This window comes from Paraburkholderia sp. DD10 (assembly GCF_049177125.1).
GTDB lineage: Bacteria > Pseudomonadota > Gammaproteobacteria > Burkholderiales > Burkholderiaceae > Paraburkholderia > Paraburkholderia terricola.
Window position 1 is genome coordinate 2,463,907 of the sequence record NZ_CP185393.1, and the last position, 908,213, is coordinate 3,372,119.

The 908,213-nt window shown below is 63.8% G+C and carries 835 protein-coding genes, 18 tRNA genes, 6 rRNA genes, 1 other RNA gene, 7 pseudogenes and 6 riboswitches (2 of these 873 only partly in view); of the genes and pseudogenes, 346 read left to right on the forward strand and 521 right to left on the reverse strand.

The window, feature by feature from the left end:
• Positions 1-924: the 5' portion of a cation:proton antiporter gene (locus tag ACOCG7_RS26325; RefSeq protein WP_073427140.1), read on the reverse strand. It extends 834 nt beyond the left edge of the window; only the first 924 of its 1,758 coding nucleotides appear in the window; the start codon lies at positions 922-924; its stop codon lies beyond the left edge, outside the window.
• A 207-nt stretch (positions 925-1,131) separates the two neighbouring features.
• On the opposite strand from ACOCG7_RS26325, the gene ACOCG7_RS26330 reads away from it, so the two are divergent.
• From ACOCG7_RS26330 to guaD, 10 genes are all read left to right on the forward strand, one after another.
• The gene (locus tag ACOCG7_RS26330; protein ID WP_073427239.1) at positions 1,132-1,818 is read left to right on the forward strand and encodes a DUF2848 domain-containing protein; all 687 of its coding nucleotides are present in this window, start codon (positions 1,132-1,134) and stop codon (positions 1,816-1,818) included.
• Positions 1,819-1,829: 11 nt separating this feature from the next.
• Positions 1,830-3,182, forward strand: a complete 1,353-nt coding sequence (locus tag ACOCG7_RS26335) for an MFS transporter (RefSeq protein WP_073427139.1) — start codon at positions 1,830-1,832, stop codon at positions 3,180-3,182.
• Positions 3,183-3,337: 155 nt separating this feature from the next.
• Positions 3,338-4,018, forward strand: a complete 681-nt coding sequence (locus ACOCG7_RS26340; protein WP_073427138.1) for a GntR family transcriptional regulator — start codon at positions 3,338-3,340, stop codon at positions 4,016-4,018.
• Between the two features lie 64 nt (positions 4,019-4,082).
• Positions 4,083-5,462 carry an amidase gene (locus ACOCG7_RS26345; RefSeq protein ID WP_073427137.1) on the forward strand — a complete coding sequence of 460 codons (1,380 nt, stop codon included), beginning with the start codon at positions 4,083-4,085 and terminating at the stop codon, positions 5,460-5,462.
• Between the two features lie 123 nt (positions 5,463-5,585).
• Positions 5,586-6,095 (forward strand): disulfide bond formation protein B, encoded by a 510-nt coding sequence (locus ACOCG7_RS26350; protein ID WP_073427136.1) that lies wholly within the window; start codon positions 5,586-5,588, stop codon positions 6,093-6,095.
• Between the two features lie 336 nt (positions 6,096-6,431).
• Positions 6,432-7,988 (forward strand): xanthine dehydrogenase small subunit, encoded by a 1,557-nt coding sequence (gene xdhA, locus ACOCG7_RS26355; RefSeq protein ID WP_073427135.1) that lies wholly within the window; start codon positions 6,432-6,434, stop codon positions 7,986-7,988.
• Positions 7,988-10,444 carry a xanthine dehydrogenase molybdopterin binding subunit gene (gene xdhB / locus ACOCG7_RS26360; RefSeq protein ID WP_073427134.1) on the forward strand — a complete coding sequence of 819 codons (2,457 nt, stop codon included), beginning with the start codon at positions 7,988-7,990 and terminating at the stop codon, positions 10,442-10,444. Before xdhA ends, xdhB begins: the two co-directional genes overlap by 1 nt.
• 96 nt (positions 10,445-10,540) lie before the next feature.
• Positions 10,541-11,557: a xanthine dehydrogenase accessory protein XdhC gene (gene xdhC, locus ACOCG7_RS26365; protein ID WP_073427133.1), complete on the forward strand. Its 1,017-nt coding sequence runs from the start codon at positions 10,541-10,543 to the stop codon at positions 11,555-11,557.
• A 23-nt stretch (positions 11,558-11,580) separates the two neighbouring features.
• Positions 11,581-12,633, forward strand: a complete 1,053-nt coding sequence (locus tag ACOCG7_RS26370) for an adenosine deaminase (RefSeq protein ID WP_073427132.1) — start codon at positions 11,581-11,583, stop codon at positions 12,631-12,633.
• Positions 12,634-12,736: 103 nt separating this feature from the next.
• Complete coding sequence (guaD, locus tag ACOCG7_RS26375; protein ID WP_073427131.1) at positions 12,737-14,125, forward strand: guanine deaminase; 1,389 nt, start codon at positions 12,737-12,739, stop codon at positions 14,123-14,125.
• Positions 14,126-14,205: 80 nt separating this feature from the next.
• Here the strand turns inward: guaD and ACOCG7_RS26380 are convergent, their stop codons facing one another.
• Positions 14,206-15,465, reverse strand: a complete 1,260-nt coding sequence (locus ACOCG7_RS26380) for an NAD(P)/FAD-dependent oxidoreductase (RefSeq protein ID WP_073427238.1) — start codon at positions 15,463-15,465, stop codon at positions 14,206-14,208.
• A 92-nt stretch (positions 15,466-15,557) separates the two neighbouring features.
• On the opposite strand from ACOCG7_RS26380, the gene ACOCG7_RS26385 reads away from it, so the two are divergent.
• Positions 15,558-16,286, forward strand: coding sequence for a class I SAM-dependent methyltransferase (locus tag ACOCG7_RS26385; protein WP_073427130.1), 729 nt, complete (start codon positions 15,558-15,560; stop codon positions 16,284-16,286).
• 69 nt (positions 16,287-16,355) lie between these two features.
• Here the strand turns inward: ACOCG7_RS26385 and ACOCG7_RS26390 are convergent, their stop codons facing one another.
• From ACOCG7_RS26390 to ACOCG7_RS26475, 18 genes are read right to left on the reverse strand one after another with little or no spacing between them, the layout of a single operon-like run.
• Entirely contained in the window at positions 16,356-16,799 is a 444-nt protein-coding gene (locus ACOCG7_RS26390; RefSeq protein ID WP_073427129.1) for an excinuclease ABC subunit A, read from the reverse strand.
• A gap of 51 nt (positions 16,800-16,850) precedes the next feature.
• Positions 16,851-17,330 carry a signal peptidase gene (locus tag ACOCG7_RS26395; RefSeq protein ID WP_073427128.1) on the reverse strand — a complete coding sequence of 160 codons (480 nt, stop codon included), beginning with the start codon at positions 17,328-17,330 and terminating at the stop codon, positions 16,851-16,853.
• A gap of 34 nt (positions 17,331-17,364) precedes the next feature.
• Positions 17,365-18,618, reverse strand: coding sequence for a beta-ketoacyl-[acyl-carrier-protein] synthase family protein (locus ACOCG7_RS26400; protein ID WP_073427127.1), 1,254 nt, complete (start codon positions 18,616-18,618; stop codon positions 17,365-17,367).
• Positions 18,615-19,841: a beta-ketoacyl-ACP synthase gene (locus ACOCG7_RS26405; protein ID WP_073427126.1), complete on the reverse strand. Its 1,227-nt coding sequence runs from the start codon at positions 19,839-19,841 to the stop codon at positions 18,615-18,617. The genes ACOCG7_RS26400 and ACOCG7_RS26405 overlap by 4 nt, the downstream gene beginning before the upstream one ends.
• On the reverse strand, positions 19,841-20,566 hold the full coding sequence (locus ACOCG7_RS26410; protein ID WP_073427125.1) for a 3-ketoacyl-ACP reductase FabG2: 726 nt from the start codon (positions 20,564-20,566) through the stop codon (positions 19,841-19,843). The genes ACOCG7_RS26405 and ACOCG7_RS26410 overlap by 1 nt, the downstream gene beginning before the upstream one ends.
• Positions 20,563-21,048 (reverse strand): hotdog family protein, encoded by a 486-nt coding sequence (locus ACOCG7_RS26415; protein WP_073427237.1) that lies wholly within the window; start codon positions 21,046-21,048, stop codon positions 20,563-20,565. Before ACOCG7_RS26415 ends, ACOCG7_RS26410 begins: the two co-directional genes overlap by 4 nt.
• A 22-nt stretch (positions 21,049-21,070) precedes the next feature.
• Positions 21,071-22,255 (reverse strand): beta-ketoacyl-[acyl-carrier-protein] synthase family protein, encoded by a 1,185-nt coding sequence (locus tag ACOCG7_RS26420; protein WP_073427124.1) that lies wholly within the window; start codon positions 22,253-22,255, stop codon positions 21,071-21,073.
• Entirely contained in the window at positions 22,252-24,696 is a 2,445-nt protein-coding gene (locus ACOCG7_RS26425; RefSeq protein WP_073427123.1) for an MMPL family transporter, read from the reverse strand. Before ACOCG7_RS26425 ends, ACOCG7_RS26420 begins: the two co-directional genes overlap by 4 nt.
• Positions 24,696-25,403: a LolA family protein gene (locus ACOCG7_RS26430; protein ID WP_073427122.1), complete on the reverse strand. Its 708-nt coding sequence runs from the start codon at positions 25,401-25,403 to the stop codon at positions 24,696-24,698. Before ACOCG7_RS26430 ends, ACOCG7_RS26425 begins: the two co-directional genes overlap by 1 nt.
• On the reverse strand, positions 25,391-25,822 hold the full coding sequence (locus ACOCG7_RS26435) for an acyl-CoA thioesterase (protein ID WP_073427121.1): 432 nt from the start codon (positions 25,820-25,822) through the stop codon (positions 25,391-25,393). Before ACOCG7_RS26435 ends, ACOCG7_RS26430 begins: the two co-directional genes overlap by 13 nt.
• Entirely contained in the window at positions 25,819-27,420 is a 1,602-nt protein-coding gene (locus ACOCG7_RS26440) for an HAL/PAL/TAL family ammonia-lyase (RefSeq protein WP_083083285.1), read from the reverse strand. The genes ACOCG7_RS26435 and ACOCG7_RS26440 overlap by 4 nt, the downstream gene beginning before the upstream one ends.
• The gene (locus ACOCG7_RS26445; protein ID WP_073427119.1) at positions 27,407-29,146 is read right to left on the reverse strand and encodes a glycosyltransferase family 2 protein; all 1,740 of its coding nucleotides are present in this window, start codon (positions 29,144-29,146) and stop codon (positions 27,407-27,409) included. Before ACOCG7_RS26445 ends, ACOCG7_RS26440 begins: the two co-directional genes overlap by 14 nt.
• Positions 29,146-30,951: an AMP-binding protein gene (locus ACOCG7_RS26450; RefSeq protein WP_421377917.1), complete on the reverse strand. Its 1,806-nt coding sequence runs from the start codon at positions 30,949-30,951 to the stop codon at positions 29,146-29,148. Before ACOCG7_RS26450 ends, ACOCG7_RS26445 begins: the two co-directional genes overlap by 1 nt.
• Positions 30,948-31,610 carry a hypothetical protein gene (locus ACOCG7_RS26455; protein ID WP_073427117.1) on the reverse strand — a complete coding sequence of 221 codons (663 nt, stop codon included), beginning with the start codon at positions 31,608-31,610 and terminating at the stop codon, positions 30,948-30,950. Before ACOCG7_RS26455 ends, ACOCG7_RS26450 begins: the two co-directional genes overlap by 4 nt.
• Complete coding sequence (locus ACOCG7_RS26460) at positions 31,610-31,861, reverse strand: acyl carrier protein (protein ID WP_073427116.1); 252 nt, start codon at positions 31,859-31,861, stop codon at positions 31,610-31,612. Before ACOCG7_RS26460 ends, ACOCG7_RS26455 begins: the two co-directional genes overlap by 1 nt.
• Before the next feature lie 3 nt (positions 31,862-31,864).
• Positions 31,865-32,164 (reverse strand): phosphopantetheine-binding protein, encoded by a 300-nt coding sequence (locus ACOCG7_RS26465; protein WP_073427236.1) that lies wholly within the window; start codon positions 32,162-32,164, stop codon positions 31,865-31,867.
• Positions 32,139-32,933, reverse strand: coding sequence for a lysophospholipid acyltransferase family protein (locus ACOCG7_RS26470; protein WP_073427115.1), 795 nt, complete (start codon positions 32,931-32,933; stop codon positions 32,139-32,141). Before ACOCG7_RS26470 ends, ACOCG7_RS26465 begins: the two co-directional genes overlap by 26 nt.
• Complete coding sequence (locus ACOCG7_RS26475; RefSeq protein ID WP_073427114.1) at positions 32,917-33,729, reverse strand: beta-ketoacyl synthase chain length factor; 813 nt, start codon at positions 33,727-33,729, stop codon at positions 32,917-32,919. Before ACOCG7_RS26475 ends, ACOCG7_RS26470 begins: the two co-directional genes overlap by 17 nt.
• Positions 33,730-34,320: 591 nt before the next feature.
• Positions 34,321-34,486, forward strand: a riboswitch (yybP-ykoY riboswitch).
• A gap of 58 nt (positions 34,487-34,544) precedes the next feature.
• Here ACOCG7_RS26475 and ACOCG7_RS26480 point away from each other — a divergent pair.
• Entirely contained in the window at positions 34,545-35,117 is a 573-nt protein-coding gene (locus ACOCG7_RS26480; protein WP_073427113.1) for a TMEM165/GDT1 family protein, read from the forward strand.
• Positions 35,118-35,287: 170 nt separating this feature from the next.
• Here the strand turns inward: ACOCG7_RS26480 and ACOCG7_RS26485 are convergent, their stop codons facing one another.
• Complete coding sequence (locus ACOCG7_RS26485; protein ID WP_073427112.1) at positions 35,288-35,995, reverse strand: DUF4136 domain-containing protein; 708 nt, start codon at positions 35,993-35,995, stop codon at positions 35,288-35,290.
• Between the two features lie 246 nt (positions 35,996-36,241).
• On the opposite strand from ACOCG7_RS26485, the gene pepN reads away from it, so the two are divergent.
• The 5 genes from pepN to ACOCG7_RS26510 all read left to right on the forward strand — a co-directional run bounded on the left by pepN (position 36,242) and on the right by ACOCG7_RS26510 (position 41,187).
• Complete coding sequence (gene pepN, locus ACOCG7_RS26490) at positions 36,242-38,947, forward strand: aminopeptidase N (RefSeq protein WP_244744788.1); 2,706 nt, start codon at positions 36,242-36,244, stop codon at positions 38,945-38,947.
• 216 nt (positions 38,948-39,163) lie between these two features.
• Positions 39,164-39,445: a type II toxin-antitoxin system RelE/ParE family toxin gene (locus ACOCG7_RS26495; protein ID WP_073427110.1), complete on the forward strand. Its 282-nt coding sequence runs from the start codon at positions 39,164-39,166 to the stop codon at positions 39,443-39,445.
• 16 nt (positions 39,446-39,461) lie between these two features.
• Entirely contained in the window at positions 39,462-39,917 is a 456-nt protein-coding gene (locus tag ACOCG7_RS26500; protein WP_073427109.1) for a HigA family addiction module antitoxin, read from the forward strand.
• 122 nt (positions 39,918-40,039) lie between these two features.
• Positions 40,040-41,056, forward strand: coding sequence for a class 1 fructose-bisphosphatase (locus ACOCG7_RS26505; protein WP_073427108.1), 1,017 nt, complete (start codon positions 40,040-40,042; stop codon positions 41,054-41,056).
• Positions 41,057-41,111: 55 nt separating this feature from the next.
• Positions 41,112-41,187, forward strand: a tRNA-Thr gene (locus tag ACOCG7_RS26510).
• A 167-nt stretch (positions 41,188-41,354) separates the two neighbouring features.
• Here the strand turns inward: ACOCG7_RS26510 and ACOCG7_RS26515 are convergent.
• Both ACOCG7_RS26515 and ACOCG7_RS26520 read right to left on the reverse strand, forming a co-directional pair.
• On the reverse strand, positions 41,355-42,530 hold the full coding sequence (locus tag ACOCG7_RS26515; RefSeq protein ID WP_073427097.1) for an acyltransferase family protein: 1,176 nt from the start codon (positions 42,528-42,530) through the stop codon (positions 41,355-41,357).
• A gap of 271 nt (positions 42,531-42,801) precedes the next feature.
• Positions 42,802-43,002: a hypothetical protein gene (locus ACOCG7_RS26520; RefSeq protein WP_073427096.1), complete on the reverse strand. Its 201-nt coding sequence runs from the start codon at positions 43,000-43,002 to the stop codon at positions 42,802-42,804.
• Between the two features lie 339 nt (positions 43,003-43,341).
• Here ACOCG7_RS26520 and ACOCG7_RS26525 point away from each other — a divergent pair, with 339 nt between their 5' ends.
• The 3 genes from ACOCG7_RS26525 to ACOCG7_RS26535 all read left to right on the forward strand — a co-directional run bounded on the left by ACOCG7_RS26525 (position 43,342) and on the right by ACOCG7_RS26535 (position 45,828).
• A complete protein-coding gene (locus ACOCG7_RS26525; protein ID WP_073427095.1) occupies positions 43,342-44,457 on the forward strand; it encodes an aldo/keto reductase in 1,116 nt (371 codons plus the stop codon).
• 358 nt (positions 44,458-44,815) lie between these two features.
• Entirely contained in the window at positions 44,816-44,965 is a 150-nt protein-coding gene (locus tag ACOCG7_RS26530; protein ID WP_167363263.1) for a hypothetical protein, read from the forward strand.
• Between the two features lie 266 nt (positions 44,966-45,231).
• Entirely contained in the window at positions 45,232-45,828 is a 597-nt protein-coding gene (locus ACOCG7_RS26535; protein WP_073427093.1) for a chorismate mutase, read from the forward strand.
• 103 nt (positions 45,829-45,931) lie between these two features.
• On the opposite strand, the gene ACOCG7_RS26540 is transcribed toward ACOCG7_RS26535, so the two are convergent.
• Together ACOCG7_RS26540 and ACOCG7_RS26545 are read right to left on the reverse strand one after the other, a co-directional pair.
• Positions 45,932-47,083: an exonuclease domain-containing protein gene (locus ACOCG7_RS26540; RefSeq protein ID WP_073427092.1), complete on the reverse strand. Its 1,152-nt coding sequence runs from the start codon at positions 47,081-47,083 to the stop codon at positions 45,932-45,934.
• A 346-nt stretch (positions 47,084-47,429) separates the two neighbouring features.
• Positions 47,430-47,633 (reverse strand): cold-shock protein, encoded by a 204-nt coding sequence (locus tag ACOCG7_RS26545; protein WP_064268598.1) that lies wholly within the window; start codon positions 47,631-47,633, stop codon positions 47,430-47,432.
• A 428-nt stretch (positions 47,634-48,061) separates the two neighbouring features.
• On the opposite strand from ACOCG7_RS26545, the gene ACOCG7_RS26550 reads away from it, so the two are divergent.
• Positions 48,062-48,286 carry a hypothetical protein gene (locus tag ACOCG7_RS26550; protein ID WP_073427091.1) on the forward strand — a complete coding sequence of 75 codons (225 nt, stop codon included), beginning with the start codon at positions 48,062-48,064 and terminating at the stop codon, positions 48,284-48,286.
• 528 nt (positions 48,287-48,814) lie between these two features.
• Positions 48,815-49,960, forward strand: coding sequence for a porin (locus ACOCG7_RS26555; protein ID WP_073427090.1), 1,146 nt, complete (start codon positions 48,815-48,817; stop codon positions 49,958-49,960).
• Positions 49,961-50,400: 440 nt separating this feature from the next.
• Here ACOCG7_RS26555 and greB read toward each other — a convergent pair whose 3' ends face one another.
• Positions 50,401-50,970 carry a transcription elongation factor GreB gene (gene greB / locus ACOCG7_RS26560; RefSeq protein ID WP_073427089.1) on the reverse strand — a complete coding sequence of 190 codons (570 nt, stop codon included), beginning with the start codon at positions 50,968-50,970 and terminating at the stop codon, positions 50,401-50,403.
• Between the two features lie 120 nt (positions 50,971-51,090).
• Here greB and ACOCG7_RS26565 point away from each other — a divergent pair.
• A tRNA-Arg gene (locus ACOCG7_RS26565) sits at positions 51,091-51,167 on the forward strand.
• Between the two features lie 89 nt (positions 51,168-51,256).
• A tRNA-Arg gene (locus tag ACOCG7_RS26570) sits at positions 51,257-51,333 on the forward strand.
• 135 nt (positions 51,334-51,468) lie between these two features.
• Here the strand turns inward: ACOCG7_RS26570 and ACOCG7_RS26575 are convergent.
• The 5 genes from ACOCG7_RS26575 to ACOCG7_RS26595 form a co-directional block, all read right to left on the reverse strand.
• On the reverse strand, positions 51,469-51,957 hold the full coding sequence (locus tag ACOCG7_RS26575) for a phage protein NinX family protein (RefSeq protein WP_073427088.1): 489 nt from the start codon (positions 51,955-51,957) through the stop codon (positions 51,469-51,471).
• A gap of 118 nt (positions 51,958-52,075) precedes the next feature.
• The gene (locus ACOCG7_RS26580; RefSeq protein ID WP_073427087.1) at positions 52,076-54,433 is read right to left on the reverse strand and encodes a RelA/SpoT family protein; all 2,358 of its coding nucleotides are present in this window, start codon (positions 54,431-54,433) and stop codon (positions 52,076-52,078) included.
• A 95-nt stretch (positions 54,434-54,528) separates the two neighbouring features.
• Entirely contained in the window at positions 54,529-54,732 is a 204-nt protein-coding gene (gene rpoZ, locus ACOCG7_RS26585; RefSeq protein ID WP_073427086.1) for a DNA-directed RNA polymerase subunit omega, read from the reverse strand.
• 60 nt (positions 54,733-54,792) lie between these two features.
• Positions 54,793-55,473, reverse strand: a complete 681-nt coding sequence (gene gmk / locus ACOCG7_RS26590) for a guanylate kinase (protein ID WP_073427085.1) — start codon at positions 55,471-55,473, stop codon at positions 54,793-54,795.
• 18 nt (positions 55,474-55,491) lie between these two features.
• Entirely contained in the window at positions 55,492-56,415 is a 924-nt protein-coding gene (locus tag ACOCG7_RS26595; RefSeq protein ID WP_073427084.1) for a YicC/YloC family endoribonuclease, read from the reverse strand.
• Between the two features lie 209 nt (positions 56,416-56,624).
• On the opposite strand from ACOCG7_RS26595, the gene rph reads away from it, so the two are divergent.
• The 4 genes from rph to ACOCG7_RS26615 all read left to right on the forward strand — a co-directional run bounded on the left by rph (position 56,625) and on the right by ACOCG7_RS26615 (position 59,376).
• A complete protein-coding gene (rph, locus tag ACOCG7_RS26600; RefSeq protein ID WP_073427083.1) occupies positions 56,625-57,365 on the forward strand; it encodes a ribonuclease PH in 741 nt (246 codons plus the stop codon).
• Positions 57,358-58,005: an RdgB/HAM1 family non-canonical purine NTP pyrophosphatase gene (rdgB, locus tag ACOCG7_RS26605; protein ID WP_073427082.1), complete on the forward strand. Its 648-nt coding sequence runs from the start codon at positions 57,358-57,360 to the stop codon at positions 58,003-58,005. The genes rph and rdgB overlap by 8 nt, the downstream gene beginning before the upstream one ends.
• The gene (gene hemW / locus ACOCG7_RS26610) at positions 58,002-59,231 is read left to right on the forward strand and encodes a radical SAM family heme chaperone HemW (protein ID WP_073427081.1); all 1,230 of its coding nucleotides are present in this window, start codon (positions 58,002-58,004) and stop codon (positions 59,229-59,231) included. Before rdgB ends, hemW begins: the two co-directional genes overlap by 4 nt.
• Positions 59,232-59,286: 55 nt before the next feature.
• Positions 59,287-59,376, forward strand: a tRNA-Ser gene (locus tag ACOCG7_RS26615).
• Positions 59,377-59,525: 149 nt separating this feature from the next.
• On the opposite strand, the gene ACOCG7_RS26620 is transcribed toward ACOCG7_RS26615, so the two are convergent.
• From ACOCG7_RS26620 to ACOCG7_RS26630, 3 genes are all read right to left on the reverse strand, one after another.
• Positions 59,526-59,930, reverse strand: coding sequence for a RidA family protein (locus ACOCG7_RS26620; RefSeq protein WP_073427080.1), 405 nt, complete (start codon positions 59,928-59,930; stop codon positions 59,526-59,528).
• Between the two features lie 225 nt (positions 59,931-60,155).
• Complete coding sequence (locus tag ACOCG7_RS26625) at positions 60,156-60,386, reverse strand: hypothetical protein (protein ID WP_073427232.1); 231 nt, start codon at positions 60,384-60,386, stop codon at positions 60,156-60,158.
• Between the two features lie 117 nt (positions 60,387-60,503).
• A complete protein-coding gene (locus ACOCG7_RS26630) occupies positions 60,504-61,724 on the reverse strand; it encodes a Bcr/CflA family multidrug efflux MFS transporter (protein WP_073427231.1) in 1,221 nt (406 codons plus the stop codon).
• Positions 61,725-61,973: 249 nt separating this feature from the next.
• Between ACOCG7_RS26630 and ACOCG7_RS26635 the strand changes: the two genes are divergently transcribed.
• From ACOCG7_RS26635 to ACOCG7_RS26650, 4 genes are all read left to right on the forward strand, one after another.
• Entirely contained in the window at positions 61,974-62,633 is a 660-nt protein-coding gene (locus tag ACOCG7_RS26635) for a hypothetical protein (protein ID WP_421377939.1), read from the forward strand.
• Between the two features lie 160 nt (positions 62,634-62,793).
• A complete protein-coding gene (gene hemL, locus ACOCG7_RS26640) occupies positions 62,794-64,077 on the forward strand; it encodes a glutamate-1-semialdehyde 2,1-aminomutase (protein WP_073427079.1) in 1,284 nt (427 codons plus the stop codon).
• 84 nt (positions 64,078-64,161) lie between these two features.
• Positions 64,162-65,331 carry a bifunctional diaminohydroxyphosphoribosylaminopyrimidine deaminase/5-amino-6-(5-phosphoribosylamino)uracil reductase RibD gene (gene ribD, locus ACOCG7_RS26645; RefSeq protein WP_073427078.1) on the forward strand — a complete coding sequence of 390 codons (1,170 nt, stop codon included), beginning with the start codon at positions 64,162-64,164 and terminating at the stop codon, positions 65,329-65,331.
• A 15-nt stretch (positions 65,332-65,346) separates the two neighbouring features.
• On the forward strand, positions 65,347-65,976 hold the full coding sequence (locus tag ACOCG7_RS26650; RefSeq protein ID WP_073427077.1) for a riboflavin synthase: 630 nt from the start codon (positions 65,347-65,349) through the stop codon (positions 65,974-65,976).
• Between the two features lie 42 nt (positions 65,977-66,018).
• Here ACOCG7_RS26650 and ACOCG7_RS26655 read toward each other — a convergent pair whose 3' ends face one another.
• Together ACOCG7_RS26655 and ACOCG7_RS26660 are read right to left on the reverse strand one after the other, a co-directional pair.
• Positions 66,019-66,402: a type II toxin-antitoxin system death-on-curing family toxin gene (locus ACOCG7_RS26655; protein WP_073427076.1), complete on the reverse strand. Its 384-nt coding sequence runs from the start codon at positions 66,400-66,402 to the stop codon at positions 66,019-66,021.
• The gene (locus tag ACOCG7_RS26660) at positions 66,399-66,626 is read right to left on the reverse strand and encodes a transcriptional regulator (RefSeq protein ID WP_009889671.1); all 228 of its coding nucleotides are present in this window, start codon (positions 66,624-66,626) and stop codon (positions 66,399-66,401) included. The genes ACOCG7_RS26655 and ACOCG7_RS26660 overlap by 4 nt, the downstream gene beginning before the upstream one ends.
• A gap of 301 nt (positions 66,627-66,927) precedes the next feature.
• Here ACOCG7_RS26660 and ribBA point away from each other — a divergent pair, with 301 nt between their 5' ends.
• The 4 genes from ribBA to ACOCG7_RS26680 all read left to right on the forward strand — a co-directional run bounded on the left by ribBA (position 66,928) and on the right by ACOCG7_RS26680 (position 70,385).
• Positions 66,928-68,064, forward strand: a complete 1,137-nt coding sequence (gene ribBA / locus ACOCG7_RS26665) for a bifunctional 3,4-dihydroxy-2-butanone-4-phosphate synthase/GTP cyclohydrolase II (RefSeq protein ID WP_073427075.1) — start codon at positions 66,928-66,930, stop codon at positions 68,062-68,064.
• A 49-nt stretch (positions 68,065-68,113) separates the two neighbouring features.
• Positions 68,114-68,620, forward strand: a complete 507-nt coding sequence (gene ribH, locus ACOCG7_RS26670; RefSeq protein WP_073427074.1) for a 6,7-dimethyl-8-ribityllumazine synthase — start codon at positions 68,114-68,116, stop codon at positions 68,618-68,620.
• A complete protein-coding gene (gene nusB / locus ACOCG7_RS26675) occupies positions 68,617-69,051 on the forward strand; it encodes a transcription antitermination factor NusB (RefSeq protein ID WP_073427073.1) in 435 nt (144 codons plus the stop codon). The genes ribH and nusB overlap by 4 nt, the downstream gene beginning before the upstream one ends.
• Before the next feature lie 137 nt (positions 69,052-69,188).
• The gene (locus tag ACOCG7_RS26680; RefSeq protein WP_073427072.1) at positions 69,189-70,385 is read left to right on the forward strand and encodes a pyridoxal phosphate-dependent aminotransferase; all 1,197 of its coding nucleotides are present in this window, start codon (positions 69,189-69,191) and stop codon (positions 70,383-70,385) included.
• Between the two features lie 207 nt (positions 70,386-70,592).
• Here ACOCG7_RS26680 and ACOCG7_RS26685 read toward each other — a convergent pair whose 3' ends face one another.
• Positions 70,593-71,777, reverse strand: a complete 1,185-nt coding sequence (locus ACOCG7_RS26685) for a lytic transglycosylase domain-containing protein (RefSeq protein ID WP_083083272.1) — start codon at positions 71,775-71,777, stop codon at positions 70,593-70,595.
• Between the two features lie 608 nt (positions 71,778-72,385).
• Here ACOCG7_RS26685 and ACOCG7_RS26690 point away from each other — a divergent pair.
• Both ACOCG7_RS26690 and ACOCG7_RS26695 read left to right on the forward strand, forming a co-directional pair.
• Positions 72,386-73,954 (forward strand): UbiD family decarboxylase, encoded by a 1,569-nt coding sequence (locus ACOCG7_RS26690; protein ID WP_073427070.1) that lies wholly within the window; start codon positions 72,386-72,388, stop codon positions 73,952-73,954.
• A 52-nt stretch (positions 73,955-74,006) separates the two neighbouring features.
• Positions 74,007-74,687 carry a LysE family translocator gene (locus ACOCG7_RS26695; protein WP_073427069.1) on the forward strand — a complete coding sequence of 227 codons (681 nt, stop codon included), beginning with the start codon at positions 74,007-74,009 and terminating at the stop codon, positions 74,685-74,687.
• A gap of 84 nt (positions 74,688-74,771) precedes the next feature.
• Here ACOCG7_RS26695 and ACOCG7_RS26700 read toward each other — a convergent pair whose 3' ends face one another.
• The 3 genes from ACOCG7_RS26700 to ACOCG7_RS26710 all read right to left on the reverse strand — a co-directional run bounded on the left by ACOCG7_RS26700 (position 74,772) and on the right by ACOCG7_RS26710 (position 76,813).
• The gene (locus ACOCG7_RS26700) at positions 74,772-75,737 is read right to left on the reverse strand and encodes a threo-3-hydroxy-L-aspartate ammonia-lyase (RefSeq protein WP_073427068.1); all 966 of its coding nucleotides are present in this window, start codon (positions 75,735-75,737) and stop codon (positions 74,772-74,774) included.
• A gap of 231 nt (positions 75,738-75,968) precedes the next feature.
• Positions 75,969-76,289 carry a hypothetical protein gene (locus tag ACOCG7_RS26705; RefSeq protein ID WP_073427067.1) on the reverse strand — a complete coding sequence of 107 codons (321 nt, stop codon included), beginning with the start codon at positions 76,287-76,289 and terminating at the stop codon, positions 75,969-75,971.
• A 362-nt stretch (positions 76,290-76,651) separates the two neighbouring features.
• A complete protein-coding gene (locus tag ACOCG7_RS26710) occupies positions 76,652-76,813 on the reverse strand; it encodes a hypothetical protein (protein ID WP_167363262.1) in 162 nt (53 codons plus the stop codon).
• 252 nt (positions 76,814-77,065) lie between these two features.
• On the opposite strand from ACOCG7_RS26710, the gene ACOCG7_RS26715 reads away from it, so the two are divergent.
• From ACOCG7_RS26715 to trmB, 5 genes are all read left to right on the forward strand, one after another.
• A complete protein-coding gene (locus tag ACOCG7_RS26715) occupies positions 77,066-77,986 on the forward strand; it encodes a Rossmann-like and DUF2520 domain-containing protein (RefSeq protein ID WP_073427066.1) in 921 nt (306 codons plus the stop codon).
• Between the two features lie 149 nt (positions 77,987-78,135).
• Positions 78,136-78,456, forward strand: a complete 321-nt coding sequence (locus ACOCG7_RS26720; RefSeq protein WP_073427065.1) for an EthD family reductase — start codon at positions 78,136-78,138, stop codon at positions 78,454-78,456.
• A gap of 222 nt (positions 78,457-78,678) precedes the next feature.
• Complete coding sequence (locus tag ACOCG7_RS26725) at positions 78,679-79,242, forward strand: YggT family protein (protein ID WP_073427064.1); 564 nt, start codon at positions 78,679-78,681, stop codon at positions 79,240-79,242.
• An 80-nt stretch (positions 79,243-79,322) separates the two neighbouring features.
• Positions 79,323-79,396, forward strand: a tRNA-Gly gene (locus ACOCG7_RS26730).
• A gap of 582 nt (positions 79,397-79,978) precedes the next feature.
• Entirely contained in the window at positions 79,979-80,758 is a 780-nt protein-coding gene (trmB, locus tag ACOCG7_RS26735) for a tRNA (guanosine(46)-N7)-methyltransferase TrmB (protein ID WP_073427063.1), read from the forward strand.
• Between the two features lie 100 nt (positions 80,759-80,858).
• On the opposite strand, the gene ACOCG7_RS26740 is transcribed toward trmB, so the two are convergent.
• The 3 genes from ACOCG7_RS26740 to ACOCG7_RS26750 form a co-directional block, all read right to left on the reverse strand.
• Positions 80,859-81,695 carry an undecaprenyl-diphosphate phosphatase gene (locus tag ACOCG7_RS26740; RefSeq protein ID WP_073427062.1) on the reverse strand — a complete coding sequence of 279 codons (837 nt, stop codon included), beginning with the start codon at positions 81,693-81,695 and terminating at the stop codon, positions 80,859-80,861.
• Between the two features lie 82 nt (positions 81,696-81,777).
• Positions 81,778-82,371, reverse strand: coding sequence for a DUF1439 domain-containing protein (locus tag ACOCG7_RS26745; RefSeq protein WP_073427061.1), 594 nt, complete (start codon positions 82,369-82,371; stop codon positions 81,778-81,780).
• Positions 82,372-82,426: 55 nt separating this feature from the next.
• Positions 82,427-82,762, reverse strand: a complete 336-nt coding sequence (locus ACOCG7_RS26750; RefSeq protein WP_084561348.1) for a YkgJ family cysteine cluster protein — start codon at positions 82,760-82,762, stop codon at positions 82,427-82,429.
• A gap of 252 nt (positions 82,763-83,014) precedes the next feature.
• On the opposite strand from ACOCG7_RS26750, the gene ACOCG7_RS26755 reads away from it, so the two are divergent.
• A tRNA-Leu gene (locus ACOCG7_RS26755) sits at positions 83,015-83,099 on the forward strand.
• A 337-nt stretch (positions 83,100-83,436) separates the two neighbouring features.
• Entirely contained in the window at positions 83,437-85,065 is a 1,629-nt protein-coding gene (locus ACOCG7_RS26760) for a methyl-accepting chemotaxis protein (protein ID WP_347142947.1), read from the forward strand.
• A gap of 229 nt (positions 85,066-85,294) precedes the next feature.
• Here the strand turns inward: ACOCG7_RS26760 and ACOCG7_RS26765 are convergent, their stop codons facing one another.
• Complete coding sequence (locus ACOCG7_RS26765; protein ID WP_073427229.1) at positions 85,295-86,680, reverse strand: amino acid permease; 1,386 nt, start codon at positions 86,678-86,680, stop codon at positions 85,295-85,297.
• A gap of 212 nt (positions 86,681-86,892) precedes the next feature.
• Between ACOCG7_RS26765 and ACOCG7_RS26770 the strand changes: the two genes are divergently transcribed.
• The gene (locus tag ACOCG7_RS26770) at positions 86,893-87,849 is read left to right on the forward strand and encodes an alpha/beta fold hydrolase (protein ID WP_073427059.1); all 957 of its coding nucleotides are present in this window, start codon (positions 86,893-86,895) and stop codon (positions 87,847-87,849) included.
• An 81-nt stretch (positions 87,850-87,930) separates the two neighbouring features.
• Here the strand turns inward: ACOCG7_RS26770 and ACOCG7_RS26775 are convergent, their stop codons facing one another.
• From ACOCG7_RS26775 to ACOCG7_RS26815, 9 genes and pseudogenes are all read right to left on the reverse strand, one after another.
• Positions 87,931-88,764 (reverse strand): M55 family metallopeptidase, encoded by an 834-nt coding sequence (locus ACOCG7_RS26775; protein ID WP_073427058.1) that lies wholly within the window; start codon positions 88,762-88,764, stop codon positions 87,931-87,933.
• A complete protein-coding gene (locus ACOCG7_RS26780; protein WP_073427057.1) occupies positions 88,761-89,909 on the reverse strand; it encodes a P1 family peptidase in 1,149 nt (382 codons plus the stop codon). The genes ACOCG7_RS26775 and ACOCG7_RS26780 overlap by 4 nt, the downstream gene beginning before the upstream one ends.
• Positions 89,906-90,811: a glutathione ABC transporter permease GsiD gene (gene gsiD, locus ACOCG7_RS26785; RefSeq protein WP_073427056.1), complete on the reverse strand. Its 906-nt coding sequence runs from the start codon at positions 90,809-90,811 to the stop codon at positions 89,906-89,908. The genes ACOCG7_RS26780 and gsiD overlap by 4 nt, the downstream gene beginning before the upstream one ends.
• Before the next feature lie 7 nt (positions 90,812-90,818).
• On the reverse strand, positions 90,819-91,739 hold the full coding sequence (gene gsiC, locus ACOCG7_RS26790) for a glutathione ABC transporter permease GsiC (RefSeq protein WP_073427228.1): 921 nt from the start codon (positions 91,737-91,739) through the stop codon (positions 90,819-90,821).
• A 125-nt stretch (positions 91,740-91,864) separates the two neighbouring features.
• Positions 91,865-93,427 carry a glutathione ABC transporter substrate-binding protein GsiB gene (gsiB, locus tag ACOCG7_RS26795; RefSeq protein WP_073427055.1) on the reverse strand — a complete coding sequence of 521 codons (1,563 nt, stop codon included), beginning with the start codon at positions 93,425-93,427 and terminating at the stop codon, positions 91,865-91,867.
• 100 nt (positions 93,428-93,527) lie between these two features.
• On the reverse strand, positions 93,528-95,450 hold the full coding sequence (locus tag ACOCG7_RS26800; RefSeq protein ID WP_073427227.1) for a dipeptide ABC transporter ATP-binding protein: 1,923 nt from the start codon (positions 95,448-95,450) through the stop codon (positions 93,528-93,530).
• 82 nt (positions 95,451-95,532) lie between these two features.
• Entirely contained in the window at positions 95,533-96,525 is a 993-nt protein-coding gene (locus tag ACOCG7_RS26805; RefSeq protein ID WP_073427054.1) for an isoaspartyl peptidase/L-asparaginase family protein, read from the reverse strand.
• Positions 96,522-97,532, reverse strand: a complete 1,011-nt coding sequence (locus ACOCG7_RS26810) for a MurR/RpiR family transcriptional regulator (RefSeq protein WP_073427053.1) — start codon at positions 97,530-97,532, stop codon at positions 96,522-96,524. The genes ACOCG7_RS26805 and ACOCG7_RS26810 overlap by 4 nt, the downstream gene beginning before the upstream one ends.
• A gap of 132 nt (positions 97,533-97,664) precedes the next feature.
• Positions 97,665-97,808 (reverse strand): annotated as a pseudogene (locus ACOCG7_RS26815) (MFS transporter); the annotation flags it as partial.
• A gap of 93 nt (positions 97,809-97,901) precedes the next feature.
• Here ACOCG7_RS26815 and ACOCG7_RS26820 point away from each other — a divergent pair.
• The gene (locus ACOCG7_RS26820) at positions 97,902-98,612 is read left to right on the forward strand and encodes a pseudouridine synthase (RefSeq protein ID WP_073427052.1); all 711 of its coding nucleotides are present in this window, start codon (positions 97,902-97,904) and stop codon (positions 98,610-98,612) included.
• Positions 98,613-98,779: 167 nt separating this feature from the next.
• Complete coding sequence (locus tag ACOCG7_RS26825) at positions 98,780-98,968, forward strand: hypothetical protein (protein WP_073427051.1); 189 nt, start codon at positions 98,780-98,782, stop codon at positions 98,966-98,968.
• Between the two features lie 120 nt (positions 98,969-99,088).
• Here ACOCG7_RS26825 and ACOCG7_RS26830 read toward each other — a convergent pair whose 3' ends face one another.
• A complete protein-coding gene (locus ACOCG7_RS26830; protein WP_073427226.1) occupies positions 99,089-100,135 on the reverse strand; it encodes an NAD-dependent epimerase/dehydratase family protein in 1,047 nt (348 codons plus the stop codon).
• A gap of 123 nt (positions 100,136-100,258) precedes the next feature.
• Here ACOCG7_RS26830 and ACOCG7_RS26835 point away from each other — a divergent pair, with 123 nt between their 5' ends.
• Positions 100,259-101,290 (forward strand): CDP-6-deoxy-delta-3,4-glucoseen reductase, encoded by a 1,032-nt coding sequence (locus tag ACOCG7_RS26835; RefSeq protein ID WP_073427050.1) that lies wholly within the window; start codon positions 100,259-100,261, stop codon positions 101,288-101,290.
• Here ACOCG7_RS26835 and ACOCG7_RS26840 read toward each other — a convergent pair.
• Complete coding sequence (locus ACOCG7_RS26840) at positions 101,259-102,191, reverse strand: hypothetical protein (protein ID WP_073427049.1); 933 nt, start codon at positions 102,189-102,191, stop codon at positions 101,259-101,261. The two genes, ACOCG7_RS26835 and ACOCG7_RS26840, sit on opposite strands and share 32 nt — an antisense overlap.
• 530 nt (positions 102,192-102,721) lie before the next feature.
• Between ACOCG7_RS26840 and ACOCG7_RS26845 the strand changes: the two genes are divergently transcribed.
• Positions 102,722-103,906 (forward strand): acetylornithine transaminase, encoded by a 1,185-nt coding sequence (locus tag ACOCG7_RS26845; RefSeq protein WP_073427048.1) that lies wholly within the window; start codon positions 102,722-102,724, stop codon positions 103,904-103,906.
• Positions 103,907-103,927: 21 nt separating this feature from the next.
• Complete coding sequence (locus tag ACOCG7_RS26850) at positions 103,928-104,398, forward strand: GNAT family acetyltransferase (protein WP_073427047.1); 471 nt, start codon at positions 103,928-103,930, stop codon at positions 104,396-104,398.
• Positions 104,399-104,493: 95 nt separating this feature from the next.
• Here the strand turns inward: ACOCG7_RS26850 and ACOCG7_RS26855 are convergent, their stop codons facing one another.
• The 7 genes from ACOCG7_RS26855 to ACOCG7_RS26885 all read right to left on the reverse strand — a co-directional run bounded on the left by ACOCG7_RS26855 (position 104,494) and on the right by ACOCG7_RS26885 (position 111,540).
• Positions 104,494-105,198 (reverse strand): ABC transporter ATP-binding protein, encoded by a 705-nt coding sequence (locus ACOCG7_RS26855; protein ID WP_090518686.1) that lies wholly within the window; start codon positions 105,196-105,198, stop codon positions 104,494-104,496.
• 17 nt (positions 105,199-105,215) lie between these two features.
• Positions 105,216-105,989 carry an ABC transporter ATP-binding protein gene (locus tag ACOCG7_RS26860; protein WP_073427045.1) on the reverse strand — a complete coding sequence of 258 codons (774 nt, stop codon included), beginning with the start codon at positions 105,987-105,989 and terminating at the stop codon, positions 105,216-105,218.
• Between the two features lie 19 nt (positions 105,990-106,008).
• Positions 106,009-107,178, reverse strand: coding sequence for an ABC transporter permease subunit (locus ACOCG7_RS26865; protein WP_073427044.1), 1,170 nt, complete (start codon positions 107,176-107,178; stop codon positions 106,009-106,011).
• Between the two features lie 26 nt (positions 107,179-107,204).
• A complete protein-coding gene (locus ACOCG7_RS26870; protein WP_073427043.1) occupies positions 107,205-108,155 on the reverse strand; it encodes a branched-chain amino acid ABC transporter permease in 951 nt (316 codons plus the stop codon).
• 229 nt (positions 108,156-108,384) lie between these two features.
• Complete coding sequence (locus tag ACOCG7_RS26875; RefSeq protein WP_073427042.1) at positions 108,385-109,584, reverse strand: branched-chain amino acid ABC transporter substrate-binding protein; 1,200 nt, start codon at positions 109,582-109,584, stop codon at positions 108,385-108,387.
• Between the two features lie 538 nt (positions 109,585-110,122).
• Positions 110,123-111,082 (reverse strand): 4-hydroxy-3-methylbut-2-enyl diphosphate reductase, encoded by a 960-nt coding sequence (ispH, locus tag ACOCG7_RS26880; protein WP_073427041.1) that lies wholly within the window; start codon positions 111,080-111,082, stop codon positions 110,123-110,125.
• Positions 111,083-111,084: 2 nt separating this feature from the next.
• Positions 111,085-111,540, reverse strand: a complete 456-nt coding sequence (locus ACOCG7_RS26885) for an FKBP-type peptidyl-prolyl cis-trans isomerase (protein WP_073427040.1) — start codon at positions 111,538-111,540, stop codon at positions 111,085-111,087.
• Positions 111,541-111,741: 201 nt separating this feature from the next.
• Between ACOCG7_RS26885 and radC the strand changes: the two genes are divergently transcribed.
• The 4 genes from radC (at position 111,742) to nadB (ending at position 115,021) form a co-directional block, all read left to right on the forward strand.
• Positions 111,742-112,524 carry a RadC family protein gene (gene radC / locus ACOCG7_RS26890; RefSeq protein ID WP_073427039.1) on the forward strand — a complete coding sequence of 261 codons (783 nt, stop codon included), beginning with the start codon at positions 111,742-111,744 and terminating at the stop codon, positions 112,522-112,524.
• A gap of 239 nt (positions 112,525-112,763) precedes the next feature.
• Positions 112,764-112,997 carry a 50S ribosomal protein L28 gene (rpmB, locus tag ACOCG7_RS26895; protein WP_007180631.1) on the forward strand — a complete coding sequence of 78 codons (234 nt, stop codon included), beginning with the start codon at positions 112,764-112,766 and terminating at the stop codon, positions 112,995-112,997.
• A gap of 10 nt (positions 112,998-113,007) precedes the next feature.
• Complete coding sequence (gene rpmG, locus ACOCG7_RS26900; protein WP_008919555.1) at positions 113,008-113,175, forward strand: 50S ribosomal protein L33; 168 nt, start codon at positions 113,008-113,010, stop codon at positions 113,173-113,175.
• Positions 113,176-113,422: 247 nt separating this feature from the next.
• Positions 113,423-115,021 (forward strand): L-aspartate oxidase, encoded by a 1,599-nt coding sequence (gene nadB / locus ACOCG7_RS26905; protein ID WP_073427038.1) that lies wholly within the window; start codon positions 113,423-113,425, stop codon positions 115,019-115,021.
• Positions 115,022-115,110: 89 nt separating this feature from the next.
• On the opposite strand, the gene nadC is transcribed toward nadB, so the two are convergent.
• From nadC to purN, 6 genes are all read right to left on the reverse strand, one after another.
• Positions 115,111-116,010, reverse strand: coding sequence for a carboxylating nicotinate-nucleotide diphosphorylase (gene nadC / locus ACOCG7_RS26910; RefSeq protein WP_073427037.1), 900 nt, complete (start codon positions 116,008-116,010; stop codon positions 115,111-115,113).
• The gene (gene nadA, locus ACOCG7_RS26915) at positions 116,010-117,149 is read right to left on the reverse strand and encodes a quinolinate synthase NadA (RefSeq protein ID WP_073427036.1); all 1,140 of its coding nucleotides are present in this window, start codon (positions 117,147-117,149) and stop codon (positions 116,010-116,012) included. Before nadA ends, nadC begins: the two co-directional genes overlap by 1 nt.
• Positions 117,150-117,279: 130 nt before the next feature.
• On the reverse strand, positions 117,280-118,476 hold the full coding sequence (locus tag ACOCG7_RS26920) for a DesA family fatty acid desaturase (protein WP_073427035.1): 1,197 nt from the start codon (positions 118,474-118,476) through the stop codon (positions 117,280-117,282).
• Between the two features lie 205 nt (positions 118,477-118,681).
• Entirely contained in the window at positions 118,682-120,037 is a 1,356-nt protein-coding gene (locus ACOCG7_RS26925) for a mechanosensitive ion channel family protein (protein ID WP_073427225.1), read from the reverse strand.
• A 74-nt stretch (positions 120,038-120,111) separates the two neighbouring features.
• Positions 120,112-121,371, reverse strand: a complete 1,260-nt coding sequence (locus tag ACOCG7_RS26930) for an RsmB/NOP family class I SAM-dependent RNA methyltransferase (protein ID WP_073427034.1) — start codon at positions 121,369-121,371, stop codon at positions 120,112-120,114.
• A complete protein-coding gene (gene purN / locus ACOCG7_RS26935) occupies positions 121,368-122,021 on the reverse strand; it encodes a phosphoribosylglycinamide formyltransferase (protein WP_073427033.1) in 654 nt (217 codons plus the stop codon). Before purN ends, ACOCG7_RS26930 begins: the two co-directional genes overlap by 4 nt.
• 116 nt (positions 122,022-122,137) lie before the next feature.
• Between purN and ACOCG7_RS26940 the strand changes: the two genes are divergently transcribed.
• The 6 genes and pseudogenes from ACOCG7_RS26940 to dut all read left to right on the forward strand — a co-directional run bounded on the left by ACOCG7_RS26940 (position 122,138) and on the right by dut (position 129,538).
• Complete coding sequence (locus ACOCG7_RS26940; protein ID WP_073427032.1) at positions 122,138-123,133, forward strand: bifunctional riboflavin kinase/FAD synthetase; 996 nt, start codon at positions 122,138-122,140, stop codon at positions 123,131-123,133.
• Positions 123,134-123,300: 167 nt separating this feature from the next.
• Positions 123,301-126,138 carry an isoleucine--tRNA ligase gene (ileS, locus tag ACOCG7_RS26945; protein ID WP_073427031.1) on the forward strand — a complete coding sequence of 946 codons (2,838 nt, stop codon included), beginning with the start codon at positions 123,301-123,303 and terminating at the stop codon, positions 126,136-126,138.
• On the forward strand, positions 126,138-126,644 hold the full coding sequence (gene lspA, locus ACOCG7_RS26950; protein ID WP_073427030.1) for a signal peptidase II: 507 nt from the start codon (positions 126,138-126,140) through the stop codon (positions 126,642-126,644). Before ileS ends, lspA begins: the two co-directional genes overlap by 1 nt.
• Positions 126,645-126,774: 130 nt before the next feature.
• A complete protein-coding gene (gene coaBC / locus ACOCG7_RS26955; protein ID WP_073427029.1) occupies positions 126,775-127,989 on the forward strand; it encodes a bifunctional phosphopantothenoylcysteine decarboxylase/phosphopantothenate--cysteine ligase CoaBC in 1,215 nt (404 codons plus the stop codon).
• 71 nt (positions 127,990-128,060) lie between these two features.
• A pseudogene (locus ACOCG7_RS26960) lies at positions 128,061-129,079 on the forward strand (LLM class flavin-dependent oxidoreductase).
• A 12-nt stretch (positions 129,080-129,091) separates the two neighbouring features.
• Positions 129,092-129,538, forward strand: coding sequence for a dUTP diphosphatase (gene dut, locus ACOCG7_RS26965; RefSeq protein WP_073427028.1), 447 nt, complete (start codon positions 129,092-129,094; stop codon positions 129,536-129,538).
• 97 nt (positions 129,539-129,635) lie between these two features.
• Here the strand turns inward: dut and clpA are convergent, their stop codons facing one another.
• On the reverse strand, positions 129,636-131,933 hold the full coding sequence (gene clpA, locus ACOCG7_RS26970; RefSeq protein WP_073427027.1) for an ATP-dependent Clp protease ATP-binding subunit ClpA: 2,298 nt from the start codon (positions 131,931-131,933) through the stop codon (positions 129,636-129,638).
• Complete coding sequence (gene clpS, locus ACOCG7_RS26975) at positions 131,930-132,244, reverse strand: ATP-dependent Clp protease adapter ClpS (RefSeq protein ID WP_028197902.1); 315 nt, start codon at positions 132,242-132,244, stop codon at positions 131,930-131,932. The genes clpA and clpS overlap by 4 nt, the downstream gene beginning before the upstream one ends.
• 549 nt (positions 132,245-132,793) lie before the next feature.
• Here clpS and ACOCG7_RS26980 point away from each other — a divergent pair.
• The gene (locus ACOCG7_RS26980) at positions 132,794-133,000 is read left to right on the forward strand and encodes a cold-shock protein (protein WP_007180614.1); all 207 of its coding nucleotides are present in this window, start codon (positions 132,794-132,796) and stop codon (positions 132,998-133,000) included.
• Between the two features lie 199 nt (positions 133,001-133,199).
• On the opposite strand, the gene icd is transcribed toward ACOCG7_RS26980, so the two are convergent.
• On the reverse strand, positions 133,200-134,456 hold the full coding sequence (gene icd / locus ACOCG7_RS26985) for an NADP-dependent isocitrate dehydrogenase (RefSeq protein ID WP_073427026.1): 1,257 nt from the start codon (positions 134,454-134,456) through the stop codon (positions 133,200-133,202).
• Between the two features lie 334 nt (positions 134,457-134,790).
• On the opposite strand from icd, the gene ACOCG7_RS26990 reads away from it, so the two are divergent.
• The 11 genes from ACOCG7_RS26990 to ACOCG7_RS27040 all read left to right on the forward strand — a co-directional run bounded on the left by ACOCG7_RS26990 (position 134,791) and on the right by ACOCG7_RS27040 (position 147,561).
• On the forward strand, positions 134,791-135,360 hold the full coding sequence (locus tag ACOCG7_RS26990) for a pseudouridine synthase (protein WP_073427025.1): 570 nt from the start codon (positions 134,791-134,793) through the stop codon (positions 135,358-135,360).
• Positions 135,361-135,829: 469 nt separating this feature from the next.
• Positions 135,830-136,036 carry a hypothetical protein gene (locus ACOCG7_RS26995; RefSeq protein ID WP_073427024.1) on the forward strand — a complete coding sequence of 69 codons (207 nt, stop codon included), beginning with the start codon at positions 135,830-135,832 and terminating at the stop codon, positions 136,034-136,036.
• Between the two features lie 145 nt (positions 136,037-136,181).
• Complete coding sequence (locus ACOCG7_RS27000; RefSeq protein ID WP_073427023.1) at positions 136,182-136,685, forward strand: DUF192 domain-containing protein; 504 nt, start codon at positions 136,182-136,184, stop codon at positions 136,683-136,685.
• A gap of 301 nt (positions 136,686-136,986) precedes the next feature.
• Complete coding sequence (fusA, locus tag ACOCG7_RS27005) at positions 136,987-139,092, forward strand: elongation factor G (RefSeq protein ID WP_073427022.1); 2,106 nt, start codon at positions 136,987-136,989, stop codon at positions 139,090-139,092.
• A 185-nt stretch (positions 139,093-139,277) separates the two neighbouring features.
• The gene (locus ACOCG7_RS27010; protein WP_073427021.1) at positions 139,278-139,793 is read left to right on the forward strand and encodes a cupin domain-containing protein; all 516 of its coding nucleotides are present in this window, start codon (positions 139,278-139,280) and stop codon (positions 139,791-139,793) included.
• A 29-nt stretch (positions 139,794-139,822) separates the two neighbouring features.
• The gene (locus ACOCG7_RS27015; RefSeq protein ID WP_073427020.1) at positions 139,823-140,842 is read left to right on the forward strand and encodes a HoxN/HupN/NixA family nickel/cobalt transporter; all 1,020 of its coding nucleotides are present in this window, start codon (positions 139,823-139,825) and stop codon (positions 140,840-140,842) included.
• Between the two features lie 315 nt (positions 140,843-141,157).
• Positions 141,158-142,840 (forward strand): ABC transporter substrate-binding protein, encoded by a 1,683-nt coding sequence (locus tag ACOCG7_RS27020; protein ID WP_073427224.1) that lies wholly within the window; start codon positions 141,158-141,160, stop codon positions 142,838-142,840.
• 77 nt (positions 142,841-142,917) lie between these two features.
• Complete coding sequence (locus tag ACOCG7_RS27025) at positions 142,918-143,928, forward strand: ABC transporter permease (protein ID WP_073427019.1); 1,011 nt, start codon at positions 142,918-142,920, stop codon at positions 143,926-143,928.
• Positions 143,925-144,794, forward strand: a complete 870-nt coding sequence (locus ACOCG7_RS27030; protein WP_073427018.1) for an ABC transporter permease — start codon at positions 143,925-143,927, stop codon at positions 144,792-144,794. The genes ACOCG7_RS27025 and ACOCG7_RS27030 overlap by 4 nt, the downstream gene beginning before the upstream one ends.
• Positions 144,791-146,977, forward strand: a complete 2,187-nt coding sequence (locus ACOCG7_RS27035) for an ABC transporter ATP-binding protein (protein WP_073427017.1) — start codon at positions 144,791-144,793, stop codon at positions 146,975-146,977. Before ACOCG7_RS27030 ends, ACOCG7_RS27035 begins: the two co-directional genes overlap by 4 nt.
• A gap of 77 nt (positions 146,978-147,054) precedes the next feature.
• Positions 147,055-147,561, forward strand: coding sequence for a Rap1a/Tai family immunity protein (locus ACOCG7_RS27040; RefSeq protein ID WP_073427016.1), 507 nt, complete (start codon positions 147,055-147,057; stop codon positions 147,559-147,561).
• 42 nt (positions 147,562-147,603) lie between these two features.
• Here the strand turns inward: ACOCG7_RS27040 and ACOCG7_RS27045 are convergent, their stop codons facing one another.
• Positions 147,604-148,449 (reverse strand): aldo/keto reductase, encoded by an 846-nt coding sequence (locus tag ACOCG7_RS27045; RefSeq protein WP_073427015.1) that lies wholly within the window; start codon positions 148,447-148,449, stop codon positions 147,604-147,606.
• A gap of 223 nt (positions 148,450-148,672) precedes the next feature.
• On the opposite strand from ACOCG7_RS27045, the gene ACOCG7_RS27050 reads away from it, so the two are divergent.
• Positions 148,673-149,419 carry a GntR family transcriptional regulator gene (locus tag ACOCG7_RS27050; RefSeq protein WP_073427014.1) on the forward strand — a complete coding sequence of 249 codons (747 nt, stop codon included), beginning with the start codon at positions 148,673-148,675 and terminating at the stop codon, positions 149,417-149,419.
• A 90-nt stretch (positions 149,420-149,509) separates the two neighbouring features.
• On the opposite strand, the gene ACOCG7_RS27055 is transcribed toward ACOCG7_RS27050, so the two are convergent.
• Positions 149,510-150,901 (reverse strand): CoA transferase, encoded by a 1,392-nt coding sequence (locus ACOCG7_RS27055; RefSeq protein WP_083083271.1) that lies wholly within the window; start codon positions 150,899-150,901, stop codon positions 149,510-149,512.
• Between the two features lie 115 nt (positions 150,902-151,016).
• On the opposite strand from ACOCG7_RS27055, the gene ACOCG7_RS27060 reads away from it, so the two are divergent.
• Entirely contained in the window at positions 151,017-152,246 is a 1,230-nt protein-coding gene (locus ACOCG7_RS27060) for a citrate synthase family protein (protein WP_073427012.1), read from the forward strand.
• Between the two features lie 32 nt (positions 152,247-152,278).
• On the opposite strand, the gene ACOCG7_RS27065 is transcribed toward ACOCG7_RS27060, so the two are convergent.
• Entirely contained in the window at positions 152,279-152,584 is a 306-nt protein-coding gene (locus ACOCG7_RS27065) for a DUF2917 domain-containing protein (protein WP_073427011.1), read from the reverse strand.
• Between the two features lie 198 nt (positions 152,585-152,782).
• Between ACOCG7_RS27065 and ACOCG7_RS27070 the strand changes: the two genes are divergently transcribed.
• From ACOCG7_RS27070 to ACOCG7_RS27080, 3 genes are all read left to right on the forward strand, one after another.
• A complete protein-coding gene (locus ACOCG7_RS27070) occupies positions 152,783-154,204 on the forward strand; it encodes a PLP-dependent aminotransferase family protein (protein ID WP_421378000.1) in 1,422 nt (473 codons plus the stop codon).
• 95 nt (positions 154,205-154,299) lie between these two features.
• Positions 154,300-155,751, forward strand: coding sequence for a multidrug transporter subunit MdtD (gene mdtD, locus ACOCG7_RS27075; RefSeq protein ID WP_073427009.1), 1,452 nt, complete (start codon positions 154,300-154,302; stop codon positions 155,749-155,751).
• A gap of 410 nt (positions 155,752-156,161) precedes the next feature.
• Positions 156,162-157,418: an EAL domain-containing protein gene (locus tag ACOCG7_RS27080; RefSeq protein WP_073427223.1), complete on the forward strand. Its 1,257-nt coding sequence runs from the start codon at positions 156,162-156,164 to the stop codon at positions 157,416-157,418.
• Between the two features lie 105 nt (positions 157,419-157,523).
• On the opposite strand, the gene ACOCG7_RS27085 is transcribed toward ACOCG7_RS27080, so the two are convergent.
• Entirely contained in the window at positions 157,524-158,492 is a 969-nt protein-coding gene (locus ACOCG7_RS27085; protein WP_073427008.1) for a sigma-70 family RNA polymerase sigma factor, read from the reverse strand.
• 270 nt (positions 158,493-158,762) lie between these two features.
• On the opposite strand from ACOCG7_RS27085, the gene clpP reads away from it, so the two are divergent.
• Together clpP and ACOCG7_RS27095 are read left to right on the forward strand one after the other, a co-directional pair.
• On the forward strand, positions 158,763-159,410 hold the full coding sequence (gene clpP / locus ACOCG7_RS27090; protein WP_073427007.1) for an ATP-dependent Clp endopeptidase proteolytic subunit ClpP: 648 nt from the start codon (positions 158,763-158,765) through the stop codon (positions 159,408-159,410).
• A 212-nt stretch (positions 159,411-159,622) separates the two neighbouring features.
• Positions 159,623-161,065 (forward strand): NYN domain-containing protein, encoded by a 1,443-nt coding sequence (locus ACOCG7_RS27095; protein ID WP_073427006.1) that lies wholly within the window; start codon positions 159,623-159,625, stop codon positions 161,063-161,065.
• 131 nt (positions 161,066-161,196) lie between these two features.
• On the opposite strand, the gene ACOCG7_RS27100 is transcribed toward ACOCG7_RS27095, so the two are convergent.
• The 3 genes from ACOCG7_RS27100 to xseA form a co-directional block, all read right to left on the reverse strand.
• Entirely contained in the window at positions 161,197-161,769 is a 573-nt protein-coding gene (locus ACOCG7_RS27100) for a glycine zipper family protein (protein ID WP_073427005.1), read from the reverse strand.
• Positions 161,770-162,185: 416 nt separating this feature from the next.
• Positions 162,186-162,764 carry a superoxide dismutase [Fe] gene (gene sodB, locus ACOCG7_RS27105; protein WP_073427004.1) on the reverse strand — a complete coding sequence of 193 codons (579 nt, stop codon included), beginning with the start codon at positions 162,762-162,764 and terminating at the stop codon, positions 162,186-162,188.
• A 219-nt stretch (positions 162,765-162,983) separates the two neighbouring features.
• Positions 162,984-164,363 (reverse strand): exodeoxyribonuclease VII large subunit, encoded by a 1,380-nt coding sequence (xseA, locus tag ACOCG7_RS27110; protein WP_073427003.1) that lies wholly within the window; start codon positions 164,361-164,363, stop codon positions 162,984-162,986.
• 589 nt (positions 164,364-164,952) lie between these two features.
• Here xseA and lpxK point away from each other — a divergent pair.
• From lpxK to ACOCG7_RS27135, 5 genes are all read left to right on the forward strand, one after another.
• Positions 164,953-165,969, forward strand: a complete 1,017-nt coding sequence (lpxK, locus tag ACOCG7_RS27115) for a tetraacyldisaccharide 4'-kinase (protein ID WP_073427002.1) — start codon at positions 164,953-164,955, stop codon at positions 165,967-165,969.
• On the forward strand, positions 165,950-166,153 hold the full coding sequence (locus ACOCG7_RS27120; RefSeq protein WP_007180583.1) for a Trm112 family protein: 204 nt from the start codon (positions 165,950-165,952) through the stop codon (positions 166,151-166,153). Before lpxK ends, ACOCG7_RS27120 begins: the two co-directional genes overlap by 20 nt.
• A 230-nt stretch (positions 166,154-166,383) precedes the next feature.
• Entirely contained in the window at positions 166,384-167,184 is an 801-nt protein-coding gene (kdsB, locus tag ACOCG7_RS27125; protein WP_073427001.1) for a 3-deoxy-manno-octulosonate cytidylyltransferase, read from the forward strand.
• A gap of 222 nt (positions 167,185-167,406) precedes the next feature.
• The gene (gene adk / locus ACOCG7_RS27130) at positions 167,407-168,072 is read left to right on the forward strand and encodes an adenylate kinase (RefSeq protein WP_073427000.1); all 666 of its coding nucleotides are present in this window, start codon (positions 167,407-167,409) and stop codon (positions 168,070-168,072) included.
• A gap of 188 nt (positions 168,073-168,260) precedes the next feature.
• Positions 168,261-169,019 carry a 3-hydroxyacyl-CoA dehydrogenase gene (locus ACOCG7_RS27135; protein WP_073426999.1) on the forward strand — a complete coding sequence of 253 codons (759 nt, stop codon included), beginning with the start codon at positions 168,261-168,263 and terminating at the stop codon, positions 169,017-169,019.
• 111 nt (positions 169,020-169,130) lie between these two features.
• Here the strand turns inward: ACOCG7_RS27135 and ACOCG7_RS27140 are convergent, their stop codons facing one another.
• Both ACOCG7_RS27140 and murJ read right to left on the reverse strand, forming a co-directional pair.
• Entirely contained in the window at positions 169,131-169,973 is an 843-nt protein-coding gene (locus ACOCG7_RS27140) for a SirB1 family protein (RefSeq protein WP_073427222.1), read from the reverse strand.
• Between the two features lie 5 nt (positions 169,974-169,978).
• The gene (murJ, locus tag ACOCG7_RS27145) at positions 169,979-171,529 is read right to left on the reverse strand and encodes a murein biosynthesis integral membrane protein MurJ (RefSeq protein WP_073426998.1); all 1,551 of its coding nucleotides are present in this window, start codon (positions 171,527-171,529) and stop codon (positions 169,979-169,981) included.
• Between the two features lie 513 nt (positions 171,530-172,042).
• On the opposite strand from murJ, the gene rpsT reads away from it, so the two are divergent.
• On the forward strand, positions 172,043-172,321 hold the full coding sequence (gene rpsT / locus ACOCG7_RS27150; RefSeq protein ID WP_020069158.1) for a 30S ribosomal protein S20: 279 nt from the start codon (positions 172,043-172,045) through the stop codon (positions 172,319-172,321).
• 224 nt (positions 172,322-172,545) lie between these two features.
• On the opposite strand, the gene ACOCG7_RS27155 is transcribed toward rpsT, so the two are convergent.
• The gene (locus ACOCG7_RS27155; protein WP_073426997.1) at positions 172,546-172,884 is read right to left on the reverse strand and encodes a DUF3579 domain-containing protein; all 339 of its coding nucleotides are present in this window, start codon (positions 172,882-172,884) and stop codon (positions 172,546-172,548) included.
• A gap of 460 nt (positions 172,885-173,344) precedes the next feature.
• On the opposite strand from ACOCG7_RS27155, the gene argF reads away from it, so the two are divergent.
• Both argF and ACOCG7_RS27165 read left to right on the forward strand, forming a co-directional pair.
• Positions 173,345-174,274 (forward strand): ornithine carbamoyltransferase, encoded by a 930-nt coding sequence (gene argF / locus ACOCG7_RS27160; RefSeq protein ID WP_073426996.1) that lies wholly within the window; start codon positions 173,345-173,347, stop codon positions 174,272-174,274.
• A 240-nt stretch (positions 174,275-174,514) separates the two neighbouring features.
• On the forward strand, positions 174,515-175,741 hold the full coding sequence (locus ACOCG7_RS27165; RefSeq protein WP_073426995.1) for an argininosuccinate synthase: 1,227 nt from the start codon (positions 174,515-174,517) through the stop codon (positions 175,739-175,741).
• Between the two features lie 100 nt (positions 175,742-175,841).
• Here the strand turns inward: ACOCG7_RS27165 and murB are convergent, their stop codons facing one another.
• A complete protein-coding gene (murB, locus tag ACOCG7_RS27170) occupies positions 175,842-176,888 on the reverse strand; it encodes a UDP-N-acetylmuramate dehydrogenase (RefSeq protein WP_073426994.1) in 1,047 nt (348 codons plus the stop codon).
• A gap of 195 nt (positions 176,889-177,083) precedes the next feature.
• On the opposite strand from murB, the gene ACOCG7_RS27175 reads away from it, so the two are divergent.
• Entirely contained in the window at positions 177,084-177,569 is a 486-nt protein-coding gene (locus tag ACOCG7_RS27175; protein WP_007180572.1) for a YajQ family cyclic di-GMP-binding protein, read from the forward strand.
• A gap of 147 nt (positions 177,570-177,716) precedes the next feature.
• Here ACOCG7_RS27175 and plsY read toward each other — a convergent pair whose 3' ends face one another.
• Together plsY and ybaK are read right to left on the reverse strand one after the other, a co-directional pair.
• Positions 177,717-178,364 (reverse strand): glycerol-3-phosphate 1-O-acyltransferase PlsY, encoded by a 648-nt coding sequence (plsY, locus tag ACOCG7_RS27180; protein WP_073426993.1) that lies wholly within the window; start codon positions 178,362-178,364, stop codon positions 177,717-177,719.
• 137 nt (positions 178,365-178,501) lie between these two features.
• On the reverse strand, positions 178,502-178,993 hold the full coding sequence (gene ybaK / locus ACOCG7_RS27185) for a Cys-tRNA(Pro) deacylase (protein ID WP_073426992.1): 492 nt from the start codon (positions 178,991-178,993) through the stop codon (positions 178,502-178,504).
• A 557-nt stretch (positions 178,994-179,550) separates the two neighbouring features.
• Here ybaK and ACOCG7_RS27190 point away from each other — a divergent pair.
• Positions 179,551-181,113 (forward strand): class I adenylate-forming enzyme family protein, encoded by a 1,563-nt coding sequence (locus tag ACOCG7_RS27190; RefSeq protein ID WP_073426991.1) that lies wholly within the window; start codon positions 179,551-179,553, stop codon positions 181,111-181,113.
• A gap of 57 nt (positions 181,114-181,170) precedes the next feature.
• On the opposite strand, the gene xerD is transcribed toward ACOCG7_RS27190, so the two are convergent.
• The 3 genes from xerD to queG all read right to left on the reverse strand — a co-directional run bounded on the left by xerD (position 181,171) and on the right by queG (position 183,899).
• Positions 181,171-182,106 carry a site-specific tyrosine recombinase XerD gene (xerD, locus tag ACOCG7_RS27195; protein ID WP_073426990.1) on the reverse strand — a complete coding sequence of 312 codons (936 nt, stop codon included), beginning with the start codon at positions 182,104-182,106 and terminating at the stop codon, positions 181,171-181,173.
• Entirely contained in the window at positions 182,103-182,573 is a 471-nt protein-coding gene (locus tag ACOCG7_RS27200) for a methylated-DNA--[protein]-cysteine S-methyltransferase (RefSeq protein ID WP_073426989.1), read from the reverse strand. Before ACOCG7_RS27200 ends, xerD begins: the two co-directional genes overlap by 4 nt.
• Before the next feature lie 84 nt (positions 182,574-182,657).
• Entirely contained in the window at positions 182,658-183,899 is a 1,242-nt protein-coding gene (gene queG, locus ACOCG7_RS27205; RefSeq protein ID WP_073426988.1) for a tRNA epoxyqueuosine(34) reductase QueG, read from the reverse strand.
• A 17-nt stretch (positions 183,900-183,916) separates the two neighbouring features.
• On the opposite strand from queG, the gene tsaE reads away from it, so the two are divergent.
• Positions 183,917-184,513, forward strand: coding sequence for a tRNA (adenosine(37)-N6)-threonylcarbamoyltransferase complex ATPase subunit type 1 TsaE (gene tsaE / locus ACOCG7_RS27210; RefSeq protein ID WP_244744688.1), 597 nt, complete (start codon positions 183,917-183,919; stop codon positions 184,511-184,513).
• On the forward strand, positions 184,495-186,063 hold the full coding sequence (locus ACOCG7_RS27215) for an N-acetylmuramoyl-L-alanine amidase (protein WP_073426986.1): 1,569 nt from the start codon (positions 184,495-184,497) through the stop codon (positions 186,061-186,063). The genes tsaE and ACOCG7_RS27215 overlap by 19 nt, the downstream gene beginning before the upstream one ends.
• A 109-nt stretch (positions 186,064-186,172) precedes the next feature.
• On the opposite strand, the gene ACOCG7_RS27220 is transcribed toward ACOCG7_RS27215, so the two are convergent.
• Positions 186,173-187,054, reverse strand: a complete 882-nt coding sequence (locus ACOCG7_RS27220; RefSeq protein WP_073426985.1) for an EamA family transporter — start codon at positions 187,052-187,054, stop codon at positions 186,173-186,175.
• Between the two features lie 174 nt (positions 187,055-187,228).
• Here ACOCG7_RS27220 and ACOCG7_RS27225 point away from each other — a divergent pair, with 174 nt between their 5' ends.
• Positions 187,229-188,104 (forward strand): pirin family protein, encoded by an 876-nt coding sequence (locus ACOCG7_RS27225; protein ID WP_073426984.1) that lies wholly within the window; start codon positions 187,229-187,231, stop codon positions 188,102-188,104.
• A gap of 89 nt (positions 188,105-188,193) precedes the next feature.
• The gene (gene trxA, locus ACOCG7_RS27230) at positions 188,194-189,042 is read left to right on the forward strand and encodes a thioredoxin (protein WP_073426983.1); all 849 of its coding nucleotides are present in this window, start codon (positions 188,194-188,196) and stop codon (positions 189,040-189,042) included.
• Positions 189,043-189,091: 49 nt separating this feature from the next.
• On the opposite strand, the gene tcdA is transcribed toward trxA, so the two are convergent.
• Positions 189,092-189,952 (reverse strand): tRNA cyclic N6-threonylcarbamoyladenosine(37) synthase TcdA, encoded by an 861-nt coding sequence (gene tcdA, locus ACOCG7_RS27235; protein ID WP_073426982.1) that lies wholly within the window; start codon positions 189,950-189,952, stop codon positions 189,092-189,094.
• Positions 189,953-190,208: 256 nt separating this feature from the next.
• Between tcdA and pdxH the strand changes: the two genes are divergently transcribed.
• The 3 genes from pdxH to ACOCG7_RS27250 all read left to right on the forward strand — a co-directional run bounded on the left by pdxH (position 190,209) and on the right by ACOCG7_RS27250 (position 193,537).
• Complete coding sequence (pdxH, locus tag ACOCG7_RS27240) at positions 190,209-190,850, forward strand: pyridoxamine 5'-phosphate oxidase (RefSeq protein ID WP_073426981.1); 642 nt, start codon at positions 190,209-190,211, stop codon at positions 190,848-190,850.
• A gap of 140 nt (positions 190,851-190,990) precedes the next feature.
• Complete coding sequence (locus tag ACOCG7_RS27245) at positions 190,991-192,205, forward strand: SAM-dependent methyltransferase (RefSeq protein WP_073426980.1); 1,215 nt, start codon at positions 190,991-190,993, stop codon at positions 192,203-192,205.
• A 111-nt stretch (positions 192,206-192,316) separates the two neighbouring features.
• Positions 192,317-193,537, forward strand: a complete 1,221-nt coding sequence (locus ACOCG7_RS27250) for a DUF72 domain-containing protein (protein WP_421378027.1) — start codon at positions 192,317-192,319, stop codon at positions 193,535-193,537.
• Positions 193,538-193,600: 63 nt separating this feature from the next.
• Here the strand turns inward: ACOCG7_RS27250 and msrA are convergent, their stop codons facing one another.
• Complete coding sequence (gene msrA, locus ACOCG7_RS27255) at positions 193,601-194,149, reverse strand: peptide-methionine (S)-S-oxide reductase MsrA (RefSeq protein ID WP_073426978.1); 549 nt, start codon at positions 194,147-194,149, stop codon at positions 193,601-193,603.
• Between the two features lie 256 nt (positions 194,150-194,405).
• Between msrA and ACOCG7_RS27260 the strand changes: the two genes are divergently transcribed.
• Positions 194,406-194,915 carry a flavin reductase family protein gene (locus ACOCG7_RS27260; protein WP_073427221.1) on the forward strand — a complete coding sequence of 170 codons (510 nt, stop codon included), beginning with the start codon at positions 194,406-194,408 and terminating at the stop codon, positions 194,913-194,915.
• Between the two features lie 113 nt (positions 194,916-195,028).
• On the opposite strand, the gene ACOCG7_RS27265 is transcribed toward ACOCG7_RS27260, so the two are convergent.
• Positions 195,029-195,544: an Lrp/AsnC family transcriptional regulator gene (locus ACOCG7_RS27265; RefSeq protein WP_073426977.1), complete on the reverse strand. Its 516-nt coding sequence runs from the start codon at positions 195,542-195,544 to the stop codon at positions 195,029-195,031.
• A gap of 131 nt (positions 195,545-195,675) precedes the next feature.
• On the opposite strand from ACOCG7_RS27265, the gene kynB reads away from it, so the two are divergent.
• Genes kynB through kynA form a run of 3 tightly spaced genes read left to right on the forward strand, consistent with a single transcriptional unit; the run spans position 195,676 to position 198,538 of the window.
• The gene (gene kynB, locus ACOCG7_RS27270) at positions 195,676-196,314 is read left to right on the forward strand and encodes an arylformamidase (protein WP_073426976.1); all 639 of its coding nucleotides are present in this window, start codon (positions 195,676-195,678) and stop codon (positions 196,312-196,314) included.
• 27 nt (positions 196,315-196,341) lie between these two features.
• Positions 196,342-197,592 (forward strand): kynureninase, encoded by a 1,251-nt coding sequence (gene kynU, locus ACOCG7_RS27275; RefSeq protein WP_073426975.1) that lies wholly within the window; start codon positions 196,342-196,344, stop codon positions 197,590-197,592.
• Positions 197,593-197,602: 10 nt separating this feature from the next.
• Positions 197,603-198,538, forward strand: coding sequence for a tryptophan 2,3-dioxygenase (gene kynA / locus ACOCG7_RS27280; protein WP_073426974.1), 936 nt, complete (start codon positions 197,603-197,605; stop codon positions 198,536-198,538).
• Here kynA and ACOCG7_RS27285 read toward each other — a convergent pair whose 3' ends face one another.
• The 7 genes from ACOCG7_RS27285 to ACOCG7_RS27315 form a co-directional block, all read right to left on the reverse strand.
• Positions 198,539-199,276, reverse strand: coding sequence for an SDR family oxidoreductase (locus tag ACOCG7_RS27285; RefSeq protein WP_073426973.1), 738 nt, complete (start codon positions 199,274-199,276; stop codon positions 198,539-198,541).
• Positions 199,273-200,817 carry an FGGY-family carbohydrate kinase gene (locus ACOCG7_RS27290; RefSeq protein WP_073426972.1) on the reverse strand — a complete coding sequence of 515 codons (1,545 nt, stop codon included), beginning with the start codon at positions 200,815-200,817 and terminating at the stop codon, positions 199,273-199,275. Before ACOCG7_RS27290 ends, ACOCG7_RS27285 begins: the two co-directional genes overlap by 4 nt.
• Before the next feature lie 48 nt (positions 200,818-200,865).
• The gene (locus tag ACOCG7_RS27295; RefSeq protein WP_073426971.1) at positions 200,866-201,960 is read right to left on the reverse strand and encodes an alcohol dehydrogenase catalytic domain-containing protein; all 1,095 of its coding nucleotides are present in this window, start codon (positions 201,958-201,960) and stop codon (positions 200,866-200,868) included.
• A gap of 37 nt (positions 201,961-201,997) precedes the next feature.
• The gene (locus ACOCG7_RS27300) at positions 201,998-203,005 is read right to left on the reverse strand and encodes an ABC transporter permease (RefSeq protein WP_073426970.1); all 1,008 of its coding nucleotides are present in this window, start codon (positions 203,003-203,005) and stop codon (positions 201,998-202,000) included.
• Positions 202,992-204,512 carry a sugar ABC transporter ATP-binding protein gene (locus ACOCG7_RS27305; RefSeq protein ID WP_073426969.1) on the reverse strand — a complete coding sequence of 507 codons (1,521 nt, stop codon included), beginning with the start codon at positions 204,510-204,512 and terminating at the stop codon, positions 202,992-202,994. The genes ACOCG7_RS27300 and ACOCG7_RS27305 overlap by 14 nt, the downstream gene beginning before the upstream one ends.
• Positions 204,513-204,576: 64 nt before the next feature.
• Positions 204,577-205,530, reverse strand: coding sequence for a substrate-binding domain-containing protein (locus ACOCG7_RS27310; RefSeq protein WP_073426968.1), 954 nt, complete (start codon positions 205,528-205,530; stop codon positions 204,577-204,579).
• A gap of 109 nt (positions 205,531-205,639) precedes the next feature.
• A complete protein-coding gene (locus tag ACOCG7_RS27315) occupies positions 205,640-206,632 on the reverse strand; it encodes an AraC family transcriptional regulator (protein ID WP_073426967.1) in 993 nt (330 codons plus the stop codon).
• A 382-nt stretch (positions 206,633-207,014) separates the two neighbouring features.
• Between ACOCG7_RS27315 and dalD the strand changes: the two genes are divergently transcribed.
• From dalD to ACOCG7_RS27330, 3 genes are all read left to right on the forward strand, one after another.
• Entirely contained in the window at positions 207,015-208,424 is a 1,410-nt protein-coding gene (gene dalD / locus ACOCG7_RS27320) for a D-arabinitol 4-dehydrogenase (protein ID WP_073426966.1), read from the forward strand.
• Between the two features lie 114 nt (positions 208,425-208,538).
• The gene (xylB, locus tag ACOCG7_RS27325; RefSeq protein ID WP_073426965.1) at positions 208,539-210,020 is read left to right on the forward strand and encodes a xylulokinase; all 1,482 of its coding nucleotides are present in this window, start codon (positions 208,539-208,541) and stop codon (positions 210,018-210,020) included.
• A 90-nt stretch (positions 210,021-210,110) separates the two neighbouring features.
• A complete protein-coding gene (locus ACOCG7_RS27330) occupies positions 210,111-211,058 on the forward strand; it encodes a sugar-binding transcriptional regulator (RefSeq protein ID WP_073426964.1) in 948 nt (315 codons plus the stop codon).
• 58 nt (positions 211,059-211,116) lie between these two features.
• Here the strand turns inward: ACOCG7_RS27330 and ACOCG7_RS27335 are convergent, their stop codons facing one another.
• The 6 genes from ACOCG7_RS27335 to ACOCG7_RS27360 all read right to left on the reverse strand — a co-directional run bounded on the left by ACOCG7_RS27335 (position 211,117) and on the right by ACOCG7_RS27360 (position 217,146).
• The gene (locus ACOCG7_RS27335) at positions 211,117-212,226 is read right to left on the reverse strand and encodes an ABC transporter ATP-binding protein (protein ID WP_073426963.1); all 1,110 of its coding nucleotides are present in this window, start codon (positions 212,224-212,226) and stop codon (positions 211,117-211,119) included.
• Between the two features lie 51 nt (positions 212,227-212,277).
• Positions 212,278-212,967 carry an HAD family hydrolase gene (locus ACOCG7_RS27340; protein ID WP_073426962.1) on the reverse strand — a complete coding sequence of 230 codons (690 nt, stop codon included), beginning with the start codon at positions 212,965-212,967 and terminating at the stop codon, positions 212,278-212,280.
• Positions 212,964-213,797, reverse strand: coding sequence for a carbohydrate ABC transporter permease (locus tag ACOCG7_RS27345; RefSeq protein WP_227470792.1), 834 nt, complete (start codon positions 213,795-213,797; stop codon positions 212,964-212,966). The genes ACOCG7_RS27340 and ACOCG7_RS27345 overlap by 4 nt, the downstream gene beginning before the upstream one ends.
• Before the next feature lie 38 nt (positions 213,798-213,835).
• Entirely contained in the window at positions 213,836-214,771 is a 936-nt protein-coding gene (locus ACOCG7_RS27350; RefSeq protein ID WP_073426960.1) for a carbohydrate ABC transporter permease, read from the reverse strand.
• Positions 214,772-214,957: 186 nt separating this feature from the next.
• Complete coding sequence (locus ACOCG7_RS27355) at positions 214,958-216,280, reverse strand: ABC transporter substrate-binding protein (protein WP_073426959.1); 1,323 nt, start codon at positions 216,278-216,280, stop codon at positions 214,958-214,960.
• An 83-nt stretch (positions 216,281-216,363) separates the two neighbouring features.
• Positions 216,364-217,146, reverse strand: coding sequence for an L-iditol 2-dehydrogenase (locus ACOCG7_RS27360; RefSeq protein WP_073426958.1), 783 nt, complete (start codon positions 217,144-217,146; stop codon positions 216,364-216,366).
• A gap of 330 nt (positions 217,147-217,476) precedes the next feature.
• On the opposite strand from ACOCG7_RS27360, the gene ACOCG7_RS27365 reads away from it, so the two are divergent.
• The 4 genes from ACOCG7_RS27365 (at position 217,477) to ACOCG7_RS27380 (ending at position 220,729) form a co-directional block, all read left to right on the forward strand.
• On the forward strand, positions 217,477-217,953 hold the full coding sequence (locus ACOCG7_RS27365; RefSeq protein WP_073426957.1) for a Fur family transcriptional regulator: 477 nt from the start codon (positions 217,477-217,479) through the stop codon (positions 217,951-217,953).
• Positions 217,954-218,053: 100 nt separating this feature from the next.
• Complete coding sequence (locus ACOCG7_RS27370) at positions 218,054-219,034, forward strand: metal ABC transporter solute-binding protein (RefSeq protein WP_073426956.1); 981 nt, start codon at positions 218,054-218,056, stop codon at positions 219,032-219,034.
• Complete coding sequence (locus ACOCG7_RS27375; RefSeq protein WP_073426955.1) at positions 219,031-219,954, forward strand: ABC transporter ATP-binding protein; 924 nt, start codon at positions 219,031-219,033, stop codon at positions 219,952-219,954. The genes ACOCG7_RS27370 and ACOCG7_RS27375 overlap by 4 nt, the downstream gene beginning before the upstream one ends.
• Positions 219,947-220,729 (forward strand): metal ABC transporter permease, encoded by a 783-nt coding sequence (locus tag ACOCG7_RS27380; RefSeq protein WP_073426954.1) that lies wholly within the window; start codon positions 219,947-219,949, stop codon positions 220,727-220,729. The genes ACOCG7_RS27375 and ACOCG7_RS27380 overlap by 8 nt, the downstream gene beginning before the upstream one ends.
• Before the next feature lie 54 nt (positions 220,730-220,783).
• Here the strand turns inward: ACOCG7_RS27380 and fghA are convergent, their stop codons facing one another.
• The 3 genes from fghA to ACOCG7_RS27395 form a co-directional block, all read right to left on the reverse strand.
• Positions 220,784-221,635 (reverse strand): S-formylglutathione hydrolase, encoded by an 852-nt coding sequence (gene fghA / locus ACOCG7_RS27385; protein WP_083083251.1) that lies wholly within the window; start codon positions 221,633-221,635, stop codon positions 220,784-220,786.
• 23 nt (positions 221,636-221,658) lie between these two features.
• The gene (locus ACOCG7_RS27390; RefSeq protein WP_114163143.1) at positions 221,659-222,765 is read right to left on the reverse strand and encodes an S-(hydroxymethyl)glutathione dehydrogenase/class III alcohol dehydrogenase; all 1,107 of its coding nucleotides are present in this window, start codon (positions 222,763-222,765) and stop codon (positions 221,659-221,661) included.
• A gap of 225 nt (positions 222,766-222,990) precedes the next feature.
• Positions 222,991-224,436, reverse strand: coding sequence for a xylulokinase (locus tag ACOCG7_RS27395; RefSeq protein ID WP_421378047.1), 1,446 nt, complete (start codon positions 224,434-224,436; stop codon positions 222,991-222,993).
• Positions 224,437-224,864: 428 nt separating this feature from the next.
• Here ACOCG7_RS27395 and ACOCG7_RS27400 point away from each other — a divergent pair, with 428 nt between their 5' ends.
• Positions 224,865-226,274: a nucleobase:cation symporter-2 family protein gene (locus ACOCG7_RS27400; protein WP_073429011.1), complete on the forward strand. Its 1,410-nt coding sequence runs from the start codon at positions 224,865-224,867 to the stop codon at positions 226,272-226,274.
• A 190-nt stretch (positions 226,275-226,464) separates the two neighbouring features.
• On the opposite strand, the gene ACOCG7_RS27405 is transcribed toward ACOCG7_RS27400, so the two are convergent.
• From ACOCG7_RS27405 to ACOCG7_RS27415, 3 genes are read right to left on the reverse strand one after another with little or no spacing between them, the layout of a single operon-like run.
• On the reverse strand, positions 226,465-228,015 hold the full coding sequence (locus ACOCG7_RS27405) for an efflux transporter outer membrane subunit (protein WP_073429012.1): 1,551 nt from the start codon (positions 228,013-228,015) through the stop codon (positions 226,465-226,467).
• Between the two features lies 1 nt (position 228,016).
• The gene (locus tag ACOCG7_RS27410; RefSeq protein ID WP_244744686.1) at positions 228,017-231,217 is read right to left on the reverse strand and encodes an efflux RND transporter permease subunit; all 3,201 of its coding nucleotides are present in this window, start codon (positions 231,215-231,217) and stop codon (positions 228,017-228,019) included.
• Positions 231,218-231,235: 18 nt separating this feature from the next.
• Positions 231,236-232,468, reverse strand: a complete 1,233-nt coding sequence (locus ACOCG7_RS27415; protein ID WP_073429014.1) for an efflux RND transporter periplasmic adaptor subunit — start codon at positions 232,466-232,468, stop codon at positions 231,236-231,238.
• Between the two features lie 427 nt (positions 232,469-232,895).
• Between ACOCG7_RS27415 and ACOCG7_RS27420 the strand changes: the two genes are divergently transcribed.
• Positions 232,896-233,564 (forward strand): TetR family transcriptional regulator, encoded by a 669-nt coding sequence (locus tag ACOCG7_RS27420; RefSeq protein WP_083083246.1) that lies wholly within the window; start codon positions 232,896-232,898, stop codon positions 233,562-233,564.
• A 13-nt stretch (positions 233,565-233,577) separates the two neighbouring features.
• On the opposite strand, the gene ACOCG7_RS27425 is transcribed toward ACOCG7_RS27420, so the two are convergent.
• Positions 233,578-234,210 carry a cysteine hydrolase family protein gene (locus tag ACOCG7_RS27425; RefSeq protein WP_114163148.1) on the reverse strand — a complete coding sequence of 211 codons (633 nt, stop codon included), beginning with the start codon at positions 234,208-234,210 and terminating at the stop codon, positions 233,578-233,580.
• A 198-nt stretch (positions 234,211-234,408) separates the two neighbouring features.
• Between ACOCG7_RS27425 and ACOCG7_RS27430 the strand changes: the two genes are divergently transcribed.
• Positions 234,409-235,404: a helix-turn-helix domain-containing protein gene (locus ACOCG7_RS27430; RefSeq protein WP_114163149.1), complete on the forward strand. Its 996-nt coding sequence runs from the start codon at positions 234,409-234,411 to the stop codon at positions 235,402-235,404.
• 292 nt (positions 235,405-235,696) lie between these two features.
• Here the strand turns inward: ACOCG7_RS27430 and ACOCG7_RS27435 are convergent, their stop codons facing one another.
• The 6 genes from ACOCG7_RS27435 to ACOCG7_RS27460 all read right to left on the reverse strand — a co-directional run bounded on the left by ACOCG7_RS27435 (position 235,697) and on the right by ACOCG7_RS27460 (position 241,518).
• Entirely contained in the window at positions 235,697-236,458 is a 762-nt protein-coding gene (locus tag ACOCG7_RS27435) for a CoxG family protein (protein ID WP_114163150.1), read from the reverse strand.
• A gap of 33 nt (positions 236,459-236,491) precedes the next feature.
• Entirely contained in the window at positions 236,492-236,884 is a 393-nt protein-coding gene (locus ACOCG7_RS27440; protein WP_114163151.1) for a DUF427 domain-containing protein, read from the reverse strand.
• Positions 236,885-237,090: 206 nt separating this feature from the next.
• Positions 237,091-237,588 carry a carboxypeptidase regulatory-like domain-containing protein gene (locus ACOCG7_RS27445; RefSeq protein WP_114163152.1) on the reverse strand — a complete coding sequence of 166 codons (498 nt, stop codon included), beginning with the start codon at positions 237,586-237,588 and terminating at the stop codon, positions 237,091-237,093.
• Between the two features lie 302 nt (positions 237,589-237,890).
• A complete protein-coding gene (locus ACOCG7_RS27450; RefSeq protein WP_073429021.1) occupies positions 237,891-239,393 on the reverse strand; it encodes a DegQ family serine endoprotease in 1,503 nt (500 codons plus the stop codon).
• A 156-nt stretch (positions 239,394-239,549) separates the two neighbouring features.
• Complete coding sequence (locus tag ACOCG7_RS27455) at positions 239,550-240,851, reverse strand: ATP-binding protein (protein WP_073429022.1); 1,302 nt, start codon at positions 240,849-240,851, stop codon at positions 239,550-239,552.
• Between the two features lie 4 nt (positions 240,852-240,855).
• Positions 240,856-241,518, reverse strand: a complete 663-nt coding sequence (locus ACOCG7_RS27460; protein WP_073429023.1) for a response regulator — start codon at positions 241,516-241,518, stop codon at positions 240,856-240,858.
• Between the two features lie 330 nt (positions 241,519-241,848).
• Between ACOCG7_RS27460 and dacB the strand changes: the two genes are divergently transcribed.
• From dacB to ACOCG7_RS27475, 3 genes are all read left to right on the forward strand, one after another.
• Complete coding sequence (gene dacB / locus ACOCG7_RS27465; RefSeq protein WP_114163154.1) at positions 241,849-243,525, forward strand: D-alanyl-D-alanine carboxypeptidase/D-alanyl-D-alanine endopeptidase; 1,677 nt, start codon at positions 241,849-241,851, stop codon at positions 243,523-243,525.
• A gap of 194 nt (positions 243,526-243,719) precedes the next feature.
• Positions 243,720-244,670 carry a sterol desaturase family protein gene (locus ACOCG7_RS27470; RefSeq protein WP_114163155.1) on the forward strand — a complete coding sequence of 317 codons (951 nt, stop codon included), beginning with the start codon at positions 243,720-243,722 and terminating at the stop codon, positions 244,668-244,670.
• A gap of 93 nt (positions 244,671-244,763) precedes the next feature.
• Positions 244,764-245,924, forward strand: coding sequence for an SGNH/GDSL hydrolase family protein (locus ACOCG7_RS27475; protein ID WP_073429026.1), 1,161 nt, complete (start codon positions 244,764-244,766; stop codon positions 245,922-245,924).
• A gap of 106 nt (positions 245,925-246,030) precedes the next feature.
• Here the strand turns inward: ACOCG7_RS27475 and ACOCG7_RS27480 are convergent, their stop codons facing one another.
• The 9 genes from ACOCG7_RS27480 to ACOCG7_RS27520 all read right to left on the reverse strand — a co-directional run bounded on the left by ACOCG7_RS27480 (position 246,031) and on the right by ACOCG7_RS27520 (position 255,690).
• A complete protein-coding gene (locus ACOCG7_RS27480) occupies positions 246,031-247,089 on the reverse strand; it encodes an L-threonylcarbamoyladenylate synthase (RefSeq protein ID WP_083083239.1) in 1,059 nt (352 codons plus the stop codon).
• A gap of 8 nt (positions 247,090-247,097) precedes the next feature.
• Positions 247,098-248,294, reverse strand: a complete 1,197-nt coding sequence (locus ACOCG7_RS27485) for a 5-(carboxyamino)imidazole ribonucleotide synthase (RefSeq protein WP_073429028.1) — start codon at positions 248,292-248,294, stop codon at positions 247,098-247,100.
• Positions 248,295-248,387: 93 nt separating this feature from the next.
• The gene (gene purE / locus ACOCG7_RS27490) at positions 248,388-248,906 is read right to left on the reverse strand and encodes a 5-(carboxyamino)imidazole ribonucleotide mutase (RefSeq protein WP_083083238.1); all 519 of its coding nucleotides are present in this window, start codon (positions 248,904-248,906) and stop codon (positions 248,388-248,390) included.
• A 138-nt stretch (positions 248,907-249,044) separates the two neighbouring features.
• Entirely contained in the window at positions 249,045-249,935 is an 891-nt protein-coding gene (locus ACOCG7_RS27495) for a phosphoribosylaminoimidazolesuccinocarboxamide synthase (RefSeq protein ID WP_073429030.1), read from the reverse strand.
• 144 nt (positions 249,936-250,079) lie between these two features.
• Positions 250,080-251,144, reverse strand: coding sequence for a class II fructose-bisphosphate aldolase (fba, locus tag ACOCG7_RS27500; RefSeq protein ID WP_083083237.1), 1,065 nt, complete (start codon positions 251,142-251,144; stop codon positions 250,080-250,082).
• Between the two features lie 248 nt (positions 251,145-251,392).
• On the reverse strand, positions 251,393-252,829 hold the full coding sequence (gene pyk / locus ACOCG7_RS27505; protein WP_073429032.1) for a pyruvate kinase: 1,437 nt from the start codon (positions 252,827-252,829) through the stop codon (positions 251,393-251,395).
• A 316-nt stretch (positions 252,830-253,145) separates the two neighbouring features.
• Positions 253,146-254,339 carry a phosphoglycerate kinase gene (locus tag ACOCG7_RS27510; protein WP_083083236.1) on the reverse strand — a complete coding sequence of 398 codons (1,194 nt, stop codon included), beginning with the start codon at positions 254,337-254,339 and terminating at the stop codon, positions 253,146-253,148.
• Positions 254,340-254,620: 281 nt separating this feature from the next.
• The gene (locus ACOCG7_RS27515) at positions 254,621-254,944 is read right to left on the reverse strand and encodes an AzlD domain-containing protein (RefSeq protein ID WP_073429034.1); all 324 of its coding nucleotides are present in this window, start codon (positions 254,942-254,944) and stop codon (positions 254,621-254,623) included.
• Positions 254,941-255,690 (reverse strand): AzlC family ABC transporter permease, encoded by a 750-nt coding sequence (locus ACOCG7_RS27520; RefSeq protein ID WP_083084193.1) that lies wholly within the window; start codon positions 255,688-255,690, stop codon positions 254,941-254,943. Before ACOCG7_RS27520 ends, ACOCG7_RS27515 begins: the two co-directional genes overlap by 4 nt.
• Before the next feature lie 326 nt (positions 255,691-256,016).
• Between ACOCG7_RS27520 and ACOCG7_RS27525 the strand changes: the two genes are divergently transcribed.
• The 6 genes from ACOCG7_RS27525 to ACOCG7_RS27550 all read left to right on the forward strand — a co-directional run bounded on the left by ACOCG7_RS27525 (position 256,017) and on the right by ACOCG7_RS27550 (position 260,978).
• Positions 256,017-256,940: a branched-chain amino acid transaminase gene (locus tag ACOCG7_RS27525; protein WP_114163156.1), complete on the forward strand. Its 924-nt coding sequence runs from the start codon at positions 256,017-256,019 to the stop codon at positions 256,938-256,940.
• A 69-nt stretch (positions 256,941-257,009) separates the two neighbouring features.
• Positions 257,010-257,204: a zinc-finger domain-containing protein gene (locus tag ACOCG7_RS27530; RefSeq protein WP_064268765.1), complete on the forward strand. Its 195-nt coding sequence runs from the start codon at positions 257,010-257,012 to the stop codon at positions 257,202-257,204.
• Between the two features lie 402 nt (positions 257,205-257,606).
• Positions 257,607-258,632 (forward strand): lipopolysaccharide heptosyltransferase II, encoded by a 1,026-nt coding sequence (gene waaF / locus ACOCG7_RS27535; RefSeq protein WP_083083234.1) that lies wholly within the window; start codon positions 257,607-257,609, stop codon positions 258,630-258,632.
• A 167-nt stretch (positions 258,633-258,799) separates the two neighbouring features.
• The gene (locus ACOCG7_RS27540) at positions 258,800-259,246 is read left to right on the forward strand and encodes a nuclear transport factor 2 family protein (RefSeq protein ID WP_073429037.1); all 447 of its coding nucleotides are present in this window, start codon (positions 258,800-258,802) and stop codon (positions 259,244-259,246) included.
• Between the two features lie 39 nt (positions 259,247-259,285).
• Positions 259,286-260,413, forward strand: coding sequence for an alpha/beta fold hydrolase (locus tag ACOCG7_RS27545; RefSeq protein ID WP_193615236.1), 1,128 nt, complete (start codon positions 259,286-259,288; stop codon positions 260,411-260,413).
• Positions 260,406-260,978 (forward strand): DUF2946 family protein, encoded by a 573-nt coding sequence (locus ACOCG7_RS27550; RefSeq protein WP_083083232.1) that lies wholly within the window; start codon positions 260,406-260,408, stop codon positions 260,976-260,978. The genes ACOCG7_RS27545 and ACOCG7_RS27550 overlap by 8 nt, the downstream gene beginning before the upstream one ends.
• Positions 260,979-261,096: 118 nt before the next feature.
• Here the strand turns inward: ACOCG7_RS27550 and ACOCG7_RS27555 are convergent, their stop codons facing one another.
• Positions 261,097-262,824, reverse strand: coding sequence for a M48 family metalloprotease (locus ACOCG7_RS27555; RefSeq protein ID WP_083083231.1), 1,728 nt, complete (start codon positions 262,822-262,824; stop codon positions 261,097-261,099).
• A 187-nt stretch (positions 262,825-263,011) separates the two neighbouring features.
• Here ACOCG7_RS27555 and moaC point away from each other — a divergent pair, with 187 nt between their 5' ends.
• Positions 263,012-263,491: a cyclic pyranopterin monophosphate synthase MoaC gene (moaC, locus tag ACOCG7_RS27560; protein WP_083083230.1), complete on the forward strand. Its 480-nt coding sequence runs from the start codon at positions 263,012-263,014 to the stop codon at positions 263,489-263,491.
• A gap of 43 nt (positions 263,492-263,534) precedes the next feature.
• Here the strand turns inward: moaC and ACOCG7_RS27565 are convergent, their stop codons facing one another.
• The 8 genes from ACOCG7_RS27565 to recA form a co-directional block, all read right to left on the reverse strand.
• The gene (locus ACOCG7_RS27565) at positions 263,535-265,319 is read right to left on the reverse strand and encodes a PglL family O-oligosaccharyltransferase (protein ID WP_083084191.1); all 1,785 of its coding nucleotides are present in this window, start codon (positions 265,317-265,319) and stop codon (positions 263,535-263,537) included.
• A 137-nt stretch (positions 265,320-265,456) separates the two neighbouring features.
• Positions 265,457-266,080 (reverse strand): pilin, encoded by a 624-nt coding sequence (locus ACOCG7_RS27570; RefSeq protein WP_083083229.1) that lies wholly within the window; start codon positions 266,078-266,080, stop codon positions 265,457-265,459.
• A gap of 179 nt (positions 266,081-266,259) precedes the next feature.
• Positions 266,260-266,964, reverse strand: coding sequence for a TerC family protein (locus ACOCG7_RS27575; protein ID WP_073429043.1), 705 nt, complete (start codon positions 266,962-266,964; stop codon positions 266,260-266,262).
• 146 nt (positions 266,965-267,110) lie between these two features.
• Positions 267,111-267,992 carry a succinate--CoA ligase subunit alpha gene (sucD, locus tag ACOCG7_RS27580; protein WP_073429044.1) on the reverse strand — a complete coding sequence of 294 codons (882 nt, stop codon included), beginning with the start codon at positions 267,990-267,992 and terminating at the stop codon, positions 267,111-267,113.
• Between the two features lie 126 nt (positions 267,993-268,118).
• Complete coding sequence (gene sucC, locus ACOCG7_RS27585; protein ID WP_073429045.1) at positions 268,119-269,288, reverse strand: ADP-forming succinate--CoA ligase subunit beta; 1,170 nt, start codon at positions 269,286-269,288, stop codon at positions 268,119-268,121.
• Positions 269,285-270,022 carry a DUF2889 domain-containing protein gene (locus ACOCG7_RS27590; protein ID WP_421378073.1) on the reverse strand — a complete coding sequence of 246 codons (738 nt, stop codon included), beginning with the start codon at positions 270,020-270,022 and terminating at the stop codon, positions 269,285-269,287. The genes sucC and ACOCG7_RS27590 overlap by 4 nt, the downstream gene beginning before the upstream one ends.
• Before the next feature lie 117 nt (positions 270,023-270,139).
• Complete coding sequence (gene recX / locus ACOCG7_RS27595) at positions 270,140-270,895, reverse strand: recombination regulator RecX (RefSeq protein WP_083083227.1); 756 nt, start codon at positions 270,893-270,895, stop codon at positions 270,140-270,142.
• Between the two features lie 7 nt (positions 270,896-270,902).
• Entirely contained in the window at positions 270,903-271,979 is a 1,077-nt protein-coding gene (gene recA / locus ACOCG7_RS27600) for a recombinase RecA (RefSeq protein WP_073429048.1), read from the reverse strand.
• 232 nt (positions 271,980-272,211) lie between these two features.
• On the opposite strand from recA, the gene ACOCG7_RS27605 reads away from it, so the two are divergent.
• From ACOCG7_RS27605 to ACOCG7_RS27625, 5 genes and pseudogenes are all read left to right on the forward strand, one after another.
• Positions 272,212-272,997, forward strand: coding sequence for a response regulator transcription factor (locus ACOCG7_RS27605; RefSeq protein WP_083083225.1), 786 nt, complete (start codon positions 272,212-272,214; stop codon positions 272,995-272,997).
• A gap of 10 nt (positions 272,998-273,007) precedes the next feature.
• Positions 273,008-274,546 carry a sensor histidine kinase gene (locus ACOCG7_RS27610; protein WP_083083222.1) on the forward strand — a complete coding sequence of 513 codons (1,539 nt, stop codon included), beginning with the start codon at positions 273,008-273,010 and terminating at the stop codon, positions 274,544-274,546.
• 227 nt (positions 274,547-274,773) lie between these two features.
• The gene (locus ACOCG7_RS27615; RefSeq protein ID WP_073429051.1) at positions 274,774-276,432 is read left to right on the forward strand and encodes an MFS transporter; all 1,659 of its coding nucleotides are present in this window, start codon (positions 274,774-274,776) and stop codon (positions 276,430-276,432) included.
• A gap of 86 nt (positions 276,433-276,518) precedes the next feature.
• Positions 276,519-276,595, forward strand: a tRNA-Met gene (locus ACOCG7_RS27620).
• Between the two features lie 366 nt (positions 276,596-276,961).
• Positions 276,962-277,171, forward strand: a pseudogene (locus ACOCG7_RS27625) (alpha/beta fold hydrolase); the annotation flags it as partial.
• 114 nt (positions 277,172-277,285) lie between these two features.
• Here ACOCG7_RS27625 and ACOCG7_RS27630 read toward each other — a convergent pair.
• The 5 genes and pseudogenes from ACOCG7_RS27630 to ACOCG7_RS27650 form a co-directional block, all read right to left on the reverse strand.
• Positions 277,286-277,624 carry a hypothetical protein gene (locus ACOCG7_RS27630; protein WP_114163158.1) on the reverse strand — a complete coding sequence of 113 codons (339 nt, stop codon included), beginning with the start codon at positions 277,622-277,624 and terminating at the stop codon, positions 277,286-277,288.
• An 814-nt stretch (positions 277,625-278,438) separates the two neighbouring features.
• Complete coding sequence (locus tag ACOCG7_RS27635; RefSeq protein WP_083083219.1) at positions 278,439-279,446, reverse strand: PoNe immunity protein domain-containing protein; 1,008 nt, start codon at positions 279,444-279,446, stop codon at positions 278,439-278,441.
• A gap of 12 nt (positions 279,447-279,458) precedes the next feature.
• Positions 279,459-280,304, reverse strand: a complete 846-nt coding sequence (locus ACOCG7_RS27640) for a hypothetical protein (RefSeq protein ID WP_244219929.1) — start codon at positions 280,302-280,304, stop codon at positions 279,459-279,461.
• The gene (locus tag ACOCG7_RS27645; protein ID WP_227470659.1) at positions 280,298-280,972 is read right to left on the reverse strand and encodes a hypothetical protein; all 675 of its coding nucleotides are present in this window, start codon (positions 280,970-280,972) and stop codon (positions 280,298-280,300) included. The genes ACOCG7_RS27640 and ACOCG7_RS27645 overlap by 7 nt, the downstream gene beginning before the upstream one ends.
• Positions 280,969-283,804 (reverse strand): annotated as a pseudogene (locus ACOCG7_RS27650) (type VI secretion system Vgr family protein). Before ACOCG7_RS27650 ends, ACOCG7_RS27645 begins: the two are co-directional and overlap by 4 nt.
• Before the next feature lie 384 nt (positions 283,805-284,188).
• Between ACOCG7_RS27650 and ACOCG7_RS27655 the strand changes: the two are divergent.
• Both ACOCG7_RS27655 and ACOCG7_RS27660 read left to right on the forward strand, forming a co-directional pair.
• Positions 284,189-284,647 carry a hypothetical protein gene (locus tag ACOCG7_RS27655; RefSeq protein ID WP_143326572.1) on the forward strand — a complete coding sequence of 153 codons (459 nt, stop codon included), beginning with the start codon at positions 284,189-284,191 and terminating at the stop codon, positions 284,645-284,647.
• 351 nt (positions 284,648-284,998) lie between these two features.
• A complete protein-coding gene (locus tag ACOCG7_RS27660) occupies positions 284,999-285,349 on the forward strand; it encodes a hypothetical protein (protein ID WP_073429057.1) in 351 nt (116 codons plus the stop codon).
• Positions 285,350-285,430: 81 nt separating this feature from the next.
• Here ACOCG7_RS27660 and ACOCG7_RS27665 read toward each other — a convergent pair whose 3' ends face one another.
• On the reverse strand, positions 285,431-286,144 hold the full coding sequence (locus tag ACOCG7_RS27665; protein WP_083083215.1) for a FadR/GntR family transcriptional regulator: 714 nt from the start codon (positions 286,142-286,144) through the stop codon (positions 285,431-285,433).
• 194 nt (positions 286,145-286,338) lie between these two features.
• Between ACOCG7_RS27665 and dgoD the strand changes: the two genes are divergently transcribed.
• The gene (dgoD, locus tag ACOCG7_RS27670) at positions 286,339-287,487 is read left to right on the forward strand and encodes a galactonate dehydratase (protein ID WP_083083212.1); all 1,149 of its coding nucleotides are present in this window, start codon (positions 286,339-286,341) and stop codon (positions 287,485-287,487) included.
• 199 nt (positions 287,488-287,686) lie between these two features.
• On the opposite strand, the gene ACOCG7_RS27675 is transcribed toward dgoD, so the two are convergent.
• Both ACOCG7_RS27675 and copC read right to left on the reverse strand, forming a co-directional pair.
• Positions 287,687-288,616, reverse strand: coding sequence for a CopD family protein (locus ACOCG7_RS27675; protein ID WP_073429060.1), 930 nt, complete (start codon positions 288,614-288,616; stop codon positions 287,687-287,689).
• Positions 288,613-288,990 (reverse strand): copper homeostasis periplasmic binding protein CopC, encoded by a 378-nt coding sequence (gene copC / locus ACOCG7_RS27680; RefSeq protein ID WP_073429061.1) that lies wholly within the window; start codon positions 288,988-288,990, stop codon positions 288,613-288,615. Before copC ends, ACOCG7_RS27675 begins: the two co-directional genes overlap by 4 nt.
• Positions 288,991-289,360: 370 nt before the next feature.
• Between copC and ACOCG7_RS27685 the strand changes: the two genes are divergently transcribed.
• The 4 genes from ACOCG7_RS27685 (at position 289,361) to ACOCG7_RS27700 (ending at position 293,914) form a co-directional block, all read left to right on the forward strand.
• Complete coding sequence (locus tag ACOCG7_RS27685) at positions 289,361-290,092, forward strand: c-type cytochrome (protein ID WP_073429062.1); 732 nt, start codon at positions 289,361-289,363, stop codon at positions 290,090-290,092.
• Between the two features lie 21 nt (positions 290,093-290,113).
• Positions 290,114-291,412, forward strand: coding sequence for a c-type cytochrome (locus ACOCG7_RS27690; RefSeq protein ID WP_073429063.1), 1,299 nt, complete (start codon positions 290,114-290,116; stop codon positions 291,410-291,412).
• 122 nt (positions 291,413-291,534) lie between these two features.
• Positions 291,535-292,155, forward strand: a complete 621-nt coding sequence (trhA, locus tag ACOCG7_RS27695; RefSeq protein ID WP_073429064.1) for a PAQR family membrane homeostasis protein TrhA — start codon at positions 291,535-291,537, stop codon at positions 292,153-292,155.
• Between the two features lie 211 nt (positions 292,156-292,366).
• Entirely contained in the window at positions 292,367-293,914 is a 1,548-nt protein-coding gene (locus tag ACOCG7_RS27700) for a DEAD/DEAH box helicase (RefSeq protein ID WP_073429065.1), read from the forward strand.
• A 46-nt stretch (positions 293,915-293,960) separates the two neighbouring features.
• Here the strand turns inward: ACOCG7_RS27700 and ACOCG7_RS27705 are convergent, their stop codons facing one another.
• From ACOCG7_RS27705 to ACOCG7_RS27715, 3 genes are all read right to left on the reverse strand, one after another.
• Positions 293,961-294,482 carry a pyridoxamine 5'-phosphate oxidase family protein gene (locus tag ACOCG7_RS27705; RefSeq protein WP_073429066.1) on the reverse strand — a complete coding sequence of 174 codons (522 nt, stop codon included), beginning with the start codon at positions 294,480-294,482 and terminating at the stop codon, positions 293,961-293,963.
• A 105-nt stretch (positions 294,483-294,587) separates the two neighbouring features.
• Positions 294,588-295,415 carry a ferritin-like domain-containing protein gene (locus ACOCG7_RS27710; protein WP_073429149.1) on the reverse strand — a complete coding sequence of 276 codons (828 nt, stop codon included), beginning with the start codon at positions 295,413-295,415 and terminating at the stop codon, positions 294,588-294,590.
• Between the two features lie 346 nt (positions 295,416-295,761).
• A complete protein-coding gene (locus ACOCG7_RS27715; RefSeq protein ID WP_114163159.1) occupies positions 295,762-297,399 on the reverse strand; it encodes a gamma-glutamyltransferase family protein in 1,638 nt (545 codons plus the stop codon).
• A 315-nt stretch (positions 297,400-297,714) separates the two neighbouring features.
• On the opposite strand from ACOCG7_RS27715, the gene ACOCG7_RS27720 reads away from it, so the two are divergent.
• Positions 297,715-298,494, forward strand: coding sequence for a DeoR/GlpR family DNA-binding transcription regulator (locus ACOCG7_RS27720; RefSeq protein ID WP_083083208.1), 780 nt, complete (start codon positions 297,715-297,717; stop codon positions 298,492-298,494).
• A gap of 308 nt (positions 298,495-298,802) precedes the next feature.
• Positions 298,803-299,000, forward strand: coding sequence for a hypothetical protein (locus ACOCG7_RS27725; protein ID WP_073429069.1), 198 nt, complete (start codon positions 298,803-298,805; stop codon positions 298,998-299,000).
• Positions 299,001-299,260: 260 nt separating this feature from the next.
• Here the strand turns inward: ACOCG7_RS27725 and ACOCG7_RS27730 are convergent, their stop codons facing one another.
• A complete protein-coding gene (locus tag ACOCG7_RS27730) occupies positions 299,261-299,635 on the reverse strand; it encodes a hypothetical protein (RefSeq protein WP_176035727.1) in 375 nt (124 codons plus the stop codon).
• Positions 299,636-299,836: 201 nt separating this feature from the next.
• Between ACOCG7_RS27730 and glpD the strand changes: the two genes are divergently transcribed.
• From glpD to ACOCG7_RS27750, 4 genes are all read left to right on the forward strand, one after another.
• Positions 299,837-301,375 carry a glycerol-3-phosphate dehydrogenase gene (gene glpD / locus ACOCG7_RS27735; protein ID WP_083083204.1) on the forward strand — a complete coding sequence of 513 codons (1,539 nt, stop codon included), beginning with the start codon at positions 299,837-299,839 and terminating at the stop codon, positions 301,373-301,375.
• A 182-nt stretch (positions 301,376-301,557) separates the two neighbouring features.
• Complete coding sequence (gene glpK, locus ACOCG7_RS27740) at positions 301,558-303,057, forward strand: glycerol kinase GlpK (RefSeq protein WP_083083202.1); 1,500 nt, start codon at positions 301,558-301,560, stop codon at positions 303,055-303,057.
• 110 nt (positions 303,058-303,167) lie between these two features.
• Entirely contained in the window at positions 303,168-303,881 is a 714-nt protein-coding gene (locus tag ACOCG7_RS27745; protein ID WP_073429072.1) for an MIP/aquaporin family protein, read from the forward strand.
• 191 nt (positions 303,882-304,072) lie between these two features.
• The gene (locus tag ACOCG7_RS27750) at positions 304,073-304,759 is read left to right on the forward strand and encodes an HAD family hydrolase (RefSeq protein ID WP_083084187.1); all 687 of its coding nucleotides are present in this window, start codon (positions 304,073-304,075) and stop codon (positions 304,757-304,759) included.
• A 105-nt stretch (positions 304,760-304,864) separates the two neighbouring features.
• Here ACOCG7_RS27750 and ribB read toward each other — a convergent pair whose 3' ends face one another.
• The 4 genes from ribB to ACOCG7_RS27770 all read right to left on the reverse strand — a co-directional run bounded on the left by ribB (position 304,865) and on the right by ACOCG7_RS27770 (position 308,506).
• The gene (gene ribB / locus ACOCG7_RS27755; protein WP_083083199.1) at positions 304,865-305,581 is read right to left on the reverse strand and encodes a 3,4-dihydroxy-2-butanone-4-phosphate synthase; all 717 of its coding nucleotides are present in this window, start codon (positions 305,579-305,581) and stop codon (positions 304,865-304,867) included.
• Positions 305,582-305,728: 147 nt separating this feature from the next.
• A riboswitch (FMN riboswitch) is annotated at positions 305,729-305,913 on the reverse strand.
• Positions 305,914-306,040: 127 nt separating this feature from the next.
• Positions 306,041-306,730 carry a helix-turn-helix domain-containing protein gene (locus ACOCG7_RS27760; protein WP_073429074.1) on the reverse strand — a complete coding sequence of 230 codons (690 nt, stop codon included), beginning with the start codon at positions 306,728-306,730 and terminating at the stop codon, positions 306,041-306,043.
• Positions 306,731-306,915: 185 nt separating this feature from the next.
• Entirely contained in the window at positions 306,916-308,082 is a 1,167-nt protein-coding gene (locus ACOCG7_RS27765) for an MFS transporter (RefSeq protein WP_083083197.1), read from the reverse strand.
• A 4-nt stretch (positions 308,083-308,086) separates the two neighbouring features.
• A complete protein-coding gene (locus tag ACOCG7_RS27770; RefSeq protein ID WP_083083195.1) occupies positions 308,087-308,506 on the reverse strand; it encodes a VOC family protein in 420 nt (139 codons plus the stop codon).
• Positions 308,507-308,626: 120 nt separating this feature from the next.
• On the opposite strand from ACOCG7_RS27770, the pseudogene ACOCG7_RS27775 reads away from it, so the two are divergent.
• The 7 genes and pseudogenes from ACOCG7_RS27775 to lnt all read left to right on the forward strand — a co-directional run bounded on the left by ACOCG7_RS27775 (position 308,627) and on the right by lnt (position 316,506).
• A pseudogene (locus ACOCG7_RS27775) lies at positions 308,627-309,609 on the forward strand (LysR family transcriptional regulator).
• 128 nt (positions 309,610-309,737) lie between these two features.
• A complete protein-coding gene (gene miaB / locus ACOCG7_RS27780) occupies positions 309,738-311,138 on the forward strand; it encodes a tRNA (N6-isopentenyl adenosine(37)-C2)-methylthiotransferase MiaB (RefSeq protein WP_083083181.1) in 1,401 nt (466 codons plus the stop codon).
• A gap of 45 nt (positions 311,139-311,183) precedes the next feature.
• Positions 311,184-312,263 carry a PhoH family protein gene (locus tag ACOCG7_RS27785; RefSeq protein WP_073429079.1) on the forward strand — a complete coding sequence of 360 codons (1,080 nt, stop codon included), beginning with the start codon at positions 311,184-311,186 and terminating at the stop codon, positions 312,261-312,263.
• Positions 312,264-312,350: 87 nt separating this feature from the next.
• Positions 312,351-312,812 carry an rRNA maturation RNase YbeY gene (gene ybeY / locus ACOCG7_RS27790; RefSeq protein WP_114163160.1) on the forward strand — a complete coding sequence of 154 codons (462 nt, stop codon included), beginning with the start codon at positions 312,351-312,353 and terminating at the stop codon, positions 312,810-312,812.
• A 60-nt stretch (positions 312,813-312,872) separates the two neighbouring features.
• On the forward strand, positions 312,873-313,526 hold the full coding sequence (locus ACOCG7_RS27795) for a gamma-glutamylcyclotransferase (RefSeq protein ID WP_416448076.1): 654 nt from the start codon (positions 312,873-312,875) through the stop codon (positions 313,524-313,526).
• Between the two features lie 328 nt (positions 313,527-313,854).
• A complete protein-coding gene (locus ACOCG7_RS27800) occupies positions 313,855-314,748 on the forward strand; it encodes an HlyC/CorC family transporter (RefSeq protein WP_073429082.1) in 894 nt (297 codons plus the stop codon).
• Positions 314,749-314,796: 48 nt separating this feature from the next.
• Positions 314,797-316,506, forward strand: coding sequence for an apolipoprotein N-acyltransferase (gene lnt / locus ACOCG7_RS27805; protein ID WP_114163161.1), 1,710 nt, complete (start codon positions 314,797-314,799; stop codon positions 316,504-316,506).
• Between the two features lie 130 nt (positions 316,507-316,636).
• Here the strand turns inward: lnt and ACOCG7_RS27810 are convergent, their stop codons facing one another.
• Positions 316,637-317,395 (reverse strand): M48 family metallopeptidase, encoded by a 759-nt coding sequence (locus ACOCG7_RS27810; RefSeq protein WP_073429084.1) that lies wholly within the window; start codon positions 317,393-317,395, stop codon positions 316,637-316,639.
• Positions 317,396-317,495: 100 nt separating this feature from the next.
• Between ACOCG7_RS27810 and ACOCG7_RS27815 the strand changes: the two genes are divergently transcribed.
• The gene (locus tag ACOCG7_RS27815) at positions 317,496-317,783 is read left to right on the forward strand and encodes a hypothetical protein (RefSeq protein ID WP_152035352.1); all 288 of its coding nucleotides are present in this window, start codon (positions 317,496-317,498) and stop codon (positions 317,781-317,783) included.
• Here ACOCG7_RS27815 and ACOCG7_RS27820 read toward each other — a convergent pair.
• Entirely contained in the window at positions 317,732-318,346 is a 615-nt protein-coding gene (locus ACOCG7_RS27820; protein ID WP_176035726.1) for a glutathione S-transferase C-terminal domain-containing protein, read from the reverse strand. The genes ACOCG7_RS27815 and ACOCG7_RS27820 overlap by 52 nt on opposite strands.
• Positions 318,347-318,690: 344 nt before the next feature.
• Here ACOCG7_RS27820 and ACOCG7_RS27825 point away from each other — a divergent pair, with 344 nt between their 5' ends.
• From ACOCG7_RS27825 to purH, 5 genes are all read left to right on the forward strand, one after another.
• Positions 318,691-320,097: an aminopeptidase P N-terminal domain-containing protein gene (locus ACOCG7_RS27825; protein WP_083083173.1), complete on the forward strand. Its 1,407-nt coding sequence runs from the start codon at positions 318,691-318,693 to the stop codon at positions 320,095-320,097.
• A gap of 6 nt (positions 320,098-320,103) precedes the next feature.
• On the forward strand, positions 320,104-321,333 hold the full coding sequence (locus ACOCG7_RS27830; RefSeq protein WP_083083171.1) for a UbiH/UbiF/VisC/COQ6 family ubiquinone biosynthesis hydroxylase: 1,230 nt from the start codon (positions 320,104-320,106) through the stop codon (positions 321,331-321,333).
• Between the two features lie 239 nt (positions 321,334-321,572).
• The gene (gene dusB / locus ACOCG7_RS27835; RefSeq protein WP_073429087.1) at positions 321,573-322,640 is read left to right on the forward strand and encodes a tRNA dihydrouridine synthase DusB; all 1,068 of its coding nucleotides are present in this window, start codon (positions 321,573-321,575) and stop codon (positions 322,638-322,640) included.
• Positions 322,637-322,870: a Fis family transcriptional regulator gene (locus ACOCG7_RS27840; RefSeq protein ID WP_006049915.1), complete on the forward strand. Its 234-nt coding sequence runs from the start codon at positions 322,637-322,639 to the stop codon at positions 322,868-322,870. The genes dusB and ACOCG7_RS27840 overlap by 4 nt, the downstream gene beginning before the upstream one ends.
• Positions 322,871-322,926: 56 nt before the next feature.
• The gene (gene purH / locus ACOCG7_RS27845) at positions 322,927-324,492 is read left to right on the forward strand and encodes a bifunctional phosphoribosylaminoimidazolecarboxamide formyltransferase/IMP cyclohydrolase (protein WP_083083169.1); all 1,566 of its coding nucleotides are present in this window, start codon (positions 322,927-322,929) and stop codon (positions 324,490-324,492) included.
• A 127-nt stretch (positions 324,493-324,619) separates the two neighbouring features.
• On the opposite strand, the gene ACOCG7_RS27850 is transcribed toward purH, so the two are convergent.
• Positions 324,620-324,859: a hypothetical protein gene (locus ACOCG7_RS27850; RefSeq protein WP_083083167.1), complete on the reverse strand. Its 240-nt coding sequence runs from the start codon at positions 324,857-324,859 to the stop codon at positions 324,620-324,622.
• Between the two features lie 130 nt (positions 324,860-324,989).
• Here ACOCG7_RS27850 and ruvC point away from each other — a divergent pair, with 130 nt between their 5' ends.
• From ruvC to ruvB, 3 genes are all read left to right on the forward strand, one after another.
• Complete coding sequence (gene ruvC, locus ACOCG7_RS27855) at positions 324,990-325,532, forward strand: crossover junction endodeoxyribonuclease RuvC (RefSeq protein WP_073429090.1); 543 nt, start codon at positions 324,990-324,992, stop codon at positions 325,530-325,532.
• Positions 325,533-325,603: 71 nt separating this feature from the next.
• A complete protein-coding gene (ruvA, locus tag ACOCG7_RS27860) occupies positions 325,604-326,185 on the forward strand; it encodes a Holliday junction branch migration protein RuvA (RefSeq protein WP_083083165.1) in 582 nt (193 codons plus the stop codon).
• Positions 326,186-326,213: 28 nt separating this feature from the next.
• Positions 326,214-327,278, forward strand: a complete 1,065-nt coding sequence (gene ruvB, locus ACOCG7_RS27865; RefSeq protein WP_073429092.1) for a Holliday junction branch migration DNA helicase RuvB — start codon at positions 326,214-326,216, stop codon at positions 327,276-327,278.
• 59 nt (positions 327,279-327,337) lie between these two features.
• Here ruvB and ACOCG7_RS27870 read toward each other — a convergent pair whose 3' ends face one another.
• The 3 genes from ACOCG7_RS27870 to tyrS all read right to left on the reverse strand — a co-directional run bounded on the left by ACOCG7_RS27870 (position 327,338) and on the right by tyrS (position 329,837).
• The gene (locus ACOCG7_RS27870; RefSeq protein ID WP_083083163.1) at positions 327,338-327,997 is read right to left on the reverse strand and encodes a histidine phosphatase family protein; all 660 of its coding nucleotides are present in this window, start codon (positions 327,995-327,997) and stop codon (positions 327,338-327,340) included.
• A gap of 105 nt (positions 327,998-328,102) precedes the next feature.
• Entirely contained in the window at positions 328,103-328,561 is a 459-nt protein-coding gene (gene dtd / locus ACOCG7_RS27875; RefSeq protein ID WP_083083161.1) for a D-aminoacyl-tRNA deacylase, read from the reverse strand.
• Positions 328,562-328,592: 31 nt separating this feature from the next.
• Positions 328,593-329,837, reverse strand: a complete 1,245-nt coding sequence (gene tyrS, locus ACOCG7_RS27880; RefSeq protein WP_073429095.1) for a tyrosine--tRNA ligase — start codon at positions 329,835-329,837, stop codon at positions 328,593-328,595.
• Between the two features lie 204 nt (positions 329,838-330,041).
• Between tyrS and ACOCG7_RS27885 the strand changes: the two genes are divergently transcribed.
• Positions 330,042-331,172 (forward strand): anhydro-N-acetylmuramic acid kinase, encoded by a 1,131-nt coding sequence (locus ACOCG7_RS27885; RefSeq protein WP_073429096.1) that lies wholly within the window; start codon positions 330,042-330,044, stop codon positions 331,170-331,172.
• Between the two features lie 59 nt (positions 331,173-331,231).
• Here ACOCG7_RS27885 and erpA read toward each other — a convergent pair whose 3' ends face one another.
• From erpA to rplM, 3 genes are all read right to left on the reverse strand, one after another.
• Positions 331,232-331,597 (reverse strand): iron-sulfur cluster insertion protein ErpA, encoded by a 366-nt coding sequence (gene erpA / locus ACOCG7_RS27890; protein WP_073429097.1) that lies wholly within the window; start codon positions 331,595-331,597, stop codon positions 331,232-331,234.
• A gap of 267 nt (positions 331,598-331,864) precedes the next feature.
• Positions 331,865-332,257, reverse strand: a complete 393-nt coding sequence (rpsI, locus tag ACOCG7_RS27895) for a 30S ribosomal protein S9 (RefSeq protein ID WP_073429098.1) — start codon at positions 332,255-332,257, stop codon at positions 331,865-331,867.
• An 11-nt stretch (positions 332,258-332,268) separates the two neighbouring features.
• Positions 332,269-332,697, reverse strand: coding sequence for a 50S ribosomal protein L13 (rplM, locus tag ACOCG7_RS27900; RefSeq protein ID WP_020069304.1), 429 nt, complete (start codon positions 332,695-332,697; stop codon positions 332,269-332,271).
• 673 nt (positions 332,698-333,370) lie between these two features.
• Between rplM and ACOCG7_RS27905 the strand changes: the two genes are divergently transcribed.
• Entirely contained in the window at positions 333,371-333,793 is a 423-nt protein-coding gene (locus tag ACOCG7_RS27905; RefSeq protein ID WP_073429099.1) for an OsmC family protein, read from the forward strand.
• Positions 333,794-333,903: 110 nt separating this feature from the next.
• On the opposite strand, the gene rnpB is transcribed toward ACOCG7_RS27905, so the two are convergent.
• From rnpB to pyrC, 3 genes are all read right to left on the reverse strand, one after another.
• Positions 333,904-334,317: RNase P RNA component class A (gene rnpB / locus ACOCG7_RS27910), an RNA gene on the reverse strand.
• Between the two features lie 108 nt (positions 334,318-334,425).
• Entirely contained in the window at positions 334,426-335,262 is an 837-nt protein-coding gene (locus ACOCG7_RS27915; RefSeq protein WP_073429100.1) for a DUF3025 domain-containing protein, read from the reverse strand.
• Between the two features lie 11 nt (positions 335,263-335,273).
• The gene (gene pyrC / locus ACOCG7_RS27920; protein WP_083083155.1) at positions 335,274-336,335 is read right to left on the reverse strand and encodes a dihydroorotase; all 1,062 of its coding nucleotides are present in this window, start codon (positions 336,333-336,335) and stop codon (positions 335,274-335,276) included.
• Between the two features lie 164 nt (positions 336,336-336,499).
• Between pyrC and ACOCG7_RS27925 the strand changes: the two genes are divergently transcribed.
• Complete coding sequence (locus ACOCG7_RS27925) at positions 336,500-337,438, forward strand: class II glutamine amidotransferase (RefSeq protein ID WP_073429102.1); 939 nt, start codon at positions 336,500-336,502, stop codon at positions 337,436-337,438.
• A 134-nt stretch (positions 337,439-337,572) separates the two neighbouring features.
• Here the strand turns inward: ACOCG7_RS27925 and ACOCG7_RS27930 are convergent, their stop codons facing one another.
• The 6 genes from ACOCG7_RS27930 to ACOCG7_RS27955 all read right to left on the reverse strand — a co-directional run bounded on the left by ACOCG7_RS27930 (position 337,573) and on the right by ACOCG7_RS27955 (position 343,393).
• Positions 337,573-338,298 carry an amino acid ABC transporter ATP-binding protein gene (locus tag ACOCG7_RS27930; protein ID WP_073429103.1) on the reverse strand — a complete coding sequence of 242 codons (726 nt, stop codon included), beginning with the start codon at positions 338,296-338,298 and terminating at the stop codon, positions 337,573-337,575.
• Positions 338,295-338,972, reverse strand: coding sequence for a glutamate/aspartate ABC transporter permease GltK (gltK, locus tag ACOCG7_RS27935; RefSeq protein ID WP_073429104.1), 678 nt, complete (start codon positions 338,970-338,972; stop codon positions 338,295-338,297). The genes ACOCG7_RS27930 and gltK overlap by 4 nt, the downstream gene beginning before the upstream one ends.
• Positions 338,972-339,712 (reverse strand): amino acid ABC transporter permease, encoded by a 741-nt coding sequence (locus tag ACOCG7_RS27940; RefSeq protein ID WP_073429105.1) that lies wholly within the window; start codon positions 339,710-339,712, stop codon positions 338,972-338,974. Before ACOCG7_RS27940 ends, gltK begins: the two co-directional genes overlap by 1 nt.
• Before the next feature lie 80 nt (positions 339,713-339,792).
• Positions 339,793-340,686, reverse strand: coding sequence for a glutamate/aspartate ABC transporter substrate-binding protein (locus ACOCG7_RS27945; RefSeq protein WP_073429106.1), 894 nt, complete (start codon positions 340,684-340,686; stop codon positions 339,793-339,795).
• A 291-nt stretch (positions 340,687-340,977) separates the two neighbouring features.
• Complete coding sequence (locus ACOCG7_RS27950) at positions 340,978-342,291, reverse strand: Glu/Leu/Phe/Val family dehydrogenase (RefSeq protein ID WP_083083153.1); 1,314 nt, start codon at positions 342,289-342,291, stop codon at positions 340,978-340,980.
• Between the two features lie 139 nt (positions 342,292-342,430).
• Complete coding sequence (locus ACOCG7_RS27955; protein ID WP_083083151.1) at positions 342,431-343,393, reverse strand: LysR family transcriptional regulator; 963 nt, start codon at positions 343,391-343,393, stop codon at positions 342,431-342,433.
• A 162-nt stretch (positions 343,394-343,555) separates the two neighbouring features.
• Here ACOCG7_RS27955 and purB point away from each other — a divergent pair, with 162 nt between their 5' ends.
• The gene (purB, locus tag ACOCG7_RS27960) at positions 343,556-344,944 is read left to right on the forward strand and encodes an adenylosuccinate lyase (RefSeq protein WP_073429109.1); all 1,389 of its coding nucleotides are present in this window, start codon (positions 343,556-343,558) and stop codon (positions 344,942-344,944) included.
• 89 nt (positions 344,945-345,033) lie between these two features.
• On the opposite strand, the gene ACOCG7_RS27965 is transcribed toward purB, so the two are convergent.
• The 4 genes from ACOCG7_RS27965 to edd form a co-directional block, all read right to left on the reverse strand.
• Positions 345,034-345,528: a gluconokinase gene (locus ACOCG7_RS27965; RefSeq protein WP_073429110.1), complete on the reverse strand. Its 495-nt coding sequence runs from the start codon at positions 345,526-345,528 to the stop codon at positions 345,034-345,036.
• Positions 345,529-345,538: 10 nt separating this feature from the next.
• Positions 345,539-346,924: a GntP family permease gene (locus ACOCG7_RS27970; protein ID WP_073429111.1), complete on the reverse strand. Its 1,386-nt coding sequence runs from the start codon at positions 346,922-346,924 to the stop codon at positions 345,539-345,541.
• A 258-nt stretch (positions 346,925-347,182) separates the two neighbouring features.
• Positions 347,183-347,824 carry a bifunctional 4-hydroxy-2-oxoglutarate aldolase/2-dehydro-3-deoxy-phosphogluconate aldolase gene (eda, locus tag ACOCG7_RS27975; protein WP_073429112.1) on the reverse strand — a complete coding sequence of 214 codons (642 nt, stop codon included), beginning with the start codon at positions 347,822-347,824 and terminating at the stop codon, positions 347,183-347,185.
• Between the two features lie 2 nt (positions 347,825-347,826).
• A complete protein-coding gene (edd, locus tag ACOCG7_RS27980) occupies positions 347,827-349,737 on the reverse strand; it encodes a phosphogluconate dehydratase (RefSeq protein WP_073429113.1) in 1,911 nt (636 codons plus the stop codon).
• 315 nt (positions 349,738-350,052) lie between these two features.
• Here edd and ACOCG7_RS27985 point away from each other — a divergent pair, with 315 nt between their 5' ends.
• Positions 350,053-350,898: a MurR/RpiR family transcriptional regulator gene (locus tag ACOCG7_RS27985; protein ID WP_073429114.1), complete on the forward strand. Its 846-nt coding sequence runs from the start codon at positions 350,053-350,055 to the stop codon at positions 350,896-350,898.
• Between the two features lie 21 nt (positions 350,899-350,919).
• On the opposite strand, the gene ACOCG7_RS27990 is transcribed toward ACOCG7_RS27985, so the two are convergent.
• The 9 genes from ACOCG7_RS27990 to bamE form a co-directional block, all read right to left on the reverse strand.
• Positions 350,920-351,336, reverse strand: a complete 417-nt coding sequence (locus tag ACOCG7_RS27990; RefSeq protein WP_083083147.1) for a CopD family protein — start codon at positions 351,334-351,336, stop codon at positions 350,920-350,922.
• 106 nt (positions 351,337-351,442) lie between these two features.
• On the reverse strand, positions 351,443-352,714 hold the full coding sequence (locus ACOCG7_RS27995; RefSeq protein WP_083083145.1) for a glutamate-5-semialdehyde dehydrogenase: 1,272 nt from the start codon (positions 352,712-352,714) through the stop codon (positions 351,443-351,445).
• A gap of 236 nt (positions 352,715-352,950) precedes the next feature.
• On the reverse strand, positions 352,951-354,072 hold the full coding sequence (gene holA, locus ACOCG7_RS28000; protein WP_083083143.1) for a DNA polymerase III subunit delta: 1,122 nt from the start codon (positions 354,070-354,072) through the stop codon (positions 352,951-352,953).
• 54 nt (positions 354,073-354,126) lie between these two features.
• A complete protein-coding gene (gene lptE / locus ACOCG7_RS28005) occupies positions 354,127-354,678 on the reverse strand; it encodes an LPS assembly lipoprotein LptE (RefSeq protein WP_073429118.1) in 552 nt (183 codons plus the stop codon).
• Between the two features lie 154 nt (positions 354,679-354,832).
• On the reverse strand, positions 354,833-357,424 hold the full coding sequence (gene leuS, locus ACOCG7_RS28010) for a leucine--tRNA ligase (protein WP_083083141.1): 2,592 nt from the start codon (positions 357,422-357,424) through the stop codon (positions 354,833-354,835).
• 145 nt (positions 357,425-357,569) lie between these two features.
• Positions 357,570-358,001 carry an ExbD/TolR family protein gene (locus ACOCG7_RS28015; protein WP_083083139.1) on the reverse strand — a complete coding sequence of 144 codons (432 nt, stop codon included), beginning with the start codon at positions 357,999-358,001 and terminating at the stop codon, positions 357,570-357,572.
• 27 nt (positions 358,002-358,028) lie between these two features.
• A complete protein-coding gene (locus ACOCG7_RS28020) occupies positions 358,029-358,739 on the reverse strand; it encodes a MotA/TolQ/ExbB proton channel family protein (protein WP_073429121.1) in 711 nt (236 codons plus the stop codon).
• Positions 358,740-358,810: 71 nt separating this feature from the next.
• Positions 358,811-359,608 carry a 4-hydroxy-tetrahydrodipicolinate reductase gene (gene dapB, locus ACOCG7_RS28025; RefSeq protein ID WP_083083137.1) on the reverse strand — a complete coding sequence of 266 codons (798 nt, stop codon included), beginning with the start codon at positions 359,606-359,608 and terminating at the stop codon, positions 358,811-358,813.
• Between the two features lie 189 nt (positions 359,609-359,797).
• Positions 359,798-360,619: an outer membrane protein assembly factor BamE domain-containing protein gene (bamE, locus tag ACOCG7_RS28030; RefSeq protein WP_421378126.1), complete on the reverse strand. Its 822-nt coding sequence runs from the start codon at positions 360,617-360,619 to the stop codon at positions 359,798-359,800.
• 158 nt (positions 360,620-360,777) lie between these two features.
• On the opposite strand from bamE, the gene fur reads away from it, so the two are divergent.
• Positions 360,778-361,206, forward strand: coding sequence for a ferric iron uptake transcriptional regulator (gene fur, locus ACOCG7_RS28035; protein ID WP_006051897.1), 429 nt, complete (start codon positions 360,778-360,780; stop codon positions 361,204-361,206).
• Between the two features lie 113 nt (positions 361,207-361,319).
• Here fur and ACOCG7_RS28040 read toward each other — a convergent pair whose 3' ends face one another.
• The 3 genes from ACOCG7_RS28040 to ACOCG7_RS28050 form a co-directional block, all read right to left on the reverse strand.
• A complete protein-coding gene (locus ACOCG7_RS28040; RefSeq protein WP_083083133.1) occupies positions 361,320-361,832 on the reverse strand; it encodes an ureidoglycolate lyase in 513 nt (170 codons plus the stop codon).
• A 13-nt stretch (positions 361,833-361,845) separates the two neighbouring features.
• On the reverse strand, positions 361,846-362,856 hold the full coding sequence (gene alc / locus ACOCG7_RS28045; protein ID WP_083083131.1) for an allantoicase: 1,011 nt from the start codon (positions 362,854-362,856) through the stop codon (positions 361,846-361,848).
• Between the two features lie 110 nt (positions 362,857-362,966).
• Positions 362,967-364,295, reverse strand: coding sequence for a C4-dicarboxylate transporter DctA (locus ACOCG7_RS28050; protein ID WP_083084183.1), 1,329 nt, complete (start codon positions 364,293-364,295; stop codon positions 362,967-362,969).
• A 226-nt stretch (positions 364,296-364,521) separates the two neighbouring features.
• On the opposite strand from ACOCG7_RS28050, the gene ACOCG7_RS28055 reads away from it, so the two are divergent.
• The gene (locus ACOCG7_RS28055; RefSeq protein WP_083083129.1) at positions 364,522-365,214 is read left to right on the forward strand and encodes a FadR/GntR family transcriptional regulator; all 693 of its coding nucleotides are present in this window, start codon (positions 364,522-364,524) and stop codon (positions 365,212-365,214) included.
• An 81-nt stretch (positions 365,215-365,295) separates the two neighbouring features.
• Here ACOCG7_RS28055 and gap read toward each other — a convergent pair whose 3' ends face one another.
• Both gap and tkt read right to left on the reverse strand, forming a co-directional pair.
• A complete protein-coding gene (gene gap, locus ACOCG7_RS28060; protein ID WP_073429127.1) occupies positions 365,296-366,306 on the reverse strand; it encodes a type I glyceraldehyde-3-phosphate dehydrogenase in 1,011 nt (336 codons plus the stop codon).
• A 95-nt stretch (positions 366,307-366,401) separates the two neighbouring features.
• Positions 366,402-368,423, reverse strand: coding sequence for a transketolase (gene tkt, locus ACOCG7_RS28065; protein WP_114163162.1), 2,022 nt, complete (start codon positions 368,421-368,423; stop codon positions 366,402-366,404).
• Between the two features lie 279 nt (positions 368,424-368,702).
• Between tkt and speE the strand changes: the two genes are divergently transcribed.
• From speE to ACOCG7_RS28080, 3 genes are all read left to right on the forward strand, one after another.
• Positions 368,703-369,575 carry a polyamine aminopropyltransferase gene (speE, locus tag ACOCG7_RS28070; protein WP_114163163.1) on the forward strand — a complete coding sequence of 291 codons (873 nt, stop codon included), beginning with the start codon at positions 368,703-368,705 and terminating at the stop codon, positions 369,573-369,575.
• Positions 369,576-369,678: 103 nt separating this feature from the next.
• Positions 369,679-370,092 carry a VOC family protein gene (locus ACOCG7_RS28075; RefSeq protein ID WP_073429130.1) on the forward strand — a complete coding sequence of 138 codons (414 nt, stop codon included), beginning with the start codon at positions 369,679-369,681 and terminating at the stop codon, positions 370,090-370,092.
• Between the two features lie 19 nt (positions 370,093-370,111).
• Positions 370,112-370,852 (forward strand): 16S rRNA (uracil(1498)-N(3))-methyltransferase, encoded by a 741-nt coding sequence (locus ACOCG7_RS28080; RefSeq protein ID WP_114163164.1) that lies wholly within the window; start codon positions 370,112-370,114, stop codon positions 370,850-370,852.
• Between the two features lie 196 nt (positions 370,853-371,048).
• Here ACOCG7_RS28080 and ACOCG7_RS28085 read toward each other — a convergent pair whose 3' ends face one another.
• From ACOCG7_RS28085 to ACOCG7_RS28095, 3 genes are all read right to left on the reverse strand, one after another.
• Positions 371,049-371,609 (reverse strand): barstar family protein, encoded by a 561-nt coding sequence (locus ACOCG7_RS28085; protein ID WP_073429154.1) that lies wholly within the window; start codon positions 371,607-371,609, stop codon positions 371,049-371,051.
• 16 nt (positions 371,610-371,625) lie between these two features.
• Complete coding sequence (locus ACOCG7_RS28090) at positions 371,626-372,039, reverse strand: ribonuclease (protein WP_073429132.1); 414 nt, start codon at positions 372,037-372,039, stop codon at positions 371,626-371,628.
• 422 nt (positions 372,040-372,461) lie between these two features.
• Positions 372,462-374,801: an NADP-dependent malic enzyme gene (locus ACOCG7_RS28095; protein WP_073429133.1), complete on the reverse strand. Its 2,340-nt coding sequence runs from the start codon at positions 374,799-374,801 to the stop codon at positions 372,462-372,464.
• A 228-nt stretch (positions 374,802-375,029) separates the two neighbouring features.
• Here ACOCG7_RS28095 and thiL point away from each other — a divergent pair, with 228 nt between their 5' ends.
• The 4 genes from thiL (at position 375,030) to ACOCG7_RS28115 (ending at position 377,691) form a co-directional block, all read left to right on the forward strand.
• Positions 375,030-376,028, forward strand: a complete 999-nt coding sequence (thiL, locus tag ACOCG7_RS28100) for a thiamine-phosphate kinase (RefSeq protein ID WP_083083126.1) — start codon at positions 375,030-375,032, stop codon at positions 376,026-376,028.
• Positions 376,018-376,575, forward strand: coding sequence for a phosphatidylglycerophosphatase A (locus tag ACOCG7_RS28105; protein WP_176035725.1), 558 nt, complete (start codon positions 376,018-376,020; stop codon positions 376,573-376,575). Before thiL ends, ACOCG7_RS28105 begins: the two co-directional genes overlap by 11 nt.
• A gap of 73 nt (positions 376,576-376,648) precedes the next feature.
• The gene (locus tag ACOCG7_RS28110) at positions 376,649-377,149 is read left to right on the forward strand and encodes a CinA family protein (protein WP_073429135.1); all 501 of its coding nucleotides are present in this window, start codon (positions 376,649-376,651) and stop codon (positions 377,147-377,149) included.
• Between the two features lie 23 nt (positions 377,150-377,172).
• Complete coding sequence (locus ACOCG7_RS28115) at positions 377,173-377,691, forward strand: cupin domain-containing protein (RefSeq protein ID WP_421378139.1); 519 nt, start codon at positions 377,173-377,175, stop codon at positions 377,689-377,691.
• 88 nt (positions 377,692-377,779) lie between these two features.
• On the opposite strand, the gene pyrF is transcribed toward ACOCG7_RS28115, so the two are convergent.
• The 17 genes from pyrF to mpl form a co-directional block, all read right to left on the reverse strand.
• Positions 377,780-378,595, reverse strand: coding sequence for an orotidine-5'-phosphate decarboxylase (gene pyrF, locus ACOCG7_RS28120; RefSeq protein WP_083083124.1), 816 nt, complete (start codon positions 378,593-378,595; stop codon positions 377,780-377,782).
• A 152-nt stretch (positions 378,596-378,747) separates the two neighbouring features.
• A complete protein-coding gene (locus tag ACOCG7_RS28125; RefSeq protein WP_083083121.1) occupies positions 378,748-379,800 on the reverse strand; it encodes an aldose 1-epimerase in 1,053 nt (350 codons plus the stop codon).
• Between the two features lie 208 nt (positions 379,801-380,008).
• A complete protein-coding gene (locus ACOCG7_RS28130; protein WP_083083119.1) occupies positions 380,009-380,914 on the reverse strand; it encodes an SMP-30/gluconolactonase/LRE family protein in 906 nt (301 codons plus the stop codon).
• Positions 380,911-381,711 (reverse strand): SDR family NAD(P)-dependent oxidoreductase, encoded by an 801-nt coding sequence (locus ACOCG7_RS28135; protein WP_073429139.1) that lies wholly within the window; start codon positions 381,709-381,711, stop codon positions 380,911-380,913. The genes ACOCG7_RS28130 and ACOCG7_RS28135 overlap by 4 nt, the downstream gene beginning before the upstream one ends.
• Positions 381,712-381,762: 51 nt before the next feature.
• On the reverse strand, positions 381,763-382,779 hold the full coding sequence (gene araH, locus ACOCG7_RS28140; protein WP_073429140.1) for an L-arabinose ABC transporter permease AraH: 1,017 nt from the start codon (positions 382,777-382,779) through the stop codon (positions 381,763-381,765).
• Positions 382,780-382,833: 54 nt separating this feature from the next.
• Entirely contained in the window at positions 382,834-384,372 is a 1,539-nt protein-coding gene (araG, locus tag ACOCG7_RS28145; protein ID WP_073429141.1) for an L-arabinose ABC transporter ATP-binding protein AraG, read from the reverse strand.
• A 304-nt stretch (positions 384,373-384,676) separates the two neighbouring features.
• Positions 384,677-385,675 carry an arabinose ABC transporter substrate-binding protein gene (locus tag ACOCG7_RS28150; RefSeq protein ID WP_073429142.1) on the reverse strand — a complete coding sequence of 333 codons (999 nt, stop codon included), beginning with the start codon at positions 385,673-385,675 and terminating at the stop codon, positions 384,677-384,679.
• Positions 385,676-385,865: 190 nt separating this feature from the next.
• Positions 385,866-386,642 carry an SDR family oxidoreductase gene (locus tag ACOCG7_RS28155; RefSeq protein WP_073429143.1) on the reverse strand — a complete coding sequence of 259 codons (777 nt, stop codon included), beginning with the start codon at positions 386,640-386,642 and terminating at the stop codon, positions 385,866-385,868.
• On the reverse strand, positions 386,639-387,319 hold the full coding sequence (locus tag ACOCG7_RS28160; RefSeq protein WP_073429144.1) for a 2-dehydro-3-deoxy-6-phosphogalactonate aldolase: 681 nt from the start codon (positions 387,317-387,319) through the stop codon (positions 386,639-386,641). Before ACOCG7_RS28160 ends, ACOCG7_RS28155 begins: the two co-directional genes overlap by 4 nt.
• 36 nt (positions 387,320-387,355) lie before the next feature.
• On the reverse strand, positions 387,356-388,423 hold the full coding sequence (locus ACOCG7_RS28165) for a 2-dehydro-3-deoxygalactonokinase (RefSeq protein ID WP_083083116.1): 1,068 nt from the start codon (positions 388,421-388,423) through the stop codon (positions 387,356-387,358).
• Positions 388,420-389,418 carry an IclR family transcriptional regulator gene (locus tag ACOCG7_RS28170; protein WP_083083114.1) on the reverse strand — a complete coding sequence of 333 codons (999 nt, stop codon included), beginning with the start codon at positions 389,416-389,418 and terminating at the stop codon, positions 388,420-388,422. Before ACOCG7_RS28170 ends, ACOCG7_RS28165 begins: the two co-directional genes overlap by 4 nt.
• A 477-nt stretch (positions 389,419-389,895) precedes the next feature.
• A complete protein-coding gene (locus ACOCG7_RS28175) occupies positions 389,896-391,134 on the reverse strand; it encodes an IS4 family transposase (RefSeq protein ID WP_421380560.1) in 1,239 nt (412 codons plus the stop codon).
• 201 nt (positions 391,135-391,335) lie between these two features.
• Positions 391,336-392,058: a monofunctional biosynthetic peptidoglycan transglycosylase gene (mtgA, locus tag ACOCG7_RS28180; RefSeq protein WP_083086511.1), complete on the reverse strand. Its 723-nt coding sequence runs from the start codon at positions 392,056-392,058 to the stop codon at positions 391,336-391,338.
• A gap of 48 nt (positions 392,059-392,106) precedes the next feature.
• Positions 392,107-392,970, reverse strand: coding sequence for a shikimate dehydrogenase (gene aroE / locus ACOCG7_RS28185; RefSeq protein ID WP_083086509.1), 864 nt, complete (start codon positions 392,968-392,970; stop codon positions 392,107-392,109).
• A complete protein-coding gene (locus ACOCG7_RS28190; RefSeq protein ID WP_083086508.1) occupies positions 392,967-395,081 on the reverse strand; it encodes a ribonuclease catalytic domain-containing protein in 2,115 nt (704 codons plus the stop codon). Before ACOCG7_RS28190 ends, aroE begins: the two co-directional genes overlap by 4 nt.
• A gap of 183 nt (positions 395,082-395,264) precedes the next feature.
• Positions 395,265-395,867, reverse strand: coding sequence for a YqiA/YcfP family alpha/beta fold hydrolase (locus ACOCG7_RS28195; RefSeq protein ID WP_073431237.1), 603 nt, complete (start codon positions 395,865-395,867; stop codon positions 395,265-395,267).
• A complete protein-coding gene (gene mpl / locus ACOCG7_RS28200; RefSeq protein WP_083086506.1) occupies positions 395,864-397,258 on the reverse strand; it encodes a UDP-N-acetylmuramate:L-alanyl-gamma-D-glutamyl-meso-diaminopimelate ligase in 1,395 nt (464 codons plus the stop codon). The genes ACOCG7_RS28195 and mpl overlap by 4 nt, the downstream gene beginning before the upstream one ends.
• A gap of 194 nt (positions 397,259-397,452) precedes the next feature.
• Between mpl and ACOCG7_RS28205 the strand changes: the two genes are divergently transcribed.
• From ACOCG7_RS28205 to ACOCG7_RS28250, 10 genes are all read left to right on the forward strand, one after another.
• The gene (locus tag ACOCG7_RS28205; protein WP_083086505.1) at positions 397,453-398,097 is read left to right on the forward strand and encodes a UDP-N-acetylmuramate--alanine ligase; all 645 of its coding nucleotides are present in this window, start codon (positions 397,453-397,455) and stop codon (positions 398,095-398,097) included.
• A gap of 17 nt (positions 398,098-398,114) precedes the next feature.
• Positions 398,115-398,666 carry a TlpA family protein disulfide reductase gene (locus ACOCG7_RS28210; RefSeq protein WP_083086503.1) on the forward strand — a complete coding sequence of 184 codons (552 nt, stop codon included), beginning with the start codon at positions 398,115-398,117 and terminating at the stop codon, positions 398,664-398,666.
• A gap of 194 nt (positions 398,667-398,860) precedes the next feature.
• Complete coding sequence (aroQ, locus tag ACOCG7_RS28215; protein ID WP_073431241.1) at positions 398,861-399,316, forward strand: type II 3-dehydroquinate dehydratase; 456 nt, start codon at positions 398,861-398,863, stop codon at positions 399,314-399,316.
• A gap of 70 nt (positions 399,317-399,386) precedes the next feature.
• Positions 399,387-399,848, forward strand: a complete 462-nt coding sequence (gene accB / locus ACOCG7_RS28220; protein WP_083086501.1) for an acetyl-CoA carboxylase biotin carboxyl carrier protein — start codon at positions 399,387-399,389, stop codon at positions 399,846-399,848.
• 117 nt (positions 399,849-399,965) lie between these two features.
• Positions 399,966-401,333 (forward strand): acetyl-CoA carboxylase biotin carboxylase subunit, encoded by a 1,368-nt coding sequence (gene accC, locus ACOCG7_RS28225; RefSeq protein ID WP_020071265.1) that lies wholly within the window; start codon positions 399,966-399,968, stop codon positions 401,331-401,333.
• A gap of 3 nt (positions 401,334-401,336) precedes the next feature.
• Complete coding sequence (prmA, locus tag ACOCG7_RS28230; RefSeq protein WP_083086500.1) at positions 401,337-402,239, forward strand: 50S ribosomal protein L11 methyltransferase; 903 nt, start codon at positions 401,337-401,339, stop codon at positions 402,237-402,239.
• A gap of 49 nt (positions 402,240-402,288) precedes the next feature.
• Entirely contained in the window at positions 402,289-403,554 is a 1,266-nt protein-coding gene (locus ACOCG7_RS28235) for a zinc-ribbon and DUF3426 domain-containing protein (RefSeq protein ID WP_083086498.1), read from the forward strand.
• 73 nt (positions 403,555-403,627) lie between these two features.
• A complete protein-coding gene (gene tpx, locus ACOCG7_RS28240) occupies positions 403,628-404,128 on the forward strand; it encodes a thiol peroxidase (protein ID WP_073431245.1) in 501 nt (166 codons plus the stop codon).
• 96 nt (positions 404,129-404,224) lie between these two features.
• Positions 404,225-405,163: a carbohydrate kinase family protein gene (locus ACOCG7_RS28245; protein WP_083086496.1), complete on the forward strand. Its 939-nt coding sequence runs from the start codon at positions 404,225-404,227 to the stop codon at positions 405,161-405,163.
• Between the two features lie 25 nt (positions 405,164-405,188).
• Positions 405,189-405,665 carry a glycine zipper 2TM domain-containing protein gene (locus ACOCG7_RS28250; RefSeq protein ID WP_073431247.1) on the forward strand — a complete coding sequence of 159 codons (477 nt, stop codon included), beginning with the start codon at positions 405,189-405,191 and terminating at the stop codon, positions 405,663-405,665.
• Positions 405,666-405,941: 276 nt separating this feature from the next.
• On the opposite strand, the gene ACOCG7_RS28255 is transcribed toward ACOCG7_RS28250, so the two are convergent.
• From ACOCG7_RS28255 to ACOCG7_RS28290, 8 genes are all read right to left on the reverse strand, one after another.
• Positions 405,942-406,568 (reverse strand): histone H1-like DNA-binding protein, encoded by a 627-nt coding sequence (locus ACOCG7_RS28255; protein ID WP_073431248.1) that lies wholly within the window; start codon positions 406,566-406,568, stop codon positions 405,942-405,944.
• Between the two features lie 30 nt (positions 406,569-406,598).
• Positions 406,599-406,925, reverse strand: coding sequence for a hypothetical protein (locus tag ACOCG7_RS28260; RefSeq protein WP_073431249.1), 327 nt, complete (start codon positions 406,923-406,925; stop codon positions 406,599-406,601).
• Positions 406,926-407,012: 87 nt separating this feature from the next.
• Positions 407,013-408,245, reverse strand: a complete 1,233-nt coding sequence (locus ACOCG7_RS28265) for a ribonucleotide-diphosphate reductase subunit beta (protein WP_073431250.1) — start codon at positions 408,243-408,245, stop codon at positions 407,013-407,015.
• A 457-nt stretch (positions 408,246-408,702) separates the two neighbouring features.
• The gene (locus tag ACOCG7_RS28270) at positions 408,703-408,876 is read right to left on the reverse strand and encodes a hypothetical protein (RefSeq protein WP_227470951.1); all 174 of its coding nucleotides are present in this window, start codon (positions 408,874-408,876) and stop codon (positions 408,703-408,705) included.
• 38 nt (positions 408,877-408,914) lie between these two features.
• The gene (locus ACOCG7_RS28275) at positions 408,915-411,923 is read right to left on the reverse strand and encodes a ribonucleoside-diphosphate reductase subunit alpha (RefSeq protein WP_083086494.1); all 3,009 of its coding nucleotides are present in this window, start codon (positions 411,921-411,923) and stop codon (positions 408,915-408,917) included.
• Between the two features lie 552 nt (positions 411,924-412,475).
• Positions 412,476-413,072, reverse strand: a complete 597-nt coding sequence (ampD, locus tag ACOCG7_RS28280) for a 1,6-anhydro-N-acetylmuramyl-L-alanine amidase AmpD (RefSeq protein ID WP_083086492.1) — start codon at positions 413,070-413,072, stop codon at positions 412,476-412,478.
• Complete coding sequence (locus ACOCG7_RS28285; protein ID WP_083086490.1) at positions 413,069-413,392, reverse strand: PP0621 family protein; 324 nt, start codon at positions 413,390-413,392, stop codon at positions 413,069-413,071. The genes ampD and ACOCG7_RS28285 overlap by 4 nt, the downstream gene beginning before the upstream one ends.
• A gap of 9 nt (positions 413,393-413,401) precedes the next feature.
• On the reverse strand, positions 413,402-414,328 hold the full coding sequence (locus ACOCG7_RS28290) for a cytochrome C assembly family protein (protein WP_073431254.1): 927 nt from the start codon (positions 414,326-414,328) through the stop codon (positions 413,402-413,404).
• A gap of 81 nt (positions 414,329-414,409) precedes the next feature.
• Between ACOCG7_RS28290 and ffh the strand changes: the two genes are divergently transcribed.
• Both ffh and ACOCG7_RS28300 read left to right on the forward strand, forming a co-directional pair.
• Positions 414,410-415,777 carry a signal recognition particle protein gene (gene ffh, locus ACOCG7_RS28295; protein ID WP_073431255.1) on the forward strand — a complete coding sequence of 456 codons (1,368 nt, stop codon included), beginning with the start codon at positions 414,410-414,412 and terminating at the stop codon, positions 415,775-415,777.
• A 170-nt stretch (positions 415,778-415,947) separates the two neighbouring features.
• Positions 415,948-416,499, forward strand: coding sequence for a hypoxanthine-guanine phosphoribosyltransferase (locus ACOCG7_RS28300; protein WP_073431256.1), 552 nt, complete (start codon positions 415,948-415,950; stop codon positions 416,497-416,499).
• Between the two features lie 130 nt (positions 416,500-416,629).
• Here the strand turns inward: ACOCG7_RS28300 and ACOCG7_RS28305 are convergent, their stop codons facing one another.
• Positions 416,630-417,229: a MarC family protein gene (locus ACOCG7_RS28305; RefSeq protein ID WP_073431257.1), complete on the reverse strand. Its 600-nt coding sequence runs from the start codon at positions 417,227-417,229 to the stop codon at positions 416,630-416,632.
• Between the two features lie 12 nt (positions 417,230-417,241).
• The gene (locus ACOCG7_RS28310; RefSeq protein ID WP_083086489.1) at positions 417,242-418,978 is read right to left on the reverse strand and encodes a proline--tRNA ligase; all 1,737 of its coding nucleotides are present in this window, start codon (positions 418,976-418,978) and stop codon (positions 417,242-417,244) included.
• Positions 418,979-419,279: 301 nt separating this feature from the next.
• Between ACOCG7_RS28310 and ACOCG7_RS28315 the strand changes: the two genes are divergently transcribed.
• Positions 419,280-420,011 carry an RNA pyrophosphohydrolase gene (locus tag ACOCG7_RS28315; protein ID WP_083086487.1) on the forward strand — a complete coding sequence of 244 codons (732 nt, stop codon included), beginning with the start codon at positions 419,280-419,282 and terminating at the stop codon, positions 420,009-420,011.
• A gap of 77 nt (positions 420,012-420,088) precedes the next feature.
• The gene (locus ACOCG7_RS28320; RefSeq protein ID WP_073431260.1) at positions 420,089-420,646 is read left to right on the forward strand and encodes a CNP1-like family protein; all 558 of its coding nucleotides are present in this window, start codon (positions 420,089-420,091) and stop codon (positions 420,644-420,646) included.
• Between the two features lie 111 nt (positions 420,647-420,757).
• On the opposite strand, the gene proB is transcribed toward ACOCG7_RS28320, so the two are convergent.
• The 4 genes from proB to rplU all read right to left on the reverse strand — a co-directional run bounded on the left by proB (position 420,758) and on the right by rplU (position 423,902).
• Complete coding sequence (gene proB, locus ACOCG7_RS28325; RefSeq protein ID WP_083086485.1) at positions 420,758-421,876, reverse strand: glutamate 5-kinase; 1,119 nt, start codon at positions 421,874-421,876, stop codon at positions 420,758-420,760.
• A 69-nt stretch (positions 421,877-421,945) separates the two neighbouring features.
• A complete protein-coding gene (gene cgtA / locus ACOCG7_RS28330; RefSeq protein WP_083086483.1) occupies positions 421,946-423,067 on the reverse strand; it encodes an Obg family GTPase CgtA in 1,122 nt (373 codons plus the stop codon).
• Positions 423,068-423,301: 234 nt separating this feature from the next.
• On the reverse strand, positions 423,302-423,565 hold the full coding sequence (rpmA, locus tag ACOCG7_RS28335) for a 50S ribosomal protein L27 (protein WP_073431263.1): 264 nt from the start codon (positions 423,563-423,565) through the stop codon (positions 423,302-423,304).
• 25 nt (positions 423,566-423,590) lie between these two features.
• Positions 423,591-423,902: a 50S ribosomal protein L21 gene (rplU, locus tag ACOCG7_RS28340; RefSeq protein ID WP_007180329.1), complete on the reverse strand. Its 312-nt coding sequence runs from the start codon at positions 423,900-423,902 to the stop codon at positions 423,591-423,593.
• A 240-nt stretch (positions 423,903-424,142) separates the two neighbouring features.
• Here rplU and ACOCG7_RS28345 point away from each other — a divergent pair, with 240 nt between their 5' ends.
• The 9 genes from ACOCG7_RS28345 to yacG all read left to right on the forward strand — a co-directional run bounded on the left by ACOCG7_RS28345 (position 424,143) and on the right by yacG (position 432,224).
• Entirely contained in the window at positions 424,143-425,135 is a 993-nt protein-coding gene (locus ACOCG7_RS28345; RefSeq protein WP_073431264.1) for a polyprenyl synthetase family protein, read from the forward strand.
• A gap of 50 nt (positions 425,136-425,185) precedes the next feature.
• Positions 425,186-425,262, forward strand: a tRNA-Pro gene (locus tag ACOCG7_RS28350).
• A gap of 191 nt (positions 425,263-425,453) precedes the next feature.
• Positions 425,454-426,752, forward strand: coding sequence for an HlyC/CorC family transporter (locus tag ACOCG7_RS28355; RefSeq protein ID WP_073431265.1), 1,299 nt, complete (start codon positions 425,454-425,456; stop codon positions 426,750-426,752).
• Between the two features lie 128 nt (positions 426,753-426,880).
• Positions 426,881-428,173, forward strand: coding sequence for a GspE/PulE family protein (locus ACOCG7_RS28360; protein WP_083086481.1), 1,293 nt, complete (start codon positions 426,881-426,883; stop codon positions 428,171-428,173).
• Entirely contained in the window at positions 428,170-429,399 is a 1,230-nt protein-coding gene (locus ACOCG7_RS28365) for a type II secretion system F family protein (protein WP_083086479.1), read from the forward strand. The genes ACOCG7_RS28360 and ACOCG7_RS28365 overlap by 4 nt, the downstream gene beginning before the upstream one ends.
• Before the next feature lie 28 nt (positions 429,400-429,427).
• Positions 429,428-430,369, forward strand: a complete 942-nt coding sequence (locus ACOCG7_RS28370) for a prepilin peptidase (protein ID WP_073431268.1) — start codon at positions 429,428-429,430, stop codon at positions 430,367-430,369.
• A gap of 3 nt (positions 430,370-430,372) precedes the next feature.
• Positions 430,373-430,975, forward strand: a complete 603-nt coding sequence (gene coaE / locus ACOCG7_RS28375; protein ID WP_083086477.1) for a dephospho-CoA kinase — start codon at positions 430,373-430,375, stop codon at positions 430,973-430,975.
• Positions 430,976-431,169: 194 nt separating this feature from the next.
• The gene (gene zapD / locus ACOCG7_RS28380) at positions 431,170-431,925 is read left to right on the forward strand and encodes a cell division protein ZapD (RefSeq protein ID WP_073431270.1); all 756 of its coding nucleotides are present in this window, start codon (positions 431,170-431,172) and stop codon (positions 431,923-431,925) included.
• A gap of 101 nt (positions 431,926-432,026) precedes the next feature.
• Positions 432,027-432,224, forward strand: coding sequence for a DNA gyrase inhibitor YacG (gene yacG / locus ACOCG7_RS28385; protein ID WP_073431271.1), 198 nt, complete (start codon positions 432,027-432,029; stop codon positions 432,222-432,224).
• Between the two features lie 74 nt (positions 432,225-432,298).
• Here yacG and ACOCG7_RS28390 read toward each other — a convergent pair whose 3' ends face one another.
• From ACOCG7_RS28390 to secA, 4 genes are all read right to left on the reverse strand, one after another.
• Complete coding sequence (locus ACOCG7_RS28390) at positions 432,299-432,721, reverse strand: NUDIX domain-containing protein (protein ID WP_073431272.1); 423 nt, start codon at positions 432,719-432,721, stop codon at positions 432,299-432,301.
• Positions 432,718-433,587 carry an ATP-binding protein gene (locus ACOCG7_RS28395; protein WP_421378174.1) on the reverse strand — a complete coding sequence of 290 codons (870 nt, stop codon included), beginning with the start codon at positions 433,585-433,587 and terminating at the stop codon, positions 432,718-432,720. The genes ACOCG7_RS28390 and ACOCG7_RS28395 overlap by 4 nt, the downstream gene beginning before the upstream one ends.
• A gap of 40 nt (positions 433,588-433,627) precedes the next feature.
• Positions 433,628-434,869 (reverse strand): bifunctional glutamate N-acetyltransferase/amino-acid acetyltransferase ArgJ, encoded by a 1,242-nt coding sequence (argJ, locus tag ACOCG7_RS28400; RefSeq protein WP_073431274.1) that lies wholly within the window; start codon positions 434,867-434,869, stop codon positions 433,628-433,630.
• A gap of 150 nt (positions 434,870-435,019) precedes the next feature.
• Positions 435,020-437,833 carry a preprotein translocase subunit SecA gene (gene secA / locus ACOCG7_RS28405; protein WP_073431297.1) on the reverse strand — a complete coding sequence of 938 codons (2,814 nt, stop codon included), beginning with the start codon at positions 437,831-437,833 and terminating at the stop codon, positions 435,020-435,022.
• Positions 437,834-438,123: 290 nt separating this feature from the next.
• Here secA and ACOCG7_RS28410 point away from each other — a divergent pair, with 290 nt between their 5' ends.
• Positions 438,124-438,609, forward strand: coding sequence for a DciA family protein (locus ACOCG7_RS28410; protein WP_073431275.1), 486 nt, complete (start codon positions 438,124-438,126; stop codon positions 438,607-438,609).
• Positions 438,610-438,679: 70 nt separating this feature from the next.
• Here the strand turns inward: ACOCG7_RS28410 and lpxC are convergent, their stop codons facing one another.
• The 18 genes from lpxC to coq7 form a co-directional block, all read right to left on the reverse strand.
• Positions 438,680-439,597, reverse strand: coding sequence for a UDP-3-O-acyl-N-acetylglucosamine deacetylase (gene lpxC, locus ACOCG7_RS28415; protein WP_421378177.1), 918 nt, complete (start codon positions 439,595-439,597; stop codon positions 438,680-438,682).
• A 297-nt stretch (positions 439,598-439,894) separates the two neighbouring features.
• On the reverse strand, positions 439,895-440,398 hold the full coding sequence (locus ACOCG7_RS28420; RefSeq protein ID WP_114163168.1) for a peroxiredoxin: 504 nt from the start codon (positions 440,396-440,398) through the stop codon (positions 439,895-439,897).
• A gap of 249 nt (positions 440,399-440,647) precedes the next feature.
• Entirely contained in the window at positions 440,648-441,841 is a 1,194-nt protein-coding gene (gene ftsZ, locus ACOCG7_RS28425; protein WP_073431278.1) for a cell division protein FtsZ, read from the reverse strand.
• Between the two features lie 132 nt (positions 441,842-441,973).
• Complete coding sequence (gene ftsA / locus ACOCG7_RS28430; RefSeq protein ID WP_007180311.1) at positions 441,974-443,206, reverse strand: cell division protein FtsA; 1,233 nt, start codon at positions 443,204-443,206, stop codon at positions 441,974-441,976.
• A 27-nt stretch (positions 443,207-443,233) separates the two neighbouring features.
• Entirely contained in the window at positions 443,234-443,986 is a 753-nt protein-coding gene (locus ACOCG7_RS28435; RefSeq protein ID WP_073431279.1) for a cell division protein FtsQ/DivIB, read from the reverse strand.
• A 34-nt stretch (positions 443,987-444,020) separates the two neighbouring features.
• A complete protein-coding gene (locus tag ACOCG7_RS28440; RefSeq protein ID WP_083086471.1) occupies positions 444,021-444,962 on the reverse strand; it encodes a D-alanine--D-alanine ligase in 942 nt (313 codons plus the stop codon).
• A gap of 1 nt (position 444,963) precedes the next feature.
• Positions 444,964-446,364 (reverse strand): UDP-N-acetylmuramate--L-alanine ligase, encoded by a 1,401-nt coding sequence (gene murC / locus ACOCG7_RS28445; protein WP_083086469.1) that lies wholly within the window; start codon positions 446,362-446,364, stop codon positions 444,964-444,966.
• A complete protein-coding gene (gene murG / locus ACOCG7_RS28450; RefSeq protein ID WP_083086467.1) occupies positions 446,361-447,491 on the reverse strand; it encodes an undecaprenyldiphospho-muramoylpentapeptide beta-N-acetylglucosaminyltransferase in 1,131 nt (376 codons plus the stop codon). The genes murC and murG overlap by 4 nt, the downstream gene beginning before the upstream one ends.
• A complete protein-coding gene (gene ftsW / locus ACOCG7_RS28455; protein ID WP_073431283.1) occupies positions 447,488-448,768 on the reverse strand; it encodes a putative lipid II flippase FtsW in 1,281 nt (426 codons plus the stop codon). Before ftsW ends, murG begins: the two co-directional genes overlap by 4 nt.
• Complete coding sequence (gene murD, locus ACOCG7_RS28460) at positions 448,765-450,282, reverse strand: UDP-N-acetylmuramoyl-L-alanine--D-glutamate ligase (RefSeq protein ID WP_083086464.1); 1,518 nt, start codon at positions 450,280-450,282, stop codon at positions 448,765-448,767. The genes ftsW and murD overlap by 4 nt, the downstream gene beginning before the upstream one ends.
• Before the next feature lie 26 nt (positions 450,283-450,308).
• The gene (mraY, locus tag ACOCG7_RS28465) at positions 450,309-451,478 is read right to left on the reverse strand and encodes a phospho-N-acetylmuramoyl-pentapeptide-transferase (protein ID WP_073431285.1); all 1,170 of its coding nucleotides are present in this window, start codon (positions 451,476-451,478) and stop codon (positions 450,309-450,311) included.
• A 17-nt stretch (positions 451,479-451,495) separates the two neighbouring features.
• The gene (locus ACOCG7_RS28470; protein WP_083086458.1) at positions 451,496-452,908 is read right to left on the reverse strand and encodes a UDP-N-acetylmuramoyl-tripeptide--D-alanyl-D-alanine ligase; all 1,413 of its coding nucleotides are present in this window, start codon (positions 452,906-452,908) and stop codon (positions 451,496-451,498) included.
• Positions 452,905-454,461, reverse strand: coding sequence for a UDP-N-acetylmuramoyl-L-alanyl-D-glutamate--2,6-diaminopimelate ligase (locus ACOCG7_RS28475; RefSeq protein ID WP_114163169.1), 1,557 nt, complete (start codon positions 454,459-454,461; stop codon positions 452,905-452,907). Before ACOCG7_RS28475 ends, ACOCG7_RS28470 begins: the two co-directional genes overlap by 4 nt.
• Positions 454,458-456,323, reverse strand: a complete 1,866-nt coding sequence (locus ACOCG7_RS28480; RefSeq protein ID WP_114163170.1) for a peptidoglycan D,D-transpeptidase FtsI family protein — start codon at positions 456,321-456,323, stop codon at positions 454,458-454,460. The genes ACOCG7_RS28475 and ACOCG7_RS28480 overlap by 4 nt, the downstream gene beginning before the upstream one ends.
• On the reverse strand, positions 456,320-456,670 hold the full coding sequence (gene ftsL, locus ACOCG7_RS28485; protein ID WP_083086452.1) for a cell division protein FtsL: 351 nt from the start codon (positions 456,668-456,670) through the stop codon (positions 456,320-456,322). Before ftsL ends, ACOCG7_RS28480 begins: the two co-directional genes overlap by 4 nt.
• Complete coding sequence (gene rsmH / locus ACOCG7_RS28490; protein ID WP_114163171.1) at positions 456,667-457,608, reverse strand: 16S rRNA (cytosine(1402)-N(4))-methyltransferase RsmH; 942 nt, start codon at positions 457,606-457,608, stop codon at positions 456,667-456,669. Before rsmH ends, ftsL begins: the two co-directional genes overlap by 4 nt.
• Before the next feature lie 27 nt (positions 457,609-457,635).
• The gene (mraZ, locus tag ACOCG7_RS28495; protein ID WP_073431291.1) at positions 457,636-458,064 is read right to left on the reverse strand and encodes a division/cell wall cluster transcriptional repressor MraZ; all 429 of its coding nucleotides are present in this window, start codon (positions 458,062-458,064) and stop codon (positions 457,636-457,638) included.
• Positions 458,065-458,477: 413 nt separating this feature from the next.
• Positions 458,478-459,110, reverse strand: a complete 633-nt coding sequence (coq7, locus tag ACOCG7_RS28500) for a 2-polyprenyl-3-methyl-6-methoxy-1,4-benzoquinone monooxygenase (protein ID WP_114163172.1) — start codon at positions 459,108-459,110, stop codon at positions 458,478-458,480.
• A gap of 301 nt (positions 459,111-459,411) precedes the next feature.
• Here coq7 and ACOCG7_RS28505 point away from each other — a divergent pair, with 301 nt between their 5' ends.
• Positions 459,412-460,593, forward strand: a complete 1,182-nt coding sequence (locus ACOCG7_RS28505; RefSeq protein ID WP_073431293.1) for a porin — start codon at positions 459,412-459,414, stop codon at positions 460,591-460,593.
• A 208-nt stretch (positions 460,594-460,801) separates the two neighbouring features.
• Here ACOCG7_RS28505 and ACOCG7_RS28510 read toward each other — a convergent pair whose 3' ends face one another.
• Together ACOCG7_RS28510 and ACOCG7_RS28515 are read right to left on the reverse strand one after the other, a co-directional pair.
• Entirely contained in the window at positions 460,802-462,475 is a 1,674-nt protein-coding gene (locus tag ACOCG7_RS28510) for a long-chain fatty acid--CoA ligase (RefSeq protein WP_114163173.1), read from the reverse strand.
• Between the two features lie 146 nt (positions 462,476-462,621).
• Complete coding sequence (locus ACOCG7_RS28515) at positions 462,622-464,700, reverse strand: molybdopterin-containing oxidoreductase family protein (RefSeq protein WP_114163174.1); 2,079 nt, start codon at positions 464,698-464,700, stop codon at positions 462,622-462,624.
• Between the two features lie 183 nt (positions 464,701-464,883).
• Here ACOCG7_RS28515 and ACOCG7_RS28520 point away from each other — a divergent pair, with 183 nt between their 5' ends.
• Positions 464,884-466,080 (forward strand): M20 aminoacylase family protein, encoded by a 1,197-nt coding sequence (locus tag ACOCG7_RS28520; RefSeq protein WP_114163175.1) that lies wholly within the window; start codon positions 464,884-464,886, stop codon positions 466,078-466,080.
• Positions 466,081-466,270: 190 nt separating this feature from the next.
• On the opposite strand, the gene rrf (ACOCG7_RS28525) is transcribed toward ACOCG7_RS28520, so the two are convergent.
• The 6 genes from rrf (ACOCG7_RS28525) to ACOCG7_RS28550 all read right to left on the reverse strand — a co-directional run bounded on the left by rrf (ACOCG7_RS28525) (position 466,271) and on the right by ACOCG7_RS28550 (position 472,797).
• Positions 466,271-466,384, reverse strand: a 5S ribosomal RNA gene (rrf, locus tag ACOCG7_RS28525).
• A gap of 167 nt (positions 466,385-466,551) precedes the next feature.
• Positions 466,552-469,432 (reverse strand): 23S ribosomal RNA (locus tag ACOCG7_RS28530).
• A 309-nt stretch (positions 469,433-469,741) separates the two neighbouring features.
• A tRNA-Ala gene (locus tag ACOCG7_RS28535) sits at positions 469,742-469,817 on the reverse strand.
• Between the two features lie 53 nt (positions 469,818-469,870).
• Positions 469,871-469,947: transfer RNA gene (locus ACOCG7_RS28540), tRNA-Ile, on the reverse strand.
• 65 nt (positions 469,948-470,012) lie between these two features.
• A 16S ribosomal RNA gene (locus ACOCG7_RS28545) occupies positions 470,013-471,545 on the reverse strand.
• The 16S, 23S and 5S rRNA genes sit together here with 2 tRNA genes alongside, the layout of an rRNA operon.
• A gap of 475 nt (positions 471,546-472,020) precedes the next feature.
• Positions 472,021-472,797, reverse strand: coding sequence for an enoyl-CoA hydratase (locus tag ACOCG7_RS28550; RefSeq protein WP_114163176.1), 777 nt, complete (start codon positions 472,795-472,797; stop codon positions 472,021-472,023).
• Between the two features lie 135 nt (positions 472,798-472,932).
• Here ACOCG7_RS28550 and paaN point away from each other — a divergent pair, with 135 nt between their 5' ends.
• The 5 genes from paaN to paaK all read left to right on the forward strand — a co-directional run bounded on the left by paaN (position 472,933) and on the right by paaK (position 478,768).
• A complete protein-coding gene (gene paaN, locus ACOCG7_RS28555) occupies positions 472,933-474,633 on the forward strand; it encodes a phenylacetic acid degradation protein PaaN (protein WP_114163177.1) in 1,701 nt (566 codons plus the stop codon).
• 126 nt (positions 474,634-474,759) lie between these two features.
• Complete coding sequence (gene pcaF, locus ACOCG7_RS28560) at positions 474,760-475,962, forward strand: 3-oxoadipyl-CoA thiolase (RefSeq protein ID WP_114163178.1); 1,203 nt, start codon at positions 474,760-474,762, stop codon at positions 475,960-475,962.
• Positions 475,963-476,014: 52 nt separating this feature from the next.
• Positions 476,015-476,806 (forward strand): 2-(1,2-epoxy-1,2-dihydrophenyl)acetyl-CoA isomerase PaaG, encoded by a 792-nt coding sequence (gene paaG / locus ACOCG7_RS28565; protein WP_114163179.1) that lies wholly within the window; start codon positions 476,015-476,017, stop codon positions 476,804-476,806.
• A gap of 1 nt (position 476,807) precedes the next feature.
• Complete coding sequence (paaI, locus tag ACOCG7_RS28570; protein WP_083086437.1) at positions 476,808-477,269, forward strand: hydroxyphenylacetyl-CoA thioesterase PaaI; 462 nt, start codon at positions 476,808-476,810, stop codon at positions 477,267-477,269.
• Between the two features lie 194 nt (positions 477,270-477,463).
• Entirely contained in the window at positions 477,464-478,768 is a 1,305-nt protein-coding gene (gene paaK, locus ACOCG7_RS28575) for a phenylacetate--CoA ligase PaaK (protein WP_114163180.1), read from the forward strand.
• Positions 478,769-478,903: 135 nt separating this feature from the next.
• Here the strand turns inward: paaK and ACOCG7_RS28580 are convergent, their stop codons facing one another.
• Positions 478,904-480,028: a murein transglycosylase A gene (locus tag ACOCG7_RS28580; protein ID WP_083086519.1), complete on the reverse strand. Its 1,125-nt coding sequence runs from the start codon at positions 480,026-480,028 to the stop codon at positions 478,904-478,906.
• A gap of 28 nt (positions 480,029-480,056) precedes the next feature.
• On the opposite strand from ACOCG7_RS28580, the gene ACOCG7_RS28585 reads away from it, so the two are divergent.
• Positions 480,057-480,218 carry a hypothetical protein gene (locus tag ACOCG7_RS28585; RefSeq protein ID WP_167363300.1) on the forward strand — a complete coding sequence of 54 codons (162 nt, stop codon included), beginning with the start codon at positions 480,057-480,059 and terminating at the stop codon, positions 480,216-480,218.
• A 57-nt stretch (positions 480,219-480,275) separates the two neighbouring features.
• Here ACOCG7_RS28585 and apaG read toward each other — a convergent pair whose 3' ends face one another.
• The gene (gene apaG, locus ACOCG7_RS28590; protein WP_073431030.1) at positions 480,276-480,650 is read right to left on the reverse strand and encodes a Co2+/Mg2+ efflux protein ApaG; all 375 of its coding nucleotides are present in this window, start codon (positions 480,648-480,650) and stop codon (positions 480,276-480,278) included.
• A gap of 331 nt (positions 480,651-480,981) precedes the next feature.
• Here apaG and rpe point away from each other — a divergent pair, with 331 nt between their 5' ends.
• From rpe to ACOCG7_RS28630, 8 genes are all read left to right on the forward strand, one after another.
• Positions 480,982-481,665 carry a ribulose-phosphate 3-epimerase gene (gene rpe / locus ACOCG7_RS28595; RefSeq protein WP_073431015.1) on the forward strand — a complete coding sequence of 228 codons (684 nt, stop codon included), beginning with the start codon at positions 480,982-480,984 and terminating at the stop codon, positions 481,663-481,665.
• An 11-nt stretch (positions 481,666-481,676) separates the two neighbouring features.
• Positions 481,677-482,417 (forward strand): phosphoglycolate phosphatase, encoded by a 741-nt coding sequence (locus ACOCG7_RS28600; protein ID WP_114163181.1) that lies wholly within the window; start codon positions 481,677-481,679, stop codon positions 482,415-482,417.
• Positions 482,418-482,788: 371 nt separating this feature from the next.
• Complete coding sequence (gene trpE / locus ACOCG7_RS28605) at positions 482,789-484,282, forward strand: anthranilate synthase component I (RefSeq protein ID WP_073431013.1); 1,494 nt, start codon at positions 482,789-482,791, stop codon at positions 484,280-484,282.
• A gap of 13 nt (positions 484,283-484,295) precedes the next feature.
• Positions 484,296-484,889 (forward strand): aminodeoxychorismate/anthranilate synthase component II, encoded by a 594-nt coding sequence (locus ACOCG7_RS28610; RefSeq protein WP_114163182.1) that lies wholly within the window; start codon positions 484,296-484,298, stop codon positions 484,887-484,889.
• A 17-nt stretch (positions 484,890-484,906) separates the two neighbouring features.
• Positions 484,907-485,947 carry an anthranilate phosphoribosyltransferase gene (gene trpD / locus ACOCG7_RS28615; protein WP_114163580.1) on the forward strand — a complete coding sequence of 347 codons (1,041 nt, stop codon included), beginning with the start codon at positions 484,907-484,909 and terminating at the stop codon, positions 485,945-485,947.
• A 10-nt stretch (positions 485,948-485,957) separates the two neighbouring features.
• Entirely contained in the window at positions 485,958-486,743 is a 786-nt protein-coding gene (gene trpC, locus ACOCG7_RS28620) for an indole-3-glycerol phosphate synthase TrpC (protein WP_083086433.1), read from the forward strand.
• 39 nt (positions 486,744-486,782) lie between these two features.
• Entirely contained in the window at positions 486,783-487,409 is a 627-nt protein-coding gene (locus ACOCG7_RS28625; protein ID WP_114163183.1) for a CYTH domain-containing protein, read from the forward strand.
• Positions 487,410-487,479: 70 nt separating this feature from the next.
• A complete protein-coding gene (locus ACOCG7_RS28630) occupies positions 487,480-488,304 on the forward strand; it encodes a uracil-DNA glycosylase (protein WP_073431009.1) in 825 nt (274 codons plus the stop codon).
• Positions 488,305-488,467: 163 nt separating this feature from the next.
• On the opposite strand, the gene ACOCG7_RS28635 is transcribed toward ACOCG7_RS28630, so the two are convergent.
• The 4 genes from ACOCG7_RS28635 to ACOCG7_RS28650 all read right to left on the reverse strand — a co-directional run bounded on the left by ACOCG7_RS28635 (position 488,468) and on the right by ACOCG7_RS28650 (position 493,179).
• Positions 488,468-489,064, reverse strand: coding sequence for an FMN-dependent NADH-azoreductase (locus ACOCG7_RS28635; RefSeq protein WP_114163184.1), 597 nt, complete (start codon positions 489,062-489,064; stop codon positions 488,468-488,470).
• A gap of 154 nt (positions 489,065-489,218) precedes the next feature.
• A complete protein-coding gene (locus ACOCG7_RS28640; RefSeq protein WP_114163185.1) occupies positions 489,219-491,009 on the reverse strand; it encodes a M61 family metallopeptidase in 1,791 nt (596 codons plus the stop codon).
• 103 nt (positions 491,010-491,112) lie between these two features.
• Entirely contained in the window at positions 491,113-491,838 is a 726-nt protein-coding gene (locus tag ACOCG7_RS28645; RefSeq protein WP_083086431.1) for a DsbC family protein, read from the reverse strand.
• Positions 491,839-492,006: 168 nt separating this feature from the next.
• Entirely contained in the window at positions 492,007-493,179 is a 1,173-nt protein-coding gene (locus ACOCG7_RS28650; RefSeq protein WP_114163186.1) for a UbiH/UbiF family hydroxylase, read from the reverse strand.
• Between the two features lie 260 nt (positions 493,180-493,439).
• On the opposite strand from ACOCG7_RS28650, the gene ychF reads away from it, so the two are divergent.
• The 8 genes from ychF (at position 493,440) to ACOCG7_RS28690 (ending at position 502,882) form a co-directional block, all read left to right on the forward strand.
• A complete protein-coding gene (gene ychF / locus ACOCG7_RS28655; protein ID WP_073431004.1) occupies positions 493,440-494,534 on the forward strand; it encodes a redox-regulated ATPase YchF in 1,095 nt (364 codons plus the stop codon).
• Between the two features lie 363 nt (positions 494,535-494,897).
• On the forward strand, positions 494,898-496,223 hold the full coding sequence (gene ugpB, locus ACOCG7_RS28660) for a sn-glycerol-3-phosphate ABC transporter substrate-binding protein UgpB (protein WP_114163187.1): 1,326 nt from the start codon (positions 494,898-494,900) through the stop codon (positions 496,221-496,223).
• Positions 496,224-496,303: 80 nt separating this feature from the next.
• On the forward strand, positions 496,304-497,188 hold the full coding sequence (gene ugpA / locus ACOCG7_RS28665; protein WP_114163188.1) for a sn-glycerol-3-phosphate ABC transporter permease UgpA: 885 nt from the start codon (positions 496,304-496,306) through the stop codon (positions 497,186-497,188).
• On the forward strand, positions 497,185-498,030 hold the full coding sequence (ugpE, locus tag ACOCG7_RS28670; protein WP_073431001.1) for a sn-glycerol-3-phosphate ABC transporter permease UgpE: 846 nt from the start codon (positions 497,185-497,187) through the stop codon (positions 498,028-498,030). The genes ugpA and ugpE overlap by 4 nt, the downstream gene beginning before the upstream one ends.
• Positions 498,031-498,132: 102 nt before the next feature.
• Positions 498,133-499,221, forward strand: a complete 1,089-nt coding sequence (locus ACOCG7_RS28675; protein WP_073431000.1) for a sn-glycerol-3-phosphate import ATP-binding protein UgpC — start codon at positions 498,133-498,135, stop codon at positions 499,219-499,221.
• Positions 499,222-499,266: 45 nt separating this feature from the next.
• Positions 499,267-499,566, forward strand: a complete 300-nt coding sequence (locus tag ACOCG7_RS28680) for a DUF3761 domain-containing protein (RefSeq protein WP_114163189.1) — start codon at positions 499,267-499,269, stop codon at positions 499,564-499,566.
• A gap of 267 nt (positions 499,567-499,833) precedes the next feature.
• Complete coding sequence (ettA, locus tag ACOCG7_RS28685; protein ID WP_073430998.1) at positions 499,834-501,501, forward strand: energy-dependent translational throttle protein EttA; 1,668 nt, start codon at positions 499,834-499,836, stop codon at positions 501,499-501,501.
• Between the two features lie 256 nt (positions 501,502-501,757).
• Complete coding sequence (locus ACOCG7_RS28690; protein ID WP_114163190.1) at positions 501,758-502,882, forward strand: DUF748 domain-containing protein; 1,125 nt, start codon at positions 501,758-501,760, stop codon at positions 502,880-502,882.
• A 77-nt stretch (positions 502,883-502,959) separates the two neighbouring features.
• Here ACOCG7_RS28690 and ACOCG7_RS28695 read toward each other — a convergent pair whose 3' ends face one another.
• Genes ACOCG7_RS28695 through ACOCG7_RS28705 form a run of 3 tightly spaced genes read right to left on the reverse strand, consistent with a single transcriptional unit; the run spans position 502,960 to position 505,703 of the window.
• On the reverse strand, positions 502,960-503,583 hold the full coding sequence (locus tag ACOCG7_RS28695) for an HAD family hydrolase (RefSeq protein ID WP_073430996.1): 624 nt from the start codon (positions 503,581-503,583) through the stop codon (positions 502,960-502,962).
• 31 nt (positions 503,584-503,614) lie between these two features.
• On the reverse strand, positions 503,615-505,429 hold the full coding sequence (locus ACOCG7_RS28700; protein ID WP_114163191.1) for an aminopeptidase P family protein: 1,815 nt from the start codon (positions 505,427-505,429) through the stop codon (positions 503,615-503,617).
• Positions 505,430-505,448: 19 nt separating this feature from the next.
• The gene (locus tag ACOCG7_RS28705) at positions 505,449-505,703 is read right to left on the reverse strand and encodes a hypothetical protein (protein ID WP_073430994.1); all 255 of its coding nucleotides are present in this window, start codon (positions 505,701-505,703) and stop codon (positions 505,449-505,451) included.
• A gap of 204 nt (positions 505,704-505,907) precedes the next feature.
• On the opposite strand from ACOCG7_RS28705, the gene ACOCG7_RS28710 reads away from it, so the two are divergent.
• From ACOCG7_RS28710 to ACOCG7_RS28740, 7 genes are all read left to right on the forward strand, one after another.
• The gene (locus ACOCG7_RS28710; protein ID WP_114163192.1) at positions 505,908-506,618 is read left to right on the forward strand and encodes a response regulator transcription factor; all 711 of its coding nucleotides are present in this window, start codon (positions 505,908-505,910) and stop codon (positions 506,616-506,618) included.
• 62 nt (positions 506,619-506,680) lie between these two features.
• Positions 506,681-507,967 (forward strand): glutamyl-tRNA reductase, encoded by a 1,287-nt coding sequence (gene hemA / locus ACOCG7_RS28715; protein WP_154874869.1) that lies wholly within the window; start codon positions 506,681-506,683, stop codon positions 507,965-507,967.
• Between the two features lie 122 nt (positions 507,968-508,089).
• Complete coding sequence (gene prfA, locus ACOCG7_RS28720) at positions 508,090-509,172, forward strand: peptide chain release factor 1 (RefSeq protein WP_073430991.1); 1,083 nt, start codon at positions 508,090-508,092, stop codon at positions 509,170-509,172.
• Positions 509,173-509,179: 7 nt separating this feature from the next.
• Complete coding sequence (prmC, locus tag ACOCG7_RS28725) at positions 509,180-510,055, forward strand: peptide chain release factor N(5)-glutamine methyltransferase (RefSeq protein ID WP_114163194.1); 876 nt, start codon at positions 509,180-509,182, stop codon at positions 510,053-510,055.
• Between the two features lie 115 nt (positions 510,056-510,170).
• Entirely contained in the window at positions 510,171-510,482 is a 312-nt protein-coding gene (gene grxD / locus ACOCG7_RS28730; protein WP_073430989.1) for a Grx4 family monothiol glutaredoxin, read from the forward strand.
• A 28-nt stretch (positions 510,483-510,510) separates the two neighbouring features.
• Positions 510,511-511,107, forward strand: a complete 597-nt coding sequence (locus ACOCG7_RS28735; RefSeq protein WP_114163195.1) for a UbiX family flavin prenyltransferase — start codon at positions 510,511-510,513, stop codon at positions 511,105-511,107.
• A gap of 112 nt (positions 511,108-511,219) precedes the next feature.
• Positions 511,220-512,005, forward strand: coding sequence for a DODA-type extradiol aromatic ring-opening family dioxygenase (locus ACOCG7_RS28740; RefSeq protein WP_114163196.1), 786 nt, complete (start codon positions 511,220-511,222; stop codon positions 512,003-512,005).
• Positions 512,006-512,099: 94 nt separating this feature from the next.
• On the opposite strand, the gene ACOCG7_RS28745 is transcribed toward ACOCG7_RS28740, so the two are convergent.
• Positions 512,100-513,695, reverse strand: coding sequence for an APC family permease (locus tag ACOCG7_RS28745; protein ID WP_114163197.1), 1,596 nt, complete (start codon positions 513,693-513,695; stop codon positions 512,100-512,102).
• A 420-nt stretch (positions 513,696-514,115) separates the two neighbouring features.
• Between ACOCG7_RS28745 and ACOCG7_RS28750 the strand changes: the two genes are divergently transcribed.
• Complete coding sequence (locus tag ACOCG7_RS28750) at positions 514,116-514,319, forward strand: cold-shock protein (protein ID WP_007180251.1); 204 nt, start codon at positions 514,116-514,118, stop codon at positions 514,317-514,319.
• Positions 514,320-514,432: 113 nt separating this feature from the next.
• Here the strand turns inward: ACOCG7_RS28750 and ACOCG7_RS28755 are convergent, their stop codons facing one another.
• Positions 514,433-515,683, reverse strand: a complete 1,251-nt coding sequence (locus ACOCG7_RS28755; protein ID WP_114163198.1) for an Hsp70 family protein — start codon at positions 515,681-515,683, stop codon at positions 514,433-514,435.
• A gap of 191 nt (positions 515,684-515,874) precedes the next feature.
• On the opposite strand from ACOCG7_RS28755, the gene ACOCG7_RS28760 reads away from it, so the two are divergent.
• The gene (locus ACOCG7_RS28760) at positions 515,875-517,350 is read left to right on the forward strand and encodes an MFS transporter (RefSeq protein ID WP_073430984.1); all 1,476 of its coding nucleotides are present in this window, start codon (positions 515,875-515,877) and stop codon (positions 517,348-517,350) included.
• 55 nt (positions 517,351-517,405) lie between these two features.
• Here the strand turns inward: ACOCG7_RS28760 and ACOCG7_RS28765 are convergent, their stop codons facing one another.
• Together ACOCG7_RS28765 and ACOCG7_RS28770 are read right to left on the reverse strand one after the other, a co-directional pair.
• Positions 517,406-517,999, reverse strand: coding sequence for a nitroreductase family protein (locus ACOCG7_RS28765; protein WP_176035825.1), 594 nt, complete (start codon positions 517,997-517,999; stop codon positions 517,406-517,408).
• A gap of 185 nt (positions 518,000-518,184) precedes the next feature.
• Entirely contained in the window at positions 518,185-519,468 is a 1,284-nt protein-coding gene (locus ACOCG7_RS28770; RefSeq protein WP_114163199.1) for an MFS transporter, read from the reverse strand.
• A gap of 168 nt (positions 519,469-519,636) precedes the next feature.
• Here ACOCG7_RS28770 and ACOCG7_RS28775 point away from each other — a divergent pair, with 168 nt between their 5' ends.
• Both ACOCG7_RS28775 and ACOCG7_RS28780 read left to right on the forward strand, forming a co-directional pair.
• Entirely contained in the window at positions 519,637-520,281 is a 645-nt protein-coding gene (locus ACOCG7_RS28775) for a TetR/AcrR family transcriptional regulator (RefSeq protein ID WP_114163200.1), read from the forward strand.
• 93 nt (positions 520,282-520,374) lie between these two features.
• Complete coding sequence (locus ACOCG7_RS28780) at positions 520,375-520,929, forward strand: DUF1415 domain-containing protein (RefSeq protein ID WP_114163201.1); 555 nt, start codon at positions 520,375-520,377, stop codon at positions 520,927-520,929.
• 79 nt (positions 520,930-521,008) lie between these two features.
• Here the strand turns inward: ACOCG7_RS28780 and ACOCG7_RS28785 are convergent, their stop codons facing one another.
• The gene (locus ACOCG7_RS28785; protein WP_073431028.1) at positions 521,009-521,851 is read right to left on the reverse strand and encodes a class I SAM-dependent methyltransferase; all 843 of its coding nucleotides are present in this window, start codon (positions 521,849-521,851) and stop codon (positions 521,009-521,011) included.
• Between the two features lie 355 nt (positions 521,852-522,206).
• On the opposite strand from ACOCG7_RS28785, the gene ACOCG7_RS28790 reads away from it, so the two are divergent.
• A complete protein-coding gene (locus ACOCG7_RS28790) occupies positions 522,207-522,527 on the forward strand; it encodes a DNA-binding protein (protein ID WP_073430979.1) in 321 nt (106 codons plus the stop codon).
• Positions 522,528-522,613: 86 nt separating this feature from the next.
• On the opposite strand, the gene ACOCG7_RS28795 is transcribed toward ACOCG7_RS28790, so the two are convergent.
• Entirely contained in the window at positions 522,614-522,823 is a 210-nt protein-coding gene (locus ACOCG7_RS28795; RefSeq protein WP_073430978.1) for a DUF1059 domain-containing protein, read from the reverse strand.
• A gap of 367 nt (positions 522,824-523,190) precedes the next feature.
• Between ACOCG7_RS28795 and ACOCG7_RS28800 the strand changes: the two genes are divergently transcribed.
• On the forward strand, positions 523,191-524,498 hold the full coding sequence (locus ACOCG7_RS28800; RefSeq protein ID WP_421378225.1) for a TIGR03862 family flavoprotein: 1,308 nt from the start codon (positions 523,191-523,193) through the stop codon (positions 524,496-524,498).
• Here ACOCG7_RS28800 and ACOCG7_RS28805 read toward each other — a convergent pair.
• From ACOCG7_RS28805 to ACOCG7_RS28840, 8 genes are all read right to left on the reverse strand, one after another.
• Positions 524,485-525,609, reverse strand: a complete 1,125-nt coding sequence (locus ACOCG7_RS28805) for a methyltransferase (protein WP_114163203.1) — start codon at positions 525,607-525,609, stop codon at positions 524,485-524,487. The two genes, ACOCG7_RS28800 and ACOCG7_RS28805, sit on opposite strands and share 14 nt — an antisense overlap.
• A gap of 766 nt (positions 525,610-526,375) precedes the next feature.
• Positions 526,376-526,451 (reverse strand) — tRNA-Thr (locus ACOCG7_RS28810).
• Positions 526,452-526,471: 20 nt separating this feature from the next.
• Positions 526,472-526,987, reverse strand: a complete 516-nt coding sequence (locus tag ACOCG7_RS28815) for a ClpXP protease specificity-enhancing factor (protein WP_114163204.1) — start codon at positions 526,985-526,987, stop codon at positions 526,472-526,474.
• Between the two features lie 70 nt (positions 526,988-527,057).
• The gene (locus ACOCG7_RS28820) at positions 527,058-527,669 is read right to left on the reverse strand and encodes a glutathione S-transferase N-terminal domain-containing protein (protein ID WP_006052302.1); all 612 of its coding nucleotides are present in this window, start codon (positions 527,667-527,669) and stop codon (positions 527,058-527,060) included.
• Between the two features lie 95 nt (positions 527,670-527,764).
• Entirely contained in the window at positions 527,765-528,520 is a 756-nt protein-coding gene (locus ACOCG7_RS28825) for a cytochrome c1 (protein WP_114163205.1), read from the reverse strand.
• A gap of 21 nt (positions 528,521-528,541) precedes the next feature.
• Complete coding sequence (locus ACOCG7_RS28830) at positions 528,542-529,921, reverse strand: cytochrome b (protein WP_073430973.1); 1,380 nt, start codon at positions 529,919-529,921, stop codon at positions 528,542-528,544.
• A complete protein-coding gene (petA, locus tag ACOCG7_RS28835; protein WP_073430972.1) occupies positions 529,921-530,541 on the reverse strand; it encodes a ubiquinol-cytochrome c reductase iron-sulfur subunit in 621 nt (206 codons plus the stop codon). Before petA ends, ACOCG7_RS28830 begins: the two co-directional genes overlap by 1 nt.
• A 220-nt stretch (positions 530,542-530,761) precedes the next feature.
• Complete coding sequence (locus ACOCG7_RS28840; protein WP_073430971.1) at positions 530,762-531,508, reverse strand: Nif3-like dinuclear metal center hexameric protein; 747 nt, start codon at positions 531,506-531,508, stop codon at positions 530,762-530,764.
• Between the two features lie 19 nt (positions 531,509-531,527).
• Between ACOCG7_RS28840 and ACOCG7_RS28845 the strand changes: the two genes are divergently transcribed.
• A complete protein-coding gene (locus ACOCG7_RS28845) occupies positions 531,528-532,748 on the forward strand; it encodes a Do family serine endopeptidase (protein ID WP_073430970.1) in 1,221 nt (406 codons plus the stop codon).
• Between the two features lie 203 nt (positions 532,749-532,951).
• On the opposite strand, the gene tatC is transcribed toward ACOCG7_RS28845, so the two are convergent.
• The 29 genes from tatC to ACOCG7_RS28990 all read right to left on the reverse strand — a co-directional run bounded on the left by tatC (position 532,952) and on the right by ACOCG7_RS28990 (position 555,279).
• The gene (tatC, locus tag ACOCG7_RS28850; protein WP_073430969.1) at positions 532,952-533,734 is read right to left on the reverse strand and encodes a twin-arginine translocase subunit TatC; all 783 of its coding nucleotides are present in this window, start codon (positions 533,732-533,734) and stop codon (positions 532,952-532,954) included.
• 34 nt (positions 533,735-533,768) lie between these two features.
• On the reverse strand, positions 533,769-534,290 hold the full coding sequence (tatB, locus tag ACOCG7_RS28855; protein WP_073430968.1) for a Sec-independent protein translocase protein TatB: 522 nt from the start codon (positions 534,288-534,290) through the stop codon (positions 533,769-533,771).
• Positions 534,291-534,342: 52 nt separating this feature from the next.
• Positions 534,343-534,582 (reverse strand): Sec-independent protein translocase subunit TatA, encoded by a 240-nt coding sequence (tatA, locus tag ACOCG7_RS28860; protein ID WP_073430967.1) that lies wholly within the window; start codon positions 534,580-534,582, stop codon positions 534,343-534,345.
• Between the two features lie 246 nt (positions 534,583-534,828).
• Positions 534,829-535,194, reverse strand: coding sequence for a histidine triad nucleotide-binding protein (locus tag ACOCG7_RS28865; protein ID WP_114163206.1), 366 nt, complete (start codon positions 535,192-535,194; stop codon positions 534,829-534,831).
• Positions 535,195-535,289: 95 nt separating this feature from the next.
• Entirely contained in the window at positions 535,290-535,685 is a 396-nt protein-coding gene (locus tag ACOCG7_RS28870; protein WP_114163207.1) for a DUF4870 family protein, read from the reverse strand.
• A gap of 95 nt (positions 535,686-535,780) precedes the next feature.
• Positions 535,781-536,164, reverse strand: coding sequence for a phosphoribosyl-ATP diphosphatase (locus tag ACOCG7_RS28875; protein WP_114163208.1), 384 nt, complete (start codon positions 536,162-536,164; stop codon positions 535,781-535,783).
• Entirely contained in the window at positions 536,161-536,571 is a 411-nt protein-coding gene (gene hisI / locus ACOCG7_RS28880; protein ID WP_176035826.1) for a phosphoribosyl-AMP cyclohydrolase, read from the reverse strand. The genes ACOCG7_RS28875 and hisI overlap by 4 nt, the downstream gene beginning before the upstream one ends.
• Before the next feature lies 1 nt (position 536,572).
• Complete coding sequence (hisF, locus tag ACOCG7_RS28885) at positions 536,573-537,346, reverse strand: imidazole glycerol phosphate synthase subunit HisF (protein WP_073430963.1); 774 nt, start codon at positions 537,344-537,346, stop codon at positions 536,573-536,575.
• A gap of 216 nt (positions 537,347-537,562) precedes the next feature.
• Positions 537,563-538,315 carry a 1-(5-phosphoribosyl)-5-[(5-phosphoribosylamino)methylideneamino]imidazole-4-carboxamide isomerase gene (gene hisA, locus ACOCG7_RS28890; protein ID WP_012434504.1) on the reverse strand — a complete coding sequence of 251 codons (753 nt, stop codon included), beginning with the start codon at positions 538,313-538,315 and terminating at the stop codon, positions 537,563-537,565.
• Between the two features lie 214 nt (positions 538,316-538,529).
• Positions 538,530-539,171 (reverse strand): imidazole glycerol phosphate synthase subunit HisH, encoded by a 642-nt coding sequence (gene hisH / locus ACOCG7_RS28895; protein WP_114163209.1) that lies wholly within the window; start codon positions 539,169-539,171, stop codon positions 538,530-538,532.
• Positions 539,168-539,788: a YchE family NAAT transporter gene (locus tag ACOCG7_RS28900; protein ID WP_073430961.1), complete on the reverse strand. Its 621-nt coding sequence runs from the start codon at positions 539,786-539,788 to the stop codon at positions 539,168-539,170. The genes hisH and ACOCG7_RS28900 overlap by 4 nt, the downstream gene beginning before the upstream one ends.
• 80 nt (positions 539,789-539,868) lie before the next feature.
• Positions 539,869-540,456 carry an imidazoleglycerol-phosphate dehydratase HisB gene (gene hisB, locus ACOCG7_RS28905; RefSeq protein WP_006052285.1) on the reverse strand — a complete coding sequence of 196 codons (588 nt, stop codon included), beginning with the start codon at positions 540,454-540,456 and terminating at the stop codon, positions 539,869-539,871.
• Positions 540,457-540,539: 83 nt separating this feature from the next.
• The gene (hisC, locus tag ACOCG7_RS28910; RefSeq protein ID WP_114163210.1) at positions 540,540-541,610 is read right to left on the reverse strand and encodes a histidinol-phosphate transaminase; all 1,071 of its coding nucleotides are present in this window, start codon (positions 541,608-541,610) and stop codon (positions 540,540-540,542) included.
• Between the two features lie 185 nt (positions 541,611-541,795).
• Positions 541,796-543,118, reverse strand: a complete 1,323-nt coding sequence (gene hisD / locus ACOCG7_RS28915; protein ID WP_114163211.1) for a histidinol dehydrogenase — start codon at positions 543,116-543,118, stop codon at positions 541,796-541,798.
• A 57-nt stretch (positions 543,119-543,175) separates the two neighbouring features.
• Positions 543,176-543,874 (reverse strand): ATP phosphoribosyltransferase, encoded by a 699-nt coding sequence (gene hisG, locus ACOCG7_RS28920; protein ID WP_073430958.1) that lies wholly within the window; start codon positions 543,872-543,874, stop codon positions 543,176-543,178.
• A complete protein-coding gene (gene murA, locus ACOCG7_RS28925) occupies positions 543,871-545,181 on the reverse strand; it encodes a UDP-N-acetylglucosamine 1-carboxyvinyltransferase (protein WP_374711004.1) in 1,311 nt (436 codons plus the stop codon). The genes hisG and murA overlap by 4 nt, the downstream gene beginning before the upstream one ends.
• A gap of 63 nt (positions 545,182-545,244) precedes the next feature.
• Positions 545,245-545,484 (reverse strand): BolA family protein, encoded by a 240-nt coding sequence (locus ACOCG7_RS28930; RefSeq protein ID WP_007180203.1) that lies wholly within the window; start codon positions 545,482-545,484, stop codon positions 545,245-545,247.
• A gap of 13 nt (positions 545,485-545,497) precedes the next feature.
• A complete protein-coding gene (locus tag ACOCG7_RS28935; RefSeq protein ID WP_073430956.1) occupies positions 545,498-546,262 on the reverse strand; it encodes an ABC transporter permease in 765 nt (254 codons plus the stop codon).
• Complete coding sequence (locus ACOCG7_RS28940) at positions 546,259-547,191, reverse strand: ABC transporter ATP-binding protein (RefSeq protein WP_073430955.1); 933 nt, start codon at positions 547,189-547,191, stop codon at positions 546,259-546,261. Before ACOCG7_RS28940 ends, ACOCG7_RS28935 begins: the two co-directional genes overlap by 4 nt.
• A gap of 238 nt (positions 547,192-547,429) precedes the next feature.
• A complete protein-coding gene (locus ACOCG7_RS28945) occupies positions 547,430-547,735 on the reverse strand; it encodes an STAS domain-containing protein (protein ID WP_073430954.1) in 306 nt (101 codons plus the stop codon).
• Positions 547,732-548,364, reverse strand: coding sequence for an MlaC/ttg2D family ABC transporter substrate-binding protein (locus ACOCG7_RS28950; RefSeq protein ID WP_073430953.1), 633 nt, complete (start codon positions 548,362-548,364; stop codon positions 547,732-547,734). Before ACOCG7_RS28950 ends, ACOCG7_RS28945 begins: the two co-directional genes overlap by 4 nt.
• 114 nt (positions 548,365-548,478) lie before the next feature.
• Complete coding sequence (locus ACOCG7_RS28955; RefSeq protein ID WP_073430952.1) at positions 548,479-549,570, reverse strand: MlaA family lipoprotein; 1,092 nt, start codon at positions 549,568-549,570, stop codon at positions 548,479-548,481.
• Positions 549,571-549,581: 11 nt separating this feature from the next.
• A complete protein-coding gene (mlaD, locus tag ACOCG7_RS28960; protein WP_114163581.1) occupies positions 549,582-550,157 on the reverse strand; it encodes an outer membrane lipid asymmetry maintenance protein MlaD in 576 nt (191 codons plus the stop codon).
• 91 nt (positions 550,158-550,248) lie between these two features.
• Positions 550,249-551,016, reverse strand: a complete 768-nt coding sequence (gene mlaE, locus ACOCG7_RS28965; protein ID WP_073431025.1) for a lipid asymmetry maintenance ABC transporter permease subunit MlaE — start codon at positions 551,014-551,016, stop codon at positions 550,249-550,251.
• Positions 551,017-551,024: 8 nt separating this feature from the next.
• Positions 551,025-551,846, reverse strand: a complete 822-nt coding sequence (locus ACOCG7_RS28970) for an ABC transporter ATP-binding protein (protein WP_114163213.1) — start codon at positions 551,844-551,846, stop codon at positions 551,025-551,027.
• Between the two features lie 94 nt (positions 551,847-551,940).
• On the reverse strand, positions 551,941-553,044 hold the full coding sequence (thiE, locus tag ACOCG7_RS28975; RefSeq protein WP_421378246.1) for a thiamine phosphate synthase: 1,104 nt from the start codon (positions 553,042-553,044) through the stop codon (positions 551,941-551,943).
• Positions 553,041-553,856, reverse strand: a complete 816-nt coding sequence (locus tag ACOCG7_RS28980; RefSeq protein ID WP_073431024.1) for a thiazole synthase — start codon at positions 553,854-553,856, stop codon at positions 553,041-553,043. Before ACOCG7_RS28980 ends, thiE begins: the two co-directional genes overlap by 4 nt.
• Before the next feature lie 38 nt (positions 553,857-553,894).
• Positions 553,895-554,092, reverse strand: a complete 198-nt coding sequence (thiS, locus tag ACOCG7_RS28985; RefSeq protein ID WP_020070630.1) for a sulfur carrier protein ThiS — start codon at positions 554,090-554,092, stop codon at positions 553,895-553,897.
• 56 nt (positions 554,093-554,148) lie between these two features.
• On the reverse strand, positions 554,149-555,279 hold the full coding sequence (locus ACOCG7_RS28990) for an FAD-dependent oxidoreductase (RefSeq protein ID WP_114163215.1): 1,131 nt from the start codon (positions 555,277-555,279) through the stop codon (positions 554,149-554,151).
• Between the two features lie 229 nt (positions 555,280-555,508).
• A riboswitch (TPP riboswitch) is annotated at positions 555,509-555,631 on the reverse strand.
• 404 nt (positions 555,632-556,035) lie between these two features.
• On the opposite strand from ACOCG7_RS28990, the gene ACOCG7_RS28995 reads away from it, so the two are divergent.
• From ACOCG7_RS28995 to ACOCG7_RS29010, 4 genes are all read left to right on the forward strand, one after another.
• The gene (locus tag ACOCG7_RS28995; RefSeq protein ID WP_114163582.1) at positions 556,036-557,787 is read left to right on the forward strand and encodes an ABC transporter ATP-binding protein/permease; all 1,752 of its coding nucleotides are present in this window, start codon (positions 556,036-556,038) and stop codon (positions 557,785-557,787) included.
• A gap of 177 nt (positions 557,788-557,964) precedes the next feature.
• On the forward strand, positions 557,965-558,417 hold the full coding sequence (locus ACOCG7_RS29000) for a hypothetical protein (RefSeq protein WP_114163216.1): 453 nt from the start codon (positions 557,965-557,967) through the stop codon (positions 558,415-558,417).
• An 89-nt stretch (positions 558,418-558,506) separates the two neighbouring features.
• Entirely contained in the window at positions 558,507-559,148 is a 642-nt protein-coding gene (locus ACOCG7_RS29005; protein ID WP_186814132.1) for a hypothetical protein, read from the forward strand.
• Between the two features lie 103 nt (positions 559,149-559,251).
• Positions 559,252-559,992: a response regulator gene (locus tag ACOCG7_RS29010; protein WP_073431822.1), complete on the forward strand. Its 741-nt coding sequence runs from the start codon at positions 559,252-559,254 to the stop codon at positions 559,990-559,992.
• Positions 559,993-560,077: 85 nt separating this feature from the next.
• On the opposite strand, the gene ACOCG7_RS29015 is transcribed toward ACOCG7_RS29010, so the two are convergent.
• Genes ACOCG7_RS29015 through ACOCG7_RS29030 form a run of 4 tightly spaced genes read right to left on the reverse strand, consistent with a single transcriptional unit; the run spans position 560,078 to position 561,906 of the window.
• A complete protein-coding gene (locus ACOCG7_RS29015) occupies positions 560,078-560,746 on the reverse strand; it encodes a flagellar basal body L-ring protein FlgH (protein WP_073431823.1) in 669 nt (222 codons plus the stop codon).
• Positions 560,747-560,793: 47 nt separating this feature from the next.
• Positions 560,794-561,507, reverse strand: coding sequence for a hypothetical protein (locus ACOCG7_RS29020; protein ID WP_114163217.1), 714 nt, complete (start codon positions 561,505-561,507; stop codon positions 560,794-560,796).
• Between the two features lie 3 nt (positions 561,508-561,510).
• On the reverse strand, positions 561,511-561,678 hold the full coding sequence (locus ACOCG7_RS29025) for a DUF6726 family protein (protein WP_318268352.1): 168 nt from the start codon (positions 561,676-561,678) through the stop codon (positions 561,511-561,513).
• Between the two features lie 45 nt (positions 561,679-561,723).
• Positions 561,724-561,906, reverse strand: a complete 183-nt coding sequence (locus ACOCG7_RS29030; RefSeq protein WP_073431826.1) for a hypothetical protein — start codon at positions 561,904-561,906, stop codon at positions 561,724-561,726.
• 443 nt (positions 561,907-562,349) lie between these two features.
• Between ACOCG7_RS29030 and ACOCG7_RS29035 the strand changes: the two genes are divergently transcribed.
• Both ACOCG7_RS29035 and ACOCG7_RS29040 read left to right on the forward strand, forming a co-directional pair.
• Positions 562,350-563,090: a response regulator gene (locus ACOCG7_RS29035; RefSeq protein WP_073431827.1), complete on the forward strand. Its 741-nt coding sequence runs from the start codon at positions 562,350-562,352 to the stop codon at positions 563,088-563,090.
• Positions 563,087-564,361, forward strand: coding sequence for an ATP-binding protein (locus tag ACOCG7_RS29040; RefSeq protein WP_114163218.1), 1,275 nt, complete (start codon positions 563,087-563,089; stop codon positions 564,359-564,361). The genes ACOCG7_RS29035 and ACOCG7_RS29040 overlap by 4 nt, the downstream gene beginning before the upstream one ends.
• 220 nt (positions 564,362-564,581) lie before the next feature.
• Here ACOCG7_RS29040 and ACOCG7_RS29045 read toward each other — a convergent pair whose 3' ends face one another.
• From ACOCG7_RS29045 to ACOCG7_RS29060, 4 genes are all read right to left on the reverse strand, one after another.
• The gene (locus ACOCG7_RS29045) at positions 564,582-565,529 is read right to left on the reverse strand and encodes a tyrosine-protein phosphatase (RefSeq protein ID WP_114163219.1); all 948 of its coding nucleotides are present in this window, start codon (positions 565,527-565,529) and stop codon (positions 564,582-564,584) included.
• Positions 565,530-565,895: 366 nt separating this feature from the next.
• On the reverse strand, positions 565,896-567,365 hold the full coding sequence (locus ACOCG7_RS29050) for a glutamate synthase subunit beta (RefSeq protein WP_114163220.1): 1,470 nt from the start codon (positions 567,363-567,365) through the stop codon (positions 565,896-565,898).
• Positions 567,366-567,496: 131 nt separating this feature from the next.
• Positions 567,497-572,200 carry a glutamate synthase-related protein gene (locus ACOCG7_RS29055; protein WP_083086427.1) on the reverse strand — a complete coding sequence of 1,568 codons (4,704 nt, stop codon included), beginning with the start codon at positions 572,198-572,200 and terminating at the stop codon, positions 567,497-567,499.
• A 295-nt stretch (positions 572,201-572,495) separates the two neighbouring features.
• Positions 572,496-573,203 (reverse strand): transposase, encoded by a 708-nt coding sequence (locus ACOCG7_RS29060; protein WP_073431832.1) that lies wholly within the window; start codon positions 573,201-573,203, stop codon positions 572,496-572,498.
• 189 nt (positions 573,204-573,392) lie between these two features.
• Here ACOCG7_RS29060 and ACOCG7_RS29065 point away from each other — a divergent pair, with 189 nt between their 5' ends.
• Together ACOCG7_RS29065 and ACOCG7_RS29070 are read left to right on the forward strand one after the other, a co-directional pair.
• Entirely contained in the window at positions 573,393-574,118 is a 726-nt protein-coding gene (locus tag ACOCG7_RS29065) for an OmpW/AlkL family protein (RefSeq protein ID WP_073431833.1), read from the forward strand.
• Positions 574,119-574,476: 358 nt separating this feature from the next.
• Positions 574,477-574,857: a DUF883 family protein gene (locus ACOCG7_RS29070; RefSeq protein WP_073431834.1), complete on the forward strand. Its 381-nt coding sequence runs from the start codon at positions 574,477-574,479 to the stop codon at positions 574,855-574,857.
• A gap of 120 nt (positions 574,858-574,977) precedes the next feature.
• Here the strand turns inward: ACOCG7_RS29070 and ACOCG7_RS29075 are convergent, their stop codons facing one another.
• The 7 genes from ACOCG7_RS29075 to pilM all read right to left on the reverse strand — a co-directional run bounded on the left by ACOCG7_RS29075 (position 574,978) and on the right by pilM (position 582,425).
• Positions 574,978-576,180 carry a deoxyguanosinetriphosphate triphosphohydrolase gene (locus ACOCG7_RS29075; protein ID WP_114163221.1) on the reverse strand — a complete coding sequence of 401 codons (1,203 nt, stop codon included), beginning with the start codon at positions 576,178-576,180 and terminating at the stop codon, positions 574,978-574,980.
• 73 nt (positions 576,181-576,253) lie between these two features.
• Positions 576,254-577,330, reverse strand: coding sequence for a 3-dehydroquinate synthase (aroB, locus tag ACOCG7_RS29080; protein ID WP_073431859.1), 1,077 nt, complete (start codon positions 577,328-577,330; stop codon positions 576,254-576,256).
• 8 nt (positions 577,331-577,338) lie between these two features.
• Positions 577,339-577,890 carry a shikimate kinase gene (locus ACOCG7_RS29085; protein ID WP_073431836.1) on the reverse strand — a complete coding sequence of 184 codons (552 nt, stop codon included), beginning with the start codon at positions 577,888-577,890 and terminating at the stop codon, positions 577,339-577,341.
• Between the two features lie 107 nt (positions 577,891-577,997).
• Positions 577,998-579,731, reverse strand: a complete 1,734-nt coding sequence (locus ACOCG7_RS29090; protein ID WP_208645225.1) for a type IV pilus secretin PilQ — start codon at positions 579,729-579,731, stop codon at positions 577,998-578,000.
• Positions 579,731-580,681, reverse strand: coding sequence for a hypothetical protein (locus ACOCG7_RS29095; RefSeq protein WP_114163223.1), 951 nt, complete (start codon positions 580,679-580,681; stop codon positions 579,731-579,733). The genes ACOCG7_RS29090 and ACOCG7_RS29095 overlap by 1 nt, the downstream gene beginning before the upstream one ends.
• Positions 580,678-581,436 carry a fimbrial assembly protein gene (locus ACOCG7_RS29100; RefSeq protein WP_244219932.1) on the reverse strand — a complete coding sequence of 253 codons (759 nt, stop codon included), beginning with the start codon at positions 581,434-581,436 and terminating at the stop codon, positions 580,678-580,680. Before ACOCG7_RS29100 ends, ACOCG7_RS29095 begins: the two co-directional genes overlap by 4 nt.
• Complete coding sequence (gene pilM / locus ACOCG7_RS29105) at positions 581,433-582,425, reverse strand: type IV pilus biogenesis protein PilM (protein WP_073431839.1); 993 nt, start codon at positions 582,423-582,425, stop codon at positions 581,433-581,435. The genes ACOCG7_RS29100 and pilM overlap by 4 nt, the downstream gene beginning before the upstream one ends.
• 252 nt (positions 582,426-582,677) lie before the next feature.
• Between pilM and ACOCG7_RS29110 the strand changes: the two genes are divergently transcribed.
• On the forward strand, positions 582,678-585,071 hold the full coding sequence (locus ACOCG7_RS29110; RefSeq protein WP_073431840.1) for a penicillin-binding protein 1A: 2,394 nt from the start codon (positions 582,678-582,680) through the stop codon (positions 585,069-585,071).
• Between the two features lie 138 nt (positions 585,072-585,209).
• Here ACOCG7_RS29110 and cyaY read toward each other — a convergent pair whose 3' ends face one another.
• A complete protein-coding gene (cyaY, locus tag ACOCG7_RS29115; RefSeq protein WP_073431841.1) occupies positions 585,210-585,527 on the reverse strand; it encodes an iron donor protein CyaY in 318 nt (105 codons plus the stop codon).
• A 35-nt stretch (positions 585,528-585,562) separates the two neighbouring features.
• Here cyaY and lptM point away from each other — a divergent pair, with 35 nt between their 5' ends.
• On the forward strand, positions 585,563-585,871 hold the full coding sequence (gene lptM / locus ACOCG7_RS29120; protein WP_073431842.1) for an LPS translocon maturation chaperone LptM: 309 nt from the start codon (positions 585,563-585,565) through the stop codon (positions 585,869-585,871).
• Between the two features lie 9 nt (positions 585,872-585,880).
• On the forward strand, positions 585,881-587,143 hold the full coding sequence (lysA, locus tag ACOCG7_RS29125; protein ID WP_114163224.1) for a diaminopimelate decarboxylase: 1,263 nt from the start codon (positions 585,881-585,883) through the stop codon (positions 587,141-587,143).
• Positions 587,144-587,221: 78 nt separating this feature from the next.
• Here lysA and msrQ read toward each other — a convergent pair whose 3' ends face one another.
• The 5 genes from msrQ to ACOCG7_RS29150 all read right to left on the reverse strand — a co-directional run bounded on the left by msrQ (position 587,222) and on the right by ACOCG7_RS29150 (position 593,330).
• Positions 587,222-587,917: a protein-methionine-sulfoxide reductase heme-binding subunit MsrQ gene (gene msrQ / locus ACOCG7_RS29130; protein ID WP_073431844.1), complete on the reverse strand. Its 696-nt coding sequence runs from the start codon at positions 587,915-587,917 to the stop codon at positions 587,222-587,224.
• An 11-nt stretch (positions 587,918-587,928) separates the two neighbouring features.
• Entirely contained in the window at positions 587,929-588,924 is a 996-nt protein-coding gene (gene msrP, locus ACOCG7_RS29135; protein ID WP_114163225.1) for a protein-methionine-sulfoxide reductase catalytic subunit MsrP, read from the reverse strand.
• 197 nt (positions 588,925-589,121) lie between these two features.
• Positions 589,122-590,330, reverse strand: a complete 1,209-nt coding sequence (ccsB, locus tag ACOCG7_RS29140; RefSeq protein WP_114163226.1) for a c-type cytochrome biogenesis protein CcsB — start codon at positions 590,328-590,330, stop codon at positions 589,122-589,124.
• 4 nt (positions 590,331-590,334) lie between these two features.
• Complete coding sequence (locus ACOCG7_RS29145; RefSeq protein ID WP_114163227.1) at positions 590,335-592,557, reverse strand: cytochrome c biogenesis protein ResB; 2,223 nt, start codon at positions 592,555-592,557, stop codon at positions 590,335-590,337.
• A 119-nt stretch (positions 592,558-592,676) separates the two neighbouring features.
• Positions 592,677-593,330: a c-type cytochrome gene (locus ACOCG7_RS29150; protein WP_073431848.1), complete on the reverse strand. Its 654-nt coding sequence runs from the start codon at positions 593,328-593,330 to the stop codon at positions 592,677-592,679.
• Between the two features lie 297 nt (positions 593,331-593,627).
• Between ACOCG7_RS29150 and yihA the strand changes: the two genes are divergently transcribed.
• Positions 593,628-594,281 (forward strand): ribosome biogenesis GTP-binding protein YihA/YsxC, encoded by a 654-nt coding sequence (gene yihA, locus ACOCG7_RS29155; protein WP_073431849.1) that lies wholly within the window; start codon positions 593,628-593,630, stop codon positions 594,279-594,281.
• Between the two features lie 246 nt (positions 594,282-594,527).
• Complete coding sequence (gene hemB, locus ACOCG7_RS29160) at positions 594,528-595,526, forward strand: porphobilinogen synthase (RefSeq protein WP_114163228.1); 999 nt, start codon at positions 594,528-594,530, stop codon at positions 595,524-595,526.
• 127 nt (positions 595,527-595,653) lie between these two features.
• Here hemB and dsbD read toward each other — a convergent pair whose 3' ends face one another.
• The 56 genes from dsbD to ACOCG7_RS29440 form a co-directional block, all read right to left on the reverse strand.
• Positions 595,654-597,525 (reverse strand): protein-disulfide reductase DsbD, encoded by a 1,872-nt coding sequence (gene dsbD, locus ACOCG7_RS29165; RefSeq protein WP_114163229.1) that lies wholly within the window; start codon positions 597,523-597,525, stop codon positions 595,654-595,656.
• Positions 597,518-597,850 (reverse strand): divalent-cation tolerance protein CutA, encoded by a 333-nt coding sequence (gene cutA / locus ACOCG7_RS29170; RefSeq protein ID WP_114163585.1) that lies wholly within the window; start codon positions 597,848-597,850, stop codon positions 597,518-597,520. The genes dsbD and cutA overlap by 8 nt, the downstream gene beginning before the upstream one ends.
• Before the next feature lie 183 nt (positions 597,851-598,033).
• Positions 598,034-598,426 (reverse strand): 50S ribosomal protein L17, encoded by a 393-nt coding sequence (rplQ, locus tag ACOCG7_RS29175; RefSeq protein WP_008923330.1) that lies wholly within the window; start codon positions 598,424-598,426, stop codon positions 598,034-598,036.
• A 168-nt stretch (positions 598,427-598,594) separates the two neighbouring features.
• Positions 598,595-599,572 carry a DNA-directed RNA polymerase subunit alpha gene (locus ACOCG7_RS29180; protein WP_006052226.1) on the reverse strand — a complete coding sequence of 326 codons (978 nt, stop codon included), beginning with the start codon at positions 599,570-599,572 and terminating at the stop codon, positions 598,595-598,597.
• Between the two features lie 124 nt (positions 599,573-599,696).
• Positions 599,697-600,320 carry a 30S ribosomal protein S4 gene (gene rpsD, locus ACOCG7_RS29185; protein ID WP_007180123.1) on the reverse strand — a complete coding sequence of 208 codons (624 nt, stop codon included), beginning with the start codon at positions 600,318-600,320 and terminating at the stop codon, positions 599,697-599,699.
• 157 nt (positions 600,321-600,477) lie between these two features.
• The gene (rpsK, locus tag ACOCG7_RS29190; RefSeq protein WP_006052224.1) at positions 600,478-600,882 is read right to left on the reverse strand and encodes a 30S ribosomal protein S11; all 405 of its coding nucleotides are present in this window, start codon (positions 600,880-600,882) and stop codon (positions 600,478-600,480) included.
• A gap of 28 nt (positions 600,883-600,910) precedes the next feature.
• Positions 600,911-601,276 (reverse strand): 30S ribosomal protein S13, encoded by a 366-nt coding sequence (gene rpsM, locus ACOCG7_RS29195; RefSeq protein ID WP_006052223.1) that lies wholly within the window; start codon positions 601,274-601,276, stop codon positions 600,911-600,913.
• A gap of 41 nt (positions 601,277-601,317) precedes the next feature.
• Positions 601,318-601,434 (reverse strand): 50S ribosomal protein L36, encoded by a 117-nt coding sequence (gene rpmJ / locus ACOCG7_RS29200; RefSeq protein WP_004199844.1) that lies wholly within the window; start codon positions 601,432-601,434, stop codon positions 601,318-601,320.
• Positions 601,435-601,454: 20 nt separating this feature from the next.
• Positions 601,455-601,673 (reverse strand): translation initiation factor IF-1, encoded by a 219-nt coding sequence (gene infA / locus ACOCG7_RS29205; protein WP_004521905.1) that lies wholly within the window; start codon positions 601,671-601,673, stop codon positions 601,455-601,457.
• 8 nt (positions 601,674-601,681) lie between these two features.
• The gene (secY, locus tag ACOCG7_RS29210; protein ID WP_073431853.1) at positions 601,682-603,028 is read right to left on the reverse strand and encodes a preprotein translocase subunit SecY; all 1,347 of its coding nucleotides are present in this window, start codon (positions 603,026-603,028) and stop codon (positions 601,682-601,684) included.
• Positions 603,029-603,074: 46 nt separating this feature from the next.
• Positions 603,075-603,509, reverse strand: coding sequence for a 50S ribosomal protein L15 (rplO, locus tag ACOCG7_RS29215; protein WP_073431854.1), 435 nt, complete (start codon positions 603,507-603,509; stop codon positions 603,075-603,077).
• Between the two features lie 29 nt (positions 603,510-603,538).
• Entirely contained in the window at positions 603,539-603,721 is a 183-nt protein-coding gene (gene rpmD, locus ACOCG7_RS29220; RefSeq protein WP_073431862.1) for a 50S ribosomal protein L30, read from the reverse strand.
• 10 nt (positions 603,722-603,731) lie between these two features.
• Entirely contained in the window at positions 603,732-604,250 is a 519-nt protein-coding gene (gene rpsE, locus ACOCG7_RS29225) for a 30S ribosomal protein S5 (RefSeq protein WP_006052219.1), read from the reverse strand.
• 14 nt (positions 604,251-604,264) lie between these two features.
• Positions 604,265-604,630, reverse strand: coding sequence for a 50S ribosomal protein L18 (rplR, locus tag ACOCG7_RS29230; protein ID WP_006052218.1), 366 nt, complete (start codon positions 604,628-604,630; stop codon positions 604,265-604,267).
• Positions 604,631-604,642: 12 nt separating this feature from the next.
• Positions 604,643-605,173, reverse strand: coding sequence for a 50S ribosomal protein L6 (gene rplF, locus ACOCG7_RS29235; protein WP_073431855.1), 531 nt, complete (start codon positions 605,171-605,173; stop codon positions 604,643-604,645).
• 18 nt (positions 605,174-605,191) lie between these two features.
• Positions 605,192-605,587 (reverse strand): 30S ribosomal protein S8, encoded by a 396-nt coding sequence (gene rpsH, locus ACOCG7_RS29240; protein WP_006052216.1) that lies wholly within the window; start codon positions 605,585-605,587, stop codon positions 605,192-605,194.
• Positions 605,588-605,601: 14 nt separating this feature from the next.
• Complete coding sequence (gene rpsN, locus ACOCG7_RS29245; protein WP_006052215.1) at positions 605,602-605,907, reverse strand: 30S ribosomal protein S14; 306 nt, start codon at positions 605,905-605,907, stop codon at positions 605,602-605,604.
• A gap of 7 nt (positions 605,908-605,914) precedes the next feature.
• Positions 605,915-606,454: a 50S ribosomal protein L5 gene (rplE, locus tag ACOCG7_RS29250; protein ID WP_006052214.1), complete on the reverse strand. Its 540-nt coding sequence runs from the start codon at positions 606,452-606,454 to the stop codon at positions 605,915-605,917.
• 17 nt (positions 606,455-606,471) lie between these two features.
• On the reverse strand, positions 606,472-606,780 hold the full coding sequence (gene rplX, locus ACOCG7_RS29255; protein ID WP_073431857.1) for a 50S ribosomal protein L24: 309 nt from the start codon (positions 606,778-606,780) through the stop codon (positions 606,472-606,474).
• A gap of 9 nt (positions 606,781-606,789) precedes the next feature.
• Positions 606,790-607,158 (reverse strand): 50S ribosomal protein L14, encoded by a 369-nt coding sequence (gene rplN, locus ACOCG7_RS29260; RefSeq protein WP_006052212.1) that lies wholly within the window; start codon positions 607,156-607,158, stop codon positions 606,790-606,792.
• A 290-nt stretch (positions 607,159-607,448) separates the two neighbouring features.
• Positions 607,449-607,721: a 30S ribosomal protein S17 gene (gene rpsQ / locus ACOCG7_RS29265; protein WP_007180129.1), complete on the reverse strand. Its 273-nt coding sequence runs from the start codon at positions 607,719-607,721 to the stop codon at positions 607,449-607,451.
• On the reverse strand, positions 607,718-607,912 hold the full coding sequence (gene rpmC, locus ACOCG7_RS29270; RefSeq protein ID WP_007180130.1) for a 50S ribosomal protein L29: 195 nt from the start codon (positions 607,910-607,912) through the stop codon (positions 607,718-607,720). The genes rpsQ and rpmC overlap by 4 nt, the downstream gene beginning before the upstream one ends.
• 10 nt (positions 607,913-607,922) lie before the next feature.
• Positions 607,923-608,339, reverse strand: a complete 417-nt coding sequence (gene rplP / locus ACOCG7_RS29275) for a 50S ribosomal protein L16 (protein ID WP_007180131.1) — start codon at positions 608,337-608,339, stop codon at positions 607,923-607,925.
• Between the two features lie 2 nt (positions 608,340-608,341).
• On the reverse strand, positions 608,342-609,139 hold the full coding sequence (gene rpsC / locus ACOCG7_RS29280) for a 30S ribosomal protein S3 (RefSeq protein ID WP_035554750.1): 798 nt from the start codon (positions 609,137-609,139) through the stop codon (positions 608,342-608,344).
• A gap of 11 nt (positions 609,140-609,150) precedes the next feature.
• Positions 609,151-609,480, reverse strand: coding sequence for a 50S ribosomal protein L22 (gene rplV, locus ACOCG7_RS29285; RefSeq protein WP_011490054.1), 330 nt, complete (start codon positions 609,478-609,480; stop codon positions 609,151-609,153).
• Positions 609,481-609,490: 10 nt separating this feature from the next.
• Positions 609,491-609,766 (reverse strand): 30S ribosomal protein S19, encoded by a 276-nt coding sequence (rpsS, locus tag ACOCG7_RS29290; protein WP_004199273.1) that lies wholly within the window; start codon positions 609,764-609,766, stop codon positions 609,491-609,493.
• Between the two features lie 10 nt (positions 609,767-609,776).
• The gene (rplB, locus tag ACOCG7_RS29295) at positions 609,777-610,604 is read right to left on the reverse strand and encodes a 50S ribosomal protein L2 (RefSeq protein WP_073431858.1); all 828 of its coding nucleotides are present in this window, start codon (positions 610,602-610,604) and stop codon (positions 609,777-609,779) included.
• Positions 610,605-610,606: 2 nt separating this feature from the next.
• A complete protein-coding gene (gene rplW, locus ACOCG7_RS29300) occupies positions 610,607-610,921 on the reverse strand; it encodes a 50S ribosomal protein L23 (protein WP_007180135.1) in 315 nt (104 codons plus the stop codon).
• Positions 610,918-611,538, reverse strand: coding sequence for a 50S ribosomal protein L4 (gene rplD / locus ACOCG7_RS29305; RefSeq protein WP_007180136.1), 621 nt, complete (start codon positions 611,536-611,538; stop codon positions 610,918-610,920). Before rplD ends, rplW begins: the two co-directional genes overlap by 4 nt.
• Positions 611,538-612,197, reverse strand: coding sequence for a 50S ribosomal protein L3 (gene rplC / locus ACOCG7_RS29310; RefSeq protein ID WP_073431863.1), 660 nt, complete (start codon positions 612,195-612,197; stop codon positions 611,538-611,540). The genes rplD and rplC overlap by 1 nt, the downstream gene beginning before the upstream one ends.
• Positions 612,198-612,398: 201 nt before the next feature.
• Positions 612,399-612,710 carry a 30S ribosomal protein S10 gene (gene rpsJ / locus ACOCG7_RS29315; protein WP_006998489.1) on the reverse strand — a complete coding sequence of 104 codons (312 nt, stop codon included), beginning with the start codon at positions 612,708-612,710 and terminating at the stop codon, positions 612,399-612,401.
• Positions 612,711-612,837: 127 nt separating this feature from the next.
• Positions 612,838-614,028, reverse strand: coding sequence for an elongation factor Tu (gene tuf, locus ACOCG7_RS29320; protein WP_012434572.1), 1,191 nt, complete (start codon positions 614,026-614,028; stop codon positions 612,838-612,840).
• Between the two features lie 47 nt (positions 614,029-614,075).
• Complete coding sequence (gene fusA / locus ACOCG7_RS29325; protein WP_073432695.1) at positions 614,076-616,178, reverse strand: elongation factor G; 2,103 nt, start codon at positions 616,176-616,178, stop codon at positions 614,076-614,078.
• 133 nt (positions 616,179-616,311) lie between these two features.
• Positions 616,312-616,782: a 30S ribosomal protein S7 gene (gene rpsG / locus ACOCG7_RS29330; protein ID WP_006053291.1), complete on the reverse strand. Its 471-nt coding sequence runs from the start codon at positions 616,780-616,782 to the stop codon at positions 616,312-616,314.
• A 180-nt stretch (positions 616,783-616,962) separates the two neighbouring features.
• Positions 616,963-617,343 carry a 30S ribosomal protein S12 gene (rpsL, locus tag ACOCG7_RS29335; RefSeq protein WP_006998493.1) on the reverse strand — a complete coding sequence of 127 codons (381 nt, stop codon included), beginning with the start codon at positions 617,341-617,343 and terminating at the stop codon, positions 616,963-616,965.
• 210 nt (positions 617,344-617,553) lie between these two features.
• On the reverse strand, positions 617,554-619,401 hold the full coding sequence (gene recQ / locus ACOCG7_RS29340; RefSeq protein WP_114163230.1) for a DNA helicase RecQ: 1,848 nt from the start codon (positions 619,399-619,401) through the stop codon (positions 617,554-617,556).
• Positions 619,402-619,608: 207 nt separating this feature from the next.
• Positions 619,609-623,847, reverse strand: coding sequence for a DNA-directed RNA polymerase subunit beta' (rpoC, locus tag ACOCG7_RS29345; RefSeq protein ID WP_073432699.1), 4,239 nt, complete (start codon positions 623,845-623,847; stop codon positions 619,609-619,611).
• A 21-nt stretch (positions 623,848-623,868) separates the two neighbouring features.
• Positions 623,869-627,975, reverse strand: a complete 4,107-nt coding sequence (gene rpoB / locus ACOCG7_RS29350; protein WP_421378308.1) for a DNA-directed RNA polymerase subunit beta — start codon at positions 627,973-627,975, stop codon at positions 623,869-623,871.
• A 370-nt stretch (positions 627,976-628,345) separates the two neighbouring features.
• Positions 628,346-628,720 carry a 50S ribosomal protein L7/L12 gene (gene rplL, locus ACOCG7_RS29355; protein ID WP_011490060.1) on the reverse strand — a complete coding sequence of 125 codons (375 nt, stop codon included), beginning with the start codon at positions 628,718-628,720 and terminating at the stop codon, positions 628,346-628,348.
• A 63-nt stretch (positions 628,721-628,783) separates the two neighbouring features.
• Positions 628,784-629,287 carry a 50S ribosomal protein L10 gene (gene rplJ, locus ACOCG7_RS29360; protein ID WP_006053279.1) on the reverse strand — a complete coding sequence of 168 codons (504 nt, stop codon included), beginning with the start codon at positions 629,285-629,287 and terminating at the stop codon, positions 628,784-628,786.
• Positions 629,288-629,591: 304 nt separating this feature from the next.
• Complete coding sequence (gene rplA / locus ACOCG7_RS29365; RefSeq protein WP_114163231.1) at positions 629,592-630,290, reverse strand: 50S ribosomal protein L1; 699 nt, start codon at positions 630,288-630,290, stop codon at positions 629,592-629,594.
• A complete protein-coding gene (gene rplK / locus ACOCG7_RS29370) occupies positions 630,291-630,722 on the reverse strand; it encodes a 50S ribosomal protein L11 (RefSeq protein ID WP_042329781.1) in 432 nt (143 codons plus the stop codon).
• A gap of 164 nt (positions 630,723-630,886) precedes the next feature.
• Positions 630,887-631,444 (reverse strand): transcription termination/antitermination protein NusG, encoded by a 558-nt coding sequence (gene nusG / locus ACOCG7_RS29375; RefSeq protein ID WP_007180147.1) that lies wholly within the window; start codon positions 631,442-631,444, stop codon positions 630,887-630,889.
• Between the two features lies 1 nt (position 631,445).
• Positions 631,446-631,826, reverse strand: a complete 381-nt coding sequence (secE, locus tag ACOCG7_RS29380; RefSeq protein WP_073432705.1) for a preprotein translocase subunit SecE — start codon at positions 631,824-631,826, stop codon at positions 631,446-631,448.
• A 36-nt stretch (positions 631,827-631,862) separates the two neighbouring features.
• Positions 631,863-631,938 (reverse strand) — tRNA-Trp (locus ACOCG7_RS29385).
• Positions 631,939-632,002: 64 nt separating this feature from the next.
• Positions 632,003-633,193, reverse strand: a complete 1,191-nt coding sequence (tuf, locus tag ACOCG7_RS29390; protein WP_012434572.1) for an elongation factor Tu — start codon at positions 633,191-633,193, stop codon at positions 632,003-632,005.
• Positions 633,194-633,256: 63 nt separating this feature from the next.
• Positions 633,257-633,331 (reverse strand) — tRNA-Thr (locus ACOCG7_RS29395).
• 14 nt (positions 633,332-633,345) lie between these two features.
• Positions 633,346-633,419, reverse strand: a tRNA-Gly gene (locus ACOCG7_RS29400).
• A 43-nt stretch (positions 633,420-633,462) separates the two neighbouring features.
• Positions 633,463-633,548 (reverse strand) — tRNA-Tyr (locus ACOCG7_RS29405).
• Positions 633,549-633,702: 154 nt separating this feature from the next.
• A 5S ribosomal RNA gene (rrf, locus tag ACOCG7_RS29410) occupies positions 633,703-633,816 on the reverse strand.
• Positions 633,817-633,983: 167 nt separating this feature from the next.
• Positions 633,984-636,864 (reverse strand): 23S ribosomal RNA (locus ACOCG7_RS29415).
• Between the two features lie 309 nt (positions 636,865-637,173).
• Positions 637,174-637,249 (reverse strand) — tRNA-Ala (locus tag ACOCG7_RS29420).
• Positions 637,250-637,302: 53 nt separating this feature from the next.
• Positions 637,303-637,379, reverse strand: a tRNA-Ile gene (locus ACOCG7_RS29425).
• Positions 637,380-637,444: 65 nt separating this feature from the next.
• Positions 637,445-638,977 (reverse strand): 16S ribosomal RNA (locus tag ACOCG7_RS29430).
• 471 nt (positions 638,978-639,448) lie between these two features.
• A complete protein-coding gene (locus ACOCG7_RS29435; RefSeq protein ID WP_114163232.1) occupies positions 639,449-640,717 on the reverse strand; it encodes an SGNH/GDSL hydrolase family protein in 1,269 nt (422 codons plus the stop codon).
• An 83-nt stretch (positions 640,718-640,800) separates the two neighbouring features.
• Positions 640,801-642,426: an NAD(P)/FAD-dependent oxidoreductase gene (locus ACOCG7_RS29440; protein WP_114163233.1), complete on the reverse strand. Its 1,626-nt coding sequence runs from the start codon at positions 642,424-642,426 to the stop codon at positions 640,801-640,803.
• A 213-nt stretch (positions 642,427-642,639) separates the two neighbouring features.
• On the opposite strand from ACOCG7_RS29440, the gene paaA reads away from it, so the two are divergent.
• The 8 genes from paaA to ACOCG7_RS29480 all read left to right on the forward strand — a co-directional run bounded on the left by paaA (position 642,640) and on the right by ACOCG7_RS29480 (position 648,913).
• Positions 642,640-643,638, forward strand: coding sequence for a 1,2-phenylacetyl-CoA epoxidase subunit PaaA (paaA, locus tag ACOCG7_RS29445; RefSeq protein ID WP_073432201.1), 999 nt, complete (start codon positions 642,640-642,642; stop codon positions 643,636-643,638).
• Between the two features lie 40 nt (positions 643,639-643,678).
• On the forward strand, positions 643,679-643,963 hold the full coding sequence (gene paaB, locus ACOCG7_RS29450) for a 1,2-phenylacetyl-CoA epoxidase subunit PaaB (RefSeq protein WP_114163234.1): 285 nt from the start codon (positions 643,679-643,681) through the stop codon (positions 643,961-643,963).
• 8 nt (positions 643,964-643,971) lie between these two features.
• Entirely contained in the window at positions 643,972-644,775 is an 804-nt protein-coding gene (gene paaC / locus ACOCG7_RS29455) for a 1,2-phenylacetyl-CoA epoxidase subunit PaaC (RefSeq protein ID WP_114163235.1), read from the forward strand.
• A gap of 7 nt (positions 644,776-644,782) precedes the next feature.
• Positions 644,783-645,325 (forward strand): 1,2-phenylacetyl-CoA epoxidase subunit PaaD, encoded by a 543-nt coding sequence (paaD, locus tag ACOCG7_RS29460; RefSeq protein WP_114163236.1) that lies wholly within the window; start codon positions 644,783-644,785, stop codon positions 645,323-645,325.
• Position 645,326: 1 nt separating this feature from the next.
• Positions 645,327-646,415: a 1,2-phenylacetyl-CoA epoxidase subunit PaaE gene (gene paaE, locus ACOCG7_RS29465; RefSeq protein ID WP_073432197.1), complete on the forward strand. Its 1,089-nt coding sequence runs from the start codon at positions 645,327-645,329 to the stop codon at positions 646,413-646,415.
• A 146-nt stretch (positions 646,416-646,561) separates the two neighbouring features.
• Complete coding sequence (locus ACOCG7_RS29470; protein ID WP_421378320.1) at positions 646,562-647,374, forward strand: DUF1835 domain-containing protein; 813 nt, start codon at positions 646,562-646,564, stop codon at positions 647,372-647,374.
• A 17-nt stretch (positions 647,375-647,391) separates the two neighbouring features.
• Positions 647,392-648,000, forward strand: coding sequence for a TetR/AcrR family transcriptional regulator (locus ACOCG7_RS29475; RefSeq protein ID WP_114163238.1), 609 nt, complete (start codon positions 647,392-647,394; stop codon positions 647,998-648,000).
• Between the two features lie 244 nt (positions 648,001-648,244).
• Complete coding sequence (locus ACOCG7_RS29480) at positions 648,245-648,913, forward strand: GNAT family N-acetyltransferase (RefSeq protein ID WP_073432194.1); 669 nt, start codon at positions 648,245-648,247, stop codon at positions 648,911-648,913.
• Between the two features lie 90 nt (positions 648,914-649,003).
• Here ACOCG7_RS29480 and ACOCG7_RS29485 read toward each other — a convergent pair whose 3' ends face one another.
• Positions 649,004-649,504, reverse strand: coding sequence for an Lrp/AsnC family transcriptional regulator (locus ACOCG7_RS29485; protein ID WP_114163239.1), 501 nt, complete (start codon positions 649,502-649,504; stop codon positions 649,004-649,006).
• Between the two features lie 159 nt (positions 649,505-649,663).
• Between ACOCG7_RS29485 and hppD the strand changes: the two genes are divergently transcribed.
• Positions 649,664-650,761, forward strand: coding sequence for a 4-hydroxyphenylpyruvate dioxygenase (gene hppD, locus ACOCG7_RS29490; protein WP_114163240.1), 1,098 nt, complete (start codon positions 649,664-649,666; stop codon positions 650,759-650,761).
• 168 nt (positions 650,762-650,929) lie between these two features.
• Here the strand turns inward: hppD and ACOCG7_RS29495 are convergent, their stop codons facing one another.
• Complete coding sequence (locus tag ACOCG7_RS29495) at positions 650,930-651,115, reverse strand: hypothetical protein (RefSeq protein WP_073432191.1); 186 nt, start codon at positions 651,113-651,115, stop codon at positions 650,930-650,932.
• A 358-nt stretch (positions 651,116-651,473) separates the two neighbouring features.
• Here ACOCG7_RS29495 and ACOCG7_RS29500 point away from each other — a divergent pair, with 358 nt between their 5' ends.
• Positions 651,474-655,073 (forward strand): indolepyruvate ferredoxin oxidoreductase family protein, encoded by a 3,600-nt coding sequence (locus ACOCG7_RS29500; protein WP_347143772.1) that lies wholly within the window; start codon positions 651,474-651,476, stop codon positions 655,071-655,073.
• A 565-nt stretch (positions 655,074-655,638) separates the two neighbouring features.
• On the opposite strand, the gene ACOCG7_RS29505 is transcribed toward ACOCG7_RS29500, so the two are convergent.
• On the reverse strand, positions 655,639-657,921 hold the full coding sequence (locus ACOCG7_RS29505; protein WP_114163243.1) for an NADP-dependent malic enzyme: 2,283 nt from the start codon (positions 657,919-657,921) through the stop codon (positions 655,639-655,641).
• Positions 657,922-658,243: 322 nt separating this feature from the next.
• A complete protein-coding gene (locus tag ACOCG7_RS29510; protein ID WP_114163244.1) occupies positions 658,244-659,476 on the reverse strand; it encodes an MFS transporter in 1,233 nt (410 codons plus the stop codon).
• A 403-nt stretch (positions 659,477-659,879) separates the two neighbouring features.
• On the opposite strand from ACOCG7_RS29510, the gene ACOCG7_RS29515 reads away from it, so the two are divergent.
• The gene (locus ACOCG7_RS29515) at positions 659,880-660,566 is read left to right on the forward strand and encodes an orotate phosphoribosyltransferase (RefSeq protein WP_073432187.1); all 687 of its coding nucleotides are present in this window, start codon (positions 659,880-659,882) and stop codon (positions 660,564-660,566) included.
• Between the two features lie 103 nt (positions 660,567-660,669).
• On the opposite strand, the gene ACOCG7_RS29520 is transcribed toward ACOCG7_RS29515, so the two are convergent.
• Entirely contained in the window at positions 660,670-661,359 is a 690-nt protein-coding gene (locus tag ACOCG7_RS29520; protein WP_073432186.1) for a response regulator, read from the reverse strand.
• A gap of 258 nt (positions 661,360-661,617) precedes the next feature.
• Here ACOCG7_RS29520 and ACOCG7_RS29525 point away from each other — a divergent pair, with 258 nt between their 5' ends.
• The 5 genes from ACOCG7_RS29525 to ACOCG7_RS29545 all read left to right on the forward strand — a co-directional run bounded on the left by ACOCG7_RS29525 (position 661,618) and on the right by ACOCG7_RS29545 (position 666,103).
• Positions 661,618-662,220: a YbhB/YbcL family Raf kinase inhibitor-like protein gene (locus ACOCG7_RS29525; RefSeq protein ID WP_073432185.1), complete on the forward strand. Its 603-nt coding sequence runs from the start codon at positions 661,618-661,620 to the stop codon at positions 662,218-662,220.
• A 255-nt stretch (positions 662,221-662,475) separates the two neighbouring features.
• Entirely contained in the window at positions 662,476-663,048 is a 573-nt protein-coding gene (locus ACOCG7_RS29530) for a flavodoxin family protein (RefSeq protein WP_114163245.1), read from the forward strand.
• Positions 663,049-663,237: 189 nt separating this feature from the next.
• On the forward strand, positions 663,238-664,185 hold the full coding sequence (argC, locus tag ACOCG7_RS29535) for an N-acetyl-gamma-glutamyl-phosphate reductase (protein WP_114163246.1): 948 nt from the start codon (positions 663,238-663,240) through the stop codon (positions 664,183-664,185).
• 237 nt (positions 664,186-664,422) lie between these two features.
• Entirely contained in the window at positions 664,423-664,623 is a 201-nt protein-coding gene (locus ACOCG7_RS29540) for a hypothetical protein (RefSeq protein WP_152035354.1), read from the forward strand.
• Between the two features lie 58 nt (positions 664,624-664,681).
• Positions 664,682-666,103 (forward strand): DUF2957 domain-containing protein, encoded by a 1,422-nt coding sequence (locus ACOCG7_RS29545; protein WP_114163247.1) that lies wholly within the window; start codon positions 664,682-664,684, stop codon positions 666,101-666,103.
• A 110-nt stretch (positions 666,104-666,213) separates the two neighbouring features.
• Here the strand turns inward: ACOCG7_RS29545 and ACOCG7_RS29550 are convergent, their stop codons facing one another.
• Positions 666,214-667,389 (reverse strand): IS110 family transposase, encoded by a 1,176-nt coding sequence (locus tag ACOCG7_RS29550; RefSeq protein ID WP_073432973.1) that lies wholly within the window; start codon positions 667,387-667,389, stop codon positions 666,214-666,216.
• A 242-nt stretch (positions 667,390-667,631) separates the two neighbouring features.
• Here ACOCG7_RS29550 and ACOCG7_RS29555 point away from each other — a divergent pair, with 242 nt between their 5' ends.
• A complete protein-coding gene (locus ACOCG7_RS29555; protein WP_114163248.1) occupies positions 667,632-668,876 on the forward strand; it encodes a DUF2957 domain-containing protein in 1,245 nt (414 codons plus the stop codon).
• Between the two features lie 168 nt (positions 668,877-669,044).
• Positions 669,045-669,869, forward strand: coding sequence for an OmpW/AlkL family protein (locus ACOCG7_RS29560; protein WP_114163249.1), 825 nt, complete (start codon positions 669,045-669,047; stop codon positions 669,867-669,869).
• A 269-nt stretch (positions 669,870-670,138) separates the two neighbouring features.
• On the opposite strand, the gene ACOCG7_RS29565 is transcribed toward ACOCG7_RS29560, so the two are convergent.
• Positions 670,139-671,008 carry an NAD(P)-dependent oxidoreductase gene (locus tag ACOCG7_RS29565; RefSeq protein WP_114163250.1) on the reverse strand — a complete coding sequence of 290 codons (870 nt, stop codon included), beginning with the start codon at positions 671,006-671,008 and terminating at the stop codon, positions 670,139-670,141.
• Positions 671,009-671,102: 94 nt separating this feature from the next.
• Between ACOCG7_RS29565 and ACOCG7_RS29570 the strand changes: the two genes are divergently transcribed.
• Positions 671,103-671,858 (forward strand): Mut7-C RNAse domain-containing protein, encoded by a 756-nt coding sequence (locus ACOCG7_RS29570; RefSeq protein WP_073432178.1) that lies wholly within the window; start codon positions 671,103-671,105, stop codon positions 671,856-671,858.
• Between the two features lie 111 nt (positions 671,859-671,969).
• Complete coding sequence (locus ACOCG7_RS29575; protein ID WP_073432177.1) at positions 671,970-672,248, forward strand: hypothetical protein; 279 nt, start codon at positions 671,970-671,972, stop codon at positions 672,246-672,248.
• 225 nt (positions 672,249-672,473) lie between these two features.
• Here ACOCG7_RS29575 and ACOCG7_RS29580 read toward each other — a convergent pair whose 3' ends face one another.
• Entirely contained in the window at positions 672,474-672,686 is a 213-nt protein-coding gene (locus ACOCG7_RS29580) for a hypothetical protein (protein WP_006052583.1), read from the reverse strand.
• Positions 672,687-672,908: 222 nt separating this feature from the next.
• Entirely contained in the window at positions 672,909-673,661 is a 753-nt protein-coding gene (locus ACOCG7_RS29585) for an IclR family transcriptional regulator domain-containing protein (protein ID WP_114163251.1), read from the reverse strand.
• Positions 673,662-673,952: 291 nt separating this feature from the next.
• Here ACOCG7_RS29585 and ACOCG7_RS29590 point away from each other — a divergent pair, with 291 nt between their 5' ends.
• A complete protein-coding gene (locus ACOCG7_RS29590) occupies positions 673,953-675,164 on the forward strand; it encodes an RtcB family protein (RefSeq protein ID WP_421378336.1) in 1,212 nt (403 codons plus the stop codon).
• Between the two features lie 88 nt (positions 675,165-675,252).
• Here ACOCG7_RS29590 and ACOCG7_RS29595 read toward each other — a convergent pair whose 3' ends face one another.
• The 5 genes from ACOCG7_RS29595 to ACOCG7_RS29615 form a co-directional block, all read right to left on the reverse strand.
• Positions 675,253-675,504, reverse strand: a complete 252-nt coding sequence (locus tag ACOCG7_RS29595; protein WP_114163253.1) for a hypothetical protein — start codon at positions 675,502-675,504, stop codon at positions 675,253-675,255.
• Positions 675,501-675,956 (reverse strand): hypothetical protein, encoded by a 456-nt coding sequence (locus tag ACOCG7_RS29600; RefSeq protein ID WP_244219933.1) that lies wholly within the window; start codon positions 675,954-675,956, stop codon positions 675,501-675,503. The genes ACOCG7_RS29595 and ACOCG7_RS29600 overlap by 4 nt, the downstream gene beginning before the upstream one ends.
• Positions 675,957-676,277: 321 nt before the next feature.
• Positions 676,278-676,967: a DUF2242 domain-containing protein gene (locus ACOCG7_RS29605; RefSeq protein ID WP_114163254.1), complete on the reverse strand. Its 690-nt coding sequence runs from the start codon at positions 676,965-676,967 to the stop codon at positions 676,278-676,280.
• Positions 676,968-677,132: 165 nt separating this feature from the next.
• Positions 677,133-677,783, reverse strand: coding sequence for a lytic transglycosylase domain-containing protein (locus ACOCG7_RS29610; RefSeq protein WP_073432172.1), 651 nt, complete (start codon positions 677,781-677,783; stop codon positions 677,133-677,135).
• 127 nt (positions 677,784-677,910) lie between these two features.
• On the reverse strand, positions 677,911-678,894 hold the full coding sequence (locus ACOCG7_RS29615) for a helix-turn-helix transcriptional regulator (RefSeq protein WP_244219934.1): 984 nt from the start codon (positions 678,892-678,894) through the stop codon (positions 677,911-677,913).
• Between the two features lie 100 nt (positions 678,895-678,994).
• Between ACOCG7_RS29615 and ACOCG7_RS29620 the strand changes: the two genes are divergently transcribed.
• Complete coding sequence (locus ACOCG7_RS29620; RefSeq protein WP_114163256.1) at positions 678,995-679,642, forward strand: glutathione S-transferase family protein; 648 nt, start codon at positions 678,995-678,997, stop codon at positions 679,640-679,642.
• A 169-nt stretch (positions 679,643-679,811) separates the two neighbouring features.
• Positions 679,812-680,072, forward strand: coding sequence for a DUF6723 family protein (locus ACOCG7_RS29625; RefSeq protein WP_114163257.1), 261 nt, complete (start codon positions 679,812-679,814; stop codon positions 680,070-680,072).
• Between the two features lie 130 nt (positions 680,073-680,202).
• Here ACOCG7_RS29625 and ACOCG7_RS29630 read toward each other — a convergent pair whose 3' ends face one another.
• The 6 genes from ACOCG7_RS29630 to ACOCG7_RS29655 all read right to left on the reverse strand — a co-directional run bounded on the left by ACOCG7_RS29630 (position 680,203) and on the right by ACOCG7_RS29655 (position 686,504).
• Positions 680,203-680,676, reverse strand: coding sequence for a PRC-barrel domain-containing protein (locus ACOCG7_RS29630; RefSeq protein ID WP_073432204.1), 474 nt, complete (start codon positions 680,674-680,676; stop codon positions 680,203-680,205).
• 127 nt (positions 680,677-680,803) lie between these two features.
• Positions 680,804-682,621, reverse strand: a complete 1,818-nt coding sequence (gene glmS, locus ACOCG7_RS29635) for a glutamine--fructose-6-phosphate transaminase (isomerizing) (protein ID WP_114163258.1) — start codon at positions 682,619-682,621, stop codon at positions 680,804-680,806.
• Positions 682,622-682,681: 60 nt separating this feature from the next.
• Positions 682,682-684,043, reverse strand: a complete 1,362-nt coding sequence (gene glmU / locus ACOCG7_RS29640; RefSeq protein ID WP_114163259.1) for a bifunctional UDP-N-acetylglucosamine diphosphorylase/glucosamine-1-phosphate N-acetyltransferase GlmU — start codon at positions 684,041-684,043, stop codon at positions 682,682-682,684.
• A gap of 126 nt (positions 684,044-684,169) precedes the next feature.
• Entirely contained in the window at positions 684,170-685,198 is a 1,029-nt protein-coding gene (gene ttcA / locus ACOCG7_RS29645) for a tRNA 2-thiocytidine(32) synthetase TtcA (RefSeq protein WP_114163260.1), read from the reverse strand.
• A gap of 3 nt (positions 685,199-685,201) precedes the next feature.
• Positions 685,202-685,597, reverse strand: coding sequence for a dihydroneopterin aldolase (locus ACOCG7_RS29650; RefSeq protein WP_073432945.1), 396 nt, complete (start codon positions 685,595-685,597; stop codon positions 685,202-685,204).
• A gap of 88 nt (positions 685,598-685,685) precedes the next feature.
• Positions 685,686-686,504 carry an SDR family oxidoreductase gene (locus ACOCG7_RS29655; protein WP_114163261.1) on the reverse strand — a complete coding sequence of 273 codons (819 nt, stop codon included), beginning with the start codon at positions 686,502-686,504 and terminating at the stop codon, positions 685,686-685,688.
• 13 nt (positions 686,505-686,517) lie between these two features.
• Here ACOCG7_RS29655 and ACOCG7_RS29660 point away from each other — a divergent pair, with 13 nt between their 5' ends.
• The 3 genes from ACOCG7_RS29660 (at position 686,518) to ACOCG7_RS29670 (ending at position 689,373) form a co-directional block, all read left to right on the forward strand.
• Entirely contained in the window at positions 686,518-687,708 is a 1,191-nt protein-coding gene (locus tag ACOCG7_RS29660; protein ID WP_114163262.1) for a class I SAM-dependent methyltransferase, read from the forward strand.
• Between the two features lie 36 nt (positions 687,709-687,744).
• Positions 687,745-687,939, forward strand: coding sequence for a DUF2905 domain-containing protein (locus tag ACOCG7_RS29665; RefSeq protein WP_073432948.1), 195 nt, complete (start codon positions 687,745-687,747; stop codon positions 687,937-687,939).
• A 237-nt stretch (positions 687,940-688,176) separates the two neighbouring features.
• Positions 688,177-689,373, forward strand: a complete 1,197-nt coding sequence (locus ACOCG7_RS29670) for an IS4 family transposase (RefSeq protein WP_114161999.1) — start codon at positions 688,177-688,179, stop codon at positions 689,371-689,373.
• Positions 689,374-689,498: 125 nt separating this feature from the next.
• On the opposite strand, the gene ACOCG7_RS29675 is transcribed toward ACOCG7_RS29670, so the two are convergent.
• The 4 genes from ACOCG7_RS29675 to ACOCG7_RS29690 form a co-directional block, all read right to left on the reverse strand.
• Positions 689,499-690,734, reverse strand: coding sequence for a multifunctional CCA addition/repair protein (locus ACOCG7_RS29675; RefSeq protein ID WP_114163263.1), 1,236 nt, complete (start codon positions 690,732-690,734; stop codon positions 689,499-689,501).
• Positions 690,731-691,384 carry a glutathione S-transferase family protein gene (locus ACOCG7_RS29680; protein ID WP_114163264.1) on the reverse strand — a complete coding sequence of 218 codons (654 nt, stop codon included), beginning with the start codon at positions 691,382-691,384 and terminating at the stop codon, positions 690,731-690,733. The genes ACOCG7_RS29675 and ACOCG7_RS29680 overlap by 4 nt, the downstream gene beginning before the upstream one ends.
• Before the next feature lie 37 nt (positions 691,385-691,421).
• Positions 691,422-692,375: a complex I NDUFA9 subunit family protein gene (locus ACOCG7_RS29685; RefSeq protein WP_114163265.1), complete on the reverse strand. Its 954-nt coding sequence runs from the start codon at positions 692,373-692,375 to the stop codon at positions 691,422-691,424.
• Between the two features lie 82 nt (positions 692,376-692,457).
• Complete coding sequence (locus tag ACOCG7_RS29690) at positions 692,458-694,425, reverse strand: lytic transglycosylase domain-containing protein (protein WP_114163266.1); 1,968 nt, start codon at positions 694,423-694,425, stop codon at positions 692,458-692,460.
• A 77-nt stretch (positions 694,426-694,502) separates the two neighbouring features.
• Between ACOCG7_RS29690 and ACOCG7_RS29695 the strand changes: the two genes are divergently transcribed.
• Positions 694,503-695,045: a 5-formyltetrahydrofolate cyclo-ligase gene (locus tag ACOCG7_RS29695; RefSeq protein WP_244219935.1), complete on the forward strand. Its 543-nt coding sequence runs from the start codon at positions 694,503-694,505 to the stop codon at positions 695,043-695,045.
• 80 nt (positions 695,046-695,125) lie between these two features.
• Here ACOCG7_RS29695 and ACOCG7_RS29700 read toward each other — a convergent pair whose 3' ends face one another.
• Entirely contained in the window at positions 695,126-695,638 is a 513-nt protein-coding gene (locus tag ACOCG7_RS29700) for a winged helix DNA-binding protein (RefSeq protein ID WP_073427721.1), read from the reverse strand.
• 203 nt (positions 695,639-695,841) lie between these two features.
• Between ACOCG7_RS29700 and pxpB the strand changes: the two genes are divergently transcribed.
• The 6 genes from pxpB to ACOCG7_RS29730 all read left to right on the forward strand — a co-directional run bounded on the left by pxpB (position 695,842) and on the right by ACOCG7_RS29730 (position 702,349).
• On the forward strand, positions 695,842-696,495 hold the full coding sequence (gene pxpB, locus ACOCG7_RS29705; RefSeq protein WP_114163267.1) for a 5-oxoprolinase subunit PxpB: 654 nt from the start codon (positions 695,842-695,844) through the stop codon (positions 696,493-696,495).
• Positions 696,492-697,544, forward strand: coding sequence for a biotin-dependent carboxyltransferase family protein (locus tag ACOCG7_RS29710; protein ID WP_114163268.1), 1,053 nt, complete (start codon positions 696,492-696,494; stop codon positions 697,542-697,544). The genes pxpB and ACOCG7_RS29710 overlap by 4 nt, the downstream gene beginning before the upstream one ends.
• Positions 697,545-697,563: 19 nt before the next feature.
• Positions 697,564-698,316 carry a 5-oxoprolinase subunit PxpA gene (pxpA, locus tag ACOCG7_RS29715; protein WP_073427724.1) on the forward strand — a complete coding sequence of 251 codons (753 nt, stop codon included), beginning with the start codon at positions 697,564-697,566 and terminating at the stop codon, positions 698,314-698,316.
• A gap of 305 nt (positions 698,317-698,621) precedes the next feature.
• Positions 698,622-699,368 (forward strand): DUF969 domain-containing protein, encoded by a 747-nt coding sequence (locus ACOCG7_RS29720; protein WP_073427725.1) that lies wholly within the window; start codon positions 698,622-698,624, stop codon positions 699,366-699,368.
• Positions 699,365-700,321, forward strand: coding sequence for a DUF979 domain-containing protein (locus tag ACOCG7_RS29725; protein ID WP_073427726.1), 957 nt, complete (start codon positions 699,365-699,367; stop codon positions 700,319-700,321). The genes ACOCG7_RS29720 and ACOCG7_RS29725 overlap by 4 nt, the downstream gene beginning before the upstream one ends.
• A 225-nt stretch (positions 700,322-700,546) precedes the next feature.
• Complete coding sequence (locus ACOCG7_RS29730; protein WP_421378355.1) at positions 700,547-702,349, forward strand: tetratricopeptide repeat protein; 1,803 nt, start codon at positions 700,547-700,549, stop codon at positions 702,347-702,349.
• Between the two features lie 96 nt (positions 702,350-702,445).
• Here the strand turns inward: ACOCG7_RS29730 and ACOCG7_RS29735 are convergent, their stop codons facing one another.
• From ACOCG7_RS29735 to ACOCG7_RS29775, 9 genes are all read right to left on the reverse strand, one after another.
• On the reverse strand, positions 702,446-702,706 hold the full coding sequence (locus tag ACOCG7_RS29735) for a BrnA antitoxin family protein (protein ID WP_073427915.1): 261 nt from the start codon (positions 702,704-702,706) through the stop codon (positions 702,446-702,448).
• 46 nt (positions 702,707-702,752) lie between these two features.
• Positions 702,753-703,058: a BrnT family toxin gene (locus tag ACOCG7_RS29740; protein ID WP_208645226.1), complete on the reverse strand. Its 306-nt coding sequence runs from the start codon at positions 703,056-703,058 to the stop codon at positions 702,753-702,755.
• A gap of 186 nt (positions 703,059-703,244) precedes the next feature.
• Positions 703,245-704,396: a TraB/GumN family protein gene (locus ACOCG7_RS29745; protein WP_114163269.1), complete on the reverse strand. Its 1,152-nt coding sequence runs from the start codon at positions 704,394-704,396 to the stop codon at positions 703,245-703,247.
• Positions 704,389-705,408 (reverse strand): peptide ABC transporter ATP-binding protein, encoded by a 1,020-nt coding sequence (locus ACOCG7_RS29750; protein ID WP_073427729.1) that lies wholly within the window; start codon positions 705,406-705,408, stop codon positions 704,389-704,391. Before ACOCG7_RS29750 ends, ACOCG7_RS29745 begins: the two co-directional genes overlap by 8 nt.
• The gene (locus ACOCG7_RS29755; RefSeq protein WP_073427730.1) at positions 705,405-706,409 is read right to left on the reverse strand and encodes an ABC transporter ATP-binding protein; all 1,005 of its coding nucleotides are present in this window, start codon (positions 706,407-706,409) and stop codon (positions 705,405-705,407) included. Before ACOCG7_RS29755 ends, ACOCG7_RS29750 begins: the two co-directional genes overlap by 4 nt.
• A gap of 1 nt (position 706,410) precedes the next feature.
• Positions 706,411-707,328, reverse strand: a complete 918-nt coding sequence (locus tag ACOCG7_RS29760; protein ID WP_073427917.1) for an ABC transporter permease subunit — start codon at positions 707,326-707,328, stop codon at positions 706,411-706,413.
• An 88-nt stretch (positions 707,329-707,416) separates the two neighbouring features.
• On the reverse strand, positions 707,417-708,427 hold the full coding sequence (locus ACOCG7_RS29765; protein WP_073427731.1) for an ABC transporter permease subunit: 1,011 nt from the start codon (positions 708,425-708,427) through the stop codon (positions 707,417-707,419).
• Between the two features lie 126 nt (positions 708,428-708,553).
• The gene (locus tag ACOCG7_RS29770) at positions 708,554-710,182 is read right to left on the reverse strand and encodes an ABC transporter substrate-binding protein (protein ID WP_073427732.1); all 1,629 of its coding nucleotides are present in this window, start codon (positions 710,180-710,182) and stop codon (positions 708,554-708,556) included.
• Positions 710,183-710,378: 196 nt separating this feature from the next.
• Complete coding sequence (locus ACOCG7_RS29775) at positions 710,379-712,016, reverse strand: ABC transporter substrate-binding protein (RefSeq protein WP_073427733.1); 1,638 nt, start codon at positions 712,014-712,016, stop codon at positions 710,379-710,381.
• A 98-nt stretch (positions 712,017-712,114) separates the two neighbouring features.
• On the opposite strand from ACOCG7_RS29775, the gene ACOCG7_RS29780 reads away from it, so the two are divergent.
• Positions 712,115-712,255: a hypothetical protein gene (locus ACOCG7_RS29780; RefSeq protein WP_159442543.1), complete on the forward strand. Its 141-nt coding sequence runs from the start codon at positions 712,115-712,117 to the stop codon at positions 712,253-712,255.
• Positions 712,256-712,303: 48 nt separating this feature from the next.
• On the opposite strand, the gene metF is transcribed toward ACOCG7_RS29780, so the two are convergent.
• The 4 genes from metF to ACOCG7_RS29800 form a co-directional block, all read right to left on the reverse strand.
• A complete protein-coding gene (metF, locus tag ACOCG7_RS29785) occupies positions 712,304-713,134 on the reverse strand; it encodes a methylenetetrahydrofolate reductase [NAD(P)H] (protein ID WP_073427734.1) in 831 nt (276 codons plus the stop codon).
• 11 nt (positions 713,135-713,145) lie between these two features.
• The gene (locus tag ACOCG7_RS29790; RefSeq protein ID WP_073427735.1) at positions 713,146-713,499 is read right to left on the reverse strand and encodes a phage holin family protein; all 354 of its coding nucleotides are present in this window, start codon (positions 713,497-713,499) and stop codon (positions 713,146-713,148) included.
• 117 nt (positions 713,500-713,616) lie between these two features.
• Complete coding sequence (gene ahcY, locus ACOCG7_RS29795) at positions 713,617-715,038, reverse strand: adenosylhomocysteinase (RefSeq protein WP_421378365.1); 1,422 nt, start codon at positions 715,036-715,038, stop codon at positions 713,617-713,619.
• Between the two features lie 33 nt (positions 715,039-715,071).
• Positions 715,072-715,206, reverse strand: a riboswitch (S-adenosyl-L-homocysteine riboswitch).
• 150 nt (positions 715,207-715,356) lie between these two features.
• Positions 715,357-716,139: a glycosyltransferase family 2 protein gene (locus ACOCG7_RS29800; protein WP_073427737.1), complete on the reverse strand. Its 783-nt coding sequence runs from the start codon at positions 716,137-716,139 to the stop codon at positions 715,357-715,359.
• Positions 716,140-716,307: 168 nt separating this feature from the next.
• On the opposite strand from ACOCG7_RS29800, the gene ACOCG7_RS29805 reads away from it, so the two are divergent.
• Positions 716,308-717,297 carry a LysR substrate-binding domain-containing protein gene (locus tag ACOCG7_RS29805; protein ID WP_421378368.1) on the forward strand — a complete coding sequence of 330 codons (990 nt, stop codon included), beginning with the start codon at positions 716,308-716,310 and terminating at the stop codon, positions 717,295-717,297.
• Positions 717,298-717,353: 56 nt separating this feature from the next.
• Here the strand turns inward: ACOCG7_RS29805 and ACOCG7_RS29810 are convergent, their stop codons facing one another.
• A complete protein-coding gene (locus ACOCG7_RS29810) occupies positions 717,354-719,048 on the reverse strand; it encodes an OmpA family protein (protein WP_073427739.1) in 1,695 nt (564 codons plus the stop codon).
• A 173-nt stretch (positions 719,049-719,221) separates the two neighbouring features.
• Positions 719,222-720,859: a GMC family oxidoreductase gene (locus tag ACOCG7_RS29815; RefSeq protein WP_073427740.1), complete on the reverse strand. Its 1,638-nt coding sequence runs from the start codon at positions 720,857-720,859 to the stop codon at positions 719,222-719,224.
• A 379-nt stretch (positions 720,860-721,238) separates the two neighbouring features.
• Between ACOCG7_RS29815 and ACOCG7_RS29820 the strand changes: the two genes are divergently transcribed.
• Together ACOCG7_RS29820 and ACOCG7_RS29825 are read left to right on the forward strand one after the other, a co-directional pair.
• Complete coding sequence (locus ACOCG7_RS29820) at positions 721,239-722,924, forward strand: isovaleryl-CoA dehydrogenase (protein WP_073427741.1); 1,686 nt, start codon at positions 721,239-721,241, stop codon at positions 722,922-722,924.
• Between the two features lie 43 nt (positions 722,925-722,967).
• Positions 722,968-724,386, forward strand: a complete 1,419-nt coding sequence (locus ACOCG7_RS29825; protein ID WP_073427742.1) for a coniferyl aldehyde dehydrogenase — start codon at positions 722,968-722,970, stop codon at positions 724,384-724,386.
• Positions 724,387-724,482: 96 nt separating this feature from the next.
• Here ACOCG7_RS29825 and ACOCG7_RS29830 read toward each other — a convergent pair whose 3' ends face one another.
• From ACOCG7_RS29830 to fliE, 5 genes are all read right to left on the reverse strand, one after another.
• Entirely contained in the window at positions 724,483-724,836 is a 354-nt protein-coding gene (locus ACOCG7_RS29830) for an EscU/YscU/HrcU family type III secretion system export apparatus switch protein (RefSeq protein WP_073427743.1), read from the reverse strand.
• A complete protein-coding gene (locus ACOCG7_RS29835; protein WP_073427744.1) occupies positions 724,836-726,296 on the reverse strand; it encodes a flagellar hook-length control protein FliK in 1,461 nt (486 codons plus the stop codon). The genes ACOCG7_RS29830 and ACOCG7_RS29835 overlap by 1 nt, the downstream gene beginning before the upstream one ends.
• A gap of 93 nt (positions 726,297-726,389) precedes the next feature.
• Positions 726,390-726,716, reverse strand: a complete 327-nt coding sequence (locus ACOCG7_RS29840; protein ID WP_073427745.1) for a flagellar protein FliT — start codon at positions 726,714-726,716, stop codon at positions 726,390-726,392.
• Positions 726,713-727,147, reverse strand: a complete 435-nt coding sequence (gene fliS, locus ACOCG7_RS29845; protein ID WP_073427746.1) for a flagellar export chaperone FliS — start codon at positions 727,145-727,147, stop codon at positions 726,713-726,715. Before fliS ends, ACOCG7_RS29840 begins: the two co-directional genes overlap by 4 nt.
• A gap of 229 nt (positions 727,148-727,376) precedes the next feature.
• The gene (gene fliE / locus ACOCG7_RS29850) at positions 727,377-727,712 is read right to left on the reverse strand and encodes a flagellar hook-basal body complex protein FliE (protein ID WP_073427747.1); all 336 of its coding nucleotides are present in this window, start codon (positions 727,710-727,712) and stop codon (positions 727,377-727,379) included.
• Positions 727,713-727,949: 237 nt separating this feature from the next.
• On the opposite strand from fliE, the gene fliF reads away from it, so the two are divergent.
• From fliF to ACOCG7_RS29880, 6 genes are read left to right on the forward strand one after another with little or no spacing between them, the layout of a single operon-like run.
• Positions 727,950-729,743 carry a flagellar basal-body MS-ring/collar protein FliF gene (fliF, locus tag ACOCG7_RS29855; RefSeq protein ID WP_073427748.1) on the forward strand — a complete coding sequence of 598 codons (1,794 nt, stop codon included), beginning with the start codon at positions 727,950-727,952 and terminating at the stop codon, positions 729,741-729,743.
• Positions 729,733-730,728: a flagellar motor switch protein FliG gene (gene fliG, locus ACOCG7_RS29860; RefSeq protein WP_073427749.1), complete on the forward strand. Its 996-nt coding sequence runs from the start codon at positions 729,733-729,735 to the stop codon at positions 730,726-730,728. Before fliF ends, fliG begins: the two co-directional genes overlap by 11 nt.
• Positions 730,715-731,398 (forward strand): flagellar assembly protein FliH, encoded by a 684-nt coding sequence (gene fliH, locus ACOCG7_RS29865; protein ID WP_176035755.1) that lies wholly within the window; start codon positions 730,715-730,717, stop codon positions 731,396-731,398. Before fliG ends, fliH begins: the two co-directional genes overlap by 14 nt.
• Positions 731,392-733,083, forward strand: a complete 1,692-nt coding sequence (fliI, locus tag ACOCG7_RS29870) for a flagellar protein export ATPase FliI (RefSeq protein WP_073427751.1) — start codon at positions 731,392-731,394, stop codon at positions 733,081-733,083. Before fliH ends, fliI begins: the two co-directional genes overlap by 7 nt.
• Before the next feature lie 2 nt (positions 733,084-733,085).
• Positions 733,086-733,535: a flagellar export protein FliJ gene (gene fliJ / locus ACOCG7_RS29875; protein ID WP_073427752.1), complete on the forward strand. Its 450-nt coding sequence runs from the start codon at positions 733,086-733,088 to the stop codon at positions 733,533-733,535.
• 58 nt (positions 733,536-733,593) lie between these two features.
• A complete protein-coding gene (locus ACOCG7_RS29880; protein WP_073427753.1) occupies positions 733,594-735,093 on the forward strand; it encodes a flagellar hook-length control protein FliK in 1,500 nt (499 codons plus the stop codon).
• 134 nt (positions 735,094-735,227) lie between these two features.
• On the opposite strand, the gene ACOCG7_RS29885 is transcribed toward ACOCG7_RS29880, so the two are convergent.
• Positions 735,228-736,466, reverse strand: coding sequence for an IS4 family transposase (locus ACOCG7_RS29885; RefSeq protein ID WP_421380560.1), 1,239 nt, complete (start codon positions 736,464-736,466; stop codon positions 735,228-735,230).
• 1,107 nt (positions 736,467-737,573) lie between these two features.
• Here ACOCG7_RS29885 and fliL point away from each other — a divergent pair.
• From fliL to fliR, 7 genes are all read left to right on the forward strand, one after another.
• Positions 737,574-738,074, forward strand: coding sequence for a flagellar basal body-associated protein FliL (gene fliL, locus ACOCG7_RS29890; protein ID WP_073427754.1), 501 nt, complete (start codon positions 737,574-737,576; stop codon positions 738,072-738,074).
• Between the two features lie 65 nt (positions 738,075-738,139).
• The gene (gene fliM / locus ACOCG7_RS29895; RefSeq protein WP_073427755.1) at positions 738,140-739,138 is read left to right on the forward strand and encodes a flagellar motor switch protein FliM; all 999 of its coding nucleotides are present in this window, start codon (positions 738,140-738,142) and stop codon (positions 739,136-739,138) included.
• Positions 739,131-739,562, forward strand: a complete 432-nt coding sequence (gene fliN, locus ACOCG7_RS29900) for a flagellar motor switch protein FliN (RefSeq protein ID WP_073427756.1) — start codon at positions 739,131-739,133, stop codon at positions 739,560-739,562. Before fliM ends, fliN begins: the two co-directional genes overlap by 8 nt.
• Positions 739,559-740,146, forward strand: coding sequence for a flagellar biosynthetic protein FliO (gene fliO, locus ACOCG7_RS29905; protein WP_073427757.1), 588 nt, complete (start codon positions 739,559-739,561; stop codon positions 740,144-740,146). The genes fliN and fliO overlap by 4 nt, the downstream gene beginning before the upstream one ends.
• A 149-nt stretch (positions 740,147-740,295) precedes the next feature.
• Complete coding sequence (gene fliP / locus ACOCG7_RS29910; protein WP_374709863.1) at positions 740,296-741,006, forward strand: flagellar type III secretion system pore protein FliP; 711 nt, start codon at positions 740,296-740,298, stop codon at positions 741,004-741,006.
• A gap of 63 nt (positions 741,007-741,069) precedes the next feature.
• Positions 741,070-741,339: a flagellar biosynthesis protein FliQ gene (gene fliQ / locus ACOCG7_RS29915; protein ID WP_011490196.1), complete on the forward strand. Its 270-nt coding sequence runs from the start codon at positions 741,070-741,072 to the stop codon at positions 741,337-741,339.
• Between the two features lie 45 nt (positions 741,340-741,384).
• The gene (gene fliR / locus ACOCG7_RS29920) at positions 741,385-742,167 is read left to right on the forward strand and encodes a flagellar biosynthetic protein FliR (protein WP_073427759.1); all 783 of its coding nucleotides are present in this window, start codon (positions 741,385-741,387) and stop codon (positions 742,165-742,167) included.
• Between the two features lie 81 nt (positions 742,168-742,248).
• Here fliR and flgL read toward each other — a convergent pair whose 3' ends face one another.
• The 12 genes from flgL to flgB form a co-directional block, all read right to left on the reverse strand.
• Positions 742,249-743,472 (reverse strand): flagellar hook-associated protein FlgL, encoded by a 1,224-nt coding sequence (gene flgL, locus ACOCG7_RS29925; RefSeq protein WP_073427760.1) that lies wholly within the window; start codon positions 743,470-743,472, stop codon positions 742,249-742,251.
• 10 nt (positions 743,473-743,482) lie between these two features.
• Complete coding sequence (gene flgK, locus ACOCG7_RS29930; protein WP_073427761.1) at positions 743,483-745,456, reverse strand: flagellar hook-associated protein FlgK; 1,974 nt, start codon at positions 745,454-745,456, stop codon at positions 743,483-743,485.
• 168 nt (positions 745,457-745,624) lie between these two features.
• Positions 745,625-746,398, reverse strand: a complete 774-nt coding sequence (locus tag ACOCG7_RS29935) for a flagellar brake protein (protein WP_176035754.1) — start codon at positions 746,396-746,398, stop codon at positions 745,625-745,627.
• A 247-nt stretch (positions 746,399-746,645) separates the two neighbouring features.
• Positions 746,646-747,650 (reverse strand): flagellar assembly peptidoglycan hydrolase FlgJ, encoded by a 1,005-nt coding sequence (gene flgJ / locus ACOCG7_RS29940; RefSeq protein ID WP_073427763.1) that lies wholly within the window; start codon positions 747,648-747,650, stop codon positions 746,646-746,648.
• Positions 747,651-747,662: 12 nt separating this feature from the next.
• Positions 747,663-748,865 carry a flagellar basal body P-ring protein FlgI gene (locus tag ACOCG7_RS29945; RefSeq protein WP_073427918.1) on the reverse strand — a complete coding sequence of 401 codons (1,203 nt, stop codon included), beginning with the start codon at positions 748,863-748,865 and terminating at the stop codon, positions 747,663-747,665.
• Positions 748,866-748,867: 2 nt separating this feature from the next.
• Entirely contained in the window at positions 748,868-749,578 is a 711-nt protein-coding gene (gene flgH, locus ACOCG7_RS29950) for a flagellar basal body L-ring protein FlgH (RefSeq protein WP_073427764.1), read from the reverse strand.
• Positions 749,579-749,620: 42 nt separating this feature from the next.
• Positions 749,621-750,409: a flagellar basal-body rod protein FlgG gene (gene flgG / locus ACOCG7_RS29955; protein ID WP_073427765.1), complete on the reverse strand. Its 789-nt coding sequence runs from the start codon at positions 750,407-750,409 to the stop codon at positions 749,621-749,623.
• Between the two features lie 32 nt (positions 750,410-750,441).
• Positions 750,442-751,200: a flagellar basal-body rod protein FlgF gene (gene flgF / locus ACOCG7_RS29960; protein WP_073427766.1), complete on the reverse strand. Its 759-nt coding sequence runs from the start codon at positions 751,198-751,200 to the stop codon at positions 750,442-750,444.
• 20 nt (positions 751,201-751,220) lie between these two features.
• Positions 751,221-752,732, reverse strand: a complete 1,512-nt coding sequence (locus tag ACOCG7_RS29965) for a flagellar hook protein FlgE (protein WP_073427767.1) — start codon at positions 752,730-752,732, stop codon at positions 751,221-751,223.
• A gap of 43 nt (positions 752,733-752,775) precedes the next feature.
• Positions 752,776-753,498, reverse strand: a complete 723-nt coding sequence (locus ACOCG7_RS29970; RefSeq protein ID WP_083085884.1) for a flagellar hook assembly protein FlgD — start codon at positions 753,496-753,498, stop codon at positions 752,776-752,778.
• 10 nt (positions 753,499-753,508) lie between these two features.
• A complete protein-coding gene (flgC, locus tag ACOCG7_RS29975) occupies positions 753,509-753,934 on the reverse strand; it encodes a flagellar basal body rod protein FlgC (protein ID WP_073427769.1) in 426 nt (141 codons plus the stop codon).
• Between the two features lie 113 nt (positions 753,935-754,047).
• A complete protein-coding gene (gene flgB, locus ACOCG7_RS29980; protein WP_073427770.1) occupies positions 754,048-754,542 on the reverse strand; it encodes a flagellar basal body rod protein FlgB in 495 nt (164 codons plus the stop codon).
• A gap of 217 nt (positions 754,543-754,759) precedes the next feature.
• On the opposite strand from flgB, the gene flgA reads away from it, so the two are divergent.
• From flgA to ACOCG7_RS30005, 5 genes are all read left to right on the forward strand, one after another.
• The gene (flgA, locus tag ACOCG7_RS29985) at positions 754,760-756,391 is read left to right on the forward strand and encodes a flagellar basal body P-ring formation chaperone FlgA (protein WP_073427771.1); all 1,632 of its coding nucleotides are present in this window, start codon (positions 754,760-754,762) and stop codon (positions 756,389-756,391) included.
• A 162-nt stretch (positions 756,392-756,553) separates the two neighbouring features.
• Positions 756,554-756,907, forward strand: a complete 354-nt coding sequence (flgM, locus tag ACOCG7_RS29990) for a flagellar biosynthesis anti-sigma factor FlgM (RefSeq protein ID WP_073427772.1) — start codon at positions 756,554-756,556, stop codon at positions 756,905-756,907.
• A gap of 94 nt (positions 756,908-757,001) precedes the next feature.
• Positions 757,002-757,448 carry a flagella synthesis protein FlgN gene (locus ACOCG7_RS29995; protein ID WP_073427773.1) on the forward strand — a complete coding sequence of 149 codons (447 nt, stop codon included), beginning with the start codon at positions 757,002-757,004 and terminating at the stop codon, positions 757,446-757,448.
• 315 nt (positions 757,449-757,763) lie between these two features.
• The gene (locus tag ACOCG7_RS30000; RefSeq protein ID WP_073427774.1) at positions 757,764-757,946 is read left to right on the forward strand and encodes a type II toxin-antitoxin system HicA family toxin; all 183 of its coding nucleotides are present in this window, start codon (positions 757,764-757,766) and stop codon (positions 757,944-757,946) included.
• Positions 757,943-758,353, forward strand: a complete 411-nt coding sequence (locus tag ACOCG7_RS30005) for a type II toxin-antitoxin system HicB family antitoxin (protein ID WP_073427775.1) — start codon at positions 757,943-757,945, stop codon at positions 758,351-758,353. Before ACOCG7_RS30000 ends, ACOCG7_RS30005 begins: the two co-directional genes overlap by 4 nt.
• A 12-nt stretch (positions 758,354-758,365) precedes the next feature.
• Here the strand turns inward: ACOCG7_RS30005 and ACOCG7_RS30010 are convergent, their stop codons facing one another.
• The 20 genes from ACOCG7_RS30010 to flhD form a co-directional block, all read right to left on the reverse strand.
• Positions 758,366-759,100: an RNA polymerase sigma factor FliA gene (locus ACOCG7_RS30010; protein ID WP_073427919.1), complete on the reverse strand. Its 735-nt coding sequence runs from the start codon at positions 759,098-759,100 to the stop codon at positions 758,366-758,368.
• Between the two features lie 28 nt (positions 759,101-759,128).
• Positions 759,129-759,998, reverse strand: coding sequence for an AAA family ATPase (locus ACOCG7_RS30015; protein WP_073427776.1), 870 nt, complete (start codon positions 759,996-759,998; stop codon positions 759,129-759,131).
• Positions 759,991-761,958: a flagellar biosynthesis protein FlhF gene (flhF, locus tag ACOCG7_RS30020; protein ID WP_421378397.1), complete on the reverse strand. Its 1,968-nt coding sequence runs from the start codon at positions 761,956-761,958 to the stop codon at positions 759,991-759,993. Before flhF ends, ACOCG7_RS30015 begins: the two co-directional genes overlap by 8 nt.
• A gap of 338 nt (positions 761,959-762,296) precedes the next feature.
• Positions 762,297-764,399 carry a flagellar biosynthesis protein FlhA gene (gene flhA / locus ACOCG7_RS30025; protein ID WP_073427778.1) on the reverse strand — a complete coding sequence of 701 codons (2,103 nt, stop codon included), beginning with the start codon at positions 764,397-764,399 and terminating at the stop codon, positions 762,297-762,299.
• On the reverse strand, positions 764,396-765,616 hold the full coding sequence (gene flhB / locus ACOCG7_RS30030) for a flagellar biosynthesis protein FlhB (RefSeq protein ID WP_073427779.1): 1,221 nt from the start codon (positions 765,614-765,616) through the stop codon (positions 764,396-764,398). The genes flhA and flhB overlap by 4 nt, the downstream gene beginning before the upstream one ends.
• Before the next feature lie 469 nt (positions 765,617-766,085).
• Entirely contained in the window at positions 766,086-767,387 is a 1,302-nt protein-coding gene (locus ACOCG7_RS30035) for a DUF3443 domain-containing protein (protein WP_073427780.1), read from the reverse strand.
• 14 nt (positions 767,388-767,401) lie between these two features.
• Complete coding sequence (locus ACOCG7_RS30040; RefSeq protein ID WP_073427781.1) at positions 767,402-767,935, reverse strand: DUF2844 domain-containing protein; 534 nt, start codon at positions 767,933-767,935, stop codon at positions 767,402-767,404.
• Positions 767,936-768,223: 288 nt separating this feature from the next.
• A complete protein-coding gene (gene cheZ, locus ACOCG7_RS30045; RefSeq protein ID WP_073427782.1) occupies positions 768,224-768,934 on the reverse strand; it encodes a protein phosphatase CheZ in 711 nt (236 codons plus the stop codon).
• A 1-nt stretch (position 768,935) separates the two neighbouring features.
• Positions 768,936-769,331 carry a chemotaxis response regulator CheY gene (gene cheY / locus ACOCG7_RS30050; RefSeq protein WP_073427783.1) on the reverse strand — a complete coding sequence of 132 codons (396 nt, stop codon included), beginning with the start codon at positions 769,329-769,331 and terminating at the stop codon, positions 768,936-768,938.
• A 288-nt stretch (positions 769,332-769,619) separates the two neighbouring features.
• Positions 769,620-770,708, reverse strand: a complete 1,089-nt coding sequence (locus ACOCG7_RS30055; protein ID WP_073427920.1) for a protein-glutamate methylesterase/protein-glutamine glutaminase — start codon at positions 770,706-770,708, stop codon at positions 769,620-769,622.
• A 5-nt stretch (positions 770,709-770,713) separates the two neighbouring features.
• Entirely contained in the window at positions 770,714-771,562 is an 849-nt protein-coding gene (gene cheD, locus ACOCG7_RS30060) for a chemoreceptor glutamine deamidase CheD (RefSeq protein WP_073427784.1), read from the reverse strand.
• The gene (locus ACOCG7_RS30065) at positions 771,559-772,506 is read right to left on the reverse strand and encodes a CheR family methyltransferase (RefSeq protein ID WP_073427785.1); all 948 of its coding nucleotides are present in this window, start codon (positions 772,504-772,506) and stop codon (positions 771,559-771,561) included. The genes cheD and ACOCG7_RS30065 overlap by 4 nt, the downstream gene beginning before the upstream one ends.
• A gap of 204 nt (positions 772,507-772,710) precedes the next feature.
• A complete protein-coding gene (locus ACOCG7_RS30070; RefSeq protein ID WP_073427786.1) occupies positions 772,711-774,627 on the reverse strand; it encodes a methyl-accepting chemotaxis protein in 1,917 nt (638 codons plus the stop codon).
• A gap of 38 nt (positions 774,628-774,665) precedes the next feature.
• Positions 774,666-775,196 (reverse strand): chemotaxis protein CheW, encoded by a 531-nt coding sequence (locus tag ACOCG7_RS30075; protein WP_028198487.1) that lies wholly within the window; start codon positions 775,194-775,196, stop codon positions 774,666-774,668.
• Positions 775,197-775,238: 42 nt separating this feature from the next.
• Positions 775,239-777,527 carry a chemotaxis protein CheA gene (gene cheA / locus ACOCG7_RS30080; RefSeq protein ID WP_073427787.1) on the reverse strand — a complete coding sequence of 763 codons (2,289 nt, stop codon included), beginning with the start codon at positions 777,525-777,527 and terminating at the stop codon, positions 775,239-775,241.
• 87 nt (positions 777,528-777,614) lie between these two features.
• Entirely contained in the window at positions 777,615-777,992 is a 378-nt protein-coding gene (locus tag ACOCG7_RS30085; protein WP_073427788.1) for a response regulator, read from the reverse strand.
• A gap of 84 nt (positions 777,993-778,076) precedes the next feature.
• A complete protein-coding gene (gene motB, locus ACOCG7_RS30090; RefSeq protein WP_421378407.1) occupies positions 778,077-779,084 on the reverse strand; it encodes a flagellar motor protein MotB in 1,008 nt (335 codons plus the stop codon).
• Between the two features lie 21 nt (positions 779,085-779,105).
• Entirely contained in the window at positions 779,106-779,966 is an 861-nt protein-coding gene (motA, locus tag ACOCG7_RS30095) for a flagellar motor stator protein MotA (RefSeq protein WP_073427790.1), read from the reverse strand.
• A 273-nt stretch (positions 779,967-780,239) separates the two neighbouring features.
• Positions 780,240-780,800 carry a flagellar transcriptional regulator FlhC gene (flhC, locus tag ACOCG7_RS30100; RefSeq protein ID WP_073427791.1) on the reverse strand — a complete coding sequence of 187 codons (561 nt, stop codon included), beginning with the start codon at positions 780,798-780,800 and terminating at the stop codon, positions 780,240-780,242.
• Between the two features lie 51 nt (positions 780,801-780,851).
• A complete protein-coding gene (gene flhD / locus ACOCG7_RS30105; protein WP_013589958.1) occupies positions 780,852-781,172 on the reverse strand; it encodes a flagellar transcriptional regulator FlhD in 321 nt (106 codons plus the stop codon).
• A gap of 714 nt (positions 781,173-781,886) precedes the next feature.
• Here flhD and ACOCG7_RS30110 point away from each other — a divergent pair.
• A complete protein-coding gene (locus ACOCG7_RS30110) occupies positions 781,887-782,951 on the forward strand; it encodes a glycosyltransferase family 4 protein (protein WP_073427793.1) in 1,065 nt (354 codons plus the stop codon).
• Positions 782,952-783,241: 290 nt separating this feature from the next.
• On the opposite strand, the gene ACOCG7_RS30115 is transcribed toward ACOCG7_RS30110, so the two are convergent.
• Positions 783,242-783,544 carry an H-NS family nucleoid-associated regulatory protein gene (locus ACOCG7_RS30115; protein ID WP_007179981.1) on the reverse strand — a complete coding sequence of 101 codons (303 nt, stop codon included), beginning with the start codon at positions 783,542-783,544 and terminating at the stop codon, positions 783,242-783,244.
• A 291-nt stretch (positions 783,545-783,835) separates the two neighbouring features.
• Between ACOCG7_RS30115 and aqpZ the strand changes: the two genes are divergently transcribed.
• Positions 783,836-784,576, forward strand: a complete 741-nt coding sequence (gene aqpZ, locus ACOCG7_RS30120) for an aquaporin Z (RefSeq protein WP_073427794.1) — start codon at positions 783,836-783,838, stop codon at positions 784,574-784,576.
• Between the two features lie 152 nt (positions 784,577-784,728).
• Positions 784,729-784,854: a hypothetical protein gene (locus tag ACOCG7_RS30125; RefSeq protein WP_268801984.1), complete on the forward strand. Its 126-nt coding sequence runs from the start codon at positions 784,729-784,731 to the stop codon at positions 784,852-784,854.
• A 50-nt stretch (positions 784,855-784,904) separates the two neighbouring features.
• Here ACOCG7_RS30125 and ACOCG7_RS30130 read toward each other — a convergent pair whose 3' ends face one another.
• Positions 784,905-785,726: a Cof-type HAD-IIB family hydrolase gene (locus ACOCG7_RS30130; RefSeq protein ID WP_073427921.1), complete on the reverse strand. Its 822-nt coding sequence runs from the start codon at positions 785,724-785,726 to the stop codon at positions 784,905-784,907.
• 97 nt (positions 785,727-785,823) lie between these two features.
• A complete protein-coding gene (locus ACOCG7_RS30135) occupies positions 785,824-786,705 on the reverse strand; it encodes a BadF/BadG/BcrA/BcrD ATPase family protein (protein WP_073427922.1) in 882 nt (293 codons plus the stop codon).
• A 139-nt stretch (positions 786,706-786,844) separates the two neighbouring features.
• On the opposite strand from ACOCG7_RS30135, the gene ACOCG7_RS30140 reads away from it, so the two are divergent.
• Entirely contained in the window at positions 786,845-787,441 is a 597-nt protein-coding gene (locus ACOCG7_RS30140) for a DNA-3-methyladenine glycosylase I (protein WP_073427795.1), read from the forward strand.
• 244 nt (positions 787,442-787,685) lie between these two features.
• Positions 787,686-788,110, forward strand: a pseudogene (locus ACOCG7_RS30145) (hypothetical protein).
• Positions 788,111-788,269: 159 nt separating this feature from the next.
• Here the strand turns inward: ACOCG7_RS30145 and rpsU are convergent.
• Both rpsU and ACOCG7_RS30155 read right to left on the reverse strand, forming a co-directional pair.
• Positions 788,270-788,482 (reverse strand): 30S ribosomal protein S21, encoded by a 213-nt coding sequence (gene rpsU, locus ACOCG7_RS30150; RefSeq protein WP_006050883.1) that lies wholly within the window; start codon positions 788,480-788,482, stop codon positions 788,270-788,272.
• Between the two features lie 359 nt (positions 788,483-788,841).
• A complete protein-coding gene (locus ACOCG7_RS30155) occupies positions 788,842-789,783 on the reverse strand; it encodes an aldo/keto reductase (protein ID WP_073427796.1) in 942 nt (313 codons plus the stop codon).
• 268 nt (positions 789,784-790,051) lie between these two features.
• On the opposite strand from ACOCG7_RS30155, the gene ACOCG7_RS30160 reads away from it, so the two are divergent.
• The 7 genes from ACOCG7_RS30160 to ACOCG7_RS30190 all read left to right on the forward strand — a co-directional run bounded on the left by ACOCG7_RS30160 (position 790,052) and on the right by ACOCG7_RS30190 (position 799,074).
• Positions 790,052-791,197: a flagellin gene (locus ACOCG7_RS30160; protein WP_073427797.1), complete on the forward strand. Its 1,146-nt coding sequence runs from the start codon at positions 790,052-790,054 to the stop codon at positions 791,195-791,197.
• A gap of 156 nt (positions 791,198-791,353) precedes the next feature.
• Entirely contained in the window at positions 791,354-792,859 is a 1,506-nt protein-coding gene (fliD, locus tag ACOCG7_RS30165; protein ID WP_073427798.1) for a flagellar filament capping protein FliD, read from the forward strand.
• A gap of 5 nt (positions 792,860-792,864) precedes the next feature.
• Positions 792,865-793,179 carry a flagellar protein FliT gene (locus ACOCG7_RS30170; RefSeq protein ID WP_073427799.1) on the forward strand — a complete coding sequence of 105 codons (315 nt, stop codon included), beginning with the start codon at positions 792,865-792,867 and terminating at the stop codon, positions 793,177-793,179.
• A 302-nt stretch (positions 793,180-793,481) separates the two neighbouring features.
• Positions 793,482-795,833: a tetratricopeptide repeat protein gene (locus tag ACOCG7_RS30175; RefSeq protein WP_073427923.1), complete on the forward strand. Its 2,352-nt coding sequence runs from the start codon at positions 793,482-793,484 to the stop codon at positions 795,831-795,833.
• Positions 795,834-795,872: 39 nt separating this feature from the next.
• Entirely contained in the window at positions 795,873-797,021 is a 1,149-nt protein-coding gene (gene vioA / locus ACOCG7_RS30180; RefSeq protein WP_073427800.1) for a dTDP-4-amino-4,6-dideoxy-D-glucose aminotransferase VioA, read from the forward strand.
• 30 nt (positions 797,022-797,051) lie between these two features.
• Positions 797,052-797,714 (forward strand): acetyltransferase, encoded by a 663-nt coding sequence (locus ACOCG7_RS30185; protein ID WP_073427801.1) that lies wholly within the window; start codon positions 797,052-797,054, stop codon positions 797,712-797,714.
• Positions 797,715-797,994: 280 nt separating this feature from the next.
• Positions 797,995-799,074: an HAD family hydrolase gene (locus ACOCG7_RS30190; protein WP_073427802.1), complete on the forward strand. Its 1,080-nt coding sequence runs from the start codon at positions 797,995-797,997 to the stop codon at positions 799,072-799,074.
• A 122-nt stretch (positions 799,075-799,196) separates the two neighbouring features.
• On the opposite strand, the gene ACOCG7_RS30195 is transcribed toward ACOCG7_RS30190, so the two are convergent.
• The 3 genes from ACOCG7_RS30195 to ACOCG7_RS30205 form a co-directional block, all read right to left on the reverse strand.
• Positions 799,197-799,604, reverse strand: a complete 408-nt coding sequence (locus ACOCG7_RS30195) for a CesT family type III secretion system chaperone (protein ID WP_073427803.1) — start codon at positions 799,602-799,604, stop codon at positions 799,197-799,199.
• Positions 799,601-801,025 carry a hypothetical protein gene (locus tag ACOCG7_RS30200; RefSeq protein WP_073427804.1) on the reverse strand — a complete coding sequence of 475 codons (1,425 nt, stop codon included), beginning with the start codon at positions 801,023-801,025 and terminating at the stop codon, positions 799,601-799,603. The genes ACOCG7_RS30195 and ACOCG7_RS30200 overlap by 4 nt, the downstream gene beginning before the upstream one ends.
• Before the next feature lie 350 nt (positions 801,026-801,375).
• Positions 801,376-801,451 (reverse strand) — tRNA-Arg (locus tag ACOCG7_RS30205).
• 271 nt (positions 801,452-801,722) lie between these two features.
• On the opposite strand from ACOCG7_RS30205, the gene ACOCG7_RS30210 reads away from it, so the two are divergent.
• Positions 801,723-802,643 carry a c-type cytochrome gene (locus ACOCG7_RS30210; RefSeq protein WP_073427821.1) on the forward strand — a complete coding sequence of 307 codons (921 nt, stop codon included), beginning with the start codon at positions 801,723-801,725 and terminating at the stop codon, positions 802,641-802,643.
• 88 nt (positions 802,644-802,731) lie between these two features.
• Here ACOCG7_RS30210 and ACOCG7_RS30215 read toward each other — a convergent pair whose 3' ends face one another.
• Together ACOCG7_RS30215 and ACOCG7_RS30220 are read right to left on the reverse strand one after the other, a co-directional pair.
• The gene (locus ACOCG7_RS30215) at positions 802,732-803,313 is read right to left on the reverse strand and encodes a hypothetical protein (protein WP_073427822.1); all 582 of its coding nucleotides are present in this window, start codon (positions 803,311-803,313) and stop codon (positions 802,732-802,734) included.
• Between the two features lie 177 nt (positions 803,314-803,490).
• Positions 803,491-805,581 carry a UvrD-helicase domain-containing protein gene (locus ACOCG7_RS30220; protein ID WP_073427823.1) on the reverse strand — a complete coding sequence of 697 codons (2,091 nt, stop codon included), beginning with the start codon at positions 805,579-805,581 and terminating at the stop codon, positions 803,491-803,493.
• A 351-nt stretch (positions 805,582-805,932) separates the two neighbouring features.
• Here ACOCG7_RS30220 and ACOCG7_RS30225 point away from each other — a divergent pair, with 351 nt between their 5' ends.
• The 8 genes from ACOCG7_RS30225 (at position 805,933) to ACOCG7_RS30260 (ending at position 817,185) form a co-directional block, all read left to right on the forward strand.
• On the forward strand, positions 805,933-806,982 hold the full coding sequence (locus ACOCG7_RS30225; RefSeq protein WP_073427824.1) for an oxidoreductase: 1,050 nt from the start codon (positions 805,933-805,935) through the stop codon (positions 806,980-806,982).
• A gap of 156 nt (positions 806,983-807,138) precedes the next feature.
• The gene (locus ACOCG7_RS30230; RefSeq protein ID WP_073427825.1) at positions 807,139-807,489 is read left to right on the forward strand and encodes a hypothetical protein; all 351 of its coding nucleotides are present in this window, start codon (positions 807,139-807,141) and stop codon (positions 807,487-807,489) included.
• A 173-nt stretch (positions 807,490-807,662) separates the two neighbouring features.
• Positions 807,663-807,764, forward strand: a riboswitch (glycine riboswitch).
• 33 nt (positions 807,765-807,797) lie between these two features.
• A riboswitch (glycine riboswitch) is annotated at positions 807,798-807,950 on the forward strand.
• A 79-nt stretch (positions 807,951-808,029) separates the two neighbouring features.
• Entirely contained in the window at positions 808,030-809,148 is a 1,119-nt protein-coding gene (gene gcvT, locus ACOCG7_RS30235; RefSeq protein WP_073427826.1) for a glycine cleavage system aminomethyltransferase GcvT, read from the forward strand.
• 63 nt (positions 809,149-809,211) lie between these two features.
• Positions 809,212-809,592: a glycine cleavage system protein GcvH gene (gene gcvH / locus ACOCG7_RS30240; RefSeq protein WP_073427827.1), complete on the forward strand. Its 381-nt coding sequence runs from the start codon at positions 809,212-809,214 to the stop codon at positions 809,590-809,592.
• Positions 809,593-809,662: 70 nt separating this feature from the next.
• Positions 809,663-812,599 carry an aminomethyl-transferring glycine dehydrogenase gene (gcvP, locus tag ACOCG7_RS30245; RefSeq protein ID WP_073427828.1) on the forward strand — a complete coding sequence of 979 codons (2,937 nt, stop codon included), beginning with the start codon at positions 809,663-809,665 and terminating at the stop codon, positions 812,597-812,599.
• Between the two features lie 127 nt (positions 812,600-812,726).
• Positions 812,727-813,857: an alginate lyase family protein gene (locus ACOCG7_RS30250; protein ID WP_073427829.1), complete on the forward strand. Its 1,131-nt coding sequence runs from the start codon at positions 812,727-812,729 to the stop codon at positions 813,855-813,857.
• A 27-nt stretch (positions 813,858-813,884) separates the two neighbouring features.
• Complete coding sequence (locus tag ACOCG7_RS30255) at positions 813,885-815,273, forward strand: L-serine ammonia-lyase (RefSeq protein ID WP_073427830.1); 1,389 nt, start codon at positions 813,885-813,887, stop codon at positions 815,271-815,273.
• Between the two features lie 199 nt (positions 815,274-815,472).
• Entirely contained in the window at positions 815,473-817,185 is a 1,713-nt protein-coding gene (locus ACOCG7_RS30260; protein ID WP_073427927.1) for a thiamine pyrophosphate-binding protein, read from the forward strand.
• Between the two features lie 76 nt (positions 817,186-817,261).
• On the opposite strand, the gene ACOCG7_RS30265 is transcribed toward ACOCG7_RS30260, so the two are convergent.
• The 4 genes from ACOCG7_RS30265 to putA all read right to left on the reverse strand — a co-directional run bounded on the left by ACOCG7_RS30265 (position 817,262) and on the right by putA (position 823,563).
• On the reverse strand, positions 817,262-817,882 hold the full coding sequence (locus tag ACOCG7_RS30265; RefSeq protein WP_200799505.1) for a hypothetical protein: 621 nt from the start codon (positions 817,880-817,882) through the stop codon (positions 817,262-817,264).
• Positions 817,883-817,890: 8 nt separating this feature from the next.
• On the reverse strand, positions 817,891-818,094 hold the full coding sequence (locus ACOCG7_RS30270; RefSeq protein WP_227470911.1) for a hypothetical protein: 204 nt from the start codon (positions 818,092-818,094) through the stop codon (positions 817,891-817,893).
• A 294-nt stretch (positions 818,095-818,388) separates the two neighbouring features.
• Positions 818,389-819,537: a branched-chain amino acid ABC transporter substrate-binding protein gene (locus ACOCG7_RS30275; protein WP_073427832.1), complete on the reverse strand. Its 1,149-nt coding sequence runs from the start codon at positions 819,535-819,537 to the stop codon at positions 818,389-818,391.
• 87 nt (positions 819,538-819,624) lie between these two features.
• The gene (gene putA / locus ACOCG7_RS30280) at positions 819,625-823,563 is read right to left on the reverse strand and encodes a trifunctional transcriptional regulator/proline dehydrogenase/L-glutamate gamma-semialdehyde dehydrogenase (protein ID WP_073427833.1); all 3,939 of its coding nucleotides are present in this window, start codon (positions 823,561-823,563) and stop codon (positions 819,625-819,627) included.
• A gap of 315 nt (positions 823,564-823,878) precedes the next feature.
• Between putA and ACOCG7_RS30285 the strand changes: the two genes are divergently transcribed.
• On the forward strand, positions 823,879-824,046 hold the full coding sequence (locus tag ACOCG7_RS30285) for a hypothetical protein (RefSeq protein ID WP_167363269.1): 168 nt from the start codon (positions 823,879-823,881) through the stop codon (positions 824,044-824,046).
• Positions 824,047-824,505: 459 nt separating this feature from the next.
• Here ACOCG7_RS30285 and ACOCG7_RS30290 read toward each other — a convergent pair whose 3' ends face one another.
• Positions 824,506-826,749: a primosomal protein N' gene (locus ACOCG7_RS30290; RefSeq protein ID WP_176035752.1), complete on the reverse strand. Its 2,244-nt coding sequence runs from the start codon at positions 826,747-826,749 to the stop codon at positions 824,506-824,508.
• A gap of 463 nt (positions 826,750-827,212) precedes the next feature.
• On the reverse strand, positions 827,213-828,313 hold the full coding sequence (gene hemE, locus ACOCG7_RS30295; RefSeq protein WP_073427930.1) for a uroporphyrinogen decarboxylase: 1,101 nt from the start codon (positions 828,311-828,313) through the stop codon (positions 827,213-827,215).
• Between the two features lie 230 nt (positions 828,314-828,543).
• On the opposite strand from hemE, the gene ACOCG7_RS30300 reads away from it, so the two are divergent.
• Complete coding sequence (locus tag ACOCG7_RS30300; protein ID WP_073427834.1) at positions 828,544-829,341, forward strand: transporter substrate-binding domain-containing protein; 798 nt, start codon at positions 828,544-828,546, stop codon at positions 829,339-829,341.
• A gap of 802 nt (positions 829,342-830,143) precedes the next feature.
• Here ACOCG7_RS30300 and ACOCG7_RS30305 read toward each other — a convergent pair.
• The 26 genes from ACOCG7_RS30305 to ACOCG7_RS30430 form a co-directional block, all read right to left on the reverse strand.
• Positions 830,144-831,874 (reverse strand): AMP-binding protein, encoded by a 1,731-nt coding sequence (locus ACOCG7_RS30305; protein ID WP_073427835.1) that lies wholly within the window; start codon positions 831,872-831,874, stop codon positions 830,144-830,146.
• 230 nt (positions 831,875-832,104) lie between these two features.
• Entirely contained in the window at positions 832,105-832,530 is a 426-nt protein-coding gene (locus tag ACOCG7_RS30310; protein ID WP_073427836.1) for a F0F1 ATP synthase subunit epsilon, read from the reverse strand.
• Between the two features lie 109 nt (positions 832,531-832,639).
• The gene (atpD, locus tag ACOCG7_RS30315; RefSeq protein WP_073427837.1) at positions 832,640-834,034 is read right to left on the reverse strand and encodes a F0F1 ATP synthase subunit beta; all 1,395 of its coding nucleotides are present in this window, start codon (positions 834,032-834,034) and stop codon (positions 832,640-832,642) included.
• Between the two features lie 107 nt (positions 834,035-834,141).
• Positions 834,142-835,026 (reverse strand): F0F1 ATP synthase subunit gamma, encoded by an 885-nt coding sequence (atpG, locus tag ACOCG7_RS30320; RefSeq protein ID WP_073427838.1) that lies wholly within the window; start codon positions 835,024-835,026, stop codon positions 834,142-834,144.
• 91 nt (positions 835,027-835,117) lie between these two features.
• On the reverse strand, positions 835,118-836,659 hold the full coding sequence (atpA, locus tag ACOCG7_RS30325; protein WP_073427839.1) for a F0F1 ATP synthase subunit alpha: 1,542 nt from the start codon (positions 836,657-836,659) through the stop codon (positions 835,118-835,120).
• 58 nt (positions 836,660-836,717) lie between these two features.
• Complete coding sequence (locus tag ACOCG7_RS30330) at positions 836,718-837,257, reverse strand: F0F1 ATP synthase subunit delta (protein WP_073427840.1); 540 nt, start codon at positions 837,255-837,257, stop codon at positions 836,718-836,720.
• A gap of 2 nt (positions 837,258-837,259) precedes the next feature.
• On the reverse strand, positions 837,260-837,730 hold the full coding sequence (locus tag ACOCG7_RS30335) for a F0F1 ATP synthase subunit B (protein ID WP_073427841.1): 471 nt from the start codon (positions 837,728-837,730) through the stop codon (positions 837,260-837,262).
• A gap of 139 nt (positions 837,731-837,869) precedes the next feature.
• The gene (gene atpE / locus ACOCG7_RS30340; protein ID WP_007180033.1) at positions 837,870-838,139 is read right to left on the reverse strand and encodes a F0F1 ATP synthase subunit C; all 270 of its coding nucleotides are present in this window, start codon (positions 838,137-838,139) and stop codon (positions 837,870-837,872) included.
• 80 nt (positions 838,140-838,219) lie between these two features.
• On the reverse strand, positions 838,220-839,071 hold the full coding sequence (gene atpB / locus ACOCG7_RS30345; RefSeq protein WP_073427842.1) for a F0F1 ATP synthase subunit A: 852 nt from the start codon (positions 839,069-839,071) through the stop codon (positions 838,220-838,222).
• A gap of 159 nt (positions 839,072-839,230) precedes the next feature.
• The gene (locus ACOCG7_RS30350) at positions 839,231-839,776 is read right to left on the reverse strand and encodes an ATP synthase subunit I (protein ID WP_073427843.1); all 546 of its coding nucleotides are present in this window, start codon (positions 839,774-839,776) and stop codon (positions 839,231-839,233) included.
• 489 nt (positions 839,777-840,265) lie between these two features.
• Entirely contained in the window at positions 840,266-841,153 is an 888-nt protein-coding gene (locus ACOCG7_RS30355) for a ParB/RepB/Spo0J family partition protein (protein WP_073427844.1), read from the reverse strand.
• Positions 841,154-841,170: 17 nt separating this feature from the next.
• Positions 841,171-841,962, reverse strand: a complete 792-nt coding sequence (locus ACOCG7_RS30360; protein ID WP_073427845.1) for a ParA family protein — start codon at positions 841,960-841,962, stop codon at positions 841,171-841,173.
• Positions 841,963-842,040: 78 nt separating this feature from the next.
• Complete coding sequence (gene rsmG, locus ACOCG7_RS30365; protein WP_073427846.1) at positions 842,041-842,724, reverse strand: 16S rRNA (guanine(527)-N(7))-methyltransferase RsmG; 684 nt, start codon at positions 842,722-842,724, stop codon at positions 842,041-842,043.
• On the reverse strand, positions 842,721-844,679 hold the full coding sequence (gene mnmG, locus ACOCG7_RS30370) for a tRNA uridine-5-carboxymethylaminomethyl(34) synthesis enzyme MnmG (protein ID WP_073427847.1): 1,959 nt from the start codon (positions 844,677-844,679) through the stop codon (positions 842,721-842,723). Before mnmG ends, rsmG begins: the two co-directional genes overlap by 4 nt.
• Before the next feature lie 173 nt (positions 844,680-844,852).
• On the reverse strand, positions 844,853-845,605 hold the full coding sequence (locus ACOCG7_RS30375) for an ABC transporter ATP-binding protein (protein ID WP_176035758.1): 753 nt from the start codon (positions 845,603-845,605) through the stop codon (positions 844,853-844,855).
• An 11-nt stretch (positions 845,606-845,616) separates the two neighbouring features.
• Positions 845,617-847,401 carry an ABC transporter permease subunit gene (locus ACOCG7_RS30380; RefSeq protein WP_073427848.1) on the reverse strand — a complete coding sequence of 595 codons (1,785 nt, stop codon included), beginning with the start codon at positions 847,399-847,401 and terminating at the stop codon, positions 845,617-845,619.
• Positions 847,402-847,405: 4 nt separating this feature from the next.
• Positions 847,406-848,461 carry a branched-chain amino acid ABC transporter permease gene (locus tag ACOCG7_RS30385; protein ID WP_073427849.1) on the reverse strand — a complete coding sequence of 352 codons (1,056 nt, stop codon included), beginning with the start codon at positions 848,459-848,461 and terminating at the stop codon, positions 847,406-847,408.
• A 211-nt stretch (positions 848,462-848,672) separates the two neighbouring features.
• A complete protein-coding gene (locus ACOCG7_RS30390; protein ID WP_073427851.1) occupies positions 848,673-849,833 on the reverse strand; it encodes an ABC transporter substrate-binding protein in 1,161 nt (386 codons plus the stop codon).
• Between the two features lie 359 nt (positions 849,834-850,192).
• Positions 850,193-851,359, reverse strand: coding sequence for an ABC transporter substrate-binding protein (locus tag ACOCG7_RS30395; protein ID WP_073427852.1), 1,167 nt, complete (start codon positions 851,357-851,359; stop codon positions 850,193-850,195).
• A gap of 522 nt (positions 851,360-851,881) precedes the next feature.
• Positions 851,882-852,853 carry a branched-chain amino acid ABC transporter permease gene (locus ACOCG7_RS30400; protein ID WP_073427853.1) on the reverse strand — a complete coding sequence of 324 codons (972 nt, stop codon included), beginning with the start codon at positions 852,851-852,853 and terminating at the stop codon, positions 851,882-851,884.
• Positions 852,853-853,737: a branched-chain amino acid ABC transporter permease gene (locus tag ACOCG7_RS30405; RefSeq protein WP_073427854.1), complete on the reverse strand. Its 885-nt coding sequence runs from the start codon at positions 853,735-853,737 to the stop codon at positions 852,853-852,855. The genes ACOCG7_RS30400 and ACOCG7_RS30405 overlap by 1 nt, the downstream gene beginning before the upstream one ends.
• Before the next feature lie 222 nt (positions 853,738-853,959).
• Positions 853,960-855,174, reverse strand: coding sequence for an ABC transporter substrate-binding protein (locus ACOCG7_RS30410; RefSeq protein ID WP_073427855.1), 1,215 nt, complete (start codon positions 855,172-855,174; stop codon positions 853,960-853,962).
• 53 nt (positions 855,175-855,227) lie between these two features.
• Positions 855,228-855,986, reverse strand: a complete 759-nt coding sequence (locus ACOCG7_RS30415) for an ABC transporter ATP-binding protein (protein WP_073427856.1) — start codon at positions 855,984-855,986, stop codon at positions 855,228-855,230.
• Positions 855,983-856,762 carry an ABC transporter ATP-binding protein gene (locus tag ACOCG7_RS30420; protein WP_073427857.1) on the reverse strand — a complete coding sequence of 260 codons (780 nt, stop codon included), beginning with the start codon at positions 856,760-856,762 and terminating at the stop codon, positions 855,983-855,985. Before ACOCG7_RS30420 ends, ACOCG7_RS30415 begins: the two co-directional genes overlap by 4 nt.
• Positions 856,763-857,080: 318 nt before the next feature.
• Positions 857,081-858,796: a GMC family oxidoreductase gene (locus ACOCG7_RS30425; protein WP_073427858.1), complete on the reverse strand. Its 1,716-nt coding sequence runs from the start codon at positions 858,794-858,796 to the stop codon at positions 857,081-857,083.
• Between the two features lie 120 nt (positions 858,797-858,916).
• Positions 858,917-860,455 (reverse strand): CoA-acylating methylmalonate-semialdehyde dehydrogenase, encoded by a 1,539-nt coding sequence (locus ACOCG7_RS30430; protein WP_073427859.1) that lies wholly within the window; start codon positions 860,453-860,455, stop codon positions 858,917-858,919.
• A 131-nt stretch (positions 860,456-860,586) separates the two neighbouring features.
• Here ACOCG7_RS30430 and ACOCG7_RS30435 point away from each other — a divergent pair, with 131 nt between their 5' ends.
• Together ACOCG7_RS30435 and ACOCG7_RS30440 are read left to right on the forward strand one after the other, a co-directional pair.
• The gene (locus ACOCG7_RS30435; RefSeq protein ID WP_073427860.1) at positions 860,587-861,486 is read left to right on the forward strand and encodes a LysR family transcriptional regulator; all 900 of its coding nucleotides are present in this window, start codon (positions 860,587-860,589) and stop codon (positions 861,484-861,486) included.
• Positions 861,487-861,795: 309 nt separating this feature from the next.
• Positions 861,796-862,332, forward strand: coding sequence for a class IV adenylate cyclase (locus ACOCG7_RS30440; protein ID WP_073427861.1), 537 nt, complete (start codon positions 861,796-861,798; stop codon positions 862,330-862,332).
• A 45-nt stretch (positions 862,333-862,377) separates the two neighbouring features.
• Here ACOCG7_RS30440 and ACOCG7_RS30445 read toward each other — a convergent pair whose 3' ends face one another.
• Positions 862,378-862,869 (reverse strand): Lrp/AsnC family transcriptional regulator, encoded by a 492-nt coding sequence (locus ACOCG7_RS30445; protein ID WP_421378453.1) that lies wholly within the window; start codon positions 862,867-862,869, stop codon positions 862,378-862,380.
• A gap of 227 nt (positions 862,870-863,096) precedes the next feature.
• Here ACOCG7_RS30445 and ACOCG7_RS30450 point away from each other — a divergent pair.
• Positions 863,097-863,390 (forward strand): annotated as a pseudogene (locus tag ACOCG7_RS30450) (4a-hydroxytetrahydrobiopterin dehydratase); the annotation flags it as partial.
• A 106-nt stretch (positions 863,391-863,496) separates the two neighbouring features.
• On the opposite strand, the gene ACOCG7_RS30455 reads toward ACOCG7_RS30450, so the two are convergent.
• Complete coding sequence (locus tag ACOCG7_RS30455; RefSeq protein WP_073427864.1) at positions 863,497-863,721, reverse strand: DUF3717 domain-containing protein; 225 nt, start codon at positions 863,719-863,721, stop codon at positions 863,497-863,499.
• Between the two features lie 142 nt (positions 863,722-863,863).
• Here ACOCG7_RS30455 and ACOCG7_RS30460 point away from each other — a divergent pair, with 142 nt between their 5' ends.
• Positions 863,864-864,550 carry a response regulator gene (locus ACOCG7_RS30460; protein WP_073427865.1) on the forward strand — a complete coding sequence of 229 codons (687 nt, stop codon included), beginning with the start codon at positions 863,864-863,866 and terminating at the stop codon, positions 864,548-864,550.
• A gap of 134 nt (positions 864,551-864,684) precedes the next feature.
• Positions 864,685-866,199 (forward strand): sensor histidine kinase, encoded by a 1,515-nt coding sequence (locus tag ACOCG7_RS30465; protein WP_073427866.1) that lies wholly within the window; start codon positions 864,685-864,687, stop codon positions 866,197-866,199.
• Between the two features lie 57 nt (positions 866,200-866,256).
• Here the strand turns inward: ACOCG7_RS30465 and ACOCG7_RS30470 are convergent, their stop codons facing one another.
• The 7 genes from ACOCG7_RS30470 to mnmC form a co-directional block, all read right to left on the reverse strand.
• Entirely contained in the window at positions 866,257-866,799 is a 543-nt protein-coding gene (locus tag ACOCG7_RS30470) for an SET domain-containing protein (RefSeq protein ID WP_073427867.1), read from the reverse strand.
• Between the two features lie 216 nt (positions 866,800-867,015).
• On the reverse strand, positions 867,016-868,128 hold the full coding sequence (locus ACOCG7_RS30475) for an NADH:flavin oxidoreductase/NADH oxidase (protein ID WP_073427868.1): 1,113 nt from the start codon (positions 868,126-868,128) through the stop codon (positions 867,016-867,018).
• 73 nt (positions 868,129-868,201) lie between these two features.
• Complete coding sequence (locus ACOCG7_RS30480) at positions 868,202-868,915, reverse strand: glutamine amidotransferase (RefSeq protein ID WP_073427869.1); 714 nt, start codon at positions 868,913-868,915, stop codon at positions 868,202-868,204.
• A 128-nt stretch (positions 868,916-869,043) separates the two neighbouring features.
• Entirely contained in the window at positions 869,044-869,682 is a 639-nt protein-coding gene (locus ACOCG7_RS30485) for a MarR family winged helix-turn-helix transcriptional regulator (protein WP_073427870.1), read from the reverse strand.
• A 533-nt stretch (positions 869,683-870,215) separates the two neighbouring features.
• Positions 870,216-871,331 carry a YbdK family carboxylate-amine ligase gene (locus ACOCG7_RS30490; RefSeq protein ID WP_073427871.1) on the reverse strand — a complete coding sequence of 372 codons (1,116 nt, stop codon included), beginning with the start codon at positions 871,329-871,331 and terminating at the stop codon, positions 870,216-870,218.
• A 125-nt stretch (positions 871,332-871,456) separates the two neighbouring features.
• Positions 871,457-872,662 carry a cation:proton antiporter gene (locus ACOCG7_RS30495; protein ID WP_073427932.1) on the reverse strand — a complete coding sequence of 402 codons (1,206 nt, stop codon included), beginning with the start codon at positions 872,660-872,662 and terminating at the stop codon, positions 871,457-871,459.
• An 825-nt stretch (positions 872,663-873,487) separates the two neighbouring features.
• On the reverse strand, positions 873,488-875,464 hold the full coding sequence (gene mnmC, locus ACOCG7_RS30500; RefSeq protein ID WP_073427933.1) for a bifunctional tRNA (5-methylaminomethyl-2-thiouridine)(34)-methyltransferase MnmD/FAD-dependent 5-carboxymethylaminomethyl-2-thiouridine(34) oxidoreductase MnmC: 1,977 nt from the start codon (positions 875,462-875,464) through the stop codon (positions 873,488-873,490).
• A 415-nt stretch (positions 875,465-875,879) separates the two neighbouring features.
• Here mnmC and ACOCG7_RS30505 point away from each other — a divergent pair, with 415 nt between their 5' ends.
• Entirely contained in the window at positions 875,880-876,158 is a 279-nt protein-coding gene (locus ACOCG7_RS30505; protein ID WP_006050811.1) for an HU family DNA-binding protein, read from the forward strand.
• A gap of 127 nt (positions 876,159-876,285) precedes the next feature.
• Here ACOCG7_RS30505 and ACOCG7_RS30510 read toward each other — a convergent pair whose 3' ends face one another.
• Together ACOCG7_RS30510 and ACOCG7_RS30515 are read right to left on the reverse strand one after the other, a co-directional pair.
• Entirely contained in the window at positions 876,286-877,596 is a 1,311-nt protein-coding gene (locus tag ACOCG7_RS30510) for a GTP-binding protein (protein ID WP_073427872.1), read from the reverse strand.
• A 240-nt stretch (positions 877,597-877,836) separates the two neighbouring features.
• Positions 877,837-878,283: a lytic transglycosylase domain-containing protein gene (locus tag ACOCG7_RS30515; RefSeq protein ID WP_073427873.1), complete on the reverse strand. Its 447-nt coding sequence runs from the start codon at positions 878,281-878,283 to the stop codon at positions 877,837-877,839.
• 513 nt (positions 878,284-878,796) lie between these two features.
• Between ACOCG7_RS30515 and gspD the strand changes: the two genes are divergently transcribed.
• From gspD to gspF, 3 genes are read left to right on the forward strand one after another with little or no spacing between them, the layout of a single operon-like run.
• Positions 878,797-881,163, forward strand: a complete 2,367-nt coding sequence (gene gspD, locus ACOCG7_RS30520; RefSeq protein ID WP_073427874.1) for a type II secretion system secretin GspD — start codon at positions 878,797-878,799, stop codon at positions 881,161-881,163.
• Positions 881,160-882,710, forward strand: coding sequence for a type II secretion system ATPase GspE (gspE, locus tag ACOCG7_RS30525; protein WP_073427875.1), 1,551 nt, complete (start codon positions 881,160-881,162; stop codon positions 882,708-882,710). Before gspD ends, gspE begins: the two co-directional genes overlap by 4 nt.
• 4 nt (positions 882,711-882,714) lie before the next feature.
• Positions 882,715-883,932, forward strand: coding sequence for a type II secretion system inner membrane protein GspF (gene gspF, locus ACOCG7_RS30530; protein WP_421378465.1), 1,218 nt, complete (start codon positions 882,715-882,717; stop codon positions 883,930-883,932).
• Between the two features lie 68 nt (positions 883,933-884,000).
• On the opposite strand, the gene ACOCG7_RS30535 is transcribed toward gspF, so the two are convergent.
• The gene (locus ACOCG7_RS30535) at positions 884,001-884,414 is read right to left on the reverse strand and encodes a type II secretion system protein N (RefSeq protein WP_073427934.1); all 414 of its coding nucleotides are present in this window, start codon (positions 884,412-884,414) and stop codon (positions 884,001-884,003) included.
• Between the two features lie 170 nt (positions 884,415-884,584).
• Between ACOCG7_RS30535 and gspG the strand changes: the two genes are divergently transcribed.
• The 8 genes from gspG (at position 884,585) to ACOCG7_RS30575 (ending at position 891,208) form a co-directional block, all read left to right on the forward strand.
• The gene (gene gspG / locus ACOCG7_RS30540) at positions 884,585-885,049 is read left to right on the forward strand and encodes a type II secretion system major pseudopilin GspG (protein ID WP_073427877.1); all 465 of its coding nucleotides are present in this window, start codon (positions 884,585-884,587) and stop codon (positions 885,047-885,049) included.
• A gap of 179 nt (positions 885,050-885,228) precedes the next feature.
• Positions 885,229-885,738 (forward strand): GspH/FimT family pseudopilin, encoded by a 510-nt coding sequence (locus ACOCG7_RS30545; RefSeq protein WP_235004822.1) that lies wholly within the window; start codon positions 885,229-885,231, stop codon positions 885,736-885,738.
• A 1-nt stretch (position 885,739) separates the two neighbouring features.
• Complete coding sequence (gspI, locus tag ACOCG7_RS30550) at positions 885,740-886,144, forward strand: type II secretion system minor pseudopilin GspI (RefSeq protein ID WP_073427879.1); 405 nt, start codon at positions 885,740-885,742, stop codon at positions 886,142-886,144.
• Positions 886,122-886,799 (forward strand): PulJ/GspJ family protein, encoded by a 678-nt coding sequence (locus ACOCG7_RS30555; protein ID WP_073427880.1) that lies wholly within the window; start codon positions 886,122-886,124, stop codon positions 886,797-886,799. Before gspI ends, ACOCG7_RS30555 begins: the two co-directional genes overlap by 23 nt.
• 634 nt (positions 886,800-887,433) lie before the next feature.
• On the forward strand, positions 887,434-888,474 hold the full coding sequence (gene gspK, locus ACOCG7_RS30560; RefSeq protein WP_073427935.1) for a type II secretion system minor pseudopilin GspK: 1,041 nt from the start codon (positions 887,434-887,436) through the stop codon (positions 888,472-888,474).
• A gap of 28 nt (positions 888,475-888,502) precedes the next feature.
• Positions 888,503-889,900, forward strand: coding sequence for a type II secretion system protein GspL (gene gspL, locus ACOCG7_RS30565; RefSeq protein WP_073427881.1), 1,398 nt, complete (start codon positions 888,503-888,505; stop codon positions 889,898-889,900).
• Positions 889,897-890,400, forward strand: a complete 504-nt coding sequence (locus ACOCG7_RS30570; protein ID WP_073427882.1) for a type II secretion system protein M — start codon at positions 889,897-889,899, stop codon at positions 890,398-890,400. Before gspL ends, ACOCG7_RS30570 begins: the two co-directional genes overlap by 4 nt.
• 28 nt (positions 890,401-890,428) lie before the next feature.
• Entirely contained in the window at positions 890,429-891,208 is a 780-nt protein-coding gene (locus ACOCG7_RS30575) for a type II secretion system protein N (protein ID WP_073427883.1), read from the forward strand.
• Between the two features lie 120 nt (positions 891,209-891,328).
• Here ACOCG7_RS30575 and ACOCG7_RS30580 read toward each other — a convergent pair whose 3' ends face one another.
• From ACOCG7_RS30580 to ACOCG7_RS30605, 6 genes are all read right to left on the reverse strand, one after another.
• Positions 891,329-892,906: an efflux transporter outer membrane subunit gene (locus ACOCG7_RS30580; RefSeq protein WP_073427884.1), complete on the reverse strand. Its 1,578-nt coding sequence runs from the start codon at positions 892,904-892,906 to the stop codon at positions 891,329-891,331.
• A gap of 259 nt (positions 892,907-893,165) precedes the next feature.
• Entirely contained in the window at positions 893,166-893,672 is a 507-nt protein-coding gene (locus ACOCG7_RS30585; protein ID WP_176035751.1) for a hypothetical protein, read from the reverse strand.
• 211 nt (positions 893,673-893,883) lie between these two features.
• Positions 893,884-895,500, reverse strand: coding sequence for a glutamate--cysteine ligase (gshA, locus tag ACOCG7_RS30590; protein WP_073427937.1), 1,617 nt, complete (start codon positions 895,498-895,500; stop codon positions 893,884-893,886).
• A gap of 265 nt (positions 895,501-895,765) precedes the next feature.
• Positions 895,766-896,683 carry a DNA-3-methyladenine glycosylase family protein gene (locus tag ACOCG7_RS30595; protein ID WP_073427885.1) on the reverse strand — a complete coding sequence of 306 codons (918 nt, stop codon included), beginning with the start codon at positions 896,681-896,683 and terminating at the stop codon, positions 895,766-895,768.
• Positions 896,680-897,846 carry a bifunctional DNA-binding transcriptional regulator/O6-methylguanine-DNA methyltransferase Ada gene (gene ada, locus ACOCG7_RS30600; RefSeq protein ID WP_073427886.1) on the reverse strand — a complete coding sequence of 389 codons (1,167 nt, stop codon included), beginning with the start codon at positions 897,844-897,846 and terminating at the stop codon, positions 896,680-896,682. The genes ACOCG7_RS30595 and ada overlap by 4 nt, the downstream gene beginning before the upstream one ends.
• A 77-nt stretch (positions 897,847-897,923) precedes the next feature.
• Complete coding sequence (locus ACOCG7_RS30605; RefSeq protein WP_143031912.1) at positions 897,924-898,166, reverse strand: hypothetical protein; 243 nt, start codon at positions 898,164-898,166, stop codon at positions 897,924-897,926.
• Positions 898,167-898,229: 63 nt separating this feature from the next.
• Here ACOCG7_RS30605 and ACOCG7_RS30610 point away from each other — a divergent pair, with 63 nt between their 5' ends.
• On the forward strand, positions 898,230-898,655 hold the full coding sequence (locus tag ACOCG7_RS30610; protein WP_073427887.1) for a VOC family protein: 426 nt from the start codon (positions 898,230-898,232) through the stop codon (positions 898,653-898,655).
• A gap of 46 nt (positions 898,656-898,701) precedes the next feature.
• On the opposite strand, the gene ACOCG7_RS30615 is transcribed toward ACOCG7_RS30610, so the two are convergent.
• Together ACOCG7_RS30615 and ACOCG7_RS30620 are read right to left on the reverse strand one after the other, a co-directional pair.
• Complete coding sequence (locus ACOCG7_RS30615; RefSeq protein ID WP_073427888.1) at positions 898,702-899,256, reverse strand: YaeQ family protein; 555 nt, start codon at positions 899,254-899,256, stop codon at positions 898,702-898,704.
• A gap of 141 nt (positions 899,257-899,397) precedes the next feature.
• Positions 899,398-900,375 (reverse strand): LysR family transcriptional regulator, encoded by a 978-nt coding sequence (locus ACOCG7_RS30620; protein ID WP_073427889.1) that lies wholly within the window; start codon positions 900,373-900,375, stop codon positions 899,398-899,400.
• Between the two features lie 176 nt (positions 900,376-900,551).
• Between ACOCG7_RS30620 and ACOCG7_RS30625 the strand changes: the two genes are divergently transcribed.
• The 6 genes from ACOCG7_RS30625 (at position 900,552) to ACOCG7_RS30650 (ending at position 907,937) form a co-directional block, all read left to right on the forward strand.
• Complete coding sequence (locus ACOCG7_RS30625; RefSeq protein WP_073427890.1) at positions 900,552-902,000, forward strand: aldehyde dehydrogenase family protein; 1,449 nt, start codon at positions 900,552-900,554, stop codon at positions 901,998-902,000.
• Between the two features lie 174 nt (positions 902,001-902,174).
• Positions 902,175-903,179, forward strand: coding sequence for an arabinose ABC transporter substrate-binding protein (locus ACOCG7_RS30630; protein WP_073427891.1), 1,005 nt, complete (start codon positions 902,175-902,177; stop codon positions 903,177-903,179).
• Positions 903,180-903,279: 100 nt separating this feature from the next.
• The gene (araG, locus tag ACOCG7_RS30635) at positions 903,280-904,842 is read left to right on the forward strand and encodes an L-arabinose ABC transporter ATP-binding protein AraG (RefSeq protein ID WP_073427892.1); all 1,563 of its coding nucleotides are present in this window, start codon (positions 903,280-903,282) and stop codon (positions 904,840-904,842) included.
• A 49-nt stretch (positions 904,843-904,891) separates the two neighbouring features.
• Positions 904,892-905,896, forward strand: coding sequence for an L-arabinose ABC transporter permease AraH (gene araH, locus ACOCG7_RS30640; RefSeq protein WP_073427893.1), 1,005 nt, complete (start codon positions 904,892-904,894; stop codon positions 905,894-905,896).
• A gap of 46 nt (positions 905,897-905,942) precedes the next feature.
• Complete coding sequence (locus ACOCG7_RS30645; RefSeq protein WP_073427894.1) at positions 905,943-907,676, forward strand: IlvD/Edd family dehydratase; 1,734 nt, start codon at positions 905,943-905,945, stop codon at positions 907,674-907,676.
• A gap of 30 nt (positions 907,677-907,706) precedes the next feature.
• Positions 907,707-907,937 (forward strand): hypothetical protein, encoded by a 231-nt coding sequence (locus ACOCG7_RS30650; RefSeq protein WP_143169498.1) that lies wholly within the window; start codon positions 907,707-907,709, stop codon positions 907,935-907,937.
• Here the strand turns inward: ACOCG7_RS30650 and sap1 are convergent.
• Positions 907,927-908,213: the 3' portion of a surface attachment protein Sap1 gene (sap1, locus tag ACOCG7_RS30655; RefSeq protein ID WP_073427895.1), read on the reverse strand. Its footprint extends 52 nt past the window's final position; the window shows 287 of its 339 coding nt (coding positions 53-339); the start codon falls outside the window, past its right edge; the stop codon is at positions 907,927-907,929. The two genes, ACOCG7_RS30650 and sap1, sit on opposite strands and share 11 nt — an antisense overlap.

Here is a 908,213-nt window from a genome sequence, read left to right on the forward strand (position 1 = left end):
GACGATTACCGCCACCGTGATCACCGCGATCGGCCACGCGTAGTCGACCAGCACCGCCGGGTCCAGCATCAAACCGATCGTCACGAAGAAAATCGCGGAAAACGCGTCGCGCAGCGGCGCAATCAGATGCTCGATGCGGTGCAGATGGCGCGACTCCGCCATGATCGCGCCGATCAGAAACGCGCCGAGCGCAATGCTGTAATCGAGCTTCACCACCAGCAGACAGAAGCCAAAGCAGAAGCCGAGCACCGACACCAGCAGCATCTCGTCGCTCCTCGCGCGCGCCACATAGTTCAGCGCGCGGGGCACGACCAGAATGCCGACCACCAGCGACACCGTCATGAAGAGCAGCAGCTTGCCGAGCGTGACCACTGCGATACCCGCGCTCAGTTGACCGGTCTGCGCGATGCCGGACAGCAGCACGAGCATCGCGATGGCGAGAATGTCCTCGACGATCAGAATCCCGAACACCAGTTGCGCGAAGCTCTCGCGCTTCAGACCCAGTTCGGAAAGCGCCTTGACGATGATCGTGGTCGACGAGATCGCGAGGATCGCGCCGAGGAACAGCGAATCCATCGGACTCCAGCCGAACGCGCTGCCGATCTCGTAACCGAGCCACAGCATCAGCACGATTTCGGAGAGCGCCGCGACGATCGCCGTCGCGCCGACCTTGAACAGCTTGCGCAGGCTGAATTCCAGCCCCAGCGAAAACATCAGGAACACCACGCCGAGTTCGCCGAGGGTCTGAATGGTCTGCTCGTCGTGGATCAACTGGAACGGCGGCGTGTACGGCCCGATGATCACGCCCGCGGCGATGTAACCCAACACCACCGGCTGCTTCAGGCGATGGAACAGCACGGTGACGACGCCGGCCAGCGCCATCACGACCGCCAGATCCTGAATGAAGCCGATGCCGTGGTGCATGAATGCGTTCCTTACAGAAAGTAATCTTGAAAACGCAGTGTAGCAAACGCCCGCCTGGCGCCGAATCGCGGAAAGCGCCGAAGGGCGCGGGATTGCCGCCTGCTCTTGAACTCCCGACGATGCCGCGCAGCAGAATGTTTTTGACACGCTGGACGCCTGTGAAATATCACCATAATATTTGGCGAATATTTTTAGGGGAGTCGAATGATGCGGCAGGTGTCCTTCAATGTTGTGGAGCGTTCCGGCGACAGTCGCGCCGAAACGGTGGAAGTGAATCGCTTGACCATCGCCGGTTGGGCCGGGCGCGACCAGGCCGCGATCGAGCATCACATCGCAGAACTGGCCGCGCTCGGCGTGAAGCGTCCCTCCACTACGCCGTGCTTCTACCGCCTCGGCGCGGAGCTGCTGACGCAGGCCGAACTCGTCGACGTGGTCGGCGTGAAGTCCAGCGGCGAGGCGGAATGCGTGCTGGTGCAATCGAAGGCGGGCTTGCTCGTCACCGTCGGCTCCGACCATACCGACCGCGAAGTCGAAGCCTATGGCGTGACCGTCTCCAAGCAGGTATGCCCGAAACCGGTCGCGCGCGACGCCTGGCGTTTCGACGACCTCGCCGGCCACTGGGATCGACTGGAATTGCGCGCCTACGCGGTGACGAACGGCGAGCGGCGCGTCTATCAGCAAGGCAGCGTCGCCACGCTGCTGCCCGCCGCCGACTTGCTCGAGCGCGCGCCGCTCGCACCCGGCGCCGCGATGTTCTGCGGCACCCTCGCCGTGCAAGGCGGCATCGTCGGCATGGCCGACGGCGACGCGCTCGAACTCGAATTGCACGATCCCGTCCTGAACCGCACACTGCGCCACGCCTATCGCGTGCGAGCGCTTCCTATCGTCGAATGAGGCATCCGTTCATGACTCAACCTTCGCTCTCCGCCACCGCCGACGCGTCGTCAGACGCATTGCTCGAAGCCGCCGCCCTGCGCAAGATCACCTGGCGCATCATGCCGTTCCTGTTTCTCGTCTACGTGCTGTCGTATCTGGACCGCGTCAACATCGGTTACGCGAAGCTGCAGTTCACCGGCGACCTCGGCCTTTCCAACGCGGCCTACGGACTCGGCGCGGGGATCTTTTTCTTCGGCTATTTCGTGTTCGAAGTGCCGAGCAATCTGCTGCTGAAGAAGTTCGGCGCGCGCGCCACCATCGCCCGCATCACGATGCTATGGGGACTGCTGTCCTGCCTGATGATGTTCGTGCGCTCGGAAACGATGTTCTACGTACTGCGCTTTTTTCTCGGCGTCGCCGAAGCCGGCCTGGTGCCGGGCGTGGTGCTCTATCTGACCTTCTGGTTTCCGTCGGACCGCCGCGCGCGGATGGTCGCCGTATTCATGGCGGCGATTCCGGTGGCGGGCATCATCGGCGCGCCGTTGTCGGGCTTTCTGATGTCGGCGCTGCACGACGCGCACGGCTTGCGCGGCTGGCAGTGGATGTTCCTGATCGAAGGCATTCCGTCGATCCTCACCGGCTTCTGGGCGTTGGCCGTGCTGCGCAACACGCCCGCCGAAGCCGCCTGGCTCAGCGCCGACGAAAAGCGCGTGATCCTGAGCCGACTCTCGCGTGACAACAGTTCGGCCGCGGCGGCCGGCGCGGAGCACAGTCTCGCGGTGGCGTTGCGCTCGGGCCGCTTCTGGCTGCTCACGCTGATCTACTTTTGCCTCGTCACCGGCAACGCGGGCTTTTCGTTCTGGCTGCCTCAGATCGTCAAGGACCTCGGCGTGACCAACCTCGTCACCAATGGCTTCGTCACCGCGATTCCCTATCTGGCCGCGGGCATCGGCATGATCCTGATCGGCCGCTCGTCGGACGTGACCGGCGAACGGCGCTGGCACTACGCGGTGTGCTGCTTCATCGGCGCGGCGGGCTTGCTCGGCAGCGCCTCGGTGACGAACTCGATCCCGCTCGCCGTGACCGGCCTGTCGATCGCGTATATCGGCATCCTGGCGGGCTTCGGCATCTTCTGGTCGATGTCGACCACCTTCCTGCAAGGCACCGCGGCAGTGGCCGGCATCGCCGTGATCAATTCGATCGCGAATCTCGCCGGTTACGTGAGCCCGTATGTGCTCGGCATCGTCAAGGACGCGACGCATAGCGTGACGTTCGGTCTGGTGCTGATCGCGGGCGCGCTGATCGTCGGCGGGCTGGTCACGCTGATGATGCCGCGCGTGAAGGTACGGCACGCCGCCGGGATCGCGCCAAGCGGCGCCTGAGTGGCCGCGATGCGCGCGATCCGGGTGACCCGTGCGACATCCGCGCTGCGCGGACCGCGCGGCGCGCCGGTCGCCCAAGCCGACCGGCGCCCTCCACCCCGCACCCGCAAAACCTTGCTCTACAATGCGGACGACCCCGCCCGCTTTCTTTCGACATGAAGCTTTTGCAGACTGCCCGCCCTCCCCGGCCCACCCGCGCGACCGCCGCCGCGAGCCTCGCCGAACAGGCGTATGCGTTCGTCAAGCGCGAGATCATCACGATGCGCCTGCGGCCGAGCGAGGTGCTCAACGAGGCCGAATTGATGGCGCTGACCGGCATCGGCAGAACGCCGGTGCACCAGGCGCTGCACCGGCTCGTGCACGAAGGCATGCTGACCATCATGCCGCGCAAGGGCATCATGGTCCGCCCGGTTTCACTCGACGACGTGCTCGCGATCATCGACGTGCGGCTCGTCAACGAAAGCCACTGCGTGGAACTGGCCGCGCGCCACGCGCAGCAGCACGACTACGATGCGATGCAGGCGTTGCTGGAGCGCTCGGCCGTGTGCGTCGCGGCGCACGACATCGAAGGCATGATGGACATCGACCGCGAGTTTCATCTGGCGATCTCGGCGGCCTCGCGCAACCCGGTGCTCGCCGACATCCTGCGCGGGCTGCATGAACGCTCGCTGCGCTTCTGGTTTATCTCGCTGTCCGAGCCGCATCATCTCGAAGACGTGCACGAAGAACATCTCGAACTGTTTCGCCTGCTGCGCGAACGCGATGCCGAAGGCGCCCGTCGATCGGTGCAAAAGCACATCGAGGCGTTCCGCGCGACGCTCTTCAATCGCATCTGAACGACGCTGAACGAACCTGAAACCCGACCGGCTTCACGCGGTTCAACCTGACTCCACCGACATCATGGCCACCGAATTCACGCCCTTCCCGCCGCTTGCCCAGCTTGCCGCCGACCTCGCCGCCGGGCGCACCACCAGCCGCGCGCTCGTCGAAACCGCGCTCGAACGGATCGCCGATCCGGCGGGCCAGGGCGCGGTCGCCTTCATGCACGTCGACGCGGACAGCGCCCGCGCCGCCGCCGACGCGCACGACCGGCTGCGCGCGGCCGGCACGGTGCTCTCGCCGCTCGCCGGGATTCCGGTATCGGTGAAGGACCTGTTCGATATCGAGGGCCAGCCGACCCGCGCCGGCTCCATCGTGCTGGCGGGCGCGCCCGCCGCCAAGGCCGACGCGGTCACGGTCGCGCGCCTGAAGCGCGCCGGCGCGGTGATCGTCGGGCGCACCAACATGAGCGAGTTCGCGTTTTCCGGGCTCGGCTTGAACCCGCATTACGGCCATCCGTTGTCGCCGTACCGGCGCGGCGTGGAGGGCGACGAGCGGATTTCCGGCGGCTCCTCGTCGGGCGCGGCGGCGTCCGTCGCGGACGGCATGGCGGCGGTCGCGCTCGGCACCGACACGGGCGGCTCGCTGCGCATTCCGGCGGCGCTGTGCGGGCTGACCGGCTTCAAGCCGACCGCCGCGCGCATCCCGAAACAAGGCGGCGTGCCGCTGTCGTCGACGCTCGATTCGTTCGGACCGATCGGCGTCTCGGTGGCGTGCTGCGCGCTGGTCGACCGGATGCTGGCCGGCCTCGAACCGCGCATTCCGGCGGCCCGTCCGCTCGAAGGCGTGCGCCTCGGCGTACTCACTCACTACGTCACCGACGGCGTCGAGCCGGAAGTCGCGGCGGCGATCGATACCGCGCTCAAGCATCTGGAAGCGGCCGGCGCGATCGTCAGCGAAGTGCGTTTCGCGCCGCTCGACCGTTTGCCCGAGATCAACCGCTTCGGCTTTGCGCCGATCGAAGCGTATGCGTGGCATCGTCCGCTGCTGGAAAAGCACCGCGACCAATACGACCCGCGCGTGCTGGTGCGGATTCTCAAAGGCCAGCCTGCCAGCGCCGCCGACTATCTGGATCTGCTCGCCGAACGGCAGGCTATGCTCGACGAAGCCGCCCGCACGCTGTGGCAGCGTTTCGACGCGGTGGTCGCGCCGACCGTGCCGGTGGTCGCGCCGCGCGTCGCCGATCTGGTCGACGACGACGAAACCTTTGGCCGCGTCAACGCGCTGATGCTGCGCAATCCGGGCGTGTTCAACTTCCTCGATGCGTGCGCGCTGTCGCTGCCGTGCCACTTGCGCGGCGAAGCGCCGGTCGGCCTGATGCTGGCAGGCGCGCCGCACGCCGACGACGCCTTGCTCGCCATCGGCCGCGGCGCGGAAGCGGTGCTCAACGCGATTCGTTGAGCGTCGGCATGGACTCGACGGCGCTCAGTGACGGCGCAGTGCAGTGACGGCGCAGTGACCGGGCGGACGTTCGCGCTAGAATCGCGGGCACCGCCCTTTAGTCTAGAGAGAGCCACACGATCCATGAATAACGACGAAGCGATACTGCGCCGCGAGCGCACCCTGCTGGTCCTGCTTGGCCTGATCTGCGTCGGCCTGGTGGCCGGCGCGCTGTACCTGCAATACTTCAAGCGCGAAGACCCGTGTCCGCTGTGCATCATCCAACGGTATTTCTTCCTGCTGGTCGCGATTTTCGTGTTCCTCGGCGCGTTCTTTAACAGTTGGCGCGGCGTGCGTCTGCTGGAAGTGCTGGCGGGCTTGTCGGCGCTGGCCGGCATCGTGACCGCCGCCCGGCATGTGTATGTTCAGGCCCGGCCCGGTTTTAGCTGCGGTTTCGACGCGCTGCAGCCGCTGGTCGACGGCTTGCCGCCCGCTCAGTGGCTGCCGGGCGTGTTCAAGGTGGCCGGGCTGTGCGAAACGCCGTATCCGCCGATTCTGGGCCTGTCGCTGCCGCAGTGGTCGCTGATCGCGTTCGTGGTGGCGTTCATCGCGCTCGCGCTGAGCCTGTATCGCAATCGCGGCCGGGTGGTCTGAACGCGCTTGCCGCGTTGCAATAACGCCGGACCGCGCCGCCCGCCGTGGCGGCCGCGGTCCGGCGTTTTTTTGCCCCCAATTCCCCCGGCGTTGCCGCATCGCGCCAAATAGCGCGACCGGCGCACCCTCGCCCAATCTCCCGCAACTTCGCGGCCTGCCGCGAATCGTACCGATCACATGACCGCTTCCGAATAAGCTTCATGCGAGAAGGGAAATATTTTCGGGGCAAGCTAGTGCTATCTTCGGACATGGATGGCGATCTACGTGCGCGAGGCCGGCTTCGGCCCGACCCCATGCGTAACGCGCGCCCGGTCCGCACTGTCTTTCGGATTCGCCATGACAACGCAAACCATCCGCTTCTATCACCAGGGGTCCGTCCGTGAGGTCGCGGGCGTGCCCGCATCGCGCACCGTGCTCCAGCATCTGCGCGAGGACCTGCATTGCACCGGCACCAAGGAAGGGTGCGCGGAAGGCGACTGCGGCGCGTGCACGGTCGTCGTCGGCGAACTGGACGCGCAAGGCGGCATCGCGCTGAAGGCGGTCAATGCCTGCATCCAGTTCCTGCCGACGCTCGACGGCCGCGCCCTCTTCACCGTCGAAGACCTGCGCGGCGCCGACGGCGCGCTGCATCCGGTGCAACAGGCAATGGTCGATTGCCACGGTTCGCAATGCGGCTTTTGCACACCCGGCTTCGTGATGTCGATGTGGGCGCTATACGAGAACCAGCCGGCCGCCGCGGGCCTGCCCACGCGCGATGAAATCAACACCGCGCTATCCGGCAATCTGTGCCGCTGCACCGGCTACCGGCCGATCGTCGACGCGGCGCAGAAGATGTTCGACTACCCGCACTACCCACGCGTGACGCTGGACCGCAAGGCCGTCGCCGAGACGCTGCGCCAACTGCAGCGCCACGACACCTTCGAATACCGCGCGCCCGACGCACGCGGCGCCGCGTTCGGCTCGCCCGCCTTCCACGCGCCGCTCACGCTCGACGCGTTCGCCAGGCTGCGCGTTGAGCATCCGCAGGCGCGGCTGCTGGCGGGCAGCACCGACGTCGGCCTGTGGGTCACCAAGCAGTTCCGCGATCTCGGCGACATGCTGTATATCGGCAACGTCGCCGAACTGAAGACGGTCGAGCGCGACGCGCAAACGCTGACCATCGGCGCCGCCGTCACGCTCGAAGACGCCTACGCGGCGCTCGCCGTCGATTACCCCGAACTGGCCGAAATGTGGACGCGCTTCGCCTCGCTGCCGATCCGCAATGCAGGCACGCTCGGCGGCAACATCGCGAACGGCTCGCCGATCGGCGATTCGATGCCGGCGCTGCTCGCGCTCGACGCCGAAGTGGTGCTGCGCCACGGCGCGAAAACGCGCACGCTGCCGCTCGACGCGTTCTATGTCGGTTACCAGAAAACCGCGCTCGCCGTGGGCGAATTCGTCGCGGCGCTGCGCGTGCCGCGGCCGGCGGGCGATCTGCGTTTTCGCACCTACAAGGTCTCGAAGCGCTACGACCAGGACATCTCCGCGGTATGCGCGGCGTTCGCGCTGCGCCTCGGCAAGAACGGCGACAGCGGCACGATCAGCGAGGCGCGCGTCGCGTTCGGCGGCATGGCGGCCACGCCGAAGCGCGCCGCGCAAACCGAAGCCGCGCTGACCGGCGCGACATGGAACGAAAGCACCGCGCGGCAAGCGATGAGCGCACTCGCCGCCGATTACCAGCCGCTCACCGACATGCGCGCTTCGAGCGCCTATCGACTGAAGGTGGCGCGCAACCTGCTGTGGCGCTTCCACCTGGAAACGCGCGATGACGCGCCGCTCGCCCTCCTCGACGTGAATGCGTTCGCGTTCGAAGCCGGCGCGCCGGACGCGGCCGTTGCGAAGGAGCCGTCGTGATGAACCGGACCGATGCTTTTGTCGACCCCGCCGCGGACCATGAAGCAAAGCAGGAAGGAAAGCACGCCGCGCCTCAGGACAACGAGACGGCGATCGGCGCCTCGCTGCCGCATGAATCCGCCGCGCTGCACGTGAGCGGCGAAGCGACCTACACCGACGACATTCCCGAACTGCAAGGCACGCTGCACGCGGCGCTCGGACTCTCGCGGCATGCGCACGCGCGCATCGTCTCGCTCGATCTGGACGCGGTCAGAAAAGCGCCGGGCGTGATCGCCGTGCTGAGCGCCGAGGACATCCCCGGCGAAAACAATTGCGGCCCCGTGCTGCACGACGATCCGATTCTCGCCGCCGACGAAGTGCTGTATCTCGGCCAGCCCGTATTCGCCGTGATCGCCGAAAGCCATGACCTTGCCCGCCGTGCCGCCGCGCTCGCCAAAAGCGACGACGTGATCCGCTACGAACCGCTCGAAGCCATTCTTACGCCCGCCGACGCGAAGGCGGCGAAGCAGTTCGTGCTGCCGCCGCTGCATCTGAAACGCGGCGACCCCGAGGCGAAAATCGCCGCCGCGCCCAACAGGATCAGCGGCAGGTTCGAAGTCGGCGGCCAGGAGCAGTTTTATCTCGAAGGCCAGGTCGCCTACGCGGTGCCGAAGGAAATGGACGGCATGCTCGTCCATAGTTCGACGCAGCATCCGAGCGAAATGCAGCAGGTGGTCGCGCACATGCTCGGCTGGCCCGCGCATAACGTGGTGTGCGAATGCCGGCGCATGGGCGGCGGCTTCGGCGGCAAGGAATCGCAATCGGCGCTGTTCGCGTGCGTGGCGGCGCTCGCGGCGAAACTGCTGCGCCGCCCGGTCAAACTGCGCGCCGATCGCGACGACGATTTCATGATCACCGGCAAGCGGCACGACGCGGTCTACGAATACGAAGCGGGCTTCGACGATCAAGGCCGCATTCTCGGCGCGCGCGTCGAGATCGCGTTGCGAGCCGGCTATTCGGCGGACTTGTCCGGCGCGGTCGCCACGCGTGCGGTTTGTCACTTCGACAACGCGTACTACCTCTCCGACGTCGACATCGTCGCGCTGTGCTGCAAGACCAACACGCAGTCGAATACCGCGTTTCGCGGCTTCGGCGGACCGCAAGGCGCGCTGGTGATCGAAGTGATGCTCGACAGCATCGCGCGTCAATTGAATCGCGATCCGCTCGACGTGCGCATGGCCAACTATTACGGCATCGGTGAACGCGACACGACGCCGTACGGTCAGCGCGTGGAGGACAACATCATCGCGCCGCTCACCGACGAGCTGCTCGCCACCAGCGACTATCGCGCGCGCCGCGCGGCGATCGCCGCGTTCAACGCGAACAGTCCGGTGCTCAAGCGCGGCCTCGCGTTCTCGCCGGTCAAGTTCGGCATCTCGTTCAACGTGCCGTTTCTGAATCAGGCCGGCGCGCTGGTGCATGTGTATAAAGACGGCTCCGTGCTCGTCAATCACGGCGGCACCGAGATGGGTCAGGGGCTCAACACCAAGGTCGCGCAAGTCGTGGCGAACGAATTCGGCTTGCCGCTTTCGCGCGTGCGCGTGACGGCGACCGATACGTCGAAGGTCGCGAATACCTCCGCCACCGCGGCCTCCACCGGCAGCGATCTGAACGGCAAAGCCGCCGAAGCCGCGGCTCGCGCGATTCGCGCACGGCTCGCGGATCTCGCGGCTCAACAACTCGGCGGCGCCGCGGACGCGGTGCAATTCGCCCACGGCGAGGTGTCGGTGAATGGCGGTGCGATGCCGTTCGAGCAACTGGTCGGCGCCGCGTATCTGGCGCGCGTGCAATTGTGGTCCGATGGTTTCTACGCCACGCCGAAAGTGCATTGGGATGCAAAAACGCTGACCGGTCACCCGTTTTATTATTTCGCGTATGGCGCGGCGGTGTCGGAGGTCGTGATCGACACGCTAACCGGCGAATGGAAACTGCTGCGCGCGGACCTGCTGCACGACGCCGGTCAATCGATCAATCCGGCGATCGACATCGGTCAGGTGGAAGGCGGTTTCATTCAGGGCATGGGCTGGCTCACCACCGAAGAGTTGTGGTGGAACCGCGATGGCCGTCTAATGACCCACGCGCCGTCCACCTACAAGATTCCCGCTGTGAGCGACACGCCGGCCGCTTTCCATGTGCGGCTCTATCAGAACCGCAACGCCGAGCCGACCGTGTTCCGTTCGAAGGCGGTCGGCGAGCCGCCCTTGCTGCTGCCGTTCTCGGTGTTCCTCGCGATTCGCGACGCGATCGCGGCTGCGGCGCCTGGTATCACGGCCGGTGCCCAACCCGCGCCGCCGCTGCGCGCGCCGGCCACGCCTGAGGCGATTCTGGATGCCCTGGAAGCACTGCAAGCGCCCGCTGCGAACGAACCCGCAACGCAGTCCGCAACCCGGTCCGCAACAACGGACACGACAGCTTGATAAACGATACCAAGGCCCGACGCGACATGAACGCGTCACGCCGCACTCAACCGGCCGCACGGACACCCCGCACGGCCACGCACGGAGAACCGCCGGATGCAAGCCTGGCTGCCTGACCTGCAACAACTGCTCGCGCACGGCGACGCCGCCGTGCTGGTGACGGTCGCGCGCGTCGAAGGTTCGGCGCCTCGCGGTGCCGGCACCAAGATGATCGTCACGCGCGACTCGGCGAAACATACGATCGGCGGCGGGCACCTCGAATGGAAGGCCATCGAGACCGCGCGCCAGGTGTTGCGCGACGGCATGCGCTCGCCGCACATGCGCCGCCTCGAACGTTTCGCGCTCGGCCCCAGCCTCGGCCAATGCTGCGGCGGCGCCGTGATCCTCGCGTTCGAGCGGCTCGACATCGGCGACCTCGGCTGGATCACGTCGCTTGCGAAGCGCGTGGCCGCCGGTCTTTCGACGGTGCGTAGCGTATCATTCGGCCCCGCCCCGGATGCGGTGATGCTGTCCGATCCCGAGCCGGGTGTGGATGCCGCCGACTGCCTGCTGTGGGACGGCGCCGGTTTCGACGACAGCGGCGCGCTGCTCACCGAAACCATCGCGCCGCGCGACTTTCCGGTCGTGCTGTTCGGCGCCGGCCACGTGGGCGCCGCGCTGGTTCGCGTGCTCGCCACGCTGCCGTGCAACGTGCGCTGGGTCGACGAACGCGATGCGCAGTTTCCCTCCGCGGCATCGCTGCACGCGCCGAACGTGAAGCTCGATCCGAACGACGCCCCCGACGAAGCCATCGATCAGGCCGCGCCGAACACCTACTTCATCGTGATGACGCACAACCATGCGCGCGATCTCGAACTGGCCGAGCGCATCTTGCGGCGCGGCGACTTCGCGTTCTTCGGCATGATCGGCTCGCACAGCAAGCGCAAGCAGTTCGAGCATCGGCTCGCCGCGCGCGGCATCGACCCGTCGCGGATCGCGCGAATGAAGTGCCCGCTCGGCGTCGACGGCATTCTCGACAAGTCGCCGGAGATCATCGCGATCTCGGCGGCCGCGCAATTGTTGCAGGCCGTCGAGGCGAACGCGAACCCGCGTCACGCCACGCAAACGGTCTAACGCTAACGAACTTTTGAACCACCATGAAAACAACGACCGCCACCCCGACATCGCTCGCCGAGAAAACCGCTCGCGCACCGAAGGCCGAACTGCATATCCATATCGAAGGCTCGCTCGAACCTGAACTGATCTTCGCGCTCGCCGAACGCAACGGCGTGAAGCTCGCCTACGATTCGATCGAAGCGTTGCGCGCCGCGTATGCGTTCACCGATCTGCAATCGTTCCTCGACATCTATTACGCCGGCGCGAGCGTGCTGCTGCACGAGCAGGACTTCTACGACATGACCACCGCGTACGTGGAACGCTGCCTCGCCGACAACGTGGTTCACAGCGAAATTTTCTTCGACCCGCAGACCCACACCGAACGCGGCGTGCCGATCGCGACCGTCGTGGCCGGCATCGAACGCGCGCTCGCGGACGCGGAAAAGCGCGGCATGACGAGCAAGCTGATTTTGTGCTTCCTGCGCCATCTGTCCGAGGAAGACGCGCTCGCCACCTTCGACGAGGCGCGGCCTTTGTTCGAGCAGTACAGGCATCGCCTGATCGGCGTCGGCCTCGATTCGTCGGAGCGCGGCCATCCGCCTTCCAAGTTCGAGCGCGTCTTTGCCAGGGCGCGCGCGCTCGGCCTGAAGCTCGTCGCGCATGCGGGCGAGGAAGGACCGCCTTCGTATATCTACGAAGCGCTCGATCTGTTGAAGGTGGACCGCGTCGATCACGGCGTGCGCAGCATCGAGGACCCGGCGCTCGTCACGCGCCTCGCGGATACGCGCGTGGCGTTGACCGTGTGCCCGCTGTCGAACCTCAAGCTGTGCGTGTTCGACGACCTCACCAAGCACACGCTGAAGGACCTGCTCGATAGCGGCGTCGCGGTGACGGTGAACTCCGACGATCCGGCTTACTTCGGCGGCTACGTGAACGCCAACTACTTCGCCACCATCGACGCGTTGAAGCTCAACGATGCCGAGGTCTACACGATCATCCGCAATGGCTTCGAAGCGTCGTTCGTCACGCCCGAGGAACGCCGCGACCTGATCGCGAAGCTCGACGCGTACTGGCATCGGAACGGCTCGCACTGACGGGCCAGCGCACGGCAGCCGGCGGCGGCTGGGGTTCCTTGCGAGCCGGGATAAAGCCGCCGTCCGCGCTGTTCGGCTTTTCACATTCGGAGACGGTTTTTCCATGACTCAATCGCCTAAAGCGACCAACGCGGCCAACGCGGCGCCTGAAGCAGCGGCCCAATCAGCATTCCGCGCGCAACTGCTGACCTTCAACGGCGATCCCGCGCACTCGTCCAATGCCGTGGTCTTCAACGAGGACGGCTTGCTGATCGTCGAGGACGGCCACGTCGTCGCGGCGGGCGCGTATGCGGCGCTCGCGCCGCGGCTCGCGCCCGGCACGCAAGTACGGGAGATGCGCGACAAGCTGATTGTGCCGGGCTTCATCGACACGCACATCCACTTTCCGCAGACCGACATGATCGCGTCGCCGGCGCCGGGGCTGTTGCCGTGGCTCGACACCTACACGTTCCCCACCGAGCGCCGCTTCAGCGATTCGGCTCATGCGCGCGAGACGGCGAGTTTTTTCGTCGACGAACTGCTGGCTTGCGGCACGACCACCGCGCTCGTGTATTGCACCGTTCATAAGGAATCGGCGGATGCGCTCTTCACTGAAAGCGAAGCGCGCAATCTGCGCATGGTGGCGGGCAAGGTGCTGATGGATCGCAACTGCCCCGAGTTTCTGCGCGATACCGCGCAATCGGGCTACGACGACAGCGCCGAACTGATCGGCCGCTGGCACGACCGGGGCCGTCAGATGTACGCGCTCACGCCGCGTTTCGCGCCTACCTCGACCGAAGCGCAACTCGAAGCATGCGGCACGCTCGCCCGCCTGCATCCCGATGTCTTTATTCAGAGCCACGTCGCGGAAAACACCGACGAAGTGAAATGGGTCGCCGATCTGTTCCCCGGCCACCGCAGCTATCTGGACATTTACGATCACTACGGCCTGTTGCGTCGCCGCGCGGTGTACGGCCATTGCATCCATTTCGACGACGAAGACCGCAAGCGCATGGCGCAGACCGGCGCCGTCGCGTCGCACTGCCCGACCTCGAACCTGTTCCTCGGCAGCGGCCTGTTCGACTTCGACAAGGCCGACAAAGCCGGCATGCCGATCGCGCTCGCCACCGACGTGGGCGGCGGCACGTCGTTCTCGATGCTGCAAACGATGAACGAAGCGCATAAGGTCGCGCGTTTGGGCGGCCATCATCTGACGGCCACACGCATGTTCTATCTCGCCACCGCGGGCGCGGCCGAAGCGCTCGATCTCGCGGACAAAGTCGGCACGTTGAAGCCGAAGTCCGAAGCCGACTTCGTGGTGCTCGATCCGCAAGCGACGCCGCTGCTCGCGCGCCGCACGGCGCGCACGGAGTCGCTGGAAGAACTGCTGTTTGCGTTCGCGCTGCTCGGCGACGATCGCGCCGTTTATGAAACCTATGCGGCCGGCAGGCGCGTGCATCGCCGCGACGATGTGCGCCAGCTTGCGCCGCGTGCGGCGAGAATCGCGGCCTGAAGCAAAATCGCTTGCAGGTAAAAAAACGGCGCTTCGTTTCTCCGAAGCGCCGTTTGCATTTTCCCCGCCGTATATCCCGGTCAACGCTGCGTGCACACCTCATGCAGCGCATTCAATCGACGCACCGGATCGGCCACATACGGATTCGATTCGTCCCATGCATAACCCGCCAGCACCGCGCTGATCATGCGCCGGATCGACGGCGTCTGGTCCGGGTAGTAGATGATGTCCTGCAACTCGCCGGTGTACCAGCGCTCGACGAATGCGCGGAACGTATCGATCCCCTTGCGCAAGGGCACATCGTAATCAGCGGACCAATCGACCGGCTCACCGTTCAATTGCCGGCTCAAGGTCTGCACCGCGAGATGCGCGGAGCGCAGCGCGATCGTCACGCCGGATGAAAACACTGGGTCCAGAAACTCGCCCGCATTGCCGAGCAGCGCATAACCCGGCCCATGCAAACGCTCGACGTTCGCCGCATAGCCGCCGATCTGCCGCACCGGCATCAGGAACGGCGCGTTGCCGATCAAACGGTTGAGCGTCGGCTCCTGCTGGATCAACCCGCGCAGTTTGGCTTCGTGCTCCGCCTCCGGCACATCCAGGAAACTCGACTCCGCCACGCAGCCCACCGACGAGCGGCCGCCCGCCAACGGAATCATCCAGAACCACACGTCGCGGCGCTCGGGATGCGTCGCGACACAAATCTTGTTGCGGTCGGTCGCGCCGGCCGGAATGCCGTCGCGCACATGCGTGAAGATCGCGGCGCGCGTCGGCATGCGCGTGGGCGCTTCGAGATTCAGCAAGCGCGGCAGCACGCGGCCAAAGCCGCTCGCGTCCAGCACGAAACGCGCTTCGACCTGATACGCATGATCAGCTTCATCGACCACATCGACGAGCGGCGTCGCGCCGGTGTGCATTGCGCGCACCGTGTGACCGAAGCGCACGTCGGCGCCTTGCCGCGCCGCGCAGCGAATCAGGATGTCGTCGAACACCGCGCGCTCGACCTGATACGTGGTGCCCCACCCCGGCGAATGCTTGTCGCGGAAGTCGAACGACGACGACTGATCGCGGTAGACGAAATGCGCGCCGTTCTTGTACTGGAAGCCGGCCTCGACCACCGCTTGCAGCATGCCCGCTTCCTCGAGGTAGGCCATGCTTTGCGGCAGCAGGCTCTCGCCGATCGAGAAGCGCGGAAAGTGCTGGCGCTCCAGCACCAGCACCGAGCGGCCCGCCTTGCGCAGCAACGCCGCCGCGACAGCGCCCGCCGGACCCGCGCCGATGATCGCGACGTCGACCGCCGTGCGCCGTGACGAATGTGTATCCAAATTAACCTCAATCATGTACTTGCCGCGAACAGCGTTACGCTGCATCCTTACTTCTCGTTACAATTCGCGTCGACCGTAAAAACAAAATATTTCGCCGGGAGTCCAGCGTGTCGCCATCCGAAACATCCAGCGTGCCTTTCGTGCCGGAAACGGCCTTCGGGATCTGGTTCCTGCGTACCCATACGTGGGAGCATCATGTGCTGCGCGTCGCGATCAACGACCTCAAGCGCCTGATCGATGCGCCCTTGCCCACCGCGCCGGTGATCGTCGACGTCGGCTGCGGGCAAGGCATATCGTTTCGCCTGCTCGCTAACGCGTTCAAACCGCAACGCATCATCGGCATCGACTTTCACGAGCCGTCGCTGGCGCTCGCCGCCAATGCGGCCAACGCGTGCCGCGACAAGCTCGCCGATATCGAACTGCTGCACGGCGACTGCGCCCAATTGCCGTTGCCCGATGCAAGCGCCGATATCGTGTTCTGCCATCAAACCTTCCATCATCTCGTCGAGCAGGAGCGCGCGCTCGCCGAGTTCCGCCGCGTGCTGAAACCGGGCGGCCTTCTGCTGTTCGCCGAATCCACCGACGCGTACATCAAATCGTGGGTGATCCGGCTGCTGTTCCGTCATCCGATGCAGGTGCAAAAGAGCGCCGACGGCTACCTCGATATGATTCGCCGCGGCGGTTTTGCGTTCGGGCAACGCAACGTTTCACTGCCTTATCTCTGGTGGAGCCGCGCGAAAGACTTCGGCCTGCTCGAACGTCTTGGCCTGTACCGTCCGCAGCCCAGCAAGCGTCGCGAGACACTCGTCAATGTGGCGGCGGTCAAGGCGGATTGACGGCCTGGAACGTCTCACGAGGCGGTAGCCGCGCCACCGCCTCGCCTCCGCACTTGCGCTTACTTGCGCTTACTTGCGCAACGTCACCACATCGCCCTTCAACGCGACGCCCGCGATCACCGCACCCGCGCCGCATGTGAACTCGGTCGCGCTCTCGCGCACTTCGTTCTTGTAGTTGCTCTTGATGTTGATCACCGCGTTGCCGCCTTCCTTGCGCGCGCGGTCCTGCAATTCGATCACCGCCGACAGGAACACGTGCTGGCAAGCCGCGACGTCGCTCTTGCCGAACGCGTTGGTCTTCTTGTTGGTGGCGAACTCGCCGATCGTCTTGACGACGGCCGGATGCCGCTGGCCCGCGAAATACAGCGGGATGTCGTCGCCGACCTTGCCCGGCTCGCTTTTCAGCGCCTCTTCGACCGGATAGTTGCCGACCGTGTCGCGGGCAAAAACCGGCGCGCTGCCCAGCACGGCGAACGAAGCGAACAGCGCGGCACACATCAGATGGCGTTTCATTGAGGTTCCTCGTTGGTTTTTGTTGGTCAAGTGTTCTGTTTTTTATTCGGCTCAGTTCGCTTCGAGCACGACGAGCCGGCCGCTCACCGCGATCGCGGCGGCGCTCGGACTGACACCGCAGGTGAACTCGGTCGCCGAGTTGCTTTCGCTGCTGTGAAAACGCGTCGACACGTCGATCACGGCATTGGCGTTGCGCTCGCGTGCCGCCGCGCGCAGCTTCTGCACCGCCTCGGCAAGCGCTTCATGGCAGGCGTCGTCCGGGCTCGATACCTTGCGGGCGATCCGCACGGAATACGACACGTCGCCGAGTTGGCTTTTCACCGCCGGATGATCCTGCTTGCCGAAATACACCGGCACGCCGCCGACCTGGCTCTTCACCGCCGGACGATCCTGCTTGCCGGCATTCACCGCCACGCCGCCGGGCGATTCGCCGCCCGCCGCCGCGAGCGGCAGCGACTTCACCTGCGTCGCGCAGCCCGCTTGCGTGAGCACCACGGCGGCCACTGCGCCCCATACCAAAGCTTTTTTCATTTTTGTCACCCTCGATTTTTCGAATGCGGCCGTGTCAGCCGCCCTGCCATGCTTCAAACATCAGGCTCGCGCAACTGCCGCCGAACCCGAACGACACCGACATCGCCGTGTCGATACATGCAGCGCGCGTCGTTCGCACGAGCGGCATGCGTTCGACAACGGGCTCCGGCGTTTCGATGCCCGCCGTGCCCGCGATGAAACCGTCGCGCATCATCAGCAGCGTGTAGATCGCCTCGTGCGCGCCGCACGCGCCGAGCGGATGCCCGGTCATGCCCTTGGTCGACGAAAACGCCGGAACCTCGCCACCGGACGCCACGCCGAATACCTCGTTCAACGCGCGCAGTTCCTCGATGTCGCCGAGCGGCGTCGACGGTGCGTGCGTGTTGACGTAGTCGGGCCGCTTGCCCGCTTCGTCGAGCGCGCCGCGCATCGCGCGCGCGATCCCCGCCGCACGCGGCGCGACCATGCCCGCGCTGTCCGTGCACTCGCCGAAGCCCGTCAGCTCCGCGTGGATGCGCGCGCCGCGCGCCAATGCATGGTCCAGCGCTTCGAGCACCAGCACGCCGCCGCCCGAGGCGATCACGAAACCGTCACGCGCGGTGTCATAAGGACGCGACGCCGCTTGCGGCGTGTCGTTGAAGTGCCGCGACAACGCGCCCATCGCATCGAACATCAGCGTCATGTTGTCGTGCAGCGCTTCGCTGCCGCCCGCCAGCACGATCTGCTGACGGCCGCTCTGAATCAGTTGCATCGCCTGGCCGAGCGCGAGCGCCGAGGTCGTGCACGCCGACGACGGCGAATAGCCGACGCCTTCGAGCCCGAACACCTGCGCGACATTCGCCGACGCGGTGCTGCTCATCGCCTGCGGCACCGTGTACGGCGGCACTTTCTCGACGCCGCGCGCATGGGCGATCGCCATCGCCGCGTCGTAACTCGCCATCGCGCCGACACCCGAGCCGATCACCGCGCCGGCGCGCGGCGAATGCAGCGCGGCGGCGTCGAGCCCGGCGTCGGCGATCGCCTGGCGCGCGGCATGACACGCGAAACGCGCGGTGTCGCCCATGAAGCGTTCGAGCTTGCGCTCGAACGGCGGCTCGTGCGCGACCGAGGCGACGCCCGCCACCTGCGAGGCGAAGCCGCGCTCGCGCCACGCGTCGATCCGCTGGATGCGCGAGCGGCCCGCGCGCAAGGCGGCGGACACTTCGTCGAGCGTATTGCCGAGGCACGACACGATGCCCATGCCGGTCACGACCACGCGTTGCAATTTGCGTTGTGCCGCCACGTTCATCGAACGCGCCTGAAAATCAGCGACGTATTGATGCCGCCGAACGCGAAGTTGTTGCTCATCACATGCTCGGCGTCGATCTCGCGCCCCGCGCCGACGATGTAATCGAGCGGCGCGCAAGCCGGGTCCACGTTCGCGAGGTTCAAGGTCGGCGCATACCAGTTGCGCTTCATCATCTCGATGGTCCACCACGCTTCGAGCGCGCCGCACGCGCCGAGCGTGTGGCCGACGTAGCTCTTGAGCGAACTGATCGGCATGCGCTCGCCGAAGGTCTGCGCGGTCGCATGGCTTTCGGCGATGTCGCCGCGATCCGTCGAAGTGCCGTGCGCGTTCACGTAGGCGATCGCTTGCGGCGGCAGTTGCGCGTCGGCGAGCGCGAGCCGCATCGCGAGCGCCATCGTTTCGGCGGTCGGCTGGGTCATGTGCGCGCCGTCCGAATTGCAGCCGAAGCCCACAATCTCCGCGTGAATCGGCGCGCCGCGCGCCACCGCGTGTTCATACTCCTCCAGCACCAGCGTGGCCGCGCCTTCACCGACCACGAGGCCGTCGCGCGCGGCGTCGAAAGGACGCGGCGTGAGATGCGGCGCGTCGTTGCGCGTGCTCGTCGCGTACAGCGTGTCGAACACGGCGACCGCCGGACCCGACAGTTCTTCCGCGCCGCCCGCCAGCATCAGCGTCTGCTTGCCGGCCTGGATCGCTTCATACGCGTAGCCGATCGCCTGGCTGCCCGACGCGCACGCGCACGAGGTCGGAATGATCCGCCCTTTCAGGTCCCAGAACAGGCTCACGTTGACCGCCGCCGTGTGCGGCATCATCTGCACGTAGCTGTTCGACGTGACGTCGCTCATCGAGCCGGTTTCGAGCATCGTGCCGAACGCGCGAATCGGCTGCACCGAGCCCGACGACGAACCGTAGGCGACGCCCATGCGGCCGTCCTTGATGCTCGCGTCTTCGGCGAGGCCGGCGTCCATCAACGCCAGTTCGCTCGCGCGCACCGAGTACAGGGAGACCGGCCCCATCGAGCGCGTTTTCTTGCGCGGATAGTGCGCGGGCGCGTTGAACGCCGGCAGCGGACACGCAAGCCGCGTATGCAGCGATTCGAAGTAATCCCATTCGGGCATGCGCCGCACCGCGTTCACGCCGCTCTTCAGGCGCGTTTCGATGACGTCCCAGCTATCGCCGAACGCGGTCACGCCGCCCATGCCGGTAATGACGACGCGCTTCATCACACCATCCCGCCGTTGACGCCGATCACCTGGCGCGTGACATAGGAGGCCGCATCCGACATCAGGAAGCTGACCACGGACGCCACCTCGGCAGGCTGGCCGACGCGGTTCATCGGCACCGTTTTCAGTGCGTGTTCGAGCGGCATGTCGTCGAGCATGCCGGTTTCGATCAGTCCCGGGGCCACGCAATTGACGGTGATATTGCGCGTCGCCAGTTCGACGGCGAGCGCCTTGGTCGCGCCGATCAAACCGGCCTTGGCCGCGCTGTAGTTGACCTGGCCGCGGTTGCCCATCACGCCCGACACCGACGCGATCGTGACGATGCGCCCGCCCTTGCGCGCGCGCACCATCGGCATGGTCAGCGGATGGACGACGTTGTAGAACGAGTCGAGACCGGTTTCGATCACGATGTCCCAATCTTCCTCGGTGAGCGCGGGGAACGCGGCGTCGCGCGTCACGCCCGCGCTGCACACGATGCCGTAATACGGGCCGTGCGCCGCCACGTCCGCTTCGAGCACCTCGCGGCACACGGCGCGCTCGCGCACGTCGAATTGCAGCACGCGCGCCGTGCCGCCTTGCGCGGCGATGCCCGTCGCGACCGCCTCGGCTTCGGCGCGTCCCGTGCGGCAATGCACGGAGACGGCGAAGCCGTCGGCGGCCAACTGATACGCAATCGCGCGGCCAATGCCGCGGCTTGCGCCGGTAACGAGAACACGCCGGCTCATGAACTGAAACTCCCTTCGATGAATGACTGAAAATCGGCCGGTTGAAACACCTTGATCACCGCCTCGGCGCAGCACACGTCGCCATCGTGGATCGTGCATTCATAGGCGCCGTGGCCTTCCTCGCTGCGCAGCAGTTCGGTGGCGTGGATCAGCAATTGCGCGCCGCCCGCGAACGACGCCTGCAACGCCTTGTAGCTGCGCGAACCGAGCAGCACGCCGGGACGCGCGCGGCCGCCGCCGCGCATGGCCAGCAACGCGACGTGCGCGGCGATCGCCTGCGCCATCAGCTCGATGCCGATCCATGCGGGCATCGCGCCCTCGGCGTTCGCATACCATGCGTCGGCGCGCACGGTGCCGCGCGCGCTCAGCGTCTCTTCGCTGAAACTGCTCACCGCGTCGAGCAGCAGCATGGTGCCGCGATGCGGGATGATCGCTTCGATCGGTTGATCGATCAGTTCCTGGAGAGTTGGCGTCGGGTTCATCGCGCGCATTATCGGGCAAGAATCATCGGGCGAGAATCAGGCTGACATTGCTGCCGCCGAACGCAAACGAATTGCTCATCACGTACTGCTCGCCGACGCCGCGCGGCAAGAAGCGTTCGCTCTCGACGAGATCGAGCGCGGGCAGCGCGGGGTCGGCCTCGCCGTCCCACAGATGACGCGGCAGCGCGACATCGTCGCGCGCGAGCGTGAGCCATGCGAAGCCGAGCTCGGTCGCGCCGGCCGCGCCGAGTTGATGACCGGTCAACGGCTTGGTGCCGCTGGTCGCCACGCCGCCGGGGAACACGCGCGCCATCAGATGCGCTTCCATCTCGTCGTTCTTGCGCGTGGCGGTGGCGTGCAGATTCACGTAGCCGATCGCCGACGGCGCGATGCCCGCATCGGCCAGCGCCCCGCGCAACGCGAGTTCGCCGCCCGCGCCGGTGGGATCGGGCGACGAAATGTGATGCGCGTCGCTCGATTCGCCGACGCCCGCGAGCCGCACCGCCGCTTCGTCGCGGCTCATCAGGAACACGGCCGCGCCCTCGCCCACGTTGATCCCGCAACGGTTGCGGCTCATCGGATTGGTGCGCACGCCGCTGGTCGATTCCAGCGATGCGAAACCCTGCACCGTCAACTCGCACAATGAATCGACGCCGCCCACCACCACCGCATCGCACAGTTGCAGTTGCAGCAGCCGGCGCGCCGACGCGAACGCCTTCGCGCTCGACGTGCAAGCGGTCGAAATCGTGAACGCCGGGCCACGCAGGTCGAGCACGGCGGCGGCGAACGGCGCGGCCGTGCCGATTTCCATTTGCCGGTAATTGAAGTTGGCGGGCAGATCGCCCGCCTGGGCCTGATAGACGAACGCGGCCTCGGCCGCTTCGATGCCCGACGTGCTGGTGCCGAGCACCACGCCGATCCGATCCGCGCCGAAGCGCTCGCGCGCGGCGTCGACCGCGGGCGCGATCTGCGCGAGCGCGCCCAGCAGCAAGCGGTTATTGCGGCAGTCGTAACGGGCGAGCGCGGCGGGCGGCGCCAGATCGAGCGGCGCGAGCACGCTGCCCACGAACGCCTCGCCGATGCCCGTGTGCGCATTCGCCATGCCGGGCGCGCGAGCGGCGGCGAGCGCGGGAACGATCCGGTCGAGGTCGCCGCCGAGCGCATTGATCATGCCGAGCGCGTGCAAATAAACCGATGGCGCATTCATGCGAGCCTCCTTGATTCCGATGGCATGCCGATCGGCGCGAGCAGCACCGATACCGCGATGCCGAGCGCGAGCGTCGCGCCGAAGCTCTTCAACGCCGGCATCGCGCTCATGCCGAGCATGCCGAACGACAGCAGCGTGGTGGCCGCCGAGAGCAGCACGCCCGTCCACACCGCGCCAAGATCCGCGTCCGCGCGCAAACAGCCTTCGCGCAGAAACACCGCATAGTTTGCGCCGACGCCGAGCACCAGCATCAAGGCGAGCCAGTTGAACAGATTGAGCGGCACGCGCGCGTAGCCGAACACCGCGAGTGTGACGCCCACCGCGAGCAGGACCGGCAAGGTGACGGCGATGCCGCCGCGCGGGGCGTAGCGCAGCATCAGCAGCACGAGCACCAGCGCCAGCGCGCCGCCGAGCCACCAGCCGCTGTCCACCCGGTAAGCGCCGAACAGCTTCGACACGCTCGCCGCCTTGTCGACGAAAGCGACGCCCGGCACCGCCTGGGCGGTGGCCATCAGCGCGGCTTCGTTGCGCGGTGTGACGCCTTGCGGAATCACCACGGCCGCATAGGCTTGCGTGTTCGAATCGACTTCGCCCAGCCAGAGATGCCTGTACGGTTGCGACCAGGGCGCGGCGAGCCATTTATCCACCGTCAGCAAGGGCTGCGGTTGCGCGAACGCGGCGAGCCACGCATCCGCGACTTCGTCCTTGAAGCCAGCTTGCAGCAGCGTGGCGCGCAACGCGGCGGGATCGTCGAATACGTGCCGTGCGAGCAACGCGCGGTCTTCAGCCTGCTGTTTCGCGGAGGGCACGAACTGCGCCACCGATTGATAGCCGCCGACCTGGTTCGCGGTGCCGCTCAACGCATCGAGCTTCGCGCCCAACGCTTCGGCGCGTTGCAGCACGCGTTCCGGCGTCTCGCCGCGCACGACGAAAAACTGCGCGCTGTTATCCACGCCGACCGCCGCGCGCACTTTGTCCTCCTGCGCGACGAGCGATGGATCGCGCTCGATCAGCAGATGGATGTCGTCGTCGCTCGTCAAACGCAGCCAGCCGGGAATCGCGACGATCAGCAACAGCGCCGCCACGAACCACGCGCGCTTGCCGCCAATCGCGCGATGCCACACTGTCAGCCCGCGCGCCGCGCCGGCAAAGAGGCGCCGCGGACTGCGCTTCGGCGCGTGCGTGAGCAGCGCGGGCAGTAGCCACAGCACGGACGCGAACGCCGTCATGATGCCCGCGATCGCGAAACACGCGATCTGCTTGAGCGCGGGAAACGGCACCCACATGAGGATCGCGTAACCGAGCAGGCTCGTCGTCAACGCGACCGTCAATGCCGGGCGCACCGTGCGCCCGCCGCGGCGCGAATCCCAATCGCGCTGCGCGCCGAGATACACGACGAAGTACTGGATCGAGTAATCGACCGCTTCGCCGATCAGGCTCGCGCCGAACACGAGCGTCAACAGATGCAGCTTGCCGAACACCAGCATCGTCACGGCGAGCGCGCAGACGATGCCGAGCGCCGTCGACACGAAACCGAGCAGCAATAGACGCGGCGAGCGGAACACCCACATCATCAGCAACGCGATGCCGCACAGCGACGCGACGCCGATCAGATGCACCTCGTGTTCGGAGGCGCTGCGCGCCGATTCGGCGTAGAACACGGCGCCGGTTCGCGCGACCGAGACGTCGGGGAACGCCTGCTTCAAGGCGTTTTCGCCTTGGGCGAGCGCGGCGAGCACGGCGTGTTGAGTTTTCGATTCGTAGGCGGAGCCCGGCAACGTGGCGACGATCAGCACGCTCGTGTCGGCGCCGCGATGCGCGACCAGCATGTTGTCTTCGAGTTCGAGATTCGACGTGGCGAGCGGCAGGCCGCCGAGCCAGTGTTCGAGCCAGCCGAACGGATCGTCGGCGAGCGGCGTGGTCAGGCCGCCGCGCAAGGGGCTGTAGATGCGTTGGGCGAGCATGCCCGCCAGCGCCTTGGGGGCTTCTTTGGAGGCGTCGCCCGCCGTGGCGCTCGACGCATTGCTCGTCGCCAGGGCCGCGCGGTCGGACGGCGTCAGCAAACCGAAGCGGTACGGCATGTACAAGGCGGCGATCCGCGACAAATCGAACGGCGGCAACTCCGCCGTGACCGAGCCGAACGCCCCGCTCTTTTGCAGCGACGCGCCGAGCTGCTTCGCTGCCGCTTTCGCGTGCGCGTCATCGTTGCTGCTGACGAGAAAAACCGTGCGGTCGCCGAGCGCGCTCGCGAGCGTATCGACCGCTTTTTCGGCGACGGGGTCCGCTTCGGTCGCGGGAAGCAAGGCGAGCAGATTGGTCTGCAACGGCGACGGTCCCGCGAAACGCCAGCCGCAATACAGCGACGCGACGAGCGCGAGCAACAGCCATGCGGCACGTATGCCCCACACCTGTTTCGCGGATCGCTGTTGCAGCATGTCCATCACGGCGCTCCGAGCAGCGTGCGCTCAGCCGGCGCGAGTTCGGTCACCGCCGCGCTCTTCGCGAAGTCGAGCTTCGTGATGTCGCCGTTCGCGAGCGTGATGCGCAAGCTTTGCAGATAGTCGCCGCCATTCATCTGCAAGCCCTTGATCGATTGCGCGATTTGCGGCTGGTTCGGCGTGAGCTGCATGCGCCATTGCGCGGCGCTGCCCTCGGCCTGCACGTCGAATTGCGAATACAGCGCCGACAGATCGCCGCCGAGCATCGCACGCATCATCTTCGAAACTTGCGCGACGCCGCGCGTGCCTTGCGCGCCGCGGGCCGTCACGCGCCGGCCGTTGGCGTCGACTTCGGTCACGCCGCTGTCGGTGATCACATAGGTGGCCTGGTACGGTGTGTCGATCCGCCAGATCACGCCGCGCTCGCGGAAAAACAGCAGCGAGCCGGTGCTGACGAGCGGCTGCTTCATCGCGGCAAGCGTCTGGGTTTGCGTGAATTGCGCACGCACGCCTTTGGCTTGCGCGAGGTGTGAAGCGATTTGGGAGACCAGGGCGGGGTTGCCGGCGGGCGTTGTTTCCGCGGCGCGGGCCGTGGCCGGCCAGCTCACGATGGCCGATACGCTCAGCACGCATGCCGCGCTTGCCATGCTTGCCACGCTCAATGCGATCAAACGGCCCGCTGACGTGCGGCGCAACTTCATCGTCCCCATACGCGCTCCAGCTTGTCGAACACGACCGGCGGCGACACGAACTGCAACTCCTGCGTCGCGGCGTCGACGGCGACCTGGATCGTGTAGCCCTTCGTCAGCCGCGTGCCGGACCCGCAATCGACGATTTCATAGCCTATTTTCAGGCGGTTTTCGTGTTCGAGCAGTTCGGTGCGGACTTCGATCCGCTGACCGTAAGTCGCGGGCCGCACATACTTCAGATGCGCCTCGACGATCGGCCATAGATAACCCGAAGCCTGCATCTCGCGATAGTCGTAATCGAACGCGCGCAACAAAGCCGCGCGGCCAATCTCGAAGTACTTCAGATAGTGGCCATGCCAGCACACGTTCATCGCGTCGACATCGTGAAACGGCACTTCGACCATCGCGCTTGCCGTGAGCGTTTTGCGGGAGCGGGTCATGCGTTCGCGCCTCCGCGATAGTCGTGCAGCAATTCGCATGCGGCGATGCGCGCGGTCAGCGCGCGCAGTTCGTTTTCCAACGCGCGGTCTTCGTCGACGAATGGCGACTGCGCGCTCACGCTGTCGATAAACGCTTGCAGCGGCGCGGGAATCGGCGTGGCGCTATCGATCTTCAAACGCAGACGCGCGGCTTGCACCGTTGCGAGCGTATGCGCGGCGGCGACCTGCTCGGTCAACTCGAGCACGCGCAAGCAGTCGCGCGCGGCGATCGTGCCCATGCTGACCTTGTCCTGGTTGTGCGCCTCGGTCGAACGCGAAAAGACGCTCGCGGGCATCGTGTTCTTCAGCGCCTCGGCCGTCCACGCGGACGACGAAATCTGCACGGCCTTGAAGCCATGATTGATCGCGGCGCGCGCGGGCGCGGCGCCCGACAGATTGCGCGGCAAGCCGTTGTTGAAATTCACGTCGACCAGCAGCGCAAGCTGACGGTCCATCAGATCGGCGAGATTGGCGACCGCGACCTTCAGCGAGTCCATTGCGAACGCGATATGGCCGCCGTAGAAGTTGCCGCCGTGCAGCACGCGTTCGTTGTCGGGATCGATCAGCGGATTGTCGTTCGCGCTGTTCAGTTCATTCTCGACGTCGCGGCGCACCCATGACAGCGCGTCGCGCGCCACGCCGATCACATGCGGCGCGCAGCGAATCGAATAGCGGTCTTGCAGACGATGCCCCGGCGTATCGTCGCGTCCGCTCAGATCGTCGCGAATCCACGCGGCGGCTTCGGCCTGGCCGGCGTGCGGCTTCACTTCGAACAGCATGGCGTCGAAGTGCGCGGCGCGGCCGTCGAGCGCCACCGTGGAGAGCGCCGTCAGGCGCGCGGTGAGCCGCGTCAGATGATCGGCGCGGGCAAACGCGAGACAGGCGAGGCCCGTCATCACCGCGGTGCCGTTCATCAACGCGAGACCTTCCTTCGGCGCGAGCGTGAGCGGCGCGTGGCCGAGTTCGCTCCACACGTCGCGCACATCGCGCAAGCGGCCTTCGAACATCACGTCGCGCTCGCCCGCGAGCGCCGCGGCCACATACGAGAGCGGCGTCAGATCGCCGCTCGCGCCCACCGAGCCTTCCGACGGAATGCGCGGCAGCACGCGATGATTGATCAGGTCGGCAAGGCGTTCGAGCAAGACGGGGCGCACGCCGGAAAACCCATAGGCGAGCGAGTTGAGCCGCGCGGCGATCACGGCCAGCGTTTGCGCGTCGTCGAGATGCCGGCCCATGCCGCAACCGTGATAACGCGTCAGTTGCAGCGGCAAGGCTTCGACCAGTTCCATCGGCACGTCGACCACGCATGCGTCGCCGTAACCGGTATTCACGCCGTAGACGGTCGCGCCCGCCGCCAGATGACGGCGCAGGAAATCCGCGCCGCGCTGAATGCGCGCGCGCCACGCCGGATCGGCGCTCAACGCAACCGGCGCGCGACGATGCGCGATTGCGACGACCTCTTCGATCGTCAGCTTGCGCGCGCCGATCACCACCGGGTCCGCATTTGCGTTTTCGTTTGCGCTTGCGCTCGGCGTTTCGATCAGATCATGTTCGGCCATTCGCGCCTCGCTTGGGGCTGGCCCAGAAATCGAAGAAATTGAACCATTGATAAGGAGCCTTGCGGCAATAGTGTTCGAGCCGCGCCGCGTAGCGCTGCGCCCACGCGGCGAGATGCTGCGCGCGTTCGCGGCGCGGCAACTCGATGCGTTCGGCGAACGGCTCGAAATACAGCCGATAACCGCCGCGCTCTTTCAGGCAGAAGAACAGATAGACCGGACAGCCCAGCGCATGCGCGAGCACGTAGGGACCTTGCGCGAAGGGCGCGGCCGAGCCGAGAAATTGCGCTTCGGTGGTGCGGCCCGCTTCGTGCGCGGGAACGCGGTCGCCGACGATCACCAGCAGCTCGCCCGCATCGACACGCTCCTGCATCATCATCGCGGTCTCCGGTCCGAAGTCGCTGACTTCGAGCAGATGCCGGGCGAACTCGCTGTTGGCCGACGCCAGCACGCTATTGAAACGCCGCGCGTGCTCCGTATAGACGACCGCCGTGACCTTCGCGTACGCGCCGCGCGCGGCGAGCGCGCGAGTCATTTCCAGGTTGCCGAGATGCGCGCCGATCACGAGCGCGCCCTTGCCGCTTGCGACCAATGCCTCGAACGCGGAAGGATCCTCGAAGGTGACGTCGGCGGTATTCACGCGGCCCGACCATGCGGCGAGCTTGTCGAAGCCCGATTGCGCGAAGGCCAGCATGTGCCGGTAGGCGGACAGCCAGCCGGGGCGCGGCGTATCGTCTTGCGGCGCGGCCTCGCCGAGACGTCTGAAGTAGTTGCGCGACGCCTCGCGCGCGGCGCGGCCCGTCAGCAGGAAATACGCGACGATCGGATGCAGCCAGAGCGAGGTGAAGCGTCGGCCGAACAGCTTGCAACTGAGCGCGAGCAAGGACATGCCGAGGTGAGAGCCGCGTTCGGCGATACGCCACCAGTCTTGCGGGCTTTCCGCGGTTGCGGTTGCGGTTGCGGTTGCGGTTGCGGTTGCAGAGCGGCGCGGCATCAGCTTGTGCGCGAGCAGCATCGGCAGACGCCACAGCATCCCGAACACGAGCCGCGTATGACTGCGGCTGATGCGCACGTTGTCCCACAGCACGTCGAAATGCGAGACGCCGTCGGCGGCATACGTGACGCGCGTCGGGATCGAGCGGAACGCCGCGCGCCGCCAGTAGAGGCGCACGAGAATCTCGATGTCGAAGTCCATGCGCGTCGGCAACCGCACGCGGTCGATCAGATCGCAGGCCAGCGCGAGCGGATAGAGGCGAAAGCCGCACATCGAATCGCGGATCGTCAGCGAGAGCGTTTCGATCCACACCCACACGTGCGTCAGATAGCGGCCGTAGAGGCGCGCTTTCGGCACGCTCTCGTCGTAGACCGGGCGGCCGAGGATCACCGCGCCCGGTTCGGCGCGCGCGGCGTCGATGAAACGGGGCACGTCGGTTGCGTCGTGCTGGCCGTCGGCGTCGATCTGCAACGCGTGCGTGTAGCCCGCCGCGCGCGCGGCGCGCAGGCCCGCCATCACCGCCGCGCCCTTGCCGCCGTTGACCGGCAAACGCAGCAGCGTGAGTTGCCCCGCGTATTGCCGCGCGAGCGCGGCGAGCACGTGCTGGGTCGGCTCATCGCTGCCGTCGTCGACGACGAAAACGGCCAAGCCGTGCACCGCGAGATGGGCGACGGTCGCGCCGATCGCGTCCTTGTGGTTGTAGATCGGAATGACGATGCACGGAGCGAAGCTCATCACGCGGGCTCCCGATACACGATCACACCGGACGCGCAGTCGCGGCCGCTCAGCCGATAACTGAACTGCACACGCCGGCGCGCGGCGTCGTGAGCCAGCGTGAGATCGAGCACCGCGCCGGGCGGCACCGGCGCCATGAACTTCAGGCGGTCGATCGACGCAACCGCGCTGACGGCCGGCAGATGATCGGCGGCGAGACGCATTGCCCAATCCACCTGCACCACGCCCGGCAGAATCGGCAGACCGGGGAAGTGGCCGGCGAAATGCGCGAGCGTCGGCGGCACGCGCAGCTCGTAATGCAGCGTGTCGCCGCTGCGCGCTTCGGCGAGCACTTCCACGCCCTCGGCGCGCGGCTCGAAAGCCGCCGCCACCGCGGCGACCGGCAGCTTGCCGCGCGCGTCGAACGGCAAGGTCACGCGAAACCGCCAGTGGCGCGGCAGCACCACCACATCGAAATATTCAGCGAGATGACGGCGCAGCGTTTTCGCGAGCAGCACGCGGCCCTGGTCGCGCAACGCCGCGCTGCCCGCTTCGGACAGCGCCACCACGGCGCCGACGCGCTCGCGCGAAGCGCCTTCGAGCGGCACGATCGCCGCTTGCACGACATACGGATGCAACGCGAGCCGCGCTTCCAGTTCCGGCAGCGAGACGCGCTTGCCGTCGAGCTTCAGCACGCGATCGAGCCGGCCTTGCAGACGGAAACGGCCGTCGGCGTCGAACGCGATCTTGTCGTCGGTGCGATGCCAGCCGTCGTGATCGAGATGCGGCGAGCGGACGTTCAGCGCGCCGTCTTCGTCGCGGCGCACTTCGATGCCGGTCACCGGTCGCCATGCATCGCTCTGATCCTGGCGACGCCACGCAATGCCGCCGGTTTCGGTGCTGCCGTAGATTTCGAGCGGCGCGGCGCCGAAGGCCGCGGCATATTCCTGCGCGGCTTCCAGCGCGAGCGGCCCGCCCGACGAGAAGAACGCGCGCGGCGCGGGCGTCAAGGCGGCGAAGCCGGGCAGCGCGGGCCAGCGCGACAGTTGTGCGGGCGTCGAGACGACCACGGTCGCGCCGCAGTGCCCGATCTGCGTTTGCAGATGCAAGGGTTCGATGCTGACCGCGCGGTCGAACGCGCGGCCCGCCGCCAGCGGCCACAGCACGCGAAACAGCAGGCCGTAGATGTGATGATGCGGGACGCTCGCGAGCATGGTCGCGTCGCCGACCAGCGCGCCCCACTGCTGTTCCAGCGTGTGCACTTCGGCGTTGAATTGCGCGAGCGTCTTGCGGATCGGTTTGGGACGGCCGCTGCTGCCCGAGGTGTAGAGCGTGAGCGGGGCTTGCGGATCGATCGTGTATGCGGTGGGTGCGCCGCGCGGCGCATCGGCGGCGTTGGCGTTGGCGTTGGCGTTGGCGTTGGCGTTGGCGTTGGCGTTGGCGTTGGCGTTGGCGTTGGCGTTGGCGTTGGCGTTGGCGTTGGCGTTGGCGTTGGCAGCAGCATCCCACACGAAGGGCGGCAGGTCGGCGTCGCTCAACACCACATCGTAGGCGTCGGCGAGATCGGCCAGATAGCCCGGCGTCGCATTGGCCGGGATCACCGGCTCCTTGCCGCACGCGAACAGCGCAAACAGCGCGCACGAGAAATCGAACGGATCGTCGACGCACAACGCGTAGCGCTGCGCGGACCGCTCCCGCACCAACGCGGCCAATGCCGAGACGCGCGCGCGAAACGCCGTGCGATCGAGCACGGCACCGCCATCGCGGCATACCGGCGCATTCGCCGCCGAAGCCTCGACGGACAACAGATCATGCAGCGCGATCATGCGGCCTCCGAACGCGCGGCGCGCGGCAGCACCACGAGATAACGCCAGATCACTTCGGCCACCAGCAGCACGCCGATCAGCCCATAGGCGATCGCGCCGTTATAGAGCGACCAGCTCGCGCGGCTCCAGTACAGCGCCGTATAAGCGGAGAACGCGCCGTTCAGCGCGAAGAACACGCACCATACCTGGGTCACGCGCCGCGTATGGCGCACCGCGCGAGGCGGCAGATCCGGATTGCCCAGGCGCGCAAATTTTTCGATCATCGTCGGCCCGCGCACGAGCGTCGCGCCGAACGCGATCAGCAAACCGAGATTCACGAGCGACGGATAGAGGCGCAACAACAATTCGCTGTTGGTGAAGACGATCGCCGCGGACGCGCAACTCAGCAAGCCGACCACGGTCCAGTCGATCGTCGAAAGACGCCGCAGCGAAGTCGCGACCGGGCCGCTGCCGGCCCAGCGCTGCAGCCACAGGATCGCGAACAGCATGCAGCCGACATAGCGCGGCGTGTCCCAGCGCCACGCGCACAGGATCAGCGCGGGATACGCGAGTTTCAACAGCACCTGCAAGACGGTTTTGGCCCAATGGCGCCCCGCGCGAGGCGAGGCCTGCGCGACCCGGTCCGACGCCGCCTGCATTCGCGGACGCACGGAATGCATCAGCCCTGTGCCGCCAGCAGCGATTCGACGGCAACGATCACGTCGCCGACGGTGCGCACCGATTTGAACTCCTCGGGCTTGATGCGGCGGCCGGTCATTTCCTGCAGCTTGATCGCGAGGTCGACGGCGTCGATGCTGTCGAGATCGAGGTCTTCGAACAGATGCGCCTCGGGCGTGACACGCTCGGGCTCGATCGCGAAGTTCTCTTTGAAAATGGCGCGGATGCGCTCAAGAATCTCAGCCTCGGACACGGTTTATTCCCCCTTCTTTGTAGTTTCGCCGACAACCTGCGCCGCTTCGCGCTGACTCGCCACCAGCGCGGCCAGCGTGCTGATGGAGCGAAAGTGCTCGCGCGTGCGCTCGTCGTTCGCCGCGATGGTCAGTTGGTATTGTTTGCGCAGCACGATGCCGATTTCCAGCGCGTCGATCGAATCGAGACCGATGCCGTCGGTATCGAACAACGGTGCGTCGTCGTCGATATCGGCAGGGCTCAGGTCTTCCAGATCGAGAGCTTCGATCAGAAGCTGTTTAATTTCCAGTTTTAAAGAATCCATAATCGAACAGGTGCCGGGTAATGTGTGCCTCGACGGCGCTCGTCACGCTGCGCGCGGCGAGAGCCGGTGTAGTGTCGTCGTCCGCGAACTGCTCGACGCCAAGCGGCTCGAGCACGTTCACACGTATGCGGAACGCGCGCGCCGGCACGTCGTACCAGCGCATCTGCTTGGTGAACGCGGGCGGGTCGCAATCCATCAGCACCGGCACGATCGGCGCGCCGGCCTTCAACGCCATGTGCGCGAAACCACGCGAAAACGCGTGCAGCCGGTTCGGCGCGGGGCTGCGCGTGCCTTCGGGAAAAATGATCATCGTATAGCCTGCCGCGAGCTGCCGCGCGCCGGCTTCGACGAGATCGGTGGGATCGGCATTGCTCACGTATTCCGCCGAGCGCACGATGCCCCAGAAACAGGGGTTGCCCCAATGCGCGTTTTTCACCACGCAACAGGCATGCGGGGTGAGCGACAGCAGCACCATCACGTCGAGGTAGGTCGGGTGATTGGCGACCACGATCGCCGGACCGCCGGCGCGCAACATCCGCGCGCCCGACACCTCGAGTTCCATCACGCCGATGCGCTGCAGCACCGCGACCAGCGCGCGGAAAAACCAGTGAATCACGGTCGTCACCGCGAACTGGCGCGACGCGCGATGCGGCCACAGCCACGCGAACGGAAACACCAGCACCGAAAACAGCAGTCCGCACACGCCGAACACCACGAAGGCCATGCCCGTCGCGCAGAACCGCCAGATGTAATCAAGCCGCGCGATCATGCCAACTCCAATGCCAGATAACCCCGGCGCCTTGCCAGGCGGTGGTCGCGCCGGTTTCCAGACAGTGCAGCAGCGCCTGGCTTTGGGTCGCGAAACGCTCGGCGCGGGGCGTGGGGCTTGCCTTGTTTGTTTCGCCTGCCTGGTTTGTTGCGCCTGCCTTGTTTGTTGCGCCTGCCTTGTTTGTTTCGCCTGCCTCGTTTGCCTCGATTGCCTCGATTGGCGGCGCTGCCTGAGCCTCGCCGGCCGCGGACCGCGTGCACGTCAGGCGCCCCGTCGCCGCCTCGTCATCCAGCAGGATCGCGATCGCGCCGCCCTGCACTTCGTCCTCGATCGTGCCGTAGGCTGTGTCGGCCGGTTCGTCAGCGTACACCAGCAGCACGGGCGCGCCCGGCTCGGTGGCGTATTGCGCGTAGGCTTCCAGCAGCGCGTAGCCGAGCGTCTCGGCGCCGGCCGAGATCGCGCTGGCCGCCGAGCGGTCGCCGCGCGCGATGCCGAACACGCCCGTCATCGCATTCAACACCGACAGGCTGAACGCGGTCGGCGAGACCGGCTCGCCCGCGCTGATGGCGCGCAGAATGTCCGTGGTGCGCCGCAATTCGCCGTGGCGCGAGGCGAACACGACCCGAACCTCGTTCCGCGCGACACAATCGTGCGCAACTTTCAACGCGGCTTTGGACAGCGTGCTCAGGCGACGCCGCACGATCGGCTCGATAAAGCCGATATCGGGTGGTGCGGATGCGGCAGCAGGCCAGCAAGACCAGCGAGCGACCGGAATGGTCCAGTGCGGATCGGGCATATCGGTGTTCGCGCGTAGAAGCAGGGAGAGGCTGAAGCGCCTGACGGAATACACAGCCGTCACAGCGTGTAGGCGCCGCGCGGACCGGCAATCTCCAGCCGGGGTCAAACCAATCGTCTTTTATGTAGGTTCAGCGGATTAACGGCACTTTGGTCGATTATTAAGTGCCTTTTGATATTTGTTGGTGGATGGTCTCGGGCTCCTTGGGTCGCCGGAATCATACTGAATATTCTGGATTAAATCAGCCGGAAAAGACGTATCCATCTGTAATCCGTCTCGCCAGTGCCACGGATCCGCGAAGTAGCCGTTTCGCGCCGGTCCGGCGCCCCCGCCGCCCTGATCGGATCGGGTGCGGGACGGTTTGCGACGCTCCCCGGCGGCGCGATGCCGGGGATTAACGGACACATACTTTCATTTAACTTTCCAAGAACTGTTTCACCTGGGAACATCTCAATAACGTCGGCCGGCGCGTGAGCGAGCGGCTATCCATGCAGTCCAAGGCCCGCTTCGCCGTGCCAACCAATCGCGCCGTTCCCGTACTGGCCTGCGGCGTCCTCGTTGCGCATAAGGACAGGTCACGCCTGCTATACTCCGTCCCTCATTGGGGAGTAGCCGCCCCGCGGCACGTCGGCACCGCTATCCGGTGCATCGCACGTGCGGTTCGCGGGGGCGTCTGTCAACACACTTGGCCTGTACGGCCATGGCAGCCGCAGCCTCTGGCCTGGCGAGACCGATGATCCACACGCGCCGCAAGAGGGCCCGGCGTGTCGTGGGTCGTCGCTCGTTCACATCTCGGCCCGGGGAACCTATACAACGTGGATCACGCTTTCATCATTTCGACCGGAGCGGTCGCGCTCGCCGAGATCGGCGACAAAACACAACTGCTCTCGCTCGTGCTGGCCGCGCGCTATCGCAAGCCGCTGCCGATCATTCTCGGCGTGCTGACCGCCACCCTCATCAATCACGCCTGCGCCGGCGCGCTCGGCGCGTGGCTCGGCTCGCTGCTCACGCCGACCATCATGCGTTGGACGCTGGCGGTATCGTTCATCGGCATGGGCTTGTGGATTCTCGTGCCGGACAAACTCGACGCGGACGAAGCCGATACCAGCCGCACGCATTTCGGCGTGTTCGGCGCGACCGTGGTGACGTTCTTTCTTGCGGAGATGGGCGACAAGACGCAGATCGCGACGGTGGCGCTCGCCGCGCGCTTTCACGATTACGTCGGCGTGGTGGCGGGCACCACGGTCGGCATGATGGTCGCCAATGTGCCGGCGATCCTGCTCGGCGACCGCTTCGCGCATCGCCTGCCGACGACGCTCGTGCACGGCATCGCGGCGGTGATATTCATCGTGCTGGGCGTGCTGGCGTTGTGCGGCGTGGGAGTTTAGCCGTGGTTCGCAAGCGCGGCCGGACCTGAGGGCGGCGGTGCAACGCCCGCCCCACCGCGCGGCGCCTCGCGGCGCGCAAAAGAAAACGGCCCGGCGAGGATGACCTGCCGGGCCGTTTGAGCCATGCCACAGCCAACGCCTTTTGCACGCGCCGGCTTCACACCGCTTGCCTACTGCACCGCTTTCGCGCCCGACGCCGGCGCCGGCGCGGCCGCTGGCGCGGCGCCGGTCGCGGCCACTTCGTTCGAGGCGCCGCCGTTCTTGTCGAGCGGAATCTTCACCGTGCGCACCACGCCGTTGCCGATCGGGAAATCGGCCAGCGCGCTGCGCGCCAGATACGGCATGGCCCGCACCAGCGACGACTCGCCGCCCGAGTTGCGCGCCGTCACGTTATAGACCTCCTTGCCGGTGGCGCGCTCGGTAATCCGCACGCCCAGCAGATGCGTGAAGATCGGGTAGCTCTGATTCACGTAGGCGGTCGGAAACGGACCCCAAGGCCCCCAGGGACCCCACGGATCGAACGGCCTTCCCCAATAAGGCGCCGGCCACGGGTTGTAATACACCGGCTCGGCGACCGTCACCATGTCGGAGCGAATGCCATACGAGAGCCCGACCAGATAGCGCGCCTGCGCGGTGTCGACCTGGCGGAACGCATGCGCGGCGAGTTCGTTGGCGACGATGCGCTCGTAAGTGCTGAGTTCCAGATTGTTCTGCTGATCCGCCGCCCGCGTGAACGCGTAGGTACGGGTAGCGTCGCTGCCGCTCCAGTCCGAGAACGCGGTGACTTGAGTGGTCACATAGGTGGTGCAGCCGGACAGCAGTACCGTCAGCGCCGCCAGTAGCAGCGTGGCGCGGCGGGTCCATCGATTGATTTTCATGGTCTACCTCGTGAAGCCTCAGTGTTGCCTCTGCCTTGGGTTCTCCCATCCATACGGCTTATCCGCATGGGCGCCCGATAATACGCTGACCTGGCGGTTCGGTAAAAAGTTCGGCCCGCACGATCCGCCGAGGCTTTGTACAATGGCCCGACAAGCCCGGCTGGTCTGCGCTTTCATTGCCCTTCATATGAGCTTCATATGAGCTTCAGGCAGCCGGCCGCTCAAGTCCCATCACCACAGAACGCCATGGCCGATACCGCAACGCCCAATGTGATCCGCCGCGCCGATTACGCGCCGCCTGCCTTCCTGATCGACACCGTCGCACTGGAGTTCGATCTGGTCCCCGAACGCACCGTCGTCAAAAATACGATGCGCGTGCGCCGCAATCCGGACGCGTCGCGCGCCGCGCACCTGGAGCTGATGGGCGAGCAACTGGAGTTCGTCGGCGCCGCGATCGACGGCAAGCCCTTCGCCAATGCGCATGCGCATGAGCACGGCTTGCTGCTCGACAACGTGCCGGACAGCTTCGAGCTCACGCTCACCAGCATCTGCAATCCGGCCGGGAACACCACGCTGTCGGGGCTCTATGTATCGAGCGGCAACTTCTTCACGCAGTGCGAGGCCGAGGGTTTTCGGCGCATTACTTACTTCCTCGACCGTCCGGACGTGATGGCGACCTTCACGGTCACCCTGCGGGCGAGCAAGGCGGATTATCCGGTGCTGCTGTCGAACGGCAATCTGCTCGAGGAAGGCGATTTGCCGGACGGCCGCCATTTCGCGCGCTGGGAAGATCCGTTCAGAAAGCCGAGCTATCTGTTCGCGCTGGTCGCGGGCAAGCTGGTCGCGCTGGAGGAACGCGTGAAAACCGGTTCGGGCAAGGAAAAGCTTTTGCAGGTGTGGGTCGAACCGCACGATCTCGACAAGACCCGTCACGCAATGGATTCGCTGATCCATTCGATCCGCTGGGACGAAAAACGCTTCGGGCTCGAACTCGATCTGGACCGCTTCATGATCGTCGCGGTGAGCGACTTCAACATGGGCGCGATGGAGAACAAGGGGCTCAACATCTTCAACACGAAGTACGTGCTGGCGAACCCCGAGACGGCAACCGATACCGACTTCGCGAACATCGAGGCGGTGGTCGGCCACGAGTACTTCCACAATTGGACCGGCAATCGCGTGACCTGCCGCGACTGGTTCCAGTTGAGCCTGAAGGAAGGCCTGACGGTGTTCCGCGATCAGGAGTTTTCGGCCGACATGGCCGGCGGCCAGAGCAACGGTAGCGACGAAGCCGCGCGCGCCACCAAGCGTATCGAGGACGTGCGCGTGCTGCGCCAGATGCAGTTCGCCGAGGACGCGGGTCCGATGGCGCATCCGGTGCGCCCGGAAAGCTACGTCGAGATCAACAACTTCTACACGATGACGGTCTACGAGAAAGGCTCGGAAGTCGTGCGGATGTATCAGACGCTGTTCGGCCGCGAGGGTTTTCGCAAGGGCATGGACCTGTACTTCGAGCGTCATGACGGGCAGGCCGTGACCTGCGACGATTTCCGCCATGCGCTGGCCGATGCGAACGGCCGCGATCTGGCGCAGTTCGAGCGCTGGTACAGCCAGGCCGGCACGCCGCGCGTGTCCGTGCGCACGAAGTACGACGCCGCGCAGCAGCGCTACAGCGTGACGCTCACGCAAGGCTATGGCGAGGCCGCGCCTGCCGCGCGCGAAACGCAAAAGGGTCCGCTGCTGATTCCGTTCGCGATCGGCCTGATCGGCAAGGACGGCCGCGACCTGCCGCTGCAACTCGAAGGCGATGCCGCGGCGTCGGCCTCCACCACGCGCGTGCTCGAGTTCACGCAGACCGAACAGACCTTCACGTTCGTCAATGTGGCGCAAGAACCGCTGCCCTCGCTGCTGCGCAATTTCTCGGCGCCGGTGATCGTCGAATACGACTACTCCGCGGAACAGTTGGCGTTCCTGCTCGCGCACGACAGCGATCCGTTCAACCGTTGGGAAGCCGGCCAACGGCTCGCCACGCGTGAACTGCTGGCGCTCGCCGGACGCGCGGCCACCGGCGTTGCGCTGGAACTCGACGACTCGGTGGTCGCCGCGTTCGCCCGCGTGCTCACCGACGAAACGCTCTCGCCTTCGTTCCGCGAACTGGCGTTGATGCTGCCGTCCGAAGCGTATCTCGCCGAGCAGATGGCGGAATCCAATCCGGCCGCCGTGCACGCCGCGCGACAGTTCGTGCGCAAGCGCCTGGCGAATGCGCTCAAGAACGAATGGCTCGCGGTGTATGAACAACATCGCACGCCCGGCGCATATGAAGCGACACCCGAGGCCGCCGGTCATCGCACGCTGAAGAATCTCGCGCTGTCGTATCTCGTGGAACTGGACGATCCGGCCGACGCCGTGCGCCTCGCGTCCGCGCAATACGATGCCGCGAACAACATGACCGACCGCTCGGCGGCGCTTGCGGCGCTGCTCAACGCAGCGGCTGCGCATGGCGGCGGCGCGCAGGCGCAGCAGTCGCTGGACGACTTCTACCGGCGCTTCGAGAAGGAGCCGCTCGTCATCGACAAGTGGTTCGCGCTGCAAGCCACGCAGCGTGGCAGCGCGCAGCGACCGGTGATCGAGATCGTGCGCAAGCTGATGACGCACCCGGCCTTCAACCTGAAGAACCCGAATCGCGCGCGCTCGCTGATTTTCAGCTTCTGCGCGGCCAACCCGGCGCAGTTCCACGCCGAAGACGGCTCGGGCTACGCGTTCTGGGCCGACCAGGTGATCGCGCTCGACGCCATCAATCCGCAAGTGGCCGCCCGCCTCGCCCGCTCGCTCGAACTGTGGCGCCGCTTCACGCCGACGCTGCGCGAGGGCATGCGTGCGGCGCTGGAGCAAGTGGCGTCGCAGGTGAAATCGCGCGACGTGCGCGAGATCGTGGAGAAAGCGCTCGCGTGATGCACACCTGAAAGCTGTTCTTGCATCGGAAAGCCGGCACGTGTTGCCGGCTTTTTTTCGTCCCGCGCGTGTGCGTGTGCGTGCGCGTTTGCGAGTCGGCCGGCCCGCGCCGATCAAGGTTAGCCATCCAGACGACTGTTCGTTTGACGCTGGCGGAGTGAAAGTAAACGCATCCATTTAACTCTTTGCGTTTAACGCGATGCGTTATATCATCCCATGATCACGACATTCGGCGACAAGGCCACGGCGAGAATTTTTCAGGGCAAGTTCGTGCACTCACTGCCGCTTCACATGCAGGCGCTCGCGCACCGCAAGCTGCTGATGATCGACGCCGCCAGCTCCATCCACAGTCTGCACGCGCCGCCCGGCAACCGGCTCGAAGCTTTGCAAGGCCGGCGCAGCGGGCAATGGAGTATTCGGATCAATGCGCAATGGCGCATCTGTTTTCATTTTGTCGACGGAGAGGCGCTGAATGTCGAGATTGTCGACTATCACTGACTATTGGGAGACCGGCATGGTCATCAAACGCTCCGATCTGAACAGCATCGATTTCTCCGACATCGATACCGGCGACAGCATCCCGGAGATTCATCCGGGCGAGATTCTGCGCAGCGAGTTTCTGGAGCCGCTCGGCATGTCCGTGAATGCGCTGGCGCTGGCGTTGCGCGTGCCGGCGCCGCGCATCAATGACATCGTGCGCGGCAAGCGCGCCATCTCCGCGGATACGGCGCTGCGCCTCGAGCGCTACTTCGGTGCGAGCGCGCAGTTCTGGCTCCATCTGCAAATCGCCTACGATCTGCGCGTCGCCACCGCGGCGGCCGGCGAGCAGATCGAACGCGAGATCGAACCCATGCCCAAGGCGGACCGCCCGAAAATGCCGAAAGTGTCGGCCGAGCATGGCCGCGCCGCTGCGCTTGCGGCCAGTCTCAGAGGCAACGCCGCGCTCGGCAAGGCGCGCGGCAAAGCCTGAAATTCGCCGCCTCGGCCGGTGTCACGCGCCACCGCCTCGCGCCCTTTGGTTTTTTAAAAGCACGGAGCCGGCACAGCGAGCGGGTAAAATCGAGACATTCCTCAAGCCTCCGGAGTACAGCAATGGCTTTGCAACGTCGTACCACTCTCACGAAGTACCTGATCGAGCAGCAGCGCGAGACCAACAACCTGCCTGCCGATCTGCGCCTTTTGATCGAAGTCGTCGCGCGCGCGTGCAAGGCGATCAGCTACCACGTCAGCAAGGGCGCGCTGGGGGATGCGCTCGGCACGGCGGGCAGCGAAAACGTCCAGGGCGAAGTGCAGAAGAAGCTCGACATTCTGTCGAACGAAATTCTGCTCGAAGCGAACGAATGGGGCGGCAACCTGGCCGGCATGGCGTCCGAGGAAATGGAGCAGTTCTTCCCGATTCCGGCCAATTACCCGAAGGGCGAATACCTGCTGGTGTTCGATCCGCTCGACGGTTCGTCGAACATCGACGTGAACGTGTCGATCGGCACGATCTTCTCGGTGCTGCGCTGCCCGGACGGCCAGCAGCCTACCGAACAATCGTTCCTGCAGCCGGGCACGCAACAGGTCGCCGCGGGTTATGCGGTGTACGGCCCGCAAACCGTGCTCGTGCTCACCACCGGCAACGGCGTGAACTGCTTTACGCTCGACCGCGAGCTAGGCTCGTGGGTGCTCACGCAAAGCGATATGCGCATTCCGGTCGAAACGCGCGAGTATGCGATCAATGCGTCCAATGAACGCCATTGGTATCCGCCGGTTCAGCAGTACATCGGCGAATTGAAGGCCGGCAAGGAAGGCTCGCGTCAGAGCGACTTCAACATGCGCTGGATCGCCTCGATGGTGTCCGACGTGCATCGTATTCTGAACCGCGGCGGAATCTTCATGTATCCGGCGGACAAGCGCACGCCCGACAAGCCGGGCAAGCTGCGTCTGATGTACGAGGCCAATCCGATGTCGTTCATCGTCGAACAGGCGGGCGGCGCGGCAACCAACGGCGAGAAACGCATTCTCGACATTCAACCCAAGAGCTTGCATGAGCGCGTGGCCGTGTTCCTCGGTTCGAAGAACGAAGTCGACCGGGTCACCCGCTACCATCTCGAAGCGAAAAAGTGAGTTCAGGGGCTTGCCAAGCTGATAAAGAAGTCCCTATAATCTCGATTCTCCTGATGCCGGAATAGCTCAGACGGTAGAGCAGCGCATTCGTAATGCGAAGGTCGGGGGTTCGATTCCTCTTTCCGGCACCAATAAGTTTCAAGCAAAAAGCCCAGTCCTCGCGACTGGGCTTTTTGCTTTTCAGGTTCTCTGTATCCGCTACTGGCGACTCGTTCATGCAAGCCGAACCGCGCTCCTTCAACGACCGCCCCGCGAGGTCACGGCGACGAAATTATCGCGCGGCAACGGTGGCGTTTCATCACCGCGCGGGGCGCCATGATCGCCGAGGAATCGCCTTCCGAATTCCACCGATAGAGGGGTATTCGATGAAACGGTATGTGAAGGCGGAACACATAACAGTCACCGTGGCGACCGCAGCAGCCAAGGCCCCATAGTATGCCGGCGACAGATCCGCGACCGGCGTGTAGTGATTCACCAAACGCGAGGCGAGATACAGCACCCAGTTGTGAAGCAGATACACGCTATAACTAAGAAGGCCCAGAAGCCGTGCAGGACGACAGGTGAGCAAGCCGAAAAGGGAATTACCCGCCGCGAAGACAACAAAGGGAGCGAAGAGCAAAGCGGCACCGAGCGGCGTATACGTATTAGCCTGGTAAAGCGCGGTTGCAGCAATGCAGCCAAGCGCGACAACTGAGCCAGTCAACCCCGCAGCCAGTTCCCGTACCGCCCTGACGCGGACCAGATGAGCGGCGGCACAGCCACCGACGAAAAACCACTCGATCTGCGTCGGTGAAAATAGCGCGATGCAGAGTCCCGCACCCGTCGCCACAGCCCAGGTTCGACCGCCGGCAGCAAGCGCTGCGGCGAACGGCAGGATCAAATAAAACTTCCACTCGTAGACGAGCGACCAGAAAACAGTGTTGATCAGGCCGGTCTGCTTAAGCCCATTGATATCCGGTGCGCCGGGAATAGTGAAAAGCAACCAGGATGCGATTTGTCCGGCGAGGTCGGCGAGCGGCACCGAAAGGCGGAAATGTGTCAGCGCCGCGGCTGTAGCGATGACAAGTCCCGCGCTCGCCAGGTACATCGGCACCAGACGACGAACGCGGGACGCATAAAACTTCAACGTGTCCATGCCGCCGCCGCTCTCGATAACTCGCCCCCAGAACAGGAAAGCGGTGATCATGAAGAAAAAGGCAACCGAGCCGCGCCCCAGAAAGGTGTTTAATCGCGACGGCGTCAAATCCCATGATCCCGTTCGATAAAACTGTTCGTTGATTACGACGTGATGCACCAGGACGCCCAATGCCAGATATCCGCGTAGACCGTCAATTGCATGGAATCGGCTGGAAGAGATTTCGCGCTGTAAAACGGACTTGAAGAAGCCGAAGCGGGCGAGACAAATTGAAATCGCCATTGCTATAGCGATGACAAGCGCAACGCCGGATGCGAGGTCGAAGCCGCCAATCTGCATGGGAACACGCCGAAAAAGCGGCAATTATAGCCAGAGGAGGCACGCTGTCCTCTTCCGTTGGCGCGACACCCACGCGTCGGCGAGAGATCGTTTCCTTTTTACTCATTCCGGCGGAGCCTGGCAGTTTCCAGCAGCGTCGAGAAATACCAAACTTCTTGCTTCGAGATTCAAGCAAAAAGCCCAGTCCTCGCGACTGAGCTTTTTGTCTTTCCGCACGTTCTATAGCCGAGTCGCCATTGGCTGCCACGGCAACCCAGGCGCCGCATTGCACTTACTCGCCCACGCGCAGCCTGTCGTATTGACCGGTGATCGAAAGATTGCGGGCCACGACGGGATCTTCAACAATCGCCGTCTCGTTTCGCCGAGTCCCGTATGCAACGACCGCTTCCTGCGGTGCCGACGGGAACCACAAGATCCGGCCGGCACACTCGATTCCGACCTGGCGTCCATTCCAGTAGACAGCGTTTTCCATGACGAACTCTCTGAAGGGCGAACACAGCCATCTTCCGCGCCAATCGCGGCGCTTCCGTTATCCACCGCACTCAGGGCCGCGGATAGCTGCTTCAATGATAGGCGGCGGTGACGGCGCGAACCGGCCTGTCATTTGGCGGCGATGTTTTGGCGCGCGAGGATGGCTGCATGGGCCTGCGGAAAACCTCAGCGGAGCTTGGCCGATGTGGGCCAACGCTCGAGTCAGGAAGAACGGCGCTCGTCACAACCCCGCGGACAACGCGCTTTTTCGATGCGAAAAACCAGTGCACGATAACGCCATCGATTTTCAAATTTCGGCGTCGCACTCAAGGAGACTGGCATGACGATGAACCGCTACAACCTGCTCGGCCGTTCGGGTCTACGCGTGAGCCCGATCGCACTCGGCACGATGACCTTCGGCACCGAATGGGGCTGGGGCGCCGACGAAAAATCGGCGCAGCGCCTGTTCGATCTCTATGTGGATGACGGCGGCAACTTCATCGATACCGCCAACCTGTACACGGAAGGCACCAGCGAAAAATGGCTGGGTAAATTCGTCGCGGCCCGCGGCCTGCGCGAGCGGCTCGTCATCGCGACCAAGTACGGCTACAACGCGGAACCCGGCAATCCCAACGCGGGCGGCAACCATCGCAAGAACCTGCTGCGCGCACTCGACGGTTCGCTCCAGCGGCTCGGCACCGATTACATCGACCTCTATTACCTGCATACGTGGGATCGCGTCACTCCGGTCGACGAAGTGATGCGCGCAATGGACGACGCGGTGCGCGCCGGCAAGATCCGCTACGTCGGCCTGTCGGATACGCCCGCGTGGTTCGCCGGCCGCGCGCAGACACTTGCGGAATGGCGCGGCTTCGAACCGGTCGCGGCCATGCAGCTCGAATACTCGATGATCGAACGCAATGCGGAAAACGAATTCGCCGATCTCGCCGCCAATCTGGGCATGGGGCTCGTGCCGTGGAGCCCGCTCGGCATGGGGGTGCTGTCGGGCAAATACCGGCCTTCGCAAAGCGGATCGGCAAGCGGTTTTTCCGGCGACGGGCGTCTTGCGGCGATGGCCAGCGCGCCGCCGCCCGGCTTCGACAAACTGACCGAGCGCAACTTCCGGATCGTCGCGGAGCTGGAGACGGTCGCGAATCTGGCCGGGCGCCCCATGGCACAAGTCGCGCTGAACTGGCTGCACCAGAAGCGTGGCGTATCGAGCATCATCGTGGGCGCCACGCGGGCGGATCAGTTACAGGAGTCGCTCGGCTCGCTGGACTTCACGCTCGCGCCCGAACTGGTCGCGCGGCTCGACGCCATATCGGAACCCGCGCGCCCATTCCCGTATTACATGTTCGCGGACGGTCATCAAGCGCGAATCCACGGAGAAGTGGAAGTGGCCGACAAGCCGGCGGCCTACGCCAAGCCGGTGAAGATTCCTGCGTCGAGCGCGTGAAAACGCAGCATGTTTGTTTACCGAAAAGCTCGAAAGCGTACTTACCCGTCAACGATATCGGGGTATCAATCGTTTACTGACTGAATGGGTTGAATGAAATGGCAGGCACGATCGGTAAATAATGGACGTGCGATTCGCAAGACGAAAATCGTGCCGATTCTGCATTGCACAAAATCGCGGATGATTTAAAGCTCACCCATCGACGGCCCGCCCAGCGAATCACCCGAAAATTTTATTCAAATACCATGTTGCATTGCCGCCATGTGCCATTAAAGCAACAAAGAGCATGTCAATCGCATCAGATACTGGTGCGAAACGGGGACCGAGGCAGATAATCGGTTTGTAAAGGAGAGAGACCATGGATGTCAAACCGCCGAAGATTCCGACCCCGGATAAGGTTTTTAGTCCGGATCCGGAGCCCGCTGGCGTCGAATTTCTGGGTGCGGAATTGCCTGAGCACGTTCGCGCTTTTTTCGACGAACAACGCAAGTCGTGCGACTCGAAATAATCGAGCAGTGGCGCGATGCAGCATCGGCGTCCGCGCGTGCCGCGGGCGGCGATCGGGTGCACGCGTCCCACCAGTCGTCTCACACTCATCCGGGCAAGCGGCACATGGCCGGTTGATTTCGGCGCCGCCCTCGCGGCGCGGACGTGTCTCGTCCGCAATCCCGCGACGTTGCCGCGCTTGTTTTCCGCCGGTCGGCACATCCGTTCCGGCACATCGTCTATCCTTCTGTTTTTCTTCGACGGCCGCTCGGCCCACGCCCGCCTTCCATGAATCGTTCGTATCGCTTCGGCGCATCATGCGCGCTTATGTTCCTTGCGGCCCTCGCGTTCGCGCCCGTCCCAGCCATCGCGGACGGCGACGACACCGCCCTCACCAATCTGATCGCGCTGGCTTCGCAACGTCTCGCATTGGCGGAACCTGTCGCGCGCTGGAAGTGGGCGAACCATCGGGAGATCACCGACACGCCGCGGGAGAACGCGTTGCTTGCCGACGTCGAGAAGCGCGCCGTGGCGGCGAATGTGGACCCGGCGTTCGCTCGGGCCTTCTTCCAGGATCAGATCGACGCAAGCAAGGACGTGCAAAACGCGCTGTTCGCCTCGTGGCGCAGCAGCCGGCCGCCCGAAGGGCCGGCGCCGGATCTCGCCACGAGTACGAGACCGCAGTTGGACCGGCTGACACAGTCGCTCGTGGCCGGGCTCGAACGCGTGCAGCCGCTGCGCGCCGCGCCGGATTGTCCGTCGCGTGTGGCGCAATCGCTGGCTAACTGGAAATCGCTGACGCGCTACGACTCGACCCGTTCGGGCGCGCTGACGCGCGCGCTGGGCCATGTCTGTGAAACCGGTGGAGTGGGCGCGACCGGTTGATCATGCAAGCTTGAGAGCCGCAGACCTGGAGCGGTTGCACGGGGGGCGGCACGCGAATGCCGGGTGCAACTCGCTTTGAGCGGAAGCGCTTAGACGAGGTCCTTCAAGCAGGACTCGGCACGGGGGTGTCACTCGATACACTCAGCGGCATCAAGCGCAAGCCGCGCGCGAGATGGCTCTGCAGGATGCGATACGTCGATGGTTCGAATGGTCCCGCGACGCTCGAAGCATGCAACTGCGCGGCCTGCGCAAGCGAAGACGCGTGGCCGACGTAATGCCACCGGTCGACAACGTGAAAGGCGCGCGACTGCGACGCCTCCTCCCGCTCCTCGAAAACAACCGGCCCCGGAAACGGCCACGGCGCATCCGCCGGATCGCTCTTCGTGACGCGCGGCACACGGTTATGACCGGGGCGCAGCGTGGCGATCCACTGCGCTTCCGCGAGCATCGCGCCCAATTCACCGCCGGTCGCGCGCCATTCGACGCGACGCACCTGCTTAGCAAGCCGAATATCCTTTGACGAACGCCGCTCGCCGGTCAAATGTGAGCGCAGCCGTTGCCGCACGCGCACACTTCGTCCGACGTACAGCGGCAGGTCTGCGTCTCCATAGAACACATACACGCCGCATCCGGCCGGCGCCGTATCGAGCAGGTCCTCCGTGATGTCGCCGGCAAGCTGGTAACGCCGCGTGGTGCGCTCGATTTGCGTCCGCAAGACGTCGAGCGGTACGAGGCCGTGCAGACGCTGCCAGAACTGCCAGATCAGATCGGCGTCGGCCAGCGCGCGGTGGCGATCAGACGGGACGAGTGCGTGTCGTTCCACCAATGCGTCCAGCCCGTGGCGCTTCTCCGCGGGGAAAAGCGCGCGCGACAGGCGCACCGTGCATAGCACGTCTGGGTCGAACGCGAGTCCAACCCGGCGAAACTCGCCGCGCAAAAAGCCGCGATCGAAACTGGCGTTGTGCGCCACGAACAGTTTGCCGTTCAGGCGCTCGAACAGTGCCGGCGCGATGGCGTCGAAGGTCGGCGCGCCGCGCACCATGGCGTTCGTGATGCCGGTGAGCTGCTGAATAAAGGATGGAATCGGCTGCTGCGGGTCGACCAGGCTGCTCCAACGCGACACGCCGGCAGGTCCCACTTCGACTACGCCGACTTCGGTGATGCGATGCTCGCTAGTCGAGCCTCCGGTGGTTTCAAGGTCGACGAAGGCGATGGGTACATTCAGGGCCGGTTCCGGCGGAAACAGTTCAGACATGAAAGAAGATACTTTGGACGCGTGGCTTTGCGGCAAGTATGCACCAGTTGGCTGCCGCGTACTCGAACAGCACGTGGTTTAGGGCTGGACTGCGTGCGGAGAGCGTGGATTTGAGATGTGCCCCAGTCGCGGACTAGCGTCCCGGGAATTACTTAGCGCGAGTAAGGCGGATTCAAAAAATCAAGGAAGCCATTCGATTTTAGTCGCGGACCGCTGCCGCTCTTTTAAACCTGGACATTGCTCACCGTAAGAAAAACCCGATACACATAAAAAAAGCCCTCGCATTAAACGAGGGCTCTCTTCAATCAATTGCCCGGCAGCATACGAGGAGCAGCGTTGCTGCAATTCACAGCGGCTGGATGTTCGCCGCTTGCTTGCCCTTCGGGCCGGCCTTGACGTCGAAAGAGACGCGCTGGTTTTCCTTTAGCGACTTGAAGCCTTCGGCGCGAATCTCCGAAAAGTGCGCGAACAAGTCCTCGCCACCCGAATCCGACGTGATAAAACCAAATCCCTTAGCATCGTTGAACCATTTGACGATACCCGTTTCCATTTCCTGTTTCCTTGATGAGTTTCAAATATCGCGCATTTGCGCTCGCGCCGAATTGCTTGCCATTTCATTCACCATTGAGGCCCTCACGGCTGTGCGCAAATCAGATTGAATGAAAGGGCACTGTCGTTATACGAGGAACGAAGAATTGGCGTCAAGCAAATTTTTCACATGCATTTAGCCTGCATAGAGATAATGCGCGGTGCGTGCCAAGTTAAAAGAGAGTCACTCATCCCGCTGCGATCCGGCCGATTCGGGTCTTATTACTGGATTAAAAACTGCTTATGCCGGATAGCGGGAAAATTTTCAGATTTCATCCTAGAATATGTAACAAAAGATGTTTTTCCGTAAGTGTTTGTCCGAGTTGTTGGTCCCGAGTCGGCGCATCATGATGGAAATCACCTAGTAGTAACGCGTATCAGGAGTTCACCATGCTGTTCAACCAATTGCGACGTTTTATCAGTTGGCTCATCCAATCGCCGTTTGAGGTTTTCTCCGACTCATCTACGCTGGAGTTCGATCCCATGTGGCATGGAGATCATTGGCAAAACCTGTTGTCATCGCCCATGGACGCGCGCCGTTACGTGATGGAAGACTGGAGCGTCCCTCGCCTGGTCGATTGGACCGGCGTGGACGGGCCACTGCCGGCGCACTGAGTACGTCCCTCGCCGAGACCGGCGGGCGAAAAAAAAGCGCGACTAGGAAGTCGCGCCGACAAAGGTTTGGAGATCTTTTTCGTCAACGAAAAAGTCTGCTTCGGAAAGCAGAAACCTGAGTATAGCTGCTCGGTCTCGCGTGATTGTTTACATAAATAACAATCATCTATTGCAATACCGACAACAATCATTTCGTGGTGATTTCCGACGTTGTTTTCTCGCATCGAACGCTGTAGTAAATGAGCAACGCTGTTTGGTTGACACGCGATCCCCATCGTTCCAATAACCGCGAAAGCCTTTGTTTATAAGGCTCGATCCGCACGGCGCATCGTTTCTTATCGCGTAATACTTTATTGCAAAAATCGGAACGCCCACGGCCCAAGCCGTCTCCCTACACTTTGCGTAATTGGAAACCGGCGCGTTCAGACTGCGACGCGCGCTTATGCGGACCACGCCTCTCGCAGCGCCCGCGTGAAGGTTTCCTGAAGCCAGGGTTCCATTACCCACTCTCGCTCTCGGAGTTACAACATGAAAAAGACTCTCATGGTCGCGGCCCTCACGGGCGTGTTCGCAACGGCTGCACATGCTCAAAGCAGCGTCACGCTGTACGGCTTGATCGACGCCGGTATTACTTACACGAACAACCAGCATGGCCACAGCAACTGGCAAGAAACGAGCGGTTCGGTGAACGGTAGCCGCTGGGGCCTGCGCGGCGCTGAAGATCTGGGCGGCGGTCTGAAGGCCATCTTCACGTTGGAAAACGGCTTCGGCATCAACGACGGTTCGCTGAAGCAAGGCGGTCGCGAATTCGGCCGTCAGGCGTTCGTCGGCTTGTCGAGCAACCAGTTCGGCGCCGTCACCCTCGGCCGTCAATACGACAGCATGGTCGACTATGTCGGCCCGCTGGCATTGACCGGCACGCAGTACGGCGGTACTCAGTTCGCCCACCCGTTCGATAACGACAACCTGAACAACTCGTTCCGGGTCAACAACTCGGTCAAGTTTCAGAGCGTCAACTACGGCGGCTTCAAGTTCGGCGGCATGTACGGCTTCTCGAACCAGGCCGACGGCTTTGCGAACAATCGCGCTTACAGCGCGGGCGCATCGTATAACTGGGGCGGGTTGAACGTCGCTGCGGCTTACCTGCAATTGAACAGCAACGGCGCAACGGGCGCATCCGCAGCGTTCAATAGCGGTGGTGCGGTGTCGAGCGACAACACGTTCTTCGCCGGCCGTCAGCAAACGTGGGGCGCGGGCGCGAACTACTCGTTCGGCCCTGCAACCGTCGGCCTCGTGTATTCGCAAACCAACCTGTCGGGCCTCGCTGGCATCGGCCAAGGCGCATCGGGCCAAACCGGCGGTATCGGTTTCGCCAACAACAGCGCTCACTTCCAGAACTTCGAAGCGAACGCTCGTTACGCTCTGACGCCGGCGGTCAGCATCGCCGGTTCGTACACGTACACCCGTGCGAGCCTCGCTGGCACGCGTCCGCACTGGAACCAGTTCAACCTGCAAACCGCGTACGCATTGTCCAAGCGTACCGACGTGTACCTGCAAGGCGAATATCAGCAAGTCAACGAAAACGCCGTCGTCGATGCCGACATCAACGGTCTGGCCGCTTCGGGCAACAACAAGCAAGTTGCTGTGACCGCAGGTCTGCGTCATCGCTTCTAAAGCGGCGAGCAGTACCCGCACTATGGAAGAGGCGCCGTTCGCGGCGCCTTTTTTCATTGATGCCGCAAATAGAAGCGCGCGCTGACGATATGGGATAGACCGGTTGTCAGACGTCGAATGGGAGCGGACCAAGCACTTGCTCCGTACGGCGGGCGCTAGAGATCGCTGGCCCAGCAACCGCCGACTCGCGTGCCGTGCTCGACGCGATTCCATGGATTGAGCGCACGGGCGAGCGCTGGCTATATCTGCCCACCCACTTTCCGCCATAACAAACCTGTTACGCGAGGTATCTGAGCTGCAAACGCAACGGCACGCTCGAGCAGATTCGCGCGCTGCCCGGCGTTCAGGACTCTCTTGTGCGGGGCACCAAAGCAGCGCGAAGCGCACCACCCTCCTTCGCCTCGCCCGCCTATCGCGACAAGACGGCGCGGCGCGCCGGTCTAGCCACCGTTGTCAGGCGGCGGATATTTGACGTCGAGTATATCGATCGGCTGCGGTCCGGCCGGCGTATACAGCGTCACTGTATCGCCGATTTTTGCCTTGAGCAGCGCGCGCGCAATTGGCGAGATCCAGCTCACATGACCGATGTCGAGATCGACCTCGTCGATGCCGACAATCGTCACGCTATGCACCTCGCCGTCTTCCGTCGCGTATTCGACGGTCGCGCCGAAGAACACCTGATCGACGTTTTCCTGTTTGCTGCTGTCGACGACTTCGGCAAGGTCGAGGCGTTTGGTCAGAAAGCGGATTCGCCGATCGATTTCGCGCAGCCGGCGTTTGCCGTAGATGTAATCGCCGTTCTCGGAGCGATCGCCATTCGACGCCGCCCACGACACGAGCTTGACCACCTCCGGCCGCTCTACGTCGATCAGATGCAGCAGTTCATCACGCATGCGCCGGTAACCGGCAGGCGTGATGTAGTTTTTCGTACCCGCCGGCACTTCGGGCTGGGCGACGTCGAGGTCGTCGTCATTCTCTTCACTCGACTCTTTGACAAAGGCCTTGTTCATGATGGTCCGTTAACCGCAGCAAGCGACTGCCTACCAAGGGTACACGATCGTGACCATGAGACAAATCGCAGTTACATGCTTCCCTTTTTCAAAAGCTTTGCTATAATCTCGTTTCTGCGTGCGGCTGTAGCTCAGTTGGATAGAGTACTTGGCTACGAACCAAGGGGTCGTGGGTTCGAATCCTGCCAGCCGCACCACTTATTCGAGGGCCTCCCTCCGGGGAGGCCCTTAGTTTTACCCGGTTTCATCGCAGCATCATTGCGCGAGACGCTACCTGTTTTAGCGTGCGGCTGTAGCTCAGTTGGATAGAGTACTTGGCTACGAACCAAGGGGTCGTGGGTTCGAATCCTGCCAGCCGCACCATCCGCACATGCATAAGGGCCTTCCGATCGGAAGGCCCTTTGTTTTTGTCTGGACTTAATGTCCGGCGTCCGTGATTACGCTAGCTTGAGACCCCGCCACGCCCGGCAACCCCTGTGGCTGTCTATATTCACGCCGTTACCGCGGCGGCGACTTGATATCGCCTATCCGGCCATCCGGCGTCGGTACGTCCTCGGCGAAATCTTCCGCTGTTTGCTCGCCGATCGCATGCGCCCGCTCGCCCATCAGCGTCTGCGCCTGACGTATCACGTCGCCCACGCTATCGCCGAAACGGCTTTCGACGAAAGCCCGCAGCAGCGCAAACCGCAACGACTCGCCTCGCCCTTCCACGGCTCCTCGCCCGCCATCGAATTCGGCGACACAGTGCGCCACGCCGTGGTCGGTCCGCTCACGCACTTCCAGCCGTCGCACCCGGTCGAGGACCGCCGTGGCCGCCTCCCACGAGGTGGAGGGCGTGAAACGGCCGTCCCACGGACGACCGCGGTCATTGCCGATGATCGAAACGGTTTCGCCGCTGTCGGTGAACTGGATTTCGCGCACGAAGTCGTGCAGGCTGCGAGCGACCCAATAGTCGAGCGCAAAGCCGTTGAGGTCAGCTACTTTCATGAGCGTTCTCCCTGATTTTCAGATGAGACTCGCTGGTGGCAGGCGGGTTCAGAGTGGAACGAAGGAGGCCTGAAGCGCAGCGGGCCCAATCCAAAGGCGCCCTGGAGCAAGCCCTAGATCAGTAATCCGCCCGCTCGCGGTCGATCCGCATGCCGCCGTCGTGCCGATGATGCCCTTCCTCGCTCGGCCGTTCACGCGCTATACGCATCACGTCCGGGTTCGTGCGCACCCTGCGCATCACATTGGCGAGATGGACACGATCGCTCACCTGGATCACGAAGCGCAGCACCGTGGATTCCTGCGACAAATCCTCGTCCATCGCAATGTGAACGATGTTCGCGTCCGCCGACGTGATGTCGGCCGCCACGCGGGCAAACACGCCCTTGGTGTTCTTGACCAGCACCTTCACGGCAACGTCGAACAGACGTCCGGGCTGCGGCGCCCAGGCGACGTCGATCCAGCGGCCCGGATCGCGCCGGTGAATCCGCTGCGCGACCCGGCAATCCGTGGTGTGGATCGCCATGCCGAGGCCGATGCCGATATAGCCCATGATGTCGTCGCCCGGAATCGGACGGCAGCAGGCGGACAACTGCACCGACATACCCTCCGTGCCGGTGATGACGACCGGCGGCGCATGAGGCAACCCGGATTCGGAGCGCGAGCCGTCGTCGTCGGCATCGCGGCCGCTCATCAGCACCTCGATGCGTTTGGCCATGACCGCCGCGACACGCCGCCCGAGACCGATGTCCGCGAAGATTTCCTGACGGTTCTTGTTACCCGTCCACTGCACGAGCTTTTCCCACGCTTCCGGCGTCACGTCCGACAACGCGAGGCCGTAGCCCTTCAGCGCCTGATCGACCAGGCGCTCGCCGAGCTGCACGGATTCGTTCAGACGCATCGTCTTCAGATAGTGGCGGATCGCCGAACGCGCCTTGCCGGTGCGCACGAAACCCAGCCACGCCGGATTCGGCTTCGAATACGGCGCTGTAATCACCTCGACGATATCGCCGCTCTTCAACTCGGTACGCAGCGGCAGCAGTTCATTGTTGATCTTCACCGCGACGCACTGGTTACCCAGGTCGCTGTGGATCGAATAGGCGAAGTCGAGCGCGGTGGCGCCGCGCGGCAACGCCATGATCTTCGACTTCGGCGTAAACACGTAGACCGCATCCGGGAACAGATCGATCTTGACGTGCTCGAGGAATTCGCTCGAATCGCCCGCTTCGCTCTGAATGTCGAGCAGCGATTTCAACCATTGATGCGCACGCTTTTGCACGTCGTTCAGATCGGCACCGCCGTTCTTGTACAGCCAGTGCGCGGCCACGCCCGCTTCCGCGATCTCATGCATCTTGCGCGTGCGCACCTGAAACTCGATCGGCGCGCCAAACGGGCCGACCAGCGTGGTGTGCAGTGACTGATAGCCGTTCACCTTCGGAATCGCGATGTAATCCTTGAACTTGCCCGGCACCGGTTTGTAGAGCGCATGCAGCGCGCCGATGCACGTGTAGCATTCCAGTGCGCTGTCGACCACCACGCGAAAGCCGTACACGTCGAGCACCTGCGAGAACGACAGTTGCTTGTCGCGCATCTTCTTATAGATGCTGAAGATGGTCTTTTCGCGGCCGGTGACCTCCGCGTCGAGCTTCGCGTCCGCAATGGCGCGCTGCACCGACTCCAGGATCTTGCCGACCACCTCGCGCCGATTGCCGCGCGCGGCCTTGACGGCTTTTTCGAGCGTGGCGTACCGGTGCGGATTGAAGTTCGCGAAGCTGAGATCCTGCAACTCGCGATAGGTATTGTTCAGACCGAGCCGGTGCGCGATCGGCGCGTAGATATCGAGCGTTTCGCGCGCTACGCGGCGGCGCTTTTCATGCGGCACCGCACCGAGGGTGCGCATATTGTGCAACCGGTCGGCTAGCTTCACCAGAATCACGCGGACGTCGCGCGCCATCGCCAGCAGCATCTTGCGGAAATTTTCCGCCTGCGCCTCCTCGCGATTGCGAAACTCCATCTTGTCCAGCTTCGACAACCCGTCGACCAGTTCCGCGACCTTGGCGCCGAATCGCTCGGCGAGTTCCGCCTTGGTCACGCCCTGGTCTTCCATCACGTCATGCAGCAGCGCCGCCATGATCGCCTGGGCGTCAAGGTTCCAGCCGGCGCAGATTTCCGCGACGGCGACAGGATGCGTGATGTAGGGTTCGCCGCTCTGGCGATACTGGCCGAGGTGGGCTTCGTCGCTGAAATGGAAGGCCGCCTTGACCTCCTTGATCTCTTCCGGCTGCAGATAGCCGGACAAGGCGGACGTCAGCCTGGCAATGGATACGACATCATGCCGGCGCGGTTGCTCCGGCGTGGCGGTCGGCCCGAACAGATGGCGAAACGACTGTTCGAGGACCGCGTCGATGTACTTCCGTGCAGAAGAGGGCGAGTCGGCGTCGTGTTCCACATCCGTGGCGGTGGGCGGGGTAGCACTCATGGTCGCCTCCGTAGCGGTTAGGGTTGGACGCCGATCTGTACGTTGATGCGATTACATGCGGGAGATAAGCCGCGATCGGAACGGAACGGGGCGCCTTAAACCGGCACCTTCTTCAGCATTTCGACGCCGACCATTCCCGCCGCGATTTCACGCAAGGCGACGACCGTGGGCTTGTCGCGGCTCTCGATCTTCGGCGTGTGCCCTTGAGCGAGCTGACGCGCGCGATAGGTTGCGGCAAGCGCCAGTTCGAAACGATTCGGGATCTGTTTGAGGCAGTCTTCGACGGTAATGCGGGCCATGTTGGGTTCCTTCTCAGTATGTTGCTTATTCTACCTTATGTGCTCGACACACCACCGCGCTCACGCGTGCGGCAGGTGAATGCCGAGCTGCACGAAAAGCTGCGTATGACGCGCGTATTGCGAGCCGAAACGCGAACGCGTGGCGGCCACGAGGCACCGCAGTTCACCGAGCGCGCGATCGAAGTTGTCGTTGATCACGACATACTCCGCTTCGGCCGCGTGCGCCATCTCGCTACCCGCAGCGAGCAGGCGGCGCGTGATGACGTTCGGCTCGTCCTGGCCGCGTTTTTTCAGCCGCTCTTCGAGCGCTTCGAGCGACGGCGGCAGGATGAAGATTTCCACTGCATTGTGAAACTGCTTCTTCACCTGCTGCGCGCCTTGCCAGTCGATTTCGAGCAGCACGTCATGGCCGCTTTTCATCTGCTCCTCGATCCATACACGCGAAGTGCCGTAGTAGTTGCCGTGGACTTCCGCGCTTTCCAGAAACTCGCCCGCGTCGTGACGCCTCATGAAATCGTCGACGGTCGTGAAGTGATAGTGCTCGCCGTCCTGTTCCTTCGGGCGCGGCGGGCGCGTGGTGTACGAGATCGACAGACGGATCGCTTCGTCGCCGGCGAGCAGCGCGTTCACGAGCGTCGACTTGCCCGCGCCCGACGGCGCGACCACCATGAACAGGTTGCCCGGATAAGCGCCGGCGTAGGGATTGCGCGGTGCGCCGGTTTCGCGTGTAGGGTCGGTCATGTTCGTGTTGCTCCAGCCTTATTCCAGGTTTTGTACTTGCTCGCGCATCTGTTCGATGAGCAGCTTCAAGGTCATCGACGAATCCGCCAGTTCTTTCGCGGCCGCCTTCGAGCCGAGCGTGTTCGCCTCGCGATTGAGCTCCTGCATCATGAAGTCGAGCCGCTTGCCGACCTTGCCGCCCTTCTCGATCACATGACGCGTTTCGTTCAGGTGAGCCGTGAGGCGCGACAGTTCCTCGGCGATGTCGATGCGGATGCCGTACATCGTCACTTCCTGGCGAATCCGTTCGTTGATCTCCTCGCGCGAGACGATGGTCGCGGCCGTATCCGGCGCGGCGATGCCGAGCGCTTCCTGCAAACGTTCGACGATCTTCTGCTGGTGCCTGGCAATCAGCTCCGGCACGAGCGGCGTGATCTTCGTGACGATCGCTTCCATCTCGGTGACGTTGGCGAGCAGCATCGTCGCCAGTTGCGCGCCTTCGCGAGCGCGCACGTCGATCAGATCGGCAATCGCCTGCTTGCCGCAGGCGAGCACCGCGTCGCGCAGCACGTCCTGCGCCACGCCGGTTTCCGCGAGCACGCCCGGCCAGCGCAGAATCTCGCCGGCGCGCAGACGTTCCGCTTCCGGGAACGTGGAGAGCACCGTGCGCTCGAGCAACGCGAGTTGCGCCAGCGTGTCGTGACTGATCGACCCCGCGTTGGCGGACTGTTCGCTGCGCTGCAGGTTGATGCGGATATCCACCTTGCCGCGCGAAAGCTTGTTCATCAGCATCTCGCGCAGCGTCGGTTCGCACACGCGCACGTCTTCGGGCATGCGAAAGTTCAGATCGAGAAAGCGCGAGTTCACCGTGCGCAGTTCGACCGAGACGCTCACGCCGCCGGTGCCTGCCGCCGCGACGAGTTCGCGTGTCGCGCTCGCATAGCCAGTCATGCTGTAGATCATCGTATTTCTCGCGATTGTGGCCATGCGTTCGACGATGGCCGGAGAGTCGAATCGCCCGGCGTGTACGAGGCGCGGGGCGGGGAATTCGTATTATCCCATCTTTGGCGATAGAACCCCTTTGAGATGCCCGCTGCACGTGGGCAACCGGCCTGCCCGATCGGCTGTAAAATTGCGCTTTTCCTTCCGCCTTCCTCACGACCAAACCCACTATGACCGACACCACCCAACGCCCCAGCGGCCGCCAGGCCAACCAGCTGCGCGACGTGCGCATCACGCGCCACTACACGAAGCATGCGGAGGGCTCGGTGCTGGTCGAATTCGGCGACACCAAGGTGATCTGCACGGCGAGCATCGCGGAAACCGTGCCGTCGTTTTTGCGTGACCGTGGTCAAGGGTGGCTCACCGCCGAATACGGCATGCTGCCGCGCGCCACCCACACCCGCAGCGATCGCGAAGCGGCGCGCGGCAAGCAAACCGGCCGCACGCAGGAAATCCAGCGTCTGATCGGCCGCGCGCTGCGCTCGGTGTTCGATCTCGAGAAGCTCGGCGCGCGCACGCTGCACATCGATTGCGACGTAATCCAGGCCGACGGCGGCACGCGCACCGCCGGCATCACCGGCGCCTTCGTCGCCGCGCACGATGCGGTGACGAAGCTGCTCGCCACCGGCCGTATCGAAACCTCGCCGATCAGCGATTACGTCGCCGCGATTTCGGTCGGCGTGTACGACGGACTGCCGGTGCTCGACCTCGATTACGACGAGGACTCGCAATGCGACACCGACATGAACGTGGTGATGACGGGCGCGGGCGGCTTCGTCGAAGTTCAGGGCACGGCCGAAGGCGTGCCGTTCTCGCGCGCTGAAATGAATGCGCTGTTTGATCTGGCGAGCGACGGCATCAACACGCTGATCGCGAAGCAGAAAGAAGCGTTGGAGCACAAGGGTGAGTGAAGGTCGTCAAGGCAACGGCGCGATTGCATCAGGTTCGCCGTTGACAAAAGTCGTGCTGGCGTCGAACAACGCGGGCAAGCTGCGCGAATTCGCGGCGCTGCTCGGCGCGGCCGGCATCGAATTGATTCCGCAAGGCGAGTTGAACGTGCCGGAGGCGGAAGAGCCGCATCCGACTTTCGTCGAGAACGCGCTTGCCAAGGCGCGTCATGCGGCGAAGCTCACCGGCCTGCCCGCCCTCGCGGATGATTCCGGCCTGTGCGTGCGCGCGCTGCGCGGCGCGCCGGGCGTCTATTCGGCGCGTTACGCGCAACTGGCCGGCGGCGAGAAGAGCGATGCCGCGAATAACGCGCGCCTCGTCTCCCTGTTGAAGGGCGAAGCCGACCGGCGCGCGTATTACTACTGCGTGCTGGCGCTCGTGCGTCACGCGGACGATCCCGAGCCGTTGATCGCCGAAGGCCGCTGGCATGGCGAGATTCTGGACGCGCCGCGCGGCCGGCATGGCTTCGGCTACGACCCGTACTTCTTTTTGCCCTCGCTGAATGCCAGCGCCGCGGAACTGGAGCCGGCGGTGAAGAACGCCGGCAGCCATCGCGCAATGGCGTTGCGGCAACTGCTCGCGCGTTTGACGGAGGAAGCGTGATTCCGATCAGACCGGCGCCGACCGATATCGGCAATGGCGTCATCAAGGCATTCACGTCGCCGGGCAGCATTCGGCTGACGTCGCTGCCGCCGTTGTCGTTGTACGTGCATTTTCCGTGGTGCGTGCGCAAGTGTCCGTATTGCGATTTCAATTCGCACGAGTGGAAAGGCGAGACGTTTCCCGAGAACGACTATCTCGACGCCTTGCGCGCCGATCTGGAGATGGCGCTGCCGCTCGTCTGGGGACGCCAGGTGCATACGGTGTTCATTGGCGGCGGCACGCCCAGCCTGCTGTCGGCGGCCGGGCTCGACCGCATGCTCTCCGACGTGCGCGCGCTGCTGCCGCTCGACGCCGACGCGGAAATCACGCTTGAAGCCAACCCCGGCACCTTCGAGGCCGACAAGTTCGCGCAGTTTCGCGCGAGCGGCGTGAACCGCTTGTCGGTGGGCATCCAGAGTTTCAACGAAGCGCACCTGAAGGCGCTCGGCCGGATCCACGACTCGGCGCAAGCGCGTCACGCCGTCGAAGTCGCCGCGACCACGTTCGACAACTTCAACCTCGACCTCATGTTCGGCCTGCCGCGGCAGACGCTCGCCGAATGCCAGGCGGACGTCGAAACGGCGCTGTCGTTCGCGCCGCCGCACTTGTCGCTGTATCACCTGACGCTCGAACCGAACACGCTGTTTGCCAAATTCCCGCCCGCCTTGCCCGACGACGATGCCTCCGCCGATATGCAGGACTGGATTCACGAACGCACGGCGGCGGCCGGTTACGAGCGCTACGAGGTGTCGGCGTATGCGAGGCCGCATCGTCAGAGCAAGCACAATCTGAACTACTGGCGCTTCGGCGACTATGTCGGCATCGGCGCGGGCGCGCACACCAAGCTGTCGTTTCCGAATCGCGTGTTGCGTCAGGCGCGCTACAAGCATCCCACCACCTTCATCGAGCAGGCCAAGGCCGGCGCGGCAGTGCAGGAAGAGCACGAAGTCGGACCACGCGATCTGCCGTTCGAGTTCATGCTGAACGCGCTGCGGCTGGTGGAGGGGTTTCCGGTGCATCGGTTCATCGAACGCACGGGCATGTCGATGACGTCGATCGAACCGGCTTTACAGGAAGCGGAACAGCGCAAGCTGATTACGCGCGACCATGAAAAGATTGCGCCGACGCCGCTCGGCCAGGCGTTTCTGAACGATTTGCAAGCGCTGTTTCTGAAGGATTCGCAGTGATTGCGGGCTGGCCGGACGCCGCAACGAGGTTTTTTCAGGTTACAATTTGCGGCTTGGAGGTGTGGCCGAGCGGTTTAAGGCACCGGTCTTGAAAACCGGCGAAGGAGCAATCTTTCCGTGAGTTCGAATCTCACCGCCTCCGCCATATCATCAATGCAAAACGGACCGCGAGGTCCGTTTTGCGTTTCTACTGGGCGTGATAGCAATCAACGCGCAGAACGAGTCGGCTCGTCTAATCTGATCGACTTGTGGTCCGCTCCGGTCGCGCCCCTCGCTGTTTTTTGCCACCACCGCCTAAACCAGCGCGGTCGCCTCAACCTCGATCTTCAATCCGTAATGCAGTTGCGGAACCGGCACGACCGCACGCGCCGGCCGTGCGTCGCCGGCCCATTGCGCATAGATCTGATTGAAGCTCACCCAGTATTCGACATCCGCGATATAGACGCGCACCTGCACCAGTTGCGCGATGCTGCTGCCGGCGCCTTCCAATGCGGCCCGCAGATTGGCCAGCACCTGCTCCGCCTGAACCTCGAACGAGGCGCCGGAAAGCTTCTCGCCTTGCGCATTGATCGGCAACTGTCCCGACACGAAAACAAAACCGTTGGCGATCGCGACGTGACTGTAATGACCGCCCGGTTTCGCGAGGTTGACGGGGTTGTCTGTATGCGGCAAACGAAGGGCCTGCTGGCTATCAGCCATGAATCCGACTCCGAAGGTGGTGACCATGCTGCGCATGCCCGCGCATATGCGCCACATGAGCCGCATGCGGCTCGATCGTGCGACCGCAACGGCTTACGCGAAAGCATGAAGAACGCTCGCAGAGAGACAACGCGGCAAACCGACACCGCGCTATTTCGCGCGATCAACCATTCCAGCGAAAGAGCCGGTAAAGACCCGCCCGTCCCCCGCCCCGCGCGTCACACATCACACGCCAAGCGTCTCCAGCTTCTCGCGCGCATCGGCGCAACGGCGATTCAGATCGCGATGCATCAACTGGCTGTCGAGCAATGTCGATACGTCGGACAATCCGTAATCAAAGCGCAAGACGTATTCGATATCGGTGTAGTCGTGATACGCGCCGCTGTCCGCCAGCTTCTGCGCTTCGGCAAAAGCGGCATGCTGCCGTTCGCCATTCATCAAGTCTCTGATCGCCATGATTGCCGCTCCGAGGAACAGTGACACCATCATAGCAATGCAAATCAAACTGCACGGTCGCGCGCGCGCAACACCTGGTGTTTTCCGTAGCCGTCGCGCGGCGAGGTCAACTCGCCATCAAGCGGCGACAACGGGCACCTTCGTTCCATGCCACCGGACGACCAGAATCCGCCCGACGTAGCACAGCGAGCCCGCGACGCCAACGACAATGCCCATGCCCTTGGGCGAGCCGTCCTCCCAAAGTCCGACCGCGAGGCTCGACAACGCGCCCAGCGCCAACTGCATCGCGCCGAACACCGCGGCCGCGGCGCCGGCATTCGCCGGATAGCGGTGCATCAGATCGGTCGTGCAATTGGCGGATAACAGACCCACCACGCCGACCACGAAAAACAGACCGGCCACGATCGACCACAACCCGCCCCATCCCGTCAGCGACACGAGGCAGACGAACAGCGAAGCGATGCAACTGACGCTGGCCGAAAACGAAATGATCGGCAGCGACCCGAGCCGGCCGACGAGACGCGTGTTCATCAAGTTGCCGAGCATGATGCCGACGATATTCAGCGCGAACAGAAAGCCGTAGTGTTGCGCCGACACGTGGAAATATTCGATGTACACGAACGGCGTCGCGGTGATGTACGCGAACATGGAGGCGAACGCCATGCCGCCGCACATCATGTGCCCCCACGCGACCGGATCGCGCAGCAACTTGCCGTATGCGCCGAACGATTGCAGCAAGGCCGAATGCGCACGTTTCTCGCGCGGCCACGTTTCAGGCACCTTGAGGAACGCGGTCACCGCGCACACCGTCCCGAACAGCGTCAATACGACAAACACGACGCGCCAGCCGCCGAGCAGCAGCAACTGCCCGCCGATCAACGGCGCCAGCAACGGCCCGATCGAGGTGACGATGGCGAGCATCGACAGCACACGGGCGGCGTCGGTCGGCCCGTGCGCGTCGCGCGCAATCGCGCGCGCCAGCACCGAGGCCGCGCCCGCGCCCAGCGCCTGCACGAAGCGGAACACGATAAGCGATCCGATCGAGAACGACAGCGCGCACGCCACGCTGGCCACCGCATACATGACGATGCCGCCGAGCAACACGGGTCGGCGGCCATACGTGTCCGACAGCGGACCATAGAGCAGCATGCCGATCGAAAAACCGAACATGAAGCTGGTGAGCGTCGTTTGCGCGGCGCCGGTGCTGATGGCGAACGCCTGCGCGATGGTCGGCAGGCTCGGCAAATACATGTCGATGGAAATCGGTCCGCACGCGGCAAGCGCACCGAGCAACAGAATCAGCCGGCCATCGGGCCGGCGTCTGACGACGTGAGACATGGGAATCCAGATGAAGCGCCGCGCCGTGACCGGCAGCGAAGCGATGAAACCGGGAAAACAGCAGCTTGACGGCCTCGATTGTACGCGACGGTTAAAGCGCCGCCGCGTCGGATCGCGATCGGGCGCCACATGAGAATGCGCCTGCGGCAAGCGCGTCGCCGATCGGTTAAGCTGCCGCCTGAACCACGCGGACGCTACGCCTCGTGTGTCCGCCGTGCCCTTTGCCCACCGTTCCGCCTGGACCTTTCGATGACCGCATTCCTGCTGATCTGGAGCCCCAGGAAATGGCCGTGGCCCGAATTGCCCGACGTCGCAAAGCGTGTCGCCGCTGGTATCGCGGTGACTGACGTATGGGGATGCGGATTCGCTCGCGGCATCCTGCCGGGTGATCGCGTGTTCCTGCATCGCGTCGCCCAGGAGCCGAAGGGCATTTTCGGCTCCGGTTACGTGACGAGCGCGCCCTATGAGGTTCCCGACCCGGCGACCAAACGCGGCTACCGGCTGTGCATCGACTTCGTCTACGACTGGCTGGTCGATGCGCACGAGAGCCCGGTGATCCCACGCGAAGCGTTGCGCGTGCATCCGTTCTCGGTGCAGACATGGGATACACAGAGTTCCGGCACCGTCATCAAGCCGATCGCCGAAGGTGCATTGGAAAAGCGTTGGGCCGAGCTCACCGGCAAGCGCAAACCGCCGGGATTCGATGCCGCGCCGGCGGGACCCACGCGCTCGAGCAAAGTCACCGCGCATGCGGCCGCTGCTGAAAAAAGCGCGGCGCAAAGTCGCACGGCGATCAAGTCGGACGCGTCGCCAACACCGTCGAACCAAAGCGCGGTTACGGGCGGGACCAAGGCGGCAACCAGGGCTGCGACGAAACCCACGGCAACGACACGCAAGCGGCGTCGATGAGCCACGCGCGCGATGACTGCGTGCAAAGCCCAGCCTGGCAGGGGCTACCGCAAAGCCTGTTCACGCTGACTCCGGTACAATTTCTCCACTCACCCCGGCGCCGCGCGAACCGGCTGCACGCCCCACGCGCCGCCGCGCTACCCCAATTCCATCCATCGTCATGTCCAAAAACGAAACCCTCTTCGACCGCGCGCAACGCACCATTCCTGGCGGCGTGAACTCGCCGGTCCGCGCATTTCGCTCGGTCGGCGGCACGCCACGCTTCATCGAGCGTGCCCAAGGCGCCTACTTCTGGGACGCGGACGGCCAGCGTTACACCGATTACATCGGCTCGTGGGGCCCGATGATCCTCGGCCACGTCCACCCGGAAGTGCTCGAAGCCGTGCAGCGCGTGCTGGTCAACGGCTTTTCGTTCGGCGCTCCGACTGAGTCGGAAGTAGAAATCGCCGAGGAAATCTGCAAGCTGGTGCCCTCGATCGAACAGGTCCGCATGGTATCGAGCGGCACCGAGGCGACCATGAGCGCGCTGCGTCTCGCGCGCGGCTTCACGAACCGCAGCCGTATCGTCAAGTTCGAGGGCTGCTATCACGGCCACGCCGACAGCCTGCTGGTCAAGGCGGGTTCGGGCCTGCTGACCTTCGGCAACCCGACTTCGGCAGGCGTGCCGGTCGACATCGCCAAGCACACCACGGTGCTCGAATACAACAACGTCGCGGAACTCGAGGAAGCGTTCAAGGCATTCGGCAACGAAATCGCCTCGGTGATCGTCGAGCCGGTCGCGGGCAACATGAACCTCGTGCGCGCCACGCCCGAATTCCTGCAAGCGCTGCGCCGTCTGTGCACCGAATACGGCTCGGTGCTGATTTTCGACGAAGTGATGTGCGGTTTCCGCGTCGCGTTAGGTGGCGCGCAAGAGGTCTACGGCATCACGCCGGATCTGACGTGCCTCGGCAAGGTGATCGGCGGCGGCATGCCTGCGGCGGCTTTCGGCGGCCGGCGCGACATCATGGCTCACCTCGCGCCGCTCGGCGGCGTCTATCAGGCGGGCACGCTCTCGGGCAATCCGATCGCCGTTGCCGCCGGCCTGAAAACGCTGCAACTGATCCAGGCGCCGGGCTTCTACGACACGCTGGCCGCGCGCACCACGCGGCTCGCGCAAGGTCTCGCGACGGTGGCGCGCGAAGCCGGCGTGCCGTTCGCGGCCGATTCGCTGGGCGGCATGTTCGGGCTGTACTTCACCGAATCGATTCCGGCGAGCTTCGCCGAGGTCACGAAGAGCGACGTGCCGCGCTTTAACGCGTTCTTCCACAAGATGCTCGACGCCGGCGTGTACTTCGCGCCGTCGGCTTACGAGGCGGGCTTCGTTTCCATCGCTCACGACGACGCGATCATCGACGCCACGATCGACGCGGCGCGCGGCGTGTTCGCCTCGCTCTCGGCCTGAACCCCGCAACGGACGCAACGCAAACCGTACCGAAGCCTGAACCGACGCCCCATACTGCCTAGCCACCGTACCGACCGGACCCCGATGTTCTCGCAAACCGACTTCGTCCATATGGAACGCGCGCTCGCGTTAGCCAAGCGCGGCATGTACACGACCGACCCCAATCCGCGTGTGGGTTGCGTACTCGTCAAGAACGGCACGGTGATCGGCGAGGGCTTCACGCAACCGGCCGGCCAGGACCATGCCGAGATCCGCGCGTTGAAAGACGCGCGCTCGCGCGGTCACGATTTGCGCGACGCCACCGCCTACGTGACGCTCGAACCGTGCAGCCATTTCGGCCGCACGCCGCCGTGCGCGAACGCGCTGATCGAAGCGCAGGTCGCGCGCGTGGTCGCGGCAATGGAAGATCCGAATCCGCAAGTTTCCGGGCGTGGCCTCGCGATGCTGCGCGACGCCGGCATCGAAGTACGCTGCGGGCTGCTCGCCAACGAAGCGCATGAACTGAACATCGGCTTCGTGTCGCGCATGACGCGCCGCCGCCCGTGGGTGCGGATGAAAGTGGCGGCCTCGCTCGACGGCCGCACCGGCTTGCCCTCGGGCATCAGCCAATGGATCACCGGCGAAGCCGCGCGCGCCGACGGTCATGCGTGGCGTGCCCGCGCGTCGGCGATTCTGACCGGCATCGGCACCGTCAGGGAAGACGATCCGCGCATGACGGTGCGCGCCGTCGACACGCCGCGCCAGCCGCGGCGCGTGCTGATCGACAGCCAGCTCGACGTGCCGCCTGAAGCGCAGATCCTGGCCGGCGCATCCACGTTGATTTTTTGCGGCAATCTCGACCAGCGTCATACCGAGCGCGCCAACGCGCTGCGCGATCGCGGCGCCGAAATCGTGCAGTTGGCGAACGCCGCCGGCAAGGTCGACCTGCCCGCCATGCTCACGGTGCTCGGCGAGCGCAACGTGAACGAACTGCACGTGGAAGCGGGCTACAAGCTGAACGGCTCGCTGCTGCGCGAAGGCTGCGTCGACGAACTGCTCGTCTATCTCGCGCCGAGCCTGCTCGGCATGGACTCGATGAGCATGTTCAATCTGAGCGCCCCCGAAACGCTCGAAGGCCGCGTCAAACTGAATTTCCACTCGATCGACCGGATCGGCGACGATCTGCGGATTCTCGCGCGCTTCGTACCCTCGGTCGCGCCTGAGCATACCGCCGGCCCCGGCACCGATCCGGCATCCCCACCCGTTTCGAATTGAGCAAGGAATAGCACGATGTTCACAGGAATCGTCGCGGCAGTCGGCCGCATTGAATCAGTCAAGCCGCTGGGCACGGACGGCGACGCGGGCGTACGGCTGAACGTCGAAGCCGGCGGCCTCGATCTCGAGGACGTGCAGCTCGGCGACAGCATCACGATCCAGGGCGCCTGCATGACGGTGGTCGCGAAAACCGCGCATTCGTTCGAAGTGGACGTGTCGCGCGAAAGCCTGAACTGCACGGCGGGCCTCGGCGAACCCGGCGAAGTCAATCTCGAGAAGGCGCTGCGCGCGCACGACCGGCTCGGCGGCCATATCGTCTCCGGCCACGTGGACGGCCTCGGCACGGTCACGCATTTCGCGCCGGTCGGCGAATCGCACGAACTGCGCGTGCTGGCGCCGCGCGAGATCGGCCGCTATCTGGCGTACAAAGGCTCGATCACTGTCAACGGCGTGAGTCTGACCGTCAACTCGGTTAAAGATCGCGACGATGGCTGCGAATTCTCGATCAACCTGATTCCCCACACGGTTGAAGTCACCGCCCTCAAGCATCTGCGCGAAGGCGCGAAGGTGAATCTGGAGATCGATCTGATCGCGCGGTATGTTGAGCGCATGCTGTCGGCGGCGTCAACCACGGGTCGGTCGTAGTTCGTTGAACCAGGCGGAGTCCCCGGTTCAGTCCTCGCCGACTTACTCGGCGATCCGCTGCCGGAACCACTCCGCCAGCGCAACTTCTTCGAGCGCCCCGGCGGCGACCATTTCCATCGTCTTTACCGCGTCGGCGGGGTCGAACTTCAGCCGATAGCCATTGTCGGCGAGGAAAAGCCGCCCAACCACCCAGGCTGTTCGCTTGTTGCCGTCCGCGAAGCCATGATTCCGCGCCAACCCGTAGACATAGGCCGCTGCCAGGGCAGCCGCATCGGCATCCGCATACACGTCCAGATTTTGCGGCCGTGCGAGCGCCGACTCCACCGCCCCTTTGTCGCGCACGCCATCGAGCCCGCCGTGCTCGGCAAGCTGGCGATCATGCACGGCATAAGTGAGATCCGCGCGCACCCAACGCCATGCTGTCATTTGGCCAGTGCTCGCAAAATATCGCGATCATCGTGCATGATCTCTTCAGCCAGTTTCATCTGGCGTTCAAAGTCCGGGTTGTATGGCGTGATCCGGTACCCGCCTTCGGGTGCCTCGGTCAGATAGACCGTATCGCCCTTCTGTACCTTGAGGCGTGCCATCGCCTCCTTGGTGAGAATGAAGCCAGCCGAAGCCCCCACCGTTGTGACCTTGAAAGTAAGCATGACGCCCTCCTCGCTATATAACTTTTATTATATAACCGCAAATCACCCAAGGAACGAGGCTGTCTCCGCTGACTGAAACACGCCGGAATAACAAACTGCAAAAACCGGCAACACCCGCACACGCATGGGCTGGCGGCGGCGCCTTGCCGCCCTCAACCCGTTCATGCATCCACCGTTCGAACGAGCATAGCAACGGCGGACGGCTCAGCGCCAGCCGGCCAAACGGCCTATGCCGTCCGGCAGAGGCGACGTGGACGGGCGCGTGGCGTAAAATACGCGCTTTCCCGAAAATCTCGCCAACATGACGCTCGCCTCCACTCCAGAGATCATCGCCGAACTGAAAGCAGGCCGGATGGTGATCCTCGTCGACGAAGAAGACCGCGAAAACGAGGGCGACCTCGTGATCGCCGCCGAATTCGTCACGCCGGAAGCGATCAATTTCATGGCCCGCTACGGCCGCGGTCTGATCTGCCTGACGCTCACGCAGGAACGCTGCAAGCTGCTCAACCTGCCGCTCATGACCTACCGCAACGGCACGCAGTACGGCACGGCGTTCACGGTCAGCATCGAAGCGGCCGAAGGCGTGACCACCGGCATTTCGGCGGCCGACCGCGCCCGCACGATCGCCACGGCGGTCGCGCCGGACGCGAAAGCGGAGCACATCGTGCAGCCGGGCCACGTGTTTCCGATCATGGCTCAGCCGGGCGGCGTACTGGTGCGCGCCGGCCACACGGAAGCCGGCTGCGATTTCACGGCGCTCGCCGGCCTCACGCCGGCCGCGGTGATCTGCGAAGTCATCAAGGACGACGGCACGATGGCGCGCCTGCCGGATCTGCTGGAATTCGCCCGCGAGCACGGCCTGAAGATCGGCACGATCGCGGACCTGATCCACTATCGCAGCCGCACCGAGTCGATCGTCGAGCGGATTTGCGAGCGCACCATGCAAACCGCGCACGGCGCGTTTCGCGCGGTGATGTATCTCGACCAGCCGAGCGGCCAGCCGCATATCGCTCTCGTGCGCGGCACGCCGCAACCCGACCACGACACGCTGGTGCGGGTACACGAACCGCTGTCGGTGCTGGATCTACTCGAAGTCGGCGAATCCACCCATTCGTGGACGCTGGACGCGGCGATGAAGGAAATCGCCCAACACGACCTCGGTGTGATCGTGCTGCTGAACTGCGGCGATTCGAAAGATCATCTGATCGACGTTTTCAAGGCGTTCGATTCGAAGGAAAAAGCGGAGGCGCTCAAACGCCGCCCGGTCGACTTCAAGACGTACGGCATCGGCGCACAGATTCTGCGCGAACTCGGTGTCGGCAAGATGCAGGTGCTGTCGAACCCGCGCAAGCTGGGCAGCATGTCGGGCTACGGTCTCGAAGTCACGGGCTTCGTGCCGATGCCGGGCAGCACCTCGCAGGCCCCGCAGCAAGACTGATCCGACCATTCACGCGCTTCGCGCTCACTCAAAACACTACGGAATTCACATGGAAATCGGACAATATCAACCGAATCTCGACGGCGACGGACTGCGCATCGGCATCGTCCAGGCGCGCTTTAACGAACCCGTTTGCAACGGCCTCGCAGACTCCTGCATTGAGGAACTCGAACGCCTCGGCGTGACCGGTGAAGACGTGCTGCTCGTCACCGTGCCGGGCGCGCTGGAAATTCCGCTCGCGTTGCAAAAGCTCGCCGAAAGCGCGCAATTCGACGCGCTGATCGCGCTCGGCGCGGTGATTCGCGGCGAGACCTACCACTTCGAACTGGTGTCGAACGAAAGCGGCGCGGGCATCACGCGTATCGGCCTCGACTTCGGCATTCCGGTCGCGAACGCGGTGCTGACCACCGAAAACGACGAGCAAGCCGTCGCCCGCATGACCGAGAAAGGTCGCGATGCGGCGCGCGTGGCCGTCGAAATGGCGAACCTCGCCGTCGCGCTCGAACAACTCGGCGGCGACGATGAGGAAGAAGACGAAGAAGAGGAACAGGCATGAAGAGCGCACGCCGACGCTCCCGCGAGTTGGCCACGCAGGGGCTCTATCAGTGGCTGCTGTCGGGCTCGCCCGGCGGTGAAATCGACGCGCAACTGCGCGGCGCGCAGGGCTACGACAAGGCCGACCACGAGCATCTGGACGCCATTCTGCACGGCGTGATCCGCGATTCGGAGGCGCTCTCCGCCGCTATCGCACCGTGCCTCGATCGCCCGCTCGAGCAGCTTTCGCCGGTCGAACGCGCGGTGCTGCTGGTCGCCGCCTTCGAACTGAAGAACCATCTGGACATTCCCTATCGCGTGGTCATCAACGAAGCGGTCGAGCTCGCCAAGACGTTCGGCGGCTCCGACGGCTACAAGTACGTGAACGGCGTGCTCGACAAGCTGTCGGCGCAACTGCGCGTCGCTGAAACACAGGCCGCCCGCAAGCATTGAAGTGTCGCGCGCATGGCCGTGTCGCGCGCCATGCGCCGTATTCGAGCAGGGCCGAACGCTGCAAGGACGCCGTCGAACGCATGAACCTGATGCACGAGACGCCGTCCCGCCCTTGCTTCTGAACTGGATTTGATCGTATGAACTCCGTGACCGAACCCTTGGTGCGGCTTGCTGCGCGCGTCCACGCCATCCAGCCTTTCTACGTGATGGAACTGGCCAAGGAAGCCGCGCTGCTCGAGCGCGACGGGCGCGACATCATTCACATGGGAATCGGCGAACCCGATTTCACCGCGCCCGAGCCGGTCATCGAGGCGGCTGCGAGCGCGTTGCGCCGCGGCGTCACGCAATACACCAGCGCGCTCGGCCTGCATGCGCTGCGCGAGGCGATTTCCGCGCATTACACCGAGGTCCATGGCGTGAGCGTCGATCCGGCGCGGATCGTCGTCACCGCCGGTGCTTCGGCCGCATTGCTGCTGGCTTGCGCGGCACTGGTCGATCGCGACGACGAAGTGCTGATGCCCGACCCCTGCTATCCGTGCAACCGTCATTTCGTGATGGCCGCCGAAGGCAAGCCGGTCATGGTGCCGAGCGGCCCAGCCGAGCGTTTCCAGTTGACCGCCGCGGACGTCGAGCGCCTGTGGAACGAGCGCACCCGTGGCGTGCTGCTGGCGTCGCCGTCGAACCCCACCGGCACGTCGATCGAACCGGCCGAACTGGAACGCATCGTCAAGGCGGTGCGGGCGCGCGGCGGCTTCACGATCGTCGACGAGATCTACCAGGGCCTGAGCTACGACGCGAAGCCCGTGTCGGCGCTCTCGTTCGGCGACGACGTGATCACCGTCAACAGTTTCTCGAAGTACTTCAACATGACCGGCTGGCGTCTGGGCTGGCTGGTGGTGCCGCCCGGCATGGTCGGCGCGTTCGAAAAGCTCGCGCAAAACCTGTTCATCTGCGCGTCCGCGCTCGCCCAGCATGCGGCGCTAGCGTGCTTCGAACCGGAAACGATCGCGATCTACGAAGCGCGGCGGCTCGAATTCAAGCGCCGCCGCGACTTCATTGCGCCGGCCCTGGAATCGCTCGGCTTCTCGGTGCCGGTGATGCCGGACGGCGCGTTCTACGTGTACGCCGACTGCCGCACGGTCGCGCATCCGGCGGCCGGCGACAGCGCGGCGCTCACCAAGGCGATGTTGCACGATGCGGGCGTGGTGCTGGTGCCGGGCATGGACTTCGGCACGCACGCGCCGAAGCGGTACATCCGGCTGTCGTACGCAACCGCCTATCCGAAACTGGAAGAAGCGGTCGACCGGTTGGCGAGGCTCTTCGGGTTACATTGACCGGAAAAAGCGGCACGCCGCGCGGGTCACGGCCGACAGGAGCCAGGGGCCGTATGAGTCATATGAGCCATCAGCCATGAGCCATGAGCCGCGGCCAGTCGAACCAAACGCCGTTCCCCAAACGCAAAAAGGACACCTCTCGGGTGTCCTTTTTCGTAACCATCGCTATCGCTATCGCAATACGCGATCAGCGTAACGCCGTGAACCTCAGGCGCCCATCTCCGAAGCCGATGCCACATGCTTGGGCGCATTCGAGCTCGCGTCGTCCTGCTCGGAAACCGGCGTCTTCGGCGCTGCCGCGCTCAGCGGACGACTGCCTTCCAGCGTCACCTGCACGCGCTTGCCGTTGTTCGTGCCAGCCGCGGCAGGCGCATTGTTCGAGGCTGTCAGGACCGGCGCCTGCGGGGCATTGACCGGCACCTTGCGGCCGCGCGCCACGTCGCGCAGACGGCCGCGCTCGGCCATCACCTTGGCGCCGTAACCGCCGTCGTCCTGCGAGGTCGAGCCGACGTACAGGCGCAAGCCGCCCGGCAGCGAACCGCCGCGCGCGATGCAGTCCTTCAGCACCAGCGCGCCCACCTTGATGTTCGCGACCGGTTCGAGCGCCGCGCTCTGCCCGCCGAAATACTGGAACTTGTCCGAATGCACCTTGGACATCACCTGCATCAGCCCTTGCGCGCCGACGCCGCTCTCAGCGTAGGGATTGAAGCCCGATTCGATCGCCATCACCGACAGCAGCAGCAGCGGATCGAGACCGACTTCGCGGCCGGTGTCGAACGCGGCCTTCACGAGTTCGCTCACCGGCTCTTGCGCCACGCGATAGCGGCGCGCGAGGTACGACGCCACCAGATCCTGCTCGCGAGTCGAGATGAGCACGCGGTCGTCGCGTGCGTCGGCCGAGACGCGCTGCGACGGAATCAGCTCCGCCAGCGCGGCGACGCTGTGCATGGTGCGCGGGTCGAGCCCGTTCAGCGCGGCCACGCCCATGCCGGCCGAGCCCGTGCCGTCAAAGGCGCCGTCGTAGCCGGTATTGCTGGTGCTCACGATGGTGTTAGCGTTGCTCGCCCCGCCGATCGCGTCGGCAGCGCCCGAATTCGCGGACAACGAGTCGTCGGAAGCCGCGCTTCCAGCCGGTCCGAAGGCCGGCAGCGGATGGCCCTGCAGCAGACGTGCGGGACCGGCTTGCACAGCGGCGGAAATGACCGGCATCAGCTTGGCGGCCACGGTGCCGCGCCAGGCGGCCGGCATCAGCCACAGCGCGAGCGCCACCACGACGGCGATACCGCCGACGATGCTGAACAGGTGATGACTCATTCGGGTCCCGCGACGCAGCACACCGCGCACAACTTGCGCGATACGCTCATCGGGACGCCACGATAACCAGGCGTTCATTCAGATCTCCCATGTTGCATGATCCGCGAACTCCGCCAGTTCAACAGGCGGTAACACACATTCGCAGAGTCAAGACGTCGCGTGCTCTGTCTGGTTAGGCCAGCAGCGGCGTCGGGAAAACGGCACATACCGTTTGTGGGGAGCCATCCTGGAAAGAGCCCGCGGCATACCAAAAAGCAGGCGGGCGGCGGCTCCCACGCGAAAAACCAGCGTCAGTCGGACGCTGGCGAGGACTTCAACAAGGCCGTCAGATACCGTGCAGGGGGTCGGCAAAACGGTGACGCGTTGCGTCTGATGGGACCGGGGGCAGTGGTAAAAAGGTTCACGCCCTGCAACCAACGTGGACGGATTCTATTCAGCGTTTTATAGATCGTCAACACTATAGATAGGCAAAACTATAACTAATTGTAATAATGAAAGGCGCTCAGGCCACTCGAAACCGCGCGCCAAGCCCTTCTCGAGCTATCTCGATTCTCTCGTTCGAACCTGGCCGTTTGGCCGATCCACGTGCGTCAGCCAACACAGGTAAAATCGACAATCGTTTTGGTGCCGCAAATGCTTGCCGCGCCCTCCTTTTTCGCCGCTTGCGCGGCTCTGAACCGCAACAGATGAAATACAAAGACCTGCGCGATTTCGTCGGCCGCCTGGAACAGATCGGTGAACTCCGCCGTATCTCGCAAAACGTCTCCCCCGTCCTGGAAATGACCGAGATATGCGATCGCGTGCTGCGCGCCGGGGGCCCGGCCGTGCTGTTCGAGAGCAGGCAGCGGCATGCGTTTCCCGTGCTCGGCAACCTGTTCGGCACCCCGCGCCGCGTCGCGCTCGGCATGGGCATCGACACGCAAGCCGGTGAAGGCGACGGCGCCGCACTCGAATCGCTGCGCGACGTCGGCCGTCTGCTGTCCGCATTGAAGGAACCGGAGCCGCCGAAAGGGTTCAGGGATGCCGGCAAGCTGTTCTCGCTCGCGAAGGCGGTTTGGGACATGGCGCCCAAAACGGTGAGCGCGCCGCCCTGCCAGGAAATCGTCTGGGAAGGCAACGATGTCGACCTCGAAAAACTGCCGATTCAGACCTGCTGGCCGGGCGATGCCGGCCCGCTGATCACATGGGGTCTTACCGTCACAAGAGGCCCGAATAAGAGCCGACAAAATCTAGGCATATACCGCCAGCAACTGATCGGCCGTAACAAACTCATCATGCGCTGGCTTGCGCACCGCGGCGGCGCGCTCGATTTCCGCGAGTTCGCATTGCGCAATCCTGGCAAGCCCTATCCGGTGGCCGTGGTGTTGGGCGCCGATCCGGCGACCATCCTCGGCGCGGTCACGCCGGTGCCGGACACGCTGTCCGAATACCAGTTTGCCGGGCTGCTGCGCGGCGGGCGCACCGAACTCGCGAAGTGCATCACGCCAGGCGTCGACGGTTTGCAGGTCCCGGCGCGCGCGGAGATCGTGCTCGAAGGCTTCATCCATCCGCAGGAAGGCACGCCCTCGGCCGCTCCCGCAGGCGCTCCGCCGCGTCCGGCCAAGGGCGCGTCGGCCGGCTATGAACATGCGCTGGAAGGTCCATACGGCGACCACACCGGCTACTACAACGAACAGGAGTGGTTTCCCGTCTTCACGGTCGAGCGCATCACCATGCGGCGCGACGCGATCTACCACTCCACCTACACCGGCAAACCGCCCGATGAACCGGCCGTGCTCGGCGTCGCGCTCAACGAAGTGTTCGTGCCTCTGCTGCAGAAGCAATTCACCGAGATCACCGACTTCTACCTGCCGCCCGAAGGTTGCAGCTACCGGATGGCGATCGTGCAGATGAAAAAGAGCTATCCCGGCCACGCCAAGCGCGTGATGTTCGGCGTGTGGAGCTTCCTGCGGCAATTCATGTATACGAAGTTCATCGTCGTGGTCGACGAGGACGTGAACATCCGCGACTGGAAGGAGGTGATCTGGGCGATCACCACGCGCGTCGACCCGTCGCGCGACACGGTGCTGGTCGACCGCACGCCGATCGACTACCTGGATTTCGCCTCGCCCGTGGCCGGGCTCGGCTCGAAGATGGGACTCGACGCAACGAACAAATGGCCTGGCGAAACCGACCGCGAATGGGGCCGCCCGATCGTGATGGACGACGCGGTCAAGCAGCGCATCGACACGCTGTGGAACGAGTTGGGCCTGTAGGGCGATCGGTACAACAAGACTGAATAACGAAGCTGACGGAGCCGTTGCGCGGATGCATGCCTTTTCAATGATGTCGGACGGTTTTTTCCTGTCCTTGTCGCTGTGCCTGGATATCGGTCTCGTGAACGTCGCCATGATTTCGCTGACGCTGTCGCACGGCTTCAAGCCGGGCTTCTGGCTGGGCCTCGGTTCCTGCATCGGCGATCTGATTTACGCGGCGCTCGCGCTCGCGGGCATGGCCGCGTTGTTGCAGTTCGAGTCGGTGCGCTGGGTGGTGTGGATCGGCGGCGCGGCGATCCTGCTTTTTCTGACGTGGAAGATGGCGCGCGAGGCGATGTTCCCGGCCTCGGCGCCGCCCGTGGCCGGCGAGGCGGATGCCGATGCGCCGCATCTGTCAGCGTGGCGCGGTTTTCTGCGCGGCGTGTTGCTGGCGATGTCGTCGCCCTCGGCGATTCTGTGGTTCGCGGCGGTGGGCGGCGCATTGATCGCGAAAGCCGGCGCCACGAGCGCGACGACCGCGCCGGTGTTTTTAGGCGGCTTCTTTCTCGGCGGTCTGTGCTGGACGGTCTTTATCTGCGGACTCGGCAGCCACGGGCGCAAACGCGCCGGCACCGGTTTGCTGCGCGCCTGTCATGTGCTGTCGGCGCTGCTGTTCGCGTACTTCTCGTATAGCGTGATCGTCAACGGGTATCGCGATCTGATCGTGCAGACCGCGCACGCGGCAAGCTCATAACGACGGTTCGCAGCCGAGGCTGACGAGCCGTCTTCGCTTTAGATGCAGCAAGCGTGGCAGCGGAAGCCTGCTCACGAACCAGGCTCAGGCGAGAAACTGCGCGAGCTTCTCGAGATCGACGTTGCCGCCGCTCACTACCACGCCCACGCGTTTGCCCTTCACCGGCACGACGCCGTTCAGCACCGCGGCTGCGGCGAGGCAGCCCGTCGGCTCGACCACCATCTTCATGCGCTGCGCGAAAAAACGCAGGGTCTCGATCAACTGCGCGTCGCTGACCGTTTCGATTCGCGCAACCAGTTTGCGGATGATCGCAAACGTGTAATCGCCCAGATGCGTGGAAGCGGCGCCGTCGGCGATCGTGCGCGGCGCGTCGATATGCACGATCTCACCGCGCGCGAGCGATTGCTGACCGTCGTTGCCCGCCTCGGGCTCGACGCCGATCACCGTGCACGCCGGACTCAGCGCCGCCGCCGACAACGCGCTGCCGCCGATCAGCCCGCCCCCGCCGAGGCAAACGAACAGCATGTCGAGCGGGCCGGTTTCGTCGATCAGCTCTTTCACCGCGGTGCCCTGCCCTGCGATCACATGCGGATGGTCGTATGGCGGGATCAGCGTCATGCCGCGCTCTTCGGCGAGCCGCCGGCCGATCTCCTCGCGATTCTCGGTATAGCGGTCGTAGGTGATCACCTCGCCGCCATAGCCTCGCGTCGCCGCCACCTTGGCCGCGGGTGCGTCGTGCGGCATCACGATCGTCGCCTTGATGCCCGCGAGGCGCGCCGACAGCGCGATCGCCTGCGCATGATTGCCCGACGAATACGTCAGTACGCCGGCCTTGCGTTGCTCCGCGTCGAAATGCGAAATCGCGTTGTAGGCGCCGCGAAACTTGAACGCGCCCATGCGCTGAAAGTTTTCACATTTGAAGAACACCGACGCCCCGGTGCGCTCGTTGAACGTGCTCGAAGTCAAAACGGGGGTGCGGTGAGCGACGCCTTCAAGACGCACAGCGGCGTCGAGTACGTCGTCGAAGGTGGGAGCGGGAAGCGCTTGCATCGGCGAAACTCTCCAGAGCGGTGGCGAAGCCGCCATTCTCCCAGCTTCCACAATGCTTTGGAACGTGAACCGCGCGATGATCTTTTACCTGGGCCGGCGGCGCGAAACACCGCGAGCGCGGACTCAAGGCTTCATCGCTGCAACAACTCAAAAGGCCCGCATAAAAACAAACGGCGTAACCCGGCGATCAAGCCGGCGTTACGCCGTTGGTACATTCCGTTGTTGCCGCGATCAATGACGATAGTAGCCGCGACCGTGCCCGTAATAACCACCATAACCACCGCGATAGTAGCCGCGGCCATAGTAAGGACGGCCATAGCCGTAGTACCCGCCACCCACCACCACCGCAGGGGGCGGACCGTAGACCACAGGCGGCGCATACACCACCGGCGGGGGCGGCGCGTAATAGACAGGCGGCGGTGCGGCATAGACCGGGTACGCCGGCGCGATCGGCACCCCGATGCCGATACCCACGGAAACATGCGCCTGCGCGGCGCCGACAAGCCCCGCGCCGAGCGCGGCGGCAACGACAAACGGAACGATCTTTTTCACTTCTATTCTCCTGGCGCGGCCCACTGTGGTCGCCGACTTCGCATGCCTTGCATGCTACAAAATCAATGTATCGAAAAAGATCGCATAGCGCTGTTTGCATTTGTTGCAAATTGCAATTCGCGGCAAGGAGCGGCTCTTGCGGCTTGCGTTGCCCGCAACAGGCGGGCCGCGCGGTGAGTTGCCCACCAAGGGATTGCATGTCTTCTTAACGCGCGCCGGTCTATAGCTTTTCCACCACGCCGCCCCGGCCGACCGGCAACCGGTAATCTTTGATTACAAATTAGATTCAATCCGACGCCCAAAACCCAAAATGCCCGACGCAATCGCGCCGGGCATTCCCTGGCTGTCGAGACGGCGCTGTTTCAACCGACTTTCACATAGACGAATTCGCGCGACACGCTGGGTGGAACATACGCGCCGCTGATCCGCACGCGCGGCGTAAGACGCTTTTTCTGTTCCCACCAACGGCGGCGCTGCGCATGTGTCAGGAACCGCAAGTGTTTTCGGTAAGAAAAAATGCTCATGGTGACCTCCCGAATCTGACTGCGAGACAAATACCCGGAACAACAACTGCGAAACCGGTTCATGGTCCAATCTCATGGTCCACTTTAAGCAGTTTGCGAGCCCACCGGGTGCGCGCCGCCCGATGAGCGCTCAGCCACGCCATATCGGGCGCGAACTGATCAGAGGAAAGCCGGCACGGCCATGCCGCAGGGCGGACGGATGCGCGATACTGCGGCATTCCCTTCAAACGTCCCAGTCTGGAGCAGGCACCTATGTCCCAGTCTTCTTTGCCGCGTCTCGGCTTTATCGGTGCGGGCCGCCTCGCGCGTTGTCTCGCGCTCGGTTTTTCACGCGCCGGCTATCCGGTCACCGCGGTGGCGAGCCGCACGGCGGCTTCGGCCAGCCGGCTCGCCAGTCAAATCGGGCAGTGCGCGGCGTTCGACGATCCCCAACAGGTGGTCGACGCCGCGGACATCGTCTTTTTAGCCGTTCCCGACGACAGCATCGGTACGTCAGCGCACACACTGCGGTTCGGGCCGCACGGCCAGGCGCTCGTACATTGCAGCGGCGCATCGCCGGTCGAACTGCTGACGCCGGCGCGCGATCAGGGCGCGGCGGTCGGGGGCTTTCATCCACTGTACCTGTTTGGCGGCGATCTCGCCGACCTCGACAGGATCGCCGGCTGCTCGGTCACGATCGAGGCCGACGAGCCGTTGAAGGGCTCGCTGACGGCGCTCGCCGTCGCGCTGGGCTGCCATCCGCTGTCCATTCCGGCGGGCGGCCGCATGCTGTATCACGCCGCCGCGCACTATGCCGCGAGTTTTGCGCTGTGCAGCCTCGCCGAATGCGTCGCGCTGTGGCGCACGCTGGGCTTTGCCGAAGACGACGCGCTGCGCGCGCTGCTGCCGATGCTCGCCGGCACCATTGAAACCGCACGCGACAAGGGTTTGCCCAACGCGCTCGCGGGCCCGGTGTCACGCGGCGACACGGGCGTCGTGCGCAAACAGCTCGCGCTGCTCGAAGGCTTCGGCGGCGACCATGCGGCGCTGTACGGCTTGCTGTCGCGGCGCGCGGTCGAACTCGCCCGACGCCGCGCCGCGCCGCCCGTCGCGATCGAAGCGATCGCCGAGGCCGTGGAGGAATCGCTCACCCGCTCCCTAAATGCGGCTGCGGCAGGTGCAAGCGTCAAGTAAGCCGTGATAATGTGACGTCCGGCGCCGCGCGCAATCCGCCAGCGACGCGCTTAGGAGCCGGCTTAGGACCAGCTTAGGACCGGGGTTAAGGGCAGGTTAAGGACCACGCTCAGGGACCAGGCTTCGGCATCAACAGACGAGAACCAACAATGATCAAGGTCAGCATCCTTTATCCGTACCGGGAAAACGGCCATTTCGACGTGAACTATTACTGCGTCACGCACATGCCGCTTGCGGCGAAACTGTTTGGGCGGTCGCTGAAGGGCTGGTCGGTCGACGTCGGCATCAACGCGGGGCCGCCGGGCACGCCGCCGCCGTATGTCGCGGCAGGCCACTTTCTGTTCGACAGCGCGGATGACTTCTACAAGGCGTTCAAGCCCGCTTCCGAGCAACTGGTCGCGGACATCCCCAATTACACCGATGCTGGCAACGGCACGATCCTGATCAGCGAGATCAAGGTTTCGGCTTGATGTCGAACGGCTTGGGTCGGGTCGCGACGCGCTGGTTCGACGTTGAACACGACTCGCGAGGCGCTGAATCGGAGCGCCGCGCGATTGCTTGAGAAAAGATGCTTGACGCGCCGCTCCCGCGAGAGAGCGCTTGAACCCAAATGAAACCGCCGGCGCGTCGATGGACAGCGCCGGCGCCCCGCGGCCGGTGAACGGCCGTTATTCGAAGGATAAGGACACGAGATGTTTGGCGATATCGCCCGTTTTCTACTCAATACCATCTTCACGCTGTTCGGCGCCGCCCTGCTGCTGCGCGCATGGCTGCAAGTCGTGCGCATGCCGCCCTACAACCCGGTCACGAACGCCGTGCTGCAAGCCACCAACTGGATCGTGCTGCCGCTGCGGCGCATTCTGCACAGCACGCGCAACGTCGACTGGGCGAGTATCGTCGCGGCTCTGCTTGCGGCGATCGTCTATGTGGTGCTGATGGTGGTGCTCACCGGCGCCGATCCGCTCACGCTCGCGCCGACGCTGCTGATCGTCGCCGTGCTGACGCTCGTCAAGTGGGCGCTGAATCTGATCATCTGGTTGACGATCCTGATGGCGTTGCTGTCATGGCTCAATCCGCGCTCGCCGGCCATGCCGATCCTGTATCAACTGACCGCGCCGTTTCTGAATCCGCTGCGCCGCGTGATGCCGCAACTCGGCGGCATCGACCTCTCGCCGATCCTGCTGTTCGTGATCGTGCAGGTGCTGCTGATGGTGGTGACGCGCGCGGCCGTTCAGTTGACTTACTTCGTGATCTGAAGGCGCTCGCTGCGCCAGTGAAAGCGGGCGGCGGCGCGATTTGCGCTAACCGCCTGTTCCCGAGTAAAATAGCGCGCTCTGCGGGCGTCGTATAATGGTAATACCCTAGCTTCCCAAGCTAGAGCCGTGGGTTCGATTCCCATCGCCCGCTCCAGATACTTTCCATCCCGCCTGGTGACGAACCAGATAGACAGATAGAAACCAGGCGGCCACGCGAAAGAATCTGCATCTACCGCATGTCCCGCCTGTTGCATCCTCTTGCGCTTGTCACTCAAAAAGAATCAGCGTTTTTCAGCATCTCAAACCCACTGATTCACTTCCCATAACCGGCGAGCAAACGCGGCATTGTGATACCGGCCGAGAACATAGCGAATGCCGCCGCGGCATTCTTCCACCGCATTCCCAAACGATTTTTCTCCCTCGGGATTCAACGCATATTGCGCCGGCAATAACTGATAAAGCCCGCGTGCCGAAGACCTCGGATTGCGTGATCCCACTTACGGATGGCCATGACGGTGACCAAAACGTCATCATGCCGGCGATGCCGAAGCCAGCCGCAAGCACCCTCGTCTGGACGCCGCCTTTTGGGTTGTGCTACCTTACGCGCACTTGCAACGCCCGCTCCACCTTCCTGCTAAGCCTCGAGCCTCTAGCGGAATCCAGCACGAGCCGCCTCGATGAAGGCGGCTTTTTTGTAGTGGCGGCACGAAGTCCTCACCTTGTAGCAGTCTCGACAATGATCCACGATCCAAACGACGCCGGCTTGCCCGACGAACTCACGACGCCCGCGAGCGAAACCGACGGCCAATCCGCCGGCGACACGCTGCAACAGGAAGCCCCGCACCGGCGCCGTATCCGCAGCTTTGTCACACGCGCCGGCCGCGTCTCGACCGGCCAGCGCCGCGCGATGGATGAACTCGGTCCGCGTTTCGTGGTTCCGTTCGCCCCGCAGCAACCCGACTGGAACAGCGTGTTCGGCCGTGAAGCACCGCGTGTGCTGGAAATCGGCTTCGGAATGGGCGCGACCACCGCGGAGATCGCCTCGCACCGTCCCGACGACGACTTCCTCGGCGTCGAGGTGCACGAGCCGGGCGTCGGCGCGTTGCTCAAGCTGATGGGCGAGCAGCAGTTGTCGAACATCCGCATCATTCAGCACGACGCGGTCGAAGTGCTCGAACAGATGATCGCGCCGGACAGCCTCGACGGCGCGCATATCTTCTTTCCCGATCCGTGGCACAAGGCGCGTCATCACAAGCGCCGGCTGATCCAGCCGAAATTCGTCGCCTTGCTGGTTTCGCGCCTGAAGCCTGGCGCGTATCTGCATTGCGCGACCGACTGGCAAAACTACGCCGAACAGATGCTGGAAGTGCTCAGCGCGGAGCCCGCGCTCGAGAACACCGCCGACGGCTACGCGCCGCGCCCCGAGTATCGTCCCGTGACGAAGTTCGAACGCCGCGGGCTGCGGCTCGGACACGGCGTCTGGGATCTGGTGTTCCGCAAACGCGGCGCGCTCTGATCGCTGATCGCGCCTCGCAAGCTGCAACGAAAAAGGTCCGCAAACGCGGACCTTTTTTCATGGCACTCATGGCACTCATGGCAACGGGGTTAAGACAAACTCAACTGGTCCAGCTCAACGCGCCGCTATAGCCGACCAGCAAGATCAACAACCCGAAGCCGATCCGATACCACGCGAAAGCGGTGAAGTCGTGCGCGGCGACATAGCGCAACAGCCAGCGCACGCAGGCGAACGCGCTGATGAAGGCCGCCACGAAACCGATCGCCAAGGTGCCGAGCACATCCGCGGACAGCAGTTGCCAGCCTTTGTGGAGCTCGTAACCGGTCGCGCCGAACATGATCGGAATCGCGAGGAAGAACGAGAACTCCGTGGCGACCCGCCGGTCGAGCCCGAACAGCATTCCGCCGATGATGGTCGAGCCCGAGCGCGAAGTGCCTGGAATCAGCGCGAAACATTGAGCCAGGCCCACTTTCAGCGCATCCAGCGCGGTCAGATCGTCCACGCTCTGCACGCGCGCCGCCCTCTCGCCTTGCGCGCGCTGGCGCGCTTCGGCCCACAGGATCACCACCCCGCCCGCCACCAGCGCGAACGCGACCGGCACCGGCGAAAACAGCGCGGCCTTGATGGACTTTTCCAACAGCAAACCAAGCACGATTGCCGGAATCGTCGCGATGATCACGTTCAGCGTGAAGCGGCGCGCATCGGGTCGGCTCGGCAAGCCGACCACCACACTGACGATGCGGCGGCGGAACTCCCAGCACACGGCGAGAATCGCGCCGAGCTGGATCACGACATCGAAGGTTTTCGCGTGTTCATCGGTGAAATTGAGCAGACTGCCCGCGACGATCAAGTGGCCGGTGCTCGACACCGGCAAGAACTCCGTCAACCCTTCGACGACGCCCAGAATCAGCGCCTTGCAAGCCAATAGCCAGTCCATCCGTGCCCCTCATCGCTGTATGTAGATAGTTGGAACAAGGGCCGCACGATAACGCTGCGGCCCTGACGACCGCGCGCTTGCGTCATTTCTCGACGATTTGCACACGTATGCCGTTTGTAAGGATGGTGATTGTACCGGGTTCGTAATTCACACCGGCGAATTGCAGTTGTTCGGGCTTGAAAGTGTAGATCGGATAATTGGTCAGCAACTGCGTGGCGAGCAGTCCCGCCGCGGCGTTGATCTGCTGCGTGTAGGCCTGCGCCTGTCCGGTCACGCTGACGTTGTCGACGTTCGGCGACTTCAGCACGACCGACTTGCTGGCGGCATCGTAAGCGAGTTCGCTGGAAAGCGTGAAGACGCCGTCGACCGGCTGCGGCATGAACGGACTCGCGAAGCGCGCGTCGAGCTTCACCGAGACGCGGTTCGCATCCGGCAGAAGGCCGACCACCGGATGCGTCAGCACGACATCGAACACTTGCGACACCGTGCGCTGATACGGAAACTTGCGCTGCACCGCGTCTTGCACCTGCTGCTGCGAAAACGTGTAGTGCGACGGGATGAACGGAAAGATCGATGCGGCGCAGGCTGCCAGCGACACAGTGATGCCAAGCGCGCCGCAGCCTGTCAGCGCTGCGAGCAGGAAGCGGCGCCGGGTCGGCGCAGCGGATCGGGTCATGCGAAATCTCCTTGGGGAAGCTTTTTCTGACATCGGTTGCGGCGCGCCGTTCGCGCTATCGGCGTGCCGACGCTTGCGCTTGCGGCTGAGTTTGCGTTTCGAGCCGGGTTAGCCACGCGAGTGCTTCGTCGCGGTTCGCGCCACACATTTCCGTCTGCGGTTGCAGGCCCGAACAGCAGGCCGGCCGCTCCGGCTGCCCGAAGATCGCGCAGCGCAAATCGTCACCGAGTTGCACGCAGCGCACGCCCGCCGGCTTGCCGTTCGGCATGCCCGGAATCGGACTCGAAATCGACGGCGCGATACAGCACGCGCCGCAATCGGGTCGGCAGGCGTGACCCGCCACATGGAACGGGGAGTCGCGCTTCGCAACGGTGTTTGGCACATCTTTCACGGCATTTTTCCTGACGCTCGACAACACGCAATGCATAAGCAGAACCGCATTGTGCCATCGCATTCCGTGCGGGCTTTTGCATAATTGCGCGCGTATGGCATCCGCTTCACCGATACGTTCGAGCCTGAACGGGAACGCTTGCGTGAAGGCTTCGCGCGAACCCAAAGCGGCCGGCTTGCCCGTCGCCGGATTTTCGGCCATAATCTGCGTCTTCGCCGCGCGCCATGTTCCAGCGCGTGCGCTGCAAGATCTGCCCAGGTGGTGAAATTGGTAGACGCAGGGGACTCAAAATCCCCCGCCGCAAGGCGTGCCGGTTCGATTCCGGCCCTGGGCACCAAACAAAATCCAAGCGTTAGCGTCCCCGCTACCGTTCAGTACCCACTCCCGCGAAATCCCCTCCACTCGCGGAAAAATTCCCCAAGCTTGTCACACCGCCACACGTCGATGCTCAACGCGTTCGTCGGCAATCGCAATCAGCTTCTGATCGAGCGTTCGAAACCGCAAGAAGTCCCACCGCGGGTTTAACTCTAGAAACTTTATTCCCGCCGCGCCGATAACGCGGACAGGAACCGTTTGCCAGTCAGTCCGCCGGCAAATCGGCCGCGCTGGTTTCGGGTGCCGCATTGCGCGGCGCCGCGGCGCGAACTTCACCAACCTCGATGAAGAAGGCGCAGATGCGAAAGCTCCGTTTTACGCAGAAGTTATGGCTGCCGCTGCTGATCAGTCTCGTTGCGTTGCTGGCGGTATCGGTATTCGCCGCCTGGCAATCGCGCGAGACCCGCATCGAGGAGCGCAAGCACGATCTCATGAACGTCGGGCAGGTCGGCGTGAGTATCGTCAAGGAATATGCGGCGCTGGCGCAAGGCGGAGCGATGTCCGAAGCGGACGCGCAAAAGCAGGCGCTCGCCCGGCTGCGCGAGATCCGCTATGGCGAGGACGGCTATTTCCTCGTGATCAACTCGAAGCCGCGGATGGTCATGCACCCCATCAAGCCGGCGCTCGAAGGCCGCGACCTCGCCGCAACGGCCGATGCCGACGGCCGTCACCATTACGTGAGCTTCGCCTCGGTGGCGCAGGCGCCCGAAGGCGGCTTCGTGGATTACGTGTTTCCGCACCCGAACGTGACGCCGGTGAAGGCGGTCGCCAAGATCGGCTACGTGCTGCGCTACGCGCCGTGGGACTGGATCATCGCGACGGGCGCCTACGTCGACGACATCGACGCCGCTTTCATGCGCTCGCTGTGGATGCTGGGCGCGATCTTCGTCGGGATCTCCCTGCTGCTGGTGGCGCTCGTCACCGTGACGAACCGCAGCATCCTCCGCACGATCGGCGGCGATCCGGCCTACGCGGCGGAGGTCGCCGAGGCGATCGCGTCCGGCGACCTGACCGTTGCGATCGCCACGCGCAGCGGCGACACGTCGAGCCTGCTGCACGTGATGCAGCGCATGCGCGACGCGCTCACCGGCACGATCCGCCAGATCAAGCGCGCCTCCGACAACGTCGCGTGCGGCGCGAACGAAATCGCGAACGGCAACGCGGACCTGTCGGCGCGCACGGAGAACCAGGCGGCGTCGTTGCAGGAAACGGCTTCGAGCATGGAGCAGATGACCGCGATGGTCCGGCAGACCGCGGAGCACGCGCGCACCGCCAGCGAACTCGCGGCCAACGCGGCGCACATCGCCAACCGGGGCGGCGACATGATCACCGAGGCCGTCGGCGCGATGAAGGACATTTCGAGCGAATCGGGGCGCATGGTCGAGATCATCGCGACGATCGAAGGCATCGCATTCCAGACCAATATCCTCGCGCTCAACGCGGCCGTCGAAGCGGCGCGCGCGGGCGAGCAGGGCCGTGGATTCGCGGTCGTCGCGAGCGAGGTCCGCAGTCTCGCGCAACGCAGCGCGACCGCGGCGAAGGAAATCCGCGAGCTGATCAGCCATGCGGTGGAACGCGTCGGCAGCGGCGCGACGCTGGTCGAAAGCACCGGCTCGACGATCGACGACGCGCGAGACGCGATCCTGCGGGTGACCGGCGTGGTGCAGGAGATCGCGGCGGCGGCGGCCGAGCAGAGCGCGGGCATCGATCAGGTCAATCTCGCGGTCACGCAGATGGACAGCATGACCCAGCAGAACGCGGCGCTCGTCGAAGAAGCGGCGGCCGCGGCGCAGTCGCTGAAGGAGCAGGCGCTGCATCTGCAGCACACGGCCGCGGCCTTCCGGCTCGATACGCGCGACGTCGGCGAGGAAGCCGGGAGCGAACCCCAGGCAGTGTCGCGTCGCGCGCGCGAGCCGGCGTTCGCGTGAGCGCCGGCTGCGCGGCGCGCAGGTCGTTCGCGGATCGGCTTCGTTCCACGCGGAGGCGGCAAGCCATCATGCGAATTCAAAGCGGCACGCCCTCCGAATCCGCTATGTCAGCGCGCAAATAAAAACCGCTCCCGCAGCCATTTCAGCGGCATGCGTGGAGCGGCTTGGATCGCGCGACGCCTGCGCCGACGTGAGAGCGCAACACTCGCCGCCCCCACCGCCGCGGGCTTTATCGCTCGGCCATTCGCGCGCCGACAAGCATCGCCGCGCGCCGGCGCTTGAACACATAGCCGCCCCACATCACGACCAGCCACGCGGGCACGAGCCACACCGCGGCCGACAGGCCCGGCGTCATCGCCAGAATCACGAGGATCATCGCCATGAAGGCGAGGCAGATCCAGTTGCTGACCGGAAACCAGAACGACTTGAAGACGAGCGTCTCGCCCGCCGCCATCATCGCCTTGCGCGACTTCAGATGCGTCAGGCTGATCAACGCCCAGTTCAGCACCAGTGCGGCCACCACCAGCGCCATCAGCAGGCCGAGCGCTTCGGCGGGAATCAGATAGTTGAGGATCACGCAGGTGAAGGTGGCGAGCGCCGACAAACCGATCGCCATATACGGCACGCCACGCCGGTCGACCTTCATGAGCATACGCGGCGCGTTGCCCTGCTCCGCGAGACCGTAGAGCATGCGGCTATTCGCATACACGCCGCTGTTGTACACGGACAGCGCCGCCGTCAACACGACGACGTTGAGGACGTTCGCGGTCAGTGTCGAGCCGATCTGCGAGAAGATCATGACGAACGGGCTGCCGCCGGCCGCGACCTGGTTCCACGGATATAGCGAGAGCAGCACTGTCAGCGAGCAGATGTAGAAAATCAGAATCCGGTAGATCACCTGATTCACGGCCTTCGGAATGCTCTTCTGCGGATCGGCGGCTTCGGCCGCCGTGATGCCGATCAGTTCGAGCCCGCCGAACGAGAACATGATGACGGCCAGCATCATGAAGAGGCCTTGAAACCCATGCGGGAAAAAGCCGCCGTGGCTCCAGAGATTGGTGAGCGAGGCTTGCGGGCCGCCGCGTCCGCTGATGAGCAGATAGCCGCCGAATACGATCATGCCGATCACCGCCACGACCTTGACGATCGAAAACCAGAACTCGGTTTCGCCGTAGGCTTTGACGTTGGCGAGATTGATCGCGTTGATCAGCGCGAAGCACACCAGCGCCGACACCCACGTCGGCACACCGGGCCACCAGTAATGGACATAGGTGCCGACCGCGGTCAGCTCGGCCATGCTCACGAGCACGTACAGCACCCAGTAGTTCCAGCCGGACAGAAAGCCGGGAAAGTCGCCCCAGTACTTGTACGCGAAGTGGCTGAACGAACCGGCAACCGGTTCCTGCGCGACCATCTCGCCCAACTGCCGCATGATCATGAAGGCGATGACGCCGCCGATCGCATAGCCGAGAATCATCGACGGGCCGGCTGCCTGAAGCACGCTGGCCGAGCCGAGAAACAGGCCGGTGCCGATCGCTCCACCCAGCGCGATCAACTGGATGTGGCGATTCTTGAGCCCGCGCTTCAGGCCGTCCTGCTGTTGTGCACTATTCAAATTGCGCCCCAGTGTATGGATTTCGATCACCCGGACAGACTCGTGGTCCGTCCCGGCAGAACCAAAAATTTTACCGTGACCGAAAGGGCCTAAATACTGGGAGCAACCCGCGCCTGGTTCCGCACCTTATTGACGTGCAACGATATTGATTGACACCGCGAGCCGCTTCGGTATGTTGCGCTAGTCGAGGTTTCAGCCTTCGGAGATTCAACATGTCGCCCAAACGCCTGCTCCGCGCCGCTGTTTTGTGTCTCTGTTTCGCTGGCGCGGGTGCGCTCGCGCAAAGCACGGCGCCTGCGGCGTCACTCATCATGGCACCCGAGGCTAGGCCGGCCAGCGCACCGGGCACGGCAGTTCCGGATCAAGCGGCGCCCACCGCAGCATCTGCGCCGGCGGCGACCGACGCGCCAACCGCGGCGCCCGCCACGCCTTTCGCCACAGTCCCAACGCCGTCCGCCGCGCCGATGACCGGCCCCGTGCGCAATGTGGTGCTGGTGCACGGCGCTTTCGTCGACGGCTCGAGCTGGAACGGCGTCGTCGCGAAACTGCAGCAGAAGGGTTATCACGTGAGCTCGGTGCAAAACCCGCTCACCTCGCTCGCCGACGATGTCGCCGCCACGCGCCGCGTCCTCGCGCGCCAGGACGGTCCGACCATGTTGGTCGGACATTCATGGGGCGGCGTCGTGATTACCGAAGCGGGCGCGAATGCGCCGAACGTCGCCGGCCTCGTGTATGTCGCGGCGATCGCGCCGGACTTGCACGAGTCGACCGCCGATCTGATGAAGCGCGCCGCGCCGATGCCGGCAGGCAAAGGCATCACCACGGACGCGAGCGGCTTTCTCTGGCTCGACCGCGCGAAATACCGCGCCGACTTTGCCGCCGATGTGCCCGAAAACCTGACGCGCGTGCTCTCCGCCGCGCAGCAGCCGATCGCCGCGAAGGCGTTCGGCGAAACGGTCAGCCAGGTGGCGTGGAAGGAGAAGCCGTCGTGGTACGTGTTGACCACGAAGGACCGCGCGGTATCGCCGGACGTCGAAAAATTCATGGCCGAGCGGATGGGCGCCAAAGTCGTGCCGATGGCGTCGAGCCACCTCGCACCCGTGTCGCATGCGGGTGCGATCGCCGACGTGATCGATCGCGCGGCGCGGGAGTTGAGCCGGCAGCAATAGCCGGCCGATAGCGAAGGATTAATCTGGCGGCAGAAATCGGTGGTTGCGAGGGCTCGGGCAAAACAACCGACCGTTGCCCGCCTAGCGCAGCATGAACGACATCGCCGACAAACAATTCAGCATCCTCACCGCATCTTCCGCCGACGCCGCATCAAAACGCAGCGTGACGGCATCGACACGCGTGAGCGTCGGCCATTGGCAAAACAGATCAGCGAGCGCGGTGGTTTGCACACGCAGTTCACACTCGACGGGTTTCGCCCCGGCGCGCGTGGCGTGCGGCGCATGACCCTCGGCGAGATGCTGCCGCACCACTTCGCGCGCGGCCGTTCCGATCGCATCGCGCGCGTAGGCCGGGCTTTGCGTGACGCCGCTGGCATGCCCCGTCGCGCTCTTCGTCACGACGAAGCGCGCGCCCGGAAAACGCGGCGCGGTTTCCTCGGCAAAAACGTCGTCGCCGGATAAAAGCGCCACACGCGCGCCGTATTCTTCGGCCAGCGCGCCATACAAACCCGCCTCGCCCACTTCGACGCCGTTCAGCGAAACCCGCGCGAACGCGAAGCTGTTGATCGTATGCGCAAGGATGCCGCGCGTTTGCGACTTTGCGTGATAGCCGATCATGAACACGAGCGCCGCGCCGTATTCGAGCCCGGCCATCATGCCGAGCGTGCGCGGCTTGCCGAGCACCACCTGGGCGCGTGCGTCGAGCAGATCGGGCAGCAGGTTGCGAAAGCCGCCGTGCGAATCGTTGACCCATACCTGGGTCGCGCCGCCGGCGAATGCGCCTTCGATTGCGGCGTTGGCTTCGAGCGTCATCCAGCGGCGCGCGGCTTCGTATTCGCCGTTGCCCGCGCGCGTTTGCTCGGGATGGAACACGCCGGCCACGCCTTCTATGTCGGCGGAAATGAGGACTTTCATCGGTAAGATTGCTTGAGGAGTTGAGCGAGGTCGGGGACGCTGTCGTGCAGCGAGAGCCGCTTGCGGCCGTCGCGGCCCGTCACGGAAGTGGCGCGCCATAAGGCATCGACGATTGCCTGCTCGACGCTGTCCGCGCAAGCCTGGAACAGTGGATCGAGGCACGCGTCGGCGAGTAACGGCGGCAGCGTGACGAAGTCGGCATCATGCGGCACGGTATAGGCGGTTGAAAACGCCAGCGCGATGTCGCCGCTGCCGTGACCGTAGACGGAGCCGGTTCGCGCAAGACCGGCTGCGGCGCGCAACGACAGACGCTTGAGTTGCCGCGCGTCGAGCGGTGCATCGGTGGCGACGATCATGATGATCGAGCCTTGCTCGGGTTTTGCTATCGGCGCTGTCGCGGCGTTCGTGTTCGCGGCGCAGCCGGCGCCGGCCGCATCGACGGCATCGGCGGCTTTCGCCGCGCGCTCCGCCAGCACACGACCAAGCGGCGCACCGTCGATCGTCAGCATCGGCAACCGGCCGAAGTTCGCCAGCACGAGCGCGCCGACCGTATGCCGTTGACCGGCCACCTCGATCACGCGCGATGCGTTGCCGATTCCGCCCTTCAGATCGAAGCACGACATGCCCCGCCCCGCGCCGACCGAGCCGCTCACGACATGTGTGCTTGCGGCATCGAATGCGTCGTCGAAATGCCGTTCGTTGACGGCCAGCGCCTGGATATCGTTCAGGTATCCGTCGTTGCATTCGAACACCAGCGGATTGACCGTCGGCCACTCGCGCCCGATTCGCGGATTGGCCTTGATCGCCGCGCGAATCTGCGCCTGCGCGAGCGCCGCGACGCCGAAGGTATTGGTCAACGCAATCGGCGTTTCGAGCACGCCGAGTTCCTCGACCTGCACAAGCCCGATGCTTTTGCCAAAGCCGTTGACCACCGACGCCGCCGCGGGCACCTTGTGCAGAAACGGATCGCCGCGATGCGGACGAATCACGGTCACGCCGGTTTGCACGGCGCCTTCGTCGAGCGTGCGGTGACCGACCGTGACGCCATCGACATCGGCGATCGTGCCAAGCGGACCGCTCGTCAATACGCCGATATGCGGCGCGCCTTCGCCCACGTTTCCGCCCACGTTTTCACCCACACTCATGCCCGATCCAGCTTCGGATCGAGCGCGTCGCGCAAGCCGTCGCCGAGCAGGTTGAACGCCAGCACCGTCAGGAAAATCGCGAGACTCGGAAACAGCGCGATATGCGGCGCGGTCACCATATCGGCGCGCGCTTCGTTGAGCATCGCGCCCCACTCGGGCGTCGGCGGCTGCGCGCCGAGTCCGAGAAACGACAGGCTCGCCGCCGTGATGATCGAGGTGCCGATGCGCATGGTGAAGTACACCACCACCGACGAAATCGTCCCCGGCAAGATGTGACGCACGATGATCGTCCAGTCCGACGCGCCGATGCTGCGCGCCGCCTCGATATACGTGAGCTGCTTGAGCATCAGCGTATTGCCGCGCACGAGCCGCGCGAACGCGGGAATGCTGAAGATCGCCACCGCGCAGATCACGTTGATCATGCCGTTGCCGAGAATCGCCACCACGCCGATCGCCAGCAGTATGCCGGGGAACGCGAACAGCACGTCGGCCACGCGCATCGTGATGCGATCCCACCAGCCTTCGTAGTAACCGGCCAGCAGCCCGAAGAACGTGCCGATCACCGCACCGATCGCCACCGACAAAAAGCCGGCTTCGAGCGAGATGCGCGAGCCCGCCAGAATGCGGCTGAAAATATCGCGGCCCAGCGAATCGACGCCGAACCAGTGCGCCGCGGAAGGACCCGCGTTCAACGCGTCGTAGTCGAAGAAATTTTCCGGGTCGTACGGCACGATGTGCGGCGCCGCGAGCGCGACCACGATCAGCAGCAATACGAAGATGCCCGCGGCGAGCGCCACGCGCTGCTTACGGAATTTGCGCCAGAACTCGCTCCACGGCGTGCGGATCGCGCGTTCTTCGTTGACGGACTTGGCCGCATTCGGCTCGGTGGCTGTCGTGCTCATGCGGGCCTCACTTGAAACGGATGGTCGGATTGATCACGGCGTACAGCACGTCCACGATCAGGTTGATGATGATGAATTCGAGCGAGAACAACAGCACCTCGGCCTGAATCACCGGGTAGTCGCGCATCGACACGGCGTCGACCAGCAGGCGTCCGAGGCCCGGCCAGTTGAACACGACTTCGACCACGATCGAGCCGCCCAGCAGAAAGCCGAATTGCAAACCCATCATCGTGATCACGGGAATCATCGCGTTGCGCAGGCAGTGCTTGACGATCACGAGCCGCTCGGGCACGCCCTTGGCGCGCGCGGTCCGCACGAAGTCCTCGTTCATCACTTCGACGAACGACGCGCGCGTGAAGCGCGCCATCACCGCCGCGACGGCCGCGCCCAGCGTGAGCGAGGGCAGCACGTAGCTCTGCCACGAACCGTCGCCGACGATAGGCAGCCAGCCGAGCTTCACCGAAAAGATTTCCATCAGCAGCATGCCGAGCGCGAAAGCGGGAAACGAAATACCCGAGACCGCGAGCGTCATGCCGAGCCGATCGGGCCAGCGGTTGCGCCACACCGCCGAGACGATGCCGATGGCCATGCCCAGCACGACCGCCCACACCATGCTGGCGAGCGTGAGCCACAGCGTCGGCATGAAACGCTCGGCGATTTCCTGGCTCACCGGCCGCTTGCTGCGCGTGGAGGTGCCGAAGTCGCCTTGCGCGATCCTCGCGAAGAAGTGGGCGAACTGCTGCGGCATCGGCTTGTCGAGGCCGAGGTCGGCGCGCACCAGCGCGACGGTCGCCTCGTCCGCGTCGGGACCGGCGGCGAGCCGCGCCGGGTCGCCGGGCAACAGATGCACGAACAGGAACACCAGCACGGCGACGATGAAGAGCGTCGGCAGCAGGCCAAAGAGACGTTTGACGATGAAGTTCAGCATGAAACCCAATCCGGCAATGATGCGGGCAACGAGAAATCGTTCTGTGCGACGGGCCGCCGTTCGTCCAGCGTTCCGGTGTATTTCAGCGAATACGCCGGAGCGGAACGGTCAGCCCATCGCGCGAATCACTTGATCGCGATCTCGTCGAAATTGAACGAGCCGTCCGGCGCGACATACGCACCCGACAGACGCTTGCTGCGCGCGTACACGACCTTTTCCTTCACGAGGAAAATCCACGGCGCGTCGGCCCAGATGCGCTTTTGCGCATCCGCGTAAAGCGACGTCTTTTGCGCGCGGTCGGTGGTTTCGAGCGCCTGCTTCAGATCGCTGTCGACAGCGTCGTTCTTGTAGTACGCGACGTTCATCATCTTCGGCGGGAACGAGACCGAGCCGAGCAGCGGCGTGATCGCCCAATCCGCTTCGCCCGTCGACGACGACCAGCCCATGTAGTACATCCGCACCGGCGCCGTGACCGGGTCTTGCGCGCTCTCCACCCGCGCCACGCGCTGGCCCGCCTCGAGCGCCTCGATCTGCGCCTTCACGCCGACTTGCGCCAGTTGCTGCTGCACGAACTGGATCACCTTCTGCGCGGTCGAGTAGTTATAGGCCGACCACAGCGTGGTTTCGAAACCGTTCGGATAGCCCGCTTCCTTCAGCAGCGCGCGCGCCTTGGCCGGGTCATAAGGCCAGGGTCCGAGCTTCGTCGCGTAATCGACGCCTTCCGGCACCACGCCGTCGGACGGCGTCGCATAGCCGGCGAACACGACCTTCGTCAGCGCTTCCTTGTTGATCGCGTAGTTCAGCGCTTCCCGCACCTTCGGGTTGTCGAACGGCTTCTGGTTCACGTTCAGGCTGATGTAGCGCTGAATGATCGAGGGCGACGCGATCAGATCGACCTTCGGGCTCGACTGCAATTGCGCGGCCTGTTCGAACGGCACCTGGAAGGCGAAATCCGCTTCGCCGGTGCGCATCAGCGCGGCGCGCGTGTTGTTGTCGACCACCGGCTTCCAGTCGATCGCGTCGATCTTCGGGTAGCCCTTCTTCCAGTAGCCGGCGAACTTCTTCACCGTCAGATCGCCCGCCGGGTCCCACTTCACGAATTCGAACGGACCCGTGCCGACCGGATGGAACGCGACGTCCTTGCCGTACTTCTTCAGCGCGTCCGGCGAGATCATCACCGCCGACGGATGCGCCAGCACGTTCACGAATGCCGAGAACGGCGCCTTCAGGGTGATCTTCACCGTGTACGGATCGACCACTTCGGTCTTCTCGATACGGTTGAACATGTTGTAGCGCTTGAGCTTGTTCGCCGGATCGATCACGCGGTCGAAGTTCGCTTTCACCGCGGCGGCGTTGAAGTCGGTGCCGTCCTGGAACTTCACGCCCTGGCGCAGCTTGATCGTGTAGACGCGCGCATCCGGGCTCGCCGTGTAGCTGTCGGCGAGCACGTTGACGAGCTTCATGTCCTTGTCGAAGCCGAACATGCCCTGATAGAACGACTTGGCGACGGCTTGCGAGAGCGTGTCGTTGGAGTCGTACGGATCGAGCGTCGTGAAGGTGGAGGCGACGGCCATCACAGCCGTGGTATCGGCGTGCGCCGCGTTGCCCGCGAGCATCGCGAACACCACCGCGCCGCCGCTGACCAGCGCGCGCAAACGAAACGGAGAAGACGGGACCAGCAGGTTCATGAGTTGGCTCCAGGCTGCGAAATGAAACAGGTTGAGGTGCTGCGAGAAAGGTCTGGTACGTCGGGTTGCTTTGGGTTGCTTTAGTTTCGGTTTATTCGGTTCAGTAGGCACCGCCGACGCGATGCCGGGCGACGAAATGGTCCGGTCCCACCGCGATCAGCGGCGCCACGGCCGGTTCGTCGTTCAGCGCGCGGATCGGGCTCGGAATCTCATCGGCGGCGAGCATCCGTTTCGCGTGACGGCGCGCCGGATCGGCGACCGGCACCGCGCCCATCAGCTTCTTCGTGTACGGATGCTGCGGCGCCTCGAACACCGCGCGGCGCGGGCCGATCTCGACGATCTGCCCGAGATACATCACCGCGACGCGATGACTGACGCGCTCGACCACCGCCATGTCGTGCGAAATGAACAGATACGCCACGCCGAGTTCGCGTTGCAGATCGAGCATCAGATTGACGATCTGCGCCTGCACGGAGACGTCGAGCGCGGACACGGATTCGTCCGCGATCACCACCTTCGGATTCAACGCCAGCGCGCGCGCAATCGCGATCCGTTGCCGTTGACCGCCGGAGAACTCGTGCGGATAACGGCGCGCGGCTTCCGGCGGCAAGCCGACTTTTTCGAGCAACCAGGCGACGCGCGCCTGCGCTTCGGCGCCTTGCGCGACGCCGTGCACGAGCAGCGGCTCCATGATGGAAAAGCCGACCGTCAGGCGCGGATTCAGCGACGCGAACGGGTCCTGGAAAATGAACTGGATATTGCGGCGCAGCGCCTGCAACGCGGGGCCGGTGAGCGAGCTGATTTCCTTGCCGTCGAATTCGATCGAACCGCTTTGAGTTTCGACGAGGCGCAACAGCGAGCGGCCGGTGGTCGACTTGCCGCAGCCCGATTCGCCGACCAGCGCGAGCGTTTCGCCCGGCCGTAAATCGAAGCTGACTTTTTCGACCGCATGCACGCGGCCCGTCACGCGGCCGAACACGCCGCTCTTGACCGGGAAGCGCGTGACCAGATCGCGCACCCGCAGAATCGGCGGCGTGCTGACGAGCACGAGCGGCTGCGCTTCCTGCGCGACCGCGGCGGCGGGACGCACGGCTTCGTCCGCGCCGGTGAGGCCCGCCTGCTCGACCGTCAGGATCGGAAACCTGGCGGGCTGATCGGTGCCCTGCATCGAGCCGAGGCGCGGCACCGCCGCGAGCAGCGCCTTCGTATAAGGATGCGACGGCGCGGCGAAGAGCGCATCCGACGCGCCCTCTTCCACCTTCTCGCCGCGATACATCACCAGCACGCGATCGGCCACTTCGGCCACCACGCCCATGTCGTGCGTGATGAAGATCACGCCCATGTTCATCTCGTCCTGCAAGCCGCGGATCAGTTGCAGGATCTGCGCCTGAATCGTCACGTCGAGCGCGGTGGTCGGTTCGTCGGCGATCAGCAGCGCGGGCTTGCACGAGAGCGCCATCGCGATCATCACGCGTTGGCGCATGCCGCCCGACAGTTGATGCGGAAACCGCGCCGCCACCCGGCGCGCTTCGGGAATCCGCACGAGTTCGAGCAGACGCAGCGTTTCCGCGTGCGCGGCCGAACGGCTCTTGCCCTGATGCAAGGCGATCGCCTCGCTGATCTGATCGCCGACCGTGAAGACCGGATTGAGCGAGGTCATCGGCTCCTGGAAGATCATCGCGATGTCGGCGCCGCGAATCGAGCGCATCGTGCCCGACGACGCTTTCGCGAGGTCGAGCACGCTGCCGTCGCGGCGCCGGAAGGCGATGCCGCCGCCGGCAAGGCGCCCACCGCCATGCTCGATCAGCCGCATCAACGCGAGCGAGGTCACCGATTTGCCCGAACCCGATTCGCCGACGATCGCCAGCGTCTCGCCGCGCTCGACGGTGAACGACAGATGGCGCACCGCGTTGACGGTTGCGTCGCCGCTGCGAAACGCGACCGACAGATCGTCGACCGCGAGCACGCGTTGCGGCGGCAAGGTTTCGATAAGCGGACGGGCGGTGTGCGATGAAGTCGGCACGGTGGTTCCTTTGAATTCAAACGCGGCTAGCGAAAGTTCAGGCGATAACGCGGGCATACCAGGCGATAACCCGGCGAGCGGATCAGCGATAGATCGCCGTCACCGGCGTTTCGCCGGGACGCGCGAAACCGCGATACATGCCCTCGGTATTGAACGGCAGCGTGACGTTGCCGCGCGCATCGACGGCGATCAGGCCGCCACGGCCGTCGATCCTCGGCAGGCGGTTCATCACGACGTCGTGCGCCGCCTCTTCCAGCGAAACCTGGCGATAGGCCATTTGCGCGGCGACGTCGTAGGCGGCGACCATGCGCATGAACATCTCGCCGGAGCCGGTGGTCGAGACCGCGCACGTCGCGTCGTCCGCATAACAGCCCGCGCCGATCAGCGGCGTGTCGCCGACCCGGCCCACCTGCTTGTTGGTGACGCCGCCCGTTGAAGTAGCCGCCGCCACGTGGCCATGCCGATCGAGCGCGACCGCGCCGACGGTGCCGAACTTGCGGTTCGGGTCGATCGGCTCGTGCGGCGCGGGATCGTCGTCGTTCGTGGACGACGCGCCGGCGAGCGTCGCGCCGTCGTGGTCGAGCATCGCGCGCTGCCGGTCGCGCGCGAGCAGCCATTGATGGTGGCGCGCCTCGGTATGGAAATACCCGGGCTCGACGAATTCGAGTCCGTGCGCGGCCGCGAAGGCTTCCGCGCCTTCGCCGGTGAAGAGCACATGCTCGCTGCTTTCGAGCACGCGGCGCGCCGCCAGAATCGGATTGCGCACGCGCTTCACGCAGCAGATCGCGCCGGCTTCGAGCGTGCCGCCGTCCATGATGGCGGCGTCGAGTTCGTGCGTGCCGGCCGCCGTGTAGACCGCGCCGCGACCCGCGTTGAAGAGCGGGCAATCCTCGAGCAGACGCACGGCTTCGCTCACGGCGTCGAGCGCGCTGCCGCCGTCGGCGAGGATGCGCTGGCCGGCGCTCAGCACGGCATGCAAGGCTGCGTGATATTCGGCTTCGGCGCCGGACGACATCGACGCGCGCAGGATGGTCCCTGCGCCGCCGTGAATGGCAATGACTGCGTTGGAGTTCATCGTTTGGATTTGCTGGTGCGGGTGGCGCTGCTGGTGCGGGCGGTGCTCGCGCCGCGCTTGTCGCGGGCCGCGCCGCTGGAGGCGCGCGCGGGTTTGTCCATTGCGGCGATCGGCGCGGGCTGAGGATCGGTGAGCCAGGGCAGCACGAATTCGGTGACGTCGGCGGCCGCTTTCACCGAGCGCTTGGCGCGATACGCGACCGCGTCGCAAAGTGCCTCGATCACGGCGAGCACGGCGGAGTCGGCATTGGCCGCGAGCCGCCGCTCGGAGCGCACGTACAGCGAGAGATCGGCGAAATGCGCGAGCGGCGAGCGCGGGCTGTCGGTTAGCGCAAGCACGCGCGCGCCGCGGCTCGCGGCACGGCGCGCGAGTTCGATGGTGTCCTCGACATAGCGCGGGAATACGATGCCGATCACCAGATCGCCTTCGTCGGAATTGAAGAGACGCCGCGCGGCATGCGACGGCCCGCCGATCAGCGCGAGCGATTGCACGTTGTCGTGATACGGCATCAGCCCGTGCTCCATCAGGCCGGCGAGAAACGAGCTGGTGCCCGCGCCCAGCACGAACACCCGGCGCGCGGCGAGGATCGCCTCGACGGCGGCTTCGGCCGCGGCGCTATCGATCGCGCTGCGCGTGGAGTGCAGGTTGGCGGCGGCCTGTTCGAGCGACGCGTCGATCAGGTTGTCGCCGGCCGCGAGCGATTCCTGCGCGCTGCGCAATCGCTCGACCGGCGCAAGCGTCGCTTCGAAACCGCGCACCAGCGCCTCACGAAACTGCGGATAGCCGTCGAAGCCGAGCGTGCGCGCAAAGCGATTCGCCGTCGCCACGGACGCGCCGACCACGCTCGCCAGTTCGTCGATACGCATGGTGGCCGCGCGAAACAGATTGGCCAGCACGTATTCGCCCATGCGCCGGTGAATCGGCGTGAGAGTCGGCATGGCCGCGGCAATGCGCGAGGCGATGGCCTGCTCGGCGGAGTTGGGAGCAACGGATGGGTGATGAATCATACGAGCGAGGCGGACCACCTGATGTAAGCCAAATGCATGAAAGTATGTTTACATAGAAAACGCCTGGAAAAAAATTCATTTTCATCCGCGCGGGTTTTCCCGAGCGTTTCAGGGGCACGCAAGGCGGCTCACCACGGCGACGAGCGGCGCGGCGGCGAGACTGATCTGTCCGGCGGACTGCGCGACCCGATTCGACCACGCGAGCCGCTGAAATGCGGCGGGAAAACCGGGAAAACGGATCGCGGACGAAGCCGGCGAAGAGGACTGGGCGTGCATCGATGAACTCCCGCAACGAGGTAGGGGAGACCGTCGTCGCCGCTATCGCGCGGCGCGGCGCTCCACTTCTTGCGGTGTTATTCTTCGCTCGCCATGAATCTCGAAAGCATCCTCTTCACTCAAGGTTTCGGCTCGCGCCGCCAATGCCGCGCGCTGATCGCCGACGGCCGCGTGAGCGTCGGCGGCATGGTCCGCACCGATGCCGACGCCGATTTTTCAATCGACGACAGCGCGTTCGGCTTCAGCGTGGACGGCGTTGCCTGGCCGTATCGCGAGCGCGCCTATCTGCTTCTGAACAAGCCCGCCGGCTATGAATGCTCGCGCGAGCCGCAGCATCATCTGAGCGTGTTCAGCCTGTTGCCGCCGCAATTCGCCGAGCGCGGCGTGCAGTGCGTGGGCCGCCTCGATCAGGACACGACCGGCCTCTTGCTGCTCTCCGACGACGGCAAGTTCGTCCATCTGTTCACGTCGCCGAAACGCAAGGTGCGCAAGGTGTATGTCGCGACCACGCGTCATCCGGTCGACGACGCGCAATTGGCCGCGCTGCGCGACGGCGTGTTGCTGCACGGCGAGCCCAAGCCGATCGCCGCCGTCGAAGCGGAGGCGCGCGGCGACCGTCAGTTGGCGCTCACCGTGATGGAAGGCAAATACCACCAGGTCAAGCGGATGATCGCGGCAGCGGGCAATCGTTGCGAGGCGCTGCATCGCGAGCGGATCGGCGGGCTCGCCTTGCCCGCCGCGCTGGCACCCGGCGCATGGCAATGGCTCGACGAAACCGACCTCGGATCTTTACGAAGCGGGTAAACCGGTAGCGTCCCCTTTAACGCATTGATGCAGCACGAAAAACATGGGCGCGATCGCGCACATAGGCTGCGGGACGCGCATCGATGCGCTGCGTCGCAGCATGCCCTTCCTTTCAGCGCCCTCTATACTCGATTAAACAAGGACTAAAAAAGTTCAAGGAGGGTGCCATGGTCGTCCACGACACAAGCGGGATCTGGTACATGATGGTTGCTTTCGCCGGCCTCGGGCTGGTGGTGATCGGCGGACTGCTGATCGTGATGCGGCGGCGGCACAAATACCAACCTAATCTGATCGGGGCGTTGATCGGCGCGATGCTGTGCTTCCTGCTGCTGGAAGCGTTGCCGGCGTTGACCTGATGCATTGACGCCGCTCGGCGCCGGCTCGTTCGGCCGGCGTGATGTGGTGTGAGTGGCCGAGGATGTCCGGCACCGTGGTTCGTCGACCGTGGGTCGATTAACCCTCACGCGGCCACATGCTCATGGCGCGCGCGTTGCGCTCCCACGCAAGAAATCTTCGACGCTCGGATAACGAAAGCGCACGCGCAATTCCTCCTTGAGGCGCCGGTTCACGAGCCGCCTCGATTCACGCATGAAAGACAGCAGGGTCGGCTCGATCTCCTGTTCCGCTTGCGCGCGCGTGATGCGAGGCGCGCGCGGCAAGCCGAACGCGTCGGCGACCCGGTCGAAATACTCCCCCATCTTCAGCGACGTGTCGTCGGACGCGTGGATCGCGCGCGCCGGACGGCCGTGCGTCGCGAGACGCACGAGGATCGCGGCGAGATCGTCGGCGTGGATATGGTTGGTGTAGACGTCGTCGGCATCGATCAAGGCGGGCGTGCGCTTTTCGAGGCGCGCCAACGGCAGACGATTGCGCGCATAGATGCCAGGAATGCGCGCGATGCTGGCGGCGAGCGTGCCGCGCGCCGTCGCGCGCCGCAATTGCCGCTCGGCCGACATGCGCCGTTTCGCGCGAGCGTTGGCCGGTTGCGTGTTGCGCGTTTCGTCGATCCACGCGCCGCCGCAGTCGCCGTAGACGCCCGTCGTGCTTGCGTAGACGAGCCGTATCGGCGCGCGTGAGCCGGCGGTCCGGCGCACCCCGTCGGGTACAATATTGGCTGCTTCAGATTCAGGCCACGAGGCAGCGCTCAGGTTGCGCAACCCGCGGCGCAGCCGCCCTACCGGCGCCACCGCGCCGCGTGCTGCGCGCAGCGCGCGATCGCGGCGAGTGCCCAGCGTGGCGAGCAAGGCGCGAGTCCGGCGATCGTCGTCGCCGGTTTTTTGCGGCGGCGCGAGGTGCAGCACCGTCGGCGCGAGACCGGCGAGCCGTTTCAGACTGCGGCGCTCATCGAGGTCGCCGACCAGCGGTGTGACGCCCGCGGCGCGCAATTCGGCGCTGCGCTCGGCGTGGCTGGTCAGCGCGAAGATATGCGCGCGCGGTCGCAGCAAGGGCACGCAGCGCATGCCGACGTCGCCGCAACCTACGATTAACACGCGCGGCCGGCGTAAATTTCGTGTCGCTTTCATGGTGCAGGCATTGTAGCCGTCAAGCGCGGCAGGTATCGCGCAGTTGAGACCGCGCGTTCCATGACGCCGGTCCCATCGCGCGGGTCCGATAACGATTACCGACTTTTCGATTTCGAACACTCTATGGCATTTAACGTCACGCTCCGGCAAAGCGGCCGGCAGTTTCAGGTAGAACAGGATGAACCGGTGCTCACCGCCGCCTTGCGCCAGGGCATCGGCCTGCCCTACGGTTGCAAGAACGGCGCCTGCGGTTCGTGCAAGGGCACCGTGGTGAGCGGTGAGATCGAACAGCGCTCGCATTCGTCATCGGCTTTGTCGAACGACGAGAAAACGCGCGGCATGGCGCTGTTCTGCTGCGCCACGGCCTGCTCCGATCTCGAAGTGGACATCCGCGAAGTGGCCGGTGTCGGCGACGTGCAGGTCAAGAAGCTGCCCTGCCGCGTGAACGCGATCGAACGGAAAGCCGACGACGTGGTCGTGCTGAAGCTGCAACTGCCCGCCAACGAACGTCTGCAATATCTCGCCGGCCAGTACCTCGAATTCATCCTGAAGGACGGCAAGCGCCGCAGTTATTCGATGGCGAGCGCGCCGCACACCGAAGGCCCGATCGAATTGCATATTCGTCACATGCCTGGCGGCGCCTTCACCGATCACGTATTCAACGCGATGAAAGAGCGCGACATTCTGCGCTTCGAAGCGCCGCTCGGCACGTTCTTCCTGCGTGAGGAATCGGACAAGCCGATCGTGCTGCTCGCCTCGGGCACGGGCTTCGCGCCGCTGAAGGCGATCGTCGAGCACGCGGTGTTCAAGAACCTCGACCGGCCGATGACCTTGTATTGGGGCGCGCGCCGCAAGAAGGATCTGTATCTGCTCGACCTGGCCGAGCAATGGGCTCGCGAGATTCCGAACTTCAAGTTCGTGCCGGTGCTCTCGGAGCCGGACGCGAGCGATGCGTGGACGGGCCGCGTCGGCTTCGTGCATCGCGCGGTGGTCGAGGATCTGCCTGATCTGTCGGCTTACCAGGTGTATGCATGCGGCGCGCCGGTGATGGTGGAGTCGGCGCAGCGCGATTTCACGCAGCATCATCGGCTGCCGGAAGACGAGTTTTATGCGGATTCGTTTACTAGCGCGGCGGATCTGGCGAATCCGGTTTGAGCGGTAACGCAGCGTCAGCGTACACGCGTCGATGCTCACGGAGCTGAGTTCGGCAAGCGCGGCTGTGCACGCGGCTGCGCTTGGCGCATGGATGGCTGATGCCGATAAACGCGTCGATTTTGACCTGCAGTGCGCGCGCCTGATTTTCAAGCGCCGCATGCTCGGGCAAAAGCAATTTGCGCAAGGGCGTATGGCCGTCTGTTCCGGCTACACCGAGATTGGATGCGACAAAGTCGACTGCCGCCAGCGTGTCGAACAGCATCTCACCCCACACGGGTTCGTGATGCGCGACACGATTACGCGTCTGATAAATGCGTTCCAACCGGATGGCCACCGCCGACCGGTTTATCCGCTTGTTGGGGAAAATGCGCTTGAGCGCCGACTTCCATAGCGTCTGTTCATAATCGCTGGAAAAGAGCCGCTTCCAGAAGTACATCGTGAGCTGAGTGATAACTTGCCCGCTCCGAACAGAGATTGCTCTTTGCCGTGCATCGAGCCGAAACTCATGGCGCAGCGCGGCCGGCACGCCGCGGCGAAATGCTGCCTCGTCCAATGCGTGTTTCTCAGTGGGCTTAAGTTTGGCGTAGGCGGCACGCTGGGCACCGCGCACCGCCGCTTCGATCTTGGCGCGCTCCTCGTCCTTCCATGTAAAAGGCCCCGGTGGGCGACGCAACCAGCCGCCAACGCCGAAATGTTCGGTCAGCCTGTCGCATACTGCGTTGCGCAGTGCGATTTCGACCACCGCGGTTACGCTCATCAGCGCGCCCGCCACTTGCAGCATCTGCTGATGAAGCGCGACCGCCGCGCGCGTGGTGCCCGCCAGCGACTGAAAGGTGTTGAGGCGTTCGCCCGAAAGCAGCGCGGCGACTGCCGCAATGTCTTCGTCAGTCAGATGTTCCATTGACGTTTGGCTCCTGGGCTTTTAGAATCGTCGGCGATAAGTCGGGATCAGCGTCGGCAGCTATCCTCGGATGGGCGGACCCCCGGCTTCCTCATTCAAAACGGGCGCTCACTCGAGCGCCCGTTTGCATTTCCAGCGGTTGTTTTCATGCGCCACCGATTCCGGCACCGCCCGCGCAGAAATGATCCGCGTCACATTTTAGTCAGCCATACGTCTCATAATCGGTCTGCGACCTGAACTCGCGCTGCCCACAAAAATATCGGCACAACGCAAATTCACGGTTTACACCAGCGCTTTCCTTGTCGTATTCTTTCGCGCATGAACCGCATCCAATCCGAACTTCGACGTCGCCGCTCGCCGCTCCCTTAGGGACGCCGCCGGCTTCGTCACGGATTCGCGCCGCACAACGGCGCAAGCTGTTCGAATCATGAAAGCCACGGCATGCCGTGGCTTTTTTGTTTTTCCTGGCCTTCTTCCCTACCGGGCCACCCTTCATTCACTTTTCACCCTGCTGTCTGGAGCCTGCCGTCATGAACTTCACTGAGTACCCGATCGAGTCGCTGATGTACATCACGAACCGGCCCGAAATCGTTTTCACGCACGGCAAGGGCTCGTGGCTCTACGACAACGACGGCAAGCGATATCTGGACTTCATCCAGGGCTGGGCGGTCAACAGTCTCGGCCACTGCAATGAAGGCATGATCGAAGCACTCAACAAGCAGGCGCAACTGCTGATCAATCCTTCGCCGGCGTTCTACAACGAGCCAATGGCAAAGCTCGCCGCTCTGCTCACGCAGCACAGCTGCTTCGACAAGGTGTTCTTCGCGAACAGCGGCGCCGAAGCGAACGAAGGCGCGATCAAACTCGCACGCAAGTGGGGCAGGAAATACAAGGACGGCGCGTTCGAGATCATCACGTTCGATCACAGCTTCCACGGCCGCACGCTGGCCACCATGTCGGCGAGCGGCAAGCCGGGCTGGGACACGATCTACGCACCGCAAGTGCCCGGCTTTCCGAAGGCGGATCTGAACGACATCGCATCGGTGGAAAAACTCATCAACGCGAAGACGGTCGCCGTGATGCTCGAGCCGATCCAGGGCGAAGGCGGCGTGATTCCCGCCACGCGCGAATTCATGCAGCAACTGCGCGCGCTGACGAAGCAACACAACATCCTCTTGATCGTCGACGAAGTGCAAAGCGGTTGCGGCCGCGCGGGCACGCTGTTCGCCTATGAGCTGTCGGGCATCGAGCCGGACATCATGACGCTCGGCAAGGGCATCGGCGGCGGCGTGCCGCTCGCGGCGCTGCTCTCGAAAGCGGACGTCGCCGTGTTCGATGCCGGCGATCAGGGCGGCACCTACAACGGCAACCCGCTGATGACCGCGGTCGGCTATTCGGTGATCTCGCAACTGACCGCGCCGGGTTTCCTCGAAGGCGTGCGTGAGCGCGGCGACTATCTGCGCACGAAACTGCTCGAGTTGTCGGAAGAACGCGGCTTTATCGGCGAACGCGGTGAGGGTCTGCTGCGTGCGCTGCTGCTCGGCAAGGACATCGGCAACCAGATCGTCGAGAAAGCGCGCGACATGCAGCCCGACGGTTTGCTGCTGAACGCGGCGCGTCCGAACCTGCTGCGCTTCATGCCGGCGCTGAACGTGACGAACGAGGAAATCGACCAGATGATGGCGATGCTGCGTTCGATCCTCGACACGCTGTAATCAATCGGACACGACACGCCTATGACGACGAGCGCCGCGCTATCGATTCGCCGCTTCGACGCGAGCGACACCGATGCCGTGGTCGCGCTGTGGCAGGAAGCGTTCCCCGAGTATCGGGACGTGACGCGGCCGCAGCGCAACCCGCATCTGTCGATCGCCAACAAGCTGGCGACGCAACCGGAACTGTTCTTTGTGGCGGTGCTCGGCGGGCGAATCGTCGGCACGGTGATGGGTGGGTATGACGGACATCGAGGCTGGCTGTATTCGCTCGCGGTGGATGCGTCGCTGCGTCGTCATGGCATCGGCACGCGTCTGGTCGCGCATGTCGAAACCGCGTTGACCGAACGTGGCTGCCCGAAGCTGAACCTGCAAGTCCTGTCCGCGAAGGCGGACGTGCGCGCGTTTTACGAAGCGCTCGGTTATCGCGCCGACGCGGTGATCAGTCTCGGCAAGCGTCTCGGCGAATTCGCGGACGCCGCGCCGGCTGCGTAAAGCCGCGCCGCCCGAATGAAAAAGACCGCATGCGTTTATCACGCATGCGGTCTTTTTCATCGGCATGGCAAACCTGGCTCGGGTCTATGACCCACTCATTCGCCCAGGTAAGCCGCCCGCACCTTCGGATCATCCAGCATCTGCTTCGCGTCGCCGGACATCGTGACGAGCCCCGAGTCCATCACGTAGCCGCGGTTCGCGGCCTGCAACGCGAGACGCGCATTCTGCTCGACCAGCAGCACGGTCATGCCTTCAGCCGAAATAGCGCGCACCACCTCGAAGATCTTCTCGACCATGATGGGCGACAGACCCATCGACGGCTCGTCGAGCAGCAGCAGCTTCGGCTTCGAGATGATCGCGCGCGCCATCGCCAGCATCTGCTGTTCGCCGCCCGAGAGCGTGCCCGCATACTGCGTCGCGCGTTCCTTCAGGCGCGGGAAAAAGCCGAACATGCGATCGACGTCCGCCTTGATGCCGTCGGTGTCGTTGCGCAGATAGGCACCCATCTGCATGTTTTCGACGATCGACATGCGCGCGAAGATGCCGCGGCCTTCCGGCACCATCGCGAGGCCGCGCTTGAGCAGCTCGTGCGCCGGGATGCCCTTGATCGACTGGCCCATGTACTCGATGTCGCCGGCCGAATACGGCTTCAGACCCGTGATCGCCTTCATCGTCGTGGTCTTGCCCGCGCCGTTCGCGCCGATCAGCGTGACGAGTTCGCCCTGCGCGACTTCGAGGTCGATGCCCTTGACTGCCTGGATGCCGCCGTAATTGACCTGCAGGCCCTTGATTTTCAACATTGCTTGCGTTGTGGACATCAGTGGACTCCCGCACCCAGATAAGCTTCGATCACCTTCGGATCCTTCTGCACGTCTTGCGGCAGACCTTGCGCAATCACCTTGCCGTAGTCGAGCACCGTCATCTGGTTGCACAGACCCATCACGAGTTTCACGTCGTGTTCGATCAGCAGGATCGTCTTGCCGTCCGTGCGGATCTTGTCGAGCAGCTTGGTCAGCTCGACCTTTTCCGTTGCGTTCATGCCGGCCGCCGGTTCGTCCAGCGCGAGCAGCTTCGGATCGGTTGCCAGTGCACGCGCGATTTCCAAACGGCGCTGGTGGCCGTACGACAGGTTGCGCGACGTGTAGTCCGCGTACTGCGCGATGCCGACGTATTCCAGCAGTTCGATCGCGCGCTCCTTGATCTCGCGCTCTTCGCGGCGCTCGGCCGGCGTCTGGAACACCGCGCCCACCAGGCCGTGCTTCGTGCGCACGTGGCGTCCGACCATCACGTTTTCCAGCGCGGTCATGCCGCCGAACAGACGGATGTTCTGGAACGTGCGCGCGATCCCGGCCTTCGCCACCTGATAGACGGCGGTCGGCGTGTAGTTCTCGCCGTCGAGCTTGAAGTCGCCCGAATCCGGCGTGTACAGCCCCGTGATCACGTTGAAGAAAGTGGTCTTGCCGGCGCCGTTCGGGCCGATCAGACCGTAGATCTGGCCGGCCTTGATTTCGAGGCCGACGTCGGACAGCGCCTGCAGGCCGCCGAAGCGTTTGTTGACGCCCTTCACCGACAGTCGAATGTTGTCGCTCATGTGTTTTCTCCCTGCCGGTTTATGCGCGCACCGGCTTCTTGCCGGCCCGTTTCGCAATCTTCGCGATCTTGTCCTCGTGCTTCGGCGACGGCCACAGGCCTTCCGAGCGGTACAGCATGATCACGACCATCGCGAGGCCGTACAGCAACTGACGGATCACTTCGGTATCGACGATTTCATGGCCGAAGATCATGTTCTGCAACGGACCCATCGTCGAGCGCAGGAATTCCGGGAACACGGCGAGCAGCACCGCGCCGAGAATCACGCCCGGAATGTGGCCCATGCCGCCGAGCACCACGCACGCGAGCACCACGACCGATTCCCAGAACGTGAACGATTCCGGCGACACGAAGCCCTGGAACGAACCGAACATCGCGCCCGACAGACCGCCGAACGACGCACCCATGGCGAACGCCAGCAGCTTCACGTTACGAGTGTTGATGCCCATCGCCTTCGCGGCGATTTCGTCTTCGCGGATGGCGGCCCACGCGCGGCCGATACGCGAGTGCTGCAAGCGCGTGCACGTCCAGATCACGAACAGCGAGCAGATCACGAACAGGTAGTAGTACATGTACACCGACGGGAACGAGAACCCGAGGAAGGTGTGCGTCTGCGCGAGACTGAAGCCGCCGACGTTGACCGGATCGATCCCCGTGATGCCCTTCGGTCCGTTGGTGATGTTCACCGGACGGTCGAGGTTGTTCATGAAGATCCGCACGATTTCCCCGAAACCCAGGGTCACGATCGCGAGGTAGTCGCCCCGCAGACGCAAGGTCGGCGCGCCGAGCAGAACCCCGAAGAGCGCGGCGAGCGCCATCGCGCACGGCACGATGATCCAGATCGGCGTATGCAGCCCGTTCGGCGCCAGATGCGCGATCCACTCGAACTGCGAGGCCAGGTGCGGCGAGCTCAGCAGCGCCGCGGTGTACGCGCCGATTGCGTAGAACGCGATGTAGCCCAAATCCAGCAGGCCGGCGAAGCCGACCACCACGTTGAGACCGAGCGCGAGCATCACGTACAGCATCGCGAAGTCGAGCACGCGGACCCAGTAGTTGCCGCCGGCGGCGCCGATGATCATCGGCGCGGCGATCACGAAGATCGCGGTGATGATGCCGACGACCAGCGTCTTCGTGAGGTTCTTTTCAGGGATGAGCGTCGTGGACGGCTCGATCGGTTGAATTGAGGTCATGTCTGTTTACTCCTTATGGCCCGGGATCAAGCGCGATCCGCAACGCGTTCGCCGAGCAGGCCCGACGGACGGAACACCAGCACGATGATCAGCACGATGAACGCGAACACGTCCTGGTAGTTACTGCCGAACACGCCACCGGTCAGGTTGCCGATGTAGCCGGCGCCCAACTGTTCGATCAGGCCGAGAATCACGCCGCCGACCATCGCGCCGCCGAGGTTGCCGATGCCGCCCAGCACCGCTGCGGTAAAGGCCTTCAGGCCGGGGATGAAGCCCATGTAGAAGTGAGCGTTGCCGTATTCGGACGCGATCATCACGCCGGCGAGCGCGGCGAGCGCCGAGCCGATCATGAAGGTCGCCGAAATCACGAAGTTCGGGTTCACGCCCATCAGGCTCGCGACGCCGGGGTTCTCGGCGATCGCGCGCATCGCGCGGCCGAGCCTGGTCTTGTGAACCAGCAGCAGCAGGCCGCCCATCACGAGGAACGCCACCACGATGATCACGATTTCGGTCATCGAGATCACGGCGCCGGGCGTCGTCTCGGTGGCCTTGATCACGTTGATCGGATCGGTGGGCAGCAGTTGCGGGAACGGCAGCGGGTTGCGCGACCAGATCATCATCGCGAGCGTTTGCAGCAGGATCGACACGCCGATCGCGGTGATCAGCGGGGCGAGACGCGGCGCCTTGCGCAACGGCCGGTAAGCCACGCGCTCGATCGTGTAGCCGACCGCCGCGCACACCACGGCGGCGATCGCCAGCGCGATGCACAGCGTCGGCACGTTGCCTAAGCCGGGGAAGTGGTTCTGCAGCACGCCTATGGCGGAGAGCGCGACCATCGCGCCCACCATCAACACGTCGCCATGAGCGAAGTTGATGATGCCCAGAATGCCGTAAACCATCGTATAGCCCAGTGCGATGATGGCGTAAACGCTGCCAAGCACCAGCCCGTTGAGGACCTGCTGGATGAAGATATCCATTTAATGCTCCTTAGCCCGTGCGGCCGGATTCGCGTTCTTCATCAGCCGGTGGGCGGTGATGCGTTACGGAATCTCAACGGCACTGCGGGTACTGATGTAAAAGACCGGTAAGGGTTATCCGCCGCCGGTTAGCCTTGACGACCGGGATGCGGTCGCGGGCTCGCCTTGAGCGGATGCAAAAACGGCACCGTTGGGTGGTTTCGGTGCCGTCAGGCTGAACGTCCCGTCATCACATCTTCACGACGTCGAGAACCGCTTTCTTGCCGTCCTTGAAGTCGTAAAGCGTAATGGCGCCCTCTTTCAAATCACCCTTGTCGTCGAACGCGATGTGGCCGATTACCCCGGTGTAATCGGTGGACGGCATCGCAGCCAGCACCTTGGGCGCCTCGATCGAATTAGCGCGCTTCATTGCATCGACAATCACATACACAGCGTCGTACGTGAACGGTGCGTAAATCTGCACCGGCGTGTGGAAGCGGTCGACGTACTTCTTTTCGAAGTCCGCTCCCCTGTCCATTTTCGAAAGCGCGAGTCCCGCTTCCGAACAGACCAGGTTTTGCACGGCGGTTCCCGCCAGCTCACCCACCTTGTCGGTACACACGCCGTCGCCGCCAAGGATTTTTGCCCTGATTCCGAGCGCCGCCGCCTGCTTCGTAAACGGCCCGCCCGTCGCGTCCATGCCGCCGAACATGATGACGTCCGGATGAACACTCTTGATCTTTGTGAGGATGGCCCGGAAATCCGTGGCCCGGTCGTTCGTCGCTTCGCGCGCGACGATCTTTGCTCCGCTCGCCTCCACGGTCTTCGCGAATTCGTCCGCGAGCCCCTTACCGTAGGCGGTCGCATCGTCCACTACGGCGATGCGTTTGGCGCTCAACGCCTTCGTGGCGTAATTGGCGAGCGCCGGCCCTTGTTGTGCGTCGGTGGCGACGACCCGGTAGGCCGTCTTGAAACCCTGCTGCGTGTACGCCGGATTCGTCGACGACGGCGAGATCTGCACGATGCTCGCATCGCTATAGATCTTCGAGGCCGGAATCGACACGCCCGAATTCAGATGCCCGACCACCGCCACGACGTGATCGTCGACCAGTTTCTGTGCGACCGCCGTGCCCGTTTTCGGATCCGCGGCATCGTCTTGCGCGTCGAGCTGCAACTGGATCTTGCGGCCGTCGATCGTCAAGCCCTGCGTATTGATTTCCTCGACCGCCAGGCGCGCGCCGTTTTCATTGTCCTTGCCAAGATGCGCGATGCCGCCCGTCAATGGGGCCGCATGGCCGATCTTCACGATCGTCGCTTCACTAACCGGTGCGCTTGCCGCCGTCGCAGCCGATGCACCCGCTCCCGCCTCGCCATCCTGTTTCTTGCCGCACGCGGTCAACATCGCAACCGCGGCCGCGATGGACACGGCGTAAGCAAACTTGACTCGCATTAAGTAGGTCTCCCGCGCCTTGCAAAAATCTATTGTCCGGGACCCGGAGGCCTTGAGAACGCGCGCATTGTAACTCCAATTTTGCGACGGGCAATATTGTTGAACCGGCAGGGTTTTCCTGCATTGCAACCTTATTTTGAGAGCGGAATCCGTCAATGGGTGCAACCGGGTTGCGACTGTTTTTCGTGCATCAGTTGCACCATCGTCGCGCCCACTGGCATCAAGTGTTGCGGCCGATTCGCTCAGCGCCCGATTCCGCCGTGGCTCGCATTAGGTATTACGTTTTTGCGCCCATTCAGAATGACGCACTATTTTAGTGCGCCAAAAATCGGCGTAGCGGTTTCGACGTCGTTTAAATGGGGCGCTACCGTGCGAAACACGCTAATACTCGGGTCGGATTTCAAAAAAATTTGCGCGCCAGCGCACGAAAAACGAGCGAAAGGCGCGATCCGGCACTTTATCTTTTGGGCGCAGCGCGAACCGGACGGCGAAAAAAAACGCGCCCTGGGGCGCGCTTCTTGTGAGGAGATATTTGCTCTTAGGCCGGCAAGCCCAAGCCGCGCGGCAGCGGAAAAGCGATGTTTTCCTCGATACCGTCGAGCGCGCGCACATTGCGCACGCCGAGTTCACGCAAGCGGGCGATCACCGCTTGCGCCAATACTTCCGGCGCCGATGCGCCGGCCGTCACGCCGATCCGGCGCTTGCCCTCGACCCAGACCGGGTCGATCTGGTCCGGCGAATCCACCATGTAGGCGGGCACCCCGAGCTTTTCGGCAAGTTCGCGCAGCCGGTTGGAGTTGGAACTGTTCGGGCTGCCGACCACGATCACGACGTCGCACTGCGGCGCCATGAACTTCACCGCGTCCTGGCGGTTTTGCGTGGCGTAGCAGATGTCCTGTTTCTTGGGCTCGCGGATCGACGGGTATTTGGCTTTCAATGCGCCGATGATTTCCGCTGCGTCGTCGACCGACAAAGTGGTTTGCGTGACGAACGCGATCCGCTCGGGATCGGCCAGTTGCAAAGCCTGCACATCTTCAATGTCCTCGACCAGATGCATGCCCTCGCCGGCCTGCCCCATCGTGCCTTCCACCTCGGGGTGGCCCTTGTGGCCGATCATGACGATGTCGAAGCCGTCCTGGCGCATCTTCGCGACCTCGATATGCACCTTGGTCACGAGCGGACAGGTGGCGTCGTAGACACGCAGCCCGCGCGACTCGGCTTCCGAACGCACGGCCTTGGAGACGCCGTGCGCGCTGAAAATGACCGTATTGCCGGCCGGCACCTCTTCGAGCCGCTCGATGAAGATCGCGCCCTTCTTGCGCAGATCCTCGACGACGTAGGCGTTGTGGACGATTTCGTGGCGTACATAGATCGGCGAGCCGTGCAGCTTGATGGCCCGCTCCACGATCTCGATCGCCCGATCGACGCCGGCACAGAACCCGCGCGGCTGCGCCAGCAGGATCTCGGTTTCGGCAAGAGTCGTATCCGTGATGCTCATGTTCACAAAATCCCGATGATTTTCACTTCAAACGCCAGCGCCTGGCCGGCAAGCGGGTGGTTGAAATCGAACAGGGCCGACGTTTCGCCGACTTCCTTCAGAACGCCGGCGTAACGGCCGCCGCCCGGCGCGTTGAATTCGACCAGGTCGCCTGGCGAAAAATCCTCGCCGATCATGCTGTTTTCGCGCAGCGTGGCCAGCGAGACGCGCTGAATCAGTTCGGGATTGCGGGGACCGAACGCCTGAGCTGGCGCTAGCTGAAAGGTCGAATGGTGGCCCACCTTCAAACCTAGCAGAATATCTTCCAGCGGCGGCGCCAATTGACCCGCACCGAGCAGAAGCGTGGCGGGTTTGTCGGTAAACGTATTGATGACTTCGGCGCCATCGGCAAGGGAAAGCCGGTAATGAAGCGTCACGTGGGAACCGGGCTTCACTTCGGAAATGTCGATGATGCTCATGCAATGCTCGCTCTGTCGAAGCGCGCTGCACGCGTGCGCCGCGGGCGCAGGCGACGCGTGTGGCAAACCATCGGGGTGCCGTGCGCAAAGCGCTTATTGTAAGCCACATAGCGTGCAGCGGCTTGCGGCCGTCGCGCGCACCGCGAGGTGCCAGCGGCGTCGCCCGCCGCGCCGAACCCGAAACCGGAGGACTCTATTTATATGGCCGATCACGCCTGCACGATTGATAAAACGACGCTGGAATCGGCCTCGCCGGAGCCGGACGCTCGTGTGTGTTCACCGGAGTCCGCCGCGCGCTCGTCGCCGGCGCTCCTGCGAGGCAAATGGCACAAGAACGACATGCCGCGCGAGCGGCTGATCGAGCAAGGGCCTGGCGTGCTATCGGATACGGAAATGATCGTACTGGTGCTGGGTGCGGGCTTGCCGGGCCACGACGTATTCAGCGTCGCGGGTGCCTTGCTCGACCGGTTCGGCTCGCTGCGTGCGATGCTCGACGCGACGTATGCGGACTTCGACGGCCTGCGCGGCATCGGGCCTGCGAAAAAAGCGCAATTACTCGCCATCATGGAAATGGCGCGGCGCTCGCTGGTCGATAAAATGCGCAAGCGCTCGCTGATGAACTCGCCCGAAGCCGTGGAAAACTACCTGCGGCTGCTGATCGGCGGTCGGCAACAGGAAGTTTTCGTGTCGCTCTTTCTCGACGCCCGGCATCGGCTGATTCGTTGCGAGGAAAGCGCGCAGGGCACGCTTACGCGCATGGCGGTATATCCGCGCGAGATCGTGCGACGGGCGCTGAATCTGAATGCCGCCAGCCTGATCGTCGCGCATAATCACCCGTCCGGCGCGGTTCAGCCGAGCGCGAGCGACTGCAGCCTGACGCACACGCTGCGCGACGCCCTTGCGTTGATCGACGTGCAACTGGTCGATCATCTGGTGATCGGCGCGGATAGCACCTACTCGTTCGCCCGCGCCGGCTGGCCGTGACACGGCCTGAGCGCGGATCGGAAAGGCGTTGCGCCGTATGCGGAGTCCAAATAAGGTTTGATTTTGCGGCTTTTTTTCTGCTAGAATTCCGGTTTGCCTATTTCCAACCCCCTGTTCCGAAGCCACCAAGGCGTTCCAGAAAGGAAAAGCGACTGCGGTTTCAATAAACTTCAGCGCGGCTCTTTTCAGGAAACTTTCACGGCGTTCGAACTCAGAATTAGCGTATTAGGAGTGCTCTCATGGCACGCGTATGCCAAGTAACTGGGAAAGCGCCGATGAGCGGCAACAACGTTTCCCACGCGAATAACAAAACCAAGCGCCGGTTCCTGCCGAACCTGCAAAACCGCCGCATTTGGGTGGAAAGCGAAAACCGTTGGGTGCGTCTGCGCGTTTCGAACGCTGGCCTGCGCCTGATCGACAAGAACGGTATCGACGCTGTGCTCGCAGACCTGCGCGCACGCGGTGAAGCCTAAGGAGTAAATCATGGCGAAAGGCGCACGCGACAAGATCAAGCTGGAATCGACCGCAGGCACGGGTCACTTCTACACGACGACGAAGAACAAACGCAACATGCCGGAAAAGATGCTGATCAAGAAATTTGATCCGGTCATCCGTAAGCACGTTGACTACAAGGAAACCAAGATCAAGTAAGCCTTGGTTCCTGCCTGACGAAGACAAAGACATGCAAAAAGCCTCGCATTCGTGCGGGGCTTTTTTGTTTTTGGCACGCCGTCGCATTGCGCGGTGCTTACCCGTTCATCGAGCCCTCTCATCTCTCAAGACGGTCCTATCCTGTTCGGCCAGCTTTCCCTAGTCCGTCGCGGCGCGTATCCTTTCTCGTTTTAGCGGCGAGCAAATGGCGCGCCGTCACGGCAAAACGAAAGACGGAGATGTGGGCATGGAATTCGATGTGGCGATTGTCGGTAGCGGCTTGGCCGGGTTGAGCGTCGCGCTCAATCTCGCTCAAACCCGGCGGGTTGCGGTGGTCGCCAAGCGATCGATGACCGAAGGCGCGAGTGACTGGGCGCAAGGCGGCATTGCCGCGGTTCTGGATTCGGCGGACAGCATCGAAAACCATGTGCGCGATACGCTGATCGCCGGCGGCGGCCTGTGCGACGAAGCCGCGACCCGCTTCATCGTCGAGCACGGGCGTGCCGCGATCGAATGGCTGATCGGGCAAGGCGTACCCTTCACCAAGGACGACGCCGCCGAACTCGGCTTTCATCTGACGCGTGAGGGCGGCCATAGCCATCGCCGGATCATTCATGCCGCGGACGCAACCGGCCACGCCGTGGTCGCCACGCTCAGCGAGCGTGTGCGCCGTCATCCGAACATCACGCTCCTCGAAGATCATTACGCGATCGACCTGATAACGTCGGACCGGCTCGGCTTGCCGGGGCGCCGTTGCCACGGCTTGTACGCACTCGATCTGCAGAGCGGCCGCACCGTCACGATTGAAGCGCCGCACACGGTGCTCGCCACCGGCGGCGCCGGCAAGGTCTACCTTTACACCACCAACCCCGATACGGCGACCGGCGACGGCATTGCGATGGCATGGCGAGCCGGCTGCCGCGTGGCGAACATGGAGTTCATCCAGTTCCACCCCACCTGCCTCTTCCATCCATACGCGAAGTCGTTCCTGATCTCCGAGGCGGTGCGCGGCGAAGGCGGCATCCTGAAGCTGCCGGACGGCACGCGCTTCATGCCGAACCACGACGAACGCGCCGAACTCGCGCCGCGCGACATCGTCGCGCGCGCGATCGATTTCGAGATCAAGAAGCGCGGCATCGATTGCGTGTATCTCGACATCAGCCATCAACCGCCTGAATTCTTGCGTGAACATTTTCCAACGATCCTGGCACGCTGCCTGGAGTTCGGCATCGACATCACCAAAGAGCCCATTCCCGTCGTGCCGGCCGCGCACTACACCTGCGGCGGCGTGGTGACCGATTTGGCGGGGCGCACCGATCTGGCGGGCCTCTACGCGGTTGGTGAAACCTCGTGCACCGGCCTTCACGGCGCAAACCGGCTTGCCAGCAATTCGCTGCTCGAATGCCTCGTGATCGGACGCTCCGCCGCGCAGGCCATCGAGGAAGAAGGCTTCTGTGCAGCCGTCCACGCGCCGCTGCCGGACTGGGACGAAAGCCGCGTATCGGATCCGGACGAGGAGGTCGTGGTCGCGCACAATTGGGACGAACTGCGCCGGCTGATGTGGAATTACGTCGGCATCGTGCGTACCGACAAACGGCTCGCGCGAGCCCGGCATCGGCTTGCGCTGCTGCGCGACGAGATCCACGAGTACTACGCGAACTTCAAGGTAAGCCGCGATCTGCTCGAACTGCGCAATCTGGTCGACGTGGCGTCGCTGATCGTCGACGGCGCACGTTCGCGGCGCGAGAGCCGCGGCCTGCACTTCAGCCGTGATTGGCCCGCGACCTTGCCGAAAGCGCTGCCGACGGTTCTCTCGCCGGAACACGTGCGCAACCGCAACGTGTGATCGATGCGAGCCCGAAATGAAAAGGCCACCGCTGGTTTTAACCGGCGACGGCCTTTTATCGGTGGATACGGTCGCTTCGGCGACGCGCGTTAGACAATCCGCATCGAGTAATCCGTTGCGTGGACGTCTTTCGTCAGCGCACCGATCGACACACGATCGACGCCCGTTTCGGCGATCGTCCGCACCGTCTCGAAGTTCACGCCGCCCGAGACTTCCAGCACCGCTCTGCCCGCCGTAATGCGGACCGCTTCGCGCATCGCATCGAACGAAAAATTGTCCAGCAGAATGGATTGCGCACGATGGGCCAGCGCGGTTTCGAGTTGCTCGATCGTCTCGACTTCTATCTGGATCGACACACCCGCATTCAGAGCGAGCGCCGCATCCATCGCCGCGCCGACACCGCCCGCCGCGGCGATGTGGTTTTCCTTGATAAGAATGCCGTCGTACAGCGCGAGCCGTTGATTCGCGCCGCCGCCGACGCGCACAGCGTATTTCTGCGCGAGCCGCAAGCCCGGCAAAGTCTTGCGCGTATCGAGAATGCGCGTTCGCGTATGCGCGATCGCGTCCACATAGCGGCGCGTTACGCTCGCCACACCTGAGAGCAGTTGAAGGAAGTTCAGCGCGTTACGTTCAGCGGTCAACAATGCACGCACCGGACCGCGCAGTTCGCAAACCGTGCTGTCCGACATCATGCGATCGCCCTCGCGATACCGCCACCGCACCTCGATCCGTGGATCGACCTCGTGCATCACCGCGTTGAACCAGGGCACGCCGCACAGCACCGCATCCTCGCGCACAATAATGCGCGCATCGCGCACTTCGTCTGCGGGAACAAGGCGACCGGTCTGGTCGCCGGCGCCAACGTCTTCGATCAACGCATCGGCAACATTGCGAGCCAACGCAGCATCGAACGCGGCACCGTACTGGGCGTGAATGTCAGCGAACAGCGGCGACACCGCATCGGTCGGATTGCGCTCCATCGCCCCCATTACGCTGCTCCCACGTTCGAATAAAGTTGTGCGTCCCGCGCGAGATCGCCGCTTGCCTGCACGCGTTTCTTGTGACGCGCCGCGAAATCCAGCATCCGGTCGATCGGCAGACGCGCCCGCTCGCCAATCGCACGGTCGACGAAAATTTCGTTATGACCGCGCTCGAGCACCTCGGCCAGGTTCGCGAGGCCGTTCATGGCCATCCAGGGACAATGCGCGCAACTCTTGCACGTTGCGCTGTTGCCCGCCGTCGGCGCGGCAATCAAGACCTTGCCCGGCGCGGCGAGCTGCATCTTGTGCAGAATGCCGAGATCGGTTGCCACGATGAAATGCGTCGCGTCGAGCTTTTGAGCGGCGTCGATCAGTTGCGTGGTCGAACCGACCACGTCCGCTTGCGCGACTACATTAGCCGGCGACTCCGGATGCACCAGCACTTTCGCGCCCGGATATTCAGCGCGCAGCAGATCCAGTTCGATGCCCTTGAATTCATCGTGAACGAGACAGGAGCCCTGCCACAACAGCATGTCGGCACCGGTTTTGTTCTGGATATAGCTGCCGAGGTGCCGATCCGGCGCCCAAATGATCTTTTCGCCACGCGCATGCAGATCGGCGACGATCTCCAATCCGATCGACGACGTCACCATCCAGTCCGCGCGCGCCTTGACCGCCGCGCTTGTGTTCGCATACACGACCACCGTGCGATTCGGGTGCGCGTCGCAGAACGCCGAGAATTCATCCACCGGACAACCGAGATCGAGCGAACACGTCGCGTCGAGATCCGGCATCAGAATGCGCTTGTCCGGGCTGAGGATTTTGGCGGTCTCGCCCATGAAGCGCACGCCCGCGACCACCAGCGTTTGTGCCTCGTGATCACGGCCGAAGCGCGCCATTTCGAGCGAATCGGCCACGCAGCCGCCGGTTTCGTCGGCAAGTTCCTGCAGTTCCGCGTCAACGTAGTAATGGGCGACGAGCACGGCTTTCTCGCGCTCGAGCAATGCGCGAATGCGCGCCTTCAACGCCACCTTCTGTTCCGCCGACGGCATGTCGGGCACCTTCGCCCACGCCTGCCCGATTCCGCAGGTAGTGCCCTGCGCCTGTGGCCGGTCGTATTCGACGGTCCTGATCGCCTGCTGATCCATGATCTCCTCTGCCCTCGCTCTGCCGCTGCGGACTGTCAATCGTACGTCGTTGCGGTTTCCGCAGCCCAAAAAGCAAAACCCCGCCAACGCGGGGTTTTGTGACGTAACGAAATTTTAATGGATTTCGGGATCAAGCATAGCGACGCAGACGCATGGCGAATTCTTGCAGCGCTTTAATGCCGCTTTGTTCAGCGCGATGACACCAGTCTTGCAACTGCACCAGCAATTGGTCGCGCGACGCATTCGAGCGCTCCCACATTGCCGCAAGTTCGTTGCGCATGTCGATGTACGTCTTGAGCTTCTGGCTACTCGCGAAGATTTGCGGCAACTGACGCTTCTGCGGTTCGTCTAGACCGGCTTCTTCCTTGTGGAACCAGCTACGCGCACCGCGCATCAACTGGTATTTCTCACGCGCACCCACTTCCTTCAGATGCGCCAGTTCCTGACGATAAGCGCGCTTGAGCGCCTTGCCGTAACGCGCCATCACTTCATAGCGATTTGCCAGCACGGCTTGCAGGGTATCCTGGTCGAGCACCATTTTGCCGGTGGTCAGACGCGGCGTAGGCGCGATCTTCTTCACCTTAGCGAGGCGAAACGCCGACATGATGCGGATGTACATCCAGCCGATATCGAACTCGTACCACTTGTTCGAGAGCTTGGCCGAGGTCGCATACGTATGGTGATTGTTATGCAGTTCCTCACCGCCGATGATGATGCCCCACGGAAAGATGTTGGTGCTGGCATCCGAGGAGTTGAAATTGCGGTAGCCCCAGAAGTGCGCGAGACCGTTGACCACGCCAGCTGCCCAGAACGGGATCCACACCATCTGCACGGCCCAGATCGTCAGCCCGACAACGCCGAACAGTCCGACGTTCAGCACCATCATCAGGCTCACGCCGAGAATCGGGTACTTCGTGTACACGTTGCGCTCCATCCAGTCGTTCGGCGTGCCGTGACTGAACTTGCGCATCGTTTCTTCGTTCTTCGCTTCAGTGCGGTACAACTCCGCGCCTTCGAGCAGCACCTTCCAGATGCCGCGCGTTTGCGGGCTGTGCGGATCTTCTTCGGTCTCGCACTTGGCGTGGTGCTTACGGTGAATCGCGGCCCACTGGCCGGTCAGCATGCCCGTGGTCATCCACAGCCAGAAGCGGAAAAAATGACTGACGACCGGATGCAACTCCAGCGCGCGGTGCGCCTGGCAGCGATGCAGATAGACCGTCACGCCAATGATCGTGATGTGCGTCACGACGAGTGTGTACACCACGAGTTGCCACCAGGAAAAGCGCAGCAGACCGTGGGCAAGGAAATCAAGCAAGGAATTCAACAAGGCAATTTACCTGTGGAACGAGAGACACGAGGCACACGCAAAGTTACGCGTGTCAAGAAAGTGAAAGCATACAGCGGGATTGGACGACATTCTACTGGAAGCGTTCCAAGTGTTTGTAACAAATAGGGATTTTTTGCGCCGCATCAACGGGTCGTGGCGCGCCGCCGTGTTCTTCAAGACAGGTTAGCGCGCGCAAATTCCCCGTTCAACCGGCCTTGTCGGCCTGGTTGGCAGCAGGAGCGGTTATTGTTACCGGTCGCGACAACGTGTCGCCGACGTTGCCGACAATCCGCACTTCGCGTTGCGCATAAGGGATCGAGATGCCGTGTTCCGAAAAGAGCCGCCAGATGTTCCGGTTGACGGCCGAGCGCACGGCGGACGTACCGGTTGCTGCGTCCTCGATCCAGAAACCCAGTTCGAGATTGATGCCGTCTGCACCGAAGCCTGCCAGATAAGGCGTGGGCGCCGGCTCCTGCAGCACTCGTGCAACGCCTTCCGCGGCTTGGGCCAGCAGCGTCATGGCGTGCTCGACGTCAGATGTATAAGCGACCTGCACGGCGGCTTTCGCATACCCGCGCGTCAGATAGGACGACTGGTTCTGCACCACGTCTGTAATGAGCTTCTCGTTTGGAATCAGCGTTTCGATGCCGTCCAGTCCGCGCACCACCGTGTAACGCGTGCGGATCTGCGTGACCATGCCTTGCAGGCCGGTCACGTTGATCGTGTCGCCGATCCGCAGCGACCGGTCGATCAGAATGATGAAGCCCGACACATAGTTGCTGGCGATCTTCTGCAGCCCGAACCCCAAGCCGACGCCGAGCGCGCCGCCGAACACGCCCAGCACCGTGATGTCGATGCCGACCAGTGACAGGCTGATCAGCACTGCCGCCAGCACGAACGCCGCGCGGCCGACCCGCGCCACCACCACCTTCAGATTGGCGTCAAGCGTTTTCGCGCGCATCAGGCGGTCTTCGAACGCGGCGCCGAGCCACATCGCGACGATCATCGTCACGCACACCCACAGCAGGCCCGTGGTGAGCGAAAGCAGCGTCAGGTGCGCGTTGGCGACGCGAAACTTCACGCTGGCCATCCACGCGATCACGTCGTCCTGAATGCCCATCACGGTGAGCGCCATCGCGATCCAGACGACCAGCGAAACGATCTTTTCGACCAGAAAGAGCCACGCATGCGTTTCGCCGTCGTGGCTAAAGACCCGCCGCGCGAAGAAAAACACGATGTAGATAAAGCCGATGCCGAAAAGCGGCACCAAAGCCAGATCCAGCAGCGACGTATGCATGAACTGGGCGGTGATCGCCCGCGCGAGCCACACGAGCGCCGCGCCGGTCAGCGGAAAAAACGCGCGATTCAGGCTTTCCGCGCCGAAGCGCAGCGTCTGGTAGCGCGTTTGCCGGCGCAGATCGAGCGTTCTGCGCAACAGACGCGCGAGCAGCCACGCCACGGCGAGCGTCGCCAGCAGCACGCCGACTTGCCACAGCATCACCGGCTCGCCGAAATCGCGCGCGAGGTCGCCGAACATATGAGAAAAAATGCGGTTTTGCATGATGTTCACGAATTCGCCGGCGCGCCGGATTCAGGAGACGAACCCGTGCGCGCCGGCATAAAGCGCCTTCCGGCTTAGCTCTGGCGTTCGAGCACGGCGGCGAAGAAGCCGTCGGTTGCGTGGCGGTGCGGCCAAAGCGACAGGTAATCGCCCATTTCCATGTCGATGCGCTGCTCGGCCAGCACGTCACGTGCGGGCACGAGCGCGAAATCGGGGTGATCAGCGAGGAATTGCTGCACGACCGCTTCGTTTTCGGCTTCGAGGATCGAGCAGGTCGCGTAGACGAGCCGGCCGCCCTTCTTCACCAGACGCGCCGCGCTCGCCAGAATCGACGCCTGCTTCGGCGCCAGTTCCGCGACCGACTCCGGCGACTGGCGCCACTTCAGATCCGGATTGCGGCGCAGCGTGCCCAGGCCGCTGCACGGCGCGTCGACCAGCACACGGTCGATCTTGCCGGCAAGACGCTTGATCTTGGCGTCGTGCTCGCTGTCGATCAACACCGGATTCACGTTCGACAAGCCGCTGCGCGCGAGGCGCGGCTTGAGCTTGGCAAGCCGCCGCTCCGAAATGTCGAACGCATAAAGGCGCCCGGTGGAGCGCATCGCCGCGCCGAGCGCCAGCGTCTTGCCGCCCGCGCCCGCGCAGAAGTCGACGATCATTTCACCGCGTTTGGGCGCGACCAGCGAGCAGAGCAACTGGCTGCCTTCGTCCTGCACTTCGACCCAGCCGTGTTGAAAGGCGTCCAGCTTGGTGAGCGGCGGCTTGCCGACCACCCGCACGCCGAACGGCGCGAACGGCGTGGCGCCGCCCTCGATACCGGCTTTCGAGAGCGCGTTCAGCACGTCGTCGCGGCTCGCCTTGATCGGGTTTGCGCGCAGGTCCAGCGGCGCCGGGTAATTCAGCGCTGCGGCCAGCTGCGCCAGTTCCGCGGCCTCGAAGCGCTTCGAAAGCGCCTGATAGATCCAGTCGGGCAGATTCAGGCGAATCCGCAGCGGCAGGCTCTCCGGGTCGATCATCGCGACGTGTTCGAGCCATTTGGACTCGGCATCGGACACGAACGGCTTGAGCGCCGTGCGGCCCGCCGTCTGCATGAGTCCCAGCAAGGCCATGCGGCGCGCCGGACTGCCCGCGCCGCTCTCGGCCAGATGAGCGAATTCCATGCGCCGGCGCAGCACCGCGAACACCGCCTCGGCGATCACGCCGCGCTCGCCGTGTCCGAGCTTCGGATGAGCGCGGAAAAAGCGGCTGGTGGTGGCGTCAGCCGGGCCATTTAGTTTTAGGACTTCGGCCAGCAAAGTCTCAGTTTGTCCAATCAAAAAACCATGCAATCTCATGCGCCCTCTCCGGCGGTGTGACCGGCAAAGAGCCATTGCGGCTCCGGCGGCGTAAGCGTGACACGCAAGCCGTCGAGAGCAAGACGCCCTTCGACGAACCAGCGCACCGCGCGTGGATAAATAATGTGTTCGGTTGCCAGCACGCGTTCGGCGAGCATGGCGGGCGTGTCGCCGGCCTGCACCGGAACCGCCGCCTGCGCGACGATCGGCCCGTGATCCAGCTGCGACGTGACGAAATGCACCGACGCGCCGTGCAGCCGCACGCCCGCGTCGAGCGCCTGTTGATGCGTTTTCAGCCCCGGAAAACTCGGCAGCAGCGACGGATGCACGTTCAGCATGCGCCCGGCGTAATGGTCGACGAAACCGGGTGTAAGCACGCGCATGAAGCCGGCAAGTATGACCAGATCCGGCGAGAAACTGTCGATGAGTTCCGCCAGCGCGGCGTCGAAGCGCTCGCGATCGGGGAACTGGCGGTGGTCGACCACGGCCGTGGCAATGCCATGCGACGCCGCGAACGCAAGGCCCGCTGCGTCAGGACGGTTGGCAATCACGGCGGCGACTTGCGCTGGCCAGGCTTCGTTCGAGCAGGCTCGAACGATCGCTTCCATGTTGCTGCCCCGCCCGGAAATCAGGATGACGAGTTTTTTCATCCGCGGATTTTATCATTCGGGGCCACGGAATCCGCGAGGCGCCGCCGTCTCAAGCGCCGAACGTTTATAATCGTTTGTTTTGCGGCACCCCGGCCGCCTATCCCCAACCCGCTATCGTGAGAGTCTTCCGCGGTCTTCCCAATGCTGAAAGCCGTGCGCCTTGCGCACTGACCATCGGCAACTTCGACGGTGTCCACCGCGGCCATCAGGCTTTGCTCGCCCACGTGCGGGCCGCGGCCGACGCGCGCGGCCTGCCCGTCTGCGTGATGACCTTCGAGCCTCACCCGCGCGAGTTCTTCAACCCGGCCGGCGCGCCGCCGCGCATCGCCATGCTGCGCGACAAGCTCGAGGCGCTGCGCACCAACGGCGTCGATCGCGTGGTGGTCGAGCATTTCAATCACACGTTCGCGAGCCAGTCGCCGGATGCGTTCGTGGAACGGATCATCGTCAACGGGCTGCACGCGCGCTGGGTGATGATCGGCGACGACTTCCGCTACGGCGCGAAGCGCGCCGGCGACTTCGAGTCGCTCAGGGCCGCGGGGCAGCAGTACGGTTTCGAGGTCGAGCAAATGGCGACGGTGGCCGATCCGTCCGGCGCGCGCATTTCCAGCTCGGGCGTGCGCGCCGCGCTGGTGGCGGGCGACCTCGATTCGGCGCGCGCCGCGCTGGGCCGCGATTATCTGATCAGCGGCCACGTCGTGCACGGCATGAAGCTCGGCCGCGATCTCGGCTTCCCCACGCTCAACCTGCCGATTGCGCATAAGCGTCCGGCGCTCGCCGGCATTTTCATCGTGCGCGTGCATGGCGTGACGGACGAACCGCTGCCGGGTGTCGCGAGTCTCGGCCTGCGTCCCACCGTCTCCGATTCCGGGCGCGTGCTGCTCGAAGTGCACCTGCTCGATTGGCACGGCGACGCGTATGGCAAACTCGTGCGCGTCGAATTCCTGAAAAAGCTGCGCGACGAGGAGAAGTACGTCGACCTCGAAACGCTGACCGCCGCAATCGCGCGCGACGTCGCCAACGCGCGCGCGTGGTTCGCAGCCGTCGGCGCCGGCACGCCGGGCAGCCGTTCCACCGGTTTCGCCACCTCGGCCACCGACCGAATTAGATAACCGCCGCGGTACGCGCGAGCGCCGCCGGCGCCGCGCGTACCCTCGCCGCGCGCATCGAAGGGCGTCCGTGGATCACGGCACATGCCTGCCGGGCGCGCCCAACGCCCTCGCGCATCGAGCGCAAACCGCGCACGCTGCGCATAGAAAGAATTCACCGCGACCTCATCATGAGCAACAAGAAAGCCGATTCGAAACCGCAGTCACGCTATCCGGTCAACCTGCTCGACACGCCGTTCCCGATGCGTGGCGATTTGCCCAAGCGCGAGCCGCAATGGGTCAAGGAATGGCAGGAACGCAAGGTCTACGAGAAGATCCGCGCCGCCTCCAAAGGCCGCAAGAAATTCATCCTGCACGACGGCCCGCCGTATGCGAACGGCGACATCCACCTCGGCCACGCGGTGAACAAGATCCTCAAGGACATGATCGTCAAGGCGCGCAACATGGCCGGCTTCGACGCGGTCTACGTGCCGGGTTGGGACTGCCACGGCATGCCGATCGAAATCCAGATCGAAAAGCAGTTCGGCAAATCGCTGCCGGCCGCCGAGGTGATGCAGAAGGCCCGCACCTACGCGACCGAGCAGATCGAAAAGCAGAAGGCCGGCTTCCGGCGTCTCGGCGTGCTCGGCGACTGGGACAATCCGTACAAGACCATGAACTTCGCGAACGAAGCCGGCGAAATCCGCGCGCTCGCGAAGATCATCGAAAAGGGTTATGTGTTCCGCGGCCTGAAACCGGTGAACTGGTGCTTCGATTGCGGCTCGGCGTTGGCCGAAGCGGAAGTCGAGTACAAGGACAAGACCGACCCCACCATCGACGTGCTGTTCAGCTTCGCCGAGCCGGAAAAAACGGCGCAAGCCTTCGGTTTGAACGCGCTGCCGCGCAACGAAGGCGGCATCGTGATCTGGACCACCACGCCGTGGACCATCCCCGCCAACCAGGCGTTGAATCTGCATCCGGAAATCGTCTACGCGCTGGTCGATACGCCGCGCGGCCTGCTGATCCTGGCCGCGGAGCGCGTCGAAGCCTGCCTGCAGCTATACGGCTTGCAAGGCTCGATCGTCGCCACCGCGCCCGGTGCGAAGCTCGCGAACCTGCGCTTCAATCATCCGCTCGCGTCCGCGCATCCCGGCTACAAGCGCACGGCGCCGGTCTATCTCGGCGAGTATGTGACGACCGAAACGGGCACGGGCATCGTGCACTCGTCGCCGGCCTACGGCGTGGAAGACTTCGTGTCGTGCAAGGCGCACGGCATGGCCGATTCGGACATCATCAATCCGGTAATGGGCGACGGCCGTTACATCGAATCGCTCGCGCTGTTCGGCGGCCTGTCGATCTGGGCGGCCAATCCGCAGATCGTCGAAGCGCTGCAGGCGGCCGGCTCGCTGCTGCGCACCGAGAAATACACGCACAGCTACATGCACTGCTGGCGCCACAAGACGCCGATCATCTACCGCGCGACGTCGCAGTGGTTCGCCGGCATGGACGTCAAGCCGAACGACACCGACAAGACGCTGCGCGAAACCGCGCTCGAAGGCATCGAGAACACGGCGTTCTACCCGTCGTGGGGCAAGCAGCGTCTGTTCAGCATGATCGCGAATCGCCCGGACTGGACGCTGTCGCGTCAGCGTCAATGGGGCGTGCCAATGGCGTTCTTCGTGCACAAGGAAACCGGCGCACTGCATCCGCGCACGCTGGAGTTGCTCGAAGAAGTCGCGCAACGCGTCGAGAAAGCCGGCATCGAAGCGTGGCAAACGCTCGATCCGCGCGAACTGCTCGGCGACGACGCCAACATGTACGAAAAGAACCGCGACACGCTCGACGTGTGGTTCGATTCGGGCACCACGCACTGGCACGTGCTGCGCGGCTCGCACAAGGACGAACTGCAATTCCCCGCCGATCTGTATCTGGAAGGCTCGGACCAGCACCGCGGCTGGTTCCATTCGTCGCTGCTCACCGCCTCGATGCTCGACGGACGCCCGCCGTACAACGCGCTGCTCACGCACGGTTTCACCGTCGACGGCGAAGGCCGCAAGATGAGCAAGTCGCTCGGCAACGGCATCGACCCGCATGATGTGGCGAACCGGCTCGGCGCGGAAATCATCCGGCTGTGGATTGCGTCGACCGATTATTCGGGCGAACTGGCCATCTCCGAGGAAATCCTGAAGCGCGTGACGGAAAGCTATCGCCGCATCCGCAACACGCTGCGCTTCCTGCTCGCGAACCTGTCGGACTTCGACTTCGCGCAACACGCGCGTCCGCTCGAAGACTGGCTCGAGATCGATCGCTATGCGGTGGCGCTGGCGGCGAATCTGCAGAACGACATCCTCTCGCACTACGACAAGTACGAGTTTCACCCGGTGGTCGCCAAGCTGCAGACGTTCTGCTCGGAAGACCTCGGCGGCTTCTATCTGGACGTGCTGAAAGACCGCCTGTACACCACGGCGGCGGATTCCGTCGCGCGCCGCTCGGCACAAACCGCGCTGTATCACATCGCGCACGGTCTGCTGCGTCTGATGGCGCCGTTCCTGTCGTTCACCGCCGAGGAGGCGTGGAAGATCTTCTCGCCGAACAGCGAAACGATCTTCACGGAAACCTACCACGCGTTCCCGCCCGTGCCGGACGCCGGCGCGCTGCTCGACAAATGGACGCTGCTGCGCGCCGCGCGCGGCGACGTCACGAAGGCGCTCGAGGAAGCGCGCGTGGCGAACCTGATCGGTTCGTCGCTGCAGGCGGAAGTGGAAATCCGCGCGAGCGGCGCGCGTTACGATGCGCTCGCAAGCCTCGGAGACGACCTGAAGTTCGTGCTGATCACGTCGGCGGCGAACGTAGTCAAGGTTGACAGCGAAGCCGAGGAAAGCGTCGACGTGATCGCCTCGGCATACCTGAAGTGCGAACGCTGCTGGCATTACCGCGCGGAAGTCGGCGCGAACGCCGAGCACCCCACGCTGTGCGGGCGCTGCTTCAGCAATCTGTTCGGCAACGGTGAAACGAGGAGCGCGGCATAATGGCACGAAGCCTGTCGAAATCGTCGTCCGCAAGCGGTTCGCTCGCACCGTGGCTCGGCGTCGCGCTGATCGTGATCCTGTTCGATCAGCTGACGAAAATCGCGGTCCAGAAGGTGTTCGCCTACGGCGTCGCGCACGAGGTCACGTCGTTTTTCAACCTGATCCTCGTGTACAACCGCGGCGCCGCCTTCAGCTTCCTCGCGATGGCGGGCGGCTGGCAGCGCTGGGCGTTCACCGCGCTCGGCGTGGTCGCGGCGCTCGTGATCTGCTATCTACTCAAGCGCCACGGCGCGCAAAAGCTGTTCTGCACGGCGCTCTCGCTGATTCTCGGCGGCGCGCTCGGCAACGTGATCGACCGGATTGCGTACGGCCATGTGATCGACTTCCTCGATTTCCATGTGCGCACCTGGCACTGGCCGGCATTCAACCTCGCCGACAGCGCGATCACGATCGGCGCGGCGCTGCTCGTGATCGACGAGTTGCGCCGGGTGCGCGGTTCGCGGTAACGCCGCGTCGGTCCGCGAACGGGCGTCCTCGCAGCACGCTCCGTCCGCGCGTCTGGTCTGACTCGGGCGAATCGCAGCGGTGCGCTGCAAGCACCGCTCGTCCGCCACCATGCTTTGTCGGAGGCTTTCGTTGGCAACCGCAGAACTCGCAGGCAAACACCTCGTCCTCGGCATGACGGGCGGGATCGCCTGCTACAAGATCGCCGAACTCACACGCTTGCTCACCAAGGCCGGCGCGACCGTGCAGGTCGTCATGACCGAAGCGGCCACGCAGTTCATCACCGCCGTCACCATGCAGGCGCTGTCCGGCCGCCCCGTCTACACCAGCCAGTGGGACGGGCGCGTGCCGAACAATATGGCGCACATCGATCTGTCGCGTGAAGCGGATGCGATCGTGATCGCGCCCGCCTCCACCGACTTCCTCGCGAAACTCGCGCACGGCATGGCCGACGATCTGCTGTCGACGCTGTGCGTCGCGCGCGATTGTCCGCTGCTGGTCGTGCCGGCAATGAACCGGCAGATGTGGCAGAACCCGGCCACGCAGCGCAACGTCGCGCAACTGCGCGCGGACGGCGTTGAAGTGCTCGGCCCGGATTCGGGTCCGCAAGCATGCGGCGAAATCGGCGACGGGCGCATGCTGGAAGCGTCCGCCACCTATGAAGCAATCGCCTCGTTCTTCGCGCCGAAGATTCTCTCCGGCCGGCGTGTCCTGCTGACCGCGGGTCCGACGTTCGAGCCGCTCGACCCGGTGCGCGGCATCACCAATCGATCGAGCGGCAAGATGGGCTTCGCCTTGGCGCGCGCCGCGCAGCAGGCCGGCGCCGATGTGCATCTGGTGGCCGGTCCCGTCGCGCTGGAAACGCCGTGGGGTGTGGTCCGCGAGGACGTGCAAACCGCCCAGCAGATGCACGCCGCGGTCATGCGCGCGGTCGCCGACGCCGATATCTTCATCGGCGTGGCGGCGGTGGCCGACTGGCGCGTCGATCACGCCAGCGAGCACAAGATCAAGAAAGCCGCCGATCGCGCCATGCCGACGTTCGCGTTCGTCGAAAACCCGGACATCCTGGCCTCCGTCGCGAAGCTCCCGCATCCGCCGTTCGCGGTCGGTTTCGCCGCGGAAAGCGGCGACCTGGAAATACACGGCGAAGAAAAGCGCGTCCGCAAAAACGTGCCGCTTCTGATCGGCAATCTTGGCCCTCAGACCTTCGGCCTCGACGATAACGAAGTGATCCTGTTCGAAGCAGGCGGCGCCACGAAGCTGCCGCGCGCCGACAAGCAGACGCTCGCGCGCGCGTTGATCGCCGAGATTGCCAGGCGTCTGCCCGACACGAGTCTGATTCGCTGAACGCCACTTACAGCGATGCCCGCTGAAGCGCCGGGTTCAAGCGAAAACGAATCACCTGGAGCCGTACTGCCATGACGCGACTTTCCGTGCTGGATCAAACGCCCGTGATCGACGGGCACACGGTGGCGGACGCGATCGCCGCCACCGTCGAACTGGCGCAGCTCGCCGACGATCTCGGCTACACACGCTACTGGTGCGCCGAACACCACGGCTTGCGCGGCGTGTCGAACCCTTGCCCCGAAGTGATGCTGGCGCATCTCGGCAGCGTCACGAAACGCATTCGTCTGGGTTCGGGCGGCGTCATGCTGCCGTACTACAGCCCGTTCAAGGTCGCCGAGCAATTCATGATGCTCGAGGCGCTGTTTCCGAACCGGATCGATCTCGGCGTGGGACGCGCGCCGGGCGGCGATATGCGCACGGCGCAAGCGGTCGCAGCGGGCGCCTATAATCGCGGCGATATTTTTCCGCAGCAGGTGGCCGACCTGCTGGGGCTGTGCATGGCACCTTGCCCGACGATCACCTTGCGCACGGTGCGCTGCTGCAACCGCAAGTCGATACGCGTCCGCAATTGTGGATGCTAGGCTCCAGCGAATTCGGCGGACTGCTGGCGGCGCAACTCGGCATCCGCTTTGCGTTCGCGCATTTCATCAATGCACATTTCGGGCACCAGGTGGCGCAGGCGTATCGCGAGCGATTCAAAGCCAGTCAGGAAACCCAGCAGCCGTACCTCGCCGCCGCCGTGTTCGTGATCTGCGCAGACACCGAACAGGAAGCCGCCGATCTGGAGAAAGCCGTCGACTTGCGTCGCGTGCAAATGGCCTATGGCCTGAACGAACCCATTCCGACGATCGCACAAGGCGTGGCGCAGGAATATGGCGAGCGCGAGCGGCTGGTGATCGACCGCGAGAAGCCGCGCAGCATCATCGGCACGCCGGAAAAAGTGACCGCGCGCATGCGCGACTTGCAGGCCGAATTCCAGGCCGACGAATTGATCGTGCTCACCGTCGCGGGCAGTTATCGCGCGCGGCTGCGCTCCTATGAACTCCTCGCCGACGCGTTCCAACCCGGAAGCGAGACTCCCACTTCTTAACCCCGAACCTGCATGAAACTCGACCTGAAGATTCTCGATGCGCGCATGCGCGACCAACTCCCGGCCTACGCGACCACCGGCAGCGCGGGCCTCGACCTGCGCGCCTGCCTCGACGAACCGCTGACGCTGAAGCCCGGCGAAACCGCACTCGTGCCGACGGGTCTCGCGATTCACGTCGGCGATCCGGGTTATGCAGCAATGATTCTCCCGCGCTCGGGATTGGGACATAAGCACGGCATCGTGCTGGGCAATCTGGTCGGCCTGATCGATTCAGATTACCAGGGGCAGTTGATGATCTCGACCTGGAACCGCGGCGAAACCACGTTCGTGCTGAATCCGATGGAGCGTCTCGCGCAACTCGTGATCGTGCCGGTCGTGCAAGCGAAGTTCAATATCGTCGACGATTTCGAAACCAGCGAGCGCGGCGCGGGCGGGTTCGGCAGCACCGGCAAGCATTGATCCGGCGGCGAGGCAGTTTGGTCGCCGAGGCAGAAAGAAAAACGGCGCGGGTTTGAGCCCGCGCCGTTTTTTGGGTCACTACTAATCTGACTGAACGTTACTCGACTTCGACCGCTTCCGGATTCGGATTGCGCGGCGCCGGATGCTCGTCGAAGGTCAACTGCACCTTGTCTTCCGCATCCACGTCCACCGAAACGCGGCCGCCGTTCATCAGCTTGCCGAACAGCAGCTCGTCGGCGAGCGCGCGACGAATCGTGTCCTGAATCAGACGCTGCATTGGCCGTGCGCCCATCAACGGATCGAAACCGTGCTTGGCGAGATGCTTGCGCAACGCGTCGGTGAAGAGCGCATCGACCTTCTTCTCATGCAACTGATCTTCCAGTTGCATCAGGAATTTGTCGACCACGCGCATGATGATTTCCTCATCGAGCGAGCGGAAGCTGATCGTCGCGTCCAGACGGTTACGGAACTCCGGCGTGAACATGCGCTTGATGTCGACCATTTCGTCGCCGGTTTCCCGGCGATTCGTGAAGCCGATCACCGACTTGCCCATTGCCTCGGCGCCCGCATTCGTCGTCATGATGATGATGACGTTGCGGAAATCCGCCTTGCGGCCGTTGTTGTCCGTCAGCGTGCCGTGGTCCATCACCTGCAGCAGCACGTTGTAGATGTCCGGGTGCGCCTTCTCGATTTCGTCGAGCAGCAACACGCAATGCGGTTTCTTCGTGACGGCTTCGGTCAGCAAGCCGCCCTGGTCGAATCCGACATAGCCCGGCGGCGCGCCGATCAACCGGCTGACCGCATGACGTTCCATGTATTCGGACATATCGAAGCGGATCAGTTCGATTCCCAGCGTGAACGCCAGTTGCTTCGCCACTTCGGTCTTGCCGACGCCCGTGGGACCGGAGAACAGGAACGCGCCGATCGGCTTGTCGAGCTTGCCGAGACCCGCGCGCGCCATCTTGATCGCGGCCGACAACGCGTCGATAGCGGGGTCTTGCCCGAACACCACGCTCTTCAGGTCACGGTCGAGCGTTTGCAGCTTGCTGCGATCGTCTTGCGACACGCTTTGCGGCGGGACGCGAGCGATCTTCGAGATGATTTCCTCGATCTCGTTCTTGCCGATGGTCTTCTTCTGCTTCGACTTCGGCAGGATGCGTTGCGCTGCGCCCGCTTCGTCGATCACGTCGATCGCCTTGTCCGGCAGATGCCGATCCGTGATGAAGCGCGCCGACAACTCAGCCGCCGCCGACAGCGCACCCGACGAGTACTTCACGCCGTGATGCTCCTCGAAACGCGACTTCAGCCCGCGCAGGATCGCCACCGTCTGCTCGACGGTCGGCTCGGTCACGTCGACCTTCTGGAACCGGCGCGACAATGCCGCGTCTTTTTCGAAAATGCCGCGATACTCGGTGAAGGTCGTCGCGCCGATGCACTTGAGCGTGCCCGACGAGAGCGCCGGCTTCAGCAGATTCGAAGCGTCCAGCGTTCCGCCGGAAGCCGCGCCCGCGCCGATCAGCGTGTGAATTTCGTCGATGAACAGAATCGCGTGCGGACGTTCCTTCAATTCCTTGAGAACCGTCTTGAGACGCTGTTCGAAGTCGCCGCGATACTTGGTGCCGGCGAGCAACGCGCCCATGTCGAGCGAATACACCTGCGCGTCCGCCAGAATGTCCGGCACTTCGCCGCGCGTGATGCGCCAGGCAAGGCCCTCGGCGATCGCCGTCTTGCCGACGCCCGCCTCACCGACCAGCAGCGGATTGTTCTTGCGGCGCCGGCACAGCACCTGCACCACGCGCTCGACCTCCGACTCGCGCCCGATCAGCGGATCGATGCGGCCGTCTTTCGCCATCTGGTTCAGGTTCTGCGTGAACTGGGCGAGCGGCGTTTCCTTCTGCGCGGCGGCGTCGTCGGACTCGGCATTCGCGTCGCTCGCTTTCGCGGCGTCGGTGCTGCTGGTCTTGGCGATACCGTGCGAGATGAAATTCACCACGTCCAGCCGCGTCACGCCCTGCTGTTGCAGGTAGTACACCGCATGCGAATCCTTCTCGCCGAAGATCGCGACCAGCACGTTCGCGCCGGTCACTTCCTTCTTGCCGTTCGAGGTGGATTGCACATGCATGATCGCGCGCTGGATCACACGCTGGAAACCCAGCGTGGGTTGCGTGTCCACGTCGTCCGTGCCGGGCACGGTAGGCGTGTTGTCATGAATGAAGTTGCGCAGGTTCTGGCGCAGATCCTCGATATTGGCCGCGCATGCACGCAACACCTCCGCCGCTGTCGGATTGTCCAACAGTGCCAGCAAAAGGTGTTCGACCGTTATGAACTCGTGCCGCGCCTGGCGTGCTTCCATGAACGCCATGTGCAGGCTGACTTCCAGTTCCTGGGCAATCATGCTTCCTCCATCACACACTGCAGCGGATGCCCGGCCTGCCGTGCGTGGGTAACGACTTGCTCGACTTTGGTCGACGCGATGTCCCGCGTATAGACCCCACAAACTCCCCTGCCCTCGCGATGCACCTTCAACATAACCTGTGTTGCGGTTTCACGATCTTTATTGAAATATTCCTGCACGATCATCACGACAAATTCCATTGGCGTGAAGTCGTCGTTCAGCAGCACCACCTTGTACATGGACGGCGGCTTGAGCTTTTTCTCCTGCCGCTCCAGTACGGTGCTGTCCTGCTTGTCCGGGATAATCGCCATACACCCATTCTAAACAACTAGGACAGGCCCGCAATCCTGTCAAAACCCGGCCACGTGCGGCCGGTGAGCCCGTTCGCTACCGCATGATGGGAAATCGCCCTTCACGCGTGCGTCATTCGACGAGCCGATTGCGGAGCCGGCCCCTATCCAGTGATGCGTCGCGGCTGTGTTGCGCCGCAGTCGGATCGAGTATCGCACAACCTGCCGTGACCGGCTGGGACTCGCCCAAGCCGGCTGGCGCCGGGCGACCGCTGAACAGCAGGTGAGTCGATTATGCGACTTTTCAAGACCGCCCGCTTGCGCCAGCGCACACAACGGAAGCGGGAAAAACCCTGGAAAGTGCCGTGTTTGCAACGCGGCAACGGCGTCTCAAAATTTTCTTGACACTCGAATAAAGAGCCCCAACAATCAAGCTGGCACTTTTTTCACTGAGCCATAATTTCGAAAAAATGCCGATGGTGAGCTTGTGAGGAGGGAGCGGCTGCATCGCGCGGTCGTCGAGCTTTTCGAGGGCTCGTGGTAGTGACATGAGTTACAGGGGAAGTTGGAATGGCAACTGGTACGGTCAAATGGTTCAATGACGCAAAAGGTTTCGGATTCATCACGCCTGACGAGGGTGGTGAGGATCTGTTTGCACACTTCTCGGCCATCCAGATGAATGGGTTCAAAACCCTCAAGGAAGGTCAAAAGGTGACCTTCGAGGTCGTGCAAGGCCCGAAAGGCAAACAGGCATCGAACATCCAGGCACCTGCCTGAAACTGCTCGATCCCGTCCTTTGAAACCCGGCTTCGTGCCGGGTTTCTTTTTTGGGCGCCGCGATGCCCGTCGTGCTGGCGGCACGAGACGTCCCAAATAACGGGTGACTGGTCGCTTTCCCGGCACCGGCGCATAAAAAACCCGGCCGCCTCGCGACGCCGGGTTAATCGATGCAAGCCGGATCAGCCCGGCGAGCGGCTTACATGTTTTCGATCAGCACCTGTCCGAACCCGGAACACGACACCTGGGTCGCACCTTCCATCAGACGCGCGAAGTCATACGTCACCCGCTTTTGCAGGATCGATTTTTCCATCGACTTGATGATCAGGTCCGCCGCCTCGGTCCAGCCGAGGTGCCGCAGCATCATTTCCGCCGAAAGAATTTCCGAGCCGGGGTTCACGTAATCCTTGCCCGCATACTTCGGCGCGGTGCCGTGCGTGGCTTCGAACATCGCGACCGAATCCGACATGTTCGCGCCCGGTGCGATGCCGATACCGCCGACTTGCGCGGCGAGCGCGTCCGAAACGTAATCGCCGTTCAGGTTCAGCGTGGCGATCACATCGTATTCAGCCGGACGCAGCAGGATCTGCTGCAGGAACGCGTCGGCGATCACGTCCTTCACCACGACGTCGCCACCCGTCCTGGGATTCTTGATCTTCATCCACGGACCACCGTCGATCAGTTCCGCCGCGAATTCCTTTTGCGCCAGCGCATAACCGTAGTCACGGAACGCGCCTTCCGTGAACTTCATGATGTTGCCCTTGTGCACCAGCGTGACCGAGCGGCGATCGTTGTCCAGCGCATACTGGATCGCCTTGCGCACCAGACGCTCCGTGCCTTCGCGCGACACCGGCTTGATGCCGATCCCCGAGGTTTCCGGGAAGCGGATCTTCTTCACGCCCATTTCCTCGCGCAGGAACTTGATGACCTTTTTGGCCTGCTCGGATTCAGCCGGCCATTCGATGCCGGCATAGATGTCTTCCGAGTTCTCGCGGAAGATCACCATGTTGGTTTTCTCGGGCTCACGCACCGGCGAAGGCACGCCCTTGAAATACTGCACCGGACGCAAGCACACATACAGGTCCAGTTCCTGGCGCAGCGCGACGTTCAGCGAACGGATGCCGCCACCCACCGGCGTGGTGAGCGGACCCTTGATCGATACCACATATTCCTTGAGCACCTGCAAGGTCTCTTCGGGCAGCCACACGTCCGGGCCGTACACCTTGGTCGACTTCTCGCCGGCGTAGATTTCCATCCAGTGGATTTTCTTCTTGCCCGCGTACGCTTTTTCCACCGCGGCATCCACGACCTTGAGCATCACCGGCGTGATATCGACGCCCGTGCCGTCGCCTTCGATAAACGGAATGATCGGCTGGTCGGAAACGTTGAGCGAGAAATCGGCGTTGACGGTGATCTTGTCACCGCCGGTCGGAACCTTGATGTGCTGATACGGCATGATCGGACTCCAGTGAAGGCTGTGCTGAAAGCTGATGGGAGACTGCGAAAATGGGCGCTCCTCGCTACGCGCAATGCCGGACGCCCGCAAGCGGCCTGGCCGCTATTCTAGCCCACGCGGGTGCCGCAACGAGGCCGCGACGGCTCGGGGTTTTCCAACATGGCGGCAAGGCCGGCCGGCGAGAACGCCGCGCTCATCTCTTACATAAGACCACGAACTTGCCGTCAGCGCTTATGCATTATGATCCCGCCATTCGCGACTGAAGCGGCGGCGCACGAGGCCTGAACGATGGCTCGCGCCGCGGCCCGCGCAACTCGCCCTTCTTCGATTCCCCATGCGTCTTCTTGCTCTGAACAAACCGTTCGGCACCATCTGTCAGTTCTCGCCGCATGAAACGCGCGCGTCGCTGGCCGACTGGGTCAAGGTGCCGGGCGTCTATCCGGCGGGACGGCTGGATTCCGACAGCGAAGGACTGCTGCTTCTCACCGACGACGGCGCGCTTCAAGCGCGCATCGCCGAGCCGCGTCACAAGCTCGTCAAGCGTTACTGGGCGCAAGTTGAAGGCGCGGTCGACGCGGCCACGTTGAAGAAGCTGGCGCGCGGCGTCGATCTCGGCGATTACGTCACCCGGCCCTGCCGCGCGGAGTACGTGGAACCGGGCGACTCGCTCTGGACGCGCACGCCGCCGATCCGCTTTCGCGCGGCAATCCCGACGACGTGGCTCGAACTCTCGATCACCGAAGGCAAGAACCGCCAGGTGCGACGCATGACCGCGGCGGTCGGCTTTCCGACCTTGCGTCTCGTGCGCGTCGGCGTCGGCGCGCTCGACATTTTTTCGCTGGGACTTCAACCGGGCGAAAGCGTCGAATTGCCGCCGAAGGCGCCGTGGGACGGCGTCGTTTGAACGCCTCGCCCTGCGCGACAAACCCGCACGGTTGCGCATCAACGCCCGCGCTCGATGGCGGCAAGAAAAGCCAGGCCGTTGTAAAAGCCAAGCCGTTGTATCGGTAGCCAAAAGCACGCGTGAAACCATGATGAAAAACGCGTGAAACAATCGCATGCGCCGCCATGCGGCAGCAGGCCTTCGCATCGATACATCCGCTAATAAACTTTCCACGAAATTCGCGTCAACCGGTGCGCGAGCTCACGCGTTATTCGACGCAGATGCCGCCCGAAGCTATCCGGCATTCAGCCCTAAGGGCCTTTGTGCAAGCCGCTCTCGCGGTGAAGCGCAGGGAGTCTGAGCGCTAGGCAGACGCGTCGGAAAATTTGTTCGATGCGCATGTCAACCGAAAGGTGGATGGCACGTTTACCGACATGACTCTCATATAACCGGGTCATTGGGTTAATCAACTAAAGCTGAGGATTTCAAAATGAACAAACTGATCGCCGCTCTGGTCGCTGGCCTCTTCGCAACGGCAGCATTCGCACAAGCTTCGGCACCGGCAGCTCCGGCAGCCGCTTCGGCAGCTCCGGCAGCAGCAGCTTCGTCGGCAAAGAAGACCACGAAGCACGCTCACAAGAAGTCGCACAAGAAGGCAGCATCGGCTGCTGCTGCAGCTTCGGCCGCTTCGGAGTAAGTTTGTTGTAAAAACGCAGTCAAGAACTAGCTTCATTGCCGTTCTTACGGCGTTGAAAGGCAGATCGCCGCAAGGCTTTCTGCCTTTTTGTTTTTGACGCGCTCGCGTAACATTCGCGGGTTAATTTCCAGCAAGGAGTCATGCCGTGCGATTTTTCATGCGCTCGTTGGTTGCGCGTTTCGCCGTTGCCGTCGCATTGCCGCTCGCCGCGATAACGCTTGCGGCCACCGCCGCCCCCGCTCACGCGCAGCCGATACCGGCCGGCGCGAAGCAGCCCGGCGACTTCCCGCGCGCGAAGCTGACCGCGGGCATGTTCGTGATCGACGCCGCCGTCGCCGCCAACGATGCGGACCGCGAGCAAGGCCTGATGTACCGCACGAGCCTCGCGCCGAACGAAGGCATGCTGTTCGTCTTCAACGAGAACGCCGTGCATTGCTTCTGGATGAAGAACACGCTGATCCCGCTGTCGATCGCGTTCATCCGCGCCGACGGCACGGTCACCGATATCGACGAGATGCAGGCCGAGACCACCAACAATCACTGCCCGAAGAACAACGGCGTGTATGCATTGGAAATGAGCAAGGGCTGGTTCACGTCGAAAGGCATCAAACCGGGGATGAAAATCCAGGGCTTGCCGGCCGCGCAATAGTTTCAGGCGGCCACGGCGGCCAACGCCGCCGCGTCGCCCGCCGCTTTTCCGGAAAAGCCGGCGCCTTCACCAGGCGCCGGCTTTTTCATTGGCGTGGCCAGGTGCGCCGGCGGCGCCGCACCGCTATCCAATGGGCCGAAGCCCCGCCGGCAGGCGTTCCCACCCGGCTGGCAAGATTCCTGCAAAAGACGGGCCGACGCGCTATCCTAGTATTCTTAGCAAAAGCAGCACTCAAGCTCTCCGGGCAGCACAGGCTGCCGCCCGGCCAGCGTTTCAGGCGCGCCATTCCAAGGAGGTTCACGTGCCCCGCAAGACTCCCATCGAGCGCTACCGGAATATCGGCATCAGCGCTCACATCGATGCCGGCAAAACCACCACTACTGAACGCATCCTGTTCTACACCGGCGTGACCCACAAGATCGGCGAGGTTCACGACGGTGCGGCGACGATGGACTGGATGGAGCAGGAGCAGGAGCGCGGCATCACCATCACGTCGGCGGCCACCACCGCTTTCTGGAAAGGCATGGCCGGCAACTACCCCGAGCACCGCATCAACATCATCGACACGCCGGGTCACGTCGACTTCACGATCGAGGTGGAACGCTCGATGCGCGTGCTCGACGGCGCCTGCATGGTGTACGACTCGGTCGGCGGCGTGCAGCCGCAGTCCGAAACGGTGTGGCGCCAGGCAAACAAGTACAAGGTGCCGCGCATTGCGTTCGTCAACAAGATGGACCGCGTCGGCGCGGACTTTTTCCGCGTGCAGCGGCAGATCGGCGATCGTCTGAAGGGCGTGGCGGTGCCGATCCAGATTCCGGTCGGTGCGGAAGATCATTTCCAGGGCGTGGTCGATCTCGTGAAGATGAAGGCGATTTACTGGGACGAAGAGAACCAGGGGATCAAATTCGAGTATCGGGACATTCCGCCGGAACTCGCGGCCACCGCGAAGGAATGGCACGACAAGATGGTCGAGGCCGCGGCGGAAGCCAGCGAAGAGCTGCTCGACAAGTACCTGCATGGCGGTACGCTGAGCGAAGAGGAAATCAAGCACGGCATTCGCGTGCGCACCATCTCCAACGAGATCGTGCCGATGCTGTGCGGCAGCGCGTTCAAGAACAAGGGCGTGCAGGCGATGCTCGACGCGGTGATCGATTATCTGCCGTCGCCGGTCGACGTGCCCGCGATCTCCGGCCACGACGAGCACGACAACGAAATCGAGCGTCATCCGAAAGACGACGATCCGTTCTCCGCGCTCGCGTTCAAGATCATGACCGACCCGTTCGTCGGGCAACTGATTTTCTTCCGCGTCTACTCGGGCGTGGTGAATTCGGGCGACACCGTCTACAACGCGGTCAAGGAAAAGAAGGAGCGCCTCGGCCGGATCCTGCAGATGCATGCGAACGAGCGCAAGGAAATCAAGGAAGTCTACGCGGGCGACATCGCCGCGGCGGTCGGCCTGAAGGAAGCGACCACCGGCGACACGCTGTGCGACCCGGCGCACGTGATCATTCTCGAACGCATGATCTTCCCCGAGCCGGTGATTTCGCAGGCCGTCGAGCCGAAGACCAAGGTCGACCAGGAAAAGATGGGCATCGCGCTGAACCGTCTCGCGCAGGAAGACCCGTCGTTCCGCGTGCAGACGGACGAGGAATCCGGCCAGACCATCATCTCCGGCATGGGCGAGCTGCACCTGGAAATCCTGGTCGACCGGATGAAGCGCGAATTCGGCGTCGAGGCCACCGTCGGCAAGCCGCAGGTGGCTTACCGCGAAACGGTGCGCAACAAGGTCGAGGACGTCGAGGGCAAGTTCGTCAAGCAGTCGGGCGGCCGCGGCCAGTACGGCCATGCGGTCCTCACGCTGGAGCCGGCGCCGCAAGGCAAGGGCTACGAATTCGTCGACGCGATCAAGGGCGGCGTGATTCCGCGCGAATACATTCCGGCGGTCGACAAGGGCATTCAGGAAACGCTGAAGGCCGGCGTGCTGGCGGGCTATCCGGTGGTCGACGTGAAGGTCACGCTGACCTTCGGCTCGTACCACGACGTGGACTCGAACGAAAACGCGTTCCGCATGGCCGGCTCGATGGCGTTCAAGGAAGCGATGCGCAAGGCCAGGCCGGTGCTGCTCGAACCGATGATGGCCGTCGAGGTGGAAACGCCCGAAGACTTCATGGGCAACGTAATGGGCGATCTGTCGAGCCGCCGCGGCATGGTGCAAGGCATGGAAGACATCGCCGGCGGCGGCGGCAAGCTGGTGCGCGCGGAAGTGCCGCTCGCGGAGATGTTCGGCTACTCGACCTCGCTGCGCTCGGCCACGCAAGGCCGCGCCACGTACACGATGGAGTTCAAGCACTACGCTGAAACGCCGAACAACGTGGCCGAGGCCGTGATCAACGCGAAGCACAAGTAAGCACCGCCACGCCATATCGCCATATCGCCATGCAAGCAAACACGAAAGCCCGTTCCCTGTGGACGGGCTTTTTTTATGCCACGACGCCGCTCGAACCGCCCGGCCACACGCAACGTTTTTGACCGTGCAAGAATGCCGGACGGCGTCGCGTCCCCACAGGACATTCGCCAATCAGGAGACACGCCATGAGCCACGACCACGAACATCCGCACTACAACGACGAACAACCCGCGCCGCCCGTCGACTGGCGCGAGCATGGCGTGAAGGTGATCAAAGGCGATCAGCTCGACAGCAACACCGCGCAAACGCCCGGCATGAATCGCGCGGCCGCGATCAACGCGGCGCGAGTCGGCGCGCAAAAAATCTGGGCCGGCATGGTCACGATCCATCCGAACGCGAAGACCGGCGCGCATCATCACGGCGCGCTCGAAAGCGTGATCTACGTGCTGCGCGGCCAGGCCCGCATGCGCTGGGGCGAGCATCTCGAATTCACCGCCGAGGCCGGCCCCGGCGACTTCATCTTCGTGCCGCCCTATGTACCGCATCAGGAAATCAACGCCAGCACCGACGAGCCGCTCGAATGCGTGCTGGTGCGCAGCGACAACGAAGCGGTAGTGGTGAATCTGAACATCGACGCCGTCGAGGCGCCGGAAACGGTCTACTGGGTCGATCCGATTCACAAGCATCCGCACGATCACTAATCCTTCTTCATGCCTTGTTCACGCGACTCATGACGCCGACCGCTTCGCTGCGCCCTCGCCTCCTCACGCTGTACGCCGTGCTGATCGCCGCCAACCTCGGCGCGTGGGCATGGGCGCTGATCGCGTTGCGCGACTATCCGCTGCTGCTCGGCACCGCGATGCTCGCCTACGGCTTCGGCCTGCGCCACGCGGTGGACGCGGACCACATCGCGGCGATCGACGCCGTCACGCGCAAGCTGATGCAGGCAGGCAAGCGGCCGCTCGGCGTCGGCCTCGCGTTTTCGCTAGGTCATTCGACGATCGTGATCGTGGCGACGCTCGGCATTGCGTGGACCGCGCATTCGCTGCACGGACACCTGGAAAGTTTCAAGGCGGTGGGCGGGACGATCGGCACCCTCGTGTCGTCGGTGTTTCTGCTGGTGCTGGCTTGCGTGAACCTCGTGATTCTGCGCGACGTATGGCGCCGCTATCGGCACGTCCAATCCGGCGGCGAACCGCTCGCTCAAACAACCCAGACGATCGCCCCCGCCGGCTTGCTGTCGCGCGCATTGCGCCCGCTGTTCCGGCTCGTCACGAAAAGCTGGCACATGTACCCCGTCGGCGTGCTGTTCGGCCTCGGCTTCGACACCGCGACGGAGATCGGGCTGCTCGCGATTGCCGCGTCCGAAGCGGGCAAGGGTCTGCCGCTCTATTCGATTCTCGTGTTCCCGGCGCTCTTCACGGCGGGCATGACGCTGGTCGATTCCACCGACAACGTGCTGATGGTCCATGCCTACGGCTGGGCGCTCGACGACCCCAAACGCAAGCTCTACTACAACGCGAGCATCACGTTCGTCTCGGCCGTGGTGGCGATCGCGATCGGCGGCGTGGAAGCGCTCGGCCTGCTGTCGGACAAGCTCGGCTTGAACGGCGGCGCATGGGACGCGGTGGCGAGCGTGAACGCGCGCTTCGGCGTGCTCGGCTACGGCATCGTCGCCAGCTTCATGGCGTGCTGGATCGGCTCCGTGCTGTTTCACCGCTGGCGGCGTCCGAACGCCGTGGCGCGGTAAATCCAACTCGTCGCGCGTGGCGTGACCGGTAAGGATGTCGTCGTGATGTCGGCGGTTCATCCGTTAGCGCATCGGCCGCCATCGCCATTCGCCGGCCAGGAACTTCGCAAGCCTTGCTCGATGGCTTCGCGGAACGTTGCGATGACGATACACACCCGCCCCTTTATCCGCCAATCGGGAACCCGGCGCCACTCCGGGCGCTCCGAATCCGCGGTCAATCGCTTACACTGAAGCCGCTTTTGCGTCATCGCCCTGTCGCGCGTGTTCGGCGCGGCGCTTCAGAACCGGCAACAGAACGGACTGGATACTCCCTCGATGAAGACTCCCGCGGACCGCTTTCCCGATCTCGACCTAGCCCGCCACTCCGCCGACACCTACGGCAACCACGCCATCGACGAATGCCTCGCCGGCCGTATCACGCGCCGCGAACTGCTGCGCTATGCAAGCGTGATCGGTTTGTCGCTGGCGGGCGGCGGTGTACTGAATGCGCCGCATGCGCGCGCCCAAGGCACATCGGGCACACCGGGCACACCGGGCCCCTCCAACCAGACGATCCGCGTCGCTCACCTGACGCCTGCGGGCGCCGTCGATCCGCTCACCGTGACGGACGCCGCGAGCCTCGCGCTGCTGAACCAGACCGGCGAATTCCTGATCGACGACGACGGCGAAAAGCGCGTGCTGAGACCGGCGCTCGCGCTCTCGTGGAAACCGAACGACAAGGGCGACGTGTGGACCTTCAAGCTGCGCCCGAACGTGAAATTCCACGACGGCCAGCCGTTCACCGCGAAAGACGTCGCCGCCACCTTCGACCGTCTCGCCGACCCGGCCAGCGGATCGGCGGCGCTATCGGTGCTCAAGGGCGTGTTGTCGAAAGGCGGCGCCAAGGTAGTCGACGACCACACGATCGCGTTTCATCTGGACGCGCCGAACGGCAACTTCCCCTACTACGTATCCTCGGACAATTACAACGCCGTGATTCTGCCCGCGAGCTACGCGGGCGGTTATGAAAAGAGCTTCATCGGCACGGGCCCGTTCAAGTTCGAAAAGTATCAGCCGAAGGTCGGCGCGTCGTTCGTGCGCAACCCCGACTACTGGGGCGAAAAAGCGTTACCGCAGCGCGTGCAGTTCTCGTTCTACGCCGACCAGCAGGCGCAGTTGCTCGCCTTGCAAGGTCATCAGGCGGACGTGATGGGCACCTTCACCGTGCAGGGCGGCGCGGCGATCCTGAACAATCCGGACTTCAAGACCATGGGCGTGAAGTCGAGCGCGCATCGGCAGATTCATATGCGCACCGACAGTCCGCTGTTCAAGGACAAACGCGTGCGCCAGGCGCTGGCCTTGTCGCTCGATCGCGATCTGCTGGTGCGTGGCCTCTTCAAGGGCCGCGCGCAACTCGGCAACGACAGTCCGTTCGCGCCGGTGTTTCCGTCATCGGATGCGGGGGTCGCGCAACGCCGGATCGACGTCGCGAAGGCCAGGCAACTGCTCGCGCAAGCGGGCGTGCCGAACGGCTTCGACGTCACGCTCACCACCGAAAAATACATGGAGATTCCCGATCTCGCGGTCGTCGTGCAGAACGCGGCGAAGGCGATCGGCGTGCGCATCAATCTGAAGGTCGAGAGCCAGTCGCTGTATTACGGCGCGGGCACGCCGGGCAAATCGGATTGGCTGGACTCGCCGCTCGGCATTACCGACTACGGCCATCGCGGCGTGCCGAACGTCTTCCTGAACGCGCCGCTCACCAGCAACGGCACGTGGAACGCCGCGCACTTCAAGAATCCGCAATACGATCAACTGGTCGCGCAATTCGTCGCGGCGATCGATCTCGGCTCGCAGAAGAAAATCGCCGGACAGATTCAGACGCTGTTGCTCGACGAAACGCCCGTGATCATTCCGTTCTTCTACGATCAACTGATCGCGATGCGCAAGGGCGTGAACGGCGTGCGCTTCACCGCGATCGCGCAACTGTATTTCGACCGCGCGGTGCTGAGCGCGTGATGTCGAACGCAGATGCGCTTTGACGCGGAAGCGCTCGAACGCATGAGCGCACGGTGCTTCCCCGGCTGGAGATCACGATGTCGACCACGGTGACCCCTTCCGCCTCCCCCGGCTCGAACGGCAACGCGGGCCGCGTCGCGCGCTTTCTGGCGACGCGCGTCGGCTTGTCGTTGATCACGCTGTGGCTGCTCTCGGTGATCGTGTTCGCGGGCGGCCAGTTGCTGCCCGGCGACATCGGCCGCGCGGTGCTGGGCCCGCTTGCCGACGCGCGCGCGGTCGCCGCGCTCAATCATCAACTCGGCGCCGACCGTCCGCTGATGACGCAATACATCGAGTGGATCTCGCATTTCGTGCGCGGCGACATGGGGCTCTCGTATGCGTACCGTGAGCCGGTCGGGCCGTTCATCGCCGACGCGCTCGCGCATTCGGCCAAGCTCGGCCTGCTCGCGTTCATCGTCGTCGTGCCGCTCGGCATCGCGGGCGGCGTGTGGTCGGCGATGCACGCGGGGCGCTGGCTCGACCGCACGATCAGCATCGTGGGATTGTCGGCGACGGTGGTGCCGGAATTCGTCTCGTCGATCGTGCTGATCCTGGTGTTCGGCGTGTGGCTGCGCTGGCTGCCGATCGAGGCGTCGTATCCGCCCGACGCCGGCGCGCTCGAACAGTTGCGCTATCTGATCCTGCCGGTGTTGCCGCTGGTGCTGGTGTTCTTCGGCTACATTGCGCGCATGGCGCGCGCGGGCACCGTCGAGGCGCTCGACGCCGACTACACGCGCACCGCGATCCTCAAGGGCCTGCCGCGCCGCATCGTGATCTGGCGGCACGTGTTGCGCAATGCGCTGCTGCCGACCATCACCGTGGCGGCCACCCAGCTCGGCTACATGATCGGCGGCCTGGTTGTCGTAGAGACGCTGTTCCACTATCAAGGCATCGGCTCGCTGATCTACAACGCCGCCAAGGCGAAGGACTTTCCGATGCTCGAAGCGGGCGTGCTGACCATCGGCGTGGTCTACACCGTCGCCAACCTCGTCGCCGACGCGTTGCACGTGCTGCTCAATCCGCGGCTGCGAGTAAGGAGCGCCGAATGAGCACCATCGTTCCGCCGGCCGCGCCGCGTGCCGTCGCCGAGCCGCGCTTCGATCAGTTGCGCGTGCTGCTGCGCTCGCCGACCTTCGTGATCGGCGTATTGATCGTCGGCTGGTGGATCGTCTGCGCGATCGCCGGGCCGTGGCTCGTGCGGATCGATCCGTATGCATCCGATCCGCTCAACTCGCTGATGCCGCCCGATCGCACGCACTGGTTCGGCACCGATCAACTGGGCCGCGACGTGTTCTCGCGCGTGATCGTCGGCGCGCGCGACATCCTGACCATCGCGCCGCTCGCCACCTTGCTCGGCACGCTGGCGGGCACCGCGCTCGGCTTGATCGTCGGCTACTTCGACGGCTGGGTCGACAACGTGGTCGGCCGCGCGATCGACGCCGTGCTCGCGCTGCCGCTCGTGATCGTCGCGCTGCTCGCGCTCGCCGCCGTCGGCGCGTCGAACTTCACCGTGATTCTCGTGATCGGCGTCACCTTCACGCCGATCACCGCGCGCACCGTGCGCGCCGCCGTATTCGCCGAACGGCATCTCGACTACGTCGCCGCCGCGCAACTGCGCGGCGAACGCGCGCCGTACATCATGTTCGCCGAGATCCTGCCGAACGTGCTGCCGCCGATCATCGTCGAGGCGACCGTGCGGCTCGGCTATGCGATCTTCGCGGTCGCCACGCTGTCGTTCCTCGGCTTCGGCATTCAGCCGCCTTCAGCCGATTGGGGACTGGCGCTCTCCGAGTCGTACACGCTGATGGCGGGCGGCGCGTGGTGGACCGTGGTGTTCGCGGCCGGCGCAATCGCCAGTCTGGTGGTCGGCGTGAACCTGATCGCCGACAGCGTGCAAGGAGTGCTCGACCGATGAACGGCCCGCCGCCCGCCTCGTTCCCCGCCTTCGACGTGTCGAAGAGCGACCGCACGGATGCGCTGACCGTCGTCGGCCTGACGGTCACGTACCGGATTCGCGGACGCGATCGCGAAGTGCTGCAAGACGTCTCGTTTCGCGTGCGTCGCGGCGAGGCGTATGGTCTCGTCGGCGAATCGGGTTGCGGCAAATCGACGGTCGCAATGGCGGCGCTGCGCTATCTGCCGCGCAACGGCAAGGTGAAGGCGGGCAAGATCGTGATCGCCGGCAAGGACGTGCACAAGCTCGACGCCGACGCGTTGCGCACGATGCGCGCGAACGCGATTTCGATGGTCTACCAGGACCCGGGGCGCGCGCTGAATCCATCGCTGACGATCGCGCGCCAGGTGACCGAAGCGTTCGAGGCCGCCGGCGTCTCGCGCGAGCAAGCCGTGGAGCGCACGCTCGACATGCTGAAGCGCGTGCGCATCGCCGCGCCCGAGCGCGTGATGGACAGCTATGCGCATCAGTTGTCGGGCGGCATGCAGCAGCGCGTGGTGATCGCGATGGCGCTCGCCTCGAACCCCGCGCTGCTGATTCTCGACGAGCCGACCACCGGCCTCGACGCCACCGTCGAAGCCGAAGTGCTCGACCTCGTGGCGCAGTTGCGCGAGGAACTCGGCACGGCCGTGCTCTTCATCAGCCATAACCTCGCGGTGATCGGGCGGATGTGCGAGCGCGTCGGCGTGCTGTACGCGGGCAAGCTGGTGGAGGAAGGCGCGACGCAGGATGTGTTCGCGCGGCCGCGCCATCCCTATACGGTCGGGTTGCTGCGCTGCTTGCCGACCACCGGGCGCAGCAAGGACACCGAGCGGCTCGATACGATCGCGGGCAGTCTGCCCTCGCCGGGTTCGGTCACGCAAGGCTGCATTTACGCGGATCGCTGCCGCCTCGCCGACGACCGTTGCCGCCGCGAAGCGCCGCCGCCCTATCGGGTGAGCGCCGCGCACGGCGATCAGATGTCGCGCTGCCATTACCACGAACGCGCGATCGAGTTGCCGCGCGCGAGCGCCGAGGCATTGGCGGAGCACGGCAACGCCGCGACAGCGACAAACGGCGGCCGCGCGAACATCGTGCTGCGCGCGGAAAAACTGTCGAAGACGTTCCACGTATCCGGCGCGCCGCTGCGCGCGGTGGACAATGTCTCGATCGACCTGGCGAGCGGCGAGACGCTCGGCCTCGTCGGCGAATCGGGCAGCGGCAAGACGACGCTCGCGAAACTGCTGCTCGGCCTGCTCGCACCGGACGCCGGCGGCGTGCTCGAACTCGACGGCGCGCCGCTCGCCGCGCGCGTGACGCGACGCAACGACGAGCAGGTCAAGTCGTTGCAGATCGTGTTTCAGAATCCCGACTCGGCGCTCAATCGCGCGCATTCGGTAAAGCGGCTGATCGGCCGCGCGTTGTCGCGCCTCACCGCGCTGCGCGGCCCCGCGATCGACGAACGGCTCGCCACGTTGACGGCGGCCGTGCGCCTGCCCGAACGCTACCTCGGCTCACGCACGCGGCAACTGTCCGGCGGGCTCAAGCAGCGCGTGGCGATCGCGCGCGCGTTTGCCGGCGAGCCGCGCGTGGTGGTATGCGACGAGCCGACTTCCGCGCTCGACGTCTCCGTGCAGGCGGCCATTCTCAACCTGCTCGCCGATCTGCAACGCGAGCGCGGCGTGAGCTATGTGTTCATCTCGCACGATCTGCACGTGGTGCGCTATCTGTCGGACCGCATCGCGGTGCTGTACCTCGGCAGGCTGCTGGAAATCGGGCCGGCCGCCGCCGTGTTCGACGGGCCGCAGCATCCTTATACGGAAGCGTTGCTGTCGTCCGTGCCGACGCTCGACGCTCGCGCAAGCCGCGCGCGCATCCGCCTGTCCGGCGATCTGCCGAGCGCGGCGTCGCCGCCGTCCGGCTGCGTATTCCATACGCGCTGTCCGCGCAAGCTCGGCGCGATCTGCGAGCAGCAAGACCCGCCGTTTCTCGAGGCGGGGTCCGGCTCAGGCGACGCGGGTCGACGGGCCACGCATCGCATCCGCTGCCATATCCCCGTCGATGAATTGCGCGTCCTGCACGCCGCCTCAAGACGCGACGACGCAGGCAAGGTCGGCGGCGACGGCTCGGGAAACCCATCGGAAAGCGCCGCGCGCAACGAATAGCGCCTACGTCTGACCGGAACCAAACCGGCGCGATAGCCTCATATCAGATTCAACGTTCGATATGAGGGCACCACAACATGCAACGAAACGTCCCCCGCCTTGCCGCGCGCGCGGCCACCGGCCTCGTGATGGCCGGCGCTCTCGGCCTCGCATCGCTCGCTCATGCGCAAACCGCGGCGCAACCTCCGGCACCCGCACCCGCGCAAACCCCGGCGCAAGCCGCGCAGCCGCTGCCACAAACGCTGTCGCAAGCGGCACCGCCGGTCGATCCCAGCTTTTCCGCCTACTCGCTCGTGCAAACCTGCAAGAAGAAAAACGACAACGTCGCGCAGGGCCAATGCGTCGGCGCGATCCGCGGCATCATCCACGGCTATCAGTACGGCGTGCTGTTCCTCGGTCAGCGCGTGTCGCTGCCGGCCAATGAAACGCAGCGTGTGTCGCTCTGTTTGCGCAACGCGCAGGTGTCGTCGATCGTCGAGGAATTCGTCGCGGACGCCGCCCAGGTCAACGAAGACTCGCTCAAGCACACGCCCGCCGAAGTCGCCGTGCTGGGTTCCGTGCACATGCATCACAGTTGCAATTGATAACGCGCGCGCGGCGAGCCGCTCAACGTTGCGCCGCGCTCATCAAAGCATTTCCAGCGGACGCTTGCCGCGCGGCGGCTTGAAGTAAGCGTCGATAGCCGCGAGTTCGCCGGCATCGAGTTGCAGTTGCGAAGCAAGGTGGTTGGCACGCACGTGCTCGACGCGGCCCGCCTTCGGAATCGCGAACACGCGGTGATCGCGCAGCACCCACGCGAGCGCCAGTTGGACAACCGAAACGCCGCGCGCACCCGCGATGTCGTCGAGCGGCGAGCGTTTCGGCAAGCGGGCGTGATCGACGGGGCTGTAGGCCATCGTCGGCATCTTGCGCGCGGCGAGCCACGGCAGCAGATCGAATTCCGCCCCGCGGCGCGCGACGTTGTAGAGAATCTGATTAGTCGAGCACGCGTCGCCGCCCGGCGTGGCCAGCAGTTCTTCCATGTCGTCGGTATCGAAGTTGCTGACGCCCCAATGGCGGATCTTGCCGGCGCGGCGCAGCGCCTCGAACCCCTCGACGGTTTCGGCGAGCGGCACCGAGCCGCGCCAGTGCAGCAGGTACAGATCGAGCCGATCCGTTTTCAGGCGCTTGAGACTCTGTTCGCAGGCCGCGATCACGCCGCGCCGGCTCGCGTTGTGCGGATACACCTTGCTGACCAGAAACACCTGCTCGCGCAACCCGGCCAGTGCTTCCGCAAGCAGCGATTCCGTCGCGCCGTCGCCGTACATTTCGGCGGTGTCGATCAGCGTCATGCCCAGGTCGACGCCGCAGCGCAGCGCGGCGATTTCAGCGGCTCGGCGCGCCGGCTGTTCACCCATCTCCCAGGTGCCCTGCCCCAGTTTCGGAATGCGCTCGCCGTCGGGCAGGCTCACGCTTGCGATCTCGCTCGTCATGCTGACTCCTTGAAGTGGCTGAATTGAATGGACGGTAAGGCGTGGTCCGAATGCGTATGAAGATGCAGCGGCTCACGCGAACGCTCACGCCGCATGCTACGGAAATCATAGCGACGAGTTTAGCCGTTGCCCGGCTCTCGCATCGGCCACTAGGCAAAAGCCCGCTATAACAACGGCGCGCCGATGTCTTAGAATTGCCGCTTGCCCTTCTTGCGTGAGCCCCATGACCTCTGCCTCGGAAGACCGCTGGCGCGATCTGCGCCCGGACCCGGAAAACGACACGCCGCTGTATCTGCAACTCGCTCGCAAGCTCGGCACGGCGATTCACGAGAACCGCTGGAACGCGGGCGAAGCGCTGCCTTCGGAGCGCGTGTTGTCCGAGGCGCTCGGCGTCTCGCGCATCACGTCGCGCAAGGCGATTGCGTTACTGGTCGAGCAGGGTTTGATCCGGCGCACCCAAGGCGCGGGCAGTTTCATCACGCCGCGCTACGAAGATCCGCTGTCGCGTCTGTCGAGCTTTAGCGAAATGCTGCGGCGGCGCGGTTTTACGCCAAGCTCGAAGTGGCTGTCGCGCGAAATCTCGCCGGCTAACCGCGATGAAGTGATTCAGCTCGGTTTGTCGCCGGCGGCGGCGGTGACCCGGCTGCGGCGCTTGCGTCTGGCCGACGGCATCGTGATGGCGGTGGAGAATTCCACGTTCCCCGCCGCGGTGATTCCCGATCCGCAGGCGATCGGCGACTCGCTGTACACGTTCCTGGAAAATCGCGGACTGACGATCGTCCGCGCGCTGCAACATTTTCGCGCGGTGAATGCGAGCGACGAAATCGCACAGCAGATGAGCATCGCCCCCAACGAGGCGCTGCTGTTGATCACGCGCGTGGGCTACACCGCCGATCAGCGGGCGATCGAGTTGACCGACACGTACTGCCGCAACGATTACTACGATTTCGTGGCGGAGTTGAGGAAGTAGGCTTTTTACTTCGCGGCGCTTGCGGGCAAGCGCACCGTCATGCCGACTGGCGCGACGCCGCCCACGAAGCGCCGAACCGTCAATCAAGCGTCATACCCATTTGGCCTCGTGAGCGCCGACCCTCGCCGGCGGCAGCGCAAAAAAAGCAGGCGTTTCATCGAGGCGCTCGGCGGGCAACGCGGCCAGAACATGGCCGAATTCGGATTGCACGGTCCCAAGACAATCCCGCACATCGTCGATGGAAACGTCGGGCGTTTTCCAGCCGTCGGCAAGCAAGCCAAAAGACTGCAACCATCGGCCGGTCTGCGCGAGCGAGACTCTGACATGCCAACTGCCGCCTTCGGTGGCGCGCCGCGCTAGCGCGGCCATCGCGCCAAAGGCAGCCAGATAGCCGGTCGCGTGGTCCAGCGCCTGACACGGCAGATGCCGGGGCTCATCCGCGCCTGCCGCCTCGCGTTCAGTGAAAGCGATGCCGCTTGCCGACTGCACCAGACTGTCGAACCCGCGCCGACGAGCCCAAGGTCCCTCGTGCCCGTAGGCTGAGACCGACACATAAACGATTCCGGGCCGCACGCGCGCCAGAGCGTCGGGACCGAAGCCTCGCGCCGCCAGGGCGCCGGGGCGATACGCCTGCAAGAACACATCGGCGTCGCCGGCGAGTCCGCGTAAGGTGTCGCGTCCAGCCGCGTCGCGCAGGTCGAGCAGCGCCGAACGCTTGCCGCGTCCGTTGTCGATTACGAGCGGCGCGATGTTCGGCAAGTGCGGCCCGTTGATCATCAACACGTCCGCGCCGTGCTGCGCGAGTGCCCGTCCGGCCACCGGCCCCGCAATGATGCGCGACAGGTCCAGCACGCGCACACCCGTCAGCGGACGATCCGCGCCGCCCTCTCGCGGCGGCTCGGCCGGCGCGTCGCCGATGCGCTCGATCTCGAACAACGGCAGTCCCGTAATCGCTTTCGCCTGGTCGAGCGCGGCCCACTCGTCGGGCGAGCGGATCAGCGCGGCGCACAAGCCCGCGTCGGCGAGCGTCTGATCGAGCGCCGCGCCATCCCAGCCGCGAATCGCCTCGGCCACCGCGGCGCGATCGTTCTCGCAGCCGAGCACCTTCAGCACGCCGTGCAGGTGATGCGCGAAATTCGTATGCAGTTGAATCCAGCGGCCGTCTCGCGTTTCGTAGAAGCCCGTCACCGGATCGCGCAAGGCGGGCGGCGGCCCATCGTCGATGCGCAAATAGCGTTCGCTGCGAAACGACGCTAGCGCGCGCCGCATCTCGACCGTGACGTGTTGCCCGCTCCCGCTACGCAAGCGCCGGTATTCGGCCGCCGCGAGGCCGGTCGCGGCGATGGTCGCCGAGGCGAGCGTGCCGACCCGATAGACCGACGGCAGGCCCGGATCGGCGCCGGTCAGCGAGACCGAACGAAGCGCCGCCGGGTCGCATCCCGCGACGGTCCAGATATGTTCGAGCGCGAGTTCAGGCGTCATGGCGTTGCACCAAAGTCAAGGGAAGGTGCACCGAGTCTAGGTTTTCGTCCCGCGTGGATCAATCTTGATTATGATAATCAACATATACTGATTTCTTGGGTTTTTGCTTCTCGCCATGCCGACATCGACCTTCCTCACCGCGCCGCAAGCCGCCGCCGAGCTCGGCGTCAGCCTTCCCACGCTGTATGCGTATGTGAGCCGCGGCATGCTGAGTTCGTCACCGAATACGGACGCGCAAGGCAAGCACCGGCTTTACGACGCCGGCGAAGTGCGGCGCCTCGCGCGGCGCAAGAAAGACGGCAAGCGCGCCGGCAAGGTCGCGCAAAAGGTGTTGGACTGGGGCGTGCCGGTGCTCGAATCGTCGATCACACTGGTCGCCGAGGGCCGTCTGCTGTATCGCGGGCACGACGCGATGGAGCTGGCGCGCACCGCATCGCTGGAGGATGTCGCCGCGTTGCTGTGGGAATGCGGCACGCGGCGCATTGCCGATGCGCCCGCCGTGCCGCTCGGCAATGCGCAGTGGGCGGCATGGCTGAAACTCTGGAGCGACAGCACGCCGCTCGACCGCGCGCTCGTGCTGCTGCCGGCCGCCGCGGCGCAGATGCCGCGGGTATGGGCGCTCGGCCGCGACGCCGAACTCGACAATGCCTGCGCCGTCATGCGGCTGCTGGCGGCCGCGATGATCTCGGCGGCGCCGTCGAACGAGCCGCTGCATCGGCAACTGGCTTCAGCGTGGCATGTGCGCAACCGGCAGCAGGCCGGGCTGCTGCGCGCGGCGCTGGTCGCCTGCGCGGACCATGAACTGAACGCGTCGACCTTCACGGTTCGCTGCATCACGTCGACGGGCACGCATCTGTTCGGCGCGGTGGCGGGCGGCCTGGCGGCGTTGGCCGGGCCGCGTCACGGCGGCGAGACCGCGCGCATCGCCGCGCTGTTCGACGAAGCGTCGCGCTCGTCCGATCTCGACCGCTATCTGGCGAACCGTCTCGCGCGCGATGAACACCGCGCGCAGGGGCCGGTGTTGTCGGGCTTCGGCCATCCGCTTTATCCCGCGGGCGACCCGCGCGCGCGACTGCTGCTGCAGATGCTGGCCGACTGCGCGCCGGCGCGCTCGCCGCTCGGCGAAGTGCTCGCGCTGGCGCGCGCGGTACGGGACACAACAGGCGCGGAGCCGACCCTCGACTTCGCGCTCGCCGCCATCGAGCGGGTGCTGGCTCTGCCGGCCGGCGCAGCCTTCACGCTGTTCGCGACGGGCCGGGTAGTCGGCTGGATTGCCCACGCAATGGAACAGACGCGCGACGGCCGCTTGATCCGGCCGCGCGCGCGGTACATCGGGAATATGTGAGCGCGTGGCGATCGCGTCACCACGGCCCGTTGTCAGGCAACGCCTAACCAGCGCGGCAGCCAGCGCAACACCGGCAAGTGGAGCACCGGACTCGTGGCCGCCCGCTCCGAGCCGCTCGCCAACGCGAAACGCGCGCCGGTCTGCCCGGCGCTGACCCAGGCCACCGCCTTGCGCGGCAACTCGATCGACTGCCCCGTTGCGAGCCAGTGATCCTCGCTGTCGCCTTCCACGGTCAGCCAGATCTCGCCCGAGATCACCTTGAAGATCGACGGACGCGCGACACGCCAGGCCGCCGCGGGCTCGCCATGTTCCAATTCGAAAATCCGGACCTCACGCATCGCTTCCTCCTTCAGAGAACTTTTCCGTTGAATTGATTATTGACGTGCGATCATCGGAAACCCATGCACAGTTCCGAACAGTTCCATCGGAACTGTTCAGTCGAAAAACCAGACAGTTGGCGACGCCTGCGCGTGACGAAACCACGCGTTGAACGCTTCGCGCGCACACCGGAGGCCAGAGGCGAAGGAAAGAACCGCATGAAACTCGACATCTCAATCGATCGCGACAACGGCGTGCCGCTCACCGAGCAGATCGTCACGGGCGTCACCGCGTGGATCCGCTCGCGCACCGCGCGTCCCGGCTCGAAGCTGCCGTCGATCCGCCAGTTCGCGGCCGACTACGGCGTGAGCCGCTTTCCGGTGATCGAGGCTTACGATCGGCTGGTCTCGCTCGGCTACGTGGACTCGCGCCACGGCTCGGGCTTCTACATCGCCGATCGCCAGCCGGCGAACACGCCGTGCCAGGGCACCTCGGACCCGCGCCGCGCCGAGGACGAATCGGATCATCTCCTCCAGCAGTTCAACCATCCGGGCGAGACGCTCAAGCTCGGCAGCGGCTTCATTCCCGAAAGCTGGCGCGACACGGACGGCATCGCGCAGGCGATCCGTCACGTCTCACGCACGGACCCGGCGAGCATGGTCGACTACGCCACCCCGCTCGGCAACGTCGCCTTGCGCGAGCATCTGCAAGGCCGCATCGGCCAGTTGGGGATTCACGCGGACGCGTCGCAAATCCTGATCACCAACGGCGCGAGCCAGGCATTCGATCTGCTGATGCGCTACATGCTCAAGGCGGGCGACACGATCTTCGTCGAGGACCCCGGCTACTACAACCTGTACGGCCTGTTGAAGTTGCACGGCGTGAAACTGGTCGGCATTCCGCGCACCCGCACCGGTCCCGATCTGGACGTGATGCAGGCGCAGTTGAAGCTGCACCGGCCCAAGCTGTTCTTCATCAACACCGTCTTCCACAATCCGACCGGCACCACGGTCGCGCCGCCCGTGGCGTTCCGGCTGCTGCAACTGGCGCGCGAGCACGGCTTCTCGATCATCGAGGACGACGTCTACGCCGACTTCCAGGCCGACCCCACCGACCGGCTCGCGACCCTCGACCAGCTCGAACACGTGATTTACATCGGCGGGCTGTCGAAGACGCTGTCGTCGTCGCTGAGGATCGGCTGCGTGGTGGCGAGCCACGCGATCATCAAGGATCTGGTCGACATCAAGATGCTGACGAGCATCGGCGGTTCGCGCCTTGCCGAAGCGGTCGCGGTATCGCTGCTGGAGCGCGGCGCGTACCGCAAATATCTGGAGCGCCTGCGCCGCCGCATGCGCGACGCGCTCGGCTCGACCATCCAGACGCTGGAAGACGCGGGTTGGGAACTGTTCGAGAAGCCGGTCGGCGGCAAGTTTCTGTGGGCGCGCGTGCCGCATGTGGAGGACGCGCAACGGCTGGTGGAATGCGGCGCGCCGTTGGGCGTGACGGTGGCGCCCGGCAACTACTTCCGCCCGAGCATGGAGGTGAGCCCGTGGATCAGGATTCACGCGGCGTTCGGCAACGAGCCGCGTGCCCAGGCGTTCTTCCGTGCGGCGGCGGCGTTGCCGGATCTGCGCGGCTGACTTGCGCGATCGCAAGGGCACGGCGCCTGCGCGGGGCCGGGCTTTTCCCTAGAATGGCGAGTCCCAGCCAGCCCCTGCGCGCCTAAGCGCTCTCCATGTCCACGCCGACTCCGCCCCTCGCCGACATCTCCGCAACGCCATCGGCCCGCTCGCTCACCGTGATGCTGTGGCTCGTCGCCACCGGCTTCTTCATGCAGACGCTCGACGCGACGATCGTCAACACCGCGCTCCCCGCAATGGCGACGAGCCTCGGCGAGTTGCCGCTGCGCATGCAATCGGTGGTGATCGCCTATTCGCTGACGATGGCGGTCATGATCCCGGTGTCCGGCTGGCTCGCCGACAAGTTCGGCACGCGGCGCGTGTTTTTCAGCGCGATTCTCGTGTTCGCGGTCGGTTCGTTGCTGTGCGCGAACGCGCATACGCTGAATCAACTGGTGGTCTTTCGCATCGTGCAAGGCGTGGGCGGCGCGATGCTGCTGCCGGTCGGACGGCTGGCCGTGCTGCGCACCTTTCCGGCTGAACGCTATTTGCCGGCCTTGTCGTTCGTCGCGATTCCGGGCCTGATCGGTCCGTTGATCGGCCCGACGCTCGGCGGCTGGCTCGTGAAGATCGCCTCGTGGCACTGGATCTTTCTGATCAACGTGCCGGTGGGCATCGTCGGTTGCATCGCCACGTTCATCTTCATGCCGGATAGCCGCAACGAAAACGTCGGCAAGTTCGACATGAAGGGCTACCTGCTGCTGATCGTCGGCATGGTGGCGATTTCGTTCGCACTCGACGGCCGCACCGAGTTCGGCATTCAGCACGCCACGGTGCTCGTGCTGCTGATTCTGAGCCTCGCCTGTTTCGTTGCATACGGGTTGCATGCGGTGCGCGAGCCCGCGCCGATCTTCTCGCTCGACCTCTTCAAGATTCACACGTTCAGCGTCGGCCTGCTCGGCAATCTGTTCGCGCGGATCGGCAGCGGCGCGATGCCGTACCTGATTCCGCTGCTCTTGCAGGTGAGTCTCGGCTATAGCGCGTTCGAGGCCGGCATGATGATGCTGCCGGTAGCGGCCGCGGGCATGGCGTCCAAACGCCTCGTGACGACGCTGATCCTGAAGTACAGCTATCGGCGCGTGTTGATCGTCAACACGGTGCTGGTCGGCTTGACGATGGCCAGCTTCGCGCTCACCAGCACGGGCCAGCCGCTGTGGCTGCGGCTCGTGCAACTGGCGTTCTTCGGCGGCGTCAACTCGATGCAGTTCACCGCGATGAACACGCTGACGCTCAAGGACCTCGGCACCGGCGGCGCGAGCAGCGGCAACAGCCTGTTCTCACTGGTGCAAATGCTCTCGATGAGCCTCGGCGTGACGGTGGCCGGCGCCCTGCTCGCCACCTTCACCGGCTTGCTGCCGCGCGTGACCGCCGCCAACTCGCTGCCCGCGTTTCATGCCACTTTTCTAGCTGTGGGCATCATCACGGCGGGCTCGTCGTGGATCTTCGCGCAACTGTCGCCGGACATCCGCACGCCGGCGAAAAAGACCGATCCGTCGGAGCGCACTTGATGCTTGCGCGGGCGCGCTCATGAATGAGCGATGAACCGGCGATAAGCCGCTGACGAGCTTGTGACGAGAACAGTTGAGGAGCCGCCGACGATCTTGCGATGCGGGCCGCTGACGAAGCGCCGACGATCTTGCGATGCGAGCCGCTGAGGAGCCGCTGATGAGCGCGGACGAACCGCCAAGGAGCCGCCGACGAACCGCAGCGGGGCGAGCGTCGCACCAGCGAAGTGCGAACAATCGCCTTCGCGCCCGCGCTGACGCCCAATCGACGCCTGCAAGCGTGACGGGCGCGCACGGAGGCTGTGTCTCAGCACTCGCATAGTTCTTGCTGGCTATCCTATAAACTTATGCTTTGCGCGTGCTGACCCGGGCCGAGCAGGCAAGCGCGCCGCCACCAACACACGACTGACATGATGAGCATGATCGAACTCGATCCACCCGGCTTCCAGCCGCCGCGCCCGATGGCCGGCGACGAAGGCTCGCGGCGCACTGTTCTGTACGGCGGCTACACCGTTTTCAGCGTGTTTCAGCCGGTTTTCTCGGTATCGCACCGGCGTGCGATCGGTTATCACGCGTCGCTGCGCGCCCACGACGAACATGCGCTGCAAGTGCCCTCCCACGAAGTGTTCACGCAAGCCGCGCGGCGCGGCGACCTGCTGGAACTCGGACGGCTCGCCGAATCGCTGCATCTGGGCAACTTCAACGCGTTCGACAGTCACGACGAATGGCTCTTCCTGAGCCTTCATCCGGCCGCGCTGATGGACACCAGCTACGGCGACGCGCTGCTTGCCGGCCTCAAGGCGATGGGTTTGCCGCCGCAGCGCGTGGTGCTGGAGGTATCCGAGCAGGCCGGCGGCGAAACCACCCGCTTCGCCGAGATCATCGACGCGCTGCGCAAATCCGGCTTCCTGATCGCGCTCGACGGCTTCGGCGCGAAGCATTCGAACATCGACCGCGTATGGAATCTGCGGCCGGACATCGTCACGCTCGACCGCTGCATTCTCGCGCAGGCCAGCGAACACTCGCATATCGAACGCGTGCTGCCGGGCCTCGTCTCGCTGCTGCACGAATCCGGCCAACTGGTGCTGATGGGCGGCCTGACCACCGAACGCGACGCGTTGATCGCGCTGGAATGCAACGTGGACTTCGTGCAAGGCGCGTTCTTCGCGGGTCCGAGCGTGGAACCGGTCAAGCCGCAAGCGGCGGCCGGTTTGATGGACTCGCTCTCCGCGGCGCTGCGCAAGCGCGTGACCGAACGCGAACGCGCGCAGTCCGCGCGGCTCGCCCCCTACGTGACGGCGCTGGAAACCGCGGCCGCGCAACTCGTCGCGGGCGAGCCGGTTTCCCGCGCGACGGCGCCGCTGCTCACGCTCGGCGAAACGGCGCGCTGTTTCGTACTCGACGGTTCAGGCCGGCAGATCGGCGACAACCTGCTGCCGCCGGGGCGCGCCTCGCAACGCGCCAAGCGCTTTCGCCCGCTGCTGCATTCGGAGGGCGCGAGCTGGGAGCGCCGGCCCTACTTTATCCAGGCGATGCGCCTGCCTGACCATGTGCATCTCACGCCGCCCTATCTGTCGATCAACGAAGCACACCTGTGCGTGACGGCCTCGATCGCCGCGCACACGCCGCACGGCACCCAGGTGCTATGCGTCGATATCAACTGGAAGTAGCGGCTCCGCGTAATCGAGGCGGCTGCGGAAACCGAGGCGGCCAAGACGGATGGCACAACGGAACGACCAAGCAGGACGGCCAAGCCCGCCCGCCGCCCAGGCCACTTAGACCGGCACAGCCATTGAGCCCGCCGGGGCCGCCACGGCTGCCGGGCCGTGCTGGATTCGCGCGAGTAATCGGGTGACGGCCGGGCGGCCCAGCACACGGTTGGTTGCCTGCAAACGCGCGGCGCTGGTCACGACGCGCAACGCGACGATCTTCGCCGAGCCGTCCGCGAAGCGATTCGTGGACACCTCGATCAAGCCGACCACCTCGCCCTCGGAAAGCAACGCGATACACATCGCGCCCTCCATCGACAGCACCTCCGCATGGCTCGCCTGCCGCGCGAGCGACGTCACCTTGTCCATCCAGCCCGTCACTGCCGGTTCGCGCGTGCACACCGGCGCGTCGCTGACGACTTCCGGGGCGTCGCTGAAGAGGCGCAGCAAGCCGGCCCTGTCTTGTGCCTCCAACGCCGTGCGCAAGCGCTCCACGATCCGCGCATGGGCGGCGGAGTCGGGCCGGCCGATCGGCGCACCCGCACGCCGCAAGCGCTCTCTCGCCCGATGGACGATCTGCCGGCATGCAGCCGGCGTGCGCTCGAGGATCGCGCCGATCTCCTTGTAGTCGCAATCGAACGCTTCGTGCAACACGAACGCCGCACGTTCGTCGGGCTTCAGACGTTCGAGCAGCAGCATCACGCCATAAGACATGTCCGCCGCGCGCAAGGCCAGTTCCTCGGCCGAGGGCGCCAGTTCGTCGAGCCACGGCTCCGGCAACCAGCCGGCGGCTTGCGACGCGCGCTCGCGCCGCGCATGCCGCAACCGGTCGATCGCCGCGCGCGTGGCGACCGTGGTGAGCCAGGCGGCGGGCGTATGCAGTTCGCGCGCATCGGCGAGATGCCATTTGAGCCAGACGTCCTGCACCACGTCTTCCGCTTCGGCGCGGCTGCCCAGCATGCGGTACGCCAACGCGAGCAGGCGGGCGCGCGCGGCCTCGAAACTGGATGCCTTGTCGATTTCTTGTTTCGTCATGGGTAGACCTCCAGATCGTGCGTGGTGAAAAGACGCGGCGCGCCGCCTGCGGGTTTGTCGGGGCGCGCGACGCTGCCGGCAAACGCTGCCGGCATCTCTCAGCTTGACGGCTGGGCACCGGCCGATGTGACAGCTCGGCGCAAAAATATTTCGGTCACGCCGGATCACGCCGCCTCGTCATAAGGACAACAAGCGGCGCAATTCGTGCGCCCTTTCGAGTCAGGTGCCGCTACGGCTATCGGCGCGGCGCCGCATCACCTGGGGCAACTCATGCACTTCAACTATTCGCAGATCACCGGCCTCGGCCTCGTGCCCACCGTCATCGAACAGTCCGGGCGCGGCGAGCGCGCGTACGACATCTATTCGCGTCTGCTGCGCGAGCGCATCGTCTTTCTGGTCGGCCCCGTCAACGAACAGTCAGCCAGCCTGATCGTCGCGCAGTTGCTGTTTCTCGAGTCCGAGAACCCCGACAAGGATATTTCCTTTTACATCAATTCGCCGGGCGGCTCCGTGTACGACGGCCTCGCCATTTACGACACCATGCAGTTCATCAAGCCGGAGGTGTCCACCTTATGCACCGGCTTCGCCGCAAGCATGGGCACCTTCCTGCTCACCGCGGGCCAGCGCGGCAAGCGGTATGCGCTGCCGAACGCGCGCATCATGATTCACCAGCCGTCCGGCGGCAGCCAGGGCACCGCCGCCGACGTCGAGATTCAGGCAAGGGAAGTGCTGTATCTGCGTGAACGCCTGAACGGCATGATGGCCGAACGCACGGGGCGCAGCGTCGAGGAGATCGCGCGCGATACCGATCGCGACAACTTCATGTCGGCGGAGGGCGCGAAGGCGTACGGGTTGATCGACGACGTGCTGGAAAGCCGCGCGGCGCTCGCCGGCATGACTCGTCATCAGCACATGTAGCGCGGCACGTCCGCCCTGCGGTTCCGCCAACGGAAGCGGGCTTCGCGAAACGATTCTCCCGCGCCTGAATTTTCGCGGGAAAACGCTCGCTGCCGGAAAGCTTTCGCTTGCCGCATCGGTGCGCCTGGAACACAAAAGCTGATCACCCTCGCTGGAATCGCTATCATGATCGCGATTCGTCGAATTCGACGTTCGCTTCAATGGAGAGATATATGGCGTCATCCAACGAAACCGTCAGCATGGCGCTATTCTGCGACTTCGAAAACGTCGCGCTCGGCGTGCGCGACGCGAAGTACGACAAGTTCGACATCAAGCTGGTGCTCGAACGGCTGCTGCTCAAGGGCAGCATTGTCGTGAAGAAAGCGTATTGCGACTGGGACCGTTACAAGAGCTTCAAAGGCGCGATGCACGAGGCGAATTTCGAATTGATCGAGATTCCGCACGTGCGCCAATCGGGCAAGAATTCCGCCGACATCCGGCTCGTGGTCGACGCACTCGACCTCTGCTATACGAAATCGCACGTCAATACGTTCGTCATCATCAGCGGCGATTCGGATTTCTCGCCGCTCGTGTCGAAGCTGCGCGAGAACGCGAAGCAGGTGATCGGCGTCGGCGTGCAGCAGTCCACTTCCGATCTGCTGATCGCGAATTGCGACGAGTTTTTCTTCTACGACGACCTCGTGCGCGAGAGTCAGCGCACGGTCGCCAAACGCGAGTCATCACGTCCGCAACAAGCGGCGCAGCCGGCGGCCAAACGCTCGCCCGACGAAGAGAAAGGCCGCAACAAGGAAGACCTGGAAAAACGCCGCACCAAGGCGGTCGAAATCGCAGTGCAAACGTTCGACGCGCTCGCGTCCGAACGCGGCGACAGCGGCAAGATCTGGGCTTCGGTGCTGAAGAACGCGATCAAACGCCGCAAGCCGGATTTCAACGAGACGTACTATGGTTTTCGCGCCTTCGGCAATTTGCTGGAAGAGGCGCATGCGCGCGGGCTGCTCGAGTTCGGCCGTGACGAGAAATCCGGCGCCTACGTGTATCGGAGCACGGCGGCGAACGTAGCGGGCGAACACGCGAGCGAGTCGAGCGAAGCCGCGGAATCGGCGGAACAACTGTACGAGGCGCAGGTTGCCGAAGCGGCGATCGCCGAGTCGAGCGGCAAACACGAATCACGCCGGCGCGGTCGCGGCAATCGCAAGACAGGACGTGGTCAGCAGGAAGCCGTTCACGAAGAACGCACGTCGGCCGAACACGGCGAGAGCGCGCAAGCTCAAGCCGAAGAAGCGCACTGGCAAACGCCCACGAGCAGCGAGCCGATTTCTCAGCAGCCGGAAGAGCAGTGGGCGCAGCCGTGGGCGCAAGCGGAAAGCGCGCCAGTCGAACCGGTCAACGAGGAGAACACCGGCGAGCAGCCGGCGAACGCTGCGCCGCCCAAGCGTCGCAACGAACGCACGCCGCGCAAGACGGCAGCCAAAAAGGCGAGAAAGAACGCGCCGCGAGCAATCGACGAGATACCGGAAATCGCCGCGCCCGCTGAAGCACCGGCGCAGCCCGCCAGGGAAGAACAGGCGCCCGCGCCGGCAAAAAAGGCCGCGCGGAAAACCGCGCCGCGCAGCCGCCGTCCGCGTAAGACCGCGGCCACGAGCGACGCGGAGTAAGCGTCCGGTTTGCGTGATGTGCGCGGCGCCGCATCACCGCATGCGGAATACCGCGCGATACCGTTGGTGGCGCGTATGTATTTTTGCCGCGCGCGATCATCGGTGTGGTGAACGTGTTGCACCAGGTTTCGTTAGTAATACGGATACGGGGCGTACATGACCGGCGGCCCGTAGTAACGCGGCGGCGGCGCGACGTACACCGGCTGAGGCGCATAGACCGGCTGCGGCACGTAGACCGGCATTTGCGGCTGCGAAATCGTGTTGCCCTTCGACGTCATGCATTGAGCGTACGCGGCGTCATACCGGGCCTGGAGGCTATTGGCCGAATACTGCGCGCCGTTCGCGCCGGCCGCGCCACCGAGCAGCAGGCCACTGCCCGCGCCGATGGCCGCGCCCGTGCCGGCGTTGCCGGCTGCCGCGCCGATCAGCGCGCCGACCGCGGCGCCGCCGAGCGTGCCGACGGCGGCGCTGTTGACGCTGTTCGCGGTCGAGCCTTGCGACGCGCCGGTCGCGTCGGACGAACGGTAGGCGTAATCGCGGCAAGCGTAGTCGTCCTGCTGGAACTGGTTGAGCGACTGCCCGCTGCGCGGCAGCGCGACCACGGAGGGACCGCTCGGCGGCACTACCGCACAACCGCCGAGGAACGCGAGTGCGACGGCGCCGACAGGTAACGCGACGCGCATCGGTTTAAGACTTGAGATCATGGTGGCGCAGCTTGCATGGGATGAGAAACATACGTTAGGCCAATCCACGTGAAGCATGTTTACCAGATGGTTACCGTATGTTTTTCATCCGCACTACACGCGCCGCCAGGGGCTTGCGCGAGAGTCGCGCGCGTCGGCTGGGGTGCTGGTGCACGCATTGCTCTGCCTGCCGTTGTCGTTACTAACTGTGACAAAGATGCGTCGCCACGCGCTTCACGACGCCGTCAGAAGAGCGATGGCCGGACGGTTCTACTGACGAATCCGGCTCCCCCGATAACCACTCCAGATCCGGCGCCACAAAAAGAAAAGCCCTCGCATTCGAGGGCCTTCTTGTCAGCTATCGAGCTTTACCGTGCAACGCCGCGTCTGGATCGCCCAGCCTGTTTATCGCGCCGCACTTGATCTCACCGGCAATCTCACGCGAAGTTCTTCGCCGCGAATTCCCAGTTGACGATGTTCCAGTATGCCTCGACGAACTTCGGACGCGCATTGCGATAGTCGATGTAGTACGCGTGTTCCCACACGTCGATCGTAACCAGTGCTTTTGCGTCGGTCGTGAGCGGCGTGGCGGCGTTGCTCGTCGACACGAGATCCAGCGAACCGTCTGCCTTCTTCACCAGCCATGCCCAGCCCGAGCCGAAGGTGCCGACCGCGGTCTTCGCGAACTCTTCCTTGAACTTGTCGAACGAACCCCACTTGGCGTTGATCGCGTCAGCCAGTGCGCCGGTCGGCGCGCCGCCACCTTGCGGCGACAGGCTGTTCCAGAAGAACGTGTGGTTCCACACTTGAGCCGCATTATTGAAGATGCCGCCGGAGGACTTCTTGACGATTTCTTCGAGCGACAGATTCTCGAACTCCGTGCCCTTGATCAGATTGTTCAGGTTGGTCACATAGGTCTGGTGATGCTTGCCGTAGTGAAATTCGAGCGTCTCTTCCGACATGTGCGGAGCGAGTGCGTTTTTCGCGAACGGCAGCGGCGGGAGCGTATGTTCCATGGTGCTTTCCTTCTGTCTGTATCTGTTGTGGGGAGTCTGCGGATAACGCTATAGAGCACTCGATTGTAGGCGAGTTGGAATAACCCCGCAAACCAACGGACTTTATGCACGGCATGGGTGAAACCGCCGTGAATAAAGCGTATTGAGTGCTCTCGCATCGCGTGTGCCCGCTCCGTGCGAGAGCTCGAAATCCCGCTGCCGCAACCTGTCGGCGAAATGTCAGAAACCGTCGGTAAGACGCGGCTGCACATCGGCGAGCGCGATGTCCGCGGCGCCTTCCGCGAGATGCACCGTCAGGCGCCGGCCCGGTTTCAACGACGACGGCGCGCGTATCGCGCGTCCGCTTTGCGCATCCAGCACGGCCGCATAACCACGCTCGAGCGTGCGCTGCGGACTCAGCACTTCGAGCCGTGCGGCGAGCGTTGCGATGCGAGCGGTCTGACGTTCGTGGTGGCGCAACAATGCGGCGTCCAGCCGCTGCGTGAGATTGCCGAGCTTCGCCTGATGCGCGGCAAGGTCCGGACGCCAACGCTGCCAGCGCATCTGCAGCAACGAAAACCGCGCTCGTGCGTCACGCACCGGCCGCGCGCCCGCCGACGCGAGGCGCATGCTCAGTTGCTGCAAATGCGTGCGTTGCCGCGCGAGGCGCTCGCTCGGCGGCACGAGCCTGCGCGCGAGCCAGTCGAGTTGTTGCGCGCGCCGCTCCATCATGCGGCCGAAGCCGCGCGCGAGCGTCGCATGCCGGTGATCGAGCTCGCGCAACAACAGGACGCGCTGCGGACTGACGAGTTCGGCGGCGCCGGTCGGCGTGGGCGCGCGCACGTCGGCGGCGAAATCAGCGATCGTGAAATCGGTCTCGTGACCGACGCCGCTCACCACCGGTATCGCGCTTTCCGCGATCGCGCGCGCCAGCACTTCTTCGTTGAAAGCCCACAGATCCTCGATCGAGCCGCCGCCGCGGCACATGATCAGCACGTCGACTTCGCGCCGCGCGTTCGCCTTGTCGACCATCGCGGCGAGTTTGACGCTCACGCCCGCGCCTTGCACGGGCGCGGGGTAGACGATCACCGGAATATGCGGCGCACGGCGGCACAAGGTGGTCAATACGTCGCGCAACGCGGCGGCTTGCAGCGACGTCACGATGCCGATCGCGCGCGGATGCGCCGGCAACGCGCGTTTGCGCTCGGCGGCGAAGAGCCCCTCGGCTTCGAGTTTCGCCTTGAGCCTCAGGAACGCCTCGTACAGACGCCCCTGCCCTGTGCGGCGCACCGCCTCGACATTCAGTTGCAGTTCACCGCGCGGCTCGTACATGGTGACGAGCGCGCGCACCTCGATGCGGTCGCCCTCGCGCGGCGTGAACTCCGCGTACTGCGCCCGGCCGCGGAACATCACGCAGCGCATCTGCGCCTGCGCGTCCTTGATCGAGAAATACCAATGGCCGCTCGCGGCGCGCGTGAAGTTCGACACTTCGCCGGCCACCCAGACGAGCGGAAACGAGCGTTCGAGCATCGTGCCGATCGCTCGATTGAGCGCGGAGACGGGGACGACAACCTCACCGCCCGGCGTGGCGGACGAAGAAAAAGGACTTTCGGGATTCATGCGGGGACTATCCGTGACTGGCCGGACAGACGATAGACCGAGTGGCTATCGTCGTCCAGCACGGCGGCTGAATTGTTAAAAGTGTCCACATGGCGGGACGCGCTCGGCAAATAGCGCCGGCGCATCCGCCGGAGCGCGCGAATTCGAAGCATGTCATTGATTTATATCGCGTTTCCATCCCAATAACGAGAACGATTGCCGATAAGTCGCGCTCGCGCCGGCCCTTCCAGCCCATTCGATGGCAGGTTCTCCACAAAGTTATCCACAGGCCATGCGCATCGGCTGAAGCGCTCGTCCAACGCGCGGCGGTGAAGCACGCGACTTGCCGGGCGGGACACGCGCGCGCTAGAGTGGCGGGTTCGACCGCATGCCGAACGCTGCGCCGGTCGCGCCAGTACGGCCCATCGGCAGGCAATTGCGCGGCATGCGGCGCAACTGCATTGGATGCCGCCGCAGCTTCATTTGCGCTTCATTTTTCGATCGCCAGGAGAACCGCGTTGATGTCTGTCCCGCGTATTGCGCCTAGCCTCTCCACGCCGCCGTCCTTTACGACGACGAACGGCGCGCCGCTCGTTCATCCGGCGTGCCGATGAGCAATCTCACCGACCGTCTCGAGGCCCGACTTGCGCGCGAATGGCAACGGCGCGGCCCGCTTGCATGGGCGCTGACGCCCCTCGCCTGCGTGTTTGGCGCAATCGCCGCCGCTCGCCGCGCCGCCTTTGCGCTCGGCTGGCTGAAAACGGTGCGCGTCGGCGTGCCCGTGGTGGTGGTCGGCAACGTGACCGTCGGCGGCACCGGCAAGACGCCGACCGTGATCGCGCTGGTCGAAGCGCTGCGCGCGGCGGGCTTCGAACCCGGCGTGGTGTCGCGTGGCTACGGCGCGCGCGTGAACCAGCCGACGCCGGTCACGCCCGCTTCCACGGCGAGCGTCGGCGGCGACGAGCCGTTGCTGATCGCGCGCCGCACCGGCGCGCCGGTGTGGGTCTGTCCGGACCGCGTGGCGGCCGCGCAAACGCTGTGCGCCGCGCATCGCGATGTCGACGTCATCGTGAGCGACGACGGCTTGCAGCATTACCGCCTCGCGCGCGACGCCGAAGTGGTCGTGTTCGATCACCGGCTCGGCGGCAACGGCTTTCTGCTGCCCGCCGGGCCGTTGCGCGAGCCGCTGTCGCGCCGCCGCGACGCGACGCTGATCAACGATCCGTATGCGCGCAGCCTGCCGGCGTGGCCGAACACGTTCGCGCTGCGGCTCGCACCCGCCGACGCGTGGCATCTCGACAATCCCGCGCTGCGCCGTCCGCTCGCGCAATTCCAGGGCGAGCGCGTGCTGGCCGCGGCCGGCATCGGCGCGCCGGAGCGCTTTTTCGCCACGCTGCGCGCCGCCGGCCTCACGCCCGCCACCCGCGCGCTGCCCGATCACTATGCGTTCGAGCGCAATCCATTTACCGACATCGACGCCGACGCCATCCTGATAACGGAAAAGGATGCGGTAAAATTGGGGTCCTGGCACGACGCGCGCATCTGGGTTGTCCCGGTCGAAGCCGCGCTCGATCATCGCCTCATTGCATTAGTTGTGGAGAAAATCCGTGGACGCTCGCCTGCTTGAAATTCTCGTCTGCCCGATCTGCAAGGGCCCGCTCAGCTACGACCGCGCCGCGCAGGAATTGATTTGCAACGCTGACAAGCTCGCCTATCCGATCCGCGACGGCATCCCCGTCATGCTGGTCGACGAAGCGCGGCAGACTGTCGAAGGCACGCCGGTGGATTTGAATCCGGGTTCCGTGGCTTGAGTTGGCGGGATCGGCGTTGCGCTTGCGAGGCTGCTTCGGTCGCGGCGCCCCGCGGGTTTGAGCGGCAGGTTCGAGCAATGCCGCCAGGTTGCGTCAGGGTCCGCGCGTCTGGTCGGAGCCTCCACCCAGGTTTTCACGCCGCGTCCGCAGTCCTCGTTTGCCGTCTTTCCCATCCGCGACCGCTGCATGCGCGGTCGCTTACTTCCCGTCTCATCGCCGCCCGTCTTTAGATGACTCACGCCAACGTCAGCCCTCCCCCGTTCGTCGCCGTCGTGCCGGCCCGGCTCGCCTCCACCCGTCTGCCCAACAAGCCGCTCGCCGACATCGGCGGCAAGCCGATGGTTGTGCGAGTCGCCGAACGCGCGCGCGAATCGGGCGCGCACCAGGTGCTGATCGCGTCGGACGCGCAGTCGGTCCTCGACGCCGCCCGCGAGCATGGCTTCGAAGCCGTGCTGACGCGCGCCGATCATCCGTCGGGCACCGACCGTCTCGCGGAAGTCGCGGCGCGATTCGGCTGGAGCGACGAAACGATCGTGGTGAACGTGCAGGGCGACGAACCGCTGATCGATCCGGCGCTCGTGTGCGGCGTGGCGTCGCACCTCGCGGCCAGCAACGGCTGCGCGATCGCCACCGCCGCGCATCCGATCACCGACCCCGCCGAAATCTTCAACCCGAACGTCGTCAAGGTCGTGATCGATGCGCGCGGCGTCGCGCTCTACTTTTCGCGCGCGCCGATTCCGTGGGCGCGCGACGCCTATCAGCCGCATTGGCCCAACGTCGGCGCGATGCCCACGCCGCCCGCGCCCGCGATCGTCCACCGGCATATCGGCTTGTACGCGTATCGCGCGCAATTTCTGCGCACGTACCCGAGTCTCGCGATCTCGCCGATCGAGCAAGCCGAGGCGCTCGAACAACTGCGCGCGATGTGGCACGGCGAGCGGATCGCGGTGCTCGTGACCCACGACGTGCCGCTTCCCGGCGTCGACACACCCGCCGATCTCGCGCGCGTGCGGGCTTTATTCGGGTCTTGAGCGTAAAAACCCGTGGCATAATCGGACGCTTGTGCGCGCCTCCTGGCGCCTCCCGTTAAGCAGCGAGAATGAGGGTTTGCCCGGTCGCACCGCTTCGGTCTTGCAGCGCCGTCATAGCCGATGTGCAGCGCGAGACTTGAACGGCAGTTCGATGCGGGTCCCCACGAATCGCGGGATGGCCGCAGCGCCACCAAAGAATTCACATAGATCTGGAGATATCACATGCGTTTGATTCTTTTGGGTGCGCCCGGCGCGGGTAAGGGCACTCAGGCCACGTTCATCAAGGAAAAATTCGGCATTCCGCAGATTTCCACCGGCGACATGCTGCGCGCGGCCGTCAAGGCGGGCACGCCGCTCGGCATCGAAGCCAAGCGTTTCATGGACGCCGGCGAACTGGTCACCGACGAACTGATCATCAATCTCGTGAAGGAGCGCCTGCAGCAGCCCGACTGCGTGAACGGCTATCTGTTCGACGGTTTCCCGCGCACCATCCCGCAAGCGGAAGCGATGAAGCAAGCCGGCGTCGCGATCGACTACGTGCTCGAAATCGACGTGCCGTTCGAGGAGATCATCGTGCGCATGAGCGGCCGCCGCTCGCATCCGGCCTCGGGCCGCACATATCACGTCAGGTTCAATCCGCCGAAAGTCGAAGGCGTGGACGACGTGACCGGCGAACCGCTGATCCAGCGCGACGACGACAAGGAAGAAACGGTCAAGAAGCGTCTGCAAGTGTACGAGGCGCAAACCAAGCCGTTGATCGAGTACTACAACAACTGGGCGAAGAACGGCGATGCCGCCTCCCCGCTGAAGGCGCCGCAATACCGCCGTATCTCGGGTCTCGGTAGCGTCGACGAAATTCGCGAACGCGCGTTCGAGGCGTTGAAGTAACTCGCTCGTCGCTGCATTCGTTGTGCTGAAACCCGCCCATGTCGGCGGGTTTTTTGTTGCGTGCCGCGCGCCCCGCGCTGCCTTGTCGCGCGGCCGCTTTCTTTTATGCGTTGCAGCATAGTCGCTACAATCGATCATCCAAAACATACTCGATCGACACATTACCGAACCGTAGCAAAGGAGAAGACATGGAGATTCGTGACAACGTATTCCTGATCACCGGCGGTGCATCGGGCCTGGGTGCGGCCACTGCGCGCCTCGTCGTGGAGAACGGCGGCAAGGTGGTGCTCGCGGATCTGAATCAGGATGCCGGCGAGGCGCTCGCGAAGGAACTCGGCGGCGTGTTCGTCAAATGCGACGTCAGCCGCGAAGACGACGCCACGCAAGCGGTCGAAGCGGCAACGAAGCTCGGCACGCTGCGGGGCCTCGTCAATTGCGCGGGCGTCGCGCCGGCCATCAAGACGGTCGGCAAGGACGGCCCGCATCCGCTCGATTCATTCGCGCGCACCATCTCGATCAATCTGATCGGCACCTTCAACATGATCCGGCTCGCCGCCGCGGCCATGTCGAAGAATGAACCGAATGCGAACGGCGAACGCGGCGTGATCATCAACACGGCGTCGGTGGCCGCGTATGACGGCCAGATCGGCCAGGCGGCTTACGCGGCATCGAAAGGCGGCGTGGTCGGCATGACGCTGCCGATCGCACGCGACCTGTCGCGCAACGCAATTCGCGTGATGACGATTGCGCCAGGCATCTTCGAAACGCCGATGCTGCTCGGCATGCCGCAGGAAGTGCAGGACGCGCTCGGCGCAATGGTGCCGTTCCCGCCGCGCCTCGGCAAACCGGCGGAATATGCGATGCTGGCCAAACAGATTTTCGACAATCCGATGCTCAACGGCGAAGTGATTCGCCTGGACGGCGCGATCCGCATGCAGCCGAAATAACGAGGTGTCCGGTGCGCTGTTTGATAGGCGCGCCGCAAATTAAAACGCCTGCGCATGAGTCATGCGCAGGCGTTTTGTTTTGGCTCGTCGTTCGGACCGATTGCCGGTCTGTCAGTCGCGATCGTCGGGCTGGGTGCGTTGACGCAGTTCATGCAATTGCGACTCCACCACCGTTGCGTCCTCGGCATCCGGCCGCTCGCCGAGATAACGCTCGAGGTCCTCGAGCGCGGGGCGCAGATAATCGAGCCGCGCATAGGCGAAGCCGCGGTCGCGCACTTCCTCGATGCTTTCCGGCAGCAGGATCACGAGACGCTGCTGCACGGCCAGCAAACGCTGCCAGCGCTCCGTCTGAAGATACGTGGACTTGAGATTGCGCAGCATGCGGGCGAGAATCTCGCGCCGCGTGGCCGGCTGCAACAAGATGCGCAGCGCGCGGCTCACCGACTCGCCCGCCGACGCCACATACGGCTCCAGCATTTCCACCATCTCCGATTCGGACAGCGATTGTCCGCTGGTCGGATCGAGCATCACATCGCCGTCGGGCGTCGTGACACGCAGCAGGAAGTGCCCCGGAAACGACACGCCACGCACCGGAATACCGATCTGCTCGGCCATCTCCAGATACAGCACCGCCAGCGAAATCGGAATGCCGCGGCGCCGCTTGAGCACGGCGTTCAGGTGGCTGTTGTCGGGGTCGTAGTAATCGTTGAGGTTGCTGGCGAAACCCAGCTCGCGAAAGAAAAACCGGTTCAGGATGCCGACCTTCTGCTTGATGTCGGCGTCGTCCGGCATGCGGCGCTGCAGGCGCACCACCAGTTCGTCGATCTCTGCCAGCGTGCCTTGCAGATCGAGGTCGGGATAAGCATCCTGCGCGAGCGAGAGCGCCGCCTCGGTCAGCGGCAGGCTCTCGTCCTCGGCGACGAGTGTGCTGAAATAGTCGAGAACCCGCGTCATCGTGATCACTTCACTCGCCTTCTGAAATACGCGTACTTGAAGCCCATCAGCCAAAGCATACCGAAATATAGCGCGGCGAACAGCACGAGGCACGCGCCCAGCAACGCCATCCGGTCGAGCGGCCGGCTATGCATGCCGATCCAGTCGAAGCTGATTGCCAGCCAGTGCATCGCGCCGGCCAGCACCAGACAGGCGCCGAGCAACTGCACGAAAAATTTGGGCCAGCCGTGCGACGGCATATAAATGCCGCGCTTGCGCAAGCCGAGGAACAACAACAGCGCGTTGCCGCAAGCGCCGAGCCCGACGCTCAGCGTGAGGCCGGCGTGCGAGAAAATCGGCACGAACAGATAGTTGCTCAACTGCGTGAGAATCAGCACGCCGACGCCGATTTTCACCGGCGTCTTGATGTCCTGCTTCGCGTAAAAGCCGGGGGCGAGGATCTTGATGAGGATCAGGCCGATCAGGCCGACGCCGTAGGCCGACAACGCGCGAGAGACCATCACGACCGCGTTGCCGTCGAACTTGCCGTAATGAAACAGCGTGGCGGTGAGCGGCTGGGCAAAGAAAAACAGCGCGACCGCGCTCGGCGCGGCCAGCAGGAACGTGACGCGCAGCCCCCAGTCGAGCAGCGACGAATATTCGTGCGGATCGGCGTCGACGTGCGCCTTCGAGAGACTCGGCAACAGGATCGTGCCGAGCGCGACGCCGAGCAGCGCGGTGGGAAACTCCATTAAACGGTCGGCGTAGTTGATCCACGACACCGCGCCCGGACCGATGCGCGATGCAATATTCGTGTTGATGATCAGGCTGATTTGCGCGACCGACACCGCGAACATGGCGGGCACCATCTTGGAGAGCACGCGCTTCACGCCGCGATGCGCGAGCGCCTTCACCGGGTTCAGGCCGATGCGCGGAATCATGTCGATCTTCTTCAGACCCGGCAGTTGCACGGCGAACTGCAGCACACCGCCCGCGATCACGGCCCACGCGAGCGCATAAACCGGCGTTTTCAGATGCGGCGCGACGAACATGGCCGCGACGATGAACGCAACGTTCAGCAGGACCGGCGCGAATGCGGGCAGCGAAAAGTTCTTGTACGTATTGAGCACGCCCGACGCCAGTGACGTCAGCGAGATGAAAATGATGTACGGGAACATGATGCGCGTCATGGTGACCGCGAGCGCGTACGCCTGGCCCTCATGCGCGAGACCCGACGCGACGACGAACACCACGCCTGAGGCGCCCACGACGCCGATCAGCGAGAGGATCGCCAGCGCCCACGCGAGCACCGTCGAGGTCGCGTCGACCAGCGCCTTGGTGGCGTCGTGCCCTTGCTGGTTCTTGAATTCGGCGAGGATCGGTACAAAAGCTTGGGAGAACGCGCCTTCGGCGGAAATGCGGCGCAGCAGGTTGGGGATGCGGAAGGCGACGTAAAACGCGTCGGTATATTGACTGGCGCCGAACGCGCGAGCAATCAGCGTTTCGCGGGCCAGACCGGTCACGCGCGACAGCAGCGTGAAGCCGCTGACCGTCAGCAGGGCTCGGAATAGATTCATGGGGCGCTTATTATACGGGTGCCGCAAAGGCGGACGACGAGCCGGAACGCGATTCGGACCGTTTTTCGAGGTGGACGTTCGCCGCGGTGTCGTCGGCCGAGGCGTTTTTAGTTGCGGAGGGCGCGCGTTTGGTTCATCGCCCGCTCATATCGCCGCCCGCTCGTGGACTTCGGCGGGCTGATGGAAACGTGGCCGCGCGGATCGTCAGGCGCATCGGAATCGGCGATTCCCCGTTGTCACATGCCTGATTTTGTTGCTATAATCGCCGGTTTCGAAGCTCGCTTAACTTTCGGACGGGGTAAAAGTACGCAATCAAGCACGCCGCATTCAAGCGTGAGAAAGCGTCAACCAACCTCGAAGCACGCCGGAACACGGGCCCGCCTTCGCGTAGTTCGATCGAATTTTTCGACACTTTTTGCGCTCTTGGGCAATCGCTTCCAAGAGTTCGGATCTAAAAGCAGCACCTCACCTTAAGGTCAGGTACTGGAAACAGGAACAGGATAAGGAACCGTCATGGCTAACTCCGCACAAGCACGCAAGCGCGCCCGCCAGGCCGCCAAGGCAAATTCGCACAACTCGGCACTGCGCTCGAAGTTCCGCACGGCTATCAAGGCTGTCCGCAAGGCGATCGACGCCGGCGACAAGGCCAAGGCCGCTGAAATCTTCCAGGCATCGTCGAAGACCATCGACATCATCGCCGACAAGAAAATCGTTCACAAGAACAAGGCAGCTCGCCATAAGAGCCGTCTCGCTGCAGCCATCAAGGGTCTGCAAGCGTCCGCAGCCCAGTAATTCCGGTCGGCCCGCTCCGGTGGGCCACGTCCTGTTTCCGCTGCACGGAAAAGCCCGCCTCGGCGGGCTTTTTTGCCTCGATTCAACTCCCCCGCCGCCGGCTCCGCGACTCGTCTCATGCATGAGCGAGACAGGCTGTGCGCTGAAGCTTCCGCTTTTAGGCCACAAAAAAACCCGCTGCTTGCGGGTTTTTTGTTTTTGCCGGCCTTGCGACGACGTGCGCCTTAACGCGTGTTCTTACCTTGCTGCGTGCCGTGCTCAGGCGGCAACTCGCATGCCTCGGTCACCACGAGATCATTGTCTTTCGCGAAGTTCAGAACGAAATCGAAAGCCATGGGTTCGATGTCGCGCAAGCGTGAATCGAGGATCACGCATTTGAGGTCGCCGATCATGGTCGGCCGGACGTACGACGAGTACTGCAGATAAGCGTTCGGCCCCTTTGCACCGGGGCCGAAGCATGACATCACGCCTGCGAGCCGCTCCGACCAGTCGCTCGGCCGAAACCTCTTTCCCGTCGACGTGATGCCCTGAATGAAATATTCGGTTGGAGCTGCTTCGGCCATGTAGGAATACCTGTGTGACTGCCCAGCGGGATGACGGCACCATGACGGCGATGCGGCTCTGAGATGCCTGAGCCCGCCATGCATGCGGCGTTGGCGAACTGCGCCAGGTGCACTGGCGAAGCGCCGGCCAGCCAGCTTGACTGCGTTGCTTGACTGAGCCACCTCGGTGCCAGCCATGACCGCACCCGGGAAGGTTTTTCGAACCGCGTGAGCCATGTCCCGCAAGCGAAATACCAGCCTGCCGGGCTTTGGGATAACTTGCGGATTATAGCGCAGCGTGCCTTTTTCCGCACCGCACACAAGCTTTATCCGACGGGCCCGCGAGCCTTTCGGACAGCTTTCCCAGCCTTTTGCCTGACTCGTCAAATCAGGCGAAATCCTTTATGCTGCATTGGGTTACCACAAACGACGGCGGCGCCGTCCGGCAATCCCTGCCGGGTGAGACCGCCGTATTTGTTTCATGACCGCCAAGAAAATTCGCCACTATCTGCAGTTCAAGGATTTCTCGCTGGAAGACTACGAGTACGTGTTGGAGCGCGCGCGCATTCTGAAACGCAAGTTCAAGAACTACGAGACTTACCACCCGCTGCACGACCGCACGCTGGCAATGATCTTCGAGAAGAATTCGACACGCACGCGCCTGTCGTTCGAAGCCGGCATCTTCCAGCTGGGCGGCCACGCCGTCTTCATGAGCACGCGCGACACGCAGCTCGGCCGCGGCGAGCCGATCGAAGACGCGGCGCAAGTGATCTCGCGCATGGTCGACATCATCATGATCCGCACGTTCGGCCAGGACATCATCCAGCGCTTCGCCGAGAATTCGCGCGTGCCGGTGATCAACGGACTGACCAACGAATATCACCCGTGCCAGGTGCTGGCGGACGTCTTCACCTTTTTCGAGCATCGCGGCCCGATTCGCGGCAAGACCGTCGCGTGGGTCGGCGACGCCAACAACATGCTCTACACGTGGATCGAAGCCGCGCAGATTCTCGGCTTCAAGCTGCGCCTGTCCACGCCGCCCGGCTACAAGCTCGACCGCGCGCTGGTCGCTGCCGAAAGCGCGCCCTTCTACGCGGAATTCGACGACCCGAACGAAGCCTGCGCGGGCGCCGACCTCGTCACCACGGACGTGTGGACCAGCATGGGCTTCGAGGCCGAGAACGAAGCGCGCAAAAAAGCCTTCGCCGACTGGTGCGTCGACGCCGAAATGATGGCGCGCGCCAACTCCAATGCGCTCTTCATGCACTGCCTGCCCGCCCACCGCGGCGAGGAAGTCAGCGCGGAAGTGATCGACGGTCCGCAAAGCGTCGTGTGGGACGAGGCGGAAAACCGTCTGCACGTGCAAAAGGCGTTGATGGAGTATCTGCTGCTCGGCAAGCTCAATCACTGAGCGAGCCGCGTTTCAGCAGCTCAGCCGGCCGCTGCGTGCAGTGCGACGGGTTCTCGACTATGAATCCGCGTCGCGCACGCCGCATCCGGCTGCAGTCCATTGTGCAAGCGGACCGCCGATCACACCGCACCGTCCCAAAAACGCGGGCCGCCGGCGGTTTAGTGTCAAAATAGTGTTTTTCCGTGCTCCGGAACCGCCGGCGCGCCTTGTTTTCCCGCTTTCTCCAGCTACGAGTTCACCATGAGCGATATCAAGAAAGTCGTGCTCGCCTATTCGGGCGGCCTCGACACCTCCGTCATCCTGAAGTGGTTGCAGGACAACTACGACGCCGAAGTCGTCACGTTCACGGCCGACATCGGCCAGGGCGAAGAGCTGGAACCGGCGCGCAAGAAAGCCCTGCAACTCGGCATCAAGCAAGACAACATCTTTATCGAAGACTTGCGCGAAGAATTCGTGCGCGACTTCGTGTTCCCGATGTTCCGCGCAAACACGATCTATGAGGGCGAGTACCTGCTGGGCACGTCGATCGCGCGTCCGCTGATCGCCAAGCGCCAGATCGAAATCGCCCGCGCCACCGGCGCGCAAGCGGTCTCGCACGGCGCAACCGGCAAGGGCAACGACCAGGTTCGCTTCGAACTCGGTTACTACGCGCTTGAACCGGGCATCAAGGTGATCGCACCGTGGCGCGAATGGGACCTGCTGTCGCGCGAAAAACTGCTCGCCTACGCGGAAAAGGCCGGCATCCCGATCGAAATGAAGCACAAGCAAGGCGGGGCGCCGTATTCGATGGACGCGAACCTGCTGCACATCTCGTTCGAAGGCCGTCACCTGGAAGATCCGAAAGCGGAAGCCGAGCCGGAAATGTGGCGTTGGACGGTGTCGCCGGAAGAGGCGCCGGATCAGGCGGAATACCTGGACATCGAGTACGAGCACGGCGATCCGGTTGCGATCAACGGCAAGCGTTTGTCGGCGGCCGAAATGCTGACCGAGTTGAACCGTCTGGGCGGCAAGCACGGCATCGGTCGTCTGGATCTGGTGGAGAACCGTTACGTCGGCATGAAGTCGCGCGGCTGCTATGAAACGCCGGGCGGCACGATCATGCTGAAGGCGCACCGCGGCATCGAGTCGATCACGCTCGACCGTGAAGTGGCGCATCTGAAAGACGATCTGATGGCCCGTTACGCGTCGCTGATTTATAACGGCTACTGGTGGAGTCCGGAGCGCCGCGCGCTGCAGGTGCTGATCGACCATACGCAGGAGAAGGTCAACGGCTGGGTGCGTGTGAAGCTGTACAAGGGCAGCGTCTCGGTCGTTGCGCGCGATTCGAAGGAAACGCTGTTCGACAAGACGATCGCCACGTTCGACGACGACGGCGGTGCGTACAACCAGGCGGACGCTGGCGGGTTCATCAAGCTCAACGCCCTACGCATGCGAATCGCGGAAAACGCGCGTCGTCAGCGTAGCTAAGCGCCGCAAGGCGCAAGCCAGCAACCAAAACGCAGACACAAAAAAGGCGCCGGGAGGCAACTCCCGGCGCCTTTTTCCGTCCCGCGGACAAATCACGCCATCACAAACAAACCGGCTCCGCTTCCAGTTCCACGCCAAAGCGCGTCAGCACATCCTGTTGAATCGCCTTCGCGAGCGCCAGCACTTCTGCGCCGCTCGCGCCGCCGCGATTCACCAGCACCAGCGCCTGCCGCTCATGCACGGCCGCGGCGCCCATCGCGCGCCCCTTCCAGCCGCATCGATCGATCAGCCACCCGGCCGCAAGTTTGACCCGGCCGTCCGGTTGAACGTAGGACACGAGGCCGGGCTCGCGCAGCTTCAGCGCCTCGAACTGCGCCGCCTCGACGACCGGATTCTTAAAAAAACTCCCCGCGTTGCCCAGCTCGAGCGGGTCGGGGAGCTTCGCGCGACGCACCGCGACCACTGCATTGAAGATAGCCTGCGCGCTCGGCGACGCGGCGTCGTCGCCATTGCCGCTCGCGGCCAGTTCACGCGCCAGATCGGCGTAACCGGCGCGCGGCTGCCAAACCTTCGGCAAGCGAAAAGCAACCGACGTAATCACGAAACGGTCGCGCCCTTCCCGCTTGAAAAAACTGTCGCGATAGCCGAATCGGCAAGCCTTCGCGTCGAGTTCGACCACCGCCCCCGTTGCCAGCTCCACCGCGCGCAGCGACGCAAACCGCTCGCACATTTCCAGCCCGTAAGCGCCGATGTTCTGAATCGGCGCCGCGCCCACCGTGCCGGGAATCAACGCGAGGTTTTCCAGACCCGGCAGCCTTTGCGCCAGCGTCCACGCGACGAACTCATGCCACGGCTCGCCGGCTGCGGCCTCGACATACCAGGCGTCGTCGTCCTCCCGCACGATGCGGCGGCCCCGCAGCGCCACCAGCAGCAGCAGCCCCGCGAAATCCCCCGTCAGCACGACATTGCTGCCGCCGCCCAGAACGAGGCGCGGCAGGCCGGCGGCGCGCGGATCGCGCACGGCCGCCATCAGTTGCTCTTCGCGCTCGATACGGCACGCAAGCTGCGCGCGAACATCGAAGCCGAAGGTGTTGTGCGCCTTTAGCGGATAGCCGGCAATGAACGCGGCGGAAGCGGATTCGGACATCGGAGCGGGAACAATGAAACGACGAATGGGCGGCGGATAAGACCAGATCGAGCCTCGGCCGCGCGACAATGTGCGGCGGCCTTGGGCAAAAGGGAGTGGCGTCGGTAAAATGACATCCGGTCCGTGATTATAGCGAGTGCCCCGTGAGCAGCCGACCGGCCGCGTCATGCACCGCAGCACTATTGGGAGAAAGCAATGCCATCGTTTGACGTCGTCTGCGAAGCGAACATGATCGAAGTCAAGAACGCGATCGAGCAGTCCAACAAGGAAATTTCAACCCGCTTCGACTTCAAGGGGTCGGACGCGCGCGTCGAACACAAGGAAAACGAGATCACGGCGTATGCGGACGACGACTTCAAGCTCGGTCAGGTGAAAGACGTGCTGCTGTCGAAAATGGCCAAGCGCAACGTGGACGTGCGCTTCCTCGACTACGGCAAGATCGAGAAAATCGGCGGCGACAAGGTCAAGCAGGTCATCAAGATCAAGAAAGGCGTGTCCGGCGACCTGTCGAAGAAAATCGTGCGCCTCGTGAAGGACAGCAAGATCAAGGTCCAGGCGAGCATTCAGGGTGACGCGGTGCGCATCACCGGCGGCAAGCGCGACGATCTGCAAAGCGTGATCGCGATGCTGCGCAAGGACGTCACCGACACGCCGCTCGACTTCAACAACTTCCGCGATTGAACGCGGAGCGCGCGCGGTATCGAGCGCGCGCTGAAGGCTTGGCGCACCCGCGGTGGATAGTCCATTGCGTCATCGCGCCGGCCGCGAAGCGGCCACGATCACAGGTTGGACCAATCAACACCGTTCGACGCGCAACGCAGCTCCCGCTCAAGCTCCGTTGCCCGACGCCGGCCCTCCTGCCGCATCGACCTTCTTTTTCTTGTCGCCGATGCGGCTTTCCTCACCGCGGATCAGCTTGGCGATATTGCCGCGATGACGCCAGATCAGCAGCGAACTCATCACGACGATCGCGAGCGCAATGACGTGCGGCCCGAACAGAAAACCGTCGAAGATCGGCGCGAACGCCGCCGCGGCCAATGCCGCGAGCGACGAATAACGCGTGAAGAAAGCCACGATCAACCACGTCAGCAAAGTCGCAAGGCCGAGAATCGGATTGATCGCGAGCAGCACGCCCGCCGCGGTCGCCACGCCTTTGCCGCCCTTGAAGCGGAAAAAGACCGGATACAGGTGGCCGAGAAACACGGCAACGGCTGCGATGGCAACCGAGGTGTCGTCGAGTCCGTAACGCGCGCCGAAGTGCACGACGAACCATACCGGCAGCCAGCCTTTGAACGCGTCGCCGATCAAGGTAAGGATCGCGGCCTTCTTGCTGCCGCTGCGCAGCACGTTGGTGGCGCCGGGGTTGCCTGAGCCATACGAGCGCGGGTCGTCCAGCCCCATCGCGGCGCTCACGATCACGGCGAATGACACCGAACCGATCAGATAGGCAACGACGGCAACGATCAGATTTTGCATCTAGGACTCTTATAAGGATCGGCGGTCTGAAACTCGATACCCCAACCGCAACAGGGAACGAAACACGGAGCAAAGCGCGGAACAAAGCGGCGCACATTCTACCGAACCCGCCCGCCCGGAAAACATTCAGGCAAACGTCAATCGACGCTCGCGCATTGCACCGGTTTCGCCGCCAGCAAATCTGCGAGCACCTTCGGCTCGATACTAACCAGAAAACCGCGCCGCCCGCCGTTCAGCCAGATGGTGTCCATCTCGAGGATGCTCGACTCCACGTAGACCGGCATCGGCTTGCGCGTGCCGAACGGCGACGTGCCGCCGATCAGGTAACCCGAATGACGGTTCGCCACCTCCGGCTTGCACGGCTCGACGCGTTTCGCGCCGATCTGCCGCGCGAGATTCTTGGTGCTGACGGTGCGGTCGCCGTGCATCAGTACGATCAGCGGCTTGGCATGCTCGTCTTCCATGACCAGCGTCTTGACGACGTGATGCTCGTCCACGCCGAGCTGACGCGCCGACTCCGCGGTGCCGCCGTGCTCGACGTAATCATAAGGATGCTCGCCGAACGCGACGCCGTGACGGCGCAGAAACTGCGTCGCGGGCGTTTCGGAGACGTGTCTGGATTTGCTCATCGGCGCATTGTAATGGCGAGTCTGCACAACGGCTATTTGCCGAATGGCCAATTGTGCGGGTCGGGCGCTTGTGGCACGATCGTTCGGGAATGTTCCGGCGCAGTGTACGCCGGGCGCGAGCCGCTAGAGCGGGGAACTGTGGTCGGCTGCTTTGAATGGGACCGGGGTAACGCGCTTTGGCGTGAACTCTGGTCGACCGCCTTTGCATGGGACCAGTAAGCCGGTAAAGCGGCAAGTCCGGTCGACCGCTCTGCATGGGACCAGAGTAAGCCGCCAAAGCGGCAACTCTGGTCGACCGCCTTGCATGGGACCAGAGTAAGCCGCCAAAGCGGCAACTCTGGTCGACCGCCTTGCATGGGACCAGAGTAAGCCGCCAAAGCGGCAACTCTGGTCGACCGCTCTGCATGGGACCAGAGTAAGCCGCCAAAGCGGCAACTCTGGTCGACCGCTCTGCATGGGACCAGAGTAAGCCGCTAAAGCGGCAACTCTGGTCGACCGCTCTGCATGGGACCAGAGTAAGCCGCTAAAGCGGCAACTCTGGTCGACAGGAGACAGTGTTGAGTATTGACTTATCCACCCGTTCCACCATCGATATCCCCGCGCTGCTGGCGGCGCTGCCCACGCGCATCGCCGAGATTCCGGCGCTCGCGGCCGCGCGCGATCCGCAACACGTCGCGTTGATCGAGGACGCGCGTCGTTTGACCTGCGCGCAGCTCGCGCAGGCAGTCGAAACCGTCGCCGCGTTGCTAAGTGATTGGGGCGTGCGCGGCGGCGATCGCGTGATGATCGTCGCCGAAAACAGCATCGCCCAGATCGTGCTGCTGTTCGCGGCGGCGAGGCTCGAGGCGTGGGCGCTCGTGTCCAATGCGCGGCTGTCCGCAGCGGAACTCGACTCGATTCGCGCGCACGCGCAGCCGCGCGTGGTTGCCTATGCGGTGGAAAGCTCAACCGACGCCCAACAGCACGCGCAGCGGCATGAAGCGCAACCGGCGCCGGCCAGCACGCCGGACATCGGCGCATGGTCGTTCACGGTGGACTCCACGACGAAAGCCGAACCCGTCGGAGCCGCCAACGACCGCCAATGCGCCGCGCTGATCTACACCACCGGCACCACCGGCGCGCCGAAGGGCGTGATGTTGTCGCATCGCAATCTGCTGTTCATCGCCGCGATCTCGAGCCGCTTGCGCCAGGTCGGCCCCGACGACGTCGTCTATGCCGTGCTGCCGATCTCGCACGTGTACGGCTTCGCGTCGGTTTGCCTCGGCAGTCTCCATGCCGGCGCAACGTTGCGGCTCGCGCCGCGCTTCGCGCCGGAAGCCGTGCGCCGCGCACTCGCCGAGGAACACGTGTCGATCTTCCAGGGCGTGCCGGCCATGCACGCCAAACTGCTCGAACATCTGGAGACGCACGGTCATTCGTGGTGCGCGCCGCATCTGCGCTTTGCCTATTCGGGCGGCTCGCCGCTCGACGCCGCGTTGAAGGCGCGCGTCGAAAGCGTCTACGGTCTGCCGCTGCACAATGGCTATGGCATGACCGAAAGCAGCCCGACTGTCTCGCACACCATGCTCGATGCGCCACGCGGCGACTGCTCGGTCGGCGAAGTCATTCCGGGCGTCGAGGTGCGCTTCGTCGGGCTCGACGGCGTCGATGCCGCGCGAGGTGAAATCGGCGAGCTATGGGTGCACGGCCCGAACGTGATGCTCGGCTATTACCGCAGCCCGGAGCAAACGCGCGCCGTCGTGACCCAAGACGGTTGGCTCAAGACCGGCGACCTCGCGCGCCAGGACGCGGATGGCGCGTTGCATATCGTCGGACGCAGCAAGGAGCTGATCATCCGTTCGGGCTTCAACGTCTATCCGGCCGAGGTCGAACACGTGTTGAACGCGCATCCGCAGGTCGTGCAATCGGCGGTGATCGGACGCGCGGTCGAGGGTAATGAGGAGGTGGTCGCGTTCGTCGAACTGATTGCCGGTGCGCAGGTGACGCCGGCCGAATTGGTCGAGTGGTGCAGCGAGCGTCTCGCGCCGTACAAGCGCCCTGCCGAAGTGAAGGTGCTCGCCGCGCTGCCGGCGGCGTCGACCGGCAAGATTCTCAAGCACCGGCTGCGGGAATTCGTGTGAAGCAAGCGTCGCGACAGCAACGATAACCGCAACCAGCACGGCGCGAACGCCCGCTCCTCACCCCCGCGGATGATGCTGCGCATGCAGCGACTTCAAGCGCTCGCGGGCCACGTGCGTATAGATCTGCGTCGTGGAAATGTCCGTGTGGCCGAGCAGCAGTTGCACGACGCGCAGATCGGCGCCGTGATTCAGCAGATGCGTGGCGAACGCGTGCCGCAGCGTATGCGGCGAAAGCGGCGCATGCACGCCGGCCGTCGCAGCGCGCCGCTTGATGATGTTCCAGAACTGCTGCCGCGTCATGCCCTCCGCGCGGCTGGTGACGAAGAGCGCGTCCGTCGCTCGCGCACCCAGCAGCGCCGGGCGCGCTTCGCGCAGATAGCGCTCGATCCAGCCGTGCGCTTCCTCGCCGAACGGAATCAGGCGCTCCTTGGAGCCCTTGCCCATCACGCGCACCACGCCTTCGTTCAGACCCACTTCCACGGTCTTCAGCGTGACGAGTTCGGTGACGCGCAAACCGCTCGCGTACATCAGCTCCAGCATCGTGCGGTCGCGCAAACCCAAAGGCGTGCCGACGTCGGGTGCGCCGAGCAGCGCTTCGACTTGCGCTTCGCTGAGCGTCGACGGAAAACGCGGCGGCTGCTTGGCCGAGCGGATGCGCAGCGTCGGATCGATCTTCGCGCGATGCTCGCGCACCGCCCAGCCGTAGTAGCGGCGAAACACCGAAAGCCGCCGGTTCGCGGAGGTGGATTTGTCTTTCTGCCGCGCCGCGCTATAGGCATTGAGATCGGCCTCGCTGGCGGTGTCGAGCGACGTGTTGCGGGTTTTCGCGAGCCATTCGCAAAAGAGCCGCAGGTCGCGCCGGTATGCATCGAGCGTGTTGCGCGACAGGCCGTGTTCGAGCCACAGCGCGTCGCAGAACGCATCGATCGACGCGGAGCTCGCCAGAAAAAGAGGTGACGCGATGGGTGCGTCGTCAGCCAGAGTGTCGCTCATGCGTATGGAATGCCTTCATGCGCTAGGAGCCAGCGCTTGACGTTGCGAAAGAAGCCGTCTTCGGCGTGATGCGAAAACCCGCCGATGCCGCTCGAACTCACCACCCGATGGCACGGAATCACGATTGGAAAATAATTGGCGCCGCACGCCTGACCGACCGCGCGCGGCGCGCTGCCGAGTTGCTTCGCCAACTGCCCGTAGGTGCGCACGGCACCCGGCGGAATGTCGCTGATCGCCTGCCATACGCGCTGCTGAAACGCCGTGCCGACCGATGCCAACGGCAAGTCGAACTTCGCGGATGCGCGCTCGAAATACCGTTCGATCTGTTCGGCCGTCTGTTTCGCCAGTGGCGTCTCGGGCGCGACGTTCGCAATCGAGTCGGGAAGATAGACGATCTCGCGCACGGCATCGCCTTCGAGCCGGATGCCGACCTTGCCGAACGGCGCATCGATCACTGCGTTGAACATGGTTGCCTGCTCCTCACTGGCGGCGCTTTTTTCGGATTTCGCTAGCGTACCTGCATGGCGTGCAGGCGTTCGAGTGCCGCTACTTTACGCCGCTTCCAACGCCCATTCCACATGCTCGCGCACGACGGCGGACGGGTCGTCGGCACGCGAGCGCAGCGCCTCCACGATCGCCTTGCGTGCGTCCCCGCTCAGACTTTCCGAAGACGCACGCAGCGCATTGCCCATCCCCACCGCGAGATTGCGCAGCCAGCTCTCGTAACCGATGCGGCGAATCGCGCTGCCCTGCATGCGCGTGTCGAACTCCTGCGCGCTCCATGCAAATAGCTCGACCAGCGACGCGCGATCCAGCCCATGCCGCACGTCGAAATCGTCGACCGGCGCGGCTTGCGCGAACTTGTTCCACGGACACACGAGTTGGCAATCGTCGCAGCCATACACACGATTGCCGATCAGCGGCCGCATTTCCAGGGGAATATTGCCCTTCAGTTCGATCGTCAGATAGGAAATGCAGCGGCGCGCATCGACCTTGTAAGGCGCGACGATCGCACCGGTCGGACAGGCGCCGATGCAGCGCGTGCAACTGCCGCAATGCGAGCCCGGCGTTTCCGGGGCCACGTCGGGCGAGGTCTCGGCATCGGTCGGCAAGGGCACGTCGACGTAAATCTCGCCGAGGAAAAACAGCGAACCGGCGTCGCGTTGCAGCAGCAGCGTATGCTTGCCGCGCCAGCCGATGCCGGCCTTTTGCGCCAGTTCCACTTCGAGCACCGGCGCCGAATCGGTGAACACGCGGTAGCCGAATACGCCGATCGCGGCTTCGATTTTCTCGGCCAGTTGTTGCAAACGGTTACGCATGACCTTGTGATAATCGCGGCCGCGCGCATAGATCGACACCACCGCCGCCGACGGATCCGCGAGCCGCGCATGCTCGGCCGCGCGCCAGTCTCGGGGTGCGGGCGGCACGTCCGGCAAGGCGCTTTCGTTCGCCTTTCCGTTCAATGTCCGCGCGGGCAAATAGGCGATGCGCGCGGTAATCACACGTCGCGTGCCGGCCACAAGCTCGGCGGGCCGCGCGCGTTTCATGCCGTGTTTCGCCATATAATCCATCTCGCCGTGGCAACCCGCTTCCAGCCAGGCTGCAAGCGGCGCCTCCGCGGCGGAGAGATCGGTATCGCTAATGCCGATCGCCGCGAAACCCAGTTCACGGCCCCACGTTTTGATGTCCAGCGCGAGCGCATGCAGCGCCGCTTCATCCAAACGACGCTCGGCACGCGCATCGTCGTCAGACGCAGGCGTGCGGGACACAGGGGACTCCGGACTTCGGTTCATCACGTCATTTTACGAGAATGCCCGTCAATCCCGATCACGCGATCCAACCGCCCGCGAAGGTTCTGCTCGAACGCACCTTCGCGCTCGCGGACGAAGCCGCCACGCACGCGTTCGGCGAGCGCTTCGCGCTGGCGATCGAAAGCGTGCGCGCCATGGCGCAAGAAGCATCGCAGGAAGCACGGCGGCACGCTCCGGTCGCTGCCGGCGGCCAGGCATTTCACGGGCTGCAAGTCCAACTCATCGGCGACCTCGGCGCCGGCAAAACCACACTCGTGCGCGCCACGTTGCGCGGCCTCGGCCACACCGGCCGCGTGCGCAGTCCCACGTACACGCTCGTCGAACCTTATGTGCTCGCGCGGCCCAATGGGGAACTCGCGCTCTATCACTTCGATCTGTATAGATTCACCGATCCGGCCGAATGGGCCGACGCGGGCTTCCGCGAATACTTCGACAGCGGCGCGATCTGCCTCGTCGAATGGCCGCAACGCGCGGGCCGCCTGCTTGGCGTGCCGGATCTCGTCTTCTCGCTCGACCTGGACCACGCGGGCGACGGCCGCGTACTCGTCGCACGGGCCTACAGCGAATCAGGAAAGGCATGTCTCGAAAGATGTTGATCAAACCGTTCCGCTCGATCGAATCGGCGGCCACCGCAACGCATAACTGGCGGCGCCGGCAGATGCTGCGCGCGGGCGCATCCACACTCGTGCTCGGCCTCGTCGCCCCGCGCCTCGCGTGGGCCAGCTCGGTGCTCGGCGTGCGCGTCTGGCCGGCGCGCGACTACACGCGCGTGACGATCGAATCGGATCAGCCTTTGCAAAACGCGCAGCAATTGCTGCAAGGCCCGGACCGGCTGGTGGTCGACCTGAACGGCCTCGATCTGGACCAGGCGCTGAAGGATCTCGTGTCGAAGATCACGCCGAACGATCCGCAGATCCAGTCGGTGCGCGTCGGGCAATATCAGCCGCATGTGGTGCGAATGGTGTTCGACCTGAAGGGTTCCGTGAAGCCGCAGGTGTTCACGCTGCCGCCGGTCGGCGCGTACAAGTACCGGCTGGTGTTCGACCTGTACCCCGCCGTCGCGCCCGATCCGTTGATGGACCTCCTCGCGCAGACCGAGCGCAAGGAACAGAACCTGAATGAAAACAGCGCGCCGCCCGCCACGCTGAGCGGCCCCGGCACCACACCGCCCACCGCGGACAACAGCGAAGCGTTCTTCGAGCGTTATGCGCAGAACGGCGGCTCTGCCGCGCCCAGCGTGCCGCACGCGCCGGCGCCGCTGCCGCCGATTCTCGGCAAGCCGGCCGCGCCCGCCGCGCCCGTCACGCCGCCGAGCGCGATCGCCCGCAACAAGGGCGGCGCCAGCGGCGGAAGCAGCGCCGGCAAACTCGGCGACGACAACGGCGGCGACGACACCTACGCCTTCACCACGCCGAAACCCGGCAAGAGCAACACGGTGCGTCTGTTGACCGTCGCGATCGATCCGGGTCACGGCGGCGAGGACCCCGGCGCGATCGGCGGCTCGGGCACTTACGAGAAGCACGTCGCACTCGACATCGCCAAGAAGCTGCGCGCGAAGATCGATGCGCAACCGAACATGCGCGCGATGATGACCCGCGACGCCGACTTCTTCGTGCCGCTGAACGTGCGCGTGCAGAAGGCGCGGCGCGTCGGCGCGGATCTGTTCGTATCGATTCACGCGGACGCGTTCACCACGCCCGACGCGAAGGGCTCCTCGGTGTTCGCGTTGTCCGAGCATGGCGCGTCGAGCGCGGCGGCGCGCTGGATGGCGAACAAGGAGAACGCCTCGGATCAGATCGGCGGGATCAACATCAAATCCGCCGACGCCACCGTCAACCGCGCGCTGTTCGACATGTCGACCACCGCGCAGATTCGCGACTCCATGCGCTACGGCAACTTCGTGCTGAAGGAGATCGGCGGCATCAACAAGCTGCACAAGGGCTCGGTCGAACAGGCGGGGTTTGCGGTACTGAAAGCGCCTGACATTCCGTCGATCCTCGTGGAAACCGCCTTCATCAGCAACCCCGACGAGGAGCGCCGTTTGAACGACGACGCCTATCGCGAGAAGATGGCCGATGCGATCATGACCGGCATCAAGCGCTATTTCGCGGCGAATCCGCCGTTGGCGAAGAACCGCATGACTTGACGGCGCGCGCAGTCGCGCCGCCCCGCATCAAGCCGCGCCCTGGTGCGCAACGCAGAACGGCCGCTCGATCGCGGCCGTTCTGCTATCCGGTCTCACATCCGCTCAACGCTCAACGCGCCGGCGACAAACGCTGCACGACCCAGCCGCCGAACACGTTCACCGCCAGCCCCGCCATCACCAGCAAGGCGCCGACGATTTGCGCGACGGACAAGCGCTCGTCGAGAAACAAAGAGGCGGACGCGAGCCCGACGATCGGCACCAGCAACGAGAACGGCGCGACCTGGCTCGCCGGATAGCGCGAGAGCAGCCGGCTCCACAACCCGTAGCCGAGCAGCGTCGCAACGAACGCGAGATAGACGACGGCGAAAATCGACATCGCGCTGATGCCCGAGAGCGCCGCGGCGATTCGCTGCGGTCCCTCGAACGCATACGAGAACGCGAAGAACGGCAATGGCGGAATCAGGCTGCCCCACACCACGAGCCCGACCAGATCGACCTTGCCCACCTTCTTCGTGACGATGTTGCCGAGCGCCCACGAACACGCGGCGCACAGCGTGAGGACGAAACCGGCGAGCGTCATCTCGTGACCGCCTTGCAAGCCGATCAGCGCGAGCCCGCCCGCGGCGATCAGCAATCCGACGATGTTCGGCACGCGAAAGCGCTCATGCAGGAACAGCGCCGCGAACATCAGCGTGAAAAACGCCTGCGCCTGCAGGACCAGTGAAGCGAGCCCCGCCGGCATGCCCACATACATGGCCGAGAACAGAAACGCGAACTGGCCGAACGAGATCGTCGCGCCGTAGGCGAGCAGCCAGCGCCACGGCATGCGCGGACGCTTGACGAAAAACACCGCCGGCACCGCGGCGAGCGTGAAGCGCAGCGCGCCGAGCAGCATCGGCGGCACACCATGCAGGCCCACCTTGATCACGACGAAATTGACGCCCCACGCCACGACGACCACCAGCGCGAGCAGCAAATCCCTGGGCGACATCCCAGTCTCCGATTGGTTGTTCAATCCGGCAGTTTAGCGGAGGCGGCCGCAAGCGATGGGCCGCGCTACGGATTGCCGGAGCGCCGACGTGCTTCGATCCGTCAGCATTCCGCCCTCCGCAGTAGAATCATCCATTGAGCAAAATCCCAACCCATCCTTCCAGCCGAGCCCCCCATGTCCTCCTCGATCAAAGCAGTCCTCAAGCCGCATCTGCGCGACGTCGGCAACCTGACGGTGCGGCGCGTGCTGCCCGCCCTGGCTGCGCGTTTGATCGGGCCGTTCATCTTCTTCGACCACATGGGCCCCGCCACGCTCGAACCCGGTGTCGGTCTCGACGTGCGTCCGCATCCGCATATCGGCCTCGCCACCGTCACCTATCTGTTCGAAGGCGCGGTCATGCATCGCGACAGCCTCGGCTCCGAGCAGAAGATCGTCCCAGGCGACGTCAACTGGATGACGGCCGGGCGCGGCATCGTCCACTCCGAGCGCACGCCCGCCGAAGACCGCGCGAGCGGCCTCACCATGCACGGCATCCAGACCTGGGTTGCGCTGCCGTTGGAGGACGAGGACATCGAGCCGTCGTTCGCGCATCACGCCGCCCACACGCTGCCCGTGGTCGAGCGCAACGGCGTCACGCTGCGCGTGATCGCGGGCACGGCCTTCGGCGAAACCTCGCCGGTCGCGACGTTTTCGGGCACGCTGTACGTCGCCGCGCAGTTCGCGCCGGGCGGCGCCTTCGCGCTCGAACCGGAGCACGAGGAACGCGGCGTGTACCTCGTGGACGGCGACCTGGAGATCGACGGCGCGCCGCTCGAACCCGGTCAGATGGCGGTGCTCGCGCTCGACGAAACGGTCACGCTCGCGAGCACGCAGGGGGCGCGCGTCATGCTGCTCGGCGGTGAGAAACTCGATGGCGAGCGCTTTATCGAATGGAATTTCGTCGCCAGTTCGCGCGAGAAGATCGAAGCCGCGAAGCTCGCGTGGAGCAATCAGGATATGGGCAAAGTGCCGGGAGAAACCGAATGGATTCCGCTGCCGACCCGAAAATGAACACCGGCAGGCGCGGCCGAACGCGCCGCGTTGAATCCACGGCACTCGCCCCCAACTAGTCAATAAACCGTTTTATCGACGAGGACGCAATGGACACCACTCTGGCCACTTTCGAACAGGACGTCATCACGGCGTCGACACTGGCTCCCGTGCTGGTCGATTTCTGGGCGCCGTGGTGCGGCCCCTGCAAGACGCTCGGCCCGATGCTCGAAAAGCTCGAAGCCGAAGCCGCCGGCAAATGGAAGCTCGTGAAGGTGAACGTGGACGAGAATCAGGAACTGGCCGCGCACTTCCAGGTGCGCAGCATTCCGCACGTCATGGCGTTCGCCGACGGCCGGCCGGTCGATCAGTTCGTCGGCGTGCTGCCGGAAGGCCAGTTGCGCGAGTTTATCGAGCGGCTCGTGCCGCAAGGCGCGGACGCGTCGCGTCTCGAAGCGCAAACCGCGCTGGCCGAAGGCCGCCGTGAAGATGCGTACGACGCGCTGCAAGCCGCGCTCGCCTACGACCCCGGCTTCGACGAAGCGCGCATGGACCGCATCGAAATGCTGCTCGAAGACAACCGTATCGACGAAGCGCGCGACGAAGTCGATCTGCTGTCGCCGAAAACCACGCAAGGCATCGACGCGCGCTTCAACGCGATCAAGACGCGGCTCGACGCCGTGGACGCCGCCGCCGACCTGCCGCCCACGGATGCGCTCGAAGCCAGGGTCGCGTCGAACCCGGACGATCTCGAAGCGCGCTTCGATCTGGCTAGCGCGCTGATCGCGCGCCGCAAGTACGCGGGGGCGCTCGAACACCTGCTGGCGATCGTGCAGCGCGACCGCACGTTCCGCGACGACATCGGCCGCAAGACGATGCTGTCGGTGTTCGATCTGGCCGCGCATCAGCCGGAACTCGTGTCGCAATGGCGGCGCAAGCTGAGCGCGTCGCTGTTCTGATCCGTGCCGCCGTTCAGGTGCGGCCAGTGCGCCGCGCCTGGATGCGCTCTCAAGCTGCTGCCGCCTGCTTCGCCAACGCCCGCAACACGTGCGCGGCCGCGGCAAACCCGAAGCTTGCCGTCACGCACACGCTCGAACCAAAACCCGCGCAGTTCAGACCGACCGGCCCGGTGTGCCCCGGCGAGGTCGTGACGTGCTCGGCTTCCTCGTCGATATCGCAGACGGCCGCTTCGGGATAGATCAGCGGCTCGTCGGAATACACCGCGCTCACCTTGAACTTCGCCTTCGGCCCGCGCGGAAAACCATGCTGTTTGCGTAACTGTCCACGTACTTTCGAGAGCAACGGGTCCTGGATCGTCAGCGCGAGATCGTCGATGCGAATGCGCGTGGGATCGAGCTGGCCGCCCGCGCCGCCCACCGTGATCAACGGCTGTTTCCTCTCGACGCACCATGCGATCAACGCGGTCTTGGTGCGCACGCTGTCGATCGCGTCGACCAGGTAATCGAAACCGCCGCCGAGCGTCGCCGCGAAGTTATCCGGCTCGACAAAATCCTCCACCAGCCGCACGTCGCAAAACGGATTGATCGCCGCGATGCGCTCGGCCATCGCTTCCACTTTGGGCTTGCCGAAGTTGCCGTCGAGCGCGTGGATCTGCCGGTTGGTGTTGCTTTCGGCGACGTTGTCGAGATCGATCAGCGTGAGCGTGCCGACCGCGCTGCGCGCCAACGCCTCCGCCACCCACGAGCCCACTCCGCCGATGCCGATCACCGCGACATGCGCGCCTTCGAACGCGGCGAGCGCCGGCGCGCCATACAGGCGAGCGATGCCGCCGAAGCGCCGCGCGCGGTCGGCGGTTTCGCTCCCGTCGACGCTGGTAGTAAGATCGGATTGCGCGGTGGTGCTGGACATGGTGACAAGGCTCGTTGAAAAGAGGCAATACAGAATGGGGCGACGCCTGGGTACTCGCAGTCGGTATTTTGCCTGAACGCGTCGGTCGGGATGGCCGTGGGGCGTCGCGGCGTCGCCAGCTAACCGAAGGCTTTACGAAAGGCGCGCAAGCGCGAGACGGCATGCCTCGGTGCAATGTCCGGTCCCTTGATCTGGCCGCGCGCAAAGATTTCGCTCCTTAGCTATACTGGCCGAACTGTAGCGTTCGCATAAGAACATGACCTCACTCGCCGAACTTCGAAAAAATTATTCGCTCGGTTCGCTGGACGTTGGCGATGTCGACCGCAACCCGTTCCGTCAATTCGAAACGTGGTTTCAACAAGCGGTCGACGCCAGGCTGCCCGAGCCGAACACGATGACCTTGGCCACGGTCGACTCGCGCGGCCGGCCGTCGGCGCGCATTGTGCTGATCAAAGGCGTGGACGAACGAGGCTTCGTGTTCTTCACCAACTACCAGAGCCGCAAGGGCCTGGAGCTGGCCGCCAACCCCTACGCCAGCCTCCTGTTCTACTGGATCGAACTCGAGCGCCAGGTGCGCGTCGAGGGCCGCGTCGTTAAAACCAGCGAGGAAGAAAGCGATGCGTACTTCGCGTCGCGCCCGCTCGGTTCACGCATCGGCGCGTGGGCGTCCAATCAAAGTCAGATAATTGAAAGCCGCTCGCAGCTTGAAACACGCGAGCGCGAAATCCGCCTGCAATACGGCGACCAGCCGCCGCGCCCGCCGCACTGGGGCGGCTATCGTCTGGTCCCCGAGGCCATCGAATTCTGGCAGGGCCGGCCGTCGCGTCTGCACGACCGGCTGCTCTACACACGTTCAAGCGAAAGCAGCGACTGGCTGATCTCCCGCCTCTCGCCTTGAACCCGGATACAACGCCGCCAGCGCGTTGCCAACGCAGCAGCGCGCGGCGGCAGGATCGTGCTCGCGGCATGGGAGTTGCGTCGCACTGAGTAACGATCCGCACGAGCTTTGCTTTAGTTCAACAGACACGGAGAAATCACATGTTCTGGGAGAAAAAGCTGGCGCAGTGGGTGGACGATGTAAAAACGAGGGCGAACTTGCCAGCGCGCCTTGTGCTGTGGGACGGCCAGCAACATGACTTCGGGCAGTTCGCCGCGCCTCAGGTCACGCTGCACGTCAAAAGCGCCACGGCGCTGCCCTATCTGCTCGAACCGAGCCTCGACAATCTCGGCGAGGCGTACGTCAAGGGCAAGATCGACATCGAAGGCAAGCTGTCGGACATCATCAATATCAGCTACCAGCTTGCGCGCAGCACCGTCACCAGTGCGAGCAAGCTGGCGCGCGTGCGGCGCTACTTCAATCATTCGAAAGCGTCGGACAAGAAGGCGATCCAGTATCACTACGACGTCTCGAACGAGTTCTACAAGCTGTGGCTCGACGAGAACATGGTGTACTCGTGTGCGTACTTCGAAAACGGCGACGAGGATCTCGCCACCGCGCAGATCAAGAAGATCGACCACATCCTCACCAAGATCCAGTTGCAGCCGGGGCAGCGCCTGCTCGACATCGGCTGCGGCTGGGGCGCGCTCGTATTGCGTGCGGCACGGAAATTCGGCGCGAAGTGCGTGGGCGTGACGCTCTCGCAGAATCAGTACGATCTCGCCACCGCTCGCGTGAAAGCCGCGGGCCTCGAAAGCCAGATCGAGATTCGTCTGCAGGATTACCGCGACGTCGTCGGGCAATTCGACCGCATCACCAGCGTCGGCATGTTCGAGCACGTCGGCCGCAAGAATCTGCCGGGCTACTTCGAGAAGATCCGCGACCTGCTGGTCGACGACGGCATCGCGATGAATCACGGCATCACGTCGAGCGATGCGGACAGCGGCGAAACCGCGCTCGGCGGCGGCGAATTCATCGACCGCTATGTGTTCCCGGACGGAGAACTGCCGCACATCAGCCTCGCGCTCGAATCGATGCAGCGCGGCGGGCTCGAAGCGGTTGACGTGGAAAGCCTGCGCCGTCACTATGCGCACACGCTGGAAATCTGGGCGGAGAACTTCGAGGCGCATGCGGAGGAAGCCCGCAGTCTGGTCGACGACGAAAAATTCCGCATCTGGCGCGTGTATCTGGCCGGCTGCGCGTATGCGTTCGAGAACGACGACGTGTCCATCTACCAGGTGGTGTGCCGCAAAGCCGGCCGCAGCGCGAAAACCTTACCATGGTCGCGCCGCTATATGTACGAGAAACCGCTGTGATACGGGTACGCCGCCACGACTTGCCGTGGCGGCGTACCCAGGTTGCGTGACGGGGTGGCGTCCATTGGCGGCCCGACGTGGCGCAACCTTTGAACAGCAGGCCGAACATCGATGGACCGGAGCGGGACGAGTGAAGTGGGAGAGCCGGTGAACGGCGAGCATGACGCGGCAGCCGAGGCTGGGCAATTCGATCTGTTCGGCATGCCGGTGGAGCCCGCGCCATCGCCATCGAAAGCGGCTCAAATCGCACAAGCGGAGCGCCCGGCCGTTCCCGCCGACGCCCCCAAAAAACGCCGCGCCCGCGAGGTGCTGGCGGCCACGCCCTCGCCGGAGCTTCTCGCGCTCGCCGCCGAACTGCCGCCGCAAGTCCACCTCGGCACCTCGACTTGGTCGTTTCCCGGTTGGAACGGCATCGTCTACGGCGACGAATACAGCAACAGCAAACTCTCGCGCGAAGGTCTCGCGGCCTACGGCGCGCATCCGCTGCTCAAGACGGTCAGCATCGACCGGTCGTTTTATCAGGCGCTCACCGTCACCGAGTATTTGCGCTACGCGCAGGAAGTGCCGGCGCATTTCCGCTTCATCGTGAAGGCGCCGATGACGATCACCGACGCCACCGTGCGCGCCGAACGCGGCGAGCCGGTCTCGCTGAACCCGTGTTTTCTGAATGCGCAAATGGCGATCGACGACTTCGTCACGCCATGTCTCGAAGGACTCGGCGCGAAAGCCGGCGCATTGGTGTTTCAGTTATCGCCGTTGCCCGATCAGATGCTGGCCGAGCCGGCGGCGTTCATCGAACGCCTCGCCGAATTCCTCGCGGCATTGCCGACGTTGCCCGAAGGCACCTGCTACGCAATCGAAATCCGCGACGCCAGTTTGCTGACGCCGCGCTTTATCCGCACGCTGAAGGCGGCGGGCGTGCGCTATTGCGTCGGCATTCACGCGCGCATGCCCGACCCGCTGCGCCAGGCCGCGGCGCTCGCGCTGCTGGACGGCGAGCCGGCCGGGCCGCTGATCGTGCGCTGGAGTCTGCACGGCGGCTTCAAATACGAACAGGCGAAGGCGAAGTACGAACCGTTCGATCGACTGGTGGACCAGGACCCGGCCACGCGCGCGTCGCTCGCCGAACTGGCCGCGCGCTACGCGCTGGCCGGCCAGCCGGTGGTGATCGCGGTCAACAATAAAGCGGAAGGGTCCGCGCCGCTCAGTTGCGTCGAACTGGCGCGGGCGATCGTCGAGGCGTATGCGCGGCTGGCTCACGAGCATGAGCATGACCCAATGCAGCCGGCGCCCGGCGAACATGAACGAAACGAAAGCGGCGAACCAGGCTAGGCGAACCCTCGCTCAACGAGGGCTCGTTGGCTATCGCCTGGCTGAATCGAACCACCGCTCCGCTCAACTCGCCTTGACGCGATGCGCGAACTTCTGGCGAAACTTCGCGACTTTCGGCGCCACCACGAACGAGCAATATCCCTGGTTCGGATGCTGCGCGAAATAGTTCTGATGATAGGCCTCGGCAGGCCAGTAGTTGCCGTCGAGCGGCAGCACTTGCGTGACGATCTGCCCGTCGTAAATGCCTTGTTCGCCGATCTCGCGAATCGCCTGTAGCGCCGTTTCGCGCTGCGCGTCCGAATGCGTGAAGATCACCGAGCGATATTGCGTGCCGACGTCGTTGCCCTGCCGATTCAATTGCGTCGGATCGTGGATCGCAAAGAAGATATCCAGGATCTCGCGATAACCGATCTTCGCCGGGTCGAAGTCGACGTTCACGACTTCCGCGTGGCCGGTCACGCCATCGCATACCTGCTCGTAGGTCGGATGCTGCGTATGACCGCCCGCATAGCCCGACTCCACCGAGTTCACGCCATCGACGCCCAGATATACCGCTTCGAGGCACCAGAAACACCCGCCACCGAGGGTGGCGACTTCGCCTGTCTGACTCATGCTGCTCGCTCCTTGAGACTCATAGTCGGCCGATGCCGGTCCCCGCGTGGCCGCAACGCTCATGCCCATCGCGGCGTTCCAGCTTAGCGGGTTTTCCACATACCGGCAGGGGTCGCGGCCAATCCCGCCGCGATTGCAGTTAAAATTGGGACAAATCGACGATTTTCACTATGACTTTCGAATCATTTGTTTCCGGCCGCACGCGCGATGGGTTCAGCCTTGGATTCTCAAGGCTTGCGTCGAAGGCTTTCATCCGATGAAGCGCGCCAGCCCGCCCAACTTCGACCAGAACGCCTTCAAGCAGGCGCTCAGCCAATTCGCCACCGGCGTCACCGTCATTACAACGCGTGCGGAGTCCGGCCAATTGATCGGCATCACGGCCAGCTCGTTCAATTCGGTTTCGCTCAATCCGCCGCTGGTGCTGTGGAGTCTCGCCACGCGCTCGGCGTCGATGCCGGTATTCCGCGCCAACAGCCACTACGTGGTCAACGTGCTGGCCGGCTCGCAACTCGATCTGTGCAAGCGCTTCGCCACCGTGAAGGGGGATCGCTTCGAAGGCGTGTCGCACGCGCAAGGCGATACCGGCATGCCGGTGCTCGACGGCGCGCTCGCCTGGTTCGAATGCCATAACCGCAGCCGCTACGAAGAAGGCGACCACGTGATTTTCGTCGGCGAGGTGGAGCGCTGCGGCGTGCATGAGCATGTCGCGGAGGTGTCGCCGCTGGTGTTCCAGAACGGCCAGTTCCACGGACTCAAACCGCTCTGAAGGCGACGCCCTGTTTTACACGCGGTACATGTAGGCCATGCAGCATGACCGGCGATGTGGGAAGCGTCCGATACACGCATGGCACTTCGGGGCTTGCGCGATCGGCGGTGGATTCAACGATCGTTATGCGACGCGCCATGCCCACCGGTTTTCGTCACCAGCGACACCGGCACGCCTGAATCTTCCTTGAGCGTCTGCAGCACGATATTCGAGCGAATATCCATCACGCCCGGCGCTTTATAGAGGCGATGCAGCACGAAATCCGAATAGTGCTTGAGGTTGTGCGCGAGCACGCGCAGCAGGTAATGCGTTTCGCCGGTCACGACGAATGCGCCGACCACTTCGGGCCAATCCTGCAGCGCCTGTGCAAAACGCTCGTGCCAGTTCTCCTGGTCGTTGCGCATCGACACCTGCACGAACGCCTCCAGTTCAAAACCCAACACTTCGCGATTCAGACACGCGCGGTAATGTTCGATGACGCCCTGCTCTTCCAGGAGGCGCAAGCGGCGCAGACACGCCGACGGCGAGAGCGAGATGCGCTCCGCGAGATCCAGATTGCTGATGCGTCCTTCCTGCTGAAGCACCGCCAGAATACGGCAATCGGTGGCGTCGAGCGAGATCGCGTTCATATTCGGTCTCCCTTTCCCATTTGACTCAAATTATGTTCCAAGACAACGCGTAGAAGGAGATTTTTTCGCAATCACATTTCGCGGCAAGCCACCTATCATTCCCGGATAGACAAAACACCGCAGATGGAGATATGGACACACTCTGGGACATCACCCCCGCCGTCGATACCGCGACGCCGGTCTGGCCGGGCGACACGCCGGTCGGCATAGAACGCGTGTGGCGCATGGAGGCGGGCTCGCCGGTCAACGTCGCGCGGCTGACCTTGTCGCCGCACACCGGCGCTCACACCGACGCCCCGCTGCACTACGACGCCGAGGGCGCCGCTATCGGCCACGTGCCACTCGACGCCTACCTGGGCCGCTGCCGGGTGATTCATTGCATCGGCGCCTCGCCTGTTGTCACGCCACAACACCTGAACGGTTCGCTCGACGATCTGCCGCCGCGAGTCTTACTGCGCACTTACAGGAACGCGCCCACCGCGGCCTGGGACAGCGCGTTCTGCGCGGTCGCGCCGGAGACCATCGACCTGCTGGCCGCGAAGGGCGTGAAGCTGATCGGCATCGACACGCCGTCGCTCGATCCACAGGAATCGAAAACGATGGACGCTCACCACCGCGTGCGCGCGCATCGCATGGCGATACTCGAAGGCATCGTGCTGGATGCCGTCGCGCCCGGCGACTATGAACTGATCGCGCTGCCGCTGAAGCTGACCACGCTCGACGCGAGCCCGGTGCGCGCGGTGTTGCGCGCGCTGGCCAGCACCCACTGAACGCTTTTCCTGACCGACTGGACCACCATGAACCATCGTGACGAAGCACTGGCGCTCGACCGCGCCGACCCGCTCGCGGCCCTGCGCGACCAGTTCGCGCTGCCGCCGGCCACTATCTATCTGGACGGCAACTCGCTCGGCGTGGCGCCCGCCGCCGCCGCGCAGCGCGCGCAAACCGTGATCGGCGCCGAATGGGGCGAAGGCCTGATCCGCAGCTGGAACAGCGCCGGCTGGTTCGCGTTGCCGCGCCGGCTCGGCAACAAGCTCGCGCCGCTGATCGGCGCGGAGCAGGACGAAGTCGTCATTACCGATACGATTTCGATCAACCTCTTCAAGCTGCTGTCGGCCGCGTTGCGGCTGGCGAATGCGCGCGATCCGAAGCGGCGCGTGATCGTCTCCGAGCGCTCGAATTTCCCGACCGATCTGTACATCGCGCAAGGGCTGATCGAGCAGCTCGATCGCGGCTACGAATTGCGTCTCGTCGACGACCCGTCGGAACTACCCACCGCGATCGACAACGACACGGCCATCGCGATGATCACGCACGTGAACTACCGCACCGGCTATATGCACGACATGGCGGCGGTCACGAAGCTGATCCACGACCAGGGCGCGCTCGCGCTGTGGGACCTCGCGCATTCGGCGGGCGCGGTGCCGGTCGACCTGAACGGCGTCGGTGCCGATTACGCGGTCGGCTGCACGTATAAGTATCTGAACGGCGGACCGGGCTCGCCCGCGTTCGTATGGGTGCCGCAGCGTCACCAGAACGACTTCGCTCAACCGCTGTCCGGCTGGTGGGGTCATCGCGCGCCGTTCAAGATGGACCCGACCTATCAACCGGACGACGGCATCGGCCGCTTCCTGTGCGGCACGCAGCCGATGGTGTCGATGTCGCTGGTCGAATGCGGGCTCGACGTGTTCCTGCAGACCGACATGCAGGCGATCCGCAAGAAATCGCTGGCGTTGACCGATCTGTTCATCGAGCTCGTTGAAACGCGCTGCGGCGAGTTTCCGCTGAAGCTCGTCACGCCGCGCGCGCATCGGCAGCGCGGCTCGCATGCGAGCTTCGAGCATCCGCACGGCTATGAGGTGATGCAGGCGTTGATCGCGCGCGGCGTGATCGGCGACTACCGCGAGCCGCACGTGTTGCGCTTCGGCTTTACGCCGCTGTACACGCGCTTTGTCGACGTGTGGGATGCCGTGGAAACGCTGCGCGACGTGCTCGCGAACGAGACCTGGCGCGCGCCTGAATTCGCCGCACGCGGCGCTGTGACCTGAGGAGCACGCAATGACCGATCACATGCAAACGCCGGGTTTGCCGGAAGAAAAACCGGCGCAGGGGTGCCCGTTTGGGCATGGGCAGACCGCGGCGCCTGGCGCATCCACGAAGTCCGATTCTTCCGGCGACGGCTGGCACGACGCGCAACTCGATTTCTCCGAATCGATGAGCTACGGCGACTATCTGTCGCTGGGAACGGTGCTGAATGCGCAGCATCCGCTGTCGCCGGATCACAACGAGATGCTGTTCATCATCCAGCATCAAACCAGCGAGTTGTGGATGAAGCTCGCACTGTATGAATTGCGCGCGGCGTTGAAGGCGGTGCATCGCGACGAGTTGCCGCCGGCGTTCAAGATGCTCGCGCGCGTCTCGCGGATCATGGAACAACTCGTACAGGCTTGGAGCGTTCTCGCGACGATGACGCCGTCCGAGTACACCGCCATGCGGCCATACCTGGGGAGTTCTTCCGGGTTTCAGTCGTATCAGTACCGGCAGATCGAGTTCCTGCTCGGCAACAAGAACGAGCAGATGCTCAAGCCGCACGCGCATCGCGCGGACGTGCTTGCCGAGGTGAAGGCTTCGCTGGAAGCGCCTTCTTTCTACGACGAGGTGGTGAGGCTGCTTGCGCGTCGCGGGTTTGCGATTTCACCTTCCAGACTGCAGCGCGACTGGACGCAGCCCACCACGCACGATGCTTCCGTCGAGGCGGCCTGGCTCGAGGTCTATCGCAACCCGTCGCAACATTGGGAGTTGTATGAGATGGCCGAGGAACTGGTCGATCTCGAAGACGCGTTTCGCCAGTGGCGGTTCCGGCATGTGACCACGGTGGAACGGATCATCGGCTTCAAGCAAGGCACGGGCGGCACGAGCGGCGCGCCGTACCTGCGAAAGATGCTGGACGTGGTGCTGTTTCCCGAGCTTTGGCATGTGAGGACGATGCTGTAGTCACCTCGCGGTATAGCCCCCATCGATCGGCAAGCAAACACCGCTGATCATCGACGCCGCGTCGCTCAACAAAAACATGATCGGCGCGGCGACCTCGGCGGACTCCGCAAACCGCTGCAAGGGAATCGCCCGCAACGCGGGCTCGCGCTTCGCGGGATCGCTCCATGCCTGCACCGCCATCGGCGTCAACGTGACGGTCGGATTGACGCTGTTCACGCGAATGCCGAACGGCCCGAGTTCGATGCACAACGCGCGCGTCACCGCATCCATCGCCGCCTTGGAAGCCGAATAGCTCAGATGATCGTCCAGCGCGACGAGCGCGGCCTGACTCGACACGTTCACGATACTGCCTGCGCGCCTGGCGTCGATCATCCCGCGCGCCACGTGCTTCGCCACCAGCACGGCGCCACGCGTATTCACCGCCATCACGCGATCGAAACTGGCGGCCGTCGTATCCACCGCGCGTTCGAGCAACGCAATCCCCGCGCAATTCACGAGGCCGTCGAATGGATCGAGCGAGCCCAATGCATCGTCGATCGCGGCTTCGTCGCTGACGTCGAGCGTCAGCGGCTCGCAGCCGGTCTCTTCAGCGAGGCGCGCGAGTTCTTTGACGTTGCGCGCCGCGGCGACCACGTTCGCGCCGGATGCGCACAACGCCTCGACCGTCGCGCGCCCGATTCCGCTCGATGCGCCCGTGACCAGAATCGACTTGCCGGAAAAATCGAAAGTAGCATTCATGATGATTGCAACCGATGCATGACCGGCTTCAACGCCGGATAAAGGTCCGTATAAACGCCGAAGCGCTTTTCGTACAGCGCGAGGCGCGCGGCGTCGGGCTGCGCGCGCTCGATCAGCGTCACCCAGCCGCCCTGCGCTGCCTCGGGCGACACCAAACCGGCGCCCACCCCGGCCAGCAGCGCCGCGCCCATTGCCGCTTCCACTTCCTGCTCGATCGTGTAGACCGGATAGCCGGTGATGTCCGCGATGATCTGCATCCACAGATCCGAATGCGCGGCGCCGCCCACGACGATCAATTTGTCGTCCAGCGACTGCGCGCCTTTGCGTCCCGCCTCGATGTTGTGCTTGAGCGCGAACGACACGCCTTCCAACACCGCGCGGTACAGATGCGCGCGCGTATGGAACAAACTCAGGCCGACAAAAGCGCCGCTCGCCTTCGCGTCCCACACCGGACTGCGCTCGCCCATCAGATACGGCAGGAACATCACGCCATCCGAACCGGCGGCCACCTTCGCGGCGGACTCTTCGAGCAGGCGATGCGGGTCGCCATGCGGCGTCGCGCGCGCGGCCTCGATCTCCGCATGACAGAACTGCTCGCGATACCACGTCACCGACGCGCCCGCCGTGATCGCGCCGCCGAACACGTAGATGTCGCGCTGACCGTTGAACACGTGCGGCATGCTGATCAGGCCATGCCGCGCATCGACGGTCTGGTTGATATAGCCCCAGCACATGCTGGTGCCGATCATCGCGACATGCTGGCCGGCACGCGTGACGCCCGCGGCGAACGTCGCCACCGCCGCGTCCACGCCGCCCGCGACGATCGCCGTGCCCGCTTCGAGTCCGAGTTGTTCGGTCCATTGCGATAGCAGGCCGCCCACCACTTCGGACGATTCCACCAGCCGCTCCGGCATCATGGTCGCCGGAATGCCGAGCATGTCGAGCGCTTCGTCGGACCAGTCGCGCCTGGCGATGTCGTAGATGCCGCCGATATTGCCCGCCGAACTGTGATCGACCGCGACCTCGCCGGTGAGCATATAAATGATGTACGCGTTCGGCGGCAGGAAATAGCGCGTGTGCGACCAGACGTCCGGCTCGTGATCGCGCAGCCACAGCATCTTCGTGTAGCCGTAATAGCTGTCCACGCCGTTGCCGGTGATCGCGTACAGGCGTTCGAGATCGACGTTGCCGCGCACCCATTCGACCTGATCGGTCGCGCGCCGGTCCATCCAGATCAGGCACGGATAGAGCGGCCGCATATCGCTATCGACGGCGATGCCCGAGCCGCCATACAGGCTGCTCACGCACACCGCCTTGACCGATGCCGCCGCGACGCCCGCCTCTTTCGCCTTCGTCACGCAAGCGGCGATGCATTCCACCACCGCCTTGAACCACACCGCGGGCCATTGCTCGGCCCACAGCGGCTTGGGCGTATCCGGCTGATAGCTCGACGCATGCTGCGCGACGATCGCGCCGTGCTGATCGACGAGCAGCGCCTTGGTGCTCTGCGTGCCGATATCGACGCCGATGACGTAGTTCATACTGTCTCCGTTTATATGCCGCTCGCGTTCGCTCGATGCTGTGAACGTTCAGGCGCGCGGCTTCATCAATACCTTGATCGAATCGAGCGAGTCGGCGACCTTGATCGCCTCCTCCCATTCCTCCAACGAAAAGCCGTGCGTGACGATGCCCTTCGAGGTGACGAGTCCGCGCGCCAGCAGATCGATTGCGATCGGATAACAGTAGGGTCCAAGATGCGCGCCGCGCACGTCGAGTTCCTTGCGATCGCCGATCACCGACCAGTCTAGCGTGGTATCCGCGCCGAACACCGAAAACTCGACGAAGCGCCCGAGCTTGCGAATCAGGTCCATGCCCTGGTTCACGCCGACCGGCGCGCCGGTGGTCTCGATGTACACATCGCAACCGTAGCCGTCAGTGAGCGAATGGATGATCGCGAGCGCGTCGTCCTGCTTCGGATTGATCGTCACGTCGGCGCCGTACTCGCGCGCGAGCGCGAGGCGCTCTTCCACCAGATCGATCACGACGAGCTTCTTCGGCGTTTTCAGATGCGCGACTTGCGTCATCATCAGGCCGAGCGGTCCGGCGCCCGCGATCACCACCACGTCGTCGAGCTGCACATCGCCGCGATTGACCGTGTGAATCGCGCAGGCGAGCGGTTCGATGATCGCCGCGTCTTCGAGCGAGATGCCGTCGGGAATCTTGTGGACGATCGCGGTCGGCGGAATGCGCATGTATTCGGCCATGCCGCCGTCCGCGACTTCGCGCTGAAAGCCGAAGATGTTGTGCACCTCGCACATCCAGTATTGGCCGGACTTGCAGTAACGGCACTTGCCGCAGGGCACGATCTGCTCGGCGATCACGCGGTCGCCGGGCTTCACGCCGAAGTGCGCGGCCGCGCCTTCGCCGATCTCCTCGACGAAGCCGAAGAATTCGTGCCCAGGAATCACCGGCGCTTTCACCCACGGGCTCGGGCCGCCCCAGAACATCTTCGCGCCCGAATGGCATTTGCAGTCGCTCGCGCAAATGCCGCACGCGGCGATGCGGATCACCAGTTCATGCGCGCGCGCCTTGGGCTTCGCCACCTGTTCGACCCGATAGTCTTTCGGCGCATGACAGACGATGGCCGTCATGCTCTGCTTGTCAGCTTGAGTGGATTGAGTCATTGCGTGGTCCTGCTTGAAAGAGAAAGTCAGTGGAGAGTTATTTTCTGCGGTCGCGGCTGATGTAGATCGCGAGCAGAATGATTCCGCCCTTGATCACGTTCTGCACGTACGGATTCACGCCGACCATGTTCAGGCCGTTGTTCAATACGCCGAGCAGCAGCGCGCCGATCAACGTGCCGATGATCGAGCCGCGTCCGCCGGAAATCGAGGTGCCGCCCATCACCACCGCCGCGATGGCGTCGAGCTCGAAACCCACGCCCGCGTTCGGCTGGCCGCTCATCAAACGCGCGGTCAGCACGATCGCGGCGAACGCGGAGGTCAAGCCGGCGATCGTGTAGACGATCAGCTTCACGCGCGCCACGCGCACGCCGGACAGACGCGTCGCCTGTTCGTTGCCGCCGATCGCATACACGTAGCGGCCGAACGGCATGCGTTCGAGCAACACCCAGGCGATCGCGTAGATCACCGCCATGATCACGACCGGCGCCTGAATGCCGACAATCTTGCCGCTGCCGAAGAAGCTGACCCAGTCGGGCAAGCCGTCGATCGGATAACCGCCCGTGTAGATCAGCGCGAGGCCGCGGGCGATGCCCATCGTCGCCAGCGTGACGATGATGGGCGGCATGCCGGCGAACGCGACGAAGAAACCGTTGGCCGCGCCAAAGCCGAGACCGACCGCGACGCCGATCGCAAGCGCCGCCACCGCATTCATGCCGGCCACCATCAGGCCGGCGGCGAGCGTGCCCGATAAAGCCATCACCGAACCCACGGAAAGGTCGATGCCGCCGGTCAGAATCACGCAGGTCATGCCCACGGCGATGATCGCGTTGATCGACACCTGGCGCAGCACGTTCTCCAGATTCGCGCCGGAGAGAAAACTATCGCTCGCGAACACCATCACGATGCACACCGCCACCAGGCCGACGAACGGATAGAACAGCGTCGAGCGCTTCAACGCGGCCCAACTGAAACGCAGCGGCGCACCGGGGACGCCCCCGCTGACGGTGGACGTTTTCGGCGAGGAAGAAGGATTAGGCGAGTTCATGGCTTGCTCCACGGGTGCCGGCTGTTGCATAGGTCATCACGGCGTTCGAGTCGATCTGGTCGCCTTCGAGCATGGCTTCGATGCGGCCCTGGCGGAACACGGCGACGCGGTCGCACATGCCGACGATCTCCGGCAATTCGGACGAGATCATGATGATCGAATAGCCGCGCGCGGTGAGTTCGCGCATCAGCAGATAGATTTCGGCTTTCGCGCCGACGTCGATGCCGCGCGTGGGTTCGTCGAAGATCAGGATGTTGGTGTGGTGGTTCAGCCAGCGCGCGATCACCACCTTCTGCTGATTGCCGCCCGAGAGCGTCGCGACTTCGGTGTGCATGGTCGGCGCCTTGACGCCCACGCGTTTCATGATGTCGGCGGTCGCGCGCGCTTCGCTGCGCTGGTCGATGAAAAAACGCAGCGAGCGATATTTGCCGAGGTTGTTGATCGAGATGTTCTGCTTGATCGAGAAATCGGTGATCAGCCCTTCGGTCTTGCGGCTCTCCGGCAGAATGCCGACGCCGGCGCGCAATGCGTCGGCCGGATCGGACAGCTTCGCGGCCGTGCCGTTGATGCGAATCTCCTTCACGTAGGCCGCGTCCGCGCCGATCACGGCGAGCGCGGTTTCGGTGCGCCCCGAGCCGACCAGTCCCGCGAAGCCGAGAATCTCGCCTTCACGCAAATCGAAACTCAGCACCGGACTGTCTTTGCGCAGTTGCAGCTTGTCGACCTGGAGCACGGTTTTCGCATCGGCGGCGAGCGGCGGCTTCGGCGGAAAGCTGTTTTCGATGCGGCGGCCCACCATCATCTCGACGAGCCGGCTCACATCGGATTGCGCGACCTCCGTCATGCCGACGTACTGACCGTCGCGCAGCACGGTAATGCGATCGCACACTTCAAAGATCTCTTCCAGATGATGCGAGATGAAGATCATTGCCACGCCCTGCTTCTTCAGGTCGCGCATGATCGCGAACAGATGCTCGGCTTCCGCGGGCGTGAGCGTCGCGGTGGGTTCGTCGAGAATCAGAATGCGCGCTTCCAGCGACAACGCCTTGCCGATTTCGACGAACTGCTGCTGCGCCACCGACAGCTCGCGAATCGGCACCGACAGATCGATCGCCACGCCGAGCCGCTGAAAGATCGCCGCCGCCGTGCGCCGCATCTTGCCGCGCTCCAGAAGGCCCAAGCCGTTTCTCAACTCGCGGCCGAGAAACATGTTCTCCACCGCGTTCAGATACGGAATCAGGCTGAACTCCTGAAACACGATGCCGACGCCCGCAGCCACCGCGTCGTGATAATTCGTGAAGTGGCGCGCGGCGCCGTCGATCGTGATCGTGCCTTCGTCCGGCTGATAGATGCCGCACAGGATTTTCATCAACGTCGACTTGCCCGCGCCGTTCTCGCCGAGCAACGCGTGAATCTCGCCGCGCGCGATCTCCAGGTGAATGTCTTGCAGCGCCTTCACGCCGGGAAAACTTTTGCTGATGTGTTCGAGCTTGAGTATCGTGTCCATCGGGTCCTCCTTCACGGCTCGCCGACGCGCCCATTCGAACGCGGCACGGCGGCGAGCCTTCGCCTTACCAGCTGAAACCCTTGGCGTTGCTCTTGTCGACCATCTTCACGTCGACCGGAATCGCTTTCGGCACATTGGCGCCCCACTTCTTCGCGAGCGCGACGCCGAGCGCGATGCGCACCTGGTCGGCGGGGAATTGCGCGGACGTTTCGACGAACTTCGAATTCGGCTTCTGGATCGCGGCAATCGCTTCGGGCGCACCGTCGACGCTCGTCAGCTTGATGTCCTTACCCGATGCTTCGATCGCCGAGAGCGCGCCCATCGAGCCGCCGTCGTTCACGCTGAACACGCCCTTCAGGTTCGGATGCGCCTGAATCATGTTCTCGGTGACGGACAAGGCCGTCGCGCGTTCCTGCTTGCCGTTCTGCGTATCCACGAGCTTGACGCCGGGACTCCTGGCGAGCGCCGCCTTGCAGCCGCGCACCCGTTCGAGAATCGGCACCACCGGAATGCCGTCGAGAATCGCCACTTCGCCGCTGCCGCCGATCGACTTCGCCAGATACTCGCAAGCCATCACCCCGGCGTCGAAGTTCTTCGAGCCGACGAATGAATCGACCGGACCGTTCGCGTTCGCATCCACGGCGACCACCACCACGCCCGCCTTTTTCGCCGACGTCACCGCCGATTGAATGCCGGTCGAATCGGTCGGATTCACGAGCAGGATGTCGATCTTCTTTTGCAGCATGTCCTCCACGTCGCTGACCTGCTTGCTGACGTCGTGATGCGCGTCGGTGACGACCACCGTCGCGCCCATCGACGCAGCCGCGTCGTTCAGCGCTTTTTGCATCGTCACGAAGTACGGATTGTTCATCTCCTGGAACGTCATGCCGATTTTCAGCGGCGCGGCCTGCGCCGCCGGCGCGGCGATGAACGACAGACCGACCGCAAGCGCCGTCACCGCGGCCGTGCGGCGCGCGAGGGTCTTCAACGATGCCTGCTTCGAATTGGATTGCGTCATGGTTGTCTCCGTTTTTAAAAATGAGCACGTCCCTCACGCTGTCGAAAGACAGCGCGATACGTGTTTGCAACGCGGGTCGGTGAAACGCCTCGGCTCGAGGCCGGAAATGCTACGTGGGTGCCAGGTTGGGGGGATAAGCGGCGGCGCTGCGCGGCAAACCCGGCGCGAGCACGATCGCGGGCACGGCGTCGTCGATGCCCACGCCGCGCGCGGCGGCTTCCTCGGAAGCGTCGCGGCTCGCGCCGTTCAGTTGCTGATAGCGGCGAAACTTCGAGGGCGCCATGCCCTTCACGGCAAGGAACTGCCGGTTGAAATTCGACAGGTTGTTGAAGCCCGCCTTGAAGCAGATCTCGGTGACGCTCAGGTCTTCGTCCGTCAGCAGTTGGCATGCGAGGTTGATGCGCATGCGGTTCACGTACTGCACGAAAGGCAAGCCCGTATGACGGCGGAAGTAACGCGAGAATGCGCTCACGCTCTGCCCCGCCAGTTGCGCGAGGTCGGATTCGCGCAATTCGCCCGCGAGGTTCTTGCCGATATAAGAGAGCACGTGATTGATGCGGGTCGACGCGAAACCCGTGGGGTCCGCCTGATACGCGGGGCTGGCGAGCGTCTCGCGATCCTCGGCGCTCACGAGGATTTCGAGCATCGACATGAACAGCACCAGACGGCGCAGCCCGCGCGCCGCCAGCAATTCCAGAAAGAGCGGCTGGATCACCGCGCTCGTCGTCGCGCCGAACGACACGCCGCGGCGCGAGTCGGCCAGCAGCGCTTCGACCTGACGCCACTCCGGAAAACTGTCGACGCAGCTCGACACGAACTCCTGCCCGAATTGCACGACCAGATTGCGCTGCGCGATCGTCTCGCCTTGCGGCACGTCGCTCACCCAGTTGTGCGGCAGGTTCGGCCCCATCAACACGAGGTTGCCGGGCGCGAAGCTGCTGATATGGTCGCCGACGAACATCTTGCCGGTGGTCGCGACGATCAGATGAATCTCGTACTCCGGGTGAAAGTGCCAGCGCACCGTGCGATACGGATAGCCATGCGACCACACCTTGAAGGATTCGTCGCGGCGTACGGCCACGATCTCGAGATCGGGTTGCACTGTCTGCCTCCATGAAGCGGCTTGTGATCGCGCCGCGGGTCTTCGTCTTGTATAGCGAAAAGTAGCCTTCAATGGCGTTATCCACCACTAAAAATGAAACCGCGGACCGATACTTTTTTGCATTCGGGTTAGTCCCGACCCGGTTCGCGTCAAATTTGATGCAACGCAATACACGGGGCAACGCGTTCCCATCATGCGACGACGCATCGTCACGCATGCCGGAACGCACTGCCACGCCGCGCTGCGCCACGAAAACCCTGCGAGCTCGCCTTGACTTTCGTTTCGGCGGATACGATCATTCGTTCACAGTAAGAGCAAATGCTCCATCCAGAGAAAAAACGCACGCGCAAGCCGTGCGAGTCAAGGCATTCAGGAGACGCACATGAACAGCGGGCAAGGCGGCGCGGCCGCACACGTGATCCTCCACATCGGCGCGGGATCGTTTCATCGCGCGCATCAGGCGTGGTATCTGCATCGTTTGAACGAAGCGAACGTGGCGGGCGAGCCGCACTGGTCGCTGGCGGTGGGCAATATTCGCGGCGACATGAATGCGGTGCTCGAAGCGCTCGCGGCGCAAGACGGCGTCTACACGCTCGAAACCGTCACGCCGCAGGGCGAGCGCGCGTATGAAACGATTCGTTCGATCGAGCGTGTGGTGCCGTGGACCGAAAGCCTCGACGCGCTAATCGAAGCGGGCGCCGACCCGGCCTGCAAGATCATTTCGTTCACGGTCACCGAGGGCGGTTATTACCTCGACGAGCACCACAAGCTCGATACCGCCAATCCCGATCTCGCCACCGATCTCAAGGGCGGCCACACCACCATCTACGGCGCGCTCGCGGCGATTCTCGACGCGCGCATGAAGCGCGGCGCCGGTCCCGTCACATTGCAGACTTGCGACAACCTGCGCAGCAACGGCGAGCGCTTTCACGCCGGCATGAGCGAGTTTCTCGAACGGCGCGGCGCGAACGAACTGGCGCGATGGTTCGACGACAACACCGCCTCGCCGAGCTCGATGGTCGACCGCATCACGCCGCGTCCCACGCCGGACGTGCGCGAACGCGTCAAGGCCGCGACCGGCGTCGACGACGCCTGCCCGGTGATGGGCGAAGCGTTCATTCAGTGGGTGATCGAAGACCGCTTCATCGCGGGACGGCCGGCTTGGGAAAAGGTCGGCGCGGAACTCGTGGACTCGGTGCTGCCCTACGAGGAAGCGAAGATCCGCATTCTCAACGCGACGCATAGCTGCATTGCGTGGGCGGGCACGCTGGTCGGGCTGAACTACATTCACGAAGGCACGCTCGACGCGGACATCCAGAAGTTCGCGTTCGATTACGTCACCGAAGACGTGATTCCGTGTCTCACGCCGAGTCCGCTCGATCTCGAACGTTATCGCGACGTGGTGCTCGAGCGCTTCGGCAATCCGTATATCCAGGACACCAATCAGCGTGTCGCGGCCGACGGCTTTTCGAAGCTGCCCGGCTTTATCGCGCCGACGCTGGCCGAATGTTTCGAGCGCGGCGTCACGCCCGCGGCCACGGCAATGCTGCCGGCGCTGTTCTTCCGCTTTCTCGATCGCTGGCAAGCCGGCAAGCTGCCCTACGCGTATCAGGACGGCGTGATGGACGAGCGCGTCGCGCGCGGCTTCTTCGCGGCGCCCGATCCGTTGCAGGCGTTCGCCGCCGACCGGCTGCTGTGGGGCAGCATGGCGCAGACGCCCGAACTGGAATCGGCGCTGGCGGGCGCGCTCGCGCGCGTCGACGTGTGGCTGGCCAAACGCGGCGCGGCCTGAACATCGCGCTCGAACAATCCGCTTGAATATCCCGCACTCAGGCATAACGCGCATGGCACCGTGCGCGATGTGCGGCTAAAGTAGCGCATCCCTAACGACGAAGGTTCCGCGCCCATGTATCTCGGCATCGACCTCGGCACGTCCGAAGTGAAAGTCCTGCTGCTCGCCTCCAATGGACGCGTGATCGGCACGGCAGGCTCCCCGTTTACCGTTTCGCGCCCGCATCAGCGCTGGTCCGAGCAGAATCCCGAGGACTGGTGGGCCGGCACGCGCGCCGCGCTCGCCGCGTTGCGCGCCAAACATCCCGACGAGTTCGCGGAGATTCGCGGCATCGGCCTGTCGGGCCAGATGCACGGCGCGGTGCTGCTGGATGCGCAAGACCGCGTGCTGCGTCCCGCGATCTTGTGGAACGACATGCGCAGCGACAAGGAATGCGCGGAACTGACCGGGCGTGCGCCGCAACTGCACAGCGTGGCGGGCAATCTCGCGATGCCGGGCTTCACCGCGCCGAAGCTGCTGTGGGTCGCGCGCCACGAGCCCGAGATCTTCGCGCAAACCGCCTGCGTGCTGCTGCCGAAAGATTACCTGCGTCTGCAACTGACCGGCGGCAAGGTATCCGATCCCTCGGATGCGGCCGGCACCCTGTGGCTCGACGTCGCCAAACGCGACTGGTCCGACTCGCTGCTCGCCGCCTGCGACATGACGCGCGCGCAGATGCCGAAGCTCGCCGAAGGCAGCGAGCCGTCCGGCACGCTGCTGCCCGAGGTGGCGCGCGAGTTCGGCTTGAGCGACGGCGTGGTCGTCGCGGCGGGCGGCGGCGACAACGCCACGAGCGCGATCGGCATCGGCGCGACGCAACCGGGCGACGGCTTCGTGTCGCTCGGCACGTCAGGCGTGCTATGCGTGGTCGGCGACAGCTTCAGGCCGAATCCGTCCTCGGCGGTGCATGCGTTCTGTCACGCGATTCCCGATCGCTGGCATCAGATGAGCGTGGTGCTGTCGGCGGCGAGTTGCCTGCGCTGGGTCTGCAAGCTCACTTCCACCGACGAACCCACCCTGCTCGCCGAAATCGAGGCGCTGCCCGCCGACGCGTTGAACACCGCGCCGCTCTTTCTGCCCTACCTCTCCGGTGAACGCACGCCGCACAACGACCCGTACGCGCAGGGCGTGTTCTTCGGCATGACTCACGCGACCGACCGCGCCCTGCTCGGCTACGCGGTGCTCGAAGGCGTGACCCTCGCGCTCACCGACGGCCTCGACGCGCTGCGCGCGGCCGGCACCGAAGCGAAGGCGCTCTCGCTGCTCGGCGGTGGCGCGCGCAGCGATTACTGGGCGCAACTGCTCGCCGATGCGCTCGACACCGCTACCCGCAAGCACGGCGGCGGCGAAACCGGCGCGGCGCTCGGCGCGGCACGCCTGGGCTGGCTGGCCGCGGGCGGCGACCCGGACAAGGTGCTCGCCAAACCGCCGATCGAAAAGGAGTTCACGCCGAACCCGCGCCGTCACGCGGAACTGCGCGCACGGCTCGACGCGTATCGCGCGCTGTACCGCCATGTGCGGCCGCTGTTCGACCCCGCGCGTCAGCGGCTCGCGTAAGCGACGCCGGCGCAGCCGGTTCTCCGCCTGTTCCCGTTAACACGCGAGGACCGGCTGCTATCATCGGCGCACTTCAAGCAGAACCTCACCGTGCCCAAGTCCACAGAAAAATTAGATCTTGCTACCCGCGCCGCGTGGCTCTACTACGTCGCCGGCAATACCCAGAACGAGATCGCCGAAAAGTTGCAGGTGTCGCGCCCGGTCGCGCAGCGGCTGGTCGCCTTCGCGGTGGAAAAGAATCTGATTCGCGTGCGCGTCGATCACCAACTGGCCGATTGCCTCGCGCTCGCCGATCAACTGTCGAAGCGCTACGGCCTCTCCATGTGCGAAGTGGTGCCGGTCGACAGCGATACGTCCGAGGAAGTGGACCGCAAGCTCGCGGTGGCCGGCGCGCAGGTCATGGAGCGCTATCTCAGCGCGGAAAAACCGATGGTGGTCGCGGTGAGCAGCGGCCGGACGCTGAAGGCCGCGGTCGATCAGATCGCGCAGCTCGACCGTCCGCAGCACAGGCTGGTGTCGATGGTCGGGGCGATCGCTTCGGACGGCTCCTCGAACCGCTATGACGTCGCGCTGCACATTTCGGAGAAGACCGGCGGCAAGCACTTTCTGCTGCCCGCGCCGTTGCTCGCCGATAGCGAGGCCGAGCGCGCGCAATGGTGCAATCACCGGCTCTATCGCATCGTCGAATCGCTGTCGGCCAAAGCGGATGTCGCGTTCGTCGGCATCGGCGATATCGGGCCGAAATGTCCGCTGCACGTGGACGGCTTCATCACGTCGGCGGAAGTGAAGGAGTTGATGCGCAACGGCGCGGTGGCCGAAATGCTCGGCCTCACGATCGACGCCAGCGGCGCGCATGTCGAATCGCCGACCGGCCGGCGCGTGACGAGCATCCCGCTCGATTCGCCGCCGCGCCGTCCGACCATCGGCTTTGCCGGCGGCGCGCGCAAGCGCGAAGCGGTGATCGCGGTGCTCAAGGGCGGCTGGCTCTCGGGACTCGTCACCGACGAGTTGTGCGCGCGGGCGGCGCTCGAAGCCTGAGCGCCGTTGTCGGCCAAACGTGGCCAAGGCAGCGGCGCGAACGCCGCCGTCCCCGTCGTCACGCGGCCAGCACTTCCACGATCTTGCGCTGGAACGCCTTGCCTTCGCTGTCGAACAGATGACAGTGTTCCGGCGTCGCGCCGAGTTTCTGCACCGCGCCTTTCGACTGCCGTTCGAGCGGCGGAATCCGCGCGATCAGGCCGTCCGGCGCGACGCTCGACTCCGCGTACAGATAGGCCGCGTCGCCGAGCGATTCGACCGCCATCGTGCGCGCCGACACGCCGTCTTCGGTCGTGCCGACGTGCAGATGCTCGGGGCGAATGCCGACCGTCACCTTGTCGCCCTGCTTGACCGAGGCCGGCTCCACCGCGACGCGCTGCGTCTCGCCGGTTTCGTACAGCACCGTCACGCCGTCGTGCGCGACCGACTGTACGATGCCTTCCATGAAATTCATCTTCGGCGAGCCGATGAAACCCGCGACGAAGCGATTAGCGGGCGCGTGATACAGCATCGTCGGGCTGCCGACCTGTTCCAGATTGCCCGCCGACAGCACGACGATCTTGTCGGCCAGCGTCATCGCTTCGACCTGATCGTGCGTCACGTAAATCATCGTGGTCTTGAGTTCGTCGTGCAGGCGCGCGAATTCGAGGCGCATCTTCACGCGCAATGCGGCGTCGAGGTTCGACAGCGGTTCGTCGAACAGGAACACTTTCGGCTTGCGCGTGATCGCGCGGCCGATCGCCACGCGCTGGCGTTGGCCGCCGGAAAGCTGCTTGGGCTTGCGATCGAGCAGATGGTCGATGTGCAGGATCTTCGCCGCGTTGCGCACGGCCGCGTCGATTTCCGGCTTTTTGGTGCCGGCGAGCTTCAGGCCGAACGCCATGTTGTCGTACAGCGTCATGTGCGGATACAGCGCGTACGACTGGAACACCATCGCGATGCCGCGCTTGGCGGGCGGCACGTCGTTCATGCGCGTGCCGTCGATGGTGAGATCGCCGCCGCTGATGTCCTCGAGGCCGGCGATCATTCGCATCAGCGTCGATTTACCGCAACCGCTCGGGCCCACGAACACGACGAACTCGCCGTCCGCGATGTCGAGGTTGATGTCGCGCATCACCTCGTTGTCGTCGTAAGCCTTTCTGATGTTGCGCAGAGTTACGCTTGCCATGATGTGTCTCCGTGTCATGCTGTGTGTTGCTTATGCGTTGATGAAGCGCGCTTACGGCGCCGCCGCCGTCGCGCTCAGCGTCCATTGCGCGACCAGTTCGGGCAACTGCCGCATGTCGTCGAATACGTGGCGCGCGCCCGCTGCGTGCAGCTTGTCGATCTGCGCCTCGCTCGCGTGGCCGCCGCCGATGAAACCGAGCACCGTCATGCCCGCCGCGCTCGCCGCCGTCACGCCGGTGACGCTGTCCTCCACCACGAGGCACGCGGATGGCGCGAGGCCCAGGCCTTGCGCCGCCGCGAGATAGACATCGGGCGCGGGCTTCGGATTGGGCACCGCATCGGCGCAAAAAAGACGGTCGCCGAAAAACGTCACGAGGCCGGTGCGCGCCAGCACGGCTTCCACGTAGGGGCGGTAACTATTGCTCGCGCACCCCTTGATGAGCGGCACCTGGCCGAGCGCGGCCACGATGCCTTCGACCGCGCTCGCCTGCATCGCCGCCGCTTCCACCGCGCGGCGAATCGCGTCGATGTCCTCGACGGTGAGACTTTTGCCGAGCTGCGTCGCCGTGCCTTGCAACACTCTCTCGATGCGCAAGCCGAGCAGCGGCAGCACGACCGGCTCGACGTCGCTGCCCGGCCAGCGGGCTTCGAGTTCGTGCACCAGCATGCGCGCCGCCACGGCTTCGCTGTCGATCAACACGCCGTCGCAATCGCAGATCAGGGCGAGATTGCCTGCCGTCATTTGACCGCCCCGAAGGTGAGACCGCGCACCAGTTGCTTTTGCGACAACCAGCCGACGATCAGGATCGGCGCGACCGCGAGCAGCGAGGCGGCGGACAGCTTGGCCCAGAACAGGCCTTCAGGACTCGAGTACGAGGCGATGAACACGGTCAGCGGCGCCGCGCTCGAACTCGATAGATTGATGCTCCAGAACGCTTCGTTCCACGACAGGATCACGAGCAGCAGCGCGGTGGAGGCGAGTCCGGGCAACGCCATCGGCATCAGCAGATAGACGATCTCCTGCCACGTCGCGGCGCCGTCGATGCGTCCGGCTTCGAGAATGTCGCGCGGAATCTCGGCGAAGTACGTGAACGACATCCACACCGCGATCGGCAGATTGATCAGCGTGTAGACGATCACGAGACCCGACACCGTATCGAGCAAGCCGCTGTTCTTCCACAGCAGATAGATCGGCACCAGCACGCCGACCGACGGCATCATCTTGGTCGACAGCATCCACAGCAGCACTTTCTGCGTGCGGCGCGTCGGAAAGAACGCCATCGCATAGGCGGCCGGCACGGCGAGAATCAGGCACAGCACCGTGACGCCCGCCGAGATCAGGATCGAATTCCACGCGAACGAAAAGTAATTGCTGCGCGCGAACACCTCGCGGAAGCTGTCGAGCGTCGGGATGAAGAATAGCGACGACGAATACGCCTGCTGTTCGGTCTTGAATGCGGTGATCGTCATCCAGAAGATCGGAAAGAACAGCAGCAGCGCGACCAGCCAGGCGATCACGCCGGGAATGCCGCGGCGAATCGCGGCGAACGGCGACCTGGCCGGCACGGTCATGGGCGTCGCGCTCGACGCCGGAGTGGAGGCAACCTGGCTCATTTTTCGTACTCCCCTTTCAGGTTCTTCGCGAGCATCCGCACGAGGAAGAACGACACGATATTGGCCAGCACGACGGCGAGAATGCCGCCCGCCGAGGCGAGACCGACGTCGAACTGTTGCAGGCCGAGCGAATAGATCAGGTACGACAGATTGGTGGTCGCGGTGCCCGGACCGCCGCCCGTGGTCGTATAGATTTCAGCGAAGATCGACAGCAGGAAAATCGTCTCCATCATCACCACCACCGCTATCGCCCGTTTCAGGTGGGGCAGCGTGATGTAGAAGAACATCGAGAACGGACCGGCGCCGTCGATGCGCGCCGCTTCCTTCTGCTCCTGATCGAGCGACTGGATCGCGGTGAACAGAATCAGGAACGCGAACGGCAGCCACTGCCACGCGACGATCATGATCACGGCCGTCAACGGATACTCGGCGAACCAGTCGATCGGCTGCATGCCGAGTGCGCGCATGCCGTCCGCGATCAGTCCGTACACCGGATGCAGGATCATGTTCTTCCAGATCAGCGCGCTGACCGTCGGCATCACGAAGAACGGCGCGATCGCGAGCAGCCGCGCCACGCCCTGGCCGTAGAACTTGCGGTCGAACAGGATCGCCATCAGCACCCCGCCGACCACCGTGATCACCAGCACCGCGACGATCAACTCGAGCGTGTGTCCGATCGAGGGGCCGAACGACGGATCGCTGGCCAGATATTTGTAGTTGTCGAAACCGGCAAAACCCTTCAGGTCCGGGTTCAGCAGGTTGTAGCGCGAGAACGAAAACCAGATCGTCATCGCGAGCGGAATCGCCATCCACAGCACCAGCACCGCGACCGAGGGCGAAACCAGCCAGCGGGCGGAATTGGCTTTGCGGACTTCGCGTTCTTTTTCCGTCTGGGGATGCGCGGACATGAGAGGCAGGCGCAGAGGACGCATGATTGACCACCTGTTCGGTAATGCGCGGGACGTCGGCCCTGGCGGCCTGAACCGCGTTCGGCTACCGCGATTTGAAAGCGCTGTCGCGGCGCGTGCGCGGCAAGGACGGCCCGCTGTGCTGCGTGAGCCGGCTGACGGGCGTCAGCCGGCGCGTGCCACGGGAAGTCAGTGACTGACCTCAGTGACTTACTTCTGATAACCGGCCTGTTTCACCGCGCGATCCGCGGTGGCCTGGCCGGCGGCGAGCGCCTGATCGACCGTCATCTGACCGGCGATCGCACCCGAGATGCTCTGACCGACCACCGTGCCGAACGACTGGAACTCGGGAATTCCGACGAACTGCACACCCGTGTACGGCACCGGCTTCGCCGTCGGATGTTCCGGGTCGGCCGTTTCGATCGCCTTCAGCACGAAGTCGCCGAACGGCGCGGCCTGCTTGTACTCGGGGCGCGCATACGTGGACTGGCGCGTTCCCGGCGGCACCGAGGCCCAGCCTTCGTCTTTCGCGACCAGTTCGATGTACTGCTTCGAGGTGGCCCACGTGATGAACTTCTTCGCCGCGTCGGTTTGCTTCGACGACTTGGGAATCGCCAGCGCCCACGCCCACAGCCAATGCGAACCCTTCGGCGTGACGGCGACCGGCGCGGCGGCAAAGCCGACCTTGTCCGCGATCTGCGATTGCTGCTTGTTGTACAGCATGCCGGCGGCGACCGTGGCGTCGATCCACATCGCGCATTTACCCGACGACATCAGCGTGAGATTTTCGTTGAAGCCGTTCGAGCTCGCTCCGGGCGGGCCGTTTTTCTTCAGCAGGTCGACGTAGAAGCTGATCGCCTTCTTCCATTCCGGCGAGGTCAGTTGCGCGTTCCACTTTTCGTCGAACCAGCGGCCGCCGAAGGTGTTCACCACCGTCGTGCCGTAGGCCATGTTCTCGCCCCAGCCCGCCTTGCCGCGCAGGCAGATGCCGTAGATGCCGTTGGGCTTGTCGGTGAGCTTGTCGGCGAATTGGGAGATCTGCTCGTAGGTCGGCTGATCGGGCATCTTCAGGCCCTTCGCCGCGAACAGGTCCTTGCGGTAATACGTCATCGAGCTTTCCACATAGAACGGCAGCGCGTACAACTGGCCGCCGCTGGAAAGGCCGTCGCGGGCCGTCTTCACGACGTCGTTCAGATCGTAATCCGCAGGCAGGTTCGTGAGCGGCGTGAGCCAGCCGCGCTTGCCCCATTGCGGCGTTTCATACGCGCCGATCGTCATCACGTCGAACTGGCCGCTGCCGGTCGTGATGTCGGTGGTGGCGCGCTGGCGCAGCACGTTTTCCTCGAGAATCACCCAGTTCAGCTTGATGTCGGGGTTGGCTTTCTCGAACGCGGGCGAGAGCTTCTTCAGCTCGATCATGTCGGGATTGTTCAGCGTCGCGATCGTCACCGTGGCCGCCGACGCGCTCAGCGCGAAGCAGGCGATAGCGCCGGCGCTGGCCGCTTTTAGCGCGGATTTGAGGGCTGGTTTCATGTGTTGTCTCCTTTCTCGTACGTTATGTGATGCTGCGTTTATTCGACGAAATTCGTGTGAAGGCGGCGATGAAGGGCCGTGCTTCAGCTCATCCAGTTGCCGCCGTCGACGTTCAGCGTTTGCGCGGTGATGTAGTCCGCATCCGCCGAGGCGAGAAACAGCGCGGCGCCGGTCAGATCGTCGGGCACACCCATGCGCCCGAGCGGCACCGCTTCGCCGACGAGGCGCTTCTTCTCGCCGAGCGGCCGGTTTTCGTAACGGGCGAAGAGCGCGTCGACCTCGTTCCACATCGGTGTATCGACGACGCCCGGCGCGATGCCGTTCACATTGATCTTGTGCGGCGCGAGCGCCAATGCCGCGGATTGCGTGTAGCTCAACACGGCGGCCTTGGTCGCGCAGTAATGCGACACCAGCGCCTCGCCGCGCCGCCCGGCTTGCGACGACATATTGAGGATCTTGCCGCCGTGGCCCTGCTCGACCATCTTCTGCGCGACGGCTTGCATCAGGAAGAACATACCCTTCACGTTGACCGCGAAGAGGCGGTCGAACACGTCCCAGGATTCATCGAGGATCGGGCGCATGTCGAAGAGCGCCGCGTTGTTGAACAGAATGTCGATCTGGCCGAAGCGCTCCAGCGTGCTCGCCACGATGCGATCGATGTCTTCGCGGCGCGTGACGTCGGCCCGGACCGTCAGCACGCGATCGCCGTAGGCGGTGCGCAGCGCGTCGCCGAAACTGCCCGCCGGCTTCACGTCGACCAGCACGCAGCGCGCGCCTTCGTCCAGATATCGCCGGGCCACGGCCTCACCGATGCCGCTTGCCGCGCCCGTCAGAATGGCCACCTTGTCTTGCAATCGTGCCGACACTGCTCGTCTCCGGTTCGTTTCGCTTTTTGAGGCGCGGTGAGCGAACGCTCATTGCGCGAACAATTGCTCTGTTTGTGATCGAATGATCGGATACGGACCGGGTCATGTCAAGGCGCGCAGTGAGATTTCGATGGTGCAGCGCGGCAGGACCGCATGGGACGTGATTCCCGCAGCGATGTCGCTACGAGCAATGAATGCGAAACCGCACTCGACGTTCAGATGACTGACAAAAATTCGAGATACGTTATATCATTGCCGACTCGCACCGCTCCGCAACCTTGCCGGTTCGTTGCCGCCGACATGCCGCTTCGTCAGGAGGTCCGTACTGATATGGCTACATCGATTGCAGAACATCACGCCGTGCGGCTCGCGCACGCCGACGCGCACGCCGCCTTGCACGGGCTCGCGCTCACGCCGCTGCGTCGTCAGGTGTATGCGGCGATCGTCGCGAGCGAACGGCCGGTCGGCGCCTACGAGTTGCTGGCCGCGCTCGAACCGCAACGCGGCCGGATGCCGCCCACCACCGTCTACCGCGCGCTCGACTTTCTGCTCGCGCACGGCTTCGTCCATCGGATCGAATCGAAGAACGCCTACGTGGCCTGCTGCGAAGTCGGCGTGCCGCATCGCAGCCAGTTCCTGATGTGCGACCGCTGCGGCGCGACCGTCGAGATTCCCGGCGACGATCTCGCGGAACAGTTGTCGCACAGCGCGCCGGCGCACGGCTTCGAGGTGCATCGGCAGGTCGTCGAATTGAGCGGCTTGTGCGCGGTGTGCGCTCGCGCGACGCAGCCGGGCGCGCCGGCTTGAGCGTCGCCCGAACGCGGCACGCGGCCCTGGCATCCAGGCCGCGGCTCGCCGCTCCTGAAACCCTTTGACCCATCCACCTCTCACGCAGCAGGAAACAACGATGAAAAAAATCGGCTCGATGTTATTCGGAGCGCGCCGTGCGCTGAAGCTGTCGAAGTACGTGGCCGCCGCCGCTGCCGTCTGCGCGCTCGGCCACAACGCGTTTGCCGCGGATACGAAAATCCCCGTAGTCGCCGCCGAAAACTTCTACGGCGACGTGGTGCGTCAACTGGGCGGCGAGCGCGTCGACGTGACGAGCATCCTGAGCAATCCGGACCAGGACCCGCATCTGTTCGAAGCCAGCCCGAAGACCGCGCGCGCGCTGGAGCATGCGAGCCTTGTGGTCTACAACGGCGCCGACTACGATCCGTGGATGGCAAAATTGCTGGCCGCGTCGAAGAACACGAAACGCACGACGATCGTCGCCGCCGAGCTGGTCGGCAAGAAGAGCGGCGATAATCCGCACCTCTGGTACGACCCGGCAACCATGCCGAAGGTGGCGCGCGCGGTGAGCGAAGCGCTCGTCGCGGCTGACCCGGCGCACAAGTCGGCGTACGATGCGAACCTCGCGAAGTTTCTCGATTCGCTGAAGCCGATTGACGCGAAGGTCGCCGACCTGCATGGCCGCTACGCCGGCGTGCCGGTGACGGCAACGGAGCCGGTGTTCGGCTATATGTCGGATGCGATCGGCCTCACGATGCGCAACTTGCGCTTCCAGATGGCGACGATGAACGACACCGAAGCAAGCGCGGCCGATATCGCCGCGTTCGAACGCGATCTGCGCGAAAAGCGCGTGCGTGTTCTGATCTATAACAGCCAGGCAACCGAGGCTCTGACCCAACGCATGTTGAAGCTCGCGCAGCAATCGAAGGTGCCGACGATGAGCGTCACCGAAACCGAAACGACCGGCAACACCTATCAGACGTGGATGCTCAAGCAGCTCGACGCGCTGGGCGCGGCGCTCGCCGCGGGCGATACGGGCAAGGCCGCAGGCGGCGCGAAGGCGGCAGCCGCTTCGAGTGTCAAAGGAACAACGCAATGAATCCGACTGGCCGCGCCACGCCGGCAAATCCATCGACGAGCGCGGCCCCCCACGCGCCCGTGCTCGAACTCGAGCACGTCACGCTCGAACTCGGCGGCCGCGTGATTCTGCGCGACACGGGTCTGGTCGTGAACCAGGGCGAATTCATCGGCGTGCTCGGGCCGAACGGCGCGGGCAAGACCACGTTGATGCGCGCCGTGCTCGGCCTCGTGCCGGCGGCCAACGGCGCGATTCGCGTCCTCGGGCAACCGGTCGAGCGCGGCAATGCGTCGATCGGCTACATGCCGCAGACGCGCAGCGCGCTCGCCGGGCGCCGCGTGCGCGGCCGCGATTTCGTCGCGATGGCGGCCGACGGCCACCGCTGGGGCTTGCCGCATGCGGACAGCGCGACCCGCGCGGATGTGGAGCGCGTGCTCGATCTGGTCGACGGACGCAAGCTGGCCGAACGGCCGTTGTCGGAACTGTCGGGCGGCGAGCGGCAGCGCCTGCTGCTCGCGCAATGCCTGCTCGGCAACCCCAGGCTGCTGCTGCTCGACGAACCGTTGATCAGCCTCGACCCGCATCATCAGAAGAGCGTGGTCGAACTGGTGCGGCGCGTGCAGCAGGAACTCGGCATCGCCGTGCTGTTTTCGGCGCACGAACTGAATCCGCTCCTGAACGCGCTCGATCGCGTGCTGTACCTCGGCAGTGGCGTGGCCGCGCTCGGCACCGTCGATGAAGTGATCACGAAGCCGGTGCTCTCGCGCCTCTACGGCTCGCCGATCGACGTGATGCGCGTGAACGGCCGCATCTTCGTGATGTCGGGCGACGTCGAAGTGGAAAAGCACGATCACGAGCACGAACACGACGAGAACGGCGGCCATGCGCATACGCATGGGCACCAGCACGACTCACGCAACGGACACACGCACGATGTTTGAATACGATTTCATGGTGAACGCGTTCGCGGCGTCGGGGATCGTCGCGGTGCTGGCGGGCGTGGTCGGCTATTTTCTGGTGCTGCGCGGACAAACCTTCGCGGGTCACGCGCTTTCGCACGTCGGCTTCACCGGCGCGACCGGCGCCGTGCTGATCGGCATTTCGCCGATCTGGGGGATGATCGGCTTCACGCTCGCGGCGGGCGTCGGCATGGGCGCGCTCGGTGAGCGTCTCGCCGGACGCGATGTGGCGATCGGCGTGATTCTCTCGCTGTCGCTCGGTTTCGGCCTGCTGTTTCTGCACTTCTTCACCGCCTACGCGACCCAGGTCACCGCACTGCTGTTCGGCAACGTGCTCGGCGTGAATACGTCGACGCTCGGCGTGCTCGCGGCGTTGGGCGTCGTCAGTTTGCTGGCGCTCGCAGCGATCATGCGGCCGCTGCTGTTCGCTTCGTTGCAGCCGGAACTGGCCGAGGCCAAGGGCGTGTCGTTGCGTCTCGTGTCGGTGCTGTTTCTGGCGATCGCCGCGCTGGCCGTGGCGGCGTGCACGCAGATCGTCGGCGTGCTGCTGGTGTTCACGCTGATGGTCGGTCCGGCCGCCGCGGCGCAAAACGTGACCACGCGGCTTTCGATCGGCCTCGTGCTCGCCGCCGCGTTTGCGCTGGTGCAGGCGTGGCTGGGATTGACGCTGGCATTCCATACCGATTGGCCGACCAGTTTCTGGATTACCGTGCTGTCGGCGGCGGTGTATGGCGGGAGTCTGTTGATGCGGCGCTGAGTTGGCGGGTCGCGGCGGCACACACCTGAATGCCGCCGCGATCGCCTCAGGACTTCAGCCGAGCAGCACCTTCGCGTGATGCGCGATGTGATCCTCGATGAAGGTCGAGATGAAGTAGTAACCGTGGTCGTAGCCCGCATGACGGCGCAGTGTGAGCGGCTGCCCCGCGGCCTTGCAGGCGGCCTCGAACACATCGGGATTCAGTTGCTCGGCGAGGAATTGATCCGCGAGCCCCTGATCGATCAGAATGCCCTGCGCGAACTTGCGCTGCGCATGCGCGACCAGTTCGCTCGAATCGTATTGCTTCCAGGCCGCACGGTCCTCGCCGAGATAACCGCTGAACGCCTTCTCGCCCCACGGGCAACGCGAAGGCGCGGCAATCGGCGCGAACGCCGACACCGAGCGATAAATCTCAGGATTGCGCAGCGCCAGCATCAACGCGCCATGACCGCCCATCGAATGCCCGAAGACGCCGAGGCGCGCGCCGTCCACCGGCAGATTCGCGAGCGCCGTTTCGCGCAGCTCGTCACGCACGTACGAGTACATCCGATAGTGCTGCGCCCACGGCTGCTGCGTCGCGTCGACATAAAAGCCCGCGCCCACCCCGAAGTCCCACGCCGCGCTTTCGCCCGGCACGCCCGCGCCGCGCGGACTGGTGTCCGGCGAGATCAGCGCGATGCCGTGCTGCGCGGCGAAGCGTTGCGCGCCGGCCTTGATCGGAAAAGTCTCTTCCGTGCAGGTCAGTCCCGCGAGATAGAACAGCGCGGGCACGTTCGCGTTGGCCTGCAAGGCCTGCGGCGGTAAATACACGGAGAAGCGCATCGGCAGACCGATGGTCTGCGAGTCATGCCGGTAGATACGCTGCTCGCCGCCGTGGCAGGCATGCTGCGACAAAAGTTCAAGCATCGCGATGCTCCTTTTTACGCGGGTCAATAAAGCACGACGGAGCGGATCGACTCGCCCTTCTTCATCAGATCGAAGCCTTCGTTGATGCGCTCGAGCGGCAGACGGTGCGTAATCAGGTCGTCGATATTGATCTTGCCTTCCATGTACCAATCGACGATCTTCGGCACGTCGGTACGGCCGCGCGCGCCGCCGAACGCCGAGCCCTTCCACTCGCGGCCCGTCACCAGTTGGAACGGACGCGTGCTGATCTCCTCGCCCGCCGCCGCCACGCCGATGATGAACGACTGTCCCCAGCCCTTGTGCGTGCACTCCAGCGCCTGACGCATCACCTTCGTGTTGCCGATGCATTCGAACGAGTAATCGGCGCCGCCATCGGTGAGTTGCACGATGTGATCGACCACGTTCTCGACGTCGTTCGGGTTGATGAAGTGCGTCATGCCGAATTTCTTCGCCAACTCGACACGGCCGGGGTTCAGATCGACGCCGATGATCTTGTCCGCGCCGACCATCTTCGCGCCTTGAATGACGTTCAGGCCGATGCCGCCGAGACCGAACACCACCACGTTCGCGCCCGCCTCGACCTTCGCCGAATACACGACCGCGCCGACGCCGGTGGTCACGCCGCAGCCGATGTAGCAGATCTTGTCGAACGGCGCGTCTTCACGCACCTTCGCGACCGCGATTTCCGGCACGACGATGTAGTTCGAAAACGTGGACGTGCCCATGTAGTGGAACAAGGGCTTGCCGTCCAGCGAGAAACGCGAGGTCGCGTCGGGCATCAAACCCTTGCCTTGCGTCGAGCGGATCGCCTGGCACAGGTTGGTCTTGCGCGACAGACAGAACTTGCACTGGCGGCATTCCGGCGTGTAGAGCGGAATCACGTGATCGCCCTTCTTCAGCGTGCCGACGCCGGGACCGACATCGACGATCACGCCCGCGCCTTCATGGCCGAGAATCGCCGGGAAAATGCCTTCGGGATCGGCGCCGGAGAGCGTGTAGTAGTCGGTGTGGCAGATGCCCGTCGCCTTCACTTCGATCAGCACTTCACCGGCGCGCGGCCCTTCGAGATCGACTTCCTCGATGGTCAACGGGGCGCCGGCTTTCCATGCGATTGCTGCTTTGGTCTTCATCGTGAATGCTCCTGTGAGTCTGTGAATGCGAGTCGCGTCGCGGCGGGGAAATCTCGCGACGCGCTGTTGTCCGGTTCGGAAGCTGCGGCCGTGCGTGTGTCGCTTCACGGACTCGCGCTGGCGCAGTCGCCCTGCACGGCTTGCCGAGCCATAGCTTAACGTGCGGGAAGCGTCATGGTATTGCAAAGTGCGCCGCAGCATTGTCGGTACCTGACATCGCCGCGGTTACCGGCGCGCGGTGTCGTCGAACCATGTCTCCACGCGGCCGTACAGATCGAGAAAGCGCGCGTAGCGTTCGGCGAGCGCCGCATCGCCTTGCGGACCCGCGACACGCGTGGCGCCCGGCGCGAGCGCGGCGAGATCGCCGGCATGCCAATGCCCGCTCGCGAGGCCGCCGAGAATCGCCGCGCCGCGCGGCGCCGCGTTCGGGCAATCGACCGCGTGCAGCTCGACGTTCAACGCATCGGCGAGCAATTGACGCCAGCGCGCGTCGACGGAACCGCCGCCCGCGAGCTTCAGCGTCGTCACGCTGGCGCCGCTCGCGCGGATCGCGTCGAGACCGGCGCGCAGCGAGAAAGCGACGCCTTCGAAAGCGGCGCGCATCATCGTGCCGCGCGTGTGGTCGAGCGCGAGGCCGAGCCAGCCGCCGCGCGCCGCGGGGTTGAGCCAGGGCGTGCGCTCGCCGGTGAGGTAGGGGAGAAAGCTTAGGCCCGTAGGCGCATTGACGGCTGCGCCGGTTGCATCGCCAAACGCATCGCGATAAGCGTCCGCCCATTCGTACGACAACCATCCGCGCACGCGCTCGAGCGCGATACCGACGTTTTGCATCGCCGCCATCCGATACCAGTGATCGCTCGCCGCCCGATAGCGATGCAGTCCCTTCACCGCCACAGGCTCCCGCTCGGCGAGCACGACGATTTGTCCGCCGGTGCCGGTGGTGAGCAACGCGTCGCCGTCGCGCGCGAGTCCGCTGCCTAACGCCGCGCAGGGTGTATCCGCCGCGCCGGTCGCGAGCACGATGCCAGCACGCAGCCCCAGCGCCTGCGCCGCCTTCGCCGACAACGCGCCGCCCGCGGCATAAGACGGCGACAAAGGCGCGAACCACTCACGTGGAATACCGAGCCGCTGAAGCAGCGCGTCGTCCCATGCGCCGGCCGGGTCGGCGAGCGCGGTCGCGCAAGCGTCCGAGGGATCGGTGAGCACCGCGCCGCCGAGCGCCACGCGCAACCAGTCTTTCGGTTGCAACGCCCAGCGCGTCTCGCGCGCGGCTTGCGGTTCGTGCCGCACGATCCAGCCCAACAAGGGACCCGCCATGCCGGGCGCCACCGGATTCGGCTGCGGCTCGCGCCACTGATCGAGCAAGGCCAAGGCGCGCGTGTCGGGCCACAACATCGCGGGGCGCACCGCTTCGCCCTCGGCGTCGATCAGCACGACGCCGTGCATCTGCCCGGAGAAGCCGATGGCCTGCACGTCGAGCCGCGCGTCGGCAGGCAAGCGCGCCATCGCTTCGCACAGCGCGCGCCACCAGGTTTGCACGGGAGTTTCCGCCCAACCCGCATGGGGTGTTTCGAGTGCGTAAGCGACGCTCGCCACCGCCTGCTCGCGGCCGTTTTCGTCGACGATCGCTGCCTTGAGGGAACCGGTGCCGAGATCGATGCCGAGAAAGCTCATGGGAGATAGAACGTCAAGTTGGAATGGAGAACAGCGTGCAAAAGCTGCCGGGGAAGGCGTCGTTTTTCTCAGAACCGTGCGGTTCCGCGAGCGCGCCAGGAAGCAAACCGACGATCGACGAATCGCGGGTTAACCCCGCCGCGCCACGCGCCATACGAAAACCGCACTATGCGGTCAGCCGGATACAGCGCATCGATTCTCACATATATCCGCTCGACTCGGGCGCACCTGGCAGGCCGCTTCGCAGCGCCTGCGCGAAGGGGCACCGGACGCGCCTCGACGCGCCGCGCGCCGCGAATCCGGCTTTGAAAAGCGCCTCGCGCATATCGTGAGCGGGAATGCCGGAATAGGCCCCAGCGGTCTTGTTGTGCTTTTTCGTCGCCGATACCTTGGAGCCATCCCAAAACGAGACGGTGGAGACAGACGATATGCAAGCCAACACGGTTCATCCGTGCGACGAGCGGCTGCCCGCGGGCCAGTTGCTCACCCTCGGCATTCAGCACGTTCTGGTGATGTACGCCGGCGCGGTCGCGGTGCCGCTCATCGTCGGCGCGGCGCTCAAGCTGCCGAAGGACCAGATCGCGTTCCTGATCAGCGCCGATCTGTTTTCCTGCGGCATCGCCACGCTGATACAGACGCTCGGCCTATGGATCTTCGGCATCCGCCTGCCCGTCATCATGGGCTGCACGTTCGCGGCCGTCGGTCCGATGGTCGCGATCGGCACCAACCCGTCGCTCGGCATACTCGACATCTTCGGCTCGACGATCGCGGCCGGCGTGGTCGGCATTCTGCTCGCGCCGGCGGTCGGCAAGCTGCTGCGCTTCTTCCCGCCGGTGGTGATCGGCGTGGTGATCTCGGTGATCGGGCTGTCGCTGATGGAAGTCGGCATCAACTGGGCGGCCGGCGGCGTGGGCAATCCCGAGTACGGCAATCCGGTTTATCTCGGCCTTTCGCTCGTCGTGCTGATGCTGATTCTGCTCATCAACAAGTTTGGCAAAGGCTTCGTCGCCAATATCTCGGTGCTGCTCGGCATCGTCGCGGGCTTCGTGATCGCGCTCGCGCTCGGCCGCGTCGACATGGACGGCGTCACGCACGCGCCGTGGGTCGGCTTCGTGATGCCGTTCCACTTCGGCTTGCCGCACTTCGATCCGCTTTCGATCGCGACGATGGTCACCGTGATGTTCGTCACCTTCATCGAATCGACCGGCATGTTCCTCGCGGTCGGCGACATGGTCGATCGTCCGGTCGATCAGAAGACGCTCGTGCGCGGCTTGCGCGTGGACGGCCTCGGCACGCTGATCGGCGGCATCTTCAACTCGTTTCCGCACACCTCGTTCTCGCAGAACGTCGGCCTGATCGGCGTGACCGGCGTGAAGAGCCGCTTTGTCTGCGCGATGGGCGGCGTGATCCTGGTGCTGCTGGGCCTCTTTCCGAAGATGGCGCAAGTGGTCGCGTCCGTGCCGGCCTTCGTGCTCGGCGGCGCGGGCATCGTGATGTTCGGCATGGTGGCGGCGAACGGCATCAAGGTGCTGTCGAAGGTCGACTTCGTGAAGAACCACCACAACCTCTTCATCGTCGCGGTGAGTATCGGGCTGGGCCTGGTGCCGGTGGTCTCGCCGCACTTCTTCTCGAAGCTGCCGCCCGCGCTGTCGCCGCTTCTGCATAGCGGGATTTTGCTGGCGTCGGTGTCGGCGGTCGTGCTGAACCTGATCTTCAACGGCGTGAAGAGCGAGAGGAACGCGCAGTGCGAAATTCGCCAGGCGGGCCGTGATCTGGACGGACGCGGCGGCAATGAAGCGCCGGGCGACGAGATGCTGCGGGCCGCGGATCTGCACTGAGCGTGGAGAGCGGCGCTGCGCTGCGCCGTGCGATGGGATCTTCCGTCGCTCACAGGTTGCGGACGGACGAAAACGCCACGGCATGCCGTGGCGTTTTCGCGTGTTTTCGCGCGTTTTCGATTACCGGCTGAACAGGACGGCTTCCCTCGAAACACAAAGCCGCCCCGCAAGCCTGTTGTTGCTACAAGACCTAACCCGCCGTGGCCGCCGACGCCGCCACCGGTGCGCTCGCCGCACCGTAGTCGACCGGTGCGTCAGCCGGACGCGGCGGCTCGCCGTTCCGCTCGATCCAGCCACCGCCAAGCGCCTGGTAAAGCGTGACCAGGTTTTGCAGACGTTCCATTCGCGCGGTAACCAGCAACTGCTGCGCCGAATACAGACTGGTCTGCGCGGTCAACACCGACAGATAGCTGTCGACACCATTCGTATACCGCAGATTCGACAAATCCAGCCGGCGCTGTTCGGCGAACGTATTGCGCTCCAACGCCTGAATCTGCTGATCGTAGGTGCCGCGTGCCGCCAGCCCGTCCGCCACTTCACGGAAGGCCGTCTGGATCGCCTTTTCATACGTCGCGATCTGGATGTTCTTCTGCACGTGGGCGAGATCGAGGTTGGCCTTGTTCTCGCCGCCCTCGAAGATCGGCACGGTAATCGACGGCGCGAAGCTCCATGCCGCCGAACCGGGCTTGAACAGACCGCCCAGCGTCGGGCTCAGCGTACCGAAACTGCCGGTGAGCGAGACCTTCGGGAAGAACGCCGCGCGCGCCGCGCCGATGTTCGCGTTGGCTGCGAGCAGATTCTGCTCGGCCTCCATGATGTCCGGACGACGGGTCAGCAGATCGGACGGCAGACCCGCCGGAATATCCGTGAGGAGATTCTGGTTGTCGAGCGGCATGCCCGGCGGAAGGTCGGCCGGCAGCGGCTCGCCGAGCAGCAACGTGAGCGAGTTCTCCGCCTGCGCCCGCAGACGCGCCTGCGACTGCAGGTTGGCCAGAGCCTGCTCGACCACGGTCTGCGATTGCCGCAAATCGAGTTCCGAACCGGTGCCGTTATCGAATTGCAGCTTGGTGATCCGATACGACTCCTGCGCGGATTTGAGCGTGTCCTGCGTGACCTTGAGCAGATCGTCGAGTTCGAGCACCGTGAGGTACTGATTCGCGACCTGCGACACCAGCGAAATTTCCGCCGCCTTGCGCGCTTGCGCGGTGGACAGATACTGCGCCAACGCCTGGTCTTTCAGGCTCTGAATCCGGCCGAAGAAGTCGATCTCCCACGACGCGTTCAGACCCACCGAATACGTGTTCGAGATCGTCTGGCCGCCCACCGACAGATTCCTCGGCGTGCGCTGCTTGCTTTGCGACGCCGCCGCGTCCAACGTCGGGAACAGCGCCGCGCGCGTGATCCGGTACTGCGCCTGCGATGCCTGGATATTCAGCACCGACACGCGCAGATCGCGGTTGTTCTTCAGCGCGATGTCGATCAGCCGCTGCAGGCGCGGATCGACGAAGAAGTCGCGCCAGCCGATGTCGGCGGCAGCCTGGCCGTTCGCGCTGCGCGCCGCGCCGGACGCGCCGGGCTGGCCGGTCTGGGCCGGCTGGGTCGCGCCCGGCTGCGTGTCGTACACGCCGCCGGTCGGGAAGGCGCCCGACACGGGCGCGGCCGGGCGCTCGTACTTCGGCGCCATCGTGCAACCCGCGGCGAGGAACGCGACCGCTACTGCAATCAAAGAGTGTTTTTGCATCTCAATGTCCGTCCTTGCCCGAGCCTTGATCCGTCGACCCGCCACCTTGCGGATGGTGCTGGTTGTAGTGTGCGAGCGCCTCATCCGGGTCTTCCTTCTCGCCGCCGAACTTCGCGCGGATCACGACGAAGAACATCGGGATCATGAAAATCGCGAGGAAGGTCGCCGTCAACATGCCGCCGATCACGCCGGTGCCGATGGCGTGCTGGCTCGCCGAACCCGCGCCGTTGCTGATCGCGAGCGGCATCACGCCGAGAATGAAGGCGAGCGAGGTCATCAGGATCGGACGCAGCCGCAGACGCGCTGCTTCCAGCGCGGCTTCGATCGGCCCCATGCCTTGCCCCTGCTGCAGCTCGCGGGCGAACTCCACGATCAGAATCGCGTTCTTCGCCGACAAGCCCACCGTGGTCAACAAGCCCACCTGGAAGAACACGTCGTTCTCCAGCCCGCGCAGCGTGGCGGCCAGCAGTGCGCCGATCACGCCGAGCGGCACCACCATGATCACCGAGAACGGGATCGACCAGCTTTCATACAGCGCCGCGAGACACAGGAACACCACGAGGATCGAGATGCCGTACAGGATCGGCGCCTGCGAACCGGACTGGCGCTCCTGCAACGACAGGCCCGTCCATTCGTAGCCGATACCCGCGGGCAGCTTCGCCACGAGAGCTTCCATCGCCGTCATCGCCTGACCGGTCGACTTGCCCGGTGCCGCCGCGCCCTGGATTTCCACCGCGGAAATACCGTTGTAGCGTTCGAGCTTCGGCGAACCGTAGCCCCACGAGCCGCCCGCGAACGACGAGAACGGCACCATGCCACCCGCGGTATTGCGCACGTACCAGGCGTTCAGGTCTTCCGGCTTCATGCGGAACGGTGCGTCGCCCTGCAGATACACCTTCTTGATCCGGCCGTCGATATCGAGGAAGTTGTTCACGTACTGCGAGGCCCACGCGATCGAGAACGTCTGGTCGATCGCGGACAGCGACACGCCGAGCGCGGCAGCCTTCTCGTGGTCGATGCTCACCTTGAACTGCGGCGTATCGTTCAGGCCGTTCGGGCGCACCTGAGCCAGCGTCGGATCTTTCGCCGCCATGCCGAGCAGCATGTTGCGTGCTTCCATCAGCTTCTCGTGACCGACGCCCGCGCGATCCTGCAATTCGAAGTCGAAGCCCGCGGCGGTGCCGAGTTCGGGAATCGACGGCGGATTCACCGGATACACCAGCGCGTTCTTGTAGCCGCCGAAGTGCATGAACAGACGTCCCACCAGCGCCTGGACCTTTTCGTCCGCATGCTGGCGCTGCGAGTAGTCCTTCATCCGCACGAACACGAGACCCGCGTTCTGGCCGCGGCCGGCGAAGCTGAAGCCGTTCACCGTGAAGGTCGATTCGACGATGGCCTTCTCGCTGTCGAGCAGGTAGTCGGACACGTCCTTCAGCGCGCGCGCCGTGGTTTCCTGGGTCGAGCCCGACGGCGTTTGCACGAGCACGAACATCGTGCCCTGGTCTTCGTCGGGCAGGAACGACTTCGGCAACTTCACGAACAGCAGGCCCACCGCGAAGATCACCACCATATAGATGATGAGCCAGCGGCCCGAGCGCTTGATCACGTGGTGCACGCCCGAGTGATACTTGTCGCGGCTCTTGTCGAAGGTGCGGTTGAACCAGCCGAAGAAGCCCTTCTTCTCCTCGTGATGCCCTTGCGGAATCGGCTTGAGGATCGTCGCGCACAAGGCCGGCGTGAGAATCAACGCGACCAGTACGGAGAGCACCATCGCCGCCACGATCGTCAGCGAGAACTGCCGGTAAATCGCGCCGACCGAGCCGCCCGAGAACGCCACCGGCACGAACACCGCCGACAGCACGAGCGCCACGCCGACCAGCGCGCCGGTAATCTGGTCCATCGCCTTGCGAGTGGCCTCGCGAGGCGACAAGCCCTCCTCGGCCATGACCCGCTCGACGTTTTCCACCACCACGATCGCGTCGTCCACCAGCAAGCCGATCGCCAGCACGAGCCCGAACATGGACAGCGTGTTGATCGAGAAGCCCACCAGACCCATGACCGCGAAGGTGCCGAGCAGCACCACCGGCACGGCGATCGTCGGGATCAGCGTGGCCCGCAGGTTCTGCAGGAACAGGTACATGACCAGGAACACCAGCACGATACCTTCGAGCAGCGTCTTGACCACTTCCTCGATCGACAGGCGCACGAACGGCGTGGTGTCGTACGGGTACTTCACGACGAGGCCGTGCGGGAAGTACTTCGACAGTTCGTCGACCTTCGCGCGCACCGCCTTGGCAGTGGCCAGCGCGTTCGCGCCGGTGGCGAGCTGAATACCGAAGCCCGCCGTCGGCTGGCCGTTGTACTTGGTGTCGAAGTTGTAGTTCTCGCCGCCGAGTTCGATGCGCGCCACGTCCTTGATACGGACTTGCGAGCCGTCAGGATTGACCTTCAGCAGCACGTTGCCGAACTGTTCGGGCGTATTGAGCAGCGTGGCTTCCGTGATGGTGGCCTGCAGCACCTGGCCCGGCACCGACGGCGTGCCGCCGAGCGAGCCGCCCGCGACCTGCACGTTCTGCGCTTGCAAGGCCGATTGCACGTCCACCGGCGTCAAGCCGAAGTTGGTCAGCTTGTTCGCGTCGAGCCAGATCCGTATTGCGTACTGCGAGCCGAACAGCGTCACCGTGCCCACGCCGTCGATACGGCTGATCGGATCCTGAATGTTCGACGCGACGTAGTTCGCCAGGTCGTACCTGTTCATGCTGCCGTCTTCGGACACGAACGCGAGCACCAGCAGGAAGCTGCTGCTCGATTTGGTGACCTTGGTGCCCAACTGCTGCACGGCCTGCGGCAACAGCGGCGTGGCGAGCTGCAGCTTGTTCTGCACCTGCACCTGCGCGATGTCGGGATTGGTGCCGGCCGCGAACGTCAGCGTGATGGTGGCGGTACCCGAGTCGTCCGACGTGGACGACAGATACAGCAAGTGGTCGAGACCACTCATCTGCTGCTCGATCACCTGCGTGACGGTGTTTTCCACCGTTTTCGCCGATGCGCCCGGGTACGATGCGCTGATCTGCACGGCCGGCGGCGCGATGGTCGGGTATTGCGCGATCGGCAGTGTGAACACCGACGCGATACCCGCGAGCATCAGAATGATGGCGATCACCCATGCAAAAATCGGGCGATCGATAAAGAACTTTGCCATGAGGCGGGCTCCCTGTTATTACGCGCCCGATGCAGCAGAGGCAGGTTGAGCCGTCTGGGCAGCACCGCTGGCGGCCGGCGCGCTCTGAGCTGCGGCGCCGGAAGCCGGGGTGGCGGGAAGTTGCGCGGCGATGGCCTTGACCGGCGCGCCGGGGCGCACCTTCTCGGTACCCTGGACGATCACGCGGTCACCCGGATTCAGGCCGCTTTCGACCACCCAGTTCGAACCGTACGTACCGGTGGTGACGAGCTGACGCAGGCTGACCTTGTTGTCCTGGCCGACCACCAGCGCGGTGGGCTGGCCCTTCTGGTCATGCGTCACGCCGATCTGCGGCACGAGAAGCGCGTTTTCGTTGACGCCTTCCTCGATCTTCGCGCGCACGAACATGCCCGGCAGCAGCACCTTGTCCGCGTTCTTGAAGATCGCGCGCACGGTGACCGAACCGGTGCCCTGATCGACCGTCACGTCGGTGAACTGCAGCTTGCCCTTTTCCGAATAGGTGCGGCCGTCTTCGAGAATGAGCGAGACCTTGGCGGCCTCCGGGCCGCTCGTCTTCAGGCGCCCTTCCTGCATTTCGCGGCGCAGCTTCAGTCCGTCGAGGCTCGACTGCGTCAGGTCCACGTAGACCGGATCGAGTTGCTGGACGGTTGCCATCAGCGTGGCGGCGCTCGCCTGCACATAGGCGCCCGGCGTGACTTGCGACACGCCGATCTGGCCGGTCACGGGCGAGGTCACGTCGGTATAGCCGAGGTTGATCTGCGCCGTGTCGACCGCCGCCTTGCCCGCGGCGACGTCCGCCGCGGCCTGGCCTTGCGCGGCCACCGCGTTGTCGTAGTCCTGCTTGCTGACCGCATTGGCGGCGACCAGCACCTTGTAGCGGTTGGCCTGCGCGGTGGTGGACGCGAGGTTGGCTTGCGCCTTCGCAAGCGCCGCCTTCGCGTTGTTCAAGGTCGCGATGTACGGCGCCGGATCGATCTTGTACAGACGCTGACCCGCCTTGACCTGGCTGCCTTCCGTGAACTCGCGGCGCAGCACGATGCCGTCGACCCGCGCGCGCACTTGCGCGACGAGGAAGGCACTGGTGCGGCCGGGCAGTTCGGTGACGACGGGCACGGCCGTCGGCTGGACGGTGACGACCCCGACTTCGGGCGTTTGTGGCGGCGGGGCAGATTGTTTTGGTCCGCACGCTGCCAGCAATACGGCAGCCGTCGCGGCACTGATTAGGCGGAATGGAATCCGTTCGACGCGCATGGAGCGACCTCTGTCAAGGACTGAGAATGAAAAAGTGCGCGCATCCCTACCCCGGGGACGGCAGCGCACACAGGCGTCTCGCGACGCTAGACCGGAAGCCCGGGGATGCAAGCCGAACCTGCGGGACACCTTGGGCGAAATGCGCCATACCTGGGAATTGCCGCACGAAGCCGCCCGGAGAAGCGCGGCGCAAAAGTGTTTTGAAAGGCAACAGTGACGGATATTAACTGCTCGTCACGGCTTGGGCTATCCGATCGTGGGGTGCTATTATATATACATTCACGAATGCATGTAAAAGTACGTTTCCCTTCTCGCAGCGCGGGGACCTGCAAGATCGGTTCAAAATTTGCTTGTCAGCAGACGGATTGTCACCGGGCGCACTTCAAAACGCTCGGGAAAACCCCATGATTACGGCAGGTTATACCGTATGGCCAGAAGAACCAAGGAAGAGGCGCTGGAGACGCGCAGCAGCATCCTCGATGCGGCCGAACAGGTCTTCTTCGAGAAGGGCGTGTCGCGCACTTCGCTCGCCGACATCGCGCAGGCGGCCGGTGTCACGCGCGGCGCGATCTACTGGCACTTCGCGCACAAAAGCGATCTGTTTACCGAAATGTTCGACCGCGTGCTGCTGCCGCTCGACGAACTCAAGGCCGCCTCGCAAAACCCCAATGAACCCGATCCGCTAGGGCGCCTGATGGAAATCTGCACGGTGTGTCTGCGCGACACCGCTAACGATCCGCGGCGCAGGCGCGTGTTCGACATCCTGTTTCTCAAGTGCGAACTGGTGGAGGAAATGGGCCCGGTGATGATCCGCTATCAGGCCACCATGCGCGAGGGGCTCAACAGCATCGAGGGCGGCCTGCGCAACGCCATCTCCAAAGGGCAAATGCCGGCCGACCTCGATGTCACGACGGCGGCGTCGATGGTGCACGCGTTCGTCGGCGGCTCGCTGCGCGACATGCTGCTGTTGCCGGACGCCACCGATTTCGGCAAGCACGCGCAACAGATGGTCGAGGGTATGTTCGACGCGCTGCGGCTGAGCCCGGCGTTGCGCAAGGGCTATGCGCAGCGGCCGGCCGGCAGGCCGGCCGTCTAGCGCTGTCGTCGTTCTACGCGGCAGCCCGGCTGGCCCGCGCCTTCTGATTCGAAGCATGGATATTGCCGCGCTCGAGGGGTGTCCCGTTCGTCACCGCGGCGATCCACTCGTCCGTGCTGGCCACCGCCGCGAAGCGCGAGTGCAGCACCACGCTGAATACGCGGTGAATGTCCTCTGCGCTGGCAAAACCCGCGCTGTTCTCATACGGCACGGAACCCGTCGCGTCGTGCAGGAATTCGACGGCCAGCCCCGCGTGAACCGCATGATTGATGGTCGACGCGTCGCAGTTATGGGTCATGTAGCCGGCCACGGTCAGCGTGTCGATCCGCTGATCGGCAAGCCAGTCGGCCAGATCCGTTCCGGTGAACGCGCTCGGCAACGACTTCTCCACATAGTGATCGTGAGCGCGCGAACTCACTACCGGATGCAGGTCCGCGCCCTCGGTGCCGCGCGCGAACAGCGGCGAGCTGGCGGGCGCAAGGTTCTGCACCACCACCACCGGCACGCCGGCGGCGCGTGCCGCATCCATCGCGCGTCCGATGTTGGCGAGCGAGCTTTGCACGTCCGGGTATTCGATCGGCAAATTGCCGCTTACGTATTCGTTCTGTACGTCGATGACGATCAGCGCGCGGCGCGGTGTGGTCATGGCAAGACTCCTTCCTGTTCGATGAGTGGGGGGGGGCTCGCTTCTGCCCCGGCCGGTCGTCGGCCTTGCTCGACTTCCGATCCAGCCTTCGGGCAGCGGGCGATGACTGCATTGTTCGCCCGCCGCCGTTTTCCCGACAGCGGCCCGCACGACAATAGTCGCTAGAATCGGGCCATCGTTTAATTCACGAGGTGACGGATGGCTACACCGGCTCTGCCTGCCGCAATGGACGACGGCGCGTCCCGACATGTCATCGCGGTGATCGCGTTCGACCGCATCAGTCCTTTCCATCTTTCGGTGCCCTGCGTCGTATTCGGCGAAGAGCGCAGCGGCGGCGATCTGCCCGATTTCGACTTTCGCGTCTGCGCCGCCGAAAGCGGCACGCTGACCACCACGGCCGGCTTCACGATCGCCGTCACGCACGGACTGGCGGCGCTCGCCGACGCCCACACGATCATCGTGCCGAGCTGGCGCGATCCGGACGAGCCGCCGCCCGCCGCGCTGCTCGACGCACTGCGCGCGGCCCATGCGCGCGGCGCGCAACTGGTCGGGCTCTGTCTGGGCGCATTCGTGCTGGCCGCCGCCGGCATCCTCGACGAACGGCCGGCCTCCACTCACTGGGCGTGGGCCGACGACTTCGCGCGCCGCTATCCGCGGGTGCGGCTCGATCCGGACGTGCTTTATGTCGACGACGGCAACGTGCTGACCTCGGCCGGCACGGCGGCGGGTCTCGACTGCTGTTTGCACGTGCTGCGCAAGATGTGCGGCGCGCGGGCGGCGAACTACGTGGCGCGTCGGCTGGTGGTGCCGCCGCATCGGCAAGGCGGCCAGGCGCAATACGTTCAGCAGCCCATGCCGCCGAACCTGCGCGGCGACCGGCTAGCGGGCCTGCTCGATTGGGTCAGCGGAAATCTGGATGCGCCGCATACGCTTGACACGCTCGCCGAACGCGCATTGATGAGCCGCCGCACTTTCACGCGACGCTTCCGGCTCGCCACCGGCACGACCGTCGGCGCATGGTTGCTGGCGCAGCGGCTTGCGCGCGCGCAGCAGTTGCTCGAGAGCACCGACGAGTCGGTGGAACGGATCGCGGCCATTGCGGGGTTCGGCTCGACAGCTTCGCTGCGGCAGCATTTCGCGCAGGCGTTTCGCACTTCGCCGTCCGCATGGCGGCGGGAGTTTCGTGGGGTTTGAGCGCGTGAATGTTGAACGCAGGTGCGAGCGTTCGACCGCTCGTAAAAGGACGCTGACCAGGGGCGCGGACCAGAGACGTACGCCAGTAGACATGCCGAGCGCACGCGGACGCACGCAGGGCCGCGCATCCCGAGCAACGGCGGAAGCGATCGAAAGCGCTCAACGGCGACGCCCGTGCCGGGCCGCCAACGCCGTTTCGTAGTGGCTCACCGGGATTTCGTAGTCGCGCCGGCGCGACAGCGGCGACACGCGCGGCGGACGTAAGTCAACGAAGCAAGGCCACGCCAACCGATCAATGCTCGCTGATCCAGCGCGCGACATACAACAACAGCGCCACCAGAAAAATCATCACGGCCCAAGCCCAGTTCGGCACCGCATGCGGACTGGGCTCGGGATGCGAGACCCCAGGCGACACACCGTGGGACGTCCCATGCGCCGCGCCCGCCGCCCGTCCGGGCAACGCGTTGCCATGATCGGCGCGCGTGCGCCGCGCCACGCTGCCGAGCGTGATCGGCCGCAGGAACACATGCTGACGGCGCACCGCCGAGCCGCGCGCGCGATTCGGCCCTTGTCCATGTTTGGCCCGCACGACCGCGGCGAATTCTTCGAAAAAGTCATCGGCAAGCTGATGCAGCGCGTTTTCCAACTGACGCGTGGGCAGTTCGGCAAGCGGTCCCGAGGAGGTTGCCCAGATCGTGTAGTCGATCCGCGTACCCCGCTCGCCGCTTGCGCCGTGCGCGCTGTCTTCACCGCGCAAGCGCACTTCGATCTGGCCGCGCAACGCGCCGACGCCTTCGGCTCGCGCCTTGAAGTTGATGGTGCGGTGCTCGGCATCCGCCGGCCCGGAATCCTGGCCGGCCACGTGGGCGCGCGCTTCGTAACGCGCGCGCAGCGGGCCGAGCGGTACGGTCAGGGTGAGCGCGTATTCGCCGTGGGCGAAGCGCGTGAACGACTCGCAGTTGTCGAGGCTGGCGCGCAGCAAGGCGAGGTCCTGCAACGCATCCCAGACATCGGACGGTGCAAGCGGAATCCGTAACGCGTCGTTCACTTCCATGGCAGCCTCCGCGATGAACGCGCGACAGCGGGATCAGGACGTCTGATCGATGCGGTCGACGCGCGATGCGTAAAACGCGAGATACCCCTTGATCCGCATGACCGACTCGAACGGCGTCTCATAGCTCCACACCGCGTTTTCGATCAGGCCGTCTTCGGTACGCAGATGGAAGTACGACGCCTCGCCCTTGAACGGGCAGTGCGTGGTGTGCGCCGAACGTTCGAGCCGCGCCATGTTCACGTCTTCGCGCGGAAAATAGAACACGTCCGGCAGACCGGTTTCCGCGAGCGTCAGCCCCGCGTGCGTGTCGGCCATGGTCACGCCGCCGTGTATCACCCGCACGCGGTGACGGTTACCGGTGATCGCGATGGTGTGCTCGCCCTGGCTGGCGGCAGACCTTCCGTGAGGTGTCAAGGCATCGCTCATGTCTCGGCTCCGTGAAGTGTGCGGTCCTATGCGGTCGTATGCGCTCGCGCAAAACAGTAAAGCCACGGGGGTGACCCGTGGCTTCATTATCGGCCAAACTCTGGCCGATTGCGCAGTGTTCCTCGCCGCGTTTGCGCCGCTATCCAGCCAGTGTTCCCGCATGGCGTCCGACGTTGCCGCGGCGCCGCCAGGCAAAGCCCAGGCGCTTACTGGGTATTCCAGTAGAAGGCGGCCTTGGCGCTGCCCTTGGCGGGTACGGTCACAGCCTTCGACTGGTCCCGGTCCTTGTATTGCGCATGCACGGTGTAGCGGCCCGGGCGCAGCTTGATCAGCATGTACGGCCCGCGCGACGTGGCGTTCAACACCTCGCCGTTGTGCGCGTCGACCACCCGCACGTGGACGTCCGCAAGAAACTCCGCGGTGGGACCGGTAAAGCGCAGCGACAGCGGCCACTGGCTTTGCGCCGCCTGCAACGCCTTCGATTCGTCGAGACCGACGCCGCCCGACACGAACGAGACGTCGCCCTGCTGCTGAACTTGCGGCAGACCGCTACCGTTCGCGTTGCCCGCGCTGGTGTCGTCGGCGGTGGTGCCGCCCGTGACCTCGCTCGCCTGCTGTGCATGGGCGCCGCCCGCCAGCCCGAGCGTGAGCGCCGCGCACACCGCGGCGGCTACGATCCTTCGCTGATTGCGTTGGGTTTTCATCGGTTCGCTCCTCGTTAAGGTCCTTATGGCCCGGTGTGCCTCGAACGGCCCCGGATCAAGTGAGACGCAACCTGCGTGCCACGCTGCGGATCGTGCCCGCTGCAAGCCGCTGGCCACGCCTTATGAGGTGGCGCGCGGCGTCTTCCGCACCGCTGCTGAACACGCGAAAAAAAGCCGGTCCGCGAGCAGGATGTGCAAGGACCGGCAAGCGTTACTTCTTCAGATTCCCGCGCAGACCGGCTCGAACGCCGGTCGTGCCGCGAATCGGCAATCCACTCGCCGATCCGCCCACGGCTCGGTTATCAGCCGAGATCGACGGGCACGAAAATCTGCGCATTGTCGCGCTGGATCAGCAACGCGATGCTGTTGCCGGCGCCGGCGATCATCTGCTTGAGTTGATCGACGCTCGCCACCGGCCGGCCGTTGACCGCCAGAATCACGTCGCCCGGCTGAATGCCGGCACTTTCGGCCGCGCCGCCCGATTGCTGCACCAGCAGACCATGCGACACCGACGCGCCGCTCTTCTCCTGCGGCGTCAACGGCCGCACGGCCACACCGAGCCGGCTTTGCAACTGGGGCGGCTGATCGGCCTTGTCCGAGGCGACCTTGGTATCCGACAACGAGCCGATCGTCACCTTCAGATCCTTGGTGCTCTTGTCGCGCCACACCTGCACGGTAGCCGGGCTGCCCGGCGCGAGACCCGCGACCTGCGACGGCAGATCCGCCGAGTCGTCGACCGGTTGGCCGTTCACGGACAGGATCACGTCGCCCGGCTGCAAACCGGCCTTGGCCGCCGGGCCGCCCGGATCGACCGAACTGACGAGCGCGCCTCGCGGTTTCTGCATGCCGAACGAGTCGGCGAGCGTCTGGTTCACGCCCTGCACCGCGACGCCGAGACGCCCGCGGCTCACGTGACCGGTCTTGACGATGTCGTCCTTGACCTTGATCGCTTCATTGATCGGGATCGCGAACGAAAGGCCCTGGAAGCCGCCGGTCTGCGAGTAGATCATCGAGTTGATGCCGATCACTTCGCCTTGCAGGTTGAAAAGCGGTCCGCCCGAATTGCCGGGATTCACCGGCACATCGGTCTGGATGAACGGCGTGTAATTCTCGTTCGGCAGCGAACGCGATTTCGCGCTGATGATGCCCGAGGTCACCGTGTTGTCGAAACCGTAAGGCGAGCCGATCGCGACCACCCACTGCCCGACCTTGCTCTGGCGTGGATCGCCGATCTTCACGGTGGGCAGATTGCTCGCATCGATCTTCAGCACGGCGACGTCGGATTGCTTGTCGGCGCCGATCACCTTGGCGCGGAATTCGCGCTTGTCGGTGAGCTTCACCGTGACGACATTGGCGCCGTCCACCACGTGCGCGTTGGTCAGGATATAGCCGTCATTGCTGACGATGAATCCCGAGCCCAGGCTCGCGCTCGGCTGATCGGGCGCATCGCCGCCGTCAGGGCCTTGCATGCCCGGCATGCCGCCGAAGAAGTGCTTGTAGAACTGATAGAAGGGATCGCTCGGATCGATCGGCAACTGGTTGCCGCCGCCGTTGCCGCGCAATGCCGCCTGCTTCACGACATGCTTGGCGCTGATGTTGACGACGGCCGGGCCGTAGGTTTCGACGAGGCCCGAGAAGTCGGGAATGCCGGTCTTGGCGGCGGCTTCGGCGGGCATCATCGCGGCTTGCGCGGGCGTGATGACCTGCGGCGCGGGCACGTCGCGATGGCCCGCCACGTAGCCGACGGAGAGCGCCGCGGCGACAGCGACTGCAACGGCGCCGCGGGACAAGGTTTTCGCGTTCATCGTGTACTCCTGGAGGGGAGAAGAGGCTTGGGGATGTCACGAAGCGTACGTGCTATCGCTTAAAAGAGTCTTAAGCAGCGACAGATCGCTTGATTCCCGCTGATAAGGCCGCGTTAAGCCTCGTTTAAGCCTCTTTACGAACAGAAAGCCCCATCTTCAGAAACGCACGGTGACCTGCAAACCGCCCGCCGGCGATTCGTCGAGCGACACGGCCGCGTGATGCTGGGTGGCGATGCGGCGCACGATCGCGAGCCCCAAACCGCTGCCCGCCACGTCGGTGCGCGCGCGGTCCGCGCCGGCGCCGACACGGTAAAACCGGTCGAACACACGATCGCGCTCGGCCGGTTCGATGCCCGGTCCGCTATCGGCGATCCGCACCACCGGACGCCCGTCTTCGACATGCAGCGAAACATCGACATGCCCGCCCGGCGGCGTGTACTTGGTCGCGTTGTCGACGAGGTTGTTGAACATCACGCCCAGCGCCTCCGCGTCGCCGATCACCGTGGCGGACTCGCTCGCCTCGATGCCGAGATCGACGCCGCGATTCTGCGCGAGCGGCGCGTAAGCCGCCACGCAGTTTCGCAGCAGCGCGCGCAAGTCGATCGTGCTGGTGGCGCCGAGGCCGTCCGGCTCGGAACGCGCGAGCGCCAGCAGTTGCTCCGCGAGGCGCGTGGCGCGCGTGACGCCTGTTTGCAGATCGGCAAGCGCTTCACCGCGGGCGGCATCGTCTTTCGCGCGCGCCACCAGTTGCGCCTGAATCTGCACGGCGGCGAGCGGCGTGCGCAGTTCATGTGCGGCGTCGGCGACGAACGCTTTCTGAATGTCGAGCGCGGTGGCGAGCCGTTCGAGCAGGCCGTTCAACGCGCGCACGAGCGGCTGCACTTCGAGCGGCAAGCGCTGGTCGGGCAAAGCTTCGAGCGCTTCCGGACGGCGCGTGTCGAGCGCGCTCGTCACGCGCCGCAAGGGCCGCAGTCCGCGCCCGACGATCACCCACACCGCCACGCCCAGCAGCGGCAGCAGCACGATCAACGGCCACAGCGTGCGCAGCGCGACGTCGGCCGCGAGCCGGTTGCGCACGGAAAGCGGCTGCGCCAGTTGCACGACGTTATCGCCGACGATCGCGCCGTACACCCGCCACTCGCCGCGTTCCGTACGTTCGGTCGAAAAGCCGAGTTCGGCGCGCGGCGCGAGCGGCGCACGCGGACGCGAGTAATACATCAATACGCCGTTGCGATTCCAGATTTGCAGCACGATGCCTTCGTCGCCGGTATCGCGAGAGCCGAGCACCTGCGAGAACGGTTCCGACGGCAGCGCCGCGGCGATCTGCTCCAACTGGTAATCGAACAGTTCGTTGGCTTCGGCAAGCGCCTGCCGGTAGATCAGCCAACCCGCGATGCCGATGCCGAGCAGCATCAGCGCAAGGAGCCACACCAGCAGTTGATGGCGAATCGACCTCATCGGCTCAGGCGTCCTTCGCGATCATGTAGCCGAGGCCGCGCACGTTGCGGATCAGCTCCGCGCCGAGCTTCTTGCGCAGCGCGTGAATATAGACCTCGACGGTATTGCTGCCGATCTCCTCGCCCCAGCCGTACATCTTCTCCTCGAGCTGGCTCTTGGAGAGCACCGCGCCCGGCCGCGCGAGCAGCGCCTCGAGCAGAGCGAACTCGCGCGCCGACAGCGCGACCGGCGCGCCGTCGAGCGTCACCAGATGCGACGCGGGATCGAGCGTCACGTTGCCGTGACGGATGGTCGAATCGCTGCGGCCCGATTGACGCCGGATCAGCGCGCGCATGCGGGCGCCGAGTTCGTCGAGGTCGAAAGGTTTGACGAGGTAATCGTCCGCGCCGGCGTCGAGCCCTTTGACGCGATCGGCGATCGCGTCGCGCGCGGTGACGATCAGCACCGGAATCGCATGGCCGCGGGCGCGCAGCGTGCGCAGCACGTCCAGTCCGTCGCGCTTGGGCAGGCCGAGGTCGAGCAGCACCAGATCGTAAGGCTGGGCGGCCGCCGCGCTGAGCGCCGCTTCGCCGTCCTCCACCCAATCCACCGCGAAGCCTTCGCCGCGCAGCGCCTTGCGCACGCCCTCGGCGATCATCCGGTCGTCTTCGACTAGCAATATGCGCATGGCCCCAAGGCTCCAAACATTTGATGATGCCGCATTCTAGCCTCCGCTCGCGGCGCGCGCCGCGTGGCGCTTTTTCCACCGCAGCGCGGCGGCATGTCTCTACAATGTGCGCTTTGCGTCGCGCGGCCCGGTTCGCCTACGCGTGCGTTGCGTATGCGGCATGCGTCGAGCCGCCGCCTTTGCATCATCGGGTCGATGCGGCGCTCGCGAACGCGCCACGCAATCGCTGCACGAACGAATCGCGCGCTGCGTCGGCATTCACACGCTCGCTTGTTTGCCCCACGTGCCACACGTGCCCCACGCCCTGAAATCTTGCCTGCCCGCCCGTCCATGACGCTCGCTTCGTTGTCTTTTCTTGTCCGCGACGTGCTGCCGCGGTTATTCGCTTCGTCCGCTTTTGTGAACGCCAAGCCCCGCCGGTTCGCGCCGCGCACCGCAGCCCTGCTGCTTGTCTGCGCCGCGCTCGGCTGCGGCGGCGCGGCGCTGCCGCTTGCCGCCGAGGCTCGCGTCAAGGCCGCGCATCCGCGCGTCAACGTCACCACGGTGTTGCCGCCGCAGGTCATGGCCGGCTTGCAGCGCGCCCACGTGCCCTTGTCGTCGATCAGCGTGGTGGTGGAAAAAATCGGCGACCGCACGCCGATCGTCGCGCTCAACGCCGGCAAGCCGATGATGCCCGCCTCGACGATGAAGCTCGTCACCACTTACGCCGGCCTGTCGATTCTCGGCGCGGACTATCGCTGGCGCACGAACGCCTACGCGGACGGCAGCGTCGACGCCAACGGCGTGCTGCACGGCAATCTGTACATCCAGGGCACGGGCGACCCGAAGCTGGTGCCGGAAGAACTGATCGACCTCGTGCAGAAGATCCGCAAGGCGGGCATCACCGGCATCGACGGCGCGCTGGTGCTCGACAAGCGCTACTTCGATCCGTCCACGCGCGACCTGCCGCCCTTCGACGACGACGCCAGCGCGCCGTACAACGTCGGCCCCGATCCGCTGCTCTACGCGTTCAAGTCGCTGTCGTTCACGCTGACGCCTTCGTCCGACGGCAGCGTCGCGATCGACGTGCTGCCGGCGCTCGCGCAGTTGCAGATCGACAATCAGATGCGCGCGGTCAACGGCCCATGCCGCGGCGACGCGGCTTCGGTGTCGCCGTCCGTCGCGCCGCAAGCCAACGGCACGGTCATCGCGTCGTTCACCGGCGACTACTCGGTGCGCTGCGGCCCGCGCACTCTCAACGTCGCGGTGCTCGATCACTCCGCGTTTTTCGCGGGCGGCTTCCTCGCGCTCTGGCAGCAAAGCGGCGGCACCTTCAGCGGCGCGACGCGCGAGGGCGCGGTGCCGCTCGGCGCGCGCCTCGTCGCCATGCATCAGGGGCCGGTGCTCTCCGATATCGTTCGCGACATCAACAAGTTCAGCAACAACACGATGGCGCGCAACCTGTTCCTGACGATCGGCGCGGCCGAGGAAAAGCCGCCCGCCACGCCCGCCAAATCGGCGCGCGCGATCGAGGCGTTTCTGCGCCGCGACAGCGTCGACATGGAATACCTGACGCTCGACAACGGCTCGGGCCTCTCGCGCGACGAGCACATCACCGCGCTCGCGCTCGCCGATCTGCTGCAGCGGGCCAACGCGAGCCCGGTCGCCCAGGTGTTCGTGGAGTCGCTGCCGATCGCGGGCGTCGACGGCACGATGCGCAACCGCTTGACCAACCGGGGCGCGGGCGGCAACGCGCACATCAAGACCGGCACCTTGCGCGACGTGCGCGCGATCGCGGGCTATGTGGCCTCGGCGGACGGCAACAGCTACGTGGTGGTCAGCCTCATCAACGATCCGCATTCGGAAGCGGCGCGCGCCGCGCACGACGCGTTGCTCGAGTGGGTGTACCAGGGACCGGAACAGGGCGCGAGGCAAGTCGCGGCGCCCGTCACCGAACCGCGCGCTAAATCGGCCGGCGCGGCGGACGGCAAACCCAGGAAAAACCCGCGCAAACGCGGCGCCCATTGAGGATTCCTTCTAGCGAAGCCGCGCGCGCCCATGCCCTAAGCGTGTACGCTGTCGGGCAGTGTTCGAGGGGCGCGTAAAACACCCAGCGCGGCGCGCGAGCCGCGCAGCCGCCACGGTAGCGAGGGCTCCTCAAACGATAACGACACCAACCGCCGCGGCACACGCGGCGCTCAGGGACCACGGAGGAAGACACGATGCAATTCGATGCCGAATTGCTGCTGCTCGCCATGGCGCCGGTCTTTCTCGCATGCATCGGCTGGGAGGCGTGGCATGTGCGGCGCACGCGCCCCGGCGCGCGGCTCTATAGCTGGCCCGACACGCTCTGCAACGCCGCGCTCGCGCTGATGCAGCAAGCCGCCGACAAACTCGCGTGGCTCGCCATCATTCCCGTCTACGCGTTTGTCCACGACCACTACCGCGTCCACACCTGGCAGGCGAGCTGGGTGTCGTTCGCCGTGCTGTTCGTCGCGCAAGACCTGCTCTACTACGTGTTCCATCGTTGCAGTCATCGCGTGCGCTGGCTGTGGGCCGCGCACGTCGTGCATCACTCGTCGGAGCGGATGAATTTTTCCACCGCGTTCCGTCAGAGCCTGATGTATCCGGTCGCCGGCATGTGGCTGTTCTGGATTCCGCTCGCCGTGCTCGGCTGTGCGCCGACGCAGATCGTCGCCATCGTGTTGATCAATCTCGGCTTCCAGTTTTTCGTGCATACGCAGGCGATCGGCAAATTCGGCGGCAAGCTCCGCTGGCTCGAATACGTGTTCAACACGCCGTCGATTCATCGCGTACATCACGCGCGCAACGATCGTTATATCGACCGCAATTACGCCGGCGTGCTGGTGATCTGGGACCGGCTATTCGGCAGCTATGTCGAGGAAGATTCGCGCGAGGCGCCGGTGTACGGCATCGTCGAACCGCTTCACACGTATAACCCGCTCAAGGCGACGTTTCACGAATGGGCATCGATGGCCGCGGACTTCGCGAGCGTGCGCGGCTGGCGCAACAAGCTGCGCGCGCTGTTCGCGCCGCCCGCGTGGGCCGCGGATTATCACGCGCGCCGCGCCGCGGACCCGGCGCCCACGACCCTGGATACGACGATGAACGAACGCAATACGGCCGCGTTTCAAACGACGCGCAGACCGTAGAAGATTCTGTAAGCTGTCGTCACGCCGCCGACGCGGCGGGCGCTGCCTGCAACACATGGCATAGGGCCAGACATACGAGGAGATGAAGTCAAAATGAATCAAACAGCATCGAGGAAACAGCGGTGGTCGCGCGTCACGAAAGTCACGCTGGCCAGCACGGCGTTTGCGCTGCTTGCGGCGTGCGGCGGCGGCGATGACAACAACAATTCAAGCAGCACGCCTGCGGGCGGCGTGAAGTTGCAGATCGTGTCGTTCGGCGACAGCTTGTCGGACGTCGGCACCTATGCGCCGGTGATCCAGGGCAGCTTCGGCGGCGGCCGCTTCACGACCAATCCCGGTGAGGTGTGGACGCAGAAAGTTGCCGAATACTATGGCGACACGTTGTCCGCCGCGGCACTCGGCGGCTTTGGTCAACCGCTCGTGAACACCTCCGGCTATGGCTACGCGCAAGGCGGCGCGCGCGTGGTGGACCCGAACGGTCCGGGGCACGCGGCGGCCGGACAACCGAGCTATGCGCAAGCCACCACCGTGCCGGTCGTCACGCAGGTGCAAAACTATCTGTCCGCTCACGGCAGCTTCAATTCGAATCAATTGGTGCTCGTGAACGGCGGCGCCAACGACATTTTCGTGCAACTCTCCGCGCTCACGGCCGCGATTCAGACCGACATCGCCGGCGGCATGGACGCGCAAACTGCGGTACTGAAGGAAACGCAAAACACGCTGGTGCCGGTGGCCGTCGCGCTGGCGCAGCAGGTCGGCGTGATTCTGCAGAACGGCGCAACGCACGTGGTGGTGGCGAACGTTCCGGACATCGGCAGCACGCCGCTCGCGCAGTCGTTGATCCCGACGTCGGGGCCGCTCGCGCCGACGTTGTTGTCCGGGATCACGAAGGTGTATAACGCCGCGTTCTTCGGTGCGTTACAGCAGGCCGGCATCTACAGCAAGGTCATTCCTATCGACGCTTACACATGGCAAGACACGCTGATGGCCAACGCATCGGCCAGCGGTTTTACCGTGACGAACACGGGCACGGCGTGTAATTTGACCGCGATGGCGGCGGCCGCCGCGCAGTACGGCGTACCCAATCCGTCGGCGTATGCGTCGTCGCTGTTCTGCTCGCCGCAAACCTACACGGTCGCGGGCGCGGATCAGACTTACATGTTTGCCGATACGGTGCATCCGACGACGCACGTGCATGCGCTGTTCGCACAGTACGTGCAGCAGCAGATCGCGGCTAGTGGGCTTGGCAAGTGAGGTGATTCAGGGCGCCGTGTGACGGCGTTGGTTTTTTATTCCGCGAACGCCTGGCTGATTTCAAGCCAGGCGTTTTTCATGGTGTGCGCGAATAAAACGCCGGGGCCTACCCTTGCGCTTCAAACGCAGCCGCGGCGCGGCCAAGCCGGTCATTGACGGCGATCCACTCGATCGTGTCCGGCAGCTTCTCGATGAGAATCCGCGCTACGTTCGCCCGATCCAACGCTCGCAGCAAACCGTACAACTCGCGCGCGTAAACGTGCGGATCCTCAGGCGCGGCAACGAAATGCACGCCTTCGGCGTCAGCCCAGCGTCCGGCACGCGAAGCGCGCGCCACCAACGCGACACGTTCGTCGGCTCGATCCGCATGACGCGCGGCAAGCAACGGCTCGATCGCCTCGAAAGGCAGCAGCGCCAACGGCGTGCGCGGCGCATAGTGCGCTTTCAGCGTACCCGAGGCGCGCGGCGCGGTCGCGTCGGAGCCATCCGGCAGGCGCGGCGCCTCGCCGAGCACGTCGGCGATATCTTGCGGCGTCACCCGCCCCGGTCGCAACAACGCGGGAAAGCCGCGCGACAGGTCCACGATCGTCGACTCGATGCCGACATCCGACGCGCCGCCATCCAGCACATGAATCGTGCCGCCGAACTCGTCGCGCACATGTTGCGCGGTGGTCGGGCTCACATGCCCGAACCGGTTCGCCGATGGCGCCGCCACCCCGCCATGTCCGTCGCGCAACGCGCTGAACGCCTCCAGCAAGGCCTGCGCCACGGGATGCGACGGACAGCGCAGCCCCACCGAATCCTGCCCGCCGCTCACCGCCGGATTGATACGCGCGGCACGCTTCAGAATCAACGTGAGCGGACCCGGCCAGAACGCGTCGATCAAACGCTGCGCCTCGGCCGGCAGATACTCGACCCAATAATTCGGATCGCCTTGCGGCGCGAGATGCACGATCACCGGATGATTCGCCGGCCGGCCCTTCGCCGCGTAAATACGCGCGACCGCGTCCGGGTTCTCGGCGTCGCCGCCGAGTCCGTACACGGTCTCCGTGGGGAAGGCGACGAGACCGCCCGCGTCGAGCAGCGCCGCGGCATGCTCGATCTGCGCGGCGGTGACGGGCAACGCGTTCGCCGCGCCCTCGGCCGGTTTCTGTTGATCGGGCATGGCGCGCGTCAGCTCGTTGCGATATGCAGAAGCCGCGCGCAATCGCGCGCCGCCGTGCGGGCTTCTTCGAGCGTCGCCGCCGTGAAGTTCACGTGACCCATCTTGCGGCCGCAACGCGCCTCTTCCTTGCCGTACAGATGCAGACGCGCCGCCGGCATCGCGGCGACCTCGTGCCATGGCGGCGTGGCCGCCGCGCGCTTCGGGCCGTCCGGAAACCACACGTCGCCGAGAATGTTCAGCATCACCGCCGGCGAATGCTGACGCGTGTCGCCGAGCGGCATGCCGGTCATCGCGCGCACCTGCTGCTCGAACTGGCTGGTCGCGCAGGCGTCGACGGTGTAATGGCCGGAGTTGTGCGGACGCGGCGCCATTTCGTTGGCGACGAGCGAACCGTCTTCGAGAATGAAGAATTCGACGCACAGCACGCCCACATAGCCGAGCTTGTCGGCGATTTGCAGCGCGGCCTGCTGCGCTTGCGCGACGAGCGTCGCGCTGGCATCCGGCGCGGGCACGATGGTGTGCGACAGCACGCCGTCGCGATGCGTGTTCTGCGCGAGCGGATAGACCGCCGACGCGCCGCTCGACGCGCGCACGATCAGCGCGGACACCTCGAACTTCAGCGGCAAGCGCTTTTCCAGCACGCACGGCACGCCGCCGAGCGACGCATGCGCCTCGCGCACTTCGTCGGCATTGCGCACGCGAATCTGGCCCTTGCCGTCGTAGCCCATGCGAGCCGTCTTGAGGATGCCCGGCAGCACGGCTTCAAGCTTGGCGTCGTCGAGCGCGGCCAGCGCGTCCGACGATTCGATCACCACATGCGGCGCCACCGTCACGCCCGACGACGCGATAAAGCGCTTCTCGGCGATGCGGTCCTGCGCCACCGCCACGCAACGGCCGGCCGGGCTGACGAACGTGGTTCGCGCGAGGAAATCGAGGCTCGCGGCCGGCACGTTCTCGAATTCGGTCGACACCGCGGCGCACAGCCGCGCGAGTTCGGTCAGCGACGCTTCGTCGTCGTAAGCCGCGCGCAAGTGGCGGTCGGCGACCGCGCCCGCCGGGCTGTTTTCGTCGGGGTCCAGCACGGCGACGCGATAGCCCATCGCCTGGGCGGCAAAGCAGAACATGCGGCCGAGCTGGCCGCCACCGACCATGCCAAGCCATGCGCCGGGCAGAATCGGTGAAACCGGTGTGTTGTCTGGGTTCATCTTAGTGGTCGGTCGCGGCTGGCGCTTCAGCAGTCAAACTGCACGCCGGCCGGGGGTCAGACAGGGGGACGTCTAAAACAATCGCCTTCGCGCTTACAGCGCAGGCAGCACCATGGCGTGAGCCGCCTCGTTCTGGCGCACACGGAACGCCGCCAGTTTCTCCGCGTACTCCGCGCTCGTGCCGCTCAAAATCGACACCGCGAACAGCGCCGCATTCGCCGCGCCCGCTTCGCCGATCGCAAACGTGGCGACCGGCACGCCCTTGGGCATCTGCACGATCGAATGCAGCGAGTCGACGCCCTTCAGATACTTGCTCGCCACCGGCACGCCGAGCACCGGCACCGTGGTCTTGGCGGCCAGCATGCCCGGCAGATGCGCCGCGCCGCCCGCGCCCGCGATGATCGCGCGGATGCCGCGCTCGCGCGCCCTCTCGGCGTAGGCGAACATCTCGTCGGGCATGCGGTGTGCGGAGACGACCTTCGCTTCGTACGGCACGCCGAATTGCTGGAGAATCGCCACGGCGTTTCTCATCACTTCCCAGTCGGAACTGGACCCCATCAGCACGCCGACGACTGGCGCGGCATGCGTGTGGGCAGTCTGGACTTCACTCATGTTGCGGCTTCCTTGTTTCTTGAGAGCGCCCCGGACCTGTCGCTGCGCGCCTGGCCTTCAGGGGACTTCCTGCCGGAGCGAAAACCTGGGGCGGCCCGGCGTTTTCCCGCGCGGCGCGGTCCACCCAGGCGCGCGTAATCAGGCCAGCTTGTGACCGGTCAGGCGTTCGAGCGCTTCCTGATACTTCTCGCCCGTCTTCGTCACCACGTCGTCGGGCAGCTTCGGCGCCGGCGGTTCTTTTTTCCACGACTGCGTTTCGAGCCAGTCGCGTACGAACTGCTTGTCGAACGAAGGCGGATTGGTACCGACCTGATACTGGTCAGCCGGCCAGAAACGCGACGAATCGGCGGTGAGCGCCTCGTCCATCAGGTATAGCTTGCCGTGATTGTCCAGACCGAATTCGAACTTCGTGTCCGCGATGATGATGCCGCGCGTGGCCGCGTAATCAGCGGCTTCCTTGTACAGCTTGATCGAGATGTCGCGGATCGTGGCCGACAGTTCCGTGCCGATGCGGCGCTCCATCTCGTTGTAGGTGATGTTTTCGTCGTGGTGGCCCATCTCGGCCTTGGCCGCCGGCGTGAAGATCGGCTCAGGCAGCTTCTGCGCGTTCTGCAGCCCGGGCGGCAATTCCACGCCGCACACCGAGCCGGTGGCCTGGTAGTCTTTCCAGCCGCTGCCGGCCAGATAGCCGCGCACGACTGCCTCGACGAGAATCGGCTCGAGGCGCTTCACGACGACCGCCCGGCCCTTGACCTGCTCGACTTCGTCCGCGGCCACGACGGATTCGGGCGCCACACCCGTCAGATGATTCGGCACCACGTGCTTCAGCTTCTCGAACCAGAAGTTCGCCATTTCGTTGAGCACGCGGCCCTTGTTCGGAATCGGCTCGCCCATGATGACGTCGAACGCCGACAGACGGTCGGTCGTGACGATCAGCAACTGGTCGTTGCCCACCGCATAGTTGTCGCGGACTTTACCGCGGCCGAGCAGCGGCAGCGAGTGGAGCGTGGATTCGTAAAGGGTAGACATCGTCGTGGTTCGCTAAAAGTGAGGCAAAAAAGTGTGAGCGGAACAAAAGGGAAACGCCGTTCCCCGGATGATGCGGGAACGGCGATCTAACGACAACCTGGCCAAACGGCCAGGCGCAGAGCCAAAGCTTGACCCCGATGCAGCTTAACGGACGACTTGCGCCAGCTCGCCCGACTTGTACTTCTCCGCGATTTTATCAAGCGAAACCGGCTTGATCTTGCCGGCCTGGCCTTCGCAGCCGAACTGCGTGTAGCGCTCGATACAGATCTTCATCGCGGCTTCGCGCGCCGGCTTCAGATAATCGCGCGGATCGAACTTGCCCGGATTGGTCGCCATGTAGCGGCGGATCGCGCCGGTGATCGCGAGGCGCAAGTCGGTGTCGATGTTGATCTTGCGCACGCCGTTCTTGATGCCTTCCTGGATTTCCTCGACCGGCACGCCGTAGGTTTCCTTCATGTCGCCGCCGAATTCGCGGATTTCCGCGAGCAGTTCCTGCGGCACCGACGACGAACCGTGCATCACCAGATGGGTGTTCGGAATGCGCTGGTGAATTTCCTTGATGCGCTGGATCGACAGGATGTCGCCCGTGGGCTTCTTGCTGAACTTGTACGCGCCGTGCGAGGTGCCGATCGCGATCGCGAGCGCGTCGCATTGCGTCAGCTTGACGAAGTCGGCGGCCTGTTCGGGATCAGTCAGCAGTTGCTCGCGGGTCATCGTGCCTTCCGCGCCGTGGCCGTCTTCCTTGTCGCCCTTCATGGTTTCCAGCGAGCCCAGCACGCCCAGCTCCGCTTCCACGGTGATGCCGATCGAATGCGCCGCTTCCACCACCTTGCGCGACACCTCGACGTTGTATTCGTAGGAAGCGACCGTCTTGCCGTCGGCTTCGAGCGAACCGTCCATCATCACGCTGGTAAAACCGCTGCGGATCGCCGCCATGCAGACCGCCGGCGACTGCCCGTGGTCCTGGTGCATCACGACGGGGATGTGCGGATAGGACTCGACCGCCGCTTCGATCAGGTGGCGCAGGAACGCCTCGCCCGCGTACTTACGCGCACCGGCGGAAGCCTGCATGATGACCGGTGCGTTGACCTTGTCGGCCGCCGCCATGATCGCCTGCACCTGCTCCAGGTTGTTCACGTTGAATGCCGGAAGGCCGTAGCCGTTTTCAGCGGCATGGTCCAGCAGTTGACGCATTGATACGAGAGGCATGCTGTAACTCCTTAGATTGAAACGAATTCTTATGCCGTCGGCATCTTTTGGGCGATTCGATCGCGAAGCAAGCTGCGCACCCTTTCGGTCGGTCGGCGCAGTTCGCGCAGCCTGGAAAGCGCGCGGCGCATCTACCTTCGCCCAAGCGCGCTGTTCGAGTCTGTGCGCCGCCTCTCGCGGGGCATGACAGCCTGCTTCGCTCGATCAAGCCTGTGCCGATCGAGCAGTCTGCTACTCGTCGCAGCGAATCAATACGGTTCGCCGACCCGCACGATCTTCAGCGTATTCGTGCCGCCGGCCTGGCCCATCGGCTCGCCGACGGTCAGCACCACCATGTCGCCGCGCGACGCGTAGCCCTTGCTCACCACGGTTTCCAGCGCCTGTTGCAACGCCGTGTCGCGGTCGGTGTTGGTGTCCAGATGCAGCGAGGTCACGTTGCGGTACAGCGCCATCGCGCGTTCGCTGCCGACGCGCGGCGTGAGCGCGAAAATCGGCACGTGCGTCCAGTGACGCGACATCCACAGCGCGGTCGAACCGGATTCGGTCAACGCCACGATCGCCTTCGCGCCCAGGTGATACGCGGTAAAGAGCGCGCCCATCGCGATGGACTGGTCGATGCGCGTGAACGTTCGATTGAGGAAGTCCTTGTCCAGCTCCGACTGTTCGGACTTTTCGGCTTCGATACAGATCGCCGCCATCGTCTCGATGGTTTGCACCGGGTACTTGCCCGCCGCCGATTCCGCCGACAGCATCACCGCGTCGGTGCCGTCGAGCACGGCGTTGGCCACGTCCGACACTTCGGCGCGGGTCGGCACCGGCGCGTTGACCATCGACTCCATCATCTGCGTGGCGGTGATCACGAATTTGTTCGATTCGCGCGCCATCCGGATCATGCGCTTTTGTAGCGCGGGAACCGCGGCATTGCCCACTTCCACGGCCAGATCGCCGCGCGCGACCATGATGCCGTCCGACGCGTCGAGGATGCCTTGCAGCGCCGGAATCGCTTCCGCGCGCTCGATCTTGGCGATCATCTTCGGCTTGATGCCGTACGGCGCGCCGGCGATGTTCGCCAGTTGGCGGGCCATTTCCATGTCCGTGGCGTTCTTCGGGAACGATACCGCGACAAAATCCACGCCGAGCGACATCGCCGTCCGGATGTCCTCCATGTCTTTCGCGGTCAGCGCGGGCGCCGTCAGACCGCCGCCCTGGCGGTTGATGCCCTTGTTGTTCGACAGATCGCCGCCGATCTTGACGGTGGTGTGAATCTCGTTGCCGAGCACGCGGACCACGTTCAGCACGATCAGGCCGTCGTTGAGCAACAGCACGTCGCCCGGCTTCAGGTCGCGCGGCAGATCCTTGTAGTCGAGACCGGCGCGTTCCTGGTTGCCGAGTTCACAGTCGGCGTCGAGAATGAACGGCTCGCCGGCGACCAGCGCGACCTTGCCGTTTTCGAATTTGCCCACGCGGATCTTCGGGCCTTGCAGGTCCGCCATGATGGCGACTTCGCGGCCGGCCTGACGGGCCGCCTCGCGCACGAATTCGGCGCGCTGGCGGTGGTCGTCGGCGGTGCCGTGCGAGAAATTGAGCCGCACCACGTCGGCTCCTGCCTGAATCATTTGCAGGAGGATTTCCGGCGTGCTGGAAGCCGGTCCGATGGTGGCGACAATCTTGGTGGCGCGATGCATGAGTCTCCTCGTCTGGGTGAGATCGCTGGAAAGAGCGCTGCGAGTCGGATGCGGAGGCTGCGCACCGAAGGATGCTGCCAGGGGCCGCGCGCCGGTTGAAACCAGCGTCGCTTTATTGGATGAAGCGGTGTTCGATACGGGCACGCGGGGCGCCGGCGGGGGAGCGAGCACGGCCGTTTCGCCGAGAGTCCGCGCCGCTATCGGGGCGGCGGCGGAGCGCGCCGGGCGCTCCCCTGCCGATGCTGCCGCGGTGTTGCGCGGCGACTTGCCGCCGCGCGCCTTGGCGGACTTGACCGTGGGGGAGCGCGTCGCCACGTCAGGCCCGCGATTCGAGGATTTCGACCGCCGGCAGCTTCTTGCCCTCGAGGAATTCGAGGAAGGCGCCGCCGCCCGTCGAAATGTAGCTGACCTTGTCGTGAATGCCGTACTTGGCGATCGCCGCGAGCGTGTCGCCGCCGCCTGCGATCGAGAACGCCGGCGATTTGGCGATCGCCTCGGCCAGCGTCTTCGTGCCGTTGCCGAACTGGTCGAATTCGAACACGCCGACCGGGCCGTTCCACACGATCGTGCCGGCTTTTTCCAGTTGAGCGGCCAGCGCCTTGGCGGTTTCCGGTCCGATGTCGAGGATCAGGTCGTCGTCCTGTACGTCGGCGACGGCCTTGACTTCGGCCTTGGCGGTGGGCGCGAACTCCTTGGCCGTGACCACGTCGGTCGGGATCGGCACCGAGGCGCCGCGGGCTTTCGCGGCCTCGATGATGGCCTTGGCCTCGTTCACCAGATCGGCTTCGGCGAGCGACTTGCCGATCTTCAGACCCGCGGCCAGCATGAACGTATTGGCGATGCCGCCGCCGACGATCAACTGGTCGACCTTGTCGGCGAGCGACTTCAGAATGGTCAGCTTGGTGGACACCTTCGAGCCGGCGACGATCGCCACCAGCGGGCGCTTCGGCGCGCCCAGCGCCTTGCCGAGCGCTTCGAGCTCGGCGGCCAGCAACGGCCCGGCGCACGCGACGGGCGCGTACTTCGCGATGCCGTGCGTGGTGGCCTCGGCGCGGTGCGCGGTGCCGAATGCGTCGTTCACGTAGACGTCGCAGAGCTTCGCCATTTTCTGCGCGAGTTCGTCGGAATCCTTCTTTTCGCCCTTGTTGACGCGGCAGTTTTCCAGCAGCACGACCGAGCCCGGCGCCACGTTCACGCCGTTCTCAACCCAGTTGGAGACCAGCGGCACGTCCCGGCCGAGCAGATCGGCGAGGTGTTTGGCGACCGGCGCAAGCGAATCTTCCGGCTTGAAGTCGCCTTCGGTCGGACGGCCCAGGTGCGACGTGACCATCACGGCCGCGCCGGCGTCGAGCGCGGCCTTGATCGCCGGCACGGAGGCGCGGATGCGGGTGTCTTCGGTGATGTTGCCTTGATCGTCCTGCGGCACGTTCAAATCGGCGCGGATGAACACGCGCTTGCCGGATAGCTTGCCTTCGGCGATCAGATCGGAGAGACGCAATACCTTGTTCATGGGCGTTTGTGTGCGAGTTGATGAGAAGGCGGTGGCGGACGACGCGCGGCGGGCGAGGCGCGACAAGCTTCAGCGCTTCGGCACGGCGGCGGCTCCACTGAATCGGGTGCCGGCGGCGGGGCCGCGGCTCGCGCGATGCAGCGGCGCGGTTATCCCGGAAACGGCCATTTTAACTGATCCTTACGGCCTTCTGACCCGCGGCGGGGCGTATGCCCCGTATTTGCCAGCCGCTTGGCCCGTGTCGCGACGCAGCATTTACCGCCCGATCCACGCCCCCCAACTCACACGACAAGGCGCAGGACGGTGAATACGAGCATCCCGACGACGATCGTGCCAAGCATGGTGCGCCGCCACAAAAACCACCCGAGACCGGCTAGCGTCGCATAAAACTCGTGGTTGGACGGCGCGAACGACAGACCTTCGGGCGTCGCCAGCACGTCGGGGAGCACGACGGCGGCCAATGCGGCCGCCGGCGCATAACGCAGCATCCGCTGCACGCGCTCCGGCAACACCGTGCGCTCACCACCGATTAGAAACATCGCGCGTGTCACGGCGGTGACCAGCGTCATGCCGAAAATGGCCAGCCAGATTTGCGTGGATGTCATCGGGAATCTCCGGCGCTGTTGCTACGGATACGGCGCAGATCGGCGCGCTCGACCATCAGATCGGCGGCGCTGCCGGCCACGATCGCGGCGATCACCGCGAGCGGCAGCCCGAGCCGGTACGGCAGATCGAAGGCGAGCAGCGACACCACGCCCGCCACGCTGACCGCGACCAGCGTGGAGCGCGTCGCGATCGCCGCCACCATGATGGGCAGCAGCGCCAGCGTGCCGGCGAGGCCAAGGCCCCAGTTGTCGGGAATCATGCTCGCCAGCAAGATGCCGGCGACCGACGACACTTGCCACGACAGCCAACTGCACAGCGCCATGCCCCAGAAATACGCCTCCTTGCCCGGCACGTAGCCGGTCGGGAAGCTCTTTTTCTGGAACAGCAGATAGATCACGTCGCCGTTGAAGTAGCCGAGCACGATGCGCCGCCACATCGACAGATAGGAGAAGTGCGGCGCGAGGCCGACGCTGAAGATCACAAAACGCGTATTGACCATCGCGGCCGTGAGCAGCACGGTCCAGATCGGCAGCTTGGCGGCGAGCAGCGGCAGCACCGCCAGTTGCGACGAACCGGCGTAGCACAGCAGCGACATGGCGAGCGCCTGCGGCACCGTGAGCACCGACTTGCTCATCGCGATACCGGTGACGAGGCCCCACGAGAAAATCGCCATGAGCGTGGGCGAATACGCGCGCGCGCCCTCGATAAAGGCGCGGCGATCGGTATCGGACAGACGAGCGAGCATGAGGCGAAACGCGGACGCGAGGCGGCGCCGCAACGAAGGGGAAGTCGGCGCCAGGTCGTCAAGCACCCGCTGGCGCATCCGGATATGAATTATGCGTGCGCCGAATTATAGCGCCCGAAGTGCGGCCAAATGCCCGTTTGGTGTGCAAAAGACGCTAAAATAACGCTCCTCGCATGACCCCACGAGAAAACGCCGGGCAGCCCCAGGTTTTCTTGTCCCTGCGCTTGTCCCCGCGCTTGTCCCCGCGCTTGTCCCCCGCGGCCTCGCGCAAGGCGCCGGGTTCGAGGGCACTCACAAACGCACAACCGCACCCGCTGGAGAATCGTATGTCAATGGCCGACCGCGACGGCAAGATCTGGATGGATGGCAAGCTCATCGAGTGGCGCGATGCCAAGATCCACGTGCTCACCCACACGCTGCATTACGGCATGGGCGTTTTCGAGGGCGTGCGCGCCTATAAGACGGCCGACGGCGGCACCGCGATTTTCCGTCTGCAGGAACACACCAAGCGGCTACTCAACTCGGCCAAGATCTTCCAGATGGACGTGCCCTTCGACCACGAAACGCTCGCCGCGGCGCAGCGCGAAGTGGTCCGCGAAAACAAACTGGAGTCCTGCTATCTGCGCCCCATCATCTGGGTCGGCTCGGAAAAGCTCGGGGTGTCGGCCAAGGGCAACACGATCCACGTGGCGATCGCCGCCTGGCCGTGGGGCGCTTACCTCGGTGAAGACGGCATCGCCAAGGGCATCCGCGTCAAGACCTCGTCGTTCACGCGCCATCACGTGAACGTGTCGATGGTGCGCGCGAAGGCGTCGGGCTGGTACGTGAACTCGATCCTCGCCAACCAAGAAGCGATCGCCGACGGCTACGACGAAGCGCTGCTGCTCGACGTCGACGGCTACGTGTCGGAAGGCTCGGGCGAGAACTTCTTCCTCGTCAACAACGGCAAGCTGTACACGCCCGATCTGTCGTCGTGCCTCGACGGCATCACGCGCGACACGGTCATTACGCTGGCGCGCGACATGGGCATTCCGGTGATCGAAAAGCGCATCACGCGTGACGAGGTCTACACCTGCGACGAAGCGTTCTTCACCGGCACGGCCGCCGAAGTCACGCCGATCCGCGAGCTCGACAACCGCACGATCGGCGCGGGCGCACGCGGCCCGATCACCGAGAAGCTGCAGTCGGGCTTCTTCGACATCGTGAACGGCAGGAGCGAGAAGTACGCGCACTGGCTCACCAAGATTTAACGCGCGTTGCCCTGGCTTCGGCTGTTTAACGGCGCAACGCCCGCACCCTGCATACAACGAGAAAGTCTCATGAGCGAAATCAAGGAAATGCCGCTGGTCGAACTGTCGGCGAAAGATTTGCCGGCGTACTGCCCAAACCCGGCCATGCCGCGCTGGAGCGCGCATCCGCGCGTTTTCATCGACGTCACGCACGGCGAGGCGCGCTGCCCGTATTGCAGCACGCGTTACAAGCTGCGCGACGGCGAAGTGGTCAAAGGTCATTAAGACCGAACGCTACCCACTGAGCAGCGGGCGCTGGCGGCGCGGCGCGCCTGGCTGGTCCCTCGCGGGACGGCAGCCGGGCTTTCCGCTTGCTCCTGAGTTGCTGTCGGCTGATTCACCGCCCGATCTACCGCCTGATCCATTGCGGATTCCACTGCCCGGTTCGCCGTTCGGCGAGCCGCGCGTGGCCTTTCAGCGGGCAGCGGCGAACGTTAGGCGGCAGCCAGGGCAGAGGCAAACGCGGCTACGAGCGCCACACCGGGCGCGCGGGACGCAAGCCGCCACTGCGCATCCGGCTTTGCGGAACGAGCGCCAGGCAGCTCGCGGCAATTTCCCTTTTACCTATCCGAACGCCGCGCGCATGGCTCGCGCGGCGCTTCGACTGAACACCGGACACTCACTCTGATGCGTCGCGCGTTGGTTATCGCACCGAACTGGATCGGTGACGCATTGATGGCGCAGCCGCTGTTTGCGCGCCTCGCGAAATTGCACCCGCGCATGGTCATCGACGCGGTCGCGCCCTCCTGGGTCGCGCCCGTGCTCGAACGCATGCCGGAAATCCGCGACGTCTACGCCACCGACCTCGCGCACGGCAAGCTGCAAATGCTGCGCCGCTGGCAACTGGCGAGCGACTTGCGCGACGTCGGCTACGACGCCGCCTACGTGCTGCCGAACTCGCTCAAGTCGGCGCTGATTCCGTGGATGGCGGGCATCCGCTTGCGCATCGGCTATACCGGCGAAAGCCGCTACGGCCTGTTGAACGTGCGCCACGCCAATCCGCGCAAGGACGAGCGCCCGCCGATGGTCGACCAATACGCCGCCCTCGCCTACGCGCCCGGCGCGAAGGTCCCCGGCGATCTGCCGATGCCGCGGCTCGACGCCGATCTGAACGAAGCGGCGCGTGTCTCCGCGCGCTTCAATCTCGATACCCGCGTGCCGCTGCTGGTGTTCTGCCCCGGCGCCGAGTACGGTCCCGCCAAGCGCTGGCCGCCCGAGCATTTCGCGGCGCTCGCGCAAATGGTCGGCCAGTCGTTCCCGTACACGCAGATCGTCGCGCTCGGTTCGCCGAAAGATGCGCCGTTGGCCCAGGCAATCGCCGAGAAGGCGCCGAACGTGCGCAACCTGTGCGGCCAGACCGCGCTGGGCGAAGCGTGCGCGTTGATCTCGCGGGCCGGCGCGGTCGTCACCAACGATTCCGGTCTGATGCACGTGGCGGCCGCCCTGCGCCGGCCGCTGGTGGCGGTGTACGGTTCCACCGATCCGCGCCACACGCCGCCCTTGTCGGAGCTTGCGAAGGTACAATGGCTTCATCTCGAATGCAGCCCCTGTTTTCAGCGCGAGTGTCCGCTCGGCCATCTGAACTGCCTGAAGCAGTTGAGCGCCGAGCAGGTCTTCGGCGATTTGCGCGGCATGCTGCTCGCGCAACGCTGAGCCCACTGACACTCGCACGCAACACCGCACGCCCTGAGCGCGTCGCGTCATGTTCGCGCCTTGCGGCGCGGGCATTCTGGCGCTCGGGTGCGATCGTCCGGCGCGCCGGACTGTCCCGCTGACCGCTGCCCCGCAACCGCGCGCCGCGCACAAGAGACTGACGAGCCATGCCACGTTTTGCCCATATCTTCGAAGCCGCCGCCGATACGCTGAATGCCTACTATCAGGCCGTCGCCGAGGTCAATATCGACAGCTTGATGGGCCTGTGGATCGATGAGGAGTTCGTCAGTTGCATCTGCGCCGACGGCTCGCATCTGCACGGTCTCGACAGCATTCGCGCCGGCTTGCAGATCCAGCTCGAAGCCGCGCCTGTTTCCATCGAACCGCTCGATATCCGCGTCTACGACAGCCTCGGCACCGTCGTCTACGCGATCGCCGAAGCGCATCGCCCGGCCGATCCTACCGCCACGCCCGCCATGGTGTTCACCACTTACGTGATGGTCCACGAGCGCGGCGAATGGCGCATCGCGCACATTCATGCAAGCCCGATGCCGAACGAGGCCGCCAGCCAGTTCGCCACGAAAATGCGGCATGGCCAGGGCTCGCTGCACTGACGCGCGCCTTTTCCGTTTCATCTCCTGTTCGACGCCGGAATGAGCACGCCCCGCACGAAGTCCCCCGCCCCGAAGGAAGCCCTCTTGGGGAGCTGGGCGGCGACGCACGATCAATCCGCCGCTTCCGTCGCCGCCCGCGCCGCGGTCGCTGTCGACGCTACTGTCGAACTGCTCTATCGCGCGCCGCTCTGGCTGCCGAACCGGCATGCGCAGACCATCGTTCCGTCGCTGTTCGCGCGCCGCCCGGCGGTGACGTTCCGCCGCGAGCGCTGGGACACGCCCGACGGCGACTTCATCGACCTCGATTGGGTCGTGCACGATCCTGCCGGCAACGCCACTTCCGCCCCTCGGGCGCCTGCCGCCGACGCCCCGCTCTTCGTGCTGTTTCACGGCCTGGAAGGCAGTTCGGCGTCGCACTATGCGGCCACGCTGATGTCGGCCGCGCGCGAATACGGCTGGCATGGCGTCGTGCCGCACTTTCGCAGTTGCAGCGGAGCGTTGAATCTGTTGCCGCGCTTCTACCATCTCGCCGACAGCAACGAAGTCGATTGGATTCTGCGGCGCTTGCGGGCCGCGCATCGCGGGCCGATCGTCGTGGCGGGCGTGTCGCTCGGCGGCAATGTGTTGCTGCGCTGGCTCGGCGAGCGGCGTGACGATGCGGCGCCGGTTGTCTCGGCCGCGGCGGCCATTTCCACGCCGATCGACGTGCACGCCGGCGGACGCGCGCTGTCGCAGGGCTTCGGCATGGTCTACACGCGCAGTTTCCTGAAGACGTTGAAGCAGAAGGCCGAGCAGAAGCTGGTCCAGTTTCCGGGCCTGTTCGACCGTGACGCGATGCTCGCGAGCCGCACGATGTACGAGTTCGACAACGTCGTGACCGCGCCGCTGCACGGCTTTCGCGATACCGACCACTACTGGAGCAGCGCGACCACGCGGCCTTTGCTGCCGCACGTTCAGGTGCCGACGCTGGTGCTGAACGCGCGCAACGATCCGTTCCTGCCGGCCGCTGCGTTGCCGTCACGGCACGACGTGTCGGCCGCGGTCGAACTCGATCAACCGAGGCACGGCGGCCACGCCGGCTTCATGACGGGGCCGTTCCCCGGCCGCATCGACTGGCTGTCGCGACGCGTGTTCGGCTACCTGGAGCGGCACGTCGATCATGGATGACATCGTCAGGCAGGCCCTCGCCAAGTGGCCTAATGTGCCGGGTTGCACAGGGTGGCTGATGCTGGACCGGCGCGGCAACTGGCGCATGCGGGACGAGGCGGCGCAGGCGAGCGGCTTGCCCGGTGAGCCGATCCGGCATGAGGCGCTGCTCGGATTCATCAATCGGAACTACGACGCCGACGAACACGGACAGTGGTTCTTTCAGAATGGCCCGCAGCGGGTTTATGTCGAGCTGGGCTATACGCCGTGGGTGGTGAGGTTGTCGCTCGATGCCGCCGGCGCGCTTTCGCTGACGGATCAGGCCGGCGGCGCGTTCGAGCCCTCGGCGGTATTCGTCGACGATGAAGGCGGGATCGTGTTCGTCGATGGCTCCGCGCCGCCGAGGGTCGCGGTTTTGCATGATCACGATCTGGAAATTTTCGCCGATCACGCCACACTGACAGACGATTCGACGGGCGGCGAGTTGCGCTGGAACAATGGGCTGGTCTTGCCCTTGCAACCGGTGCGGCGAGCGGAAGTCGCCGCGCGGTTCGGCTTTGTTGCCAGTCCGGCGGCGCGAGTCTAGGGTCTCGGTTCCGGCTGTTTGCTCCGCGCGAGCTGTATCGCGGCTCTGCCGTTGAGCGGCAACGATGCCAACACGCCGCTAGCTCTTCTCGTCGAGCGGCAACGATGCCAACACGCCCCTAGCTCTTCTCGTCGAGCCGCTCCTCCTGATAGCGGCCCTCCATCTCATGCAGCCTCGCATCGACGGTTGCGAGGTCGTAGTAGCCAATCGCCTTCAAATCGCGCGCGTCCTTCAGTTGACGGATGGCCGATGGCCACGCCCCCTCGAGCGCGAACTTTTCCGCCATTGCGCGATGCTGTGTCAACGCATCGCCGCTGCCGGCGCTGGCCTGCGCGAGATACATCCACCAGGCCGGCTGGTCCGGTTGAGCACGCGTCTCCTGGCGGGCCAAGACCTGCGCATCGGCAAAACGCCGCAACGTCAGCAGTGTGCGGATATGCATGTCGATCGCAGCATTCGACTGCGGCCAGCGCTTTTGCGCGAACTCGGCGAGACGAGCTGCTTCGTCGTTGCGACCGGCGCGCCGCGCGATATCGGCGGCCAGCACGTCGAGGCTCGGCGAGCTGCGCGCGGGCTCCCCTGCTCCTTGCTCGCTCACGCCAAACGCCGCGCGCGAGGCAGCCAGCGACGCCGCCGCGTCGTCGTAACGGTCCAGCAGCATCTGTCCATAGGCGATGCCGTACCAGTTCGCGGCGACATTCACCGCTGTCCGGTCCTCGATCTCCGAGCGCAAGCGCGAAATTTCGTCCGCGTATTCGCCGCGCGAGCGATCCTGCAGCAAGCGCGCCCGCGCTCGCACGAAACCATATTCGGACGCTTGATGCGGCTGCCGGTACGGCGCGCGGCGCGCGCGGTCTTCCATGTCGGCAATCCGTTCGCCGGTCAGCGGGTGCGTGCGCGCATAGGCCGGGATGCCCGTGTCGCTCATCGACGCGCGATCGAGGCGGCCGAAGAAGCTCGTCATCGCATACGGGTCGTAACCGGCGCCGGCGAGCAGCAGGAAGCCGACGCGGTCCGCCTCGTGCTCGGCGGAACGCGAGAAACGCAACTGGTTGTCGATGGCATACGCCTGGCCGCCTATCGCGATCGCGCTGCCCAGGTCGCCGCTGTGCGCGAGCACGCCCGCCAGGACGCCGAACAGCATGCCGGCGAGCGCGGCGTAGGTGCTGCGCTCGCCGGCCGTGAGCATCCGCGAAATGTGCCGCTGCAAGACGTGGCCCATCTCGTGGCCGACGACGGACGCAAGCTCGGACTCGGTTTGCGTCGCCACGATCAAGCCGGTGTTGACGCCGATAAAACCGCCCGGCAACGAGAACGCGTTGATCTGCGCATCGCGCACCGCGAACAGATCGAAGTCCGGACGATAGCCGCCGATGTAGAGCGTGCTCGCCGCCGCGGCGAGTTTCGCGGCGACCGAGTTGAGGTAGTCGCGCACCAGCCAGTCGTCGAGATAGTCGGGATCGCGGCGCACTTCGCGCATCACGCGTTCGCCGAGTTTGCGCTCGGCCTGCGGCGTCAGCGAGTCTGAACCGCCGCTGCCGAGGTCGGGCAATTGCTGCGCGACGATCGGCGCGCGCCAGCCGGTGTTTGAACCGCCGCCCCGAAGGAAGTCCCGTTGGGAAAAGCGGCTCCGCGCGCCGCCATATACGCCGAACACGCCTTGTGCGATGCCGGGCGGCACGATCGGGTCCGCATAAGAATCGGCCGGGCCACTCACCAACGGCGATTCCGCGGACTGCATGGTGCCGGGCGTGACATTGGACGCGGCATGCGATTGCGCGAACGCGCCCGGCGGCGCGGCGAGCGCAACGGACAACAACGCGGCAAGAAAGCGTTTGAGACGCATCCGAGATCGGTATGACGAAGTCGAAAAGCGACGCCCGCCGCTCGGACTAAGATAGCGGGCATGGGGTCATTGTAGTCAGTCGCCGCAGTGCTTCGGACAGTTTGGCTGATCCGGGCCGCAGACACCTCGCTACGAATCCCCGCCCCGGCGCGCTGCTATGATAGGCGCCCTCTGAAGGAGCCCAACCATGCCTGAACTCACTCATTTCGACGCTGCCGGCCAGGCGCATATGGTGGACGTCGGCGGCAAGCAGGAGACCAAGCGCATCGCCATCGCGCGCGGCTCGATCCGCATGTTGCCGGAGACGTTCGCGCTGATCCGCGACGGAAACGCGAAAAAAGGCGACGTGATCGGCATCGCGCGCATCGCCGCGATTCAAGGCTCGAAGCGCACCGCCGATCTCATCCCGCTCTGTCATCCGCTTGCGCTGACGCGCGTCAAGGTGGACTTCGAACTCGACGACACGCTACCCGGCGTCCATTGCACGGTTCAGGTGGAAACACTCGGACGAACCGGTGTGGAGATGGAAGCGCTGACCGCCGTTCAGGTTGGGCTGCTGACGGTGTACGACATGTGCAAGGCGGTCGATCGCGGGATGACGATCACCGATGTGAGGGTGATGGAAAAGCACGGCGGGAAATCGGGGGATTGGGTGGCCGGGGGGTGACGACGCCCCGCTCACCTCTGCGGCGTATGAACGACAGCGCGGCTCAATCCTCCTCGCTCTCGTCGTCCTGATTGACGTCGTGCGGCGGCATGCCATAGCGCTTCATCAATTCCGCCTTGAAGCCGGTCAACGTCTTCTGCTCGTCGCACAGTTCGTACAGATAGCTCAATTGCGACGGCCAGTCTTTCAATTCCTCGGCGAAGATTTTCAGGCGTTCGACGGTGTCGAATGCCGCCGCCGTATCGCCACTCAGCGCCTGCAATACCGCATAGCGGCGCAGCACCGTTTCGCCCGGCAAGAGCGCCATCGCCTGCCTGTGCATGGCGAGCTTGTGCTGCAAGTCCATCGAATTCATCGGCAGCAGCGTCGCGAGACCGTAATCGCCCCACGCCCGAAAGAGGAACGACGGGTCCGCGCGATACTGCTCGGCGGGACGCGCGCCGTAATACAGCACCTCGGCGCGCGCGTAGTCGCGATACACCGGATAGAGCGCCGCGAGGCCGCCGAATACCACCACCACAAACGCGCCGAACGACAGACGCCCGGGAACGAGCCGCAACGGCCGCGTCTCCAGCAAGCCGAACACGAACATCGCCGGCAGCAGAAAGAACATGTACTGCTGCGGATATTCGACCAGCGCATGCATCACCAGCACGCCGATCAGCGCGATGCCGAACACGCGCGCGGCAGTTTGCGGCGCACGCACCACACGCACGAGCCACGTGACGAGGCCGAACAGCACGATCGCGAGGCCGATCAAGCCGGTCTTGGCGAGCAGGTCGATGAAAATGTCATGCGAGTTGTTGGCGATCTCGACGCCGCCCAGCGTCTTCGCGAACTCGTATTGATAGCTCGGGAATTCGCCCCAGCCCACGCCTAGCAGCGGATGCGTCTTGAACATCGTCCACCCGTACCTCCACAACGCGAGGCGCGGCGCGATCTGGCCGGCGTCCTTGAAGCGGTCGGCCGCGGATTGCCCGAGCTCCAGGTGATAGCGCACATTGGCCCAGCGGATCAAAGCATTGATCGCGAAGAACAGCACCGCCAGCACGATCGGGATGATCCATTCGCGATTGCCGCGGCGTAACTGAGCGTGATCGCGCGTCTGTGCGAACGCCATCCAGAAACCCGCCACCACGAGCACGCCCATCTGCAGCCACGGACCGCGCGAGACGGTCAACGCGAGTCCAACCGCGAAAATCGTCGACACCAGCAGCCAGATGCCGACGGCGATGCGCCGCGTCTGCACGAGATACAGCGCCCCCGCCATCGCGAACGCGATGTAGGTGGCGAGGTGGTTCGCCTGCGCCATATTGCCGAACGGCCGGCGCTCGGTGGTCACGTTATAGGCGACGACGAACGGCGACACGCGCACCTCGAGATGAAACAACTGGATCAGCTGACAGAACACCGCGAACAGACCGCCCACGATCAATGCCCCGGCCGCCCAGCGCAGCGCCGTCTCATTGAGCTTCGCGCGCGTGAAACCGTAGCCCGCCTGCGTCGCCATGAATGCGGCGAGCAGAAACCCGCCGCCGAGCCAGTTCATCGACGGCTGCGCGACCGGCAGCAACACCGATTGCGCCACCAGCAGCAGCCCGAACAGCAACGGTACGAGCGCGACGACGGGCGATGCGAACGAAATGCGCGGTGTCGCGCTGACGAACAGGAGCACGACACCCGCGCCGGTCAGCAGATACAGCGCGAGCGCGGTGAATTCAGCGTAGAACGTCGGAATCGGATACGTGTGGTTGACAACTGCATACGGCAGCACCAACGCGAGAGCCAACAGAACGAGAGAGAGGTAGCGCGCGAATGGGGTGGGCATCGAGTAACCGGTGGGCGTCAGCAACCGGCGCACTATACAAAAAAATCCTCCCGCTGTGCGCCGGCCGAGCTGAAATATGCCAAAAATCAGCCTTTTACGTCGATGCGCTCACTCATCCATCCGATTCGCGTCGTCGGTCACGAGCGGCATTCCGGCGGGGCGAGATTCGACGGCAAGGTGGGCGCTTCAGCGGGTGCGGGACCGGCGCCCGGCGCCGGCAGCGACGACGCGGCTTTACCGCCGGTGAAGCACTCCCACGTGAGCGAGCCCGCCTGCATGGCGCCCTTGCTCAACGCGACGCGCGCGGTCGGCGCATCCGCGTTGTCTGGAACCGATGGTACGAGCGCGAGCGTGTTCGAGCCGGCCGGCGCAACGCGCGTCGTGAAGGCGACGGTGATCTGGCCGGTATCTTCGTCGACGCGAACGGACTCCACGTTGCGCGTGGCCGGCGGCGACGCATAACCGCCGCCGAACGCATTGCCGCTCGCGGCATTTTCGGCCACCGCGAGCCGCGCCGATGCGGCGAGCGACAGCCCCTCGCCCACACGGCTGCGAGCCAGATAGTCCTGGTACGCGGGAATCGCGTAGGCGGCAATCACACCGACAATCGCCAGCACGATCATCAGTTCGATCAGCGTGAAACCGAAGCCGACGCGGCGGAATGCGCGCGTAAGCCGCGCGGACCAGCGCGCTTGCATAAACGTGGAACGCGAGCGCGGCACGGCGTGGGAATAAGGGGAATACGGCAAGGTAACGATCATCTGCAAGCTCCTGAAACGAAAAAAACGCCTGCCCCGCAAATCGGGAACAGGCGTTTCAATCGTAGCCAGCAGCGCTTGTTTCACCCAGTCGGCCGAATGGCTAACGTTGGGCCGGCGCGACGGCACTGGCCGCGCTCACCACAAGACGCCGCGCGTTTCACTCCGCTCGAGATCGAACCTCAAGCCGCCGCGCGATGAGCATTGCGGCGCTTGAACAGATAACCGACGATCACGACGAACAAAGCGCCCGCGATGCACATGCCGTACTCGGCTGCGGGCGTATCGAGGATCGGCCAACGGTCGCCCGCCGGGTCGTTGATGATGAGGCCGCCCGCGATCCAGCCGAGCAACGCGGCGCCGAGCGTGATGACGATCGGAAAGCGGTCGAGCAGCTTGAGCACCACCTGGCTGCCCCACACGATCAGCGGAATGCTCACCACGAGGCCGAAAATCACCAGCGCGAGACGGTGCTCCGGATCGGCCGCCTCAGCCGCGCCCGCAATCGCGATCACGTTGTCGAGGCTCATCACCGCGTCCGCGACGATGATCGTCTTGATCGCCGACATCAGCTTGTCGGCCGGCTTGACGTTCTCGTGGGGGTCATGCGCGGGCGCCATCAGGCGCACGCCGATCCACAGCAACAGGAGGCCGCCGGTAAACTTCAGCAACGGCACGTCGAGCAGCGCCACCGCGAACGCGATCAGCGCCACGCGCAACAGAATGGCGCCGACCGTGCCCCACAACACGCCCTTCGTGCGCTGTGCCGGCGGCAAGTTGCGGCAAGCCAGCGCGATCACGACGGCATTGTCGCCGCCGAGCAGAATGTCGATAACGATGATCTGTATGACTGCGCCCCAATGGAGCGTGGCGAAAAACTCGAGCATGAGTAAAAGAATAAGAAGAAATCGGACACGGGGCCAATAAAAAAGCGGAGGAGTCTAAAAACTCCCCCGCTTCTTAGAACCGCACGCTGACGAAAGGACTCCGTAAGCGTATCAAAAACACGCCGGCATTGCAGGCGAATTTCGACTTACAGCATCGCCTTCAGAAGACGCGCCATTTCCGACGGGTTCTTCGTGACCTTGATGCCGCAAGCGTCCATGATTTCCAGCTTCGCTTCGGCCGTATCGGCACCGCCCGAGATGAGCGCGCCGGCGTGGCCCATGCGCTTGCCCGGAGGCGCCGTGACACCGGCGATGAAGCCGACCACCGGCTTCTTCATGTTGTCCTTGATCCAGTACGCAGCGTTCGCTTCGTCCGGACCGCCGATCTCGCCGATCATGATGACGGCGTCCGTATCCGGATCGTCGTTGAACATCTTCATCACGTCGATGTGCTTCAGACCGTTGATCGGGTCGCCGCCGATACCGACCGCCGACGACTGGCCCAGGCCGATCGCCGTCAGTTGGCCGACTGCTTCATACGTGAGCGTGCCCGAACGCGACACGACGCCGATGCGGCCCTTGCGGTGGATGTGACCCGGCATGATGCCGATCTTCAGTTCGTCCGGCGTGATCGTGCCGGGGCAGTTCGGTCCGAGCAGCAGCGTCTTGCGATTTTCGCGGCGCATGCGGTCCTTGATCTCGATCATGTCGCGCACGGGAATGCCTTCCGTGATGCAGATCGCCAGATCCAGATCGGCCTCGACCGCTTCCCAGATCGCAGCCGCGGCGCCTGCCGGCGGCACGTAAATCACCGACACGGTCGCGCCCGTTTCAGCCTTGGCTTCAGCGACGCTCGCGTAGATGGGAATGCCTTCGAAATCTTCGCCGGCCTTCTTCGGGTTCACGCCCGCAACGAACGCTTCGCGGCCGTTTGCGTATTCACGGCAAGCACGCGTATGGAACTGACCGGTCTTGCCGGTGATGCCCTGCGTGATGACCTTGGTGTCTTTGTTAATCAGAATCGACATGTATTGACCTCTGTTCGTTTGGCGCCGCGCGGTGGCGCCACGAGGCGGGATGTTCTCCGCCCGCGTCGCTTACGCGCCGCCATTCGTAATCCTGGTTAATCCTGGCAAAAAACCGTGGACTAAGGCTTACGCCTTGCCCGAAGCGGCCGCGACGACCTTCTGAGCCGCTTCTTCCATGCTGTCCGCCGCGATGATCGGCAGACCGGATTCAGCGAGCATCTTCTTGCCGAGGTCCTCGTTCGTGCCCTTCATGCGGACGACGAGCGGCACCTTCAGCGACACGGCCTTCGACGCCGCGATCACGCCTTCCGCGATCACGTCGCAACGCATGATGCCGCCGAAAATGTTGACCAGAATCGCCGTCAGGTTCGGGTTTTTCAGCATGATCTTGAACGCTTCCGTGACCTTCTCGGTCGTGGCGCCACCGCCCACGTCGAGGAAGTTCGCCGGTTCGCCGCCGAACAGCTTGATGGTGTCCATCGTTGCCATGGCGAGGCCCGCGCCGTTCACGAGGCAGCCGATGTTGCCGTCGAGCGAGATGTACGCGAGGTCGAACTTCGACGCTTCGACTTCAGCCGGATCTTCTTCGTCCAGATCGCGATACGCGACGATTTCCGGATGACGGAACAGTGCGTTCGAATCGAAGTTGAATTTCGCGTCCAGCGCGATGACCTTGCCGTCGCCGGTCAGGATCAGCGGGTTGATTTCGGCGAGCGATGCGTCGGTTTCCCAGAACGCCTTGTACAGACCTTGCAGGATCGCGCGCGCTTGCGGGATCGATGCGTCGGGCACGCCGATTTTCTTCGCGAGGTCGTCGGCTTCGGCGTCCTTCAGGCCGGTCGACGGGTCGACCGCAACCTTGTGGATCAGCTCGGGCGTCTTTTCCGCGACTTCCTCGACGTCCATGCCGCCTTCGCTCGATGCCATCACGACGATCTTCTGCGAAACGCGATCGATCACGAGGCCGACATACAGTTCCTTCTTGATGTCAGCGCCTTCTTCGATCAGCAGGCGATTCACCTTCTGGCCTTCCGCGCCGGTCTGGTGCGTGACGAGCTGCATGCCGAGGATCTGGTTCGAGTACTCGCGAACCTGTTCCAGCGTCTTGGCAACCTTCACGCCGCCGCCCTTGCCACGGCCGCCCGCATGGATCTGAGCCTTCACGACCCACACCGGGCCGCCGAGCTCTTCCGCGGCCTTGACCGCATCATCCACCGAGAAGACCGGCTTGCCGCGCGGTACCGCGACGCCGAATTTCCGCAGGATTTCCTTACCCTGGTACTCGTGAATCTTCATGCGTGATTCCCTTCAGTCTGAGAGTTGGATTGAACTTCGTTTCCGTCGCCGCCGTTCATGCCGGACGCGTTGCCGCCCTCGCCCTCGTGGCGGGCCGCTCCATCTGACGATGCGCCGCGATCCGCTGTATACGGAGCGCGGACATACCAGCGCGGATAAAACTGCTGCACCGCCTCGCCGTCGAAACGCAGCGCGTGGCAGCGTCCCAATTGGAATGGCGGTTTGTCGTTGGAATGCTCGCCCGCGCCGCTGGACGATGCGCGTTCCGAACTGGCGCTAGCGCCCGGCGCACCCTCGTTGATGTTCCACACGTCGCCGGCGAACGCCTGGATCGCGACGGTCGGCAGGAGCGCGCACAACTCGGTGAGATGCGTGCAGCCGGCCGTGCCGGCCAGCAAACGGGCGGCATCACGACGGAAGTTGCGGAACAGATTGAGCCCGATGAGGGCACGGTAGGCGGGATTGCTGGCTTGGCACAGACCGGGATAGGGCACCCAGTCGGACGACGCCTCGGCGTCGACGACATTGAGCTTGCGATGGATGGTGATGCGAAGCCAGAGTTCATGAATCGGCTGACCATGAGGCCGGACGCCCGACGCAAGCACCACGTCGCGCGGTTTTTCGTCGGTCAAGCACGCTTCCACATCCCACAGGCCATCGGCTCGCTCGTAGGCTTCCGCTCTGATTGCGCGACGGTGGCGCAACTGACGGGACACTGGCGGGGAGAGCGGCATGCGGAAAGGAAAGGCCGGATTGGAAAACCGGTGAATTTTAGCATACTGGGTATTTGAGACAGGTCGGAATGCGCGGCGACGCCCAGCGGGCCGGGGCGAGCGAGCAGCGCCCGCTGGCTACTCGCCGCTCCACTCCTCGTCGATACCCTTGAGGATCTTGCCGATCGTCGCGCCCGAAAAACCGCGCGACGCCAGAAAACGCGCCTGCTTCGCGCGTTCGGCGGGCGTTTCGGGAAGCTGGCCGAATTTCTTTTGCCAAACGGCTCGGGCTCGCGCGAGTTCAGTTTCGCGCAATTGCGCGCCGGCTTCCTCGACTAGCGCCGGGTCGACCGCGTGTTGCTTCAATTCGCCGACGATCCGGCTCGCGCCCAACCGCGACGAGCGCCGATGAACCAGACTTTCGGCGAAGCGTGAATCGGACAGCCAGTTTTCCGTTTCCAGTGAATCGAGCAAGGTGTCGAGCGAATCGGTTTCCTCGACGAACGGTTTCAGCTTGCGCGCGAGTTCGGCGCGGCTGTATTCACGGCGAGACAAATAGCCGAGCGCGCGCCCTTTTAGCGAACGGGCCGGGCGTTGGGATTTCTTCGCTTCGTCTTGATCCGGCTTCGCTTCGCCAGGCGCGCGACGCGAGCGGGTGTAGGTGGTTTCGGTGACTGAAGCGGCTTCAGAAGAACCCGAGGGGCTTCCGGAAGGATCAGAAGTAACACGTGGGGAGGAGTCAAACTGCGCGCGCCGCGAGCGACGGCCCGCGGCGCGATCATGTGCGTCGAACGATTCGGACGGGTCGAACGGATCGTTCGAATCGCCGTTACCGTCACGCGGGCCGCCCGCGTTGCGTCCAGCATTGGACAACGGCCGGCCCTTGCGTATCACGTGATGGTTACTCTTCTTCGCCCGCGACTTCGGCGCCCGCCCCGGTCACTGCTTCGGCCATGGCGTTCACACCCAGCGATTCGCGGATACGGTTTTCAATTTCACGAGCGATATCAGGATTCTCGCGCAGGAATTCGCGCGCGTTGTCCTTGCCCTGACCGATACGTTCGCCGCTGTAGCTGTACCAGGCACCGGCCTTGTCGACGATCTTCGCCTGCACGCCGAGGTCGATGATCTCGCCCTGGCGCGAGATACCCTCGCCATACAGAATGTCGAAAATCGCTTCGCGGAACGGCGGCGCCACCTTGTTCTTGACGACCTTCACGCGCGTTTCATTGCCGATCACTTCGTCGTTCTTCTTGATCGAACCGATGCGGCGAATGTCCAGGCGCACCGACGCGTAGAACTTCAGCGCATTGCCGCCCGTGGTGGTTTCCGGATTGCCGAACATCACGCCGATCTTCATGCGGATCTGGTTGATGAAGATCACGAGGCAGTTCGTGCGCTTGATCGTGCCGGTGAGCTTGCGCAGCGCTTGCGACATCAGACGCGCTTGCAGACCTGGCAGCGAGTCGCCCATTTCGCCTTCGATTTCGGCCTTCGGCACGAGGGCCGCGACCGAGTCGATCACGATCATGTCGATCGAGCCCGAGCGCACCAGCGCGTCGGCGATTTCGAGCGCCTGCTCGCCGGTGTCCGGCTGCGAGACCAGCAGGTCGTTCACATTTACGCCGAGCTTGCCCGCGTACTGAATATCCAGCGCGTGTTCCGCGTCGATAAACGCCGCCGTGCCGCCGATCTTCTGCATTTCGGCGATGACCTGCAGCGTCAGCGTGGTTTTACCGGATGACTCCGGGCCATAGATTTCGACCACACGGCCACGCGGCAAACCGCCGACGCCCAGTGCGATGTCGAGACCGAGCGATCCGGTTGAGACCACCTGGATGTCTTCGACTGCCTCACCTGCGCCGAGCCGCATGACCGACCCTTTGCCGAACTGCTTTTCGATCTGCGCGAGTGCGGCAGCGAGTGCCTTGCTCTTTTCAGCAGTCAGTCCAGCCGAGCCTTTCTTGCTTTCTTCCATGAATCGTCCTTTGCTATGATGAACGGCGTCTGAGGCAGGTGCGCAGCGCGTTTTCAACGAACGGCGCACGAAACTCAGACACTGTATAAAAAAACAGTGGTTTTGGCAAGCACGATTCCATGCGAACGCGCATATTTACTCTCGCGCTACCCCACCACCCACAATAATTTTCGGAGACCGCTGTGCGCCGCGGGGACACCCAAGGTGCCGGCAAGGCCAAAGCTGGCGCACCATGCGAATTCTGATTGCCGAAGACGACAGCATACTCGCGGACGGTCTGGTTCGATCACTCCGCCAATCGGCCTATGCCGTCGATCACGTGAAGAGCGGCGTCGAGGCCGACACCGCCCTGTCGATGCAAACCTTCGACCTGCTGATCCTCGATCTCGGCCTGCCGCGCATGTCCGGGCTCGAGGTGCTGCGCCGCCTACGCGCGCGCAATTCGAACCTGCCGGTGCTGATCCTGACCGCCGCGGACAGCGTCGACGAACGCGTCAAGGGCCTCGATCTCGGCGCCGACGACTACATGGCCAAACCCTTCGCGCTGAACGAACTCGAGGCGCGCGTGCGGGCGCTGACCCGGCGCGGCGCGGGCGGCGGCCCGACCGTCGTGCGGCACGGCTCGCTGTCGTTCGACCAGGTTGGCCGCATCGCCTATGTCAACGAACAGGTGATCGACCTGTCGGCGCGCGAGCTGGGCTTGCTCGAGGTGCTGCTGCAGCGCATCGGCCGCCTGGTCTCGAAAGAACAACTCGTCGACCATCTATGCGAATGGGGCGAGGAGGTCAGCAACAACGCGATCGAAGTCTACGTGCACCGGCTGCGCAAGAAGATCGAGCCGAGCGGCGTGCGCATCATCACTGTGCGGGGCCTGGGATATTGCCTCGAGAAGGCGGCGTCGCCCGCGAACGTGAACGCCCACGCCGGCGAGAGCGAGGGCGCGCCGCCGCCGTCCGCCGCCGGGCCCGAACCCGAGCCGCCGTCGGGCCCGATGCCGGCGAGCCACCATTTCAAATAGGGAACGCCCCATGGCCGCTCGCGCAGATCGCCCCACGGCGCACGCGGCGGACCTCGACGAAGCGCGCGACGAGCGCTACGCCAATCCGTTCGCCCCGCCCGACGAGACCGAAGCCGCCGCCGCGGCGCGTCCGCGCTCGCTATTCGGCGAGATTCTCGACTGGATGTTGGCGCCGCTCCTGCTGCTGTGGCCGATGAGCCTCGCCGTCACCTATCTCGTCGCCAAGTCGATCGCCAACGGGCCGTTCGACCGCGCGCTCGAAACCGACGCCTATGTGCTCGCGCGCCAGATTCATCCGGTGAATGGCGTGGCGGAGCTGTCGCTGCCCGATTCCACGCGCGATTTTCTACGCACCGACAATGTCGACAGCCTGTTCTATCAGGTGCTCGGCACGCGCGGCGAACTGGTCGGCGGCGAGCGCGACATGCCGTTGCCGCACGAGGACGATCGCCCGCCGCCCGGCCTCGTCGAATTCCGCGACGACGTGCTGCACGGCAACGACATCCGCGTCGCCTATACGACCGTCGAGTTTCCGCAGACGCCCGGCGCGCAGCCGGTGCTGGTGCAGGTCGCCGAAACGCTCGACAAGCGCAGCCAGCTCGCCAACGACATCATCAAGGGCGTGATCCTGCCGCAGTTCGTGATTCTGCCGCTCGCGATCCTGCTGGTGTGGTTCGGCCTGTCGCGCGGACTCGCGCCGCTGCATGCGCTGCAGGACCACATCCGCGCGCGCCGCCCCGACGATCTGTCGCCGCTGGAAGCACGCCGCGCGCCGCCCGAGATAGAGCCGCTGGTCACGTCGTTCAACGATCTGCTCACGCGCCTCGAACAGAACATGGAATTGCAGAAGCGCTTCATCGCCGATGCCGCGCATCAGATGAAAACGCCGCTGGCCGGCCTGCGCACCCAGGCGGAGCTGGCGTTGCGCCAGGACGTCTCGGCGGAAGTTCATCGCTCGCTCGAACAGATCGCCACCAGTTCCGAGCACGCGGCGCGGCTCGTCACGCAGTTGCTGGCGCTGGCGCGTGCCGAGAACCGCATGTCGGGGCAGATTTTCACCACCGTGGAGGTCACCGAGGTCGCGCGCCATGCCGTGCGCGACTGGGTTCAAGCCGCGCTCGCCAAGCAGATGGACCTCGGTTACGAAGCGCCCGAGGAACCGGTCGAAGTGGACGGCAATCCGGTGATGCTGCGCGAAATGCTGTCGAATCTGATCGACAACGCGATCCGCTACACCCCGGCGGGCGGACGCATTACCGTCAGGGTTCGGCATGAGGCGACAGCGCGGCGCGTCCATCTCGAAGTCGAGGACACCGGCATGGGCATTCCGGCGGCCGAGCGCTCGCGGGTGATCGAGCGCTTCTACCGGATTCTCGGCCGCGAAGGCGACGGCAGCGGCCTTGGGCTTGCGATCGTCCGGGAGATCGCAACCATGCACGGCGGCGAACTGACGATCGAGGACAACGTCTATCAAACCTCGCCGCGGCTTGCCGGAACGCTGGTGCGTGTCAGCTTGCAAGCGCACGAACCGGCACGGGACTTACCCTAACGCTGATTGAACGCCAAACCGGACGGCGGCAATTATTGAGACACGTTAGCCGCGCGTTGGCGTGGCTTTTAGCCAAATTGGAAGGTGTTAGCCAAAATTCGCCGCATGAACGACGCAACCCTGTTCACCCCGCCACGTCAGTAGCCCGTAAGTTTCCATTCCAATAATCGGTTCCACGGGGACGCCTTGCCGGCGAACCGCGTGCATATCAATATTGGAGACGACATATGGCTACCGTTGGCGGGCAACTCTCGCATACGCCGATGACGCGAGAAGAGAAGCGGGTGATCTTCGCATCGTCGCTGGGTACGATTTTCGAGTGGTACGACTTCTATCTGGCCGGTTCGCTCGCGGCTTTCATCAGCAAGAGCTTTTTCTCCGGCGTCAATCCGACCGCCGCCTTCATTTTCACGCTTCTCAGCTTTGCCGCGGGTTTCGCGGTGCGGCCGTTCGGCGCGATCGTGTTCGGGCGCCTCGGCGATATGGTCGGGCGCAAGTACACGTTCCTCGTCACGATCGTGATCATGGGTCTGTCGACGTTCCTCGTCGGCTTCCTGCCCGGCTACGCGGCGATCGGCATGGCTTCGCCAGTGATCTTCATCGCGATGCGCATGCTCCAGGGTCTCGCGCTCGGCGGCGAATACGGCGGTGCCGCCACTTACGTCGCAGAACATGCGCCGGCGGGACGCCGCGGCTTCTACACCGCATGGATCCAGACCACCGCCACGCTCGGCCTGTTCCTGTCGCTGCTGGTGATTCTCGGCGTGCGCACGGCGATGGGCGAGGACGCGTTCGGCGTATGGGGCTGGCGCATTCCGTTTATCGCGTCGATCGCGCTGCTGGCCGTGTCGGTGTGGATTCGCTTGCAACTGCATGAGTCGCCGGTGTTCGAGCGCATCAAGGCCGAAGGCAAGACCTCCAAGGCGCCGCTCTCGGAAGCATTCGGCCAGTGGAAGAACCTGAAGGTCGTGATCCTCGCGCTGATCGGCCTGACAGCCGGCCAGGCCGTGGTCTGGTACACGGGTCAGTTCTACACCCTGTTCTTCCTGACGCAGACGCTGAAGGTCGACGGCGCGAGCGCCAACATCCTGATCGCGATCGCTCTCCTCATCGGCACGCCGTTCTTTCTGTTTTTCGGCTCGCTGTCGGATCGCATCGGCCGCAAGCCGATCATCATGGCGGGGTTGCTGATCGCCGCGTGCACGTACTTCCCGTTGTTCAAGGCGCTCACGCATTATGCGAATCCGGCGCTGGAAACCGCCACGCTGAAATCGCCGATCGTCGTGATCGCGAATCCGGACGAATGCTCGTTCCAGTTCAACCCGGTCGGCACGGCGAAGTTCACGAGTTCGTGCGACATCGCCAAGAGCGCGCTCTCGAAGTCGGGCTTGAACTACGAGAACGTCGCGGCGCCGGCGGGCGCGCTCGCGCAGATCAAGGTCGGCGACACGGTGATCAACACCTATGACGGCAAGGCCGCCGACGCCAAGGAGCAAGGCAAGACGTTCGACAAGACGCTCGCGACGACGCTGAAGACGGCCGGCTATCCGCCGAAGGCCGATCCTTCGCAGATCAACTGGCCGATGACCGTGGCGATCCTGACGATCCTCGTGATCTACGTGACGATGGTGTACGGGCCGATTGCGGCGATGCTGGTCGAGATGTTTCCGACGCGCATCCGCTATACGTCGATGTCGCTGCCGTATCACATCGGCAATGGCTGGTTCGGGGGCTTCCTGCCGGCGACCGCGTTCGCGATCGTCGCGGCGAAGGGCAACATTTACTCGGGGTTGTGGTATCCGATCGTGATCGCGCTCATTACGTTCGTGATCGGCATTCTGTTCGTCAAGGAGACCAAGGACTCGGACATCTACGCGAGAGACTGAACACGGGGTGTCCGGGGCTGCTTTGAAAAAGTAGCGCGCCGGGGGTTGACAGCCTCCGGCGCTATCCCCATAATCTCGCTTCTTTCGGCGAATTAGCTCAGTTGGTTAGAGCGACGGAATCATAATCCGCAGGTCCGGGGTTCGAGTCCCTGATTCGCCACCAGTTGCAAGAAAAAGCCCGCTTCGGCGGGCTTTTTTTCGTCCTTGATTTTTATACGGTTTCTGGCAATTCGAGGACGCGGCGCGTTTGGCCGATAAGCTCACCGGTACAACCTGCTGGTACAAACCGGGCTCGCAGGGAGGTCCACATCCGGATGGACGACGAATTGGCCAAAAAACTGTACGTGTGCCGTCCGCGCGGTACTTCGGTGCCTCGATTTCGCGCTGTCATCCTGGACAGTTTGCGCCCCTACGCCGACGGCCAAAAATGTTCAAGCGGACACTGGGGCAAAGACCCGTCGCGACAGCGCGAGCGACGGCGACTATTTCGGTTTGGACTGACTGACGGCGTTGCGCGCCCGTCGACGACCACCTCGCCGCCGGTACCGCGCCGATTCTCGACTTGCAGGGTGAGAACGACGCAGTGTCGCCTCGTCGGTTCTCACAGCTTCTCAAGTCCATGCTCGGCGACCGCGAGACGGTAGTCGTATTGCCGAATGCGGGACACGCGATGGCGCCCGCGCAGCCCAAAGCGATGGCTGATGCGATCTCAACGTTTGCGAAGCGAGTCAACCAATAACGCGACGCTTGACGTCGGGGCAGCGAAGCGGCCCTGGCGTCTCCCGAAAGAACAAGGGAACAGCAATCACGTGCTAACCAGCGTGGCAGACGCAGACTGCTAGCGATGTCTGTTCTAATCGGCAGCAAAGACCACGGCTGCGGTATCGCCGACTTCCGTAAAGCTTCGGACAAAGCGATAGGCTTGGCTATCGATATGAATCTGGTTCCCGCCCGAGGAGGTTAGCTCGAGCATGTCGTTTGCAAGCGAAGTTGCGATCGTGCCAATCTGCTTCAGGTCCTCGGGCAAACCTGCTGGGTCGCCCAAATAGACGGTACACGCATCGACCGTGTGTCGCATCATCACGATGCTTGTCGCGCTATCGAGTGCGCGCTCAAGATACCCGGCGAGAATTCGCAGCGATTCCGGCACGTCTGCGCCATAAGCGTTCGCTAAGCCAATATCGTCTGTCACTTTGAACTCCTTCGGCCGTTTGGGCCATGTGAGCGGCTCGTGTCTTTTTTCCACTGACAGGCGGGTGGGCCGCTTCCGTCCTAACCGACAGTGATGCAGCACATGGCTCGGCTGCCAGTCAGGCTTACATCTCACCGGGACCGTGCATCATCCGATGATGACTGCGGCGGCGTCGTGTTCATGCGAGCATACGTGATCCGCGTCCCCGCTCGGAATCACGCAGCGGCGGTACGGCCCCGCGCTATTCGCGTCGGCGCGATTCGCCATGCGAGAACATCCGCCGCTTTGCGGTTGGAGACTTCGAGCCAAGTCACGACCCGCCTTTGTACGTCTCAACGAAGCTCGCGAGGTCTGCCCAGTTCGGTGACGATAGCAGCTCCGGATGGTCCTGTTGCACCTTTAGCGCGACGCGACGAAAGGCCTGTGCGCATGCAGAGAAGCCAGTCGATCGAGAGACAGAAGACGCACCCACGTGCGCCGTTCGTGGTAAGCCAATCGTCAACCCGCGACTGCTCCGGAAGAAAACCAGACATGTTGTCGCTAATCGCACGCTCGCCTGCCATTGCCATCAAGCGATTGGCACGGTGCCCGTCGGGAGCGGCGCAAACCAGCTATCGCAAACGGTGAAATTCCTTGCGAAAAATCATAAACAGGCAGCGCGTCGGCGGTGTAATAGCCCATCACCCATTGATAGGTCGGCCGGTGGTGGGTCGTGTCGCGTAGACGTATCCGTCGTATTGCGAATGCTACTTGCGGATGTGGATCTGACGAAGAACGTCCGAGAACATGTCGCTCGCCGCTGACCGTGAGAGATTTACGCCTTGCGCTCGAATTCCCATAGTGCCGGCTGTTGACGGAGAGTCCCATTCCGGTCCGGGGCGAAAACATCTGGCATACGCTCTCCCTGCTGCACTAGCACGCCCGGGACATTGTGGCCTTGTGCCTTCCAGATACCGGTTTCGGGGCAAACCTGACCGGTACGTACTGTCACAGGCTCAGTGTCCAGCGAGGTCGGCTGAGACTGTTGGCGTGCATCGAAATCCCGTGCGAAGTCAACGAGGTCCTTCGGGTAGGCGACGTGGTCGCGAAACGCCGAGTCGTCGAGTTCGAGAAGAAAAGTAGCGGCAGCCGCCTCCACGGCCCAATAGCCAACGTAGGCGCCGCCCTCCTGCTCGTTAGCCTTCAGGTGGCTATCGTGCCAAGGCGCGTCATTCATGGCTGCGTACCAGCCCTCAAGATACGCAGTGATATCTCGAATGCTTTCCTCTTCGGAATCGCGGTAGAAACTGTTAATGAGTAACCGATAGGGTCGGTCATGAAACCATTTGTCAACATCGTACCGGCCATCCATGCCATATGACAGGAGGTCTTCATAAAGTGTGTCCTGCGCACGGTAGAACGGGTCCAGCATGTTCGAAAGACGCGGGAGCAATTCGGTGCGATGCAGGAGAAGGCAAAGGCTGATGAGCTGCATTGCCTTGTCGTACTCGCCAATCTCCCCAAACATCAGGGGTGGGACACTATCGTCCTTTATTGCAGCGCGGTTCAGCGTCGTGTACGACTCAAGCGTATCGACCAGCAGTGGCAATTCATCTCGCAAGGCGATCAGACTTTTTCCGCCAGTGAACTCCAGTAGAAATCGACGATGAGCATAGGACGCCCGGTACCTTGCCGCGAGCGCTTTGCGCTCTGTGTCCGTCGAGCCACTGGGCGCTTCATGTCGGGCCCAATACTCGATCTGTTCGGTGAGTTGCGGCAGCAACCAGTCGTAATACTGCTTGCTCAGGAATCTTTGACGCCTTCCTGCTTCAAAATCGTCCATGAATCGGGTCTCTTAAACTGATTGCCGTAGTAGTTTGCGTTGCTTTTTTTCGACTGCAGCTTGCACTTCCGCATCGCGGTAATGATGCGTCGAAGGTACCCCGTGGTCCGAATGGCTATGTTCGTCTCCCTTCAGCAGAGCAGCTTCATGCTCGACTGCCGCCGGTAAATAGAACGGCACATACAGGATGTGTCGAGAATAACCTTCAATCAAAATCTTGGCCGCAACTGTCTCAAGAACCGCTTTGCTTAGGTTCGTTTCTATCCATTGATGGCTCATCTGAACCATTTTTCCCGTACTTTTCTTCGGCTCCGCCTTGCCCTCGAGAACATCCGGCGGTGGAGCTTGAGTCCGGGGCCGATTACGCCCGCCGCCCGGCTTGCCGCCGGCGGGCGGCGACACAGCAGCGGTCTGCTGGTCATCCGCAGGCGGTTCAAGGAGTTCATCAGCAGACGGGCGCACTGCATCCTTGATGCGTGACGCCAGGCCAAGCTTCGGCGACATATTCCGCTTTCCTTCCGGGTCCTTCATCGGCTTGTCGACCTTCGACGACTTCGCCTCCACGATAGCAAACGGCTTTCCTTCGTTCCTTCCGGGGTTCGCGCGCCATACACCGTCAATACCGTGACCTCGTGGCCGCAAATCGAACAGCTTGTTCAGCTTGCCGTGGTCATTCAGTTTCCCCGGCACATCGGCGCCCGGCTCATGCGACCATTTGCCAAGCAGCCCCTGGTCATGCGCTTCCCATCCCTTTCCCCATCTCAGAGTCTCATAGCAATAATAGTCAGCAATATGCTCGCCGAGGATGCCGGTGACTCCGTTTGTGATGTCGGCCACCGCGAGCTTTGCGTTCACCACGCCCGGACTCGACGATGCCGATGGCCGGTTATGCCCCTCTTCAGCCTCGACCCCCACTTCCCCGGCTTATCAGTTTCCTTACGACGCTTGAGCGTCGTCTGCGCCGACGAGTTCGGCTGCTTCTTCTTCCAATGAAGGAGCTTGCGCTCGAGGAACTGCGTCAGCCAGTACGGCAGGTTAGTTTCCACCCATACGAGCGCCTGCCTGAACGTAGCCTGCGCCGCGACCGGCATCTCCCTGAACAACCAGGATTTCTCGATGTGTTCACGCGCACCGGTCAGCACGGTCTTCAGGCCCGACGCGTCGAACAGCTTGTCGACCAGTTCTTCCGGGCTCGTGTGAACGCCCGCGCGCTGCAGCACCAGCCGGAGGATATCGAAGAGCAGCGGTCCGTAGATGTCGGACTTGTGATTGACGAGGCGGAACGTGCGCTTCACGCCGGCGCCGACCACCGGTACCCATCCGACCACGGCAAACACGAGGTCGATGCCCGCCTCGACCTTGACCATCTCGTCGGTGCTGTCGCGACTGTTCCACACTGTCCAGACACTCTCACTCGTGTCGTACACGTTCTGTGCGACGTAGAAGAGCGGAAACGCATTCGAAGCCATCGACAGGCCAATCTGCTCGACCGCGTCCTCGATCGCCTGTTGGTCGTTATCGCTCATTGCACGTCCGGCCGGCCAGAGAAACGGTCAAAAAGACTTGCGAGATTCTCGTGAGTGATTCCGTCATGGCCCGCTGCGTGGAGTTCCTTCAGAACGTCGTCCGGCGCAAGCTCCGTTGCCGCCGGAAGCGGTGCCCGGGTGAAGGGACGCGCATCCTCACCGAAGAATGCCTTCACGGGGCCGGGCGGTACATCGTGCAGCACCGCATAGCCATTCGCATCGAGCTTGCCGGACATCACCCCACCGTTTTCGAACATCACCTTGTACGGCGCATTCGGTACGGGTTTCAGCGAATCGTCGGCGAGATTCAGTTCAAGCCTGTTGTGCAAGTCCCCCTTCGGCAGCACAGGCATGTCGTAATTGCCCTGCGTCGGACCATTGAACGAATGCTGGCTACCCTTGATGTCAATCTTTCCGGGGGCGTGAATTTCGATGTTTCCGCCCGAGATGCGGATGTAAGCGCCGCCCGAAGTCAGCAGGATGTCCTGCTTCGCCGCCATTTCGATTTTTTCGGTCGCGGACAACAGCTTGACCGTCTTCTGCGCGGTCAACTCGACATTGTCGGCATGGGCCCGAATCTCGACCTTGCCCTTTGCGGCAAAGACCTTCACCCCAGCATGCTGTGCAAAAAGACTGATGCGCTCGGCAACGCTCGCGATAAGCGACTTGCCGGTCGCAATATGAGCGCTCTGGCCGCTCACAATATTCAGTTGCTCGTCAGCAGTGGTATGGGCGGTTTGCTGCGTCGACAAGGCGATGCCGGCCGGGCCGGCGAACAGCATGACAGGTTGCCTGAACGCATTCGCATTGCCGGTGCCGCCGCCTGCCGTCCGGCCGCCCGATGTCGCGCCTGACACGCTGTCCTGCGTGGCTTCGGTAAATGCCTTCAGCGCGTCGCGCCCATCCTTCAGGCTTGCAGCTTGATGGGTGGTGCTTGCATCCGACAATGCTTCGAGCACGCTTTCCGCGTTAACCAACTGCTGTTGCGCCTGCCGCGCTTCGAGCTGCTGAACCGCGGTCCCCGTGCCGGGGTGCGTCGAGACATACAGCCCTTTTGCTGCCCGGATGGCGTCGTAGGCGTCGGACTTCAGGTCGAAGCCGCTGCCGACATAGCCGCCCCGCGTATTGCCGGTCTGCTCGATGAGATAGCCCAGATGCAGGTGTGCGTTGGTGCTCGACGAATATAGGCGAACGCGATTCTGGCCGGTCGCGTCATCCATGACCATCTCGTTGTAACCGCTACCCTGGTATTCTTTCGACCGGTAGCCTGAGAGCAGTCCGTTCGAGTGCCATTGCGGCCTGGTCGCACCGTTGTACACGCGTCCTGTCACAATCGGGCGGTCGCAGTCGCCCCCGACCCAGTCGATGACGACCTCCTCGCCAATGCGCGGAATGTGGACGGCACCATATCCGCCACCGGTGTCCGAATAGGCCGCCCGCACCCAGCAAGATGCTTTCTCATCGCCATCGTTCAGGCGGTCCCAGTGCATTCGCACCTTGATACGATTCAACGAGTCGGTATAAACCTCCTCGTTCGCTGGCCCGACCACGGTTGCCGTCTGCAGATACATAGCCGGCTTACGGTGTTCGAGGAGACTGCGAAACGGCACGGCGCGGCGTTGGGCTTCGATTTCGACCAGGAAGAATCCCTCGCTGCCGTCCGCATGAGGCACGAGATGCGAATCCGTCGTCGCGGCCTTGACGGCCCGCTTCGTCTCAAGCTCCCGCTTCAGGCTATGCGGGAAATCCGGCGTTTGACTGGACACCGGCAAGTTGTTCTCGATGAACCACGCGGTCGCGATAACGACGAACTGCCGGTCCTGCTCGCTGTCCCGGTCGTGTTCCGGATGGTCGGTCAGTTCGAACCAGCGGCCGGCATCCGCCCGCCGCAACCCACCGACGCCGTAAAAACGCTTTGCCCGCGATTCCCATTCCTCCATGCGGATTTTGGAGAGCTGGTCGCCACGCTGCTGCTCACCGTAGGTGTACGCGCCCGTGTATTCGTATACTTCGGCCTGCTGGGGCAGGTTGCCCTGATTGTCCAGCGTGGGAACACTCGTACCTTTCGGGTTCCCGGAGGTCGGCGGTGACCTGTAATCGAACGTGCGAGTCGTCAGCGTCGTACTCTGCAGAGCGCGCGTGCCGCTCCACTGCACCAACGCGTCCGCCTCGCCGCCTGTGCCGGCCCGATAAAACGGCACACTCTGCGCGTGATAACGCCGGCAACGAAAACACTCGATCGGTGATAACGAGCATGTGCGACTTGCCGTCCGCCGCCTGCTCGAAATAACCGTACAGACCCTCGGACTCCATCAGGCGATGAACGAAGTTCCAGTCGTCTTCATACTGGACACAGAACGAGCGCGAAGGAAGCTGCGTTTGCAGGTCGAAGCGAAATGCGCCTTGTGCCTGCGGATGGCCGTTGAATACTTCGATCAGAATGTCTTCAGCGGTCTTTTCCTGAAATATGCGTGCGTCCTTCCGGAATCGCAGCAAATGCAACCACGAAGAGAAAACCAGTTGGTAGCCGACAAGGCCGCCGTCAGACCCAAGCCGCCGTGCCGTATGCACATAACCGTGGTGAGGCAGATAAGTCTTGTCGGTCTGTTGAATCCAGAGCGTGACAGACTGGGCAATGAGCGTTTTCAGTTCAAGCGAATCGCGCAATGAGACCACATCGACCGTAAATTCAAAGTTTCGGCCGATACGCGACTTGCCAATAACCCGTTGAGGCACCAGAACGTCGGCGCCAAGGGGCGTGTCCAGCCTCAGCAGCCTTTCGGTTTGATTGATGCCCGCGTTGATTGCCGCAGCAAGATCCTGCGCACCCATCTTTCTGGTCTCCGGAAAGTTCAAATCTCGAAGCGTCCGAAATCATATGATGAACGCGAATATCGCACAATACTGCGTGCGCGCCGCGCTCCGAGTGACACGTGAATTACATATTCCAGCCAATATTCATTTGCTCCATCGGTAGCTTCCAGAAAAGCCGTTTCACGAACGTGACGCCCACTAAATTACATATGTATTCATGCAATCAGCGTCTTCAGATTGTTAAATATTGCAATTCGAGGCTCCGCTTTTCGTTATCGCTTCATACTGCCTTCGTTTCCGGTTTGGCATTAGCCAAAGGCTGCGCAAATTGAAAACGGAAACAGCGGACACGGATTTCAAGGACCAGCACGGAAATCAATCGAATTTCGCCGTTTATACAAAATGAATAGAAAGAGAAAGGGAATTCGTTGCCCGTCCAATAGGACATCCGCAAAGGCCACGCTTTTACCCGCGACGCTGGAGTCCGTCCGTTCGGTTTCGCTACGCAATCACCTGGCGCTCGCGGCATTGCGTGCAGGCGACGGAAACGGACACCTGCTCAGCGACCTGATACACGTGCTGTACATGGCCTGGTATCTACGGGAGGCCGGCTTCGGAACCGCCGACCACGCACTGTTTCACGAAGCTGCCGAGGCGCTCGAGCGCAGCGCGGCACGAGCGACAGCAGCCGATGTCTGGCAGGTTAGCCCGGACGACGCGGCAAGTCTGGAACGGCTGCTGGCGCTCCATGACCAGCAGTTGGCGAGTACGCCTGTCGGCGTCATGCTCGGGGCACAAAGGCGGCTATTGCGATTCGCAACGAGTGACCGGAAAACGCCTTGGCACGACGCGGGGCCGTGATCAGCGAGGACGATCCCGTAGCGCTCACGCGCGGCTCTGCAGAAACGCTGCGGACACTGCGCGCGCGGAGTCCGACGAACTGACATCACTACGGCCGACGAAGACACCTAACCAAATCGAGGCGACGCTAGAGCCGTCCCTGAAACCGATTGTAAAACCATGCGCAACGGCTACCCGAAGCTGCTATCTTGAGAACGATGGTAGCCGCGAAGCCAAGCCGGACAAGGGTCACCGGCCATCTGCCGCGAGTCCCTGATTCGCCACCAGTTGCAAGAAAAAGCCGCTGATCCGCAAGGTTCAGCGGCTTTCCTGTTTTGGCCTTCCAAACAGCAACTTCAAGGAGGTTTCTTGATGACGTTCCGCACTGCCGCGCTTGCCGCGGCCACCGCTTCCATCGCGCTCGCAGGCAGCGCTTGCGCGCTTACGGCTCACGCGCAGACGCCGTCCGACAGCCAATGGCGTCCGAGTTCGATGACACTCCCCACCTTGCTGCAGAACGGCTACCGCATCGTTGCGGTCGTCAACGGCGCGCAAGGCGCTGCCGGTCCGGCCGATACGATCTTCGTTCAGCGCGACCAGAGCGCCTTCAAATGTATCGACTCACAGCAGCCGGACGCCAAGGCGAAACCGTCGACACCGCCGCCAGGGTGCTTCGAACTGGTGCCGCCGTCGGGAGCGGCCGCTGCTTCCGAAGCAAAGTAAGCGCGTCAGCGTGAGCGGCGCAAGAGCGGTTGCGCGCTCAACCCACGCTCGCGCTCCGCTCACCCTTCCGCCAAGCGACGCTCAAGCCTCGATCCGCCCGCGCGTCACGCCGAGCAAACCCGCCATCGCCTCGCGCGCCGCGGCGGCGTCTCGATCGCGAATGGCCTCGAACACCGCCGTATGCTCACCCAGCGACGCGTTGAACACCGCCGCGCGCTTGGCATTCAGGCGTAACTGCGCTTCGAGCGTGCGCTCGATCAGTGTGCCGAGCGGGATCAGCAATTCGTTGCTGCACGCGATCAGCACGCTCAAATGAAATTGCAGATCGGCACGCACCCATTCGTCGACGTTGCGCGCCGCCACCATCGCCGCATGAGCCGCCGCGAGCGCATTGAAAGCCTCGTCAGTGCGCGACGCCGCCGCGAGAGCCGCCGCATACGGCTCGATCATCTCGCGCATCTCCTGCAATTTGAGCGCGAACGCAACGGGCTCGGCGACTCGCGAGTACCAGTCGAGCACATCGACGTCGAGCAGATTCCACGCGTGCTTCGGCCGCACGCGCGTGCCGACCCGCGGACGCGATTCGATCAGTCCTTTCGAGGTCAGCGTGCGCAGCGCCTCGCGCAACACCGTGCGGCTCACGCCGAAGGTGTCCATCAATTCCGCTTCGCGCGGCAGGATCGAATCGGGCGCGTAGTCGCCGCGCAAAATCGCGGTCGCCAGCATATGGGCAACGCGCCCATGCAGATCGTGCTGAATAGGTTTCTCCAAACGGCCTTGCGGCTCTATCGACATCGGCAGGCGGAGCGTTCGAGATCAGCCGGCACTTCGAGGCTCACCAGCACTGCTTCGGCCCGGTGCCGCAACGACCAGCGCTTCGCCACTATGTGGCAAATAGTACTATTAATAGTACTGAAGCGCGCTTTTGTTGTAGCATGTGGATCCCCCGAATCGTCAGCAGACGCGCAAGTCGCAAGGAGACGCACACCATGAAAATCACCAAGCTCGAAACCTTCATCGTTCCGCCGCGCTGGTGCTTCCTGAAGATCGAGACCGACGCAGGCATCGTCGGCTGGGGCGAGCCGGTGGTCGAAGGCCGCGCGCATACGGTCGCGGCAGCCGTCGAGGAACTATCCGACTATCTGATCGGCAAGGATCCGCTGCTGATCGAAGACCACTGGCAGGTCATGTACCGCGCGGGCTTCTACCGCGGCGGCCCGATCACGATGAGCGCGATTGCCGGCGTCGACCAGGCGCTGTGGGACATCAAGGGCAAGCATCACGGCGTGCCGGTTCATGCGCTGCTCGGCGGCCAGGTGCGCGACAGGATCAAGGTGTATTCGTGGATCGGCGGCGACCGTCCGAGCGACGTCGCGAACAACGCGCGCGCCGTGGTCGAACGCGGCTTCAAGGCGGTGAAGATGAACGGCTCGGAAGAGCTGCAGATCATCGACACCTTCGACAAGGTGCAAGGCGTGATCAACAACGTCGCGGCGGTGCGCGAGGCGGTGGGGCCGAACATCGGCATCGGCGTGGACTTCCATGGCCGCGTGCATAAGCCGATGGCCAAGGTGCTGGCGAAGGAACTCGATCCGTACAAGCTACTCTTCATCGAAGAGCCGGTGCTCTCGGAAAACGCGGAAGCATTGCGCGACATCGTCAATCAGACCAACACGCCGATCGCGCTGGGTGAACGCCTGTATTCCCGCTGGGACTTCAAGCACATTCTGGCTGGCGGCTACGTCGACATCATCCAGCCGGACGCGTCGCACGCGGGGGGCATTACCGAGTGCCGCAAGATCGCGTCGATGGCCGAAGCCTACGACGTCGCGCTCGCACTGCATTGCCCGCTCGGCCCGATTGCATTGGCCACCTGTCTGCAGATCGACGCGGTGAGCTACAACGCGTTCATCCAGGAGCAGAGCCTCGGCATCCACTACAACCAGGGCAACGATCTGCTCGACTACATCAAGAATCCGGAAGTCTTCAAATATGAAGACGGTTTCGTGTCGATTCCGCAAGGCCCCGGTCTCGGCATCGAAGTGAACGAAGAGAAGGTGCGCGAGATGGCGAAGGTCGGGCACCGCTGGCGCAACCCGGTGTGGCGCCACGAAGATGGCAGCGTCGCCGAATGGTGATTGCGTGAAGCAACGCCGCCCACGGGCGGCGTTGTCGTATTAGCGGGCACGTTACGGTGACGTGACGCACGCGCGGCGACCGTCACGCGACACGCCGCAACACGGGTCGGAACACGTGTTTTCCGGCCGTTACGCCGCGCGGCCCCTGCTCCGCAGAGCCTTACACAACAAAGGCCCTTACGTCGCGATTGACCCGGCCTCAGCCCAGCGCGGCAAACGCCGGCACGCTATGCGACAATGCCGCCGCCGCGACGAACACGCCGATGATCGCCAGCGCTTCCAGATACAGGATGTTTGCGAAGGTATGCGCGTCGATTGTCGCGGCCGTGCGACGCAGGCGCGGCAGCGCCACGAAGCGGTTGAGCCCGCCGAGCACGAGCGCCAGCGCGACAAGCGCAAGCTTGAGCATCAGCACGTGACCCCATGCGCTGAATTCGAGCGCTTCGAATGAGCCGCCCGACCCGCGCACCGCATTGAATACGCCTGAAAACAGCACGAGCACGACCGCCACCACCGAGACGTTCGACATCTGCGTCGCCGTGCGGATCAGCATTCCGCGCGCGGTCGACGTGCCGAGCGCGGGCATCACCGAAAGCCCGCCCGCCATCGCGAGCCCGCCCCACACGCTCGTCACGAGCACGTGCAGTGTTTGCATGGCGATTGCCGCCGACGCGAGCCCGGCGTCGGCCGCATGACCGAGCGATGCCTTGCCCGCCGCGATCGCGACCACCGCGAGCCACAGCAGCGCATTGCGCAGCATGCCCGTATGACTCGCCATCGCCGTGCCGAGCAATACGAGGGCACCCGCGAACGCAACACTCCAGCCATATCCGACATGCGTTTGCGTGAGCACCGTCGGCACCACGCCGATCGCGGCAGCCAGCCCCACACCGCTCATCGAGGCCGCCTGATACAGCAGCCAGCCCAGATCCGCGAGCACCAGCACGACGGTGGCCGTCAACATCGCCCGTTGGGCGCGCAACCAGCCTGGCCGCGCGGGTGCGATCTTGGCTTGGGCATCTTTCGCGAGCCACGCGCCGAACAACGCCGAGCCGACGGCAAACGCAAACGCGACGTTCATGAGCGCGGCCATGGCGACCTGCCCGATCCAGAGTCCGTCCATGCTCATTTGACGGTAAACGCAAAGTCGCCCTGGGTACGGTGGCCGTCCGTGGCGACCGCCGTCCAATGCACCGCGTAGCGGCCCGCGCTCAACTGCGGCAGCGGCAGGTGCAAGACCTTCGCATCCTGGCTGTCGACCTGCGACGCAGCCGGTGCGGCCGACTTGCCGCTCGCGTCGGCGAGCGCAATCTTGCTGAAAGCCGGTTCGAGCGGCTCGGTGAAGCGGATCGTCACTTGCGTGGGCGCGGCCACTTCGGCGTTCGCCGCCGGCTCGCTCGACACCAGATGCGCATGCGCGAAAGCCGTGGACGTCGCAAGCAGCGCCGTGGCGCCGAGCGTCAACACAAGCAGCCTCGGGCGGGAGAAATTGGATAGCTTCATGTAAGGCCGATAGCGGATAAACAGGAAAACGATGGAGGCGGAACCAGCGCGGTCTGAGTCACGGGGACGCCTGCGAGCCCGCAAGTGTACGCTTCGATGCCGCCCTCGCGGCTCGGTTCAACCTGCTTTATCACGCGAGACGCCGGGTACAACGCTGACGTCCGCGATCGCGCGGATTGATGCGGGACAACGTCAAATTCGTCCTGATCCGACACTGCGCGTCAAACTGTCGCACGACTGTGAGGACTGGAACCTTCTCTAATGTGGCAAATAGTCACCATCAGCCTTCGATGATAGAATGCTGCGTCGCCGCAGCGCCGGCTGCCCTTCACACCGAGCCGCTCGAAGTTCGGTCAGGTCCCCGATTTTGATGGAGTTACGCGTGTCTTCAAGACGCATTTTCCGCCCGTTGCTTGCCCTTCTGCTGATCGGCTCCGCGGGTGTCTATAGCGCTGCGAAAGCGCAGACTCAACCGAAGGCCCCCGATACGATGGAAGCGCGCGTGCAAGGTTGCACGGCCTGCCACGGCACGCATGGTCAAGGTACTGATAACGACTACTTCCCGCGTCTCGCCGGCAAGCCGGCCGACTACCTGTACAACCAGTTGCAGAATTTCCGCGAAGGTCGCCGCAAGTACCCGCCGATGAACTACCTCGTCACGTATCTCTCGGACGACTACCTCCATCAGATCGCCACGTACTTCTCGCAGCAACGCCCGCCGTATCCGCAACCGGCCAAGCCGACGGTGTCGGCGGCCACGCTCGCGCGCGGTCAGCAGATCGTGCTGAAGGGCGACGCATCGAAACAGATTCCGGCTTGCGCGGCTTGCCACGGCAAGGGCTTGACCGGCATGGAACCCGCTATTCCGGGTCTGGTCGGCCTGCACTCCGATTACATCAGCGCCCAGCTCGGCGCCTGGCGCTCGGGTTCGCGCCACGCCATCGCGCCTGATTGCATGCAGACCATCGCCACGCGCCTGACCGATGAAGACGTGAACGCCGTCGCTGCATGGCTTTCCACGCAACAGGCCCCACAAAACCCCGTGCCGGCTCCGGCCCGCTCGATGAAGACTCCGCTTGCCTGCGGCAGCGAACCGCAATAAGGCACCAGGAGAGACACTCACATGAAACGCAAGTCTTTGTTCGCCCTCTCGGCAGTCGTCGTCGTTGCGGCTGCCGCACTCGTTCCCGTCCTGTGGTCGGGCGGCGACAACCTGCATAACGGCACGGCCGTCGCGGCAACGCCCGCCGACCAGGCCGCGCTGATCAAGAAGGGCGAGTATCTCGCCCGCGCCGGCGACTGTATCGCCTGCCATACGGTGCGCGGCGGCAAGCCGTTCGCCGGCGGCCTGCCCATGGCCACGCCGTTCGGCACGATGTTCACGCCGAATATCACGCCTGACGACCAGTACGGCATTGGCAAGTGGACCCAGGACGACTTCTATCGCGCGATGCATACGGGCCGCTCGAAAGACGGCAGCCTGCTGTATCCGGGCTTCCCGTTCACGAGCTACACGAAGGTCACGCGCGCCGACTCGGACGCGATCTACGCGTACCTGCGCTCGGTCGCGCCGGTCAACGTGGCAAGCCGTCCGCACGAACTGAAGTTCCCGTTCAATCAGCGCAACATGCTGATCGGCTGGCGTACGCTGTTCTTCCGCGAAGGCGAGTACAAGCCTGATCCGACCAAGTCGGTCGAATGGAATCGCGGCGCGTATCTGATCGAAGGCCTCGGCCACTGCGGCATGTGCCATACCTCGATCAACGCGATGGGCGGTCCGGTCAGTTCGGCTGCGTTCGCCGGCGGCCTGATCCCGCTGCAGAACTGGTACGCACCGTCGCTGACGTCGAACAAGGAAGCCGGCCTCGGCGACTGGGAAACCAAAGACATCGCCGATCTGCTGAAAACCGGTGTGTCGAACCGCGGCGCGGTATTCGGTCCGATGGCTGAGGTGGTTCACAACAGCCTGCAGTACATGACGGACGCGGACATCAACGCAATGTCCACGTACCTGAAGACGATCCCGCAGAAGAGCGAAGCGCCGGAACCGCTGCAGTTCGAAACGTCGGAAAAGTTCGGTGGCGAACTGTTGAAGCAAGGTCAGAAGATCTACGCTGACAACTGCGCGAAGTGTCACGCGGAGAACGGCCTCGGCATGCCGCCGGCCTTCCCGCCGCTCGCGAACAACCAGTCGATTCAGATGTCGTCGGCGGTGAACCCGATCCGCATGGTGCTGAACGGCGGTTATCCGCCGAGCACGGAAGGCAACCCGCATCCGTACGGCATGCCGCCGTTCGCGCAGTCGCTGTCGAATCAGGAAGTGGCCGCCGTCGTGACGTACATCCGTATGTCGTGGGGCAACCACGGCACGGCTGTCTCGCCGCAGCAAGTGGCTGAACTGCGTTCGGCGCCGCTCGACTAAGCAGCGTGAGATGCACCCTGGGCGCGGCCGGCGAAACTCGCGGCCGCGCCCTTCGTTTTTTTCAGCACCGGTATCATGTGGGCCACATTGGCCTCGATGACGCCGCGCAGGAGGAAAGAGCCGTGCATGTCGGTGAGCGTTTCAACAGCATTACCCACCTCGTCGGCGCCGTGCTGTCGGTGGCGGGGCTGGCTACGCTCGTGACGATGGGCGCGCTCGCGGGCGATGCGTACAAGGTGGTGAGCTTCAGCGTGTACGGTGCGATGCTGTTCGTGCTGTATGCTATCTCGACGCTGTACCACAGCGTGCGCAACCCGCGCGTGAAAGCTGTCTTGCAGAAATGCGACCACTCGGCGATCTATTTGCTGATCGCCGGCAGTTACACTCCGTTCACGCTTGTCACGTTGCGTGGGCCGTGGGGCTGGTCGCTGTTCGGCGTAAGCTGGGGGCTTGCCGCCCTCGGCATCGTGCAGGAACTGACGCTCGGGCGTCGCACCCGCAGCGTTTCGATGGTGCTGTATGTATTGATGGGATGGCTCGCGCTCGTTGCCATCCGTCCGCTGGTCACGGCTTTACCGACCGCGGGTACCGCCTGGCTCGTGGCCGGCGGAGTCATTTACAGCGCCGGCATCTACTTCTTCATCAACGACGAGCGCATCCGGCACGGACATGGTATCTGGCACCTGTTCGTACTGGCGGGCAGTCTGTGTCAATTCGTCAGTGTCGCGCGCTACGTCGCGTGACACGCCACGGCGGCGAAATGCAACTTAAGGCCAGTCAACGTGTCTGCATAGCGCGTTGAAGCATTCGGCACGCGTTCCCGCGTGCCGCCGATTTCTCCGCGACCGGAACTGGGCTCTGGCCTCGAATACGCCACGAAGGCGTATTCATGCCGCGTTTTGCCCACTTGGGCCCCGTTGTGCCGTTCGCGATACTGCATTGCAAAGAGTTTTTATGTCTTTTGATTCCCTCGGCTTGTCCGAACCCTTGGTCCGCGCTGTACACGAACTCGGCTACACCACGCCGACTCCGATCCAGACACAAGCGATTCCCGCCGTGCTCAACGGCGGCGATCTGCTGGCCGGCGCGCAGACCGGCACCGGCAAGACCGCCGGCTTCACGCTGCCGATCCTGCAGCGCCTGAACACCATGCCGGGAGTCGCCACGGCTTCGGGCAAGCGCGCGGTGCGCGCGCTGATCCTCACGCCCACGCGCGAGCTTGCGGCCCAGGTCGAAGAAAGCGTGCGCGCTTACGGCAAGTACCTGAAGCTGAAGTCGACCGTGATGTTCGGCGGCGTCGGCATCAATCCGCAGATCGGCGCGTTGAGGAGCGGCGTCGATATCGTCGTGGCCACGCCGGGCCGTCTGCTCGACCACATGCAGCAGAAAACCATCGACCTGTCGCATCTAGAGATTCTCGTGCTCGACGAGGCCGACCGCATGCTCGACATGGGCTTCATCCACGATATCAAGCGCGTGCTCGCGAAGTTGCCGCCCAAGCGTCAGAACCTGCTGTTCTCGGCGACGTTCTCCGACGAGATCAAAACGCTCGCCGACAACCTGCTCGACTCGCCGGCGCTGATCGAAGTCGCACGCCGCAATACGACCGCCGAGACGGTCGCGCAAAAGATTCACCCGGTGGATCGCGACAAGAAGCGCGAACTGCTCACGCACCTGATCAAGCAACACAACTGGTTCCAGGTGCTGGTGTTCACGCGCACCAAGCACGGCGCGAACCGCCTCGCCGAGCAGCTCACGAAAGACGGCATCAGCGCGCTGGCGATTCACGGCAACAAGAGCCAGTCGGCTCGTACGCGCGCGCTCGCCGAGTTCAAGGACGGCACGCTGCAGGTGCTGGTCGCCACCGACATCGCCGCACGCGGCATCGATATCGACCAGTTGCCGCACGTGGTCAACTACGATTTGCCGAACGTGCCGGAAGACTACGTGCACCGCATCGGCCGCACGGGTCGCGCGGGCGCGACGGGCGAAGCGATTTCGCTGGTGTGCGTCGACGAACTGCAATTGCTGAAGGACATCGAGAAGCTGATCAAGCGCGCGGTGCCCCAGGAAGTGATCGCCGGTTTCGAACCGGATCCGACTGCGAAGCCGGAGCCGATCCTGCGCCGCGGTCAAGGCGGTGGCGGTGGCGGCGGACGTTCGCCGCGCCAGGGCCAAGGTGCGCCGAAGCGCGATGGCGCTTCGTCCGCGAAACCGGCGCAGCGCTCGGGTCAGCGCCCGGCGAACGGTCAGCAGCAACCGAGGCCGCAAGGCGCAAAGCCGGCCGGCAACGGCGGCCAGCCGCGCCGCGACGGTCAGCGTCAAGACGACCGGCCGCGCGCTGTCGCGCATGAAGGCAACGGCGCGCAGCATGCGCCGCGCAAGCCGCAGGCCAATAAACCGCAAGGCGGCAACCCCGGCGCTTTGCTCGGCGGCACCAAGCAGCGCAACGACGCGCCGCGCGGCGGCCAGCCGACACGCAGCGGCCAGCGCGGCCGGTAAACTTCAAGGCTCGCCAGCCGTCGTCCTGATTTAGCGCAACAAGGGACTAACGGCTGGCCGCAGTTCGCTTCAGGTGCTCGATCTGCCGTTTCCATCGGTCGAGCACCGCCTCCTTCCCCTCTTCTTCCAGTTCGAACGTGATGCCGCTCGTCAGGCGCGCATAACGCACGCTTTGCGTCTCCGCCGAGTCGATCGAGCAGATCAGATAGACCAGTCCGCTGTCGTCGCCTTCAACGCAAGGCAGCGGCGCGACCCGCAACTGCACCTGATAAAACGCCTCATCGCAAACAAAGGTCAATGCGGCCCGGCCGTTGCGCTCGATCGCGCGCGTCGCCCTCGCTTGCGGCCACAACGCGATGCACAGCGTGCGCGAATCCGGCGCATACAGTTCGCCGACGCCGAGCAGCGACGTACGCACATGACCATTCGTATCGACGCTCAGCAGCGAGGCGGTGAACCCCGTCTTGCTCGCCAGCGACGAACCGTCGAACAGCGCGCGCACGGCATCGGGCCATTCGTCGAACACGTTCTGTTCGAGCGGACGGGGGGGTGCGGGAGAGTCGCTCATCGTGTCGATCCGTCGAGTAAGTCGGTCAGGCTCAAAAATGCCTCGAAGAGCGAATGGCCCGCACGAGCGGGCCATTGGTGTTCATGCGGCAAGCCAACTGAAAACTCAGCGGAAGAACACGTGCTGCGTGATCTTGGCGAGCGGATAATGCACGCCCGGCTGAATCCTCGCGGGCAGGTCGAGCGGCTTGAGCAGCATCTTCACGCACATATCGGCCGACAGATTGCGCCGCACCAGCGCATTGATGCGCGCCGCGCGCTCGCGGTTGTAGAGCGAATCGTGCACGCGCTCCGGATAGCGAATTGCGAACACGTGGCGCAGCGCGATCTCCGAGTCTTCGTTCTTGATCTCCATTACCCGGCGCATCAACGCGCCGAGCACGGCGAGACGGCCGTTGCCTTCGATCTTGTTGTACTTCTTGAAGTATTTGAAAAAGTGCTTGTAGTGACGGACTTCGTCGATGCGGATGTTGTCGGTGATCTGCTTGAGCACGGGTTCGTCCGAGCATTCGCCGATCGCGCGATACAGCGTTGCCGTGCCTGTTTCGACCACGCAGCGCGCGACCATTTCGAGCGCACGCGTCTTTTCGAAATCTTCCACCGAACACGTGAGCGAATACTCGTCCATGAAATTGCGGAACGCGGTGTCCCAATCGAACTCCGGCCAGACGTAAGCGATATACGTCTTGAGCGCCCGGCCGTGCTGCATTTCCTCCGGCTCCCACTCGTTGTTGAGCCAGGCGGAGACCTCGGGATCGCCGTCGAAGAACGTGCTCAGATTACTCGTGTAAAGATCGGTGCCGCTTTCGATAAACGAAGCGGCGCACAGCAGCAACAGCAAATCTTCGTTGGCGACAGCCTTCTGGCGATCTATGCGGGTGAGGTCGATATCCTCGATCCGCCAGGGCATGGCGTGGTTCGGCTCTGTGTGCATCGTGTCTTGCTCCGAAAGCTGTATCGACTCGTGGAGCATGCTCGCAACCGCCCGCTCTCGCCAGGTGGTCCGCCGTGTCTGATACAGCGTCGTGAATTAGAGTTAACCCCTTGTATCTTGCATCTTAGCCGGTGTTTCGCAACTCTGCAGATAACCCAGCACAGACCATGCCGGAACGTCGCAGTTCAATCCCAGGGTAGTCGATTACACCGTCGAACGGGAGCGCCGTGCGTGAGGCGTAAAAAAGCCAGCTCGGCGAGCTGGCTTGAGTCTGCATGAAAAGCCCTGCGGATAGCGCATGCGAAGCGCCCCTTTGAACGGCGCCGCGCTTCGCGAATGGAACCGCTCAGAACCCGGCGGCCAGGCCGTCGCGACGGCTGTCGCTCGCCGCCACATAGCCGCGCTCGGGATCGTTGCGATCGAGCTTCCAGATGTACTGGCCGGAGCCAAAGTCCATGTACGGATCGTCGACCGACTTGATCGTGTGGCCGAGCTTCTGCAAGGCTGCGGCGGTGTTCGAATCGAGCGTCGCTTCGACGTCGAGCGTGAAGTCGCGGTTGACCTTCCAGCGCGGCGCATCGCAAGCGGCCTGCGGCTGCTGACCGTAGTCGAGCATCCTGACGATCGATTGCAGATGACCTTGCGGCTGCATGTCGCCGCCCATTACGCCGAAGCTCATCACCGCTTCCTGCTTGCCGTCCACCTGCTGCGTGAGGAACGACGGAATGATCGTGTGGAACGGCCGCTTGCCGCCTTCCACGACGTTCGGCGACCTCGGGTCCATCGAGAAACCGCAGCCGCGATTCTGCATGGAGATGCCGGTGTCCGGCACCACGATGCCCGAACCGAAACCCATGTAGTTCGACTGGATGAAGCTGACCATCATGCCGCGCTCGTCGGCCACCGACATATAGATCGTGCCGCCCGCTTTCGGCATGCCGAAGTCGAACGGCGTCGCGCGCTTGTGGTCGATCAGCTTCGCGCGCGAAGTGAGGTAGGCGTCGTCGAGCATCTGCTCGGGCGTGACTTCCATCGAACGCGGATCGGCCACGTAGCGATAGACGTCGGCGAACGCGAGCTTCATCGCTTCGATCTGCAAATGCTGCGATTCGACGTTGTCGACGGCGAGCGCCTTCACATCGAATTTTTCGAGGATGCCCAGCGCGATCAGCGCCGCGATGCCCTGCCCGTTCGGCGGAATCTCATGCACGGTGTAGCCGCGATATGCCTTGCCGATCGGCTCGACCCAATCCGCGCGATAGTTGCGCAGGTCGTCGATGGTCAGCGCGCCGCCGCCCTCGCGCGAAAATGCGGCGATCCGCTCGGCGATCTCGCCTTCGTAGTAAGCGCGCGGACCTTGCTCGGCGAGCTTGCGCAGCGTCTTCGCGTGGCCCGGAAAGCGCACCAGCTCGCTCACTTCGGGCGCGCGGCCACGCGGCATGAAGGTTTGCGCGAAGCCCGGCTGGTCTTTCAGGTCGGGCACGGCCGCCGCCCACTTATGGGCGACGATGCTCGCCACCGCGTGACCGCGCTCGGCGATTTCGATCGCCGGCTCCATCAGATCGGCGAACGGCAGCGAGCCGAATTTTTGATGCAGCGCTTCCCAGCCCGCGATCACGCCGGGCACCGTCACGGCATCCCAGCCGCGCACGGGCTGCTTCGCGAGGCCGTTTTGCTCGCCGTACTTGCGCTTGAAATAGTCGACGTTCCACGCCGAGGGCGACACGCCCGACGCGTTCAAGCCGTGCAGCTTCTTGCCGTCCCACACCAACGCGAACGCGTCGCCGCCCAAGCCGCACGACACCGGCTCGACCACCGTGATGGCGGCCGCCGCCGCGATCGCCGCGTCGACGGCATTGCCGCCTTTCCACAGCATGCGCAGCCCCGCCTGCGCGGCAAGCGGATGCGACGTCGACACGATGTTGCGCGCGAATACGGGCAAACGCGGCGTTGCATAAGGGTTTTGCCAGTTGAAGCCAGTCATGGTCGAACACTCTCGAAAGCGCGGCCCGGCGCATGAACATCGCCGCAACCACAGGAACGGGTAAAAAAAAGCGGAACCCCGGATTGCAGCGCGATCCGGCACAAAAAACAAATTCATTTGCGAAATGAATCAATGCATGGCGAGGCTGAATGCCGTCACGCATCGTCGCCGATCGCACGCATCTTGCGCGAGATGACGGACACGGCTCGCGATGGTCTTACAATACGCTCACCCCGTTCACGCATCGCTCGTTTCCGGCCCGGCTGAGCCCGCCGCCGGCGGGCAGCGCCGATAAAAACCCACGACCCGAGACACATGACCCGAGACCCCCGCCTGACTCTCAATGCCCGGCAACAGGAACTGCTGGAGTGGGTGCAACGCGACGGCTTCGTGACCGTGGACGACCTCGCGGCTCACTTCGACGTGACGCCGCAGACCATTCGCCGCGACGTCAACTGGCTCGCCGACATGAACCTGCTGCGCCGCTATCACGGTGGCGCCAGTTTGCCGACCAGTTCCGAGAACGTGTCCTACACGGCGCGTCAACGGATGTTCCATGACGAGAAACGGCGCATCGCGGCGCTGGTCGCCACGCACATTCCCGACCAGGCCTCGCTGTTCATCAACCTCGGCACCACCACCGAGGAAGTCGCCCGCGCGCTCAACCGGCATCGCGGCCTGCGCGTGATCACCAACAATCTGAATGTCGCCAGCATGATGAGCGGCTATCCGGATTGCGAAGTGCTGGTGACGGGCGGCATCGTGCGGCCGTGGGACAAAGGGATCGTCGGCGAACTGGCGATCGATTTCATCCGCCAGTTCAAGGTGGACTTCGCGATCATCGGCACGTCGAGCATCGAAACGGACGGCACGCTGCGCGATTTCGACACCCGCGAAGTGCGCGTGGCCGAGGCGATCATCCAGCATGCGCGCACCGTCTTTCTCGCCGCCGACAACTCGAAGTTCGGCCGGCCCGCGCTAGTTCGCCAAGGTCATCTCGACCAGATCGACGCCCTTTTCACCGACGCCGCGCCGCCCGCCGAAATGATGGAAACGCTCACCGCCGCCAATTGCCAGGTGTACGTCGCCGGGTAAGGCCAGGCGTTCTCCGCCATGTTGCAGCGCACGCGAAACTTCGAGTGAATTCAAGGATTTGCCCGCTGCCTTGAACCGCCTCGACGGCGCTGGATTGTCAAAGGGAAAATTTACTGGGACTCCTTTGGTGTTTAACGTGCGGTTGACTACACTCCAGTTCCCCGACGTTCGTTTCGCATTCCGCGTAGCGCCGGTTGCGTGAACCCGTCGCGTAAGCCGTACTTCCCGCCTGATCCTGTAGCGGACCTCACTGGCCTCTGGCCAGTTGCCGGCAAGGCCGTCCGCGTTTGCTTGACATGGAGAGAACGATGCTGAGTCCGCATGAATTCGCCACGCTGTTGCTCGTCAAGGACGCTCCCAATCAGGTCGACATGGAGCGGGAAGAACTCGATGCACTACTGGAACGCCAGTTGGTGCAACTCGAACGGCTCGCATCGGGCAATGAACAATGGCGCGTCACTGAAAGCGGCGATAGCGCACTGAGGGCCATCAAACGTTTTTCCTAGCTACGTTCTGGGTTATGGCTGCAGCCACCGGAGTCGCCAGCCGACATCCGGAGGCGTGAGCATGGGTTGCGCCACAGACGTGACGCGCCCGCGTCGCCTTGACGATGCACCTATTTGCTTCGAGTAATCCGGCCGCCGCCGTGGGGCGCGGCCGCTTCGTTGCGTCCCGAGCCAGGCGCGCGCCGTCACGCCGCAATGCCGCGTGGATTTTATCGAGCTTTGTCGGGCGAAAGCCCCGCGGCCCCGGCCGAAGCCGAGCCTCAACCGCTGCGCAAGGTCGGATCGACCGCGGCGCGCCAGCTCAACGCCCTGGCCCGCTGATCGGTGAAGAACGCGACCCACTGGTTGCGCACCTGCGGATCCGCGCTCATGCCTTGACTTGCATAGCGCTGCGCGATCGTGGCCTGAAACGCGCAGTACTGGTCTTTCGACAGCTTGCCGCGCCGGTTCGCCACATAAGCATCGAATAACGTCGCATACACGCCTTGGGCGTCGTTGCCGTAATCGACCGGCTCGGCGCTGCACATCTGCTGCAACGACGCGAACGACGGCGCGCCCATCGTCCCGTTCAGGCTTGGCGTGCCGACGCACCCCGTGAGAAGCGCAGCGGCGCCGATCATCAAAAGTCCACGCATGAATTCCCCTCGAAATGGCTACTGCGCAGAGTATCGTCCGTGGCCGCGCGTTGCGCCACCACTCGACCCGCGAGACAAAGAGGTGAGCCCGGCAAACCGAACTTTACTTTTTCGAATATGTTCATTAAAGTTCGAAAACGAACACCAGCGGTTCGATAGATTTTCCATACGACTTCCGACAACACCTAGGGGACACAGCAGGTGACGCAAGGCTCGAGATACGATTTGCTCGTCGTGGGCGGCGGGATCAACGGCGCGGGAATTGCTCGCGACGCGGCAGGCCGCGGCCTGTCGGTGCTGCTGTGCGAACAGGACGACCTCGCGGCGCACACGTCGTCGGCGAGCACCAAACTGATTCACGGCGGCCTGCGCTATCTCGAGTACCGCGAGTTCGGTCTCGTGCGCAAGGCGCTGCAGGAGCGCGAAACGCTGCTGCGCGCAGCGCCGCACATCATGTGGCCGTTGCGCTTCGTGATGCCGCACATGCCCGATCTGCGGCCGGCCTGGCTGATTCGCGCCGGCCTGTTTCTCTACGATCACCTCGCCAGGCGCGAACTGCTGCCCGGTTCGCGCGGCATCGTGATGCGCAATCATCCGGCGGGCGCACCGCTCGTCGATTCGATCAAGCGCGGCTTCGTGTATTCGGACGGCTGGGTCAACGACGCGCGGCTCGTCGTCCTGAACGCGCTGGATGCCCAGGAGCGCGGCGCGAAAATCCTCACGCGCACGAAGCTCGTCAGCGCGGTGCGCGCGGGCGGCGAATGGCGCGCGCAACTCAAGCGCGGGGACGGCACGCTGCTCGACGTTCGCGCAGCCTCGATCGCCAACGCCGCGGGCCCGTGGGTCGGCGAACTGCTGCAAGGCGCGCTCGGCCGCAAGGCGTCGCATAGCGTGCGCCTCGTGAAAGGCAGCCATATCGTCACGCGGCGCCTGTTCGAACACGATCACGCGTACATCTTCCAGAATCCCGACAAGCGGATCATCTTCGCGATTCCGTACGAGCACGATTACACGCTGATCGGCACGACGGATATCGAATATCGCGGCGACCCCTCGCAGGTGGCGATCAACGCGGAGGAAATCCAGTACCTGTGCGATTCGATCAACCGCTACTTCAAGGACAAGATCTCGCCGGCCGACGTGCGCTGGACCTATTCGGGCGTGCGGCCGCTGCTCGAGGAAGAAGGCGCGGACAATCCGTCGGCGGTCACGCGCGATTACTCGCTCGAACTCGACGCGCCCGCGGACGAAGCGCCGCTGCTCTCGGTGTTCGGCGGCAAGATCACCACCTTTCGCAAGCTCGCTGAAGAAGCCGTCGACAAACTCGCGCAAGCGTTGGGCGGCAACGCGAACGCCGCACCCTCGTGGACGGCCGGCGCGCCCTTGCCCGGCGGCGACATCGCGCACGCGAACTTCGAGCGCTTCGTCACCGAATTCAAGCAGCAGCATGCGTGGCTGCCGGCCGACCTGGCTTACCGCCTCGCCCGCGCATACGGCACGCGCGTTGAGCGCGTGATCGGCAACGCGCGCTCGGTGGCCGATCTCGGCCGCGCATTCGCGCCGGGTCTGTACGAGGCCGAGCTGGTTTATCTGCGCGACACCGAATGGGCGCGCAGCGCTCAGGACGTGCTGTGGCGCCGGTCGAAACTCGGGCTGCATGTCGAGCCGGGCACGCTCGATTCGATCACGCACGACATCGACGTGTGGTTCGCACGCGAACCGGTGCGACAGAGCGCATAGTTAGACTCTCGACGCAGCCGTCGCAACGCACCGCGCTCGCGGCTCACGTGAACCCGACCGATTCACCCCTCGGCTAGACGAAGCCGGCACGCACGAAACCATTGCGGCCCGCTCAAAACAACAAGCCGTTCCCGTCGCCGGTCCGCAGTCCGGCGATCCATAAAACGCATGGAGAAGAGACAATGCAGGATCAGTACATCCTCGCGCTCGACCAAGGCACCACTAGTTCGCGTGCGATGCTATTCGACCGGCTCGGCAATATCGTGTCGACCGCTCAGAAGGAATTCCAGCAAATCTACCCGCATCCGGGCTGGGTCGAGCACGATGCGCAGGAAATCTGGTCGACGCAAGCCGGCGTCGCCGCCGAAGCCGTGACGCGCGCCGGCATGAACGGCACCTCGATCGCCGCGATCGGCATCACCAATCAACGCGAAACCACGGTCGTGTGGGACCGCGAAACCGGCCATCCCGTCTATAACGCGATCGTCTGGCAAGACCGCCGCACCGCCGACTTCTGCGACCAGCTCAAGGAGCGAGGTCTGGAGGAAAAGGTCCGCGCGAAAACCGGCCTGCCGATCGACTCGTACTTCTCGGCCACCAAGATTCGCTGGATTCTCGACAACGTCGAAGGCGCGCGCGAAAAGGCGAGGCAAGGCCGCCTCGCATTCGGCACGGTCGATAGCTGGCTGGTGTGGAATTTCACCAAGGGCGGCCTGCATGTCACCGACGTGACCAACGCATCGCGCACGATGCTCTTCAACATCCATACGCTGAAGTGGGACGACGAACTGCTCGACGCGCTCGACATTCCGCGCAGCATGTTGCCGGAAGTGCGGGCATCGTCGGAAGTCTATGGGCCGACCAGGACCACCGTGTTCGCCTCCAAGATTCCGCTCGCGGGCATCGCCGGCGATCAGCACGCCGCGCTGTTCGGGCAGATGTGCACGCAGTCGGGCATGGTGAAGAACACCTACGGCACGGGCTGCTTCCTCGTGATGAACACCGGCGACAAGCCGATCGAGTCGAAGAACAATCTCGTCACCACGATCGCCTGGCAAATCGGCGACCAGATCAACTACGCGCTCGAAGGCAGCATCTTCATTGCCGGCGCGGTGGTGCAATGGTTGCGCGACGGCCTCGGCATCATCAAGAGCGCGGCGGAAATCGAAACGCTGGCGCGCAGCGTGCCGCATTGCGACGGCGTGTACCTGGTGCCGGCCTTCGCCGGGCTCGGCGCGCCGCATTGGAATGCACGCGCGCGCGGCACGCTGTTCGGCGTGACGCGCGGCACGACCTCCGCGCATATCGCACGCGCCGCGCTCGACTCGATCGCCTATCAATCGCTCGACGTGCTGAAGGCCATGGAAGCCGACTCCGGCATTCGCATCGGCGAATTGCGCGTGGACGGCGGCGCCTGCGCGAATAATCTGCTGATGCAATTCCAGGCCGACATTCTCGGCGTCGACGCGGTACGCCCGAAGGTTGCCGAAACGACCGCGCTCGGCGCGGCCTACCTGGCCGGCCTCGCGGTCGGCTACTGGAAGGACGTGGACGAACTCCAGAACCAGTGGAAGCTGGAGCGCCGCTTCACACCCGCGCTGCCGCACGCCGACGTCAAGCAATGCCTCGACGGCTGGCAACGCGCGATCCGCGCCGCCAAGGCCTGGGCCGACGCGTCCTGAGCGTCCTGACCATCCCACGCGGCCCCAAACCCGCTCGACTCCAAGCTCTCGATGCAACGAAGCCGCTTATCCGGCGGCTTCCTGACAACCCTGTTTCGGATCAACCTTCGATGTCTCCTTACATTGCGGAATTCATCGGCACGGCGCTGGTGGTGCTGCTCGGCGACGGCGCCGTCGCCAATGTGCTGCTCGCGCGCACCAAAGGCAAAGGCGCGGACCTGATCGTCATCGTGATGGGCTGGGCGATGGCCGTGTTCATCGCCGTCTACGTCACCGCGTCGTTTAGCGGGGCGCACCTGAATCCTGTCGTGACGGTGAGTCTCGCACTGGCCGGCAAGTTCGCCTGGGCCAAGGTGCCCGGCTACATCGCGGCGCAGATGCTCGGCGGCATGGCGGGCGCGCTGCTCGTGTGGGTCGCGTATCGCCAGCATTTCGCGAAAGAAGGCGATGCCGATGTGAAGCTCGGCGTGTTCTGCACGTCGCCGGCGATTCGCAGCGTGCCGCACAACCTGTTGACTGAAATGATCGCGACCTTCGTGCTGATTCTCGGCGTGCTGTATCTGGCTGCGCCCGAAGTGGGTCTCGGCGCGCTCGACGCGTTGCCGGTCGGCCTGCTGGTGCTCGGCATCGGCATCTCGCTCGGCGGCCCGACCGGCTATGCAATGAGCCCGGCGCGCGACTTGTCGCCGCGTCTGATGCACACGCTGCTGCCGATTCCCGGCAAGCGCGACAGCGACTGGCGTTATGCGTGGATTCCGGTGTTCGGTCCGCTGGTGGGCGGCGCGGTGGCAGCGGGGCTGTATTTGTACCTGCACACGCACTGACCTTGCGGCCAGGCAATGCGGTTAAGAAGCGGTAGTTAAAGAGCGGGCACGAAGCCGCGCTCAAGAAGCGCGCGAACGCAAAGCAGCGGCGTCGCGCAGCCCGCGCCAAAGCACGTATCATGGCGCTTTTCAATCCGCGCCCGAGCTTGCTTCCGCCTGGCTCACGCGCTTCCCGCTTTCCGTTTCAAGGCATGATCGACCACCTCATCTGTGACTGCGACGGCGTGCTCGTCGACAGCGAAATCATCGCCGACCGCGTAATGGCCGAAACGCTGACCGCCGCCTTCCCCGGTCTCGACTTCGAAGCGGTCGTCAAGACGGCCTTTGGCCAGCAAACCTCGCGCTTTCTCGAAGGCATCGAGAAGTCGTTCGATATCGTGCTGCCCGCGGACTTTCTCGCGACCGTCGAACATCAGGTCGAACTCGCGCTCGCGGCATCGCTCAGCCCGATCAACGGCGTGCGCGACGCATTGCAACGCGTCACGCTGCCGGCCGCGGTCGTGTCGAATAGCCGGATGGCGCGCGTGCATGCCTCGGTGCGGCGCGCGGGCTTGCAGCAGATTTTCGGCGAGCGAATCTTCAGCGCCGAACAGGTGGCGCGGCCCAAGCCTTATCCCGATGTCTATCGCTTCGCCGCGCAGACGCTGGGCGTGGATCCGTCACGATGCATCGTCGTGGAAGACAGCGTGGCCGGTTTGAACGCGGCGCGCGCGGCGGGCATGAAGACGATCGCGTTCGTCGGCGCGAGCCATATTCCCGACGGGTACGCGGACGCGCTGCGCAACATGGGCATGACGCGCATCATGAAGCACATGGATCAACTGCCCGCGCTGATCGAGGCGGGCGTGCGCGGCGAGTTCAGAGACGTGCAGTCGTAGCCGTTTCGCTTCGCGGCACGAGCCACAAAAAAGGCCGACTGCGCAACAGTCGGCCTTGTCGTTTGAGCGGCGTGCCGGATCATCCGGCGCCGCACATGCCACGCTTCAGGCTTCGGCCACGCATTCCCGCGCCGCCGCCAGCGCCTCGCGAAACGCCACCAGTTCGGCGATCGTCAGCATCGGCAGATCGTGTTGCCGTGCGAAGCGCTCGACGTCCGCGCCGCGCGTCATCGTGCCGTCCGCGTTCATCAGTTCGCACAGCACGCCGGCCGGCTTCAGACCCGCGAGAATCGCCAGGTCGACCGTCCCCTCGGTGTGACCGCGACGCGCGAGCACGCCGCCGGGCATCGCCCGCAACGGGAACACGTGGCCCGGCCGCACGATGTCGGCGGGCTTCGCCGTATCGGCGATCGCGGCGCGAATCGTCGTCACGCGATCGAGCGCGGATACGCCGGTGGTCACGCCGTCGCGCGCCTCGATCGACACGGTGAACGCGGTGCCGTGACGGCTTTCGTTGTTGACGGCCATCGGCGGCAGTTCGAGCGCGCGGATCTTCTCGTCGGGCAGGCATAGGCAGACGATGCCGCTGCATTCGCGGATCAGCAGCGCCATGGTTTCGACGGAAAGACGCTCGGCGGACACGATCAGATCGGCTTCGTTCTCGCGGTCGTGGTCGTCCTGCAGGACGACGGCGCGGCCATCGCGCATGGCTTGCAAGGCGGCGGCGATGCGCGGCGGAACGGCTTCGGTGGCGAGCAGCGGGAGATCGAGGAATGCATCGGGTGCAATCGTCGACGGTGCGGGAAAAGCAGCAAAAGACATGGTTGAAACGCTCATCGCAAAAGTTGGGCGAGAAACGTTTCAGGGCATTGCAAACAGACAAGGACGCGCCGTTGAACGCCGCCCGAAGCGCCGTTCACGCACCGCTCGAATGACTCGCGGCGCCACGGAAAACGTAGATGACTATCTGCACATCTTCTTCCATCCGGACTCTGACCGTCGGCTCTGGCTTCGCACCAGATCTGCTGACCCCGCTACGGCTTTCGATACGCTGAGAACCTGAACGACGCGGGCGCTCGCGGGCTCGCCGGCTCACGCTTTCGCGCTGCCGGCATACCGCCGGTGGGGAATTTCGCCCCGCCCTGAAGACGCACTGATTGCCGGATCGACCGGCTGGCAAAGCATACAGCAGTCGCGCGCGGCTCGCAGCGCAACCCTACTGGACAGACGGGCATCGCCAGGGCAGCGCCGCGGCGCCCGCGTCCGGCCTACAGCGTTCCATCAAACCGGCGCGGCCTCGCGCGTCGTCTCGTGCGGCGCGGGCACGTCCCAACGCGGCGGCGTCTCCGCCTTCAGCGTGACGCGAAACGCGCGCGCTTCCGTGTCGCCGGGATTGCGCAGGCTATGCGGCTGATCGGCGTCGAACACGATCGCGTCACCCGTGGCGAGCAACTGGCGTTGATCGTGCACGCTGACTTCCAGCGTGCCTTCGCTCACCACCAGATTCACCGTCGTGCCCGGCGCGCGGCGCGTGCCGGCTTCGGTGTGCAACGGCGCGATGCGCAACTCGTGAAACTCGGCGGCGGTCGGTTCGGCGTCGGGATAGAGCGGCCGCGCCGAATAGCGCCCGTTCGAGCTGACCACGCGCGACGAGCGCTCCGCCGGCAGATGCTCGAAGCCGTTCGTCGCATGCCGCCGCAAGAACGCCGCCACCGACACCTTCAGCGCCGCCGCCACCTTGCACAGCACCTTGATGGACGGCACGCTGCGCGCCGATTCGATCTGCGCGAGCATCGCGCGCGACACGCCGGAAGCGCGAGCCAATGCGTCGAGCGAGAGTTGCCGCTCGGCGCGCAAACGCGCGAGATTCACGCCGACCAGATGCTCCAGTGCATCGAAGGGTTCGGATGCACGCGGCGACGTGCCGGGGTCGGCGGCGGGATCGCGAACCAGCGCAAGCGGGGAATGCATGATTGCCTCCTGTAGCGCCGCCGGACGGCGGGCAAGCGGTTAGTGGAAGCAAGATAGCATCGGGTCCGGCCGCGCCCAACGAAGTTATCTTCACACTGTTATCAGCATTGCGGAGGACGCTTCCCGCAAAGCTTGTGCGAATTTTTTATATGAGCCGAGCGCCCGGCTGAGCGGCGCACGCGCGGTCATGCGCGCTGCGTCACCACCGCCTCCGGCGAATCCATACGCGCGGCGACCCACGTCAGCAGCAACGCGGCCACGCTCACCGCCGCCGCGACCCACGGCAACGTATCGAGCGAATGGCCGTGATCGATCACGACACCGCCGAGCCACGCGCCGCCCGCATTGCCCACATTGAACGCGCCGATGTTCAGCGTAGAGGCCAGATTCGGCGCCGCAGCCGCCTTCTCGACCACGCGCATCTGCAGCGGCGGCACCGTCGCGAATGCCGCGATGCCCCACACGAAGATCGTGATCGCTGCGGCCACCTGCGAATGGCTGGTGCGCGCAAAGATCGCCATCACCACCGCGAGCGCGACCAGGATGCCCATCAGCGAAGGCATCAGCGCGCGGTCGGCGAGCTTGCCGCCCACCGTATTGCCGATCGTGAGGCCCACGCCGAACAGCACCAGAATCAGCGTGACGCCGCGCGGCGAGAAGCCGCTCACCTGTTCGAGAATCGGCGCGATATAGGTGAACACGACGAACACGCCGCCGAAGCCGAGCACCGTCATCGCGAGCGCGGTCCAGACTTGCGGGTCTTTCAGCACGCGCACTTCATGACCGAGACCGAGCGGCCCGGCATCGTGACGATTCGGCACCAGCGCCGTCACGCCCGCCAGCGACAGCACGCCCAATGCGCTGACGATCCAGAACGCCGCGCGCCAGCCGAATTGCTGGCCGATGAACGTGCCGAACGGTACGCCCAGCACATTCGCCAGCGTCAGGCCGGTGAACATCAGCGCAATCGCGCTCGCGCGCTTCTCGGCGGGCACGAGCGAAGCCGCGACCACCGCGCCGATGCCGAAGAACGAGCCGTGCGCGAACGACGTCACCACGCGCGCGATCATCAGCACCGAATAGCTGGACGCGATTGCGCACAGCGTGTTGCCGACGATGAACACGCCCATCAGCAACTGCAACGCCAGCTTGCGCGGCATCTTGCTGGTGAGCACCGCGAGCAGCGGCGCGCCGACCGCGACGCCCAGCGCATAGCCGCTCACGAGCAAGCCGGCCGATGGAATCGACACGGCCAGGTCGTGCGCGACCTCGGGCAACAGACCCATGATCACGAATTCGGTCGTACCGATCGCGAATGCGCTGATGGCCAGCGCGAGCAATGGAATGGGCATGCTTCTACTCCAGGTTCTCAAGTTGAGCGTGATCGCCGTGGCGCAGCGCGGTCACGAATTCGATGACGACGCCCGGCGCGAGCGCGACGAACAGTTGCAGTTCGGCGGGTTGCGCGCGCATCCGAGGCACTTGCGCGAGCCGATAGTCCACGCCGGCCGCATGCAAACGGTCGAGCAGCGACTGCCATTCGGCGGCGCCCTCCAGCCGGAATGCGATGTGATCGATGCGCGGCGTCGATCGTCCCGCTTGCCCGGGCGCCGTCGCCTCGATCAGATGGATGACCGGGCGACCGTTCGCGTACAGCCAATGGCCATCGATCGAAAACGGCGGACGCGCGCCGTCCGCCAGCCCGACGATGTCGACGAAAAAACGTCGGACGGCGTCGGGTTCGGCGGTGACGATCGTCGCGTGATCGAGTTGCATGGCGTGAGCGGCTGGCCGCACCAGGGTTTTCGAGGACTGGATTGTCGCCGCGACGCGTGGTTTTGATAATTGGCGTAGCATTTGAAGCATTATCAAATCCAAATTGAAAGTCTGACGACGATGGATAACCTCGGTGACATCCGCCTCTTCGTGGAAGCCGCGCAGCAGGGCAGCCTGTCGGCGGCGGGCCGCAAGCTGGGTTTGACGCCCGCCGCGGCGAGCGCACGCCTCGCCAAGCTGGAAGCCGGCCTGAAAACCCGACTCTTCGAGCGCACCACCCGGCAACTAGGCTCACCGACGAAGGCCGCCTGTACCTGAACTGCTGCCGCCAGGCGCTGCAATCGCTCGACGACGCCGAAGCCGCGCTGCAAGCGGGCCAGGGCGTGGTGCGCGGCAAGGTGCGCATCTCCGCGACGTCCGACTTCGGCCGCAATCTGCTGATGCATTGGCTGGACGAGTTCAACGCGCTCTACCCGGAAGTGACCTTCGCGCTCACGCTGTCGGACTCGCTGTCGAATCTGGTGCAGGAGGACATCGACCTGGCGATCCGCTTCGGCGTGCCGCAGGACAGTTCGCTCGTCGCGCGCAAGCTGGCGCCGAACCGGCGCGTGCTGTGCGCATCGCCCGACTACATCGCGCGCAAGGGCGAACCCAGGGATCCGCACGACCTCGCGAATTTCGACTGCATCGTGCTCGGCACCGCGTCCGGCCCGGTCAACGAATGGCGCTTCACCCGCGGCGATGAAGTACAGAGCTACACGGTGCCGCTCGAAACGGCCCGCGAGACGAACGACGGCGCGGTCGCCCGCGAATGGGCGCTGCGCGGCTACGGCATCGCGATCAAGTCGATGTGGGACGTGGAAGCGGATCTGCGCACCGACGGCCTCAAAACCCTGCTGCCGGAGTGGCGCTATCCCGATGCGCCGCTGCACGCGCTCTACCATCGCAACCGCTTCATGGCGCCGCGCGTGCGCGCGCTGCTGGATTTCTTGAGCGAGCGCTTCGCGCAGGTGTCGGACGAACTGGAAGGCTTGCTGGGCCTGCCGCCGGAGCGGCCGCGCGCGAACGGAGCGGCCGAAACCCCATCCGATGAAGGGCTATAATATTGAGCTACGCGGCAAACCTGCATTGAAAAGGCGACAGCGCCGCTCCGCGGCCCGCCCGCATGTTTCGCCCCTCTTCACCTTTTAATTGACGCCCCCAGGTTAACCACTGCGACCGGCGAAATTCGATGACCAAGAAAGTTTATGTAAAGACCTTTGGCTGCCAGATGAACGAGTACGACTCCGACAAGATGGTCGACGTACTCGGCGCGGCTGAAGGGCTCGTCAAGACCGACACGCCGGAAGACGCGGACGTCATTCTGTTCAACACCTGCTCGGTGCGCGAAAAAGCCCAGGAAAAAGTGTTCTCCGACCTGGGCCGCGTGCGCGAACTGAAAGAAGCGAATCCCAACCTGATCATCGGCGTGGGCGGCTGCGTGGCGAGCCAGGAAGGCGCGTCGATCGTGTCGCGCGCGCCGTATGTCGATCTGGTGTTCGGTCCGCAAACGCTGCACCGTCTGCCGCAAATGATCGACAAGCGCCGCGAAACCGGCCGCGCGCAAGTCGACATCTCGTTCCCCGAAATCGAAAAGTTCGACCATCTGCCGCCCGCGCGCGTGGAAGGTCCGAGCGCATTCGTGTCGATCATGGAAGGCTGCAGCAAGTATTGCAGCTACTGCGTCGTGCCGTACACGCGCGGCGAGGAAGTGTCGCGCCCGCTCGACGACGTGCTGACCGAGATCGCCGGTCTCGCCGATCAGGGCGTGCGCGAAGTCACGCTGCTCGGCCAGAACGTGAACGCTTATCGCGGCGCGCTCACGTTGGGCGCCGCCGAAATCGCCGACTTCGCGACGCTGATCGAATACGTCGCGGAGATTCCGGGCATCGAACGGATTCGCTACACCACGTCGCATCCGAAGGAATTCACGCAGCGCCTGATCGACGCCTACGCAAAGGTGCCGAAGCTCGTCAGCCACCTGCATCTGCCGGTGCAGCACGGCTCCGACCGCATTCTGATGGCGATGAAGCGCGGCTACACGGTGCTCGAATACAAGTCGGTGATCCGCAAGCTGCGCGCGATCCGCCCCGACCTGTCGCTGTCCACGGACATGATCGTCGGCTTTCCCGGCGAGACGGAAGAAGACTTCGACAAGATGATGGCGCTGGTGCACGAGATGAAGTACGACACCAGTTTCTCGTTCATCTACAGCCCGCGTCCGGGCACGCCCGCCGCGAATCTGCACGACGACACGCCACGCGAGGTGAAGCTCAAGCGCCTGCAATATTTGCAGGCTACGATCGAACAGAACGTGCAGCGCATCAGCGATTCGATGGTCGGCAAGATCGAGCGCATTCTGGTCGAGCGCCCGGCGCGCAAGGACCCGAACGAACTCGCGGGCCGCACGGAGAACAACCGTGTGGTGAACTTCCCCGCGCCGCTGGCTTCGCACGCGCGGCTGATCGGCCAGATGGTCGACGTGAAGATCGTCCACGCGTACCCGCATTCGCTGCGCGGCGAACTCGTGCTGGTGCACGACGACGCACGCCCCGAAGCAAGCGCCCTTGCGGCAGCGGCCACCACTCACTGAGCGACGCGCGCCAGCGTCACGAACCGACAGGATCGATCCTCCGCCTTGAAGACCACTCAGCAGCATCTGGAATTCACCGCACCGCGCGACGACAACGCGCGGCTCGCCAACCTCTGCGGCCCGCTCGACGAAAATCTGCGGCAGATCGAGCAGGCGCTCGACGTGACGCTGCAACGCCGTGGCCACCGCATCACGATCCGCGGGCGCGGCGCGAAACTCGCGCTCACGGCGCTCGAAAACTTCTACAACAACGCGCGCGAGCCGCTGTCGGTCGACGACATCCAGCTCGCGCTCGTCGAAGTGCGCCACCCGGCGCGGCATCGCACGAACGGCAATGGCAACGGCCATGGCGATGCGGCGGTCGATCCGCGCTTTCCCGGCAATCCCGATCATCCGTTCGACGAACCCGCCGACAACGGCGAGGACGACCTCGAAGAGTTGGGCCCGAAGCTGTACACGCGGCGCGCCGATCTGCGCGGCCGCACGCCGGCGCAACGCGACTATCTGAAGCAGATCATCTCGCACGACGTGACCTTCGGCGTCGGTCCGGCGGGCACGGGCAAGACCTATCTGGCGGTGGCTTGCGCAGTGGACGCGCTGGAGCGCGATCAGGTCAAGCGCATCGTGCTGACGCGGCCGGCCGTCGAAGCCGGCGAGCGTCTCGGCTTCCTGCCGGGCGATCTGGCGCAGAAGGTCGATCCGTATCTGCGTCCGCTCTACGACGCGCTGTACGACCTGCTCGGCTTCGACAAGACCGCGAAGATGTTCGAGCGGCAGATGATCGAAATCGCGCCGCTCGCATACATGCGCGGGCGCACGCTGAATCATGCGTTCATCATTCTCGACGAGGCGCAGAACACCACGCCCGAACAGATGAAGATGTTCCTCACGCGCATCGGCTTCGGCTCGAAGGCGGTGGTCACGGGCGACACGACCCAGGTCGACTTGCCGCGCGGCGCTAAGAGCGGGCTGATCGAAGCGCAGCAGGTGCTGTCGGATGTGCGCGGCATTGCGCTCACGCGCTTCACCAGTGCGGACGTGGTGCGGCATCCGCTGGTCGCGCGAATTGTGGAGGCGTACGATGCACATTCGCAGAAAACGGCCAATCCGGCGGATTCGCGCTGAGCCTCGCCGATTTGCGTCGAGCGGCGCCGAATGCCACGGCATGGGCCGCGGAAAACAAAGCAACAAGAGCAACAAAATCCATCACGCATGAGCCGCGCCCCGAAACTGACGTTGAATCTGCAATTCCCCGCCGCCAAGGCCTGGCCGGAACACAAGGCGCTGCTGCCGCGCGCCGCCGTGGCCGGCTGGATCAAGGCGGCGCTTTTCGCGGACGGCGAGCTGACCGTGCGTTTCGTCGATGCCGAAGAAGGCCGCACGCTGAATCGCACCTATCGCGGCAAGGACTATCCGACCAACGTGCTGACCTTCGCCTACGCCGAATCGGAAGACGATCCGGTGACGGGCGACCTGATCCTGTGCTGCCCGGTGGTCGAAAAGGAAGCCGCCGAGCAGAACAAGCCGCTGATCGCGCACTACGCGCATCTGCTGGTGCACGGCACGCTCCATGCCCAGGGCTACGACCACGAAGTCGAGGAAGAAGCCGAGGAAATGGAAGCGCTCGAAACGGAAATCCTCGGCAAGCTGGGTTTTCCCGATCCGTACCAATAGCCGCCGCCAACCCCGTTCAAACCGACCGTGAGCACCTCTTCCCCCGAAGCCGACACGCGAATGCCCTGCCCCGACTATCCGCCGGCGCTCGGCGAATCGCGGCTCCTGACGGACGAGGAACTGCGCGCGTCGCTCGAATGCACATTGCGCGATTGGGACCGCGCAAGCGATCTGTGGCTGTTCGGCTATGGCTCGCTGATCTGGAACCCCGGCCTGCCGACGCTCGAAGCCACTCGCTCCAAGGTGCACGGCTATCACCGCGGGCTGTATTTGTGGTCGCGCGTGAATCGCGGCACGCCCGAGCAGCCTGGCCTCGTGCTCGCGCTCGATCGCGGCGGCTCGTGCACCGGCATCGCGTTCCGCCTCGCCGCGGAGGGCGCGATGCCGCATCTGGAAGCGCTTTGGCGCCGCGAAATGGCGATGGGTTCGTACCGCCCGGCATGGCTGCCGTGCGTGCTCGCCGACGGCCGGCGCGTCGACGCGCTCGCCTTCGTGATGCGCCGCGACGTGCCGAGTTACACCGGCAAGCTGCACGACGAGGTCGTCAAAACGGTATTCGGCTGCGCGTGCGGACGCTACGGCACGACGCTCGACTATGTCAGCCGCACGGTCCACGCGCTGCGCGAAAGCGGCATGCCCGACCGTGCGCTGGAAGCGCTGCTAGAACGGTGTCGGGCGGCCGGGCAAGCGGACGGCCGCCGCTCGAACCAGTGAGTTGTTTGCGCGCTCATCGGCGCGCCGCCGGTGAGGCCTGTGTGAAACCCCTGCGCGGTCGTCGAACGCGGTAACCGCCGATGCGCCGCCCGCCGAACGGAACGCGCCCGCCGCAAGCATGCTCATCGCGTAACCAGCCGCGCTTTTTTGCTTCGGAACGCTTTTCCCCGCGTAATCAGTTAGGATTGACCTACGCTTCGCCTGCGCGACGGGGCGGTTTCACCGTTGCTTCACTCATCGCCAGCCAGGCGGGACACGGTCCTGCCATGTGCGTGGTGTATCCTTAATGCTCTGCAACAGCGCGCCCAGTCTTGCCGGGCGCACTACCATGAACGACACGTATCCCAGTCGACGCCAACTCGACAAACCGCACGAAAAACGCTCACTTCTCGAGCGTCTGACCGACTTCATTTCGCCCGAGCCCGACTCGCGCGCCGAACTTCTGGAAATCCTGCAGGACGCGCACGAGCGCAACCTGATCGACGCCGACTCGCTGTCGATGATCGAAGGCGTATTCCAGGTCTCCGAACTCAGCGCCCGCGACATCATGGTGCCGCGCGCGCAAATGGACGCGATCAACATCGCGGAAAGCCCCGCGGAATTCATTCCCTACGTGCTGGAAAAAGCGCACTCGCGCTATCCGGTCTACGAAGGCAATCGCGACAACATCATCGGCGTGCTGCTCGCCAAGGACCTGCTGCGCTATTACGCCGAAGAGGAATTCGACGTGCGCGGCATGCTGCGCCCCGCCGTCTTCATTCCCGAATCCAAGCGCCTGAACGTGCTGCTGCACGATTTCCGCGTGAATCGCAATCACCTCGCGGTGGTGGTCGACGAATACGGCGGCGTGGCCGGCCTGATCACGATCGAGGACGTGCTGGAGCAGATCGTCGGCGACATCGAGGACGAATACGATTTCGACGAGGAAAGCGGCAACATCATCGCGTCGCCGGACGGGCGTTTCCGCGTTCGCGCGCTCACCGAGATCGAGCAGTTCAACGAGGCCTTCGGCACCCATTACTCGGACGAGGAAGTCGATACGATCGGCGGCCTCGTCACGCATCACTTCGGGCGAGTGCCGCATCGCGGCGAAAAGGTCCGCCTCGACGACCTGATCTTCGAAATTCTGCGCGGTGATGCCCGCCAGATCCACATGCTGCTGGTGCGCCGCGATCCGCTCGCCGGCCAGCGCGAGCGCGAAGCACAGCACGTTCAAACCTGACCGGCTTCGTTTCTTCGCTTCCCAACTCCTCACGCCGACCGCGCAATAATGGCCGACCCGATTACCACCCGTTCGCGCAGCGGCGTGAGCGCCGCTGCCGCCGACACCCGCGGCCGCGCACTCCCCCGCTGGCATTACCTCGTCGCACTGGCCGCCGGTGCGGCGAACACGCTGTCGTTCGCGCCCACGCCGCATGGCGGCTGGCTCGAACTCGTCACCTTCACGTTCTTTTTCGCGTGGCTCACGCGCAGCACCGGCTGGAAAAGCGCCGCGCTGACGGGCGGCGCCTTCGGCTTCGGCAACTTCGTCTCGGGCGTCTGGTGGCTGTACGTCAGCATGCACGACTACGGCGGCATGGCCGCGCCGCTCGCGGGCGCGGCGGTGGTGCTGTTCTCCTTGTATCTGGCGCTCTATCCCGCGCTGGCCGCGGGCGTGTGGTCGTTTTGCGCCGGCCACGCGCGCAACGGCGCGTCGGCCTCCGACAAACCCTTCTCGCCGACGTGGCACGGCGCGCTCGCCTTCGCGAGCGCCTGGGCGATTAGCGAATGGCTGCGCGGCCTGATATTCACCGGTTTTCCGTGGCTCGCGAGCGGTTATGCACAGGTGGATGGACCGTTCGCCGGTTTCGCGCCGGTGGCGGGCGTGTATGGCGTCGGCTGGATATTGGCGCTGACGGCGGCGCTGATCGTGCAGGCGCTGCTGCCGCTGCTGCCCGCGCGCGTGTTGACCGACAGCGGCGGCAGTCAGCCCACCGGCTCTGAACGCCGCATTGCGCGCATCGCGGTTCCCGGCGGCATGGCCTTGGCGCTGATCGCGGCCGGCCTGCTGCTGCCGCTCGTGCAATGGACGGTGCCCGCCAACGCGCCACTGACGGTGCGCCTCCTGCAAGGCGACGTCAAACAGGAAATGAAGTTCGAGGAATCCGGCATGCGCGCCGCGATCGAGCAGTATCAGCAGATGATTACGTCAAAGCCCGCCGACCTCATCATCACGCCGGAAACCGCCATTCCCGTGCTCGCGCAGCAGTTGCCGCCGCGGTTCGCGTCGGCGGTGCGCGATTTCTCGGATTCGACCGGCAGCGCGATCCTGTTCGGCGCGATCGGCGGCACCATCACGCCGGAAGGCCGGGTGGTCGACTATACGAACAGTCTGTTCGGCGTCACGCCCGGCACCCGCGACGTGTACCGCTACGACAAACATCACCTCGTGCCGTTCGGCGAATTCGTGCCGTGGGGCTTTCGCTGGTTCGTCAATCTGATGAGCATTCCGCTTGGCGATTTCGCGCGCGGCGCGCCGGTGCAGAAGCCGTTCATCGTGCATAACCAGCCGGTCGCGGTCGACATCTGCTACGAGGACATTTTCGGCGAGGAGATCGCGCGCACCATCCGCGAGAGCGACACGCCAGCCGGCGTGCTGATCAACTCCACCAACCTCGCCTGGTTCGGCGACACCATCGCGCTCGACCAGCACTTGCAGATCGCGCGCATGCGCTCGCTGGAGACGGGCCGGCCCATGCTGCGTGCCACCAACACCGGCATGACCGCCGCGATCGACGCCAACGGCAAGGTGCTCGGACGGCTGACGCCGTACACGATCGGCTCGCTCGATCTGACGGTGCAAGGCACTTCGGGCAGCACGCCCTATGTGACGAGCGGCAACAATACGGTGCTGGCGGTTTCGTTGCTGCTGCTGGCGTTCGGGTTTGCATTCGGGCCGGGGATAACGCGGCGCCGGAATGGAAACAATAAGCCGCAGTAAATCCTGCGTCACCGCGCCGTCCGTTTATACGTGAAAGCGGCGCGGTGAATTCATCGCCGAACATCAACCCTCAATAGAAAAACGCGCGCTGACGGGATTCCGCCAGCGCGCGTTTTCCATAAATCAGGCGTTACTGATTCGAAGCGATCCGCTGCTGAATATGCTGCGCACGCGCCGGTGAAGCGGGATGCGAACTCAATATGCTCGATTTGCCGCCGTCCGCCTGCGCGAGTTTGTTAAATGCCGTCACCAATCCCGACGGATCGAGCTTCTTCTTTTTCTGCAAATCGAACGAATAATCGTCGGCCGCGCTTTCCTGGGCTTGCGAGAATTGCGCGTTAATCAGCTTCTCGGAAAACTCGCCGAGCTGCGAACCGGACAGCGCCGCCGCCACGCCGCCCGTTGAAGACGCCACCGAGCGCACCGCCGAGGTCGCGTATGCGACCTGCATCGCCTTCTTCGTATGGCCCAATGCCACGTGGCCCATTTCGTGGCCGACCACGCCGCGCACTTCGCTGTCGTTCATCATGTCCATCAGGCCGCTATAGACGCGCACACAGCCGTTGGCCATTGCCCAGGCGTTGACGTCCTTCGTGAGATACACCTTGTAGTTCACCGGCGTGCCGTTGATGTTGTCGCCCAGTTGCGCGGCGATCTTGTCGAGGCGCTTCTGGTACTTGCTGTTCGGCGCGGCGATCTTGTTTTCGCTGTCCAGTTGCGCGCAGGACTTGTCGCTCAGCGCGCGCACGTCGGTGTCGCTCAAGGTGGCGGCCTGGGTGGCCAACTGGCCGGACTGGATCAAGGCGGACGGATCGACATTGCCGACACTGGAGCATGCGGCAAGCAACGCGAACGCCGAAGCGGCGATGACGAGGCGATACTGTTTCATCGTGGAAGTCTCTTTGCGATGTTATTGATTTCGGCGGCGCGCTTTTAATACGCCGCCCCATTCGCAATGGCCGCCTACTGCCGACAAATAAAATCAGTGTATGTCGATTGCATCAGCCATTGCGCCACGCGCGCAGACAAAAAAAACGCCTGACGAGCAGGCGTTTTTTACCACGATGCAAGGTTTTATTCATGCTTTTGCAAGCTTGAATGACCTCAATTTTCAAAGTTGCCGCGAATTCGGGCAAGCATTCGTTCACGACGGCCGCATCGCTGGCGCGGTGCTTACTCGCTGCTTATGCGGTTCTTATTCCCTTTGTACGTCGATAACGCCCGTTCAATTCGCCGGCACGGTGTCGATAAACGACTGGCGCAGCGAAAGCTTCTGAAAATGCTTGTCCAGATTCGGATACGGTTCACGCCAGTTCAACTCGGGCATGCGGAAGTCGAGGTAGCCCAGCGCGCAGCCCACCGCGATGTCCGCGAGCGTGTAGTGATTGCCCGCGCACCACGGCTTGCTGCCCAAACCCTGCGACATCGCGATCAGGCTTTCGTCGATCTTGCGCTGCTGCCGCGCGACCCAGGCTTCCACGCGCTGCTCGGGCGCGCGCTGCGTGCCTTCGAGACGAATCAGCACTGCCGCGTCCAGCATGCCGTCGGCGAGCGCCTCCCAGCAACGCACCTCGACACGCTCGCGCCCCGACTGGGGAATCAGCTTGCCGACCGGCGACAGCGTGTCCACGTATTCACAGATCACTCGCGAGTCGAACACCGCTTCGCCATCTTCCATCACGAGGCAGGGCACCTTGCCGAGCGGATTGAAGGTGTGAATCTTCGTGTCCGGCGCCCAGACGTTCTCGGGCACCAGTTCGTAGTCGATCTTCTTGTCGGCCAGCACGATCCGCGCTTTACGCACGAAGGGGCTGGCGAGCGAACCGATGAGTTTCATCATGACCATCTGCCTTTTCTTGAATTCGGCGAAAGTATAAGGGCTTGGCGGCATTCCCGAGCAGCACGCCGCATGTTCGCGAGCCGCATGCAGACTCGCTGTGGATGGATTGCAACATTGCCCCGTCGCTCGTTCTGCGTCTAGCCGGCCGAACGGCCAACGCGGCGGCAAGGGGCGCGCGGACGGCATGCATGGGCGGCCATCGCGCTGTCTTACGTTGGCGCGGTGTAGCGGCCACGGGGGCCGGGCGGCGGCCTCCACCACGTCGTGGGCCCGAGCGCCCTCACGGGCCTGCGCGCCAGTAGCCCCGCCAAATAGGTCGCCGCATTGGGCGCTACAATCGCACGATGAACCAGCCGACCGAACCCACCATCGCCATCGACGTCTACCGCACGCGCCGCGAGCGCGTACTCGCCGCGCTGCGCGCCGCGGGCGGCGGCGTCGCCATCGTCCCCACCGCGCCCGAAACGGTGCGCAACCGTGATGCCGACTATCCGTACCGGCACGACAGCTACTTCTATTACCTGACCGGCTTCACCGAACCCGAGGCATTGCTGGTGCTCGACGCCAGCGCCGCGACCGGCGAGCCGGCGTCGATCCTGTTCTGCCGCGAGAAAAACGTCGAGCGCGAGACGTGGGAAGGCTTCCGCTTCGGCCCGGAAGGCGCGCGCGCGGCGTTCGGCTTCGACGCCGCATTCGCCGTCGGCGAAATCGATGCGCAACTGCCTCGGCTTCTCGCCGACAAGCCGTCGGTGCATTACGCGCTCGGCACGTCGGCGCAACTGGATGAGCAAGTGCGCGGCTGGCTTGAGGCGGTGCGCGCGCAGGGCCGCAGCGGCGTCGCGGCGCCCGGCGCCGCGCGCGACCTGATGCCGCTGCTCGACGACATGCGACTCTTCAAGGACGACCACGAACTCGCCGTCATGCGCCGCGCGGGGCGGATTTCCGCGCAAGCGCATCGCCGCGCGATGGCCGCGTGCCGCCCTGGCGTGCGCGAGTACGAACTCGAAGCCGAGTTGCTCTACACGTTCCGCAAATTCGGCGCGCAGGCGCCGGCTTACACATCGATCGTCGCGGCGGGCGCCAACGCTTGCGTGCTGCATTACCCGGCAGGCAACGCGATTGCCCAGGACGGCGACCTGATCCTGATCGACGCGGCGTGCGAACTCGACGGCTACGCGTCCGACATCACCCGCACCTTTCCGGCGAGCGGCCGCTTCACGCGGGCGCAGCGCGAGCTCTACGACATCGTGCTGGCCGCGCAGCAGGCCGCCGTCGACGCCACGCGTCCCGGCGCCAGCTTCGACGAGCCGCACCAGGCCGCCGTGCGCGTGCTGTCGCAAGGCTTGCTCGACACCGGCATCGTCGAACGCACGAAGTTCGCCTCGGTCGACGACGTGATCGCCGAGCGCGCCTACGCGCCCTTCTACATGCACCGCACCGGCCACTGGCTCGGCATGGACGTGCACGATGTCGGCGACTACCGCGAGCGCGGCGCGCCGCGCGACGAAGCGGGCGCGCTGCCGTGGCGCACGCTGCAGGCGTCGATGACGCTGACCGTCGAGCCGGGCCTATACATCCGTGCGGCCGAAGGCGTGCCGGAGCGCTACTGGAATATCGGCATCCGCATCGAGGACGACGCGATCGTCACGCCGACCGGCTGCGAGCTGATGACGCGCGACGTGCCGGTAGCCGCCGACGAGATCGAGGCGCTCATGCAGGAAGCCCGCGCGGCCCATGAAACGAGGACGTAATCCGCGATGAACGACGTTTCCCAGTCGGCGGTGATTCTGAAGCCCGCCGCCTCCGCTCAGTCATTCGATTTCGACGTGACGATCGTCGGCGCCGGTCCGGTCGGGCTGGCGCTCGCCGGCTGGCTGTCGCGCCGCAGCGCGACGCATGCGCTCAAGATCGCGCTCGTCGACGCGCGCGAGCCGGAGGATTCGATCGCCGATCCGCGCGCGATCGCCGTGTCGCACGGCAGCCGGATGATTCTGGAGCCGCTGAACTGGCCCGCCGACGCCACCGCGATCGAGCGCATTCACGTGTCGCAGCGCGGACACTTCGGCCGCACGCTGATCGACCAGCGCGAGCACGGCTTGCCGGCGCTCGGCTACGTGCTGCGCTACGGCTCGATCGTCCACGGTCTCGCGCAAGCGGTGCATGCCACGCCCGTGCACTGGTTCCGCTCCACCTCCGCCGCCGCGCCCACGCAGGAACACGACGGCGTCACGCTGCCGATCGAAACCGCGGGCGTCACGCGGCATTTGCGCACCCGCATTCTGGTGAACGCCGAAGGCGGCCTGTTCGGCGATCAGAAGAAAGCCGGCAAGAGCGCGGCGGCGGGCGACACGCGCGACTACGGACAAACCGCGCTGGTCGGCACGGTCAGCGCATCGGCACCGCAGCCGCACGTGGCGTGGGAGCGCTTCACGTCCCAAGGGCCGATCGCGCTCCTGCCGATGGGCGGCGTGCGCGGCGCGGATTACGCGTTGGTGTGGTGCTGCGCGCCCGAGGAAGCCGCGCGCCGCACGCAGCTTTCCGACGACGAATTCCTGCGCGAACTCGGCGCCGCCTTCGGCGACCGGATGGGCCGCTTCACGCAGATCCGGGGACGCGCGTCGTTTCCGCTCGGACTGAACGCGGTGGATACGCTCGTGAAGGGCCGCGTCGTCGCGATCGGCAACGCGGCGCAGACGCTGCATCCGGTGGCGGGCCAGGGTTTGAATCTCGGCCTGCGCGACGCGCACGCGCTCGCCGACGCGCTATCCGCGGAAGGCCCGACGCCGCTCGCCCTCGCGACTTTCGCGCAACGCCGCGCGCTCGACCGGCGCATGACGATCGGCGCCACCGACACGCTCGCGCGACTGTTCACCATCGACTTTGCGCCGCTCGCGATCATGCGCGGCCTCGCGCTCACCGCGCTCGAATTCGTGCCGCCGGTGAAAACCGCGCTGGCGCGTCAGATGATGTTCGGACAGCGCCGCTGAGCGCACCGCCCGCTTGCGCCGCGCGGTTTTTTTGCGCGGTTTTCCGGGCGCTTGGAGCAAGCGGCGCAAACGGCGGCGGCTCTATGAACCGGCCCGCTTTCATAGAAGATTTAATGGGTTACGGTCGACACATGTCGAATCCCGGTTATCCGTTAACGCTAAAATAGCGGTTTTCCCTTGCATTTCGCGAATGCTCCGATTGACGAAATTGAACAATCGGTTGCGCGCGCGTCCACGTCATGCCCACTCTCGGCTCCCACAATCTGCGTAACAACCTGTTCGTCGCCCCGATGGCCGGCGTGACCGACCGGCCGTTCCGGCAGCTCTGCAAGCGGCTGGGCGCGGGCTATGCGGTGTCGGAAATGGTCGCCTCGAACGCGCAGTTGTGGAAAAGCGAAAAGACCATGCGCCGCGCCAACCACGCGGGCGAGGTCGAGCCGATCGCCGTGCAGATCGCCGGCGCCGATCCGGCCATGATGGCCGAGGCGGCCCGCTACAACGTGGCGAACGGCGCGCAGATCATCGACATCAACATGGGCTGTCCGGCCAAGAAGGTGTGCAACGTGGCGGCGGGTTCGGCGCTGTTGCAGAACGAACCGCTGGTGCAGCGCATCGTCGAGGCGGTGGTGGGCGCGGTGGGCGTCGGCCCCGACGCGGTACCCGTCACGCTGAAGATCCGCACCGGCTGGGATCGCGACAACCGGAACGCGCTCACCATCGCGCGCCTCGCCGAAGCCGCCGGCATTTCGATGCTGACCGTGCATGGCCGCACGCGCGCCGACCTGTATCACGGCGAGGCCGAGTACGACACCATCGCCGCGGTGAAGGCGGCGGTGCGCATTCCGGTGGTCGCCAACGGCGACATCACGTCGCCGCAAAAAGCGCGCGAGGTGCTCGCCGCCACCGGCGCCGACGCGATCATGATCGGCCGCGCCGCGCAAGGGCGCCCGTGGCTGTTCCGCGAGATCGAACATTTCCTGCAAACGGGCGAGTTGCTGCCGCCGCCGCGCATCGACGAAATCCAGCAGGTGATGAACGAGCATCTCGAGGATCACTACGCGTTCTACGGCGAATTTACCGGTGTGCGCACTGCGCGCAAGCACATCGGCTGGTACACTCGCGGCCTTTCTGGCGCCAACGTGTTCCGGCATCGCATGAATACGCTGGACACCACGCGCGAACAACTCCTCGCCGTCAACGAATTCTTCGACGCACAGAAGGCGATCTCCGAGCGCCTCGTCTACGTCGACGAAACGCTCGACAACAACGACGGCGAGCCGGACCATACCGACCGACTAGCAGCATGAGCAAGAACAACATCGAACAATCTGTCCGCGACAGCCTGGGCATCTATTTCCAGGATCTCGACGGCTCCAATCCGCACGACGTCTACGACATGGTCATTTCATGCGTGGAAAAACCTTTGCTCGAAGTGGTGCTCGAGCAGGCCGGCGGCAATCAGTCGCTGGCCGCCGAGTATCTCGGCATCAACCGCAATACGCTGCGCAAGAAGCTGCAACAGCACGGTTTGTTGTAGCGCGTCGTCATTTCTTCGCGCCCTGCCACGTTTCCCTTCGGCTTTTCGTCTTCATCATGATCAAGCAAGCGCTCATCTCCGTTTCCGACAAGTCCGGCATCGTCGACTTCGCCAAGTCGCTGTCGGACCTCGGCGTCAAGATCCTGTCGACCGGCGGCACCGCGAAACTGCTCGCGGACGCGGGCCTCTCCGTCACCGAAGTCGCGGATTACACCGGCTTCCCGGAAATGCTGGACGGGCGCGTGAAAACGCTGCATCCGAAGGTGCACGGCGGCATTCTCGCGCGCCGCGATCTGCCGGAGCACATGGCTGCGCTCGAAAAGCACGACATTCCGACAATCGACCTGCTGGTCGTGAACCTGTACCCGTTCGTGCAGACGGTGTCGAAGGAAGCGTGCTCGCTGGAAGACGCGATCGAGAACATCGACATCGGCGGCCCGACCATGCTGCGCTCGGCTGCGAAGAATCATCGCGACGTGACGGTGGTGGTCGACCCGGCGGACTACGCGGTGGTGCTCGAGGAAATGCGCGCGAACGGCAACGCGGTGTCGTACAAGACGAACTTCCGCCTCGCCACCAAGGTATTCGCGCACACCGCGCAATACGACGGCGCGATCACGAACTACCTGACGAGCCTGACCGACGAATTGCAACACGCGTCGCGCAACACGTATCCGTCCACCTTCAATCTCGCGTTCAACAAGGTGCAGGACCTGCGCTACGGCGAAAACCCGCACCAAAGCGCCGCGTTCTATCGCGACCTGTCCGTGCCGGCCGGCGCGCTCGCGAACTACAACCAGTTGCAAGGCAAGGAACTGTCGTACAACAACATCGCGGATTCCGACGCGGCGTGGGAATGCGTGAAGACCTTCGACGTGCCGGCCTGCGTGATCGTCAAGCACGCCAATCCGTGCGGCGTGGCGGTGGGCTCGGACGCGAACGAAGCGTATGCCAAGGCGTTCCAGACCGATCCGACCTCGGCGTTCGGCGGCATCATCGCGTTCAACCGCGAAGTGGACGAAACGGCGGCGCAAGCCGTGGCCAAGCAGTTCGTCGAAGTGCTGATCGCGCCGTCGTTCAGCGTCGAGGCTCGCCAGGTGTTCGCGGCCAAGCAGAACGTGCGTCTGCTCGAAATCGCCTTGGGCGAAGGCCATAACGCGTTCGATCTGAAGCGCGTCGGCGGCGGTCTGCTGGTGCAGTCGCTCGATTCGAAGAACGTGCAGCCGCGTGAATTGCGCGTGGTCACGAAGCGTCACCCGACGCCGAAGGAAATGGACGATCTGCTGTTCGCGTGGCGCGTCGCGAAGTATGTGAAGTCGAACGCCATCGTGTTCTGCGGCAACGGCATGACGCTCGGCGTCGGCGCGGGCCAGATGAGCCGCGTCGATTCGGCGCGCATCGCGAGCATCAAGGCGCAGAACGCCGGTTTGACGCTGACCGGTTCGGCCGTGGCGTCGGACGCGTTCTTCCCGTTCCGCGACGGTCTCGATGTGGTGGTGGCCGCGGGCGCGACGTGCGTGATCCAGCCGGGCGGCTCGATGCGCGACGACGAAGTGGTCGGCGCGGCGGACGAGCACAACATCGCGATGGTGTTGACCGGGGTGCGGCACTTCCGGCATTGATTCCGGCTTTTGGGGCACGGCGCGCGGTTCGATTGGCGCATCGGTCACCCAGTTGGCTTGAATGAGACGGCTTGGTGGAGACTTCCATCGGGCCGTTTTTTGTTGCATTCCCTGTGCGCTGCACCGTTCAATCGTCCGGGTCCTTTCTCTCGTAACCTCCGCTGACATCGGGATGCTGGCTGATGTAAGTGCTGAGCCCCTGCCCTCGTCGCGCGAGACGCTTGAGCGCGGCAACGTGCTTCACACCGACGCTCGCCTCCGTGTACCAATACGCGACACCGGCCTTGAAACGGACCGCGACATAGTCGTCGCCAATCTCATACGCCGCGACGCCCGAATCGCCACTGACATTACGATAGCGCTCCATCCGCGATGACCTCCCTGTACGCATGCAGCAGCAGTTTCTATTCCGCCGACATCGCCGCATGCCGGCCGCCGCGCGGCACGTTCGTTGTAGTATCGCAGGCACCAGCTTTTTACCGCGCGTGCGGCACTCCATGAGAATTCTCGGCATCGACCCCGGCTTGCGCGTGACCGGCTTCGGCGTGATCGATCAAAGCGGTCACACGCTCAGCTATGTCGCGAGCGGCGTCATCAAGACCGCCGACGCGGATCTGCCGTCGCGTCTCGGCACCATTTTCGAAGGCATCTCCACGCTGATTCGCCAGCATTCGCCGGATCAGTCGGCGATTGAAAAAGTGTTCGTCAACGTCAATCCGCAATCCACTTTGCTGCTCGGCCAGGCACGCGGCGCGGCAATCTGCGGACTGGTGGCGGGCGGCGTGCCGGTCGCCGAATACACCGCGTTGCAGTTGAAGCAGGCCGTGGTGGGCTACGGGCGCGCAACCAAGGAGCAGATGCAGCAGATGGTGGTGCGGCTGCTCAGTCTTTCCGGCGTACCCAGCACCGACGCCGCCGACGCGCTCGGCATGGCGATCTGCCACGCTCACGGCGGATCGACGCTGAGCACGCTCGGCGGCATCGCACCCTCGCTGGCGAAGAAGGGGCTGCGCGTCAGGCGCGGACGCCTCGTCGGTTAAGCGAAAAAGCGCGCGACGCGCCGCCCGCTCGCTGCGCTACACTCGCCCTTTCTCTCAAGAATGAACTCCCCATGATCGGTCGCATTGCCGGCGTTCTGCTGGAAAAAAATCCGCCGCATTTGCTCGTCGACTGCAACGGCGTCGGTTATGAAGTCGACGTGCCGATGAGCACGTTCTACAACCTGCCGTCGACCGGCGAGCGTGTCGTGCTGCTCACGCAAATGATCGTGCGCGAGGACGCGCATCTGCTGTATGGCTTCGGCACGGCCGAGGAACGCTCGACCTTCCGCGAACTGCTGAAAATTTCCGGCATCGGCGCGCGCATGGCGCTGGCGGTGCTCTCGGGCATGAGCGTGCACGAACTCGCGCAGACCGTCACGCTGCAGGATGCGGCGCGTCTCACGCGCGTGCCGGGCATCGGCAAGAAAACGGCGGAACGGCTGCTGCTCGAACTGAAGGGCAAGCTCGGCGCGGATCTCGGCGCGACGGCCGGCGCGGCGTCGGCATCCGGCCACGCCCCCGATATCCTCAACGCGCTGCTTGCCTTGGGCTACTCCGAGAAAGAAGCGTTGGCGGCCGTCAAAAACGTGCCGGCCGGCACCGGCGTTTCCGAGGGCATCAAGCTGGCGTTGAAGGCGCTGTCCAAGGGTTGAAGCCAGGCGCGCGCGGTACAATGAACCCATGATCGAAACCGACAAACTCGCCGCCGAACGCATCATCGCGGCCACGCCCGTCTCGCCGAACGAAGAAGCGTTCGAGCGCGCGTTGCGCCCGCGCCAGCTCGAGGAATACGTCGGGCAGGAAAAAGTGCGTGGCCAGTTGGAAATTTTCATCGAGGCCGCCAGGCGCCGTTCGGAATCGCTCGACCACGTCCTGCTGTTCGGGCCGCCTGGTTTGGGCAAGACCACGCTCGCGCACATCATCGCGCGGGAAATGGGCGTGAATCTGCGGCAAACGTCCGGCCCAGTGCTCGAACGCGCCGGCGATCTCGCCGCGCTGCTCACCAATCTCGAAGCCAACGACGTGCTGTTCATCGACGAAATCCACCGGCTCTCTCCGGTCGTCGAGGAAATTCTGTATCCGGCGTTGGAGGACTATCAGATCGACATCATGATCGGCGAAGGGCCGGCCGCGCGCAGCGTGAAGCTGGACCTGCAGCCGTTCACGCTGGTCGGCGCGACCACGCGCGCGGGCATGCTGACCAATCCGCTGCGTGACCGCTTCGGCATCGTGGCGCGGCTGGAGTTTTATAACGCCGAGGAACTCTCGCGCATCGTCACGCGTTCGGCATCGCTGCTGAATGCACAGATCCATCCGGACGGCGCCTTTGAAATCGCCAAGCGCGCGCGCGGCACGCCGCGGATCGCCAACCGGCTGCTGCGGCGCGTGCGCGATTTCGCCGAGGTGAAAGCCGACGGCAACATCACCGCGCAAGTGGCCGACGCGGCGCTCAAAATGCTCGACGTGGACGCGGTCGGCTTCGACCTGATGGACCGCAAGCTGCTCGAAGCGATTCTGCACAAGTTCGACGGCGGCCCGGTCGGCGTCGACAATCTCGCGGCTGCCATCGGCGAAGAGCGTGACACGATCGAAGACGTGCTCGAACCGTATCTGATCCAGCAAGGCTTCCTGCAGCGCACGCCGCGTGGGCGGGTCGCCACGCTGCTGACCTACCGGCATTTCGGTCTCGCCGCGCCGGACTCGTCGAGCGGACTGCCCGGCTTGTGGGATTCGGCCGCGACCTGAGCCAGGCGCATGCAGTTCGAAGCGGCGCGCCCCAGCGCCCCGCCCGATCGACTTCGCGGTTACAGCACCTTCTTGAAACTATCGTCCGCGCTGGGCGCATCGAGATGCGACACGTCCGCCCACGACACGATGGACGCCTTGCCGTCGTCAAAATCCACCACGTTCACGCTCGTATTCAGCAACGCGTAATCACGCGGCGCATCGAGCGGCAAAGCGCATGCGAACCGGCGCACGCAATCGAGCACACCGCCATGCGCGACACACGCGATTCGTCCGCCAGGATGCGCGGCCACTAGCGGCTCGACCGCATGCAGCACGCGATGGTAGAAGACGCGTTGCGACTCGCCTTCCGGCGGTGCGAAACCCGGATCACGGGTTTGCCAGTGCGCGTGTTCATCGGGGAAACGCGCGGCGATCTCGTCGCTGTCATGCCCCTGGAACGCGCCATAGGAGCGCTCGCGCAAACCCTCGCGCAGTTGCAGCGGCAAGCCGAGCATCTCGGCAATCGGCTGCGCGGTTTGCTGCGCGCGCTGCAGGTCGCTGGAATAAATCGCATCGAGCCGCGCGCCCTGCTTCGCTTCATTCGCGATGCGGCGCGCAAGGCGTTGCGCCTGCTCGAGCCCGGTCGTCGCAAGCGGAATGTCGATGTGACCTTGAATGCGCTTGATGCGGTTCCAGTCGGTCTCGCCGTGGCGGATGAACAGAATCTGCGTGGTCATGGGATGAAGTGGGCGCTATTCGCCGGTTATGCCGAGCCGGTATTGTCGCAAATCCGGCTGGAGAGTAGACGCGCGCGCCGTTGCGCGCCTGGTGTTGACGCGCGCTTAGGCGTTCGCCTGGAGCCAGAAGGTCACCGGCCCATCATTGACGAGCGACACCTGCATGTCAGCGCCGAATTCGCCTGTCTCCACAATCGGATGCTTCACGCGGGCCGCCGCAACGAAGTAATCGAAGAGCCGCTTGCCTTCATCCGGTGGCGCGGCTGGCGTGAAGCTCGGGCGCAAGCCGCTGTTCGTATCCGCGGCCAGCGTGAACTGCGAAACGAGCAGCAAACCGCCTGCGCGGCCCGCGCCGTCGAGATTCTGCACGGAGAGATTCATCTTGCCGGCCGCGTCGCTGAACACGCGGTAGCCGAGCACCTTGGCGAGCAGCCGGTCGGCTGCGGCTTCCGTGTCGCCGCGCTCCGCGCAGACGAGCGCCAGCAGCCCCGCTTCGATCGCGCCGGTCACGCGATCGTTCACGCGCACTTCCGCGTGCCGCACACGCTGGATCAGCGCGATCATCGGCGCGGCTCCGAATGCAATGCCCGGCTCATCAGGCCGTCAGCGTGACGCGCGCAAAACGGCGCTTGCCGACCTGCACGACGTACTCGCCGGCCTCAACCTTCAGGCCCTTGTCGGACACGGTCGCGCCGTCGATCTTCACGCCGCCTTGCTCGATGTTGCGCAGCGCTTCGCTCGTCGACGGCACGAGGTTGGCCTGCTTGAGCAACTGGCCGATCGCGAGCGGCGCGCCGGCCAGCGTGAGCGACGGAATATCGTCCGGCACTCCGCCCTTCGCGCGATGGTTGAAGTCTTCGAGCGCGCGCTCGGCGTCGGCTTGCGAGTGAAAGCGCGCGACGATTTCCTGCCCGAGCATCACCTTGAAGTCACGCGGATTGCGGCCCGCTTCGATCTCTTTCCTGAAGCCGGCGATCTCTTCCATCGGGCGGAACGAGAGCAGCTCGAAGTAACGCCACATCAGCACGTCGGAAATGCTCATCAGCTTGCCGAACATGTCGTTCGGCTTTTCGCTGATGCCGATGTAGTTGTTCTTCGACTTCGACATCTTCTCGACGCCGTCGAGCCCTTCGAGCAGCGGCATCGTCAAGATGCACTGCTGTTCCTGGCCGTACTGCTTCTGCAACTCACGGCCCACCAGCAGATTGAATTTTTGATCCGTGCCGCCGAGTTCGAGGTCGGCGTTCAGCGCGACCGAATCGTAGCCTTGCATCAGCGGGTACAGGAACTCGTGGATCGAGATCGGCACGCCGCTCTGGAAACGCTTGGTGAAATCTTCACGCTCGAGAATCCGCGCGACCGTGTAGCGCGACGCGAGCTTGATCATGCCGTCCGCGCCGAGCGGCATCGACCACTCGCTGTTGTAGCGGATCTCGGTCTTGTCGCGGTCGAGCACGAGCGCGGCCTGCTCGAAATAGGTTTTCGCGTTCGATTCGATCTGCTCGCGCGTGAGCGGCGGCCGCGTGGCGTTACGGCCCGACGGATCGCCGATCAGCGACGTGAAATCGCCGATCAGAAAGATCACCGTGTGACCGAGGTCCTGCAACTGACGCATCTTGTTCAGCACGACCGTATGGCCGATGTGAATGTCCGGCGCGGTGGGATCGAGCCCGAGCTTGATGCGCAGTGGCGTGCCGGTCGCCGCGCTCTTCGCGAGCTTTTGCGCGAATTCCTCTTCGATCAGCAATTCGTCCACGCCGCGCTTGGTGACGGCGAGCGCATGACGGACTTCGTCGGTGATCGGAAAAGCGGGACTGGGCTTGGTGGACTCGGTGCTCATGCTGGAAACTTGAAGTCGCGAAAAAGGGTGATTGTCCCATAGATGCACGCCGCCGCGCCCATTGACTCGGCCACAACGGGCGCGGCGGCGCACGATTTCCATGTGCGGACGTGGCGGTGAGCGCGGTCGCGTTTTTTCTTCAGCCGCGCTTGCGCCAAGAATCTGCTACAACCAACGCAACGAACCATCGACAGGAGCAGCAACGTGGCGCAAGACCCCGCAGACGGCATCTACTTCGGATTGATGTCAGGCACGAGCATGGACGGCGTGGACGGTGTAGCCGTCAGATTTGCCCAAGGGAAACCGCCGGAAGTGCTGGCCGAGGCGTTTGTCGGCTTCGCGGCGGGCTTGCGCGAAGCGCTGTTCGCCTTGCAACAGCCTGGAGACAACGAAATCGAACGCGAGGCGCTGGCCGCCAACGCGCTCGCGACCCGTTACACGGTGTGCTGCCACGAACTGCTGCGCGGCGGACGCCTATCCGCCCCGGAGGTGCGCGCGATCGGCGTGCACGGGCAGACGGTGCGGCATCGGCCGGAAAAAGGCTACACGCGGCAGATCAACAACCCCGCGTTGCTCGCGGAAATGATGCATATCGACGTCATCGCCGATTTCCGCAGCCGCGACGTCGCGGCGGGCGGCCAAGGCGCGCCGCTCGTGCCGGCGTTTCATGCCACGGTGTTCGGCATGAAGGACGAGACGCGGGTGGTCTGCAATCTCGGCGGCATCAGCAACATCACGGTTCTGAACGCGACCGGCAGCGTGCGCGGCTTCGACTGCGGGCCGGCGAACGCGCTGCTCGACGAGTGGGCCGAACGCCATCTCGGCAAACCCTTCGACGAGAACGGTCATTTCGCGGCGGGCGGCCAGGTGGACCGCACGCTGCTCAACGCTTTGCTCGATGAGCCGTTTTTCGCGCAGCAGCCGCCGAAAAGTACCGGCCGCGACCTGTTCAATGCGGAATGGCTCGACGCAAAGCTACAGCCGTTCGCAACGCTCGCCCCCGCGGATGTGCAAGCGACCCTGGTCGCCCTCACGGCGGTGACGGTCGCACGCGAAATCGAGCGGCATGCGTCGGATGCGAGAGCGGTCTACGTATGCGGGGGCGGCGCGCGCAACCCGGAGATTCTGAAGGCGCTGCAGCAGGCGCTGGAGGACAGCGGCGTCAGCGGCGTTCCGGTAATGACGACCGACGCGCTCGGCGTGCCGCCGAGCCAGGTCGAGGCGCTAGCGTTCGCCTGGCTGGCGATGCGCTGCGTGGCGCGCCTGCCGGGCAATCTGCCGGCGGTCACCGGTGCGGCCGCGGAACGCGTGCTGGGGGCGATTTATCCTCGCTGACAAATGGAAACGGGGCCGAAGCCCCGTTTCCATTTACAACTTGTTCGCCTAACCGGCCATCAAACCGAGAACGACGAGCCGCAACCGCAGGTGGTCGTGGCGTTCGGGTTCTTGATGACGAACTGCGCGCCGTTGATGTCGTCCTTGTAGTCGATTTCGGCGCCAACCAGATACTGGTAGCTCATCGAATCGATCAGCAACTGGACACCGCTCTTGTTCATGATGGTGTCGTCTTCATTAACGGCTTCGTCGAACGTAAAACCGTACTGAAAGCCCGAGCAGCCGCCGCCCTGCACGAAAACGCGCAGTTTGAGGTCCGCATTGCCTTCTTCTTCGATCAGTTGCTTGACCTTGTCAGCCGCTGCGTCGGTAAAAACGAAGGGGGCGGGCATCTCGGTCACGGGTGTGTCGGTGACTGCGTTCATTCGAACTCTCCAAAAAGCTTCTAACCGCTATTGTAGGGCTGATCTCGATATCGTGCCGAAGCCCACAAAATCAATGGGTTCTTCCACGAAAATCGACGGGCGGCGCGATTGCCGGCAGCAGCCCGCCCGAGCGGATGAATCGCCGGCCACGCGCTGAATCCACCGCGACAGAGCGACGCCGCGCGAGCAATAAAAAAGCCGCCTTCGCGAAAGCGTTGGCGGCTTTTGCAGCGCTCCAGCCCGAAAGCCGGTTCGCACCCGAAGCGATTAACGCTTCGAGAATTGCTTCCTGCGACGTGCCTTGTGGAAGCCGACCTTCTTACGTTCGACTTCACGAGCATCACGCGTCACGAAGCCGGCGTGCGACAGTTGCGGCTTCAGCGTTGCGTCGTAGTCCATCAGTGCGCGGGTGATGCCGTGGCGAACCGCACCGGCTTGACCCGTTTCACCGCCACCCGTGACGTTGACCTTGATGTCGAACGTAGCGGCGTGGTTCGTGAGTTCCAGCGGCTGACGCACGATCATGAGCGACGTTTCGCGCGAGAAGTAATCGGCGATGGGCTTGCCGTTCACAACGATATCGCCCTTGCCTGCCTTGATGAAGACGCGTGCGACGGCGCTCTTGCGGCGGCCCGTGCCGTAATTCCAGTTACCGATCATGTGGGCTCCCCTTAGATCTCGAGCGCTTTCGGCTGTTGTGCCGAATGCGGGTGCGTTGCTTCAGCGTAGACCTTCAGCTTCTTGATCATCGCGTAGCCCAGCGGGCCCTTCGGCAGCATGCCCTTGACCGCTTTCTCGAGCGCACGGCCCGGGAAGCGTTCCTGCATCTTGCCGAACGTCGTTTCATAGATACCGCCCGGGTAACCCGAGTGGCGATAGTACTTCTTGTCAGTAGCCTTGTTGCCCGTGACCTTCAGCTTGCCGGCGTTGATAACGATGATGAAATCACCGGTGTCGACGTGGGGAGTGAATTCAGGCTTGTGCTTGCCGCGAAGACGGTGTGCCACTTCGCTGGCGACACGCCCGAGAACCTTATCCGTCGCGTCAATCACGTACCATTCGCGCGTCACCTCATGGGCTTTTGCGGAAAACGTCTTCATGATCGATCCAAAAAAATTGCTGCGCCCAATGTGTTTTTTCCTGCTTGTAGTGTGCGCATCGAGGCGCGTGCAGGCTCTCCCTGTTCTTCCTCCGCGGGCGCGGATGCGGAAAAGCCCTGAATTATAAAGGAATTTGCTACACCAAGTCAAAAGGCGCGGGAGTTTGCGCGAGATGTGCGGTGATCTGGCTGGCAAGGCGCGCTATGTAGCCCGCTGTCCTACTGAAATCAGCCTCGCACGGAAAAAGGCGCGGACGAAAAAAAACCCGAACGAGCGGTTCGGGTTTAATCCACCAAAGGAGGAGGTGGAGGAGACAGCGGAGGTTGCGAACTGCTGCAACCGATGAAATCGATTATATGAGACGCCCTTGTGCAACGCAAGAACATTTGCATTGCGAAATGCAATCCCGCAATGTGAGAAACACTATCGTTGCAGGCCGGACGTCGAGTTTCCTTTGAAATTAAGGTACAAGGCCTTTTTGCCAGCGCATGCGGACGTGCCGTCTAGAGTAAAACCCCTAAAGCCCCCAGGCATTCCCCGAACCGACTGCGGATGCCGCAGTGCAACACGCAAGTAGCTAGTTCGCATAATTTCGGGCGAAAGTCGCCTCGGGCGGACACCCAAACGCCGGGCTACAATGCGTCTCTCATAGCGAAGCGCGGTGGAGCACAGCATGGAATGCAAAGTTAGCTGGATGGGACAGGACGGGATGGCGTTTGCGGCCGAGACGGGCAGCGGCCACCTCGTCACGATGGATGGCGCGCCGGAAGGCGGCGGCCGCAATCTCGCGCCGCGCCCGATGGAAATGGTTCTGCTCGGCACCGGCGGCTGCACCGCCTACGACGTCGTGATGATCCTGAAGAAAAGCCGCCAGGAAATCGCCGGCTGCTCGGTGACGCTGAAGGCCGAGCGCGCCAGCGAAGACCCGAAAGTGTTCACCAAGGTTCACTTTCATTTCACCGTGACCGGCAAGAACCTGAACCCCGCCACGGTCGAGCGTGCGATTAATCTGTCGCACGACAAATACTGCTCGGCGTCGATCATGATCGCGAAAACCGCCGAGCTCACGCACTCATTCGACATCGTCGCGGGCTAAGGAGTCGCGCGGCGCGCGGTTCGGCGCGCTCGCTGCTAACCGCCGCCCAGGATAAGCACGAAATAAAATGCCGGCGTCCGCATGGACGCCGGCATTTTTGTTATATCAGGTGGCAAAGCAGGCCGATAAGCCGGATTCTGTGCACGCGCCACGTCCGAAAACGCGACGCGCGTGGCAGCCATTCCTCTAGGCGCGCCATTACTGACACGCTCGAGCTTCCTACCCGCAGACGTGACGGGGGCCCCGTCCTGCATCTCGAAGATGCTAGCCTGCCTACTTGGAATTGCTCCGGGTGGAGGTTACCGTGCCGGTCTGCCTTGCAGCAGCCGCGGTGCGCTCTTACCGCACCGTTTCACCCTTACCTGATCCCGGCTTGCGCCGGGCCATCGGCGGTTTGCTTTCTGTTGCCCTGTTCCGCGTGTCGCCACGGATGGCCGTTAGCCATCACCCTGCCCTGTGGAGTCCGGACTTTCCTCGCCCTCTTTGGCCGAAGCCGCGGAGGCCGCGACTGCCTAGCCTGCTTTGCTGGCGAGGATTTTAACACTTGGGTAGCCGGCAAGCCGCTTGAACCGCTGAAATAGCCGAATGGCCAAGTCGATGAGTGGATCCAGTAGAAATCCGGCGCCAGCCCCTTAAAGCCTCTGGCCGGCGCGCCGGCCTGCCCGAAACACGGAAATGTCGTCGTAAAACGCGGGCGATTCGTTCTCCGCCCACCAGCCGGGAATGCCCAGCACGGGAAGCGGCGCGAACATACGGCTCGTCAAGGCGTCGGTGTTCAGGAGCGCCGCGCTCACGGATTCGTCGAGCCACGCGTCGCGCGCCACGGCGTCCCATCGGAAATAGTCGGACGGCACATCGACGATCCACGCATGCCCCGTGCAGGCCTTGAACGGCGCGATCAGCTTTTCCAGCAACGCGTGGCCGAAGCAACGCACTTCGCAACTCGCACCCCAAGCGTCGCGCCGGGCAACCAGCAGCGTCCGCCAGTCGAATCCGCGTAACGCGGCGCTCAATGCCGGATCGGCGCAGGCGAACAGCAACGCGTTCTCGTCGAACAAGGTCAGCGTGTCGCGTACGCCGCCGCGGGTCGGACCGACGCCCAGCACATCGATTGCCGCCGACTGCCGCGCATTCAGCGCCGCCTTGATACGCGGAAATGCAAACCACATCGAACCGTTGAAGAAGTCATGCAGATTGTGGCGTGTCGGCACGCAGCCGGTGGCCGCGATATGCGCCTCGTATGCGGCGCCGGGCGGCAGATCGTCTTGCGCGATGAACGCAAGCCGCTGCCCGCGCCCGGTGGTCTGCCGCATCTCGCCGGCATCGGCGTTCATTTCGGCGAGCAAGGCCGCGTAACTGGTCAGCGCGGCCTGCTGCCAGCGCTGGCCGCGCCCGGCGAACTGCGCGAACCACGGCGCCGTCCAGTCGATATCGGCGAAGCCTGGCCGCGCCGCGTCACGCACCTGCATCTAAGGCGACCTCAAACCAGGCGCCAGGCGATCGACTCACCGCCACGCAGCGGCACAACCGGCGTGTCGCCGACCGGCAGCTCGGCCGGCAACGTCCATTCCTCGCGACGCAGCGTGACCTTCTCCGCGCTGCGCGGCAGGCCGTAAAAATCAGCGCCGAAAAAGCTGGCGAAGCCTTCGAACTTGTCCAGCGCGCCCGCTTTGTCGAATGCTTCCGTATAGAGCTCGAGCGCGTGCAGCGCCGTGTAGCAACCCGCGCAGCCGCACGCGTGTTCCTTCAGACCCTTCGGATGCGGCGCGCTGTCGGTGCCGAGAAAGAAACGCGGATTGCCGGAAGTGGCCGCCTCGACCAGGGCCACGCGATGCGTCTCGCGCTTGAGCACCGGCAAGCAGTAGTAATGCGGACGAATGCCGCCCTGGAAAATCGCGTTGCGGTTGTACAGCAGGTGATGCGCGGTGATGGTCGCGCCCAGCAGCCCCGGCGCCACGCCGGCTTCGCGGATGTAGTCGACCGCATCTTTCGTGGTGATGTGTTCGAACACCACCTTCAGCGCCGGAAACTCGCGGCGCAGCGGCGTCATCACGCGGTCGATGAAAACTTTTTCACGGTCGAACAAATCGATCGACGAATCCGTCACTTCGCCATGCACGAGCAGCGGCATGCCGGTTTCCTGCATCACTTGGAGCGTTTTCGCGCACTTCATGATGTCGGTGACGCCCGCGTCGGAGTTGGTCGTCGCGCCCGCCGGATACAGCTTCACGCCATGCACGAAACCGCTTTCGCGTGCGCGGCGGATTTCGTCGGGCGGCGTGTTGTCGGTCAGATAGAGGGTCATCAGCGGCTCGAACCGCGCGCCGGCCGGAATCGCGGCGATGATCCGCTCGCGGTACGCCTGCGCCATCGCCGTGGTGGTGACCGGCGGCTTCAGGTTCGGCATGATGATCGCGCGACCGAACTGGCGTGCGGTATCCGGCAGCACGGCGGCGAGCATCGCGCCGTCGCGCACATGCAGATGCCAGTCGTCCGGGCGAGCGATGGTGAGGGAATCGATGGGAGCGTTGGGAGCGGTCATGGCGAAGGGGCGAGATTATGCGGCAAAAAGCCAATCGACCTGTTCAAACCGCAACATTGCAGCCTAAACACACGTCAATTTTGCTATTTGGCGTTTCTGGCTCGGTGATATGCTTGGAATTCATCATTGTAACGGCTCGCCCCGTTCACAGGCTTACCCGCAACATGTGCCAACTTCTCGGAATGAACTGCGCCGCGCCAACGGACGTCACGTTCTCGTTCACCGGCTTTGCGGCGCGCGGCGGCGTCACCGATCACCACGCGGACGGCTGGGGTATCGCCTTCTTCGAAGACAAAGCCTGCCGCCTGTTCATCGACCATCAATCGTCGGCCACCTCGCCGATCGCCGAGATGGTCAAGCGCTATCCGATCAAATCGAAGAACACCATTGCGCATATCCGCAAGGCGACGCAAGGGCACATCCTGCTGGAAAACTGCCATCCGTTCATGCGCGAATTGTGGGGGCGCCACTGGATCTTCGCGCATAACGGCGACCTGCAAGATTACTCGCCGGCGCTGACGGGCGTTTATCAGCCGGTCGGCACGACCGATAGCGAGCTCGCGTTCTGTGCGCTGTTGCAAGGCTTGCGCAAGGCTTTCCCCGGCACGCAGCCGCCGCTCGACGAACTGTTCGCCGCGCTTGAAACGCTCACGCGTGAGATCACGCAATTCGGCGTGTTCAATTTCCTGATGTCGAACGGCCAGGCGCTGTTTGCGCATTGCTCGACGCACCTGCACTACATCGTGCGGCGCTGGCCGTTTTCCACTGCGCATCTGGTCGACGCGGACGTCTCGATCGACTTCGCCAAATACACCACGCCGGAAGACCGGGTCGCGGTGATCGCAACCAAGCCGCTGACCGACAACGAAGTGTGGACCGCGTTCGAACCGGGCGATCTGCTGATGTTCCAGCACGGCGACGTCATCGGCCGCGTCAACGTGCCGGTGCCGGCCTCGGTACTCGAGAAGCTGCGGAATCCGGCGCTGGATGCGTCGGCCTCGGTGAGCACGATAGCGGCTTCGGTCGAACCCGCCAGTCCTGCCGGGACGGAGGCCGAAGTCGATCTCGAAGCGGCCGACGACGCCGCCGCGTTCGAATCCTGAGCCACGACGCGCCTGCACTCGCAGGCGTCGACAGTCCGCGCGCCGCACATGAAAAAGCCGCTTCGTCCCCGAAGCGGCTTTTCTTTTTCTCCCGGCAAGGGCCGCGCCCAATAAACCGCGCGGCCGCAAAAGACTCAGTGAAGGATTTTCGCCAGAAAATCCTTCGCGCGATCCGACTTCGGGTTCGCGAAAAAATCTTCCTTGCGGTCGTCTTCGACGATCAAGCCCTTATCCATGAAGATCACGCGATGCGCGACCTTCTTCGCAAAGCCCATTTCGTGCGTGACGCACATCATCGTCATGCCTTCCTGCGCGAGTTCGACCATCACGTCGAGCACTTCGTTGATCATCTCAGGATCGAGCGCCGAGGTCGGCTCGTCGAACAGCATCGCGATCGGGTCCATCGACAACGCGCGTGCAATCGCCACGCGCTGCTGCTGCCCGCCCGACAACTGCCCCGGATACTTGTCCGCGTGCGCACGCAAACCCACGCGATCGAGCAGCTTGTAGCCCTTGGTCGTGGCTTCCTCGTTCGAGCGGCCCAGCACCTTGATCTGCGCGAGCGTCAGGTTCTGCACGATCGACAGATGCGGGAACAATTCGAAATGCTGGAACACCATGCCGACTTTCGCGCGCAACTTCGAGAGATTGGTTTTCTTGTCGGTGAGCGACTGGCCGTTGATGACGATCTCGCCCTTCTGGAACGGCTCGAGGCCATTGACGGTTTTGATCAGCGTGGACTTGCCCGAACCCGACGGCCCGCACACCACCACCACTTCACCCTTTTTGACTTCCGTCGTGCAGTCGGTCAGTACTTGAAATTGACCGTACCACTTCGAAACATTCTTGATAGAGATCATCTTGCGACCTTTTTCTGAAGACCTTTGACGAGGCTCGACGCGACCACACAGATCACGAAATAACACGCGCCAGCGAACAGTACCATCTCGACATTCGTGCCGTCACGGTCGCCAATATTCGTGGCGGTGCGGAAGAAGTCGGCGAGGCTGATCACGTAGACGAGCGACGTATCCTGAAACAGCACGATGCCTTGCGTGAGCAGAAGCGGCACCATTGCGCGGAATGCCTGCGGCAGCACCACGAGACGCATGGCCTGCGCGTAGTTCATGCCGAGCGCGAACGACGCATTGACCTGCCCGCGCGGCACCGACTGGATGCCGGCGCGAATGATCTCGGAATAGTACGCCGCCTCGAACAGCGAGAAAGCGACCATTGCCGACGCGAGGCGAATATCGATATCGGGCGAGAGCCCGAGCACGTTCTGCAACACCTGCGGCACGATCAGGAAGAACCACAGCAGAACCATCACCAGCGGGATCGAACGGAAGATCGTGACGTAGCCCTTCGCGAACCACTCGAAAGGCTTGAACGACGACAACCGCAACATGGCGAGCACCGTGCCCCAGATGATGCCGATCACGATCGCGATCAGGGTGATCTTGATGGTAACGATGGCGCCGGTCCACAGCGTAGGCAGTGCGCCCGGAATACCGCTCCAGTCGAAATGGTGCATCACTTGCCTCCGATATAGCCGGGCAACCGGGTCTTGGCTTCGACCCAGCGCATCAGTTGCATCACGATCAGATTGATCAACACATACGCCAGCGTGACCGCGATGAACGACTCATACGTCTGCGACGTGTAGTCGACCAGTTGGCGCGCCTGCGCGGACAGATCCAGCAGACCGATGGTCGACGCAACCGCCGAGTTCTTGAAAATATTCAGAAACTCGGACGTAAGCGGCGGCACGATGATGCGGTACGCGACCGGCAACAGCACGTAGCGATACGTCTGCCATTGCGTGAAGCCCATTGCCAGGCCCGCGGCGCGCTGGCCGCGCGGCAACGCGTTGATGCCCGAGCGCACCTGCTCGCACACGCGCGCCGCGGTGAACAGTCCGAGACAGATAATCGACGATGAGAAGAACTGCGCACTCGGCGGCAGTTGCTTGTACCAGGTGCCGATCGACACGGGCAGCAACTCCGGTATCACCAGATACCAGATGAAGAACTGCACGATCAGCGGGATGTTGCGGAAAATCGCGACATAGAGCGTGCCGATGCCCGACGCCCATTTGTTCGGCACCGTGCGCAGCACGCCGAACAGCGAGCCGACGATCAGCGCGATCACCCATGCCGACAGCGACACGGTAATCGTCACCCAGAAGCCGGACATCAGCCAGCCCAGATAGGTGGTCGGCTCGCCGGTCGAGACCGGACTCAGCAGAATGCCCCAGTTCCAGTGATATGACATGACCAAGACTCCAGCAAAAAGAAACGGAAGAAGCGTGCGGCCCCTTCCGTTTCGTTCAGCAATTCAAAAACAGCTAAGGTTTAATCGATAGCCTTGTCATTCGGGCTCTTGTAGAGCGCCTTGATGTCGTCGCTTTCCGGGAAGTTCAGGTTCAGGCCCTTCGGCGGAATCGGCGATTCGAACCACTTCTTGTAGATCTGACTGGCTTCGCCCGAGGTTTCGACCTTCGCGATCGCGTCGTCGACAACCTTCTTGAACTCCGGATCGTTCTTGCGAATCATGCAGCCGTACGCTTCGTGCGATTGCGGCGCGCCGACGATCACGAAGTCGTCCGGCTTGTTCGATTTCGCGCGTTCGCCTGCCAGCAGCGCGTCGTCCATCATGAACGCGGCGGCGCGGCCGGTGGAGAGCGTCAGGAACGACTCGCCATGATCCTTCGCGCTGATGATGTTCATGCCCATGCTCTTGTCCTGGTTCATCTTGCGAAGCAGGCGCTCGGAGGTGGTGCCGGCGGTCGTGACGACCGTCTTGCCCTTCAGGTCGGCCCAGTCCTTGATGCCGGAGTCTTTCTTGGTCATCAAGCGTGTGCCGATCACGAAGATCGTGTTGGAGAATGCGACCTGTTGCTGGCGCTCGGCGTTATTCGTGGTCGAACCGCATTCCATGTCGACGGTGCCGTTCTGCACCAGCGGAATACGGTTTTGCGACGTAACCGGCGTCAGCTTGACCTTCAGGCCAGGCATGTTCAGCTTCTGCTTGACCGCCTCAACCACTTTCAGCGCGAATTCCTGCGAATAGCCGATGACATTCTGCTTGTCGTCGTAATACGAGAACGGGATCGACGATTCGCGATGGCCCAGCGAAATGACGCCCGTGTCCTTGATCTTTTTCAGCGTACCGGCGTCTTGCGCATGCGCGCCAACCGTAAACAGTCCGAGAGTCGCGAGCAGCAGCGCAGCTTTTTTAACCTTCATTTGTGATCTCCTTGGCAAGAACCGGCGCCAGTTTAGCAAAGTAATTATTCTGAAAGTATGGCTATAAACCATGTTTGTTGCGTCTCGCCCAAAGGGGACTTGCTTCGGGGCGCGCGCCGCTATGGTTTACAGCGCCTTAACCCAATCAGTCAAGCTTTACGGGCATGCGAATGCGGGCGGCATCGATACGATGCCGCCCGCCGGGTAAAACACGCGGTCTTGTGAACCGCGTTGAAGCAAGCGTATTCGAGCGGGTCCGCGGGTGGCGGAGCCGCCGTTCACGCAAACCGATCAGGGATACAGGCCGCGCATTTCGCGCGCTTGCAGAATCCGCTTACACGCGACGATAAACGCCGCGGTACGCACGGAGACGTTCTGCTCGCTCGACACCTGCCACACCGCGGCGAATGCTTCTCGCATCACGCGCTCGAGGCGCTGGTTGATTTCGTCCTCGGTCCAGAAGAAGCTCGAGAAATCCTGCACCCATTCGAAGTACGACACCGTCACGCCGCCCGCATTGGCCACGACGTCCGGAATCACGAGAATGCCGCGATCGTGCAGGATGTCGTCCGCCGCCGTGGTGGTCGGGCCGTTGGCGCCTTCCACGATGATCTTCGTCCTGATCTTGCCGGCGTTCTTTTCGGTGATCTGGTTTTCCAGCGCGGCCGGAATCAGGATGTCGGACTCGACGGTCCAGAATTCCTCGTTCGTCACGGCATCCGCTTCGGGGAAGCCGCCCACGCCGCCCGTCTTCGCCACGTGTTCGAGCAAGGCGACCGCATCGATACCGGTCGACTTGTACAGCGAGCCGGTGTGATCCTGCACCGCGACCACCTTCGCGCCCGCTTCCTGGAACAGACGCGCGGCGATGCCGCCCACGTTGCCGAAGCCTTGCACGGCGATGCGCGCGCCTTCGATATCGAAGCCGATGCGGCGCGCCGCTTCGCAGCCGACCACGTACACGCCGCGGCCCGTCGCCTCGCGGCGGCCCAGCGAACCACCCAGCGTGATCGGCTTGCCCGTCACGACGCCGGTCGCCGTTTGGCCCTGGTTCATCGAGTAGGTGTCCATCATCCACGCCATGATCTGCTCGTTCGTGTTCACGTCCGGCGCGGGAATGTCGGTGTTCGGTCCGATGATGATGCCGATTTCACTCGTGTAGCGGCGCGTCATGCGCTCCAGTTCGCCACGCGACAAGGTGCGCGGGTCGACGCGGATGCCGCCCTTGGCGCCGCCGTAAGGTACGTTCACCGCCGCGTTCTTCACCGACATCCACGCGGACAGCGCCATCACTTCCGACAGCGTCACGTCCTGGTGATAGCGCACGCCGCCCTTGCCCGGACCGCGCGACACGTTGTGCTGCACGCGATAGCCCTCGAAGTGCGCGACGGTGCCGTTATCGAGTTCGATAGGCACGTCGACGATCAGGATGCGCTTCGGGCGCTTCAGGGTTTCGAGCCAGCGGGACAGCGAGCCGAGGTACGGCGCGACGCGGTCGACCTGACGCAGGTAGTTGCCCCAGGGGCCGAGGTCTTCGCTGTTGAGGTAGGAGGGAATGGACTGCAACGTTGCGGCGGATTGTGCGGCTTGCTGCTGGGAAGACATGAACGCTCCGGCGTTGATCGAATAGCAGCATTGTGGAAAAACGCCATTTTGAAATCCAATGCCGTTTCCTTATCCGATTATGTTTTATTTGCATAACCATCGGAAAGCCGCAAATCCACGTCGCGGCAAAGCATGTTTTTCAGCGGGCATCCGCGCCATGCGCCAGTTCCTCGGCGACGACCTCCCACAACCGCCGCACGAGTACCTGCCGGGCATCGTCGCTCTTCGCCGCCAGTTTGTCGCGGTAGAGGCGAATCTCCATGGTCAGCGTGAGTTGCCCTTCCGGCGTGCCGCGCGTCGCGCGATCGAGACGGATCAGCTTGCCCTCGGCGACCGCGTCCTCCACCGCGCTATGCGGCAGGAACGCGACGCCGTGGCCGGCCAGCGCCATCGCCTTGAGTCCCTCGGCCATGTCGGTTTCGTAGAGCCGGTCGAGGTACAGGCGCTCCGGCGCGTTGGCGAGGATCACCTCGGTCATGCGGCCCAGATACGCGTTCGGCGTGTACGACAGATACGGCGTGGACGCCTCGGCGGTGCCCGGCAGCGTATGGCGCGGACGGCCGGCGCGGCCCGGCGCCGAGAACGGACTGATCGGCTCGTTGCCGAGCGTCAGCATGTCGTAGCGGGCAGGGTCGAGCGCGACCGGATGGCTCGGGTGGTGATAGCCCATCATCAGATCGCAGCCGCCCTCCACCAGCGACAACGCCGCGTCGTGCACGTTCAGCGCGCGCAGTCGCGTGTGGATCGTGCCCATCTGCGCTTCGATGCGCTGCAGCCAGCGCGGAAAGTACGTGAGCGACAGCGTGTGCGGCACCGCGAACTCGATGGTCGCTTGCGGCGTCGCCGTATGGCCGCGCAGCAACGCGCGCGCCTCGTGGAACTGCGACAGCATCGCGAGCGCCTGCTCGTTGAAAACCTGACCGGCCGCCGTGAGCCGCGTCGGATAAACGGAACGGTCGATCAGTTCAGTGCCGAGCCACGCTTCGAGCGCCTGAATGCGCCGGGAAAACGCCGGCTGGGTGACGTGGCGTAATTCGGCCGAACGGCTGAAACTGCGCGTTTCCGCGAGCGAAACGAAGTCTTCGAGCCATTTCAGTTCCATGCGTAGCCTGCCGCCGGCGGGAGAGAAGAAGTCAGCATTCTAGATCGTGCCGCCATGCGGGTCGCGGGCGGGAGCGGAAATCAGGAGCGGCACCGTCCGGTGGTAAAATTCGCGGTTCCCGCAGTTTCCTCCGCGTTTTTCATCCTTGCGTCAGCCCCCATCATGTCCGACACCCGCCCCGACACCCTGTTCGCGCTGAACGCGCTCTCCCCGCTCGACGGCCGCTACGCCGCGAAAACCGAAGCCCTGCGCGACTGGCTTTCGGAAGCCGCATTCATGCGCAATCGCGTGACGGTCGAAATTCACTGGCTGATCGCGCTCTCGCGCGCGGGTTTCGCCGAAGTGCCGCGCTTTTCCGAAGCCTCCGAGCAATTCCTGCTGCAACTGGCCGAGCGCTTCACCGCGCACGACGCCGCGCGCATCAAGGAAATCGAGCGCGTGACGAATCACGACGTGAAAGCGGTCGAGTACTGGCTGAAGGAATCGGTGAAAGGTCAGGAAGAACTGGAGCGCGCCAGCGAGTTCATTCACTTTGCCTGCACGTCCGAAGACATCAACAATACGTCGCACGGGCTGATGCTGGCCGGCGCGCGCGAGCACGTCATTTTGCCCGCGCTGCGCTCGGTGCATCAGCGCCTCGTCGCGCTCGCGCATGCGCACGCCGAACAGCCGATGCTCTCGCGCACGCACGGCCAGCCGGCGAGCCCGACCACGCTCGGCAAGGAAATCGCCAACGTCGCCGCGCGCCTGGAACGCGCGATCGACCGTGTCGCGAAGGTCGAACTGCTCGGCAAGATGAACGGCGCGGTCGGCAACTTCAACGCGCATCTGTCCGCCTATCCCGAGTTCGACTGGGAAGCGTTCTCGCGTGAAGTGGTCGAGCAGCGTCTGAAGCTCACGTTCAATCCGTACACGATCCAGATCGAGCCGCACGACTACATGGCCGAACTGTTCGACGCCGTGTCGCGCGCCAATACGATCCTGCTGGATCTGGACCGCGACGTGTGGGGCTACATCTCGGTCGGCTACTTCAAGCAGCGCACGAAGGCCGGCGAGATCGGTTCGTCGACGATGCCGCACAAGGTCAATCCGATCGACTTCGAAAACTCGGAAGGCAATCTCGGCCTGGCAAACGCCACGCTGCGCCACCTCGCCGACAAGCTGCCGGTTTCGCGCTGGCAGCGCGACCTGACCGACTCGACGGTGCTGCGCAATATGGGGGTCGCGTTCGGTTACTCGCTGCTCGCGTACGACTCGCTGATCCGCGGTCTCGACAAGCTCGAAGTGAACGCGCAGCGCCTGAACGAAGATCTCGACAATTGCTGGGAAGTGCTGGCCGAGCCGGTGCAAACGGTGATGCGCCGCTACGGCATCGAGAATCCTTACGAGCAGTTGAAGGAATTGACGCGCGGCAAGGGCATCACGCGCGAGGCGCTGCAAACGTTCGTCAGCGGCCTTGCGATCCCGCAAGACGCGAAGGATCGCTTGCTCGCGATGACGCCGGCTTCGTACATCGGCAAGGCGGTCGAACTGGCGAAGCGGATTGCCTGAGCTTCCCGCCGGGGCTCATGACATGAAAACCCGGGCATGAAAAAGGCGCTCCACGGAGCGCCTTTTTTCATTCCACGTCAGCTAACCGCTCACCGCGATTGGACCTGCTTCAACACATCGTCGATGATCGCCTCGGGCGACAACTCGATGCTCACCGTGATCGCCTCATCCGGGCCCGGCTCCTCGAGCGTATCGAGCTGGCTTTGCAGCAGCGACGGATCGAAGAAGTGGCCGGTGCGCATCGTCAAACGCTGTTCCAGCACTTCGCGCGAACCCTTCAGGTAGACGAAGCACACATCCTTGTCGCCGTCGCGCAGCACGTCGCGATACGAGCGCTTGAGCGACGAACACGTGAACACCGCCGTCTCGCCCGCCTTCTGCTTTTCTTCGATCGCGGCGCGGATGGTTTTCAGCCAGGGCCAACGGTCCTCGTCGGTGAGCGGAATGCCCTGGTGCATTTTCTCCTTGTTGGCGGCGCTGTGAAACGCGTCGCCGTCGGTGAACGCGCACTGCAGGCGTTCCGCCAGCATTTCGCCAATCCTCGTCTTGCCGGCGCCCGACACGCCCATTGCGATCAAAATCATCAAAAACTCCTTACACGACCGTCGACAATGCGAAGGTCAACGCCAAACCCATCACCGAGATGATGGTCTCGAGGAGCGACCATGTCTTGAAGGTCTGCCCCACCGTCATACCGAAGTACTCCTTGATCAGCCAGAAACCGCCGTCGTTCACATGCGAAAAGATCAGCGAGCCGGAGCCGGTGGCGAGCACCATCAATTCCGGCGTGACCTGCACGCCGCTGGCCGCCGCGATCGGCGCGACGATACCGCAGGCGGTGGTCATCGCGACCGTTGCCGAACCCGTGGCGAGGCGAATCAACGCGGCCACCAGCCAGCCGAACAGCAGCGGCGACAGATGCATCGCCGTCGCCACGCCGACGATTTCCTTCGAAATGCCGCTATCCATCAGCACCCGCCCGAAACCGCCGCCCGCACCGACGATCAGCGTAATGCCCGCGATCGGCGCGAGACATTCGCCGCAGAACTTCTGGATCTGCTCGCGGTTGAAACCGCGGCTCGCACCGAAGGTCCAGAAGCTGACCAGCACGGCGATCAGCAGCGCGACGTCCGAATTGCCGACGAAATGCAGCAGGTCGTTCGCCAGCGTTTTCGGCGTGAATACGAGATCGGCCCAACTGCCGACCAGCATCAGGATCACCGGCAGCAGGATCGTGAAGAGCGTCACGCCGAAGCCCGGCAACTCCCGCTTCGGCGCCGCATTCTGCGCGCCGTTCATGCCAAGCTCGTCATGGCCGACAAATTGCGCGGCGAGCGGATTGTCCTTCGGCAGCTTGATGAAGCGGTTGATCAGCAACGCGAACAGCGGGCCCGCGACGATCGCGGTCGGCACGCCGACGATCAGCCCATAGGCGATCGTCTTGCCGATATCGGCGTGATACTGCTGCACCGCGAGCATGGCGGCCGGGTGCGGCGGAATCAGCCCGTGCACGACGGAAAGCCCCGCGACCATCGGCAAGCCGACCAGCAGCAGCGATTTGTTGGTGCGCTTCGCGACGTTGAACGCGATCGGAATCAGCAGTACGAAGCCGACCTCGAAGAACACCGGCAAGCCGACGATGATCGCCACGACCATCATCGCCCAATGAATATTCTTCTCGCCGAACCAGTCGATCAGCGTGGTGGCGATGCGTTCGGCGCCGCCGGATTCGGCCATCATCTTGCCGAGCATCGTGCCGAGGCCGACCACCACCGCGATGTGCCCGAGCGTGTTGCCGTTGCCGGTTTCGAACGATTTGACGATGGTGCCGATCGGCATGCCGGACACGAGGCCCAGCAGCAACGACACGATGATCAGGACGAGTAGCGGGTAAATCTTGTAGCGGGTGATCAGCAGGATCAGCAAGGCGATGGCGATCACCGCGTAGACCAGCAGCATGCTGCCGTGAACAGCTTCCATGAAGCTCCTCCTTCGTTATTGGTTGTGGGTGCGCACGGCTGGCACCTCGTCTCGTGGTGGCCAGCGGCGATGCCGGAAAAACCGGCTCGCCGCGCGGACGCTGAATTTTACTTGCTGTTCTGCCTGAAGGCGCGCGAATCCAGCACGCATATCGAAAGAAGCCCCGCCGCGACAGCCGTGGTGGCTATATCGACGAGGCTCCTTGCAGGCAAGACGGGGATGACACGGAATCGCGCGCCGCTTCGGTTCAGTGAAAACTCAATGCGCAGGCGCCGCCAGTTGGCTGGCCGCACGCGCGAGACGCGTGACTTCGTCCCAGTGCTGCGAGGCGAGCGCGGCCTTCGGTGTGAGCCATGAGCCGCCCACGCACACCACGTTCGGCAGCGCCAGGAAATTCGGGGCCGTTTCGGCCGTGATGCCGCCGGTCGGGCAGAACTTCAGCGTCGGGAACGGGCCGTGGAACGCTTGCAGCATCGGCACCCCGCCCGCCTGTTGGGCCGGGAAAAACTTCACGATCTCGTAGCCGAGTTCGAGCGCGGTGATGATGTCGGTCGGCGTCATGACACCCGGCAGCAGCGGCAAGCCGGCGTCCTGCGCGGCCTTGTGCATGTCTTTGGTCAGCCCCGGCGAGACGCCGAACTTCGCGCCGGCTTTCTTCGCCTGCGCGCAATGCTCGGGCTTCGTGATCGTGCCGACGCCGACCACGATGTCCTCGGCCAACTGGCTCGCGCGTTCGATCGCTTCGAGGCCCGCCGCGGTGCGCAGCGTGATTTCGAGCACCTTCACGCCACCCGCGTGCAGCGCGCGCGACACATGCTCGCCCTGTTCGACGGAGTCGAACGCGAGCACCGGAATCACCGGGCCGAGGCGCACGATATCGCTTACTGTTTTCGAGGTCATGGTCAGACTCCTTGTTTCTGCAGCGCTTGGCTGGCTTGAGTGGTGCTGGTGTGTGCATGGCCGTGCTGGTGCGCGCCGCGCTCGCCCACCATCGGGCCGAACACCGACGCGCCCTGCTCCGCGGGCGCCGCCGCCGCACGGAACACGCCGAACAGTTCACGGCCGAAGCCGACTTCGTTTTCCGCCTGATGCCGCGGCACGGCGCCCGGCCGCGCGGCCCATTCGGCCGCGTCGATTTCGATATCGAGCACGCCGGCTTCCGCGTCGATCACCAGCATGTCGCCGGTGCGGACCTTGCCGATCGGGCCTTGCAGCAATGCTTCCGGCGACAGGTGAATCACCGCGGGCACCTTGCCCGAGGCGCCCGACATGCGGCCGTCGGTGACCAGGGCCACATGGAAGCCTTGATCCTGCAACACGCCGAGCAGCGGCGTCAAACGATGCAGTTCGGGCATGCCGTTTGCCCGCGCGCCCTGAAAACGCACGACGGCGATGAAGTCGCGCTTCAGCTCGCCGTTGTCGAATGCTTCCTGCACGGCTTCCTGCGAATCGAACACGATGGCCGGCGCCTTCACCTTGCGATGCTGCGCCGCCACCGCCGAAATCTTGATCACGCCGCGGCCGAGCTTGCCCTGCATCAGACGCAAGCCGCCGTCCGGCTGGAACGGCTCCTTGATGCCGCGCAGCACCGCGGTGTCCGCGCTTTCGGCCGTGCCCGGCACCCATTGCAGCTTGCCGTCGAGCAGCTTCGGCTCCTCGGTGTAGTGCTTCAGGCCCTTGCCCGCGACCGTGTTCACGTCTTCGTGCAGCAAGCCGCCTTCCAGCAGATTGCGAACGAGGAACGCGACGCCACCGGCCGCGTGGAAATGGTTCACGTCGGCCTTGCCGTTCGGATAAATCTTGGCGAGCAGCGGCACCGCTTGCGACAGCGTGTCGAAGTCGTCCCAGTCGATCACGATGCCCGCCGCGCGCGCAATCGCCACTAGGTGCAGCGTGTGATTGGTCGAACCGCCCGTGGCCAGCAACGCGACGATGCCGTTGACGATCGCCTTCTCGTCGATCACGTGCCCGATCGGCATGTAGTTGCCGCGCTCCACCGTCAGATCGAGCACGCGACGCGCGGCTTGCGCGGTCAGCGCGTCGCGCAGCGGCGTGTGCGGATGCACGAACGCCGAGCCCGGCAGATGCAGGCCCATCACTTCCATCAGCATCTGGTTGCTGTTCGCGGTGCCGTAGAACGTGCAGGTGCCGTGGCTGTGATACGCGGCGGCTTCCGCTTCGAGCAGCGCATCGCGGCCGCACTGGCCGGTGGCGAAAAGCTGACGCGTCTTGGCTTTCTCGTCGTTCGAGAGGCCGCTGCCCATCGGGCCGGCCGGCACGAAAATCGTCGGCAGATGGCCGAATTGCAGCGCGCCGATCAAAAGACCGGGCACGATCTTGTCGCAGATGCCGAGGCACAGCGCCGCGTCGAACATGTTGTGCGTGAGCGCGACCGCGGTGCTCATCGCGATCACCTCGCGCGAGAACAGCGACAGCTCCATGCCCGCGTTGCCTTGCGTGACGCCGTCGCACATGGCGGGCACGCCGCCCGCGAATTGCGCGACGCCGCCGTTTTCACGCGCGGCTTCCTTGATGATGTCCGGGTAGTTTTTGTACGGCGCGTGCGCCGACAGCATTTCGTTATACGACGACACGATGCCGATGTTCGGCTCGCGGATCGCCTTGATGGCGAGTTTGTCGCGGCCCTCCAGCCCGGCAAAGCCGTGAGCCAGATTCGCGCACGAGAGCGCGCCGCGCGCCGGGAACCGGCCCTGTGCCTGGTCGATGCGCGACAGATAAGCCTCGCGAGTGGGCTTGCTGCGCTCGATCACGCGTTGGGTGACCTTCAACAATTGCGAATGCGGGGAAACCATCGGAGCTCCTTCTTCGCTGGCTAAAGACGACTTGCGGACGACTTGCGGGCGTTGCGCGCACTATGCCAGGCAGGTATCGCGGGGGATGTCGGATCAGTCGACGCCGCCAATGTTAGTAGAAAAACTACACGGTCGCAATCGCGAGTCGTGCTGCGCTGCGGCATCGCCGAACCGCCCGTCTCGGCCTGCTGGCTTGGGTTGGGCGCTGCGCCTGTGAACCTAGGGATTACACCTAGACCCGAATATGTAGTTTTTGTACCTTGTTTGGCAATCAGATATAGTCCACGCATTCTTCAGCATAGTGCGAGTTTTACGATGATGCTGTCCCAAGTGGAAGAGATGCGCGATCAGTTGCGCCCATCCGAGCGCAAGCTGGCCGACTACGTGATCGAGTCGCCGCGCGAGGTGCTCGATCTGTCGATGACGGAAGTCGCCGCGCGTGCCGGCGTGAGCCAGCCGACCATCGCGCGTTTCTGTCACGCGCTCGGCTTCTCGGGGTTTCGCGAGTTCAAGATCCGGCTCGCGCAGGGCATTGCGTCAGGCGTGCCGACCGTCTATCGGGACGTGCGGCCGGACGAAGGCGCGCCGGGGCTCATCGCGAAGGTCTTCGACCGAACCATCGGCACGCTGATCCAGGTGCGCAACAGCCTGTCGCCGGATAGCGTCGAAGCGGCCGTCGAATTGCTGGCGAACGCGGCGCGCATCGAGTTCTACGGGGCGGGCGGCTCGGGCATTGCCGCGCAGGACATTCAGCACAAGTTCTTCCGGCTCGGCATGCCGAGCGTCGCTTACTCCGACCCGCACACCTATTCGATGTCGGCGGCGCTGCTCGGTCCCGGCGACGTGGTGGTGGCGGTTTCCAACACGGGCCGGACCCGCGACATCATCGAAGCCGCGCGCTCGGCGCTGGCTCGCGGCGCGAAGGTGATCGCGATCACGCATGGCAATTCGCCGCTGGCGCGGGTCGCGACGATCTGCCTGTTCTCGAACGTCGTGGAGGAAACCGACGTGTTCTCGCCGATGACTTCGCGCATGTCGCATCTGGCGATCGGCGACATTCTGGCGGTCGGCGTCGCGCTCAAGCGTGGACCCGATCTGGTGGAACGGGTGGGGCAGGCGAAAGGGGTGATCGCCCGATTGAGGATCGATGGGGAGGTTTGAGCGACCGGGTCCGAAGCTTTCTCAGAACGGCTTGATCACCACCAACGCGACCGCTGCCAGCATCCCCAGTACCGGCAGCTCATTGAACATCCGATACCACTTGTCCGTCCGCCGATTCTCGCCGCGCTCGAACCTGCGCAGCAACACGCCGCAATAGGCGTGGTAAACGATGAGCAGCAGCACCACGCCCACCTTCGCGTGAATCCAGCCCTGCCCGCGCCCGATTCCCACCGCGAGCCACAACCACAGCCCGCACGCGAGCGCCGGCACCGCGATAAACGTCATGAAGCGAAACAGCTTGCGCGCCATCGTCAACAGTCGCGCCGTCGCGGCGGGCTCCGTTTCCATCGCCAGATTGACGAAGATGCGCGGCAGATAGAACAGACCGGCAAACCAGGAAGCAATCAGGACGATGTGAAACGTTTTTACCCAAAGCATCGGCGGTCCTTGTCGTTCGTATAACGCGTTGGCGCGAAAAGAAGCGCGCTCGGCGGCGCGCTTGTGGTTGTGCTTGTGCGGAGAAACCGGGGCGGCGGCGCGGTTTTTATTGCCGCCCTTCGCCGTGCCCCAGCACGATGTATTTGAGCGACGTCAGCCCTTCGAGCCCCACCGGTCCGCGCGCGTGCAGCTTGTCGTTCGAAATGCCGATTTCCGCGCCCAACCCGAATTCGAAGCCGTCCGCGAAACGCGTTGACGCGTTCACCATCACGCTCGCCGAATCCACTTCGCGCAGGAAGCGCATTGCGCGGTCGTGGTCTTCCGTAACGATCGCGTCGGTGTGCCGCGAGCTGTACTCGTTGATATGTTCGATCGCCGCGTCGACACCGTCGACCACCTTGATCGCCAGCACCGGCGCGAGATATTCGGTGCGCCAGTCTTCCTCGGTGGCATCGACCAGCGGGCCGACGCCGGCTTCCGCCAGCACCGCGCGCGCCGCGGCATCCACCCGCAGCTCGACTTCCTTGCCGCGGTACAGCTTGCCAAGCGGCGGCAGCACTTCGGCCGCGATACCGCGCGCCACCAGCAGCGTTTCCATCGTGTTGCAGGTGCCGTAGCGGTGCGTCTTCGCGTTATCGCAGACGGTCAGCGCCTTGGCCAGATCGGCGCGATCGTCGACATACACGTGGCAGATGCCGTCGAGGTGCTTGATCATCGGCACGCGCGCTTCGTTCATCAGGCGCTCGATCAGGCTCTTGCCGCCGCGCGGCACGATCACGTCGACGTATTCGGTCATCGTGATCAGCTTGCCCACCGCGGCGCGGTCGGAGGTGGCGACTACCTGTACGGCGTCCGGCGGCAAACCGGCCGCCGCCAAGCCTTCGCCGATCAGCTTCGCCAGCGCGGTGTTGCATTCGAGTGCCTCGGAACCGCCACGCAGGATCGTCGCGTTGCCCGATTTCAGGCAGAGCGCGGCGGCGTCGATCGTCACGTTGGGACGCGATTCGTAGATGATGCCGATCACCCCCAGCGGCACGCGCATCTGGCCGACCTGGATGCCGCTCGGCCGGTACTTCAGATTGCTGATTTCGCCGATCGGATCGGCGAGCGCGGCGACTTGCCGCAAGCCTTCGACCATCGTCTTCAACGCCTTGTCCGACAGCGTGAGGCGATCGATGAAAGCGGCGTCGAGACCCTTTTCGCATGCACGGGCGACGTCGCGCGCATTGGCTTCCTTCAGCAACGCGGTGTCACGTTCGATCGCCTGGGCGACGGCGGCAAGCGCGGCGTTCCTGGCCGCCGTCGACGCCCGCGCCATCGCACGCGAAGCGTGGCGGGCGCGGCGGCCGAGGTCGGTCATGTACTGGTCGATATCCATGGTGATTCTCGTGGTGCCGCGCACGTTCACGTGCGGCGGACGGGCAGAATTAGCGAAAGATCAAACGATTGTAAGTCGGGCGGCGGTGCTTTGCTTGCGCCACCGAACGGCAATGCGGGGGACTTCATATTGCGCCGCCTGGGCGTGGGAGCGATGCAAGCGGTACGTGCCGGCATCGGCGGCGGACATCAGCCTACCTTCACCGCTCGCCGGGTCAGCGCGCGAGCCATGCCCAATCAGCCGGGCCTTCGCCCCGGCGCAACAGCCGCGGTGCGAGGTCGCGGCGGCGGCACAGGCACCGCTTTTGCCGGCGACGCCACCGTCATGGCCAGTTCGAACAGTCCGTTCCACGGATCGGGCGGCGGGTCGTTGCGATGATTGCCCGGCGTGCCGCCCGACAAACCCTTCACCTGCCGGTCGAGGCGCGCCGCCAACGCGAGCGCCTTCTCCAGGGCGCTCTCGGTGACGCGCGACAACGCCGGCCCGATCAGCCGCTCACGCGGGCCCCACACGCGGTTCTCGCGCACCAGCATCGCGAGCGGCTTGCCGGCCGCGACACCGCGCTTGATCCGCAGCAGCGTGCGCACTTCTTCCACGACCGCCCACAACACCAGCACCGCGGCCTCGCCTTCGCCGCGCAGACCGTCTAGCATGCGCGTCAAGCGGCCGACGTCGCCCGCGAGCATCGCTTCGTTCAATTTGAAAACGTCGTAACGCGCGACGTTCAGCACGGCGTCCTGAACCTGCTCGAAACTCAGCGACCCGGCCGGATACAGCAGGCCCAGCTTCTGGATTTCCTGATGCGCGGCAAGCAGATTACCTTCCACGCGCTCGGCGATGAACGCGAGCGCGCGCCGCCCTTCCTCGCCTGCGGCCACTCGCTGCCCTTGAGCGGCGAGCCGCTGCCCCACCCAATTCGGCAACTGCGCGCGCTCGACGGGATCGATCTTCAACGCGACGCCGGCTTCGGCCAACGCCGTGAACCACCCCGACTTCTGCGTGGCCGCGTCGAGCCGCGGCAGTGTGATCATCGTCAGGACGTCATCGTTGACGGCGGCGGCAAGCGCCTTCAGCGCGTCGGCGCCTTCCTTGCCGGGCTTGCCCGACGGAATGCGCAACTCGACCAGTTGACGGTCGCCGAACAACGACATCGACTGGCTCGCGCCGAGCAGCGAACTCCAGTCGAAACCCCGCTCGACGGTGAACACCGAGCGGTCGGTGAAGCCGGCCGCGCGCGCGGTGGCGCGAATCCGGTCGCACGCTTCCTGCGCGAGCAGGTGCTCGTCGCCGTACACGACGTAGAGGCCGGCGAGTCCCTTGGCGAGATGCGCTTCGAGCGCGTCAAGTCGGAGTTGCATGGCTACCGATCGGCGAGGTTGAACAGGTGCGGCAAGTGAATCGAAATACGGCGCTCACAGCGGCGGCGGCGGCAAAGGCGCGCGCGGCGCAACCGCCGGCGCTTCCTGACCCGGCGCGGGATGCAGCGACTTCACGATCTCGAGACGCCGCGTGAGCTGGTCTATCGCGTCGTTCTCCATGTCGGCGAAAAGAATGTCGGACTCAGCCGCCTTCGCCTGCGAATACTGGTCGCTATAGGTCATCGCCCGGTTCAGCGCGATCACGCTCGGCGGAATCAGGATCGTGCCGTCCTTGCCGGTCAGCGTGTAGTTCATCGAGAGATTCAATTGATACTCCGCGACGACACCCAGCGAGTTGAGCGTCAGCGTGCTGATGCCGCGGTTCTCCGAGATCAGCAGCGTTGCGTCGGCATTCGCGGGCGACTTGACCACCACCGTGTCGCTGCCGCCTTGCACCATGCGCGTAAGCCGCGCGCCCGCCGCGGCCGAACCGCCGGAGATATAGAGACGTTTGAACGCGTAGTCCTGCTGGCCGCGCAGTTGGAAGCCGCAGGCGGACAACATCAGCACGCTGCAAGCCAGCGTCAATAACGATCTGCGAGTCACATTGGCTCCTGGTTCGCAGTAGATTCCGCAGCGAGGACAAGCGCCGCCGCATGTGGCGGCGTCCTGCCTGCTGTCGTGTCTTGATGGATCTTCACGAGAAAACGCCGGGCCACCCCAAGGTTTTCCGCTCCGCGCGAAGTTTCCCTGGTGGCGCTCAAACGACGACGTTCACGAGGCGGCCCGGCACCACGACGATTTTCTTCGGCGCCTTGCCTTCGCTGAACTTCGCGACCATCTCGTGAGCGACCGCGAGTTGTTCGACCGCTTCACGCGAGGCGTCTTTCGCCACCGTCAGCGCGCCGCGCACCTTGCCGTTCACCTGCAGCACGAGTTCGATCTCGGCCTGCTCCAGCGCCTTCTCGTCGACCTTCGGCCACGGCGCGTCGAGCAGCGAGCCGAATTCGTCGGCGTAACCGAGTTCGCGCCACAACTGGAACGTGAGGTGCGGCACGACCGGATACAGCACGCGCAGCATCACGCCGTAGGTTTCGCGCAGCACGCCCGGCAGGGCGCTCTTCGCGCTGTCGAGCGCGTTGAGCATCTTCATCGCCGCCGATACGACCGTGTTGTACTGCAAGCGCTGGTAGTCGAAGTCGGCCTGCTTCAGCACGCTATAAATCTCGCGGCGCAGCGCCTTGTCGGTCTCGCCGAGTTGCGCGGCATCGAACTTGCCGCCCGCGCGCAACGCTGCCTCGTTCGCGTGGCCGAAGCTCCACACGCGGCGCAGGAAACGGCTCGCGCCTTCCACGCCCGAACCGGACCATTCCAGCTGCTGCTCGGGCGGTGCCGCGAACATCACGAACAGACGCGCGGTGTCCGCGCCGTGCTGATCGATCAGCAATTGCGGATCGACGCCGTTGTTCTTCGACTTCGACATCTTCTCGACGCCGCCGAGCACCACCGGCTGACCGTCCGCGTTCAGCACGGCGCCGACCGGGCGGCCCTTGTCGTCGAACGAAACGGTGACCTCGGCCGGGTTGTACCAGGTTTTCTTGCCCGCTTCGTTTTCGCGGTAGTAGGTTTCGTTGAGCACCATGCCCTGCGTGAGCAGATTTTTGGCCGGCTCGCCGAACTTGACCAGGCCCATGTCGCGCATCACCTTCGCCCAGAAGCGCGAGTACAAAAGGTGCAGAATCGCGTGCTCGATCCCGCCGATGTACTGGTCCATCGGCGCCCAGTAATCGGTGCGCTCGTCGACCATGGTCCTCGCGTCCGGCGCCGCATAACGGTAGAAGTACCAGGCCGAATCGACGAACGTGTCCATCGTGTCGGTTTCGCGCCGCGCCGCGCCGCCGCAGGTCGGGCACGTGCAATTCACGAATGCCTCCGACTTGGCGAGCGGGTTGCCCGTGCCGTCCGGCACGAGGTCTTCCGGCAACACCACCGGCAAGTCTTGTTCCGGCACCGGCACATCGCCGCAAGTCGGGCAGTGGATGATCGGAATCGGCGTGCCCCAGTAACGCTGGCGCGACACGCCCCAATCGCGCAGGCGCCACGTGATCTGCTTGTCGCCGAGGCCGAGCTGCTTCAGATCGGCGGCGATCGCATCGACCGCCTGCTCGTAGTCGAGGCCGTCGTACTTGCCGCTGTTGACCAGCGTGCCGGTTTTATCGCCGTACCATTCTTGCCAGGCGTCCGTCGAGAATGCCTTGCCTTCGACAGCCACCACCTGCTTGACCGGCAAACCGTATTTCTTCACGAACGCGAAGTCGCGCTCGTCGTGCGCCGGCACACCCATCACAGCGCCTTCGCCGTAGCTCATCAGCACGTAGTTGCCGATCCACACTTCCACCTGTTCGTGCGTCAGCGGATGCGTGACGTAAAAGCCGGTGGCCATGCCCTTCTTTTCCATCGTCGCGATGTCGGCTTCAGCCACGCCGCCACGCTTGCACTCCTCGATGAAGGCTTGCAGTTCCGGCTTGTCTTGCGCGAGATGCGTGGCGAGCGGATGCTCGGCGGCGATCGCGGCGAAAGTCACGCCCATGATCGTGTCGGCGCGCGTGGTGAACACGCGCAACAGCTTCTGTTCGCCGTCGATTTCATACGGGAAGCCGAAGTTCACGCCGAAGCTCTTGCCGATCCAGTTCTGCTGCATGATCTTTACGCGCTCGGGCCAGCCGAGGCCTTCGAGGTCGTTCAGCAGTTCATCCGCGTAATCGGTGATGCGCAGGTAGTACATCGGGATTTCGCGCTTTTCGACCAGCGCGCCCGAACGCCAGCCGCGTCCGTCGATCACCTGCTCGTTGGCGAGCACGGTCTGATCGACCGGGTCCCAGTTGACGGTGCCGGTTTTCTTGTACGCGATGCCCTTTTCGAGCATCTTCAGGAACAGCCACTGATTCCACTTGTAGTAATCGGGGCTGCAAGTGGCGACTTCACGCGACCAGTCGATTGCGAGGCCCATCGACTGCATCTGCTTCTTCATGTAAGCGATGTTGTCGTAGGTCCACTTGGCGGGCGGCACGTTGTTGGCCATCGCAGCGTTTTCCGCCGGCATGCCGAACGCGTCCCAACCCATCGGCATCAGCACGTTGTAGCCGTTCATCCGCAAATAGCGGTACATCACGTCATTGATCGTGTAGTTGCGCACGTGCCCCATGTGCAGCTTGCCCGACGGGTACGGCAGCATCGAGACGCAATAGAACTTGGGCTTGCTGGCGGTTTCCGTCGTCTTGTACGCGTCGATCGCGCGCCATTGCCCTTGCGCGGCGGATTCGACGTCGGAGGGAACGTATTTTTCGTGCATGGTGTGATGGTGTCGCTGGGTTCGGTGCTTTCGCACCGGCCGCTTGGTGCTCTGCTGGATGAAATGGCGTCGTTTCCCCTTCTGCGGGGGAAAGGGCTGATTATACCGTTCGCGGACGGGTGCGCCGCGCGGTATGGCTAGCTGGCTAGCGGCTCGCGCCAGGCGGCGGCGGGTCCGTCACGAAGCCGATCCGCTCGAGCCCGGCCTGCTGCGCCGCGCCCATGACCTGTGCGATCACTTCGTAACGCGTGGAGCGCTCGGCGCGCAGTTGAATCTCCGGCTGCTCCGGCTGTTTGCCCGCTTGCGCGAACCGCGCGCGCATCTGCTCGAGCGTGATGACGTTGCCGTCCCAATAGAGCTTGCCGGCGGCGTCGATGGAAAGGGAAATGGTTTGCGGCGTTTGCCGCGCGGGCGCTGCCGCCACTTTCGGCAAATCGAGGCGGATTGCGTGCGTGAATAAAGGCGCGGTAATGATAAAAATCACCAGCAACACCAGCATCACGTCGATCAGCGGCGTCATGTTGATCTCGGCCATCGGCGCGGCCGTCTGCTTTTTCTCGAGTCCGCCGAATGCCATGTCGCCTCTTTCGCGTGAGCAACGCGCTTAGTGAGTCGGAGCCTGCCGGGCCCGCGGCGCGGTGTGGGCCTGCTCGACGGGCGCGCACACGTATGCGTGCAGATCGTGCGCGAAGCCGTCGAGTTCCTCCGACAATTGCCGCACGAGGCGCCCGAGCACGTTATACGCAAGCACGGCGGGAATCGCGACCACGAGGCCGAACGCGGTCATGATGAGCGCCTCGCCCACCGGACCGGCGACGTTCTCGATTTGCGCCTGGCCGCTCGCGGCAATGCTGCCGAGCGCGTGATAGATACCCCAGACGGTGCCAAGGAGGCCGACGAAGGGTGCCGTGCTGCCTACCGAGGCCAATAGCACCTGGCCGAATTCGAGCCGCCGCTGCGACGCATTGAGCGCCTGGCGCAACGCCCGCAGCACCCGTTCGCCGCGCTCGACGCGGGCGAGCAGCGCACCCGGAATGTCCACTTCGGACGCATGCAGGGCCGCCTCGGCGAGCGGCGTGAAGACACGCTCACGGTCCACGCGCTTCAACGCCGCGACACCCTCGGAGAGCGTGGGCGCCTGCCAGAACTGCGCGATGGCGCGCGCCGCCTGCCGTTTCGCGCGGGTGAGAATCCAGCTCTTGACGATCAGAAAACACCAGCTCGCAATCGACATGGCCAGCAGCACATAAGCGACGCCATGCGTGATCGCGTCACTGGTTTGCAGGTAATGGATGATGCCGCTGCTGCCTGCCATCTGACCTCGCCGTGGAAAGTGATTCGAGGGACGCGAACGGGCGCCGCGGTCCGGCACGCCCGGACAGACGCTCAACGCAGGCCGAGCACGTCCTGCATGTCGAAGAAACCGGTTTTGTGGCCTGCGAGAAAACGCACGGCACGAAGCGCGCCTTGTGCATACGACAAACGGCTCGCCGATTTGTGCGTGATTTCGATGCGCTCGCCGATGCCCGCGAACAACACCGTATGGTCGCCGACAATGTCGCCGCCGCGAATCGCCGAGAAGCCGATGGTGGACGGATCGCGTTCGCCGGTCACGCCTTCGCGGCCGTACACCGCGCAGTCGTCGAGATTGCGGCCGAGCGCGTTGGCGATCACTTCGCCCATGGTCAGCGCCGTGCCCGACGGCGCGTCGACCTTGTGGCGGTGATGCGCCTCGATGATTTCGATGTCGTAGCCGGTCGCGAAATGCCTGGCGGCGTATTCGAGCAACTTCAGCGTGACGTTCACGCCGACGCTCATGTTCGACGCGAACATGATGGCGATCTTGTCCGCCGCGGCGCGCAATTGCACTTTCTGTTCGTTGTCGAACCCGGTCGTGCCGATCACCATTTTCACGTTGTGGCGCTGCGCCGCTTCGAGATGGACCAGCGTGCCTTCGGGACGCGTGAAGTCGATCAGGTAGTCGGATTTGGCGAATACGCTTTCGATGTCGTCGGTGAGCGCGACGCCCGTCTGTTTGCCGACCAACGCGCCGGCGTCCTGACCGAGTTGCGGGGAACCCGCACGGTCGAGCGCGCCCGAGAGCGTGACTTCAGGATCGTTAAGGACGGTTTCGATGAGCATGCGGCCCATACGGCCCGATGCGCCAGCAATGGCAATTTTCATGGCTACGAGGGTTCGAAAAGGCAAAACCCGGCAAGTGCGGGAGAAAGCGGCGCCGGGCAGCACGCACCGGCGCCGCGCATCATGGGAAAGCGGAGAATCTGGCGGGCGCCACGCGGGGCGCCCTTGCCGTGACGCGGCACGCGTTCGCCACGCCCGCGCCGTATTCATCTTAAAACACCGACCGCCTGGTTACTCGCTCGTTCCCGAAGTCGACGGAGTAGTCAGCGGCGCACTGTTGCCCGTTTGCGAGCCAGTCGGTCCCACCGGATTGCTCTGCGCGCCCTGCGCCTGCGGAGGCGGCGGACGGTGGAACTGTAACTGCGGCTGACCCGGGGCCGTCGGGCCCTGTGGCGGTACGCCGCCGGCGTTCGGGGTCGGCGCGGTGGAGCGCACGGAAGACCGCGTATTGCCGGACGGCGATTGCACCGCATTGGTCGCACGATTGGCCGCTTGCGCGGCTTCCGCATTGGCGTCCGTGGACGGTGCGGTTACCGCGGCAGCGCCCTCGACGGACGGCGAACGCACCGTGTCCACCGCGATCGGCGCCGCTGCGGCCGCCACCGGCGCGCTCGCGCCGCCGGCACTGCTGGCTACGTTCGGCGCAGCGGCCTTTTTGCCGCGCCTGTCGCCGTCGATCTCAGCCAGCAATTCGAGGTTGGACGGCAGGTCCTCGCCGCCCGACCAACTGGCGACGCGGTCGCCCGCGAACATGACCACGAAGTCGCGCTGCTGCACGACGTTCGTCGAACCGCGCTTGAAATAGAACACGTAGTCCCAGCGATCCGCGTGGAACATGTCGGCCAGGAGGGGCGTGCCGAGGATCTGCCGCACCTGAGCGCGGGACATGCCGACCTGCATCTGCGAAGCCGCTTCTTTCGAGACAAAATTGCCTTGCACCACCGTGATGCGATACGGGGTAATGCTTTGCGCAATGCGCTGCGTCAGACTGTCGTAAGTGGAACATCCGGCAAGAACCGCGACAGTCGCAACAGCGATCAAGGTACCCCGCATGCGGCTCCCCCGGTAGATCAATTGAGATTTTGAAATCATTTCACTCACCGTGCGGGCCCGCTGACGAGCCGCGCGAGTTTCATTCCATCGAAGATGACCAGAACGGCAAAAACACATTACTATGAGAGCCCAGCATTGTACTCTAGGGATCCCTTGCCATGACCAATCCAACCGATCTCAAGAATATCGGGCTCAAGGCGACCCTTCCGCGCCTCAAAATCCTTGAGATTTTCCAGCACAGCCCGGTGCGCCACCTGACCGCCGAAGACGTCTACCGCAACCTGTTGCACGAGGAACTCGATATCGGCCTTGCCACCGTCTATCGGGTCCTCACGCAATTCGAACAGGCGGGCTTGCTGTCGCGCAGCAATTTCGAATCGGGCAAGGCGGTGTTCGAATTGAACGAAGGATCGCACCACGACCATCTCGTGTGCCTCGATTGCGGGCTCGTCGAGGAATTTTTCGACTCCGAAATCGAGAACCGTCAGCAATCCATCGCGAAGGAACGCGGCTTCAAGCTGCAGGAGCACGCGTTGGCGTTGTACGGCGCGTGCACCAAGGAGAATTGCCCGCATCGCAAGCATTGATGCGATCCGGGCCGCGTCGGGGTGCGCGGTCCGGTGGAAAAAAGACCCGCCCGGTGTGAATCGGGCGGGTCTTTTTGCGTTTGGGGCACGGCGGCGGGCTTGGGCGGGCAGTCCTATACCGACAGTTCGGCGCCTGCTTCGAACATCAGCCGCCACGGCTCTTCCAACGTCAGTTCGTCGCAGTTGGGCTGCTCGCCGCCGCGATCGACCACCACGAAATCGCTCATCTCGTCGAGCGCCAGCAGCGGATGGTGCCAAACGCCTTTCGCGTAGTTCACGCCCTGCCAGCCGTCGCTCCAGAATGCGCGCATCCGCGCCGGATCGAATTCGCCCGCCGGCGCGACCACCACCAGATAGCGGCGCGCCGTCAAGGGAATGAACGCCTGGCTGCCGAGCGGGTGCCGCTCCATCATCGTGATGTCGACCGGCAACGGACGCGGTTGCGCGCGAAACAGGTTGATCAGCGGCCGGCCGCCCTGCTCCGTCACATCGACGGCGGCGAGGTCGTGATAGCGCTCGGTCGTGCCGCCGTTGATCGCGAAATGGCGCGCGCCGTCCAGTTCGATCACGTCGCCGAATGGCGCGAAGGCGGCTCGCGTCAGGCGCTCCATCTGCAATGTCTTCATCGACGCCGCTCCGTTATGCGAGGTCGCCCCACAGGCGCAGACGCGACACGCCACCGTCCGGAAAGATATTGAAACGCACGTGCGTGACAGGCCCGAGCGATGCGATGCCGTCCGCGAACGTGTGCACGTGGTCCATTTGCAGCTTCTGCTCGGCGAGCAGTTCGGGCCAGAACATCGCTTGCGTGACGAGCGATTCGTCCGTGCCGCCCGTCACGCGAGCGGCTTGCAGCGAACAGCGGTCGGGGAAATTGCCCTTGAAGTGCGCGGTGTCCACCTCGATCTTGCGGATCACGCCCGGCCGCGCCAGCGCGACGATCGCCCAGTCGTTGCCCGGCTCGCGGCGGCGCCGCGTCTCCCAGCCGTCGCCCATGTTGACGCCGCGGCCCGGCATCAGCATCTGCGAGGCCGGACCGAAATGCTGGTTATTCGCCGCGACCAGATACGCGCCGTTCTCAATCGCCGCAAGGTCCAGCAGCGTGCCGCGCTCCACGCGCGCCCAGTCGCGCTTCGGTTGGCCGTACACGCGCAGGCGCGCGAGGCCGCCGTCCGGATACAGATTCACGCGCAGATGCGTGAAGGCGCGCGCGTCGTTCACTTCGACGTAGTGGTGTTGGTTGCCCTGCAGCGTGGTCGGCGGCACGAGCGTTTGCCAGTCGGCGTTGTCCGGCGGCACGTCGCTGTCCACATGGCAGGCGTCGATCGACGCCGCCGGCGGAAAATTGCCGGTGAAGTGGCTCGTATCCAGATCGACGCCGTGCACGACGCCCGCCCGCGCGAGCCGGATCACGCAATAGTCGTGACCGGTCGTGCGCTTACGGCGAGTTTCCCAGCCGTCCATCCACTTGCCGTGGTCGTCGTATTTGCCGGGAATGAACACCGCGGGCTGAGGGTCGAGCATGCGTTCTTTCGGCGCGAAGAATTCGTCGCTGGCGTGGAGCGCTTTCGCGCCCAGACGCGGGTCGGCGAGGTTCATATAGCGGCGGGTGAAGGCAGGCGCGTTCGGGTCGAGGATCGGATTGGCCATAGTCTCGGTAGGCGACGAAAAGTGAAGGAGCGCCAGCGGATTTCGGAGCATCCGCCGGCGCGGAAAAGCGCGCTGCGTTGGCGCGCTGGTCGGTCAGACGATTCGGGATATCAGACGGCTGGCGCGTGTTCGCCGGCGGCAGACTCGGGGTCCATGCCCTCGCCAGTCGGGACGTAGCGCAACGCCGCGTCGCGATTCAGCACGCGATGCGCCCGCGCCCGGTCGATATCGTTTTCCCACACCGCGACGACCACCGTCGCCACGCAATTGCCGATCAGGTTGGTCAGCGCGCGGGCAATGCCGACGAACCAGTCGACCGGCAGGATCAGCACGAGGCCGAGGACGGGAATCGCCGGAATGGCGGACAACGTCGCGGCCAGAATCACGATGGCCGAGCCCGGAATGCCGTGCGCGCCCTTCGACGTCACCAGCGATACCAGCACCACCACGATGAGGTCGTGCGTGGACAGCGGCGTGTTGGTGGCCTGCGCGATGAAAATCACAGCCAGGGTCAGATAAATGGAGAAACCGTCGAGATTGAACGAGTAGCCGGTCGGAATCACGAGACCGACCGTCGAATCCTTCACGCCCATCCATTCGAGCTTGCGCATGACCTGCGGCAACACCGCATCGGACGACGCCGTGCCGAGCACGATCGACAGTTCCTCCCGCAGATAGCGGATCAGCTTGAAAACGTTGAAGCCGGCCAGCCGCATCACCACGCCCAGCACCACGACCACGAACACGATGCAGCTCGCGTAGAACACGAGCACCAGCATGCCGAGTTGCTTGAGCGAGTCGACGCCGTACTTGCCGGTGGTGAACGCGATCGCGCCGAGCACACCGAGCGGCGCCAGCTTGATGATGAAGCTCATCACCCGGAAGAACACCTGGGCGAGTTCGTCGATCAGGCTGCTCACACGCTGCGCCTTGGTGCCGAGCAGAGACAGCGCCGAGCCGAACAGCACCGAAAACACGAGGATTTGCAGGATGTCGCCGGTCGCGAACGCGTTCATCGCCGTATCGGGGATGATCTTCAGCAGAAAGCCCGCCGTGTCCTTGAGGCTCTTCGCGTGCTCGGCGTATGTCGACAGCGAAGCCGGATCGAGCGAATGCAGATCGATGTTCATGCCGACGCCCGGTCGCGTGACATAGGCCAGCACGGCGCCGATCACGAGCGCGATCGTCGTCATCACCTCGAAGTAGATCACCGCCTTCAGGCCGACGCGCCCGACCTTGCGCAGATCGCCGGCATGCGCCATGCCGCTCACCACGACGCAAAAGACGATTGGGCCGATCACCATCTTGATCAGCTTCAGGAAGCCGTCGCCGAGCGGGCGCAGCGATTGGGCGAAGTGCGGGAACACCGCGCCGATCACGATGCCGGCCAGCAGCGCAATGACGACCCGGCCAAATAGCGAATTGAAGAATTTCAACACGGCTTCCTCCTGGTTGCGGTTCACTCAGTTCAGACTGGTCCGACCAGTGCTGTTATGGCGAATAGTAGGAAGCCGATATACTGGCGTCAAGGATTACAAAAACAGTGTTTACCCGCTATTTTCCCTGACTGCCAAGGTTCGGCGAATATGCCGATGACGCTTGACCGCACGGCATTCGGGACACGTATTACAATGCTGGTCAGACCGCATTCTCAAGTGAGCCACGATGAAGAACGTCCCGCACACCGTCACAGACGCCGCCATCGCGACCATCCGCGAACGGATCGAGGCGGGGGTCTATCCGGTGGGAAGTTTGCTGCCGGCGCAGCGTCAGCTCTCCGAGGAACTGACGATCAGCCGCGCGTCGCTACGCGAGGCGCTTTCCACGCTGGAAGCGCTCGGTCTGCTGGTGATACGGCCCGGCAAGGGCGTCTACGTGGAAAGTTCGCAGGCCAAGGCCGCGCAATCCTGGCGCTTCGCAAACCAATCGTCGCTGCCGGATACCTATCAGGTGCGCTTTGCGTTGGAGGGTTTTGTCGCACGCATGGCGGCGCTCGCCGTCAGCGAATCCGACCTCGTGTGGTTCGAGGACAATATCGCGGCCATGCAAACAGCGCTCGCCTGCGAAGAACTCGACGAAGCCGCACGCCTCGACTACGACTTCCACATGCGGATGGTGGGCATTGCCGGCAACGCGGCGATCGAATCGATCCTCAGCAGCAGCGCCGACATCATGAAGGAAAGCCAGCGTCTGCCGTTCTATCGGCGCGAACTGGTGCTGTCCACCTACAACGAACATCGCGCGATTCTGGATGCGCTCACGGCGCGCGACTCGGCAGCGGCGGGCAAGGCGATCGAAACTCATATCTCCAACGCCGCGCAGCGGGCCGGCGTCTATTTCCCGACGCCGCGGACGTAAAAAAACCGCTCCGAGGAGCGGCTTTTTTTCTCCCTTCGCCTGCCGTCAAAACAAGACCGCAGGGCGAACGAAGCAGACGACTTACTTCGCGTTGGCCAGCGCCACCGCCGTGTCCAGCATGCGGTTGGAGAAGCCCCACTCGTTGTCGTACCAGCTCGACACCTTCACCAGGCGGCCCGACACCTTGGTCAGCGTCGCGTCGAACGTCGACGAAGCCGGGTTGTGGTTGAAGTCGATCGACACCAGCGGCGCGTCGTTGTAGCCGAGAATGCCCTTCAGCGCGCCTTCCGACGCTTCCTTCATGATCTTGTTGACTTCATCCACCGTCGTGTCGCGCGCGGCGATGAAAGACAGATCGACAACCGACACGTTGATCGTCGGCACGCGAATCGCGTAGCCGTCCAGCTTGCCGTTCAGTTCCGGCAGCACCAAGCCGACCGCCGATGCGGCGCCGGTCTTGGTCGGGATCTGGCTATGCGTGGCCGAGCGCGCGCGGCGCAGGTCTTCGTGGTACACGTCCGTCAAAACCTGGTCGTTCGTGTATGCGTGGATCGTGGTCATCAGACCGTTCACGAGGCCGATCTTGTCGTTCAGCGGCTTGACGAGCGGCGCGAGGCAGTTGGTCGTGCACGATGCGTTCGAGATCACCGTGTCCGATGCCTTCAACACGTTGTGATTCACGCCGTAGACGATCGTTGCGTCGACGTCCTTGCCGCCCGGCGCGGAGATGATCACTTTCTTTGCGCCGCCCTTGATGTGCGCGCTCGCCTTTTCCTTGGTCGTGAAAAAGCCCGTGCATTCCATCACGACGTCGACGTTCAACTCGCCCCACGGCAGTTCCGCCGGATTGCGGTTGGCCAGCACGCGGATCTTGTCGCCGTTGACGACGAGGTAGTCGCCGTCCACCGACACTTCGCCGGGGAACTTGCCGTGCGCGGTATCGTATTGCGTCAGGTGAGCATTGGTCTTGGCATCGCCGAGATCGTTGATGGCGACGATTTCGATATCGTGCTTCTTGCCGTTTTCATAGAAGGCGCGCAACGTGTTGCGGCCGATCCGGCCGTAGCCGTTGATTGCGACGCGAATCGTCATGGTCTATCTCCTGATGGCTGAAAAAATACGTCCATGTTCGTCTGACCGGCAGCGTTGCCGCGCGTTCGCACGCAGACGGCAACGCTTGCGGAAGATCAGCCGAGTGCGGCTTTAGCCGTCTCCACAACATGCTCGACGGTGAAGCCGAAATGCTTGAACAGCACGCCAGCGGGGGCCGATTCGCCGAACGTGTCGATGCCGACCACGCCGCCCTCCAGACCCACGTACTTGCGCCAGAAATCCGTCACGCCCGCTTCGATCGCGACACGGCGCACGCCCTTCGGCAGCACGCGCTCGCGGTATTCGGCGTCCTGCTTGTCGAACACGGTGGTCGACGGCATCGACACGACGCGCGCCGCGATACCTTCGCGCGCGAGCGGCTCGATTGCCTTCAACGCCAGTTCCACTTCCGAACCGGTCGCGATCAGGATGACCTTGCGCGCGACGATCTCGTCATTCCAGTCGCGCAGCACATAACCACCCTTTTCGATGTTGGCGATCTGCGCGTCGGTGCGCTCCGAGAACGGCAGGTTTTGACGGCTGAAAATCAGGCACGACGGACCGTGATGTTCCACCGCGTGGGTCCAGGCCACGGCCGTTTCGACTGTGTCGGCCGGCCGCCACACTTGCAGATGCGGAATCAGACGCAGGCTCGCGACGTGTTCGATCGACTGGTGCGTCGGACCGTCCTCGCCCAGACCGATCGAGTCGTGCGTGAATACGAAGATCGACGGCGCCTTCATCAGCGCGGCGACGCGCAGCGCGTTGCGGCTGTAGTCAGAGAACGTCAGGAACGTGCCGCCGAAGGCCTTGAAGCCGCCATGCAGCGCCACGCCGTTGATCGCGGCGCTCATGCCGAACTCGCGCACGCCGTAGTTCACGTAGTTGCCGGCTGCCAGGCCTTCCGGGTTCACCCGCACGGGCTTGGCGGCCTTCCAGTTGGTCAGGTTCGAACCGGTCAGGTCGGCGGAACCGCCGAGCAGTTCCGGCAGCACGGCCGACAAACCTTCGATGGCCTGCTGCGATGCCTTGCGCGTTGCGACGGTTTCCGCGCGTTCGTTCGCGCCGGCGATGATCGCCTTCGCCTTGTCCGCCCAGTCGGTCGGCAGTTGCTTGGCCATGCGGCGCGAAAATTCGGCGGCTTCCCGCGGATATTTTGCCTGGTAAGCAGCGAATGCCTTATCCCAGTCGGACTCGAGACGCGCGCCGCCCTCCTTCGCGTCCCACGCCGCATACACTTCCTGCGGGATCACGAACGGCTCCCACTTCCAGCCGATCGCTTCACGCGTCGCCGCGATTTCCTTGTCGCCGAGCGGCGCGCCGTGCGAGTCGTGGCTGCCGGCCTTGGTCGGCGCGCCTTCGCCGATGACGGTCTTGCAGCAGATCAGCGTGGGCTTGTCCGATTGCTTCGCTTGCTTGATCGCCGCGTCCACCGCGTCGACGTCGTGGCCGACCACGTTCGGGATCACGTTCCAGCCGTAGGCTTCGAAGCGCTTCGGCGTGTCGTCGTGGAACCAGTGCACCACTTCGCCGTCGATCGAGATGCCGTTGTCGTCGTAGAACGCGATCAGCTTGTTCAGCTTCAGCACGCCGGCAAGCGAACAGGCCTCGTGCGAAATGCCTTCCATCAGGCAACCGTCGCCGACGAACACATACGTGTGGTGGTCGACGATCTTCGCGTCGGGCTTGTTGAATTCAGTGGCGAGTAGCGACTCCGCGAGCGCCATGCCGACGGCGTTCGCCAATCCCTGGCCGAGCGGGCCGGTGGTGGTCTCGACGCCCGGCGTGATGCCGTATTCCGGATGGCCCGGCGTCTTCGAATGCATCTGGCGGAAGTTCTTCAGCTCCTCGATCGGCAAATCGTAGCCGGTGAGGTGCAGCAGCGAGTACAGCAGCATGGAGCCATGGCCGTTCGACAGCACGAAACGGTCGCGATCGGCCCATTGCGGGTTCTTCGGGTTATGGCGCAGATGGCGCGACCACAAAGCCACACCGATTTCGGCCATGCCCATCGGCATGCCGGGGTGACCGGAATTCGCTTGTTGAACGGCGTCCATGGACAACGCGCGGATTGCGTTGGCCATCAAGGAAGTGGGTGCGGGAGACGGGGTCGTCATGTCGAGTCCGGAGACAGAGTCAAAAGGCGGTGTGCGCTTGAGGCCCGGAAGCTCGGCGGCCAGTCCGCCTCGGCGCACGGTGCGGCGCCGGGAGACGCGAAACGGGCAGAGCAAACGGACAAGGCTGAAAGCGTCACATTCTAACAGAACGTTAGACCCGCCCTGCGCGGAAAGCCGCCCGTCCGTGCGGCCCCCGCGCCCTGCAACGCCGCGCGGCGCGTGGTCCTTTACAATTATGCAACCTGAATTCGCCGCGCTCCGGACAGAGCCCGTCATCCCGTGAGCACTCTCTTGCTGTTCCACCCGAGTCCCGACGCCGTGTACGGTTTTCCGAACGCGAAACTGGTTGCGCGCGTCGATTCGCCTTATCAGCGCATCGAGGTGTGGGACACGCCGCAGCTCGGCCGGCTCTTCACGCTCGACGGCCGCCCGATGACTTCGACCGGCGACGAGTTCATCTATCACGAATGCATGGTGCATCCGGCCGCGCTGGCGCATCCGTCGCCGCGAAGTGCTCTGGTGCTGGGCGGCGGCGATGGCGGCGCCGCGCGGCAACTGCTCAGGCACCCGAGCATCGAGCGGATCGTGGTCGCGGAGCTCGACGAGGAGGTAGTACGCCTGACGCGCGAACATCTGCCACAGGTGCAAGGCGGGGCTTTCGACGATCCGCGCGTCGAACTGGTCATCGGCGACGCCGCGCATTACGTGGCGGCAACGGCAACGGCGCGGTTCGATCTCGTCGTATTCGACCTTACTCCGCCCGATTCGCCTGCCGCCGGGCTCTATACACCCAATTTCTACGCACACCTCAAGCGGGTAATGAGCCCGGCCGCCGTGCTCTCCGTACACCTCGGCTCGCCCTACTTTCATCCGCGGCGTATCGCGGACCTGCTCGACGGCTTACGGACCACGTTCGCCGTCGTGCGCACGATGAACACCTTCGTTCCGCTCTACGGCTCGCTGTGGATGATGGCGACCGCCAGCGACGCGCTCGACCCGGCCGCCATCGCTTCCGAAACGCTTGCACAGCGCCTCGAAGCGCGGCAAATTGACTCGCTCAAGCACTATGCCCCGGCCTTGCACGCCGGCCTCTTTTCGGCATCGTCGTTAGCGCGGGATAAACTAAGTCGATTCCTAAAGCCGTTGTGCTAACACGCGGGCACAATATACGGTTCAGTCAACGCGCAATCGGCGTATCGATCGCGGTTGCCTGCCTCGCCTGCGTCTCGCAAACCCCATAGATCCGGAGAACTCCATGACCGCCTCCCGCCCAGCCGGTGTGCCTTGGTTGACCCCCTATCTGACGGTGCGCGACGCGCGTGTCGCGACTGCCTTCTTCGAGGCCGCTTTCGGTTTCGAGGTCCGTGACAGCGTGCAGGACGACGGGGTCGTCATGCATGTCGAAATGACTTATCAAGGACAGTTGATCGTGATGTTCGCGCCGGAAGGCGCGTTCGGCTCGGCGGCGAAAACCCCGAAAAGCGCGGGCGCAATTGCGCCGCAATCCTTCTATGTCTATGTCGACGATGTCGACGCGGTTTACGCACGCGCGCTAGCCGCCGGTGCAAAATCGCTGAGCGAGCCACAGGATCAGTTCTGGGGCGACCGGTTCGCCCAGGTCGAAGATCTGGACGGCTACCGTTGGGCGCTCGCTCGCCACCTTTCGTGAACCAATGAGTATTTTTCTGATGCCTCGCTTTTTCGTCGGTATGCCCCTCAACCCCGACGACATCTTGCAGTTGCCCGATGACGTCACCCGCCACGTTCTCGTGCTGCGCTTGCAGCCCGGTGATTCGATTGTGCTGTTCAACGGCAAAGGCGGTGAGTACAGCGCCGAACTCGTCGAGGTCGAACGCCGCTCGGCCAAGGCGATAGTTCGTGAATTTCGCGCGGTGGAAGTCGAAACGCCGTACCACCTCACACTCGCGCAAGGTATTGCGGGCGGCGACAAGATGGACTGGCTCATCGAAAAGGCGGTCGAACTCGGCGCCTCCTGTTTCGTGCCGCTAACCACCACGCGCAGCGTCGTGCGGCTTGCCAGCGAGCGTGCGCAACGGCGGCATGCGCATTGGGAAGGCGTCGTGCGCGCGTCGTGTGAGCAGTGCGGGCGCAATCGCCTGCCGGAAGTCATGCCGGTGCGCGAGATCGCCACCTGGCTCGGCGCGCTGCCACGGACACCGCAAGAAGGCGAATTGCGCATTCTGTTGTCGCCGCGCGCCAACATGAGCTTTTCGGCATTGCCCACCGAGCCGCCGCAAGGACGCGTCACCGTGCTGATCGGTCCGGAAGGCGGTTTTTCCGCAGTCGAGGAAGCGGCCGCCACCGCCTACGGATTCGCGGTCATCGGCCTCGGGCCACGCGTGTTGCGCACCGAAACGGCTGGCATCGCGGTCCTCGCCGCGCTGGCGGCTCGCTGGGGCGGCTGGTAAGTCGGCGCCCACGCCGTCCCGCGCACGGCACTATCTCGACGAGCTGCCGCGCTATGCGCCCGACTCGTCAGACGAAGCAGCGTCAAGTGCATCGCCCCCCGTTTAGAGAGCAGAAAAGAGAAAGGCCCGCCAAAAATCGGCGGGCCTTTCTCTTTTCTGCAACCTTTCCCGGAACAAGCGGCGCTCGGGCGACTGATCAGGCAAACGAGTAAAACACCCGGAACGCCACCTTGCGCTCGGCCCAGAACTCGGCCGCTTCGCGGAACACGTCGAGCAGCGTCTCGCGGCCTTCCTTGTCGAACTTTTGCGCGACCGGCAATTGTTCGAGCACGATCACGAAACCGGGCTGGGCGCCCGCCTTTTGAACCAATTCGGTGAGGCAATCGTAAAGCGCGTCGTAATTCTTGCCGAAATGCTTCGGGAACAGGAACGACGTGGCGATAGTCTCGAGCACTTCCTGTTTGGACTGCGCGTTAGCGCAATACGCATACAGGAAATGCTGACCGAGTTGATTGGCCTCGTCAGCGAGATCCTGCACGCGAAACGCGCGGATCGACTGTACGATGTTCGGTCGTACGGTCTTGAAAAGGCTCATGGGCTCCTCGTTCGATGAAAGCACAGTGCTGGCTTCGCTCTGGTTATCGCGGCCCTGATCGCCGGCACGCATCTGCATGACGCGTTGGAACAAATTGCCGTCGCCGGCCGCGAAAAGATCCGTCGCGACTCCGGAGTCGTGCGCGTAGACGTTGTCGCTCATGCCGTTCATCCCGATGTCATTCAACAATACGATTAAAAGTGGTGTAGTGGTCGTCCGAGTAGTAGCAGTTATCGGTGCGCCTTAGCGGACCTCCGCAGACGATGCGGCGCGCCCCGCGATTACGTGAGCGAGGCGTGGGAACGGTGTATTCGTGGTAGTAGCCGCGCCGATGGGCCGGCAGCAATCGTTCGCGATTGCCGAACACGATGCCGTCCTTTTCATAGGGATAAGGCCCGCCAGCGTCGATCAAGTTCAATGTATTGACTGCCTCGCGCGGCAATTGCGCCACCGCGATGCCGCCCTGCCCCTGAGCGTTTGTACCCGGTGCCGTGGAGTCGCGAGCAAACGCGCCAGGCACGGTGCCGGATAAAGCGCAGAGCGTCAAAGCACCGATCAGCACGCCTTTCATGCCCAACCACTTGCGTGCCATGTATCAGGGGTTCCCCGCTGTTAGATCACGAGTTTGACGACCATGAAAGTCGTAAGGGTATCGCTAATAGCCAACGGAATCAACGTTCGCCGGGCAGGCGAAATCTTTCGTCAGGCGGGAAAGGGCCCCGGAACGGGCTTTGACGACTTTTGACAGATTACTTAGCCTGATCAGGCTAATATTAGCGCGACGGCGCAAACAGAGACCGATGGCATGGTGTTGCGACATCGCATGCGTGCCTCTGCCGCTATTTCCCGTCGCGGGGACTTTGGGCTCTCGAAGTCCCGAAAGCTTGACTGTGTCGTTTGCCTTTTGGGTGGCAATCCCCTGCTTACCCGCAGGCGTGCCCATTGCGGGCACGCCTTTTTTTGCGTGGCGCCGAAGAAAGTCGATCAGCGCTACACATTCCGCCCCGCCAGGGATCAGCGGGCGGCGATCACATCCGCCACCAGCAACGCCGTCATATTGACGATACGGCGCACGGTGGCCGAAGCGGTCAGCACGTGAACCGGCTTGGCCGCGCCAAGCAGCATCGGACCAATCGCGATGTTATTGCCCGCAGCGGTCTTCAACAGGTTGTACGAGATGTTGGCTGCGTCGATGTTCGGCAGCACGAGCAGGTTCGCATCGCCTTCGAGCGTCGAATCGGGCAGCACTTCGCGGCGCAGATTGGCGTCGAGCGCGACGTCGCCGTGCATTTCGCCGTCCACCTGCAGATCGGGCGCACGCTCCCGCAGAATCTCCAGCGTGTCGCGCATCTTCTGCGCGGTCGGCGCATTGCTCGAACCGAAGTTCGAATGCGACACCAGCGCGACCTTCGGTTCGATACCGAAACGGCGCACTTCCTCGGCGGCCATGATCGTGATCTCGGCCAGTTGTTCCGGCGTCGGATCGACGTTCACGTGCGTATCGACCAGGAAAATCTGCCGATTCGGCAGCACCAGCGCATTCATCGCCGCGTAGACGGCGCAACCCTCGCGCTTGCCGATCACCTGGTCGATGAAGTGCAGATGCCGATGCGTCGTGCTGATCGTGCCGCAGATCATGCCGTCCGCTTCGCCCTTCTTCACCAGCATCGCGCCGATCAGCGTGGTGCGGCGGCGCATTTCGAGCTTCGCCATCTGCGCCGTGATGCCCTTGCGGGACATCATCTTGGCGTATTCCTGCCAGAAATCGCGGTAGCGCTCGTCATGATCGGTGTTCACGACCGTATAGTCCTGACCCGCCACCAGACGCAGGCCGTAACGCGCGATCCGCTGCTCGATCACCGCCGGACGGCCGATCAGAATCGGCTTGGCCAGCTTTTCATCGACGATGATCTGCATCGCGCGCAGCACGCGCTCTTCCTCGCCCTCGGCGAACACGATGCGCTTTTTCTCCGGCTCGACGCTGCGCGCGAGCTGGAAAATCGGCTTCATGGTCGTACCGCTGTGATACACGAACTGCTGCAGATGCTGTTCGTACGCGTCCATGTCCTCGATCGGACGCTCGGCGACGCCCGAATCCATCGCGGCCTTCGCCACCGCCGGCGCGACCTTGACGATCAGGCGCGGGTCGAACGGCTTCGGAATCAGATATTCCGGCCCGAACGACAGATCCTGAATGCCGTAAGCCGTCGCGACGATATCGCTCTGCTCCTGGCGCGCCAGTTCGGCGATCGCATTCACCGCCGCGATTTCCATTTCACGCGTCACCGTCGTCGCGCCCGCGTCCAGCGCGCCGCGGAACAGGAACGGGAACACCAGCACGTTGTTCACCTGGTTCGGGTAGTCGGTGCGGCCCGTGCACAGCACGGCGTCCGGGCGCACTTCCAGCGCCAGCTCCGGGAGGATTTCCGGTGTCGGGTTGGCCAGCGCCAGAATCAGCGGCTTGTCCGCCATCTGCTTGACCATCTCCTGCTTGAGCACGCCGCCGGCCGAAAGACCCAGGAAAACGTCCGCGCCGCCGATCGCCTCGGCAAGCGTGCGCGCCGCGGTTTCGCGGGCGAAACGTTCCTTGTCCGGGTCCATCAGTTCGACGCGGCCCTTGTAGACCACGCCGGCCAGGTCCGTGACGGTAATGTTTTCGAGCGGCAGGCCGATGTCGACCAGCAGATCCAGGCAGGCCAGCGCCGCCGCGCCCGCGCCCGACGACACCAGCTTGACTTCCTTGATGTCCTTGCCGACCACCTTCAAACCGTTGGTGATGGCCGCCGCGACGACGATCGCCGTGCCGTGCTGGTCGTCGTGGAAAACCGGAATCTTCATGCGCTTGCGGCATTCGCGTTCGACGATGAAGCAGTCCGGCGCCTTGATGTCCTCGAGGTTGATGCCGCCGAAGGTCGGCTCCAGCGCCGCGATCACGTCGACCAGCTTATGCGGATCGGATTCGTTCAGCTCGATATCGAACACGTCGATGCCGGCGAACTTCTTGAACAGCACAGCCTTGCCTTCCATGACCGGCTTCGACGCGAGCGGCCCGATGTTGCCGAGACCCAGCACCGCGGTGCCGTTCGTGACGACGCCGACCAGATTGCTGCGCGCGGTGAAGCGCGCGGCGTTCAGCGGATTTTCGACGATCTCCTCGCACGCGAACGCAACGCCCGGCGAGTACGCGAGCGCGAGGTCGCGCTGGTTGATCATCTGCTTGGTGGGTGCGATCGCGATCTTCCCTGGGGTGGGAAACTCGTGGTAATCGAGGGCGGCTTCGCGGAGTTTGCTATTGACGGGAGTCGACATAAGGCGGGCTTCGAAGGGCAGATTAGAATAGATGTTCGACGGCATTGTAGCCCCAATCGCCCGCTGTATCCCTTCAATACGGGTACAACTGCCGCGACTGAAACGTAGCGAAAGACCAGCCCGGCGTGCTTCGGGCCAGGCGCAAACCGCGCTCGAACCACCCGCGCGCCGAGTGCCGAACCGTGGCATCTTCGTCGAATGCGCGTCGCGCGGCGGCTCTCGCAGCCTTGTCGTGACGCTTTCGCGGCCCCTATCCTTCACCCATCGCCACCCATGCTCTCCGAGTTCTCGCTGATCGACCGTTTCTTCGCGCGCCGCGCCGCGGCCCAACCGTCCGACGCCGCGGCGGACACGCTCGGCATCGGCGACGACTGCGCACTACTCGCGCCCCGCGCCGGCGAGGTGCTGGCGATATCCACGGACATGCTGGTGGAAGGCCGCCACTTCTTTCCCGATATCGATCCCGAGGCGCTGGGTCACAAGGCGCTCGCGGTGAACCTGTCGGACCTCGCCGCGATGGGCGCGCAGCCGCAAGCGTTCACGCTGGCGTTCTCCCTGCCGAAAGCGGACGAAGCCTGGCTCGCCGCCTTCAGCGAGGGCCTCTTCGCGCTGGCCGAACGCCACGGCTGCGCGTTGATCGGCGGCGACACCACCGGCGGCCCGTTGAACCTGTGCATCACCGTGTTCGGCAGCGTGCCGCCGCGCATGGCGCTGCGCCGCGACGCCGCGCGGCCGGGCGACGACATCTGGATTTCCGGCACGCTCGGCGACGCGCGCGCCGGGCTCGGCGTGCAGCGCGGCGAATGGTCCGCGGACGCCGACGACGCCGCGAGGTTTCGCCATGCGCTCGAACGCCCGGAGCCGCGCGTCGCGCTCGGTCTCGCGCTGCGCGGCATCGCGCACGCGGCGCTCGATCTGTCGGATGGACTCGCCGGCGATCTGCTGCACATCCTCGAACGCTCGAACCTGCGCGCCACCGTCGACGCCGACGCCGTGCCGCGTTCGGCCGCGCTGCGCCGTCTGTCGCCCGAGGTCCAGCGGCGCTGCACGCTCGCGGGCGGCGACGATTACGAACTGTGCTTCACCGCGCCGCCCGCCGCGCGCGCCTCGGTGGAAACAGCCGGCCGCGAGGCGGGCGTGCCGGTCACGCGCATCGGTACAATAAGCGCTCTTCAAACGGCGGCCGACCGCCCCGCGATCGACTGGCGCGATGCCGCCGGCGCGCCGCTCACTCTGACGTTGCAAGGCTTCGACCACTTTCATGCAGACTGATCAACCGCTCGGCCCCGCCGACGATCTCATCGGCAACGAGCCGCCCAAAGCGCCCCGCCCGCAGCCGCGCCGCGCCACCGCGCGTTTCATGCTGTCGCATCCGCTGCACGTTCTGTCGCTCGGTTTCGGCAGCGGCTTGTCGCCCGTCGCGCCGGGAACGGTCGGCACGCTGTTCGCCTGGGCCTCGTTCGCGGTATTGAGCCGCTATCTGACCGTGATCGAGTGGGGCGTGCTGATCGCCGCCGGCTTTATCTTCGGCATCGCGATTTGCGGGTTTACCGCGAGGAAGCTCGGCACCGACGATCCGTCGCCTGTAGTGTGGGACGAAATCGTCGCGTTCTGGCTGGTGCTGCTGATGGTCACGCCCGTCACGCTGACCGGCCAGTTCTGGGCCTTCATCGTGTTCCGCTTCTTCGACATGGTGAAACCGCCGCCGATCAGTTATTTCGATCGCCGTCTGAAGGGTGGTTTTGGCATCATGTTCGACGACCTGGTCGCCGCGTTTTTCACGCTGCTCGTGATTGCGCTCTGGCGCATGTCGGTTTAACCGCGCCGCCCGGCAACGCCGCTGTGCCGCCGGGATTCCAACCGCCGCCCCTGTTTTTCGGATTGACGACGCCATGCCTACCGATTCCGTGGTTCATCAGCTCGCGATTCGCGTGAGCAACCGCCTGCGCGATGAGCGCCTGCTGCTCGTCACCGCCGAATCCTGCACGGGCGGCATGGTGGCGACCGCGATTACCGATATTTCCGGCAGCAGCGGCTGGTTCGAACGTGGCTTCGTCACGTATTCGAATCAGGCGAAGTGCGAGATGATCGGCGTGCCGCCCGATCTCATCGACAAGCACGGCGCGGTCAGCGAACAGGTCGCGCGCGCGATGGCCGAGGGCGCGCTGCGCAACAGCCGCGCGCAGGTGTCGCTGTCGATCACCGGCGTCGCCGGCCCCGGCGGCGGCACCGCGGCCAAGCCGGTCGGCATGGTGTCGTTCGGCTGGAGCAACCGGCTGCATACGTCGGTGGAAACGAAAATCTTCAAGGGCGATCGCGAACAGATCCGCGTGCAGGCCGCCGCGCATTCGCTGCGCGGCATGCTCGCCTTGCTCGACGAACGCGAACATTAAACGTCGCTGGAATGCCGAAACCGATGACCGATTCCCTCGCAGCCAAGGACGCATTGATTCGCCGCTTCGATCTGAAACCGCATCCCGAAGGCGGGTTTTTCAGCGAGACGTACCGGTCGGCGGAACGCGTGACGCGCGCCGACGGTTCAGCGCAAACGCGCTCGGCATCCACCGCGATCTATTACCTGCTGTGCGACGGCGCGCATTCGGCGTGGCATCGGATCAAGTCCGACGAGCTCTGGCATTTCCCTGCCGGCGAGCCCTTGCTCGTTCATGTGCTCGATGAAGCGGGCGCGCTGGTGACGCACCGCCTGGGCAATGCGCTGACGCATGCCGATGCCGTGTTTCAGGCCGTGGTGCCGGCGGGTTTGTGGTTTGCCGCGGAATGCGCCGATCCGTCGACGTTTGCGCTGGTGGGCTGCACGGTGGCGCCGGGATTTGAATTCAGCGAGTTCGAACTGGCGGATGTCGGCGCGTTGAAGGCGCGGTATCCCCGGCATGCGGCATTGATCGAGCGGCTCGGGCCGGGCCGCACCGGGTAGCGTTGAATCGCGCTCGGGCGCACCCGATTCGCAAACCGGTCGCGCCCGATTCCCTCAAGACACGGTTGTAATCAACGACCGCCGTCCATCACCGAAACGCATTGATCCGGTCCCGCGTTTGCTTCGCGGCGTTCGCCGCGGCGTCGGCGAAATCGTCGTCCTTGCCGGCGTAAATGATCGCGCGCGACGAGTTGATCAGCATGCCCGTGCCGTTCGCGGTGCGCCCGGCATTCACCGTTGCCTCGACGTCGCCGCCTTGCGCGCCGATGCCCGGAATCAGCAGCGGCATGTCGCCGACGATCCCCCGCACCGCTTCGATTTCCTTCGGGAAAGTCGCGCCGACCACCAGACCCAGCTGGCCGCTCGCGTTCCACTTATCCGCCGCCAGTTGCGCGACGACCTGATACAGCGGACGGCCGCCCGTCTCCAGGAATTGCAGATCCGAGCCGCCCGCGTTCGAGGTGCGGCACAACACGATCACGCCCTTGCCTTCGTGCGCCAGATACGGCTCGATCGAATCGAAACCCATGTACGGATTCACCGTCACCGCGTCCGCCTGATAGCGCTCGAACGCCTCGCGCGCGTACTGTTCGGCGGTGCTGCCGATGTCGCCGCGCTTCGCGTCCAGAATCACCGGCAAGCCCGGATGCTTCGCATGAATGTGGGCGATCAGCTGTTCGAGCTGGTCTTCCGCGCGATGCGCCGCGAAGTAGGCGATCTGCGGTTTGAACGACGACGCATACGGCGCGGTGGCGTCGACGATGGTGCGGCAGAAATCGAAGATCGCGTCGGAACGGCCCGCGAGCGCGCCCGGAAATTTGCTGGGCTCGGGATCGAGGCCGACGCACAGCAGCGAGTTTGTGCGCTGCCACGCGTCGTTGAGTGTCTGGATGAAATTGGACATGGAGGGTCTCGCGGCGAGCCGATTGCGGAAAGAGGCGCGTATTTTACCCGTGCTGAGCGGCGGGCCGCGCTCGGGCGTGTCGGGCGCCAGCGGCTGGTCCACGCCTGCACCATGCCAATGCTCCTCGCGCGCCCCTCTCGCCCCGCTCCGCCCTACTGCCGCCGCCGCGACCCGCGCGCGCCCGGCATCGAGCGCAAACCCGTGCGTTCGACCGTGAAGCGAAAGGTGCGCGTCAAGCGCTCGCCGCGTCCTAGCAACGTCATGCCGTTTTCGCACGCGCCGCCGGCCAGGTTCATCGCGTTGATCGGATGATCCACCGGTTCGAAACAGAAGAAATCCTCACCGCGCGGCGTGTACAGCACGTAATAGTCGGTGTCGGCTGCGATGTTCAGCGACAGGCGGCGCTTGGGCCACACCACCGCCGCCTGTCCGCTCCAGCCGGTAAACGCGTGATTGACGATGGTGTCCGGCAGCGGATACGCCACGCCGAATTGCCACGCGGGCGGCGCCGGCACGTGGCGCACCGGCAGCCAGTCGTCGCCGGAAAGCCAGAGGCCGCCGGCCGCGGCCGATAGTTCGGTAGCGGCGTCGCGCACGAAGAAGGGATGCACGCCGAGTCCGAACGGCAGCGCCTCGCGGCCCGCGTTCTCGACTTCGAGCGTGATGACGAGCGTGGGGCCGTCCAGCGTATAGCTTTGCGTCGCGCGAAACGCGTAGGGCTTGCCGTCGTGACGATCGAGCGTCAGACGCACGTTCTCGCGGTCCGACTCGGCCACCTGCCAGGCGGATTGCCAGCCGTCGCCATGAATCGGCAACGGTTCGTCGGCGCGATTGCGCGGCACGTCGACACGCCGTCCCGCGACGGTGAAGCGCCCGCCGCCGATCCGGTTCGAATACGGCAGCAGCGGATAGCAAGCCAGTTCATTCGGCTGCGTATCCGCGGTGAGGTGGCGGCAGCGACGAAAAATCGGCGTAAGCGCGCCGTCGTCGCGCCAGTCGAAACGCGTGATGCCGCCGCCGAGCGTGGGCGCGACGTCGAGACGCAACTGCGCGTTGGCGAGCGTGATGCACGCGAGTTCGCCGCCGCTGGTTTCGCCGACCGCCACCGCCGACGTGCTGGGGCCCGCCAGCACGGGATTGGCCGCGGCGGCGAGTCGCGAGCGCCGGCTCTGGGACGAAGAGGAAACAAGATTCGCAACAGTCATATCTGGCTCCATCGAGAGGCGTGGGACGTGGCCGTCATTGCTGACGGATGCTGTGGGCGATTTTTTACACCGGTCGCCTCTGGGTCCGAACTGCATGCTGCCGATGTGCTGCCATCGGATTTGCGACGTCGACTTCTGATTGGCTTTCAAATTCACTGCATCGACACGCCGCGCCGCCGCCCCGCGAATGAGGCAGCGTCATTCTGCGCTATGCGGGCGCGCCCTGGAACACCGGCTCAGGCAATCCCCGATGCGCGGGCGTGGCGATGAACACGCCGCCCGCGCGAGCGTCGCCCGCGAGCGCCGCCGCGTCCAGCCCGATGCGCGCGCTCGTGATGTAGAGGGTGCCCAGTTGCGGGCCGCCGAACGCGACGCAGCTCGGCTGCGTGGTCGGCACGTCGACGCGTTCCGTTTCCACGCCGTCCGCGCCATAACGCACGACGCGCCCGCCGCCCCACTGCGCGTTCCACAAGCCGCCGTCGCGATCGACGGTCGAGCCGTCGGGCTCGCCGGTGGCGTCCGTCAGCGTCGCGAAGAGGCGGTCGTTGGCGACACCGCCGTCCGCGCGATAGTCGCAGGCGCGGATTTCGCGAGTCGGCGAATCGCAGTAGTACATCGTCGCGCCGTCGGGGCTGAACGCGATGCTGTTCGAGATCGCCGGCGCGGGCAGCGGCAGACGCTCCAGCGAGAGATCGCGGTTCAGCCGGTAGAAACCGCCGATCGCTTGCAACGGCGCGCCTTCGTCTTTCGTGCCGAACACGAAGCGCCCCTGGCGATCGCAGCGGCCGTCGTTGACGCGCGTGTTCAGGCCGGGTTCGACGTCGACGATACGCTGCGTCTCGCCGGTGGCCAGGTCGAGGAACGCCAGATGCGTGGCGAGACCTAGCAACAGGTAATGCGGATCGGCGCACAACGCGAAAGTGCCAAGGCGCTCGGGCATGCGCCAGAACGTCGTGCGGCCGTCGCTCGGATCGTGGCGCCACAGGCGCGCGCCTTCGATGTCGACCCAGTAGAAGCGGCCGGTTTGCGCACACCACGTCGCGCCCTCGCCGAGCGTGCATTTCGTATCGAGCAGCAGCGCCGCGCGATGCGGGGTACGCGATCCCGCACTCACGCCCAGCCTCCGTCCACCACGATGTCCTGCGCGGTGATCATCTTGCTGTCGTCCGCCGCGAGGAACAGCGCCATGCGCGCGAGGTCAGCGGGGTCCAGCTCGGCGTCGATGCACTGCCCTTCCTTGATCGAGCGGCGGCCCGCGTCGTCGAGCCACAGGCGCTTCTGCTTCTCCGTCATCACCCAGCCCGGCACCAGCGTATTCACGCGAATATTGAAATGCCCGAGGTCGCGCGCGAGACCGCGCGTCAAACCCTGCACCGCCGATTTCGAAATCACGTACACCGGATAGCCGCCGTTCTTCAGCATCCAGCTAATCGAGCCGAGATTGATGATCGAGCCGCTGTTGGCCGCTTTCATGTCCTCCATCACCGCCTGGGCCGCGAAGAACTGGTGGCGGATATTCACCGCGATGCCCGCGTCGAACGAAGCGGCGGTGACTTCGCCGATCGTGTGACGCTTGTCGTTCGCGGCGTTGTTCACCAGCACCTGAATCGGGCCGAGCGCGGCCCTGACGTCGGCGATCGCTTTTTGCAGCGCGTCGATGTCGGTCAGATCGCACGGCAGGAACAGCGGCTTGTGCTTCGAATCGCCGAGTTCGTCGGCGAGCGCTTCGCCCGCTTGCGCATCGATATCGAAGAACGCGACGCGCGCGCCTTGCGCCGCGAAATGCTCGACGAACGATGCGCCGATACCGGTCGCGCCGCCCGTGATCAACACCGTGCGGTCGACGAGACTCGGGTAGCGCGCGAACACGTTCCCCGCGAGACGGGCGTTTGCATTGGCCGGAGACGACATCGTTCGATTCCTTTTAGAACAAAGTGGTGAGTCGCAGCATTGATCGCGAGTTTAGTCGCGCGATCCGCGGTTCTTCAACTGGTCGAGCAGCACGGCGGCGAGCAGGATCGCGCCGCGCACGAGGTACTGGTAGAACGCGTCGATGTTCAGCAGGTTCATCACGTTCTCGACCGTGCCCATGATCAGCACGCCGATCACGACGCCGGAAATCGTCGCGCGGCCGCCGAGCAGCGAGACGCCGCCCAGCACGCACGCCGAAATCACGTTCAGCTCGAAGCCTTGCGCCGCGTTCGGCTGACCCGACGTGATCCGCGACGCGAGGATCACACCCGCCAGCGCCGTCACCGCGCCTTGAATCAGGAAGATATAAACGCGCGTGCGTTCGACGTTGATGCCGGCGAGACGCGACGCTTCGGGATTGCCGCCGATCGCGAGCGTATTGCGGCCGTACACGGTCTGGTTGAGCATCACCCCGAATACGATGAAGCACATCAGCGTGACCCAGATCGGCAGCGACACGCCGAAGAAGCTCAGGCCGCCCAGCTCGATGAACGTATCCGACGACACGCCGACCGCCTGCCCGTGCGACACGATAAAGCCGAGACCGCGGACGATTTCCATCGTCGCGAGCGTGGTGATCAGCGCGTTGACGCGCAGATACGCGATCACCGCGCCGTTCACGAAGCCGATCACCGCTCCGGCGAACACCGCCGCGACGATCGCGATGAACGTATTACCGGTGGCGTTCAGCACCATCGCGCACAGCACGCCGGCAAACGCGACCGTCGAACCGACGGACAAATCGAAATCGCGCGACGCGAGACAGAACATCATCGTGCACGCGACCATGCCGATCTGCGAGATCGACAGCGCGAGGCCGAGCATGTTGTCGATCGAGAAGAAGTGATCGACGGTCAGCGACATCGTGACGAACATCACGATGAAGATCACGATCAGGCTGTACTCGGTGATTTGCTGCCACCATTTCGCACGATCGTTGGGCTGCGGAATCAGCGCTTCGGCGGCGCTTTTGGCGGCCTGTTGCGCGAGGTTTTCTCTGGCTTGCATTTTGAATACTCCTCCCGTTCCCCACGGGTTGCCGGACTTTCGTCCAAATAAGGTTCAGGCCGCCTGGCTCACGGCGTTCGCCGTGCCTGGCAGCGCGGTCGAGCTTTGCGGCAAGGCGAGGCTCAACACCGATTGTTCCGTTGCATCCTTGCGCGACAGTTCGCCGGAAATCCGGCCCTGGCGCATCACGACGATGCGGTCGGACACGCCGAGCACTTCCGGCAATTCCGACGAGATCATCACGATCGCGCAGCCGCGTTCGGCGAGTTGATAGATCACGTTGTAGATTTCGTGCTTCGCGCCGACGTCGATGCCGCGCGTCGGTTCGTCGAGAATCACGACTTTCAGGTCCGGCTCGGCGAGCCAGCGCGACAGAATCGCCTTCTGCTGATTGCCGCCCGACAGAAAGCGGATCTTCTGGCGGCGGCTCGGCGTCTTGATCTTCAGCAGCTTGATGAAACGGTCGGCGGTTTCCGCTTCCTTGTTGCGATCGAGGAACATCCCCGCGCGCAGATAGTGCCGGCGGCAACTGATGTTGATGTTCTCCGACACGGTCGCCATCGCGACGATGCCCTCTTCCTTGCGATCCTCCGGGCACAGCACGATGCCGTGCCGGATCGCTTCGCCCGCGCTGCGCACCTTGATCGGCTTGCCGTCCAGCACGAGTTCGCCGCCCTTCTTATGATCCGCGCCGTACACGAGGTGCATCAGTTCGCTGCGGCCCGCGCCCACCAGCCCGAAGAAGCCGACGATCTCGCCGCGCCGCACCTCGAAGCTGGCCGGCTGCGCGAGCGCATGGCCTTCGATGCCCTTGGCGGCGAAGCGCACTTCGCCGAGCGGCCGCTCCGAGTAGTTATAGATGTCCGAGATTTCGCGCCCCACCATCTCGCTGACGATGGTGTCGCGCGACACGCCTTCGAGCGTCGGATGCGAGGCGACCTTGCGGCCGTCGCGAAAGATCGTGCAGGCGTCGCACAGTTCGTAAATCTCGTCCATGCGGTGCGAGATGTAGATCATCGCGCGGTTGTCGGCGCGCAGATCGCGCACCAGCTTGAACAGCACTTCGGTCTCGCGATGCGACAGCGAACTGGTCGGCTCGTCCAGCGCGATCACGCGTGCGTTGCGCAGCAGCGCCTTGCAGATTTCGACCATCTGACGCTGCGCGATCGAGAGCTTGCGCAGCTTCGCGCTCGGATCGAGCGCCACGCCCATCGCTTCGAGCCGTTCCAGCACGAAGCGCTTCGCCTCGCGCTTGTTGACCCAGCCGAGCGAGTTCGGCAATTGGCCGAGCAGCAGATTTTCCGCGACCGTCATGTCGGGCACGTATTGCAGTTCCTGGTGAATCACCGCGATGCCCGCCGCGATCGACGAAGCCGCGCTGGTGAAGCGCACCTCGTTGCCGTCGATCAGCACGCGGCCCGAATCGGGCTGATATTCACCGCCGAGAATCTTCAGCAGGGTCGACTTCCCCGCGCCGTTTTCGCCCATCAGGCCGTGCACCTGGCCGACGTTGACGTCGAAGGACACACCGTCGAGCGCGCGCACGCCTGGAAAGACCTTGCCGATATTGTCAAAACGTAGCGTCGCTGACACTTCGCCTCCTATGTCGACGGGAGTTAGCGCTTTAGCGCTTACTCCTGTCCCATGCAGTTGTATGTCGACAGGAGCTAGCGCTTCAGCGCTTACCTCTATCCCATACAGTTGTATGCCTACCTGACCTGGCGCTTGAGCGCTACTCAGATCCCATTCGTGTGACCGTGCGTCGAAGCGCTCGTGGATGCTTCAACGCACGGTTTGCCTCAACGCTTCATCGCTTGTTGCCGCCGCCGGTGCGCGCTTTCATGCACTTCATGAACAAGGGTGCACCGGCAGTTCGTTTCTCCGCGCGTCGAACCGCTTACTTCGACGCGAGGCCCATCTTCTCGCGCACGTCGCCGACGTTCTCACGCGTGGCCAGCATGCCGGTCGTGAGCGTCAGGGCCGGCGGCGCCTTGCCTTGCGTGATCCAGTCGTACATCAGCGTGGAGGTTTCCTCGCCGTGGCGCTTCGGGCTGATGATGACCGTGCCGAAGAAGCCCGTCGGCGACGGCTTCTTGAATTCGTTCAAGGCCGAGTCCGAACCGCCAATGCCGATACCGATCATGTTGTCCGCCTTGAAGCCGCGGCCTTCCGCTGCGCGCACCGCGCCGAGCACGCCTTCGTCGTTCAGCGCGTAAGCGACCCAGTGCTTGAACTGCGGGTTCTTGGTCAGCGCGATGTTGGCCGCGTTGAAGGCGTTTTCCGTGTCGGTCTTCGCTTGCGGCGCGGCGATCACGTTGGCCTTCGGGAAGCCGGCGGCGACCAGCGCATCGGTCGCGCCGCTGGTGCGGTCATGCGCGGTCGGCAGTTGTTCGTAGGTGACGTCGATCGCGCCGACGTCCTTCATGTCCCAGCCGCGTTTCTTGATTTCCGCGGCGAGGCCGTCGCCGACCTGCTTGCCGATGTTGTACGCCGAGATGCCCATGTGCGGCACCGAGGCGATCGGCTTGCCCGCGCCGTCCACCAGACGATCGTCCACCGTGATCATCTTCAGGTTATGAGCCTTCGCCTTCGCGACGATGCCCGGTCCGAGCTTGACGTCCGGCGTGCAGATCACGAAACCTTGCGCCTTCTGCGCCGACAGGTTGTCGATCGCGCTCATCACCTTCTCGCCCGAGGGCGCGCCGATCTTCACCAGCGTGAAGCCCTTTTCCTTGGCGGCGATTTCGGCGAACTTCCACTCGTCCTGGAACCACGGCTCTTCCGGCTGCTTCACGAGGAAGCCGATCTTCACCGGATCGGCGGCTTGCGCGGCCGTTGCGTTGAACAGCACACCCGCCGCCGCTGCTGCCAGCGTGAGGAAAATTCTACGTTTCATGATGCGTGTCTCCTGACTAATTGATAACGAGAAGGTATCGGCCGCGTCTTCTTGTACCGGTTGTGACACACGCGGCCAGCGCGTCGTCCGGTGAAACTTTGTTGCTTGTTTTACTGCCCGTTTTTTACTGCCCGTTTTGCTGCTGTTTTGCTGCTGCTTCGCTTTCAGTTGCGTGCGGCCACCGCCGCGTTCAGTCGTGATACAGCGCCGAGCGGCCGCCATCCACGGTGATGCACGTGGCGTTGATGAACGGCGCTTCGTCGGAGGCGAGAAACACCGCCGTCATCGCCACTTCTTCCGGGCGGCCGATGCGTTTCATCGGCTGCAGCGCGAGCGTCGCCTGTTGCGCCGCGGCCGGATCGGCTTGTTCGTTCCACCAGTCGTGCGTCAGTTGCGTTTCGATGTAGCCCGGCGCGATCGCGTTGACGCGCACGTTGCGCGGCGCGTACTCGATACCCAGCGCGCGCGTCAGACCGATCACACCGTGCTTCGCCACCGGATACGGAAAACAGCCGGGGATGATCTTGAACGCATGCGTCGAGGCGATGTTCACGATGCTGCCCGAGCCGCGCTCCACCATGCCCGGCAACACCGCGCGGCAACCGTTCCAGACGCCGTCGAGGTCGACCGCGAAGCAGCGGCGCCAGTCGTCGTCCGTCATGGTCAGCGGGTCGCAGAACACGTTGATGCCGGCGTTGTTCACCAGCACGTCGGGCGCGCCGAACGCCTGTTCGGCCTCGCTCACCGCCTGCCGCACCGAAGCCGCTTGCGTGACGTCGGTCTCGACCGCCAGCACGCGCGCGCCGGTTTCCGACTCGATCCGCTGCGCCGTCTGCCGCGCGGTTTCGAGGTTCAGTTCCGCCAGCACGACCGCCGCGCCCTCGCGCGCGAAGGCGAGCGCGATCGCCGCGCCGATGCCGCGCCCGGCGCCCGTGATCAACGCGACTTTTCCGGCGAGCCGATTCATTTCTTCGCGCCTGCGCGGGCGATGCGCAAACCGTTGATGAACGCCTTCGCGTGCGAAGCGGTCACGGCCGCGCTCTGACCCGGCTTGTACAGCGCCGAGCCGAGGCCGAAGCCGTTCGCGCCCGCGCTGAGAAACGGTCCCATGTTGTCCGGCGTGATGCCGCCGACCGGCACCAGCGGCACCTGCGCCGCGATCACCGCGCGCCAGGCCTTCACCACCTGGCAGCCGAGCTGTTCGGCGGGGAACATCTTCAGCACGTCCGCGCCGTTCTTCAGCGCGATGAAGGCTTCGTTCGGCGTCGCCACGCCCGGCGCGCATGCGAGACCTTGCGCCTTCGCGGCGATGACCACATCGGGATCGCTGTGCGGCATGACGATCAGTTCGCCGCCCGCCGACTTCACGTCGTTGACGAAACTCGGATGCAGCACCGTGCCCGCGCCGACGATCGCGTCGGCCGGCAACGCCTTGCGGATCGCGGCGATGCTGTCGAACGGCTGCGGCGAATTCAACGGCACCTCGACGATGCGAAAGCCCGCCTCGTACAGCGCCTGGCCGTGGTCGGCCGCATCGGCGGGCGTCACGCCGCGCATGATCGCGATCAGCGGACACACCTCGAACGCCGCGATCAGACCCGCGTGCGGCATGTAGGGAGCGGGCAGATTGATGTGAGGTTGCATGTCGGTTCCTTGTTTCGTGGACGGCGGCGCTGCCGGTTATCCGGCTCGCGCCGCCTGAGGCGCCGGATTGACGAGCCCCGCCTGCGAGGCGACGCGCCACAGGCCGCGCTCGGTGGCGTGCTTCACCAGTTCCGCCTGCGTGCAGCCGTAGAGCGCCAGCGCGAGCCGATAGCGCTCGCACAGCGCCTCATTGCCGATCAGACGCAGGCTCTCGCCGGCGAGCGAGTTTTGCTGTTGCCTGAGCACGGCCTCGAGGCCGGCCAGCTCGTGCCCGATCAGCAACCCCGACAGATAGTCGGGCTGCTGCTCGCGCGTCAGTTGTCCGGTGAGACCGAGCGTGCGGGCGCTGAAGATCGTCGCGAGCACGCCTGCCTGACCTTTTTCGCGGGCGATGCTCACGCCGTGCAGGAACGCCTCGGTATCGGGACGGTCCGGCGTGACCATCGTGCGGCCGAGGATCGTGTGCTCGCGCAATGCCGCGAACACTTCGCCGGTCATGAAGGTTTGAAAACGTTCGATGCGGCCCGCCTGCACCACCGCCCATTTGGCGTGCGTGCCGGGCAGGCCGATCAGCGCGCGCCTGCGGGTCCCGGCGGAATCACCGTCATCGCCGTCATCGCCGAGCGCGCCGAAGATCTGCGTTTCCTCGCCGCGCATCACGTTGGGCAGCTCGCCGCGTTGCAGGACGCCCGGCACGATATGCAGCGTCGCGCCGCACGCCGCCTTCACGCGGACGATGCCGGCCACCAGCGCGTCGGCGCTCGCCGGCGCATCGACATAGGGCGCTTCCATCCAGCCTTGCGCGCTGCCGACCATGCCCGCCGCGATCACCGGCAGCGCCGATGCGTGTTCGAGCCAGGGGCCGCAGGTGTCGTCGAATGCCGCGTCGAAGCCGCCTTGCTCGGCGCTGCGCGGCAGATTCATGATGCCGGCCGTCGACGCGCGCGTCGCCAGCACCTTGCCCGCCGCGTCGAACAGATACGCGCGCAGCGAGGTCGTGCCCCAGTCGAGCGCGATCAGGGCGGCGTGGGCGTTGGCGTTGGCCTCGGCGGCGCCTGCCGCAACGTGGTTGGCTGCCGGCGTGGGAGAACCCGCTTGCTTCATCGTTTGATCCTGCGGGTTGCCGGTTGAGGTGCGCGCCAACCGAGTTCCTCCGAGATCGCGCGCGCTTCGCGCTGCACGACCGGAATCAGCTCGTCCATGCGTTCGAGCGACATATACGGAATGGTGCTCGCCACCGACAGCGCCGCCACCACCGCGCCCGACGCATCGCGCACGGGCGCCGCCACGCAGCGGATCGACGCCTCGTTTTCCTCGAGGTCGAAGGTGTAGCCGCCGGCCGCGTAGTTAGTCATGCGCTGCATGAAGGTCTGCGCGTCGGGCCGGTTGTCCGGCTTGAAGCTGACGCCGGCGAGCGCGCGCCGCGATGCCTCGAACAGCGACTGCCAGAGCTCCGGCCCGAGGTCGAGCATCATCGCCTTGCCGATCCCCGTCGACGCGAGCGGCATGCGGTGACCGACGCGCGAGCGCATTTCCAGACCACGGGTGCCGGGAATCTTGTCGATGTACAGGACGTCGTCGCCATCGCGCACGCCGAGATGAATCGTGTCGAGCGTCTGCTCCGCGAGCGATTCGAGATGCGGTCGCGCGACCGCGGTGAGCGGCATCTGTTCGAGCGCGATGGTGCCGAGTTCGATCAGCTTCGGGCCGAGCAGATACCCGCCTTGCACCTGCCGCAGATAGCGCGCCTGCACGAGGCTGCTCACCAGCCGATGCGTGGTGCTGCGGGTCGTGCCGAGCGCGGCGCCGAAGGTGCGCAGATCGCGCACGCCGGCGGCGGCCGCTTCCAGAATCGCCAAGCCGCGCAGGAGCGTTTGGGTGCCGGCTTGCTGCGGGGTGATGTCCAGCAGCGTGCTGGGCAGCCCGATTTCGTTGACGACGGCCGGTTGCGCGACGGGGCGCGGGGCTTTCGCGGCGGCGGTCGGCTGCGGCCGCGGCTGTGATTGCGGCTGCGGCGCAGCGCTGCTCGCGTGGTCGGCTTGCGGAGCCAGATCGGCTTCGGACGCGCTCGCGGCGTGAGTGGGCATCGCTTTGTTCATGGCGATTCGCTTTTCGGTGGTTTTTTGCGCTTACAGCGCGGGGCCGGAGAGACGGCCTTCTGTGCTCGCCGTGCGGCGGGCGCGGGGGTGCTGCCTTTGAGTCTTAGGCATGGTTTGGCTTTGTCTCCGGTTTTCTTTTGCTGTCGCTGTTTCCTGCGGTCAGGTTCGTGGTTTTTTCTGACCTGCGGTGCGGCTTTTCTGACCTGCGGTGCGTCTTGGGGTGGATTGTAGGGCGGTTTTTGAGAAAGCTCCAATATGTGAGTGTTGGATTCAGATAATGGGATTTTTGGTTGCCGTGGGCTTTTGGGTTTGGTGGCCTTTCCTTGCAGGTGGCCTTTCCTTGCTGGTGGCCTTTCCTTGCTGGTGGCCTTTCCTTGCTGGTGGCCTTTCCTTGCTGGTGGCCTTTCCTTGCTGGCTTAGTGGTCTATTAGCGTCGCCCCTGTGCGGGGCAATGCTCTCAACTTAAGCCCCGCTGCATCAAGCGAGTTTGTACGCGAGATGGAAGTGGGGCTTGGCTTTTCTGGGTGGTCTTGGATAGGAGCGTGAGGGCTGTGTCCGGCATCGGGTCTGGTGGATCATTTCCAGCACACCGGCGAGGCCGTCCAGACAGCGCTGGATGCGCAGAAGACACGCGCCGAGGATGGGCTTGAGTGCGCCCAGTGCATACACCCGGTTAGGACGGCTGGCATGTCTGTCGTCGTGCGGCGCATCGAGATCGCTGAGCAGTGTGCACAGGTTGTCGGCGAGGATTTTTGCGCCGAAGTCCTGCTGTAACGCCAGGTAATCGAGGCCTGTGACGGCTTCCAGCCGCAGCCGGTGCTTGAGTCGTTTGAATGCTTCCTCGACCCGCCAGCGCTGGTGATAGAGCGCGCCGAACGATGCCGCCGGATAACGCCCGCCATCGAGCAGCGAGGTCATCAGCACACGCACGCGACCGCCCGGCGTGACGTCGCGGATCAGGCGCACAGTCGTGGGCGTACGCGCCAGTTCATAGGCGCGGGCATCCGGTTCGCTGGGCGCTTCCAGTGTCACCACATGCTCGGCTTTACCGCTGCGGGTAAAGGCGCTGACGCATTTCCAGTTACGCGCATCGACGCGCATGCAGAACGGGATTTCGCGCTGTGCGAGCGCCGCCACCATCGCGTTGCCGATATAGCCGCGATCGAGCAGCAGCAGGTCGGTATGCGGTTGCAGTACATCGAGGGCTTCGAACAGCATCTGCCGCTCGCCGCCGTCGGCGGGATGAAGTGCAGCGTGCAGGGTCAGTTCGGAACCCGGCAGGAACAGCGCAAACGCGTAGTGATCGGCGCGCAGTTCATGGCCGCGACGCGTGCCCACACGCAGGCGGCTACCGTCAGCGGCGACCAGCCTCAGGCCGTGCCAGCGCATCGAATCGATATGGGGTTGGGCCAGCGAGATCAGGCGGGCGCGGGCCAGTTCGAACAGTTCGGCAGACACTCCCCGTCGCGCCTTGCTGAAGGCCTGTGCGCTGACAGCGCGGGTGCGCCCGCCGCTGCTTCCCAGTGCGCCGAATAGCGCGTCAAGTTCGGCCTGCACACTGGCGCACATGCCGGACATCATCAGCGCGGCCATGCGCGGCAAGGTCAGTGTGCGATTGCGGGTAAAGGCAGTGGGAGAACGACGCACGCGATCGGCGAGCGCCGGATCGAGCAGGAAATCGGAGAACTCAGCCAGAAGCCGCGAGGACGCTGGTATTTGAGTTCATATCGTTGATTTATCAGTGAGTTATGCGATGAAGTTTACAGGGGCAATGCCTCGTTTACAAGCTCTTTGAGGCTTAAGTTGAGAGCATTGCCCCGCACAGGGGCAACGCCAATAGACCACTAACAAATCAAGCAAAGGCCAAAAAACCAACCCCAAAACCAAAACCAAACCCGCCGACCAGGCAAAAAAACCTCAATCGGGCAATTCCGCCGCCCCCATCCTCCGAGCAATGACCCTCGCGCGTTGCGCCAAATACCCAGACCCGCGATGCTCATCAAAATACCTGGGCTGCGGCAGCATCACCGCCAACCGCGCCGACTGCCCCGCGCTCAACTTACTAGCGGACGTCTTGTAGTAATAGCGCGCCGCCGCCTCAGCCCCATAAACCCCATTCCCCCATTCAACCGAGTTGAGATAGATCTCAAAGATGCGCTCCTTGTCCATCAGGCTCTCGAGCATCCACGTAATGATCAACTCCTGTCCCTTGCGGATATAACTCTTCTCCCGAGACAAAAACAGATTCCGCGCCAATTGCTGCGTGATAGTCGACCCGCCGCGAACGATCTTGCCCTTGGCCTTATTCCGCTCCCAAGCCTGCAAGATGGCGTCCGTTTCATAGCCGTTGTTGCTGGCGAAATTCGCGTCCTCCGAAGCGATGATCGCGCGCTTCAGATTGCGCGAAATCTGGTCGTACGGCACCCACGTACGCTGCATCGAAAGATCCGGCCGTTCCCGCGACAACCGCCACGCGTCCGAGCGCATGAAAGCCGTCGAGCGCGGATTAACGTAATTCCACACCGCGATCTGCGCGAAGTAAAACGCCTGCGTCACGAACCACGCAATCGCCAGCACGGCGCCCAGATAAAACATCCATCGCACCGGACCTGGCCGGCTCGCGCGCCGCGTTGCTGTCATCGGGGTCTCAGTCCTGGAGTCGGTGAATGCCGCGAGATGAAGCGCGCTCTACGCGTGCGACGGCGCCGTCAACAGCGCACGCAATTCGGCCAGCACCGGCGCGCCGTCGGGCCGCACGCCGCGCCATACGTAAAACGATTCGGCAGCCTGCTCGACCAGCATGCCGAGACCGTCGGCGCCGCGCGCGCCAAGTTTGCGCGCGTGTTCGATGAACACCGTCGGATGCGCGCCGTACATCATGTCGTAGGCGAGCGTGCCGCTGCCGAACGCGCGGTCGTCGCACTCGGGCAACGACGCCTCCAGACTGCCCGCCGTCGCGTTGACGATCACGTCATACGCGCCGGCTTCGATCGCCCGCGCGCTGCCGCCGCTCAAACGGCACGCGGCGTCGCGCGCGGCTTGCGCGAACTGATCGACGAGCGCCTCGGCCTTCTCCGCCGTGCGATTGACGATGGTCAGCGTGTGCGGCGCGCGCTCCAGCATCGGCAGCACCACGCCGCGCGCGGCGCCGCCCGCGCCCAGCAACAGGATGCGCGCGCCCTTCAACGGCACGCCGAGATTCACCTCGATGTCGCGAACCAGTCCAAAACCGTCCGTGTTGTCGCCGTAAATACCGCTCGAATCGACGCGCAAGGTGTTCACCGCGCCCGCCGCCGCCGCGCGCGGCGACAACACATCGGCGAACGCATGCGCGTCGAGCTTGAACGGCACGGTCACGTTCAGGCCGCGTCCGCCTGCGTCGATAAACGCGCGCACATGCGGCACGAAGGCATCCACCGGCGCGAGCAAATGGCTGTATTCGATCAGCTCGCCGGTCTGCGCGGCAAACCGGCCATGAATGAACGGCGATTTGCTGTGAGCGACCGGATTGCCGATCACCGCATAACGGTCGCGCGACGGGTTGGCGTTCATCGTCCCGGCTCCGTCACGTGCTGCTGGTCGGCTGACGCGTCGCTTGCGCCATCGCCGTTCCCGGCGTCGCCCTGCGCGGCCGCGTCGCCGTCGAGGTTGGCTTCGGCTTGCGCCTCGGCTTCGCCTTCGGCGCTTGCATCGGCGGCGTCGATGATTTCGTCCTCGCCGTCATCCGCTTCCTCGACCTCGCCACCGCTCGTCACGGTCGGCGCGTCGAGCACATGCAGCAGACGCACGGACGCTTCGACGGTCAGTTCGTCGAGCGACATCACTTCCATCAGCAAGCGCGTGCCGCGTGCGTGCACGCCGAGGCCCGGCACGTGCAGCAGCAGCGGAATTTCCTCGAGGCGCACCAGATCGCCCTTCACCACCGACGCCACTACCTGCTTCCTGTTCTCCTGCTTCAGCCAGCGCAGGCACCAGAAGTACTCCATGCGGCGCTGGTGATCGGCGTACGCGGTGTAGGTGTCGTCGAAACCTTGCACGACCGCGAACAGATCGGCGTCTTTCGGCTTGAACGGCGCGGCCAGCTTCGCGGTCACGCCATGCTGCACGCAGGCGATCAGTTGCCACTGATTCACCAGGTCGACGTAGCGGCGCAGCGGCGAGGTGCTCCACGCGTATTGCGTGACGCCGAGGCCCTCGTGCGGCGCGGCCGAGGTCTGCATGCGGGTGCGCTTGGGGCCGGTCGGCGCGCCGAATGCGCGCTGCGTGCGATAGATGCCGGGCACGCCGTGATCGTGCAAAAACGCGCCCCATGACGAGTTGGCGAGAATCGCCAGTTCCGCGACGATCGTGTCGAGCGGCGAACCGCGCCGGCGCGGCGTGATCGTGATGTGCTCGCCTTCCACGTAGAAGTTGAAGTCGGTATTGCGCTGCACTTCGCGGCGCAGGCCGTAACCGGCGCGCGCGGTCTGTCGTTTCTCGAACAGCGCCTGCGCGAACGGCCACAGCACGGCGATGTCTTCCTTGTGCGGATAGTCGCCGGTGCCGGCGGCAAGCGCCTCTTCGGTGACGAGTTCGTCGAGCGTGTTGTGACGCAAGTTGTTCTTCACGAACACGCGCTCGGCGCGCGTTTCGCTCGCGACGATTTCCTGCGTCTCGCGATTGACGATCACATACAGCGAAAGCGCCGGCCGCAAGCCGCCTTCGGCGAGCGTAAACGCTTCGACGACGCTGTCGGGCAGCATCGTGATCTTGTCGCCCGGCATGTAGACGGTGGACAAGCGCGTGCGCGCGATCGCATCGACCTCGTCGCCGCGCTGAATGCCGAGCGCCGGCGCGGCGATGTGCACGCCGATCCGCACGCGGCCGTCCGCCAGATGCTCGACGGAGAATGCGTCGTCGATTTCCGTGGTGGTGATGTCGTCGATCGAGAACGCCTCGACGTCGGCTTCCGGCAAATCCTCCGGCAACGCGCCGACCTGGACCGGCGGGAAACCGGTGCCGTGCGGGAAAAACTCCGATAGAAATTTGGCCTCGTGCAGCGCGCGCGCCGACGCAATGCCGCCGCATTCGAGCATCAGGCGCGCCTGCGAAATACCGCGCGCCGCCGCGGCGCCCTCGAGCGCCTTGTATTCGATCGTGTTCTTGTCGGGCCGCGTAAGCAACGCGAGCGCCTTGCTGCCGGTGAACGCTTCGGGCAGACGGCCGGCCTTCAGTTCTTCCTCGTAGCCCGCCTGCACGAGCGCCTGCTGACGCTTGCGCTCAAGGCCGGCGAGCGCCATTTTCAGTTGCTCCTCGGGCGCGCGCTGATACATGCCGCGGCCCTTGCGGCGGAAGTACACGGGCGCGCCGTGCATGCGCAGCACCAGCGCCGCGCGCTCGATCGGGCCGAAGCTTTCGCCGAAATACTCCGCGCCGAGCGCGGCGAACGGGAATTCGTCGTCAGGCGCGCATTCCCACAGGAAATCCAGATCGATGTCCTGCGCGGCGGCGTCGGCCTGCTGCATCAGTTCGGCCGCGCTCGGCTTGTCGAATTCGATCAACACGTCTTTCGCGCGCACCTTGGCGCGCCGGCCGCCCGGCAACTCGACCTGAAACGCATCGCCCTGGCGCGACAGCACGCTGCCCGCCTTGAAACTGCCCGATTCCTCGAAGAAAACGTTCACTCAATACTCTCGTTCTGACTTGCATCTGCCGGCGCATCCGATCTGATTTCAGCGATCGGTCGACTGCGTGCGCGGCGCGGCAACGTGTTCGTGGTAGTGGATCCGCGGCGCGATACGCGCGCGCCGGCGGGTTGAATCCGATATTCGGCGGCCCGATCGCCGGATCGCCGGATTTGCGTGACTTCAGGCGGCTTCGCGCGGCGCCGGCGGCTCGACGTCTTCGGCGTCGCAAAAGGCCAGCACGTCGTCGACATATTGCGCAAACTCGCTGATCGCGTGGTCGCTTCCTTCGATCAGCGTAGTGCGTGCGCCGGGATAGTGCGCGAGCATTTCGCGGTAATCGAGCACCTCGTCGCCGGTGGCGGCCAGCAAATAATAGCGTTCGGGCCGCGTGATCGACGCCACGCCGAGCGCGCGCAACTCATCCAGATGATGCGGCTCGACAACGATGCTGCCGCCGCCGTGCCACAACGGCTGCTCGCCGAGATAGGCGCTCAGATCGCGCTGCGGCACGACCGCGGGGTTCAGCAAGACGGCGGGCCAGCCGTGCTTCTCCGCGAGATACGTGGCGAAATAGCCGCCGAGCGAACTGCCGATCAGCGTGACATGGTCGGGTTTCGCGGCAGCCACCAGCGATTCGGCGAGCGCGACCGTCTCGAGCGGCGAGACCGGCAGCATGGGGCAGCACCATTCGTCGCCGCGGCCCAGTTCGACGAGGCGCGCCGCCAGCACGCGCGCCTTGAACGAATTGGGCGACGAGCGGAAACCGTGCAGATAAAGGATCACGAAGCGCCTCGCGCTGAAAGTGCGTCGAGCAGCTTCTGATGCACGCCGCCGAAGCCGCCGTTGCTCATCACCAGAATCTGGTCGCCGGGGCGCGCCGCGCGGACCACCGCTTTCACCAGCGCGTCGAGATCGTCGAAGGCCTGCGCCTTGCCGCCGAGCGGCGCGAGCGCTTCGCCGAGGTTCCAGCCGAGCGCGTCGCGGCCGGACGGCGCGCCGTAGCCGAATACGAGGTCGGCGTCGGCAAGACTGGCCGGCAACTGCGCTTTCATCACGCCGAGCTTCATGGTGTTCGAGCGCGGCTCCAGCACCGCGAGAATCCGCGTGTTGTCGCGGCCGACGCGGGCGCGCAGACCGGCCACCGTGGTGTCGATCGCGGTGGGGTGATGCGCGAAGTCGTCGTAGACGGTCACGCCGTCGACGCTGCCGCGCACTTCCATGCGGCGCTTCACATTCCGAAAACTCGCCAGCGATTTCGCGGCTTGCGCCGGCGGCACGCCGACATGGCGCGCGGCGGCGATCGCGGCCAGCGCGTTCATGCGGTTGTGCTCGCCCTGCACCTGCCACTCGACCACGCCGACGCGCTCGCCGTTGTGATACACGGCGAAACGCTCGTCGACGGGCACGCCGTCTTCCGCAGGCAGGGTTTCCCAGCCGCCCTGCACGCCGAAACGCTCCACCTCGCTCCAGCAACCGCGGGTCAGCACCCGTTCGAGCGCGTCCTCGCGACCGTTCGTCACGACGCGGCCGATGCCCGGCACCGTGCGGATCAGGTGGTGGAACTGCGTTTCGATCGCCGCCAGATCCGGGAAGATGTCGGCATGATCGAATTCGAGGTTGTTCAGGATCGCGGTTTTCGGCCGGTAGTGAACAAACTTCGAGCGTTTGTCGAAGAACGCGGTGTCGTACTCGTCGGCTTCGATCACGAAGAAGCTCGAATCGGTCAAGCGCGCCGACACGCCGAAGTTGAGCGGCACGCCGCCGATCAGGAAACCGGGATTGAGGCCCGCGTCTTCGAGCAGCCAGGTCAGCATCGAGCTGGTGGTGGTCTTGCCATGCGTGCCGGCCACCGCCAGCACCCACTTGCCGTTCAGCACGTGCTCGCCGAGCCACTGCGGACCCGACACGTACGGCAGGCCGCGGTCGAGGATCGCTTCCATCAGCGGGTTGCCGCGCGAGACCACATTGCCGATCACGAACAGATCGGCGTTCAGGCCGTTCAATTGTTCCGCGTCGTAACCTTCGATCAGCCGAATGCCTTGCGCCTCGAGCTGCGTGCTCATGGGCGGATAGACGCCGGCGTCGCAGCCCGTCACGGTGTGACCCGCGCCGCGCGCGAGAACCGCGAGACCGCCCATGAACGTGCCGCAGATGCCGAGGATGTGGATGTGCATAAGCCTGTCGTGCCGCGCGGGCGTTTTTGCGAGGGATGGGATGCAGCGAAGCGGCCGGAACGACCGTCCGCAAAGGACGGTATTGTAACCGACCGCTTCCCTCCGCCCCACGGGCGCGCGCCCGCGCCGCCCGTCCAAAGGCCGGCGGCGGCTAGCCGGAAAGGCCTGTAATCAATCTCTAGTATGATTCAGAGATGGTCCGCAAATCACACTTCGATCCGCAGCGCGTGCGCGAGGAAATCGCCATCGCGGCTGCCCGGCTGATCGCCGAAGACGGTCTCGACTACGCCACGGCCAAGCGTAAGGCGGCGCGCCAAGTGGTCGGAGAGAGCCGTGTTGCCGGCGAATGGCTGCCGGATAACGACCAGATCGAGGAAGAAATCCGCGAATACCAGGCGCTCTTCCAGGGCGACAGCCAGCCGGCCCTACTGAGGCGGCTGCGCCATATCGCGGTGGACTGGATGGAGCGGCTTGCGCCGTTCAACCCTTATCTGACTGGCGCCGTACTCGGCGGCACGGCCGGCGAGCACTCGGATATCCACCTTCAGGTGTTCTGCGACAACCCGAAGGAAGTCGCGATCTACTTTTTGAACGCCAACATTCAGTACGACGTCTCGGAAACGCGGCATTTCGCCGGACGCGGCTACGTCGAAACATTGAGCTTCATGTGGCGCCCACCCGATGAAGGGCGCGACGCGGAGCCGGTCGGCATCCACGTCGCCTTATACGAAACCGACGATCTGCGCGGCGCCGTGCGCGCCGACGCGCGTGGCCGCACCGCCCGCGCCAATCTGCAAGCGGTCCAGACACTGCTCCAGAGCAGCGACATCCCTTCCTGACCCAAGACAGACGCAACATGAACATAAGACGTATCGTGGCCGGCGCGCTAGTCGCTATCGTGGCGGCCGGAGGCGGTGTGCTCGCCAATCATTGGCTGAACGGCAACGATGCCCAACTTTCGCAGTCTGCGCAGTCGAAACCCGGCGAGAGCGCCGTCACCCAGTTATGGAGCGCGCCCGTGACCGACGCGACGGGCAAGCCGCAATCGCTGGCCTTGTTCAAAGGGCAGCCGATCGTCGTCAACTTCTGGGCTTCCTGGTGCGGACCCTGCGTCGAGGAAATGCCGGCTCTTTCGCAGCTTCAGCGCGAATATGCGAAGAAAGGGATCCGCTTCGTCGGACTTGGCGTGGATTCGGAGAAGAACGTCCAGGCGTTCTTGCAGAAGGTCCAGGTCGCCTACCCCGTCTATGTGACGGGGTTCGGCGGCGCCGATCTCGCCCGCGCGTTCGGCAACACGGCGGGAGGCCTGCCCTTCACCGTCGTCATCGACGCGCAGGGCAACGTGCGGTCGTCAAAATTAGGACAAATCGACCCGCAGGCGCTGAAACAGACGCTTGACGCCCTCTAAAACTTACATTCCTTTAACACTCGGATAATCGCTGAAGGCACTCGTTTCGCCGAAAATCCCGCATTTTTGGCGGAAGTTGGCAGGCCCGCGCGATGATACGGCCGCTTGGCGACCGTGGCGTATATCGGCGAAACTAGACAAGTTTCTCTAATCAGCGCTAAAGTGCGCCCAATTCCACGGAAAAAGAAGCGACCATGACGCGACTGTTGGTACTGCACGGACCGAACCTCAACCTTCTCGGCACCCGGGAACCCGAGGTCTATGGTCGCGTGACCCTGCCGCAGATCGATCAGGCGCTGGCGGACCGCGCAGCGGACGCCGGCGTCGAACTGGCCTCATTCCAGAGCAATCACGAAGGCGCGCTGGTCGACCGCATCCAATCCGCCCGGACTGAACACACCGATTTCATCCTGATCAATCCCGCCGCGTACACGCATACGAGCGTGGCCATTCGGGACGCACTGGCGGGGGTCGGCATCCCGTTCGTCGAGATTCACCTGTCGAACGTGCATCGCCGAGAACCGTTCCGGCATCACTCGTATTTCTCCGACCAGGCTGAGGGCGTGATTTGCGGCCTCGGCTGGAAGGGATATCTATACGGGCTCGAATTCGCGCTCGACCGGCTCGCCGCCGGTTCATCGCGCGGCTGATTTCCAAACACATCTAATTTGCGCCGGCCGCACACGCGCCCGGCACTTCACGTATTAAAAGGGGCTCCTGATGGATCTACGTAAACTAAAAACTCTGATCGACCTCGTCTCGGAGTCCGGTATCTCCGAACTCGAAGTGACCGAGGGCGAAGGCAAGGTGCGCATCGTCAAGAATGCGCCGCCGGTTTACGTGCAGCCGTCCGCCTCGTACGCACCGCAATACGCACAGCCCGCGCCGCCCGCCGGCGAAGCGCCCGCCGCGACGGCTCCGGCCATTCCCGCAGCGGCCGCGCCGCAAGGCCACGTGGTGACCTCGCCGATGGTCGGCACGTTCTACCGCGCGCCGTCGCCGGGCGCCGATCCGTTCGTCCAGGTGGGCGACACGGTCAAGGAAGGCCAGACGATCTGCATCATCGAAGCGATGAAGCTGCTCAACGAAATCGAGTCGGACGCGTCCGGCGTGGTCAAGGAAATCCTCGTCGAAAACGGCCAGGCGGTCGAATACGGCCAACCGCTGTTCGTGGTCGGCTGACGCGGCACGCACTGCGCTCGCCGCCCGCGCGCCCGCTGTTCGAGGCGCGCGACCGATCCTCTGAGGCAGCCTGTGTCGTGAACGACCGGGCGCCCATTGATGAGTCGAAAACCCGCTATGTTTGAAAAAATCCTCATTGCCAACCGTGGCGAGATCGCGCTTCGTATCCAGCGCGCCTGCCGCGAACTCGGCGTCAAGACGGTCGTCGTCTATTCGGAAGCCGACAAGGAAGCCAAGTACGTGAAGCTCGCCGACGAGGCGGTCTGTATCGGCCCGGCGCCTTCGAATCTCAGCTACCTGAACATGCCGGCGCTGATCAGCGCAGCCGAAGTCACCGACGCCGAAGCGATTCACCCCGGCTACGGCTTCCTGTCGGAGAACGCCGACTTCGCCGAGCGTGTCGAGCAGTCCGGTTTCACCTTCATCGGCCCGCGCCCGGAAACCATCCGCATGATGGGCGACAAGGTCACGGCGAAGCAAACCATGATCAAGACCGGCGTGCCCTGCGTGCCGGGTTCTGAAGGCGCGTTGCCGGAAGATCCGAAAGAGATCGTGAAAATTGCCCGCCAGGTCGGCTATCCGGTCATCATCAAGGCCGCCGGCGGCGGCGGTGGCCGCGGCATGCGCGTGGTCCACACGGAAGCGGCGCTCGTCAACGCGGTCAACATGACGCGCGAGGAAGCCGGCCGTGCGTTCGGCAACCCGCAGGTCTACATGGAGAAATTCCTGGAGAACCCGCGGCACATCGAAATCCAGGTGTTGTCGGATTCGTTCAAGAACGCCGTATGGCTAGGCGAGCGCGATTGCTCGATGCAGCGCCGTCACCAGAAGGTGATCGAGGAAGCGCCGGCGCCGGGCATCGCGCGGCGCCTGATCGACCGCATCGGCGATCGTTGCGCGGACGCCTGCAAGAAGATGGGCTATCTTGGCGCGGGTACGTTCGAGTTCCTGTACGAAAACGGCGAGTTCTACTTCATCGAAATGAACACGCGGGTGCAGGTCGAGCATCCGGTGACCGAACTGATCACCGGCGTGGACATCGTGCAGGAACAGATCCGTATCGCGGCGGGCGAAAAACTCGCGTTCCGTCAGCGCGACATCGTGTTCAAGGGTCACGCGATCGAATGCCGGATCAACGCGGAAGATCCGTTCAAGTTCATTCCGTCGCCGGGACGTTTGACGTCGTGGCACATGCCGGGCGGTCCCGGCATCCGCGTCGATTCGCATGCGTACAACGGCTATTTCGTGCCGCCGAACTATGATTCGATGATCGGCAAGCTGATCGCTTACGGCGCGACGCGCGAGCAGGCGATCAAGCGGATGCGCATCGCGTTGTCGGAAATGGTGGTGGAAGGCATTCAGACCAACATCCCCCTGCACCGCGAGTTGATGCTGGATGCGAAGTTCGTCGAGGGCGGCACCAGCATCCATTACCTCGAAAACCGCCTGGCCGCGAAGCTGCAAGCCGCGCCGGAAGAAGCATAAGCCATGAGCTACCGGGAACTGATCGCCGAGCTGCCACGCGAGCACGCGGAGGAATTCTCCGACGCGCTGCTCGAGTTGGGCGCGCTGTCCGTATCGGTCGAGGACGCGGACGCCGACACGCCCGACGAACAGCCGCTGTTCGGCGAACCCGGTCTCACGCCGGATCGCTCGGCATGGCAGCGTTCGCGCGTGATCGCGCTGCTCGCGCCGGAACACGAGCCGGCGGTGCTGCTCACCGCCGCGGCGAACCAGTTGGGTTTGTCCCCGGCGCCGGCGTTCACCGTGCGCGAGGTCGAGGAACAGGATTGGGTGCGGCTCACACAGTCGCAATTCGATCCGATTCCGATCGGCCAACGTATCTGGGTCGTGCCGTCGTGGCACGACGCGCCGGACCCCGAAGCACTCGTGCTGGAACTCGATCCGGGCCTCGCGTTCGGCACGGGCAGCCATCCCACCACGCGTCTGTGCATGGAGTGGCTGGAGCAGTCGGTCGAGCCGGGGCAGTCCGTGCTCGACTACGGCTGCGGCTCGGGCATCCTCGCGATTCTCGCGAAGAAGTGCGGCGCCGATCCGGTGTACGGCATCGACATCGATCCGCAAGCGGTCGAGTCGGCCCGTCACAACAGCGAACGCAACCGCGCGGACGTCACCTACGGCCTGCCTGACGAATGTCCCACCGGCGAGTTCGATATCGTGGTCGCCAATATCCTGTCGAATCCGCTCAAGCTGATGGCCTCGATGCTCTCGTCGAAGGTCAAGCCGGGTGGCCGGATCGCGCTGTCGGGCATCCTCGCGCGGCAAGCGGACGAAGTGGCGCAGGTCTACGCGCGATGGATCGACATCGGCGTATGGCGCGAGCACGAAGGCTGGGTATGCCTAACGGGAACGCGCCGCGAAAGCCTTTAGAATAAGGGGTATTGTCCAACCAACGGCCTCCCCGGCTTATCGGCCCAATATGCTCCTGGCAACGCGCTGTCCCTTCTGCGAAACCGTTTTCCGCCTGCAACCGGCGCAGCTCGCGCTGCGTCGCGGCCTCGTGCGTTGCGGCAATTGCAATGAAGTCTTCGACGCGTCCAGCAGTCTGTTCGACATCACCGAAGGCGGGGACTTTTCCTCTGCCAAGCCGGTCGCCGCCGCCGCGGCGATCGAGGCGCTCTCCGGCGTGCGCCCCGAGCGGCTCGATTTCCGCGCGAGCAACTGGGACCCTCACGCGCCCTTTCTGGACGCCAAGGTCAACAACGGCCTGCCGTATGACGGGGGCAACGTGCCGCGTATGGCGGCTCTCGCCGGCGCGGCCGCGCCGCATCGTCACGTCACGGATGAACCGGAATTTCCGGCCGGCGCTTTCACCGCGCCGACGGCCGCCGACGACGAACCTATCCTCGCCGACGCGCCACTCGACCCCTTCGCGTACCCGGCCGAGCCGCCGGCGGCAGATGCGCCGCGCGTCTGGCACAAGACCGAGCGCGCGCCTGAACCTCCCGTCGAAGAACCGCTTGCCGGAGAGCCGGCTTTCTTTCGCGGCATCCCCGACAACGAGCCGCGTTTCGGCGCGAGCGGTGCCGGCGCGGCCGGCTTCGGTGCCGCCGACCCCGGAGCGGCGAGCGGCTTCGGCACAGCCGGTACAGCGCCGAGGGGGCCCGCCGCTGCTGCCAGCGGCGAACCGTTCTCCGTCCATCCGGTGAACGACGGCGTCGATCCGTTCCCCGTGGTGCGTGAAACGCGTCCCGCCGAACCGCGCCGTGTCGGCTGGATCATCGTCGGGTCGGTGCTGGCGGTGCTGTTGATCGTCGCGCTCCTCGCGCAACTCGCCTGGTGGCAGCGCGAAACCGTGCAGGTCTATTTCCCGAGTTCGCAAGCGCTCTACGTGAAGGCCTGCGCGCAACTCGGCTGCCAGGTGACGCCGCCGCACGACATCGACGGCTTGCAGGTCGAGCCGTCCGATCTTCGGCAGATCGACGGTCCGCACAAGCTCGAACTGAAGATGCCGCTGCGCAACCGCTTCAATGTCGCGTTGGCCTACCCGGCCATCGAACTCACGCTGCTCGACGATCAGAACAACGTGGCCATGCGCCGCGTACTGTGGCCGCAAGATTACGTCGCGCCCGGCACGCCGATCGCGGCCGGTCTGCCCGCGCACACCACGCAAACCATGATCGTGCGCCTCGACACGGGCAATGCGGTCGCTTCCAATTTCCGCGTACAGATTTTTTATCCGTAACGCATCCTCGCGCGCCCGGCTTCGACCGGGCGCGTTCACCGTCATTCCTGACGACTTTTCGGAGCACGACAACATGAGTCAAGTTACGCTGGGCGGCAACCCGATCGAAGTGGCCGGTACCTTTCCGTCGGTGGGCCAGAACGCCCCCGCCTTCTCGCTGGTCGGCAAGGATCTGAAGCCTGTGTCGCTCGCCGATTTCGCCGGCAAGCGCAAGGTGCTGAACATCGTGCCGAGCCTCGACACGCCGACCTGCGCCACCTCCACCCGCAAGTTCAACGAAGCGGCCGCCAAGCTGAGCAACACGGCGGTGATCGTGGTGTCGGGCGACCTGCCGTTCGCCGCATCGCGCTTCTGCACGACGGAAGGCATCGAGAACGTCGTCACGGCCTCCACGTTCCGCGGCCATGAGTTCGCGCAAGCCTATGGCGTCGACGTGACGAGCGGCCCGCTCGCGGGTCTGACGGCGCGCGCCGTGGTGGTGATCGACGAGAACGACAAGGTCGTGCACGCCGAATTGGTCGGCGAGATCAAGAACGAGCCGAACTACGATGCAGCACTCGCCGCGCTGAAGTAAAAACCTTCGCGCACGCACTCCGGCGCCGCGCTTCATGCGCGGCGCTGTCACATCGTCGCGCCTTTCTCTTCGTTGATTTTTACAGGAACGCTCGCCTTGGCTACGCTGATTTGCGGCTCGCTCGCCTACGACAACATCATGACCTTCGAGGGCCGTTTCCGGGAGCACATCCTGCCGGAGCAGGTCCACATCCTGAACGTGAGTTTTCTCGTGCCGACGATGCGCCGCGAGTTCGGCGGCTGCGCGGGCAACATCGCCTACTCGCTGAATCTGCTGGGCGGCGACGCGCGCATCATGGGCACGCTCGGCTCGGTGGATGGGCAACTCTACATGGACCGTTTCACGCAACTCGGCCTGTCGACGGAACACGTGCTGATGGTGCCCGACACCTATTCGGCGCAGGCGATGATCACCACCGACCTGGAAAACAATCAGATCACCGCGTTCCATCCCGGCGCGATGATGCAGTCGCATCTGAATCGCGCCGGCGAAGCGCCGGGCATCACGCTCGCCATCGTCGCGCCCGATGGCTACGACGGCATGGTCCAGCACTCGGAGCATCTGGCCGCGGCTGGCGTGCCGTTCATCTTCGATCCGGGCCAAGGTTTGCCGCTGTTCGACGGCCCGTCGCTGCGGCGCATGATTGAACTTGCTACTTATGTAGCTGTCAACGATTACGAAGCCAAACTGGTGAGCAACAAGACGAGCTGGTCGATCGAAGAAATGGCCGGCAAGGTCGAGGCGCTGATCGTCACGCTCGGCGAACACGGTGCGCAGATTCATCACGCCGGCGGCGTCGAAGAGATTCCGGCGGTCAAGGCACGGCAAGTGCTCGATCCCACAGGGTGCGGAGACGCATTCCGCGGCGGGTTGCTGTACGGCATCGAGAACAAGCTTGGCTGGGCCACCACCGGCCGTCTCGCGAGCCTGATGGGCGCGCTGAAGATCGAACACCAGGGCCCGCAAAACTACGCGCCCACTCGGGCGGAGATCAACGAACGGTTCGAGCAGGCGTTCGGATACGGCCTGCGGTAATACCGAGAGCTATTGGAGTTAGGGAATGAAAACAATGAGTCGCCTGGTGGTGGTCGCCTTGATCGCCGGTTCACTGGCCATGTCGGGGTGCGCATACAACAGCAGTTCCGCCGACGTCTACACCGCGTCGCAAGCGCAGCGTGAGGAAACGGTTCGCATGGGCACGGTCGACAGCGTCCGCGCGGTGAAGATCAGCTCGAACAACGGCCAGCCGAGCGGCTTGGGCGCGATCGGCGGCGGTGCCTTGGGCGCGGTGGCCGGCAGCGCGCTCGGCGGCGGCCGCGGCTCGATCGTGACGGGCATCATCGGCGGGCTGGCCGGTGCGGTGGCGGGCAATTCGGTCGAGAACGGCGTTGCCGTGCGCGACGGTCTCGAGATCACCGTGCGGCTCGACAACGGCGACATGCGCGCGATCACGCAAAGCGCCACCGGCGAAATCTTCCGCGCCGGCGACCGCGTGCGACTCCTCTCCAGCGGCGGCGTCACGCGCGTCACGCACTAGTTTCCCCTCTCGCGCGGCAGCGCTTTACGCGCCGCCGCGGCGACCTCACACGCATGCCCTCCCCTGTGCATGCGTTTTTTTTCGCCTGTCGATTGCATGCGGCATGAGATCCGCGAGCGAATCCTGGCATTGCTCGCACGCGGCGCAAAAAAAATCCCGTCGCCGGAAACCCGGCAACGGGACCCTGACCGAGTAGCGCTCGATCACACTGCGTTAAGCGCTACTCGATCATCGGACACATCATGCGACGTGTCGAAGTGCTTCTGCTCCTACCGCTTACGGACGGCTGCCCGTCGGGAACGGCCATGCCGCTGCCGGGTTCAGCGCGGTCTTCACCGTCGCCGCCGGTGCGCTCGAGACAGTAGTCGCAGCGGGTGCAGGCGCAGCCTTCTTGGCGACAGCCTTCTTCGCAGGCGCAGCCTTCTTGGCAGGAGCAGCGGCCTTCTTCGCGGCAGCCTTCTTGGCAGGCGCAGCCTTTTTAGCAGGCGCGGCCTTCTTGGCAGCAGCCTTCTTGGCGGGCGCAGCCTTCTTGGCAGCAGCCTTCTTAGCCGGTGCGGCCTTCTTTGCCGCAGCCTTCTTCGCCGGCGCCTTCTTTGCCGCAACCTTCTTTGCTGCAACCTTCTTCACAGCGGCCTTCTTCGCCGGCGCTGCCTTCTTGGCCGGCGCCTTCTTCGCTGCAACCTTCTTCACAGCGGCTTTCTTGGCGGCAACCTTCTTGGCCGGAGCAGCTTTCTTCGCTGCAACCTTCTTAGCCGGTGCCTTCTTCGCTGCAACCTTCTTCACAGCGACTTTCTTCGCCGCTACTTTCTTTGCCGGTGCGGCCTTCTTAGCCGGAGCAGCTTTCTTTGCTGCGACCTTCTTCGCTGCGGGCTTCTTAGCTGCGGCTTTTTTTGCAGTTGCCATCATTTTCTCCTTCAGGTTTTCAGATGAGAGTCAGTTCAAACTACACCCTTCGTCAAAACCCGCTTCCCGCGGACGCTTCTCAAGGCGCGCGCTACGAAGCGGGCTATTCATCGGCGTACGCAGGTGCTGCGCGCTTACGCTAATGAATGCGGTAAGGCGCGCCGTGCCCTTGGGCACCGCGCGCCAAATCTGGTCGGCACTGGATTCCAGCGCCGGCAATTGCTTGATCGAGCCGCCGGCGATCACGCCAACGGCTTTTTCCGGGGGGAAGTTTGCCCATCCCACTGAAGGGTTCGCAAAGTGCCGGTCATGTTCGTGGGCCGCGAAGGCACGCGGCGCACTGGGCACGCTTTGCATCAGGCGATTAAGCTCCTAAACATAAGTGCCGCGGCCTTGAGCCCACGGCATCCCCATCGATGAATACATCTGCGGCTCGAACCCGGATCACTCCCAGGTCAGCGCGCCGCCTGTTTGATATTCGATCACTCGCGTCTCGAAGAAGTTGCGTTCCTTCTTCAGGTCGATCATCTCGCTCATCCACGGGAACGGGTTTTCCTCGTTCGGGTACAGCGGATCGAGACCGATCTGCTGGCAACGACGGTTGCAGATGAAGCGCAGATAGCTCTTGAACATCGACGCATTGAGGCCGAGCACCCCGCGCGGCATCGTGTCTTCCGCGTAACGATATTCAAGTTCGACCGCTTGCTGGAAGATCTCGCGGATTTCCGCGCGGAACGCAGCCGTCCAGAGTTGCGGGTTTTCGAGTTTGATCTGGTTGATCAGGTCGATGCCGAAGTTGCAGTGCATCGACTCGTCGCGCAGGATGTATTGGTACTGTTCCGCCGCGCCGGTCATCTTGTTCTGGCGGCCGAGCGCCAGGATTTGCGTAAAGCCGACGTAGAAGAACAGACCTTCCATCACACAGGCGAACACGATCAGCGAGCGCAGCAGCGTCTGGTCCGCTTCGAGCGTGCCGGTCTTGAAGGCCGGGTCGGTCAGCGTGTGGATGAACGGAATCAGGAATTCGTCTTTCGCGCGGATCGAGGCAACCTCGTGATACGCGTTGAAGATTTCGCCCTCGTCGAGGCCCAGCGATTCGACGATGTACTGGTAAGCGTGCGTGTGGATCGCCTCTTCGAACGCCTGGCGCAGCAGGAACTGGCGGCATTCGGGCGCCGTGATGTGGCGGTAGGTGCCCAGCACGATGTTGTTGGCGGCGAGGGAATCCGCCGTCACGAAGAAGCCCAGGTTGCGCTTGACGATGCGGCGCTCGTCTTCGGTCAGCCCGTTCGGGTCTTTCCAGAGGGCGATGTCGCGCGACATGTTCACTTCTTGCGGCATCCAGTGGTTGGCGCAACCAGCCAGATACTTTTCCCAGGCCCACTTGTATTTGAACGGCACCAACTGATTGACGTCGGTCTGGCCGTTGATGATGCGCTTGTCGGCGACATTGACCCGCGCTTCGGAAGCGGCAGCCGTTCCGGCGGCGCGAGGAGCGGAAGCAACGGGAGCGACAGCGATGTCGTTCGCGAAGATGTCTTGAGCCGAGGGAGCGTGAGGAGCGGAACGCGTTCCGACTTGCGAACCGACAGCCGATCCCGCAGCGTTGCGCAACACGTTCTGTTGCGTAGCGCTCGAGGGAGTTACGGCAGTGATCTCGTCATCCCAGTTGAGCATAAATGTCACCATCAATTTAGAACGGTTTGTACCATCTTTTCACGAGCGATAAAAGCCTTCGCCGATGAAAAATCCTGTTTTCGATTCGCGTTGCTACGTTCATACAACACTTTGTTCGACACTGTGTGTGCGTCGCCTCATGTGAAGCGTGTTGAACGTGTGTCGTCGAGGTGCTTCGCGAGCTCGAAGAGCAACGTATCGAAGCCTCGTTTCGCTGCTCTATCTATCTGTATCGCGGAGTGTGCGTGGAGCATGTTGCGTTGCCGACTGCTGCCTCGCTCGCGGCTTCTGCATTTACCCGCGTTTGCCATTTCGTCAGTGGCGGCGAGGTGAAGTTCAATGCAAGGTCGAGCGATGCATCTGGCCGGCTGCGTTGCCTTGGCCTCATCGATCGAAGCGTTTGCCGAGCGCACTGTGCCGCGCGCTTCGTTGGTGCCGCCGACTGCCGACTGCTGATCTACCGCTTCACGGCCTCAGTCGCTTGCCGTGCTTCGCTGCTTTCGATGAACGACGCAGCTTCGATCTCAACCACCGCGCCGCTCATCTCATTCGCTTCTGCTTCACTTCCACCAGGTTCGCTGCTCGCTGCATGCGGGTCTGCATGCGGGTCATTACCTACACCCGTCAGCAAACAACGATCCTGCTATCCGCTTCGTGCTCGCCGGGTTGTTACTGGCAAGCCTCGCACTCGTCGAAGCCGGGGTCGCCCGGACGCATCATGCACACCGGACCATCCGCTTCCGGCGCGGCTTCAACCGCGACTGCCGGCACTGCGGGCGCGGCCGCTGCCGCCGCCTGGATGCCGCCGCCAGCAACGCCGCCGCTCACGCCGAAGCCACCCGCCGCGCCGCCGCCGATACCGCCCGTGCCTTCACCGCCACCCGAGGACACCGCGTTCAGCGCGCCGTGCGCCACCGTCGATTTTTCGACGTGCGTCGCCGCCATCGTGCGGAGGTAGTAGGTGGTCTTGAGACCGCGCACCCAGGCGAGCTTGTAGATCTCGTCGAGCTTCTTACCCGACGCGCCACCCATGTAGATGTTCAGCGACTGCGCCTGGTCGATCCACTTCTGACGACGCGAGGCCGCTTCGACCAGCCACACCGGATCGAGCTCGAACGCGGTCGCGTAGATCGCGCGCAGGTCGGCCGGGATACGGTCGATGCGCGAGAGCGTGCCGTCGAAATACTTCAGGTCGGCGACCATCACTTCGTCCCACAGGCCGCGTGCCTTCAGGTCGCGCACCAGGTAGTCGTTGACCACCGTGAATTCGCCTGACAGATTCGACTTCACGTACAGGTTCTGGAAAGTCGGCTCGATGCAAGCCGACACGCCGATGATGTTCGAGATCGTCGCCGTCGGGGCGATCGCGACGCAGTTCGAATTGCGCATGCCGTAGTTGGCGATGCGCTGGCGCAGTTCGGTCCAGTCCATCGACTCGCTCGAGTCGACTTCGACGTAGCCGCCGCGCGCTTCGGCCAACAGCTTGAGCGAGTCTTGCGGGAGGATGCCGCGATCCCACAGCGAGCCGCGGTAGCTGGAGTAACGGCCGCGCTCCTGCGCCAGTTCGGTCGACGCGTAGTAAGCGTAGTAGCAGACCGCTTCCATCGAGGTGTCGGCGAACTTGACCGCCTCGTCCGACGCGTACGGCGTGCGCAGCAGGTGCAGGCAGTCCTGGAAGCCCATGATGCCCAGGCCGACCGGACGGTGCTTCAGGTTCGAGTTACGCGCCTTGGCGACCGCGTAGTAATTGATGTCGATCACGTTGTCGAGCATGCGCATCGCCACGCTGACGGTGCGCTTGAGCTTGTCGTGGTCGAGCGCGAGCGTGCCGTCGGCTTGCTCCTTCAGGTGAGCGACGAGGTTCACCGAGCCCAGGTTGCAGACGGCGATTTCGGCGTCGCTGGTGTTGAGCGTGATTTCCGTGCACAGGTTCGACGAGTGGACCACGCCGACGTGCTGTTGCGGCGAGCGCACATTGCACGGATCCTTGAACGTGATCCACGGGTGGCCGGTCTCGAACAGCATGCCCAGCATCTTGCGCCACAGTTGCGCCGCCGGCAGCTTCTTGAACAGCTTGATCTCGCCGCGTGCGACCTTGTCTTCGTAAGCCGTGTAAGCCGTTTCGAATTCGGCGCCGAACTTGTCGTGCAGGTCCGGACAGGTGGACGGCGAGAACAGCGTCCAGTCGCCGCCTTCCATCACGCGCTTCATGAACAGGTCGGGAATCCAGTTCGCCGTGTTCATGTCGTGGGTGCGGCGGCGGTCGTCGCCGGTGTTCTTGCGCAGCTCGAGGAATTCCTCGATGTCCAGGTGCCACGTTTCCAGGTACGCGCACACCGCGCCCTTGCGCTTGCCGCCCTGGTTCACGGCCACCGCCGTGTCGTTGACCACCTTCAGGAAGGGAACCACGCCTTGCGACTTGCCGTTGGTGCCCTTGATGTGCGAGCCGAGCGCACGCACGCGCGTCCAGTCGTTGCCGAGGCCGCCGGCGAACTTCGAGAGCAGCGCGTTTTCCTTCAGCGCTTCGTAGATGCCGTCGAGGTCATCGTCCACCGTGGTGAGATAGCACGACGACAGTTGCGAGCGGCGGGTGCCCGAGTTGAACAAGGTCGGCGTGGACGACATGAAGTCGAAGCTCGACAGCACGTTGTAAAACTCGATCGCGCGCGCTTCGCGGTCGATCTCGTTCAGCGACAGCCCCATCGCGACACGCATAAAGAATGCCTGGGGCATTTCGATCCGCACGCCGTCGTGATGCAGGAAGTAGCGGTCGTACAGCGTCTGCAGACCGAGGTAGCCGAATTGCAGGTCGCGGTTGTTGTCGAGCGCGGCGCCGAGGCGCTTCAGATCGAACTGCAGCAGCTTGTCGTCGAGCAACTCGGCTTGCACGCCGCGCTTGATGAACTGCGGGAAGTACTCGGCGTAGCGCTCGCCCATTTCGGCTTGCGTGACTTCTTCCTCGAGGATCTCGCGGCGGATGGTGTGCAGCAGGATGCGAGCGGTGACCTGGCTGTAAGCCGGGTCTTTTTCGATCATCGTGCGCGCGGCCAGGATCGCCGAGTCGTACACCTGGCTCATCGGCACGCCGTCGTACAGATTCTTGACCGTCTCCGCGACGATCGGCTCGGCGCTCACGGCGTCGCCCAGATTCGCGCAAGCCGATTCGATGATGCCGCGCAGCGCAGCCATGTCGAGCGGATGCGTCACGCCGTTATCGGTGACGTTCAGACCCGGCGCGCCGCCGGCCACCTGTTCGTCATGACCGCGCGCCTGGGTGCGCTTCTCGCGATACAGCACGTAAGCACGCGCGACGTTGTGTTCGCCGCCGCGCATCAGCGCGAGTTCGACCTGATCCTGGATGTCCTCGATATGGAAGGTGCCGCCGTTCGGGCGGCTGCGCAGCAAGGCGCGCACGACGTTCTGCGTGAGCTGCTCGACCAGTTCGCGCACACGCGCCGACGCGGCGCCTTGACCACCGTTGACAGCCAGAAATGCCTTCGTCACGGCGATGGCGATTTTCGACGGCTCGAACGACACCACGCTGCCATTGCGGCGGATCACCTTGTAGTCGGCGTAGGTCGCTTGCGGCGCGAGCCCCTGGGCGCCTTGTGCCTGGCCGAATGCCTGGCCAGTCGGTGAACCCTCGTACCGGGTCGTCACGTTGTCGGTGGTTTGCATGTGCAAAGCTCCTGGTCCTGGAAATGTTGCGGCGAATGCCGCGGATTAAAACGAACGCTGCGCCGCCGCGTGCGCAAGCGATGGGGTGCAGGAAAAAGGCCGGCTGAGCCGGGTGGCGGGATGCGACAGCGATGAAGCCTGGTTCGAATTCGTAACGGTCTTCATCATGTGTGTCGCGATCACTTGCCACGCCCCTTTCCTGAGTGCTTCTGGATGCCGCCGGTGGTCTCTTCCGGCCGCGCCGCAGGAATTTTTATCGCTGCCTGGAATGCTTGCGGCGCCATGCTCGAAGAGCGGGGCGCCGCTGACTTATGCACCAGTTGTGCACCCGTTGTGCACTCGGTTATTCACATGGTTATGCACAAGAAAGCACAAGATATAGTGCAAAACCGAATTTCTGGCACCAAGTATAGTGGAGTTTCGGGACAGGTCAAATCGATTTATTTGCTCTCGAAGGGTTGACTTTCGCCTCGTCCGGCGCAAAGCCGTCTCCCCGGAGAACAAGGCGGCGCCTTGCTCTCGTCGCATCACGCGGTATCGCGCGAAGGGCCGTTACGGCGTTTTGGAAAACTTGAGATAGGGGAAATACTGAGCGGGAAGCGAAGTGTCGCGTTGCAGACGCCGCCAGTCGAAATGAGGACCTGGATCCGTCTTGCGGCCGGGGGCGATATCCGAGTGACCGGCAAGCGCCTCGATCGGATAGCGCGCCTTGAGCGCCTTCACAAGGGCGCCGAGCGTGCGGTATTGCGCCGCTTCGAAAGCAGTGGTGTCGCTGCCCTCGAGCTCGATGCCGATCGAGAAATCATTGCAACGCTCGCGGCCGAAAAAATTCGACGGCCCCGCGTGCCATGCACGCTCATTGCAAGAAACGTATTGCTCCAGCACCCCGTCGCGATGAATCACGAAATGCGCCGACACTCGCACGCCGCGCAGGTGCGTGTCGTAGTACGGATGGGCATCGCAGTCGAGCGTGTTCTGGAACAGTTCGGCGATCGCCGTCCCGCCGAACTCATTGGGCGGCAGGCTGATGTTGTGGACGACGATCAGCGTCGGCAACGCGCCTTCGGGCCGCGCTTCGAAATTCGGCGAGGGGCGTTTGCGTGCGGCGGCGACCCAACCGTCGGCGTCGACGGTGAACCCGACGCTCATCGAGCGTCGCGGCCCGTGGGTCGCGCGCCGTGGCGCCGCGCATGGGCGGCGCTGCAGAACGGCTGCCCCGCCACCACCACGGAATCGCTCTTCGGCGCATGCACGCCGCACTCGACACAGCGGATCATCGGCTCGGCGAGTTGGGGCTGAGCTTGCGCTTGCGCGGAGCCGGCCGAGCGCGCGCCGCCATGCGGACCCTTGGCGCCCGCGGCGCCGTTCGCGCCCGCGCGTTGCGATGTCTGCGCGTCATGACGGCGCAGCGCCTTCACCAGCCACTGGCCGACGATGAACAACATGATCAGCAGAAATATTTGTCGCATGGCACACGCTCACACTACGGCTCGGTGCAACAGCACCTCGAAAACAAAACGGCTGCCGACGTACGCCAGCAGCAGCGCGACGAACGAAGCCAGCACCCAGCGCAATGCCGCACGGCCGCGCCAGCCGGATACCTTGCGCGCGGTCAGCAGCGCGCCGAACATCACCCAGGAAAGAATCGCGAACACGGTTTTATGATCGAGGCTCAACGCGCGGTCGACCAGTTGCTCACTGAACACGATGCCCGAAATCAGCGTGAGTGTGAGCAGCACGAAGCCGGCGCCGATCAGGCGGAACAGCAGTTTTTCCAGCGTGAGCAGCGGCGGCAAGGTATCGAGCCAGCTCGACAACCAGCCGTTGCCGGCCGCGGCCCCATGCCGTTGCGATACGCCGCCGCGCATGGCGTGCAAACGCCGCTCCACCAGCAGCATCAGAATCGCGTGCAGCGCCGCGATCACGAACAATCCGTACGCGATGTTCGCGATCAGAAAGTGCAGCTTGAACATGGGCGCCGCGGAATACGGCAGCACGCGCACGCCGTTGAACGCCAGCGGCAACAACGACGCCACGCAGGCGAGCGGCAACACCAGCAGGCGCAAGCCGTCGAGCGGAAAGAAGAAACTCTCGATCCAGTAGATGCCGGCGCCGAGCCAGAACATCGCCGAAAGCGCGAACGCGAAACCGAACACCATCGCGTTCTGGGGAAAGATGGTGGTATGCAGCAACACGCCGTGCGCGAGCAGCGCGAGGAAAAGCAGCGCACGGCCCGGCGTGCTCATGCCCGAAGCGGCCGACACGCCCGCGGCAGCCGGCGCGCGTGGCACGGGCGGCACGCTCTCGAGCATGGGGCGCACGGCGGCGTGCCGGTGCGAGCGCCAGCCGGCCACGGCAAGGCCGCCGTAGAGAAGCGCAGTGAGGGCATACAGTACAATATCCATATTCGAAGTTTACACTAGGCCCCTACTCCGCGACGTCTTCCACTTCGCGCGCTGCGCGGGCCGCACTGCTCATCGCTCCCCATGCTCGACAATCTGACACAACGGATGGCGCGCGTCGTCAAGACGCTGCGCGGCGAAGCCCGGCTCACCGAGGCGAACACCCAGGAAATGCTGCGCGAAGTGCGCCTCGCGCTTCTCGAGGCGGACGTCGCGCTACCCGTCGTGCGCGAATTCATCGCCAAGGTGAAGGAGAAGGCGCTCGGCGAGGAAGTCATCAGCAGTCTGTCGCCGGGCCAGGCGCTCGTCGGCGTCGTGCAGCGCGAACTCACCGCGATCATCGGCGGCGACTATGAAGGCAAGGCGGTCGAACTGAACCTCGCCGTCACGCCGCCGGCCGTCATTTTGATGGCGGGTTTGCAAGGCGCCGGCAAGACGACCACGGTCGGCAAGCTCGCCAAACTGCTGCGCGAAAAGTACAAAAAGAAGGTGCTGACGGTTTCGTGCGACGTCTACCGTCCCGCTGCTATCGCGCAGTTGAAGACGGTGACCGAGCAGGTCGGTGCGGACTTCTTCCCGTCCGAACCGGATCAGAAACCGGTCGATATCGCGCGCGCCGCAGTGGACTGGGCCAAGCGCCACTATCACGACGTGCTGCTGGTCGACACGGCCGGCCGTCTCGGTATCGACGAAGCGATGATGCAGGAAATCACCGCGCTGCACAGCACGCTGAAACCCGCGGAAACACTGTTCGTGGTCGACGCGATGCTGGGTCAGGATGCGGTGAACACCGCCAAGGCCTTCAGCGATGCGCTGCCGCTCACCGGCGTCGTGCTCACCAAGCTCGACGGCGACTCGCGCGGCGGCGCGGCGCTCTCGGTGCGTCACGTCACGGGCAAGCCGATCAAGTTCGTCGGCGTCGCGGAGAAGCTCGACGGCCTCGAAATCTTCTACCCGGACCGCATGGCAAACCGGATTCTCGGCATGGGCGACATTCTCGCCCTCGTCGAGGAAGCGCAACGCGGCGTGGACGTGCAGGCCGCGCAAAAGCTCGCGGACAAGGTCAAGAAAGGCGGCGACTTCGACCTCAACGACTTCCGCGCGCAGCTCACGCAAATGAAGGGCATGGGCGGCCTGTCGTCGCTGATGGACAAACTGCCCGCGCAGTTCCAGCAAGCCGCCGCCGGCGCCGACATGAGCCAGGCCGAAAAGCAGATGCGCCGCATGGAAGGCATCATCAATTCCATGACGCCGCTGGAGCGCGCCAAACCCGATCTGATCAAGGCCACCCGCAAGCGCCGCATTGCCGCCGGCGCGGGCGTGCAGGTGCAGGAAGTCAACCGCATGCTGAACCAGTACGACCAGATGCGCACGATGATGAAGAAACTGAAGGGCGGCAACATGCAGAAGATGATGCGCGGCATGAAGGGCATGTTGCCCGGCATGCGCTAAGCTTTAGCAAGACGGCGGGCGCGCATGGCTCGGCGCATGAACAAGGGCACGCGCGGCCGACTCCGGTCCTTGCGGGTTTATTCCGTACCGCACGCCGCCGTCGCCCAAGGGGACATCCTTCGGGGCGTTCTCACCCACACTATGTATACAGTTACCGCCTGTCAGACGTCATGAACCGCGAAGAAGCTCTCCACATTTTCAGCCACTCCGAAGAAATCGTTTCGGCCGACGACGTCAACGCGTCGATCAGCGGCATGGCGGCCGCCATCCGCGACGAGATGAGCGAGGACTTTCCGCTCGTGCTGTCGGTGATGGGCGGCGCGGCGGTGTTCACCGGCATGCTGCTGCCGCACCTCGATTTCCCGCTCGAGTTCGACTACATCCACCTCACCCGCTACCGCAATACCACCAAAGGCGGCAGCGAGATGCAGTGGCGCGTGGCGCCGGCCGAGTCGGTGAAGGATCGCGTGGTGCTGGTGCTCGACGACATCCTCGACGAAGGCGAGACGATGGCCGCGATCCGCGACCGCATCCTCGAGATGGGCGCGAAGCGCTTCCTGAGCGCGGTGCTGTGCGAGAAGATCATTCCGAAGGCGAAGCCGCTGCGCCCGGATTACTGCGGTTTCGAAGTGCCGGACCGCTATGTGTTCGGCTGCGGGATGGACGCGAGAGGTTACTGGCGCAACCTGCCGACGATTCGAGCGCTGACCGACGGGGCTTGAGCCGTTGAACCGCCTTTGAGCGCGGGTGCGAAGCGATGTGAAAAAGCGGCCGACTGGCCGCTTTTTCTTTGCCGTGATTGGCCGAAGCGCCGTTCCGCTGCGTGCGGCCAATCTCCGCGCCGGGCCCGACTCATAAGTGATTCACGAAAGACCGGATGCCGCCGAGCATCATCTCGACCGAGATCGCCACCAGCACCAGGCCCATCAGGCGTTCGAAAGCCATCATCGCGCGCTCCCCAAGCCATGCCTCGATGCGCTCGGAGAGCATCAGCACGATCGCGCAGACGATCATCGTGACAGTCAGCGCACCGATCCACTCGAGCATCTTGCCGGGCGCCTGCGACGTCAGCAGCATCACGGTCGCCAGCGCCGAGGGGCCCGCCAGCGCCGGAATGGCAAGCGGCACGATCAACGGCTCGCCGCCGCGCACGTCGCCACCGAATGGGCCGTCCGGATGCGGAAACACCATTCTCAGCGCGATCAGGAACAACACGATGCCGCCGCCGATGCGCAGCGACTGGTCGGTCAGACTCATCATGCGCAGGAAGCGATCGCCGAGCACCATGAACACCAGCAGGATCGCGAAGGCGATCGCCACTTCACGGAGAACGACGATCGCGCGCCGCCTGGGCGCCACACCGCGCAGGCAACTGATGAAGATCGGAATGTTGCCGAGTGGATCGGTAATCAGGATGAGCAGGACGGTGGCGGACAGGAAGGTGTACTCCACTGTCCGCTCCGCTTAGCGCGCCAGGGCCGCGCGGACCTTCGCGATCACCGTTTGCGCGGCATCTTCGAGCGGCAACAGCGTCGCTTCGGCGTCGCGGCGGCCCTGGTATTCGAGCTTGCCGTCCTTCAGGCCACGGTCGCCGATCACCAGACGATGCGGCACGCCGATCAATTCCCAGTCGGCGAACATCACGCCGGGCCGCTCGCCGCGATCGTCGAGGATTACGTCGATGCCCGCTTCGACCAGCGTTGCATACAGCTTGTCGGCCTGCTCGCGCACGGCTTCGCTGCGGTCGTAGCCCATCGGGCACAGCACGACTTCGAACGGCGCGATCGATTCCGGCCAGATGATGCCCTTGTCGTCGAAATTCTGCTCGATCGCGGCGCCCAGGATACGCGTGATGCCGATACCGTAGCAGCCCATTTCCATCGGCTGCGGCTTGCCGGTTTCGTCGAGGCAGTTCGCGTTCATCGCTTCCGAATACTTCGTGCCGAGCTGGAACACGTGGCCGACTTCGATGCCGCGGCAAATGTCGAGCACGCCCTTGCCGTCCGGCGACGGGTCGCCCCTCTTGACGTTGCGAATGTCGGCGACGACCGGTTCCGGCAGATCGCGGCCCCAGTTCACGCCGGTGATGTGGTAGTCCACCTCGTTCGCGCCGACCACGAAGTCGCTCATGTTCGCCACGGTGCGATCCGCGACGACCTTGACCGGCTTCTTCGGATTGATCGGACCGAGGTAACCCGGCGGCGTGCCGAAGGTCGCGATGATCTCGGCTTCGGTCGCCATGCGGAACTCGGACAGACCCGGCAGGTTGCCCACCTTGATCTCGTTCAGATCGTGATCGCCGCGCAGCATCAGCAACCAGATGGTCGGCTCGGCGCCTTCGTTTTCGGTAGCGAGGACGATCGACTTGATCGTGCGTTCGAGCGGAATGTCCAGCAGTTCGGCGACGGCTTCGCACTTGGCTTTGCCCGGCGTCGCGGTCTTTTTCATCGCCTCGGCGGGCGCCGCGCGTTCGGCGTAGAGCGGCAATGCTTCGGCCGCTTCGACGTTCGCGGCGAACTCGGAGGTCGGGCAATAGGCGATCGCGTCTTCGCCGGTTTCCGCGATCACGTGGAATTCATGCGAGCCGCTGCCGCCGATCGAACCGTTGTCCGCCGCCACCGCGCGGAAATCCAGACCGAGACGCGTGAAGATGCGCACGTACGCGTCGTACATCTTGCGATACGTCTCACGCAGACCTGCCGCGTCCTTGTCGAACGAGTACGCGTCTTTCATGATGAATTCGCGGCCTCGCATCACGCCGAAACGCGGACGGATTTCGTCGCGGAACTTCGTTTGGATCTGATAGAAATTCACCGGCAACTGGCGATAGCTCTTGATCTGATTGCGCGCGATGTCGGTGATCACTTCCTCGTGCGTCGGTCCGAGCACGAAATCGGATTGCTTGCGGTCCTTGAAGCGCAGCAGCTCGGGGCCGTACTTTTCCCAGCGGCCCGATTCCTGCCAGAGTTCGGCCGGCTGCACCGAAGGCATCAGCAATTCGATCGCGTCCGCCCGGTTCATTTCTTCGCGCACGATGGCTTCCACCTTGCGGATCGAACGCAGGCCGACCGGCAGGTAGTTATAGATGCCGCCGGCGACGCGGCGGATCATGCCGGCGCGCACCATGAGCTTGTGGCTGACGATTTCGGCGTCGGCAGGCGCTTCTTTCAGGGTGCCGATAAAGAAACGGGAAGCTTTCATTCAGATTATCCAAAAGCGGCGGCTCCGGAGGGACCGCCCGAAAGGTGAAAACGGTGGGAAATCGACACTGATCCGGCGCCTGGCCGGTACGGATTCGCCCGCTATCGGCACGCACTGGCCGATCCCGGCGCAGAAGCCGCCGCGCAAAGCCTTTACACGTGGGATAAGGCGCGGAAAGACTGACAGGCTACCGCAAACAGGCCCTTTTGCGGCGAATCGTTCCATTCTGGTGCGAATCGGTGCGGCGGGACCGTTATCTGTTTATAATCAAAGCAATTTTAAAGGATTCGAAGGTGGTTGTATGCTGGATCGTGAAGGCTTTCGCCCGAACGTCGGCATCATCCTCTTGAACGCGCACAACGAGGTGTTTTGGGGCAAACGGCTCCGTGAACATTCCTGGCAGTTTCCGCAAGGGGGCATCAAGTACGGAGAGACCCCCGTGCAAGCGATGTATCGGGAGTTACACGAAGAAACCGGGCTGCTTCCTGAGCACGTCAAGGTGATCGGTCGCACACGCGACTGGTTGCGTTACGAGGTGCCTGACAAGTTCATCAAGCGCGAAGTACGCGGTCATTACCGCGGCCAGAAGCAAATCTGGTTTTTGCTCAGAATGGTTGGACGCGATTGCGATATCTGCTTGCGCGCCACCGACCACCCTGAGTTCGATGCGTGGCGCTGGAACGAGTACTGGGTGCCGCTCGACTGTGTGATCGAGTTCAAGCGGGATGTGTATCAGTTGGCGCTGACGGAGCTATCCCGTTTCATGCGCCGGGCTGCGCCGCGTGCGGAAAAACCTGGCGGGCACCACGGACCGCGTTATCCCCGGATAGCGTCGTCAATGGAAAGTCCGCCGGATTCCACGGTGATGACGGTGACCACTGTCAGCATCGAAACATCGATTCGCACGGCGGCCGAGTCCGATTGCGGTTCGGGCGCCAGATCGGCGGACGAGGTTGGCGCTGCTCCCGAACGCGAAGACGAATCGGCTCATGAAACCGCCGGCTCGCTGTTCCGCCCGGGCGTGCGCAATTAACAACGCAGTGCGGCTGTCCATGCCGTCTCTCTCTGGCGCGGCTCCTCGAGTCGCGCCAGTGTTTCGAGGAAACCATATTGAAAGCACTTGCTCTCGTCGTGGCGTGCGTCGCCACCGGCGCCCTGCTGGCTGGCTGTTCGAGCGCCGGCAAACCCACCAACAAGGACGACAGCGCATTTACCTACCTGCTGGACCGACAAGGCACCTGGGTTGAGAACAAGGTGGACACCTTGCCGCCGCTACCGCAAGAATCGAATCTGCTGCCCTTCGAAGTCTCCGGCAATACGCCGCTGCACTTTTCGATCGACCGGAATTCGCTCAGCGTCGGCTCCGACGGTGTGGTGCGCTATACCGTGGTTGTGACGAGCCCAGCCGGCGCGCGCAACGTGAACTACGAAGGGATTCGCTGCGATACGTATGAATGGCGCCTGTATGCGGGCCTGAACGCGGATCACGACGGTTGGGACCGGACGGTGGCGAACGATTTCACCCGTATCGAGAATGGCGCGCTGAACGCGTATCACGCCGCGTTGTACCAGGATTATCTGTGCGCGAACAAGATACCCACGGGTAACGCGAAGCAGATTGTCGAGAATATTCGCTATAAGCGCACCGCGGCTTCCATGGTTCGCTAAAGCGCTGTTCGCGAGCGTACTTCGGGTCTGTAGGCGTCGGCGGATGTGAAAAAGCCGTTCCAGCTTTCGCTGGAACGGCTTTTTTTCTGTCTCGTTGCACTTGGCAGTGAATCAGACCAACACCAGGTTGTCGCGATGAATCAGCTCCGGCTCCAGCATATAGCCGAGCACCGATTCGATTTCACCGCTCGGACGCCGTTGAATCAACTTGGTTTCCGCGCTGCTGTAATTCGTCAGTCCACGCGCCACTTCGCGCCCTGCGGCGCTCAGACAAGCGATTACTTCACCGCGCGCAAACGCGCCTTGCACGCCGACGATGCCGATCGGCAGCAAGCTCTTGCCGCCTTCGGTGAGCTTCTCGACTGCGCCGTCGTCGATCACCACATGGCCGCGCACCTGCAGATGATCGGCCATCCACTGTTTGCGCGCCGCCATGCGCGCCGTGCGCGCGATCAACTGCGTGCCGATCGCCTCGCCCGAGGCCAGTCGCGACAACACGTCCGCCTCGCGCCCACTAGCGATCACCGTGTTCGCGCCGCTGTGAGCCGCGCGCTTGGCGGCAAGAATCTTGGTCAGCATGCCGCCGCGCCCCAGGCTCGAACCCGCACCGCCCGCCATCGCTTCGAGGTCCGGGGCACCGGCGTCGGCCTGCTGGACAAGCGTGGCATTCGGGTCCTTGCGAGGGTCGGCGGTGAAAAGCCCTTGTTGATCGGTGAGGATGACAAGCGCATCGCCTTCGATCAGGTTGGCGACCAGCGCGCCGAGGGTGTCGTTGTCGCCGAACTTGATTTCGTCGGTGACGACCGTGTCGTTCTCGTTGATGATCGGCACCACGCCCAGACGCAGCAGCGTGAGCAGCGTGGAGCGCGCGTTCAGATAGCGCTCGCGATCGGCCAGATCGGCGTGGGTCAACAGAATTTGCGCGGTCTGGATCGAATGCTCGGCAAAACGGCTTTCATACACCTGCGCAAGGCCCATTTGCCCGACGGCCGCAGCCGCCTGCAATTCGTCGATTTCGCGTGGCCTCTTAGTCCAGCCGAGCCGCTGCATGCCTTCGGCAATGGCGCCCGAACTCACGAGCACCACTTCCTTGCCTTGCGCTCGCAGCGCCGCAATCTGCGCGGCCCAGCGGCCGATCGCAGCATGATCGAGGCCGCGGCCGTCGTTGGTGACGAGGCTCGAACCGACTTTCACTACCAATCGCCGTGAGTCTGCGATGACGGAACGCATTGTGCGCGGTCTCCAAGATGACGCTTGATGCATGCCGGCAGCCCGCGAGGGCGCCGACGCTCGCGCTTGTTATTCCTGCGGATCGGCGCTGGATCCGTCCGCGGCGGCCGGTGCTTGCGGTTTCTCGCGAAAGCGCACGTCGGCGGCGAGATCTTCGGCTTCGGCCGCGCGTTGCGCGTCCGAATGTGCGGCGATGTAATCGAACACCGCATAGCAGAGGTTCTCGCAACCCTGGCCGGTCAGCGCCGAGATTTCGAATACCGGGCCGTCCCAGCCAAAGCCCTCGATGAAGGCCGAAACACGCGCTTCGCGCTCGTCTTCCGGCACCATGTCGAGCTTATTGAGCACCAGCCAGCGCGGCTTTTCATACAGCAACTCGTCGTACTTGCGCAGTTCGTTGACGATCGCCTTGGCTTCCGCCACAGGATCGACCGCGTCGTCGAACGGTGCGAGGTCGACGATGTGCAGCAAGAGTCCTGTGCGCTGCAAGTGACGCAGGAACTGGTGACCGAGGCCGGCGCCTTCGGCCGCGCCCTCGATCAAGCCGGGAATATCGGCGATCACGAAACTGCGGCTCGGCCCCACACGCACCACGCCGAGATTCGGCGCGAGCGTCGTGAACGGATAGTCGGCAATTTTCGGTCGTGCGTTCGACACCGACGAGATGAAGGTCGACTTGCCCGCATTCGGCATGCCGAGCAAACCGACGTCCGCCAGCACCTTCAGTTCGAGGCGCACCATGCGGCGCTCGCCAGGCTTGCCGTCGGTTTTCTGACGCGGCGCGCGGTTCGTGCTGGACTTGAAATGCAGGTTGCCGAGACCGCCCGCGCCGCCTTGCGCGATCTGCACGGTCTGGTTGTGCTCGGTCAGATCGGCGATCAACTCGCCGGTCTCCATGTCGGTGATGGTGGTGCCCACCGGCATGCGCAGCGTGATATCGTCGCCGCCCTTGCCGTAGCAGTCCGCGCCGCGGCCGTTTTCGCCGTTGCGCGCCATGTGTTTTTTCGCGTAGCGGTAGTCGATCAGCGTGTTGATGTTGCGGTCCGCGATCGCGATCACGCTGCCGCCCCGGCCGCCGTCGCCGCCATCCGGGCCGCCGAACGGAACGAATTTCTCGCGGCGCATCGACGCGCTGCCATCCCCTCCGTCGCCGGCGATGACTTCAATCCTCGCTTCGTCAATGAACTTCATGCGTAACTCCGTCCCGTGGTGTACTGCTCAATGGTGCTGCCAGATTTGATGCTGCCGCATGCTTCTATTTTGCCGCGCTCGCCGCGCGATGATCAATCGGCCGAACGACATAGGCATGCCGGCATGAAGGATTCATTCCCGCCCATGCCTGCGGCGGAAAACACCGCAAATAAAAAAAGCCCCGCTAACTTCGCGGGGCCTTTTCCGGTCCTGAAGCCCGTGCCTGGGTAAAACTCAGACTGCTGCCGGGACGACGTTGACCATGTGCTTCTTCGCTGCGCCTTTGGTCGAAAACGTGACGTGGCCGTCTGTCAGCGCGAACAAGGTGTGATCCTTGCCGATACCAACGTTTTCGCCCGGGTGCATGCGCGTGCCACGTTGACGCACGATGATGCCGCCCGCGTTGATGGCTTGACCGCCGTACACCTTCACGCCGAGACGCTTCGACTCGGAGTCGCGGCCGTTTCGTGACGATCCGCCTGCCTTTTTGTGTGCCATTTGATTTGCTCCTTAACCGGTGCGCTTACGCGTTGATCGCGTCGATGCGCAGTTCGGTATAGTTCTGGCGGTGGCCGCCATGCTTCTGGTAGTGCTTCCGGCGACGCATCTTGAAGATGGTCACTTTTGCGTGACGACCTTGCGACACGACGGTAGCCTTGACGGAAGCCCCACTGACCAGCGGCGTACCGAACTTAATCGATTCGCCTTCGCCCACTGCGAGAACCTGGTCGAGCGTGATTTCAGCGTCAATGTCTGCCGGTATCTGTTCTACTTTAAGTTTTTCGCCGACGGCAACTTTATACTGCTTGCCACCGGTTTTTATGACCGCGTACATTGAGAACCTCACTCTGTGTTCATTTTTCCCACGCACCGCGCGCGGAAACCCGTGATTATACATAGAGTTAGCTGCTCGGTCAAAACTCGTTGAGAGCCGCCATGCGCACCGTCCGGCGCCTTGCCCGCCCAGCGTAGCCGCGCCGCCCGCCGTGGCGCAGATCGCCCCCGCGCCGTAGCCTGCGGCCCGGAACTGCCGCGATTCGCCTTATAATTCGCGGCACTACCCAATTCAGCCATCATGTCGTCGACCGCCACCCCCTCCCCCAACGCCGCCAGCCTGCTCGCCCCGATCGCCGAAGACATGGAGCAGGTCAATCGCGTCATCCGGCACCGCCTCGCGTCCGACGTGATGCTGATCAACCAGATCTCCGAATACATCATCAGCGCCGGCGGCAAGCGGCTGCGGCCCGCGCTGCTGCTGCTGGTGGCGGGCGCACTGGGCGAGACCACAGGGCACCGGCACGTACTGGCGGCGGTCGTCGAGTTCATCCACACGGCGACGCTGCTGCACGACGACGTAGTCGACGAATCGGACTTGCGGCGCGGCCGTCAGACCGCCAATGCGCTGTTCGGCAACGCCGCGAGCGTGCTGGTGGGCGACTTTCTGTACTCGCGCTCGTTCCAGATGATGGTCGGCGTGGGCAAGATGCGCGTAATGGAAATCCTGTCGGAGGCGACCAACATCATCTCCGAAGGGGAAGTGCTGCAACTGCTCAACATGCACGACGCCGACGTAGACCAGTCGCGCTACATGCAAGTGATCCGCTACAAGACCGCCAAACTGTTCGAAGCCGCCGCCCAACTGGGCGCGGTGCTGGCCGGCGCGGACGCGAAAACGGAAGCCGCCGCGGCGGAGTTCGGCCGGCGCATCGGCACGGCGTTCCAGATCATGGACGACTGGCTCGACTACACGGGCACGGCGCAATCCATGGGCAAGAATGCCGGCGACGATCTGCGCGAAGGCAAACCCACGCTGCCGCTAATCTATCTGATCGAGCGCGGCACGCCTGAGCAGTCGGCGCTCGCACGTGAAGCGATCGAGCAAGGCGGCACCGATCGCTTCGACACGATTTTCGAGGCGATCACGCGTTCGGGCGCGCTGGACCACACGCTCGAATGCGCGAAACAGGAAGCACAGGCCGCAGCCGCAGCAATTTCGTCGTTCCCTGATTCCATTTACAAAGAAAGCCTGCTAGAATTATGTTCTTACTCGACGGCGAGACAGTCTTGAATGAGACTGAAACGCCGGGTTTGTCTGAATTGAGTCCGCAGTACCAAATTCGGGGTGTAGCTTAGCCTGGTAGAGCGCTACGTTCGGGACGTAGAGGCCGGAGGTTCGAATCCTCTCACCCCGACCAGATTTTCCTTGTTAATTCAAGGTTCGAAAAACCGCCCAGCTTGCTCGGCGGTTTTTTTGTTTGCGTCTCGCTTTTCGCTTCCCATGCGTGAGCTGCGCCGATGTGCCGATCGTCCCGGGCCATCCGAACGGGCGGCTCGCATAATCCCCTCTGCTATATTCACTCCATCCTGTCCCTATCCGTCACTACGCGTGGAACAACTTCCCTTATGGGCGCAGATCGGCGCCGTCTTTCTGCTGCTCATCTGCTCCAGCTTCTTTTCGATCTCTGAAACGGCGATGATGGCGCTCAACCGCCATCGCCTGAAACATCTTGCCAATCAGAACGCGTTCGGCGCGAAGACCACGCAAGGCCTGCTCGGGCACACCGATCAATTGCTGAGCGTGATCCTGATCGGCAACAATCTGTTCAACACGATCATCCCGGTGCTCACCACGTCGATTGCACTGCACACGTTCGGCCGCAACAACGTGGTGCTGTCGATCGCGACCGGCATCGTCGCGTTCCTGATCATCGTGTTCGCGGAAATCACACCGAAAATCGTCGGCGCCACGTTTCCCGAAAAAATCGCGTTGCCGGCCAGTCTGCTAATCGCGCCGATGATGCGCGTCGCCAAGCCGCTCCTGTGGTTCGTCAATCTGTTCGCGAACGGCATCTTGCGCGTGCTGCACATCAATACGAAAGACGTGCGCGACCAACGCCTGTCCACCGAGGAACTGCGCACCATCGTGCTCGAATCCGGCAGCTTCATGCCGACCAAGCACCGCAGCATTCTGCTGAACCTGTTCGACCTCGAGAATATTTCCGTGGACGACGTGATGATCCCGCGCCGCCGCATCGAATCGCTCGATTTCGACGCGCCGTTCGAACAGATCCTGCATCAACTGGAAACCTGCTACCACAACAAGCTGATCGTCTATCAAGGCGACATCGACCGCGTGCTCGGCGTGCTGCATGTTCGCAAGACGCTCGCCGCCCTGCACAACCAGGAACTGGAGCGTGAGACGCTGCGCGAGCTGCTGGCCGAGCCGTATTTCGTGCCGACCGGTACGCCAGTGTTCCAGCAACTGCAATACTTTCAGGAGAGCCGTCACCGCACGGCGCTGGTGGTCAACGAATACGGCGAACTGCAAGGACTCGTGACGCCGGAAGACATCATCGAAGAGCTGATCGGTGAGTTCACCACGTCGATTCCGCGTAGCGCCAGTTCGCGCGGCGGCTGGAACGAAAATGGCGAATGCATCGTGGCGGGCAGTATGCCGCTGCGCGAACTGAACCGCTGGCTGCATCTCACGCTGCCCACCGACGGACCCAAAACGCTCAATGGACTGATCCTCGAAATCCTCGAGGACATTCCCGATGGCGACGTCTGCGTGCAGATTGGCGAACTCAAACTCGAGGTATTGCGCAGCGACGATCAGGCGATCCGCACCGTCAAGCTGTTCAAACCGCCGGTACGCGCCAAAACCGGCAAAGCGTCGCGCGGCTGACCCGGCGCACGCCAGCATCGCACACGAGCGCAGCGCGCGCCATTAGCCGAATGGCTGAATGGCGACGGCCGCCGCCATACCGGATGATGAAGCCGTCACGTTCCACAGGCGGCTCATCACCGAATCTCATGCAAGCTTCTTTTCAACCCGCAGCGGCATCGTTGCGCCCCGTCGCGTTCAATAGCGAAAGCGCCGCCAAGGCGAAGCCCAAGGCATTCACGCCCGACGCCAGCGCCAATCTCACCGATCCGGACAACGCCCCCGCCGTGCGGCTGTTGACCGACACGCTGCAGGAAGCCACCCGCCGCAACGCGTCGGACCTGCACATCGAGCCGGCCGAACACGGCTGGCGCATGCGTCTGCGAATCGACGGCGTGCTGCATGCAATACCACAGCCGCCCGCGCATCTGCGCGACGCCTTCATCACGCGCGTGAAGGTGCTGGCGCGCATGGACATCGCCGAGCGCCGGGTGCCGCAAGACGGCCGACTACGCATCGCCACGTCGCCGGGACGGGTCGAGGACTATCGCGTCAACTCGCTGCCGACCCTGTTCGGGGAAAAGCTGGTGTTGCGTCGGCTCGACGCGCTGCCCGCCGATCTTTCCCTCGACTCGCTCGGCCTCGATCCGCGGCAACGTGAAACCGTCGATGCCGCGATTCGCGCGCCGCATGGCCTCGTGCTCGTCACCGGGCCCACCGGCAGCGGCAAAACGCTGTCGCTGTATTGCTTCCTGAATCTGCTCAACGGCGAGGCACGCAATCTCTGTTCAGTGGAAGACCCGGCGGAGATTCAATTGGCCGGCATCAATCAGGTCAGCGTGCGCGAAAAAGCCGGGCTGACTTTCGCGGTGGCGTTGCGCGCGTTTCTTCGGCAGGACCCGGACGTGATCATGGTCGGCGAGATCCGCGACGAGGAAACGGCCGACGTCGCGGTAAAAGCCGCGCAGACCGGCCATCTCGTCCTGTCCACCTTGCATACGAACGACGCGCCCGCCGCCATCGCGCGCCTGATCGACATCGGCGTCGAGCCGTACAACCTGGCAGCGGCGCTGCGGCTGGTGACCGCGCAGCGGCTGGTGCGGCGACTCTGCGCTGCTTGCCGCGCGCCCGCGCCGCAATCGGCAGCGGCGCTTCGGGCAGCCGGCTTCACCGACGACCAACTCGACGGCTGGGAACCCTACGCCGCCACGGGATGCGCGGGATGCCACGGTATCGGCTACCGCGGCCGTGTCGGCGTGCATCAGGTGATGCCCGTCTCCGATGCGATGCGTGAAATGATCGTGGCGAGCGCGGGCACGCATGAACTCGCTCGGCTCGCGCAAACCGAGCAGGTGGCCACCTTGCGCGACGCGGCGCTGGCCCGTGTACGCGACGGCACCACGAGTCTCGCCGAAGCGCTCGCGGCCACCGAGGTTGCATGAGCGCCGTCACGCCCCGTCCGCCGCTAGCGGCCGACGTGCGCTTCAAATGGCGCGGCGTCGACGGCAACGGTGCAAGGAAAAACGGCGCGCTCATCGCGCCGGACGCCGGTTCCGCGCGCGCGATGCTCAAGCGCGACAACCTGTTCGTCGTCGAACTCACGGCGCAGGGGCCGGCGCCGCGCGCGAAAGCCCGCGCCGCGGACGTCACGCTCTTCACCCGGCAGCTCGCCAGCCTGCTGCGCGCCGGTCTGCCGCTCGCGTCCGCGCTGGAGCTGCTGGCGCAAGCGCAGACTTCGCGGCGGCAAGGCATGCCGCGCATCATCGGCGCACTGGCGCGCGACATCACCGGCGGCTTGCGTTTCTCGGCGGCATTGCAGCGGCATCCGGCGCAATTCAATGCGCTGTACTGTCAGCTCGTCGAAGTGGGCGAAGCAGCGGGCGCGCTCGCCGCCGTCCTCGCCCGCATCGCCGATGACCGGGAACGCGCCGCCGCGCAACGCGCGAAGGTGCGCGCCGCCCTGACCTATCCGCTTGCGATTCTGTTGCTGGCGTTGGCGATTACCGCGGCGTTGCTGATATGGGTCGTGCCGACCTTCAAGCAGATCTTCGACGGCTTCGGCGCCAAACTGCCCGCGCCGACGCAGTTCGTGCTGGCGCTATCGGCCGGCGCGGCGCGCTGGAGCATACCGGTGATCGCCATGCTCTTCGCGGCAAGCTCGGCTATGACCTTTCTGCTACGAACCTCTGAAGCGGCGCGCCTGCGCTTCGCGCGCTCGTCGCTGAAAATACCGGTCGCCGGTCCGTTGCTCGGCACGTTGTGCGCGGCGCGCTGGAGCCGCGCGCTCGGCACCTTGCTGTCGGCCGGCACGCCGCTCGCCGACGCGTTCGATTCCCTGACGCACGCCACCGGCAACGCGTTCTTCGACCGCGCCACCGTCGAGATCGCCGCGCGGCTGCGGCGCGGCGAACGGCTCGCAGCGGCAATGCGCGCGGCGCATTGCTTTCCGCCGGAGATCGTGCAGCCGGTTGCGGTTGCCGAGGAATCCGGCGCCCTCGACACCATGCTGCTCGACGTGGCCGCGCTCGCCGATCGTCAGGTAGACGAAAAGATCGGCACACTGGCAAGCCTGTGCGAGCCGCTTGTGATCATCGTGCTGGGTGCGCTGGTCGGCGGCCTCGTGATCGCGATGTATCTTCCCATTATTCAACTCGGCAACGTGGTGTAGCATCGCAGCCGAATCCCCCCCTTTACCTATGCAGGCGACTCTTCCACTCGTGCCAGAAACCTCTTCCAGCCTGCTTTCGAGTCTACTGCCCGGTCATGTCGCAACGGGTCTCGGCCTCGCGTTCGGCAGCTTGCCGGCCGGCGTTCAGTTCACGTTCGCGATCGTGTTCGGCCTCGTGATCGGCAGCTTCCTGAACGTCGTCGTGCATCGGGTGCCGATCATGCTCGAACGCGCATGGCGCGAGGAAATCAGCGAGGCCACCGATAAGCCGGTGGAACAAGACGGCCTGCCGGCGCGCTACAACCTGTGGGTGCCGCGCAGCGCGTGCCCACACTGCGGTCATGTCCTCAGCGCATGGGAGAACCTGCCGGTGCTGAGCTACGTGCTGCTGCGCGGGCGCTGCTCGGCATGCAAGGCGCGCGTGAGCCTGCGCTATCCGGCCATCGAAATCGCCAGCGCCGCGCTCGCGGCAGGCGCGCTCGCGCTGTTCGGCCCGACCGGCACGGCGCTCGCCGCGTTCGGACTCTGCGCGGCGCTGCTCGCGATGAGCGCGATCGACATCGACACGCATCTACTGCCTGACTCGATGACGCTGCCGCTCTTGTGGGCGGGTCTCATCGTCAACTTCAACGGCATGTTCGCGAGCCTCCATGACGCGGTGCTCGGCGCGATTTTCGGCTACCTGGTGCTGTGGGCCGTGCATTGGTTATTCCGGCTGGTGCGCGGCGTCGAAGGCATGGGTTATGGCGATTTCAAACTGCTGGCGGCGCTCGGTGCGTGGCTCGGCTGGGCCGCGCTGCTGCAGATCGTGCTGATCGCCGCGCTGACCGGCGCGGTGGTCGGTCTCGCGGCCACATGGCGCGGCCGCATGCGCTTCGCGGAACCATTGCCGTTTGGGCCTTTTCTCGCGGCCGGCGGCGCTGTTACGCTGTTCGTCGGCACACCGCTTTTCATGGTTCTGGGAGGCTGAAGCATGTTCGTTGTGGGACTGACCGGCGGCATCGGCAGCGGCAAATCCACCGTGGCCGATCTATTCGCCGCGCATGGCGTACCGCTTGTCGACACGGATCGGATCGCGCACCGCATCACCGCGCCGCATGGCATGGCGATGCCGCAAATCGCCGCCGAGTTCGGCAATGTGTTCGTCGCGGCGGACGGCTCGCTCGACCGCGCCCGCATGCGCGCCCTGGTGTTCAGCGACGAAGGCGCGCGCAAGCGGCTCGAAGCCATCACGCATCCGTTGATTCGCGCGGAAACCGAACGGGAGCAGCGGGACGCACAGGGACCGTACGTCATCGTAGTCGTGCCGCTGCTCGTGGAGTCCGGCAACTGGAAAACGCGCGTGAACCGCGTTTTGACTGTGGATTGCAGCGTCGACACGCAAATCTCGCGCGTGATGCTTCGCAATGGTTTCAGCCGCGAACAGGTGCTGGCGATCATCGGCCGCCAGGCGACGCGCGAAGCGCGCCTCGCCGCAGCCGACGACGTGATCGACAACGACAACGTGCCGTTCGATGCACTCAAGGCGCAAGTCGACGCTCAGCATTGCGTGTACCTGTCGCTCGCGGGCGCGTGAGCGGCACGCGCCCACATCTCCGCTCCTGCGTTGAACTTTGCCGCGTCACGCGAGCCGAAGCACGCAGAAAACTGCCCGAAACACGTGAAGGAAGTTGCGAAAACGTGCCAAGAAAGTGCGTGATTGCTAGGGTAGTCCCACGGCATTAGAATGTCCTGCATTCCCGTCACCGACCACGCCCGAGGCGAGCCCGCTTGATCCTTTACGAGTATCCCTTCAACGAGCGAATCCGGACGCTATTGCGCCTCGAAGATCTGTTCGAGCGCTTCACGTTCTTTCTGACGCAGGAAGACGCCAGGGAACATCACGTTGCACTGACAACGCTGTTCGAAATCTCAGAGGTAGCGGGTCGCGCGGATCTGAAGTCGGATCTGATGAAGGAACTCGAGCGTCAACGGCAAACGCTCGCGCCGTTTCGGGGCAATCCGGGAATCGAGCAGAACGCGCTCGAAGCGGTGCTCGGCGAAATCGAGCAAACCTTGTCGGGCCTTTCGCAAATGCAAGGGAAAACCGGCCAGCATCTTGCAGACAACGAGTGGCTCGCCAGCATCCGCAGCCGAGCGATCATCCCTGGCGGCACGTGCAAGTTCGATCTGCCTTCGTACTACGCCTGGCAGCAAACTCATCCCGATCAGCGCCGGCAAGACATTGCCAAATGGGTGACGCCCTTGCTGCCGCTGCGCGATGCCGCCACGATCGTCTTGCGTCTCGCGCGCGAATCCGGCCAGGCGTCCAAGGTCATGGCGATGCAGGGCAGCTATCAGCAAATGCTGTCCGGCCGTTCGTATCAATTGATGCAGGTACGCGTGGCACCTGAATTGCGTGTGATCCCAGAAGCAAGCGCCAACAAGTACATGCTGTGGGTGCGTTTCACCGTGCAGGACGGCGATCTGCGTCCGCGCGCCGTCGATATCGACGTGCCGTTCCAGCTCACCTTGTGCAGCCTGTAACGTTCGCCCCGTAAAACCGGATCGCGGGGTCGCGCCTTTAAAGCGGCGGGAAGCACCCTATATTCGACCTATATTCCATTCGCGATTGACTGCCTGACCGTATGCCCACTGTCGTCAAATGCCCTACTTGCGGAAAGGATGTCCGCTGGACCCCTGAAAACCGCTTTCGCCCGTTCTGCTCCGATCGTTGCAAGCAGATCGACCTCGGCGCCTGGGCCGCCGAGAAGTACAAGATCGGCGCCTCGGACCAGGACGCGCAGTCCGACGAGTCGCCGGGCGGGGACTACAACCCGCACTGAATGCAGCGCCGCGCGCACTGTTCCACGCACGCGGACGCTGCGTCGCACAGCGCTCGCGACCTCACGTCGTTCCGCTAGTTTTTCTCAGCCGCGAGCCATTCCAACACGGGAATCGTCGCCGGCAACAGAGGCGAGACATCCGCGGGCAGTGCCTGCCAGACAAACGCCTGACCCTCGCGCCCGTGCGGCTCGCCGGCCCAGTCCGTCACCTTGCAGAAGAACAGCCGCACATACGCATGCGGGTAATCGTGTTCGAGCGTATGCCAAAGGTGGCTTGCCTTGACGTCGATGCCCAACTCTTCGTGCAGTTCGCGAGCCAGCGCCGCTTCGACCGACTCGCCCGCCTCCAGCTTGCCGCCCGGAAACTCCCAATAACCCTCGTACGGCTTGCCGGCCGGACGCTGCGCCAGCAGATACCGGCCGTCGGGCTGAATCAGCACGCCGACGGCGACTTCCGTCACCGGACGGCCCGCGGCGTTGTTCCGCGCGCCGCTCATGCCTCGTGCTTCCGGCCGGACCAGTCGCGCGCGAATTGCCATGCAACGCGCCCCGAGCGCGACCCGCGTTCGAGCGCCCACACCAGCGCATCGCCGCGCGCCGCCTCGACTTCCGCGTCGTCGCAACCGAAATGGCGCAGCCAGTGGCCGATGATCGACAGGTAGTCGTCCTGCTTGAACGGATAGAAGCTGACCCACAGCCCGAAGCGCTCGGACAGCGAGATCTTTTCCTCGACCAGTTCGCCGGGATGGATTTCGCCGTCGGACGTGTGCTTGTACGTCTCGTTGTCGCTCATGTACTCGGGCAGCAAATGACGGCGGTTCGAGGTCGCGTAGATCAGCACGTTGTCCGATTGCGCGGCGATCGAGCCGTCCAGCGCGACCTTCAGCGCCTTATAGCCCGACTCGCCGTCCTCGAACGAGAGATCGTCGCAGAACACCACGAAGCGCTCCGGCCGCTGCGCGATCAGCTCGACGATATCGCCGAGATCGTGCAAGTCGTCCTTGTCCACTTCGATCAGACGCAAACCGTCTTTCGCATACGCGTTCAGGCAGGCCTTGATCAGCGACGACTTGCCCGTGCCGCGCGCGCCCGTCAGCAGCACGTTGTTGGCCGGCTGCTTGTGCACGAATTGACGCGTGTTCTGCTCGATCAAGCCTTTCTGGCGATCGATGTTTTGCAGGTCCTCGAGCGTGATGGTCGAAATCGCCGGCACCGGCTGCAAGTAGCCGCGCCCCTGGCGCTTGCGCCAGCGAAAAGCGACCGCCGACGACCAGTCGATCTGCGGTGCGGCGGGCGGAAGCATTGCTTCGAGGCGAACGAGCACGGCTTCGGCTCGGGTCAGAAACTGTTCGAGTTTGTCCATGGCTGTGAGTGAGCGGCCGTCAGCCGCGTGATGAACCTGGTTACGAACGATAGTCGGCGTTGATGCTCACGTAGTCGTGCGACAGATCGCAAGTCCAGATCGTGGCTTGCGCGTTGCCGCGGCCGAGCACGACGCGAATGCCGATCTCGCTCTTTTTCATGACGCGCTGGCCGTCTTCCTCGCGGTAGGCCGGATTGCGGCCGCCGGCAGTCGCGACCAGCACGTCGTCCAGATACAGATCGATCTTGCCGACGTCGAGATCGTCCACGCCGGCATAGCCGATGGCCGCGAGAATGCGGCCGAGATTTGGATCCGATGCGTAAAAAGCCGTTTTCACGAGCGGCGAATGGCCGATCGCGTACGCGATCTGGCGGCATTCGCCGACGCTCGAACCGCCTTCGACATGCACCGTCATGAATTTGGTCGCGCCTTCGCCGTCGCGCACGATCAGTTGCGCAAGCGTTTGTGCGACTTCGGTCACCGCGTCGCGCAGCGCTGCGTAGGCGGGCGAATCGGTGGAGGTGATCGCCGGCAGGCTCGATTTGCCCGACGCGATCAGGATGAAGGAATCGTTGGTCGACGTATCGCCGTCGATCGTGATGCAGTTGAACGAGCGGTCCGCCACGTGCTTGACCAGCGCGTCGAGCACCGGCTGCGCAACCGCGGCGTCGAACGCGAGGAAGCCGAGCATGGTCGCCATGTTCGGCTTGATCATGCCGGCGCCCTTGCTGATGCCGGTTAGCGTGACCGTGTGGCCTTCGATCGTGACCTGGCGCGACGTGGCCTTCGGCAGCGTGTCCGTGGTCATGATCGCCTGCGCCGCGTCATACCAGTTCGCTTCCTTGCGGTTCGCCAGCGCGGCCGGCAGGCCCGCCTTCAAACGATCGACCGGCAGCGGCTCCAGAATCACGCCCGTCGAAAACGGCAGCACCTGTTCCGGCGCGATGTCGGCCAAACGCGCGAGTTCGGCACAGGTTTCGCGCGCATGCGCGAGACCCGGTTCGCCCGTACCCGCATTGGCGTTGCCGGTGTTGATCACCAGCGCGCGAATCGGCTTGCCGCCCGCACGCACGCGCTCCAGATTTTCGCGGCACACCGTGACCGGCGCGGCGCAAAAACGGTTCCGCGTAAACACGCCGCCTACTGTCGCGCCTTCGTCGACGGAAATGACGAGCACGTCCTTGCGGTTCGGCTTGCGGATATTCGCCTCCGCCCAGCCGAGCGTGACGCCGGCGACGGGATGGAGTTGAGCGGGATCGATCGAGGGGAAATTGACAGCCATGGTCGCGACCTGTCGAAGAAAATGCCGGCGGACGCCGGCATCGAGGGATCGGAAACTGATGGCTCGGGTGTGTTGCCGAACCACCGCGAAATCAACAGCAAGCAGCGTACAAAACGACGCGGCGCGCTCGGAAGCGCGCTGCCTTCGGCATTACGCGATCTTGCCGTGGCACTGCTTGTACTTCTTGCCGCTGCCGCACGGGCACGGGTCGTTGCGGCCGACCTTCGGCACCTCGTCTGCGCTGACACGCGAGCCCGCCGCGTGCGACGACGAGCCGTGGCTCATCGCCTCGCCGATCATGGCGGCGGTGGCCGCCTCGGCGGCAACGGGCGCCGCGGCGGCGGCCTCGGCGAATTCGGCGTGACGGAACTCGACGTTTTCGAGGTGGCTGCCCTGCTCCTCGAACTGCTCGGCCGCCTGTTCCAGTTGCTCCGGCGACTGGATCTGCACGTTCATCACCACGCGGGTGACTTCGAGTTTGACGGCGTCGAGCATGGCGGCGAACAGTTCGAACGCCTCGCGCTTGTATTCCTGCTTCGGATTCTTCTGCGCATAGCCGCGCAGGTGAATGCCCTGGCGCAGATGATCGAGCGCGGCCAGATGTTCGCGCCAACTGCGATCCAGCGTTTGCAACATGATGGAGCGTTCGAACGCGCTGAACGATTCGCGGCCGACCAGTTCGACCTTCGCTTCGTACGCTTCGTCCGCGGCGCCTTCGACCGCTTCGAGAATCTCGTCCACGCTGATCGAGTTCGACTCGTTGATCATTTCCTGGATCGCGAGGTCGAGTTGCCATTCGTTGCGCAGCACTTCCTCCAGTTCAGGCACGTCCCACTGCTCCTCGATGCTGCCGGCCGGCACGAACTGATGAACGATGTCGGCGATCACGCCATGGCGCATGGCGCCGATGGTTTCCGTGATGTCGTTCGCTTCGAGCAATTCATTGCGTTGCTGGTAGATCACCTTGCGCTGATCGTTCGACACGTCGTCGTATTCGAGCAATTGCTTGCGAATGTCGAAGTTGCGCGCTTCCACCTTGCGTTGCGCCGATTCGATCGAGCGCGACACGATGCCCGCCTCGATCGCTTCACCTTCCGGCATCTTCAGGCGATCCATGATCGCGCGCACGCGGTCGCCCGCGAAAATGCGCAGCAGCGGATCTTCCAGCGACAGATAGAAGCGCGACGAACCGGGGTCGCCCTGACGGCCCGCACGGCCGCGCAACTGATTGTCGATCCGGCGCGACTCGTGACGCTCGGTGCCGATGATGTGCAGACCGCCCGCGGCCTTCACCTGATCGTGCAGCGCCTGCCATTCGTCGTGCAGCTTCTGGATGCGGCGCTGCTTTTCGTCGGCCGGAATCGTTTCGTCCTGTTCGATGAACGACGCCTGCTTTTCCGCGTTGCCGCCGAGCACGATGTCGGTGCCGCGGCCGGCCATGTTGGTGGCGATCGTGATGCGCTTCGGACGGCCCGCTTCGGCGACGATCTCCGCTTCACGCGCGTGCTGCTTCGCGTTCAGCACCTCGTGCGACAAGCCGGCCTGCTTCAACAGATGCGACAGCAGTTCCGAGTTTTCGATCGACGTCGTGCCGACCAGCACCGGCTGCCCGCGCTCATAGCAATCGCGGATGTCGCGGATCACCGCGTCGTAGCGTTCCTTCGCGGTCTTGTAGATCTGATCCTGCTTGTCGATCCGCTTGGGCGGACGGTTGGTCGGGATCACGACCGTCTCGAGCCCGTAGATCTCGTTGAATTCGTACGCTTCGGTATCGGCCGTGCCGGTCATGCCGGCCAGCTTCGCGTACATGCGGAAGTAGTTCTGGAACGTAATCGACGCGAGCGTCTGGTTCTCGCTCTGGATCTTGACGTGTTCCTTCGCCTCGACGGCCTGGTGCAAGCCGTCCGACCAGCGGCGGCCCGACATCAGACGGCCGGTGAATTCGTCGACGATGACCACCTCGCCGTTCTGCACCACGTAGTGCTGATCCTTGAAGAACAGCGTGTGCGCGCGCAGCGCCGCGTACACGTGGTGCATCAGCGTGATGTTCTGCGGCGCATACAGGCTTTCGCCCTCGCCGATCAAGCCCCACTCGGCGAGCAGACGCTCCGCCTTTTCGTGGCCCGATTCCGTCAGGAACACCTGACGGCCTTTCTCGTCCAGCGTGTAGTCGCCCGGCTTCTCGACGCCGGTGCCGTCCGCCTTCTCTTCGCCGATCTGGCGTTCGAGCAGCGGCGGCAGCGCGTTCATGCGCACGTAGAGTTCGGTGTGATCCTCGGCCTGGCCGGAGATGATCAGCGGCGTGCGGGCTTCGTCGATCAGGATCGAGTCGACCTCGTCGACCACCGCGAAATTGAGGGCTCGCTGCACGCGTGCGTCGGTCTCGTAGACCATGTTGTCGCGCAGGTAGTCGAAGCCGAATTCGTTGTTGGTGCCGTAGGTAATGTCGGCGGCGTAGGCCTGTTGCTTGGCCGCGTGATCCATCTGCGACAGATTGATGCCGACCGACATGCCGAGGAAGTTGTACAGCCGCGCCATCCATTCGGCATCGCGCTGCGCGAGATAGTCGTTGACCGTGACGACGTGCACGCCGCGGCCCGACAGCGCGTTCAGGTAGACCGGCAGCGTGGCGACGAGCGTCTTGCCTTCGCCGGTGCGCATTTCGCCGATCTTGCCGTAGTGCAAGACCATGCCGCCGATCAGTTGCACGTCGAAGTGGCGCATTTTCAGCGTCCGCTTGCTCGCCTCGCGACACACCGCGAAGGCTTCCGGCAGGAGCTTGTCGAGCGATTCGCCGCTCGCGACGCGCTGGCGGAATTCACCCGTTTTGGCGCGCAGTTGATCGTCCGCCAATTGCTCGATCTGCGGCTCGAGCGCATTGATCGCCGCGACGGTCTTTTGGTATTGCTTGACTAACCGCTGATTGCGGCTGCCAAAAATCTTCTGTAGAAAGCCGGTGGTCATCGGATCGGTGTCTGCGTCGCGGCTTCGGCTGGTTCGCGGCGTGCGGTTCATGCACGTGCGCTCCCGGGTCGGAAGGGCCTCGGCGGCTTAGTCCAAGAGTGAATTCGAATCGCGCATTTTAGCACGCGCCCCCGCCCGCGCCTGTGTCAGCGGTGCGACGGCGGCAAGGCGTCCGAAGCCCGTCGCAGCGAGCTCCGGCGGCGCCGTTCGAGGCGGACCGCGACGTGTCTCGCGCGGTACAATCGCGGCGTGAACGCGCATGGGGCGCGAACACGCCGTCACGATCGAACATGAGCCGTTCTCCGTCCTTTTCAAGGCCGCCGCCCAAGCAGTTCAACGCGCGCCGCCCGCAGCCCGTCGCCGAGGTGCTCAAGCGCACCGACGCGTTCGCGGCCCTGCGCGCGGGCGTCGAGCAGATCGCCGCGCTGGAGAAGGATTTGCGGGAACTGCTGCCCGACTATCTGGCAACCAGCGTGGAGCCCAGCTTCATCAAGGAAGGCGTGCTGGCGCTGTTTGCCGCGCACAACGCTTTGGCGGCGCGTTTGCGGCACATCGAGCCGCGCTTGCTATCCGATTTGCAGCAGCGCGGCTGGCCGGTGAATGCGCTGCGAATCCGCGTGCGGCCGCAGCCTGTCAAGGAACCGCCGCCGGCCAAGCAGGCGCGCATGACGCCGGTCGGCGCCGACGCGCTGCACGCGTTGAGCGAATCGCTCGCGCCGTCGCCGCTACAGGAAGCGCTGGCGAAAATGGCGGCACGGCATCGGAGAAATCGCTGAGCAAAAAAAAGCGGCCCGTTTGGGCCGCTTGTTTATCATCCGTTCGCTTCGAGGTTTTCAACCGCAGAGCTTATGCAAAAGCCGTCTGCGTCTCGTAGGCGAAGCCGCGCGGCGCTTTTTGCTGGTCGTCGAAGGTGACGATTTCGTACGCATCTTCATGCGCCAGCAGTTCGCGCAGCAGCGCATTGTTCAGGCCGTGACCCGACTTGTACGCGTTGTACGAAGCCAGCAGCGGATGACCGATCACATACAGGTCGCCGATCGCGTCGAGCATCTTGTGCTTCACGAATTCGTCGTCGTAACGCAGGCCGTCGTTGTTCAGAATGCGGTATTCGTCGAGCACGATCGCGTTGTCCATGCTGCCGCCGCGCGCCAGGCCGAGTTCGCGCATCATTTCGACTTCATGCGCGAAACCGAAAGTACGGGCGCGGGCGATTTCCCGCACGTATGACGTATTGGCGAAATCCACTTCCAGCGCCTGACCGGTTTTATCCACAGCCGGATGACGAAAATCGATTGTGAATTTGAGCTTGAAACCGAAATACGGATCGAGACGCGCGAATTTATCGCCGTCGCGAATTTCGACTGACTTGGTGACCTTGATAAATTTCTTCGCCGCGTTCTGTTCTTCAATACCGGCCGATTGAATCAGAAACACGAAAGAACCCGCGCTGCCGTCCATGATCGGGATTTCCTCGGCGGTGACGTCGACGTAAAGATTGTCGATGCCGAGACCGGCGCAGGCGGACATCAAATGCTCGACCGTCGACACGCGCGCGCCGTCTTTCTGCAGCACCGAAGCGAGGCGCGTATCGCCAATCGACATTGCCGATGCGGGAATATCCACCGGCGTGGGCAAATCCACGCGCGAAAACACGATGCCGGTATCCGGCGCCGCCGGACGGAGCGTCAAGTCGACTTTACGGCCGGAATGCAGGCCGATGCCGACTGTCTTGACGATCGATTTGATAGTGCGCTGCTTCAACATGGTGATCTTCTATTCGATTGAAAATCCCAATCGGGACTTTTTGTTCCATAGCACGAATTATACTCCATTACCCTAAGGAGCGTCGTCGCATGGAACGTATCAATCTGTTTCGCTCCATTACCCGCTGGGCGGCTGCCAGGGAAAGCGTGACGGGCCGATGTCCGGAACGGAGGCGTTTCCGGTCATCGGCCCGCGTAACGGCATGTCACAAAAGCGTCTTATCCGTCGTTGCCCTTGCACAACACGCTCGCGGCGTACCGCTGTGTGACCGGGGGCGAAGGATTCGACGTCGAGTGACTAGCTCAACGTAGCCAGAATACTCCCTGCATCGCTGACTTCGAATTTGCCGGCAGCCTCGACGTTCAACGTCTTGACCACGCCGTCGTCGACCACCATTGCGTAGCGCTGGGAACGGATTCCCATGCCGCGCGCCGACAAATCCTGCTCCAAACCGAGTGCCCGCGTGAAAGCCGCGCTGCCGTCCGCCATCATGCGCACCTTGCCCGAGGCGTGCTGATCGCGTCCCCACGCGCCCATTACGAACGCGTCGTTGACGGACACGCACCAGATCTCGTCGACGCCAAGCGCGCGAAACTGCTCGGCATGCTCGACATAACCCGGTACATGTTTGGCCGAACAGGTCGGCGTGAACGCGCCCGGCAATCCGAAGATCACCACGCGCTTGCCCGCCGTCTGCTCGCGCACGTCGAAGCTGTTAGGCCCGATCGTGCAGCCCGCCCGCTCGTCTTCGACGAATTCGAAGAGTGTCGCGTCGGGCAGCTTGTCACCTGCCTGAATCATGCTCAGTCCTTTGCATCGATGCGGAGCATGCTCGCACGTCGTCGTGTCGCAGTGATTTCAGCGTCAGCCCAATCACAGGCTGCGCCGTCCGGCGACAGTCGCCCCATCCGCTTCGCGAATCCGAAGAGGGCACTTGTCCTTGCCGCGAATCCGACGATACGCGGCCTGATCGCCGTTCACCCGCCACGCTCGTGCAGTCGTCCGCCAACGCTTTTAAAACAGAGCGGCGACGAAAGCCTGCTCGTGCGCTCAGTCCGCCTGCTTGCGCAGGAACGCCGGAATGTCGTACGTGTCGACGCCCTTTTCCTGCAACGCCTGCACATGCGACGCCGCCGTATCGCGCGACGTGCGCCATACAGCCGGCGTATCCAGCGCGCCGTAATCGGCGGTGCTCGCGTGCGACGGCGTATAGCCGGCGTGGTGCGCGTTGACCGGCTGGTTGTCGGTGCCGGTGCGCAGCAGCGTCATCGGTGCCGATTGCTGCTTCTTCGCCGCGCGACCCAAGCCCGTTGCCACGACCGTCACGCGCAGCGCGTCGCCCATTGCATCGTCGTACACCGCGCCGAAGATCACCGTGGCGTCTTCCGCCGCATAGCTCTTGATGGTGTTCATCACTTCGCGCGTTTCCGACAGACGCAGCGAACGGCTCGACGTGATGTTCACCAGCACGCCACGCGCGCCCGACAGATCCACGCCTTCCAGCAGCGGGCTGGCGACAGCCTGCTCGGCGGCCAGACGCGCGCGATCGACACCGGCGACCGTCGCCGTGCCCATCATCGCCTTGCCCTGCTCGCCCATCACCGTCTTCACGTCCTCGAAGTCGACGTTCACCAGACCGTCGACGTTGATGATTTCCGCGATGCCGGCAACCGCGTTGTTCAGAACGTCGTCTGCGCACTGGAAGCACTTGTCCATCTCGGCGTCATCGCCCATCACCTCGAACAGCTTGTCGTTCAGAACGACGATCAGCGAGTCGACGTGATCCTCCAGTTGCTGCGAACCGGCTTCCGCGACGCGCATCCGCTTGCCGCCTTCGAATTCGAACGGCTTGCTGACCACGCCGACGGTCAAGATGCCCATTTCCTTGGCGATCTGCGCGACCACCGGCGCCGCGCCCGTGCCCGTGCCGCCGCCCATGCCGGCGGTGATGAACACCATGTGCGCGCCGCGCAGCGAATCCGCGATGCGTTCACGCGCTTCTTCCGCTGCCGCGCGGCCCATTTCCGGCTTGGCGCCAGCGCCAAGCCCCGTATTGCCGAGCTGGATCACCGCGGTGGCGCGCGAGCGCGACAGCGCCTGCGCATCCGTGTTCATCACGATGAAGTCGACGCCTTGCACGCCTTTGTTGATCATGTGCTGAACGGCATTGCCGCCAGCGCCACCGACTCCGATCACCTTGATGATGGTGCCGTTCGTTTCGGTTTCCAGCATCTGGAATTCCATGTTGCCTCCGTCAAGATAAAAAATTGCAGCCACTCGGCCGTTATTCGGCAGGAGATCGGGCAACCCCCTGTCGCGCGCCGGCCGCCGGCACCAGCGCGTATTTTTTAAAGCCCGTTCTTTAAAGCCAATTCGTTAGAAGTTGCCGAGGAACCAGTCCTTCATTCGCGTGAACACCTGCCCCATCGACCCCGACTGCACCGCGACCTTGCGGCCGCGCATGCGTTGCGAGCGTCCTTCGACGAGCAGGCCCATCGCCGTCGAATAACGCGGGTTGCGCACCACGTCGGCGAGACCGCCCGCGTATTCCGGCACGCCGATGCGCACCGGCTTCAGGAAAATGTCCTCGCCCAGTTCGACCATGCCGAGCATCATCGACGCGCCGCCGGTCAGCACCACGCCGGAGCTCAGCAGTTCCTCGTAACCCGACTCGCGCACCACCTGCTGCACGAGCGAAAATAGTTCCTCGACACGCGGCTCGACCACCGCCGCCAGCGCCTGGCGCGACAGCGTGCGCGGACCGCGCTCGCCGAGACCCGGCACTTCGATCATTTCGTCGGGATCGGCCAGCGCCTGCTTGGCGATGCCGTAATCCACCTTGATGTCTTCCGCGTCCGGCGTCGGCGTGCGCAAGGCCATCGCGATATCGCTCGTGATCTGGTCGCCGGCGATCGGAATCACCGCCGTATGGCGGATCGCGCCTTCGCTGAAAATCGCGATATCCGTCGTGCCGCCGCCGATATCGACCAGCACCACGCCGAGCTCCTTTTCGTCCTCGGTCAGCACCGCCAGCGACGACGCCAGCGGCTGCAAGATCAGATCGTTCACTTCGAGCCCGCAACGGCGCACGCACTTGACGATGTTCTGCGCCGCGCTCACCGCGCCGGTGACGATATGCACCTTCACTTCGAGACGAATGCCGCTCATGCCGATCGGCTCGCGCACATCTTCCTGGCCGTCGATGATGAATTCCTGCGTGAGGATGTGCAGCACCTGCTGATCGGTCGGGATGTTGATCGCCTTCGCCGTCTCGATCACGCGCGCCACATCCGTCTGCGTGACTTCCTTTTCCTTGATCGCCACCATGCCGCTCGAATTGAAGCTGCGGATATGGCTGCCGGCGATGCCGGTGAATACGTTCGTGATCTTGCAGTCGGCCATCAACTCCGCTTCTTCGAGCGCACGTTGAATGGACTGCACGGTGGCCTCAATGTTCACCACCACGCCCTTTTTGAGCCCCTTCGATTCGCTCTGGCCGAGACCGATCACCTCGTAGTGACCCTCGCCCTTCAACTCGGCGACGATGGCCACCACCTTCGACGTCCCGATGTCGAGGGCGACCAGCAGATCTTTATAGTCTTTACTCATAGCGTGCTCATTGCGTGTGATGTCCGTTTACTTCTTGCCCTTGTCGGGTTCGCTGATGAAGCGCATGCCAGCGGCACGAATCGCGAAACCGTTCGGATAGCGCAAGTCCGCATACTCAATGTCCTTCCCCCAACGTTGCGTCACCGCGTTCCAGGCCGCGGTCAGGCGCTTGCTGCGATCGAGCAGCGTGTCCTGATTGCGTTCGCGTCCAAGTTCCACCTGCATGCCGTTCGACAGCTTCACCGTCCACGCGTAGCGCGGCGACAGCGTCACTTCCTCGGGCGTCGCGCCTAACGGCGCAAACCATTTCTGGAAGTCGTGATACCGCGCGACGACTTCCTTCGCTGTTCCGTCCGGGCCGTCGAATGCAGGCAGCTCCTCTTCGAGTTCGCCCTGGTTCGCGGTGAACAGTTCGCCGTCCACGCTCACCAGTTGATCGCTGCCCCACGTCCCCAGCGGTTTGTACTCTTCGAGCGTGACAGCCAGCGCATTCGGCCAGACGCGCCGCACGCTCGCGTGACGCACCCACGGCATCTGCTCGAACGCCTGACGCGCGACGTCGAGATCGACCGTGAAAAAGTTGCCCTTCAGACGCCCGACCACACCGGCGCGCACCGTCGGCGAATTGATGTGCTCGGTATCGCCGTCGATCTGAATCTCGTGCAGCGCGAAGTTCGGGCGCTGGATCAGCCAGTAACCGCCTGCCGCCAGCAGCACGAGCACCAGCAACGCATGCAATGCGTTGGCGGCGAGATTGAGCTGGCGAACGTTGTTCCACATGGTGTTGCTTTCGAGTTGCCCCGTTTAGTCCTTCTCAGTCCTTCAAGGTCAGCGCCAACACGCCGACGACCAGTTCCTGATAGCTGATGCCCACCGCGCGCGCCGCTTTCGGCGGCAGCGAGTGATCGGTCATGCCGGGCGCCGTGTTCACTTCCAGGAAGTACGGGTTGCCGTCGGCGTCGAGCATGAAATCGGCGCGGCCCCAATCGGTGCAGCCGAGCACGTCGAACGCGCGGCGCGCCAGCACTTTCAGACGCGCTTCCTCATCCGCCGTCAGGCCGCACGGAATCAGGTATTGCGTGTCGTTGGCGATGTACTTCGCGTGATAGTCGTAGAATTCGCCGGCCGGCACGATGCGGATCACCGGCAGGTCGAGATCGCCGGCGATGCACGCGGTGTACTCGCCGCCGCCCTCGATGCTCTTTTCGACCACCACGATCCTGTCGTACTTGACCGCTTCGATCAGCGCCGCCGGCAATGCGTCGGCGCTCTTCACCTTGATCACCGCGACGCTCGACCCTTCGCTCGCCGGCTTCACGAAGAGCGGCAAGCCGAGCTTCGCGACGATCTCGTGGGAGCGCGCTTCGTAGTCGTCGCCGCGCAGCACGGCTTCGAACGGCGGCGTCGGAATGCCCAGTTGCTGCCACACGAGCTTGGTGCGGAACTTGTCGAGACCGAGCGCCGAGCCGAGCACGCCGCTTCCCGTGTAGCGGATGCCGTAAAAATCGAGTGCGCCCTGGATCTGGCCGTTCTCGCCGTAGCCGCCGTGCAGCGCGTTGAACGCGCGCACGAAGCCTTCATCCTTCAACGCGGCGAGCGGACGCTCGGCCGGATCGAACGGATGCGCGTCGATACCGGCGTCGCGCAGACCTTGCAGCACGAGGCGGCCGGAATTGAGCGACACCTCGCGCTCGGCGGAATCGCCACCGAGCAGCACTGCCACCTTGCCGAATTGTTTAGGGTCGATACTGCTCATCTCACACCTTCGTTTCCTGCGCGAGACGACCCGGCACACCGCCGATCGAACCCGCGCCCATCGTGATCACCACATCGCCGTCGCGCACCAATGCAGCGAGCGCGTCCGGCACTTCATCCACCGTATCGACGAACACCGGCTCGACCTTGCCCGCCACCCGCAGCGCCCGCGCCAACGCGCGGCCGTCCGCGGCGACGATCGGCGCTTCGCCGGCCGCATAGACTTCGGTGAGCACCAACGCGTCGACGGTCGACAGCACCTTCACGAAGTCCTCGAAGCAATCGCGCGTGCGCGTGAAGCGGTGCGGCTGAAACGCCAGCACCAGACGCCGGCCGGGGAACGCACCGCGCGCCGCCGCCACCGTGGCCGCCATTTCAACCGGGTGATGCCCGTAGTCGTCGACCAGCGTGTACGCGCCGGTTTTACCGTCGGCCACGATCGGCACCTCGCCGTAGCGCTGGAAGCGCCGGCCCACGCCGTTGAAATCCGCCAGCGCTCGCTGGATATCGGCATCTTTCACTTCGAGTTCAGTCGCAATCGCAATCGCGGCCAACGCGTTCTGCACGTTATGCTCGCCCGGCAGGTTCAACACGATGTCGAGCGGCGGCGCGTCTTCGCGCATCGCGGTGAAATGCATCTTGCCGCCGCGCGCTTCGACGTTGACCGCGCGCACTTGCGCATCGGGCGCCAGGCCGTAGCGGATGATCGGCTTCGACACGAACGGCAGGATTTCCTTCACGCTCGGATCGTCGACGCACAGCACGGCAATGCCGTAGAACGGCAGACGATGCGTGAACTCGATGAACGCCTGCTTGAGCCGCGCGAAGTCGTGGCCGTAGGTGTCCATGTGATCCGCGTCGATGTTCGTGATGACCTCGATCACCGGGAACAGGTTCAGGAACGACGCGTCCGATTCGTCCGCCTCGGCGACGATGAAGTCGCCCGTGCCCAGCCGCGCATTCGCGCCCGCGCTGATCAGCCGTCCGCCGATCACGAAGGTCGGATCGAGCCCGCCCGCGGCCAGCACGCTCGCCACCAGCGACGTGGTAGTGGTCTTGCCGTGCGTGCCGGCAATCGCGATGCCCTGCTTCAGGCGCATCAACTCCGCGAGCATCACCGCGCGCGGCACGATCGGAATACGGCGATGGCGCGCGGCCAGCACTTCGGGGTTGTCGCTGCGCACCGCCGTGGAGACGACCACCGCGTTCGCGTCCTCGATGTTCTCCGCCGCGTGGCCGATCGCGATGCGCGCGCCGAGCGCCGCCAGCCGATCTGTCACGGCGTTCTTCGACAGATCCGAGCCGCTCACCTGATAGCCGAGATTGAGCAGCACCTCCGCGATGCCGCTCATGCCGACACCGCCGATGCCGACAAAATGAATGTGTTTGACGATGTGTTTCATTGCTTTCCTTCTGGGCTCGCGCCCGAAATCGAACCCGCCACGGTCGCGCAAATCTGCGCGACCTGTTCCGTGGCGTCGGGTTTCGCGAGCGAGCGCGAACGCTCCGCCATTTCCGCGAGGGTCTCGCGCGTCTGGCTGCGCAACCATTCGGCGAGCGTTTCCGCCGACAGGTCGCGTTGCTGCACGACAAGCGCCGCGCCGTTGTCGGCGAGGAACGCTGCATTGGTTGTCTGGTGATCGTCCACCGCATACGGAAACGGCACGAAAAACGCCGCCACGCCGACCGCTGAAATCTCCGCGACCGTCATCGCGCCCGCGCGGCAAATCACGAGGTCCGCGTTCGCGTAGGCGCTCGTCATGTCGTCGATGAAGGCGACGAGTTCGACGCCGGCTTGCTCGCCGTCGGCGGTTTGCAATCCCGCTTCCGCGTAGTTCTCGCGCAGCGCGTCGATATGCTTCGCGCCCGCCTGATGCACGATGCGCGGACGTTCGTTCGGCGCCAGCAGCGCGACCGCGCGCGGCACCACTTCGTTCAACGCGGCCGCGCCGAGACTGCCGCCCACCACGAGCACATTCAACGGGCCCTTGCGTTGCGCGTAGCGTGCTTTGGGTGCGATTGCGCGTGCAAGTTCCGCGCGAATCGGGTTGCCGGTCCATTCGCCGTGCGGCAGCGTATTCGGGAACGCGACCAGCACACGTTTCGCGAGCTTCGCGAGCACTTTGTTCGCGAGGCCCGCGATCGAATTCTGTTCATGCAAGACCAGCGGACGGCCGCTCAATACTGTCATCAAGCCGGCCGGGAACGTGATGTACCCGCCCATGCCGAGCACGACATCCGGCTTCACGCGACGCAGCACGCTCAGGCTTTGCGCGCAGGCGCGCAGCAGATTCACGGGCAGCATCAGCTTGGTTTTGAGGCCCTTGCCGCGCAGGCCGCCAAAGCGCACGTATTCCAACGCGATGCCGTGCTTCGGCACCAGCGTCGCTTCCATGCCGGCAGGGTTGCCGAGCCAGACGACCTTCCAGCCCCACGTCTGCATCAGATGAGCGACCGCGAGACCAGGGAACACGTGTCCCCCGGTGCCGCCGGCCATCACCATCAGCGTGCGTTGCGGCAGGGAGGTCATACTTTTCCTCCGCGCATGAGAACCCGGTTCTCGTAATCCACCCGCATCAACACGGCAACCGCCACGCAGTTCAGCACGATGCCCGAACCGCCGTAGCTCACGAGCGGCAGCGTGAGCCCCTTGGTCGGCAGCAAGCCGAGGTTCACGCCCATGTTGATGAACGTCTGCGCGCCGAACCAGATGCCGACGCCCTTCGCCACCAGGCCCGCGAACGTGCGGTCGAGCGCGAGCGCCTGACGGCCGATCTCGAACGAGCGGCGCACGATCCAGTAGAACATCAGGATCACCATCAGCACGCCGATAAAGCCGAGCTCCTCGCCGATCACCGCGAGGATGAAGTCGGTATGCGCTTCCGGCAGATAGTTGAGCTTCTCGACGCTGCCGCCCAGGCCCACGCCGAACCACTCGCCGCGCCCGAACGCGATCAGCGAGTGCGTCAATTGATAAGCCTTGCCTTGCGCGTAGCGGTCGTCCCACGGATCGAGGTACGCGAAGATCCGCTCGCGACGCCACGGCGACGCCCACACCAGCAAGCTGAACGTGCCAACCGCGGTGGCCACGAGGCCGCCGAACAGCTTGCCGTTCACGCCGCCGAGAAACAGCACGCCCATCGCGATCGCCGCGATCACCATGAACGCGCCCATATCCGGTTCGAGCAGCAGCAACGCGCCGACGAGCCCGACCGCCACCGCCATCGGCAAGAAGCCCTTGGCGAAGCTGTGCATGTATTCCTGCTTGCGCACCGTGTAGTTCGCCGCGTAAATCGTCACCGCGAGCTTCATGATTTCCGACGGCTGCATGTTCGTGATGCCGAGCGGAATCCAGCGGCGCGCGCCGTTCACGCCCTTGCCGACGTGCGGAATCAGCACGATCACGAGCGCAAGCAACGCGAGCAGGAAGAGTTTGGGCGCGTACTTGTCCCACGTCGAAATCGGAATGCGGAACGACACGATGCCGATCACCGAGCCCATCACCACGAAAATGATCTGGCGCACGAGGAACGCATAGTCGCGATACGACGCGTATTTCGGCGAATCGGGCATCGCGATCGACGCCGAATACACCATCACGACGCCAAGACCCAGCAGCGCGACGACCACCCACAGCAGCGAGTGGTCGTAGTCGAGCATGCGCGAGCGCAGCGGACGCACGCCGTTGACAGCGCTCGCGAGGCCGCTGCCGTCCGCGCGGCCGGCTGCGCGAGCCGCGCCGCCCACGGCGCCGGCGCTTTCGCGCGAGCCGCCAGTGCGCGAGCCGAATCGTTCGGACCAGCTCATATCATCGTCCCCCGTTCGGCAGCGATGTCTTCCACGGTGCCGCGGAACACCGCGGCGCGGTGCGCGTAACTCTTGAACATGTCGAAGCTCGCGCACGCCGGCGACAGCAGCACGGCGTCGCCGGGCTGCGCCAGCGCGGTGGCCGCGCGCGTCGCTTCCTCGAGCGTGGCCTGATCGGTCAGCGCGATGCCGGTGTGTTCCAGCGCGGCGCGGATCAGCGGCGCATCGCGGCCGATCAGCATCACGGCGCGGCACCAGCGCGTCACCGGCTCGGCGAGCGGTTCGAAATCCTGGCCCTTGCCGTCGCCGCCGGCGATCAGCACGACGCGCTGCGCGAGGCCGTCGAGCGCGGCGACCGTCGCGCCGACGTTGGTGCCCTTGCTGTCGTCGACGTAATCGATGCCGTCGATCGACGCGATCAGTTCCACGCGATGCGGCTCGCCGCGATATTCACGCAGACCGTGCAACAGCGGCGCGCCGGGCAAGCCGATCGCGCGCGCGAGCGCATAGGCGGCGAGCGCGTTCGCGGCATTGTGCAGGCCGCGGATGCGCAAGGCGTCCGCGGGCATGAGGCGCTTGAGCGCGATGTTCGGCGGCGCGACCACTTCGTTCTTGCGGCGACGCTTCGGCGCGGCGGACTCGTCGCTCGCGTCGAGATCGTGCGCCTGAACCAGCCACACCATGCCGTTATCGCGCAGCAAGCCGTAATCGCCGTCGTTCTTCGGCTCGGTGACGCCGAAGGTGATGATCGCCGCGTCGCTCTCTTCGGAGGGCGCGAGCGCCATGACGCGCGAGTCGTCGCGGTTCAGCACGCGCACGGTCTGTGTACCGAAGATGCGGCCCTTCGCGGCGGCGTAGGCATCGAGGCCGCCGTGCCAGTCCAGGTGGTCTTGCGTGATGTTCAGCACCACCGCCGCGTCAGGGCTGAACGTGTGCGCGGTTTCAAGCTGGAAGCTCGATAGTTCCAGTACCCACACGTCGGGCAGCGCGGTGTTGTCGATCGCCTCGGTGAGCTTGTCGAGCAGAGCCGGGCTGATGTTGCCGGCGACCGCGACCTTCTTGCCGGCGCGTTCGCACAACAGGCCCGTGAGGCTCGTGGTCGTGGTCTTGCCGTTGGTGCCGGTGATCGCGACGACCTTCGGCGCGTAGCCGCTTTCGCCGAGCGTCCGCAGCGCCTGCGAGAAGAATTCGAGTTCGCCCCACACCGGAATGTCCTGCTCGCGCGCCGCCGTGATCAACGGCAGCAGGTCGGCCGCGAGCGGCGACAAGCCGGGGCTGATCGCCACGAGTTCGACGCCTTCGAGCAACACGGGAGAAAACGGCCCGCCGACGAATGCGGCGTCGACGGCATGCGCTTCGAGGGCGGACAGGTTCGGCGGCACCTCGCGCGTATCGGCCACACGCAGCCGACAGCCGTGCCGCGCGCACCAGCGCGCCATCGCGAGACCGGATTCACCCAGTCCCAGCACGAGCACCATCGGCTTTTGCCGATCCCGAAACTTCTCGCCGAACATCGCCTGCTTCCCCTAATACCTGCTGCTTAACGCAGTTTGAGCGTGGACAAACCGAACAGACACAACATGAGCGTGATGATCCAGAAACGCACCACCACTTGCGTTTCCTTCCACCCCGACAGCTCGAAATGGTGATGCAGCGGCGCCATCTTGAAGAGACGCCGGCCTTCGCCGAAACGGCGCTTGGTGAATTTGAACCACGCAACCTGCAGCATCACGGAGAGCGTCTCCGCGACGAAAATGCCGCCCATGATGAAGAGCACGATTTCCTGGCGCACGATCACCGCCACCGTGCCGAGCGCGCCGCCGAGCGCGAGCGCGCCGACGTCGCCCATGAACATCTGGGCGGGGTGCGTGTTGAACCAGAGGAACGCGAGCCCCGCCCCGCCCATCGCCGAGCAGAAGATCAGCAGTTCGCCCGCGCCGGGGATATGCGGAAACAGCAGGTATTTCGAGAAGACCGAGCTGCCCATCACGTAGGCGAACACGCCGAGCGACGCGCCGACCAGCACGACGGGCATGATCACGAGACCATCGAGACCGTCGGTGAGATTCACCGCGTTGCTGGAGCCGACGATCACCAGATACGTCAGCACGATGAAGCCCCACACGCCGAGCGGATAGCTGATCGACTTGACGAACGGCAGCATCAGGTCGGCGCGCGCGGGCAAGCCCATCGACAAGCCGCTTCGCACCCATGCCATGAACAGGTCGAACACGCGCACGTTGTTCGCTTCCGACACGCTGAACGCGAGATACACGGCCGCGAACAGACCGATCACCGATTGCCAGAAATACTTCTCGCGCGACGACATGCCGCGCGGATCCTTGTAGACCACCTTGCGGTAATCGTCGACCCAACCAATCACGCCGAAGCCGAACGTGACGAGCATCACGATCCAGATGAAGCGGTTGGTCAGATCGGCCCACAGCAGCGTGGCCACGGCGATGCCGAGCAGGATCAGCACGCCGCCCATGGTCGGCGTGCCGGATTTGACGAGGTGCGTTTGCGGACCGTCCTTGCGGACGGCCTGGCCGACCTTCATCGCGGTCAGCTTGCGGATCACCGCCGGGCCGCAGACGAGCCCGATCAGCAGCGCGGTGATGGTTGCCGCCACCGCACGGAAAGTCAGATAACTGAACACGCGCAAGAAGCTTGCGTCATTCTGCAGCCATTGCGCCAGCGCCAGTAGCATGCTTCGGTCCTTCTATTTCAGTGTGCGGCGGGCGCATTGCCCGCCGGGTTGGGTTGTGGACTCGTTACGGCGTCCACCACGCGCTCCATTTGCATGAAGCGCGAGCCTTTCACGAGAAACGTTGCGGCAGCGCCGAAACCGGCCTGCTGCAATTGCGCGACCAGCGTGCCGATATCGGCGACGTGATGCGCGTCGGCGCCATACGCGGCGCAGGCGTCGCGCGAGGCGTCGCCCATTGCGTACAGCGCGTCGATGCCGCGTTCCCTGGCGTACGCACCGATTTCGCGGTGAAACGCCGGACCGTTGTCGCCGACTTCGCCCATGTCGCCCATCACCAGCACCCGCGGCGCGGCACACGAGGCGAGTACGTCGATCGCGGCGCGCATCGAATCGGGGTTCGCGTTGTAGGTGTCGTCGATCACGGTGGCGCCGGCGAGCGCGCCGAGCGCGGCACGCTTCACCTGCAAGCGGCCCTTCACCGCGCCGAACGCTTCGAGACCGCGCTTGATCGCGTCGAGCGACACGCCCGCGGCCAAGGCGGCGGCCGTCGCGGCCAGTGCGTTGTGCGCGTTGTGGTTGCCGAGCACTTGCAGCGTGACTTCGACGTGGCCTTGCGGCGTGTCGATGCTCAGCACGTTGCCCACGAAGCTGCCTTTCACGGCCGCTTCGGTGACATGCTCGGCGTCGTTCAAAGCGAAGTCGACGATGCGGTTGCCGGTTGCCGCGACGCGCCAGATGCTCGCGTAGGCGTCATTGGCCGGAAACACCGCGACGCCGTCCGGGGCGAGCGCGTGAATCACGCTCGCATGTTCGAGCGCGACCGCTTCGACGGTCGCCATGAATTCCTGGTGCTCGCGCTGCGCGTTGTTCACCACCGCCACCGTGGGCTCGGCGATCTTCGCGAGCAGCGAGGTTTCGCCCGGATGGTTCATGCCGAGCTCGACCACCGCCAGTTGATGCGCGGCGTGCAGGCGGAACAGCGTGAGCGGCAAACCGATGTCGTTGTTGAAATTGCCGGCGGTCGCAAGGCGGGCATCCGCGCCCACCGCGGCGGCGAAGATCGACGCGATCATTTCCTTGACCGTGGTCTTGCCGTTGCTGCCCGTCACCGCGACGAGCGGCATGCCGAACCGGCGGCGCCAGCCGCGCGCGAGCGCGCCGAGCGCCACGCGCGTATCGGCCACGCGCAAGGCGGGCACACGCCAGTCGTCGGGTGTATGCGCGACCAGGACCGCCGTGACGTTGCGCGACGCGACTTCCGCAAGGAAGTCGTGCGCGTCGAAACGCTCGCCCTTGATCGCGACGAACAGATCGCCCGGACCGGCGCTGCGGCTGTCGGTCGACACGCGTTCGAACGCGACGCTGTCGTCGCCGATCACGGTGGCGCCGGGAATCAGCGCGGCGGCTTCACGCAGCGAGAACATCGTCATTCGCCACCTCCGCGTGCATGCGTCGCCCGCGCGGCGAGTGCGAGACGAGCGTGATCCTGATCGGAGAAAGCGCGCTTCTTGCCCATGATTTCCTGGGTTGCCTCGTGCCCCTTGCCGGCCAGCACGATGACGTCTTCGCGCGCGGCGCCGCGGATCGCTTGCAGAATCGCGCTCGCGCGGTCCTCGATGCGGCGCGCTTTGGACGCGTCTTTCATTCCCGCGACGATCTGCTCGATGATCGATTGCGGATCTTCGCCGCGCGGGTTGTCGCTCGTCACCACCACGCCGTCGGCGGTTTTCTCGGCAATCGAGCCCATCAGCGGACGCTTGGTGGCGTCGCGGTCGCCGCCGCAGCCGAACATGCAGATCAGTTGACCGCCGCGAGCTGCCGCCATCGGGCGCAGTGCTTCGAGGGTTTTTTCCAGCGCGTCGGGCGTGTGCGCATAGTCGATCACGACGAGCGGTTCGTCGTTCTGCAAGCGGCCGCCGAGGCGCTGCATGCGGCCGTTCACCGGCTGGAGCTTCGCCAGTTCGGCAAGCGCGGCGTCGAACGGCACGTCCGCAGCGAGCAACGCGCCCAACACGCCAAGCAGATTCGCAACGTTGAATCCGCCGAGCGTTTGCACTTCGGCTTCGGCGTTGCCCCAGTCGGACGTAGCCAGATGAAACGCGGTGCCCGTGGCGGTGGCGCGAACCTTCGATGCAAGGAGCCAGGCATCGGCTTGCGGCGCGTCTTGTTGGGACGTGCCGGTTTCATCGAGCCCGTAGGCGATCGTGCGCGCGTGCCCTTGCGTGCTTGCCAGCAGGCGCCGGCCAGCGGGGTCGTCGCGGTTGATCACCGCCGCGCGCAGTTCGGGCCACGCGAAAAGACGCGCCTTGGCCGCTTCGTAGGCTTCGAAGGTGCCGTGGTAGTCGAGATGGTCTTGCGTGAGATTCGTGAACACGGCGATGTCGAACGCCGTGCCGTTCACGCGCCCCTGATGCAATGCATGCGACGACACTTCCATCGCGACCGCCTGCGCGCCCACGTCGCGCAATCGCGCGAGGCTGCGTTGCAGTTGCGGCGCGTCGGGCGTGGTGAAACCGGTGTGCACGAGCTGACCCGGCAACCCGGTGCCAAGCGTGCCGATGATCGCGCAGCGCGTGCCGAGCGCGGTCAACGCCGCCGAGATCCACTGGCTGCAGGAAGTCTTGCCGTTCGTACCGGTGATGCCGATCGCGAGCATCGTGTCGCTCGGATCGCCATACCAAACGCTCGCGATCGAGCCGGCGAGTTCGTTCAGCGCCGGCACGGCCAGTGTCGTGGCCGGATCGACGGTGCCGCCGTAGCCCTCGGGCTGAACCAGCACCGCGGCCGCGCCGCGTTTGAGCGCGCCGTCGATGAACGGGCGGTTGTCCGCGCCGTCGACCGCATAGGCGAAAAACGCATCGCCTGCCGCGAGCGAGCGTGTGTCCGCGTGCAGATGCGCGCCTGGCTGCACGCGCGCGCGCAGCCAGGCCAAGGCGTCGGCGATCTGCCGGTGCGCCGGATGTCTGTTACGGAGCACGCTCATCGCACGACTCCGGGATGGCTTTTCGCGCTGGCGGAGATCGTCATCTTCTTCGCGCCGGCGTTAGTGGAGAGCTTCCTGGCCGTTGCGGCCGTGGCCGGCGTGTTCGGCGCGGCGGGCGCCGCGTCGTCCGACACCACCATCTGCTTGACGGGCATGTCGGGCGGCACGTTCAGCGAGCGCAGCGTATCGCCGACGATGCCGGAGAACACCGGTCCCGAGACCTGGCCGCCGAAGTGGCTGCCCGCCGTGGGTTCGTCGACCGACACGGCCACCACGATGCGCGGATTCGGCATCGGCGCCATGCCGACGAACGACGCGCGGTACTTCGAGTGGTCGTAGCCGTGCGGGCCGTGCTTGTAGGCGGTGCCGCTCTTGCCGCCGACGCGATAACCCGGCACGGCGGCGTCCGGCGAGGTGCCGCCCGGCGCCGTCACCGTTTCGAGCATCGCGCGCACCTGGCGAGCAGTGGTCGGCGAGAAGATTTGCGGGCCCGCAGCCGGCTGGTCGCCCGGTGCGCGGAAAATCGACACCGGCATGATCTCGCCGTCGTGCGCGATCGCGGTGTATGCGCGGCCCAACTGGAACAGCGACACGGACAGGCCGTAGCCGTAAGACATGGTCGCCTGTTCGATGCGGCGCCAGTTCTTCCACGAACGCAGACGGCCAGCCGCCGCGCCGGGGAAGCCGACCTTCGGCGCCTGGCCGAGACCGATGCTGGTGTACATATTCCACATCTCTTCGGGCTTGAGCTGCATGGCGATCTTCGTTGCGCCGATGTTGCTCGATTTCTGGATCACGCCGCCCACGGTCAGCACGCCGAAGGCGCTGTCGTCGGTAATCGGCGCACCGTCGAGCACGAAGCGGCCCGAACCCGTATCCACCAGTGTAGTCGGCGTCACGCGGTGCAGATCCAGCGCGAGCGACACGGTGAACGGCTTCATGATCGAGCCGGGCTCGAAGGTGTCGGTCAGGATGCGGTTGCGCAACTGATCGCCGGTGAGGTGTGAACGGTCGTTCGGGTTGTACGTGGGGTAATTGACGAGCGCCAGCACTTCGCCGGTGCGTACGTCGATCACCATCGCGGCGCCGGCCTTCGCCTTGAATTTCTGCACGGCCGCTTTCAGGTTCGTGTACGCGATGTACTGGATCTTGCTGTCGATCGACAGATCCACGTCCTTGCCGTTATGGGGCACGACCTGCTCGTCCACGTCCTCGATGATGTGGCCGATGCGGTCCTTGATCACGCGGCGGCTGCCCGACACGCCGGCGAGCAGCTTCTGGTCGCCGAGTTCGACGCCTTCCTGACCTTCGTCTTCCACATTGGTGAAGCCGATCAGGTGCGCCGTGATCTCGCCTTCCGGATAGAAACGCTTGTACTCGTCGCGCGCGTAAATGCCGGGAATCCCGAGCGCGGCGACCTTCGCGGCGACGTCGACCGGCACCTGGCGCTTCACGTAGACGAACGTCTTGTCTTCCGACAGCTTGGTGCGCAACTCCTTGCTCGTCATGTCGAGCAGCTTGCCGAGCGCGGTGAGCTTGTCGGCGCCGAGATCGTCCGGCACGGATTCGGGAATCGCCCAGATGGCGCGCACCGGCAGACTCGTGGCGAGCACGAGACCGTTGCGGTCGAGAATCTTGCCGCGCGTGGCCGGCAGTTCGAGGCGGCGCTGATAGCGGATTTCGCCCTGCTTCTGATAGAACGCGTTGCCCGGCCCCTGGATCCAGAACGCGCGCCCGGCCAGCGCGACAAACGCCATGAACAGCAGGAACACGACGAGCTTGGAGCGCCACATCGGCAGACGCACCGAGAGGATCGGGTTCGCCGAGAAAGCCACGCTTTTGCGAGCCGACGATTTTTTCATCGCACGCCTCCGCGGGCGGTCGCGGACGCCGCCGACGCCGGACCGGAAGTCGGGATGGGCGCGTCTTCGGCCTTGGCGGCGTGCGGGTCGAGCGTCAGATATTGCGTGCGGCCGGTGCTGACCGCCTGCATTTTCAGCGAGGCCGTGGCGAGCTGCTCGATACGCGACGTTTTCGACAGCGCGCTCTGCTGATATTGAAGCTGCGAATAATCCTGCTGCAGTTGACGCTCCTGCGATTGCGCGCGCTGCAACTGAATGAAGATCTGACGCTGCTGATTGGTGGCGTTGACGACCGACAAGGCGCAGCCCATCACGATCATCAGCAGGAAGATATTGAGGCGATTCATGGTGCGATCCGCTCCGCCACCCGCATCACGGCAGAACGGGCCCGCGGATTCGCGGCGACTTCAGCGTCGCTCGCGAACACGCGGCCGATGATTTTGAGCGGAGGGCTCGGCAGATCGACGGCGCGAATCGGCAGGCGGCGATCCACCGCCGGCGTACTGGCGTGCGCCTGCATGAATCGCTTGACGATCCGGTCCTCGAGCGAATGAAAGCTGATGACCACCAGCCGCCCCCCTTGCTCCAACAGCGACAACGCTGCTTCTAAAACGACTTGCAGCTCCGCAAGCTCTTGATTGATGTGAATCCGTATAGCCTGAAAGGTGCGGGTTGCCGGATCCTTGCCCTTCTCACGGGTTTTGACGACGTTAGCCACGATTTGGGCAAGCTCGCCCGTGCTGACGAGAGGCCCAAGACGGTCGGACTCTGCCCGGCGAGCAACAAGCGCCTTTGCAATCTGAAAAGCAAACCGTTCTTCCCCATAATCTCGTATCACCTCCGTCAATTCCTGCACCGTGGCCCGCGCCAGCCAGTCAGCGGCAGACTCGCCGCGCGTCGGGTCCATGCGCATGTCGAGCGGGCCGTCGGCGCGAAAGCTGAAGCCCCGCTCCGGGTCGTCGACTTGCGGCGACGACACGCCCAGATCCAGTAAAACACCCGACACCCGCCCTACTCCGCGCTCCGCGATTGCGCTGCGCAGTGAAGCAAAACTCTCGTGCACGATCTCAAAGCGCGGATCCTCGATCTGCTGCGCGGTGGCGATGGCGAGCGGGTCTTTGTCGAACGCGATCAGACGCCCGGCTTCCCCCAACCTCTCCAGCACCAGCCGGCTATGACCGCCGCGCCCGAAGGTGCCGTCCACATACACGCCGTCCGCGCGCGTGACCAGCGCATTGACCGCTTCTTCCAGCAGCACCGTGCGATGCTGCAATTCGTTTCCCATCGCAGGTGCCATATATGTATGCCGCGATCAGAACGTGAAATTCTTTAACGCTTCGGGCATGCCCTCGGCGATCGCCGCCTGTTCCTTCGCGGCGTAGGTTTGTGCGTCCCACAGCTCGAAGTGCCGGCCCATGCCGAGCAGCGTTACTTCCTTTTCCAGCGAGCCGGCCATGCGCAATTCCGGCGACACGAGCACGCGGCCCGCGCCGTCCATATCGACGTCCATTGCATTGCCGAGAAAAATGCGGCGCCACCAAGTCGCGTTCATGGGCAGATTGCCGACCTTCTCGCGGAAGATCTCCCATTCAGGGCGCGGAAAGAGCAACAGGCAGCCATCCGGGTGCTTGGTGATCGTCACCCGGCCCTCTGCCTGTGTCTGCAGCGCATCCCGATAGCGAGAAGGGATCGACATCCGCCCTTTCGCATCGAGTGTCAGCGCCGACGCCCCTTGGAACACTTCGCTCTCCCGTCTTGCGGCGCTTTTTGCGCCGGCTGCCCGTTTCGTGAAAATCTACCCCAAACCACCCGTGAGATCACACAAAAATACACTTTCTCACACTGTCTCCCACTTTAGAGGAACGCTAAACAGGGGTCAAGGGAGAAACACGCTTTTCGGACGAATTTTGTTTGTTAGAACAAGGACTTAGCGCCACTCCTTCATGTCAGACATAAAACGGAAAACCGTTATAAATGAATGAGCTAGTGCAACTTGTGAAGGTGATACGTGAAAAGCGCGGGGGAAAGGCGCGCGACGTAAGAGATCGTCAAGCGAAGCGGGGAGGTGTTGGCGGGCGTTCGGAGGAGTTTCAGGGACGACGGGTGACGGGCCGTCCCACTTTCGGGCGATGCCTGGGGCAACCCGCTCGGGCTTTATATGTAATAGGCGGTGCGCGTCATGACTTTCGATACCGCGCGCATCATGGCGCGCGCCGGGAACGGCAACTCGACGCCGCCCGCATCCATGGCGGCCTTACCGTGCCGTACTTCGTCCGCGCGCATCTGCTCGACGATCGCGCGCGACTCGCGGTCGGCCGCGGGCAGCTTGTCCAGATGGCTATCGAGGTGTTGCTCCACCTGGCGCTCGGTTTCGGCCATGAAGCCGAGACTCACCCGGTCGCCGAGGCGCCCCGCCGCGAGTCCAATCGCCAGCGCGCCGGTGTACCAAAGGGGGTTCAACAGGCTGGGGCGCGAGTCGAGCGCCTCGAGGCGTTTGGCGGTCCACGCGAGATGATCCTCCTCCTCGATTGCAGCGTGATTGAACACGGCGCGCAACGACGGAGACCGGGTAGCCAGTTTCTGCGCCTGGTAAAGCGCTTGGGCACATACCTCGCCAACATGGTTCACGCGCATTAAACCGGCCGAGTGCGCGCGTTCCGCCGGTGACAATTCGATCGGCTCCGCCACCGATTCTTGCGGAACCGGCAACGGACGACTCATCCGCGATACACCGGTCATTGAGCGTAAACCCCGATCAAACTCGCTAATCAACTCGTCCAGAAACATTAAGCGCTCCCTGATTCGACAACCGCTTGCCGCTCCGACAGGCCCGCGCGACAAGCATTTGCGGGATCAAACCGGTTCTGCGGAAACCTCCAATTCGCATGAATCGGGCGGCCAGTTTCGAATTTTAGACCATGTTGCGTAAACGAAACAGGAGCGTTCCCGGCTATCTCCTTTTTCTTTGTGCCATGTATGCCTTTTGTTACATTACGTGCAACTTCTCGCGAAGTTGGACAAGCAAGGCCTCAACGCTACATAAATATTCGCCTTGTACAAAAGATTCGTAATTCTTGGAGATCATTCGATGAAAAAGTCGCTTCTCGCTCTTGCAGCACTGGGCGCATTCGCAGGCGTCGCTCATGCTCAGAGCAGCGTGACCCTGTACGGTATCATTGACGAAGGCTTCAACATCAACACCAATTCGGGTGGCAAGCACCTGTACAACCTGTCCAGCGGCGTCATGCAAGGCTCGCGTTTCGGCCTGCGCGGTGCGGAAGATCTGGGCGGCGGTCTGAAGGCGATCTTCGTGTTGGAAAACGGCTTTGACGTGAACAACGGCAAGCTGGGTCAAGGCGGTCTGATGTTCGGCCGTCAAGCTTATGTGGGTCTGTCGAGCCAGTTCGGCACGGTCACGCTGGGTCGTCAGTACGACTCCGTCGTCGACTACGTCGGTCCGCTGGAAGCGGGCGACCAGTGGGGCGGCTACATCGCTGCTCACCCGGGCGACATCGACAACTTCAACAACGCATACCGCACGAACAACACGGTCAAGTTCACGAGCGCCGACTACGCCGGCCTCAAGTTCGGCGGCACGTACAGCTTCGGCGGTATTGCTGGCGACGTCACGAAGAACCAGATCTGGTCGTTGGGCGCGGGCTACAACAACGGTCCCCTCGTTCTCGGCGTTGGTTACTTGAACGCACGTACGCCGGCAGCTTCGGGCGGCCTGTTCAACAACGGCGGCCAGTCGCCGCTGCCGGCTGCTAGCGCAGCTGTGTCGTCGCCGGTTTATGGCGCGTACACGTCGGCGAACACGTACCAGGTAATTGGTGCCGGTGGCGCGTACACGTTCGGCGCCGCAACGGTCGGCCTGACGTACTCGAACATCCGCTTCTCGAACCTGGGCGTGGCGTTCGCGCAGCCGGCGGTCCGCGGCCAATCGGTTACGTTTAACAACGCGGAAATCAACTTCAAGTATCAGTTGACCCCGGCATTGCTGGTCGGCGCTGCATACGACTACACGCGCGGCGCGACCATCGAAGGCGCATCGCGTGCGCAGTACCACCAAGGCTCGCTCGGCGTGGATTACTTCCTCTCCAAGCGCACCGACGTGTACGTGATTGGTGTGTACCAACACGCCTCGGGTGACGTGCTGAATGCAGCAGGCACCGGCACGGTCGCTGCAACGGCTGGCATCAACGGCCTGTCGGGTTCGTCGAACCAGAACCAACTCGCGGCTCGCGTTGGTATCCGCCACAAGTTCTAATAAGTCGTAAAAAAGCAGTTTGCCTCAAGGCGCCTTCGGGCGCCTTTTTTTGTGACCGTCGCCGCTGCACTGGCTTTGCCGGCCTTGTGGCGACAGCGCGAAAAAAGCCCGGCCGACTTTCGTCGTGCCGGGCTTTTTCGTTTTCGCCCTACCGTGCGTGAGTTGCGGCGCAGCTTCGCGCTGCGGCCCAAGCGTATGCGGGTCCGGCCTACGCCCGGCCGTCGCGCAATTCCCGGCGCAGAATCTTGCCCACGTTGCTCTTCGGCAGTTCCGCGCGAAATTCGACGATCTTCGGCCGCTTATAGCCGGTCAATTGCTGCTTGCAGTAGGCGAAGACATCGGCGTCGGTGAGCGCAGGATCTTTCTTCACGACGAACAGCTTCACCGCTTCGCCGGAATGCTGGTCCGGCACGCCGACCGCGGCGACTTCGAATACGCCCGGCAGCTTGGCGACCACGTCCTCGACTTCATTCGGATAGACGTTGAAACCGGACACCAGGATCATGTCCTTCTTACGATCGACGATCTTGACGAAGCCGCCCTCGTTCATGACGCCGACGTCGCCGGATTTGAAGAAGCCGTCCTGGGTCATCACCTTGGCGGTTTCGTCCGGCCGGTTCCAATAACCCGCCATGACCTGCGGCCCGCGGATGCAGATTTCGCCCGGCTGGCCGAGCGGAACTTCGTTGTTTTCGTCGTCGCGGATCGAGATTTCCGTCGACGGCAGCGGCAGACCGATCGTCCCACTGTATTCAGTGACGGTCACCGGATTGCAGGTGACGCAGGGCGACGTCTCCGACAAACCATAGCCTTCGATGATCGGTGTATGCGTATGCTCGTACCAGCGTTTGGCGACCGCTTCCTGGACCGCCATACCGCCTCCATTCGCCGCAATCAGCTTCGAAAAATCGAGCTTATGAAAATCCGGACTATTCAGAAGCGCGTTGTACAGCGTGTTGACGGCGGGAATCGTCGTGATCGGATAGCCTTCCAGCGCCTTGATCATGCCGGGAATGTCGCGCGGGTTCGGAATCAGCACGCCGAGGCCGCCGGTGCGAATCGTCAACAGGCCGCACACCGTCAGCGCGAACACGTGATAGAGCGGCAACGCGACAACAGTGATGAACTGGTCGATGTCCGCACGGTTCGCGCGAACCGGATCGAGCCAGACTTCCGACTGCAGCACGTTGGCGATCAGATTGCGATGCAGAAGCGTCGCGCCCTTGGCCACGCCGGTGGTGCCGCCTGTGTACTGCAGAAACGCGACGTCGTCGGGACGTTGCTGGACTGGCTTGAAGCTTTGGCGGGCGCCTTGCGCGACTGCGGTGTTGAATTTGACGTGGCCCGGCAGGCTCCAGGCCGGCACCATCTTCTTCACGCGGCGCACGACGAAGTTGACCAGCGCGCCCTTGATACCCATCAGGTCACCCATCGCCGCCACGACGATATGCTTGATCGACGTGTTGCGAACGATTGCCTGCACGGTGACCGCGAAGTTTTCGAGCAGGACGATCGCTTCCGCTCCGCTGTCCTTCAATTGATGTTCGAGTTCACGCGGGGTGTAAAGCGGGTTCACGTTGACAACCACGTAACCCGCGCGAAGGATCGCGGCAATCGCCACCGGGTATTGCAGCACGTTCGGCATCATGATTGCGATGCGCGCGCCGCGAGCAAGACCCTTGGACTGGAACCATGCGGCGAGTTTATGCGAGAGCGCGTCGAGTTCGCCGTAGCTGATCTCCTGCCCCATGCAGACGAATGCCGGTTTGGCGCGATGATCGCGGAAGGCTTCTTCAAGCAATTCCGAGACTGACGAATAGCGGCTCGGATCGATCTCTGCGGGTACGCCGGGCGGATAGGATTTCAGCCAGATTTTGTTCATGCAGCGTCTCCTTCTTTATTTTCGAATGGTCGTGCTAAAAACGCATCGTAGCATGGGCACCTCGGTACTATTCGCGAAAAGCGGCATAGTAGACGGCAGCCTCGAACCAGTTCAGGACGAGGCTCGCGCAATCATTTGAATGTATTTCAGGCCCGCTCGACTTCGACGAGACAGTCGTAAAAGGTTGCCGACCCACCCAGATCGGTGAGCGCCTGACTGGTCACCTGGTTGGCGTTCCGACCGTCCGGCGCGAGTTTCTTCCACCAGATCGACAGGCCGACGACGAGCCCTTCGCGCGCCTTGTCGGTGACACGGGCGCGCGCTTGCATCGAGCCGCGGTCGTTGAAAATGCGTACCTGATCACCATCGACGATTTTTCGCTGTCGAGCGTCAACCGGATGAATATCCAGGTGCGGCACGCCTTCCGTCGAGCGCAAACTTTCAATGTTCACGAAGGTGCTGTTCAGAAAATTGCGGGCGGGCGGTGAGATCATCGCAAGCGGATAGCGGGCGGCCAGTTCGGGCGCCCCGTCGGCCGATTCGTAGGGCGGCAAGTAATCCGGAAGCGGGTCGAGCCCTTGCTGCGCGAGGCGCTCACTGTAGAACTCGCATTTGCCGGACGGCGTGCGAAAGCCGCCTTCGGCGAACGGCGCGTCGGGCAAGTTCAGCTTCGCCCAACCGGTCTGCTTCAGCGTATTCCAGTCGACGCCTTCGAGCGTTTTGTCTTGCCAACGGAATGCAGCTTGCGCGACCGTTTCGTCGCTTTCATACAGCGCCGGCTCCTCGATGCCCATGCGACGCGCGAGGTCACGGAAAATCTCGGTGTTCGGCCGAGCATCGCCAACCGCAGCGATCGCCGGCAAATTGACCATCACGTGGGTATGCCCATACGACTTGTGCACGTCGAGGTGTTCGAGCTGCGTCGTGGCGGGCAGCAGTAAATCGGCGTAGTCGGCGGTGTCGGTCTGGAAATGCTCCAGCACGATCGTGAACAGGTCCTCGCGCGCAAAGCCCGCCGCGACTCGCTCCGAGTCGGGAGCAACGGCAACTGGATTCGAGTTGTAGACGATCAGTGCCTCGACTTTAGGCCCGAACGCGGCGCCGCCCGGGTGCAGCAAGGCGTCGCCGATCGCATTCATATTGATGACGCGAGACGGCTTGGTCGGCCAACCCGGCATCAGGTCCGGGCGCTGCAACGCGTGCGAGTCGACAGGCGCCCATCCGGACGACGACAGCAGCGCACCACCCGCTCGTTCCCGCCATGCGCCTGTCAACGAAGGCAGGCTGGCGATGGCGCGCACGGCGTTGCCGCCGCCGCGGACCCTTTGCAAGCCGTAGTTCATTCGGATCGCGGACTTCCTCGTGCTGCCGTAAAGGCGCGCGAGGTCGACGACCACTTGTTCGTCGATGCCGCAAATGTCGGCAACTCGTGCCGGGGAATAGCTGAGCGCGCGAACCTTCAGTTCGGCAAAACCTAGCGTATGGGCCGCGATGTACGCGTGGTCGAGCCGGTTTTCCGTGATCAGCACGTTCATCATGCCGAGCGCCAAGGCGGCGTCGGTGCCGGGTTTCAGCGCGATGTGCTGGTGACATTTCTCCGCCGTCAGCGAGCGATACGGATCTATCGCGATCAGGCGCGCGCCGCGGCGTTTGGCTTCCTGGGCACGCGTCCAGAAATGCAGGTTCGAAGCGATCGGATTGGAGCCCCAAATCAGAATAACCTCGCTCTCGGAGAAGAACTCGGTGAGCATGCCGAGGCTCGCGCCATAGGTGTATTTCAAGCCTGCGGCGCCGGCTGCCGCGCAGATGGTGCGGTCCAGCTGCGATGCGCCCAGCTTGTGGAAAAATCGCTGCGCGATGCTATCGCCCTGAACGAGGCCCATCGTGCCGGCATAGCTGTACGGCAGGATTGCTTCCGGTGCGCGGCTCGCGATTTCGGAGAGACGCGCGGCGGCCAATTCCAACGCTTCGTCCCAACTGATCGGCTCAAAGCGACCCTCGCCTTTTCGGCCGACGCGCTTCATTGGGGTCGTTAGCCGATTCGGATGGTGCACCCGCTCCGCATAGCGGCTGACTTTGGTACACAGCGCGCCTTGAGTCGGCGGATGCTCCGGGTCGCCGACGACTTTGATCGCCCGCCCACCCTCGACGGTCACGCGCATCGCGCAGGTATCGGGGCAATCGTGTGGACACACGGCGCGAGCGAATTCGGTCGGAGCATTCATCGGGCGACCCGTCCAACGTAATGGTGAATGGAGGCAATCTCGAATTTTAGCGTCCATTGCGGTTTAGCCTCGCGATGCCTCCAAAAATGCCTTCGGCGTAGAATCGGTTATCACCGTGCCCGGGCCACATGGCCCCGAGCGATTCCACGCAAGCCCAAGCACAGGCGCAACATCACTTCCATCATGAAACTAATCCCCGAAATTCAAGCCGCTCATGGAGAAATCCAAACCCTTCGACGAACGATTCATGCTCATCCGGAACTGCGCTATGAAGAGACAGCAACAGCAGACCTGGTTGCGAGGAATCTTGAGTCCTGGGGCATCGAAACTCACCGTGGCTTAGGCAAAACAGGCGTAGTCGGCGTACTGAAGCGCGGCAACAGTGCGCGCTCGATTGGACTGCGCGCAGACATGGACGCTTTGCCCATTCAGGAACTGAATGCCTTCGATCATCGCTCGCAACACGATGGAAAAATGCATGCATGCGGCCACGATGGGCATACTGCGATGCTCCTCGGCGCAGCGCGGCATCTGGCAAGTCACGGCGAGTTCGACGGCACGATCGTGTTCATTTTCCAGCCAGCCGAAGAGGGCGGCGCTGGCGCCCAAGCAATGATCGACGATGGCCTGTTCGTTAAATTCCCGGTAGACGCGGTGTTCGGCATCCATAACTGGCCAGGCATGCCGGCGGGCCACTTTGGTGTGACCGAGGGCCCCATCATGGCGTCGAGTAACGAATTTCGAATTGAAATCAAGGGCGTAGGATCCCATGCGGCGCTACCGCACAACGGACACGACCCGGTGTTTACTGCGGTGCAGATTGCGAGTGGCCTGCAGAGCATCATTACGCGGAACAAGAAGCCAATTGACACCGCGGTGTTGTCGATTACCCAGGTTCACGCCGGGGATGCCGTCAACGTTGTCCCGAATGTTGCGTGGATCGCCGGAACGGTACGCACTTTTACCACCGAAACACTGGATCTGATTGAAGCGCGTATGCGCAAAATCGCGGAAAGCACTGCGGAAGCCTATGATTGTTCCGTCGAAATCCAGTTTCACCGAAACTATCCGCCGACAATCAACAGCGGCGAAGCGACGCGTTTTGCGGCAGCGGTCATGAAAGAGGTTGTGGGGCCAGAAAATGTCGACGATGCCGTCGAACCGACGATGGGCGCCGAGGACTTTTCCTTCATGTTGCTGGCGAAACCGGGCTGTTACGCATTTCTGGGCAACGGCGAGGGTGGCCACCGGGATTCGGGGCATGGTGCTGGCCCTTGCATGCTGCACAACGCGAGCTATGACTTCAACGACGAGCTATTGCCAATCGGTTCAACGTACTGGGTGCGATTGGCGCAACGGTTTCTTGCGCAAGAAAAATGAGGTAATTATGCGGGCGTGAGGCAGTTTCTTGTCGCCGCCTCCTCGCTCTTGCGAAGGCGTGAGGCGGTGAGCGGGGCTTTGTGTGGACCTTTCTGGTTTTGCACCGCTTTTGCAGGACATGGCGATTTTTCGGGGCCGTAAACGCACAAACCCCACCGGTGTGGGGTGGGGTCTGTGTTTCTGCATGGGAGCCTGACGATTACCTACTTTCACACGGGCAATCCGCACTATCATCGGCGTGGAGTCGTTTCACGGTCCTGTTCGGGATGGGAAGGGGTGGTACCGACTCGCTATGGTCATCAGGCATGACTTGTTGTCAGGTTGACGCGGGGGTCAACACGACCAATCTGGAAGAAGTAGTGTCTGGTGCATCGCACCAGGGGGAATGGGGTGGTGAGTGTATCGGGCACAACGCGGATCTCAACCGTGCGTGGCGGCGCGGGGAGGCGCCACCGGAAACACACTGGTTATAGGATCAAGCCTTACGGGCAATTAGTATCAGTTAGCTCAACGCATTACTGCGCTTACACACCTGACCTATCAACGTCCTGGTCTTGAACGACCCTTCAAGGGGCTCGAAGCCCCGGGGATATCTCATCTTAAGGCGAGTTTCCCGCTTAGATGCTTTCAGCGGTTATCTCTTCCGAACATAGCTACCCGGCGATGCCACTGGCGTGACAACCGGTACACCAGAGGTTCGTCCACTCCGGTCCTCTCGTACTAGGAGCAGCCCCCTTCAAATATCCAGCGCCCACGGCAGATAGGGACCAAACTGTCTCACGACGTTTTAAACCCAGCTCACGTACCTCTTTAAATGGCGAACAGCCATACCCTTGGGACCGGCTACAGCCCCAGGATGAGATGAGCCGACATCGAGGTGCCAAACACCGCCGTCGATATGAACTCTTGGGCGGTATCAGCCTGTTATCCCCAGAGTACCTTTTATCCGTTGAGCGATGGCCCTTCCATACAGAACCACCGGATCACTATGACCTGCTTTCGCACCTGCTCGACTTGTCGGTCTCGCAGTCAAGCACGCTTATGCCATTGCACTATCAGCACGATTTCCGACCGTACCTAGCGTACCTTCGTACTCCTCCGTTACACTTTGGGAGGAGACCGCCCCAGTCAAACTGCCTACCATGCACTGTCCCCGGTCCGGATTCACGGACCAGGGTTAGAACCTCAAACAGATCAGGGTGGTATTTCAAGGATGGCTCCACGCAAACTGGCGTTCACGCTTCAAAGCCTCCCACCTATCCTACACAGACCGGTTCAAAGTCCAATGCAAAGCTACAGTAAAGGTTCATGGGGTCTTTCCGTCTAGCCGCGGGGAGATTGCATCATCACAAACACTTCAACTTCGCTGAGTCTCGGGAGGAGACAGTGTGGCCATCGTTACGCCATTCGTGCAGGTCGGAACTTACCCGACAAGGAATTTCGCTACCTTAGGACCGTTATAGTTACGGCCGCCGTTTACCGGGACTTCAATCAGGAGCTTGCACCCCATCATTTAATCTTCCGGCACCGGGCAGGCGTCACACCCTATACGTCCACTTTCGTGTTTGCAGAGTGCTGTGTTTTTATTAAACAGTCGCAGCCACCAGTTTATTGCAACCCCTTCACCCTTTGCGCGCAGGCGCATCAAGCTACAGGGGCGTACCTTATCCCGAAGTTACGGTACCAATTTGCCGAGTTCCTTCTCCCGAGTTCTCTCAAGCGCCTTAGAATACTCATCTCGCCCACCTGTGTCGGTTTGCGGTACGGTCTTGTTGAACTGAAGCTTAGAGGCTTTTCCTGGAACCACTTCCGATTGCTTCGTCACCGAAGTGACTGGCCTCACACCCTTGAATTACGCGCCCGGATTTGCCAAAGCGCCTTCTCCAATGCAAGGACCGGGACTTCCAACACCCGGACAACCTTCCGCGATCCGTCCCCCCATCGCATTCAACAATGGTGCAGGAATATTAACCTGCTTCCCATCAGCTACGCATTTCTGCCTCGCCTTAGGGGCCGACTCACCCTACGCCGATGAACGTTGCGTAGGAAACCTTGGGCTTACGGCGAGGGGGCCTTTCACCCCCTTTATCGCTACTCATGTCAGCATTCGCACTTCCGATACCTCCAGCACACTTTCCAGTGCACCTTCGCAGGCTTACGGAACGCTCTCCTACCATGCATATAAATATGCATCCGCAGCTTCGGTATATTGCTTAGCCCCGTTACATCTTCCGCGCAGGACGACTCGATCAGTGAGCTATTACGCTTTCTTTAAAGGATGGCTGCTTCTAAGCCAACCTCCTGACTGTTTTAGCCTTCCCACTTCGTTTCCCACTTAGCAATATTTGGGGACCTTAGCTGGCGGTCTGGGTTGTTTCCCTCTTGACACCGGACGTTAGCACCCGATGTCTGTCTCCCGTGATTGCACTCTTCGGTATTCGGAGTTTGCTATGGCGTAGTAATCCGCAATGGACCCCACAACCATGACAGTGCTCTACCCCCGAAGGTGATACACGAGGCACTACCTAAATAGTTTTCGGAGAGAACCAGCTATTTCCAGGTTTGTTTAGCCTTTCACCCCTATCCACAGCTCATCCCCTAACTTTTCAACGTTAGTGGGTTCGGACCTCCAGTACGTGTTACCGCACCTTCATCCTGGCCATGGATAGATCACCTGGTTTCGGGTCTACACCCAGCGACTGAATCGCCCTGTTCGGACTCGCTTTCGCTACGCCTGCCCTAATCGGTTAAGCTTGCCACTGAATGTAAGTCGCTGACCCATTATACAAAAGGTACGCCGTCACCCCTTGCGAGGCTCCGACTGTTTGTATGCATGCGGTTTCAGGATCTGTTTCACTCCCCTCCCGGGGTTCTTTTCGCCTTTCCCTCACGGTACTGGTTCACTATCGGTCGATCACGAGTATTTAGCCTTGGAGGATGGTCCCCCCATCTTCAGACAGGATTTCACGTGTCCCGCCCTACTTGTCGTACACCTAGTTCTTCCTCGCTGTTTTCGTCTACAGGGCTATCACCTGCTATGGCCGCACTTTCCAGAGCGTTCGACTAACAATGAAGATAAAGAGTACAGGCTGCTCCCATTTCGCTCGCCACTACTCTGGGAATCTCGGTTGATTTCTTTTCCTGCGGTTACTTAGATGTTTCAGTTCACCGCGTTCGCTTCACGTAGCCTATGTATTCAGCTACGGATACTCCATAAGGAGTGGGTTTCCCCATTCGGATATCGGTGGATCAAAGCTCGTTTGCCAGCTCCCCACCGCTTTTCGCAGGCTACCGCGTCCTTCATCGCCTGTGATCGCCAAGGCATCCACCACATGCACTTGTTCGCTTGACCCTATAACGAGTGTGTCTCCCGGTCCTTGCGGATCCGTTGAGCTCGCTACAGGTTGAGTATTCGTGTTGCGCCGTATTCCAGGGCAATCTTCCGATTCCCCTTTCATACATTGATACAATCACAACCCTGATTCACCTACTCGGACACCCATCTCGAGGTACCCTTTCGTGAATCTCTTTACTACTTCTTCCTGATTGTTAAAGAACGACAGCCGATATCGCAGTTGCCATAACCGCGTATCACTCTGACTGGCTCAATCGCCAATGCAAAACGCTCTGTGCCGCACACAGAACACTGCGCATTGAGGATTGGTGGAGGATGACGGGATCGAACCGACGACCCCCTGCTTGCAAAGCAGGTGCTCTCCCAGCTGAGCTAATCCCCCGGGTTCATGCAGATGCGCCAGAGGGGTTGCATTCAGCACACCAGACAAGACAATGGTGGGTCTGGATGGGTTCGAACCATCGACCCCCGCCTTATCAAGACGGTGCTCTAACCAGCTGAGCTACAGACCCCTGAGTCTGCCTGATTTCACAGCCGATAAGCGTGAGCGCTCAACACTTGGACGCGTTAGCTCGAGAAAGGAGGTGATCCAGCCGCACCTTCCGATACGGCTACCTTGTTACGACTTCACCCCAGTCATGAATCCTACCGTGGTGACCGTCCTCCTTGCGGTTAGACTAGCCACTTCTGGTAAAACCCACTCCCATGGTGTGACGGGCGGTGTGTACAAGACCCGGGAACGTATTCACCGCGGCATGCTGATCCGCGATTACTAGCGATTCCAGCTTCACGCACTCGAGTTGCAGAGTGCGATCCGGACTACGATCGGTTTTCTGGGATTGGCTCCACCTCGCGGCTTGGCGACCCTCTGTTCCGACCATTGTATGACGTGTGAAGCCCTACCCATAAGGGCCATGAGGACTTGACGTCATCCCCACCTTCCTCCGGTTTGTCACCGGCAGTCTCCCTGGAGTGCTCTTGCGTAGCAACTAGGGACAAGGGTTGCGCTCGTTGCGGGACTTAACCCAACATCTCACGACACGAGCTGACGACAGCCATGCAGCACCTGTGTTACGGCTCCCTTTCGGGCACTCCCACCTCTCGGCAGGATTCCGTACATGTCAAGGGTAGGTAAGGTTTTTCGCGTTGCATCGAATTAATCCACATCATCCACCGCTTGTGCGGGTCCCCGTCAATTCCTTTGAGTTTTAATCTTGCGACCGTACTCCCCAGGCGGTCAACTTCACGCGTTAGCTACGTTACCAAGCCAATGAAGGCCCGACAACTAGTTGACATCGTTTAGGGCGTGGACTACCAGGGTATCTAATCCTGTTTGCTCCCCACGCTTTCGTGCATGAGCGTCAGTATTGGCCCAGGGGGCTGCCTTCGCCATCGGTATTCCTCCACATCTCTACGCATTTCACTGCTACACGTGGAATTCTACCCCCCTCTGCCATACTCTAGCCCGCCAGTCACAAATGCAGTTCCCAGGTTAAGCCCGGGGATTTCACATCTGTCTTAGCGGACCGCCTGCGCACGCTTTACGCCCAGTAATTCCGATTAACGCTTGCACCCTACGTATTACCGCGGCTGCTGGCACGTAGTTAGCCGGTGCTTATTCTTCCGGTACCGTCATCCCCCCGCCGTATTAGGGCTGAGGTTTTCTTTCCGGACAAAAGTGCTTTACAACCCGAAGGCCTTCTTCACACACGCGGCATTGCTGGATCAGGCTTGCGCCCATTGTCCAAAATTCCCCACTGCTGCCTCCCGTAGGAGTCTGGGCCGTGTCTCAGTCCCAGTGTGGCTGGTCGTCCTCTCAGACCAGCTACAGATCGTCGCCTTGGTAGGCCTTTACCCCACCAACTAGCTAATCTGCCATCGGCCGCCCCTGTAGCGCGAGGTCCCGAAGGAGCCCCCGCTTTCCTCCGCAGAGCGTATGCGGTATTAATCCGGCTTTCGCCGGGCTATCCCCCACTACAGGACACGTTCCGATGTATTACTCACCCGTTCGCCACTCGCCACCAGGGTTGCCCCCGTGCTGCCGTTCGACTTGCATGTGTAAGGCATGCCGCCAGCGTTCAATCTGAGCCAGGATCAAACTCTTCAGTTCAATGCCTGTTACTGTTTTTCGGTTGTTTTACCAACCGGTCGCTCACTCAACGTACTGACGAATGATCATCCTGTCTTTCAACAGGAAAACCTTCCTTTCATTACTGTGTGAGACTTGATACTTTCGCTTCCGGCAGACCCCGAAGAGTCCACCGCGCGCCGCGCATCAAGCGCCCACACTTATCGGCTGTTAGTTTTTAAAGATCGCTTACGCATTCACCACCGTCACGACGCCCACTTCAACCACCCGGCACCGCTTCGTTCTGCGTCGCTGCATCTGCAGCAGAGAAACGAGATTATGGAGAACTTCCGTCACGCCGTCAACAGGTTTTTCCAACTTTCTAACCCGTCCGACCTGCCGCAAACCCCCGCCATTGCTGGCTCTCCCGCTTCCCGCGCCCCGCTGTCCGGGGCACGAAAGAGCGAGATTCTAGCGACCCCGAACGGGCCTTGCAAGCGTTATTTTGACAAACGTATTAACGATGTTTGAAAACCGGTTTGCGCTTCTCCACGAAAGCGGCCATCCCTTCTTTCTGGTCTTCCGTCGCGAAGAGCGAATGGAATAGGCGGCGCTCAAAATGCACGCCTTCCGCAAGCGTCGTTTCATATGCGCGGTTGACCGACTCCTTCACCATCATCACTGCCGGCAGCGGAAATTCAGCGATGGTCGCAGCTGCGGCGATGGACTCCTCGACCAGAGATGCGGCAGGAATGACGCGCGAAACGAGTCCGGCACGCTCGGCTTCCGCGGCATCCATAAAACGCGCGGTCAGGCAGAGGTCCATTGCCTTCGCCTTTGAGACGGCGCGCGGTAGCCGCTGGGTGCCGCCGGCACCCGGCATGATGCCGAGCTTGATTTCCGGTTGACCGAACTTTGCTGAATCGGCGGCAAAAATGATGTCGCACATCATCGCCAATTCGCAGCCACCGCCGAGGGCGAAGCCTGCCACCGCTGCAATGATCGGCTTGCGGATGGAGCGCACCGCTTCCCAGTTGCGCGTGATGTAGTCGCCTTTATAGACGTCCATATACGTATAGGTCGACATCATGCCGATGTCGGCGCCCGCCGCGAACGCCTTCTCGCTGCCGGTAATCACGATCGCACCGATGGCGTCATCATCATCGAACTCGCGCAGTGCCTTTCCCAACTCGTCCATCAGCGCATCGTTCAAGGCGTTCAGCGCCTTCGGACGATTCAACGTGACCAAACCGACCCGCCCTCGCGTCTCAACCAGAATATTTTCGTAAGCCATGCCCGCCTCCTAATCGATTAGTTCACGCGCGAAAACGCTTCGCGCCGTCGTTCCAGTAATGCTACCATTCACAAACCAACCGGTCGGTCAATTATTCGACAGGGTTTTCTCAACGCACAGCCAAAGCCCTCTGCCATGACACACCCCCTATTCGCGAAGCACGAAGACACGTTGCAAAAGGCCCTCACCGCCATCGAGACGCGTGGCTACTGGAGTCCGTTCGTCGAGATGCCCAGTCCGAAAGTGTACGGGGAAACAGCTAATGCGGACGGCGAAGCCGCCTTCAAAGCACATCTGAACAAAGTCTTCGAGCTGGACCAACCGTCCACCGGAGAAACCGTCGGCGCGGAGGTCTCGCCGTTCGGGTTTCCGCTCGGCGTGCGCTATCCGAAGGCGGATCCCGACGCACTCATTGCCGCAGCCGCCGAGGCGCAGCGCGACTGGCGTGGAGCCGGTCCGCAGGCATGGGTCGGCGTATGCCTGGAAATTCTGGCGCGCGTGAATCGCTCCAGCTTTGAAATCGGCTATAGCGTGATGCACACAACCGGCCAGGCATTCATGATGTCCTTTCAGGCCGGCGGCCCGCACGCACAAGACCGAGCGCTCGAGGCGGTCGTGTATGCGTGGGACCAACTACGCAGTATTCCGGCCGACGCCCACTGGGAAAAACCGCAAGGCAAGAACCCGCCGCTCTCCATGCACAAGCGTTACACCGTCGTACCGCGCGGCACGGGCCTCGTACTCGGCTGCTGCACGTTCCCGACATGGAACGGCTATCCGGGCCTTTTCGCCGATCTCGCCACCGGCAACACGGTCATCGTCAAGCCGCACCCCGGCGCGATCCTGCCTCTCGCGCTGACTGTACGAATCGCGCGTGACGTGTTGCGCGAAGCCGGTTTCGATCCGAACGTCGTCACGTTGCTGGCCACCGAGCCGAACGACGGTGCGCTCGTCCAGGATCTGGCCGTGCGTCCGGAAATCAAGCTCATCGACTTCACGGGTAGCACGCAGAACGGCACGTGGCTCGAGCGCCATGCGCACCAGGCGCAGGTCTATACCGAGAAAGCCGGCGTCAACCAGATCGTGATCGATTCGGTCGACGACATCAAAGCCGTTGCCCGCAACATCTCCTTCTCACTCGCGCTGTATTCGGGCCAGATGTGCACGGCGCCGCAAAACATCTATGTGCCGCGCGGCGGCATTCGCGCCGCTCATGGCACGCTGAGCTTCGACGAGGTCGCGCAGGCCATTGCCGGCGCGGTGCAAAAACTGGTGGCCGACCCGGCCCGCGCAGTCGACCTGCTTGGGGCGATTCAAAACGACGGCGTCATCCGGCGCATCGAGGAAGCGGACCAGCTCGGCCGCGTTCTGGTCGAAAGCCAAGCGCTCGAACATCCGACTTTTGCCGGCGCGCGCGTGCGTACCCCGCTCGTGCTGCAACTGGATGCCGCCCATGATCACGCCAGCTTCACGAAGGAATGGTTCGGCCCGATTTCGTTCGTGATCGCCACGGATTCGACCGCACAATCTCTCGACCTGGCCGGCGCAATCGCCGCCGAGCACGGCGCGCTGACACTGTCGGTCTATAGCACCGACGAAGCCGTGCTCGAAGCTGCTCACGAGGCATCGATCCGCGGCGGCGTCGCACTGTCGATCAATCTGACGGGCGGCGTATTCGTCAACCAGTCGGCGGCCTTTTCCGACTTCCACGGCACCGGCGCAAACCCGGCGGCCAATGCCGCGCTGACCGACGCCGCCTTCGTCGCCAACCGCTTCCGCGTGGTTCAAAGCCGCGTTCATGTTGAACCCAAAGCAGCGCCTGCGGTAGCTGGCTGAACGACATAAGACGGAAGCACAGCGTTTGTCTTATGCCGTTTGGCCGAATGGACCGCGCTGTACGCCCCAACTAACATGAGACATCGAATCGGCATCTCGCGCCGATTCCTTTCGGCAGGAACCCATATGAACGACGCTTTCATTTGCGACGCGATTCGCACCCCAATCGGCCGCTACGGCGGCGCCCTGAAGGATGTCCGCGCCGACGACCTCGGCGCGGTGCCGATCAAGGCGCTGATCGAGCGCAATCCGGGCGTCGACTGGCGAATGCTCGACGACGTGATCTACGGTTGCGCCAATCAGGCCGGCGAAGACAACCGCAACGTCGCGCGCATGTCTGCGTTGCTGGCCGGTTTGCCCACGGAGGCGCCCGGCGCAACCATCAATCGCCTGTGCGGCTCGGGCATGGATGCGGTCGGCACCGCCGCTCGCGCGATCAAGGCGGGCGAGGCGCGTCTGATGATCGCCGGCGGCGTCGAAAGCATGACGCGCGCGCCGTTCGTCATGGGCAAGGCCGGCAGCGCGTTTTCGCGGCAAGCCGGGATCCACGACACCACCATCGGCTGGCGCTTCATCAATCCGCTGATGAAACGCCAGTACGGCGTGGACTCGATGCCTGAAACCGCGGAAAACGTCGCTGTCGAATTCGGTATCAGCCGCGCGGACCAGGACGCGTTTGCCCTGGCAAGTCAACAAAAGGCGGCCCGCGCGCAGCGCGACGGCACGTTGGCCCAGGAAATCGTCGGCGTTGAAATTGCACAGAAGAAAGGCGATCCCGTGCGCGTGACGCTCGACGAACATCCACGGGAAACTTCGCTCGAAAGCCTGGGCAAGCTCAAGGGCGTGGTTCGTCCGGACGGTAGCGTGACCGCCGGCAATGCGTCAGGCGTAAACGACGGCGCATGCGCACTGCTGCTCGCGAACCAGCAAGCTGCCGATCAATACGGCCTGCATCGCCGCGCCCGCGTGGTGGGCATGGCAACGGCGGGCGTGGAGCCGCGCGTCATGGGCATCGGGCCGGCGCCGGCTACGCAAAAGCTCATCAGGCAACTCGGCATGACGCTCGACCAGTTCGACGTGATCGAACTCAATGAGGCCTTCGCATCACAGGGCCTAGCCGTTCTTCGCACGCTCGGTCTGCGCGATGACGATCCGCGCGTCAATCCGAACGGCGGAGCGATTGCGCTTGGCCACCCGCTTGGCGCATCGGGCGCGCGTCTGATCACGACCGCGCTGTATCAACTCGAACGAAGCAATGGCCGCTTTGCACTTTGCACGATGTGTATCGGCGTGGGCCAAGGCATTGCGTTGGTGATCGAGCGGCTCTGACGGCGGCACCGCAGCGCCCATCGATCAAAGACACTTTGAGAGGAGACACCCAATGTCGTATGAAGCGATCCGCGTGCACATCGACGCATCCAATCATGTTGCGACCATCACGCTAAACCGCCCGGACAAGCTCAATAGCTTCACGCGCGCAATGCATCAGGAACTGAGCGCGGCACTCGACGAGGTCGAAGCCTCCGGCGCGCGCGCCCTCGTCCTGACCGGCGCGGGACGCGGCTTCTGCGCGGGCCAGGACCTGGCGGACCTCGACTTCACGCCCGGCGCGATGACCGATCTGGGGGCACTGATCGATGAATATTTCAATCCGCTGATTCGCCGCCTGCAAGCGCTGCCGCTGCCAGTGATCGCGGCAGTCAACGGCACGGCTGCCGGCGCCGGCGCCAACCTCGCGCTGGCTTGCGACCTTGTGCTCGCGGCCCGGTCCGCAAGCTTCATTCAGGCTTTCGTGAAGATCGGCCTCGTGCCGGACTCCGGCGGCACCTGGTTTCTGCCGCGACGTGTCGGCATGGCGCGCGCCTTGGGGCTCGCCATCACCGGCGACAAACTGGGGGCGGAGAAAGCCGAAAGTTGGGGCTTGATCTGGCAAGCCGTCGACGACGCGGAGCTCGCCTCCAGCGCGGCGCAACTCGCCGCAACACTCGCACAGCAACCAACGCGCGCGATGGCCGCGATCAAACAGGCGATGCGCGCCGGCGCGACGCAAACGCTCGATCAGCAACTCGATCTGGAACGCGATCTGCAACGCCAACTCGGGGCGTCCCACGATTACGCGGAAGGCGTGCAAGCCTTCGTCGAAAAACGCGCGCCGCGTTTCGAGGGCCGCTGACATGTCCACGCAACCAAACCGTCCCGAGCAGATGACGCCGGACGAGCTCGCCCGCGCAACCGCCGCCGCCATGTACGAGAACGACGCATGCAGCCGGGCGCTCGGCCTCGAGATCGTCGAGGTGCGCCAAGGCTATGCGCGTCTGCGCATGGTCGTGCGCGACGATTTTCTGAACGGCCATCAGATTTGCCACGGTGGCCTGATTTTCACGCTCGCCGATTCGGCGTTCGCGTTCGCCTGCAACACGTACAACATCAACACGGTCGCATCCGGCTGCTCGATCGAGTTTTTGCGGCCGGTTGAAGGCGGCGACGTGCTGATAGCGGAGGCCATCGAGCAAACGCTGAGCGGCCGAACCGGCATCTACGATATTCGCGTCACGAACCGCGCGGAGGAAACCGTCGCAATGTTCCGCGGTAAGTCCGCGCAAATAAAAGGCAAGCTGATTCCCACGGGCGATTAATCGGCCGAGGGCGCGGCAATCAGGAGGCAACCGTACGCCAACCACCCGGCCGCCCCGCAGCAAATCCACAAGAGATTGCGCGGCACCGCGCCGGCTCATTGGCACCACGTCCATAAATAGCAGACAGTCCCCGGTTTTTTGCGCGAGCGCGCCGCACACCAGACTCAAGCATTGAGGCAGCAAGGAGACATTCGATGACTACCGCCCTTCCGCTCGATCCGATCGAGACCGCCAGCCGCGACGAACTTGCCGCGCTTCAACTCGAACGGCTCAAATGGTCGCTGAACCATGCGTATGAAAATTCGCCGGTGTATCAGCGCAAATTCGATGAAGCCGGCGTTCATCCAAGCGACGTGAAAACGCTTGCGGACCTGGCCCGCTTTCCCTTCACCACGAAGAAGGATCTGCGCGACAACTACCCGTTCGGCATGTTCGCGGTGCCGCAGGAACAGATCTCACGAATCCACGCGTCGTCCGGTACGACCGGCAAGCCGACCGTGGTCGGCTACACGGCGCGCGATATCGATACGTGGGCGAATCTCGTCGCGCGTTCGATCCGCGCCGCCGGCGCGAAGCGCGGCGACAAGGTTCACGTGAGCTACGGCTACGGCCTCTTCACGGGCGGCCTCGGCGCGCACTACGGCGCGGAGCGCGCAGGGCTCACCGTCATCCCGTTCGGCGGCGGTCAGACCGAAAAGCAGGTGCAGCTGATTCAGGATTTTCGGCCCGACATCATCATGGTCACGCCGAGCTACATGCTTTCGATTGCCGACGAGCTCGAGCGGCAAGGCATCGATCCGGCGACTTGCTCGCTGCGTCTCGGCATCTTCGGCGCGGAACCGTGGACCAACGACATGCGCCATGCGATCGAAAAGCGCATGGGCATCGACGCTGTCGATATCTACGGCTTATCCGAAGTGATGGGGCCCGGCGTGGCGTCGGAGTGTGTGGAAACGAAAGACGGCCCGACCATCTGGGAAGACCATTTCTATCCCGAGATCATCGACCCTGAAACCGGCCAGGTGTTGCCGGACGGCGAACTCGGCGAACTGGTGTTCACGTCGTTGACCAAGGAAGCGCTGCCGATCATTCGCTACCGGACTCGCGATCTTACGCGCCTCCTGCCGGGCAGCGCCCGCACCATGCGTCGAATGGAAAAAATCACCGGGCGCTCGGACGACATGATGATCGTGCGCGGCGTGAACGTGTTCCCGACACAGATCGAGGAATTGCTGCTCAAGCAGCACGCTCTCGCGCCGCACTACCAGATCGTGCTCACCAAGGAAGGTCCGCTCGACGTGCTGACGTTAAACGTGGAGCCCTGCCCGGAAACGGCGCCTGACACCGTCGCGTTGAACACGGCAAGGCAGGCGCTGGCGTACGACATCAAGGCGCTGATCGGCGTAAGCGCCGTGGTGAATGTGCTGGCGGTGAACGGGATCGAGCGCTCGGTGGGAAAGGCTCGCCGGGTAGTGGACAAGCGTAAGTCGGGGCTTTAGGCCAGGCGGCCGGCGCCGCACCCGATTGCGGCGCCGGGACTGCAACGTTAGCCAACGTTAGGCACTTCAATGCCCACGCGACACGCGGCGGCCTTGCCTCTGGGGAAAACCGCCGCGCTCGCCACCGTTAGCTCATCACGAATTCGGCAGCAACAACCACATCCGGCCGCCCTGCTTCATCTTGCCGGCCAAATCGCCGGCGTCGTCGCCCAGCCCCCAGAAGTAATCGGCGCGCACGCCGCCCCTGATCGCGGAACCCGTGTCTTGCGCGAAGACGAGGCGATTCATCGGCGAGTTCGTCAGCGGACGCGTGGTCTGCAAGAACACCGGCGTACCGAGCGGAATGGACGCCGGATCGACCGCGATCGACCGCTCCGGCGTCAGCGGCACACCGAGCGCGCCGATCGGACCGTCCGCGCCGCCGCCAGGCACGCTCTCGCCGGACGGCATCTCCCGGAAAAACACGAAGCGCGGATTGGTATCGAGCAGCGCATCGACCCGCGCCGGATTCGCGCGCGCCCATGCCTTGATTCCCTGCATGGTGGCCTGCGAAGGCGTGAGTTCGCCACGATCCAGCAGCCACCGCCCGATCGACTTGTACGGCTGATTGTTGGTGCCGCCAAAGCCGACCCGCATCACGCTGCCGTCTTCCATCACGATGCGCCCCGAGCCCTGCACTTGCAGGAAAAACGCTTCGATCGGGTCGTCGACCCACACCAGTTCGTTGCCGTTGAGCACGCCGGAGCGCTCGAGTTGCGCACGCGCCGGCAGCGGCGCGCCCGCACGATAACCGGACGGCCAGCGATACAGCGCCGTTTGATACACGCCGTGCCGCGTACGCGAACCGCGCAGCAACGGCTCGTAGTAACCGGTCACGAGACCGTCGAGCGTGCCGTCGTTATTCGCTAGCTGGAATGGCGTGAAATAGGCTTCAAAAAACGCCCGCGCACTGGTGACGTCGAGGTCGTCGATTTGCGACGCCGCGGCACAAGCACGAGCCCAGTTCGATTGACGCGCCAGCCTCACGCAGTTTTGCCGCAAAGCGGCCGTCGCGCCGATCAGCGAATCATCCTGCCATCCCGGCACTTGCTGCCAGGCCACCGCCGTGAGCCGCGCCGGGGCAATCTGCCCGGGTATGATCGCGGCGCCCGTGGGCGGCGAGACCGAAGGCCGTACCGCGCCGCCGCCGCCGCAGGACGCCAGCATCACCGCAACCGAAAGCGCCCCGAGCCACGCTCCGGCCGTGCGGACAAAACGCATACAATGTTCGTTCTTGATGGAAACCGCCATGTCTGATCTGTTCGACGAATACCCAATGCTCATCTTCGCGCTGGAATCGCTTCTCGCGCTCTTCCTGCTCGTCTTTATCGTTGTGTGGACGTCGTCAGGCAAGAAGAAAGCCGCACGCGCCAACGATAACCAACAGTCCAAGCAGCAAAAAACGCGGTAAAGCTGGGCGCTCAACCGCGCAATGGACTGTTTAAAGACCGCGGGCCACGCCCCCGGTTCAATGCAACGTGCGCGGCATGCGCAAGATGAACTCCGGCACCGGCGCATCGAAACGCTCACCGTCTTCCGCCACGCAAAAATACTCGCCGCGCATCGTGCCGACCGGCGTGGCGATAACCGCCCAACTCGTATATTCGAAGTGCTCGCCCGGTTTGAGCAGCGGCTGATGGCCGACCACGCCCAGGCCCTTCACTTCCTGCACGTTATTGTCGCTGTCGGTAATCACCCAATGACGCGCAATCAACTGCGCGGGCACCTGGCCGCTGTTACGGATAGTCAGCGTGTATGCGAACGCATACTGGCGGCGCTCCGGGTCCGACTCTTCGGGCAGATATTGCACCCGCGCCGAGACGCTGAATTCGTACTGGCTCATCGTGATTCCGATCTGGTGAAACAGGTGTGAAAAATCGCGGAAAGCCCTAGCGCCAATGGTTTGCGGGCGCATCGGCGAAGCGGCGCTTGATGGATTGGCATTCTGCTTCATGCGCGGCACGCCCGCAACCGGACAAATCCTCTGGCCAAGGGCGACTCAGGCGTTTTGTCACCTGGTGTATCACCCACGCGGTTCGAACCGCAGCCGGCCTTGAACCGCCCGTCAGCCATGCGCGAACCATACGCGCGCCACGCGCAAGCCGCCTGCAAGCCGGTTCAGAACCGCACAAAACGGTAAAATAGCGCTTTCCCGCTTGCCTCCGCCCCCCGCCATGACGCAATTCCGCATCGCACCCAGCATTCTGTCCGCCGACTTCGCGCGCCTCGGCGAGGAAGTGCGCAACGTCGTCGCCGCCGGCGCCGACTGGATTCACTTCGACGTGATGGATAACCACTACGTGCCGAACCTGACCATCGGTCCGCTCGTCTGCGAGGCGATCCGCCCGCACGTGGACGTGCCGATCGACGTGCATCTGATGGTGCGCCCGGTCGACCGGATCGTGCCGGACTTCGCGAAAGCCGGCGCGAACCTGATCAGCTTTCATCCGGAAGGCTCCGATCACATAGACCGCACGCTTTCGCTGATTCGCGACCACGGCTGCAAGGCCGGCCTGGTGTTCAACCCCGCCACGTCGCTGAATTATCTGGACCATGTGATGGACAAGCTCGATCTCGTGCTGATCATGTCGGTGAATCCGGGCTTTGGCGGTCAATCGTTCATTCCCGAGGCGCTCAACAAGCTGCGTGAAGCACGCAAGCGGATCGACGCCTATAAGGAAAAGACCGGCCGCGAGATCCATCTGGAAGTGGACGGCGGCGTGAAGGTCGACAACATCGCCGAAATCGCGGCAGCCGGCGCCGACACGTTCGTGGCCGGTTCGGCCATCTTCGGCGCGCCGGATCACAAGGTCGTGATCGACAAGATGCGCGCCGCGCTTGCCGGCATCGAGCACTGAAACCCGGCGCCATGACCGCTCCGCTCACTGCTCCGTTTAGTGCTCCGTTTCCCGCCCCGGCGTTCACCGGCCCGCGCCTGCAAGCCGCGATCATCGACCTCGACGGCACGATGATCGACACCGCGGACGATTTCACCGCCGGCCTGAACGGCATGCTCGCGCAACTCGACGCACTCGAAACCTCGCGCGAGGAAGTGGTCGGTTATGTCGGCAAGGGTTCGGAGCATCTGATCCGCAGCGTGCTCGCGCCGCGTTTCGAAACGGCCCACGCACAGGATCGCTTCGACGAGGCGCTCGCGCTCTATCAGGCGGAGTACGCGAAGATCAACGGCCTGCATACGCGCTTGTATCCCGACGTCGAAGCCGGCCTGATCGCCATGCGCGACGCCGGCCTCAAACTCGCCTGCGTGACCAACAAGCCGCACCGGTTCGCGGTCGACTTGCTGCGGCAGTACGGGCTCAGCCAGTATTTCAGCGTCGTGCTGGGCGGCGACAGCTTGCCGAAAAAGAAGCCGGACCCGCTACCCATGCTCACGGCCGCGGCGCAACTCGGCGTCGAACCGCAAGCCACGGTCGCGATCGGCGACTCCGAAAACGATGCGCTCGCGGGCCGCGCGGCGGGCATGGCAACGCTTACCGTGCCATACGGCTACAACCACGGCCAAGCTATACAAACAATAAAATCCGATGGTATAGTTGCCTCGCTGCTGGAGGCCGCCAAGGCAATCGCAGCGCACCAATCCACGACTTGAAAAGTCCCTCATCCTCATGTTTCTGAATAAAAAACGGAGTCTGATTAGCATCGACCGGGGAGCCTGGCCCTGGCGTCGCTGGTCGCGCTAACCTCCTCTGAGGTACGCTGAAGTTCGTCTTCGGCAACCGTTTTTTACTTCGCTGCGCTCACGCGTTTTTTTCCATCGTCTTGTTTCGCTGCACCGGTTGATTCAGCCCGCGTGTACCCGCAAAGTACATCTGTGCGCTGACATTCGCTGCACGCGTCGATGGGAAACTCGCGCCGGTCGGTATCATCGTATCGAAACGTCGAACGAACGGCTGGCCGGCCGCGCAATGCCCCGCTTTGTCCGACGCACGCTGCCGCCGGACCTACGAACAGGATCGGAACATGACCGAACTCGAATTCCAGTCCCTCGCCAACGAGGGCTTCAACCGCATTCCGCTGATCGCCGAGGCGCTCGCCGACCTCGAAACGCCGCTTTCGCTGTACCTGAAGCTCGCGCAGAGCGAGCGCAACGGCGCCAACTCGTTTCTGCTGGAATCGGTGGTGGGCGGCGAGCGCTTCGGCCGCTATTCGTTCATCGGATTGCCGGCGCGCACGCTACTGCGCACCCGCAACGGCGTGTCGGAAGTGGTGCGCGACGGCAAGGTGGTCGAAACGCACGAGGGCGATCCGCTCGAATTCATCCAGCAATTCCAGGGGCGCTTCAAGGTGGCGCAGCGCCCGGGGCTGCCGCGTTTCGCGGGCGGCCTCGCGGGTTACTTCGGCTATGACGCGGTGCGCTACATCGAGAAGAAGCTTGCGCATACCGCGCCGAAAGACGATCTGAACCTGCCCGACATCCAGTTGCTGCTCACCGAGGAAGTCGCGGTGATCGACAACCTCGCGGGCAAGCTGTACCTCGTGGTCTACGCCGACCCGACGCAGCCCGAGGCATACACGAAGGCCAGGCAGCGTCTGCGTGAATTGCGCCAGCGTCTGCGCACGACCGTGCAGCCGCCGGTCACGTCGGCGAGCGTGCGCACCGACACCTACCGCGAATTCGCGAAAGACGACTATCTGACCGCCGTGCGCAAGGCGAAGGAATACATCGCCGCGGGCGAGTTGATGCAGGTGCAGGTCGGCCAACGTCTGACCAAACCGTACCGCGACAATCCGCTCTCGCTGTATCGCGCGCTGCGCTCGCTGAATCCGTCGCCGTATATGTACTTCTACAACTTCGGCGACTTCCATGTGGTCGGCGCGTCGCCGGAAATCCTGGTGCGCCAGGAAAAGCGCGGCGAGGACCGCATCGTCACGATCCGGCCGCTCGCCGGCACGCGTCCGCGCGGCAACACGCCGGAACGCGACGCCGAGCTCGCCACCGAACTCCTGAACGATCCGAAGGAAATCGCCGAGCACGTCATGCTGATCGACCTCGCGCGCAACGACGTGGGCCGCATCGCGCAGATCGGCTCGGTGGTCGTCACCGACAAGATGGTGATCGAAAAGTACTCGCACGTGCAGCACATCGTAAGCTCGGTGGAAGGCAAGCTGAAACCCGGCACCACCAATTTCGACGTGCTGCGCGCCACCTTCCCGGCCGGCACGCTGTCGGGTGCGCCGAAGGTCCGCGCGATGGAACTGATCGACGAACTCGAACCCGTGAAGCGCGGCCTGTACGGCGGTGCGGTCGGCTACCTGTCGTTCACCGGCGAGATGGATCTGGCCATCACGATCCGCACCGGCGTGATCGCCAACGGCAATCTGTATGTTCAGGCGGCGGCGGGCGTGGTCGCGGATTCCGTGCCCGAGTCCGAATGGCAAGAGACCGAGAACAAGGCGCGCGCCGTGCTGCGCGCCGCCGAGCAGGTGCAAGACGGCCTCGACAGCGACTTCTGACCGGAGACAGACCATGCTGCTCATGATCGACAACTACGACTCGTTCACCTACAACCTGGTGCAGTACTTCGGCGAACTCGGCGAGGACGTGCGCACCTACCGCAACGACGAAATCACGCTGGACGAAATCGCGAGGCTCAACCCCGAGCGCATCTGCCTGTCGCCGGGTCCGAGCAATCCGCAACACGCCGGCATCACGCTCGACGTGCTGCGCGAATTCGCCGGCAAGACGCCGATTCTCGGCGTGTGCCTCGGCCATCAGGCGATCGGCGAGGCGTTCGGCGGCCGCGTGGTGCGCGCGCAGACCATCATGCACGGCAAGGTGAGCACGATCGAAACCGACTGCAAGGGCGTGTTCGCCGATCTGCCCAGGCACTTCGCCGTCACGCGCTATCACTCGCTCGCGATCGAACTCGAGTCGCTGCCCGAGTGCCTGGAAGTGTCCGCATGGACCGAGGACGGCGAGATCATGGGCGTGCGCCACAAGCAACTCGCGGTCGAAGGCGTGCAGTTCCACCCGGAAGCGATCCTGTCCGAACACGGCCACGCCTTGCTCGAAAACTTCGTGAAACAGTCGAAGTCCGCCGTCACCCACCGCACCGCTTGATGAAGAGAGACGACATCATGTCGATTACGCCCCAGGAAGCGCTGCAACGGACCATCGAGCACCGCGAGATTTTCCACGACGAAATGCTGCATCTGATGCGGCTCATCATGCGCGGCGAACTCTCGCCCGTGATGTCGGCGGCGATCATCACCGGCTTGCGCGTCAAAAAAGAGACCATCGGCGAAATCACCGCCGCCGCCACGGTGATGCGTGAATTTGCCCGGCACGTCGAGGTGCAGGACAACTCGAATTTCGTCGATATCGTCGGCACCGGCGGCGACGGCTCGCACACCTTCAACATTTCCACGGCGACCATGTTCGTCTCCGCCGCGGCGGGCGCCAGGGTTGCGAAGCACGGCAATCGCGGCGTGTCGAGCAAGTCGGGCAGCGCGGACGTGCTCGAGGCGCTCGGCGTGAATATCGACCTGCAGCCGGAACAGGTGGCGGCGTCGATCGCGGAAACCGGCATGGGCTTCATGTTCGCGCCGAACCATCATCCGGCCATGAAGAACATCGCGCCGGTGCGCCGCGAACTCGGCGTGCGGACCATCTTCAACATCCTCGGGCCGCTCACTAATCCGGCCGGCGCGCCGAATCAGCTCATGGGCGTATTTCATGGCGACCTCGTCGGCATTCAGGTGCGCGTGATGCAGCGCCTCGGCGCGAAGCATGTGCTGGTGGTGTACGGCATGGACGGCATGGACGAAGTCTCGCTCGGCGCGGCGACGCAAGTCGGCGAGTTGCGCGACGGCCAGATCCACGAGTACGAGATTCATCCCGAGGACTTCGGCATGCAGATGGTGTCGAACCGCACGCTGAAAGTGGCCGACGCCGCCGAATCCAAGGTGATGCTGCTCGAGGCGCTCGACAACAAGCCCGGCGTCGCGCGCGAAATCGTCACGCTGAACGCGGGCACGGCGCTCTATTCGGCGAACGTGGCCGCGTCGATCGCGGACGGCATTCAGCTCGCACGCGAAGCGATCGCCAGCGGCAAGGCGCGCGCGAAGGTCGACGAACTGATCCGCTTCACCCAGCAATTCAAGCAGTCATTTTCGTAGCGAGATACTCATGAGCGACATCCTCGACCGCATCATCGCGGTCAAACGCGAAGAAGTGCGCGCGGCCGAACAGAGCGCGCCGCTCGAAGAACTGCGCCTCGAAGCGTCGGCGCGCGATATCCGCGATTTCGTCGGCGCATTGCGCGCGAAGCACACGGCGGGGCTCGCCGCGGTGATCGCCGAAGTGAAGAAGGCCAGCCCGTCGAAGGGCGTGCTGCGCGAGCACTTCGTGCCGGCCGAGATCGCGCGTTCGTATGAGAAGCACGGCGCGGCCTGCCTGTCCGTGCTCACGGACGTGCAGTTCTTCAAGGGCAGCGTCGCGTATCTGCAGGAAGCGCGCGCCGCGTGCGGCCTGCCGGTGCTGCGCAAGGACTTCATCGTCGATCCGTACCAGATCGTCGAAGCCCGCGCGATGGGCGCCGACGCGATCCTGCTGATCGCCGCCGCGCTCGATACCTCGCAGATGCAGGACCTCGAAGCGCTCGCGCATTCGCTGGGCCTCGCGGTGCTGGTCGAGGTGCACGACAGCCGCGAACTGATGGAAGCGCTCACGCTGAAAACGCCGCTGATCGGCATCAACAACCGCAATCTGCGCACCTTCGAAACGTCGATCGAGACGACCATCGGCATGCTCGAATCGATTCCCGACGACCGCATCGTGGTCACCGAATCGGGCATCCTGTCGCGCGTCGATGTCGACCGGTTGCGGGCGATGGACGTGCATACGTTCCTCGTCGGCGAGGCGTTCATGCGTGCGGAAGAACCGGGCGTGGAACTGGCCCGGATGTTTTTCTAGGCGCGGCGTCGGGACACGGCAGAGGTAGCGGAGCACGTCATGGGCATGGAACGCGAAATCAAGCTGGCGCTGCCGGCGAGTCAGGTGAAAGCGGCGACGCAGTGGTTCGTCGAGCGCACCGGTGAAGCGGGCCGCGCGGTCAAGCTGTCGAATATTTACTTCGACACGCCTCGGCTGACGCTCGCCAGTTCGAAAAGCGCGCTGCGTCTGCGGCATACGCCGGACGGCTGGTTGCAAACGTTCAAGACGGTGGGTCTCGCAAAGGGTGGTTTGCACAGCCGGCACGAATGGGAAATGCCCGTGGCAGGCGAAAAGCTGGAGATCGACGCCTTGCTGCACGAGTGCGACGAGCCGGCCGCCGGGCAAGCGCTGCGCCGGGCTGCGCCGGAACTGATCGAACTGTTCCGCACGAATTTCACGCGCACGCTGTGGCATGTCGAGATCGACGGATCGAAAGTCGAGGCCGCGATCGACCAGGGCGACGTTCTGGCTCAGGTGAACGGCGAACTCCGCCGCGCGCCGATCTCCGAAATCGAGCTCGAACTGAAATCCGGCGATGAAGCCGCACTGCACGCGCTGGCGGCGGAACTCGGCAAGCAGGTCGCCGGCCTCGCTCCCGACGACATCAGCAAGGCCCAACGCGGTTATCAATTGCGAGCGAGCTGACTCCGCGGCACAAACCCGCACGGCAAACGCACCTTGAGCCCCAACGCGTTTGCTGCGACACTTCCCCGCCATGACCTCCGCATCCCGCACCCGCTCCACGCCGTCGCAGGCTTCGCTGTTCGGCGACGCTCCGGCCACGCCGGCCAACGCAACCGCTCAGCCGCACGCACAGCCAACGACCACGCTCGAAGCCCAATTCGACGCCCTGCCTCCCGCATGGCGCGCGCACCTCAAACCGTTCATCGAAAGCGACGCCTATGCGCCGCTATGCCGTTTCGTCGACGGTGAGCGCGCCGCCGGCAAAACCGTCTATCCCACCGACGTGTTCCGCGCATTGCGCCTCACCAGCCCGGACGACGTGAAAGTCGTCATCCTCGGCCAGGACCCCTACCACGGCGAAGACCGCGGCACCCCGCAAGCTCACGGACTCGCGTTTTCGGTGCCGCCCGCCGTGCGTCCGCCGCCCTCGCTGCGCAACATCTTCAAGGAAATCGCCGCGAGTCTCGGCTACGAGCCGCCGCGTCACGGCTGCCTCGACGCATGGGCCAGGCAAGGCGTGCTGTTGCTGAACACGGTGCTGACCGTCGAGCGCAATGCCGCCGCGAGTCACGCGAAACGCGGCTGGGAAAAATGCACGGATACGCTGATTCACGAACTGGCGATGCGCCACGACGGCCTCGTGTTCATGCTGTGGGGCGCGCATGCGCAGGCCAAGCGCGCGTTGCTCGGCGGCAAGTCGCATTACGTGCTGGAAGCGCCGCATCCGTCGCCGCTGTCGGCGCATCGGGGCTTTCTCGGCTGCGGGCATTTCGCGGCGGCCAACGAGTATCTGGCGAAGCACGGCCGCCAACCGATCGACTGGCGCTTGCCCGACGAAGCGCAGACGCTGGCTTAAGCGCTCACGAATGCCACTCGCGCCGGCGACACGGGCCAACGCCTCGAAGGCATAAAAAACGCCACGGAATTCGCATTCCGTGGCGTTTCTTCATTCGTCGCCGCTGCGCTCACACGCTGCGGTCACATACAGCGGTTACATGCAGCGGCGCAACCCTCGCAGCTTACGCGGCAGCGATCGCTTCGCGCGCGGCGGCCAGCGCGGCGCCGGCTGCGTCCGGGCCCATGTTCAGGCCTTCGGCGTAGATGAAGTTGACGTCGGTCATGCCGATGAAGGCGAGGAAGGTCTTGAGATACGGCGTCTGGCTGTCGCCCGGCGTGCCCAGATACTTGCCGCCGCGCGCCGACACGATGTAGACCTTCTTACCCTTCACGAGACCTTCAGGACCGTTCGCCGTGTACTGGAACGTGACGCCGGCGCGTGCGATGAAGTCGAAATACGTCTTGAGCTGCGACGAGATGCCGAAGTTGTACATCGGCGCACCGATCACGACGATGTCGGCGGCTTGCAGTTCGGCGATCAGCGCGTCGCTGCGCGCGGCGATCGCGGCTTGCTCCGGCGTGCGCTGGTCGGCGGGCGTGAAGAACGCGCCGAGCACGGCGTCGTCCAGATGCGGCAGCGGTTCGGCTTGCAGGTTACGGACGACGACTTGCGCGCCCGGATTCGATTGTTGCAGCTTGGCGGTGAGTTCGTTGACGAGGAGCGTCGAGTTCGCGCCTTGCGAGCGGGCTGCCGAGTTGATTTGCAGGATCGTGGTCATGGTTGACTCCAGTGGGGGCGCGCAGTGTTGCGCGAGTGGAGTCATTGTGTTTTTTTACCGACCCGGGAAAAAGCCATTGAAAGGCGACGGATTGTTGCACTGGTAGAACAATCCGCCACCCTCAGCCGCCGATTGACGGCACTACGGATTACGATCAGCTTGCCAGCCAGCGCTCGCGGGCCTTGCGCGCGGCAGGCCGCCTGTCGCTGATCGTGAGCTTGTAGCGCGTCGCCTCAGGCCCGTCCAGCTTGACTTGCGCGGCGCGCAGTTCGTCGCGGCGAAAGGCATGGATTTCCACCTTTGCGCCGGGCAGATAGCGCGACAGCAGCGCGTCGAGATTCGAGCCGGTGACGCGCAGGCCGTCGAGCGCGATCAGCACGTCGCCGGCCGAGAGGCCCGCTTTCTGCGCGGCGCTGCCGTCGTGAACCGCCGTCAGCGTGCAATCCGCCCCGCCGCGCACTCGCGCACCGAGCGACGGTTTGCCGTTCTTGTCGAGATCGGGCGCGAGCGTCACGCCGAACGGTTCGAAAAGCGCGTCGAGCGGCAGATCGCGCGTGCCGTGCACGGCTTCGGCGAACAGTTCGCCCAATTGCGCGCCGGTCGCTTCGGCGAAAATCGCCTCGATCTCGCTTTCCTCGACGCCCACCGGTTTGCCGCGATAAAAGTCACGGCCGAAACGCTGCCACAGCAGACGCATCACGTCGTCGAGCGATTTGCGGTTGCCGGTTTGCGCGCGGATCGTCAGATCGAACGCGAGCGCGACGAGCGAGCCCTTGGTGTAGTAGCTGACGATCGCGTTCGGCGCGTTTTCGTCCTGCCGATAGTATTTGACCCACGCGTCGAACGAGCTTTCGGCGACGGTCTGCTTCAGGCGGCCACTGCCGCGCTGCACGCCGCCGATCACCTTGCCGATCATGCCGAGGTAGTCGTCCGGCGAAATCAGGCCGCTGCGCACGAGAATCAGATCGTCGTAGTACGAGGTGAAGCCCTCGAACAGCCACAGCAGCGACGTATAGTTTTCCGCGTTCAGATCGTACGGCGCGAACACGGCTGGCTTGATCCGCTTCACATTCCACGTGTGGAAGTATTCGTGGCTGCACAGACCGAGGTAGGTCCGGTAGCCTTCAGTGAGCGCCTCGCGGCCTTGCACCGGCAGATCGCCGCGATCGCAGATCAACGCGGTCGAAGCGCGATGTTCGAGTCCACCGTAACCATCGGCGACGGCCTGCGTCATGAAGACGTAGCGGTCGACCGGCGCTTTCTTCGACTTCGGCTCGAACAACGCAATCTGCGCTTCGCAGATGCGCTTGAGGTCGGCGGAGAGCCGCGCCATGTCCAGCCCGACCACGCGCCCGGCGATCACGATGTCGTGCGGCACGCCATGCGCCTTGAAGGTGGCAAGCTCGAACTCGCCGAGCGTAACCGGATGATCGATCAAATCATCGTAGTTCTGCGCGCGATACTCGCCAAAGCCGTAACGTTTCGTGCCGCGCGCTTCCGGCAGCGCGGTGGCGACACGCCAGTTTCGATACACGGCGCCTGCCGGCTTCTGGATGTCGACCACGCACGGCGCGTCCTCGTGGCCGAGCGGCGAGAGAAACACGCTCGTGCCGTTGAAGAAACCCGTCGTATCGTCGAGATGCGCCGCGCGCACCGACAGATCCCACGCATACACCTCGTAACGCAGCGTCAGCGCGCCTTTGACCGGCGCGGCCCGCCACGTGTGCTTGTCGGTCTTTTCGACACGCACCTTGCGGCCCGCCTCATTGACGGCGCGCAGCGTGACGATGTTGCGCGCGAACTCGCGCACCATGTAGCTGCCCGGAATCCACACCGGCAGCATGAAACGCTGGCCAGCCGGATCGGGATCCGCGACGGTGACGGTGACTTCGAACAAATGGGCGGCGGGTTGGCTGGGAACGATGCTGTAGCGGATCGGCTTCATCGGGGATCGGAAGATTCGAGGCGGGATGTTCGGGGCTTGATGTGAAAGGAGGCGCACTCCGCGCCTCCTTGCTTCGATGTGCTGCCTTGCTCGGTTTCGGCGCTCAATGCACCGCGGACAATTCCTTATTCAGGCGGTCTGCCGGCACGGCGCCGGGCAAACGGCGGCCGTCGGCGAGGAACACCGTGGGCGTGCCTTCGACGTTCATCGCGCGGCCGAGCGCCAGGTTCTTGTCGATCGCCGCGGTGTCGCAGGTGCCGGCGGCGGTGGGCGCCTGATGGTCCTGCATCCACGATTCCCATGCTTTCGCGCGGTCGGTCGAGCACCAGATCGACTTCGACTTGGCGGTCGAATCCGGCGACAGCACCGGGTACAAAAAGGTGTAGACGGTGACGTTGTCGACCGATTTGAGCGTGGTTTCGAACTGCTTGCAGTACGGGCAGTTCGGATCGGAGAACACGGCGATCTTGCGCGCGCCGTTGCCCTTCACGACCTTCACCGCGTTCGCGAACGGCAGGCTCGCGAAATCGATGCGGTTGGTTTCCGACAGACGCGCTTCGGTCAGATTCTTGCGGCTCTTTGCATCGACGATATCGCCGAGCATCAGGTAATCGCCGTTCGCGTCGCTATAAATGATCTGCGTGCCGAGGTTCACTTCGTAGAGGCCGGCGATCGGCGATTTCGTCACGCTCTTGATCGTGACGTCGGCGAGACGCGTTTGCAGCGTGGCTTTGAGCTTGTCGGTGGTCTGGTCGGCCTGCGCCGAGCAACCGATCGTGACAGCGGCAATGGCGAGCGCGGCGGCCACCATGCGAAAGGGGTTTTTCATGCTGAATTCCTGAATTCTATCGCGCGTAGTGCGCGTTGTGCGACATGCGCGTTTGCTACGTCTTCATTTGCGACGTGCGCGTTGTGCGACGGTTCCGGTCTGACCGCAACGGCGTCCGTCCGTGCATGATACCCGTCTCGCCGCGCCGGCCATGCGAGGTAGCGCGCGTTACCCGAGCGCGGCCGACACCAGCCAGCGCTTGATGAACGGCTGGGCGCCGACGAAGGCCATGCCCGTATTGCGCAGCACCTTGGCGAACGGGCCGGGAACGGAAAAGAGCTTTTGCAGGCCGTCGGTGGCGATCATCAGCGCGCGGATGTCCTCGCGGCGGGCGCGCTCGTAGCGGCGCAGCAGCACCATGTCGCCGAGATGGCGAAACGACTCCTTGCCGGCGACGGTTTCGGCGAGCGCCGCGACGTCGCGCAGACCGAGATTCATGCCCTGTCCCGCCAAAGGATGAATCAGATGCGCGGCGTCGCCGACCAGCGCGACGTGCGGCGCCACCAGCCGGTCGACGGTTTGCAGCGCGAGCGGGAAGCCCTTCGCGGGCGTCACGCATTCGAGCGCGCCGAACTGGCCGCCCGTTACGCGTTCCACTTCGGCGGCGAGCTGCGCCGGATCGAGCGCGACGAGTTGCTCCGCGTGCTCGGTGCGCGCCGACCAGACCAGCGACACGTGGCCGTCCGGCATCGGCAGCAGCGCGATGATCTCGCCGTCCCGGAACCATTGGTAGGCGGTTTCGCCGTGCGGCTTGTCGGCCTTGAAATTCGCGACCACGCCGGTCTGTTTGTAATCGCGCCGGTTCATCTTCGAACCGATCTGTGCGCGCACCCACGAATGCGCGCCGTCCGCGCCGACCACCAGATCGGCTTCGAGCACGTTGCCGTTGGCGAGGCCGACGCTCGCGCCGTCGGCGGTAAAGTCCAGCGCCTGCGCGCGCGTGTCGATCCAGGTGAGATTCGGCTGGAAGCGCAGCGCCGCATCCAGCGCGCGCTCGATCACCGACGACTCCACGATCCACGCCAGTTGCGGCACCGAGGCCTGAAACGCGGAGAAATGCAGTTCGGCGTGCGCGTCGCCGTAGACCCGCATGTCGTACACCGGCCCGAGCCGCGACGGGTCGAGCGCCTGCCAGATCCGCAAGCGCTCCAGCAAAGCCTGCGAACTCGACGACAACGCATAGACCCGCGAGTCGAAAGCGGCACCGGCGGGCAACGCCGCGCAGGGTTGCGCGAGCAGCGCCACGCGCAGCCCGCCTTGCGTCAGCGCGAGCGCCGCGGTCTTGCCGACGAGCCCGCCGCCGATCACGGCGGCATCAAAGGTCTGGTGGTGTGCGTTCATGCGCGCATTATAGCCGTGGGGGTTGCGGGGGACGGATCGGCCGCGCGGCTTACCCGAGGCAGATCAAGAAGCCGATCCGAACGGGTTACAATTACGCCTTCCGTGACAAAACTCGCCCAGAATCGCCGAGGCAACGCCCGGTCTGGTGTCCTGTCCCGCTCCGCTGCGTTTCCTCCGCCACGCCAAACGCGAAGGCTTTTCGAATCCTGCACACAGCGTCGAGCGCATCACGCAATTTACTGAATCACTGAAGGATTTCCATGAGCCTCAAATGCGGCATCGTCGGCTTGCCCAACGTCGGCAAGTCCACCCTGTTCAATGCGCTGACCAAGGCGGGCATCGCCGCCGAAAACTATCCGTTCTGCACGATCGAACCGAACGTCGGCATTGTCGAAGTGCCGGACGCGCGCCTGAAGGCACTCGCCGAAATAGTCAAGCCGGAGCGCATCCTGCCGGCGGTGGTGGAATTCGTCGACATCGCCGGTCTCGTGGCCGGTGCGAGCAAGGGCGAGGGTCTCGGCAACCAGTTTCTCGCGAACATCCGCGAAACCGACGCGATCACGCACGTGGTGCGCTGCTTCGAAGACGAGAACGTGATTCACGTCGCGAACAAGATCGACCCGCTGTCGGATATCGAGGTGATCAACACCGAACTGGCGCTGGCCGACCTCGCAACCGTCGAAAAGGCGCTCGCGCGCTATTCGAAGGCCGCCAAGTCGGGCAACGACAAGGAAGCGGCCAGGAACGCCGCCGTGCTCGAAAAGGTCCGCGCGCAACTCGACCAGGCCAAGCCGGTCCGCGCGCTCGACCTCTCGGACGAAGAAAAGGCGACGCTCAAGCCGTTCTGCCTGATCACCGCCAAGCCGACCATGTACGTCGCCAACGTGAAGGAAGACGGCTTCCATAACAACCCGCACCTCGACGCGGTCACGAAATTCGCGGCGACGGAAAACGCGCCGGTGGTGGCGGTGTGCGCGGCGATCGAAGCGGAAATCGCCGACCTCGAGGAAGCGGACATGGAAGTGTTCCTCGCCGACATGGGCATGGAAGAGCCGGGCCTGAACCGCGTGATCCGCGCGGGCTTCAAGCTGCTCGGCCTGCAAACCTACTTCACGGCCGGCGTGAAGGAAGTGCGCGCTTGGACGATTCATGTGGGCGATACCGCGCCGCAGGCCGCGGGCGCGATTCACACCGACTTCGAGCGCGGCTTCATTCGCGCGCAGACCATCGCCTTTAACGACTTCATCACCTATAAGGGTGAGCAAGGCGCGAAGGAAGCGGGCAAGATGCGCGCTGAAGGCAAGGAATACGTCGTGCACGACGGCGACGTGATGAATTTTCTGTTCAACGTTTGAGGTTTGGTTTCAACGCGCGGCGGACGTCGTATTGGCGCCGTCGCCGTTCGAGGCAGCCCCCGGAAGTGCCTGCTCAGCCCGCTCCAAGCGGGCTTTTTCTTTGGTCGCTCTTCACCGCGCCGGGGCACCGGCACCGCGGCGGCATCGCGACACCGTCCCTTTCCGATTCATCGCGGCCGATGTTAAATTGCGGCATTCGGCGCCATCGAAGCAACGAGCCGCTCGTCGACCACCGACGCCGAACTGTCATCGAACACAAATAGAATCGCGCGGTTTCATCCGCGCCCCGTTCCCAGCAAGCATGTTGCAGGGACCAGACTAAGCGCTAAAGCGCTAACGCTGGTCGACCAAGGAGACAAATCGATGAGTTGCAAGCCGCTGTTCCGTTCGCTTTCCGTGGCCGCCGTGCTGAGCCTCGGCGTCAGCCAGGCCGCCCATGCCGCCACCGAAATCCAGTTCTGGCACGCCATGGAAGCCGCGCTGGGCGAACGCCTGAACGACATCGCCAACGCGTTCAACGCATCGCAAAGCGACTACAAGATCGTGCCGGTATTCAAAGGCACCTACGACCAGACGCTCGCCGCCGGCATCGCCGGTTATCGCAGCGGCAATGCGCCGGCCATTCTGCAGGTCTACGAAGTCGGCACCGCGACCATGATGCAGGCGAAGAAAGCCGTGATCCCTGTCTCGGACGTGTTCAGGCAAGCCGGCGTGCCGCTCGATGAAAAAGCCTTCGTGCCGACCATCGCGAGTTATTACAGCGACGCCAAGACCGGTCACTTGATCTCGATGCCCTTCAACAGTTCCACGCCGGTGCTGTACTACAACAAGGACGCCTTCAAGAAAGCCGGGCTCGATCCGAATCAGCCGCCGAAAACCTGGGCCGAGTTGCAAGTGGACGCGCAGAAGTTGAAGGCCTCTGGCATGGCGTGCGGATACTCGTCGGGCTGGCAAAGCTGGATTCAGCTTGAAAACTACAGCGCCTGGCACGGCGCGCCGTTCGCGTCGAAGAACAATGGTTTCGATGGCGCCGACGCGCAGCTCGAATTCAACAAGCCGGTGCAGGTCGCGCACATCCAGTTCCTGCAGAACATGCAGAAGGACGGCTCGTTCACCTACGTCGGCCGCAAGGACGAACCGATCTCGAAGTTCTATAGCGGCGACTGCGGGATCATCACGAACTCGTCCGGTTCGCTCGCCACCATCAAGAAGTACGCGAAGTTCAGCTTCGGCACCGGCATGATGCCGTACGACGCGAACGTGAAGGGCGCGCCGCAGAACGCGATCATCGGCGGGGCGAGCTTGTGGGTCCTGGCGGGCAAGGATCCGGCCGTGTACAAGGGCGTGGCCGCGTTCCTCGCGTATCTGTCGTCGGCGCCGGTCGCCGCGAAGTGGCACCAGGACACCGGCTATCTGCCGGTCACCACCGCCGCGTATCAATTGACGCAGCAGCAAGGCTTCTACGAGAAGAATCCAGGCAGCGACACCGCGATCAAACAGATGCTCAACAAGCCGCCGCTGCCGTACACGAAGGGCTTGCGTCTGGGCAACATGCCGCAGATCCGCACCGTCATCGACGAAGAACTCGAACAGGTGTGGGCACAGAAAAAGACGCCGCAAGAAGCGCTCGACTCCGCCGTCACGCGCGGCAACGAACTGCTGCGCCGCTTCGAAAAAGCCGGCAGCTAAGCACGGCGCCAGCCGGCAGGGTTTCGGCGTGCTTCGCGCCGGAACCCTGCCGGCAGCAAGTCGAACCCAGGACACCTTCGATGGAAAAGCGCTCCAGCTTCGGCACCAGCCTGCTGCCCTATCTGCTCGTCGCGCCGCAACTCGCGATCACGCTGCTGTTCTTTCTGTGGCCGGCCGGCGAGGCGCTGTGGCAATCCACGCAAAGCCAGGACGCGTTCGGCACGTCGAGCGAATTCGTCGGGCTCGCCAACTTCAAGCAGCTCTTCGCCGATCCGCTCTATCTGTCGTCGTTCAACACGACGCTGATTTTCTGCACGCTCGTCACGCTGTCCGGGCTTTTGATCTCGCTGTTGCTGGCCGTTTGCGCCGACCGCGTGACGCGCGCCGCCAAGACCTATCAGACGCTGCTGATCTGGCCGTATGCGGTCGCGCCCGCGATCGCCGCCGTACTTTGGTCGTTCCTGTTCAACCCGAGCATCGGCCTCGTCACCTATGCGCTGGCGAAGTACGGCATCGTCTGGAATCACGCGTTGAATGCGAGCCAGGCGATGTTTCTGGTGGTGCTCGCGTCGGTCTGGAAGCAGATCAGCTATAACTTTCTATTCTTCTATGCCGGCCTGCAGGCGATTCCGCGCTCGCTGATCGAAGCCGCCGCGATCGACGGCGCAGGACCCGTGCGGCGTTTCTTCGGCATCGCGCTGCCCTTGCTTTCGCCGACCAGTTTCTTCCTGCTGGTGATCAACATCACCTACGCGTTCTTCGACACCTTCCCCGTGATCGACGCGGCCACCGGCGGCGGCCCCGCGCAATCGACCCGCACGCTGATCTACAAGATTTTCGCCGAAGGCTTCCAGGGACTCGACATCGGCAGTTCAGGCGCGCAGTCGGTGATCCTGATGGTGATCGTCGTCGCGCTGACCGTCGTGCAGTTCCGTTTCATCGAACGCAGGGTTCAATACTCATGATCGAGAACCGCCGAGGTTTCGACCTCTTCTGTCATGCGGTGCTGATTTTCGGCGTCGTGCTGGTGGTGTTTCCCGTGTATGTCGCGTTCTGCGCCGCGACGATGAGCGAGCGCGAGATTTTCAGCGTGCCGCTCTCGCTCGTGCCGAGCTCCCATCTGCTCGAAAACGTCGCCACCGTCTGGGCCCGCGGCAGCGGCAATGCGGCGGCGCCGTTCGGCCGCATGCTGTTCAACAGCCTCGTGATGGCGCTGGTGATTTCGATCGGCAAGATCGCTGTCTCGATGATCTCCGCTTACGCGATCGTGTTCTTCCGCTTCCCGTTTCGCAATCTCGCGTTCTGGCTGATCTTCATCACGCTGATGCTGCCCGTCGAAGTGCGGATCTTCCCGACCGTGCAGGTCGTGTCGTCGATGCAGTTGAGCAACACGTACAGCGGCTTGACGTTGCCGCTGATCGCGTCGGCCACCGCCACCTTTCTGTTTCGCCAGTTCTTCATGACGCTGCCCGACGAGTTGATGGAAGCGGCGCGCATCGACGGCGCCGGGCCCATGCGCTTCTTCTGGGACGTGGTGTTGCCGCTATCGAAAACGAACATGGCGGCGCTCTTCGTGATCACCTTCATCTACGGCTGGAACCAGTACCTATGGCCGATCCTGATCACGAGCCAGCAGTCGCTCACGACGGCGGTGGTCGGCATCAAGAGCATGATCGCGTCCGGCGACACCGCGACCGAATGGCATCTTGTGATGGCCGCGACGCTGCTCGCGATGCTGCCGCCGCTCGCCGTCGTGCTGACGATGCAGCGCTGGTTCGTGCGCGGCCTGGTGGACTCGGAAAAGTGAGCCGCGGTAAGCCGCACCTCGCATGAACGAACGTCGGTCGCGCAATGAAAAACGCGAAAAACACCGCGCACGCCGCGGCAAGCAACGAAAGGCTAAAACAGCATGGCTGCACTGACTCTGCAAGGCGTTAAAAAAACCTACGACGGCAAACAGTTCGTGTTGCACGGCATCGACGTGGACGTCGCCGACGGCGAGTTCGTCGTGATGGTCGGCCCGTCCGGCTGCGGCAAGTCGACGTTGCTGCGGATGGTGGCGGGACTCGAACGCATTTCCGAGGGCGAGATTTCGATCGCCGGCAAAGTGGTCAACCGACTGGAGCCCAAGGATCGCAACATCGCGATGGTGTTCCAGAACTACGCGCTGTATCCGCATATGAGCGTGGCCGAGAACATGGGCTATGCGCTGAAGATCGCGGGCGTCGAGCGGGCGCAGATCACGCAGCGCGTGCAGGCCGCCGCGCAGATTCTCGAACTCGAAGCGCTGCTGCAACGCAAGCCGCGTGAGCTTTCCGGCGGACAACGGCAGCGCGTCGCGATGGGCCGCGCGATCGTGCGCGAGCCGGCGGTGTTTCTCTTCGACGAACCGCTGTCCAATCTCGACGCCCGCCTGCGCGTGCAGATGCGCCTCGAAATCCAGCGTCTGCATGCGCGGCTCGCCACCACCAGCCTTTACGTCACGCACGATCAGATCGAAGCGATGACCTTGGCCCAACGTGTGATCGTGATGAACAAGGGTCACGCCGAGCAGATCGGCGCGCCGACCGAAGTCTACGAACGGCCGGCGACGGTGTTCGTCGCGGGCTTCATCGGCTCGCCGGGCATGAATCTGCTGGAAGGCCGCGTGTCCGACGACGGCTCGGCGTTCGAAGTCGCCGGCAACGGTCCTAAGCTGCCGCTGACGGGCACGGCTGCAATCGGCGGCGAACTCGCCAACGGACGCGAATGGACGCTCGGCATTCGTCCCGAGCACATGACGCCGGGTCACGCGGATGCGCCGCATGCCACGCTCACCGTCGATTCCTGCGAGTTGCTCGGCGCGGATAACCTCGCGCACGGGCGCTGGGGCAAACACGACGTAACGGTGCGCTTGCCGCATGCGCATCGGCCCGCGGCAGGCGAGGCGCTGCAAGTGGCGCTGCCCGCGCGGCATCTGCATTTCTTCGATCCGTCGACGGGACGGCGGGTGAACTGAGCGAGCGCCAGAAGCACACGCAAAGAAGAACAATGCAAGGAGACCATGAAAAGCGTCACCGTTAGCCGTTTCCGTCCTTACGCCGCCATCGCGGTGGCCCTGCTGTTCAGCGCCTCGTCGGCGTTTGCCTACGTCGCTCCGGGCACCTCACCCGACGAATCCAACCTCAGCAATCACGACAGCTACACCAACCGCGACGGCAACACGGTTCACGCGCCGGCCCGCTCCCTGTCCGGCAAGGTGCCGCAAGGCGCCACCGCGCGCTGCCGCGACGGCACCTACAGCTTTAGCCGTCATCGCAGCGGCACGTGTTCACGGCACGGCGGCGTCGCGGACTGGCTTTGAGTTCCGCGCTTCGACGTTGCCGAAGGCGCGTAAACCGCGCTCAGCGCCAAGCTCACGGCAATCGACCCTGCCGCCCCGCCCTCACCGCGAAGTACAATGCCACCTGAACCACCCGCCCGCGCGCGGGGCGTCGCGCAGTTCGACGCCGCACGCCATGCCGCGCCGGCCGGCGCCGGGCACACTGCCCGGCCCTAACACCGATTACCCATCCACCCACGGCAGCCCGTCCTCGATGCGGCCGGCGTCGTCAACGTCTATTGCAAGCAAATGGCCCAATACGTCTTCACCATGAACCGGGTCGGCAAAATCGTGCCGCCCAAGCGTCAAATCCTGAAAGACATCTCGCTGTCGTTTTTCCCCGGCGCGAAAATCGGCTTGCTCGGTCTGAACGGCTCGGGCAAGTCGACGCTGATCCGCATCATGGCCGGTGTGGACAAGGACATCGAAGGCGAAGCCACGCCGATGCCGAACCTCAACATCGGCTATCTGCCGCAGGAGCCGCAGCTCGATCCGAACAAGACGGTGCGTGAAGCGGTGGAGGAAGGTCTCGGCGACGTGTTCAACGCGCAGAAGAAGCTCGACGAAATCTACGCGGCGTACGCCGAACCGGACGCCGACTTCGACGCGCTCGCCGCCGAACAGGCCAAGTACGAAGCGATTCTCGCGACCACCGACGGCGGCAGCGCGGACCAGCAGATCGAAATCGCCGCCGACGCGCTGCGCCTGCCGCCGTGGGACGCGAAGATCGAGCATCTGTCCGGCGGCGAAAAACGCCGCGTCGCGCTGTGCAAGCTGCTGCTCGAAAAGCCGGACATGCTGCTGCTCGACGAGCCGACCAACCACCTGGACGCGGAATCGGTCGATTGGCTCGAACAGTTCCTCACGCGCTTTCCGGGCACGGTCGTCGCCGTGACGCACGATCGCTACTTCCTCGACAACGCCGCCGAGTGGATTCTCGAACTCGACCGCGGCCACGGCATTCCGTGGAAGGGCAACTACAGCAGTTGGCTCGATCAGAAAGAAGAGCGCCTGAAGCAGGAAGAGTCGTCGGAATCGGCGCGTCAGAAGGCGATCAAGAAGGAACTGGAATGGGTGCGCCAGAACCCCAAGGGCCGTCAGGCGAAGTCGAAGGCGCGTATCGCCCGCTTCGAGGAACTGAACAGCCAGGACTACCAGAAGCGCAATGAAACGCAGGAAATCTTCATTCCGGTCGGCGACCGCCTCGGCAATGAAGTGATCGAGTTCAAGAACGTCAGCAAATCGTATGGCGATCGTCTGCTGCTCGATGACGTCAGCTTCAAGATTCCGGCCGGCGCGATCGTCGGCATCATCGGGCCGAACGGCGCCGGCAAGTCGACGCTGTTCCGCATGCTCACCGGCCGCGAACAGCCGGATTCGGGCGAGATCGTGCAAGGCCCGACGGTCAAGCTCGCCTACGTGGACCAAAGCCGCGACGCGCTCGACGGCTCGAAGACCGTGTTCGAGGAAATCTCCGGCGGCGCGGACGTGCTGACGGTCGGCAAGTACGAAACGCCGTCGCGCGCGTACATTGGCCGCTTCAACTTCAAGGGCGGCGACCAGCAGAAGATCGTCGGCAATCTGTCGGGCGGCGAGCGCGGCCGGCTGCATCTGGCGAAGACGCTGATCGCGGGCGGCAACGTGCTGCTGCTGGACGAACCGTCGAACGACCTCGACGTGGAAACGCTGCGCGCGCTCGAAGATGCGTTGCTGGAATTCGCCGGCTCGGTGCTGGTGATCTCGCACGATCGCTGGTTCCTCGACCGCATCGCCACGCACATCCTCGCGTTCGAAGGCGATTCGCAAGTCACCTTCTTCGACGGCAATTACCAGGAATACGAAGCGGACAAGCGCGCGCGCCTTGGTGAAGAAGCTGCACGTCCGAAGCGTCTGCGTTACAAGCCGATCGCACGCTAAGTCCTGACGCCGCGGCCCGCTCGCCGGTTGGCGGGTGGGCCGTTTTTTCGAGCGCGGCCGGCGTGTGGCCCGCTGTTGCGCTCACCGCTGCACGCCGGCATTCGTCGGCGTTTTTTGTCAGGCGGCGGGGCACGCGCGTTGCTCGCCACGGCGTGATCTCAGGTTCAGGCGGAATGCCGCCGTTGCGTCAGTCGGAGCATGCGCGAACCGTTACGATCACAGCCGCACTGCACGACGCGGTGACGAGGAGGCAAGCATGGCGATGTCCAAGAGCAAGCGCTGGCTCGTTTCGATGAGCGGTGTGCTGCTGGTGCTGATCGTCGCCGTGGTCGGCGCGCTGCAATTCGCGCAGCGCGAAGTCAAGGAACGTGTGATCGCGGCGCTCGGTCCGCTTGGCAGCGCGGAAAGCATCCGCGTCGGTCTGACCTCCGTTCATCTCAGTCACGTTCTGCTCAAGGCGCCGCCCGGCTGGCCCGCCGGCGATCCGCTCCGAGCCGACGAAATCATCCTCACGCCCGATATCCGCGACCTGATCGCGCGGCGCATGCATATCCGCAGCGTGGTGGTGCGCGGCTTCGACATGGCGGTGTTGCGCAGCAAGGACGGCACGATCCGCTTGCTGCCGAATCTGCGCCAGTCGCTCAACGCCGACGGCAAGGACGACGTCGGCCGCAGCGCCGCGCCGGCATCGCGTGAAAAACTGGTCGATCACATTCGCTTCGAGCAGGGCAACTTCCATTTCCACGACATGACGGTCGGCCCGCCCGCTTTCAAAGTGACGGTCAGCAACGCCAATGCCACCGTCGATCACCTGCATCTGCCGGCGCTCAGCGAACCGACCAGCGTCGACGTCACCGGGTCGATCAAAGGCCCGGCGCATACCGGCACGGTGTCGTTCGGCGGCTGGATCAAGGTCGCGAACAAGGACTCGCAAACCGTCAGCAAACTGCATGGCGTCGATGTGGTGATGCTCGATCCGTACCTGCTGAAAAAGGCCGGCGCGAAGGCGCAAGTGACGGGCGGCACGATCGATCTCACCGTCGAATCGACGGTGCGCAATGACCAGTTGCACGCGCCCGGCACGATGACGGTCCACGGTCTGCAACTCGCCGAGAGCGGCAATCCGCTCGACACCTTCATGTCGATTCCCACGAAAGCGGCGGTCGCGGCGCTCAAGGCGCGCAACGACGACATCACGCTGCATTTCGTGCTCGACGGAAATCTGCGCGACCCGAAGTTCTCGGTGCAGGAAAGTCTGATGACGCGCATTGCCGCCGGGTTTGCCAAAGCGTTGGGCGTAAGCGTCGAGGGCGTCGCGAAAGGCGCGGGGGAAACGGTGAAAGGGTTGGGTAACGCGTTGAAGAATCTGCTGGGGCAGTAGTGGAAGCCGGCGCAAAGCTTATAGAGGCGAGAGCGCAAACGCGTTGCGTCGCCGCTTCGCCTGAACAACACCGCTGCTTAAACCGGCAGCCCCAACTCGCGCAGCTTCGCTTCGGTTTGCGCGGCGCTGATGTGATGCACGCCGTGCCAACCGAGCGCGATTGCCGCTTCCGCATTCTTCTGGTTGTCGTCGATGAAGACGAGTTCGCCGGGCTCGATGCCCGGCATTTGTAGCTCGATCCGCTCACGCATTGCCGCGAAGATCGCTGGATCGGGCTTCACGAGCCCCACCCGCCCCGACACGATGATGTCGCGAAACCGCCGCAGCGCAGGGTAATGCTCCCACGCATACGGAAACGTCTCCGCCGACCAGTTCGTCAGCCCGAACAGCGGCACGTCGGCGGCTTCGAGTTTTTCCATGATCGCGACGCCTTCTTCCAGCACGCCGGCGACCATCTCGTGCCAGCGCTCGTAGAACGCGCGGATCAGCGGTTCGTGATCGGGAAACCTGGCGATCAATTCGTTCGTGGCCTCGACGATCGGCTGGCCGCCATCCTGACGGATCACCCAGTCCATCGAACAAACGTGGGTGAGAAACCAGCGGCGCTCAGCTTCGTCAGGAATCAGCTGACGATAAAGATACTCGGGGCTCCAGTCGATCAGCACGCCGCCGAAATCGAACACGACTGCCTTGATTGCCATGCACTCTCCGTAAGCCACGCAATTGCGGCGATCAGATGGGTTGCGTGCGCAGTTCCAGCCATGCGCGGACGTCGCCCGACACGTGCGGCCACAAACGCGTGCGCACCATCTCGTGGTACGCGTTGAGCCACGCGCGTTCGTCCTCGCGCAGCAGCGCCAGATCGAGGCAACGCGTGTCGATCGGGCACAGCGTGAGCGTCTCGAACTTGAGGAAGTCGCCGAACTCCGTTTGTTCCGCGGGCACGTTCAGCACGAGGTTTTCGATCCGTACGCCCCACTTGCCCGGACGGTAGATGCCCGGCTCGACCGACGTGATCATGCCCTCTTCCATCGCGGTCCACGGTTCGGCCGGCGCATAGTGCGAAATCACCTGCGGGCCTTCATGCACGTTGAGGAAGTAACCCACGCCGTGACCGGTGCCGTGACCGTAGTCGGCGCCGGCTTCCCAGATCGGCGCGCGGGCGATCGCGTCGAGCATCGGCGAGCGGATGCCGCGCGGGAATTTCGCGCGCGACAAAGCCATCGTGCCTTTCAGCACGATCGTGAAATCGCGCCGCTGTGCCGCGCTGAGGGTGCCGATCGGCACGACGCGCGTGATGTCGGTGGTGCCGCTCAGATATTGCGCGCCGGAATCGATCAACAACAGCCCGTTGCCCTCGATCACCGAATGCGATTCCTCGGTGGCGCGATAGTGCGGCATCGCGCCGTTCGCGTTGAAGCCCGCGATCGTCGCGAAGCTCAGCGAGACGAAGCCGGGACGGCGCGCGCGGGCCGCCGTGAGGCGTTCGTCGATGGTCAGTTCAGTAATGGTTTCGCGGCCCAACGCGCCTTCGAACCATGTGAAAAACTCGGCGAGCGCCGCGCCGTCCTGCTCCATCGTCTCGCGCACGTGGGCGGCTTCGGCCTCGGTCTTGCGCGACTTGAAAAAGGTGGAAGGGTTGACCGCCTCGACCACCGTTACCGTTGACGGCACCGACTGGAGCGAACCGTAGGTGATGCGGCGCGGATCGATCAGCAGCGTGCTGCCGGCGGGCAGCGCGGCCAGCGCGTTTGCGGCCTTGGCATACGGTTCGACGCTGATACCGTCGCGCGCCAGCGCGTCGGCCAACGCCTGCGGCACCTTGCCGTCGGCGACGAAGAGCGACGCGTGGTCGACGCCGATCAGCGCATGCGCCACGAACACCGGGTTGTAGCTCACGTCGGCGCCGCGCAGGTTGAGCAGCCACGCGAGGTCGTCGAGCGTGGAGACGAAATGCCATTGCGCGCCCTTTTCCGCCATCGCGCGGCGAATCTGCGCGAGCTTTTCCGAACGCGCGACGCTCGCATGCGGCGCGGCGTGCTCGAACACGGCGTCGGCCGGCAGCGACGGACGCTGCGGCCAGATTGCGTCGAACAGATCGACGTCGGTACGCAGCTTCACGCCGTGCGCGGTGAGCGCCTGGGTCAGGGCGCGCGCCGCCGCCACGCCGAGCACCGCGCCGTCCACGCCGACCGTGGCGCCCGCCGCCACGTTCTGCGCGAGCCACTCGAAATGCGGGGCGGTCTGCTGGCCGCCGGTCATCTTCATCAACTGGACACCGGTGCCGGCCAGTTGCGCATTGGCCTGCTCCCAATAGCGGCTGTCGGTCCAGACGCCCGCGAAATCGGCGGTCACGATCAGCGTACCGGCCGAGCCGGTGAAACCCGACAGCCACTCCCGGCCCTGCCAACGGCCCGGTAAGTATTCAGACAAATGCGGATCAGCGGACGGCACCAGGTAGGCGGCGACGCCTTCGCGCGCCATGACGTTGCGAAGTGTGGCAAGCCGTTCGGGGATGGGGGAGGTTTCGGGGAGTCGGGCATTCATCAGAGTCACCTGCAAATATTCATCGACGGGACAGCAAGCCGACCGTCACGGCAACGGCGATCAACGCGATGCCGGTACACACCGGCCATTCGAGCAGATCGCCGTCATGGAAGAGACCAGTCACGTTGCCGGCCATGCGCGCGATAGCGGCGCCGAGCAGTCCGGTCAGGAGCGCCACCCACCATCGGGTTCGGCTCGAACGGCGCAGCGGATGCAGCCACCAGCCCGCAAGGCCGATCGCCGACCCCAGAACCACAATTCCGGGCCAACCCATTAGCGGCGGGTCTCGCGCAGTTTCAGATTTATCTCATGGGCGCAGGGGGACTGGACAGCTAGCATTCTTGTCTCATTAACTCTAGAGGTTCAGCACGGCGCTTTCCGCATAGCGGTTGAGTTTAGGGGTCGGGGTGATGTTAGGCAAGCTGTAAGCCTTACGAGAAAACCTGGTTCCTGCTGATTGCCACGCTGACAGCACGCCATGCGAATCGCCCTCATCGAGCCGGACCTGCGCCACGCCAAACTGGTCGGCCAGTTGATTTTCGCCGGCGGCCATGTGTGCCAGCACTTCACCGCGAGCACACCGTTTCTGAGCCGCGCGGCGGACGAATTCTTCGACCTTCTCATCACCGAAAGCTGGGCCGGCGACCATTCCGCCGAAGACGTGATTGCCCGCGCCCGCGCCATCCTGCCCAGCTTGCCGGTGATCGTGCTGATGTCGGCGCCGCGCGAAAGCCAGATCGTGGCCGCGCTGCACGCGGGCGCCGACGACTGCGTCAGTAAACCGGTCAGCGGCCCGGAGATGCTGGCGCGGGTCGACGCCCTGCTGCGGCGCGCCGGCCTGCGGCGCCCGCCCAACCGGCGGCGCGACGTCATCGGCGGCTACGCGTTCGACGCAGCGCAACTGGGCGTCACTTTCCGTGATCAGACGGTCACGCTGACGCCGAAGGAATTCCGCTTCGCGCGCCTGCTCTTCAACAATCTGTCGCGGCCGGTATCGCGCGCGCATATCCTCGAAACCGTCTGGGCGTGCCGGCGCGACGTACGGTCGCGTACCGTCGACACGCATGCGTCGCGCGTGCGGACCAAATTGCAGTTACGCCCCGAGCACGGCTATTGCCTGACGCCGCTATATGGCTACGGCTATCAACTCGACGCGCTCCCGCCGGAGGCCGCCGCGAAAGCTGCATGACGCGGGCTCAATGTAAGAATGGTGAAAACGCTATAATATTCAGCTAAACCATAGCCCCCCATATGCAGCTTCTAACGATCGGAATCAATCACCACACCGCGCCTGTCGCCTTGCGCGAACGCGTGGCGTTTCCGCTCGAACAGATCAAGCCCGCACTCGACACCTTCAAAAGCATCTGGCTCGGCCGCACGGCCCGCACGGCGCCGGAAGCGGCGATTCTGTCCACCTGTAATCGCACCGAGCTCTATTGCGCAACCGACGACCACGCCGCGCGCGAAGCCGCGATCCAGTGGTTCTCGAAATACCACAATCTGCCTATCGACGAACTTGCGCCGCACGTCTATGCGTTGCCCCAGTCGGAAGCGGTGCGGCATGCCTTTCGGGTCGCATCGGGGCTCGATTCGATGGTGTTAGGCGAGACGCAAATCGTCGGGCAAATGAAGGACGCGGTACGCACTGCTTCCGAGGCCGGCGCGCTCGGCACTTATCTGAACCAGTTGTTCCAGCGCACCTTCGCCGTCGCGAAAGAAGTGCGCAGCACCACCGAAATCGGTGCCCAGTCGGTTTCCATGGCGGCTGCCGCCGTGCGGCTCGCGCAGCGAATCTTCGACAAAGTGTCGAATCAGCGCGTGCTGTTCATCGGCGCCGGCGAAATGATCGAGTTGTGCGCCACGCACTTCGCCGCGCAGCAGCCACGCGAACTGGTGGTCGCAAACCGCACCGCCGAGCGCGGCTCGCGGCTCGCGGAGCGCTTCAACGGCCGGGCGATTCCCCTGTCCGAACTGCCCACGCGGATGCATGAGTTCGACATCATCGTGTCGTGCACCGCTTCCACCTTGCCGATCATCGGCTTGGGCGCGGTCGAGCGGGCCGTGAAAGCGCGCCGTCACCGGCCGATCTTCATGGTCGATCTGGCCGTTCCGCGCGATATCGAACCCGAAGTCGGCCAGCTCGAGGACGTCTTCCTATACACCGTCGACGACCTCGGCGCGATCGTCCGCGAAGGCAATGCGTCGCGCCAGGCTGCCGTCGCGCAGGCCGAGGCGATCATCGAAACGCGCGTGCAGAATTTCATGCAATGGCTCGACGCGCGCAGCATCGTGCCGGTGATTCGCCACATGCATACGCAGGCCGACGTGCTGCGCCGCGCCGAAGTCGAACGCGCGCAGAAGATGCTCGCGCGCGGCGACGATCCGGCCGCCGTGCTCGAGGCGCTGTCACAGGCGCTCACCAACAAGCTGATCCACGGGCCCACGCACGCGCTCAATCGCGCGAGCAGCGACAACCGTGACACGCTCATTGAACTGATGAGCGGCTTCTACAAACACTCGGGTTCTTCCGAGCGTTAGCGGCGCAATCATCGCCGCGCTGTCCGCGCCACTTGCAAGTGGCCCGTGACGTGCTTCTGATCCGGGCATTCGCCCACTCCCTAGTTGCCGTCCTTGCCGGAGCCCGCTCCGATACCCGTCCGATGAAAACGAGCATGCAACGCAAGCTCGACCAGCTCACTACCCGGCTGGCCGAACTGAACGATCTGTTGAGCCGCGAGGACATCACCTCGAATCTCGACCAATACCGCAAGCTCACGCGCGAACACGCCGAGCTCGGGCCGGTGGTCGAGCAATACGCGCTGTGGCGCCAGGCCATGCACGACGCCGAGACCGCCCAGGAACTGCTGGCGGACGCGTCGATGCGCGATTTCGCCGAAGAAGAAATTCGCGCGGCCCGCGAACGCATGGACACGCTCGGCGGCGAACTGCAAAAAATGCTGCTGCCGAAAGATCCCAATGACGACCGCAACATCTTCCTGGAAATCCGTGCGGGCACGGGCGGCGACGAGTCCGCGCTGTTCGCGGGCGACTTGCTGCGCATGTACCTGCGCTTTGCCGAACGCAATCGCTGGCAGGTCGAGATGATGTCGGCGAGCGAATCGGATCTCGGCGGCTATAAGGAGGTGATCGTGCGGATCGCCGGCGAAGCGGCGTATTCGAAGCTCAAATTCGAGTCGGGCGGCCACCGCGTGCAGCGCGTGCCGGCGACCGAAACGCAGGGCCGCATCCACACGTCGGCTTGCACCGTCGCGGTGATGCCGGAAGCGGACGAAATCGGCGAAGTCGAGATCAATCCGGCCGATCTGCGCATCGACACGTTCCGTGCATCCGGCGCCGGCGGGCAGCACATCAACAAAACCGATTCGGCGGTGCGCGTCACGCACTTGCCGACGGGGATCGTCGTCGAATGCCAGGACGACCGCTCTCAGCACAAGAACAAGGACCGCGCGCTGAAGGTGCTCGCCGCGCGCATCAAGGACAAGCAATCGCACGAGCAGCAGGCGAAGGAAGCGGCCACGCGCAAGAGCCTGATCGGCTCGGGCGACCGCTCGGAACGCATCCGCACGTACAACTTTCCGCAGGGGCGTTTAACGGATCACCGGATCAATCTGACGCTGTATCGCCTGGAGGCGATCATGGACGGCGACCTCGGTGAACTGATCGCGGCTCTCGTCAGCGAGCATCAGGCTGAACTGCTGGCCTCGCTCGGCGACGCGGATTGAAGCGCGAATGAGTCGGCAGACGAAAGCAGACGGGCCGCGGATGAGCCCGGCTACACCCGCCGCGCTGTTGCGCGCCTCGCCGCTGCCGCCGCTCGAAGCGCGGGTTCTGCTCACGCACGTGCTCGGCTGGCGGCATACGCAATTGATTACGCGCGGCGATGAACCGCTCGCCGGCGCGTTGGTCGAGCGTTACCGGGCGCTGGAAGCGCGACGCGTAGCCGGTGAGCCGGTCGCGCAACTGATCGGCGCACGCGAATTCTTCGGGCTCGAGTTCGAAGTGACGCCCGACGTGCTGATTCCGCGTCCTGAAACCGAACTGCTTGTAGAAACCGCGCTGAGCGCGATGGACAAGCTCCCGCGGCCGCGCGTGCTCGACCTCGGCACCGGCACGGGCGCTATCGCGGTGGCGATTGCGTCGATGCGGCCGGACGCGCGCGTTTGGGCGCTCGACCGTTCTTCGGAAGCGCTCGCGGTGGCAACCCGCAATGCCGCCCGCCTGCTGGATGCCAACCGTCCCGGCGGCGCCGTGGTATTCCAGCATAGCGACTGGTACGACTCGCTCGACGCCGCACTGCGCTTCGAGGTGATCGTGAGCAATCCGCCGTATATCGCGAGCGGCGATCCGCATCTGTCGGAAGGTGATTTGCGCTTCGAGCCGCGCGGCGCGCTCACCGACGAAGCCGACGGCCTCAGCGCAATCCGCGCGATTATCGGTGGCGCCCCCACACGTTTGAGCGCCAACGGCGTATTGTGGATCGAACACGGCTACGATCAGGCCGAAGCCGTTCGCGCGCTCCTGTCAGCGCGCGATTTCGAGGAAGTGCGCTCGGAGCGGGATCTTGCCGGTATCGAGCGAATCAGCGGCGGACGGTGGCTCGGCTGACGCTTCGCGGATAGCCTTATCCGGCGCATGGATAAAGCGGCCCGGCGCTGGTCTTACCGAAATCCGCTATCATTTCAGCCTATTCCCCACACATCACGGAACCGCAAGGTCAGTCATGGATACGCAACAACGCATCAAGCAAATCGTCGACGAGAACAACGTCGTGCTCTTCATGAAGGGCAACGCTCAGTTCCCGATGTGCGGCTTTTCGGGCCGCGCCGTCCAGATCCTGAAGGCGTGCGGCGTCGGCGAGTTCAAGACCGTCAACGTGCTCGAAGACGACGAAGTCCGCCAGGGCATCAAGCAGTTCTCGAACTGGCCGACCATTCCGCAGCTCTACGTGAAGGGCGAATTCATCGGCGGCTCGGACATCATGATGGAAATGTACGAATCGGGCGAACTGCAGCAATTGTTTGCCGCGGCCTGAGCCTTTGCCCCACAAGGCGCCGCGAGCCATGGAAACACCCACTGCGGCGCCACGCCGGCTGATCGTCGCGATCACCGGTGCGACCGGCGCCATCTACGGCATCCGCTTGCTCGAGACGTTGCGCAAGCTGGGCGGCGTCGAGAGCCACCTGCTGATTTCCAGCGCTGGCTGGCTCAATATCCGGCACGAACTCCAGTTGTCCAAAGATGACGTGCATCCGCTCGCGGATGTCGTCCATTCGGTGCGCGACGTGGGCGCGAGCATCGCATCCGGCTCGTTCGCGACAGAAGGCATGGTGGTCGCCCCCTGCTCGATGAAAACGCTCGCGAGCATCGCGCACGGTTTTTCCGACAATCTGATCACGCGCGCCGCCGATGTCACGCTGAAGGAGCGCCGCCGGCTCGTTCTCCTCGTGCGGGAAACGCCGTTCAATCTCGCGCATCTGCGCAATATGACGGCCGTCACCGAAATGGGCGGCGTCATCTTTCCACCCTTGCCCGCCTTTTACAACCAACCCAAGTCGATCGACGAGATGGTCGATCACACCGTGTCGCGCGTGCTGGATCTGTTCGCGCTCGGACCGGCCTTGTCGCCGGCGTGGCAAGGATTGCACGGCGCGGATTAGTAACGATTGCGACGCAATCAATTCCGCTTTCCGCCGTTTATCAAAGATCAGTGCGGACTTATATTGGTAGCAATCCAATCTCCGCGCCGCCGCACCCGGCTGCGTTGCTACCATGAACCGCCTGCCTTCGCTTTTTCTTTCCCACGGCGCGCCCACGCTGCCGATCGACCCCTCGCTGCCGTCCGCCGAATTCGGCGTGCTCGGCGCGCAACTGCCGCGTCCCGAAGCCGTGCTGATGCTGTCGGCCCACTGGGGCACGGCGCGACCGGTGGCAAGCACGTCCACGGCGCCGGACACCATCCACGACTTCTACGGTTTTCCGCGTCAGCTATATGAGATCCGGTATCCGGCGCCGGGCGCGCCCGATGTGGCGCGCCGTGCCGCCCTGCTGCTCGGTCAAAACGACATCGCCGCCGATACCGAACCGCACGGCCTCGATCACGGCGCATGGGTGCCGATGCTGCTGATGTTCCCGGACGCCGACGTGCCGGTCGCGCAATTGTCGATCCAGCCGCACATGAACGCGGCGCATCACTTCCGCATCGGCCGTGCGCTGCGCGCGCTGACAGACGAAGGCGTGATGGTGATCGGCTCCGGTCAGATCACGCACAACCTGCGCGCCGCCGACTTTTCGGCGCGCCCCGAAGACGCCGACCCGCGCGTCGCCGAATTCACCGGCTGGTTCGAGGACAAGCTTGCGGCACACGACCTCGACGCGCTGCTCGACTACCGTCGCCAGGCGCCGCACGCGGCGCTGATGCATCCGACCGACGAGCATCTGCTGCCCGTATTCGCCGCATTGGGCGCCGCCGACGACGATTATTCGCTGGCGATTCAATCGCTCGGCACCTATCAGCGTGCGCTCGCCATGACGAATTACGTGTTTGGCAGCGCGTGACGTCAAAAGTGACGCCCGTAAAAAAACCCGCCTTGAGTCAAGCTCAAGGCGGGCTTTTTCATACGAATGCCAACACCAATCGAATCGCGGCCCGTTAATGCACCGCCATCTCTTCGAGCACCTCGTCGTGAATGTCACGCTCGTCCAGGTACTCCGAGCGATACCCGCTGCGCACGCCCCAGTAATAAAACACCAGTGAGAACGCGATCACCACGAGCATGTCCCAGCCGTACGGCAAGACGCCCAGACCGCCGAACTCCTTACTGCCGATCAGCGACAGCACGGCCATGATCGGCAGGTAGGCCACGAGCCACCACGCCGCCTTCAGATCACGTCCCCAACCGCCGAAACCGGACTTCGCCTGGAAGTAGAAGTACACCGGCAGCGCCACGACCATCAGCAGAATGATCTCGCCCGTCAGCGGCCACCGGGCCCAGTACAGGATCAACGACGCGCACACGAAGGCGAACGGCGCAATGATCTGCATGCCCGCAATGTGCAGCGGACGCTCCAGGTCGGTCGCCGCGCGGCGCAGCGCCATCAGGCTGATCGGGCCGGTCAGGTACGAAATCACGGTCGCGACCGAAATCACCGCCGCAAGCGAACTCCAGCCGCGGAAGAAGAACAGGAAAATGAACGACACCAGCAGGTTGAACCACATCGCCTGACGCGGCACGCCGTAGAACGGGTGCACATTGCCGAACATCTTCGGCATGGTGTTGTTGCGCTCCATCGCATAGATCATGCGGGTCGTGGTCGCCATGTAGGTCGTGCCGGTGCCGCTCGGGCTGACGAACGCGTCGACGTAGAGCAGGATGGCGAGCCAGTTCAGGTTCAGCGCGATCGCCAGTTCGGCGAACGGCGAAGCAAAGTTGAAATGGCCCCAACCCTTCATCACGTCGCTTGGGCTCACCGCGCCGATATACGCAACCTGCAGCAGCACGTAGATCACCAGCGCGAGCAGGATCGAGCCGATCACCGCGAACGGCACGCTCTTGCTCGGATTGCGCGCCTCGCCGGCCAGATTGATCGGGCTCTGGAAACCGTTGAACGCGAACACGATGCCGCTCGTCGCCACCGCGGTCAACACCGCCGACCAGCCGTACGGCGCGAACGTGCTCGCTTCGCCGAAGTTTTCCTTGTGAAAGCCCGCCATCATCAAGCCGACAATCGTCGCGCCCGGAATCAGGAACTTGAAGATCGTGATGGCCGAATTGGCGCGAGCGAAGAGCTTCACGCCCCAGTAATTCAGCAAGAAGTAAATCACCACCAACGCGGCGGACAGCAGGAGCCCATCGGTGGTTAATTCCCCGTTCACGAACAGCGCCTGCGCCCATGCATAGGGCCAGGTGCTCATGTACTGAATGGACGCCTCGGCCTCGATCGGAATCACCGAGACGATGGCGATCCAGTTTGCCCACGCGCTAATGAAACCCACGAGCGCGCCATGCGAATAGCGCGCGTAGCGCACCATGCCGCCCGATTCCGGAAACATCGCGCCGAGTTCGGCGTAGGTCAACGCGATTGCGAGAATCACGACCGCGCCGATGACCCATGCGCAAATGGCGGCAGGACCGGCGATCTTGGCGGCTTTCCACGCGCCGAATAGCCAGCCCGAGCCGATGATCGAACCCAGGCCGGTCAGCAGCAACGCAAACGGCCCGATGTTCCGTTGTATAGAACTTTTCACATCCTCTCCTGTATCAGAACCATGTGTCGGCACCGCGAGACATCGCTTGTGACGCTGCGGACGGTGACGTGCATGCATGCGCAACCGGCGCAACCCGGTGCGGGGCGCGTAGTTTAACGGTTGCCCCCGCCGCCTGCAGCCAAACCAAGGGTTGTCCCTGACAAAAAAGATCAGACAAACGGAAAGCTTTGTAAGGACGTCCCACCTTGCCATACCGAAATTTTGTAAAGATGCGGCGAGAGTGTTGACCTTCTCTCAAAATCGCCGTATAACGTCCGGGCAGGATTTCAAGCGGCGAGTGAATTGGTCTTTCGTAGTTCGCCCATCAACGGTACTCCGGTTGGTCCCATTACCCCCTTCCTTGATTTTCATGCACCCATTGGGCTTCGGCCTTATTTACCATCTTTAGGAACAAGTAATATGGAAACCGGTACCGTCAAGTGGTTCAATGACGCAAAGGGCTTTGGCTTCATCACGCCGGACGGCGGCGGCGAAGATCTGTTCGCGCATTTCTCGGAAATCCGCACGGAAGGCTTCAAGACGCTGCAAGAAAACCAAAAGGTCACGTTTGAAGTGAAGACGGGCCCGAAGGGCAAGCAAGCTGCCAACATCAAGCCGGTGTAAGCAGAGCGCTCCCTTCAGGACGCAAAAAACCCCGCCTCGGCGGGGTTTTTTTTTATATTCGTCGCAATGCTATGCGCTGATTATCTTCGCAGTATGTGATTGGTGATTCGGGTTTATCCGAACAGACGCCGCGCGTGAATACCGAGGCCTGTCGCGACACTGGCGAGACGGTCGCCGAATACCGCTTTGGCGTCTGGAAATGCAGCCGCCAATGCACCCGATAGAAACGCCAAACCGGTCGAGCCGCCCGTGAAGTAAATCGCGCTGACGTCGCGCGTGGCGATGCCGGCCGCCTGCACCGTGTCGCGTGCGGCCTGCACGATGCGGCGCGTCTCGTCCTGGCCGGCCTTGATCAACTGCGCTTCGTCGAAGGCGAGGCGCAGGTCGTCTTCCACTTCGTCGAGATCGATCACGGTTTCGCCGCCCGCCGCCACGCCGATCTTCGCCTCTTCGGCGTGCGCCGCGAGCGCATGCCCCAGGCGGCGCTCCACGACACGCATCAGGCGGTCGTGATGCTTGACCTCGGTGAACAGATGCCGCATCAGCGCGAGTTCGCCGACGCGCTTCGGCGCGTAGACGGTGTTGATCAGATGCCAGGTCGCCAGATCGAAATAAACCCGGTTCGGAATTTCGCGGCCTTCCGGGTCGAGCGCCTGATAGCCGAGTTCGCGCAGGATCGTCGCCAATTCGACGCGGCGGTCGAAATCGGTGCCCGCGACGTGCACGCCATGATGGGCCAGCACATCGTCCTTGCGCTCGACGCGCTTCATCCGCTCCGGCCCGACGCGCACCAACGAAAAGTCCGAGGTGCCGCCGCCGATGTCCGCCACCAGCACGAGTCCTTCCGCCGTCAGATGCGATTCGTAGTCGAACGCGGCGGCGATCGGCTCATACTGAAAGTGAATTTCCCGCAGACCGACCGAGCGCGCCGCCGCTTCGAGTTGCTGCTGCGCCATCTGATCGGCGCGCGGATCGTCGTCGACGAAAAACACCGGGCGGCCCAGCACCGCGCGATTGATCGGCCCGCCGGCGCTTTTTTCCGCCGACCGCTTGAGGTGATCGAGAAAAATCGCGATAACCTCGGTGTACTTGATCGCCGAACCGTCGCCCAACTCGGTCGAATTCTCGGCGAGCGGCGAGCCCAGAATGCTCTTCATGGAGCGCATCAGGCGGCCGTCGAAACCGTCGATATACGCTGCCAGCGCGGCCCGCCCGAATTCGCGGGTGTCTTCGTCGGTGTTGAAAAACACCGAGGTGGGCAGCGTCGAATAGGCGCCCTCGACCGGCGCGAGCTTCAGCGCCGCCCCGTCGGGGACAGCCACGGCCGAGTTGGAAGTACCGAAGTCGATCGCGCAATAGTTCATGGCAGGAATCGCCGCTCACGGCTGGCGCGGACAGAAGGGGGGAGCGGCTTTGTATCACGAAATCCCAACGGGCATCAACTGACGCTTCCGGCGCATCCGCAACAAAACCCACAGGCCTGTCGGGCGGAACGCAAATTGCTCACGCCAACAGGTTACGCCGCCAATTTATGACATTGAGGAGACTTTGAGCAATGAGCGCGCCGCCAACCGCCGCCGTCCGCGAAAAAAACACCGCCGTCGTCGAAACGGATCTGCCTTCGCGGCTGGACCGCTTGCCGTGGGGCCGCTTTCACTCGCTGATCGTCGTGGCGTTGGGCGTGACGTGGCTGCTCGACGGTCTCGAAGTGACGCTGGCGGGCGCGGTGGCGAGCGCGTTGAAGGCGAGCCCCACGTTGCAATTCACGAACGCGGACGTGGGCCTCGCCGGTAGTGCTTACATCGCCGGCGCCGTGCTCGGAGCACTCGGCTTCGGCTGGATGACCGACCGGCTCGGCCGTCGCAAGCTGTTCTTCATCACGCTCGCGCTCTATCTGGCCGCCACCGCGGCAACCGCGTTTTCGTGGAATCTGGCCAGTTTCCTGCTGTTTCGCTTTCTGACCGGCGCGGGTATCGGCGGGGAATATACGGCGATCAATTCGACAATCCAGGAATTCACGCCAGCCCGCGTGCGCGGCTGGACCGATCTCGGCATCAACGGCACCTTCTGGGTCGGCGCGGGGCTGGGTGCGGCGGGCTCGCTGGTGCTGCTCGATCCGAATCTGCTGCCGCCTGATTGGGGCTGGCGCGCGTGCTTTTTCATCGGCGCGGTGCTGGCGCTGGTGATTCTGCCGATGCGTGTCTGGGTGCCGGAAAGCCCGCGCTGGCTCCTGACCCGCGGCGGCGAGCCCGACGCGCGCTCGATCGTCGAAGCGCTCGAAACGCGCTTTCGTCGCGAGGGTCACACGCTCGTGGACCACGAACTCATTGCGCTGCGGCTGCGCGCACGCGGACATACGCCGCTGCGCGAGGTGTTCCACACGCTTTTCAACGTGCATCGGCGTCGCGCACTGGTCGGGCTGTCGCTGATGACCGCGCAGGCGTTCTTCTACAACGCGATCTTCTTCACCTACGCGCTCGTGCTCACCGATTTTTACCAGGTGCCGCCCGCGCATATCGGCTGGTATCTGCTGCCCTTCGCGCTCGGTAATTTCCTCGGACCGCTGGTGCTCGGCCGGCTTTTCGACGTCATTGGAAGGCGCAAGATGATCGCGGCGACCTACGGCATATCCGCGGTTCTGCTGACGCTGAGCGGCTACCTGTTCGAGCAGCACATGCTCACCGTCGTCACGCAGACGATCGCATGGATGGTGATTTTCTTCTTCGCATCGGCGGCCGCGAGTTCGGCGTATCTGACGGTCAGCGAATCGTTTCCACTGGAGATCCGCGCGCTGGCGATCGCGGTGTTTTACGCATTCGGCACGGCGCTGGGCGGCATCGCGGGCCCGGCGTTCTTCGGCAGGCTGATCGACACGCATCAGCGCAGCGAGGTGTTTTCGGGCTATCTGGTCGGCTCGGCGCTGATGCTCGCGGCCGCGGTGATCGCGGCGATCTGGGGCGTGGATGCCGAGCGCAGGTCGCTCGAGCACGTCGCGAGGCCGCTGTCGAGCGTGCTGGACGACGAGGAATAAAAAACGCGCGGTCGGCGCCGCGCGTTTTTCCATCACCGCCTGGGCGGCGAACCGCTCAGAAGGCCTTCTTCCAGCCGCCGCCGTAAGCGATGTCCGCCAGCGGCAGACGCTGACGCGCCGATTTCTCCCGCTCACGCAGCACCGGGTCCAGCTTGTCGACCTCGCCGTAATGGCCAAGCGCGATCATCGCGATCACTTCAACGTCCTTCGGGAGCTGGAATGCCGCGCGGAACGCGTTCGGATCGAAGCCGCTCATCTGATGCGCGGCGAGGCCGAGCGCGTGCGCCTGCAACACCAGCGCCATCGCCGCCGCGCCCGCATCGTAGGGTGCGCAGCGATTCACTTCGCCCTTGCTCGTGAGCGTGTGCGTGGTCACCGCGATCAGCACCGGCACCTGCGCATTCCAGCCCTGATTGAACGGCACCAGCGTGGCGAAGGCCTGCTTGAACGAGACTTCGTCGACGCTGCGGTCGAATACGACGAAACGCCACGGCTGCGCGTTATACGAAGACGGCGCCCAGCGAGCCGCCTCGAGCACGGAACGCAGGTTGTCGCGGCTCACCGGCTCGCTCGAATAAGCGCGCGGGCTCCAGCGGCCTGCAATCAACTCGTGGATGGCGACTTCGGTAGGGGCGGGTTTGTTGGTCATGCGCTTCTCTCGGTCGAAATTCATGGTCGACGGGCGGCTGCCCGGGGTCACATAGCATAACCGGGCTTCGCCGCGCGCGCTTCATCCTATGCGGGTTGGTTTTTGCGTCGGCTGGAATGCGAACGGCCCCAGTGGGGCCGTTGGTCCGGCTTCGCTTCGCCGTACCCCGCGCGCGGGGCGCGACCTTAGATCGCCTGCGGTTCCGGCACCTTGGCGGGCCGGTTGATGCGCAACACGATCACGGCGGCGACGAGACACAGGCCGCCCGAAATCATCGACGCCACCGTGTACGTACCGAGGCTCGCGCGCAGCATGCCGGCGCCGAGCGCCGCGAACGCCGCGCCCAACTGGTGACCGGCGACCACCCAGCCGAACACCACCGGCGCCGCTTCCTTGCCGTAAACGTCGGTGGCGAGACGCACGGTGGGCGGCACGGTGGCGATCCAGTCGAGGCCGTAGAACACCGCGAACAGCGGCAGGCCGAAGAAGTCGATGCCGAACGCGTGCGGCAGATACATCAGCGACAAGCCGCGCAGCCCGTAGTACCAGAACAGCAGCACGCGGCTATTGAAGCGGTCGGAGAGCCAGCCGGAAAGCGTCGTGCCGAACAGATCGAAGATGCCCATCGCGGCGAGCAGCGACGCGCCCTGCACTTCGGTCATGCCGTAGTCGCCGCACATCGCGATCAGGTGGGTGCCGACGTAACCGTTGGTACTCGCGCCGCAGATGAAGAAACTGAAGAACAGCAGCCAGAAGTCGCGCGTCTTGCTCGCCATGGCGAGCGTGCCGAAAGCGATTGCCAACGGATTCTGCTTCGTAGCGGGCGCTGCGACGGGCGCGTCGTGCGGTTCGCCGTACGGACGCAGCTTCATGTCGGCCGGGCGCTCCGGCAACAGGAACGCGACCAGCGGCAACACGATCGCCGCCGCCAGCGCGACCACCCACACCACCGGGCGCCAGCCGTGGTGCTGGGCGATGGCCGCGAGCATCGGCAGGAACACCAGTTGGCCGGTGGCCGAACTGGCCGTGAGAATGCCCATGACGAGGCCGCGGCGCGTGGTGAACCAGCGCGTCACCACCGTCGCGGACAAGGACAGCGCCGCGACGCCCGTCGAGCCGCCGACCATTACGCCCCAGATCAGGACCATCTGCCATGGATGCGTCATCAGCGACGACAACGCCACGCCTGCGGCCATCGTGCCGAGCGCGGCCAGCAACGTGGGACGCACGCCGAAGCGCTGCATCGCCGCCGCCGCGAACGGCCCCATCAGCCCGTAGAGCGCGATATTCACCGAGATCGCGAGCGAGATCGTCGCCCGGCTCCAGCCGAATTGATGCTCGAGCGGCACCATCATCACGCTCGGCGTGGCGCGCGTGCCCGCCGCCGCCAGCAATACCAGGAACACCACGGCGACAGTCAACCAGCCATAGTGGAAACGTCCGCCAATCAGTCTCGCTGCCCAGTTCATCGGTTCTCCAGTCGACACCGCTCACAAGAATGGCGCCGTTCGCATTCGCCGTTCGCACCATGACGGCTTCGGTAAAGGGTTTGTGACAGCTCAGTCACAACGGTGTTGCGATGTTAGTTACTGGTCGGTAACATGTCAAGGCGTCGATTTAATTTTCAGGTGCTTACCATGTCCCACAGCGAAACCCACAAGCCGGCCGGTCCCCGGCGCGCGCGCAGCGCGCAAACGGCCGGGCCACAGGCGCAGCAGCATCTGCTGCGCGCGGCGGACGAGTTGTTCTACCGCGAGGGCGTGCGGATGGTCGGCGTCGATGCGGTGGTGGAACGCGCGGGCGTGAACAAGATGAGCCTGTACCGCCAGTTTTCGTCGAAAGACGAACTGGTGATGGCTTATCTGGAGCGCAAGGACGAACAATTCTTCGGCTATGTGGAACGGAGCTTCGCGAAGCATCCGGGCGAGCCGGCAAAGCAGCTTCAGCAGTATTTCGACGACCTGGCGGTGCGCGCGTCGATCGAGGGCTACCGCGGCTGTCCGTTCGTGAACGTGTCGGTGGAGTTTCCCGACGCGGCGCATCCGGCGCGGCAATTCGTGTTTCGCAACAAGGAACGGTTGCTGGCGCGACTCACCGAACTGGCGACTGGCGCAGGCGCCGACGATCCGGTGGCGCTCGCCAACGCGCTCGGCTTGCTGATCGAAGGCGTGTACGCGGCCAGTCAGACCTATGGCCCCGGATGCGGACCGATTCTCGCCGCGCCGAAAGTCGCCGCGCAGTTGATCGCCGCGGCATGCGGCGGGGCGGCGGCTAAGGGTTGAACTGGAGCCGGCTGTGCGGTCTCACCGTCGCGAGGCGCGGATCGGCGCCAGTCCGCGCCGTTAAAATGGCGCTTTCCCCTTTCGCTGCGTGCCATGTCGTTGCCTGCCGAATCCCATGATGCCGTCGTTGCCGCCACCCGCCACTGGCTGACCCACGCCGTGATCGGACTGAATTTATGTCCCTTCGCGAAAGCAGTGCACGTGAAGGGGCAGATTCGCTATGCCGTTAGCGACGCCGTGAATATAGAAGCGGTGTTGACCGACCTCGAAGCCGAGTTACAGACGCTGCTTGCGTCCGACCCTGACGCCGTCGATACCACGCTATTGATTCTGCCGCGCGCGCTCGGCGATTTTCTCGAGTACAACGATTGCCTGTTTTTCGCCGAGCGGATGCTCAAGCAGCTTCGGCTCGAAGGCTCGATTCAGATCGCCAGCTTTCATCCTCATTACCAGTTCGAAGGCAGCGAACCCGACGACATCGAGAATTACACCAATCGGGCGCCTTATCCGATTTTGCATTTGCTGCGCGAGGACAGCATCGAGCGCGCTGTCGAGGCTTTCCCCGACGCTGAGGCTATTTATGAGCGAAATCAGGCAACCCTTCGACGGATCGGCCTCGCCGGGTGGAACGAACTGATGAAGCGGTGATTCATGGCGGCGGCCATGCAACGGCAGCGGCAGCGGCGTCGGGCAGCCACTGTTAAAGGCCACCTGCGGAAAAGCGAAATCAGGCGGACACGAAAAAACGCTCCTTCAACTCCCCGATTCCAAGCGTCTCCATCACCTCATTAAGCCGCTCGGCCGGCCGCCGCCTTGGCAAATCCTTATATTGGGCAATGATGAGTTCATTCTTCATGGAATGCTCCCACCCGACCAGTTCGGTCACGCTCACCTGATAGCCGTGCGCTTCCAACTGCAAGCAGCGCAGCACATTCGTGATCTGGCTGCCGAATTCCCGCGTATGCAGCGGATGCCGCCAGATTTCAGTCAACGCGTTCGCGAGCGATTTGCCCTTGTTCTGCCGTAACACGCCCGCCACCTCAGCCTGGCAGCACGGAACGACCACGATGTACTTCGCGTGCTTTTCCAGCGCGAAGCGGATGGCGTCGTCGGTCGCGGTATTACAGGCATGCAGCGCCGTCACGATGTCGATCTCGGCCGGCAAGCGCTCGGACGTGATCGAGTCGGCCACCGACAGGTTCAGGAAGGACATCCCCGTAAAGCCGAGCCGAGCGGCCAGTTCTTCCGACTTCGCGACCAGTTCCTCGCGCGTTTCGATGCCGTAAATGTGCGAAGCCCCACCAGCGGCGCCCTGAAATTCCTTGAAGAAAAGGTCGTACAGGATAAAACCTAGATATGACTTGCCCGCGCCGTGGTCGACGAGCGTCAAGGCGCCCTGCTTGTCCTTGAGGTCCTTGAGCAGCGGCTCGATGAACTGAAAAAGGTGATAGACCTGCTTCAGCTTGCGGCGGCTGTCCTGGTTCATCTTGCCGTCGCGCGTGAGGATGTGAAGCTCTTTCAGTAGCTCGACGGACTGGTTCGGACGGATTTCGTGGGTTTTGCTGGACATCGTGGAAACCGCCGCCGATTGCAACGCGAACGTGCGACAGGTGACGGAAAAAGGGAAAAGTTGCTGGCAGTTTACCCAAAGCGCGGCCCGCTCACCGAAGGAGCCGGGCGAATCATGCGAAAAAGGTCGACGATCTGGAATGTTTTCTGCTCGAACAGCGCGCAAAACAGCTTGCGGGCCGGCTCCCCGGCAAGGTAAGCCGTGCCGCCGATGACAACGGATTGCCAGCGCCGTGCTTCAATCGGCGAACCGGCTGCAGGTGGGGAGGGCGGTCCCGGAACAGGGACCTAATGTTACGTAACCAGAAGCGCGCCGCGATCCCGAGCGGACGCGCTCGGATATAACAGAGGCGGCAATGGATACGATACCCAACGGAAACGTCGAACAGAAGTTTCAGGAAATGCTGGCGAAACTCACTGCCACGCCGGTCTGGTCCGAGAAGCAGCAACTCGAACTGGAGATGGCGCGCGACATTTCCACGGAAATGCTGCGTCTGGCGGAAATCATGCGCGACGGCAGCGTCGATATGGAAACCTGCCTGACGATGCTGAAATACGCAAAAGTACTCGATTTCGTGATGACCACGCTCGCATCGAGGCGCGACATCAAACCGCAAACGCTGCGGGTCATTTTCAAGCTCGCCGGGCTCAAGGTGGACGAGGCTTACCCCAGTTAAACCGGCGTCACGCCGCGACCCGCGCGGGCGGCACGCGGCCGCTCGCACCGGTCAGCCGGCATCCCTTCTGGCGGAAGGGCGACACATCACGCGCGCGGTGCTTCGACCGGCGGCGTGCCTTCATGGAACAGGGTCTTGAGCTGCGAACGCAGTTCCGGCGAATCCTCGTGTTTGTGAACCGAAACCGCGTGCTGCACGGCTGCGTCGAGTAATTCGTCCTCGCTGTCGGCGGACATGGCAACGGTGCAGTTCATCTCGCTCGGGAATTCGCGACAGTCGATATATTTGCGGCTCATGGCAGTCTCCTGGTATCAACCTTCAGAACATCCGGACAGGGAACAGACGCGCGAACTCCGTCTTCCGCCGTCACGCGGCCGTTAGGGCAGCGCGGGCAGCGTGAAATCGTGGGCTGGTTCGAGGCGGAAAACGCGACACTGCGTCCGGTGGAAGGTATGTGAAAAGTATAGGTCGCGCGGGTCGGTCCCGAAGCGGCAAACGCAAACCGGGCCGATACGCAAACGCCCGAACCCAGCTTTTTTCGGCCTGCCGGCTCAGCCGCGCGTTTGCCCTGCGCTGCCCACGGTGTGAAAATAGCGCCCTTCGCGCCGCGCGATCGTCCGATCCCGCTGACGCACCGCCTCTTCCGCTCATCCGCAGGACCGCATGTCATCCTCCCTCGATTCCGCCCGCGTCGCCGTGATCGGCGGCGGCCCCGCCGGCTTGATGGCTGCCGAGGCGCTTGCCCGACATGGCGTGCCGGTCGACGTGTATGACGCGATGCCGTCGGTCGGCCGCAAATTCCTGATGGCGGGCAAAGGCGGCATGAACATCACGCATTCCGAACCGCTCGGACCGTTTCTGGACCGCTACGGTGCGCGCCGCGAGCGGATCGAGCCGTTGCTCGACGCCTTCGGTCCCGACGCTTTGCGCGCCTGGCTGCACGAGTTGGGCGTCGAAACCTTCGTCGGCAGTTCGGGCCGCGTTTTCCCGACCGATATGAAAGCGGCGCCGATGCTGCGGGCGTGGCTGCATCGATTGAGAGAAGCGGGCGTGCGGTTTCATATGCGCCACAAGTGGATTGGCTGGGTTGAGAGCGATGCCGACGCCGACGCCGACGACGCCACGCATGCGCTGCGGTTTGCCACGCCCGGCGGCCCGCAAGTCGTGACTTGCGATGCCGTGGTGTTCGCGCTCGGCGGCGCAAGCTGGCCACGCCTCGGATCGGACGCCGCCTGGGTGCCGCTCATGGCAGCGCGCGATGTGCCGCTGACGCCTCTGCAACCCGCCAACTGCGGCTTCGACGCCGACTGGAGCCCTTATCTGCGCGAGCGTTTCGCGGGCCAGCCGGTCAAGCCGGTGGCCATTTCACTCACTGGCGTAGACAATAAAGTCCACAATCGACAAGGTGAAATACTTCTGACCGAAACGGGCCTGGAAGGGAGCCTGATTTACGCGTTATCGGCGGCTATTCGGGACCGGATTCTCGCCGACGGCGACGTGACAACCAGTCTGGATCTGGCGCCAGGCTTGACTCTCGAGCGTGTCGTCGCGGAAGTCACGCGGCCGCGCGGCTCACGTTCGATGTCGAGCCATCTGCATGGCCGGATCGGGATTAGCGGGGTAAAACTGGCCTTGTTGCACGAGATTCTGTCGAAGGAAGCTTTCGCCGACGCGAACGTTCTCGCGCATGCCATCAAGTCGCTGCCGGTGCGGCTCACGCGGGCCCGGCCGATCGCGGAAGCGATCAGCACCGCCGGCGGCATTCCCTTTGAGGCGCTCGACGAGCATCTGATGATCGAGCGTCTGCCCGGCATGTTCTGCGCGGGCGAAATGCTCGATTGGGAAGCACCAACGGGCGGCTATCTTCTCACCGCCTGCTTCGCCAGCGGTTTGGCGGCGGGACGCGGCGCGTTGGCGTATCTCGAGGCGCGCGGCGCGCGCCCCTCCGCCGCATCGCCTACCGCGCCTTAAGACGCCACAGCGACGTCACTTCAGCCACGCGCGCCGCATGCAACGCATCGGTTTCGTCGGTCGACTTGGGATGCCGCGGACGAATATCCTCGCGGCCCGCCACAGTCAGCCCGGCCTTTTCGATCGCCGCAAGCAGCCACTCGCGCGTGCGCAAACCGAGATGCTCCGCGAAATCCGACATGATGAGCCAGCCTTCGCCGCCCGGCGATAGATGCTCCGCGAGACCGTTGAGAAAACCCAGCAGCATGCGGCTTTCCGAATCGTAGATCGCATGTTCGATCGGGGACGCAGGCCTCGCCGGCACCCACGGCGGATTGCAGACGACGAGCGGCGCACGGCCTTCCGGAAACAAGTCCACTTGCACCACTTCGACTTGCTGGTCGTAGCCGAGGCGCGCGAGGTTCTCTCGGGCGCAAGCGAGCGCTCGCGGGTCCTGGTCTGTCGCAACGATTTTCTTCACACCGCGCCTCGCGAGCAGCGCCGCCAACACGCCGGTGCCGGTGCCGATATCGAACGCCTTGTTCAGCGAGGGCAGTGGCGTTCGCGCGACGAGATCCACATATTCACCCCGCACCGGCGAAAACACGCCGTGGTGCGGATGAATGCGCTCGCCCAGCGCGGGAATCTCGACACCCTTCTTGCGCCACTCATGCGCGCCGATCAGACCAAGCAGTTCGCGCAGCGATACAACCGATGCTTCACCGGTGGCCGGACCATACGTTTCGATGCAAGCCTGTTGCACGTCGGGCGCGCGGCGCAACGGAATGCCGTAAGCGGCGTCGAGCGGAATCAGGATCATGCCGAGCGTGCGGGCGCGTTGCGACTGCGCCTGGCGATGCAGGTTGAAGGCGTCGAGCGGCGTCTCGCCCTGCTTGCGCGGTTTGCGTTCCAGTCGACGCGTAACCGCCTGCAGCAATTGGCGAGCGTTCTGGAAATCGCCGTTCCATAACAGCGCCGTGCCTTCGCAGGCAAGGCGGTAGGCGGAGTCGGCGGTCGTGCGGTCATCCGCGACGATGACGCGTTTCGGCGGCGGCACTGCCGCTTCGGAGCGCCAACGCGCGGTGCGGGGACCGTCGGCTTCGGGCCAGGTGATGGTTGCTGGGCTGGTCATGGTGAGGTGGGATCTGTGTTGCGGGAGTGACGCAATGAAATATCGCGTCGTCGGGGGGCGTTGCCCGCCGGAGTACTTGATAAGCGATGCCGACTGACGCCCCGAATAGTACCCCTGTCGTTCGGGTTCGCGGTGGGCTATTCGTCGGCGAACGCGGCCAAGGCTGGCCGTGGCACTGCACTTTCGCTACTGCGCGCGGCAAATGTAGACTGAATCGTCCACGATCGACAAGGTGAAGGAGATATGGTGAATTTCGGCCGTTTGAGGTCTCACGAACGCTTTGCGTCCGAGGTACTCTTCGGCCCTCAAAGGGCCAAGAGTCGGCGATGTTTTCACGGCCAAGTTCTGAAACACGGACGCTTGCTTTACAAGGCGAGCATGAATAAGCGACCGGGTAACATGGAATGTTCAAGTCCGCAGAGTTACAAGCGGCCCGACGGACCGGGTTAACCATGCTTAAAATCGATTATGCCGCACGCATGAACCTGCGCTTGCAGACCCGGCTAATAGACAGACCCGTATCGCCTATGTATAGTCATCGCCGACCGCCAAGGCGCACGGTCACAAATCATGATAGAACCTGAGAGAGCAATAAGGTACGCACTAAAATTTTAATAGCGCCATTAACGCCTTGAATATCGGGTTGCAGGCCCCTTACCGTGCCGCAACCCGATATATTTATTGGCGCGATTTAACGACGACTACGTTCCGCTCAAGAATAAAAAAACGGGTTTCTGAACATTTCAGAAACCCGTTTTCGTACTACTGGTGCCGGCTGCAGGACTCGAACCCGCCACCTCATGATTACAAGTCAAGCGCTCTACCTGATGAGCTAAGCCGGCTTTGAGCCCGTAATTCTACTTCACTTTACGATCTTCAGGCGAGCCCTTCCGCCGCCTTTCGATCCGTCGTCGTCAGGCTGGGGGCCCTCCGTCGCGCTATCCGTTTTGGCTGAAGCAGCATCGGCAGCCGCAGGCGAAGTCTCCACCACACGCGGCGCCGCCGGCATAGCGCTTTCGTCCGCCGGCACGGCGTCGGCACCGGAGTCCCGCGCCTCCCCGCCCGCCGATTCGACCGGAAACGCCATGCCCTGCCCGTTTTCGCGCGCATAGATCGCGAGAATATTGGCGATCGGCACTTCGATCTTGTGCGACTTACCGGAAAAGCGCGCGCTGAATTCGACCCACTCGTTGCCCATCTGCAGCTGGCTGGTCGCCTCGAAGCTGATGTTCAGCACGATTTCGTTGTCGCGCACAAACTGACGCGGCACGCGCGTCTGATTGTCGACCCGGACCGCGATGTGCGGCGTGTAGCCATTATCCGTGCACCATTCGTACAGGGCGCGCAACAGATAAGGTTTGGTGGAAATCTCTTGCATCAACAGTCCTCTGACCAGGCACGGGCCCGCACCCTCTCGACCGTGCGGCGCCCTTGCCCCAAAGCCATACTCAACGACGCATTACCTTTTCGGAAGGCGTCAGCGCTTCGATATAAGCCGGACGGCTGAAAATGCGTTCGGCGTACTTCATCAGCGGTGCGGCGTTCTTCGACAGCTCGATACCATAGTGATCCAGGCGCCACAGGAGCGGCGCGATGGCGACGTCGAGCATCGAGAACTCTTCACCGAGCATGTACTTGTTCTTCAGGAAGATCGGCGCAAGCTGCGTCAGGCGATCGCGGATCGCGAGGCGCGCCTTTTCGTGGTTCTTCTCGGCGGCCTTGCCCTTTTCGTTTTCGAGGGTGCCGACGTGAACGAACAGTTCCTTTTCGAAGTTCAGCAGGAACAGGCGGGCGCGGGCGCGCTGAACCGGATCGGCCGGCATCAGTTGCGGGTGCGGGAAGCGCTCGTCGATGTACTCGTTGATGATGTTCGACTCGTACAGAATCAGGTCCCGTTCGACGAGAATCGGCACCTGACCATACGGATTCATCACGGCGATGTCTTCCGGCTTGTTAAACAGGTCGACGTCGCGGATCTCGAAGTCCATGCCCTTTTCGAACAGCACCAGCCGGCAACGCTGGGAGAACGGGCAAGTTGTGCCGGAATACAGAACCATCATATTTACGTTTCCTCAAAAAGCTGAAGGGCCAGCGCGCGGAAAAACCGTTCAGCAGGTTCTTCCTGGCGCCGGCCCCACGCCGGGTGACGGCGTGATTATTTGATATGTTTCCAGTACGCGGCGTTCAGTCGCCAGGCGAAAAAGCTCAGAATGCCGAGGAAGAGAAGCACCCACACGCCAAGCTGTTTGCGGGTTTTCTGCGTCGGTTCGGACATCCATGACAGGTAAGACACGAGGTCGGCCACAGCAGAATCATAATCTACCGGCGACATCGTCCCCGGAGTGACCTGCTGGAAACCGACAAATTTGTGTACCGTCTCACCCGTTTTTTCGTCGATTTCATCGCCGAACTTCGCGGTACGCTGCCCCTGAAGCTGCCACAGCACGTGAGGCATGCTCACGTTCTCATACACCAGATTGTTCCAGCCGGTCGGCCGCGTATCGTCGCGATAAAAGCTGCGTAGATACGTGTACAGCCAGTCTTTGCTGCGCGCTCGCGCTTCCACCGACAAATCCGGCGGACTCGCGCCGAACCACGCTTTCGCGTCCTCGGGGCGCATCGCCACGGTCATGGTGTTGCCGACCTTGTCGGTGGTGAACAGCAGATTCGACTGAATGGCCGCCGGCGTGATGCCGAGGTCGGTCAACCGCTTGTAGCGCATCAGGTTCGCGCTGTGGCAATTCAGGCAATAGTTTACAAACAATTGCGCGCCGTGCTGCAACGAAGCGAAATTCTCTGCGTTATCAGGCGCTCGGTCGAGCGGGAAATTCTCGTCCGCGCGCACCGGGGCGGCCGCGAGCGCGAGCAGCGTCGCGCCGATCAGCGCGCACGTCGAAAGCAGTTTCTTCATTCGTGTTCTCCTGGCTCGCGATTAGTGGGGCTTGAACCGCACCCGCTCGGGCGGCTGCTTGAACGTGCCAAGCCTCGTCCAGAACGGCATGCCGAGGAAAAACGCGAAGTAGATCAGCGCGCACACCTGCGCAATCAGCGTGGCGGCCGGCGACGGCGGTTTGGTGCCGAGGAAGCCCAGTGTCAGAAAGGCAAACACGAAGATCGCGTAGAACACTTTGTGAAAGAACGGCCGGTAACGGATCGACTTCACCGGCGAGCGGTCGAGCCACGGCAGGAAGAACAGCGAGATCACCGCGCCGCCCATCACCACCACACCCCAGAACTTCGATTCGGTGAACGCCATCGCCAGAATCACCAGCACCGCCAGCACGGGCAAACCGATCTTCCACTTGCCGCGCGCACGCACCAGCGCGAGCAGGCCCAGCAGGGCGATCACGATCATCAGCACGATCTTGAACGGATCGGTGGTGGCGCGCAGCATCGCATAGAAGGCGGTGAAGTACCACACCGGCGCAATTTCCTGCGGCGTCTGCAACGCATTGGCGGGAATGAAGTTGTTCGCTTCGAGGAAATACCCGCCCATCTCCGGCGCGAAAAAGATGATCGCCGCGAAAATCATCAGGAACACCGTGACGCCGAAGAAATCATGCACCGAGTAGTATGGGTGGAACGGAATGCCGTCGAGCGGAATGCCGTTGGGGTCCTTCTTCGCCTTGATCTCGATGCCGTCCGGGTTGTTCGAGCCGACTTCATGCAGCGCCACGATGTGCGCGACCACGAGGCCGATCAGCACTAGCGGAATGGCGATCACGTGAAACGCGAAAAAGCGGTTCAGCGTGACGTCCGAGACGACGTAGTCGCCGCGGATCCACAGCGAGAGATCCGGCCCGATGAAGGGAATCGCCGAGAACAGGTTCACGATCACCTGCGCGCCCCAGAACGACATCTGGCCCCACGGCAGCAGATAGCCGAAGAACGCCTCGGCCATCAGGCACAGAAAGATCGCGCAGCCGAAAATCCATACCAGTTCGCGCGGCTTACGGTACGAGCCGTACATCAGCCCGCGGAACATATGCAGATACACGACCACGAAGAACATCGACGCGCCGGTGGAGTGCATGTAGCGGATCAGCCAGCCCCACGGCACCTCGCGCATGATGTACTCGACCGACGCGAACGCGAGCGTCGCGTCGGGCTTGTAGTTCATCGTGAGAAAGATGCCGGTGACGATCTGATTGACCAGCACCAGCAGCGCGAGCGAACCGAAGAAGTACCAGAAGTTGAAATTCTTCGGCGCGTAGTACTCGGAAACGTGCTTCTTCCACGCCGACGTCATCGGAAAGCGCCGGTCGATCCAGCCGGTGAGCCCGGTCGTCTCTACTTCGTGTTCGATCGCCATTACGCTTCTCCTTTCTCGTCCTTGCCGATCACGAGGCTGGTGGCCGACGTGAACATGTAAGGCGGGATGTCGAGGTTCTGCGGCGCAGGTTTGTTCTTGAAGACGCGGCCGGCCATGTCATAGGTCGAACCGTGGCAGGGGCACAGGAAGCCGCCAGGCCAGTCGTCCGGAAGATTCGGCTGCGCGCCCTCCTGGAAGCGCGGCGTCGGCGTGCAGCCCAGATGGGTGCAGACGGCGACGGCGACAAATACGCTCTGGTGATCGGCCCGTGAACGGAGTTCGTTGTTGCAGTACTCCGGCAAGGGCATGGTGAAAACATTCTTGGAGTGGGGATCCGCTACTTCGTTATCGGCCTTCTTGACGTCGGCGAGCATCTTGTCGGTGCGGTTGATGATCCACACCGGCTTACCGCGCCAGGCAACGGTCATCATGTCGCCGGGCTTGAGATTACTGATATCGACTTCGACCGGGGCACCTGCTGCCTTGGCCTTTTCAGATGGTGCAAACGAACTAACAAAGGGTACGACAGTGGCAACGCCTCCTATGCCACCTGCTACGGTCGTCGCTATCAGCCAGGTACGGCGGCTGCCGTCGACGCGTTCATCTTCCTTGTCTCGCATCACACGCCCCACTTCTGAGTTGGATTTTTCCTTCACGTCGCTTCTACCGCCGCTAGTTTGCGCGAATGGAGTCGCCATTTACAAGGGCCGATTGCCAAAAACCGTGCGAAGCCGTTGATATCTCAGGGTTTCTCCGTACAGATCGCAAACTTTTTCGCACCTCCTTTTAAGCGGCCCCTCCGTTATTCGAGCCTTTTTCTTCTCTAATGGCGATTTCAATTCAAACGGGATTAGGGATATCGATAAAGAGGTGTTCGATATCGAACGATTCGGATAGATGCTTGCCCACCGCCTGCACGCCGAAACGCTCGGTCGCATGATGGCCGGCCGCGAGAAACGCCACGCCGCTTTCCGCCGACGTGTGCATGACCGACTCCGACACCTCGCCGGTGAGATAGACGTCGGCGCCCGCGTTGATCGCCGCGTCGAACATGCCTTGCGCGGCGCCCGTGCACCAGCCCACGCGGCGCAGTTCGCGATCCGGGTCGCCGAATACGAGCGGCGTGCGGCCCAGCGTCTGCTCGACCTGAGCGGTGAAGTGCGCAAGCGTGATCGGCATCGGAAAGGTGGCGAGCCAGCCGAGATCGTTTTCGCCGAAGCGCGCGTCGCTGATCCAGCCCATCTTCGCGCCGATCTGCGCGTTGTTGCCGAACTCGGGATGGTCGTCGAGTGGTAGGTGGTAGGCGAACAGGTTCAGGTCGTTGCCGAGCAGCAGCTTCAGACGCGCATATTTACGGCCGGTGATTTGCGGCGCCTCGTTGCGCCAGAAGTAGCCGTGATGGACCAGCACGGCGTCCGCGCCCCACTCGAGCGCGGCCTCCAGGAAGGCCGCCGAGGCGGTCACGCCGGTCGCGAGTTTGCTCACCCGACGGCGCCCTTCAACCTGCAGACCATTGGGGCAATAGTCCTTGAAGCGCGCGGTTTCAAGGAGATTGTTCAAGTACAATTCAAGTTCGATCCGATCCATATAAACCTCCAGTCTTCAGATGCTTAGACGCTTTTGGCTGTTCTTTGCCCAAGCGGTGACCGTGCTGTTGGCGCTAATGTTCATCATTGCGACCCTCAAACCGCAGTGGCTCCAGCGTCAAGGGCAATTCGGCAAGCAGCTCGCCGAACCGATCGTCGCCCTCCGGGAAGTAGCGCCAGGCATCGGCAGCGGCCCACCGCAGGCGTCCTACGCGGACGCCGCGCAAAAGGCCATGCCCGCGGTCGTCAATGTGTTCTCCAGCAAGGATGGCTCACTGCCGCCCGACCCGCGCGCAAAAGATCCGCTATTCCGCTACTTCTTCGGCGACAAGAACAACCGCAAGCGGCAGGAACAGCCCGCAGCCAATCTCGGCTCGGGGGTGATAGTGAGTTCGGAAGGTTACATTCTAACGAACCAGCACGTCGTGGACGGCGCCGATCAGATCGAAATCGCGCTGGCGGATGGTCGCACCACCAATGCGAAGGTGATCGGCATCGATCCCGAAACGGATCTGGCCGTGCTCAAGGTCAACATGACCAACCTTCCCACCATCACGCTCGGCCGCATGGACCAGACGCGCGTGGGCGACGTGGTGCTGGCGATCGGCAATCCATTCGGCGTCGGCCAGACGGTGACCATGGGCATCGTCAGCGCGCTGGGGCGCAATCACCTCGGCATCAACACCTTCGAAAACTTCATTCAGACCGACGCGGCGATCAACCCAGGCAACTCGGGTGGCGCACTGGTCGATGCGAACGGCAACCTGCTCGGCATCAATACCGCCATCTATTCGCGCTCGGGCGGCTCGCTCGGCATCGGCTTTGCGATCCCCGTGTCGACGGCGCGCAGCGTGCTCGAGAGCATCATCACCACGGGTACCGTCACGCGCGGCTGGATCGGCGTCGAGCCGCAGGACGTGACGCAGGAAATCGCGGAATCGTTCGGGCTGGAGCAGAAGTCCGGTGCGATCGTCGCGGGCGTGTTGAAGAACGGTCCCGCCGACCGCGCGGGCATCAAGCCGGGCGACATTCTGATGAGCGTGAACGGCCAGGAAATCACCGACACCACGCGCCTGTTGAACGTGATCGCGCAGATCAAGCCGGGTACGGCCGCGAAGGTTCATCTGGTGCGCAAGAACCGCGAGATGGATCTCGAGGTGACGATCGGCAAGCGTCCCCCGCCGCCGAAGCAACCGGTGGAAGACAGCGGCGGCGATCAGCAGGACGAGGACGGCGGTTGACAAGCACGGGCGACGCGTTCAGCCGCCAGCACAGCGGCGCGCGCCACGACAGCAATGCGACACTCGTGGGGCCAAGGCAGCCGCCGCAGGATCGTTGAGCGCCGCGGCAGCATGGGGACGGCCAGTTAGGCGCTAGCACGCGTTGCAAAACAAAAAGGGCAATCCATTACGGATTGCCCTTTTTGTTTGCCTCGCGCTCCGCATCAAGCCGGCGGACTTGCATCCTCCACCGGCGGCGCCGGCTGCTTGCCGACGATCAACCGCGCCGCGATGATCCCGGCCTCATACAAAATGACCAGCGGAATCGCCAGAATCAGTTGCGAGAATACGTCCGGCGGCGTCACCACGGCGGAGATCACGAACGCGCCGACGATCACATACGGACGAATCTCCTTGAGCTTCTTGATGGTCAGCACATTCATGCGAACCAGCAGCACCACGACGATCGGCACCTCGAACGTCACGCCGAACGCAATGAACATGGTGAGCACGAAGCTGAGGTAATTGTCGATATCGGTGGTCATCTCCGCGCCCAGCGGCGCGTTGTAGTGCGCCATCACGCGGAAGATGGTCGGGAACACCACGAAGTACGCGAACGCCATGCCGCATAGGAACAGCGTGTAGCTGCTGCCCACCAGCGGCCCAACCAGCTTCTTCTCATGCTGATAAAGCCCCGGCGCGACGAACGCCCAGATCTGGTACAGCACGATCGGCAGCGCGATCACGAAGGCGACGAGCATGGTCACCTTCATCGGCACGAAGAACGAGCCGGTCACATCCGTGACGATCATCTTGCCGTCCTTCGGCAGATTCATCATCAGCGGGCGCGCCAGCAGCCGGAAAATGTCCGGCGCCCAATACACGAGCCCGACGAACACCACGATGACGGCAAGGCCGGCGCGGATGATGCGGTCGCGCAATTCAACGAGGTGGGAAATGAAGGTCTCTTCAGTGCCTTCGTCCTGTTTATGCTGGGGGTCGCTCACGCCGGCCCTCGGTTAGAGATTGTCGTTCTGATCATCAGAAAAAGCGCGTCGGACGACGCATGGCGGCCGGCGTATGCCGCGCCACGCGCGCCGCACCCGATTGCACGCGCGTGCGGCGCGTGGTGGCGCGCTTGTACCAGGCCGGCATGGCCGCCTGCTTGACGCGCCAGTTCTTGCGCCTGGGCGCCGCTGACGGCGTGCTGGTCTGCCACGACGAAGCGCCTACGTCACCTTCCAGCGCACCGCCCGCAATGCTCGGCGACACCGGCGCGCCGCTGTTCCACGCGTCGTTCAATTCGGTCTCGTGTTTGCGCAGATTGTCTTGAACGGAGGTTTCGACGTTGGTCGCGGCGGTTTCAAACTCGCTCTTCATGCGACGCAATTCGTCGAGTTCGATCTCGCGCGTGACCTCCGACTTGACGTCGTTGATATACCGCTGTGCGCGGCCGAACAACGCGCCGGCCGTGCGGGCGACGCGTGGCAGGCGCTCAGGCCCGAGTACGACCAGCGCGACGACGCCGATCAGCGCCATCTTGGTTAGACCGAGGTCCAGCATGAAGTGGAATGTCCGTGAATAACGCGGTTAAGCCACGCGATCGAGCCGCGGCTCAGCGGTAATCGCCGGAGTGCGGCGTCTTTTCCTTCGCATCCACGTCCACTGCGCCGTTGCGCGGCAGTTCGCGCTGCTGCGCGTCGCCCGCCGGCGTTTCCGCTTCCTTCACACCTTCCTTGAAGCCCTTCACCGCGCCACCCAGATCGGCGCCGATATTGCGCAGCTTCTTCGTGCCGAACACGAGCGCCACGATCAACAACACGATCAACCAATGCCAAATGCTCAACGAACCCATGACTACTCTCCTTAACCCCGACACCGCATTCCGATGCGGCGAAACTCATGCGCCTTACGGCGTGAACCGAAGCGCGTACGCTTCATCTATACGTTGCGGACTCTGCGACTGCAACCCACGACGCGGTATGTCATTGTGACCGGACGATCGCGTCGGCGCCGTTACAACGCGCAAAAAACAGCGGCGAAAACAACAGCCGCACTATTGTGGACCACCAAAACTCGCGGCGCGCCTTGTCGTGAAGCCTCAGCCCATCCGTTTCCAAGGGCGCGGCCCCGCGAGAATATGCGCGTGCAAGTGGTACACCTCCTGCCCGCCGCCCGGACCGGTATTGATTACCGTGCGAAAACCGGTTTCGCCACCGGTATACGCTACGCCGAGCTGGTCGGCGAGACGCGCCGCCAAAACAAGCATTTTACCAAGCAGCGGGACATCGCTTTCGGTGCAATTCGACAGCGTGGCGATGTGCTTGCGCGGAATCACCAGCACATGGGTCTCCGCCGCCGGACGGATGTCGCGGAAGGCGAGAAACTCGTCGTCTTCATGCACTTTGGTGGACGGAATCTCGCCGGCGGCGATCTTGCAGAAAAGGCAGTTCGGGTCGTGGCTCATCGTATTCCTGACGCAGTATGGCTAGAGCGCGAAGCGTGACATGACGTGACGCCAAGCGGCGCGGCTAAAGCCGACCCGGTAATGATCGGACGAACTCAGAACCACGCACGCGGATTCACGAGCGGCTTGTTATCGTACAGATACAGCCAGCCCTTGATAATACGGTACAACATCCAGATGCTGACGGCCCAAAGAACTGGAATCCCGATCACGACGAACAGCAGCAAGCCTCCGATCACATAGCCCAGCAGGCACATCCAGAACGAACGGATCTGCCAGTCGAAATGGGCTTCGTAGGGGGTACCCGCCGCGTCGGAACGCTTCACGTAGTTGATGATGATCGCGATCACGATCGTCAGGCCGCCCGTCAGCCAGTGCACGGCGTACAGCGCGTACAGCACGTGCGTGAGCGTGCGCAGGCTGCGTTCGCGCTCCGGCTCCAAGGCGTTGCGGTAGACCGGCGGCGGATAGCTTTCTTGCGACTGTTCCATGCTTGCGTCCTCCCGAGGATGCGATCAATGCGTTCAGTCCAATGTGGGCGCGGGTGCTCGCCACGTCAAGGGCATGACGGCCAGATTGGGAACAATCAGTCGCCGTTCTGCTCCCGCTCGCGGGTCTTGCGCAGCGCCTTTTCCTCGATGCCCGACAGACCTTCGCGACGCTCCAGCTCGGCAAGCACGTCCGCAGGGCTTAGATCGAAATGCGACAGCATCACGAGGCAATGGAACCACAGATCCGCGACCTCGCCGACCAGCGCCTTCGGCGCGCCGCCGTGACGCGTGTCCTTGGCGGCCAGCACGACTTCGGTGGCTTCTTCACCGATCTTCTTCAGCACTGCGTCGTCGCCCTTGTGGAACAGGCGCGACACGTAGGAGACATCCGGATCGCCGCCCTTGCGGCTGTCGATGATGGCCGCGAGGCGCAGCAGCGTGTCGGCCGTGGACGGCGTGGTTGGCGTGGTGTGCGTCATTTGTAAATGTGTTCGGGGTCTTTCAGCACGGGATCGACGGCGATCCAATCGCCGTCGTCCACCGAGCCTTCGAATTTCTGGAAAAAGCACGAGTGGCGGCCGGTGTGGCACGCAATGCCCGACACCTGCTCCACTTTCAGCAGCACGACGTCCTCGTCGCAATCGAGCCGCACTTCATGCACATGCTGCACGTGGCCGGACTCCTCGCCCTTGAACCACAGGCGCTGGCGCGAGCGCGAAAAATACACGGCGCGGCCGGTTTCGACGGTTTTCGCCAATGCCTCGCGATTCATCCACGCGAACATCAGCACGTCGTTCGTCGACGCCTCCTGCGCGATCACCGGCACGAGGCCGTTCGCGTCCCACCTGACCTTGTCGAGCCATTCAACAGCCGAAGAATTCACCACGTCACAACCTCACCGAAATGCCTTGATCGGCCATGAAGCGCTTGGCCTCGCCCACGGTGTGCTCGCCGTAATGAAAAATGCTCGCGGCCAGCACCGCGTCCGCATGACCGTCCCGGATGCCGTCGGCCAGATGCTGCAACGAGCCCACGCCGCCCGAGGCGATCACCGGAACCGGCACGGCATCGGACACCGCGCGTGTCAGCGCGAGGTCGAAGCCGCTCTTGGTGCCGTCGCGGTCCATGCTGGTCAAAAGGATCTCGCCGGCGCCGAGTTGCGCCATCTTGCGCGCCCATTCGACCGCGTCGAGGCCAGTGGCCTTGCGCCCGCCGTGCGTGAAAACTTCCCAGCGCGGCGGCTCGCCCTCGGCGGAGACGCGCTTGGCGTCGATCGCGACGACGATGCATTGCGAGCCGTATTTGTCGGTGGCGTCTTTGACGAGCTGCGGATTCGCCACCGCCGACGAGTTCATGCTGATCTTGTCGGCGCCCGCGTTTAGCAGCCGCCGCACGTCCTCGACGGCACGCACGCCGCCGCCGACGGTCAGCGGAATGAACACCTGCGAGGCGACCGCCTCGATGATCGGCAGGATCAGATCGCGTTGATCGGAAGTCGCGGTGATGTCGAGGAAGGTGAGTTCGTCGGCGCCTTGATCGTCGTAACGGCGCGCGATTTCGACCGGATCGCCGGCGTCGCGCAACTCGACGAAATTGACGCCCTTGACCACGCGTCCAGCCGTGACGTCGAGACAGGGAATGATGCGTTTAGCTAGAGCCATGATCGTGCAATTCTGCCAATACCGCTGATGAGGCCGCTCGCCAGGGAGCGGCAGGGGGGGCCGGCGCGGCCGGCCGCGTTGCGCCGGAGGTCTGCAAGGCGCATGCATGCGGCATGACGCGGTTTCCGTGACGCGCCTTCGCGCGGTGCGCTTGCGCGCCGATTTTGAGTCCACCGCGGCGCTTGAGCGTGTACCTCACAGCGCCTTGGGAAAAACTCAAGCGTCGTCCGATTCGCGCAGCCGATCGGCGAGGGTCTGCGCCGCGGCGAAATCGAGATCGCCCGAGTAGATGGCCCGGCCGCAAATCACGCCTTCGATACCTTCGTCCTCGACTTCGCACAGCGACTCGATGTCCGTCAGATTCGACAAACCGCCGCTCGCGATCACCGGAATTTTCACCGCGCGCGCGAGGCGTACCGTGGCTTCGATGTTGATGCCTTGCAGCATGCCGTCGCGACCGATGTCGGTGTAGATGATCGATTCGCAGCCGTAATCCTCGAACTTGCGCGCCAGATCGGCCACTTCGTGGCCGGTCAGCTTGCTCCAGCCGTCCGTGGCGACCTTGCCGTCTTTCGCGTCCAGCCCGACGATGATATGACCGCCGAACGCCGTGCAGGCATCCTGCAGAAAGCCCGGATTCTTCACCGCCGCCGTGCCGATGATCACGTACGACAAACCGTCGTCCAGATAGCGCTCGATCGTGTTCAGGTCGCGGATGCCGCCGCCCAGCTGGACGGGAATCTCGCCACCCACTTCCTCGATGATCGCGCGGATTGCGTCTTCATTCTTCGGCTTGCCGGCGAACGCGCCATTCAGGTCGACGAGGTGCAGACGGCGCGCCCCACGGTCGACCCAATGCCGGGCCATTGCCGCCGGTTCCTCGGAGAATATCGTCGCCTGGTCCATATCGCCTTGTTTGAGGCGTACACACTGACCGTCTTTCAGGTCGATGGCGGGAATCAGCAGCATAGCAATCGGGTGTTGTCTGGGAAGGGGTTGAAGGTCGGCGGCCGCGGCTGGTGGGCCAGCCCGCCGGAACGCCGTCTCGCTAGTTTAGTACAACTCTCGGCGCGCCCTTGCGGAGCAGCAAGGGCAAGCAAACTCGCGTCGCCGCGGCTCCGGCGCGCATCGCGCGCCCGACTTGTGGCGCTGCGGCACATGGCAGCACGATGAAGAAAGGCGCTCACGGATTCCAGTGGACGAAGTTGCGATACACGCGCAGCCCCGTTTCAGCGCTCTTTTCCGGGTGGAATTGGGTCGCGAAGATGTTATCCCGCGCCACCGCGGAGGTAAAGGGCACACCGTACACCGTTTCGCCGACGGTATGGGCCGCATTCTCCGGCACGACGTAATAGCTATGCACGAAATAGAAGAATGCGTTGTCGGCGACGCCGTCCCACAACGGGTGCGAATGCGCCTGACGCACGCGATTCCAGCCCATTTGCGGCACCTTGAAGCGCGAGCCGTCGTCCTGCACCTGGCCTTCCAGGTCGAAACGCAGCACCTTGCCGGGCAACAGGCCCAAGCCCGGCGTATCGCCCTCGGCGCTCCAGTCGAACAGCATCTGCTCGCCGACGCACACGCCCATCAGCGGCTTGCTGCGCGACGCTTCCACCACCGCTTCCTGCAGGCCCGATTCAGCGAGACTGCGCATGCAGTCGGGCATCGCACCCTGGCCGGGGAGCACCACGCGATCAGCCGAGCGGATCGCCTCGGGCTGGTCGACGATCGCCACGTCCGCTTCCGGCGCGGCCTTGCGCAATGCCTGCGCAACCGAGCGCAGGTTGCCCATTCCGTAATCCACAATCGCTATCGAAGTTTTCATTTCAAGTTAGGCAGCAATGCCTTCAATCCGTCGACGATGAATTCCACCGCCAGCGCCGACAACATCAAACCCATGAGCCGCGTGCCGATGTTGATGCCCGTGCGACCCACCCACCGGGCAATCGGTTCGGCGAGGCGCAGTGAAAAAAAGCAGATCGCCGCCAATACCGCGCCGATCGCCACGAGGCTGATCCGGTCGTACCAATGCGCCGAGGCGGACGCGTAAATGATCGTGGTGCTGATCGCGCCGGGGCCGGTCAACAGCGGGATCGCCAGCGGCACGACCGCGATGTTGTCCTTCTGCTCGGCTTCGTGGCGCTCTTCCGGCGTCGAACGGCTGTTGCCGATCTGCGCGTTCAGCATGTTGATCGCCATCAGCAGCATGATGATCCCGCCGCCCACTTCCAGCGAACCGACCGAAATGCCGAAGAAACTGATGATCTGCTGTCCGAGCAGCGTGGTCACCGCAATCACGCAGAACACCGAGATCGCCGCGATCCGGATGGTCCTGCGCCGCTCCGCGTCTGCCTGATGCGCCGTGAGGCTCATAAAGAACGGAATGGCGCCGATCGGGTTGATCAGCGCCAGCAGCGAAATAAACGACTTCAGAATGTCCATTGCACACCGGGGGAAGCGCAACCCGCCCTCTTTGCCCGGTCCTGGTAAATTCGCCGGCCAATGAGCCGGCTAACGAGCGCTCAAAGGCTGCCCTTGGTCGACGGAATCTGCCCCGCCGCGCGTTCGTCCAGTTCGACGGCCATGCGCAATGCACGCCCGAACGCCTTGAACACCGTTTCCATCTGATGATGAGCGTTCAGGCCGCGCAGATTGTCGATGTGCAGCGTAACGCCGGCGTGATTCACGAAGCCGCGGAAAAATTCAATGGAGAGATCGACGTCGAACGTGCCGATGCGCGCACGCGTGAACGGCACATGAAATTCGAGGCCCGGACGGCCGGAAAAATCGATCACGACGCGCGACAGCGCTTCGTCGAGCGGCACATACGAATGGCCATAGCGACGGATGCCCTTGCGATCGCCGATCGCCTTCGCGACGGCCTGGCCGAGGGTAATGCCGGTGTCTTCGACCGTATGGTGGTCGTCGATATGCAGATCGCCATGCGCTTCGATGTCGAGATCGAACAAACCATGCCGCGCAATCTGGTCGAGCATGTGGTCCAGAAACGGCACGCCGGTGGCCAGCTTCTGCTGACCGGTGCCGTCCAGATTGATCTTCACACGGATCTGCGTTTCGCTGGTGTTGCGAACGACTTCCGCAAGGCGCATGGTAATTCCTCGAATCTAGCTAGAAAGCGATAGTAGTGTGGGTTGGGAAAACCGGCGAGCGGGGCGCTTTGCCAGTGCGCGATTCAGTGCAGCACGAGTTTCAGCCCGGCGAGCAATTGCGCGTTTTCCTGAGGCGAACCCACGGTCAAACGCACGCAATTGGCCAGCAATGGATGCATTTTACTCACGTTTTTGATCAAAACCCGTGCCGTGAGCAGCGTTTCGAACAGAACGGACGCGTCCGGCACGCGTACCAGCAGGAAGTTGCCGGCGCTCGGGAACACTTCGGCGCCGGGCAACTGAGCCACCGCCTGCGCGAGTTTCGCGCGTTCTTCGCGCAATTGCGCGGCCTGGGAGTCCAGCACGTCGACGTGATCGAGCAGGAAGTCTGCGGCGGCCTGCGTCAACACATTGGTGTTGTAGGGCGGACGCACCTTGTCCAATTCGGTCAGCCAGGCGGGCTTGCCAACCAGATAGCCGAGCCGGATGCCGGCCAGCCCGAGCTTGGACACCGTGCGCATCACGACGACATTGTCGAACGCGTCGGCGCGCGGCAGCCAGCTTTGCTGCGCGAACGGCTGATACGCCTCGTCGATCACCACGAGGCTCTTGTTGGCCGCGGCGATGATGCGCTCCATGTCGGCGTCGTCGAACAGCGTACCGGTCGGGTTGTTCGGATATGCCAGATAGATGACCGTCGGCTCATGCTCGGCGATCGCCGCCAGCATCGCTTCGGTATCGAGCGAGAAATCCGCCCGCAGCGGCACGCCGACGAATTCCAGATTCGCCAGCTTCGCCGACACCTGGTACATCACGAAACCGGGCACCGGCGCGAGCACCTTGGCGCCCGGCTTCGCGCACGCGACCGAGATCATGCTGATGATCTCGTCCGAGCCGTTGCCGAGCAGCACGTCGCAGCCGGCGGGCACGCCCATCACGCGCTTGATCTTCTCGATCAACGCTTCCGGACGCGGCGCCGGGTAACGGTTCAGCGCGACGCCGGCCAGGTGCTCGCCGAGGTGCGCGGCCAGCACCGGCGGCAGCGGAAACGGATTTTCCATCGCGTCGAGCTTGATGTAGCCCGTGGCGTCCGGAACCGGATAGCTCGTCATCGCGAGCACGTCGCGGCGAATGATGTCTTGAGGTGTCGTCATAGGTCAGTGGACCAGGCCGCGAGGCAAACGCCGGACTGGCATCGGCGGCACGCTGCCGCCTCAGTTGGTCTCAGTTGTCGTTATTGAATGGAGACGCGGAGAACCGCACGCAATCCGTCGCCGAAGTCAGCGGGCATCAGCTCGATGCCCGCGCTCGTTATCGGATTCGCGAGGTTCAGCCGCGCTCAGCCGTTTTGCCGCATCCGGTATTCGGCGCTGCGAGCATGCGCCTGCAAGCCTTCGCCATAAGCGAGTTCCGCGGCGATCTCGCCGAGCGTCTGCGCGCCTTCCGCGCTGACCTCGATCACGCTCGAGCGCTTGAAGAAATCATAGACGCCCAAAGGTGACGAGAACCGAGCGGTACGCGAGGTAGGCAGCACGTGGTTCGGACCCGCGCAGTAGTCGCCGAGGCTTTCGCTCGTGTAGCGGCCGAGAAAGATCGCGCCGGCATGGCGGATCAACTGGCCCCACTGGTGCGGCTCCAGCGCCGAGATTTCGAGGTGTTCCGGCGCGATGTCGTTGGCGATCGCGCAGGCTTCGGCCATATCGCGCACCTTGACCAGCGCGCCGCGCCCTTCCAGCGACGCGCGAATCACATCGCGGCGCGGCATGGCGGGCAGCAGTTCGTTGATCGCTTCGTGCACGCGGGCGATGAACGCGTCGTCGGGACACAGCAGGATGGATTGCGCGAGTTCGTCGTGCTCGGCTTGCGAGAACAGGTCCATCGCGACCCAGCGCGGATCCGTGGTGCCGTCGCACAGCACGAGAATTTCCGACGGCCCCGCAATCATGTCGATGCCGACCGTGCCGAACACGCGGCGCTTGGCCGACGCGACATAGGCATTGCCGGGGCCGCAAATCTTGTCCACCGCGGGGATGGTTTGCGTGCCGTACGCCAATGCGCCGACCGCCTGCGCGCCCCCGATCGTGAAGACGCGATCCACGCCGCCCAGCAACGCGGCCGCCAATACCAGCGGATTTTTCACGCCATCCGGCGTTGGCACGACCATGACGATTTCGCGCACGCCGGCCACGCGTGCCGGAATCGCGTTCATCAACACCGACGACGGATACGCCGCCTTGCCGCCCGGCACGTAGATACCCGCGCGATCGAGCGGCGTGATCTTCTGGCCGAGCACGGTGCCGTCGGCTTCCGTGTATTGCCAGCTATGGCTGCCGCATTCGATCTTCTGCTTCTCGTGGTAGCCGCGCACGCGCGCCGCCGCCGCTTCGAGCGCGGCGCGGCGCTTGGGTTCGAGACTTTCGAGCGCGGCTTCCAGTTCCGACATCGGCAGTTCGAGCGCGTCGACGCTATTCGCCTCGAGACGGTCGAAGCGGTTCGTGTACTCGAGCACCGCGGCATCGCCGCGCGCCTTCACGTCGTTCAGAATCTGCGCGACCGAGCGCTCGATCGCTTCGTCTTCGCTCGCCTCGAACGCGAGCACCGCATGCAGCGACTTGTGGAAGTCGGGAGCGCTGGAATCGAGTTTGCGAATCTTGATAGACATACGGGTATCCGTTTCGGTAAGGCGCGCGTTAAAGCGGGGTCAAGCAGGACCAACGATTCAGGGTGTCGCCGCGCCGGCTTTCGACGCGCGTTCGAACGCGTCGAGGATCGGCCGCAACGCGGCGCGCTTGAGCTTCAGCGCAGCCTGGTTCACGACGAGACGCGACGAAATCTGCATGATCTCCTCCACCTCGACGAGATGGTTGGCCCGCAAGGTATTGCCCGAACTCACCAGGTCGACGATCACATCGGCGAGGCCGACCAGCGGCGCGAGTTCCATTGAACCGTACAGCTTGATCAGATCGACATGCACGCCCTTGGCGGCAAAATGCTCACGTGCGGTTTCAACGTACTTGGTCGCGACGCGCAAGCGGGCGCCCTGGCGCACCGCATTCGCATAATCGAAACCCGCGGCCACCGCGACCGACATGCGGCAGCGTGCGATATCCAGGTCGACCGGCTGATACAGCCCGCCGCCGCCGTGTTCCAGCAGCACGTCCTTGCCCGCCACGCCGAAGTCGGCCGCGCCGTATTCGACGTAGGTCGGCACGTCGGTGGCGCGCACGATAATCACGCGCAGGTTCGCATCGGTGGTCGGCAGGATCAGCTTGCGCGAGGTCTCGGGATCCTCGGCGACTTCGATGCCGGCGGCGGCGAGCAGCGGCAGCGTCTCCTCGAAAATACGCCCTTTCGACAGCGCCAGCGTGAGCGGCGCGCTCACCGCCGGCGACGACGACGTCTGCGGCACCGAACTCATGCCTGGCTCCCCGAAACCCGGCGCACCTTCGCGCCGATCGCGGTGAGCTTGGTCTCCATGCGGTCATAGCCGCGATCCAGGTGATAGATGCGGTCGATCAGCGTTTCGCCCTCGGCGCGCAGCGCGGCGATCACGAGACTCGCGGACGCGCGCAGATCGGTTGCCATGACCTTCGCGCCGGAGAGCTTCTCCACGCCGGTCACGAGCGCGGTTTTGCCGTCGATCGTGATGTGCGCGCCGAGGCGGTTCAGTTCCTGCACGTGCATGAAGCGGTTTTCGAAGATCGTCTCCACCACCTGCGCGGTGCCTTCGGCGATCGTGTTCAGCGCCATGAACTGCGCCTGCATGTCGGTCGGGAATGCCGGATATTCGGAGGTGCGGAAACTCACCGCGCTCGGACGCTTGTCCATCCGCACGCGCATCCAGTCTTCCCCTTCCTCGATCGCGACGCCCGCCTCGCGCAGCTTGTCCGTGACGGCTTCGAGAATCTGCGGGCGCACGCGGCGCAAGGTGACGTCGCCGCCGGCGGCCGCCACCGCGCACAGGAACGTGCCGGCTTCGATACGATCCGGAATCACCGTGTGCTTCGCGCCATGCAGTTTGTCCACGCCCTGGATCACGAGGCGATCGGTGCCGATGCCTTCGATCCGCGCGCCCATCGCGACCAGCAGATGCGCGAGGTCGCCGACTTCCGGCTCACGCGCCGCGTTCTCGATGACCGTTTCGCCTTCGGCCAGCACCGCCGCCATCAGCAGGTTTTCGGTGCCGGTGACGGTGATCATGTCGGTGATGATGCGCGCGCCCTTCAGACGCTTCGCGCGCGCCTCGATGAAGCCGTGCTCGATCGTGATCTCGGCGCCCATCGCCTGCAGGCCCTTGATGTGTTGATCCACCGGACGCGCGCCGATCGCGCAGCCGCCCGGCAGCGACACCCTGGCGTGACCGAAGCGCGCGACCAGCGGGCCGAGCACGAGGATCGACGCACGCATGGTCTTCACCATTTCATACGGAGCGACGAGATTGTCGACTTTCGACGCGTCCAGCGACACGCGCCCCGCGCCGCTCTCGATCCGCACGCCCATCTGGCCGAGCAGCTTGAGCATCGTGCGCACGTCCTGCAGATCCGGCACGTTGTCCAGATGCACGGGCTCCGAACTCAGCAGACCCGCGCACAGGATCGGCAACGCCGCGTTCTTCGCACCCGAGACGACAACTTCACCCGCGAGCGGGAAGCCACCTTCAATGATGAGTTTGTCCATGCCTGTCAGTTCCTGATCCGCCCGGACTTCGGCCGGGCCTGCCTTGATTGTGTTCGACGCGCCGCTACCGAGGTCGCGCCCTTCTTGAGTAATTCGCACTAAATTTCCAGATTACGCGTTCTGCCATTCGGCGGGCGTCAGCGTCTTCATGCTGAGCGCGTGGATTTCCTCGCGCATGCGGTCGCCGAGCGCCGCGTACACGAGTTGATGCCGCTGGATCGGCCGCTTGCCTTCAAAGCTCGGCGAAACGATGGTCGCAAAGAAATGCTGACCGTCGCCTTCGACTTCGAGATGCTGGCAAGCGAGCCCAGCGGCGATGTATTGCTTGACCTGTTCGGGAGTCGGCAACATGGGAAAGCTCCTGTCAGTGGCGCAGTTTGTAGCCGGACGCGAGCATGCGCATCGCCACCACGGCCAGCACCACGAAGAAACCGGCGACGATCGCGAGGCTCGCGAGCGGATTGATATCCGACATCCCGAAGAAACCGTAGCGAAAGCCGTCGATCATGTAGAAAAAGGGATTGAGCCGCGACACTTCGCGCCACACCGGCGGCAGCGTATGCGTCGAGTAGAACACGCCCGAGAGAAACGTGAGCGGCATGATCAGAAAGTTCTGGAACGCGGCAAGCTGATCGAACTTCTCCGCCCAGATGCCGGCGATCAGACCGAGCGTGCCGAGAATCGCCGCGCCGAAAATCGCGAACAGAATGATATACAGCGGCGCGCTGAAACTGACCGGCACGAACCAGATCGTCACGATGAACACGCCGAAGCCGACCGCCAACCCGCGCGCCACGGCAGCCAGCACATAGGCGCCGAACATCTCGTAGTGCGAGAGCGGCGGCAGCAGCATGAACACCAGGTTGCCGGTGATTTTCGACTGAATCAGCGACGACGAGCTATTCGCGAACGCATTCTGCAACACGCTCATCATCACGAGACCCGGAACCAGGAAGCTCGTGTACTCGACGCCCGGATACACCTGCACATGATCGCGCAACGCGTGGCCGAAAATCGTCAGATACAACAGCGCGGTAATGATCGGCGCCAGCACGGTCTGGAACGACACCTTCCAGAAACGCAGGATTTCCTTGTAAAACAGCGTGCTGAATCCACTATAGCCGGTCATGCAAGCCCCTCGATCATTTCCGGACCGTTCATCACCTGAACGAAGACGTCTTCGAGATCGGCCTTGCGGACTTCGATTTCGTCGAACGTGCAGCCCGCCGCGCGGCATTGCGCGAGAATCCGCTCGACGTCGTCATAGCTCGCGAGACGCAGCAGATGCTGACGGCCATTGCCGTTGCCCGCGCCGCCCTCCACTTCGAGCACACGCAGGTCGGCGGGCAACACGCCCTGGCCGAAACGCAGGAACAATTGCATGCCGGCAAAACGCTGCAGCAGCGCGCTGGTGCGATCGAGCGCGACCACTTCGCCGCGTCGCAGCATCGCAATGCGATCGCACAGCGATTCGGCTTCTTCAAGATAGTGCGTGGTCAGCACGATGGTGTGACCTTCGCGATTCAGGCGCGAGATGAATTTCCATAGGGTTTGACGCAATTCGACGTCCACGCCCGCGGTCGGCTCGTCGAGCACGATGACCGGCGGCCGGTGCACCAGCGCCTGCGCGACCAGCACGCGGCGCTTCATGCCGCCCGACAGCGCGCGCATGTTGGCGTCGGCTTTCTCGGTGAGGTCGAGATTGGCCATGATCTCGTCGATCCATGCGTCGTTGTTGCGCAGCCCGTAGTAGCCGGACTGGATGCGCAAGGTCTCGCGGACCGTGAAGAACGGATCGAACACGAGCTCCTGCGGCACGACGCCGAGCGCGCGGCGCGCCAGCCGGAAATCGTCGATAACGTCGTGGCCGCGCACGGCGATGCTGCCTTCATCGGCGCGCGCGAGACCGGCGAGGATGCTGATGAGCGTCGTCTTGCCCGCGCCGTTCGGACCGAGCAGTCCGAAGAACTCGCCTTCTTCCACCGTGAGGCTGACGCCCTTGAGCGCCTGCAAATCCTTGTAGCGCTTCTTGACGTTACGAATTTCTATGGCTGACATGACTGGGGGCCGCGCGCGTCGCGGCGCCTAAAGGGACCTTGCGGAGCCCAGGGTGGGCACACAAATGCTGGGAGAAACGAAATTGGGGCCGGTTAAGTGCCCCAAAAAACGTTTGATTATAGGGCAAAAATTGGCTGGCCCGGCTTGGGTCGGGGCGATCCGCGTGACGCTGATGGAGCGTCGATGCCGGCGCCAATGCGGCGCCGGCGGTATCGGGACAAGAGTCGGCGCTAAAGCGTTAGCTCTGGTCGACCGCTCTGCACGGGACCAGGGTATCGACGCCGTAGGCTTGCGCGAGGCTGGCGAGACCAGCCGGCAGATTGACGATCTCGAATCGGGCGCCGCGTGCCTGGGCGGCCCGCTGCCACGCGAGGAGGACGGCCAGCGCGGACGAATCGAATTGCGCAAGCGGTGTGCAATCCACGCCGCTCGCGCCCGCCGCGATGCGCTGCAAACCCGCCACGAGCGCACTCTTCGCGCTCGCGTGGGTCAGTGTCGCGCCGCTCTCGAAGCGGTTCACGACGGGGCTCAGCACTTCGCTCACGACTGCTTGCCCGCGGCGAGTTGCTGGTTGCGCTGCGTGAGGAACTGGATCAGTCCGTCCACGCCTTTCTGCTGAATCTGCTCGTTGAACTGCTGCTGATACGCCTGGATCAACCATGCGCCGAGCACGTTGATGTCATAGACGCGCCAGCCTTGCGGCGTCTTGTACAGACGGTAGTCGAGTTCGATCGGCGAGCCGTTGTTCATCACGACGGAGCGCACCACCGTATCGGTGTCGTCCGGATTCATGCGGAACGGCTTGTACTGAATCTGCTGGTCGCGGACCTGAGCCAGCGCGCCCGAGTAGGTGCGGATCAGCAGCATCTTGAACTGCTCGACCACCTGGTTCTGCTGCTCTGGCGTGGCGGTGCGCCAGTTGCGGCCCATCGCAAGTTGCGTGGTGCGGCGGAAATCGGTGTACGGCAGGATCTTTTCGTTGACGAGACGCGTGATGTGGTTGATGTCGCCTTGCTGGATCGACTTATCCGCGCGGATCGAATCGATCACCTGTTGAGTGACGGTCTTGATCAGCCCGTCCGGCGAATTGGCGTCGACCGTTTGCGCCGATGCACCGGCACTGGCGAACGAGAACAACGCAGCGAACAACGGAATCAGGAAGAATTTTTTCATATGTAGCCTTGCCTTAAAAATAGTGCAACCGTTTGAGCCGACATTAACACGCGAGTTCAGCGGCAATCCATGCGCAAACTGCGAGAGTCGTATCGATCTGTTACGGGCACATCATCAACGCAATTTAAACGACGGAAAGTTGAAACGCGTGGGCGGGACCAGTTGGCCGGCCGGAATCTGCGTCGTTTCGGGACCGCCGTTCATATCGATGGGCGGCGTTTCGGCGCTGCCCGAAGCGGCTTCAGGTTTTGCCGCAGTGCCGGTTGCGCCCGACGTTGTACCCGCTGTCGCGCCCGCCGCCGAAGCCGCTTGCGGCGGCGTTGCCGCAGCCGTACCCGAGGCTCCCGCCGCCTTCGCCGGAGCAGCCTGCGTGCCTGCGGCGGTGCCGGCCGTGCCGGTCACGGCGCCCGCCGGCGCGCCAGCCGCACTGGCCGCACCGGCGTCGACGTCTTCGTATTTGGGCAACGGCGCTTCGTCGCCGTAGTTCGGCAGCGCCTGCGCCTGCTTGCCGTCCGACAGCAAATACTGACGGCGCTGCAGGTACGCATTGCGCACGAACGAATACTTGTCGAGCGCGGCGCCCTCCAAGACATCGCTCGCATTCAGAAGGTTGGCGCGCGTGTTGACCACGTTCAGCCCATACAGCGCCCAGCTCAAGCCCGGCGGATCGATGTAGCTGAGCGGGTTCACATAATAGTTGCCGAGCGAGCCGACCGCGTCGCGCAACGTGCTCGGACCGAACAGCGGCAGCACCAGGTACGGCCCCGTCGGCACACCGTAGTGGCCGAGCGTCAGGCCGAGGTCGTTGTCGTGCTTGGGCAGCTTCGCGAGCGTCGCGACGTCGAACAGACCGCCCACGCCGAACACCGTGTTGATCACGATCCGCATGATGTCCTGCACGCCGTCGGTGATCTTCAATTGCAGCAGGTTGTTCGCCGCGATGTAGACGTCGCCGATGTTCGAGAAGAAGTTCGTCACGCTGTCGCGCACCGGCTGCGGCGTCACGAAGACATAGCCCTTCGCGACCGGCTTCAGCGCGTATTGGTCGATCTTGTCGTTGACGGTGAAGATGGTGCGGTTCAAGCCTTCGAGCGGATCGCCCTTGGTCGGCGTCTGCACGGTCGTGCAGCCGGCGAGCGCGGCCATCACGACGGTCAGCTTCGCCACCTGCAAGGCGCCCGCACCACTGATGCGTAGGGTCTGCATTTTTATTCTCCTTATTGACCGGCTGCGCCGGAAGCCGGAACCGCCGGTGTGGCAGGCACCGCCGGCGCCGCCACGGCCGCCGCGGCAGGTGCGGTCGAACCCGCCGAACCCGAGCCGGACTTCGACGCGCCCGAGTCAGCCGCTTTGCTGTACAGGAACTGCCCGATCAAGTTTTCCAGCACGATCGCCGATTGCGTCATCGAGATCGTATCGCCCGCCTTGAGCATTTCTGTGTCGCCGCCGGGTTCGAGCCCGATGTATTGCTCGCCGAGCAGACCCGAGGTCAGGATCTTCGCCGACGAATCTTTCGGAAACTGGTATTGCTTGTCGAGGTCGATCGTGACGACGGCCTGATACGCGTTGCTGTCGAAGCCGATCGAGCCGACCCGACCGACCGTCACGCCCGCGCTCTTCACAGGCGCGCGCGCCTTGAGTCCGCCGATATTGTCGAACTTGAGCTTGACCGGGTACGTTGCCTGAAACGACAACGAGCTCATGTTGCCGGCCTTCAGCGCGAGAAACAGCAACGCCACGAAACCCAGCACCACGAACAGGCCGACCCAGAAGTCGAGAGCAGTCTTTTTCATCGTCATCCCAAAGTGAATCCGCCGCGCCGCCGACACTCCCCGCCGGGCGCGACCCGTGACGCGCCGCCGGCGGAAAAAGCGCAACGCAGTCTTAGCTGAACATCAGTGCAGTCAGCAGAAAATCGAGGCCGAGCACGGCAAGCGACGCGTACACGACCGTTTTAGTCGTGGCGCGCGACACGCCTTCCGGTGTCGGCTTGGCTTCATAGCCTTGAAACAGCGCCACGAACGTCACCGCAAGCCCGAACACCACGCTCTTGACGACCCCGGCGCCCACGTCGCGCCAAACGTCGACGCCGCCTTGCATCTGCGACCAGAACGCGCCGGCGTCCACGCCGATCAGCAGCACGCCGACCACGTAACCGCCCAACACGCCGACCGCGCTGAAAATCGCCGCCAGGATGGGCATCGCAATGATGCCGGCCCACAGGCGCGGCGCGACCACGACCTTGACCGGGTCGACGGCCATCATTTCCATCGCGGTGAGTTGCTCGCCCGCCTTCATCAAACCGATCTCGGCGGTGAGCGATGTGCCGGCGCGGCCCGCGAACAGCAGCGCGGTGACCACCGGCCCCAGTTCGCGCACGAGCGACAGCGCCACCAGCAGCCCGAGCGCCTGCTCGGAGCCGTAGCGGTTCAGCGTGTAATAGCCTTGCAGGCCGAGCACGAAGCCGACGAACAGCCCCGACACGGCGATGATCACCAGCGAATAATTACCCAGGAAGTGGATCTGCTTCGTGACAAGCCGCGGCCGGCGCAGCAGCGGGAAAAATTCGAGCACCAGCCGGAAGAAGAAGCGCGTGGCGTAGCCGGCCGTGCCGAGCACGTCGAGCACCGAGCGGCCGACCGAACTGATCAGCGAGCCGATCATGACTGGCCTCCGCCAATGCCGAAGTCCGCCGCGAGCGGCGTCTTGCTGGGATAGTGGAATTTGAACGGGCCGTCCGGCGCTCCGTCGATGAACTGCCGCACCGTGGGATCGGTGGACGCGCGCAGTTCGGCCGGCGTGCCCTCGGCATGAACGCCGCCGTTGGCGAGGAAATACACGTAATCGGCGATGGCGAACGATTCGGGCACGTCGTGCGTGACCAGAATGGAGGTGGCGCCAAGCGCCTGATTCAGCGCGCGGATCAGATTCGCGGTGATGCCGAGCGAGATTGGATCGAGGCCGGCGAAGGGCTCGTCGTACATCATCAACTCGGGGTCGAGCGCGATGGCGCGCGCCAGCGCCACGCGCCGCGCCATGCCGCCCGAAATCTCCGACGGCAGCAACTGCCGCGCGCCGCGCAAGCCCACCGCGTTGAGTTTCATCAACACGAGGTCGCGGAGCAGTTCTTCGGGGAGATCGGTGTGCTCGCGCAGCGCGAACGCCACGTTTTCGAACACCGACATGTCGGTGAAAAGCGCGCCGAACTGGAACAGCATGCCCATCTTGCGGCGCAGCGCGTAGAGGCCGTCGCGCGTCTGCTGGCCGACGTCCTGGCCGTGAAACAGGATCTGACCGCGCTGCGCGCGTACCAGACCGCCGATCAGACGCAGCACCGTGGTTTTGCCGCAACCCGAGCCGCCCATGACCGCCACCACCTGCCCGCGCCTGAAGCGCAGATTCAGGTTCGACAGGACGGGCCGGTCGCCATAACCGAAGTCGACGTCGCGCAGCTCGAGTAAGGTCTCGGGAGAGGAAGACACGAAACTGACAGTCCTTTTACACGGAAGGCCGAATTATAGGGCCATCATGCAAAAGTTGCCGTGAGGAGCCCCGTCCCTTTACCCAACTTGACGATTATTGCGCAAACAATTGTTGCAGTGCAGAAACGGCGGCGGCGGGGTCCGCCGCTTCCGTCACCGCCCGCACCACGGCCGCGCAACCCACGCCGGTCGCCAGCACGTCCGGCAGCACCTGCAGGTCGATTCCACCGATCGCCACGAGCGGCACCACGCCGTCGAGCAGGCGCACATACCGGGCGAGGCGTCTGAGGCCCTGCGGCGCGGTGGGCATGACCTTGGTGGTGGTCGGAAAAACCGCGCCCAGCGCGACATAGCTTGGCCGGAAATGCAGCGCCTTGAGAATCTCGTAGAAGCCGTGCGTCGAAAGGCCGAGGCGAATGCCGGCTGCGGCGAGCGCGGAAAGATCCGCGCTATGCAGGTCTTCCTGGCCCAGATGAACACCGTACGCGCCCGCTTCCAGCGCGGCCTGCCAATGATCGTTGATGAACACCTGCGCGTCGTGTTGCCGGCCGACCGCCACGCAACGGGCGATTTCGCGCTTGAGTTCGTCGGCGGGATGAGCCGACTTGCGGCGCAACTGAACCGTCTTCACGCCTAGGCCCACCACCCGTTCCACCCACTCCGCGGTCGGCAGAACCGGGTACAAACCCAGTCGCTCCGGGCAGCGCGCGAATGCTTGCGCGGGCGCGTCCGGCAGGCCGGCGAGACGCGGGAAATGCGCGAGATCGGACGGAAATGCGTCGTCGGCGCGGGTTTCGTCGCCATCGCGCCAGGCAAGCGCCAGCACCAGCGCGTCGTGGGGATCGAAACCACAGTCCAGAAACGCGGCCAGCGCGGGAATCCAGTCTTCCGCCAGATGGCCTTCCAGGCGGTATTTTTCGCCGCCCAGGTGCAGCGTCGCGGTCTCCTGCGCCGCCTCGATCACCCCGGCGCCCTGCACCAGCCAGCGCGCCACCTGCTCGCCATGCCGCTGCGCGTCCGCGACGATGATCAGGTCGCCGCCGTTCGGCTCGTCCGGCGCGGTCAAACAGATGCGCCACGGCGCGTGCGTCGGCGGCCAGTCGCCGAGGCGCGCACGAATGCGCTCCGCGGCTTCGGTGAGTTCGTCGGCGGGCGGCCAGAACAGGTCGCGATCTTTCAAAGCCAGAGTCTGCGTCATGCGGCGCTCCCGTCTTGATGCCAGAACGGCATGCCGACCACCGGCGTGCTCGCGTGCGCGCTTTCGCGCTCGGCCATCGGCCCCGCCAGAAACGCCTGGCGGCCCGCCTCGACGCCCAGCGCGAAGGCCCGCGCCATCGCGTCGGGGTGCGTGGCCTGCGACACGGCGGTGTTCAGCAGCACGCCGTCGAAGCCCCACTCCATCACCTGCGCCGCGTGCGACGGCACGCCGAGACCGGCGTCGACGATCAGCGGCACGTCCGGCAGCCGCTCGCGCAGCACCCGCAGCCCGTATGGATTGATCACGCCCTTACCGGTGCCGATCGGCGCACCCCACGGCATCAGCGCCTCACAGCCGGCATCGAGCAGACGGCGGCCGATCACCAGGTCCTCGGTGCAATACGGCAGCACCTTGAAGCCGTCCTTGACCAGTTGCGCGGCCGCTTCGATCAGACCGACCGGGTCGGGCTGGAGCGTGTAGTCGTCGCCGATCAGTTCCAGCTTGATCCACTCGGTTTCGAAGATTTCGCGCGCCATGTGCGCGGTGGTCACCGCCTCGCCGACGGTCAGGCAGCCGGCCGTATTCGGCAGCAGCGGCACGCCGTGACGCTTGAGCAGATCGAAGAAGCCGGCTTCCGCGCCGCCTTCGTTCATCTGCCGGCGCAACGCGACGGTCACCATGCCGGGCCGCGCCGCGTCGATCGAATCGGATAACGATTGCAGCGACGGATAGCGCGACGTGCCGAGCAGCACGCGGCTCGCGAAGGTTTGGCCGTAGAGCGTGAGCGCGTCCGCGGGTTTTGGGGAAGTCATTTGCATCATGCTGGTCTCCGGCAATGCGTGGCGCGGGCTCAACCGCCGGCCACGGGCTGCACGACATCGAGCTTGTCGCCCGGCTGCAGCGCGCGCGCCGCATGCTGGGCACGCGCGACGAAATCGCCGTTCAGCGCGACCGCGAACGGCGGACGCGCGCCATACGCGGCGAGCGCATCGGCGACAGTCGCGCCTTCGGGCAGCGACAACGGCTTCTGGTTGATATGAATGTCCATGGTGTTCGAATACGGTTCAATCGATGACTGACGAAACTGCATGGCGCGTGCCTCGCTCATGCCGGCTCCCGCGCGCAATCCAGTTGAAACAGCTCGCTCCAGCGCGCCGCCTGCCGCCAGTCGGCGAAGGCGTCGGCACCGCCGATGCGGCCTTCGAGCAGCGCGGCCGCGAAGCGCACGGCTTCGTCGGCGACTTCGGGCACGATCATGTAGCCGTGCCGGTACAGGCCGTTCACGCGCAGCGTCCGCGCGCCATCCCACAGCAAGGCCGGACGGTGGTCCGGCAGGGTCGGACGGCACTGCGAATTCAGTTCGAGAATGCGCGCCTCGCCGAAGCCGGGATGCACGGAAAACGCCGCGCTCAGCAGTTCGAGCGCCGAGCGCACGCTGACGGGCGACATGTCCTCGCCTTCCACCTCGGTGGCGCCGATCACGTAGAGATCGTCCTGCTTCGGCGCGATATAGAGCGGGTAGCGCGGATGCAGCAGGCGCACTGGCCGCGTCAGCCTGATTCCCGGCGCATGCACGCGCGCCACTTCACCGCGAATGCCGCGCAGCGTGGGCAGCACCGGCTTCGCGCCTAAACCCCGGCAGTCGATGGTGATGCGCGCGGCAGGCAGCGCGCGGTCATCGACCGGCGTGTTCCAGTGTGTTTCCACGCCGCGCTGGGCGAGGCCCGCGGCGAGCGCGGCCAGCACCTGGCGGTTATCCAGTTGGCCTTCGCGCGGCAGCAGCCAGCCCTGATTGAAGCGGCCCGCCAAGGCCGGTTCGGCCGCGCCGACCTGGTCGCCCGAGAGCGTCACGAAGCCGCCGTCGAGCAGTTCCGCAGGCGCATTCGAGCGCACGCGGCGCTCGAACAGCGGCGCCTCGGTGCGGTCGGCGTGATGCCAGACGACGAGCGTGCCGTTACGCTGGAAGAACACCGGCTCAGGCAATTCGGCGAGCACTTGCGGCCAGCTATCGAGCGAACTCGCGCCCAGCCGCGTGATCAGCAACTCGGCGCTGGCGGCTTCCGCGAGGGGCGCCAGCATGGCCGCTGCGACCCACGCGGCGGCTTGCGAACCGGCGGCGTCGCCGCGCTCGTAAAGCGCTACGCGATGCCCCTGACCGGCGAGACGCCATGCGACGAGGCGCCCGCAAAGTCCACCGCCGAGCACCGCGAAGTCGGGTTGTGCGGGACGGTTCATCGCGCGCGCTCCCAGTCACGACGGCAAGCGAGGCCGAAGCACTGCGACGCGCCGACATGACCGGCGAACGCGTGGCGAAGAGCAAAGCACATATCTGAAGAATAGGCGGTCATCGAGTCCTTTCCGTACGGCAAGAAACGCACGTACCCAGGACGAAACCGGCGGGTAAGGCCGGCCGGGCAAAAAATGCGTTCGAATGACGCACGCCGCCCGGCGGGGAATGGAAGACTGGCTGCTTCCGGAAACTTCCCGCGCCGGTATTACCCGGATCGGGTGCAAAGGGTCTCTCTCAGCCTTGCCACCGCGGCATGAAATCATGCAGCCTGTGGGCAAAGCACCCCTGTTTCGTCGAAGACCATTAGACCATAAAAGCCGCGGCGCCCGCAAACGAGCGGCCCTTCATCACGCGCGGTTTGATCCGGCACCGATCTTTTGTTTCGTCGAGACGGACGAAGCCCGCGCTCTGGCACAATGCCTGGACCGGACGCCGCGAGACCGGGGCGCGGGCGGCACGCATGGCCGTCCACGCGCCGGCGGCATCGAGGCGAAGGAGTCCAACGCGACTTAACTTCCGCTTAAGGACTTCGCAACAGAATCGCTCAGCCGGACGGGCGCTCATCATCGCGCTTACGCCCGGAGCTTCGCCATTAAACCCGCCGTAGAGCGAAGAGGCGGGCGACCGACCGACGGCCAGCCCCGGACGGGCCAGTTTCATAGGACCGGCCCCGCTTTGAGCCAGTACTACACAGGATGCTCATGACAGCCAATACTTCTATCAGCCCAGTGCTCCCGCCGGACGAAAAAGTCTCCGCCTGGAGCCTCATCAAACCTTACTGGGTCTCCGAGGAACGAAAAATCGCATGGTCGCTGCTCGTCGCGATCATCGCGATGAATCTGCTGGTGGTGTGGATCAACGTGCGCCTGAACCGCTGGAGCGCCGACTTCTACAACGCGCTGCAAACCAAGAACGTGCACGACTTCCCGCATCTGCTGATGGTGTTCTCGGGCCTCGCGTTCGGCTTCATCATCCTCGCGGTGTACGGGCGCTATCTGCGCCAGATGCTCGGGTTCCGCTGGCGTCAGTGGCTGACCACGCGCTACCTCAACGAATGGCTGCACGACAGCGCCTTCTACCGGATCGAACGCGACCGGCTCGCCGACAACCCCGACCAGCGGATCAGCGACGATCTGCAATCGTTCGCCACCACCACGCTCTCGTTGACGCTCGATCTGCTTTCCACCGTCGTCACGCTGGTGTCGTTCATCACGATCCTGTGGTCGCTCGCCGGCGCGTTGACCATCTCGCTCGGCGGCATGCCGATTCATATTCCCGGCTACATGGTGTGGGCCGCGGCGCTCTACGCGGTGGCCGGTTCGCTGATCATCCAGAAGGTCGGCCATCCGCTCGTGTCGATCAACTATCAAGCGCAGAAAGTCGAGGCGGATTTCCGCTTCGGACTGATCCGCCTGCGCGAAAACGCCGAGCAGATCGCCTTCTACAACGGCATGGAGACCGAGAAGACCAACGCCCGCTCGCTGTTCGGCCGTATCCGCGACAACTGGTGGCAGGTGATGAAGTACACCAAGCGGCTCACCTTCGTGCTCAGCTTCTATGGTCAGATCGCGATCATCTTTCCGCTGGTGGTCGCGGCGCCGCGCTACTTCGCTGGCGCCTTCACGTTCGGCGTGCTGATGCAGATTTCGAGCGCGTTCGGCACCGTCAGCGATTCGTTCTCGTGGTTCATCAACAGTTACAGCACCTTGGTCGAATGGCGCGCCACCGTCAACCGGTTGCGCGAATTCAAGCGGGTCGTGCATGCTCCCAGGTTGAAGGAATCGGTCTCGCCCGCTACCGCGCACGGCGGCATCAACCTGCATTTCGTCGACGCCGACAAACTCAGCACCGAGGGTCTCACGCTCGCGCTGCCGAACGGCAACCCGCTGTCGCGCATTCGCGATATCGCGATCGAGCCGGGCTCGCGCTGGCTGGTGCGCGGTCCGTCCGGCTCGGGCAAGAGCACGCTGATGCGCGCGCTCGCGGGCCTGTGGCCGTTCGGCGACGGCTCCATCGACGCGCCGGTCAACGCGCGCATGATGTTCATTCCGCAAGTCAGCTACATGCCGATCGGCACGCTGAAAGCCGCGCTCACCTATCCGTCCGCAGCCGACACCTATACGGACGACGAATGCCGCGAGGCGCTCGTCACCTGCCGCCTGTCGGAGTACGCCGACCGTTTGCAGGAATCGGGACACTGGACGCGCATTCTCTCGCCGGGCGAACAGCAGCGCCTCGCCGCCGCGCGGGTGCTGCTGCACAAGCCGGATTACCTGTTCCTCGACGAAGCGACGAGCGCGCTCGACGCGGACAACGAAGCGCGTCTCTACCATTTGTTCACGGAGCGTCTGCCGAAGGCGGCGATCGTGAGCGTCGCGCATCGCGAATCGCTCGCGGCGTTCCATGACGAAACGCTCGAGGTCGAGCGTTCGGACGAAGCGGTGGCGGCATAAGCGAGGCAAGCGCAACACCCCGAAACACCAGGAAACACGCGAGAAGAGTTAGAAAGCATTTGCGAAGCGGGCAAGCTGTTCCCCGCTTTGAAAATGCCTCCCAGCAGCGACGATAGCCGTGCGGGCCGAACCCCGTCCCGCCCGCCCCGCCACTCACTGCTAACGGACTCTTCGCACATGTCATTCGATCGCCGCTCCCATCCCCTGACCCGGCGCTTCGCGCTTGCCCTCGGCGCAGCGCTGCTGCTCACGAGCGCCGCGCAAGCCGCCCAGCCCACCGAGCCGGCGGACGTCTGCCCCGCGCTCGAACACATCGTCAACGCAACCGACTTCAAGCAGTTGCCGGCGCAATCCGCCGCGCAATTGCCGGGCATGTCGAGCGCGGACGATTGCCGCGCCAACCAGCACGCCTACGATTGCCACTGGCGCGCGCACTGGCAAGCCGACGGCGTGGTCAACGACCCGCTGCAAGAAATCGGCGCCGATATCGCCGCGTGCTTTCCGAACGTCGTGCACGACGTCAATACGCCGACGCGCCAGCATTTCATCGTGACCACCGACACGCGGCGCGTCAGCGTCACGGCGAGCGTGCAAGGGCAAAACGAACTGCGTCTGCGCGTCACGCGCTGAGCGTGCGCCCGCTCGACGCGATCCGCCGCGATCACCTTTTCGAAACCGCGCTCGTCGACCACTCATTGACCGCTATCAGGCCACGCATCATGACGCTTACGCCAGGCCCACGCGCTTATGCGTTCACGCGAGCCCCCCGGGCCGCGTGCGTCATGCTGCGCCGGCCTTGCGCGTGGCTTGCCGCCTGCGCCGCGCTGAGCGCCGGCTTGAATGGCTGCGCGTGGACGCTGATCACGGCCGCCGACGCCACCGGCTCCATGATTCAGGCAGGCTACGCAGTCGCGGCAAACTACTCGTCGCCGACCTTCGTCAACGGCCGGCCCGCCGACGTGCGCAACGTCTGCATCGAAGTGAACCAGAACGTGTCGGTCGGCGACTTCGTGCCGTCGCTGCAACTCGCGCTGGAGCGCCGCGGCATTCGCTCGGACGTCTACAATCCGGGCACCTCGCCCGCCGGCTGCGAGGCGCGCCTCGTCTATAACGCCGCGATCGACTACGGCCGCCGCTCGTTCAGCGACGAATCGATCCAGTACCTGTCGATCATCGATCTGACGTTGATCCAGCACGGCCGCATTCTCATCACCGCGCGCTATCAGACGGGCGGGCTCAACACCGACCGCTTCTCGTCCGCGTCGACCAAGCTCAACGGGCTGATCGAACGAATGGTGGTCGATCAAAAGGACCTCGCGCGTCAGCCGGTGAACACCATGCAAACGTCGCTCGCGAACTAGGGCGCGCACGCCGGCGCTTTCCGCTTGCTTTCTCTTACGCGAGAAAGAATTCGAAAGCGTCACGCGCTTTGCCGCGCACGGCCGGATCACTAAGATGACCCGGATGAACCAATCCATTCTGGTCGTCGACGACGACCCGGTCGTACGTGAGCTCGTCAGCGAGTACCTGCAGGGGCGCGGCTTCAAGGTGGCCACGCTCGAACACGGCATGGCGCTGCAGCGCAAATTGCAGGACGAGCGTCCCGCGCTGGTGGTGCTCGACATCATGATGCCGGAGCTCGACGGCATCAGCGCGCTGCGCGCGTTGCGCGTCGCGGGCGACGACATCCCCGTGATTCTGCTGACCGCGCGCGCCGATCCGATCGACCGCGTGATCGGCCTCGAACTCGGCGCCGACGACTATCTCGGCAAGCCCTTCGAACCGAGCGAACTGGTCGCGCGCATTCGCACCGTGCTGCGACGCCGCGGCACGATCGCGCCGAGCGCGCCCGAGCAGCGCGCACCCTATCGCTTCGGCCGTTTCGAGGTGAATTTTCCGGCGCGCGAATTACGCCGCGACGGCGAGCGCATCACGCTGCGCTCCAGCGAATTCGCCATGCTCAAGGTGTTCGTCACGCACGCGATGACCGTGCTCACGCGCGCGCAGTTGCTGGAGAAGCTGCACGGCAACAGCGAGGCGCATCGTAATCGCAGCCTCGATGTGTCGATCTGGCGCTTGCGGCGGCTGATCGAAGTCGATCCGTCGGAGCCGCGCTATGTGCAAACCGTGTGGGGACGCGGCTATGTGTTCGTGCCGGACGGCGAGATCGGCGCGGCGGAGCGCGGGGCGGCGCCGCCGGCCTGATGCGCGACGTGGGACGCGGGACGCGGGACGCGGAACGCTGGGTGCGCGATGCGCCGCGGATCGCACATCGCTCGCATCAGGACGTTCAGAACGTCAGCACACTCAGGAACATCCTCTGCAGCCAGCCCATCGTGGTCGCGTCGGAGATCATCCCCACGCCGGCCTGCTCGATGCGCGCGTTCGCCACCTTGCTCGACGCCACGTAGTTGCCCGCCTCGATATCCTTGGGATTGACGATCCCGGATAGCCGCAAGCGGTCGCGGTTGCCGCTCATCGAAATCATCTTCTCGCCGGACACCACCAGATTGCCCGTCGACATCGTGCCGATCACGGTGACGGCGAGCGTGCCGGTCATGCCGCTCACGTCGGTGAGACTGCCCTGGCCCTTGAACTCGGTGCTGGCCGAGCCGACGTTGAACAGTCGCGCGAGCCGCGCGGCCGCGCCGGTCGAATGGTCGGCTGCGTCGGCGGTAATGCTGCTCGAACGGCTCGCCGCCGCGGTCGAGCTGTTGTTGCCGCTGTACGACTCGGACAGGCGAATCGTCAGCACGTCGCCGATATGCTGGGCGCGCGGCGTTTCGTAAAGCAGCAGCGGCGTGCCGGCCTGATAGATCGCGCCTTGCGTGTTGACGTTCAGCGGCGCGGACGCGAGCGGCGGCGCCATCGGCGTATCGACAATCGACTTCTGGCTGCTCCCGCAAGCCGCGAGGCAAGCCGCCGCGCCCAGCGCGACAGTCAGACGTAGCGCACTCATGCATGCTCCTTGCCCGCATCGGCCGGGCTCAAAATCGGCGGCCATCCTCACCCCGCCTCGGCGCCGCTCGCCTGCCACTGCCGCACGACCGACTTCACCCACGCGTCGGAACCCTTCAGCAGATAGGTGAGCGTGCCGTTGCGGGTGCCCGGCAGAAAGCACAACGTGATCGAACTCACCGCGTTTTCCCAGACGTAGACCGGCATCGTGCTCGACGCCGACAAGCTGTGCGTGACGAGGTGCGCCGCGCCGTATCGGTCCGTGAGCGCCTCGCGCAAGTCCTCGGCGGTGATCTCGTCGATCACGAAAGAAATCTCGTACAGACGCAGCGCGCTTTGTCCCTCGACACGCGCGAAACGCAGCACGTGCTCCTGCGCCGGCACGCCGGCGACCACCGCTTGCGACACCGCCCAGCCGTCGTCCGCGCGATGCGCCCAGCGGCATGCGACCGTCAGGCTTTCGCGCGACTTCAGCCGCATGCCGAGCGCGCCCGCCTGCACGTCCGTCTCGCAGACCGGCACGCTGCCGACCGGCGTCGCGCGCACGGTGGAACTCGAACGGAACTCGTCGAGCGTGATGCCGAGCGCAATGCCGCGAAACGCGAACGGCGCGTCCTGCGAACGCCGGCGCACATCCGCGGCAGCGTCTCTGGACAGGGCGCTGGCCGCCCCGGCTTCGCGCGCGACCGGCTGCGCCTGAGCGGTCGATGAAAACAGTCCGCCGAGCAGCGCTAACGCACAGGCAATCCGTTTGGGTCTCATGATTCAGTCGATCGCGGATGAACACATGTCGAACGGCGTGGCCGCGGCATGACCGACGACCGGGATGATTTTCAGCGCGGACGAAGTCAGCCGGCACGGCAGCGCGGCGACACCGCAGCCGCCAAGCGGCAGCAGCGCGGCGCCGAGCGTCAACCACGCTGCGACGCGGATCACGCGCTCAATGATTCTCGGAGTCGACACGCGGGCCTCGATGTCTCAGGCCGTGGTGTTGACGTGGTGCCCGACGAGTCCGCCGGGCGCCGACGGTTGTCCGGTGGTGGCGGATTCCCGGGTCTGCGCGGTGCCGCTCGACTTGCCGGAAGCGGCGGGCTTTGGCGCGGCCTGGGTGGGCGCGAGCGGCGAAAAACGAGTGGAATTGACGTTGCTTGGGACGGTCATGGTGAGCCTCGCATGGCGCTGGATTGTCGGTTTCGCACCGCCTGCCGTGTGCCCAAGGCGTTAGGCTATCGTCGACATGCGGCGCAACGTACTGCATGACGGATCATCGCGCCGCACGCGCGCTGCCGATGCGCGAAGGAAAGCGCGCTTTTCAGCGGTTCTTACGAGCCATTGCCGCAGCTTGCAAACCGTTGCAGCCGCGCGCCAATACTTTCCCGGGAGAGTCGAGCGATGCCGGTCAGCGCCGCATCATGGTGTCCGCGCCGCTTTCGCTGTTGCCAACCCATGCCCAACGTATCGCCAAATGTGGCAGCGTCAGGATGTGGCCCGAGCCTTTGGCGGCGGGCCCTACGCGCACGGCGGGAAACGCGGGGCGGCGCTGCGTAAGCATTGGTAAGAAAACTGTCAGGCGTGCGTGAAGCGCGCCAGTCTAAAATTTCGCCATGAATCCACAGGTCCTTATCGTCGACGACGATCCGGTCGTACGCGATCTGCTATGCAAGTTTTTGCAGTCGAACGGCTTTGACGCGTCAGTGCTGCACGACGGCACGCATCTGCAACGCCGGCTCGAGCGTGAGCGGCCTTCAGTCGTCGTGCTCGACATCATGATGCCGGACACCGACGGCCTGCGCGCGCTCACCGCGCTGCGCGCCGCCGGCGACGACATTCCGGTGATCTTCGTGACGGCGCGCGGCACGGTGGCCGACCGCATCGTCGGGCTCTCGCTCGGCGCGGACGACTATCTGACCAAGCCGTTCGATCCGCGCGAGCTGCTCGCGCGCATCCACACGGTGCTGCGCCGCCGCGGGCCGTCCACCACCAGTGCGCCGGAAGCCCGCAAACCGTATCGCTTCGGCCCGTTCGAACTCGACTTCGCAACCCGTTCGCTCACCCGCGACAACGCCAAGCTGCCGCTGCGCGACAGCGAATTCGCGTTGCTGAAGATCTTCGTCAACAATCCGTACAAGGTGTTGTCGCGCGTGCTGATCCACGATCTCGTGCATCGCGACAATCTCGCCTTTCGCGACCGCAGCCTCGACGTGCCGATCTGGCGCCTGCGCCGCGTGATCGAAGACGACCCCTCCAATCCCTGCTACGTGCAGACGGTGCGCGGCAAAGGCTATGTGTTCGTGCCCGACGCCGACAGCACGCCCTTCGCCGGCGAGGCCGCCTCGAACGCATGAGAAATCCGCTGAACACGCTGTTCGGCAGAATGGCGTTGCTCGCCACGGCGGTGTTGTTCGCGATCCAGGCCGGCTGGTTCGTGCTGATCGTCATGCAGCCGCCGCGCCATGAAATCGACGGCTTCGCGCGCGGCATTCTGCTGGCGCTGCAGGCGGTCAACGGCGAGCCGATGAAGAGCGCGGCGCTCGCGCCCGCGATGCGCGTGCACCTCGTGCCCACCTGGAATATGCCGGCGAGCGTCCATCTGAGTACGCCGACCGATCATCCGCTGGTCGAATTGAGCCGGCACCTGCGCGAGAACCTGCCGCCCGGCACGCGGATCGCCGTCGACGATCTGCGCCCGCCGCAACTGTGGGTGCTGTTTCCCGGCAAACCGAACTGGGTGGTCCTGCCGGTCGACGTTCCGCCGCCTCCGCGCTTTCTGATCGAATCCATTTCGATGCTGCTCGCCGCGCTGATCCTGTCACTGTTCGCGGCCTGGCAGATGCAGCGCCCGCTGTCGCGCGTCGCCGACGCGGCCCGCGCGTTCGGCTCGGGCGGGCGGCCGGAGCCCGTGACCGAGCAAGGACCGCGCGAGTTGCGTGATCTGATCGGCTCGTTCAACGACATGATGCGGCGCCTGAACGAAGCCGGCGACGACCAGGCGGTCATGCTGGCCGGCGTCGCGCACGATCTGAAAGCGCCGCTCACGCGGCTCAAGCTGCGCGCGAGCGTGCTGGTCGCGGAAAGCGAGCGCGCCGGCCTGATACGCGATGTCGATTCGTTGACCAATATCGTCCAGCAGTTTCTGGAGTTCGCGGGCCAGTCCGCGGACGCGGGGCCGCCGGTCGAGGTCGACGAATTTCTGCGGGAACAGTTTTCCGTCGGCGAGAGCACCGAGGAAGCGCCGCTGTTCACGCTCGATCTGCGCGCGGGACCGTCATTCAGGCTTCCCCGCACGCTGCTCGACCGGCTGGTGACGAACCTCGTCGACAACGCGCTCGAACACGGTTCGGCGCCGGTGGACATCGCCACCGGGCGTGACGAGCGGCATTGGGTCATCAGCGTGCGCGATCACGGTTCCGGCATTCCCGACGACCGGATCGCCGCCGCCATGAAGCCGTTCGTCAGGCTCGACGCCGCGCGGGGCGGCGAAGGCCATTGCGGGCTGGGTCTCGCGATCGTCGCGCGGCTCGCGCACGATCGCGGCGGGCGCTGTCAGGTGCGCAATCATGCGCTTGGCGGGCTGGAAGTGCGGATCGAATTGCCGGTCGCGCCGGCAACAGCGTGATGGAAGAGGAGCTGGCGTGGCAGCGAACGCGCGCTTACGCGCCCTTACAGGACGAACCGGCGCGCTGGCCGCGGCCTTATAGTCGTCTCCGGCAACCTCGATGCCGCCCTTCTCCGTCCGCCCAGTGATTTGGGGCGGATTTTTTTTCGCCGCGCACTACCCCGTTATTGCCTGACTGCGGCTGCCTGACCGCCGTCGGGCAGCCCGGTTCAAACCCGGATCACACCACCAGACGGGCGCGCAACCGGTCGATCGTCGCCTGGGACACGCCGAGGCCTTGCGTCAGATAGCTCGCCATCGTGCCGTAGCTCGCCTGCACCTGATCGAAGCCCGCCTGCAGATAACTTTCCTGAACGTCGAACAACGGCGCCTCGCTCGCGGCGGCCGCAGCGCCGACACGCGAGCGCAGCATGTCGGTATGGGCCCTGATCGACAGCGCCGAATAGACGTTGCTGAGCAGATAGTCCTGCATGATCACATCGAGCGGAACGTTGGCGATGCTCTGCAGAAGCGCCGCGACCCAGCCGGCGCGATCCTTACCCGCGCTGGAATGAAAGAGCTGGATCTCGGCGCCCTCGGCAAGACGCGTGAGCAGCGCGCCGTAGCTCGCGCGCTGCGCGGCGCCGGTGACGTAGGCGCGCGCCTGGGCCTCCATGAACGCTGTTGCGGCGGCGGCCGTATCGAACGACGGCGCGACGAAGTCGCGGGCGCCCAGCACGTTGAACGCCTCGGACGTCGCGCCGGCCGGCAACGTATCGGCGATCCGCGCGACTTCGCCCGGCGTGCGCAGATCGTAGACGGCGGCGATGCCGAGGTGATCGATCGCGGCTTCGTCAGCGGCGCTGAAGGTCAGCGCGTTCGCGCGATAGAACACGCCACGGCGCATCTGCTTGCCGTCGACGGTGGGATAGCCGGCGGCGGCGCCCGCCACGTCGCGAAAGTTGTCGACCGACGCGAGCCGCGGCGTTTCCGGTTGACCGGCGTCGAGGCTGCCGCCACAGGCGGAGAGCAGCGAGCTGCCGATGCCCGAGACCAGCAGCACGCCGGCTGAACGCTTGAGGAACACCCGGCGCGACGCGGAGGTGCGAACGGGCGCGATCTGACTTGTCCGCAGTGCGATGCTCGCGAAGCGGCGAGGTGGCGAGCAGTTTTTTCCGGTTGCGGGCATTGGACGTGGCTGGCGCGAACGTGAAGGGTTATTCGCAGCATGGGCGCTGCGCACGCAGTTTAACGGCGGCAAATCTTCTTTTGGTTACGGGGTAGTAGTTCGTAAGGAACCTGACCGACTTGCTTCGCCGCCCCGACGGGTTCGCCTGCCGCGATGCGGCGCGGACCCGCCTTGGACCGCGGGCTTGAACCGCTGCCTTGGCACTGATTACCCGGCCTTTTCTTTCACGCGGCGCAACACATGGAAATAGAAAAGCCGGGTCACCCTTGCGGATGCCCGGCTTTGTTTACCGCTTCGTCGCCTCCACCTCTTCCTGCAAGCAATAACCGGTTTCGATGCATCGAGGCATGAAACCAGCGGAGACGTTTAGCGCGGCAGTTCCGAATGTCCCATCAGGAACGCGTCGACCGAACGCGCGCACTGGCGGCCTTCGCGAATCGCCCACACCACCAGCGACTGGCCGCGGCGCATGTCGCCCGCCGTGAACACCTTGTCCACCGACGTGTAATACGCCTTGTCGCCTTCGGTCGACGAACGCACATTGCCGCGTGCATCCTTGTCGACGCCGAACGCCTCGAGCACCGGCGACACCGGCTGCGTGAAGCCCATCGCGAGCAGCACGAGATCCGCCTTCATTTCGAATTCCGAGCCCGGCACTTCCTGCATCTTGCCGTCCTTCCATTCGACGCGCGCGGCGATCAGCTTCTCGACCTTACCGTTCTTGCCTTCGAGGCGCTTGGTCGCCACCGCCCAATCGCGCGAGCAGCCTTCGTCATGCGACGAGGACGTGCGCAGCTTGATCGGCCAGTACGGCCACACGAGCGCCTTGTTCTCTTCTTCCGGCGGCTGCGGCAGCAGTTCGAATTGCGTGACGCTCTTCGCGCCATGACGATTCGACGTGCCCACGCAGTCCGAACCCGTATCGCCGCCGCCGATCACCACGACGTGCTTGCCCTTCGCGAGCAACTGGTTCGCGACCTTGTCGCCGGCGTTGACCTTGTTCTGCTGCGGCAGGAATTCCATCGCGTAGTGAATGCCTTCCAGTTCGCGGCCCGGCACCGGCAGATCGCGCGGCGTTTCCGAACCGCCCGTGAGCACCACGGCGTCGAACTGCTCTTTCAGCTCGGCCGGCGTGATGGTTTCCTTTGCCGTGTTGCCGATGTGCGGCGGCAATGAATCCGCTTTACCGATAAACACGTTGGCGCGGAATGTCACGCCTTCGGCTTCCATCTGGCGCATGCGGCGGTCGATCAGCCACTTTTCCAGCTTGAAGTCGGGAATACCGTAACGCAGCAAACCGCCGATGCGGTCGTTCTTTTCGAACACGGTCACATCGTGCCCCGCGCGCGCCAGTTGCTGCGCGACGGCGAGACCGGCGGGGCCGGAACCGACCACCGCGACTTTCTTGCCGGTCTTGTGCTTCGGCGGCTGCGGCGCAACCCAGCCTTCGGCCCAGGCCTTGTCGATGATCGCGTGTTCGATCGACTTGATGCCGACCGGATCGTCGTTGATGCCGAGCGTGCAAGCCGCTTCGCACGGCGCCGGGCAGATGCGGCCCGTGAACTCCGGGAAGTTGTTCGTGGAGTGCAGCACCTCGATCGCGTTCTTCCAGTCCTGATGGAACACCAGGTCGTTGAAGTCCGGAATGATGTTGTTCACCGGGCAGCCGTTGTTGCAGAACGGAATGCCGCAGTCCATGCAACGTGCGCCTTGAATCTTCGCTTCGTCGTCGGTCAATGCGGCGACGAATTCCTTGTAGTGCTTCACACGCGTGAGCGGAGCTTCGTACGCCTCGTGGCGGCGCTCGAACTCGAGAAAACCGGTTGCCTTGCCCATGTGGTTCTCTTCTCTATCTGTATCAGGTGGGTAATCTTTCCCGCCGCACGTCGAACCATCGAGCGGCGGCGGGTACGGCTATGGGTGACGTCCTGGGTGACGTCTTTCGTGCGGACGATCAGCGAAGCAAATCAAGCGGCGAGCACTTCCTTGTTCGCCTTCTTCGCTGCCATCTCGCCCAGCGCGCGCTTGTATTCGGTCGGGAACACCTTCACGAATTGACGGCGCGACGCATCCCAGTTTTCGAGCAGCGCCTTGGCGCGCGGCGAACCGGTGAACTGGAAGTGACGCTCGATGAGCCCCTTGAGCAGCGCTTCGTCGGTCGTGCCGGCGTGCCACAGGCCCTTGTCGACCGTGCGTTCCTGCTCGGCCTGCTGCAAAACCGGATCGAGCGCGACCATCGACTTGTTGCACTTGCCGGCGAACATGCCGTCCGGGTCGTACACGTATGCGATGCCGCCCGACATGCCGGCCGCGAAGTTACGGCCCGTTTCGCCGAGTACGACCACCGTGCCGCCCGTCATGTATTCGCAACCGTGGTCGCCCGTGCCTTCGACAACCGCCGTCGCGCCCGAGTTACGCACGCAGAAACGCTCGCCCGCCACGCCGCGGAAAAACGCTTCGCCTTCGATCGCGCCGTACATCACCGTGTTGCCGCAGATGATGTTCTCTTCCGACTTGCCGCGGAAATCGTTGGTCGGACGGATGATGATGCGGCCGCCCGACAGGCCCTTGCCGACATAGTCGTTGCCGTCGCCGACCAGATCCAGCGTGACGCCCCTCGCGAGGAACGCGCCGAAGCTCTGACCCGCCGTGCCCTTCAACTGGATATGAATCGTGTCGTCGGGCAGGCCGTCGTGGCCGTACTTCTTCGCGATCAGGCCGGACAGCATCGCGCCGACGGTGCGGTTCACGTTGCGCACCGGCTGAATGAACGAGACGTGCTCGCCCTTTTCGATCGCCGCCTTCGCCTTCTCGATCAGCGTGTGATCGAGCGCGCGCTCCAGGCCGTGGTCCTGCACGTCGACGTGCTTGCGCGCGACTTCGGCCGGCACTTGCGGCAGATAGAACACGCGCGAGAAGTCGAGGCCCTTCGCCTTCCAGTGCTCGATGCCCTTCTTCATGTCGAGCAGTTCGGCGTGGCCGATCAGGTCGTCGAACTTGCGGATGCCCAGTTGCGCCATGATCTCGCGCGCTTCTTCCGCAACGAAGAAGAAGAAGTTGACGACGTGCTCCGGCTGGCCCTGGAACTTCGCGCGCAGCACCGGATCTTGCGTCGCGACGCCGACCGGGCAGGTGTTCAGATGGCACTTGCGCATCATGATGCAGCCTTCGACGACGAGCGGCGCCGTCGCGAAGCCGAACTCGTCCGCGCCGAGCAGCGCGCCGATCACGACATCGCGGCCGGTCTTCATCTGACCGTCGGCCTGCACGCGGATGCGGCCGCGCAACTGGTTCAGCACCAGGGTTTGCTGCGTTTCGGCGAGACCCAGTTCCCACGGCGTGCCGGCGTGCTTGATCGACGACAGCGGCGATGCGCCCGTGCCGCCGTCGTGGCCGGCGATCACGACGTGATCGGCCTTCGCCTTCGCGACACCCGCGGCCACCGTACCCACGCCCGATTCCGACACCAGCTTCACCGACACGCTCGCCGCCGAGTTGGCGTTCTTCAGGTCGTGAATCAGTTGCGCCAGATCTTCGATCGAGTAGATGTCGTGGTGCGGCGGCGGCGAAATGAGGCCCACGCCCGGCACCGAATAACGCAGCTTGCCGATGTAATCCGACACCTTGTGGCCCGGCAACTGACCGCCTTCGCCCGGCTTCGCGCCCTGCGCCATCTTGATCTGGATCTGATCGGCCGACGCGAGGTATTCCGCCGTCACGCCGAAACGGCCGGACGCCACCTGCTTGATCTTCGAGCGCAGCGAATCGCCGTCCTTCAGCGGAATGTCGACGATCACTTCGTCGCCGATCACCGACTTCATGGTGTCGCCGTTCTTGATCGGAATGCCGCGCAGTTCGTTGCGGTAACGGTTCACGTCCTCGCCGCCTTCGCCCGTGTTCGACTTGCCGCCGATGCGGTTCATCGCGACGGCCAGCGTGGCGTGAGCTTCGGTCGAAATCGAGCCGAGCGACATGGCGCCGGTGGCGAAACGCTTGACGATTTCCTTCGCCGGTTCGACTTCGTCGAGCGGAATCGCCTTCGACGGGTCGAGCCTGAACTCGAACAGGCCGCGGAACGTCATGTGGCGCCTGGTCTGATCGTTGATCAGGTGCGCGTACTCCTTGTACGTCTGGTACGAATTGCTGCGCGCCGAGTGTTGCAGCTTGGCGATCGCATCCGGCGTCCACATGTGTTCCTCGCCGCGCACGCGGTACGCGTATTCGCCGCCCGCGTCGAGCATGCCGGAGAGAACCGGGTTGTCGCCGAACGCTTCACGGTGCAGACGGATCGCTTCCTCGGCCACGTCGAAGAGACCAATGCCGCCGACCTTCGACGAGGTGCCCTCGAAGTACTTCTTGACCAGGTCTTCAGCGAGGCCGACCGCTTCGAAAATCTGCGCGCCGGTGTAGGACATGTAGGTGGAAATGCCCATCTTCGACATGACTTTCTGCAAGCCCTTGCCGACCGCCTTCGTGAAGTTGTAGATCGCCTTTTCCGCCGACAGGTCGCCCTTCATGCCGGCAGCCAGTTGGCCGAGCGTTTCCATCGCGAGGTACGGGTGCACGGCTTCCGCGCCGTAGCCCGCGAGCAGCGCGAAGTGGTGCGTTTCACGCGCCGAGCCGGTTTCGACCACGAGACCCGTGCTCGTGCGCAGACCTTGCTGCACGAGGTGCGTGTGGATCGCGGCGGTGGCGAGCAGCGCCGGAATCGCGACGTTGTCGCGGTCGGTCTTGCGGTCCGACACGATCAGCATGTTGTAGCCGGACTTCACCGCGTCGACCGCTTCCGCGCACAGCGAGGCGAGGCGCGCTTCGATGCCTTCCTTGCCCCAGGCCACCGGATAGCAGATGTTCAGTTCATACGAGCTGAACTTGCCGCCCGTGTACTGATCGATCGCGCGGATCTTCGCGATGTCCTTGAAGTCGAGCACCGGCTGCGACACTTCGAGACGCATCGGCGGGTTGATGTTGTTCGTGTCGAGCAGGTTCGGCTTCGGGCCGACGAACGACACCAGCGACATCACCATGTTTTCGCGGATCGGATCGATCGGCGGGTTCGTGACCTGCGCGAACAACTGCTTGAAGTAGTGATAGAGCGTTTTGTTCTTGTTGGACATGACCGCCAGCGGCGAGTCGTTGCCCATCGAACCGACGGCTTCCTCGCCGGCTTGCGCCATCGGCGCCATCAGGAACTTGAGGTCTTCCTGCGTGTAGCCGAACGCCTGTTGGCGATCCAGCAAGGCAGCGGCTTCGCGGCGTTCCGTCGCGACGTCCTCGGCCTTCGCCTCGATCTCGTCGAGCTTGATGCGCACGGCGTCGATCCAGCTCTTGTACGGCTTGGCGTTGGCGAGGTTGTCCTTCAGTTCCTTGTCGTCGATGATGCGGCCGTGTTCCATGTCGATCAGGAACATCTTGCCCGGCTGCAGACGCCACTTCTTGACGATCTTCGATTCCGGAATCGGCAGCGTGCCGGCTTCGGAGGCCATGATCACGAGGTCGTCGTCGGTGACGATGTAGCGCGCCGGACGCAGGCCGTTACGGTCGAGCGTCGCGCCGATCTGACGGCCGTCGGTGAAGGCGATCGCGGCGGGGCCGTCCCACGGCTCCATCATCGCGGCGTGGTATTCGTAGAACGCGCGGCGGTTGTCGTCCATCAGCGTGTGTTGCTCCCAGGCTTCCGGGATCATCATCATCATTGCGTGGACGAGCGGATAGCCGGCCATCACCAGCAGTTCGAGGCAGTTGTCGAACGACGCCGTATCGGATTGGCCCGGATAGATCAGCGGCCACAGCTTCGGCAGATCGTCGCCGAGCACGTGGCTCGCGATCGCGCCGGTGCGGGCGTTCAGCCAGTTGACGTTGCCCTTCACCGTGTTGATTTCGCCGTTGTGGGCGATCATGCGGTACGGGTGAGCCAGCTCCCACGCCGGGAAGGTGTTGGTCGAGAAGCGCTGGTGCACGAGCGCGAGCGCCGAGACGGTGCGCTCGTCCTGCAGGTCGCGGTAATACACGCCGACCTGCCCGGCCAGCAGCAGCCCCTTATAGACGACCGTGCGCGCCGACATGGACGGCACGAAGTATTCCTTGCCGTGCTTGAGCTTGAGCGCCTGGATGCGGTGGCTCGCGGTCTTGCGGATCACGTACAGCTTCCGCTCGAGCGCGTCGGTCACGATGATGTCCTTGCCGCGGCCGATGAAAATCTGACGGATCAGCGGCTCGCTCGCCTTGACGGTGGGCGAAATCGGCATGGTGTGGTCGACCGGCACGTCGCGCCAGCCCAGCACGACCTGGCCCTCGGCCTTCACCGTGCGTTCCAGCTCCTGTTCGCAAGCGAGGCGCGACGCGTGCTCTTTCGGCAGGAACACCATGCCGACGCCGTATTCGCCATACGGCGGCAGGGTCACGCCTTGCCTCGCCATTTCCTCGCGATAGAAGCCATCGGGAATCTGGATCAGGATGCCGGCGCCGTCGCCCATCAGCGGATCGGCGCCGACGGCGCCCCGGTGGTCGAGGTTTTCCAGGATTTTCAGGCCCTGCTCGATGATCTCGTGGCTTTTCTTGCCCTTGATGTGAGCGACGAAGCCGACGCCGCAGGCGTCATGCTCGTTCTGCGGGTCGTACAGACCTTGCGCGGCGGGAACCGGATGAGTCGGTTGCTGGTGGTCGTTCATGGGGACACCGTCTGTGAGGGGCCGGACAGGCCGTTTAACCGTTTTTCTATTGCCGCAGTGCGCACAGCAGCCGCGACGGCGCGCTCTTTACGCTGGATGCTACGCGTATCAAAAACGCCGGAATTCGGAATATACGCGACGAATCAATGGAATAGCAAATAAAACGTTGTGGTTGAGCCCCAATTATCAAGTTGGTGCATTGCGGTCGATTTTTATTGGTGCCATATCTAAAACGTGCAAAAGAAAACGGCATGCGAAGATGCCGTTCCATTACCGCCCGCCGACGCGAGGCCGGCTACTGCGTTTGCGGCGTCTCGCGGACCTTGCGCGGCCGTCCGCGCGGCAGCGGCGACACGCGCCGATTGGCCGCGCGCGCGGCCCATTCGCGGTAGGTGTCGCTGCCGAGCACCCAGCCCTTCAGCGTGGCCTGCTGAAGCTGACTGGCTTCGCGCTCGTCGAGCGGCTGTTCGCATAGCTCGCGGTAAGCGCGCTGCCGTTCGAACGGCGTATTGCCGAGCGACCAGTACAACGGGTGGTCGGTAATCAGGCTGTCGAGCGTCAGGCCGATGTGATGACGGTAGCTCGACCAGCGATAGTCTTCCGGCGCGCTCACGAGTTGCGCGCGCACCGGACACATTTCGACGACCCGGCTCGCCAGTAGAAAATAGCGCTCGCCCTCGATCACCGTGGCGCGGTAGCGCCCTTCCCACAACGTGCCGCGACGCGCATAGCGCCGGTTGAAATGGGCGACGTAGCGCCGCCCCACCGCCTGCATCGCTTTCGGCAGACTCGATTCCTCGGTGGGCGTGACGAGCAGTTGCACCGCGCCCGGCATCAACGCATAGGCGTGGATGGATAAGTGATGGTCGCGCGAAGCCGCTTTCAAACAGTCGATGAAGAGCTCGTAGTCCTGGTCGTCGACGAATGCGGGCTGCTGATCGAGTCCGCGAAGGATGACGTGCTGCGGCTGGTCAGGGACATAGAGACGTGCAAGCCGTGCCATGCTGAAGTATCCAATTAGTCGCGTTGGTACAAACCCGAAGGTCGGAAAAGCCGCATGCGCCGGAGGTTCGGCGCGGCGCGGCTGAGCCAGAAAACCGCGCGGAGCCTAGGGAGAAAGCTCTAACCGCCGCGTATGGTTTGTTTCAAACGTTGTCGTCATAATGAGCGGGCCTTTTATGGAGGAGCACATATGAAATTAAAACAGGCCGTAACGGGGATGGCGGCGCTAGCCTGCATGACAACGGCAGCACACGCGCAATCGGCCGGGAGCTTTGTCCTTTCAACAGGCTGGTTCCATCTTGCGCCTCAATCGAGCAGTGAACCGTTGAGAGTGACAAGCATAGGCGGCAGTCCGACCAATATCACAGAAGCCAACACCGGTGCATCACTAAGTTCCGCGGACACCATCGGCTTCACGCTCGGGTACTTCGTTACCGACCACATCGCGGCCGAATTCGTGCTTGGCTACCCGCCTTCATTCGACCTGACCGGCACGGGCAGCTTCGAACGATTCGGCAAGCTGGGCCAGGCGAAACAGTGGAGCCCGACTCTGCTGTTCAAGTACTTCTTCAACGCCCCCACCGCGGCGTTCCGCCCGTATCTCGGCATCGGTGTAAGCCGGGTCTGGTTCACCGACGCAAAGATCACCAACAGCGCGTTCGAGGCCAATGTTCTGCATGGTCCGACCAGCGTCGATACGGATAGTTCGTGGGCGCCGGTCTTCAATGCGGGTTTCACCTACGCGTTCGACCAGCACTGGTTCGCGGGCGTGTCGATCTCTTATCTACCGCTCAGCACGACCGCTAAACTGAACACCGCCGCCAGGACGCCGGTCGGCACGCTCAACGTGCAGTCGCAAACCAAGATCAAACTGAACCCGATCGTTAGCTACGTCAATATCGGTTACCGTTTCTAACGCTTCGCAGACCCTCGCGAAAATTGGGGCCGTTGAGCTAGGGTAGTCGAATTTTCGGGGCTTGGACAACGCCGTCATAGGTTCAATGGCGGCGTTCTTTATTTCAAGCAGGTCGAGCAATGGTTATCGGCGTCGGGCGCGGACGGCGCGATGCTCAGACGTAACGGCGAATCTTTGTAAATTTGACCCGCAATCGCGTGGCCTCGGTGCAATATCTGCTGACGGTTCGCGGCCCGCGTCATGGTGTGCAGGGGCTGCTGTTTGGCACCAAAGTTGCGTTCACATGGTGTTTCCCGCGTCGCGGCGTGAATCTGCGTGGCACCGTGGGGATTCTTTCACCCTCATCGACGGAGCGACCATGACAACACTTTCGAATACGCGAGACGCCCTCGGCGAATCCTGGACCAGCACCAGCCGCCGTGCGCGGCGCATCGCTCGCCATAGCCGCCACGCGGCCGAAGATATCGCGAGCGAACTGCGCACGCTGATGGCGGAACTCGAATCCACCCTGGCCGACGGCACCCAGGCCGACGCGGTCGCACTGCGCGGCAAACTGCGCAAACAGCTCGACGCCGCGCGCGCCCGTTTGAACGACACGCGCGAAGCCGTGCGTGAGCGCGCGGAAGTCGCGATGGCAGACGCGGACGACTACGTGCACGAAAATCCGTGGCAGACGATTGCGATCGTCGGCGGCGTCGCGTTGATCGCGGGCGCGCTGTTCGCATCGCGGCTGCGCTGAACGGGCTGCGCTGACACGTGGCGCGAAGCAACGCGGTGGCGGGCGCCGATGCGGTGCCCGCGTCCGCTTGCGCGCTCATGCCGAACGTAGACACAAACCCGCCCGCCGGCACGCGTCCGATCAGTTGTCTTCGATGACGAACAGCCGTTGGTATTCCTTCACCGCATATCGATCCGTCATGCCCGCGATGTAGTGGGCAATCAGACGCGGCTGCAGCGTCGCGTCCGTCGACTGATAGCCTGGCGGCAGCAGGCGCGGATCTTCCGTGAACGCGTCGAACAGGCCGACTACGACGCGGCGCGCCTTGTTCGCCATGCGCATCACCCGGTAATGGCGATACAGATTCTTGAACAGAAAGCGCTTGAGCGCCGCGGCCTGAGCGGCAATCGCCTCGCTATGGGCAACGAGCGGTGGAGCGGCGCGCACGGCGTCGAGCGAAGCCGGCGCGTGCCGGAGCAAATTCAGCTTGGTGGTATCGATCAGATCGACGATCAGCGTATTGATGATGCGGCGCACCGTCTCGTGAATCAGCCGGCGCCCTTCGATCTGCGGAAAGTCGTTGCGCGCCGCCTCATAGTGCGTCTGCCATAGCTCGACTTCGGCCAGTTGCTCGACGGTGAGCAGGCCCGAGCGCAAACCGTCGTCGACGTCGTGGTTGTTGTAGGCGATCTCGTCGGCAACATTCGCGATCTGCGCTTCGATGGACGGCTGCCGTCCTTCGAGAAAGCGCTCGCCCAAGGCGCCGAGCCGCCGCGCGTTTTCGCGCGAGCAATGCTTGAGAATTCCTTCGCGTGTTTCGAAGCAGAGGTTCAGGCCGTTGAAGGCGCCGTAGTGCTCCTCGAGATCGTCGACGACCGCGAGGCTTTGCAGATTGTGCTCGAAGCCGCCGTGTTCGCGCATGCATTCGTTCAGCGCGTCCTGACCGGCATGGCCGAACGGCGTGTGACCGAGATCGTGGGCAAGTGAGATCGCTTCGACGAGGTCTTCGTTGACGCGCAAATTGCGCGCAACAGACCGCGCGATTTGCGCCACCTCCAGACTATGCGTGAGCCGGGTGCGAAACAGATCGCCCTCGTGATTCACGAACACCTGCGTCTTGTACTCGAGCCGGCGGAACGCCGTGGAGTGGACGATGCGGTCGCGATCGCGCTGGAATTCGGTGCGGGCGCCAGGCGCTGATTCCGGATAGCGGCGGCCGCGCGACTGCGCGGAACGCGCCGCGTATGGCGCGAGATGCGCTTCCAGCGCTTCCTGGGCAGGCTCGCCGACCGACGCCGCGCCTGCCGGGTTGGGTTTTACATCGTCGCTGCGCCTGTCAGTCACCGGGTTCTCCGAAACATGGGCGGCGCCTCGTGATGCCGGTGCGCGATGCGTTGCTGCCGGAGTCTTGCCGCGGTTAAACCGCGGCGGCCAGCGTGGCGCGCACTTCGGCGTCGGGTGCCTGGGTAATCAGCGTCTCACCGAAACGCTTCAGCAGAATGAATTTGATCGCACCGGCTTCCGCCTTTTTGTCGACCTGCATGAGTTCGACGTAACGCGAATCGCCGAGCGCGGGCGCCCGGGTCGGCAAATGCGCGGCGACGATCACATCGACCAGACGCTTGCGCGCCGCTTCGTCGAGATAGCCCATGCGCACGGACAGATCCGCCGCCATCACCATGCCACAGCCGACCGCCTCGCCGTGCAGCCACTCGCCGTAGCCGAGCCCGGCCTCGATCGCGTGGCCGAACGTATGGCCGAAATTGAGGATCGCGCGCAGCCCGCCTTCGCGTTCGTCCTGCGCCACCACCGACGCCTTGATTTCGCACGAACGCTTGACCGCCTCGGCCAGCGCTTCGGGTTCGCAACGATTCAGCGCCTCGACGTTGGCCTCGATCCACCTGAAGAAACCCGCGTCGGCAATCGCGCCGGTCTTGATCACCTCGGCGATGCCCGCCGCCAGTTCGCGCGCCGGCAAGGTGCGCAGCGCGCCGATGTCGGCGATCACGGCCTGCGGCTGGTAGAACGCGCCGATCATGTTCTTGCCAAGCGGGTGGTTGATGCCCGTCTTGCCGCCCACCGACGAATCCACCTGCGACAGCAACGTTGTGGGCACCTGGATGAACGGCACGCCGCGCATGTAGCAAGCCGCGGCAAACCCGGTCATATCGCCGATCACGCCGCCGCCCAACGCGATCAGCGTGGTCTTGCGATCGGCGCGGGAGCCGAGCAGCGCGTCGAAGATCAGGTTCAGCGTTTCCAGGTTCTTGTACGCTTCGCCGTCCGGCAAAACGACCGTGGACACCTGCTTGCCGAGCGGCGCCAACGCCGCGCGCAGCGTGTCGCCATATAGCGGGTCGACCGTGGTATTCGTGACGATGGTGACCGAGCTGCCGGCGATATGCGGCGCGAACAGCGCGGTTTGGCCGATCAGATCGGCACCGATATGAATGGGGTAGGCGCGCTCGCCCAGTTCGACGTTGACGGTAATCATACGGTCCATTATGACGCAGGGTGTTTGACGACGCCGGCCATCTCGAGCTGCATCAGGACCATGTTGACGAGTCCGTTGACCGAAGGCCGGCCGGTTTCGATCACGAAATGCGCGCATTCGCGGTAGAGCGGGTCGCGCACTTCGTAGAGCGCTTCGAGGCGCGCCTTGGGGTCTTCGGTTTGCAGCAGCGGGCGATTCTTGTCGCGCCGGGTACGCAGCCACAGATCGTGCGGATTGGCGCGCAAGTAGATCACCACGCCGCGATTTTGCAGCGCCTCGCGGTTTTCCGGCCGCAGCACCGCGCCGCCGCCCGTGGCGAGCACGATATTGTCGCGCCCGGTCAATTCGGAAATCACGTTCGCTTCACGCTCGCGAAAGCCCGCTTCGCCTTCCAGTTCGAAAATCACCGGGATGCGCGCGCCCGTGCGCGCCTCGATTTCATGATCGGAATCGAAGAACGGGCGATCGAGACGGCGCGCAATGGCCCGGCCCACGGTGGTTTTGCCTGCCCCCATGAGCCCTACGAAAAATACATTGGCGTGTGCGTCCCGCGCTTGCAACGGTGTCCTCTGGCTAATCCGGTGTGGGTTCGTGCCGCAGCTTACTGGCAAAGCGGCTGCCTTGTCGAGCCTGCGCGCCGCCGCCGGCAAGCGGCGGCGGCATACCGCTAATTCGTCTGAATGACGCGCGGCGTGATGAAAATAGCCAGTTCGCTGCGCTGGTCGCGATGAGCCCGATGGCGAAAAAGCGCGCCTAAAAAGGGTATTTTGCCCAGGAGCGGCACCCGCGTCACATCGTTCCGCTCGTCGACGGCATAGATTCCGCCGATCGACACCGTACCACCATCCTCGACCTCGACGCGCGTCTGCACGTGTTTGGTGTTGATCGCCGGCCCGGCGTCGGTCAGCTCGCCGACGCTGTCCTTGGCCACATCGAGATCGAGCACCACCCGCCCGTCCGGCATGATCTGCGGCTCCACTTCCAGTTTGAGCGTGGCGCGGCGAAACTGCACGCCCGAGACGCCCTGCCCCACTTTCGCCTGATACGGCAGCTCGGTGCCCTGCTCGACCACCGCTTTCATGCGGTCCGCGGTGACGACCCGCGGACTCGATACGATCTCGCCGCGCCCCTCGGCCTCCAGCGCGCTCAGCTCGATGTTCAGCAGACGCGTGGCGCCGGCGGCGAACAGCGTGAGCCCGGCGGTGGCGGCGTCGAAGCCGGAAATCGGGCGGGCCGACAGATCGTAGACCGTCCCGTCCGTGCCGCCGGTCAACCCTCTCGCGGTGCCGTCGGCGTTGGTCGCCGCCATCGAGAGCCGCACGCCGAGGTTGCGCGAAAAACCGTGTTCGCCTTCGACGATCCGCGCCTCGATCAGCACCTGGCGGGTCGGCCGGTCGACGGACTCGAGGAAAGCCGCGATCTGCGCGACGCGGCCTTCGATATCGGTGACGAACAGCAGATTGGTGCGCGGATCGGCGGTGACGGCACCGCGTTTGGACAGCACGCGCTGGTTCCCCGAACCGGTCAGCAAACGCCGCACGTCCTCGGCGCGGGCGTAGTGCAGCACGAAAGTGCGGCTCGCGAGCGGCTCCAGATCGGCGGCCTTGGCGTGCGCCTCGAAACGCTGCCGCTCGCGTGCGGCGAGATCCGCGATCGGCGCGACCCACACGACGTTGCCGCGGCGCTCCATCGCGAGACCGTTGACATCGAGCAGCGTATCGAACGCGGCGCGCCACGGCACCTTGTCGAGCCGCAGCGAGACGGCGCCGCGCACTTTCTCGCTCGCGACGATATTCAGTCCCGTGAATTGCGCGAATGCGTTCAGCACGGCGCCGAGTTCGGCACGCTTGAAGTTCAGCGAGATCGGTTTGTCGTCGGCCGCGAGCCTGGCGTCGGCGAGCGTTTTCGGCGCGCCGCTCAGTCGCGCGAGCGGCGGCAGCGGCACCGGTGGTCCTTCGAGCGCGGAACTCGTCGCGGTGTCGTTGCGAGCCGGGGTCGCCTGGGTTGCCGAGGCTGCCGATCGTCTTCGGAGCGGCACGGAGCCGTCGTCGGCGTCGAACGGCTCCTCCGCGCGGCTGTTTTCAGCGGAGGCGGACGGGCGCGCTACATCCCGAGGCTCCGCCGACTCATCGCGAAACGGGTTGGGCGCTTCGGCGACAACGCCGCGCGGTGGCGGCGAAGCATTGTACGAAGCGTCCAATGGCACAACGCCGTCGTCGAGCGGCATGTTCGGTGGCAGCGGCGGCAGCGGTGGAGTCGAAGCTCGCGCGATGCCGACGCTGATCGCCGCGCCGACGTACACGCCGAAACACATACGAAGGCCGCAGCGCAGGCCACGGCCCGCACGTGGACCGATGCACATGGACGCGGGCACAAAGCGGAATGGTTTTACCAGCTTCATCAGGACGCCTCTTCCAGCGCCAGCGTGCGCGTTGTGCCGCCGTTGACGAGCGTGATGCCGAGGGCGTCGAAGCGCGTGACGCGCTCGGCGCCGATTTGCTGCCCGGACGCGACGGTTGTCGCGCCCTCCGGCGTATCGAGCAAAGCCAACCCACGCTGACGATCGTGCAGCACACCGACGAGGCGCAACTGCGGAGCGTCAGGCAGATCGCCCGCCGCCCGCATCTGCGGCCGCGAGAACGGGTCGAAGAAGACGATGTTGTCTGCGTCGGCCGAATCGGCATCCTCTTCGGCAAACGCAGCCGCCGACGCGGTTAAAGGAACCGGCCTCAGCGCATTGAACACGCGCAGCGTCGCGCTCACCGAAAGCGCTGCGCCATCCCGTTTGACGGTCACATCGACGGGGACGATCAGCACCGGCAGGTCCAACAGCCCGCGCAGGAACGCCATCAAGTGGACGAAGTCGGTGCGCGCGGTGAGTTGCAACGGGCGCATGCTTTCCGCGCCTGTGCCGCTGGCGGCGCCGGGTTCCAGCGCAATCAACGTGACGCCGTTCTGCGCGGCCAGTTCGGAGACGATGCGCACGTCGTCCACGGACGAAGGCGCTGGCGATCCGGTGCTCGACGTCATGGCCGGAGTGCTTGCCGATGCGGTGACCGACGCGGCTGCTTCACGGCGCAGCGCGGGCAATTGCGCGAGCGAGCGCTTCGCATCGGCGAGATGCCGCGTAGCAGCCTCCAAGGCGGTCCGGCTCGCCTCCACGCCGCCCAGATCCGCCACGATCCAGCCCTGCGCGCCAAGCCCGAACACCAGCGCGGCGATCAGCAATGCAACCGCCCTGCGACGGCGCCCGCTCCATGCTTCGAGCGGCGCACGCGCGCGCTTCAGCCAATGGGAAAGCATTGGGCGCGCGCTTGCCGCGCTGCCGAAATCGACAAACGTCGTACTCATTTCACACCTCTCGATTGTTCAGACTTCACAGGACGCCGCGCCGCGGATGCGGCCACGTGAGCCGTTTGGCGCACCGGATCGTCCCAGCGCAGACGAGCGCCGAATTCCACTTGTCCTGCGACTTGTCCTGCGACTTGTCCTGCGATACCCGCAACCACACCCGCGCTGCGGGGCGGCGCCGATCGATGCAGGTCGCTCACCTCCGCGCCCGTCACGCCGCGAATCGCGCTCAGACGCTTGAGCCACTCCGCCGAAGCCAGATGCCCGCGCGAGCTCGCCAGCAATTCCGTCTCGTGTTCGCGCTGACGCAACTGCTGTAACACGACGCCGTCGCCCGGCTCGAAACTGAGTGCGTCGAGCAGGTCGCGCAAATGCGTGAGCGGCTCGGACAAGGTCTTTGCACGCGCCGCGCCCTGGCGTTGCTCGTCTTGCGCCCGCAATAGCCCGGCATGTTCGGCGAGCGGCGCGGTGAATCGTGCGAGCGACTGTTCAATCGACACGCGCTGCGCATCGAGTCGCGCCTTTTCCAACGCCTGCCAACCCGCCAACGCGAGCACCGCGGCGCAACCGGCGAACGCGGCGGCGATGCATTCGAGTACGCACCGCCGGCGCGCGAGCCGCGCGTTGCGTTGCCTGTAGGGCAGCAGGTTGAAACCACCGAGCCACGATCGCGCGAAGCGAGCGCCGCGCGCGAAACCCGGCGCGCTGGCAGCCGGCACGTTCGAGCCGCGCGGATGCAAGAGGCCGCCCATCATTCGAACACCCCGCGCAACGCGAGCCCGAACGCGACCGCGCCGGTCGGCTCATGCAACAACGGATCGTCCAACGGTCGCGCAAGGCCGCCTAGCGCCGCGCATTCGAACGGCAACACCGTGCAGCCCAACACGTCGGCGAGATCCGCGATCGAAAATCCCACGCCGTCGAGCAGATCGACCTCGCCGCTCAACAACGCGCAGTCGAGTTCCGGGCCGCGCACGAGATCACGCAACGCATCGGCGAGGTCCGCGTGCTCTGGCGCCGGATAGCGCATTTCGCCGACGATGCCGTCGTCGACGATGCGCCATCCGTACACGCCGTCCGTGCCGACCCAGAGCGCGACATACGGCTCGTGCGGATCGAGTTCATGGCTCGCCGCATAGCGCATGGCGCGCAGCGCGGCATGCGGTTCGCCGTCGATCGCGGTCAGCGAGATACCGGCGGACGCCGCGCATTCGATACGCGCCTCAAGATGCTGGCGCGCCGTGGCGGCGATCGTCACCGAGCGAACCGGCGAAGACGTTTCATCGACAAACCAGTCGACGGCGAGCGCGTGCCGCTCGAGACCCGCGATCCGCTCCACTTCACTCATGACCGCCGGTTCGAGTTCGGCAAGCGCATGCCCGCCGTCCTCCGCGCAGCCGCTTTGCGCGGCGAGCCGCGTGAGCGGCACCGTGGCGGTCAACGTGGCCGACGCCGGCAGCGCCATCGCGCATCGCAACGCATGCGTCGCACAGGCGCGCGGCAGACCGGCAAACGCGTCGCGCAACGCACGCGCCACCGCATGGCGATCCGCGATCTCCATGCCGGCCATCGCGCCGGCGGCAAGCGGCACGGTGCTCACGTATTCGATATGCAATGCGGCGGTGGTGCGCGAAGGCTGACTCACCATGACGAGGCGCACCGCCCGCGCGCTCACGTCGATTCCCGCGGCAAAACGCCGGCCACCTGTTTGCACCTCTTGAAGCCACGATTTTTTGAACGCCATCACACCCTCCCTCAAACTCTCGCGGCGAACCATTCGAGCGCGAGTAACGAGGAAGAATTGTGCGTAGCCGCGCCGCCGCGCGACACTCAGCCAAATGGCTAACGTTGCGTGACACGTGCCGGCGCCGCACCAAAGCGGCTACAGTGAAGCCATTCCCGCGTCGCGCACCGACCTGCGCAGAAGTGTCAGTAAGCATGACGAAAGCTGAAAAGCCGGGCGGCTATAATCGCGGGACTGTTTTTTGGTGCCCATATGCAATCCACGTCTCCGAATTCCCCACCGCCCGCGCCGCACAAGCGCAAACGCCCGTTGTGGCTGAAGCTGGTCCTTGGCTTTGTCGGTCTGATCGTCGCAGGCATCGTGTGCGTGCTGCTGGTGCTCGGCTATGCGCTGGTGGTGGCAACGCCCAACCTGCCGTCACTCGAGGCGCTCACCGACTACCGGCCCAAGGTGCCGCTGCGCATCTACACGGCCGACCATGTGCTGATCGGCGAATTCGGCGAGGAGCGGCGCGACATCGTCCACATCCAGGAGGTGCCCGATAGTCTGAAGAAGGCCGTGCTCGCCATCGAAGACGCGCGCTTCTACGATCACGGCGGCGTCGACCTCACGGGTATCGCGCGGGCCGGCTTCGTCGCGCTCACCAACGGCCACGCCACGCAAGGCGCCAGCACGATCACCATGCAGGTGGCGCGCAACTTCTTCCTGTCGAGCGAGAAGACCTACACGCGCAAAATTTATGAAATGCTGCTCGCGTACAAGATCGAGTCGAAGCTGACTAAAGATCAGATTCTGGAGGTGTATATGAATCAGATCTATCTCGGTCAGCGCGCCTATGGCTTCGCGAGCGCGGCGCGGGTGTACTTCGGCAAGGATCTGAAGGACCTGACGCTGGCCGAGTCGGCGATGCTCGCCGGTCTGCCGAAGGCGCCCTCCGCGTATAACCCGGTGGTCAATCCGAAGCGCGCGAAAGTGCGCCAGGAGTACATCCTGCAACGCATGTACGAACTGCGCTATATCACCCAGCAGCAATACGACGAGGCCAGCAAGCAGGCGCTCGTGGTCAAGGGCGCGGGCAAGGAATTCAGCGTGCACGCGGAGTACGTCGCGGAAATGGTGCGGCAGATGATGTACGCGCAGTATCGCGAAGAGGCGTACACGCGCGGCCTGAACGTCGTCACCACGATCGACTCCGCCGATCAGGACGTCGCTTATCGCGCGCTGCGCAAAGGCCTGATGGATTACGAGCGGCGCCACGGCTATCGCGGCCCGGAAGCGTTCATCGATCTGCCGTCCGATGCGGACGACCGCGAACAGGCGATCGACGACGCACTGCTGGAGCATCCCGACAACGGCGAGATTATTGCCGCCGTCGTGACGGCGGCGAGCCCGAAGCAGGTGCAGGCCACCTTCATCGACGGCAATGTCGCGACCATCCAGGGCGACGGCCTGCGTTTCGCGCAGGCGGCGCTCAATGCGCGCGCGCAGCCGAATCAGCGGCTGCGGCCCGGTGCGATCGTCCGCCTCGTCAAGAACGACGACGGCAACTGGTCGATCACGCAATTGCCGCAAGTGGAAGGCGCGTTCGTCTCGGTGGTGCCGCAAGACGGCGCGATTCGCGCGCTGGTCGGCGGCTTCGACTTCAACAAGAACAAGTTCAATCACGTGACCCAGGCGTGGCGTCAGCCGGGTTCGAGTTTCAAGCCGTTCATTTATTCGGCATCGCTCGAAAAGGGACTCGGCCCGGCGACGGTGATCAACGACGCCCCGCTCTTTTTCAGCGCCGCGGAGACCGGCGGGCAGCCGTGGGAACCGAAGAACTACGGCGGCGGTTTCGACGGTCCGATGACCATGCGCACGGCGCTGCAGAAGTCGAAGAACCTGGTGTCGATCCGCATCCTCAGCCAGATCGGCACCAAGTACGCGCAGCAGTACATCACGCGCTTCGGCTTCGACGCGGAGCGTCACCCGGCCTATCTGCCGATGGCGCTCGGCGCGGGTCTCGTCACGCCGTTGCAAATGGCGGGCGCGTTCTCGGTGTTCGCCAACGGCGGCTACCGGATCAACCCGTATCTGATCGCCGAGGTCACGGATCAGCGCGGCATCGTCGTCGCCCATGCGCAACCGCTGGTGGCCGAGCAAAGCGCGCCGCACGCCATCGAGCCGCGCAACGCGTACGTGATGAACAGCCTGCTGCAAGGTGTCGCGCAACGCGGCACGGGCGCCAAATCCAATGTGCTGAAACGCACCGATCTCGGCGGCAAGACCGGCACGACCAACGATTCGCGCGACGCGTGGTTCGCCGGTTATCAGCACACGGTCACGGCGATCGCGTGGATCGGCTACGACAATCCGCGCAGTCTCGGCGACAAGGAAACCGGCGGCGGCCTGGCGTTGCCGGTGTGGATCGAATACATGGGTCGCGCGCTCAAGGGCGTGCCGGACTACAAGATGCCGAAGCCGGACAATGTGGTCGAAGTCGGCTCGGAACTGTATTTCGACGAGTTCACGCCGGGGCACGGTTTCATCGCGACGGTCGGCATCAGCCAGGCCGCGCTGGATGCGGCGAACGGCGCATCGGAGGCGCCCGCGCAGGTCGACGAGCAGGAAAAGCAGAACATCATGAATCTGTTCCGCGGGCATTAGAGAACCGCCGTAGCCCGTTGAAGAAAACCGCCGCGCTCGATGCGCGGCGGTGTCGTTTCAGGCTTGCTTTGGCGGGCGGTCCGTCAGTCGCGAGGCGCGCTTCGGGCAGCAGCACCCCGCCCCCGCCTTAACCCGGATTCACGCTTCGAAGTGAACCGGCTCGCCGGCCTGTTGCGTCGCGTACTCCGACAGCGCGGCGAAAAACTCCGTACCACTGCGGGTATCGCGCCATTCACCATCGACGAAACGGAAGTGAAAGCCGCCCGCTTTCGCGGCGATCCAGATCTCGCTCATCGGCGGCTGAAGGTTCACGATGATCTTCGAACGGTTCTCGAATTCGAGGGTCAGCACATTGCCGCTGCGCTCGAATTCGATGTCGGCGTCGGTGTCGTCGAGTGCGCGTTCGATGGCGGCTAGCGCGGCTTCCGCGCGGGTCAGGTATTCACTATCGGACATGCTAAACTCCATCGATTATTTATTCAGGGACAGTCATGCGAGTCGTTTCTCGGATGCGCGCAGCGGCGCCCGGCCGCGCGATTGTAGCGGGTCTAGCCATTCTCGCAGGTTGTGCACTTGCCGGCTGCGGGCAGCGTGGTTCGCTCTATTTGCCCACCGTGCCGCCGCTTCCGGCCAAGCCGATCGACCGGACGCAACCGCCGTCGCCGGATGAAGTGAAACCCAGCGCCGAAACCGCCGACGAAACGGGCACCGTGCCGAATACGTCGGGCACGCCGCTCACGCTGGCGCCGGAAAACCAACTCGCCGCGCCGCCCGCCTCCGCCGTTACTCCCGCTCAATAAGACCCTCGCATGACTCGATCCGCTTTTGACTACGTCGACGGCGTGTTGCACGCCGAAGACGTGTCCGCCGTCTCGCTCGCCGAACAGTTCGGCACGCCGCTCTACGTCTATTCGCGCGCCGCGCTCACCGATGCCTGGAACGCGTACGCCGGCGCTTGCGCAGGCCGTCGCGCGAGCGTGCACGTGGCCGTCAAGGCGAACAGCAACCTCGCGGTGCTGAACGTGTTCGCGCGTCTCGGCGCCGGCTTCGACATCGTATCGGGCGGCGAACTGGCGCGTGTGCTGGCGGCCGGCGGTAAAGCGGAAAACACCGTGTTTTCCGGCGTCGGCAAGAGTGCGGACGAAATGCGCGACGCGCTCGCGGCTGGCGTGAAGTGCTTCAACGTCGAATCGATTCCTGAACTGGACCGCCTGAATGCGGTGGCCGCCGACATGGGCAAGAAAGCTCCGGTTTCGCTGCGCGTGAATCCGGACGTCGACGCGAAGACGCATCCGTATATTTCCACCGGGCTGAAGTCGAACAAGTTCGGCGTCGCATTCGAAGACGCGCGCGCGACGTATCGAGCCGCCGCGGCGATGACTCATCTCGAGGTGATCGGCATCGACTGCCATATCGGTTCGCAGATCACCGAAGTCGCGCCGTATCTCGACGCGGTCGACAAGTTGCTGGAACTGGTCGAACAGATCGAGCAGGACGGCGTGAGCATTCGCCACATCGACGTGGGCGGCGGTCTCGGCATCACCTACGACGATGAAGCACCGCCGGAAATCGGCGCGTTCGTGCGCACCGTGCTCGATCGCATCGAAGCGCGTGGCCACGGTCATCGTGAAGTGTATTTCGAGCCGGGTCGTTCGCTGGTGGGCAATGCCGGCGTGCTGCTCACGCGCGTCGAGTTTCTGAAGCCGGGTGCGGAAAAGAATTTCGCCATCGTCGACGCTGCGATGAACGACCTCGCGCGCCCCGCCATGTACGAGGCGTACCACGCGATCGAAGCAGCGGCAAAGCGCGACGTACCGGCGCATGTCTACGACGTGGTCGGCCCGGTCTGCGAAAGCGGCGACTGGCTGGGTCGCGAGCGTCTGCTGGCGATCGAACCCGGCGATTTGCTGGCGATTCGTTCGGCCGGCGCGTACGGCTTCGTGATGAGCTCCAACTACAACACCCGTCCGCGTGCGGCGGAAGTGATGGTGGATGGTACACAAGCGCATGTGGTGCGCGCCCGCGAAGAGATCAAGCAGTTGTTTGCGGGAGAAACGATCTTGCCGGCGTAAACGTCGAGTTCGGCGTCTGACAAAAAAGGCGATGCCACCGCGGCATCGCCTTTTTAGTTTGTGCGACTCGCTTGCCGGTCAACCCGCCTTCGACCTTCGCTCGCGCAGCCATACGATCAACCGCCACCCCAGCAGCGCCAGCATGATTGCGCCGTAAAGCTTCGGCAACAGCAGATCGTTCTTGCCCGCCTTCATCCACCAGAAGTGCAGGATCGCGAGCACGCCGATCGCGTAGATCGCGCGATGCAATGTCTGCCAGCGACGGCCGAGTTTGCGCACCATCGCGCGCGGCGACGTCACGGCCAACGCGATCAGCAACAGGAACGCCGCGAAACCAACGGTGATGAAGGGCCGCTTGCCGATGTCCTTCACGATCTCGGCGACATCGAACCACTTGTCGAACCAGAGGTAAGTGGTGAAGTGCAGCGTCGCGTAGAAGAAGGCGTAAAGCCCGAGCATCCGCCGAAAGCGCACGAACGTGGCGACCCCGGTCAACCGGCGCAAGGGCGTCACGGCCAGCGTGATGCAAAGAAAGACGAGCGTCCAGAGACCGGTGGAGCGCGTGATGAATTCGATCGGATTCGAGCCGAGCCGATCGGTCATGCCGAACAATACGATGCGCGCGAGCGGATACAACGCGGCGACAAACACCGCGATTTTCGCCGGCACGATCCAGCGCGCGCCGGATGCGGGCCGCTTCACCGTCGTGGACGCGTGCGCTGCTCGCGGCGCCTTGCGCCCGCTCACAGCGGAAGTCTGTGTATCGAAAGCCATGGTCGCGTTGCTCAGAAATTCTTCTTCAGGTCCATGCCCTGATAAAGCGACGCGACCTGATCGCCGTAGCCGTTGAACATCAGCGTCTTGCGCTTGGGCGTGAAAAAGCCGTCCTCACCGATGCGCCGCTCGGTCGCCTGGCTCCAGCGCGGATGATCGACGTTCGGGTTCACGTTCGAATAGAAACCGTATTCGCTCGACGCGTAGGTGTTCCAACTGGTCGGCGGCTGCTTGTCGAGAAAGCGGATCTTCACCAGCGACTTCGCGCTCTTGAAGCCGTATTTCCACGGCACCACGACGCGAATCGGCGCGCCGTTCTGATTCGGCAGCACCTGGCCGTAGACACCCATCGTCAGGAGCGTCAGCGGATTCATTGCTTCATCCATGCGCAGCCCCTCGGAGTACGGCCAATCGAGCACCGGCGTCGAGAGTCCGGGCATCTGCGACGCATCTGCCAGCGTGATGAATTGCACGTACTTCGCATTGCCGGTCGGCTGCACGCGCTTGATCAGTTCCGAGAGCGGCACGCCAATCCACGGAATCACCATCGACCAGCCTTCGACGCAGCGCAGCCGGTACACGCGCTCCTCGAGCGGCGCGAGCTTCAGCAATTCATCGATGTCGTACACCTTCGGATTTTTGATTTCGCCCTCGACGCTCACCTTCCAAGGATGCGGGCGCAACGTGCCGGCGTTATGCGACGGATCGGCCTTATCGGTGCCGAACTCGTAGTAGTTGTTGTAGCTCGTGATGTCCTTGAACGGCGTGATCTTGTCGAGCGCGACGAACTTCGCGTTGGTCTTCGCCGCGAGCTTCTGCGCCTTCGGGTCCGGCGATGAATACGCCGCCAGCGCCTCGCCATTCACGCCGATCAGACCGCCGAGCGCCAGCGCGCCCGCCGCCTGCAACACACGCCGCCGGTTCTCGAATACGTGCCGCGGCGTGATTTCACTACGCGCGATATCGTCGCCGAGGAGTTGAATTCTGTCGCTTCGCTTGATCCACATCGTCCTGCTCCTTGCCGGCCCTGCCGGTTCGTTCATTTTACGGGGCCGAAGTCATGATCGCTTGTCCCGCGTCCGTCCAGCTATTCGTTGCTACTGCCATGACGAACACGTCGGGCGCGGCAAATATTCCGTCAGCCATAAAAAAACCGCCGGTGCGAAGCACGCGGCGGTTCTTAGTCGGGGCGGAGCGGCGAATCTTACAGCTTGCCGTAGCTATGCAGCCCCGACAGGAACATGTTGACGCCGAGAAACGCGAAAGTCGTCACCAGCAGGCCGGTCAGCGCCCACCAGGCGGCGACCGCGCCACGCAGACCTTTCATCAGACGCATGTGCAGCCATGCCGCATAGTTGAGCCAGACGATCAGCGCCCACGTTTCCTTCGGGTCCCAGCTCCAGTAGCCGCCCCACGCTTCGGCGGCCCACAGCGCGCCGAGAATCGTCGCGATCGTGAAGAAGGCGAAGCCCACGGCGATCGACTTGTACATCACGTCGTCGAGCATTTCGAGCGCCGGTAGGCGATCGGCCAGCACGCCGCGCTCTTTCATCAGGTACGCGACGCCGACCATGGCCGACAACGCAAAGCTGCCGTAGCCGATGAAGTTCGCCGGCACGTGAATCTTCATCCACCAGCTTTGCAGCGCCGGCACGAGCGGCTGGATCTGCTGCGCGTCACGGGCGACCGAGTACCACATCAGGAAGCCGACGGCGGCGCTGATCACCAGCAGCACGAACGCGCCGAGCGCGCGCGTGTTGTAGTGCTGCTCGTAATACAGATAGAACAACGCGGTGATCAGGCTGAACAGCACGAATACTTCATACAGGTTCGAGACTGGAATATGGCCGACGTCCGAGCCGATCAGGTACGACTCGTACCAGCGCACCATCAGCCCGACGAAGCCCATGACCACCGCGGCCCATGTCATCTTCGAACCGATTGCCGCACCGGTTGGCGAGCGCGACAGCAGGCCGATCCAGTAGAACACGGTGGCGAACACGAACAGCGCGCTCATCCACAGAATCGCGGATTGGCTCGAGAGGAAATACTTCAGGAAGAACGCCTGATCGGCACGGGCCAGATCGCCCTGGTAAATCTGGATCGCCCACAACGACAGCGCCGCGATGCCGACCATCAGCGGACGCACCGGCTTCCAACGCCAGCCGAGCACGACGAACACCGGCACCGCGCACACCAGCACCAGCTTGTCGTAGTAGTTCATGAACGCGTGATAGTGCGACAGCGCGAACCCCGCGCCAGCGACCATCACGACGGCGAACAGCCAGTCGAAGACACCGAGCCGTTTCAGAAACGGTCGCTCGTCGTACTCCGCCACGTTGAGCGACTCGCCCGCGAGCACCTTGCTGGGCCGCGACGATGATGAGGAGGGGGAAACCTGAGTCAAGTCCATGATCTTACCGGGTCGAATCTTGTGAGCTTGCGGACTGCGCGCCGGCGTGGCCGGGTTGATCGGCGCCGCGGGCGGCGTCGGGTGCTTCAGTGAGTTTGGCGCCCAGCGCGGCGCCGACTGCGTCGCGCGTTTGAACGAACTCCTTTTCGAAGTCGAGTGTCTTGCGCGCGCTCGACATCGCCATTACGACGTTCGTGCCGTGATCGGTATCCTTGAGCCAGAACCACAGGCGCCGTTCGCGAACGTAGAACATCGAAAAGATGCCCAATACGAGAAGCAGACTGCCAAGATACACGACTTTTTTGCCCGGCGCGCGCGTCAACTGAAATACCGAAGCTTGCACCTGCTTGAAGCCGTCAAGCTGCAAGTAAACCGGTGATCCATACAGAAAGCTGTCGGATATCGCGTTGATCGAGGCTTGAACAAAGCGGCTCGCGTCCGCGTTGGCCTGCGCTTCAGGCTCGCCATGCTGCTCGCGCGACAGTTGCCACAAATCCCACGTCGAGCCTTCCAGCATGCGCAGAAGCAGCCCGGCCGCCTTTTCCTGCTCGCCCTTCGGCACCGAGTGATCGATAAAGCCGGCGATCGCCTGAAAGCCGCCGACGGGCTGGCCGTTCGGCATCTTGACGCTGCTGTCCGCGCCCGCGAAAAGGGTCAGCACACGCAGCGCGCTTTCTTCCAGATGCTGCTGCAGTTCGGCATTCGAACCCGGCACCGAGCGCAGCGCGAAACGGTGAGCGGCCGCCGCGCGCATGGCCGGATTCTCAAGCGTCGCGCGCAGGTTCATCCATTCCTTGACGGTGCCGCCGGTGTCGGCGGGAATGCGCAGGTAGCGGAAGGGATCGTCCGGGTTCTGGCGCATGCCGGCGAGGAACATCTTTTCGCCGGCTACTTCCACCGGCAGCATGTAGTTGTTGTATTCGCGCGCCTGGCCGTCCTTGTCGCGCACCTTGTACTGCACCGAAGGGCCGACGTTGTGCAGTTCGAGCGGCTTCGACGTCTTCGCGCCCGAGCCGAGACGCTCGTCGAACGCTTCCTTCAGCGTGCGATGCGCGGCCACGCCGCGGGCGTCGTTCTGGCCGCTGCCGTTCGAGATGTTTTCGACGTTGATCGCGCGGAAATCGGTGAATTCGACGGTCTGTCCGTCCGCCAGCGACATGGCCTGGCCAAGCGGCGCGTTGCCGCCGATCGTGCCGGCGAACGGTGCGGTCTTCGCGCTTGCGCCGGTCATGGGGAACGCGGTCATCTGCATCTGCGAGCCGCCGTCCTGGAAGCTCGACTGATAGATCGACACGCCCTCGTATTCGAACGGCTTGTTCACTTCGATCCGCGCCGGCACGCGCGCACCGGTCTTATGGTCGACGACGACGATGTCGCTCGCGAACAGCTTCGGCATGCCCGTCGAGTAGTAGTCGACGATGAATTTCTTCAGTTCGATCGAGAACGGCAAGTCCTGAATCAGCGAACCGTCCGGCTGGTTCAGGATCGCCGTCGACACATGCTGCCCTTCCGGCACCCACGCGTAGCCGCGGAACGTGGGGTTCGACTGCGACAGGCGATGTTCGGCAGGAATCTCGTTGATTACCGTGTTCGCGCGGATCGCCGACTTGTCGAACAGCCACATTTGCAGCTTGATCGGCAGGTTGCTGTCGAGCAGGCCGCCGAGGCAGATCACCACGATCGCGATGTGAGCCGAGATATAGCCGAACTTGGTCAGCGCGCCGCGCTTGGCGGCAATCAGCGTTGCGCCGTCCGACTCGCGCGTGACGAATTTATAGCCGAGCTTCGCCGACAGCCTGGCGAGCACCTGGGCGGTCTGCGCGCGCGCGCCGTGCACCGCGAACTCGCCCTTGTGATGGAACGCGCGCAGGCTGCCTTCGCGAACCTTGTCTTTCCAGCTCCGGGCGTCGGCGAGCATTTTCGGCGCATTGCGGATCACGCACAGCGAGACCGACACCATCAGGAAGCCGAGGATCAGCATGAACCACCACGAGCTGTACACCGTGTACAGGCTCAGCGAGCGGAAGATGTCCGCCCAGAAGGGGCCGAACTGGTTGACGTAATTCGGATACGGATCGTCCTGCGTGAGGACGGTGCCGATAATGCTGGCGATGGACAGAATCACGAGCAGCGCGATGGCGAAACGCATCGAACTCATGACTTCGATGATGCTGCGCACGATGCGATTGCTCGACTTCGACTGCAGACCCGACGTGGTGACGCTCATTCATACTCCGACTGAACAGCAAAAAAGGGTGAGAGGCTGTCGTAGACACGACGCCCCCACCCTTTTCTTGTTTTGCACCGGCCCCGGCGGGCCGGTTGCGCTTGCGTGCGGACTCTTACTTAATGCAAGCCCGCGATGTAATCGGCTACAGCCTTGATCTCGCTGTCCGACAAACGCGATGCGACGGCATGCATCGCCTCGTTGTTGTTACGTGCGCCGGAACCCTGCGTGAACGCGGACAACTGCGCCACCGTGTAGTCCGACCATTGCCCCGACAGGCGCGGATACTGCGAGGGAATGCCCTGGCCCGTTGGCCCGTGACAGCTTGCGCATGCCGGCACGCCCTTCTCGGCCACCCCACCACGGTAAATTTTCTGACCGAGCGCCACGGTGTCCTTGCTATGCGCATAACCTGGCTTGGGAGCCTGCGCCGCGAAATAGGCCGCCACGTTGACCATGTCCTGGTCGGAGAGCGCCGCGGCCATGCCCGCCATGATCGCATTGTTGCGCGCGGGCTGCTTGGCGCCCGCCTGCGTCTTGAAATCCTTGAGTTGCTTGACGAGATACTCGGGATGCTGGCCCGACAATTTCGGGTATGCGCCGCCGGCACTGTTGCCGTCCGCGCCGTGGCACGACGCGCAAACCTGCATTGCGATTGCCTGCCCCCGATTGACGTCCGGCTTTGCCGGCTCTGCTGCTCGTGCCTGAATTGCCAAACCTGAAAGACCTGCCGCTACCTGAAGCACCATCAGAGCCTTGCACAGTCGATTCATTCGCACACCCTGTCTCGTCTTGTGGGATTTTTTAGAGAGCCCCCAAACCCGGCGCCTCGCGCCAGGCCCCCCGAAGGGGGCAAGAAAACTTGGGACGGCCCAGCGTTTTCCTGAAGGTTTTGCAAAATACGACAGCGACTGAGTGACCACCAGGAGCCGCCAAGGCACGCGGGGCGGCCCCCTCGGGTTTTCAGTAAACCATCGTATTGTACAATAACTCGCTAATCGCTAAGACGCCAGTCGGGCTTGACCCGTCCCCGCTCCGGGTTCCCCGGCGTCTCGAATCCTGGCCTGATCATGTCCTTCCTGCTCCACCAATCCCGCTTTTTCACGACCGTCAATCACTTGCGTGACCTGCCGGCCACCGCGCAGCCCGAGATCGCCTTTGCGGGACGTTCGAACGCCGGCAAGTCCACGGCGATCAATATCCTGTGCAATCAGAAGCGGCTCGCGTTCGCCAGCAAGACGCCGGGGCGCACGCAGCACATCAATTATTTTTCGGTGGGCAAGGCGGACGAGCCGACCGCGCATCTGGTGGACCTGCCGGGCTACGGCTACGCGGAAGTGCCCGGCGCGGCCAAGGCCCATTGGGAAGCGCTACTGTCGACCTACCTGCAATCGCGCTCGCAACTGCGCGGCATGATTCTGATGATGGACTCGCGTCGTCCGTTGACGGATCTGGATCGGCAGATGATCGAGTGGTTCGCGCCGACGGGCAAGCCGATCCATACGCTGCTCACAAAATGCGACAAATTGACGCGACAGGAAAGCATCAACGCATTGCGCGCGACGCAGAAAGGCTTGGCTGAATATCGCGCCGCCGGCTACCAAGGCGAGTTGACCGCGCAATTGTTCTCGGCGCTCAAACGAATCGGCATCGACGAGGCGCACGAGTTGATCGAAGGCTGGCTGATCCCCAAAGCCACGGGCGAAGCGGACGCCGCGCAGTAAGCGCTGGGGCTTCCGTCAGGCACGCAAAAGCGCCGTTTCGGCCGCCCATAAAAAAACCCGCCGCTTTAACGGCGGGTCAAACAGCCTAATCGAAAAAACGACAGGCACCCGCTCAGGGAGGAGAAGCGGGGAGGTCAGCGCAAGGCGCCTTGCTCGATCGGTATGATATACCATTGTCTCGAAAAGTTTCGGGAGCAGACGCAGACGTACTTGTCCACTCTCCACATCCATCATCTTCGATTCGATATGAGCTTCTACCCGCACTACCGTCCGCGCCGCATGCGCCGTGACGACTTCTCGCGCCGTCTGATGCGGGAAAACATCCTCACCACGAATGATCTGATCTATCCGGTGTTCGTCGTCGAGGGCACGAATGTACGGCAAGCCGTAGGGTCGATGCCGGGCGTCGAGCGCGTGTCGGTCGATCTGCTGATGGGCGTGGCCGAGCAATGCGTTGAGCTGGGCGTGCCCGTACTGTCGCTGTTTCCGGCAATTGAGCCGTCCCTGAAAACGCCTGATGGCCGCGAAGCAGCCAATCCGGCCGGCCTCATTCCGCGCGCCGTTCGCGAACTCAAAAAGAGTTTCCCCGAGCTGGGCGTGCTGACCGACGTCGCGCTCGACCCGTATACGAGCCACGGCCAGGACGGCGTGCTCGATGAAGCCGGTTACGTGATGAACGACGAAACTGTCGAGATTCTCATCGAGCAGGCCCGTGCGCAGGCTGAAGCAGGCGTCGATATCGTCGCGCCCTCGGACATGATGGACGGCCGCATCGGCGCGATTCGCGAAATGCTCGAGAGCGAGGAGTTTGTCCACACACGCATCATGGCTTATGCGGCCAAATTTGCGTCGGCGTTTTACGGGCCGTTCCGCGATGCCGTCGGTTCCGCGACGAATCTGGGCAAGAGCAACAAGATGACCTACCAGATGGACCCGGCCAATTCGAATGAAGCGCTGCGCGAAGTGCAAGCGGACATCAACGAAGGCGCCGATATGGTGATGGTCAAGCCCGGCATGCCGTATCTGGACATCGTGCGTCGCGTGAAGGACGAATTCCAGTTCCCCACTTACGTTTATCAGGTGAGCGGCGAATACGCGATGTTGAAGGCGGCCGCGCAGAACGGCTGGCTCGATCACGACAAGGCGATGATGGAATCGCTGCTGGCGTTCAAGCGGGCCGGCGCTGATGGCGTGCTGACGTATTTCGCGCTGGATGCCGCGCGAATTTTGCGCTCGCAGAAATGATTTGACGGCTTTCGTTAGCGGGCGACGACGCTGCTGCGCTGACGACATGGGAAAAAAGGAGGCGGACTTTTAATCCCGCCTCCTTTTTTTTTCGCATACTTTGCGCGTATCGAAAACCTGTGTGCGGCTACACACCGGGCGGGGTTGCGCGATCGAGGCTGCGTAAAAACTTGTCCGCTGATTCGTAACCGACGACGCGCAGTACTTCCTTACCGCCCTTGTCGAAGAAAATGATGCCTGGCGGCCCGAAAAGGCCGAATCGCTTGAGCAGCGCCTGATCGTCGGCGTTATTCGCCGTGACGTCGGCGCGCAGCAGGGTCAGTTGCTTAAGCTTCGCCCGGACGCGCGGGTCACTGAAAGTGAATTTCTCCATCTCCTTGCAGCTCACACACCAGTCCGCGTAAAAATCGAGCATGGCGGGCTGCACAGCCGTTTTGATGGCCAGATCGAGTTCGCTCGACGAACGCACCGGGGCGAACGTCAGATCGCTTTGCGCCCGCGTATCCAGCGCGTTGGACGTATTGGCCAAACCCGCCTCGCCGCCGCGCGCCGCCAGCACCGCAAGCGGCTTCAGCGGATCGGACGAGCCTGCGGCAAGGCCAACCAGCAGTGCCACCGCCCAGACTGCAAACGCAGCGCCAAGCCCTCGGCTCAGCCGGCGCCATATTGAGGAGCCAACGGCCGGCGCCGAGAACAGACCGAGCGATGCTGCGGCGACGAGCAGCCAGAGCGCGCTGAACAGCATCGTCGCGGCCGCGCCGAGCACCGGCCAGATGATCCACAGCGCCGCGGCAAGCAGCACGACGCCGAAGAACACCTTGACCCCGTCCATCCATGAGCCTGCGCGCGGCAGCAACGTGCCGGCACCGAGACCGATGATCAGAAGCGGCACGCCAAGGCCGAGCCCCATCGAGAATAGCGCCGCGCCGCCAAGCACCGCGTCGCCGGTATGCGCAATGAACGCCAGCACGGCGAAGAGCGGCGCGGTCATGCAGGCGCCGACCACCAGCGCGGACAGCGCACCCATCAAGGCTACCGCCGCGAATTTTCCGCCAGAGCGCCCCGCCGACGCCTGCGAAACGCCTTCTTGCCAACGCCGCGGCAAGGCGATGTCGAATCCTGCGATCAGCGTCAGCGCGAAAAGCGTCAGCAGTATTCCGAACGCGCCCAGCACCCAAGGGTTCTGCAGCCACGCGCCGAGGCTTTGCCCCACCAGCGCGGCCGCGATGCCGAGCGCCGTATATACGAGCGCCATGCCGATCACGTAAGCCAGCGACAACGCAAACCCGCGCGCACGCGTCACTCGCGCCCCTTCACCGATGATGATCGCCGACAGAATCGGAATCATCGGATACGAGCACGGCAGCAGGCTTAGTACGGCGCCGGCCACGAAAAAAAGCCCGACGATCGCGAAGAAACCACCACCTTGCAACAGCGACCGCGCATAGTCGGCGCTGGTAGCCCGCTCATACCACGACGCTCCGGCGGCCGGGGTGGGTTGCGTGGAAGCGCCCGCCGCCGCGTTGCCGGCCGGTTGCAGCGCCTCGCCGCTGACACGGTACACCCGGTCCATCGGCGGATAGCAGATGCCGGCGTCGGCGCAGCCCTGCGACGTCACCACCAGATCGAATTGTCCCGCCGCCTGTTTCACGGGAATGCGGATCGTCAGCTCGTTGCGATACGTTTCGACGTCTTTGTTGAAAGTCTGATCGAACTTGATGTGGCCGGCCGGCAACTGCGGCTCGCCGATAATTGCGGCGCCGTTGCGAGGCGCGAACGCAAAGCGCTCACGGTACATGTAGTAGCCGTCCGCGATCTTGTACGTGACGACGATTTCGCCGGGTTTTTCGCTGGCGCTGAATTTGAAGGCGACCGCCGGGTCGAGGAAATCGTCCGCAGCGCGGGCAATGCTGCCGAACGACCCGGCGAAGAGGCAGCCGAACACGAAAAAGACGATGCGCAGCGCATGAAGCGCGCGGCGGTCGAGACCGTTAAACATGGAGAGGACGTTGGGTTTCGGCAGTGATCCACTGGCCGTAGACGGATGATGCCGTCGCTTGCCACGAAAGGATTTCCGGCGTGTCGTAGGGGTGGTTCGCCTGAATGTATTGTTCGAGTTCTGGCGCCCGCGCGGCGCTTGTCTTGAACAGCAACTGGATTTCCTGCGCCGTTTCGATCGCGCCCTGCCAGTGGTAGCTGGACTGAACAACGCCCAGTTGAGAGACGCACGCGCATAGCCGCGCAGCTAACGCGTCCGTCGCCAGCTTCTGGGCAACGTCCGCGTCGGGTACCGTCGTCAGAATCAAGGTCACATTCACGTTCACAGAGGGCTCCGGCCAGGCACGATCAGCTGTCACTATCGTATCACCTAGCTTCGCGCGACCGCGGAGATGCCTGCGGCGAGCTTGCGGCATTTGGCCGCCAAGCATTTGTGCCGCGTGGGCTTTCTTCCCGCCAACAAAAAAGCCAGGCGTGCTGCCTGGCTTTTTCTTCGGGTGCTAAAAAGCTTACTCAGCTTCCTGCACTTCAGTTTCTTCGACTTCCGGACGGTCGAGCAATTCGACCAGTGCCATCGGTGCGTTGTCGCCAACGCGGAAACCGAACTTCAGCACGCGCAGGTAGCCGCCCGGACGGGTGGCGTAACGCGGGCCAAGCACTTCGAACAGCTTCGTGACCGAGTCACGATCGCGCAGGCGGTTGAACGCCAGACGACGATTTGCCAGTGACGGCTTCTTGCCGAGCGTGATCAGCGGCTCGACGACTTTACGGAGTTCTTTCGCCTTCGGCAGCGTGGTCTTGATGACTTCGTGCTCGATCAGCGAGTTGGACATGTTACGGAGCATTGCCAGACGGTGGCTGCTCGTGCGGTTCAGTTTCCGCAGACCATGACGGTGACGCATGTTAATTCCTTTGATTCAGAGTTTTGTTCCAGCTCTTCTATCACGCTCGGCTCCTCGGTTTCCCCTGAGGCGGCGAGTGCACGGGCCGGTAGTGAAAAAAGACAAGACGCGGATTTTAAAGGAAAATCCGCGTCTTTGCCAGTGCAGCGGCGGGTTCAGGTCCCGGGATTACTTGTCCAGACCAGCCGGCGGCCAGTTCTCGAGTTTCATGCCGAGCGTCAAACCACGCGACGCCAATACTTCCTTGATTTCGTTCAGCGACTTGCGGCCCAGGTTCGGCGTCTTGAGCAGCTCGTTTTCAGTGCGCTGGATCAAGTCGCCGATGTAGTAGATATTCTCGGCCTTCAGGCAGTTCGCGGAACGAACCGTCAGTTCGAGATCATCAACCGGACGCAGCAGGATCGGGTCGATCTGCGGCGCGCGCGACGGTGCTTCTGCCGTAGCTTCGGTACCTTCCAGTGCGGCGAACACCGACAGTTGGTCGACCAGAATACGCGCCGATTGACGGATTGCTTCTTCCGGCGAGATCACACCGTTCGTCTCGATGTTCATCACGAGCTTGTCGAGGTCGGTACGTTGTTCGACACGCGCGCTTTCAACGGCGTAGCTCACGCGGCGAACGGGCGAGAACGACGCGTCCAGCACGATGCGGCCGATGATCTTGGCCGATTCTTCGCCGTAACGACGCACATTGCCCGGCACGTAGCCGCGGCCTTTTTCAACCTTGATCTGCACGTCGAGCTTGCCGCCCTTCGACAGATGCGCAATCACATGATCCGGGTTGATCACTTCGCAATCGTGCGCAAGTTCAATGTCGCCCGCGGTGACAACGCCTTCACCTTCCTTGCGCAGCGTAACCGTCACTTCGTCACGGTTATGCAGCTTGAAGACCACACCCTTCAGGTTCAACAGCAGGTTGACCACATCCTCTTGCACACCGTCGAGCGTCGAATACTCATGTACGACGCCTGCGATCGTCACTTCGGTCGGCGCGTAGCCGATCATCGACGACAGCAATACGCGCCGAAGCGCGTTACCCAAGGTGTGGCCGTAACCGCGTTCAAACGGTTCCATGACCACTTTCGCGTGGCTTTCGCCAAGCGATTCAACTGCGATGATCTTGGGCTTCAACAAACTGGTTTGCATAGGTTTTCCTTTTCAATACCCTCGGCTCGTTACACCGATAAGGCTGACCGGTAACAACCTGAAAATAAACAGCCGAGACGCCCCCTTGCGCAACGCAATCGGGGTGCCCCGGCCGTTAATCCGATTACCGCGAATACAATTCGACGATCAGGCTTTCGTTGATATCGCCAGCGATGTCGCTGCGTTCCGGCTTCTGCTTGAACGTGCCTTCGAACTTCTTCGAATCAACAGCAACCCAGCTCGGCAGACCGCCTTGCTCAGCGAGCGACAGCGCTTCGAGAATACGGGCTTGCTTCTTCTTCTGTTCGCGCACCGCTACAACATCGCCTGCCTTCACTTGCATCGACGGAATGTTCGACACGACGCCGTTCACCGTGATCGCCTTGTGGCTCACGAGCTGACGCGCTTCAGCGCGCGTCGAGCCGAAACCCATGCGATACACGACGTTGTCGAGACGCGATTCAAGCAATTGCAGCAGGTTTTCGCCCGTGTTGCCCTTCAGGCGGTCTGCTTCGGCGAAGTAACGACGGAATTGACGCTCGAGGACACCGTAGATGCGCTTCACTTTTTGCTTTTCGCGCAGTTGCGTGCCGTAGTCGGACGTACGTGCACCCGAGGTGCGGCCATGTTGGCCAGGCTTGCTGTCAAGCTTGCACTTGTCAGCGAGTGAACGACGGGCGCTCTTCAGGAAAAGGTCAGTGCCTTCACGGCGGGAGAGCTTGGCCTTAGGGCCGATATAACGTGCCACGTTGATTCCTTCTATGATTGATCACGTGAATGCATGCACTCACGCTAGTCCGAGCCCTTTGGGTCGAACGGTGGGCTTAGTCAATTTAATAGCGCAAGCGGCCTGTGGTCGCCGGCTTACAAGCGCGGCGGCGACAGGCGCTAGCGAAAACAGCGTCTTAGATACGACGACGCTTCGGCGGACGGCAGCCGTTGTGCGGGACCGGGGTTACGTCGGAGATCGCTGTGATCTTGATGCCAAGACCATGCAATGCGCGCACCGCCGACTCACGGCCAGGACCGGGGCCCTTGATCCGCACTTCGAGGTTCTTCACGCCGTATTCCATCGCCACGCGGCCAGCCGATTCGGCCGCCACCTGAGCTGCAAACGGGGTCGATTTACGCGAACCCTTGAAGCCCTGACCGCCCGACGTTGCCCAAGCAAGTGCATTGCCTTGACGATCGGTGATCGTGATGATGGTGTTGTTGAACGACGCGTGAACGTGAACCACGCCCTCGGCGACGTTCTTCTTGACCTTCTTGCGAACGCGTTGCGCCGCGGAGTTGTTCGAAGCCTTAGCCATTACGTTTTCCTGTAACTGTCAGTTCCGCTTACTTCTTCAGCGATTGCGCTGCACGACGCGGACCCTTGCGCGTACGGGCATTCGTACGCGTACGTTGGCCGCGCAGGGGCAAGCCCTTACGATGCCGCACGCCACGGTAGCAGCCGAGATCCATCAGGCGCTTGATGTTCATCGTCGTTTCACGGCGCAGATCGCCTTCAACGATGAACTTGCCGACTTCTTCACGCAGCTTTTCGAGGTCTGCGTCGTTCAGGTCTTTGACCTTCTTCGAAAATGCCACACCAGCAGCGACGCAAATGTCGCGCGAGCGCGTGCGGCCGATACCGTAAATTGCCGTCAGGCCGATTTCGGTATGCTGGTGATTCGGGATGTTAACCCCTGCGATACGAGCCATTGTTTTTCCTCAAACAAAAAGCGCAAGCAAAAGCGCGGCGTTCAGCCTTGACGCTGTTTGTGGCGCGGATCAGAGCTGCAAATCACGCGCACAACGCCTTTGCGCTTGATGATCTTGCAATTGCGGCAAATGCGCTTAACCGATGCCATCACTTTCATGATATTACCCTTTTTTCAAATCACTTCGCCCGGAACACGATCCGCGCACGCGACAGATCGTAAGGCGTCAATTCAACCGTCACCTTGTCGCCCGGCAAGATTCGGATGTAGTGCATCCGCATCTTCCCGGATATGTGTCCCAATACGACATGGCCGTTTTCCAGCTTCACCCTAAAGGTAGCGTTAGGCAGGTTTTCGATGACTTCACCCTGCATCTGGATAACATCGTCTTTGGCCATAAGTCCTTTCAACGCATCGGGACGCCGCCGCCTTTGAAATTAGCTTTCTTCAGCAGCGATTCATACTGTTGCGACATAACGTACGACTGCACCTGCGCCATGAAGTCCATTGTGACGACGACAATGATCAGCAGCGACGTTCCACCAAAATAAAACGGCACGTTCCAGCGCAGCACCAGAAACTCGGGCAGCAGACAAACAAACACGATGTAGATCGCACCGGCCAGCGTCAGACGCGTGAGGATGCGGTCGATATATCGCGCCGTTTGATCGCCCGGGCGGATGCCTGGAACGAAAGCGCCACTCTTTTTCAGGTTGTCGGCCGTTTCCCTGCTGTTGAACACCAACGCTGTGTAGAAAAAGCAGAAGAAAACGATCGCCAACGCGTACAACAACACGTACACGGGCTGGCCTGGCTTGAGGGCTTCGGCCACGTTGTGCAACGTGTCTGCGAACCAGCCGGTACGCGACCCCGAACTAAACCAGTTCAGGATGGTTGCCGGAAAGAGAATGATCGACGATGCAAAGATCGGCGGAATCACACCCGACATGTTCAGCTTCAGCGGCAGATGCGAAGACTGTCCGCCGTAAATCTTGTTACCGACCTGCCGCTTCGCGTAATTCACAAGAATCTTGCGCTGGCCGCGTTCGATAAACACCACCAGATAAGTCACAGCAGCGATCAGCACGACGACGATAATCGCCGAAATGATGCTCATCGACCCGGTTCGCACCAGTTCGAAAAGACCACCGATTGCGTTCGGGAAACCCGCCGCAATACCACCGAAAATAATGATCGAGATACCGTTGCCAAGCCCACGCTCCGTGATCTGCTCGCCGAGCCACATCAGGAACATCGTGCCGGTGACCAGCGTCACGACCGTCGTCAACCGAAACACCATCCCCGGATCGATCACTAAGGCCGGCTGATTTTCCAGTGCGACGGCAATGCCGAATGCCTGGAACGTCGCCAGCAGGACCGTGAAGATACGTGTGTACTGCGTGATCTTCCGCTGTCCCGCCTGCCCCTCTTTCTTCAGCGCCTCGAGCTGCGGCGAGACAATCGCCAGCAACTGCATGATGATCGATGCCGAAATATAAGGCATGATCCCCAACGCGAAAATCGTGAACCGCGAAAGTGCGCCACCCGAGAACATGTTGAACATGCCAAGGATGCCGCCCGACTGACTTTGGAACAACTTTGCCAGTTGGTCCGGGTCAATACCCGGCACCGGAACGTGCGCGCCGATACGGTAGACGATCAGCGCCAGCAGCAGAAACACTGCTCGCCGACGCAGATCGCCAAACTTCGCCGCGCCGCGACCGGGTTTTGCGAGACTCGGGCTGTTAGCCAAGTACCTTCTCCGATGCAAATGCTAGTGACGGCAAATAACTTGCGCGTTACTCGGCAAAAGAGCCACCGACTGCTTCAATAGCAGCGCGCGCACCCTTCGTCGCACCCAGGCCCTTCACAACGACCTTGCGCTTCAGTTCGCCCGTCGCAATGATCTTGGCGCTCGTGATGAGTTCGCCGAGCAGACCGGCTTGCTTCAGAGCCAACAGATCGATTTCGTCGACCGGCAGCTTTTCCAGATCCGAGAGACGCACTTCACCGACGAATTCCTTCGTCAGCGAGGTGAAGCCCCGCTTCGGCAGGCGACGTTGCAGCGGCATTTGACCGCCTTCGAAGCCAACCTTGTGAAAGCCGCCCGAACGCGACTTCTGGCCCTTGTGACCACGGCCGGCAGTCTTGCCCAGACCAGAGCCGATACCGCGACCGACGCGACGCTTAGCGTGCTTCGAGCCTTCAGCCGGCTTCAGGTTATTCAATTCCATTATCAACTCCTTGAGTCCTGGTCAGCCGCTTAGCTGATGACCTTAACGAGGTACGAAACCTTGTTGATCATGCCGCGCACAGCCGGCGTGTCCTGCAACTCGCTGATCGAGTTGAGTCGGCGCAGGCCCAAGCCACGCACCGTAGCACGGTGCGTTTCACGGGTGCCGATCAGGCTCTTGACGAGCTGGACCTTGACAGTTTTATCAGACATGGTGTCCACCTTAGCCCAGAATATCTTCGACGGACTTGCCGCGCTTCGCCGCGATGTCGCCCGGCGTGGACTGCTTGCGCAGACCGTCGAGCGTTGCGCGAACGAGGTTGTACGGGTTCGTCGAACCGTGGCTCTTGGCCACAACGTTCTGCACGCCCATCACGTCGAACACTGCGCGCATCGGACCACCGGCGATCACACCGGTACCGTCCTTCGCCGGAGCGAGGAGGACCATCGATGCGCCGTGCTTACCGTGCACTTCGTGCTGCAGGGTACCGTTCTTCAGCGGCACCTTGAACATGTTGCGGCGAGCTTGTTCCATCGCCTTCTGAACAGCGACCGGCACTTCCTTCGCCTTGCCCTTGCCCATACCGACGCGGCCATCACCGTCGCCAACCACGGTCAGCGCGGCGAAACCGAGAATCCGGCCACCCTTCACGACCTTGGTCACGCGGTTGACCGAAATCATCTTTTCACGAAGGCCGTCGTCGCGTTCGTCAGCCTGAACTTTCGCTTGCATCTTTGCCATGACGAATTCTTCCCTTAGAACTTGAGTCCGGCTTCGCGCGCCGCATCAGCCAGCGCTTTCACGCGGCCGTGGTAACGGAAACCCGAACGGTCGAAGGCGACGGATTCGATGCCGGCAGCCTTAGCCTTTTCTGCGATGCGCTTCCCGATCAGAGTCGCAGCAGCAACGTTGCCGCCTTTGCCCGTCTGATCAGCCAGTTGCGCACGCACTTCGGCTTCGAGCGTCGACGCGCTGGCGAGCACCTTGGTGCCGCACGGCGAGAACACTTGCGCATAGATGTGCGTGTTCGTGCGATGCACGGCGAGACGCGCGACCTGCAGCTCAGCGATCTTGATACGCGTCTGACGAGCGCGGCGCAGGCGAGATTGAGTCTTATCCATGATTGCGCACCCTTACTTCTTCTTCGTTTCTTTGAGGATCACAACCTCATTGGCGTAACGCACACCCTTGCCCTTGTAGGGCTCCGGCGGGCGATAGCCGCGCACTTCTGCAGCGACCTGGCCAACTTGTTGCTTATTGATCCCCTTGATCACGATTTCGGTTTGCGACGGGGTTTCAGCCTTGACGCCTTCCGGCATCTGGTGCACCACGGGGTGCGAGAAACCCAGCGACAGGTTCAGCTTGTCGCCTTGCGCTTGTGCGCGGTAACCAACGCCAACCAGCGTCAGCTTGCGCTCGAAACCCTTCGTCACGCCGTTCACCATGTTCGCAATCAATGCGCGCATTGTGCCCGACATCGCATTCGCTTCGCGGCTCTCGTCAACCGGCTCGATCTTCAGCGTGCCATTGTCGTTCACCACTTTCACGAGGCGGTTTGCTGCCTGCGTAATCGTACCCAATGGGCCCTTGACGGTAATGCGATCGTCGCTCAGGGCCACCTCTGCGCCTTCCAGCGCGATCGGGCTTTTACCTACTCGAGACATGTTTCTCTCCTTTCGGCCTTAAGCGACGTAGCAGATGACTTCGCCGCCAACGCCCGTTGCACGCGCCTTGCGGTCCGTCATCACGCCCTTCGGCGTCGACACTATTGCCACGCCGAGGCCATTCATGACCACGGGGATGTCGTTACGGCCGCGGTACACACGCAGACCGGGCTTCGAGACGCGTTCAATGCGCTCGATGACCGGACGGCCGGCGTAGTACTTCAACACGATGTTCAATTCAGACTTCGCACCTTCGGACTTCACTGCGAAATCATCGATATAACCTTCGTCCTTCAGGACCTGCGCAATGGCAACCTTGACTTTCGACGAGGGCATTGTCACCGAAACTTTCTCAACCATCTGCGCGTTGCGGATGCGAGTCAGCATATCGGCGATAGGATCACTCATGCTCATTTATGTTTCTCCTATTACCAGCTCGCCTTGGTCAGGCCAGGGATCTCGCCGCGGAACGCGATTTCGCGAATCTTGTTGCGCGCCAGCCCGAATTTACGGAATGTGCCGCGCGGGCGACCAGTAATTGCGCAACGGTTGCGCTTACGGGTCGGATTAGAGTTGCGCGGCAGTTGTTGCAGTTCCAGACGTGCTGCGTAGTGCTCTTCGTCCGACTTGCTCATATCGCCAATGATCGCCTTCAACTCCGCACGCTTGGGAGCGTACTTAGCAGCGAGGCGAGCACGCTTCTTTTCACGTTCGATCAGTGCCAGTTTAGCCACGGTAACCTCAGTTTCTGAACGGGAACTTGAAGCTGGCGAGCAGAGCCTTTGCTTCGTCGTCGGTCTTCGCAGTCGTCGTGATGCTGATGTTCAGCCCACGGAGTGCGTCGATCTTGTCGTAGTCGATTTCGGGGAAAATGATCTGCTCTTTCACACCGATGTTGTAGTTGCCGCGACCGTCGAATGCACGACCCGACACGCCACGGAAGTCGCGTACACGGGGGAGCGCGACCGTCACGAAACGGTCCAGAAATTCATACATTGCCTGACCACGCAACGTGACCATTGCACCGATCGGATAGCCTTGACGGATCTTGAAGCCAGCGATTGCCTTGCGTGCCTTCGTAATCACCGGCTTCTGGCCTGCGATCTTCGTCAGGTCGCCAACGGCGTTTTCGATGATCTTCTTGTCAGCAACCGCTTCGCCAAGACCCATGTTGAGGGTGATCTTGGTGATGCGCGGCACTTCCATCACGGACTTGTAACCGAACTTCTCGATGAGGCCGGGTACAACCTTTTCTTTGTAAAACTCTTGCAAACGAGCCATTTTTTTACTCCGCAGCGTCAGGCGCTCAGCTCGGCACCGGTCGTCTTAAGGAAACGGACTTTCTTGTCTCCCTCGACCTTGATGCCTACACGCGATGCCTTGCCATTCGCGTCGACCAATGCGACGTTCGAAATTTGCAGCGGCATCGTCTTGGCTTCAACACCGCCCGTCGTACCCTTCATCGGGTTCGGCTTGACGTGTTTCTTGACGAGGTTGATGCCCTCGACAATCACTTTGCCTTCGCCAACGGACAGCACAATGCCGCGCTTGCCCTTATCTTTGCCGGTGGTGACGATAACTTCGTCACCCTTGCGAATCTTGTTCATCGCGACTCCTTACAGCACTTCAGGTGCCAACGAAACGATCTTCATGAATCGTTCGCTGCGCAACTCGCGCGTGACAGGCCCGAAAATACGGGTGCCAATAGGTTCGAGCTTGGCATTCAACAACACTGCGGCGTTGCCGTCGAACTTGATCAGCGAACCGTCTTGACGGCGCACGCCCTTAGCGGTGCGAACCACCACGGCGTTATAAATTTCGCCTTTCTTCACGCGCCCGCGCGGCGTTGCTTCTTTGACGGTCACCTTGATGATGTCGCCAATGCTGGCATAACGACGCTTCGAGCCGCCGAGCACCTTGATGCACATGACTTCACGCGCACCCGTGTTGTCGGCCACTTCAAGCCGAGTTTCGGTCTGGATCATGGTTTATCTTTCCCAACTTAATCCGGCCACACCACCATGGCGTACCCGGTCAGTCTTGGTCCCGTCAGCCAATCGGCTGCTTGGGTTAGAACAGCAGCGACGGCAAACGAAACCCGCCATCGCAATCCGGTGAATCCTTCGGAACAGGCTGGCGCCCGACCCGCTTCCCCCACCAACTTCGCCCGCGACGGGGCTCCCATAAAAGAGGGAAGACCAAGATTATATCAAATAATCTTGGTCTTGCAAGCGAAACCTACTGCGATTTCAATTACTTCTACAACTTTGCGGCGTCAGATGACGCGAGCAGCCTCGACCAAGCGAGCCACAACCCAAGCTTTCGTCTTCGAAATCGGACGCGTTTCCTGGATTTCAACGAGATCGCCCTCGTTGTACGTGTTCGCATCGTCGTGCGCGTGGTATTTCTTCGAACGCACAACATACTTGCCGTAGATCGGATGCTTCACTCGGTGCTCAACCAACACGGTGACCGTCTTGTCCATCTTGTTGCTGACGACCTTGCCGACCAGCGTCCGCTTGAGCGAGGTTTTTACGCTATCGTTCATTTCTGGTTCGCCTTCTCAGTCAGGACGGTCCGCACACGTGCGATGTCGCGACGAACTTTCTTCAGCTGGCTCGTATTCGTGAGCTGTTGGGTCGCGAGTTGCATGCGCAGGCCGAATTGCGCCTTCAACAGGTCCGACAGCTCCTTGTTGAGCGCGGCCTGATCTTTCTGGTGAAGTTCGGAAGCCTTCATCATTTGCTCCTTAGGCGCCGAGCTGACGCACGATAAACGTCGTCTTAAGCGGCAGCTTAGCTGCAGCCAGACGGAACGCTTCGCGTGCCAGCTCTTCGGTTACGCCGTCCATTTCGTACAGCATCTTGCCCGGTTGAATCTCTGCGACGTAGTACTCAGGGTTACCTTTACCGTTACCCATCCGTACTTCAGCCGGCTTGTGCGAGATCGGCTTGTCCGGGAAAATGCGGATCCAGATGCGGCCACCACGCTTGATGTGGCGCGTCATTGCACGACGTGCCGCTTCAATCTGGCGCGCGGTCAAGCGACCACGACCGATAGCCTTCAGGCCGAATTCACCGAACGACACCGCGTTGCCACGGGTAGCGATACCGGTGTTACGACCCTTCTGCTCTTTGCGATACTTTCTGCGTTTCGGTTGCAGCATCGTTATTCTCCAGTCTTCCCGTCGCCACCAGCGCGACGAGGAGCGCCACGGCGTGCACCTGCCGGGCCACCACCTTCACCATCACGACGCGGACGACGATCGCCACCCGGACGTGCGTTGCGGCGCGGACGCTTTTCTTCGGCGACTTCTTCGACCACCGGCGCATCGTTACGGCCGAGCGTGTCGCCCTTGTAGACCCACACCTTCACGCCGATGATGCCGTACGTCGTCTTCGCTTCCGAAGTTGCGTAGTCGATATCGGCACGCAGCGTATGAAGCGGCACCCGACCTTCGCGATACCATTCCGTACGAGCGATTTCGATACCGTTCAGGCGGCCAGCGCTCATGATCTTGATGCCTTGGGCGCCCAGACGCATCGCGTTTTGCATTGCACGCTTCATCGCGCGGCGGAACATAATGCGCCGCTCGAGCTGTTGCGTGATCGAATCCGCGATCAATTGCGCATCGGTTTCCGGCTTACGGATTTCTTCGATGTTGACGTGGACCGGAACGCCCATGCGGCGTTGCAGCTCCGACTTCAACAGCTCGATATCCTCGCCCTTCTTACCGATGACCACACCCGGACGCGAGCTATAAATCGTGATGCGCGCGTTTTTCGCCGGACGCTCGATAACGACGCGACCCACCGAAGCGTTCTTCAGCTTCTTCTTCAGGTATTCACGAACACCGATGTCTTCCTGCAACATCGCCGCGAAATTGTTGTTGTTCGCGTACCAACGCGACGCCCAATTGCGGCTGACGGCCAAACGGAAGCCAGTCGGATGAATTTTCTGTCCCATCGTATGACCCCTTAATTCCCGACCGTCACAGTGATGTGACAGGATTGCTTCTCGATGCGGTTACCGCGGCCCTTAGCGCGCGCGGTAAAACGCTTGAGCGATGCAGCCTTGTCGATGTAGATGCTCGTGATCTTGAGCTCATCGATATCGGCGCCTTCGTTATGCTCCGCATTCGCGATCGCCGACAGCACGACCTTTTTCACGATTCCCGCAGCCTTCTTCGGCGAGAACGTCAGAACGTTCAGCGCCTTGTCGACCGGCAAACCGCGGATCTGGTCAGCCACAAGGCGCGTTTTCTGCGCCGAGATGCGGGCACCGCGATGAATTGCTTTCACTTCCATCTTGAGCCCCTTATTTCTTGGCCTTCTTGTCGGCTGCATGACCCTTAAACGTACGGGTCAATGCGAACTCGCCAAGCTTGTGGCCGACCATGTTTTCCGAGATGTACACCGGAACGTGTTGACGGCCGTTATGAACGGCGATCGTCAGACCGATGAAATCCGGAAGGATCGTCGAGCGGCGCGACCAGGTTTTGATCGGCTTCTTATCCCGCGAAGCTGCTGCCGCCTCAACTTTCTTCAGCAAATGGGCGTCGCAGAACGGACCTTTTTTTACAGAACGTGCCATTGCTTACTCCTTAGCGCTTGTGACGGCGCTGGACGATCATGCTCGTCGTGCGCTTGTTGCTGCGGGTGCGATAACCCTTAGCAGGCGTGCCCCACGGGCTCACCGGATCGCGACCTGCAGCCGTCTTGCCTTCACCACCACCGTGCGGGTGATCGACCGGGTTCATTGCAACGCCACGCACCGTCGGGCGGATACCGCGCCAGCGGTTCGCGCCAGCCTTACCGATTTGACGGAGGCTGTGCTCTTCGTTGCCAACTTCACCAATCGTCGCGCGGCATTCAACGTGAACGCGGCGGATTTCACCCGAACGCAGGCGGACCTGTGCGTAGATGCCTTCACGAGCCAGCAACATCGCTGACGTACCGGCCGAACGCGCCATTTGCGCGCCTTTGCCAGGTAGCATTTCGATGCAGTGGATCGTCGTGCCGACCGGAATATTGCGGATCGGCAGCGTATTGCCTGCGCGAATCGGCGCTTCCGAACCCGACATCAGTTGCTGGCCTACCGTCACACCCTTCGGAGCGATGATGTACTTACGCTCGCCGTCTGCGTACAGAACCAGCGCAATGTTTGCGCTGCGGTTCGGATCGTACTCAAGACGTTCGACCTTCGCCGCAATGCCGTCCTTGTTGCGACGGAAATCGACGACGCGATAGTGATGCTTGTGACCACCACCCTTGTGACGCGTAGTGATGTGGCCGTTGTTGTTGCGGCCGGCAGTCGACGACTGCGAATCGAGCAGCGGTGCGAACGGCTTGCCCTTATGCAGATCCTTGTTGACCACCTTGACCATCGCGCGGCGACCCGGCGAAGTCGGCTTAACTTTAACGATTGCCATGATTACTTGGCCTCCGCTTCAAAGTTGATTTCCTGGCCGGGCTTCAGGCAGACGTAGGCCTTCTTCACGTCCTTGCGCTTACCCATGAAGCGGCCAAAGCGCTTGGCCTTGCCCTTCGAGACCAGCACATTGACGGAATTGACTTCCACCTTGAACAGCAGCTCGACTGCAGCTTTCACTTCCTGCTTCGTGGCATCGGGCGCGACTTCGAACACGACTTGTTCGTTCTTGTCGGCCACCAGCGTCGCCTTTTCGGAGATCACCGGCGCGAGCAGGACCTGCATCAAACGATGATCGTTTTTGCGAATCTCGCTCATGACAGCAACTCCTCGATCTGGGCGACCGCAGCCTTCGTGATCAGGATCTTCTTGAAGTAGATCAGCGACAGCGGGTCGGCGTAACGCGGCTCGACAACCGCCACATGGGCGAGATTGCGCGACGCGAGGTACAGGTTTTCATCAACCGTGTCGGTAATCACCAGCACGGAGTCGAGCCCCATCGCCTTGAATTTTTCGGCCAGCAGCTTCGTCTTCGGCGCTTCGAGCGTCAGCTCGTCGACCACCGAGATGCGGCCTTCGCGGGCCAGCTGCGAGAAGATCGAGCAGAGACCCGCACGATGCATCTTCTTGTTGACCTTGTGCGAAAAGTTTTCTTCCGGCGAATTCGGGAAGATCCGGCCACCGCCGCGCCACAACGGGCTCGACGACATACCAGCACGAGCGCGGCCCGTACCCTTCTGGCGCCAAGGCTTCTTGGTCGTGTGCTTGACCTGCTCACGATCCTTTTGCGCGCGATTGCCGCTACGGGCATTCGCCTGGTAAGCAACCACGACCTGGTGAATCAGGGCTTCGTTGTAATCGCGGCCGAACACGACGTCCGACGCGCTAACGCCCGCACCTTCCTGACCGTTGGCATTCAGGAGCTTAAGTTCCATTATTTCGCTCCTTTCACGGCACGCGTCTTCACGGCCGGCGTAACGAATACCTTGCCACCCTTCGCACCTGGAACGGCGCCCTTAACCAGCAACAGCTTGCGGTCGGCGTCGATCCGAGCGATTTCCAGGTTTTGCACCGTTACAGTGTCGTCACCCATGTGACCGGTCATGCGCTTGCCGGGGAAAACACGACCCGGATCCTGCGCCATACCGATCGAACCCGGCACGTTGTGCGAGCGCGAGTTACCGTGCGATGCACGGCCGGATGCGAAGTTGTAACGCTTGATGGTACCGGCGTAGCCCTTACCGATCGACACGCCTTGCACGTCGACTTTCTGGCCCACTTCGAACAGATCGGGACCGACCACGGCACCGTTCGACAACTCGGCAGCCTTGGCGGCATCGATCTGGAATTCTTTGAGGATTTCACCGGCTTGAACACCGGCTTTGGCGAGATGACCGGCCAACGGCTTCGTCACACGCGATGCACGGCGCGTACCGAATGCAACCTGCACGGCCGTGTAGCCGTCGGTTTCAACAGTCTTGATCTGCGTCACGCGGTTGTCGGACACGTCCAGCACGGTAACGGGAATCGAATCCCCTTCAGCCGTGAAGATACGGGTCATGCCAACCTTGCGACCTACGAGTCCAAGGCTCATCGTTTTCTCCATTCCCGACTGCGATTGGTCGGGGCTAATTTACAAAATGCCGGCGCCGTTTCGGGCATGAATTCATGCTGCAGCACGCCGACTTTTTTGCGCAAATGCGCGAAAAGCCTTGCATTATAGCGAGGCCTTTCGTTTTTCGCAAGCAATCAATGACTTAGCGTTGCCCGTGACCCCAGGCAAGCACCGAGAGCCTTATTGCAGCTTGATTTCCACGTCCACGCCAGCCGGCAGATCCAGCTTCATCAGCGCATCAACGGTCTTGTCCGTCGGATCGACGATGTCCATCAGGCGTTGGTGGGTGCGAATTTCGAGCTGATCGCGCGACGTCTTATTGACGTGCGGCGAACGCAGGATGTCGAAACGTTGAATGCGGGTCGGCAGGGGCACCGGACCACGAACGATTGCGCCAGTCCGCTTTGCCGTATCGACGATTTCAGCTGCCGATTGATCGATAAGGCGATAGTCGAAAGCCTTCAGGCGAATGCGGATTTTCTGGTTCTGCATGACAATTCCTCGGTAAAGAGCGAGGCGGCGTTGCGCCGCCAGACAGTAAAAGAACGTAGAGCCGGGCACCCGCTGAGGGCCGGCGCCCGGCTCCGGGCACCACTTGCTACAAATTCAAGCCGCGATTTTACTCGAGAATCTTGGCAACGACACCTGCGCCGACGGTACGGCCGCCTTCGCGGATCGCGAAGCGCAGACCCTCTTCCATCGCGATCGGATTGATCAGCTTCACCGTGATCGACACGTTGTCGCCCGGCATGACCATTTCCTTGTCCTTCGGCAACTCGATCGAGCCCGTCACGTCCGTCGTACGGAAGTAGAACTGCGGACGATAGTTGTTGAAGAACGGCGTGTGGCGGCCGCCCTCGTCCTTGCTCAGCACGTACACCTCGGCCGTGAAGTGCGTGTGCGGATTGATCGAGCCCGGCTTCGCCAGCACCTGACCACGCTCCACGTCTTCACGCTTCGTGCCGCGCAGCAGGATACCCACGTTGTCGCCTGCCTGACCCTGGTCAAGCAGCTTGCGGAACATTTCCACGCCCGTGCAGGTCGTCTTCACCGTCGGCTTGATACCGACGATCTCGATTTCCTCGCCGACCTTCACCACGCCGCGCTCGACGCGACCCGTCACCACCGTGCCACGACCCGAGATCGAGAACACGTCTTCCACCGGCATCAGGAAGGCGCCGTCAACTGCACGCTCCGGCGTCGGGATATACGTGTCCAGCGCGTCGGCCAGGTTCATGATCGCCACTTCGCCCAGCTCGCCCTTGTCGCCTTCCAGCGCCAGCTTGGCCGAACCCTTGATGATCGGCGTGTCGTCGCCCGGGAAGTCGTACTTCGACAGAAGTTCGCGAACTTCCATCTCGACCAGCTCCAGCAGCTCGGCGTCGTCCACCATGTCGCACTTGTTCAGGAACACGATGATGTACGGAACACCCACCTGGCGCGCCAGCAGGATGTGCTCGCGCGTTTGCGGCATCGGGCCGTCAGCGGCCGAGCACACCAGGATCGCGCCGTCCATCTGCGCTGCGCCCGTGATCATGTTCTTCACATAGTCAGCGTGGCCCGGGCAGTCGACGTGGGCGTAGTGGCGGTTAGCCGTTTCGTACTCGACGTGCGCCGTGTTGATCGTGATGCCGCGCGCCTTTTCTTCCGGCGCCGCGTCGATCTGGTCATACGCCTTCGCTTCGCCGCCGAACTTCTGCGTCAGAACCGTCGTGATCGCTGCCGTCAGCGTGGTCTTGCCGTGGTCAACGTGACCGATCGTGCCGACGTTCACGTGCGGCTTGGTCCGTTCGAATTTACCTTTAGCCATGTTTCTCTTCTTTCAAAAAGTTAATCGTTGAATGACTTGCCGCGCGATTACTTCGACTTCGCGTTGATGATCGCTTCGGACACGTTACGCGGTGCTTCAGCGTAATGCTTGAACTCCATCGTATACGTTGCACGACCTTGAGTCAGCGAGCGCAGCGACGTCGAGTAGCCGAACATTTCCGACAGCGGCACTTCGGCGCGAACGATCTTGCCGCCGCCAACCATGTCGTCCATGCCCTGAACGATGCCGCGACGACCCGACAGATCGCCCATCACGTTGCCCATGTAATCTTCAGGCGTTTCAACTTCCACAGCCATCATCGGTTCGAGAATGACCGGCTGCGCCTTGCGCATTGCTTCCTTGAACGCCATCGAACCGGCCATGCGGAACGCGTTTTCGTTCGAGTCAACATCGTGGTACGAACCGAACGTCAGGTGAACCTTCACGTCAACGACCGGGAAACCTGCCAGCACGCCGGACTTCAGCGTTTCCTGGATACCCTTGTCGACTGCCGGAATATATTCACGCGGAATCACGCCGCCCTTGATTTCGTCCAGGAACTCATAGCCCTTGCCTTGCTCATTCGGCTCGAGCGTGATGACAGCGTGACCGTACTGGCCGCGACCGCCCGACTGCTTGACGAACTTACCGTCGACGTCTTCCGCCTTGCCGCGAATCGTTTCGCGGTAAGCCACTTGCGGCTTGCCCACCGTTGCTTCGACACCGAACTCACGCTTCATCCGGTCGACCAGAATTTCCAGGTGAAGCTCGCCCATGCCGGAAATGATGGTTTGACCCGATTCCTCGTCCGTTTGAACGCGGAAAGACGGATCTTCCTGTGCCAGACGGTTCAACGCCAGACCCATCTTTTCCTGGTCGGGCTTCGTCTTCGGCTCAACAGCTTGCGAAATCACCGGCTCGGGGAAAATCATGCGTTCGAGCACGATCGGGCTCTGCGGATCGCACAGCGTGTCACCGGTCGTTGCGTCCTTCAGGCCGACGGCTGCAGCGATGTCCCCTGCACGGACTTCCTTGATTTCTTCGCGCTGATTTGCGTGCATCTGCAAAATACGGCCCAGACGTTCCTTCTTGTCTTTGGTCGCGTTCAGCACGGTGTCGCCCGAATTCACAACGCCCGAATACACACGGAAGAAGATCAGTTGGCCGACAAACGGGTCGGTCATGATCTTGAATGCCAATGCCGAGAATTTTTCATCGTCGGCTGCCCGGCGCTCACCCTTCTCACCGTTTTCCAGCTCGCCGGTAACCGGCGGGATGTCGATCGGTGACGGCAGGAAATCGAGCACGGCGTCCAGCATGCGTTGCACGCCCTTGTTCTTGAACGCGGTGCCGCAAAGCATCGGCTGGATTTCGCAAGCGATCGTACGGTCGCGCAGACCCTTGATGATTTCCGCTTCGGTCAGTTCGCCCGACTCGAGGTACTTGTTCATCAGGTCTTCGCTCGATTCAGCCGCGGCTTCGACCATCTTTTCACGCCATTCATTGCACGTGTCGACGAGTGCTGCCGGGATCTCTTCGTACGAGAACTTGGTGCCTTGGGATGCTTCGTCCCAAATGATCGCCTTCATCTTCAGCAGATCGACCACGCCCGTGAAGTTCTCTTCAGCGCCGATAGGCACAACGACCGGCACCGGATTCGCCTTCAGGCGCAGCTTGAGCTGGTCATAGACCTTGAAGAAGTTCGCGCCGGTACGATCCATCTTGTTGATGAACGCGAGACGGGGAACCTTGTACTTGTTAGCCTGACGCCACACGGTTTCCGACTGGGGCTGCACGCCGCCCACTGCGCAGTACACCATGCATGCGCCATCGAGCACGCGCATCGAGCGCTCGACTTCAATCGTGAAGTCGACGTGTCCCGGCGTGTCGATGATGTTAATGCGGTGCTCAGCGCGGTCGCCGGCCATGCCTTTCCAGAACGCCGTGGTGGCAGCGGACGTGATCGTGATGCCGCGTTCCTGCTCCTGCTCCATCCAGTCCATGGTGGCAGCGCCGTCGTGCACTTCACCAATCTTGTGGTTCACGCCGGTGTAGAACAGGATGCGCTCGGTCGTCGTCGTTTTGCCGGCGTCGATGTGAGCGCTAATACCGATGTTACGGTAGCGCTCGATAGGTGTCTTGCGAGCCACTTTGATCCTCTATGGGGATGACGCGATGCGAGAAAATACCCATCGCGCTGTAACACAAACGGGCGAGGCGCTTTGTAAGCGCACCCGCCCGGAATTTCTTTCCGATTTTTCTGCTAACCCGGGTTCGGGGAGCTTAGAAACGGAAGTGCGAGAACGCCTTATTGGCTTCTGCCATCCGGTGAACTTCGTCGCGCTTCTTCATTGCGCCGCCACGGCCTTCAGCCGCTTCGGAGAGTTCACCTGCCAGACGCAGGGCCATCGACTTCTCGCTGCGCTTCTTCGCGGCTTCACGCAGCCAACGCATCGCCAATGCCATACGACGCGACGGGCGCACTTCGACCGGAACCTGATAGTTCGCACCACCAACGCGGCGGCTCTTCACTTCCACCACCGGCTTGACGTTGTTGAGCGCTACCGTGAACACTTCCAGCGGGTCCTTGCCACCCTTGGTCTGGATCTGTTCGAAAGCGCCGTACACGATACGCTCGGCAACCGACTTCTTGCCGGAGAGCATCAGCACGTTCATGAACTTAGCTACATCTACGTTGCCGAATTTCGGATCCGGCAACACTTCCCGCTTGGGGACTTCGCGACGACGCGGCATGTTTCTTCCTTTACTTTTCAGTTGGAGCTATTTTTAGCTCCGCGGCCACCAACTAACCCGATTCATCTCTAGCGACTTACCAGCCTGGTCGGGTGACCACTTACTCGACAGCGCCGGCGATTCCGGCACCACCGCTATTACCGCCCTTGCAGGCGACCTGAAACTACTCTGACCGGCTAATTACTTGCCAGCTTTTGCACGCTTCGCACCGTACTTCGAGCGAGCCTGCTTACGGTCCTTGACGCCCTGGGTATCCAGCGAGCCGCGAACCATGTGGTAACGCACACCCGGCAAGTCCTTGACACGGCCGCCGCGAATCAGCACGACCGAGTGTTCCTGCAGGTTGTGGCCTTCACCACCGATATACGAAATGACTTCGAAGCCGTTCGTCAGGCGCACCTTCGCAACCTTACGGAGCGCCGAGTTCGGCTTCTTCGGCGTCGTGGTGTACACACGGGTGCACACGCCGCGACGCTGGGGGCAGTCCTGCAAAGCCGGGCTCTTGCTCTTCGTCGTTTCCGACGCGCGGCCTTTGCGAACCAGTTGATTGATGGTTGGCATTGTTTATTCCTGAAATTGAACAAAATCGACGCATCTGTTTCCGGGCAAAGCAGAAACGATTGCGCATCGAACTTCCGGATCCGATCGCAGCGCGTGGATTGATTCCGCGCGCAGGCATCTCAAGAACCGGAACCTAGCATAATATTCCGAAAATACTAAGAGAGTCAACAGCTTGCGATGCTTCGCACCCCAGCGGAGGCGCCCGAGCACTCAGTCGGCGGCGACGACTTCCAGCAACTCGTCGCCGAAACGATCCAGTTTCCGCGCCCCCATGCCCGGGATACTCCGCAAATCTTCGATGGAATCTGGGCCGTTGCGGGCAATCTCCGCGAGCGTCGCGTCGTGGAAGATCACATAAGCCGGCACACCGTCGCTCCTGGCCGTTTCGGTGCGCCACGCGCGCAGCCGCTCCCAGCGGGCGCGTTCGCGCGGACCCATGCCGATCGTGGGGTCGGCACGCTCGCTGGTGCGTCCGGACGACTGGCGGGAGCGCGTCGGCTTTACATAGCGACGCATCGTGACACTCTGCTCGCCCTTGAGCACCGGCTTGCTCGCTTCGGTGAGAACCAGCGAGCCAAATCCTTCGTGGTCGACCGTCAGATAGCCGAACGCGACGAGTTGGCGAAACACCGCACGCCACTCCGGCTCGCCTAGCGCGGCGCCGATGCCGAATGTGGTCAGCTTTTCATGCCCACGCTGCAAGATTTTTTCGCTGCGGTTGCCGCGCAGGATATCGATCAGATGGCCCGCGCCGAAGTGAAAACCGCTCGCCCGCTGCGCGCGAAACACGCAGGAAAGCGCCATCTGCGCTTCGCGCGTCGCGTCCCATGTGTGGGGCGGCTCGAGGCAGTTGTCGCAGTTGCCGCATGGCTCGCTCGATTCGCCGAAATAGGCGAGCAACCGCACCCGCCGGCAGGTCGCGGCCTCGCACAGACCGAGCAACGCATCGAGCTTGCCGGTCTGCACGCGTTTGTGTGCGTCGTCGGCGTCGGATTCGTCGATCATCTTGCGCTGCTGCACGACATCGCCGAGGCCATAGGCCATCCACGCGTTGGCAGCCATGCCGTCGCGACCGGCGCGCCCCGTTTCCTGGTAATAGCCCTCGACGCTCTTCGGTAAGTCGAGGTGAGCGACAAAGCGCACGTCCGGCTTGTCGATTCCCATGCCGAATGCGATCGTCGCGCACATCACGATGCCTTCCTCGCGCTGAAACATCTCCTGATGCTTCTGGCGGATTTCGAACTCCATGCCGGCGTGATACGGCAACGCGCGCATGCCTTTTTCCTTCAGCCACTCCGCCGTTTCTTCGACCTTGCGGCGCGACAGGCAATACACGACGCCGGCGTCGGTCGTGCCGTCCGGCCGCGTATGTTCCGCGCGAATGAAATCGAGCAACTGGGTGCGCGCATTGTCTTTTTCGACAATGCGATAGCGGATGTTCGGCCGATCGAAACTCGACACGAAAACGCGTGCGTCGTCCAGCGCCAAACGGTGAATGATCTCGTCACGCGTAATCGCGTCGGCCGTGGCGGTGAGTGCGATGCGCGGCACATTCGGGAAGCGCTCGTGCAGCACCGACAACTGGATATATTCCGGCCGGAAATCGTGCCCCCATTGCGACACGCAATGCGCCTCGTCGATTGCGAAGAGCCCGATGCGCGTGCGCTCCAGCAACTCCTGGAATCGGGGCGTCATCAACCGCTCAGGCGCCACGTACAACAGATCGATTTCGCCATCGCGCAATGCGCGTTCCGTGGCCATCGCTTCGGCACTCGACAACGTCGAATTCAGATACGCCGCACGCACGCCGACTTCAGTCAGCGCCGCCACCTGATCCTGCATGAGCGCGATCAGTGGTGAAACCACGATTCCCGTACCGAAGCCGCCTTCTCGCCGTACCAGCGACGGAATCTGATAGCACAACGATTTGCCGCCGCCCGTTGGCATCAGTACGAGACAATCGCCGCCGCCCGAGACGTGTTCGACAATTTCGCCCTGCTGTCCTCTGAACGCGGGGTAACCGAAGACTTCGTTGAGGATTTCGAGCGGACGGGACATGAATTTGAGAGAAGCAGCGTGGAGCCGGTGACACGAATTTTACCAACGCATTCGTGCTGCGCCCGCCATTTGCGACAAACGTTAGCCGTTTGGCCTAACAAATCAGCGCAAAGCACGCAAAAGAAGAGCGCATAAAAAAAAGCCGCTCAGTCGAAACTGAGCGGCTTCGCTGGCTGGTGAGTCCAAAGCGGCTAACGCCGCCCGGACTTACTCGCCGGAGTGGTGCTGTTCGGCGGCCGGGGTTTCCGGCGTACCGAATTCGAACGACTCTTCCGCTGCGATCTGATCGAAACGCTCGCGGTCGGACAGTTCCTTGCTCTTGCGTGCCTTGTGGAACGCGAGACCCGTACCGGCCGGAATCAGACGGCCGACGATCACGTTTTCCTTCAGACCACGCAGGTCATCGCGCTTGCCCATGATCGCCGCTTCGGTCAGCACGCGGGTCGTTTCCTGGAACGACGCCGCGGAGATGAACGAATCGGTCGACAACGAGGCCTTCGTGATACCGAGCAGCACGTTTTCGTACGTTGCCGGACGCTTGTCTTCCGCGATCATACGGTCGTTCTCGTCGAGCATGTCCGACCGCTCGACCTGTTCGCCCGGGATGAAACGCGTATCGCCGTTGTCCGTGATCTGCACACGGCGCAGCATCTGACGAACAATCACTTCAATGTGCTTGTCGTTGATCTTCACGCCTTGCAAACGGTACACGTCCTGCACTTCGTCCACGATGTAACGCGACAGCGCTTCGACGCCCTGCAAACGCAGGATGTCGTGCGGATCCGCCGGCCCGTCCACGATCATTTCGCCCTTGTTGACGACCTGACCATCGTGCACCAGAACCTGCTTTTCCTTCGCGATCAGGAACTCGTGCTGGTTGCCCTCGAGGTCCGTGATAACGAGACGCTGCTTGCCCTTCGTGTCCTTGCCGAACGACGTCGTACCCGTGACTTCCGCCAGGATACCTGCGTCTTTCGGCGAACGTGCTTCGAACAGTTCCGCCACACGCGGCAGACCGCCGGTAATGTCACGCGTCTTCTGCGATTCGGTCGGGATACGTGCGAGCACTTCGCCGACCTGCACTTGCTGCCCGTCCTTCACGGTGATCAGCGCGCCGACCTGGAAGCCGATTTGCACCGAGTGCTCGGTGTTCGGGATCTTGACTTCTTCGCCGTTCGCATCGAGCAGCTTGACCTGCGGACGCACCGTCTTCGACGCTTGCGAACCGCGGCGCTTCACGTCGATCACGACCAGCGTCGAGAGACCCGTCACATCGTCGATCTGCTTGGCAACCGTCACGCCTTCCTCGACGTTTTCGAACTTCACCGTGCCACCGTACTCGGTGATGATCGGACGCGTCATCGGATCCCACGTCGCCAGTTGCGTGCCGGCCTTGATCTGCGCGCCGTCCAGTTGCAACAGCGTCGCGCCGTACGGCACCTTGTGACGTTCGCGCTCGCGGCCGTGGTCGTCGGTGATCATCGCTTCGCCGGAACGCGAAATGACGATCTGCTCGCCCTTCGCGTTGGTGACGTAGCGCATCGTTGCCGTGAAGCGCACCGTACCGTTCGACTTCGCTTCGATCGACGAAGCCACCGCTGCACGCGACGCCGCACCACCGATGTGGAACGTACGCATCGTGAGCTGCGTGCCCGGTTCACCGATCGACTGCGCGGCGATCACGCCGACTGCCTCACCGACGTTGACCGACGAGCCTCGGCCCAGGTCGCGGCCGTAGCAGGCTGCGCACAGACCGTAACGCGTTTCGCAAGTCAGCGGCGTACGCACGCGCACTTCGTCGATGCCGAGGCGTTCGATTTCCTCGACCGCATCTTCGTCGAGCAGCGTGCCCGTTTCGTACAGCGTTTCCTGCGATTCCGGATTGACGACGTCAGCCACCGTCACGCGACCGAGGATACGGTCACGCAGCGCTTCGACGACTTCACCGCCTTCGACCAACGCCTTCATGGCAACGCCGTTGGACGTACCGCAGTCGTCCTCGACCACGACCAGATCCTGCGTCACGTCCACGAGACGACGCGTCAGGTAACCCGAGTTTGCCGTCTTCAGTGCCGTATCAGCCAGACCCTTACGTGCGCCGTGGGTCGAGATGAAGTACTGCAACACGTTCAGGCCTTCGCGGAAGTTCGCCGTGATCGGCGTCTCGATGATCGAGCCGTCCGGCTTCGCCATCAGGCCACGCATACCGGCCAGCTGACGAATCTGAACCGCCGAACCGCGAGCACCGGAGTCGGCCATCATGTAGATGGAATTGAACGACTCCTGACGCGTTTCGTTGCCGTCGCGATCGACCACCGGTTCCGTCGACAGCTGTTCCATCATCGCCTTGCCGACCGCTTCCGACGTTGCCGACCAGATGTCGACGACGTTGTTGTAGCGCTCTTGCGACGTGACGAGACCCGACATGTACTGACGGTCGTATTCCTTCACCTTCTTCGCGGCGTCGCCGACGATGGTTTCCTTCTGCGGCGGCACGAGCATGTCGTCGACGCAGATGGAGATACCCGCGCGCGTTGCCAGACGGAAACCCGACTGCATCAACTGGTCGGCGAAAATCACCGTTTCACGCAGACCGCACTTGCGGAATGCGGTGTTGATCAGGCGCGAGATTTCCTTCTTCTTCAGCGGCTTGTTCAGCACCGAGAACGGCAGGCCCGGCGGAAGAATCTCCGACAGGATTGCGCGGCCGACGGTGGTCGGATACAGCGTGATCTTCGGCACGAACGCCGGCGCACCTTCCGACTTGTCTTCGTTGTGGACCATTTCCGTGATCCGCACGTTGACGCGCGAGGCGAGCTCGACTTCCTTGTTCTCGTAGGCACGCAGTGCTTCCGAGACGCCGGTGAACGTCAGGCCTTCGCCCTTCGCATTCACCGCTTCACGCGTCGCGTAGTACAGGCCAAGCACGATATCCTGCGACGGCACGATCGACGGATCGCCATTGGCCGGGAACAGGACGTTGTTCGACGCCAGCATCAGCGTGCGCGCTTCCATCTGCGCTTCCAGCGACAGCGGCACGTGAACAGCCATCTGGTCACCGTCGAAGTCGGCGTTGAACGCCGCGCAAACGAGCGGGTGCAGCTGGATTGCCTTGCCTTCGATCAGCACCGGCTCGAAAGCCTGAATGCCGAGGCGGTGCAGCGTAGGCGCACGGTTCAGCATGACCGGATGCTCGCGGATCACCTCTTCGAGGATGTCCCACACCACCGGCGTCTGGTTCTCGACTTCCTTCTTCGCAGCCTTGATGGTGGTAGCGACACCCATCACCTCGAGCTTGTTGAAGATGAAAGGCTTGAACAGTTCGAGCGCCATCAGCTTCGGCAGGCCGCACTGGTGCAGCTTGAGCGTCGGGCCGACCACGATCACCGAACGGCCGGAGTAGTCCACGCGCTTACCGAGCAGGTTTTGACGGAAACGGCCGCCCTTACCCTTGATCATGTCAGCGAGCGACTTCAGCGGACGCTTGTTCGCGCCGGTCATCGCCTTACCGCGGCGACCGTTGTCGAGCAGCGAATCGACGGCTTCCTGCAGCATCCGCTTTTCGTTGCGGACGATGATTTCAGGCGCCTTCAGCTCGAGCAGACGCTTCAACCGGTTGTTACGGTTGATCACGCGGCGATACAGGTCGTTCAGGTCCGACGTCGCGAAGCGGCCGCCGTCCAGCGGCACCAGCGGACGCAGTTCCGGCGGCAGCACCGGCAGCACTTCGAGCACCATCCAGTCGGGCTTGATGCCCGAACGCTGGAAAGCCTCGAGCACCTTCAGGCGCTTCGCGTACTTCTTGATCTTCGCTTCCGAACCCGTGTTCTTGAGTTCGGTGCGCAGCATCTCGACCTGCTCGTCGATGTTGATCGCGCGCAGCAGTTCGCGCACGCCTTCCGCGCCCATTTCGGCGCGGAACTCGTCGCCGTACTCTTCGACCTTGTTGTAGTAATCCTCTTCGGTCATGATCTGCCGCGCTTTCAGCGGCGTCATGCCCGGATCGATCACCACATAGGCTTCGAAGTACAGCACGCGTTCGATGTCGCGCAGCGTCATGTCGAGCACCATGCCCAGACGCGACGGCAGCGACTTCAGGAACCAGATGTGCGCAACCGGCGAGGCCAACTCAATGTGGCCCATCCGTTCGCGACGCACCTTGGCGAGCGTCACTTCGACGCCGCACTTTTCGCAAATCACGCCACGATGCTTCAGGCGCTTGTACTTGCCACAAAGGCATTCGTAGTCTTTGATCGGCCCGAAAATCTTCGCGCAGAACAGACCATCACGCTCCGGCTTGAACGTCCGGTAGTTGATGGTTTCCGGCTTCTTCACTTCACCGAACGACCACGAACGGATTTTGTCGGGCGAGGCCAGACCGATCTTGATCGCGTCAAAAACTTCTGGTTGTTGGACTTGCTTGAATAGATCGAGCAGAGCTTTCATTGCCTTCTCTCCGTAGTCCGATTAGTTGCGGTCGAGGTCGATGTCGATACCGAGCGAGCGGATTTCCTTCACCAACACGTTGAAGGATTCCGGCATGCCGGCGTCGATCACGTGATCGCCCTTGACCAGGTTCTCATAGACCTTGGTCCGGCCGGTCACGTCGTCCGACTTCACCGTCAGCATTTCTTGCAGCACGTACGATGCGCCGTACGCTTCGAGCGCCCACACTTCCATCTCACCGAAACGCTGGCCACCGAACTGCGCCTTACCGCCCAACGGCTGCTGCGTCACGAGCGAGTACTGGCCAGTGGAACGCGCGTGCATCTTGTCGTCGACCAAGTGGTGCAGCTTCAGGTAGTGCATGTAGCCGACAGTCACCGTACGTTCGAACATCTCACCCGTGCGACCGTCGTACAGACGCACCTGGTTTTTCGACGGCGTCATGCCGAGGTTCTTCGCGATGTCGTCCGGGAATGCCAGGTCCAACGCGCGCGACATTTCTTCTTCCGTCGCACCGTCGAACACCGGCGTGGCGAACGGCACGCCTTCGCGCAGGTTCTTCGCCAGTTCGACGATTTCGTCGTCGGTGAAGCTGTCCAGCTCTTCAGCGCGGCCCGACTCGTTGTAGATCTTGGTCAGGAATTCGCGCAGTTCTTCGATCTTCGCCTGACGCTGCAGCATTTCACCGATACGCCAGCCGAGACCCTTCGCGGCCCAACCCAGATGCACTTCGAGAACCTGACCCACGTTCATCCGCGACGGCACGCCGAGCGGGTTCAGAACGACGTCAGCCGGACGGCCATCGGCCATGTACGGCATGTCTTCAATCGGAACGATCTTCGACACGACACCCTTGTTACCGTGACGGCCGGCCATCTTGTCGCCGGGCTGCAAACGGCGCTTGACCGCCAGGTAAACCTTGACCATCTTCAGCACGCCCGGCGGCAATTCGTCGCCTTGCGTGAGCTTCTTGCGCTTCTCTTCGAACGCGAGATCGAACTGGTGACGCTTCTGTTCGATCGAGTCCTTGATGGCTTCGAGCTGTGCCGCTGCTTCTTCGTCCGCGAGGCGGATGTCGAACCAGTGGTAGTGGTCGAGATCTTCGAGGTAAGCCTGTTCGATCTTCGTACCCTTCGCAAGCTTCTTCGGACCGCCGTTCGCGACCTTGCCGGTCAACATACGTGCGAGACGCTGGAACGCGTCACCTTCCACGATACGCAACTGGTCGTTCAGGTCGAGGCGATAACGCTTCAGCTCATCGTCGATGATCTGTTGCGCGCGCTTGTCGCGCTGAATGCCTTCACGCGTGAACACTTGCACGTCGATCACGGTGCCGCTCATGCCCGACGGCACGCGCAGCGACGTGTCCTTCACGTCCGAAGCCTTCTCACCGAAGATCGCGCGCAGCAGCTTTTCTTCCGGCGTGAGCTGAGTCTCGCCCTTTGGCGTGACCTTGCCGACCAGCACGTCGCCTGCTTCGACTTCAGCGCCGATGTAGACAATGCCCGACTCGTCGAGACGGCCGAGTTGCACTTCAGCCAGGTTCGAAATGTCGCGCGTGATTTCTTCCGGTCCGAGCTTCGTATCGCGAGCAACGACGTTCAGCTCTTCGATGTGGATCGACGTGTAGCGATCGTCCGCAACCACCTTCTCCGAGATCAGGATCGAGTCTTCGAAGTTGTAGCCATTCCACGGCATGAACGCGACCAGCATGTTCTGGCCGAGCGCCAGTTCGCCGAGGTCGGTCGAGGCGCCGTCAGCCAGCACGTCGCCACGCGACACGATGTCGCCGACCTTTACGATCGGGCGCTGGTTGATGTTCGTGTTCTGGTTCGAACGCGTGTACTTGATCAGGTTGTAGATGTCCACGCCGACGTCGCCGGCAGCGGCTTCATCGTCGTTCACGCGAATCACCATACGGCCCGCGTCGACGTAATCGACCACACCGCCACGGAATGCCTGAACCGTCGTGCCCGAGTCGACCGCGACCGTGCGCTCGATGCCCGTACCGACCACGGCCTTCTCAGGGCGCAGACACGGCACAGCCTGACGCTGCATGTTCGAACCCATCAACGCGCGGTTCGCGTCGTCGTGCTCGAGGAACGGAATCAGCGATGCCGCCACCGACACGATCTGCGACGGTGCCACGTCCATATACTGGATGCGGTCCGGCGTGACCATCAGCGTTTCGCCCGCTTCACGCGAGGAAACCAGTTCGTCGGTCAGCGTGCCGTCTTCAGCCACCGCCGCGTTCGCCTGAGCGATCACATAACGGCCTTCTTCGATCGCCGACAGGTAGTCGATCTGGTCGGTCACCTTGCCGTCCACAACCTTCCGATACGGCGTTTCGAGGAAGCCGTATTCATTCAGGTGCGCATACAGCGCGAGCGAGTTGATCAGGCCGATGTTCGGACCTTCCGGCGTTTCAATCGGGCACACACGACCGTAGTGCGTCGGGTGCACGTCGCGGACTTCAAAGCCGGCGCGCTCACGCGTCAAACCGCCCGGGCCAAGAGCCGAAACACGGCGCTTGTGGGTGATTTCCGACAGCGGGTTCGTTTGGTCCATGAACTGCGACAGCTGCGACGAACCGAAGAATTCGCGAATCGCCGAGGAAATCGGCTTTGAATTGATCAGATCGTGCGGCATCAGGTTTTCGCTTTCGGCTTGGCCGAGGCGTTCCTTCACAGCACGTTCGACACGCACGAGACCTGCACGGAACTGGTTTTCCGCCAGTTCGCCGACGCAACGCACACGACGATTGCCCAAGTGGTCGATATCGTCCACTTCGCCCTTGCCGTTGCGCAGCTCGACCAAGATCTTGATCGTGGCGAGGATGTCGTCGTCTTGCAGCGTCATCGGGCCGATGATTTCATCGCGACCGACGCGGCGGTTGAACTTCATACGACCTACCTTCGAGAGGTCGTATGCATCTTCGCTGTAGAACAGACGGTTGAAGAGCGCCTCGACCGCTTCTTCGGTCGGCGGCTCGCCAGGACGCATCATGCGGTAGATCGCGATGCGCGCGGCCATCTTGTCTGCGGTTTCGTCGATGCGCAGCGTCGACGAAATGTACGGACCCTGATCCAGATCGTTCGTGTAGAGCGTCTGGATGTCCTTGATCTTCGACTCGCGCAGCTTTTCGAGGACGGTTTCCGTGATTTCGTCGTTCGCGTTGGCGATGACTTCACCGGTGTCGCCGTCGACGACGTTCTTCGCCAGCACGCGACCGAGCAGATAGTCTTCCGGCACCGAAATGAACTTCGTCTTCGCGTTGTCGAGATCGCGAATATGCTTGGCGTTGATCCGCTTGTCCTTCTGGACGATCACGTTGCCGTCACGGTCCGTGATGTCGAAGCGCGCGACTTCACCACGCAGACGCTCGGGCACGAATTCCATCTGCGCGCCTTCCGGCATCAGCGTGAAATTGTCGAACACGAAGAAGTTTGCGAGGATCTGTTCCGGCGTGAGGCCGATCGCCTTCAGCAGGATCGTGACCGGCATCTTGCGGCGACGGTCGACGCGGAAATACAGTACGTCCTTCGGATCGAATTCGAAGTCGAGCCACGAACCGCGGTAGGGGATGATACGCGCGGAAAACAGCAGTTTGCCCGAGCTGTGCGTCTTGCCCTTGTCGTGTTCGAAAAACACGCCGGGCGAACGGTGCAGCTGCGAAACGATCACACGTTCCGTGCCGTTGATGACGAAGGAACCGGTCGGCGTCATGAGCGGAATTTCGCCCATGTAGACTTCCTGTTCCTTCACTTCCTTCACGACCGGCTTACTCGGCGATTCCTTGTCGAGCAGCACAAGACGCACTTTGGCGCGCAGAGCCGAACAATACGTCAAACCGCGCTGCTGACATTCCTTGATGTTGAATGCCGGCGGCGACAGCATGTAGCTGACGAACTCTAGACGTGCGAACCCGTTATGCGAAACAATCGGGAAAACGGATGTGAACGCAGCTTGCAGACCTTCCGGCTTGCGTTGCGTGGACGGCGTGTCTGCTTGCAGAAACGTGCTGAATGATTCAAGCTGGGTAGCCAGCAGGAAAGGTACTTGGTGAACGATGGGGCGCTTCGCAAAACTCTTGCGAATGCGCTTCTTCTCGGTGAAGGAATATTGCATACGATCTCCGAATCACGGCGGGCATTGTTGTCGAGGCAGGATACCTTGATGAGACAACCCGAGTGTTCACCGACTGAGACCCGATGGCCGTCCGATGGCTTGAACGAGCCTAGAAGCTTGGTGGTTGGCCGCTACCAACCGCTGGCTGACGGCAGCGGATGCCTGTGTTGCCCGCTACCCGACCAAACTTGCCTTCTGCAGTCGCTTCAGAAGACAAAGAGAAACGCCGGTCAATCTTGCCGATAGACGGTTTTTCTTTGACTTCTGGGAGCGATGTTTTTGCCCAAACGTCTTGCAAAAACGTGCCCCCCACAAAGCACAAAAAGGCCGGCGGTGGAAAACCGCCAGCCTTAGCGCAACGCGCTGAAACTTACTTGATTTCAGCCTTCGCGCCGGCTTCTTCCAGCTTCTTCTTGGCTTCTTCAGCAGCAGCCTTCGGTACCGATTCCTTAACAGGCTTCGGTGCGCCGTCGACCAGGTCCTTCGCTTCCTTCAGGCCGAGACCCGTCAGTTCACGAACGGCCTTAATGACCGAAACCTTGTTCGCGCCGACTTCCGTCAGGTTGACCGTGAATTCGGTTTGCTCTTCAGCAGCAGCAGCAGCACCACCGCCTGCCGGGCCTGCCACTGCAACAGCAGCTGCCGACACGCCAAACTTTTCTTCGAACGCCTTGACCAGCTCGTTCAGTTCCAGAACCGACATCGAGCTTACTGCCTCGAGGATGTCTTCTTTTGCGATTGCCATTTGAAATACTCCTAAATTGAATTCGGATACAGCCAGCGATCAATCACGCTCGACTGAAGTACCTTATGCAGCGGTTTCTTCGCCTTGTTTCTTTTCTGCCAGCGCGGCCAGAGCGCGCGCAAAGCCCGAAACAGGTGCTTGCATAACGTACAACAGCTTGGAGAGCAGTTCTTCGCGGCTCGGGATGTTTGCCAGCGCTTGCACGCCAGCCTTGTCCATCACCTTGCCTTCGTAGGAACCAGCCTTGATGACCAACTTGTCATTGCTCTTGCCGAAGTCGTTGACGACCTTAGCAGCAGCAATTGCATCTTCCGAGATGCCGTAGATCAGGGGACCGGTCATCTGCTCTGCCAGCGGAGCAAAGGGGGTACCTTCGACAGCGCGACGCGCCAGCGTGTTTTTCAACACACGAAGGTAAACCTGTTGCTCACGCGCTTTCGCGCGCAGCTTGGTCAGATCGCCAACCGTGATCCCACGATACTCAGCCAGAACCACGGTCTGGGCTTTCGCGACTTGCGCGGCAACCTCAGCGACGACGGCCTGCTTGCTTTCTTTGTTGAGTGGCACGGTTAACCTCCAGATTCGATACACGCGGCGTGCGCCTTGTGTACCGCGTTCAATAACGGCGTCCGACCAGTCAGGAGTATTTCGACCGTTGGAAATCCACATTGCTGCGGATATCCAACGGTTTCATCACTACAAAACCTTTTCGGGTTCGCCATCTGCGTTGGCTTTCCATTAAGGACCCGCCTACCCGCTGCGTGCCCGCCAACGGTCTTTGACAACCGGTTGCGTGATGCAGACCGCCACCTCGCAACCGCCCAAAGCCCATAAAAGCGTCTCGACTCTCGCCGAGACGACGTGAAATCTCTTACTGTGCCGCGAGCGACGCTTGGTCGACGCGAACGCCAACACCCATCGTGCTCGACAGAGCGACCTTGCGCAGGTAGACACCTTTGCTCGTTGCCGGCTTCGCTTTTTGCAGCGCGTCGACGAGAGCGTTCAGGTTGCTACGCAGAGCCGTCGGCTCGAACGAAGCGCGGCCGATGGTAGCGTGGATGATACCGGCCTTGTCGACACGGAATTGCACTTGGCCAGCCTTGGCATTCTTGACTGCCGTTGCGACGTCGGCCGTAACCGTACCGACCTTCGGGTTCGGCATCAAGCCACGCGGGCCGAGGATCTGACCCAACGTACCGACTACGCGCATCGTGTCTGGCGAAGCGATCACAATGTCGAAGTCCAGCTTGCCAGCCTTGACTTGTTCAGCCAGATCTTCCATACCGACGATTTCCGCGCCGGCGACACGGGCTTGTTCCGCCTTCTCGCCCTGTGCGAACACTGCCACGCGGACCGATTTACCGGTACCTGCCGGCAGCACGACCGAGCCACGAACTACCTGGTCAGACTTCTTCGCATCGATGCCGAGTTGCACTGCAACGTCGATCGACTCGTCGAACTTTGCGCTTGCACATTCCTTCACGAGCGACAGTGCGTCATCGATCGGATACAGTTTTTGACGATCCACCTTGGCTGCAAATGCTTGCAGACGCTTCGAAAGCTTAGCCATTTACACGCCCTCCACGGTGATGCCCATCGAGCGGGCGCTACCAGCGATCGTACGAACCGCTGCGTCCAGATCAGCTGCCGTCAGATCGGGCATCTTGGTCTTGGCGATGTCTTCAGCTTGAGCACGAGTGATCTTGCCGACCTTGTCCGTATGCGGCTTGCTCGAACCCTTGTCGATCTTCGCTGCCTTCTTGATCAAAACCGTAGCCGGCGGCGTTTTGAGAACAAACGTGAAGCTCTTATCCGCAAATGCGGTGATCACGACAGGAATCGGCAGACCCGGTTCCATTGCTTGAGTCTGAGCGTTGAACGCCTTGCAGAACTCCATGATGTTCAGGCCACGTTGGCCTAACGCCGGACCGACCGGCGGCGACGGATTGGCTTTACCTGCAGGAATCTGCAGCTTGATAAAGCCGATGATTTTCTTTGCCATGTTAAAAACCTCTTTGGAACGCCGCTCCGATACATGCAGACGTTCAGTGAGTAGTAGCGCGCGTTCACCGAAAAACAGGCTACTTGCGCTCCTCAACGGCCATTACGCGAGCCGTAAGCGCGAGATGCGGAACGCGCCGATGCCGCGTTCCGCAAAATTCTGAATTACAACTTTTCGACCTGGCCAAATTCCAGCTCGACCGGCGTTGCGCGGCCGAAGATCGTAACGGAAACCCGGACACGTGACTTCTCGTAGTTCACTTCTTCGACGCTGCCGTTGAAATCCGTGAATGGGCCGTCCTTTACCCGCACCATCTCGCCTACTTCAAACAGGGTCTTCGGTCGCGGTTTTTCGACACCTTCCTGCATCTGCGACATGATCTTCTCGACTTCTCGCGGAGAGATCGGACTCGGACGATTACGCGCGCCACCAACGAAGCCTGTCACCTTTGCCGTATTTTTCACGAGGTGCCACGTTTCGTCCGTCATTTCCATTTCCACGAGCACATAGCCCGGGAAGAAACGACGTTCGGTCACGGATTTGTGGCCGCCCTTCACCTCAACAACTTCTTCAGTCGGTACGAGGATCTGGCCAAACTGGTCTTGCATGCCGGCGCGTTCGATGCGCTCCTGAAGCGCGCGTTGCACGCTCTTCTCCATTCCGGAGTAGGCGTGCACGACGTACCAACGTTTTCCGCTCGGGGATGCCGGAGTATCGCTCATATCATTTCCAACCCAGAATCACCGAGAAAATCGCCCATTCGATGGATTTATCGCTAATCCAAAGAAAGATCGCCATGACGAAGACGAAGCCGAATACTACAAGCGTTGTCTGCGTAGCCTCTTTGCGCGTTGGCCAGACAACTTTGCGAACTTCTTTATACGAATCCTTGGCGAAAGCGATGAAGCCCTTGCCAGGCGCAGAGAGAAGACCGACTACAATGCCGGCAATCACACCGACAGCCAAGGCGGCTCCGCGGACGTACCACTCCTGGCCATTGAGCCAGAAAAATCCCACAAATCCGGCCAAGACCAACAATACGCCCGCGACGAGCATCAGCTTGTCGCTGGATGTATTTACAGTTTCGACGGAAGGATTCGCCATAACACCTTAACGAAGCGTCAAATGCGACGCGAGAGTTGGCAGGGGCAGAGGGAATCGAACCCCCAACCTTCGGTTTTGGAGACCGACGCTCTGCCAGTTGAGCTATACCCCTAAACCATTTGGGGTTGACGACACCGCCAACCCCGAAATTACCGATTAACGAGAACTATCTGGCGTTACTCGAGAATCTTGGCAACGACACCTGCGCCGACGGTACGGCCGCCTTCGCGGATCGCGAAGCGCAGACCTTCTTCCATCGCGATCGGATTGATCAGCTTCACCGTGATCGACACGTTGTCGCCCGGCATGACCATTTCCTTGTCCTTCGGCAACTCGATCGAGCCCGTCACGTCCGTCGTACGGAAGTAGAACTGCGGACGATAGTTGTTGAAGAACGGCGTGTGGCGGCCGCCCTCGTCCTTGCTCAGCACGTACACTTCGGCCGTGAAGTGCGTGTGCGGATTGATCGAGCCCGGCTTCGCCAGCACCTGACCACGCTCCACGTCTTCACGCTTCGTGCCGCGCAGCAGGATACCCACGTTGTCGCCTGCCTGACCCTGGTCGAGCAGCTTGCGGAACATTTCCACGCCCGTGCAGGTCGTCTTCACCGTCGGTTTGATACCGACGATCTCGATTTCCTCGCCGACCTTCACCACGCCGCGCTCGACGCGACCCGTCACCACCGTGCCACGACCCGAGATCGAGAACACGTCTTCCACCGGCATCAGGAAGGCGCCGTCAACTGCACGCTCCGGCGTCGGGATATACGTGTCCAGCGCGTCGGCCAGGTTCATGATCGCCACTTCGCCCAGCTCGCCCTTGTCGCCTTCCAGCGCCAGCTTGGCCGAACCCTTGATGATCGGCGTGTCGTCGCCCGGGAAGTCGTACTTCGACAGAAGTTCGCGAACTTCCATCTCGACCAGCTCCAGCAGCTCGGCGTCGTCCACCATGTCGCACTTGTTCAGGAACACGATGATGTACGGAACACCCACCTGGCGCGCCAGCAGGATGTGCTCGCGCGTTTGCGGCATCGGGCCGTCAGCGGCCGAGCACACCAGGATCGCGCCGTCCATCTGCGCTGCGCCCGTGATCATGTTCTTCACATAGTCAGCGTGGCCCGGGCAGTCGACGTGGGCGTAGTGGCGGTTAGCCGTTTCGTACTCGACGTGCGCCGTGTTGATCGTGATGCCGCGCGCCTTTTCTTCCGGCGCCGCGTCGATCTGGTCATACGCCTTCGCTTCGCCGCCGAACTTCTGCGTCAGAACCGTCGTGATCGCTGCCGTCAGCGTGGTCTTGCCGTGGTCAACGTGACCGATCGTGCCGACGTTCACGTGCGGCTTGGTCCGCTCAAACTTACCCTTGGCCATTTTCGACTCCTAAGAGGATTTATCCGTACGTTGCGCCGGGCGCAAACAATCACCGAGTACTTCTGGTGCCCATGGGCAGGATCGAACTGCCGACCTCTCCCTTACCAAGGGAGTGCTCTACCACTGAGCCACATGGGCGCTACATCTTGTGCTGGAGCGGGTGAAGGGAATCGAACCCTCGTCGTAAGCTTGGAAGGCTTCTGCTCTACCATTGAGCTACACCCGCAAGGATTCATGGATTCCCAACCACTTCTACAGCTTGCATTTTCTGGTGGAGGAGGTTGGATTCGAACCAACGTAGGCGTAAGCCAACAGATTTACAGTCTGCCCCCTTTAGCCACTCGGGCACCCCTCCGCAGAGAACTGACGATTATGAGGGAACAACCGCTCGATGTCAAGGCTTGCTTGATCGTTCCCACACCACAGCTTTCACCTATAAGGTAAATTCCTCTTCGCGTAAACGCACAAACCCCACCGGTGTGGGGTGGGGTCTGTGTTTCTGCATGGGAGCCTGACGATTACCTACTTTCACACGGGCAATCCGCACTATCATCGGCGTGGAGTCGTTTCACGGTCCTGTTCGGGATGGGAAGGGGTGGTACCGACTCGCTATGGTCATCAGGCATGACTTGTTGTCAGGTTGACGCGGGGGTCAACACGACCAATCTGGAAGAAGTAGTGTCTGGTGCATCGCACCAGGGGGAATGGGGTGGTGAGTGTATCGGGCACAACGCGGATCTCAACCGTGCGGGGCGACGCGGGGAGGCGCCACCGGAAACACACTGGTTATAGGATCAAGCCTTACGGGCAATTAGTATCAGTTAGCTCAACGCATTACTGCGCTTACACACCTGACCTATCAACGTCCTGGTCTTGAACGACCCTTCAAGGGGCTCGAAGCCCCGGGGATATCTCATCTTAAGGCGAGTTTCCCGCTTAGATGCTTTCAGCGGTTATCTCTTCCGAACATAGCTACCCGGCGATGCCACTGGCGTGACAACCGGTACACCAGAGGTTCGTCCACTCCGGTCCTCTCGTACTAGGAGCAGCCCCCTTCAAATATCCAGCGCCCACGGCAGATAGGGACCAAACTGTCTCACGACGTTTTAAACCCAGCTCACGTACCTCTTTAAATGGCGAACAGCCATACCCTTGGGACCGGCTACAGCCCCAGGATGAGATGAGCCGACATCGAGGTGCCAAACACCGCCGTCGATATGAACTCTTGGGCGGTATCAGCCTGTTATCCCCAGAGTACCTTTTATCCGTTGAGCGATGGCCCTTCCATACAGAACCACCGGATCACTATGACCTGCTTTCGCACCTGCTCGACTTGTCGGTCTCGCAGTCAAGCACGCTTATGCCATTGCACTATCAGCACGATTTCCGACCGTACCTAGCGTACCTTCGTACTCCTCCGTTACACTTTGGGAGGAGACCGCCCCAGTCAAACTGCCTACCATGCACTGTCCCCGGTCCGGATTCACGGACCAGGGTTAGAACCTCAAACAGATCAGGGTGGTATTTCAAGGATGGCTCCACGCAAACTGGCGTTCACGCTTCAAAGCCTCCCACCTATCCTACACAGACCGGTTCAAAGTCCAATGCAAAGCTACAGTAAAGGTTCATGGGGTCTTTCCGTCTAGCCGCGGGGAGATTGCATCATCACAAACACTTCAACTTCGCTGAGTCTCGGGAGGAGACAGTGTGGCCATCGTTACGCCATTCGTGCAGGTCGGAACTTACCCGACAAGGAATTTCGCTACCTTAGGACCGTTATAGTTACGGCCGCCGTTTACCGGGACTTCAATCAGGAGCTTGCACCCCATCATTTAATCTTCCGGCACCGGGCAGGCGTCACACCCTATACGTCCACTTTCGTGTTTGCAGAGTGCTGTGTTTTTATTAAACAGTCGCAGCCACCAGTTTATTGCAACCCCTTCACCCTTTGCGCGCAGGCGCATCAAGCTACAGGGGCGTACCTTATCCCGAAGTTACGGTACCAATTTGCCGAGTTCCTTCTCCCGAGTTCTCTCAAGCGCCTTAGAATACTCATCTCGCCCACCTGTGTCGGTTTGCGGTACGGTCTTGTTGAACTGAAGCTTAGAGGCTTTTCCTGGAACCACTTCCGATTGCTTCGTCACCGAAGTGACTGGCCTCACACCCTTGAATTACGCGCCCGGATTTGCCAAAGCGCCTTCTCCAATGCAAGGACCGGGACTTCCAACACCCGGACAACCTTCCGCGATCCGTCCCCCCATCGCATTCAACAATGGTGCAGGAATATTAACCTGCTTCCCATCAGCTACGCATTTCTGCCTCGCCTTAGGGGCCGACTCACCCTACGCCGATGAACGTTGCGTAGGAAACCTTGGGCTTACGGCGAGGGGGCCTTTCACCCCCTTTATCGCTACTCATGTCAGCATTCGCACTTCCGATACCTCCAGCACACTTTCCAGTGCACCTTCGCAGGCTTACGGAACGCTCTCCTACCATGCATATAAATATGCATCCGCAGCTTCGGTATATTGCTTAGCCCCGTTACATCTTCCGCGCAGGACGACTCGATCAGTGAGCTATTACGCTTTCTTTAAAGGATGGCTGCTTCTAAGCCAACCTCCTGACTGTTTTAGCCTTCCCACTTCGTTTCCCACTTAGCAATATTTGGGGACCTTAGCTGGCGGTCTGGGTTGTTTCCCTCTTGACACCGGACGTTAGCACCCGATGTCTGTCTCCCGTGATTGCACTCTTCGGTATTCGGAGTTTGCTATGGCGTAGTAATCCGCAATGGACCCCACAACCATGACAGTGCTCTACCCCCGAAGGTGATACACGAGGCACTACCTAAATAGTTTTCGGAGAGAACCAGCTATTTCCAGGTTTGTTTAGCCTTTCACCCCTATCCACAGCTCATCCCCTAACTTTTCAACGTTAGTGGGTTCGGACCTCCAGTACGTGTTACCGCACCTTCATCCTGGCCATGGATAGATCACCTGGTTTCGGGTCTACACCCAGCGACTGAATCGCCCTGTTCGGACTCGCTTTCGCTACGCCTGCCCTAATCGGTTAAGCTTGCCACTGAATGTAAGTCGCTGACCCATTATACAAAAGGTACGCCGTCACCCCTTGCGAGGCTCCGACTGTTTGTATGCATGCGGTTTCAGGATCTGTTTCACTCCCCTCCCGGGGTTCTTTTCGCCTTTCCCTCACGGTACTGGTTCACTATCGGTCGATCACGAGTATTTAGCCTTGGAGGATGGTCCCCCCATCTTCAGACAGGATTTCACGTGTCCCGCCCTACTTGTCGTACACCTAGTTCTTCCTCGCTGTTTTCGTCTACAGGGCTATCACCTGCTATGGCCGCACTTTCCAGAGCGTTCGACTAACAATGAAGATAAAGAGTACAGGCTGCTCCCATTTCGCTCGCCACTACTCTGGGAATCTCGGTTGATTTCTTTTCCTGCGGTTACTTAGATGTTTCAGTTCACCGCGTTCGCTTCACGTAGCCTATGTATTCAGCTACGGATACTCCATAAGGAGTGGGTTTCCCCATTCGGATATCGGTGGATCAAAGCTCGTTTGCCAGCTCCCCACCGCTTTTCGCAGGCTACCGCGTCCTTCATCGCCTGTGATCGCCAAGGCATCCACCACATGCACTTGTTCGCTTGACCCTATAACGAGTGTGTCTCCCGGTCCTTGCGGATCCGTTGAGCTCGCTACAGGTTGAGTATTCGTGTTGCGCCGTATTCCAGGGCAATCTTCCGATTCCCCTTTCATACATTGATACAATCACAACCCTGATTCACCTACTCGGACACCCATCTCGAGGTACCCTTTCGTGAATCTCTTTACTACTTCTTCCTGATTGTTAAAGAACGACAGCCGATATCGCAGTTGCCATAACCGCGTATCACTCTGACTGGCTCAATCGCCAATGCAAAACGCTCTGTGCCGTACACAGAACACTGCGCATTGAGGATTGGTGGAGGATGACGGGATCGAACCGACGACCCCCTGCTTGCAAAGCAGGTGCTCTCCCAGCTGAGCTAATCCCCCGGGATCATGCAGATGCGCCAGAGGGGTTGCATTCAGCACACCAGACAAGACAATGGTGGGTCTGGATGGGTTCGAACCATCGACCCCCGCCTTATCAAGACGGTGCTCTAACCAGCTGAGCTACAGACCCCTGAGTCTGCCTGATTTCACAGCCGATAAGCGTGAGCGCTCAACACTTGGACGCGTTAGCTCGAGAAAGGAGGTGATCCAGCCGCACCTTCCGATACGGCTACCTTGTTACGACTTCACCCCAGTCATGAATCCTACCGTGGTGACCGTCCTCCTTGCGGTTAGACTAGCCACTTCTGGTAAAACCCACTCCCATGGTGTGACGGGCGGTGTGTACAAGACCCGGGAACGTATTCACCGCGGCATGCTGATCCGCGATTACTAGCGATTCCAGCTTCACGCACTCGAGTTGCAGAGTGCGATCCGGACTACGATCGGTTTTCTGGGATTGGCTCCACCTCGCGGCTTGGCGACCCTCTGTTCCGACCATTGTATGACGTGTGAAGCCCTACCCATAAGGGCCATGAGGACTTGACGTCATCCCCACCTTCCTCCGGTTTGTCACCGGCAGTCTCCCTGGAGTGCTCTTGCGTAGCAACTAGGGACAAGGGTTGCGCTCGTTGCGGGACTTAACCCAACATCTCACGACACGAGCTGACGACAGCCATGCAGCACCTGTGTTACGGCTCCCTTTCGGGCACTCCCACCTCTCAGCAGGATTCCGTACATGTCAAGGGTAGGTAAGGTTTTTCGCGTTGCATCGAATTAATCCACATCATCCACCGCTTGTGCGGGTCCCCGTCAATTCCTTTGAGTTTTAATCTTGCGACCGTACTCCCCAGGCGGTCAACTTCACGCGTTAGCTACGTTACCAAGCCAATGAAGGCCCGACAACTAGTTGACATCGTTTAGGGCGTGGACTACCAGGGTATCTAATCCTGTTTGCTCCCCACGCTTTCGTGCATGAGCGTCAGTATTGGCCCAGGGGGCTGCCTTCGCCATCGGTATTCCTCCACATCTCTACGCATTTCACTGCTACACGTGGAATTCTACCCCCCTCTGCCATACTCTAGCCCGCCAGTCACAAATGCAGTTCCCAGGTTAAGCCCGGGGATTTCACATCTGTCTTAGCGGACCGCCTGCGCACGCTTTACGCCCAGTAATTCCGATTAACGCTTGCACCCTACGTATTACCGCGGCTGCTGGCACGTAGTTAGCCGGTGCTTATTCTTCCGGTACCGTCATCCCCCCGCCGTATTAGGGCTGAGGTTTTCTTTCCGGACAAAAGTGCTTTACAACCCGAAGGCCTTCTTCACACACGCGGCATTGCTGGATCAGGCTTGCGCCCATTGTCCAAAATTCCCCACTGCTGCCTCCCGTAGGAGTCTGGGCCGTGTCTCAGTCCCAGTGTGGCTGGTCGTCCTCTCAGACCAGCTACAGATCGTCGCCTTGGTAGGCCTTTACCCCACCAACTAGCTAATCTGCCATCGGCCGCCCCTGTAGCGCGAGGTCCCGAAGGAGCCCCCGCTTTCCTCCGCAGAGCGTATGCGGTATTAATCCGGCTTTCGCCGGGCTATCCCCCACTACAGGACACGTTCCGATGTATTACTCACCCGTTCGCCACTCGCCACCAGGGTTGCCCCCGTGCTGCCGTTCGACTTGCATGTGTAAGGCATGCCGCCAGCGTTCAATCTGAGCCAGGATCAAACTCTTCAGTTCAATGCCTGTTACTGTTTTTCGGTTGTTTTACCAACCGGTCGCTCACTCAACGTACTGACGAATGATCATCCTGTCTTTCAACAGGAAAACCTTCCTTTCATTACTGTGTGAGACTTGATACTTTCGCTTCCGGCAGACCCCGAAGAGTCCACCGCGCGCCGCGCATCAAGCGCCCACACTTATCGGCTGTTAGTTTTTAAAGATCGCTTACGCATTCACCACCGTCACGACGCCCACTTCAACCACCCGGCACCGCTTCGTTCTGCGTCGCTGCATCTGCAGCAGAGAAACGAGATTATGAGACATCTCTTTCGTTTCGTCAAGAACATTTTTTCGCTTTCGCTTAAAACTTCTTTCTTGGCGCTACGCGCCGCTGGTTTCTACCGCGGCCCTCGTTTGCAACGAGGAGGCGAATCATAGGCCAACCTCAGCCATGTGACAAGGGTTTGACCAAATTCTTTTTTTGGCGGCTCACTTTAGGGACGAATTCACTACTGCAACGATAGGAACCGCATCCGCCATTGCGGCATAACCCGCATCGCTAGGATGAATATGATCGCCGCTGTCAAAAGCGCGCTGCAAGCGCTCCGGCTGCGCCGGATCGCGTAGCGCCGCGTCGAAATCCACCACCCCGTCGAAACCGCGGCTGCTCCGAATCCATTGATTGACCGCAAGCCTGATGCTCTCTCGCTGCGCCGGCAACGACGCGGGCGTCAGCGTCGAGCCGAACACCTTTACGCCACGCTGCCGCGCGGCGGCTACCACTCGTTGATATCCGGCGATCAGACCCGCAGCCGTGACCGGCGTATGCGGGAAATCGCAGTCGAGACCATTGCGGGCCGGCATCGCCGCGAAATTGATGTCGTTGATGCCAATCAGCAGAATCGCCGCCTTGACGCCAGGACGCTCGAGCACGTCGCGATCAAAACGCTGGACAAGCGCCTCGCCATAGCACGGCGAATCGCTTAGCAAGCGATTGCCGCTGATGCCGAGATTGACAACCGCAATCGAGCGCTCGCCGCTGCCGGCGAACCGGCGCGCTAGCGCGTCCGGCCAACGCTTGTTCTGATTGAGACTGGAGCGCATGCCATCGGTGATGGAGTCGCCGATCGCGGCCACGGCCATCGACGCAGGGGCGTCCACGGACAAGCCGGTCAGCCACACATATTGCGTAAACCGGCTGCGAAACGAATCGGCCGAAGTATCGGCCGTGTGATTGCCCGGTGCCGAAACATAGTTCACCTGGCTCGATACACGGTGCCACGCCACGATTCGTTGCTCCGCCCCCACGAACGCGCTGATCGCATAAGGCGCACCTTTGGCGACTTCGATTGCGACGGGATCGCTATCCAGCTCCGCTCCGGGCGGAATACTCACCGCTGTCTTCCCGCCGAACGTCACGCGCGTTTCGCTGCCGCCCAGAGCCGCGGCACCGCCGGCCGAGCGCGCGATGCGCAGTTCGTCGATGACCAACGCCGTCTTGCCGTACTCATTACTCAGATGGATCCGCGCCGATTTGCCGGACAGCGTCGGATAGACGATCTGGCGCACCGTGCGCCCCGCCACTTCTGGCGCGCGGTACAGCGAAGGCAAATCCGCACGTTGAGGAATCGGCTGCAGCGCCGTCGCCCACGCGGCCACCCAATGCGCGGAGGCGTCGGCGGCAAAAGCGCTCGGGGAAACGGCAAATTGGGTGAGCAACACCGCAGCGCATGCGGCAGCCAGAGTGCGAATGGTCATTCGGTGGTCGGTTCGAGGCGAAAACGTGCATTGTGCCCGATCGCAATGGCGGTCACGGGCGGCTGCGTACGCCCTTCGCCGACTCAGGCGGCCGCCCGCGCTCCGGTCATCTTCGATGCCAGCGCTTCCGCCACTTCGATTCCGTCGATCGCCGCCGAATAGATTCCGCCTGCATACCCGGCGCCCTCACCAGCCGGATACAGACCGTCCACATTCATGCTCTGATAATCGTCCCGGCGACGCACGCGAATCGGTGACGACGTTCTCGTCTCAACGCCCGTCAGCACCGCGTCATGCATGGCAAAGCCGGCGATCTTCTTGTCCATCTGCGGCAAGGCTTCGCGAATCGACTCGATCACGTAATCAGGCAGCGCGGTGCTGAGATCGGTCGGATGCACGCCGGGTTTGTACGACGGCACCACCGAGCCGAGCGAGGTGGACGGCCGTCCGGCGATAAAGTCGCCGACCAGTTGACCCGGCGCCATATAGTTGCCGCCGCCCAGCTCGAACGCCCGCTCCTCCCACTTGCGCTGAAACGCGATGCCGGCGAGCGGGCCGCCCGGATAATCGTCCGGCGTGATGCCGACGACAATCCCCGCATTGGCATTGCGCTCGGCCCGCGAATACTGGCTCATGCCGTTCGTCACGACGCGCCCAGGCTCCGAGGTCGCCGCCACCACGGTGCCGCCGGGGCACATGCAGAAGCTATACACCGCACGCCCGTTGCTGCAGTGATGCACCACCTTATAGTCGGCGGCGCCCAATTGCTTGTGCCCGGCGAACTTGCCGAACCGGCTGCGATCGATCAAACCCTGCGGGTGCTCGATCCGGAAACCGAGCGAAAAGGGCTTCGCTTCCATATAGACGCCGCGCTCATGCAGCATCTCGAACGTATCGCGCGCGCTATGGCCGACCGCCAGCACAACATTCTCGCAACGCAGCGTTTCACCGGTCGAAAGCTTCAGGCCGCGAACTTTGCCGTGGTCAATTTCGATGTCGTCGACGCGCGTTTCAAAGCGCACTTCACCACCCAACTCGTGGATGGTCGCGCGCATCTTTTCGACCATGCTGACGAGACGGAAGGTGCCGATATGGGGCCGGCTCAGATACAGGATGTCTTCCGGAGCCCCCGCGCGGACGAATTCGTCGAGCACCTTGCGACCGTAGTGCTTCGGATCCTTGATCTGGCTGTATAGCTTGCCGTCCGAGAACGTACCCGCGCCGCCTTCGCCGAACTGCACGTTCGATTCGGGATTCAGCACCGACTTGCGCCACAGGCCGAATGTGTCCTTGGTGCGCTCGCGCACGGCTTTGCCGCGCTCGAGGATGATCGGACGGAAGCCCATCTGCGCGAGGATCAGTCCGGCGAACAGGCCGCACGGCCCCATGCCGATCACAACCGGGCGCAATGTGGTGAATTGCGCCGGGGCCTTGGCGACGAACCGGTAAGTCATGTCAGGCGTCACGCCGCAATGCGGCACTGCGCCGAGCCGCTTGAGCGCGGCAGCCTCATCCGTTACCTCGACATCGACGATGTACGTGAGTTTGATGTCGGCGCGCTTGCGGGCATCGTGAGCGCGGCGAAAAACGGTGTATCGGATGAGCCCGTTCGCCGCCACGCCGAGTTCCGCGAGGCGCGCGCGGACCGCGGCTTCGAGGGCACTGTCGGGATGATCGAGCGGGAGTTTGATTTCGCTAAGACGTAACATGAGTACCGGGGATGCAGGAAGGCCGCAAATCGCGGCCAATTCGCAATTTTATAGGTTAAGCGTCGGCGCGGGGCGCCAGCGACGCGTGACTGCGGCCACCAAGGGTCCGCCAGCACCTATCGACGGCAAGGATCCGTCGCAAAAAAGTTATTAACCGACCGGTCGGTTGGCTTATACTGTGCAAACACAGAAACTTCCGCAGAGAGCGTCCCCATGTACACGCAATCCCTGGATATTCCCGGCAATGTCGCTCCGCTCGACTCGGGCGCGAATTCGCCTGAACAGGCGCGATTCGACGCAGTCATGACCGACGACGGCAAAATCGAGCCGCAGGACTGGATGCCGGACGCTTACCGCAAAACGCTGGTCCGGCAAATCTCGCAGCACGCGCATTCGGAGGTCGTCGGCATGCTGCCGGAGGGCAACTGGATCACGCGCGCGCCCAGCCTCAAGCGCAAGGCGATCCTGCTCGCCAAGGTGCAGGACGAAGCCGGCCACGGTCTCTATCTATATAGCGCGGCCGAAACGCTCGGCGTGTCGCGCGATGAGCTGATCGCGGCGCTGCATTCCGGCAAAGCCAAATATTCCAGCATCTTCAATTACCCGACGCCCACATGGGCCGACGTCGGCGTGATCGGCTGGCTGGTCGATGGCGCGGCGATCATGAACCAGATTCCGTTGTGCCGCTGCACGTACGGCCCGTATGCGCGGGCGATGATCCGCATCTGCAAGGAAGAGTCGTTCCACCAGCGCCAGGGTTTCGACGCGCTGATGTCGATGATGTCCGGCACCGAAGCGCAACGCGAACTGGTCCAGCAGGCCGTGAACCGCTGGTGGTGGCCGGTGCTGATGATGTTCGGCCCGAGCGACAAGGATTCGATCCACAGCAATCAGTCGTCGAAATGGGGCATCAAGCGCATCTCGAACGACGATCTGCGCCAGAAATTCGTCGATGCCACCGTCGACCAGGCCAAGGTGCTCGGCGTCACGCTGCCGGACCCGGACCTGAAATGGAACGAGGCGCGCGGCCACTACGACTACGGCGACATCGACTGGGAAGAGTTCTGGCGCGTCGTAAACGGTGACGGGCCGTGCAATCGCGAGCGTCTCGCCACCCGCGTCAAAGCCCACGACGACGGCGCCTGGGTGCGTGAAGCCGCCCTCGCCCACGCGGAAAAGCAGCGCCAGCGCGCGCAACAGCACGCCGCCTGACAAACGCGGCAAGAGCCATGCAAGGAATCAGGAGATCAGCATGAACAAGGAATGGCCGATTTGGGAAGTCTTCGTGCGCAGCAAGCAGGGACTCGACCATAAACACTGCGGCAGTCTGCACGCCGCCGACGCCCCAATGGCGCTGCGCATGGCGCGCGACGTCTACACGCGCCGCCAGGAAGGCGTGAGCATCTGGGTGGTGCCGTCATCGGCGATCACGGCCTCCGCGCCGCAAGACAAGACGGAACTGTTCGAACCGGCTGGCGACAAGATTTACCGCCATCCGACGTTCTACACGCTCCCCGACGAAGTCAATCACATGTAAGCGCGGCCATGCACACTACGCCTGAACATCTGCAATACGTGCTGCGCCTCGCGGATACCGCGCTGATCCTCGGTCAGCGCAATACCGAATGGTGCGGCCACGGCCCGGTCCTCGAAGAGGACATCGCGCTCTCGAACATGAGCCTCGATCTGATCGGCCAGGCGCGGCTGCTGTATACGCATGCCGCCTCGCTCGAACAGCAGCTCACCGGCAAAACCCGCACCGAAGACGACTACGCCTACTTCCGCGCCGAACGCGAGTTCGCCAATTACACGCTGGCCGAGTTGCCGCACTACGGCCCCCTGACCGGCACCGCGCAAACCGACAAGGACTACGCGGTCACGATCGTGCGCAATTTCCTCTACTCCGCGCTAATGGCGCACTTGTGGACGGCGCTCACCCGCTCCGCCGACGCGCAACTGGCTGCGATCGCGTCGAAGTCGATCAAGGAAACCAGCTATCACCTGCATCATGCAAGCGAATGGCTGATCCGTTTCGGCGACGGCACCGACGAATCGCACCGCCGCGCGCAAGCGGCGCTCGACTACCTGCTGCCGTACACGCGCGAGTTTTTCAGCACGGACGCCGTGGAAGAGACGATCGCCACCGCCGGCATCGGGCCGCTGACTTCTGACCTCGAACCTGCGTGGCTCGAGGACGTCCGCGCCACGCTCGACGAAGCCACGCTGAAACTGCCCGAAGCGGTCAAGCACATCACGACCGGCAAGCACGGCGAGCATTCGGAGCACATGGGTTTCGTGCTGGCCGAAATGCAGAGCCTCGCACGCCAGCATCCCGGCGCCACCTGGTAATCCGACGATGACGACCTCGACTGCCACACACGCGCCCGATGCCGCGCTCGCACGCGCGTGGGACGTGCTCGAAACGGTGCCCGATCCGGAGATTCCGGTCGTGTCGATCCGCGAACTCGGCATTCTGCGCGATGTGCGCCGCGCCGCCGACGGCGCGCTCGAAGTCGTGATCACGCCAACCTATTCCGGCTGCCCGGCCATGTCGCAGATCGCGGAGGACGTCGCCCATGCGCTTGACGTGGCGAACCTCAAGCCGTACCGGATCGCCACCGTGCTCGCGCCCGCCTGGACCACCGACTGGATGACCGCCGACGCGCGCGAAAAATTCCGCGCTTACGGCATCGCGCCGCCCACGGGCAATTGCGGTTCGGCCGCGCCGCCGCGGGAAAACGTGCTGCGCTTCGTGCCGCGAGCGCTGCCCGCGCCGCCGTGCCCACGTTGCGGCTCATCTCACACCGAGCGTCTCGCGCAATTCGGCTCGACGGCCTGCAAGGCCTTGTATCGCTGCCTCGACTGCCGCGAACCATTCGACTACTTCAAACCGTACTGATATGGCCACCCCGCAATTTCATCCGCTGCGTATCCGCGAAGTGCGGCCCGAAACCGCCGACGCGGTCTCCGTCGCCTTCGAAGTCCCCGCCGAACTGCGCGATCAGTACCGCTTCACGCAAGGCCAGTTCGTCACGTTGAAGACGCACATCGACGGTGAGGAAACGCGCCGCTCGTATTCGATCTGCGTCGGCGTGACGGACTACGATCGCGACGGCGAACTGCGCATCGGCATCAAGCGCGTGCGCGGCGGGCGCTTCTCGAACTTCGCCTTCGATACGCTGCAGCCCGGTCACACGATCGACGTGATGACGCCCGACGGCCGCTTCTTCACCCATCTGAACGCCGACCAGGGTCAGCAGTACATCGCCTTTTCAGGCGGCTCGGGCATCACACCCGTGCTCGCGATCATCAAGACCACGCTCGAAGTGGAACCGCGCAGCACCTTCACGCTGGTGTACGGCAACCGCAGCGTCGACCAGATCATGTTCGCGGAAGAACTGGAGGATCTGAAGAACCGCTTCATGAACCGCTTCGTGCTCTACCACGTGCTGTCCGACGACTTGCAGGACGTCGAACTCTTCAACGGCGTGCTCGATCAACAAAAGTGCGCGGCCTTCATCGAGAACCTGCTACCCGCCGATGCCATCGACGAAGCGTTCATTTGCGGCCCCGCCCCGATGATGGATGCCGCCGAGGCCGCCTTGAAAGCCGCGGGCGTGCCGCCGGAAAAGGTGCATGTGGAGCGCTTCGGTTCGCCGCTGCCGCAAGCGGGCGTGCCGCCGGTCGACATCACCGAGGACATGCCGGCCGCCGACCTCGAAATCGTCCTCGACGGAAAAAGGCGCAAGCTGCGCCTGCCGTACGAGGGCGTGAGCGTGCTCGACGTCGGCCTGCGAGCCGGCCTTGCGCTGCCGTATGCGTGCAAAGGCGGCGTCTGCTGCACCTGTCGCGCGAAGGTGCTGGAAGGCGAAGTGAAGATGGAAAAGAACTACACGCTGGAGGAGCATGAAATCCGCGACGGTTTCGTGCTGACGTGCCAATGCCATCCGGTCAGCGATCGGGTCGTGGTGAGCTACGACGAACGTTGAACCGCGCGCCGCGGCCGGTCCGTGCGACGTCCGCAGCGCTTTCAGCAGGTCCGCGATCCGCTTACACTAGGGGCCGCTCGCGATCGGACGTCCGTTCCGTTCGGCGAGCGGCCCCTTTTTGTTATCCCCGAGCGAAGCCACTGCCGATGAGCACGATCCATCTCACCAACGGCGATGTTGCCGCGGAATCACTGCGCGCCGCGCTTAAGGAGGCGGGCCGCGACGATCGCGTGCAAGCGCTGCGCGATGACCTGGCAGTCGGCCCCTTGCGCGGCATCGACGAGGCGCCCGAGGTGCGAGCCAGCTTCTGGGATCGGGTCAGCGCCGATACGAAGCGGGATTTCCTGCGCGAGTTCCGCGAGCAGGCGGCGACACTGGAAAAGATCGCTAGCGGCGATACAAATCTGGTGGCCTGGCATGGTGAAAGCGCATCGGATCAATTGGTGCTCCGCCGGGTCTGCTATCACCTGCGCAACAGCCCGCAGCGCCTGAACGAAGTGCGTCTGTCGATTCGCGACCTTACCGACCCCGGCGCCTGGGCGCACAGTCGCAAAGACCGCGCGACCTCCGTCGGCATGTTCGCGCCGACCGTGCTGCAAGCGCACCTGTCCGACGCCGCGCCGATTTCGGTGCTGCGTATCAGCCGGCTCGCGCTCGAATGGCAGGAAGTCAAACACGCGAACGGCGAGACGCGGCGCTGGCGCGACAACTCATTTACAAGCGGCAACTTCGCCGACCTGGACGCGCGAATCCTCGACCACGTCACCGAGGACTGGCAACCCGCCGCGCGCGTTGCCGCTGAGTTGATGACCGCCGACCTCGGCTTGCTGGTCAGCGACAGCATCGCGCTATGGCGCTTGCACGAACTGGCCGCGACCCGGCGCATCAAGCTGCGCGGCGACGCGCGCGCGTGGCGCACGCTGGAGTTGTGCGCAGCGCTCTCCCACTGTCCACACTAATAGAAGAACAGACGACCATGGCCCGCACCCGAGCCCCCGACCACGAAACCCAGCGCGAGCAAATTCTCGAGTTAGCCGCGGCGAAATTCGCCCAGACCAGCTATCCGAGCACCTCGATGGCCGATCTCGCCGCCGCCAGCGGCACCTCGAAAGCGCGCCTGTACCACTACTACGCGAGCAAGGAAGCCATCCTGTTCGACCTGCTGGACCGTTACACCAAGCGGCTGATGCTGATCATCGCCGAGGTGGAGGGCGCAAGCCAACGCCGCGGACTCACGGAGCGGGAAACCTTCGCCGAGCTGATTCGCGCATTTCTATCCGAGTACGAGACGTCGCACAGTCGGCACGTCGCATTGCTGAACGACGTGAAGTATCTGGAGGATACGCAGCGCGAGATCATCCTGAACCGCCAGCGTGACGTGGTCGCGGCCTTTTCGCGGCAACTGGCGCGCGCTTATCCGGAGCGCGCCAGGCGCGAAAATCAAACCGCCCTCACGATGATGGTGTTCGGCATGATCAACTGGACGTTCACCTGGCTGAAGCCGGATGGCCGCATGGGCTATCGGGAGTTCGCCGAGCAGGTGGTCGGCATGGTCGATCATGGGCTGGGCTCAGCGCCGGATTGATTGCGCAGAGCAACAATAGTCAGGAGATACACGCCGACCTTCAGTTGCCTTGCCGCGACACCGAGGCACGAACGCCCGTTCAGTTTATTTATTGTTTAAAATCAATAGATTAATAGATCGGCGCGACGTTTTTAGGTGCTTTACTCGGAATTGGATACGGGTTTTCCCTAGTATGCGGTTAGCATTTCCGCTAAAATCGTTTTTGCGGCGCACCACGCCGCTCGATTAAAAGGAGAACCCGACCATGAATCCGATTACACCCCGCGCAGCCGAGCCGATCATCGCGCACGATCGGCTGTCGCAGCCAGCCGGTCGTGCACCCGCTCTGGTCCGTGAACTCACCGCTGCCGACCGCGAACGGCTGCTTACCCACTTCCTCGCGCTCGACGAAGATGACCGCCTGCTGCGCTTCGGCCAGATCGTGCCGGACCATGTCATCGAAAATTACGTTCGCGCCATCGATTTCAAGCGCGACACGGTTTTCGGCGTATTCAACAGTCAGTTGCAACTGACCGGCGTCGGTCACCTGGCTTATCTGCCGGTGGAAGGCGACAAACGCACCGCCGAATTCGGCGTATCAGTGCTGGAAAGCGCTCGTGGGCAGGGCATCGGCTCCAAGCTTTTCGAGCGCGCCGCCATTCGCAGCCGCAATACGCACGTCAGCATGCTCTACATGCATTGCCTGTCGCGCAATTCGACCATGATGCACATCGCGAAGAAAGCCGGCATGAAGATCGAGTACGCATACGGCGAAGCCGACGCCTATCTCACGCTGCCGCCGGCCGACCAATCCAGCATCATCGCCGAGATGTTGCAGGAGCAAGCTGCGGTGTTCGACTACGCGCTCAAACGCCAGGCACGTCGCACGACGCAGTTGTTCGAATCGTTTTTGCCGACGGCAGAGGCGGCCTGACAGCCACGCGCTTCGGTGACGCAAGAAAAGGGCGGCCTCCAGGCTGCCCTTTTTTGTTTCACCGCTGACAGTCGCCTCGCGCGGCACGGCTTACACAATCGGCAACGCCGTCGTTTCCTTGAACGTTTCGAGCGAGAAACTCGTCTTGACGTCGATCACCGACGGATGGTGCAGGAGCTGCTCCTGCACGAAACGCGAAAAGTGCGCCATATCCGCTACCTGGACGCGAAGCAGATAGTCCATATCCCCGGTCATCGCGTAACACGCGACCACCTCCGGCCAGGTCTGAACCGCCGCGCGAAACAAATCCGCGTGCGTTACGTCACCGCCTCGGGGACTGAGCGCCGGCCCACTGCGCTTTTCCAGCCGCACGTTCACGTAAGCGAGCAAATCGAGACCTAATAGCCGAGGGTCGAGCAGCGCCACGTAGCCGCGAATCACGCCGCTCTCTTCCAGTCGACGGATACGCCGCAGGCACGGGCTCGGCGAAAGATTGACGCGCTCCGCGATCTCCTGATTCGACAGCCGGCCATTCTCCTGAAGGATGGCGAGAATGCGCCGGTCGATCGCGTCCATCTCTATTTTGGTCATTTTCTGCCCTCAAAAAGCGAAGCTGCGCAAGAAGATAGCGCAAGCTTATTCACGCGCGATTAAGTTCGCAAGTTTTCGTTGCGACCGGACCTTTACACTTGGCTCACTCGGTCGCGCTCAATCGCACACCCCGCACCGGCGCAAATCAGGAGACAGACAATGCAAGTTTCAACTTGGGACAACCCGCTCGGCACCGACGGTTTCGAATTCATCGAATACACCGCGCCGGATCCGAAAGCGCTCGGCAAGCTGTTCGAACAAATGGGCTTCACCGCGGTAGCGCGACATCGTCATAAAGACGTCACCCTGTATCGTCAGGGCGGAATCAACTTCATCGTCAACGGCGAGCCGGATTCGTTCGCGCAGCGGTTCGCACGCCTGCATGGCCCGTCGATCTGCGCGATCGCCTTCCGCGTGCAAGATGCGGCGAAGGCCTACAAACAGGCGTTGGATAAAGGCGCCTGGGGCTTCGACAACAAGACCGGCCCGATGGAACTGAACATCCCGGCGATCAAGGGCATCGGCGACTCGCTGATCTATTTCGTCGACCGTTGGCGCGGCAAGAACGACGCCGAGCCGAACAGCATCGGCAACATCGATATTTACGACGTCGACTTCGAGCCGATTCCCGGTGCGAATCCCAATCCCGCCGGGCACGGCCTGACCTATATCGACCACCTGACGCACAACGTGCATCGCGGCCGCATGCAGGAGTGGGCGGAGTTCTACGAGCGTCTGTTCAACTTCCGCGAAGTGCGTTACTTCGACATCGAAGGCAAGGTGACGGGCGTGAAATCGAAAGCGATGACTTCGCCCTGCGGCAAGATCCGGATTCCGATCAATGAAGAAGGCTCGGAGACGGCCGGCCAGATTCAGGAATATCTCGACGCGTATCACGGCGAAGGCATCCAGCATATCGCGCTCGGCAGCAACGATATCTACCGCACGGTGGACGGTTTGCGCGCGGCGAACATCTCGCTGCTCGATACCATCGACACCTACTACGAACTGGTCGATCGGCGCGTGCCGAATCATGGCGAGCCGCTTGACGAACTGCGCAAGCGCAAGATTCTGATCGACGGCGCGCCGGACGATCTGCTGCTGCAGATCTTCACCGAAAACCAGATCGGGCCGATCTTCTTCGAGATCATTCAACGCAAGGGCAATCAGGGCTTCGGCGAGGGCAATTTCAAGGCGCTGTTCGAATCGATCGAACTCGACCAGATCCGTCGTGGGGTGGTGCAGGACAAAGCATGACCGCAAACGTCCCGCGCGGAATTTGAGGTTCGCGAGTCAATAAGAAAGGGCGAGGATCTTGCGATCCCCGCCCTTTGTCATGTGTGTCATTTGCGCCGTTGCCCGCACCGGTGCGGCGGCCGGTTTTCAATCGACACGCCGCATCGGCGGCGCATCACGAATTCTGTCCTACTCGCCGGCTTTGGCGGATCGCGTGACGCGGTCTACCGCAATGCGCGCGGGCGCGACTTGCGCCACACGAGCCACCGCGGCTGATAGCGTCCCTGCGCTGCCGGTATTCGAGCGCATCGGGGCGCTCATGGCGAAGAATGCGGCCGAAACCATCAGGAATGTCTGGATGTTTCTAGTGTTCATGCGTACTCCTTGTCTGACTGCCCTGTTGTCGTGAACCTCCACCGAATGCGGAGCGTTTCGCCGACATTGCTCACAGGTGCGGGATTAGACAGGGATTTCATCGTCGGTTCCGAGAATTTGTCGCATTTACAGCTTGTTACAGCACCGGCGCCGAGGCCCCGCAACAGCGTCAGCCAGGCTGCCATCGATCGTTATCGACCCCGCTGCATCCGCGATTGCCGACATGCTGCGGCGGGTTTTCACCAGTGCTACCATCACTTAAAACACGTCAATATGGCGACCCCGGCCCCAAGCATTCACAAGATGCCGCGGCCCAAAAAGTTTTGGCGATCCCAAACTGGGTGGAGGAGTACACATAATGAATGCCCCGCTAGACGCAGGTCAGCGAGCCTCGCTAGAAGCTGCGCTCTCGTCCGTCACGCTCGACGACAAATACACCCTCGAACGCGGCCGCGCGTACATGAGCGGCATCCAGGCGCTGGTGCGTCTGCCCATGCTGCAACAGGAACGCGACCGGACCGCCGGACTCAATACCGCCGGCTTCATTTCCGGTTACCGTGGATCGCCGCTCGGCGCCCTCGACCTGTCTCTGTGGAAGGCGAAACAGCATCTCGCCGCGCATCAGGTCGTGTTCCAGCCCGGCGTCAACGAAGACCTCGCGGCCACCGCCGTGTGGGGTTCGCAACAGGTCAATCTGTACCCGAGCGCCAAATACGATGGCGTGTTCTCGATGTGGTACGGCAAGGGTCCGGGCGTTGACCGTTCCGGCGACGTCTTCAAGCACGGCAATTCGGCGGGCTCCTCGCGGCATGGCGGCGTTCTGGTGCTCGCCGGCGACGATCACGCGGCCAAATCCTCCACGCTCGCGCACCAGTCCGAACATATCTTCAAGGCGTGCGGCCTGCCGGTGCTGTTCCCCTCGAACGTGCAGGAATATCTCGACTTCGGCCTGCACGGCTGGGCAATGAGCCGCTATTCGGGCCTGTGGGTCGCGATGAAGTGCGTGACCGACGTCGTGGAATCGTCGGCTTCGGTCGATATCGATCCGCACCGCACGAAGATCATCCTGCCGGACGACTTCGCGATGCCTGAAGGCGGCTTGAACATCCGTTGGCCGGATCCGCCGCTCGTGCAGGAAGCGCGTCTGCTCGACTACAAGTGGTACGCGGCGCTCGCCTACGTGCGCGCGAACAAACTGGATCGCGTCGAAATCGATTCGCCCGATGCGCGCTTCGGCATCATGACCGGCGGCAAGGCTTATCTCGACGTGCGTCAGGCGCTGACCGACCTCGGTCTCGACGACGATACCTGTTCGCGCATCGGCATTCGCTTGTACAAGGTGGGTTGCGTCTGGCCGCTCGAGGCACAAGGCGCGCAAGCCTTCGCACGCGGCCTCCATGAAATCCTGGTGGTCGAGGAAAAGCGCCAGATTCTCGAATACGCGATCAAGGAAGAACTGTACAACTGGCCGGACGCGCAGCGTCCGCGCGTGTTCGGCAAGTTCGACGAGAAAGACGGCGCGGGCGGCGAATGGTCGGTGCCGATGGGCAACTGGCTGCTGCCGGCGCATTACGAGCTCTCGCCGGCGATCATCGCCAAGGCGATCGCCACGCGGCTCGACAAATTCGATCTGCCGTCCGACGTACGCGCTCGCATCGCCGCGCGCATCGCGGTCATCGAGGCGAAGGAAAAGGCGCTCGCGCGGCCGCGCGTGGAAGCCGAACGCAAGCCGTGGTTCTGCTCCGGCTGCCCGCACAACACGTCGACCAATGTCCCGGAAGGCTCGCGTGCGATGGCCGGCATCGGCTGCCACTACATGACTGTGTGGATGGACCGCAGCACCAGCACGTTCAGCCAGATGGGCGGCGAAGGCGTCGCGTGGATCGGCCAGGCGCCGTTCACCCACGACAAGCATGTGTTCGCCAATCTGGGCGACGGCACTTACTTCCACTCGGGCCTGCTCGCGATTCGCGCGGCGATCGCGTCGAAGGCGAACATCACCTACAAGATTCTCTATAACGACGCGGTCGCGATGACGGGCGGCCAGCCGGTCGACGGCGTGTTGACCGTGCCGCAGATCACGCATCAACTCGCCGCCGAAGGCGCGACGAAGATCGTCATCGTCACCGACGAGCCGGAGAAGTACCACACGAATGTGGGCCTCGCGCCGGGTATCGACATCCACCATCGCGACAAGCTCGACGAAGTGCAGCGCCAGCTACGCGAGGTTCCCGGCACCACGATCCTGATCTACGACCAGACCTGCGCGACCGAGAAGCGCCGCCGCCGCAAACGCGGCACGTATCCGGATCCGGCACGCCGCGTCGTGATCAACGAGGCCGTGTGCGAAGGCTGCGGAGATTGCTCGGTGAAGTCGAATTGCCTGTCGGTCGAACCGGTCGATACCGAATACGGCACCAAACGTCAGATCAACCAGTCGACGTGCAACAAGGACTTTTCGTGCGTGAACGGATTCTGTCCGAGTTTCGTGTCGATCGAAGGTGGGCAGTTGCGTAAGCCGAAAGCCGCGTCGGGCATCGTCGCCGATGCCATGCCGCCGGTGCCGGAACCCGCATTGCCGTCGATCGGCCGCCCTTACGGCGTGCTGGTGACGGGCGTCGGCGGCACGGGCGTCGTCACGATCGGCGCGTTGCTCGGCATGGCCGCGCATCTGGAGAACAAGGGCGTCACCGTGCTCGACGTCACCGGCCTCGCCCAGAAGGGCGGCGCCGTGATGAGCCACGTACAGATCGCGCAGAAACCGGACGATATCCACGCAACGCGCATTGCAATGGGCGAGGCGAGTCTCGTGATCGGCTGCGACGCGATCGTCACGGCAAGCGACGAATGCGTCTCGCGGATGCAGGCAGGCCATACGCGCGTTGTGCTGAACAGCGCGCACACGCCGACAGCGGAACTGATCAAGAACCCGAACTGGCGCTTTCCCGGCAGCAGCACCGAAGCCGACGTGCGCGCCGAAGCGGGCGACGAGTGCGTCGATACGGTCGATGCGAACCACTTCGCCGTCGCGCTGCTCGGCGACGCGATCTATACGAATCCGTTCGTGCTCGGCTACGCATGGCAGCGCGGCTGGGTGCCGCTCACGTATCAGTCGCTGATGCGCGCGATCGAGTTGAACGACGTCCAGGTCGAAAAGAACCGGGCCGCCTTCGAGTGGGGCCGTCGTGCAGCGCACGATCTGGCCGCGGTGCGCAAGCTCGCGCAGTCGCAAGGACGCGGCGCCGCTGCTGAAACGGCAAGCGGCAAGATCATCTCGCTACACACGCCGAAGGCGCTCGACAGGCTGATCGACAAGCGCGCCGACTATCTTGCCGCGTGGCAGAACGCGGCGTACGCCGAGCGTTATCGCGCGTTGGTCGCTCAAGTGCGCGCAGCCGAGTCGGCACTCGATTCGGCCGACGATCAGTTGCCGTTGACCGAAGCCGTGGCGAAGAATCTGCACAAGCTGATGGCGTACAAAGATGAGTACGAGGTTGCGCGCCTCTACAGCGACCCCGCGTTCATCGACAAACTGAAGGCGAGTTTCGAAGGCGACTGGAAACTGCATATCCATCTCGCGCCGCCGGCGTTCTCGAAGAAAGACGCTCAAGGTCATCTGATCAAGAAGAAGTACGGACCGTGGGTGTTCAGCGCGATGCACGTGCTGGCCAAGCTCAAGTTCCTGCGCGGCACTGCGTTCGACCCGTTCGGCAAAACGGAAGAGCGCCGTACCGAACGTGCGCTGATCGGCGAATATGAAGCGCTCGTGCGTGAACTGATTGGCGGCCTGACCGCGCAGAAACGTGAGCTGGCCATGGAACTCGCGAATCTGCCGGACGGCATTCGCGGCTACGGTCACGTGAAGGAAAACAACCTGAAGGGCGTGCGCGTCAAGTGGAACGAATTGCTGACGCGCTGGCGCTCCATCGAGACCGGAAAGACGCAACACGCGGCGTAATCCGGCTGGCCGCGTCGGCCCACATCATGGGCCCCGGAAACGGAAAAGGCGGCTGTCCTCTCGGACAGCCGCCTTTTTTTTGCTTGTTTCGACACATGATGCGTGTGTACGAGAACAAGCGGTACTGCCTCTTGCAACAACACAACAACACAACAACCAATCAAAAACAAACAACAGGAACTGCTAACTTCTACTGCAACTACGAACTTCTACTGCAACATCATCAAATACAACTACCAACTACCAACTACCAACTACCAACTACCAACTACCAACCAACTACCAAGACGAAGCGCCGCGCCAGACGATCCACGGATTGAACTGCCGACTATTCCGTTGTCATCGCGGTGTGCTGCGCTTCGGGAACAACTTTACAAAAGTGTCACAGAAAATCGAATAAGAGCACTCTTAAAAGACGCTCATCGCATTGAGATGCATTAGGACGACAAGTCGCACAGACCGAACCTGCAAATAAAAAACGCCACGGAATCGACTCCCGCGGCGTTTTCGTCAGCTTGTCGCGAACGCCGCGATGCGGCGCCGCTTCACCATCAAACTACCTGCATTACTGCGCGTTGACCTTCTTGCGTGCGTTAGCCGAAGCCACCGCCGTCATGTTGATGATCCGGCGCACGGTCGCAGCCGGCGTGAGGATGTGCACCGGCTTTTCGGCGCCGAGCAGGAACGGTCCCACCGTCACGCCTTCGCCGCCGACCATCTTCAGCAGGTTGTACGTGATGTTCGCCGCTTCCACATTCGGCATGATCAGCAGATTCGCTTCGCCCGTCAGTGTCGTGCCGGGGAACGCGGCCTTGCGGACCGCCTCCGACAACGCCGCATCGCCGTGCATTTCACCGTCGATTTCAAGCGACGGCGCGCGCTCCGCAATCAGCTTGCGCGCCGCGGCCATACGCTGCGACGACGACGAAGGCGCGCTGCCGAAGTTCGAATTGGACAGCAACGCCACCTTCGGCGTGATACCGAACTTCTCGATTTCGCGCGAAGCCAGCATCGTCATGTCGGCGAGTTGTTCGGCGGTGGGCGTTTCGTTCACGTACGTATCGCAGATGAACAGATTGCGGCCCGGCAGCATCAGCAGATTCATGGCGGCGAAATTCTGCACGTTTTCGGCCTTGCCCAACACCTGCTCGATAAAGTTCAGATGCGTGTGGTACTGACCGATCATCCCGCAGATCATGCCGTCCGCTTCGCCGAGGCGCACGAGGATCGCGCCGATCAGCGTATTGAACTTGCGCATCGCGGCCTTGGCGACGTCCGGCGTGACGCCTTCGCGCGCGCCGAGTTCGTGGTACGCCTGCCAGCATTGCTGATAACGCGGATCGTCCTCGGGATCGACGACCTCGAAGTCTTCACCGCACTTGAGCTTCGAGCCCACCTTCTTCAGACGCATCTCGATTACCGACGGACGGCCGACCAGAATCGGCTTGGCGATCTTTTCCAGCAGCACGAATTGCGCGGCGCGCAGCACGCGCTCGTCCTCACCTTCGGCGAACACGATGCGCGCCGGCTCCGACTTCGCTGCGGCGAACACCGGGCGCATCACCATGCCGGTGCGATACACGGTCGTGCCGAGTTCTTCACGGTACGCGTCCATGTTCTTGATCGGACGGGTCGCGACGCCCGAATCCATCGCTGCTTGCGCGACGGCCGGCGCGATCTTGATGATGAGGCGCGGATCGAACGGCTTCGGAATCAGATATTCCGGGCCGAATTCGAGCGAGTGACCTTCGTAAGCCTTCGCGACTTCATCGCCCTGATCGGTTTCTTCCGCCAGTTCGGCGATGGCGCGCACGCACGCGAGCTTCATCTCTTCCGTGATCGTGGTCGCGCCGACATCCAGCGCGCCACGGAAGATGAACGGGAAGCACAGCACGTTGTTGACCTGGTTCGGATAGTCCGAACGGCCCGTCGCGATGATGCAGTCCGGGCGCACTTTCTTGGCTTCCTCGGGGCGGATTTCCGGCTCCGGGTTGGCGAGCGCGAGAATCAGCGGCTGCGTGCCCATTTCGGCGACCATTTCCGGCTTCAGCACGCCGGCGCTCGAACAGCCGAGGAACACGTCGGCGCCGCGGATCGCGTCAGCCAGCGTGCGCGCGTCGCTGTTCGCCGCGTAGCGCTCCTTCGACGGATCGAGATTGCCGCGGCCTTCGTAGATCACGCCCTTCGAGTCCGCGACCAGAATGTTCTGCTTCGACAAACCGAGATTCACCAGCAGGTCCAGGCACGCAATCGCCGCCGCGCCCGCGCCCGAACACACCAGCTTCACTTCGTCGAGTTTCTTGCCGACCACTTTGAGGCCGTTCAAGATCGCCGCTGAAGCGATGATCGCGGTGCCGTGCTGGTCGTCGTGGAAGACCGGAATCTTCATGCGCTCGCGCAGCTTCTTCTCGATATAGAAGCATTCCGGCGCCTTGATGTCCTCGAGGTTGATGCCGCCGAGGGTTGGCTCGAGCATCGCGATCGCTTCGACCAGTTTGTCCGGATCGGACTCGTTGAGCTCGATATCGAACACGTCGATGCCGGCGAACTTCTTGAACAGACAGCCCTTGCCCTCCATCACCGGCTTGGCGGCGAGCGGACCGATGTTGCCGAGACCGAGCACCGCCGTGCCGTTCGTGATCACGCCGACGAGGTTGCCACGCGAGGTGTACTTCTGCGCGTCGAGCGGTTCTTCGTAGATCGCCATGCAGGCCGCGGCGACGCCCGGCGAGTACGCAAGCGACAGGTCGAGCTGGTTCGACAGCGGCTTGGTGGGCGTGACCGAAATCTTGCCGGGTTTCGGGTTCTGGTGATAGGCGAGAGCGCTTTGCTTCAGTTGTTCGTCCATTTTTTGGCCTGCGAGACGTAAGAAATTGGGCCCGGCACACCGCACCGTTGGCGTCGCTTGCATCTATCGAATGAATGATCGACTGAGGCGGTTTTCGCATGCGCCGGTTGGGCGCGGCGTCGAACCTCGGCGGAGGACAAGACGGTGCGGAAGTGCTGCGCGGGTCGGTTAGTGTACACCCCGGATGCGTCGATGCACTGGGTGGTTAACGCGGCGCGCCATTGGCGAAACAGCGGCGGACAATGCTGCAACGCCGCATCCAGCGGGCATTCGGCGCGTTGTCATGCATCGGCATTTGGGCGTCATTGGCGGTCGTCCAAACTTACTGAAGCTCGGCGCCGCGCCGTTCGGGAATCAGAAAAAGCGTCGCGAAGATGTCGAGCAAATAGATCGACGCGAGCACGGCGAGCGCGGCGCCGAACGAATAGCGCGCGGCCAGCGCATCCACCGCGACCGGCCCAAAACCGCCCATCGCCCGTCCAATGTTGAACAACACGTTCTGCGCGGTGGCGCGCGCCTCGGTCGGATAAAGCTCGGAGATCAACGCGCCATAACCGCCGATCATCCCATTGACGAACACGCCCATCGCCGCGCCACCGATCAGGAGCGTCATGGGCGTCGTCAGATGGGCGTAGACAAATACCATCACCACCGCGCCCGCCTGATAAAACAGAAAGGCCGGCTTGCGGCCGAAGCGGTCGGCGGCCATGCCGAACAGCCAGATGCCGCACGCCATGCCGAGCACCGTGACCGCGGTCCACACGCCGGATTTGGTCAGCGAGTAGCCGAAGGTTTTCGACAGATAACTCGGAAGCCAGATCACCAGCCCGTAATAGCCGAAGTTCTGCACCGAGCAGAGAATCGCGACGCCCATGCTCGCGCGCGCGGTCCTTCCATCGGCCACCAGCAATTTCAACGGCAGCCTGCGCATGCCGCGCGCCGCGCGCTCGGTAAACAGCGTCGGCTCCTCGACCCGCCGTCGTACAAAGAAAGACACCACGGCGGGCAGCAAGCCAAGCGCGAACATGCCGCGCCAGCCGATCACTGGCAACAGCACCGGCGTCAGCAAAGCGGCGCCGAGCACGCCGAACTGCCATCCGAGCCCGACATACGACGACACGCGCGCCCGCTGCGACGCCGGCCACGCTTCGGCCACCAAGGTCATCCCGATGCCGAACTCACCGCCTAACCCGATGCCGGCGATGGTCCGATAGGTCAATAGATCGGCGTAACCTTGCGCCAGCGCGCACAAACCCGTGAAGACGGCGAAGATCAGGATGGTCCACGTCAACATTCGCACGCGTCCGAAATAGTCGCTCAATACGCCGAAGATCAGACCGCCCGCCACCGCGCCGATCAGCGTCCACGTGACGAGCAAGCCGGCCTGCGCGGAACTCAGATGCAGGTCGGCGGCAATGGCCGGCAGCATGAAACCGAGGATCAGCAGATCGAAGCCGTCCATTGCATAGCCGAGCACCGAGGCGATCAACGCGCGGCCGGCGTAGCCATTCCTGATGGATGCACCGGCAGCGGCAGCGGGGGAAACGGCGGTCATTGAAGCTATTCCGTAGGTGGGACGGCCGGCAACGATAAACCGGCGCGCAGGAAATTCGCGTGAGTGTAAAGGCGCCCCAGCCTGCTCACAAGCTGACCAAAAAGCCTATGCGAAACCGCCGGACAGCCGCTCCCGCCACCGCCCCGGCGACCCGCCCGGCGCGCTCCCCACGACCGCCATTCGCCGCCGGCGCGCACCACCGCCTCCTCGAAAGTGCTCATTTCGAGTAAAATGTCGGCCTACGCGCGCAGCAAAAACCGGCCTGCACTCCACTGACCGGTTGCGTATCCGCCCATCAAGGCGTGCCTATCAAGGCGCCGCCCAGCATGGCGCGGCATACGTCGCTCGCTGCGCCACCGGGCCCCGCGTCCGCTTCTCCCCGCTCACACCCAAGGATTCGCCCATGACAGGCTTCGATCGCCAGACGATCTCCGACACCACCGCCAAGATGCTGCTGGAAGTCCAGGCAGTGCACTTCAACGCGGAGAAACCGTACATTTTCACGTCCGGCTGGGCGAGCCCGGTTTATATCGACTGCCGCAAGCTGATTTCGTATCCGCGCGTGCGCCGCGGCCTGATGGAAATGGCCGAAACCACCCTCCTGCGCGACGTCGGCTATGAGCAGATCGACGCCGTCGCCGGTGGCGAAACCGCCGGCATCCCGTTCGCCGCATGGCTTTCCGACCGCCTGATGGTGCCGATGCAATACGTGCGCAAGAAGCCGAAGGGTTTCGGCCGTAACGCGCAGATCGAGGGTCTGCTGACCGAAGGCCAACGCGTGCTGCTGGTCGAAGACCTGACCACGGACAGCCGCAGCAAGATCAACTTCATCAATGCGCTGCGCGGCGCGGGCGCCACGGTGAACCACTGCTTCGTGCTGTTCCACTACAACATCTTCAAGGAAAGCGTGTCCGTGCTGAAAGACATCGACGTCGATCTGCACGCGCTCGCCACGTGGTGGGACGTGTTGCGTGTCGCGAAGGAAAACAGGTACTTCGACACGAACACGCTCGACGAAGTGGAAAAATTCCTGCATGCGCCGGCCGAATGGTCGGCAGCCCACGGCGGCGCCACCTCGGCGCCGCAGTAAGCACCCCGGCAACGAACGCGGCCGCTTATGCGGCCTGAATGACAAGGCCGCCTGTCTCATCGACAGGCGGCCTTGTCTTTTTGCTCACGAAAAGCACGTGAAATTAATGCAGGTCGCCCTTGTCTTCCACGGAGTGAGACGAGAGATTCAGCAGGCCGTTGCTCTGCGCATACTGGAACAACTCGGAATCGCGATCGATGCCGAGCTTGCGCATCGCCGTATTTTTCTGCGTGCTGATGGTCTTGATGCTGCGATTGAGTTGCTCCGAGATTTCCTTGATCGTCATGCCCGACACGAACAGGCGCACGACTTCGAGTTCGCGCCTCGACAGCATCACCTCTTCGTTCTTGCCACCGGCGTTCATGCGCAGCGCATCAAGCGACGCCTTGACGGACGGACTCATGTATTCGAGGCGGCGGCTCACGTGCTGCACCGCGAGGCCGATATGACTCAGATCATCCGACTTGTTGACGACCGAGGTCACGCCAATTTCGCTCAACCGCTTGAGCAACGCGGCATTCTCCAACATCGTCAGCACGACAATTGGCAGATCGGGAAAATTGCGGCGCAGATAGCCGATCAGCGGCAGCCCATCGCCATACTGGCCGCCAGGCATGGCCAGATCAGTGACCAACACGTCGCAAGCAACTGTTTGCAGCACCTTGATCAGTTCCGTTGATTGTCGCGCCCGTGCGACGACCTGCAATCCGGGGAATTTGAGCAAGGCTTGCTCGGCGCCGAACAGAATTACCGGATGGTCGTCGGCGACCACGACCCTGACTGGATCTTGCATTGCGCTCCCCTCTACGAATAAACCACTCTCCAGAACATCTGACATGTCTTTTTTCTTCGTACTTAGACTGATCGCTTATACGGCCCCGCTCCACGCGGATAATCCTCGGACTATAGCTGATTTCGGGTGGGCAAAGGCGCCGAAGCACAACAATGATGCGCAGAGCTAATGTTAGACTTGATCCGACCCTGGGGCACGGAATAGGGACAATAACCATCGCGCGGCCACCGCCTCGCGCCCTGACAGGAGAACCGGCACATGCGCTCGCGTTGCCTGGTTGTTTCGCTCGCTTCGCCATTTCGCCGTATGCCGTCGTTCACTTGCGCGATGCTGGGTCTCGCGTTAGTGGCGGCGAACGGCCCTCATGCGCTCGCCGAGGGTGCATTCGCGCTGACCAGCGCCAGCTTTCGCTCCGGCGGTACCGTTGACGCCGCACAGGTTTTCAATCAGGACGACTGCAAGGGCGGCAATCGCTCGCCGCAGTTGACGTGGCGCGACGCGCCGCCCGGCACCCGCAGTTTCGCGGTCACCATGTTCGATCAGGATGCGCCGGGCCGCGGCTGGTGGCATTGGGCGGTGGCGGGCATTCCGGCCACCGTCGGGAGCTTGCCGGAGAACGCCAGTTCCTCCGGCTTCCTGAAGAAACTCGGCGCGGTGGAGGCCCGCAACGACTTCGACATCGACGGCTATGGCGGCCCTTGCCCGCCGCCCGGCAAACCGCATCGCTACGTCATCACCGTTTATGCGCTGAACACGGCCGACCTCCGCCTCGCGCAAGGCCGTCCCGCGCTGATGTTCGATCACGAGATCGGCACCGCGACGCTTGGCAGCGCGCGGATGGTCGTCAATTACGGGCGGTAGCTTCGGCTAGTGCGTCGTGCGTCGACCGGATGCGCCGCTGGGCGACCGCAGCGATGCCCGGCCGCCGGGAGGCACAGGGCGGGCCGAGGACGGGCAGACTGTTGCGATCAGATTGCCCCGCCGCGAACTTCCCGTCATCCGCGCGAGCTAATGTGTGCAGCCGGACTAGAAACGGCATGCTTCCAGATGTGCGGCGCCGCAGCATCCGCGTGCGGTCGCTGAATCCACGTCCTCTTTCACTTGCCGGAGATTGTCATGTCGAAGATCGTCATCGCGTATCACAGCGGCTACGGCCATACGAAGAAAGTAGCGGAAGCCGTACTAGCGGGCGCGCTCGAAGCCGGAGCGGACGCGAAACTCCTGCCGGTCGGCGAGCTCGACGACGCGTCGTGGGCCGAACTCGCCGCGGCCGACGCCATCATCTTCGGTGCGCCGACGTACATGGGCGGCCCGTCCGCCGACTTCAAGAAATTCGCCGACGCAAGTTCGAAGCCGTGGTTCGGCCAAACGTGGAAAGACAAGATCGCGGCCGGTTTCACCAATTCGGCGACCATGAACGGCGACAAGTTCTCGACGATCCAGTACTTCGTCACGCTGGCGATGCAGCACAGCATGATTTGGGCGGGCACCGGCATGATGCCGTCGAACACCAAGGCGGCGACCCGCAACGACCTGAACTATGTCGGCGGCTTCACTGGCCTGCTCGCGCAGTCCCCGGCGGACGCTTCGCCGGAAGAAGCGCCGCCCGCAGGCGATCTGGAGACGGCGCGCATGTTCGGCGCGCGCATTGCCGGCGTGACGGCGCGTTGGATCGGCGCGACACGCTAGGCAAGCACCCGGTTCGCCGCGAACCGGACGGCATCGGCCCGCATCTACCCGACAACAGGTCATGCCGACGTCATATTCGGCGCGCATCGTCGTTTTTTCACCCGTTCTGCACGCCTGCGGCCATGAAGTCTTAAAATAACGTTCCCGCGCGGCGTCGCGCCCCGTTTCCAGCAAGCCAGTGAGATCGAGATGAGCACGAAAGTTTTTGTCGACGGACAGGAAGGCACGACCGGCCTGAAGATTTTCGAATACCTGTCGCAACGCGCCGACGTGGAGATCCTGCGTATCGAGGAAGCGAAGCGCAAGGACATCGAGGAGCGTCGCCGTCTCATCAATGCTTCGGACGTCACGTTCCTGTGCCTGCCCGACGTCGCCTCGCGCGAATCGGCTTCACTGGTGGCAAACGAGCGCACGGTGCTGATCGATGCCAGCACCGCCTTTCGCACGGCCGCCGACTGGGCCTACGGCTTGCCGGAACTGGCGCGCTCGCAGCGCGAGCGTCTGCGCACCGCCAAACGCATCGCCGTGCCGGGCTGCCACGCGTCGGCCTTCGTGCTGGCCATGCGCCCGCTCGTCGAAGCAGGCGTGGTGGCGCCGGAGTTTGCCGCGCACGCTTACTCGATCACCGGCTACAGCGGCGGCGGCAAGAAAATGATTGCCGACTATGAAGCGGCCGGCAACCAGAAGCTCAAGAGTCCGCGCCCCTACGCACTCGGTCTCACGCACAAGCACCTGCCCGAAATGGCCGCGCATACCGGCCTGAAGGCGGCGCCCGTCTTCACGCCGATCGTCGGCGACTTCTACAAGGGTCTCGCGGTCACCACCTTCTTCTCGCCGAGCCAGTTCTCCAAGAAGACGACGCCGCAAGACGTGCAAGCGCTGCTCACCGAGTACTACTCGGGCGAGGCTTTCGTGCGCGTCGCGCCGTTCGATGCGGAAGCCAACCTGGACAGCGGCTTTTTCGACGTGCAGGCGAATAACGACACCAACCGTGTCGACCTGTTCGTGTTCGGCAATGAAGAGCGTTTCGTGACCGTCGCGCGCCTCGACAACCTGGGCAAGGGCGCGTCGGGCGCGGCGATTCAGTGTATGAATCTGGCGATCGGCGCCGACGAGGAAGCCGGTTTGAACCGCTAAACAAGTTTGCTTATACGCGCGACAATTCGCTGTCGATTCGTAAAGAAAGCCGGTCTCTAAAAGACCGGCTTTTTGTTTTAAAAACACCTCCTTTTAAATGACATTCCCCTGCAGTTAATCAGCAGCAATCCGATTTCTTTCAAAATGAAATAAATAGTCTGCCGATCAATGCGACGGTAATTGTTTCTGATTTCGACCCATGCAGCATAGTTTTCCGCGTAGGGAAACTCCGGATTTTTGGCCGAACGGTCGTTCGAAGATGATAGAGCCATTTTGCTCAAAGGCTTGCCTGCAAAGGACATGCGGGGAAGCAACGGTATCGCGCCCAACGCGAAATCTCCTTTTCTGTTTAAAAGGATGGCCATCGTCCGCACGGTGCGCGTCCGGCAAAAAACCGCGCTGTTTGAATCGGCCTTTTTAGACGGCTCATTCAATTGACAGGCATTAACCTCCCGGCGAAATTACTTCGCACAATTACACGAAGGGAGACAACAGCATGTCGCACGCCATTATTCGAGGCCTGGCGATGGCCATTGCCACGGCCCCAATCCTGATCGCTTGCGGCGGCGGCAAGGCCGACAATCCAGGCGCTATCGACACGCCCCAATGCTCGGGTTCGAGTTGCGGCGTGCAAGGCCCGCCCGCCTCGGGCGCTCAGGCTGCGGGCTTGTGTCCGGCCACCGCCGACATCGCAAAGAACACCTTCCTCGGCGGCGCCGGTAGCGGCGAAGTGGTCCAGTTGAACATCGACGCAACGGCGATGACGTACACGCTGAAGTGGCTCGAGTCACCGATTCCGCTGCGCACCGGCACCGTCACGCCGACGCGCGCCGGCACGCAGATCACCGGCGCGGTGATCCACCCGCCGACCGGCACGCTGCCCACCGCCGAACAGACGCGCTGCGCGTTCATACTCGGCGCGGGCACCGGCACCGCCGCAGGCGACGGCCAGCCTTATACGACGGCCGATTTCACCCACAACCCCAATCCGCCGATGATCCTCGTGGGACTCGGCGTGGCGGGCGGCGGCATTCCGGGAGCCACGGTGCAGTTCGACGGACTGGACATTCCGCTGGTCGGCTCGGGTATCGGCGCGGTGCCCAGCCGCCATTTCGACTTCTATCCGTTCCTCGGCTTCGCCAGCACCACCACCGACATCACGAAACTGCCCGGCTCGTATAACGGCCTGCTGTATCACCTCGCGCCGTCGGGCAGCTATGCGACGGTCGCGACCAACACGGTCGAAACGTTCGACGCCAGCGGCACCTGCACGAGCAGCAACACGACTAATCCGAACTACTCGCCGAATGCCGGCGGCTGCCTGAGCACCGGCAACCCGTGGACGCTGAACGGCAACGGCTATTTCGACAGCCAGCAAGCGCCGCAAATCGTGCCGCAGTTCAAGCTGCCGATCATCGGCGCGACCGGCAAGTCGGCGACGGCGCACATGATCCTCGGGCAGATCAACGGCGCGACGGTGCCGCTCGTCGTGCGCACGGGCTTTATCAACCTCGGCACCGCCCCATTCCATCTCGACGCGAAGGTCGACGACGAATCCGGCATCGCGATGCTCGCCGCGGCCACGCCGCTCGCATCGGGCGGCTTCGACGGCGGCTACGCCGGCGCGGATTCGAACTTCAAGTACACCGCGACGCTGATCCAGGGGAACGTCGGCACGTTCATCAACCCGAGCACGTCGGCGGCGGAAAGCGGTTTCGCTCTCGGCTATGGACTGCAGAGCCCGGGGCTCGTCGGCGTGCAGGACAGCAACGGCAAGACCGGCTTCGCGATTGCGTCCGGCGGCCTTTACGCCATCGAAATCCAGGGCGCGGAGAACGGCGGCATCGCGTCGACGTCGGCCAACGCCGATACGCCGAGCACGCCCTACTTCGGCATCGGAGCGCAAATCAGCAAGTAACCGGCGAAGGCTTGCCAGGGGCACTCAGAGACATCACTAAAGCAAAGGTGGCTGGACAGGGAGCCGGCCACACACAACGAGAAAATTCAGGAGGCGGCCTAATGATTTTGTCAAGCAACCGGCAGCGGTTTAGGGGCATAGGGTGTCCTGTTGTGGAGGATGGCCCACAGCACATTCACGCGTCGTCTGGCCAGAGCAATGATGATCTGATGATGTCGCTTGCCCTCTTTGCGTTTGCGTGCGTAGAACGCGGCGCTCTCGGGACAGCGCATCGATGCGAATGCGGACTGATAGAAGATCCGCTTGAGACGCTTGTCGCCCTTCTGAGGTCGTTTGAGCCAGCTGGATTTGCCCGATTGCTTCAGGACGGGAGCCAGGCCAGCGGCCGAAGCCAATGCATCAGGCGATCTGAAGCGGACCGTTGGGCCTGCCACGGCGATGAATTCTGCCGTCAACAGCGCCCCCATGCCGGGCAGGCTGCGAATGAGGGCGGCGTCAGGGTGTGTAGTCAGCCTTGCTTCAATGTCGCGGTCCAGTTCTGCTTCCCGCTGGCGATTGCGAAGCGCCTCATCAGCCAGTTCCCTGATGAGGCTCGCTGTCAATCGCTCGCCGGGCAATGCAATCGTCTGCTTACCGGCACAGGCTCGTACCTGTGTCATGAGCTTGCGTGCAAATGCCTGGACTTTTCCCGCTTTCAGCTCAGCAAAAATCTGGTCGTTGGAAACAGCACGAAACTCCTCCGGCGTGACCCAACAGCGCAGCAGGGAGAGATCCGTTTTTCTGCGCAAATCCAGACAATGCTCGAGCTCTGGAAAGATGCTTGCAAGCAGGTCATGCATGCGGGCCAACCTGCGAGTCTGTTCTTCCGTCAGGTCACGACGCCGGGAGACCAGCAACCGAAGCTCGATATCGATTTCGCTATCCGCCGTTACCTTGCGCAAATCCCGCCGGGTACGGATGAGATCGGCAATAACTCGCGCATCACGGGGATCGCTCTTGGCTTCGCCACCCGCAGTTCCTTCGCGGGCACGGTTCACGGCCACACCAGGAATGTGCAGCAACTCAAATCCGGCTTCCAGAATGACTGCCTGAATCAACGAGGCGATTCCGCCAAGGATGTCGATGCCGACGCGTACCGGCGCCGGCAGCCTTCGCAGTTCATCGACCAAAGCCTGCAGGTCAGCCGGGGTATTCAGGAGCTTGTGATTGAGCAACAGAACACCCTGCGTATCTACCGCGCAAACCCAATGCACCTCCTTGGCAACGTCAATACCAACGTTGGTCATGGTGGTTCTCCTTCTACGAATTACAGGCGACCCTTTTATGCCAACCCTGCCCTACATAGCGATGATCCGCAGCGCCTAATCAGTGGTCAAAAAGGGATGGCGAAGAGGGGGGATACGCCTCCGGAGCCATGGACGGCAGCTAGCATGAAAACCATCCCCTCCCGCCGCCTGACTCACATTCTTGCGCAACGGAATGCTTCTGTCAGGCACTGTCGAAACAGCACTTACAAAGGTAGGGCGGTATGACATGGAGAATCCTTTCGGTGCTCGCTCTTGCTGCACCGTTGCTGGCAGCGTGCGGCGGTGGCGGCGGCGGCGATGGCCCAGTGACCGAAGTGCGCTTATGCCCCGCATCGCTCGACTACGGCACCGTGTTTACAGGCGGTGGCGGTGACGGCGAACTGGTCAAGCTGCAACTCGACACCAGCAAGATGACCTGGCAGGTCAGCTACATCGAATCGCCGGTCCCCGCGACCACCGGCACGGTCGTGCCGACCCGCGCCGGCCTGACCGCCAGCGGGACGCTCACCCAGGAAACCCTGCTGCCGACGAACAAGCTCAACCAATGCGCGTTCCGGCTGAACGGCGCGAGTCTCGATCCGGCTCGTCCGGCGCGGATTTTCGTCGGCGAAGGCGTGGCGGGCGGCACGATTCCGGGCGCCGAGATTTCGTTCGGCGGGATTCTCGGCGTGGGCGCCGTGCCCGACACCACGTTCCCGTACTACCCGTTCATCGGCTTCTCGTCGATTGAAACGAGTCTCGCGAACGTGGCCGGCACCTACAACCAGCTCGGCTATCACCAGGTTCCGTCGCAGAACTTCGCGCCGGTCGCGGTCGACTCCAGGATCACGATCAATGCGGACGGCACGTGGACCGAGTGCGACAACACCGGCATCAACGCCGGCAAATGTCAGCAGCCCGGCACGAACTTCGCGCAGGCCGCCGACGGCAGCGGCGCGTTCCAGACCAACAACTTTCTCGGACAGGCGAAGCCGACGCTCGCCAGCACGCCGAAAGCGCGCGGCTACATGATCGTCGGCAAATTGCGCAACCAGTTGGTGCCGATCCTCGTGCGAACCGGCGCGGCGAACTCGTCGGTCACGGTGCCGCAGAACGGCGAACTCGGACCCTACGCGGACGACGAATCGGGCATCTCGATCCTGGCGCCGCAAAGCGCGGTCGCGGTGAACGCCCCGAACGGCGAGTACGTCGGCGTGGATAGCCAGTTCGACTATCGCACCACCGCGCTCGAGGGCAAGCAGGCCACGTTGCTGGATCCGTTCAACGCATCGCAGGCATCGCTCGCCACCGCGCTCGATCTGGACTTCACGCAAGCCGTCCCCGGTCTGGTGACGACGACGCACGTGGGCGCATCCACGGGCGCCACGCCGACCGGAAAGATGATCTTCACGGGCGGAGTGTTCGGCTACCTCGATATGACCAACGCGGCCTCGCCGTACTTCACGATCGGCGCGTTCGTCCAGTAACCGACGCATCACGCGCCGCCCATTGGCAATCAGGCGTTCGCGCCGCGGCCGACGCGTAGCGTTGCAACGCGGCAGCCCGCGCTCGCCCGGCGTTCAGCGCGCCGGCGGGTAGACAACCGCCGCCGCTCGCCGCGCGATCACTGCGACGAGCGTCCCAGGAGGAGCAGCATGAAAAAAATCTATCTCACGATCTTGGCCGCCTGCTTGTCTGCGGGCGCGCACGCTCAGCGTGCGGGCGACAACGTCGCCGCGCTTGGCTGGTTCCACGTGATGCCGCAGGACTCGAGCACACCGCTCACCACCAACGTCGCGCCGACGCCGATCAATACGCCGTTGCGCCTGCCAAATTCGTTCACGTCGGCCGGCACGAGTTTGTCGACCAATAACGCGAACACCGTCGGCCTCGTGTTCAGCCATTACCTCACCGATCACATCGCGGTGACGACCGTGGCAGGCGTGCCGCCGGTGTTCAAGATCTACGGCCACGGCACCATCAGGCCGCCCGGACCGGCGGGCGCGCTCGGCCAGCAGGATCTGGGCGACCCGCAAGCCAATCCGATCGTGAAAAGCGTGCGGCAGTGGAGTCCGGCGCTGCTGTTCCAGTACTACTTCAATGCGCCGACGGCGAAGTTTCGGCCGTTCGTCGGCATCGGCGTGTCGTACAACTGGTTTTCCGATATCCAGTTGAGCCAGAACTTCGTGCAGTCGACGCAGAACAATCTCGGCGCCGTGCTCGCCGCCGGTGCGGGCAAGCCCGGCAAGACCCAGGTGTCAGCGAAGGCGTCGTCGTCATGGGCGCCGGTGTTCAATGCGGGCCTCGCGTACAACATCACGGAGCATTGGGGCTTGGTGGCATCGGTCACGTACATTCCGCTCAAGACGACGTCGTCGGTCATCATCAAGGCGGCGGACGGTACTGAACTGGGCGTCTCCCGGGCGGACCTGAAGGCCGATCCGATCATTTCGTTCCTGGCCGTCTCGTACAGGTTCTGAGTTCAGCGCGGGTGTGTGGCAAAGCCGGCGGTCTTGTGCAAAGGCCAGCCGGCTTTTTCATTTATAGGGAGCTGGAAAATCGGGGCAAAAAAAAGCCCGCCTAAGTTGGCGGGCTGAATCCATATCAGAGGAGACATGGAGGAGACAAGGCAAACTATAGCAAATCGTTTGGTGCGGCGCAACATTCAAATAAGGGTTGACCCTCAACGTTGCTAAAATGCAACACGTCGCGCGAGGCTCGCAAGGCGCAATGACCGCGCGACGGATGCCTAGCGCCCGGCCCGCCGCGCTGCGACCTGCCCAAGCACGGCGAAGTCTTTCTCGCCGTCGCCGTGAGCGACCGCTTCGAGCAGACTGTCGCGCACCACGCTTGCGATCGGGAGCGGCGTCGTCACGGCATCGGCCGCGGCGAGCGCGAGACGCAGGTCCTTCAGCCCGAGGCGCGCCTTGAAGAGCGCCGGCTCATAGCGCTGCTCCGCGATCATCTTGCCGTAGCCCGAATAGACCGGTCCGGTAAACAGGCCGCTCGTGATGATGTCGAGGAAATCCTGCATCGCAAGGCCGTGGCCGGTCACGAGCGCGCCCGCTTCGCCGAGTGTCTCGACGGCCGCGCCGATCATGAAATTAGCGGCGAGCTTCATGACGTTCGCCTGCTGCGGCAGCGAACCGATGCGCCATGTTTTCTGACCGATCACGTCGAAGATGGGCTGAACCTGGTCGATCGCTTCGGCCGGGCCGCCGGCGACGATCGTCAGCTTGCCCGCCGCCGCGACATCCGGCCGCCCCAACACCGGCGCGGCGACGTAGTGGACGCCGCGCGACGCGTGCGCGGTCGCGAGTTCCTCGGCCAGCGCCACCGAAATCGTCGCCATGTTCACGTGGATCAGGCCGCGTGGCGCATGTTCGAGCAGCGTCGCGGTCACGACTTCGCGCAACGCGGCATCGTCGGCGAGCATCGAGAATACGGCGTCGCCCGCGAACGCTTCAGCCGGCGTCGCGACGATCCTCGCGCCGGCGTCGGCGAGCGGCTGCGCGCGTTCCGGCGAGCGGTTCCACACGCGCACCTGGTGCCCGGCTTTCAACATGTTGGCAACCATCGCGGCGCCCATCTCGCCCAGGCCGATAAAACCGATGTCCATCTGTCGCTCCATCTTCTAAAGAACTGGAAGTAAAGCACACCCATGCAACACGTGCAGGAGAGCGCGCAGCGAAACACGGTGCGATACTGCTGCGATGGTGACCGCGACATTCCGCTTCTATGAGGAGCTGAACGATTTTCTCGCCCGGCCGCTGCGCCGGCGCGCGTTTAGCTACGCCTGCGCGCGCGGCGCAAGCGCGAAGCACATGATCGAGGCGCTAGGCGTGCCGCATACCGAGGTCGAGTTGATTCTCGTGAACGGCGAGTCGGTCGGTTTCGATCATCCGCTGTCGGACGGCGATCGCGTCGCCGTCTATCCGAAGTTCGAAGCGCTCGACATCCAGCCGCTCCTGCGCGTGCGCGAACGGCCGCTGCGAGTGATGCGCTTCATCGCCGACGCGCATCTCGGCGGTCTCGCACCGCTGTTGCGGCTTGCCGGCTTCGATACGCTGTTCGACAACCATTACGCCGACGCCGACATCGAAACCCTCGCCGTCGCGCAACAGCGCATCGTGTTGACGCGCGACCGCGAACTACTGAAACGCCGCAGCATCACGCACGGCTGCTACGTTCGTACACTGAGGCCTCGCGAGCAGTTGCGCGAGGTGTTCGAGCGGCTCGATCTGGCGGGCAGCGCGCAGCCGTTCCGTCTGTGCCTGATGTGCAACGCGCCGCTGCGGCGCATCGCCAGGGAAGAAGTCGGCGCGCGCGCCCCCGACGGCGTGCTGGAACGGCACAGCCAGTTCGTCACCTGCGACGTGTGCCGGCGCGTGTTCTGGGAAGGCACGCACTGGCAACGAATGCGCGCGTTGATGGATAGCGTGGCGGGCGCGCGGAACGCGTCCGCGTGAGGTTGCTGGCTGCGTCTTGCGCACCGTCCAGACGCGTAATCGGCGCCGCGCGCGCGACGCCTCGCGCGGTGCGTACAATGCGGGATTACTTATCTGGCAGAGGCCTTCCGTATGGCGATGAAAAAAACCGACCTTGAAAAGAACAAGGCACTCAAGCTGAACAACGCAATGAAGTTGTCGACCGCCGATCGCTTCGGCAAGGCCGCTGCCGCCGAGCCGAAGCTCGATCGTCGCGAGCAGCGCAAGCTCGACCAGGCACAGGGCCTGGTTGCATTCGCGTGCAAGCTGAACGGCGAGTTGGTCGCTGAGCTGAAAGAGCGGGCGGCCACCCATCCCGAAGGCATGACCGGGTTGCTGAACGAAGTCATCAAGCGCGGCCTCGCGGGCTGAGCGGTGACAGGCCACGCTTAGCTAGCGTGGGCGCCGGGCTCGCGCTTTTCGAGCCGTGACAAGGCGCCGTCGAATGCGTCGCGCAAGCACCGATCTGCGGAAAACCCGCAAAAAACACCGCTGTCATGCAAAAAGGCCAGAGTACGCGCTCTGGCCTTTTTACTGGCGATGCCTTAATCCGAACCACCCGGCAACCGCGCTTTGCGCGGCGCGCCGGGCGTCAGCTTAGTTCTGCGTGCCCTTGTCGTTCGTGCCGGCTGCCGACGCTGCGGCCGCAACCGGAGCGCGCTTGCCATGCGACTTCAGCTTCTTCACGTGGTGCTTCTTCGGCGCGCTAGCTGCAGCGGCCGGTGCAGCTGCGTCCGATGCCTGTGCGAAAGCTTGAACGGAAACCAGTGCGATCGATGCTGCTGCGAGCGAGACGATAACTTTTTTCATGTGTTGTTCCCCAAACCTGGACGACTGAGTCGATGTGAATGAATTAGCTGCACGGTGAAGCGGCTGCGGTTAAAACCCCCGCCGCTCCCCGCGGGAGAGTATTACCCAGTTGTAGGCGGTTTGTCATGCGCAATACCCGATATGTATTTTCCGCGAGACAGCTTGCTTTCGGGATGCTTTCACTCATTAAGCCCCTATCTCAAGAAAATTACCTGGCCGCAGTCAAACCAGGTTGCGCAGCAGACTGGCGGTTTCCTGCAAGGTCGGTAGGACACGATGCAGCGCGGCTTTCGCCGACTCGTCGCCGATCGGCATGCTGACGCTAATGGCCGCCACCACCGCACCATGCCGGTCACGCAAAGGCACCGCGACACCACGCACGCCCAACTCCAGTTGCTGATCGGTGACCACGAAGCCATTGCGGCGGATTTCGCCGAGCACTTCGCGCAAGCGCTCGATGGTCGAATAGGTGTGCGGCGTGAACACCTTGATGGGATAGGACGCGAGCCACTGCTCGATGCTCTCGGGCGCCTGAAACGCCAGCAGCACCAGGCCCGCCGACGACAACGGCGCAGGCGCCCGCGAGCCCAGCACGAAGCCGACCGCCATCGCCCGGTTCACGCCGTTGCGCGCGACGTAGACCACATCGTGTTCATCGAGGATCGCGACCAGCGCGGTTTCCTGAACCGTCGCGGTGATGCGCTGAAGAAACGGCTGCACCGTGCGCGGCAAGCGCGCCGAATCCAGATACGACTGGCCGAGCCGCAAGACACGCGGCGCGAGCCAGAACAGCTTGCCGTCGGTGTCGACGTAACGGAGTTCGTGCAAGGTCAGCAGATAGCGGCGCGCCGCCGTGCGCGACAGACCCGCGCGAGCGGCCACGGCGGTCGGCGTCATGCGCGCATGTTCTTCGTCGAATGCTTCGATGATCGCCAACGCCTTCGCGGCGCCGGCGATCCAGTCTTTCTCGTCCATTGCATGTGCCTAAAAGTCGGGCCGGCTCGGTGGTCGGTAGTATCGGAGGTTGCATGGCCGCTGCGCGATTATCGCGCGAGTCGCTCGATGTGGTGCGCGCGTTTCGATCCGCGTTCGCTTGGACCATGCGGTGACGCGCACGTCGGCGCGAAGCTCCGCGCCCGCTTCATGCTTCGTCTGTAGCGTGGTCAAGCTTCGTGAGGGCGCCGCCAGTCGCCCGAGGGCGCGCAAGCGTCATAGCTGGACGGCCGCGCGGAAAGCGCGGCCGCATCGATTGGAGAGAGAAGCAAAATGGATTACCAACTGATGGAAGTAGCGGACGGCAAGCCGGTGAAAATGTGGACCGAAGGCGTCGCCGTCGACGACTTCGCGCGCGACCAACTCGCCCACGCCGCGAAACTGCCGTTCATTTTCAGGCACTTGGCCGTCATGCCCGACGTGCACGCCGGCAAAGGCTCCACGATCGGCAGCGTGATTCCGACGCTCGGCGCGATCATTCCGGCTGCGGTCGGCGTGGATATCGGCTGCGGCATGATGGCCGCGCGCACCACGCTCAACGCCGCCGATCTGCCGGACTCGCTCGCGGGTCTGCGCAGCGCGATCGAACGCGCGGTGCCGCACGGCCGTGCGCCGGGCCGGCGCGATCCAGGCGCGTGGGATCGGCCGCCGCAGCCGGTCGACGTTGCATGGAAAGCGCTCGCCGAAGGCTTCAAGCGCATCGTCGACAAATATCCGAAACTCGCGCGGACCAACAACTATGTGCATCTCGGTACGCTCGGCACCGGCAATCACTTCGTGGAAGTGTGCGTCGACGAAGCAAACTCGGTGTGGTTTATGCTGCACAGCGGCTCGCGCGGCGTCGGCAACGCGATCGGCAACCTGTTCATCGAACTGGCGCAGGCGGACATGCGGCAGCACATCGCCAACCTGCCGGACCGCAATCTTGCCCACTTCGAGGAAGGCAGCGCGCACTTCGACGATTACGTGGAAGCGGTGGGCTGGGCTCAGGACTATGCGCGGCGCAATCGCGAACTGATGATGGACGCGGTGGTCCGCGCGGCGCGGTCGGTGATCGCCAAGCCGTTTTCGCTCGATGAGCACGCGGTGAACTGCCACCACAACTACGTGCAGAAGGAGCGTCACTTCGGGTCGGAGATTCTGGTCACGCGTAAAGGGGCGGTGTCGGCGCAGAAGGGTCAGCTCGGCATCATTCCGGGTTCGATGGGCGCGAAAAGTTTTATCGTGCGCGGCCTCGGCAACGCCGAAAGCTTCTGCTCGTGCAGCCACGGCGCGGGGCGCTCGATGAGCCGCACGGAAGCCAAGCGGCGCTTTTCCGTCGACGATCAGATCAAGGCGACCGCGCACGTCGAATGCCGTAAGGACGCGGGCGTGATCGACGAAATCCCGATGGCCTACAAGGACATCGACGCTGTGATGGCCGCGCAGCGCAGCCTCGTCGAAGTGGTGCACACGCTGCGGCAGGTGGTGTGTGTGAAGGGATAGCCGTGCAGGGGCCGCCGGTCAGGCGGTCGCGGCGGCGGTGTCGCTCTCGCGTGGCCGCCGCCAATCGCTTTCCGAAGAAAGCCGCAAGCTACGCAGCGCGCGGATGCGCGAAAAATCTTGGCGTGTCCGCGGTTGGCGGAAATACACACCAGCAACCGTCGTCGTGACGAAAGAAGAACAACCCGCGCGAGCCGCCCTCGACGGAGGTTTCGACGCGCACATAACGCCGGCCGCCCAGCCGCGTGCGGCTGAATTCGGTGACATGAACGGGCGCCGAGGGCTCCGGCGCGAGCCATTTCTCAACCAGAAAACGCAGCGATTGTTCGCTCGTGGCTCTCATGATCCGCTCCGGGCCGGCTTGTCCTCGCGGACGTCACGCGCGGTTTCGGCGGTTTCGTCGCTTGCCGCGTCGTTGGCCGCATCCGCGTCGCGTTCGGCGGCGGCAAGGGCCATCGTCCGATTGGTGGCAGCCGCGCGCAGCGTACTGCAATGCGCGGCATGCCGGATATCCGAGAGAAGACGAACCAGTTGTCGTGCTGTTCTGCGTTTCATGACACCCCCCCGCACTGCACCAAGAACCTCATAAAACACTTTAACTCTATGCCTGAATCGGGCGTCGCTGAAATGGTTTTGACTAAATAGCAACGGTTGCGCTTGCATAAACAGACACGCAATCTTCATACCGACCAGGTTCAATGTGCGCGGCCGCCTCGTCGCCGTCTGTGCGCTCGCGAGCGCTCGCGTGTAAAAAGCTACGCCGCCGCCTGGAATAAATATGAGGTCAAAATGCAAGTTATCCACATTTGCCTATGAATAACTTCGGGACAGCGCCGGGATAGTGTGTGCGCGGAATCTGGATAAAACGGATCGGCGAGCTAGCGCGGACATAGTTATCCCGCTCTTGTAGTTTTTCTACCGGCGCAGTCCGCAGGGTTATGTATTTCGGATGATGTTGATGCGATGGAGGATTTGACAGTTGTCCACAGAAGGCTTTCGCCCTTGTTAACTATTACTACATACGTATACACACGGGATAAACAAAAAGGATAAGTCACGTGGGCGTGCGTAGTTTGAAGGCTGCTCGGTCAGCGCAACCCAGTGGACGAAGTCGCCTCAAGGCACCACGCGCGTTCCGCTCGCAGGTTCCACGGAAGCAGCCTTGCCGATTGTTGCGTCAGGCATCGCGGCAACCGGCGCGAGAGCCGGCGCTTCGACAGGAACCGGCAACAAACGGCTTTCGATACGGTTGGTCGGCACCGCCTGCGTGCGCACCACGGTTTGCAGATAGTGATCGACGAGGCCGAAAAAGCGGTCATAAAACTTGCCCGACGGAATCGTCTCGCTTGAAATCTTCACCATCGCGTCGCTGTTCGAGCGGATCGGCAGTGAGAGCGAACCCAGCACACTCAGTCCGACGCTCGCCGACGTATCGCTCTTCTTCAGCGCAAAGCCGTTCTGCACGGCATTCACATAGACGATGCTGGTATCGCTCGCCTCTTCCCCCGGCGTGCAAACCACATGAAATTCGACTACGACGTGGGTATCGCCGCTCGGCTGGAAGTTCTTGGTGCCGTCGACGGTATCGGTGCGCGTCATCGTCGTCAGGTAGCCCTGACTCAACAGGGCGCGGCGCGCGGCTTCGCAGGTATCGGTCGTGTTCGAGTTGAAATTGCGTGCGTACGGACTCGCGCCCGTCTCAAACAATTCCTGCTGGAATTTGGGCTGCGGGGTGCTGCTGCAAGCGGCAAGGATCAGCAAGCCAAGCAGCGAGGCGAAGGTGGCTTTGGAAAACGAGGTCAACATGGTCGATCTGAAGGGGGCGCTGCGAAAACACAGTGGGAATGCATTGTAGAGCGGGTTGCCGGCCGTGCGTAAAAAGCGCGCAGCGCGCTTCGCGCCTTATTTGGCGTGACGGCCGATTACCGCAGCCCAAGCCACGGCAACGCAAAAAAGAGGGAAGAGCGTCGCTCAGTTCGACGCGGCGGACGATCCAGTCGACGGTTTCGCCGAGCCGGCAATTCCACTGCTATCGACGGCCGGCACGGTAAAGGCGTTGGCCCAGTTGTCCGGTGCCGCACAACGGTCGGCCGGTGCAGCGTCGCATCTGGCGGCTCGCGCGTCTGCACGCCGGGCGGTGCCCGGTTCAGGCGCGAGCGCGGCAAAGTCCTGAACCCGCAAGCTCACCTTTTGCGCATACGCCTTCGACCCGCCGTAGCTTTTGAGCGCCGCGTCCATGTCGCCGTTGGCGGAGCGCATGTAGCCGTACAGGATTGCCGAGCCCACTTCGATGTTCGTGGTCGGCTCGGTGAGGTCCTTGACGTTCCTCAGCAGCCCCCGATGAGCGCCCGGCACCACTTGCATCAGCCCGGTTGCGCCGTTGGCGCCCCTGGCTTTTTCCTTGAAGCGGGACTCGATGGAAATGATCGCCAGCAAAAGCGCCGGCGGCAAAGAGTATTTGGAAGCGGCGGATTGCACCGCGTCGGAGATCTTTTGCGCCTTCTCCGTTGCGAGACCGAATTTTTGCGTGAGATACGCGGACATGCGATCGGTGTTGTCGTCGGCGACGGCGGTTTGGATCAGACCGAACGAAAGCATGATCAGGCAAAGGAACCGGCTCATAACGGAAGACGGGAGAAAAAGAAAGCGCGCATTATAGCCCTGCCCGAAAAATAGGCACCGAACAGACAAGTTTCATCGTAGGAATAATAGTCGATGATCGCAGCCGCGACCGATGAACCCCACGGCTTTACTTCGCGTAGCGACGGTTCAGCGCTGCCACCGTTTCGCACATATGCGCGCGCAATTCGGGCGGCGCCAGCACCTCGGCTTCGGCGCCGAAGCGCAGTAATTCCGCGCACGCCTGCCTCACCGAGCCGACCGGCAGCGTCACGGTGCGCCAGCCGTCGGTGGGATCGGGCTCGCCGATTGTCGCGGCCGAGCGCGCGAACGGCGAAGTGAAGGCTTCCAGCATCCGCATGCCCCACGGAGACAGCCGCAGCGTTGCTTCGCTCGCATGCATCTCCGCGGAGAGCCGCTGCGTGCTGTCCCGCCAGTACTCGGCGAGTTCGAACGCGGGCGGCCGCTCGAAGGTTTCGTCGATCAGGGTCAATTCGAGAATGCGCGAAATGCGATAGATGCGAATATCCGCATCCACGCGCCCGACCACGTACCACGCCCCGCCTTTCAGCACGACGCCGAGCGGTTCTATCCGCCGGACTTTTTCGGCTTTCCAGCTCTGATAGCGAATCCGCAGCGGATGCTGCTCCCACACCGCGCGCGCGATCAACGGCAGATGCGCGGGCTGATCGGCGTCGGCGAACCACGCCGGCGCGTCGAGATGAAAACGCGAGCGCATGCGCTCGGCGGTGCAGCGCAATTCGACGGGCAGCGCCGCGAGCAGCTTGGTTTGCGCGCCGGCCATCACCGCGCCGAGCCCGAGCGCCTGCACCGGGCCGGGCAAGCCGGAGAGAAACAACGCCTCCGCTTCCTGCGGCGACAAGCCGTTAAGCCGCGTCCTGTAGCCGTCCAGTAGCCGGTAGCCGCCTTCCGCGCCACGCTCGCTATGCACGGGGACGCCGGCGGCGCTGAGGGCGTCGATGTCGCGATAGATGGTGCGCAACGACACAGCGCATTCGTCGGCGAGCGACTGGGCGGTGACCCGGCCACGCGCCTGCAATGTCATCAAAATCGAAAGAAGGCGGCTGGCTCTCATGTCGGCAAGTGTAGCCATACCTGACACTCGCTGACAGGTATGGACGCTTACGATAGGTGCGCCCGGCGAAGCCTGCTTGCCGGTTTTCCAACGCGCACTCATTCGGAAGGCTGACACCATGACCCCAGACCGCACGATCACGCTGTTCCATTCGCCGCAATGCCGCTCCGTCAGCGCGCTGACGCTGCTCGAGGAACTCGGGGCACAGTATCAATTGAACGTGTTGAACATGAAGGCCGGCGAACAGCGCAAGGCGCCTTTTCTCGCGATCAATCCGCTCGGCAAGGTGCCGGCGATTCTCCACGGCGATGCGTTGGTGACCGAGCAGGTCGCCATCTTCATCTATCTGGCTGATCTCTTTCCCGAAGCGGGCCTCGCGCCCGCGCTCGACGATCCGTCGCGCGGGCCGTATCTGCGGTGGCTCGTGTATTACGCGGCGTGCTACGAACCGGCGCTGGTCGACAAAGCGATGAAGCGCGACCCAGCGCCGCCCTCCACGTCGCCTTATGGCGATTTCGATTCGATGCTCGGGACCGTGACGAGCCGGTTGCAAACGTCGCGCTACCTGCTCGGAGACACGATGTCGGCGGCGGATATCCTGTGGGGCATCGCGTTGCATTGGGGGACGATGTTCAAGCTCGTCCCTGAAACGCCGGTGCTAGTCGAGTACGCCGGTCGCATTTGCTCACGGCCGAGCTTCGTGAAGGTGAGCGAGCGGGATGCGGCGCTGGCGGCCGAGCATGAGGCGGCGGTCAAGCGTAACTGAGGCGCGGGCCGACCGGTTTGGATTCGCTCCATGCCACACGGTCAGTCGGCTGTCGCCGGGATTTGAGACAATGGTGCCCGTCGGCGAAGGTATTCCCGCGATAACCGGGGTGTAGCCTTGGCCGTTCGCACACATGCCGCCCTTTTGACGAACCAGAGCCGTTTCAGTGATGAGCAAGATGGCATTCATTCCCAGCGTCCCCGCAGCGTCGGAAGACGATTTCGAAGTATTGGCGACGTCGAAACTGGCCGGCTACCGGCGTTTCTTCGGCGTATTGAAAGTGGTTCGAACCACCGATGGCCGCGTGCTGTTTCCGTTCGACGGGGCACCGGAACTCGGGCCGTATGCAACCAAGCTGGAGGCGGTCGCGGCGGCGCAGGTGTGTGGCGAACACATCGTGATCAGCGATCTGGCGCGCCCCGAACTGTAGACCGGAAATTTGCTTCAGTTGCCGCGTACATATGCAATCCCTCTATGCCGCCGCGGTTCAACGCGGTGGCATAGAGGCCGGGCGACAAACTGACAGTCAGCCCAAAACAGCTTTACACCTTGGTGCTTTTTTAGTGCTCGCTAGGCCTGATAGCCGGGTCGCTCTCCACCACTTCGTGGGTGGCTGACCAGTACGGCTCGCGGTTGTAGTAGCTGTGGGTCGACATGCCCCACTTCGCATCCGCCATGGCAGGCCAGTGATCCTTGTCGAAGCCTGGATCGTCCTTGAGCCGCTGCGCTGCTATGTCGACGTAGAAGCACTTCTGATCCGTATCCAGAGTCAGCGCGTTCCACGGGATCGCGTGCAGGGTCGAACCCATGCCGAGGAAACCTCCCTCCGACAGCACAGCGTAGGCGATACGTCCGCTGCGAACGTCAAGCATGATGTCTGAAATTTTTCCCACGTCTTCGCCATCCGAAGACATCACCTTGTTGCCGTCGAGCGTCGACGCGGCCATGATGTCCGGCCCCGGCCCTTCGCCTATTCCGCCACCGACAATGTCAGCTCCGCCTCGAGTGGCGCTTCGCGGATTGATAGAGCCCATCATTCACCTCCTTGAAAAATGGTGCTCTTTTGTGCCGCAAGCAGCGTGCCCGCGATGGCGAGCATGCGGCGCGTCCGGACGCCCGGTTGGCCGGGGCGAGTCGTGGCCTCCGCCACGACCGCCCGCCTCACTCAACCGTAACCGACTTCGCCAGGTTCCGCGGCTTATCCACGTCCGTGCCTCGCGCGCACGCCGTGTGATACGCCAGCAACTGCAGCGGCACCACGTGCAGAATCGGCGACAGCAGGCCATAGTGCTCCGGCATGCGGATCACGTGCAGCCCCTCATCGTTGACGATCTTCGTATCCGCATCGGCGAATACAAAAAGCTGACCGCCGCGCGCGCGCACTTCCTGAATATTCGACTTCAGTTTTTCCAGCAGCGCGTCGTTCGGCGCGACCGTCACCACCGGCATCGCTTCAGTGACGAGCGCGAGCGGCCCGTGCTTCAACTCGCCAGCCGGATAAGCCTCGGCGTGAATATAGGAGATCTCCTTGAGCTTCAACGCACCTTCGAGCGCGATCGGATAGTGCAAGCCGCGCCCGAGGAACAGCGCATGCTCCTTGCGCGAAAACTCTTCCGACCACGCGATGATCTGCGGCTCGAGCGCCAGCACGCTGTTCAACGCCGCCGGCAAGTGGCGCAACTGCTTCAGGTATTCCGCTTCCTGCTCCCGGCTCACCTGCCCGCGCAGCTTGGCGAGCGTCACGGCCAGCACGAACAGCGCGACCAGTTGCGTCGTGAATGCCTTCGTCGACGCCACACCGATTTCGCGCCCCGCGTGCGTCAGGAACGACAACGCGGTTTGCCGCACCATTGCGCTCGTGCCGACATTGCAGACGGCCAGCGTGTGCTTATGTCCCAGCGACTGCGCATGCTTGAGCGCCGCCAGCGTATCCGCCGTTTCGCCCGACTGCGAGATCACCACCACCAGCGATTTCGGATTCGGCACCGACTCGCGGTAGCGATACTCGCTGGCGATTTCCACCTGTGTCGGGATCTTTGCGACCGATTCCAGCCAGTACTTCGCCGTCAGCCCCGAGTAATAACTCGTGCCGCACGCGAGGATCAGCAGGCTGTCGATCTCGGCGAACACCTTGTCGGCGCCCTCGCCGAACAGCGCCGTATCGAATGAATCCGTCTGCGGAATCGTGTCGGTGATCGCTCGCGGCTGCTCGAAAATTTCCTTCTGCATGAAGTGACGATACGGGCCGAGTTCGACCGCGCCGCCATATGCCGCCACCTGACGCACCTCGCGCTGCGCTTCATGGCCGTCGCGATCGGCGATACGCACGCCGTCGAGCGACAGTTCGCAAACGTCGCCTTCCTCGAGGAAGATGAAGCGTTCAGTGCTGCCGGCAAGCGCCAGCGCGTCGGACGCCAGAAAGTTTTCGCCGTTGCCGAGGCCCACCACCAGCGGCGAGCCTTGCCGCGCGCCGACCACCGTATGCGGCTGGTCCTTATGCAGCACCGCGATTGCATACGCGCCGTGCAATTGCGTGACGGCTTCGCGCACCGCGGCGAACAGGTCGCCGCGATACAGGCTGTGAACCAGATGTGCGATAACCTCGGTGTCGGTCTGCGAGACGAACGCGTAACCCTTGCCGCGCAACGTTTCGCGCAGCGACTCGTAGTTCTCGATGATGCCGTTGTGTACCAACGCGAGTGCGTCTTTCGAGAAGATCGGATGCGCGTTGTCCGTGACCGGCGCGCCGTGCGTGGCCCAGCGCGTATGCGCGATACCCGTGATGCCTTCGAGACGGGTTTCGCGCACCTGGTCATCGAGATCGGCCACGCGCGCGACGCTGCGCGCGCGGCGCGGCCCCTCGCCGCCGAGCACGGCGACGCCGCAGGAATCGTAGCCGCGATATTCGAGGCGACGCAGTCCTTCGATCAGGACCGAAACGATGTTACGTTGCGCAACCGCGCCGACAATGCCACACATGGCTTATTCCTTTTCAGTGCCGTGTTTCAGGGAGCGCGCCTCGCGCGCGCGTCGTGCCCATCAGCTCTTCTTTTTGGTCGGGCGTACGTAGCCCGTCTTGCTCGTTTGCGTCTTGTCGTTCAGCACCAGCGTGTCTGCCTCGGCATCTTTCCAGACCGTGGTGCCCGCCGCGATCGTCACGCCGCGCTTGATGCGCACCGGGGCGACCAGTTGCGTGTCGGAACCGACGAACACGTCGTCTTCAATGATGGTGCGGAATTTGTTCGCGCCGTCGTAGTTGCACGTGATGGTGCCCGCGCCGATATTCACGCGCGCGCCGATGTCCGCGTCGCCGATATAGGTGAGGTGATTCGCCTTCGAGCCGTGACCGAGCACCGCGTTCTTCACCTCGACGAAATTACCGACGTGCGACTCGTCGTGCAACGATGCGCCCGGACGCAGGCGAGCATACGGTCCCAGTACGACGTTCGCGCCGACTTCGGCGCCTTCGATATGCGTGAACGCATCGACGCGCGTACCCGCGCCGATGTTCGCATTGCGGATCACGCAGTTGGGCCCGATGGTGACGTTGTCGGCCAGCGTCACGCGGCCTTCGAACACGCAGTTCACGTCGATCGAAACGTCGCGGCCGCATTCGAGCGTGCCGCGCACGTCGAGGCGCGCCGGATCGGCGAGCGTCACGCCCGCAACCAGCAACGCATCGGCCACGTTGTGCTGATGAATCCGTTCGAGTTCGGCAAGCTGCTGCTTGCTGTTCACGCCGAGCGTTTCCCACTCCTGGTCCGGCTGCGTGGTGACGATTTCCAGCCCGGCTTCGATCGCCATCTCGACCGCGTCGGTGAGATAGAACTCGCCTTGCGCATTGTCGTTCTTCAACGCCGCGAGCCAATCACCGAGCCGTTCGGTGGGTGCGACGATGATGCCGGTGTTGATCTCGGCGATCTTCAGTTGTTCGGGCGTGGCGTCTTTCTGCTCGACGATGCGCGACACCTTGCCGTGCTGATCGCGCACGATGCGGCCGTAGCCGCTGGGGTCTTCGAGCGTGACAGTAAGCACGCCATAGCCGCCCTGCCCCGCGCGCTCGGTGAGCGCCTGCAAGGTGCTGGCGCGCGTGAGCGGCACGTCGCCGTATAACACCAGCGTGGGCGCGGACGCATCGAGCAGCGGCAACGCCTGCTGCACCGCGTGGCCTGTGCCGAGTTGCTGCTCCTGTACGGCGAACTGGACGTCCGGCGCCGCGACCGCTTCGCGCACGGCTTCGGCGCCGTGGCCGATCACCACGACGAGACGCGTGGGCTTCAACGCGCGGGCGGTGTCGATGACATGAGCGAGGAGCGGCCGGCCGGCCAGGGGATGGAGCACCTTGGGAAGCGCGGACCGCATGCGCTTGCCGGTGCCTGCCGCCAAAATCACGATGTTCATGGCGTCGGCGAATAGACGAGTTTGGAGCCGACGATTCTATCACGCAGCCCTTGACGACAAAGGCCGCCAACGCGGCCTTACGACATGCTCGACTGCGCGCAAACGCCCGGCGCGCGGGTGTTTCCGTTAAAGATCGTCAAACTGGACGATCGAGATCGATTTCGATGCGCCGAGTGCCGGGCCCTCGCCGGTATCGGTCGAGCACGGCTCTTCGTCGAAAGCGATGTCGCCTTGCGGATCGGCCTCGCCGGTTGCGCGCAGCCCGGCGAACGGGAACAGCTTGTGATCCATCAGATGCGACGGCACGATGTTCGACAACGCGTTGAACATGTTCTCGATGCGGCCTGGAAAGCGCTTTTCCCAATCGCGGATCAGCGCCTTCATTTCCGCGCGCTTCAGGTTCGGCTGGCTGCCGCACAGATTGCACGGAATGATCGGGAACTCGCGTAGCTCCGCGTACTTCTCCAGATCGGTTTCCTTCACGTAGGCCAGCGGCCGGATCACGATGTTCTTGCCGTCGTCCGATTGCAGCTTGGGCGGCATGCCCTTCAGCTTGCCGCCGTAGAACATGTTCAGCAGCAGCGTTTGCAGGATGTCGTCACGATGATGGCCGAGCGCGATCTTGGTCGCGCCGAGTTCGCCCGCGACGCGGTACAGGATGCCGCGGCGCAAGCGCGAACACAGCGAGCAGGTGGTCTTGCCCTCCGGCACCAGCCGCTTGACGATGCTGTACGTATCCTGGTTCTCGATGTGAAACGGAATGTCGAGCTGCTTCAGGTATTCCGGCAGCACGTGCTCCGGAAAGCCCGGCTGCTTCTGGTCGAGGTTCACCGCGACGATGTCGAAGTTGATCGGTGCGCGCTCGCGCAGCCGCATCAGGATCTCCAGCATCGCGTAGCTATCCTTGCCGCCGGACAGGCAGACCATCACCTTGTCGCCGTCCTCGATCATGTTGAAGTCGCCGATCGCCTCGCCGACCTGGCGCGCGAGACGCTTGAACAGCTTGTTGTTCTCGTACGCTTCTTTCTGCTCGCGGCGCGTGAGCGGCGACTTGGGCTTCGCCGCCTTTGCGCCGAGCGCGGCGGCTTGCGTGGACTCGGTGGCTTGCGTGGCTTCGGCGGACGCGGCGCCGTTCAGGATTTCCGGAGCATTCATGGCTCAATCCTCTTTGATGCGAAAGACTTCGACACCCACCGCGTCGCAGTCGGGATAAACGTCGGGCTTTTCGGTCGACACGCACGCCGCGCGCACCTGCGGATGCTCGAGCATGGTCTTGACGAGATCGTCGCAGAGCGTTTCCTGCAGATGGATATGACCTTGCTCGACGCGCCGCGCGATGGTGGAGCGCATGAAATCGTAGTCGACGACTTCGTGCAGCTTGTCCTGCACCGGCGTGGACAGCGCGAGCGGCACGAACAGTTCGACGTTGATCACGACGCGCTGTTCGCCGCGCTTTTCGAAGTCGTGCACGCCGATGTTGATGTGCACTTCGTAATTGCGCAGAAAGAGCCGGCGGCAATCGGCGAGCCGGGGATGCGAAAGAGCGGCAAACATGTTCGTTCCAGTCGAAAAAAGCGTGCGGAGCACGCAAGGGGGCGCTTCACGGCGCGGCGGCCGCCACGATCGAGGCGGGCCGCGCGCTTCAGGCGCCCGTCAAAAACATTACGTCGCGCGGCAGCGGCACGAGATGCTGCCCGCCGTCGACCACCAGCGTCGTTCCGGTGACGCCCGCTGCGTCCGCGAGATACAACGCGGCGGCGACGATATCCTCCGGCCGCGACGCACGGCCCAAGGGTGTGACCCGGTGGGCGGCTTCAAAACCCTCCGGCGTTTGATCGGCGGCTTGCATCGTGAGGCCGGGCGCGAGCCCGACCACCCGCACTTTCGGCGCCAACGCCTGCGCCAGGGCCACCGTGGCTGTCTGCAACGCCGCCTTCGAGAGCGTGTACGACAGGTAATCCGGATTCATGTTGTACAGCTTCTGATCCAGCACGTTGATCACCACGCCGCGCTGGCTTTCGTCGGTGCGCGCAGCCTCCGGCGTCGCCTCGAACAGCATGCGCGCGAGCACCAGCGGCGCGCCGAGATTCATTGCGGTGAGCCTGAGCAGCAGTTCGTAACCGACGTTCTGCGCCGTGTCTTCCTCGAAGCGCGACGCGTTGTTGACGATGCATGCCGGCCGGCCCAGCGCGGCGATACAGTCCGGCAACAGCCGCTCGACCTGCGCTTGGTCGCCCAATTCCGCATGCAAGGCGACCGCCCGACGGCCCGTCGCCACGATTTCCGCGACCAGTTCCCGCGCGTCCTTTTGCGAGGCGCCGTAGTGGACCGCCACGTCCCAGCCACGCGCTGCGAAGCCGAGCGCGAGCGCCCGGCCAATGCGGCGGGCCGCGCCGGTAATCAGCACGACGCGTGGCGTTTCAGGCGCGCGGGGGGCGGCGGTATCCAGAGGGGCGGTCATTTACAATGCGGGGATGAATCCGAAAGCTCACCAACCCGTTAGTTTACCTGCTCCCGGCCCGAGCGCGCTGGCGCAGTCGGAAGCGCTGCTCGCGCGAATCCGCGCGGAGCTCGAAGCCGCTGGCGGCTGGCTGCCGTTCGACCGCTATATGGAACTCGCGCTGTATGCGCCCGGGCTCGGCTATTACAGCGGCGGCGCCCGTAAATTCGGGCTGCGCGGTGACGACGGCAGCGACTTCGTCACCGCGCCCGAACTGTCGCCGCTCTTCGCCGCGACGCTGGCGCGCCCGCTCGCCGAAGCCTTGCAGGCAAGCGGCACGCGCGAGGTGATGGAATTCGGCGCCGGCACCGGCAAACTGGCTGCCGGCTTGCTCAACGCGTTGGACGCGCTGGGCACGCCATTCGAGCGCTATTCGATCGTGGATTTATCGGGTGAATTGCGCGAGCGCCAACGCGAGACGATCGAGGCCGCCGCACCGGCGCTGGCCGCGAAGGTTCGCTGGCTCGATGCGTTGCCGGAGCGATTCGAAGGCGTGGTGATCGGCAACGAGGTGCTGGATGCGATGCCCGTGCGACTCTTCGCATCTGGCGGCGGCGCCTGGTCCGAGCGCGGCGTGGTGTGGCGCGATCAGACGTTGGCGTTCGATGATCGTCCGGTGTCGGCGGCTGCGGACATTGCGCTGCTGTCGGACATCGAAACGGCCGGCGACGATTACGTGACCGAGACGCACGACGCCGCCCGCGCCTTCACGCGAACCATTTGCACGATGCTCGCGCGTGGCGCGGCCTTCTTTATCGACTATGGGTTTCCGCGTCACGAGTACTACCATGCACAGCGCGCGCAGGGCACGCTGATGTGTCATTACCGGCACCGCGCGCATGGCGATCCGTTCGTTTATCCGGGCTTGCAGGACATGACCGCGCACGTGGAATTTACCGGCATCGCCGAAGCCGGTATCGACGCGGGCGCGGATCTGCTCGGCTTTACGTCGCAAGCGCGGTTCTTGCTGAATGCGGGGATCACCGAGGCGTTATCGGAGATCGATCCTGCGGATACGGCGAGGTTTTTGCCTGCGGCGAATGCGGTGCAGAAGCTGTTATCCGAGGCCGAGATGGGCGAACTGTTCAAGGTGATCGCGTTTTCGCGCGGACTGGATGACACGCTGCGGGCCTTTTCCAGTGGCGACCGTTCGCATACGCTGTGATTCATACCCTGTGATTTTTTGCGTTAGGGATTCGCGATGATCCGCTGGTTGTTGACCACCTTCATTGCCGTCGCGGTGTTGTCGGCCTGCTGGCCGTGGCTCAGGAAAATCGGCATTGGGCGGATGCCCGGTGATGTCACATTGCGGATCTTTGGGCGGGAGTATCCGTTTCCGTTTATGTCGACGCTTGTTTTGTCTGTTGTTTTGTCGATTATTGCTCGGGTTTTGTAGATGGGCTTGGGCGTGTGGGGCTGGTTGGTTGTGCTGTTGCTGTTTTGGCCTTTCCTTGTTGTCTTAGTGGTCTATTAGCGTTGCCCCTGTGCGGGGCAATGCTCTCAACTTAAGCCTCAAAGAGCTTGTAAACGAGGCATTGCCCCTGTAAACTTCATCGCATAACTCACTGATAAATCAACGATATGAACTCAAATACCAGCGTCCTCGCGGCTTCTGGCTGAGTTCTCCGATTTCCTGCTCGATCCGGCGCTCGCCGATCGCGTGCGTCGTTCTCCCACTGCCTTTACCCGCAATCGCACACTGACCTTGCCGCGCATGGCCGCGCTGATGATGTCCGGCATGTGCGCCAGTGTGCAGGCCGAACTTGACGCGCTATTCGGCGCACTGGGAAGCAGCGGCGGGCGCACCCGCGCTGTCAGCGCACAGGCCTTCAGCAAGGCGCGACGGGGAGTGTCTGCCGAACTGTTCGAACTGGCCCGCGCCCGCCTGATCTCGCTGGCCCAACCCCATATCGATTCGATGCGCTGGCACGGCCTGAGGCTGGTCGCCGCTGACGGTAGCCGCCTGCGTGTGGGCACGCGTCGCGGCCATGAACTGCGCGCCGATCACTACGCGTTTGCGCTGTTCCTGCCGGGTTCCGAACTGACCCTGCACGCTGCACTTCATCCCGCCGACGGCGGCGAGCGGCAGATGCTGTTCGAAGCCCTCGATGTACTGCAACCGCATACCGACCTGCTGCTGCTCGATCGCGGCTATATCGGCAACGCGATGGTGGCGGCGCTCGCACAGCGCGAAATCCCGTTCTGCATGCGCGTCGATGCGCGTAACTGGAAATGCGTCAGCGCCTTTACCCGCAGCGGTAAAGCCGAGCATGTGGTGACACTGGAAGCGCCCAGCGAACCGGATGCCCGCGCCTATGAACTGGCGCGTACGCCCACGACTGTGCGCCTGATCCGCGACGTCACGCCGGGCGGTCGCGTGCGTGTGCTGATGACCTCGCTGCTCGATGGCGGGCGTTATCCGGCGGCATCGTTCGGCGCGCTCTATCACCAGCGCTGGCGGGTCGAGGAAGCATTCAAACGACTCAAGCACCGGCTGCGGCTGGAAGCCGTCACAGGCCTCGATTACCTGGCGTTACAGCAGGACTTCGGCGCAAAAATCCTCGCCGACAACCTGTGCACACTGCTCAGCGATCTCGATGCGCCGCACGACGACAGACATGCCAGCCGTCCTAACCGGGTGTATGCACTGGGCGCACTCAAGCCCATCCTCGGCGCGTGTCTTCTGCGCATCCAGCGCTGTCTGGACGGCCTCGCCGGTGTGCTGGAAATGATCCACCAGACCCGATGCCGGATACAGCCCTCACGCTCCTATCCAAGACCACCCAGAAAAGCCAAGCCCCACTTCCATCTCGCGTACAAACTCGCTTGATGCAGCGGGGCTTAAGTTGAGAGCATTGCCCCGCACAGGGGCAACGCTAATAGACCACTAAGCCAGCAAGGAAAGGCCAACAAAACAACCCCACAACCAACCAGCCCCGCACGGGCAAAAAAACCTCACCCCCCCATCACCGCCTCGACAGCCCGAACTCTCTCCCGATGCACCGCATCCTTGATGCCAGCAGGCGCATCAGCCATCCGCATAGCAACAGCACCGGCATCCACGCCTCGCGCAGCGACAAGCGCAATCCGCAATCGTTCGGCCTGCGGATACTCGCGCATCTCAAACCCGAGCCGCCCGCGCGCATCGGCCTCGCAGGCCTGCAAGGCCTCGGCGAACCGCGCCGGTTTGCGCAGCGCATCGCTGCGTTCGAGCAACCGCACCAGCGCGGCAGCGCCCATCTCCATCACGCGATGAATGTTGCCGTGCTCGCGAGCCACCAGCAGCGCCAGATCCCGACATTCGTTCGGCACGCGCAGCCGCTCGCATAAGGGCTTCAGCAGATCCACGCTGCGCTCCTCATGCCCGATATGCCGCGGCAGCACGTCTGCCGGCGTGGTCGCCTTGCCGAGGTCGTGCGTCGACGCGGCAAACCGAACCGTCAATGCATAGCCCTGCTGCGCGGCATGGTCGACCACCATCATCACATGCATGCCCGTATCCACCTCGGGATGATAGTCGGCGCGCTGCGGCACGCCGAACAGCGCGTCGATCTCCGGCAGAATGCGCGCCAATGCGCCGCACTCGCGCAACACCTCGAACATGCGCGAAGGCTTCTTCTCCATCAAGCCGCGCGACACTTCCTGCCAGACGCGCTCGGCCACCAGCGCATCCACCTCGCCCTCGGCCACCATCTTGCGCATCAGCGCCAGCGTTTCCGGCGCGACCGTGAAATCGACGAACCGCGCCGCAAACCGCGCAATCCGCAAAATGCGCACGGGGTCTTCGAGAAACGCCTCGCTGACATGACGGAAGAGCCGCGCCTGCAAATCGCGCTGTCCGTTGAACGGGTCGATCACCGGGCCGGTCAACGCCCCATCCGGGCGCACCTCGCGCGCCATCGCGTTGATCGTCAAGTCACGGCGCGCGAGATCCTCTTCCAGCGTGACGTCCGGTGCGTAAAAGACCTGGAAGCCGCGGTAGCCCGCCGCGGTCTTGCGCTCCGTGCGCGCCAGCGCGTACTCCTCGTGCGTCTGCGGATGCAGGAATACCGGGAAATCCTTGCCCACCGGACGGTAGCCCTGCGCCACCATCTGCTCGGGCGTCGCGCCGACCACCACGTAATCACGATCCTGCACCGGCACGCCCAACAACTCGTCGCGGATCGCGCCGCCCACGGCGTAAATGTTCATGGGCATACGTCTTGATAAGGAATGGCGTGCGTTTCACGCAGTGCGTCGTCGATCCAGGCCTTCACGGCGGGCAGGTCCGTGATTCGGCGCACATACGCCGAGGCGGCTTCGGACAACGGCGGCTGCCACGTATTGAAGCGCATCGCCACCGGCGCGTACATGGCGTCGGCAATGCTGAACTCGCCGAACAGGAACGGCCCGCCGTAGGTCTCGAGGCAGCCGGTCCAGATCGCCTCGATGCGCGCGATGTCGGCCAGCACGGCCGGCGTGGCGTTCCTGCCCGGAAACGACGCGCGAATGTTCATCCACATGTTCGAGCGCAATTCGCCGAAACCGGAGTGCATCTCGGCGCTCACGCTGCGCGCGTGGCTGCGCGCCGCCGCATCGCGCGGCCACAGCGCATGCTGCGTAAAGCGTTCGGCCAGCGTCTCGGCGATCGCCAGCGAATCCCACGTGGCCGCACCGTCTTCGTCGATCAGCGTCGGCACCTTGCCCGGACTCGCCGGCGCGTGCGCCAGAATCTCCGACTTCGTGTCGGGCGTGTACAAATGAATCAACACCTCCTCGAACGGGATGCCGAAATGCTTGAGCAACAGCCACGGACGCATCGACCATGACGAATAGTTCTTGTCACCGATAATCAGCTTCATGCTTGACTTGAATAGAAGGGTTGGAGATCAACGAGGCTCACCGTCCAGCGCTGGCGCGAAACGTGTCGAAGCGCGAACGCGTCGACGCGCCGGTCAGATACACGGGCGCGATCGATTCGATGCTGGCCGGCTCGATGCCGAGTTCGGGCGCGAGCGGTCCGCTCAACACGTTGTCGACTTTCATCGAATCGAGATTGTCGCGCGAGATCACCGGTTCGCCGGGCGCCATTTCAAACGTCAGCGCTTGCAGGCGCGCCAATGCTTCCGGCAAACGAATGATGCGTGCATGCCGGCCGATCACATCGCCGCAATATTTGACGAGCTCCTCGAGCGAGTAGACGGTCGGGCCGCCCAGTTCATAAGTATGGCCGCTGGCCGCGTCGAGATCGAGCACGTTGACGATCGCCTTCGCCACGTCGGCGACATAGACCGGCTGGAACTTCGCGTCCGGCATGGCGAGCGGAATCACCGGGAACGTCCGCTGCAAGAACGCGAACTTGTTGAGGAACTGGTCTTCGGGACCGAACAGGACTGACGGACGGAACACCGTCCACGCGAGATTCGCCGCGTGCACCGCCTTCTCGCCATCCCCCTTGGAGCGCGAATACATGCTCGGGCCGTTCGAATCGGCGCCGAGCGCGCTGATATGAATCAGCCGATGCACGCCTTTGCCCTCGCAGGCGGCGACGATCCTGGTCGGCAGTTCGACATGGATTCGCGCAAACTCGCGGCCATACGGCGTGCCGCGTTTGCCGTTCAGCGTGCCCACCAGATTGATCACACAATCGGCGCCCTCGACGAAGCGCGCGAGCTGTACCGGATCGAACACGTCGGCTTCGATCACGTCGATGGGCAGCAGCGTGAGATGACGCGCGTTGTAGCGCCGCCGCGTGGCGATGCGCACGTCCTTGCCCACGTCGACGAGCGCGTTGACGAGATGGCTGCCGATAAAACCGGACCCGCCGATGAGCGCAATGGCTTGATGTCGCATTTTCGACTCCCTGGTGGAAGCCGCGGCAACGGCTGGCGTGGCGCACCGCCGCATCACGATCGACGCAGCGGCGGCACGGCGCTTACGGCGCGATATAACCCAGACGCGCCTTCAGCGATTGCGGACGGCCTTCGAACAATGCCGCGTAGTAGACCGTGTTGGACAACACGTTCTTGACGTAGTCGCGCGTTTCCTGGAACGGGATCGACTCGGCGAAGATCGCGCCTTCGACCGGACGCTGCAGCGACTGCCGCCAGTTGCGCGGACGGCCCGGCCCGGCGTTATACCCTGCCGTAGCCAGCACGGCGGACCCGTCGAACTGATTGTAGATCATCGACAAGTAGTTCGTGCCGAGCAGGATATTCGTGTTGATGTCGTTCATCTGCTCGCGCGAAATCGGGCCGAGGCCGATCTTCTTCGCGACCAGTTGCGCGGTGCCCGGCATCAACTGCATCAAACCGCTCGCGCCGACCTCCGAGCGCGCGTTCATGATGAAGCGCGACTCCTGGCGAATCAGCCCATAGGCCCATTCCACATCCAGCCCGTTCGACTGCGAATCGCGCTCGACGATATCGCGGAACGGCGACAGGTAACGCAGCGAGAAATCGTGCTCGCTCTTCGTGCGGTCCGCCGTGTTGACGGTGCGGTCATATAACTGGATACGGCGGGCGTATTCGGCGGCGGCGAGCAGTTGCCGGTCGCTCATGCCGCGCAACGGCCAGTTCCATTCGCGATTGCCTTCGAGCCGCAGATTCAGCGCATAGAAACGCTGCGCCAGGTCGAAGCCCGGCGTATTGCCGGCTTGCTGGACTTCGGCGTCGCTCACGGTGGTTTTCGCGGGCACGCTGATTTTCTGGCCGAGTTCCTCGGCTGCCAGTTGGCCGTAGAAGTTGAAGCCCTGCGAGATCGACTCGAATTCCTGGTTGGCCGTGGTCGTGTCGCCCGCCTGCTTCAGCGCGCGGGCATGCCAATACACCCACGACGGCTGATTGCGCAGCGCCGCCGGCATCTGCTCGATCGACCAGCGCACCATCGTCCAGTCGCCGGCGAGGAGCGCGGTGCGGGTGCGCCATTCGTAGGCCGGGTTCGACAGCGGCGCATTGGCCGACAAGCGGTACCAGTCGACCGCGCTCGGCATCTGCTTCGCGGCGGCCTGATAGGCAATGGTGCCCCAGCCGATCGCGCGTTCAGGCGAGTTGAGCGACGGCGCCACCGAAGCGAACGTGGCCGCGGCCATGGCCGGGTCGTTGCGCGCCATGCGTGTGATCGCGAGCAGCGCCAGCTGATGCGACTTCGGATCAGGGCCTACGCCGCGCGCGAGCAGCAACGGCGGCGTGCTCGTGGCCTGGCCGAACAGCACGGGGTCGGGCGCGTCGTTGCCGAGCGCGTCGAGGAGCTTGCTGCCCGTGTTCGTGTAGTTCTGCTCGTACGCGAGACGGATTTGCTGCCAGATATCGTCGGTGCTGAATTGCTTGTTGACGCCCAGCACGGTGATCAGATCGACGCAGCCGTCGCCGTACCATTTGGGATCGACCAGCAGCGCACGCGCCGCCTCGGCGACGTTTTCACCACGCGACGCACGCGATTCGAGCGCGTAGCACTTCACCTGCGTGTCGTCGTTGAGTACGAAGCGCGCGTATTGCTGGTCGAAGTTGCGCCAGTCGTGACGCGTGCCGAGCACCGTGAGGTAGTCGTTGCGCATGCGGTCGGCAATCGCCTCGCCGTCGTACTTCTGCAGGAACGCGAGCACCGGCGCATCCGGCGCGTCGACCCGCGCGTGGCCGCTCGAATCGAACAACTGCGGCTTGATCTGGAAGTATTCCAGATAGGAAGGCGCCGGATAGTTCGGGATCAGGCTGGCGAGTTGCGCCGCGCGCGCCGCGTCGTTATTGCGCGCGGCCTCGCGAAGCTGGACGAAGGTCTGGTCGTCGCTCGTGAGTTGCGAAAGGGGAATGGGCTTGACGGCTGAGGCCGTGCTGCACGCGACGAGTGCGGCTGCGGCGAGCGCCAGACCGGCCGCGCGATATACTCGGTAAAGGCGTTTTGACATCGTTGTTTCTGGAGCGCGAATTGAACCCAAGCATAGCATGCAACCCCAACGCGGAATCGAAAAAGGCGCTGCGTCGAATGCTATTGGAAGCAAGGCTGCAAGCGGCTTCCGAGCCGGCGCACAATGCCGCGCTCGGCCGGCGCATTCTCGATGCGCTGAAGCATTACGGCGTGAGCAGCGTGGGGTTCTACTGGCCGCTCGCGGGCGAATTCGACGCGCGCGCCGCCATGTCGATCTGGCTCGCGGCAGGCGAACCACGCGAAGCGAGTTTGCCGATCATCAAGGAGCGCGGCGTGCCGCTCGAGTTCCATGCGTGGACGCCTGATACGCCGATGAAGATCGGTCATCACAGGATCGCCGAGCCAACTTCGGGGCGAGTGGTGATTCCCGAATTGCTGTTCGTGCCGTGTGTCGGTTTCGACGCCGAAGGTTATCGGCTCGGCTACGGCGGCGGCTACTACGATCGCACGCTGGCCGCATGGCCGGGCGCAAAGCGGCCGGTCACGGTGGGCATCGCCTATGAAGCGTGTCGCACGCAAGCGCTGCAACGTGAGCAGCACGACATTCCGCTCGACCTGATCGTCACCGAGGCAGGTCTTTATCCGCAGCGGGCGGATTGAGCGTCGGGCGCTCGGCATCGAACGCGTGAACCACGCGTGCTCCGCATCGCGCACCGCCGCCCCGAGTCCCGCAAGCCCCGCTATAAAGACGCCGCCGCCCGCGCGGCCGTGTCGTACAGACCCGACGCGTTGCGCATCAACTGCGCCGCCTCGCCGATCTGCTCGTTGGTCAGGCCGCTTTCCTTCAGCGTGGAAATCAGGCAGCTCTCGCGCACCTCGCGATATTTCAGACACAGCGCGCGGCCCGAATCGGTGGCCGAGAAGAACACTTCCTTGCCGGTCTTTTCGCTTTTTACATACCCTCTAGCTACCAGCTTCTTCAACGCGTAGGTGGCGACGTGCGTGTCCTCGATGTTGAGCACGAAGCAGATGTCGGCCAGTTTCTTGCGGCGCTCGCGGTGGCTGACGTGGTGCAGCAGCGAGACTTCGATAGCGGTCATGTCCTTGTCGCCGGCCGCGGACATGCAGCGCACCATCCAGCGGTTGAATGCGTTGCCCGCCATGATGAGCGCGTATTCCAGCTCTGACAGTTCGGCGCTTGTCTCAGACACGAGATGTTCCGAAGAGACGATCTTGGTGGGATGGCGCGACATGGAGATTCTCAGGGAACAGGATGGGAAGGTGTCGCGAGTGTACGACGAGCGATCGATTCATGGGAGCCCTGGCACAAATGCTTATTGAGAAATTGTTGATATTTTATTGATAATGTACGCTCCAAACATCGCGTGCCGCTACCTAACCTGTTTGACAGGGTTCGCTGTGCCGAATCCGCCGACTCGACCAAGGCCGTTAAGCAATGAGCCAACCTAGAATCTTTCCGCTGGGCGATGCCGCGCTTGTCTGCGAGGCGCCGCCGCCCGCGACGCTGGCATGCCAGCGTCGCGTGTGGGCGGCCGCCGAGGCCGCGCGCGACTGGCCGCATGTGCTGGAGGTCGTGCCGGGCATGAACAACCTGACGCTCGTGTTCGATCCGCTCGAAGCGGACCGCGACGCGCTCGTGAACCATTTGCAGGCGGCCTGGAACGCGGCCGGCGACACGCCCGCGATCGGCCGCGAAGTCGAGATCCCCGTGCAATACGGCGGCGAGTTCGGCCCCGATCTGCAGGTGGTCGCCAATCACACGGGCCTAAGCGCGCGCGAGGTCGTGCAGCGACACTCGGACGGCGAGTATGTGGTGTTCTTTCTCGGCTTTCAGCCCGGCTTCGCCTATATGGGCGGACTCGATGAAGCGCTGCACACGCCGCGCCGCGCGTCGCCGCGGCTGGAAGTGCCGGCCGGCTCCGTCGGCATCGGCGGTGAGCAAACCGGCATTTATCCGGCCACCTCGCCGGGCGGCTGGCAACTGATCGGCCGCACCGCAACGCCGCTGTTCGATCCGGCGCGCCGCCCGCCCACGCTGCTGCAACCGGGCGACCGGGTGCGCTTCACCATCGCGGGGATACACGCATGATCGATGTGATTCGCGCGGGTCTGTTGACCACGGTTCAGGATCTCGGCCGTCACGGCTACCGGCATCTCGGTGTCGCGATGGGGGGCGCGCTCGACCGGCTGGCGCTCGAAGTCGGCAACCGGCTGGTCGGCAACCGGCCCGACGCAGCCGGTCTGGAAATCACCTTCGGGCCGACGGTGCTGCGCTTTCTGCGCGCCACGCGAGTGGCCATCACCGGCACCGAATTCGGCGCGACGCTCGACGGCAAGCCCGTCTATTCATGGTGGAGCCTGCCGGTGCGGGCCGGCCAGGAACTGGTGCTGAACGCGGCGCGACGCGGCATGCGCGGCTATGTGTGCATCGCCGGCGGCATCGATGTATTGCCGATGCTCGGCTCGCGCAGCACCGATCTCGCCGGCCATTTCGGCGGACTCGGCGGCCGGGCGTTGCGCGACGGCGACCGCCTGCCGCTCGGCGCGCCGCCGCCGCGCGGCCACGCCGGCTTCTCGCCCGAGGCGCCGGAGTTCGGTGTGAAGGCGCCCGCGTGGTGCAAGTTCGTGCTGGTTCACGAGCCGCTGCGGCGCGGCCGTCATCCGTCGGGGGTGCCGTGGGCCGTGCCGATCCGCGTGCTGCGCGGCCCGGAATACGAGAGCTTCACCGAGGAAGCCCACGAATCCTTCTGGTCCGATGAATGGCTCGTCACGCCGAACAGCAACCGCATGGGCTACCGGCTTGCCGGCACCGAACTGAAGCGCACGCAGAAAGCCGATCTGCTGTCGCACGCGGTGCTGCCGGGCACGATTCAGGTGCCGCCGAACGGCCAGCCGATCGTGCTGATGAGCGACGCGCAAACCACCGGCGGCTATCCGAAGATCGGCGCCGTGATCCAGGCCGATCTCTGGAAGCTCGCCCAGGTTCGCCTGAATGCGGCAGTCCGCTTCATTCCGACCACGCCTTACGAGGCGCGCCAGGCGCTACTGGAAGAACGCGCGTATTTGCGGCAGATCGACGCCGCGATCGCCATGCACGAGGAACGCTGCACGCGCCAATTGGCTGTCGCGGCGCTGTGACACTGAGTAGAGGAACACCATGGAAATCGATCTGAACGCCGACCTCGGCGAAGGCTGCGGCTCCGACGAGGCGCTGCTCGACCTCGTCAGTTCCGCGAACATCGCGTGCGGCTGGCATGCGGGCGGCGCCAATGCGATGCGCGATTGCGTGCGTTGGGCGGTGCAAAAAGGCGTCTCGATCGGCGCGCACCCGAGCTTCAACGATCCGGAAAATTTCGGCCGCAAGGAAATGGATCTGCCGGCCAACGAAATCTATGCGGGCGTGCTCTACCAGCTCGGCGCGCTGTCGGCGATCGCCCAGGCCGAAGGCGGGCGCATCGCGCACGTCAAGCCGCATGGCGCGCTGTACAACCAGGCCGCGCGCGACGCGCGGATCGCCGACGCGATCGTATCCGCCGTGCACGATTTCGATCCGTCGGTGGCCGTCTTCGCGCTTGCCAGCAGCGGGCTCGTGACGGCCGCGCGCAACGCGGGACTGACCGCGATCGAAGAAGTCTTCGCCGATCGCGGCTATCGCGCCGACGGCTCGCTGGTGCCGCGCAAGGAGCCCGGCGCGCTGCTCGACGACGAGGACGAGGTGCTCGAACGCACGCTCGCGATGGTGCGCGAGCGCCGCGTGCGGGCCGTCGACGGGCAATGGGTGCCGCTGAACGCGCAAACCATCTGCCTGCACGGCGACGGGCCGCATGCGCTGGCCTTCGCGCGGCGCATCCGCGGCGCGCTGGAACAGGCCGGTATCGAAGTGCACGCGGCCGGCGCCGCGAGCGTCTGAAGCCCGCGCCGGCCGGCACTCACGAGACGCAGTGAAGCACATCTTGCCAAGCCCTGAACGCCCCGCTCCACGCGGGGCGTTTGCCAGGTGCAGCCAGATGCAGCCAGGTGCATCACGTCTGCCCGGTGCGGGACATATTGCCGTAACCGCTGTCGGTCGCTCAGTCGACGCGGAAACGGCTGCAGGTGTAGTCGAAGCAACGCGGCCATCTAGAGCCGCGGCAACAAGACGACGCATGGATCGCCACGCGCCGTCCCACGTTAGCCGCCACAAGCGGCGAGGTTAAACCCTGTTTGGAGATCCAGATGCAGACAACAGTCAGTCTATGGCCGCTCATTGGCGTGGCCGTCATCATCGTCGGCTTTTTATTACGGTTCAATCCGATGCTGATCGTGGCGGTCGCCGCGATCATCACCGGACTCGCCGCGCACTTCCCGCCTGAAAAGATCCTGGCCGAAATCGGCACCGGCTTCATCAAGACGCGCAACATTCCGTTGATCATTCTGTTGCCGCTCGCGGTCATCGGCCTGCTCGAACGGCATGGCCTGCGCGAGCGCGCGCAAGCGTGGATCGGCGGCATCAAGGCGGCCACCGCCGGGCGTCTGCTGATCGTCTATCTGCTCGTGCGCGAACTCACCGCGGCGGTCGGCCTGACCGGTCTCGGCGGTCATCCGCAGATGGTGCGTCCGCTGATCGCGCCGATGGCCGAAGGCGCGACCGAAACCCGCTTCGGCAAGATCAGCGACGCGGTGCGTTTCAAACTGCGCGCGTTCTCCGCGGCGACCGACAACGTGGGCCTCTTCTTCGGCGAGGACATTTTCGTCGCGTTCGGCGCGATCGTGCTGATGACGACCTTCCTGAAGGAAGCGGGCATCATCGTCGAGCCGATTCACGTCGCCGTCTGGGGCATTCCGACCGCGATCTGCGCGTTCCTCATTCACGGTTTCCGCCTGTATCTGCTCGACCGCAAGCTCGAGCGCGAATTGCGCGGCAATGCCGCGAGCGGCAGCACAATCACGCCGACGCAAACGGCCGCGGGAGATAAAGCATGACGCTCACGATTACCTATCTGTTCTGGCTGCTGGGCGTGGTGCTGCTGATCATCGGCGGCATGATCGTCACGGACAAGGAGCATCCGCGCCGCTTCACCGCCGGCGGTTTCTGGATTCTCTACGCGCTGATTTTCCTGATCGGCGACAAACTGCCGCCCGCCGTGGTCGGCGTGGCGGTGATCGTGATGGCGCTGATCGCCGGCTTCGGCGGCGTGACGGCGGCCAAGCCGAAAACGCTGTCGCTGGAAGCGCGCAAGGCGAGCGCCGCGCGTCTGCGCAACAAGCTGTTCGTGCCCGCGCTGACGATTCCGGTCATCACCGTGATCGTCACGCTGTCGGCGAGCCATCTGGTTTTCGGCGGCCTGCCGCTCATCGAGAAGGCGAACGTCACGCTGATCGGCTTCGGCATCGGCTGCGTGATCGCGCTCGCGATTGCCTGCGTGCTGACGCGCGACACCGTCGGCCAGTCGATGAAGGAAGCGCGCCGGCTCGTCGATGCGTTGTCGTGGGCGGCGGTGCTGCCGCAGATGCTCGGCATGCTCGGCCTCGTGTTCTCGGACGCCGGCGTCGGCAAGGCGGTCGCTCACGTGACCACGGCCTACATCAGCCTCGACTATCGCTTTGTCGCGGTGGCCGTGTACTGCATCGGCATGGCGCTCTTCACGATGGTGATGGGCAACGGCTTCGCCGCATTCCCGGTGATGACGGGCGGCGTCGGCGTGCCGATCCTGGTGGGCGTGTTCCACGGCAATCCGGCCGTGATGGTCGCAATCGGCATGTTCTCAGGCTACTGCGGCACGCTGATGACACCGATGGCCGCGAACTTCAACATGGTACCGGCCGCGCTGCTCGAACTACCGGATAAGAATGCGGTGATCAAGGTGCAGGTGCCCACGGCGCTGACCTTACTGGTCGTGAATATCTTCCTGTTGAATTTCCTGATGTTCATGTAGGGCTCTTGTAGTCGCATGCGTGAAATACCGGCGTGTCACGGGATCTCTCTGTGACACGCCGGTGAAAGGGATTCGTCGCGGGACCTACTATGCGAAAGAGACAACCGAAATAGGATGCGTCCGATCGTCTGTGGATGGACCGAAATATAAGCTGGCGGGCGGTCTCCCATCCACATGCACCGGCGCGCGCAGCGCGCGCCGCCGGCGCCTTCCAGCAGGTCTCTCATGGAACGTCAATCCCACCCCGACGCTGTGCGCACCGATGCGTCATCGCCTTCCCACCTCGCGTCATTGATCGAAGCCGCGCTCGCGGCACACCAGACCGGTCAGCTCGACGCCGCCGAACCGTTTTATCGTGAAGCACTCGCGCTCGATCCGTCCCATGTCGACGCGCTGCACTATTTCGGCGTGCTGCAACATCAGCGCGGCAATCACGAGGTCGCCGCCCGGTTGATGAACGAGGCGCTCAAGCTCGATCGCACCGACGCCGCATGCTGGAGCAACCGCGGACTCGTGGCCGCCGCCCTCGGCCATCTCGACGAAGCGATGATCTGCTACGACCAGGCGTTGCAGATCCAGCCGGACTTCGCCGACGCTCGCAGCAACTTCAGCGTCGCGCTGCAAGCGCAAGGCTCCTTCGACGAAGCGGTCGAACAATACCGGCTGGCGCTGGCGTCGAACCCCGGCATGGTCGACGCGCATCTGAACCTCGGCACGGTGCTGAGCAAGCTCGCCCGTTACGACGAAGCTTTGGCGTGCTATCGCGACGCCTTGTCGCTCGACCCCGAGTCGGCGGAAGCGCACTTCAATGCGGGCAATGCGCACAACGCACGCGGCGACCGCGAAGCGGCCATCGCCAGTTTCGAACAGGCGCTGGCGCTGCGCCCGCATTACGCCGAGGCGCATATCAACCTCGGCAGCCTGATCGGCAAGCTCGGCGACTATGCGGGCGCCGAATCGCACTACCGGCGCGCGGTTGAGTTCAAACCCAACCCCACCAATCTGGTGTGCCTCGGCGGTTCGCTCGGCGCGCAAGGCCGGCTCGATGAAGAAGAAGGCTTCTATCGTCAGGCGCTGCAACTCGCGCCCGACCATGCGGACGCGCATCAGAATCTCGCATGGCTGTTGCTCAAGCGAGGCGATTACAAGCAAGGCTGGGCTGAATTCACGCAGCGCTGGCGCAAGCGCGACTATGAAGCGATCGCGATTCCGGGCGTGCCTGAATGGCGCGGTGAGCCGCTCGAGGGGCGTCGTCTGCTGATCGTCGGCGAACAGGGTTTCGGCGACCACTTCCAGTTCCTGCGCTTTGCGCGCGTGCTCGAGCAGCTCGGCGCGACTGTCGACATTCGCGTGCGCGAGCCGCTGCTGCCGCTGCTCGAACGCGCACCGGGCGTGCACCGCGCGTTCAGCGGCCAACCCGAAGAGCCATACGATTTCTGGGTGCCGATGATGAGCGTACCGTCGTGCATCGGCATGGAGTTGTCCGCCATTCCGGCTGAAGTGCCGTACCTGTTCGCCGACAAAGCGAGGACCAAGGCATGGCGCAAGCGGGTCAACGCGGGCGATAGATCGAAACGTAAAGTAGGCCTCGTGTGGGCCGGCAGTTCGACGTTCGGCAACGACCGCTACCGCTCGGCCGAACTGGCGGATCTGAGCGCGCTAAGTTCGCTGAAGAACGTTGCCTGGCACGCGTTGCAAAAAGGCCCGGCGCACGCGCAGTTGGCCGACGCGCCGGCGGCATTCCGCGCTCACGACTTCACCGCCGACCTGCATGACTTCGACGACACCGCCGCGTTCATCATGAATCTCGATCTGGTGATCGCCGTGGACACCGCCGTCGCGCATCTCGCGGCGGCGCTCGGCAAGCCGGTGTGGACGCTGCTGCCCGCCAACTCCGACTGGCGCTGGCTCGAGGCGCGCAGCGATTCGCCGTGGTATCCCGGCATGAAACTGTTCCGGCAGACGACGCTGGGGGACTGGGCGCCGGTGGTCAGGCAGGTGTCCGAGGAACTCCGCGCGGGCAATTGATCACGCGCAAGTTGCGCCGGAGCCGCATGCTTCGGTGCGGGCGCTCGGGAGGAGCGCCTTCCAGCGATCACTCGCAGACGGGATGCGACGCCGCCCCTACTTGAGGGCGCGCCGCTGATGCGCCAGCATATAGGCGCGCAACAGCTTGTTGATGCGCGTCTGATAGCCCGCACCCTGCTCCTTGAACCAGCTCAGTACGTCCGCATCGAGGCGCATGGTGACGGCCTGCTTCGGCGGCAGATGCAGTTCCGCCTGCTCGAAAAAATCGTCACCCAACTCGGGCACGTCGCTTGTGTCGATATGTGCGTCGTCTGCCTTCGCGAGTCGCTTCCAGTCTGTTCCTGTTGGTTTGCTCATCATTTCCGCCTGTGTTCGTTTTTCGGCGATTGCCGAAGATGCCCCGTCAATGCCAGATGCTGCGCTTGTAACGCGTGACCTCGTGTCTCGTGGCCTTGCGCGCCGAGATGATGCGGACCACGTCCATATCGCGCTCGACGTACACCACCACACCTACGATAGCCGCCATCCAACCGGGTGCGATCCAGCGGTCCTCACCGTAGTCGTTGCGCTGATCCAATGCGGTGAGCACCGGATGATTGAACACGTTGATGGCGTCTCTGAAGTCGATGCCATGCTTGCGAATGTTGATCTGATTCTTGGCTTCATCCCACTCGACACGCACGCGGCACCCGTATTGACGTTTGTACATACACAATAACACGTACAGAGCACTCGGCGGTCCTGGAAGATTGCGAGCGGTACGCGGCGAAAGTGAGCGTCAGACTGGCAGGGAGAAGGCCCGTTCCTAACCTGGCCGAACGGGCTATACGGAGTCAGAGAGAACCGACCATCGTGCGCGGCGCAAGCATGAGGGAATGCCACGGACAAACAAACCTCACCCCGCCTCCACCACGAATCCGCGCTGCCGCAAAAGCTGCAGGACACCTTTGCGGCCGCCCAGATGCAGTGTGCCGATCGCCACGAACACCGGTTTGTTGGGCGCGGCGATCAGCAGCATGCGCGACACGAAGCGCCGGTTCCGCTCATAGACGATCTTGTTGTCGATCGAATCGGAGATGCGCTTGTCGCGCGCCAGTTTCTCCGACTTCGCGGCCTGCCACGCGGCGATCGCATCGGCATCGCCCACGCGCCACAGGCGATGCAAGGTCCGCACGTCCGCGACGTTTTCCGCCGGCGTCTGCGCGAGATCCTGCGCCAGCATTTCGCGCTGCTGCGCGAGCGTGAGGCTCGTAAACGCTCGCATCTGCTGCGGCAAGGTCTCGAGGCCGACGATCTTGCCGCGCGTCTTGAGATACACGTTCTGCAACTGGGCTTCCGTGCCGTATTCGGTTTGCAAACCGGCGCTGAGCGAATCGTAGGTTTCGACGAGCAACGAAGCGAGCCACGGCCGCATCTTCCTGATTTCATCCAGCGCGGCGCGATTGCCGCGCAGACGCCAGGCGAGCTTGTGCCACAACGGTTCGGGTAGCAAGCCGGGCAGACAGTCGCGCCGGCATACGCCGTACTTCGATACGTCGTCTTGCGAAACGAGCAGTTCGTCGGGCGAGAGTTCGAGCGCGAGCGTCGGCGAGGCGGCCAGCGCGCCCATGATCGCCGGGCGGAACGGCTGCTTGACGGGGTAGTCGGCGGGATCGCCCACGTGCAGCGTGCCGAGCACGTAGAGGGTCGTGGCGCCGCGCGTCGCGACGTAGAACGGCATGCGTGCCGGCTGCGTGCGCACCGGGCCGCTCGCGGTGGTGCCCGACGTGGCGGGCGGCGGATTGAAGCCGGGTAAGGTGGCGCGCGGCGGCGCCGGCTGATTGGGCACCGGCAATAAAGGGCGCCCGGCCTGAGCGGGCGTATTGGCGGCGGCGCCCGCGGCATGCGCGACGCCGATCGGCCCCGCGCTCAAATGAAAGATGGAACAAACGCCGAGGAGCGCGGCACCGGTCAGTGCGCGCGCGCCCCAGCGCCGCGCAAAAGCGACGCTACGGCCGCCATCACGCGAGCGGCGCGCAAGACGACGCGCCGCCACCACATCAGGCATCCACGTCCCCCACCTCCTCGGCGCGGTGACACGAGACCTGACGGCCATCCACTTCGCGCAGCTTCGGTTCCTCGCTGCGGCAACGGTCGATCACGTAAGGACAGCGCAGATGGAACGTACAGCCGGACGGCGGATTCAGCGGCGAGGGCATCTCACCCTGCAACTTGATCTTGATGGTGCGATCCGCCTCGAAGATCGACGGCGTGGCCGACATCAACGCACGCGTATAAGGATGGCGCGGTTTCGAGAAAATCCGCTTCTTGTCGCCGAGCTCCGCCACGCCGCCGAAGTACATCACCATCACGTCGTCGGCGATATGCTCCACCACCGAGAGATTGTGCGAGATGAACACATAGCTCGTCTTGAACTGCTCCTGCAAATCCATGAACAGATTCAGAATCTGCGCCTGGATCGACACATCGAGCGCGGACACCGGTTCATCGGCAACCACGATCTGCGGATCGAGAATCATCGCGCGCGCAATCGCCACGCGTTGCCGCTGGCCGCCGGAGAACATATGCGGATAGCGCTTCGCATGTTCGGGGCGCAGACCGACGGTGCGCATCATCTGCGCGATCCGCTCGGCGCGTTCGGTGGCGCTCAGTTGCGTGTTGATCGCGAGCGGCTCGCCGAGCGTCTGCTCGACGGTTTTACGCGGATTCAGCGACGCAAACGGATTCTGGAACACCATCTGCACGCGCCGCCGCAGCGCGGCGATCCGCTCGCGATCGGCGCCCGCGACATCTTCACCGTCGATCAGCAGACGGCCGGCGCTGGGCGCCTCGATCATCGTGAGTTGACGCGCGAGCGTGGACTTGCCGCAGCCGGATTCGCCGACCACCGCCAGCGTCTTGCCGCGCTCGAGCGCGAACGAGACGCCGTTGAGCGCCTTCACCGTGCCGTGAGCGAACATGCCGCGCTTGACCGTGTAGTAACGCGCGAGCTTGTCGGCGACGAGCACGTGATCGCCCGCATGATCCGACTGGCGCCGCGTTTCGAGTACTGCGTTCATCGTGCGCCTCCACGGGTGTGAACGTTGGCGTCGCCGCTCAGGTTCAGGGGTTTGATGCAGCGCACGCGCGCCACTTCGGCGTGACCTTGCATCGGCGCGAGCGCGGGCCGCGCCTTGGTGCAGTCGTCAACCACGTACTTGCAGCGCGGCGCGAACAGACAGCCCTTAGGCCGGTCGTCGCGCCCCGGCACCATGCCCGGCAAGGCGGCGAGCCGCACCGCGCCGACGTTGTGCTCGGGAATCGCCGCCAGCAACGCCTCCGTGTACGGATGATGCGGCGCGGCGAAAATATCCGGCACGCGGTTGGTCTCGATCACTTCGCCAGCGTACATGACCGCGACGCGCTGCGCGACCTCGGACACCACCGCCAGGTCGTGCGAGATCAGCACGAGCGCCATGCCGCGCTCCTTCTGCAGGCGCATCAGCAGTTCCATGATCTGCGCCTGGATGGTCACGTCGAGCGCGGTGGTCGGCTCGTCGGCGATCAGCAGCTTGGGATTGCAGGCGATCGCCATGGCGATCATCACGCGCTGGTTCATGCCGCCCGACATCTGATGCGGAAACGAACCGATGCGGTTCCTAGCGTCCGGAATGCCGACCTGATCGAGCAGTTCCAGCGCGCGCCTGTGCAGTGCGTCGCCGCGCAAGCCTTCGTGCAGCTTCAGCACTTCCTTGATCTGATAGCCGACCGTGTAGCTCGGATTCAGACTGGTGAGCGCGTCCTGGAACACCATCGCGATGTCCTTGCCGATGATCCTGCGGCGTTCCTTCGCCGACGCCGTCAGCAGATTCTTGCCGTTGAAGGTGATCTCATCCGCGGTGACCTTGCCGGGCGCGTCGATCAGGCCCATCAGCGCCATCATCGTGACGCTCTTGCCCGAGCCGGATTCGCCGACCACGCCGACCACTTCGCCCGGCGCGACGTCGAGATTGATTCGATCGACCGCGGGTAGTCCGTTGAAGTTCACCGCCAGATTGCGGATGGTCAATAAACTATCCATTTCAGGCCATCCGTTTCAGTTTGGGATCGAGTGCGTCGCGCAGCCCGTCGCCGAGCAGATTGATCGCGAGCACCGAAATCAGGATGGAGAGGCCCGGCATCGTGACGATCCACCAGGCGCTGTCGATGTAATCGCGCGCCGAGGCGAGCATCGCGCCCCATTCCGCTGAAGGCGGCTGCACGCCGAGACCGAGGAAGCCGAGCGCGGCCGCATCGAGAATCGCCGACGAAAAGCCGAGCGTGGCCTGCACGATCAGCGGCGCGGTGCAGTTCGGCAACACCTGCGAGAACATCAGGCGCAGCGTGCCGGCGCCCGCGACGCGCGAAGCCGTCACGTATTCCTTCTGCAACTCGCCTTGCGCGGAAGCGCGCGTCAGGCGCACATAACCCGGCAACGCGACGATCGCGATCGCCAGCATCGTGTTGACGAGGCCCGGACCGATGATCGCCACCACCGCGACTGCCAGCAGCAGGGAGGGCAACGCGAGCAGCACGTCCATGATGCGCATGATCGGCGTATCGGCCCACTTCTCGAAGAACGCCGCGATCAGGCCGAGCACCACGCCCGGAATCAGCGCGAGCACGACCGAGACGAAGCCGATCCAGAACGACAGACGCGCGCCGTACATCAGGCGCGAGAGGATGTCGCGGCCCGCTTCGTCGGTGCCGAGAATGAACTTCCAGTTGCCGCCTTCGAGCCATGCGGGCGGAATCTTGACGAAGTCGCGATATTGTTCGATCGGGCTATGCGGCGCGATCAAGGGCGCGAAGATCGCGACGAAAATCAGCACCAGCACGACGATGCCGGCGCTGACCGCGCCGCGGTTGCGCGAGAAATTCGCCCAGAATTCGCGGGCCGCGATCGCGCGGCCGCTGGGCGGCGTGACCGCTGTGGGGACTGTGTTTTGAATGTCTGCCATGGTCATGCCTCCCGCCGAGCCGCCTCAAGGGAGGCATGCGCCCCCTTGGGGGGCAGCGAACGCAAGTGAGCGTGGGGGTTCATATTCTTTACCTCGTATGGCGAATGCGCGGGTTCAACACGCCGTACAACAGATCGACGACGAGGTTCACGACGATCACGAGCGTAGCGATCATCAGGATACCGCCCTGCACCACCGGATAATCGCGCCGGCCGATCGCGTCGATCAGCCATTTGCCGATGCCCGGCCACGAAAACAGTGTCTCGGTCAGCACCGCGCCCGCGAGCAGCGTGCCGACCTGCAAGCCGATCACCGTCACCACCGGAATCAGCGCATTGCGCAACGCATGCACGACGATCACGCGCCCAGGCGGCAAGCCCTTCGCCCGCGCGGTGCGGATGTAGTCCTCGCGCAGCACTTCGAGCATCGACGAGCGCGTCATGCGCGCGACCACCGCCAGCGGAATCGTGCCGAGCACGATGGCGGGCAGGATCAGATGGCTCAGCGCGGATTTGAACGCGCCTTCGTCGGTGGACATCATTGCGTCGATCAGCATGAAGCCGGTCACGTGCGGAATGTCGTATTCGACCGCGATGCGGCCCGACACCGGCGTCCAGCCGAGCTTCACCGAGAACACCATGATGAGGATCAAGCCCCACCAGAAAATCGGCATCGAGTAGCCGGTCAGGGCCGTACCCATCACGCCGTGATCGACCACCGTGCCGCGCCTCAACGCCGCGAACACGCCCGCCGGCAGGCCGACGATCAGCGCGAACAGCATCGCGCAGATCGACAGTTCGACGGTGGCGGGAAAGCGTGCGAGGAATTCGCCCATCACGCTGGTATTGGTGATGATCGAGGTGCCGAGATCGCCGTGCAGCGCGCGGCCGATGTAGTGGATGTATTGCATGGGCAGCGGCTCGTCGAGCCCCAGCCGGTGCATCGCGGCGGCATGCATGGCCGGATCGACGCCGCGCTCGCCCATCATCACTTCGATGGGATCGCCCGGTATCAGGTGAATCAGCGCGAACGCAAGGATCGTGATGCCGATGAACGTCGGTATCACCATGCCGATGCGGCGCAAAACAAAGCGGAACATGGTTCGTCCCTATGGTCTTGATGAAGAAAAAACGCAACCGGCGACGAGGGCTTGTGACCCCGGCCGCCGGACCATTTCGACCAGTTTTCTAACCGTGCGAAAAGCTACTGCGTAGGCTTGACTCTATTACTTGACGCTCACGCCGTCGAAGCGCGCATAACCGAGCGGCTCGATGCGCATGTCGACCACCTTCTTGCTGACGGGCTGGTACACGGTCGAGTGAGCGATCGGCGAGAACGGCAGTTGCTGCGCGAAGATCTGCTGCGCCTGCGTGTAAGCCGTGGTGCGCGCGCCCTGATCGGACGTGACGCGGCCCTTCTGGATCAGATCGTCGAACGGCTTGTGGCACCACTTCGAGAAGTTGTTGCCGTTCACCGCATCGCAGCCGAGCAGCGTGCCGAGCCAGTTGTCCGGATCGCCATTGTCGCCGGTCCAGCCGATCAGCATCGTGTCGTCTTCACCCGCATGCGCGCGCTTGATGTACTCGCCCCACTCATACGTGACGATCTTCGCCTTCACGCCGATCTTGGCCCAGTCGGCCTGGATCATTTCCGCCATCAGGCGGGCGTTCGGGTTGTACGCGCGCTGCACCGGCATCGCCCACAGCGTGAGCTCGAAGCCGTTCGGATAGCCCGCCTTCGCGAGCAGGGCCTTGGCCTTCGCCGTGTCGAACGACGCGGCCTTCAGGTTCTTGTCATACGACCATTGAGTCGGCGGCATCGGGTTCGTCGCGGCCTGGCCTGCGCCTTGATACACCGAGTCGATGATCGCCTTCTTGTTAATCGCCATGTCGAGCGCCTGGCGCACCTCGACCTTGTCCACCGGCTTGTGCGACACGTTGTACGCGAGATAGCCGAGATTGAAGCCCGGCTGCGACGGCATCGCAATGTTCGCTTCGGCCTTCAGCGGCGCGATGTCGGCCGGACGCGGATAGCTCATCACCTGGCATTCGTCGCGCTTGATCTTCTGCACGCGCACGCCGGCGTCCGGCGTGATCGAGAAGATCAGCTTGGAGATCTTGACGGTGTTCGGCTTCCAGTAATCGGGATTGCCGTCGAAGCGGATCGTCGCGTCTTTCGTGTAGCTGCGGAAGATGAACGGGCCTGTGCCGACCGGGAACTGGTTGATGTCGGCCGCCTTGCCGGCCTTCAGCAACTGATCGCCGTATTCGCTGGAGAGAATCGACGCATATTCCATCGCCATGTTCTGGATGAACGGCGCGTTGACTTCCTTCAGCGTGAACTTGACCGTGTACGGATCGACCTTCTCGACGCTGGTGATCAGCTTGTCGAGGCCCATGTCCGTGAAGTACGGAAACTGCACGGGGTACGCCTTGCGGAACGGCTGGTTCGTATCCAGCATGCGCTGGAACGTGAACACGACGTCGTCCGCATTGAATTCTCGCGTGGGCTTGAAGAACGACGTGGTCTGGAACTTCACGCCGTGGCGCAGATGGAACGTATAGGTCTTGCCGTCCGCCGAGACATCCCACTTTTCGGCGAGACCGGGTTCGACCTTGGTGCCGCCGCGTTCGAATTCGACGAGGCGGTTGTAGACCGTGAACGTGTTAGCCGTGAAATCGGTGCCCGTGGTGTATTGGGCCGGATCGAAACCCGCAGGGCTGCCTTCTGAGCAGTAAACCAGGGTTTTGTTCGGAATCTCAGCGCGCGCAACGCTTGCGCCTAGCATCGATGCCGCTGCGGCAGCGACGAGCGTCGTAACACGCGCGGCGCGCAACAGATTGTTTTGCTTCATGTTTCCTCCAGGTTCGGGGCCGGCTGTCGCCGGCGTAGCGCGATATTACTTGAGCTTGGCTCACAGCAACAAGCGGACGAAATTTCCTGGGTAGACGATCGGAAACCCAATGAGGCATACGCGTAGCCGCACGCCGGCGCTGGCCGGAGCGTGCGGCTTTAGAGGGCGGGCTCGACAGAAAGCGGCCCGCGGGCGGTCATTTCAGGCCGACGTTCATGAATTGCGTCGGGCCGAACGGGTCGATCTTGAAGCCCGTCACGTTCTTGCTGATCGGCTGATGGACCGTGGAGTGGGCAATCGGCGTGAACGGCACCTGGTCCTTGAAGACCTCCTGGGCTTCCGTATAGGCCTTCGTGCGTTCGGCCAGATCGGTCGTGCCGCGGCCTTTTCTGATCAGGTCGTCGTAAGGCTTGTAGCACCATTTGGAAAAATTGCTGCCGTTGACCGCATCGCAGCCGAGCAGAACCCCGAGCCAGTTGTCGGGATCGCCGTAGTCGCCGGTCCATCCGATCAGCATCGCTTCGTGCTCGCCGGAATGGCCGCGGCGAATGTACTCGCCCCATTCGTAGGTGGCGATCTTCACCTTCACGCCGATCTTCGCCCAATCGGCTTGCAGCATTTCCGCCATGAGCCGCGCGTTGGGGTTGTACGGCCGCTGAACCGGCATGGCCCACAGCGTCAGGTCGAAGCCGTCGGGATAGCCCGCCTGCTTGAGCAGCGCTTTCGCTTTGTCGACGTCGTAAGGCGCGTCCTTCAGATTCTTGTCGTAGCCCCATTGCGTCGGCGGCATGGGGTTGGTCGCCGCCTGGCCGGCGCCCTGGTAGACCGAGTCGATGATCGCTTTCTTGTTGATCGACATATCGAGCGCACGGCGCACCAGCAGATTGTCGAGCGGCTTTTTGGTGTTGTTGTAGGCGATGTAGCCCAGGTTGAAGCCCACCTGGCTCGGCATGGCGAGCGATGCGTCGGCTTTCACCGCCGGGATATCGGCGGGCCGCGGATACGCCATCACCTGGCATTCGCCGCGTTTCAGTTTTTGCAGACGCACCGCCGGGTCCACCGTGATCGCGAATATCAGCTTGCTGACTCTCACGACGCCCGGTTTCCAGTAATCGGGATTGCCGTCGAAGCGGATCGAGTCGTCCTTCGTATAGCTGCGGAAAATGAACGGGCCGGTGCCGACCGGATACTGGTTGATGTCCGACGCCTTACCCGCCTTCAACAACTGATCGCCATATTCGGCCGAGAGAATCGACGCGAACGGCATCGCGATCTGCTGCAAAAACGGCGCATCGACTTCCTTCAGCGTGAAGCGCACGGTGTACGGATCGAGCTTCTCGACCTTCGTGATGTTCCTGGCGAGCCCGAGATCGGAGAAATACGGGAACGGCACCGGGTACGCCTTGCGGAACGGCTGTTCGGGATCGAGCATCCGCTGATAGGTGAAGACGACGTCGTCCGCGTTGAATTCGCGGGTCGGCTTGAAGAACGTCGTGGTCTGAAACTTCACGCCGCGCCGCAGATGGAAGGTGTAGGTCAGGCCGTCGGGCGACACATCCCATTTATCGGCGAGGCCCGGCTCGATATCGGTGCTGCCGTGCGCGAACTCGATCAACCGGTTGTAGACGGTGTACGAGCCCGCGCTGAACTCGACGCTGGTGGTGTATTGCGCGGTGTCGAAGCCCGCGGGACTGCCCTCGGAGCAGAACACGAGCGTTTTGTCGGGCAAGGTGGCGGCGCCCGCGGGCGCGAGGCCGGCAGAGAGCACCGCGCAGGCGCTCAACGCGGGAAGGCAGATATGGCGAACTGCAAACAGCAACCTGGATACTGTCATCACGTTCTCCGCACGGCAGCCACGTCAGCTGCGCCTCGATCATAGACAGCACAAAAAACGGCTTCAATGCGGGCTTACGTGTTGCAAGGTGAGACGGAATGGATCGCTTTGTGACGCGTCGCGCGGATTTGCGAGTCGAGCATTCCGGCGGCGTTGCCGTTGGCGGCGACGCTGCCCCGCCACGGATTTCCGTGCGCGCCATTTCTTTCGACGCAAAAAAAAACCGCGCGGCCGGGTAGGCCGCGCGGTTTTCATCCATCAAATCGGCGCCGGGACTTCCAGGCGTCTTACACGCCCAGCCGTTCGCAGATCGCCTTGGTCGCCGCGGCGCCGTTCAGCGTGTAGAAGTGCAGGCCCGGCACCTTGGCGTCGATCAGACGCCGGCACAGGTCCGTCACCACGTCGAGACCGAACGCGCGGATCGCCTCGCGGTCGTCGCCGAAGCTCTCCAGCCGGCGCGCGACCCAGCGCGGCACTTCCGCGCCGCACATCTCCGAGAAACGCATCAACTGCGAGAAGTTCGTGATCGGCATGATGCCGGGCACGATCGGCACGTCGACGCCGAGCTTCCTGGCGTCGTCGACGAAACGGAAGTACGCGTCCGCGTTGAAGAAGTACTGCGTGATCGCCGAATTGGCGCCGGCCTTCACCTTGCGGGCGAAGTTCGCCAGATCGTGATCGGGCGAGCGCGACTGCGGATGGTACTCCGGGTAGCCGGCCACCTCGATCCAGAACCAGTCGCCGAATTCGGCGCGGATAAAGCTCACCAGTTCCGACGCATAGCGCAATTCGCCGACCGCGCCCATGCCGGACGGCAGATCGCCGCGCAGCGCGACGATATGGCGGATGCCATGCGCGCGGTACTCGTTGAGGATCGCGCGCAGGCTCTCTTTCGAGGAGCCGATGCACGACAGGTGCGGCGCCGCCTCGAGGCCTTCCTTCGCCATATCGACGACGGTATCGAGCGTGCCCTGTTGCGTCGAGCCGCCGGCGCCGAACGTGACGGACACGAACTTCGGCTTGAGCAACGCGAGCTGCGTGCGCGTGGCGCGCAGCTTGTCGACGCCTTCCTGCGTTTTCGGCGGGAAGAATTCGAATGAAAGTTCGATCGGGTTCATGGTTCAGTCAATCAACCGAGACTGCGGTTGCCGAAAATAAGTGCGGACAGCAGCCATGAAACGATGCTGTACAGAATCGAGCCGAAGAACGCCGACCAGAAACCCGACACCTCGAAGCCCTTCAGCAGCGACGCGCCCAGCCAGAAGCACAGCGCATTGACCACCAGAATGAAGATTCCGAGCGTGAGGATCGTGACGGGCAGCGTTAGCAGGATCAGCACCGGCCGCAGAATCGTATTGATCAATCCGAGCACCACCGCGACGATCAATGCGGTGCCGAAACTGCGGATATGAATCGACGGAACGAGGTAGGTGATGATCAGCAGCGCAAGCGCGTTGATCAGCCAGGTCAGCAGCACGGTCATGTAGAGCTCCTTGCAGGCAGGATGTCCATTGAACGGGAAGGCGGGCATGGTGAACGAGGCGGCGCATCGTGCGCCGCCTCGTGCTTAAACCGTCATGCTTTCAGACCGCCCGCATCTTTAATAGCGGTAGTGGTTAGGCTTGAACGGGCCGTTCTTGTCGACGCCGATATAACCGGCCTGCGCGTCGGAGAGCACCGTGAGGTTCGCGCCGATGCGCGCCAGATGCAGGCGCGCCACCTTCTCGTCCAGATGCTTCGGCAGCACGTACACCTTGTTCTCGTACTTGTCGCCTTGCGTGAACAGTTCGATCTGCGCGAGCGTCTGGTTCGTGAACGAGTTCGACATCACGAACGACGGGTGGCCGGTCGCGCAACCGAGGTTCACCAGACGGCCTTCGGCCAGCAGGATCACGCGCTTGCCGTCCGGGAAAATGATGTGGTCGACTTGCGGCTTGATGTTGTCCCACTGGTACTGGCGGGTCGACGCCACGTCGATTTCCGAATCGAAGTGACCGATGTTGCAGACGATCGCGTTGTGGCGCATCGCCTTCATGTGATCGTGGTTGATCACGTGGTAATTGCCGGTGGCCGTCACGAAGATGTCGGCCTTGTCCGCCGCGTATTCCATCGTCACGACGCGGTAGCCTTCCATCGCCGCTTGCAGCGCGCAGATCGGATCGATTTCGGTGACCCACACCGTCGCGCCCAGGCCGCGCAGCGATTGCGCGCAGCCCTTGCCCACGTCGCCGTAACCGGCCACCACCGCGATCTTGCCCGCGATCATCACGTCGGTTGCGCGCTTGATGCCGTCGACCAGCGACTCGCGGCAGCCATACAGGTTGTCGAACTTAGACTTGGTGACCGAGTCGTTGACGTTGATCGCCGGGAACGGCAGGCGGCCTTCCTTTTCCATCTGATACAGACGGTGCACGCCGGTGGTGGTTTCTTCCGTCACGCCCTGGATGTGCGCGAGGCGCGTGGAGTACCACGTCGGGTCCGCGTCCAGATGACGTTCGATCGACTTGTACAGCGCGACTTCTTCTTCGTTGGTCGGCTTGGCGATCACCGAGCGGTCTTTCTCCGCCTTCGAGCCGAGAATCAGCAGCAACGTGGCGTCGCCGCCGTCGTCGAGGATCATGTTGGCGAATTCGCCGTTCGGCCATTCGAAAATGCGGTGCGAGAATTCCCAGTATTCGTCGAGCGATTCGCCCTTGAACGCGAACACCGGCGTGCCGGCCTTGGCGATCGCGGCGGCGGCGTGGTCCTGCGTCGAGAAGATGTTGCACGATGCCCAGCGCACGTCGGCGCCGAGCGCGGTCAGCGTCTCGATCAGCACGCCGGTCTGAATGGTCATGTGCAGCGAACCCGCGATGCGCGCGCCCTTCAGCGGCTGCTGCGCCTTGTATTCTTCGCGCGTTTGCACGAGGCCGGGCATTTCCGTCTCGGCAATGTTCAGTTCCTTGCGACCCCAGTCGGCAAGCAACATGTCGGCAACGATGTAATCCTGGGAAGCTTGGGAATCGATAACTGCGGCGTTCATCACGCCCTCCTTTCTAAGAAATTGACTAGAAATTTGACGTGAGCGCGGTTCGATGCGGTGGATCGGAACGCGCGATGCGCATCCGACCCTTCCGATTGAAGCCTTCGAGCCTGGCGGGCGGCCGGCGAATGCAGATTCGCGGTACCCGTCGCAACGCTCCTCGAAGACGAACGGCGATTGTAGCAAATCGAGATGGCTTCGGGGCGTGGATCGGGTATGCGAGCGGGTTGTTTTCCGGATACGGAAAACCGCTGCGGGGAACAGCTGGGCGGGCGTCCCCGTGATGTGTGGGCGTTGCGGGGCCGAGCGGCCTGCGCGTTATACAGCGGGCGCGGCGGGCTCCTGCGCCATGTTCGCCGTTCGCAGTTGCGCGATGCCAGCGCGCGCGGTCTCGACAAACTGCCTCGAATACCTGAACGCATCGGCGACGTCGGCGGGATGCACGGTGGCCAGCCCGAGCGCGATGCGGAAGTAGCGCTCGGCGTGGATGCCCGCGTGGTAATGCATGCGCACGCGCTTCGCATCGTCGAGGCGGCGATTGCCGAAAATGTCGCGCAGCGCCCATGAAAACGCGCCGTCTTCGCCGCCCCGAACGCGAAACGCGTCGTCCATTGGGAAACCGCCGAGCGCGGCGTAGGCCGCGCGGCGAATGATCAGGCTGCTCGGCACCGTATTGCTGAGCGTCGCGGCGTGTTTGGCGAAATCGGCATGGCCGGTGATGTCGGCTGGAAAACCGGTGTATTCGACGTCGAGCCGCACGGACACTTCTGTCGGGTTCTTCGCGAGAAACGAGCTTGCCGCGGCAAGCGCGCCGGGCAGGTATTCGTCGTCGGCGTCGAGGAAGGCGAGCAGATCGTGCGAAGCATGCAGCGCGCCCCAGTTGCGCGCCCGCGCGGGGCCGCCGTTTTGAGGCATCCGCAACAGGCCCACGCGCGGATCGAGGCTGCCGCACTCGGCCACGATGTCGGCCGACGCGTCGGTCGAACCGTCGTCGACGACGATGATCTGCGCGACTTCGGGCTGAATCTGGCCGCTGCGCAGCGCACGGACAACCGTCGCGGCGCCGTTGTAGCAGGGAATGATGATCGAAATGGGCTTCATGATGAGGACCTGCGCCAGGGCGCCGACGGTGGAAAGCCGCCAATCTTATCCGCGCTGAAACGGCAAGCATCCTGAAAAGCCGCGCGGCCCCCGCGCGCGCTGCCGCATAAATATGGTGACTTACAATCATGCCGGTCATTCCAATCTGGAATTCTGGAGCCGGAGATCGTGGAACTACGTGCGCTGCGTTATTTCGTCGAAGTGGTACGCCAACAGAGCTTCACCGTGGCAGCCGAGCAGATGTTCGTGACGCAGCCAACCATCAGCAAGATGGTCAAGTCGCTGGAGGACGAAATCGGCTCTCCGCTGCTGTTGCGTGACGGCCGTCAGATGGTGCTGACCGACGCCGGCCGGATCGTCTACCAGCGCGGCCAGGACGTGCTGGCGGCGCACGCGCAATTGCAGGCCGAACTGAACGATCTCGACACGCTCGGCCGCGGCGAACTCACCATCGGCATTCCGCCGATGGGCGGTTCGCTTTTCACGCCCACCATCGCCGCGTTCCGCCAACGCTACCCGAAAATCGACCTCAAGCTGTTCGAGCAAGGCTCGCGCGCGATCGAAACGGCGCTGATCAACGGTGAACTGGAACTGGGCGGCGTGCTGCAACCGGTCGACCCCGAAAACATCGACGTGCTGCCGATCACGCACCAGTTGCTATGGCTCGTCGCGCGCACCGGCTCGCACTGGGACGATCTGCACGAGGTGCCGCTCGCCCAACTCGCCAACGAGCCGTTCGTGTTCTACGGCGAGAGCCTCGCGCTCAACGACGTGGTGTTGAATGCCTGCCGCGCGGCCGGCTTTGCGCCGACCATCGTCGGACGCAGCGGGCATTGGGATTTCATGGCGGCACTGGTGCTGGCCGGCGTCGGCATCGCGCTGCTGCCCGCGCCCTATTGCCGGCGGCTCGATGCCGCGCAGTTCACCTGCCGGCCGGTCGTGGAACCGGAAATTCCGTGGGAAATGGCGATCGGCTGGCGCCGCAACGGCTATCTGTCGCACGCCGCGCGCGCGTGGCTCGAGGTGGCGCGCGAGACGCTGCCGGGCCAGGCCGGCGATGATTTCATGCTGGGGCCGGGTATCGCGATCAAGGGAATCACGGGGATCACGGACATCGCAGGCATTACCGCGCCCGCTCCGACACCGCCCGTCAAATGAAAAATGCCGCCCGGCGCGAGCCGGGCGGCATGGCACAAACGCTCGATAAAGGCGCGTTACTGCTGCGCGACGAACTCGATGCGGCGGTTGGCGAAACGGCCGCTCGCCGTATCGTTGCTCGCGACCGGACGCGCATCGCCGTAACCCTGCGCGATCAGCGAATCAGCCGGCACGCCAGCCTTGACGAGATACGCGCGGATGGCCTGGGCTCGCTTCTTCGAGAGTTGCAGATTGGCTTGCTCGCCGCCCACGTTGTCCGAATAGCCGGCCACTTCGAGCTTGACCGCCTTGCCGTTGCGCGCGCATGCAGCAAGCACCTGCGCGGACTGGTTCAAATCCTCCCGCGCCGAAGCCGGCACCTGATTGCTGGCGTTCGCGAAGTTGATCACTTGCAGATTCAGCACCTTCACGATGTCCGCTGACGCGCATGCGTTGTCCGGAGCCAGCAGCCCCTTGATCGCGCCGCGGAAGCTTTCCGTTGCGTTGGCGACGGCCTGCTCGACGTTGAACGACCCGATCTGATACGACGCGCCGAACAGCGACTTCAGCTTATCGAGCCAGCCGAGCTTCGCGTTGGCCGCGCTGCCGCTCAGTTCGATGCGCGTGCCGTCCACTTTCGCTTCCGCGCCCGGCAGGGCCATCAGCGGCAAGAGGCCTTCGAGACGCGCGAGCCAGTCGGCCGGCTTGGTGTCCGCATCGATCGCGACGTTCGCGACGAAGTTGTTCGCGCCGAGACGCTGCGTCAGCGCGTCGATGAACTGCTTGCGTTCCGCTTCGCTGCCGAGCGTTGCGGTGAGGGTCGGCTTGCCGGCGGCGTCGACGGTGAAGCTGAGCTGACTGTCCCTGGTCGGCACGGGCGCGGCGGCCGCTTGCTCCACGGCGCTGGCGGCACTGGCGGCACTCGCCGCAGGGGCGGCGCTGGCCGCGGCCGAGGCAGGCTGTGCAGCCGCCGCGGCGTCCGCATTGGCGCGCGTGGCGCTTTGCTCGCCTTGACACCCGCGCAGGAACAGGAAAGCCAGCACCGCCGCAATGGCCGCGAGCAGCCACCACAACCAACCGCGCGAGCGGCGCTCTTCGCGCACCACCGCGTCGGCGGGCACCTGGACCGTTGCCTGGCTGGGGTGCCCTGGCTTGGCCGCGGGCGTGGGATGGTCGACGTGAGACGAAACCGCTTTCAACTGCGCCAGCACGCTGCCGGCGAAACCGCCAAGCCCGCCCAAACCGAGCGCGGCCATGAGGCTGTCGTTCAGATGCGGCGCAATGAGCGGCAATTGATGACCCAACAGCGTGGGCAACTGGCCGACATTGCCGCGCGCTTCGAGGAAATGCCGCTTGAGCACGCCGAGCACCGTTGCGCCGACGATGCCGGTCAGCGCATGCGTGGCGTGCGCCGGCACGCCGGTTTGCGTGGCGACCTCGTCGCTGAGGGCATCGACGCGGCGTTCCAGCACGCGTTCGAGCAACTGACGCCCCGCGCCTTCGAGCTGGCTCACGCCGCCGGTGCTGCCGAGCAATTGCGGCAGTTGTTCGGCAATGTGCCCGTTCACCTCGGGCGAGAGAATCGTGGCGAACAGCGACCGCGCGCCTTCCAGCGTCGCTCCCTTTTGCATCAGGCCGGCGACCACTGCCGGAGCAAGGGTGGCAAACACCTTCCGCGTCGCCTCCGGCGGCAGTCCGAGACGGGATCCCAGTTGCTGCACGACCCCGTCCGTCAGCGCGGACTGAATCAGCTGAATCACATTGATGCTCATCGCTTCACTTCCTCGAATTTCCCGAGCGCGCCACCTGACGCGCTCCTCTTTTGGCGGCGCGATTATAGGTTCGGGAAAATCTCATAAAAGAAGCAGCACAATTTATGACGAATAGACCGACGTTCGACTAATTTCTCCTATGTTTGAACGTTGGATCTCAAGCGAACCCGCACTCAGGCGGCATTCGCCGACGACGCCGCCAACAGCGTTTCTCCTTCTCGACGAGCCGCCGCAATCAGGTCGGCTGCGCGCTCGCCGATCATCACGGTCGGCGCGTTGGTGTTGCCGCCGATCAGCGTCGGCATCACCGATGCATCCACGATCCGCAGCCCCGTCACGCCGCGCACGCGCAACTGCGGATCGACCACCGAGCGCGCATCGCCGCCCATCCGGCAGGTCGCCACCGGGTGATAGATCGTGTCCGCGTGCTCGGCGATGGTCCGGCGCAATTCGTCCTCGGCTTGGCCGGCATGCGTATAGAGTTCCCTGCCGCCGTGCAGCGCGAGCGATGGCGCATCGAGAATGCGCCGCGCCATCCGTGTGCCTTCCACCAGCAGATCGAGGTCGCGCGAATCGCTGAAGAAACGCGGATCGATCACCGGCGCCACGCGCGCGTCGGCGCTCGCGAGCGTCACGCTGCCGCGGCTCTTCGGCCGCAGGACGCACACGTGCAGCGAATAGCCATGACCCCAATGCATATGGCGGTTGTGATCGTCGACCAGCGCGGCGCAAAAATGCAGTTGCAGGTCGGGGCGCGCGAGCGTCGGACGGCTCCTTAGAAAGCCGCCTGCCTCGGCCACATTGCTCGACAACATGCCGCGCCCGTGGCGCATGAAGGTGACGAACTGCGGCAGCAATCGCGCGATGCCGCGAATCGAATAGCCGGTCGGCTCGATCGACGCAACCCGTTTGTTGATCGTGAAATCGACGTGGTCGATCAGGTTCTGGCCGACCTCGGGCGCATCGTGCAGCACCGCGATGCCGAGCGCTTGCAGATGCGCTGGAGGCCCGATGCCCGAGCACATCAGCAGTTGCGGCGAATTGAATGCGCCCGCCGCCAGCACCACCTCGGCGCGTGCCTCCAGCGTTTCGATGTGACCGCCGCGCACGACCTCGACGCCGCTCGCGCGCTTGCCGTCGAACACGACGCGCAGCACCGTCGCGTCGGCGATCGTATGGAGATTGGGGCGCGCGCGATCGTAGATATACGCGCGCGCCACGCTGCAGCGGCGACCGTCGCGCTGCGTCACCTGATAGAAGCCGATGCCTTCCTGGTCCGCGCCGTTGAAATCGCTATTCGCCTTGTAGCCGGCTTCGATGGCGGCCTGCACGAAGCGCTTCGAAAACGGATTCCGGTAGCGCAGGTCGGACACCGTCAGCGGACCGCCAGCGCCGTGCCATGCATCGGCGCCGCGCTCGTTGTCCTCGGCGCGGCGGAAATAAGGCAGCACCTCCGCCCACGACCAGCCCTCGCAGCCCAGTTGCGCCCATTCGTCGTAATCGAGCGGATGGCCGCGCGTATAGATCATCGCGTTGATCGCACTCGATCCGCCGAAGCCGCGCCCACGCGGCTGATAGCCTTGCCGTCCGCCGAGTCCCGCTTGCGGCGTGGTCAGATACCCATAGTTGGTCTTGAGCTTGTTCGGCACCACCACCGCCACGCCCACCGGCATGTTGACGAACAGATTGCGCTGCGTGTGCGGGCCGGCTTCGATCAGCGCGATCGTCGCGTCGGGGCAGTGGTCGGCGAGACGGCTCGCCAGCGAGCAACCGCCCGAGCCTGCACCGACGATGAGGTAGTCGTATTGCATCCTCTCCTCCTGGTGGGTCCGCGTTGCTCGCGAATCCTGTCATCCTGTCTCGTGCCGATCGGCGTTAGCGCTTTAGCGGTTACTTCGATCCCATGCAATTTATTGCGGCACACTTGTCTACGTGTGTTTCACGGCATTGTAGGGAGCCTTCCCACGCGACGGCGGCTTCGCGTCAGAGCGGTTACTCTAAACGGAAGCACCCCCGCGACCCTATGATGAAAGACGCGCAGACGCCGGCCGCACGGCCGCGTGCGGCATTCAAACACGGCGTGGCGCACGCCGTCCCCCAGCGTGCGACATGACACGCGGCGATCAAACAGCACACCGTCGATCAGCACCGGCGAGCCCGCGGTGAGCATCCGGTGAACGGAGACAGCACATGCAACAGCACAGCTTCGGCCAGACTCACGAAGTGACGAATCAGGTCCCGCCGCTGACGGATTACAACCTGTTCGCGAGCGACGCCGCGTTGTCCGCCGCCCTCGATCGCGAAGGCGCCGCATGGCATCGCGACGCGCTGCTGCGGCATGGCGCGGCGCTCACGACGCCCGACACGCTCGCACTCGCCGAGCTGGCGAATCGTCATCCGCCTGAATTGTTCACGCACAGCCCGCGCGGCGAACGCATCGACGCGCTGGAGTTTCATCCCTCGTGGGACACGCTGTTATCGCTGTTGCGGCGCGAGGGTCTGCACGCGCTGCCATTTTCCGATCCGCGAAGTGGCGCGATGGCCGCGCGCTGCGCCGGTTACTTCCTGCATGCGCAAATCGAATCCGGTTCGCTCTGTCCGCCGACCATGACCTTTGCGAGCATTCCGGTGTTGCAGCGCGAACCCGCGTTGTTCGACACGTTGCGCGACAAGCTCTACACGCGCGAGCACGATCCGCGCGACGTGCCGCTCACGCAGAAAACGTCGGCGATGATCGGCATGGGCATGACCGAAAAACAAGGCGGCTCGGACGTGCGCAGCAACCAGACTCGCGCCCATGCAACCACAGGCGGCGGGCGCGGCGGCGAATACCGGCTCGTCGGTCACAAATGGTTTTTCTCCGCGCCGCAATGCGACGCGCACCTCGTGCTCGCCCGCACCGGCGATCACGAAGGCCTTTCGTGTTTCTTCGTGCCGCGCTTCGCGCCGGACGGCAGCAAGAACGCGGTGCAGATTCAGCGTCTGAAAGACAAGCTCGGCAACCGTTCGAATGCGAGCAGCGAAGTCGAATTTCTCGACGCGTTCGGCATCATGATCGGCGACGAAGGACGCGGCGTGCCGACCATCATCGAAATGGCGAACTACACGCGGCTCGATTGCGTGATCGGCAGCGCCGCGCTGATGCGCGCGGCGCTGGTGCAGGCGATTCATCATGCGCGGCATCGCAGCGCGTTCGGCCGGCATCTGGCCGATCAGCCGCTGATGCGCAACGTGCTGGCCGATCTGGCGTTGGAGTCGGAAGCGGCCACGCTGCTGTTCATGCGTCTCGCGCGCGCGTTCGAGGCATCGGCCGATGCGTCGAATGCGCCGCCCGCCGAGCGCGCATGGCGGCGCATTGTCACGCCCGCAGCGAAGTATTGGGTCTGCAAGCGCACGCTGGAATTCACCGGCGAGGCGATGGAAGTGTGGGGCGGCAACGGGTATGTCGAAAGCGGTCCGATGGCGCGCTTCTATCGTGAAGCGCCGGTCAATTCCATCTGGGAAGGCTCGGGCAACGTCATGTGCCTCGACGTGTTGCGCGCGCTGGAGCGCGAGCCGGAAGCCGCGCAGGCGCTGTTCGCCGCATGGCAAGCGGACGCGCAAGGGCATCCGGCATTGAGCGCCGCGCTCGGCAAGCTCGCCGCCACGCTCGGCGCGCCGGCCGGTCATCGCGAAGGCGCGGCGCGGCGGATCGCGCAACAGATCGTGCTGATCGCGCAGGCCACCTTGCTCGTGAAGCACGCGCCCGGCGAGATCGCCGACGCCTTCATCGCCACGCGTCTTGCCGAAGGCTGCGGCGAAAGCGGCCGGGTCTACGGCACGCTGCCGGTCACGTTCGATCATGCGGCGATCATCGAACGGGCTTTTCCGGCGTGATCGTCAGAGGCGCTCCGATATATCCATCAGGGAGAGGACCAACATGAAGAACGATCTGCCGGAGGTCGCCGCGCTCGAAGCGCTGCTGCGCGAGCAGCGCCATGCTTATTTGCGCGCGCCGTATCCGTCATGGGAAACACGCGCCGCGCATCTGCAGGCGTTGCGCAAAGTCCTGCTCGACAACCGCGACGCGCTCGCCGACGCGATGAACGCCGATTTCGGCAACCGCGCGAAAGAGGAAGTGCTGCTCGCCGAATTCCTGCTGGTGAAGGAAGAGATCGACGGCGCGCTCAGACACGGCAAACGCTGGATGAAAGCGCAGCGCCGCAGCACCAACAAATGGCTGCTGCCCGCGCGCGCGAAGGTCGTGCCGCAGCCGCTCGGCGTGGTCGGCATCATCGTGCCGTGGAATTATCCGGTGCTGCTTGCCGCCGGGCCGCTGATCAGCGCATTGAGCGCCGGCAATCGCGCGATCATCAAAATGTCGGAACTGACGCCGCGCACCTCGGCGCTGTTCGAGCAACTGATCGGCCAGACCTTCGTGCGCGATCACGTCGCGGTGGTGAACGGCGACGCCGCGCTCGCCGCCGCGTTCAGCGCGCAGCCGTTCGACCATTTGCTGTTCACCGGCTCGACCAGGGTCGGCCATGAAGTGATGCGCGCCGCCGCGGAGCATCTCACGCCGGTCACGCTGGAACTGGGCGGCAAGTCGCCCGCGCTGATCGCCCCGCAGGCGCGCTTCGACAACGCGGTGGACAACCTCGTCGCCGGCAAGACGCTCAACGCGGGACAGACCTGCGTCGCGCCGGATTACGTGCTGGTGCCGCGCGGCACGGAGCAGGCGTTCATCGAACGGGCGCGCGCGCGAATGGCGAAGCTGTATCCCGGCTTCGCCGGCAATCGCGATTACACGTCGATCATTTCGGATCGCCACTTTGCGCGCCTACAGCGCCTCGCCGACGAGGCACAGGCCGCGGGCGCGCAACTGCACGCGCTCACCGACAGCGCGCCCGATGCGGCGAGCCGCCGTTTTCCGCTGATCGCGGTCACCCAGGCGCCGGACGACAGCACGCTGATGCGGGAGGAAATCTTCGGGCCGCTGCTGCCGATCGTGCCGTACGACACGCTCGACGACGCCATCGCGTGGATCAACGCCCGTCCTCGTCCGCTCGCGCTGTATCTATTCGCCGACGACGCCGCCACCATCGAACGCGTGACGCACGAAACGATCGCCGGCGGCATGGCGGTCAACGAAACGCTGATGCACCTCGCGTGCGAAAGCCTGCCGTTCGGCGGCGTGGGTGCGAGCGGAATGGGCGCGTATCACGGCTACGAGGGCTTCGTGACCTTCTCGAAGATGAAGCCGGTGCTGACGCAAGCGCGTCTGAATGCCCGTGGATGGATCGCGCCGCCGTATGGCAAGCGGGTCAACGCGCTGCTTAAGTTGATGATGCGGTTTTGATGTGAGCGGCGGCTGGGGGCTATTGCACTGACGAGGTTTCACTGACGAAGTGGTATTAGACGTTGCGGGTTGCAGCGGACGCACACCCCACCCCGCTCACCGCCCGGCGCTACCGCCGATCTCGGTGGCGACCACGTCGATCACATCCTGCGCGCCGGCATTCGCGCCCTGCGCCGGCGTCTCGGCGCCGCTTTCCAGCCGATGCAGCCACGCGAGCAATTCCGCCACCGCCTGATAAAGCTGCGGCGGAATTCGCGCGTCGAGGTCCACCTGCATCAGCAGCGAGACCATTTCCGGCGCCTCGTGCACGTACAAGCCGGCTTCCTTGGCCCGCTGCACGATCATGTCGGCCAGCAGCCCATAGCCCTTGGCGACCACGCGCGGCGCGGGATCGCCGCCTTGGGCGTCGTAGACGAGCGCTGCCGCGCTGCGGCGATGCTTGCGGCTCATCACATGTCCCAATCGAAATCGTCGAGCGGCGCGTTTTCCGTGCGGCTCACGCGCGCCGCACGGCGTCCGCTCGCGGCCTTGGCCGCAGCCGAACCGGCCGAACTCGCCGCGCCCGCCGCGCCCATCGGAGCACCCGCCGACGCGGAACGCGCATACGCCGAAGCCGCCGCCTGCGCAGCCGCCGCGGCGCCCGCATCGGCTGCGCCCATGACAGGCGCGCCGCCGCCGATCTCGCGAATCGTCAAGCCGTTCAGTTCGATGCCCGCCGCCGCGAGCCGCTGACGAAAACTCTCGCCCTGCTGCGCGAGCCGCGCCGCGCCGCCGGGGCTCGCCTGCACGCGCGCCGTGAGCCGAGTGCCGATCAGCGTCAGATCCGCATCGACGGTGCCGAGCGTCGGCAGCGACAGCGTCAGACGCGTGCGCCACGGATGGTCGTCCTCGCTCGCGGCGCCGCCGCCGCTGCGGTCCCATTCGTCGCCTTCCTGCTCGATGGTCCAATCGAGCTTGGCGCCCGGCCACGCCTCGCCGGTCCAGCGAAACTGCCCGGTCGCGAGCAGATCCAGTTGCTGACGCACCAGCGACACGGTCGCCGGGTGAACCGCCGCCGCCATCGATTGCGGATTCTGCGACGCGCCGCCGTCGGCGGGCTGCGCGGCCGCGCCGTGCGGATTGGCGTGCGCGGGCTGGCCGTTCAGGTCGGAAAGCGAACTCGCCAGCACCTCGCCGGCCACGAAACGGGCGGCCTGCGCGGTCTGGATCGAGGGCATCGCGCGAGCTGCGGCGTTGGCATCCAGCGCGCCATTCGGCGCGGCGCCCGTGCCTTGCCGCGTGGCGGGATTGGCGGGCGACGCGTCCCCGGCGTCGTTCGCCCAGTCGAGCGGCAATTGCGCGGCGGCGGCCACCAGCTTGTTCTGCGCCTCGCCGGCAAGCGTCGCGGGCGAACGCTGTCCCGCCAGCCATTGCGCGAGATGCGCTTCGTAGAAAAGACCGCTGTCGCCGACCGTCTGTTCGAGCGCCGCCGCAAGCGCCGCGACCGGCACCTGGGCCGCCGCCACATGGGCGGTGGCCGCCGTCGCGGCGGTGTTCGGATTGGCGGTCGAAGCGGTTGGGGTGTTGGTCGAGTTCGCGGCACTACCGGCAGCCGGCGTATCAAACAGCGGCAAGCCCACTTCGACATCGAGCGCGGGTGCGGCGGGCCAGATGGGCATCTGGCCGAGTACAGCGGGGGTCGCCTCGCCGCCCGAGCGCACGATCGCGTTGAGCGCGAGCGCGACGGCGGACAGCGCGGTTTGCGCGGAAGGCTGCGGCGCGGGCGTGCCAACGGGAGGCGCGGTGGTCGGCGCGGTGTCGACGCCCGCCGCGCCGGTTTGCGACGCGGCCGCGCTGCCGGGCGCGATATTGAGCAGACTGTCGACCCGGCTCGCGAGCACCGAAGTAAGGGCCGTGTCGATTCCGTTCATGCCGGTTCCTTGGTCACATTGGCGGCAGCGCGCTCAACCGCATGCGGTCGGCGGATTCATGCGAGAAAGCCGTCGCGGCGTCGGCGCGCACACTCAGCGCGCGCCGTACAACTCCTTGAGCAGGCGAGTCGGCCGTCCGGCGAACAGCGCCGACAGCGTCGCCATGCGCGGATTCGCCAGATCGCGGATCGCCGCGTCGTCCGCGAGAATCTGCCGGATCAGCGCGTATTTGCGCAGGCGCTCGGCTTCATCCAGCTTCACGCCGTTTTCCGCGTCCCGCAGCGCCTCCACCAGGTTCCGGTACTCCTCCTGCAGGAGCACCAGATCGTTCCACAGGGCGCGCCGGGCGGCTGTCAGCATGCGGCGGGAAATCGCTGCAATCGCCTCGTAGCGGGCGAAATATTCTGCGTTCGATGTCATCTCATGCTTTCCGCGGCCGGCTGGGCTGCCATCCGCGCGATCTCCGGGGCAATCCCGATCCAGGCCTCTTCGAGCGTCGCGAGCAGGCCATCCACCTCGACCAGCATTGCTTCGCTCTGTTTGATGTTGGCTTCGAGCAGCCGGCGCGTCATATAGCTGTACAACGCGTCCAACCGCTCCGCAATCTCGCCGCCCGCCTCGAGGTTGAGCGACTGCTGCAGCCCGCTTTCGACGATCTGAATCGCCTTGCCGACCGCCTCGCCACGCGCCGGCACGTTGCCCTGCTGCAAATGCATGCGCGCTTGCGCAATGGCCTGCCGGGCCCCTTGATACAACATCACGATCAGACGATGCGGACTCGCGCCCATCACCCCTGTCTCGACGCCGACGCGAGCGTACGCATTGGCTCCAGAGTGTCCTGGGGAAAACATCGGCGCTCCTCCTCTCTTGCACTGTGGTTGGTCGCGGCACCCCGTCCGGGTACGTCGCCGCGCCCCGATTCATGCCTGTATCTGGTTATCGGATAGGCGGCGGAAAAGCTTTAGGCCAGCGTAAGGAGGATCGAGGGGGCCGGGTGGCGCGGCCGGCAGCGGCCGCATGGCGGGCGCGCGGGCAGCGTGGCTCGGGCGGGCCGAACAGCCTTGCCGCCCGAAACACGGTTCAGACTTGCATCTGCATGATGTCGTTATAGGCGGACACCAGTTTGTTGCGCACCTGCAAGCCGAACTGGAAGCCGACGTTGGCCTTCTGCATGTCGACCATCACGTCGTTCAGCGACACGTTCGACGCGCCGAGTTCGAACGCCTGCGATTCGCCGATCGCCTTGGTCTGATCGCCGCTGATCTTGTCGAGCGACGCCTTCAGCGCGGAGGCGAAACCGCTGGGGGTCGCCGCGCCGGACTGGCCGGCCACCGGGCTGCCGCCGCCGGCCGCTTGGGCCGCCAGCGACTGCATCTGTTGCAGCGCCGACGAGAGCGCGTTCACGGGCAAAGTCATGTTCTCTCCAGGGAATGACGACCGGCATGCGAGAAACCGTGCCGATCTGGACGAAAGCATAGCAGCGGCCCCCGCGCGAAAGCCCCCAAACTAGGGGGAAAACCCGGCTCTATTCAAGCAATCGGGTCGGGCCGCCCTGCGGATAATTTCAACGGTGAAAGTCTCTGTCCATACGCCCGCCGACCTCGGCGCCGCCACGCGACAGAAACGCAAAGGCATCCCGGAGATACCCGACGCATGGATTCGTCAGCCAACTCTTTGATCAACCCCGACGCCCGCATGGGGCTGGCCGGCGCGCAGCCCGGCGCCGGCACGGCCGGCCCCGGCCAGTCCGGCGCCGCCGCGGACCTCGGCGGACTGGGGAGCACCCTCGGCGGCAATTTCGGCCAGCGCCTGTCGGGCCTCGCGCAAATGCGCGGCAACCCGCGCGCGCCGCTGATCTTCGCGGTCGCGCTGCTGGTCGCCATCGTGGCGGGCCTGTTCCTGTGGTCGCGCGCGCCGGACTACAAGGTGCTCTACAGCAATCTGTCGGATCGCGACGGCGGCGCCATCATCACCGCGCTCCAGCAGGCCAACATTCCTTACAAGTTCTCCGAAGCCGGCGGCGCGATCCTCGTGCCGGCCGAGCAGGTGCACGAAATGCGTCTGCGGCTCGCCTCGCTGGGCTTGCCCAAGAGCGGCTCGGTCGGCTTCGAATTGATGGACAACCAGAAGTTCGGCATCAGCCAGTTCGCCGAGCAGATCAACTATCAGCGCTCGCTGGAAGGCGAGCTGGAGCGCACGATCCAGTCGATTTCGACGGTGAAGTCGGCGCGCGTGCATCTGGCGATTCCGAAGCCCTCCGTGTTCGTGCGCGACAAGGAAGCGCCGTCGGCCTCCGTGCTGGTGAACCTCTACCCCGGCCGCGCGCTCGACGAGGGCCAGGTGCTGGCGATCACCCATATGGTGGCGTCGGCGGTGCCGGACATGCCGGTGAAAGGCGTGACTATTCTCGACCAGGACGGCAACCTGCTGACGCAGCCGTCCACCGGCAGCGGGCTCGACGCCTCGCAACTGAAGTACCGCCAGCAGATCGAGCGCAGCACCCAGCAGCGCATCGACGCGATCCTCGCGCCGCTGTTCGGCTCGGGCAACGCGCATTCGCAGGTCAGCGCCGACATCGACTTCTCGCACAGCGAGCAGACCTCGGAGAACTACGGCCCGAACGGCAACCCGCAACAGGCGGCGATCCGCAGCCAGCAATCGAGCACCGCCACCGAACTGGCGCAAGCCGGCGCCTCGGGCGTGCCGGGCGCGCTGTCGAACCAGCCGCCGCAGCCGGCTTCCGCGCCGATCAATGCGCCGGTCGGCGCGAGCGGCGTGACGACCACGCCGGTCAGCGACCGCAAGGATTCGACCACCAACTACGAGCTCGACAAAACGGTGCGCCACCTCGAACAGCCGATGGGCGGCATCAAGCGTCTGTCCGTGGCCGTGGTGGTCAACTATCTGCGCGTGGTCGACGCCAAGGGCCACGCGACGATGCAGCCGGTCACCGCCGACAAGCTCGCCCAGGTCAACCAGTTGGTGAAGGACGCGATGGGCTTCGACGCGGCGCGCGGCGACTCGGTCAACGTGGTCAACAGCCCGTTCACCGCCGACCTCGACCCGAACGCCGACGTGCCGTGGTGGCGCACCCCCGACATGATCGCGCTCGCCAAGCAGATCGCCACGTATCTCGGCATCGGCGCGGTCGCCCTGTTCCTCTACTTCGTGATGGTGAAGCCGGCGCTGCGCCGCGCTTTCCCGCCGCCGGAGCCGGTCGCCGCCGCGGCGCTGCCGTCGCCGGACGAGCCGGTCCTGCTGGACGGCATTCCCGCCGCCGAGCGCGAGGGCGCGGTGGTCGAGCTGGAAGCCGACAACGAGAAGCTCGCGCTCGAACACGCAAGACACAAATATGAGCGGAACCTGGAATTCGCGCGCAGCATCGCGCGCCAGGATCCGAAGATCGTTGCAACCGTCGTGAAAAATTGGGTGTCCGATGAGCGCTGAAGGCGTAATGAAGAGCGCGCTCCTGCTGATGTCGATCGGCGAGGAAGAAGCCGCGCAGGTGTTCAAGTTCCTCGGGCCGCGCGAGGTCCAGAAGATCGGCGTGACGATGGCCGCGCTGAAGAACATCACGCGTGAACAGATCGACGACGTCCTGCAGGAGTTCGTGCGCGAGGCCGAGAAGCATACGGCGCTGTCGCTCGATTCGAGCGACTACATCCGCTCGGTGCTGACCAAGGCGCTCGGCGACGACAAGGCCGGCGCGATCATCGACCGGATCCTGCAAGGCAGCGATACCAGCGGTATCGAGGGCCTCAAGTGGATGGATTCGGCGGCGGTGGCCGAGCTCATCAAGAACGAGCACCCGCAGATCATCGCGACCATCCTCGTGCACCTGGACCGCGATCAGGCCTCGGAGATCGTCGCCTGCTTCACCGACCGGCTGCGCAACGACGTGCTGCTGCGCATCGCGACGCTCGACGGCATCCAGCCGGCCGCGCTGCGCGAACTCGACGATGTGCTCACGGGTCTCCTGTCCGGCAGCGACAACCTGAAGCGCAGCCCGATGGGCGGCATTCGCACGGCGGCGGAAATTCTCAACTTCATGTCGAGCAATCACGAGGAAGGCGTCATCGAGAACGTTCGCCAGTACGACGCCGAACTCGCGCAGAAGATCATCGACCAGATGTTCGTGTTCGAGAACCTGCTCGACCTGGAAGACCGCGCGATCCAGTTGCTGCTGAAGGAAGTCGAGTCCGAGGCGCTGATCATTTCTCTGAAGGGCGCGCCGCCCGCGCTGCGCCAGAAGTTCCTCTCGAACATGTCGCAGCGTGCCGCCGAACTGCTCGCCGAAGACCTCGACGCGCGCGGCCCGGTGCGCGTCTCCGAAGTCGAGACGCAGCAGCGCCGCATCCTGCAGATCGTGCGCAACCTCGCGGAAAGCGGCCAGATCGTGCTAGGCGGCAAGGCGGAAGATGCGTATGTCTAATCGCAACTCCACGGCGAAGGAACGGCTCTCGGCCTACCAGCGCTGGGAGATGGCCTCGTTCGATCCGGCGCCGCCCGCGCCGCCCGAACCCGAAGTCGACGACGGCGCGTTCGAAGCCGAACTCGAACGGCTGCGCGAGGCCGCGCACGCGCAGGGCATCGCGTCGGGGCACGTGGCCGGCCAGGCGCTCGGCTACCAGGCCGGTTATGACCAGGGTCATGCGCAGGGCTTCGAGCAAGGCCAGAGCGAAGCGCGCGAACAGGCGGCGCAGTTGGCCGCGCTCGCGCAAACCTTCAAGGCCGCGCTCGACGGCGCGCAGGGTGCGATCTCCGAAACGCTGGTCGCGCTCGCGCTGGACATCGCGCAACAGGTCGTGCGCCAGCACGTGCAGCACGATCCGACCGCGCTGATCGCCGCCGCGCGCGAGGTGCTGGCCGCCGAGCCCGCGCTGCTCGGCGCGCCCGCACTGATCGTGAGCCCCGCCGATCTGCCGGTCGTCGAAGCCTATCTGCTGGAAGAACTGCAAACGCGGGGCTGGACCGTGCGCACCGATCCGTCGGTGGAGCGCGGGGGCTGCCGCGCGCAAGCCGGCTCCGGCGAAGTGGACGCCGGCATCGACACGCGCTGGGAGCGCGTCGCCGCCGCACTCGGCAAGGTGAGCACATGGTGAAGCCGACGATCGAGGAAATCCGCGCCAGCGATCTGACGCCGCTCGAACGCGAGCTCGCGCTGGCGTCGTTCGGCGCCGAGGCGCTGGCGGAAGAACCGGCGGCGGCCACGCCCGCCGCGGCCGCGGTCGCGGCCATCGACGCCGCGTTGCGCGATGAGGCGGCGGGCCATCTCACGACGGGCACGACGGGCACCTCGGGCGCATCGGCGCGCCGCGAATCCGCCACGTCGAACGTTGCGTTGAACGCGGCCTCGCGCGCCGCTTCGACCGTTGCCGCGCATGCGCCCTACGATCCCGCGCTCGACAGCAATCCGCACATGCAAGCCTGGCGCGGCAAGCTCGACGCGCTGCGCGCGCGCAACGCGATCGCCAAGCCGATGCGCGCCTGCGGCCGGCTGACGCGCGCCGCCGGCCTCGTGCTCGAAGCCGTCGGCCTGCGTCTGTCGGTGGGCGCCGAAGTGATGATCGAACTGCCGCCCGGCAGTTCGCTGCCGATGGCCGAAGCCGAAGTGGTCGGCTTCTCCGGCGACAAGCTGTTTCTGATGCCGACCACCGAGGTGATCGGCCTTCTGCCCGGCGCGCGCGTCTATCCGCTCGAAAGCGCGCCGATCGCCGACCCGATGGCGGGCGCGAAGCGCCTGCCGGTCGGCTGGGAATTGCTCGGCCGCGTGCTGGACGCGTCCGGCCGGCCGCTCGACGGCCTGGGTCCGCTCGGCGCGCACGCCGATGCGCCGCTGTCCGCGCCGGTCATCAATCCGCTGAACCGCGAACCGATTCACAAGGTGCTCGACGTCGGCGTGCGCGCGATCAACGCGCTGCTGACCGTGGGCCGCGGCCAGCGGATGGGCCTCTTCGCCGGGTCGGGCGTCGGCAAATCGGTGCTGCTCGGCACGATGGCGCGCTACACCAGCGCCGAGGTGATCGTGATCGGCCTGATCGGCGAACGCGGCCGCGAAGTGAAGGAATTCATCGAACAGATTCTCGGCGAGGAAGGTCTCGCGCGCTCGGTGGTGATCGCCGCGCCCGCCGACGTCTCGCCGCTTCTGCGGATGCAGGCCGCGTCGTATTCCACCTCGCTCGCCGAATATTTCCGCGATCAGGGCAAGCACGTGCTGCTGCTGATGGATTCGCTGACCCGTTACGCGATGGCGCAGCGCGAGATCGCGCTCGCCGTGGGCGAGCCGCCCGCCACCAAGGGCTATCCGCCTTCGGTGTTCGCCAAGCTGCCGGCGCTCGTCGAGCGCACCGGCAACGGCCCGGCGGGCGGCGGCTCGATCACCGCGTTCTATACGGTGCTCACCGAGGGCGACGACCAGCAGGACCCGATCGCCGACTCCGCGCGGGCGATTCTCGACGGCCACATCGTGCTGTCGCGCTCGCTCGCCGAGGCCGGCCACTATCCGGCAATCGACATCGAAGCGTCGATTAGCCGGGCAATGACAGCGCTGATCGACGATAACCATCTCGACAAAACGCGTATGTTCAAGCAGATGCTGTCGCGCTATCAGCGCAACCGCGATCTGATCAACGTGGGCGCTTATTCGAGCGGGCGCGACGCGCTGCTCGACCGCGCGATCGCGCTGTATCCGCGGATGGAAGCCTTCCTGCAGCAAGGTTTTCGCGAGTGCGCGAACTTTGAACCGAGTCTCGCGATGCTGGACGCGCTGTTTGCCCAAGGAGCCTGACCATGGCGAAACACTTTCCGATCAAGACGCTCATCGGCCTCGCTCAGGACGATGTCGACGCCGCCGCGCAGCGGCTCGGCCGCGCGCAGCGCGAGCGCAACGACGTGGAGGCGCAGCTCGACGCGCTGGTGCAGTACCGCGACGAATATCACGCGCGCTTCACCGCGACCGCGCAGACGGGCATGCCCGCCGGCAACATGCGCAATTTCCAGGCGTTCATCGACACGCTCGACGCCGCCATCGAACAGCAGCGCAACCTGCTGGTGACGGCCAACGCGCGCGTCGAGGCCGCCAAGCCCGACTGGCAGCGTCAGAAGCAGAAGCTCGGCTCCTATGAGGTGCTGCAGGCGCGCGGTGAAGCCGCCGAAGCGAAAACCACGGCGCGGCGCGATCAGCGCGACGCCGACGAACACGCCGCCCGAATTCTGAGGATGCGCGCCGAAGGCGCATGACGCACGCGCGCCGCCTCGACTACTGAACACACCGTTTGACGGATTGACAGGATTTCCTATGTCGCTTCTCTCACAGATCGGCTCACCGATCGGATCGCTGCGCGGCCCCGCCGGCAGCTCGTCCGCCAGCGCGGCCAACAAGGCCGCGAGCGCGAGCGCCGCCATGCCGTTCGCGCAAAGCTTGCAGCAAAGCATCGACTTGCAGAACAACGCCGCCGCGCGGAGCGCGAGCCAGCAGCAGGCTTCGTCGTCGGCTTCCGCGTCGTCGGGATCGTCGTCGAGCGTGCATGACGCGCCGCCGCCGCCCGATGCTTCGACGCCCGATGCGGACGACGTGAGCAGCGGCAAGGACGATAGCGACGCGACGAAAACGGCGGCGTCCGATTCGTCGTCAGCCGACGCAGCCCAGCAGGCCGCGCCCGAGAAGAGCGCCGCCACGCCGCCGAAGTCCGGCGATACGAGCAGCCGGACCGACGCCGGCACCGCGGCGGCGGCTTCCGCCGCGCAGGCGCAGGCTCAGGCCGACGCGAACGCCGCTGCGCCGGTAACGGCCGCGCCCGCCACGGCCACGACCGATGTCGCCACCACGTTGGCCGGCTCGGCCACGGACGCCACGAGCGTCGGCGCGCCGGGCAAGAAAACCGCCGCCACCGATCCGAAGTCGGCGCAGGACGCGTTGCAGGCGGCGCTTGCCGCGCTGGCCAACGGCCAGGGCGTGGTCCCGCAGCAGGCGTTGGCGAGCGGCGCGGCGGCGAACGCGGCGACGGCGGCAAGCGGCCAGGCCGGCGCAACCGGAAAAGCGAGCGGATCGGCGGACGACAAGGCGCTTGCGGCGGGCCTGTTCGGCGACGGCAAGGGGGCGAAGAACGCCAAAAGCGCGCTGACGTCGGCGGCGACGACCGTGGCCGACCCGTCCGCGGCGACGAAGGCGGCGGCCGACTCGCTGACGGCGAGCGCTGCCGGCGGCGGGCAAGCTGGCGATCCGGGGTCTTTCAAGGCGGCGGCCGATGCGGCGACGGCGGCGCTGGCCGCCACCCAGGCCGCGGCGAGCGCCGCGAGCACGACGGCGGCCGTCCAGACGACGGGTAACGCGGGCGCGGCGCAAGCGGCGAATGCGTTGGCGCCGCAGGTGGGCACGGCCGACTGGGACGAGGCGTTGAGTCAGAAGGTGGTGTTTCTGTCGAATGCGCATTCGCAGAGTGCCGAACTCACGTTGAATCCGAAGGATCTCGGGCCGTTGCAGGTGGTGTTGCAGGTGGCCGATAACCATGCGCATGCGTTGTTTGTTTCGCAGCACCAGCAGGTTCGGGAAGCCGTCGAGGCGGCGTTGCCGAAGTTGCGGGAGGCGATGGAGGCCAATGGGATCGGGCTTGGCAGCGCTAGTGTCAGTGATGGGTTTGCCCGGCAGGGCGGGCAGCAGCAGAGTGCTGATTCTGGGCGGTCAGGTGGGCGTGGTGGTCGGGGTTCGTTTGCCGGCGGCGCTGAGTCTGGGGCCGTGGGGACGGTGGGTGATATCGCCGTTCGGCGGAAGGTGGGGTTGGTGGATACTTTTGTTTGATGGATTGGGCTGCTCGGCGGGGTTTGGGTTTGGTTTGGTTTGCTCCTGGATTTGTTGGCCTTTGCTTGATTTGTTAGTGGTCTATTGGCGTTGCCCCTGTGCGGGGCAATGCTCTCAACTTAAGCCCCGCTGCATCAAGCGAGTTTGTACGCGAGATGGAAGTGGGGCTTGGCTTTTCTGGGTGGTCTTGGATAGGAGCGTGAGGGCTGTGTCCGGCATCGGGTCTGGTGGATCATTTCCAGCACACCGGCGAGGCCGTCCAGACAGCGCTGGATGCGCAGAAGACACGCGCCGAGGATGGGCTTGAGTGCGCCCAGTGCATACACCCGGTTAGGACGGCTGGCATGTCTGTCGTCGTGCGGCGCATCGAGATCGCTGAGCAGTGTGCACAGGTTGTCGGCGAGGATTTTTGCGCCGAAGTCCTGCTGTAACGCCAGGTAATCGAGGCCTGTGACGGCTTCCAGCCGCAGCCGGTGCTTGAGTCGTTTGAATGCTTCCTCGACCCGCCAGCGCTGGTGATAGAGCGCGCCGAACGATGCCGCCGGATAACGCCCGCCATCGAGCAGCGAGGTCATCAGCACACGCACGCGACCGCCCGGCGTGACGTCGCGGATCAGGCGCACAGTCGTGGGCGTACGCGCCAGTTCATAGGCGCGGGCATCCGGTTCGCTGGGCGCTTCCAGTGTCACCACATGCTCGGCTTTACCGCTGCGGGTAAAGGCGCTGACGCATTTCCAGTTACGCGCATCGACGCGCATGCAGAACGGGATTTCGCGCTGTGCGAGCGCCGCCACCATCGCGTTGCCGATATAGCCGCGATCGAGCAGCAGCAGGTCGGTATGCGGTTGCAGTACATCGAGGGCTTCGAACAGCATCTGCCGCTCGCCGCCGTCGGCGGGATGAAGTGCAGCGTGCAGGGTCAGTTCGGAACCCGGCAGGAACAGCGCAAACGCGTAGTGATCGGCGCGCAGTTCATGGCCGCGACGCGTGCCCACACGCAGGCGGCTACCGTCAGCGGCGACCAGCCTCAGGCCGTGCCAGCGCATCGAATCGATATGGGGTTGGGCCAGCGAGATCAGGCGGGCGCGGGCCAGCTCGAACAGTTCGGCAGACACTCCCCGTCGCGCCTTGCTGAAGGCCTGTGCGCTGACAGCGCGGGTGCGCCCGCCGCTGCTTCCCAGTGCGCCGAATAGCGCGTCAAGTTCGGCCTGCACACTGGCGCACATGCCGGACATCATCAGCGCGGCCATGCGCGGCAAGGTCAGTGTGCGATTGCGGGTAAAGGCAGTGGGAGAACGACGCACGCGATCGGCGAGCGCCGGATCGAGCAGGAAATCGGAGAACTCAGCCAGAAGCCGCGAGGACGCTGGTATTTGAGTTCATATCGTTGATTTATCAGTGAGTTATGCGATGAAGTTTACAGGGGCAATGCCTCGTTTACAAGCTCTTTGAGGCTTAAGTTGAGAGCATTGCTGTGCGGGGCGGCACCTACTTTCTTTGCCGCCGCAAAGAAAGTAGGCAAAGAAAGCGGCTCACACCGCCAGCTTTGAAGCGGGTCCCCTGGCTTGGAGGGGGCAGTGGTGCATCTGGAATCCGTGCCCTCGCACATTCGACGCCCGTGACAAGGCAGTCATTCTTCCGGCGGCGCTGCGCGCGCCGTCGCGGTGCTTCATTAAACCGCTCCTACGGTTCGGGCGCCCGGCATCGTTGCCGCGCAAAGCGCTGCGTTCCCGTCACGGCGCGAGATCCCATTTCGGCGGGGCCGGCCGATGGTCCAGTGCTGCACTTCCAAACCCGTGGGGCGCCCCGGCGCGCCGCCGACGCGAAGCAGAGGGCCCCACCGCACACAAACGAAGCCATCGGTTTTCGCGTAGCCGCTTCGGACGACGGAACCCGCCGCTTTTCATGCAACCCCTTCCGGCAACCGAAACCGCAGGTTTTGAAGCAGCCTCTTCCGGCGACTGAAACCGCAGGTTTTGAAGCGGTCCCTTCCGACGATCGAGCCCGCCGCTTTTCATGCGCCCCCTCCGGCGACCAAACCCGCGGGTTTTGAAGCCGACCCTTCCGGCGAGCACGCAGTGCGAGGCGGGAAGTATGACTGCCTTGTCACGAGCGTCGAATGTGCGAGGGCACCGATTCCAGATGCACCACTGCCTCCTCCAAGCCAAGGGACCCGCTTCAGAACTGGCGGTGTGAGCCGCTTTCTTTGCCTACTTTCTTTGCGGCGGCAAAGAAAGTAGGTGCCGCCCCGCACAGGGGCAACGCTAATAGACCACTAAGCCAGCAAGGAAAGGCCAACAAATCCAGGACCAAACCAAACCAACCGAACCAAACCCCCAAACAAAAACCCGCGCCGCCAGGCGCCGAAAGCCAAAAACAAGAGATAGCCCGCATTAACCCTTCTTTTCGACCCATCGCGCCGCAGGCAAATCAACAACAATCACCATCACCAGCACTAACGGCAAGCAACCGCAAACCTCATGGCATCCACGACCGCAAACCAGCAAGCCGCGCCCGCATCGCCGGGCCCGTTGAAGCGCATCATCCTGATCGTCCTCATCGCGATCATCGCCGCGGGCGCAGCCGGCGCGGGGGTGTGGTTCTTCATGTCCAAACGCGCCCCGGCCGGCAACCCGGCTCAAGCCGCGCCCGCCCCGGCTCCAGCGCCGATCTTCTTCCCGCTCGAATCGATGACCGTCAATCTGCAATCGGACGACGGCCAGCAGCACTTCCTGCGCATCGGCCTGACGCTCAAGCTCACCGACGCGAAAACCCAGCAGGAACTCACCGAACACATGCCGGAAGTGCGCAGCCGTCTCCTGCTCGCGCTGTCGAACAAGCACCCCGACGAACTCGCGCCGCTCGAAGGCAAGCACGCGCTCGCCGCCGAACTGAAGACGCTGGTCGAACAGCCGACCGATAAAGGCGCCGCGCCGATGCACGTCCAGGATGTGCTGTTCACCGAATTCGTCGTGCAGTGACGTCCCCAGTGACGTTGTCTAGCGCCGCCATCATCAACCGCCACGGGACGCACGAGGAATAAGCAATGGGCCACGAAGAGTTCATGTCCCAGGAGGAGGTCGATGCCCTCCTCAAGGGCGTAACCGGCGAGTCCGATTCGGAAGCCGAGCAAAGCGATCGTCCGGGCGTCCGCCCGTACAACATCGCGACGCAGGAACGCATCGTCCGCGGCCGGATGCCCGGCCTCGAAATCATCAACGACCGCTTCGCGCGTCTGTTGCGCGTCGGCATCTTCAACTTCATGCGGCGCTCGGCGGAAATCTCCGTCGGCCCGGTGAAGGTGCAGAAGTACAGCGAGTTCACCCGCAACCTGCCGATCCCGACCAACCTGAACCTGGTCCACATCAAGCCGTTGCGCGGCACGTCGCTGTTCGTGTTCGACCCGGATCTGGTGTTCTTCGTGGTCGACAACCTGTTCGGCGGCGACGGGCGCTTTCATACCCGCGTCGAAGGCCGCGATTTCACGCAGACCGAGCAGCGCATCATCATGAAGCTGCTCAACCTGACGTTCGAGCATTACGCGGCGTCGTGGAAGAGCGTGCGTCCGCTGCAGTTCGAATACATGCGCTCGGAGATGCACACGCAGTTCGCCAACGTCGCGACGCCGAACGAAATCGTCATCGTCACGCAGTTCACGATCGAGTTCGGCTCGACCGGCGGCACGCTGCATATCTGCATGCCGTATTCGATGATCGAACCGATCCGCGACATTCTCTCGTCGCCGATCCAGGGCGAGGCGCTCGAAGTCGACCGCCGCTGGGTCCGCGTGCTGTCGCAGCAGGTGCAGGCGGCGGAAGTGGAACTGACCGCGGATCTCGCGCAGATGCCGGTCACGTTCGAACAGATCCTGAACATGCGCAAGGGCGATGTTCTGCCGATCAACATTCCCGAACACATCACGGCCAAGGTCGATGGGGTGCCGGTCATGGAATGCGGCTACGGAATTTTCAATGGTCAGTACGCGCTGCGGGTCCAGAAGATGATCAGCGCAGCCGACACAATGAAGGAAGGTGGATATGAGTGACCTGAACGCAAAGCCCGAGACCGAAGCGGTCAGCGCCGAGGACGAAACGGCGATGGCGGACTGGGCCAGCGCGCTGGCCGAGCAGAACGACAACACGGAAGTCGACGCGACCACGGCCGGCGTGTTCCAGCCGCTGTCGAAAGTCGAGCCGACCTCGACGCGCAACGACATCGACATGATCCTGGACATTCCCGTTCAGATGACCGTCGAGCTCGGCCGCACCAAGATCGCGATCCGCAACCTGCTGCAACTCGCGCAAGGTTCGGTGGTGGAACTGGACGGCATGGCGGGCGAGCCGATGGACGTGCTCGTCAACGGCTGTCTGATCGCACAGGGTGAAGTGGTGGTGGTGAACGACAAGTTCGGTATTCGTCTGACCGACATCATCACGCCGTCCGAACGCATCCGGAAGTTGAATCGATGAAACGCGTGGTCCGTCGCGCCGTGTTCGCGGCCAACGTGGCAGCCGCCTCGGCGCTCACGTTCGCACTGGCAACGGCGCCGCTCGCCGCGCAAGCGGCCGACATGAACGCGGTCAACAACGCCGCGAAAATGGCCTCGGGCGTCGGCGCGGGCACGGCTGTGCCGGCGCTCGGCGTCGGCGCGGTGTTGCAAACGATCGTCGGCCTGCTGGTGGTGATCGGTCTGGTGTTCGGCTGCGCGTGGCTCGCGCGCCGCTTCGGCTTGCAGCCGGCGAACCGCGGCGGCCTCGTGAAGACGATCGGCGGCGCCTCGCTCGGCGGCAAGGAGCGCGTCGCGGTGGTCGAGATCGGCGATACGTGGCTGGTGCTCGGCACGGCGCCGGGCAACGTGCGTCTTTTGCATACGATGCCGGCGGGCTCGGCCACGGCCGATGCGGCCGGCGGCACGCCAACCGGCGAGTCGGGTGGACCTGGCATCGCCGGAGCGGGCGCGGCGTTGCCGGGCACCTTCGGTCAACGCTTTCGCGACGCCTTGAAAGGCGAAGTCGGCAAACGTTTCAACGGGCAAGGCGGCGGAGTTCGGTAATGCAGTTCAGTCTTCAATCAGCGCGTGAAGCGTCAACCTCGGTGTCATGCCCGGTGTTAAGCCCGGTGCGATCCATCGGTCTCTCCCGCGCCGCCTCCACCGTGCTTGCGGTATTGCGCCGTGTCGCGCCCGTGGCGCTGCCGGTGCTGATGCTCGCGCTGCCGGCGCTGTCGTTCGCGCAAACCGCCGGCTTGCCGGCCTTCAACACGAGCCCCGGCCCGAACGGCGGCACGACCTACTCGCTGAGCGTGCAGACGATGCTGCTGCTCACGATGCTGTCGTTCCTGCCGGCCATGGTGTTGATGATGACGAGCTTCACGCGCATCATCATCGTGTTGTCGCTGCTGCGCCAGGCGCTCGGCACGAGCACCACGCCGCCGAACCAGGTGCTGGTCGGCCTCGCGATGTTCCTCACGCTGTTCGTCATGTCGCCGGTGCTCGACAAGGCCTACACCGACGGCTACAAGCCGTTCTCCGAAGGCTCGATGCCGATGGAGCAGGCGGTCAACCGCGGCCTCGCGCCGTTCAAGACCTTCATGCTGCGTCAGACCCGCGAAAGCGATCTCGCGCTGTTCGCCCGCATCTCGCATGCCGCGCCGATGCAAGGCCCCGAAGACGTGCCGCTGTCGCTGCTGGTGCCCTCGTTCGTGACGAGCGAGCTGAAAACCGGCTTCCAGATCGGCTTCACGATCTTCATTCCGTTTCTCATCATCGACATGGTGGTGGCGAGCGTGCTGATGTCGATGGGCATGATGATGGTGTCGCCCGCCACGATTTCGCTGCCGTTCAAGCTGATGCTGTTCGTGCTGGTCGACGGCTGGCAGTTGCTGCTCGGCTCGCTCGCGCAGAGCTTCGTTTAAGCGCCGCGCGCCACGTTACCCGAACGCGCCTCCTCACCTTTCAACGCTTCAGGTCGAATCGCCATGAATCAGGAATCCGTCATGACGCTCGCGCACCAGGCCATGTATGTCGGCCTGCTGCTCGCCGCGCCGCTCTTGCTGGTCGCGCTGGTGGTCGGTCTGGTGGTGAGCCTGTTCCAGGCCGCCACGCAGATCAACGAAAGCACGCTGTCGTTCATTCCGAAGCTGCTGGCGATCGCCGTCACGATGGTGATCGCCGGGCCGTGGATGTTGACGACCATGCTCGACTATCTGCGCCAGACGCTCACCAACATCCCGACGCTCGTCAACTGAGCGCCGCGCCGGCCTTAACCTGCTCCGCCCGCCCTCGCCGCCGCCATGTTTTCCGTCACCTACGCGCAACTGAACGCCTGGCTCACCGCGTTCCTGTGGCCGTTCGTGCGGATTCTCGCGCTGGTCGCGACCGCGCCGGTGTTCGGCAACCGCTCGCTGCCGATGCGCGTGAAGATCGGTCTCGCGGCCTTCGTCACGATCATCGTCGCGCCCACGCTCGGCGCGCTGCCGCAGGTCACGGTGTTTTCCGCGGAAGGGGTATGGATCATCGTCAACCAGTTCCTGATCGGCATCGCGCTCGGCGTGACGATGCAGATCGTCTTTCAGGCGATCAGCGCGACCGGCGATTTCGTCGGCCTCGGCATGGGCCTCGGCTTTGCGACCTTCTTCGACGCGCAGGCGAGCAGTTCGAGCCAGGTGCTGTCGAGCTACATGAACACCATCGCGATGCTGGTGTTCCTCGTGATCGACGGTCATCTGCAAATGATCGGCGCGCTGCTCGCCACGTTCCAGTCAGTGCCGGTAGCGGCCAACATCCTCGGCGCATCCGGCTGGCGCACGCTGGCGAATTTCGGCGGCACGGTGTTTTCGGCGGGCCTGCTGCTGTCGCTGCCGGTGGTCGCGGCGCTCCTCATCACCAATCTTTCGCTCGGCATTCTGAACCGCGCCGCGCCGCAAATCGGCGTGTTCCAGATCGGCTTTCCGCTGACCATGCTGATCGGCATGCTGCTGTTGCAATTGATGATCCCGAACATGATTCCGTTCTTCACGCGCCTTTTCGATGTCGGCATCGATCAGATGGGCCGCGTGGCGGCGGGCTTCAGGTAGCGAAGCTTTCGGCAGCCACCGCAAAAGGAAAAAGGGCGGACCCGGCTTGCACCGGCTCCGCCCTTCTTCATTTCCGCGTGTTCAGCTCAGGTACTGGAACAACGACATGTTCTGGATCTTCACGAAAGCCTGCTGCGCCGCTTGCAACGCGTTCTGCGTCAGCGTGTACTTGCCGACCGTCTTGACCAGGTCGGTTTGCGTCAGGTCGGAAAGGTTGCTCGTGGTTTGCAGCGTGTTGGTCTGCGTGACGCTCTGCAATGCCTTCACCTCCTGCTCGCGACCGCCCACCGCGGCCTGCGCGGTCACGACGTTGTTCATCGTGTTCTCGAGCTGGGTCATGCTGGTGGTCAGCGCGCTCTGGAAGCTCGCCGTCGAGGCGCCGCCCGACACCGGCGTTTGCAGCGTGGCGATCAACTGGCTCAGATTGGCGAACACGTCCATGCTGCCTTGCGTGGCGGGCGTCACGCTAAAGCTGTCGCCCGCGTTCGGCGCGCCGGTGAGCGTCACCGACTGGCCGCCGAGCGCGATCGCCGAGCCGGCCGTGTACGTCTGCGGCGTGCCGGTCGTGACCGCGCCGGTGGCCGGATCGGTCGCGCTGATCGTGTAGGTGGTCGCCGACGAAAAGTTGATCTGATACTTGTCGGCGTTGGCCGGATTCGTCGGACTGGTCAGGCTCACGCTGCTGATCACGCCGGTGCCGGTATTGCCGGTGGTCGCGGCCGGCACCGCGCTGGTGCCGATCGGCGCGACGCTGCCGAAGATCGAGAGCCCGTTGTCGCCGGTCTGAACGAGGTGCGAGTCGGTGACCTGCACGACCGGCGTGCCGGTGTCGCCCGAATACGTCACCACGCCGGCCGCATTCGTGGTGTACGGCTGCGCGCTGCTTTGATAGCCGGCGAACAGGTAGTTGCCCTGCGGGTCGGTCGAATTGGCGAGCGTCATCAACTGGCTGCGCAAGCTCTGCAATTGCGTCGCGATCGCGCCGCGGTCGCCGTCGTTCAGCGACCCGTCGCCGGCGCGCAGCACCAGCGTGTGAACGGTTTGCAGCACGGTGTTGACGTCGCCGAGCGTGGTGTCTTCCTGCTGCAGCGACGCCAGCGCCGCGGTCTGGTTGGTCGTGAACTGCGCGAGCGTGGTGGCCGTCGAGCTGAGCTGCACGGCCTGGGCCGCGCCGAGCGGATTGTCGGACGGCGTCGAGAGGCTCACGCCGCTCGAAATCTGCGCGTACAACTGCGACAACTGAGCTTGCTGGTCGCTCATCGTCGCGACGTTCATGCTGAAGTACTGCGTGCTGGAGATGCGCATGTTCAACGCCTCACTGGAAGATGCCGAGCAACGTCTGGAACAGGGTCTGCGCGGTCTGAATGACCTTGCTGTTGGCCTGATAGAGCTGCTGATACTGAAGCAGGTTGGCTGCTTCCTCGTTGATGTTCACGCCCGAGACGGACTGCTGCGCGGTGGTGATCTGCGTCACCAGCGAAGCCTGCGCCGTGCTCGAGGTCTGGAGCTGGTTGGTCTGGTTGCCGATCTGGTTCACGTAGTTCGCATACGCGCCCGTCAGCGTGACCGTGCCGCCCGCCAACGCCTTCGCGGTGGACAGGTTCGACAGCGCGAGCGCGTTGCGCCCGTCGTTGGTCGCGCCGGTGTTCGGGCCGATGGTGAACTTGTCGCCGGCAGCGGGCGCGCCGCTGATCGTCACCGAGACGTTGTTCATCTGGCCGGCGGTCGTGTTGTTGATCGTCAGCGTCGCGCCGGTGGCGGACGAATACGGCACTACGGTCGTCGCGCTGGTGATCGGATAGGTGGTCGCGGGCGAGCCCGCCACCGTCACCGTCGAACCCGCCGGGAAGCCGGACAGGCCCGTGCCGTCGTATGACAGCGTGGTGGTCGAATTCGGCATGGTGTAGCCGGCTGTCACCGTGCCTTGCGTGATCGTGCCGGTGCCCGTGTTGGTCGACGCGGCCGCGCCCAGCACCGGCGCGGCGGCGGCGATCGCGGCGGCGTCGGTGGTCGCGGTGGCGAAGCTGTTCAGCGCGCCGCGCGTCGGCTCGACCGTGAACGAGTCGCCGGGATTCATCGTGCCGGTGGTCGAGAAATTCAGACCGTTGATCGGCTGGCTCAGGTTGGTCGCCGAGCCCACCACCGTGCCGCTCGAATTGTCGGTCAGCGTGTAGGTGGTGCCGTTGAAGGCCAGCGTGTAGTCGCCGGTGGTCGGCTGCGTGGGGTCCGCGAACGACACGTTCAGCGACGCGTTGCCGGTGTTCTGCGTGTTCGCGTAGACGGTCGGGCCGCCCACCGAAAACAGCGCGCCGCCCTTGGCGCCGGCGAGCGTGATGCCGAGCGCGTTCTGCGCGTTGACCTGCGACGCGAAGCTCACCGCGATCGCGCCGAGTTGCGCCTCGCCCGGATCGAGCGTCTGGCTGCGAAACGCGACCAGACCGCCGAGCGTGCCGCCTTCGATCTTGCTGTCAGGCAAATTCTGCGGCACGGCGGCCGGATTCGCGCCCGCCTGGCCGAGGTACTGCACGGACAATTCGCTGCTGTCGCCGGTCGACTGCGCCGTGCCCAGGTTGTAGCTGTTGCCGGACGACACGAGCGGCTGGCCGTTGCTCATGAACACGCTATAGCTGCCGTTGCTGTTGACGACGTTCACGCCGATCAGTTGCGACAGATTCGACACGGCGAGGTCGCGCTGATCGAGTAGCTGGTTCGGCGGCTGTCCTTGCGTGCTGGCCGCCTGGATCTGCCCATTGAGTTGAGCGATCTGCTCCGAGTAGCTGTTGATCTGCGAAACGGTGTTGGACAGTTGCGTGTTGACGCTCTGGCGCAGCGCGTCGTACTGCTCGCCGGCGGCGTTGATCTGGTTCGCAAGCGTCTGCGCGCCGCTCATCGCCGTCTGACGGGTAGCGAGACTCGACGCGTTGTTCGAGACGTTCTGCAAGCCGGTGAAATAGCCGGTGATCGCGCTCGCAATCCCGGACGTCGGGCTGCCGATCAGGTTGTTCAACTGCGAGATCAGCGTGTTGTAGGTCGACAGCGAACTGCTCGAACTCTGCGCGTTGTTCAGCTCGGTGGTCAGATACTGGCTGTACTGGCGCGTCACGGTGACGGTCGAGACGCCCTGCGGCAGATAGCCGGAACCCGTGTACTGGCCGCCGCTTTCCGCGTAGACCGGCGTTTCGATGCTATAGCCCGGCGTCGACGCGTTGCTGATGTTCTGGCCGGTCGTCGTAAGTCCCCATTGGGCTGCGTTCAGTCCGCTGAGGCCGAGATTGATGAGATTGGACATGCGTCATCCTGAAGGGCGACAGCGTACACATGCCGCCGCGTTACTTGAACTTACTGTTTAACGGCCCCGGTAAGGAAAAATTGAGGCCGTTGCGATGCGGGTTCGACGTTTGTTGCAACGTTTGCGAGGCGTGCTTCGCGAGACAGGTGCCGCGACGCTCGCGCCCGTTCACCGCACCAGCGAGCGGCGCTTCATCTCGAGTTGGGTGATGAGCCGTTGCAGCGTGTTTTCGGCGCTGCCCGGCAGCGTCAGGAAACGGAAGCCGAGTTGATAGCGCTGGGTGCCGTTCGGCAGCGCGATGGAGCGGTGCGACACCAGTTGCAGATCGAGCAGAAGCCGGCCGAGCGCGCCGAACGACAGCTCGCAATCCTCGAGGTGCGTGCCCATCGGCAGTTCGGCCACGCGTTCGTCCGCGGTGCGCATGCCGACGCCGCCGAGCGACAGATCGTGTACTTCGAAGCGGAACGTGTCGCCTTCGGGCAAACGACCGCTGCAGGTGTAGGGGTCGAGAATCGGCGCGTCGACGCGGAAATACTCGCGGCGCTGCACGTAGAACAGCACCTCGGGAAAGTCGGCCTCGAATGCGGGCAGGCCCTCGAAACGGGTCTCGCGCGGCGCGGCGGTGACGAATTCCATCCGCACGCCGTCGGGCGCGGCGTGGAACTGGCAGTGCGGCGCGGCGAGCAAGCCCCTGTTCTGCTCCGGCAATGCGCCCCAGTCGAAAGTGAAGGTGCGCCCGCGCACGTCCACATCGAGCAGGCGCGTGACGAGCTGGCCGCCGGCGTATTGAACGGTGAGGAAGTCGCCGCGATTGACGAGGTTGCGCAACTGAACGCCGATTTCGAGCGGGTTGCGACGGCCGAAATCATTCGCACTGTCGTCTAGCGGGGCGTGCGGCTGGCCGGGTGCGTCGGTATGGCCGTTCGACTGGTTAGTATCCATGGGCTTGCCGGTGTGCATGTTCTTGCGGGCGCGTGCCAGGGCTCCTGCCGGGGCTTTCGCGCGGTCTTCGTCGAAGCCGCGGCACGCGCGTTCAACCGGACTTTAAAGCGTATTCCGGTCTCGGGTCTAACTGATTAGCGGCAGCATGCGCCCAAAATTTAGGGGCGTGTCATGAATTATTTGCCGCAAACGTTAAAACCGCGCCAGCCGTCACGCGGCCGGACCGGGTCATCGCATCAGCGGCGCTTCAGGCCATCTTCTGCATGATGGACATCAGCTTTTTCGCGTAATGCGGATCGGTTGCGTAACCCGCGCGCTGCATGCCGTGCGCAAAGCCGCTGACGTCATGCGACGAGTTGATCACCTGTGCGTAACGCGGATTGCTCTTGAGCAGATTCGCGTAGTCGGTCATCGCTTCCTGATACGAATCGTACGCGCGGAATTTCTCGACCACGCGTTGCGGCTTGCCGTTCACGTACTCGGTGGTCAGGGTGGAGACGGTCTTGCCGGCCCAGTCTTTCGACGCCTTGATGCCGAACACGTTGTGGCTGGTCGAACCGTCCGCCTTCTTGATCTCGCTCTTGCCCCAGCCCGATTCGAGCGCGGCCTGGCCGATGATGAAGCGCGCCGGAATGCCCGTGGCGGCGCTCGCGGCTTGCGCCGGTCCGGCGAGTTTATCGACGAAGGCGTCGACCTTCGGCGAGCTGCCGTCGCCCTTGAGCGGCGGCGTGAGCGCGTTGTTGGCCGAGTAGCCCTTGCCCGTCGCGAGCTGGCCGTTGGCCTGCGCGTTGCCGTAAGCCTTGGCGAGCGCGTTGAGCGCCGCGGTCTGCCCTTCGTCGCCGCCGCTGCCGCCGCCGAGCGCGTTCGCCATGCCGGCGAGACCGCCCGCACCATTCGCGGCATTCGCGCCGCTCACCTGCATGCCCTGATTGCGCATCAACTGCTTGAGCATCGCGTCGGCGACGCCGATACCCTTCTGCGAAAGATGCTGCGACAACTGCTGATCCATCATCGACGTGAAGGTGGCGCTGTCGTGCGAATCGAACGGGCCGTCGTTGGGCGTCGCGTCGCGCATGCTTTTGAGCATCATCTGCGTGAACACCGCGTCGAACTGCTGCGCGGCCATCTTCATGCCGGCTTGCGGCGAGGCCTTGGCCTGCGCGCTCAGCTTCGCGAAGCCTTGCACGTCGAGCGCGAAGCGCTGCGTCAGATCGTTCGCCGAAGCGGCGGAGTGGGTCGTATCCGAATTCATCCTATGTCTTCCTTAGATGATTTCCAGGTCGGCGCGCAGAGCGCCCGCCGCTTTCATGGCCTGCAGGATCGACATCAGATCCGCGGGCGTCGCGCCCAACGCGTTGAGCGCCTTCACCACTTCGGCGAGATTCGCGCCGGCGGTCACCAGCTTCAATGCGCCGTTGTCCTGCTTCATCTGAATCTGCGACTGTTTCGCCACCACCGTCTGGCCGTTCGAGAACGCGCCCGGCTGGCTCACCACCGGCTGGGTGTTGATCACCACCGAGAGGTTGCCGTGCGCGACCGCGCAGCTTTGCAGCGTGACCATCTGGTTCATCACGATCGAGCCGGTGCGCGCGTTCAGGATCACCTTCGCGGCGGCTTGCGCGGGCTTCACGTCGAGGTTCTGCAATTGCGCCATGAAGGCGACCTGCTGTTCGGGGTCGCTCGGCGCGCGCAACTGGATCGTGCGGCCGTCGAGCGCGGACGCCGTGCCGCCGCCGAAGGCGTTGTTGACCGCCGCCACCACGCGCTGGGTGGTGTCGTAGTCCATGTCGTTCAGTTCGAGCTGCATGGTGCCCGCTTGCGATACCGACGTCGGCACCGCGCGCTCGACGATCGCGCCGCCGGCGATGCGGCCCGCGGCCAGCGTGTTCACCTGCACCTTGCTGCCGTTCGCGCTCGCGCCCGCGCCGCCGACCGCGAGGTTGCCCTGGCCGAGCGCATACACCTGGCCGTCGGCGCCCTTGAGCGGCGTGAGCAGCAGCGTGCCGCCGCGCAGGCTCTTGGCGTTGCCGAGCGAGGACACCGTCACGTCGATCGCCTCGCCGGGACGCGCGAACGGCGGCAGCACCGCCGTCACCATCACCGCAGCGACGTTCTTCAACTGGATGTTCGACAGCGACGATTGCGAATTGCTCGAGCCCGCCGCCTGGTTGTTGATCGAGATGCCGAGGTTCGCCAGCATGTTGGCGAGCGTCTGCGTGGTGAACGGCGTCTGCGTGGTCTGGTCGCCCGTGCCGTCGAGGCCGACGACGAGGCCGTAGCCGATCAGCGGGTTGTCGCGCACGCCCTGGATCTGCACGAGGTCCTTCAGACGTTCGGCATGCGCGGGCGTCGCCGCCGGCAGCGCCGCGCAGGCGAGCGCGACGAAGGCCAGCGCACGGCCGAGGCGGCCGACGCGGCCGAGGCGCATGGATCGCGCGAGGCGGGAGACGGAAAAGACGGTACGCATGATCACCACGGCGACACGTTGAGGAAGAAGCGTTGCAGCCAGCCCATGTTCTGCGCCTCGTCGAGATAGCCCTTCGCGGAATATTCGATCTTCGCGTCGGCCACCTGGGTCGAGTACACGGCGTTCAGGTTCGAAATCGTGTTCGGATTGACGATGCCGGAAAAGCGCACGAATTCGTTGCCCTGGTTGATGAGCATCTGCTTCTCGCCGCTCACCATCAGATTGCCGTTCGGCAGCACGCCCGTCACCGTCACGGTGATCGTGCCGTTGAACGTGTTCGACGCGTTCGCGCCGCCGGTCGCCTTGAAGGTGTTGCCGCCGGTCGCGCTCAGGTTGACCTTGCCGAACAGGCCGCCGAGAAAACCGGCGGTCGGCACGTCGAAGTTGGTGTCGCCGCTGCGGTTCGCGCCGGTGCCCGAGGACTTGGTCGCGTTGACGTTTTCCTGGATCACGATGGTCAGGATGTCGCCGACATTGCGCGGCCGCTGGTCTTCGAACAGCGGCCGGCCCGCGTAACCGGGGTTGTAGATCGAGCCCGGCGATTGCATCGCGGGCGGCATCGGCGGCAGCGCCGTCATCGGCTGCTGCGTGATGGGCTGCTTCGGCACGAGGCCGCAGCCGCCCAGCGCGGCGAGCAGCGTGAGCTGCGCGAGCGCGAGCGCGGTGCGCGAATGAACCGGGTTACGCGTGAAATGCGGGGTGAAGTGCGACATGCTGATTACCGCCTGTGCTTGCTGCTGTTAATTCCCAGTTCCTCAAACCTGCATCTGGCTGAGCGTCTGCAGCATCTGGTCGGACGTGGTCACGGCCTTGCTGTTGATTTCGTAGGCGCGCTGCGTCTGGATCATGTTCACCAGTTCCTGCACCACGTTCACGTTCGAGGCTTCCACGTAGCCCTGATTCAGCGTGCCCGCGCCGTTCAGGCCCGGTTGCGCGATGTTCGGCGCGCCCGACGAGGCGGTTTCCGCGAACAGGTTTTCGCCCTTCGCATCCAGACCGGCCGGGTTGATGAAGGTCGCGAGCTGCATGGAGCCGAGCTGCTGGCTGTTGGTCGAGCCGGCCACGGTGATCGACACCACGCCGTCGCTGCCGATCGTGACCGAGGTCGCGTTGGTCGGAATCGTGATGGCCGGAATCACCTGGTAGCCGCTCGACGTGACGAGCTGGCCCTGCGCGTTGGTCTGGAACGAGCCGTCGCGGGTGTAGGCGGTCGTGCCGTCGGGCATCTGCACCTGGAAAAAGCCCTGGCCGTTGATGGCCACGTCTTTCGAGTTGCCGGTCTGTTGCAGGTTGCCCTGCGTGTACAGACGCTCGGTGGCGACCTGTTGCACGCCGGTGCCGAGCTGAATGCCGGACGGCAGTTCGGTTTGCTGCGTCGAGTTCGCGCCGGGCTGGCGCACGGTCTGGTACAGCAGATCCTCGAACACCGCGCGCGAGCCCTTGAAGCCGTTGGTGCTGACGTTCGCGAGGTTGTTCGAGATCACGTCCATCTGCGCCTGCTGCGCATTCATGCCGGTGGCGGCGATATAGAGTGAGCGATTCATGATTCTTCTCCGGGGGCTGCCTGAGCAACCCGTTAGCTAAAGCTGAGCAACTGGTTGGCGGACTGGTCGTTCTTGTCGGCGCTTTCCAGCAGCTTGGTCTGCATCTGGAACTGGCGCGCGTTGGTGATCATCGCGACCATCGCGCTGACCGGATTCACGTTGCTGCCCTCGAGCGACGCGGGCGCCAGCGCGACGGCCGGATCGGCGTCGGCGGGGTTGCCGTCGGCGGTGCGAAAGAGGCCGTCGTCGCCGCGCGAGAGCGTCTGCGGATCGGGATTCACCAGCTTCAACTGATCGACCACCACCACGGCGGTGGGCGGATCGCCGGGCGTGAGCGCGGTGACGGAGCCGTCCTTGCCGATGGTGATTTCCGCGCCGGGCGGCACCGAGATCGGGCCGCCGTTGCCGAGCACCACCTGATTGATGGCGTTCACCAGTTGACCGTTTTCGTCGACGTGCAGGTTGCCGGCGCGCGTATAAGCCTCGCCGCCGTCGGCGGTTTGCACCGCCAGCCAGCCCGGACCCTGGATCGCCACGTCGAGCGGATTGCCCGTCTGCTGGATCGGCCCCGGCGTGTAGTCCGCGCCCGGCGTCGACGACAGCACGAAGGTGCGCGTGGTGTCGTCGTTGATCGAACTGCCGTCGCCGAACGACATCGGCACGGCACGGAAAGTCGCAAGCTGCGCGCGAAAGCCGGTGGTCGAGGCGTTCGCCAGGTTGTTCGCGACGATGGCCTGCTGTTCGAGCGCTTGCGTGCTGCCGGACATCGCGGTGTAGATCAGCCGATCCATGATGAGTGGGTCCCGGTCGCTTACAGGTTGATCAGGGTCTGGTCGACGGTCTGCTGGGTCTTGATCGTCTGCGCGTTCGCCTGATAGTTGCGTTGCGCGGTGATCAGATCCACCAGTTCGCTCGTCAGATCGACGTTCGAGTTTTCCACCGCGCCGCCTTGCAGCACGCCGTGGTTGGTCGAGCCCGGCGCGGAAATCTGCGCGACGCCCGACGCGGAGGTCTGCTGGAACTCGTTGTTGCCGAGGTTCACGAGGCCGTTCTGGTTCGAGAAGTTCGCGAGCGCGATCTGGCCGAGCGCGGCGGTTTGCTGGTTCGAGTAGTTGCCGGTCAGCGTGCCGTCGGCGGCGATCGTGAAGCTGGTCAGCGTGCCGGCCGCGTAGCCGTCGGGCTGCAGCGAGTTCACGCCGTTCTTGCCGCCGTACTGCGTCGTGCCGGAGATGTTCAGCGTGAGGCTTTGCGGCGTCGCCGAACCGTCGGTGTTCGGAATCGAGAAGTCGAACACGTAGGGCGTGGTGGTGGCGGTGCCGGACGCGTCGGTCGTGCCGAGCAGCGTGCCCGACGAATTGAAGTTCGCGTGGCCGACCAGGCTGGCGGCGCCGGTCGAGGTGCCCGCGTACACGTTCCACGTGCCCGCCGAGGTCTTGGCGAAATACATGTTGACGGTCTGCGAGCCGCCGAGCGTGTCGTAGACCGTCGTGCTGGTCGAGTAGTTATACGTCGACGAACTGTTCTGGTTGAACGCCACCGGGGTCGGCGCGATCGTGTAGCTGTCGCTCGCCGCCGGCACGCCGTTGAACGTGATGGTCTGGCCGTTGCCCAGCGAGATCGCGCTGCCGGCCGTGTACGTGGCGGCGGCGCTCGTCGTGCCGAGCGTGGTGTCGGTGACCGTGTAGGTGGTCGGGCTCGTGAAGTTGACGGTGTAGGTGTCGTTGTTCGTGCCCGACGCGGTGTTCGTGATGGTCGCGCCAGGCGTGGTGAGCGTGCCGGTGTTGGCGCCGCCGGCCGTCACGGTCGGCGTGCCGAGCATCAGCGGGTCCTGCGCGTTCAGGTTCAGGCCGGCGGCGATGTTGGTGGTCGCTTTCGGTGCGATGTTCGCGGTCGGCACGCTGAGCGGCACGGTCTGCGCGGTGTTGATGATGCCCGCGCTGTTGGCGGCGTAACCCATCAACTGCAAGCCTTGCGCATTGGTGATGAAGCCGTTCTTGTCGAGCTGGAACACGCCGTTGCGCGAGTACACGAGCGAGCCGTTGTTCGACAACTGGAAGAAGCCGTTGCCGTTGATCGCGACGTTGAGCGCCTGGTTGGTGCTCGTGATCGTGCCTTGCGAGAACTGTTGCTGCACTTCCGACAGCTTGGTGCCGATGCCGATCTGGTTGCCGACCGCGGTCGCCACCGAATTGGCGTACATGTCCGCGAACTGGGCGGTGCCGCTCTTGAAGCCAACCGTATTCGCGTTGGCGATGTTGTTGCCGATCACGTCGAGATCGCTCGACGAGGCGGACAAACCACTCAAACCTTGTTGGTAACCCATGACGGTCTCCGTATCTGGAAAGTCGTAACTAACTGAACTTGAATCAGAGGATCGCGGCGACGCTGGTCAGCCCCACCGTCGTGCCGTTCGACAGCACGAGGCCCGGCGTGCCGCTGCTCTGCGTGACGACGCTTTGCACGGTCGCGCCCGAGAGCGTGGTGGCCGTCGCCTGCTGGCCGTTGATCGTGCCGACCGCGCTGATCGTGTAGGTGCCGTCGGGGAGCGTGTTGCCGGCGGAGTCGGTCGGCGTCCAGCCCACCGGAATCGTGCCGGCGGACTGCTTGCCGAGGTCGAGCGTGTTGACGATCTGGCCGGCGGAGTTCTTTACCACCACTTGCAGATCGCTCACCGGGTTGGCGAGCTGCACGCCGAACGCGCTGGCCTTGCCGCTCGCGACGCTCACCGAACTGCCCGGCGCGAGCACGGTGGAGCCGATCAGCAGCGCGGCCTGCGACTGCTGGCCCGCGGAAAGCTGCGTCGCCAGCGAACTGAGCGTCGTGTTCAACTGGCCGATGCCCGAGACCGTATTGATCTGCGCGAGTTGCGAGGTCATCTGCGAGCTGTCCATCGGACTCGTCGGGTCCTGGTTCTTCAACTGCGTGACGAGCAGTTGCAGAAAGGTATTCTGCAAATCGCTCGCCGAGGTGCCCGAGGTGCCCGTCGTCGAGCTCGTCGAACTGCTGGCACTGCCCGTGCCGTTCATCGTATCGAGCAGCGTCTGCGACACGTTCGTGCCGTTGCTGCCGATGGAGGTATTGGTGGTCAAGGGGCTCTCCTCAGGTTCCGATCGTGAGCGTTTTCAGCATCAATGTCTTGGCGGTGTTCAGGGTCTCGACGTTGGCCTGGTACGAGCGCGACGCCGAGATCATGTTGACCATTTCCTGCACCGGGTCGACGTTGGGCAAGGTGACGTAGCCGTCCGCGTTGGCCGCCGGGTTGCCGGGGTCGTAGGCGGTCTTCATCGGCGTCGGATCGTCGACCACGCCGGTGACCTGCACGCCGCCGACCTGCTGGCCCGAGCCCGAGCGCGCGCCGCCGATCGGGCTCACCGCGAACACGACCTGCTTGGCCTTGTACGGCTGGCCGTCCGGGCCCGTCGTGCTGTCCGCGTTGGCGAGGTTGGACGCCGTCACGTTGAGCCGTTGCGACTGCGCGGACATCGCGGAGCCGGCAACGCCGAAAATATTCATCAGGGATGGCATGGTTGCTGACCTCTCCTTAAATCCCGTAGCGATTGTTTTTTGCCCGGTTGCCGCGGCGGCACGAGTCGTCTCGCCGCCGCGTTACATCCGCGCGTCGAAGCTGCCGATGCGGATCACGAACCCGACTGGATCGCGGCCAGCATCGTCTTGATCTGGCTCGACAACACCGTCATGCCCGATTCGAAATGCAGCGTGTTGTCCGCGAACTGCACCCGCTCGGTGTCGATGTCGACCGTGTTGCCGTCGAGCGCGGGCTGCGTCGGAATGCGGTATTGCAGCTTGCTGTAGTCGTCGGGCGTGCCGCCGCTCGGCGCGAGCGTCGTCTTGCCGGACATGTGGCCCGGCGTGGTCGCCGCCATCGACATGCCGCCCGTCACGCCCGCGGGCTGCGCCATCGCGAGCGTCGAATGGTTCGACGCGGCCACGCCGGCGCCGCCGCCGGTTTTCTTCAGCGCGCCGGCGAGCGACGAGGCGAAGTCGACGTCGCGCGCCTTGTAGCCGGGGGTATCGGCGTTGGCGATGTTCGACGACAGCAGCTCCTGCCGGTAAGCGCGCACATCGAGCGCTTCACGGCCAAAGGCGAATTCGGCATCGAGTTTGTCCAGCATAAGCATCTCCGGAGTACGTTCCCGAGGCTTCCCGTGCGTGCCTCGCGTGAGGACTGCATCAGGCGGGAAGACCTTTTTGCATGAGGTGCATCTTATGGGCCGGACGCAAGCGGCAATCGGACGAATAACCGGGAAAGGGGGCTTCTATTCAACGTTTGCGCAAAGGGGGCGCTCACTAGAATGCAAGGCGTACCGATGCATTCGATGGAGAAACGCGATGCCCCAACCCACTTTCGATCCGACGCGCCGCGCGAGCCGTGCGGCGGCGCATCGCGTGGGCCGGGGCGCGGTTCGCCTCGGCGCGCGCCTCGCGACGCGGCTCATCGTGAGTTCGGCGCTATGCGTGCCGGCCGGCGCGCTATTGATGGCGCATGCCGCGCAGGCTGAGGAAGCCGGCGGCCCGATCGTGATTCCCGGCCCCGGAGAAAAGAATCCGGCCGCGCTCGCGGAACTCGCCGAACACATGCAGACGACGCCCGCGAAACGCGCGGGCACCGCCGCGACGCTCGCCGCGGCCACCGCGCAATCGCTCAAGGCAGGCCCGGCCGCGCGCGACGCCGATCAATTCACGCGCGCCGCCAACGCGAGTGGCTCGATCGTCATTCCGGGCGCGGGCGAAGCGCCGGCCGCGCCGCAGATGATCCGCACCGGTTTCAAGCCCGACGCGAATGGCGTCGTGACGATTCCCGCTGGGGGCGGCAATGCGGGCGCGGGAGAAGCGCCCGCTGCGCCGCAAATGGTCCGCACCAGTTTCAGGCCCGACGCGAATGGCGTCGTGACGATTCCCGCTGCGGTCGCCGATCCGGCGGCTGGCCTCGCCAAGCTCAACGTCGCGCCGGGTTCGCGCCAGCTCGTGCCGGTGGTCGTCACCCCGGCGCCGAAGGCAAACAGCGCACGGCAAGCCGCTGGCGTGCAGCCGGTGGCGGCCAATGCGCCGGGCAAGGCGTCGCTCGATGTACCGGCTGGCGCGTCCGCGCCCGCCGGCTTCGACACCTTGGCCTCGCGCGGCGAGCCGCCGCAGTTCGGCGCGAACGGCAAGCCGATCGTGACCAGGACGGCTGCCGTGCCGGCACCGGCGTCGATTCAAGCGCCGATGCCCGCCACGCTCGCGCGCACGCCGGCCAGGCGCCAGGCGACCGCGTCCGCCGCAGCGCAGAATCCGCGCGCCGCCCAGCCCATGCAAGCCGCACAAGCCGCACAGCCCATGCAAGCCGCGCCGCTGCCCGGCCAGCAGGACCCGGAGGCGATCCGCAACGCCGCGCTCGCGTTCTTGCAGCAGCAATCCGCCGGCTTGCCCGGCAAGGTCGAGATCACCGTCGCACCGGCGTTTCCGCGCGGCCTCGCCGCCTGCTCGATGATCGAGCCGTTCATGCCGAGCGGCGCGCGCCTGTGGGGCCGCATGACCGTCGGCGTGCGCTGCGCCGGCGAGAAGCCCTGGACCATCTACCTGCAGGCGCGCATCTCGCTGCGCGCCACCTACTATCTGGCCGCCCGCGCGATGGCGCCGGGCGAAGTGCTCAACGCCGCCGACCTCGTCGCGCGCGACGGCGACCTGACCGGCTTGCCGCAAGCGATCGTGACGGACCCGTCGCAGGCGGTCGGCTCGGTCACGCTCACGCGCGTCGCGGCCGGCATGCCGCTGCGCCGCGACATGCTGAAGAGCGCGTCGGCGGTGTCGATCGGACAGACGGTGCGGGTCGTCGCGGCCGGCGAGGGTTTCGCGATTTCGGCCGAAGGCAGCGCGATGAACAACGCGTCGCCGGGTCAGCAGGTGCGGGTGAAGACAGCCAACGGCCAGGTGATTTCCGGCGTCGTGAAAGACGGCGCGACCGTTGAGATTCAGCTATGAACCGGCGCCGCATCCGCTCGAACGCGGCGGGGTCCACGACAGGCGGCAGGTCCGCGCCGGGGCCGGATCCCCTTGAAAGACAAGGAAAAAGATCGAGCGATTGCGCTAAAGTTTTGATCTGCGATTGCCGTTATCAGGATCAAATCGTTCAGGAAGCCAATCGTGAAAGTCGATTCCACAACCAAGTCCAGTCTGCCGACGTTGAAAGACGCCCTCTCCCGTTCGCAAGCAAGCGACGCGACGGCCGCGAACAGCAGCGCGCAGAGTGCGGGCTCCGCCCCGCAGACCTCCACCAGCGGTTCCGGCGACGCCAGCGTCAGCCTGTCGGGTCTGTCGCAGCATCTGCGCAGCCTCGCGGCGACCGGTTCGGCCGACATCGACACGGCGCACGTCGAGTCGATCAAGCAGGCCATCAAGGACGGCTCGCTGCAGATCGATTCCGGCAAGATCGCCGACGGCGTGCTGAACACCGCGCGCGAACTGCTGCAAAACAAAACCTCGTCGACCGGCAACTAATCGACGCATCGAAGTACGGTGACGTGCCGGGCGGCATTCGACCAACCCGGCTCGCGGCATCCGCGCGAGCCCTCGTGTTCAGCGAGTTGTTGACATGAAAGACGCCCTGCTTGCCACCCTCACCGAAGAATATTCGGCCGTCGAGGCGTTCGCCTCGATTCTGACGCTCGAAACCAGGGCGCTGACGGCCTTGTCGCCGCTGGAATTGCTGCCGCCCATCGTGGAGAAGAAAACCGAGCTGATCGGCGTGCTCGCCAAGCTCGAAACCACGCGCGACGCGCTGCTCGCCGAGATGGGCTTTCCCGCCGGCTGGTCCGGCATGGAACTCGCGGCCAGCACCGACGCGCGGATCGCCGGCCAATGGTCGCTGCTGCAAAAGGCCGCCGATCGCGCGCGGCGCTTGAACGCGAGCAACGGCGAACTGATCCGCGTGCGCATGGACTACAACCAGCGCGCGCTCACGGCGCTCCAGGTGGCCATGCCGCAGAAGGCCGGTTTTTACGGACCGGACGGCCGGATTCCCGCACGCGCCGCCGTGTGACGCGATTCGCGGGACCCGCGCGCGGTTGCATTGCGCTTCGATACAACCGCATTGAATGAACACCAAAGGGCTCGTCTTTCGGCGAGCCCTTTTGCTTTTCCGCCGTGCCCGCCATGGGCGTCGCGCGTTTTCGCGCTGACGTTAGCCATCCGGCCAGGTGGCGCGAACGCATCTGCCGCCATCAAAATCACCACGTCCCCTACTGAGGTTCTCCGCCGTCACCCGGAGCGTTTTTACGCCACTTGAGACGAGCCACGCGGAGCGTTAACCACTAGCGAGGTTGTGTAATGGTGTGTATGATTCAGGGAGTGCGATATGAACAGTGCCGAGGTCGTCAAACTGCTTCACATGGATGGGTGGCGGCTGGTCCGCATATCGGGCAGTCACCATCATTTCCGGCACGCGGTAAAAGCCGGTCTCGTGACCATCCCGCATCCAAGGCGGGATCTTCCGCCCGGCACATTGAACAGCATCTTGAAACAGGCGGGTCTGAAATGAAAAACCTGATTTTCCCGATCGCGATCGAACCGGGCGACGCGCACCACGCGTTCGGCGTGGTGGTTCCCGACATTCCGGGTTGTCATTCAGCGGGCGATACGCTGGAAGAGGCCTACGCGAACGCGAAGGAAGCGATCGAGGCGCATCTGGACACGCTGCTCGACGAAGGCTTGCCGATCCCCGAACGGCTCGCGCTCGAAACGCATCGGCGTAATCCCGACTACGCGGGTTTCACGTGGGGTTTCGTGACCACCCGGAACATTCCCGCGTTGAAGAAGGCGGTGCGCATCAATATCTCGCTGCCCGAGGCGCTGGTCCACGACATCGACATCTATGCGCGGGCGCGCGGCATGTCGCGCTCCGCATTTCTCGCGCTGGCCGCCGAACATGAGATGGCTAACGCGTGAGAAAGCCGGCGCTCAAGACGCCTCGGCGTTCGCCCAGGCCATTTCCCGCAGGCGCGTGCGCAAGCGCGCCACAGCCTGGCTGTGCAACTGGCACACCCGCGATTCGCTAACTTCCATCACCGCGCCGATTTCGCGCAGGTTCATGCCGCGTTCGTAGTAGAGCGACATCAGCAGCTTCTCGCGTTCCGGCAGGCGGTCGATCGCTTCGACCAGCGCCGAGCGCAGGCTGTCATCCAGCAGCGCCGAGAGCGGATCCGAATGATCGACGCAATAGCGGTCGAGAAACGGCTCGTCGTCGGCGGAACGGTCGAAGTCTTCGTAATAGATCAACTGGCTGCCGTGCAAGTCCTGAAGCATCGACTGATATTCGTCGAGCGGCATTTGCAGGTGTTCGGCAATCTCGGTTTCGCTCGCCGAGCGGCCCAGATTCTGTTCGACCTTGTGCACCGCGGTTTCCACTTCGCGCGAAGTGCGCCGCAAGCTGCGCGGCAACCAGTCGTTGCTGCGCAATTCGTCGAGCATCGCGCCGCGAATCCGCTGGCTCGCGTAGGTCTCGAACTGCGCGCCCTGGTCTTCCTTGTAGCGGCTCGCCGCGTCCAGCAGACCAATCATGCCGGCTTGAATCAGATCGTCGAGATCGACGCTCGCCGGCATTTTGGCAACGAGCTGCAAGCCCAGGCGCCGCACCAGCGGTGCGTACTTCGTCAGTACCTCGGCTTGGGAAATCTTTCCCTGAGCGTTATACATCGTGCTCCCCTTGTCCATGTGCCGCCTCTCAGGCGTGCTGCGCAGACGGTTGGTCGGCGTGTTGCGCCGCTGTAACTGCCGCAGGCGCCCTCCAGGGCGTCTGCGACGACATCGCTGGCCGCATCGGCCAGTACTGCAATTCGGCGGCGAGGTGCCGGAAGTCGCGCGCAGCCGGTGTCGATGGGAATGCATCGACGACACAACGCGACAACGCCAGGGCTCGGGCCATCCGCGCATCGGCGGCAATGCAACCGGCGTCTTCCAGCGCCACCGTCAGGTAGCGTCCGGCCACGCCGGCCAGGTTTGCAAAAGCGGTGCGGGCGTCGTCCACGCTTTGCACGTGGTTCACCAGCACGCGAAACTGCGCGGTGGCGTGCGCGTAGTGCAGGCGCTTCATGCACGCGTAGGAATCGGTGATCGCCTGTGCGGCGACTCGCGTGACGATCATCACGTCGTGCGCCTGCATCGCGAGCGGGGACAACTGGCCATGCTCGTCGAGCTGCGCGTCGATCAACACAATGTCGGCGGAACCGTGCAACACCACGTCGAACCGCGCGCTCGCGTGGGCTTCGCGATTCAGACGCGAGGCGGCCAGCAGCGAGAAGCCGAGCGCGTGCCGCGCGGCGGCGTCGTCGAGCGTCATCTCGCCGCGCATCACGGCGGCCAGGTTGCCCGCGCCGCGCACGCCGCCGAGCATCGCGCTCACCGACCTCGCGCCAAGGCATTCGTCGATCACGAGCACGTCCTTGCCCTGCTGCGCGAGCGCCGCGGCGAGGTTCACCACCGTCGTCGTGCAGCCGACGCCGGCCGAGCCGCCCGCCACCGCGATCACGCGCGAGCCGCTGCGCGCCAGCAGGCGCCGCAGTCCTTCCGCCTGGTCCTGGATGAGCTTATCCAAAGCGGACCTCGTGCAGTTCGGCCGTCGAGCGTGCGGACAGCGCGGACAGCAGCGCCGGAATGTCGTCGTCGTGCGGCACGAACGGAGAGTGGTCGCGCGGAATGCAGAACGCGCTCTTGATCAGGAATTTCTTCGTGGCGACGTACAGGTTCTCCGGCACCTTCTGACCGGTCGACACGTAGTGCACCGGCAGCTTGTAGCGGATCACCGTGTCGAGCACGCCGCCGAGATTCGTGGCTTCGTCGAGCTTGGTCAGAATGCAGCCGGCGAGCGGCTGTTGATCCGGCGCGCGCTGATACGCCTGCACGACTTCGTTGAGCGTGTCGCCGTGGCTCGTCGCGTTGAGCAGCAGCAGGCGCTGCACCGGCTGACCGGCGCGGCACAGCATCGCGATCTGGTCGGACACGAGCCGGTCGCGCTGGCTCATGCCGATCGTGTCGATCAGTACGATGTGCTTGTTGCGCAGTTCGGAGAGCGCGAGTTGCAGGTCGGCGCCGTCTTTCACCGCGTGAACCGACACGCCGAGAATCTTGCCGAAGATGCGCAGTTGTTCGTGGCCGCCGATCCGGTAGCTGTCGGTGGTGAGGAGCGCGACCTTGCTGGCGCCGAAGCGCATCACGCAGCGCGCGGCGAGCTTGGCGGTGGTCGTCGTCTTGCCGACGCCGGTCGGACCCATCAGCGCGAACACGCCGCCGCGCTCCATCAGCGTGTCTTCGTCTTCCATCACCGGCAGATTCGAGGCGAGCACCGAGCGCACCCATTCCATGCCGCCGTCCATGTCCTCGACGTCTTGCGGCAGGTTGTCCACCATCATCTGCACGAGCTGCGCCGAGAAACCGGCGGCGAACAGATGCTTGGTGAGCGCGGCGCGCGCCGGGTTGCGGCGCTGGCGGTCGCCCCACAAGAGACCCGCGAAGTGTTCTTCCATCATGTCGCGCATCGACGAGAGTTCGCTCATCACGGTCTCGTTGACGACCTGCTCCATGCGCAGCTTGATCGCTTCGGCGACGGCGGCCGGGGCGCGGGCGTCGTCGCCCGAGGCCTGCGACGGCGCGATTTTCTGTGCGGCGCGGCGCGCGGCGACTTGCGCGGCTTCGCGAGCCCATTCGGGCGCGTCGGCGGCTTGCGGCGCGGCCGGCCGGGCAGCGGCCTTGACCGGTTCGACGGCGGCGCCCAAGCCTTTCGCCATCGCGGCGGCCGGCGTCATCGTCGCGGGGCGCGCGCTGTATGCGCCTTGTTCCTGCTGCTCGGCGGCGATGCGGCGAGCGTGGTCGATCAGCCAGGGATTCGATTCGGCCATCGTGCGCGGCGCTTGCGCTTCAGACGCCGACGCGGCGGCGGCCTTCAACATGTCGGCGCGGATGTCTTCGGTGAGACGCGTCGCCGCGGCGCGGGCGCTCGGCTGTTCGATGCTGATGGGTTGCGACTGCGGCGCGGCGGGCGACGCTTTGGGCGCGCCCGGCAGCGCCGCTTTCGGCAACGGAGCCGCAGCCGGTTTGGCGGCGGCAAGCGGCGCTTCGTCGGCCGGCGCGTTCGCGTTCAGCAAGCCGCTATCGGCCGCATTGCCGCCCAGGTTCTCGGCCCCGGCTTCCGGGCTTGCGCCGAACACCGACGAGAACACATCGGGCATGCCGCTCGCGTACGGATTCGGCTGCATCGGCTGTGCGGTCGGCATGGCGCGCGGTGCGACGGGGGCGCTTGCCGATGCCTGCTGTCCCGCCGCTGCATTCATCGACACAGCTTGCGGCGCGCCCGCGCCCGCGCCCGCGCTTGCGCTTGCGCTTACGCGCGGCGCTTTCGGCGTGATGGCGGCGAGGTCGCTGTCGGCCAGTGCGACGATCTCGACGCTGCCGTCGTCCATCCTGCGATTGGACAGGACGACCGCGTCCGCGCCCAAGGCTTCGCGCACCAGACGCAAAGCATCACGACTGTTGGCACCGACAAATTTACGAATGTTCAAGCTGGACCCCCGATGAGGTAAACGGACGAACGGACCGGCGATATACCGCTTCCCATTGAGATCATTATTGCGAAACCCGTCACCTCACGATCGATGGATAAAGACCGTTAAAGGCGGGCAATTCGGACGATGGACACGCGCCGCGCTTCACGCCCGCGGCGGTGTCGAACGGTTCGTTCAGCGCCGAAGTGAGCGGAGCTTTCGCGCATGGAGCTTGCACCGAGCAGGCCGCTCGCCGCATGAAAAGTCAGGCGCGGAAATGAAAACCGGCGCTCGATGAGCGCCGGCTGATTGCAACGGGGGTAATCGGGCCGCGGTCGACTATCGCTGCAACGGGCTCAACCCTGCGCGCCGATCAGATTCACCACCTTGATGTTGCGCGTATCGGGCACTTCCGCATACGACAACACCTTCAACTGCGGCAGGCTGCGGCGCAGGAAGCGCGCGAGCATCGGCCGCAACGCATGCTGCACCAGCAGCACGGGCGCGAGCCCGAGATTCTGCTGACGCGTCATCGCCTTCTGCGTTTCATTCATCAACGTATGCGCGAGGCCCGGCTCGAGACCCGGATTGGAACCGGTGGAGAGCGCCTGCGACAGCACGCGCTCCAGGTTCGAGTCGAGGCCCATCACCTGCATGTCGCCGGTGCCGGGAAACCACTGCTGCGTGATCGCGCGGCCGAGCGCGAGGCGCACGGCGGCGGTGAGATCGTGCGCGTCGGTGATCTTCGGCGTGTGCTCGGAGAGCGCCTCCAGAATCGTGCGCATGTCGCGGATCGGCACGCCTTCTTCCAGCAGGTTTTGCAGCACCTTTTGCAGCGTGGTGAGCGGCAGCGTCTTCGGCACCAGATCGTCGACCAGCGACGGCGTGTCCTTCTGCATGCGTTCGAGCAGCGCCTGCACTTCGCGGCGGCCGAGCAGTTCGGACGCGTGCGTCACGACGAGATGATTCAGGTGCGTCGCCACGACCGTGCTCGAATCGACCACCGTGTAGCCGTACACCTGCGCCTGCTCGCGCAGATTCGTATCGATCCAGATGGCCGGCAAGCCGAACGCCGGGTCCTGCGTGGGCGTGCCCGGCAGCGCGGCCGACACCTGGCCGGGATTGATCGCGAGCCACTGGCCCGGATACGCTTCGCCGACGCCCACTTCCACGCCCTTCAACGCAATCCGATAACCGTTCGGCCGCAATTCGAGGTTGTCGCGGATATGAATGACCGGCGGCAGGAAGCCGATTTCCTGCGCGAACTTCTTGCGGATGCTCTTGATCCGCTTGAGCAGTTCGCCGTCCGAGTTCTTGTCGACGAGCGGAATCAGCCGGTAGCCCACTTCGAGGCCGAGCGTGTCGATCATCGTCACGTCGTCCCAGCTTGCTTCGGTGTTTTCGACCGGCGCCATCGCGGCCGGCGCGACATCGACGAGCGCGGTGGTGTTCTTGCGTTCCTCGGCGCGCTTCTTCATCGTGCGGCCAAGCTGGATCAGGCCGCCGCCGAGAATCAGAAACGCGAAGTGCGGCATGCCCGGAATCAGGCCCATCAGCACGAGAATGCAGCCGGTGATCGCCAGCACGCGCGGATTCGTGAAAAGCTGGCCGGTCAACTGCGTGCCGATGTCTTCGTTGGTGGCCACGCGCGAGACGATCACGCCGGCCGCGGTCGAAATGACCAGCGACGGAATCTGTGCGACGAGGCCGTCGCCGATCGTGAGCAGCGTGTAGTTCTTGCCGGCGGACGCGAAGTCCATCCCATGCTGCACCATCCCGACGATCAGCCCGCCGAAGATGTTGATCACCATGATCAGCAAACCGGCGATCGCATCGCCGCGCACGAACTTGCTCGCGCCGTCCATCGAGCCGTAGAACTCGGCTTCCTGCGAGACTTCGGAGCGGCGCTTGCGGGCCTGTTCCTCGTTGATGAGGCCGGCGTTCAGATCGGCGTCGATCGCCATCTGCTTGCCGGGCATCGCGTCGAGCGTGAAGCGCGCGGACACTTCCGCGATCCGCCCCGCGCCCTTGGTGATCACCATGAAGTTGATCACCATCAAAATGATGAAGACGACGATACCGACCGCGAAGTTGCCGCCCACGAGGAAGTGGCCGAACGACTCGATCACCTGGCCCGCCGCGTCCGGGCCGGTGTGGCCCTCGAGCAGCACGACCCGCGTGGAGGCCACGTTCAGCGACAGGCGCAGGAGCGTGGAGAACAGCAGCACGCTCGGGAACGCGGCGAAGTCGAGCGGCTTCATCGTGTACATGCTGACGAGCAGCACCATCACGGAAAGCGCGATGTTGAAAGTGAACAGCAGATCGAGCAGAAACGGCGGCAACGGCAGGATCATCATGCCGAGGATCATGCAGATCAGCACCGGCCCGGCGAGGGCGCGCAAATTGGTGCCGCTCAAGGCATCGGGCCTTCGGGCGAGGAAACCGGCGCGAGCGTTCATGCGGAGGCTCCTGAAGCGTCGTCGTTATCTGGGTTGAGGGGATTGAGCGCGTCGGCGGCTTCCTGCGCGGCTTCTTCGGCCGGCACACCGCCCTTGTCGAGTTCGGCGGGCACGTCGAATTCGGTCGGCGCGACCGGCGCGACGCCGCCTTCGGTCTTGAAGCGCCGCAACTGATACACCCACGCGAGCACTTCGGCGACCGCGCCATACAGCGGGCCCGGAATCTCGCGGTTCAAATCGACGTTGTGATACAGCGCCCGCGCGAGCGGCGGCGCTTCCAGCAACGGCACGTTGTTCTCGGCGGCGATCTCGCGAATCCGCGCGGCCACCAGGTTCACGCCCTTGGCGACGACCTTCGGCGCGCGCATCTCGCCGTCGGTGTACTGCAGCGCGACCGCGAAGTGCGTCGGGTTCGTCACGACCACGTCGGCCTTGGGCACGTGGGTCATCATGCGGCGGCGGGCGATTGCGCGCTGCTGCTGGCGGATGCGGCCCTTCACGTGCGGGTCGCCTTCGCTTTCGCGATGTTCGCGCTTCACTTCTTCCTTCGTCATGCGCAGTTTCTTGTGGAACTGCCACAGTTGATACGGCACATCCAGCGCGGCCACGACGAACATGCCCGCCACCGTCATGCCGCAGCAGACGGCGATCAGATGCATGGCGTTGGACAGCGCGAGGTGCAACGGCTGGGTCGCCAGCGCGAGAATCTCCTCGCGGCGGTTCCAGATCGCGGTGCCGCCGATGATGCCCACCACCAGCGTCTTCGCGAGCGACATGCCGAGCTGGATCGGTCCGTTGATCGAAAATATCTTGCCGAGGCCGGCAATCGGATTGAGGCGGTCGAACTTGGGTTCGAGGCCTTTCGCTGACAGCTGCCAGCCGCCCAGCGCCATCGGCGCGAGCAAGGCGGCGGCGCCGGTGAAGCCGAGGATCGGCAGCAGCGCGTACAGCCCCTCGCGGCTCGCCGCGCCCGCGCCGATCAGCATGCGGCGGGTCTCGAACACCGCGCCGTGATCGAACGTGAAGGCCGCACGCAGCATGCCCTGCAGATGCTCGCCGATGCTGCCCGACATGCCCCACACGCCGAAGAACCCCGCCGCCAGCAGCGCGAACGTCGACAGTTCCCGCGAGCGCACGATCTGCCCTTCCTCGCGCGCCTTTTCGAGGCGCCGGGGCGTGGCTGATTCGGTTTTTTCGAGGTCGCTATCCTCTGCCACAAAAGCTCTCCAGTCGGGCGAGGCACGGCGCCTCTTTCCAGTGAGAGCGATTATTCACGCTGGGCGCAAGGGCCGATCGGCGGATAAGGGCGGAGAAAGGGGGGTATTTCGGCGGATGACGCCGTGGGGAAACGGCGGAGAAGCCGTGCGGACGCGGGGGTGAAGCGGCGAAGCGGCGGCGGTGAGCGACAAGCCAGCGGCGGTGAAGCGACAAGCCAGCGGCGGTGAGCGACAAGCCAACGGCGGTGAAGCGACGAAGCAGCGGCGGTGAAGCGACAAGCCAGCGGCGGTGAGCGACAAGGCAGCGGCGGTGAAGCGGCCAACTAGCGACGTTGCAGTGGCAAGGCAGCCTTGGTGAATCATGGCTAAGGCGGCACGCCAGCGATGGCGAAACAGCCGCGAAGCAAGCCCGGCGCCCGCGCGCTTTCGCGCGGGCGCCGGACCGTTTCTCACATTTCAGCGCAGTGCGTTAAAACGCCACGTAAGGCGCCTGGCCGCCGCTCGCCCTCTTATCGAAGCCGTGGTACACGTAGCGGCCGTAGAAAAACGGCAAACCGAGATCGAAGGCCGTGCTGCTGCCGAGCTGCCCGGCCAGGTCGTTGTACGCGAACTTGTTGCCGCTGCCGAACAGCGTGGACGCGCTCAGAATGCCGATGTTCGCGGTCGCTTGCACGTTGTTCGCTCCGACCAGCGTGATCGACCGGGTTTGCGCGGACGACGGGCAGTAGAAGCCCGAGAAATTGCTGCCGCACAGGGTGAGCGAGCTATCCGCGAAGAAGTAGCCGTTCGAGCCCGAATCGAGGAACGCCGTCACCGTCGCGCCATTAAAGACGCTCCTGGTGAGATCGCCGAAGGCATCCGTGGTGAACGTGTTGGCTGCGGCAAGCGCGTTGTTCGACTGCGTGCCGATGCCGAACACCAGCGTGCCGGTGGCCGACGCCGCGCCGGTATCGGGAATCGGCGGCATCTGCACGATCACGCCGTTGTTGTCGGTCGGGAAGTTGGCGACGGGATTGGCGACCTGTTGCGCGACGGGCACCGCGGCGCGCGTGCACGAAGTACCGCCCGGGCACGCGAAGTAATTGCTGCTATTGACGGCAGTCGCCGGGTTCGCACAAGTCGAGCCGCAATCCGTGAGCGCCGTGCCGATACCGAGAATGCCGTTCGCGCCAAGATCGCTGACTGTGTTTTCCGCCGAGCCGCCGGTGTTCGAGCAGGCCGCGGGCACGGTGCTCGCGTCCTTGTCGCCGATGATCTGCACCGGAATCGCCGTGCTCGTCGTCTCGCCGCCGATCTTGATGGTCGCGGTGCGCACCGTGCCCCAGGTGTAGCCGTCCGCGAACGTCGCGCACTCGGCGAGTTGCGAGCCGCTTATGGTGCTGGGCTGCAACGCGCTCTGCATCGTCGAGTTCAGCACCGAGTTGACCACGCGCAGACCGAACGAACCGGTGTCGACCTGGACGTTGTTGATGGTCTGACAGGTGTTCGTGCCGGGCGCGCAGAGCGTCACGCTCACCGTCGGAATATTGATGACCCCGGTCGCACCGGGGCCGACCGTGATCGCCACGGTATTCGCGGCGGTCGCGGCAATCGGCTGCTGGGTGGGGCTGGCCGGCAAGCCGCTCGTCGAGCCCGACGTGCCGGAACCGGAACTGGAGCTGGGACTGTCGTCGCCGCCACCGCCGCAAGCGGCGACCGCCGACAGCAACGCCACGGCCAGGGCGGCCTGCACCCACCCCTTGAGCTTCTCGGCAATACGCATGGTTCGCATCGTTCGTCCTCGCATTACTGGATGTCGGAACCGCTGACGCCCGCAGGCAAAGCGGGGGGCAGCCACGCCTGACCGGAGAACGAGCCCATGTGGCCGCCCGAATGCACGACGAGGCCGCTCTGGTCGACCCTGACGGGGCCGTGGCCGCCGCCGCGCGCCGCGCGCACGGACTTCACGCCGGCGACGTATTGCGGGAAATAGCTGCCGAGCAGATCGTTCAGATCCGGCATTTGCGGACCGCGCCAGGCAATACCGAACACCGAACCGTCGGCGGCAAGGTATTCGCGCACCAGGGTGCCGTTGCCGAACGTGGTTTCACGCACGGTGTAGGAGGCGGAAGCCGAGCTTGAAGAAGCGGCGCCGGATGCCGAGCGCATCACGCCCTGCGCGCCGCCGGCGGGCTGCACGGTGCGTGAAGAGACCGACGCATCCGCGGGTGGGGTGATCGGCGTGCCGCCAAGTCCCGCGTGAGCGGGCTGCACGGCTGCGAACGACCAGGGTAAGGCGAGTGCCGCAACGTACATGGCACGACGTACACAACTCAACATGTCGAGGCTCCTCCCGAGCTGCTGCCCGGTCCGCATCTCGCGCGAACCGGCCGCATTTATACCAATCATAGGCACCGTGACGGCCGCATTCTGGAGGGGTTCCTCACCATGCCGCCGGCCGGCGCCTGTTTCTCGGCAGCAAGCCAACGCCGCCGCCTGAAGCCCTAGTATGCCTGTGGTTTGTGTCGGCAGACAGCACGCAAATCCGGGCCCGCGGCTTGCTGCGCATACTCATTCATCCGGCGTGCCGACGCGCTCCGATGCACTCGAAGCACGTTAAAGGGCGCCTTAAAAGCCGAGGCTCGCCAGCAGATCGTCGACTTGCGACTGGTCCTGCACCACGTCCGCCTTGCCTTCGGGGTTGATCTGCGGTCCGTTCAGCAGGTGCTCGGGACTGCCGGTCGACGAGACCTCGGCCGCCAGTGCAGCCGCGTTCGCCGCGAACTGCTCGCGCCGTTCGAGCGCGATGTTCTCGACCAGCACGCCGAGCAATTGCTGCTCGATCAGATACACGACGTCCGTGATCTTCTTGATGACCTGCCCGGTCAGATCCTGGAAGTCCTGCGCCAGCATGATCTCCATGAGTTGCGAGTTGGTGGCGCTGGTGGCTTCGGGCACGCCGCGCAAGAAGCTGCGCGTGTCGTTCATCAGCGCGCGCACTTCCTCGCGCTCGATCGGCGCCGCGTACCACTGCTCCCAGCGCGCGTCGAGTTCGCCCGCGTCTTTCTGCAACTGCTCCTGGATCGGCTTCGCGACATCGATCGAGGACAGCACGCGCTCGGCGGCCTGCTCGGTCATGTTCGCGATGTACTTCAAACGGTCGCGGGCATCGGGTACGGCTTCCGCCGCGCGCTCGACATGTTTGTCGAGCCCGAGTTCGCGCATCGAGTCGCGCAGCGTGCGCGTGAGTTGTCCAATGCGGGCGAGGATGCGGTCGGACGCGAAGTCGCCGCTCTCGTTGACCGCTTCGGCGCCATGCGCATGGGTCGGCTGGTCCACATCAGCTCCCGGCTTTCGCCATCTTCTCGAGAATCTTGTTGAGCTTCTCGTCGAGCGTCGCGGCCGTGAACGGCTTGACGACATAACCGCTCGCGCCGGCCTGCGCCGCCGCGATGATGTTTTCCTTCTTCGACTCGGCCGTCACCATCAGCACCGGCAGGTGCGTGAGGTTCGCGTCGGCGCGGATTTCCTTGAGCATGGCGAGACCGTCGAGGTTCGGCATGTTCCAGTCGGAGATCACGAAGTCATAGGTGCCGCCGCGCAGACGCGCGAGGCCGGCCTGACCGTCTTCCGCTTCGTCGACGTTGCCGTAGCCGAGCTCCTTGAGCAGGTTGCGAACGATCCGGCGCATCGTCGGAAAGTCGTCAACCACCAGAATCTTCATTCCCTTATCCATTTCATTCCCTTTGCTTGATCCAAGGTACGGCGCACGTCCGCCCGTCCAACCGTCCAACCCGATCTGTGTCGACCGGAGTTGGCGCTTTAGCGCCTTACTCCGGTCCCATGCCCTGTGCATCGACCAGAGTTGGCGCTTTAGCGCTTACTCTGGTCCCATGCCTTGTGCATCGACCGGAGTTTGCGCTTTAGCGCTTACTCCGGTCCCATGCCTTGTGCATCGACCAGAGTTGGCGCTTTAGCGCCTTACTCTGGTCCCATGTCCTCCGCTCGCCCGTCAGGCCGCGCATCACACGCGCTGAACGCGATCGCCCATCAACGACAGACGCGCCATCACCCGTCGGCTCATCTCCGGCAGCGATGCGATCTCGTCGGCCGCGCCGAGCGCAATGGCTTCGCGCGGCATGCCGAACACGATACAGCTCGCTTCGTCCTGCGCAAGGGTGTAAGCCCCTGCTTTCCTCATGTCCAGCAATCCCGCCGCGCCGTCGCGCCCCATGCCCGTTAGGATCACGCCGACCGCGTTCTTGCCCGCATGCTGCGCGGCGGAGCGGAACAGCACGTCCACCGACGGGCGATGGCGGTTCACCGGCGGCTCGTCCGAGAGATGCGCGATGTAGTTCGCGCCGCTGCGGGCCAGCAACAGGTGAGCGTGGCCGGGCGCGATGTAGGCATGTCCCGGCAGCACGCGTTCGCCATGCTCTGCCTCTTTAACGGTAATCCGGCACAAACCATTGAGGCGTTGCGCAAAAGATTTTGTGAAACCCGGCGGCATGTGCTGCGCGATCAGCACCGCGGGCGCATCCGGCGGCAGCGGCACCAGCACTTCGCGGATCGCTTCAGTGCCGCCCGTCGACGCGCCGACGATGATCAGCTTCTCGGTACTGAGCAGCGGATTGTTGAAGAGCGGCGCGGCGCCGACCGGCGCATGCGCGGCGTGGGCGGCCGCATGCTGCGCCGGCGCGGCCTGGCGCACGCGCGCGCGGGCCGCGGCGCGAATCTTGTCGGCGAGCTTTTCCGAATAGTCGAGCATGCCGTCGCGAATGCCGACCTTCGGCTTGGTGACGAAGTCGACCGCGCCCAGTTCGAGCGCGCGCAGCGTGATTTCGTTGCCGCGCTCGGTGAGCGACGACACCATCACGACCGGCATCGGCCGCAGGCGCATCAGCTTCTCGAGAAAATCGAGGCCGTCCATGCGCGGCATTTCGACGTCGAGCGTCAATACGTCGGGGTTGTGCTGCTTGATGAGCTCACGCGCGACCAGCGGGTCGGGTGCGGTCGCCACCACCGTCATGTCCGGCTGGCCGTTGATGATTTCCGTCATCAGGCTGCGGATCAGCGCCGAATCGTCGACGCACAGTACCTTGATTTTTTGCACAGCGCTCACGCCTCCTCTATCGTTCTGGCGTTGTTTGAATTAATCACGCGCGAATTCATGCCGCTCGCGGCGTTCGCGCCGAACAGTTCCACGCGCGGCTTCACCGCCGCGCCAGGACCGCCTGCCGCTGTGCCCGCCGCGCCGCCGGAAGCGGAGCCGAACAGCTCGACCTTCGGCCGCGCCGCGGCGGGTGATGAAAACAGTTCGACCTTGGGCTTCGCGGCGGCCGGGGCCGAAAACAGTTCGACCCGCTTGCGCGCGGCCGCGAGCCGTTCGGCGCGCGCCTCGGCGCTTTGCCGCACGAGCGCCTGTTCGCGCTCGGCCACGCCCGCTTCCTGCTGCACGCGCAATTTTTTCACCATCACCTGGCCGGTGCGCGGCATGAAGGCGACCTTGCGCGGGTGCGAGCCCTGCAAGTCCTCGGCGACGATGCGGATTTTTTCCAGCGCCAGGTAGCGGCGCACGAATTCCGAGTTGCGGTCGCCGATGTTCATCGTCGTCATGCCGGCGAGCACCGCGCCGCCGCCGAACACCTTGGCCTCGAAGCGCTCGCGCCGGCCGCCGGCCTTGATGAGTTCGTTGATCAGCACTTCCATCGCGTACGCCCCGTAGCGCATCGAATCCGACGCGGCCTGGCCGACGTCCGCGCCGTCGTCAGGCAGCATGAAGTGGTTCATGCCGCCGATGCCCGCGGTGCGGTCCTGGATGCAGGCCGCGACGCACGAACCCAGCACGGTGACGAGCACCATGTCTTCGTGGGTCGTGTAGAACTCGTTCGGCAGCAGCTTCACGCCGGGGCGTTGAAAGTGATTGTCGAAATACAGATTGGTGGCGATCGGCAAGCGGCTGCTCATGCTGTCACCCCGCTCGTCGAGGCATGGCTCGTGGTTCGCGCCGGGGCGGCGCGCGCGCCGCCCGCCGTGTCGCGCGTCAGTTCATAGACGGTCTGGCCGCGCAGCTTGAACGCCTGCGTGACGTACGTGAAATTTTCCGAGTGGCCCGCAAACAGCAGGCCGCCCGATTTCATCAGCGGCTCGAAGCGCCCGAGCACCTGCGCTTGCGTCGGCTTGTCGAAATAGATCATCACGTTGCGGCAGAAGATCGCGTCGAACTGCGAGCGCAACTGGTAATCGCGGTCGGTCAGGTTCAATTGCTCGAAGCGCACCAGCGAGCGCACTTCAGGGCGCACCTTGACCATGCCCGCATGCGCGCCGGTGCCCTTCAGAAAGAAGCGCTTGAGCCGCTCGGGCGACAGGTGCTTGACCTGGTCGAACTGGTACATGCCGGCTTCGGCTTTCGCCAGCACTTGCGTGTCGATGTCGGTGGCGAGCACGCTGGCGTGACGCGCGCCGCTCTCGCCGAGCGCTTCGATCAGCGTCATCGCGATCGAGTACGGCTCTTCGCCGGTCGAGGCCGCCGAGCACCACACCGAGACGGGCTGCGCGCGGCGCGGCACGAATTCGGCAAGGATCGGGAAGTGATGCGCCTCGCGGAAAAACGCGGTCAGGTTGGTGGTGAGCGCATTGGTGAACGCCTCCCACTCGGCCGGATCGTTTTCCGCCTCGAGCAGATCGAGATACTGCTTGAAGGTGTCGAGGCCGCGTGCGCGCAACCGGCGCGCAAGGCGGCTGTAGGCCATGTCGCGCTTGTGGTCCGATAGCGAGATGCCCGCGCTGCGGTGAATCAGGTCGCGAATGCGAGCGAAATCCGCGGACGTGAATTCGAAATCCCGTCCCTGCTCGCCGGATCTAGCCGGTTCCGCCCGCTCGGGGCGTTGCTGTGCGCGCGTTGCCATCATGTGAGTTCCTGCCTGCGATACGAGCCATCCCGCTTGCCGCCAAGGCCGTTGCCTCGCGGAGAAGGGATTGGGTTCGCGGGGTCGCGCACTCCCGCGAGTTTTACCAACATGCAGTCGGCCCGCGACACGCCGGTAAGGCGTGCTTCGATGATTCGCCCCTCAGGGAGCGAGATGCCGAATGACTGCATGTTTTTCCGCCATGTCCTAGAAAGTTTCCCAGTCGCCGTCCGAGCCCGCCGTGGCCGCGCTCGCGGCCGGACGTGCCGGGGATTCGCTCGCCGCGCGGGTCGTCTTCGGCTTCAAGGCCGGTTCGACGCGCGCGGTGGATGCGTCATGGTTGGCCGATGCCGGTGCTGCTTGCGTTGCGGTGTTTGCGGTGTTTGCGGTTGCTTGAGGTGCCGAATGCGCCGCGCCATGTGCGCTCGCTCGCGGTGCCGCTTTCGCGGCCCGGGCGCCGCCGGCGCTACGTGCGCTGCCGTGCTTGCCGCCGCTCGTGCGCGCCGTTGCCGGCGCCGCTGTTGCCGCCACTGCGCCGCGCGCCGCGAGCGCGCCGCCGTGCGTCGGGCCGCCGGCCACCTTCCAGCCGCTCACCACCGTTTGCAACTGGCGCGTCTGGTCTTCGAGCGAGGCGGCGGCTGCCGCTGCCTCTTCGACCAGCGCCGCGTTCTGCTGCGTGACTTCGTCCATCTGCACGACCGCGCGATTCACCTGCTCGATGCCGCCCGATTGCTCCTCGGACGCCGCGCTGATCTCGCCCATGATGTCGGTCACGCGGCGCACCGCCTGGACGATCTCGTCCATCGTCGTGCCTGCCCGGCCCACCAGGGTCGAGCCGCTTTGCACCTTGTCGACGGAGTCGCCGATCAGTTCCTTGATTTCCTTCGCGGCGCTCGCGCTGCGCTGCGCGAGGCTGCGCACTTCGCCGGCCACCACGGCGAAGCCGCGGCCCTGTTCGCCGGCGCGCGCGGCTTCGACCGCCGCGTTCAGCGCGAGAATATTGGTTTGAAACGCAATGCCTTCGATCACGCCGATGATGTCGACGACCTTGCCCGAGCTGGCCGCGATGTCCTGCATCGTCGTGACGACCTGGCTCACCACGTCGCCGCCGCGCGTCGCGATGTCCGACGCGTTGACGGCCAACTGGCTCGCCTGACGCGCGTTCTCGGCGTTCTGGCGCACGGTGCCGGTGAGCTGCTCCATGCTCGACGCGGTTTCCTGCAGCGAGGCGGCCTGCTGTTCGGTGCGTTGCGACAGATCGGTGTTGCCCATCGCGATTTCGCGCGCGCCGGTGTCGATCGACTCGGTGCTGCTGCGAACCGCCTTCACCATCGTCGCCATGCTTTCCTGCATCCGCTTGATGCCGCTGAACAGCCGGCCGATTTCGTTACTGCTCGACACCGCGATCGTCTCGGACAGGTCGCCCGACGCGATGCGCTCGAAGCAGGCGGTAGCGTCCGCGAGCGGCTGCACGATCAGGCCGCGCAGCGCGAAGCGCAAGCCGACCACCAGCAGCAAGGCAAGCGCGCCGAAGCCGGCGATCAGCGTCGTCATCAGGGAGATGTTGGACTGCGCGGCTGCCTGCTGGTCGACCGCCTGCTGCTGCAGGCTCTTGACCACCGCCGACGCCACGTTGTCGTAGGCGACGAACATCGGGCTGATCTTCTTGTCGGCGATCGCGTGGTACGCGGCCAGATCGCCCGCGCGCAACGCGGCGAATTCGGGCTCCAGGCCGTCGCGCACGACCGTCGTGCGGCGGGCCACCAGTTCGTCGAGCTGGGCCTGATCGATGCCGCTCTTCGGCGCGTCGAGATAGGTCTGCCAGCTCTTGCTGCTGAAGCCGTGCAGCTCCACCGCGCGGTCCAGCACCTTCTTCGCCGTTTCAGTGTCGCCGGCGGCGCTCAGCGCGGTGAAACGATCGAGCGACAGGCGCGAGCGCAGCAGATAGGCCGACGCATCGTCGAGCGCGTGAATCGCCACCAGATCGCCGCGCGCGATCCGGTCGAGCGACTGGCGGGCGCTGCTCAGCGCCGTCAGCCCAAGGACGCCGACCACCACGGTGAGCGCGACGAGAATGATCCCCACCAGCGTGAGGGAGGTCCGAATCGACCACCTGCTTAGCATTTCAATGCTCCTTCACAAACTCTTGAATGCCGCAGCCGTCAGGCGCCGAGCGTTTCGATCAGCGCCATTTCGCGGCTGGTCATCAACTTCTCGATGTCCATCAGGATCAGCATGCGGCCGTCGACGGTGCCGAGCCCCGTGAGGTACTCGGTCGTCAGCGTGGCGCCGAATTCCGGCGCCGGCATGATCTGGTCGGTGGCGAGCGTGAGCACGTCCGACACGCCGTCCACCACCATCCCGACCACGCGATGCGCGACGTTCAGGATGATCACCACGGTCTGGTGGTCGTACTCGACGCGCCCCAGATGGAACTTGATACGCATGTCGACGATCGGCACGATGATGCCGCGCAGATTGATCACGCCCTTGATGAACTCAGGCGCGTTCGCGATACGCGTCACGTTGTCGTAGCCGCGGATTTCCTGCACCTTGAGAATATCGATGCCGTACTCTTCGGCGCCGAGCGTGAAGACGAGGAATTCCTGACCGCCGGCGTCAGCCTGCTGCGCGTCGCGGCGACCATTCGTCGCGTTCGCGACGCTCGAATTGATGGATTGGACTTCTGCCACGTTAGCCCCCAAACGGTTGGGATGAAATGAATTGAGTGAATGTCATGCGAGGCTCATCGCGCCATGCGCGTTGCGCGTCTCGCGGTTCAGCGCCGCCACGTCCACGATCAGCGCGACACTGCCGTCGCCGAGAATGGTCGCGGCGGAAATGCCGTGCACCTTGCGGTAATTGGTTTCGAGATTCTTCACGACCACCTGCTGCTGGCCCACCAGCTCGTCGATCAGCATCGCGAAGCGGCGCCCCTCGGTTTGCATGATGGTGACGATGCCCTGCGTCGGTTCCTGCTTCGCGTCCTCGACGTTGAACACTTCGTGCAACGCGACGAGCGGCAGGTATTCGCCGCGCACCCGCACCACGCGCTCGCCGTTGGCCACCGTGTAGATGTCCTCGGCGCGCGGCTGCAGCGACTCCATCACGAAGTTCAGCGGCAGAATGAAGATCTCGTTGCCGACCTTCACCGACATGCCGTCGAGAATCGCCAGCGTGAGCGGCAGGACGATGCGTGTGGTGCTGCCCTTGCCGGCGTGCGACGTGATTTCCACGTGACCACCCATCGACTGGATGTTCCGTTTCACCACGTCCATGCCGACGCCGCGGCCGGAGACGTCCGTCACCTGTTCCGCCGTCGAGAAGCCCGGCAGGAAAATCAGGTTCCACACTTCCTCGTCAGTCATGCTTTCGCTGACCTGCATGCCCTGCTTGGCCGCTTTCGCGAGAATCTTGTCGCGGCGCAGGCCCGCGCCGTCGTCGCTCACCTCGATCACGATGTTGCCGCCGTGGTGCGCCGCCGACAGCACCAACTGGCCGGTCGAATCCTTGCCCGCCGCGCGCCGCGCTTCCACGGTTTCGATGCCGTGATCGAGACTGTTGCGCACGAGGTGCGTCAACGGATCGATGATCCGTTCGATCAGGCTCTTGTCGAGTTCGGTCGCCTGACCGAAGGTGACGAGCTCCACCTGCTTGCCGAGCTTCGCCGCGAGATCGCGCACCAGACGCGGGAAGCGGCTGAACACGTAATCCATCGGCATCATGCGGATCGACATGACCGCTTCCTGCAGATCGCGCGCGTTGCGCTCGAGCTGCGCCATGCCGTTGAAGAGGCGATCGTGCAAGGCCGGGTCGAACGTGCTGGTGGTTTCCGCGAGCATCGCCTGCGTGATCACGAGTTCGCCGACCAGGTTGATCAACTGATCGACCTTTTCGACGCCGACGCGAATCGAGCTGCCCTCCGCGCCGCCTGCCGCCGCGGCCGGACGCGCCGCCTTGCGGTCGTTCTCGGCCGGCGCGGCGGCGCTGGCCGCCGGCGCCTGGCCGGCGGCGGGTGCGCTGCTCGCCGCCGCGGGTTGAGCGGCGGTGGCGGCCGCGGCCGCTGTGCCTTGCGCGGACGGTTGGGCGTGCGCGGCGCTCGTCGCCGGCGCGGCTTGCGTTACCTCGACTGCTTGTGCCGCCTGTGCTGCTTGCGCCGGGGCCGAATCGGCAGCGTCGGGCGTTCCAGGTTCGCCTTGCTGCGTCTCGCCCGCCGGTGCGGTGCCACGGCCGATCGAGATCTGACTTTCGTCGATCACGAAACAGCACACGGCGATGATGTCGTCGGAGGGCACGTCGCTCGAGAGCCACAGCGTCAGATCGCCGCCGCTCTTGACCTGCCCCACGATGTTGCCCAGGTTGCCGAGCTCCTCAGCCAGCAGTGCCTGATCCTTCTCTCCCACGCCCCGTAGCGTAATTTTCAGATGTGGGCCGGCGTTGTCGTTTGCATCGCCTGTGCCCGCGGCTTGCCCAGTCTGTGCCGGTTCGCCGTCAGTCCATTCACCCGCCGCCTGCACCGCCTGTTCGACGACATGCTCCGGCGGGGTGCCGCCTTGTACCGCCTGCGTTTCCAGCGGCGCCGCCACGGCGACAGCCGCTGCCGGCGCCGCTTCGGCCGGTGCGCCGCCGAAGCGGCTTTCGGCGTGCAACTGTTCGAGCTTCGCGCAGATCGCCTTCGCGACCGCGGTATCCGGCTCGGCGCTCGCGCGGTAATCGGCGAGCTGGCCCGACAACACGTCCTTGGTTTCGAGGAACGTGTCGATCATGTCCTTGCGCAGCACGAGTTCGTTATTGCGCGCGCGGTCGAGCAGCGATTCGAGAATGTGGGTCGTTTCCGTCAGCGCGGTGAAACCGAACGTCGCCGCGCCGCCCTTGATCGAATGCGCCGCGCGGAAAATCGCCGCGAGGTCTTCGGGATCGGGGTGCGCGATGTCCAGATTGAGCAGCAACTGCTCCATCTGCGCGAGCAGTTCGTCCGCTTCGTCGAAGAACGTCTGATAGAACTGAGTGATGTCGAGTGTCATGCCTGTGTCACCGCGAGAGTTCCTGTCTAGGCTTGGGCTGCCGTGCCGCCGCGTCGAAAGCTTCTATAACCTGTGTATGAATGGGGCTTAGGCGGGGTCCGGTTCGGCGAGCGCCGCCACCAGTTCCGTCAGCATGTCGGGGTCGAGCGGCTTTTCGATCCAGCCGGTCGCTCCCGCAGCCCGCGCCGCCGCCTTGAAGGAGTCGCCCGATTCCGTCGTGAGGACGAGGATGGGGGTCGCCTGGTAAGCCGGGTTGCCGCGCAGTTCGGCGATCAGATCGAGGCCGGTCTTGCCCGGCATGTGCTGGTCGGTCAGCACGAGGTCGAACGGGATGGCGAGGGCGTTTTCGAGCCCTTCGTTGCCGTCCGCCGCGAGCGTCACTTCGTAGCCGGCCGTCGTCAGCGTCGCGGCAAGGATCTGCCGCATCGATGCTGAATCGTCGATTGCCAGGATGTGCCTGATCATGAAAAACCTCGCTGCGCTTACGCTATGGATCGCCGGGCTGCTCGCGCCAGTCGGGCGCGTGAACGGTCAGGCGATCGCCGTTTGTTACTGGGTCGCCCGCGTCGCCGCGGACACCTTCGGTGCAACCGTCACCGGTTGCGCAAGTCTTTGCAGCAGCGGCTTGGAGCCGGCTGCGTCGTCCGACAGGGTGGTCGTGGTGGAGTCGTCATGGTTGAGCGCCTCCTCCGACTTCCTGTTCAGCACGATGATGCTGATGCGGCGGTTTTCCGGATCCATCGGATCCGCCTTGTTCAGGTTCTGCGTCGACGCGAGGCCGAGCACGCGCATCACCTTCGCTTCGTCCATGCCGCCGGCGATCAGCTCGCGGCGCGACGCATTGGCGCGGTCCGCGGACAATTCCCAGTTGCTGTAGCCCTTCTCGCCGCCCGCGTACTGCGCGGCGTCGGTGTGTCCCTGCACGATGATGCGGTTCGGCACGTCGTTCAGCGTGTGACCGATTTCGCGCAGGATGTCGCGCATGTACGGCTCCACCTGATCTCTCGCCGTGGCGAACATCGGCCGCTTCTGCGAGTCGACGATTTCGATGCGCAAACCGGTCAGCGTCGAATCGATCCGGATCTGCTGCTTGAACTGGCGCAGCACCGGGTTCGCCTCGATCGCGGCCATCAGCTTGACCTGCAGATCGTGCAGACGGACCTGCTCGCGGCGCTCCAGCTCGCCCTGCAACTGCTTGAGCGAGTCTTCCGGCGCATGCGACACGGTGCGCTCGGCGCGGTTGTTCGTGCCGTCGGTGGAGCGCGTCACGCCCTGCGCGTCGGTCGAGATGTCGCGGCCGCCGCCCTTCAGAATGCTTGAATCCTCGGCGCTGCGGTCGCCGCCCCACAGCGTGATCTTCAACGGCTGGTTGAAGTACTCCGCGATGCCCTTCAACTGCACGGTGGAGGCCGAGCTCAGCAGCCACATCAGCAGGAAGAACGCCATCATCGCGGTCATGAAGTCCGCATACGCGAGCTTCCACGCGCCACCGTGATGGCCCGCCTTCTTCGGCGCGGCGCGCTTGACGACAATGGCGCGGTCTTTGTCCTTGCTCATCGCTTCGGTCCCCGGCGCCCGTTACTTGGCCTTGACCCGGCGCACGTGCTCTTCCAGCTCGGCGAACGACGGGCGTTCGGTCGAGAAGAGCACCTTGCGGCCGAATTCGACGGCGATCGCCGGGGCATAGCCGTTCAGGCTGGCGAGAATCGTCACCTTGATGCACTGGAACATCTTGGTCGACTCGGTCACGCGCTGTTCGGCGACGCTCGCGAGCGGCCCGATCAGTCCGTACGAAAGCAGAATGCCGAGGAAGGTGCCGACCAGCGCCTGGGCGATCATCTCGCCGAGCACCGCGGGCGGCTTGTCGGCGGAGGCCATCGTATGCACCACGCCCATCACCGCGGCCACGATGCCGAACGCCGGCATCGCGTCGCCGACCTTGTTCAGCGCGTGCGCGGGCGCCTCGCCTTCCTGGTGATGCGTTTCGATTTCCTCGTCCATCAGGCTTTCGATCTCGAACGCATTCATGTTGCCGCCCACCATCAGACGCAGATAGTCGGTGAGGAACTCGATGATGTGCTTGTCGGCGAGGATCTTCGGATACTGCGTGAAGATCGGGCTCTTCGACGGATCGTCGATGTCGGCTTCGAGCGTCAGCGTGCCTTCCTTGCGCGCTTTCGCCAGCAGGACGTAGAGGAGCGCCATCAGCTCCATGTACACGTCCTTGTTGTACTTCGCGCCCTTGAACAGGGTTGGAATGACGCGCAGCGTCGCCTTGATCGTCTTCATCCCGTTGCCGAGAATGAACGCGCCCACCCCGGCGCCGACGATCATCAGCACTTCAACGGGCTGCAGCAGCGCGCCGAGATGACCGCCTTCCAGCGCGTAACCGCCGAAAACGGACAAAAGCGTCACGAGTGTTCCCACGAAAATCAGCACTGCGGAGCCCTCACAAAGAAGCGACGGTGACCGTCGTTAAACTGGTTTACGGCAAGCGGGCAGAAAACTTTGACGGAAAAGCGGCCTGCCGCTCCGGTGTAAACCAGAGGCAAGTCAAAGCGGCGCAGTTGGGGCCGGGACTAGGTGGCCTGGCGGAAGGACGCGTCGGGACGGGGTGCGCTCGGGTGCCGGGGCACGCGGGCGGCGGATGACGGGCGCCAGGCGGCGGGCCACCGGCGATGCCGGCCCGCGCGCTGGCGGCCGGGCCGCGACTCAGGCTTCGAGCGCGGCGAGACTCTCGCGGGCCCGGGCGTCGGCGAATTTCTTTGTCTTACCGGCGCGCGAGGGCGGCTGGCAGAGGCCGCAGACGAACGCATGCTGCGGATCGTGCGCATGCGCGACAAAATGCCCGCCGCAGCGGCAGCAGGGCGTCATTTGCAGCATCCCGGAGTCGAAAAAACGCACCAGCGTCCAGGCGCGCGTGAGACTGAGCACGGGCTCGTCGTCGTGCAACTGGACGTGCTCCTGATAGAGCCGGTAGCTCTTCACGATCGACTGGATCGTCTCGCAGCCGCCATGGCCGGCCATGAAACGGTAGATGTTGTAGAACAGCGACGAGTGAAAGTTCGGCTGCCAGGTCATGAACCAGTCGGTCGAGAACGGCAGCATGCCCTTGGGCGGCGACACCCCTTTCAGTTCCTTGTACAGCTTGATGAGCCGGTCGCGCGACAGGCTGGTTTCAGCCTCCAGCAATTGCAGCCGCGCGCCGAGTTCGATCAGTTCGATCGCGAGGGTGATTTCCCTCACTTCGAGCACCACGCTTTTATAGGCCATCCGCTTGCATTGCCCCCGTCCTGATCGCTGCGTGTGAGGTGCGGGCTGTCATCAGCCGAGTTGCTCGACGGGCTGGCTTGCCATCAGGATCGCGGAATGCGCCTGAGCCACGGCGCTGGATTTGCCCTTGTCCGCCAGAGCGGACAGCACGGCATGGTCATCGAAACGGAAACGGCACAGCACCTGATTGGACGCCGCCAGCTTGACGGTCTGCGCCAACGACAGATTGGCAAGTACGTCGGCTAGCTGGTCCGAAATCCCCATGCGAAACATGCCCATCGGCTTGTCTTCGCGCAGCAGCCGCTGCGCGAGCAGGAGATAGGACAGGTTGACTTCTCTGATCTCATTGAGCATATCGCTTGTCGCGCTCATGATTCCCCCGGGGTGTATCTGGCTGGTCAGGCCGTTACGGAAACGTTTGCTCGAACGCGCGCACTTAAACGCACGAATCGGCTCGTTTCTGGTCTTGCACGCATTGTCTCGAATGGGGGCGCGGACGAAAATCGGACAGACACCCAGCCTGTTTGACGGATTAATCCGTCATTCATGTAGGAATTTTTCCTACACCGCAGGAGTGGGAAATGAAGTGAAAGGAAAGTGGGGCAATTCGCTTCAAGCCGCTATGCCATTTGAATTTTTCTTTGACGGCGATGCGAGGCGGACTCGGGTATCCGAGTGCTTCGCGGCGCGCCCCTCGGAAGGGTGAAAAACAATTATAAGACGTTTTCACCTCTGCGTAATACGCCCGATATAGGCGCCTTTCGCGTGTCAGGCGCGCGTCTTGCTACTGGCCTGCGCGGCTTTGACAGCGTGCGGGCAAGGCGGCCGCGAACATCGCCGAGTCGCTGGTACGGCCTTTCGGACAAACCTGTAACGGCCCATGTTTCCCGCTGTAACAACATTAAGCGTTTGAAAAATAACTCGAATTGGCGCGGCCAATCCCGATAATGAAGCTAAGGGATTACCCGATGCAGGTTCGGAGCACCCCCGGGCGGCGGCTAACCGCGCCCAACCGTCCGTCAGGCATTCGCTCCTCGCTCTACTCGAGCGCCGCTGTGCGAAGCCGTTCTGAATAGGAGAATACGCATGCGAATCGCACAAATTGCGCCGTTGTACGAAGCCGTCCCGCCGAAATTGTACGGCGGCACCGAACGCGTCGTGTCGTACCTGACCGAAGCGCTGGTCGACCTCGGCCACGACGTCACGCTCTTTGCGAGCGGCGACTCGGTGACCTCCGCGAACCTCGACGCCTGCTGGCCTCGCGCGCTGCGCCTCGATCCCACGATCCGCGACGCGCTCGCTCCGCACGTGCTGATGATGGAGAAGGTGCGCAAGGTGGCGCACGAATTCGACGTACTTCACTTTCACCTCGACTACATGCCGTTCCCGCTGTTCACGACGATGGACACCCCGTTCGTGACCACCCTGCACGGTCGGCTGGACCTGCCGGAGTTACAACCGGTATTCGACGCTTTTTCAAACGTGCCGGTGGTGTCGATTTCCGATTCGCAACGCGTGCCGCTGCCGCAGGCGAACTGGCTCAACACGATTTACCACGGCTTGCCCGACCAATTGCTGACGCCGCAGGCGCACAAGAAGCCGGAGTACCTGGCGTTCCTCGGTCGTATCTGCCCGGAGAAGCGCGTCGATACAGCTATCAAGATCGCTGCACAAAGCGGTTTGCCGCTGAAGATCGCCGCCAAGGTGGACAAGGTCGACCAGGACTATTTCAAGCGCGAGATCGAGCCGCTGCTGTCGCAGGCGCACGTGGAATTCGTCGGCGAGATCAACGAGGCGCAGAAGCCCGAGTTTCTGTCGGGCGCCAAGGCGCTGCTGTTCCCGATCGACTGGTCGGAGCCGTTCGGCCTCGTGATGATCGAATCGATGGCGTGCGGCACGCCGGTGATCGCGTTCAACCGCGGCTCGGTGCCGGAGGTGATCGACCACGGCGTGACCGGCTACATCGTGGAGGACGTGCAGGGCGCCGTGGCCGCGCTGCAGCGTCTGGACGAACTGTCGCGCACCGAAATCCGCGCGCAGTTCGAACGCCGCTTCAGTTCGACGACGATGGCGCAGAACTACGTCGACAGCTATTCGGCACTGATCGAAGCGACGCGCCGCCCGGTGCTGCGCCAGGTGGCGGTTGGCTGACAGGCGGAGCGCGAGCGGTTGATGCGTTTTTGCAATGAACAGGCGGCTATTATTTCTGCCGCCTGTGCCGCTTTCCTTTTCGCCGGTCAATTCGCAGGGGATTCACGATGTGAATCGTTTGCGCGCCCGGCAACTCGGGAGTTTCGCTCCCTTTCTCCAGAAAAAAGCCGCCCTTAAGGGTGGCTTTTTTTACGCGGCATGGATGCGCTTCCAACGTCCGATTAGAGCGAAGCGAATAAAGATCGAGTACGCCAACCTTCATTCAGCTTTCGCACCGGCGGCCAATCGGCTTAAGCCGCGCCAATCAGAAAACGTTCGCGATTCTTGCCGACGATCCACTTGGGCGGCTTGCCGCGCCCGCTCCATGTATTTCCCGATTTCGGATCCTGGTACTTCGCCGGCAGCGGCGCCTTCTTGGGCGGACGGCCGCGCTTGGCGGCCACGGCGAAGCCGAGGTCCTGCGCGGTGAGACCGTATTCGGCGATCTTTTGGCGGATGTCGGCGACAACATTGTCGATTTCCGTACGACGGGCTTCTTCAGCCTGTGCCTGTAATTTGGCGATCTGCGCCTTGAGGTCTGCATATTGAGACATTGTGGTTCTCCCCTTTCTGAACTCATTCGCTCGAAGATTAACTGCAATTATGCGGATTCGCAATGGCGAACAATACCGATTTAGGACGATATCATCTGATAATAATTAAGCGTCGTTGAATTGTTAAACGACATCTTTATTCGCCAATAAGAGGTAAAGCCGGTCTCGGTATTGACAATTCTTGACACCTGCTTTGTCTGGCTTTCCCTAAAATTGCGCATTCCCAAGATGCGCGGGCGCACGTAGCCGTCCGTGTCCCCAAGAGCGTCTGTCTTTTTAGGATCACCAATCATGCAGTTGTCAAAGCGCCTCGCGGCCGAACTTTTCGGCACTTTCTGGCTTGTGCTCGGCGGGTGCGGCAGCGCGGTTCTCGCCGCCAACTTCGCCGGCCCGGTCCACGGTTTGGGCATCGGCTTCGTGGGCGTGTCGCTTGCCTTCGGCCTGACTGTCCTCACCATGGCTTTTGCGATCGGCCACATTTCCGGCTGCCACCTGAATCCGGCGGTGAGCGTCGGCCTGACCGTCGCCGGGCGTTTTCCGGCTCGCGACCTGCTGCCGTACATCGTCGCGCAAGTGATCGGCGCGGTGCTGGGCGCGCTGGTGCTGTCGTTGATCGCCTCCGGCAAGCCCGGCTTCGATCTGATCGCCAGCGGCTTCGCCAGCAACGGCTATGGCGAGCGCTCGCCGGGCCATTACTCGCTCGCGGCCGCGTTCATTTGCGAAGTGGTAATGACCGGCTTCTTTCTGTTCGTCATCCTCGGCGCGACCGACAAGCGCGCGCCGGCTGGTTTTGCACCAATCGCGATCGGCCTGTGCCTCACACTCATTCACCTGATCTCGATCCCGGTCACGAACACGTCGGTCAACCCGGCTCGTTCCACCGGCCCGGCGCTGTTTGTCGGCGGCGCGGCGATGGATCAGTTGTGGATGTTCTGGGTCGCACCGATCATCGGTGCGGTGATCGCAGGTGTGCTGTACCCGCTCATCGCGGAAAGCCGCAGCGGCAAGTCGCAGAAACTGGCAATCGACTAACCAGCGAGTGCATTTGCGAGACTGTTGGAACGGGCGCTAAGGCGCCCGTTTTGTTTGGCGCCAGAGCTCGGCCGTTTGACCGTGGCTGGAATCACAACGATCGTCATTGGGGGCCGCGATGGTCGAGGCGACTACGGCGATCGCCGCGGCGGATGGCACGGCTGATCGTCAGGCCCGGCAAGGCGCGGCGGACGCGGCTTGATGGCCCGACGCTCGTTGCGGCTGCTCGCGAAGGCATCAAGGCACAGCGCGCGCCGCAGCCCGAACACGACGAATAATCGGCCCGCGTCCACGAAGGTGGATGCGGGCCGATTTCATTTTCAGGTCATCAGGCTATCAATTCGTCGTCGATCGAGAAGAGCTTGCGCAGATGGTGCGCAACGCCCGCTTCGAAGTTGTTGCCGATGCGCGGCACGTTCGGCAGGCGCGTGACGAGGTCGGGATTGGCATTGTTCATCATGAACGGATGACCGGCCGTCTCCAGCAGGTCGATATCGTTCATGTTGTCGCCGAACGCCACGCACAGCGACGCATCGACGCCGAGGCGCTCGAGCACGATCCGCAAGGCGCGGCCCTTCGACACGTTCGACGTCATCACTTCCAGACAGTCCGGCAGCGAGTAGGTGACATAGAGCGCGTCGCCAAACTCGCGCGCGAGATTCGCCGCCACCAGCGCGAGATCGGCAGGCTCGCCGATATAGAGCGCCTTTGCGATGTCGACGCCGTCGTGATTCGGCAGGTCCGTCACCTCGTAGGTGAAACCGGAGTCCTGGTGATATTTCAGCAGATGCGGCGCATGGCGGTCGATCAGCCACGCCTGGTCGGCGAACAGGTTGACGATCACACGGCCATGCGCGCCGGCGATTTCGGGCAGGACAAGCCGTTGCACAATTGCCGGCGGCAGATCGTCCGCGTGGAGGACCGTATTGTCGGGCGCGTGGATGCGCGCGCCATTCGAGGTGATCAGATACGGGCTGATGCCCAGTAAGTCGCGAATGCCCGCGACGTCGCAGTAATGGCGGCCCGTGGCAATCACGAACCGCACGCCGTCGCTTTCCAGCTTGCGCACGGTAGCGACGGTGAACGGGTCGAGCTGGTGGTCGGCGTTGAGTAGCGTGCCGTCGAGATCCGTGGCGATGACTTTATACATGTGCGGGCAGCCGGGCAGCGTCAAAGCGTGCATTTTACCGTTGCCGGCCGCGTTCGCCGGCTCGCGCTCGCGATGCACCAACCCCATGCGCTCATTCTCACCCCGTGAGGCGAGCCGCTTCCCGCTGCGCGAGCCGCAAGCCGCCATGCGCGGAATCGGCCAAGGGTTCGCGCAAGCGCGCCTGGTAAATCTGCGGCACGTATTCGCGCAACGGTGCGCCCAGCCCGCCGCACAACGCAATCGGCAAGCTCGCCGACGGGTCGAGCGCCGCGATCATCTTCCCCACTTCAGCGCCCGCCTCGCCGAGCAGCCGCGCCGCGAACGGATGCGTGCGATGCGCGATGACGATCGGCGCGAGCCTCGCATACGCGGTCTGATTGGCCTCGCATAGCCAGACCACGAGGCCGTCGCGGTCGTGCGCGCCGGTATGCGCGAGCAGGGCTTGCACCAGATCGTCGTTGGGTCCGCGACCGTCGAGCGCGTGCTGCGCGTGCACGATGGCGCGCACTCCGAGCCAGGCGCCGCTCGCCTCATCGCCCGATGGGAAGCCGTAGCCGCTGACAATCCGGCACTCGCCGTCAGCGCCGAGCGCGGCCGCGACACTGCCGGTGCCAAGCGCGACGATCACGCCTTGCGCGCCGCCGTGCGCACCCAGCAAGGTCGTGTAGGCATCGCTTTCAATGGCGAGCCCGGCTAGCGCGGGCGCCCGCGCCCGAAAGGCGCTCAACCAGTCGCGATTGTTGACTCCTGCCAAGCCGCAGCCGAGCACGCAGCGCGACCAGTCCAGCGTTGCGCCGACGCTTGCGAATGCGTCGGCGCAACCGGCCGTGATTGCCTCCCAAGCCCGTTCCACGCCGAGCCCCAAACCCGATGGTGCGCCCGCCGCCTGCGCCAGTTCACGGCCGCGCGCGTCGCCGAGCACGACTCGCGTACCGCTGCCGCCGCCGTCAATGCCGATCAGAAAAAAGTCGTTGTTCATCGAATCGAATGGGTTGGGGTGGGAATAACGCATAGCGTGGCAGGTCAGTTTCAATCCCGCAATCGGCCAAACGGCCAGCTTGCGGCGCGCCCGGCTTCCGCTATGCTGGCGGTCGCCATCACAACGCAGGAGCGCGACAGTGACTGAACGATGCAACTGGGTGTCGAGCGAAGCGCTCGCACACTACCACGACACCGAATGGGGCGTGCCCTCGCGCGACGACCGGCATCTGTTCGAGATGCTCGTACTGGAGGGCGCGCAGGCGGGTTTGTCCTGGTCCACGATTCTCAATAAGCGGGCCGGCTATCGCCGCGCTTTTGCCGATTTCGACATCGACAAGGTGGCGCGCTTTACGCCGAAACAGGTGGAAGCGCTGGTGCTGGACGAAGGAATCGTCCGCCACCGCGGCAAGATCGAAGCGGCCGTCAACAACGCTCGCGCCGTGCAGCAGATTCAGGCGGAACATGGGTCGCTCGCCAACTTCGTCTGGTCGTTCGTCGACCAGACGCCGATCCAGAACGAGTGGGCGTCGTATAAGCAGGCGCCTGCGTCGACGGAGGTGTCGGACGCGCTCAGCAAGGGGTTGAAGCGTTACGGCTGCAAGTTCGTCGGCTCGACTATCTGTTACGCGTTCATGCAGGCTGTCGGCATGGTGAACGACCACGAGGCGAACTGCATGTGCCGCGCGCGATGCGTGGCGCTCGCCAAGAAGGAACGCAACCGGAAAGCGGGTTGATACGGTTGCGGTTCATCGCGGCTGCGAGGTCGACGCGCCATCGGGTAAAGCCCTGCTGCGCTTTCTGGCGCGATCGGTCGTTATATGGTTATGAGCGCGGCGCGGTCGAGGACCAGAAGCCGAATCCGTGAATTGAAGGTGTTTCGCGTTGTTAGTCCGAAGTTGGTAAATCGGCGCCAACGGGATACTTCAACTCATGCGCTGAATCAATGACCAACCGCTGTGCAAACGCGTGGGGACGACCATGAAGACGCTTAACTTCCTGACGCATCAGGACATTTTCGACCAGGCCGTGGGGCACCTGTTCGACCAGAAACGCGCTGCGCTGCTGCCCCGCGGCGGCGGCGCCTACCGCGGCTATTGCGGCGGCTGCCCGGTGGGCAACTTCATCAAGCACGCGACTATATGACCGCGATGGAAGGCGTCCCGGTGCGCTATATCGGCAAAACGCCCGCTGAGGTGCCCGCCTATATGGACGTTGGCGTATCAGCACTGAAAAATGCGCTCTTGCGCGCGCGCATCAACGTGTACGACCAAGCCACCGTCGATCTGCTCAGTTGCCTGCAAAACGTGCACGACGTCTTCGGTACTTGGGAATGGCGTGAGCGTTTGACCTCGATCGCCCGCCAGTTCGGACTGTCCGCCGAGAGACTGAAGAGCGCCGCATAACACTCGGCAATAGCGCAACAATACGCGGCGGCACGGCAATGCACGAACCAGCGTCAAAAAAAGCCGGCACTCGAAACGCGACATGCCCCAAAAAGCAAAACGGCGATGTGGCTTCTTTCGAAGCTCACACCGCCGTTCGGCCGTGCGGAAAAAACGTGCTTAGTGCAGCTTTTTCGGCAGCATCTGGCTACGCAGACGCTTGTGCAGACGCTTCACAGCAGCTGCCTTCTTGCGCTTACGCGCCGTGGTCGGCTTTTCGTACGATTGGCGCTCACGCAGTTCTGCGATCAGGCCATTTTTTTCGATAGCACGACGAAAGCGGCGAATCGCCACTTCGAACGGCTCGTTTTCTTTCAGAAGAATCGTCGTCATGTAATTCCTAACTCAATCACTTGATATGGGTTGATTGCGTGGCGGGAGACCGCTCACGCGCCGGCCCTCCGGTCGCTCCGATTCATGGCCAGTAACAGGCAAACGCGGGAAGAACCCGGCCAAACCATGAATGAAACGAGAGGCAAAGCGGCCACGGAGGCCGGAAAAGAGAGGTGCGGAACTCACCGCGGAACGCGGACAGACGTATTGCAAAATGCCGCGCCTGCTGCCGTTTCGCCTAGCTTTCACCAACGAAAAACATTGACGAAACCGGCAAAGATCTCAATTCACTCCCGATAATATCAGGAAACCGCCCATCGTACCAGGGGTTTAGGGATTCCGCCAGGTCCGTCGAGTGATCATGCGCTCGCCTCGTCCAGTTCGCGGATATCGGCGCCGGTCAGCACCAGGTGGACGGCCGCCGCGAGGCTGTTGAGCTGCTCGACCGAAGTCGCGCTGGCGATCGGCGCGGTCACGCTCGGCCGCGCGATCAGCCACGCCAGCGCGACGGTAGCCGGCGTGCTGCCGTGCCGCTCGGCGACCCGGTCGAGCGCGCCCAGAATCCGCAGACCGCGCTCGTCGAGGTACCGCTCGACCCGGCTGCCGCGCGCCTTATTGACCAGATCCGCCGGCGAGCGGTACTTGCCGGACAGAAAGCCGCTTGCAAGGCTGTAGTACACCACCACGCCGAGTTGGCGGGCGAGCGCCACCGGTTCGATATCGCTTTCGTATTCGGCGCGGTCGTACAGGTTGTACTCCGGCTGCAACAGTTGATATTCGGGCAGACCGTGCCGGCGGGACACGGCGAGCGCTTCCTCGATACGCGCGCCGCCGTAGTTCGAGGCGCCGATCACCCGCACCTTGCCCGCCTCGATCAGCTTCTGGTAGGCGCCCAGCGTTTCCGCGAGCGGCGTGTCGGCGTCATCATCGTGGGAAAAGTAGATGTCGACGTAATCGGTTTGCAAGCGTCGCAGCGAGTCCTCGAGCGCCGCCTGGATGTTGGCCGCCGACAACCCCTTGCGCCGCGGATGCTTGGACACCTTGGTGGCGAGCACGATCCGGTCGCGCCGGCCACTTTTGCGCAGCCACTTGCCGATGATGGTCTCCGACTCGCCGCCCTGGTTGCCGGGCACCCACGCCGAATAGACATCGGCGGTATCGATGAAGTCGAGACCGGCATCCACGAACGCATCCAGGATCGAAAACGAGGTCGCTTCGTCGGCGGTCCAGCCGAATACATTGCCGCCGAACATGAGCGGCGCCACCTCCAGTTCCGAACGTCCAATCCTGCGCTTTTGCATGATTTCTCCTGGCTTTTTCACGAGAGCAATCGAGAATACGCCGTCTCCCGGATGCCTGCAGCAAAGCGTGCCGACCGGGCCGCAAGCCTTGCCTGGCGGCGCTCGGCGCGCCAGGCAAGGCAAACGTTTGGGCCCCCATTACAGAAAGTTCCTCAAGTTTTTTTTAGAGGGGCCGTCAACCTTCACTGAGGCGGCCAGCAATGAACGAGTGCTTCCGCCGATGCCAAACCTGGCGTACTGGGCTCAAGGCTTATTTAGGAGATTTTCCATGCTCGGAATCAATAGCAACATCAACTCGCTGGTTGCACAGCAAAACCTTAATGGCTCGCAAAGCGCCCTTTCGCAAGCCATCACCCGTCTGTCGTCGGGCAAGCGCATCAACAGCGCAGCTGACGATGCGGCAGGTCTCGCGATCTCGACGCGTATGCAAACGCAGATCAACGGCCTGAACCAGGGCGTGTCGAATGCGAACGACGGCGTGTCGATGATCCAGACCGCCTCGAGCGCACTGTCCTCGCTGACCTCGAGCCTGCAACGTATCCGCCAACTGGCCGTGCAGGCATCGACCGGTTCGCTGTCGTCGAGCGACCAGGCCGCGCTGCAGAAGGAAGTCGCCGCGCAAGTCTCGGAAGTGAACCGTATTGCGTCGCAAACGACGTACAACGGCACGAACATTCTGGACGGCTCGGCAGGCAGCGTGACGTTCCAGGTCGGCGCGAACGTCGGTCAAACGATCAGCCTGGATCTGAGCCAGTCGATGTCGGCTGCGAAGATCGGCGGCGGTCTGGTGCAAACGGGTCAAACCGTCGGCACGGTGTCGGTCAGCCTGGACGCTGCTGGCGCCTACACGGCTACCGGCGCGACGATCACCGCGGTCAACGTGCTGTCGGACGGCAAGGGCGGCTACACGTTCACGGACCAGAACAACCAGGCGATCAACTCGACCGTCGCCGGCGCGATCTTCAGCACGGGCACGCAGTCGGGCACCGGCACCGCCATCACGACCCTGGCGCTCAGCGCCGGTGCAACGACGACGGCAGGCGCGGGTTCCGCTGCTCAGGTTGCGGCAGTTGCGCAGATCAACGCGATCAACAGCCCGCCGACGGTTTCGGGCCTCGACATCAGCACGGTCACGGGCGCGAACCAGGCACTGGTCTCCATCGACAATGCACTGCAGACGGTGAACAACCTGCAAGCATCGCTCGGTGCCGCGCAAAACCGCTTCACCGCAATCGCAACCTCGCAGCAAGCTGAATCGACGGACCTGTCGTCGGCACAGTCGCAAATCACGGACGCCAACTTCGCACAGGAAACGGCGAACCTGAGCAAGGCGCAAGTGCTGCAGCAAGCGGGTATCTCGGTGTTGGCGCAAGCTAACTCCAACCCGCAGCAAGTTCTGAAGCTCCTGCAGTAAGAGCCGACGCGGCAACGGTGATGCGCCGCGCGAGAAGCGCGGCGCATCACCGGTTTCAAGCAACGGGAGGCACGCCTCCCGCTCTGCATTTGCATGACCTAGTGATGTAGCATCGCGCACCACCTAATACAGATTCCCAGACGCCGGAGCCTCTGCATGTCCACGATCTCAACCTCGTCTGCCACAGCAAGCGCCAACGCCGCGCTGCAGTCGGCCGCTCAGTCGATCATCAGTGGTTCGACGGGTAATTCGTCGATGGACGTGTCGTCACTCGTCACGGCACTCGTCAACGCCAAGACCGCGGGACAAACCGCGACGCTGGCGGCGCAACAAAGCAAGGACAACACCACGCTGTCCGCTTACGGCGCACTGAGCTCCGCGCTCGCCGCACTGCAGTCGGGCGTCACGAACCTCGCCAACGGCACCACGCTGTCGTCCTTCGCGGCCACCGCGAGCGGCACCGGGCTAACGGCGACAGCCGGCGTCGGCGCCGTGGCCGGCACCTACTCGGTCGCGGTCACGCAGATCGCCAGCTCGCAGGCATTGTCCTCGGCGGCCTTCGGCACCAGCGCGCAACTGGGCACCGGCACGCTGTCGATCGCGCTCGGCGGCAAGTCGATGGACATCAGCATCGACAACACCAACAACACGCTCTCGGGCATCGCGTCGGCAATCAACGCCAGCAGCAACAACCCCGGTGTCACGGCGACCATCGTGACCGGCACGGACGGCGCCCACCTCGTGCTGCGCGCGGCGAACACCGGCGCGTCGAACGTGATCAACGTGTCGACCAGCAACGTCACGAGCGACAACGGACTTTCGAGCCTCGGCGTGACCTCGACCGCGAGCACCACCGGCGGCCAGTCGTCGATCGTCTCGGCGAATGCCGGCAGCGCCTGGACGCAAAGCGGCTACGCGCAGGACGCGCAGTTCACGGTTGGCGGGATCGCGGCCAGCAGCTCGAGCAACGCCGTGACCGGGGCCATTTCGGGTGTCACGATAAACCTGGCCGCGGCATCCGCGGGGACCACGCAGACGCTGACCATTGCGCAGGACACCGCCTCGCAGAACACCGCGATCACCAATTTCGTGAGCCTCTACAACACTGTCATCGCGACGATGGCCACGCTCACCTCGTACAACGCCGGATCGTCGCAGCAAGGCGCGCTGCTGGGCGACTCCACACTGCAGACGATCAAGAACACGCTGGCGACGATCATTGGCGGCGCGGTCGGCTCGGGCAGCACCGGCGCCACGCTGGCGGCGATCGGCATCACGCTGAAGGACGACCCGGCGGACGGCACGCTGGTGGTCGACAACAACAAGCTGAACACCGCCCTCACGAGCAGCCCGGCTACCGTCGCCACGCTGTTCAACACGACCAACGGTATTGCCGAGCAGTTGAACACGAGCATTACCAACTTCACGAAGACCGGCGGCATTATCGACACGCGCAAGACCGCGCTGAACGCCGACCTCAAGAGCATCACCACGCAGCAAACCGCCCTCGCCGACTACACCACGCAGTTGACGGATCAGTACCAGGCGCAGTTCACCGCCCTGAACACGTTGATGGCGACCATGAACAACAACTCGGCCTACCTGACCGCGCTGTTCGGCGGCAAGGACAGCGCCGGCGCGATGGCCACCAACAAGAGCTAAGCCACATGGACGCGCACGACATGAATCAGACGGAACTGGCCGCACAGGTGCTGTCGATCACACGGGCAATCGAACAGGCCGCGTCGCTCGCCGACTGGCTGGAAGCGGCCCGCCTGACCGAAGCGCGCTCGCCATTGCTGATGCAGCTCACAGCGGACCAGGAACCGGCCGCGCTGGAGATGATCCGCGAGGTTCAGGCCATCGACGCAGCGCTGCTCGCGGACGCGGCAACCACCCAGAACGAACTGCACATCGAGTTCGAAGCGGCGATCGGGCGCACCAGGGCCGCCGGCGAATACCAGCGGGTCGCGCAACTCTGACTCCGCTTGCTGCCCGGCAGCCGCTGCGGGCCGAAGCGATTCAACCGGCTCGCGGGATCGCCCCGCTGGACGGCACCGCAACACCGAACCGCGGCACCCGACAATAAGAACCAGGCGCCGAAGTGAGGCGCGCTCTTCCTCAGCCCGCCTCGTGCGGGCTTTTTTCTGCGTTTCGGGCTCCCGCCCACGTTCGCCATACGCCAAACAGGCGGTCTTTTTACCGTCATCTCCGCGCATCGGAAAGGTGCGCCCGGTCGCACAATTTCCTTCATAGACCATTCCGTGCCGAGACCATGACTCTCCTGACCGAGCAGCCGACCGCTGAAACCCTGACGCCCGAGCAACAGCTCGAACATGACATCGCCTTGGTCTTGCAGGCCGCGCTCCAGCTTCATCACAAGGGAGAGTTCGACGACGCCGAAGCGCTGTACAAGGCGATCCTCGAAGCCAAGCCCGCCCATGGCGACGTGCTGTACAACCTCGGCGTGCTTTGCGTGCAGTGCAAGCGTCCCGCCGACGGCCTGCCGTATCTCGAAGCCGCGCTCGGCGGCGCGCCGAATAACGGGCAATTCTGGGTGGCATATATCAACGCGTTGATCGACGCGGGACAGACTCAGGCCGCCTGGCTGGCGCTCGAAATGGGACAGCAACGGGGCTTGAAGGGGCCGGCGGTCAACGGGCTGATTACGCGCATGGCCCATGACGGCGGCGGGTACGCCACCTCCGCGGTCGCTTCCGTGGCTGCCGCGCCCGCGCCGACCGTGCCTGCGGCCGCTGAAGCGGATCAGGAAACCGCGGCCGCGAAAGTCGCGGCGAGCGATACGCGCCGCCCCACCCCGCAAGAGATGAATCGCTTCAACACGCTCTTCAACAAGGGCCACATTTCCGACGCCATCAAACTCGGACGAAGCCTGGCGGAACGATTTCCGGCACATGGTCCGGCATGGCGTTCGCTCGGCATCGCGCTTCATCGCGGCGGCCAGTATGTCGAAGCCATTGCAGCCCTGAAAACCGGCATATCGCTGGGCAGCGACGACGCCGAGGCGCGCAAGGCCGTCGCCGACCTGCTGCGAGTGACCGGTCAGCATGCCGACGCCGAAGCCGAGTGCAGAAAGCTGCTTGCGCTCAATCCCGACTATTCGGAAGGCCATCGTGTGCTCGGGCTCGTACTCTCCGCCCGGGGCGAGCACCGCGAAGCGATCGCCGAGTGCCGCCGCGCGGCCGAGCTGACCCCCGAGTATGGCGAGTCCCACGGCACCCTGGGCGTGGTGCTGCTCGACTACGGCGCCTCGCAAGAGGCGGAATCGAGCTTTCGCCGTGCGCTCGATCTCGAACCCAGGAACGCGATGACGCGCAGCAATTTGCTGTTCAGCATCGCGCACAACCCCGACATCGACACCGAGCAAATTTACGCGGAGCATCGCAAATACGCGCAGGTTCATGAAGCATCGCTGCGCCTGCCCAAGCCGCGCCACACCAACAGCCGCGCGGTGGATCGCACGCTGAAAGTGGGCATCGTCTCCGGCGATCTGTTCCGGCACGCCGTGTCGTCCTATTTGATGCCGGTCATGGAGCCGCTCGCACAAGACGAGGGCCTGGCGCTGCACGTCTACTACAACCACATCGTCGAGGACGACTACACCCAGCGCCTGCGCGGCTATGCGAAGCAATGGCGCAACGTCTCCAGCATGACGGATGAGGCGTTCATCGCCCAGGTTCGCGCCGACAAGATCGACATCCTGATCGACCTGAGCGGGCATACCGGTCGCAACCGGCTGCAGGCGTTCGCCCGCAAGCCCGCGCCGATCCAGGCAAGCTGGATCGGCTACCCGGCGACCACCGGCCTCGACGCCATGGACTACTATCTCAGCGACAGGTTCTTCACGCCGTTCGGCGACATCGAGCGTCAGTTCTCCGAGAAGCTCGTGCATCTCGCGGCGATCGGCCCATTCCAGCCTGAAAAGAACGCGCCGCCGGTCAACATCTTGCCGGCCATGCACAACGGCTACATCACTTTCGGCAGTTTCAACCGCTTGAACAAGCTGCGTCCCGACGTGATCGCCCTATGGGCGAAGCTGCTTCGCGAGCTGCCCACCGCGCGCATGGTGCTCGGTTCGATGTCCGGCGACGACGGCGACGAGAACCTCGTCAACTGGTTCGCCAACGAAGGCATTTCACGCGATCGCCTGAGCTTTCGTCCGCGCTCCACGATTGCGGTCTACCTGCAACAGCACTATCAGGTCGACATTTGTCTCGACACGTTCCCCTACACCGGTTCAACGACCGTTCTGAACTCGTTGTGGATGGGCGTGCCCACGCTGACGATGGCCGGCAAGACCATGGCGAGCCGCGCGGCCGCGGCATGGCTATCGCACTCGGGCCTGCAAGCGTTCGTCGCCGGTAACGCGGATGACTTCGTCGCAAAGGGCGTCGAGCTTGCCGCCGACATCCCGGCGCTCGCCAGCCTGCGCACGTCGTTGCGCGAGCGTTGCATGGCGTCGCCCGCGTTTCAGCCCGAGCGGGTTGCGAACAGCCTTTCGAGCGCGCTTCGCACGATGTGGCGACGCTGGTGCGACGGCCTCGCCCCCGCCGCGTTCAGCGCCGACGGCACTCAACCCGCCAGCAACAACCCGGTCCACGCCACGCCGCGGTAGTCACGCGTGACCCGGACTCAAACCAGCAGTGAGGAAATCATGGGCTCAAGCGCGCCTCTTCGAGCGATCGCGTCACTGGACGACGAACGCATCTATGTCACCCAGCCGCATCTGCCGCCGCTGGCGGAGTTCCTGCCGTACCTCGAAAAGATCTGGGACAGCAAGATCCTCACGAACGGCGGCCCGTTTCATCGGCAACTCGAAAAGGCGCTCTGCGATTACCTCGGGGTCGAGCATCTCGCGCTGTTCGCCAACGGTACGCTGGCCCTCGTGACCGCGCTGCAGGCGCTGCGCATCAACGGCGAAGTCATCACGACGCCCTATTCCTTCGCGGCGACCGCGCATTCGCTTCTGTGGAACGGCATCAAGCCGGTCTTCGTGGATGTCGACCCCGATACGCTCAACCTCGATCCCGTCAAAATCGAGGCTGCCATCACGCCTCAAACGACGGCCATCATGCCGGTGCACTGCTACGGCCATCCTTGCGATGTCGAGGCGATCCAGAAAATCGCCGACAACTACAACCTCAAGGTGATTTACGACGCCGCGCACGCGTTCGGCGTGCGCACCGAGAGCGGCAGCGTGCTCCGTCACGGCGATCTGTCGATCGTCAGTTTCCACGCCACCAAGGTCTTCAACACGTTCGAAGGCGGCGCGATCATTTGTCCGGACGCAAAGACCAAGCAGCGCATCGATCACCTGAAGAACTTCGGTTTCGTGGACGAAGTCACCGTCGTGGCGGCGGGCATCAACGGCAAGATGAGCGAAATCAATGCCGCCTTCGGGCTGCTGCAACTGCAACACGTCGACCAGGCCTTGGCGAAGCGCAAGGCCATCGACGCGCAGTACCGCGAGTTGCTCGCCGGCGTGCCGGGAATCCGCTGCCTGCCGGATACGGGCGAAAAGGTCGCGAACTATGCGTATTTTCCCGTTCAGGTGCTGGACGATTTTCCGATCAGCCGGGACGCGCTGTATGACCGCCTGAAGGAGCACGACATCTATGCGCGCCGCTATTTTTATCCGCTGATTTCCGAGTTTCCGATGTATCGAGGCTTGCCGTCAGCGCACAATGACAATCTGAGCGCGGCAAGCGCGGCTTCAAAACGGATCTTGTGCCTGCCGATCTATCCCGATCTGGATCCGGGGCAGGTCGCGCGAATCGTGAGCATCATTGCCGGCGTGAGATAAACGCGCTCAGTCGATAGCTGGACCTATCCCATGCAAGACATCGTGCTCGTCGGATCTTCAGGCCACGCCAAGGTCGTTATCGATATCGTCGAAAAGGCGGGGCGCTACCGCATCGCCGGCCTGATCGACGGCTTCCGCACGCCGGGTGAGGAGACGCTCGGCTATCCGGTGCTCGGCGGCCCGTCCGATCTGCCCGCCCTGAATGCCCGGTTCGATCTCAAGGGCGCTCTGGTGGCGATCGGGGACAACAGCGTTCGCGCGCGCGTCGCCGCCGAAGTGGCCGCCCTATGCCCGCAATTGCCGTTCGTCACCGCGATCCATCCCGCCGCCAGCGTCGGGAACAACGTGGCCATCGGCGCGGGCACGGTCGTCATGGCAGGCGCCGTCGTCAATCCGTGTTGCCAGGTCGGGCGGTTCTGTATCGTGAACACGAATGCGTCGCTCGATCACGATTGCGTCATGGAGGACTACGCGAGCCTCGCGCCCGGCGTCACTACCGGCGGCAATTGCCGCATCGGCAGCCATGCCGCCGTGAGCATCGGCGCGGTCCTGCGCCATGGGATCACCATTGGCGAGCACAGCGTGGTGGGCGCCGGCTCACTGGTGCTCGGACCCGTGGATGCTTTCTCCATTGCATACGGAACGCCCGCGAGGAAAATCCGCGATCGTCAGCCGGGCGACAAATATCTCTAGCCGCCACCGTGTGCCCCGGCGGATTTCTCATGGCGAACCTGTCGCCTTGCGCCGCGCGATTGAAGTCAACCAATCAGGTTCGTTTGTCGATTTGAATCGGACGGTTCCGGCCAGCTCCCGGCCTGAATGTATTTCGCGCGGCGCCCCTGCCTTGCGCTTCTGCCTTATTCCATTGGCATTTTTTCAGCTAAAAAAATCTCGCCACCGGCTGCAATAACCGCTTTCCGCGATTAGACTGGCGCTCGCTCAAGATCCGATCACCGCTTTCCATGAGGTTTTCATGATTCGCACGATGCACCGGTATTGCGTGGCTTATTGCGTTGCTTTAACCGTTGTGGTCCTTTCAGGTTGCGCCGTCACGCCGCGTCAGAGTGCGAGTGAGTCGCCCGCCGGCGCATCGACGGCCGCCGCGCTCGCATCCTGGAACGACACCGGGACGAAACGCTCGCTCGTCGATTTCGTCACGCTGGTCACCACGCCCGAGTCGAAGGATTTCATCCCGCGCGCGGATCGCATCGCTGTGTTCGACAACGACGGTACGTTGTGGCCGGAGCAGCCCGCGTCGGTGCAACTGGTGTTCGCGCTGCAGCGCGTGAAGACGGCGGCGGCGCGGCATCCCGAATGGAAGCGGCAGGAACCGTTCCGCTCGATCCTCAAAGGCAATCTGAAGAGCGTCGCGGCGAGCGGCGACGCCGGCTCGATGCGCGTACTGGCGGCGGCGCACGCGGGCATGAGCGGCGATCAATTCGCTGCGCTCGTGCATGAATGGCTCGACACCGCGAGCGATCCGCGCTTCGACCGGCCTTACGCCGAGCTCGCATTTCAACCCATGCTCGAGCTGCTCGCCTATCTGCGCGCCAACGGCTTCAAGACCTATCTGGTGACCGGCGGCGACGTCGAGTTTGCCCGCGAGATCGCACAGCGCGTGTATGGCATTCCGCCGGAGCAGGTGATCGGCAGCACCGTCAAGTACAAGTACGGTCAGACCAACGGCGCGGTTTCGCTGACCCGGCTCGCGCAGGTCGACACGCTCGTGGACGGCGCGGCCAAGCCGCTTGCAATCGATCGCGTGATCGGCCGGCGTCCGGTGATTGCATTCGGCAACGCGGACGGCGACATACCGATGCTCGAATGGACCTCGACGGGCGACGGCCCGCGCCTCGCCGCGCTCGTCCATCACACGGACCCGGAGCGGGAATATGCCTATGACCGTGCATCGAAGAGCGGCAAGCTCGACAAGGGTCTCGAGGAAGCCGGCGCGAAAGGCTGGGTCGTCGTGGATATGAAGGATGACTGGAAGACGGTGTTCAGGACGCAGCCCACGGCGGCCACCGCGAGCGCGGGCGCGCCGGTGAGGTAAGACGCAAGCGCAAAAGGCGCCCGCGCTCACCGGCCCGCAGCCATACTGCCGCGGCAAGCGTGATGACATGCCGGTCACCGCTTCGATGCGCGGCGTTCACGGCGTCCAGTGATCGGCGAAGGCTAACGGCGGGGGCCGCTTTCAACAACCTCGTCCTCACGCTCGTCCAGCAGCTCCGCGATCGTGCCGAGCAGGTCGGCCGCGCCGCGCGAGCCGTCGAGCGGGAAGAAGAGCACGTAGTGCAACCGCTCCGACTCCGGATCGAGGCCTACCGCGCCGTCCCATGCCGTCGCGGCATGCAGGTTCGCTTCCAGGGCGAGGCGGTACACCTCTTCGCGCTCGGCCGCTTGCAACTCGCCTAGCTCCACCTGAACGCGGACATGCAGCGGGTCCGTGCGCTCGTCGTAGCGAAGCGATACGACGTGCCCGCTCACGGCGAGTTGTCCGCTTTCGATGAGGTGGGCCGGGTCGCCGAGCCCGGCGATCTTGCAGATGTCGCCGATCAGCGCTGTGTAGTGGGCGTGACTCATCGATTGTTGACTCGCTGCAAGGTTTCCGCTCGGGTGTCTTCGCCGAGTACCGCGATCTTGCCGGGCGCGGGGTCTTTGCCTTGAAGCTGCCGCACAAGGCCTTTTATCTTGCCGGCAAACGATGGCGGTCTCGTCTCGCGATCCAATGCGTGAAAGACTTTCAGCGCCGCGGGTTCGTCTTCGGACGCAAGCTTGTGATCGTTCTTGATTGTGAAGAGAAGCTTGTTCTGCTTCAGCATTTTCTCGGCCATCTCCTTTTCCGTGGCGCCAGCCCGGGGGCTCTTCAATAGCTGCACCGTGTCCCATGCCGCCCCGTTGATCGAGCGTTGCCTATATAGGCGATGCGACTCAGGGCTCTCGGGCGTGTGGCCCTTCAGCTTCGCCGACGCGCGCTGCGGCGCATGGACCGGCCGTGCGACCGGCGACTTCAAGGCATGGCTCTCGTCGTCGATCTCGCGCGTCTCGGCTTGCGGCACGAATTGCACGCGCCGGGTCCGGCTCGGCCCCGCTTTGTCCGGTGACGCGGCAGGCTGCCCGGGACTCGAATGCACCGACTGGATTTCGGGTTCGCGCTCGGGCGACATGTCGTCGTGGCCGATCTCGGATGCGGACTCCGATCCGGTTTCCGATTCGGTTTCCGACTCGGATTCGGGCTGCCACGGCACGTCGTCGTTCTCGACGGGGCCATCCTCGCCGTTCGCCCATGCGTGCAATTGCGCTCGCAGCGTTTCGTCGTCGATGTGCATATGGCCGAAGCGCTGCTCGGCCGATTTAGCTACCGCGGCGCCGACACGAGCCGTGTGGGTTCTGAAAGCCTGTTCATAGGCCGCATCGGGCGGCAGCTTCTCCAGCCGCTGGCGTTCCAGCAGACCGAGCGGCCAGCCATAATCGCGCGGCACGTTCAGCGCGACCGGTGGCTTCGCAGCCTGTCTCGCCTGCTGCGAATCTGGCCGCGCACGCATCGTCAGCCGCCTCGCGAAGCGCCGGACCGCCTTGCCCGCACTGCCGATCGAGTGGGCCAGCGCGGCGCCGTCCACGTTCAGCAACGTGACCGGACGGCGGTTGGATTGTCCGTGTATCGATGTCGCGATAGTGCGGCGTTGAGTGGCATTCGCGCCATTCGCGCTCGTCGGCGCTGGTCCTTGGCCGCCTTTCGTCGCCTGTCGGCGGCTGGGATCGGACGCGGCGTGCGAGCCCTGCGTCGATGAGGCGGTCGGCAATTCGCCAGCACGCGGACGATGAGACGCCGCGCCGGACGGCCGCAATGCCGCGCTCAATCGGCTCAACGGCTGCAGGACTCCATTGCGCGAGCGCGTGCCGCTCGCTCCGGGCTGTTTCGTGTGCGTTTCGCCGTGGGATGTTTGAGACCGGTCGTCGACGGATGCTGGCGCGCGCACGTTGCTGCTGAGTCGGATACCCATGGTGTCCCTCGCTCAATGATGTATTGGGCATAGTAGGGTGGTGGATGGGCGTCGATGGTTCGGAGACGGCGAAGTCGGTGCGCCGGTAGCGAAACGAAGAACCGCGGGCGTTCGGTGGAGGTGGCGGTGTGTTTTGGTGTGTTGCAGCCAGGATAGAGGCAGGTTTGGGGCGGCGGTCTATGTGTTCCAGCTTTGCTGGTGAGCGGGTTCGCTTGTTTTCGGACTGGTGATGTGCGGGGTTCGATACAGCACCAGGCTGAAGGTGGTGATGGGCGGGGGAATGCGGATGCCGTAGGCAATAAAAAAGGGCTTCGCGCGAATCGCGTAAGCCCTTGATAAACAATACTCAGTGGTGCGCCCGGCTGGGATCGAACCAGCAACCCCTGCCTTCGGAGGGCAGTACTCTATCCATTGAGCTACGGGCGCTTCAACACGAAAGCGCGACAACCTGAACGGATGCGACGCCAAAGCGAGACCGAAAGAATACCCGGTTTCGGCCAAACCGTCCACCGGACGGCCCGTGAAGCGCTTTCCGGCGCCTTCGCGCCACTTCGTCCGATGCGGGTAAACGCCTGCTGAACACCTCGCCGCGGCCCTCGCCGTCGGCGAAAGCTTGCGTCTATAATCCTCCGTGGCCGATCAAGAAGAAGTTGCCGTCGCGCTGTACCGCTCACATACCCACGGAGACGAGACAAGCATGAGCGAAGCACCACACGGAGCCCCGATCAAAACCCCAGGACAGCTCATCGCCGCGGTCATCGCCGGGTTTGCTGTGCCGATCGTCATCATCGTCCTGCTGGCTTACTACGTCGACAATTCGACCCGCACCGGCGCCGGCACCGACAGTCTCTCCGAAGCCGAAGTCGCCTCCCGCATCAAACCCATCGCCCAGGTCGACATTCGCGACGCCAACGCGCCGCGCGTCTACAAGTCCGGCGAGGAAGTCTACAAGGCCGTGTGCGCCGCGTGTCACGCGTCGGGCACGGCGGGCGCGCCGAAATTCACCAATACCGCCGACTGGGCGCCGCGCATCGCTCAAGGCTTCGACACGCTGTTGCACACGGCGCTCGCCGGCAAGGGCGCGATGCCCGCGCGCGGCGGCACCAGTCCGGACGACTACAGCGACTTCGAAATCGCCCGCGCGGTGGCTTACATGGCGAACAATTCCGGCGCAAGCTTCCCCGAACCGGCGCAACCGGCAGCGGGTGCGGCCGCAGCCTCCGGCGCGGCCGCCACCTCGGACGCCACCGCCGCGGCAGCGGCTCCGGCAGGCGCTTCGGACGCAGCCGCGACCCAGGCCGCCGCCGCAATGGCGGCGCTGGCCAGCGTGCCGCAAACCGCCGCGCCGGCTGCAAGCGGCGCGCAAAGCGCGGACGCCTCGCAAGCGGGCAAGGCGCTCTATCAGCAGGTTTGCCAGGCGTGTCACGCGGCCGGCGTGCTGAACGCGCCGAAGTTCGGCGACAAGGAAGCCTGGGCGCCGCGCCTGAAAGAGCCGATGGACACCGTCTACAACTACGCGCTGCACGGCAAGGGCGCCATGCCGCCCAAGGGCGGTTCGACCGCACCCGACGCCGACGTGAAAGCCGCCGTCGACTACATGGTCAGTGCGGTGAAATAAGCGCTCTTCCAGCGCATATCGCCGATCGAAAAATCCCTGCTCCGTGGCGACACGGGCAGGGATTTTTTTATCCGCGAGGCGTCGGGATTCAAGCGCCGATATGCAACGCAACTGCGGCGGGAACGCTGAATCCCTCGACGAAAGCCAGCGCCGGCGTGGAACGAGCCAGCGCCGTGAAACGCGCATGCAGTTCAGCAGGAGCGAGCCACGGATAGCTCAACCCTTCCTGCAACGCATCGAGCAGGCCGCCATCGGCATCCGGCACCACGTCCATGCGCGCAATGTGAATGTGAAAGCCCGTAACAACCGGCGTCTGGTCGAAGCGCCATCGATACACGCCATGACCGACACGCAACGCGCCGCTCGTCCGCTCGCGCATCAGCACGAGCCACGGCAGCGCGTCGATCGCGCCGCCGTCCACCGTAAGCGCATCGCAGACGTAATAGGTGCGGCACCGCGCGTATTGCGCGCCGAAATCGCTGACGAGCGTTTGTGCAATCGCCCCCGCGCCGACGGTGCGCGCCGGAAACGCGATAGCTGAAGTGGCAAGCGAAATGGTGAGCACCGCGTCCGCGGCGAAAGCCTCGGCGATGCGCTGAGTACGCGTGTTGTCTTTCGCGTCGATGTAGGTTTCGAGTGCGCGGCGATAGGTTGCGAGCGGCGGCGTCATGCTAACGGTCTCCGGGTAACGGCCGTCAACGGTTCATTGACGAGCCGCGCCACTGTAGCGCGAGCGCCTAACAAAACCGCCGAAGCACCCGCCGCGCGCGGGGTCTTGCGAACGAAGCGAACGAAGCGAGCAAATCGAGCAAATCGAGCGCGGCGGCGTGCCCGCTCGCCGCCGCGCTCAAGGCTTCTGCAATAGCGCCTTCAAGCTCGCGAGCCGGTCTTTCGGCGACATCGGCGCTTCTTCCGCGGTGGGCGGCGGAGCATCGTCGAGCAGCATTTCGGGGATGAAGCGCGACGGCTCGCACACCACCGTCTCTCGCGCGCGCTTGCGCTTCTTGCACCAGTTCAGATGCAGGCTGCGCTGAGCCCGCGTGATCGCGACGTACATGAGGCGGCGTTCTTCCTCGATGCGCGCGTCGTCGATCGGTTCGTCCTCGGCGCCGCCACGGTGCGGCATGATGCCTTCCTCGACGCCGACCAGAAACACGTGCGGATACTCCAAACCCTTCGACGCGTGCACCGTCGACAGGCGCACCGCGTCGGGATCTTCCTCGCGGCCTTCGAGCATCGACATCAGCGCGACGGTCTGGATCAGGCCGAGCAGATTCTTGCCGGTGTCGCCGAGACCGTCGGCGGTGTCGTAGCCGGTGGCCTCGGCTTGCGCCGCGCCGTCCGGCTCGGCCTTGGTGCCCTTGCGCTTGAGCCATTCCATGAACTCCAGCACGTTCTGCCACTTGGACTGCGCCTGGCGTTCGTCGAAGGTGTCGTAGAGATACGCTTCGTAATGAATCGCGTCCATCAGTTCGTCGAGCAGCGGGCCGGCCGGATCTTTTTCCGCGCGATCGGTGAGGCGCTGCATGAAATCGCAGAACACGCGCATCGGCTCGATCTGGCGCGGCGACAGGCGCGCTTCGATCCCGCCCATGTAGACCGCTTCGAACAGCGACACCTTGGCCTGGCCCGCGAACGCGCCGAGCGCTTCGAGCGTCGTATTGCCGACGCCGCGCCGCGGCGTGGTGATCGCGCGGATGAACGCCGGGTCGTCGTTCGCGTTGGCGATCAGGCGCAGATACGCGCAGATGTCCTTGATCTCGGCTTTATCGAAGAACGACTGGCCGCCGGACAGCACATACGGAATGCGCTCGCGCCGCAGCACCTGTTCGAAGATGCGCGCCTGGAAATTGCCGCGATACAGGATCGCGTAGTCGCGGAAATTCGCGCGCCGTTCGAACTTGTGCGCCGACAGACGAAACACCACGGACTCGGCTTCGTGCTCTTCGTCGTTGCACGGCGTGACGGTGATCGAGTCGCCCATGCCGTGTTCGGACCACAGCTTCTTCTCGAACAGCTTGGGGTTGTTCGCGATCACGTTGTTCGCGGCAGTGAGAATGCGCACCGTCGAGCGGTAATTCTGCTCGAGCTTCACCAGATGCAGCTTCGGGAAATCCTTGCCGAGTTGCGCGAGGTTTTCCAGCGTCGCGCCGCGCCAGCCGTAGATGGCCTGGTCGTCGTCGCCCACCGCCGTGAATGCCGCGCGCGGTCCGGCCAGTTGCTTGAGCAATTCGTACTGGCACGCGTTGGTGTCCTGATACTCGTCGATCAGCAGATAGCGCAGCTTGTTCTGCCAGCGGTCGCGCACCGGCTCGTTGTTCGCGAAGAGCTCGGCGGGCAGGCGGATCAGATCGTCGAAATCCACTGCCTGATACGCGTGCAGCGTCGCCACGTAGTTGCGATAGACGATCGCGGCCTGATGCTCGTCCTCGTTCGCGGCGATCGCGATCGCTTCTTCCGGCATGATCAGGCCGTTTTTCCACAGCGAGATGATCGACTGGATCTTGCGGATGAAGCCCTTGTCCGTGGAGCCGACCTGCTCCTGGATCATGCCGAAGCAGTCGTCCGAATCCATGATCGAGAACTGCGGCTTCAGGCCGACGTGTTCCGCCTCCTGCCGCAGAATCTGCACGCCGAGCGAGTGGAAGGTGCACACCGTCAACTGGTTGACCGGCACTTTGCGGCCTTCCTTGCCGGGCGTGGTGAGCGTCTTGCCTTCGAGCAGTTTGCCCACGCGCTCGCGCATTTCCGCCGCGGCCTTGTTCGTGAACGTGACGGCGGCGATGTGGCGCGGCTCGAAGCCCTTGGCTTCGATCAGGTGCGCGATTTTCTGCGTGATCACGCGCGTCTTGCCGCTGCCTGCGCCGGCGAGCACGAGACACGGACCGTCGAGATAACGGACCGCTTCATTTTGAGCGGGGTTCAGGCCTGCGGACATCGTCTGTGGATGGGTAATGCGGTTGAGCGCGGCGGTTTGGGAGCGCTTGGCTGCGGAGTCGCCAGGACCGAGGCCCGGGGGCATGCCGCAGCGGCTGGAACGGGCGCCTCGTGTGGGACAGAGGGGCATTCCGGCTGGCAGCGATTCGCGCGAGAGGAGCGATGTTAACACGGAAGTCTCCGGCGGCTGAGTGCGATAAAAACAGCGACCAGGCACCCCGACGCGCATGCGCTCAGCCGGTCTTCCAGGCTCGCCGCCAACCGTCTCCCGGCAGCCCATGCCACAATTACGTCGTTGCGCGCCGCCGCCGCGGTGGCAAAGCGGCGCGCCGTTTTTTGCAGGAAGACACGCATGTCCGCATCGCTGAAGATTGGATTGATGGGTTACGGTTTTGCCGGCGCGACCTTTCATGCGCCGGTGATCGACCACTGCGGGCGCGCGAGCGTCGCGGCCATCGCCACGGGCCAGCCCGAGCGCGCGCTCGCCGATTATCCGCACGCCAAGGTGGTGGCCGATCTCGACGCGCTGCTGGCGCTCGACGAAATCGAGTGCGTCGTGATCGCGACGCCCAACGACACGCACTTCGACCTCGCGCGCCGCACGCTGGAAGCGGGCAAGCACGTGGTGGTCGACAAGCCGGTCACGTTGAGCGCCGCCGACGCCCATACGCTCGCCAACATCGCACTCGCTCACTGCAAGCTGTTCGTGCCATTTCACAACCGCCGCTGGGACGGCGATTTTCTGACTGTGCGAGACCTGCTCGCCAGCGGAAAGCTGGGCCGCGTCACGCAATACGAATCGCATTTCGACCGCTTCCGTCCGGAGGTGAGGCAGCGCTGGCGCGAGGAGGCTTCGCGCGGCGGCGGCCTGCTGTTCGACCTCGGCCCGCATCTGATCGACCAGGCGCTGGCGCTGTTCGGCCCGCCGCAAACCGTGTCGGCCACGGTGCGCACGCATCGCGACCAGGCGAGCGCGCCGGACTACGTGCACATTCAGTTGGGGTACGGCGGGTCCGAGGTGGTGCTGCATGCGAGCGCGTTGACCGCGCTGATCGCGCCGAGATTCGCGATCCACGGCACGCGCGGCAGCTATGTGAAATACGAGCTCGACACGCAGGAAGACCAGTTGAAGGCCGGCTTGCGGCCAGGCGAAGACGGCTTCGGCGCGGGCAACGCGGCAGGCATCATGCGTGTGCTGGAAGGCGATCAGGAAGTCGAGCGCGAAGTGCCGACGCGCAATGGCGATTACGTCGGTTTCTATGTCGCGTTGGCCGACGCGATCCAGAACGGCGTGAAGTTCCCCGTCAGCCCTCAGGACGCGGTCGACGTGATGACGATCATCGAGCTTGCGGCGCGCAGTTCGGAAGAAGGCATCCGGTTGCCGTTCGAGCGCATTCGTTGACTGGTTGCGTACGCAGCGCCGCGCGGACAGAAAACCTGACGGTCCCGAAAGGAACATAACGTTACAAATAACGCCGCGCGCCCGGTCAGCGCGAAGCTTCGGTGAGCCGTTGCTACTCCAGCAGTACGAGAAACGACAACGACTTCTGGAGAGCCCATGCCCCGTCTCATTCGCGCACTTGTCGCCTGCGCCTTGCTCAGTTCGCTCGCCGCCTGCGTGGTGGCGCCGCAACCCGCATCGGCGCCGCGTCCCAGCCCGCAGCAGATCGCGGACCAGCGTCTGCACCAGGTCGAAGGCCGCATCGACAACCTGGGCCGCCGCATCGACAACCGCGTGAATCAGGGCTACTACCCGCCACCGCAAGGCGGCGCGCTGCATCACCGGCTGGACGTGATCCGCCAGGAAGCGCGCGACATGGCCGCGCAACACGGCGGCGGCCTGTCCGGCGACGAACAGCGCGTGCTGAATCAGGAGCTGGACAACGCGGCGCGCGCCATCGGCGAATAGTCGCGCGATCGGCACCCGTCGCGCCGGCTCGGCTTCGAGCATGAAAACCGGCAGCAAGCGCGCGCGGCGCACGTCCCGCGCGCTTTTTTTTGATGCGCGGGATCCCGCCGCGTCAACCGCCACGCCCCTTGCGGGCCTTTATTTGACAAGCCCCCGGCCCTCGCGTACATTCGCCGCACGCGTCGGGAGAGCGCGCTGGCCGCTGAAAACCGCAGGCCGCGCCGCCGAAGGGGCACACCCGCAAACTCTCAGGCAAAAGGACCGACCGCGTCGAAAAACCCGCGTCCAGGCAACATCGAGGGCTAGGTTTTTCGCACTCTGGAGAGCGGCAGTAGCCGTCTGCATCGTCTAAAGCGTGCAGGTTCGGCAAGCTGCCCACCGAAGGGGCGCGCGTTCACCGTGATCCGGCAAGCCGGCCGCGGCAGCGCAATCTCTCAGGTATCGAGGACAGAGGGGTCATGCAGAACCACGCTCGCAGGCACACGCCGCGAGGCGTCGCGCCGCATGGCCTTTTTTGTTTCGCGAGATGCCAGAGGCCCCATGACCGAACTCAAACACACCCCGCTCAACGCCACCCATCGTGCGCTCAACGCCCGCATGGTCGATTTCGGCGGCTGGGACATGCCCGTCAACTACGGCTCGCAAATCGACGAACACCGCGCCGTGCGCACCGACGCCGGCATGTTCGACGTCTCGCACATGTGCGTCGTCGATTTCACCGGCGAGCGCGTGCGCGCCTTCTTCGAATATGCGCTGGCGAACAACGTCGGCAAGCTGCAAACGCCGGGCCGCGCGCTTTACTCCTGTCTGCTGAATCCGAATGGCGGCGTGATCGACGATCTGATCGTCTATTACTTCGGCGAGGACCACTTTCGCGTGGTCGTCAACGCGGGCACCGCCGACAAGGACATCGCCTGGTTCGGCCAGCTCAACGCCGAAGGCAGCTATGGCCTCACCATCACGCCGCGCCGCGATTACGCGATCGTCGCCGTGCAAGGCCCGAACGCGCGCGAAAAAGCCTGGCAAACCGTGCCGGCCGCGCGCGCCGCCACCGAAGCGCTGAAGCCCTTCAACGCCGCGCGCATCATGGAAACGCCGTTCGGCGAGCTGACCGTCGCGCGCACCGGCTACACCGGCGAAGACGGCTTCGAAATCATCGTTCCGGCCGATCACGTGATCGCGCTGTGGAACGCGCTGCAAGCGCAAGGCGTGCGCCCGGCCGGTCTCGGCGCGCGCGACACGCTGCGCCTCGAAGCCGGCATGAACCTGTACGGCCAGGACATGGACGACAACGTCTCGCCGCTCGACGCCGGCCTCGCCTGGACCGTCGACCTGGCCTCGCCGCGCGACTTCGTCGGCAAGGGCAAGCTGGAAGCCGAGGGCTCGAAGGCGGCGTTCGTCGGCCTGATCCTGCAAAAGGACAACGGCAAGGCGGCGGGCGTGCTGCGTGCTCACCAAAAAGTCGTCACGCCGCAGGGCGTTGGCGAAATCACCAGCGGCACTTTTTCCCCGACCATGCAGGAATCGATCGCCTTCGCGCGCGTGCCGAAAGGCGTGCAGCCAGGCGACACCGTTCACGTGCAGATCCGCGACAGAGCCCTCCCCGCAAGCGTGGTAAAACTGCCGTTCGTGCGCAACGGCAAAGTGCTCGCGGTTTAAGCAGCCGGCGCGTGCGTCATACCTTTTAAGCCCATACCGAATCACACCGCATAGGAGCATCCGATGAGCATCCCGGCCGATCTGAAATACACCGAATCGCACGAATGGGTCCGTACCGAAGCGGACGGCACGCTGACGGTCGGCATCACCGACCACGCGCAGGAAGCGCTCGGCGACATCGTCTTCTTCGAAGTCCAGGAACTGGGCAAGACCGTGACCGCCGGCGACACCGTCGCGGTGATCGAATCGGTGAAGGCCGCTTCCGATATCTACGCGCCGGTCTCGGGCGAGATCATCGAGGCGAATACGGCCGTGGCCGACACGCCGGATTCGGTCAACACCGCGCCGTACGAAAGCTGGCTCTTCAAGATCAAGCCCGCTTCGGACGCCGCGCAAGATCGTCTGATCGACGCCGACGCGTACTCAAAGTCCATCGGCGCCTGATACACCTACTCGTTTAAACCGTCAGGTGCGGCGGCCGCGAGGCGTGGCGCGCCGCACCGCCAGGAACACCATGAAGCTCGAACACCCGGATCGTCTGATGAACCGCACTCCTCTCTCGCTCGCCGCGCTCGAAGTGCACGACGCCTTCGCCGAACGGCACATCGGCCCGGATTCGGCCGACCAGCAGTCGATGCTGGAAGCCCTCGGCTTCGCGTCGCGCGCCGCGCTGATCGACGCCGTCATTCCGAAGACGATCCGCCGCACCGAAACGCTGCCGCTCGGCCCCTTCGCGCAACCGAAGAGCGAAGCCGAAGCGCTCGCCGCGCTGCGCGAACTCGCGGACAGGAACCAGGTGTTCCGCTCGTACATCGGGCAGGGCTATTACAACGCGCACACGCCGACGGTGATCTTGCGCAACGTGCTCGAAAATCCGGCGTGGTACACGGCTTACACGCCGTATCAGCCGGAAATCTCGCAAGGCCGTCTGGAAGCGCTGTTGAACTTCCAGCAGATGATCGTCGACCTGACGGGTCTCGCGATCTCGAACGCGTCGCTGCTCGATGAAGCGACCGCCGCCGCCGAAGCGATGACGCTGCTGCAACGCATCGGCAAGCCGAAGTCGAACGTGTTCTTCGTCGCCGACGACGTACTGCCGCAAACCATCGAAGTGGTGAAGACGCGCGCCACGCCGGTCGGCATCGAAGTGAAAGTGGGCCCGGCCGCCGAAGCCGCGAACGCCAACGCGTTCGGCGTGCTGCTGCAATATCCGGGCGTGAACGGCGACGTGCGCGACTACCGCGCGCTCACCGAGGCGATCCACGCGGCAGGCGGCCATGTGGTCGCCGCCGCCGATCTGCTCGCGCTCACCGTGCTCACGCCGCCGGGCGAATGGGGCGCGGACGTGGCCGTCGGCAATACGCAGCGCTTCGGCGTGCCGGTCGGCTTCGGCGGCCCGCATGCGGCTTACCTCGCGGTGCGCGATGAGTTCAAGCGTCAAATGCCGGGGCGTCTGGTCGGCGTGACGGTCGACGCGCAAGGCAATCCCGCGCTGCGTCTCGCGCTGCAAACGCGCGAGCAGCATATCCGCCGCGAGAAGGCGACCTCGAACGTCTGCACCGCGCAAGCGCTGCTCGCGATCATGGCCAGCATGTACGCGGTGTATCACGGGCCGCACGGTCTCAAGACGATCGCGCTGCGCGTGAACCGCATCGCCGCGCTGCTGGCTGCGGGCGCGAAGCAACTCGGCTACACGCTCGTCAACGAAACCTTCTTTGACACGCTGACGTTCGAAACCGGCGCGCGCACGCAAGCGCTGCACGACGCCGCAACCGCGAGGCGCATCAATCTGCGCCGCGTGAGCGACACGCAAGTCGGCCTGTCGATCGACGAAACCACTTCGCGCCGCGATCTGGCCGACCTGCTCGCGGTGTTCGCGCAAGCGGCCTTCGTCAGCGACGTACCGCAAATCGATGCGCTCGATGCGGCCCTCGCCGCGTCGAACGCCGCCTCGGTGCCGGCCGCGCTGGAACGCACTAGCGCGTATCTCACGCATCACGTGTTCAATCGCCATCATTCGGAAACGGAAATGCTGCGCTATCTGCGCAGCCTGGCGGACAAGGACCTCGCGCTCGACCGCTCGATGATCCCGCTCGGCTCGTGCACGATGAAGCTGAACGCGACCTCCGAAATGCTGCCGGTCACGTGGCCCGAATTCGGTCAGATTCATCCGTTCGCGCCGGCCGAGCAAACCGTCGGCTACCGCGAGATGATCGATCAGCTCGAAGCGATGCTGGTCGCGGCCACCGGTTACGCCGCGGTGTCGCTGCAACCGAATGCGGGTTCGCAAGGCGAGTACGCGGGTCTGTTGATCATCCACGCTTATCACGCGTCGCGCGGCGAAGCGCATCGCAACGTGTGCCTGATTCCGGCTTCGGCGCACGGCACCAACCCGGCATCGGCGCAAATGGCCGGCATGCAGGTCGTGGTGGTCGCCTGCGACGCGCAAGGCAACGTCGATATCGAAGACCTGAAGAAGAAGGCCGGTCAACACGCCGACAAGCTCGCGGCGATCATGATCACGTACCCGTCCACGCACGGCGTGTTCGAGCAGAACGTGCGTGAAATCTGCGAGATCGTGCACGCGCACGGCGGCCAGGTTTACGTGGACGGCGCGAACATGAACGCAATGGTCGGCTTGACCGCGCCGGGCCAGTTCGGCGGCGACGTCTCGCACCTGAACCTGCACAAGACTTTCTGCATTCCGCACGGCGGCGGCGGACCGGGCGTCGGTCCGGTCGCGGTCGGCGCGCATCTCGCGCAGTTTCTGCCGAACCAGATTTCGTCGGGCTATGAGCGCGCGCCGAACGGCATCGGCGCGGTGTCGGGTGCGCCGTACGGCTCCGCGTCGATTCTGCCGATCTCGTGGATGTACATCGCGATGATGGGCGCGAAGAATCTCACGGCCGCCACCGAAACTGCGATTCTCAATGCGAACTACGTCGCGAAGAAACTCGCGCCGCATTATCCGGTGCTGTATTCGGGCCCGGGTGGACTGGTCGCGCACGAGTGCATTCTCGATCTGCGTCCCATCAAGGAGACGAGCGGCATCACCGTCGACGACGTCGCCAAGCGCCTCGCCGACTACGGTTTCCACGCGCCGACCATGAGCTTCCCGGTGCCGGGCACGCTGATGGTCGAGCCGACCGAATCGGAGTCGAAGGAAGAACTCGACCGCTTCATCGAAGCGATGATCGCGATCCGCGAGGAAATCCGCGCGGTCGAAGACGGCCGCTCCGACCGCGAGGACAATCCGCTCAAGCACGCGCCGCATACGGCGGCGGTGGTCATCGCCAACGAATGGACGCATGCGTATGCGCGCGAAACCGCCGCATATCCGCTGCCCACGCTGATCGCGAAGAAGTACTGGCCGCCGGTGGGCCGCGCGGACAACGTGTACGGCGACCGCAATCTGTTCTGTTCGTGCGTGCCGGTCGCGGACTACGAGTAAGGGCGAGTGGCCCGCGCACTGTCCGCGGGCCGTAAGCGGGCGGTGCGCGGCGCCGTCCGCGGTTCTGTCGTTCATGGCCGCAAACGGCTAACATCACACACCGAATCAGCCTAACGAGGAGTTTCGCATGGCGCGAAAGGTGCGATTGATGCAAAGCCGGGCCGAAACAGGGCGAACCCACGCGCGGCGGCGAACATGGGCGATCTTGCTGGCTGGCGCAGCCGTGCTGCTGCCGCTCGGGCAAGCGCAGGCCGCGATGAATTTTTGTGCAGCGCCCGCGCTGCAAACCAGTGAACGCACGAACGCCGATCCTGGCGTGAAGGCGCTGGTGAGCAACGTGCAGGCGCATCTGAACGACCCGCCGCATGCGCAGGCCAGGCTGCACACCGAAGGTTCGCTGCCGCATGAAGGCATCTACGACCAAAGCGTCGAGGCGGAGAAAGATCTCGATCTTTTGCGCGACGCCGCGCTTGCATGGCGCGCCACCAGCGACGACCGTTATCTCAAGCTCGTCGATCGCTTGCTGTTCGCGTGGGTCACGACGTATCAACCGGGTTTCAACCCGATCGACGAAACGCGTTTCGAAGGCCTGATCCTCGCCTACGACATGACCGCGAGCGCGCTGCCCGTGAAAACGCGCAACGCGTCGATGGCCTTTCTGACGAAACTCGCGAACGGCTACATCGAGCAGATCGACGCGCAGCCGCGTCCGTTGAAGGGCACCTACCGGAACAACTGGCAGAGCCACCGGATCAAGCTGATCGCAATGGCCGCGTTCACGCTCGACAACCGCAAGATGATCAACGCGGCCCAGCGTCTGTTCGTCGAGCATATCGGCGACAACATCGCGCCGGACGGATCGACCGTCGATTTCGGCGAACGCGACGCGCTGCACTACGTCACCTACGACTTGCAGCCGCTCGTCACGGCCGCGCTGTCCGCCCGCCGCCACAACCGCAACTGGCTGCCGGAGAAGGGGCTGAACGGCGCGTCGCTGCAAGCCGCGCTTAACTGGCTCACGCCGTATGCGGACGGCAGCAAGACGCATGAGGAATTCGTGCGTTCGAGCGTCCCGTTCGATGCCAAACGTCGCGAGGCCGGCTTGCCGGGCTATTCGGGCCAGTGGGATCCGAAGAACGCGACGGAACTGTTTCACCTGGCGGCGCGTCTCGACGGACGCTATACGCCGATCGCGCTACAGCTCGCACCGACGCCGCCCGCATGGCTCGCCGTGTGTTTGCCGCTGTCGGCGCGCTAAACCAACTTTCCATCAGCAGGAGCAGTAATGGCAGTCAGCGTGTTCGACCTTTTCAAAATCGGCATTGGTCCGTCCAGCTCGCATACGGTCGGGCCGATGCGCGCGGCGCTGATGTTCGTTCAGGGGCTCGAACGCGATGGGCTGCTCGATGCGACCGCCTCGGTGAAAGTGGACTTGTATGGCTCGCTCGGCGCGACGGGCAAGGGCCACGGCACGGATCGCGGCGTGATGCTCGGCCTGATGGGCGACGCGCCCGACACCGTCGACCCGGAGACGATCGCACAGCGGCTCGACGCGGTGCGAAGCTCGCGCAAGCTCGCCTTGCTCGACACGCACGAGGTGCCGTTCGTGCAGAAAGACCATATTTCGTTTTATCGCCAGGCGCTGGCCGAGCATCCGAACGGCCTGACGCTGCGCGCGTTCGATGCGCAAGGCGAGACGTTGCGCGAGTCGACGTATCTGTCGGTGGGCGGCGGTTTCGTGGTGACGGCCGGCGCGCCGAATACCAAGGTGCTGAGCGCCGTCGATCAATTGCCACATTCGTTTCGCAGCGGCAACGAGTTGCTCGCGCTGTGCGAGTCGACCGGCAAGAGCATCGCGCAATTGATGTGGGAAAACGAACGCGTGTGGCACACGGAAGAAGAGACGCGCGCGGGCCTGCTGAAGATCTGGGACGTGATGCAGTCGTGCGTGGCGCGCGGTTGCGGCATCAACAACCCGGACGCCGACGGCAATCTGCCCGGCCCGTTCCAGGTGAAGCGCCGCGCGCCGCAGTTGTATCGCACGCTGTCCGGCAATCCCGAGCTTGCGCTGCGCGATCCGCTGTCGATGGTCGACTGGATCAATCTGTACGCGATCGCGGTGAACGAAGAAAACGCGGCGGGCGGGCGTGTCGTCACCGCGCCGACCAACGGCGCGGCCGGCATCATTCCGGCGGTGCTGCATTACTACACGCGCTTCATGCCAGGCTCGAATCAGCAGGGCGTGATCGACTTCCTGATGACGGCGGCGGCGATCGGCATTCTGTACAAGCTGAACGCGTCGATTTCGGGCGCGGAAGTGGGGTGCCAGGGCGAGGTCGGCGTCGCCTGTTCGATGGCGGCCGGCGCGCTCGCCGCCGTGATGGGCGGCACGCCCAGGCAGGTCGAGAACGCGGCGGAAATCGGCATGGAACACAACCTCGGGCTGACGTGCGATCCGGTCGGCGGCATGGTGCAGATTCCGTGTATCGAGCGCAATGCGATGGCCTCGGTGAAGGCGGTCAACGCGGCGCGCATGGCTTTGCGCGGCGACGGCAGTCATTATGTATCGCTCGATTCGGTGATCAAGACCATGCGCGAAACCGGCGCGGATATGAAGACCAAGTACAAGGAAACGTCGCGCGGCGGTTTGGCGGTGAATATCGTCGAGTGCTGAACGCGGCGCTTTAAGGCGAAGGACGACGCGGGCCACGGCCCGCGTTTTTATTGCCGTGCCGCCGGCGCTTCGCGCTTGCGCCGAATCGTGGCATCGCATGCGCGCTCGGCGTAAGCTGTCGGTTCGCGCATTTGGCTTGATCAAGCCGGATGCGGCAAACCCGATCGCACCCATCGCAATGCCTGGAGGCTTCATCGCAATGCCGCTCGCTTCTGACTCTTCCGCCGCCGCGCACGCCACCGGCGCGCGTCTCATCGTCGATGCCTTGCTGACGCACGGCGTCGAGCGTGTTTTCTGCGTACCAGGTGAGAGCTTTCTCGCTGTTCTCGATTCGCTGCACGACGAAACCGAGCGCATTCAAACCATCGTCTGCCGTCACGAAGCGGCCGCGGCGAACATGGCCGAGGCCGTCGGCAAATTGACCGGCCGCCCTGGCGTGGCGATCGTCACGCGCGGGCCGGGGGCGACGCATGCGTCGATCGGCGTGCACACCGCGTTTCAGGATTCCACGCCGATGATTCTGCTGATCGGCCAGTGCGCGCGCGGGCATCTGGACCGCGAGGCCTTTCAGGAGATCGACTACCGGCGCATGTTCGGTCAGATGGCGAAGTGGGTCGCGCAAATCGACGATGCCACGCGCATTCCCGAATATCTCAGTCATGCGTTCCATGCCGCGACATCGGGACGGCCCGGGCCGGTCGTACTGTCGTTGCCGGAAGACGTATTGAGCGATGCCTGTGCGGTCGTCGCCGGCGCGCCGGCTTATCAACGCGTGGCGGCGTCGCCGTCGGCCGCGCAAATCGAGAAGCTGCGCGAGTTGCTCGAACGCGCGCAACGGCCGATGCTGATCGCGGGCGGCAGCGGCTGGACACCTGAGGCATGTGCGGACCTGCAACGCTTCGTCGAGAACTGGCGGCTGCCGGTCGGCTTGGCGTTCCGCTTCCAGGACACGCTCGATAATGAGCACCCGAACTATGCCGGCGACGTCGGCCTCGGCATCAATCCGGCGCTGGCGCAGCGTATCCGCGATGCGGATTTGCTGCTCACGTTCGGTCCGCGTTTAGGCGAGGCAACGACGAACGGCTACACGCTGCTCGACATTCCCAAGACGAAGCAGACGCTGGTGCACGTGCATCAAGGCGCGGAAGAGCTGGGGCGTGTGTACGCCGCCGACTTGCCGATCGTCTCGGGCATGCCGGAACTGGCGGCGATGCTTGCGGCGTTGCTGCCTTCATCGGCGGATGCGTTGCCGTGGAGCGGAGCGGCGGAAGAAGCGCATCGCGCGTATCTGGAGTGGCGCAAGCCGCGCCCGATTCCCGGCGACGTGCAAATGGGCGAAGTGATCGAGCAATTGCGCGCGCATCTGCCGGAAGACGCGATTCTCACCAACGGCGCGGGCAATTACGCGACGTGGCTGCATCGGCATTTTTCGTATCGCCACTATCGCTCGCAACTCGCGCCGACGAGTGGCGCGATGGGCTACGGCGTGCCGGCGGCGATCGCGGCCAAGTCGATGTATCCACAGCGTGCCGTGGTGGCGCTTGCCGGCGACGGCTGCTTCATGATGTCCGCGCAGGAGTTGGCCACCGCGATGCAGTACGACCTGCATGTGATTTTCATCGTCGTGAACAATGGTCACTTCGGCACGATCCGCATGCATCAGGAACGGCACTATCCGAATCGCGTGCACGGCACGGGGCTGACGAACCCGGATTTCGCGGCGTTCGCGCGCTCGTTCGGCGCGCATGGCGAAACGGTGACGCGCACCGACGAATTCATTCCGGCGCTGCATCGTGCGATGGAGGCGAAACGCGCGGCGTTGATCGAGATTCGGATGCCGCAGGAGGCGAGCACGCCGGGCGCGACGTTGGAGCAGATTCGGGAGCAGGGGCGGAAGCTGCGCGGCGAGTGAGGGGCTGGGGCTTGTGGGGGATGCGCTGCGGCTCCACGTCCCGCTGGGCATTTCGCCCGGGCATACAGCACATGGGCTATGCGTATATCACCGACAACGCGCCCAGTTCCTTCATCAAGGCCGGCTTGTGCGATTCGATCACGTCGGCTTGAATTTGATAGATGACAGACTTGATGACTTCAGTCTGGCTCATGTCTGTGTCGTGCATCAATGTCTTCAAATCTTCGGCGATGCGAGGCGTCACCTTCATCGAAAGGCGCCGGCGTGCCGCGCCGCGGCGCTCCTTGAAACGTTCAGATGCCGACCGATGCGCCTTTATCAGCCTTGCGCGCGGATATTCGCCGGATGCAAACCGATGCAAGTAAAGCGTCATGAGCACCTTGCGAAACTCGGTTGAACTCGCGCCGTCCACCATATAAGCGGCCAGGTCGAGAATGTCCAGATAGATGGCCGGCAATTGGGCCTCGATCGGCCTGACTTCCTTCTGCCGCGCTTCCCGAATAGCCGGCGTGGACTGCGCGGGAACCGCCACGACCCGGTCGCACACGTTGCACACCGCCGCGAGGATGTTCTTCACCTCGCCTTTGCCGTCGCTGAATGGCACGTCACGCCGGGCGAACGTCGTGCTCACGAGCTGCTTGCAATGGCTGCAGATCGCCCTGCTTTTGTCGCCTTCCTCGTACAGTTTCATCTTCATGGCTTAACTCACTGATGCACGCTGATAAACACGGTTTCCGGATCGCCCACGAAGTAAAACTTCACGTACCAGCCGCCGGATTCGATGATATGGACATCAATCGACGCAATGCTGTGGTGAGGTGACGAGCGATATTGCGTGCCGTCGCTACGGGTGATGAGAGCCTCGACGAACTGAGCGCTGATTTGTCCAGTCGACAAAAGGTTTTTCACATTGATGCCAGATCGGGCCTCATGCTGAAACCGCCCCGACCTGAGTGCCGCAATGACTGCCCGCTTCACTTGCCTGTATTTGCCTGGTATCGACAACCGCGCCTCCCATTATACGACGCCTCTCGTACGAAACGCGCGGTGTTGATTTCGCGCCTCCCAACGCATTGTCGATGAACTTTTTTTCGGGAGAAGGCGACCTACGGGAACTCAAGCCCGTCATGTGTCCGGCCACCATAAAAAAACCCCGCCGAAGCGGGGTTCCCATGAACGTCGAAACAAGCAGCAAAACCGTGCTTACTTTCCGCCCACGCTTTGCAGCGTCGTCCACTTGCCGTCGACAACCTTGTACAGCGTGATGCCGCCGTTCTTCAGGTCGCCCTTGCTGTCGTACGCAAGATTCGCCGACGTCACCGCCGGCATCGAGGTCTTGGCGAGCACCGGCAGATACTTGGCCGGATCGGTCGAGTTCGCCTTCTTCATCGCGTCGAACATCGCCATTGCACCGTCGTAGGCGTACGGCGAATACGTTTGCACGTCTTCGTTGAAACGCTTCTTGTACTTCGCGACGTAGTCCTTGCCGCCCGGCATTTCTTCCAGCGGCAAGCCGGCGAGCGATGCCACCGTGCCGTTCGCCGCGTCGCCCGCGAGCTTGATGAAGGTCGGCGTGTGGACCATTTCACCGCCCATCAGCGGCGCCTTGATGCCGAGCGCCTTCATCTGCTTGACCATCGGCGCCGCTTGCGAATCCGCGCCGCCGTAATAGATCAGGTCGGGGTTGGCCGACTTCAGCTTGGTCAGGATCGACTTGAAGTCCACGGCCTTGTCGTTCGTGAACTCACGATCGACGATCGTGCCGCCGGCGGCCTTCGCGGCCTTTTCGAACTGATCGGCGAGACCTTGGCCGTAGGCCGTGCGGTCGTCGACGATCACGATCTTCTTCATGCCGAGGGTCTTCACCGCGAATGTGCCGGCGACCGAACCTTGCTGCGTGTCGGACGTCATCATGCGGAAGGTGGTCTTGAAGCCTTGCTGCGTGTATTCCGGCGCCGTCGCCATGGCGATTTCGGGGATGCCCGCGTTCGCGTAAATGCGCGAAGCCGGAATCGTGGTGCCCGAATTGAAGTGGCCGAGCATGCCCTTGATGCCGTCGTCCACCAGCTTCTGCGCGACGGTCGTGCCGGTGCGCGGATCGGCCTGGTCGTCGGCCGAATCGAGCACGAAGCGAACCTGCTTGCCGCCGATCACCGGCTTGGTCGCGTTCATGTCTTCCACCGCCAGCGTGATGCCGTTCTGGAAGTCCTTGCCGTAGTGCGCCTGCGCGCCCGTCATCGGACCGGCGAAACCGATCTTCACGTCTTCCGTCGATTGAGCGTTGGCCGTCCCCGCCAGCGACATTGCCGCAACCAGCGCTGCGCCTGCCAGCTGTTTCATCTTGTGTTGCATAGCTTCTCCTTGGTACCAGGTGTGGATGGAGCGGTTTCGGGGTCGCCGTACCGCTTCCGTTTTATTGAGGGAATCGACGAGGTTCGCTCAGCCGATCGTCATCAAATTCGCATTACCGCCGGCTGCCGCCGTATTCACGCTGACCGAGCGTTCCGTCAACAGACGCTCGAGCGCGTAGTCCTCGTCGCCGCTTTCCAGCGCGCCCGCCGCGACACCCTGCACCGAGACGATCGGCCCAGGACGCTTGGCGACCTCCTTCACCAGCGTCAGCAGTTCGTCGCTGTCGCCTTCGAACAGCACGGCGTCGAAAGGCGTCTCGGCGCTTTTCTTCACGCTCGCATACGGCTTGAGCGGCGCGGGCAGCCGCGACACCAATTGTTCACCAGCCGCGCCGTCGAACAAGGCGCGATTTCCCGTAGCCAGCGCCGCGGCGAACTGCACGCGCGCGCCGCTCGCCGTCGACGCGACACACAGCACCGTGCCGCGCGCGCCCAGCGTGTAGGTGTTGCGCTCGCCGGTGGGCCCCGACAATACCGCGGTCGCGCCCGCCGGCATATGCGACAGATAACCGTCGCAGCGTGCGGCCAGTTGCGGCTCGCGTTCGTCGATCAGCCAGTCGCGCAGCGCGGTCAATGCGGCGGACGGATTGTCGCTGTTTTCGGCAGCCTTCGGTGCATCCGCGACCAGCGCCTGCGCGAGCGACTTCGGCAAGCCGGCCGGACGCGTCGCCAGCAAACGCTGCAAATACAGCGCGCCGCCCGCCTTCGGTCCCGTTCCCGACAAGCCTTCGCCGCCGAACGGCTGCACGCCGACCACCGCGCCGATCACGTTACGGTTCACGTAGATGTTGCCGACATGCGCACGGCCGATCACGTGAGCGATGGTTTCGTCGATGCGCGTATGAATGCCGAGCGTGAGGCCATAACCCGTCGCGCGGATCTGTTCGAGCAGCTTGTCCAGTTGGCTGCGGCGGTAACGCACCACGTGCAGCACCGGGCCGAACACTTCGCGCTTGAGTTCGTCGATGCTGTCGAGCTCGATCAGCGTCGGCGGCACGAAAGTGCCTTGCGCGCCGCCTTCCGGCATCGGCAGTTGCTCGACCTTGCGGCCTTTCTCGCGCATCGCCGCGATATGCGCGTCGATGCCGCGCTTCGCGTCGAGGTCGATTACGGGCCCCACGTCGATCGACAGGCGATCGGGATTGCCCACGGCCAGTTCGCGCATCGCGCCGGTCAGCATCTCGAGCGTACGGTCCGCGACGTCGTCTTGCAGACAAAGAACGCGTAGCGCGGAACACCGTTGACCGGCGGAGTCGAACGACGATTGCAGCACGTCCGCCACCACCTGCTCGGCGAGCGCCGACGAGTCGACGATCATCGCATTCTGGCCGCCGGTTTCGGCGATCAGCGGAATCGGCTTGCCTTCGGGATCGAGGCGATTCGACAGCGTCTTGTTGATCAGCCGCGCGACTTCGGTCGAGCCGGTGAACATCACGGCGCGCGTGCGCGGATCGGCGACCAGTGCAGCGCCGACCGTTTCGCCATCGCCCGGCAGCAGTTGCACCGCGCCCGTCGGCACGCCGGCTTCGCGCAGAATGCGCACGGCTTGCGCGGCGATCAGCGGCGTTTGCTCGGCCGGTTTCGCGAGCACCGTGTTGCCGGCGGCGAGCGCCGCGGCCACCTGGCCCATGAAAATCGCCAGCGGGAAGTTCCACGGGCTGATACAGACGACAGGACCGAGCGGACGGTGCGTGTCGTTGGAAAATTCGCTGCGGATCTGCGTGGAGTAATAGCGCAGGAAGTCGATCGCTTCCCGGATTTCCGACACCGCGTTCGCCAGCGATTTGCCCGCTTCGCGCACGACCAGGCCCATCAGCGTGTGCATCTGCGCTTCGAGCAGGTCGGCGGCACGCGCGAGGCAATCGGCGCGCGCGTCGACCGGCGTGGCCTGCCAGATCGGCGCGGCGGCAACCGCGTGCGCCAGGGCCGCGCTCACGTGTTCCGAGGTTGCTTCGATCACCGTGCCGACGAGATCGCGGTGATCCGCCGGATTGCGCACGTCGCGTGCGACACCACGGGTAGCCACGGCGATTTCGTTGTCGTCGAGCATCGGCGCGGCGCGCCACGGATGATGCGCGCTCGCGAGCAACGCCGAGGACAACGACGCCAGCCGATGCTCGTTCGACAGATCGAGGCCCATCGAATTGAGCCGCTCCGAACCGAACAGGTGGCGCGGCAGCGGAATCTTCGCGTGCGGCGCGCCGAGCGGCACGATCTTCGATGCTTCCTCGACGGGGTCGGCGATCAGGTCCTTGATCGCGACGTTTTCATCGGCGATGCGGTTCACGAACGACGTGTTCGCGCCGTTTTCAAGCAGACGGCGCACGAGGTACGCGAGCAGCGTTTCGTGCGTGCCGACCGGCGCATACACGCGGCACGGACGGTTCAGCTTGTCGCGGCCGGTGACTTCCTCGTAGAGCGGCTCGCCCATGCCGTGCAGGCATTGGAACTCGTACTGGCCGGGATAGTAGTTGTTGCCCGCGAGGTAATAGATCGCCGAAAGCGTATGCGCGTTGTGCGTGGCGAACTGCGGATAAACCGCGTCCGGCGCGCCGAGCAGCTTCTTCGCGCAGGCGAGATACGACACGTCCGTATAGATCTTGCGCGTGTAGACCGGATAGCCTTCGAGGCCGTCCACTTGCGCGCGCTTGATTTCGGTGTCCCAGTACGCGCCCTTCACGAGGCGCACCATGATCCGGTGACGGCTGCGGCGCGCCAGATCGACGATGTAGTCGATCACGAACGGGCAGCGCTTCTGATACGCCTGCACCACGAAACCGATGCCGTTCCAGCCGGCCAGTTCGGGATCGAAGCACAGCGCCTCAAGCAGATCGAGCGAGATTTCGAGGCGGTCGGCTTCTTCGGCGTCGATGTTCAGGCCGATGTCGTAGCGGCGCGCGAGGATCGCCAGCGAGCGCACGCGCGGCAGCAGTTCGCTCATCGTGCGCTCCTGCTGCGAGCGCGAGTAGCGTGCGTGCAGCGCCGAGAGCTTGATCGAGATGCCCGGGCCTTCGTAGATGCCGCGGCCGCCGGCGGCCTTGCCGATCGCGTGGATCGCCTGTTCGTACGACGCGTAGTAGCGCTGCGCGTCGGCTTCGGTGGTGGCGGCTTCGCCGAGCATGTCGTACGAGTAGCGAAAGCCGCGCGCTTCGTACTTGCGGCTGTTGGCGAGCGCCTCGGAAATGTTCTCGCCCGTGACGAATTGCTCGCCCATCAGACGCATCGCCATGTCGACGCCCTTTCGGATCAACGGCTCGCCGCCCTTGCCGATCAAACGGGTGAGCGCCGACGAAAGGTTCGTTTCGCTATTGGTCGTCACCAGCTTGCCGGTGATCATCAAGCCCCAGGTGGCGGCGTTGACGAACAGCGACGGCGCCTGGCCGACGTGCGATTTCCAGTCGCCCTTGCTGATCTTGTCGCGGATCAGCGCGTCGCGCGTGGCGCGGTCGGGAATGCGCAGCAGTGCTTCGGCGAGACACATCAGCGCCACGCCTTCCTGGCTCGACAGCGAGAATTCGTGGATCAGCCCTTCGACGCCGCCGCCCTTGCTTTTGGCGCGCAGCGCCTCGACGAGCTTGCCGGCCATGGCTTGCACGTCGCCCGCGAGATTGGCCGGCACGCGCGCCTGACCGAGCAGGAAGGGCACGCACTCCGGCTCGGGACGGCGGTACGCGGCGGTGATCGCCGCGCGCAGCACTGATTGCGGCTGCACGTTCTGCGCGAATTCGAGGAACGGGTGCGAGGCACCGTCTTCGTCGTTTTCGACCGCCACGCCGTCGGCCAGGTCGGCCGAACCGGTTGCGCCCGACAGTTCGGGGGGCAGCTGACCATGCTCGATCTTTTCGAGGTACGCGAAGATCGCCTGCTTGATCAGCCAGTGCGGAGTGCGTTCGAGGCGGGTGGCGGCATCTTTCAGCCGGGAACGCAGGAGGTCGTCGACCTTGACGCCAAGGGTGGTGCTAGCCATGTTTCCTTCTTCGGATACCAGACGAATCGCGCTGGCGAAAGACTAAAAGTTGAGCGAATCCTACGCTTCCCAAAAAAAAGGTGCAACCCTGCTCGATGGATGGTTGCACCTCTTTAAAAGCCCTGTACGGCGGGGGTTTCCGCGCGATGGGGCGGCGCGCGGCAACGGCGGTGGCGCTCAGTACTTTCCCTGGCGTGTTTCTTTTTGCATTTACCCTTATCAGAGTCACTGCGCGTGCCGTTATACAGGACACAGCGGACGCGGGCCTCACGGCACGCACACAAAAACAGTACGGGGTTTCAGAGGACTCGGGAAATGGAAAAGTGGCTGGTGGTATTGGGCATCTGGATGATGTGCGCGACTTGCGCGGTGCTGTTCATTCGCGGCGCGACGGGCGGCTCGGGCAAGCGGGTCTCCAACGCACGCACGCGCCCGGCTTCGCGTGCATCGGCGGGCGACGCGCGGGCCGCGCTGAACGATTAAGGGCTAAGCCGCCCGGCGACTCGCGATCGACATAGCGGCGCCGATCTTCCGAGTGACAGCGAAGCGAGCATGGAACGCACCGCCGGGTTGGCGTTTGGCGGCGAACGGGTGTGCGCGCCTCGGTTGGGACGACCGGCTTGAACTGGGCGAGCGCGTCGCCGGCCGACCCGGGCTGGTCATGCAGACGGCAACGCCGCCTGTCCTCCAGGCTCGCGCGATCCAGAACCCGAAACAGCGAGACCGGCATGCTCTGCTCGAGTGAATATCGATCTTCGGCGCGATACCGGCAGCTTGCGCAGCGGGGCGCACACGCCGCCTCGCGTGCGTCGGCGGTGCTGGCGAGGCGGACGGCCACGTCCGTTGCGAGCCCTGTCCCGAGCTATGCCAATACCGTGCGAACCCGTGCGCGGACCGCGCGCAGCCGCTGGCGATATTGACGACGACGCCGGCCGGCCGGCGTCAGATGTCGAGCGGGTCGACTTCGAGATTCCAGCGCAACACGCCTTTCATTCCGCGCAGCAGCGGCTGCCATGCGCGCAAGGTGGCCTGCAACGCGGCCCGCGATGCGCTTTCGATCAGCAACTGCGCGCGATGCACGTGCATCACCTTGACGATGGTGAGCGGCACGGCGTCATAAACCGTCACGCGTTCGGCCGCCGGAATCTCCGTGAGCGCCGCGGCGGCCTGTTGAAGAAACGCGAGCGCGGCTTCGAGCGTGCGCCCTTCGGCGCGCAGCAACGCCTGATAGACGAACGGCGGCAAGTGCGCGTCGCGCCGCTCGGCCAGCGTGGAATTGGCGAAGCCGACGTAGTCATGCCGCCCGAGCGCGTGGTACAGCGCATGGCGCGGATAGCGCGTTTGCACCAGCACCTCGCCGGGCAAACCGGCGCGGCCAGCGCGGCCGCTCACCTGCATCAACTGCGCGAAGAGGCGCTCGCTCGCACGGAAGTCGTGTGAGAACAGCGCGGTGTCGGCGTTCAACACGCCGACCAGCGACACGCGCTGGAAGTCGTGACCCTTCGCGATCATTTGCGTGCCGACGAGGATGTCGACTTCGCCCGCATGTACGTCGGAGAACAGCGCTTGGGCGCTGCCTTTGCGGCGCGTGCTGTCGGCGTCGATACGCAGCACACGGGCGCCGGGGACCGCGCTCGCCAGCGTTTCCTCGACGCGTTGCGTGCCGCGTCCCATCGGCGCGATGTCGACGTTGCCGCAATCCGGACACGAGCGCGGAATGCGCGATTCCCAGCCGCAATGATGGCAGCGCAGTGCGCGCTCGGGCTTGTGCAACACGACGTAGGCACTGCAACGCGGACAACCGGCGACCCAGCCGCAGGCGTCGCAGGCGAGTTGCGGCGCATAGCCGCGCCGGTTGAGAAACACGAGGCTTTGCTCGCCGCGCTCGAGCCGCGCCTTCAGGGCGGCGACCAGCGGCCCGGACAATCCCTCCACCGAGGCCCGCCCGCGGCGGCGCTCTTCTTCCAGATCGATTAGTTTGACGGTCGGCAGCACGGCGTCGGCGACCGCGCGGCGCGACAACGTGAGACGCTTGTAGCGGCCCTGATCGGCCTGCCACCAGCTCTCCAGCGACGGCGTGGCCGAACCGAGCACGACCGGCAAACCGAGTTGCTTGGCGCGATAGATCGCCAGATCGCGCGCCGAATAGCGCAAACCTTCCTGTTGCTTGTAGGCCGGATCGTGCTCCTCGTCGACGACGATGATCGCGAGCTTCGGCAACGACGCGAGCACCGCCAGCCGTGTGCCGAGCACGATGCGCGCGCGTCCGGTGTGCGCGGCGAACCAGTTGCGCGCGCGTTCGCCCTCGGCGAGACCGCTGTGCAGCGTGACGATCGACGTGCCTTCCAGGGCGGCGAAGCGCGCACGGAAAGCCGCCTCGAACTGCGGCGTCAGATTGATTTCGGGCACGAGGACGAGCGCCTGCGCGTCGGGCTTCGCGGCGAGAATCTCGGCGAGCGCACGCAGATACACCTCGGTCTTGCCGCTGCCCGTCACGCCGTGCAGCAGGAAGGGCGCAAAACCGTTCGCGTCGCGGATCGCGTCCACGGCGGCCGACTGTTCGTCGGTGAGGGTAGGCAGCAGGGGCGCCGGCGCGTCGGCGGAAGACGGCGCAAGCACCGCGGCGGCTTCGATAATGTCCAGCGCGACCCAGCCTTCCGCTTGCCATGCGTCCAGCGTGGCGATGGCCTTGGGATGAAGCGCGCGGGCATCCGCAGCAAGCAGGGATTCGGCGTCGGCCAGCGCCTGGGCCAACTTTCTCAGCGCGCTGGCGCGCGCGGGCAACGCATCGGGTAATGCGCGACGCCCCTCGGGCGTCATTCGGTAACGTTCCTCGGGCGCGAACAGGCGCGCCCAGCGTGAGGCGTCGCGGAGCGCCTGCGGCAGCGCGGGCAGCGCCACTTCGCCGAGGCCACGCTGGTAATAGTCGGCGGCGAAGGCGGCTAAACCCAGCCAGTGCGTCGACAACGGCGGGCAGGCGGTGCAGACGCCATGCAAATCCCGCAGACGGTCGGGCGGGACGTCGCTGTGAGCAGCCACTTCGCAAACGAGCCCCACCACATGACGCTTGCCGAACGGCACACTCACCAGCACGCCCGGCGCAACCGCCTCGGGTGTGTCGCAGCGATAGTCGAACAGGGTCGGCAGCGGATGATCCAGCGCGACGCGAACGAACACTTCGCTCACGCGGCTATGCAGAATGATTGAAGCGACGCGGCCGAATGCCGCATGGTCGGATCGCCTCGGCAGACAGCGAACTCTTCGAAGTTAAGGTAAAGCTTCAACTTCGCCGCTAAGTTTTGGATTCCGCAGAACAATTGCACCCGGCTCTCTGGCTGTGGATAACTTTGTTGAGAACTTTGCCTCGAAGGGCTGGAAGCCGCGTCGCAGCGGCCTTCTGTGGGATTCCGCACACTCCGCGGCGGCCCCGCGAAACCCTTGCCAGATAAGGCTTGGATCAAATGCGCCCGCGATGTGCAAGGGCTGCCGGGCGACGAAAGCTTCTACCGCGCCGCAGCGCAACGAATGTGTATAAGTCAAGTCTTGACAACCGCGAGATCGCCAACTGACGGCCTCTTGCCCCCGAACTTTCCCTTAGATCGAGAGCCCAGTTCATTGCGCTGCAACAAAAATGGCAACGATTACGGCTTCATGCTGGTGCATGAGCGCCACTGCGAATTGCACGGCTATGACGGTGCACTTCGTCCACGAGTTCGGCGACGTTTTCCGGCGGCGTGAACTGCGAGATGCCGTGGCCGAGGTTGAAAACGTGGCCCGGATGGTTGCCGAAACTGTCGAGCACGGCGCGGGCTTCCATGCGGATCGAAGCCGGCGGCGCGAACAGTACCGACGGATCGATATTGCCCTGAAGCGCGACCTTGCTGCCCACGCGCTCGCGTGCCTTGCGCAGGTTGACGGTCCAATCGAGCCCGACCGCGTCCACGCCGGTATCCGCGATTTCGTCGAGCCACAGACCGCCGCCTTTCGTGAAGGTGATTACCGGCACTTTCTCGCCGTCGTGCTCGCGCTTCAACTGGGCCACCACTTGCTGGATGTAATGCAGTGAAAAACGTTGATACGCACCGTCGGCCAGCGCTCCGCCCCACGTGTCGAAAATCATCACCGCCTGCGCGCCGGCTTCGATCTGCGCATTCAGATACGCCGCAACAGATTTTGCGTTGATGTCGAGAATGCGATGCATCAGGTCCGGGCGCGCATACAGCATCGACTTGACGGTGCGGAAGTCCGCCGAGCCGCTACCTTCGACCATGTAACACGCGAGCGTCCACGGGCTGCCGGAAAAGCCGATCAGCGGCACGCGTTGACGGCCTTGCGCGTCGGTGAGCGCGGTGCGGATTTCGCGCACGGCGTCGGTCACGTAGCGCAACGTGGCGTCGATATCCGGCACCGCGAGGCGCGCCACGTCGGCTTCCGTGCGCACCGGCCGGGCGAATTGCGGCCCTTCGCCGGTCACGAATTCGAGGCCGAGGCCCATTGCGTCGGGCACCGTGAGGATGTCGGAGAAGAGAATCGCGGCGTCGAGCGGATAACGCTCCAGCGGCTGCAGCGTGACTTCCGTCGCGAACGCCGGGTTCTTGGCGAGAGCCAGGAAACTGCCCGCGCGGCCGCGCGTGGCGTTGTATTCCGGCAGGTAGCGACCGGCTTGCCGCATCAGCCAGACAGGGGTGTAGTCGGTCGGCTGGCGCAGCAGCGCGCGCAGGAAGGTGTCGTTCAGGAGGGTATGGGCCACGTTGCGTACGACTGAGAGCAAAGGGGCATTTTACCGGAGCCGGCTCGCCGCATCGTGCTCGATGCGGGCAATAACTGTCGCCCGGATCGGTCGCGGCCGCTTATCCCGCGGTTGGGGGCCTATCGTCCGCCGCGTCATGACCTGGCCGAACGGCCGATGTTCAAGGGAAAATTGCCTGACTATCATCCGTCGGTCTTATCAAACAACGACGAAACAACCAAGGAGACTCAATGAACAAGGCAGCAATCGCATTGCTCGGCGCTCTGGCCGGCGCTCTGATTTGCGCAGGCGCGGCCAACGCGCAGACCAGCGCCCCCGCCGCGGCCGCTTCGCGACTCGACGACATTCTCGCTCGCGGCACGTTGCGCGCCTGCACGACCGGCGACTACAAGCCGTACTCCTTCTATAAGCCGGATGGCCAGTTCGAAGGTATCGACGTCGACATGACGGAGGCGCTAGCTAAATCGCTCGGCGTGAAGGTGGAGTACGTCAAAACGTCGTGGCCGAACCTGATGAACGACTTCGTGGCGAAATGCGATATCGGCGTCGGCGGGGTCTCGCCCACGCTCGAGCGGCAAAAACGTGCGTTCTTCACGCAGGCGTATATGGTGGACGGCAAGACGCCGATCGTTCGGTGCGACGACGTCAGCAAATATCAAACGGTGGCGCAAATCGATCAACCGGCAACGCGCGTGATCGTCAATCCAGGTGGCACGAACGAGCGTTTCGCGAAGCAGTATTTCACGCACGCGGCCGTCACCGTCTATCCGGACAACGTGACGATCTTCAAGCAGATTCTCGCGGGCAAGGCGGACGTCATGGTGACAGATGCATCCGAGACCCTGCTGCAGCAAAAGCTCAATCCAGGCCTTTGCTCGGTGCATCCAGACAAGCCGTTCCAGTACGGCGAGAAGGCGTGGCTGTTGCCGCGTGGCGATGTCGCGCTCCAGCAGTACGTGGATCAGTGGTTGCACCTGGCCCGCGCAACCGGCGAATATCAGACGATTGCGGATAAGTGGCTGAAATAGAGCTTTGCGCTCGGCCGCCCTTTCAATTCCGACGGAAAAGGCGGGATTAGAAGGCGCTGATGGTTCGATGTTCGTCGCACAATCGTGTAACGGCCCTCAGCGCGCTTAACCGTACGCAGAACGGCGCGGACGCTTGTCTTCGCAGCGAACCGGCCCTCTGCACCGGCCCGCCGGCTGGGTTCGGTGCTGCGATGCAATGTCGTTGCCATCGCACATGGGACGATTTTCGGGCGGTTTCGAAAAGCACCTGTAACAAAGGCGATCGGCGGCAAAAAGGTGAGTGTGCAACGAGTTCATGCGGAATCGACTTAACAATTTACGCCGCAATATGCTTCGCGAATAGCATCAATCGGGCGTATGAAATTGCCGTCGAGTCATAGGTAAAATTTACGTTTTAAAGGTTTCGTTTTGGCAATAAGTCCCGCAACGCCTTATCTGGCGGGCGTTACAACCTGAAACAATTTGTTACCGCGCTCAAAGGTTAATTCGCCCACAATGCCCTCAACGGTTTCAACACGGATGTGGCTGGGTGCGCGGTGTGAGCGGATACTTTGCACTTGCCGGTCGGCGTATGCCGAAGCCCTGTAAAGGGGCATCCCTGCTGGGGCCGTAGTCGACGCCGGGTCGTCGTCTCAGTCGGTTCCTACTTTGGTCTCCTCGCGCTAACCCCGTAGCGTGTGGTTTTTAGCGGGCTCCAGGCCCGCTTTTTTTTCGTCTTGCCAAACGTTTGCGAGTTGTTTTGCGAGCGTGCGCGGCGGCTGGTCCATCCAGCACAACGCGAGATTTGCGCCCGCGCTGAACCTCAAGCCGTTTTATCTTCCTTCACCTTCAATTCGCTAATCATGCGCTCCCGCATGACGAATTTCTGCACTTTGCCCGTCACCGTCATCGGCAGTTCGTCGACGAAGCGGATGTACTTCGGCACCTTGTAGTGCGCAATCTGGCCTTGGCAGAACTGCTGGATCTCTTCGGCGGTGGCCTGCTCGCCCGACCGCAATACGATCCACGCGCACACTTCCTCGCCGTATTTCGCATCGGGCACGCCGAACACCTGCACGCTTTGGATCTTCGGATGACGGAACAGAAATTCTTCGATTTCCCGCGGATAGATGTTCTCACCGCCACGGATCAGCATGTCCTTGAGGCGGCCGACGATGTTGCAATAGCCTTCCGCGTCGAGCGTCGCCAGATCGCCGGTATGCATCCAGCCGTCCACGATGCTTTCCCGCGTCTTCTCCTCATCCCCCCAGTAGCCCTGCATAACTGAATAGCCGCGAGTGCATAGCTCACCGGTCTCGCCAACCGGCACGATCGCACCGAGCGGATCGATGATCTTCACTTCGAGATGCGGCTGAATGCGGCCAACGGTCGTCGTGCGTTTGTCGAGCGGGTCGGTGGTCGAACTCTGAAACGACACCGGGCTTGTTTCCGTCATGCCGTAGGCGATCGTGATTTCGCTCAGATGCATCTTCGAAACGACCTTCTTCATCGTCTCAATCGGGCAGGGCGAGCCGGCCATGATCCCGGTGCGTAAATGCGAGAGGTCGTAATCGGCAAAGTTCGGATGATCGAGCTCGGCGATGAACATGGTAGGCACACCGTGCAGCGCGGTGCACTTTTCTTCCGCGACGGCGGCCAGCGTTGCGGCCGGATCGAAAGCTTCGCCCGGAAACACCATGTTCGCCCCGACCGACACGCACGCCAGCACCGCGAGCACCATGCCGAAACAGTGATAAAGCGGGACGGGGATGCACAGGCTATCCTGCTCGGTCAGCCGCATTGCCATCGCGATATAGCGCGCGTTGTTGACGACGTTGCTGTGCGTCAGCGTCGCGCCCTTCGGATTACCCGTCGTGCCGCTGGTGAACTGGATGTTAATCGGCTCGTGGCACGAAAGCGTGGCGCCGATTCCATCGAGCCTTGCGACGTCCAGCGTCGCGCGGCCCCGCTCGATCACATCCGAGAAGCTCAGCATGCCCGGCGTTTCCGTGTCGCACATGCGGATCACATAGCGCAAATCGGGCAGCCTCGCAGCATGCAGGTCGCCCGGCGCGTGTGTGGCCAACTCCGGGGCGAGCGCCTGCAGCATCTCCAGGTACATCGACGTCTTGAAACGCTCGGCCGCGATAATCGCCTTGCAGCCGACCTTGTTCAGCGCATATTCGAGTTCGGCGAGCCGATAGGCCGGGTTGATGTTGACGAGTACGGCGCCGATGCGCGCCGTCGCGAACTGCGTGAGCACCCATTCCACTCGATTCGGTGACCAGATACCGACGCGGTCGCCCTTCACGATGCCGAGCGCAAGCAATCCTGCGGCCAGCACGTCGACCTCTTCCGCAAACTCCTTCCACGTCCAGCGAATACCCTGCTCGCGAAACACCACGGCAGGACGGTCAGGAAAACGCGCTGCCGTGTCGCGCAGAAACTGACCGATCGTCGCCTCGCTCAACGGAATATCGGTCGATCCACGGACGTACGACAACCCGTCTCTGGGTTCGATAAGTGCGCCCTCGCCTGACACATGCGTTGCCATGGTGTTGTCTCCGTGAGCGAAAGCTCGCCCTATTGAAATGGATTTGAAATCGATTGTGCCACCGGCGCATCTCCATACGGCATCAAGTCTTACCCGCAGCGCATTCGGGGACCAGCACGGCAAAGCATCAATCGATGCTATTGCGCAATTTTGATTACCTTTCCGTAAACGTCAAGTGACGATCAAAAAAAAGCAGCCGAGGAGGCTGCTTTCTCTCTGATACGTATTGCCTAGTTCTGACCGCGCAGCTTACGCAGGCGCTGGATTGCAGCGAGTTGAGCCGTTGCGTACGCCAGTTCCGCTTGCGCGGTAGCGTATTCGAGGTTCGAGCCCGTGTTCTGCAGCGCTTCTTCCGCACGCTTGCGTGCATCTTCAGCTTTGGCTTCGTCGAGATCCTTGCCGCGAATTGCAGTGTCGGCGAGAACCGTGACAGCGCCCGGCTGAACTTCGAGAATACCGCCGGCGACGAACACAAACTCTTCTTCGCCGTTTTCAGCTTCGATGCGCACCGCACCCGGACGAATCCGCGTGATGAGCGGCGTGTGGCCCGGCAGGATGCCGAGTTCACCCGCCTCGCCCGGCAGCGCGACGAACTTCGCCTGGCCCGAGAAGATCTGCTCTTCCGCGCTGACGACGTCTACCTTGATAGTTGCCATAAATGTCGACTCCTGGGTTGAGCGTAGTAAGAGGCGCCGGCTTTGCGTTGCGCCACCGCGAAGGCAGCGATACGCGCGAGGCCGGCGCCCGCTTGGTTACACCCGACCTTTACTGGATCTTCTTGGCCTTTTCGAAGGCTTCGTCGATCGTGCCGACCATGTAGAACGCTTGTTCCGGCAGGTGGTCGCACTCGCCGTCGACGATCATCTTGAAGCCACGGATCGTTTCCTTCAGCGGCACGTACTTGCCCGGCGAACCCGTGAACACTTCCGCAACGTGGAACGGCTGCGACAGGAAACGCTGGATTTTACGAGCGCGCGCGACGGCGAGCTTGTCTTCCGGCGCGAGTTCGTCCATGCCCAGAATCGCGATGATGTCGCGCAGTTCCTTGTAGCGCTGCAGCGTTTGCTGCACGCCGCGCGTGATCGAGTAATGCTCTTCGCCGATCACGTTCGGGTCGATCTGACGCGAGGTCGAATCGAGCGGGTCCACAGCCGGATAGATACCCAGCGATGCGATGTCACGCGACAACACGACCGTTGCGTCGAGGTGGCCGAAAGTCGTAGCCGGCGACGGGTCGGTCAAGTCATCCGCAGGGACGTACACGGCCTGAACGGACGTGATCGAGCCGGTCTTGGTCGACGTAATACGCTCTTGCAACTTACCCATTTCTTCAGCCAGCGTCGGCTGATAGCCCACTGCCGACGGCATACGGCCGAGCAGTGCCGACACTTCCGTGCCTGCCAGCGTGAAACGGTAAATGTTGTCGACGAAGAACAGCACGTCGAGGCCTTCGTCGCGGAAGTGCTCGGCCATCGTCAGACCGGTCAGCGCGACGCGCAGACGGTTGCCCGGCGGCTCGTTCATCTGGCCGTACACCAGCGCGACCTTGTCGAGAACGTTCGAGTCCTTCATTTCATGATAGAAGTCGTTCCCTTCGCGGGTACGCTCGCCAACGCCGGCGAACACGGAGTAACCACCGTGTTCCTTCGCGATGTTGTTGATCAGTTCCATCATGTTCACGGTCTTGCCCACGCCGGCGCCGCCGAACAGACCCACCTTGCCGCCCTTCGCGAACGGGCAGATCAGGTCGATAACCTTGATGCCGGTTTCGAGCAGTTCCGTCGACGGCGACAGTTCGTCGAACGCCGGAGCCTTCTGGTGAATGCCGCGAACCACGTCCGAATTGATCGGGCCGGCTTCGTCGATCGGGCGACCCAACACGTCCATGATCCGGCCGAGGGTCGGCTTGCCGACCGGCACGCTGATCGGCTTGCCGGTGTTCTTCACCGTCGTGCCACGGCGCAGACCGTCGGATGCACCCAGACAGATGGTACGGACGACGCCGTCGCCCAGCTGTTGCTGGACTTCGAGGGTCAGTTCCGAACCTTCGAGAATGAGCGCGTCGTAAATCTTCGGCATGTCCGAACGCGGGAATTCCACGTCGATCACCGCGCCGATGCACTGTACGATCTTGCCTTCTACCAAAGCAGTAGTACTCATCGCTTTTCCTTTAGATACTCAATTCTTCACTCGCGCAAAGGCGCAGTTTCGGGGTGCCGCTCAGTTGGGCCCGCCTCACGGCGTTGGCCTGCCTGTCGTCTTGACGATCAGACCGCAGCGGCGCCACCGACGATTTCCGACAGTTCTTTCGTGATTGCGGCCTGGCGGCTCTTGTTGTACACGAGCTGCAGTTCATTGATGACCGTCTTCGCGTTATCGGAAGCGGCCTTCATCGCCACCATTCGTGCCGACTGTTCCGATGCCATGTTTTCCGCGACGGCCTGATAGACCAGCGCTTCGACATAACGCACCAGCAGTTCGTCCACCACGGCCTGCGCATCCGGCTCGTAGATGTAGTCCCACTGCGTGCTCGGCGTCGCGCCGTCTTCTTCCTTGCGCTCGAACTGGTCTGCCGACAGCGGCAGCAGTTGCTCGATCACCGGCTCCTGCTTCATCGTATTGACGAAGCGCGTGTACGCCAGGTACACCGCCGAAACCTTGCCTTCCGAGTACAGGTCGAGCTGAACCTTCACCGCGCCGATCAGCTTTTCCAGATGCGGCGTGTCGCCCAGATGCACGACATTCGACACCACCTTCGCGCGCAGACGGTTCAGGAAACCCAGACCCTTGGTGCCAATCGCGGTTGCCTCGATTGTCTTGCCCTGGCCTTCCAGTTCCTTGAACTTCTGCAGCGACGCACGCAGCACGTTGGTGTTCATGCCGCCGCACAGACCCTTGTCGGTCGTGACGAGGATGATGCCGGCCGTCTTCGCGCCCTCGTTCGACACCATGAACGGGTGACGATACTCGGGATTCGCACGGCTCATGTGTGCAGCGATATCGCGGACCTTGTCGGCGTACGGGCGAGCAGCGCGCATGCGCTCCTGAGCGCGGCGCATCTTCGATGCGGCCACCATCTCCATCGCTTTCGTGATCTTGCGCGTGTTCTGCACGCTCTTGATCTTGCCGCGAATTTCCTTCATTCCAGCCATTGCTTGCTCCTTGATCGAAGCAGCGCGGGTTCAGTTGCCTGCGGCCCGCGCCGCTTCAGGGTCCGTTTATGCCTTGCGGGTCACTCGCGGATCAATAAGCGCCGGACTTCTTGAAGTCTTTGACGGCCGTGTGCAGCAGGCCTTCGTCGTCCTTCGAGAGTTCCTTGGTGTCTTCGACGCGCTTGATCAGGTCAGCGTGGCTCGACTTCAGGTATTCGCGCAGGCCCTTTTCGAACGGCAGCACCTGTGCGACTTCCAGATCGTCGAGGTAGCCGTTGTTCGCGGCAAACAGCGAGATCGCCAGTTCCCACACTTGCAGCGGTTGATACTGCGGCTGCTTGAGCAGTTCCGTCACGCGGCGGCCGCGCTCCAGTTGCTTACGGGTGGCTTCGTCGAGGTCCGAGGCGAACTGCGCGAACGCAGCCAGTTCACGATACTGCGCGAGGTCGGTACGGATACCGCCCGACAGCTTCTTCACGACCTTGGTTTGAGCTGCACCACCGACGCGCGACACCGACACGCCGGCGTTGATCGCCGGGCGGATACCTGCGTTGAAAAGATCGGTTTCCAGGAAGATCTGGCCGTCGGTAATCGAAATCACGTTCGTCGGAACGAACGCCGTCACGTCACCTGCTTGCGTTTCGATGACCGGCAACGCCGTCAGCGAACCGCTCTTGCCCTTCACTTCGCCGTTGGTGAACTTCTCGACATACTCTTCCGAGACGCGAGCAGCACGCTCCAGCAGACGCGAGTGCAGGTAGAACACGTCGCCCGGATAAGCTTCACGACCCGGCGGGCGGCGCAGCAACAGCGAGATCTGGCGGTATGCCCAAGCTTGCTTGGTCAAGTCGTCGTAGACGATCAGCGCGTCCTGGCCGCGATCGCGGAAGTATTCGCCCATCGTGCAGCCCGCATAAGGCGCGAGGTATTGCATCGCAGCCGATTCCGAAGCCGAAGCTGCCACGACGATCGTGTATTCCAGCGCGCCGGTTTCTTCCAGCTTACGCACCACGTTCATGATCGACGAAGCCTTCTGGCCGATCGCGACGTAGATACAGAAGAGATTCTTGCCCTTCTGGTTGATGATCGCATCGACTGCGACCGCGGTCTTGCCGCACTGGCGGTCGCCGATGATCAGCTCGCGCTGGCCACGGCCAACCGGCACCATCGCGTCGATCGATTTCAGCCCGGTTTGGACCGGCTCGGAAACCGACTTACGCCAGATCACGCCCGGCGCGATCTTTTCGATTGCGTCAGTTTTCTTTGCATTGATCGGGCCCTTGCCGTCGATGGGATTGCCGAGTGCGTCGACCACGCGGCCGAGCAGTTCCGGACCCACCGGCACTTCCAGAATGCGGCCCGTCGTCTTGACGATGTCGCCTTCCGAAATGTGTTCGTATTCACCCAGAATCACGGCGCCGACCGAGTCGCGCTCGAGGTTCAGTGCGAGACCGAACGTGTTGCCCGGGAATTCGAGCATCTCGCCCTGCATCACTTCCGACAGGCCGTGAATACGCACGATGCCGTCGGTCACGGAGATCACAGTGCCCTGGTTGCGAACGTCCGCGCTCGCTTCAAGACCCTGGATCCGGCTCTTGATCAGCTCGCTGATCTCAGAGGGATTGAGTTGCATTATTCGCTCCTGATAGTCAATTCTGTTGCGTGCCAGCCGCTTCAGCGCAAGAGGCGCTTCAGGCCGTCAGAGCCGTTTGCATGCTGGCAAGCCGCGCGCGGACCGAGGTATCGAGCACTTCGTCGCCAACCGTCACGCGCACGCCGCCAATCAGCGACGAGTCGACTTCGACCGTCGGCTTCAGCTTGCGCTTGAACTTGCGTTCGAGACTTGCGACGAGGTCGTTCAACTGCGCGCCTTCGAGCGGGAATGCGCTGACGATCAGCACATCTGCCGCCCCTTCGCGGGCGTTCTTCAACTCTTCGAACTGCACGGCGATTTCCGGCAGCAATTGCAAGCGATGGTTATCGACCAGCATTTGCACCAGGTTCTTCGCTTGCGCGTTGTCCTTGAGCGGCGACTTGACCGCGGCCAGCAGCAGTTCGCTGACCTGGGCGCGGCTCACTTTCGGGCTCGAGGCGATCGACAGCACTTCGGGCAGACGCGCAACCTGTGCCAGCTCCTGCACGAGCGTGGACCAGGCGGCGATGTCACCAGCTTCGGCCACGCCAAACAGCGCTTCTGCGTACGGACGGGCGATGGTTGCAAGTTCGGCCATGATCAGAGCTCGGCTTTCAGTTGATTCAGCAGGTCAGCGTGAGCTGCCTGGTCGACTTCACGCTTCAGGATCTGTTCAGCGCCCTTCACAGCCAATGCGGCGACTTCACCGCGCAGCGTTTCGCGCGCCTTGACGACTTGCTGTTCCGCGTCGGCCTTCGCTTGCGCGATGATGCGGGCTGCTTCGGCTTGTGCTTGCGTCTTGATTTCGTCAGCGACTGCCACAGCGCGCTTTTCTGCGTCAGCAATACGTTGCTGACCGTCGTTGCGTGCCTGAGCCAGTTCCTGGTCGACGCGCTTGTGAGCGGCTTCGAGTTCAGCCTTGCCCTTTTCAGCGGCAGACAAACCGTCAGCAATCTTCTTTGAGCGCTCGTCGAGGGCATTGATCAGCGGCGGCCACACGAACTTCATCGTGAACCACGCGAGGATCAGGAACACGACCATTTGCGCAAACAGGGTTGCGTTGAGATTCACGGTGTTTCCTTAAACGTTGCTAGTTCGGAAAAGTGAAACGGCAAGGCGCTCATCGATTCTGTCTTCGATCAGCGCCCAAGTGCCCGTTCCGCCCTGCGCCTTCACCAGTTATAGCTCAGGCGCAAACTTCCGAGGAACCTTAGCCTGCCAGCTTCGACAGCAGCGGGTTCGCGAACGCAAACAGCATTGCCACACCAACGCCAATCAGGAACGCCGCATCGATCAGACCAGCCAGCAGGAACATCTTGGTTTGCAGCGGGTTCATCAGTTCCGGCTGGCGTGCACATGCTTCGATGTACTTGCCGCCCATCAGGCCGATACCGATACAGGCGCCGATTGCACCCAGGCCGATGATGATGCCGATACCGATGGCGGTCAGACCCTGGATGTTGGCGATGAAAGCTTGCATGATCACTCCTTTGTGAAAAGTCTTTTAGAACTGGTTGGAACTGGATTTGAAAACTGCGATTCTTTGGTCGACAGCGCGGGTTAGTGCGTGTCGTGTGCCTGGCCGATGTACACCAGCGTCAGCATCATGAAAATGAACGCCTGCAGCAGCACGATCAGGATGTGGAAGATGGCCCACACGCTGCCGGCGATCACGTGGCCGATGAAGCCAAGCACCGTCGTGTCCGCGCCGAAGCTCCAGATGCTGCCGAGCAGGGCAATCAGCAGGAACAACAGTTCGCCCGCGTACATGTTGCCGAACAGCCGCATGCCGAGCGAGACCGTCTTCGCGACGAACTCGATGATGTTCAGTGCAAGGTTCGGGATCCACAGCAGCGGATGCGCGCCGAACGGGGCGGACAGCAGTTCGTGCACGAAGCCGCCGGCGCCCTTGATCTTGAAGTTGTAGTAAATCATCAGCGCGAAGACACCGAGGGCGATGCCGAGCGTACCGTTCAGATCGGCGGTCGGCACGATGCGGTGATGCGAGATGACGCCGGAGAGGCCCAGCCAGTCGATCACGTGGCCCGGCAGGTCGACAGGGATAAAGTCGAGGGCGTTCATCAGCGCGACCCACACGAACACGGTCAACGCCAGCGGCGCGATGAAGGTGCGCGTGCCGTGGATCATCGACTTCGATTGATCCTCGACCATTTCGACCAGCATTTCAACTGCGCACTGGAATCGGCCCGGCACGCCGGACGTCGCCTTGCGGGCAGCGAAATGCAGAATCAAGATGGTGGCCAGACCGCAAACGATCGACCAGAAAAGGGTGTCCAGATTCCACACGTGGATGTCGAAAATCGACGTCTGGTGTCCGGTGGAAAAGTTCTGCAAGTGGTGCGCGATGTACTCGGACGGATCCATTGCGCGCGTGCCTTCGCTAGCTGCCATATCGTTAAAGCCACCCAAATTGTCGAAAATCGTCTTAGGCCGTTCCCGCGGCGATGCTCTCTTGCGGAAACGCGCCGGGTGCGGATCGTACCGTATCCGCACGCCTTACCAGCGCTGCGCGCCGGCCTGAATTTTTTGCTGCTACCTTGTTGCCGCGAACTAGCGCCAGGCGAGGGCGATCCAGTACGTCTTGAGCGCGATGAGGTAGGTCACGAGCAGCGGCACCCAGCGTACGTCGTGATACCAGAAGGCGATGGCCACAAACATCGCGATCGTTGTCCCCATCTTGAGCGCTTCGCCGATCATCCAGCTCATCACTGTTTCCGCGCCGCTCAACGTTCTCAGTCGTGCCGCGAACAACGCGCCCGGCAACCAGCAGATCGCTCCTCCCAGGAACGCGGACAGCGCAGCAGCGCCCGGCGGCTTGTAAAACAGCCACCACACCAGCGTAGCAACCAGGGACAAAACCATTTGCGCTGCCACAACCTTAAACGGCGTAACGCGCGACGGACGACTCACATTGGGACCAAACAGCTTCTCAGCCTCGGCCCGCGTGAGCGGAACGATATTGTTATCTTGTTGCTCGACATCCCACGCGTCGTCAGGTGCAACGTGCGGACCGGTGGACGCATCGGAAGCGGCGCGTTCAGCGCGGTGTTCGTCGTGCCCATTCTTCGGCGCTTGATTCGACGCTTTGACCGCCATCGCAGTGTTCCGAAAGTCTTGTTCCAGCCCGCGAGCTTTCGCTGCGCTTACGGGGTTGCCGTGCAATTAAATCCGGGCGATTGTAAGCGATAGTTGCAGGCAATTCAAGACTTTAGGCCGTTCAATAACCGGTATGAAAACGCTGCTCACGATGCGGGAACCACCTTCCGATGCATGAAAATACGGTGAATGTAAGGCGGCTTGGGGGACAATCAAATATACGCATTGAATCCGGCGCGCCTGCACTCATCGACAGGCGGCGCAGGCGCGGCGACAGACGTCTCTGAAATGCAACAGGCAGTGATTTTCGTCGCCTTGGGTGGACATCTGAGAAGTCGTCGCGGTGAAGGTATAGACGCGCACATTTCTCACAGTTCAACGATTCCGAACATCGGGCGCCGAATCAATTAGGAATCCAGCCGATCCCGCAGTCGCACTCCAGATCCGTCAACATCGTTCGATACTCAGATTCAGCGCACGTCACCCTGCTTACGCCGTGGCATTACCACGCAAGCGGATAAGAATGCCTTCCAGTGCGTCAAGGTCACCGAAATCCACCAGCACCTGCCCTCGACCACGTCGGCCGAGCTTGATCTTTACCGTTGCCGCGAGCAGGTCCGACAGTTCCTCTTCGAGTCGCCGCGTATCGCGGCCGCCATCGGGATTAGCGCGCGCCTTGACCGCCGGCGCCGCTTTGGTGGTCGACGTCACCAGCTTTTCGGTTTCGCGCACCGACATGCGCTTATTGACGACCTGATTGGCGAGCGTGATCTGCGTCGCGGCGTCGACAGCCAGTAATGCGCGAGCATGCCCCATGTCGAGGTCGCCGGCCAACAACATGGTCTGCACCGGCGTTGCGAGGTTGAGCAGGCGCAGCAGGTTTGACACCGCACTACGCGACCGACCGACCGACTCCGCCGCCTGCTCGTGCGTAAAGTTGAACTCATCGAGCAAGCGCTGAATGCCCTGCGCTTCTTCGAGCGGATTCAGATCCTCGCGCTGAATGTTCTCGATCAGCGCCATCGCCGCAGCGGCCTGGTCAGGCACGTCCTTCACCAGCACAGGCACTTCGTCGAGGCCCGCAAGGCGCGCCGCACGGAAACGACGCTCCCCGGCGATGATCTCGTACTTGTCCGCCGATACGGGGCGCACCAGGATCGGCTGCATCAGCCCCTGGGCACGGATGCTGGCCGCGAGCTCCTGCAATGCGCCCTCGTCCATGCGCGTGCGCGGCTGATACTTACCCGCCTGCAACTTGCTGAGCGGCAGCACGTGCGGCGCACCTTCGATCGTCACGGCCTCTGTAATGTCCGCACTGCCGCCAAGCAGCGCTTCCAGCCCGCGGCCCAGCCCCTTCTTTCTTGCTACTGCATTCATCGTGCTTCCTCGATCCCTTAGGACGCCTGGGGCGCGTTATTCAGTGCCCGCACCCGCTCAATCATTTCCGCGCCGAACTGCACATACGCCTGCGCGCCGCGCGACGCCTTGTCGAATACGACGCCCGGCAATCCATAGCTGGGCGCCTCGGCGAGACGAACATTGCGCGGGATCACCACATCGAATACCTTGTCGCCGAAATGCTCTTTCAGTTGATCCGAAACCTGCTGTTGCAAAGTGATGCGCGGATCGAACATCACGCGCAGCAGGCCGATCACCTTCAGGTCACGGTTCAGATTGGCGTGTACCTGCTTGATCGTGTTGACCAGATCCGACAAACCTTCGAGCGCGAAGTACTCGCATTGCATTGGAATGACGACGCCGTGTGCGGCGCACAGCCCGTTGAGCGTGAGCAGCGACAAAGCCGGCGGACAATCGATCAGCACGAAATCATATTCGCTCTCGACCGCGGCAAGCGCGAGCTTCAGTTGACGCTCGCGGTTCTGGACGCTGACCAGCTCGACCTCCGCTCCGGCCAGTTCGCGGTTCGCGGGCAGTACGTCATAGTCGACGGCTTCCGGCCGCACTCGCGCGTCGCTCACCGCCACGCCATCCACGAGCACCTCGTAGACGGTGTTCGCACACGCGCCCTTGTCGATGCCGCTGCCCATCGTGGCGTTGCCTTGCGGGTCCAGATCGATGAGAAGGACTCGCTGTTCCTGCGCTGCCAGGCTCGCGGCCAGATTGACTGCGGTCGTCGTCTTGCCGACGCCGCCTTTCTGGTTCGCAACGCAGAAGATTTTTGCCATCGTTGGAGTGTCCCTTTTGCTGCCTGGATGAAATAAAAAGCGCTATTGGTATCGGACGCGTGAGGCTAGCGGCGGTCGTCAGTTCCCGGCGTCCACGACAACCTTGATCAGATGCCGTTCGGCGTCCAGCGCCGGCACATTCAGCCGAATGATCTGTTCCACGTGGGCGCCCGCCGGCAAGCGTTCGATCTCATCGTCGGGACGCTGCCCTTTCATCGCCCAGATTGCACCGTGCTCGGCAACCAGATGACGGGCCAGTGTAACGAAATCCGTGAGCTCTGCGAATGCGCGCGAGACGATTACGTCGAACTTCGCCGGAACTTCGGCGCCCGGCCGCAGTGTTTCCACGCGGCCAGTCACCACCGAGAGATTCGCCAAGCCGAGTTCGGCCTTGGCCTGAGCCTGAAAAGCCGTCTTCTTATGAACGATGTCATTCACAGTGACGGTCCATTCAGGCAAAACTATCGCCAGCACGATACCCGGCAGACCACCGCCGGAACCCACGTCGAGCGCCGAGGACGGACCGCGCGGCGCCAGGTGCGGCACGATCGAGAGCGAATCCAGAATGTGCTGAATCAGCATTTGCCGCGGATCACGAATCGCCGTCAGGTTGTAGACGGCGTTCCACTTCGACAGCAAGGCGACGTAATCGAGCAGCTTGCCGAGTTGGGCGTCGCTCAGATCGAGGCCGAGTTCGCGCGCACCATCCGTCAGCAACGGCGCCAACGCTTCCCTACCGCCTCCCTTCTGGCTCACGGTCATTGCGTCACCGGCGTAGCGTCGGTGTCAGGCGCAGCCGGTTTCGCCGGACGGCGTCCCAAACCGCGCTTCAAATGCACCATCAGCAACGAGATCGCCGCCGGCGTGATGCCCGAAATGCGCGACGCCTGTCCAATGGTCTCGGGGCGGAACTGCGTCAGCTTCTGGCGCGCCTCGAACGACAGCCCGCGGACTTCGGCGTAATCCAGGCCGTCCGGCAACCTCGTGCTTTCGTGCGCCTCATTGCGCTCGATTTCACCGGCCTGGCGGTCGATATAGCCCTGATACTTAATGCCGATCTCGATCTGTTCCTTGATCTGAGCGCGCAGCACGTCGTCTTCGGCCAATAGGTCGGGCGCTGCGCATGTGCCTGTGCGCAAAGCGCAAACGCCGTCGTAGCTGATCCCCGGGCGACGCAGTAGATCGGCCAAGCTGTACTCGTGATCGATCGGCTTGCCGAGCAATGCCGTCGCTTCCTCCGCAGGTAACGTCTTAGGATTGACCCACGTTGTGCGGAGCCGCTCTGTTTCACGTGAAACCGCGTCGCGCTTACCGCTGAATGCGCTCCACCGGATATCGTCGACGACGCCGAGCTCGCGCCCGATTTCAGTCAGGCGCATATCGGCGTTGTCTTCACGCAAACTCAGACGATATTCCGCGCGGCTCGTGAACATCCGGTACGGCTCGGAGACGCCACGGGTCACGAGATCGTCGACCAACACGCCGAGATACGCCTGGTCGCGGCGAGGACACCAGGCTTCCTTGCCCTGCACGTGCAATCCGGCGTTGATGCCCGCGAGCAAACCTTGCGCGGCAGCTTCCTCGTAGCCGGTCGTGCCGTTGATTTGACCCGCAAAGAACAACCCGTCGATCACTTTCGTTTCCAGCGAGGCCTTGAGTCCTCGCGGGTCGAAATAGTCATATTCGATCGCGTAGCCTGGCCGCAGGATATGCGCGTGCTCCAAACCGCGCATCGACCGCACCAGTTCCAGTTGTACGTCGAACGGAAGGCTCGTGGAAATGCCGTTCGGATAGAACTCGTTCGTCGTCAGCCCTTCTGGTTCAAGGAAAATCTGGTGCGATTCCTTCGTCGCGAAGCGATGGATCTTGTCCTCGATGGATGGGCAATAGCGCGGCCCCACTCCCTCGATGACGCCCGTGTACATGGGCGAGCGGTCGAGCCCGCCGCGGATGATGTCGTGCGTACGCTCATTGGTGTGCGTGACCCAGCACGGCACTTGCCGCGGATGCTGCTCAACGCGCCCGAGAAACGAGAACACGGGCACCGGATCCAGGTCGCCCGGCTGTTCTTCGAGCTTGGAAAAATCGATCGTGCGTCCGTCGATGCGCGGCGGCGTCCCGGTCTTGAGCCGGCCTTGCGGCAGCTTCAATTCCTTGAGTCGCGCGGACAAGGACACCGCAGCGGGGTCACCGGCACGGCCGCCGGTATAGTTGTTTAACCCGACATGAATCTTGCCGTCGAGGAACGTCCCGGCCGTCAAGACCACTGCGCGCGAGCGAAAACGAATGCCCACCTGCGTAACCGCGCCGACTACTCGGTCGCCCTCGACCATCAAATCGTCGACGGCTTGCTGGAATAGCCATAAGTTCGGCTGATTCTCCAGGCGATGCCGGATTGCCTGCTTATAGAGCAGACGGTCTGCCTGAGCGCGCGTCGCGCGAACGGCCGGCCCCTTCGACGAATTGAGGATGCGGAACTGGATGCCGCCCTCGTCCGTCGCGGCCGCCATTGCACCGCCTAGCGCATCGACTTCCTTCACGAGATGGCCCTTGCCGATGCCGCCAATCGACGGATTGCAACTCATCTGTCCGAGGGTCTCGATGTTGTGCGTCAGCAGCAGCGTCGTATTGCCCATGCGCGCCGAAGCCAATGCAGCCTCGGTGCCGGCATGACCACCTCCGACGACGATTACGTCAAATTCTGTGGGAAAAAGCATGGCGGATCTCACGCCAGATCGTCGCGTGAGCCTTTAAAGGAAATGTATCGACGAATTATAACGGGTTCGGTTTAGGCCCGAATTTCGTCCGAACGGCCAATCAATAAAAAAGCGGCATGTTTCACGTGAAACACGCCGCTTCGAACAGCGAGAAAACGATGATGCGACCGACGCTAAGCCACTTTCTTAGCCAGCCCCAGATAGGTCTCGATCACCCGCGGATTCTGCGCAAGATCAGCCGCCGGACCTTCGAGCGCCAGCTCGCCCGTTTCAAGCACATAGCCATAATCGGAGATTTGCAGCGCTGCCCGGGCGTTCTGTTCGATCAACAGTGTGGCGACGCCCGTCTGGCGCAGCGCGCTAATGATGTGAAAAATCTCTTTCACGATCAACGGCGCGAGACCTAAACTCGGCTCGTCCAACATCAGTAGATCGGGCTTCCCCATCAGCGCTCGTCCTACCGCGAGCATTTGCCGCTCGCCCCCGGACAACGTCCCTGCCGCCTGCTTGCGGCGTTCCTTCAGCCGAGGAAACAGCGTAAAGACCGGCTCCAACTGGTCGAGGAAGTTACGCTCACCCGCGCGCTTGCGTCGATAAGCCCCGAGCACGAGGTTGTCCTCGACCGTCATCGACGCAAACAGCTCACGCTTTTCTGGCACGAGACACATGCCGCGCGCGACCCGCTTTTCAACCGGCACCGCGCTGACGTCTTCGCCCTGATACAGAATGGTGCCCTTCGCATGGCCCGTGGTCGGCAACGCGCCCATGATTGCATTCAGCAACGTAGACTTGCCCGCGCCGTTCGGCCCAATCACCGAGACGATCTGTCCAGCCCCCACTTTGATCGCCGCGCCGTGCAGTGCCTCAACCTTGCCATACCGGACCGACAAACCGGTCACGTCGAGAATCGGTGCAGCGGCATTCATCATGCTCTCCATCATTCCACCCCGCCGAGATACGCTTCGAGTACCGCCGGGTCCTGCTGTACCTCCAGCGGCAAACCTTCCGCGATACGCGTGCCGAACTCCATCACCACCAGCCGATCGGTGAGATTCATCACGAAATCCATGTCGTGTTCGACCAGCAGCACGCTCATGCCTTCAGCCTTGAGTCGGCGCAACAGATCAGCCAGTTGCAGCTTCTCCTGATATCGCAGACCTGCCGCCGGCTCATCCAGCAGCAGCAAGGTCGGATCGCAGCACAGCGCACGGGCGATTTCGAGAATCCGCTGCTGGCCCAACGCCAGACTGCCGGCCTCGTCGTACATGTGCTGCTCGAGTCCGACGCGGCGAATCTGGCGCGCGGCTTCAGCCATCAGCCGCGCTTCTTCCGCGCTGTTCAGGCGGGCGATGCTACGCCATACGCCGGCCTGTCCACGCAGATGCGCGCCAATCGCCACGTTCTCGAGCACGGTCATGCCCGGCAAGAGTTTGACGTGCTGAAACGTGCGGCCGATTCCGCGCTTGACGATTTCACGTGAATTCAGTGAATCAATGCGTTCGCCGCGGAAAGTAATCTCTCCACTGGTCGCTTGCAACACGCCGGTAACCAGATTGAACGTGGTCGACTTGCCCGCGCCGTTCGGACCGATCAGGCCGATGATCTGCCCTGCTTTCACCTCGAAGCTGACGTCGTTCACCGCCACGAGCCCGCCGAACTGCTTACGCGCCTTATTCACCGTCAGCAGACTTTCTCCCTCGACCGGCTTGCTGCGCTGCGGCAAGGGCTCAGCGTGATCCGGCAGATGCGCGCGTGGCCCGCGCGGGAAGAAACGTGCGACGAACGGCCATACGCCTTGGCGGGCGTATTGCAACAACAGCACCATCAAGATGCCGAATACGATTACTTCGAAGTTCCCGTTCTCCCCGAGCAACCTGGGCAGCAGCGTTTGAAGATAGTCTTGCAACACGGTCAGGATCGCCGCGCCGAGCACCGCGCCCCAAACATGCGACACGCCCCCCACCACCGCCATGAACAGAAACTCGATGCCGTGATTCAAGCCGAACGGCGTGGGATTCACCGCACGTTGAAGGTGGGCGTAGAGAAAGCCCGAAATCGACGCCAGCACAGCGGCATAGACGAAAATCACCACGCGCATCCAGCCTGTATTCACGCCCATGGCTTCGGCCATCATGCCGCCGCCGCGTAGCGCGCGGATCGCTCGGCCGGGCCGGCTATTAAGCAGATTTTGAACAGACACTACCGCGCCGAGCACCACCAGCCAGATCAGGTAATAGATATGGCGCCCCGATTCCAGGTTGATGCCAAAAACATTTAGCACCGGAATCCCGTTGATGCCGTCGTACTTGCCGAGCATTTCAAGATTGCCGAACAGATAGAACAGCGCGAGTCCCCATGCGATCGTGCCGAGCGGCAGAAAGTGACCGGAGAGGCGCATCGTCACGAGACCTAGCATCAGCGCGATCAAGGCGGTCACGATCACGCCGGCGATCAGCGCGAGCCACGGCGACACGCCGAACCGCGTCGTGAGATAGGCGGTCGCGTAGGCGCCGATACCGACGAACGCTGCCTGCCCGAAGCTCGTCATCCCACCAATGCCGGTCAGCAGGACAAGCCCGATCGCCACGATCGAGTACAAGCCGATGTAGTTGAGCAGCGTCACCCAGTACTCGGGCACATGGATCGGCTGCGGCAGCACCGGCAGCGCGAACAGCACGATCAGGAACAGCCAGAAGAACTTGTTTTGCATGATCCGTTTCATCGCGTCACTCCTCGTCTTCTTCGGCGTGCGGGCTGGCTAGACTGCGCCACAGCAGCACCGGGATGATCAGCGTGAACACGATCACTTCCTTGTACGCGCTCGCCCAGAACGACGAATACGACTCCAGCAGGCCGACCAGGATCGAGCCCGCCGCCGCCAGCGGATAGCTGACGAGGCCGCCGATAATCGCGCCCACGAAGCCCTTCAAACCGATCAGGAAGCCAGAGTCGTAATAAATGGTGGTCAGCGGTGCGACGAGAATGCCGCACAGCGCGCCGAGCCCTGCCGCGAGCGTGAACGCGAGGCGTCCCGCCTGCGTCGTGCCGATGCCGACGAGCCGCGCGCCGAGCCGGTTCACCGACGTGGCGCGCAACGCCTTGCCCGAGATCGAGCGGTCGAAATACAGGTAAAGCGCGCCGATCAATACCACCGCCGTGCCCACCACCCACAGGCTTTGCCCGGAGATCGAAAGGCTGCCGGCAGTGAAGGTCGCATCGGAAAACGCCGTGGTGCGCGAGCCTTCGGCGCCGAACATCACGAGCCCCAGGCCGACCATCGCGAAGTGCACCGCCACCGCCACGATGAGCAGCAACAACGTGGTCGCCTCCGCGATCGGCTCATACGCGAGCCGGTAGACGAACGGGCCCATCGGAATCACGATCAGTAGCGTCAATGCGATCTGCACGATCATCGGCAGAGGCTGAAGGAAAACGCCGCGCGTGAGCGCGTATACCGCGATCGGAAACAGCAGGTATTTGCCGACCAGCGTCACCAGCGTGCGTGCCGCATGCCGGCGCCGCTCGGGATGCCGCACCAACCCCGCCGTCTCGACGACGAAGCACGCAGCGCCCATCGCCATCAGCAGCCAGCAGGTGGCGGGAAATTTTTGTGTCTGCAAGGCGGCGAGTGTCAACGCGCCGTATGAAACAAACTCCCCCTGCGGGATGAAGATCACCCGCGTCACGGAGAACACCAGCACCAGCGCGAGCGCGAGCAGCGCGTAGATCGCGCCGGTGGTGATGCCGTCCTGCGCGAGGATCGCCGCAATTGATAGATCCATCTTCCTCGTCCTGAAGCGTCGAAATCGAAACCGGGAAACAATCGTGGCGGCAGCGGCAGAACTCGCAGCCGCGGCCGTCAGGCTGTCATGCCTGAAAAGGCGACCGCCGCGCCGGAACACGGCGCGGCGGTCGTTGCCATTGTCATCGAACAGAATGGCAATGCGGCGTCACAGGCCGCACATTGCGCGAGAGGCGCGTGCCGTTTTGTCGTTAGTCGTTCTGCAGCTTCCACTTGCCGTCGACGATCTGCACGATCACGCGTGCGCGCTTGTCGAGGCCGTTGTGGTCGGTCGTGGTCATGTTCATGATGCCGTGCGAGACCGGCAGCTCCTTGATGTTTTCGAGCGCGCCGCGCAGTGCCACGCGGAATGCCTCCGTGCCCGGTTGCGCGGTTTTCAGCGCTTCGGGAATCGCACGTTGCAGCATCTGGCCGGCGTCCCATGCGTGACCGCCGAAGGTCGCGACCGAACCTGCGCCATAGGCCTTCTCGTACGCAGCCTTATAGGCCAGCGAGGACTTCTTCACCGCATTCGAGTCCGGCAGTTGATCGGCAACGAGGATCGGACCAGCCGGCAGGATTTCGCCTTCGCAGTCCTTGCCGCACACGCGCAGGAAATCGTTGTTCGCGACGCCGTGCGTCTGATAGACCTTGCCCTTGTAGCCGCGCTCCTTGAGCGTCTTGGCCGGCAGCGCCGACGGCGTGCCCGAGCCCGCGATCAGCACCGCGTCGGGATTCGCGCCCATCGTCTTCAACACCTGGCCGGTAACTGAAGCGTCCGTGCGGTTGAATCGCTCGTTGGAAACGACCTTCAGATTGTGCGCGTTGGCCGCGGCGGTAAACACGTTGTTCCAGCTATCGCCGTAGGCATCCGCGAAGCCGATGAAGCCCACCGTCTTCACGCCGTGATGCTCCATGTAATCGGCAATCGCATCGGCCATCAGGCTGTCGTTTTGCGGCGGCTTGAAGGCCCATGCGCGCTTCGCGTCCATCGGCGAAATGATCGCGGCCGAGGCCGCCAGCGAGATCATCGGCGTCTTGCCTTCAGCCACCGCGTCGAGCATGGCCAGCGAATTCGGCGTGACGGTCGAGCCGACGATCGCGTCGACGTGGTCTTCGTCGATCAGCTTGCGCGTGTTCTGCACGGCCTTGCCGGTGTCCGATGCGTCATCGAGGATGATGTACTGCACGGTCTTGCCGCCGATCTCTTTCGGCAGCAGAGCGATCGTATTCTTTTCAGGAATTCCCAGCGACGCAGCCGGCCCCGTGGTGGACAGCGTCACGCCGATTTTCACCTGCGCGTAGGCCGCGCCCGCGCCGCACATCAATGCCATCGCGATGCTGGTGCATACCCACTGCTTTGTCTTTTTCATTGCAAGTCTCCGAACGCTTTGAAGCGCGTATCCGTAATCCGGCTCACCGGCCGGGTGTCTGAATCTAGTTATCGGGTCCAGGCATGCCAAGCATGGTTTTCCCTGCCGAGCATGAATGCCTTCGCCGCTCTCGTGCCACTCCCCTGCTGCGAACTGCTGCTGCGATTTCTATTCCGGACAAACCACTAACATGCTAGTGATATTGCGTTCTGCATCGGTCACGGTCAATAGACTGCAGCCCGAATGCGGGTTTGTCCTGAACCCGTGCGACCCCACCTTTCGCGTTGCGCGTGCAATAAAAAAGACGCGTCAACTGCACGCGTCTTTTTTAGGTGGGCTCCGTTTCGATTCGCCTTCGCTCAGTCGCCGGACAGCTTCCACTTGCCGCCGACGATCTCCACCATCACGCGTGCCCGCTGGTCGAGGCCGGCATGATCGTGCGCGCTCATGTTGAAGATGCCGTGCGCGGCGGGCGCGTCTTTCGTGCCTTCGAGCGCCGCGCGCAGCGCCTCGCGGAACGCGGGTGTGCCCGGCTGCCCCTTCTTCAACGCGAGAGGAATCGCGCGTTGCAAGAGCAAGCCCGCATCCCACGCGTGACCGCCGAATGTCGACACCGAGCCCGCGCCGTACGCGGCTTCATACGCGCGCTTGTAGGTGAGCGAGCTTTTCTTCACAGGGTTGGAGTCGGGCAATTGCTCGGCGACGAGCAGCGGGCCGGCGGGCAGATACGTGCCCTCGCAATCCTTGCCGCACACGCGCAGGAAGTCGTTATTGGCGACGCCATGCGTCTGATAATACTTGCCCTTGTAGCCACGCTCCCTGAGCGTTTTTTGCGGCAGCGCGGCCGGTGTGCCCGCGCCGGCGATCAGCACCGCGTCCGGATTCTGCGACATGATCTTCAGCACCTGGCCGGTCACCGACGCGTCGTTGCGCGCAAAGCGCTCGTTAGCGACGACCTTGATCTTCGCGAGATCCGCAGCCTTGCCGAATTCCTTGAACCAGCTCTCGCCATAGGCGTCCGCAAAGCCGATGAACGCGACCGTCTTCACACCGTGATTCGCCATGTGCTGCGCGATCGCGGTGGCCATCAGAATGTCGTTTTGCGGCGTCTTGAAGACCCACGCGCGCTTTGCATCCATCGGTTCGACGATGCTCGCCGCGGCGGCCATGGAAATCATCGGCGTGGTGCTTTCAGCGGCGACGTCGATCATCGCCAGCGAGTTCGGCACGACGGTCGAGCCGATGAGCGCATCCACGTGATCTTCGCTGGTGAGCTTGCGCGCGTTCTTGACGGCCTGGGTCGAATCCGTGGCGTCGTCGAGCACGATGTAGTCGATTTTCTGCCCCGCCACTTCCTTGGGCAGCAGCGCAATCGTGTTCTTTTCCGGAATACCGAGTGATGCGGCGGGCCCCGTTGCCGATACCGTTACGCCGATTTTCACGTCTGCGAACGCATGGCCGCTCCATGCCGCGCAAACTCCCGTGGCGACCCATGCCGCGCTGATCCATCGCAATGCCGACTTCATCCCGCTCCTCTATCTACCCCGTTATTCATTCGAGTTTAAATCCGCGGATTTAAACCCCGACCCAGCGGTCGGCGAATCGCGAGTGTAGCGGAGCAAAGCCGCACGCTCAAGCGTTTTACGGGCTTTACGCAGGCGAAACAGGAAGGGCTTCGGCGAATAAAAAGATCGCCGAATGAGTGGACGATTCGAATCGCGCATAAACGAAAAGACAAATAAAAAGCGCTGTTGGATATCAATCCAACAGCGCTTTCGTCTGGGCACTGAGTGCCTCATTGTCTCCTCGTTCTCCACCTGCAAATTTCGTGGTGCGTCAGAACTGCATGAAGGTTAAACGAGCACCTGGCATGCAACAACTAGCAATTACCCTAGTGGTGCAGTGCGGCACCGATTTGGGGCGGGTCTGCGCAAAGCTCGTCGCCCATGCCTTACGAGCATGCGATGCCGCAGCATTGCCGTCACCGCTTTCGACGGACGCGCCTATATCGGATCCCAAAGCAACGACGTGCTTTGCTTTGCCTCGCTTCAAGCCCGCAACGGCCGCACCCGCGCGATGATCTCGCCGACAATGCCGCGCCGGAACGCCAGCACGCAGGCGATAAAAATCACGCCGGTCACGATGGTCACCGACTCGCCCAGCGAGCGGAACCATTCGATGCCCGTCGTGGCAGCCAGCGTGCCGCCGATATCGCCGAGCCGGTCCTCGAGCGCGACGATCAGCGCCGCGCCGAGCAGCGGCCCGAAGAGCGTGCCCATGCCGCCGACGAGCGTCATCAGCACGACGAGACCCGACATGGTCCAGTAGGCGTCGCTCAGCGTCTCGAAGCCTTGCACCAGCACCTTCAGAGAACCCGCGAGGCCCGCGAGCCCCGCCGACAGAATGAACGCGAGCAGCTTGAAGCGATCGGTGTCATAGCCGAGCGATACCGCGCGCGGCTCGTTCTCCTTGATCGCCACCAGCACTTGCCCGAACGGCGAATGCACGATCCGCACGATCAGCAGGAACGCGAGCACCATCACGGTCAACACGACGAAATACAAGGTGCCGTCGGACGACAGATCCAGCAAGCCGAACAATTTGCCGCGCGGCACGCCTTGCAGTCCGTCCTCGCCGTGCGTGAAGGGCGCCTGCAGGAACACGAAGTAGACCATCTGCGCGAGCGCCAGCGTCACCATCGCGAAGTAGATGCCCTGACGGCGAATCGCGAAGATACCGACGATGAGGCCGAGCAAGGTCGCCGCCGCGGTGCCAGCGAATACGCCCAGCTCCGGCGAGAAGCCGAGCGTCTGCATCGCATAGCCGGTGACGTAGCCCGCCGAGGCGAGAAACATCGCGTGGCCGAACGACAGCAGGCCGGTGTAGCCGATCAACAGATTGAACGCCGCCGCGAACAGCGCGAAACACATCACCTTCATCACGAAGAGCGGATAGATGCCGAGCACGGGCACCGCGAGGAGCGCGACCAGCAGCAGGCCGTAGAGCACTTTTCTCTGCATCATTTTTCCTTGCCGAAGAGACCCGCCGGGCGCACCAGCAGCACGAGCGCCATGATCACGAAGACGACGGTCGCCGACGCCTCGGGGTAAAACACGCGCGTCAGCCCTTCGATCACGCCGAGCATCAGGCCGGTCAGAATCGAGCCCATGATCGAACCCATGCCGCCGATCACGACCACCGCGAACACGGTGATGATCATCGGCTGGCCCATTAGCGGCGAGACCTGGATCACGGGCGCCGCGAGCACGCCGGCGAACGCGGCCAGCGCGACGCCGAAGCCGTAGGTGAGCGTGATCATCAGCGGCACGTTGATGCCGAACGCTTCCACCAGTTTCGGGTTCTCGGTGCCCGCGCGCAAATAGGCGCCGAGGCGCGTCTTCTCGATCACGAACCACGTCGCGAAGCACACGATGAGCGAGGCCACCACCACCCAGGCACGATAGTTCGGCAGGAACATGAAGCCGAGATTGGTCGCGCCGGAGAGCGCCGAGGGCACGTCGTAAGGCTGGCCCGACGACCCGTAGATCGAGCGGAACACGCCTTCCACGACGAGCGTGAGGCCGAACGTCAGCAGCAGGCCGTAAAGATGGTCGAGCTTGTAGAGCCAGCGCAGCATCGAGCGCTCGATCGCCACGCCGAATAGCCCGACGATCAGCGGCGCCAGCACCAGCATCAGCCAATATGGCAGGCCGAAATACGAAAAGCCCATCCACGCGAGCATCGCGCCGAGCATGAACAACGCGCCATGCGCGAAGTTGATCACATTGAGCAAGCCGAAGATCACCGCCAGGCCGAGGCTGAGAATCGCATAGAACGAGCCGTTCACGAGCCCCAGCAGCAGCTGGCTCAGCATCGCCGGTAGCGGAATGCCAAAGATGTCCATTGAAGCCTTAACCCATCGCCAAGGTGAGATCGGCTGACGCACGATCCGGCCGGCGCGCGATCGGCAAGCACATCGCCAAACGCACGCGGCATGTGAAACGGTTTACCGCCTGCCTGCTTGTCCGCACGGCGCTCGCCTCGCCGCTCGACGTCGACTAACGTGCGAGCGCGCGGCAAGACGCCGGGCAGGCCGCCTTCAGGCTTTCAGGCGCTCAGTCCGCGCTTATTTCCACAGCGCGCAGCGCGTTTCAGCCTTGGTGGTAAACGCCTGCTCGCCGGGGATCGTCGCGGCGATCTTGTAGTAGTCCCACGGCTCTTTCGATTCAGCCGGCGTCTTCACCTGCATCAGGTACATGTCGTGGATCATGCTGCCGTCCTGACGGATGTAGCCCTTCGCGTAGAAGTCGTCGACCTTCGCCTTCTTCAGTTGCGCCATGACCTTCTCGGAGTCGGTCGAGCCGACGGCCTGCACGGCCTTCAGGTAGGTCATGGCCGCCGAGTAGTCGGCGGCCTGCAGGCTCGACGGCATCTTCCGCATCTTGTCGAAGTAACGCTGCGCCCACTTGCGCGTTGTCGCGTCCTTGTTCCAGTACCAGCTATCCGTCAGCACGAGGCCCTGGGTCGTTTCGAGCCCCAGGCTGTGGATGTCGTTGATGAACACCAGCAACGCGGCGAGCTTCATCGTCTTGGTGACGCCGAATTCCTTGGCGGCCTTGATCGAATTGATCGTGTCGCCGCCTGCGTTGGCAAGGCCCAGAATCTGCGCCTTCGACGATTGCGCCTGCAGCAGGAACGACGAGAAGTCCGACGCCGACAGCGGATGCCGCACTTCGCCCAGCACCTGGCCGCCGTTTGCCTTCACCACGTCCGCGGTGTTCTTTTCGAGCGCCTTGCCGAACGCGTAGTCGGCGGTCAGGAAGTACCACGTCTTGCCGCCCTGCTTCGTCACCGCGGAGCCGGTGCCCTTGGCGAGCGCGGTGGTGTCGTACGCATAGTGGATCGTGTACGGCGTGCATTGCTCGTTGGTCAGCGTGTCGGCGCCCGCGCCGATGCTGATATAGACCTTGTGCTTCTCGTTGGCCACCGTGTTCATCGACAAGGCGGTTGCCGAGTTCGTGCCGCCGATCAGCAGATCGACGCCTTCGCGATCGAACCACTCGCGTGCGCGCGACGCCGCGATATCCGCCTTGTTCTGGTGATCGGCGTAGACCACCGTGATCGGCTTGCCGTTGACCTTGCCGCCGAAGTCCGCCACCGCCATGCGAATCGCCTCGAGGCCGCCCGGGCCGTCGATGTCCGCGTACAGGCCGGACATGTCGGTAACGAAACCGATCTTCACCGCATCATCAGCCGCTTGCGCGGTGCCCATCGTCGAAGCGGCGCCGGCGGCGACCGCGAAACAGAGTGTGGCAAGCCGCGCGAGTGGGTTCTTTTTCATTCCTGTCTCCTGGGTTCTTCGCTTGTGGTTATCAGAGGCAATCAGGCGTGTTTCTACACGCCTAGTAAGTCATGCAGCACCGGCATCTTGCTTTCGAGTTCACTCGCCCCGAAGTGCTCGACAATCGCGCCGTGCTCCATCACATAGAAGCGATCGGCAAGTGGTGCCGCAAAACGGAAATTCTGTTCGACCATCACGACCGTATAGCCGCGCGCCTTGAGCGTGATGATCATGCGCGCGAGCGCCTGCACGATGACAGGCGCGAGCCCTTCCGAGATTTCGTCGAGCAGCAGCAGGCTCGCGCCGGTGCGCAGAATGCGCGCGACCGCCAGCATCTGCTGTTCGCCGCCCGAGAGCCGCGTGCCCTGGCTCATGCGGCGTTCCTGCAGATTCGGGAACATCGAATAGATTTCCTCGAGCGACATCATGTGCGCCTTGTCGCCGACGGGCGGCGGCAACAGCAGATTCTCCTCGCACGATAGACTCGAAAAAATACCGCGCTCTTCCGGGCAATAACCGATGCCGCAATGCGCGATGCGATGCGTGGGCAAGTTGATGGTTTCGCGTCCGCCGATGCGGATCGAACCCGTGCGCCGCCCGGTCAGCCCCATGATGGCGCGTAATGTCGTGGTGCGTCCCGCGCCATTGCGGCCAAGCAGCGTGACGACTTCGCCGCGGTTCACCGTCAGATCGACGCCGTGCAGGATATGGGATTCCCCGTACCACGCCTGCAAACCCGTGATCTCCAGCGCAGGCGCGGCGCCGCCCGTGTCGCTCACTTCGAGGCTTTCGCGCTCGGCAATCGTATTCATGCGTGGGCTCCGGCGAGCGCCGCGTCGGCGCTGCCCATGTAGGCTTGCATCACGAGCGGATTCTTGGACACTTCGGCGTAGCTGCCTTCGGCCAGCACCTCACCCCGTTGCAGCACGGTGATCGTGTCGGAGATGCCGGCGATCACGTTCATGTTGTGCTCGACCATCAGAATCGTGCGACCGCTCGATACTTTTTTGATCAGCGCCGTGACGCGATCGACGTCTTCGTGGCCCATGCCTTGCGTCGGTTCGTCGAGCAGCATCAGTTCAGGCTCCATCGCGAGGGTGGTGGCGATTTCCAGCGCGCGCTTGCGGCCGTATGAAAGTTCGACGGTCAACACATCGGCGAAATCGGTCAAGCCGACCTGCGTGAGCAGATCCATGGCGCGATCGTCGAGCTGGCGCAGCGTGCGCTCGCTCCTCCAGAAATGAAACGCGGTGCCGAGCGAGCGCTGCAAACCGATCCGCACATTCTGCAATGCCGTCAGATGCGGAAATACAGCGGAAATCTGGAATGACCGGATGATGCCGCGGCGCGCGATTTGCGCGGGACGCTCACCGGTAATGTCAATGCCGTTAAAGACGATCTGACCCGCGGTGGGTTCGAGAAACTTGGTGAGCAGATTGAAACAGGTGGTTTTGCCTGCCCCATTGGGCCCGATCAGCGCGTGAATCGAGCCGCGCCGAACGCGCAGGTTCACCCCGTTCACGGCGATGAAGCCTTTGAACTCGCGGGTAAGCCCCCGCGTTTCGAGAATCGTATCGCCGAGAATCATGTTCCCTTCCGTGACGGAGTAAGGCGAAGCACTACGATCTTCCGCGCGAATCCTTGCGCGACTTTTTTATATGGCGGCACCCCATGCCGCTCATTGGCGTGCTGCACCAATCGGGACGGTAATCCAAAGGCGGCACGCAGCATGGCTGCCATTGTCGCGCCAATGATGCAGCGCATTCATTGGGATTTGCACTTAGTGGATGACGCCGTCTCGCGCACGGTCGATGCGTGCACGTTGCTTGCTCAACCTTTCTTCATTGCACGACACATCTGTCCGACACATGCGGCGAGTCGCCTATGCGGCAAGCATTCTCGCCTGTCACAAAGCGGACATCGACGGCGTGGCGCTGATTTGCGCGGCCACGCTGCCGGCCACGCGCGCGCGGCGATCTTCGCGGATCATGTCGCTCGCACGCTCGGCGATCATCAACGTGGGCGAGTTGGTGTTGCCCGAAGTAATGGTGGGCATGACGGATGCATCGACGACGCGCAAGCCGTCAACACCGATAACTCGTAGCCGGTTATCGACCACCGCGCCCGGATCGTCGCTCGTACCCATGCGGCAGGTGCCGACCGGATGAAAGATCGTGGTGCCGACCGCGCCCGCGGCCTGCTGCAGTTCTTCCTCGGTCTGATACTGGAGACCGGGCAAAATTTCCCGCGGCCGATAGCGCGCGAGCGCGGGCGCCGCAGCAATGCGGCGCGTGAGACGCAGCGCGTTCGCGGCGACGTGCCGGTCGTAATCGGTGGAGAGATAGTTGGGCGCGATCAACGGCGGCGCCGACGCATCCGCCGATTCGATGTGAATGCTGCCGCGCGAAGTCGGCCGCAAATGACACACCGAAGCCGTGAACGCATTGAAGCGATGCAGCGGTTCGCCGAAGCGATCGAGCGAGAGCGGCTGCACGTGATACTCGAGGTCGGGGCGCGTGAGCGAGCGGTCATCCGGGTCGGACCTGGCGAACGCGCCGAGTTGCGACGGCGACATCGACATCGGCCCGCTTTGAAAGAGCGCATATTGCACGCCGATCATCAGCTTGCCCCACCAATGCGCGGACGCGGTATTGAGCGTGCGCACGCCGTCGACCTGATAAGCCATCCGCAATTGCAAATGGTCCTGCAGGTTTTCGCCGACGCCGCGCAGATCGTTCACGACGGCGATACCCAGATTTTGCAGACGCGCGCCGTTGCCGATGCCGGATAGCTCGAGCAGTTGCGGCGAATTGACCGCGCCCGCGCTGAGGATCACTTCGCAGCGCGCCTTGGCGAGATAGTCGGTGTTGTCGCCGCGATATTCGACGCCGGTGCAGCGGCGTCCTTCGAACACGACGCGCTGCGTGTGCGCGCCGGTGATGATCGTGAGATTCGGCCGCTTGAGCGCGGGACGCAGAAACGCCTTCGACGCGTTCCAACGAATGCCGCGTTTCTGATTGACGTCGAAGTAGCCGACGCCGGTGTTGTCGCCGCGATTGAAGTCATCGGTAGCGGGTATGCCGGTCTGTTGCGCGGCATTCGAAAACTCCTCGAGGATTTTCCATTTGAGCCGTTGCTTTTCGACGCGCCACGGCCCCCCCGCGCCATGCGATTCATTCGCGCCGGCGTGGTGGTCTTCGCTGCGCTTGAAGATGGGCAGGACCGCGTTCCAGGACCAGGACGCGTCGTTGGTCACGCGCGCCCACTCGTCGTAGTCTTCCCGCTGACCGCGCATGTAGATCATGCCGTTGATCGACGAACTGCCGCCTAGTACGCGCCCGCGTGGATAGGACAGCGCGCGGCCGTTGAGGCCGGGTTCCGCCTGGGTTTTATAAAGCCAGTCCGTGCGCGGATTGCCGATGCAATAGAGGTAGCCGACCGGCACGTGAATCCAGTGGTAGTCGTCTTTGCCGCCGGCTTCGAGCAGCAGCACCTGGATTTCCGGATCCTCAGTGAGGCGATTGGCGAGCACGCAACCCGCCGTGCCCGCGCCGACGATGATGTAATCGAATTCGCCTTCCAGGCGCCGGGCTGCCCGGGATGGGCTATCGGTGTCGCTCATTGTTTTGTCTCCTGGCTCTTTTTCCGCAAGGCGTCTGGTTGCTGTTTGCCTGCATGCGCCCGTTCATTTCGTGCCTTCGGCGCGCCGCGAAACAGCGCCGCCGAAGGCAAACGTCTCAAACTATTTGGCGACAGGCATCGTGAACTCGGCACCCTTCGCGATGCTGTCGGGCCATCTCTGCATGATGCTCTTATAGCGCGTGTAGAACCGCACGCCTTCCTCGCCATAAGCGTGATGATCGCCGAACAGCGACTTCTTCCAGCCGCCAAAGGAATGCCACGCCATCGGCACCGGAATCGGCACGTTGATCCCCACCATGCCGATCTGGATCTGACGGGAGAAAGCCCGCGCGACACCGCCGTCGGAAGTGAACAGCGACACGCCGTTGGCGAACTCGTTGGCGTTGATGAGCTCCACCGCGGAAGCGAAATCCGGCACCCGCACCACGCACAGCACCGGTCCGAAAATCTCCTCGCGGTAAATCTTCATGTCGGTCGAGACATCGTCGAACAAGGTGCCGCCGAGAAAGAAGCCCTGCTCGTGCCCGGGCACCTGATGACCACGTCCGTCGACCACCAGCTTCGCGCCCGCGGCGACACCCGCTTCGATATAGCCCGTCACTTTCTCGCGATGCGCGGCTGTGACCAGCGGTCCCATTTCGGCGGCCGATTCCATGCCGTTGAGAATCTTCAGGCTCTTCACGCGCGGTGTGAGCCGCTCGATCAATTCGTCGGCGATATGCCCCACTGCGACGGCCACCGAAATCGCCATGCAGCGCTCGCCCGCCGAACCGTAGGCCGCGCCGATCAATGCGTCGACAGCCTGATCGAGATCCGCGTCCGGCATCACCACCAGGTGATTCTTTGCGCCGCCCAACGCCTGCACGCGCTTGCCGTGCCTCGTGCCTTCCGTATAGATGTATTCGGCGATCGGCGTCGAGCCCACGAACGACAACGCGCTCACTTCGGGATGCACGAGCAAGGCGTCGACCGCGACCTTGTCGCCATGCACGACGTTGAGCACGCCATCCGGCAAGCCGGCCTCCTTGAACAATTCGGCGAGACGGATCGACGCGGACGGGTCACGCTCCGACGGCTTCAGCACGAACGTGTTGCCGCACGCGATCGCCACCGGGAACATCCAGCACGGCACCATCATCGGGAAATTGAACGGCGTGATTCCGGCGACCACGCCGAGCGGCTGCCGCAGATTCCAGTTGTCGATCCCGCCGCCGATCTGATCGGTGAAGTCGGTCTTCAGCAGATTGGGAATGCCGCACGCGAACTCGACGATCTCGATGCCGCGCATCACTTCGCCCTTCGCGTCCGAGAACACCTTGCCGTGTTCACGTGTGATCAATTCCGCCAGTTCGTCGTGGTGGCGATCGAGCAATTCCTTGAATTTGAACAGCACGCGCGCCCGTTTGATCGGCGCGGTTTCGCTCCATGCGGGGAACGCGTCGCGGGCGGCGGCGACCGCCGCGTCCACTTCGGCGACGCTCGCCAGCGGCACGCGGGCGCTCACGGCGCCGAGCGCGGGATTGAAGACGTCGCCGAAACGATGGCTGGTGCCGTCGACCGTCTTGCCGTTGATGAAATGGGTCAGCGCGCGGGCGCTCGTTTCGCTGCGGACGGTCTCGTCCTGATGTGTCTCGCTCATCTCGTTCCTCTTGGTGTGAAAGTCGTCCGCCCGACGCGACCGGCGTGATGAACGCAAGCGTAAGGCGCTTCGGGCGCACAAATCCAATGAGTAATGCTCAATTGCGCTATAAGCCGCGCTAATATCAGGATATGGATCTGACTCTGCTCCGGGCTTTCGTCATCGTCGCACGCGAGGGCAACCTCACGCGTGCCGCCGTGCAACTGCACCTGACCCAACCCGCCGTCAGCCTGCAAATCAAACATTTGCAGGAGACGCTGGGCGTCACGCTGTTCACGCGGACCTCGCACGGGCTCTCGCTCACGCGCGATGGTCAGGCGCTTCTGCCGCACGCCGAGCGGGCGCTCGCCGCCGCGAGCGACGTGCAGCGGGCGGCGGAGTCGCTGCGTCACGAAGTGCGCGGACGCTTGCAGATCGGCACGATTCTCGACCCGACGTTTCTGCGCCTGGGCGGCTTTCTGAAGCAACTGGTGGAGACCTGGCCGCGCATCGAGACGGCCTTGCGGCATGGCATGTCGGGCTGGGTGCTGGAGCAGGTTCGCGCGGGCGAACTGGACGTGGGTTACTACATCGGCCTGCCCTCCGACGACGATCCACGCGACGGCGCGGCCTTCCACGCCGTCACGCTCACGCATTTCCAGTATCGCGTGCTGGCGCCGCCCGGCTGGAAGGACCGCGTGAAGGGCGCGCGCGACTGGCGCTCGCTCGCGGCGCTGCCGTGGATCTGGACGCCGCCCGCCTCCGCTCACAACCGCTTGTTGTCGCGCTGCTTCGGCGAAGCGGGCGTGAAACCGCTCAAGGTGGCGGAAGTGGACCAGGAGCCGTCGATGCTCGATCTCGTCAAGTCGGGCGTCGGCCTGACGCTGGCGCGCGACGCCACCGCGATCGCCGAAGCGCATGCGCACGCGCTGACCATCGTGGAAGGCGTCACCGTGCCGACCCAGCTCAGTTTCATTACGCTCGCGGCGCGCAAGGACGAGCCGGCGATCGCGGCGGCATTGAAGCTGATCGAACAGCAATGGGCGACATGAGGGTGGACGTGGACGCGGCTGGAAGCGGCGCGGAACCGATATGAGCCGTTCTCATGACAGGCGCAGGTTCGATGCTCATGCTCGCTGCCAGTTCGTCCGCGCTTGGCCCGAGCGGCCGGCCAAGCGCAGTTCCGCGCGCCACCCTCTCATCTGAAACCACGCCGTCACGGACTTTTTGTTAGATTGACGCTTCGCGCTTACGCGCCGGCCCCGCATCGTTTTCTGTTCCGTCTGACTTCGTCCTTCCCGGCAGCTTCGCCGTCAACACCGGAAGCCGCCGACCACTCCATTCATCGACAGGAGCCTGACATGGCACGCAACATTGAAATCAAAGCCCGCGCCCAGCATTTCGAGCAACTGCGCGAACGCGCCGCGCAGCTCGCGCCCGACGCGCCGCTGATCTTCCGCCAGCAGGACTTTTTCTACGACGTGCCGCGCGGCCGCCTGAAACTGCGCCAGTTCGACGACGGCACGCCGGCCGAATTGATCTTCTATCAGCGCGACGACCGCGACGGCCCGAAGGCGTCGTATTACACGCGCAGCCCCGTCACGAACCCCGAAGCGATGCACGCGCTGCTCGCCACCGCGCTGACCACGCGCGGCATCGTCACGAAGGAACGTCATGTGTATCTGACCGGGCGCACGCGGATTCACCTGGACCGCGTGGACGGTCTCGGTGACTTCGTCGAACTCGAAGTCGTGCTCGCCCAGGATGACGACGAAGAAAGCGGCCACGCCGAAGCGCATGCGATGTTCGCGAGCCTCGGCGTGCCGGAAGCGGATCTGGTGGCGGTGGCCTACGTCGATTTGCTGAGCCCGGAGAGCGAGCCGAAGCAAGCGGCATGAATGATCGCTGCGCGGTCGCGGGCGAGCCCGTGCAACAACCGTTACTTAAGCCGCAGCCGCTCCGGGCGACAGATGGCCGAGCGGCAACGGCCCGTTACGCTTGAACGTGGTGAGCACGATATTCGAGCGCACGCTATCGACGCCCGGCACGCGCATCAGCTTCTTCATGACGAACGTCGACAGATAGTTCAGATCGGGCGCCACGATGCGCAACAAGTAGTCGGCGTCGCCGACTACCGCGTGACATTCCAGCACTTCAGGCAGCACCTCGATCTGCTGCTGGAATTGCTCGATGACCGAATCGCCGTGGTGCTTCAACTTCAAGCTCGCGAAGGCCGTGACGCCGAGCCCGAGCTTCTCCGGACGCAGCACGACACGATAGCCGTCCACCACCCCCAGTTGCTCCAGCCGCTGCAAACGCCGTCCGATCTGCGACGGCGACAGCGGCACTTGCTCCGCCAATTGCTGATGCGTGGCGCGGCCAAAGCGCTGAAGAACGTCCAGCAACGCGAGATCGAAGTGATCGAGTTCCAACATGATGAGTGTCCGCACGGAATCGCCGTTGAATGCGCGATTATTGCACGCGGGTTCTCAGACTCGAACACGGTCGCCCCGGCGGAAGCGGCTCACGCAAAGGCTGGCGGACGCACGGCGATATCTGAAGACAAACGCCGACGACACGCACGGCAAGCTCGCCGGATCCGTGAAAAGATAATGGACGCGCCCGGCTTTTTCGGCGCGCCTGTCCAGCTCAACGAGGTAGCGCCATGATTCATAAACTGACTTCCGAGCAACGTGCGACGCAGGTTGCGAAACTGCACGGCTGGCAAGCCGTGGCCGGCCGCGACGCAATCCAGCGGCAGTTCAGATTCGCCGACTTCAACGAAGCATTCGGCTTCATGACGCGCGTGGCGATCAAGGCGCAGGAGATGGACCACCACCCGGAATGGTTCAACGTCTACGACAAGGTGGAAATCACGTTGTCCACGCACGAGGTCGACGGCTTGAGCGAGCGTGACATCGAACTGGCCCGGTTCATCGACAGTATTACTTCGTAACACCTGCGCTCAGGTTGCGTGCCGGGGCGTTCGATCGAGGTTTATCGAACGATTCGGTCAGTACTGAAAGGGCATTGCAGGCTATCGGGCATCCAAACCTTCAGTTCTACAGGCTGTTCTTAAGGTACACGTAAGAATCCCACGCCTGCCGCGCAACCGCGTCCAAACGATCCCGCGATAGCGTCTGCTGACGCTGTACAATCATCAACGCATACGGCTTGGAGAGCGCGCTTGCCTCCTTGCACAGAACGAGTTCGTCGCCGCTCGAAGGTGAGCGGGCGCGCCAGAAGTTGATCGCGGCTTCCAGTTCGTGAATCGTTATCTCGGACATGACTTCGTGATCGCTCAGTGGCTGCTTCGCGGCGGTTCGTGCCGGTTATCGGCACGGCCGCGGCGCACGCCCCGGCTGTGCGGCAGGCGCCCCGGCGAACCGCTTGCCCACATGCCTAACCCATTGTAATTGAGCGAAACCCATGCGACTCCTTCTGATTGAAGATGACCGCCCCATCGCACGCGGCATCCAAAGCAGTCTCGAACAAGCCGGCTTCACCGTCGACATGGTCCATGACGGCATCTTCGCCGAGCAGGCCCTCACGCAAAACCGCCATGAACTGGTGATCCTCGATCTGGGTCTGCCCGGTATCGACGGCATGACGCTGCTGTCGCGTTTTCGTCAGAGCAATCGTCATACGCCGGTGATCATCCTCACCGCGCGCGACGAATTGAACGACCGCGTTCAAGGCCTGAATTCCGGTGCCGACGATTACCTGCTGAAGCCGTTCGAACCCGCGGAACTCGAAGCGCGCATTCGCGCGGTGATGCGCCGCAGCGGTCCGCACGGCGACATGCCGCGTCCGGAAGTGTCGCTCGGCGGCGTGCGCCTGTCGGGCGTCGATCGCCGCATTTTCAACGACGACAAGCCGCTCGAACTGTCGCCGCGTGAATTCGCCGTGCTCGAAATGCTGTTGCTGCGTCATGGCCGCGTGGTCAGCAAGGCGCAATTGCAAGACCATCTGACGCACTTCGGCGGCGATCTCGGCGACACCGCGATCGAGGTCTATGTGCACCGGGTGCGTAAAAAGCTCGAAAGCTGCCGCGTCGAAATCGTCACGGTGCGTGGCTTCGGTTATCTGTTGCAGGAAATCCGTCAGGCCGCATAATCGCCCTGAGGGCCGCGATCTTCGTCGCGGCCTGACGGCGCCGGGCCGGCGCCGCGCACCTGGTGCGCGATTCGCCGGCATCCGGCGGAATTTCACGGCGCCTTCGCCGTTGCCACTTTCCCGCGCGTTCGATCATGCCCCAGCCGGCCGCCAATAGTCTGCGCCGCACGCTGCTGCGGCGCCTCGCCGCTCCCCTTTCGCTGCTCGCGCTGATGAGCGGTCTGATCGCTTACTGGCTCGCGTGGCAGTACACGCAGCACGTGGTGGACCGCTCGCTCGCCGATCTCGCCACCGCCATCTCCAAACAGATCCAGATCGCCGGAGCGGATGCACGGTTCACCGTGCCGCCGCTCGCGCAAGCCATGTTCTCCGATCCGGTCGAGCACCTGGTCTACCGGATCAGCAACGGCGAAACCGAAATCGCCGGCGACCCTAAGCTGCCGCTGCAAGGCACCAGCGTGCGGCGCATGCACTACGCGTATGTGTTCGAAACGCAGCACGAAGGCGTGACGGTGCGCGTGGCGCAGGTGCGCGTCGACCAGCCGGTCGGCAATCCGATCGTCGTCGAAGTGGGTCAGCCGGTGCATCACCGTTTTCAAATCGCCGCCGAGTTTCTGGTCGCGATCATGATGCCGCTGCTGTTGTTGCTGCTGGCGGGGTGGATCATCGTGTGGCGCGTCGTCAATCAGCAGCTCAATCCGCTGACCGATCTTGCCGACTCGCTGAACCGGCAGACCCACACCTCCCTCGAACCGGTCGACGAAACCTACGTGCCGGTCGAAATCCGGCCCCTCACCGGCGCGCTGAACGCCCTGCTCGATCGCCTGAAAACCGCGCTCGACGGCCAGCGCAAATTCATCGCCGACGCCGCGCATCAACTGCGCACGCCGCTCACCGCCGTCAAGCTCCATGCGGAGCAAGCCGCTGTGGCGCGCGACCCGCAGCAAGCGCTGGCCGCGGTGCGCGAGCTGCGCGCCGCAGCCGACCGCGCGGTGCGGCTGTCGAATCAACTGCTGTCGCTCGCGCGCGCCGAGCCGGGCGAACAGGCGGCCCGCTTCGTCGATGTCGATATGGCCGCGCTCGCGTTCGACACGGGTGCGGAATGGGTGCCGCGCGCGCTGGCGTTTCACGTCGACCTCGGTTTCCAGCGGCTCGACGATCCCGCCAACGATCATCCGCTGATGGCACGCGGCAATCCCGTGCTGCTGCACGAAGTGATGGCGAATCTGCTGGATAACGCGCTGAAGTACGTGCCGCCTTCGCGCTTCGATGGCGGGCGCATCACGGTGACGGTGTCGCAAACGGTGATCGACCAGGTGCGCATGGCCGAGATCATCGTCGAGGACAACGGGCCGGGCGTGCCGCTCACGCAGCAGGCGGATCTGTTCAAACGATTCTTCCGCGGCGATGGCCAGAGCGACTCCGGCGTGGACGGCGGCGCCGGTCTCGGGCTCGCGATCGTTCACGACATCATGGTGCTGCATCACGGCAGCGTGCATTACGAAGACGCACCGGAAGGCGGAGCACGTTTTATCGTCCGCATTCCGCTCGTGCCCACCACTGCTCAGAGCAGCCCCGGTGCGCAGACAGAAGAAGGCCCCGGGCAGCCCGAAAAAAAATCGGCGCACTCGGCGCCGATCGATATGTGACGATGCGGGTCAACGCGGGCGGCCTGGACTTTATCGTCAATTCAGGCCGCCCGCGTTTCATTTCTTCTTCGCTTTTTTCGCTGGCGCCGCGGCCTTCTTCAACGACTTGACCGACTTCGCCGCCTTGTCCGATTTCCCCGCGCCCTTCTCTTTCTCCGGCAACGCCAGCATCGTGCCGCGGCACTTGCGCGCGCCGCAACGGCATTCGTATTCCTTCTTGAGCTTCTTGGTCTGACGCGCGTCGATCACGAGGCCATAGTCGTAAAAGACTTCCTCGCCCTCGGCAATGTCGCGCAACGCATGCACGTACACGTGACCGTCGATCTCCTCGGCTTCACAGTTCGGCGCGCATGAATGGTTGATCCATCGCGCACTATTGCCGTTCACCTTGCCGTCGATGACCTTGCCGCTGTCGAGCGCGAAATAGAACGTGTGATTCGGTTCCGCCGGATTATGCGGATGACGGCGCAACGCTTCTTTCCAAGAGATCCGCTCACCTTTGTATTCGATCAGCCGTTCGCCGGCCGCAATCGGTTCGAGGGCAAACACGCCTTTGCCGTGCACACCCGAACGACGCACGGCGATCCTGCGTGAACTCATTGAATGAATCCTTGTGAAGAACTGAAAGTGAAGTTCCGGTAGCCGTCAGCCATGCTCGCGTCTGACGCGCTGCTTTTGCTGACGCCGATAGCAAACGCGGCGCCTTGCGAGCGCCGCGAACCTTGGACGCCCATGCGCCACAACCGGCATCCTACACGCTCAAGACGGCTTCGTTCAACCGTCAATAAGCGCTCAGCGCAAGACGCGCCGGCGTCTTCACCGTTGTCCGAACGAAATCTCGCCGAACAGCGCTTTCTGCTCGCGCGGTTGCGAGCGCCAGTACTGCGGCGGCGCCTCGACCGTCGCACCGAGTTGCGCCGCGGCGTGCCAGGGCCAGCGCGGGTTGTACAGCAAGGCACGGGCCAATGCGATCAGATCGGCGTCGCCGGCTTCGATCAGTTGCTCGGCATGGACCGGATCGGTGATGAGTCCCACGCCGATGGTGGTGAGGCCGGTGGCCTGCTTGACCGCCCTGGCGAATGGAATCTGATAGCCCGGTTCGAGCGGGATCTTCTGCAACGGCGAGACACCGCCCGATGACACGTCGATCCAGTCGCAGCCGCGCTTTTTCAACTCGTCGGCAAACGCGATCGTATCTTCAAGTGTCCAGCCGCCTTCGACCCAGTCGGTCGCGGAAACCCGCACGCCCACCGGTTTGTCGGCGGGAAATGCGGCGCGCACGATGTCGAAGATTTCGAGTGGAAAACGCATGCGGTTGCCGAGCGAGCCGCCGTACTCGTCGCCGCGTTGATTGGCGATCGGCGAGAGGAACTGATGCAGCAGATAGCCGTGTGCCGCGTGCACTTCCAACGCATCGATACCCAGGCGCGCGGCGCGCCGCGCAGACGCCGCGAATGCTTCACGAATCCGGTTCAAGCCGGCTGTGTCGAGCGCGAGAGGCGGCTCTTCGCCCGCCTTATGCGGCAACGCGGACGGCGCGTGCGGCAGCCAGCCGCCTTGCGACACCGGAATCAGTTGCCCGCCTTCCCACGGCGCATGACTCGAGGCCTTGCGCCCGGCGTGCGCCAACTGCATCGTCACGCTGATGCGCGAATGCTTGCGGATAGCGGCCAGCACCGGCACGAGCGCGGCTTCGGTGGCGTCGTCCCACAGTCCAAGATCGCCGGGCGTGATGCGGCCATCGGGCTCGACCGCGGTCGCCTCGATGCACAACATGCCCGCGCCGGACAAGGCGAGACTGCCGAGATGGATCATGTGCCATGCAGTCGCCTCGCCGCGCTCGGCGGAGTACTGGCACATCGGGGACACGACGATACGGTTGGGAAGCGTCACGCTACGCAGCGTGAGCGGAGAAAAAAGCGCGCTCATGAATTCCGCCCAGTAAGAACCCGAGAGCGGTCGAGCATAGCATCGCGAGTGATTTACTGCAGTCAAGCCCTGGTCAGGGTGTCGCCTCGACCTGATCGAGCCATTCGCCGAACATGCGGCGCGCGGCGGCTTCCAGCGCCGGACCAAGACGCGCGGTCTCGGCGCGCAACTGACGGGCATCGATACCGTGACCGGCAATCTCGCCGGCATTGCCGATCAGCCAGGGCTCGAAGCGGTCGGCACGAATCTCCGGGTGACATTGCAGACCCAGAACGTGATCGCCAAAGGCGAACGCCTGGTTCTCGCAGGCCGGCGTCGAAGCAAGCCGCGTGGCGCCGTCGGGTAAATCGAAGGTGTCGCCGTGCCAATGCAACATGGACGTGTGCGCCCCATCCAGATGACGCACCGGCGAAGCGCGGCCCGCCTCGGTGAGGGTAAGCGGCGTCCAGCCGAGTTCCGTATGGCCTGCGGAATAGACGCGCGCGCCGAGCGCGCGCGCGATCAATTGAGCGCCGAGGCAGATGCCGAGCGTCGGCAAACCGGCCACGATGCGTTTTTCGATCTTGGACAGCAGTGGCCCGAGTGTCGGGTAAAGTGCGTCGTCGGTTGCGCTGATCGGACCGCCCAGCACCACCATCAACGACGCGGCAACCGGGTCGGGCGCCTCGATACGTGCGAAGCCGACGTCGAGATAGCGGACCGGGCGACCGCGCTCGCCGAGCACCAGCTCGAGACTGCCCAGATCCTCGAAGTACACGTGCCGAATGGCCAGAACTTCGCGATTCATCGGCTGCCCACCTTCAGATTGACTAAGGACTTGCCGCTATGCGGCGCTCGAACGGCTGGCGGTCGGCATGTGCGCCGACCGCCGTAGCCGGCTTGGCAGTGTAGCGGATTGTCGTGAAAGAAGCCGCCTTATTGGGCGTAGATCTTCCACGTCTTCTTTTGGGTGGCGGCGTCGGCGGTTTCATGCACCGAGCAATCGAGGCGCACATCCGTATCCGACAGCTTCAGGTCGAGCAGCGCGCAGTAATGCGGCGTCTTCTTCGGATTCTTGCTCGGCTCGAAGTGCGCGCAGCTCAGGCACATGCGGTGCGGCGGAATGGTGCCTTGCGCTTCCAGTTGATGAACGGTTTTCAGCAGCGTGCGATAGAACATGGTCTGCTCGTCGTCGCGCAGCGTGCCCACCGCCTTGGCCAAAAAGTCCGGCCATTGCGCGGCGCGCTTGGCGGCCGTGCGGCCACGCGCCGTCAGGCGAACCGCGAGTGCGCGGCCGTCGTCGAGCGCGCGGCGCTTTTCGACCAGACCCTTGCCTTCGAGCGTGCTCACCGCATCGCTGGTGGTCGCGGCGGTCAGCGCCGTTTCACGCGCGATCTCGCCCAGGCGCATCGGACCCTTGCGCTGCATCAACAAGACCAGGATCTCGCCCTGAGTCGGCGTGAGACCCGCGCCTTCGGCCCATTCCCAAGCCTGGCTTCGCATCGCCGTGCTCAATCGCAATAGGCTGTGGGTCACCCGCCCGGTCGCCTGTTCTCCGTATACGCCTTCGCTCATAATCTTCGATTGGTTTATTTACAGCCCTCGTGCAGGATCGGCGCCCCTTCTGCCGACCGTGCCCGTAGCCTTTGTGGGGTAGCCTCGTCCCAGTCGCGGGCGAGACCGTTTCGACTATCTCAAAAATTTACCGCCTGACTGGCCAAGGCGGCGAAAACGACATTCTATGCGAGAGCGGCGAATCGTACAGCTAACTTATCCAACGCGATCTGTGGATAACCGCGGGAAAACACGGGGACGACCTGTGCACCGATTCTTGATAAGCCGGCTGACCGCGCCGCCCGACTCTGAGTTGTCCTCGCGTCGCGGCATCGGCCCACCTTCGATCAGCCCGGTTATGGTTTACGTAGTGTCTTGACTTTGAACGACATTGGTCAGTTGTCCACAGGCGGATGCGATGCTTGTTAACTATTACTACTTTTGTATACGGGATTTCTAAAAACCCTTAAGCGCGCCGAGCTGGAAAATAAATTACAGAAAAAAAACCCGCTCGAGGCGGGTTTCCTTACGAATTCCCCGCAACGCGGGTCGAGCTAAGCGCGCCATTGCAGACACTGCTGCCGAACGGCTTCATGCAAGGACTTTTCCCGATCGACGACGCCGCGCAACCACGTCGCATCGTTCACCTGATTGCGAGCGATCGCGCCGATTTCGGCGAGCGCCTTGCCCGAACCCAATGCTTCGGCGTGCGGTGCGATCAGATCGAGCGTTTCGAGAATGTCTTCGGAGATCGTCTTGCGTTCACCGGTTTGCGGATTGATGCAGGTGCCGGCAAGCCCGAAACGGCATGCCTCGAAACGGTTGAACGTGTAGACGAGGTAATCGTCCTCGCGCGGCGTGATCGGTTTGTCGAGCAACAGATGGCGCGCCAGCGTCTGGATGTAGCAGGCAATCGCCGCGGCGCGATCCACCGAGAACGGCGTGTCCATCACGCGGACTTCGATCGTGCCGAAGCCCGGCTTCGGCCGGATGTCCCAGTAGAAATCCTTCATGCTGTTGACGACACCCGTGTGCACCATCTTCGAGAAATATTCCTCGAAGCTGTCCCACGTCAGCACGAACGGCGCACGGCCCGACAGCGGAAACGCGAACACGGAGTTCAGGCGCGCCGAATGAAAACCGGTATCCACGCCCTGCACGAACGGCGACGAGGCGGACAGCGCGATGAAATGCGGAATGAAGCGCGACATCGAATGCAGCAGGTAGAGCGCGCTATTCGGATCCGGGCAGCCAATGTGCACATGCTGGCCGAACACCGTGAATTGCTTGGCAAGATAGCCATACAACTCGGAAAGGTACTGGAAGCGCGGCGTGTCGACGATTTGCCGTTCGCTCCATTGCTGGAAAGCGTGCGTGCCGCCGCCGCACAACCCCACGTTCAGGCGGTCCGCCGCGGAAACCAGCGTGTCGCGAATCTTGCGCAAATCGGCGACGGCCTGTTCATGCGTCGTGCAAATGCCGGTCGACAACTCGATCATGCTTTCGGTGATTTCCGGCGTGATGTTGCCCGGAATCTTTTCGTCCTTGATGAGCCGCATCAGATCGGAGCCGGCTCGGGTCAGATCGTAGTCGTGCGTATTGACGATTTGCATCTCGAGTTCGACGCCGAATGTGAACGGTTTCGAATCGATGAAGGGTTCGAGTGACATGGCGTCCCCTGGGTCGGATCGGCCCGGTATGTGTCAGATGCCCGGCCGATTTTGAATCGAATAAGTTGGATCAGGCGCGTCGGGCCCGAACAGCGCACCGCGCGCTGACGTGCCTTTAGATACGCCTACTCTTCGCGCCGTTCGGCCACGAGCGCGAGGCTGCGATACACGAGCCACGGCCCGAGAATCTGCAGCACGAAAATCGAACACATCACGATGGCCCGCAGCTGCGGATCGAAATTCGGATAAAGGTTGTAGGTGTCGTCGACTAGCAGATAAGCCAGCGCCGACATCGGCGACAAGGACAAACCGAGCGCCATGCCCTGCTTCCAGTTCAAGCCGCTCGGCCTGGCGAACGCGAGGACGCCGACCAGTTTCGCGACGAGGCGCGCAACAATCAGACCCAGCGCCGCGACACCGCCGAGCGCGATGTGTTTCCATTCGAACGACGTGAGCGTCAGCACGAACAGAATCACGGTCAGGAGCCAGCCGGCCGTGCCGAAATGCTGCGGCCACAACTGCGGGCGCGCTTCGTGATTCTTGACGATGATGCCGGCGGCCAGCAGCGCGAGAATCGTCGACAGCTTGAACAGATGCGCGAGCGCGATCGCCAGCAGCACGAGACCGAACAGCGCGACGAACGAATGTTCGTCCTGCATGCTCAGCCGCCGATAAAAGAACGTGCAGGTGCGCGCGAGCAGATAGGCGAGCACGAGCGAGCCGACCAGCAGATACAGCGGCTGAAGAATCGTGGCGAAAACGTTGCCATAGACCTCCTGATGCAGCCAGCTCGACACGAGCTTTTCGATCACCACCGCATACATGCTGTTGAGCGCGGTGAGCGTCAACAGACGCTGGGTGACCTGGCCTTCCGCGCGCAATTCGGTCTTGAGCTGAATCACCATCGCGGGCGAAGTCGCCATGGCGATCGCCGCGAGCACGGTCGCCACCATGAGCGGCACGTTGAGGAACAGCAAGACCGGCAAAACCAGTGCAAAAGTAAGCGTGGCTTCGGCGACGCTCGACAGGATCAGCCAGGGATTGCGACGGATCCAGCGCAGATCGAGCCGGCTGCCGAGTTCGAACAGCAGCAAACCGAGCGCGACATCGAGCAATGGCCGCGCGGCGCTCGCGGAATCCGAGTCGATCACGCCCGAACCCGCCGCACCGGCTATCAAACCAATGACCGCATACCCGGAAATGCGCGGCAAACGCCACGCGCGATAGCAAAGTTCACCGCAGAGACCCGCGGCGAGCAAAGCCAGGCCAGCCCAAAAAATGGCGTCGGGTGCGAGAGGCCAGGCCGGAAAAAATGAAAACGCCGACTTCATCGTGATGGGTTCTCCTTTGCAGCAACGGCGGACGACACGAACCGGCGCAAACACCGGCGAGCGAGTGGCGCGCGAGGCGCTCACTATCGCGATCGCTTCGCGTGACCAGCGTTGCGAGTTTTCAACGATCGGATGATCGGAACGCGCCGCGGCCGCAGGGAGCTCGGCGCGTTCGGGGGTGCGGCCGCAGCAACCGGCACGGCACGGTGAAAGGAAGCCGTCGACTTGAATCAGATTCTGATTGACCGGCACCGTTCCGTGGTTGCGTGTGCCGTTCGAGGCGAGGCACGACGCGGAAAAGAACGGCGATTGTGCCATAGCTTTTTCTGCCTTGACCGAAAAGACACGAACGCGCCGTCAAAACGGTAAAAACGCACCTTATCTTCATGATGCCAGGAAAAAGCGACCGTTTTATGGCCGTGATTCGATCGCGATAGCGGATAACAAACCATCGTGGGACCTAGCTTCGGCGCATTCACACAGCAGGGGCCGTGCCGCGAAATTTTGAAGGCCTTGCCCAGCCGAATGCCTTCCGCTGCCCTAGGCCTTTCTGTTTACAGGTTTACTGTATGTATACGTAGTAACAGTTAACAAGCTGCCTCGGTTTCTGTGGATAACCCATTTTTACCGAAGCAAATCAGCAGCTTGCCGACGGCATAACCGGATGCACAGCATGTGCGGGAACAGCCGGGACTCAAGGGTAACTTTTGGCGATTTTCGACGGCGGCCAAGTTACCCCGTTTACGTCCACAACGGTTCCACACGAGTTGCGCCGGTAAACCACCTGCTTATCCACATCCCGCGGTGGATAAGTCCCGCGCGCGGTTAACCTACGACCCCTTGACGCAATGCCCGCAAAAGGAAGCGGGCGGGATCGATGTCCTCGGCCAGATCGCGTTCGAGCGGCCACGGCTCGCCTTCGATCTGCGAAGCGATCAGTTCCGCGCCGAGCGCGGCCCACACGAGCCCGCGCGACCCATAGGCGAACGCGCCGTACAAACCCTGGCTACGCGGCAGGTCGAGCGGCCATGCGCCACGCAGTTGGTGCGCGTCGAGCGCAGCCTGCGCTTCGTCGGCGAGATTGCCGATCATCGGCATGCGGTCGCTGGTGACGCAGCGGAACGCGACGCGTCCGGCGAACTCGGCCGACTGAGCGTTTCTGGCCTCGCCGGCGACGCCCGCGAAGGACGGCAGCATGAGCGCCACACGCTCGAGGTTTTCCAGATGACCGCCCGCGCGCAGCAGCGTATGCGGATCGTCGAGTTCGTAGGTGGCGCCGGTCAGCGTGACGCCGTTTGCGAGCGGTACCGCGTAGCCTTCCCCGATCACCGGCACCTGGAGTCGCGGCACGGCGCCGGCCGGCAACAAGGTCAACTGGCCGCGAATGCTGCGCGTCGGCGCATACCGCAAACCGGCGATGCGCGCGGCATCGTGGGCGCTCGCCACCACCACTACCGGCGCGCGGGCGACGGCTTGGCCCGCTGTGTCGAACACCGTCCATTGATCGCCGGAGCGCTCGATGCGCGCGACGTCGACGCCGAAGCGCCGGTCCAGCAAGCCGCCCGCCGCGGCGCATTGCGCGGCGCACAGCGACGCGGGGTCGATCCAGCCGCCGTGCGGAAAGAACCAGCCGCCGCGCGCGAGGGGCACGCCGGCGAGCCTGTGCGCTTCGCTCGAGCCGACCGGCGTCACGTACTCGGACGGATTACCGAACGCGGCGATCGCCTCGCTGATCGAGCGGGCTTCTTCGTCGTTCGTGGCGATTTGCAACAAGCCCCGGCCGCCGCGCAACGGCTGGTGACCCAACCGTTCGAGCGCGGCCCAGCGCCCAAGCGTGTACAGAAAGCCGGCACGCGTCACGCGCGAGGCGACGCTGTCGTCGCGCGAGATCATCGGATGGAAAACACCGGCCGGATTACCCGACGCATCTTGCGCGACCAATGCATGCCGTTCCAGCGAGGTAACGCGCCAGCCGCGCGCCGCGAGCCGTTCGATGACCGCGCAACCGGCGAGCCCCGCGCCGATCACGACCGCATGCCGTTCGTCGACTGCGAGCGGCGCGGGCGGCTCATGGCGGCGCACGCGCCAGCGCGGCGCGAAGTGGCCGGCCAGCATCGCTCGTTTCCAGCCGAAGCCGTCGATTTTTTGGTACACAAAGCCGCATTGCGTCAGCGCGCGCTTGACTTCGCCGGCGCTGCTGTAGGTGGCGAAAGTGGCGCCCTCGCCCGCCACGCGCGTGAGCGCCTTGAAGATCGCGGGGGTCCAGAGCTCGGGATTCCTGGCTGGCGCAAAGCCGTCGAGGTAAAACGCGTCGGCGCGCAGCCTCAAGGCTGGCAGCGTCTGTAGCGCGTCGCCGAACACGAGCGTGAGGACGACCTGGCCGCCCTCGAATTCGAGCCGATGCGTGCCGGGCACGAGCATCGGCCATGCGCTCGCAAGCGTGTCGGCCAGCGCCGCGATCGACGGATCGGAAACGGTGGCCGCATACACGCTGCGCAAGTCGGCGAGCGTAAACGGATGCTTTTCGGTCGACACGAAGTGCAGCCGCTCGCAGCGCGACGGATCGGCGCGCCACGTGGCCCAGGTCGTCAGAAAGTTGATGCCCATGCCGAAGCCTGTCTCGAGCACGGTGAAAACACGCCGGTCGCGCCACCGCTCAGGCAGCGAGTTGCCGCGCAGAAAAACGTGGTGAGCCTGTTCGAGACCGCCGACGGCGCTGTGATAGATATCGTCGTAAAGCGGGGAAAAAGGCGTGCCGTTGTCGCGAAACGCGAGGACGGCGGGGATCAGCGGATCGGTCATGCGCGGCGAAAAATGACGCTCGAAAGAGCGGATCAAACGTTACCGCCAGCGCGGGCAGCTCGCCGGACGGCGAAAAAGACGCGCCGAACGTTGGCAAAAACCAACGTCAAGCCCCGTCCGTGCTGGGTTTCAGCCCTCGGTTGGCGCCCTCGAACAGCAAAAAGAGCGGTTTCCTTGCTGTCATGGCCCTGGAACCGCTGAAATCTTCGAAACCCTTATCCTGATTGGGTTTGCGCTGCGCTATCATAGCAAGCGCCGCGAAGGGAGCGGCAGCACGGCCGACGGACGGTTACCTGTCCGGCGCTATTGGTCCGGACGGGATCCGGAGCCGCAGCTGCTCGACGGCGCGGCCCGCGCACGTATAATCGGCGCGTTCGCGCTGTTCGTATCAACCTAAACTCAGAAAGGAACCTTAATGAACAAACAGGAACTGATCGACGCCGTCGCAGGACAGACGGGCGCCAGCAAGGCTCAAACCGGTGAGACGCTGGACACGTTGCTTGAAGTGATCAAGAAGTCCGTGTCGAAGGGCGACGCGGTCCAGTTGATCGGCTTCGGCAGCTTTGGTTCGGGCAAGCGCGCAGCACGTACGGGTCGTAATCCCAAGACCGGCGAGACCATCAAGATCCCGGCAGCCAAGACCGTCAAGTTCACGGCTGGCAAGGCGTTCAAGGACGCAGTCAACAAGCGCTAAGCAGATTACTGCCTGGCAGTTGACACCCGCCAACGGCGGGTTTTTTTTCGTCCGCAAGCTTTGCGCGGAATGGATTGGCCGCGGCGCCTCGCACGGCTAATCAGCGGCGACGGCGCGTCAGCAGCGCCTAGTCATGACGATGCACGATTTCGCCGTGGCCATGCCCGTCGTGGTCGTGGTCGTGATGGTCGTGATCGTCTTCGTCGAAGTCCCACGCCGGGAACGGATCGGTGAACTGCTGCCAACCTTGCGGCCCCAGCGCATATTCGTCGTCGGTCAGCAGGCAGGCGTCGAACTTCGCGGTCCACACGGCCGGATCGATGTCCACACCGATCATCACCAGTTCCTGGCGACGATCGCCGATCGTCAGATCGTCCGGGTCGCCGTACCAGTCCGCAGCGATTTCGGCGGCCAGTTCGTCGTCGCCGTCCGGCCATTCGCCGCGGTCCTGAGCCGCCCACCACATGCCCGCCGGACCATGCCGGCAAGCGCCGCCCGCCTGCGACAGCGAACCGGCGATGTCGTTGCGCGTGGCGAGCCAGAAGAAGCCCTTGCTGCGCAACACGCCCTTCCACTCCTGATGCAGCAGCGCCCACAGCCGCTCCGGGTGAAACGGCCGGCGTGCCCGGTAAATGAAATTGCCGATGCCGAATTCGTCGGCTTCACCGTGGTGAGCATGGCCGTGCTCGTGGTCATGCTCATGGTCGAGCGACGCGAGCCAGCCCGGCGCGCTCGACGCTTCGTCGAAATCGAAACGGCCGGTGTTCAGCACCTCGGCAAGCGGCACTTCGCCGAACCGGCTCACCACTTGCACCGCGCGCGGGTTGATGCGGGCAAGAATGCGTTGCAGGCGGGTGAGTTCGTCGGCGCTGACCAGGTCGGCCTTGTTCACCACCAGCACGTCGCAGAATTCGATCTGCTCGACCAGCAACTCGACCAGCGTGCGATCGTCCTCGTCGGTCGCGGCGATGCCGCGCTCGGCGAGCGCGTCGGCCGAACCATAGTCGCGCAGGAAGTTGAACGCGTCGACCACCGTCACCATCGTATCGAGCCGGGCGACGTCGGAGAGCGACGCGCCGTCATCGTCGACGAACGTGAAGGTTTCGGCGATCGGCATCGGCTCGGCCACGCCGGTCGACTCGATCAGGATCGCGTCGAAGCGTTTTTCCGCCGCGAGACGCTTGATCTCGACCAGCAGATCGTCGCGCAGCGTGCAGCAGATGCAGCCGTTCGACAGTTCGACGAGTTGCTCCTCGACGTGCGACAAGGCGGCGGCGTCGCGCACGAGGGTGGCGTCGATATTGACCGCGGCGAGGTCGTTGACGATCACGGCCACGCGCAAACCGGCCCGGTTCGCGAGGATGTGATTCAGGAGCGTGGTCTTGCCGGCGCCCAGAAAACCGGAGAGCACGGTGACGGGCAATAGCGGCTGGTTCATCGCGGTACGGAACAAACAAGAGGATTGGAAGGCGTGCCGGGCTTGAGGCCGCGTGACTGCAATGACAGACGGGCCTCGACGGCGGCACGAAGCCGCATTGTGCATCAAACGGGCAGCACCCGCGTGACGGAGCGGATCGGAAAGTCGGCGCGGACCACGCTCGGGAGCCCGAGGCCGAGCACTTGCGCGAGGAAAAATCAATGAGCGCGGCGCGGGTCAGCGCGCCAGCGGAAACACCGCTCAGCGCGCAGCCGGCATCAGATTCCACTTGCGCAGGATCGCGGCGATCTGCTGCGCATACTTGTCGCGTAGCGCCGGCGTCTCGGAGTGGTATGCGCCGATTGCCTGCCAGGTGTTGCCGTATTTGTTCATCTGACGGCGCAGATGCCATGCCGCGATATAAACGTTCTTGCAAGGCTCCATCAGCGTGCCTTGCGAGATGCCGTACTGAGCCAGCGTGGGCAGGTGAATCGAATTGATCTGCATGACGCCGTAGTCGGTCGAACCGTTAGCGTTCTTATGCCGCGCGTCCGGCCGGTTGTGCGACTCCTGCCAGGCAATCGCACGAAGGATCAGCGGATTGACCTTCTGATATTTGGCCGCCTCGTCGAAGCAATCGGCGCGTGCCTGCCCTGCTGCGGCTAGCACGGCAAATCCTGCGGCGACGGTGACCAGGGTGCGTCTCATCAGTCAAGATCACTAAACAAAAAGGCAAGAATAAAGTTTGCGAGGGCGATTCATCGGCCATACTTCAGTCACTGAAAGCCGCCGAGGCTTACGGGCCGGGGTTGCCGCGCATCGGGGAAACCCCGCATCGGCAAGATGCAACCGGCGACTCGAACGGCTCGTATCATACCGGCAGGTCTTGGGGCGTCAAGTTAGCTAACCGACATAAGACGGCGAAAAAGACGTGCTTTTGCTGCTCGCCTCAGCGCAAACTGTTGACATTCAATAGGTTGATTACCGGCGGTGGTCCTGCGAGGAATGGCACCGCGGTGTTTTGTTGTGACAAATCCGACATGAAAAACTGTTACTGTTCTTTTTTTTCGGACATCGGATGGCCGGCATCCGGGGCGGTGATCGCCTTTGAAGCTGGCTGGCAGACCGACAGGGCGGCGGCCTGCTCCTATGTCCGCACAGCGTGACCGTCGGCAGCTACGGCTGCCGACATCAATACCCTATTCCATGAAAAGAAATCGTATGGCTTTGCGTCGCATCGCAACGGCGCTGCTGGTGGTTGGACTGATCACCGCGCAGACAGCACAGGCGCAGGTGACACTCAATTTCGTGAACGCGGACATCGACCAGGTGGCGAAGGCGATCGGCGCGGCAACGGGCAAAACGATCATCGTCGACCCTCGCGTGAAGGGTCAACTGAACCTCGTGTCGGAAAATGCGGTACCTGAGGATCAGGCGCTGAAGACTCTCCAGTCGGCTTTGCGCATGCAGGGCTTCGCACTGGTGCAGGACCACGGCGTGTTGAAAGTCGTGCCCGAGGCCGACGCCAAGCTGCAGGGTGTGCCGACCTATGTCGGCAATACGCCCAGCGCGCGCGGCGACCAGGTGGTCACGCAGGTGTTCGTGCTGAAGAACGAATCGGCCAACAACCTGCTGCCGGTGCTGCGTCCGCTGATCTCGCCGAACAACACCGTGGCCGCTTATCCGGCCAACAATACGATCGTCGTCACCGATTACGCCGACAACGTACGCCGCATCGCGCAGATCATCGCAGGCGTGGATACGGCCGCGGGCCAGTCGGTGTCGGTCGTCCAGTTGAAGAACGCGAACGCGCTCGACATCGCCACGCAATTGAACAAGATGCTCGACCCGGGCGCGATCGGCAGTACCGACGCGACGCTGAAGGTATCCATCACCGCTGATCCGCGCACCAACTCGCTGCTGATCCGCGCGTCGAACGGTGCGCGTCTCGCCGCGGCGAAAGCGCTCGCCAAACAGCTCGATTCGCCGACCACCATGCCCGGCAACATGCACGTCGTGCCGCTGCGCAACGCGGAGGCGACGAAGCTTGCGAAGACCTTGCGCGGGATGCTCGGCAAGGGCGGCGACACCGGCTCGTCGAGCGGCTCGAACGAAGCGAACGCCTTCAACCAGGGCGGGGGCGGGGGCGGGGGTGGCCTGGGCGGCAACTCGACCGGCACCTCGGGCACGCCTCCGCTGCCCGGCGGCGGGCTCGGCAGCAGCTCGATGTCGTCGTCAATGGGCGGCGGCGGTGGTGGTGGCGGCGGCGGCGCATACGGCGCGGGCGGCGGTTCGGCCTCCGGCGGCCTGTTCGGCAGCGATAAGGAAAAGAGCGACGACAATCAGCCAGGCGGCATGATCCAGGCGGATTCAGCAACGAACTCGCTGATCATCACGGCGTCCGAGCCGGTGTATCGCAACCTGCGGGCGGTGATCGAGCAGCTCGACGCACGCCGCGCCCAGGTCTACATCGAGGCGCTGATCGTCGAACTCAACTCGAACACGAGCGGCAATCTCGGCATTCAGTGGCAAGTCGCGAACAATTCCGTATTCGCCGGCACCAATCTCGCCACCGGCTCCGGCAACAGCATCGTCAATCTGACGGCGGGCGCCGCCACGGCCGCGACCGGCGGTCTCGCCTCGGCGCTCGCAACCCAGGGGCTACAGCAGGGCCTCAACGTCGGCTGGATTCACAACATTTTCGGCGTGCAGGGTCTCGGCGCGCTGCTGCAGGCGCTGTCGCAAACCGCCGACGCGAACGTGCTGTCCACGCCTAACCTGATCACGCTGGACAACGAGGAAGCCAAGATCGTCGTCGGTACGAACGTGCCGATCCAGACGGGCTCGTATTCGAACCTGACGAGCGCCACCGCGACCTCGGCGTTCAATACCTTCGACCGCGTCGACGTCGGTCTGACGCTGCACATCAAGCCGCAGATCACCGATGGCGGGATTCTCAAGCTGCAGCTCTACACGGAAGACTCGGCGATCGTGAACGGCACGACCAACGCGGTGACCAACCCCGCCGGCCCGCAGTTCACCAAGCGTTCGATCCAATCGACGGTGCTCGCCGATAACGGCGAGATCATCGTGCTGGGCGGCCTGATGCAGGACAACTACCAGGTCAGCAACAGCAAGGTGCCGCTGCTGGGCGATATTCCGTGGATCGGCCAATTATTCCGCTCGGAACAGAAGACCCGCCAGAAGACGAATTTGATGGTGTTCCTGCGCCCGGTGATCATCAACGACCGCGATACCGCGCAGGCTGTGACCTCGAACCGTTACGACTATATTCAAGGCGTGCAAGGCGCATACAAGTCGGACAATAACGTGATGAAGGACAAGGACGACCCGGTGGTTCCGCCCATGCCGACCGGTCCCAGCCAGGGCGGCTCGCCCGCGATGAACCTGTTCGATCTCGACCAGATGCGTCGTCAGCAGCTAGCGCCGCAGCCGCAGCCTCAGTCGCAGCCGCAGCCGCGCTCGTCGACGCAGCCAGGCGTCGCCCCCCTGACAAACGGCGGCGCGGTGCAGTCCAACCCCGTGACGGTCGCGCCGTCCACCGCATCGCCAGGAGTTCAGCCGTGAGCACGCCGTCCACGCCGCCGTCATCCGCAAAGTCGCCTGCATCGGCGCGCGCTGCGACGGTTGCGCCCCCGGCGATGACCGAGCAAGCCGAGCGCGCGGCGCCCTCGGGGATTGCCGCACGCCTCGTCCCTTACGGCTTTGCCCGCAGCGGCCAGATCCTGGTCGCGCATCAGCATGCCGACAGTCTCGAAGTCTGGATCAGCGAGCGCACCAACGACGCCGCGCTCGCGGAAGTCGCGCGCAACTTCGGCGCGTTGTCGGTCACGCGTTTGCCCGCCGACGAGCTCGCGCAGGCGATCAACCAGGCGTATGCGCGCCACGACGGCAGCGCCGCGCAAGTGGTCGGCGAAGTGGAAGGCGAAGTCGATCTGTCGCGCCTGATGCAGGACATTCCCGAGGTCGAGGATCTGCTCGAGTCGGAAGACGATGCGCCGATCATCCGCATGATCAACGCGCTGCTCACGCAAGCCGCGCGCGAGCAGGCGTCGGACATTCACATCGAGCCGTTCGAGACTTCTTCCGTGGTGCGTTTTCGGGTCGACGGCACGCTGCGCGACGTCGTGCGGCCGAAGAAAGCGCTGCACGGCGCACTGATTTCGCGGATCAAGATCATGGCGCAGCTCGACATCGCGGAAAAGCGTCTGCCGCAAGACGGCCGTATCACGCTGCGCGTGGGCGGCCGTCCGGTCGACGTGCGCGTGTCGACGCTGCCCACCGGGCACGGCGAGCGCGCGGTGCTGCGTCTGCTGGAAAAAGACGCGTCGCGTCTGAACCTCGAAGCGCTCGGCATGGGGCCGGATACGCTCGTCAAGTTCGACAAGCTGATCGGCAAGCCGCACGGCATCGTGCTCGTGACCGGCCCGACCGGTTCGGGCAAGACGACCACGCTGTACGCGTCGATGTCGCGGCTCGAAACCGCGACCACCAACATTATGACGGTGGAAGACCCGATCGAATACGACCTGTCGGGCATCGGCCAGACGCAGGTCAACGAGCGGATCGGCATGACGTTCGCGCGGGCGCTGCGCTCGATTCTGCGGCAGGACCCGGACATCATCATGATCGGTGAAATCCGCGACCTCGAAACCGCGCAGATCGCGGTGCAGGCGTCGCTGACCGGCCACCTCGTTCTGGCAACGCTGCACACGAACGACGCGGCATCGGCGGTAACGCGTTTGACCGACATGGGCGTGGAGCCCTATCTGCTGGCGTCGTCGCTGCTCGGCGTGCTGGCGCAGCGGCTCGTGCGCCGCCTGTGCCCGGTGTGCCGCGAGGAGCGCGTCGAGGAAGACGGCCGCGTGCATTGGCATCCGGTGGGTTGCGACAAGTGCGGCCAGTCCGGCTACACGGGCCGCCGCGGCGTGTACGAACTGCTGCTGATCGACGACGAGATCCGCACGCTGGTCCACCGCAATGCGTCCGACGCCGAGATTCTCACCGCCGGCCGTGCGCAAGGCATGCGCACACTGCGTGAGGATGCGGACCGCTGGCTCGCCTCCGGGCTCACGTCGCTCGAGGAAGTCATCCGCGTGACGGGCGGAGCATAAGCGCATGCCGGCATTTCGTTTCGAGGCGATCGACGCGGCGGGCAAGGCGCAAAAAGGCGTGCTCGACGCGGACAGCGCGCGCGGCGCGCGGACCAATCTGCGCTCGCAAGGACTTACGCCGCTCGTCGTCGAACCCGCGGCGACGCGCACGCGCGGCGAGCGCAATCAACGCTTGTCGCTCGGGCGGCGCCTGTCGCAGCGCGAGCAGGCGATTCTCACGCAGCAACTCGCGAGCCTGCTGATCGCCGGCTTGCCGCTCGACGAAGCCCTTGCGGTGCTTACCGAGCAATCGGAGCGCGACTACATTCGCGAGCTGATGGCGTCGATTCGCGCGGAAGTGCTCGGCGGCCATTCGCTGGCCAATGCGCTGACGCAGCATCCGAAAGACTTCCCCGAGATTTATCGCGCGCTGGTGGCGGCCGGCGAGCACACCGGCAAGCTGGGTCTCGTGCTTTCGCGCCTCGCCGACTACATCGAGCAACGCAACGCGCTCAAGCAGAAAATCGTGCTCGCCTTCACGTATCCGGCGATCGTCACGCTGATTGCCTTCGGCATCGTCACGTTTCTGCTGAGCTACGTGGTGCCGCAAGTGGTGAACGTGTTCGCCAGCACCAAGCAGCAACTGCCCTTCCTCACCGTCATGATGATGGCGCTGTCGGGCTTCGTGCGGCACTGGTGGTGGGCGCTGATGATCGGGGTGGCCGTGCTGGTGTATCTGGTGCGCTCGATCCTGAAGCAGCCGGGCCCGCGCCTCGCGTTCGACCGCTGGCTTCTGACGGCGCCGCTGCTCGGCAAACTCGTGCGTGGCTATAACACGGTACGTTTCGCCAGCACGCTGGGCATTCTGACGGCGGCGGGTGTGCCGATTCTGCGCGCGCTGCAAGCGGCGGCCGAAACGCTCAGCAACAACGCGATGCGCGGCAACATCGACGACGCGATCGTGCGCGTGCGCGAAGGCACGTCGCTATCGCGCGCGCTCGGCAATACGAAGACGTTTCCGCCGGTGCTGGTTCACCTGATCCGCTCGGGCGAAGCGACCGGCGACGTCACCACCATGCTCGACCGTGCCGCCGACGGCGAAGCCCGCGAACTGGAGCGCCGCACGATGTTCCTCACGAGCCTGCTGGAGCCGTTGCTGATTCTGGCGATGGGGGGCGTGGTGCTGGTGATCGTGCTGGCGGTGATGCTGCCGATCATCGAGTTGAACAACCTGGTGCAGTAGCGCGGAAGTCTGGTCGGATCGCGCGGTGGCCGCGCAATCCGGTGAAGCCGGTCAGGACGCTCGACGCCTCAGCGCACGTAAATCGTAGGACCTGCCGCATTGGCCGGCAGGAACACTTCGGAATGCGCGCCGTTGCGGTCGATGATGATCGAACGGGCGCGCACTTCGGAGAGCTTGGCGCCTTGCATCAGCGCGCTGCCGAGCGAGACGGCGCGCGGCGGTTCACCGCCGACGCTGACGATGGCCGCGGCGCCTTCGCGCAAAGCGAGGATGCCGAACAGATGCACGTCCTGGTTGGCGGTGCGCGTGAGTTGCCCGCCGAACAGCGTGGCGGCCTGTTCGGTCGACACCTGAGGATGCGCGGCGGCCGCGGGCAACGGCGCACCGGACGTCGTGGCGAGCGTGATGACCCAGTAGGTCAATGTCGCGCAGAACACGGCGAACAGCGCGAGCGACAGAAGGCGGATTTGGATGGCGTTCATGCGCATCATTGTACGGACTATTGTGAAAATTGCGTTGGGTTGAAACCCTTCCACACCATGACATTAAAATGACCGGCCGGGCCTGTTCGATGGCACCCTGATTACTGACGCGCCCGCTGAAGCGCGAATTCCGTCCGATCGAAAATTCATCTGAAAAGAGGTAGCAAGTTATGCAACTGTCGACCACTCGCCGCGCTGAAATCGCGGGTTCGCGCAGCCGCCGTCAACGCGGTTTCACGCTGATCGAAATCATGGTCGTGATCGCGATTCTGGGCATTCTCGCCGCGTTGATCGTGCCGAAGATCATGAGCCGCCCGGACGAAGCGCGGCGCGTCGCCGCCAAGCAGGACATCGGCACGGTGATGCAGGCGCTCAAGCTGTACCGTCTCGACAACGGCCGTTACCCGACCCAGGAGCAAGGTCTGCGCTCGCTGATCGAAAAACCGGGCACGGACCCGGTGCCGAACAACTGGAAGGACGGCGGCTATCTCGAGCGTCTGCCGAATGATCCGTGGGGCAACAGCTATCAGTACCTGAATCCGGGCGTGCACGGCGAGATCGACGTGTTTAGTTATGGCGCCGACGGCAAGGCCGGCGGCGAAGGCAACGATTCCGACGTCGGCTCGTGGCAATAAGCTGCGGAGAAGCCGCTGATTTTGTCAGGTGCGCAGAGTCGTCCTTCTTTACGGTCGGCTCGCGCGTCCTGTCGATGTACCGTTTTTGACTTTTAGGTTGATCGTTCGTGGCCGGCACTATGCGTATGTCCGCTTGCAAGTCCCATGTGGACACTCCGTGTACGGCTTCGTTGCCGCGCATGGCGTGGGTCGGCGCGCGCGGGCGTGACCTGCCCCGTCCGCATGCGAGCGGCCGGAAGCGCGCAGCCGGTTTCACGCTGCTGGAAATGATGGTGGTGCTGGTGATCGCGGGTTTGCTGGTATCGCTGACCGCGTTGACGATGACGCGCAATCCGCGCACGGATCTGAACGAGGAAGCGCAACGTCTCGCGCTGCTGTTCGAATCGGCCGGCGACGAAGCGCAGGTGCGCGCGCGGCCGATCGCCTGGCAACCGTCCGAGAGCGGCTTTCGTTTCGACGTGCGTACCGAGGACGGCTGGCGCCCGCTGCGCGACGACCTGCTCGGACCGCGCCACTGGGAAGGCGGCGTGACCGGCGTGGCGATCAACTATCCCGGCTCGGATGCGCAGCCGGGCCGCATCGTGTTCGGCACTGAAGCGATCGACGTGCCGGTGCGGATTACGCTGTTTTCGGCGGCGGGGAGCGCGACGATCGTCGGCACCGGCAATGGCCGCTATGAGGTGCATTGAGATGTGGCGTTGCGGGAGCATGAGCGCGCGCGCGTCGCAGCGCGGTTTTACGATGATCGAAGTGCTGGTGGCGCTTGCGATCATCGCGGTGGCGTTGGGCGCGTCGTTGCGCGCGGTCGGCAGTCTCGCGACCGGCGAAGCCGATCTGCACCGGCGTTTGCTGGCGGGCTGGAGCGCGGACAACGCGTTGGCGCAATTGCGCCTGACGCATGCCTGGCCGAACGTCGGCTCGACGAGCTTCGACTGTTCGCAGGGCAACTTGCAACTGATTTGTACGCAGCAGGTGACGGCGACGCCGAATCCGGTATTTCGTCGGGTGGAAGTGATGGTGACGATGCCAGGGCGTTCCGGCAACTTGGCGCAGATGGTCACGGTGGTGGCGAATGAAACCAACCGTTCGCTCTAGGCGCCGCCGCCCGTCGGGCGCGCGTGGCTTCACGCTGATCGAGCTGCTGGTCGCGATTGCGATTCTGGCGGTGATCGCGGTGCTGTCGTGGCGCGGGCTCGACCAGATCATTCGCGGGCGGCAGACCATCACGAGCGCGATGGAAGAGGAGCGCGTGTTCGCGCAGTTATTCGACCAGATACGGATCGACGCGCGCCAGGCCGCGTCGGACGACGAATCCGGTCAGGCGGCCATTACGGTGTCCGGCAGCGTGTTGCAGATCGTGCGGCAAATGAACTTGCCGGCGACGGCGCCGCGCTTGCAGGTGGTTCGGTATCGGGTATCCGAGGGACGCGTGATTCGCTATGCGTCGCCGCCGTTGGGCAATGTCGGCGAGTTGCGGCGGGCGTTGCGTGGTGAGGAGGGTGAGGGGTGGGCAACGGTGCCGTTGATGGGCGGTGTGGGAGCGATTTCCGCGCGGGTTTATGTGCCCAAAGTTGGCTGGACCACGCAGATGAAGGACGTGCAGAGTGCGATTACCGAGAACGACAATAATCTTAAGGTGCCGCAGTTGGGGAATGCGCCGTTGCCGCGGTCTGTGACCGGGCTTGAGGTTCGTATCGGGGCTAAGGGGTTGGCGCGGCCTGTTACGCGGGTTTTTCTCGTCGGGGAATGATATGAGGTTCTCTTTTTTGTCTCCGCGACGCTCTGGGGTGTGGTTTTGTTGTTTTGGCCTTTCCTTGTTTTGTTGGCGGTCTATTAGTGTTGCCCCTGTGCGGGGCGGCACTTACTTTCTTTGCCGCCGCAAAGAAAGTAAGCAAAGAAAGCGGCTCGCACCGCCAGCTTTGAAGCGGGTCCCCTGGCTTGGAGGGGGCAGTGGTGCATCTGGAATCCGTGCCCTCGCACACTCCGCGCTCGTGACAAGGCAGTCATCCGTTCCGGCGGCGCTTCGCGCGCCGAGCGGCACTTCACAAAAACCATCGTTATCGCTATGTCCCATGCGAACCGTTCCGGCGAGCGCGCCGCGCGAGTCGGGAAGTATGACTGCCTTGTCACTGGGGGGTGAGGGTACGCGTGCACGGATTCCAGATGCACCACTGCCCCCTCCGAGCCAGGAGACCCGCTTGAAACCTAGCGGTGTAAGCCGCTTTCTTTTGCCTACTTTTCTTTGCGGCCGGCAAAGAAAAGTAGGTGCCGCCCCGCACAGGGGCAACGCTAATAGACCACTAGCAACACAAGAAAAGGCCAAAACAACAACAAAACCACACCCCAGAGCCTCGCGAAGACAACCCCATCAAGCCGGCGCAGCAATCATCAGCGCCCTCCTGGTAGTAGCCCTATCGGCCATACTGGTCTCCGGCATGCTCTGGCGCCAGCAAGTCCAAATCCGAAGAATAGAAAACCAGCGCCTCCTGTCTCAAGCCCAATGGGTCGCAAGAGGCGCCTTGGACTGGACGCGCCTGATCCTCCGCTCGGAGGGCGACACCTCGGCGGGCATCACCTACCTGGGCGGCCTATGGGGCGTGCCCATCGCCAAAACTCGCCTGTCGGATTTCCTGGGCCAAATCGGCGAAGTCCGAGCGGAACAAGGCGCGGAAACCTTCCTCTCAGGCTCGATCGAAGACGCCCAGTCGAAATTCAACCTCCGCAACCTGGTCTCGAGCCCGGCGCCCGGCGTCATGCAACTGAACCAGGAGCAGATCGGCGCCTATCAGCGCCTGCTCGTCTCGCTCGGCGTCAGCGGCCAACTGGCGAAAAACACCGCCGTGCAGATTCGCTCCAGCCTCGCGCAATCGGCGACGCGCTTTCAGACCACCACCTCTCCCACCGGCGCAACGGCGACGCCGGCGATTCAGGGCGGCGCGATGGGCGGCGGCTTCACCGACAAACCCGGCATCGAGGGCGGCGACGACAACGCGGCGCGCGCGCCGCTGCAACTGATCAGTGTCGATTCGCTGCTCGATATCCCCGGCTACACGCCGGAAATGGTCGCGCGCCTGCGCCCGTTCGTCACCGTGCTGCCGACCGCAACGGCGCTCAACATGAATACCGCTTCCGCCGAAGTGATCGCCGCGCTCGTGCCGGGCATGAACGTGTCGGCCGCTCAGGCCCTCGTCGCGCGCCGCAAGACGGTGTTTTTCCGTAACGCCGGCGACGTGCAACTCGCGTTGCGCGGCGCGGGCGTGCAACAGGTCTCGGTCGATCCGGCGCAGTTCGACGTCAACACGAACTATTTCCTGATTCACGGCCGCGTGCAGCACGAACGCGCCCAGGTGGACCGCACGACGCTCGTCTATCGCGACGCATTGACCCACACTACGCGTATCGTGCGGGTACAAGACCAACTATGAATAACGCCTTTCCCAGAGAGAGTGGACCTTGAGCACGCTGATCGTCCTATTGCCGCCGCGTGATCCGGCGGTGCCATCGCAGGAATGGCAACTGCCCGAGCTGCCGTTCGTGCTGCTCGACAAGTCGGGCCGCACCCAGCGCGCCGGCCGCTCGGCGCTCACGCTGCTGCCGCGCGCGGCGTCGACCGTGCTGATGGTCGCCGCCCGCGACCTGCTGATGATGCCCGCCGCGCTGCCGCCGCTGCGCGGCCCGCGGCTGCGTCAGGCGCTGCCCAACATCGTCGAGGATCAACTGATCCAGGACCCGCAAACCTGTCACATCGCCGTCGATCCGCAACCGCTCGCGGGCGGCCGGCAGTTGCTGGCGATCATCGACCGCGGCTGGTTCCGCTTCATCTGCGACGGATTTTCCGCGGCCGGCCACCGCAGCTTGCGCGCGGTGCCGGTGACGCGCTGTCTGCCGCAAGGCGTCGCGCTCGATACGCGCGTCGAAGTCGCCGAAACGGTCAACGCCGGCGAGCCGGTCGTCGCGGGTTCGTCCGATGTGACGACGGCATCGCCGGAGGCGGCGCCAGCGACGCCGATGGTGGCGGCGGTGCTCGGCGCGGTGGTCCAGACTGCCCCTGCGATGCTGCTGGAAGGCGCGGTTGAGCGCGCTCCGGAAAATGGCGTGCCGCGCGTCGAGCTGGCGATCGCGCGCGGCGTCCAGGGCGAAGGCCTGGCGGTGCCGGCCAGCACGGTGAATGCAACGCTCGGCGCGCTCGCCGGCGCGGCGCCCGTCTCGCTGTACATGCTGACCGAGGTGCCCGGCAACGAACCGAGCCTGGGCGCAAGCAGTCCGGCGCGGCTCGCCGCTTACGTGCATGGCGCCAGTCCGTTGCCGTTCGAGCAACTGGCGCGGCGCGCGCTGGAGTGCCGCCTCGATCTGTGCCAGTTCGAATTCGCCTCGCAGCCGTGGCGGCTCGACCGCGCGACGCTGCGGCGTCTGCGTCTGCCGGTGCTGTTGGCGGTCGGCGCGCTGGTGGTCGCGATCATCGGCGCGAACGTGCAGTGGCTGATGCTCGCGCGCCAACGCGACGCGATCAGCACGCAAATGACCGAACTGCTGCTCAACACCTTCCCCAAGACCACGGTCGTGCTCGATGCACCCGATCAGATGTCGCGCCAGTTGCAGCAGTTGCGCGTGGCTGCGGGCGAGTTGTCGCCGGACGATTTCCTGTCGCTCGCCGACCGCCTCGCGCGCTCGCTCGCGCCGGTGCCGCTCAACGGCATCGCAGGGCTCGACTATCACGACCGGCGGCTCGACGTGACCTTCAAGCCCGAGGTGAAGCTCGATCCCGACTTCGGCAAGCGCCTCGGGCGCAATGGGTTGAGCGGCGCGATCGACAGCAATACCGGCAAGTGGACCATCAGGAACGGACAATGAAAGCTCAACTCGCTCAAACATGGGCCGGCTTCTGGGACCAGCGCACGGAGCGCGAAAAAAATCTTCTGACGTGGGGCGGCGGCTTGCTCGCGGTGGTCATCGCGTGGTCGGTGCTGTGGGCGCCGGCGCAGGAGGGCCGCGCGCGTCTGCGTGAATCGCTGCCCACCTTGCAGCGCCAGTTGGCGCAGATGACCGCGCAATCGAGCGAAGCGCGGCAGTTGTCGGCGGCGGCTCAGGGCGTCGCGCCGACCGGCGCCGCGCTGAAGGACGCGCTCACCGCCTCGCTGGGCGATCACGGCCTCGCCGCCACCCAGGTGCAGGTGATCGGCAACGTGGTGCAGGTCCAGATGAAAAACGCGTCGTTCCCCACGTGGACGAGCTGGGTCGACGACGTGCGCAAGCAGTTCAAGGTGCAGGTGGCCGAGGCGCACGTGACCGCGCTCAAGGAAGACGGCCAGGTGGATCTGACGGCGTCGTTCCAGCCTTCGACCGCGAAATGAACATCACCGCGCCGTTACGGGATATCGCATGACTTACTGGATGCGGCGCTTGCGCGTCGCACTGCCCTGGCTGGCGATCGCGGTGCTGTCCGCCGCGGTCGTGATGCTCGCGTTGTTGCCGGCCGCGTGGATCACGCCGCAGTTCGCCAAACAGACGCGTGGTCACGTCAATCTGGTCGACCCGGCCGGCTCGCTGTGGCACGGCTCGGCCACGCTGATGCTGGCCGCCGGCTCCGACATGAGCGCGCCGACCCTCCTGCCTGGGCGGATCGAATGGCGCACGTCGTTCTGGCCGCTTTTCACCGGCCGCGTGCGCATGACCATGCGGCAGAGCGAAGCGATGCCCGAGCCGATCACCGTCGACGCCACGCCGCGCAGCGCCACGGTCACGCCGGGCGAACTCGCCGTGCCGGCGTCGCTGCTGAGCGGCCTGGGCGCGCCTTTCAATACGCTCGATTTGCAGGGCGAGGTGCGACTGTCGTGGTCGGACTGGCGCAGCTTCAACAAGGAGGCATTCGGGCAGCTCACCGTCACGCTGAACGACGTCAGCTCACGTGTGTCGCCGGTCAAGCCGCTGGGATCGTACCGGGTGCTGTTCCAGGCGCAAGGGGCTTCTTCGACAGTCGAACTGACGACGATCAAGGGCCCGCTGATGCTGGACGGCAGCGGCACGGTGTCGGCCGCTTCAACCTCGTTTCGAGGCACGGCCAGTGCCGCGCCGGAAGCGCGCGATATCCTCGCGGGATTGCTGAACCTGCTGGGGCGGCCGAGCGGACCGGGCACGGTGACGTTGAGCTTCGCGCACTGACGCGGGCGAACGCCTTTTGACGTCCAGACAACGCCGTTGAAAAAGAAGCGGCATGGTGCGTGCGCCATGCCGCTTCTTTTTCGCCCTTCTTTCCTGCCGGTTCGTTTGCGAGCCGCGCGTCTATTTGCTCTGCGTCTGCGTCTGCTGCTGCGACGGCGCCGGCGTGACTCCGTTTTGCGCCACGGGCGTGGCCGATGAAGCCGGCAGCGGCGCCGGCGCCGCCACGTCGCCCGTTTCACGATTCATTTGCGACGCGTCCCAACCGCCGCCCAGCGCCTTCACCAGACCCACCGACGACACCATCCGCTGTCCCGCGATGCTCTTCAACTTCTGCTCGGCGGTGAAGGCGGTGGTTTGCGCGGTCAGCACGTTGACGTAGCCGACCGTGCCCGCCTTGTATTCGTTCGTGACGATCGCGAGCGCCTGCCGGGCCGACTCCACCGCCTGCTGCTGCACGACGACTTCCCTTTCGAGGATGCGCTGCGACGCGAGGTTGTCCTCGACGTCCTGGAACGCGGTCAGCACCGTCAGGCGGTAAGTGGCGACATCGGCGTCGTAGGCCGCGCGAGCCGCTTCGGTCTGCGCCTTGCGCAAGCCGGCGTCGAAGATCGTCGCGGCGAGTTGCGGGCCGAGCGTCCAGAAGCGCGACGGCGCGGTCAGCAACTGCGAGAACACGGAATTTTCGAAGCCGCCGCTGGCCGACAACGTGAGCGACGGGAAAAACGCCGCAATCGCCACGCCGATCTGCTCGTTGGCCGCCGCGGCCTTGCGCTCCGCCGACGCGATATCCGGACGCCGTTCGAGCAGCGCCGACGGCATCTGCGCGGGCACGGCCGGCGGCGTGGCGGTGAGCGGCATCGGTGGAATCGAGAAGGTGGAGGCCGGTTCGCCGACCAATACCGCGATCGCGTGTTCGTCCTGCGCGCGCTGCACGCCGTTGTCGATCGCCGCCGCCTGGGCCGACTGCAATTGCGTTTGCGCCTGAATCACGTCGGAGCGCGCGGCGACGCCCGCCGCGTACTGGTTTTGCGTGAGTTGCAGCGAGCGCTGATAGGCCGCGACGGTCTCGTCGAGCAATTGTTGGGTGGCGTCGAGCGCGCGCAGCGAGAAATAGGTTTGCGCGAGCGTGGCCTGCGCGGAGAGCCGCGCGTTCGCCAGGTCCGCGGCGGCGCCTTGCTGGCCGGCTTTCTGCGCGTTGACCGAGCGGGTCACCGAGCCCCACAGATCCGGCTCCCAGCTCGCGTCGAGCTGTACGTTGAAACTGTTGCTGACGCCGGAGCGGCTGCTGGTGGAACCCGTGGACGATGAACCGGTGCCGGAACGTGTCGCGCCCGCCGACGCACCGATTGTGGGGAAATAGGCGGCACGCGCTTCGCCGACCAACGCGCGCGCCTGGCGATAGGCGGCGGCATATTGAGCGATGGTCTGGTTCGCGGTGTTCAGCTTCTCTTCGAGCGCATTAAGCTGCGGGTCCTGGTAGATGGTCCACCAGTCGCCGCGGTCTTGCTGATCGGCCGGTTGAGCGACTTTCCAGCCGGGCGCGGCTTCCTTGTAGGACGCGGGGATCTCGGCGGCGGGCCGCTTGTAGTCGGGGCCGACCGCGCAACCGGCCAGCAGGGTGGCAAGCGCCGCGGCAACCGCGAGAGTGAGGACGCGAGGCGCAAGCATCCGCGCGCGCGAGATTCGATCAGACTGCATGCAATGGATTCCTTCTGGACGCCGCGGTGCGGCCGATCACGGCGCTGCCGGCCTGGCGAGCTCGTGAGTCTGCCGGCATGTTAGCGTGAGTCCGCGCGAGGCGCGGCAAACCGAAAGGGTAATGCGGGGAGAAGTGCGGGTGTGTTACTTGGGGTATCGCGTTGGTTACTTGCTGTTACCGCGATGGGCGATTGATTCGTGGTTTTGCCCGGCGCCGCACTGTTGGTCATACGCGAGCGGCGTTCCCGCCGCCCTCCACTTACTGCGTCACCCCTTCGCCATTCGCTCCCGGGACCGATTGTCCCTGCGCGGCATCGGGATGCATCGCCGAAGATGCCGGCGCTGCCTGCGACGCTTTCCCCCCGCTCTGCGGCGCGACCGTCGCGCTGCCTCGCACATATTGCTTGAAGTCGGCGCCGGCTTCCCACGGGTTCGGCTTGCAACCGAGCGAGCCGTCGCAGTGCGCGGCGAAGCCGATCGTTGCCGTGCCGTCAGGGTTCGCGGCTCGCGTGATCTGATACGCCAACGCACGTTTGCCGCCGTCCGGACCCGCGGTCTGGATCAGCGTGTCGGTCGCGGATTCGACGCTGTACTTCGAATGGCTCGTCACCCACGTCTGCGCGCGTTGCCACCATGCGTCGCATTCGACCTTGTTCGAACACGTCAGCGGTGTCGTCGCGATCTGCATGACGTCCGGATCGACTTGCCCCTGTGTCGAACATCCCGCCGCCATGATGCACGCCACGGCCAACAGACTTTTTTTCACGTTGATTCCTCCCTGTTCGAAGCCTCTCCTTCAAGTTTCGACCGCGATGTCGGTACGGTGTTTCATCCAGATCAGGGAAGCGTCAAAACGCGCGGAGAATTTGCCGATGTCGTTTTATCCGCAACGCCGCGCGATGTAGACGTTACCTGCGCGCATGAAAAAAGCGGCCTCGCGGGCCGCTTTTCATCTCAGCGACATGCGTCGCTCAATCTCAAACGCTGAAGCGGTTCAACGTGTACGCGCGATAAGCCGCGACAAACGCATCGAATGAACCGACTTCTTCCTGTTCGAGCATGGCCTGTTCGGCAAGCGATTGTTCGGCGAGGTCTGTGAACGCCCTCGTCTCTTCGGCATTCAGCGGACGCGCGCGGAAATACTCGGCGTGCGCTTCGCTCTGCTCGAGTCCGAACGCGAGGAAACTCTGTTCCTTGTCACGCATGGTCCGCAGCACGCGCGCCGAGGGCGTGAGCGATGCGTCCGCCAGCTTCGCGCGTTGAACCGCCACGGCGCGCGCATGGGCGTCGCCGCCTTGCAACGCGTCGAGTGCGGCGGCCGCCGCGTCGATCTTCACGAAGATTTCGTTGGCCCAATCCGTCATCGCGACCGGACGGCCGTCGCGCGTGAGTTCGAGGCCGGGCTTGCGGCCCTCCATCGTCACGCGGCCGAAGTTCCGGTTCGCCTCGGCGTAGGCGTCAGGCGGCAGCGGCGCGCTGTCGTCCAGTGCGCAGACCAGCAGGTAGGCGTCGAGAAAGCGCGACGTTTCGAGCGAAATACCGGCCGGCTCGAACGGATCGATGTCCATGCAGCGCACCTCGACGTACTGCACGCCGCGCGCGGCCAGCGCATGCAGCGGACGCTCGCCCGGATGCGTGACGCGCTTCGGACGAATGGTCGAGTAGAACTCGTTTTCGATCTGCAGCACGTTCGTGTTGATCTGCACCCACTCGCCGTCGCGCTGTGTGCCGATCGCCTCGTAGGGCGGATACGGCTGGCTCACGGCTTTCCCGAGTGCGTCGAGGTAGCCCGGCAACGTGTCGTAGTCGGCGTGCAGCGCGGCTTGCGCCGTGGTGTTCGAATAGCCGAGGTCGCTCATGCGCAGGCTGGTTGCGTAGGGACGGTACAGCGTGTCGGCGTCGAACGTTTCGAGCGTGTGTTTGCGATCGCGCAGGAAGCGGCGATCCAGCGCCGGCGATGCGCCGAACAGGTACATCAGCAGCCAGTTGGTGCGGCGGAAATTGCGGATCAGCGCGAGGTAGCGGTCCGACTGAAAATCGACGGCGTTCGCGGTGGATCGCTGGTCCGCCTGCAACACGCGCCACACTTCCTCGCTCAGCGAATAGTTGTAGTGGATGCCCGCGATGCATTGCATCGTGCGACCGTAACGCAGCGCGAGGCCGATGCGGTACACGTACTTCAATTTGCCGATGTTCGACGTGCCGTAGCGCGCGATCGGGATGCCCTCGTCGGTGTCGGGCAGCAGGCCCGGCATCGAGTTGTTCCACAGAATTTCGTCGCCGAGTTCGGCGTAGACGAAACGATGCAGCGTGTCGAGTTTCTCGAGCGTGATCGCCACGTCGTGCTCGGCGGGCGTGATCAGTTCGAGCAGCGCTTCGGAATAGTCGGTGGTGAGCGATGGATGCGTGAGCGCCGAACCGAGCGCGCGCGGATGCGGCGTCAACGCGAGCTTGCCGTCCCGCGTCACGCGCAGGCTTTCTTTTTCGATGCCGCGCAGGCCGCTTACCAGCGCGTCGCGCCGAGGGCCGGAGGTCAGCACGGACAGGCGGTGCGAGAACACGTCGGTCGTGCGGGAAAGTGTGGTGTTTGGCATTGATGCGAGTCGGGCGTTGTCGGCCGCCATGTGCCGCTTCACTGCTCACAGGCAGCATGGCGCGGTTGACAACGTTCGGCGGAATTTTCAGGTAGCGGGCACTTTAACATCTCGCCACGGCGGCTGCTTGAGGCCGCCTCGGCGGGGCGTCGGCGCACTAGCGCTGTCTGTTTTCCCGACGATTCGGCTTGCCTTGCATCGCGTCGCTCTACGCCCACGCGCATTGCACGCGATGCGCGTTTCCCCTTCCGCATGAGGCGCGCGCCTAGCCCCCGCGCGCGGCGCCTGCGCGGTCCGCTACCTCGTTCCACAGATGCATCGCCGCATACGCGCGCCACGGCCGCCATGCGTCGGTGCGCACGCGCTGCTGCGTGGGCCGCACGAGCGACGGGTCGCGCGCGCAGATCGACTGCATCAGCACGAGGTCCCAGGCGGGCCACGCGTCGGCGTCGCGCCATGCGCGCATCGCGACGTATTCGACGGTCCAGGGGCCGATGCCGGGCAGTGCGAGCAAGGCGGCGCGCAGGCTGTTCGCATCGGTGACGCCGCTGTCGAGCGGCACGTCTCCCGAAGCGACCGCTCGTGCGAAGCCCTGCAACGCCGCTACGCGTTTACCCGGCATGCCGATCTGCGCAAGATCGACGACGGCGAGCGCAGCCGGTGTCGGAAAGCGCCAGGCGGTGTTCTCGTGCGGATGCCCTTCGATGCGCTCGCCGGCGCGCTGCACGAGACGTCCGATGATGGTGGTCGCCGCCTTCACGCTGACCTGCTGGCCGACGATCGCGCGCACCACCAGTTCGAAGCCCGACCACGCGCCCGGCACGCGCAAGCCCGGCACCGCCTCGATCAATGGCGCGAGCCACGGGTCGGCGGCGAGTTCCGCGCCGATCTTCTTCGGATCGGCGTGCAGATCGAACATCCGCGCGATCGGTGCGGCGAGCGCGTCGGCGTGACGGCTCACCGGGCCTTCGATGTTGGCGACGAGGCAGCGCTTGCGCGGATGCAGACGCACGCTCAGCGTGCCGCTGTCGCCGGTCCAGTCGATGGCGCGGCGATAGGCGCCGTCTTCCACCGCTTCGACGCCCGGCGTCGCGCGTCCGCCGAAAAAACGCAGCAGACGCGGCCAGTCGAAGGGTGGTTTGAACGGCAGTTCGAGCGTTGCGACGTGGTCGAGCGTGCTCACGCGGCGTGATCCAGATTGGTGGTGGTTTCGGTCATATCGGCTTTGCGGCGCTCGGATTGGTGTTGCGAAACATCGCCGGCATGCTGGGCCTCGTTGTCGAGCAGCGCGGCCTTGCGCGGCAGGCCCCAACGATACCCGGCCAGCGCCCCGCCCTTTTGCACCACGCGATGACAGGGAATCGCCAGCGCAACGGGGTTCGTCGCGCACGCGCTCGCGACCGCGCGCACGGCGCGAGGCGCGCCGACGGCTTCGGCGATCTGTGTATAGCTGCGCGTCTCGCCGTATGGAATGCGCCGCAGCGCGTCCCATACGCGCTGCCGGAACGCCGTTGCGGCGATATCCAGCGGCAGATCGAAGTCCTGGCGGGTGCCGCGCAGATACGCGTCGATCTGCGCGATGAACGGTGCGAGCCGTTCGGGATCTTCCCGCACATCGGCGTTGGCGAACTCGCTGCGCAGTTCGTCGGCGAGCAAGCCGGCGTCGTCGCCGAAACCGATCTTGCAGATGCCTTTTTCGGTGGCCGCGACCAGCACGAAGCCGAGCGAAGTGGGCGCGCCGGCGTAGCGCACGGTGAGCCCCGCGCCTTTGCGGCGAAACTCGGAGGGCGCCATGCCTAGTTCGGCCGACGCGCTGTCGTACATCCGCGACGGCGAGCCGAAGCCGGCGTCGAGCGTGGCGCGCGTGACGTCCGAGCCGCTTTGCAGCGCGTCGCGCAACGCTGCGCCCCGCTGCGCCGCCTGATATTGACGCGGCGTCACGCCCACCACGCGCTTGAACAGACGCTGCAGGTGAAACGGACTGACGTGCACGGCGTCGCTCAGTTGCGCGAGCGTGAGGCGCTGGTGCGGATCGGCGTCCAGCGCGGCACAGGCGCGATTGACGATTTCCAGTTCACGCGGCAGGCCGCCCGGCTGGCACCGCTTGCAATCGCGGAAACCCGCGGCGCGCGCGGCGGCGACGTCGGTGAAAAAAGCGACGTTCTCGCGGCGCGGCTGGCGCGATGCACACGACGGACGGCAGAACACGCCGGTCGTCTTGACGCCATAGAAGAACGCGCCGTCGGCTTGCGGTTCGCGGCGCGTGACGGCTTCCCAGCGCTCGTCGTCGGAGGTCCAGCCGGCGGCGTCGGGCGCGATGTCAGTACGGTAGAGGGTGCGGTTCATGATGATTCCCGAAGGCGGTGTCGATGCTCACCAATGTAGGCCGCCTGCCGACACACTACGCTCCGGTTCTTGCTCTGTCATTGCGCTTCCTCGTAGGGCTGGAAGCCGCGGCGGACGGTCTTTCCATGAAAAAGTGCGACAATTTGGCCCGATATCGGGTTTTCCCTTAAAAAGTTATTGCGTCGCACCAGGTGCATGTGTATATTAGTACCTGTCTCCTCCATGTCTCCTCCTGATATGGATTCAGCCCGCTCCACATAGAGCGGGCTTTTTTTCGCCTGTACGTTTCTAAACTGCCCCTTCGCGGCGCGTTCTCGCATCTGCCGAGCTTTCTTCTACACTGGGTATTCCACCCGTTTCGTCGACCGGCAAGGGCGTCTGAGATGAAAATCCACATTCGCGAGATCGATCACATCGTCATTCGAGCATCCGACGTCGAGAAGATGACGCGCTTTTACTGCGATGTCCTCGGATGCAGCGTGGAAAAGGAGCAGCGCGATCTGGGCTTGACGCAGTTGCGCGCGGGCCGCTCGCTGATCGACCTGCTGCAGGTGGGCGCGAAGCTCGATCGCGCGGAAAACGGCGCGCCCGGCGCCGGGCGGAATATGGACCACGTGTGTTTGCGCGTCGAACCGTTCGACGCCGAGGCGCTCAAGGCGCATCTCACCGGACACGGCGCACCGCTGGGCGAACATGCGCGGCGCTATGGCGCGGACGGCTTTGGGCCGTCGCTGTATCTGTTCGACCCCGAAGGCAATATGGTCGAACTCAAGGGCCCGCCTGACGCGGCGCGGTTGACGTCGCTCTAAGCCTGCCCGGAAGCCGTCAGGCCAAAGCCGAGCCTCAAGCCGAACCTCAAGCGCTGGCCGGCGCCTTCAACACCGTCCATTCGATCTTCACTGCATCGGATTCCGCGCTGCCGAGCCACGCTTCGCCGTCCTGCACCGTGCATTGCAGGCGCATGGTGCGTTCGGCGAGCGAGCCGAGCGCGTCGGCCACGCCTTCCGCGAGCGTCCAGACCGTCACGTTGCGCATGCGTTCGACCTTGTTCTTCACGCCTTGCCACCAGATGTCCGAGGCGCGGCCGCCATAGGCGATCACGATCACCTCGTTCGAGCGGCCGCTCGCCTTGGCGATGCGCCGTTCGTCCGGCTGGCCGACTTCGATCCAGGTTTCGATCGCGCCGGTGAGATCCTTTTGCCACAGATCCGGTTCGTCGACATCCGACAAGCCTTTGCAGAATTCGAGGCGTTCCTGCGCGAACAGCGCGAACGCGGCGACGCGAACCATCATTCGCTCGTCGGTTTCCGAGGGATGACGGGCGATCGTCAGCGAATGGTCGGCGTAATAGTGCCGGTCCATGTTGGCGATTTGCAGTTCCGCCTTGTAAATCGTCGATTTGAGAGCCATGCCGTTGCTAAACCAGGCGCTCGCTCCACCGGAGCGAACAGAAAAAGAGTCGTCGACGGCTCGCTGCCGTTTTCGGTGTTTGTTGTACATCGCCGTTCCTCCCGCGCGCCGTCAAACCGGCTTTTACAACGGAAGGAGCATTTATCGCGCCACCGCCAGCTCGAACGCCGTGCCGTAGACCTCGGCGGCCGCTTCCCGCAAGGCTTCGAGCACCAGGGCGGCCGCTGGCGAAAGCAGATGCGACTGGCGCGTGATGATACCGAATGTATCCATCCTGCACGGCAAATCGATCGGCAACCGCTTCAATACACCGTACTGTTGGTATTGACGCGCCACTTCGTCCGGCAAAACCGCCAACATGTCGCTTTGGAGTAGCAAGCTCGAAATCGCCAGAAAATTGTTGGTATTCACCACGTTTTGCGGCGGATTCAGCCCGATCTGCGAAAACATCAGATCGAAACGATGGCGCAAGACGCTGCCGGGCGGATGCAAAACCCAGCTCGCGTTGACGATTCCCCGCAGCGTCAAACCTGTCTCATTTTCGAGAGGATGGCCGGGGCGCGCGACCACGCAAAGCGGCTCGTCGGCGAGCGGTTCGTAGCGGACTTCGGCCTTGAACTGGTTTTGCCGCTCCAGTACGCGGCCGATCATGATGTCGAGTTCGCCTTCCGCGAGCCGCGGCAGCATCACGTCGGAGGTTTCGACCTCCGCCCAGATCTGCAACTGCGGATAGCGCTCCTTCACGTCGGCGATCGCGCGCGGCACCATCGTCGCGGCCGCCGCCGCGATCACGCCGATGCGCACCTGGCCCGCGAGACCGGCCCGCAGCGCGGAGATTTCGTCGTGCGCGTGGCTCAGATTAGAGAGCACCATGCGCGCGTGACGGATCATCACCTCGCCGTACAGCGTGGCGTGCATGCCGTGCGGCGTGCGGTCGAACAGGCTCACCTCGAGCATGTCCTCCAACTCCTTGAGCAGGCGCGACGCGGCGGGCTGCGTCATGCCGAGCACGTCGGCCGCGCGGCGCACGTTGCCCTCCTCCTCCATTGCCGCGAGCAGCAGCAACTGCCGCGTCTTGAGTCGCGCGCGCACGAACCAGTTCGAGTAGCTGCGTGTCATGGCTTGTCTCCTAAAGCGGCTTAAGCCGTCTGTCGCGGAAGTGTCAAGATTGAGACGCCATCATGCCATACCGGAATTGATATGGCAGTAGTGAAAAAAGGGATTGGAAAGTTATTGGGACGGCCCATACCATTCGTGGACTTTGTGAGCTTCCTCAAATTGGCGTCTTCCCGTCGATGAATCGCGATCCGCTCGTCCCGCTCGTTGCCAGCCCGTTCCGCCACTACATCAATGGCGGCTGGGAGACAGGCGCGACCACGGGCATTTCGCTGAATCCTTCCGACCTCGACGAACCGCTCGGCGAGTATGTGCGCGCCGACGCGCGGCAGACCGATACGGCGATCGAAGCGGCGAGCGCGGCCTTCCGCGAATGGTCGCTGGGTTCGGCGCAGCGCCGCGCGGATGCGCTCGACGCGATCGGCAGCGAGATGCTGGCGCGCCGCGACGAACTTGGCCGGTTGCTCGCGCGCGAGGTCGGCAAGACCTTGTCCGAGGCGTTGGCCGAAGCCACCCGCGCCGGGCAGATTTTCAAGCTGTTCGCGGCCGAGGCGTTGCGCGCGTTCGCCGAGCCCGTCGCCGCGCCGCGCGCGGGCGTCGAGATCGACGTGACGCGCGAACCGCTCGGCGTGATCGGCATCATCGCGCCGTGGAGCGCGCCGCTCGCGATTGCCGCCGCGAAGGTCGGCGCCGCGCTGGCGCACGGCAACTGCGTCGTCTTCAAGCCGGCCGAATCGGCGCCGGCTTGCGCCGCCGCATTGGCCTCGATCATCAATCGGGCCGGCTTGCCGGCGGGCGTGTTCAACCTCGTGATGGGTAGCGGCCGGCAGGTCGGCGCGCGGATCGCCGCGCATCCGCTGGTCGCGGCGGTCAGCTTCACCGGCTCGGCGGAAACCGGCACGCGCGTGCTGCAAGCCGCCGCCGCCCGCCAGGCGCGCGTGCAACTGGAGATGGGCGGCAAGAATCCGTTCGTGGTGCTGGCCGATGCCGAACTCGACGGCGCCGTGGATGCGGCCTTGACCGGCGCCTTTAGTTTCGCGGGGCAACGCGGTACGGCGGCCTCGCGGCTGATCGTCGAGCGGGCGGTGTTCGAGCCGTTCGTCGACGCACTGCGGACCAAACTCGCCCGGCTCTCGGTCGATCATGCGCTGAAGCACGGCACGGATATCGGGCCGCTCGCGAACGCCGCGCAACTGGCGCGCAATCTCGACTACGTGCGCATCGGCCAGGAAGAAGGCGCGCAATTGCTGCGCGGCGGTGTTCAACTGGAGCGCGCGACGCGCGGCTACTTTTTCGAACCCGCGCTGTTCGTTGCGGAGCCCGAACACCGCATCGCGCGAGAAGAGATTTTCGGGCCGCTCGCCGTGGTGCTGCGCGCCGACGACTACGACCACGCGCTGCATCTCGCGAACGATACGGCCTACGGTTTATGCGCCGGCATCTGCACGCGCTCGCTGAGCCGCGCGCGGCATTTCCGGCGCCATGCGCATAGCGGGGTCGTCACGATCAATCTGCCGACCACCGCCATCGAGCACCACGCGCCCGGCGGCGGCCGCAAGGCCTCCGCCTACGGCGCAACCGACGCGGCCTTCTGGACGGCCGTGAAAACGGCTTACGTCGCGGGCTGAGCGCCATGAGATACGCTTGCACCCCCGCTCATCCGATCGCGCCGCGCACGGCCCGCTCCGGCGCGCCTGCCACGCCCGATCGCCACGTCTATCCACGTCCCGGTTAACGCCGCCGTGCATACCCCGCTGCTACCAAACGAAATCAATGCAGCTTTTCAACCTCAGGAGACAGACATGACCAGCAAGCTTCGCCGTTTGACGCTAACCGCGATGGCCGCCGCCGTCCTCGCCGCGCCCTTTGCCGCGCAGCTTTCCGCCCATGCGGATCAGCCGCTCAAGGTCGGCTTCCTCGTGAAGATGCCGGAACAGGCGTGGTTCATCAACGAACAGAAAGCCGCGACCGCGCTCGGCCAGAAGGACGGCTTCTCCGTCGTCAACATCGGCACGCCGGACGGCGAGAAAGTATTGGCCGCGATCGACAACCTCGGCGCGCAAGGCGCCAAGGGCTTCGTGATCTGCGCGCCCGACGTCCGTCTCGGACCGGCGATTCAGGCGCGCGCCAAGCGCTACAACATGAAGTTCGTCACCGTCGACGATCAACTGGTCGACTCCACCGGCAAGCCGCTCGCGAACGTGCCGCATCTGGGCATGTCCGCGTTCAAGATCGGCAATCAGGTCGGCACGGCGATTGCCGAAGAGATGAAGCGCCGCGGCTGGAAGCCGGAGGAAGTCGGCGCGCTGCGCATCACGAACTACGAATTGCCGACCGCGAAGCTGCGCACCGACGGCGCGACGCAAACGCTGCTGGCCGGCGGCTTCAAGAAGGAAAACGTCTTCGACGCTCCGCAAAAGACGACCGATGACGAAGGCGGCTTCAACGCATCGTCGCCGGTGCTCGCGCAGCATCCGAACATCAAGAAGTGGGTGATCTTCGCGCTCAACGAGGAAAGCGTGCTGGGCGGCGTGCGCGCCACCGAGCAATTGCACATTCCGGCGGCGGATGTGATCGGCGTCGGCATCAACGGTGCGGGCGAAGCGTTCGCCGAATTCCAGAAGAAGGAACCGACCGGCTTCTACGGCACGATCGCCGTGAGCTCGACGATGCACGGCAAGGAAAGCACGGAGAATCTGGTCGAGTGGATCAAGGCCGGCAAGCAGCCGCCCGCCGACACGCAAACCACCGGCAAGCTGATGGTGCGCGGCAACTGGCAGGACGTGCGTAAGGAACTCGGCATTTAAGCGGGATTCGAGTCCGCGGTTTGCGGGCCGCCTCGCGTAGCGAGCATCACGCCACTGCGAGCGCGGCCCGCGCGTTTGTCCTTCAGCTCAAGGTTTTTCGATGACGTCCTCACACACTGAGTCCCACGCGGGCGCAGCGACGCTTTCGGCGCAAGCGCCCTCGCCTGTGCCCGACTCCACGGAGCCGTATCTGCAACTCGACGGCATCACCGTGCGCTTTCCCGGCGTGCTCGCGCTCGACCAGGTGTCGCTGGAAGTGCGGCGCGGCGAGGTGCACGGCCTGATGGGCGAAAACGGCGCAGGCAAATCGACGTTGCTCAAGGTGCTGTCCGGCGTGAATCAACCGGCGGCGGGCACGTTGTCGCTCGATGGTATCGAGCAGCACTTCACCACTACGAAGGCGGCCATCGCGGCGGGCGTCGCGATCATCTATCAGGAACTGCATCTGGTGCCGGAGTTGACGGTCGCGGAAAACCTGATGCTCGGCGCCCTGCCCAACCGTTTTGGCGTGCTCGACGAAAAAGCGCTGGTGGCGCGCGCGGTGCGTGAACTGGAACGGCTCGGCGAAAAAATCGATCCGTCGCAGCAGGTGAAGAATCTGTCGATCGGCCAGCGTCAGATGATCGAGATCGGCAAGGCGCTGATGCGCGACGCACGCGTGATCGCCTTCGACGAACCGACCAGTTCGCTGTCGTCGCGCGAGACCACGCAACTGTTCCGAATCATCCGCGCATTGAGGGCCGAGGGCCGCGCGATCATTTACGTCACGCATCGGATGGACGAAGTCTACGAACTGTGCGATCGCGTGACGGTGTTTCGCGACGGCCGCCGCATCGATACGTTCGCCGCCGGTGAAGGACTCGATCGCGACCGGCTGATCAGCTGCATGGTGGGCCGCTCGATCGCCGACGTGTACGGCTATCGCTCACGCGAACTCGGCGGCGTGCAGCTCGAAGTCAACGGATTGATGGGACGCGGCTTGCGCGAACCGGCTTCCTTCGTCGCGCGCAAGGGCGAAATCGTCGGCTTCTTCGGCCTTGTCGGCGCGGGCCGTTCCGAGTTGATGAAGCTGATCTACGGCGCGGTCAAGCCGAGCGCCGGCGAAATCACGCTCAAGGGCAAGCCGGTGCGCTTCGCCACGCCGCGCGACGCGGTGCGCGCGGGCGTCGCGTTGTGCCCGGAAGATCGCAAGCAGGAAGGCATCGTGTCAATCGCCTCGGTGTCGGACAACCTCAACATCAGTTGCCGGCGCCATTTCAGCCGCTTCAACGTGCTCAACGGCCGCAAGGAAGCGCAAACCGCGAAGGAGTTCATCGGCAAGCTCGCGATCAAGACGCGCAACGGCGAGACGCCGATCGGCACGCTCTCGGGCGGCAATCAGCAGAAGGTGATTCTGTCGCGCTGGCTCGCGGAAGAGATCGACGTGTTCCTGATGGACGAGCCCACGCGCGGCATCGACGTCGGCGCGCGCAGCGAGATTTACGGCCTGTTGTATGGGCTCGCCGAAGCGGGCCGCACGGTCATCGTCGTGTCGAGCGATCTGGCCGAGGTGATCGGCGTGGCGGACCGCGTGATCGTGATGAAGGAAGGCTGCATCGTCGGCAATCTGCCGAAGGCGCAGGCCACGCCGGATGCGCTCATCAAGCTCGCCCTGCCCCGCTAACACCATCGAAAGGCCGCCGAATCGCGCCATTGAAACTGGAATAAACATCATGCACACACCTTCAACCGAATCCTCCACGCCAGCCGTCGCATCCGCCGGCTTGAGCGCGCGCGCCGCGCGCACCTGGGACCTCGTCAACAAGTCCGGCATCGTGATGGTGTTCATCATCCTGTTCGCCGTGCTGTCGTTTACCGTGCCCGATTTCCTCAGCTCGCGAAATATCCAGGGCTTGCTGCTGTCCGTCACGCTGATCGGCTCCATCTCCGTGACGATGATGTTCGTGCTCGCGCTCGGCGAGGTGGATTTGTCCGTGGCGTCGATCGTCGCGTTTGCCGGCGTGGTGGCGTCCACCTTGATCACGGCGACGCATAGCGTGATGCTCGGCGTCGCGGGCGGCGTGCTCGCGGGCGGCGCGGTCGGACTCGTGAACGGCGTGCTGATCGCGCGCTACAAGATCAACTCGCTGATCGTCACGCTCGCGATGATGGAAGTCGTGCGCGGCCTCGCGTTCATCACGTCGCACGGCGACGCGGTGATGATTTCCGAGGAAAGCTTCTTCGACCTCGGCGGCGGCGCGTTCCTCGGCATCTCGTTCCCGATCTGGAGCAACATCATCGGCTTCGTGCTGTTCGGTTTCCTGCTGAAGAAAACCGTGTTCGGCAAGAACGTGCTGGCCGTCGGCGGCAACAGCGAGGCCGCGCTCCTCGCGGGCTTGCCCGTCACGCGCATCAAGATCACGGTGTTCGTATTGCAAGGTCTCGTGACCGGCTTCGCGGGCGTGATGCTGGCGTCGCGGATGAGTCTCGGCGACCCGAAGACCTCGGTCGGGCTCGAACTCGGCGTGATCTCCGCGTGCGTGCTCGGCGGCGTTTCGCTGACGGGCGGCGTCGCGACGATTTCCGGCGTGCTGGTGGGCGTGCTGATCATGGGCTCGGTGCAGGACGCAATGAGCCTGATGAACGTGCCCACTTTCTATCAATACCTGATTCGCGGCGGGATTCTGCTGCTCGCGGTGCTGTTCGACCAGTTCCGCCGCAGCAAGCGCGTGCACTGAGGAGCGACACGCGCTCGCCTCCATATGCTTGCCAACAGGAGATTTCATGGCCGATTCGAACCAGACTAAAAAACCGCTGCGCAGCCAGGCATGGTTTGGCCTCAAGGACCGCGACGGTTTCCTGCATCGATCGTGGATGAAAAACCAGGGCATCCCGCACGACGAATTCGACGGCCGCCCGGTGATCGGCATCTGCAATACATGGTCCGAGCTGACGCCGTGCAACGCGCACTTCCGCGAGCTGGCGGAGTACGTGAAAAAGGGCGTGCATGAAGCGGGCGGCTTGCCGCTGGAATTTCCGGTGATGTCGCTCGGCGAGACGAATTTGCGGCCCACCGCGATGCTGTTTCGCAATCTCGCTTCGATGGACGTCGAGGAGTCGATTCGCGGCAATCCGATGGACGGCGTGATTCTGCTGGTCGGCTGCGACAAGACCACGCCCGCGCTGCTGATGGGCGCGGCGTCGTGCAATTTGCCGGCGCTGGCGGTGTCGGGCGGACCGATGCTCAACGGCCGGTTTCGCGGCAAGAACATCGGCTCGGGCACGGGCGTCTGGCAGATGTCCGAGGAAGTGCGCGCCGGCACGATGACGCCGGAGGAATTCACCGAAGCCGAGTCGTGCATGAACCGCTCGCGCGGCCACTGCATGACGATGGGCACGGCGTCGACGATGGCCTCGATGGTCGAATCGCTCGGCATGGGCTTGCCGCACAACGCGGCGATTCCCGCGGTGGACGCGCGCCGGCAAGTGCTTGCGCACCTCGCGGGCCGGCGCATCGTCGACATGGTTCGCGAGGATCTGACGATGGACAAGATCCTCACGCGCCAGGCGTTCGAAAACGCGATCCGCACCAACGCGGCGATCGGCGGGTCGACCAATGCGGTCGTGCATCTGATCGCGCTCGCGAAGCGCATCGGCGTCGAGTTGTCGCTGGAAGATTGGGAACTGGGCTCGAACGTGCCGTGCCTCGTGAATCTGCAACCGTCGGGCGAATACCTGATGGAAGACTTTTACTACGCGGGCGGCTTGCCGGCGGTGCTCAAGCAACTCGGCGAGCAAGGGCTGCTGCATCGCGAAGCGCTGACGGTGAACGGCAAGACGATCTGGGACAACGTGCGCAACGCGCCGAATCACGACGAGAAGGTCATCACGACGTTCGCCGAGCCGTTCAAGCCGAAGGCGGGCATTGCGGTGCTCAAGGGCAACCTCGCGCCGAATGGCGCGGTGATCAAGCCGTCGGCGGCGACCGAGGCGCTGCTCAAGCATCGCGGCCGCGCGGTGGTGTTCGAAAACATCGAGGAATTGCACGCCAGGATCGACGACGATTCGCTCGACATCGACGAGCACTGCATCATGGTGCTCAAGGGCGCGGGGCCGAAGGGCTATCCGGGCTTTGCGGAAGTCGGCAACATGCCGCTGCCGAAAAAAGTGCTGCAAAAGGGCATCACGGACATGGTGCGCATTTCTGACGGCCGCATGAGCGGCACCGCCTACGGCGCGGTGGTGCTGCACGTGTCGCCCGAGGCGGCCGCGGGCGGTCCGCTCGCGTTCGTGCAGACCGGCGACATGATCGAACTCGACGTTGAAGCACGCCGCCTGCACCTCGATGTCACCGACGAGGAACTGGCGCGCCGGCGCGCGTCCTGGCAGCCGCCGGCGCCGCCCACGCGCGGCTATTACAAGCTTTACGTCGAGCACGTGCTGCAAGCGGATCAGGGCGCTGACCTCGATTTTCTGGTGGGGTCGAGCGGCGCGCCGGTGCCGCGCGATTCACATTGACCGGCTGATCGACGCATGACGAATTAACGTTTGTTCCTGCGCTTTGCGAGAAGGCGTCTGCCGATGCGGCTTGAAAACCGCATCGGCTTTTTTATGCGGGTGAAATCGGTGGGCAAAATAAAAAACGGCGACGCATTGAATGCTCGCCGTTTTATAAATCACGAGTTCACCGCCCCCGATTTTTGGAAAAACGGGGGATTGCCACGTGCATCGTCATATTCCCGCGTTTCGCGGGAATATCGGCGTTCAGTTATTGCTTGATGAATCGATCGTGTGCCCAAAGACCTTGCGTATCGCTATTGGCGGCATTCACGAATTCGACATCGTGGCCGACCACGCGAACCACGCGGAAACTCGAGTTTTCCGGCGTGGAGACGCATTGATAGCCGGAGAAGAATTCCTGCATTTTCTGCTGTTCACCGGCTTGCGCATGCAGGTCGACGGCATCGAGCTTGTCCTTCGACACGCAGCCATAGGCATTGGCCTTGAACTGGATGGTTTGCTGCGGCTTGAGCACGACGTCTTGCGCCTGAACAG

Coding starts and splice junctions, on each gene's coding strand:
- ACOCG7_RS27950 (WP_083083153.1), bottom strand. CDS start 342,291: ATGTCTTCCCAGCAGCAAGCCGCACAATCCGCCGCAACGTTGCAGTCC.
- ACOCG7_RS27995 (WP_083083145.1), bottom strand. CDS start 352,714: ATGGATATCGACCAGTACATGACCGACCTCGGCCGCCGCGCCCGCCAC.
- ACOCG7_RS27060 (WP_073427012.1), top strand. CDS start 151,017: ATGCCGACATCGACCTTCCTCACCGCGCCGCAAGCCGCCGCCGAGCTC.
- ACOCG7_RS30410 (WP_073427855.1), bottom strand. CDS start 855,174: ATGAAAAAGAACCCACTCGCGCGGCTTGCCACACTCTGTTTCGCGGTC.
- rpsI (WP_073429098.1), bottom strand. CDS start 332,257: ATGATCGGTAACTGGAATTACGGCACGGGCCGCCGCAAGAGCGCCGTC.
- ACOCG7_RS26395 (WP_073427128.1), bottom strand. CDS start 17,330: ATGAAAAAAGCTTTGGTATGGGGCGCAGTGGCCGCCGTGGTGCTCACG.
- coaE (WP_083086477.1), top strand. CDS start 430,373: ATGTTCGTTGTGGGACTGACCGGCGGCATCGGCAGCGGCAAATCCACC.
- ACOCG7_RS29575 (WP_073432177.1), top strand. CDS start 671,970: ATGGCGATGAAAAAAACCGACCTTGAAAAGAACAAGGCACTCAAGCTG.
- ACOCG7_RS26925 (WP_073427225.1), bottom strand. CDS start 120,037: ATGCAAAACCGCATTTTTTCTCATATGTTCGGCGACCTCGCGCGCGAT.
- ACOCG7_RS27720 (WP_083083208.1), top strand. CDS start 297,715: ATGACCCGAGACCCCCGCCTGACTCTCAATGCCCGGCAACAGGAACTG.
- ACOCG7_RS26425 (WP_073427123.1), bottom strand. CDS start 24,696: ATGGACATGCTGCAACAGCGATCCGCGAAACAGGTGTGGGGCATACGT.
- ACOCG7_RS28710 (WP_114163192.1), top strand. CDS start 505,908: ATGCGAATCGCCCTCATCGAGCCGGACCTGCGCCACGCCAAACTGGTC.
- ACOCG7_RS27430 (WP_114163149.1), top strand. CDS start 234,409: ATGGCTACACCGGCTCTGCCTGCCGCAATGGACGACGGCGCGTCCCGA.
- gspG (WP_073427877.1), top strand. CDS start 884,585: ATGCAACTGTCGACCACTCGCCGCGCTGAAATCGCGGGTTCGCGCAGC.
- ACOCG7_RS29100 (WP_244219932.1), bottom strand. CDS start 581,436: ATGATGGGCGGCCTCTTGCATCCGCGCGGCTCGAACGTGCCGGCTGCC.
- thiS (WP_020070630.1), bottom strand. CDS start 554,092: ATGGACATTCATATCAACCAGAAGCCGTTGTCGCTGCCCGAAGGCGCG.
- paaG (WP_114163179.1), top strand. CDS start 476,015: ATGTCGTATGAAGCGATCCGCGTGCACATCGACGCATCCAATCATGTT.
- ACOCG7_RS29440 (WP_114163233.1), bottom strand. CDS start 642,426: ATGTTACGTCTTAGCGAAATCAAACTCCCGCTCGATCATCCCGACAGT.
- lpxC (WP_421378177.1), bottom strand. CDS start 439,597: ATGTTGAAGCAGCGCACTATCAAATCGATCGTCAAGACAGTCGGCATC.
- ACOCG7_RS28365 (WP_083086479.1), top strand. CDS start 428,170: ATGAGCGCCGTCACGCCCCGTCCGCCGCTAGCGGCCGACGTGCGCTTC.
- clpP (WP_073427007.1), top strand. CDS start 158,763: ATGCACTTCAACTATTCGCAGATCACCGGCCTCGGCCTCGTGCCCACC.
- ACOCG7_RS29485 (WP_114163239.1), bottom strand. CDS start 649,504: ATGACCAAAATAGAGATGGACGCGATCGACCGGCGCATTCTCGCCATC.
- ACOCG7_RS26725 (WP_073427064.1), top strand. CDS start 78,679: ATGTTTGGCGATATCGCCCGTTTTCTACTCAATACCATCTTCACGCTG.
- murC (WP_083086469.1), bottom strand. CDS start 446,364: ATGAAACACATCGTCAAACACATTCATTTTGTCGGCATCGGCGGTGTC.
- ACOCG7_RS28090 (WP_073429132.1), bottom strand. CDS start 372,039: ATGGCACGCAAGTGGTTGGGCATGAAAGGCGTGCTGATCGGTGCTTTG.
- fba (WP_083083237.1), bottom strand. CDS start 251,144: ATGCCTCTCGTATCAATGCGTCAACTGCTGGACCATGCCGCTGAAAAC.
- flgC (WP_073427769.1), bottom strand. CDS start 753,934: ATGCCATCCCTGATGAATATTTTCGGCGTTGCCGGCTCCGCGATGTCC.
- ACOCG7_RS27570 (WP_083083229.1), bottom strand. CDS start 266,080: ATGATCGTTACCTTGCCGTATTCCCCTTATTCCCACGCCGTGCCGCGC.
- ACOCG7_RS26410 (WP_073427125.1), bottom strand. CDS start 20,566: ATGAGCCGGCGTGTTCTCGTTACCGGCGCAAGCCGCGGCATTGGCCGC.
- ACOCG7_RS30300 (WP_073427834.1), top strand. CDS start 828,544: ATGAACAAGGCAGCAATCGCATTGCTCGGCGCTCTGGCCGGCGCTCTG.
- ACOCG7_RS28870 (WP_114163207.1), bottom strand. CDS start 535,685: ATGGAACAGTCGCAAGAAAGCTATCCGCCGCCGGTCTACCGCAACGCC.
- ACOCG7_RS29095 (WP_114163223.1), bottom strand. CDS start 580,681: ATGAGTACGACGTTTGTCGATTTCGGCAGCGCGGCAAGCGCGCGCCCA.
- pxpB (WP_114163267.1), top strand. CDS start 695,842: ATGAGCCAACCTAGAATCTTTCCGCTGGGCGATGCCGCGCTTGTCTGC.
- nadC (WP_073427037.1), bottom strand. CDS start 116,010: ATGGGGGCGATGGAGCGCAATCCGACCGATGCGGTGTCGCCGCTGTTC.
- ACOCG7_RS28505 (WP_073431293.1), top strand. CDS start 459,412: ATGAAAAAGTCGCTTCTCGCTCTTGCAGCACTGGGCGCATTCGCAGGC.
- ACOCG7_RS26405 (WP_073427126.1), bottom strand. CDS start 19,841: ATGAAGCGCGTCGTCATTACCGGCATGGGCGGCGTGACCGCGTTCGGC.
- ACOCG7_RS27435 (WP_114163150.1), bottom strand. CDS start 236,458: ATGGAAGTGAACGACGCGTTACGGATTCCGCTTGCACCGTCCGATGTC.
- ACOCG7_RS27395 (WP_421378047.1), bottom strand. CDS start 224,436: ATGAGCTTTCTCGGCATCGATCTCGGCACCGGTTCCCTCAAGGCAGCG.
- hemA (WP_154874869.1), top strand. CDS start 506,681: ATGCAGCTTCTAACGATCGGAATCAATCACCACACCGCGCCTGTCGCC.
- ACOCG7_RS30085 (WP_073427788.1), bottom strand. CDS start 777,992: ATGATCAGGCACATCCTGGCAATCGACGATTCAGCATCGATGCGGCAG.
- ACOCG7_RS28825 (WP_114163205.1), bottom strand. CDS start 528,520: ATGAAGAAACTGCTTTCGACGTGCGCGCTGATCGGCGCGACGCTGCTC.
- ACOCG7_RS29015 (WP_073431823.1), bottom strand. CDS start 560,746: ATGAGTGCGCTACGTCTGACTGTCGCGCTGGGCGCGGCGGCTTGCCTC.
- ACOCG7_RS27030 (WP_073427018.1), top strand. CDS start 143,925: ATGAGCACCATCGTTCCGCCGGCCGCGCCGCGTGCCGTCGCCGAGCCG.
- ACOCG7_RS27460 (WP_073429023.1), bottom strand. CDS start 241,518: ATGCGCATATTGCTAGTCGAAGACGACCGGATGATCGCCGAGGGCGTG.
- prfA (WP_073430991.1), top strand. CDS start 508,090: ATGAAAACGAGCATGCAACGCAAGCTCGACCAGCTCACTACCCGGCTG.
- ACOCG7_RS26550 (WP_073427091.1), top strand. CDS start 48,062: ATGCTGTTCAACCAATTGCGACGTTTTATCAGTTGGCTCATCCAATCG.
- ACOCG7_RS28625 (WP_114163183.1), top strand. CDS start 486,783: ATGGGCATGGAACGCGAAATCAAGCTGGCGCTGCCGGCGAGTCAGGTG.
- ACOCG7_RS27840 (WP_006049915.1), top strand. CDS start 322,637: ATGAGCAAGAACAACATCGAACAATCTGTCCGCGACAGCCTGGGCATC.
- ACOCG7_RS28155 (WP_073429143.1), bottom strand. CDS start 386,642: ATGAATCGGCTCGCCGGAAAAGTCGCGTTGATCACGGGCGCCGGGCGC.
- ACOCG7_RS28235 (WP_083086498.1), top strand. CDS start 402,289: ATGCTCCTGGCAACGCGCTGTCCCTTCTGCGAAACCGTTTTCCGCCTG.
- ACOCG7_RS27295 (WP_073426971.1), bottom strand. CDS start 201,960: ATGACTCAATCCACTCAAGCTGACAAGCAGAGCATGACGGCCATCGTC.
- tatB (WP_073430968.1), bottom strand. CDS start 534,290: ATGCTGGACCTCGGTCTAACCAAGATGGCGCTGATCGGCGTCGTCGCG.
- ACOCG7_RS27135 (WP_073426999.1), top strand. CDS start 168,261: ATGGAGATTCGTGACAACGTATTCCTGATCACCGGCGGTGCATCGGGC.
- msrP (WP_114163225.1), bottom strand. CDS start 588,924: ATGTGGATCAAGCGAAGCGACAGAATTCAACTCCTCGGCGACGATATC.
- ACOCG7_RS26505 (WP_073427108.1), top strand. CDS start 40,040: ATGGCTTTGCAACGTCGTACCACTCTCACGAAGTACCTGATCGAGCAG.
- ACOCG7_RS27100 (WP_073427005.1), bottom strand. CDS start 161,769: ATGATCTCAAGTCTTAAACCGATGCGCGTCGCGTTACCTGTCGGCGCC.
- mraY (WP_073431285.1), bottom strand. CDS start 451,478: ATGCTACTGGCGCTGGCGCAATGGCTGCAGAATGACGCAAGCTTCTTG.
- ruvB (WP_073429092.1), top strand. CDS start 326,214: ATGATCGAAACCGACAAACTCGCCGCCGAACGCATCATCGCGGCCACG.
- ACOCG7_RS28755 (WP_114163198.1), bottom strand. CDS start 515,683: ATGAACTATTGCGCGATCGACTTCGGTACTTCCAACTCGGCCGTGGCT.
- ACOCG7_RS26690 (WP_073427070.1), top strand. CDS start 72,386: ATGAAATACAAAGACCTGCGCGATTTCGTCGGCCGCCTGGAACAGATC.
- ACOCG7_RS28760 (WP_073430984.1), top strand. CDS start 515,875: ATGAGCGCGCCGCCAACCGCCGCCGTCCGCGAAAAAAACACCGCCGTC.
- ACOCG7_RS28395 (WP_421378174.1), bottom strand. CDS start 433,587: ATGGACAAACTCGAACAGTTTCTGACCCGAGCCGAAGCCGTGCTCGTT.
- ACOCG7_RS28210 (WP_083086503.1), top strand. CDS start 398,115: ATGAACATAAGACGTATCGTGGCCGGCGCGCTAGTCGCTATCGTGGCG.
- rpsT (WP_020069158.1), top strand. CDS start 172,043: ATGGCTAACTCCGCACAAGCACGCAAGCGCGCCCGCCAGGCCGCCAAG.
- ACOCG7_RS27590 (WP_421378073.1), bottom strand. CDS start 270,022: ATGCCGCTCTCCCCGCCAGTGTCCCGTCAGTTGCGCCACCGTCGCGCA.
- fliF (WP_073427748.1), top strand. CDS start 727,950: ATGGATTCGTCAGCCAACTCTTTGATCAACCCCGACGCCCGCATGGGG.
- ACOCG7_RS28950 (WP_073430953.1), bottom strand. CDS start 548,364: ATGAAAAAATTCTTCCTGATTCCGTTGTTCGCTGCGTTGTTCTCGTTC.
- ACOCG7_RS26380 (WP_073427238.1), bottom strand. CDS start 15,465: ATGATTGAGGTTAATTTGGATACACATTCGTCACGGCGCACGGCGGTC.
- pdxH (WP_073426981.1), top strand. CDS start 190,209: ATGACCTCACTCGCCGAACTTCGAAAAAATTATTCGCTCGGTTCGCTG.
- guaD (WP_073427131.1), top strand. CDS start 12,737: ATGACTCAATCGCCTAAAGCGACCAACGCGGCCAACGCGGCGCCTGAA.
- infA (WP_004521905.1), bottom strand. CDS start 601,673: ATGGCCAAAGACGATGTTATCCAGATGCAGGGTGAAGTCATCGAAAAC.
- hemB (WP_114163228.1), top strand. CDS start 594,528: ATGAGCTTCTACCCGCACTACCGTCCGCGCCGCATGCGCCGTGACGAC.
- ACOCG7_RS27415 (WP_073429014.1), bottom strand. CDS start 232,468: ATGCGCGTCGAACGGATTCCATTCCGCCTAATCAGTGCCGCGACGGCT.
- ACOCG7_RS26875 (WP_073427042.1), bottom strand. CDS start 109,584: ATGCGAGTCAAGTTTGCTTACGCCGTGTCCATCGCGGCCGCGGTTGCG.
- hisH (WP_114163209.1), bottom strand. CDS start 539,171: ATGAAAACTTCGATAGCGATTGTGGATTACGGAATGGGCAACCTGCGC.
- ACOCG7_RS29935 (WP_176035754.1), bottom strand. CDS start 746,398: ATGGATACTAACCAGTCGAACGGCCATACCGACGCACCCGGCCAGCCG.
- ribD (WP_073427078.1), top strand. CDS start 64,162: ATGTTCTCGCAAACCGACTTCGTCCATATGGAACGCGCGCTCGCGTTA.
- vioA (WP_073427800.1), top strand. CDS start 795,873: ATGGGCTCAAGCGCGCCTCTTCGAGCGATCGCGTCACTGGACGACGAA.
- gcvT (WP_073427826.1), top strand. CDS start 808,030: ATGACCGAACTCAAACACACCCCGCTCAACGCCACCCATCGTGCGCTC.
- msrQ (WP_073431844.1), bottom strand. CDS start 587,917: ATGGCTTTCGATACACAGACTTCCGCTGTGAGCGGGCGCAAGGCGCCG.
- ACOCG7_RS27925 (WP_073429102.1), top strand. CDS start 336,500: ATGTGCCAACTTCTCGGAATGAACTGCGCCGCGCCAACGGACGTCACG.
- ACOCG7_RS29505 (WP_114163243.1), bottom strand. CDS start 657,921: ATGGACGAACAACTGAAGCAAAGCGCTCTCGCCTATCACCAGAACCCG.
- ACOCG7_RS29110 (WP_073431840.1), top strand. CDS start 582,678: ATGCAATCCACGTCTCCGAATTCCCCACCGCCCGCGCCGCACAAGCGC.
- ACOCG7_RS27410 (WP_244744686.1), bottom strand. CDS start 231,217: ATGGCAAAGTTCTTTATCGATCGCCCGATTTTTGCATGGGTGATCGCC.
- secA (WP_073431297.1), bottom strand. CDS start 437,833: ATGACCACCGGCTTTCTACAGAAGATTTTTGGCAGCCGCAATCAGCGG.
- ACOCG7_RS29555 (WP_114163248.1), top strand. CDS start 667,632: ATGACATGGAGAATCCTTTCGGTGCTCGCTCTTGCTGCACCGTTGCTG.
- xdhC (WP_073427133.1), top strand. CDS start 10,541: ATGCAAGCCTGGCTGCCTGACCTGCAACAACTGCTCGCGCACGGCGAC.
- mtgA (WP_083086511.1), bottom strand. CDS start 392,058: ATGACAGCAACGCGGCGCGCGAGCCGGCCAGGTCCGGTGCGATGGATG.
- ACOCG7_RS27250 (WP_421378027.1), top strand. CDS start 192,317: ATGGACCGGAGCGGGACGAGTGAAGTGGGAGAGCCGGTGAACGGCGAG.
- ACOCG7_RS27955 (WP_083083151.1), bottom strand. CDS start 343,393: ATGGAACTGAAATGGCTCGAAGACTTCGTTTCGCTCGCGGAAACGCGC.
- ACOCG7_RS28115 (WP_421378139.1), top strand. CDS start 377,173: ATGACCGATTCCCTCGCAGCCAAGGACGCATTGATTCGCCGCTTCGAT.
- ACOCG7_RS27765 (WP_083083197.1), bottom strand. CDS start 308,082: ATGCCCATTCCATTGCTCGCGCTGGCCATCAGCGCATTCGCGATCGGT.
- clpS (WP_028197902.1), bottom strand. CDS start 132,244: ATGGCGATTATCCCGGACAAGCAGGACAGCACCGTACTGGAGCGGCAG.
- ACOCG7_RS27700 (WP_073429065.1), top strand. CDS start 292,367: ATGTCTTTTGATTCCCTCGGCTTGTCCGAACCCTTGGTCCGCGCTGTA.
- ACOCG7_RS27480 (WP_083083239.1), bottom strand. CDS start 247,089: ATGCCCGATCAACAGAAACCGGCCGAGGGCGCGGCGAACGCGTTGCCC.
- rpmG (WP_008919555.1), top strand. CDS start 113,008: ATGGCGAAAGGCGCACGCGACAAGATCAAGCTGGAATCGACCGCAGGC.
- ACOCG7_RS27795 (WP_416448076.1), top strand. CDS start 312,873: ATGCCCTGCCCCGACTATCCGCCGGCGCTCGGCGAATCGCGGCTCCTG.
- trpC (WP_083086433.1), top strand. CDS start 485,958: ATGAGCGACATCCTCGACCGCATCATCGCGGTCAAACGCGAAGAAGTG.
- ACOCG7_RS28290 (WP_073431254.1), bottom strand. CDS start 414,328: ATGGATATTGTACTGTATGCCCTCACTGCGCTTCTCTACGGCGGCCTT.
- lptM (WP_073431842.1), top strand. CDS start 585,563: ATGCGAGTCGTTTCTCGGATGCGCGCAGCGGCGCCCGGCCGCGCGATT.
- flgK (WP_073427761.1), bottom strand. CDS start 745,456: ATGTCCAATCTCATCAATCTCGGCCTCAGCGGACTGAACGCAGCCCAA.
- ACOCG7_RS30000 (WP_073427774.1), top strand. CDS start 757,764: ATGAACAGTGCCGAGGTCGTCAAACTGCTTCACATGGATGGGTGGCGG.
- ACOCG7_RS26745 (WP_073427061.1), bottom strand. CDS start 82,371: ATGACCCGATCCGCTGCGCCGACCCGGCGCCGCTTCCTGCTCGCAGCG.
- purN (WP_073427033.1), bottom strand. CDS start 122,021: ATGAAAAAACTCGTCATCCTGATTTCCGGGCGGGGCAGCAACATGGAA.
- ACOCG7_RS27425 (WP_114163148.1), bottom strand. CDS start 234,210: ATGACCACACCGCGCCGCGCGCTGATCGTCATCGACGTACAGAACGAA.
- ACOCG7_RS28700 (WP_114163191.1), bottom strand. CDS start 505,429: ATGAATGCCCGACTCCCCGAAACCTCCCCCATCCCCGAACGGCTTGCC.
- ACOCG7_RS28930 (WP_007180203.1), bottom strand. CDS start 545,484: ATGTTGCCGACTCCCGAACAGGTCAAGCAATACATCGCCGCTGGGCTC.
- rplE (WP_006052214.1), bottom strand. CDS start 606,454: ATGGCTCGTTTGCAAGAGTTTTACAAAGAAAAGGTTGTACCCGGCCTC.
- ACOCG7_RS29610 (WP_073432172.1), bottom strand. CDS start 677,783: ATGAGCCGGTTCCTTTGCCTGATCATGCTTTCGTTCGGTCTGATCCAA.
- flgH (WP_073427764.1), bottom strand. CDS start 749,578: ATGTCGCACTTCACCCCGCATTTCACGCGTAACCCGGTTCATTCGCGC.
- ACOCG7_RS29560 (WP_114163249.1), top strand. CDS start 669,045: ATGAAAAAAATCTATCTCACGATCTTGGCCGCCTGCTTGTCTGCGGGC.
- ACOCG7_RS28940 (WP_073430955.1), bottom strand. CDS start 547,191: ATGTCAGCCATAGAAATTCGTAACGTCAAGAAGCGCTACAAGGATTTG.
- ACOCG7_RS27945 (WP_073429106.1), bottom strand. CDS start 340,686: ATGAAGGTTAAAAAAGCTGCGCTGCTGCTCGCGACTCTCGGACTGTTT.
- ACOCG7_RS29755 (WP_073427730.1), bottom strand. CDS start 706,409: ATGGATAGTTTATTGACCATCCGCAATCTGGCGGTGAACTTCAACGGA.
- ACOCG7_RS30160 (WP_073427797.1), top strand. CDS start 790,052: ATGCTCGGAATCAATAGCAACATCAACTCGCTGGTTGCACAGCAAAAC.
- ACOCG7_RS27290 (WP_073426972.1), bottom strand. CDS start 200,817: ATGAACTACGTCATCGGCGTCGATATCGGCACGCAGAGCACCAAGGCG.
- ACOCG7_RS29090 (WP_208645225.1), bottom strand. CDS start 579,731: ATGAAGCTGGTAAAACCATTCCGCTTTGTGCCCGCGTCCATGTGCATC.
- lspA (WP_073427030.1), top strand. CDS start 126,138: ATGGCACGAAGCCTGTCGAAATCGTCGTCCGCAAGCGGTTCGCTCGCA.
- ACOCG7_RS29745 (WP_114163269.1), bottom strand. CDS start 704,396: ATGCCTGATGTGGTGGCGGCGCGTCGTCTTGCGCGCCGCTCGCGTGAT.
- ACOCG7_RS29820 (WP_073427741.1), top strand. CDS start 721,239: ATGCAACAGCACAGCTTCGGCCAGACTCACGAAGTGACGAATCAGGTC.
- hisF (WP_073430963.1), bottom strand. CDS start 537,346: ATGGCTCTAGCTAAACGCATCATTCCCTGTCTCGACGTCACGGCTGGA.
- ACOCG7_RS28640 (WP_114163185.1), bottom strand. CDS start 491,009: ATGAAGCCGATCCGCTACAGCATCGTTCCCAGCCAACCCGCCGCCCAT.
- ACOCG7_RS28750 (WP_007180251.1), top strand. CDS start 514,116: ATGGAAACCGGTACCGTCAAGTGGTTCAATGACGCAAAGGGCTTTGGC.
- ACOCG7_RS27455 (WP_073429022.1), bottom strand. CDS start 240,851: ATGAGGTCGATTCGCCATCAACTGCTGGTGTGGCTCCTTGCGCTGATG.
- ACOCG7_RS30545 (WP_235004822.1), top strand. CDS start 885,229: ATGGCGTGGGTCGGCGCGCGCGGGCGTGACCTGCCCCGTCCGCATGCG.
- ACOCG7_RS27305 (WP_073426969.1), bottom strand. CDS start 204,512: ATGGACACGATACTCAAGCTCGAACACATCAGCAAAAGTTTTCCCGGC.
- paaB (WP_114163234.1), top strand. CDS start 643,679: ATGAACAAGGAATGGCCGATTTGGGAAGTCTTCGTGCGCAGCAAGCAG.
- gmk (WP_073427085.1), bottom strand. CDS start 55,473: ATGACCGACCCTACACGCGAAACCGGCGCACCGCGCAATCCCTACGCC.
- ACOCG7_RS29055 (WP_083086427.1), bottom strand. CDS start 572,200: ATGAACGACCACCAGCAACCGACTCATCCGGTTCCCGCCGCGCAAGGT.
- ACOCG7_RS30515 (WP_073427873.1), bottom strand. CDS start 878,283: ATGAGACGCACCCTGGTCACCGTCGCCGCAGGATTTGCCGTGCTAGCC.
- ACOCG7_RS30185 (WP_073427801.1), top strand. CDS start 797,052: ATGCAAGACATCGTGCTCGTCGGATCTTCAGGCCACGCCAAGGTCGTT.
- atpD (WP_073427837.1), bottom strand. CDS start 834,034: ATGAGTACTACTGCTTTGGTAGAAGGCAAGATCGTACAGTGCATCGGC.
- ACOCG7_RS28255 (WP_073431248.1), bottom strand. CDS start 406,568: ATGGCAACTGCAAAAAAAGCCGCAGCTAAGAAGCCCGCAGCGAAGAAG.
- recQ (WP_114163230.1), bottom strand. CDS start 619,401: ATGTCCCGTCCGCTCGAAATCCTCAACGAAGTCTTCGGTTACCCCGCG.
- ACOCG7_RS26390 (WP_073427129.1), bottom strand. CDS start 16,799: ATGAAACGCCATCTGATGTGTGCCGCGCTGTTCGCTTCGTTCGCCGTG.
- rplU (WP_007180329.1), bottom strand. CDS start 423,902: ATGTACGCGGTCATAAAAACCGGTGGCAAGCAGTATAAAGTTGCCGTC.
- ACOCG7_RS30610 (WP_073427887.1), top strand. CDS start 898,230: ATGAAAATCCACATTCGCGAGATCGATCACATCGTCATTCGAGCATCC.
- fliO (WP_073427757.1), top strand. CDS start 739,559: ATGAAACGCGTGGTCCGTCGCGCCGTGTTCGCGGCCAACGTGGCAGCC.
- ACOCG7_RS27550 (WP_083083232.1), top strand. CDS start 260,406: ATGGATGACATCGTCAGGCAGGCCCTCGCCAAGTGGCCTAATGTGCCG.
- hisB (WP_006052285.1), bottom strand. CDS start 540,456: ATGCGCCTTGCGGAAGTCGTTCGCAACACCAGCGAAACGCAGATCCGT.
- ACOCG7_RS28075 (WP_073429130.1), top strand. CDS start 369,679: ATGACCGCCTCCCGCCCAGCCGGTGTGCCTTGGTTGACCCCCTATCTG.
- ACOCG7_RS29510 (WP_114163244.1), bottom strand. CDS start 659,476: ATGACCGCCGTTTCCCCCGCTGCCGCTGCCGGTGCATCCATCAGGAAT.
- ACOCG7_RS27515 (WP_073429034.1), bottom strand. CDS start 254,944: ATGACATCCACGCAAATCTGGCTGGCCATTTTCGGCATGACGCTGGTC.
- ACOCG7_RS27830 (WP_083083171.1), top strand. CDS start 320,104: ATGAACGACGTTTCCCAGTCGGCGGTGATTCTGAAGCCCGCCGCCTCC.
- ACOCG7_RS29545 (WP_114163247.1), top strand. CDS start 664,682: ATGTCGCACGCCATTATTCGAGGCCTGGCGATGGCCATTGCCACGGCC.
- paaI (WP_083086437.1), top strand. CDS start 476,808: ATGTCCACGCAACCAAACCGTCCCGAGCAGATGACGCCGGACGAGCTC.
- ACOCG7_RS28650 (WP_114163186.1), bottom strand. CDS start 493,179: ATGAACGCACACCACCAGACCTTTGATGCCGCCGTGATCGGCGGCGGG.
- rsmH (WP_114163171.1), bottom strand. CDS start 457,608: ATGGGAAACGAATTGCAGCATCGCACGGTGCTGCTGGAAGAAGCGGTC.
- ACOCG7_RS29070 (WP_073431834.1), top strand. CDS start 574,477: ATGACAACACTTTCGAATACGCGAGACGCCCTCGGCGAATCCTGGACC.
- ACOCG7_RS30255 (WP_073427830.1), top strand. CDS start 813,885: ATGGCAGTCAGCGTGTTCGACCTTTTCAAAATCGGCATTGGTCCGTCC.
- ugpA (WP_114163188.1), top strand. CDS start 496,304: ATGGAAAAGCGCTCCAGCTTCGGCACCAGCCTGCTGCCCTATCTGCTC.
- clpA (WP_073427027.1), bottom strand. CDS start 131,933: ATGATTGCCCAGGAACTGGAAGTCAGCCTGCACATGGCGTTCATGGAA.
- ACOCG7_RS28015 (WP_083083139.1), bottom strand. CDS start 358,001: ATGGCATTCGGCGGACTCGAGAAAAAGCAGACGGCCGCGCCGATGGCC.
- hisG (WP_073430958.1), bottom strand. CDS start 543,874: ATGAGTTCGGTGCCGCAGACGTCGTCGTCGCCGGCGGTGAGCGCGCCG.
- ACOCG7_RS26470 (WP_073427115.1), bottom strand. CDS start 32,933: ATGATCGCGCGGCTTGATTACATCTGGCGGTTCTGCGCGACGGGCATG.
- ACOCG7_RS27020 (WP_073427224.1), top strand. CDS start 141,158: ATGAAGACTCCCGCGGACCGCTTTCCCGATCTCGACCTAGCCCGCCAC.
- ACOCG7_RS27930 (WP_073429103.1), bottom strand. CDS start 338,298: ATGATCTCTATCAAGAATGTTTCGAAGTGGTACGGTCAATTTCAAGTA.
- glmU (WP_114163259.1), bottom strand. CDS start 684,043: ATGAACATCGTGATTTTGGCGGCAGGCACCGGCAAGCGCATGCGGTCC.
- pyrC (WP_083083155.1), bottom strand. CDS start 336,335: ATGACCGCTCCCAACGCTCCCATCGATTCCCTCACCATCGCTCGCCCG.
- ACOCG7_RS26415 (WP_073427237.1), bottom strand. CDS start 21,048: ATGAACCCGACGCCAACTCTCCAGGAACTGATCGATCAACCGATCGAA.
- greB (WP_073427089.1), bottom strand. CDS start 50,970: ATGAACAAGGCCTTTGTCAAAGAGTCGAGTGAAGAGAATGACGACGAC.
- sucD (WP_073429044.1), bottom strand. CDS start 267,992: ATGTCGATTCTGATTAACAAAGACACCAAGGTCATCACGCAGGGCATC.
- paaN (WP_114163177.1), top strand. CDS start 472,933: ATGACACACCCCCTATTCGCGAAGCACGAAGACACGTTGCAAAAGGCC.
- ACOCG7_RS30395 (WP_073427852.1), bottom strand. CDS start 851,359: ATGAAGTCGGCATTGCGATGGATCAGCGCGGCATGGGTCGCCACGGGA.
- tyrS (WP_073429095.1), bottom strand. CDS start 329,837: ATGAGCACCGAGTCCACCAAGCCCAGTCCCGCTTTTCCGATCACCGAC.
- accC (WP_020071265.1), top strand. CDS start 399,966: ATGTTTGAAAAAATCCTCATTGCCAACCGTGGCGAGATCGCGCTTCGT.
- ACOCG7_RS26650 (WP_073427077.1), top strand. CDS start 65,347: ATGTTCACAGGAATCGTCGCGGCAGTCGGCCGCATTGAATCAGTCAAG.
- pilM (WP_073431839.1), bottom strand. CDS start 582,425: ATGGCGTTCAAAAAATCGTGGCTTCAAGAGGTGCAAACAGGTGGCCGG.
- rpsU (WP_006050883.1), bottom strand. CDS start 788,482: ATGACGACGATTCTTCTGAAAGAAAACGAGCCGTTCGAAGTGGCGATT.
- ACOCG7_RS27010 (WP_073427021.1), top strand. CDS start 139,278: ATGAGCCACGACCACGAACATCCGCACTACAACGACGAACAACCCGCG.
- ACOCG7_RS27665 (WP_083083215.1), bottom strand. CDS start 286,144: ATGTCGATAGAGCCGCAAGGCCGTTTGGAGAAACCTATTCAGCACGAT.
- atpG (WP_073427838.1), bottom strand. CDS start 835,026: ATGGCTGGAATGAAGGAAATTCGCGGCAAGATCAAGAGCGTGCAGAAC.
- rpsE (WP_006052219.1), bottom strand. CDS start 604,250: ATGGCAAAGATGCAAGCGAAAGTTCAGGCTGACGAACGCGACGACGGC.
- ACOCG7_RS30495 (WP_073427932.1), bottom strand. CDS start 872,662: ATGAAGTCGGCGTTTTCATTTTTTCCGGCCTGGCCTCTCGCACCCGAC.
- argF (WP_073426996.1), top strand. CDS start 173,345: ATGACCGCCAAGAAAATTCGCCACTATCTGCAGTTCAAGGATTTCTCG.
- ACOCG7_RS28790 (WP_073430979.1), top strand. CDS start 522,207: ATGGATACGATACCCAACGGAAACGTCGAACAGAAGTTTCAGGAAATG.
- ACOCG7_RS30620 (WP_073427889.1), bottom strand. CDS start 900,375: ATGACACGCAGCTACTCGAACTGGTTCGTGCGCGCGCGACTCAAGACG.
- cheY (WP_073427783.1), bottom strand. CDS start 769,331: ATGGATAAGGGAATGAAGATTCTGGTGGTTGACGACTTTCCGACGATG.
- ACOCG7_RS30645 (WP_073427894.1), top strand. CDS start 905,943: ATGGCCGATTCGAACCAGACTAAAAAACCGCTGCGCAGCCAGGCATGG.
- ACOCG7_RS29790 (WP_073427735.1), bottom strand. CDS start 713,499: ATGACCGTGCTGCTGACCTGGCTGATCAACGCGCTTGCGCTGCTGATC.
- trpD (WP_114163580.1), top strand. CDS start 484,907: ATGTCGATTACGCCCCAGGAAGCGCTGCAACGGACCATCGAGCACCGC.
- tcdA (WP_073426982.1), bottom strand. CDS start 189,952: ATGTCCAGCACCACCGCGCAATCCGATCTTACTACCAGCGTCGACGGG.
- ACOCG7_RS27165 (WP_073426995.1), top strand. CDS start 174,515: ATGAGCGATATCAAGAAAGTCGTGCTCGCCTATTCGGGCGGCCTCGAC.
- paaC (WP_114163235.1), top strand. CDS start 643,972: ATGCACACTACGCCTGAACATCTGCAATACGTGCTGCGCCTCGCGGAT.
- tkt (WP_114163162.1), bottom strand. CDS start 368,423: ATGACGACCCCGTCTCCCGCACCCACTTCCTTGATGGCCAACGCAATC.
- ACOCG7_RS30010 (WP_073427919.1), bottom strand. CDS start 759,100: ATGTATAACGCTCAGGGAAAGATTTCCCAAGCCGAGGTACTGACGAAG.
- ACOCG7_RS28300 (WP_073431256.1), top strand. CDS start 415,948: ATGAACCGCGAAGAAGCTCTCCACATTTTCAGCCACTCCGAAGAAATC.
- ACOCG7_RS30250 (WP_073427829.1), top strand. CDS start 812,727: ATGGCGCGAAAGGTGCGATTGATGCAAAGCCGGGCCGAAACAGGGCGA.
- pcaF (WP_114163178.1), top strand. CDS start 474,760: ATGAACGACGCTTTCATTTGCGACGCGATTCGCACCCCAATCGGCCGC.
- ACOCG7_RS28080 (WP_114163164.1), top strand. CDS start 370,112: ATGCCTCGCTTTTTCGTCGGTATGCCCCTCAACCCCGACGACATCTTG.
- copC (WP_073429061.1), bottom strand. CDS start 288,990: ATGAAGCTATCCAATTTCTCCCGCCCGAGGCTGCTTGTGTTGACGCTC.
- ACOCG7_RS27400 (WP_073429011.1), top strand. CDS start 224,865: ATGCAAGCCAACACGGTTCATCCGTGCGACGAGCGGCTGCCCGCGGGC.
- waaF (WP_083083234.1), top strand. CDS start 257,607: ATGCGTCGCGCGTTGGTTATCGCACCGAACTGGATCGGTGACGCATTG.
- ACOCG7_RS29660 (WP_114163262.1), top strand. CDS start 686,518: ATGAATCCGAAAGCTCACCAACCCGTTAGTTTACCTGCTCCCGGCCCG.
- ACOCG7_RS29595 (WP_114163253.1), bottom strand. CDS start 675,504: ATGAGAGCCACGAGCGAACAATCGCTGCGTTTTCTGGTTGAGAAATGG.
- ACOCG7_RS30155 (WP_073427796.1), bottom strand. CDS start 789,783: ATGCAAAAGCGCAGGATTGGACGTTCGGAACTGGAGGTGGCGCCGCTC.
- kdsB (WP_073427001.1), top strand. CDS start 166,384: ATGACTCACGCCAACGTCAGCCCTCCCCCGTTCGTCGCCGTCGTGCCG.
- ftsZ (WP_073431278.1), bottom strand. CDS start 441,841: ATGGAATTCCAGATGCTGGAAACCGAAACGAACGGCACCATCATCAAG.
- ACOCG7_RS26430 (WP_073427122.1), bottom strand. CDS start 25,403: ATGGGGACGATGAAGTTGCGCCGCACGTCAGCGGGCCGTTTGATCGCA.
- ACOCG7_RS29530 (WP_114163245.1), top strand. CDS start 662,476: ATGTCGAAGATCGTCATCGCGTATCACAGCGGCTACGGCCATACGAAG.
- rplA (WP_114163231.1), bottom strand. CDS start 630,290: ATGGCTAAGCTTTCGAAGCGTCTGCAAGCATTTGCAGCCAAGGTGGAT.
- ACOCG7_RS26830 (WP_073427226.1), bottom strand. CDS start 100,135: ATGAAAGCGACACGAAATTTACGCCGGCCGCGCGTGTTAATCGTAGGT.
- ACOCG7_RS26580 (WP_073427087.1), bottom strand. CDS start 54,433: ATGAGTGCTACCCCGCCCACCGCCACGGATGTGGAACACGACGCCGAC.
- ACOCG7_RS30430 (WP_073427859.1), bottom strand. CDS start 860,455: ATGAGCGAGACACATCAGGACGAGACCGTCCGCAGCGAAACGAGCGCC.
- gsiC (WP_073427228.1), bottom strand. CDS start 91,739: ATGCTGAACTTCATCGTCAAACGTCTCTTTGGCCTGCTGCCGACGCTC.
- rplO (WP_073431854.1), bottom strand. CDS start 603,509: ATGGAATTGAATAACCTGAAGCCGGCTGAAGGCTCGAAGCACGCTAAG.
- ACOCG7_RS30265 (WP_200799505.1), bottom strand. CDS start 817,882: ATGAAGATGAAACTGTACGAGGAAGGCGACAAAAGCAGGGCGATCTGC.
- ACOCG7_RS28770 (WP_114163199.1), bottom strand. CDS start 519,468: ATGAACTGGGCAGCGAGACTGATTGGCGGACGTTTCCACTATGGCTGG.
- ACOCG7_RS26680 (WP_073427072.1), top strand. CDS start 69,189: ATGAACTCCGTGACCGAACCCTTGGTGCGGCTTGCTGCGCGCGTCCAC.
- ACOCG7_RS27200 (WP_073426989.1), bottom strand. CDS start 182,573: ATGTTCAACGCAGTGATCGATGCGCCGTTCGGCAAGGTCGGCATCCGG.
- ACOCG7_RS26930 (WP_073427034.1), bottom strand. CDS start 121,371: ATGAGATTGCATGGTTTTTTGATTGGACAAACTGAGACTTTGCTGGCC.
- flgJ (WP_073427763.1), bottom strand. CDS start 747,650: ATGAATTCGGATACGACCCACTCCGCCGCTTCGGCGAACGATCTGACG.
- ACOCG7_RS30125 (WP_268801984.1), top strand. CDS start 784,729: ATGGCACGGCTGATCGTCAGGCCCGGCAAGGCGCGGCGGACGCGGCTT.
- ACOCG7_RS26350 (WP_073427136.1), top strand. CDS start 5,586: ATGAATAACGACGAAGCGATACTGCGCCGCGAGCGCACCCTGCTGGTC.
- ACOCG7_RS29730 (WP_421378355.1), top strand. CDS start 700,547: ATGGAACGTCAATCCCACCCCGACGCTGTGCGCACCGATGCGTCATCG.
- ACOCG7_RS26540 (WP_073427092.1), bottom strand. CDS start 47,083: ATGTCTGAACTGTTTCCGCCGGAACCGGCCCTGAATGTACCCATCGCC.
- accB (WP_083086501.1), top strand. CDS start 399,387: ATGGATCTACGTAAACTAAAAACTCTGATCGACCTCGTCTCGGAGTCC.
- ACOCG7_RS27475 (WP_073429026.1), top strand. CDS start 244,764: ATGAATCAAACAGCATCGAGGAAACAGCGGTGGTCGCGCGTCACGAAA.
- ampD (WP_083086492.1), bottom strand. CDS start 413,072: ATGAGCGTCGGGTTCACCGTCGACGCCGACGGTTGGGTCGCCGCCGCA.
- ugpB (WP_114163187.1), top strand. CDS start 494,898: ATGAGTTGCAAGCCGCTGTTCCGTTCGCTTTCCGTGGCCGCCGTGCTG.
- ACOCG7_RS30445 (WP_421378453.1), bottom strand. CDS start 862,869: ATGTTGGAACTCGATCACTTCGATCTCGCGTTGCTGGACGTTCTTCAG.
- nusB (WP_073427073.1), top strand. CDS start 68,617: ATGAAGAGCGCACGCCGACGCTCCCGCGAGTTGGCCACGCAGGGGCTC.
- thiL (WP_083083126.1), top strand. CDS start 375,030: ATGCTCTCCGAGTTCTCGCTGATCGACCGTTTCTTCGCGCGCCGCGCC.
- rpsL (WP_006998493.1), bottom strand. CDS start 617,343: ATGCCAACCATCAATCAACTGGTTCGCAAAGGCCGCGCGTCGGAAACG.
- ACOCG7_RS26630 (WP_073427231.1), bottom strand. CDS start 61,724: ATGTCTCACGTCGTCAGACGCCGGCCCGATGGCCGGCTGATTCTGTTG.
- ACOCG7_RS27015 (WP_073427020.1), top strand. CDS start 139,823: ATGACGCCGACCGCTTCGCTGCGCCCTCGCCTCCTCACGCTGTACGCC.
- ACOCG7_RS28900 (WP_073430961.1), bottom strand. CDS start 539,788: ATGGACATTCTGAAGTCGTTTATTTCGCTGCTGGCGCTGATCAACCCG.
- ACOCG7_RS29615 (WP_244219934.1), bottom strand. CDS start 678,894: ATGGCTACACTTGCCGACATGAGAGCCAGCCGCCTTCTTTCGATTTTG.
- ACOCG7_RS28275 (WP_083086494.1), bottom strand. CDS start 411,923: ATGCAAACCACCGACAACGTGACGACCCGGTACGAGGGTTCACCGACT.
- kynB (WP_073426976.1), top strand. CDS start 195,676: ATGGACACACTCTGGGACATCACCCCCGCCGTCGATACCGCGACGCCG.
- ACOCG7_RS28285 (WP_083086490.1), bottom strand. CDS start 413,392: ATGCGACAAATATTTCTGCTGATCATGTTGTTCATCGTCGGCCAGTGG.
- tpx (WP_073431245.1), top strand. CDS start 403,628: ATGAGTCAAGTTACGCTGGGCGGCAACCCGATCGAAGTGGCCGGTACC.
- ACOCG7_RS30215 (WP_073427822.1), bottom strand. CDS start 803,313: ATGACGCCGCCGCTCGCAACCTATCGCCGCGCACTCGAAACCTACATC.
- ACOCG7_RS28645 (WP_083086431.1), bottom strand. CDS start 491,838: ATGAAAAACCCCTTTCGCATGGTGGCCGCCGCGCTCGCCATTGCCGCT.
- ACOCG7_RS29780 (WP_159442543.1), top strand. CDS start 712,115: ATGGATCGCTTTGTGACGCGTCGCGCGGATTTGCGAGTCGAGCATTCC.
- ACOCG7_RS30425 (WP_073427858.1), bottom strand. CDS start 858,796: ATGAGCGACACCGATAGCCCATCCCGGGCAGCCCGGCGCCTGGAAGGC.
- ACOCG7_RS28095 (WP_073429133.1), bottom strand. CDS start 374,801: ATGCCGTCGAACATCTATTCTAATCTGCCCTTCGAAGCCCGCCTTATG.
- ACOCG7_RS28675 (WP_073431000.1), top strand. CDS start 498,133: ATGGCTGCACTGACTCTGCAAGGCGTTAAAAAAACCTACGACGGCAAA.
- yacG (WP_073431271.1), top strand. CDS start 432,027: ATGCCCACTGTCGTCAAATGCCCTACTTGCGGAAAGGATGTCCGCTGG.
- dsbD (WP_114163229.1), bottom strand. CDS start 597,525: ATGTTTAACGGTCTCGACCGCCGCGCGCTTCATGCGCTGCGCATCGTC.
- ACOCG7_RS26475 (WP_073427114.1), bottom strand. CDS start 33,729: ATGCCCGATCCGCACTGGACCATTCCGGTCGCTCGCTGGTCTTGCTGG.
- ACOCG7_RS28390 (WP_073431272.1), bottom strand. CDS start 432,721: ATGAGCGGCGCGCGGAACAACGCCGCGGGCCGTCCGGTGACGGAAGTC.
- gltK (WP_073429104.1), bottom strand. CDS start 338,972: ATGCACCATTTCGACTGGAGCGGTATTCCGGGCGCACTGCCTACGCTG.
- ACOCG7_RS27380 (WP_073426954.1), top strand. CDS start 219,947: ATGTTTGAATACGATTTCATGGTGAACGCGTTCGCGGCGTCGGGGATC.
- ACOCG7_RS27035 (WP_073427017.1), top strand. CDS start 144,791: ATGAACGGCCCGCCGCCCGCCTCGTTCCCCGCCTTCGACGTGTCGAAG.
- flgA (WP_073427771.1), top strand. CDS start 754,760: ATGCCCCAACCCACTTTCGATCCGACGCGCCGCGCGAGCCGTGCGGCG.
- petA (WP_073430972.1), bottom strand. CDS start 530,541: ATGCGAGACAAGGAAGATGAACGCGTCGACGGCAGCCGCCGTACCTGG.
- plsY (WP_073426993.1), bottom strand. CDS start 178,364: ATGCAAAATCTGATCGTTGCCGTCGTTGCCTATCTGATCGGTTCGGTG.
- ACOCG7_RS27655 (WP_143326572.1), top strand. CDS start 284,189: ATGAATAGAAAGAGAAAGGGAATTCGTTGCCCGTCCAATAGGACATCC.
- rplQ (WP_008923330.1), bottom strand. CDS start 598,426: ATGCGTCACCGTCATGGTCTGCGGAAACTGAACCGCACGAGCAGCCAC.
- ACOCG7_RS26995 (WP_073427024.1), top strand. CDS start 135,830: ATGAACAAACTGATCGCCGCTCTGGTCGCTGGCCTCTTCGCAACGGCA.
- eda (WP_073429112.1), bottom strand. CDS start 347,824: ATGACCTCGAAAACAGTAAGCGATATCGTGCGCCTCGGCCCGGTGATT.
- ACOCG7_RS27445 (WP_114163152.1), bottom strand. CDS start 237,588: ATGAAAACCCAACGCAATCAGCGAAGGATCGTAGCCGCCGCGGTGTGC.
- ACOCG7_RS28840 (WP_073430971.1), bottom strand. CDS start 531,508: ATGGATCGGATCGAACTTGAATTGTACTTGAACAATCTCCTTGAAACC.
- flhD (WP_013589958.1), bottom strand. CDS start 781,172: ATGAGCGCGACAAGCGATATGCTCAATGAGATCAGAGAAGTCAACCTG.
- ACOCG7_RS30330 (WP_073427840.1), bottom strand. CDS start 837,257: ATGGCCGAACTTGCAACCATCGCCCGTCCGTACGCAGAAGCGCTGTTT.
- ACOCG7_RS30605 (WP_143031912.1), bottom strand. CDS start 898,166: ATGCGAGAACGCGCCGCGAAGGGGCAGTTTAGAAACGTACAGGCGAAA.
- rpsS (WP_004199273.1), bottom strand. CDS start 609,766: ATGGCACGTTCTGTAAAAAAAGGTCCGTTCTGCGACGCCCATTTGCTG.
- murJ (WP_073426998.1), bottom strand. CDS start 171,529: ATGAATCTATTCCGAGCCCTGCTGACGGTCAGCGGCTTCACGCTGCTG.
- ACOCG7_RS29580 (WP_006052583.1), bottom strand. CDS start 672,686: ATGAAAAAAGTTATCGTCTCGCTCGCAGCAGCATCGATCGCACTGGTT.
- ACOCG7_RS26635 (WP_421377939.1), top strand. CDS start 61,974: ATGACCGCATTCCTGCTGATCTGGAGCCCCAGGAAATGGCCGTGGCCC.
- rpmC (WP_007180130.1), bottom strand. CDS start 607,912: ATGAAGGCTTCCGAACTTCACCAGAAAGATCAGGCCGCGCTCAACAAG.
- ACOCG7_RS29770 (WP_073427732.1), bottom strand. CDS start 710,182: ATGAAGCAAAACAATCTGTTGCGCGCCGCGCGTGTTACGACGCTCGTC.
- ACOCG7_RS28815 (WP_114163204.1), bottom strand. CDS start 526,987: ATGCAAGAGATTTCCACCAAACCTTATCTGTTGCGCGCCCTGTACGAA.
- kynU (WP_073426975.1), top strand. CDS start 196,342: ATGAACCATCGTGACGAAGCACTGGCGCTCGACCGCGCCGACCCGCTC.
- ACOCG7_RS26555 (WP_073427090.1), top strand. CDS start 48,815: ATGAAAAAGACTCTCATGGTCGCGGCCCTCACGGGCGTGTTCGCAACG.
- ACOCG7_RS27770 (WP_083083195.1), bottom strand. CDS start 308,506: ATGCAACTCGATCACGCGACGATCGTCACCGCCGAACCCGACGCCGTC.
- ACOCG7_RS26345 (WP_073427137.1), top strand. CDS start 4,083: ATGGCCACCGAATTCACGCCCTTCCCGCCGCTTGCCCAGCTTGCCGCC.
- ACOCG7_RS28250 (WP_073431247.1), top strand. CDS start 405,189: ATGAAAACAATGAGTCGCCTGGTGGTGGTCGCCTTGATCGCCGGTTCA.
- ACOCG7_RS30170 (WP_073427799.1), top strand. CDS start 792,865: ATGGACGCGCACGACATGAATCAGACGGAACTGGCCGCACAGGTGCTG.
- ACOCG7_RS29760 (WP_073427917.1), bottom strand. CDS start 707,328: ATGGCAGACATTCAAAACACAGTCCCCACAGCGGTCACGCCGCCCAGC.
- ACOCG7_RS27915 (WP_073429100.1), bottom strand. CDS start 335,262: ATGCAGGTGCGTGACGCGGCGCGGCCAGGCTTCGCCGATATCGACTGG.
- ACOCG7_RS27815 (WP_152035352.1), top strand. CDS start 317,496: ATGTCGATTGCATCAGCCATTGCGCCACGCGCGCAGACAAAAAAAACG.
- ACOCG7_RS27175 (WP_007180572.1), top strand. CDS start 177,084: ATGCCATCGTTTGACGTCGTCTGCGAAGCGAACATGATCGAAGTCAAG.
- ACOCG7_RS29005 (WP_186814132.1), top strand. CDS start 558,507: ATGACGCTTACGCCAGGCCCACGCGCTTATGCGTTCACGCGAGCCCCC.
- ACOCG7_RS26695 (WP_073427069.1), top strand. CDS start 74,007: ATGCATGCCTTTTCAATGATGTCGGACGGTTTTTTCCTGTCCTTGTCG.
- ACOCG7_RS30455 (WP_073427864.1), bottom strand. CDS start 863,721: ATGTCCGAGATAACGATTCACGAACTGGAAGCCGCGATCAACTTCTGG.
- ACOCG7_RS27370 (WP_073426956.1), top strand. CDS start 218,054: ATGAAAAAAATCGGCTCGATGTTATTCGGAGCGCGCCGTGCGCTGAAG.
- trmB (WP_073427063.1), top strand. CDS start 79,979: ATGATCCACGATCCAAACGACGCCGGCTTGCCCGACGAACTCACGACG.
- ACOCG7_RS28550 (WP_114163176.1), bottom strand. CDS start 472,797: ATGGCTTACGAAAATATTCTGGTTGAGACGCGAGGGCGGGTCGGTTTG.
- ACOCG7_RS27530 (WP_064268765.1), top strand. CDS start 257,010: ATGAGCGAAATCAAGGAAATGCCGCTGGTCGAACTGTCGGCGAAAGAT.
- ACOCG7_RS30580 (WP_073427884.1), bottom strand. CDS start 892,906: ATGCAGTCTGATCGAATCTCGCGCGCGCGGATGCTTGCGCCTCGCGTC.
- tsaE (WP_244744688.1), top strand. CDS start 183,917: ATGCCCGTCAATCCCGATCACGCGATCCAACCGCCCGCGAAGGTTCTG.
- ACOCG7_RS30465 (WP_073427866.1), top strand. CDS start 864,685: ATGCCCCAGCCGGCCGCCAATAGTCTGCGCCGCACGCTGCTGCGGCGC.
- ACOCG7_RS29815 (WP_073427740.1), bottom strand. CDS start 720,859: ATGCAATACGACTACCTCATCGTCGGTGCAGGCTCGGGCGGTTGCTCG.
- ACOCG7_RS28410 (WP_073431275.1), top strand. CDS start 438,124: ATGAGCCGTTCTCCGTCCTTTTCAAGGCCGCCGCCCAAGCAGTTCAAC.
- fur (WP_006051897.1), top strand. CDS start 360,778: ATGACCAATCCAACCGATCTCAAGAATATCGGGCTCAAGGCGACCCTT.
- ACOCG7_RS27690 (WP_073429063.1), top strand. CDS start 290,114: ATGAAACGCAAGTCTTTGTTCGCCCTCTCGGCAGTCGTCGTCGTTGCG.
- ACOCG7_RS30135 (WP_073427922.1), bottom strand. CDS start 786,705: ATGAACAACGACTTTTTTCTGATCGGCATTGACGGCGGCGGCAGCGGT.
- ACOCG7_RS30070 (WP_073427786.1), bottom strand. CDS start 774,627: ATGCTAAGCAGGTGGTCGATTCGGACCTCCCTCACGCTGGTGGGGATC.
- ACOCG7_RS29825 (WP_073427742.1), top strand. CDS start 722,968: ATGAAGAACGATCTGCCGGAGGTCGCCGCGCTCGAAGCGCTGCTGCGC.
- fliI (WP_073427751.1), top strand. CDS start 731,392: ATGGTGAAGCCGACGATCGAGGAAATCCGCGCCAGCGATCTGACGCCG.
- ACOCG7_RS28260 (WP_073431249.1), bottom strand. CDS start 406,925: ATGCAAAGCGTGCCCAGTGCGCCGCGTGCCTTCGCGGCCCACGAACAT.
- ACOCG7_RS28440 (WP_083086471.1), bottom strand. CDS start 444,962: ATGAGCAGTATCGACCCTAAACAATTCGGCAAGGTGGCAGTGCTGCTC.
- ugpE (WP_073431001.1), top strand. CDS start 497,185: ATGATCGAGAACCGCCGAGGTTTCGACCTCTTCTGTCATGCGGTGCTG.
- ACOCG7_RS27715 (WP_114163159.1), bottom strand. CDS start 297,399: ATGACTGGCTTCAACTGGCAAAACCCTTATGCAACGCCGCGTTTGCCC.
- ybaK (WP_073426992.1), bottom strand. CDS start 178,993: ATGAGCAAATCCAGACACGTCTCCGAAACGCCCGCGACGCAGTTTCTG.
- argC (WP_114163246.1), top strand. CDS start 663,238: ATGAGCACGAAAGTTTTTGTCGACGGACAGGAAGGCACGACCGGCCTG.
- gspI (WP_073427879.1), top strand. CDS start 885,740: ATGTGGCGTTGCGGGAGCATGAGCGCGCGCGCGTCGCAGCGCGGTTTT.
- rplW (WP_007180135.1), bottom strand. CDS start 610,921: ATGAGCGAGATTCGCAAAAACGATCATCGTTTGATGCAGGTCCTGCTC.
- ACOCG7_RS29620 (WP_114163256.1), top strand. CDS start 678,995: ATGACCCCAGACCGCACGATCACGCTGTTCCATTCGCCGCAATGCCGC.
- ACOCG7_RS27810 (WP_073429084.1), bottom strand. CDS start 317,395: ATGAAACAGTATCGCCTCGTCATCGCCGCTTCGGCGTTCGCGTTGCTT.
- ACOCG7_RS26980 (WP_007180614.1), top strand. CDS start 132,794: ATGGCAACTGGTACGGTCAAATGGTTCAATGACGCAAAAGGTTTCGGA.
- ACOCG7_RS29020 (WP_114163217.1), bottom strand. CDS start 561,507: ATGAGACCCAAACGGATTGCCTGTGCGTTAGCGCTGCTCGGCGGACTG.
- ACOCG7_RS27085 (WP_073427008.1), bottom strand. CDS start 158,492: ATGACGAAACAAGAAATCGACAAGGCATCCAGTTTCGAGGCCGCGCGC.
- ACOCG7_RS29810 (WP_073427739.1), bottom strand. CDS start 719,048: ATGAGCATCAATGTGATTCAGCTGATTCAGTCCGCGCTGACGGACGGG.
- ACOCG7_RS30385 (WP_073427849.1), bottom strand. CDS start 848,461: ATGGATCTATCAATTGCGGCGATCCTCGCGCAGGACGGCATCACCACC.
- secE (WP_073432705.1), bottom strand. CDS start 631,826: ATGGCGAATCCTTCCGTCGAAACTGTAAATACATCCAGCGACAAGCTG.
- ACOCG7_RS27990 (WP_083083147.1), bottom strand. CDS start 351,336: ATGCTTTGGGTAAAAACGTTTCACATCGTCCTGATTGCTTCCTGGTTT.
- ACOCG7_RS26525 (WP_073427095.1), top strand. CDS start 43,342: ATGACGATGAACCGCTACAACCTGCTCGGCCGTTCGGGTCTACGCGTG.
- ACOCG7_RS27605 (WP_083083225.1), top strand. CDS start 272,212: ATGCGAATTCTGATTGCCGAAGACGACAGCATACTCGCGGACGGTCTG.
- ACOCG7_RS27870 (WP_083083163.1), bottom strand. CDS start 327,997: ATGACCACGCAGATTCTGTTCATCCGCCACGGCGAGACCGACTGGAAC.
- fliJ (WP_073427752.1), top strand. CDS start 733,086: ATGGCGAAACACTTTCCGATCAAGACGCTCATCGGCCTCGCTCAGGAC.
- ACOCG7_RS30115 (WP_007179981.1), bottom strand. CDS start 783,544: ATGTCTCAATATGCAGACCTCAAGGCGCAGATCGCCAAATTACAGGCA.
- msrA (WP_073426978.1), bottom strand. CDS start 194,149: ATGAGTCAGACAGGCGAAGTCGCCACCCTCGGTGGCGGGTGTTTCTGG.
- ybeY (WP_114163160.1), top strand. CDS start 312,351: ATGAGCCGCGCCCCGAAACTGACGTTGAATCTGCAATTCCCCGCCGCC.
- ribBA (WP_073427075.1), top strand. CDS start 66,928: ATGACGCTCGCCTCCACTCCAGAGATCATCGCCGAACTGAAAGCAGGC.
- ACOCG7_RS27065 (WP_073427011.1), bottom strand. CDS start 152,584: ATGCGTGAGGTCCGGATTTTCGAATTGGAACATGGCGAGCCCGCGGCG.
- ACOCG7_RS27055 (WP_083083271.1), bottom strand. CDS start 150,901: ATGACGCCTGAACTCGCGCTCGAACATATCTGGACCGTCGCGGGATGC.
- ACOCG7_RS29045 (WP_114163219.1), bottom strand. CDS start 565,529: ATGCCCGCAACCGGAAAAAACTGCTCGCCACCTCGCCGCTTCGCGAGC.
- ACOCG7_RS30485 (WP_073427870.1), bottom strand. CDS start 869,682: ATGAGCGAAGGCGTATACGGAGAACAGGCGACCGGGCGGGTGACCCAC.
- ACOCG7_RS30225 (WP_073427824.1), top strand. CDS start 805,933: ATGTCCGCATCGCTGAAGATTGGATTGATGGGTTACGGTTTTGCCGGC.
- hppD (WP_114163240.1), top strand. CDS start 649,664: ATGCAAGTTTCAACTTGGGACAACCCGCTCGGCACCGACGGTTTCGAA.
- ACOCG7_RS28845 (WP_073430970.1), top strand. CDS start 531,528: ATGCTTAGACGCTTTTGGCTGTTCTTTGCCCAAGCGGTGACCGTGCTG.
- ACOCG7_RS27040 (WP_073427016.1), top strand. CDS start 147,055: ATGCAACGAAACGTCCCCCGCCTTGCCGCGCGCGCGGCCACCGGCCTC.
- ACOCG7_RS26760 (WP_347142947.1), top strand. CDS start 83,437: ATGCGAAAGCTCCGTTTTACGCAGAAGTTATGGCTGCCGCTGCTGATC.
- ACOCG7_RS26420 (WP_073427124.1), bottom strand. CDS start 22,255: ATGAATGCGCCATCGGTTTATTTGCACGCGCTCGGCATGATCAATGCG.
- ACOCG7_RS29995 (WP_073427773.1), top strand. CDS start 757,002: ATGAAAGACGCCCTGCTTGCCACCCTCACCGAAGAATATTCGGCCGTC.
- ACOCG7_RS27470 (WP_114163155.1), top strand. CDS start 243,720: ATGCAATTCGATGCCGAATTGCTGCTGCTCGCCATGGCGCCGGTCTTT.
- ACOCG7_RS28085 (WP_073429154.1), bottom strand. CDS start 371,609: ATGAGCGACAACGTCTACGCGCACGACTCCGGAGTCGCGACGGATCTT.
- moaC (WP_083083230.1), top strand. CDS start 263,012: ATGCCTGAACTCACTCATTTCGACGCTGCCGGCCAGGCGCATATGGTG.
- ACOCG7_RS30065 (WP_073427785.1), bottom strand. CDS start 772,506: ATGATGGCAACGCGCGCACAGCAACGCCCCGAGCGGGCGGAACCGGCT.
- ACOCG7_RS27545 (WP_193615236.1), top strand. CDS start 259,286: ATGAGCACGCCCCGCACGAAGTCCCCCGCCCCGAAGGAAGCCCTCTTG.
- ACOCG7_RS30480 (WP_073427869.1), bottom strand. CDS start 868,915: ATGAATCGCGAAGTTCTGGCCATTCGGCACGTGTACTTCGAGGATCTG.
- gshA (WP_073427937.1), bottom strand. CDS start 895,500: ATGCCAAACACCACACTTTCCCGCACGACCGACGTGTTCTCGCACCGC.
- ACOCG7_RS29495 (WP_073432191.1), bottom strand. CDS start 651,115: ATGAACACTAGAAACATCCAGACATTCCTGATGGTTTCGGCCGCATTC.
- purE (WP_083083238.1), bottom strand. CDS start 248,906: ATGAGTGAAGTCCAGACTGCCCACACGCATGCCGCGCCAGTCGTCGGC.
- ACOCG7_RS26445 (WP_073427119.1), bottom strand. CDS start 29,146: ATGAGCTTCGCTCCGTGCATCGTCATTCCGATCTACAACCACAAGGAC.
- fliM (WP_073427755.1), top strand. CDS start 738,140: ATGGGCCACGAAGAGTTCATGTCCCAGGAGGAGGTCGATGCCCTCCTC.
- ACOCG7_RS26685 (WP_083083272.1), bottom strand. CDS start 71,777: ATGAACGCCTGGTTATCGTGGCGTCCCGATGAGCGTATCGCGCAAGTT.
- rpoB (WP_421378308.1), bottom strand. CDS start 627,975: ATGCAATATTCCTTCACCGAGAAGAAGCGCATTCGCAAGAGTTTTGCG.
- ACOCG7_RS26330 (WP_073427239.1), top strand. CDS start 1,132: ATGCGGCAGGTGTCCTTCAATGTTGTGGAGCGTTCCGGCGACAGTCGC.
- ACOCG7_RS27520 (WP_083084193.1), bottom strand. CDS start 255,690: ATGCTCGCTCGTCTGTCCGATACCGATCGCCGCGCCTTTATCGAGGGC.
- erpA (WP_073429097.1), bottom strand. CDS start 331,597: ATGAACGCAGTCACCGACACACCCGTGACCGAGATGCCCGCCCCCTTC.
- ACOCG7_RS28800 (WP_421378225.1), top strand. CDS start 523,191: ATGTCATCCTCCCTCGATTCCGCCCGCGTCGCCGTGATCGGCGGCGGC.
- edd (WP_073429113.1), bottom strand. CDS start 349,737: ATGGTTTCCCCGCATTCGCAATTGTTGAAGGTCACCCAACGCGTGATC.
- ACOCG7_RS28695 (WP_073430996.1), bottom strand. CDS start 503,583: ATGGCAATCAAGGCAGTCGTGTTCGATTTCGGCGGCGTGCTGATCGAC.
- ACOCG7_RS29840 (WP_073427745.1), bottom strand. CDS start 726,716: ATGACATCGAACGCAGAATATTTCGCCCGCTACGAGGCGATTGCAGCG.
- flgF (WP_073427766.1), bottom strand. CDS start 751,200: ATGGATCGGCTGATCTACACCGCGATGTCCGGCAGCACGCAAGCGCTC.
- ACOCG7_RS30040 (WP_073427781.1), bottom strand. CDS start 767,935: ATGTTGAGTTGTGTACGTCGTGCCATGTACGTTGCGGCACTCGCCTTA.
- rpoC (WP_073432699.1), bottom strand. CDS start 623,847: ATGAAAGCTCTGCTCGATCTATTCAAGCAAGTCCAACAACCAGAAGTT.
- ACOCG7_RS29765 (WP_073427731.1), bottom strand. CDS start 708,427: ATGTTCCGCTTTGTTTTGCGCCGCATCGGCATGGTGATACCGACGTTC.
- ribB (WP_083083199.1), bottom strand. CDS start 305,581: ATGTCTTTTGCTGCTTTTCCCGCACCGTCGACGATTGCACCCGATGCA.
- ACOCG7_RS27745 (WP_073429072.1), top strand. CDS start 303,168: ATGTCTCCTTACATTGCGGAATTCATCGGCACGGCGCTGGTGGTGCTG.
- ACOCG7_RS26495 (WP_073427110.1), top strand. CDS start 39,164: ATGATCACGACATTCGGCGACAAGGCCACGGCGAGAATTTTTCAGGGC.
- rph (WP_073427083.1), top strand. CDS start 56,625: ATGACCGACACCACCCAACGCCCCAGCGGCCGCCAGGCCAACCAGCTG.
- flgL (WP_073427760.1), bottom strand. CDS start 743,472: ATGCGCATCTCCAGCACGCAGTACTTCAGCATGAACGTCGCGACGATG.
- ACOCG7_RS28135 (WP_073429139.1), bottom strand. CDS start 381,711: ATGTCGTCTCCGGCCAATGCAAACGCCCGTCTCGCGGGGAACGTGTTC.
- paaE (WP_073432197.1), top strand. CDS start 645,327: ATGGCCACCCCGCAATTTCATCCGCTGCGTATCCGCGAAGTGCGGCCC.
- ACOCG7_RS30285 (WP_167363269.1), top strand. CDS start 823,879: ATGGAAAAGTGGCTGGTGGTATTGGGCATCTGGATGATGTGCGCGACT.
- ACOCG7_RS29630 (WP_073432204.1), bottom strand. CDS start 680,676: ATGGGCTCTATCAATCCGCGAAGCGCCACTCGAGGCGGAGCTGACATT.
- ACOCG7_RS29550 (WP_073432973.1), bottom strand. CDS start 667,389: ATGACCAACGTTGGTATTGACGTTGCCAAGGAGGTGCATTGGGTTTGC.
- ACOCG7_RS29650 (WP_073432945.1), bottom strand. CDS start 685,597: ATGTTTGCCGCTCTTTCGCATCCCCGGCTCGCCGATTGCCGCCGGCTC.
- ACOCG7_RS27575 (WP_073429043.1), bottom strand. CDS start 266,964: ATGCTCGAGTTTTTCGCCACGCTCCATTGGGGCGCAGTCATACAGATC.
- ACOCG7_RS26340 (WP_073427138.1), top strand. CDS start 3,338: ATGAAGCTTTTGCAGACTGCCCGCCCTCCCCGGCCCACCCGCGCGACC.
- rpmJ (WP_004199844.1), bottom strand. CDS start 601,434: ATGAAAGTGATGGCATCGGTTAAGCGCATTTGCCGCAATTGCAAGATC.
- ACOCG7_RS27420 (WP_083083246.1), top strand. CDS start 232,896: ATGGCCAGAAGAACCAAGGAAGAGGCGCTGGAGACGCGCAGCAGCATC.
- ACOCG7_RS29695 (WP_244219935.1), top strand. CDS start 694,503: ATGCTATTGGAAGCAAGGCTGCAAGCGGCTTCCGAGCCGGCGCACAAT.
- ACOCG7_RS30350 (WP_073427843.1), bottom strand. CDS start 839,776: ATGGCGGTCAAAGCGTCGAATCAAGCGCCGAAGAATGGGCACGACGAA.
- ACOCG7_RS27940 (WP_073429105.1), bottom strand. CDS start 339,712: ATGTCATATCACTGGAACTGGGGCATTCTGCTGAGTCCGGTCTCGACC.
- ACOCG7_RS29585 (WP_114163251.1), bottom strand. CDS start 673,661: ATGGACGAGAAAGACTGGATCGCCGGCGCCGCGAAGGCGTTGGCGATC.
- alc (WP_083083131.1), bottom strand. CDS start 362,856: ATGGCCAATCCGATCCTCGACCCGAACGCGCCTGCCTTCACCCGCCGC.
- ada (WP_073427886.1), bottom strand. CDS start 897,846: ATGAACCGCACCCTCTACCGTACTGACATCGCGCCCGACGCCGCCGGC.
- ACOCG7_RS27440 (WP_114163151.1), bottom strand. CDS start 236,884: ATGAGCGATGCCTTGACACCTCACGGAAGGTCTGCCGCCAGCCAGGGC.
- ftsA (WP_007180311.1), bottom strand. CDS start 443,206: ATGAGTAAAGACTATAAAGATCTGCTGGTCGCCCTCGACATCGGGACG.
- ACOCG7_RS29010 (WP_073431822.1), top strand. CDS start 559,252: ATGAACCAATCCATTCTGGTCGTCGACGACGACCCGGTCGTACGTGAG.
- ACOCG7_RS27730 (WP_176035727.1), bottom strand. CDS start 299,635: ATGCGTGGACTTTTGATGATCGGCGCCGCTGCGCTTCTCACGGGGTGC.
- ACOCG7_RS26820 (WP_073427052.1), top strand. CDS start 97,902: ATGAATCTCGAAAGCATCCTCTTCACTCAAGGTTTCGGCTCGCGCCGC.
- sucC (WP_073429045.1), bottom strand. CDS start 269,288: ATGAAGATTCACGAGTACCAGGGTAAGGAAATCCTGCGGAAATTCGGC.
- ACOCG7_RS30535 (WP_073427934.1), bottom strand. CDS start 884,414: ATGAACGCCATCCAAATCCGCCTTCTGTCGCTCGCGCTGTTCGCCGTG.
- araG (WP_073427892.1), top strand. CDS start 903,280: ATGACGTCCTCACACACTGAGTCCCACGCGGGCGCAGCGACGCTTTCG.
- rpe (WP_073431015.1), top strand. CDS start 480,982: ATGACGCAATTCCGCATCGCACCCAGCATTCTGTCCGCCGACTTCGCG.
- flgG (WP_073427765.1), bottom strand. CDS start 750,409: ATGAATCGCTCACTCTATATCGCCGCCACCGGCATGAATGCGCAGCAG.
- ACOCG7_RS26885 (WP_073427040.1), bottom strand. CDS start 111,540: ATGAGCATCATCGACATTTCCGAAGTGAAGCCCGGTTCCCACGTGACG.
- ACOCG7_RS29500 (WP_347143772.1), top strand. CDS start 651,474: ATGAATGCCCCGCTAGACGCAGGTCAGCGAGCCTCGCTAGAAGCTGCG.
- ACOCG7_RS26850 (WP_073427047.1), top strand. CDS start 103,928: ATGACGACGAGCGCCGCGCTATCGATTCGCCGCTTCGACGCGAGCGAC.
- gspF (WP_421378465.1), top strand. CDS start 882,715: ATGCCGGCATTTCGTTTCGAGGCGATCGACGCGGCGGGCAAGGCGCAA.
- metF (WP_073427734.1), bottom strand. CDS start 713,134: ATGAACCCGATCGAACTTTCATTCGAATTCTTCCCGCCGAAAACGCAG.
- ACOCG7_RS28775 (WP_114163200.1), top strand. CDS start 519,637: ATGTCCCACAGCGAAACCCACAAGCCGGCCGGTCCCCGGCGCGCGCGC.
- ACOCG7_RS28470 (WP_083086458.1), bottom strand. CDS start 452,908: ATGACGATGTTCTCGCTGCGTGAAGCCGCCGCGCTGATTCCCGGCGCC.
- ACOCG7_RS28480 (WP_114163170.1), bottom strand. CDS start 456,323: ATGAAAAAATCGTCGGCTCGCAAAAGCGTGGCTTTCTCGGCGAACCCG.
- ACOCG7_RS29965 (WP_073427767.1), bottom strand. CDS start 752,732: ATGGGTTACCAACAAGGTTTGAGTGGTTTGTCCGCCTCGTCGAGCGAT.
- ACOCG7_RS26400 (WP_073427127.1), bottom strand. CDS start 18,618: ATGAACGTGGCGGCACAACGCAAATTGCAACGCGTGGTCGTGACCGGC.
- ACOCG7_RS29830 (WP_073427743.1), bottom strand. CDS start 724,836: ATGAGCCGCAAGCATCGCCGCAGCGCGGCAGCGCTCGTCTACGACGCC.
- ACOCG7_RS26775 (WP_073427058.1), bottom strand. CDS start 88,764: ATGAAAGTCCTCATTTCCGCCGACATAGAAGGCGTGGCCGGCGTGTTC.
- ftsW (WP_073431283.1), bottom strand. CDS start 448,768: ATGAGCTGGTCCGAACGATTCGGCTCGCGCACTGGCGGCTCGCGCGAA.
- ACOCG7_RS28865 (WP_114163206.1), bottom strand. CDS start 535,194: ATGAGCCACGACCCGAACTGCCTTTTCTGCAAGATCGCCGCCGGCGAG.
- hisD (WP_114163211.1), bottom strand. CDS start 543,118: ATGTCTATCAAGATTCGCAAACTCGATTCCAGCGCTCCCGACTTCCAC.
- rplL (WP_011490060.1), bottom strand. CDS start 628,720: ATGGCAATCGCAAAAGAAGACATCCTCGAGGCAGTAAGCTCGATGTCG.
- ACOCG7_RS30110 (WP_073427793.1), top strand. CDS start 781,887: ATGCGAATCGCACAAATTGCGCCGTTGTACGAAGCCGTCCCGCCGAAA.
- ACOCG7_RS29000 (WP_114163216.1), top strand. CDS start 557,965: ATGTCATTCGATCGCCGCTCCCATCCCCTGACCCGGCGCTTCGCGCTT.
- ACOCG7_RS30355 (WP_073427844.1), bottom strand. CDS start 841,153: ATGAATGCAGTAGCAAGAAAGAAGGGGCTGGGCCGCGGGCTGGAAGCG.
- ACOCG7_RS28205 (WP_083086505.1), top strand. CDS start 397,453: ATGGTCCGCAAATCACACTTCGATCCGCAGCGCGTGCGCGAGGAAATC.
- ACOCG7_RS26500 (WP_073427109.1), top strand. CDS start 39,462: ATGGTCATCAAACGCTCCGATCTGAACAGCATCGATTTCTCCGACATC.
- ACOCG7_RS26825 (WP_073427051.1), top strand. CDS start 98,780: ATGGTCGTCCACGACACAAGCGGGATCTGGTACATGATGGTTGCTTTC.
- cgtA (WP_083086483.1), bottom strand. CDS start 423,067: ATGAAGTTCATTGACGAAGCGAGGATTGAAGTCATCGCCGGCGACGGA.
- ACOCG7_RS27970 (WP_073429111.1), bottom strand. CDS start 346,924: ATGGAAGCTGTTCACGGCAGCATGCTGCTGGTCTACGCGGTGATCGCC.
- ACOCG7_RS26575 (WP_073427088.1), bottom strand. CDS start 51,957: ATGAAAGTAGCTGACCTCAACGGCTTTGCGCTCGACTATTGGGTCGCT.
- ACOCG7_RS26520 (WP_073427096.1), bottom strand. CDS start 43,002: ATGGAAAACGCTGTCTACTGGAATGGACGCCAGGTCGGAATCGAGTGT.
- ACOCG7_RS27675 (WP_073429060.1), bottom strand. CDS start 288,616: ATGAGCATGGACGGACTCTGGATCGGGCAGGTCGCCATGGCCGCGCTC.
- ACOCG7_RS26805 (WP_073427054.1), bottom strand. CDS start 96,525: ATGAACTCCAACGCAGTCATTGCCATTCACGGCGGCGCAGGGACCATC.
- nadA (WP_073427036.1), bottom strand. CDS start 117,149: ATGGATCAGCAGGCGATCAGGACCGTCGAATACGACCGGCCACAGGCG.
- xdhB (WP_073427134.1), top strand. CDS start 7,988: ATGAACCGGACCGATGCTTTTGTCGACCCCGCCGCGGACCATGAAGCA.
- ACOCG7_RS26715 (WP_073427066.1), top strand. CDS start 77,066: ATGTCCCAGTCTTCTTTGCCGCGTCTCGGCTTTATCGGTGCGGGCCGC.
- ACOCG7_RS29800 (WP_073427737.1), bottom strand. CDS start 716,139: ATGAAGCCCATTTCGATCATCATTCCCTGCTACAACGGCGCCGCGACG.
- ACOCG7_RS27610 (WP_083083222.1), top strand. CDS start 273,008: ATGGCCGCTCGCGCAGATCGCCCCACGGCGCACGCGGCGGACCTCGAC.
- ACOCG7_RS30510 (WP_073427872.1), bottom strand. CDS start 877,596: ATGAACCAGCCGCTATTGCCCGTCACCGTGCTCTCCGGTTTTCTGGGC.
- ACOCG7_RS30420 (WP_073427857.1), bottom strand. CDS start 856,762: ATGATTCTCGGCGATACGATTCTCGAAACGCGGGGGCTTACCCGCGAG.
- lpxK (WP_073427002.1), top strand. CDS start 164,953: ATGAGCAATCTCACCGACCGTCTCGAGGCCCGACTTGCGCGCGAATGG.
- fliP (WP_374709863.1), top strand. CDS start 740,296: ATGCTCGCGCTGCCGGCGCTGTCGTTCGCGCAAACCGCCGGCTTGCCG.
- glpK (WP_083083202.1), top strand. CDS start 301,558: ATGCAGGATCAGTACATCCTCGCGCTCGACCAAGGCACCACTAGTTCG.
- pepN (WP_244744788.1), top strand. CDS start 36,242: ATGGCCGATACCGCAACGCCCAATGTGATCCGCCGCGCCGATTACGCG.
- nusG (WP_007180147.1), bottom strand. CDS start 631,444: ATGAGCGATACTCCGGCATCCCCGAGCGGAAAACGTTGGTACGTCGTG.
- leuS (WP_083083141.1), bottom strand. CDS start 357,424: ATGCACGAAAAATACGTTCCCTCCGACGTCGAATCCGCCGCGCAAGGG.
- ACOCG7_RS28935 (WP_073430956.1), bottom strand. CDS start 546,262: ATGACCGGCTATAGTGGATTCAGCACGCTGTTTTACAAGGAAATCCTG.
- ACOCG7_RS28370 (WP_073431268.1), top strand. CDS start 429,428: ATGCAGGCGACTCTTCCACTCGTGCCAGAAACCTCTTCCAGCCTGCTT.
- coq7 (WP_114163172.1), bottom strand. CDS start 459,110: ATGTTTCTGGACGAGTTGATTAGCGAGTTTGATCGGGGTTTACGCTCA.
- ACOCG7_RS27825 (WP_083083173.1), top strand. CDS start 318,691: ATGAACCAGCCGACCGAACCCACCATCGCCATCGACGTCTACCGCACG.
- ACOCG7_RS29040 (WP_114163218.1), top strand. CDS start 563,087: ATGAGAAATCCGCTGAACACGCTGTTCGGCAGAATGGCGTTGCTCGCC.
- ACOCG7_RS29775 (WP_073427733.1), bottom strand. CDS start 712,016: ATGACAGTATCCAGGTTGCTGTTTGCAGTTCGCCATATCTGCCTTCCC.
- ACOCG7_RS26535 (WP_073427093.1), top strand. CDS start 45,232: ATGAATCGTTCGTATCGCTTCGGCGCATCATGCGCGCTTATGTTCCTT.
- ACOCG7_RS27140 (WP_073427222.1), bottom strand. CDS start 169,973: ATGACGCGGGTTCTCGACTATTTCAGCACACTCGTCGCCGAGGACGAG.
- ACOCG7_RS27080 (WP_073427223.1), top strand. CDS start 156,162: ATGAGCATGATCGAACTCGATCCACCCGGCTTCCAGCCGCCGCGCCCG.
- ACOCG7_RS27050 (WP_073427014.1), top strand. CDS start 148,673: ATGACCTCTGCCTCGGAAGACCGCTGGCGCGATCTGCGCCCGGACCCG.
- ACOCG7_RS26740 (WP_073427062.1), bottom strand. CDS start 81,695: ATGGACTGGCTATTGGCTTGCAAGGCGCTGATTCTGGGCGTCGTCGAA.
- ACOCG7_RS29435 (WP_114163232.1), bottom strand. CDS start 640,717: ATGACCATTCGCACTCTGGCTGCCGCATGCGCTGCGGTGTTGCTCACC.
- ACOCG7_RS29655 (WP_114163261.1), bottom strand. CDS start 686,504: ATGACCGCCCCTCTGGATACCGCCGCCCCCCGCGCGCCTGAAACGCCA.
- ACOCG7_RS30475 (WP_073427868.1), bottom strand. CDS start 868,128: ATGAGCGCGCTTTTTTCTCCGCTCACGCTGCGTAGCGTGACGCTTCCC.
- ACOCG7_RS26465 (WP_073427236.1), bottom strand. CDS start 32,164: ATGGATTCTTTAAAACTGGAAATTAAACAGCTTCTGATCGAAGCTCTC.
- ACOCG7_RS28680 (WP_114163189.1), top strand. CDS start 499,267: ATGAAAAGCGTCACCGTTAGCCGTTTCCGTCCTTACGCCGCCATCGCG.
- ACOCG7_RS30380 (WP_073427848.1), bottom strand. CDS start 847,401: ATGAAACGGATCATGCAAAACAAGTTCTTCTGGCTGTTCCTGATCGTG.
- ACOCG7_RS28580 (WP_083086519.1), bottom strand. CDS start 480,028: ATGCGTTTTGTCCGCACGGCCGGAGCGTGGCTCGGGGCGCTTTCGGTT.
- gsiB (WP_073427055.1), bottom strand. CDS start 93,427: ATGAACCTGCTGGTCCCGTCTTCTCCGTTTCGTTTGCGCGCGCTGGTC.
- ACOCG7_RS30005 (WP_073427775.1), top strand. CDS start 757,943: ATGAAAAACCTGATTTTCCCGATCGCGATCGAACCGGGCGACGCGCAC.
- ACOCG7_RS26335 (WP_073427139.1), top strand. CDS start 1,830: ATGACTCAACCTTCGCTCTCCGCCACCGCCGACGCGTCGTCAGACGCA.
- ACOCG7_RS26865 (WP_073427044.1), bottom strand. CDS start 107,178: ATGACCTCAATTCAACCGATCGAGCCGTCCACGACGCTCATCCCTGAA.
- bamE (WP_421378126.1), bottom strand. CDS start 360,619: ATGCGGGGTACCTTGATCGCTGTTGCGACTGTCGCGGTTCTTGCCGGA.
- ACOCG7_RS26780 (WP_073427057.1), bottom strand. CDS start 89,909: ATGAGTGTGGGTGAAAACGTGGGCGGAAACGTGGGCGAAGGCGCGCCG.
- ACOCG7_RS28345 (WP_073431264.1), top strand. CDS start 424,143: ATGTCGTCGACCGCCACCCCCTCCCCCAACGCCGCCAGCCTGCTCGCC.
- ACOCG7_RS27260 (WP_073427221.1), top strand. CDS start 194,406: ATGAAGCGCGCCAGCCCGCCCAACTTCGACCAGAACGCCTTCAAGCAG.
- ACOCG7_RS26485 (WP_073427112.1), bottom strand. CDS start 35,995: ATGAAAATCAATCGATGGACCCGCCGCGCCACGCTGCTACTGGCGGCG.
- ACOCG7_RS27045 (WP_073427015.1), bottom strand. CDS start 148,449: ATGACGAGCGAGATCGCAAGCGTGAGCCTGCCCGACGGCGAGCGCATT.
- ACOCG7_RS29480 (WP_073432194.1), top strand. CDS start 648,245: ATGAATCCGATTACACCCCGCGCAGCCGAGCCGATCATCGCGCACGAT.
- tuf (WP_012434572.1), bottom strand. CDS start 633,193: ATGGCCAAGGGTAAGTTTGAGCGGACCAAGCCGCACGTGAACGTCGGC.
- rpsK (WP_006052224.1), bottom strand. CDS start 600,882: ATGGCTAAGGCTTCGAACAACTCCGCGGCGCAACGCGTTCGCAAGAAG.
- ACOCG7_RS27345 (WP_227470792.1), bottom strand. CDS start 213,797: ATGACCGTGCCGGCCAGGTCGCCGTTCGCCGCGATTCGCCGCGGCATT.
- flhA (WP_073427778.1), bottom strand. CDS start 764,399: ATGAACGCTCGCGCCGGTTTCCTCGCCCGAAGGCCCGATGCCTTGAGC.
- rplP (WP_007180131.1), bottom strand. CDS start 608,339: ATGCTGCAACCGAAACGCAGAAAGTATCGCAAAGAGCAGAAGGGTCGT.
- ACOCG7_RS29145 (WP_114163227.1), bottom strand. CDS start 592,557: ATGAGCGTCACCACGTCGGGTCTGCAGTCGAAGTCGAGCAATCGCATC.
- ACOCG7_RS26855 (WP_090518686.1), bottom strand. CDS start 105,198: ATGTTGAAAATCAAGGGCCTGCAGGTCAATTACGGCGGCATCCAGGCA.
- ACOCG7_RS30630 (WP_073427891.1), top strand. CDS start 902,175: ATGACCAGCAAGCTTCGCCGTTTGACGCTAACCGCGATGGCCGCCGCC.
- ACOCG7_RS27565 (WP_083084191.1), bottom strand. CDS start 265,319: ATGCCCACCCCATTCGCGCGCTACCTCTCTCTCGTTCTGTTGGCTCTC.
- ACOCG7_RS30190 (WP_073427802.1), top strand. CDS start 797,995: ATGATTCGCACGATGCACCGGTATTGCGTGGCTTATTGCGTTGCTTTA.
- ACOCG7_RS26720 (WP_073427065.1), top strand. CDS start 78,136: ATGATCAAGGTCAGCATCCTTTATCCGTACCGGGAAAACGGCCATTTC.
- glmS (WP_114163258.1), bottom strand. CDS start 682,621: ATGTGTGGCATTGTCGGCGCGGTTGCGCAACGTAACATCGTTTCGGTC.
- ACOCG7_RS26835 (WP_073427050.1), top strand. CDS start 100,259: ATGGCATTTAACGTCACGCTCCGGCAAAGCGGCCGGCAGTTTCAGGTA.
- gspD (WP_073427874.1), top strand. CDS start 878,797: ATGGCTTTGCGTCGCATCGCAACGGCGCTGCTGGTGGTTGGACTGATC.
- purB (WP_073429109.1), top strand. CDS start 343,556: ATGTCCGACACCCGCCCCGACACCCTGTTCGCGCTGAACGCGCTCTCC.
- ACOCG7_RS27725 (WP_073429069.1), top strand. CDS start 298,803: ATGCTGAGTCCGCATGAATTCGCCACGCTGTTGCTCGTCAAGGACGCT.
- xseA (WP_073427003.1), bottom strand. CDS start 164,363: ATGAATCCCGAAAGTCCTTTTTCTTCGTCCGCCACGCCGGGCGGTGAG.
- cheD (WP_073427784.1), bottom strand. CDS start 771,562: ATGAGCAGCCGCTTGCCGATCGCCACCAATCTGTATTTCGACAATCAC.
- cyaY (WP_073431841.1), bottom strand. CDS start 585,527: ATGTCCGATAGTGAATACCTGACCCGCGCGGAAGCCGCGCTAGCCGCC.
- fliL (WP_073427754.1), top strand. CDS start 737,574: ATGGCATCCACGACCGCAAACCAGCAAGCCGCGCCCGCATCGCCGGGC.
- ACOCG7_RS26530 (WP_167363263.1), top strand. CDS start 44,816: ATGGATGTCAAACCGCCGAAGATTCCGACCCCGGATAAGGTTTTTAGT.
- ACOCG7_RS29525 (WP_073432185.1), top strand. CDS start 661,618: ATGCGCTCGCGTTGCCTGGTTGTTTCGCTCGCTTCGCCATTTCGCCGT.
- fliG (WP_073427749.1), top strand. CDS start 729,733: ATGAGCGCTGAAGGCGTAATGAAGAGCGCGCTCCTGCTGATGTCGATC.
- araH (WP_073429140.1), bottom strand. CDS start 382,779: ATGCAAGCCAGAGAAAACCTCGCGCAACAGGCCGCCAAAAGCGCCGCC.
- holA (WP_083083143.1), bottom strand. CDS start 354,072: ATGCAACTCCGACTTGACGCGCTCGAAGCGCATCTCGCCAAGGGACTC.
- dalD (WP_073426966.1), top strand. CDS start 207,015: ATGAACAGCGGGCAAGGCGGCGCGGCCGCACACGTGATCCTCCACATC.
- gap (WP_073429127.1), bottom strand. CDS start 366,306: ATGACGATTCGCGTCGCAATCAACGGCTACGGCCGGATCGGCCGCAAC.
- ACOCG7_RS28360 (WP_083086481.1), top strand. CDS start 426,881: ATGCAAGCTTCTTTTCAACCCGCAGCGGCATCGTTGCGCCCCGTCGCG.
- ACOCG7_RS30220 (WP_073427823.1), bottom strand. CDS start 805,581: ATGTCCGCAGGCCTGAACCCCGCTCAAAATGAAGCGGTCCGTTATCTC.
- ACOCG7_RS27375 (WP_073426955.1), top strand. CDS start 219,031: ATGAATCCGACTGGCCGCGCCACGCCGGCAAATCCATCGACGAGCGCG.
- ACOCG7_RS27905 (WP_073429099.1), top strand. CDS start 333,371: ATGGAATGCAAAGTTAGCTGGATGGGACAGGACGGGATGGCGTTTGCG.
- ACOCG7_RS28635 (WP_114163184.1), bottom strand. CDS start 489,064: ATGACCACGATCCTGCAAATCAACTCGGCAGCCCGCTCGCAAGGCGCG.
- rplK (WP_042329781.1), bottom strand. CDS start 630,722: ATGGCAAAGAAAATCATCGGCTTTATCAAGCTGCAGATTCCTGCAGGT.
- ACOCG7_RS28995 (WP_114163582.1), top strand. CDS start 556,036: ATGACAGCCAATACTTCTATCAGCCCAGTGCTCCCGCCGGACGAAAAA.
- apaG (WP_073431030.1), bottom strand. CDS start 480,650: ATGAGCCAGTACGAATTCAGCGTCTCGGCGCGGGTGCAATATCTGCCC.
- ispH (WP_073427041.1), bottom strand. CDS start 111,082: ATGAGCATCACGGATACGACTCTTGCCGAAACCGAGATCCTGCTGGCG.
- ACOCG7_RS27300 (WP_073426970.1), bottom strand. CDS start 203,005: ATGAACTCGCCTAATCCTTCTTCCTCGCCGAAAACGTCCACCGTCAGC.
- ACOCG7_RS30615 (WP_073427888.1), bottom strand. CDS start 899,256: ATGGCTCTCAAATCGACGATTTACAAGGCGGAACTGCAAATCGCCAAC.
- rplB (WP_073431858.1), bottom strand. CDS start 610,604: ATGGCAATCGTTAAAGTTAAGCCGACTTCGCCGGGTCGCCGCGCGATG.
- ACOCG7_RS28980 (WP_073431024.1), bottom strand. CDS start 553,856: ATGACTTCCCCAAAACCCGCGGACGCGCTCACGCTCTACGGCCAAACC.
- ACOCG7_RS27710 (WP_073429149.1), bottom strand. CDS start 295,415: ATGCACACAGAGCCGAACCACGCCATGCCCTGGCGGATCGAGGATATC.
- ACOCG7_RS30505 (WP_006050811.1), top strand. CDS start 875,880: ATGAACAAACAGGAACTGATCGACGCCGTCGCAGGACAGACGGGCGCC.
- murB (WP_073426994.1), bottom strand. CDS start 176,888: ATGTCCGAATCCGCTTCCGCCGCGTTCATTGCCGGCTATCCGCTAAAG.
- ACOCG7_RS30195 (WP_073427803.1), bottom strand. CDS start 799,604: ATGAGTCACGCCCACTACACAGCGCTGATCGGCGACATCTGCAAGATC.
- ACOCG7_RS30130 (WP_073427921.1), bottom strand. CDS start 785,726: ATGTATAAAGTCATCGCCACGGATCTCGACGGCACGCTACTCAACGCC.
- ACOCG7_RS30310 (WP_073427836.1), bottom strand. CDS start 832,530: ATGGCAACTATCAAGGTAGACGTCGTCAGCGCGGAAGAGCAGATCTTC.
- thiE (WP_421378246.1), bottom strand. CDS start 553,044: ATGACGCAGACTCTGGCTTTGAAAGATCGCGACCTGTTCTGGCCGCCC.
- ACOCG7_RS29565 (WP_114163250.1), bottom strand. CDS start 671,008: ATGGACATCGGTTTTATCGGCCTGGGCGAGATGGGCGCCGCGATGGTT.
- ACOCG7_RS26845 (WP_073427048.1), top strand. CDS start 102,722: ATGAACTTCACTGAGTACCCGATCGAGTCGCTGATGTACATCACGAAC.
- ACOCG7_RS27800 (WP_073429082.1), top strand. CDS start 313,855: ATGAACGACACGTATCCCAGTCGACGCCAACTCGACAAACCGCACGAA.
- ACOCG7_RS26595 (WP_073427084.1), bottom strand. CDS start 56,415: ATGATCTACAGCATGACTGGCTATGCGAGCGCGACACGCGAACTCGTC.
- atpA (WP_073427839.1), bottom strand. CDS start 836,659: ATGCAACTCAATCCCTCTGAGATCAGCGAGCTGATCAAGAGCCGGATC.
- ACOCG7_RS28515 (WP_114163174.1), bottom strand. CDS start 464,700: ATGAATGCTCCGACCGAATTCGCTCGCGCCGTGTGTCCACACGATTGC.
- ACOCG7_RS27405 (WP_073429012.1), bottom strand. CDS start 228,015: ATGCAAAAACACTCTTTGATTGCAGTAGCGGTCGCGTTCCTCGCCGCG.
- adk (WP_073427000.1), top strand. CDS start 167,407: ATGCGTTTGATTCTTTTGGGTGCGCCCGGCGCGGGTAAGGGCACTCAG.
- ACOCG7_RS27555 (WP_083083231.1), bottom strand. CDS start 262,824: ATGCGTCTCAAACGCTTTCTTGCCGCGTTGTTGTCCGTTGCGCTCGCC.
- ACOCG7_RS27215 (WP_073426986.1), top strand. CDS start 184,495: ATGTCTCGAAAGATGTTGATCAAACCGTTCCGCTCGATCGAATCGGCG.
- argJ (WP_073431274.1), bottom strand. CDS start 434,869: ATGGCTGTCAATTTCCCCTCGATCGATCCCGCTCAACTCCATCCCGTC.
- ACOCG7_RS27705 (WP_073429066.1), bottom strand. CDS start 294,482: ATGAGCGACTCTCCCGCACCCCCCCGTCCGCTCGAACAGAACGTGTTC.
- rpsM (WP_006052223.1), bottom strand. CDS start 601,276: ATGGCTCGTATCGCAGGGGTTAACATCCCGAATCACCAGCATACCGAA.
- ACOCG7_RS29700 (WP_073427721.1), bottom strand. CDS start 695,638: ATGTCGCGCCATCCCACCAAGATCGTCTCTTCGGAACATCTCGTGTCT.
- ACOCG7_RS26810 (WP_073427053.1), bottom strand. CDS start 97,532: ATGATTCATCACCCATCCGTTGCTCCCAACTCCGCCGAGCAGGCCATC.
- rplX (WP_073431857.1), bottom strand. CDS start 606,780: ATGAACAAGATTCGCAAGGGTGACGAAGTTATCGTCACCACCGGCAAA.
- gcvP (WP_073427828.1), top strand. CDS start 809,663: ATGAAGCTCGAACACCCGGATCGTCTGATGAACCGCACTCCTCTCTCG.
- ACOCG7_RS26770 (WP_073427059.1), top strand. CDS start 86,893: ATGTCGCCCAAACGCCTGCTCCGCGCCGCTGTTTTGTGTCTCTGTTTC.
- gcvH (WP_073427827.1), top strand. CDS start 809,212: ATGAGCATCCCGGCCGATCTGAAATACACCGAATCGCACGAATGGGTC.
- ACOCG7_RS28150 (WP_073429142.1), bottom strand. CDS start 385,675: ATGAAACGTAGAATTTTCCTCACGCTGGCAGCAGCGGCGGCGGGTGTG.
- trxA (WP_073426983.1), top strand. CDS start 188,194: ATGGACACCACTCTGGCCACTTTCGAACAGGACGTCATCACGGCGTCG.
- xylB (WP_073426965.1), top strand. CDS start 208,539: ATGTATCTCGGCATCGACCTCGGCACGTCCGAAGTGAAAGTCCTGCTG.
- ACOCG7_RS29590 (WP_421378336.1), top strand. CDS start 673,953: ATGGATTACCAACTGATGGAAGTAGCGGACGGCAAGCCGGTGAAAATG.
- ACOCG7_RS29050 (WP_114163220.1), bottom strand. CDS start 567,365: ATGGGCAAGGCAACCGGTTTTCTCGAGTTCGAGCGCCGCCACGAGGCG.
- aroE (WP_083086509.1), bottom strand. CDS start 392,970: ATGAACGCCAACCCGTCGCGCGACCGTTATGCGGTGATCGGCAATCCG.
- ACOCG7_RS30625 (WP_073427890.1), top strand. CDS start 900,552: ATGAATCGCGATCCGCTCGTCCCGCTCGTTGCCAGCCCGTTCCGCCAC.
- ACOCG7_RS27350 (WP_073426960.1), bottom strand. CDS start 214,771: ATGCGTCCTCTGCGCCTGCCTCTCATGTCCGCGCATCCCCAGACGGAA.
- flhC (WP_073427791.1), bottom strand. CDS start 780,800: ATGGCCTATAAAAGCGTGGTGCTCGAAGTGAGGGAAATCACCCTCGCG.
- ACOCG7_RS27340 (WP_073426962.1), bottom strand. CDS start 212,967: ATGACGGCAGGCAATCTCGCCCTGATCTGCGATTGCGACGGCGTGTTG.
- ACOCG7_RS30275 (WP_073427832.1), bottom strand. CDS start 819,537: ATGCAACACAAGATGAAACAGCTGGCAGGCGCAGCGCTGGTTGCGGCA.
- ACOCG7_RS26545 (WP_064268598.1), bottom strand. CDS start 47,633: ATGGAAACGGGTATCGTCAAATGGTTCAACGATGCTAAGGGATTTGGT.
- rplD (WP_007180136.1), bottom strand. CDS start 611,538: ATGGAACTTAAGCTCCTGAATGCCAACGGTCAGGAAGGTGCGGGCGTT.
- ACOCG7_RS29710 (WP_114163268.1), top strand. CDS start 696,492: ATGATCGATGTGATTCGCGCGGGTCTGTTGACCACGGTTCAGGATCTC.
- ACOCG7_RS26455 (WP_073427117.1), bottom strand. CDS start 31,610: ATGCATTCCGTGCGTCCGCGAATGCAGGCGGCGTCGGACCGGGTCGCG.
- ACOCG7_RS29570 (WP_073432178.1), top strand. CDS start 671,103: ATGGTGACCGCGACATTCCGCTTCTATGAGGAGCTGAACGATTTTCTC.
- ACOCG7_RS27760 (WP_073429074.1), bottom strand. CDS start 306,730: ATGCATTCCCCGCTTGCGCTGGTTCGCGATCCCGCCGCCGACCCCGGC.
- ACOCG7_RS28705 (WP_073430994.1), bottom strand. CDS start 505,703: ATGGGTTGGCCCGGAATTGTGGTTCTGGGGTCGGCGATCGGCCTTGCG.
- ACOCG7_RS28310 (WP_083086489.1), bottom strand. CDS start 418,978: ATGAAAGCTTCCCGTTTCTTTATCGGCACCCTGAAAGAAGCGCCTGCC.
- rpmA (WP_073431263.1), bottom strand. CDS start 423,565: ATGGCACACAAAAAGGCAGGCGGATCGTCACGAAACGGCCGCGACTCC.
- rpmD (WP_073431862.1), bottom strand. CDS start 603,721: ATGTCTGATAAAACTGTCAAGGTCCAGCTCGTCAAGAGCCTGATCGGC.
- ACOCG7_RS28520 (WP_114163175.1), top strand. CDS start 464,884: ATGAAACTAATCCCCGAAATTCAAGCCGCTCATGGAGAAATCCAAACC.
- aqpZ (WP_073427794.1), top strand. CDS start 783,836: ATGCAGTTGTCAAAGCGCCTCGCGGCCGAACTTTTCGGCACTTTCTGG.
- ACOCG7_RS28795 (WP_073430978.1), bottom strand. CDS start 522,823: ATGAGCCGCAAATATATCGACTGTCGCGAATTCCCGAGCGAGATGAAC.
- ftsL (WP_083086452.1), bottom strand. CDS start 456,670: ATGAATCGCCTCAATATCTTCCTGCTGATGATCGTGATGGGCTGCGCC.
- dacB (WP_114163154.1), top strand. CDS start 241,849: ATGACGCTCGCTTCGTTGTCTTTTCTTGTCCGCGACGTGCTGCCGCGG.
- grxD (WP_073430989.1), top strand. CDS start 510,171: ATGGATACGCAACAACGCATCAAGCAAATCGTCGACGAGAACAACGTC.
- ACOCG7_RS26620 (WP_073427080.1), bottom strand. CDS start 59,930: ATGGCTGATAGCCAGCAGGCCCTTCGTTTGCCGCATACAGACAACCCC.
- ACOCG7_RS26870 (WP_073427043.1), bottom strand. CDS start 108,155: ATGGATATCTTCATCCAGCAGGTCCTCAACGGGCTGGTGCTTGGCAGC.
- mpl (WP_083086506.1), bottom strand. CDS start 397,258: ATGCACATCCACATCCTCGGCATCTGCGGCACGTTCATGGGCGGTCTC.
- rplF (WP_073431855.1), bottom strand. CDS start 605,173: ATGTCTCGAGTAGGTAAAAGCCCGATCGCGCTGGAAGGCGCAGAGGTG.
- ACOCG7_RS26710 (WP_167363262.1), bottom strand. CDS start 76,813: ATGAGCATTTTTTCTTACCGAAAACACTTGCGGTTCCTGACACATGCG.
- ACOCG7_RS27660 (WP_073429057.1), top strand. CDS start 284,999: ATGACGTTCCGCACTGCCGCGCTTGCCGCGGCCACCGCTTCCATCGCG.
- ACOCG7_RS27540 (WP_073429037.1), top strand. CDS start 258,800: ATGCCACGTTTTGCCCATATCTTCGAAGCCGCCGCCGATACGCTGAAT.
- ACOCG7_RS30360 (WP_073427845.1), bottom strand. CDS start 841,962: ATGGCAAAAATCTTCTGCGTTGCGAACCAGAAAGGCGGCGTCGGCAAG.
- ACOCG7_RS29515 (WP_073432187.1), top strand. CDS start 659,880: ATGACAGGCTTCGATCGCCAGACGATCTCCGACACCACCGCCAAGATG.
- rplM (WP_020069304.1), bottom strand. CDS start 332,697: ATGAAGACGTTTTCCGCAAAAGCCCATGAGGTGACGCGCGAATGGTAC.
- ACOCG7_RS29835 (WP_073427744.1), bottom strand. CDS start 726,296: ATGAACGGAATCGACACGGCCCTTACTTCGGTGCTCGCGAGCCGGGTC.
- ACOCG7_RS28610 (WP_114163182.1), top strand. CDS start 484,296: ATGCTGCTCATGATCGACAACTACGACTCGTTCACCTACAACCTGGTG.
- ACOCG7_RS28600 (WP_114163181.1), top strand. CDS start 481,677: ATGACCGCTCCGCTCACTGCTCCGTTTAGTGCTCCGTTTCCCGCCCCG.
- rpsJ (WP_006998489.1), bottom strand. CDS start 612,710: ATGCAGAACCAGAAAATCCGCATTCGCCTGAAGGCTTTCGACTATCGC.
- murD (WP_083086464.1), bottom strand. CDS start 450,282: ATGTTCGGCGAGAAGTTTCGGGATCGGCAAAAGCCGATGGTGCTCGTG.
- ACOCG7_RS30415 (WP_073427856.1), bottom strand. CDS start 855,986: ATGAATACGATTGCCGAGCGCGAAAGCCTCGAAGTGAGCGACACGGGC.
- ACOCG7_RS28805 (WP_114163203.1), bottom strand. CDS start 525,609: ATGACCAGCCCAGCAACCATCACCTGGCCCGAAGCCGACGGTCCCCGC.
- dtd (WP_083083161.1), bottom strand. CDS start 328,561: ATGATCGCGCTGATCCAGCGTGTGCGGCACGCGGAAGTGCGCGTGAAC.
- rplR (WP_006052218.1), bottom strand. CDS start 604,630: ATGGATAAGACTCAATCTCGCCTGCGCCGCGCTCGTCAGACGCGTATC.
- ACOCG7_RS29680 (WP_114163264.1), bottom strand. CDS start 691,384: ATGAAGCTGATTATCGGTGACAAGAACTATTCGTCATGGTCGATGCGT.
- ACOCG7_RS28165 (WP_083083116.1), bottom strand. CDS start 388,423: ATGAAGCAAGCGGGTTCTCCCACGCCGGCAGCCAACCACGTTGCGGCA.
- ACOCG7_RS27525 (WP_114163156.1), top strand. CDS start 256,017: ATGTCAATGGCCGACCGCGACGGCAAGATCTGGATGGATGGCAAGCTC.
- ACOCG7_RS27495 (WP_073429030.1), bottom strand. CDS start 249,935: ATGTCTACCCTTTACGAATCCACGCTCCACTCGCTGCCGCTGCTCGGC.
- ACOCG7_RS29675 (WP_114163263.1), bottom strand. CDS start 690,734: ATGAACATTTACGCCGTGGGCGGCGCGATCCGCGACGAGTTGTTGGGC.
- rplC (WP_073431863.1), bottom strand. CDS start 612,197: ATGAGCCTTGGACTCGTAGGTCGCAAGGTTGGCATGACCCGTATCTTC.
- ACOCG7_RS29180 (WP_006052226.1), bottom strand. CDS start 599,572: ATGCAAACCAGTTTGTTGAAGCCCAAGATCATCGCAGTTGAATCGCTT.
- fghA (WP_083083251.1), bottom strand. CDS start 221,635: ATGCTTGAACTTTTGTCGCAGCATGCCTGCCACGGCGGCGAGCAGCGT.
- rpmB (WP_007180631.1), top strand. CDS start 112,764: ATGGCACGCGTATGCCAAGTAACTGGGAAAGCGCCGATGAGCGGCAAC.
- ACOCG7_RS28510 (WP_114163173.1), bottom strand. CDS start 462,475: ATGAACAAAATCTGGCTGAAATCCTATCCGCCCGGCGTACCCGCAGAG.
- ACOCG7_RS27355 (WP_073426959.1), bottom strand. CDS start 216,280: ATGAAACCAGCCCTCAAATCCGCGCTAAAAGCGGCCAGCGCCGGCGCT.
- ACOCG7_RS27985 (WP_073429114.1), top strand. CDS start 350,053: ATGATGCTGTCCCAAGTGGAAGAGATGCGCGATCAGTTGCGCCCATCC.
- ACOCG7_RS28265 (WP_073431250.1), bottom strand. CDS start 408,245: ATGCTCAACTGGGATGACGAGATCACTGCCGTAACTCCCTCGAGCGCT.
- fliH (WP_176035755.1), top strand. CDS start 730,715: ATGCGTATGTCTAATCGCAACTCCACGGCGAAGGAACGGCTCTCGGCC.
- ACOCG7_RS29735 (WP_073427915.1), bottom strand. CDS start 702,706: ATGAGCAAACCAACAGGAACAGACTGGAAGCGACTCGCGAAGGCAGAC.
- ACOCG7_RS29030 (WP_073431826.1), bottom strand. CDS start 561,906: ATGACCGTCCCAAGCAACGTCAATTCCACTCGTTTTTCGCCGCTCGCG.
- ACOCG7_RS28765 (WP_176035825.1), bottom strand. CDS start 517,999: ATGACCAACAAACCCGCCCCTACCGAAGTCGCCATCCACGAGTTGATT.
- rpsG (WP_006053291.1), bottom strand. CDS start 616,782: ATGCCGCGTCGTCGCGAAGTCCCCAAGCGGGAAGTGTTGCCGGATCCG.
- ACOCG7_RS30260 (WP_073427927.1), top strand. CDS start 815,473: ATGCCGCTCGCTTCTGACTCTTCCGCCGCCGCGCACGCCACCGGCGCG.
- ACOCG7_RS27025 (WP_073427019.1), top strand. CDS start 142,918: ATGTCGACCACGGTGACCCCTTCCGCCTCCCCCGGCTCGAACGGCAAC.
- ACOCG7_RS30490 (WP_073427871.1), bottom strand. CDS start 871,331: ATGTCACTCGAACCCTTCATCGATTCGAAACCGTTCACATTCGGCGTC.
- ACOCG7_RS29035 (WP_073431827.1), top strand. CDS start 562,350: ATGAATCCACAGGTCCTTATCGTCGACGACGATCCGGTCGTACGCGAT.
- ACOCG7_RS28105 (WP_176035725.1), top strand. CDS start 376,018: ATGCAGACTGATCAACCGCTCGGCCCCGCCGACGATCTCATCGGCAAC.
- ACOCG7_RS29750 (WP_073427729.1), bottom strand. CDS start 705,408: ATGAACGCAGTACTCGAAACGCGGCGCCAGTCGGATCATGCGGGCGAT.
- ACOCG7_RS27450 (WP_073429021.1), bottom strand. CDS start 239,393: ATGAACGCGAAAACCTTGTCCCGCGGCGCCGTTGCAGTCGCTGTCGCC.
- ACOCG7_RS30200 (WP_073427804.1), bottom strand. CDS start 801,025: ATGGGTATCCGACTCAGCAGCAACGTGCGCGCGCCAGCATCCGTCGAC.
- aroB (WP_073431859.1), bottom strand. CDS start 577,330: ATGATTACCGTCAACGTCGAACTGGGCGAGCGCGCCTACCCCATTCAT.
- rplV (WP_011490054.1), bottom strand. CDS start 609,480: ATGGAAGTGAAAGCAATTCATCGCGGTGCCCGCATCTCGGCGCAGAAA.
- kynA (WP_073426974.1), top strand. CDS start 197,603: ATGACCGATCACATGCAAACGCCGGGTTTGCCGGAAGAAAAACCGGCG.
- ACOCG7_RS28830 (WP_073430973.1), bottom strand. CDS start 529,921: ATGGCGATCGAACACGAAGTAGAGACGACCGGGCTCACCGGCTGGATC.
- ACOCG7_RS28990 (WP_114163215.1), bottom strand. CDS start 555,279: ATGAACCGTCCCGCACAACCCGACTTCGCGGTGCTCGGCGGTGGACTT.
- ACOCG7_RS27685 (WP_073429062.1), top strand. CDS start 289,361: ATGGAGTTACGCGTGTCTTCAAGACGCATTTTCCGCCCGTTGCTTGCC.
- ACOCG7_RS27645 (WP_227470659.1), bottom strand. CDS start 280,972: ATGAGCGATAACGACCAACAGGCGATCGAGGACGCGGTCGAGCAGATT.
- rpsQ (WP_007180129.1), bottom strand. CDS start 607,721: ATGAACGATAGCGTAAAAACCTCGCTCAAGCGGACGCTGGTCGGCAAG.
- ACOCG7_RS26840 (WP_073427049.1), bottom strand. CDS start 102,191: ATGGAACATCTGACTGACGAAGACATTGCGGCAGTCGCCGCGCTGCTT.
- rpsC (WP_035554750.1), bottom strand. CDS start 609,139: ATGGGACAGAAAATTCATCCGACTGGCTTCCGTTTGGCCGTCAGCCGC.
- mlaD (WP_114163581.1), bottom strand. CDS start 550,157: ATGAAAAAGACTGCTCTCGACTTCTGGGTCGGCCTGTTCGTGGTGCTG.
- nadB (WP_073427038.1), top strand. CDS start 113,423: ATGGAATTCGATGTGGCGATTGTCGGTAGCGGCTTGGCCGGGTTGAGC.
- paaA (WP_073432201.1), top strand. CDS start 642,640: ATGTACACGCAATCCCTGGATATTCCCGGCAATGTCGCTCCGCTCGAC.
- ACOCG7_RS29725 (WP_073427726.1), top strand. CDS start 699,365: ATGACGCTCACGATTACCTATCTGTTCTGGCTGCTGGGCGTGGTGCTG.
- ACOCG7_RS26655 (WP_073427076.1), bottom strand. CDS start 66,402: ATGACAGCATGGCGTTGGGTGCGCGCGGATCTCACTTATGCCGTGCAT.
- ACOCG7_RS28315 (WP_083086487.1), top strand. CDS start 419,280: ATGCTGGATCGTGAAGGCTTTCGCCCGAACGTCGGCATCATCCTCTTG.
- ACOCG7_RS27485 (WP_073429028.1), bottom strand. CDS start 248,294: ATGAACCCAGACAACACACCGGTTTCACCGATTCTGCCCGGCGCATGG.
- motB (WP_421378407.1), bottom strand. CDS start 779,084: ATGAGCAAGGACAAAGACCGCGCCATTGTCGTCAAGCGCGCCGCGCCG.
- dgoD (WP_083083212.1), top strand. CDS start 286,339: ATGAAAATCACCAAGCTCGAAACCTTCATCGTTCCGCCGCGCTGGTGC.
- ACOCG7_RS28435 (WP_073431279.1), bottom strand. CDS start 443,986: ATGTGGAACAACGTTCGCCAGCTCAATCTCGCCGCCAACGCATTGCAT.
- ACOCG7_RS29945 (WP_073427918.1), bottom strand. CDS start 748,865: ATGCGTACCGTCTTTTCCGTCTCCCGCCTCGCGCGATCCATGCGCCTC.
- cheA (WP_073427787.1), bottom strand. CDS start 777,527: ATGACACTCGACATCACTCAGTTCTATCAGACGTTCTTCGACGAAGCG.
- ACOCG7_RS26625 (WP_073427232.1), bottom strand. CDS start 60,386: ATGGCGATCAGAGACTTGATGAATGGCGAACGGCAGCATGCCGCTTTT.
- ACOCG7_RS27310 (WP_073426968.1), bottom strand. CDS start 205,530: ATGACGCAATCCAATTCGAAGCAGGCATCGTTGAAGACCCTCGCGCGC.
- fliD (WP_073427798.1), top strand. CDS start 791,354: ATGTCCACGATCTCAACCTCGTCTGCCACAGCAAGCGCCAACGCCGCG.
- rpoZ (WP_073427086.1), bottom strand. CDS start 54,732: ATGGCCCGCATTACCGTCGAAGACTGCCTCAAACAGATCCCGAATCGT.
- ACOCG7_RS29720 (WP_073427725.1), top strand. CDS start 698,622: ATGCAGACAACAGTCAGTCTATGGCCGCTCATTGGCGTGGCCGTCATC.
- ACOCG7_RS30405 (WP_073427854.1), bottom strand. CDS start 853,737: ATGGACATCTTTGGCATTCCGCTACCGGCGATGCTGAGCCAGCTGCTG.
- pyk (WP_073429032.1), bottom strand. CDS start 252,829: ATGCATCGCGCCACCAAGATTGTCGCCACCATCGGACCGGCTTCCAGC.
- ACOCG7_RS27335 (WP_073426963.1), bottom strand. CDS start 212,226: ATGGCAAGCGTAACTCTGCGCAACATCAGAAAGGCTTACGACGACAAC.
- rplN (WP_006052212.1), bottom strand. CDS start 607,158: ATGATCCAGACCGAAACTCGGCTTGAAGTGGCCGACAACACGGGTGCG.
- ACOCG7_RS27245 (WP_073426980.1), top strand. CDS start 190,991: ATGTTCTGGGAGAAAAAGCTGGCGCAGTGGGTGGACGATGTAAAAACG.
- ACOCG7_RS28475 (WP_114163169.1), bottom strand. CDS start 454,461: ATGAGCGTGCTCCGTAACAGACATCCGGCGCACCGGCAGATCGCCGAC.
- ACOCG7_RS28875 (WP_114163208.1), bottom strand. CDS start 536,164: ATGACGCACACCACGCCAACCACGCCGTCCACGGCCGACACGCTGCTG.
- ACOCG7_RS29065 (WP_073431833.1), top strand. CDS start 573,393: ATGAAATTAAAACAGGCCGTAACGGGGATGGCGGCGCTAGCCTGCATG.
- ACOCG7_RS29060 (WP_073431832.1), bottom strand. CDS start 573,203: ATGGCACGGCTTGCACGTCTCTATGTCCCTGACCAGCCGCAGCACGTC.
- purH (WP_083083169.1), top strand. CDS start 322,927: ATGATCAAGCAAGCGCTCATCTCCGTTTCCGACAAGTCCGGCATCGTC.
- ACOCG7_RS30575 (WP_073427883.1), top strand. CDS start 890,429: ATGACTTACTGGATGCGGCGCTTGCGCGTCGCACTGCCCTGGCTGGCG.
- araH (WP_073427893.1), top strand. CDS start 904,892: ATGCACACACCTTCAACCGAATCCTCCACGCCAGCCGTCGCATCCGCC.
- ACOCG7_RS28420 (WP_114163168.1), bottom strand. CDS start 440,398: ATGATTCAGGCAGGTGACAAGCTGCCCGACGCGACACTCTTCGAATTC.
- ACOCG7_RS27635 (WP_083083219.1), bottom strand. CDS start 279,446: ATGGACGATTTTGAAGCAGGAAGGCGTCAAAGATTCCTGAGCAAGCAG.
- ACOCG7_RS30035 (WP_073427780.1), bottom strand. CDS start 767,387: ATGCGAACCATGCGTATTGCCGAGAAGCTCAAGGGGTGGGTGCAGGCC.
- hisA (WP_012434504.1), bottom strand. CDS start 538,315: ATGCTGCTGATTCCCGCCATCGACCTGAAAGACGGTCAGTGTGTACGC.
- ACOCG7_RS26370 (WP_073427132.1), top strand. CDS start 11,581: ATGAAAACAACGACCGCCACCCCGACATCGCTCGCCGAGAAAACCGCT.
- ACOCG7_RS30305 (WP_073427835.1), bottom strand. CDS start 831,874: ATGGCAACGCATGTGTCAGGCGAGGGCGCACTTATCGAACCCAGAGAC.
- ACOCG7_RS28630 (WP_073431009.1), top strand. CDS start 487,480: ATGACCTCCGCATCCCGCACCCGCTCCACGCCGTCGCAGGCTTCGCTG.
- recA (WP_073429048.1), bottom strand. CDS start 271,979: ATGGAAGAAAGCAAGAAAGGCTCGGCTGGACTGACTGCTGAAAAGAGC.
- queG (WP_073426988.1), bottom strand. CDS start 183,899: ATGAACCGAAGTCCGGAGTCCCCTGTGTCCCGCACGCCTGCGTCTGAC.
- ACOCG7_RS29665 (WP_073432948.1), top strand. CDS start 687,745: ATGATCCGCTGGTTGTTGACCACCTTCATTGCCGTCGCGGTGTTGTCG.
- ACOCG7_RS28055 (WP_083083129.1), top strand. CDS start 364,522: ATGAAGAACGTCCCGCACACCGTCACAGACGCCGCCATCGCGACCATC.
- ACOCG7_RS29520 (WP_073432186.1), bottom strand. CDS start 661,359: ATGCAAGATCCAGTCAGGGTCGTGGTCGCCGACGACCATCCGGTAATT.
- ACOCG7_RS27285 (WP_073426973.1), bottom strand. CDS start 199,276: ATGAATGCTACTTTCGATTTTTCCGGCAAGTCGATTCTGGTCACGGGC.
- trpE (WP_073431013.1), top strand. CDS start 482,789: ATGACCGAACTCGAATTCCAGTCCCTCGCCAACGAGGGCTTCAACCGC.
- ACOCG7_RS30375 (WP_176035758.1), bottom strand. CDS start 845,605: ATGAATGCCGCTGCACCGATTCTCGACGTGACCGGTTTGTCGGTCCGG.
- ACOCG7_RS27510 (WP_083083236.1), bottom strand. CDS start 254,339: ATGAACAAGGTATTGCGTCTCTCCGATCTGATCGCCGAAGGCAAGCTA.
- murG (WP_083086467.1), bottom strand. CDS start 447,491: ATGACCTCCCTGCCGCAACGCACGCTGATGGTGATGGCCGGCGGCACC.
- lnt (WP_114163161.1), top strand. CDS start 314,797: ATGGCCGACCCGATTACCACCCGTTCGCGCAGCGGCGTGAGCGCCGCT.
- proB (WP_083086485.1), bottom strand. CDS start 421,876: ATGCGTTCCGTCATCGCAGACTCACGGCGATTGGTAGTGAAAGTCGGT.
- ACOCG7_RS28955 (WP_073430952.1), bottom strand. CDS start 549,570: ATGCAGACCCTACGCATCAGTGGTGCGGGCGCCTTGCAGGTGGCGAAG.
- dut (WP_073427028.1), top strand. CDS start 129,092: ATGAAACTCGACCTGAAGATTCTCGATGCGCGCATGCGCGACCAACTC.
- miaB (WP_083083181.1), top strand. CDS start 309,738: ATGACCAAGAAAGTTTATGTAAAGACCTTTGGCTGCCAGATGAACGAG.
- fliR (WP_073427759.1), top strand. CDS start 741,385: ATGTTTTCCGTCACCTACGCGCAACTGAACGCCTGGCTCACCGCGTTC.
- ACOCG7_RS30555 (WP_073427880.1), top strand. CDS start 886,122: ATGAAACCAACCGTTCGCTCTAGGCGCCGCCGCCCGTCGGGCGCGCGT.
- ACOCG7_RS29685 (WP_114163265.1), bottom strand. CDS start 692,375: ATGCGACATCAAGCCATTGCGCTCATCGGCGGGTCCGGTTTTATCGGC.
- ACOCG7_RS26440 (WP_083083285.1), bottom strand. CDS start 27,420: ATGGCCGAACATGATCTGATCGAAACGCCGAGCGCAAGCGCAAACGAA.
- ahcY (WP_421378365.1), bottom strand. CDS start 715,038: ATGAACGCCGCAGTTATCGATTCCCAAGCTTCCCAGGATTACATCGTT.
- ACOCG7_RS28585 (WP_167363300.1), top strand. CDS start 480,057: ATGTCTGATCTGTTCGACGAATACCCAATGCTCATCTTCGCGCTGGAA.
- ACOCG7_RS26450 (WP_421377917.1), bottom strand. CDS start 30,951: ATGATCGCGCTGCATGATCTGTTGTCCGTCGAGGCTTCGGCGGCGAAT.
- ACOCG7_RS30470 (WP_073427867.1), bottom strand. CDS start 866,799: ATGAGTTCACGCAGGATCGCCGTGCGTCGTTCGGGTGTGCACGGCAAA.
- ACOCG7_RS29740 (WP_208645226.1), bottom strand. CDS start 703,058: ATGTACAAACGTCAATACGGGTGCCGCGTGCGTGTCGAGTGGGATGAA.
- ACOCG7_RS26990 (WP_073427025.1), top strand. CDS start 134,791: ATGCGTCTTCTTGCTCTGAACAAACCGTTCGGCACCATCTGTCAGTTC.
- ettA (WP_073430998.1), top strand. CDS start 499,834: ATGGCCCAATACGTCTTCACCATGAACCGGGTCGGCAAAATCGTGCCG.
- radC (WP_073427039.1), top strand. CDS start 111,742: ATGGCCGATCACGCCTGCACGATTGATAAAACGACGCTGGAATCGGCC.
- ACOCG7_RS30210 (WP_073427821.1), top strand. CDS start 801,723: ATGAGCGAAGCACCACACGGAGCCCCGATCAAAACCCCAGGACAGCTC.
- ACOCG7_RS29880 (WP_073427753.1), top strand. CDS start 733,594: ATGTCGCTTCTCTCACAGATCGGCTCACCGATCGGATCGCTGCGCGGC.
- ACOCG7_RS28170 (WP_083083114.1), bottom strand. CDS start 389,418: ATGAACAAAGCGATGCCCACTCACGCCGCGAGCGCGTCCGAAGCCGAT.
- ACOCG7_RS28020 (WP_073429121.1), bottom strand. CDS start 358,739: ATGGCAGGCAGCAGCGGCATCATCCATTACCTGCAAACCAGTGACGCG.
- ACOCG7_RS29470 (WP_421378320.1), top strand. CDS start 646,562: ATGAGCACGATCCATCTCACCAACGGCGATGTTGCCGCGGAATCACTG.
- ACOCG7_RS30390 (WP_073427851.1), bottom strand. CDS start 849,833: ATGAAAAAGACAAAGCAGTGGGTATGCACCAGCATCGCGATGGCATTG.
- ccsB (WP_114163226.1), bottom strand. CDS start 590,330: ATGGACTTGACTCAGGTTTCCCCCTCCTCATCATCGTCGCGGCCCAGC.
- atpB (WP_073427842.1), bottom strand. CDS start 839,071: ATGGCAGCTAGCGAAGGCACGCGCGCAATGGATCCGTCCGAGTACATC.
- tatA (WP_073430967.1), bottom strand. CDS start 534,582: ATGGGTTCGTTGAGCATTTGGCATTGGTTGATCGTGTTGTTGATCGTG.
- fliE (WP_073427747.1), bottom strand. CDS start 727,712: ATGACTTTGCCCGTGAACGCGCTCTCGTCGGCGCTGCAACAGATGCAG.
- aroQ (WP_073431241.1), top strand. CDS start 398,861: ATGACGCGACTGTTGGTACTGCACGGACCGAACCTCAACCTTCTCGGC.
- rpsH (WP_006052216.1), bottom strand. CDS start 605,587: ATGAGCATGAGTGATCCTATCGCCGATATGCTGACTCGCATCCGCAAC.
- ACOCG7_RS27750 (WP_083084187.1), top strand. CDS start 304,073: ATGATCGACCACCTCATCTGTGACTGCGACGGCGTGCTCGTCGACAGC.
- ACOCG7_RS28735 (WP_114163195.1), top strand. CDS start 510,511: ATGGAAACACCCACTGCGGCGCCACGCCGGCTGATCGTCGCGATCACC.
- ACOCG7_RS26700 (WP_073427068.1), bottom strand. CDS start 75,737: ATGCAAGCGCTTCCCGCTCCCACCTTCGACGACGTACTCGACGCCGCT.
- ACOCG7_RS28690 (WP_114163190.1), top strand. CDS start 501,758: ATGGCGATGTCCAAGAGCAAGCGCTGGCTCGTTTCGATGAGCGGTGTG.
- ACOCG7_RS29475 (WP_114163238.1), top strand. CDS start 647,392: ATGGCCCGCACCCGAGCCCCCGACCACGAAACCCAGCGCGAGCAAATT.
- ACOCG7_RS27390 (WP_114163143.1), bottom strand. CDS start 222,765: ATGAAGACCAAAGCAGCAATCGCATGGAAAGCCGGCGCCCCGTTGACC.
- ACOCG7_RS28780 (WP_114163201.1), top strand. CDS start 520,375: ATGTCGTTGCCTGCCGAATCCCATGATGCCGTCGTTGCCGCCACCCGC.
- lysA (WP_114163224.1), top strand. CDS start 585,881: ATGACTCGATCCGCTTTTGACTACGTCGACGGCGTGTTGCACGCCGAA.
- ACOCG7_RS29625 (WP_114163257.1), top strand. CDS start 679,812: ATGAGCAAGATGGCATTCATTCCCAGCGTCCCCGCAGCGTCGGAAGAC.
- gsiD (WP_073427056.1), bottom strand. CDS start 90,811: ATGAGCACGACAGCCACCGAGCCGAATGCGGCCAAGTCCGTCAACGAA.
- fliS (WP_073427746.1), bottom strand. CDS start 727,147: ATGTTTTCCCCAGGACACTCTGGAGCCAATGCGTACGCTCGCGTCGGC.
- ACOCG7_RS28160 (WP_073429144.1), bottom strand. CDS start 387,319: ATGCAACCTCACATCAATCTGCCCGCTCCCTACATGCCGCACGCGGGT.
- ACOCG7_RS27095 (WP_073427006.1), top strand. CDS start 159,623: ATGGCGTCATCCAACGAAACCGTCAGCATGGCGCTATTCTGCGACTTC.
- ACOCG7_RS28785 (WP_073431028.1), bottom strand. CDS start 521,851: ATGTCCAGCAAAACCCACGAAATCCGTCCGAACCAGTCCGTCGAGCTA.
- putA (WP_073427833.1), bottom strand. CDS start 823,563: ATGGCTAGCACCACCCTTGGCGTCAAGGTCGACGACCTCCTGCGTTCC.
- ACOCG7_RS28110 (WP_073429135.1), top strand. CDS start 376,649: ATGCCTACCGATTCCGTGGTTCATCAGCTCGCGATTCGCGTGAGCAAC.
- tuf (WP_012434572.1), bottom strand. CDS start 614,028: ATGGCTAAAGGTAAATTCGAACGGACCAAGCCGCACGTGAACGTCGGC.
- ACOCG7_RS30435 (WP_073427860.1), top strand. CDS start 860,587: ATGGATCTGACTCTGCTCCGGGCTTTCGTCATCGTCGCACGCGAGGGC.
- xerD (WP_073426990.1), bottom strand. CDS start 182,106: ATGAGCGACACTCTGGCTGACGACGCACCCATCGCGTCACCTCTTTTT.
- ACOCG7_RS27965 (WP_073429110.1), bottom strand. CDS start 345,528: ATGATTTTGATCGCAATGGGCGTGTCGGGCGCCGGCAAGACGAGGATT.
- ychF (WP_073431004.1), top strand. CDS start 493,440: ATGAGCCTCAAATGCGGCATCGTCGGCTTGCCCAACGTCGGCAAGTCC.
- atpE (WP_007180033.1), bottom strand. CDS start 838,139: ATGCAAGCTTTCATCGCCAACATCCAGGGTCTGACCGCCATCGGTATC.
- ACOCG7_RS26660 (WP_009889671.1), bottom strand. CDS start 66,626: ATGCTTACTTTCAAGGTCACAACGGTGGGGGCTTCGGCTGGCTTCATT.
- ACOCG7_RS27220 (WP_073426985.1), bottom strand. CDS start 187,054: ATGTCGCCCAGGGATTTGCTGCTCGCGCTGGTGGTCGTCGTGGCGTGG.
- ACOCG7_RS29690 (WP_114163266.1), bottom strand. CDS start 694,425: ATGTCAAAACGCCTTTACCGAGTATATCGCGCGGCCGGTCTGGCGCTC.
- ACOCG7_RS27615 (WP_073429051.1), top strand. CDS start 274,774: ATGGCTACCGTTGGCGGGCAACTCTCGCATACGCCGATGACGCGAGAA.
- flgB (WP_073427770.1), bottom strand. CDS start 754,542: ATGCTGGACAAACTCGATGCCGAATTCGCCTTTGGCCGTGAAGCGCTC.
- prmA (WP_083086500.1), top strand. CDS start 401,337: ATGAGCTACCGGGAACTGATCGCCGAGCTGCCACGCGAGCACGCGGAG.
- pyrF (WP_083083124.1), bottom strand. CDS start 378,595: ATGTCCAATTTCATCCAGACACTCAACGACGCGTGGCAGCGCACAAAC.
- ACOCG7_RS29605 (WP_114163254.1), bottom strand. CDS start 676,967: ATGTTGACCTCGTTTTCCAAAGCCACCTTCGCCTCGCTGCTTGGCTTG.
- ribH (WP_073427074.1), top strand. CDS start 68,114: ATGGAAATCGGACAATATCAACCGAATCTCGACGGCGACGGACTGCGC.
- ACOCG7_RS27070 (WP_421378000.1), top strand. CDS start 152,783: ATGAAACTCGACATCTCAATCGATCGCGACAACGGCGTGCCGCTCACC.
- paaK (WP_114163180.1), top strand. CDS start 477,464: ATGACTACCGCCCTTCCGCTCGATCCGATCGAGACCGCCAGCCGCGAC.
- ACOCG7_RS26435 (WP_073427121.1), bottom strand. CDS start 25,822: ATGACCCGCTCCCGCAAAACGCTCACGGCAAGCGCGATGGTCGAAGTG.
- ACOCG7_RS28040 (WP_083083133.1), bottom strand. CDS start 361,832: ATGAAGACATTGCAGATGGAGCGCCTGACGCGAGCCGCCTTCGCGCCA.
- fliN (WP_073427756.1), top strand. CDS start 739,131: ATGAGTGACCTGAACGCAAAGCCCGAGACCGAAGCGGTCAGCGCCGAG.
- pxpA (WP_073427724.1), top strand. CDS start 697,564: ATGGAAATCGATCTGAACGCCGACCTCGGCGAAGGCTGCGGCTCCGAC.
- icd (WP_073427026.1), bottom strand. CDS start 134,456: ATGCCGTATCAGCACATCAAGGTTCCGACCGGCGGTGACAAGATCACC.
- ACOCG7_RS28820 (WP_006052302.1), bottom strand. CDS start 527,669: ATGATGGTTCTGTATTCCGGCACAACTTGCCCGTTCTCCCAGCGTTGC.
- ACOCG7_RS30460 (WP_073427865.1), top strand. CDS start 863,864: ATGCGACTCCTTCTGATTGAAGATGACCGCCCCATCGCACGCGGCATC.
- ACOCG7_RS30570 (WP_073427882.1), top strand. CDS start 889,897: ATGAAAGCTCAACTCGCTCAAACATGGGCCGGCTTCTGGGACCAGCGC.
- ACOCG7_RS27365 (WP_073426957.1), top strand. CDS start 217,477: ATGGCTACATCGATTGCAGAACATCACGCCGTGCGGCTCGCGCACGCC.
- ffh (WP_073431255.1), top strand. CDS start 414,410: ATGCTCGACAATCTGACACAACGGATGGCGCGCGTCGTCAAGACGCTG.
- ACOCG7_RS27850 (WP_083083167.1), bottom strand. CDS start 324,859: ATGGAGCGCTATCGTAATGTCAGTGGCGATTCGGGCGTCGCGGCGTAT.
- yihA (WP_073431849.1), top strand. CDS start 593,628: ATGTCCTTCCTGCTCCACCAATCCCGCTTTTTCACGACCGTCAATCAC.
- ACOCG7_RS26515 (WP_073427097.1), bottom strand. CDS start 42,530: ATGCAGATTGGCGGCTTCGACCTCGCATCCGGCGTTGCGCTTGTCATC.
- ruvC (WP_073429090.1), top strand. CDS start 324,990: ATGAGAATTCTCGGCATCGACCCCGGCTTGCGCGTGACCGGCTTCGGC.
- ACOCG7_RS30230 (WP_073427825.1), top strand. CDS start 807,139: ATGCCCCGTCTCATTCGCGCACTTGTCGCCTGCGCCTTGCTCAGTTCG.
- mnmG (WP_073427847.1), bottom strand. CDS start 844,679: ATGCTTTTTCCCACAGAATTTGACGTAATCGTCGTCGGAGGTGGTCAT.
- xdhA (WP_073427135.1), top strand. CDS start 6,432: ATGACAACGCAAACCATCCGCTTCTATCACCAGGGGTCCGTCCGTGAG.
- ttcA (WP_114163260.1), bottom strand. CDS start 685,198: ATGAATGCTCCGGAAATCCTGAACGGCGCCGCGTCCGCCGAAGCCACG.
- mdtD (WP_073427009.1), top strand. CDS start 154,300: ATGTCCACGCCGACTCCGCCCCTCGCCGACATCTCCGCAACGCCATCG.
- ACOCG7_RS29150 (WP_073431848.1), bottom strand. CDS start 593,330: ATGAATCGACTGTGCAAGGCTCTGATGGTGCTTCAGGTAGCGGCAGGT.
- ACOCG7_RS26860 (WP_073427045.1), bottom strand. CDS start 105,989: ATGAGCGACAACATTCGACTGTCGGTGAAGGGCGTCAACAAACGCTTC.
- ACOCG7_RS27225 (WP_073426984.1), top strand. CDS start 187,229: ATGTCCTCCTCGATCAAAGCAGTCCTCAAGCCGCATCTGCGCGACGTC.
- ACOCG7_RS30400 (WP_073427853.1), bottom strand. CDS start 852,853: ATGCAGAGAAAAGTGCTCTACGGCCTGCTGCTGGTCGCGCTCCTCGCG.
- paaD (WP_114163236.1), top strand. CDS start 644,783: ATGACGACCTCGACTGCCACACACGCGCCCGATGCCGCGCTCGCACGC.
- sodB (WP_073427004.1), bottom strand. CDS start 162,764: ATGGAACATACGCTCCCGCCGCTGCCGTTCGCGAAAAACGCACTCGCT.
- ACOCG7_RS27155 (WP_073426997.1), bottom strand. CDS start 172,884: ATGGCCGAAGCAGCTCCAACCGAATATTTCATTCAGGGCATCACGTCG.
- fliQ (WP_011490196.1), top strand. CDS start 741,070: ATGAATCAGGAATCCGTCATGACGCTCGCGCACCAGGCCATGTATGTC.
- ileS (WP_073427031.1), top strand. CDS start 123,301: ATGAGCAACAAGAAAGCCGATTCGAAACCGCAGTCACGCTATCCGGTC.
- hemL (WP_073427079.1), top strand. CDS start 62,794: ATGTCCAAAAACGAAACCCTCTTCGACCGCGCGCAACGCACCATTCCT.
- mnmC (WP_073427933.1), bottom strand. CDS start 875,464: ATGACCGATCCGCTGATCCCCGCCGTCCTCGCGTTTCGCGACAACGGC.
- dusB (WP_073429087.1), top strand. CDS start 321,573: ATGCCCACTCTCGGCTCCCACAATCTGCGTAACAACCTGTTCGTCGCC.
- prmC (WP_114163194.1), top strand. CDS start 509,180: ATGAGTCGGCAGACGAAAGCAGACGGGCCGCGGATGAGCCCGGCTACA.
- rsmG (WP_073427846.1), bottom strand. CDS start 842,724: ATGACCGTGAGCCAGAAGGGAGGCGGTAGGGAAGCGTTGGCGCCGTTG.
- ACOCG7_RS28125 (WP_083083121.1), bottom strand. CDS start 379,800: ATGACTGTTGCGAATCTTGTTTCCTCTTCGTCCCAGAGCCGGCGCTCG.
- ruvA (WP_083083165.1), top strand. CDS start 325,604: ATGATCGGTCGCATTGCCGGCGTTCTGCTGGAAAAAAATCCGCCGCAT.
- ACOCG7_RS30440 (WP_073427861.1), top strand. CDS start 861,796: ATGGCACGCAACATTGAAATCAAAGCCCGCGCCCAGCATTTCGAGCAA.
- ACOCG7_RS27820 (WP_176035726.1), bottom strand. CDS start 318,346: ATGATGAAACTCATCGGTTCGCTCGCCAGCCCCTTCGTGCGTAAAGCG.
- hisC (WP_114163210.1), bottom strand. CDS start 541,610: ATGACGACACCTCAAGACATCATTCGCCGCGACGTGCTCGCGATGACG.
- ACOCG7_RS27265 (WP_073426977.1), bottom strand. CDS start 195,544: ATGAACGCGATCTCGCTCGACGCCACCGATTGCCGTATTCTGGCGGTG.
- ACOCG7_RS28740 (WP_114163196.1), top strand. CDS start 511,220: ATGAACCGCCTGCCTTCGCTTTTTCTTTCCCACGGCGCGCCCACGCTG.
- dapB (WP_083083137.1), bottom strand. CDS start 359,608: ATGAAAATTGCCATTGCTGGCGCATCGGGCCGTATGGGCCGCATGCTC.